The 917376-nt window shown below is 65.2% G+C and carries 890 protein-coding genes, 7 tRNA genes, 1 other RNA gene, 7 pseudogenes and 1 riboswitch (2 of these 906 cut by a window edge); of the genes and pseudogenes, 384 read left to right on the forward strand and 521 right to left on the reverse strand.

The window, feature by feature from the left end:
* Window positions 1-1372, forward strand: the 3' portion of a protein-coding gene (locus ADBZ9O_RS20680; RefSeq protein ID WP_526533340.1) for an LLM class flavin-dependent oxidoreductase. The gene continues 86 nt to the left of window position 1, outside the view; only the last 1372 of its 1458 coding nucleotides appear in the window; the start codon falls outside the window, past its left edge; the stop codon is at window positions 1370-1372.
* Here the strand turns inward: ADBZ9O_RS20680 and ADBZ9O_RS20685 are convergent.
* Window positions 1369-2115 (reverse strand): SDR family NAD(P)-dependent oxidoreductase, encoded by a 747-nt coding sequence (locus ADBZ9O_RS20685; RefSeq protein WP_526524798.1) that lies wholly within the window; start codon window positions 2113-2115, stop codon window positions 1369-1371. The two genes, ADBZ9O_RS20680 and ADBZ9O_RS20685, sit on opposite strands and share 4 nt — an antisense overlap.
* Before the next feature lie 28 nt (window positions 2116-2143).
* Window positions 2144-3157, reverse strand: a complete 1014-nt coding sequence (locus tag ADBZ9O_RS20690) for an acetamidase/formamidase family protein (RefSeq protein WP_526524799.1) — start codon at window positions 3155-3157, stop codon at window positions 2144-2146.
* Between the two features lie 53 nt (window positions 3158-3210).
* Between ADBZ9O_RS20690 and ADBZ9O_RS20695 the strand changes: the two are divergent.
* Window positions 3211-3369: pseudogene (locus ADBZ9O_RS20695) on the forward strand (NAD(P)-binding protein); the annotation flags it as partial.
* A gap of 84 nt (window positions 3370-3453) precedes the next feature.
* Here ADBZ9O_RS20695 and metK read toward each other — a convergent pair.
* The 5 genes from metK to mihF all read right to left on the reverse strand — a co-directional run bounded on the left by metK (window position 3454) and on the right by mihF (window position 7493).
* Window positions 3454-4656, reverse strand: a complete 1203-nt coding sequence (metK, locus tag ADBZ9O_RS20700) for a methionine adenosyltransferase (protein ID WP_526524800.1) — start codon at window positions 4654-4656, stop codon at window positions 3454-3456.
* A gap of 157 nt (window positions 4657-4813) precedes the next feature.
* On the reverse strand, window positions 4814-6055 hold the full coding sequence (gene coaBC, locus ADBZ9O_RS20705) for a bifunctional phosphopantothenoylcysteine decarboxylase/phosphopantothenate--cysteine ligase CoaBC (protein WP_526524801.1): 1242 nt from the start codon (window positions 6053-6055) through the stop codon (window positions 4814-4816).
* A gap of 81 nt (window positions 6056-6136) precedes the next feature.
* Window positions 6137-6454, reverse strand: coding sequence for a DNA-directed RNA polymerase subunit omega (gene rpoZ / locus ADBZ9O_RS20710; protein WP_526524802.1), 318 nt, complete (start codon window positions 6452-6454; stop codon window positions 6137-6139).
* Window positions 6455-6547: 93 nt separating this feature from the next.
* On the reverse strand, window positions 6548-7168 hold the full coding sequence (gene gmk / locus ADBZ9O_RS20715) for a guanylate kinase (RefSeq protein ID WP_526524803.1): 621 nt from the start codon (window positions 7166-7168) through the stop codon (window positions 6548-6550).
* A 7-nt stretch (window positions 7169-7175) separates the two neighbouring features.
* On the reverse strand, window positions 7176-7493 hold the full coding sequence (mihF, locus tag ADBZ9O_RS20720) for an integration host factor, actinobacterial type (protein ID WP_526524804.1): 318 nt from the start codon (window positions 7491-7493) through the stop codon (window positions 7176-7178).
* 622 nt (window positions 7494-8115) lie between these two features.
* Here mihF and ADBZ9O_RS20725 point away from each other — a divergent pair.
* Window positions 8116-8469: a hypothetical protein gene (locus tag ADBZ9O_RS20725; protein WP_526524805.1), complete on the forward strand. Its 354-nt coding sequence runs from the start codon at window positions 8116-8118 to the stop codon at window positions 8467-8469.
* 278 nt (window positions 8470-8747) lie between these two features.
* A complete protein-coding gene (locus ADBZ9O_RS20730) occupies window positions 8748-9089 on the forward strand; it encodes a hypothetical protein (protein WP_526524806.1) in 342 nt (113 codons plus the stop codon).
* 58 nt (window positions 9090-9147) lie between these two features.
* On the opposite strand, the gene pyrF is transcribed toward ADBZ9O_RS20730, so the two are convergent.
* The 7 genes from pyrF to pyrR all read right to left on the reverse strand — a co-directional run bounded on the left by pyrF (window position 9148) and on the right by pyrR (window position 17913).
* Entirely contained in the window at window positions 9148-9969 is an 822-nt protein-coding gene (pyrF, locus tag ADBZ9O_RS20735; RefSeq protein ID WP_526524807.1) for an orotidine-5'-phosphate decarboxylase, read from the reverse strand.
* 5 nt (window positions 9970-9974) lie between these two features.
* On the reverse strand, window positions 9975-13316 hold the full coding sequence (gene carB / locus ADBZ9O_RS20740) for a carbamoyl-phosphate synthase large subunit (protein ID WP_526524808.1): 3342 nt from the start codon (window positions 13314-13316) through the stop codon (window positions 9975-9977).
* Window positions 13317-13405: 89 nt separating this feature from the next.
* Window positions 13406-14545 carry a glutamine-hydrolyzing carbamoyl-phosphate synthase small subunit gene (carA, locus tag ADBZ9O_RS20745; protein WP_526524809.1) on the reverse strand — a complete coding sequence of 380 codons (1140 nt, stop codon included), beginning with the start codon at window positions 14543-14545 and terminating at the stop codon, window positions 13406-13408.
* A complete protein-coding gene (locus ADBZ9O_RS20750; protein ID WP_526533342.1) occupies window positions 14542-15075 on the reverse strand; it encodes a PH-like domain-containing protein in 534 nt (177 codons plus the stop codon). The genes carA and ADBZ9O_RS20750 overlap by 4 nt, the downstream gene beginning before the upstream one ends.
* Window positions 15072-16367 (reverse strand): dihydroorotase, encoded by a 1296-nt coding sequence (locus ADBZ9O_RS20755; protein ID WP_526524810.1) that lies wholly within the window; start codon window positions 16365-16367, stop codon window positions 15072-15074. The genes ADBZ9O_RS20750 and ADBZ9O_RS20755 overlap by 4 nt, the downstream gene beginning before the upstream one ends.
* Complete coding sequence (locus ADBZ9O_RS20760) at window positions 16364-17320, reverse strand: aspartate carbamoyltransferase catalytic subunit (RefSeq protein WP_526524811.1); 957 nt, start codon at window positions 17318-17320, stop codon at window positions 16364-16366. Before ADBZ9O_RS20760 ends, ADBZ9O_RS20755 begins: the two co-directional genes overlap by 4 nt.
* Window positions 17317-17913 carry a bifunctional pyr operon transcriptional regulator/uracil phosphoribosyltransferase PyrR gene (gene pyrR / locus ADBZ9O_RS20765; protein WP_526524812.1) on the reverse strand — a complete coding sequence of 199 codons (597 nt, stop codon included), beginning with the start codon at window positions 17911-17913 and terminating at the stop codon, window positions 17317-17319. Before pyrR ends, ADBZ9O_RS20760 begins: the two co-directional genes overlap by 4 nt.
* Window positions 17914-18008: 95 nt before the next feature.
* On the opposite strand from pyrR, the gene ADBZ9O_RS20770 reads away from it, so the two are divergent.
* Entirely contained in the window at window positions 18009-18668 is a 660-nt protein-coding gene (locus tag ADBZ9O_RS20770) for a class I SAM-dependent methyltransferase (RefSeq protein WP_526524813.1), read from the forward strand.
* A gap of 10 nt (window positions 18669-18678) precedes the next feature.
* Window positions 18679-19881 carry a serine hydrolase domain-containing protein gene (locus tag ADBZ9O_RS20775; RefSeq protein ID WP_526524814.1) on the forward strand — a complete coding sequence of 401 codons (1203 nt, stop codon included), beginning with the start codon at window positions 18679-18681 and terminating at the stop codon, window positions 19879-19881.
* A 2-nt stretch (window positions 19882-19883) separates the two neighbouring features.
* On the opposite strand, the gene ADBZ9O_RS20780 is transcribed toward ADBZ9O_RS20775, so the two are convergent.
* The 9 genes from ADBZ9O_RS20780 to ADBZ9O_RS20820 all read right to left on the reverse strand — a co-directional run bounded on the left by ADBZ9O_RS20780 (window position 19884) and on the right by ADBZ9O_RS20820 (window position 28601).
* Complete coding sequence (locus tag ADBZ9O_RS20780; protein ID WP_526524815.1) at window positions 19884-21047, reverse strand: acyl-CoA dehydrogenase family protein; 1164 nt, start codon at window positions 21045-21047, stop codon at window positions 19884-19886.
* Window positions 21048-21075: 28 nt separating this feature from the next.
* The gene (locus ADBZ9O_RS20785) at window positions 21076-21639 is read right to left on the reverse strand and encodes a TetR/AcrR family transcriptional regulator (RefSeq protein WP_526524816.1); all 564 of its coding nucleotides are present in this window, start codon (window positions 21637-21639) and stop codon (window positions 21076-21078) included.
* Window positions 21640-21703: 64 nt separating this feature from the next.
* Window positions 21704-22693: a hypothetical protein gene (locus ADBZ9O_RS20790; RefSeq protein WP_526524817.1), complete on the reverse strand. Its 990-nt coding sequence runs from the start codon at window positions 22691-22693 to the stop codon at window positions 21704-21706.
* 34 nt (window positions 22694-22727) lie between these two features.
* Complete coding sequence (locus tag ADBZ9O_RS20795; protein ID WP_526524818.1) at window positions 22728-23825, reverse strand: polyprenyl synthetase family protein; 1098 nt, start codon at window positions 23823-23825, stop codon at window positions 22728-22730.
* Complete coding sequence (locus ADBZ9O_RS20800) at window positions 23825-24700, reverse strand: polysaccharide deacetylase family protein (RefSeq protein WP_526524819.1); 876 nt, start codon at window positions 24698-24700, stop codon at window positions 23825-23827. Before ADBZ9O_RS20800 ends, ADBZ9O_RS20795 begins: the two co-directional genes overlap by 1 nt.
* A complete protein-coding gene (gene speB / locus ADBZ9O_RS20805; protein ID WP_526524820.1) occupies window positions 24700-25674 on the reverse strand; it encodes an agmatinase in 975 nt (324 codons plus the stop codon). Before speB ends, ADBZ9O_RS20800 begins: the two co-directional genes overlap by 1 nt.
* Window positions 25671-26432: an SDR family NAD(P)-dependent oxidoreductase gene (locus tag ADBZ9O_RS20810; protein WP_526524821.1), complete on the reverse strand. Its 762-nt coding sequence runs from the start codon at window positions 26430-26432 to the stop codon at window positions 25671-25673. Before ADBZ9O_RS20810 ends, speB begins: the two co-directional genes overlap by 4 nt.
* Window positions 26429-27157: an SDR family NAD(P)-dependent oxidoreductase gene (locus ADBZ9O_RS20815; RefSeq protein WP_526524822.1), complete on the reverse strand. Its 729-nt coding sequence runs from the start codon at window positions 27155-27157 to the stop codon at window positions 26429-26431. The genes ADBZ9O_RS20810 and ADBZ9O_RS20815 overlap by 4 nt, the downstream gene beginning before the upstream one ends.
* Window positions 27120-28601, reverse strand: a complete 1482-nt coding sequence (locus ADBZ9O_RS20820; protein ID WP_526533344.1) for an amino acid permease — start codon at window positions 28599-28601, stop codon at window positions 27120-27122. The genes ADBZ9O_RS20815 and ADBZ9O_RS20820 overlap by 38 nt, the downstream gene beginning before the upstream one ends.
* A 168-nt stretch (window positions 28602-28769) precedes the next feature.
* Between ADBZ9O_RS20820 and ADBZ9O_RS20825 the strand changes: the two genes are divergently transcribed.
* Window positions 28770-30134: a PucR family transcriptional regulator gene (locus ADBZ9O_RS20825; protein ID WP_526524823.1), complete on the forward strand. Its 1365-nt coding sequence runs from the start codon at window positions 28770-28772 to the stop codon at window positions 30132-30134.
* Between the two features lie 15 nt (window positions 30135-30149).
* Here the strand turns inward: ADBZ9O_RS20825 and nusB are convergent, their stop codons facing one another.
* From nusB to ADBZ9O_RS20840, 3 genes are read right to left on the reverse strand one after another with little or no spacing between them, the layout of a single operon-like run.
* Window positions 30150-30644: a transcription antitermination factor NusB gene (gene nusB, locus ADBZ9O_RS20830; protein WP_526524824.1), complete on the reverse strand. Its 495-nt coding sequence runs from the start codon at window positions 30642-30644 to the stop codon at window positions 30150-30152.
* Complete coding sequence (gene efp / locus ADBZ9O_RS20835; protein ID WP_526524825.1) at window positions 30637-31200, reverse strand: elongation factor P; 564 nt, start codon at window positions 31198-31200, stop codon at window positions 30637-30639. The genes nusB and efp overlap by 8 nt, the downstream gene beginning before the upstream one ends.
* A gap of 12 nt (window positions 31201-31212) precedes the next feature.
* Window positions 31213-32340 (reverse strand): M24 family metallopeptidase, encoded by a 1128-nt coding sequence (locus tag ADBZ9O_RS20840; protein WP_526524826.1) that lies wholly within the window; start codon window positions 32338-32340, stop codon window positions 31213-31215.
* Between the two features lie 33 nt (window positions 32341-32373).
* On the opposite strand from ADBZ9O_RS20840, the gene ADBZ9O_RS20845 reads away from it, so the two are divergent.
* Window positions 32374-33033, forward strand: coding sequence for a B-4DMT family transporter (locus ADBZ9O_RS20845; protein ID WP_526524827.1), 660 nt, complete (start codon window positions 32374-32376; stop codon window positions 33031-33033).
* A gap of 8 nt (window positions 33034-33041) precedes the next feature.
* On the opposite strand, the gene aroB is transcribed toward ADBZ9O_RS20845, so the two are convergent.
* The 10 genes from aroB to ADBZ9O_RS20895 all read right to left on the reverse strand — a co-directional run bounded on the left by aroB (window position 33042) and on the right by ADBZ9O_RS20895 (window position 42996).
* Window positions 33042-34130 (reverse strand): 3-dehydroquinate synthase, encoded by a 1089-nt coding sequence (aroB, locus tag ADBZ9O_RS20850; RefSeq protein ID WP_526524828.1) that lies wholly within the window; start codon window positions 34128-34130, stop codon window positions 33042-33044.
* Window positions 34127-34801 (reverse strand): shikimate kinase, encoded by a 675-nt coding sequence (locus ADBZ9O_RS20855; protein ID WP_526524829.1) that lies wholly within the window; start codon window positions 34799-34801, stop codon window positions 34127-34129. The genes aroB and ADBZ9O_RS20855 overlap by 4 nt, the downstream gene beginning before the upstream one ends.
* A 10-nt stretch (window positions 34802-34811) precedes the next feature.
* Complete coding sequence (aroC, locus tag ADBZ9O_RS20860) at window positions 34812-36038, reverse strand: chorismate synthase (protein ID WP_526524830.1); 1227 nt, start codon at window positions 36036-36038, stop codon at window positions 34812-34814.
* A gap of 45 nt (window positions 36039-36083) precedes the next feature.
* On the reverse strand, window positions 36084-36521 hold the full coding sequence (locus ADBZ9O_RS20865) for a prepilin peptidase (protein ID WP_526524831.1): 438 nt from the start codon (window positions 36519-36521) through the stop codon (window positions 36084-36086).
* A gap of 11 nt (window positions 36522-36532) precedes the next feature.
* Window positions 36533-37357, reverse strand: coding sequence for a shikimate dehydrogenase (locus ADBZ9O_RS20870; RefSeq protein WP_526533346.1), 825 nt, complete (start codon window positions 37355-37357; stop codon window positions 36533-36535).
* Window positions 37354-38613, reverse strand: coding sequence for an endolytic transglycosylase MltG (locus ADBZ9O_RS20875; RefSeq protein ID WP_526524832.1), 1260 nt, complete (start codon window positions 38611-38613; stop codon window positions 37354-37356). Before ADBZ9O_RS20875 ends, ADBZ9O_RS20870 begins: the two co-directional genes overlap by 4 nt.
* Window positions 38606-39112 (reverse strand): Holliday junction resolvase RuvX, encoded by a 507-nt coding sequence (ruvX, locus tag ADBZ9O_RS20880; protein ID WP_526524833.1) that lies wholly within the window; start codon window positions 39110-39112, stop codon window positions 38606-38608. Before ruvX ends, ADBZ9O_RS20875 begins: the two co-directional genes overlap by 8 nt.
* Window positions 39113-39116: 4 nt before the next feature.
* Complete coding sequence (gene alaS / locus ADBZ9O_RS20885) at window positions 39117-41819, reverse strand: alanine--tRNA ligase (RefSeq protein ID WP_526533348.1); 2703 nt, start codon at window positions 41817-41819, stop codon at window positions 39117-39119.
* A 130-nt stretch (window positions 41820-41949) separates the two neighbouring features.
* Entirely contained in the window at window positions 41950-42339 is a 390-nt protein-coding gene (locus ADBZ9O_RS20890; RefSeq protein ID WP_526533350.1) for a secondary thiamine-phosphate synthase enzyme YjbQ, read from the reverse strand.
* Between the two features lie 159 nt (window positions 42340-42498).
* A complete protein-coding gene (locus ADBZ9O_RS20895; RefSeq protein WP_526524834.1) occupies window positions 42499-42996 on the reverse strand; it encodes a hypothetical protein in 498 nt (165 codons plus the stop codon).
* 145 nt (window positions 42997-43141) lie between these two features.
* On the opposite strand from ADBZ9O_RS20895, the gene ADBZ9O_RS20900 reads away from it, so the two are divergent.
* Both ADBZ9O_RS20900 and ADBZ9O_RS20905 read left to right on the forward strand, forming a co-directional pair.
* On the forward strand, window positions 43142-43429 hold the full coding sequence (locus ADBZ9O_RS20900; protein ID WP_526524835.1) for a GlsB/YeaQ/YmgE family stress response membrane protein: 288 nt from the start codon (window positions 43142-43144) through the stop codon (window positions 43427-43429).
* 203 nt (window positions 43430-43632) lie between these two features.
* Window positions 43633-44943: an MFS transporter gene (locus ADBZ9O_RS20905; protein ID WP_526524836.1), complete on the forward strand. Its 1311-nt coding sequence runs from the start codon at window positions 43633-43635 to the stop codon at window positions 44941-44943.
* A gap of 19 nt (window positions 44944-44962) precedes the next feature.
* On the opposite strand, the gene ADBZ9O_RS20910 is transcribed toward ADBZ9O_RS20905, so the two are convergent.
* Window positions 44963-46306, reverse strand: a complete 1344-nt coding sequence (locus ADBZ9O_RS20910) for a replication-associated recombination protein A (RefSeq protein WP_526524837.1) — start codon at window positions 46304-46306, stop codon at window positions 44963-44965.
* Between the two features lie 265 nt (window positions 46307-46571).
* Between ADBZ9O_RS20910 and ADBZ9O_RS20915 the strand changes: the two genes are divergently transcribed.
* Window positions 46572-47150: a hypothetical protein gene (locus ADBZ9O_RS20915; protein ID WP_526524838.1), complete on the forward strand. Its 579-nt coding sequence runs from the start codon at window positions 46572-46574 to the stop codon at window positions 47148-47150.
* Here ADBZ9O_RS20915 and ADBZ9O_RS20920 read toward each other — a convergent pair.
* Window positions 47147-47992, reverse strand: a complete 846-nt coding sequence (locus ADBZ9O_RS20920) for a DUF3097 family protein (protein WP_526524839.1) — start codon at window positions 47990-47992, stop codon at window positions 47147-47149. The genes ADBZ9O_RS20915 and ADBZ9O_RS20920 overlap by 4 nt on opposite strands.
* A gap of 102 nt (window positions 47993-48094) precedes the next feature.
* On the opposite strand from ADBZ9O_RS20920, the gene ADBZ9O_RS20925 reads away from it, so the two are divergent.
* From ADBZ9O_RS20925 to ADBZ9O_RS20950, 6 genes are all read left to right on the forward strand, one after another.
* Entirely contained in the window at window positions 48095-48556 is a 462-nt protein-coding gene (locus tag ADBZ9O_RS20925; RefSeq protein ID WP_526524840.1) for a MerR family transcriptional regulator, read from the forward strand.
* Window positions 48553-49554: an SDR family oxidoreductase gene (locus tag ADBZ9O_RS20930; protein ID WP_526524841.1), complete on the forward strand. Its 1002-nt coding sequence runs from the start codon at window positions 48553-48555 to the stop codon at window positions 49552-49554. Before ADBZ9O_RS20925 ends, ADBZ9O_RS20930 begins: the two co-directional genes overlap by 4 nt.
* 176 nt (window positions 49555-49730) lie before the next feature.
* Window positions 49731-49964, forward strand: coding sequence for a hypothetical protein (locus ADBZ9O_RS20935; RefSeq protein ID WP_526524842.1), 234 nt, complete (start codon window positions 49731-49733; stop codon window positions 49962-49964).
* Between the two features lie 64 nt (window positions 49965-50028).
* Entirely contained in the window at window positions 50029-50301 is a 273-nt protein-coding gene (locus tag ADBZ9O_RS20940) for a hypothetical protein (RefSeq protein ID WP_526524843.1), read from the forward strand.
* A 196-nt stretch (window positions 50302-50497) separates the two neighbouring features.
* Entirely contained in the window at window positions 50498-52531 is a 2034-nt protein-coding gene (locus ADBZ9O_RS20945; RefSeq protein ID WP_526524844.1) for a toprim domain-containing protein, read from the forward strand.
* Between the two features lie 9 nt (window positions 52532-52540).
* Window positions 52541-54679, forward strand: coding sequence for a DNA gyrase subunit A (locus ADBZ9O_RS20950; RefSeq protein ID WP_526524845.1), 2139 nt, complete (start codon window positions 52541-52543; stop codon window positions 54677-54679).
* Between the two features lie 10 nt (window positions 54680-54689).
* On the opposite strand, the gene ADBZ9O_RS20955 is transcribed toward ADBZ9O_RS20950, so the two are convergent.
* The 5 genes from ADBZ9O_RS20955 to ADBZ9O_RS20975 all read right to left on the reverse strand — a co-directional run bounded on the left by ADBZ9O_RS20955 (window position 54690) and on the right by ADBZ9O_RS20975 (window position 64333).
* On the reverse strand, window positions 54690-56078 hold the full coding sequence (locus ADBZ9O_RS20955; RefSeq protein WP_526524846.1) for an alpha-amylase: 1389 nt from the start codon (window positions 56076-56078) through the stop codon (window positions 54690-54692).
* Between the two features lie 114 nt (window positions 56079-56192).
* Window positions 56193-57254, reverse strand: a complete 1062-nt coding sequence (locus ADBZ9O_RS20960; RefSeq protein ID WP_526524847.1) for a zinc-binding metallopeptidase family protein — start codon at window positions 57252-57254, stop codon at window positions 56193-56195.
* Window positions 57247-58179 carry a transglutaminase-like domain-containing protein gene (locus ADBZ9O_RS20965; protein WP_526533352.1) on the reverse strand — a complete coding sequence of 311 codons (933 nt, stop codon included), beginning with the start codon at window positions 58177-58179 and terminating at the stop codon, window positions 57247-57249. Before ADBZ9O_RS20965 ends, ADBZ9O_RS20960 begins: the two co-directional genes overlap by 8 nt.
* A gap of 20 nt (window positions 58180-58199) precedes the next feature.
* A complete protein-coding gene (locus ADBZ9O_RS20970; protein ID WP_526524848.1) occupies window positions 58200-60884 on the reverse strand; it encodes a circularly permuted type 2 ATP-grasp protein in 2685 nt (894 codons plus the stop codon).
* A 98-nt stretch (window positions 60885-60982) separates the two neighbouring features.
* Window positions 60983-64333: a transglutaminase family protein gene (locus tag ADBZ9O_RS20975; protein ID WP_526524849.1), complete on the reverse strand. Its 3351-nt coding sequence runs from the start codon at window positions 64331-64333 to the stop codon at window positions 60983-60985.
* Between the two features lie 149 nt (window positions 64334-64482).
* Here ADBZ9O_RS20975 and ADBZ9O_RS20980 point away from each other — a divergent pair, with 149 nt between their 5' ends.
* The gene (locus tag ADBZ9O_RS20980; protein ID WP_526524850.1) at window positions 64483-65214 is read left to right on the forward strand and encodes a GAP family protein; all 732 of its coding nucleotides are present in this window, start codon (window positions 64483-64485) and stop codon (window positions 65212-65214) included.
* Window positions 65215-65216: 2 nt separating this feature from the next.
* On the opposite strand, the gene ADBZ9O_RS20985 is transcribed toward ADBZ9O_RS20980, so the two are convergent.
* On the reverse strand, window positions 65217-66101 hold the full coding sequence (locus tag ADBZ9O_RS20985; RefSeq protein ID WP_526533354.1) for a DUF389 domain-containing protein: 885 nt from the start codon (window positions 66099-66101) through the stop codon (window positions 65217-65219).
* Window positions 66102-66175: 74 nt separating this feature from the next.
* Window positions 66176-66664 (reverse strand): winged helix-turn-helix transcriptional regulator, encoded by a 489-nt coding sequence (locus tag ADBZ9O_RS20990; RefSeq protein WP_526524851.1) that lies wholly within the window; start codon window positions 66662-66664, stop codon window positions 66176-66178.
* A gap of 97 nt (window positions 66665-66761) precedes the next feature.
* On the opposite strand from ADBZ9O_RS20990, the gene ADBZ9O_RS20995 reads away from it, so the two are divergent.
* Window positions 66762-67964 (forward strand): thiolase family protein, encoded by a 1203-nt coding sequence (locus ADBZ9O_RS20995; RefSeq protein ID WP_526524852.1) that lies wholly within the window; start codon window positions 66762-66764, stop codon window positions 67962-67964.
* A 1264-nt stretch (window positions 67965-69228) separates the two neighbouring features.
* Window positions 69229-69786 carry a hypothetical protein gene (locus ADBZ9O_RS21000; protein WP_526524853.1) on the forward strand — a complete coding sequence of 186 codons (558 nt, stop codon included), beginning with the start codon at window positions 69229-69231 and terminating at the stop codon, window positions 69784-69786.
* Window positions 69787-69950: 164 nt separating this feature from the next.
* On the opposite strand, the gene ADBZ9O_RS21005 is transcribed toward ADBZ9O_RS21000, so the two are convergent.
* Window positions 69951-70724 carry an IclR family transcriptional regulator gene (locus tag ADBZ9O_RS21005; RefSeq protein ID WP_526524854.1) on the reverse strand — a complete coding sequence of 258 codons (774 nt, stop codon included), beginning with the start codon at window positions 70722-70724 and terminating at the stop codon, window positions 69951-69953.
* Window positions 70725-70890: 166 nt separating this feature from the next.
* Here ADBZ9O_RS21005 and ADBZ9O_RS21010 point away from each other — a divergent pair, with 166 nt between their 5' ends.
* The 9 genes from ADBZ9O_RS21010 to ADBZ9O_RS21050 all read left to right on the forward strand — a co-directional run bounded on the left by ADBZ9O_RS21010 (window position 70891) and on the right by ADBZ9O_RS21050 (window position 81420).
* Window positions 70891-71853, forward strand: a complete 963-nt coding sequence (locus tag ADBZ9O_RS21010) for a hypothetical protein (RefSeq protein WP_526524855.1) — start codon at window positions 70891-70893, stop codon at window positions 71851-71853.
* Between the two features lie 93 nt (window positions 71854-71946).
* The gene (locus ADBZ9O_RS21015) at window positions 71947-72840 is read left to right on the forward strand and encodes an acetaldehyde dehydrogenase (acetylating) (RefSeq protein ID WP_526533356.1); all 894 of its coding nucleotides are present in this window, start codon (window positions 71947-71949) and stop codon (window positions 72838-72840) included.
* Complete coding sequence (gene dmpG, locus ADBZ9O_RS21020; RefSeq protein ID WP_526524856.1) at window positions 72837-73841, forward strand: 4-hydroxy-2-oxovalerate aldolase; 1005 nt, start codon at window positions 72837-72839, stop codon at window positions 73839-73841. Before ADBZ9O_RS21015 ends, dmpG begins: the two co-directional genes overlap by 4 nt.
* 88 nt (window positions 73842-73929) lie before the next feature.
* Window positions 73930-75474, forward strand: coding sequence for an amino acid permease (locus ADBZ9O_RS21025; protein WP_526524857.1), 1545 nt, complete (start codon window positions 73930-73932; stop codon window positions 75472-75474).
* 98 nt (window positions 75475-75572) lie between these two features.
* On the forward strand, window positions 75573-76175 hold the full coding sequence (locus tag ADBZ9O_RS21030) for a TetR/AcrR family transcriptional regulator (RefSeq protein WP_526524858.1): 603 nt from the start codon (window positions 75573-75575) through the stop codon (window positions 76173-76175).
* The gene (locus ADBZ9O_RS21035) at window positions 76172-77608 is read left to right on the forward strand and encodes an aminobutyraldehyde dehydrogenase (protein ID WP_526524859.1); all 1437 of its coding nucleotides are present in this window, start codon (window positions 76172-76174) and stop codon (window positions 77606-77608) included. Before ADBZ9O_RS21030 ends, ADBZ9O_RS21035 begins: the two co-directional genes overlap by 4 nt.
* The gene (locus ADBZ9O_RS21040) at window positions 77608-77934 is read left to right on the forward strand and encodes a RedY/HapK family protein (protein ID WP_526524860.1); all 327 of its coding nucleotides are present in this window, start codon (window positions 77608-77610) and stop codon (window positions 77932-77934) included. The genes ADBZ9O_RS21035 and ADBZ9O_RS21040 overlap by 1 nt, the downstream gene beginning before the upstream one ends.
* A 1-nt stretch (window position 77935) precedes the next feature.
* Entirely contained in the window at window positions 77936-79666 is a 1731-nt protein-coding gene (locus ADBZ9O_RS21045; RefSeq protein ID WP_526524861.1) for a phytoene desaturase family protein, read from the forward strand.
* Window positions 79667-79668: 2 nt separating this feature from the next.
* Window positions 79669-81420 carry a dihydroxy-acid dehydratase gene (locus ADBZ9O_RS21050; RefSeq protein WP_526524862.1) on the forward strand — a complete coding sequence of 584 codons (1752 nt, stop codon included), beginning with the start codon at window positions 79669-79671 and terminating at the stop codon, window positions 81418-81420.
* A 111-nt stretch (window positions 81421-81531) separates the two neighbouring features.
* Here ADBZ9O_RS21050 and ADBZ9O_RS21055 read toward each other — a convergent pair whose 3' ends face one another.
* On the reverse strand, window positions 81532-81789 hold the full coding sequence (locus ADBZ9O_RS21055; protein WP_526524863.1) for a hypothetical protein: 258 nt from the start codon (window positions 81787-81789) through the stop codon (window positions 81532-81534).
* Window positions 81790-81897: 108 nt separating this feature from the next.
* Window positions 81898-82347, reverse strand: a complete 450-nt coding sequence (locus tag ADBZ9O_RS21060; RefSeq protein ID WP_526524864.1) for a nitroreductase family deazaflavin-dependent oxidoreductase — start codon at window positions 82345-82347, stop codon at window positions 81898-81900.
* Window positions 82348-82449: 102 nt separating this feature from the next.
* On the opposite strand from ADBZ9O_RS21060, the gene ADBZ9O_RS21065 reads away from it, so the two are divergent.
* Entirely contained in the window at window positions 82450-82890 is a 441-nt protein-coding gene (locus ADBZ9O_RS21065) for a VOC family protein (RefSeq protein WP_526524865.1), read from the forward strand.
* Window positions 82891-82948: 58 nt separating this feature from the next.
* Here the strand turns inward: ADBZ9O_RS21065 and aspS are convergent, their stop codons facing one another.
* Window positions 82949-84757: an aspartate--tRNA ligase gene (gene aspS, locus ADBZ9O_RS21070; RefSeq protein WP_526524866.1), complete on the reverse strand. Its 1809-nt coding sequence runs from the start codon at window positions 84755-84757 to the stop codon at window positions 82949-82951.
* Window positions 84758-84843: 86 nt separating this feature from the next.
* Here aspS and ADBZ9O_RS21075 point away from each other — a divergent pair.
* Window positions 84844-84924 (forward strand): annotated as a pseudogene (locus ADBZ9O_RS21075) (hypothetical protein); the annotation flags it as partial.
* A 61-nt stretch (window positions 84925-84985) separates the two neighbouring features.
* Window positions 84986-85609, forward strand: coding sequence for a ketopantoate reductase family protein (locus ADBZ9O_RS21080; RefSeq protein WP_526524867.1), 624 nt, complete (start codon window positions 84986-84988; stop codon window positions 85607-85609).
* Here ADBZ9O_RS21080 and ADBZ9O_RS21085 read toward each other — a convergent pair.
* On the reverse strand, window positions 85606-86505 hold the full coding sequence (locus ADBZ9O_RS21085) for a LysR family transcriptional regulator (RefSeq protein WP_526524868.1): 900 nt from the start codon (window positions 86503-86505) through the stop codon (window positions 85606-85608). The two genes, ADBZ9O_RS21080 and ADBZ9O_RS21085, sit on opposite strands and share 4 nt — an antisense overlap.
* Window positions 86506-86636: 131 nt before the next feature.
* Between ADBZ9O_RS21085 and ADBZ9O_RS21090 the strand changes: the two genes are divergently transcribed.
* From ADBZ9O_RS21090 to ADBZ9O_RS21100, 3 genes are all read left to right on the forward strand, one after another.
* Window positions 86637-87377: an SDR family NAD(P)-dependent oxidoreductase gene (locus ADBZ9O_RS21090; protein ID WP_526524869.1), complete on the forward strand. Its 741-nt coding sequence runs from the start codon at window positions 86637-86639 to the stop codon at window positions 87375-87377.
* Window positions 87378-87405: 28 nt separating this feature from the next.
* Window positions 87406-88143, forward strand: a complete 738-nt coding sequence (locus tag ADBZ9O_RS21095; RefSeq protein ID WP_526524870.1) for an SDR family NAD(P)-dependent oxidoreductase — start codon at window positions 87406-87408, stop codon at window positions 88141-88143.
* A 74-nt stretch (window positions 88144-88217) separates the two neighbouring features.
* Window positions 88218-88679: an SRPBCC family protein gene (locus ADBZ9O_RS21100; protein WP_526533358.1), complete on the forward strand. Its 462-nt coding sequence runs from the start codon at window positions 88218-88220 to the stop codon at window positions 88677-88679.
* Here the strand turns inward: ADBZ9O_RS21100 and ADBZ9O_RS21105 are convergent, their stop codons facing one another.
* A complete protein-coding gene (locus ADBZ9O_RS21105; protein WP_526524871.1) occupies window positions 88680-90191 on the reverse strand; it encodes a carboxylesterase/lipase family protein in 1512 nt (503 codons plus the stop codon).
* 78 nt (window positions 90192-90269) lie between these two features.
* Here ADBZ9O_RS21105 and ypfJ point away from each other — a divergent pair, with 78 nt between their 5' ends.
* The 4 genes from ypfJ to ADBZ9O_RS21125 all read left to right on the forward strand — a co-directional run bounded on the left by ypfJ (window position 90270) and on the right by ADBZ9O_RS21125 (window position 94422).
* Window positions 90270-91160, forward strand: coding sequence for a KPN_02809 family neutral zinc metallopeptidase (ypfJ, locus tag ADBZ9O_RS21110; protein ID WP_526524872.1), 891 nt, complete (start codon window positions 90270-90272; stop codon window positions 91158-91160).
* A gap of 57 nt (window positions 91161-91217) precedes the next feature.
* Entirely contained in the window at window positions 91218-92906 is a 1689-nt protein-coding gene (locus ADBZ9O_RS21115; protein ID WP_526524873.1) for a DUF885 domain-containing protein, read from the forward strand.
* An 80-nt stretch (window positions 92907-92986) separates the two neighbouring features.
* Entirely contained in the window at window positions 92987-93421 is a 435-nt protein-coding gene (locus tag ADBZ9O_RS21120; RefSeq protein WP_526524874.1) for a hypothetical protein, read from the forward strand.
* Between the two features lie 35 nt (window positions 93422-93456).
* Complete coding sequence (locus ADBZ9O_RS21125; RefSeq protein ID WP_526524875.1) at window positions 93457-94422, forward strand: DDE-type integrase/transposase/recombinase; 966 nt, start codon at window positions 93457-93459, stop codon at window positions 94420-94422.
* Window positions 94423-94465: 43 nt separating this feature from the next.
* Here the strand turns inward: ADBZ9O_RS21125 and ADBZ9O_RS21130 are convergent, their stop codons facing one another.
* Window positions 94466-95347, reverse strand: coding sequence for an acyl-CoA thioesterase (locus ADBZ9O_RS21130; protein ID WP_526524876.1), 882 nt, complete (start codon window positions 95345-95347; stop codon window positions 94466-94468).
* Window positions 95348-95594: 247 nt separating this feature from the next.
* On the opposite strand from ADBZ9O_RS21130, the gene ADBZ9O_RS21135 reads away from it, so the two are divergent.
* From ADBZ9O_RS21135 to ADBZ9O_RS21155, 5 genes are all read left to right on the forward strand, one after another.
* The gene (locus ADBZ9O_RS21135) at window positions 95595-96242 is read left to right on the forward strand and encodes a TetR/AcrR family transcriptional regulator (RefSeq protein ID WP_526524877.1); all 648 of its coding nucleotides are present in this window, start codon (window positions 95595-95597) and stop codon (window positions 96240-96242) included.
* A gap of 140 nt (window positions 96243-96382) precedes the next feature.
* Entirely contained in the window at window positions 96383-97618 is a 1236-nt protein-coding gene (locus ADBZ9O_RS21140; protein WP_526524878.1) for an amidohydrolase family protein, read from the forward strand.
* Window positions 97619-97689: 71 nt separating this feature from the next.
* Window positions 97690-98820, forward strand: a complete 1131-nt coding sequence (locus ADBZ9O_RS21145; RefSeq protein ID WP_526524879.1) for an acyl-CoA dehydrogenase family protein — start codon at window positions 97690-97692, stop codon at window positions 98818-98820.
* Complete coding sequence (locus ADBZ9O_RS21150; RefSeq protein ID WP_526524880.1) at window positions 98817-100076, forward strand: acyl-CoA dehydrogenase family protein; 1260 nt, start codon at window positions 98817-98819, stop codon at window positions 100074-100076. The genes ADBZ9O_RS21145 and ADBZ9O_RS21150 overlap by 4 nt, the downstream gene beginning before the upstream one ends.
* Before the next feature lie 54 nt (window positions 100077-100130).
* Window positions 100131-100562, forward strand: coding sequence for a nuclear transport factor 2 family protein (locus ADBZ9O_RS21155; RefSeq protein WP_526524881.1), 432 nt, complete (start codon window positions 100131-100133; stop codon window positions 100560-100562).
* A 2-nt stretch (window positions 100563-100564) separates the two neighbouring features.
* On the opposite strand, the gene ADBZ9O_RS21160 is transcribed toward ADBZ9O_RS21155, so the two are convergent.
* A complete protein-coding gene (locus tag ADBZ9O_RS21160) occupies window positions 100565-101593 on the reverse strand; it encodes an Rv2578c family radical SAM protein (protein ID WP_526524882.1) in 1029 nt (342 codons plus the stop codon).
* A 152-nt stretch (window positions 101594-101745) separates the two neighbouring features.
* Between ADBZ9O_RS21160 and ADBZ9O_RS21165 the strand changes: the two genes are divergently transcribed.
* Window positions 101746-101949 (forward strand): cold-shock protein, encoded by a 204-nt coding sequence (locus ADBZ9O_RS21165; RefSeq protein ID WP_264067881.1) that lies wholly within the window; start codon window positions 101746-101748, stop codon window positions 101947-101949.
* Window positions 101950-102054: 105 nt separating this feature from the next.
* Here the strand turns inward: ADBZ9O_RS21165 and ADBZ9O_RS21170 are convergent, their stop codons facing one another.
* The gene (locus tag ADBZ9O_RS21170) at window positions 102055-102198 is read right to left on the reverse strand and encodes a hypothetical protein (RefSeq protein WP_526524883.1); all 144 of its coding nucleotides are present in this window, start codon (window positions 102196-102198) and stop codon (window positions 102055-102057) included.
* A 180-nt stretch (window positions 102199-102378) separates the two neighbouring features.
* Window positions 102379-102819: an Rv2576c family protein gene (locus tag ADBZ9O_RS21175; protein ID WP_526524884.1), complete on the reverse strand. Its 441-nt coding sequence runs from the start codon at window positions 102817-102819 to the stop codon at window positions 102379-102381.
* Window positions 102820-103090: 271 nt separating this feature from the next.
* Here ADBZ9O_RS21175 and urtA point away from each other — a divergent pair, with 271 nt between their 5' ends.
* The 6 genes from urtA to ADBZ9O_RS21205 all read left to right on the forward strand — a co-directional run bounded on the left by urtA (window position 103091) and on the right by ADBZ9O_RS21205 (window position 108444).
* Window positions 103091-104365 carry an urea ABC transporter substrate-binding protein gene (urtA, locus tag ADBZ9O_RS21180; protein ID WP_526524885.1) on the forward strand — a complete coding sequence of 425 codons (1275 nt, stop codon included), beginning with the start codon at window positions 103091-103093 and terminating at the stop codon, window positions 104363-104365.
* 10 nt (window positions 104366-104375) lie between these two features.
* Complete coding sequence (gene urtB, locus ADBZ9O_RS21185; protein ID WP_526524886.1) at window positions 104376-105260, forward strand: urea ABC transporter permease subunit UrtB; 885 nt, start codon at window positions 104376-104378, stop codon at window positions 105258-105260.
* Window positions 105257-106348, forward strand: coding sequence for an urea ABC transporter permease subunit UrtC (urtC, locus tag ADBZ9O_RS21190; RefSeq protein ID WP_526524887.1), 1092 nt, complete (start codon window positions 105257-105259; stop codon window positions 106346-106348). The genes urtB and urtC overlap by 4 nt, the downstream gene beginning before the upstream one ends.
* A complete protein-coding gene (gene urtD, locus ADBZ9O_RS21195; RefSeq protein WP_526524888.1) occupies window positions 106345-107163 on the forward strand; it encodes an urea ABC transporter ATP-binding protein UrtD in 819 nt (272 codons plus the stop codon). The genes urtC and urtD overlap by 4 nt, the downstream gene beginning before the upstream one ends.
* Window positions 107163-107855, forward strand: coding sequence for an urea ABC transporter ATP-binding subunit UrtE (urtE, locus tag ADBZ9O_RS21200; RefSeq protein ID WP_526524889.1), 693 nt, complete (start codon window positions 107163-107165; stop codon window positions 107853-107855). The genes urtD and urtE overlap by 1 nt, the downstream gene beginning before the upstream one ends.
* 61 nt (window positions 107856-107916) lie before the next feature.
* The gene (locus ADBZ9O_RS21205) at window positions 107917-108444 is read left to right on the forward strand and encodes a hypothetical protein (RefSeq protein ID WP_526524890.1); all 528 of its coding nucleotides are present in this window, start codon (window positions 107917-107919) and stop codon (window positions 108442-108444) included.
* Between the two features lie 6 nt (window positions 108445-108450).
* Here the strand turns inward: ADBZ9O_RS21205 and hisS are convergent, their stop codons facing one another.
* Window positions 108451-109710 carry a histidine--tRNA ligase gene (gene hisS, locus ADBZ9O_RS21210; RefSeq protein ID WP_526524891.1) on the reverse strand — a complete coding sequence of 420 codons (1260 nt, stop codon included), beginning with the start codon at window positions 109708-109710 and terminating at the stop codon, window positions 108451-108453.
* Window positions 109707-110336 carry an MBL fold metallo-hydrolase gene (locus ADBZ9O_RS21215; protein WP_526524892.1) on the reverse strand — a complete coding sequence of 210 codons (630 nt, stop codon included), beginning with the start codon at window positions 110334-110336 and terminating at the stop codon, window positions 109707-109709. Before ADBZ9O_RS21215 ends, hisS begins: the two co-directional genes overlap by 4 nt.
* Before the next feature lie 120 nt (window positions 110337-110456).
* On the opposite strand from ADBZ9O_RS21215, the gene ADBZ9O_RS21220 reads away from it, so the two are divergent.
* Together ADBZ9O_RS21220 and ADBZ9O_RS21225 are read left to right on the forward strand one after the other, a co-directional pair.
* The gene (locus tag ADBZ9O_RS21220) at window positions 110457-111356 is read left to right on the forward strand and encodes a peptidylprolyl isomerase (protein ID WP_526524893.1); all 900 of its coding nucleotides are present in this window, start codon (window positions 110457-110459) and stop codon (window positions 111354-111356) included.
* 6 nt (window positions 111357-111362) lie between these two features.
* Entirely contained in the window at window positions 111363-112472 is a 1110-nt protein-coding gene (locus tag ADBZ9O_RS21225) for a peptidylprolyl isomerase (protein WP_526524894.1), read from the forward strand.
* Window positions 112473-112555: 83 nt separating this feature from the next.
* On the opposite strand, the gene ADBZ9O_RS21230 is transcribed toward ADBZ9O_RS21225, so the two are convergent.
* The 7 genes from ADBZ9O_RS21230 to yajC all read right to left on the reverse strand — a co-directional run bounded on the left by ADBZ9O_RS21230 (window position 112556) and on the right by yajC (window position 122811).
* Window positions 112556-114874, reverse strand: a complete 2319-nt coding sequence (locus ADBZ9O_RS21230) for a RelA/SpoT family protein (protein WP_526533360.1) — start codon at window positions 114872-114874, stop codon at window positions 112556-112558.
* Window positions 114875-114998: 124 nt separating this feature from the next.
* The gene (locus tag ADBZ9O_RS21235) at window positions 114999-116738 is read right to left on the reverse strand and encodes a cadherin-like domain-containing protein (protein WP_526524895.1); all 1740 of its coding nucleotides are present in this window, start codon (window positions 116736-116738) and stop codon (window positions 114999-115001) included.
* A 156-nt stretch (window positions 116739-116894) separates the two neighbouring features.
* Window positions 116895-117443 (reverse strand): adenine phosphoribosyltransferase, encoded by a 549-nt coding sequence (locus ADBZ9O_RS21240; protein ID WP_526524896.1) that lies wholly within the window; start codon window positions 117441-117443, stop codon window positions 116895-116897.
* Window positions 117425-119092, reverse strand: coding sequence for an ABC transporter substrate-binding protein (locus ADBZ9O_RS21245; RefSeq protein WP_526524897.1), 1668 nt, complete (start codon window positions 119090-119092; stop codon window positions 117425-117427). Before ADBZ9O_RS21245 ends, ADBZ9O_RS21240 begins: the two co-directional genes overlap by 19 nt.
* 5 nt (window positions 119093-119097) lie before the next feature.
* Complete coding sequence (gene secF, locus ADBZ9O_RS21250; protein WP_526524898.1) at window positions 119098-120390, reverse strand: protein translocase subunit SecF; 1293 nt, start codon at window positions 120388-120390, stop codon at window positions 119098-119100.
* A 4-nt stretch (window positions 120391-120394) separates the two neighbouring features.
* Window positions 120395-122314 carry a protein translocase subunit SecD gene (gene secD, locus ADBZ9O_RS21255; protein ID WP_526524899.1) on the reverse strand — a complete coding sequence of 640 codons (1920 nt, stop codon included), beginning with the start codon at window positions 122312-122314 and terminating at the stop codon, window positions 120395-120397.
* A 128-nt stretch (window positions 122315-122442) separates the two neighbouring features.
* Complete coding sequence (yajC, locus tag ADBZ9O_RS21260) at window positions 122443-122811, reverse strand: preprotein translocase subunit YajC (RefSeq protein WP_526524900.1); 369 nt, start codon at window positions 122809-122811, stop codon at window positions 122443-122445.
* Window positions 122812-123195: 384 nt separating this feature from the next.
* On the opposite strand from yajC, the gene gabT reads away from it, so the two are divergent.
* The gene (gene gabT / locus ADBZ9O_RS21265; protein ID WP_526524901.1) at window positions 123196-124536 is read left to right on the forward strand and encodes a 4-aminobutyrate--2-oxoglutarate transaminase; all 1341 of its coding nucleotides are present in this window, start codon (window positions 123196-123198) and stop codon (window positions 124534-124536) included.
* An 11-nt stretch (window positions 124537-124547) separates the two neighbouring features.
* Window positions 124548-125981 (forward strand): aminobutyraldehyde dehydrogenase, encoded by a 1434-nt coding sequence (locus tag ADBZ9O_RS21270; RefSeq protein ID WP_526524902.1) that lies wholly within the window; start codon window positions 124548-124550, stop codon window positions 125979-125981.
* Here ADBZ9O_RS21270 and ADBZ9O_RS21275 read toward each other — a convergent pair.
* Window positions 125978-126661, reverse strand: coding sequence for a hypothetical protein (locus tag ADBZ9O_RS21275; protein ID WP_526524903.1), 684 nt, complete (start codon window positions 126659-126661; stop codon window positions 125978-125980). The two genes, ADBZ9O_RS21270 and ADBZ9O_RS21275, sit on opposite strands and share 4 nt — an antisense overlap.
* A 217-nt stretch (window positions 126662-126878) precedes the next feature.
* Here ADBZ9O_RS21275 and car point away from each other — a divergent pair, with 217 nt between their 5' ends.
* Together car and ADBZ9O_RS21285 are read left to right on the forward strand one after the other, a co-directional pair.
* Window positions 126879-130397: a carboxylic acid reductase gene (car, locus tag ADBZ9O_RS21280; RefSeq protein ID WP_526524904.1), complete on the forward strand. Its 3519-nt coding sequence runs from the start codon at window positions 126879-126881 to the stop codon at window positions 130395-130397.
* An 84-nt stretch (window positions 130398-130481) separates the two neighbouring features.
* The gene (locus tag ADBZ9O_RS21285) at window positions 130482-131570 is read left to right on the forward strand and encodes a GGDEF domain-containing protein (RefSeq protein WP_526524905.1); all 1089 of its coding nucleotides are present in this window, start codon (window positions 130482-130484) and stop codon (window positions 131568-131570) included.
* Here ADBZ9O_RS21285 and ADBZ9O_RS21290 read toward each other — a convergent pair.
* From ADBZ9O_RS21290 to ADBZ9O_RS21310, 5 genes are all read right to left on the reverse strand, one after another.
* Window positions 131567-131953, reverse strand: a complete 387-nt coding sequence (locus ADBZ9O_RS21290; protein ID WP_526524906.1) for a DUF1304 domain-containing protein — start codon at window positions 131951-131953, stop codon at window positions 131567-131569. The genes ADBZ9O_RS21285 and ADBZ9O_RS21290 overlap by 4 nt on opposite strands.
* A gap of 60 nt (window positions 131954-132013) precedes the next feature.
* Window positions 132014-133087 (reverse strand): Holliday junction branch migration DNA helicase RuvB, encoded by a 1074-nt coding sequence (gene ruvB, locus ADBZ9O_RS21295; RefSeq protein ID WP_526524907.1) that lies wholly within the window; start codon window positions 133085-133087, stop codon window positions 132014-132016.
* On the reverse strand, window positions 133084-133677 hold the full coding sequence (gene ruvA, locus ADBZ9O_RS21300) for a Holliday junction branch migration protein RuvA (RefSeq protein ID WP_526524908.1): 594 nt from the start codon (window positions 133675-133677) through the stop codon (window positions 133084-133086). The genes ruvB and ruvA overlap by 4 nt, the downstream gene beginning before the upstream one ends.
* Complete coding sequence (gene ruvC, locus ADBZ9O_RS21305) at window positions 133674-134240, reverse strand: crossover junction endodeoxyribonuclease RuvC (RefSeq protein WP_526524909.1); 567 nt, start codon at window positions 134238-134240, stop codon at window positions 133674-133676. Before ruvC ends, ruvA begins: the two co-directional genes overlap by 4 nt.
* A gap of 90 nt (window positions 134241-134330) precedes the next feature.
* Entirely contained in the window at window positions 134331-134672 is a 342-nt protein-coding gene (locus ADBZ9O_RS21310) for a hypothetical protein (RefSeq protein ID WP_526524910.1), read from the reverse strand.
* Between the two features lie 120 nt (window positions 134673-134792).
* Between ADBZ9O_RS21310 and ADBZ9O_RS21315 the strand changes: the two genes are divergently transcribed.
* Window positions 134793-135080 (forward strand): hypothetical protein, encoded by a 288-nt coding sequence (locus tag ADBZ9O_RS21315; protein WP_526524911.1) that lies wholly within the window; start codon window positions 134793-134795, stop codon window positions 135078-135080.
* A 3-nt stretch (window positions 135081-135083) separates the two neighbouring features.
* On the opposite strand, the gene ADBZ9O_RS21320 is transcribed toward ADBZ9O_RS21315, so the two are convergent.
* Window positions 135084-135839, reverse strand: a complete 756-nt coding sequence (locus ADBZ9O_RS21320; protein ID WP_526524912.1) for a YebC/PmpR family DNA-binding transcriptional regulator — start codon at window positions 135837-135839, stop codon at window positions 135084-135086.
* A gap of 150 nt (window positions 135840-135989) precedes the next feature.
* On the opposite strand from ADBZ9O_RS21320, the gene ADBZ9O_RS21325 reads away from it, so the two are divergent.
* From ADBZ9O_RS21325 to ADBZ9O_RS21340, 4 genes are all read left to right on the forward strand, one after another.
* The gene (locus tag ADBZ9O_RS21325; RefSeq protein ID WP_526524913.1) at window positions 135990-137702 is read left to right on the forward strand and encodes a CocE/NonD family hydrolase; all 1713 of its coding nucleotides are present in this window, start codon (window positions 135990-135992) and stop codon (window positions 137700-137702) included.
* Window positions 137703-137864: 162 nt separating this feature from the next.
* On the forward strand, window positions 137865-139880 hold the full coding sequence (locus ADBZ9O_RS21330; RefSeq protein WP_526524914.1) for a C39 family peptidase: 2016 nt from the start codon (window positions 137865-137867) through the stop codon (window positions 139878-139880).
* 52 nt (window positions 139881-139932) lie between these two features.
* Window positions 139933-140313 carry a hypothetical protein gene (locus ADBZ9O_RS21335; protein ID WP_526524915.1) on the forward strand — a complete coding sequence of 127 codons (381 nt, stop codon included), beginning with the start codon at window positions 139933-139935 and terminating at the stop codon, window positions 140311-140313.
* The gene (locus ADBZ9O_RS21340) at window positions 140310-141191 is read left to right on the forward strand and encodes a hypothetical protein (protein WP_526524916.1); all 882 of its coding nucleotides are present in this window, start codon (window positions 140310-140312) and stop codon (window positions 141189-141191) included. The genes ADBZ9O_RS21335 and ADBZ9O_RS21340 overlap by 4 nt, the downstream gene beginning before the upstream one ends.
* A gap of 7 nt (window positions 141192-141198) precedes the next feature.
* Here the strand turns inward: ADBZ9O_RS21340 and pdxT are convergent, their stop codons facing one another.
* The 12 genes from pdxT to ADBZ9O_RS21400 form a co-directional block, all read right to left on the reverse strand.
* On the reverse strand, window positions 141199-141780 hold the full coding sequence (gene pdxT / locus ADBZ9O_RS21345; protein ID WP_526524917.1) for a pyridoxal 5'-phosphate synthase glutaminase subunit PdxT: 582 nt from the start codon (window positions 141778-141780) through the stop codon (window positions 141199-141201).
* Window positions 141777-142622 carry an acyl-CoA thioesterase II gene (tesB, locus tag ADBZ9O_RS21350; RefSeq protein ID WP_526524918.1) on the reverse strand — a complete coding sequence of 282 codons (846 nt, stop codon included), beginning with the start codon at window positions 142620-142622 and terminating at the stop codon, window positions 141777-141779. The genes pdxT and tesB overlap by 4 nt, the downstream gene beginning before the upstream one ends.
* Before the next feature lie 9 nt (window positions 142623-142631).
* The gene (gene pdxS, locus ADBZ9O_RS21355; protein ID WP_526533362.1) at window positions 142632-143480 is read right to left on the reverse strand and encodes a pyridoxal 5'-phosphate synthase lyase subunit PdxS; all 849 of its coding nucleotides are present in this window, start codon (window positions 143478-143480) and stop codon (window positions 142632-142634) included.
* Between the two features lie 150 nt (window positions 143481-143630).
* Window positions 143631-144695, reverse strand: a complete 1065-nt coding sequence (locus ADBZ9O_RS21360; RefSeq protein WP_526524919.1) for an NUDIX hydrolase — start codon at window positions 144693-144695, stop codon at window positions 143631-143633.
* The gene (locus ADBZ9O_RS21365) at window positions 144695-145819 is read right to left on the reverse strand and encodes a glycosyltransferase family 4 protein (RefSeq protein WP_526524920.1); all 1125 of its coding nucleotides are present in this window, start codon (window positions 145817-145819) and stop codon (window positions 144695-144697) included. Before ADBZ9O_RS21365 ends, ADBZ9O_RS21360 begins: the two co-directional genes overlap by 1 nt.
* Window positions 145819-146745 carry a phosphatidylinositol mannoside acyltransferase gene (locus ADBZ9O_RS21370; RefSeq protein WP_526524921.1) on the reverse strand — a complete coding sequence of 309 codons (927 nt, stop codon included), beginning with the start codon at window positions 146743-146745 and terminating at the stop codon, window positions 145819-145821. The genes ADBZ9O_RS21365 and ADBZ9O_RS21370 overlap by 1 nt, the downstream gene beginning before the upstream one ends.
* A complete protein-coding gene (gene pgsA / locus ADBZ9O_RS21375; protein WP_526524922.1) occupies window positions 146745-147428 on the reverse strand; it encodes a phosphatidylinositol phosphate synthase in 684 nt (227 codons plus the stop codon). Before pgsA (ADBZ9O_RS21375) ends, ADBZ9O_RS21370 begins: the two co-directional genes overlap by 1 nt.
* On the reverse strand, window positions 147425-148009 hold the full coding sequence (locus ADBZ9O_RS21380; RefSeq protein ID WP_526524923.1) for an ATP adenylyltransferase: 585 nt from the start codon (window positions 148007-148009) through the stop codon (window positions 147425-147427). The genes pgsA (ADBZ9O_RS21375) and ADBZ9O_RS21380 overlap by 4 nt, the downstream gene beginning before the upstream one ends.
* Window positions 148006-150060: a threonine--tRNA ligase gene (gene thrS, locus ADBZ9O_RS21385; protein ID WP_526524924.1), complete on the reverse strand. Its 2055-nt coding sequence runs from the start codon at window positions 150058-150060 to the stop codon at window positions 148006-148008. The genes ADBZ9O_RS21380 and thrS overlap by 4 nt, the downstream gene beginning before the upstream one ends.
* A gap of 127 nt (window positions 150061-150187) precedes the next feature.
* Window positions 150188-150610 carry a TIGR02611 family protein gene (locus tag ADBZ9O_RS21390; RefSeq protein ID WP_526524925.1) on the reverse strand — a complete coding sequence of 141 codons (423 nt, stop codon included), beginning with the start codon at window positions 150608-150610 and terminating at the stop codon, window positions 150188-150190.
* Window positions 150607-151269 (reverse strand): PaaI family thioesterase, encoded by a 663-nt coding sequence (locus ADBZ9O_RS21395; RefSeq protein ID WP_526533364.1) that lies wholly within the window; start codon window positions 151267-151269, stop codon window positions 150607-150609. The genes ADBZ9O_RS21390 and ADBZ9O_RS21395 overlap by 4 nt, the downstream gene beginning before the upstream one ends.
* 18 nt (window positions 151270-151287) lie before the next feature.
* Window positions 151288-152154, reverse strand: a complete 867-nt coding sequence (locus ADBZ9O_RS21400) for an aldo/keto reductase (RefSeq protein WP_526524926.1) — start codon at window positions 152152-152154, stop codon at window positions 151288-151290.
* Window positions 152155-152191: 37 nt separating this feature from the next.
* On the opposite strand from ADBZ9O_RS21400, the gene ADBZ9O_RS21405 reads away from it, so the two are divergent.
* Complete coding sequence (locus tag ADBZ9O_RS21405; protein WP_526524927.1) at window positions 152192-152707, forward strand: DUF1990 domain-containing protein; 516 nt, start codon at window positions 152192-152194, stop codon at window positions 152705-152707.
* On the opposite strand, the gene ADBZ9O_RS21410 is transcribed toward ADBZ9O_RS21405, so the two are convergent.
* The 13 genes from ADBZ9O_RS21410 to ADBZ9O_RS21470 form a co-directional block, all read right to left on the reverse strand.
* Entirely contained in the window at window positions 152679-153758 is a 1080-nt protein-coding gene (locus ADBZ9O_RS21410; protein ID WP_526524928.1) for a hypothetical protein, read from the reverse strand. The genes ADBZ9O_RS21405 and ADBZ9O_RS21410 overlap by 29 nt on opposite strands.
* Before the next feature lie 28 nt (window positions 153759-153786).
* Window positions 153787-154653 (reverse strand): cyclopropane mycolic acid synthase family methyltransferase, encoded by an 867-nt coding sequence (locus ADBZ9O_RS21415; RefSeq protein WP_526524929.1) that lies wholly within the window; start codon window positions 154651-154653, stop codon window positions 153787-153789.
* A 174-nt stretch (window positions 154654-154827) separates the two neighbouring features.
* Entirely contained in the window at window positions 154828-156468 is a 1641-nt protein-coding gene (locus tag ADBZ9O_RS21420; RefSeq protein ID WP_526524930.1) for an AMP-binding protein, read from the reverse strand.
* 73 nt (window positions 156469-156541) lie between these two features.
* Entirely contained in the window at window positions 156542-157591 is a 1050-nt protein-coding gene (locus tag ADBZ9O_RS21425) for a substrate-binding domain-containing protein (protein WP_526524931.1), read from the reverse strand.
* A 49-nt stretch (window positions 157592-157640) separates the two neighbouring features.
* Complete coding sequence (locus ADBZ9O_RS21430; protein ID WP_526524932.1) at window positions 157641-158690, reverse strand: substrate-binding domain-containing protein; 1050 nt, start codon at window positions 158688-158690, stop codon at window positions 157641-157643.
* A gap of 52 nt (window positions 158691-158742) precedes the next feature.
* Window positions 158743-159780, reverse strand: coding sequence for an ABC transporter permease (locus ADBZ9O_RS21435; RefSeq protein WP_526524933.1), 1038 nt, complete (start codon window positions 159778-159780; stop codon window positions 158743-158745).
* On the reverse strand, window positions 159777-161351 hold the full coding sequence (locus ADBZ9O_RS21440) for a sugar ABC transporter ATP-binding protein (RefSeq protein WP_526524934.1): 1575 nt from the start codon (window positions 161349-161351) through the stop codon (window positions 159777-159779). Before ADBZ9O_RS21440 ends, ADBZ9O_RS21435 begins: the two co-directional genes overlap by 4 nt.
* Window positions 161348-162406: a zinc-dependent alcohol dehydrogenase gene (locus tag ADBZ9O_RS21445; RefSeq protein ID WP_526524935.1), complete on the reverse strand. Its 1059-nt coding sequence runs from the start codon at window positions 162404-162406 to the stop codon at window positions 161348-161350. The genes ADBZ9O_RS21440 and ADBZ9O_RS21445 overlap by 4 nt, the downstream gene beginning before the upstream one ends.
* Window positions 162400-163167 (reverse strand): SDR family NAD(P)-dependent oxidoreductase, encoded by a 768-nt coding sequence (locus ADBZ9O_RS21450; RefSeq protein WP_526524936.1) that lies wholly within the window; start codon window positions 163165-163167, stop codon window positions 162400-162402. Before ADBZ9O_RS21450 ends, ADBZ9O_RS21445 begins: the two co-directional genes overlap by 7 nt.
* The gene (locus ADBZ9O_RS21455) at window positions 163167-164216 is read right to left on the reverse strand and encodes an NAD(P)-dependent alcohol dehydrogenase (protein WP_526524937.1); all 1050 of its coding nucleotides are present in this window, start codon (window positions 164214-164216) and stop codon (window positions 163167-163169) included. The genes ADBZ9O_RS21450 and ADBZ9O_RS21455 overlap by 1 nt, the downstream gene beginning before the upstream one ends.
* On the reverse strand, window positions 164213-164887 hold the full coding sequence (locus ADBZ9O_RS21460) for a beta/alpha barrel domain-containing protein (RefSeq protein ID WP_526524938.1): 675 nt from the start codon (window positions 164885-164887) through the stop codon (window positions 164213-164215). Before ADBZ9O_RS21460 ends, ADBZ9O_RS21455 begins: the two co-directional genes overlap by 4 nt.
* On the reverse strand, window positions 164884-166371 hold the full coding sequence (gene xylB, locus ADBZ9O_RS21465; RefSeq protein ID WP_526524939.1) for a xylulokinase: 1488 nt from the start codon (window positions 166369-166371) through the stop codon (window positions 164884-164886). Before xylB ends, ADBZ9O_RS21460 begins: the two co-directional genes overlap by 4 nt.
* On the reverse strand, window positions 166368-167024 hold the full coding sequence (locus tag ADBZ9O_RS21470) for an SIS domain-containing protein (protein WP_526524940.1): 657 nt from the start codon (window positions 167022-167024) through the stop codon (window positions 166368-166370). The genes xylB and ADBZ9O_RS21470 overlap by 4 nt, the downstream gene beginning before the upstream one ends.
* Before the next feature lie 111 nt (window positions 167025-167135).
* Here ADBZ9O_RS21470 and ADBZ9O_RS21475 point away from each other — a divergent pair, with 111 nt between their 5' ends.
* The gene (locus ADBZ9O_RS21475) at window positions 167136-168056 is read left to right on the forward strand and encodes a sugar-binding transcriptional regulator (RefSeq protein ID WP_526524941.1); all 921 of its coding nucleotides are present in this window, start codon (window positions 167136-167138) and stop codon (window positions 168054-168056) included.
* On the opposite strand, the gene ADBZ9O_RS21480 is transcribed toward ADBZ9O_RS21475, so the two are convergent.
* Window positions 168057-168947: an SDR family NAD(P)-dependent oxidoreductase gene (locus ADBZ9O_RS21480; protein WP_526524942.1), complete on the reverse strand. Its 891-nt coding sequence runs from the start codon at window positions 168945-168947 to the stop codon at window positions 168057-168059.
* 41 nt (window positions 168948-168988) lie between these two features.
* On the opposite strand from ADBZ9O_RS21480, the gene ADBZ9O_RS21485 reads away from it, so the two are divergent.
* The 6 genes from ADBZ9O_RS21485 to ADBZ9O_RS21510 all read left to right on the forward strand — a co-directional run bounded on the left by ADBZ9O_RS21485 (window position 168989) and on the right by ADBZ9O_RS21510 (window position 174603).
* The gene (locus tag ADBZ9O_RS21485) at window positions 168989-169954 is read left to right on the forward strand and encodes an alpha/beta hydrolase (RefSeq protein WP_526524943.1); all 966 of its coding nucleotides are present in this window, start codon (window positions 168989-168991) and stop codon (window positions 169952-169954) included.
* A gap of 96 nt (window positions 169955-170050) precedes the next feature.
* The gene (locus ADBZ9O_RS21490) at window positions 170051-170494 is read left to right on the forward strand and encodes a nuclear transport factor 2 family protein (RefSeq protein ID WP_526524944.1); all 444 of its coding nucleotides are present in this window, start codon (window positions 170051-170053) and stop codon (window positions 170492-170494) included.
* 29 nt (window positions 170495-170523) lie between these two features.
* Entirely contained in the window at window positions 170524-171681 is a 1158-nt protein-coding gene (locus tag ADBZ9O_RS21495; RefSeq protein ID WP_526533366.1) for a sulfotransferase, read from the forward strand.
* Window positions 171674-172933: a DUF1214 domain-containing protein gene (locus tag ADBZ9O_RS21500; protein WP_526524945.1), complete on the forward strand. Its 1260-nt coding sequence runs from the start codon at window positions 171674-171676 to the stop codon at window positions 172931-172933. Before ADBZ9O_RS21495 ends, ADBZ9O_RS21500 begins: the two co-directional genes overlap by 8 nt.
* A 1-nt stretch (window position 172934) precedes the next feature.
* A complete protein-coding gene (locus ADBZ9O_RS21505; protein WP_526524946.1) occupies window positions 172935-173771 on the forward strand; it encodes an SDR family oxidoreductase in 837 nt (278 codons plus the stop codon).
* A 10-nt stretch (window positions 173772-173781) separates the two neighbouring features.
* A complete protein-coding gene (locus tag ADBZ9O_RS21510) occupies window positions 173782-174603 on the forward strand; it encodes a mycofactocin-coupled SDR family oxidoreductase (protein WP_526524947.1) in 822 nt (273 codons plus the stop codon).
* Here ADBZ9O_RS21510 and ADBZ9O_RS21515 read toward each other — a convergent pair.
* Window positions 174600-176831 carry a molybdopterin-dependent oxidoreductase gene (locus ADBZ9O_RS21515; RefSeq protein ID WP_526524948.1) on the reverse strand — a complete coding sequence of 744 codons (2232 nt, stop codon included), beginning with the start codon at window positions 176829-176831 and terminating at the stop codon, window positions 174600-174602. The two genes, ADBZ9O_RS21510 and ADBZ9O_RS21515, sit on opposite strands and share 4 nt — an antisense overlap.
* 599 nt (window positions 176832-177430) lie before the next feature.
* Between ADBZ9O_RS21515 and ADBZ9O_RS21520 the strand changes: the two genes are divergently transcribed.
* From ADBZ9O_RS21520 to ADBZ9O_RS21530, 3 genes are all read left to right on the forward strand, one after another.
* Window positions 177431-178261, forward strand: coding sequence for an SDR family oxidoreductase (locus tag ADBZ9O_RS21520; protein ID WP_526524949.1), 831 nt, complete (start codon window positions 177431-177433; stop codon window positions 178259-178261).
* A gap of 2 nt (window positions 178262-178263) precedes the next feature.
* On the forward strand, window positions 178264-179337 hold the full coding sequence (locus tag ADBZ9O_RS21525) for a phosphotransferase family protein (RefSeq protein WP_526524950.1): 1074 nt from the start codon (window positions 178264-178266) through the stop codon (window positions 179335-179337).
* A 61-nt stretch (window positions 179338-179398) separates the two neighbouring features.
* Window positions 179399-180064, forward strand: a complete 666-nt coding sequence (locus ADBZ9O_RS21530) for a TetR/AcrR family transcriptional regulator (protein ID WP_526524951.1) — start codon at window positions 179399-179401, stop codon at window positions 180062-180064.
* Between the two features lie 8 nt (window positions 180065-180072).
* On the opposite strand, the gene ADBZ9O_RS21535 is transcribed toward ADBZ9O_RS21530, so the two are convergent.
* Window positions 180073-181008 (reverse strand): LLM class flavin-dependent oxidoreductase, encoded by a 936-nt coding sequence (locus ADBZ9O_RS21535; protein ID WP_526524952.1) that lies wholly within the window; start codon window positions 181006-181008, stop codon window positions 180073-180075.
* A 91-nt stretch (window positions 181009-181099) separates the two neighbouring features.
* On the opposite strand from ADBZ9O_RS21535, the gene ADBZ9O_RS21540 reads away from it, so the two are divergent.
* The gene (locus tag ADBZ9O_RS21540) at window positions 181100-181486 is read left to right on the forward strand and encodes a DUF2237 family protein (RefSeq protein WP_526524953.1); all 387 of its coding nucleotides are present in this window, start codon (window positions 181100-181102) and stop codon (window positions 181484-181486) included.
* A 136-nt stretch (window positions 181487-181622) separates the two neighbouring features.
* Here ADBZ9O_RS21540 and ADBZ9O_RS21545 read toward each other — a convergent pair whose 3' ends face one another.
* The 5 genes from ADBZ9O_RS21545 to ADBZ9O_RS21565 all read right to left on the reverse strand — a co-directional run bounded on the left by ADBZ9O_RS21545 (window position 181623) and on the right by ADBZ9O_RS21565 (window position 185820).
* A complete protein-coding gene (locus ADBZ9O_RS21545) occupies window positions 181623-181886 on the reverse strand; it encodes a hypothetical protein (RefSeq protein WP_526524954.1) in 264 nt (87 codons plus the stop codon).
* Window positions 181887-181908: 22 nt separating this feature from the next.
* Complete coding sequence (locus ADBZ9O_RS21550; RefSeq protein ID WP_526524955.1) at window positions 181909-182529, reverse strand: superoxide dismutase; 621 nt, start codon at window positions 182527-182529, stop codon at window positions 181909-181911.
* 284 nt (window positions 182530-182813) lie between these two features.
* Window positions 182814-183566 (reverse strand): DUF2275 domain-containing protein, encoded by a 753-nt coding sequence (locus ADBZ9O_RS21555; RefSeq protein WP_526524956.1) that lies wholly within the window; start codon window positions 183564-183566, stop codon window positions 182814-182816.
* 27 nt (window positions 183567-183593) lie between these two features.
* Window positions 183594-185180 (reverse strand): PepSY domain-containing protein, encoded by a 1587-nt coding sequence (locus tag ADBZ9O_RS21560; RefSeq protein ID WP_526524957.1) that lies wholly within the window; start codon window positions 185178-185180, stop codon window positions 183594-183596.
* Window positions 185181-185289: 109 nt separating this feature from the next.
* Complete coding sequence (locus ADBZ9O_RS21565; RefSeq protein ID WP_526524958.1) at window positions 185290-185820, reverse strand: DUF5134 domain-containing protein; 531 nt, start codon at window positions 185818-185820, stop codon at window positions 185290-185292.
* Between the two features lie 287 nt (window positions 185821-186107).
* Between ADBZ9O_RS21565 and ADBZ9O_RS21570 the strand changes: the two genes are divergently transcribed.
* Window positions 186108-188078, forward strand: a complete 1971-nt coding sequence (locus ADBZ9O_RS21570; RefSeq protein ID WP_526524959.1) for a cytochrome c oxidase assembly protein — start codon at window positions 186108-186110, stop codon at window positions 188076-188078.
* Here the strand turns inward: ADBZ9O_RS21570 and ADBZ9O_RS21575 are convergent.
* Window positions 188075-190348: a heavy metal translocating P-type ATPase gene (locus ADBZ9O_RS21575; RefSeq protein ID WP_526524960.1), complete on the reverse strand. Its 2274-nt coding sequence runs from the start codon at window positions 190346-190348 to the stop codon at window positions 188075-188077. The two genes, ADBZ9O_RS21570 and ADBZ9O_RS21575, sit on opposite strands and share 4 nt — an antisense overlap.
* Window positions 190349-190433: 85 nt before the next feature.
* On the opposite strand from ADBZ9O_RS21575, the gene sigC reads away from it, so the two are divergent.
* Complete coding sequence (gene sigC, locus ADBZ9O_RS21580; RefSeq protein WP_526524961.1) at window positions 190434-190988, forward strand: RNA polymerase sigma factor SigC; 555 nt, start codon at window positions 190434-190436, stop codon at window positions 190986-190988.
* On the opposite strand, the gene ADBZ9O_RS21585 is transcribed toward sigC, so the two are convergent.
* The 3 genes from ADBZ9O_RS21585 to ADBZ9O_RS21595 form a co-directional block, all read right to left on the reverse strand.
* The gene (locus tag ADBZ9O_RS21585) at window positions 190978-191469 is read right to left on the reverse strand and encodes a hypothetical protein (protein WP_526524962.1); all 492 of its coding nucleotides are present in this window, start codon (window positions 191467-191469) and stop codon (window positions 190978-190980) included. The genes sigC and ADBZ9O_RS21585 overlap by 11 nt on opposite strands.
* 39 nt (window positions 191470-191508) lie before the next feature.
* Window positions 191509-192627 (reverse strand): Nickel transporter NicT, encoded by a 1119-nt coding sequence (nicT, locus tag ADBZ9O_RS21590; protein WP_526524963.1) that lies wholly within the window; start codon window positions 192625-192627, stop codon window positions 191509-191511.
* Between the two features lie 614 nt (window positions 192628-193241).
* The gene (locus ADBZ9O_RS21595) at window positions 193242-193526 is read right to left on the reverse strand and encodes a hypothetical protein (protein ID WP_526524964.1); all 285 of its coding nucleotides are present in this window, start codon (window positions 193524-193526) and stop codon (window positions 193242-193244) included.
* 58 nt (window positions 193527-193584) lie between these two features.
* Between ADBZ9O_RS21595 and ADBZ9O_RS21600 the strand changes: the two genes are divergently transcribed.
* Window positions 193585-193725, forward strand: a complete 141-nt coding sequence (locus ADBZ9O_RS21600) for a three-helix bundle dimerization domain-containing protein (RefSeq protein ID WP_526524965.1) — start codon at window positions 193585-193587, stop codon at window positions 193723-193725.
* Here the strand turns inward: ADBZ9O_RS21600 and ADBZ9O_RS21605 are convergent.
* From ADBZ9O_RS21605 to ADBZ9O_RS21615, 3 genes are all read right to left on the reverse strand, one after another.
* Window positions 193713-194045, reverse strand: coding sequence for a hypothetical protein (locus ADBZ9O_RS21605; protein ID WP_526524966.1), 333 nt, complete (start codon window positions 194043-194045; stop codon window positions 193713-193715). The genes ADBZ9O_RS21600 and ADBZ9O_RS21605 overlap by 13 nt on opposite strands.
* Before the next feature lie 94 nt (window positions 194046-194139).
* On the reverse strand, window positions 194140-194367 hold the full coding sequence (locus ADBZ9O_RS21610; protein WP_526524967.1) for a three-helix bundle dimerization domain-containing protein: 228 nt from the start codon (window positions 194365-194367) through the stop codon (window positions 194140-194142).
* A gap of 132 nt (window positions 194368-194499) precedes the next feature.
* The gene (locus ADBZ9O_RS21615; protein ID WP_526524968.1) at window positions 194500-194787 is read right to left on the reverse strand and encodes a hypothetical protein; all 288 of its coding nucleotides are present in this window, start codon (window positions 194785-194787) and stop codon (window positions 194500-194502) included.
* 568 nt (window positions 194788-195355) lie between these two features.
* On the opposite strand from ADBZ9O_RS21615, the gene ADBZ9O_RS21620 reads away from it, so the two are divergent.
* Together ADBZ9O_RS21620 and ADBZ9O_RS21625 are read left to right on the forward strand one after the other, a co-directional pair.
* Complete coding sequence (locus ADBZ9O_RS21620) at window positions 195356-195502, forward strand: hypothetical protein (protein WP_526524969.1); 147 nt, start codon at window positions 195356-195358, stop codon at window positions 195500-195502.
* Complete coding sequence (locus ADBZ9O_RS21625) at window positions 195499-196728, forward strand: MFS transporter (RefSeq protein WP_526524970.1); 1230 nt, start codon at window positions 195499-195501, stop codon at window positions 196726-196728. Before ADBZ9O_RS21620 ends, ADBZ9O_RS21625 begins: the two co-directional genes overlap by 4 nt.
* Window positions 196729-196767: 39 nt before the next feature.
* Here ADBZ9O_RS21625 and ADBZ9O_RS21630 read toward each other — a convergent pair.
* Together ADBZ9O_RS21630 and ADBZ9O_RS21635 are read right to left on the reverse strand one after the other, a co-directional pair.
* Window positions 196768-196966, reverse strand: a pseudogene (locus ADBZ9O_RS21630) (ATP-binding protein); the annotation flags it as partial.
* Window positions 196967-197156: 190 nt separating this feature from the next.
* Window positions 197157-197228 (reverse strand) — tRNA-Val (locus ADBZ9O_RS21635).
* Between the two features lie 433 nt (window positions 197229-197661).
* Between ADBZ9O_RS21635 and ADBZ9O_RS21640 the strand changes: the two genes are divergently transcribed.
* From ADBZ9O_RS21640 to ADBZ9O_RS21650, 3 genes are all read left to right on the forward strand, one after another.
* Window positions 197662-197734 (forward strand) — tRNA-Gly (locus ADBZ9O_RS21640).
* Window positions 197735-197762: 28 nt separating this feature from the next.
* Window positions 197763-197836, forward strand: a tRNA-Cys gene (locus tag ADBZ9O_RS21645).
* Between the two features lie 11 nt (window positions 197837-197847).
* Window positions 197848-197922: transfer RNA gene (locus tag ADBZ9O_RS21650), tRNA-Val, on the forward strand.
* 528 nt (window positions 197923-198450) lie between these two features.
* Here ADBZ9O_RS21650 and ADBZ9O_RS21655 read toward each other — a convergent pair.
* Window positions 198451-198573 (reverse strand): hypothetical protein, encoded by a 123-nt coding sequence (locus ADBZ9O_RS21655; protein WP_526524971.1) that lies wholly within the window; start codon window positions 198571-198573, stop codon window positions 198451-198453.
* A 292-nt stretch (window positions 198574-198865) separates the two neighbouring features.
* On the opposite strand from ADBZ9O_RS21655, the gene ADBZ9O_RS21660 reads away from it, so the two are divergent.
* Together ADBZ9O_RS21660 and ADBZ9O_RS21665 are read left to right on the forward strand one after the other, a co-directional pair.
* Complete coding sequence (locus ADBZ9O_RS21660) at window positions 198866-199021, forward strand: DUF6131 family protein (protein WP_526524972.1); 156 nt, start codon at window positions 198866-198868, stop codon at window positions 199019-199021.
* Between the two features lie 266 nt (window positions 199022-199287).
* On the forward strand, window positions 199288-199506 hold the full coding sequence (locus ADBZ9O_RS21665; RefSeq protein WP_526524973.1) for a hypothetical protein: 219 nt from the start codon (window positions 199288-199290) through the stop codon (window positions 199504-199506).
* On the opposite strand, the gene ADBZ9O_RS21670 is transcribed toward ADBZ9O_RS21665, so the two are convergent.
* On the reverse strand, window positions 199503-199745 hold the full coding sequence (locus tag ADBZ9O_RS21670) for a hypothetical protein (protein WP_526524974.1): 243 nt from the start codon (window positions 199743-199745) through the stop codon (window positions 199503-199505). The two genes, ADBZ9O_RS21665 and ADBZ9O_RS21670, sit on opposite strands and share 4 nt — an antisense overlap.
* A 71-nt stretch (window positions 199746-199816) precedes the next feature.
* Entirely contained in the window at window positions 199817-200059 is a 243-nt protein-coding gene (locus ADBZ9O_RS21675) for a hypothetical protein (RefSeq protein WP_526524975.1), read from the reverse strand.
* A gap of 109 nt (window positions 200060-200168) precedes the next feature.
* On the opposite strand from ADBZ9O_RS21675, the gene ADBZ9O_RS21680 reads away from it, so the two are divergent.
* The gene (locus ADBZ9O_RS21680) at window positions 200169-200654 is read left to right on the forward strand and encodes an SRPBCC family protein (protein ID WP_526524976.1); all 486 of its coding nucleotides are present in this window, start codon (window positions 200169-200171) and stop codon (window positions 200652-200654) included.
* On the opposite strand, the gene ADBZ9O_RS21685 is transcribed toward ADBZ9O_RS21680, so the two are convergent.
* Entirely contained in the window at window positions 200651-200983 is a 333-nt protein-coding gene (locus tag ADBZ9O_RS21685; protein ID WP_526524977.1) for a hypothetical protein, read from the reverse strand. The genes ADBZ9O_RS21680 and ADBZ9O_RS21685 overlap by 4 nt on opposite strands.
* A gap of 142 nt (window positions 200984-201125) precedes the next feature.
* On the opposite strand from ADBZ9O_RS21685, the gene ADBZ9O_RS21690 reads away from it, so the two are divergent.
* Genes ADBZ9O_RS21690 through ADBZ9O_RS21715 form a run of 6 tightly spaced genes read left to right on the forward strand, consistent with a single transcriptional unit; the run spans window position 201126 to window position 204578 of the window.
* Window positions 201126-201845, forward strand: a complete 720-nt coding sequence (locus ADBZ9O_RS21690) for a Clp protease N-terminal domain-containing protein (protein WP_526524978.1) — start codon at window positions 201126-201128, stop codon at window positions 201843-201845.
* 35 nt (window positions 201846-201880) lie between these two features.
* On the forward strand, window positions 201881-202360 hold the full coding sequence (locus ADBZ9O_RS21695; protein ID WP_526524979.1) for an RNA polymerase sigma factor: 480 nt from the start codon (window positions 201881-201883) through the stop codon (window positions 202358-202360).
* A complete protein-coding gene (locus tag ADBZ9O_RS21700) occupies window positions 202360-202953 on the forward strand; it encodes a methylated-DNA--[protein]-cysteine S-methyltransferase (protein WP_526524980.1) in 594 nt (197 codons plus the stop codon). Before ADBZ9O_RS21695 ends, ADBZ9O_RS21700 begins: the two co-directional genes overlap by 1 nt.
* 50 nt (window positions 202954-203003) lie before the next feature.
* Window positions 203004-203426 (forward strand): PPOX class F420-dependent oxidoreductase, encoded by a 423-nt coding sequence (locus tag ADBZ9O_RS21705; protein WP_526524981.1) that lies wholly within the window; start codon window positions 203004-203006, stop codon window positions 203424-203426.
* A gap of 56 nt (window positions 203427-203482) precedes the next feature.
* Window positions 203483-204013, forward strand: a complete 531-nt coding sequence (locus tag ADBZ9O_RS21710; RefSeq protein WP_526524982.1) for a hypothetical protein — start codon at window positions 203483-203485, stop codon at window positions 204011-204013.
* Between the two features lie 7 nt (window positions 204014-204020).
* The gene (locus ADBZ9O_RS21715) at window positions 204021-204578 is read left to right on the forward strand and encodes a GNAT family N-acetyltransferase (RefSeq protein WP_526524983.1); all 558 of its coding nucleotides are present in this window, start codon (window positions 204021-204023) and stop codon (window positions 204576-204578) included.
* 55 nt (window positions 204579-204633) lie between these two features.
* On the opposite strand, the gene zapE is transcribed toward ADBZ9O_RS21715, so the two are convergent.
* Complete coding sequence (gene zapE / locus ADBZ9O_RS21720; protein WP_526533368.1) at window positions 204634-205707, reverse strand: cell division protein ZapE; 1074 nt, start codon at window positions 205705-205707, stop codon at window positions 204634-204636.
* On the opposite strand from zapE, the gene ADBZ9O_RS21725 reads away from it, so the two are divergent.
* From ADBZ9O_RS21725 to msrB, 4 genes are read left to right on the forward strand one after another with little or no spacing between them, the layout of a single operon-like run.
* The gene (locus tag ADBZ9O_RS21725; protein ID WP_526524984.1) at window positions 205706-206479 is read left to right on the forward strand and encodes a pyrimidine reductase family protein; all 774 of its coding nucleotides are present in this window, start codon (window positions 205706-205708) and stop codon (window positions 206477-206479) included. The genes zapE and ADBZ9O_RS21725 overlap by 2 nt on opposite strands.
* A 25-nt stretch (window positions 206480-206504) precedes the next feature.
* Entirely contained in the window at window positions 206505-208064 is a 1560-nt protein-coding gene (locus ADBZ9O_RS21730) for an alpha/beta fold hydrolase (RefSeq protein ID WP_526524985.1), read from the forward strand.
* Window positions 208065-208084: 20 nt separating this feature from the next.
* Entirely contained in the window at window positions 208085-209404 is a 1320-nt protein-coding gene (gene aftC / locus ADBZ9O_RS21735; RefSeq protein WP_526524986.1) for an arabinofuranan 3-O-arabinosyltransferase, read from the forward strand.
* 20 nt (window positions 209405-209424) lie between these two features.
* The gene (gene msrB / locus ADBZ9O_RS21740; RefSeq protein WP_526533370.1) at window positions 209425-209832 is read left to right on the forward strand and encodes a peptide-methionine (R)-S-oxide reductase MsrB; all 408 of its coding nucleotides are present in this window, start codon (window positions 209425-209427) and stop codon (window positions 209830-209832) included.
* 8 nt (window positions 209833-209840) lie between these two features.
* On the opposite strand, the gene hemQ is transcribed toward msrB, so the two are convergent.
* The 3 genes from hemQ to hemE are packed head-to-tail and all read right to left on the reverse strand — an operon-like array spanning window position 209841 to window position 212976.
* Window positions 209841-210533 carry a hydrogen peroxide-dependent heme synthase gene (gene hemQ, locus ADBZ9O_RS21745; protein WP_526524987.1) on the reverse strand — a complete coding sequence of 231 codons (693 nt, stop codon included), beginning with the start codon at window positions 210531-210533 and terminating at the stop codon, window positions 209841-209843.
* Window positions 210534-210538: 5 nt separating this feature from the next.
* Window positions 210539-211918: a protoporphyrinogen oxidase gene (locus tag ADBZ9O_RS21750; protein ID WP_526524988.1), complete on the reverse strand. Its 1380-nt coding sequence runs from the start codon at window positions 211916-211918 to the stop codon at window positions 210539-210541.
* Window positions 211915-212976, reverse strand: coding sequence for a uroporphyrinogen decarboxylase (hemE, locus tag ADBZ9O_RS21755; RefSeq protein WP_526524989.1), 1062 nt, complete (start codon window positions 212974-212976; stop codon window positions 211915-211917). Before hemE ends, ADBZ9O_RS21750 begins: the two co-directional genes overlap by 4 nt.
* Window positions 212977-213099: 123 nt before the next feature.
* Here hemE and ADBZ9O_RS21760 point away from each other — a divergent pair, with 123 nt between their 5' ends.
* From ADBZ9O_RS21760 to ADBZ9O_RS21770, 3 genes are read left to right on the forward strand one after another with little or no spacing between them, the layout of a single operon-like run.
* Complete coding sequence (locus ADBZ9O_RS21760) at window positions 213100-213636, forward strand: DUF3000 family protein (protein WP_526533372.1); 537 nt, start codon at window positions 213100-213102, stop codon at window positions 213634-213636.
* Window position 213637: 1 nt separating this feature from the next.
* Window positions 213638-214945: an HRDC domain-containing protein gene (locus tag ADBZ9O_RS21765; RefSeq protein WP_526524990.1), complete on the forward strand. Its 1308-nt coding sequence runs from the start codon at window positions 213638-213640 to the stop codon at window positions 214943-214945.
* Between the two features lies 1 nt (window position 214946).
* Entirely contained in the window at window positions 214947-215453 is a 507-nt protein-coding gene (locus ADBZ9O_RS21770) for a phosphate-starvation-inducible PsiE family protein (RefSeq protein WP_526524991.1), read from the forward strand.
* Between the two features lie 8 nt (window positions 215454-215461).
* On the opposite strand, the gene dxs is transcribed toward ADBZ9O_RS21770, so the two are convergent.
* From dxs to ADBZ9O_RS21790, 4 genes are read right to left on the reverse strand one after another with little or no spacing between them, the layout of a single operon-like run.
* Window positions 215462-217375: a 1-deoxy-D-xylulose-5-phosphate synthase gene (gene dxs / locus ADBZ9O_RS21775; RefSeq protein ID WP_526524992.1), complete on the reverse strand. Its 1914-nt coding sequence runs from the start codon at window positions 217373-217375 to the stop codon at window positions 215462-215464.
* Window positions 217376-217379: 4 nt separating this feature from the next.
* The gene (gene nhaA / locus ADBZ9O_RS21780) at window positions 217380-218669 is read right to left on the reverse strand and encodes a Na+/H+ antiporter NhaA (protein ID WP_526524993.1); all 1290 of its coding nucleotides are present in this window, start codon (window positions 218667-218669) and stop codon (window positions 217380-217382) included.
* 19 nt (window positions 218670-218688) lie between these two features.
* A complete protein-coding gene (locus ADBZ9O_RS21785; RefSeq protein WP_526524994.1) occupies window positions 218689-219897 on the reverse strand; it encodes a class I SAM-dependent RNA methyltransferase in 1209 nt (402 codons plus the stop codon).
* Window positions 219894-221891: an amino acid permease gene (locus ADBZ9O_RS21790; protein ID WP_526524995.1), complete on the reverse strand. Its 1998-nt coding sequence runs from the start codon at window positions 221889-221891 to the stop codon at window positions 219894-219896. The genes ADBZ9O_RS21785 and ADBZ9O_RS21790 overlap by 4 nt, the downstream gene beginning before the upstream one ends.
* A 113-nt stretch (window positions 221892-222004) precedes the next feature.
* Between ADBZ9O_RS21790 and ADBZ9O_RS21795 the strand changes: the two genes are divergently transcribed.
* Both ADBZ9O_RS21795 and ADBZ9O_RS21800 read left to right on the forward strand, forming a co-directional pair.
* On the forward strand, window positions 222005-222691 hold the full coding sequence (locus ADBZ9O_RS21795) for a potassium channel family protein (protein ID WP_526524996.1): 687 nt from the start codon (window positions 222005-222007) through the stop codon (window positions 222689-222691).
* Entirely contained in the window at window positions 222688-223353 is a 666-nt protein-coding gene (locus ADBZ9O_RS21800; RefSeq protein ID WP_526524997.1) for a potassium channel family protein, read from the forward strand. Before ADBZ9O_RS21795 ends, ADBZ9O_RS21800 begins: the two co-directional genes overlap by 4 nt.
* On the opposite strand, the gene ADBZ9O_RS21805 is transcribed toward ADBZ9O_RS21800, so the two are convergent.
* Genes ADBZ9O_RS21805 through ADBZ9O_RS21815 form a run of 3 tightly spaced genes read right to left on the reverse strand, consistent with a single transcriptional unit; the run spans window position 223350 to window position 225894 of the window.
* Window positions 223350-224807 (reverse strand): MFS transporter, encoded by a 1458-nt coding sequence (locus ADBZ9O_RS21805; protein ID WP_526524998.1) that lies wholly within the window; start codon window positions 224805-224807, stop codon window positions 223350-223352. The genes ADBZ9O_RS21800 and ADBZ9O_RS21805 overlap by 4 nt on opposite strands.
* Window positions 224808-224812: 5 nt before the next feature.
* Window positions 224813-225481: a DUF3159 domain-containing protein gene (locus ADBZ9O_RS21810; protein ID WP_526533374.1), complete on the reverse strand. Its 669-nt coding sequence runs from the start codon at window positions 225479-225481 to the stop codon at window positions 224813-224815.
* Between the two features lie 41 nt (window positions 225482-225522).
* Window positions 225523-225894, reverse strand: a complete 372-nt coding sequence (locus ADBZ9O_RS21815; RefSeq protein WP_526524999.1) for an OB-fold nucleic acid binding domain-containing protein — start codon at window positions 225892-225894, stop codon at window positions 225523-225525.
* A 138-nt stretch (window positions 225895-226032) separates the two neighbouring features.
* On the opposite strand from ADBZ9O_RS21815, the gene ADBZ9O_RS21820 reads away from it, so the two are divergent.
* Window positions 226033-226731: an alpha/beta hydrolase gene (locus tag ADBZ9O_RS21820; RefSeq protein ID WP_526525000.1), complete on the forward strand. Its 699-nt coding sequence runs from the start codon at window positions 226033-226035 to the stop codon at window positions 226729-226731.
* Window positions 226732-226735: 4 nt separating this feature from the next.
* On the opposite strand, the gene ADBZ9O_RS21825 is transcribed toward ADBZ9O_RS21820, so the two are convergent.
* Complete coding sequence (locus ADBZ9O_RS21825) at window positions 226736-227536, reverse strand: DUF3710 domain-containing protein (protein WP_526525001.1); 801 nt, start codon at window positions 227534-227536, stop codon at window positions 226736-226738.
* On the reverse strand, window positions 227536-228000 hold the full coding sequence (gene dut, locus ADBZ9O_RS21830; protein WP_526525002.1) for a dUTP diphosphatase: 465 nt from the start codon (window positions 227998-228000) through the stop codon (window positions 227536-227538). The genes ADBZ9O_RS21825 and dut overlap by 1 nt, the downstream gene beginning before the upstream one ends.
* A 25-nt stretch (window positions 228001-228025) precedes the next feature.
* Between dut and ADBZ9O_RS21835 the strand changes: the two genes are divergently transcribed.
* Window positions 228026-228502, forward strand: a complete 477-nt coding sequence (locus ADBZ9O_RS21835) for a DUF3093 family protein (RefSeq protein ID WP_526525003.1) — start codon at window positions 228026-228028, stop codon at window positions 228500-228502.
* A 9-nt stretch (window positions 228503-228511) separates the two neighbouring features.
* Here ADBZ9O_RS21835 and ADBZ9O_RS21840 read toward each other — a convergent pair whose 3' ends face one another.
* Window positions 228512-228814, reverse strand: coding sequence for a DUF4193 family protein (locus ADBZ9O_RS21840; RefSeq protein WP_526525004.1), 303 nt, complete (start codon window positions 228812-228814; stop codon window positions 228512-228514).
* Window positions 228815-228988: 174 nt separating this feature from the next.
* On the opposite strand from ADBZ9O_RS21840, the gene cei reads away from it, so the two are divergent.
* Window positions 228989-229639, forward strand: a complete 651-nt coding sequence (gene cei, locus ADBZ9O_RS21845; RefSeq protein ID WP_526525005.1) for an envelope integrity protein Cei — start codon at window positions 228989-228991, stop codon at window positions 229637-229639.
* A 14-nt stretch (window positions 229640-229653) separates the two neighbouring features.
* On the opposite strand, the gene ADBZ9O_RS21850 is transcribed toward cei, so the two are convergent.
* Window positions 229654-230559, reverse strand: coding sequence for an inositol monophosphatase family protein (locus ADBZ9O_RS21850; RefSeq protein WP_526525006.1), 906 nt, complete (start codon window positions 230557-230559; stop codon window positions 229654-229656).
* A gap of 90 nt (window positions 230560-230649) precedes the next feature.
* On the opposite strand from ADBZ9O_RS21850, the gene ppgK reads away from it, so the two are divergent.
* Window positions 230650-231438, forward strand: a complete 789-nt coding sequence (ppgK, locus tag ADBZ9O_RS21855; protein ID WP_526525007.1) for a polyphosphate--glucose phosphotransferase — start codon at window positions 230650-230652, stop codon at window positions 231436-231438.
* Window positions 231439-231638: 200 nt separating this feature from the next.
* On the forward strand, window positions 231639-233081 hold the full coding sequence (locus ADBZ9O_RS21860; protein ID WP_526525008.1) for an RNA polymerase sigma factor: 1443 nt from the start codon (window positions 231639-231641) through the stop codon (window positions 233079-233081).
* A gap of 9 nt (window positions 233082-233090) precedes the next feature.
* On the opposite strand, the gene ADBZ9O_RS21865 is transcribed toward ADBZ9O_RS21860, so the two are convergent.
* Window positions 233091-233888, reverse strand: a complete 798-nt coding sequence (locus tag ADBZ9O_RS21865; protein WP_526525009.1) for a hypothetical protein — start codon at window positions 233886-233888, stop codon at window positions 233091-233093.
* A 114-nt stretch (window positions 233889-234002) separates the two neighbouring features.
* Here ADBZ9O_RS21865 and ADBZ9O_RS21870 point away from each other — a divergent pair, with 114 nt between their 5' ends.
* Both ADBZ9O_RS21870 and ADBZ9O_RS21875 read left to right on the forward strand, forming a co-directional pair.
* Complete coding sequence (locus tag ADBZ9O_RS21870) at window positions 234003-234656, forward strand: VTT domain-containing protein (protein ID WP_526525010.1); 654 nt, start codon at window positions 234003-234005, stop codon at window positions 234654-234656.
* Window positions 234656-235036, forward strand: a complete 381-nt coding sequence (locus ADBZ9O_RS21875) for a RidA family protein (RefSeq protein WP_526525011.1) — start codon at window positions 234656-234658, stop codon at window positions 235034-235036. Before ADBZ9O_RS21870 ends, ADBZ9O_RS21875 begins: the two co-directional genes overlap by 1 nt.
* On the opposite strand, the gene ADBZ9O_RS21880 is transcribed toward ADBZ9O_RS21875, so the two are convergent.
* A complete protein-coding gene (locus ADBZ9O_RS21880) occupies window positions 235009-235404 on the reverse strand; it encodes a DUF952 domain-containing protein (RefSeq protein ID WP_526525012.1) in 396 nt (131 codons plus the stop codon). The genes ADBZ9O_RS21875 and ADBZ9O_RS21880 overlap by 28 nt on opposite strands.
* A gap of 125 nt (window positions 235405-235529) precedes the next feature.
* Here ADBZ9O_RS21880 and ADBZ9O_RS21885 point away from each other — a divergent pair, with 125 nt between their 5' ends.
* Both ADBZ9O_RS21885 and ADBZ9O_RS21890 read left to right on the forward strand, forming a co-directional pair.
* Window positions 235530-235721: a DUF7455 domain-containing protein gene (locus ADBZ9O_RS21885; protein ID WP_264070074.1), complete on the forward strand. Its 192-nt coding sequence runs from the start codon at window positions 235530-235532 to the stop codon at window positions 235719-235721.
* A 69-nt stretch (window positions 235722-235790) separates the two neighbouring features.
* Entirely contained in the window at window positions 235791-236798 is a 1008-nt protein-coding gene (locus tag ADBZ9O_RS21890; RefSeq protein WP_526525013.1) for a YhjD/YihY/BrkB family envelope integrity protein, read from the forward strand.
* On the opposite strand, the gene ADBZ9O_RS21895 is transcribed toward ADBZ9O_RS21890, so the two are convergent.
* A complete protein-coding gene (locus ADBZ9O_RS21895) occupies window positions 236785-237024 on the reverse strand; it encodes a DUF3039 domain-containing protein (protein WP_526525014.1) in 240 nt (79 codons plus the stop codon). The genes ADBZ9O_RS21890 and ADBZ9O_RS21895 overlap by 14 nt on opposite strands.
* A 78-nt stretch (window positions 237025-237102) precedes the next feature.
* Here ADBZ9O_RS21895 and ADBZ9O_RS21900 point away from each other — a divergent pair, with 78 nt between their 5' ends.
* The 3 genes from ADBZ9O_RS21900 to ADBZ9O_RS21910 all read left to right on the forward strand — a co-directional run bounded on the left by ADBZ9O_RS21900 (window position 237103) and on the right by ADBZ9O_RS21910 (window position 239481).
* Window positions 237103-237498, forward strand: coding sequence for a DUF3099 domain-containing protein (locus ADBZ9O_RS21900; protein ID WP_526525015.1), 396 nt, complete (start codon window positions 237103-237105; stop codon window positions 237496-237498).
* A 146-nt stretch (window positions 237499-237644) separates the two neighbouring features.
* Window positions 237645-238601 (forward strand): sigma-70 family RNA polymerase sigma factor, encoded by a 957-nt coding sequence (locus ADBZ9O_RS21905; RefSeq protein ID WP_526525016.1) that lies wholly within the window; start codon window positions 237645-237647, stop codon window positions 238599-238601.
* 187 nt (window positions 238602-238788) lie between these two features.
* On the forward strand, window positions 238789-239481 hold the full coding sequence (locus tag ADBZ9O_RS21910) for an iron-dependent transcriptional repressor DtxR (protein WP_526525017.1): 693 nt from the start codon (window positions 238789-238791) through the stop codon (window positions 239479-239481).
* A gap of 4 nt (window positions 239482-239485) precedes the next feature.
* On the opposite strand, the gene ADBZ9O_RS21915 is transcribed toward ADBZ9O_RS21910, so the two are convergent.
* Complete coding sequence (locus ADBZ9O_RS21915; protein ID WP_526525018.1) at window positions 239486-240544, reverse strand: DUF4192 family protein; 1059 nt, start codon at window positions 240542-240544, stop codon at window positions 239486-239488.
* 155 nt (window positions 240545-240699) lie between these two features.
* Between ADBZ9O_RS21915 and sthA the strand changes: the two genes are divergently transcribed.
* Entirely contained in the window at window positions 240700-242115 is a 1416-nt protein-coding gene (gene sthA / locus ADBZ9O_RS21920) for a Si-specific NAD(P)(+) transhydrogenase (RefSeq protein ID WP_526525019.1), read from the forward strand.
* 3 nt (window positions 242116-242118) lie between these two features.
* Here the strand turns inward: sthA and ADBZ9O_RS21925 are convergent, their stop codons facing one another.
* Window positions 242119-242835: a trypsin-like serine peptidase gene (locus tag ADBZ9O_RS21925; RefSeq protein WP_526525020.1), complete on the reverse strand. Its 717-nt coding sequence runs from the start codon at window positions 242833-242835 to the stop codon at window positions 242119-242121.
* Between the two features lie 263 nt (window positions 242836-243098).
* On the opposite strand from ADBZ9O_RS21925, the gene ADBZ9O_RS21930 reads away from it, so the two are divergent.
* The 3 genes from ADBZ9O_RS21930 to ADBZ9O_RS21940 all read left to right on the forward strand — a co-directional run bounded on the left by ADBZ9O_RS21930 (window position 243099) and on the right by ADBZ9O_RS21940 (window position 245933).
* The gene (locus ADBZ9O_RS21930) at window positions 243099-244109 is read left to right on the forward strand and encodes a proteasome assembly chaperone family protein (protein WP_526525021.1); all 1011 of its coding nucleotides are present in this window, start codon (window positions 243099-243101) and stop codon (window positions 244107-244109) included.
* Between the two features lie 66 nt (window positions 244110-244175).
* Entirely contained in the window at window positions 244176-245198 is a 1023-nt protein-coding gene (locus ADBZ9O_RS21935; RefSeq protein ID WP_526533376.1) for an alpha/beta fold hydrolase, read from the forward strand.
* A gap of 48 nt (window positions 245199-245246) precedes the next feature.
* Window positions 245247-245933: a PhzF family protein gene (locus ADBZ9O_RS21940; RefSeq protein ID WP_526525022.1), complete on the forward strand. Its 687-nt coding sequence runs from the start codon at window positions 245247-245249 to the stop codon at window positions 245931-245933.
* Between the two features lie 11 nt (window positions 245934-245944).
* Here the strand turns inward: ADBZ9O_RS21940 and nrdR are convergent, their stop codons facing one another.
* On the reverse strand, window positions 245945-246409 hold the full coding sequence (gene nrdR / locus ADBZ9O_RS21945; RefSeq protein ID WP_526525023.1) for a transcriptional regulator NrdR: 465 nt from the start codon (window positions 246407-246409) through the stop codon (window positions 245945-245947).
* A gap of 89 nt (window positions 246410-246498) precedes the next feature.
* Entirely contained in the window at window positions 246499-246987 is a 489-nt protein-coding gene (locus tag ADBZ9O_RS21950; protein ID WP_526525024.1) for a LysM peptidoglycan-binding domain-containing protein, read from the reverse strand.
* 251 nt (window positions 246988-247238) lie between these two features.
* Between ADBZ9O_RS21950 and lexA the strand changes: the two genes are divergently transcribed.
* Complete coding sequence (lexA, locus tag ADBZ9O_RS21955) at window positions 247239-247937, forward strand: transcriptional repressor LexA (RefSeq protein WP_526525025.1); 699 nt, start codon at window positions 247239-247241, stop codon at window positions 247935-247937.
* A gap of 18 nt (window positions 247938-247955) precedes the next feature.
* Here the strand turns inward: lexA and ADBZ9O_RS21960 are convergent, their stop codons facing one another.
* Window positions 247956-250007 carry an LGFP repeat-containing protein gene (locus tag ADBZ9O_RS21960; protein ID WP_526533378.1) on the reverse strand — a complete coding sequence of 684 codons (2052 nt, stop codon included), beginning with the start codon at window positions 250005-250007 and terminating at the stop codon, window positions 247956-247958.
* Between the two features lie 280 nt (window positions 250008-250287).
* Window positions 250288-251445 (reverse strand): acyl-CoA dehydrogenase family protein, encoded by a 1158-nt coding sequence (locus tag ADBZ9O_RS21965; RefSeq protein WP_526525026.1) that lies wholly within the window; start codon window positions 251443-251445, stop codon window positions 250288-250290.
* Between the two features lie 139 nt (window positions 251446-251584).
* On the opposite strand from ADBZ9O_RS21965, the gene ADBZ9O_RS21970 reads away from it, so the two are divergent.
* Window positions 251585-253873 (forward strand): molybdopterin guanine dinucleotide-containing S/N-oxide reductase, encoded by a 2289-nt coding sequence (locus ADBZ9O_RS21970; RefSeq protein WP_526525027.1) that lies wholly within the window; start codon window positions 251585-251587, stop codon window positions 253871-253873.
* A 43-nt stretch (window positions 253874-253916) separates the two neighbouring features.
* On the opposite strand, the gene ADBZ9O_RS21975 is transcribed toward ADBZ9O_RS21970, so the two are convergent.
* Window positions 253917-254048, reverse strand: a complete 132-nt coding sequence (locus tag ADBZ9O_RS21975) for a hypothetical protein (RefSeq protein ID WP_526525028.1) — start codon at window positions 254046-254048, stop codon at window positions 253917-253919.
* Window positions 254049-254240: 192 nt separating this feature from the next.
* Between ADBZ9O_RS21975 and ADBZ9O_RS21980 the strand changes: the two genes are divergently transcribed.
* Both ADBZ9O_RS21980 and ADBZ9O_RS21985 read left to right on the forward strand, forming a co-directional pair.
* Window positions 254241-255425 carry a N(5)-(carboxyethyl)ornithine synthase gene (locus ADBZ9O_RS21980; protein WP_526525029.1) on the forward strand — a complete coding sequence of 395 codons (1185 nt, stop codon included), beginning with the start codon at window positions 254241-254243 and terminating at the stop codon, window positions 255423-255425.
* Window positions 255422-255580 (forward strand): DUF6307 family protein, encoded by a 159-nt coding sequence (locus tag ADBZ9O_RS21985; protein WP_526525030.1) that lies wholly within the window; start codon window positions 255422-255424, stop codon window positions 255578-255580. The genes ADBZ9O_RS21980 and ADBZ9O_RS21985 overlap by 4 nt, the downstream gene beginning before the upstream one ends.
* 1 nt (window position 255581) lies before the next feature.
* On the opposite strand, the gene ADBZ9O_RS21990 is transcribed toward ADBZ9O_RS21985, so the two are convergent.
* Window positions 255582-255992, reverse strand: a complete 411-nt coding sequence (locus tag ADBZ9O_RS21990) for a hypothetical protein (protein ID WP_526525031.1) — start codon at window positions 255990-255992, stop codon at window positions 255582-255584.
* A gap of 115 nt (window positions 255993-256107) precedes the next feature.
* On the opposite strand from ADBZ9O_RS21990, the gene ADBZ9O_RS21995 reads away from it, so the two are divergent.
* A complete protein-coding gene (locus ADBZ9O_RS21995) occupies window positions 256108-257181 on the forward strand; it encodes a class 1 fructose-bisphosphatase (RefSeq protein WP_526525032.1) in 1074 nt (357 codons plus the stop codon).
* A gap of 36 nt (window positions 257182-257217) precedes the next feature.
* Window positions 257218-258102, forward strand: coding sequence for a phosphoribulokinase (locus ADBZ9O_RS22000; protein ID WP_526525033.1), 885 nt, complete (start codon window positions 257218-257220; stop codon window positions 258100-258102).
* Between the two features lie 3 nt (window positions 258103-258105).
* Here the strand turns inward: ADBZ9O_RS22000 and nuoN (ADBZ9O_RS22005) are convergent, their stop codons facing one another.
* The 23 genes and pseudogenes from nuoN (ADBZ9O_RS22005) to ADBZ9O_RS22115 form a co-directional block, all read right to left on the reverse strand.
* Window positions 258106-259641: an NADH-quinone oxidoreductase subunit NuoN gene (gene nuoN, locus ADBZ9O_RS22005; RefSeq protein ID WP_526525034.1), complete on the reverse strand. Its 1536-nt coding sequence runs from the start codon at window positions 259639-259641 to the stop codon at window positions 258106-258108.
* On the reverse strand, window positions 259638-261143 hold the full coding sequence (locus tag ADBZ9O_RS22010) for an NADH-quinone oxidoreductase subunit M (RefSeq protein ID WP_526533380.1): 1506 nt from the start codon (window positions 261141-261143) through the stop codon (window positions 259638-259640). The genes nuoN (ADBZ9O_RS22005) and ADBZ9O_RS22010 overlap by 4 nt, the downstream gene beginning before the upstream one ends.
* 32 nt (window positions 261144-261175) lie before the next feature.
* Window positions 261176-263053, reverse strand: coding sequence for an NADH-quinone oxidoreductase subunit L (nuoL, locus tag ADBZ9O_RS22015; RefSeq protein WP_526525035.1), 1878 nt, complete (start codon window positions 263051-263053; stop codon window positions 261176-261178).
* 8 nt (window positions 263054-263061) lie between these two features.
* Window positions 263062-263361, reverse strand: coding sequence for an NADH-quinone oxidoreductase subunit NuoK (nuoK, locus tag ADBZ9O_RS22020; RefSeq protein WP_526525036.1), 300 nt, complete (start codon window positions 263359-263361; stop codon window positions 263062-263064).
* Entirely contained in the window at window positions 263358-264113 is a 756-nt protein-coding gene (locus ADBZ9O_RS22025) for an NADH-quinone oxidoreductase subunit J (protein ID WP_526525037.1), read from the reverse strand. Before ADBZ9O_RS22025 ends, nuoK (ADBZ9O_RS22020) begins: the two co-directional genes overlap by 4 nt.
* A gap of 35 nt (window positions 264114-264148) precedes the next feature.
* A pseudogene (gene nuoI / locus ADBZ9O_RS22030) lies at window positions 264149-264562 on the reverse strand (NADH-quinone oxidoreductase subunit NuoI); the annotation flags it as partial.
* Window positions 264555-265877: an NADH-quinone oxidoreductase subunit NuoH gene (gene nuoH / locus ADBZ9O_RS22035; protein WP_526525038.1), complete on the reverse strand. Its 1323-nt coding sequence runs from the start codon at window positions 265875-265877 to the stop codon at window positions 264555-264557. The gene nuoH (ADBZ9O_RS22035) and the pseudogene nuoI (ADBZ9O_RS22030), both read right to left, overlap by 8 nt.
* Window positions 265877-268228: an NADH-quinone oxidoreductase subunit G gene (locus ADBZ9O_RS22040; RefSeq protein WP_526525039.1), complete on the reverse strand. Its 2352-nt coding sequence runs from the start codon at window positions 268226-268228 to the stop codon at window positions 265877-265879. The genes nuoH (ADBZ9O_RS22035) and ADBZ9O_RS22040 overlap by 1 nt, the downstream gene beginning before the upstream one ends.
* Window positions 268229-268344: 116 nt before the next feature.
* Window positions 268345-269637 (reverse strand): annotated as a pseudogene (gene nuoF, locus ADBZ9O_RS22045) (NADH-quinone oxidoreductase subunit NuoF); the annotation flags it as partial.
* Window position 269638: 1 nt separating this feature from the next.
* A complete protein-coding gene (nuoE, locus tag ADBZ9O_RS22050) occupies window positions 269639-270289 on the reverse strand; it encodes an NADH-quinone oxidoreductase subunit NuoE (protein ID WP_526525040.1) in 651 nt (216 codons plus the stop codon).
* Window positions 270290-270349: 60 nt separating this feature from the next.
* Complete coding sequence (gene nuoD / locus ADBZ9O_RS22055; RefSeq protein WP_526525041.1) at window positions 270350-271657, reverse strand: NADH dehydrogenase (quinone) subunit D; 1308 nt, start codon at window positions 271655-271657, stop codon at window positions 270350-270352.
* Entirely contained in the window at window positions 271657-272310 is a 654-nt protein-coding gene (locus tag ADBZ9O_RS22060) for an NADH-quinone oxidoreductase subunit C (protein WP_526525042.1), read from the reverse strand. The genes nuoD (ADBZ9O_RS22055) and ADBZ9O_RS22060 overlap by 1 nt, the downstream gene beginning before the upstream one ends.
* Window positions 272307-272861 (reverse strand): NADH-quinone oxidoreductase subunit B, encoded by a 555-nt coding sequence (locus ADBZ9O_RS22065; protein ID WP_526525043.1) that lies wholly within the window; start codon window positions 272859-272861, stop codon window positions 272307-272309. The genes ADBZ9O_RS22060 and ADBZ9O_RS22065 overlap by 4 nt, the downstream gene beginning before the upstream one ends.
* Before the next feature lie 4 nt (window positions 272862-272865).
* Complete coding sequence (locus ADBZ9O_RS22070) at window positions 272866-273225, reverse strand: NADH-quinone oxidoreductase subunit A (protein WP_526525044.1); 360 nt, start codon at window positions 273223-273225, stop codon at window positions 272866-272868.
* A gap of 87 nt (window positions 273226-273312) precedes the next feature.
* Window positions 273313-274155, reverse strand: coding sequence for a hypothetical protein (locus ADBZ9O_RS22075; RefSeq protein WP_526525045.1), 843 nt, complete (start codon window positions 274153-274155; stop codon window positions 273313-273315).
* Between the two features lie 13 nt (window positions 274156-274168).
* Window positions 274169-275362, reverse strand: coding sequence for an NHL repeat-containing protein (locus tag ADBZ9O_RS22080; RefSeq protein ID WP_526525046.1), 1194 nt, complete (start codon window positions 275360-275362; stop codon window positions 274169-274171).
* Window positions 275359-276270, reverse strand: a complete 912-nt coding sequence (locus ADBZ9O_RS22085) for a NifU family protein (protein ID WP_526525047.1) — start codon at window positions 276268-276270, stop codon at window positions 275359-275361. The genes ADBZ9O_RS22080 and ADBZ9O_RS22085 overlap by 4 nt, the downstream gene beginning before the upstream one ends.
* A 14-nt stretch (window positions 276271-276284) precedes the next feature.
* Window positions 276285-277556: a hypothetical protein gene (locus tag ADBZ9O_RS22090; RefSeq protein WP_526525048.1), complete on the reverse strand. Its 1272-nt coding sequence runs from the start codon at window positions 277554-277556 to the stop codon at window positions 276285-276287.
* Window positions 277549-277809: a hypothetical protein gene (locus ADBZ9O_RS22095; RefSeq protein WP_526525049.1), complete on the reverse strand. Its 261-nt coding sequence runs from the start codon at window positions 277807-277809 to the stop codon at window positions 277549-277551. The genes ADBZ9O_RS22090 and ADBZ9O_RS22095 overlap by 8 nt, the downstream gene beginning before the upstream one ends.
* A 5-nt stretch (window positions 277810-277814) precedes the next feature.
* Window positions 277815-278672, reverse strand: a complete 858-nt coding sequence (locus ADBZ9O_RS22100; protein ID WP_526525050.1) for a hydrogenase maturation protease — start codon at window positions 278670-278672, stop codon at window positions 277815-277817.
* Entirely contained in the window at window positions 278669-280273 is a 1605-nt protein-coding gene (locus ADBZ9O_RS22105; RefSeq protein ID WP_526525051.1) for a nickel-dependent hydrogenase large subunit, read from the reverse strand. Before ADBZ9O_RS22105 ends, ADBZ9O_RS22100 begins: the two co-directional genes overlap by 4 nt.
* Window positions 280274-280334: 61 nt before the next feature.
* Entirely contained in the window at window positions 280335-281306 is a 972-nt protein-coding gene (locus ADBZ9O_RS22110; protein WP_526525052.1) for an NADH-quinone oxidoreductase subunit B family protein, read from the reverse strand.
* 85 nt (window positions 281307-281391) lie between these two features.
* Window positions 281392-281943: a DUF1641 domain-containing protein gene (locus ADBZ9O_RS22115; RefSeq protein WP_526525053.1), complete on the reverse strand. Its 552-nt coding sequence runs from the start codon at window positions 281941-281943 to the stop codon at window positions 281392-281394.
* A 216-nt stretch (window positions 281944-282159) separates the two neighbouring features.
* Here ADBZ9O_RS22115 and ADBZ9O_RS22120 point away from each other — a divergent pair, with 216 nt between their 5' ends.
* The gene (locus tag ADBZ9O_RS22120) at window positions 282160-283221 is read left to right on the forward strand and encodes a helix-turn-helix transcriptional regulator (RefSeq protein ID WP_526525054.1); all 1062 of its coding nucleotides are present in this window, start codon (window positions 282160-282162) and stop codon (window positions 283219-283221) included.
* On the opposite strand, the gene ADBZ9O_RS22125 is transcribed toward ADBZ9O_RS22120, so the two are convergent.
* From ADBZ9O_RS22125 to ADBZ9O_RS22140, 4 genes are all read right to left on the reverse strand, one after another.
* Window positions 283218-284138: a LysR family transcriptional regulator gene (locus tag ADBZ9O_RS22125; protein ID WP_526525055.1), complete on the reverse strand. Its 921-nt coding sequence runs from the start codon at window positions 284136-284138 to the stop codon at window positions 283218-283220. The genes ADBZ9O_RS22120 and ADBZ9O_RS22125 overlap by 4 nt on opposite strands.
* On the reverse strand, window positions 284135-285133 hold the full coding sequence (gene cbbX, locus ADBZ9O_RS22130; protein WP_526525056.1) for a CbbX protein: 999 nt from the start codon (window positions 285131-285133) through the stop codon (window positions 284135-284137). The genes ADBZ9O_RS22125 and cbbX overlap by 4 nt, the downstream gene beginning before the upstream one ends.
* A complete protein-coding gene (locus tag ADBZ9O_RS22135; protein ID WP_526525057.1) occupies window positions 285130-285555 on the reverse strand; it encodes a ribulose bisphosphate carboxylase small subunit in 426 nt (141 codons plus the stop codon). The genes cbbX and ADBZ9O_RS22135 overlap by 4 nt, the downstream gene beginning before the upstream one ends.
* 125 nt (window positions 285556-285680) lie before the next feature.
* Complete coding sequence (locus tag ADBZ9O_RS22140; RefSeq protein WP_526525058.1) at window positions 285681-287111, reverse strand: form I ribulose bisphosphate carboxylase large subunit; 1431 nt, start codon at window positions 287109-287111, stop codon at window positions 285681-285683.
* Window positions 287112-287258: 147 nt separating this feature from the next.
* On the opposite strand from ADBZ9O_RS22140, the gene ADBZ9O_RS22145 reads away from it, so the two are divergent.
* Window positions 287259-288257: a class I fructose-bisphosphate aldolase gene (locus ADBZ9O_RS22145; protein WP_526525059.1), complete on the forward strand. Its 999-nt coding sequence runs from the start codon at window positions 287259-287261 to the stop codon at window positions 288255-288257.
* Here ADBZ9O_RS22145 and ADBZ9O_RS22150 read toward each other — a convergent pair.
* Together ADBZ9O_RS22150 and ADBZ9O_RS22155 are read right to left on the reverse strand one after the other, a co-directional pair.
* On the reverse strand, window positions 288245-289465 hold the full coding sequence (locus tag ADBZ9O_RS22150) for a GAF domain-containing sensor histidine kinase (protein ID WP_526525060.1): 1221 nt from the start codon (window positions 289463-289465) through the stop codon (window positions 288245-288247). The two genes, ADBZ9O_RS22145 and ADBZ9O_RS22150, sit on opposite strands and share 13 nt — an antisense overlap.
* A complete protein-coding gene (locus ADBZ9O_RS22155) occupies window positions 289462-290133 on the reverse strand; it encodes a response regulator (protein WP_526525061.1) in 672 nt (223 codons plus the stop codon). The genes ADBZ9O_RS22150 and ADBZ9O_RS22155 overlap by 4 nt, the downstream gene beginning before the upstream one ends.
* Window positions 290134-290272: 139 nt before the next feature.
* Between ADBZ9O_RS22155 and rpe the strand changes: the two genes are divergently transcribed.
* From rpe to ADBZ9O_RS22170, 3 genes are read left to right on the forward strand one after another with little or no spacing between them, the layout of a single operon-like run.
* Entirely contained in the window at window positions 290273-290977 is a 705-nt protein-coding gene (gene rpe, locus ADBZ9O_RS22160; protein WP_526525062.1) for a ribulose-phosphate 3-epimerase, read from the forward strand.
* Window positions 290974-293013: a transketolase gene (gene tkt, locus ADBZ9O_RS22165; protein WP_526525063.1), complete on the forward strand. Its 2040-nt coding sequence runs from the start codon at window positions 290974-290976 to the stop codon at window positions 293011-293013. Before rpe ends, tkt begins: the two co-directional genes overlap by 4 nt.
* 3 nt (window positions 293014-293016) lie before the next feature.
* A complete protein-coding gene (locus ADBZ9O_RS22170) occupies window positions 293017-293682 on the forward strand; it encodes an HAD-IA family hydrolase (RefSeq protein ID WP_526525064.1) in 666 nt (221 codons plus the stop codon).
* On the opposite strand, the gene hypE is transcribed toward ADBZ9O_RS22170, so the two are convergent.
* The 4 genes from hypE to hypF are packed head-to-tail and all read right to left on the reverse strand — an operon-like array spanning window position 293679 to window position 298432.
* Complete coding sequence (gene hypE / locus ADBZ9O_RS22175; RefSeq protein WP_526525065.1) at window positions 293679-294740, reverse strand: hydrogenase expression/formation protein HypE; 1062 nt, start codon at window positions 294738-294740, stop codon at window positions 293679-293681. The two genes, ADBZ9O_RS22170 and hypE, sit on opposite strands and share 4 nt — an antisense overlap.
* Window positions 294733-295836: a hydrogenase formation protein HypD gene (hypD, locus tag ADBZ9O_RS22180; RefSeq protein ID WP_526525066.1), complete on the reverse strand. Its 1104-nt coding sequence runs from the start codon at window positions 295834-295836 to the stop codon at window positions 294733-294735. Before hypD ends, hypE begins: the two co-directional genes overlap by 8 nt.
* A complete protein-coding gene (locus ADBZ9O_RS22185) occupies window positions 295833-296087 on the reverse strand; it encodes a HypC/HybG/HupF family hydrogenase formation chaperone (RefSeq protein ID WP_526525067.1) in 255 nt (84 codons plus the stop codon). The genes hypD and ADBZ9O_RS22185 overlap by 4 nt, the downstream gene beginning before the upstream one ends.
* Window positions 296060-298432: a carbamoyltransferase HypF gene (hypF, locus tag ADBZ9O_RS22190; protein WP_526525068.1), complete on the reverse strand. Its 2373-nt coding sequence runs from the start codon at window positions 298430-298432 to the stop codon at window positions 296060-296062. The genes ADBZ9O_RS22185 and hypF overlap by 28 nt, the downstream gene beginning before the upstream one ends.
* A gap of 228 nt (window positions 298433-298660) precedes the next feature.
* Between hypF and ADBZ9O_RS22195 the strand changes: the two genes are divergently transcribed.
* Genes ADBZ9O_RS22195 through ADBZ9O_RS22205 form a run of 3 tightly spaced genes read left to right on the forward strand, consistent with a single transcriptional unit; the run spans window position 298661 to window position 300442 of the window.
* Entirely contained in the window at window positions 298661-299032 is a 372-nt protein-coding gene (locus ADBZ9O_RS22195) for a hydrogenase maturation nickel metallochaperone HypA/HybF (RefSeq protein WP_526525069.1), read from the forward strand.
* Window positions 299025-299804, forward strand: a complete 780-nt coding sequence (hypB, locus tag ADBZ9O_RS22200; protein ID WP_526525070.1) for a hydrogenase nickel incorporation protein HypB — start codon at window positions 299025-299027, stop codon at window positions 299802-299804. The genes ADBZ9O_RS22195 and hypB overlap by 8 nt, the downstream gene beginning before the upstream one ends.
* Window positions 299801-300442: a histidine phosphatase family protein gene (locus ADBZ9O_RS22205; RefSeq protein ID WP_526525071.1), complete on the forward strand. Its 642-nt coding sequence runs from the start codon at window positions 299801-299803 to the stop codon at window positions 300440-300442. The genes hypB and ADBZ9O_RS22205 overlap by 4 nt, the downstream gene beginning before the upstream one ends.
* Here the strand turns inward: ADBZ9O_RS22205 and hflX are convergent.
* From hflX to ADBZ9O_RS22230, 5 genes are read right to left on the reverse strand one after another with little or no spacing between them, the layout of a single operon-like run.
* Window positions 300439-301851: a GTPase HflX gene (gene hflX, locus ADBZ9O_RS22210; RefSeq protein WP_526525072.1), complete on the reverse strand. Its 1413-nt coding sequence runs from the start codon at window positions 301849-301851 to the stop codon at window positions 300439-300441. The two genes, ADBZ9O_RS22205 and hflX, sit on opposite strands and share 4 nt — an antisense overlap.
* Before the next feature lie 49 nt (window positions 301852-301900).
* Window positions 301901-302770 (reverse strand): diaminopimelate epimerase, encoded by an 870-nt coding sequence (gene dapF, locus ADBZ9O_RS22215; RefSeq protein ID WP_526525073.1) that lies wholly within the window; start codon window positions 302768-302770, stop codon window positions 301901-301903.
* 4 nt (window positions 302771-302774) lie between these two features.
* Complete coding sequence (gene miaA, locus ADBZ9O_RS22220) at window positions 302775-303704, reverse strand: tRNA (adenosine(37)-N6)-dimethylallyltransferase MiaA (protein ID WP_526525074.1); 930 nt, start codon at window positions 303702-303704, stop codon at window positions 302775-302777.
* Window positions 303701-304390 (reverse strand): class III extradiol ring-cleavage dioxygenase family protein, encoded by a 690-nt coding sequence (locus ADBZ9O_RS22225; protein ID WP_526525075.1) that lies wholly within the window; start codon window positions 304388-304390, stop codon window positions 303701-303703. The genes miaA and ADBZ9O_RS22225 overlap by 4 nt, the downstream gene beginning before the upstream one ends.
* 11 nt (window positions 304391-304401) lie before the next feature.
* Window positions 304402-305295, reverse strand: a complete 894-nt coding sequence (locus ADBZ9O_RS22230) for a DMT family transporter (protein ID WP_526525076.1) — start codon at window positions 305293-305295, stop codon at window positions 304402-304404.
* Between the two features lie 236 nt (window positions 305296-305531).
* Between ADBZ9O_RS22230 and ADBZ9O_RS22235 the strand changes: the two genes are divergently transcribed.
* Window positions 305532-306890, forward strand: coding sequence for a DUF349 domain-containing protein (locus ADBZ9O_RS22235; protein ID WP_526525077.1), 1359 nt, complete (start codon window positions 305532-305534; stop codon window positions 306888-306890).
* On the opposite strand, the gene ADBZ9O_RS22240 is transcribed toward ADBZ9O_RS22235, so the two are convergent.
* Together ADBZ9O_RS22240 and miaB are read right to left on the reverse strand one after the other, a co-directional pair.
* On the reverse strand, window positions 306887-307489 hold the full coding sequence (locus ADBZ9O_RS22240) for an Rv2732c family membrane protein (protein ID WP_526525078.1): 603 nt from the start codon (window positions 307487-307489) through the stop codon (window positions 306887-306889). The two genes, ADBZ9O_RS22235 and ADBZ9O_RS22240, sit on opposite strands and share 4 nt — an antisense overlap.
* On the reverse strand, window positions 307477-309030 hold the full coding sequence (gene miaB / locus ADBZ9O_RS22245; RefSeq protein ID WP_526525079.1) for a tRNA (N6-isopentenyl adenosine(37)-C2)-methylthiotransferase MiaB: 1554 nt from the start codon (window positions 309028-309030) through the stop codon (window positions 307477-307479). The genes ADBZ9O_RS22240 and miaB overlap by 13 nt, the downstream gene beginning before the upstream one ends.
* A gap of 121 nt (window positions 309031-309151) precedes the next feature.
* Between miaB and ADBZ9O_RS22250 the strand changes: the two genes are divergently transcribed.
* Genes ADBZ9O_RS22250 through ADBZ9O_RS22275 form a run of 6 tightly spaced genes read left to right on the forward strand, consistent with a single transcriptional unit; the run spans window position 309152 to window position 316036 of the window.
* Window positions 309152-309880, forward strand: coding sequence for an amino acid ABC transporter ATP-binding protein (locus ADBZ9O_RS22250; protein WP_526533382.1), 729 nt, complete (start codon window positions 309152-309154; stop codon window positions 309878-309880).
* A gap of 35 nt (window positions 309881-309915) precedes the next feature.
* Window positions 309916-310746 carry a glutamate ABC transporter substrate-binding protein gene (locus tag ADBZ9O_RS22255; RefSeq protein WP_526533384.1) on the forward strand — a complete coding sequence of 277 codons (831 nt, stop codon included), beginning with the start codon at window positions 309916-309918 and terminating at the stop codon, window positions 310744-310746.
* A 28-nt stretch (window positions 310747-310774) separates the two neighbouring features.
* The gene (locus ADBZ9O_RS22260; protein WP_526525080.1) at window positions 310775-311455 is read left to right on the forward strand and encodes an amino acid ABC transporter permease; all 681 of its coding nucleotides are present in this window, start codon (window positions 310775-310777) and stop codon (window positions 311453-311455) included.
* Window positions 311452-312342: an amino acid ABC transporter permease gene (locus ADBZ9O_RS22265; protein WP_526525081.1), complete on the forward strand. Its 891-nt coding sequence runs from the start codon at window positions 311452-311454 to the stop codon at window positions 312340-312342. Before ADBZ9O_RS22260 ends, ADBZ9O_RS22265 begins: the two co-directional genes overlap by 4 nt.
* 17 nt (window positions 312343-312359) lie before the next feature.
* Window positions 312360-313322 (forward strand): NAD(P)-dependent oxidoreductase, encoded by a 963-nt coding sequence (locus ADBZ9O_RS22270; RefSeq protein WP_526525082.1) that lies wholly within the window; start codon window positions 312360-312362, stop codon window positions 313320-313322.
* Window positions 313319-316036: an MGH1-like glycoside hydrolase domain-containing protein gene (locus ADBZ9O_RS22275; RefSeq protein WP_526525083.1), complete on the forward strand. Its 2718-nt coding sequence runs from the start codon at window positions 313319-313321 to the stop codon at window positions 316034-316036. Before ADBZ9O_RS22270 ends, ADBZ9O_RS22275 begins: the two co-directional genes overlap by 4 nt.
* On the opposite strand, the gene ADBZ9O_RS22280 is transcribed toward ADBZ9O_RS22275, so the two are convergent.
* The 5 genes from ADBZ9O_RS22280 to ADBZ9O_RS22300 form a co-directional block, all read right to left on the reverse strand.
* The gene (locus ADBZ9O_RS22280; protein ID WP_526525084.1) at window positions 316033-316857 is read right to left on the reverse strand and encodes a TIGR03560 family F420-dependent LLM class oxidoreductase; all 825 of its coding nucleotides are present in this window, start codon (window positions 316855-316857) and stop codon (window positions 316033-316035) included. The two genes, ADBZ9O_RS22275 and ADBZ9O_RS22280, sit on opposite strands and share 4 nt — an antisense overlap.
* Before the next feature lie 48 nt (window positions 316858-316905).
* The gene (recX, locus tag ADBZ9O_RS22285) at window positions 316906-317442 is read right to left on the reverse strand and encodes a recombination regulator RecX (RefSeq protein WP_526525085.1); all 537 of its coding nucleotides are present in this window, start codon (window positions 317440-317442) and stop codon (window positions 316906-316908) included.
* Window positions 317411-318472 carry a recombinase RecA gene (gene recA / locus ADBZ9O_RS22290; RefSeq protein ID WP_526525086.1) on the reverse strand — a complete coding sequence of 354 codons (1062 nt, stop codon included), beginning with the start codon at window positions 318470-318472 and terminating at the stop codon, window positions 317411-317413. The genes recX and recA overlap by 32 nt, the downstream gene beginning before the upstream one ends.
* A 190-nt stretch (window positions 318473-318662) precedes the next feature.
* On the reverse strand, window positions 318663-318857 hold the full coding sequence (locus tag ADBZ9O_RS22295; protein WP_526525087.1) for a DUF3046 domain-containing protein: 195 nt from the start codon (window positions 318855-318857) through the stop codon (window positions 318663-318665).
* Between the two features lie 10 nt (window positions 318858-318867).
* On the reverse strand, window positions 318868-320049 hold the full coding sequence (locus ADBZ9O_RS22300) for a glycosyltransferase (RefSeq protein ID WP_526525088.1): 1182 nt from the start codon (window positions 320047-320049) through the stop codon (window positions 318868-318870).
* Between the two features lie 42 nt (window positions 320050-320091).
* On the opposite strand from ADBZ9O_RS22300, the gene ADBZ9O_RS22305 reads away from it, so the two are divergent.
* Both ADBZ9O_RS22305 and ADBZ9O_RS22310 read left to right on the forward strand, forming a co-directional pair.
* A complete protein-coding gene (locus ADBZ9O_RS22305) occupies window positions 320092-320532 on the forward strand; it encodes a limonene-1,2-epoxide hydrolase family protein (RefSeq protein WP_526525089.1) in 441 nt (146 codons plus the stop codon).
* Window positions 320532-320948 carry a DUF5313 family protein gene (locus ADBZ9O_RS22310; protein ID WP_526525090.1) on the forward strand — a complete coding sequence of 139 codons (417 nt, stop codon included), beginning with the start codon at window positions 320532-320534 and terminating at the stop codon, window positions 320946-320948. Before ADBZ9O_RS22305 ends, ADBZ9O_RS22310 begins: the two co-directional genes overlap by 1 nt.
* A gap of 9 nt (window positions 320949-320957) precedes the next feature.
* Here ADBZ9O_RS22310 and pspM read toward each other — a convergent pair whose 3' ends face one another.
* The 5 genes from pspM to pgsA (ADBZ9O_RS22335) form a co-directional block, all read right to left on the reverse strand.
* The gene (gene pspM, locus ADBZ9O_RS22315) at window positions 320958-321773 is read right to left on the reverse strand and encodes a phage shock envelope stress response protein PspM (protein ID WP_526525091.1); all 816 of its coding nucleotides are present in this window, start codon (window positions 321771-321773) and stop codon (window positions 320958-320960) included.
* Window positions 321774-321793: 20 nt separating this feature from the next.
* Window positions 321794-322606: a phage shock protein PspA gene (gene pspA / locus ADBZ9O_RS22320; protein ID WP_526525092.1), complete on the reverse strand. Its 813-nt coding sequence runs from the start codon at window positions 322604-322606 to the stop codon at window positions 321794-321796.
* Window positions 322607-322727: 121 nt separating this feature from the next.
* The gene (gene clgR, locus ADBZ9O_RS22325; RefSeq protein WP_526525093.1) at window positions 322728-323054 is read right to left on the reverse strand and encodes a transcriptional regulator ClgR; all 327 of its coding nucleotides are present in this window, start codon (window positions 323052-323054) and stop codon (window positions 322728-322730) included.
* Window positions 323055-323143: 89 nt separating this feature from the next.
* On the reverse strand, window positions 323144-323644 hold the full coding sequence (locus tag ADBZ9O_RS22330) for a CinA family protein (RefSeq protein WP_526525094.1): 501 nt from the start codon (window positions 323642-323644) through the stop codon (window positions 323144-323146).
* Window positions 323622-324230: a CDP-diacylglycerol--glycerol-3-phosphate 3-phosphatidyltransferase gene (gene pgsA, locus ADBZ9O_RS22335; RefSeq protein WP_526525095.1), complete on the reverse strand. Its 609-nt coding sequence runs from the start codon at window positions 324228-324230 to the stop codon at window positions 323622-323624. The genes ADBZ9O_RS22330 and pgsA (ADBZ9O_RS22335) overlap by 23 nt, the downstream gene beginning before the upstream one ends.
* A 54-nt stretch (window positions 324231-324284) precedes the next feature.
* On the opposite strand from pgsA (ADBZ9O_RS22335), the gene ADBZ9O_RS22340 reads away from it, so the two are divergent.
* Together ADBZ9O_RS22340 and ADBZ9O_RS22345 are read left to right on the forward strand one after the other, a co-directional pair.
* The gene (locus tag ADBZ9O_RS22340; protein ID WP_526525096.1) at window positions 324285-324806 is read left to right on the forward strand and encodes an amino-acid N-acetyltransferase; all 522 of its coding nucleotides are present in this window, start codon (window positions 324285-324287) and stop codon (window positions 324804-324806) included.
* A gap of 81 nt (window positions 324807-324887) precedes the next feature.
* Window positions 324888-325778 (forward strand): type IV toxin-antitoxin system AbiEi family antitoxin, encoded by an 891-nt coding sequence (locus tag ADBZ9O_RS22345; protein WP_526525097.1) that lies wholly within the window; start codon window positions 324888-324890, stop codon window positions 325776-325778.
* On the opposite strand, the pseudogene ADBZ9O_RS22350 reads toward ADBZ9O_RS22345, so the two are convergent.
* Window positions 325775-328511, reverse strand: a pseudogene (locus tag ADBZ9O_RS22350) (DNA translocase FtsK 4TM domain-containing protein). The gene ADBZ9O_RS22345 and the pseudogene ADBZ9O_RS22350 sit on opposite strands and share 4 nt — an antisense overlap.
* Between ADBZ9O_RS22350 and ADBZ9O_RS22355 the strand changes: the two are divergent.
* Together ADBZ9O_RS22355 and ADBZ9O_RS22360 are read left to right on the forward strand one after the other, a co-directional pair.
* Window positions 328474-328800, forward strand: coding sequence for a putative quinol monooxygenase (locus tag ADBZ9O_RS22355; protein WP_526525098.1), 327 nt, complete (start codon window positions 328474-328476; stop codon window positions 328798-328800). The pseudogene ADBZ9O_RS22350 and the gene ADBZ9O_RS22355 sit on opposite strands and share 38 nt — an antisense overlap.
* Window position 328801: 1 nt before the next feature.
* Window positions 328802-329620: a mycofactocin-coupled SDR family oxidoreductase gene (locus ADBZ9O_RS22360; RefSeq protein ID WP_526525099.1), complete on the forward strand. Its 819-nt coding sequence runs from the start codon at window positions 328802-328804 to the stop codon at window positions 329618-329620.
* A 12-nt stretch (window positions 329621-329632) separates the two neighbouring features.
* Here the strand turns inward: ADBZ9O_RS22360 and ADBZ9O_RS22365 are convergent, their stop codons facing one another.
* Window positions 329633-330259, reverse strand: coding sequence for a TetR/AcrR family transcriptional regulator (locus tag ADBZ9O_RS22365; protein WP_526525100.1), 627 nt, complete (start codon window positions 330257-330259; stop codon window positions 329633-329635).
* Between the two features lie 107 nt (window positions 330260-330366).
* Between ADBZ9O_RS22365 and ADBZ9O_RS22370 the strand changes: the two genes are divergently transcribed.
* Entirely contained in the window at window positions 330367-331557 is a 1191-nt protein-coding gene (locus tag ADBZ9O_RS22370; protein ID WP_526525101.1) for a cytochrome P450, read from the forward strand.
* Between the two features lie 8 nt (window positions 331558-331565).
* Here the strand turns inward: ADBZ9O_RS22370 and ADBZ9O_RS22375 are convergent, their stop codons facing one another.
* The 4 genes from ADBZ9O_RS22375 to ADBZ9O_RS22390 all read right to left on the reverse strand — a co-directional run bounded on the left by ADBZ9O_RS22375 (window position 331566) and on the right by ADBZ9O_RS22390 (window position 335831).
* Entirely contained in the window at window positions 331566-333245 is a 1680-nt protein-coding gene (locus ADBZ9O_RS22375) for a ribonuclease J (protein WP_526525102.1), read from the reverse strand.
* The gene (dapA, locus tag ADBZ9O_RS22380; RefSeq protein ID WP_526525103.1) at window positions 333242-334144 is read right to left on the reverse strand and encodes a 4-hydroxy-tetrahydrodipicolinate synthase; all 903 of its coding nucleotides are present in this window, start codon (window positions 334142-334144) and stop codon (window positions 333242-333244) included. The genes ADBZ9O_RS22375 and dapA overlap by 4 nt, the downstream gene beginning before the upstream one ends.
* Window positions 334145-334265: 121 nt before the next feature.
* Window positions 334266-335018, reverse strand: coding sequence for an FAD-dependent thymidylate synthase (gene thyX / locus ADBZ9O_RS22385; RefSeq protein WP_526525104.1), 753 nt, complete (start codon window positions 335016-335018; stop codon window positions 334266-334268).
* Window positions 335019-335039: 21 nt separating this feature from the next.
* The gene (locus tag ADBZ9O_RS22390; protein WP_526525105.1) at window positions 335040-335831 is read right to left on the reverse strand and encodes a FadR/GntR family transcriptional regulator; all 792 of its coding nucleotides are present in this window, start codon (window positions 335829-335831) and stop codon (window positions 335040-335042) included.
* 86 nt (window positions 335832-335917) lie between these two features.
* Between ADBZ9O_RS22390 and ADBZ9O_RS22395 the strand changes: the two genes are divergently transcribed.
* Together ADBZ9O_RS22395 and ADBZ9O_RS22400 are read left to right on the forward strand one after the other, a co-directional pair.
* A complete protein-coding gene (locus tag ADBZ9O_RS22395) occupies window positions 335918-336832 on the forward strand; it encodes a proline iminopeptidase-family hydrolase (RefSeq protein ID WP_526525106.1) in 915 nt (304 codons plus the stop codon).
* Window positions 336829-338232 carry an amino acid permease gene (locus tag ADBZ9O_RS22400; RefSeq protein ID WP_526525107.1) on the forward strand — a complete coding sequence of 468 codons (1404 nt, stop codon included), beginning with the start codon at window positions 336829-336831 and terminating at the stop codon, window positions 338230-338232. The genes ADBZ9O_RS22395 and ADBZ9O_RS22400 overlap by 4 nt, the downstream gene beginning before the upstream one ends.
* A 9-nt stretch (window positions 338233-338241) precedes the next feature.
* Here the strand turns inward: ADBZ9O_RS22400 and ADBZ9O_RS22405 are convergent, their stop codons facing one another.
* The 3 genes from ADBZ9O_RS22405 to ADBZ9O_RS22415 are packed head-to-tail and all read right to left on the reverse strand — an operon-like array spanning window position 338242 to window position 340720.
* The gene (locus ADBZ9O_RS22405) at window positions 338242-339447 is read right to left on the reverse strand and encodes a winged helix-turn-helix domain-containing protein (RefSeq protein WP_526525108.1); all 1206 of its coding nucleotides are present in this window, start codon (window positions 339445-339447) and stop codon (window positions 338242-338244) included.
* Window positions 339444-339923, reverse strand: a complete 480-nt coding sequence (locus tag ADBZ9O_RS22410) for a dihydrofolate reductase (protein ID WP_526525109.1) — start codon at window positions 339921-339923, stop codon at window positions 339444-339446. Before ADBZ9O_RS22410 ends, ADBZ9O_RS22405 begins: the two co-directional genes overlap by 4 nt.
* The gene (locus tag ADBZ9O_RS22415) at window positions 339920-340720 is read right to left on the reverse strand and encodes a thymidylate synthase (protein WP_526533386.1); all 801 of its coding nucleotides are present in this window, start codon (window positions 340718-340720) and stop codon (window positions 339920-339922) included. Before ADBZ9O_RS22415 ends, ADBZ9O_RS22410 begins: the two co-directional genes overlap by 4 nt.
* Window positions 340721-340774: 54 nt before the next feature.
* Between ADBZ9O_RS22415 and ADBZ9O_RS22420 the strand changes: the two genes are divergently transcribed.
* The gene (locus tag ADBZ9O_RS22420) at window positions 340775-341512 is read left to right on the forward strand and encodes a dienelactone hydrolase family protein (protein ID WP_526525110.1); all 738 of its coding nucleotides are present in this window, start codon (window positions 340775-340777) and stop codon (window positions 341510-341512) included.
* A gap of 12 nt (window positions 341513-341524) precedes the next feature.
* Window positions 341525-342442 (forward strand): HpcH/HpaI aldolase/citrate lyase family protein, encoded by a 918-nt coding sequence (locus ADBZ9O_RS22425; RefSeq protein ID WP_526525111.1) that lies wholly within the window; start codon window positions 341525-341527, stop codon window positions 342440-342442.
* Here the strand turns inward: ADBZ9O_RS22425 and ADBZ9O_RS22430 are convergent.
* Window positions 342439-342903 carry a hypothetical protein gene (locus tag ADBZ9O_RS22430; protein WP_526525112.1) on the reverse strand — a complete coding sequence of 155 codons (465 nt, stop codon included), beginning with the start codon at window positions 342901-342903 and terminating at the stop codon, window positions 342439-342441. The genes ADBZ9O_RS22425 and ADBZ9O_RS22430 overlap by 4 nt on opposite strands.
* Window positions 342904-342953: 50 nt before the next feature.
* Between ADBZ9O_RS22430 and ADBZ9O_RS22435 the strand changes: the two genes are divergently transcribed.
* On the forward strand, window positions 342954-343412 hold the full coding sequence (locus tag ADBZ9O_RS22435) for a hypothetical protein (RefSeq protein WP_526525113.1): 459 nt from the start codon (window positions 342954-342956) through the stop codon (window positions 343410-343412).
* Here ADBZ9O_RS22435 and ADBZ9O_RS22440 read toward each other — a convergent pair.
* Genes ADBZ9O_RS22440 through ADBZ9O_RS22455 form a run of 4 tightly spaced genes read right to left on the reverse strand, consistent with a single transcriptional unit; the run spans window position 343409 to window position 345326 of the window.
* Window positions 343409-343864: a flavodoxin family protein gene (locus ADBZ9O_RS22440; RefSeq protein WP_526525114.1), complete on the reverse strand. Its 456-nt coding sequence runs from the start codon at window positions 343862-343864 to the stop codon at window positions 343409-343411. The genes ADBZ9O_RS22435 and ADBZ9O_RS22440 overlap by 4 nt on opposite strands.
* Window positions 343861-344313, reverse strand: a complete 453-nt coding sequence (locus ADBZ9O_RS22445; protein ID WP_526525115.1) for a hypothetical protein — start codon at window positions 344311-344313, stop codon at window positions 343861-343863. Before ADBZ9O_RS22445 ends, ADBZ9O_RS22440 begins: the two co-directional genes overlap by 4 nt.
* Window positions 344310-345047, reverse strand: coding sequence for a 4-hydroxy-tetrahydrodipicolinate reductase (gene dapB / locus ADBZ9O_RS22450; RefSeq protein WP_526525116.1), 738 nt, complete (start codon window positions 345045-345047; stop codon window positions 344310-344312). Before dapB ends, ADBZ9O_RS22445 begins: the two co-directional genes overlap by 4 nt.
* A gap of 30 nt (window positions 345048-345077) precedes the next feature.
* Window positions 345078-345326 carry a hypothetical protein gene (locus tag ADBZ9O_RS22455; RefSeq protein ID WP_526525117.1) on the reverse strand — a complete coding sequence of 83 codons (249 nt, stop codon included), beginning with the start codon at window positions 345324-345326 and terminating at the stop codon, window positions 345078-345080.
* 37 nt (window positions 345327-345363) lie between these two features.
* Here ADBZ9O_RS22455 and ADBZ9O_RS22460 point away from each other — a divergent pair, with 37 nt between their 5' ends.
* The 5 genes from ADBZ9O_RS22460 to ADBZ9O_RS22480 all read left to right on the forward strand — a co-directional run bounded on the left by ADBZ9O_RS22460 (window position 345364) and on the right by ADBZ9O_RS22480 (window position 348016).
* Complete coding sequence (locus tag ADBZ9O_RS22460; protein ID WP_526525118.1) at window positions 345364-345888, forward strand: UCP032817 domain-containing protein; 525 nt, start codon at window positions 345364-345366, stop codon at window positions 345886-345888.
* 4 nt (window positions 345889-345892) lie between these two features.
* On the forward strand, window positions 345893-346453 hold the full coding sequence (locus ADBZ9O_RS22465) for a hypothetical protein (RefSeq protein ID WP_526525119.1): 561 nt from the start codon (window positions 345893-345895) through the stop codon (window positions 346451-346453).
* Between the two features lie 70 nt (window positions 346454-346523).
* Window positions 346524-347003, forward strand: a complete 480-nt coding sequence (locus ADBZ9O_RS22470) for a hypothetical protein (protein WP_526525120.1) — start codon at window positions 346524-346526, stop codon at window positions 347001-347003.
* The gene (locus ADBZ9O_RS22475; RefSeq protein WP_526525121.1) at window positions 346996-347568 is read left to right on the forward strand and encodes a DUF6529 family protein; all 573 of its coding nucleotides are present in this window, start codon (window positions 346996-346998) and stop codon (window positions 347566-347568) included. Before ADBZ9O_RS22470 ends, ADBZ9O_RS22475 begins: the two co-directional genes overlap by 8 nt.
* Before the next feature lie 16 nt (window positions 347569-347584).
* Window positions 347585-348016 carry a QcrA and Rieske domain-containing protein gene (locus tag ADBZ9O_RS22480; protein WP_526525122.1) on the forward strand — a complete coding sequence of 144 codons (432 nt, stop codon included), beginning with the start codon at window positions 347585-347587 and terminating at the stop codon, window positions 348014-348016.
* 4 nt (window positions 348017-348020) lie between these two features.
* Here the strand turns inward: ADBZ9O_RS22480 and aldR are convergent, their stop codons facing one another.
* Window positions 348021-348536 carry an HTH-type transcriptional regulator AldR gene (aldR, locus tag ADBZ9O_RS22485; RefSeq protein WP_526525123.1) on the reverse strand — a complete coding sequence of 172 codons (516 nt, stop codon included), beginning with the start codon at window positions 348534-348536 and terminating at the stop codon, window positions 348021-348023.
* A 95-nt stretch (window positions 348537-348631) separates the two neighbouring features.
* Here aldR and ald point away from each other — a divergent pair, with 95 nt between their 5' ends.
* Window positions 348632-349744, forward strand: a complete 1113-nt coding sequence (ald, locus tag ADBZ9O_RS22490) for an alanine dehydrogenase (RefSeq protein WP_526525124.1) — start codon at window positions 348632-348634, stop codon at window positions 349742-349744.
* Between the two features lie 56 nt (window positions 349745-349800).
* Window positions 349801-350367: a DUF4334 domain-containing protein gene (locus tag ADBZ9O_RS22495; RefSeq protein ID WP_526525125.1), complete on the forward strand. Its 567-nt coding sequence runs from the start codon at window positions 349801-349803 to the stop codon at window positions 350365-350367.
* A 45-nt stretch (window positions 350368-350412) separates the two neighbouring features.
* On the opposite strand, the gene ADBZ9O_RS22500 is transcribed toward ADBZ9O_RS22495, so the two are convergent.
* From ADBZ9O_RS22500 to ADBZ9O_RS22525, 6 genes are all read right to left on the reverse strand, one after another.
* The gene (locus ADBZ9O_RS22500; RefSeq protein ID WP_526525126.1) at window positions 350413-351441 is read right to left on the reverse strand and encodes a nitronate monooxygenase; all 1029 of its coding nucleotides are present in this window, start codon (window positions 351439-351441) and stop codon (window positions 350413-350415) included.
* Between the two features lie 5 nt (window positions 351442-351446).
* Window positions 351447-352748, reverse strand: coding sequence for a M16 family metallopeptidase (locus tag ADBZ9O_RS22505; protein ID WP_526525127.1), 1302 nt, complete (start codon window positions 352746-352748; stop codon window positions 351447-351449).
* 22 nt (window positions 352749-352770) lie between these two features.
* Window positions 352771-355062 carry a polyribonucleotide nucleotidyltransferase gene (locus ADBZ9O_RS22510; RefSeq protein ID WP_526525128.1) on the reverse strand — a complete coding sequence of 764 codons (2292 nt, stop codon included), beginning with the start codon at window positions 355060-355062 and terminating at the stop codon, window positions 352771-352773.
* 298 nt (window positions 355063-355360) lie between these two features.
* Window positions 355361-355879: an LppU family putative lipoprotein gene (gene lppU / locus ADBZ9O_RS22515; RefSeq protein WP_526525129.1), complete on the reverse strand. Its 519-nt coding sequence runs from the start codon at window positions 355877-355879 to the stop codon at window positions 355361-355363.
* A 28-nt stretch (window positions 355880-355907) separates the two neighbouring features.
* Window positions 355908-356177 (reverse strand): 30S ribosomal protein S15, encoded by a 270-nt coding sequence (gene rpsO, locus ADBZ9O_RS22520; RefSeq protein WP_526525130.1) that lies wholly within the window; start codon window positions 356175-356177, stop codon window positions 355908-355910.
* A 144-nt stretch (window positions 356178-356321) separates the two neighbouring features.
* Window positions 356322-357296, reverse strand: coding sequence for a bifunctional riboflavin kinase/FAD synthetase (locus tag ADBZ9O_RS22525; protein WP_526525131.1), 975 nt, complete (start codon window positions 357294-357296; stop codon window positions 356322-356324).
* A gap of 80 nt (window positions 357297-357376) precedes the next feature.
* Here ADBZ9O_RS22525 and mntR point away from each other — a divergent pair, with 80 nt between their 5' ends.
* Window positions 357377-358093 (forward strand): manganese-binding transcriptional regulator MntR, encoded by a 717-nt coding sequence (mntR, locus tag ADBZ9O_RS22530; RefSeq protein WP_526525132.1) that lies wholly within the window; start codon window positions 357377-357379, stop codon window positions 358091-358093.
* Window positions 358094-358220: 127 nt separating this feature from the next.
* Here mntR and truB read toward each other — a convergent pair whose 3' ends face one another.
* From truB to pptH, 3 genes are read right to left on the reverse strand one after another with little or no spacing between them, the layout of a single operon-like run.
* A complete protein-coding gene (gene truB / locus ADBZ9O_RS22535) occupies window positions 358221-359063 on the reverse strand; it encodes a tRNA pseudouridine(55) synthase TruB (RefSeq protein ID WP_526533388.1) in 843 nt (280 codons plus the stop codon).
* A gap of 47 nt (window positions 359064-359110) precedes the next feature.
* A complete protein-coding gene (gene pptT / locus ADBZ9O_RS22540; RefSeq protein ID WP_526525133.1) occupies window positions 359111-359773 on the reverse strand; it encodes a 4'-phosphopantetheinyl transferase PptT in 663 nt (220 codons plus the stop codon).
* Window positions 359770-360732 carry an ACP phosphodiesterase PptH gene (pptH, locus tag ADBZ9O_RS22545; RefSeq protein WP_526525134.1) on the reverse strand — a complete coding sequence of 321 codons (963 nt, stop codon included), beginning with the start codon at window positions 360730-360732 and terminating at the stop codon, window positions 359770-359772. Before pptH ends, pptT begins: the two co-directional genes overlap by 4 nt.
* A gap of 105 nt (window positions 360733-360837) precedes the next feature.
* Between pptH and ADBZ9O_RS22550 the strand changes: the two genes are divergently transcribed.
* Together ADBZ9O_RS22550 and ADBZ9O_RS22555 are read left to right on the forward strand one after the other, a co-directional pair.
* Window positions 360838-361431, forward strand: coding sequence for a DUF3558 domain-containing protein (locus tag ADBZ9O_RS22550; RefSeq protein ID WP_526525135.1), 594 nt, complete (start codon window positions 360838-360840; stop codon window positions 361429-361431).
* Window positions 361432-361516: 85 nt separating this feature from the next.
* The gene (locus tag ADBZ9O_RS22555) at window positions 361517-363127 is read left to right on the forward strand and encodes a CocE/NonD family hydrolase (RefSeq protein WP_526533390.1); all 1611 of its coding nucleotides are present in this window, start codon (window positions 361517-361519) and stop codon (window positions 363125-363127) included.
* On the opposite strand, the gene ADBZ9O_RS22560 is transcribed toward ADBZ9O_RS22555, so the two are convergent.
* Both ADBZ9O_RS22560 and ADBZ9O_RS22565 read right to left on the reverse strand, forming a co-directional pair.
* On the reverse strand, window positions 363112-363657 hold the full coding sequence (locus ADBZ9O_RS22560; protein WP_526525136.1) for a DUF1802 family protein: 546 nt from the start codon (window positions 363655-363657) through the stop codon (window positions 363112-363114). The two genes, ADBZ9O_RS22555 and ADBZ9O_RS22560, sit on opposite strands and share 16 nt — an antisense overlap.
* On the reverse strand, window positions 363654-363920 hold the full coding sequence (locus ADBZ9O_RS22565; RefSeq protein WP_526525137.1) for a DUF2277 domain-containing protein: 267 nt from the start codon (window positions 363918-363920) through the stop codon (window positions 363654-363656). The genes ADBZ9O_RS22560 and ADBZ9O_RS22565 overlap by 4 nt, the downstream gene beginning before the upstream one ends.
* A gap of 22 nt (window positions 363921-363942) precedes the next feature.
* Here ADBZ9O_RS22565 and ADBZ9O_RS22570 point away from each other — a divergent pair, with 22 nt between their 5' ends.
* Window positions 363943-364698: an enoyl-CoA hydratase gene (locus tag ADBZ9O_RS22570; protein WP_526525138.1), complete on the forward strand. Its 756-nt coding sequence runs from the start codon at window positions 363943-363945 to the stop codon at window positions 364696-364698.
* A 5-nt stretch (window positions 364699-364703) separates the two neighbouring features.
* Here ADBZ9O_RS22570 and ADBZ9O_RS22575 read toward each other — a convergent pair whose 3' ends face one another.
* The 8 genes from ADBZ9O_RS22575 to rimP all read right to left on the reverse strand — a co-directional run bounded on the left by ADBZ9O_RS22575 (window position 364704) and on the right by rimP (window position 373105).
* Window positions 364704-365267 (reverse strand): class I SAM-dependent methyltransferase, encoded by a 564-nt coding sequence (locus ADBZ9O_RS22575; RefSeq protein ID WP_526525139.1) that lies wholly within the window; start codon window positions 365265-365267, stop codon window positions 364704-364706.
* 33 nt (window positions 365268-365300) lie between these two features.
* Complete coding sequence (locus tag ADBZ9O_RS22580) at window positions 365301-366620, reverse strand: MATE family efflux transporter (RefSeq protein ID WP_526533392.1); 1320 nt, start codon at window positions 366618-366620, stop codon at window positions 365301-365303.
* A gap of 16 nt (window positions 366621-366636) precedes the next feature.
* The gene (locus ADBZ9O_RS22585; RefSeq protein WP_526525140.1) at window positions 366637-367647 is read right to left on the reverse strand and encodes a DHH family phosphoesterase; all 1011 of its coding nucleotides are present in this window, start codon (window positions 367645-367647) and stop codon (window positions 366637-366639) included.
* Entirely contained in the window at window positions 367622-368137 is a 516-nt protein-coding gene (gene rbfA / locus ADBZ9O_RS22590; RefSeq protein WP_526525141.1) for a 30S ribosome-binding factor RbfA, read from the reverse strand. Before rbfA ends, ADBZ9O_RS22585 begins: the two co-directional genes overlap by 26 nt.
* Before the next feature lie 36 nt (window positions 368138-368173).
* The gene (gene infB, locus ADBZ9O_RS22595) at window positions 368174-371071 is read right to left on the reverse strand and encodes a translation initiation factor IF-2 (protein WP_526525142.1); all 2898 of its coding nucleotides are present in this window, start codon (window positions 371069-371071) and stop codon (window positions 368174-368176) included.
* Window positions 371072-371145: 74 nt separating this feature from the next.
* Window positions 371146-371466, reverse strand: a complete 321-nt coding sequence (locus tag ADBZ9O_RS22600) for a DUF448 domain-containing protein (RefSeq protein ID WP_526525143.1) — start codon at window positions 371464-371466, stop codon at window positions 371146-371148.
* A gap of 71 nt (window positions 371467-371537) precedes the next feature.
* The gene (gene nusA / locus ADBZ9O_RS22605; protein WP_526525144.1) at window positions 371538-372581 is read right to left on the reverse strand and encodes a transcription termination factor NusA; all 1044 of its coding nucleotides are present in this window, start codon (window positions 372579-372581) and stop codon (window positions 371538-371540) included.
* A complete protein-coding gene (gene rimP, locus ADBZ9O_RS22610) occupies window positions 372578-373105 on the reverse strand; it encodes a ribosome maturation factor RimP (RefSeq protein ID WP_526525145.1) in 528 nt (175 codons plus the stop codon). Before rimP ends, nusA begins: the two co-directional genes overlap by 4 nt.
* 159 nt (window positions 373106-373264) lie before the next feature.
* Here rimP and ADBZ9O_RS22615 point away from each other — a divergent pair, with 159 nt between their 5' ends.
* Together ADBZ9O_RS22615 and ADBZ9O_RS22620 are read left to right on the forward strand one after the other, a co-directional pair.
* Window positions 373265-373816 carry a hypothetical protein gene (locus ADBZ9O_RS22615; RefSeq protein ID WP_526525146.1) on the forward strand — a complete coding sequence of 184 codons (552 nt, stop codon included), beginning with the start codon at window positions 373265-373267 and terminating at the stop codon, window positions 373814-373816.
* Window positions 373813-374307: a ferritin-like domain-containing protein gene (locus tag ADBZ9O_RS22620; RefSeq protein WP_526525147.1), complete on the forward strand. Its 495-nt coding sequence runs from the start codon at window positions 373813-373815 to the stop codon at window positions 374305-374307. The genes ADBZ9O_RS22615 and ADBZ9O_RS22620 overlap by 4 nt, the downstream gene beginning before the upstream one ends.
* Here the strand turns inward: ADBZ9O_RS22620 and ADBZ9O_RS22625 are convergent.
* From ADBZ9O_RS22625 to mqo, 9 genes are all read right to left on the reverse strand, one after another.
* Window positions 374304-376079: a proline--tRNA ligase gene (locus tag ADBZ9O_RS22625; protein ID WP_526525148.1), complete on the reverse strand. Its 1776-nt coding sequence runs from the start codon at window positions 376077-376079 to the stop codon at window positions 374304-374306. The two genes, ADBZ9O_RS22620 and ADBZ9O_RS22625, sit on opposite strands and share 4 nt — an antisense overlap.
* Before the next feature lie 27 nt (window positions 376080-376106).
* Complete coding sequence (locus ADBZ9O_RS22630) at window positions 376107-376805, reverse strand: VOC family protein (protein ID WP_526525149.1); 699 nt, start codon at window positions 376803-376805, stop codon at window positions 376107-376109.
* The gene (locus ADBZ9O_RS22635) at window positions 376806-378290 is read right to left on the reverse strand and encodes an MFS transporter (RefSeq protein ID WP_526525150.1); all 1485 of its coding nucleotides are present in this window, start codon (window positions 378288-378290) and stop codon (window positions 376806-376808) included. It abuts the gene before it with no gap.
* 60 nt (window positions 378291-378350) lie between these two features.
* The gene (locus tag ADBZ9O_RS22640; protein WP_526525151.1) at window positions 378351-379889 is read right to left on the reverse strand and encodes an MFS transporter; all 1539 of its coding nucleotides are present in this window, start codon (window positions 379887-379889) and stop codon (window positions 378351-378353) included.
* A gap of 33 nt (window positions 379890-379922) precedes the next feature.
* Entirely contained in the window at window positions 379923-381140 is a 1218-nt protein-coding gene (gene cobA / locus ADBZ9O_RS22645; protein WP_526525152.1) for a uroporphyrinogen-III C-methyltransferase, read from the reverse strand.
* 61 nt (window positions 381141-381201) lie between these two features.
* Window positions 381202-381828 (reverse strand): cob(I)yrinic acid a,c-diamide adenosyltransferase, encoded by a 627-nt coding sequence (gene cobO, locus ADBZ9O_RS22650; protein WP_526525153.1) that lies wholly within the window; start codon window positions 381826-381828, stop codon window positions 381202-381204.
* Window positions 381829-381846: 18 nt separating this feature from the next.
* Window positions 381847-383736, reverse strand: coding sequence for a magnesium chelatase subunit D family protein (locus tag ADBZ9O_RS22655; RefSeq protein WP_526525154.1), 1890 nt, complete (start codon window positions 383734-383736; stop codon window positions 381847-381849).
* Window positions 383733-384191 carry a GNAT family N-acetyltransferase gene (locus tag ADBZ9O_RS22660; RefSeq protein ID WP_526525155.1) on the reverse strand — a complete coding sequence of 153 codons (459 nt, stop codon included), beginning with the start codon at window positions 384189-384191 and terminating at the stop codon, window positions 383733-383735. Before ADBZ9O_RS22660 ends, ADBZ9O_RS22655 begins: the two co-directional genes overlap by 4 nt.
* The gene (gene mqo / locus ADBZ9O_RS22665) at window positions 384188-385717 is read right to left on the reverse strand and encodes a malate dehydrogenase (quinone) (RefSeq protein ID WP_526533394.1); all 1530 of its coding nucleotides are present in this window, start codon (window positions 385715-385717) and stop codon (window positions 384188-384190) included. Before mqo ends, ADBZ9O_RS22660 begins: the two co-directional genes overlap by 4 nt.
* Before the next feature lie 184 nt (window positions 385718-385901).
* Here mqo and ADBZ9O_RS22670 point away from each other — a divergent pair, with 184 nt between their 5' ends.
* The 4 genes from ADBZ9O_RS22670 to ADBZ9O_RS22685 are packed head-to-tail and all read left to right on the forward strand — an operon-like array spanning window position 385902 to window position 390450.
* Window positions 385902-386924 (forward strand): alpha/beta hydrolase, encoded by a 1023-nt coding sequence (locus ADBZ9O_RS22670; protein ID WP_526525156.1) that lies wholly within the window; start codon window positions 385902-385904, stop codon window positions 386922-386924.
* A gap of 3 nt (window positions 386925-386927) precedes the next feature.
* The gene (gene mtr / locus ADBZ9O_RS22675; RefSeq protein ID WP_526525157.1) at window positions 386928-388340 is read left to right on the forward strand and encodes a mycothione reductase; all 1413 of its coding nucleotides are present in this window, start codon (window positions 386928-386930) and stop codon (window positions 388338-388340) included.
* Entirely contained in the window at window positions 388316-389296 is a 981-nt protein-coding gene (locus ADBZ9O_RS22680) for a squalene cyclase (RefSeq protein WP_526525158.1), read from the forward strand. The genes mtr and ADBZ9O_RS22680 overlap by 25 nt, the downstream gene beginning before the upstream one ends.
* A 32-nt stretch (window positions 389297-389328) precedes the next feature.
* On the forward strand, window positions 389329-390450 hold the full coding sequence (locus ADBZ9O_RS22685; protein WP_526525159.1) for a DUF222 domain-containing protein: 1122 nt from the start codon (window positions 389329-389331) through the stop codon (window positions 390448-390450).
* Window positions 390451-390639: 189 nt separating this feature from the next.
* Here ADBZ9O_RS22685 and ADBZ9O_RS22690 read toward each other — a convergent pair whose 3' ends face one another.
* From ADBZ9O_RS22690 to ADBZ9O_RS22720, 7 genes are read right to left on the reverse strand one after another with little or no spacing between them, the layout of a single operon-like run.
* Window positions 390640-390891: a hypothetical protein gene (locus ADBZ9O_RS22690; RefSeq protein WP_526525160.1), complete on the reverse strand. Its 252-nt coding sequence runs from the start codon at window positions 390889-390891 to the stop codon at window positions 390640-390642.
* A gap of 50 nt (window positions 390892-390941) precedes the next feature.
* Complete coding sequence (locus tag ADBZ9O_RS22695) at window positions 390942-391295, reverse strand: ArsR/SmtB family transcription factor (RefSeq protein WP_526525161.1); 354 nt, start codon at window positions 391293-391295, stop codon at window positions 390942-390944.
* A gap of 11 nt (window positions 391296-391306) precedes the next feature.
* Window positions 391307-392029: a FadR/GntR family transcriptional regulator gene (locus tag ADBZ9O_RS22700; protein WP_526525162.1), complete on the reverse strand. Its 723-nt coding sequence runs from the start codon at window positions 392027-392029 to the stop codon at window positions 391307-391309.
* A gap of 9 nt (window positions 392030-392038) precedes the next feature.
* Window positions 392039-392821 carry a 3-oxoacyl-ACP reductase gene (locus ADBZ9O_RS22705; protein ID WP_526525163.1) on the reverse strand — a complete coding sequence of 261 codons (783 nt, stop codon included), beginning with the start codon at window positions 392819-392821 and terminating at the stop codon, window positions 392039-392041.
* Window positions 392822-394189 carry an aldehyde dehydrogenase family protein gene (locus ADBZ9O_RS22710; protein WP_526525165.1) on the reverse strand — a complete coding sequence of 456 codons (1368 nt, stop codon included), beginning with the start codon at window positions 394187-394189 and terminating at the stop codon, window positions 392822-392824.
* Window positions 394186-394929 (reverse strand): gamma-glutamyl-gamma-aminobutyrate hydrolase family protein, encoded by a 744-nt coding sequence (locus tag ADBZ9O_RS22715; protein WP_526525166.1) that lies wholly within the window; start codon window positions 394927-394929, stop codon window positions 394186-394188. Before ADBZ9O_RS22715 ends, ADBZ9O_RS22710 begins: the two co-directional genes overlap by 4 nt.
* Entirely contained in the window at window positions 394916-396289 is a 1374-nt protein-coding gene (locus ADBZ9O_RS22720; protein ID WP_526525167.1) for a glutamine synthetase family protein, read from the reverse strand. The genes ADBZ9O_RS22715 and ADBZ9O_RS22720 overlap by 14 nt, the downstream gene beginning before the upstream one ends.
* A gap of 217 nt (window positions 396290-396506) precedes the next feature.
* On the opposite strand from ADBZ9O_RS22720, the gene ADBZ9O_RS22725 reads away from it, so the two are divergent.
* From ADBZ9O_RS22725 to ngg, 3 genes are all read left to right on the forward strand, one after another.
* Window positions 396507-398078, forward strand: a complete 1572-nt coding sequence (locus ADBZ9O_RS22725; RefSeq protein WP_526525168.1) for an amino acid permease — start codon at window positions 396507-396509, stop codon at window positions 398076-398078.
* Window positions 398079-398286: 208 nt separating this feature from the next.
* Window positions 398287-400086 carry an N-acetylglutaminylglutamine amidotransferase gene (locus tag ADBZ9O_RS22730; protein ID WP_526525170.1) on the forward strand — a complete coding sequence of 600 codons (1800 nt, stop codon included), beginning with the start codon at window positions 398287-398289 and terminating at the stop codon, window positions 400084-400086.
* Complete coding sequence (ngg, locus tag ADBZ9O_RS22735) at window positions 400083-401855, forward strand: N-acetylglutaminylglutamine synthetase (protein WP_526525171.1); 1773 nt, start codon at window positions 400083-400085, stop codon at window positions 401853-401855. The genes ADBZ9O_RS22730 and ngg overlap by 4 nt, the downstream gene beginning before the upstream one ends.
* A gap of 4 nt (window positions 401856-401859) precedes the next feature.
* Here the strand turns inward: ngg and ADBZ9O_RS22740 are convergent, their stop codons facing one another.
* Genes ADBZ9O_RS22740 through ADBZ9O_RS22760 form a run of 5 tightly spaced genes read right to left on the reverse strand, consistent with a single transcriptional unit; the run spans window position 401860 to window position 406079 of the window.
* Complete coding sequence (locus ADBZ9O_RS22740) at window positions 401860-402423, reverse strand: alpha/beta fold hydrolase (RefSeq protein WP_526525173.1); 564 nt, start codon at window positions 402421-402423, stop codon at window positions 401860-401862.
* 45 nt (window positions 402424-402468) lie between these two features.
* On the reverse strand, window positions 402469-403122 hold the full coding sequence (locus tag ADBZ9O_RS22745; RefSeq protein ID WP_526525174.1) for a hypothetical protein: 654 nt from the start codon (window positions 403120-403122) through the stop codon (window positions 402469-402471).
* Window positions 403119-404621, reverse strand: a complete 1503-nt coding sequence (locus ADBZ9O_RS22750; RefSeq protein ID WP_526525175.1) for a cobyric acid synthase — start codon at window positions 404619-404621, stop codon at window positions 403119-403121. Before ADBZ9O_RS22750 ends, ADBZ9O_RS22745 begins: the two co-directional genes overlap by 4 nt.
* Window positions 404618-405475 (reverse strand): type I methionyl aminopeptidase, encoded by an 858-nt coding sequence (gene map, locus ADBZ9O_RS22755; RefSeq protein WP_526525176.1) that lies wholly within the window; start codon window positions 405473-405475, stop codon window positions 404618-404620. The genes ADBZ9O_RS22750 and map overlap by 4 nt, the downstream gene beginning before the upstream one ends.
* 16 nt (window positions 405476-405491) lie before the next feature.
* On the reverse strand, window positions 405492-406079 hold the full coding sequence (locus ADBZ9O_RS22760) for a TetR family transcriptional regulator (protein ID WP_526525177.1): 588 nt from the start codon (window positions 406077-406079) through the stop codon (window positions 405492-405494).
* An 82-nt stretch (window positions 406080-406161) separates the two neighbouring features.
* On the opposite strand from ADBZ9O_RS22760, the gene ADBZ9O_RS22765 reads away from it, so the two are divergent.
* Complete coding sequence (locus tag ADBZ9O_RS22765; protein WP_526525178.1) at window positions 406162-407238, forward strand: DUF1214 domain-containing protein; 1077 nt, start codon at window positions 406162-406164, stop codon at window positions 407236-407238.
* Window positions 407235-408419: a sulfotransferase gene (locus tag ADBZ9O_RS22770; RefSeq protein ID WP_526525179.1), complete on the forward strand. Its 1185-nt coding sequence runs from the start codon at window positions 407235-407237 to the stop codon at window positions 408417-408419. The genes ADBZ9O_RS22765 and ADBZ9O_RS22770 overlap by 4 nt, the downstream gene beginning before the upstream one ends.
* Window positions 408420-408427: 8 nt before the next feature.
* Here ADBZ9O_RS22770 and ADBZ9O_RS22775 read toward each other — a convergent pair whose 3' ends face one another.
* The 6 genes from ADBZ9O_RS22775 to dxr form a co-directional block, all read right to left on the reverse strand.
* Window positions 408428-409006, reverse strand: coding sequence for a DUF1707 domain-containing protein (locus ADBZ9O_RS22775; RefSeq protein WP_526525180.1), 579 nt, complete (start codon window positions 409004-409006; stop codon window positions 408428-408430).
* A 43-nt stretch (window positions 409007-409049) separates the two neighbouring features.
* The gene (locus ADBZ9O_RS22780; RefSeq protein WP_526525181.1) at window positions 409050-410897 is read right to left on the reverse strand and encodes a penicillin-binding transpeptidase domain-containing protein; all 1848 of its coding nucleotides are present in this window, start codon (window positions 410895-410897) and stop codon (window positions 409050-409052) included.
* Between the two features lie 63 nt (window positions 410898-410960).
* A complete protein-coding gene (locus ADBZ9O_RS22785; protein ID WP_526525182.1) occupies window positions 410961-411815 on the reverse strand; it encodes a GNAT family N-acetyltransferase in 855 nt (284 codons plus the stop codon).
* 40 nt (window positions 411816-411855) lie between these two features.
* Window positions 411856-413028, reverse strand: coding sequence for a flavodoxin-dependent (E)-4-hydroxy-3-methylbut-2-enyl-diphosphate synthase (gene ispG / locus ADBZ9O_RS22790; protein ID WP_526525183.1), 1173 nt, complete (start codon window positions 413026-413028; stop codon window positions 411856-411858).
* A gap of 8 nt (window positions 413029-413036) precedes the next feature.
* Entirely contained in the window at window positions 413037-414269 is a 1233-nt protein-coding gene (locus ADBZ9O_RS22795) for a M50 family metallopeptidase (protein WP_526525184.1), read from the reverse strand.
* The gene (dxr, locus tag ADBZ9O_RS22800; RefSeq protein ID WP_526525186.1) at window positions 414266-415453 is read right to left on the reverse strand and encodes a 1-deoxy-D-xylulose-5-phosphate reductoisomerase; all 1188 of its coding nucleotides are present in this window, start codon (window positions 415451-415453) and stop codon (window positions 414266-414268) included. The genes ADBZ9O_RS22795 and dxr overlap by 4 nt, the downstream gene beginning before the upstream one ends.
* Before the next feature lie 160 nt (window positions 415454-415613).
* Between dxr and ADBZ9O_RS22805 the strand changes: the two genes are divergently transcribed.
* The 3 genes from ADBZ9O_RS22805 to ADBZ9O_RS22815 all read left to right on the forward strand — a co-directional run bounded on the left by ADBZ9O_RS22805 (window position 415614) and on the right by ADBZ9O_RS22815 (window position 418802).
* Complete coding sequence (locus ADBZ9O_RS22805; RefSeq protein ID WP_526525187.1) at window positions 415614-416285, forward strand: fasciclin domain-containing protein; 672 nt, start codon at window positions 415614-415616, stop codon at window positions 416283-416285.
* Between the two features lie 124 nt (window positions 416286-416409).
* The gene (locus tag ADBZ9O_RS22810; RefSeq protein ID WP_526525188.1) at window positions 416410-418077 is read left to right on the forward strand and encodes a cytochrome c biogenesis protein DipZ; all 1668 of its coding nucleotides are present in this window, start codon (window positions 416410-416412) and stop codon (window positions 418075-418077) included.
* Window positions 418078-418256: 179 nt separating this feature from the next.
* Window positions 418257-418802 carry a fasciclin domain-containing protein gene (locus ADBZ9O_RS22815; RefSeq protein ID WP_526533396.1) on the forward strand — a complete coding sequence of 182 codons (546 nt, stop codon included), beginning with the start codon at window positions 418257-418259 and terminating at the stop codon, window positions 418800-418802.
* Between the two features lie 98 nt (window positions 418803-418900).
* Here the strand turns inward: ADBZ9O_RS22815 and ADBZ9O_RS22820 are convergent, their stop codons facing one another.
* The 3 genes from ADBZ9O_RS22820 to puuE form a co-directional block, all read right to left on the reverse strand.
* Window positions 418901-419056 carry a hypothetical protein gene (locus ADBZ9O_RS22820; RefSeq protein WP_526525189.1) on the reverse strand — a complete coding sequence of 52 codons (156 nt, stop codon included), beginning with the start codon at window positions 419054-419056 and terminating at the stop codon, window positions 418901-418903.
* Complete coding sequence (locus ADBZ9O_RS22825; protein WP_526525191.1) at window positions 419053-419874, reverse strand: MerR family transcriptional regulator; 822 nt, start codon at window positions 419872-419874, stop codon at window positions 419053-419055. The genes ADBZ9O_RS22820 and ADBZ9O_RS22825 overlap by 4 nt, the downstream gene beginning before the upstream one ends.
* Window positions 419875-419966: 92 nt before the next feature.
* Window positions 419967-420887, reverse strand: a complete 921-nt coding sequence (puuE, locus tag ADBZ9O_RS22830; RefSeq protein ID WP_526533398.1) for an allantoinase PuuE — start codon at window positions 420885-420887, stop codon at window positions 419967-419969.
* Between the two features lie 48 nt (window positions 420888-420935).
* Here puuE and ADBZ9O_RS22835 point away from each other — a divergent pair, with 48 nt between their 5' ends.
* Both ADBZ9O_RS22835 and ADBZ9O_RS22840 read left to right on the forward strand, forming a co-directional pair.
* Window positions 420936-422252, forward strand: a complete 1317-nt coding sequence (locus ADBZ9O_RS22835; protein WP_526525193.1) for a cryptochrome/photolyase family protein — start codon at window positions 420936-420938, stop codon at window positions 422250-422252.
* Between the two features lie 55 nt (window positions 422253-422307).
* A complete protein-coding gene (locus ADBZ9O_RS22840; protein WP_526525195.1) occupies window positions 422308-422568 on the forward strand; it encodes a DUF2631 domain-containing protein in 261 nt (86 codons plus the stop codon).
* Window positions 422569-422644: 76 nt separating this feature from the next.
* On the opposite strand, the gene rlmN is transcribed toward ADBZ9O_RS22840, so the two are convergent.
* Window positions 422645-423745 carry a dual-specificity RNA methyltransferase RlmN gene (gene rlmN, locus ADBZ9O_RS22845; protein WP_526525196.1) on the reverse strand — a complete coding sequence of 367 codons (1101 nt, stop codon included), beginning with the start codon at window positions 423743-423745 and terminating at the stop codon, window positions 422645-422647.
* Window positions 423742-424614, reverse strand: a complete 873-nt coding sequence (locus tag ADBZ9O_RS22850) for a LysR family transcriptional regulator (RefSeq protein WP_526525197.1) — start codon at window positions 424612-424614, stop codon at window positions 423742-423744. Before ADBZ9O_RS22850 ends, rlmN begins: the two co-directional genes overlap by 4 nt.
* Before the next feature lie 145 nt (window positions 424615-424759).
* Between ADBZ9O_RS22850 and ADBZ9O_RS22855 the strand changes: the two genes are divergently transcribed.
* The gene (locus ADBZ9O_RS22855) at window positions 424760-425707 is read left to right on the forward strand and encodes an EamA family transporter (RefSeq protein WP_526525199.1); all 948 of its coding nucleotides are present in this window, start codon (window positions 424760-424762) and stop codon (window positions 425705-425707) included.
* On the opposite strand, the gene ADBZ9O_RS22860 is transcribed toward ADBZ9O_RS22855, so the two are convergent.
* The 9 genes from ADBZ9O_RS22860 to ADBZ9O_RS22900 all read right to left on the reverse strand — a co-directional run bounded on the left by ADBZ9O_RS22860 (window position 425618) and on the right by ADBZ9O_RS22900 (window position 435430).
* Window positions 425618-426478 (reverse strand): phosphatidate cytidylyltransferase, encoded by an 861-nt coding sequence (locus tag ADBZ9O_RS22860; protein ID WP_526525200.1) that lies wholly within the window; start codon window positions 426476-426478, stop codon window positions 425618-425620. The genes ADBZ9O_RS22855 and ADBZ9O_RS22860 overlap by 90 nt on opposite strands.
* A gap of 53 nt (window positions 426479-426531) precedes the next feature.
* Window positions 426532-427089: a ribosome recycling factor gene (frr, locus tag ADBZ9O_RS22865; RefSeq protein WP_526525201.1), complete on the reverse strand. Its 558-nt coding sequence runs from the start codon at window positions 427087-427089 to the stop codon at window positions 426532-426534.
* A 45-nt stretch (window positions 427090-427134) separates the two neighbouring features.
* Window positions 427135-427878 carry a UMP kinase gene (pyrH, locus tag ADBZ9O_RS22870; RefSeq protein ID WP_526525202.1) on the reverse strand — a complete coding sequence of 248 codons (744 nt, stop codon included), beginning with the start codon at window positions 427876-427878 and terminating at the stop codon, window positions 427135-427137.
* Window positions 427879-427955: 77 nt separating this feature from the next.
* Window positions 427956-429263 (reverse strand): DUF1254 domain-containing protein, encoded by a 1308-nt coding sequence (locus ADBZ9O_RS22875; RefSeq protein ID WP_526525203.1) that lies wholly within the window; start codon window positions 429261-429263, stop codon window positions 427956-427958.
* A gap of 82 nt (window positions 429264-429345) precedes the next feature.
* On the reverse strand, window positions 429346-431361 hold the full coding sequence (locus tag ADBZ9O_RS22880) for a primary-amine oxidase (RefSeq protein ID WP_526525204.1): 2016 nt from the start codon (window positions 431359-431361) through the stop codon (window positions 429346-429348).
* A gap of 5 nt (window positions 431362-431366) precedes the next feature.
* Window positions 431367-432875, reverse strand: coding sequence for an amino acid permease (locus ADBZ9O_RS22885; protein ID WP_526525205.1), 1509 nt, complete (start codon window positions 432873-432875; stop codon window positions 431367-431369).
* Between the two features lie 66 nt (window positions 432876-432941).
* A complete protein-coding gene (locus ADBZ9O_RS22890; RefSeq protein ID WP_526525208.1) occupies window positions 432942-433688 on the reverse strand; it encodes an ABC transporter ATP-binding protein in 747 nt (248 codons plus the stop codon).
* 6 nt (window positions 433689-433694) lie between these two features.
* Entirely contained in the window at window positions 433695-434261 is a 567-nt protein-coding gene (locus tag ADBZ9O_RS22895) for an FtsX-like permease family protein (RefSeq protein ID WP_526525209.1), read from the reverse strand.
* Window positions 434261-435430, reverse strand: coding sequence for an ABC transporter permease (locus ADBZ9O_RS22900; protein WP_526525210.1), 1170 nt, complete (start codon window positions 435428-435430; stop codon window positions 434261-434263). The genes ADBZ9O_RS22895 and ADBZ9O_RS22900 overlap by 1 nt, the downstream gene beginning before the upstream one ends.
* 460 nt (window positions 435431-435890) lie before the next feature.
* On the opposite strand from ADBZ9O_RS22900, the gene ADBZ9O_RS22905 reads away from it, so the two are divergent.
* Window positions 435891-443075, forward strand: coding sequence for a non-ribosomal peptide synthetase (locus tag ADBZ9O_RS22905; RefSeq protein WP_526525212.1), 7185 nt, complete (start codon window positions 435891-435893; stop codon window positions 443073-443075).
* Window positions 443076-443082: 7 nt separating this feature from the next.
* Window positions 443083-445599 carry an FAD-dependent monooxygenase gene (locus ADBZ9O_RS22910; protein WP_526525213.1) on the forward strand — a complete coding sequence of 839 codons (2517 nt, stop codon included), beginning with the start codon at window positions 443083-443085 and terminating at the stop codon, window positions 445597-445599.
* On the opposite strand, the gene ADBZ9O_RS22915 is transcribed toward ADBZ9O_RS22910, so the two are convergent.
* From ADBZ9O_RS22915 to rpsB, 3 genes are all read right to left on the reverse strand, one after another.
* Window positions 445540-446964, reverse strand: a complete 1425-nt coding sequence (locus tag ADBZ9O_RS22915; RefSeq protein WP_526525214.1) for an amidase — start codon at window positions 446962-446964, stop codon at window positions 445540-445542. The genes ADBZ9O_RS22910 and ADBZ9O_RS22915 overlap by 60 nt on opposite strands.
* A 155-nt stretch (window positions 446965-447119) precedes the next feature.
* Window positions 447120-447935: a translation elongation factor Ts gene (gene tsf / locus ADBZ9O_RS22920; RefSeq protein WP_526525216.1), complete on the reverse strand. Its 816-nt coding sequence runs from the start codon at window positions 447933-447935 to the stop codon at window positions 447120-447122.
* Window positions 447936-447958: 23 nt separating this feature from the next.
* Window positions 447959-448780: a 30S ribosomal protein S2 gene (gene rpsB, locus ADBZ9O_RS22925; protein WP_526525217.1), complete on the reverse strand. Its 822-nt coding sequence runs from the start codon at window positions 448778-448780 to the stop codon at window positions 447959-447961.
* Between the two features lie 333 nt (window positions 448781-449113).
* Here rpsB and ADBZ9O_RS22930 point away from each other — a divergent pair, with 333 nt between their 5' ends.
* Complete coding sequence (locus tag ADBZ9O_RS22930; protein WP_526533400.1) at window positions 449114-449575, forward strand: M23 family metallopeptidase; 462 nt, start codon at window positions 449114-449116, stop codon at window positions 449573-449575.
* A gap of 2 nt (window positions 449576-449577) precedes the next feature.
* Here the strand turns inward: ADBZ9O_RS22930 and ADBZ9O_RS22935 are convergent, their stop codons facing one another.
* The 6 genes from ADBZ9O_RS22935 to ADBZ9O_RS22960 form a co-directional block, all read right to left on the reverse strand.
* Window positions 449578-450492 (reverse strand): tyrosine-type recombinase/integrase, encoded by a 915-nt coding sequence (locus ADBZ9O_RS22935; protein WP_526525219.1) that lies wholly within the window; start codon window positions 450490-450492, stop codon window positions 449578-449580.
* A 52-nt stretch (window positions 450493-450544) separates the two neighbouring features.
* Window positions 450545-451390: a siderophore-interacting protein gene (locus ADBZ9O_RS22940; RefSeq protein WP_526525221.1), complete on the reverse strand. Its 846-nt coding sequence runs from the start codon at window positions 451388-451390 to the stop codon at window positions 450545-450547.
* Window positions 451391-451428: 38 nt separating this feature from the next.
* Complete coding sequence (gene dprA, locus ADBZ9O_RS22945; RefSeq protein ID WP_526525222.1) at window positions 451429-452562, reverse strand: DNA-processing protein DprA; 1134 nt, start codon at window positions 452560-452562, stop codon at window positions 451429-451431.
* Window positions 452559-454070 (reverse strand): YifB family Mg chelatase-like AAA ATPase, encoded by a 1512-nt coding sequence (locus tag ADBZ9O_RS22950; protein ID WP_526525224.1) that lies wholly within the window; start codon window positions 454068-454070, stop codon window positions 452559-452561. The genes dprA and ADBZ9O_RS22950 overlap by 4 nt, the downstream gene beginning before the upstream one ends.
* Complete coding sequence (locus tag ADBZ9O_RS22955) at window positions 454070-454447, reverse strand: YraN family protein (RefSeq protein ID WP_526525225.1); 378 nt, start codon at window positions 454445-454447, stop codon at window positions 454070-454072. Before ADBZ9O_RS22955 ends, ADBZ9O_RS22950 begins: the two co-directional genes overlap by 1 nt.
* A 106-nt stretch (window positions 454448-454553) precedes the next feature.
* Window positions 454554-455411, reverse strand: a complete 858-nt coding sequence (locus ADBZ9O_RS22960; RefSeq protein WP_526525226.1) for an alpha/beta fold hydrolase — start codon at window positions 455409-455411, stop codon at window positions 454554-454556.
* Between the two features lie 106 nt (window positions 455412-455517).
* Between ADBZ9O_RS22960 and ADBZ9O_RS22965 the strand changes: the two genes are divergently transcribed.
* Complete coding sequence (locus tag ADBZ9O_RS22965; protein WP_526525227.1) at window positions 455518-456129, forward strand: TetR/AcrR family transcriptional regulator; 612 nt, start codon at window positions 455518-455520, stop codon at window positions 456127-456129.
* Here the strand turns inward: ADBZ9O_RS22965 and ADBZ9O_RS22970 are convergent.
* From ADBZ9O_RS22970 to rplS, 6 genes and pseudogenes are all read right to left on the reverse strand, one after another.
* Entirely contained in the window at window positions 456107-456784 is a 678-nt protein-coding gene (locus tag ADBZ9O_RS22970; protein WP_526525229.1) for a hypothetical protein, read from the reverse strand. The two genes, ADBZ9O_RS22965 and ADBZ9O_RS22970, sit on opposite strands and share 23 nt — an antisense overlap.
* A gap of 30 nt (window positions 456785-456814) precedes the next feature.
* Window positions 456815-457840 (reverse strand): NADP-dependent oxidoreductase, encoded by a 1026-nt coding sequence (locus ADBZ9O_RS22975; RefSeq protein ID WP_526525230.1) that lies wholly within the window; start codon window positions 457838-457840, stop codon window positions 456815-456817.
* A gap of 40 nt (window positions 457841-457880) precedes the next feature.
* On the reverse strand, window positions 457881-458186 hold the full coding sequence (locus ADBZ9O_RS22980) for a DUF2469 domain-containing protein (RefSeq protein ID WP_003893809.1): 306 nt from the start codon (window positions 458184-458186) through the stop codon (window positions 457881-457883).
* Window positions 458183-458961: pseudogene (locus tag ADBZ9O_RS22985) on the reverse strand (ribonuclease HII). Before ADBZ9O_RS22985 ends, ADBZ9O_RS22980 begins: the two are co-directional and overlap by 4 nt.
* Window positions 458962-459804 (reverse strand): signal peptidase I, encoded by an 843-nt coding sequence (gene lepB, locus ADBZ9O_RS22990; RefSeq protein ID WP_526525231.1) that lies wholly within the window; start codon window positions 459802-459804, stop codon window positions 458962-458964.
* Window positions 459805-459832: 28 nt separating this feature from the next.
* Complete coding sequence (gene rplS / locus ADBZ9O_RS22995) at window positions 459833-460174, reverse strand: 50S ribosomal protein L19 (protein ID WP_526525232.1); 342 nt, start codon at window positions 460172-460174, stop codon at window positions 459833-459835.
* Window positions 460175-460533: 359 nt separating this feature from the next.
* Here rplS and ADBZ9O_RS23000 point away from each other — a divergent pair, with 359 nt between their 5' ends.
* Entirely contained in the window at window positions 460534-461484 is a 951-nt protein-coding gene (locus tag ADBZ9O_RS23000) for a serine hydrolase (RefSeq protein WP_526525233.1), read from the forward strand.
* Here ADBZ9O_RS23000 and trmD read toward each other — a convergent pair.
* The 5 genes from trmD to ADBZ9O_RS23025 all read right to left on the reverse strand — a co-directional run bounded on the left by trmD (window position 461481) and on the right by ADBZ9O_RS23025 (window position 464087).
* Window positions 461481-462179, reverse strand: coding sequence for a tRNA (guanosine(37)-N1)-methyltransferase TrmD (gene trmD, locus ADBZ9O_RS23005; RefSeq protein WP_526525234.1), 699 nt, complete (start codon window positions 462177-462179; stop codon window positions 461481-461483). The two genes, ADBZ9O_RS23000 and trmD, sit on opposite strands and share 4 nt — an antisense overlap.
* 28 nt (window positions 462180-462207) lie before the next feature.
* Window positions 462208-462741, reverse strand: coding sequence for a ribosome maturation factor RimM (rimM, locus tag ADBZ9O_RS23010; protein ID WP_526525235.1), 534 nt, complete (start codon window positions 462739-462741; stop codon window positions 462208-462210).
* Window positions 462742-462748: 7 nt separating this feature from the next.
* Window positions 462749-462991, reverse strand: coding sequence for an RNA-binding protein (locus ADBZ9O_RS23015; protein ID WP_067334285.1), 243 nt, complete (start codon window positions 462989-462991; stop codon window positions 462749-462751).
* Window positions 462988-463473, reverse strand: coding sequence for a 30S ribosomal protein S16 (gene rpsP, locus ADBZ9O_RS23020; RefSeq protein ID WP_526525237.1), 486 nt, complete (start codon window positions 463471-463473; stop codon window positions 462988-462990). Before rpsP ends, ADBZ9O_RS23015 begins: the two co-directional genes overlap by 4 nt.
* Before the next feature lie 182 nt (window positions 463474-463655).
* Entirely contained in the window at window positions 463656-464087 is a 432-nt protein-coding gene (locus ADBZ9O_RS23025; RefSeq protein WP_526525238.1) for a nuclear transport factor 2 family protein, read from the reverse strand.
* A 157-nt stretch (window positions 464088-464244) separates the two neighbouring features.
* On the opposite strand from ADBZ9O_RS23025, the gene ADBZ9O_RS23030 reads away from it, so the two are divergent.
* Together ADBZ9O_RS23030 and ADBZ9O_RS23035 are read left to right on the forward strand one after the other, a co-directional pair.
* A complete protein-coding gene (locus ADBZ9O_RS23030) occupies window positions 464245-465786 on the forward strand; it encodes a diflavin oxidoreductase (RefSeq protein ID WP_526533402.1) in 1542 nt (513 codons plus the stop codon).
* Window positions 465787-466195: 409 nt separating this feature from the next.
* Window positions 466196-467092, forward strand: a complete 897-nt coding sequence (locus ADBZ9O_RS23035) for a D-alanyl-D-alanine carboxypeptidase family protein (RefSeq protein ID WP_526525239.1) — start codon at window positions 466196-466198, stop codon at window positions 467090-467092.
* 257 nt (window positions 467093-467349) lie between these two features.
* Here the strand turns inward: ADBZ9O_RS23035 and ADBZ9O_RS23040 are convergent, their stop codons facing one another.
* Together ADBZ9O_RS23040 and ADBZ9O_RS23045 are read right to left on the reverse strand one after the other, a co-directional pair.
* Window positions 467350-468558: a YbfB/YjiJ family MFS transporter gene (locus ADBZ9O_RS23040; RefSeq protein ID WP_526525241.1), complete on the reverse strand. Its 1209-nt coding sequence runs from the start codon at window positions 468556-468558 to the stop codon at window positions 467350-467352.
* A 384-nt stretch (window positions 468559-468942) separates the two neighbouring features.
* Window positions 468943-469857: a cyclase family protein gene (locus ADBZ9O_RS23045; protein WP_526525242.1), complete on the reverse strand. Its 915-nt coding sequence runs from the start codon at window positions 469855-469857 to the stop codon at window positions 468943-468945.
* A 70-nt stretch (window positions 469858-469927) separates the two neighbouring features.
* Between ADBZ9O_RS23045 and ADBZ9O_RS23050 the strand changes: the two genes are divergently transcribed.
* The gene (locus ADBZ9O_RS23050) at window positions 469928-471172 is read left to right on the forward strand and encodes an HNH endonuclease signature motif containing protein (protein WP_526525244.1); all 1245 of its coding nucleotides are present in this window, start codon (window positions 469928-469930) and stop codon (window positions 471170-471172) included.
* 62 nt (window positions 471173-471234) lie between these two features.
* Here the strand turns inward: ADBZ9O_RS23050 and ADBZ9O_RS23055 are convergent, their stop codons facing one another.
* From ADBZ9O_RS23055 to ftsY, 12 genes are all read right to left on the reverse strand, one after another.
* Window positions 471235-472314: an amidohydrolase family protein gene (locus ADBZ9O_RS23055; RefSeq protein WP_526525245.1), complete on the reverse strand. Its 1080-nt coding sequence runs from the start codon at window positions 472312-472314 to the stop codon at window positions 471235-471237.
* Between the two features lie 8 nt (window positions 472315-472322).
* Window positions 472323-473879: a signal recognition particle protein gene (gene ffh / locus ADBZ9O_RS23060; RefSeq protein ID WP_526525247.1), complete on the reverse strand. Its 1557-nt coding sequence runs from the start codon at window positions 473877-473879 to the stop codon at window positions 472323-472325.
* 100 nt (window positions 473880-473979) lie between these two features.
* Window positions 473980-475020 carry an ABC transporter ATP-binding protein gene (locus ADBZ9O_RS23065; protein WP_526525248.1) on the reverse strand — a complete coding sequence of 347 codons (1041 nt, stop codon included), beginning with the start codon at window positions 475018-475020 and terminating at the stop codon, window positions 473980-473982.
* The gene (locus tag ADBZ9O_RS23070) at window positions 474987-475949 is read right to left on the reverse strand and encodes an ABC transporter ATP-binding protein (RefSeq protein ID WP_526525250.1); all 963 of its coding nucleotides are present in this window, start codon (window positions 475947-475949) and stop codon (window positions 474987-474989) included. Before ADBZ9O_RS23070 ends, ADBZ9O_RS23065 begins: the two co-directional genes overlap by 34 nt.
* Complete coding sequence (locus tag ADBZ9O_RS23075) at window positions 475946-476887, reverse strand: ABC transporter permease (RefSeq protein WP_526525252.1); 942 nt, start codon at window positions 476885-476887, stop codon at window positions 475946-475948. Before ADBZ9O_RS23075 ends, ADBZ9O_RS23070 begins: the two co-directional genes overlap by 4 nt.
* Window positions 476865-477845 (reverse strand): ABC transporter permease, encoded by a 981-nt coding sequence (locus ADBZ9O_RS23080; protein WP_526525253.1) that lies wholly within the window; start codon window positions 477843-477845, stop codon window positions 476865-476867. Before ADBZ9O_RS23080 ends, ADBZ9O_RS23075 begins: the two co-directional genes overlap by 23 nt.
* Window positions 477845-479497 carry an ABC transporter substrate-binding protein gene (locus ADBZ9O_RS23085; RefSeq protein WP_526525254.1) on the reverse strand — a complete coding sequence of 551 codons (1653 nt, stop codon included), beginning with the start codon at window positions 479495-479497 and terminating at the stop codon, window positions 477845-477847. The genes ADBZ9O_RS23080 and ADBZ9O_RS23085 overlap by 1 nt, the downstream gene beginning before the upstream one ends.
* Window positions 479498-479514: 17 nt before the next feature.
* A complete protein-coding gene (locus ADBZ9O_RS23090; protein ID WP_526525256.1) occupies window positions 479515-480480 on the reverse strand; it encodes a CehA/McbA family metallohydrolase in 966 nt (321 codons plus the stop codon).
* Between the two features lie 485 nt (window positions 480481-480965).
* Window positions 480966-483470, reverse strand: a complete 2505-nt coding sequence (locus tag ADBZ9O_RS23095) for a [protein-PII] uridylyltransferase (RefSeq protein WP_526525257.1) — start codon at window positions 483468-483470, stop codon at window positions 480966-480968.
* An 81-nt stretch (window positions 483471-483551) separates the two neighbouring features.
* Entirely contained in the window at window positions 483552-483890 is a 339-nt protein-coding gene (locus ADBZ9O_RS23100) for a P-II family nitrogen regulator (RefSeq protein WP_005148837.1), read from the reverse strand.
* 6 nt (window positions 483891-483896) lie between these two features.
* Window positions 483897-485282: an ammonium transporter gene (locus ADBZ9O_RS23105; RefSeq protein ID WP_526525259.1), complete on the reverse strand. Its 1386-nt coding sequence runs from the start codon at window positions 485280-485282 to the stop codon at window positions 483897-483899.
* A gap of 235 nt (window positions 485283-485517) precedes the next feature.
* Window positions 485518-486858, reverse strand: a complete 1341-nt coding sequence (gene ftsY, locus ADBZ9O_RS23110) for a signal recognition particle-docking protein FtsY (protein ID WP_526525261.1) — start codon at window positions 486856-486858, stop codon at window positions 485518-485520.
* A gap of 34 nt (window positions 486859-486892) precedes the next feature.
* Here ftsY and fni point away from each other — a divergent pair, with 34 nt between their 5' ends.
* Window positions 486893-487933 (forward strand): type 2 isopentenyl-diphosphate Delta-isomerase, encoded by a 1041-nt coding sequence (fni, locus tag ADBZ9O_RS23115; RefSeq protein WP_526533404.1) that lies wholly within the window; start codon window positions 486893-486895, stop codon window positions 487931-487933.
* Here the strand turns inward: fni and smc are convergent.
* The 13 genes from smc to ADBZ9O_RS23180 form a co-directional block, all read right to left on the reverse strand.
* The gene (smc, locus tag ADBZ9O_RS23120; protein ID WP_526525262.1) at window positions 487930-491523 is read right to left on the reverse strand and encodes a chromosome segregation protein SMC; all 3594 of its coding nucleotides are present in this window, start codon (window positions 491521-491523) and stop codon (window positions 487930-487932) included. The two genes, fni and smc, sit on opposite strands and share 4 nt — an antisense overlap.
* A 51-nt stretch (window positions 491524-491574) precedes the next feature.
* Window positions 491575-491874: an acylphosphatase gene (locus tag ADBZ9O_RS23125; protein WP_526525263.1), complete on the reverse strand. Its 300-nt coding sequence runs from the start codon at window positions 491872-491874 to the stop codon at window positions 491575-491577.
* Window positions 491874-492284 carry an OsmC family protein gene (locus ADBZ9O_RS23130; RefSeq protein ID WP_526525264.1) on the reverse strand — a complete coding sequence of 137 codons (411 nt, stop codon included), beginning with the start codon at window positions 492282-492284 and terminating at the stop codon, window positions 491874-491876. Before ADBZ9O_RS23130 ends, ADBZ9O_RS23125 begins: the two co-directional genes overlap by 1 nt.
* An 8-nt stretch (window positions 492285-492292) precedes the next feature.
* Window positions 492293-493156: a DNA-formamidopyrimidine glycosylase gene (mutM, locus tag ADBZ9O_RS23135; RefSeq protein WP_526525266.1), complete on the reverse strand. Its 864-nt coding sequence runs from the start codon at window positions 493154-493156 to the stop codon at window positions 492293-492295.
* A gap of 3 nt (window positions 493157-493159) precedes the next feature.
* Complete coding sequence (gene rnc / locus ADBZ9O_RS23140; protein WP_526525267.1) at window positions 493160-493852, reverse strand: ribonuclease III; 693 nt, start codon at window positions 493850-493852, stop codon at window positions 493160-493162.
* Window positions 493849-494460, reverse strand: a complete 612-nt coding sequence (locus tag ADBZ9O_RS23145) for a YceD family protein (RefSeq protein ID WP_526525269.1) — start codon at window positions 494458-494460, stop codon at window positions 493849-493851. Before ADBZ9O_RS23145 ends, rnc begins: the two co-directional genes overlap by 4 nt.
* A gap of 62 nt (window positions 494461-494522) precedes the next feature.
* A complete protein-coding gene (gene sepIVA / locus ADBZ9O_RS23150; protein WP_526525270.1) occupies window positions 494523-495260 on the reverse strand; it encodes a cell division protein SepIVA in 738 nt (245 codons plus the stop codon).
* 236 nt (window positions 495261-495496) lie between these two features.
* Window positions 495497-495979: a pantetheine-phosphate adenylyltransferase gene (coaD, locus tag ADBZ9O_RS23155; protein WP_526525271.1), complete on the reverse strand. Its 483-nt coding sequence runs from the start codon at window positions 495977-495979 to the stop codon at window positions 495497-495499.
* Between the two features lie 48 nt (window positions 495980-496027).
* Entirely contained in the window at window positions 496028-496585 is a 558-nt protein-coding gene (gene rsmD, locus ADBZ9O_RS23160) for a 16S rRNA (guanine(966)-N(2))-methyltransferase RsmD (protein WP_526533406.1), read from the reverse strand.
* A gap of 9 nt (window positions 496586-496594) precedes the next feature.
* Window positions 496595-500008, reverse strand: a complete 3414-nt coding sequence (locus ADBZ9O_RS23165) for a pyruvate carboxylase (protein ID WP_526525272.1) — start codon at window positions 500006-500008, stop codon at window positions 496595-496597.
* Window positions 500009-500629, reverse strand: coding sequence for a vitamin K epoxide reductase family protein (locus ADBZ9O_RS23170; RefSeq protein ID WP_526533408.1), 621 nt, complete (start codon window positions 500627-500629; stop codon window positions 500009-500011).
* A 20-nt stretch (window positions 500630-500649) separates the two neighbouring features.
* Window positions 500650-501438 (reverse strand): DsbA family protein, encoded by a 789-nt coding sequence (locus ADBZ9O_RS23175; protein WP_526525273.1) that lies wholly within the window; start codon window positions 501436-501438, stop codon window positions 500650-500652.
* A 144-nt stretch (window positions 501439-501582) separates the two neighbouring features.
* Window positions 501583-502686 carry an alpha/beta hydrolase gene (locus tag ADBZ9O_RS23180; RefSeq protein ID WP_526525275.1) on the reverse strand — a complete coding sequence of 368 codons (1104 nt, stop codon included), beginning with the start codon at window positions 502684-502686 and terminating at the stop codon, window positions 501583-501585.
* Between ADBZ9O_RS23180 and ADBZ9O_RS23185 the strand changes: the two genes are divergently transcribed.
* Window positions 502685-503527 carry an aldo/keto reductase gene (locus ADBZ9O_RS23185; protein WP_526525277.1) on the forward strand — a complete coding sequence of 281 codons (843 nt, stop codon included), beginning with the start codon at window positions 502685-502687 and terminating at the stop codon, window positions 503525-503527. The two genes, ADBZ9O_RS23180 and ADBZ9O_RS23185, sit on opposite strands and share 2 nt — an antisense overlap.
* A 1-nt stretch (window position 503528) precedes the next feature.
* Complete coding sequence (locus ADBZ9O_RS23190; RefSeq protein ID WP_526525279.1) at window positions 503529-504377, forward strand: aldo/keto reductase; 849 nt, start codon at window positions 503529-503531, stop codon at window positions 504375-504377.
* Here ADBZ9O_RS23190 and ADBZ9O_RS23195 read toward each other — a convergent pair.
* The 6 genes from ADBZ9O_RS23195 to ADBZ9O_RS23220 form a co-directional block, all read right to left on the reverse strand.
* Window positions 504374-504886, reverse strand: a complete 513-nt coding sequence (locus ADBZ9O_RS23195; RefSeq protein ID WP_526525280.1) for a DUF302 domain-containing protein — start codon at window positions 504884-504886, stop codon at window positions 504374-504376. The genes ADBZ9O_RS23190 and ADBZ9O_RS23195 overlap by 4 nt on opposite strands.
* A 28-nt stretch (window positions 504887-504914) precedes the next feature.
* Window positions 504915-506153 carry a thiolase family protein gene (locus tag ADBZ9O_RS23200; RefSeq protein WP_526525281.1) on the reverse strand — a complete coding sequence of 413 codons (1239 nt, stop codon included), beginning with the start codon at window positions 506151-506153 and terminating at the stop codon, window positions 504915-504917.
* A gap of 67 nt (window positions 506154-506220) precedes the next feature.
* On the reverse strand, window positions 506221-507384 hold the full coding sequence (locus tag ADBZ9O_RS23205; protein ID WP_526525283.1) for an ankyrin repeat domain-containing protein: 1164 nt from the start codon (window positions 507382-507384) through the stop codon (window positions 506221-506223).
* Between the two features lie 132 nt (window positions 507385-507516).
* Window positions 507517-508665, reverse strand: coding sequence for a cytochrome P450 (locus tag ADBZ9O_RS23210; protein ID WP_526525284.1), 1149 nt, complete (start codon window positions 508663-508665; stop codon window positions 507517-507519).
* Complete coding sequence (locus tag ADBZ9O_RS23215) at window positions 508652-510061, reverse strand: ABC1 kinase family protein (protein WP_526525286.1); 1410 nt, start codon at window positions 510059-510061, stop codon at window positions 508652-508654. Before ADBZ9O_RS23215 ends, ADBZ9O_RS23210 begins: the two co-directional genes overlap by 14 nt.
* Complete coding sequence (locus ADBZ9O_RS23220; RefSeq protein WP_526525287.1) at window positions 510048-511415, reverse strand: ABC1 kinase family protein; 1368 nt, start codon at window positions 511413-511415, stop codon at window positions 510048-510050. Before ADBZ9O_RS23220 ends, ADBZ9O_RS23215 begins: the two co-directional genes overlap by 14 nt.
* 138 nt (window positions 511416-511553) lie before the next feature.
* On the opposite strand from ADBZ9O_RS23220, the gene ADBZ9O_RS23225 reads away from it, so the two are divergent.
* Window positions 511554-512153, forward strand: coding sequence for a TetR/AcrR family transcriptional regulator (locus ADBZ9O_RS23225; protein ID WP_526525288.1), 600 nt, complete (start codon window positions 511554-511556; stop codon window positions 512151-512153).
* Here ADBZ9O_RS23225 and ADBZ9O_RS23230 read toward each other — a convergent pair.
* Entirely contained in the window at window positions 512096-512647 is a 552-nt protein-coding gene (locus tag ADBZ9O_RS23230; protein WP_526525289.1) for a hypothetical protein, read from the reverse strand. The two genes, ADBZ9O_RS23225 and ADBZ9O_RS23230, sit on opposite strands and share 58 nt — an antisense overlap.
* A gap of 62 nt (window positions 512648-512709) precedes the next feature.
* Here ADBZ9O_RS23230 and ADBZ9O_RS23235 point away from each other — a divergent pair, with 62 nt between their 5' ends.
* A complete protein-coding gene (locus ADBZ9O_RS23235; protein ID WP_526525290.1) occupies window positions 512710-513177 on the forward strand; it encodes an AAA family ATPase in 468 nt (155 codons plus the stop codon).
* A gap of 109 nt (window positions 513178-513286) precedes the next feature.
* Window positions 513287-514678 carry an HNH endonuclease signature motif containing protein gene (locus tag ADBZ9O_RS23240; protein ID WP_526525292.1) on the forward strand — a complete coding sequence of 464 codons (1392 nt, stop codon included), beginning with the start codon at window positions 513287-513289 and terminating at the stop codon, window positions 514676-514678.
* 18 nt (window positions 514679-514696) lie between these two features.
* Here the strand turns inward: ADBZ9O_RS23240 and ADBZ9O_RS23245 are convergent, their stop codons facing one another.
* The 3 genes from ADBZ9O_RS23245 to ADBZ9O_RS23255 form a co-directional block, all read right to left on the reverse strand.
* Complete coding sequence (locus ADBZ9O_RS23245) at window positions 514697-515275, reverse strand: copper resistance CopC family protein (RefSeq protein ID WP_526525293.1); 579 nt, start codon at window positions 515273-515275, stop codon at window positions 514697-514699.
* 70 nt (window positions 515276-515345) lie between these two features.
* The gene (locus ADBZ9O_RS23250) at window positions 515346-516143 is read right to left on the reverse strand and encodes a serine hydrolase (protein WP_526525294.1); all 798 of its coding nucleotides are present in this window, start codon (window positions 516141-516143) and stop codon (window positions 515346-515348) included.
* A 32-nt stretch (window positions 516144-516175) separates the two neighbouring features.
* Complete coding sequence (locus tag ADBZ9O_RS23255; RefSeq protein WP_526525295.1) at window positions 516176-516841, reverse strand: DsbA family protein; 666 nt, start codon at window positions 516839-516841, stop codon at window positions 516176-516178.
* A 103-nt stretch (window positions 516842-516944) separates the two neighbouring features.
* Here ADBZ9O_RS23255 and ADBZ9O_RS23260 point away from each other — a divergent pair, with 103 nt between their 5' ends.
* Window positions 516945-518180: an Ig-like domain-containing protein gene (locus ADBZ9O_RS23260; RefSeq protein WP_526533410.1), complete on the forward strand. Its 1236-nt coding sequence runs from the start codon at window positions 516945-516947 to the stop codon at window positions 518178-518180.
* Here ADBZ9O_RS23260 and ADBZ9O_RS23265 read toward each other — a convergent pair.
* Window positions 518174-519094 carry a M56 family metallopeptidase gene (locus ADBZ9O_RS23265; protein WP_526525297.1) on the reverse strand — a complete coding sequence of 307 codons (921 nt, stop codon included), beginning with the start codon at window positions 519092-519094 and terminating at the stop codon, window positions 518174-518176. The genes ADBZ9O_RS23260 and ADBZ9O_RS23265 overlap by 7 nt on opposite strands.
* Window positions 519091-519468 (reverse strand): BlaI/MecI/CopY family transcriptional regulator, encoded by a 378-nt coding sequence (locus tag ADBZ9O_RS23270; RefSeq protein WP_526525298.1) that lies wholly within the window; start codon window positions 519466-519468, stop codon window positions 519091-519093. The genes ADBZ9O_RS23265 and ADBZ9O_RS23270 overlap by 4 nt, the downstream gene beginning before the upstream one ends.
* A 290-nt stretch (window positions 519469-519758) precedes the next feature.
* Here ADBZ9O_RS23270 and ADBZ9O_RS23275 point away from each other — a divergent pair, with 290 nt between their 5' ends.
* Complete coding sequence (locus ADBZ9O_RS23275; protein ID WP_526525299.1) at window positions 519759-520634, forward strand: ion channel; 876 nt, start codon at window positions 519759-519761, stop codon at window positions 520632-520634.
* A 26-nt stretch (window positions 520635-520660) separates the two neighbouring features.
* Here the strand turns inward: ADBZ9O_RS23275 and ADBZ9O_RS23280 are convergent, their stop codons facing one another.
* Genes ADBZ9O_RS23280 through fakA form a run of 3 tightly spaced genes read right to left on the reverse strand, consistent with a single transcriptional unit; the run spans window position 520661 to window position 525268 of the window.
* Entirely contained in the window at window positions 520661-521371 is a 711-nt protein-coding gene (locus tag ADBZ9O_RS23280; protein ID WP_526525301.1) for a GmrSD restriction endonuclease domain-containing protein, read from the reverse strand.
* Complete coding sequence (recG, locus tag ADBZ9O_RS23285; protein WP_526525302.1) at window positions 521368-523590, reverse strand: ATP-dependent DNA helicase RecG; 2223 nt, start codon at window positions 523588-523590, stop codon at window positions 521368-521370. The genes ADBZ9O_RS23280 and recG overlap by 4 nt, the downstream gene beginning before the upstream one ends.
* Before the next feature lies 1 nt (window position 523591).
* Complete coding sequence (gene fakA / locus ADBZ9O_RS23290) at window positions 523592-525268, reverse strand: fatty acid kinase ATP-binding subunit FakA (RefSeq protein WP_526525303.1); 1677 nt, start codon at window positions 525266-525268, stop codon at window positions 523592-523594.
* 196 nt (window positions 525269-525464) lie between these two features.
* Here fakA and rpmB point away from each other — a divergent pair, with 196 nt between their 5' ends.
* Entirely contained in the window at window positions 525465-525659 is a 195-nt protein-coding gene (rpmB, locus tag ADBZ9O_RS23295) for a 50S ribosomal protein L28 (protein WP_526525305.1), read from the forward strand.
* A 96-nt stretch (window positions 525660-525755) separates the two neighbouring features.
* Here rpmB and ADBZ9O_RS23300 read toward each other — a convergent pair whose 3' ends face one another.
* The 3 genes from ADBZ9O_RS23300 to ADBZ9O_RS23310 all read right to left on the reverse strand — a co-directional run bounded on the left by ADBZ9O_RS23300 (window position 525756) and on the right by ADBZ9O_RS23310 (window position 527990).
* Window positions 525756-526217 carry an Hsp20/alpha crystallin family protein gene (locus ADBZ9O_RS23300; RefSeq protein WP_526525306.1) on the reverse strand — a complete coding sequence of 154 codons (462 nt, stop codon included), beginning with the start codon at window positions 526215-526217 and terminating at the stop codon, window positions 525756-525758.
* Between the two features lie 117 nt (window positions 526218-526334).
* Window positions 526335-527015 carry a uracil-DNA glycosylase gene (locus ADBZ9O_RS23305; protein ID WP_526525307.1) on the reverse strand — a complete coding sequence of 227 codons (681 nt, stop codon included), beginning with the start codon at window positions 527013-527015 and terminating at the stop codon, window positions 526335-526337.
* Between the two features lie 24 nt (window positions 527016-527039).
* Window positions 527040-527990: a thiamine-phosphate kinase gene (locus ADBZ9O_RS23310; protein WP_526525309.1), complete on the reverse strand. Its 951-nt coding sequence runs from the start codon at window positions 527988-527990 to the stop codon at window positions 527040-527042.
* A gap of 138 nt (window positions 527991-528128) precedes the next feature.
* Here ADBZ9O_RS23310 and ADBZ9O_RS23315 point away from each other — a divergent pair, with 138 nt between their 5' ends.
* Together ADBZ9O_RS23315 and ADBZ9O_RS23320 are read left to right on the forward strand one after the other, a co-directional pair.
* Entirely contained in the window at window positions 528129-528371 is a 243-nt protein-coding gene (locus tag ADBZ9O_RS23315) for an Lrp/AsnC ligand binding domain-containing protein (protein ID WP_526533412.1), read from the forward strand.
* Window positions 528368-528940 carry a DUF3515 family protein gene (locus tag ADBZ9O_RS23320; protein ID WP_526525310.1) on the forward strand — a complete coding sequence of 191 codons (573 nt, stop codon included), beginning with the start codon at window positions 528368-528370 and terminating at the stop codon, window positions 528938-528940. Before ADBZ9O_RS23315 ends, ADBZ9O_RS23320 begins: the two co-directional genes overlap by 4 nt.
* Before the next feature lie 9 nt (window positions 528941-528949).
* Here ADBZ9O_RS23320 and ADBZ9O_RS23325 read toward each other — a convergent pair whose 3' ends face one another.
* From ADBZ9O_RS23325 to ADBZ9O_RS23335, 3 genes are read right to left on the reverse strand one after another with little or no spacing between them, the layout of a single operon-like run.
* The gene (locus tag ADBZ9O_RS23325) at window positions 528950-530065 is read right to left on the reverse strand and encodes a D-alanine--D-alanine ligase family protein (protein WP_526525312.1); all 1116 of its coding nucleotides are present in this window, start codon (window positions 530063-530065) and stop codon (window positions 528950-528952) included.
* A gap of 28 nt (window positions 530066-530093) precedes the next feature.
* Complete coding sequence (locus ADBZ9O_RS23330; protein ID WP_526525313.1) at window positions 530094-531215, reverse strand: cystathionine gamma-lyase; 1122 nt, start codon at window positions 531213-531215, stop codon at window positions 530094-530096.
* Window positions 531216-531222: 7 nt separating this feature from the next.
* On the reverse strand, window positions 531223-532233 hold the full coding sequence (locus ADBZ9O_RS23335; protein WP_526525314.1) for an NAD(P)H-dependent glycerol-3-phosphate dehydrogenase: 1011 nt from the start codon (window positions 532231-532233) through the stop codon (window positions 531223-531225).
* A gap of 149 nt (window positions 532234-532382) precedes the next feature.
* Here ADBZ9O_RS23335 and cofC point away from each other — a divergent pair, with 149 nt between their 5' ends.
* The 3 genes from cofC to mutT1 all read left to right on the forward strand — a co-directional run bounded on the left by cofC (window position 532383) and on the right by mutT1 (window position 536296).
* Complete coding sequence (gene cofC / locus ADBZ9O_RS23340; protein ID WP_526525315.1) at window positions 532383-533069, forward strand: 2-phospho-L-lactate guanylyltransferase; 687 nt, start codon at window positions 532383-532385, stop codon at window positions 533067-533069.
* A 21-nt stretch (window positions 533070-533090) separates the two neighbouring features.
* On the forward strand, window positions 533091-535292 hold the full coding sequence (locus tag ADBZ9O_RS23345) for an RNA degradosome polyphosphate kinase (protein WP_526525316.1): 2202 nt from the start codon (window positions 533091-533093) through the stop codon (window positions 535290-535292).
* A gap of 86 nt (window positions 535293-535378) precedes the next feature.
* Window positions 535379-536296, forward strand: a complete 918-nt coding sequence (gene mutT1 / locus ADBZ9O_RS23350) for an 8-oxo-(d)GTP phosphatase MutT1 (protein WP_526525318.1) — start codon at window positions 535379-535381, stop codon at window positions 536294-536296.
* 77 nt (window positions 536297-536373) lie between these two features.
* Here mutT1 and ADBZ9O_RS23355 read toward each other — a convergent pair whose 3' ends face one another.
* The 3 genes from ADBZ9O_RS23355 to leuC form a co-directional block, all read right to left on the reverse strand.
* Window positions 536374-537081, reverse strand: coding sequence for an HU family DNA-binding protein (locus ADBZ9O_RS23355; RefSeq protein ID WP_526525319.1), 708 nt, complete (start codon window positions 537079-537081; stop codon window positions 536374-536376).
* A gap of 199 nt (window positions 537082-537280) precedes the next feature.
* Complete coding sequence (gene leuD / locus ADBZ9O_RS23360) at window positions 537281-537877, reverse strand: 3-isopropylmalate dehydratase small subunit (protein ID WP_526525321.1); 597 nt, start codon at window positions 537875-537877, stop codon at window positions 537281-537283.
* Complete coding sequence (gene leuC, locus ADBZ9O_RS23365; protein ID WP_526525322.1) at window positions 537877-539328, reverse strand: 3-isopropylmalate dehydratase large subunit; 1452 nt, start codon at window positions 539326-539328, stop codon at window positions 537877-537879. The genes leuD and leuC overlap by 1 nt, the downstream gene beginning before the upstream one ends.
* A 103-nt stretch (window positions 539329-539431) precedes the next feature.
* Between leuC and ADBZ9O_RS23370 the strand changes: the two genes are divergently transcribed.
* On the forward strand, window positions 539432-540133 hold the full coding sequence (locus ADBZ9O_RS23370; protein WP_526525324.1) for an IclR family transcriptional regulator: 702 nt from the start codon (window positions 539432-539434) through the stop codon (window positions 540131-540133).
* A gap of 200 nt (window positions 540134-540333) precedes the next feature.
* Window positions 540334-540831 (forward strand): PPOX class F420-dependent oxidoreductase, encoded by a 498-nt coding sequence (locus tag ADBZ9O_RS23375; protein WP_526525326.1) that lies wholly within the window; start codon window positions 540334-540336, stop codon window positions 540829-540831.
* A gap of 22 nt (window positions 540832-540853) precedes the next feature.
* Here the strand turns inward: ADBZ9O_RS23375 and ADBZ9O_RS23380 are convergent.
* The 4 genes from ADBZ9O_RS23380 to ADBZ9O_RS23395 all read right to left on the reverse strand — a co-directional run bounded on the left by ADBZ9O_RS23380 (window position 540854) and on the right by ADBZ9O_RS23395 (window position 543463).
* A tRNA-Glu gene (locus ADBZ9O_RS23380) sits at window positions 540854-540929 on the reverse strand.
* A 94-nt stretch (window positions 540930-541023) separates the two neighbouring features.
* Window positions 541024-541095: transfer RNA gene (locus ADBZ9O_RS23385), tRNA-Gln, on the reverse strand.
* Window positions 541096-541199: 104 nt separating this feature from the next.
* Window positions 541200-542675 (reverse strand): glutamate--tRNA ligase, encoded by a 1476-nt coding sequence (gltX, locus tag ADBZ9O_RS23390; protein ID WP_526525328.1) that lies wholly within the window; start codon window positions 542673-542675, stop codon window positions 541200-541202.
* Window positions 542675-543463, reverse strand: a complete 789-nt coding sequence (locus ADBZ9O_RS23395) for a fumarylacetoacetate hydrolase family protein (protein ID WP_526525329.1) — start codon at window positions 543461-543463, stop codon at window positions 542675-542677. The genes gltX and ADBZ9O_RS23395 overlap by 1 nt, the downstream gene beginning before the upstream one ends.
* Window positions 543464-543580: 117 nt before the next feature.
* Here ADBZ9O_RS23395 and ADBZ9O_RS23400 point away from each other — a divergent pair, with 117 nt between their 5' ends.
* Window positions 543581-544792 (forward strand): MFS transporter, encoded by a 1212-nt coding sequence (locus ADBZ9O_RS23400; RefSeq protein WP_526525330.1) that lies wholly within the window; start codon window positions 543581-543583, stop codon window positions 544790-544792.
* Here ADBZ9O_RS23400 and ADBZ9O_RS23405 read toward each other — a convergent pair.
* From ADBZ9O_RS23405 to serA, 4 genes are read right to left on the reverse strand one after another with little or no spacing between them, the layout of a single operon-like run.
* Window positions 544787-545938: a GNAT family N-acetyltransferase gene (locus ADBZ9O_RS23405; RefSeq protein WP_526525331.1), complete on the reverse strand. Its 1152-nt coding sequence runs from the start codon at window positions 545936-545938 to the stop codon at window positions 544787-544789. The two genes, ADBZ9O_RS23400 and ADBZ9O_RS23405, sit on opposite strands and share 6 nt — an antisense overlap.
* Window positions 545935-546525, reverse strand: coding sequence for a hypothetical protein (locus ADBZ9O_RS23410; protein ID WP_526525332.1), 591 nt, complete (start codon window positions 546523-546525; stop codon window positions 545935-545937). The genes ADBZ9O_RS23405 and ADBZ9O_RS23410 overlap by 4 nt, the downstream gene beginning before the upstream one ends.
* Before the next feature lie 14 nt (window positions 546526-546539).
* A complete protein-coding gene (locus ADBZ9O_RS23415; RefSeq protein WP_526525334.1) occupies window positions 546540-547550 on the reverse strand; it encodes a 3-isopropylmalate dehydrogenase in 1011 nt (336 codons plus the stop codon).
* On the reverse strand, window positions 547547-549133 hold the full coding sequence (gene serA, locus ADBZ9O_RS23420; RefSeq protein ID WP_526525335.1) for a phosphoglycerate dehydrogenase: 1587 nt from the start codon (window positions 549131-549133) through the stop codon (window positions 547547-547549). The genes ADBZ9O_RS23415 and serA overlap by 4 nt, the downstream gene beginning before the upstream one ends.
* Before the next feature lie 30 nt (window positions 549134-549163).
* Between serA and ADBZ9O_RS23425 the strand changes: the two genes are divergently transcribed.
* Window positions 549164-550594 carry a phytoene desaturase family protein gene (locus ADBZ9O_RS23425; protein WP_526525336.1) on the forward strand — a complete coding sequence of 477 codons (1431 nt, stop codon included), beginning with the start codon at window positions 549164-549166 and terminating at the stop codon, window positions 550592-550594.
* Window positions 550595-550642: 48 nt separating this feature from the next.
* Here the strand turns inward: ADBZ9O_RS23425 and ilvC are convergent, their stop codons facing one another.
* The 3 genes from ilvC to ADBZ9O_RS23440 are packed head-to-tail and all read right to left on the reverse strand — an operon-like array spanning window position 550643 to window position 554100.
* Window positions 550643-551656: a ketol-acid reductoisomerase gene (gene ilvC, locus ADBZ9O_RS23430; RefSeq protein ID WP_526525337.1), complete on the reverse strand. Its 1014-nt coding sequence runs from the start codon at window positions 551654-551656 to the stop codon at window positions 550643-550645.
* A 57-nt stretch (window positions 551657-551713) separates the two neighbouring features.
* Window positions 551714-552220 (reverse strand): acetolactate synthase small subunit, encoded by a 507-nt coding sequence (gene ilvN / locus ADBZ9O_RS23435; protein ID WP_526525338.1) that lies wholly within the window; start codon window positions 552218-552220, stop codon window positions 551714-551716.
* The gene (locus tag ADBZ9O_RS23440; protein WP_526525339.1) at window positions 552220-554100 is read right to left on the reverse strand and encodes an acetolactate synthase large subunit; all 1881 of its coding nucleotides are present in this window, start codon (window positions 554098-554100) and stop codon (window positions 552220-552222) included. The genes ilvN and ADBZ9O_RS23440 overlap by 1 nt, the downstream gene beginning before the upstream one ends.
* Before the next feature lie 253 nt (window positions 554101-554353).
* Here ADBZ9O_RS23440 and ADBZ9O_RS23445 point away from each other — a divergent pair, with 253 nt between their 5' ends.
* Complete coding sequence (locus ADBZ9O_RS23445) at window positions 554354-554746, forward strand: PH domain-containing protein (RefSeq protein ID WP_526533414.1); 393 nt, start codon at window positions 554354-554356, stop codon at window positions 554744-554746.
* Window positions 554747-554769: 23 nt separating this feature from the next.
* On the opposite strand, the gene ADBZ9O_RS23450 is transcribed toward ADBZ9O_RS23445, so the two are convergent.
* A complete protein-coding gene (locus tag ADBZ9O_RS23450; RefSeq protein ID WP_526525341.1) occupies window positions 554770-555615 on the reverse strand; it encodes a DoxX family protein in 846 nt (281 codons plus the stop codon).
* A 179-nt stretch (window positions 555616-555794) separates the two neighbouring features.
* Between ADBZ9O_RS23450 and ADBZ9O_RS23455 the strand changes: the two genes are divergently transcribed.
* Window positions 555795-556925: a PQQ-dependent sugar dehydrogenase gene (locus ADBZ9O_RS23455; RefSeq protein ID WP_526525342.1), complete on the forward strand. Its 1131-nt coding sequence runs from the start codon at window positions 555795-555797 to the stop codon at window positions 556923-556925.
* A gap of 163 nt (window positions 556926-557088) precedes the next feature.
* On the forward strand, window positions 557089-557862 hold the full coding sequence (locus ADBZ9O_RS23460) for a hypothetical protein (RefSeq protein ID WP_526525343.1): 774 nt from the start codon (window positions 557089-557091) through the stop codon (window positions 557860-557862).
* A gap of 1 nt (window position 557863) precedes the next feature.
* Here the strand turns inward: ADBZ9O_RS23460 and gatB are convergent, their stop codons facing one another.
* Entirely contained in the window at window positions 557864-559381 is a 1518-nt protein-coding gene (gatB, locus tag ADBZ9O_RS23465; RefSeq protein WP_526525345.1) for an Asp-tRNA(Asn)/Glu-tRNA(Gln) amidotransferase subunit GatB, read from the reverse strand.
* Between the two features lie 79 nt (window positions 559382-559460).
* On the opposite strand from gatB, the gene dhaK reads away from it, so the two are divergent.
* Genes dhaK through dhaM form a run of 3 tightly spaced genes read left to right on the forward strand, consistent with a single transcriptional unit; the run spans window position 559461 to window position 561812 of the window.
* Entirely contained in the window at window positions 559461-560465 is a 1005-nt protein-coding gene (gene dhaK, locus ADBZ9O_RS23470; protein WP_526525346.1) for a dihydroxyacetone kinase subunit DhaK, read from the forward strand.
* A gap of 4 nt (window positions 560466-560469) precedes the next feature.
* A complete protein-coding gene (gene dhaL / locus ADBZ9O_RS23475; protein ID WP_526525348.1) occupies window positions 560470-561087 on the forward strand; it encodes a dihydroxyacetone kinase subunit DhaL in 618 nt (205 codons plus the stop codon).
* Entirely contained in the window at window positions 561084-561812 is a 729-nt protein-coding gene (dhaM, locus tag ADBZ9O_RS23480) for a dihydroxyacetone kinase phosphoryl donor subunit DhaM (RefSeq protein ID WP_526525350.1), read from the forward strand. The genes dhaL and dhaM overlap by 4 nt, the downstream gene beginning before the upstream one ends.
* 16 nt (window positions 561813-561828) lie before the next feature.
* On the opposite strand, the gene ADBZ9O_RS23485 is transcribed toward dhaM, so the two are convergent.
* Genes ADBZ9O_RS23485 through gatC form a run of 4 tightly spaced genes read right to left on the reverse strand, consistent with a single transcriptional unit; the run spans window position 561829 to window position 565918 of the window.
* On the reverse strand, window positions 561829-563058 hold the full coding sequence (locus ADBZ9O_RS23485) for a sensor domain-containing diguanylate cyclase (protein ID WP_526525352.1): 1230 nt from the start codon (window positions 563056-563058) through the stop codon (window positions 561829-561831).
* Window positions 563059-563075: 17 nt separating this feature from the next.
* Complete coding sequence (locus ADBZ9O_RS23490; RefSeq protein WP_526525353.1) at window positions 563076-564107, reverse strand: 6-phosphofructokinase; 1032 nt, start codon at window positions 564105-564107, stop codon at window positions 563076-563078.
* An 18-nt stretch (window positions 564108-564125) separates the two neighbouring features.
* A complete protein-coding gene (gene gatA / locus ADBZ9O_RS23495) occupies window positions 564126-565622 on the reverse strand; it encodes an Asp-tRNA(Asn)/Glu-tRNA(Gln) amidotransferase subunit GatA (protein ID WP_526525354.1) in 1497 nt (498 codons plus the stop codon).
* Window positions 565619-565918, reverse strand: coding sequence for an Asp-tRNA(Asn)/Glu-tRNA(Gln) amidotransferase subunit GatC (gene gatC, locus ADBZ9O_RS23500; protein WP_526525355.1), 300 nt, complete (start codon window positions 565916-565918; stop codon window positions 565619-565621). The genes gatA and gatC overlap by 4 nt, the downstream gene beginning before the upstream one ends.
* A gap of 79 nt (window positions 565919-565997) precedes the next feature.
* Here gatC and ADBZ9O_RS23505 point away from each other — a divergent pair, with 79 nt between their 5' ends.
* Both ADBZ9O_RS23505 and ADBZ9O_RS23510 read left to right on the forward strand, forming a co-directional pair.
* Window positions 565998-566657, forward strand: coding sequence for an ACT domain-containing protein (locus tag ADBZ9O_RS23505; protein WP_526525356.1), 660 nt, complete (start codon window positions 565998-566000; stop codon window positions 566655-566657).
* A gap of 48 nt (window positions 566658-566705) precedes the next feature.
* On the forward strand, window positions 566706-568178 hold the full coding sequence (locus ADBZ9O_RS23510) for an alpha/beta fold hydrolase (protein ID WP_526525357.1): 1473 nt from the start codon (window positions 566706-566708) through the stop codon (window positions 568176-568178).
* Here ADBZ9O_RS23510 and ligA read toward each other — a convergent pair.
* Window positions 568154-570250, reverse strand: a complete 2097-nt coding sequence (gene ligA, locus ADBZ9O_RS23515; RefSeq protein WP_526525358.1) for an NAD-dependent DNA ligase LigA — start codon at window positions 570248-570250, stop codon at window positions 568154-568156. The two genes, ADBZ9O_RS23510 and ligA, sit on opposite strands and share 25 nt — an antisense overlap.
* A gap of 56 nt (window positions 570251-570306) precedes the next feature.
* Between ligA and ADBZ9O_RS23520 the strand changes: the two genes are divergently transcribed.
* Window positions 570307-570723: an MmcQ/YjbR family DNA-binding protein gene (locus tag ADBZ9O_RS23520; RefSeq protein WP_526525359.1), complete on the forward strand. Its 417-nt coding sequence runs from the start codon at window positions 570307-570309 to the stop codon at window positions 570721-570723.
* Window positions 570720-572330, forward strand: coding sequence for a 4-coumarate--CoA ligase family protein (locus ADBZ9O_RS23525; RefSeq protein WP_526525361.1), 1611 nt, complete (start codon window positions 570720-570722; stop codon window positions 572328-572330). The genes ADBZ9O_RS23520 and ADBZ9O_RS23525 overlap by 4 nt, the downstream gene beginning before the upstream one ends.
* 10 nt (window positions 572331-572340) lie before the next feature.
* Here the strand turns inward: ADBZ9O_RS23525 and ADBZ9O_RS23530 are convergent, their stop codons facing one another.
* On the reverse strand, window positions 572341-573354 hold the full coding sequence (locus ADBZ9O_RS23530; RefSeq protein ID WP_526525362.1) for a uroporphyrinogen decarboxylase/cobalamine-independent methonine synthase family protein: 1014 nt from the start codon (window positions 573352-573354) through the stop codon (window positions 572341-572343).
* 35 nt (window positions 573355-573389) lie between these two features.
* Here ADBZ9O_RS23530 and ADBZ9O_RS23535 point away from each other — a divergent pair, with 35 nt between their 5' ends.
* Both ADBZ9O_RS23535 and ADBZ9O_RS23540 read left to right on the forward strand, forming a co-directional pair.
* Window positions 573390-574037, forward strand: a complete 648-nt coding sequence (locus ADBZ9O_RS23535) for a sensor domain-containing protein (RefSeq protein ID WP_526525363.1) — start codon at window positions 573390-573392, stop codon at window positions 574035-574037.
* An 11-nt stretch (window positions 574038-574048) separates the two neighbouring features.
* Window positions 574049-574483 (forward strand): SRPBCC family protein, encoded by a 435-nt coding sequence (locus tag ADBZ9O_RS23540; RefSeq protein WP_526525364.1) that lies wholly within the window; start codon window positions 574049-574051, stop codon window positions 574481-574483.
* Here the strand turns inward: ADBZ9O_RS23540 and mnmA are convergent.
* From mnmA to ADBZ9O_RS23570, 6 genes are all read right to left on the reverse strand, one after another.
* A complete protein-coding gene (gene mnmA, locus ADBZ9O_RS23545; protein ID WP_526525365.1) occupies window positions 574480-575550 on the reverse strand; it encodes a tRNA 2-thiouridine(34) synthase MnmA in 1071 nt (356 codons plus the stop codon). The genes ADBZ9O_RS23540 and mnmA overlap by 4 nt on opposite strands.
* Complete coding sequence (locus ADBZ9O_RS23550; RefSeq protein WP_526525367.1) at window positions 575550-576746, reverse strand: cysteine desulfurase family protein; 1197 nt, start codon at window positions 576744-576746, stop codon at window positions 575550-575552. Before ADBZ9O_RS23550 ends, mnmA begins: the two co-directional genes overlap by 1 nt.
* 74 nt (window positions 576747-576820) lie before the next feature.
* On the reverse strand, window positions 576821-577669 hold the full coding sequence (locus tag ADBZ9O_RS23555) for a lysophospholipid acyltransferase family protein (protein ID WP_526525368.1): 849 nt from the start codon (window positions 577667-577669) through the stop codon (window positions 576821-576823).
* Window positions 577666-578532, reverse strand: coding sequence for a GNAT family N-acyltransferase (locus ADBZ9O_RS23560; protein WP_526525369.1), 867 nt, complete (start codon window positions 578530-578532; stop codon window positions 577666-577668). The genes ADBZ9O_RS23555 and ADBZ9O_RS23560 overlap by 4 nt, the downstream gene beginning before the upstream one ends.
* 164 nt (window positions 578533-578696) lie before the next feature.
* Window positions 578697-579653, reverse strand: coding sequence for an electron transfer flavoprotein subunit alpha/FixB family protein (locus ADBZ9O_RS23565; RefSeq protein WP_526525371.1), 957 nt, complete (start codon window positions 579651-579653; stop codon window positions 578697-578699).
* A gap of 28 nt (window positions 579654-579681) precedes the next feature.
* Window positions 579682-580482 (reverse strand): electron transfer flavoprotein subunit beta/FixA family protein, encoded by an 801-nt coding sequence (locus ADBZ9O_RS23570; RefSeq protein ID WP_526525372.1) that lies wholly within the window; start codon window positions 580480-580482, stop codon window positions 579682-579684.
* A gap of 228 nt (window positions 580483-580710) precedes the next feature.
* Between ADBZ9O_RS23570 and ADBZ9O_RS23575 the strand changes: the two genes are divergently transcribed.
* From ADBZ9O_RS23575 to ADBZ9O_RS23585, 3 genes are read left to right on the forward strand one after another with little or no spacing between them, the layout of a single operon-like run.
* Window positions 580711-581514: a class I SAM-dependent methyltransferase gene (locus ADBZ9O_RS23575; RefSeq protein WP_526525373.1), complete on the forward strand. Its 804-nt coding sequence runs from the start codon at window positions 580711-580713 to the stop codon at window positions 581512-581514.
* 32 nt (window positions 581515-581546) lie between these two features.
* The gene (locus tag ADBZ9O_RS23580; RefSeq protein WP_526533416.1) at window positions 581547-583106 is read left to right on the forward strand and encodes a 1,4-alpha-glucan branching protein domain-containing protein; all 1560 of its coding nucleotides are present in this window, start codon (window positions 581547-581549) and stop codon (window positions 583104-583106) included.
* The gene (locus ADBZ9O_RS23585; RefSeq protein WP_526525374.1) at window positions 583103-584353 is read left to right on the forward strand and encodes a glycosyltransferase family 4 protein; all 1251 of its coding nucleotides are present in this window, start codon (window positions 583103-583105) and stop codon (window positions 584351-584353) included. The genes ADBZ9O_RS23580 and ADBZ9O_RS23585 overlap by 4 nt, the downstream gene beginning before the upstream one ends.
* Here the strand turns inward: ADBZ9O_RS23585 and ADBZ9O_RS23590 are convergent.
* From ADBZ9O_RS23590 to ADBZ9O_RS23600, 3 genes are read right to left on the reverse strand one after another with little or no spacing between them, the layout of a single operon-like run.
* The gene (locus ADBZ9O_RS23590; RefSeq protein WP_526525375.1) at window positions 584350-584658 is read right to left on the reverse strand and encodes a DUF202 domain-containing protein; all 309 of its coding nucleotides are present in this window, start codon (window positions 584656-584658) and stop codon (window positions 584350-584352) included. The genes ADBZ9O_RS23585 and ADBZ9O_RS23590 overlap by 4 nt on opposite strands.
* Window positions 584655-585008: a DUF202 domain-containing protein gene (locus tag ADBZ9O_RS23595; RefSeq protein ID WP_526525376.1), complete on the reverse strand. Its 354-nt coding sequence runs from the start codon at window positions 585006-585008 to the stop codon at window positions 584655-584657. Before ADBZ9O_RS23595 ends, ADBZ9O_RS23590 begins: the two co-directional genes overlap by 4 nt.
* Before the next feature lie 4 nt (window positions 585009-585012).
* On the reverse strand, window positions 585013-585750 hold the full coding sequence (locus tag ADBZ9O_RS23600; protein ID WP_526525377.1) for an acyltransferase: 738 nt from the start codon (window positions 585748-585750) through the stop codon (window positions 585013-585015).
* A 95-nt stretch (window positions 585751-585845) separates the two neighbouring features.
* On the opposite strand from ADBZ9O_RS23600, the gene ADBZ9O_RS23605 reads away from it, so the two are divergent.
* Window positions 585846-587150, forward strand: coding sequence for a BamB-related PQQ repeat family beta-propellar protein (locus tag ADBZ9O_RS23605; protein ID WP_526525378.1), 1305 nt, complete (start codon window positions 585846-585848; stop codon window positions 587148-587150).
* Here ADBZ9O_RS23605 and ADBZ9O_RS23610 read toward each other — a convergent pair whose 3' ends face one another.
* From ADBZ9O_RS23610 to ADBZ9O_RS23645, 8 genes are all read right to left on the reverse strand, one after another.
* Window positions 587151-587843, reverse strand: coding sequence for an esterase (locus ADBZ9O_RS23610; RefSeq protein ID WP_526525379.1), 693 nt, complete (start codon window positions 587841-587843; stop codon window positions 587151-587153).
* 61 nt (window positions 587844-587904) lie between these two features.
* Complete coding sequence (locus ADBZ9O_RS23615) at window positions 587905-589104, reverse strand: THUMP-like domain-containing protein (protein WP_526533418.1); 1200 nt, start codon at window positions 589102-589104, stop codon at window positions 587905-587907.
* Entirely contained in the window at window positions 589062-590042 is a 981-nt protein-coding gene (locus ADBZ9O_RS23620; protein WP_526525380.1) for a class I SAM-dependent methyltransferase, read from the reverse strand. Before ADBZ9O_RS23620 ends, ADBZ9O_RS23615 begins: the two co-directional genes overlap by 43 nt.
* A gap of 10 nt (window positions 590043-590052) precedes the next feature.
* Window positions 590053-590811, reverse strand: coding sequence for an enoyl-CoA hydratase (locus ADBZ9O_RS23625; RefSeq protein ID WP_526525381.1), 759 nt, complete (start codon window positions 590809-590811; stop codon window positions 590053-590055).
* A complete protein-coding gene (locus ADBZ9O_RS23630; RefSeq protein WP_526533420.1) occupies window positions 590808-591584 on the reverse strand; it encodes an NUDIX hydrolase in 777 nt (258 codons plus the stop codon). Before ADBZ9O_RS23630 ends, ADBZ9O_RS23625 begins: the two co-directional genes overlap by 4 nt.
* Window positions 591585-591640: 56 nt before the next feature.
* Window positions 591641-592495, reverse strand: coding sequence for an ABC transporter ATP-binding protein (locus ADBZ9O_RS23635; protein WP_526525382.1), 855 nt, complete (start codon window positions 592493-592495; stop codon window positions 591641-591643).
* A complete protein-coding gene (gene yczE / locus ADBZ9O_RS23640) occupies window positions 592441-593085 on the reverse strand; it encodes a membrane protein YczE (RefSeq protein WP_526533422.1) in 645 nt (214 codons plus the stop codon). The genes ADBZ9O_RS23635 and yczE overlap by 55 nt, the downstream gene beginning before the upstream one ends.
* A gap of 59 nt (window positions 593086-593144) precedes the next feature.
* Window positions 593145-593321, reverse strand: a complete 177-nt coding sequence (locus ADBZ9O_RS23645) for a hypothetical protein (protein WP_526525384.1) — start codon at window positions 593319-593321, stop codon at window positions 593145-593147.
* Window positions 593322-593382: 61 nt separating this feature from the next.
* Here ADBZ9O_RS23645 and yczR point away from each other — a divergent pair, with 61 nt between their 5' ends.
* Window positions 593383-594864, forward strand: coding sequence for a MocR-like transcription factor YczR (gene yczR / locus ADBZ9O_RS23650; RefSeq protein WP_526525385.1), 1482 nt, complete (start codon window positions 593383-593385; stop codon window positions 594862-594864).
* Here the strand turns inward: yczR and serB are convergent.
* Together serB and ctaD (ADBZ9O_RS23660) are read right to left on the reverse strand one after the other, a co-directional pair.
* Window positions 594861-596093, reverse strand: a complete 1233-nt coding sequence (serB, locus tag ADBZ9O_RS23655; protein WP_526525386.1) for a phosphoserine phosphatase SerB — start codon at window positions 596091-596093, stop codon at window positions 594861-594863. The two genes, yczR and serB, sit on opposite strands and share 4 nt — an antisense overlap.
* 33 nt (window positions 596094-596126) lie before the next feature.
* Window positions 596127-597872: an aa3-type cytochrome oxidase subunit I gene (gene ctaD, locus ADBZ9O_RS23660; protein WP_526525387.1), complete on the reverse strand. Its 1746-nt coding sequence runs from the start codon at window positions 597870-597872 to the stop codon at window positions 596127-596129.
* A 173-nt stretch (window positions 597873-598045) separates the two neighbouring features.
* Between ctaD (ADBZ9O_RS23660) and ADBZ9O_RS23665 the strand changes: the two genes are divergently transcribed.
* From ADBZ9O_RS23665 to ADBZ9O_RS23680, 4 genes are all read left to right on the forward strand, one after another.
* Window positions 598046-599134 carry an ABC transporter substrate-binding protein gene (locus ADBZ9O_RS23665; protein WP_526525388.1) on the forward strand — a complete coding sequence of 363 codons (1089 nt, stop codon included), beginning with the start codon at window positions 598046-598048 and terminating at the stop codon, window positions 599132-599134.
* Between the two features lie 61 nt (window positions 599135-599195).
* On the forward strand, window positions 599196-600245 hold the full coding sequence (locus ADBZ9O_RS23670; protein WP_526525389.1) for an NAD(P)-dependent alcohol dehydrogenase: 1050 nt from the start codon (window positions 599196-599198) through the stop codon (window positions 600243-600245).
* Window positions 600246-600275: 30 nt separating this feature from the next.
* Window positions 600276-600551: a YciI family protein gene (locus ADBZ9O_RS23675; protein ID WP_526525390.1), complete on the forward strand. Its 276-nt coding sequence runs from the start codon at window positions 600276-600278 to the stop codon at window positions 600549-600551.
* Window positions 600552-600699: 148 nt separating this feature from the next.
* Window positions 600700-601749, forward strand: a complete 1050-nt coding sequence (locus ADBZ9O_RS23680) for an NAD(P)-dependent alcohol dehydrogenase (RefSeq protein ID WP_526525392.1) — start codon at window positions 600700-600702, stop codon at window positions 601747-601749.
* 63 nt (window positions 601750-601812) lie between these two features.
* Here ADBZ9O_RS23680 and ADBZ9O_RS23685 read toward each other — a convergent pair whose 3' ends face one another.
* Window positions 601813-602142: a DUF3349 domain-containing protein gene (locus ADBZ9O_RS23685; RefSeq protein WP_526525394.1), complete on the reverse strand. Its 330-nt coding sequence runs from the start codon at window positions 602140-602142 to the stop codon at window positions 601813-601815.
* A gap of 233 nt (window positions 602143-602375) precedes the next feature.
* On the opposite strand from ADBZ9O_RS23685, the gene ADBZ9O_RS23690 reads away from it, so the two are divergent.
* Together ADBZ9O_RS23690 and ADBZ9O_RS23695 are read left to right on the forward strand one after the other, a co-directional pair.
* A complete protein-coding gene (locus ADBZ9O_RS23690; protein ID WP_526525395.1) occupies window positions 602376-603965 on the forward strand; it encodes an amino acid permease in 1590 nt (529 codons plus the stop codon).
* A 96-nt stretch (window positions 603966-604061) separates the two neighbouring features.
* Window positions 604062-605429: an FAD-binding oxidoreductase gene (locus ADBZ9O_RS23695; protein WP_526533424.1), complete on the forward strand. Its 1368-nt coding sequence runs from the start codon at window positions 604062-604064 to the stop codon at window positions 605427-605429.
* 18 nt (window positions 605430-605447) lie between these two features.
* Here the strand turns inward: ADBZ9O_RS23695 and nrdF are convergent, their stop codons facing one another.
* From nrdF to ADBZ9O_RS23710, 3 genes are all read right to left on the reverse strand, one after another.
* The gene (nrdF, locus tag ADBZ9O_RS23700; protein WP_526533426.1) at window positions 605448-606410 is read right to left on the reverse strand and encodes a class 1b ribonucleoside-diphosphate reductase subunit beta; all 963 of its coding nucleotides are present in this window, start codon (window positions 606408-606410) and stop codon (window positions 605448-605450) included.
* A 123-nt stretch (window positions 606411-606533) separates the two neighbouring features.
* Entirely contained in the window at window positions 606534-608012 is a 1479-nt protein-coding gene (locus ADBZ9O_RS23705; RefSeq protein ID WP_526525396.1) for a flavin-containing monooxygenase, read from the reverse strand.
* A 119-nt stretch (window positions 608013-608131) separates the two neighbouring features.
* Window positions 608132-608857 (reverse strand): TetR/AcrR family transcriptional regulator, encoded by a 726-nt coding sequence (locus tag ADBZ9O_RS23710; protein WP_526525397.1) that lies wholly within the window; start codon window positions 608855-608857, stop codon window positions 608132-608134.
* Between the two features lie 219 nt (window positions 608858-609076).
* Between ADBZ9O_RS23710 and ADBZ9O_RS23715 the strand changes: the two genes are divergently transcribed.
* The gene (locus ADBZ9O_RS23715) at window positions 609077-610258 is read left to right on the forward strand and encodes an NAD(P)/FAD-dependent oxidoreductase (protein ID WP_526525398.1); all 1182 of its coding nucleotides are present in this window, start codon (window positions 609077-609079) and stop codon (window positions 610256-610258) included.
* A 103-nt stretch (window positions 610259-610361) separates the two neighbouring features.
* Here the strand turns inward: ADBZ9O_RS23715 and ADBZ9O_RS23720 are convergent, their stop codons facing one another.
* Window positions 610362-611084, reverse strand: a complete 723-nt coding sequence (locus tag ADBZ9O_RS23720) for a LysR family substrate-binding domain-containing protein (RefSeq protein ID WP_526525400.1) — start codon at window positions 611082-611084, stop codon at window positions 610362-610364.
* 41 nt (window positions 611085-611125) lie between these two features.
* Here ADBZ9O_RS23720 and ADBZ9O_RS23725 point away from each other — a divergent pair, with 41 nt between their 5' ends.
* Window positions 611126-611512 (forward strand): DUF5997 family protein, encoded by a 387-nt coding sequence (locus ADBZ9O_RS23725; protein ID WP_526525401.1) that lies wholly within the window; start codon window positions 611126-611128, stop codon window positions 611510-611512.
* Window positions 611513-611540: 28 nt separating this feature from the next.
* On the opposite strand, the gene nrdE is transcribed toward ADBZ9O_RS23725, so the two are convergent.
* The 4 genes from nrdE to ADBZ9O_RS23745 all read right to left on the reverse strand — a co-directional run bounded on the left by nrdE (window position 611541) and on the right by ADBZ9O_RS23745 (window position 615428).
* Entirely contained in the window at window positions 611541-613706 is a 2166-nt protein-coding gene (gene nrdE, locus ADBZ9O_RS23730) for a class 1b ribonucleoside-diphosphate reductase subunit alpha (protein WP_526525402.1), read from the reverse strand.
* Entirely contained in the window at window positions 613676-614119 is a 444-nt protein-coding gene (nrdI, locus tag ADBZ9O_RS23735; RefSeq protein WP_526525403.1) for a class Ib ribonucleoside-diphosphate reductase assembly flavoprotein NrdI, read from the reverse strand. The genes nrdE and nrdI overlap by 31 nt, the downstream gene beginning before the upstream one ends.
* Window positions 614120-614163: 44 nt before the next feature.
* Window positions 614164-614403 carry a redoxin NrdH gene (locus ADBZ9O_RS23740; protein ID WP_526525404.1) on the reverse strand — a complete coding sequence of 80 codons (240 nt, stop codon included), beginning with the start codon at window positions 614401-614403 and terminating at the stop codon, window positions 614164-614166.
* A 458-nt stretch (window positions 614404-614861) separates the two neighbouring features.
* Window positions 614862-615428 carry an NADPH-dependent FMN reductase gene (locus ADBZ9O_RS23745; RefSeq protein WP_526525405.1) on the reverse strand — a complete coding sequence of 189 codons (567 nt, stop codon included), beginning with the start codon at window positions 615426-615428 and terminating at the stop codon, window positions 614862-614864.
* A 93-nt stretch (window positions 615429-615521) separates the two neighbouring features.
* Between ADBZ9O_RS23745 and ADBZ9O_RS23750 the strand changes: the two genes are divergently transcribed.
* From ADBZ9O_RS23750 to ADBZ9O_RS23765, 4 genes are all read left to right on the forward strand, one after another.
* Window positions 615522-616130 (forward strand): TetR/AcrR family transcriptional regulator, encoded by a 609-nt coding sequence (locus ADBZ9O_RS23750; protein ID WP_526525406.1) that lies wholly within the window; start codon window positions 615522-615524, stop codon window positions 616128-616130.
* Window positions 616094-617173, forward strand: coding sequence for a DNA polymerase IV (locus ADBZ9O_RS23755; protein ID WP_526525407.1), 1080 nt, complete (start codon window positions 616094-616096; stop codon window positions 617171-617173). The genes ADBZ9O_RS23750 and ADBZ9O_RS23755 overlap by 37 nt, the downstream gene beginning before the upstream one ends.
* A 73-nt stretch (window positions 617174-617246) precedes the next feature.
* On the forward strand, window positions 617247-618773 hold the full coding sequence (phoA, locus tag ADBZ9O_RS23760; protein WP_526525409.1) for an alkaline phosphatase: 1527 nt from the start codon (window positions 617247-617249) through the stop codon (window positions 618771-618773).
* Between the two features lie 41 nt (window positions 618774-618814).
* On the forward strand, window positions 618815-619984 hold the full coding sequence (locus ADBZ9O_RS23765) for an AAA family ATPase (RefSeq protein WP_526525410.1): 1170 nt from the start codon (window positions 618815-618817) through the stop codon (window positions 619982-619984).
* Here ADBZ9O_RS23765 and ADBZ9O_RS23770 read toward each other — a convergent pair.
* Window positions 619950-620837: an SDR family oxidoreductase gene (locus tag ADBZ9O_RS23770; protein WP_526533428.1), complete on the reverse strand. Its 888-nt coding sequence runs from the start codon at window positions 620835-620837 to the stop codon at window positions 619950-619952. The two genes, ADBZ9O_RS23765 and ADBZ9O_RS23770, sit on opposite strands and share 35 nt — an antisense overlap.
* A gap of 35 nt (window positions 620838-620872) precedes the next feature.
* Complete coding sequence (locus tag ADBZ9O_RS23775) at window positions 620873-621517, reverse strand: TetR/AcrR family transcriptional regulator (RefSeq protein WP_526525411.1); 645 nt, start codon at window positions 621515-621517, stop codon at window positions 620873-620875.
* Between the two features lie 123 nt (window positions 621518-621640).
* On the opposite strand from ADBZ9O_RS23775, the gene ADBZ9O_RS23780 reads away from it, so the two are divergent.
* The 3 genes from ADBZ9O_RS23780 to ADBZ9O_RS23790 all read left to right on the forward strand — a co-directional run bounded on the left by ADBZ9O_RS23780 (window position 621641) and on the right by ADBZ9O_RS23790 (window position 625281).
* On the forward strand, window positions 621641-623125 hold the full coding sequence (locus ADBZ9O_RS23780; RefSeq protein ID WP_526525412.1) for a cytochrome P450: 1485 nt from the start codon (window positions 621641-621643) through the stop codon (window positions 623123-623125).
* A 66-nt stretch (window positions 623126-623191) separates the two neighbouring features.
* A complete protein-coding gene (locus ADBZ9O_RS23785; protein ID WP_526525413.1) occupies window positions 623192-624673 on the forward strand; it encodes a cytochrome P450 in 1482 nt (493 codons plus the stop codon).
* 146 nt (window positions 624674-624819) lie between these two features.
* The gene (locus ADBZ9O_RS23790) at window positions 624820-625281 is read left to right on the forward strand and encodes a cupin domain-containing protein (RefSeq protein ID WP_526533430.1); all 462 of its coding nucleotides are present in this window, start codon (window positions 624820-624822) and stop codon (window positions 625279-625281) included.
* On the opposite strand, the gene ADBZ9O_RS23795 is transcribed toward ADBZ9O_RS23790, so the two are convergent.
* Window positions 625282-625788 (reverse strand): homocitrate synthase, encoded by a 507-nt coding sequence (locus ADBZ9O_RS23795; RefSeq protein ID WP_526525415.1) that lies wholly within the window; start codon window positions 625786-625788, stop codon window positions 625282-625284. It lies immediately after the preceding gene.
* Window positions 625789-626016: 228 nt separating this feature from the next.
* On the opposite strand from ADBZ9O_RS23795, the gene ADBZ9O_RS23800 reads away from it, so the two are divergent.
* Together ADBZ9O_RS23800 and ADBZ9O_RS23805 are read left to right on the forward strand one after the other, a co-directional pair.
* Window positions 626017-626394 (forward strand): ArsR/SmtB family transcription factor, encoded by a 378-nt coding sequence (locus ADBZ9O_RS23800; protein ID WP_526525416.1) that lies wholly within the window; start codon window positions 626017-626019, stop codon window positions 626392-626394.
* Entirely contained in the window at window positions 626391-628037 is a 1647-nt protein-coding gene (locus ADBZ9O_RS23805; RefSeq protein WP_526525418.1) for a SulP family inorganic anion transporter, read from the forward strand. The genes ADBZ9O_RS23800 and ADBZ9O_RS23805 overlap by 4 nt, the downstream gene beginning before the upstream one ends.
* On the opposite strand, the gene ADBZ9O_RS23810 is transcribed toward ADBZ9O_RS23805, so the two are convergent.
* A complete protein-coding gene (locus tag ADBZ9O_RS23810; RefSeq protein WP_526525419.1) occupies window positions 628034-628849 on the reverse strand; it encodes a Fic family protein in 816 nt (271 codons plus the stop codon). The two genes, ADBZ9O_RS23805 and ADBZ9O_RS23810, sit on opposite strands and share 4 nt — an antisense overlap.
* A gap of 8 nt (window positions 628850-628857) precedes the next feature.
* The gene (locus tag ADBZ9O_RS23815) at window positions 628858-629877 is read right to left on the reverse strand and encodes a putative nucleotidyltransferase substrate binding domain-containing protein (protein WP_526533432.1); all 1020 of its coding nucleotides are present in this window, start codon (window positions 629875-629877) and stop codon (window positions 628858-628860) included.
* A 138-nt stretch (window positions 629878-630015) separates the two neighbouring features.
* On the opposite strand from ADBZ9O_RS23815, the gene ADBZ9O_RS23820 reads away from it, so the two are divergent.
* The 12 genes from ADBZ9O_RS23820 to ADBZ9O_RS23875 all read left to right on the forward strand — a co-directional run bounded on the left by ADBZ9O_RS23820 (window position 630016) and on the right by ADBZ9O_RS23875 (window position 640487).
* Window positions 630016-631545, forward strand: coding sequence for an amino acid permease (locus ADBZ9O_RS23820; protein WP_526525420.1), 1530 nt, complete (start codon window positions 630016-630018; stop codon window positions 631543-631545).
* A 154-nt stretch (window positions 631546-631699) separates the two neighbouring features.
* Window positions 631700-632041: a hydrogenase maturation nickel metallochaperone HypA/HybF gene (locus ADBZ9O_RS23825; RefSeq protein WP_526525422.1), complete on the forward strand. Its 342-nt coding sequence runs from the start codon at window positions 631700-631702 to the stop codon at window positions 632039-632041.
* 341 nt (window positions 632042-632382) lie between these two features.
* A complete protein-coding gene (locus ADBZ9O_RS23830) occupies window positions 632383-633438 on the forward strand; it encodes an NADH-quinone oxidoreductase subunit B family protein (protein WP_526525423.1) in 1056 nt (351 codons plus the stop codon).
* 49 nt (window positions 633439-633487) lie between these two features.
* Window positions 633488-635284 carry a nickel-dependent hydrogenase large subunit gene (locus tag ADBZ9O_RS23835; RefSeq protein ID WP_526525424.1) on the forward strand — a complete coding sequence of 599 codons (1797 nt, stop codon included), beginning with the start codon at window positions 633488-633490 and terminating at the stop codon, window positions 635282-635284.
* A 3-nt stretch (window positions 635285-635287) separates the two neighbouring features.
* Complete coding sequence (locus tag ADBZ9O_RS23840) at window positions 635288-636217, forward strand: NifU family protein (protein WP_526525426.1); 930 nt, start codon at window positions 635288-635290, stop codon at window positions 636215-636217.
* On the forward strand, window positions 636217-636864 hold the full coding sequence (locus ADBZ9O_RS23845; RefSeq protein WP_526525427.1) for a DUF5947 family protein: 648 nt from the start codon (window positions 636217-636219) through the stop codon (window positions 636862-636864). Before ADBZ9O_RS23840 ends, ADBZ9O_RS23845 begins: the two co-directional genes overlap by 1 nt.
* Complete coding sequence (locus ADBZ9O_RS23850; protein ID WP_526525428.1) at window positions 636861-637517, forward strand: DUF6084 family protein; 657 nt, start codon at window positions 636861-636863, stop codon at window positions 637515-637517. Before ADBZ9O_RS23845 ends, ADBZ9O_RS23850 begins: the two co-directional genes overlap by 4 nt.
* Window positions 637514-638911: a hypothetical protein gene (locus tag ADBZ9O_RS23855; RefSeq protein WP_526525429.1), complete on the forward strand. Its 1398-nt coding sequence runs from the start codon at window positions 637514-637516 to the stop codon at window positions 638909-638911. Before ADBZ9O_RS23850 ends, ADBZ9O_RS23855 begins: the two co-directional genes overlap by 4 nt.
* Window positions 638912-638916: 5 nt before the next feature.
* Window positions 638917-639018 (forward strand): DUF6893 family small protein, encoded by a 102-nt coding sequence (locus tag ADBZ9O_RS23860; protein WP_526525430.1) that lies wholly within the window; start codon window positions 638917-638919, stop codon window positions 639016-639018.
* Window positions 639019-639486, forward strand: a complete 468-nt coding sequence (locus tag ADBZ9O_RS23865; RefSeq protein ID WP_526533434.1) for a hydrogenase maturation protease — start codon at window positions 639019-639021, stop codon at window positions 639484-639486. It abuts the gene before it with no gap.
* 3 nt (window positions 639487-639489) lie between these two features.
* On the forward strand, window positions 639490-639753 hold the full coding sequence (locus ADBZ9O_RS23870; RefSeq protein WP_526525431.1) for a HypC/HybG/HupF family hydrogenase formation chaperone: 264 nt from the start codon (window positions 639490-639492) through the stop codon (window positions 639751-639753).
* A complete protein-coding gene (locus tag ADBZ9O_RS23875) occupies window positions 639750-640487 on the forward strand; it encodes a DUF6390 family protein (protein WP_526525433.1) in 738 nt (245 codons plus the stop codon). Before ADBZ9O_RS23870 ends, ADBZ9O_RS23875 begins: the two co-directional genes overlap by 4 nt.
* Here ADBZ9O_RS23875 and ADBZ9O_RS23880 read toward each other — a convergent pair.
* The gene (locus ADBZ9O_RS23880; protein WP_526525435.1) at window positions 640484-641281 is read right to left on the reverse strand and encodes a methyltransferase domain-containing protein; all 798 of its coding nucleotides are present in this window, start codon (window positions 641279-641281) and stop codon (window positions 640484-640486) included. The two genes, ADBZ9O_RS23875 and ADBZ9O_RS23880, sit on opposite strands and share 4 nt — an antisense overlap.
* 108 nt (window positions 641282-641389) lie before the next feature.
* Between ADBZ9O_RS23880 and ADBZ9O_RS23885 the strand changes: the two genes are divergently transcribed.
* Complete coding sequence (locus ADBZ9O_RS23885) at window positions 641390-642064, forward strand: winged helix-turn-helix transcriptional regulator (protein WP_526525437.1); 675 nt, start codon at window positions 641390-641392, stop codon at window positions 642062-642064.
* Window positions 642065-642074: 10 nt separating this feature from the next.
* Here ADBZ9O_RS23885 and ADBZ9O_RS23890 read toward each other — a convergent pair whose 3' ends face one another.
* The 4 genes from ADBZ9O_RS23890 to ADBZ9O_RS23905 all read right to left on the reverse strand — a co-directional run bounded on the left by ADBZ9O_RS23890 (window position 642075) and on the right by ADBZ9O_RS23905 (window position 647976).
* Entirely contained in the window at window positions 642075-643451 is a 1377-nt protein-coding gene (locus tag ADBZ9O_RS23890) for a neutral zinc metallopeptidase (protein ID WP_526525438.1), read from the reverse strand.
* A gap of 92 nt (window positions 643452-643543) precedes the next feature.
* Window positions 643544-644974: a FadR/GntR family transcriptional regulator gene (locus ADBZ9O_RS23895; protein WP_526533436.1), complete on the reverse strand. Its 1431-nt coding sequence runs from the start codon at window positions 644972-644974 to the stop codon at window positions 643544-643546.
* Window positions 644975-644990: 16 nt separating this feature from the next.
* Window positions 644991-647168 carry an acyl-CoA dehydrogenase family protein gene (locus ADBZ9O_RS23900; RefSeq protein WP_526525440.1) on the reverse strand — a complete coding sequence of 726 codons (2178 nt, stop codon included), beginning with the start codon at window positions 647166-647168 and terminating at the stop codon, window positions 644991-644993.
* A 49-nt stretch (window positions 647169-647217) separates the two neighbouring features.
* Window positions 647218-647976: an SDR family NAD(P)-dependent oxidoreductase gene (locus tag ADBZ9O_RS23905; protein WP_526525442.1), complete on the reverse strand. Its 759-nt coding sequence runs from the start codon at window positions 647974-647976 to the stop codon at window positions 647218-647220.
* Between the two features lie 168 nt (window positions 647977-648144).
* Here ADBZ9O_RS23905 and ADBZ9O_RS23910 point away from each other — a divergent pair, with 168 nt between their 5' ends.
* The 5 genes from ADBZ9O_RS23910 (at window position 648145) to ADBZ9O_RS23930 (ending at window position 655448) form a co-directional block, all read left to right on the forward strand.
* Entirely contained in the window at window positions 648145-649704 is a 1560-nt protein-coding gene (locus ADBZ9O_RS23910) for a molybdopterin-dependent oxidoreductase (protein WP_526525443.1), read from the forward strand.
* Complete coding sequence (locus ADBZ9O_RS23915) at window positions 649704-651227, forward strand: ATP-dependent DNA ligase (protein ID WP_526525445.1); 1524 nt, start codon at window positions 649704-649706, stop codon at window positions 651225-651227. The genes ADBZ9O_RS23910 and ADBZ9O_RS23915 overlap by 1 nt, the downstream gene beginning before the upstream one ends.
* A 160-nt stretch (window positions 651228-651387) precedes the next feature.
* The gene (locus ADBZ9O_RS23920) at window positions 651388-653670 is read left to right on the forward strand and encodes a carbon starvation CstA family protein (RefSeq protein ID WP_526525447.1); all 2283 of its coding nucleotides are present in this window, start codon (window positions 651388-651390) and stop codon (window positions 653668-653670) included.
* Window positions 653670-653807 (forward strand): CstA-like transporter-associated (seleno)protein, encoded by a 138-nt coding sequence (locus ADBZ9O_RS23925; protein WP_526525448.1) that lies wholly within the window; start codon window positions 653670-653672, stop codon window positions 653805-653807. Before ADBZ9O_RS23920 ends, ADBZ9O_RS23925 begins: the two co-directional genes overlap by 1 nt.
* A gap of 225 nt (window positions 653808-654032) precedes the next feature.
* The gene (locus ADBZ9O_RS23930; protein WP_526525450.1) at window positions 654033-655448 is read left to right on the forward strand and encodes a DEAD/DEAH box helicase; all 1416 of its coding nucleotides are present in this window, start codon (window positions 654033-654035) and stop codon (window positions 655446-655448) included.
* 77 nt (window positions 655449-655525) lie between these two features.
* On the opposite strand, the gene ADBZ9O_RS23935 is transcribed toward ADBZ9O_RS23930, so the two are convergent.
* Window positions 655526-656158: a hypothetical protein gene (locus tag ADBZ9O_RS23935; protein WP_526525452.1), complete on the reverse strand. Its 633-nt coding sequence runs from the start codon at window positions 656156-656158 to the stop codon at window positions 655526-655528.
* 167 nt (window positions 656159-656325) lie between these two features.
* Entirely contained in the window at window positions 656326-657558 is a 1233-nt protein-coding gene (locus tag ADBZ9O_RS23940; RefSeq protein ID WP_526525454.1) for an MFS transporter, read from the reverse strand.
* A gap of 220 nt (window positions 657559-657778) precedes the next feature.
* On the opposite strand from ADBZ9O_RS23940, the gene ADBZ9O_RS23945 reads away from it, so the two are divergent.
* Entirely contained in the window at window positions 657779-658975 is a 1197-nt protein-coding gene (locus tag ADBZ9O_RS23945; RefSeq protein WP_526525455.1) for an ROK family transcriptional regulator, read from the forward strand.
* 38 nt (window positions 658976-659013) lie between these two features.
* Here the strand turns inward: ADBZ9O_RS23945 and ADBZ9O_RS23950 are convergent, their stop codons facing one another.
* A complete protein-coding gene (locus ADBZ9O_RS23950) occupies window positions 659014-659997 on the reverse strand; it encodes a 2-hydroxyacid dehydrogenase (RefSeq protein ID WP_526525456.1) in 984 nt (327 codons plus the stop codon).
* A gap of 2 nt (window positions 659998-659999) precedes the next feature.
* Complete coding sequence (locus ADBZ9O_RS23955) at window positions 660000-661358, reverse strand: enolase C-terminal domain-like protein (RefSeq protein WP_526525457.1); 1359 nt, start codon at window positions 661356-661358, stop codon at window positions 660000-660002.
* Between the two features lie 135 nt (window positions 661359-661493).
* Here ADBZ9O_RS23955 and ADBZ9O_RS23960 point away from each other — a divergent pair, with 135 nt between their 5' ends.
* The gene (locus tag ADBZ9O_RS23960; RefSeq protein ID WP_526525459.1) at window positions 661494-662558 is read left to right on the forward strand and encodes a substrate-binding domain-containing protein; all 1065 of its coding nucleotides are present in this window, start codon (window positions 661494-661496) and stop codon (window positions 662556-662558) included.
* 3 nt (window positions 662559-662561) lie between these two features.
* Here ADBZ9O_RS23960 and ADBZ9O_RS23965 read toward each other — a convergent pair whose 3' ends face one another.
* From ADBZ9O_RS23965 to ADBZ9O_RS23995, 7 genes are all read right to left on the reverse strand, one after another.
* Window positions 662562-663410: an IclR family transcriptional regulator gene (locus tag ADBZ9O_RS23965; protein WP_526525460.1), complete on the reverse strand. Its 849-nt coding sequence runs from the start codon at window positions 663408-663410 to the stop codon at window positions 662562-662564.
* On the reverse strand, window positions 663407-664123 hold the full coding sequence (locus ADBZ9O_RS23970; protein WP_526525461.1) for a TSUP family transporter: 717 nt from the start codon (window positions 664121-664123) through the stop codon (window positions 663407-663409). The genes ADBZ9O_RS23965 and ADBZ9O_RS23970 overlap by 4 nt, the downstream gene beginning before the upstream one ends.
* A gap of 11 nt (window positions 664124-664134) precedes the next feature.
* Complete coding sequence (locus tag ADBZ9O_RS23975; RefSeq protein ID WP_526525462.1) at window positions 664135-665193, reverse strand: ABC transporter ATP-binding protein; 1059 nt, start codon at window positions 665191-665193, stop codon at window positions 664135-664137.
* On the reverse strand, window positions 665186-666220 hold the full coding sequence (locus ADBZ9O_RS23980) for an ABC transporter ATP-binding protein (protein WP_526525464.1): 1035 nt from the start codon (window positions 666218-666220) through the stop codon (window positions 665186-665188). Before ADBZ9O_RS23980 ends, ADBZ9O_RS23975 begins: the two co-directional genes overlap by 8 nt.
* Window positions 666217-667206 (reverse strand): ABC transporter permease, encoded by a 990-nt coding sequence (locus ADBZ9O_RS23985; RefSeq protein ID WP_526525465.1) that lies wholly within the window; start codon window positions 667204-667206, stop codon window positions 666217-666219. Before ADBZ9O_RS23985 ends, ADBZ9O_RS23980 begins: the two co-directional genes overlap by 4 nt.
* Window positions 667207-667219: 13 nt before the next feature.
* Window positions 667220-668146 (reverse strand): ABC transporter permease, encoded by a 927-nt coding sequence (locus ADBZ9O_RS23990; RefSeq protein WP_526525467.1) that lies wholly within the window; start codon window positions 668144-668146, stop codon window positions 667220-667222.
* Between the two features lie 71 nt (window positions 668147-668217).
* Window positions 668218-669798, reverse strand: a complete 1581-nt coding sequence (locus tag ADBZ9O_RS23995) for an ABC transporter substrate-binding protein (protein WP_526525468.1) — start codon at window positions 669796-669798, stop codon at window positions 668218-668220.
* Between the two features lie 353 nt (window positions 669799-670151).
* On the opposite strand from ADBZ9O_RS23995, the gene ADBZ9O_RS24000 reads away from it, so the two are divergent.
* Window positions 670152-671126, forward strand: a complete 975-nt coding sequence (locus tag ADBZ9O_RS24000; RefSeq protein WP_526525469.1) for a 2-hydroxyacid dehydrogenase — start codon at window positions 670152-670154, stop codon at window positions 671124-671126.
* Between the two features lie 96 nt (window positions 671127-671222).
* Here ADBZ9O_RS24000 and ADBZ9O_RS24005 read toward each other — a convergent pair whose 3' ends face one another.
* From ADBZ9O_RS24005 to ADBZ9O_RS24020, 4 genes are all read right to left on the reverse strand, one after another.
* The gene (locus ADBZ9O_RS24005; protein ID WP_526525471.1) at window positions 671223-672149 is read right to left on the reverse strand and encodes a LysR substrate-binding domain-containing protein; all 927 of its coding nucleotides are present in this window, start codon (window positions 672147-672149) and stop codon (window positions 671223-671225) included.
* Window positions 672150-672212: 63 nt separating this feature from the next.
* On the reverse strand, window positions 672213-673481 hold the full coding sequence (locus tag ADBZ9O_RS24010; RefSeq protein WP_526525473.1) for a glucarate dehydratase family protein: 1269 nt from the start codon (window positions 673479-673481) through the stop codon (window positions 672213-672215).
* The gene (locus ADBZ9O_RS24015) at window positions 673481-674410 is read right to left on the reverse strand and encodes a 5-dehydro-4-deoxyglucarate dehydratase (RefSeq protein ID WP_526525474.1); all 930 of its coding nucleotides are present in this window, start codon (window positions 674408-674410) and stop codon (window positions 673481-673483) included. The genes ADBZ9O_RS24010 and ADBZ9O_RS24015 overlap by 1 nt, the downstream gene beginning before the upstream one ends.
* A 54-nt stretch (window positions 674411-674464) precedes the next feature.
* Complete coding sequence (locus ADBZ9O_RS24020; RefSeq protein ID WP_526525476.1) at window positions 674465-676069, reverse strand: aldehyde dehydrogenase (NADP(+)); 1605 nt, start codon at window positions 676067-676069, stop codon at window positions 674465-674467.
* Between the two features lie 131 nt (window positions 676070-676200).
* Between ADBZ9O_RS24020 and ADBZ9O_RS24025 the strand changes: the two genes are divergently transcribed.
* Together ADBZ9O_RS24025 and ADBZ9O_RS24030 are read left to right on the forward strand one after the other, a co-directional pair.
* Window positions 676201-677433, forward strand: coding sequence for an acyl-CoA dehydrogenase family protein (locus ADBZ9O_RS24025; RefSeq protein ID WP_526525478.1), 1233 nt, complete (start codon window positions 676201-676203; stop codon window positions 677431-677433).
* Window positions 677434-678573, forward strand: a complete 1140-nt coding sequence (locus tag ADBZ9O_RS24030) for an acyl-CoA dehydrogenase family protein (RefSeq protein WP_526525479.1) — start codon at window positions 677434-677436, stop codon at window positions 678571-678573.
* A 153-nt stretch (window positions 678574-678726) separates the two neighbouring features.
* Here the strand turns inward: ADBZ9O_RS24030 and ADBZ9O_RS24035 are convergent, their stop codons facing one another.
* Together ADBZ9O_RS24035 and cynS are read right to left on the reverse strand one after the other, a co-directional pair.
* Window positions 678727-679359, reverse strand: a complete 633-nt coding sequence (locus tag ADBZ9O_RS24035; RefSeq protein WP_526525480.1) for a nucleoside/nucleotide kinase family protein — start codon at window positions 679357-679359, stop codon at window positions 678727-678729.
* Window positions 679356-679808 (reverse strand): cyanase, encoded by a 453-nt coding sequence (cynS, locus tag ADBZ9O_RS24040; protein WP_526525481.1) that lies wholly within the window; start codon window positions 679806-679808, stop codon window positions 679356-679358. The genes ADBZ9O_RS24035 and cynS overlap by 4 nt, the downstream gene beginning before the upstream one ends.
* A gap of 74 nt (window positions 679809-679882) precedes the next feature.
* Between cynS and ADBZ9O_RS24045 the strand changes: the two genes are divergently transcribed.
* Together ADBZ9O_RS24045 and ADBZ9O_RS24050 are read left to right on the forward strand one after the other, a co-directional pair.
* The gene (locus ADBZ9O_RS24045) at window positions 679883-680710 is read left to right on the forward strand and encodes a mycofactocin-coupled SDR family oxidoreductase (RefSeq protein ID WP_526525482.1); all 828 of its coding nucleotides are present in this window, start codon (window positions 679883-679885) and stop codon (window positions 680708-680710) included.
* A 55-nt stretch (window positions 680711-680765) separates the two neighbouring features.
* Window positions 680766-681296 carry an Rv1352/Rv1906c domain-containing protein gene (locus ADBZ9O_RS24050; RefSeq protein ID WP_526525483.1) on the forward strand — a complete coding sequence of 177 codons (531 nt, stop codon included), beginning with the start codon at window positions 680766-680768 and terminating at the stop codon, window positions 681294-681296.
* On the opposite strand, the gene ADBZ9O_RS24055 is transcribed toward ADBZ9O_RS24050, so the two are convergent.
* From ADBZ9O_RS24055 to ADBZ9O_RS24075, 5 genes are all read right to left on the reverse strand, one after another.
* Window positions 681293-681967: a DUF899 domain-containing protein gene (locus ADBZ9O_RS24055; RefSeq protein WP_526525484.1), complete on the reverse strand. Its 675-nt coding sequence runs from the start codon at window positions 681965-681967 to the stop codon at window positions 681293-681295. The two genes, ADBZ9O_RS24050 and ADBZ9O_RS24055, sit on opposite strands and share 4 nt — an antisense overlap.
* 61 nt (window positions 681968-682028) lie before the next feature.
* Complete coding sequence (locus tag ADBZ9O_RS24060) at window positions 682029-682754, reverse strand: hypothetical protein (RefSeq protein ID WP_526525485.1); 726 nt, start codon at window positions 682752-682754, stop codon at window positions 682029-682031.
* A gap of 60 nt (window positions 682755-682814) precedes the next feature.
* Complete coding sequence (locus ADBZ9O_RS24065) at window positions 682815-684017, reverse strand: acyl-CoA dehydrogenase family protein (protein WP_526525486.1); 1203 nt, start codon at window positions 684015-684017, stop codon at window positions 682815-682817.
* A complete protein-coding gene (locus tag ADBZ9O_RS24070) occupies window positions 684014-685360 on the reverse strand; it encodes a glutamine synthetase family protein (protein ID WP_526525488.1) in 1347 nt (448 codons plus the stop codon). Before ADBZ9O_RS24070 ends, ADBZ9O_RS24065 begins: the two co-directional genes overlap by 4 nt.
* Complete coding sequence (locus ADBZ9O_RS24075) at window positions 685357-686796, reverse strand: amino acid permease (RefSeq protein WP_526533438.1); 1440 nt, start codon at window positions 686794-686796, stop codon at window positions 685357-685359. The genes ADBZ9O_RS24070 and ADBZ9O_RS24075 overlap by 4 nt, the downstream gene beginning before the upstream one ends.
* A 194-nt stretch (window positions 686797-686990) precedes the next feature.
* Here ADBZ9O_RS24075 and ADBZ9O_RS24080 point away from each other — a divergent pair, with 194 nt between their 5' ends.
* The 3 genes from ADBZ9O_RS24080 (at window position 686991) to ADBZ9O_RS24090 (ending at window position 689206) form a co-directional block, all read left to right on the forward strand.
* A complete protein-coding gene (locus ADBZ9O_RS24080) occupies window positions 686991-687743 on the forward strand; it encodes a MetQ/NlpA family ABC transporter substrate-binding protein (protein WP_526525489.1) in 753 nt (250 codons plus the stop codon).
* Window positions 687744-687803: 60 nt separating this feature from the next.
* Complete coding sequence (locus ADBZ9O_RS24085) at window positions 687804-688367, forward strand: winged helix-turn-helix domain-containing protein (RefSeq protein ID WP_526525491.1); 564 nt, start codon at window positions 687804-687806, stop codon at window positions 688365-688367.
* A gap of 77 nt (window positions 688368-688444) precedes the next feature.
* Window positions 688445-689206 carry an SDR family oxidoreductase gene (locus ADBZ9O_RS24090; protein ID WP_526525492.1) on the forward strand — a complete coding sequence of 254 codons (762 nt, stop codon included), beginning with the start codon at window positions 688445-688447 and terminating at the stop codon, window positions 689204-689206.
* Between the two features lie 3 nt (window positions 689207-689209).
* On the opposite strand, the gene ADBZ9O_RS24095 is transcribed toward ADBZ9O_RS24090, so the two are convergent.
* Window positions 689210-690640, reverse strand: coding sequence for an SDR family NAD(P)-dependent oxidoreductase (locus ADBZ9O_RS24095; protein WP_526525494.1), 1431 nt, complete (start codon window positions 690638-690640; stop codon window positions 689210-689212).
* A gap of 63 nt (window positions 690641-690703) precedes the next feature.
* Here ADBZ9O_RS24095 and ADBZ9O_RS24100 point away from each other — a divergent pair, with 63 nt between their 5' ends.
* Both ADBZ9O_RS24100 and ADBZ9O_RS24105 read left to right on the forward strand, forming a co-directional pair.
* Window positions 690704-692260 carry a class I adenylate-forming enzyme family protein gene (locus tag ADBZ9O_RS24100; protein ID WP_526533440.1) on the forward strand — a complete coding sequence of 519 codons (1557 nt, stop codon included), beginning with the start codon at window positions 690704-690706 and terminating at the stop codon, window positions 692258-692260.
* A gap of 182 nt (window positions 692261-692442) precedes the next feature.
* The gene (locus tag ADBZ9O_RS24105; RefSeq protein WP_526525496.1) at window positions 692443-693642 is read left to right on the forward strand and encodes a cysteine desulfurase-like protein; all 1200 of its coding nucleotides are present in this window, start codon (window positions 692443-692445) and stop codon (window positions 693640-693642) included.
* A gap of 9 nt (window positions 693643-693651) precedes the next feature.
* On the opposite strand, the gene ADBZ9O_RS24110 is transcribed toward ADBZ9O_RS24105, so the two are convergent.
* Window positions 693652-693948: a hypothetical protein gene (locus tag ADBZ9O_RS24110; RefSeq protein ID WP_526525497.1), complete on the reverse strand. Its 297-nt coding sequence runs from the start codon at window positions 693946-693948 to the stop codon at window positions 693652-693654.
* A 407-nt stretch (window positions 693949-694355) separates the two neighbouring features.
* Here ADBZ9O_RS24110 and ADBZ9O_RS24115 point away from each other — a divergent pair, with 407 nt between their 5' ends.
* Both ADBZ9O_RS24115 and ADBZ9O_RS24120 read left to right on the forward strand, forming a co-directional pair.
* On the forward strand, window positions 694356-695534 hold the full coding sequence (locus tag ADBZ9O_RS24115; protein WP_526525498.1) for a hypothetical protein: 1179 nt from the start codon (window positions 694356-694358) through the stop codon (window positions 695532-695534).
* Window positions 695535-695616: 82 nt separating this feature from the next.
* Entirely contained in the window at window positions 695617-695949 is a 333-nt protein-coding gene (locus ADBZ9O_RS24120; RefSeq protein ID WP_526525499.1) for a hypothetical protein, read from the forward strand.
* A gap of 44 nt (window positions 695950-695993) precedes the next feature.
* On the opposite strand, the gene ADBZ9O_RS24125 is transcribed toward ADBZ9O_RS24120, so the two are convergent.
* From ADBZ9O_RS24125 to ADBZ9O_RS24135, 3 genes are all read right to left on the reverse strand, one after another.
* Window positions 695994-699164: a bifunctional cytochrome P450/NADPH--P450 reductase gene (locus ADBZ9O_RS24125; RefSeq protein WP_526525500.1), complete on the reverse strand. Its 3171-nt coding sequence runs from the start codon at window positions 699162-699164 to the stop codon at window positions 695994-695996.
* Window positions 699165-699350: 186 nt separating this feature from the next.
* Window positions 699351-700205 carry a bile acid:sodium symporter family protein gene (locus ADBZ9O_RS24130; RefSeq protein WP_526525501.1) on the reverse strand — a complete coding sequence of 285 codons (855 nt, stop codon included), beginning with the start codon at window positions 700203-700205 and terminating at the stop codon, window positions 699351-699353.
* Window positions 700206-700221: 16 nt separating this feature from the next.
* Window positions 700222-702546, reverse strand: coding sequence for an arylsulfatase (locus ADBZ9O_RS24135; RefSeq protein WP_526533442.1), 2325 nt, complete (start codon window positions 702544-702546; stop codon window positions 700222-700224).
* A 583-nt stretch (window positions 702547-703129) separates the two neighbouring features.
* Between ADBZ9O_RS24135 and ADBZ9O_RS24140 the strand changes: the two genes are divergently transcribed.
* Window positions 703130-704560, forward strand: a complete 1431-nt coding sequence (locus ADBZ9O_RS24140) for a carboxylesterase/lipase family protein (RefSeq protein WP_526525503.1) — start codon at window positions 703130-703132, stop codon at window positions 704558-704560.
* Between the two features lie 79 nt (window positions 704561-704639).
* Here the strand turns inward: ADBZ9O_RS24140 and ADBZ9O_RS24145 are convergent, their stop codons facing one another.
* The 9 genes from ADBZ9O_RS24145 to pgm form a co-directional block, all read right to left on the reverse strand.
* Window positions 704640-706079, reverse strand: a complete 1440-nt coding sequence (locus ADBZ9O_RS24145; RefSeq protein WP_526525504.1) for a carboxylesterase/lipase family protein — start codon at window positions 706077-706079, stop codon at window positions 704640-704642.
* Window positions 706076-706597: a VOC family protein gene (locus ADBZ9O_RS24150; RefSeq protein ID WP_526525505.1), complete on the reverse strand. Its 522-nt coding sequence runs from the start codon at window positions 706595-706597 to the stop codon at window positions 706076-706078. Before ADBZ9O_RS24150 ends, ADBZ9O_RS24145 begins: the two co-directional genes overlap by 4 nt.
* 1 nt (window position 706598) lies before the next feature.
* Window positions 706599-707843, reverse strand: a complete 1245-nt coding sequence (locus tag ADBZ9O_RS24155) for a DUF1214 domain-containing protein (RefSeq protein ID WP_526525506.1) — start codon at window positions 707841-707843, stop codon at window positions 706599-706601.
* Entirely contained in the window at window positions 707843-708994 is a 1152-nt protein-coding gene (locus ADBZ9O_RS24160; RefSeq protein ID WP_526525508.1) for a sulfotransferase, read from the reverse strand. Before ADBZ9O_RS24160 ends, ADBZ9O_RS24155 begins: the two co-directional genes overlap by 1 nt.
* Window positions 708991-710115 carry an LLM class flavin-dependent oxidoreductase gene (locus ADBZ9O_RS24165; RefSeq protein ID WP_526525509.1) on the reverse strand — a complete coding sequence of 375 codons (1125 nt, stop codon included), beginning with the start codon at window positions 710113-710115 and terminating at the stop codon, window positions 708991-708993. The genes ADBZ9O_RS24160 and ADBZ9O_RS24165 overlap by 4 nt, the downstream gene beginning before the upstream one ends.
* A 75-nt stretch (window positions 710116-710190) precedes the next feature.
* Window positions 710191-710448: a DUF3297 family protein gene (locus ADBZ9O_RS24170; RefSeq protein ID WP_526525511.1), complete on the reverse strand. Its 258-nt coding sequence runs from the start codon at window positions 710446-710448 to the stop codon at window positions 710191-710193.
* Window positions 710449-710506: 58 nt separating this feature from the next.
* Window positions 710507-710582 (reverse strand) — tRNA-Ala (locus tag ADBZ9O_RS24175).
* A gap of 55 nt (window positions 710583-710637) precedes the next feature.
* On the reverse strand, window positions 710638-711906 hold the full coding sequence (locus tag ADBZ9O_RS24180; protein WP_526525512.1) for an MFS transporter: 1269 nt from the start codon (window positions 711904-711906) through the stop codon (window positions 710638-710640).
* A gap of 130 nt (window positions 711907-712036) precedes the next feature.
* Complete coding sequence (gene pgm, locus ADBZ9O_RS24185) at window positions 712037-713671, reverse strand: phosphoglucomutase (alpha-D-glucose-1,6-bisphosphate-dependent) (RefSeq protein ID WP_526525513.1); 1635 nt, start codon at window positions 713669-713671, stop codon at window positions 712037-712039.
* A 170-nt stretch (window positions 713672-713841) separates the two neighbouring features.
* Between pgm and crcB (ADBZ9O_RS24190) the strand changes: the two genes are divergently transcribed.
* The 3 genes from crcB (ADBZ9O_RS24190) to ADBZ9O_RS24200 are packed head-to-tail and all read left to right on the forward strand — an operon-like array spanning window position 713842 to window position 715660.
* On the forward strand, window positions 713842-714240 hold the full coding sequence (gene crcB / locus ADBZ9O_RS24190; RefSeq protein WP_526525514.1) for a fluoride efflux transporter CrcB: 399 nt from the start codon (window positions 713842-713844) through the stop codon (window positions 714238-714240).
* Window positions 714241-714299: 59 nt separating this feature from the next.
* Window positions 714300-714602, forward strand: a complete 303-nt coding sequence (crcB, locus tag ADBZ9O_RS24195; protein WP_526533444.1) for a fluoride efflux transporter CrcB — start codon at window positions 714300-714302, stop codon at window positions 714600-714602.
* Entirely contained in the window at window positions 714599-715660 is a 1062-nt protein-coding gene (locus ADBZ9O_RS24200; protein ID WP_526525515.1) for a putative PII-like signaling protein, read from the forward strand. The genes crcB (ADBZ9O_RS24195) and ADBZ9O_RS24200 overlap by 4 nt, the downstream gene beginning before the upstream one ends.
* Before the next feature lies 1 nt (window position 715661).
* Here ADBZ9O_RS24200 and ADBZ9O_RS24205 read toward each other — a convergent pair whose 3' ends face one another.
* Genes ADBZ9O_RS24205 through ADBZ9O_RS24215 form a run of 3 tightly spaced genes read right to left on the reverse strand, consistent with a single transcriptional unit; the run spans window position 715662 to window position 717312 of the window.
* Window positions 715662-715994: a cupin domain-containing protein gene (locus ADBZ9O_RS24205; protein WP_526525516.1), complete on the reverse strand. Its 333-nt coding sequence runs from the start codon at window positions 715992-715994 to the stop codon at window positions 715662-715664.
* A 17-nt stretch (window positions 715995-716011) separates the two neighbouring features.
* On the reverse strand, window positions 716012-716437 hold the full coding sequence (locus tag ADBZ9O_RS24210) for a hypothetical protein (RefSeq protein WP_526525517.1): 426 nt from the start codon (window positions 716435-716437) through the stop codon (window positions 716012-716014).
* Window positions 716434-717312 (reverse strand): LLM class F420-dependent oxidoreductase, encoded by an 879-nt coding sequence (locus ADBZ9O_RS24215; protein WP_526525518.1) that lies wholly within the window; start codon window positions 717310-717312, stop codon window positions 716434-716436. Before ADBZ9O_RS24215 ends, ADBZ9O_RS24210 begins: the two co-directional genes overlap by 4 nt.
* 266 nt (window positions 717313-717578) lie before the next feature.
* On the opposite strand from ADBZ9O_RS24215, the gene ADBZ9O_RS24220 reads away from it, so the two are divergent.
* Entirely contained in the window at window positions 717579-718598 is a 1020-nt protein-coding gene (locus tag ADBZ9O_RS24220; RefSeq protein WP_526525519.1) for a GGDEF domain-containing protein, read from the forward strand.
* A gap of 48 nt (window positions 718599-718646) precedes the next feature.
* Complete coding sequence (locus ADBZ9O_RS24225; RefSeq protein ID WP_526525521.1) at window positions 718647-720407, forward strand: DUF1214 domain-containing protein; 1761 nt, start codon at window positions 718647-718649, stop codon at window positions 720405-720407.
* Here the strand turns inward: ADBZ9O_RS24225 and ADBZ9O_RS24230 are convergent.
* Window positions 720398-721483 (reverse strand): NAD(P)H-dependent amine dehydrogenase family protein, encoded by a 1086-nt coding sequence (locus ADBZ9O_RS24230; RefSeq protein ID WP_526525522.1) that lies wholly within the window; start codon window positions 721481-721483, stop codon window positions 720398-720400. The two genes, ADBZ9O_RS24225 and ADBZ9O_RS24230, sit on opposite strands and share 10 nt — an antisense overlap.
* Window positions 721484-721592: 109 nt before the next feature.
* On the opposite strand from ADBZ9O_RS24230, the gene ADBZ9O_RS24235 reads away from it, so the two are divergent.
* Together ADBZ9O_RS24235 and ADBZ9O_RS24240 are read left to right on the forward strand one after the other, a co-directional pair.
* Window positions 721593-722066, forward strand: a complete 474-nt coding sequence (locus ADBZ9O_RS24235; protein ID WP_526533446.1) for a VOC family protein — start codon at window positions 721593-721595, stop codon at window positions 722064-722066.
* Window positions 722063-722854, forward strand: coding sequence for an SDR family NAD(P)-dependent oxidoreductase (locus ADBZ9O_RS24240; RefSeq protein ID WP_526525523.1), 792 nt, complete (start codon window positions 722063-722065; stop codon window positions 722852-722854). The genes ADBZ9O_RS24235 and ADBZ9O_RS24240 overlap by 4 nt, the downstream gene beginning before the upstream one ends.
* A gap of 6 nt (window positions 722855-722860) precedes the next feature.
* On the opposite strand, the gene ADBZ9O_RS24245 is transcribed toward ADBZ9O_RS24240, so the two are convergent.
* From ADBZ9O_RS24245 to ADBZ9O_RS24260, 4 genes are all read right to left on the reverse strand, one after another.
* Complete coding sequence (locus ADBZ9O_RS24245; RefSeq protein WP_526525524.1) at window positions 722861-723406, reverse strand: YdcF family protein; 546 nt, start codon at window positions 723404-723406, stop codon at window positions 722861-722863.
* Between the two features lie 573 nt (window positions 723407-723979).
* Entirely contained in the window at window positions 723980-725122 is a 1143-nt protein-coding gene (nagA, locus tag ADBZ9O_RS24250) for an N-acetylglucosamine-6-phosphate deacetylase (RefSeq protein ID WP_526525525.1), read from the reverse strand.
* The gene (gene nagB, locus ADBZ9O_RS24255) at window positions 725123-725908 is read right to left on the reverse strand and encodes a glucosamine-6-phosphate deaminase (protein WP_526525527.1); all 786 of its coding nucleotides are present in this window, start codon (window positions 725906-725908) and stop codon (window positions 725123-725125) included. It lies immediately after the preceding gene.
* Window positions 725909-726379 (reverse strand): PTS sugar transporter subunit IIA, encoded by a 471-nt coding sequence (locus tag ADBZ9O_RS24260; RefSeq protein ID WP_526525529.1) that lies wholly within the window; start codon window positions 726377-726379, stop codon window positions 725909-725911.
* Window positions 726380-726501: 122 nt separating this feature from the next.
* Between ADBZ9O_RS24260 and ADBZ9O_RS24265 the strand changes: the two genes are divergently transcribed.
* Window positions 726502-728067, forward strand: coding sequence for a PTS transporter subunit EIIC (locus ADBZ9O_RS24265; protein ID WP_526525531.1), 1566 nt, complete (start codon window positions 726502-726504; stop codon window positions 728065-728067).
* Here ADBZ9O_RS24265 and ADBZ9O_RS24270 read toward each other — a convergent pair.
* Complete coding sequence (locus tag ADBZ9O_RS24270; protein WP_526525532.1) at window positions 728064-729305, reverse strand: M23 family metallopeptidase; 1242 nt, start codon at window positions 729303-729305, stop codon at window positions 728064-728066. The genes ADBZ9O_RS24265 and ADBZ9O_RS24270 overlap by 4 nt on opposite strands.
* Window positions 729306-729518: 213 nt before the next feature.
* Here ADBZ9O_RS24270 and ADBZ9O_RS24275 point away from each other — a divergent pair, with 213 nt between their 5' ends.
* Entirely contained in the window at window positions 729519-730280 is a 762-nt protein-coding gene (locus ADBZ9O_RS24275) for a glucose 1-dehydrogenase (protein WP_526525533.1), read from the forward strand.
* A gap of 30 nt (window positions 730281-730310) precedes the next feature.
* Here ADBZ9O_RS24275 and ADBZ9O_RS24280 read toward each other — a convergent pair whose 3' ends face one another.
* Window positions 730311-730922 carry a TetR family transcriptional regulator gene (locus ADBZ9O_RS24280; protein WP_526525534.1) on the reverse strand — a complete coding sequence of 204 codons (612 nt, stop codon included), beginning with the start codon at window positions 730920-730922 and terminating at the stop codon, window positions 730311-730313.
* Between the two features lie 181 nt (window positions 730923-731103).
* Between ADBZ9O_RS24280 and ADBZ9O_RS24285 the strand changes: the two genes are divergently transcribed.
* Complete coding sequence (locus tag ADBZ9O_RS24285; protein WP_526533448.1) at window positions 731104-731937, forward strand: amidohydrolase family protein; 834 nt, start codon at window positions 731104-731106, stop codon at window positions 731935-731937.
* A 6-nt stretch (window positions 731938-731943) separates the two neighbouring features.
* Window positions 731944-734172: an acyl-CoA dehydrogenase family protein gene (locus ADBZ9O_RS24290; protein ID WP_526525536.1), complete on the forward strand. Its 2229-nt coding sequence runs from the start codon at window positions 731944-731946 to the stop codon at window positions 734170-734172.
* Between the two features lie 11 nt (window positions 734173-734183).
* On the opposite strand, the gene ADBZ9O_RS24295 is transcribed toward ADBZ9O_RS24290, so the two are convergent.
* Together ADBZ9O_RS24295 and ADBZ9O_RS24300 are read right to left on the reverse strand one after the other, a co-directional pair.
* A complete protein-coding gene (locus ADBZ9O_RS24295; protein WP_526525537.1) occupies window positions 734184-734615 on the reverse strand; it encodes a DUF5313 family protein in 432 nt (143 codons plus the stop codon).
* A 25-nt stretch (window positions 734616-734640) separates the two neighbouring features.
* Window positions 734641-735138 (reverse strand): MarR family winged helix-turn-helix transcriptional regulator, encoded by a 498-nt coding sequence (locus ADBZ9O_RS24300; protein WP_526525539.1) that lies wholly within the window; start codon window positions 735136-735138, stop codon window positions 734641-734643.
* Window positions 735139-735278: 140 nt separating this feature from the next.
* Here ADBZ9O_RS24300 and ADBZ9O_RS24305 point away from each other — a divergent pair, with 140 nt between their 5' ends.
* Window positions 735279-736412, forward strand: coding sequence for a cytochrome P450 (locus ADBZ9O_RS24305; RefSeq protein WP_526533450.1), 1134 nt, complete (start codon window positions 735279-735281; stop codon window positions 736410-736412).
* On the opposite strand, the gene ADBZ9O_RS24310 is transcribed toward ADBZ9O_RS24305, so the two are convergent.
* The 8 genes from ADBZ9O_RS24310 to ADBZ9O_RS24345 all read right to left on the reverse strand — a co-directional run bounded on the left by ADBZ9O_RS24310 (window position 736413) and on the right by ADBZ9O_RS24345 (window position 744363).
* Window positions 736413-737219: a DUF1206 domain-containing protein gene (locus ADBZ9O_RS24310; protein ID WP_526525540.1), complete on the reverse strand. Its 807-nt coding sequence runs from the start codon at window positions 737217-737219 to the stop codon at window positions 736413-736415. It lies immediately after the preceding gene.
* Window positions 737220-737334: 115 nt separating this feature from the next.
* Window positions 737335-738189 (reverse strand): hypothetical protein, encoded by an 855-nt coding sequence (locus tag ADBZ9O_RS24315; RefSeq protein ID WP_526525542.1) that lies wholly within the window; start codon window positions 738187-738189, stop codon window positions 737335-737337.
* 6 nt (window positions 738190-738195) lie between these two features.
* Window positions 738196-738606 (reverse strand): cupin domain-containing protein, encoded by a 411-nt coding sequence (locus ADBZ9O_RS24320; protein WP_526525544.1) that lies wholly within the window; start codon window positions 738604-738606, stop codon window positions 738196-738198.
* Window positions 738607-738630: 24 nt separating this feature from the next.
* Complete coding sequence (locus tag ADBZ9O_RS24325) at window positions 738631-739353, reverse strand: SDR family NAD(P)-dependent oxidoreductase (RefSeq protein WP_526525546.1); 723 nt, start codon at window positions 739351-739353, stop codon at window positions 738631-738633.
* A gap of 15 nt (window positions 739354-739368) precedes the next feature.
* Window positions 739369-739944: a sigma-70 family RNA polymerase sigma factor gene (locus tag ADBZ9O_RS24330; protein WP_526525547.1), complete on the reverse strand. Its 576-nt coding sequence runs from the start codon at window positions 739942-739944 to the stop codon at window positions 739369-739371.
* A gap of 130 nt (window positions 739945-740074) precedes the next feature.
* Window positions 740075-742858 (reverse strand): helix-turn-helix transcriptional regulator, encoded by a 2784-nt coding sequence (locus tag ADBZ9O_RS24335; RefSeq protein ID WP_526525548.1) that lies wholly within the window; start codon window positions 742856-742858, stop codon window positions 740075-740077.
* Window positions 742859-742936: 78 nt separating this feature from the next.
* Window positions 742937-743599, reverse strand: a complete 663-nt coding sequence (locus ADBZ9O_RS24340) for a nitroreductase (protein ID WP_526525550.1) — start codon at window positions 743597-743599, stop codon at window positions 742937-742939.
* Window positions 743600-743604: 5 nt separating this feature from the next.
* Window positions 743605-744363, reverse strand: a complete 759-nt coding sequence (locus ADBZ9O_RS24345) for an SDR family oxidoreductase (RefSeq protein ID WP_526525552.1) — start codon at window positions 744361-744363, stop codon at window positions 743605-743607.
* A gap of 112 nt (window positions 744364-744475) precedes the next feature.
* On the opposite strand from ADBZ9O_RS24345, the gene ADBZ9O_RS24350 reads away from it, so the two are divergent.
* Window positions 744476-745306 carry an aminoglycoside phosphotransferase family protein gene (locus tag ADBZ9O_RS24350; RefSeq protein ID WP_526525554.1) on the forward strand — a complete coding sequence of 277 codons (831 nt, stop codon included), beginning with the start codon at window positions 744476-744478 and terminating at the stop codon, window positions 745304-745306.
* Between the two features lie 24 nt (window positions 745307-745330).
* Window positions 745331-745813 carry a hypothetical protein gene (locus tag ADBZ9O_RS24355; protein WP_526525555.1) on the forward strand — a complete coding sequence of 161 codons (483 nt, stop codon included), beginning with the start codon at window positions 745331-745333 and terminating at the stop codon, window positions 745811-745813.
* Window positions 745814-745820: 7 nt separating this feature from the next.
* Here the strand turns inward: ADBZ9O_RS24355 and ADBZ9O_RS24360 are convergent, their stop codons facing one another.
* On the reverse strand, window positions 745821-746603 hold the full coding sequence (locus ADBZ9O_RS24360) for an SDR family NAD(P)-dependent oxidoreductase (protein ID WP_526525557.1): 783 nt from the start codon (window positions 746601-746603) through the stop codon (window positions 745821-745823).
* A gap of 85 nt (window positions 746604-746688) precedes the next feature.
* On the opposite strand from ADBZ9O_RS24360, the gene ADBZ9O_RS24365 reads away from it, so the two are divergent.
* The 3 genes from ADBZ9O_RS24365 to ADBZ9O_RS24375 all read left to right on the forward strand — a co-directional run bounded on the left by ADBZ9O_RS24365 (window position 746689) and on the right by ADBZ9O_RS24375 (window position 749976).
* Window positions 746689-747552 carry a helix-turn-helix domain-containing protein gene (locus ADBZ9O_RS24365; protein ID WP_526525559.1) on the forward strand — a complete coding sequence of 288 codons (864 nt, stop codon included), beginning with the start codon at window positions 746689-746691 and terminating at the stop codon, window positions 747550-747552.
* A 134-nt stretch (window positions 747553-747686) separates the two neighbouring features.
* The gene (locus ADBZ9O_RS24370) at window positions 747687-748862 is read left to right on the forward strand and encodes an acyl-CoA dehydrogenase family protein (RefSeq protein ID WP_526525561.1); all 1176 of its coding nucleotides are present in this window, start codon (window positions 747687-747689) and stop codon (window positions 748860-748862) included.
* A gap of 7 nt (window positions 748863-748869) precedes the next feature.
* Window positions 748870-749976, forward strand: coding sequence for an acyl-CoA dehydrogenase family protein (locus ADBZ9O_RS24375; protein WP_526525562.1), 1107 nt, complete (start codon window positions 748870-748872; stop codon window positions 749974-749976).
* Here ADBZ9O_RS24375 and ADBZ9O_RS24380 read toward each other — a convergent pair.
* The gene (locus ADBZ9O_RS24380) at window positions 749968-751158 is read right to left on the reverse strand and encodes a CaiB/BaiF CoA transferase family protein (RefSeq protein ID WP_526525563.1); all 1191 of its coding nucleotides are present in this window, start codon (window positions 751156-751158) and stop codon (window positions 749968-749970) included. The genes ADBZ9O_RS24375 and ADBZ9O_RS24380 overlap by 9 nt on opposite strands.
* A gap of 56 nt (window positions 751159-751214) precedes the next feature.
* Between ADBZ9O_RS24380 and ADBZ9O_RS24385 the strand changes: the two genes are divergently transcribed.
* Complete coding sequence (locus ADBZ9O_RS24385) at window positions 751215-752261, forward strand: zinc-dependent alcohol dehydrogenase family protein (protein WP_526525564.1); 1047 nt, start codon at window positions 751215-751217, stop codon at window positions 752259-752261.
* A 17-nt stretch (window positions 752262-752278) separates the two neighbouring features.
* On the opposite strand, the gene ADBZ9O_RS24390 is transcribed toward ADBZ9O_RS24385, so the two are convergent.
* A complete protein-coding gene (locus tag ADBZ9O_RS24390) occupies window positions 752279-753631 on the reverse strand; it encodes a DUF4185 domain-containing protein (protein WP_526533452.1) in 1353 nt (450 codons plus the stop codon).
* A 298-nt stretch (window positions 753632-753929) separates the two neighbouring features.
* On the opposite strand from ADBZ9O_RS24390, the gene ADBZ9O_RS24395 reads away from it, so the two are divergent.
* The 4 genes from ADBZ9O_RS24395 to ADBZ9O_RS24410 all read left to right on the forward strand — a co-directional run bounded on the left by ADBZ9O_RS24395 (window position 753930) and on the right by ADBZ9O_RS24410 (window position 757066).
* Entirely contained in the window at window positions 753930-754166 is a 237-nt protein-coding gene (locus tag ADBZ9O_RS24395) for a hypothetical protein (RefSeq protein ID WP_526525566.1), read from the forward strand.
* A 117-nt stretch (window positions 754167-754283) separates the two neighbouring features.
* Window positions 754284-755591, forward strand: coding sequence for an NtaA/DmoA family FMN-dependent monooxygenase (locus ADBZ9O_RS24400; RefSeq protein ID WP_526525567.1), 1308 nt, complete (start codon window positions 754284-754286; stop codon window positions 755589-755591).
* A 46-nt stretch (window positions 755592-755637) separates the two neighbouring features.
* Window positions 755638-756300, forward strand: a complete 663-nt coding sequence (locus ADBZ9O_RS24405) for a S1 family peptidase (protein WP_526525569.1) — start codon at window positions 755638-755640, stop codon at window positions 756298-756300.
* Between the two features lie 112 nt (window positions 756301-756412).
* The gene (locus tag ADBZ9O_RS24410) at window positions 756413-757066 is read left to right on the forward strand and encodes a glycoside hydrolase domain-containing protein (protein ID WP_526533454.1); all 654 of its coding nucleotides are present in this window, start codon (window positions 756413-756415) and stop codon (window positions 757064-757066) included.
* Here ADBZ9O_RS24410 and ADBZ9O_RS24415 read toward each other — a convergent pair.
* Window positions 757063-758454 (reverse strand): HNH endonuclease signature motif containing protein, encoded by a 1392-nt coding sequence (locus tag ADBZ9O_RS24415; RefSeq protein ID WP_526525570.1) that lies wholly within the window; start codon window positions 758452-758454, stop codon window positions 757063-757065. The genes ADBZ9O_RS24410 and ADBZ9O_RS24415 overlap by 4 nt on opposite strands.
* A gap of 142 nt (window positions 758455-758596) precedes the next feature.
* On the opposite strand from ADBZ9O_RS24415, the gene ADBZ9O_RS24420 reads away from it, so the two are divergent.
* Window positions 758597-759325, forward strand: coding sequence for an alpha/beta fold hydrolase (locus ADBZ9O_RS24420; protein WP_526525571.1), 729 nt, complete (start codon window positions 758597-758599; stop codon window positions 759323-759325).
* Here the strand turns inward: ADBZ9O_RS24420 and ADBZ9O_RS24425 are convergent.
* A complete protein-coding gene (locus tag ADBZ9O_RS24425; protein ID WP_526525573.1) occupies window positions 759322-759762 on the reverse strand; it encodes a hypothetical protein in 441 nt (146 codons plus the stop codon). The two genes, ADBZ9O_RS24420 and ADBZ9O_RS24425, sit on opposite strands and share 4 nt — an antisense overlap.
* A 390-nt stretch (window positions 759763-760152) precedes the next feature.
* On the opposite strand from ADBZ9O_RS24425, the gene ADBZ9O_RS24430 reads away from it, so the two are divergent.
* Window positions 760153-761151, forward strand: coding sequence for a chemotaxis protein CheB (locus tag ADBZ9O_RS24430; protein ID WP_526525574.1), 999 nt, complete (start codon window positions 760153-760155; stop codon window positions 761149-761151).
* A gap of 99 nt (window positions 761152-761250) precedes the next feature.
* A complete protein-coding gene (locus ADBZ9O_RS24435) occupies window positions 761251-763146 on the forward strand; it encodes a CheR family methyltransferase (protein WP_526525575.1) in 1896 nt (631 codons plus the stop codon).
* Here the strand turns inward: ADBZ9O_RS24435 and ADBZ9O_RS24440 are convergent.
* From ADBZ9O_RS24440 to ADBZ9O_RS24460, 5 genes are all read right to left on the reverse strand, one after another.
* On the reverse strand, window positions 763075-764820 hold the full coding sequence (locus ADBZ9O_RS24440; RefSeq protein WP_526525576.1) for an alpha-glucosidase: 1746 nt from the start codon (window positions 764818-764820) through the stop codon (window positions 763075-763077). The two genes, ADBZ9O_RS24435 and ADBZ9O_RS24440, sit on opposite strands and share 72 nt — an antisense overlap.
* Window positions 764817-765755 carry a glycosyltransferase family 4 protein gene (locus ADBZ9O_RS24445; RefSeq protein ID WP_526525577.1) on the reverse strand — a complete coding sequence of 313 codons (939 nt, stop codon included), beginning with the start codon at window positions 765753-765755 and terminating at the stop codon, window positions 764817-764819. The genes ADBZ9O_RS24440 and ADBZ9O_RS24445 overlap by 4 nt, the downstream gene beginning before the upstream one ends.
* A 118-nt stretch (window positions 765756-765873) precedes the next feature.
* Entirely contained in the window at window positions 765874-767112 is a 1239-nt protein-coding gene (locus tag ADBZ9O_RS24450) for an MFS transporter (RefSeq protein ID WP_526525578.1), read from the reverse strand.
* A 28-nt stretch (window positions 767113-767140) separates the two neighbouring features.
* Window positions 767141-767929 (reverse strand): SDR family NAD(P)-dependent oxidoreductase, encoded by a 789-nt coding sequence (locus tag ADBZ9O_RS24455; protein ID WP_526525579.1) that lies wholly within the window; start codon window positions 767927-767929, stop codon window positions 767141-767143.
* 43 nt (window positions 767930-767972) lie between these two features.
* The gene (locus ADBZ9O_RS24460; RefSeq protein ID WP_526525580.1) at window positions 767973-768134 is read right to left on the reverse strand and encodes a hypothetical protein; all 162 of its coding nucleotides are present in this window, start codon (window positions 768132-768134) and stop codon (window positions 767973-767975) included.
* Window positions 768135-768412: 278 nt separating this feature from the next.
* Between ADBZ9O_RS24460 and ADBZ9O_RS24465 the strand changes: the two genes are divergently transcribed.
* Complete coding sequence (locus ADBZ9O_RS24465) at window positions 768413-770074, forward strand: serine hydrolase domain-containing protein (protein WP_526525582.1); 1662 nt, start codon at window positions 768413-768415, stop codon at window positions 770072-770074.
* Between the two features lie 47 nt (window positions 770075-770121).
* Here ADBZ9O_RS24465 and ADBZ9O_RS24470 read toward each other — a convergent pair whose 3' ends face one another.
* Complete coding sequence (locus ADBZ9O_RS24470) at window positions 770122-770733, reverse strand: TetR/AcrR family transcriptional regulator (protein ID WP_526525584.1); 612 nt, start codon at window positions 770731-770733, stop codon at window positions 770122-770124.
* Between the two features lie 92 nt (window positions 770734-770825).
* On the opposite strand from ADBZ9O_RS24470, the gene ADBZ9O_RS24475 reads away from it, so the two are divergent.
* Complete coding sequence (locus ADBZ9O_RS24475) at window positions 770826-771524, forward strand: hypothetical protein (RefSeq protein WP_526525585.1); 699 nt, start codon at window positions 770826-770828, stop codon at window positions 771522-771524.
* A 4-nt stretch (window positions 771525-771528) separates the two neighbouring features.
* Window positions 771529-773475, forward strand: coding sequence for a YhgE/Pip family protein (locus ADBZ9O_RS24480; protein WP_526525586.1), 1947 nt, complete (start codon window positions 771529-771531; stop codon window positions 773473-773475).
* Window positions 773476-773522: 47 nt separating this feature from the next.
* Here ADBZ9O_RS24480 and ssrA read toward each other — a convergent pair.
* The 9 genes from ssrA to prfB all read right to left on the reverse strand — a co-directional run bounded on the left by ssrA (window position 773523) and on the right by prfB (window position 780749).
* Window positions 773523-773891: a transfer-messenger RNA gene (ssrA, locus tag ADBZ9O_RS24485) on the reverse strand.
* A 70-nt stretch (window positions 773892-773961) separates the two neighbouring features.
* Window positions 773962-775080: an AI-2E family transporter gene (locus ADBZ9O_RS24490; RefSeq protein ID WP_526525587.1), complete on the reverse strand. Its 1119-nt coding sequence runs from the start codon at window positions 775078-775080 to the stop codon at window positions 773962-773964.
* A 66-nt stretch (window positions 775081-775146) separates the two neighbouring features.
* Window positions 775147-775992: an EamA family transporter gene (locus tag ADBZ9O_RS24495; RefSeq protein ID WP_526533456.1), complete on the reverse strand. Its 846-nt coding sequence runs from the start codon at window positions 775990-775992 to the stop codon at window positions 775147-775149.
* Window positions 775989-776498, reverse strand: a complete 510-nt coding sequence (gene smpB, locus ADBZ9O_RS24500; RefSeq protein ID WP_526525589.1) for an SsrA-binding protein SmpB — start codon at window positions 776496-776498, stop codon at window positions 775989-775991. Before smpB ends, ADBZ9O_RS24495 begins: the two co-directional genes overlap by 4 nt.
* A 3-nt stretch (window positions 776499-776501) precedes the next feature.
* Window positions 776502-777395: a permease-like cell division protein FtsX gene (gene ftsX / locus ADBZ9O_RS24505; protein WP_526525590.1), complete on the reverse strand. Its 894-nt coding sequence runs from the start codon at window positions 777393-777395 to the stop codon at window positions 776502-776504.
* Entirely contained in the window at window positions 777396-778085 is a 690-nt protein-coding gene (gene ftsE / locus ADBZ9O_RS24510) for a cell division ATP-binding protein FtsE (protein WP_526533458.1), read from the reverse strand. It lies immediately after the preceding gene.
* Window positions 778086-778130: 45 nt separating this feature from the next.
* A complete protein-coding gene (locus ADBZ9O_RS24515; RefSeq protein ID WP_526525591.1) occupies window positions 778131-778685 on the reverse strand; it encodes an Rv3103c family proline-rich protein in 555 nt (184 codons plus the stop codon).
* Window positions 778682-779656 (reverse strand): mechanosensitive ion channel family protein, encoded by a 975-nt coding sequence (locus tag ADBZ9O_RS24520; RefSeq protein ID WP_526525592.1) that lies wholly within the window; start codon window positions 779654-779656, stop codon window positions 778682-778684. The genes ADBZ9O_RS24515 and ADBZ9O_RS24520 overlap by 4 nt, the downstream gene beginning before the upstream one ends.
* Window positions 779646-780749, reverse strand: coding sequence for a peptide chain release factor 2 (prfB, locus tag ADBZ9O_RS24525; protein ID WP_526525593.1), 1104 nt, complete (start codon window positions 780747-780749; stop codon window positions 779646-779648). Before prfB ends, ADBZ9O_RS24520 begins: the two co-directional genes overlap by 11 nt.
* A 286-nt stretch (window positions 780750-781035) precedes the next feature.
* On the opposite strand from prfB, the gene ADBZ9O_RS24530 reads away from it, so the two are divergent.
* Complete coding sequence (locus tag ADBZ9O_RS24530; RefSeq protein ID WP_526525594.1) at window positions 781036-782409, forward strand: FAD-dependent oxidoreductase; 1374 nt, start codon at window positions 781036-781038, stop codon at window positions 782407-782409.
* A gap of 19 nt (window positions 782410-782428) precedes the next feature.
* Here the strand turns inward: ADBZ9O_RS24530 and ADBZ9O_RS24535 are convergent, their stop codons facing one another.
* The gene (locus ADBZ9O_RS24535) at window positions 782429-782833 is read right to left on the reverse strand and encodes a PPOX class F420-dependent oxidoreductase (RefSeq protein WP_526525596.1); all 405 of its coding nucleotides are present in this window, start codon (window positions 782831-782833) and stop codon (window positions 782429-782431) included.
* A 35-nt stretch (window positions 782834-782868) separates the two neighbouring features.
* Window positions 782869-783204 (reverse strand): hypothetical protein, encoded by a 336-nt coding sequence (locus ADBZ9O_RS24540; RefSeq protein ID WP_526525597.1) that lies wholly within the window; start codon window positions 783202-783204, stop codon window positions 782869-782871.
* A 24-nt stretch (window positions 783205-783228) separates the two neighbouring features.
* Here ADBZ9O_RS24540 and ADBZ9O_RS24545 point away from each other — a divergent pair, with 24 nt between their 5' ends.
* From ADBZ9O_RS24545 to ADBZ9O_RS24555, 3 genes are all read left to right on the forward strand, one after another.
* Window positions 783229-784038: an inositol monophosphatase family protein gene (locus ADBZ9O_RS24545; protein ID WP_526525599.1), complete on the forward strand. Its 810-nt coding sequence runs from the start codon at window positions 783229-783231 to the stop codon at window positions 784036-784038.
* 75 nt (window positions 784039-784113) lie between these two features.
* The gene (locus tag ADBZ9O_RS24550; protein WP_526525600.1) at window positions 784114-785466 is read left to right on the forward strand and encodes an acyl-CoA dehydrogenase family protein; all 1353 of its coding nucleotides are present in this window, start codon (window positions 784114-784116) and stop codon (window positions 785464-785466) included.
* 39 nt (window positions 785467-785505) lie between these two features.
* On the forward strand, window positions 785506-786726 hold the full coding sequence (locus ADBZ9O_RS24555; RefSeq protein ID WP_526525601.1) for an acyl-CoA dehydrogenase family protein: 1221 nt from the start codon (window positions 785506-785508) through the stop codon (window positions 786724-786726).
* Here the strand turns inward: ADBZ9O_RS24555 and ADBZ9O_RS24560 are convergent.
* Window positions 786719-787312: a TetR/AcrR family transcriptional regulator gene (locus ADBZ9O_RS24560; protein ID WP_526525602.1), complete on the reverse strand. Its 594-nt coding sequence runs from the start codon at window positions 787310-787312 to the stop codon at window positions 786719-786721. The two genes, ADBZ9O_RS24555 and ADBZ9O_RS24560, sit on opposite strands and share 8 nt — an antisense overlap.
* Before the next feature lie 35 nt (window positions 787313-787347).
* Here ADBZ9O_RS24560 and ADBZ9O_RS24565 point away from each other — a divergent pair, with 35 nt between their 5' ends.
* From ADBZ9O_RS24565 to ADBZ9O_RS24575, 3 genes are read left to right on the forward strand one after another with little or no spacing between them, the layout of a single operon-like run.
* Entirely contained in the window at window positions 787348-788553 is a 1206-nt protein-coding gene (locus ADBZ9O_RS24565; RefSeq protein ID WP_526525603.1) for a thiolase family protein, read from the forward strand.
* A gap of 8 nt (window positions 788554-788561) precedes the next feature.
* Window positions 788562-788981, forward strand: a complete 420-nt coding sequence (locus ADBZ9O_RS24570) for a Zn-ribbon domain-containing OB-fold protein (RefSeq protein WP_526525605.1) — start codon at window positions 788562-788564, stop codon at window positions 788979-788981.
* A 38-nt stretch (window positions 788982-789019) separates the two neighbouring features.
* Window positions 789020-791254 (forward strand): molybdopterin-dependent oxidoreductase, encoded by a 2235-nt coding sequence (locus tag ADBZ9O_RS24575; RefSeq protein ID WP_526525606.1) that lies wholly within the window; start codon window positions 789020-789022, stop codon window positions 791252-791254.
* Here the strand turns inward: ADBZ9O_RS24575 and ADBZ9O_RS24580 are convergent.
* The gene (locus ADBZ9O_RS24580; RefSeq protein WP_526525607.1) at window positions 791230-792087 is read right to left on the reverse strand and encodes an aldo/keto reductase; all 858 of its coding nucleotides are present in this window, start codon (window positions 792085-792087) and stop codon (window positions 791230-791232) included. The genes ADBZ9O_RS24575 and ADBZ9O_RS24580 overlap by 25 nt on opposite strands.
* A gap of 23 nt (window positions 792088-792110) precedes the next feature.
* Between ADBZ9O_RS24580 and ADBZ9O_RS24585 the strand changes: the two genes are divergently transcribed.
* The 4 genes from ADBZ9O_RS24585 to ADBZ9O_RS24600 all read left to right on the forward strand — a co-directional run bounded on the left by ADBZ9O_RS24585 (window position 792111) and on the right by ADBZ9O_RS24600 (window position 795837).
* The gene (locus ADBZ9O_RS24585; protein WP_526525609.1) at window positions 792111-793121 is read left to right on the forward strand and encodes an acrylyl-CoA reductase family protein; all 1011 of its coding nucleotides are present in this window, start codon (window positions 792111-792113) and stop codon (window positions 793119-793121) included.
* A 1-nt stretch (window position 793122) separates the two neighbouring features.
* Entirely contained in the window at window positions 793123-793509 is a 387-nt protein-coding gene (locus ADBZ9O_RS24590) for a nitroreductase/quinone reductase family protein (protein WP_526525611.1), read from the forward strand.
* Window positions 793510-793562: 53 nt separating this feature from the next.
* A complete protein-coding gene (locus ADBZ9O_RS24595) occupies window positions 793563-794738 on the forward strand; it encodes a zinc-dependent alcohol dehydrogenase (protein ID WP_526525613.1) in 1176 nt (391 codons plus the stop codon).
* 130 nt (window positions 794739-794868) lie between these two features.
* Entirely contained in the window at window positions 794869-795837 is a 969-nt protein-coding gene (locus ADBZ9O_RS24600; protein ID WP_526525615.1) for a helix-turn-helix transcriptional regulator, read from the forward strand.
* A gap of 3 nt (window positions 795838-795840) precedes the next feature.
* On the opposite strand, the gene ADBZ9O_RS24605 is transcribed toward ADBZ9O_RS24600, so the two are convergent.
* Window positions 795841-797082: a glycosyltransferase gene (locus ADBZ9O_RS24605; protein ID WP_526525616.1), complete on the reverse strand. Its 1242-nt coding sequence runs from the start codon at window positions 797080-797082 to the stop codon at window positions 795841-795843.
* A 220-nt stretch (window positions 797083-797302) separates the two neighbouring features.
* On the opposite strand from ADBZ9O_RS24605, the gene ADBZ9O_RS24610 reads away from it, so the two are divergent.
* The gene (locus ADBZ9O_RS24610) at window positions 797303-798322 is read left to right on the forward strand and encodes an iron-containing redox enzyme family protein (RefSeq protein WP_526533460.1); all 1020 of its coding nucleotides are present in this window, start codon (window positions 797303-797305) and stop codon (window positions 798320-798322) included.
* On the opposite strand, the gene ADBZ9O_RS24615 is transcribed toward ADBZ9O_RS24610, so the two are convergent.
* The 4 genes from ADBZ9O_RS24615 to ADBZ9O_RS24630 form a co-directional block, all read right to left on the reverse strand.
* Complete coding sequence (locus ADBZ9O_RS24615) at window positions 798299-798523, reverse strand: CDGSH iron-sulfur domain-containing protein (protein WP_526533462.1); 225 nt, start codon at window positions 798521-798523, stop codon at window positions 798299-798301. The genes ADBZ9O_RS24610 and ADBZ9O_RS24615 overlap by 24 nt on opposite strands.
* 26 nt (window positions 798524-798549) lie before the next feature.
* On the reverse strand, window positions 798550-799242 hold the full coding sequence (locus tag ADBZ9O_RS24620; protein ID WP_526525617.1) for a HemK2/MTQ2 family protein methyltransferase: 693 nt from the start codon (window positions 799240-799242) through the stop codon (window positions 798550-798552).
* A 90-nt stretch (window positions 799243-799332) separates the two neighbouring features.
* Window positions 799333-800304 (reverse strand): ferritin-like domain-containing protein, encoded by a 972-nt coding sequence (locus ADBZ9O_RS24625; protein WP_526525618.1) that lies wholly within the window; start codon window positions 800302-800304, stop codon window positions 799333-799335.
* A gap of 126 nt (window positions 800305-800430) precedes the next feature.
* Window positions 800431-800883: a MarR family winged helix-turn-helix transcriptional regulator gene (locus ADBZ9O_RS24630; protein ID WP_526525620.1), complete on the reverse strand. Its 453-nt coding sequence runs from the start codon at window positions 800881-800883 to the stop codon at window positions 800431-800433.
* Between the two features lie 57 nt (window positions 800884-800940).
* Between ADBZ9O_RS24630 and ADBZ9O_RS24635 the strand changes: the two genes are divergently transcribed.
* Window positions 800941-802173 carry a multidrug effflux MFS transporter gene (locus tag ADBZ9O_RS24635; RefSeq protein WP_526525621.1) on the forward strand — a complete coding sequence of 411 codons (1233 nt, stop codon included), beginning with the start codon at window positions 800941-800943 and terminating at the stop codon, window positions 802171-802173.
* A gap of 59 nt (window positions 802174-802232) precedes the next feature.
* On the opposite strand, the gene ADBZ9O_RS24640 is transcribed toward ADBZ9O_RS24635, so the two are convergent.
* A complete protein-coding gene (locus ADBZ9O_RS24640; protein ID WP_526525623.1) occupies window positions 802233-802388 on the reverse strand; it encodes a hypothetical protein in 156 nt (51 codons plus the stop codon).
* 146 nt (window positions 802389-802534) lie between these two features.
* On the opposite strand from ADBZ9O_RS24640, the gene phoU reads away from it, so the two are divergent.
* The 28 genes from phoU (at window position 802535) to ADBZ9O_RS24780 (ending at window position 829830) form a co-directional block, all read left to right on the forward strand.
* A complete protein-coding gene (gene phoU / locus ADBZ9O_RS24645; protein WP_526525625.1) occupies window positions 802535-803209 on the forward strand; it encodes a phosphate signaling complex protein PhoU in 675 nt (224 codons plus the stop codon).
* Window positions 803210-803336: 127 nt separating this feature from the next.
* Window positions 803337-803720, forward strand: coding sequence for an STAS domain-containing protein (locus ADBZ9O_RS24650; protein WP_526525627.1), 384 nt, complete (start codon window positions 803337-803339; stop codon window positions 803718-803720).
* Between the two features lie 467 nt (window positions 803721-804187).
* A complete protein-coding gene (locus ADBZ9O_RS24655; RefSeq protein ID WP_526525629.1) occupies window positions 804188-805315 on the forward strand; it encodes a homogentisate 1,2-dioxygenase in 1128 nt (375 codons plus the stop codon).
* Window positions 805316-805378: 63 nt separating this feature from the next.
* Entirely contained in the window at window positions 805379-806578 is a 1200-nt protein-coding gene (locus ADBZ9O_RS24660; RefSeq protein ID WP_526525630.1) for an alpha/beta hydrolase family protein, read from the forward strand.
* A complete protein-coding gene (locus ADBZ9O_RS24665; RefSeq protein WP_526525631.1) occupies window positions 806575-807777 on the forward strand; it encodes a CaiB/BaiF CoA transferase family protein in 1203 nt (400 codons plus the stop codon). Before ADBZ9O_RS24660 ends, ADBZ9O_RS24665 begins: the two co-directional genes overlap by 4 nt.
* Complete coding sequence (locus tag ADBZ9O_RS24670; protein WP_526525633.1) at window positions 807774-808685, forward strand: hydroxymethylglutaryl-CoA lyase; 912 nt, start codon at window positions 807774-807776, stop codon at window positions 808683-808685. The genes ADBZ9O_RS24665 and ADBZ9O_RS24670 overlap by 4 nt, the downstream gene beginning before the upstream one ends.
* Window positions 808686-808688: 3 nt before the next feature.
* Window positions 808689-809321, forward strand: coding sequence for a TetR/AcrR family transcriptional regulator (locus ADBZ9O_RS24675; RefSeq protein ID WP_526525634.1), 633 nt, complete (start codon window positions 808689-808691; stop codon window positions 809319-809321).
* 30 nt (window positions 809322-809351) lie between these two features.
* A complete protein-coding gene (locus tag ADBZ9O_RS24680; protein ID WP_526525635.1) occupies window positions 809352-810602 on the forward strand; it encodes an acyl-CoA dehydrogenase family protein in 1251 nt (416 codons plus the stop codon).
* The gene (locus tag ADBZ9O_RS24685; RefSeq protein ID WP_526525636.1) at window positions 810599-811582 is read left to right on the forward strand and encodes a phosphotransferase family protein; all 984 of its coding nucleotides are present in this window, start codon (window positions 810599-810601) and stop codon (window positions 811580-811582) included. Before ADBZ9O_RS24680 ends, ADBZ9O_RS24685 begins: the two co-directional genes overlap by 4 nt.
* Window positions 811579-811929, forward strand: coding sequence for a DUF6285 domain-containing protein (locus tag ADBZ9O_RS24690; RefSeq protein WP_526525637.1), 351 nt, complete (start codon window positions 811579-811581; stop codon window positions 811927-811929). Before ADBZ9O_RS24685 ends, ADBZ9O_RS24690 begins: the two co-directional genes overlap by 4 nt.
* 15 nt (window positions 811930-811944) lie before the next feature.
* Window positions 811945-812346, forward strand: coding sequence for a nuclear transport factor 2 family protein (locus ADBZ9O_RS24695; protein WP_526525639.1), 402 nt, complete (start codon window positions 811945-811947; stop codon window positions 812344-812346).
* A 10-nt stretch (window positions 812347-812356) separates the two neighbouring features.
* A complete protein-coding gene (locus ADBZ9O_RS24700; protein ID WP_526525640.1) occupies window positions 812357-812893 on the forward strand; it encodes a YceI family protein in 537 nt (178 codons plus the stop codon).
* A gap of 57 nt (window positions 812894-812950) precedes the next feature.
* A complete protein-coding gene (locus ADBZ9O_RS24705; RefSeq protein ID WP_526533464.1) occupies window positions 812951-813361 on the forward strand; it encodes an Rv3143 family two-component system response regulator in 411 nt (136 codons plus the stop codon).
* 197 nt (window positions 813362-813558) lie between these two features.
* Entirely contained in the window at window positions 813559-813918 is a 360-nt protein-coding gene (locus ADBZ9O_RS24710) for an NADH-quinone oxidoreductase subunit A (protein ID WP_526525642.1), read from the forward strand.
* Between the two features lie 10 nt (window positions 813919-813928).
* The gene (locus ADBZ9O_RS24715; protein ID WP_526525643.1) at window positions 813929-814483 is read left to right on the forward strand and encodes an NADH-quinone oxidoreductase subunit B; all 555 of its coding nucleotides are present in this window, start codon (window positions 813929-813931) and stop codon (window positions 814481-814483) included.
* Entirely contained in the window at window positions 814480-815148 is a 669-nt protein-coding gene (locus ADBZ9O_RS24720; RefSeq protein ID WP_526525645.1) for an NADH-quinone oxidoreductase subunit C, read from the forward strand. The genes ADBZ9O_RS24715 and ADBZ9O_RS24720 overlap by 4 nt, the downstream gene beginning before the upstream one ends.
* Window positions 815145-816449: an NADH dehydrogenase (quinone) subunit D gene (gene nuoD / locus ADBZ9O_RS24725; protein ID WP_526525646.1), complete on the forward strand. Its 1305-nt coding sequence runs from the start codon at window positions 815145-815147 to the stop codon at window positions 816447-816449. Before ADBZ9O_RS24720 ends, nuoD (ADBZ9O_RS24725) begins: the two co-directional genes overlap by 4 nt.
* Window positions 816446-817357, forward strand: coding sequence for an NADH-quinone oxidoreductase subunit NuoE (nuoE, locus tag ADBZ9O_RS24730; protein ID WP_526525648.1), 912 nt, complete (start codon window positions 816446-816448; stop codon window positions 817355-817357). The genes nuoD (ADBZ9O_RS24725) and nuoE (ADBZ9O_RS24730) overlap by 4 nt, the downstream gene beginning before the upstream one ends.
* Window positions 817358-818701, forward strand: a complete 1344-nt coding sequence (gene nuoF, locus ADBZ9O_RS24735) for an NADH-quinone oxidoreductase subunit NuoF (RefSeq protein WP_526525650.1) — start codon at window positions 817358-817360, stop codon at window positions 818699-818701. It begins immediately after the preceding gene.
* A gap of 124 nt (window positions 818702-818825) precedes the next feature.
* On the forward strand, window positions 818826-821192 hold the full coding sequence (locus ADBZ9O_RS24740; RefSeq protein ID WP_526533466.1) for an NADH-quinone oxidoreductase subunit G: 2367 nt from the start codon (window positions 818826-818828) through the stop codon (window positions 821190-821192).
* Between the two features lie 11 nt (window positions 821193-821203).
* On the forward strand, window positions 821204-822433 hold the full coding sequence (nuoH, locus tag ADBZ9O_RS24745) for an NADH-quinone oxidoreductase subunit NuoH (protein WP_526533468.1): 1230 nt from the start codon (window positions 821204-821206) through the stop codon (window positions 822431-822433).
* Window positions 822426-822980 carry an NADH-quinone oxidoreductase subunit NuoI gene (gene nuoI, locus ADBZ9O_RS24750; protein ID WP_526525651.1) on the forward strand — a complete coding sequence of 185 codons (555 nt, stop codon included), beginning with the start codon at window positions 822426-822428 and terminating at the stop codon, window positions 822978-822980. Before nuoH (ADBZ9O_RS24745) ends, nuoI (ADBZ9O_RS24750) begins: the two co-directional genes overlap by 8 nt.
* On the forward strand, window positions 822977-823705 hold the full coding sequence (locus ADBZ9O_RS24755; RefSeq protein WP_526525652.1) for an NADH-quinone oxidoreductase subunit J: 729 nt from the start codon (window positions 822977-822979) through the stop codon (window positions 823703-823705). The genes nuoI (ADBZ9O_RS24750) and ADBZ9O_RS24755 overlap by 4 nt, the downstream gene beginning before the upstream one ends.
* Window positions 823702-824001 carry an NADH-quinone oxidoreductase subunit NuoK gene (gene nuoK, locus ADBZ9O_RS24760; RefSeq protein ID WP_526525653.1) on the forward strand — a complete coding sequence of 100 codons (300 nt, stop codon included), beginning with the start codon at window positions 823702-823704 and terminating at the stop codon, window positions 823999-824001. Before ADBZ9O_RS24755 ends, nuoK (ADBZ9O_RS24760) begins: the two co-directional genes overlap by 4 nt.
* Before the next feature lie 8 nt (window positions 824002-824009).
* Window positions 824010-825890 carry an NADH-quinone oxidoreductase subunit L gene (gene nuoL / locus ADBZ9O_RS24765; protein WP_526525655.1) on the forward strand — a complete coding sequence of 627 codons (1881 nt, stop codon included), beginning with the start codon at window positions 824010-824012 and terminating at the stop codon, window positions 825888-825890.
* Complete coding sequence (locus ADBZ9O_RS24770; protein WP_526525656.1) at window positions 825887-827452, forward strand: NADH-quinone oxidoreductase subunit M; 1566 nt, start codon at window positions 825887-825889, stop codon at window positions 827450-827452. The genes nuoL (ADBZ9O_RS24765) and ADBZ9O_RS24770 overlap by 4 nt, the downstream gene beginning before the upstream one ends.
* Complete coding sequence (gene nuoN, locus ADBZ9O_RS24775) at window positions 827449-829053, forward strand: NADH-quinone oxidoreductase subunit NuoN (RefSeq protein ID WP_526525658.1); 1605 nt, start codon at window positions 827449-827451, stop codon at window positions 829051-829053. Before ADBZ9O_RS24770 ends, nuoN (ADBZ9O_RS24775) begins: the two co-directional genes overlap by 4 nt.
* A gap of 9 nt (window positions 829054-829062) precedes the next feature.
* On the forward strand, window positions 829063-829830 hold the full coding sequence (locus ADBZ9O_RS24780; RefSeq protein WP_526525659.1) for an enoyl-CoA hydratase: 768 nt from the start codon (window positions 829063-829065) through the stop codon (window positions 829828-829830).
* 5 nt (window positions 829831-829835) lie between these two features.
* Here ADBZ9O_RS24780 and ADBZ9O_RS24785 read toward each other — a convergent pair whose 3' ends face one another.
* Window positions 829836-831587 (reverse strand): sigma-54-dependent Fis family transcriptional regulator, encoded by a 1752-nt coding sequence (locus tag ADBZ9O_RS24785; RefSeq protein ID WP_526525661.1) that lies wholly within the window; start codon window positions 831585-831587, stop codon window positions 829836-829838.
* A gap of 237 nt (window positions 831588-831824) precedes the next feature.
* Here ADBZ9O_RS24785 and ADBZ9O_RS24790 point away from each other — a divergent pair, with 237 nt between their 5' ends.
* From ADBZ9O_RS24790 to ADBZ9O_RS24820, 7 genes are all read left to right on the forward strand, one after another.
* Entirely contained in the window at window positions 831825-833450 is a 1626-nt protein-coding gene (locus ADBZ9O_RS24790) for an aromatic/alkene/methane monooxygenase hydroxylase/oxygenase subunit alpha (RefSeq protein WP_526525663.1), read from the forward strand.
* A gap of 74 nt (window positions 833451-833524) precedes the next feature.
* Window positions 833525-834568 carry a 2Fe-2S iron-sulfur cluster-binding protein gene (locus ADBZ9O_RS24795; RefSeq protein WP_526525664.1) on the forward strand — a complete coding sequence of 348 codons (1044 nt, stop codon included), beginning with the start codon at window positions 833525-833527 and terminating at the stop codon, window positions 834566-834568.
* An 18-nt stretch (window positions 834569-834586) separates the two neighbouring features.
* Window positions 834587-835693, forward strand: coding sequence for a ferritin family protein (locus tag ADBZ9O_RS24800; protein ID WP_526525665.1), 1107 nt, complete (start codon window positions 834587-834589; stop codon window positions 835691-835693).
* Complete coding sequence (mimD, locus tag ADBZ9O_RS24805; RefSeq protein ID WP_526525666.1) at window positions 835690-836031, forward strand: propane 2-monooxygenase effector subunit MimD; 342 nt, start codon at window positions 835690-835692, stop codon at window positions 836029-836031. Before ADBZ9O_RS24800 ends, mimD begins: the two co-directional genes overlap by 4 nt.
* Window positions 836028-836246 carry a hypothetical protein gene (locus ADBZ9O_RS24810; protein WP_526525667.1) on the forward strand — a complete coding sequence of 73 codons (219 nt, stop codon included), beginning with the start codon at window positions 836028-836030 and terminating at the stop codon, window positions 836244-836246. Before mimD ends, ADBZ9O_RS24810 begins: the two co-directional genes overlap by 4 nt.
* A gap of 26 nt (window positions 836247-836272) precedes the next feature.
* Window positions 836273-837922, forward strand: coding sequence for a chaperonin GroEL (gene groL, locus ADBZ9O_RS24815; protein ID WP_526525668.1), 1650 nt, complete (start codon window positions 836273-836275; stop codon window positions 837920-837922).
* Window positions 837923-837993: 71 nt separating this feature from the next.
* A complete protein-coding gene (locus ADBZ9O_RS24820; protein ID WP_526525669.1) occupies window positions 837994-838815 on the forward strand; it encodes an acyl-CoA thioesterase domain-containing protein in 822 nt (273 codons plus the stop codon).
* Here ADBZ9O_RS24820 and ADBZ9O_RS24825 read toward each other — a convergent pair.
* Both ADBZ9O_RS24825 and ADBZ9O_RS24830 read right to left on the reverse strand, forming a co-directional pair.
* Window positions 838812-839690 carry an SDR family NAD(P)-dependent oxidoreductase gene (locus ADBZ9O_RS24825; RefSeq protein WP_526525671.1) on the reverse strand — a complete coding sequence of 293 codons (879 nt, stop codon included), beginning with the start codon at window positions 839688-839690 and terminating at the stop codon, window positions 838812-838814. The genes ADBZ9O_RS24820 and ADBZ9O_RS24825 overlap by 4 nt on opposite strands.
* Window positions 839687-840304 carry a TetR/AcrR family transcriptional regulator C-terminal ligand-binding domain-containing protein gene (locus tag ADBZ9O_RS24830; protein WP_526525672.1) on the reverse strand — a complete coding sequence of 206 codons (618 nt, stop codon included), beginning with the start codon at window positions 840302-840304 and terminating at the stop codon, window positions 839687-839689. Before ADBZ9O_RS24830 ends, ADBZ9O_RS24825 begins: the two co-directional genes overlap by 4 nt.
* Window positions 840305-840349: 45 nt before the next feature.
* On the opposite strand from ADBZ9O_RS24830, the gene ADBZ9O_RS24835 reads away from it, so the two are divergent.
* The 4 genes from ADBZ9O_RS24835 to ADBZ9O_RS24850 are packed head-to-tail and all read left to right on the forward strand — an operon-like array spanning window position 840350 to window position 844976.
* The gene (locus tag ADBZ9O_RS24835; protein WP_526525674.1) at window positions 840350-841480 is read left to right on the forward strand and encodes a phosphotransferase family protein; all 1131 of its coding nucleotides are present in this window, start codon (window positions 840350-840352) and stop codon (window positions 841478-841480) included.
* Complete coding sequence (locus tag ADBZ9O_RS24840) at window positions 841480-842595, forward strand: Rv3169 family protein (RefSeq protein ID WP_526525676.1); 1116 nt, start codon at window positions 841480-841482, stop codon at window positions 842593-842595. Before ADBZ9O_RS24835 ends, ADBZ9O_RS24840 begins: the two co-directional genes overlap by 1 nt.
* A gap of 10 nt (window positions 842596-842605) precedes the next feature.
* Window positions 842606-843604, forward strand: coding sequence for a TIGR03617 family F420-dependent LLM class oxidoreductase (locus ADBZ9O_RS24845; RefSeq protein WP_526525677.1), 999 nt, complete (start codon window positions 842606-842608; stop codon window positions 843602-843604).
* 10 nt (window positions 843605-843614) lie between these two features.
* Window positions 843615-844976 carry a flavin monoamine oxidase family protein gene (locus tag ADBZ9O_RS24850; protein ID WP_526525679.1) on the forward strand — a complete coding sequence of 454 codons (1362 nt, stop codon included), beginning with the start codon at window positions 843615-843617 and terminating at the stop codon, window positions 844974-844976.
* On the opposite strand, the gene ADBZ9O_RS24855 is transcribed toward ADBZ9O_RS24850, so the two are convergent.
* The 4 genes from ADBZ9O_RS24855 to ADBZ9O_RS24870 are packed head-to-tail and all read right to left on the reverse strand — an operon-like array spanning window position 844966 to window position 848751.
* Entirely contained in the window at window positions 844966-845907 is a 942-nt protein-coding gene (locus tag ADBZ9O_RS24855) for an alpha/beta fold hydrolase (protein WP_526525680.1), read from the reverse strand. The two genes, ADBZ9O_RS24850 and ADBZ9O_RS24855, sit on opposite strands and share 11 nt — an antisense overlap.
* Window positions 845908-845961: 54 nt before the next feature.
* Complete coding sequence (locus ADBZ9O_RS24860) at window positions 845962-846690, reverse strand: GAF and ANTAR domain-containing protein (RefSeq protein WP_526525681.1); 729 nt, start codon at window positions 846688-846690, stop codon at window positions 845962-845964.
* A 59-nt stretch (window positions 846691-846749) separates the two neighbouring features.
* Window positions 846750-847496 (reverse strand): GAF and ANTAR domain-containing protein, encoded by a 747-nt coding sequence (locus ADBZ9O_RS24865; protein WP_526525682.1) that lies wholly within the window; start codon window positions 847494-847496, stop codon window positions 846750-846752.
* Between the two features lie 55 nt (window positions 847497-847551).
* Window positions 847552-848751 carry a fatty acid desaturase family protein gene (locus tag ADBZ9O_RS24870; protein ID WP_526525684.1) on the reverse strand — a complete coding sequence of 400 codons (1200 nt, stop codon included), beginning with the start codon at window positions 848749-848751 and terminating at the stop codon, window positions 847552-847554.
* Window positions 848752-849043: 292 nt separating this feature from the next.
* Between ADBZ9O_RS24870 and ADBZ9O_RS24875 the strand changes: the two genes are divergently transcribed.
* Complete coding sequence (locus ADBZ9O_RS24875; RefSeq protein WP_526525685.1) at window positions 849044-849883, forward strand: cutinase family protein; 840 nt, start codon at window positions 849044-849046, stop codon at window positions 849881-849883.
* Between the two features lie 68 nt (window positions 849884-849951).
* Here the strand turns inward: ADBZ9O_RS24875 and ADBZ9O_RS24880 are convergent, their stop codons facing one another.
* The gene (locus tag ADBZ9O_RS24880) at window positions 849952-850215 is read right to left on the reverse strand and encodes a hypothetical protein (protein WP_526525686.1); all 264 of its coding nucleotides are present in this window, start codon (window positions 850213-850215) and stop codon (window positions 849952-849954) included.
* 248 nt (window positions 850216-850463) lie between these two features.
* On the opposite strand from ADBZ9O_RS24880, the gene ADBZ9O_RS24885 reads away from it, so the two are divergent.
* Entirely contained in the window at window positions 850464-852224 is a 1761-nt protein-coding gene (locus ADBZ9O_RS24885; protein ID WP_526525688.1) for a fatty-acid--AMP ligase, read from the forward strand.
* Here ADBZ9O_RS24885 and ADBZ9O_RS24890 read toward each other — a convergent pair.
* Window positions 852190-852687, reverse strand: a complete 498-nt coding sequence (locus ADBZ9O_RS24890; RefSeq protein WP_526525690.1) for a hypothetical protein — start codon at window positions 852685-852687, stop codon at window positions 852190-852192. The genes ADBZ9O_RS24885 and ADBZ9O_RS24890 overlap by 35 nt on opposite strands.
* On the reverse strand, window positions 852678-853265 hold the full coding sequence (locus ADBZ9O_RS24895) for an RNA polymerase sigma factor (protein ID WP_526525692.1): 588 nt from the start codon (window positions 853263-853265) through the stop codon (window positions 852678-852680). The genes ADBZ9O_RS24890 and ADBZ9O_RS24895 overlap by 10 nt, the downstream gene beginning before the upstream one ends.
* Window positions 853266-853399: 134 nt before the next feature.
* Here ADBZ9O_RS24895 and ADBZ9O_RS24900 point away from each other — a divergent pair, with 134 nt between their 5' ends.
* Genes ADBZ9O_RS24900 through malQ form a run of 7 tightly spaced genes read left to right on the forward strand, consistent with a single transcriptional unit; the run spans window position 853400 to window position 857993 of the window.
* Window positions 853400-853885 carry an Asp23/Gls24 family envelope stress response protein gene (locus ADBZ9O_RS24900; protein ID WP_526525693.1) on the forward strand — a complete coding sequence of 162 codons (486 nt, stop codon included), beginning with the start codon at window positions 853400-853402 and terminating at the stop codon, window positions 853883-853885.
* Window positions 853882-854181: an Asp23/Gls24 family envelope stress response protein gene (locus ADBZ9O_RS24905; RefSeq protein WP_526525694.1), complete on the forward strand. Its 300-nt coding sequence runs from the start codon at window positions 853882-853884 to the stop codon at window positions 854179-854181. Before ADBZ9O_RS24900 ends, ADBZ9O_RS24905 begins: the two co-directional genes overlap by 4 nt.
* A 32-nt stretch (window positions 854182-854213) precedes the next feature.
* On the forward strand, window positions 854214-854393 hold the full coding sequence (locus ADBZ9O_RS24910; RefSeq protein WP_526525695.1) for a hypothetical protein: 180 nt from the start codon (window positions 854214-854216) through the stop codon (window positions 854391-854393).
* Window positions 854386-854751, forward strand: a complete 366-nt coding sequence (locus ADBZ9O_RS24915; RefSeq protein ID WP_526525697.1) for an Asp23/Gls24 family envelope stress response protein — start codon at window positions 854386-854388, stop codon at window positions 854749-854751. Before ADBZ9O_RS24910 ends, ADBZ9O_RS24915 begins: the two co-directional genes overlap by 8 nt.
* On the forward strand, window positions 854748-855326 hold the full coding sequence (locus tag ADBZ9O_RS24920) for a DUF6286 domain-containing protein (protein WP_526525698.1): 579 nt from the start codon (window positions 854748-854750) through the stop codon (window positions 855324-855326). Before ADBZ9O_RS24915 ends, ADBZ9O_RS24920 begins: the two co-directional genes overlap by 4 nt.
* Entirely contained in the window at window positions 855323-855898 is a 576-nt protein-coding gene (locus tag ADBZ9O_RS24925) for a hypothetical protein (protein ID WP_526525700.1), read from the forward strand. The genes ADBZ9O_RS24920 and ADBZ9O_RS24925 overlap by 4 nt, the downstream gene beginning before the upstream one ends.
* Before the next feature lie 58 nt (window positions 855899-855956).
* Window positions 855957-857993: a 4-alpha-glucanotransferase gene (gene malQ / locus ADBZ9O_RS24930; RefSeq protein ID WP_526525702.1), complete on the forward strand. Its 2037-nt coding sequence runs from the start codon at window positions 855957-855959 to the stop codon at window positions 857991-857993.
* Here malQ and ADBZ9O_RS24935 read toward each other — a convergent pair.
* Together ADBZ9O_RS24935 and ADBZ9O_RS24940 are read right to left on the reverse strand one after the other, a co-directional pair.
* Window positions 857938-859197, reverse strand: a complete 1260-nt coding sequence (locus tag ADBZ9O_RS24935) for an MFS transporter (protein ID WP_526525704.1) — start codon at window positions 859195-859197, stop codon at window positions 857938-857940. The genes malQ and ADBZ9O_RS24935 overlap by 56 nt on opposite strands.
* Before the next feature lie 50 nt (window positions 859198-859247).
* Window positions 859248-859469 carry a hypothetical protein gene (locus ADBZ9O_RS24940; RefSeq protein ID WP_526525705.1) on the reverse strand — a complete coding sequence of 74 codons (222 nt, stop codon included), beginning with the start codon at window positions 859467-859469 and terminating at the stop codon, window positions 859248-859250.
* Between the two features lie 389 nt (window positions 859470-859858).
* Here ADBZ9O_RS24940 and ADBZ9O_RS24945 point away from each other — a divergent pair, with 389 nt between their 5' ends.
* Window positions 859859-860032 (forward strand): CsbD family protein, encoded by a 174-nt coding sequence (locus ADBZ9O_RS24945; RefSeq protein ID WP_526525707.1) that lies wholly within the window; start codon window positions 859859-859861, stop codon window positions 860030-860032.
* 87 nt (window positions 860033-860119) lie between these two features.
* On the opposite strand, the gene ADBZ9O_RS24950 is transcribed toward ADBZ9O_RS24945, so the two are convergent.
* The 3 genes from ADBZ9O_RS24950 to ADBZ9O_RS24960 all read right to left on the reverse strand — a co-directional run bounded on the left by ADBZ9O_RS24950 (window position 860120) and on the right by ADBZ9O_RS24960 (window position 864031).
* Complete coding sequence (locus tag ADBZ9O_RS24950) at window positions 860120-860752, reverse strand: ECF transporter S component (RefSeq protein ID WP_526525708.1); 633 nt, start codon at window positions 860750-860752, stop codon at window positions 860120-860122.
* Window positions 860744-860852: riboswitch (TPP riboswitch) on the reverse strand. Its footprint overlaps the gene before it by 9 nt.
* A gap of 48 nt (window positions 860853-860900) precedes the next feature.
* Window positions 860901-862598, reverse strand: coding sequence for an amidohydrolase (locus ADBZ9O_RS24955; protein ID WP_526525709.1), 1698 nt, complete (start codon window positions 862596-862598; stop codon window positions 860901-860903).
* Window positions 862595-864031: an amino acid permease gene (locus ADBZ9O_RS24960; protein ID WP_526525710.1), complete on the reverse strand. Its 1437-nt coding sequence runs from the start codon at window positions 864029-864031 to the stop codon at window positions 862595-862597. The genes ADBZ9O_RS24955 and ADBZ9O_RS24960 overlap by 4 nt, the downstream gene beginning before the upstream one ends.
* Window positions 864032-864135: 104 nt before the next feature.
* Between ADBZ9O_RS24960 and ADBZ9O_RS24965 the strand changes: the two genes are divergently transcribed.
* Both ADBZ9O_RS24965 and ADBZ9O_RS24970 read left to right on the forward strand, forming a co-directional pair.
* The gene (locus ADBZ9O_RS24965; RefSeq protein WP_526525711.1) at window positions 864136-864753 is read left to right on the forward strand and encodes a TetR/AcrR family transcriptional regulator; all 618 of its coding nucleotides are present in this window, start codon (window positions 864136-864138) and stop codon (window positions 864751-864753) included.
* A 123-nt stretch (window positions 864754-864876) separates the two neighbouring features.
* Window positions 864877-865299: a DUF4189 domain-containing protein gene (locus tag ADBZ9O_RS24970; RefSeq protein WP_526525712.1), complete on the forward strand. Its 423-nt coding sequence runs from the start codon at window positions 864877-864879 to the stop codon at window positions 865297-865299.
* A gap of 299 nt (window positions 865300-865598) precedes the next feature.
* Here the strand turns inward: ADBZ9O_RS24970 and ADBZ9O_RS24975 are convergent, their stop codons facing one another.
* The 3 genes from ADBZ9O_RS24975 to ADBZ9O_RS24985 form a co-directional block, all read right to left on the reverse strand.
* A complete protein-coding gene (locus tag ADBZ9O_RS24975; protein WP_526525714.1) occupies window positions 865599-866168 on the reverse strand; it encodes a cytochrome b in 570 nt (189 codons plus the stop codon).
* Entirely contained in the window at window positions 866165-867256 is a 1092-nt protein-coding gene (locus ADBZ9O_RS24980; RefSeq protein ID WP_526525715.1) for a catalase family peroxidase, read from the reverse strand. Before ADBZ9O_RS24980 ends, ADBZ9O_RS24975 begins: the two co-directional genes overlap by 4 nt.
* 135 nt (window positions 867257-867391) lie before the next feature.
* Window positions 867392-868960 (reverse strand): FAD-dependent oxidoreductase, encoded by a 1569-nt coding sequence (locus ADBZ9O_RS24985; protein WP_526525717.1) that lies wholly within the window; start codon window positions 868958-868960, stop codon window positions 867392-867394.
* 91 nt (window positions 868961-869051) lie between these two features.
* Here ADBZ9O_RS24985 and ADBZ9O_RS24990 point away from each other — a divergent pair, with 91 nt between their 5' ends.
* The 6 genes from ADBZ9O_RS24990 (at window position 869052) to ADBZ9O_RS25015 (ending at window position 874760) form a co-directional block, all read left to right on the forward strand.
* Window positions 869052-869858 carry a TetR/AcrR family transcriptional regulator gene (locus ADBZ9O_RS24990; RefSeq protein ID WP_526533470.1) on the forward strand — a complete coding sequence of 269 codons (807 nt, stop codon included), beginning with the start codon at window positions 869052-869054 and terminating at the stop codon, window positions 869856-869858.
* 10 nt (window positions 869859-869868) lie between these two features.
* On the forward strand, window positions 869869-870705 hold the full coding sequence (locus ADBZ9O_RS24995) for a class I SAM-dependent methyltransferase (protein ID WP_526525719.1): 837 nt from the start codon (window positions 869869-869871) through the stop codon (window positions 870703-870705).
* 29 nt (window positions 870706-870734) lie between these two features.
* Entirely contained in the window at window positions 870735-872261 is a 1527-nt protein-coding gene (locus tag ADBZ9O_RS25000; protein WP_526525720.1) for a PucR family transcriptional regulator, read from the forward strand.
* Between the two features lie 121 nt (window positions 872262-872382).
* Window positions 872383-873651, forward strand: coding sequence for an NAD(P)/FAD-dependent oxidoreductase (locus ADBZ9O_RS25005; protein WP_526525721.1), 1269 nt, complete (start codon window positions 872383-872385; stop codon window positions 873649-873651).
* Between the two features lie 118 nt (window positions 873652-873769).
* On the forward strand, window positions 873770-874237 hold the full coding sequence (locus ADBZ9O_RS25010; RefSeq protein WP_526525722.1) for a GreA/GreB family elongation factor: 468 nt from the start codon (window positions 873770-873772) through the stop codon (window positions 874235-874237).
* 28 nt (window positions 874238-874265) lie between these two features.
* The gene (locus ADBZ9O_RS25015) at window positions 874266-874760 is read left to right on the forward strand and encodes a GreA/GreB family elongation factor (protein ID WP_526525723.1); all 495 of its coding nucleotides are present in this window, start codon (window positions 874266-874268) and stop codon (window positions 874758-874760) included.
* Between the two features lie 11 nt (window positions 874761-874771).
* Here the strand turns inward: ADBZ9O_RS25015 and ADBZ9O_RS25020 are convergent, their stop codons facing one another.
* A complete protein-coding gene (locus tag ADBZ9O_RS25020) occupies window positions 874772-875548 on the reverse strand; it encodes an SDR family NAD(P)-dependent oxidoreductase (protein ID WP_526525724.1) in 777 nt (258 codons plus the stop codon).
* Between the two features lie 55 nt (window positions 875549-875603).
* Here ADBZ9O_RS25020 and ADBZ9O_RS25025 point away from each other — a divergent pair, with 55 nt between their 5' ends.
* Complete coding sequence (locus ADBZ9O_RS25025) at window positions 875604-876194, forward strand: TetR/AcrR family transcriptional regulator (RefSeq protein WP_526525726.1); 591 nt, start codon at window positions 875604-875606, stop codon at window positions 876192-876194.
* A 6-nt stretch (window positions 876195-876200) separates the two neighbouring features.
* Here the strand turns inward: ADBZ9O_RS25025 and ADBZ9O_RS25030 are convergent, their stop codons facing one another.
* The 8 genes from ADBZ9O_RS25030 to ADBZ9O_RS25065 form a co-directional block, all read right to left on the reverse strand.
* Complete coding sequence (locus ADBZ9O_RS25030; protein WP_526525727.1) at window positions 876201-877373, reverse strand: NADH:flavin oxidoreductase; 1173 nt, start codon at window positions 877371-877373, stop codon at window positions 876201-876203.
* A 68-nt stretch (window positions 877374-877441) separates the two neighbouring features.
* Entirely contained in the window at window positions 877442-878254 is an 813-nt protein-coding gene (locus ADBZ9O_RS25035; protein ID WP_526525729.1) for a carbon-nitrogen hydrolase family protein, read from the reverse strand.
* On the reverse strand, window positions 878251-879681 hold the full coding sequence (locus ADBZ9O_RS25040; RefSeq protein ID WP_526525730.1) for an aspartate ammonia-lyase: 1431 nt from the start codon (window positions 879679-879681) through the stop codon (window positions 878251-878253). The genes ADBZ9O_RS25035 and ADBZ9O_RS25040 overlap by 4 nt, the downstream gene beginning before the upstream one ends.
* Window positions 879678-880784 (reverse strand): M20 family metallopeptidase, encoded by a 1107-nt coding sequence (locus ADBZ9O_RS25045; protein ID WP_526533472.1) that lies wholly within the window; start codon window positions 880782-880784, stop codon window positions 879678-879680. Before ADBZ9O_RS25045 ends, ADBZ9O_RS25040 begins: the two co-directional genes overlap by 4 nt.
* A gap of 53 nt (window positions 880785-880837) precedes the next feature.
* Complete coding sequence (locus ADBZ9O_RS25050; protein WP_526525731.1) at window positions 880838-881506, reverse strand: DUF1028 domain-containing protein; 669 nt, start codon at window positions 881504-881506, stop codon at window positions 880838-880840.
* Complete coding sequence (locus ADBZ9O_RS25055; protein ID WP_526525732.1) at window positions 881503-881937, reverse strand: RidA family protein; 435 nt, start codon at window positions 881935-881937, stop codon at window positions 881503-881505. Before ADBZ9O_RS25055 ends, ADBZ9O_RS25050 begins: the two co-directional genes overlap by 4 nt.
* A gap of 20 nt (window positions 881938-881957) precedes the next feature.
* A complete protein-coding gene (locus ADBZ9O_RS25060; protein ID WP_526525733.1) occupies window positions 881958-883223 on the reverse strand; it encodes a flavin-containing monooxygenase in 1266 nt (421 codons plus the stop codon).
* 81 nt (window positions 883224-883304) lie between these two features.
* Window positions 883305-884216: a LysR family transcriptional regulator gene (locus tag ADBZ9O_RS25065; protein WP_526525735.1), complete on the reverse strand. Its 912-nt coding sequence runs from the start codon at window positions 884214-884216 to the stop codon at window positions 883305-883307.
* 99 nt (window positions 884217-884315) lie between these two features.
* Between ADBZ9O_RS25065 and ADBZ9O_RS25070 the strand changes: the two genes are divergently transcribed.
* Window positions 884316-885818, forward strand: coding sequence for an aldehyde dehydrogenase (locus ADBZ9O_RS25070; protein WP_526525736.1), 1503 nt, complete (start codon window positions 884316-884318; stop codon window positions 885816-885818).
* On the opposite strand, the gene ADBZ9O_RS25075 is transcribed toward ADBZ9O_RS25070, so the two are convergent.
* The 4 genes from ADBZ9O_RS25075 to ADBZ9O_RS25090 form a co-directional block, all read right to left on the reverse strand.
* A complete protein-coding gene (locus ADBZ9O_RS25075) occupies window positions 885819-887354 on the reverse strand; it encodes a GMC family oxidoreductase (protein ID WP_526525737.1) in 1536 nt (511 codons plus the stop codon). It lies immediately after the preceding gene.
* A complete protein-coding gene (locus tag ADBZ9O_RS25080; RefSeq protein WP_526525738.1) occupies window positions 887351-888760 on the reverse strand; it encodes a purine-cytosine permease family protein in 1410 nt (469 codons plus the stop codon). Before ADBZ9O_RS25080 ends, ADBZ9O_RS25075 begins: the two co-directional genes overlap by 4 nt.
* 134 nt (window positions 888761-888894) lie before the next feature.
* The gene (locus ADBZ9O_RS25085) at window positions 888895-890007 is read right to left on the reverse strand and encodes a histone deacetylase-like amidohydrolase (protein ID WP_526525739.1); all 1113 of its coding nucleotides are present in this window, start codon (window positions 890005-890007) and stop codon (window positions 888895-888897) included.
* Between the two features lie 2 nt (window positions 890008-890009).
* Window positions 890010-890858, reverse strand: a complete 849-nt coding sequence (locus ADBZ9O_RS25090) for an NAD(P)-dependent oxidoreductase (protein ID WP_526525740.1) — start codon at window positions 890856-890858, stop codon at window positions 890010-890012.
* 185 nt (window positions 890859-891043) lie between these two features.
* Here ADBZ9O_RS25090 and ADBZ9O_RS25095 point away from each other — a divergent pair, with 185 nt between their 5' ends.
* The 6 genes from ADBZ9O_RS25095 to ADBZ9O_RS25120 are packed head-to-tail and all read left to right on the forward strand — an operon-like array spanning window position 891044 to window position 896849.
* Window positions 891044-892054, forward strand: a complete 1011-nt coding sequence (locus ADBZ9O_RS25095; protein WP_526525741.1) for a LacI family DNA-binding transcriptional regulator — start codon at window positions 891044-891046, stop codon at window positions 892052-892054.
* 22 nt (window positions 892055-892076) lie between these two features.
* Window positions 892077-892895, forward strand: a complete 819-nt coding sequence (locus tag ADBZ9O_RS25100; protein ID WP_526525743.1) for an N-acyl homoserine lactonase family protein — start codon at window positions 892077-892079, stop codon at window positions 892893-892895.
* Between the two features lie 14 nt (window positions 892896-892909).
* Window positions 892910-893650: a glutamine amidotransferase gene (locus ADBZ9O_RS25105; RefSeq protein ID WP_526525744.1), complete on the forward strand. Its 741-nt coding sequence runs from the start codon at window positions 892910-892912 to the stop codon at window positions 893648-893650.
* 54 nt (window positions 893651-893704) lie between these two features.
* Complete coding sequence (locus tag ADBZ9O_RS25110; protein WP_526525745.1) at window positions 893705-895135, forward strand: purine-cytosine permease family protein; 1431 nt, start codon at window positions 893705-893707, stop codon at window positions 895133-895135.
* Window positions 895132-896007 carry an arginase family protein gene (locus tag ADBZ9O_RS25115; RefSeq protein WP_526525746.1) on the forward strand — a complete coding sequence of 292 codons (876 nt, stop codon included), beginning with the start codon at window positions 895132-895134 and terminating at the stop codon, window positions 896005-896007. The genes ADBZ9O_RS25110 and ADBZ9O_RS25115 overlap by 4 nt, the downstream gene beginning before the upstream one ends.
* Entirely contained in the window at window positions 896004-896849 is an 846-nt protein-coding gene (locus tag ADBZ9O_RS25120; protein WP_526525747.1) for a ribokinase, read from the forward strand. The genes ADBZ9O_RS25115 and ADBZ9O_RS25120 overlap by 4 nt, the downstream gene beginning before the upstream one ends.
* On the opposite strand, the gene ADBZ9O_RS25125 is transcribed toward ADBZ9O_RS25120, so the two are convergent.
* A complete protein-coding gene (locus ADBZ9O_RS25125) occupies window positions 896846-897838 on the reverse strand; it encodes an NAD(P)H-quinone oxidoreductase (RefSeq protein WP_526525748.1) in 993 nt (330 codons plus the stop codon). The two genes, ADBZ9O_RS25120 and ADBZ9O_RS25125, sit on opposite strands and share 4 nt — an antisense overlap.
* A 236-nt stretch (window positions 897839-898074) precedes the next feature.
* Between ADBZ9O_RS25125 and ADBZ9O_RS25130 the strand changes: the two genes are divergently transcribed.
* The 3 genes from ADBZ9O_RS25130 to ADBZ9O_RS25140 all read left to right on the forward strand — a co-directional run bounded on the left by ADBZ9O_RS25130 (window position 898075) and on the right by ADBZ9O_RS25140 (window position 900679).
* Window positions 898075-898629, forward strand: coding sequence for a hypothetical protein (locus tag ADBZ9O_RS25130; protein WP_526525749.1), 555 nt, complete (start codon window positions 898075-898077; stop codon window positions 898627-898629).
* A 54-nt stretch (window positions 898630-898683) separates the two neighbouring features.
* Window positions 898684-899595 carry a LysR family transcriptional regulator gene (locus ADBZ9O_RS25135; RefSeq protein WP_526525750.1) on the forward strand — a complete coding sequence of 304 codons (912 nt, stop codon included), beginning with the start codon at window positions 898684-898686 and terminating at the stop codon, window positions 899593-899595.
* 181 nt (window positions 899596-899776) lie between these two features.
* Window positions 899777-900679 (forward strand): lytic transglycosylase domain-containing protein, encoded by a 903-nt coding sequence (locus tag ADBZ9O_RS25140; protein ID WP_526533474.1) that lies wholly within the window; start codon window positions 899777-899779, stop codon window positions 900677-900679.
* Between the two features lie 11 nt (window positions 900680-900690).
* Here ADBZ9O_RS25140 and ADBZ9O_RS25145 read toward each other — a convergent pair whose 3' ends face one another.
* Entirely contained in the window at window positions 900691-901395 is a 705-nt protein-coding gene (locus tag ADBZ9O_RS25145) for a GAP family protein (protein ID WP_526525751.1), read from the reverse strand.
* A 796-nt stretch (window positions 901396-902191) separates the two neighbouring features.
* Here ADBZ9O_RS25145 and ADBZ9O_RS25150 point away from each other — a divergent pair.
* The gene (locus ADBZ9O_RS25150) at window positions 902192-903022 is read left to right on the forward strand and encodes a TetR/AcrR family transcriptional regulator (protein WP_526525753.1); all 831 of its coding nucleotides are present in this window, start codon (window positions 902192-902194) and stop codon (window positions 903020-903022) included.
* A 39-nt stretch (window positions 903023-903061) separates the two neighbouring features.
* Here ADBZ9O_RS25150 and ADBZ9O_RS25155 read toward each other — a convergent pair whose 3' ends face one another.
* Window positions 903062-904252 (reverse strand): MFS transporter, encoded by a 1191-nt coding sequence (locus ADBZ9O_RS25155; protein ID WP_526525755.1) that lies wholly within the window; start codon window positions 904250-904252, stop codon window positions 903062-903064.
* Between the two features lie 122 nt (window positions 904253-904374).
* Here ADBZ9O_RS25155 and ADBZ9O_RS25160 point away from each other — a divergent pair, with 122 nt between their 5' ends.
* The 3 genes from ADBZ9O_RS25160 to ADBZ9O_RS25170 all read left to right on the forward strand — a co-directional run bounded on the left by ADBZ9O_RS25160 (window position 904375) and on the right by ADBZ9O_RS25170 (window position 907838).
* Window positions 904375-904917 carry a TetR/AcrR family transcriptional regulator gene (locus tag ADBZ9O_RS25160; RefSeq protein ID WP_526525757.1) on the forward strand — a complete coding sequence of 181 codons (543 nt, stop codon included), beginning with the start codon at window positions 904375-904377 and terminating at the stop codon, window positions 904915-904917.
* Between the two features lie 232 nt (window positions 904918-905149).
* Window positions 905150-906802, forward strand: coding sequence for an aa3-type cytochrome oxidase subunit I (gene ctaD / locus ADBZ9O_RS25165; protein WP_526533476.1), 1653 nt, complete (start codon window positions 905150-905152; stop codon window positions 906800-906802).
* A gap of 232 nt (window positions 906803-907034) precedes the next feature.
* The gene (locus ADBZ9O_RS25170; protein ID WP_526525759.1) at window positions 907035-907838 is read left to right on the forward strand and encodes a DUF3298 domain-containing protein; all 804 of its coding nucleotides are present in this window, start codon (window positions 907035-907037) and stop codon (window positions 907836-907838) included.
* A 465-nt stretch (window positions 907839-908303) separates the two neighbouring features.
* On the opposite strand, the gene ADBZ9O_RS25175 is transcribed toward ADBZ9O_RS25170, so the two are convergent.
* The 5 genes from ADBZ9O_RS25175 to ADBZ9O_RS25195 all read right to left on the reverse strand — a co-directional run bounded on the left by ADBZ9O_RS25175 (window position 908304) and on the right by ADBZ9O_RS25195 (window position 916054).
* On the reverse strand, window positions 908304-909611 hold the full coding sequence (locus ADBZ9O_RS25175) for an alpha/beta hydrolase family protein (RefSeq protein WP_526525761.1): 1308 nt from the start codon (window positions 909609-909611) through the stop codon (window positions 908304-908306).
* Window positions 909601-910242: a DUF3159 domain-containing protein gene (locus tag ADBZ9O_RS25180; protein WP_526525762.1), complete on the reverse strand. Its 642-nt coding sequence runs from the start codon at window positions 910240-910242 to the stop codon at window positions 909601-909603. Before ADBZ9O_RS25180 ends, ADBZ9O_RS25175 begins: the two co-directional genes overlap by 11 nt.
* Window positions 910239-912146, reverse strand: a complete 1908-nt coding sequence (locus ADBZ9O_RS25185) for an alpha/beta fold hydrolase (protein WP_526525763.1) — start codon at window positions 912144-912146, stop codon at window positions 910239-910241. The genes ADBZ9O_RS25180 and ADBZ9O_RS25185 overlap by 4 nt, the downstream gene beginning before the upstream one ends.
* Window positions 912147-912301: 155 nt before the next feature.
* The gene (locus ADBZ9O_RS25190; RefSeq protein ID WP_526525765.1) at window positions 912302-913144 is read right to left on the reverse strand and encodes an alpha/beta fold hydrolase; all 843 of its coding nucleotides are present in this window, start codon (window positions 913142-913144) and stop codon (window positions 912302-912304) included.
* 126 nt (window positions 913145-913270) lie between these two features.
* The gene (locus ADBZ9O_RS25195) at window positions 913271-916054 is read right to left on the reverse strand and encodes a helix-turn-helix transcriptional regulator (protein ID WP_526525766.1); all 2784 of its coding nucleotides are present in this window, start codon (window positions 916052-916054) and stop codon (window positions 913271-913273) included.
* 207 nt (window positions 916055-916261) lie between these two features.
* On the opposite strand from ADBZ9O_RS25195, the gene ADBZ9O_RS25200 reads away from it, so the two are divergent.
* Window positions 916262-917376, forward strand: a protein-coding gene (locus ADBZ9O_RS25200) for an IS3 family transposase (protein ID WP_526523762.1) whose coding sequence is annotated in 2 segments (ribosomal slippage) — window positions 916262-916553 and window positions 916553-917376 — 1161 coding nt in all (it continues 45 nt past the right edge of the window). Because the reading frame shifts where the segments join, the coding sequence is not laid out codon by codon here.

Raw genomic sequence — 917376 nt, forward strand, 5'->3', positions numbered from 1 at the left:
GTCGGCCCGCTACAAGGACCTGACGTATTGGACCGAACTGGCGAAACTGTTGGAGCACGGCCGTTTTGACGGCCTGTTCATCGCCGACGTGCTCGGTACCTATGACGTCTACGGCGGCAGCGACGAGGCGGCCATCCGGCAGGCGGCACAGATTCCGGTGGGTGATCCCATGCTGTTGGTGTCCGCGATGGCACTGGTCACCGAGCACCTGGGGTTCGGCCTGACCACCGGCACCGGTTTCGAGCACCCGTATCCGTTCGCTCGTCGGATGTCCACGTTGGATCACCTGACGAATGGCCGCATCGGCTGGAACATCGTCACCGGCTATCTGCCCGCCGCAGCCCGCAACATGGGTCAGACGGACCAGCCGGCACACGACGCCCGCTACGACCATGCCGATGAGTACCTCGAGGTGCTCTACAAGTTGTGGGAGGGCTCGTGGGAGGACGACGCCGTCGTCCGTGACCGCGACCGCGACCGCGGCGTTTTCACCGACCCGGATAAAGTGCACCACATCGGCCATAGCGGAACACATTTCAATGTGCCTGGCGTGCACCTGGCCGAGCCGTCGAGCCAGCGCACCCCCGTCATCTACCAGGCCGGGTCGTCACCGCGGGGGGTGCGGTTCGCCGCCGAGAACGCCGAAGCCATCTTCACTGCCTCCCCCACCAAGGCCATCCTTCGCGAGACGGTCACCACCATCCGCCGCGAGCTGGAACTGGCCGGGCGTGATCCCTACTCGGCGAAGATCTTCAACCTGTCCACCGTGATCACCGCGGCAACCGACGAAGAGGCGATCGCCAAGCACGTCGAATATCTGTCCTACGGCGATCCAGAAGGCGCGCTGGTGTTCATGTCCGGCTGGATGGGCGTGGACCTGTCCAAGTACGGGCTGGACGAGCCGATCGGCAACGTCGACTCCAACGCCATCCTGTCCGCCGTCGCGGCGTTCCAATCCGCAGACCCCGACGGTCGCGAATGGGCTGTCCGCGACATCGCCGAGTGGAGCGAAATCGGCGGCATGGGACCACGTTTCGTCGGTTCCGGAGTCAGCGTGGCCGACACCCTGCAGGAGTGGGTGGAGGAGGCCAACGTCGACGGCTTCAATCTGGCGTACGCCATCACCCCCGGTTCGTTCGCCGACTTCATCACCCATGTGGTGCCGGTGTTGACCGAGCGGGGCGCCTACCAGTCGGCGTACGCACCGGGCACGTTGCGCAACAAGCTGCTCGGGCGCGGCGACCGGCTGCCCGACGAGCATCGTGGCGCGACCTACCGGGTCGGCGGTTCCGCCTCGACGATCATCGATCGACCGACCACCGTGCCGTCGTCCTCGGCGTCGGTGTCGGTGCAACCGGCGCGGGGCCGTTAGAACTGCACCCCGCGCGTCAGCGCCCCGTCGACCACCAGGTTGGTCCCGCTGACGAAGCTGGCGGCCGTGCTGCTCAGGAAGACCACCGCGTTGGCGACTTCCTGCGCGGTGGCCATGCGACCGGTGGGGTTGAGCGCCAGCGACGCGGCGAACAACTCGGGGTCGTCGCGCTCGATGGACGGCCACACTCCGCCGGGAAAGTAGGTGTTGCCAGGGCTGACGGTGTTGGCCCGCACCCCCTTGCCTGCCAACTGGTAGGCCAGACCCTGCGTGTAGTGGATGACGGCAGCCTTGATGCTGCCGTAAGGCCCTGCGAAGACGTCGACTTCGCGGCCGGACACACTGGAGATGGTGACAATCGATCCGGCCCCGGTGGCCAGCAGATGCGGCAGCGCGGCGTCGACCAAACTGACCGTGCCCATCAGATCCACGTCGATGCTGCTGCGCCAATCATCGGATAGGGCACTGACATTGGCGACCACGCCGTCGATGCTGCCGAGCGCTTCGGCGCTGCTGGCCACCCAATCGGCAACTGCGGGTTGATCGGCCACGTCCACCACTGTGCCGAAGGCGATGCTGCCGTCGTCGGACAGCTCCGCCTGCGCCTGCGCCACCGCTTCCGGTGAGCGCGCGCAGAATGCGACGTCGGCGCCCTCAGCCAACAGGCCTTCGACGACGGCCCGGCCGATACCGCGGGTGCCGCCGGTGACGAGGAATCGCTTTCCCGACAATCCGAGTTCCATGCTGTGTTCTCCTGTGCTGGTTATCTGACTAGTACGAGATTGTTCCGAGTGCCTTTGCCGCGCTGCGTAACTCGGTGTGGATGCCTCCGTAGGCGGGTGCCGGCGGCAGCAGCCTTTTGTCGATCTTGGTGACCGCGCTGTAGTTGGTATCGACGACGTTGGCAATCGGCACCTGCGAGATCTGTGTGAGCAGCTGATACGCATCCAGGCGATCCAGGCCGTACAGCTCCCCCAACCAGGCGATCATCTCCACCTGGCTGGCTCGCCACGCTTCCTCCAACGGCCGGCCCGAACCGACACACATCAGGTGGGTATCGCTCTCGATCCGCGGCCACGTCGGGCCGCCACCTTTGACCAGATCCACGATGACGGTGACGTTCATCGCCCCCTCGACCGCGGTGCCGCATGATTCACCCTCACCCTGACGGTAATGGCCGTCACCGAGGGAGAACAACGCACCTTCGACGTTCACGCGGAGATAACAGGTTGCGCCCGTGCGCATTTCGGGGGTGTCCATGTTTCCACCGAACGCGTCGGGCACCAGCGAGCTGCGCACCTCACGACGGCCGGGGGCAACCCCGACGGTGCCGAGCATTGGGTTTGCGGGCAGCGCCAAGTCGAAATTGCTGCCCTGCGCCGAGAAACCCACCGTGGCGTTGACGGCGTCGTACTCGTAAATGTAAGTACGCTCCGGCAGGGGTGCCTGCAGAGAGGGATTGGCCGGCACACTGGTGAGGCCACCGAAGAACGGGATCAGGGTCGACGCACCCCAGGTTCGTGCCGGCGTGAGGTCGACGATGTGGACCGCCAGAGTGTCACCGGGTTCGGCACCTTCGATCCAGAACGGTCCGGTCTGCGGATTGAGATCTTCGGTATCGAGCGCCACGCTGGCTTTGTCGTCACGGCTGGTGATGCGCCCGCCATAGGCATCTTCGGTCCATAGCGTCAGCACCGTCGCGGGTTGCACCCGCAGTACCGGGGCAGCGCCGCCGAAGGTGTAGTTGAGCTGATCGACGGTGGGGATGAACGTGACATGGTCCATATCGTCCTATCCTGCTCGACCGGCGGCCGAATTGTCGGTTCTACAGTGGTGAGATGCGCGATGCCGCCATACCCGATCATCGGATCTTGATCATCGGCGCCGGGTTCTCCGGTATCGGTGCCGCGATCAAGCTGGACAAAGCGGACCTCAGCGATTATTTGATCGTCGAAGCCGGCGCTGGGCCGGGCGGCACCTGGTACTGGAACACTTACCGGTTCACCTCTTAGCGCGAGCAGACACAAACAACCCCCGACACGCCAGGCGCCGGGGGTTGTTTACGTCTGCTCGGCCGAAGGCTAGAGGAACGCCTTGAGGTCGTCGACCTTGCTCAGCTGCTCCCACGGCAGGTCGATATCGGTACGGCCGAAGTGCCCGTAGGCGGCGGTCGGCGCGTAGATGGGCCGCAGCAGGTCCAGGTCGCGGATGATCGCGCCGGGCCGCAGGTCGAACACCTCGTTGACAGCCTTCTCGATGTGCGCGGGATCGACGGCCTCGGTGCCGAACGTCTCCACGAACAAGCCAACCGGAGCGGCCTTGCCGATCGCGTAGGCGACCTGAACCTCGACGCGCTCAGACAGACCAGCCGCCACGATGTTCTTGGCGACCCACCGCATCGCATACGCGGCCGAGCGGTCCACCTTTGACGGATCCTTGCCGGAGAAGGCACCACCGCCGTGGCGAGCCCAGCCGCCGTAGGTGTCGACGATGATCTTGCGACCGGTCAGCCCGGCGTCACCCATCGGGCCACCGAGGACGAACTTGCCGGTCGGATTGACCAGCAGCCGGTAATCGGAGGTGTCCAAGGTGTCGTGGCCGAGCTCGGCGAGGACAGCGTCGACGACGTTGGCCTTGATATCGGGAGTCAGGGTCCCGTCCAAGTCGATACCGTCGGCGTGCTGAGTGGAAAGCACCACGGTGTCGAGGCGGACCGGCCGGTTGCCCTCGTACTGGATCGTCACCTGGGTCTTGCCGTCGGGCCGCAGGTAATCCACCACGCCGGTCTTGCGTACCTCGGTCAGCTTGCGGGCCAACCGGTGGGCCAGCGCGATCGGCAGCGGCATCAGCTCGGGGGTGTCGGTGATCGCATAGCCGAACATCAGCCCCTGGTCACCAGCGCCCTGGGCATCCAGCGGGTCCCCGGCGCCCTCTACTCGCGCCTCGTGCGCGGTGTCGACGCCCTGGGCGATATCGGGCGACTGCGCGCCGATGGCGATGTTCACACCGCAGGAGGCACCGTCGAAACCTTTGGTGGACGAGTCATAGCCGATGTCGAGAATGCGCTCTCGGACGATCTTGGGGATATCGGCGTACGCGGATGTGGTCACTTCACCGGCGACGTGCACCTGGCCGGTGGTCACCATCGTCTCGACCGCAACCCGTGATCTCGGATCTTGTTCCAGCAACGCGTCGAGCACCGAGTCGCTGATCGCGTCACAGATCTTGTCGGGGTGACCCTCGGTCACTGACTCACTGGTAAACAGCCGACCCTTATTGCTCACGTTTATGTCCTCCCGGCCAGCAGCTGGCTAGTTTGTTCGTTGGCACGTTTATTAGATAGGCAAAGCATATCGATGTCCCCGTCGACCTCGGTACCTTGCCCGGCGCAAACCTATTGCGCAAGCGTTTCGTGCACACTGATCCCCGCCCGCCAGGCAGCTACGCCCCGCGGCCCGCCAAGAATTTTGCAATCGCGTCCACAATACGGCTGGCCATCAAAGTCTTCGACCCGTGTTCAAGTGTCGACTCTGTGCCGTCGGCAGCCAACAACCAGCCGTCGTTACTGTCCACTTCAAAAGCCCGCCCCTCCCCGACAGCATTGACCACCAGTAGATCGCAGCCCTTACGGGCCAATTTGGCGCGAGCATGGAACAGGACGTCACCGTTCGCGTCGCCCGTTTCCGCCGCAAAACCGACGATGGCCCGCATATTCGGCAGTTGCCCGTCGGTGCGGGAGCGCACGGCACCCGCCAACACGTCGTCGTTACGGACCAGATCAACCGAGCTGGGCTCCGACGCGCCCTTTTTGATTTTCGTGGTGGCGAAGTGCGCGGGGCGGAAGTCGGCGACAGCAGCAGCCATCACCAAGACGTTCGCATCGGATGCGTGTTTGGAGACCGCGTCGGCCAGTTGCGCGGCGGTGCTGATGTGCACCATCTCCACGCCTGCGGGATCAGCGAGCCCGGCGGTGTGCCCTGCGATCAACGTCACGTCCGCACCGCGCTGCGCGGCCACTCGCGCGACGGCGTAACCCTGTTTTCCGGAGCTTCGATTGCCAATGAAACGGACCGGGTCCAGGGGCTCTCGGGTACCGCCCGCACTGACCAGAACCCTGACCCCCGTCAGGTCACGGGGCAGCGCATCCGGTCGCGCCAGCAACAGTTCGGCGAAGGTGCTGATTTCTTCTGGCTCGGGTAACCGCCCGGGTCCGGTGTCTGCACCGGTGAGCCGACCGGACGCCGGCTCGAGCACGACAGTGCCGCGGCGCCGCAATGTAGCGACATTTTCAGCTGTTGCAGGATGTTGCCACATCTCGGTGTGCATCGCCGGCGCGAACAGCACCGGACATTGCGCGGTCAGCAGGGTGGCCGTCAGCAGATCGTCGGCACGTCCTATGGCGGCGCGGGCCAATACGTCAGCGGTGGCGGGGGCAACGACGACGAGGTCCGCCTCCTGTCCGAGCCGCACGTGCGGTACCTGAGGGACATCTTCGAAGACCCCGGTGTGCACCGGGTGCCCCGACAACGCTTCGAACGTGGCGGCGCCGACGAAATTGAGCGCCGACGCAGTGGGTACCACCCGGACTTGGTGACCGGCCTCAGTCAGCTGGCGGATCACTGAACAGGCTTTATAGGCGGCAATCCCGCCTGCAACGCCAACGATGACGTTCTTCTGGCTCATCCGAGCTGCTCGTCACACGAGAGGCTCATCACTGGTATGGCTGACACCGCTCGCACCGGTCGCACTTCCAGGCGCCTGTCGCTATTCGCCTTCGGTGTGCTCAAGCAGGTCGGCGTGGATCTCACGCATCGCGATCGACAGCGGCTTCTCCTGCAGACCCGGCTCGACCAGGGGGCCGACGTATTCGAGGATGCCGTCGCCGAGCTGGTTGTAGTAATCGTTGATCTGCCGGGCGCGCTTGGCGGCGAAGATCACCAGCGCATATTTGCTCGACGCGCGGTCCAGCAACTCGTCGATGGGCGGGTTCGTGATGCCCAACGGCGTGTCGTAGGCACCGATCCCACCGCCGGCAACATCGCTGTGCTCGGTGGTCTGGGTGTCGGTGTGCGGGTTAGTCACGTAGAAATCTCCTGGCAGGCTATTACTGGGGCCGTAGTTGGTGGGCCCCTATGGAACTTATGAACTGTCGGTTTGAGAACTCTGAGCGGGCCGTCACGGTGTGTCCGACGCGGTTCCCACCAGCAAGGATACCAATTCCGCGCACGCAGTCTCCAATTGCCTGTTCACGACGACGACATCGAAGTCATCCTGAGCGGCCAATTCGGCTCTGGCGGTGGCCAGTCTGCGTTGCATCACATCCGCAGTTTCGGTTCCGCGACCGGCGAGTCGGGCTTCCAGATCTGCCCAACTCGGCGGGGCCAGAAACACACTCACCGCGTCCGGCAGCGCCCCTTTGACAGCTTGCGCACCGGCCAGATCGACTTCGATGAGCACCGGCCGACCAGCCGCAGTCGCGGCGCGCACCGGATCCGCCGGTGTGCCTGACCGATGCAAACCACCGTGGATCTCTGCCCATTCGAGCAGAGCACCCCGGTCGATCAGCTGCTGAAACGCCTCGGCGGTCACGAAGTGATAGTCCACCCCGTCGACCTCACCGGGCCGGGGTGATCGCGTCGTCGCCGACACACTGAAAAACAGGTCGGGTACCTGCTGCCGAAGACACCGGACCACAGTGGACTTACCGACTGCGGAGGGACCGGACAGCACCACAACGCGGCCTTGTGTTGTCAGCCCGTCGTTGTGACCGCCGTCCGGTCCCCCGCCAGAAATCACTGCCCGCTTACGCGGGGTCGAACTTTTCCAGCAAGGCCTTGCGCTGACGATCGCCAAGTCCGCGCAGTCTGCGCGTCGGGGCGATCTCCAGCTCAGTCATGATCTCCTGAGCCTTGACCTTGCCGACCTTGGGCAGGGCTTCCAGCAGTGCGGAAACCTTCATCTTGCCCAACACCTCGTCGGTCTCAGCGTCCTTGAGGACCTGAGTGAGGTTGGTTCCGCCGCGCTTGAGCCGATCTTTGAGCTCGGCCCGCGCTCGACGGGCGGCAGCGGCCTTTTGCAACGCAGCCGCGCGCTGTTCGTCGGTCAACTGGGGAAGGGCCACGGTTCCTCCGTATCTCATGCCATCGTGATGTTCTTGCGACCGCCATCTTGATCGCATTCGCTTGTCATCATGTTGTTTTGTCTCGGCCGGGTTACTCCAGCCAGCGGGGACGACCGTACCCAGGCTCCCTGACGAAATCTAACCCCACCCCCCGCTTTGGCCGACAAAGGCCCAGCGTGTAGGGCTCCAACAGCCCATGCGCGGCACGGACGCGGCCTATCTTCGCGCCGCGGACCACGATCGCCGCGGGAGGCCGTCTGCGTCACCTAAAGTGCTGCCCACCAGCGAATTTGGTCAAAGATGACGTCATTTTGGGTGCCGGCGCAGCGTGCCGGTCCACCCTCCGCGACCGACGCCGGGCCGTGTTCCTGTGGATTCTCGCCATAAAACAGGACGTGCGGCGTGTCGCGCGTGTCGGTGGTGTTACCGAGGGCACCCACCGCAGTCATAGTTCGGGGACAGCTGACACATAGCTTCGCTACATAACCTGCGGGCGGTCGGGGTTGACCAGTAGGTCGTGAGGACCTCGAAGGGATGTTCGTGATGGATATCAAACGTCTGACCAGCGCTTCTGCGTTGGCGATCGCTGTGGGCGTGTGTGGTTTGAGTGTCGGCGCCGGCGTTGCAACGGCCCAGCCCGGCCCGCAGCCGTGCGGATTTCAAGATTGCCAGGGCCCTGGCGGTCCCGGTGGAGGTCTCGGTGGACCAGAACGGGGCCCCGGTGGACCAGAACGAGGGCCCGGTGGTCCCCAGCAGGGGCCTGGCGGGCTTGGTGGTGGCCCTGGGGGCCCCGGAGGCCCGCCCGATGGCCGCGGTGGCCCGGGTGGCCCTCCTGGCCGTCCTGGTGGACCTGGTTGGCCCGGTGGTGGCGATCGCGGCCAAGCCTGGGGACCGCCCCCACCAGACCTGGCGTGGCGAGGCATCGACCAGGGTCGATACGACCACCAGCCGTTCAACTACAACAACAACTGGGTGACGCCGTTCTACAACGCGGATTACAACAATTGGGGCTTCTGGTTCTTCGGGATCTGGATCCCCCTGTAAGCACTCGGTTGGGCCGAGACCGTCCTGCGACGGTCTCGGCCGAGTCGGTTTTTCCGGCGCGTGACATCAGCGTGAGCAAACAGAGGTCGACTCGTTATCCGATGCACAGCCCGCGCATAACGCCAGCACAGAGGCGAACCATCTGCGGCCCATAACCTCAGTTCAGTGCGGCGAACACGCGTCGCACCGACACATATTGGAGTTGACCGAATGAACGTCAAGCGCATGCTTTGCGCCTCGGTAATGGCCGCTGGTATCGGTACGGCCGGATTCCTCGGCCTTGGCACCGGAACTGCCGTCGCTGCCCCTGGACAGAATTGCGGCGCACCGAACGTTCCTGCGTGCCAAGGGGGTCCTCAGAACGGTGGCAACCCCCAAGGTGGTCCGCAGCAGAACGGGCCTGCTCCCCAGCCGAACAATCAGCGCGGCATCGACCAGGGCAGGCAGGATCATCAGCCGTTCCTCTACAACGGCCAGCAGGTGACACCGTTGCCTGCAGGTAACGGTGCCGGCTGGGGTTTCTGGCTCGGTGGCATCTGGATTCCGCTGTAACCAGCAGCGACAACAAGCGGGCCATCCCACGGGGTGGCCCGCTTTTGTTCAGCAAACTTTAGATCGATAGATGGGCGACGGCGTCGCGCATCCGCTCGGCGGCATCGCGCACGGCGCTGACATCCGGGCCTGCCCGTAGTACCTCGCGTGAGACAGCGGGTAGGAGTTGACCCCGTGCCGCGCCACCGAGCCCTGTCAGCGATTCGGGTCGACCACCCTGCGCCCCGACCCCGGGCACCAGGACCGGTCCCCCGAGCTCGCTCAGGTCGGGCACCTCGGTCAGGGTGGCGCCGATGACGACGCCGACCGAACCCGGGGCCGATGACGCGGCATTGACCTTGGCGGCCGCATCAACCATCGACTGGGCGATAGTGCGTCCATCAGGGGTGAGTGCCAGTTGTATCGACGCCCCCTCAGGGTTGGAGGTCGCAGCCAGGACGAAGACCCCGCGGTCGTTGGCCGCCGCGAGGTCCAGGAGCGGTTGCAACGAGCCGAAGCCCAGATAAGGCGAAGCCGTCACCGCATCGCTGGCCAACGGCGAATCACCCGCCCAAGCGGCGGCGTAGGCGGCCATCGTCGTACCGATATCACCGCGTTTGGCATCGGCGAGCACCAGAACACCCGCCTGGTTCAGATCGGCGATCGTGCGTTCGAGGACCGCATAACCGGCCGAGCCATACGCCTCGAAGAAAGCGATCTGGGGTTTGACGATGGCGAACCCGGCGTAAGCCTCAACGCAGATCGCACTGAAGGCGGTCAGCCCCGTCACATCCAGTGTCAGTCCCCACGCCTGCAGCAGCTCCGGGTGTGGGTCGATGCCCAGGCACAGCGGACCGCGCGCGGCCATCGCATCGGCGAGCCGGGCGCCAAACCCTGGCACCGCTCTCAGCGCCCATCCATCGCGGCGTGCAGTTCCTGCAGCGACCGCACGCCGATATCGCCGCGGATGCCCGCCTCGATGCCCTGCACCGCCGCCGACGCGCCCTGCACGGTGGTCACGCACGGGATGTTCATCTGTACGGCAGCCGACCGGATCTCGTATCCATCGATGCGGGGACCAGAGTTGCCGTACGGGGTATTGATCACCATGTTCACCTCGCCGGCGCGGATGGCGTCCACCGCCGACTGGGCAGGTCGGTCCGGAGTGGCTTCCTCGAAGATCTTGCGCACCACGTCGCACGGAATACCGTTGCGTCGCAGCATCTCTGCGGTGCCCTCGGTGGCCAGCACCCGGAAACCCAGATCAGCGAGACGTTTGACCGGGAACACCAGTGACCGTTTGTCGCGGTTGGCCACCGAGACAAACACGGTCCCATTGGCCGGCAGCGAACCGTAGGCCGCGGTCTGGCTCTTGGCGAAGGCACTGCCGAAATCCCGGTCGATACCCATCACCTCCCCGGTGGATTTCATCTCCGGACCGAGCAGCGAATCGACCTGCGTGCCATCGGCTTTACGGAACCGGTTGAACGGCAGCACCGCTTCTTTCACCGCGATCGGCGCATAGGGTGACGAGTTCGAACCGTCGCCTTCTTTGGCCAGGACACCCTCCTCGCGCAGCGAGGCGATGCTGGCGCCCAGCATGATCCGCGCACATGCCTTGGCCAGGGGCACCGCGGTGGCCTTGGAGACAAAGGGCACGGTCCGGCTGGCCCGCGGGTTGGCCTCCAGCACGTAGAGGATGTCGTCCTTGAGCGCGTACTGCACGTTGAGCAGTCCCACCACACCGACGCCGTGCGCGATGGCCTCGGTGGCATGGCGCACCGCCGCAATGTCCTGGCGACCCAGCGTCACCGGCGGCAGTGCACACGCGGAGTCACCGGAATGGATACCGGCCTCCTCGATGTGCTCCATGATTCCGCCGATGTAGACCTCCGTGCCGTCGCACAGGGCGTCGACATCGATCTCGATGGCATCTTCGAGGAAGCGGTCCACCAGCACCGGGTGCTCGGGCGACAGTTCGGTGGCCCTGGTGATGTATCCCTCGAGCGTCTGCTCGTCGTAGACGATCTCCATGCCACGGCCACCGAGCACATACGACGGCCGCACCAGCACCGGATAGCCGATCTCGGCGGCGATCTTGCGCGCCTGATCGAAGCTGGTCGCCATCCCGAACTTGGGCGCGGGTAGCCCCGCCGCGATCAGCACGTCACCGAATGCACCGCGGTCCTCGGCGAGGTCGATGGCCTTGGGACTGGTTCCGACGATCGGCACCCCGGCCTTTTCAAGCCGCTCGGCCAAACCGAGGGGCGTCTGCCCGCCCAGTTGGACGATCGCTCCGACCACACCGGGACCGCCTGCACCGGAGGCAGTTTCGGCATAGAACACTTCGAGGACATCTTCGAAGGTGAGCGGTTCGAAGTACAGCCGGTCCGCGGTGTCGTAATCGGTGGACACCGTTTCGGGGTTGCAGTTGATCATCACCGTCTCGAAACCGGCCTGCGTCAACGTCGTCGCGGCATGCACACAGCTGTAATCGAATTCGATGCCTTGGCCGATCCGGTTGGGGCCCGATCCCAAGATGAGGACCTTCGGCCGCTCGGTCTGCGGCGCCACCTCGGTTTCGGCGGCGGGATCCATCTCGTAGCTGCTGTAGTGATACGGCGTCTTGGCTTCGAACTCCGCAGCGCAGGTGTCCACAGTCTTGAACACCGGGTGGATACCGAGCCGCTGCCGCAATGCCCGCACACCCATTTCGCCGGCGAGTTCCGGTCGCAGCGCGGCGATCTGGCGATCCGAAAGCCCGTTGTGCTTGCCGCGCCGCAACAGTGCTTCGTCCAGGACGGGTGCCGCCAACAGGTCGGCTCGCAGCGCGACGAGGCCGTTGATCTGTTCGACAAACCACGGGTCGACGCCGGAGGCCTGCGCGACGTCCTCGACGCTGGCCCCGAACCGCAGCGCGGCCTCGATGTCGTAGAGCCGTCCGTCGGTCGGGGTGTGCAGCCGTTCCAGGATCTCCTCGACCGTGCCCTCGATTTCCGCGCCGGTCCAGAACCCGGCCCGCTTGGTCTCCAGGGACCGCATCACCTTGCCGAGGGCCTCGATGAAGTTGCGGCCCAACGACATTGCCTCGCCGACGGATTTCATGGTGGTGGTCAGGGTGGCATCGGCACCAGGGAACTTCTCAAAGGCGAACCGTGGCGCCTTGACCACCACGTAGTCAAGTGTGGGCTCGAAACACGCCGGTGTTTCTTTGGTGATGTCGTTGACGATCTCGTCGAGGGTGTAGCCGATGGCCAGCTTGGCGGCGATCTTCGCGATCGGGAAACCGGTGGCCTTCGAGGCCAGTGCACTCGAGCGTGACACCCGCGGGTTCATCTCGATCACGATGAGCCGGCCGTCTTTGGGGTCGATCGCGAACTGGATGTTGCAGCCACCGGTATCGACGCCGACCTCGCGCAGGATGTCGATGCCCAGGTCGCGCATCTTCTGGTACTCGCGGTCGGTCAGGGTCATGGCCGGTGCGACGGTGACCGAGTCACCGGTGTGCACGCCCATCGGGTCGAAGTTCTCGATCGAGCAGACGACGACCACGTTGTCGCGGTGATCGCGCATGAGCTCGAGCTCGAATTCCTTCCAGCCGTAAATGGATTCCTCGATCAGCACGTTGGCGGTGGGCGAGGCGGCCAAACCGTCGCCGGCCATCCGCTCCACGTCCTCGACCGAGTACGCCATGCCGGACCCAAGCCCACCCATCGTGAACGACGGCCGAACAACCACCGGAAGGCCGAGGTCGGCGACTGTCTCGCGGACCTCTTCCATCGTGTAGCAGACCGCGGACTTCGCGGACTCGCCACCGACCTTGGCGACGATATCCTTGAACTTCTGCCGATCCTCGCCGCGCTGGATGGCCTCGAAGTCGGCGCCGATCATCTCGACGCCGTACTTTTCGAGCACACCACCCTCATGCAGAGCGACGGCAGTGTTCAGCGCGGTCTGTCCGCCCAGGGTGGCCAGCACCGCGTCAATCTTGTTGCCGCGCTCGGCTTGCTGGGCGAAGATCTTCTCCACGAAGGCGGCGGTGATCGGTTCGACGTAGGTGTTATCGGCGTATTCGGGATCGGTCATGATGGTCGCCGGGTTGGAGTTCACCAGACTGACCTGTAGGCCTTCGGCGCGCAGCACCCGGCACGCCTGCGTGCCCGAGTAGTCGAATTCGCAGGCCTGTCCGATGACGATCGGCCCCGAGCCGATGACCAGGACGTGGTTGAGATCAGTGCGACGTGGCATTAGTTCTCCCTGCGAGCGCGCGTGTTTGTACAGATATTGGCGGCGTGTTGCGGACAAACACGCTCGCTCGCGGAACGGTGCAGGGGCATCTAGCGCTTCTCCCCTGCCATCAGCGTGATGAAATCGTCGAACAGGTAGTTGGCGTCGTGCGGGCCTGCGGCGGCTTCCGGGTGGTACTGGACCGAGAACGCCCGCCCGTTGGCCAGCCTGATCCCTTCGACGACACCGTCATTGGCGCAGGTGTGGCTGACGATGGCCGCACCGAACGGGGTGTCGAACTCTTCACCGGCTTCACCTTCCAGCGCGAAGCCGTGGTTCTGCGCGGTGATCGCGACCCGCCCGGTGATGTGGTCGATGACCGGCACGTTGATGCCGCGATGCCCGAACGTCATCTTGTAGGTGGACCTCCCCAGCGCCCGGCCGAGGATCTGGTTGCCGAAACAGATGCCGAACAACGGGATGCCAGCCTCGAGTACCTGCTGCGTCACCGCGACCACGTCGTCGGCGGTGGCCGGATCGCCGGGGCCGTTCGACAAGAACACGCCGTCGGGCTTGAGTTCCGCGATCTGGTCGAATGTCGCCGATGACGGCAGCACATGGCTGCGGATACCGCGCAGTGCGAAGTTCCGTGGCGTGTTGGTCTTGATACCGAGATCCAGTGCGGCGACCGTGAACCGTGGTGTCCCCTCGGGCTCCACGACATACACCGTGTCGGTGCTGACTTCGCCTGCCAGGTCGGCGCCCAGCATGGCCTCCTGGCCACGAACCCGCGCAACCAGTTCCTGCTGATCGGCCAGCACGCTCCCGGAGAACACCCCGGCTTTCATGGAGCCGCGGCTGCGCAGGTGCCGCACCACCGCGCGGGTGTCGATCCCGGCGATGCCGACGATGCCCTGCCGGACCAGTTCGTCGTCAAGTGTGCCGGTGGCCCGCCAGTTGGAGGCACGTGGCGACGGGTCCCGAACGGCGTAGCCCGCCACCCAGATCCGGTCGCCGCGACTTTCGGCGTCCTCGTGGTTCCACCCGGTGTTACCGATCTGGGGCGCCGTCGCGATCACGATCTGTCGGTGGTAGCTGGGGTCGGTCAGGGTTTCCTGGTAGCCGGACATCCCGGTGGAGAACACCGCCTCACCCAGCGTCTGCCCGATCGCGCCGAACGGCGTTCCAGTGAACACCCGACCATCCTCGAGGACCAACACGGCTTTGCCGTTGTTATCACTGTCGGTCATGCCTCATCCTTCATGCTGGCGTCCGTGCCCTCGCTACCCTGCGAAACCCATTTGCTGTACTCGCCGCGGTCGTCGCCGCGGAAGCCGGTATCGATCTCAGTACCCGACGGCAAGCGCCACCGGATCGCCAGAATGCCTTCGTGTGTCATGGCTTTGCCCGCGATCCCGCGCTCGGTGCGGATCGCGGTGATCGACTCGTCGGGAATCCAGATCGGCGTCGCGCCGGTGCGCTGCACCATGATTCCTTCGGGATACCTGGTCAACACGGCCTTGGTACGGAAACCCAGGTCACCGACCGCGATCCGGTCCTGCCAACTCGGCGCGAACGTGCTGCCGACGTAGAGGCCCCTGGTCGCGGAGATCAGCGCAGGTCCCACGGTGTCGGGCATCGGGGGCAGCTTGCCGACCAACGTGACCTGCCGCTCGGCCCGACGCCGCCAGCCGCGCAGGATCAGGTGGATGAAAAAGGCGATCAGCACCACCAGCACGGCGGCGAACACCAGTGAGCTCACCAGCGTCGGGGTGTTCACAATGGACACTTCCCGTTCTTGGCGGTGACGGTGCCCCGCAGCAGGGTGGCAGTCACGGTGGCGGGCAACACCATTGACTCGAACGGCGTGTTGGCCGAGCGGCTGGCCAGTGCGCCACCGGAAACCGTCCAGGTGGCATCCGGGTCGATGATCGTCAGGTTCGCCGGTTCACCAACCTCCAACGGACGACCCTGATCGGGCAGTCCCGCGATCGCCGCGGGATTCTCACTCATCACCCGGGCGACGTCGCGCCAGGTCATCAGGCCGGGAACGACCATCGTCGCGACGACGACCGACAGCGCGGTCTGCAAACCCAGCATGCCGGGCCTGGCCGCAGCGAATTCGACACACTTCTCGTGTTCGGCATGCGGCGCGTGGTCGGTGGCCACACAGTCGATCACGCCATCGGCCAGCGCCTGGCGCAGTGCCTGCGCGTCGGAGGCCTCCCGCAGCGGCGGGTTGACCCGGTTCACGCCGTCGTAGGTGGCCAGTCGGCTGTCATCGAGCAGTAGATGATGCGGGGTGACCTCGGCCGTGATCGAAACACCCTGCGCTTTGGCCCATTTCAAGATCTCGACGGTGCCCGCGGTGGAGGCGTGGCAAATGTGCACGCGAGCTCCGGCGTCGCGCGCCAGGATCGCGTCGCGGGCCACGATCGACTCTTCGGCCGCTCTGGGCCAACCGGCCAGGCCGAGCTTGGCGGCGTTGGCCCCCTCATGGGCCACGGCGCCGACGGTCAGCCGCGGTTCTTCGGCATGCTGGGCGATCAGTACGCCCAGGCCGGTGGCGTACTCCAGTGCACGACGCATGACCAGCGGATCATCCACGCAATGGCCGTCATCGGAGAACATCCGCACCTGGCCGACGCCACCAGCCATCATCGCCATCTCGGTGAGCTGCTTACCTTCCAGACCGACCGTGACGGCCCCCACGGGGTGGACGTCGACCAGGCCGACAGCCTGCCCGCGATTCCACACGTGATCGGTGACTACCACCGAGTCGGCTACCGGATTGGTGTTGGCCATCGCGAACACGGCGGTGAATCCGCCCAGGGCCGCTGCCGCCGAGCCGGTTTCGATGGTCTCGGTATCTTCGCGGCCCGGCTCACGCAGATGGGTGTGCAGGTCGACAAACCCCGGAAGTAGCACCTGTCCCGCCGCGTCGATCACGTCGACGAGGTCCAGATCGGCTACCAGCTCCTGACCGATAGCGGCAATCTGCCCGTCGTCGACGAGCACGTCGACCTCGGGCCCCTCACCGTAGAGCCGCACACCGCGGATCAGAACGCTCATGCTTGCTCCTCGACCTGTGCCGGCTCGGCCGTCCCGACGAGCAGATGGAACAGCACTGCCATCCGCACATGGACACCGTTGGAAACTTGTTGCAGCACTGCCGATTGCGATGAATCGGCGACCGAGGAGGCGATCTCCATGCCGCGGAGCATCGGGCCGGGGTGCAGTACCACGGCGTGCTCGGGCAGCAGCGTTTGGCGCTTCTCGGACAACCCGTAGAGCACCGAGTACTCCCGGGTAGACGGGAAGAACCCACCCGTCATCCGTTCGGCCTGCACCCGCAGCATCAGCACGGCGTCAGCGGCGGGCAGCTCAGCGTCCAGATCATGCGAAACGCTCACCGGCCAGTCCGATACCCCGACCGGCAGCAGGGTCGGTGGGGCGACCAGCACCACTTCGGCACCCAGGGTGGCCAGCAGCTCGACATTGGACCGGGCGACCCGGCTGTGCAGGATGTCTCCGACGATCACGACCCGTCTGCCCTCCACCGAGCCCAGGCGTTGGCGCAGTGTCAGCGCATCCAGCAGGGCTTGCGTCGGATGCTCGTGGGTGCCGTCACCGGCGTTGATCACCGACGGCCCGGTGGCACCGGTGTTGGTCCACTGCGCCAGCTGCTGCGCCGCCCCGGACGCCGGGTGGCGGATGATCAGGGCGTCGGCCCCGGCAGCGCGCAGCGTCAGCGCGGTATCGCGCAGCGATTCCCCTTTGGACACAGACGAACTCGACGCACTGACGTTGATCACGTCGGCGCTCATCCACTTGCCTGCCACCTCGAATGACACCCGGGTGCGGGTGGAGTTCTCATAGAACATGGTGATGATGGTGCGGCCCCGCAGGGTCGGCAGCTTCTTGACTTCGCGGCCCACCAGGGCGTTGGCGAAGCGGTCGGCGTCATCAAGGATCGCGGTGGCCTCGTCGCGGGTCAGGTCGGCGGCGGTCAGCAGGTGCTTCACCTTGCGGGTCCTCCGTAGGGCGCGATCGTCACGCCGTCGTGGCCGTCGTGCTCGGACAAGCGCACCTTGACGTTCTCGCTGCGCGAGGTGGGCACGTTCTTGCCGACGTAATCGGCGCGGATGGGAAGTTCGCGGTGGCCGCGGTCGACCAGTACCGCCAACTGCACCGCGCGCGGACGGCCGATATCGCGCAAAGCGTCCAGTGCCGAACGCACCGAGCGGCCGGAATAGAGGACGTCGTCGACGAGGATCACCAGGGCGCCGTCGATCCCGCCGTCGGGAATCGAGGTGTCCTCGAGTGGTCGCGGGGGTTTGGTGTTGAGGTCGTCGCGGTAGAGGGTGATGTCCAGGGCACCGTGAGCGACGTCGACACCTGAGTACTCGGCGATATTGCGCGCGAGGCGGGTGGCAAGCAGGACGCCACGGGTCGGAATTCCCAGGAGCACCACGCGAGGTGCACCCGCGCCATCGAGCGCGGTCTTTTCGATGATCTGGTGGGCGATGCGAGAGACGGTCCGGCTGACGTCCGATGCGGACATCAGCTCCCGGTCGTGCGCATCCGCGCCACCTGAGGAGGGTTCGGTAGAGCCCATGGTCAAACATGACCTCCTTCTCCGCCTCTCTGGACGGATCGTTAAAGGATGTCGAACTGCGGGGCAGCCTAACACCAACTACTAGTCTCGGGATAATGACGGGCAGCTCGCGGATCGACTTCGAGGCGCTCTATCGCGGCGAGTCCCCCGGGCCGGGTCTACCCGCGGTCGAGACCCCGCCCTGGGATACCAAAGCCCCTAAAGAGTCTGTCCTGACCTGGCAGGCCGAGGGGCTGATCCGTGGCGAGGTGCTCGACATCGGCTGCGGTCTTGGCGATAACGCGGTATTCCTGGCCGGGCGCGGCCACCGGGTCACCGCTGTCGAAATTTCGCCGACGGCGCTGATCACGGCGCGGCGCCGGGCGCACGAGGCCGGCGTGAGCGTCACCTTCGCCGTCGGCGACGCCACCGATCTGGCCGGTTACCGGGGCATCTTCGACACGATCGTCGACAGCGGGATGTACCACTGCCTCGACGCCGCCGAACGGTCGCGGTACGCCGCGGCCGCATACCGGGCGGCCCGGCCGGGGGCCAGCCTGCTGATCAGCTGTTTCGCCGACAGTGAATCCGCGGGCCCGCAGTGGCGACGACCCGGTGTATCGGAGGCCAGCCTGCGCGAGACGATCTGCGGCGCGGGCTGGACTGTGGTCTCGATACGACCGCTCTCGGTACCACGTGACGACGGCCCGCGCGATGATGGCGTGGTGATGGCGTTCCTACTGGTACACGCCGAACGCCACGAGGCGGCCAGCTAGCCTCGCAAGGGTGAACCTCGACCTCAATCAGGCCTCCATTCGTGAGGCCGTCGACGGCGGCCTGTTGGCCGGTGCCGTCACCCTGGTGTGGCAGGGCGGAAAAGTGCTGCAGGTCAACGAGATCGGCTACCGTGATGTCGACGCCGGCGTGCCGATGCAGCGCGACACCATTTTCCGGATCGCATCGATGAGCAAACCCGTCACCGTGGCCGCGGCCATGACGCTCATCGAAGACGGCAAGCTGGCGCTGCGTGACCCGATCACCCGTTGGCTGCCCGAGTTCGCGCAGATGCGGGTGCTGGTCGAAGCGGAGGGCCCGCTGGACCGGACCGTGCCTGCGCAGCGCCCCATCACCGTGGACGATCTGATGACGCATCGCAGCGGGATGGCCTACAGCTTTTCCATCCCCGGACCGCTCAGCCGGGCCTATGCCAAGCTGCCGTTCCGCCAGGACCAGGACCACTGGCTGGCGGCGCTGGCGCAGCTGCCCCTAGTTCATCAACCCGGACAGCAGCTGACCTACAGCCATTCCACCGATGTGCTCGGCATTCTGGTGTCGCGGATCGCGGGCAAGCCGCTGCATGAGGTGTTGAAAGACCGGATCTTCGACCCGCTGGGCATGTCCGACACCGGGTTCTTCGTCTCGCCGGAAGGGCGGCGCCGCGCCGCGACGATGTATCAACTCGACGAGAAGAGCACGCTGCAGCACGGCGCGATGGGGCCGCCCGCGATCGAGCCGCCGCCGTTCTGCCAGGGCGGTGGCGGATTGCTCTCGACCGCCGACGACTATCTGCAGTTCATCCGGATGTTGTTGGGCGACGGCACCGTTGACGGGGTGCGGGTGCTCGCACCCGAATCAGCCCGGTTGATGCGCACCGATGCGCTGACCCAGGAGCAGAAGCAGATCCCGTTCCTGGGAATGCCCTACTGGATTGGCCGCGGCTTCGGCCTGAACCTGTCGGTGGTCACCGACCCGGTGAAGTCGGCGCCGCTGTTCGGGCCCGGCGGCCTTGGCACCTTCACCTGGCCCGGCGCCTACGGAACGTGGTGGCAGGCCGACCCCTCGGCCGATCTGATCCTGATGTACTTGATTCAGAATCAGCCGAACCTGACACCGGATGCCTCGGCCATTGCGGGTAACACCTCGCAGGTCAAATTGCTTACCGCGCAACCGAAATTCGTCAAGCGGACCTATCAGGCGCTCGGGCTCTAGGTCTAGATCATCGCGAACGGCAATACCTTCGCACCGACCTCCAGCGCACCGGCGAGTTCGCGGCTGACGTCGTAGTCGAAGACGACGTGTCCAGAGACCATGTCGATATCGCGTCGGGCCCGCTGCAGCGGATTGGCCAGAAAGTGCGCGCTGGCACCCGATGCCTCCATCAGGTCGGCAACGACCGCACGGGACTCGTGCACGATATGCGCGGCGGCGGCCCTGGCGGATGCCCGGTCAGCCTTGGGCACCCGTTCCCCGCTACCGACGATCGACTCGATACCGTCGACGGTCAGCCCGAGCAGACCGTGCAGCGCACGTAGCCGTACCCGCGCGTCGCCGAGTCTGGCCTGTGCGGCTGGTTGATCTTTCTGTGCCGCACCGGAATACGCCAACACCCGCTCGGTGAGTCTGGTGGCGAACAGATCGACGACGTGCTCGGCGGTGCCCAATGCGGGCATCGCGGCGACGAGCGCCAGGGCGGGCACCAGCGGCCAGCGGTACGTCGGCGAGTCATGCAGGGCCGCGCCCGGTGCGGTGCCACCGTAGATGTCGACGACCTTGACCAACCGGTGCTCGGGGATGAACACATCGGTGACGATGACGTCGTTGGATCCGGTTCCCCGCATCCCCGCGGTGTGCCAGACATCGGCAATCTCGATATCGGCGGCCGGGAGCAACGCCAGTGCCGGATAGATGTCACTACCTTCCCCACAGAGCGCGCCCACCAACACCCAGTCCGCGGCCATGACTCCTGTTGCCCAGGACCATCTCCCGGTCAGTCGGATGCCCCCGTCGACCGGTGCCCCATGCCCGGTGGGTGCCAGCGGGGCCGGGCACAGCACCGGGCCAGACGCGAACACCTCGTCCTGGGCTTGTTCTTCAAACAATGCCAGCATCCAGTTGTGCAGCGTGTAAAAGCCCAGCGTCCAGGCACTCGACGTGCAGCCGTGGGCCATCCGACGGATTGGGTCGAGGACGGCGGGAAAGTCGGCCTGGGCCCCGCCATAGCGAGTCGGGACGAGCAGGTTGGGCAATGTGCTGGAGCGGAATTCATCGATGGTGGCATCCGGCAGTCGGCGCAGTTCCTCGGCTTCACCAGCCCGGCTCGCCAAGCGGACAACAAACTCTTCGGTGACCAGCGTCATGCGTTGCGACGCTACCATACCTTTTAGTATGGATGGCTCGTCGATGTCAGTGCGCCAGCATGATGTCCAGAAAGCGGTCGCGTTGGGCCGCCAGCTGCTGATTCGGCGTCGAGCCGGCCAGGTGCAGGAATCCGATACCGACCGCAAACGTTGCGTTGGCTCGAATGTCGGCATTCTCGGTGTCGAAGCCGTCATCCAGAAAGGCTTGTCGCACAGCCGAAACCACCCGCTGATCTGAGACGCGCACTGCTTCTTGGACCGTCGGCTCGGAGCGCGCCCACTCCCGCATGGCCCGTTCCAACATCCAATGCCGGGGTCCGACAAGCGCCGACATCATCTCCGACAACCGCTGCCGGGGCGGTAAAGCCGTCAGGTCGTCGAAATGACCCCGATCTTCGTCGCGCAACGCCGCCCACGCATCGATCAGCGCGTCGCGATAGGTCTTCATATCCGCGAAATGCCAGTAGAAGCTGCCCTTGGTGACGCCGAGCCGTCGGCACAGTCGGTCGATGGTCAGCGCCTTGAGCCCCTCTTCGGCGATCATGCCAAAACCCGCCTGCACCCAGTCACCGATCGACAGTCGCGACGTACTGGACTCTTTTTCGCCCATGGTCGAAAAGCGTACGTTTACGTCAACCGCGCCCTGCTCGACTATTCGCGGCCCAGCGTCACGATCAGTTGGAAGCGTCCGCCTTGGCGTGTCCCGCACTGCGGGCACCGGTGGACTTGCCACTCTTGCCCGGCGCCGGTGTCGCGTCCCCGCCGGCGGCGGCACTGGCCGGCTTACCGCTCTTCACCGGAGCGGCCTTCGCCGGACTGTCACTCTGAACACTCAGCGGGGCAACAGTTTCCGGCTCAGCTACGGTGACGTTGGTGGCGCGGGTGGTCTTCTTCGCCTTGGGGGTTGCCTCGGGGGCCACGTCGAGGGTGACCACCTTCGTCTCCGATGCGGCCGCCGGTAGGGACGTCACCCCGGCGGTCGAGCGGTCCTTGGTCAGAGGTGCCGCGGCGGGCGCGGCGAATGGCAAAGTGCCGAGCAAGGCCGCGACGATCTTCTGTATCGAGACGATCGGCGTGGTGAACCCCGTGACGACAGCATCGATCGTCGCATCGATGGCTTGTGCCAGCGTCAGGTCGCCGTCGAGGAATGCGGCGGGCGCCTGGAGCAGAGCGACCACCATGGTCGGAACGGCTTTCAGGATCTGCAGCGTGTTGAAGACCACCCCGTCGGCAGTGCCCAGGGGCAGCGGGAGTTCAGTGATGAACGGACCGGCCAACAACTGGATGGGGCCGGTGACCCCGAGCAGCGCGATCTCGACGGCCAGGGGAACCAGGCTGGCGAATTGACCGTTCACGATGGCTTGCACGACGAGGCCGGGTGCCACATCCACAAACAGCTTCGGATAGAAGACCACCGTGTCTATGACGGCGGTAATCAGCGCTTCGGTGAACCCGGCCAGCTCCACTGATGCGGTCTGCGTGATCGTCTCGGCGCACGCCACGATCTGGGCGGGCGATAAGTCGGGGGGCGCCACGGTGATTGGTGCGGCAACGATGACAGCCGCCCCGACGAGTGCGATACCAGTGGTCAGGTAGGGACGGACGGTCTGCAGCATGATCTCCCCTTCACGCCGGCCGCCGATCGGCCGCACTCGGGAGAGCATCGCACAAAGCTGAGAGCAACCTGTGAAATTTCGCCTACTTCTTTGACGCCGTCGTCAGAAAAGACAAGTCGGTGCATTCGGCGAGCAGGGCCTCAAAGGCCGCGACCACCTGCGGTGAAAGGCTCGCGTCACCGTCGAGCAGCGCCTCGCGGGCGTTGGCGGCGAGCGCACCGACCCGGCTTTCCACCGCACGTACCGCACCGGTGGCGAGAAATATCCGCTTGACCTCGTCGATCGCCGACTGGTCGGCATCGGGATCACCGACGACCCTGATCAACGTCTGGCGTTGGGCCTCGGTGGCTGACCGCAATGCTGTGCCGAGAAGCTCGGTGGGCTTACCGTCGCGGATGTCTCCGCCGGCGGTCTTGCCGCTGGTATCGGTCGGCCCGTAGAGATCAGCGAAATCGTCGCAGAGCTGAAAGGCTCGCCCGGTTGCCGCGGCGTAGCGGCCCAGCGACAGCGTGGCGCCCGGTGAGGCGTCTGCGACTGTCAGACCCAGCGCGACCGGCCGCTCCACGGTGTACTTCGAGGTCTTGTACATGACGATTTTGTCGGCCGCTTCATCGGTGAGCAGCCGGGCCGCCTGCGCGTCGAGTTCAAGGAGCTGACCGGCCATGACTTCCAGTCGCATCGCACGGAATGCCGTCACGGTCTGTCCCCGCCGCGGTTCGGGGATCTCCGCGGTGGCGTCGGCGATAGCGTCCTGAGCCGCCGCCCACAGTAAGTCGCCGACAAGCAGAGCCGCATGATCACCGAAATGCGTTGCTTCCCCAGCCCATTGACGACTCCGGTGCCGATCGGCCAAGGCCGCGCGGACCGAGGGCAGGCCACGGCGCAGCGGTGCGCTGTCGATGATGTCGTCGTGGACCAGAATTGCGGCGTGCAGTAACTCCAGGGCAGCACCCATGGTGACAATCTGCGACACGGTATCGGGGTCGGCATTGCCGGCACGCCAGCCCCAGTAGGCGAACCGCGGCCGTAGACGTTTGCCCCCCGAGGTCACCGCAGACGTGCACAGGGCCGCATACGGCTGCAGTTCGGCGTCGATCGATTGGAGGCCCTCGGCGATCCCTGCTGTCACGATCGCCTGTAACTCGCCCTCTACGGCTGCCACATAGGCGGTCTCGTCCATCAGCGGGGCACGTCGGGCGGGGTGATGGAGCGTGGCGATAGCGCAAAGCTGCGAACATGTTCGGCGATGGTGGCCAGATTGGTCGTCCACACGTCGTCATGGTCGAGGACGTAGCGCATCAGGTCGTCGAGTTCGGCAGCGCGAGATGGCCGCCCGGTGAGGAACGGATGATTGGTCAGCACCCAACAGCCGCCGACGCTCCGCAGCCCGTCGAATTCCAGCTGCCACAACTCACGTGCCTTACGCGGGCTCTCGATCAACCCACTACCGGAAATATCCGGCAAATAGCAGTACTGCTCCCAATCGTCGAGCGCCCATTGAATCGGGATTTCGACCAGGGATTGTTCGGCGCCGGGAGTGATCGCCAACTCGTAGGGGTGATCGGAGTCCATCAGCGAGGAGTCGTAAAGGAAGCCGCGCTCTGCCAACAGGCCTGGGGTGCGCCACGATAAGTCCCACATCGGGGCCCGATAACCGCAGGGCCGTACCCCGGCAACATCAGCAAGGGCAGCCAGCCCCCGGTCGAGCACATCGATCTCCTGCTCGAGTGTCAGCTTGGTGGGCTGCTCGTGCAGGTATCCGTGGTGGGCGATTTCGTGGCCGGCGGCCACGATGCTCCGGATCGCTTCGGGATAGCGATCGGCGGTGTGCCCGGGCACGAAGAACGTCGAGGCGATCTGGTGGCGCTCCAGCAGGTCCAGGATTCGGGGGATGCCGACCAGTGGACCGTAGGCCTGATGGCTCATCACGCTCATCCGGGCGCCGACCGCGGCCCAGTCTCCCGAGGTATCCCACAACACGGCCGACTCGGCGTCCACATCGAAGGTGAAGGCGGCCGCCGCGGTTTTACCGTCGGGCCAACGTATTTGACTCATCACCGAACCATAAGTGAGATCAGCTCGTAGGCCAGGTTGGCCCCGGCGACGGCGGTGATCTCGGCTTGGTCGTAGGCAGGCGCCACTTCGACCACATCGGCGCCGACGATGTTGAGCTCGCGCATCGCCCGCAGCACCGCCACCAGCTCGCGGCTGGTCATCCCGCCGATCTCGGGCGTGCCAGTTCCCGGCGCGAACGCCGGATCCAGCACGTCGACGTCGATGGACACATACACCGGATGCTCACCCACTCTGGCCAGCACACGTTCGATGACCCCGTCGATACCGATGCGGTCGATATCGCGGCAGTGCACCACGGTGAAACCGAGTTCGGCGTCCTGTAGAAGATCGGCGCGGTCATAGAGCGAGCCACGGATGCCCACATGAGCCGAGCGGTCTTTGACCAACAAACCCTGCTCGGATGCCCGCCGGAAGGGCGTGCCGTGGGTGCAGGGTGCACCAAAGTAGGTGTCCCAGGTGTCGAGGTGGGCGTCGAAGTGGACCAGCGCTACCGGTCCGTGCACTTCGTTGATGGCTTGCAGCGCCGGCAGGGCAATGGTGTGGTCGCCGCCGAGCAGCACCACCCGTTGCTCCGGTCGGGTGAGCAACCCGAGGACCCCGGCACGGATCTCGTCGATGGCGGCGTCGATATTGAAGGGGTTGGCCGCGATGTCACCGGCGTCGACGACCTGCGCCGCCGCGAACGGCGCCACATCCAGCGCCGGGTGATACGGCTTGAGCAGCCGGGAGGCCTGACGGATCGCGGCCGGGCCGAAGCGGGCGCCGGGTCGGTAGGTCACTCCACTGTCGAAAGGCACACCTACGACGGCGATGTCGTAGTCGTCGACCTCGTGGCGCTGCGGTAGACGCGCGAACGTCCCGATGCCGGCGTAGCGCGGTACCACCTGCGCATCGACCTGCCCCAGCACGCCCGTCTCCGACTGTACGTACTGCACATGTCCTCCTGTTGTCATGCTCTCGACCGTGTCGAGCCGCCGTTGCACGAGATCACCTGTCCAACAACCGCTTCCAGATCGAAGTCGGCCAACAACTCCACCGCCGCGGCGATTTCATCGGGAGACCCGATGCGCCCCAACGGGATCGACGCTGCGTAGCGCTCGTGAATCGCTTCGATGCCGACCCCGGCGGCCTCGGCATCGACCAGCAGCTGCGGGGTGTCGGTGACGCCGGGGGCGACGGCGTTGACGATGATGTGTTCGCGTGCCAGTTCGCGCCCGAGTGTCTTGACCAACGAGATCAGCCCGGACTTGGCGGCTGCGTATGCGGTGGCTTCCGGCCACCCGGTCACGCCCCACTCGCTGGTGATCACCACGATCCGCCCGGCGCCGGCGGCGCGCATATGCGGAAGGACAGCCTGCACAAGGAAGAACGTGCCACCCAGGTTGGTGTCGACCACCTTCCACCAGTCGGCGTCGTCGTGGTCGAGCAGCGGTGCCATGGTCATGTAGGCGTGGTTGGCCACCAGGATGTCCAGACCGCCGGTCACCCGCGCGACGTCGGCGGCGATGCGGACGCATTCGACCGGATCGGACACATCACCCGGGACTGTCACACCACCGATCTCGTCGGCGAGCGCAGTCAGCTCGGGGCTGCCATGGATATCGTTGACCGCCACCGTCGCTCCCGCGGCCGCCAGGCGTCGCGCGTGCGCGGTACCCATCCCCTGGGCGGCGCCGGTGACCAGGGCCACCCGCCCGTCGAGATTGGTCATATCACGGCTCCGGAGTTGACGTTGACGATGTCGCCGACGCTGAATGTCGCATCACAGAGCAGGTATTCGACGCATCGCGCCACCTCCTGCGGAGACGCCAGTCGCCGTAGCGGCAGCGTCGTCAGGTAATCGGCGGCCCGCCAGGGGGAATCGGCTGCCAGTAACGGGGTATCGGTCGGTCCGGGAGCCACACAGTTGACCCGCACACCGCGGCCGGCCACCTCCGCGGCGAGACTGCGGACGAACCCGAGGATCGCCCCCTTGGCCGCGGCGTAGTGCGCATCGCCGTCACCACCGCCGATCGCCAGTTCGCTGGCAACGGCGACCAGCGATCCGCGGTGCTCGATCAGGTCGGGCAAAGTCGCTCGTGCCACGTTCACCAGACCGCCCAGGTGGACCCGCAGCATCCGGGTCCATGATTCAGCGCTGATATCGGTGACCGCCGCCATCTCGTAATAACCGGCCACCGTCGCGACAGCACGGATGGGCCCGAGCGCGTCCCGGATCCTTCCAACGGCATCACGGACGGCCGAAGCATCCGAAACATCAACGCAGACAGTATGTTCAGCACCAATCGTCGACCCATTCAGGTCGAGGCAACCGACGGTGAACCCCCGCTGCGTCAGCGCCTCGACGACGGCCGCACCGATACCGCTTGCGCCACCGGTGACCAGCGCTACCGGATGTTCACTCACCCGTTGACGCCCGATCGTCGGCTCGTTCATCCTGGGCTTCGATATCGTCGATAACGGCGGTGCCCAGGATCCGGCTACGCACGCTGGCCAACACGACGGCGCCGATCAGCCCCAGCACCACGACGCCAATCCACACCGACCAGTCCAGGTAGCGCTGCTCGAAAGCCGCTCGCGGCCAGGCGATGTTGATGAACTGCAACACCGCCCACACCGCGGCCACCACCGCCACCGGCAGGGTCGCACGGCCCAATGAGAACGCAGCGGATGTCCAGGCACCGCGCAGCAGTACCACCAGGAAGCCGACCAGGGGGAACAGGAAGGCCAGGTAGAAACCGCCGGCGGTGAAGTTGACCATCAGCGAATAGACGTCCCCGGCAACGATACTGAGCAGGAACAGCGCAGCACCGATCACCGTCGTGACCAGGATCGCCATGACCGGAATCCGCGCCTGACCACGCAACCGGACCAGCGCTGCGGCCGCAGGCAGGGCACCGTCGCGGGCGTAGGCCCAGATGACGCGTGAGGCCGACGTTTGCAGAGCGAGGAAGCTGGCCAGGAAGCCGATGACGAACAGCAGCTCAACAGGTTTGGCGACGCCGGCACCTAAGGCCGTGGTCAGGGTGTCGTACACCGGGTCGGCCACGGTACCGTCGGCGACCGCACCCAGATCGGGGATCGCCAGGATGATCGCCAGGCTGGAGTAGGCCACCACCACCGCGATGAACACCAGCGAGAACAGCACCGCCTTGGGCAGGTCCCGACGCGGTTCGTGCACCTCTTCGGCGATCGAGCCGGCACTTTCGAAACCGACGAAGGACCAGCCGATGAAGGCAACGGCCATCAGGAACGGGCCACTGAGGTATGCCCAGCCGTCGACGTCGGGGCCGCCACCGGTGAACAGCACCGACAGCGAGTTGTGCCGATGGAAGAGCAGCAGCCAGGTACCCAGGCCAACCGAACCGATCACCTCGGCGATGATGCTGCCGACCATGAAGATCTTCAGCGCCCGCCGCCCGACCAGGTTGACTGCGGTGCCGGCCAACAGAATCACCAGCGCGATCAGCGCGAGTGTGCCGCCCGTGGGTTCCTCCACCCCGAAGATGTTGGCAATGAAACCGGCGGCCCCGATGGCCACGGTCGCCATCGCGATCACCAACGTCCACATGTAGACCCAGCCGGCGAACCAGCCGTAGGTGGTGCCGAGCAGGCGGCGTGACCATTGGTAGATCGACCCCTCCAGCGGCCAGCGCGAAACCAGGGTGGCGAAGATCAGCGCGACCAGGAACTGTCCGCCGAACACCAGCAGGAAACCCCACCAGAAGCTCGGCCCGGCCGCCGACAGCGCCAACCCGAAGATGCCGTAGAGCGCGACGATCGGCGAGATGAAGGCGAACGCGAACGCAAACGCCGACCACAACGAGAACTCTCTGCGCAGCAACGGGGGCTGCTCGGCGGGGATGATCGATGACGACATGTCCTGCTCCCACTTCTCGACACTGGTGCCAGGAACTATCACGCCCGGTCAGCATGGGCGCTAGCCGATTTGCCGAAGACGCAGCGAACGCACTTCGCGAGTCGCTGCCATTGGAGGATCGCACAACGCGACCAGCCGCAGATGTGACGACGGCGTTACGCTCGTCCAATGGTCCAACCCGGCGCCCCGAGCCTGCGCGACCTGCTCGAGGCCTCAGGGCTAGGCCTTGCGGTGCCCGACAGCGCTCCGCAGGACCTCGACCGGACGATCAGCTGGGCGCACACCACCGAGATGCGGGACCCGGCTCGTTATCTGCGGGGCAACGAGTTGGTCTGCACGGTGGGGATCAGCCTGCAGACACCGTCGGACTGCCGCACGTTCGCCGAATCGTTGGCGGGCGCGGGTGTGGCGGGCGTGTGCTTCGGCATCGGTGACGGCCACGACACGGTGCCGCCCGCTCTGCTGTCGGAGTGCCGCCGCCTTCGCTTGCCGGTGCTGATCGCATCGCCGAGTGTGCCGTTCAGTTCGGTGAGTCGATTCGTCGCCGAGTACGAGCTGGGCGCCGAGATCGCCATCGCACGAGCAACCAATGCCCTTGTTCCAGAACTACTTTCGTCCTTGCGTCGGCATGAGTCGGCTCGCGAACTGCTAGATACCGCCGGCCAGATCCTGGAATGCTACTTTTTGCTCGACCCCGGCGACACGGTGGACACTGCAGAAAGTGAGTCCCCGGTGGTGACGGTCGGCGTTCCCGGGCTGGGCACCCTGGGGTGGGTGGGGCGCGGCGAGCAACCGGAGCCGGCTCTTCTTGACCTGATTGCCCGGTTCGTCCGAGCCACCCAGGTCCAGCGCGACGTCGAGTCCGCGCTGGCCCGCGAGCGCGTCGGTCAGCTGCTGTCGCTGGTGGAGCGACGGATGTTGCTCCCCGATGCCCTGAGCCAGCTGCTGGATTGGCCCGGATTTGCAGCCGGTGAATTGACCTGCTCGGCATGGCCCGCCGGAGCTGGTGCGCTGCTCTCGATAGCGATCCCTACAGCCTTGGTCGGTGACGCACCGGATCTGTGTCTGATGGTGGCCGCCGAATCTCTGGACATGGCCGAGGAACTCTCGCTGCCGTCGGGATACTCCGCTCCGGTGCCGCTCATGGAGATCGGATCGGCGATCGGTCAGGCGCGTATCGCGCTGGATCTGGCACGACGTCGCGGCCACCGGGTGGGACCGGATCAGTTGAGCACCCTGGAGAGCCTGCTCGAGCAACTCCCCCTGGTCCAACTCGCGCCCTTCAGCCAGCAGCTGATCGATCCCCTCGCCGAGACCGATCGCCTGCGCGGCACCCAACATGTCCGCACCATCCGCGCGTTCCTGACGGCAGGCGGGTCTTTGAGCGAAACCGCGAGGGACCTCTACCTGCACACCAACACAGTGCGCCACCGGCTAGGCCGCATCCAGGAACTGACCGGTCGAGATCCGTTGAACCACAACGATTTAGTCGCGTTCGCGATTGGCCTGCGAGCGTTCGACCGCGACGGCTGAGGCCGCCGCAGAGGACTACTCCTCCACAGTGACGCGGGCCGCGTCCGCGACCGCCTGGGCAGCCGCCCGGATTTGCGGGGTCACCAACATCACCTGACCCAGCACGCCATTGACGAAACCGGGCGACTCATCGGTGGAAAGCTCCTTGGCCAACTCGACCGCCTCATCAACGGCGACCGGTTCGGGCACATCCTCGGCGTGCAGCAGCTCCCACACCGCGACTCGCAACACGGCCCGATCGACTGCAGGCAACCGCTGCAGCGTCCAGCCCTGCAGATGCGCACTGATCAGGTCGTCGATATGTGCGGCGTGCTCGGTCACACCGCGGGCGACGGTCACCGTGTAGGGATTCAGCGCGTCGATCTCGGGTTTGGTCTCGGCCAGCGTCGCGCGCGCGTCGGCCACCTCTGCGGCCGTCAGGCCACGAGCCTCCGCTTCGAAGAGCAGATCGACAGCCCGTTTCCGGGCGTGGTGGCGTCCCTTCGGTTTGCCTACCTTGCCGTCAGGCATTCACGCGACCCACATAGCTTCCGTCGCGGGAATCCACCTTCAGCTTGTCGCCGGTGTTGATGAACAGCGGCACCTGGATCTCCGCGCCGGTTTCCATGGTGGCCGGCTTGGTGCCCGCACTGGACCGGTCGCCCTGCAGACCAGGTTCGGTGCTGGCTACCAAGAGTTCGACGGTCACCGGCAGTTCCAGGTACAGCGGCGCGCCGTTGTGGAACGCGATCTGCACCGCCATGCTTTCCAGCAGGAAGTTCGCCGCGTCGCCGACCAGCGCCTCGCTCAGCGAGTTCTGCTCGTAGTCCTGGGAGTCCATGAACACGAAATCCGAGCCGTCGCGGTACAGGTATGTGGCGTCGCGGCGGTCCACGGTGGCGGTTTCCACCTTCACGCCCGCGTTGTAGGTCTTGTCGACAACCTTGCCGGTCAGCACGTTCTTGAGCTTCGTACGTACGAACGCCGGGCCCTTACCGGGTTTGACGTGCTGAAACTCCGTGATCTGCCACAGCACGCCATCTACGTTGAGGACGAGCCCATTCTTGAAATCGGCAGTCGATGCCACGGTCGGTACTCCTTAAATCAGGACCTGAAGTTCCTTGGGGAACCGGGTAAGCAGTTCGGGGGTGCCTGTCAGCTCGCCCGCAACGACGAGTGTGTCCTCGATGCGGACACCGCCGCGATCGGGCAAGTAGACACCAGGCTCCACGGTGACCGTGGAACCAGCAAGTAGTGTACCGGCGGCGGTGGCATTGATTCCCGGCGCTTCGTGGATCTGCAGACCGACGCCGTGTCCGAGCCCGTGGGAGAACAGCTCGCCGTACCCCGCATCAGCGATGACCTGGCGTGATGCGCCGTCGACGACGCTCAAAGCCACCCCGGGCGCCAGCGCCTCACGCCCCGCCCGCTGCGAGTGGGCGACGAGATCGTAGATCTCACGTTGCCAGTCCGCCGCGGCGCCGAGTACGAAGGTGCGCGTCATATCGGAGTGATAACCGGCGACCTGTGCACCGAAGTCGATCTTGACGAGGTCACCGTGGGCCAGCACCGCGGCTGTCGGCCGGTGATGTGGGATCGCCGAATTCGCCCCGCTGGCGACGATGGTCTCGAAGGAAATCCCGTCGGCACCGTGATCGAGCATCAGCGCCTCCAGCTCACGTCCGACCTCTTTCTCGGTGCGACCGGGCCGCAGGCCACCGCGGTCGACGAGATCGGTGAGTGCGGCGTCGGCCGCCTCACAGGCCAGTCGCAGCAATGCGATCTCCCCGTCGTCTTTGACTTCGCGCAGGGTTTCCACCAGCCCTGAGGCCCGTACCAGCACGGTCCCCTTGTTGCTGTCGAGGGACCGGGTGAGGGCCGCATACCCGTCGACGGTCACGACGTGCCCCTCGAAACCCAGTCGGCGCGCACCATCGGTCGCGGCCCGCCCCGTCAGGTACCGACCGCAGGCCCGCTCGATGACGACCTCTAGATCGGGCGCCTGCGCGGCTGCCTGAGTCCGGTAGCGCCCGTCGGTGGCCAACACGGGCGCGCGGTCATCGCCGAAGACCAGAAGTGCCGCGTTGGAACCGGTGAATCCGGACAGATATCGCACGTTGTTCAGGTCGGTGACCAGCATCGCGTCGAGTCCGTCGACCCCGGCGGAGTCGTCACGGAAGGACCGCAGTTTTGCGCTCAACCGGTCACGTCGCTGGGAATGTGTCACGACGGATGACGGTACTCGCTACGCTGTGCCCCCATGAGTAAGTGGTTGGTGCGCGGGTTGGTATTTGCGGCGTTGATGGTGGTCGTCCGGTTGGTTCAAGGGGCGCTGATCAACGTCTACGAAACCAAGGCGTTGCTCATCAGCGTCGTGCTGTTGACCCTGTTCGCCGCGATCGTCGCCATCTGGGGTTTTGTGGACGGTCGCGCCGACGCACGCGCCAATCTCGATCCCGACCGCCGCGACGACCTGGCCATGACCTGGCTGCTGGCCGGACTGTTCGCCGGCGTCGTCAGTGGCGCGGTGTCCTGGCTCATCTCGGTGTTCTACCAGGGGCTGTACACGGGCGGCCTGGTCAATGAAGTGACCACCTTCGCCGCCTTCACCGCGTTGCTCATCTTCCTGCCCGCCATCATCGCTGTCGCGATCGGCCGGTGGCTGGTTGACCGCAAGGCCCCACCGGTGGCCCGCAAGGGAACCAACTACGACGAAGAGCGAGCGGATACCGACGTGTTCGCGGCCGTGCGTGACGACGAGCCCTCGGCGGTGCCGGCGTCCTCAGAGCACGCAGTGCATGGCGAGGCCGAACCGCAGACCTCGTCGGTCGCCACCGCCGAGCGCGATGACCATACCCGCCCGGTGTCCTCGGATGAGACCACCCCGATCACTGATCAGGACAAGCCGAAGTCGGTGTAGTCACCGGTTTATTCGCCGGCCAGTACCGAATAGGCCGCGGCCAGCAGGGCCGGATCGGGCCCTTCCAGTCGACCCGGTTTGGCTAGCCCGTCCAGGACGACGAAACGCAGTATTCCGGCTCGGGACTTCTTGTCCCCGACCATGTACTCCAGCAGGTGCGGTAGCGCATCGGCGGCGTAAGTGACGGGAAGCCCTAGCGACGTCAGGATCGTGCGGTGCCGATCGGCGGTGGCGTCATCCAGACGCCCGGCCAGTCGACCCAGTTCCGCGGCGAACACCAGCCCCACCGATACGGCAGCGCCGTGGCGCCACCGGTAGCGCTCACGGCGTTCGATCGCATGCGCCAGGGTGTGCCCGTAGTTCAGGATTTCGCGCAGCGACGACTCTTTCTCGTCGGCCGCAACAACCTCGGCCTTGACCGCAATGGCCCGACGGATCAGCTCGGGCAGCACCTCGCCGGACGGGTCGACGGCCGCTTCAGGATCGGCTTCGATCAGGTCGAGGATCACCGGGTCCGCGATGAACCCGGCCTTGACGATCTCGGCCATCCCGGCCACCAGCTCATTGCGCGGCAGGGTTTGCAGGGTGGCCAGGTCCACGAAGACAGCGCGGGGCTGATGGAAAGCACCAACCAGGTTCTTACCCGCATCGGTGTTGATCCCGGTCTTACCGCCGACGGCGGCATCGACCATGCCCAGCAGGGTGGTCGGGACGTGCACGATCGAAACGCCGCGCAGCCACGTTGCCGCGGCGAAACCGGCGACGTCGGTGGCGGCGCCCCCACCCAGGCTGACGACCGCGTCGGTGCGTCCGATGCCGATTCGGCCGAGCACCTCCCAGAGGAACCCGACGACGGGCAGTTCCTTACCCGCCTCGGCATCGGGAATCTCGATGCGATGCGCATCAATGCCCTTGTCCGCCAAGTGTTCCCGAATAGCTTCTGCGGTCTGCGCCAACGTCGGCTGGTGCAAGATGGCGACCTTGTGGGTGCCTTCGAGCAGCTCCCCCACATCGCCGAGCAGGCCGGTTCCGATCACCACGGGGTACGGCGGATCGACAGCCACCTCGATGGTGACCGGTGGATTGTGTTCAGTCACTTGCGAGCCTCAGCACGACGGGCGGCCAGGGCCGCGGGGGTGGCGGGAGTGGGCGGGCCGCCGGCCGGCCCAGGGTCTGCGGTATCGGTACCGCATTTTTTCGTCGGCACCGGTGCCAACCGCCACGGCGGCCTGCGGCGTCGACGGACCTGGCGGCTCCCGGTCGGCGACTCCAATCGCCCGGCCAGGTAACGCACCACCGATCCGGGGTTGCGCCGGTTGGTATTCACTCGCAGGGTCGCCGCGCGCCGGTACAGCGGCACCCGCTCCGACATCAGCGAACGGTATTTCTCGGCGGGGTCAGGACCGGCGAGCAGCGGGCGGACGACGCCGCTGGTGGTACGCCGAATACCTTCTACCGCACTGATTTCCAGGAAGATGACGGTATGTCCGACCAACGCGTCGCGAACACCTTCGCTGGTGATGGCACCGCCTCCCAGCGAGACGATGCCCTCGTGTTCGGCCAACGCTTTGCGTACGACTTCTTCTTCGATGCGCCGGAATTCCTGCTCACCGTCTTCGGTGAAGATGTCGGCGATGCTGCGGCCGGTGGTTTCGATGATCGCAATATCGGTGTCTAGCAAGGGAACACCCATGGCCTTGGCCAGGCGTCGACCGATTGTCGACTTACCTGAACCCGGCATGCCGACGAGAACGGCTTTGGGCGCCATCGCGTCCCACCTAACCCGTCACCCGGGCCGGTTCGGCCGTCACGCCCGCCGCCGGTTCTTGCTCGGCCACCGCGCGGAGATACGAATCGATATTGCGCCGGGTCTCGGCCAGCGAATCGCCGCCGAACTTCTCCAACACCGCCCGCGCCAGGACCAGCGCGACCATCGTCTCCACCACCACGGCGGCCGCAGGGACGGCGCAGACATCTGACCGCTGGTGAATGGCGACCGCCTCGTCGCCGGTGGTCATATCGACGGTGGCCAGCGCCCGCGGCACTGTGGAGATGGGCTTCATCGCTGCCCGCACCCGTAGCGGCTGTCCGTTGGTCATCCCGCCCTCGAGGCCACCGGCGCGGTTGGTGGACCGCACGATTCCGTCGGCACCGGGGTACATCTCGTCGTGCGCGACGCTGCCGCGCCTGCGCGCGGTCTCAAAACCGTCGCCGATCTCCACACCCTTGATGGCCTGGATGCCCATCACCGCCGCGGCGAGTTGTCCGTCGAGCCGGTTGTCTCCGCTGGTGAAGGACCCGAGACCGATCGGCAACCCCTGGGCGACCACCTCGACCACCCCACCGAGGGTGTCGCCGTCCTTCTTGGCGGCCTCGATCTCGACGATCATCCGCTCCCCGGCCGCCTTGTCGAAGGCGCGGACCGGACTGTCGTCGATGGCCTCGAGGTCACCGGCCTGCGGCGGCGGTCCGACATACGGATCTGAGGCTCCGATGGAGATGACGTGCGACAGCACCTCGACACCGAGCGCCTGGCGCAGGAAATGCCGGGCCACCGTGCCGGCAGCCACCCGAGCCGCGGTTTCGCGGGCACTGGCGCGCTCCAGCACGGGGCGTGCGTCGTCGAAACCGTATTTGAGCATGCCTGCATAGTCGGCATGCCCGGGGCGCGGCCTGGTCAGCGGCGCATTGCGCGCGGTTTCCTGGGCGAGTGTGTCGCTGTCGACGGGATCAGAGGCCATCACCGTTTCCCATTTGGGCCATTCGGTGTTGCCGATCTCGATGGCGATCGGGCCGCCCAGTGTGCTGCCGTGACGCACACCGGTCAGCACGGTGACCTGATCCTTCTCAAATTTCATCCGGGCGCCGCGGCCGTAGCCGAGTCGGCGCCGGGCCAGCTGGTCGGCGATGTCCTCCGAAGTGACCTGCACTCCGGCGACCATGCCTTCGACCATGGCTACCAGCGCACGGCCATGAGATTCGCCGGCAGTCGTCCATCGCAACACGCGTCCCATCTTCCCACGTGCGGTATTCCAAGACGTAATCCGCCGTCAACCTGTGATTTCGGCCAGTGCGACGGCCGCGGAGGTGGCCAGGCACATCGACGGCCCGTGCGGCACCGTATGCCGCCGGGCGAGCACCGCCCATCCCACCGTCACCAGCGGTGCTCCCAGCGCGGCCAGCGCCCACACCTGCGTGCCGAGCGCGCCGGTCAGCGCACCGAGGCCGACCGCCAGCTTCACGTCGCCGGCCCCCATCGCGGTCGGTGCCACCAGGTGCACGAGGAGGTACGCGCCGCCCAGCGCAGCCGCACCGCCGAGGGCGGGCAGCCCCCGCCCGAACAGCGACATGCACATCAGGATGACCGCTGCGCCGGGCAGGGTCATGATGTTCGGCAGCCGATGCTCGCGGATATCGACCACGCTGAGCGACGTCATCCAGGCGATCAGCGCAATACCGGTGGCGATCCGACCGAAACCATCCCCCATGCCCGCGGACGCTAGCCGAGCGCGGCAGCCATCTGTGCTCGCGGAGCAGGTCTGCCTGTGAATAGTTCGACTTGGGCGAACGCCTGATGCAGCAGCATCTGCAGGCCGCTGATCACCGTGCCTCCGGCTGCCATCACCGCGGCGGCCAACGGGGTCGGCCACGGGTCATATATCGCGTCCAGCAGTACCGGTGCTGACGCGACGGCCGCGGCGTACCCGGCCGCGGCGTCGGCAGGCAGGGTGTTGATCACGACGGATGCCGCAGCCACATGCGATGCCAGACCTGGCCCGTCGAGCGGGCAGTAGTGCGCGCTAACGCCGGCGGCCTCTGCGACGCCCAGCAGTCGGTCGGCCTTGTCGGGATTGCGGGCCACCACAGTCACCTGCTGCACACCAAGGGCAGCCAGCCCGACCACGGCAGCCGGTGCGGTACCGCCGGCACCCAAGACGAGGCCGGTGGGGCCGGCCGACCCCAGCGCGCCCGTCACCCCGTCGATATCGGTGTTATCCGCCCGCCAGCCTGTCGCGGTATGCACCAAAGTGTTGGCCGACCCGACCAGGTCTGCACGCGCAGTGCGCTCGTCGGCAAACGCCAGGGCCGCGAACTTTCCCGGCATGGTGACCGACAGCCCGACCCATTCCGGGCCGAATCCGCCGACCAGCGTGGGCAATTGATCGGCGGTGCACTCGATGCGCTGGTAGGTCCAGTCCGCCAGGCCCAGCGCGCGGTACGCAGCCAGGTGCAGCTGGGGGGACCGCGAATGGGCGATCGGCGAACCCAGTACCGCGGCCCGACGGGGGCCTGTGCGGGGGGCGGGAGGCAATCGTTTACCTATCGGGCACTGTCGAGGACGCCGTTGCGCTTGGCCAGTTCGATATTGGCCAGGTGCTGTTCGTAATCCCTGGTGAACAACGTGGTGCCCTGCAGATCGATGGTGACGAAGTACAGCCAGTCCCCCGGTTCAGGGCGTTCTGCGGCGGCCAGCGCCTGATCACCGGGCGAACAGATCGGGGTGACCGGAAGCCCCTCGGACGCATAGGTGTTCCACGGCGTGGTTTCCGCTCGGTCACCGTCGGTGGTGGCCACCTCCTGCCGATCCAGCGGATAGTTCACCGTCGAATCGAATTCCAGCTTGCGGTGCTCACCGAGGCGGTTGTAGATGACGCGCGCCACCTTGGCGAAGTCATCGGGTTTGGCTTCGCGTTGCACCAGCGACGCGACCACCAGGATGTCGTAGGGCGACATGTTCATCGTCGCCGCGGTGTCCAGCAGCCCACCCTTGGTGTATTTGGTGGTGCTGGCTGTGATCAGGGCCGTGAGGATGTCGGCGGGCTTGCCTGCGGGGTCGACGTTCCAGGTGCCCGGCGCGATCAGCCCTTCGATCCTGCGATGATCAGAACCCATCGAGGTGACCGGCTTCATCGCCCACTGCGGTACCGAAAGCGATTCCGGTGGGCCCGCACCCGCTGCGGTCCGCAGATCGTCGGCAGAGACGCATTTGCGGTCGTCGTCGAGGCTGACGCAGGTGGCCTGGGAGATGAGCGAGAAGATGCCCGGCGTCACGTCATTGGTTTTGGCATCGGTGATGTCATCGAGCTGACGGCCCTCCGGGATCGTCAGCTTGCCCACCCGGTTCTGCGGGTCGACGAGACGCTCAACCGCCTTGGCCGCCGGAATCTCGGTGCGCACCTTGTAGAACCCGGGCTGGATGGCCTGCATCGCCGAGTTGCCCTGCGCGGCAGCGACGAAGCCCGGCACGGTGGCGATCACCTGATGGTCGAGCAAGGTCTGCGCTATCGCGGTGGTCGAGTCGCCGTCATGGACCTGAATCACCACATCGCTGCCACCGTCGCCGGTGTAGTCGGTGGGCGTCCCGAACATGCTGTGCCAGAGCTTTGAGCCCAGGAACACGGTGGCGACGACCACCAGTATCAACACCACCGTCGACAGCGTTCCGATGGTGCGGGTGCGGCGTCGACGCCGTTCGGCGCGCATCCGCGCCGCCCGGCTCTTGCGGTAGCGCGGCGGACCGACCGCGACCGGCTGCGCACGGCCCTCCCCGTCGCCTACGTCGTCCCATTCGTCAGTCATCGGTCGCCTCCTCAGACGGCGGCGCCAACGTGCGGCGCTGATCGAGCCAGCTCTGCAGAATCGCCACCGCGGCGGCCTGATCGACGACGGCGCGCTGCCCCTTGGCCCGCACACCGGCCTCCCGCAGCGACCGTTGCGCGGTGACGGTGGTCAGACGTTCATCGGCCAGCCGTACCGGGATCGGTGAGATGCGTTGGGCCAGAAGCTCGGCCAACTCGATCGCCGCCTGCGCCGCCGGGCCGGTCCGGTCGGCGAGGGTGCGCGGCAGTCCGACCACCACCTCGACGGCGTCATATTCGGCGACCAGCGCGCTCAACCGATGAAGATGTTTGGCAGTCCGGTCGCGGCGCACCGTCACCACGGGGGTGGCCAGGATTCCGTCGGGATCGCTGATGGCCACCCCGATCCGGACACTGCCCACATCGACACCGAGCCGCCTGCCGCGGCCTGGGTCGTCACCGCCGGGCCGGTCGGGCAGCCGGTGTTCGCATGAGGTCACTCAGCTAGCTCCGGGCGATATCCGCACGCAGGGCATCAAGGGCCGCATCGATATTAGTCGGATCCTTACCCGAGCCCTGTGCGAGATCGGCTTTGCCTCCGCCGCGTCCGTTGACCGCCGATGCAAGCGTGCCGATCAGATCGTTGGCGCGCAGACCCAGGTCCTGGGCGGCGGCATTGACAGCGATGACATAGGGCACGGCATCGTTTTCACCGTGGGCGATCAGCGCCACCACCGCGGGTTCGTTGCCCAGCTTGCCCCGGATATCGCCCACCAACGAACGAAGGTCTGCCGCCGTTGGCCCCGCCCCATTCTCGGAGGGCAACCGTGACAACACAACACGGACCTTACCGACTCGCTCTGCACCAGCGGCAGCATTTGCCGCAGCAGACTGCGCGGTGGCCCGGCGCATCCGTTCGATCTCCTTCTCGGCGACCTTCAACCGGTCGACGAGATTCGCGACCCGGGCGGGCACCTCGTCCGAAGGCACCTTCAGCGATGACGCCAGACCCGCGAGCAATGCGCGTTCCTTGGCCAGATGTTTGAACGAGTCCAGCCCGACGAAGGCCTCGACGCGACGCACACCGGATCCGACCGAGGCCTCTCCGAGCACGGTGATGGGTCCGATCTGCGCGGAATTTCGGACATGCGTGCCACCGCACAGCTCAAGGGAGAACGGACCACCGATCTCGACCAGACGGACATCCTCGGGATAGGCCTCGCCGAAGAGTGCCATCGCGCCCATCGCCTTGGCCTTCTCCAACTTGGTGTACATCGTGTTCACCGTGAAATCGGCTTCGACGGCCTCGTTGGCGACGATCTCGATCTCGTCGCGTTGCTCTTCGCTCAACGGGCCCTGCCAATTGAAATCGAAGCGCAGGTAACCGGGGCGGTTCAGCGAACCTGCCTGAACGGCTTCCGGGCCAAGGATCTGTCGGAGCGCCGCATGCACCATATGGGTACCGGAATGGCCCTGGGTGGCACCGTGGCGCCACTTCGGATCGACCTCGGCAGTCACCGTATCGCCCTCGACGAACTCACCGGATTCGACGTTGACGCGGTGCACGAACAGTGTCTTGGCGATCTTCTGGACATCGGTCACTTGCGCCTTGGCCGCACCGCCGGTGCCCGAAAGTGAACCGATATCGGCGATCTGCCCACCGGATTCGGCGTATAGCGGTGTGCGGTCCAGCACGATCTCGACGCGATCGGGAGCGTCGCCCTCACCGCCGTGCGCCACCACCGGCACCCGCTTGCCATCGACGAAAATTCCGAGAATGGTTGCCTGCGAAGATAACTCGTCGAACCCGGTGAACTCCGTCGGGCCGGCGTCGACCAGCTCGCGATACGCAGTCAGGTCGGCGTGTGCGTGTTTACGGGCCGCGGCATCGGCCTTGGCCCGCTGACGCTGTTCGTTCATCAGCTCACGGAATCCGCCCTCGTCGACGGAAAGACCCGCCTCCGAAGCCATTTCCAAAGTGAGGTCGATGGGGAAACCGTAGGTGTCGTGCAAGGTGAACGCATCCGTACCTGATAACACGCTGGCACCTGATGATTTCGTGGTCTCAGCCGCCTCGTCGAACAACCGGGAACCCGCGATCAGCGTGCGGTTGAACGCCGTCTCCTCGGCCACCGCGATGCGGTTGATCCGGTCGAAATCGGTGACCAGCTCGGGATACGACGGGCCCATTGCGTCGCGGACCGTAGCCATCAGCTGCGCGACGATCGGGGTGTCGATACCGAGCAGTTTGGCCGAGCGGATGACCCGGCGCAGCAGTCGTCGCAACACGTAGCCGCGTCCGTCGTTACCGGGGCTGACACCGTCGCCGATGATGATGGCCGCAGTCCGGCTGTGATCGGCGATGATCCGGTAGCGGACGTCGTCCTGGTGGTTACCGACGCCGTAACCGCGAGGGCCGATCGACGCGACGAGGTCGATCACTGGGCGGACCAGGTCGGTCTCGTAGACGTTGTCGACACCTTGGAGCAGGCAGGCCACCCGCTCGACACCCATGCCGGTGTCGATGTTCTGTCGCGGCAGCGGGCCGAGGATCTCGAAGTTCTCTTTGCTGGTGCCCGCTCCACGCTCGTTCTGCATGAAGACCAGATTCCAGATCTCGATATAGCGGTCCTCGTTGGCTTCAGGCCCGCCTTCGATGCCGTATTCGGGACCGCGGTCGTAGTAGATCTCCGAGGACGGCCCGCACGGCCCGGGGATTCCCATTGACCAGTAGTTATCGGCCATCCCGCGGCGCTGGATCCGCTCGACGGGCAGACCCGCGATCTCCCGCCACAGATCGGCAGCCTCGTCATCGTCGAGATAGACTGTCGCCCAGAGCTTTTCGGGATCGAACCCGTAACCGCCCTCATCGACGGAGTTGGTCAGCAGGTCCCACGCCAGCGCGATGGCGCCCCGCTTGAAGTAGTCACCAAAGCTGAAGTTTCCGGCCATCTGGAAAAAAGTGTTGTGGCGGGTGGTGATGCCCACCTCTTCGATATCCGGGGTGCGGATGCATTTCTGCACGCTGGTTGCGCGGTCCCAGGGTGCGCTGCGCTGACCCAGGAAGAACGGCACAAACTGCACCATGCCCGCGTTGACGAACAGCAGGTTGGGGTCATCGAGGATCACCGAGGCGCTCGGCACCTCGGTGTGGCCCGCGTTCACGAAATGATCGAGGAACCGTTTCCTGATCTCGTGTGTCTGCAACGTCGTCACTTCCCTGGGTTTATGTATCGGTGTCTTTCGACCGCCCTACAGTACCGGTCTGGTCACAGCCGGTGAAAAGGCAACGAACGAGGCGCGCACAGGGTGCCGATCAGCGCATCCTCACGCGTCGTCAGGCGTTGACAAAGCTCAGCCGGACCGAGCGACGGGGGTTGTCCCGATTCAGGTCGATCAGCACGACGCTTTGCCAGGTTCCCAGCAGCGGTCGCCCGTCCTGCACCGGCAGGGTCACCGACGGTGAGACGATGCCCGGCAGGACGTGGTCAGCTCCGTGACCGGGTGACCCGTGCGAATGCCGGTAGCGGTCATCGCGCGGCAGCAGCCGTTCCAGGGCCTCGAGGAAGTCATCATCGGAACCCGCGCCGGTTTCGATGATCGCCACGCCTGCGGTGGCATGGGGAATGAAGATGTTGCACAGGCCATCGGTGTGTTTGGCACAGAACCGCCGCACGTCATCGGTCAGGTCCACGGCCTTGCGGCGCGCGGTATCGATATCGAGCACGTCGGTGTCCATGCGGGCGGCCATGCGGCTGAAACTAGTCGAGTCGAGGATGCGTTGCGAGGAACGAGCAGCGAGGACGAGCGAGACAATTCCGGCCCTAATCGAGTCGAGGATGCGGTGCGAGGAACGAGCACCGAGGACGAGCGAGACGATTCGGCACTAGTCGAGTCCGACAGGACGCGGCACGGACGGGCACGCCACCAGCAGGACGTGGGTGGCGCCGACAAGGGACCTACCAGCCGTGAGCTCCTCGGGCGCCAGCGCGGGCAGGACGGCGTCAAATGGGTCGAGTTCGGGCAGCTGCTCGGCGGCGTCGAGTTGAGCCTGCGCCGACGAGGCCACGACGTCAGCGAAGGTGTCCGCGGCGGTCCGCAGTTCGGTCCGACTGATATCGCGCGCCTGCCGGTGTAGGACGTCGGCCGTCGCGGCCTCGGCGTGGGCCGTCGCAACCTGTTGTTGTGCATCGATTTCGGTCTGCACCGTCGGCGGGTTGGCGGCTTGAAAGTCGGAGTACGTCCGCATCATGTCACCCACCACGACGCAGTCACCGTGTGGACGGCTGACTAGCACAAACGCCCCGCCGCCGACGCAGGTGATCAGAACGACACCGAGCGTGAGCCTGCGCACCCAGACGCGTTGGTTTGTGCTGATCATCATGACATTGATCATTCTGCGCGCCATGGCAACTCACCGTCATCAGAACGCGATTCATAAAAATTGACGACTTCGTTTGACTACGTCACCCGTGGGGTATGTCAGCTGCATCACTACTTCCGCTTGATCCGCTCACCTGGAGGAATCCATGACCATCACCGGCATCATCACTGCAATCCTGATCGGCATCGTGGTCGGTGTTCTCGGCCGCCTATTGCTGCCCGGCAAGCAGCCCATCGGCATGCTCGTGACCATTCTCGTCGGCATCGTTGCCGCGTTCCTGGGCACCTTTTTGGCTCGCGCGATCGGAATCCCCACCGCCACCAACGGAATTGACTGGCTTGAGCTTCTCGTTCAGGTCATCGTCGCCGCCGTCGGCGTGGCCATCGTCGCTTCTCTCACCGGCAAGCGACGGACCGGGATGATGCGCCGATAACCACCTTTTCAACGTCGATCCCGGCTGACCAGCCTCCGCGTCAGCCGGGATCGCTGCTGTCTGGGCTCTGCAACGGCAGGTCCACAATATCGACCATGTCGGGTGCGCCCCGAATTCGAATGTCTGGACGTCGCCGTGGCGGCGGAATAACTGTCGACATATCCTGACCGCCGAAATGCGTTGATGCGGCGATAAGGGGGCTCGTGACACAGAATGGCGCACCGTCAGATAATCGGGTTGCGTTTCGCCGCGTAGTCCAAGGTGCCGTTATCGGCAATGCAGTCGAGTGGTACGACTTCGCCGTTTACGGATACCTCGCGACAATGCTGGCAGCTCACTTCTTCCCGACTGCCAACGAGACCGCAGCACTGCTGAACACCTTTGCTATCTTTGCCGCCGCATTCTTCGCCCGTCCGATCGGAGCGCTGGTGCTCGGCCCGATACGGGAGCGCATTGGTATGCGCCGACTGCTGTCTGCGGTCATCATGACCACCTCTGCGGCCGCGGTGGGCATAGGCCTGCTCCCGGGTTACGCCGACATCGGCGTCGCAGCACCGATCCTGCTGCTCGTTCTTCGCTGCGTACAGGGCTTCGCCGCCGGTGGCGAGTACGGCGGCGGTGCCGTGCTGTTGGCCGAGCACGCCGCCGATCGCCGACGTGGGGTCGCAGTGTCGATGATGGGCTGGTCGGCAACACTGGGTTTCCTGTTGGGCTCAGTCGTGGTGACGGTGCTCGAAACCGCTCTGCCCCCGACGCTGATGGAGACCGTCGGCTGGCGAATACCCTTCTTGCTCGCCGGCCCGCTCGGTCTGGTCGGTCTGTACTTAAGGATGCGACTCCGGCAGGACACTCCGCTATTCGCCCAGCTGCATGCAGAACCCACAACCGCACCGACGGCGCGGACGGTCATCAACACGTCGTGGCCGGCGATACTGCGGCTGACCGGCATGCTGATCGTCGCCCACATCGGTTTCTATATCGTATTCACCTTCTTGCCAACATATTTCATCAAGACCTTGAACTTCACCCGGGCCGAGGCCTTCATCTCGACGACGATTGCCGCGATCGTGACGTTGGCACTGGTGCTGCCTTTCGCCCTATTGTCCGACCGATTCGGCCGGCGCCCACTATTGATCACCGGCGCCCTCGGAATGACCGTGCTGGCGTATCCCTTGTTCATCGTCATGCACCGCGCCGGGTTCGCGGGCGCCGCTGCCGCCCAGAGCGGGCTGGCCATCTTGGAGTCGATCTTCTTGTCTTCGGCGATCGCCGCAGGCGTCGAGATGTTCGCTACCCGAGACCGGTACACGGGCTTTTCCATCGGCTACAACATCAGCGCGGCGTTGTTTGGCGGAACCGCGCCGTACATCGCCATCTGGCTGATAGACCGCACCGGTAACTCGCTGGCACCCGGTCTCTATATTGCTGCGGCCGCAGCAATATCACTGCTATGTGTGCTCGGCGTACGGGACATGGCCGGTAAGCCGCTTCCGGCTGGCGCCGAGCAACCCTGATAAGTCGGGCTGGTGCCAGTCAGGATCGCCTGCGCACGATCGCACGCAGTTTCTCCAGTCGACCGGTGATCTCCCGCTCAGCGCCGTAGCCGGTGGGATGGTAATAGTCCACACCGACCAGTTCGTTGGGCGGATACTGTTGTGACGCAACACCACCGGGGTGATCGTGGGCGTACTTGTAGCCCTGGGCGTTACCCAGGGCGGCGGCACCCGAATAGTGCCCGTCGCGCAGATGTGGCGGCACCAACCCGGCTTTACCGGCCTTGATATCGGCCATCGCCGCCGCGAGCGCCGTGGTGACCGCGTTCGACTTCGGTGCCGTCGCCAGATGGACCGTGGCATGGGCCAGCGTCAGCTGCGCTTCCGGCATCCCGATCAACGCGACTGTCTGCGCCGCCGCCACCGCCGTCGGCAGTGCGGTCGGGTCGGCCATCCCGATATCCTCGCTGGCCAGAATCATCAACCGGCGGGCCAGAAACCTCGGGTCCTCCCCCGCTGTCAGCATCCTGGCCAAATAGTGCAGTGCCGCATCGACATCGGATCCCCGCACCGATTTGATGAAGGCACTCACGACGTCATAGTGCTGGTCACCGTCGCGGTCATAGCGCACCGCAGCCTTGTCCAGCGACTGTTCGATGGTCTCGACGGAAATCGAGCCGGACACCGCGCCTTCTGATGCGACTTCCAACGCGGTCAGCGCTCGGCGGGCATCACCGGCGGCCAGCTGCACCAACAGCTCCACCGCGTCGTCATCGACGGTCACCGCCGCGTTCAACCCACGCGGGTCGGCGATGGCGCGCTCCACGACCGCACGCACCGCCCCGACGTTGAGCGGTTGTAGCTGCAAGATCAATGACCGCGACAGCAGCGGCGCCACCACCGAGAACGACGGGTTCTCCGTGGTCGCCGCGACCAGCAGCACGATGCGGTTCTCCACCGCGGCCAGCAGTGCATCCTGCTGGGTCTTGGAGAAGCGGTGCACCTCGTCGATGAACAGCACGGTCTGTTCCCCGTGTACGGCCGCCCGCCGGGCAACATCAATAACGGCCCGCACGTCCTTGACCCCGGCAGACAGCGCCGACAATGCCTCGAAACGCCGGCCGGTGGCCTGCGAAATCAGCGACGCCAGCGTGGTCTTACCGGTTCCCGGCGGACCGTAGAGGATGACCGAAGCCGCCCCGGAGCCGTCGACCAGACGCCGCAGTGGCGACCCGTCACGCAGCAAATGGTCCTGGCCGACGACCTCGTCGAGGGACATCGGGCGCATCCGCACTGCCAACGGCGCCGACGGTGGCGGAGCCGTGAAGGCTCGTTCGTCTGAGCGGCCGTCCGGCCCGGGGACATCGAACAAGCCGTCGGACACGGTTCAGGCTTACCATCCCGCGCTGGCCGGCGCCCGGGCACACGCCGCCGACGAGGCGGTGCGGGCACCGGATCTCGCCGGCGCGTCGGGTTGGACGTGCCGCGGTTCAAGCGGCGGGTGCGTCAGCTCAAGGGACTTGGTCTGACCATCAGCCTCGATATCGGCTACCGGCTGTCGGCACGGGGCCGGGCATTTCTCGGTGCATGACGTGCGGCATTCCGGCGGCCAGCTACCTCCGCCGACCCGTTAGTGATAGACCTGACGGATGACCGTCCTCCGCCGGCTCAGCGTGATCCCTGCTGCCGCTGCTGTCGCCATGGCCGTCGCGGCCCCGGCCGCCGCCATCGTTCCGCCAGCCGACGGTTACTACACATTCAACGAGGCGGGCGCACCCGCCGCCACCTGGCAGATCCAGAGCATCTGCATCCAGGCCAATGGCACCCGCGCACAGTCCGATTACACCGACGAGACCATCCAGTCACTGGGTTGCACCGCGATCGTCACCAGCAGCACGCCCAAGAAGCTCACCCGCGATGAACGCCTGCTCAATTTCAGCGGTAGAGCCGTGCTTACCAGCGACTTGTGGACCTTCCAGTTCACCTCCGCCGAAGGCATCCAATGCCCGGACAGCAGCGTCGCACCGAGTACTGAGACCTACGCCTTCGACGGCTCCACCAATGCGGGCACCCACACCGTGGTGCACGGCGCGGTGTGCGGCGGGCAGGCGGGCATGGAAAAGAGACCGTTCACGCTGGGGTTCACCGGCGGCTTGGCACCACCGGTGGTCGATCGGTTCCCGGACAATTGCAACTATCTCGCCGGCAGACCGAGTATCTGTTCCTAATCCGCTGGTGCGGTGACGAAGTCGATCAGCTCTTCGACGCGCCCGATCAGCGCCGGTTCCAAATCAGTCCAGTCGCGCACCCGCGACCGGATCTTCTGCCACGCCCTGGCGATATCCGCCTGGTCGGCATGCGGCCAGCCCAATGCCTCGCAGATCCCGTGCTTCCACTCCATCGAGCGCGGGATCACCGGCCACGCCGTCAGACCGAGCCGTTCCGGTTTCACTGCCTGCCAGATATCGATATACGGATGACCGACGACCAGCGTGTGCGCCCCTCCCGGACCGCGCCGGACGGTATCCGCGATCCGGGCTTCCTTGGAACCGCTGACCAGGTGGTCGACGAGCACACCAAGTCGACGGCGCGGATCGGGATCGAATTCGGCCACGATGGCCGGGAGGTCATCGACGCCGCCCAGGTATTCCACGACGACCCCTTCGATCCGCAGATCGTCGCCCCAGACCTGCTCGACGAGCTCGGCATCGTGTCGGCCTTCGACATAGATGCGGCTGGCCAGGGCCGTACGCGCACGTGCTCCGGTCACTGCGACCGAACCTGATGCCGTTCGGGCCGGCGCGGCGGGCGCAACGGCCTTACGTGCGGGCGCGGTGAGGATCACCGGCTTACCGTCGAGCAGGAAGCCGGGGCCCAGCGAGAAGCGGCGCCGACGATTGTGTCGATCTTCCAGCTCGACCCGGGTGCCGTCGATCACCACGACCTCGCCGACGTAACCGGTCTCCGCGTCCTCGACGACCATGCCCAATTCGACGGGATGCTCGGTGGAGCGGGGCCGGTTCGGTTGGCGCGGGCCGGCCAGTACATCACGTCCATAGCGGTCAGTCACGCAGGCGATCCTAGAAAGCTCTGCGCTCTTCGACGGTCTGCCACACCGAGGCCGTCGGCGCAGCTTGACTTAAAGCACTTCAAGTTCGGCATAGTGGCTGTCATGAGCACGAGCACGCCCATCGCCGCGACGGACCTGACTATCCAGCAGCTGGCCCGCCGCACCGGTCTGGCCGAATCGGCGCTGCGCTACTACGAGCGGATCGGACTGATCGACCCCGTCCCCCGCGACGACAGCAGCGGGCATCGCCGCTACCCGCCCGAGCTGGCACAGGCGGTGGAATCGCTGGCCTGCCTGCGCGAAACCGGGATGAGCGTGGCCGATATGCGCGTCTATGTGCAGAACATGCGACGCGGACCGGCCGCGGCAGCTGGTCAACGCCAACTGTTCGAACAGAACGCCGAACGCCTGCACACCGAAATCAGCCGGCTACAGCTGCGCGAGAAGTACGTCTGCGCGAAAGCGCAGATGTGGGCCGCCAGGGAACGCGGCGACGACGCCGGCGCGCAGCGGCTCATCCCCCAACTTCTGGAACTCTCCGAAAGGTTGCTGACACTGCCATGACCGACACCAGGGTTCTTGTCACCGGCGGCTCCGGTTTCATCGGGGGCCACACCGTCAAACGCCTGCTCGACGACGGCCATCAGGTGCGCACCACCGTCCGGTCGCTGCAGCGCGAAGCCCAAGTCCGGGCCACCCTTGATGCAACCGAGAATGCGCAATTGACCTTCGCTGCAGCCGATCTCACCTCCGATAGCGGCTGGGCGGCGGCTGTCGCCGACTGCGACTACGTGCTGCATGTGGCGTCCCCGTTCCCGCCGGCCAAACCCAAAGACGAGAACGAAATCATCGCGCCCGCCGTAGACGGCACCCTGCGCGTTCTGAACGCCGCCCGCCAGGCCGGGGTCCGACGAGTGGTGGTCACCTCGTCGTTCGCCGCAATCGGCTACTCCCCCAAGCCTTCCGGACTGCCTTATGACGAGACGGACTGGACGGACCCGGTCGGCCAGGCACCGTACATCAAGTCCAAGACCCTCTCAGAGCGAGCGGTATGGGATTTCGCGGCTCGGTATCCCGACGGCCCACAACTGTCGGTGATCAACCCGGTCGGCGTTTTCGGACCCGTTCTCGGTCAAGACTTCTCGACGTCGATCGGGATCATCAAGGCATTGCTCGACGGCGTTCCCCCGATCCTGCCGCGGGCGTCCTTCGCGGTGGTTGACGTCCGCGATGTGGCCGATCTTCACCTGCGCGCCATGACCCACCCGGCCGCGGCAGGCGAACGCTTCCTCGCGGCGGCCGGTCAACCGCTGACCATGCCCGAGATCGCCGCGATACTGCGGTCCCGGCTGGGTCCAGCCGCCCGCCGCGTGCCCACCCACGACATCCCCGACTGGTTGGTGCGGGCCGCGACGAAAGCCGTCCCGCCCCTGCGCGAACTCGCCGGACTGCTCGGCCCACCGAAGCTCATCTCGACGACCAAAGCCACCGAACTGCTTGGTTGGCAGCCGATTTCAGCCGCAGACGCGATCGCGGCCACCGGTGCGAGCCTGGTCGCTTAGACCGGGCTCACCGCAACATACGGCCTCGCCCGGGCCGGAGCGCTCCCGCTCCGGCGCCCTGAACTTGGTTGCCGCCCGTTGGGTCAGCGCCGAGTTCAATCATCCGCTCGATGACTTCTGGACCCAACTCTACCGACTGGGGTTTAGCAACGAGCGTTCTCGGGCAAGATCAATTCATGCGAAGTCTTCTACGCCGTTCGACCATTGCCGTCCTTGCCGCCGGTCCCATCGCCGCCGCGTCGCTGATCAGCGCAGGGATCGGTTCAGCAGAGCCGCTTAACTGCGTCAACGGACAATTCTGGGATCCGATCACCAACACCTGCCAGACGCCGCGTCCGGCGGACAACTGTGCGCCGGGCGAGTACTGGAACCCGTTGTCCAATGTCTGTCGACCGCTGGGTCTGCTCTAGCTTCGGCACCCGCGTCGCGTAGCGAACCATTCCTGAGGCCAAGCGGCGCCAAGTTCATCGATAAGTGACCACGCCTCGGCACGCGAACTCGGCGGCGTCGGCGGTGGGTGGACCCTCATTCGGCGACTACCCGGCCGGCCACGCGCAAGGTTTCGCCGATGCATTCAAAGCACTGCACCGCAACGTATATGGAGCCATCAGCGCTGGGGGCCCGCCTGCCTCACCTGACTACCCGAGCTTCGATGACGGCCTCGAACAGGCGCTGGTGGCCGACGCCATCGTAACCAGTGCCCGCACCGCCGGATGGGTCTCGGTCAGCCGGGCCGATTCTCGATAAGAGTCACCCGGACGTCAGCGGCGTCAACCCTGCAGTAGACATGCCCGACCGCTCGCCGCCGCCAAAGCCTACGCCAAGATGTCCGACCGGCCGTCTACCATTCCTTGCGGCACACCCCCGCTTGCCGAGTGGATCGCCGGCAGGGCCCCCGCATGTTTCGGTCGTCCCTCCCCGGCCTCGATGGAAAGGACGAGCAGTGAGTTACACCGCCGCCGACATCACCGAGCTCGACGATGTCCAGCACACACGCCTGCGGCCGGCGGTGAACCTCGGGCTGGACGTACTCAACACCGCGTTGCGCGAGCTGGTGGACAACGCGGTCGAAGAGGTTGCCGTTCCCGACCATGGCGGGTCTACGGTGACCATCACCCTGCACGCCGACGGCTCGGTCAGCGTCGCTGACGACGGCCGGGGCCTGCCTGTCGACTCCGACCCGGCGAATGGAAAGAACGGCATCGTCAAGACGCTGGGTACCGCACGGGCGGGTGGCAAGTTCTCCGCACACATCGATGCCGCCAGCACAGGTGCCGGGCTCAATGGGATCGGTGCCGCAGCGGCGGTCTTCATCTCCGCACGAACCGACGTCACCGTCCGCCGCGCCGGGAAGACCTACCTGCAAAGCTTCGGCAGCGGCTATCCCGGCGTGTTCGAGGGCACGGACTTCGACCCGAACGCCCCATTCACCCGGGTCGATAATCAGAAGCTGCGCGGCACCGCGAACCGTAAACCCGACGCCCACGGCACAGAAGTGCGCATTCTGTTCGACCCCGCTGTGGTGCCGGACTCCAGCGCCGATATCAACGAGGTATTGCTGCGAGCGCACGCCGCCGCCCGGATGTCCCCGGGCGTGCACCTGGTGGTCATCGACGAAGGCTGGCCGGGCGAGGTCATCCGGCCCGAGTTGATCGAGCCGTTCAGCGGGCCGTGGGGTACCGACACCCTGCTCAACCTCATGTGCACCGCAGCCGGTACGCCGGTACCCGGCGTGCGTGCCGTGGTGGACGGCCGCGGCGAGTACACCACCGGGCGCGGCCCGACCCCGTTTCGCTGGTCGTTGACCGCCGGCCCGGCCGAACCGGCCACCGTCGCGGCGTTTTGCAACACCGTGCGCACCCCCGGTGGCGGTTCCCATCTGACCGCCGCGGTCAAAGGGCTGTCCGAAGCCCTGGCCGACCGCGCATCCCGGATCCGCGACCTCGGTCTGGCCAAGGGCGAAGACGGCCCGGAGCCACAGGATTTCGCCGCGGTGACCGCGCTCGCCGTCGACACACGGGCGCCGGATGTGTCGTGGGACTCCCAAGCCAAGACCGCGGTGTCATCGCGCTCTCTGAACGTGGCGATGGCCCCGGACGTGGCGCGCAGCGTCACGATCTGGGCGGCCAACCCCGGCAATGGCGACGCGGTGACGCGATGGACCCAGCTGGCGCTGGAGGCGGCGCGGGCGCGGCGCAGCGCCGAGGGCGCCAAGGCCCGGTCGCGGGCGGCGTCGAAAGCCAAGGGTCTCGGCACGAATCTCTCGCTTCCGCCGAAGCTGCTGCCCAGCCGCGAGACCGGGCGGGGCTCAGGTGCCGAGCTGTTCCTGTGCGAGGGTGATTCCGCTCTCGGGACTATCAAGGCGGCGCGCGACGCCACCTTCCAGGCAGCCTTCCCGCTGAAAGGCAAGCCGCCCAACGTCTATGGGTTCACTGTGAGCAAGGCGCGGATCAAAGACGAATTCGATTCGATCGAGCGGATACTGGGCTGCGGGATCAGGGACAACTGCGATCCGGAATCCTGCCGGTACGACCGGATCTTGTTCGCCTCCGATGCAGACCCCGACGGCGGCAACATCAACTCCAGCCTGATCTCGATGTTCCTGGACTTCTACCGACCACTCGTCAAGGCCGGGATGGTCTACGTGACGTTGCCGCCGCTGTTCGTGGTCAAAGACGGCCAAGAACGGATCTACTGCCAAGACGAATCCGAGCGCGATGCCGCCGTGGCGCAGTTGAAGGCCACCTCCAAACGCAAGGTGGAGGTGCAACGCAATAAAGGTCTCGGCGAGATGGATGCCGATGATTTCTGGAACACCGTGCTTGATCCGCAGCGGCGCACGGTGATTCGGGTGCACCTCGACGACGGCGATCCGAAACTGCACCACACCCTGTTCGGCGGGCCACCAGAGGGCCGGCGCACGTGGATGGCCGATGTCGCCTCCCGCGTCGATACCGCAGCGCTCGACCTGACGTAGGAGATTACCGTGACCGCCACCCTCGATATTCCTGAGCAGAATCCGGATCTGGTCCTCGATCAGAGTGCCGATGACTACTGGAACCACTACCAGCTGACCTTCGCGCTTTACAGCGTCAGCGACCGCGCCATCCCATCGGCGTTCGATGGCCTCAAACCAGGCCAACGCCGCCTGCTGTATCAGATGTATGACTCACGGCTGCTACCTGGCAACAAACCGCAGAAGTCCTCGAAGGTCTGCTCGGCCGTCACCGGCAACCTGCACCCGCACGGCGGCGCATCGATGTACGGCGCCGCGGCGCTGATGGCCGCCGAGTTCCAGCGGGTGAAAGTCATTGACGGACAGGGCGCATTCCCCCGCATTCAGGGGGACATCCCCGCCGCCGACCGTTACACCGAGATGCGGCTGTCGGCCCCCGGTGCCGCGCTGACCGCCGAACTCGCCGACCACGCCGTGCCGATGGTCTCGACCTTCGACGGCGAGTGGATCGAGCCGACAGTGCTGCCGGCCCAGTGGCCCGTGCTGCTGTGCAACGGTGCCGTCGGCATCGCCGAAGGCTGGGCCACCAAGGTGCCTGCACATAATCCACGCGAGATCATGGCCGCCTGCCGGGCGCTGCTGAAGACCCCGAACATGACCGACGACAGGTTGGTCAAACTCATTCCCGGTCCCGATTGGGGTTGCGGAGCCACCGTGGTCGGCGAAACAGGGCTGCGGGAATACATCACCACCGGTCGCGGGCAGTTCACGGTGCGCGGCACGGTGTCCGTCGACGGCAAGAACGTCATCGTCACCGAACTACCCCCCGGTGTAGCGAGTAACACTGTGCAGGAGAGGATTCGGGCACTGGTCGAATCCGGGGAGCTGTCCGGCGTGGCGGATATGTCGGATCTGACCGACCGCCGCAACGGACTGCGGATCGTGGTCACCGCCAAGCGCGGACACAGTGCCGAGACCATCCGTGAGCAGCTACTTGCCCTGACACCGCTGGAATCGACGTTCGCCGCCAGCCTGGTCGCCCTCGATGAGGACCGGGTACCGCGCTGGTGGTCGGTGCGGGAACTGATCGGTGCGTTCCTGCACCTTCGGGACTCGGTGGTACTGCGGCGCAGCGAGTACCGGCTGGACAAGGTCACCGACCGGCGCCACCTGGTGTCCGGCCTGATGCAAATCCATCTCGACATTGATGCTGCCGTCGCAGTCATTCGAAGCTCCGACACAGTCGACGAAGCACGCACCGGGTTGCAGGAACGGTTCGCGATCGATGCCGTTCAGGCCGATTATGTTCTGGCGCTACAGCTTCGACGCCTGACGAAACTCGACGTCATCGAACTGCAGGCCGAAGCGGAGAAGCTGGATACCGAGTTCGCCGAGCTGACCGAGCTGGTGGGCAATCCCGATGCACGCCGGGTGGTCATCGACAAAGAACTGGTCGAGACGGCAAAGCTGTTCAAGGGGCCCGAGTTCGACCGCCGAACCGTGCTGGACTTCGACGCCACACCGATCGCATCCAGCGCCGACGAAGACGGCGCCCGCGAACGCAAAGTCAACACCTCCTGGCGCCTTGATGACCGGGGGGTGTTCTCCGACAGCCATGGCGAACTGCTCACCTCGGGTCTGGGCTGGGCGGTATGGACCGACGGGCGAGTGAAGTTCACCAATGGCAGCGGTCTGCCGTTCAAGATCCGCGATATCCCGGTGGCACCGGATATCACCGGGTTGGTCCGCTCAGGTGTGCTGGCTGATGGTTACCACCTGGCGTTGGTCACCCGACGTGGAAAGATACTGCGGATCGATCCCGCCGCGGTGAATCCACAGGGCGCGGCCGGCAACGGTGTGGCCGGAGTGAAGCTAGCCGGCGACGGCGATGAGGTGATAGCCGCCTTGCCGCTCACCTGCGAGAACGGCGAGGCCATCCTGTCGATCTCAGAAAAGGGTTGGAAGGTCACCGAAGTGGCCGATATCCCGGTGAAAGGCCGCGGCGGCGCCGGGGTCGGCTTCCATCCGTTCACCAACGGCGAGGTCGCTGTGCTGGCGGCAACGGTATCGGCCACCGGGTTCGTGCGCGGCACCAGAGCGGTACGAGCCGAGAAGCGCGCGAAGGCTTCGATCAAGGGCTCCGGCAGCGACGTCACACCTGCTCAGTGACCGGCGGCTGCTAGCTCGGTTCGACGTCGAAGAGATGCCACTGCCAAGGACCCAGTTCAACGTCCCAACCAGTGCGCAGCTGCTCCCCCGGACTCACGACGCTGTGACCGGTCAGCGGATCGGAGAGTCGGAAGGTCCCGCCCGCCATATCGGCCCAGGGCACGATGACGCGACCCGAGGCTGCTGCGGCACTGAGGTTCACGACGATGAGCCAACGACGGTCACCGTCCCAGCACCATGCAACCAGGTGGTCAGAGCAAGTCTCCGGCCCACCCGAGATGCCACAAAGGCTCCATTCGCCGGTGCGGAAAGTACTGTCCCGCAGCACGTCCAGCAAAGAGTGGTGGAACACTTGCAGCTCGGTATCGCCACCGCCACGCGGCGCGCGGCCGAGAAATACCGGCAGCTGCACCGTCCGGCCCGTCAACTGCCCATCGTGCACCAGGCGGGCACCGACCTGGGTCAGCATGGTCAGCGTCACAGCCATCTGCCTGGCGGGGTCGAACACCGCCGCTGCGCGGGGCTCGTCGTGATTCTCCACAAAGCTCAGCAGGTGCGCCAGGAAGCCGACATCGGCCGACAGGTGCGCGCGCACCGCGCGAGAATCGCCCGCTACGAGGTGGTCGTAGAACGTTTTGCCGTAGCAGAATTCGAACCCTTGCTGCTGCAATGCGTATTCCATGTCCCAATACGCCTCGGCGATGAAGCTGAAATTCGGGTGGCTCTGGTGCACGGCGCCGATCACCATCGGCCAGTATTCCTCGGCCGGCGCGTCACCGACGTAGTCGCCCCATGTCCCGGCGAAGACCTCGTTGATCACCAGCATCGCCATATCGCATCGCACACCATCGCATTGACCGGCAATGTCACGCAGCGTCGCCACCATCGCCTGGCGCAACGTCGGCGAGAACGCGTCGAGCTGCACGACGTCCGGCCACGCCGGAAAGTACGGGTCCTTTCCCCGTGCGAGCACTCTGCCCTCGACGTCGATGAACCCCCCAGGAGCAGAAAGCAGGTCCTGCGATGTGCCCTCGACGAAGTACTCCGGATGCGCTGTCGTCCACGGATGGTCGGGAGCAACGTGATTGGGAACAAAGTCGAGAATCAGGGCCACGCCGCGCTGCGCGAGGGCCGACCGCGCCACGGCCAGCCCAGCGCGGCCACCCAGATGCGTGGCGACACCGTAATTGCTTATGCAGTAAGGGGATCCGACGACATCCTGCGGCGCCCAATCTGGAAGCGCAACCCGAAACCCGTCGACCAGATCAGGCTCAGCCAACGCGATAGCAACGCCAGCCGGGCTGCGTTCCCATACCCCCATCAGCCAGACCGCGTCGAATCCCGCGTCGGCGATGGCATCCCACTGCGCGTCGGGCACTGTCGAAAGATCGACAGCCACGCCGGTAGTCTCGCTGAGCTCGGTCAGCCAAGGCCAGGTGTTGATCTCATAGATGTACGGATACCGAGCGTGTGCCCAGCGACCCGGTACCCGACCCATTTCCTGTGGCAGGCGTCAGGCCGGGCTTGCGGCAGCCGCCAACTTCTTCGGGTCGGAGGTGACCTCGTCGATCACGGTGTGAATGAACCGCATCTTCTCCAACACCTTGGCGGGCAGCACAAACGGGTACAGATCGTCGTGACCCATCGACCGGTTCACCATGTTCAGCGCCCAAGACAGCGGCAGCCACATCTCGATGAGGGAATCAAATCCACTGGGGCCCAGGCTGCGTCGCTCGAACGTTGCCGAAGCCGGGGCGAAGCTGAAAGCCGCCGCGGTATCCAAGGTGTCGCGGATATGCAGATAATGTGCGAAGGTCTCCGCCCAATCCTCGGCCGGATGCATCGTCGCGTAGGACGAGACGTAGCTCTTCGCCCACCCCGGCGGAGCACCCTGACTGTAATGCCGGTCCAGCGCGGCCTGATAGTCGGACTCGGCGTCACCGAACAGTTCGCGGGCCCGCTCCTGGTACTGCGATGCGGCGCCAACGAGCCGGTAGTAGTAGTAATGCCCGATCTCATGCCGGAAATGGCCCAGTAGCGTCCGGTAGGGCTCTTCCATCGCGATGCGCAGTTGTTCACGGTGCACGTCATCGCCCTCGGCGAGGTCGAGGGTGATGACCCCGTCTTCGTGACCGGTGAACACCTTCTCGAACTGACTCGATAGCAGATCGAACGCCAGACCGTAATTCGGATCGACATCTCGACCGACGATGGGCAGCTTGAGGTCGACGAGCTCGACGATCAACCGTCGCTTGGCCTGTTCCGCGACGGCGAACGCTGCCATTGCCGGTTTGTCGGCGTCATTGGGCCGGGTCCTGGTCAATGCGCACGAGATGCACAATTGCCGCACCGGCGCCACCTTGACCAGCCAGTTGCACTGGGCCGCATGCAGATTGGCGCACAACTGGTACTCGTTGGCATCTACCGCGCCGCCGTGCTCGCTTTCCTCACCCTTCGCGATCACCAGGAATGCCATCGCGTCGAGAGAGAAGCCCAGTTTGCTGCTGCAGGAAAGACAGACCGAATTCTCGAACGCCAGATGCTGACCGCAGTTGGGACAAATAAAATCACGCATGTTGTAGGACTCCTGCTGCTGGACCGTCATAAGGCGCGACATCGACGGAAACATCGATGACGCTGCGCTCAGAATCGGTGTAGATGATGCCGCGTAGCGGTGGCACGTCGGCGTAGTCGCGTCCCCAGCCGGCAATGACATAGCGCTCGTCGACCATCTGGTCATTGGTGGGATCCAGTCCCAGCCAGTGATTCTGCGGCGTCCACACCGCCGCCCACGCATGGGTGGCGTCGATACCCACCATCCGCTCCTTACCAGGGGGTGGGTCGGTGGCCAGATAACCCGAAATGTAGCTGGCCGCCAACCCGTTCGAGCGCAGACAGGCGATCGCCAGCCGCGCGAAATCCTGGCATACCCCTTCTCGCGCCGCTAAAACCTCATTCACCTTCGTGGACACCGTGGTTGAGCCCGACCGATAGGTGAAATCATCGAAGATGCGGGCATTGAGGTCGGTGAGCACCTCGATCAGCGGCCGACCCGGCAGGAAACTCGGTGCGGCGTACTCGCGGACGGCGTCGGTGATCTCAGGTTGCTGCAAATCGATAGTGAATTCGGTGGCAAGTGCCCCTTCGGGTCCGACCGGGCGCGAGATCTCCCACGGTGCGAGCGCTGCGCCCGCGCCGTACAGGTCAGGCGGTGGCGGGTCCACTTCCACCACCGAGCGGCTGGTCACGCTCAGCGCGTAGTGCCGCTGGGTCACGTGGAAGTAGGAACTGATGTTGCCGTAGACATCGCGGCTGGTCGAGCTGTCCGCAGGCTCGGGATCGATGTGTAGCTCATGGGTCAGGCAGCGTTGCCGCACCGAATCACGTGGAGTGAGGAATCCGCGACCGTAGGAGCTGGTGACCACATCGGAGTAGCGGTAGTCGGTGCGGTGGGTGATCCGGTAGCTTCGGCTTCCCCCCGGACCGGCCGGTGACGGTATCGGCCCGTCGGCGAACACGGTCACGGGAACACTCGTCGTTCGTCGGGACCCCACAACGGTTGCATCCCGCCGGGCAGGGACAGCTGCGTGGCGGTGATAACTTTCGACAGATCACGTAACGCCGTGTGGACCCCGCTGAGCAGATCGGCGAGCTCCGAGCGCACCCCGTTGGCGTCGAGTTCCTCCAGCTCCGCTGGATCGAGCCTGCGCAGGCGGGTGCTGATGTCATCGGCGAGCCGTTCTGGCCGCGACGAGCCCGATGAGCCGGGTAGCGATTTGAGGTTCACCCGCAGCCGCTCCAGCTGATACACCAGCGACCGCGGATTCTCCGCGTCGAAAAGGACCAGGTCAGCCACAGCCGCAACACTAACCTTGCCCAGCGTGCGCCGACGGTAGATCACCGACGACTCACAGGCGACCAGAGCAGATTCGGTAATTGTTTGCTCAGCGCCTGGGCTGCGCACCGTGGTGATGGTCGCACGCAGCAGCGCGGTCAATGCGAGGCCCCGCTCAATACGTTTGCCGATATCCATCATCGTCCAGCCGACATCGTGCACCATCGACTCGGCAGCCACCCCGGACAACGCCAGCATCCCCGCCAGCGCCTGGGTGTGTGCGGCGGCCAGCACGGTGTCGTCGAGATGATTTGACTGGCCCAGCATCGGCGGGCTGGCGGACTGCGAGGACAGTGCGCGTTCGACGGCGCCCAGCACCATCCAGGTGTCATTGGACATCTGATCGCGCACTGCCCTGGCCGCCAGTCCGAGGCGCTCGACGGACTGCGCCAAGGACCCCGCGCGGTGCCGGTCGACGGTCATCGACCACAACGTATTCGGTGCTTCGGCGACCGTTTCGGCATAGGTGCCGCCGGCCTTGGCATCGGTACCGGTGATGGTGCCTAGGGCCGAAAGCAACACCGGCACAACTTCGCTGCCCTCCATGTCCTGGCGGTAGCGGTACTCGTGGTAGCGCTCACGAGTGACGATCAGCAGCCGCGCCAGGTTCTCGGCGCGCTCGGCGTAGCGGCCCATCCAGAACAGATCCGACAGCACGCGCGGCGAACTGATCCCGTGCGTGCCACTGGGAGTCATCGCGGGCAACTGCACCGTCGGCACAGGTGTGCGCTCGGCCTTGGCCCGTGCCGGTGGCCGCACCCAGATATCTTTGGCGGCAACGGTATTCAGCTTATAGGCGGCGTTACCTTGGGCCAGCACATAGCCGAGTCCACCGATCATCGGCGCATAGCCACCGCGCTGCGCCACGGTGAACAACCGCATCCCGACGCTCGCGGCGGACAGTCCGTTTTGGTAGTAATCGGTTGGCGCCGAAGAGAACTGGGGCAATTCCTGGCCAACCCACTGCCAGGGGGCGGCCTGGATGCGGGCGGCGAGTTCATCGCGTGCACCCGAGGACAACGCCGGACCGATGATGGTGTCACCGCCGATCGTCGGCTTGATCAGTAGCGACGACAACCGTGCGAGAAGGTGCGACCGCTCGGTGTCGATACCGCCCCAGTACATCGGCGGCGTCTCCAGCAGGGGCGTCTCACCGAGCAGGTGGTTGGCCAGTTCCGGCAGGAACCGGAGCAGACCGGGGCTTTCCAGGATGCCGCTGCCCAGGGTGTTCACCACGGTCACCGCACCACGACGCTGGGCTTCCACCAGACCGACGACGCCGAGCCGGGAATCCTTGCGTAAATCGAGCGGATCGGAATAGTCGGCGTCCACCCGACGCAACACCACGTCGACCCGTTTGAGGGTGCCCAGTGAGCGCATCAGGAGTTTGCCGTCGCGGACCACGAGGTCGGCGTTCTCCACCAGGGGGAAGCCCAGCACGCTCGCCAGATAGGCCTGATCGAAGGCTGTCTCGGAGTAGATGCCAGGGCTGAGCACCACAACAACCGGATCATCAGCAGCTTCGGGCGCGGAATCGATCAGCGCCAGGCGCAACGCCTGGGCGAACGGAGAGGTCGGGCTTGGCCCGATCCGCTCGTACAGGTCAGGGATGGCGTGCGCGACGACACGGCGGTCGGCCAGCGCGTAGCCCGCGCCCGACGGCGCCTGCGTCCAGTCCGCGTTGACGCGGAAGGTGCCGTCGGTGGCTCGGCTGACGTCGCAACCGTGCAGGAAGAGCTGGTGGCGGCCAGGAACGTCGATACCGCGGGCGGCGCGGATATAGCCGGGATGAGCGAAGAGCAGTTGTGGCGGCAGCACCCCACTGGTGATCGATCGCCGTGGACCGTAGAGATCGGCCAGGACAGCATCGAGCAGCCGGGAGCGTTGCACCACGCCCGCTTCGAGGGTGTCCCAGTCGGCGGACGAGATCAGCAGCGGTAGCGCGTCGAGATGCCATGGCCCGGGTGAGGCCGCACCGTCGCCGTCGGTGACGGTATCGCCGTGGTGGTCCACCTCGATGTAGGTGATGCCGTCGTTGTCGACAAGTCCGCGCACCACCGTGCGCAGGCGGGCCAGCCCCGTGCGGCCCCGACCGCCGATGAGTTCGGCGAGCTCCGCCCAGGAGGGTCGGATATCGCCCGCGGCATCGACGAGTTCGTCGTACCCGTTACCTGCCGAGGCGCTGCGCAGGCCGCGGACGTCGAATAACGCCTCCTGAGCTCGCGCCGACCGGTACCCGGCCAACAGCTGGTCAGGATCGTGAGGGTCCGCGCTTAGCCCCTGTCCGGAAGTGGGCAGCGGAACAGACAACGCCTACCTCCTGACTTTCCTTGCGACCAACACCGGAACGATCCGCAGCCCTACTGATTTGTCGGCCGCACCGGCACCTGCTGCCGTGCGGCGACCCATCACTGGAGCACGGTACGCACTCGCCGCAGATCGAGGATGCCTGGCGCGCCCACATCGGTCGACAGTCTGGCCTGCTTCTCGCGGATATCGGCAAGATCGATCAGCCCCGGGGTGAACCCCGTCGCCTCGAACCGCCGACCGCGGCGCGATTCGGCCTCGACGGCGTTCACCGGCGGCCGCTCATAGGCCAAACCTCCGGGATGCGATATGTGATACGTGCAGCCACCGCGGGAGGTGCCGGTGGACAGATCGACCAATTCGAAGCGCAGCGGCCCGTCGACGGTGATGGTCGGGTGCAGCGCGCTCGGCGGCTGCCAGGCCCGGAACCGCACGCCACCAACCTGGATATCAGCCTTGTTCGTCGCCAGCAGCGGGATGGGCTGGCCGTTGCACAGCACCACGAAACGGTGCCGGTCGGCGCCGATGATCCGCACCTGGATGCGTTCCACCGACGAATCGACGTACCGTGCGGTGCCGCCTGCGGTCGATTCCTCACCGAGCACATTCCACGGTTCGATGGCCCCGCGCAGTTCGATCTCCACACCGTCGAAGACCGCGGTGCCGATCCGCGGGAAACGGAATTCGGTGAACGGGTCCAGCCAGCTGGTGTCGAAGTCGACGCCGTGCGCCCGCAGATCCGCGGCGACGTCGGCAATATCGTTGATCACGAAGTGCGGCAACAGGTATCGGCCGTGCAAATTTTCGCCGTGTCGGATCAGCGGCGCCCGCAGTGGTTCATCCCAGAACCAGGCGACCAGCGATCGCACCAGCAGCGACTGCACCATCGCCATCTGGTAGTGCGGCGGCATCTCGAAACCGCGGAGTTCGAGAATGCCCAGGCGGCCGCGGGGGCTGTCCGGGCTGTAGAGCTTGTCGATGCAGAACTCGGCGCGGTGGGTGTTGCCGGTGATATCGGTCAGCAGGTGGCGCAGCGCGCGGTCGGTGATCCACGGAGCGAAGCTTGCGGAACGACCCTGGTCCAGCTTGGCTTCCATCCCGGACAATCGTGCGATCTCGGCGAAGGCGATCTCCAGTTCGTAGAGCGCCTCCGGCCTGCCCTCGTCCACCCGGGGGGCCTGCGAGGTGGTGCCGATGAACCGCCCGGCGAACAGATACGACAGCGACGGATGCCGCTGCCAATAGGTCAGCAGCGACACCAACAGGTCGGGTCGGCGCAGCATCGGCGACTCGGCAGGCGTGATACCGCCGAGGGTGATGTGGTTGCCGCCGCCGGTGCCGCCATGGGTGCCGTCCACCTCGAACGATTCGGTGGACAGCCGCGACAGCCGCGCCTGCTCGTAGAGGGTTTCGAGCTGATCGCGCTGTTCGGCGAAACTCTTGGTGGGTGCGACGTTGACCTCGATGACGCCGGGATCGGGTGTCACCGACATCGACGTCAGCCGCGGGTCATTCGGCGGGCCGTACCCCTCGACCACCAACGGGGTGTCGATCTTGGCGGCCGCGGCTTCGATGCGGGTGACCAGGTCGACGAAGTGGTCCAGATCTTCGGTCGGCGGCATGAAGACGTAGAGCAGCCCGTCACGGATTTCGGCGACCATGGCCGTCACCGGCATGGTGTCGTCGTCTTCTGGTTCCTCGGGCAGATTTTTCACCGGTTCGGGCTCGGTGCGCAGCCGACTCCGCGACGCCAGCGGATCAGCGGTGAAGGTGGGTCGCGGTGCCTTCCAGCTGATCGAGTTCAACGGCAGCCGTAGCCCAGCGGGTGAATCGCCGTCCAGCAGGACGATCCGGCCTCGGCGCAGTTGCCAGTCTGCGCTGGCCCAGCCGTGGTCGTCGTCGCGGCGGTGCAAGGGCAGCACGTAGGCGGTCGCCTCCACCACGGGATCCTCGAGCCTGGCCAGCAGGGCTGCCCTGGCGTCGATGTCATCGTCGGCCAGATCGTCGCCAGCCTGTGGTGGGTCACCGGCAGGCAACCGGACCGAACCGGCGAGCCGACTCAGCGCATCTTCGTAGGCCGGACGTACCTGCGTGGATGGCAGGCCGAGTCCATCGGCCAGCGCCGCCAGCAGCTGCTGCGCGGCATCAGGTGCGATCGAGGTGGTATTGGGTTGTTCCGGCCATGGATCGGCCAGCAGTGTCGGATCGGTCCACAGCGGTTCACCGTCGGACCGCCACATCAGCCCAATCTGCCAGCGTGGCAAGGGTTCTCCCGGATACCACTTGCCTTGGCTGCGCTGCACCAGACCTTGGGGGGCCCAGATCTTCTTGAGCCGGTCGGCCAGTACCGAGGCCCGCACCCGCTTGAGGGGCCCGTCGGCATCGGTCGTCCATTCCGGGGCGACCTGATCGTCGATCGAGACGAACGTCGGCTCTCCACCCACGGTCAACCGGACGTCGCCCGCGGTGAGCCGATCATCGATGCGGGCGCCCAGGGTGTTGATCGCGGCCCACGCCTCCTCGGTATAGGGCAGCGTGACCCGGGGGTCTTCGTGTACGCGGGTGACGGTGTTGGAGAAATCGAGCACCGTCTCGGCCCTACCGGTCGCACCGCTGATGGGCGCCGATGACGAGGGATGCGGAGTGGCCGACAGCGGAATGTGGCCCTCACCCGCGAACAGCCCGGAGGTGGGGTCCATCCCGATCCAGCCGGCACCGGGGATGTAGACCTCGGTCCACGCGTGCAGATCGGTGAAGTCGGCGGCGGGGCCCGACGGACCGTCGAGTGCTTTGACGTCGCTGGCCAACTGCACCAGGTATCCCGAGACGAAACGCGCGGCCAGCCCCATCTCGCGCAGGATCGACACCAGCAGCCACGCCGAGTCGCGGCAGGAACCGACCGCGGTGCGCAGGGTGAAATCCGGTGTCTGGACACCGGGCTCCATCCGCAGGCTGTAACCGACGTCGGCGTTCACCCCGTGGTTCAAGGCGACCAGGAAATCGATGGTTCTCGTGCCGGGCCGCACCGTGAAATTGCTGACCCAATCGGTGACGAGTTCACCAGGGCCGGAGCCTTCGCCCTCCTCATCGACCCGACGCAGGTAGGGCTTGAGATCCTCCAGCAGAGCCTTCGGATACTCCCAACCGATGTTCTCGGCCCACTCCTCGATGAAGAAGTCGAACGGGTTGATCACCTTCAGATCGGCGATCAGCCCGACGGTGATCGTCAGGCTGCGGGTGCGCTCGGGAAACACCAACCGGGCCATGAAATTACCGAACGCATCCTGCTGCCAGTTGATGAAATGGTCAGCCGGCTCGACCTCCAGCGAATACGCCTCGATGGGTGTGCGTGAATGCGGAGCGGGCCGCAACCTGACCACGTGCGGGTACACCTCAACCAAGCGGTCGAACGTGTAGCTGGTGCGATGCTCCAGCGCCACTTTGATTCCCATAGCGAAGATCCCATCACAACCCGCACGTGATCGCATTGTGCGTGCTCAGCGGCGCGGTATCGCGCACCACCGCAAAGGGGCGCACGGTATGGTTTCCGACCGGGTCAAATCGCAGCGCGCCACAGCCGGCGGGAAGGAATGACTGTCCCGTGTGGAGCACCGTGCTGTTCATGGCGGTCATCGAGTCGATCGACCCGGTCAGATTCGGACTGACCGCCTACCTGTTGTCCCGCCCGCGACCGGTACGACTTCTGCTGGCGTTCTTCGTAGGCGGATTCTCGTCCAATGTCGTCGTCGGCTGCGTGGTGCTCTTTGCCACCCGCAACGTCGATACCGGCGACGGTCGCTATCTGTCTGCACCGATGGAGATCGCTCTCGGAGTGCTGTTTGTGCTGGTGGGCGCCCTGGTCTACTCAGGGTTACCGGCCCGCCTGCTGCACCGCCTGCGGGCGCGCCGCACCGATTCCGTCGATGAAGACCATTCGGCTGATGACGGACCGCCCGCGCTGGAGTCCGTGCCCGGTATCGCGCGGCTACCCGAACCGATCAGGCGGGTGCTACGCGCAGATACCCCGGTGGTGGCGCTGGGGCTCGGCTTGGCGTCGGGCTGGCCGACCCCGTATTACTTCGCGGCCATCGCGTCGATCCTGATCGCCGATCCGTCCCCGCAGATCCAAGTCAGTGCGATCGTGGCCTTCTGTCTGGTCGCCTTCACCGCGGCGCTGATCGCGGTCGCCTGCTTCTGGCTGGCGCCGGAGGCCACCCGCGATCGCGTCGACCGCGCCTACAACTGGACCAGGGCGCATCACCGGCTCGTTCTGTCGGTCATCCTCGCCGTCATCGGTCTGTACTTCATCGGCGAGGGCCTGCGGCATCTGTGAGGTCAGGTCTGCGCTGAGCGTGGAATGAGGGTGCCGCGGGGACGCAGCAACAGCACCAGGACGCCCGCGACCACGATGCCGACCAGGTTGACGAACAACTGGAGCGCCGACTTGGCGGCCACATCCCAGTCGCCGAGGATTCCTGCGACGACGGCGAACCCGGCAGCGGGCACCGTTGTCACCGAGATGAAGACGCCGACCAGCGCGGCCGATTTCGACGACACCAGGGACAACATTCCCGCCGCGCCCGCCAGCAGCGCTACAAGCAACGACACCGGGCCGACCTGAAAGATGAAGTCGACCTGACTGACGTGTTTGACATCGTCGAGGCTGAGCCAGCCTGCCGCCTCGCAAGCGATGGTGGCGATCGCGGTGATGCCCATCGCAATCGGGAACCCGACCATCAGCGCAACCGCCGCCCTGCGGGCCAGGTCCAGTCGGCGCTGCACCACAGCCACGGCAAGCGCGGCGAGCGGCCCGAATTCCGGGCCGAGCACCATGGCCCCGACGACGGTGACGGTCGAATCTGTGACAACGCCGATCGCGGCGATCAGGCAGGCCAACGTGAGGAACATGACGAAGGTGACCGTCAGCGTGGAGTCCTCGCGGCTCCGCGAGATCAGCTCGTCCCAGACCACCGCATCGGCGGGATCGCCTTCTGCGGCGTCTTCAGCAGTGTGCGCCTTGGTGGACAACACGGTGTCAAGCAGTTGCAGTGTGATCGCGCCGCGGTGCTGGACGTCGAGCGCTTTGAGTTCCTTGATGACGTTGTTGGCGCATTCCCGGGCGATATCGGCGGTGATCTCATCACCCGCAGGCTCCAGGGCCGCACCGGGGTACAGCAGCAGATTCGCCACCCCGACCTCGCCGCGCAACACATCGAGCACCGCTTCCCGCAGGTCTGTCGGGACGATCACCCGCAAATGCAGCACCAGGCGCACATTAGTGCGTCATCGCGTGATCACGGCGACTCTGGGCGAGTCCGTTTCACCAAGCGCACACCGAGTTCCTCAGGCGGTACGGAATGACCTTTCTCACACCGGATTTCGACGGACGCGTCGGCGCCGCAGTCGAGGTGGGTCAGCCGCAGCCTGGTGTGGTGCGGCAGGTGATGACGCCCCCACTCGAACATTGCCCACACGACGGGCATGAAGTCCTGGCCGGCGTCGGTGAGGACGTATTCGTCACGGGCCCGTTGGCCCGGCTCCTGATAGGGGCGTTTCTGCAGCATGCCGGCCGCGACGAGTTCGGTGAGCCGTGCCGAGGTCGCGGCCTTGGTGATGCCGACGCGGCGGGCGAAATCGTCGAACCGGGTGGTGCCGTAATAGGCCTCCCGCATGATCAGCATTGCCGATTTCGTGCCTGCCACCGCCATGGTCTTCTCGATCGGGCACTCCCCTACCGCCGACCACGCGTCACGGTCGGCGAGGGGACCCAGGAGCACCGCCATAGGAATCTTCCTCACTGCTGAGTTGTTCTAGCTATACCCAGGTGATAAGAAGTCTGGGTACAGCTCAGTTTACTCAGCGACGAGTTCAGGAGGAACAATGGCCGGATATTCGGACCGGGACGCAGTGATTGTGGGGGCGGTACGCACCCCGGTCGGCAAGGGCAAGGCCAATGGCGCGCTGCATGACGTCCTGCCCGTCGACCTCCTGGCGCACAGCCTGCGCGAGATCGCCGCGCGCACCGGCATCGACCCCGGACAGGTCGACGACGTCATCGCAGGTGCCGTCACCCAGGTCGGCGATCAGTCCGTCAACATCGCCCGTAACGCGCTGCTGGGCGCCGGATTCCCCGAATCGGTCCCGGGCACCACCGTCGATCGCCAGTGCGGAAGCAGCCAGCAGGCCATCAGCTTCGCCGCCCAGGGCGTGCTGGCCGGGGCCTACGACATTGTGATCGCCGCCGGCGTGGAGTCGATGAGCCGTGTCCCGATGGGCAGCTCGGTACTTCCCGGCAGCAACCCGTTCGGCGAGGGCATGGCGCAGCGCTACCCCGAAGGCCTAGTGGCCCAGGGCATCAGCGCAGAACTCATCGCCGCCAAGTGGGGGCTATCACGGACCGAACTCGACGAGTTCTCCGCCGGCAGCCACGAGAAGGCAGCCAGGGCCACCAAGGAAGGGTGGTTCGACAACGAGCTGGCCCCGATTGCCGGATTGGCCACCGACGAGATCATCCGCCCGGGCACGACGGTCGACACGCTGGCCGGCCTGCGGCCCGCGTTCTACAACGAAGGCTTCAAAGCCCGCTTCCCGCAGATCAATTGGGAGATCACCCCAGGCAACTCGTCGCCATTGTCCGATGGCAGCGCCGCAGTGATGATCACCAGTGGTGCCGTCGCCAAGCGCCTCGGACTCAAGCCGCTGGCGCGGATTCACACCACCACCGTGGTCGGGTCGGACCCGCTGTACATGCTCACCGGTGTCATCCCGGCGACCGAGAAGGTACTGGCCCGCGCCGGCCTCAAACTGTCCGATATCGATCTGTTCGAGGTCAACGAGGCCTTCGCCCCAGTCGTGTTGGCCTGGGCCAAAGACGTTGGCGGCGCGCAGGCTTCAGAGTTGTTAGCGAAGACGAACGTCAACGGCGGCGCCATCGCGATCGGTCACCCACTCGGAGCCAGTGGTGCTCGCATCATGACCACCCTGGTCAATGCCCTGGAGCAGCGTGGCGGTCGCTACGGCCTGCAGACCATGTGTGAGGGTGGCGGCATGGCCAACGCCACCATTATCGAACGGCTGGGGTAACCCACTCAACCAGCAGGCCAGGAAGCCTGGCCTGCTTCACCAACGTTGCATCAAAGGCGTGTCTTGCGCTAGAACACTGGTTAACTTCTGGAATTGTTCAACCCAGGAGGCAACGCAACCGATGGTGAATCTATCCAGGACCCTCAAGTTCCAGACGGAGGCAGCAGGGCACAATCTGCAGACTGTAATGCGGGCGTTAGAGCCTCAGCTCCGTTATTGCATCAACTCAGTGCCTTCAATTGAGCACATCCAGCACCGTGGATACTTTGTATCATCCGAAACTGATTCTTTACACAATGTTTCGGCTGACGAGCTAGGCGACACCCTCGCCCATCTGAGCGGCGTCAACACCATAATGGTCGGCTATTCCAATTACGTTTCCCCTAGGTACCGTTTTGAGTTATGGGTGCGCAACTACCTATCGGACGTCGTTGAATGTGACTGCGAGATTGGCGCACCAAACACTAGCGAAATCAGAGGGCTAATCGAGACGATCAAAAACCGTATGGACGTCGAGATCAAACGACAGAATGCCACCGAATGGACAACTGAGCCCCTCGAAGTGCCGGATCTAGGACCCATTGAGAAAGTGTCACAGCCATCAGCGTCGGAGCGCCTGGAGCTGACCAAACCAAAGCTGACTCCGTCTTCCGTTAACGGAACATCCACAGCTGTCAGCACCAAAGAACCAAAGTCAGGCTTTTGGCATACGCTCACGACCCATCCATTGCCAGTCTCGATTGTCAGCACCGGTGTCATCTTCATACTTGGACTAGCCGTAGTTAAATGGCAGCCGAGCCAATCCCCGTCTCCCACGACGACGGTGACTGTGACTCCGTCGCCAACCGCGCCCGCTTTAACGACGACCAGTGCAACGACTCAAGAAAACCCGCCACTAACAGACAGCATTTCGGCGCCGCCGATCCCAACGCAATAATCCGAAATCCAGATAGGCGGGACTAACCACCAGCACATATACGGCGGGGCCCGCACAGGGTGACCAGACCTATACGGGGGCAATTTGTACCCGAACACTCAGACACCCTGGACGCGGCACAGGATCAAGGAACGGACGCAGCATCTCAAGCTGCCATGAAAGCAGACGGAAAGGCTGCCCCGCACCCTTGCCCTTGGGAACGATCAGAAACGCTCCGCACCACGCCGCGAACCTCTCAACACTAACCAGCTCCGACACGGACGGCAACGGAGACTCGTCGGTTGCCCTCTTGGGTCCGACCTTCGTGTCACACTCCAAAATATGCACTTGGGGGACACCGCTTCTTGGGCGACGATCATCGGGGTACCGATCGCGCTCGTCGTCGGGTGGTTCACCATCCGTGGCGCAATTAGCACGCGACAACGCGAGCTTAGAGGCCGACTACGCGAAGTGCTCCGCGACGTGTCCAAAGCTTGCGACGACTACCCCACAGAGGACTTCCGCCGAACCGCCTGCCACACCTTCAGCGAGACGGCCAGCAAGCTCGCAGTGATCAGGGATGAAGGCATCTTGTCGCCCAAACCGCGCTACCTCTACTACCTTCAATTCACGCTGTACGACCTCAGCACGCGAGAAGAAGCCTTTCGCAGTGCCGAAACCTCATTCGCCATGGTGATGTCGGCCGGGGATCGCGCAGAACTCAGGCCCAACTTCAACCGCAAGACCGACGAGATGCTTACCTACGTCAGCCGGGTAGCCACTAAATTTCGAGAAATCACCCGCAGGATGGACAACGGCAACATCTTCACCTACTGGCACTACCGGCTGTTGCCGCCGTGCATATCGAAAAAGCCCGCGCCTCGCCAATGGCCGCCTGTCGACTAACGCCGCGAGAGCAATTCGGAGTGCGCTTTCGCAGGGGCTGTCCACCAACGCCTTTCATTGTGGTGACTACCCAGGTGCCCATAGGTGCAGGCCCAGATTTCTCTTCCTTCGACTTAACTGTCCCAAGCGAGGTTGCTCTAGTTCAAGGCCGGGGCTGTGGCGTGTCACGGTAGCTTGGCGGCGATCTCCCGTGCGCCCGCAATCACCTCGGCGCCAGCATGTTTCAGGCTCTCTGGCGTCAGCCGGTGGGTCAAGAAGCTGATGCTCAGCGCGTAGCGAGAGGACCCTCCGTTGGAGGTGGGCACCGCCGCGGCCACGCAGGTCAGTTCTTCGGCGGCCTCTTCGCGGTCGACCGCGTAACCGTGTTCGCGGATGTCCTTGATCTCGGCGGCCATCTTCTTCATCGTGGTGATGGTGTGCGTGGTCAGCTCCGGCAGTCCCGCCGAGGCGACGATGTCACGCCACACGCTGTCGGGCATGGTCGCCAGCATCGCCTTCCCCAACGCCGATGCATGCCAGGGATCTGTCTGACCGATGTCGCTGACCTTCTTCACCGCGCGCCGGCCCTCGACGACGTCGAGGATGACCACGCTGCGGTCTTTGTGTGCGGCGAAGTTCACCGTCTCGTTGAACTCGCCCACCAGGCGCTCCATGGTGGGTAACACCGCGTCGGAAGGAACCTGGTTGGCGAACGCCCGCTGCCCCAGCCGAAATATCTCCCAGCCCAACCGGTACTGGTTGGTGTTGAACCGTTCGATGTAACCGAGCGCTGAGAGGCTGTTCAGATACCGCAGCACCGTGGCTTCGTTCAGCTCTGTGCGCCTTGCTATTTCGGTGAGATTGCCGACTTCAGATTCGGCGACGGCAGTGAGAATCCTGGCTGTGCGTTCGACGCCGATCAGGTTGGCGGACTTCTCCGGCCCCGCTGCTGTTTTCACTCAGTGAAGGTTACCAGTACCCAGTGAGGATGTGGTCCCGTGTTGACCGGCGGTTCGTTTCCTGTTGACAGACCGGACACCAACCCCTAGATTTTCATTCAGCGCAGTCAAATATCACTCAGTGAAAATACGGATCCCGCGCTATCCGTTCTTCGAAGGAGACGCGATGTCCACCGCAGCCGACAGCCGTACGTCCAAGGTCGACGGAGCCGCCATCCTGGCTTCGCAAAACCTCCTGGCGGCCGACGACTACGCCCTCACCCCCTCGGTGAAGGCATTTGACGACGGCGGGAAGTACCGATTGGAAATCTCTGGGGTCGAACGTCTTTCGACTCTGGAGGCGTTACTCGACGAAGCCGATAAGCAAGGCGTCTTCATCCACCGCATCATCGCCTTCGGCGGTGGCACCACGTTGCTCACCACCGGTGAGCTGAGCGATGTCGCCGCCCTCTCGGCCGAGAACGACATCGAACTGATCGCCGTCCCCGGCCCCCGCACCGGCTGGGATCTCGGGCGCCAGGCACTCAGCACCGAGGGCCAGGCAGGCGGGAGACGCGTGCGCGGCCTCGACAACATCCGCTACCTGCTCGACGACTACCTCAGGATCTTCGCCACCGGTATCCGCGGCGTGTTGGTGTGGGACGAAGGTGTCCTCGACATTCTGAACAAAGCACGTGATGCCGGCCAGATCCCCGCCGACGCCAAGTTCAAGATCTCGGTCTACGCCGGCCACGCCAATCCCGCTTCCATCAAGATCCTGCAGGACCTCGGCGCGGACAGTGTCAACCCCGTCGGCGATTTGAGCCGCCCCATGCTCGCCGCCATCCGCCATTCCATCGACATCCCACTCGATGTCTGGGCCGAAACTTTCGAATCCTTTGGTGGCATGAACCGGCTCTGGGAGGCCGGCGATATCGCCCGCGTTGCGGGACCTGTGTACTTCAAGATCGAGCCCGGCGAATCCGAGGCCGTCATGTACAACGGCTGGGTCCGGCCCGAGTTCCACGAAGAACTCATCCGGCACAAGGTTCGCCACGCTGCCATCCTGAACGAACTTGTCCAGCGCAGCGCGCCCGATGTCACGGTGTCCCCCGGCCCCCGCAGAGCTGCCCACGCGCTGTCCAACTGACCCCACGGCGCTCGAACCGACGAACAGAAGGAAGAAGTGACACATCGTCCACGGGCCGCGATCATCGGCTCCGGCAATATCGGCACCGACCTGATGGTCAAACTGCGCCGATCGGAGATACTCGACGTTGCCGCGATGGCCGGAATAGACACGGCCAGTGACGGTCTCGCCCGAGCGGCAGCACTCGACGTGGCCGTCACGGCTGATGGTGTGGACGGGCTGTTGGCGCTGGGCGCCTTCGACGATATCGATGTGGTGTTCGACGCCACCAGCGCCGACGCCCACCACGTCAACGACGCAAAGCTCGCGCCGACGGGTCGGCGCGTCATCGACCTCACCCCCGCCGCCATCGGACCGTTCGTCGTCCCCGCGGTCAACATGTCCAGCCTGACCGGCCACCGCAACCTCAACATGGTCACGTGTGGCGGTCAGGCCACCATTCCGGTGATCGCAGCGCTGGCAGGTGTCACCGACGTGCACTACGCCGAAATCGTGGCGTCCATCTCCTCCCGGTCTGCGGGCCCGGGGACGCGGGCCAATATCGACGAATTCACCACCACGACCGCACGAGCCATCGAGACCGTGGGTGGAGCTGCCCGCAGCAAGGCGATCATCGTGCTGAACCCCGCCGAGCCGCCGATGCTCATGCGCGACACGGTCGCCGCACTGGTCTCCGCGACGGACGAGTCGGCGATCATGTCGGCGGTCACCACCATGGTCACCGACGTGTCGCGCTATGTGCCCGGATACCGACTCACCCAGGAAGTTCTGATATCACCTGTACCACAGCGTGATCCGCGACGAAGACTGGCCGGGGCCGCCTGCCAGGATGCTGACCTGGCCCAGGTGACGGTATTCCTGGAAGTGGCGGGTGCCGCCGACTACCTGCCCGCCTACGCGGGCAACCTGGACATCATGACTGCCGCCGCGGTCCAGGTCGCCGAACGTATGGTCGGTCTCGACGCACTGCCGGAGACGGTGCGATGACCACCGAGATATACGTCCAGGACGTCACGCTTCGCGATGGCATGCACGCCGTCGGCCACTCCTTCAGCCTCACCGACGTCAGGCGCATCGCCGGCGCTCTGGACAGCTCAGGGGTGGCTGCCATCGAAGTCGCGCACGGTGACGGACTGGCCGGTGGCAGCCTGACCTACGGAGCCGGCGCACATCGCGATGCAGACTGGATCGCGGCGGCCGCCGAGGTCATTCAAAACGCTCGGCTGACAACACTTCTCATCCCTGGAATCGGCACCGTGGACGATCTGCGAGCGGCCGTCGACCTCGGGGTGAGCTCGGTGCGGGTCGCCACTCACTGCACCGAAGCCGATATCGCCCGTCAACATATCGCGACCGCCCGCAATCTGGGCCTCGATGTCGCCGGGTTCCTGATGATGTCGCATCTCAGCCCGCCTGATCGGCTGGCCGCCCAGGCGAAAATCATGGAAGACGCCGGCGCAGAGTGCGTCTATGTCACCGACTCGGGAGGTCGGCTGACCATGACGGGCATCCGAGACCGGGTCCGGGCCTACCGCGACGTCTTGGCGCCGACGACCTCGATCGGTGTACATGCACACCACAATCTCGCTTTGGGAGTGGCCAATTCGCTCACTGCGGTGGAAGAAGGTGCGCATCGCGTCGACGCCTCACTCACCGGACTGGGCGCGGGGGCAGGAAATTGCCCGCTGGAGGTTTTCATCGCCGTCGCCGAACTCAACGGCTGGAATCACGGCTGTGATCTATACGCCCTGATGGACGCCGCCGACGATATCGTCCGACCCCTGCAACAGCGACCAGTGCGCGTGGACCGGGAGACACTGACGCTCGGGTACGCCGGGGTGTACTCCAGCTTTTTGCTGCACGCGGAACGCGTCGCAGGCGAGGTAGGCGTCTCGACCCGTGACCTGCTGGTCGAAGCCGGCCGCAGGTCGATGGTCGGCGGCCAAGAAGACCTGCTCATCGATCTGGCACTCGAGATGAGGAGGTGAGCTAACGCTTCACCCAATCTCCGGTTCGCAGAAGAGGTTGGTTACCCCGCGAAACATCAGCTGCCCATTTCACGAGAGATAAACGACCATGGAGAACGTCACTCAGTCATCACCGCCTCAGCGGCCCGCGACGACGTCGTCGCCACCACCCGGCACGTCACCACCTGCCGGGCGGCAGAACCACGGACTCAAGCAGAACAGCCTCGGCGTACCGAGCATCTTCTTCTACATCATCGCCGCCGCGTCACCCCTGACTGTGGTGGTGGCGCTCTATCCGATCATCATCGGGTCCGGCAACGGAATTGGTATGCCGGGCGCGTTCGTCATCGCCGCTGTGGTGTTGATGATCTTCGCAGTCGGCTACGTGGCAATGAGCAGGCATGTCACCAACGCGGGTGCGTTCTACGCCTATGTCACGCTCGGCCTGGGCCGCATCCCCGGACTGGGCTCGGCTTCACTGGCAATCTTCGCCTACAACGCCATTCAGGCCGGGCTCTACGGCGGCTTCGGTTACTACGCAAGCGAACTGATCAACCCGAGGCTGGGGGTGAACATCCCTTGGTGGGCCTATGCTTTCGTCGCTCTCCTGCTATGTCTGGGCCTTGGCGTTCAGGGCGTGCACTCGGGAGCGAAGGTCCTCGGCGTCTTCATGACGCTGGAAGTCACGATGATCACCATCCTGAGTGCGTTCAGTCTTTTCGGCGACGCCGTTCCGGTCTCGGACTTCTCGCTGGAACCGTTCGCACCGAGCGTGGTGTTCGGCGGGGCCCTTGGTGTCGCGCTGATGTTCGCCCACGCATCCTTCATCGGTTTCGAGGGTTCGGCGATCTACGGCGAAGAAGCCCGCGACCCCGCCCGCACCATCCCCCGCGCGACCTACCTGTCGATCGCCTTCATGGGCATTCTGTACGCGGTCTCGGGCTGGTTGATCATGAACGCGCTGGGACTGGACAAGGTGGTCGGTCTCGCCAACGAGACCGGTGGCAACTTCATCTTCGCAGCCAGCGACACCATCATCGGGCACAACATCTCGCTGCTCTTTCAGGTGCTGATCGTGACGGCGACGTTCGCGGCGATCGTGACGTTCCACAACAACGTCGCCAGGTACCTGTTCTCGCTCGGTCGGCAGGGCTTGGTGTGGAAGCCGCTCGGTTGGACGCTGCCACAGCGTCAGACGCCGTGGGTGGCTGCCATTGTGCAAAGCGTGACCGTCGGGATCGTCATCGCCCTGTTTGCGCTGTTCGACCAGGACCCCTTCGCCACGCTGTTCACCTGGGCGACGGGTATCGGCACCATCGGCGTGATTCTGTCGCAGCTGATCGCGGGAGTGGCCATCTTCGTGTTCTTCCGCAAATCCGATGTCGACAAGCGCACATGGAACACCGTCATCGCCCCGATCCTCGCCGTGATCGGACTCGCCGCGTTTTTCGTCCTGACCCTCAACAGCCTCGACATCCTGTTGGGCGTGCACGGTGTGATGGCGGCCCTGATGTTGTCGCTGGTCTTCCTGGCCCTGTTGGCCGGCGTCGCCTACGGCGTCTACCTGCGGGTCGCCGCGCCGGACCGTTATGCACTCGTGGGGAAGGCGCTCAACGAGCGCGAGTTGGACGACCCCGCACCCGAAGCCCTGTAGTACCCACCCAACAATTTCGTTCACCGTGCCCAACCACCCATCGTTAAGTACATTTGTGCGTATCGATGCGTACGAATGTTCTTAACGAAGGAGTGGGCATGGGATCCGCACCACGGCGGGCACGTCGACACGACCCGGACAGAAAGGAACGCATCGTGGTCTCGGCCCTGGAAGTGCTCGCTCGCGACGGCGTAGCCGGCATCACCCACCGCGCCATCGGCGACGCCGCGGACGTGCCGCTGGGATCGATCACCTACCACTTCGCCACCCTCGAAGACATCGTCTACAGCGCCTTCGAAACCCATGTCGACAAGCTGGCCGGCCGTTTCGAAGCGCGACTGGCGACCTGTCGCGACGGGGACGATCTCATCGAGTGCATCGTCTCGGCCATCACCGACGACCTCGTCGCGCATCCCAACGAGCTTGCCGTCACCTACGAGCTCTATGGGGACGCCGTCCGCCGGCCGAAAACCAGACGGCTGACCCAACAGTGGATGGAGCGCGCCGAGGACGCCTTGGCAGAGCACTTCGACCGCACCACCGCTCGGCTGGTCGACGTCGTGGTCGAGGGCCTGATGGTGCACATGTCCATTGCGCAACAACCGATTCCGAAGGACGAGGTGCGCAACCTGCTGACCATGGCGGCCAGCGGGGCGCGACCTCGCAGTGAAAGCACACCACCGACCAAGGAGCAGTCATGACCTTCCAGAGCAAAATGTTCATCGACGGCAGCTGGACCGATGCCGCCGGCGGCGCCGTCGATCAGGTACCCGCCCCCGCGACCGGCGAGGCCTTCGCCGAAATCGCCCACGGCGGCGCCGACGATGTCGATCGTGCCGTCGCCGCCGCCCACCGGGCCTTCCCGGCGTGGGCCAGGACACCGGTGGGCGAACGGGCCCGCGCTTTTCTCACCCTCGCCGATCGCGTCGAGGCCGATCAGCGCACCCTGGCCGAGATCGAATCCCGCAACGTCGGTAAGCCGATCGGCCTGGCGCTTGAAGAGATGGAGATGATCCCGGACCACTTGCGGTTCTTCGCAGGTGGCGCGCGAACCATGGAAGGGCGCGCGGCGGGTGAGTTCGTCCGTGGCAAGACCAGCATCATCCGGCGCGACCCGCTGGGCGTCGTCGGCTCGGTCGCACCGTGGAATTACCCACTGCTGATGGCAATTTGGAAGATCTCCCCCGCATTGCTCACCGGAAACACCCTGGTGCTCAAGCCCTCCGAGCACACCCCCTTCTCGGTGCTGCGCCTGGCCGAGCTTGCCGAGGACCTCTTCCCCGCCGGCGTGTTCAACGTCATCACCGGTGACGGTAAGGACGTCGGCGCCCGACTGGTCGCCCACCCGAAGGTGCGGATGTCGTCGCTGACCGGATCGGTAGAAACCGGGCGAGCCCTGATGCGCGCCTCCGCCGACTCCAATCTGAAGCGGCTGCACCTCGAACTCGGCGGCAAGGCACCGGTGGTGGTGTACTCCGATGCTGACGTCTCGCTGGCGGTCGGCAAGATCATGGAGGGTGCGTTCTGCAACTCCGGGCAGGACTGTATGGCCGCATCCCGGCTGTATGTGCACGCCGACGTGCACGACGAGCTGGTGGCCGGGCTCGAAAAGGCGGTCAAGGAACTCGATTTGGGTGACATCGCCGACGAGAACACCTCGATGGGACCGGTCATCACCGCCGCCCATCGTGACCGTGTCGAGGGCTTCGTCAACCGGGCCAAGGCCACCGGGCACACCGAACTGATCCAGGGTGACAACCCCGGCACCGGCTTCTACACCGCCCCCACCGTCGTCGTCGGCGCCCGCCAAGGCGACGAGATCGTCAGCACCGAGGTGTTCGGGCCGGTCACGTCGGTCACCAGGTTCGACGACGGTGACGACGTCATCGCCTGGGCCAACGACACCGAATATGGTCTTGCTGCTTCGGTATTCACCCAAGATATCTCCCGCGCGATGACCGCGTCGAGCGATCTTCAGTTCGGCACGGTGTGGATCAACGACCACCTGCCCGTCACACCGGAAATGCCACACGGTGGTTTCAAGCAGTCCGGCAACGGCAAGGACATGTCGGTCTACGCCCTCGAGGAATACACCGAGATCAAGCACGTGATGATCAACCGCGAGACCGCCTGATGGCGGTGAGCGCGGTCAACACGTTCCGTCTGCGTCCAGGGGTCAGCGCCGAGCGATTCGAGCAGTTTTCCGCCGAATTCGACCGGCCGACCTGCCTGGCTTTCGATGTGGTGCTCGACGTCGAGGTCTATCTCGTCGAACCCACCGATCACACCGGCGTCGATGTCGTCGAAATCATGACGGTCGCGTCGTGGCCGGAATGGGAACAGGTTCGCGACACCGCACCGGAACTGCGACCCGTGGTCGAGAAATTCGACGAACTGGTCGAACCCGGCAGTGTCTCGACACTGCTGACCCGCAAAATAGCTCTGCCACAGGAGATTTGATATGACCGAGACATCGGATTACGACGCCATCATCATCGGCGCGGGCCACAACGGCCTGGTGACCGCGAACTACCTGGCCCGCGCCGGCAAGCGGGTGCTGGTCCTTGAGGCGCGTGACGTGGTCGGCGGAGCCTGCGTCACCGAAGAACTGATCCCCGGCAGCAAGTGGTCGTCGTGTGCATTCATCGCGGGGCTGTTGCGACCGGAGATCATCGCCGAACTCGAACTGGCCAGGTTCGGCCTGGAGCTCTATCAAGGTGATGCGTTGTCGTTCAGTCTCTTCCGCGACGGAACCTCCTTCATGATGTGGAAGGAGACCGACCGAACGCTGCGCGAACTGGAGAAGATCAACAAGAACGACGCCCAGGCCTTCCTCGACTTCGGGGTCCGGCTGCAGCGTTTCGCCGGGTTGGTCACTCCGTATCTGCTCACCTCACCGCCACAGCGTTCAGAGGTGTTGGCCGCGTTCGAAGCAGCCGGTGAGCAGACCTTGTTCAACGAATTCACCCTGCTCTCGGTGCGCGATCTACTCGACCGGTACTTCGAGGATGAACGACTCAAAAGCATGCTGACCTTCTTTGGAATGGTGTCGATCTTCGGTGGCCCCTCCTCACCGGGAACGGCCTACACCTACGGGCACCACTCCTGGGGTGAATTCAACGGCAACTTCGGCCAGTTCGGCCTTGCCCGCGGCGGGATGGGTGCCATCAGTGAGGCCCTGGCCGCCGGCGCGCGCCACTACGGCGCGACCATCCGCACCTCCACACCGGTCGATACGGTGGTCGTCGAACGCGGCACCGCCACCGGGGTGCGCCTGGCCGACGGGTCCGTCATCACCGCCGGGCAGGTCTTCTCCAACGCCGACCCCAAACGGTCCCTGCTCAAACTGATCGAACCGGGAGTACTGCCGGCCCAACTGGTACGCGATGTCGAAGGTATCGACACCCGCGGATCGATGGCCAGGATCCACCTTCTGATCGACGAGCTGCCGCAGTATCTTCCGTTCCCCGACGCCACCGCCGGGCCACAGCACCACGGACATCAACTGCTCGGGCCCAGCCGGGAGGCGTTCGAGGAGGCTTACGAAGCACAGCGGCGCGGGACCTTCCCGAGCACCTTCGTCATCGAGGCCGTCACACAATCGGTCACCGACGATTCGCTGGCCCCGGCGGGCCTGCACACGATGACCCTCGGCATTCAACAGTTGCCGTCCGAACTGACCGGGACCACCTGGGCGGCGGAGAAGGAGAAGTGGGCCGACCTGGTGCTCGAAGACCTCTTCATCTACGCACCCAACCTGCGCGAACACATCCTCGACCGGGCGATCATCACACCCGACGACCTCAACGACGAGTACCTGATCACCGACGGGAACATTTTCCACGGCAGCATGATGCTCGACCAGCTGTTCGGGGCACGTCCGATTCCGGAGCTGTCGAATTACCGCACCCCCGTGCGCAATTACTACCTCTGCGGTTCCGGCACCCACCCCGGTGGCGGCGTGATGGGCGCCAACGGGCACAACGCGGCGAAGGTCGCGCTGGCCGACGCCGCGGGTACCCCCGTCGCACCACGGGTGACCACCGTCAGGAGCGGTGGTCGTAAGGCCCCGTGGCAGCAGCGCTTGGTCGGCACCTTGATGTCCACCAAGCCCGGGCGCTGGGTGGGCTACCGGGCGGCCCGCCAACCCGCGCTGCGCAAGGTCACCGCGTACGCCGCCCGCGTCCGCTGACCATGACGACGTCCTCAGAGACCTTGAGAAGCGCCAAGTGGTTCGCCGGAAAGGACGTACCCGGGTTCGTCCACCGCTCGGCGATGCGGGCGTCCGGGTTTTCCCGGATGGCGTTCGAGGGCCGACCGATCGTCGGGATCTGCAATTCGTGGTCCGAAGTTGTCAACTGCAACATGCACTTTCGCGGACTCGCCGATTCGGTGCGCCGCGGCGTGCTGGCGGCAGGCGGGTTTCCACTGGAGTTCCCCACCATCTCGCTGGGCGAACAGCTGATGAAGCCGACCACCATGTTGTTTCGCAACCTGATGGCGATGGACGTCGAGGAGTCCATCCGCGCTTACCCGTTCGATGCCGTGGTCCTCCTTGGCGGGTGCGATAAGACGGTCCCGGCGCAGCTGATGGGGGCGGCCAGTGCTGACGTCCCCGCCATCGCGCTGACCGGCGGGCCCGCGTCGCCTGCGGTCTTCCGGGGCAAGCAGCTCGGGGTCGGAACCGATCTCTGGGAATACATCGACGACGTCAGGGCCGGCCGGATGTCGATGGCCGAGTATGAGCAGCTTGAGGCCGCGGCCGGACCGTCGCGGGGGCACTGCCCGGAGATGGGTACCGCCTCCACGATGGCCACCCTGGTGGAGGGCCTCGGTATGACACTGCCGGGATCCGCGGCCGTCCCCGCCATGGATTCGCGTCGGCTTCAGGTCGCCGAGGAGTGCGGAGCGCGGGCGGTGGGGTTGGCGCTCGAACGGCTGCGACCGTCGCAGGTGTTGACGGCGGAGGCTTTCGACAATGCGATCACGTTGATGCTGGCCGTCGGTGGGTCGACGAACGCGATTGTGCATCTGCTGGCGATTGCGGGTCGGGTCGGAGTTCCGTTGACGTTGGACCGTTTTCACGAGGTGTCGGCCCGCACACCGCTGGTGGTCAACGTACGCCCGGCCGGTGAGCACCTCGTCGAGCAGGTCTTCCACGCCGGCGGAATACCGGCGGTGATGAAATCCATCGAGTCGCTGTTGCACACCGATGCCCTCACCGTCACCGGGAAGACCGTCGCCGACAACCTTCCCGTCACTGCCGCGGACAACGTCTCGGTGATCGCCCCGCTCAGCGCGCCGTTCCAGCCGACTCAGGGCCTTGCCGTGGTGCGCGGCAATCTCGCACCCAACGGGGCGGTGATCAAATGCAGTGCGGCCAGTGCGGCGCTTCTGATCCACCAGGGGCCGGCAGTGGTATTCGAGAATATGCAGGATCTGATGGCGCGCTTCGACGATCCCGATCTGGACGTCACGCCCGATTCCGTCCTGGTGCTGCGCTCCGCCGGGCCGCGCGGCGCCCCCGGCATGCCCGAGTGGGGCCAGTTACCCATCCCCAGCAAGCTGCTCAAGCAGGGTGTCACCGATATGGTCCGCATCTCCGATGCCCGGATGAGCGGAACTGCCTACGGCACCTGCGTTTTGCACGTCAGCCCGGAATCGGCGGTCGGCGGGCCACTGGCCCTGGTCCGCGACGGTGACCTGATCGCGCTCAACGCCCATGCCGGAAAGCTCGACATGCTCGTCTCGGACGCCGAATTAGCCACGCGCCGCGAGGAGTTGGTCCCGGTTGCCCCTCGGCACACGCGTGGCTACACCGCCATGTACGTCGAGCGGGTGCTGCAAGCCGATCAGGGGTGTGATTTCGATTTCTTGGTCGGACGCTCGCAACGCCCCGAAGACGAACCCGACGCGATATTCGAGGGTTGGGTTGGTGGTTGGTGAGAGTGGACTGGACCAAATGCCGATGCTGACGTGTTCGTGACATAGACAGCAATACCGTTTGGCGTCGGTCCTAACGGGCTACCAAGGCGCCGTGAAGAATTCATCCCACATCTACCGCACGGCGGTCTTGACCGTGTCCTCTGCCGCGGTCACCGTCGCCCTACTGTCCGGCTGCAGTAGCGACGACACGGGCGCCGACACCAGCAGCACGGTGACGACGGACGTCAGTACCGCGCCCGCCACCTCATCACCAACCGCCTCCCCCACTGAATTGGCGCCCGCCACCTCTGAGGCACCCAGCACTGGCAGCAGTGGCAGCCCGGGCCCCAGCATGACCGTGAGCGGTGGCAACTCCGCTTCTGCGACCACCGTCCGGACCCCGTCACCGCCAACCGCCGGCGACCTCCCTGGCGAGAACTCCGGCGGAACTGCACCCGGTGGCAACAACGGTCCCGGCGCCAACTAACCAGGAGCGAATTACGCCCGGGTCAACTCAAAGAGTGGGATGGCCCGGGTTGTCTTCGCTTGATAATCGGCGAACACCGGTGCGATCGCGGTGATCTTCAGATACATCTCTTCGCGCTCGTCGTCCGGCAGTTCCCGAACGGCGACGTCGTAAGCTTCCGTGCCGACCTCGATGTGCGCCTTGGGATCAGCCCTCAGATTGTGCACCCAAGCCGGGTTCTTCGGTGCGCCGGCATAGGACCCGACGATGAACATTCTGTCGTCGATGGGCAGGTAGGCCAGCGGTGACAGCCGGGGCTGCCCGGACTTGGCCCCGGAGGTGTGCAGTAACAGCAGCGTGCCGCCATCGAAGGGCCCGCCGACCTTGCCTGCGTTCGCCCGAAACTCCTCGACGATCCCACGGTTGAAGTCGTTGAGCGCACCGGCGTCGGAGGCGAGCTTGCTCTTGTCAATCTCGGTCATGTGCAGTTCCAAGACCCTTCATGTTGGCATCTATTCCGCATACTTGGGCTACGGACCAGCTTAGGTGGACGACTTCTCCCGTCCTTGGAACAATCTTGGAAGGTGCACTTGACTTCGGTGCTCGACTCCCCCATCCCACGGTTTCACCTCGCCGTTCCCGTCGATGATCTAGGCGCCGCACGGATCTTCTACGGTGAGCTGCTGGGCTGCGAGCAGGGCCGCAGCTCCGAGTCCTGGGTCGACTGGAATCTGTACGGCCACCAACTGGTCACCCACCTCGTCGCCGAGCGCCCAACCCGCGCCCACAACCCGGTCGACGGCCATGACGTACCGGTACCGCATTTCGGCCTGATCCTGGCGGTGCCAAAGTTCCACGACCTGGCCGCCCGACTGCGCGCCGCGGAGGTGCAGTTCGTCATCGAACCGTATGTGCGGTTCGAGGGGCAGACCGGTGAGCAGTGGACGATGTTCCTCTACGACCCGGCAGGAAATGCTGTGGAGTTCAAGGCGTTTGCCGACGACACCCAGGTTTTCGCGGCCTAAGCCGGCAGCCCCCTCAGAGGTGGTCGACATCGACACCGCGGCTGTCGTCGACCCCGAACTACGACCCCGGTGTCGAACTCGGCGCACCCGCCGGCTTCTCGGCGGACTTTGGCTTGCCGTCGATTCCCGATTCCTTGCGCTGCTGGGCGGTGATCGGGGCGGGTGCCTCGGTCAACGGATCGATACCGCCGCCGGACTTCGGGAAGGCGATCACCTCGCGGATCGAGTCGACGCCGGCCAGCAGCGCGGTGATGCGGTCCCAGCCGAACGCGATACCGCCGTGCGGTGGTGCGCCAAAGGTGAACGCGTCCAACAGGAATCCAAACTTATCCTGCGCCTCTGCATTGTCGATTCCCATCATCGCGAACACCCGCTCCTGGACGTCGCGCCGGTGAATACGAATGGACCCGCCGCCGATCTCGTTTCCGTTGCACACGATGTCGTAGGCGTTGGCCAGTGCGCTACCGGGATCGGTGTCGAAGGTGGCCTCGGATTCGGGCTTGGGTGAGGTGAAGGCGTGGTGCACCGCGGTCCAGGCACCCGAGCCGACGGCAACATCACCAGAGGCGGTGGCATCGTCGGCTGCCTCGAACAGCGGCCAGTCCACCACCCAGGTGAAGGCCCAGGCAGTCGGATCGATCAGGTCGAGGCGGTGGGCGATCTCGATACGCGCCGCCCCGAGCAGACCGCGCGCGGACTTGGCGGTGCCTGCGGCGAAGAAGATGCAGTCCCCCGGGCTCGCCCCGACATGACCGGCCAGGCCGTCGCGCTCGGCATCGGTGAGGTTCTTGGCCACCGGGCCGGCCAGGGAGCCGTCCTCGCCGACCAGCACATAGGCCAGGCCCTTGTGCCCGCGCTGCTTGGCGAATTCCTGCCAACCGTCGAGTGTCCGACGCGCCTGCGACGCGCCGCCGGGCATCACGACGGCACCGACATACGGCGCCTGGAACACCCGAAAGGTGGTGTCTTTAAAGAACTCTGCGCATTCGACCAGCTCGAGTCCGAAGCGTAGGTCGGGCTTGTCGGAGCCGAACCGGCGCATCGCATCGGCGTAGTTGATCCGCGGTAACGGCAGCGGTACCTCGTAGCCGATGAGAGCCCACAGCGCGGCGAGGACCTGCTCGGACACCGCAATGACGTCATCGGCGTCAACGAAGCTCATCTCCATGTCGAGCTGGGTGAACTCGGGTTGGCGATCGGCGCGGAAATCCTCATCGCGATAACAGCGTGCGATCTGGTAGTACCGCTCCATCCCTGCGACCATCAGCAGCTGCTTGAACAGCTGCGGGCTCTGCGGCAGGGCGTAGAACGACCCCGGCTGCAGCCGGGCAGGTACCAGGAAGTCGCGGGCGCCCTCCGGCGTCGACCGAGTCAGCGTCGGGGTCTCGATCTCGACGAAATCGTGTCCGGCCAGAACCCCACGTGCGGCGGCATTGACCTTGGAGCGCAATCTGATTGCCGCGCCGGGGCCGTTCTCGCGGCGCAGGTCCAGATACCGGTATTTCAGGCGGGCTTCCTCACCCGCGGTCTCGTCGAGCTGGAATGGCAGCGGGGCGCTCTCGCCGAGCACCGTCAGCGTCGTGGCGTTGATCTCGATTGCGCCCGTGGGGATTTCGGTGTTGGCGTTGCCCTCGGGCCGCACCTCGACGGTGCCCTCGACGGCCACGCAGAACTCGGCACGCAGCCGGTGCGCCTGCGCCAATACCTCAGCGTCGCGGAATACCACCTGCGACACCCCCGACGCATCGCGGAGATCGATGAAAATAACGCCGCCGTGGTCGCGGCGGCGGGCCACCCACCCGGCGAGCGTCACCGTCGCACCGGCATCGGTGGCTCGAAGCGATCCGGCGGTGTGACTGCGCAGCACAAAAACTCCTAAAAGAGGACATGGACACCTGACATTGGAGCCCGTCACAGTGTAGTAGCGGCGGTTTCGTCGGTACGTTGGCGTCAGTGACTTCCAGGCTCGACACCTCAATCGCCCTCGTCGGCCCAGGCGCTATCGGCTCAACGCTGGCCGCCTATCTGCATGCCGCCGGCCATCACGTTCTGCTGTGCGGACATACGCCGCGCCAATCTATCGAGGTCAGACCCGATGACGGCGACCCCATCGTGCTGCCCGGCCCGGTGCGCACCGACCCCGCAGAGATCGACGGACCCGTCGTGCCCGGGTGCGGTGGTCGTCCCCGCCGTGGTGTGGTTCTCCGCGCAGATCCAACCCGAGGGCTGGGTGCGATTGCGGACCGACGTGCGCCTGGTACTGCCCGATTCCGGGCCCAGCAAGACGCTCGCTGACCTGCTGCGGGCCGCCGGTGTGACGGTGGATCTGGACGACGATTTCCGCACCGAGGCCCGGCGCAAGCTGCTGACCAACGCGGTGGCCGGGCTGATGGTGCTGACCGGGAGGCGGTCCGGGATGTACCGCCGCGACGATATGACCGCCATCGCGCGGCAATACCTCGCGGAATGCCTGGCGGTGGCCAGGGTCGATGGCGCCCGCCTCGACGACACCGCGCTCGACGACATCCTCGCCATGTTCACCGGTGCACCCGAGGATCTGACAACCTCGATCCTGACCGACCGTGAGCAGGGCCGACCCCTGGAGTGGGATATCCGCAACGGCGTCATCCTGCGTAAAGCCCGTGCGCACGGCCTGCCCGCACCGATCAGCGAGATAGTGGCACCGCTGCTCGCGGCGGCCAGTGACGGACCTGGCTAGGCCATGACACCGGTAAGGCTGGCGCGGGCAGCCGCGACGAAGTCGGCGACCAACGGATTTGCGTCGCCGATTCGGGTGGCGACCATGACCTTGCTGGAGGGGACGCCCTCGACCGGCACCGTGACCAGGTCAGCGCGCAGCGAGCTCCGCCGATCGCCGACGGGTAGCACCGCGATCGCCTGACCGCTGGCGACGAGTTCGATTCTGTCCTCGTAACTTTCGACGAACGGACCCGCCGACATCGGTCCAGGATCAGTCTGCCGGTAGGCGTCCGTCGGATAGATCGCGCGGATGCCTCCGTGGGCGCACAGGATTGACCCATCACCCGCGAAGTCCGCCGGCGATACCGAGGTCCGACCGGCCAGGTGGTGCTCAGCCGGCACCACCAGCATTCTCGGTTCCTCGTAGAGCACCGTCATCCGGACGTTGTCGGCCATCAACGACAAGGGGTCACGGACCACCAGGACGTCAACTTGCCCCTGGGTGAAGGCCTCGGCGTCGTAGCACTCCAGGTGGCGGGTGCCGATCTCCGCCTTCGGGTGGCGGCGGCGTAATTCGCGAACCGCTGGGGTGACGACCAGGTCCTCGACGTACCCGACGATGACCTTGCCTGCGGGAGCGTAAGCGCGGGCGGTGAGCGCAGCCTGACGTGCGGCCCGCAGCAGGGCCTGGGCCTCCGGCAGGAATGCTTTGCCAGCCTCGGTGAGCAGGGTGCCCTGCGATGTGCGATCCAGCAGCCGGACGCCGAGGCGGCTCTCCAGTCGCTGAATCTGGCGGCTCAGCGACGGCTGCGCCACATGCAGCTCGGCGGCCGCCCGGCCGAAATTCTGGTACTCGGCAACGACCGAGAAATACCGCACCAGCCGCAGCTCGAGGTCAGTTCCAAGATCGTTCACCAGCCAGTCCTCATGACGTTGCCAACCTCAGTGACGGCAGACGGTATTCCAGTGCCGCCATTCCGTTTTGGCATGACGGGGTGCCAAACAGGTCTTGGACACCTGTACCGGAGCGCGCCGAGACTGGCGATATGAACAGGTACGACGGAAAGAATGTGGTGATCACCGGCGGCAGCAGCGGCCTTGGGCTTGCGGCCGCGCAGTTTCTGGTCGACAACGGTGCGCGTGTCCTCGTCACGGGGCGGAGCAGGGAAACACTGGCCGACGCGGGCCGCCGACTCGGCGGCAACGCGGTCACCGTCCAAAGCGACACGAGTTCACTGACGCAGATCGACGCGCTCGCTGAGCGGGTGAAATCCGAATTCGGCATGGTGGACGCGTTGGTGATCAACGCCGCCATCGGCAGCTTCGACCCGTTCGATGCCGTCACCGAACAAACCTTCGACCAGGTGTTCGCGATCAACACCAAGGGCCCGTTCTTCACCGTCCAGAAGCTGGCCCCGCTGCTGGCCGACGGCAGCGGTGTGGTTCTGACGACGTCGACCGCAAACCAGGCGGGCTGGGATGCCCTCAGCGTCTATTCGGCCAGCAAGGCGGCGCTGCGCTCGATGGCCCGCACCCTGAGCAGGGAGCTGCTGCCCAGAAACATTCGGGTCAACGCCATCAGCCCCGGCTCGATTGACACCGGAAAGCTGGAGAAGGAAGTGCCGGAGCGAGCGGCGCAGCTCAAAGCGGAGTTCACCGCCAGCAATCCAATGCAGCGCTTCGGCCACCCGGACGAGTTCGCCCCGGCGGTGGCTTTCCTGGCCTTCGACGCGACGTTCATCGCCGGTATCGAACTGGTGGTGGACGGTGGAGACTCTCAACTCTGAAATTCCCTCTGACAGAATGGAACTCGATATGGCACGCTATGACGGCAAGCGAGTCGTCATCACCGGAGGCACCAGTGGCATCGGACTTGCCACCGCCAAGGTGTTGACCGCTGGGGGCGCACGCGTTCTGGTCACCGGCCGAACACCCGCGTCCCTGGAAACCGCAAGGGCCACCCTCGGCCCTGGCGCCATCGTCGTATCCAGCGATGCCGCATCCGATGTCGATACCCTCGTCGAGCGCGCTGCCAGCGACCTCGGCGGCGTCGACCTGCTGGTGCTCAACGCGGGCGCGACGCTGGGCGCCACCCTGGAAGACACCACCGAGGCGCAGTACGACGAACTCTTCGACCTCAACACCAGGGCACCGTTCTTCACCTTGCAGAAGTTCCTGCCGCTGCTGCCTGCCGGCAGCTCGGTGGTGTTGACGACCTCGGTCAGCGACGTCAAGGGCATCGCGTTGACCAGCGTCTACTCCGCAACCAAGGCTGCGCTGCGGTCGATGACACGCACATTCGCCCGCGAACTGATCGACCGGGGCATCCGCGTCAACGCCGTATCCCCCGGCCCCATCGACACCGGAATCCTGGAACGATCCATGCCGGTCGACGCGGCCCGGCAGTTCCTTGCGCAGGTCAAAGCCGACAACCCCATGCAGCGCACGGGCGAGCCCGAGGAAGTGGCCAAGGCGATCATTTTTCTCGCGTTCGACGCCACCTACACCACCGGCGCTGAGCTGCCGGTCGACGGCGGCGCCTCCCAGCTGTGAGGTAGACACATCACCTAGAGTGTCTACTCGTGGCTGAGTCGACGACCAAGACCTATCCCTGCGAACACGTCGGCATGGACTTCATCGCCACCGCGCCATATCGCTTCGTCAGCAGCGTCGACCTCCCCATCACCCCCGAGCGGCTGTTCGCGGTGTTGTCCGACGCAGAATCGTGGCCTAGGTGGGCGACGGTGATCACCAAGGTGGTCTGGACCAGCCCTGAACCGCGCGGGATCGGCACCACCCGCACAGTCAGCATGCGCGGGAATATCGTCGGCAGGGAAGAGTTCCTTGCCTGGGAGCCGTTTTCCCACATGGCTTTTCGATTCAACGACAGCACTTCCAACGCCATCGCCGCGTTTGCTGAGGACTACCGTGTGGTGCCGACGGCCGACGGCTGCCATCTGACGTGGGTGATGGCGATGAAGCCCAGCGGGTTTGCCGGCAGGTTGGGCATGACGATCGGTCAACCCGTGATGGGCTGGCTGTTCCAGCGCTTCCTGCACAACCTGCGCCGCTACGTCAGCTCAAAGTAGTCAGCGCACCTGCGACCATGCCAAACGTCTGACGACATCCGGATCCTCGACAGTCACGTCCCGAGCGCTCTCGATGATGCGGATGGCCCGTCGCTCGGTGTCATATTGCTGCCAATCGTCTGACCACGTCGTACCGGCGGTCCACCCCTTGGTGGCGAAATCCAACCAGGTCCGCTGCATCCGCCTACCCACCGCCGGTTGCACCCGCCGGCCCAGTGGATGCAATTTGCGGCCCAGGTAGGAGCCGTAACTGTGCTGGATATGCACGATCTCGCTGCCGTGGGTGGCACCGAGACCCAATGCCCGCAACGTCCACGTCGCATGGTCGAAGCGATAGACGTAGGTCGGCGCGTGCGCGCTGTAGGCATCGGCGAACTCCCACATCGGGGCACTGAACATCACATCGGAACCGATCGCGATCAGCGCCCGGCGACGCGGATAGTCCGGGTAGGCGGCCAGGACGTGGTCTTTTACGTTGGAGCCACCAGCGTCGGGCGCCCGGCGCGCAAAATACGCGTCGACGCCGTCCACCGTGGTCGGCAGCATCGGCGGTTTGGTCCAGGCGAACATCGAGGCTTCGTGGCTGTTGGTGCCCACGATCAGTGGGATGCGCGCGATCTCGCCGCGGGCCGCCGCATCGAGCGGATGCCGCGGTAACAGCTCGACTCCGTAGGTCAGTCCGTATGCCAATGTCGGTGTGGCTGAAGCGCTTTGGCCCTGTAATACACCTGCCGCCCGACGCAATCGGCGCTGCGGCAGCTCTTTTAGTTCGGCCGCGCCTGCACCCACCTCATGGAGAAATCGCTGCGCCTGCTCTGCTCGGGTATCGACGTCGGCGATCAGCGGAAGTGCCGGGCTCTGCGCGATGGCCCTGGCGAACAGCCCCTCTGCGGCGGGGCTGGCCAGCAGGGCCAGCACCGACGTCGCGCCAGCGGACTCCCCGAACACCGTGACCCGCTCGGGGTCACCCCCGAACGCGGCGATGTTCTCGCGCACCCACTGCAACGCGGCGATCTGGTCCCGCAAGCACAGGTTGTCGTCGAAACCCGCACCCAGTGAACCGAGTTCGAAACCACCGAACACCCCGATCCGATAGGTGACGTTGACGACCACCACATCACCGGTGGCAGCGAGTCGTGAACCGTTGTAGAGCTGGAGCTGGCCCGCCCCATACACGAAGGCGCCGCCGGGAATCCACACCATCACCGGAAGTGCGCCCGAGGTGTCCGGCGACCACACCGTCACCGTCAGGCAGGCCTCGTCGCGGATCTTCGGATCATCGCGGCCACCGCCGACGAACGAGCGGCCCTGCGGTGGCAGCGGTCCGTGTTCCTTCGCATCCCGCACCCCGGTCCACGGCGCAAGCGGTCCCGGGGCCAGGAACCGGCGCTCCCCCACGGGTTGCTGCGCGTAGGACACCCCGCGCCACACTGCGACGCCGCCCTCGGTGGTTCCCGCAAGAGCGCCTGCCGACGTATAGGCAACGGTCGAAAGTTCGGCAACGTCGGCCACGTGAGAATCGTAGTGTGAAAAGCTGTACGCGGCCGGAACTGTCAGTGTGAATCCGGCGACGCGCGGACGGAGACTGCCATGACCTTCAACGAAGGTATGCGTATTGATACCAGCACCACCTCGTCCAGCGGGGGTGGTGGCCGCGGCCCCGGCCGCGGGATGGCCATCGGCGGTGGCGTCGGCGGGTTGGTGATCGTCGTGATCGCGCTGCTCCTTGGGGTGGATCCCGGCACCGTGCTCAATCAGCAGCCGATGGACACCCAGGGCGTGGAGGCACCGGGCTTCGATATCAGCCAGTGCAAGACCGGTGCCGATGCGAACACCAACCTCGACTGCAATGTCATCGCCACCGGCAACTCGGTGGACGCGGTGTGGGCCCAGCTGCTGCCCGGGTACAGCCGACCGAAGTTGCGACTATTCAAGGACCAGGTCAACACCGGCTGCGGCGCTGCCGACAGCGCCGTCGGGCCGTTCTACTGCCCGCCTGATCAGACCGTGTACATCGACACCGGTTTCTTTCAAGTGCTCCAGGACCAATTCGGTTCCAGCGGTGGGCCATTGGCCAGGGAATACGTGGTGGCCCATGAGTACGGGCATCACGTGCAGAATCTGCTCGGTGATATCGGCAAGGCTCAGCAGGGCGCGCAGGGCGCCGAAGGCAACGGGGTGCGCACCGAGTTGCAGGCCGACTGCTACGCCGGGGTCTGGGCGCACTATGCGGCGATCACCAAACAGGAAGGCACCGATGTGACGTTCCTGCAGCCGCTGACCGATAAAGATATCGCCGATGCACTATCGGCGGCCTCGTCAGTGGGTGATGACCGGATCCAACAGCAGTCGACCGGTCGGGTGAATCCCGAATCGTGGACGCACGGGTCGTCGGCGGAGCGACAGAAATGGTTCACCACCGGCTACCAGACCGGCGAACCCAAGAAGTGCGACACGTACAACGCCGCTTCCCTTGGCTAGCGCTGTGACCGATGCAGAGCGAGGCGCCCGAACGACGATGCGGCGAGGAACGAGCCGATGAGGAGTCGGGCACAGGCGCAGAGCGATGAGGAGGAGCAGCGCAATCTAACTAGGGCCAGGAGCGCGGTCGACGAGATCGCGGAACGCTACGTCGAGACCTACGCCGCGCTCGATCCCTGCGCCGCAACCGAACTCGGCATCGTCGGTGTCGACACCAACTACGACGAAGACCTGACCGACTATTCCCCCGCCGGGGTCGCGGCGCGCGCCGAGGCCGCCAAGGACGCGTTGCGGGCACTCGCGAAGGTAACGCCCGTCGACGATGTGGACCGGGTCACCGTCGCCGCCATGCAGGAACGACTTGGTATCGCGGTCGAATTGCACGATGCCGGACTCGACATCGGCGAACTCAACGTCATCGCCTCACCGCTGCAGACGCTGCGCGACGTCTTCGACCTGATGCCCACCGACACCGACGACGACTGGTCGGTGATCAGCCGCAGGTTGGCGCGGGTACCGGATCGGGTGGCCGGTTACCTCAGCGGGTTGCAGGCCGCGGTGGCCTCCGGGCACGCGCCGGCGCAGCGGCAGGTGCAGCGCGGGATCGCCCAGGCCGTCCGCACCCAGGCACTTTTCGTCGAGATGGTCGCCAACGCCCCGGTGACCAACGCCGCGCTGTCGGCCGACGTGCACCGCCACGCGCAGGCGGCGTCCGCCGCCTACGAAGGCCTGGCCCGCACGCTGGCTACCGATATCGCCCCGGCCGCCACCGACCGCGATGCCGTCGGGCGCGATGAGTATCGGCTGTTCTCCCGATCATTTCTCGGGGCAGCGGTAGATCTGGACGAAACCTACGCCTGGGGTTTACAGCAGCTGGAAAGCATTGTTGCCGAACAGGAGTCAATCGCCCAGCGGCTCTACCCCGGGACGTCCGTCGCTGAGACACTGCGTCGTCTCGATACCGAACCCCGCTACGTCATCGAGGGCACCGAGGCGCTGCAGCGGTGGATGCAGGATCTGTCCGACCGCGCCGTCGAGGCGTTGGCGGGCACCCATTTCGAGATCGCCGAGCCCCTACGTGCCCTGGAATGCTGTATTGCCCCGACGCAGAACGGCGGCATCTACTACACCGGACCGTCCGAGGATCTAAGCCGGCCGGGCCGGATGTGGTGGTCGGTGCCGCCGGGTGTTGAGGAGTTCCACACCTGGCAGGAGACGACCACCGTCTTCCACGAAGGCGTACCAGGGCACCACCTGCAGATCGGGCGCGCGGTCTCGCTGTCCGGCGAGCTCAACCGGTGGCGCAGACTCGCCTGCTGGGTGTCCGGCCACGGTGAGGGGTGGGCGCTGTACGCCGAACGGCTGATGGCCGAACTCGGCTGGCTCGACGACGCCGGCGCCCGGATGGGAATGCTTGACGCGCAACGTTTCCGCGCCGCACGGGTGGTGATCGACATCGGCGTGCATTGCGGAATGACTGCACCCGACGGCGGTGTCTGGGACGCCGCGCGCGCCTGGGAATTTCTCACGTCGCACAGCGCGATGGCCGAGGACAATCTTCGCTTCGAACTCGACCGCTACCTGGGCTGGCCCGGCCAGGCCCCGTCGTACGCGATCGGTCAGCGCATCTGGCAGCAGCTGCGCGATACCGTGACCGGACGTGGCGTCACGCTGAAGCAATTCCACAGCCGGGCACTGGATCTCGGCGGGCTACCCCTGGACGTGCTGACCGCCACCGTCCAGTGATTTGGGCGCGGCAACCCGCGGTCACCCTCTTTGCCAGGCTGGTTGTGAGTCAGTTGCAGCCAGTGTGAAGAGGTTGGGTTATGTCGATCAGTCCGGGGTTCACCCCCACCGAGATTCGTGAGCTTGTCGTGGACTACCAGCTGTTGGGTCGTGGGCAGAAGGGGCCGTTCCTTGCTGCTGCGGGGGTGTCGAACCGCCAGTTCCGGCGGTGGCAGTCGGCGTTGTTCGACGGTGACCTCGACCGGGGACTGATTCCGCGAGAAGGTGGAGCCATGACAGTTCCCCCAGCGAAACGCAGGGCGTTGGCCAAGGCGGAGGCGGACAAGCACGATCGCGACGAGATCGAACTGGTCCGGCTGCAGGCACGGGTGCGCGAGCTCGAGGTGACCAACGAGGCGTTGGGAAAAGCTATCGGGCTCTTGCACGAGATGAACGTGCACGAGCCCGACGTGACCCCGACGATCCACGATCTCGGTGCTTCCTCGACGCCGAGAACGGACTCGTCGCCGAGCTGACCGCGGCGATCGGATCGCAGCGCCGGGCGCTGGCGATGATCGATCTGTCACGTTCGACGTGGCATTACCGATCGCATCCGCGCACCCCGGTGCCCGACCCGTTGCCGCACCGGGACCGGGCCTACCCGTCGCGTATCGGTGAGGCCGACCGCACCGCGATCCGCGACGAGATCATCGCCGGCTGGCTCGCGGGCACCTCGGTGGACCAGGCGTTCGCCTCGACCTGGGATGCCGGCACGATGCTGGCCTCGCGGCGGTCGTGGTGGCGCATCGCCGCAGCCATCACCGATCAAAGTGTGCGGCCGATCGCACCGACCCGGGCGACGAACCAGACGCCGCGGGTCGCGCCGGTGCTCAAAGCAACGGGACCGCAACAGATCTGGAGTTGGGACATCACCGATCTACGCACCCCGTGGCGCGGGGTGGCGTTCAAGGCGTACTCGGTCATCGACATCTACTCCCGCAAGATCGTGGGCTGGCGGGTCGAGGAACGCGAGTGCGACGACCTCGCCGTGGACATGTTCGAGACCGCGTTCACCGACCACGGACTGCCCACGGTGGTGCACGCCGATTCCGGACCCGCGATGCGCTCGACACTCCTCAAGGACCTGCTGGCCGATCAGGGCGTCGGCCAGACGCACAACCGGCCGCGGGTCAGCAATGACAATCCGTTCTCCGAATCGGAATTCCGCACGATGAAATACCGGCCCAACTACCCGGGCGTCTTCGACGACCTCGAAACCGCCCGGCAGTGGGTGGACGCCTATGTGTCCTGGTACAACCAGCATCACCGCCACACTGGCATCGCACTGTTCACTCCCGACGAGGTCCACAACGGCACCTGGACGCGGCACTGGAATTGCCGCGACCACGCCCTACAGGCCTACTACGACGCCCACCCAGAACGATTCCGCAACCGCCCATCCACAACACAGCCCAGCCCCATCGTCGGCATCAACCTCCCCGCCGAAAACAATCCCGACCGACTCCACGCAGCTTGACAACGCCCGTGAGCGCGGCTCAGCGCGCCCAAATCACAAGAGGCTACAACCGCGACTGCGCCTTGATCGAGGTGTCGGTGGTGCGCAGCGGACGGATCAGGCCCTCCTGAGTGAAGGATGCGATCAGCTCCCCCGCTTCGGTGTGCACTGCGCCGCGTACATAGGACATCCCCGCTCCGACCTGAGTGCTCTCATGGGAGTAGAGCAACCAACCGTCCCAGCGCACCGGCTCGTGGAAGCTGACCGTGACGGTCATCGGCGCGGTCGATACCGTCAGGTGCGCCTGACTGGTGCCGATTCCCTGATGGGCCCGCATGGTGGTGGAGATGGCCAAATGCCCAGTGAAATAAGCGATCAGGGCCTTGGCCAGATCATCGCGGGTCGGGATCGGGTCGTAGTGCAACCACGCGAAGAGCTCAGGCGGGCCGACCTCGTCAGGGCTGTTGACGTCGACGACATCGACCAGGCGCAGTTCCCGGCCGGTCATCGGCATGGTCGCGAGGTGGGCATCGGCCGGTGCGGCCACCTCGGGCATGGGCAGATGGTGGGCGATGACGTCCTCGGACGGCACGTCGGTGAGCACGGTCATGGTGATGCACCGCTTACCGTTTTGCGACGCGGCCACGACGGCGGTGGCCACGGATCGACCTTCGTGCACGATATCGAGATCGAGCTCGACCGGCGCACCCACGAACACGGCCCGGCTAAACACCGCGTGCACGGACCGGATGGACTTGCCTGGAAGCCGTTTGGCGACAGCGACGATGGCCTGGGCGAGTACCTGCGTGCCCTCGACGACCTGGCGATCGTCCTCACCGGCGCGACCGGTATCGGCAGTGACGCCACCCTCGTTGTCGAGTTCCACATCGAACAGATCGATCAGTTCGCCCAGCGTCCACAGCACCTGGGCGGATTCGGTTGTCATGGTCTGCTGTCCCCTTAATCGTTTGCTACGGAAAGGCTTTGGCGGTCATCCCGATGCCGCCCCAACCGATATCTCGGCCATGAGTCCAGAACAGTAGCCCGTCATCGACATCCTGCGCTAGGCGGTCGCTCAGCGGTCTGGCCGTGCGGAGTGCGACGGCGTAAAGACCCGGCCATTGCGTCCAAGCCGGTAGCCTCGTGCTCCAAGACGCGGGCAGTCACCCGCCGTACGAACGTCAGGGGCACCCATGGCCGAGGTGAACGGAGCCGATTCACGGCAACCGGCGCCGCCGCCTGCGCTCGACCCCGTCCGCGCAAAGGCCGAGTCCCGCGGGAACAGCTTCATGAAATCAGCGCTGGCCATTCTCGGGGAGACCGGACGCACCGATTTCACCGTTCTGGAGGTCGTCGAGCGCTCGAAAACATCGTTGCGGTCGTTTTACCAGCACTTCGCCACCAAGGACGAGCTACTGCTGGCGCTGATCGACAGGATCATGTCGGAGTCCACCGAGCGCTGGCGAGCCGAGACCGCCGAACTTCCGGCGACCACGGCCCTGCGCAGGCTGATCGAACGCCTCAGTGCCCCGGCTTCTTCGAGCACGCAAGAGGGCATCAATCGCGGGCTGACCTTCTACAACGGCTATCTCGAGGAGAGCAGGCCCCGCGAATACGCTAGGGTTCTCGAGCCGCTGCACGACCTGATCCGCGACATCGTGCGCAGGGGTGTCGCCGAAGGCGAATTCCGTTCCGATATCGACGCCGGTACAGCAGCGGCCATCACCATGCAGACCGCGCTCGGGGCGATGCGGATGCGCAGCCTCAGCGAGGAATTGACCGGCGTCGCGATCGATGGCGATGCCATCTACGACTTCTGCGTTCGCGGCCTCACCAGCTGATTCAGCAGCAATCCCACACCGCAGGTACCGATCGCGTTTCCGCTGGTCCACGCGTGGTAACGTCATTACCGCTGCGGTGGTAACGTCATTACCACCAGCGCTCATGCCCGAGCCACGCTCTCGATTTCCAGGAGGCTGACATGCCGTCCCGCCATCTCGACTATCCGGTGTTCGACGCCGACAACCACTTCTACGAGCCCAAAGAGGCGCTGACCCAGTTCCTGCCGGACCATCGCAAGGGCGTCATCGATTACATCGAGGTCCGCGGCCGGACCAAGATCATGGTTCGCAACGTGGTCAGCGATTACATCCCCAACCCGACGTTCGAGGTGGTCGCCAAGCCCGGCGCGCAGGAGGATTACTTCCGGCACGGCAGCGGCGGCAAGACTTACCGCGAGGTGATGGGCAAGCCGATGAAGGCCATCCCCGCCTTCCGCAATCCCGCTGCCCGCCTTGAGGTTCTGGACAGCCTCGGCCTGGATTACACGCTGATGTTCCCGACGCTGGCGAGCCTCGTCGAGGAACGTCTCAAAGACGATCCCGACCTGATCCTCGATATCGTGCACGGACTCAACCAGTGGATGTATGAGACCTGGCAGTTCAACTACGAGGACCGCATCTTCTCCACTCCGGTCATCAACCTGAGCAACGTCGACCGCGCCATCGAAGAACTCGAGTGGTGTCTTGAGCGCGGCGCCAAGACCGTCCTGGTCCGCCCCGCACCGGTCCCCGGCTACCGCGGCAGCCGGTCCATGGGCCTGCCGGAGTTCGACCCGTTCTGGCAGGCCTGCACCCACGCCGGAATCCCGGTGTCGATGCATGCCAGCGACAGTGGCTATTCCAACTACCTCAACGACTGGGAGCCGGGCGACGAGTTCAAGCCGTTCTCGCCGACCTCATTTCGGATGGTCGCGATGGGCAAACGGCCCATCGAGGACACCATGGCCGCGCTGGTCTGCCACGGGGCGCTGACCCGCAATCCGGATCTGCGCATCCTGTCCGTCGAGAACGGCGCGTCCTGGGTGCCCACCCTGTTCTACCAGTTCAAAGACGTCTTCAAGAAGATGCCCGACGCGTTCCCGGAGGATCCGATCCAGGCGTTCAAGCGCGCCGTCTACGTCGCGCCGTTCTGGGAGGACAACTTCAAGCAGATGGCCGACCTGTGCGGGATCGATCGGGTGATCTTCGGCTCGGACTGGCCGCACCCGGAGGGCCTTGCCGATCCGATCAACCTGGTCTCAGACCTTGAGGCTCACGGCCTCGATGCGGAGGGTGTGCGAAAGGTGATGGGCGCCAACATGATCGACCTGTTCAAGGTCCCCAACAAGATCGTCCACAAGCCGGATGTGCCTGAACTGGTCTTGGCCGACCGGTAACAGTCTCCCGTGAACGTGCGCGTCGGATCCCCGGCGCGCACGTTCGCAGCTTCATGAAAGAGAGCGGCGCCGTGACCGTCCAGTCCCCGGAGCAGATACTTTTCGCGTCCACCACCCAGTCGTTTCTGGAAAAAGAAGCGTCCCTAAGCCGGGTCCGGCAGCTCTACGACCAGGGTGTCTCCTTCGACCCCGGTTGGTGGCAGCGTGCCGCCGAATTAGGTTGGGCCAGTTTGCTTGTACCCGAGGAGCTGGGCGGGGGCAGTGTCTCCGGTGACGGCGTGAAAGACCTGGCACTGGTGGCCGAGCTGATCGGCAAGACCGTTGCCCCCGGGCCGCTGCATCCGGTCAGTACCGTGCTGGCCGGTCTGGCCGATGCCAGTAACAGCGCACAACACGCCAAGCTGATAGAAGCCCTGATCTCCGGTGAATCGGTAGCGTCATGGGCGGTCTACGAACCGGGCAGGTCCTGGACACCGCTGACCCCTGGGCTGACCGCCACCCGCGCCGAGGGCGGATACCGTCTCGACGGGATCAAGGACCGGGTCGAGGCCGGCGCCGAAAGCGCGGTGCTGCTGGTGGTCGCCGATGTCGACGGACAACCATTGCAGTTCCTGGTGCCCACCGACCACCCCGGTGTCACCGTCGAGGCGCAGCGGTCGATTGACCTGGTGAAGCGTTACGCGCAAGTGCAATTCAACGGCGTGATGGTCGGCGAGGACGCTGTGGTCGGCAGCGTTGCCGAGACGCAGGCACTGATCGGCAGACAGAGCCAGATCGCTGCGATTCTGCAGTGCGCGGAGGTGGTCGGCATCCTGGATACGGTCTTCGCTATGACCGTGCAGTGGGGGCTCGACCGGCACAGCTTCGGCCGACCGCTGGCCTCGTATCAAGCCCTCAAACACAAGTACGCGGATATGAAGATCTGGCTGGAAACCGCACGAGCCACCACCGATGCCGCCGTCGAAGCCGTCGCCGGCCGGGCCGCGGATGCCGAACTGTTGGCCAGCGTCGCCAAGTCCTATATCGGGGAGCACGCCGCCCCGATGCTGCAGCTGTGTGTCCAGTTGCACGGCGGCATCGGCGTCACCTGGGAACACGATCTGCACCTGTATCTGCGCCGAGTTACGTTGTACCGCTCGCTGTTCGGCACACCCGAGGACCACAACCTTCGCGTCTACGCACTCACCGAGGAGGCGTCATGACCGAGACGCGCACCCCACCCGTGACTGATCGAACCGAGACGGTCGCCGAATTCGCCGAACGAGCCAGGACCTGGCTTGCCGATAACCTGCCGCTCGTCGATCCAGCCAACCCACCCGACGGCGATCGCGGCGCGGAACAGCCCTGGCAACGGGCCCGCGAACTCCAAAGACTGCTCTATTCAGGAGGATTCGCCGGTATCTGCTTCCCGCGGGAGTACGGCGGTCTCGGCCTGCCGTACGAGTATCAGAAAGCCTTTGACGCTGCATCGAAGGACTATGAACTGCCGATCATCCTCAATATCCCGACCTTCACCATCTGTGCGGCAACCCTTCTGGACACCGGCAGCGAGGACCAAAAGCAGCAACGCATCCGAGCCGCCATTCGCGGGGACGAAATCCTGGTCCAGTTGCTCTCCGAACCCAGCGGCGGTTCAGATCTTGCCGGTGTCATCACCAGGGCAGACCGGCGTGGTGACAGATGGGTGATCAACGGCGCAAAAACCTGGAGTACCAGTGCATTTGCCGCCGATTACGGGCTTCTGTTGGCCCGCACCAACTGGGACGTGCCCAAGCATGAGGGTCTGACGATGTTCCTGGTGCCGATCAACAGCCCCGGTATCACGATGCGCCGGATCAAACAGGTCGACGGCGGTAACGAGTTCTGCGAGGAGTTCTTCGACGATCTCGAGCTTGGTGACGACGCCGTCGTCGGCGAGGTCAACGATGGCTGGGCCGTCGCGTCGCGGCAGATGTACCACGAGCGGCGCGCGGTGGGCGGCGGCTCGGAATTCGCCAGCGGCATCGGCGCCGAGGGGGAAACCGACCAACCCGTCGATTACGTCGCATTGCTCGACGCGACCGGCCAGACCGGCAGCGAGCGCATCCGCGAGATGGCGGGGCGCGCGTTGGTCCGCCGGCACGTACAAGAACAACTGATCCAGCACGTCTACCACGGTGTGCGCGACGGATCGCTGCCGCCGGCGGCCGGATCTATCATTCGCATCGCCCACGCCGAGACCATCCAGTTCGAAATCGACACGGCGGTGGCGATTTCGGGCAGCGGCGGCGTCGTGGACGACGGCACCGGTCTGATCAAGTACGGCGACCGGTTCCTGTCGCGACAGACCGCCTCGCTCGGTGGCGGCACCAACGAGATTGCCCGCAATATCATCGGCGAGCGGATCCTCGGATTCCCCCGGGAACCCGCGGCCGACCGGGGCGTGCCGTTCAACCAGGTGAAACGGGGCCGTCAGTAGACACTCCTCGCTAGTCTGTTCACTGCACACGGCAGCCGAACTTCAGGAGTACCCATGAGCCAGCCCACCACCGACGTCTCCCCCGCCCTCGCGGCATCGCAGGGATCGTGGAAAGCCGTGCAGGCCCACGACCGGGAGGCCTGGCTGGGGTTGATGGCCGATGACGTGGTGATCGAGGACCCCATCGGCGAGGCGATCACCAACCCCGACGGCAACGGGGTACGCGGTAAAGAAGCGGTCAGGGCCTTCTACGACACCAACATTGCGACGAACAATCTCCGGATCACGTGCGAGGAGACGTTTCCGTCGAGCTCACCCAACGAGATCGCCCACATTCTGATCCTGCGCAGCGAGTTCGAGGGTGGGCTGTCCAGCGAGGTGCGGGGCGTGTTCACCTACCGGGTCAACGACGCCGGTCAGATCGCCAATATGCGCGGCTACTGGAATATGGACGCGATGACGTTCACCCAGGCACCCAAGGACTGACGTCAGAAGAGGGTGTCCTGCAGCGGTCCGGCCGCGGCGATCGCCGGGACGTACTGCTTATCCGGCGGCCGTTGGGACTGACGTTGACCCCCCGTCAGTTTGTACGCGGCCAGCAGTGGCTGCACCCTTGCTCGTAGCGCATCGCGGTAGTCCTGCGGTAGATAGGCGCCGCGGCGGTACAGCTCGCGGTAGCGGCCGACGAGTTCCGGATGCGCACCGGCCAGCCAGGACATGAACCAACCGCGGGTCGATCCGCGCAGGTGCAGTCCGAATACCGTCGCCCCGGTGGCACCTGCCGCCGCGATCTGCGCGAGCAGGGTGTCGAGTTGCTCCACCGAGTCGGTGAGATGCGGCAGTACCGGCGCCACCATCACCTGGCAGTCGAGCCCGGCATCGCGGATGGCCGTCACGAGCGAGAGCCGGGCCGCCGGACTCGGCGTGCCCGGCTCGACATCGCGGTGCAGGTCGACATCGCCCACCGCCAGTGACACCGCAACCGACAGCGGCACCCGGCGCGCCGCTTCGGCCAGCTGCGGAAGGTCCCGGCGCAGCAGCGTGCCCTTGGTCAGGATGGACATCGGTGTACCCGAATCGACAAGGGCACCAATGATTCCCGGCATCAACGCGTAGCGGCCTTCAGCTCGCTGATACGGATCGGTGTTGGTGCCCAGCGCGACGGTCTCCCGCTGCCATGACGACCTGCGCACTTCCCGGCGCAATACGTCGACGACATTGGTCTTGACCACAACTTGAGTGTCAAAGTCGTTGCCGGAGTTCAAATCCAGATACTCATGCGTCGGCCTGGCGAAACAGTACCGGCAGGCGTGTGAGCAGCCCCGGTAGCCGTTGACGGTATACCGAAAAGGAAGGACGGCGGAATTAGGCACCTTGTTCAGGGCCGACTTGCAGAGCACCTCATGGAAAGTGATGCCGTCGAACTGCGGAGTGCGAACACTTCGGACGAAGCCAATGCGCTTGAGACCCGGCAGCGCGCCGTCGTCGACGTCGACACCTTGGGCAGCCCATCGCATACCGGCAATGCGAACATACGTTCGATAACAGTGTCAAGGGTACGGCGCCGAAAATTTCTGGCCGCTTCCGTTTCCCGATCTATGGCCTGCGTGCTACGATTTTTCAAGGATGCTTTCTGCATTCTCATTCAAGTGAAAGTAAGTACAAGAATATGACACAGGGAACTGTGAAATGGTTTAACGGCGAAAAGGGCTTCGGCTTCATCGCACCCGACGACGGCAGTGCCGATGTCTTCGTCCACTATTCTGAGATCCAGGGCAGCGGCTTCCGTTCGCTCGAGGAGAACCAGCGGGTCGAGTTCCAGGTCGGCCAGGGCGCCAAGGGCCCCCAGGCAACCGGAGTCACCGCAGTCTAGGCAAAAACCCCTAAGGGCCGGCCGGGAATTCGTTCCCGGTCGGCCCTTAGGTTTTTTTATGGCTGTTTACCTGCAGATATCGATCTGAGGCAAGTGCACCGGTGCTCAGATCGGCTGCGGGCCCGCGTTCGGCGCGGTCGAGTTGGCCGAGTCGGAGAAGAGCGAAGTGTTCACCGGACGGTCTACCACGTCATCGGACGAGAGTGGTTCGTTGACGATGGGGTGCGAAAAAAGGTTGCTGTCATCCATGTGCAAATTTCCTTTGATGGAAAGGGTATCCCCAGCCATAGAGGTGGGTTGCGGGGCGCCCGGCCGGAAGTTCGACGAATTTCTCGAGTCGTGGCCGGCGACACCAACATGGACAGTCTACACCCGTCGCTGAAATGGCCGGCCAGGCCGACCGAGTGTCATGCGGGGGTTAGAGCTGGGTCACCACTGACCGAGCTGGCACTGCAAGTTGTACGGACCGTCCTGCTGCACGGCCACTTGACCGTCGATGGCGATGTCGCAGTGCGGATTCGGAGCTGCCTGCCCGCCGTGGGTGGTGCTGCTCACCGTCAAGATCGCCCATTGCGGGTCGGCGAGGGTGGTCTCGAAAACCCAGGGCACACCCGCCGCCAGATGCACTTCCTCGCGCTTGACGAATGAATACGCGTCGGCGTTATAGGCCGCCTTGCTCGGGGGTTGCGACGTGAGATAGAAGAGGTCGAAATCCGCGTCGCCCGCCGACACCAGCGTGTACCGGACCTGTTGTCCGGCTGGATCTGCCGCCGCTGTGGCCTGACTGGCCGCGAACCCCGTGGCGGCCACCAGTGCTGCCGTACCGACAATTGCTCCGAGTCTGCCTGTCGCATGTCCCATGCTCGTCATATCCCCCGACGGTACCGGAGTGTTACATCGCCGCTTCGACCCCCGTCCGGGGTGGCAGCTGACGCAGCTAAGCCGCTAGCCCAGCTCCCCAACGGCAGGCAAATAACTATCGACGTGCAGGTTAATTTGATCGTGACACACAGATATTTCCCAGAAACACGCGCGCTCTAACGTCCGTCTTCGGTACCCGCGGGGGGTGCCGTTCGACCCTCTCCGCCCGCTTGAGATAGCGCTGGCAATTGGGTCGCACCAACATACCGAAAGGCCATCGATGCCCGGTTCTGCGCGTCTGCACCGCTCTTCTCTGAAAAAATCGGCTCTAGCTGCGGGAAGTGTGGTCTTTGCCACCAGCCTGCTTCTCAGCGGCTGCGGCAGCAAGGCGAGCGATACCGAGGCAGCAAACACGGAGTCATGCGTCGACACCTCCGGTTCTACGGTGAAGGTCGGTTCGCTGAACTCACTGTCCGGCACGATGGCAATCTCCGAGGTCACTGTGCGTGACGCCATCAAGCTCGCCGTCGACGAGATCAACGGCGCGGGCGGCGTCATGGGTAAGCAAATCCAGATCGTCGGGGAAGACGGCGCTTCCGAGCCCACCATCTTCGCCGAGAAGGCCGAAAAACTGATCAGCAGCGACTGCGTCGCCGCGGTGTTCGGCGGGTGGACGTCGTCCAGCCGCAAGGCCATGCTGCCGGTGTTCGAGAGCAGCAACTCCCTGCTCTACTACCCGGTGCAGTACGAGGGCCTGGAATCGTCGAAGAACATCTTCTACACCGGTGCCACCACCAACCAGCAGATCGTGCCTGCCCTGGACTACCTCAAGGAGAAGGGCGTCAAGTCGCTCTACCTGGTGGGCAGCGACTATGTCTTCCCACAGACCGCCAACCGGATCATCAAGGCGTACGCCGCGGCCAACGGTATCGAGATCAAGGGTGAGGACTACACCCCGCTGGGTTCGACGGACTTCTCCACGATCGTCAACAAGGTCCGCACCGCTGACGCCGACGCGGTGTTCAACACCCTCAACGGCGATTCGAATGTGGCGTTCTTCCGTGAGTACAAGAACGTCGGCCTGACCCCGCAGGCGATGCCGGTGGTCTCGGTGTCCATCGCCGAGGAAGAGGTCGGCGGTATCGGTGTACAGAACATCACCGACCAGCTCACAGCGTGGAATTACTACCAGACGATCGATACCCCGGTGAACAAGAAGTTCGTCGACGCCTACAAGGCCAAGTATGGTGCCGACAAGCCCACCTCGGACCCGATGGAGGCGGCCTACGTCTCGGTGTACCTGTGGAAGAACACCGTCGAAAAAGGTAAGTCGTTCGCAGTCAAGGATATTCAGGACAACGCCGGCGGCGTCACGTTCGACGCCCCCGAAGGTCTGGTCACCATTGACGGCGAGAACCACCACATCACCAAGACCGCTCGCATCGGCGAGATCCATCCCGACGGCCTGATCTACACCATCTGGGAATCACCGGGACCGATCCAGCCGGACCCGTACCTCAAGTCCTACCCGTGGGCCGCCGGCCTGTCCAACTAGCGATAGCTGAATGGATGTCCTAATCGGACAGCTGACAACAGGATTGAGCCTCGGCTCAATCCTGTTGTTGGCTGCACTCGGCCTGTCCCTGACCTTCGGTCAGATGGGCGTCATCAATATGGCGCACGGTGAGTTCATCATGGCGGGCTGCTACACGGCCTTCATGGTGCAGAAGCTCATCTCGAATGCCGGTGCGTCACTGCTGGTGTCGTTGGTCGTCGGTTTCATCGTGGGCGGTCTCCTCGGCGTATTACTCGAGGTGACGCTGATTCAGCGCATGTACGACCGGCCGCTGGACACCCTGTTGGTGACCTTCGGTGTCGGCCTGGTTCTGCAGCAGGTGGCCCGCGACATCTTCGGGGCACCTGCGGTCAACGTGGTGGGTCCAGCGTGGTTGTCGGGCGGAATCGAGATACTCGGTGCCGTCGTACCCAAGACCCGGATCTTCATCATGGTGCTGGCCGTCGTCTGCGTGACCGTGCTCGCGATCGTGCTGAAGGTCAGCCCGATGGGACGACGGATACGTGCTGTCGTACAGAACCGGGATCTCGCCGAAACCAGCGGCATATCGTCGCGCAAGACCGATATCACCACGTTCTTCATCGGGTCGGGCTTGGCCAGCGTCGCCGGCGTCGCCCTGACACTGATCGGCTCGACCAGCCCAACCATCGGACAGAGCTACCTGATCGACGCGTTCCTGGTGGTCGTGGTCGGCGGGCTCGGCCAGATCAAAGGCACCGTCATCGCGGCCTTCGCGCTGGGCTTTTTGAACTCGTTCATCGAGTACAACACGACCGCGTCATTGGCCAAGGTAATCGTTTTCGTCATCATCGTGATCTTCCTTCAGGTCCGCCCGCAGGGCCTGTTCACCGTCCGGACCAGGAGTCTCGTATGACGCGCGTGCTTGGTCGCTGGCAGACCTGGGCCGGTTTCGCTGTCGCCGCAGTGGTGCTGTTCGGGCTGGCACCGGCTGTGCTGTCGGAATTCCGACTCAGCCTGCTCGGCAAGTTCCTCTGCTTTGCGATCGTCGCCGTCGGTATCGGTCTGGCGTGGGGCCGCGGCGGCATGCTGGTGCTGGGCCAAGGGGTGTTCTTCGGGCTCGGCGGCTACATGATGGCGATGCACCTCAAGATCGCCGACGCGCAACTGCGCGGGGACAAGGTGCCCGATTTCATGCAGATCGCCGGGATGCGCGTCCTGCCGGCGTACTGGGAACCGTTCGCCTCCCCCGCATTCACCGTGTTGGCGATCGTGATTGTGCCGACGGTGATTGCGGCCGCGCTCGGCTTGGGTGTGTTCAAACGCAGGGTCAAGGGCGCTTACTTCGCGATCCTGTCCCAAGCGCTGACCGCTGCCTTGGCGATCCTGCTGGTAGGCCAGACCAGCGTCGGCGGATCCAACGGGCTCAACAGGTTCCGCACGTTCTTCGGGTTCACGCTCAACGATCCGGCCAACCGGCGGATGCTCTACTTCATCGCCGCCGGGGTGCTGCTGGTGGTGGTCGCCGTGGTGCGCCAGCTGATGCAGAGCCGTTACGGCGAACTCCTGGTTGCGGTACGCGACGGTGAGGAACGCGTCCGGTTCCTGGGTTACGACCCGGCCAATATCAAGGTGGTCGCCTACACCGTGGCCGCGTTGTTCGCGTCGATCGCCGGGGCCTTGTTCGCCCCGATCGTCGGGTTCATCGCGCCGTCGCAGGTCGGCATTCTGCCGTCCATCGCATTTCTGATCGGGGTCGCGATCGGCGGGCGGACCACCCTGCTCGGACCGGTGCTCGGCGCCATCGGGGTGGCCTGGGCGCAGACGCTGCTCTCGGAGCGGTTCCCCTCGGGGTGGACCTACGCCCAGGGGTTGCTGTTCATCGTGGTGGTCGGCTTCTTCCCCGCCGGGCTCGCTGGCCTTGGCGTGCTGCTACGCCGACGCAAGCGCGCAACCACCCCAGCACCCGAGACCGAGACCGAGAAGGTGGGTGCGCCATCATGACTCACCCCGAACCCGCACCGGGCGGCAACGTCGGGATGGGCACGCAATACCTTGAAGTCCGTGGCCTGACAGTCGATTTCGACGGTTTCAAGGCGGTCTCCGAGGTCGATCTGACGCTGTTTCAGGGTGATCTGCGATTCCTGATCGGTCCCAACGGTGCCGGGAAGACCACTGTCATCGACGCGATCACCGGACTGGTCTCGGCCACCGGTTCGATCAACAAGTCCGGGGTGGAACTGCTGGGCAAGAAGGTGCATCAGATTGCCCGCCGCGGAGTGGGACGCACGTTCCAGACCGCCAGCGTGTTCGAGAAGCTGACCGTGCTGCAGAATCTTGATATCGCCGCTGGAGCGGACCGGTCGATGTGGACGCTGCTGCGGCGACGCTCGGGTGTGCTGCCCGCTATCGAGGAAGCCCTGGAGACCACCGGGTTGGCCGATCTGGCCGATCAACCAGCCGGTGTGCTGGCGCACGGTCAGAAGCAGTGGCTGGAGATCGGCATGCTGCTGGTGCAGAACGCCGACGTGCTCCTGCTCGACGAACCGGTCGCGGGGATGAGTCACGAGGAACGCGAGGAGACCGGAAACCTGTTGCGGCGCATCGGTGCTGAGCGCACCGTCGTCGTCGTCGAGCATGATATGGACTTCATGCGTGCGTTCGCCACGTCGGTGACAGTGCTGGCTCGCGGCCAGGTGATCGCCGAAGGCACCGTCGCCGAGGTGCAGGCCAACCCGAGGGTGCAGGAGGTGTACCTCGGTACCGCGGCGGCCGGTGTTGACGGCATACCCGACGAACTCATCGAGGAGACCTCGTAATGCTGCAATTGGTCGACGTACACAGCGGGTACGGCCGTTCCGAGGTGATTCACGGCGTCAGCATCGAGGTGCCCTCTGATGGGGTGGCCGCGGTGATGGGGCATAACGGCGCGGGCAAGACGACGCTCTTGCGCGCCGCGGTCGGACTGTTGAAATGCAGCGCGGGCAAGGTGCTGATCGACGGTGAGGATGTCACCAAACTGCGCCCCAGCGCGCGGGTGGCCAGGGGGCTGGCATACGTGCCGCAGGGGCAGCAGTCGTTCGGCCAGCTCACCACCGCGGAGAACCTGCAGGTGGTGGCCGATGGTCGCAAAAACGGTAGACAGCTCATCGACGAACAGCTCGATCTGTTCCCCGCCCTCAAAGAGCTGCTGACCCGCCGCGCCGGGTTGCTCTCCGGCGGGCAGCGCCAACAACTGGCGATTGCCCGGGCGTTGATCACCAGCCCCAAGACGTTGATCCTCGACGAGCCCACCGAAGGTATTCAGCCCTCGGTGGTGCACGAGATCGAGGCGGCAATCACCGCGCTGACCCGCCGTGGCGATCTCGGCGTGCTCCTGGTCGAACAGCACATCGGGTTCGCACTGGAATCGGCTCAGCAGTATTACATCCTGGAATCAGGACGCGTAACCTCCTCCGGCACAGGCGGTTCGGCATCAGAAGCCGACGTCCGAGCGGCAATGGCCATTTAGCCGTTCGCAACATCGGGCGAATGTCGTCCCCACCCGGCAGCCGAAATGGCAAGCTGCACCCATGAGTGCACCCGCCCCGACCCAGACCCTGATTGATACCGGCGGTCTGGTCATCACCGATGACGGGCGTCGCGTCAATGTCATCGACCGGGCAACCGGCGGTCGGACGATCGCCGTGTTCGTCTTGGGCGTGGTCGCGTTGGTCGTCGGCGGGTTCGGGGTGGTCGTCATGGCCATGGGTGTGCCGTCGCGTGGGCTCGGCGCGGTCTTCACCGGCGTCGGCCTGCTGTTCGCCGCCGGCGCGGTGGCGATCCTGCGCACGATCAAACGCCGTCGCGCCCAACCGCTGGGCAATTGTCGGTCGGTCGCCGTACTGGATCGCAAACTCGGACTGTTCACCGTCGCAGGCGGGGCCTTGTTACCACTGGGCCAGGTGCGGTTCGAACGCAGGATGCAGGTCGGCTCGAGCTCACCTAAACTCGTCGCCGTCACACCGAGCGGGACCTATGTGCTCAAACGGGGTAACCCGTTTGACGGCAGTATCGGCAACGCCGACGAAGTACTGAACGCGGCGGTCGCCCGATCCTGAACAGGGCTAGGACAGGCGCGAAAGGGTCTGCGCGACAACGGTATCGACGGCCACATCGACCTGCTCGCCCGTCGACAGGTCCTTGATACCCACCGTGCCCGCGTCGATATCGCGGTCACCGGCAACCAGGGCGAGGACGGCACCGGAGCGGTCGGCAGCCCGCATCGCACCCTTGACGCCGCGGTCCCCGTACGCCAGGTCAACCCGGATACCCGCCGCCCGCAACGCTGCGGCCACCGGCGCGAGCACCAGCTTGGCCCGCTCCCCCAGCGGCACACAGAACACCTCGACACGTGCGGCCGACCCGGCCGTCTTGCCTTCCGCCTTCAACGCCAACAGCGTGCGATCGACACCGAGCCCGAACCCGATTCCAGACAGGTCTTGGCCGCCAAGTTGACTCATCAGCCCGTCATAGCGGCCGCCGCCACCGATCCCGGACTGGGCACCGAGGCCGTCGTGCACAAACTCGAACGTCGTCTTGGTGTAGTAGTCCAAACCGCGCACCATCCGCGGATTGATCACATACGACACCCCGAGTGCATCCAGGTGGGTCAGCACCGAGTCGAAATGCTGTTTGGCGGCCTCGGAGAGATGGTCGAGCATCAACGGCGCGTCGGCGGTCATCGCCTTGACTTCGGGGCGCTTGTCATCGAGCACTCGCAGCGGGTTGATCTGGGCGCGCGCCTTGGTGGCCTCGTCGAGGTCGAGCCCGAGTAGGAACTCCTGCAACAAACTGCGATAGGCCGGGCGGCAGCTGTCATCACCGAGCGAGGTGATCTCCAACCGGAATCCATCCAGTCCCAGCGAGCGGAAACCGGCATCGGCGATGGCGATCACCTCGGCGTCCAGCGCCGGATCGTCGACGCCGATCGCCTCGACACCGACCTGCTGGAGCTGACGGTAGCGACCGGCCTGGGGCCGCTCGTATCGGAAGAAAGGACCCGAATAGCAGAGCTTCACCGGCAAGGCGCCGCGGTCCAGTCCGTGCTCGATGACCGCGCGCATCACCCCGGCGGTGCCCTCCGGTCGCAGCGTCACCGAGCGGTCACCGCGGTCGGCGAAGGTGTACATCTCCTTGGACACCACGTCGGTCGATTCACCGACGCCGCGGGCGAAGAGCGCCGTCTCCTCGAAGATCGGCAATTCGACATCGCCGTATCCGGCCAGCCGGGCAGCGGCCAGCAGACCGTCGCGCACCGCGACGAACTGCGCCGAATCCGGCGGCAGGTAGTCGGGTACGCCCTTGGGCGCCTTGAAGTCGCTCACGCAGTCAGATCCTTGAGATACGGGTTGGACCGGCGCTCGGCGCCGATACTGGTGGATGAGCCGTGACCAGGTAGTACCACGGTTTTATCGTCGAGCACCATCAATTTCTCGGTGATCGAGCCGACCAACTGTTCACGATCCTCGCCGGGAACGTCGCCGCGCCCGACGGTGCGGCACAACAGCGTGTCGCCGGTGAACGCCACCCCGACATCACCTTCGTCGGACTCGGCAGTCACCCGGAACACCACCGAACCATCGGTATGGCCGGGTGTGTGATCGACCGTGATGAGGATATCGGCGATCTGAAGGTGATCGCCGTCGGCAACCTCGATGACGTTCTCGGGTGCTCCGTCGACGGAGTCGCCGAGCATCGGGCGGTCGGCGGCGTGGATATACGCCGGGATATCCCACCCGCCGCACAGTTCGGTGACCGATGCGGTGTGGCCGGGGTGACCGTGTGTGAGCAGGACCGCCGCGGGTGTCAGGTCATTGACGTCGAAGTAGTAGTCGAGGGTGGCGACGACGTCTTCGCCGGGATCGATCACGATGGCCCCCGCACCCGGGCGCGGGGCGACCAGGTAACACGTCGCCTCTGTCGCACCGGTGGCGAAGCCCGTGATCAGCACGCCGATCAGTTTCCCATTTACTGTTCACGCGGGTCGGGCCGCCTCTGTTCAGGAACGACTGGCACACTCGGTGCCAGATATCCGGCCACAACCGGGCCCACCCCAGGGAGGACAGTCGCGGTGCCGACGAACGAACAACGGCGTGAGACAGCCAAGCGGAAGCTCGAACGGCAGCTGGAGCGCCGCGCCGAGCAGGAGCGCAAACGTAAGCGGATGACGATCATCGGTGGCATCGTCGCCGTCGTCGTGGTGATCGCAGCGGCAGCCGGCACCTACGTCGTCACGCACAAGGATTCCGGTAGCGCAACGGCGTCGGCCGATACCACGTCCCCGACCACAGATGCCGCGCCCGCGGATGGCGGGCCGACGGTGGCCCCGCCGGCCACCGGTAAGTTGCCGGACTTCAAGCCCTCAGCCGCAACGGGCGCCAACTGCCAGTACGGCAGTGCCTCGGCGGCCAGCAAGCCGAACAACCCGCCGCGCGCGGGCAAGGTGCCGACGGATCCGGCGGAGATCAGCGCCAGTGTGAGCACCAATCAAGGCAATATCGGGCTGCAGCTGGACAACGCCAAGGCGCCGTGCACGGTGAACAGCTTCGCCAGCCTGGCTGCGCAGAATTACTTCAACGACACCCCGTGCCACCGGCTGACGACCTCGCCCAGCCTGGCGGTGCTGCAGTGCGGCGACCCGACCGGCCAGGGCAGCGGCGGACCCGGCTATGAGTTCGCCAACGAGTACCCCACCGACCAGTACCCGGCCAACGATCCCGGCCTGCAGCAAGCGGTGCTCTACCCACGCGGCACGCTGGCCATGGCCAACGCCGGGCCCGGCACCAACGGCAGCCAGTTCTTCCTGGTCTACAAGGACTCGCAACTGCCGCCGCAGTACACCGCGTTCGGCACCATCGACGCCACCGGCCTGGCGACCCTCGACAAGATCGCCGCGGCGGGCGTTGCCGATGGCAGCGAGGACGGCAAGCCGAAGAATGACGTCACAATCAAGACGATCGCACTCGATTAACCGCATATGACGGTCCCGCCGCCCTACGGCGAGCCTGAAGCCACGCCCTATCCCGAGGGTTGGGCACAGCCGTACCCGCAGCCATACCCCTATCAGGGCGCGCCGCCCTATCCGGGTCCGCCGCCCTATCCGGGTCCGCCGCCGCCCTACCCGGGCCAGCCGCCGTACCCGGGTCCGCAACCGCCCCGCCCCACCAACGCGATGGCGATCGCGTCGATCGTCTGCGCTTTCGTGCTGGCGCCGCTGGGCGTCATCTTCGGCCACATCTCGCTGTCGCAGATCAAGCGGACCGGCGAGGAAGGCCGCGGGCTGGCCATCGCCGGGTTGATCGTGGGCTACCTCATCACGTTCCTCACCGTCATATCCCTGGTCTTCATGTTCGTCTTCCTGGTCTGGCTGGGCGACAACCTGGATCGGCTCAACACGGGCAGATACGGCTCTCCCGGTATCACCGCCTACCCGGCACCCGACCCGAATATCGCCAAGCTGCCCCCGTTCAAGGCGCCGGCCGCGCTGGGGGCCAACTGCACGTATCCGCCGACGAGCACCCCGGCCAGCAAGCCGGCGAAACCGCCCCGCAGCGGGAAGGTGCCGACGACGCCAGCCACCGTCAGCATGACGATGACCACCGACAGGGGCGCCGTCGGGCTTGAGCTCAACAACGGCGAGACCCCGTGCACGGTAAACAGTTTCGTCAGTCTGGCTTCGCAGGGGTATTTCGACGGCACCAGCTGCCACCGGCTGACGGCGAACAATTCGTTGTCGGTTCTGCAGTGCGGGGACCCGACGGGTACCGGCACGGGTGGGCCCGGCTACAGCTTCGCCGACGAATACCCGACGAATCAGTACCCGCCCAAGGACAAGGCGCTGACCGTTCCGGTGCTGTATCCGCGAGGCACCTTGGCCATGGCCAACGCCGGCCCCAACACCAACGGCAGTCAGTTCTTCATCATCTACGCCGACTCCAGGCTGCCGCCGACCTACACGGTCTTCGGCTCGGTCGACGAGACGGGGATGGGGCCGATCGACGAGATCGCCGCGGCGGGAGTCACCGGCGGCAACAAGGACGGTAAGCCCGCGGTGCCGGTGAAGATCACGTCGATAGAGCTCAACTAACCCCGCGAGCAGTCACAAAAGTCCCTGCAAACACGGCGTGTCGGGGGCAATCTACGTCTGCTCGCGCAAGAAAGTGCGGCAGGTCAGGCGGCAGAAGTCACCCGGTAGACGTCGTAGACACCTTCGACGTTGCGCACCACATTGAGCACATGGCCCAGATGCTTGGGATCACCCATCTCGAAGGTGAACCTGCTGATCGCCACCCGGTCATCGGAGGTGGTCACCGACGCGGACAGGATGTTGACCTTCTCGTCGGCGAGTACCCGGGTGACATCGGAAAGCAGGCGGTGTCGATCGAGCGCCTCAACCTGAATGGCCACCAGGAACACCGATGACGGCGACGGCGCCCACTTCACTTCGATGATGCGTTCGGACTGATCCTGCAGCGAGGACGCATTGGTGCAGTCGGTCCGGTGCACGCTGACGCCACCGCCGCGGGTGACGAAACCCATGATGACGTCACCAGGCACCGGGGTGCAGCACTTGGCGAGTTTGGTCAGCACCCCGGGGGCACCGGGCACCGCGACACCGACGTCGTCGTTGCTGCGCTGGCGGACCGGAGTGGTGGATGGTGTTGACCGCTCGGCGATTTCGTCTTCGGCGTCATCGGCGCCACCGAGGGTGGCCAACAACCGCTGCACCACATGGCGCGCGGAGATATGTCCCTCACCGACCGCGGTATAGAGCGCCGAGACGTCGAGGTAACGCAGCTCCCTGGCGAGTGCGCCCATCGAATCGCCATTCATCAAGCGCTGCAAAGGAAGTCCGCCACGACGCACCTCGCGGGCGATCGAATCCTTACCGGAGTCCAGCGCTTCCTCGCGGCGCTCCTTGGCGAACCACTGCCTGATCTTGGCCTTGGCTCGTGGCGAAACGACGAAACCCTGCCAGTCCCGCGACGGTCCGGCATTCATCGCCTTGGAGGTGAAAACTTCTACGACTTCGCCGTTTTCGAGTTTGCGCTCCAACGCGACCAGCCGGCCGTTGACCCGCGCCCCGATACAGCGGTGGCCGACCTCGGTGTGCACGGCATAGGCGAAGTCCACTGGCGTCGAACCGGCAGGCAGTGTGATGACATCGCCTTTGGGGGTGAACACGAAGATCTCTTGCACCGCAAGGTCGTAACGCAGCGACTCCAGGAACTCTCCGGGGTCGGCGGCTTCCCGCTGCCAGTCGAGTAGCTGACGCATCCACGCCATATCGTCGATTTCGGTGGCGGCATGCCCGGTGGGAACTCCGTTGCGGCCCTTGACTTCTTTGTAACGCCAGTGCGCGGCGATACCGTACTCCGCGGTCTTGTGCATATCGATGGTGCGGATCTGCACTTCCAGCGGCTTACCTTCTGGACCGACCACGGTGGTGTGCAGTGACTGGTAGACGCCGAACCGCGGTTGGGCGATGTAATCCTTGAACCGGCCGGCCATCGGCTGCCACAACGAATGCACCACGCCCACAGCGGCATAGCAGTCGCGGATCTCCTCGCACAGAATCCGGACGCCGACCAGGTCGTGGATATCGTCGAAGTCGCGCCCCTTGACGATCATTTTCTGGTAGATCGACCAATAGTGCTTGGGGCGGCCCTCGACAACGGCGTTGATCTTGGATGCGCTCAGGGTGGCGTTGATCTCGGTGCGCACCTTGGCCAGATAGGTATCTCGTGATGGGGCCCGGTCGGCCACCAGACGCACGATCTCTTCGTACTTCTTCGGATGCAGGATCGCGAACGACAGATCCTCGAGCTCCCACTTGACTGTCGCCATACCGAGCCGATGTGCCAGTGGCGCAATCACTTCCAGCGTCTCGCGGGCCTTGCGCGCCTGCTTCTCCGGCGGCAGGAACCGCATGGTCCGCATATTGTGCAGCCGGTCGGCAACCTTGATCACCAGCACCCGCGGGTCACGAGCCATCGCGATGATCATCTTGCGGATGGTCTCGCCCTCGGCGGCGGTGCCCAGCACCACGCGGTCCAGCTTGGTGACGCCGTCGACCAGATGTCCCACCTCGTCGCCGAAGTCGGTGGTCAGCGCCTCCAGCGTGTAACCGGTGTCCTCGACGGTGTCGTGCAGCAGCGCGGCCACCAGTGTGGTGGTGTCCATGCCCAGCTCGGCCAGGATGTTGGCGACGGCCAACGGGTGGGTGATGTAGGGGTCACCCGAGCGGCGCAGTTGGGTGGCATGCCGCTCTTCGGCCACCGCATAGGCCCGCTGCAGCAGTGCCAGATCAGCTTTCGGATAGATCTCGCGGTGCACCGCGATCAGCGGCTCCAGCACCGGGTTGACGGTGCTGCGCTGCGCGGTCATCCGGCGCGCCAACCGGGCCCTGACCCGTCGCGAGGCGCTGCTGGCAATCTTCGGGGTCTCCGCAGTCTGCGGTTCGGTCTGCGGGATATCGGCCACCGGCATCGGCGCCGTGGCCGGTCCCGCCCAGCTGTCGTCGGCCACCTCGATCACCTCCTGCCGTTGGGCTGTTCACCCTCCCTTCACGAGGGTATCGCCTACTGGCGACGACCGGCGTCAGCAGGCCTGTTCAGGCCTGGTCCGACGTGACAAGCTCACCGTCGCCGACCGATCCGATCGGCTTCTCTTTGACGTTGTAGCTGCCGGCAGCGTTCGGGTTGGGCGTGTCGAAGGTGGCACCGTTGAGCTGGTAGGTCGAGTTACCGATTTTGATGGTGAAGTCGCCGGTCACCCGCCACACGGGCGCCGAGCCTTCGATCCACGCGGTATACCCCGGTTTCACCGTGACATTCGTGGTCTGGGTGAAGGTGTGGCTGCTGGTCCACGAGTGCCCATAGCTCGCCGTGATCTCGATGTTGATGATCGACGCGAGCTTGGCCAGCGCCCCGCCGGAGAGCTTGACGCTGATACCGACGGTATCGGTTTGTGACACCTGATCGGCGATGCCGACGCTGAAAGTCACCTGGCTCGTCGTCTCGTTGGTCACCGGGGTACCGATCGTCCGCACCGCGGTGAAGCCGGGCACCTCGCTAATCGCGTTGTAGCTGCACGACGCCTGCGAGTTGTCGTAGCAAATGCCGGGAAGCACAGCCGCGATCTTGGCCGCGTCCGCGGCGTTGAGCGTGACAACCGGGTTCCCGCTGTCCAGCGCAACGGCCAGCCGATCATTGGGGACGCTGCATTGGCCCCCACTTCCAGCCCCGCAGGTGGTGTCCCTTGAATTGGTCTTGAACGAGACCCCGTAGGTGCTGCCGATACCGGGCGGGATGTAACCGGGGTTGGACGGGGTGGCGCCGAATCCTACGGTGGCGAACTGTGTGCTGATGGAGCCGGAACTGAACAGGTACCACGTGACGTGCCAGTTCGCCTCGCCGCCAGGCAGGATCACCGTGCCAACCGCCGGGCCGGAATCGAGGTCACCCGTGGTGCCGACGTAGCCAGTGAACTTCAGCGGCGCCAGGGTGTAGTTGCGGAACCAGAAGGACTCCGTCACTCCGAGGGTGGGGGCCACCGTGACGTTGACCGGGACCACCGTCAGGCCCTGGTGCCCGTCGTCGGCGACGATGACAAAGGTGTCGGTGCCGCCTGCCTCGGCGAAATCGTTGTTCGGCTTGTAGTAGTACGTGCCGTTCGCATTGACCGTCAGAGTGCCGTTGGTCGGCCCCTGGGCGACCTGGTAGGTCAGCGGATCGCCGTCAGCATCCGATGGCGACAGATCGCCAAGGATCTCGCCGGTGACGAACTCATAGAGCTGCGTCGGATTGAGGGCCGGAATGGTGTTGGTGGGGTCGGTGTCAGTTGCCCGGCGAATGGCGGCGAACGCGTCCTCGATCACGGTGCGCAGCGGGAGCAGCGGGTGAATCGGATTGTCAGCGCTGACCGGCCCGTACCCGAGGATGCCCGCAGCCTGGGCCACCACGCTGTCCACCACCACCCGCACGACGGTGATCGGGTCCAATGGCGGCTCGGCCGGCACGGCCGGGCCGGTGGGGTTGGCTGGGGTCGGGAGGGCGGCCGCGCGTGATGTGGCGCCCGTCCTGGTCCTCGTCACCGACTCGGTGGCGATCGGGTGATCGGCCTTAGCCGCGGCAGACCCGACGACGGTGGTTTTCTTCGGCTTTCCCGAAAGCGGTTTAGGCGTTGCCGATTTCGCCTTAGGAGACGTTGCCGATGCACCCGAGGCTGCCGACGCTCCTGCTGGGGTATCCGAATCTGCAGCTGCGACACCAGATCCCGCCAGGGCGGCCGCACCAAGCCCGAGCCCGAATGCCAGGGCCGTGATCCCAGAAGCCGACCGAAATGAACCCATGAAGCGTTCTCCCCCACCCTCAGCCGCGCGCTCAGCGCTACGCGTGCCGCTGCAGCCTGGCAGAGCAATTGACGCTGCCGGAAGACGGTTCGGCACTCGTTGGGCAAGTCAACAACCCGAGGACATCTGGCGTCTACTCGCCGTCCTCCTGGGCGGTCAGATCAGCTGAAGGCTGGCGACCTGCAGTGGCGCGACGGCCGCACGGCCGGGCAGGGCGCTCAGCTCCAGCACCACCGCAGCGGAGATCACGTTAGCCCCGCCTGCGAGCAGCAACCGATGCGCGGCGGCCAGCGTGCCACCGGTGGCCAACACGTCGTCGATGATGACGACCTTGCGGCCGGCGATATCGACACCGTCGGCAGGGATCTCGAGGGTGGCCGTACCGTATTCGAGGTCGTAGGTCTGCGAGTGCACGGGCGGAGGAAGCTTGCCGCCCTTACGGATGGCCAGCACCCCGACGCCGAGTTTGAGTGCGACGGTGGCGCCCAGCAGGAATCCGCGCGCGTCGATACCCGCGACCAGATCGGCACCGGAGACGATCTCGGCGAGCGCGTCGGTGACCGCGGCCAGCCCCCGCGCGTCGGCGAGTAGTGGCGTCAGATCCTTGAATTGAATACCGGGCTCTGGGAAGTCGGCCACCTCACGGGTCAGTGCGGTGATGAGATCGGCGATCGATTCACTCGACGTCATTGCTTCAGCACCCATCGGTCCATGTTCCAGCCCGCACCCCAGCGGGTCGGGTTACTGCTTACCGCGTACATATTCTTCGACGTAAGCAACGTGCGCTGCTGACGGTACAACGGAAGCGTCGGCATATCAGTCCACAACACCGGCGAACCCTCGGCAAGCAGCCGCGCCTGTTCCTTGGGATCGACCGTGACGGCCAACGCGCTGATGATGCCGTCGATCTGTCCATTGTTGTACCGGGACAGGTTGTCCCCGTCGCCGCTGAACAGCGCGTAGGAGTCAACCGTCGATGAGCCCGATGAGCCGCTGCCCACCGCGCCTCCGGTACTGGCCAGCAACACATCGATTAGACCGTCCCGAAGAGACTGCGGCCCAACGGCATCTGAGGCCGCATCCACCACGGTGATACCCGCAGGACCACACGCCTTGGCGATCGCGCCGACGGTCGCGGCCAGGCGGGCGTTCGGTGTCTGGTAGCCGATCCGCACCGTAAGGGGTTTCGCGCCGAGAGCGTCGCGCGCCGCATCGGGATTGGCGACGCTGAACCGCCCACCCTCGGCCGCCGACTCCGCCTGCGACAGTGAATCTTCGGTGACCGGGTTGAGCCGGGCGTTGGCGATTGGCACTTCGGCGTTGCGGGCGATCACGTCGCGGGGTGTGCACAGTGCCAATGCCTGCCGAGCTGGCGTCGCCGCCATCGGGCCCTGCCCAGACATGATCAGCTGTTCGATACCCGCCGAGGGCGTCTCGACGCGGTTGTAATCGTCGGGGATGGTCAGCGTCCCCGACGAACCGGTCGCGGCGTCGACGATATCGAAGGTGCCATCGTTGATCCGGTCCTGGACATCAATCCCACGGGGCCACACCGTAATCCGCTTGGTGAGCGGTTTGGTCCCCCACCATTTGTCGTTGGCGGTCAGGACAATCGCACCGTCGTCCTGAACCGCGTCGATCTTGTAGGGCCCCGAGGACGGGAACCGCTTGGCGTCAATACCCGGTTTGAGGTCCCAGGTGGTGTTCCATACCTGCGCGATCTGTTCGATCACCGGCAGGTTGCCGGCCTGCACCGCGTTGACCACCCCGCCGTCGCCGAGCCCGAGCTCGTCGGCAATGACATGCGAGGGCATCATCGATGTTGCGGTGAACAGCTGCCCATAGTCGGCGAAGTTGCGATCATTCGCGAACGACACCCTGGCCTTCTTCTGCCCTGGCTGACAATCGACGCCGGCGATATCGATATAGCCGGCCCGGTTGGCGGAATCGAACGCCGGGAAGCGACCCGACTGGGCCGCCCAGGTCAGCACCATATCGTCACAGGTGATGGGTTTACCGTCGGAATAGACTGCGTTATCGGCGATCTGGTAGTCGAGCACCAATGGTTCACGACCGACGACCGAGACCGACCCGAAGTCGTGATCGGCGACCACCTGGCCATCGGGGCCGTGATAGCCGAACCCGGTCAGCACCCGCGCCAGCGCCTGTGGTCCGCTGGACGCGGCACCGTTGACGGTGTTGGTGTTGTAGGTGACCAGGCTGCCGTCGACCGCGTAGTCGATCTGGTCCGCCGCGCCCTGCGAACAGGACGTCAGGCCAATCGAACCCACCAACGCCGCGACGGCGGCGACCGCGACCGCAACGCCGGGGAAGCGCCGAACCTTGGCAGCCATCGCGGCTATCCCCTGGTGTTTCTTTTACCCGTCGGGCGTCCGGTACGGCTGGTCGTCGGGCGCGACGGCCGGACCCCTGGTGCTGGTTTGCTCGGCGCGGGGGTTCCCGTCGCCGCCACGGTGGCCGTCCGGGCCCCGCTGGTGGCCGATACCGGTTCGGCACTATCGGTGCCGCCCGCCGTGGCGGGGGTACCGGTGACCTTCTTGCGGCGGTTCATCACCCGGCGCGTATGGCTCTTGACCAGGTCGGTGCGTTCCCGCAGCGACACCAGCAGCGGCGTCGCGAAGAAGATCGACGAATAGGTGCCGACGATGATGCCGACCAGCTGCACGATCGCCAGGTCCTTCAGCGTGCCGACACCCAACAACCAGACCGCGACGATGATCAGGGCGAGCACCGGCAGCACCGAGATCAAACTGGTGTTGATCGACCGCATGAAGGTCTGGTTGATGGCCAGGTTCGCCTGTTCGGCGAACGTGCGTCTGGTGGTGTGCTCGAAACCGTGGGTGTTCTCCTCGACTTTGTCGAACACGATGACGGTGTCATAGAGGGAGAAACCCAGGATGGTCAACAGGCCGATCACCGTGGCCGGGCTGACCTCGAAACCGACCAGCGAGTACACGCCCGCGGTGATGAGCAAGTCGAATACCAGGGCCGCGAGCGAGGACAACGCCATGTACCGCTCGTAGCGGACGGTGATGTAGAGGCCGACGATCACCAGGAACACCGCCAGCGCGATCAGTGCCTTCTTGGTGATCTGACCGCCCCAGGTTTCCGAGACCGCCGAATCGCTGATGGCCTGCTTATCGGGCTGCCCGTTGTCACCGCGCGGCTGAAACTTGTCGAACAGCGCGTCCCGCAGTTTCGCGGTCTCTTCGTTGGACAGGGTCTCGGAACGGATCTGCACTGTCGCCGCTTCTCCGTTGCCGACGATGACCACAGATTCCGGATCATTGCCCAGAGCCTCCCGGAACACCTGCTCGACCTGCTCGGTCTGTGCGGTGCCACGGGGGAACGAGACCTTGGTGCCGCCCTCGAAGTCGATACCGAACGTGAAGCCGCGCAGCAGAATGCTCGCGATGGCCACAGCGACCATCGCCCCACTGATCGCGAACCACAGCTTGCGTCGACCGACAACCTCGAACGCGCCGGTGCCGGTGTAGAGGCGGGTGAAGAACCCGTGGTGCGGCAGCTGTGTCGAATCCGAGATTTCGGTAGCAGAGCTTTCGGTCAGTTCGGCATCGGAGGCTTCGATGTCGACATCGGAGACCCTTTTGGTGTCGTCTGCGTCGGCCATGCGCCTACCCCCGTTCCGTCGTAGTTGCGGCTGCGCGGCGTTCCCTGGCGATCTGCTGGACCGCGCCTAGGCCGTTGAAGGCCGGCTTGGCCAGCAACGGCGACTTCGAGGCCAGGTACACCAGCGGCCAGGTGACCAGGAATACGACCACGACGTCGAGGATCGTGGTCAGACCGAGGGTGAAGGCAAAACCCTTCACCTGCCCGACGGCCAGGACGTAGAGGACCGCGGCGGCGATGAAGCTGACCGCGTTACCCGACAGAATCGTCTTTCGGGCGCGGGCCCAACCACGAGGCACCGCCGACCTGAACGATCTGCCTTCACGGATCTCGTCCTTGATGCGTTCGAAGAACACCACAAACGAGTCGGCTGTGGTGCCGATGCCGATGATCAGACCTGCGATACCCGCCAGGTCCAAGGTGTAGCCGATGTATCTGCCCAGCAGCACCAGGATCGCGTACACCATCACACCGGAGGCGGCCAGCGACAGCGCGACCAACAGGCCAAGCACCCGGTAGTACACCAGCGAGTACAACAGCACCAGCGCCAGTCCGATCGCGCCTGCGATCAGACCCGCCCGCAGGGAGGTCAATCCCAAAGTGGCGGAAACAGTTTCGGCTTCGGATGACTCGAAAGACAACGGCAGTGAGCCGTATTTGAGGACGTTGGCGAGCTCGCGCGCGGAATCGGCGGTGAACTGCCCGGTGACCTGGGTATTGCCACCGGGGATGGCTTCCTGGATCTGCGGAGCCGACACCACCTGCGAGTCCAGTGTGAACGCGGTCTGCGTCCCGATGTTGGCGGCGGTGAAGTTCGCCCAGATGTCGGCGGCATCGCTCTTGAATTTCACGTCCACGACGTAGCGGGCACCCTGCTGATCGAAGGTCGACGAGGCGCTTTCGATCTGCTCACCGCTGATGATCGACTTGTCCAACAGATACACCGTCTGGTGATCGGTGGAGCAGGTGATCAGCGGCAGGTTCGGATCGTCGTTACCGGCCAGCACGTCATCGTCATTGCAGCGACCGGCCTGGTACTGGATGGCCAGAATCTGCACGTTCTGATTGGTGCTCTGACGGAGCTGCTTTTCGAAGGCGATCCGCTGAGCGAGGTCTTTGCGTGGATCCGGTGGCGTCGGCGGGGCACCCGGTGCGGCTGGTGCGCCGGGCGCGGGTGCGGTTGCGGGCGGAGCAGCAGGTGCTCCCGGTGCAGGCGCCTCGGAACCGGGCGCGGGTGCCTCGGTTCCCGGCGTGGGCGACGGTGTGGGGTCTCCTGGCGCCAGCGGGTACGGCCGCGGCTGGGCAGGGGGCTGTTCACCGGGGAGGGATTCCGCAGGCGGGGCCGCCGGTGCGCCGGCGTCCGCGCCTGGCACGGCACCGGGGGCCAGAGGAGCACCGGGCGCGAGAGGGATCGCACCGGGCGGCAGTGCGCCGGGCGGCAAGCCACCGGGAACACCGGGGATCGCGCCGGGCGGCAGACCGGGGGGTGCCTGTCCGGGCGGTGCCTGACCGGGCGCGCCGGCGGGCAGGTTCGCGAGCTGCGACACCGGAACGGCGTGGACCACCGGGCGGATGTAGAGCTTGGCGGTCTGACCGAGGTTGCGCGCTTCGCTGCTGTCGTTACCGGGCACGGTGATCACGAGGTTGTCCCCGTCGATGACCACTTCAGAGCCCGAGACACCAAGCCCGTCGACGCGGGAGGTGATGATCTGCTGAGCCTGCGACAGCGCCTCGCGGGTGGGCGCCGACCCGTCAGGCGTACGCGCAGTGAGCGTGACCCTGGTACCGCCCTGTAGGTCGATGCCGAGTTTCGGCTTGGCCTGCTTATCCCCGGTCAGATACACCAGCGCGAACGCGCCGATGAGCAAGACCAGGAACAGCGTCAGGTAGCGGTACGGGTGCACCGGCGCCGTAGACGATGCCACGTTGTTGTGTCTCCTCCGAGTTCAAGGCAGGCATGACCTGCTTGCGCATGCGCGCCAATGTGGGCCCGCATCGCTACGAGGGCGCGCGCGCACCCGCAAAGGGTACGTGCTCGACCTGACGATCAGTCCTAGGGCCGTTCGGGGTCGGAAGAAGCCGGCGCGACGCCGGTGCTGTCGGTGATCTCGGTGGCCCTCGAGGCCTCCGGAGCTGCGTCGATCTCGTCGTCGTCATCGTCGGTATCGGGTTCGATACGGTCGCGGATCGCCAGCTTCATCCAGGTGGTGATGACGCCGGGGGCGATCTCCAGGTCGACGTAGTCATCGTTGATGCCGGTGATACTGGCTTTCAGACCAGAGGTGGTGTGCACCTGATCGCCGATGGTCAACGAGTCGTGCAGGTTGATCGTCTTCTGCATCGCCTTCTTCTGGCGGCGCGAATTGAAGAAGATCAAGGCGCCGAAGGCAATCAGCAGGGGAAGCATGATGGCCAAATCCATGGGAACTCTGTCTCTCTAGCCGTGTCGTGGCTTATCGGGATACGTGCTGCATGTGTGATGTGTTTCCTGGGACGCGGCGCCGGTGACCGGCAGGTCACAGCGCCTGCTAGGAGACCAGTGTGCCATTGCGCGGCCCAATCACCGACCGGTACCGCCTGCCGGGGCCAGTCGTGTAGGCACCTTGGCGGGGTGTTCGAGCACGCCCGGCCCGCCCCGAGCAACGACGACCCGTTCGGCGCAATACCGATGAATCCGGCGGCGAACCGGAGGAACAGATCCGGAATCAGCCGTGAGTTGCGGCGACGGCGGGGCTTTCCGGTCGCGGGCGGCGCCCGCCCGACTAGGCTCAACCCGCGACCCAAAGCCCTGCCTAGGAGTAACGACGTGAGCACCCTCGAACAGAGCCGCCTGCTGGCAACCGAGATCCCCGGACCCCTCTCACTGGAGCTGGCCAAGCGCAAATCTGCCGCCGTCTCCCGCGGTGTCGGCACCACGATGCCGGTGTTCGCCCAACGCGCGGGCGGCGGCATCGTCGAGGACGTCGACGGGAACCGCCTGATCGACCTCGGCGCGGGGATTGCCGTGACCACCGTCGGCAACTCCGCGCCCAGAGTTGTCGCCGCGGTGCAGGAACAGGTCGCCCTGTTCACTCACACCTGCTTCATGGTCACCCCGTACGACGGCTACGTCTCGGTGTGCGAACAGCTCAACCGGTTGACCCCAGGATCGGGGGAAAAACGTTCCGCACTGTTCAACACCGGCTCCGAAGCAGTGGAGAACGCGGTCAAAATCGCACGCTCGTACACCGGCAAGTCTGCGGTCGTCGCGTTCGACCACGCCTATCACGGTCGCACCAACCTGACGATGGCGCTGACCGCGAAGTCCATGCCCTACAAGAGTGGTTTCGGCCCGTTCGCCCCGGAGATCTACCGGGCGCCGCTGTCCTACCCGTACCGCGACGGCCTGATCGACAAAGAACTGGCCACCGACGGCGAACTCGCGGCGAAGCGAGCCATCGACGTGATCGACAAGCAGATTGGCGCCGCCAACCTGGCCGCGGTGATCATCGAACCCATTCAGGGCGAGGGCGGTTTCATCGTGCCCGCCGACGGATTCCTGGCCGCGCTGCTGAGGTGGTGCCGCGATAACGACGTGGTGTTCATCGCCGACGAAGTGCAGACCGGTTTCGCCCGCACCGGCGCGATGTTCGCCTGCGAGCACGAAGGCATCGAACCCGATCTGATCGTCACCGCCAAGGGCATCGCCGGCGGCCTGCCCCTCTCGGCCGTCACCGGCCGAGCCGAAATCATGGACGCTCCGCATGTCGGCGGGCTCGGCGGCACCTACGGCGGTAATCCGGTCGCCTGCGCCGCGGCGTTGGCGGCCGTCGAGACGATCGAAGCCGACGGGCTCATCGCGCGCGCCAAGGAGATTGAAACGCTGATGAAGTCGCGACTCGGCCGATTGCAGGCCGAGGACGATCGCATCGGCGATGTCCGCGGGCGCGGCGCCATGATCGCCGTCGAATTGGTGAAATCCGGTACCGCCGAACCGAATCCGGAACTCACCAAGCAGCTCAGCACCGCCGCGCACGCTGCCGGGGTCATTGTGCTGACCTGCGGCACCTACGGCAACATCCTGCGATTCCTGCCACCGCTGACGATCAGTGACGAGTTGCTCGAAGAAGGACTCGACGTCCTCGCGCTGATCCTCGCCGATCTTTAGCTGAGTCTTCCGTGACCACGGTCAAGAACTTCATCGACGGTGCCCTCGTCGACTCTGTCAGCGGTGCCACCATGCCGCTGGTGGACCCGTCCACCGGCGAAAAGTACGGCACCGCACCGGTGTCCAACAGCCAGGACATCGACACCGCGTACGCCGCAGCGGCTCGGGCCTTCACGGACTGGAAGCGCACCACCCCTGCGGATCGCCAGAAGGCGCTGCTCGGATTTGCCGACGATATCGAGAACGCCGCCGACGAACTGGTGGCCGCCGAGGGGCGCAACACCGGTAAACCGAACCATGTCACCAGGGCCGAAGAGATTCCGCCGATGGTGGATCAGATCCGCTTCTTCGCCGGCGCTGCCCGCATTCTGGAAGGTAAATCCGCCGGCGAGTACATGGCAGGGCACACCTCGTGGATCCGCCGCGAACCAGTCGGCGTCATCGGACAGGTGGCGCCGTGGAACTACCCGATGATGATGGCGATCTGGAAGTTCTGTCCCGCCGTCGCGGCGGGGAACACCGTGGTGATCAAACCCAGCGACACCACCCCGGTGACCACGGTGATGCTGGCCGAGCTTGCGGCCAAACACTTTCCACCCGGCGTGCTCAATGTCGTCACCGGCGATCGGGTGACCGGAGCCGCGCTCGTCGCACATCCCACCCCGCAGATGGTGTCGATCACCGGGTCGGTGGCAGCCGGTCGCGCCGTGGCTGTCAGCGCGGGCGGCCACCTCAAGCGCACTCATCTGGAGCTCGGCGGTAAGGCACCGGTCATTGTTTTCGCTGACGCCGATATCGCCAGCGCGGCCGAAGGTATTGCCGCCGCAGGCTATTTCAACGCCGGCCAGGACTGCACGGCGGCCACCAGAGTGCTCGCGCACGCTTCGGTGGTCGACGAGTTGACTGCCGCACTGGCCGACCAGGCCAAGGCCGCCGAGACCACCTACGGCAGAGCCGCCGATGACCAGGACGCCTGGGTTCCGCCGGTCAACAACGTCCACCAGATGGAGCGGGTGCTCAGCTTCTTCGACGATGTGCCCGATCACGCGAACGTCGCCATCGGCGGAAAACGCCAGGGAGACAGCGGGTTCTACGTGGCACCGACAGTCGTCGGCGGATTGAAACAGGATGACCGGATGATCCAGACCGAGATCTTCGGGCCGGTGATCACCGTGCAGAGTTTCACCGACGAGGCAGAAGCACTCGCCATGGCCAACGGTGTCGAGTTCGCGCTGGCGTCGTCGGTGTGGAGCAAGGACATTTCGACGGCGATCCGGATGTCCAATGCGCTGGACTTCGGCTGCGTATGGATCAACACCCATATCCCGTTGGTCGCCGAGATGCCGCACGGCGGCTTCAAATCATCCGGCCACGGTAAGGACCTGTCGATGTACGGGTTCGAGGACTACACCCGGATCAAGCATGTGATGGTCTACACCGGTTAGTGCGAAACCGGTGTCCGACGGCGGCGGAAGATTCCGCTCAGACGCCGACCGCGTGAGCGGCCCTGCTGCTCCGGAAGTGGCCCAGTCTCGCTGTCGCTGTGGATGACCGGCGCCGGCTCGGCCATCACCGGTTGCGCGCCGGTATCGGCAACGCGCTGTGCGTAGTCGACGTCGCGCAGGCTGCGGATCGAGAGCCGACCGAGGGCGGCTGCGGCCAGAAAGACCATCAACGCTCCGATACCGGAAAAGAACGCGAGTTCGAGCGCAGTGGTCTTCGCCGCGGTCACTGCGTACGGCGCTCCGATGTCACCGATGGCCAGCACCTGCGCGAACGCCCGGCCGACGATGAACCAGGCACCGGCGAGGACACCGAGCCAGCCACCGAGCATCGCCGTCGCCCGGTTGCGGGATCGCAGCAGCAACAGCCCACCGATGACCGCGACCACGCCCGGCAGCACTTCCAGCCATCCCCTGGCGTCCGTCCACACCCAGGGTTGTTCGGGGGTGAAGGCGAAATCGAAATACGGCCCGATGAAGGGGACCAAGGCGCCCCACAAACCCAGGGCGATGAGCAGAAATCCGCTGGCGGCGCCCCGACTGCGGGGTATCTGCATACGACCGCCCCTGCGCGTCGGACGGTCCATGGTGTTCATGTCCGTGTTATTCACGAGGTTGTTCATGAGGCCTCCTCAGGTTGGCAGGCGGGTACCCGCCGACGGCGGACCCAAATCAACCCCCACCTCGGGCCGTTTGCTGTGACCGACGCCACACGTCGAGGTTTCACAGCACATTGACAGCTCGGCGACGGCAAGGAATAAAGTTAGATTTGCTAACGTAGTTCCTGTCGAGCGCGGAATTGCGCTTGAAAACTCTTAGTCATTCTGCAGGGGATTTGTTATGTCGATTGATACTCGTGAGGAGCGGCTTGCGGGCCGCATTGCCCAGTTGTACGCCACTGACCAGCAGTTCGCTGATTCACGGCCGAGCGACGCAGTCAGCGCCGCCGCCGACGAACCCGGGCTGCGATTGGCACAGATCGTGCAAACCGTCGTGCAGGGGTACGCCGAGCGGCCCGCGCTGGGCCAGCGCGCGATCAGCTTCGTTGACGACCCGCAGACCGGTCGCACCACCGCGACGTTGCTACCGCACTTCGAAACGGTCACCTACGGCGAGCTGTGGGACCGCGTCGAGCGCTTTGCCGACGGCCTGCGTGGCGCTCCGGTGAAGGTCGGTGACCGGGTCGCCATCCTCGGTTTCACCAGTGTCGACTACACCACCATCGATACCGGGCTGACCCAACTGGGCGCTGTGTCGGTCCCGCTGCAGACCAGCGCCGCCGTCGCACAGCTGCAGCCCATCATCGCCGAGACCGAACCCACCCTGATCGCGTCCAGCATCGACTATCTCGCCGACGCCGTCGCACTGATCCGCACCGCCCCTACCGCCACATCGCTGGTGGTGTTCGATTTTCATCCCGAGATCGACGACCAGCGGGAGGCGTTCGACGATGCGAGGGCGGAGTTGGCGCGCGAGGACAGCCCGGTCGTCGTAGAGACCCTGGCCGACGTTCTCCACCGCGGTGCCGCCAACCCGACTCAGCCGAGCGCGGTTGCCGACAGCTCGGACGGGGATGCCGATCCACTGGCACTGCTCATCTACACCTCGGGGAGCACCGGCGCCCCGAAAGGGGCCATCTACCCGGAGTCCAAGGTCGGGAACATGTGGCGCGCCGCGGCCAATTCACACTGGGACGAGAACCAGGGCGTGCTGCCGTCGATCACGCTGAGCTTCCTGCCGATGAGCCACGTGATGGGCCGCGGCATCCTCTACGGCTCGCTGGCCGCCGGCGGCACGGTGTACTTCGCGGCCCGCAGCGATCTGTCGACCTTCCTCGACGATCTCGCACTCGCCCGCCCGACGCAGCTCAATTTCGTCCCACGGATCTGGGACATGCTGTTCCAGGAATCGCAGAGTCAAGCCGATCGTCGCGGTGTGGCCAACGACGACCCGCAACTGCTGGCCGAACTGCGCCAGAGCCTGCTGGGCGGCCGGTTCGTCACCGCGGTCACCGGATCCGCGCCCATCTCCCCCGAGCTCAAAGCCTGGGTGGAGACCTTCCTGGACATGCATCTGCTCGAGGGCTACGGGTCCACCGAGGCCGGTGCGGTCTTCGTCGACGGTCAGGTCCGCCGTCCACCGGTGATCGACTACAAGCTCGTCGACGTTCCCGAGCTGGGCTACTTCCACACCGATCAGCCGTATCCGCGCGGTGAGCTGCTGGTGAAATCCGAGCAGCTGTTCCCCGGCTACTACAAGCGGCCCGAAATCACCGCCGAAATGTTCACCGAGGACGGCTTTTACCGCACCGGCGACATCGTGGCCGAGCCCGCACCCGACCATCTGGTGTACGTGGATCGCCGCAACAATGTGCTCAAGCTGTCCCAAGGCGAGTTCGTCACCGTGTCGAAGCTGGAGGCGGCCTTCAACGACAGTCCACTGGTGCGCCAGATCTACATCTACGGCAACAGCGCGCGGCCGTACCTGCTGGCAGTCGTCGTACCCACCCAGGAGGCGATCGACAGTTACGCCGAGGATGCGCTGAAATCTCAGCTCAACGATTCACTGAAGGAGGCCGCCCGCTCTGCTGGACTGCAGTCGTATGAAGTGCCTCGGGACTTCCTGGTGGAGACAACACCTTTCACGTTGGAGAACGGTCTGCTGACCGGTATCCGCAAGCTGGCGTGGCCCAAGCTGAAGGAACGCTACAGCGCCGAACTCGAACAGCTTTACGTCGATCTCGCCGACGGTCAGGCCAACGAACTGCGTGCCCTGCGTCAGAGCGGTGCAGCAGGCTCGGCGCTCGAAACGGTCAGCCGTGCCGCCGGCGCGCTGCTCGGGGCATCCGCAGGCGATCTGCAGCCCCATGCTCAGTTCACTGACCTCGGCGGAGATTCCTTGTCCGCCTTGACATTCGGCAACCTTCTGCGTGAGATCTTCGACGTGGACGTGCCGGTCGGCGTGATCGTCAGCCCGGCATCTGACCTACAGTCCATCGCCGACTACATCGACACCGAGCGCAGCGGCGGGTCCAAGCGGCCCACCTACAGCGCGGTGCACGGTAGGGACGCCACCGAGGTGCATGCCGGCGATCTGACGCTGGAGAAGTTCCTCGACGCCGACATCCTCGCGGCCGCACCATCGCTGCCGCGCGCCTCGTCGGAGGTGCGCACCGTCCTGCTGACCGGCGCCACCGGCTTCCTCGGTCGTTACCTGGCCCTGGAATGGCTGGAGCGGATGGACATGGTCGACGGCAAGGTGATCTGCCTGGTCCGCGCCAAGTCCGACGAAGCCGCGCGGGCCCGCCTCGACGCGACGTTCGACAGCGGTGACCCGAAACTGCTTGCGCACTACCACGCCATGGCTGCCGAGCACCTCGAAGTGTTCGCCGGCGACAAGGGCGAAGCGACCCTCGGCCTCGACGATGCGACGTGGCAGCGACTGGCCGATACCGTCGACCTGATCGTCGACCCGGCCGCGCTGGTCAACCATGTGCTGCCCTACAGCGAGCTGTTCGGTCCGAACGTTCTTGGCACCGCCGAGCTGATCCGCATCGCGCTGACCACCAAGATCAAGCCGTTCATCTACGTGTCGACGATGGCCGTCGGGGCCGGGATCGATCCCGCCGACAATGTCGAGGACGCCGACGTCCGCGTGATCAGCGCCACCCGCGCCGTCGACGACAGCTACGCCAACGGTTACGGCAACAGCAAGTGGGGCGGCGAAGTGCTGCTGCGCGAAGCCAACGAGCACTTCGGGCTACCGGCTTCGGTGTTCCGCTGCGACATGATCCTGGCCGACACCACCTACGCCGGCCAGCTCAACCTGCCCGACATGTTCACCCGGATGATGTTCAGCCTGGTGTCCACCGGCGTCGCACCGGGGTCGTTCTATCAGCTCGACACCGACGGCAGTCCGCAGCGGGCGCATTACGACGGTCTGCCGGTGGAGTTCATCGCCGAGTCGATCTCGACCCTGGGCGCGAATGTGGTCGAGGGGTTCGAGACCTATCACGTGATGAACCCCTATGACGACGGGATCAGCATGGATACCTTCGTCGACTGGCTCGTCGAGGCCGGCTACCCGATTGTGCGGATGCCGGACTACCCGTCGTGGCTGTCACGGTTCGAGACGACGTTGCGGTCGCTCCCGGATAAGCAGCGCCAGGCGTCGTTGTTGCCGCTGCTGCACAACTACCAGCACCCGGAGCCACCGCTGCGCGGGTCGATAGCACCGACCGACAGATTCCGCGCCGCGGTCCAGGACGCGAAAATTGGCCCGGATAAAGATATTCCGCATATCACCGCGCCGGTGATCGTCCAGTACATCACCAACTTGGAGTTACTGGGTCTTCTCTGACCTGGCACGTTGGTAACGTGGCGATACCCGGTGACGGGCACCGGGTATCGCGCCGGAGGGCGCTGACCAACGCACGAGGGCGCCGTGAAATGGGTAAGGCTGTGGTGGCAGCAACCCGACCAGTACGGTTGGCTGTCCGGTTATCTCGGTTCGCGCGGGGCGTTGACCGTCACCCGCTATACCGTCGGCGTGATCGTCGCACTCTTTGGTGCCGTGCCCATCATGATGTTGTGGAGTCCGGCCGGCCCGCAGGGCCGGCTCGGTACCGGGATCGCGATCCTGATCTCGACGCTGTGCGCCGCCGGCGCCTGGCTGTGGTTCGCGCACTGGCCCACCCATCGCGAATCCACCCTGTTCGCCATCGGCGCCAACGCCTGCGTGACCGCGGCATGCGCGGTGGCGGGCGATCCCTTGACCGGATTGTTGGCGTGCACCTCGTTCGCGCCGGTCGCCGGCTACGTGGCCCTGTTCCACTCCAGCCGCCTGCTCGTCTTCACGTTGACCAACGCGACGCTGGCCACCATCGGGTGCGCTGTGCGGGTGGCACTCTCGGGTGATCCCGCGCTGGCAATGGGCCATCTGTTGGCGATCGCCATCGCAGTGCTCGCCGTACCGTTCGCCGGCCAGGTACTCCTGCATCTGCTCACCCTCGATGCGCTGATGTCGCATGTCGATCCGTTGACCGGGTTGCGCAACCGGCGGGGTTTCCAGCGCTCGACGCTGGAGATGCTGGCGGCGACACCGGCCCCGTCGTTCACCGTCATGATGGTCGACCTCGACGGTTTCAAAAGAGTCAACGACCGCGAGGGCCATGCCATCGGAGATCGAATTCTGGTCGCCGTCGCCGATAACCTGCACCGGGCCAGCAAGGCCAACTCGGTGGTCGCACGCGTAGGCGGCGAAGAGTTCCTGATCGCCGAGACCACCGACGGCGACGACGCACGCTCCTCGGCCGAGAAGATGCTCGATGCGGTCAGAACCACACCATGGCGGGTGACGGCCAGCATCGGCGTCGCGTCTGTCACCACGCTCTCGTCCGGCGGCGATGACGCCACACTGCGCGTCATCGATCATCTGATCGAGGCGGCCGATGCCGCCATGTATGAGGCAAAACGCTGTGGCGGCAACCAGATTCGCTATAGCGGAGCGATGCTCCCCCGGCCTCCGCGCTAGGTGCTGACGGTGATCGCCAGCAGGATCACCGCGATGACGGGGAACGTGCCCTGGATCAACGCCGAGCGCGCCTTGTCCGGCGACGACGCGACCAGCACCACCGCTGCCGCGGCCATCGACCCGACACCGGCGAAGACCAGTGCCGCCCCGACGCCGGAGTGGCCCTGGGCGAGAGCCACGATGCCGATCGCCGTGACGATCGCCAGGAACAGGTTGTAGAAGCCCTGGTTGAAGGCCAACAGTTTGGTGGTTTCGGCCTCTTCGGCCGTGGTGCCGAACACCGCCCTGGTCCGCGGGGAGGTCCAGGTGAACGCCTCCATCACGAAGATGTAGACATGCAGGACCGCGGCCAGACTCGCGACAATCAGGGCTGCGTAGATCATCAGACTCCTACGTTCTCTGGGGCCCCGTTTTCGGGGGTAAGCCAGCGAAGCATAGGACAGCTACTCGAATAAACCGTGTTGCCCCAGCCCGGCGGCGCGCGGTGGCGGTGTCATGCCCAGATGGGTCCAGGCCAACGCTGTCGCCACCCGCCCGCGGGGGGTCCTGGCGACCATCCCGGCGCGCACCAGGAACGGCTCGCAGACCTCCTCGACCGTGGTGGGCTCCTCCCCGACGGCAACGGCAAGTGTCGATACACCGACCGGTCCTCCACCGAAGCTCCGCGTCAGGGCTGAAAGCACTGCGCGGTCGAGCCGGTCCAGGCCCAGTTCGTCGACGTCGTACACCGCCAGTGCCGCTTTCGCGACATCGCGGGTGATGACACCGTCGGCGCGCACTTCGGCGTAGTCACGGACCCGACGTAACAACCGGTTCGCGATGCGGGGAGTGCCACGGGACCGTCGGGCGATCTCGGCGCCCGCGTCGGTGGCGAATTCGATACCGAGAATGCCCGCAGACCGAGTCAGCACGCGTTCCAGATCGGCGGGTTCGTAGAAGTCCATCTGTGCGGTGAACCCGAAGCGGTCCCGCAGCGGGCCGGTCAGCGCTCCGGAGCGGGTGGTGGCGCCAACGAGGGTGAACGGCGCGACCTCAAGCGGAATCGAGGTCGCCCCTGGGCCTTTCCCCACGACGACATCGACCCTGAAGTCCTCCATCGCCAGATACAGCATTTCTTCGGCGGGCCGGGCGATGCGGTGGATCTCGTCGATGAACAGCACATCGTGTTCGACGAGATTGGACAACATGGCGGCCAGATCGCCCGCACGCAACAGCGCCGGACCCGATGTCACGCGCAGCGAGGTACCCATCTCCGCGGCGATGATCATCGCCAGCGATGTCTTGCCCAGCCCCGGCGGACCCGCCAGCAGGATGTGATCCGGTGTACCGCCGCGGTTCTTGGCGGCCTCCAAGACCAGCGACAGTTGCTCACGCACCCTGGCCTGACCGATGAACTCCTTGAGCGACTTGGGCCGAAGGCTGGCATCGACGTCACCCTCACCGACGGTCAACGCAGGCGACAGGTCCCGATCGTCGCCGGGGTCCTCCTCGTCGAGGTCGGGTTCGAATCTGCTCATTTCGTCTTCCCCAGCAGCGACAGCGCTGAGCGCAGCGCACTGGAGGTGGTGGCCGCGTCATCAAGCGCAAGCACCGAGTCGGTGGCCTCTTCGGCTTGTTTCGCCGGGAACCCAAGGCCGACAAGGGCTTCCACCACCAGGCCGCGCATCCCGTGCCCGGAGACCACCGTCGCGCTGGCGGCCACGCCCGAGGCGGCGACCTTATCGCGCAGTTCCAGCACAATGCGCTCGGCGCCGCGTTTCCCGATGCCCGGTACCCGGGTCAGCGCCGTGACATCACCGTCGACCAGCGCCTGGCGCAGCGTGGGTCCGTCGTAGACGGCCAGTGTCGCCAACGCGATCTTGGGCCCGACCCCGGACACCCCGAGCAGGGTGAGGAACAGGTCGCGTGCGTCGGCATCCTCGAAGCCGTACAGCGTCTGCGAGTCCTCGCGGACAATCATCGCCGTGATCAGGCGGGCCTCGTCACCGCGGCGCAGCGTCGCCAGGGTGGCCGGCGTGGCCATCACCTTGTAGCCGACACCGGCGGCTTCGATGACCGCGTGATCCAGCGCGATGACGATGACCTCACCGCGGACTGAGGCAATCATCGGGCCGCCTTCGCTTTGGCTCGCAGTGTCGCCTGATACTTCTTGCGCTGCTCATCGGCCATCGCCTCGGCCTTCGCCATCCGCTGGATCATCGGCGCTCGCCAGCAGTGACAGATCGCCAACGCCAACGCATCTGCAGCGTCGGCGGGTGTCGGCTTCTGTTGTAACGCAAGGATTCTGGTGACCATCTCCGTCACCTGGGCCTTATCGGCACGACCGTTACCGGTGACGGCGGCCTTGACCTCGCTGGGCGTGTGGAAGTGTACGTCGATATCGCGTTTGGCGGCCGCCAAGGCGATGACGCCGCCGGCCTGCGCGGTACCCATTGCCGTGTTCGCGTTCTGGTTGGCGAAAACGCGCTCGATGGCGACGACGTCGGGCTGGTGGGTGTCCATCCAGTGATCGACGGTATCGCTGATCACCAGCAATCGCCGGTGCAACGGCTCAGTGGCAAGCGTGCGGACCACATCGACATCCAGTGCGATCACCGCGCGGCCCTGACCACTTTCGATCATCGACAACCCGCAGCGCGTCAACCCTGGGTCGACACCCATCACCCGCACGCACAGCTCCCTCTACGGACCGAACAGCTGTTCGATACCTTAGCGGCTGCCGGCGACAGCGCGGCGTAGCGACATACCCGGCCGAACAGGTCAGTAGATGATCGCGCGGGACTCCGGTTCACCCGTGTCCGGCATGGCCTGCGCCCGCAGTTCGTCAGCGATCTCGCTCATCCGCCGCCCGGATGCGCCCCACCCTTTGACCTTCTCGGAGCGCACGACCTTGCCCTTGCGCCTGACCTTGATCGTCCACGACGCCCCCAGGAACCGGGCCAGCAGCCAGAACGGCCACGCGACCAGCAGGGGCACGGTGGTGATTGCGCCGATCCAGAAGAAGATTCCCGAATCATTCGTGTCCCAGATGAGCTCGCCGAACGGCCACCACACGCGGCGCACCGACCACCGCACACCCTGCGCGTCGCGAAACCGTTGCATGCACAGGATGTTAGTCAGCCGGGGACAAATTGTGCGGCACCCTCGCGGGTGACCAATTCCACCCGAGGTGACGGGAAGGATTATCGGGCGTGTGGCGCTGCACCCTTTTTAGGAGACAGCATGAACATCAAAATTCGCATCCTTGCGCCATTGCTCGCGGCCGGCGCCGCGGCAGCCATCGTCGCCGCACCGATCGCCGGTGCCGAGACCCACCTGCAGTGCACCAACCCCAGCGGTAACAGCACCCAGTGCGAAACCCCCGGCAACGTGCAGCTCAACTCGACGCCGAAGGCAGCCACAACCTACCCGCAGTACGGATATCCGTTCCTGTATGGCGGGAGGGCCATCGACCTGGGCGGCCTCTTCGGCGGCGGCGGATCACATGGCGGAGGCGGCGGACACCGCTAGCCCTCAGTCTTCGTCGAGGGCGGCGGCGACGTCGTCGGGAATCTCGACGTTGGTGAAGACGTCCTGGACGTCATCGCTCTCTTCGAGCGCGTCCACCAGCTTGAGCACCTTGCGCGCGCCCTCGAGATCGACGGGAACACTCACCGACGGCTGGAAGCTCGCCTCGGCGGAGTCGTAGTCGATCCCGGCGTCCTGCAATGCGGTGCGAACGGCGACCAGATCGGTGGGTTCGGAGATCACCTCGAACATCTCGCCCAGGTCGTTGACATCTTCGGCGCCGGCCTCGAGTACCGCGGCCAAGACGTCATCCTCGGTCAGGCCGTTCTTCTCCAGCGTCACCACACCCTTGCGGCTGAACAGGTAGGACACCGAGCCAGGATCGGCCATATTGCCGCCGTTGCGGGTCATCGCCACCCGGACTTCACCGGCCGCCCGGTTTTTGTTGTCGGTCAGGCATTCGACCAGTACCGCAACACCATTGGGGCCGTAGCCCTCGTAGGTGATGGTCTGCCAGTCGGCGCCGCCGGCTTCCTCACCGGCACCGCGCTTGCGGGCCCGCTCGATATTGTCATTGGGGACCGAGGTCTTCTTGGCCTTCTGGATCGCGTCATACAGCGTGGGGTTGCCCGAAGGATCCCCACCACCGGTGCGGGCAGCCACCTCGATGTTCTTGATGAGCCGGGCGAACTCCTTACCGCGGCGCGCGTCCTTGACTGCCTTCTGATGCTTTGTGGTGGCCCACTTGGAATGGCCGCTCATGGCTGTACTACTCGCTTTCGGTCAACTGCGAAGTCTGATCGTCGAGTCTACGTGGACGGCGACGCCCCCCGAGGTCACCCTGGCAAGTCACCGCATATCTGGACGAATTTCATCTTGCGTTGAGACTAGTTTCATCGTAGCGTGAAACCTATGAGTGACACGCCACTGAACGGGCCTCAGACCACCGGCCGTGAGTACACAAATCTCAGTGCGCCGCGCCACCACACCCGCCGCGAGGACAATGTGGCGGTCACCATGCGCGACGGCATCACGCTGCTGGCTGACGTCCACCGTCCCGACGCCGATGGCCGCTTCCCGGCACTGATCTCCGCGTCGCCCTACCCACGCCAAATTCAGGACCTGGGTGCGCCGATGGGTTTCATCGAGGCCGGCGCCACACCGTTTTGGGTATCTCGCGGTTATGGCCACGTCATCGCCAACGTGCGGGGCACGGGCGGTTCGGGCGGAACTTTCGGTTTCTTCGACGCCCAGGAACGCCGCGATATGTACGACCTCGTCGAATGGGCCGCCACCCAGCCGTGGTGTGACGGCAATATCGGCATGATCGGCATCAGTTACTTCGCCATGACCCAACTGGAGGCCGCCGTCGAACGGCCGCCGCATCTCAAGGCCATCTTCCCTGTCGCCGTCACCGCCGATCTGTATGACGCAGCCACCCACCACGGCCTGGTGAGCTCATCGTTTGTCACCCCGTTCCTGGCGATGGCGGGCCTGACCTCAGAGCGCAGCGACGAGTTCTGGCGCAGCCCGCCCCTTGACCTGGCCCGCAAGGTACTCAACACCAAGCCACTGCACCGGAAATTCGCCACGATGAACGGCGAGGCCTCGCTGACCATCCTGCGCCAGATGCTGAAACTCCCCCACGAACCGCATCCGTGGGACGACCTGTGGCTCGATATCGCCGTCAAACACCCGACCCGCGACCAGTGGTGGGACGAGCGGGATCTCACCCCGCTGTTGGACCGCATCGACATTCCCGTCTACCTGGGCTGCGACTGGGAGAATGCCCCATTGCACCTGCCCTCGACGTTCGTGACGTGGAAAAGGTTGGCAGACAACCCGAATGTCCGGGTCGCCATGCTGGGGCAGTACGGCCTGACGTGGCCGTGGGAGAGTCTGCACACCGAGGCGCTGGCCTGGTTCGACCACTGGCTCAAGGGCCACGACACCGGCATCATGGACGGCCCACCGATGCGGTATGTGCTGCCGGGGACCGATGAATGGCACACCGCCGATCAATGGCCGCCTGCGGGAACGTCTTTGACCGAGTGGGCATTGTGCGCCGACGGCACCCTCGGTACCGAAGATGGCACACCAGGTTTGCGGGAGTACATGACCCTCGGTGCGGGTCTGGCGCGGGCCAAGCCGAGCGTCATCGATCCACCGGCGATGCTGTCATGGACCAGCACGCCGTTGACCGAACCGATCGACGTCGTCGGTGACATCGAACTGCGGCTGGTTGCGGCGGCGACCGCCGTCGATACGGCCTGGATCGCGATCATCGAACATCTGGCGGCCGACGGCACCGCATCCGAGGTGACTGCAGGGTGGCTGCGGGCCAGCCTGCGCGAGGTCGACGAGGCCGCGAGCCGGCCCGGCGCCCCGGTGCTACCGTGCCGCTTCGCCAGCGCCGTCCCGATCGGTGCGGACGTCGAGTACCGGATCCCGCTGGTGGCCAACGCACGTCACTTCGAGGCCGGATCACGGATCCGGCTGACCCTGACCAGCGACGACCAGAATCTCGACGTTCCGGCCATCATGAATTTCCGGCACGCCAGTGTCGGGACCAGCAGCCTCAATACGGTGTGCTCGTCGTCGCGGTTACTGCTACCCGTGCTGTAGTACCTGGGCCGGCTACCACTATCGAGTAGCCGACTACTCACGACGCCGGGGTGTAGGTGGAATCACCCTTGGGACAAGGCAGTTCACGTCTGGATCGCGGGACGCGAGCAGATGCGGGAGCTGCCGTCACATCGGCATCCAGCGTGGGAAAGCAGGGGGAACATGAGCGGTATTGTGCGGCGGCCCGGTGTCGTGACCGGGCCGACAGGTGACCGGATGGCCAAGTTTTTGGAGCACTATCCCAAGGCCGACCAGATCTACCTGACCAGCGGTATGGATGGCGACCACGGCGCCGTGTCACACCACTATGGCCTGCAGTATCAAGGGTCGGCGACCGCGGCACTGGATATCGGCGCGGGCAACCCGCCCGATGCCGAACAGATGCGCGACCTGGCGAAATGGTTGTACGACAACTACTCCGAGTACACCGTCGAGTTGATCCACTCGACGCATTTCGCCGACGACGACGGTTTTTACGTCAAGAACCAGAAGAAATACCCGGGCGGGGGCATCTACGGAGGACCGGGCGTGATCGGCCACTTCGACCACATCCACTGGGCGACGTCTGCGGATTTGTTGACCCGCCTCGAACAGAGTGTGGGCGGCGCGCCGGTCACCAACGGACACCGCGCGGCCCACCTGATCTCCCCCGCGGCAGGCGAGCCCGCCGCCTTGGTAGGCATCGCCAATACCGCGCCGGTATGGGGTTGGGATGCCTCCGACTTCGATTGGGGTCGGGGCCAGATGAGTCTCGTCGACGCCCAGCGCGACGGCATCTCCTTTTTCACGCATAAAGCGACCGAGGGCACGACGTGGAAGGCTGACCACTACAAAGAGGCCCTCGAGCGCGCCCGTGACGCCGGCATACCGGTCCTGGGTTCCTATCACTTCCTGTGGCCGGAGAATATCGAGGCGCAGGTGACCGAGTGGATGAACTTCGTCGATGCGCAGACGCCGTGGTGGCGAGATGTCCCCTGGATCTGGCAGATCGATGCCGAAAAGCCCAACGATCACACTCGATTGCCGAATCCTGCCGAGATCGGCCAAGCCGTCGATGCGGTGAAGCGCCGGATGGCATTGCAGGGCACCAGGGGTTATGTCGTGGTTTACGCCCCGCGATGGGCCTACGGCAACACCCTCGGCAGCGGCTATGACATCTGGAACAGCAATTACAACGGATCGGGTTCTCCTCGTCCGTTCAAGGAGCAGTACCAGGGGGTCGGCGACTTTCAGTCGGGCTGGGATCTGATGTCCGGACGCAAACCCCGGATCCTGCAGTTCGCCTCCGACTCCCAGATCGGCACTCAAAAGACCTGCGATGTCAATAAATTCGACGGTGACCTGTACTCCCTGATCCAGTTGTGTGGCCGCGACGCGGGCCGGGTTGGCGCACCTGTGGCCGTCCAGACCACGGAGCGGCTGCTGCCGTATGACCACTCGATCAAGTTCGTCAGGCAGGAGACGGGCTACTTCTGCGGGCCGGCGGCCACCCAGATCGTGCTGAACTCGCGGGGTATCAACATCTCCGAGTGGGATCTCGCCCGCGAGATCGGGACCGACGAGGACGGCACCGACTTTGTCGGTCTGATCGAACGGGTACTCGACCGGCTGGTGCCGGATGCCCAGTACACCTCTGTCGACATGCATGACGATCCGCCGACCGAGGCCCAGCGGAACTCGCTATGGGACAACATCGTTGGGTCGATCGATGCCGGCCACGGCGTGGTGATGAATTGGGTTGCCCCGCCGAACAACTACCCGCGCGGCGTGAAGGGTTCGGTCAATCCGTCCTATCGAGGGGGCACCGTCTTTCACTACGTGGCGTGCATGGGGTACGACAGCAATCCCACATTGCGTGCTCTGTGGATCGCCGACAGTGGCTTCAGTCCGTTCGGCTACTGGGTCAGCTTCGATCAGGTGGCGACGTTGATACCGCCCAAGGCCTACAGCTATGCCACACCGGCGGTGGTGCCCGCCGTGCCGGCGCCACTGGCCGCACCAGCCCCGGCTCCGGTCGCGGTCACGTTGCCAACCGTGATCAGCGTCGCCGATTCACTCGGGGCTGACGGCGCCAGGCCGCGGCGTCTGGAACCGGTGTTCGCCGGCCCCGATGGCGGCCTGTTTGTGCGGATCGCGGCGAACGGCGTCAACGGCGGCGCCGACCCCAACCATCAGTGAACCGAAAACCCATATCCGACAGACGTTTCAACTATCGCTAAGGAAGTGAATCATGCCTGCTGATCAGGATGTTCTCGATAGCATCAACGGTGTGGTGGACGGCAGTCCACGCCCATGGGCGTGGGTCCGGGTCAGGGCCCGCACCGTATTCGGCAATGTCACGAAGAACAAACCGTTCACCCGCGCTGTCGACGGCCGTCTCATCGCCGCGACGACCTCGCAGCTCGACCACGATATCGGCACCAGCGAGCAGGTCAGCTGGCGATATGTCGCGAGCAACGGAATGGTGTTCGACCTCAAAGATTTCATGCTCGTGGCGATCGAGAACCTGATTGCGACAACGGATCCGGCCACCCTGGCCGGCTACGTCGACAAAGCAAGTGAACTGCGGCCCTATCCGGCCGGGTTCGCCGGGGATGTGCCGGGAACATGACCTCCGGATTGTGGCCAGAAATTCTGGCGACCAAAGAAGGCGTGTTCTGGACCCCGGTCGGCACGCTGTTCACCGTCAACGGCACCGCGGAACCCGACCCATTTGGGGCCGGCTTCCCCGGTGACGTGGCCCGCATGCTGATCGACGTCGCCGACGGTATGTGGATCTGGCAACCCATCGGCTATCCGGCGGCCGTATTCCCGATGGGTCCGTCGGTCCAAGCCGGCCGCAGCGAGCTGTGCGCTCAAATCGACCGTCACCCGGGCAATATCGTGATGAGCGGATACAGCCAGGGGGCGATCGTCGTCAATATCGTGTGGCGCGACGATATTCTCAGCCCGGCTGGGTCACTGCACCACCGCAAGGACGACGTCGTCGCGATCCTCAATTTCGGCGATCCGATGCGCTGCCCAGGCATCGCCAACGGCAACAAGGTCACCGGCAGAGCACTACCCGAACCGCTCGACGAGTTCACCACCGGCGGTATCGCGGGGCCGGGGAATCTCACCGAGGACCAGACACCGGACTTCCTGTTGTCCTTCGCCAACGACGGGGATCTCTACGCTGCCGCGCCGACCGGCGACGACCCGTGGCGCCACGAGACGGAAGTCGGCCACAACGAGCGAATTATTTTCGATATGATCCAGAATGCCGATGTGTCAACCATTTTGGCGATCGCCGCCGAGGTCGCCGAAGTGCTCAACAAACCGCTGACCCAGGTCCTGCCGTTGGTCCAGGCCATCATCAACGGGGTGTTGTTCGCCGGCCAGGGATCCAATGCCTCGCATTGGAAATACGGCGGCGATATCGGCCCGGCGGTGCAATACCTGATCACCAAGGGCCATGAGTTGAGGTTGGCCGCACAACTGCAGCTGTAAGAACCCGTCAGAGCATGTCGACAAACAGCTTGTGCACCCGACGGTCGCCGGTCATCTCGGGGTGAAACGACGTCGCCAGCACCGAACCCTGGCGCACCGCCACCGGATGTCCGGCCGCCGTCGCGAGCACCTGCACCGACGGCCCCACCCGCTCCACCCAGGGTGCCCGGATGAACACCGCATGCACCGTCGTATCGAGCCCTTCGAAGGCGATATCGCCTTCGAAGGAGTCGACCTGGCGTCCGAAAGCATTGCGGCGCACCGTGATATCGATACCGCCCAGCGGCAGGGCCTCGCGGCCGGGCACACCGGCATCGACAATCTCCGAGGCCAGCAGGATCATCCCCGCGCATGAGCCGTAGGCAGGCATGCCGTCCGCCAGCCGTGCCCGCAAGGGTTCCAGCAGCTCGAACTCGCGCAACAGATGGCTCATGGCGGTGGATTCACCGCCGGGAATAACCAACGCGTCGACGGAGTCGAGTTCGCCGCGGCGGCGCACCGTCACCGCGTCGGCGCCGGCTTCGCGCAGCGCGGCCAGATGTTCGCGGGTGTCACCCTGCAGAGCAAGTACCCCGACGCGCGCGCTCACTGAGGTTGCGGCGTGTAGCCGCGCTGATACCGGGTCAGACCTTCCTGCATCACCGCTGCGACCATCTCGCCGTCCTGGGTGTAGATCTTGCCCTGGGTCAGCGCGCGGCCCGCGCACGCCGAGGGGGACGTCTGGTCGTAGAGCAGCCATTCGTCGGCCCGGAACGGCCGCATGAACCACAGCGCGTGATCCAATGAGGCGATCATCAGGTGATCCCGTTCGACCGGGTGGTTGACCTGCGCCGACCCCAGCAGCGTGAGGTCACTCATATAGGCCAGGGCGCAGATGTGCAGGACCGGATCGTCGGGCAGCGGATCACGATGGCGGAACCAGACCCGCTGCTGCGACGCCTTGCCCGGGGTCTTCTCCAACTGCTCACGGGGCACCATCCGCAGGTCCCACTCTTCGAATTGGCGAAAGCCCTCGTCTTTGAACAGTCGCAGCGCCCGGATCTCTTCGAGGTCATCAGGGCCCGGACCGATCGGCATCGCGTCCTGGTGGTTGATGCCCTCCTGATCGGTCTGGAACGACGCCGACATCGAGAAGATGGTCTCGCCATGCTGGACGGCACTGACCCGCCGGGTGCAGAACGAGCCTCCGTCGCGCAGCCGCTCGACCAGAAACACCGTGGGGATCTTGGGATCTCCAGGCCGCAGGAAGTACCCGTGCAGCGAGTGCACGATGAACGCCTCATCGACGGTGCGCACCGCCGACACCAGCGACTGGCCGGCCACCAGACCGCCGAAGGTCCGGTTGTTCAGGCCAGGCGCGGCCTCATGCACCTGGCCACGAAAAATGTTGACCTCGAGTTGTTCAAGATCGAGGATCTGTTCGATCGCCATCGGGGCCGGTTACCAGCCGCGCTGAGCGAGTCGGTGCGGCTCCGCGATCTCCTCCACGTTGATACCGACCATGGCCTCGCCCAGCCCGCGTGACACCTTGGCCAACACGTCGGGGTCGTCGTAGAACGTGGTGGCCTTGACGATGGCCGCCGCCCGCTGTGCCGGGTCGCCGGATTTGAAGATCCCTGATCCGACGAACACTCCCTCGGCCCCGAGCTGCATCATCATCGCGGCATCGGCCGGGGTGGCGATGCCGCCCGCGGTGAACAAGGTGACCGGCAATTTGCCTGCCCGGGCCACCTCGACGACCAGGTCATAGGGCGCCTGGAGTTCCTTGGCGGCCACATACAGCTCGTCCTCGCTCAGCGAACTGAGCCGACGCAACTCACCGCCGATGGCACGCATGTGTGTGGTGGCGTTCGACACGTCACCGGTGCCGGCCTCACCTTTGGAGCGGATCATCGCCGCGCCCTCGGTGATCCGGCGCAGCGCCTCACCCAGGTTGGTGGCACCGCACACGAACGGCGCGGTGAATTTCCACTTATCGATGTGGTGGGCATAGTCGGCGGGGGTGAGCACTTCGGACTCGTCGATGTAATCGACGCCGAGGCTCTGCAGGATCTGGGCCTCCACGAAATGCCCGATCCGGGCCTTGGCCATCACCGGAATGGTGACCGCGGCGATGATGCTCTCGATCATGTCGGGGTCGCTCATCCGCGATACCCCGCCCTGAGCGCGGATATCAGCCGGGACGCGCTCCAGCGCCATGACGGCGACGGCACCGGCCGCCTCGGCAATGCGGGCCTGCTCTGCAGTGACGACGTCCATGATGACGCCGCCCTTGAGCATTTCCGCCATACCGCGTTTGACGCGGGAAGTTCCGGTCTGACCGCTGCCGGCCGATCCGTTCGAATGCGCGGCGGTGTTCACTGCTATCTCTCCTTGTATTGGTATCAAGCAGTCTAGTGGTGAACACCAAGCCAGCTTTACCGCTGGTCAGTCAACGGCCTAGTGGATACTCAACAGCTGCTGTTGCGTCCCGATAACCGTGGCGGCCTCCCGGTGACCGGCCACCTCGTCGGCCTTCTGTTGGGCAGCGGCCAGCAACTCCCCGAGTTGCAGCGGGTACACCGTTTCACCGGCCGCGGCCAACGCGGCGATGGTGTCGGCGTCACACCAGCGATGCCCGTGGATGTACCGCTGTTCGAGATCGGTGTAGCCGTCGGCCGACGGTTCGAAATGGGTGGTCCGGAATACGAAGAAGAACTCCTGGCTGCGCACGACGGAACCGTTGAAGTCGAGCACCGCGTCGCGGCGCCAGATCGGCCCGATCAGGTCGGCGGGATCAGCGCATAAGCCGGTCTCTTCTGCGAGTTCGCGCACGGCGGCCTGACCGAGACGTTCCCCGTCGAGTGCCTGACCGCCCACGGTGAACCACCATCTGCGGGCGGCGCCGTCGGCGATCGCCGGGTCCGAGCCGCAGAGCAGCAGCACCCGGCCTGCTTCGTCGAGCAGCACCACCCGCGCCGAGGTTCGCAGGTCGGTGGAATACGGATCGTGAGTGGCCAGATCGGTCTGGAAGGGCCGTTCGGCGATCTCGAAATAGGTCGGCAGCGGGGCCCGGCCACCGAGCCGCAGCAACCGGACAGCGGGCCTCTCCCGCAGCGCGAGCGTGTCGCGGACAGCATCGTTGTGAAACCGGCGGCCCAGCAGCACCCTGGCTTCGGCGTCGGCCAATTCGGCGACCAACCCGGCAGGCAGCCGTGCCACATCGACCGCGGCCAGTGCTGCCGACAGCTCGTTCTCCGCGGTCTCCCGCGATGTGCGCGGCGCGCGTTCGGCGGCGGCGGCCAACGCGGTCAGCGTCCGGCCCTGCGGTACCCCGCTGTAAGCGTCGACAGCGACCGCGCGGGCCACGACCGCCCGGCGGGCCAGTGCCCCGTCGAGCGCTTGCCAGGACAGGTCATAGCGGACGTGCAGGCGGTCGAGGCGGTTCGCCGTCTGATAGGCCCACGCACCGACGATGGCCACGAACAAGACGATGACGACCGCAAGCGCGATCAGCCACCCCATCAGCTCGCCACCTGCACTTTGGCTCCAGAGCCTGCCACCGTCTCGTAGACCCGCATGATCTGCCGCGCGACCACCGGCCAGTCGTAGCGTTGAACCGCTTCGGTGGCGGTGTCGACGTAGCGTTTTCTGGCGGCCTCATCTCCCAGAACACTGATCAACGCCGCACCGAGTGCTGCGGAATCATCCACCGGCACCAGGCATCCGGCGGCACCATCGAGAAGCACCCGTCGAAACGCATCCAGATCGCTGGCCACCACCGGGGTGCCTGCGGCCATCGCCTCGACGAGCACGATACCGAAACTCTCCCCCCCGGTGTTTGGTGCACAGTACACATCGGCACTGCGCATCGCCGATGCCTTCTGCGCGTCGTCGACCTGCCCGAGGAAACGCAGGTGATGCGCCAATTCACCTGCCTCTTCACATAATTCGTCCTGATCGCCGCGGCCCACCACCAGGAGCTCGATATCGGGGAAGTGCGCGACCAGTTGGGGTAGCGCCCCCAGTAACACCGCCATGCCCTTGCGCGGTTCGTCGAAGCGGCCAAGGAACAACACCGATTTACCGTCGCGCGGATACCCATCGAGCAGGGGCGCGCCGGCGATCGCCGGAACGTCCACCCCGTTGGGAATCTCGACGGCGTCGGAGCCCAGCGCCTCCATCTGCCAGCGCCTGGCCAGATCAGAAACGGCGATCCGGCCGACAATCTTCTCGTGCCAGGGTCGCAATATTCCCTGAAACACGCTCAGCGTCAACGATTTTGTGGTCGAGGTGTGAAAGGTCGCCACGATCGGGCCCTCAGCGATCATCAAGGCCAACATGGACAGGCTCGGTGCATTCGGTTCGTGCAGGTGCAGTACGTCGAACTCCCCCTCGGCGAGCCACCGCTTGACCTTGCGGTGCGTTGCCGGCCCGAAGCGCAGCCGCGCGACCGACCCGTTGTACGGGATGGGTACCGCTTTACCGCCGGAGACGACGTAGTCGGGGAGATCGACATGGGGTGAGCTCGGCGCCAGCACACTGACGTGATGGCCTCGGCTTCGCATCACCTCGGCGAGTTGCAACACGTGCGACTGGACGCCGCCGGGTACGTCGAAGGAATACGGACACACCATGCCGATGCGCATTACGGGTCGACTTCCCGCAGCCGGGCGCGCTTTTCCTCGGACAGATCGGCCAGCCATTGCGGCTGCAGCATGTGCCAATCCGCTGGGTGCGCGGCGATCCCGGCGGCGAAGCTGTCCGCCAGCGCCTGGGTGATGACCCGGACGTCGCCGGAGCCGGTATCGCGCGGCCCTGACACGTCGAAAACCCAACTGTCTTCGGTGTTGTAGCAGTGCACCGGCAGCAGCGCGGCGCCGGTTTCGATGGCCAGTTTCGCCGCGCCCGCGGGCATCAAGGTGGATTCGCCGAAGAAGTCCACCTCGACGCCCTTGCGGGTCAGATCGCGTTCTGCCATCAAACAGATGATCTTGTTATTGCGCAGTCGTTCGGCCAACACCTCGAAGGGCGGGCGCGCTCCCCCGGTCAGCGGCAGCATCTCGAAGCCGAGGGTTTCGCGGTAGTCGATGAACCGCTGATACAGGGACTCAGGCTTGAGCCGTTCGGCGACGGTGGTGAACGGACCGTAATGCTGCACCACCCAGACGCCGGCCATATCCCAGTTCCCGCTGTGCGGCAGCGCCAGGATGGCGCCGTGTCCGGCGGCCAGTGCATCGTCGATGTACGTGCGATTAAGCAGGCACGGCTCGATCCGTGGGGCCAGCTTCGCCATATCCATCGATGGCAGGCGAAATGCCTCCCGCCAGTACCGGGCGTAGGAGGCCAGCGAGTCGCGGATCAGCGCAGCGGGCACGTCCGCCGGCGGCACGCCGAGGACCCGAGCGAGGTTCTTGCGCAGCTGCTGGGGCCCACCGTTACGTGAGGCGAACAGCGCGCCTGCATCGAAGGCGTTGCGGGCAGCGAACTCTGGCATGGCACGCACCATCTGCCAGCCCGCCGCATAACCCCAGTCGCTGAACCGCTCGGTCAGCGGCACCGACGGGACCGCCATCAGGCCTCGCCCTCGGGGTTGTCCGCCCGCTGATCGGCAGGTGCGCTCGCCGACGGCAGCCGATCCATCGCACCCGGGGATACCCGCACGCTGTGCAGCCGCTGGGCCAGCGTGACCAGGCTGGCGATCGCCAACAGCCACATCGCCCCTTCAAGCAGCCACGGCACATGCAGGAACCAGACCCCGGACAGGCCGGCGCCGGTCAACGCGATGACCAGGCGTTCTGGGCGTTCGATCAAGCCGCCGTCGCCGCGCAGCCCGCTGGCCTCAGCCCTGGCCTTGATATACGAGATCACCTGCGAAGTGACCAGACAGATCATGATCGCGACCACCAGCGAGGTGCTGCGGACGCCGAACGCCGCCCACCACAGCAGGCCGCAGAAGATCGCCCCGTCACCGATCCGGTCACAGGTGGCATCGAGTACAGCTCCGAACGCCGTACCGCCGCCGCGCTGGCGGGCCATCGCTCCGTCGAGCATGTCGGCCAGTACGAAGATGCACACAGCGAAGGCGCCCCACCACAGTTGCCCGATCGGGAACAACGTCAGCGCTGCGACGACGGTGCCCGCGGTACCGATGATGGTGATGCTGTCGGGGGTGAACCCGGCCCGCAGCGCGGCCTTGGCCAGCGGGCCGCTCAGCTTGGCGTAGGCGGCCCTGGTGAAGACGTAGAAATCACTCACGGCTGCGCTGCCCATTCGGTCGCCAGCAGTGTGCGGGTGTCCCGCAGCAGCTGCGGAATGATCTTCGCGTCGCCGATGATGGTGATGAAGTTGGCGTCACCGCCCCAGCGCGGCACCACATGCATGTGCAGGTGTTCGGCGAGTGATCCGCCCGCCGACTTACCGAGATTGAGGCCGACGTTGAAGCCGTGTGGTCGCGATACCACCTTCATCACCCGAATCGCCTTCTGTGCGAACGCCATCAGCTCTGCGCTCTCCGCCTCGGTGAGGTCCTCCAGCTCAGAGACCCGCCGGTACGGCACGACCATCAGATGCCCGGGGTTGTACGGATAGAGGTTCAGCACGGCGTACACCAGCTCACCGCGAGCCACCACCAGGCCATCCTCATCGGGCATCAACGGGATATCGGTGAACGGCTCGCCGGGTGCCCCGGCGTCGCCTGCGTCACGCTTCATCGGAGACTCGGCGATATAGCTCATCCGGTGCGGCGTCCACAGCCGCTGCAGGTGGTCGGGATCACCGGCGCCCCGATCAACGAGGGCGTCGGGCGTGTCATTCTCCCGGGCCTGCTCTTCGCTCACGTCGCGTTGCCCACTGTGATCAATTCGGCTGTCGGCGCGGCATTCTGGCGATCGGCAAGCCATTTCACGATGATCGCGACCGCCTCATCGCGTGGCACCCCGTTAATCTGGGTGCGGTCACCGAAGCGGAAGCTCACCGCACCGGCCTCGACGTCACGCTCACCCGCGAGCAGCATGAATGGCACCTTCTGGTTGGTCTGGTTGACGATCTTCTTCGCCATCCGGTCATCGCTGGCATCGACCTCGACCCGCACACCGTGCGACTTCAGCTGTGCGGCAACATCGTCCAGATACGGAACGAAGGCATCCGCAACGGGGATACCGACCACCTGTACGGGCGCCAGCCAGGCCGGGAAGGCACCGGCGTAATGCTCGGTGAGTACCCCGAAGAACCGTTCGATGGAACCGAACAGCGCCCGGTGGATCAGCACCGGGCGTTGCCGGGTGCCATCGGCGGCGGTGTACTCCAACTCGAAGCGTTCGGGCATGTTGAAGTCCAGCTGGATGGTCGACATCTGCCAGGTCCGCCCGAGGGCATCCTTGACCTGTACCGAGATCTTCGGGCCGTAGAAGGCCGCCCCGCCCGGATCGGGCACCAGGTCAAGACCGGAGGCCTCGGCGACTTCACGCAACGTGTCGGTGGCCTCGTCCCACATGTCGTCGGAGCCGACGGACTTCTCCAGATCCCTGGTGGACAGCTCCAGGTAGTAGTCGTCGAGCCCGTAGTCGGCCAGCAGGTCCAGGACGAACCGCAGCAGCGAGGAGAGCTCGTCGCGCATCTGCTCGCGCGTGGTGTAGATATGCGCGTCGTCCTGGGTCATCCCGCGAACCCGGGTCAGGCCGTGGATCACCCCGGACTTCTCGTAGCGGTACACCGAGCCGAACTCGAAGAGCCGCAACGGAAGTTCGCGATAGGACCGGCCCCGCGCCCGGTAGATCAGGTGGTGCATGGGGCAGTTCATCGGCTTGAGGTAGTAGTTCTGCCCTGGTTTGCGCAGGGTGCCGTCATCGTCGTATTCGGCGTCGATGTGCATCGGCGGGAACATGCCGTCGGCGTACCACTCCAGATGCCCGGAGGTGACGTAGAGATGTTCCTTGGTGATGTGCGGAGTGTTGACGAACTGGTAGCCCGCCTGCTCGTGTTTGCGCCGCGAATAGTCCTCCAGCTCGCGCCGGATGATGCCGCCCTTGGGATGGAACACCGGCAGTCCGGAGCCCAATTCGTCAGGGAAGCTGAACAAGTCGAGTTCGACGCCGAGCTTGCGGTGGTCGCGGCGCTGCGCCTCTTCGATCAGCAGCAGGTGGCGGTCGAGCGCTTCCTGAGATTCCCAGGCGGTGCCGTAGATGCGTTGCAGACTGGCGTTGTTCTGATCGCCCCGCCAGTACGCGGCCGAGCTTCGGGTCAGCTTGAACGCCGGGATATAGCGGGTGGTCGGGATATGCGGGCCCCGACACAAATCACCCCAAATGCGTTCGCGGGTGCGGGGATTGAGGTTGTCGTAGGCAGTGAGTTCATCACCGCCGACCTCCATCACGTCCGGGTCGCCGGATTTGTCATCGACGAGCTCAAGTTTGAACGGCTCATCGGCGAGTTCCTCGCGGGCTTGGTCTTTGCTCTCGTACACCCGCCGGGAGAACAGCTGACCGTCCTTGACGATCTTGGCCATCCGCTTCTCCAGCGCAGCCAGGTCCTCGGGGGTGAACGGCTTGGCCACCGCGAAGTCGTAGTAGAAACCGTCGGTGATGGGTGGGCCGATTCCGAGCTTGGTGCCGGGGAAGAGTTCCTGCACGGCCTGGGCCAGCACATGCGCCGCCGAATGCCGGATGACGCTGCGCCCGGCGTCGGTATTGGCGCCGACCGGGGTGACCTCGGCGTCACTGTCGGGGACCCAGGACAAGTCACGCAGGGTGCCGTCCTCGGTGGCGACCACGACGACGGCGTCGGGCTCACCCCTGCTGGGCAGGCCTGCTTCGCGAACCGCTGCGCCCGCCGTCGTCCCGGCAGGAACCCGGAGAAGGGCTGCTGGGGCGGGGTGTGCTGGGGCGCTCATCGAGTGGTCTCCATACGGTGTCGGTGGCTATGCGGTGGATGCGGTCTGATTACACCGCGAACGCGACCATGCTATCGGTGCCCCCACCCCTGACCCCAGGCGAGGCGATGGGCACCAATCCGAGGAACTAGCCCGACGCCAGGGGACTCTTGAGCCACGGCCAGTCAACACCGAACAGCGCGGCGATCCAACCGAGGGCACCGAAGACCCACAACGTGGCCACCACGACCGCTGCGGTCACCGCCACACCGAGTACCTGCACCCAGCGGCCCTGTCGGCCGAACCACGCCATCACCTTGTCGTAGCGTTCGCGAACGTGAGCCAGCAGGCGGCGAGCCCAGTCGAACTCGGTGGCCAGGATGCCGAGCCCGATGAACACGATCGCCCAGCCGGGACCCGGGTACGGGATGGCCACGATGCCGACGGCGAGCACGGCGAGCCCGACGACACCGACCACGATCCGGTAGGTGAGGTCGACGACTCGACGGTCGCGCAGGGTGTCGCGCCACCGCGCCCACCGTCGCGGTACCGCCTTAACCCGTTCTTTCATGGCTGCCCGGGCTTCAACATGACGAACAGCGCCTCACCCTCGGTGAGCACGGTGCCCTCGTCAGATAACACCACCTCGACGAAAATCTTGCGGCCCTCCACTCTGGCGACCCCGGCGTCGAGCTGCAGGGTCTTCTCAATCGGAACGATCTTGCGGTAGTTCAGATGTAGGAATGCGGTGCGCTGATACCGGCTGTCGGTCAGCAGCACGGACGTCAACCCGAGGATGGAATCGAACAGCAATGCGATAGCCCCGCCGTGTGCGGCGCCATTGCGGCCGAGGTGGTAGCGGCTGAACCGGGCCGAGCCGCGGATCCGTCCAGCCGATCCAGCTTCTGGGGTCAGGGCCACATTCATTGGCACATTGAGAATGCCGCCGCGATTGGGCAGGTCGTAGCGCCGGCCTGACGGCGATGACCACTCGTCGGCGTCGTAGGGGGCGAGCAGCGCCGACAGCTTCTCCAGAAGCTCCGCGGCTTCGGTGATCACCTCGTCGGGAGCGTCGACAGCGCGGGCGTGGTCCTGCAGCGTGCGCACACCGGCGATGAAGCGGCCGTAGTCAGGTCCGCCCTTGTCCGTCGCGGTCGGGGCGTTGAAACCGCCACCGGTATGTACCTCGACGTCATCAGTGCCCACCCCAACACCGTATGGGCACAGCAGCCGGGTTGCCCAACCGACTCAGGCCCCGGCGGCCGACAGCGTCTCGAACTCCTGGTCCGACAGCGTGATTTCGGCGGCGGCCACATTCTCGTCGAGATGCGCGACCTTGGACGTACCGGGAATCGGCAGCATCACCGGAGAGCGCTTCAGCAGCCACGCCAACGCCAGCTGTGACGGACTGGCGTGATGATCTGCGGCGATCTTCTGCAGCGGCCCGTCCGCGGCCGCCAACGGGCCTGCCGCCAGCGGGAACCACGGGATGAAGGCGATGCCCTCTGCCGCGACCGCGTCCAGCAGCGGTTCGGACTGCCGCACCGTCAGGTTGTACATGTTCTGCACTGACGCGATGGGCGTCACCTGCTGCGCCGCCTTGAGCTCGTCGACGCCGATTTCGGAGAGCCCGATATGGCGGATCTTGCCCTCCTGCTGCAGCGCGGCGAGCTCACCGACCTGATCGGCCAGCGGGTAATCCGGGTCGATGCGGTGCAGCTGGAACAGGTCGATGGTGTCCAGGCCGAGCCTGCGCAGGGCTGTCTCGACTTCCTGCCGCAGGTACGCGGGCTTACCGAGGGAGACCCACACATCGGGCCCGGTCCGCAACAACCCGGCCTTGGTCGCGATGACCAGATCATCGGGGTACGGGTGCAGCGCTTCACGGATGAGCTCTTCGGAGTAATACGGCCCATAGGAGTCCGCGGTGTCGATGAAGTTGACCCCGAGTTCGACGGCCCGCCGCAGGACGCGGATACATTCGTCGTGATCGGCGGGCGGGCCCCAGATACCGGGGCCCGTCAACCGCATCGCCCCGAATCCGAGGCGGTTGACGGTGAGGTCACCGCCGAGGGTGACGGTGCCGGATGCTTGTGCGACCGAAGATGTGCTCACGGGTAAAACCGTACGCCCGAGACCTGGAGGCTGACTGGTGAAACTGTGCGACCTTGACGGGTTACCGCTGACCTATGCCGAGGTGGGCGCGACCGATGCGTTACCCGATGACGATATCGGCCGGTTGCAGGAGTATCACCACGCCCACGAGGCGGCCCGAATCGGTAGTGGCCGAGCATGTTTCGAACAAGCCGGCACCGCTGTGATGCGGTACGGCATGCTGCGCGGCGCGGGTGTTCGGGTGACGGCAAGCACCGAGGTCGCACAGGTCGGGACCTTGGTACTAGGCCGACTCGGACCCATCTGGGCGCCGTGCCGGGTGGTCTATGTCGTCGACGAGCCGAACCGGCGCGGTTTCGCCTACGGCACCCTGCCCGGCCACGCCGAGGCCGGTGAGGAGTATTTCGGTGTCCGCTACGACCCGGCCAGCGAATCGGTCTACGCCGAGGTGACAGCGTTTTCCCGGCCGAACACGTGGTGGAGCAAAGCCGGCGCGCCGGTCGCCGCCCTGGTGCAGCGGGTCGTCACGAAGCGATACCTGCGGGCGCTGTAGGAGTCAACGCACGCCTGGCCGCGACTTCGATCTGATACGACAACACGGCCAGCATGAACAGACCGATGGACATGTTCAGCAGTGCACCGAAACCCTCGGTGGCAAAGTCGACCAGCGCGTTGAGGAACGTGAAGATCAGGGCCGCGATGCGCAGCCAACGCAGCGGCCAGATCTTGTCGGTGCGGCGGCGGGCGATCATCGCCGGTAGCGCCAGCGCAGCCGTCAGCACCGCGCTGATCAGCAGGATCAACGAGGCCGGGCTCATGCCGTCGAGTTGCACCGTCACCGAGTGGTCGTCATAGAGGTAGCCGCCGAGCACAATTCCCAGTGCCCCGGAGATCACCCCGGCCAGCGCGCCAAGCACCATCAGCCAACCGACGATCGTCACCCAACGCGGGCTGCGAAAGAACCCGGGAATCAGCCGGGGCACCCATTGACGCAGCCGATACAACTTGTCCCCAGCTGGGTCTGCCGATTTCAGCAGCGCCTCGACGTCGTCGACGTCGGACTGGTCCGCCCCACCGGCGCGGGCCTGCTCGATCAGCAGCAGCCCGATCTGGCGCCGGTGTTCAGCGAGCCCGCGGGCCACCCCGTCGGCGGCGATGGCCGCGGCCGAGGCCAGGCATTCCCTGGCCGAGAGTGGCCGGAAGTCCCGCACCACCCGCGCGCCCACCAGGATGATCACCACCAGGATGTACATGATCTCCGCGGACGGACCGTAGAAATAGTCGTTGTCCTTGGTGACGAACTTGCCGACCTCGTCGAGGAACAGCCCGAACCCGATACCGCCCATCACGATGGCCACGATCCGGGTGCCGAAACCGAGCGTCAACCAGCCGATGATCAGCGCCAGCATCATCAGTGCGCCGCCGTATAGCGCGTGCGCGATATGCAGGTCACCGCCACCGATCTGCGGATATCCCGTCAGCTCCAGGTACAGCCGGGTGACAAGGATGGTGGCGATCGCGATCAGGACGAACGCCTCCGCGGCGCTGGGGCCGGTGGCATCGCGGGTGATCGCACCGCGGTGTTCGCGGGTGGGGCTGTCCATCCGCGAACTGTATTCGGTGCTCGGTGGACTACTTCTGCAGAGTGAACTGGCAGACGTCGGTGTTGCCTTCGCGGAACAAGTCAGCGCACCCCGTCAGGTATCGCATGTAGCGGTCGTAGACCTCTTGGGATTGCATGGCGATGGCCTCATCACGGCGCGCCGCCAGCGCTTCGGCCCAGATGTCGAGCGTCTTGGCGTAGTGCGGCCTCAGTGACTGCACCCGGCTGATCCGGAAACCGGCCTTCTGCGCACGCTCCTCGACGACGGCCACCGAGGGCAAGCGCCCGCCGGGAAAAATCTCGTCCATGATGAATTTGATGAATTTCAACAAGGACATCGTGACCTTGATGCTCTTGAATTCCTCGATCGAGCAGGTCGTGATGGTGTGCAGCATCATGATGCCGTCATCAGGTAGCGCCTGGTGAGCGAACGAAAAGAAGTCGTCCCAGCGCTCCCTGCCGAAGTGTTCGAAGGCGCCGATGGACACGATCCTGTCGACGGGTTCGTCGAACTGCTCCCAGCCCTGCAGCAGGACCCGCTTGGACCGGGCGCCGGGTGAACTGTCGAACAGTCGCTCCACATGAGCGGCCTGATTCTTCGACAACGTGAGCCCGACGACGTTGACGTCGAACTGCTCGGCGGCTCGTTGCAAGGTGGCACCCCAGCCGCAGCCGACATCGAGCAGCGTCATGCCCGGACGCAGGTCGAGCTTGCTCAACGCGAGATCGATCTTGGCTATCTGCGCCTCGTGCAACGTCATCTCGTCGCGGACGAAATACGCGCAACTGTAGGTCTGGGTGGGGTCGAGGAACAACCGGAAGAAATCGTCGGACAGGTCATAGTGGGACTGCACATCGTCGAAATGTGGCTTGAGGTCAAGACTGGAGTTCGGCAAAGTTTCCCTGCTTACTGTAACTAGCTGGTACGCATACGTGCATAAGACGTCGCCGACGTCATCGTTGGCGGGTACCCCGTTGTTACGCAATGTAATTGACGTACGCGTCAGACTTCTTGCTGAATCCGAAACACGTGGGCTGCTCGGTACCTGTCACACAGACGACAACCGCAGCTATTGTATCGCCCGCGCCTTCGCCCACCGGTAATCCGGCTTGCCCGACGGTGAGCGCTGTATGCGATCGCAATACAGCACCTCCTTCGGCAGCTTGTAGCGGGCAATGTGGCGGGCGGCCTCGGCGACGATACCGGCGGAATCTGGGGACGTGCCGTCAGCCAGCTGGACGAGGGCGACCACTTCGCTGCCCCATCGGACACTGGGCCGTCCCACCACTACCACGTCGTAGACGGCCGGATGGTTCGCGATAGCCGCCTCCACTTCTTCGGCGAAGATCTTCTCGCCGCCGGAGTTGATGGTGACCGAATCACGGCCGAGCAGGTCGATACTGCCGTCGGCGTCCCAGCGCGCCCGATCCCCCGGGATCGAAAACCGAACCCCGTCGATCAGGGGGAAGGTGCGCGCGGATTTCTCGGCATCACCGAGATAGCCCAGAGGCACCAGACCCCGTTGTGCCAGCCAGCCGATCTCGGGGTCACCCGGCTGGAGAAGGTGCGTCATCTCCGCATCGACGACCACTGTGCCGGGGTTCGGCGTGAACCGGCCGGTGCCTGCGCTCTCCCTGCTGGAGGCCTGACCCATCTGGGAACCGGTTTCCGATGAGCCGCCGGCATCGAGGATGGTCAGGTGCGGCAAGAGGTCGAGGAGGCGCTGCTTGACACCGCTGCTGAGCAGGGCTCCACCACTGACCAGAGCATTGAATGACGAAAGGTCATCGGCAAGCTCGGGGCCGCCCGCAGCCAGGGCGTCGGCCAGTGGTCGGGCGAACGCGTCACCGACGATCGACATCGACCCGACCCTTTCGCGACTCGCTGTCATCCAGGCCTGGACTGCGTCGAAATGTACTGCGGGCGGCGGCATTACGAATGTCCGCCCGCCCAGCAGGGTGCTGAAGGCCGACCATTGGGCCGCGCCGTGCATCAGTGGTGCGACGGTCATCGATGGTGGTCCGCCGGCCAGAGATCGCTCGATCACCGCCGCCATATCGGGGATGGTCTGCCCAGTTCCGAAGACCCGCCCACCCATCGCGTTGAAAAAAATATCGCTCTGGCGCCACAGCACACCCTTCGGCATGCCCGTGGTGCCACCGGTGTAGAGCAGGTACAGATCATCGGGCGATAGTGCGAGATCCAGCGGCTCGGCGCTGTGAGCAGCCAACAGTTCTTCGTAGCGCACTGCCCCCGGCAGCGGCTCGTTGCCGGACTCGTCGTCGACGTGGATGAGCCGCACCGGCGGAAGATCGGGCAGGGCCTCGGCCAGGGTCGGTGCGAACTGTGCGTGATACATCACCGCGGCGGCCCCGGCATCGGCCAGCAGGTACACCAATTCGTCGGCGACATAACGATAGTTGACGTTGAACGGTGCGACCCTGGCTCGGTATGCCCCGATCATTCCTTCGAGGAATTCGTTGCAGTTCGTCATGTACAGGGCGAGGTGACTCTGCCCTGACTCGCTGCCCGCCAGCTGCGCACGCTCCCGGTGTGCGCCCAGCCCCCACCCGTGAAGTGCCTGGGCCAGCCGCCGGGTGCGCTCGTCGATCTGGGCGTAGGTGAAGTGCCGGTCGCCGAAGACGATGCAGTCGCGCTCGGGGTTGGCCGTCGCCACGGTGTCGAACACCTCGGCCAGGTTGAATTCCACCGCAGCACCATAACCGCGTTGTGTGAGAGTCCCAGCCGCGGTGAGCGCGGCCGGGACTGTCACACATCGCTTGCTAGGACTCTTTCTGTCCCGGAATGCCCTCATAGGCGATATCGCCGGTCTTGAGGTTCTTCGCGGTCAACTCACCGAGACCGTCCAGGAACTTCTGGCGCTCGGTGACGACGTGCTGGATCGCGACGTCGACATTCTCCTGGGTGATGGCCGGCATCACGTAGACCGGCTCCTTGTTGACGTCTTCCTTCTTTACCAGCGCATTGGCCACGGCCAGACCCGCCGAGAGCTCGACGGTGCCGTTCTGCAGTGAGGTGCCGATGAACTCGCCACTCTTGACAGCATTCAGCCCGTCCTCGATGCCGTCGATCCCGACGATCGGAACATCGGTGCGGCCGGCCTCTTTGAGCGCCTGCAGGGCACCGAGACCCATATCGTCGTTCTGCGAGACGACACCGTTGATCTGCGGCCCGAAACTGGACAGCCAGTTCTTCACCTTGTTGACGGCCTCATCGCGCTTCCAGTTGGCCGTGTCCTTGGCCAGCACCTTGATATCGGGGTACTTGGCCAGCACCTGATCAATTCCCTTGCCACGGTTGATCTCACCGGATCCACCGAGCGGGCCCTGCAGGATGACGATATTGCCCTTACCGCCGAGCTTATCGGCCATCATCTGCATTTCCTGGGCGCCGGCCGCGACATCGTCGGGCTGGACGTTACCGGCCAGATCGGGGCTGTCGAGTGCCGCGTTGACCGCCAGCAGCGGGATGTCCTTGGCCTTGGCCGCCGCAATCTGCGGGCCGAGCGAATCCGCCTGCACAGGAACCACGATGATCGCCTGGACACCCTGGTTGATCAGGGAATCGACCTGGCTGGCCTGGGTGGACACGTCGTTATTGGCCGAGTTCCAGATCAACTCGATGTTGTTGTCCTTGGCGTAGGTGTCCATCCCCTCCTTGCCTGCGGTGATGAACGAGCTCATGTCGTAGACGGTGACGCCGATCCGCGTCTTACCGCTGTTGGCTTCGGTATCGCCCGCACCGCAGGCGGTCAGGCCGAGCCCGAGCAACCCCGCCGTGGCGATGGCACCGAACTTCGTTGTCAGTCTCATCTATTCGCTTTCTCTATGTGTTCGTTGAATACGCTTGTCGGATAGGTGATTACGGTTGCTTCTGGCCTGGAATGCCCTCGTAGGCGATATCGCCGGTCTCGAGGTTCTTCTTGGTCAGCTCGGAGAGACCGGCAAGAAACTCCGCCCGCTTGGTGACGACGTGCTCGATGGCGACGTCGACGTTCTCCTGGGTGATGGCGGGCATGATGTACACCGGTGCGGTGTTCACCTTCTCCTTCTTGGCCAGCGCGTTGGCGACGGCCAGGCCTGCGGATAGCTCCACGGTGCCGTTCTGCAGTGAGGTGCCGATGAATTCGCCACTCTTGACGGCATTGAGGCCGTCCTCGATACCGTCGATGCCGACGATCGGCACGTCGGAGCGGCCGGCTTCCTTCAAAGCCTGCAGGGCACCGAGGCCCATATCGTCGTTCTCGGCGACCACGCCGGTGATCTGCGGCCCGAAGCCCGAGATCCAGTTCTTCACCTTGTTGACCGCCTCGTCGCGCTTCCAGTTGGCGGTGTCCATGGCCAGCACCTTGATATCGGGGTACTTGGCCAGCACATTCTTGATGCCCTTGGTGCGGTCGAGCTCGCCGGACTGACCGAGTGGGCCCTGCAGCACGACGATGTTGCCCTTGCCGCCGAGCTTGTCGGCCATCATCTGCATTTCCTGCTCACCGGCCTTGACGTCGTCGGGCTGCACATTGCCCGCGATGTCCTTGCTGTTCAATGCGGCGTTGACCGGAACCAGCGGAATGCCCTTGGCCTTGGCCGATTCCACCTGCGGACCGAGCGAGTCCGCCTGCACCGGGACGACGATGATGGCGTCGACACCTTGGTTGATCATCGAGTCCACCTGATTGGCCTGGGTCGACACATCCAGATTGGCTGAGTTCCAGACCAATTCGATGTTGTTGTCCTTGGCGTAGGCGTCCATGCCCTCCTTGCCCGCGGTGATGAACGAGCTCATGTCGTACACCGAGACGCCGATCCGGGTTTTTCCGTCCTTGGCTTCGGTATCGCCTGCGCCGCAGGCGGTCAGGCCCAGTCCGAGCAGCCCCGCCGAAGCGACGGCGACGAACTTCGTTGTCAGTCTCATCTGGTCACTCACTTTCGTTGTGTCGATCAATGGACATGCATCAGAACCGAACTCAGGTTCTTCGTCGCGTAGACCAGACGTCGACGGCGACCGCGGCGACGATCAGCACACCCTTGATCACGTCCTGCCAGTAGGCGGGCACCACGAGGATGTCCAAACCGTTGTTCAGGGTCTGGATGATGAACAGGCCCAACACAGTTCCCCAGATCGTGCCGCGCCCGCCCATCAGGCTGGCGCCGCCGATCACCACTGCGGCGATGGCATCGAGTTCGTATCCCTGGCCCAGGTTTGGCGGTCCGGAGATGACCCGGGACGCGAGCATCACACCGGAGATACCGGCCAGCAGACCGGACAGGGCGTAGACGCTGAACAGCACGTTCTTGGCGTTGATCCCGGCGATCTCGGCGGCGTTGCGGTTACCGCCGACGGCGTAGACGCGCATACCGTAGGTGGTCCGCTTCATCACGATCGCCAGCACGATGATGCCGAGGATCATCACGAGCACTGGGATGGTCAGACCGAGAATCTTGGTGTTGGCGATGGACCCGAACTCAGCCGGCAGACCGTTGATGGGTGCACCGCCGCCGATCACGTAGGCGAGACCCGAGCCCGCCGTCAACGTGCCCAATGTCGCGATGAACGGAGGCACGTTGATGCGTGACACCAGGATTCCGTTGATCGAGCCGACCACCAGGCCGACGACCATCGCCACACCCACGGTCATCCACACCTGCCCGGGGTTGGCCTTCGCCGTCGCCGCACCCGCCATGGCCGATACCGCGATCACGCTGCCGACCGACAGGTCGATGCCGCCGGTGAGCACCACCAGCGTCTGTCCCAGTGCGATCAGCGCAAACGGTGCGGCCGCCACCAGGATGGTGACCAGGTTGTCGACGGTGCCGAATCGTGCACTGCGGTAACTGAAGTAGGCGATCACCAACAGCATGATGATGACCATCGAGTAGCGCAGCGCGATACCGCTGATCCACTCCTTGGAGAGCAGCTTGACGGGCTCGCCGGTGATCGGCGATGTCACAACCGTGGCCCCGGATGCCTCCGGAGTTTCTTCGGTGTCGACTGGGGTGGTCACGATGATGCCTCCGGTGACTCTGGCCGCGGTTGGGCCGTCGGGGTTGATGGGTGTGGGTCTATGTGTCGGGGCCCGTCCAAGGCGGTCGCCATCCGGAAGACGGATTCCTGCACTGCCGGGTGGTCGAGCGCGTCGCGGTCGAGTTCGCCGACGAACGCCCCGTCGCGCATCACGAACGCGCGGTGCGACAGGCCGATGATCTCGGGCATATCCGAGGAGGCCATCACCACTGCCATCCCGGCTTCGGCGAATTCGGTGATGATGCGGTAGATCTCGCTGCGGGCACCGACGTCGACACCGCGGGTCGGCTCGTCAAGAAGCAGCACATTGACCTCACCGGTGAGCCAGCGGGCCAGGACGACCTTCTGCTGATTTCCGCCGGACAAGGTGCCGACGAGTTGGCCCATTCCGCTGCTGCGCAACCGAACCGACTTCATCACATCGGATACCGCCTTGGTGCGGGACTTCCCGCGCAGCCAGCCCGCGACGCTGAACGATGACAGCCGCGGCAGTGAGCCGTTGTCCAGCACGCTCATCGACAACACCACACCGGAGATCTTGCGATCCTCGGGGACCATCGCCATGCCTTCGGTGATCGCGGCCGCGGGCGCATTGCGTTTGACCCGGCGACCGCGGACGATGATCTCCCCGGACGTGCTGTGCCTGGCCCCGAAGATGGCTTCCAGCAGTTCAGTTCGGCCGGCGCCGACCAGCCCGGCGAGCCCGACGATCTCACCGGAGCTCACCGAGAACGAGACCGGTTCGGATGCGCCGGCGACCTGCAGCTCGCGGATTTCGAGGACCGGGTCGGGCTTGGGTTCGACCAGTTCGGGGAACAGCGCATTGAGCTCGCGCCCGATCATCGCGGTGACGATATCGTCGTCGCTGACGTCGGTCAGTGGCTTGTCCAGAATCAGCCCGCCGTCACGAAGCACCACGACCCGGTCTGCGATGGCGCGGATCTCGGCCATCTTGTGCGTGGTGTACACCATCGCGACGCCCTGATCGCGCAGCCGGCGGACGATCCCGTACAGGCCTTCCACCTCGCGTTCGGAGATGGCCGAGGTCGGCTCGTCGAGCATCACGACCTGTGCACCGGTGCGGGCGGCCTTGACGATCTCCACGATCTGGCGCAAACCGACGGGCAGGCTACCCATCCGCGCCGTCGGTGAGATCGCCACGCCGAATGCCGACAGCGCATCCCGGGCCTCATCGATCATGGCTCGTCGGTTCAGGAATGGGCCGACCTTGATTTCGCGTCCCACGAAGAGGTTTTCGTAGACGGTCATATCTTCGATGGACGCCAGTTCCTGCGGCACGATGGCGACACCGTGCCGGACGGCGTCGCGCGGACTGCCAGGGGCGAGGTGGTTGCCCTGCACCGTGACATCTCCGGAGTCGGCGCTGTACTGGCCGCTGACAATCTTCATCAGCGTCGACTTGCCCGCGCCGTTCTCACCGGCCAGCGCGGTCACGGTGCCGGGTTCGAGGTCGAGCGTGATGCCCTTGAGTACCGGCACCCCGCCGAAACTCTTGGTGATGGCCGCACATTCGAGAATTGCTGAGCTCATGGTCTGCTCCCAGTGGTGACAACCACTTTCACGTTCTCGCCGTCCGCGGAGGCGGTGAACGCTTCGGCGGAGTGCTCGAAATCAAATCGGGCACTGATGATTTCGTCGATCGGGACCGCGCCGGACGAGAGCAGGTCGATCGCGGCGGTGAAGTCTTCCCTGACGTACATCAGGTTGCCGATCAACGCCAGCTCACGGTCCTGGATCAGGTCGAGCCGAACCGGCACCGCGCCAGCGGCGACACCGACGATCATGATGGCGCCACCCTTGTCGACCAGTTCGATGGCCTGCGCGACCGAACTCTCCCTGGCCACACAGTCGATGACCACCGCGGCAGGCCCGCTGAGCTGTGCCAGCGCGGTGTCGACGGCGTCCGCGGCGGTGGGGTCGAAAGTTCCGACTGCGCCGAGGCGTTCGGCGCGGTCGCGCTTGGACGCCAGCAGGTCGGCCACCACCACCCTGGCACCGGCCTGGCGTGCAGCCAGCAGGACGAACAACCCGATGGGACCGGCGCCGATCACCACGACCGCGCGGTCCCGCAGATCCCCCACCGCTGCGGCGGCGCGGCGGACCGCGTGGATCGGGGTGGCCAACGGCTCGATCAGGATGGCATGGTCGTCATCGAGTTCGGGGTTGAGGGCGATGACGCGATCCACTGCCACCGAGAACGTGTCTGCCAGCCCACCGGGGGTTTGACAGCCCAGCACCAACAGTTCGCGACAGATGTTGTAGCGACCCTCGCGGCACTGGGCGCAGTGCCCACACGCCAGGTTGGGCTCAACCACGACGCGCGTGCCCAGCCAGGAGTCATCGACCTCGGAGCCGACCGCGTCGATGACACCCACCACCTCGTGGCCGGGCCGGTACGGCAGATCGATGAACGGGTGCTTACCGCAAGCGGCGTGCAGATCCGAGCCGCAGATCCCGACGATGGTGCTGCGCACCCGGACCTCACCGGCTGCGGGCGAGGTTTCCGGCACGGTCTCGAAGACGACGTCGTCGATGGCGTTGACGACGACCCGCCGGTTGGTGCCTGCGAGAGCTGGGCTCACCATGCGGTGTATCCCCCGTCGGCGACAAGTACCGATCCGGTGATGAACGAGGCGGCGTCGCTGGCCAGGAACACCACGCTGGGCGCGATCTCCTCGGGCATGGCGTACCGCTGCTGGGGTGCGTCGTCGATCCAGTACCGCTTCAGATCGGGCCGGTCGACGGGTGCCATCTCGGTTTTGCAGTATCCGGGGGCCACCGCGTTCACCCGAATGCCCAGCGGCCCCCATTCGGCCGCCAGGGATTTGGTGAGGTGATGGACCGCAGCCTTGGACGCGTTATAGGCGGGCTGCATCTGCGGGCGATTGACGATGATCCCCGACATCGATCCGATGTTGACCACCGAACCCGAACCGCGCTCACGCATGTGCGCACCGACCGCCAGCGAGCATGCCCACAGCGCCTTGACGTTCAGGTTGAAGACATCGTCCCACTGCTCCTCGGTGACATCCCAGGAATCGGCGTGGTAACAGGTGCCCGCATTGTTGACCAGGATGTCGATGTGACCAAGTGCGGCAACCGCTTCCGCGGTCATCCTGGCGACGTCGGCCGATGCGGTGATATCGGCGGTGATCGGATGGAACGTGTGTCCCTCGCCGGCCGCCTCACTGACCACCTTGTCGTTACGCTCAGCGCTGCGGCCCGCGATGGCGACGGTGGCGCCGGCCTCGGCAAGCCCGAACGCGAAAGCACGGCCCAGCCCCTGATTACCACCGGTGACCAGCGCGGTGCGGCCGGAGAGATCGAACGGGGAACGTTTAGTCATCAGGGATTCACAATCGACTTGAGGCTGGCGGGGTCGGTATCGCTGTCAAGGGCATCGGCCACGTGTTCTAGGTCGTAGCGGCCGGTAACCATTCCGTCGAGGTCAACCGCCCCGGACTGCACGAGATGAATTGCCGCAGGCCAGGTATCGGTATAACGGAAGACCCCGGTGAGGGTGATCTCCAGGTTCGCGATGTGGCTGACCGGCAGCGGATATTCGTCGCCCCCCATGCCCACCAGGACCACCTTGCCTGCCGGGCCGACCGCCTTGATGCCACTCATGACGGCCGCGGGCACACCGGTGGCATCGACGAACGCGTCGACCGGTTCGATGCCGGTGACATCGACGACCGTGGGATCCAGGACCTCGGTGGCGCCAAAGGTCAGCGCCTTCTCGCGGCGGGACTCGACCAGATCGGTGACGACGATGCGGGAGGCGCCGAAGGCGCGGGCGGCCTGCGCGCAGATGACGCCGATCGGCCCGGCGCCGGCGATCAGGATCGACGACCCGGGGACGATGCCGGCCTTACGCATGGTGGCGATGGCCACCGACAACGGCTCCAGCAGTGCGGCGGCGTCGTCGGACATCGAATCCGGTATGGCATGGGCGAAGTCGTCATCGCTGATGACGTACTTGCAGAACGCACCGTCGATCGGCGGCGTCGCATAGAACTTCATCTCCGGACACAGGTTGTAGCGACCGGCCTTGCACTGCTTGCAGCGCCGACACGGGTGCTGAGGCTCCACCGCGACCCGCTGACCGACCCGCGAGGGCTCGACGCCGTCGCCCACTGCGACGATCCGGCCGGACAGTTCGTGGCCGAGGATCATCGGCTCGTTCACGACGAAATCACCGATGCGCCCGTGCCGGTAGTAGTGCACATCGGAACCACAGACGCCGACGGCGGCAACCTGGATCAGCACCTCGTTCGGACCGGGCGTCGGGACTGGGCGTTCTTCGATCACCAGGCTGCGGACACCGGTCATCACGCTGGCCCGCATCGTGTCGTCGATGGGTGCGGCGTCGGTACCGGGAATGGTGCTGGTCATGATGTCCTTCTCGTCGTCTCGTATTCGGTTTGCGTTGACTCATGTTGCGGTGGGCTATGTTCGAGGAGCAGCGACCGCCCGACCACAAGGGACTTCGCTCCGGCGGACAGACACAGCGGCGCCACCGCCTGCGTGACACCGCCGTCGACCGCCACCGGGAATTCGGCGGCGCAGGCTTCGACGACATTGAGCCGGCTCAGCGAGGCGCTGTTGCGGGTGCCGGGCGCAATGAGCATCACCAGCACGCCGTCGGGGGTGGCAGACCAGACGGGACGGCCGTGGCCGTCCCATTCCTGCCAGACCGCGATCCAGGCCGCACTTCCGGTCGCGCGGACTGTGGCGGCACGCCCTTCGGTGAACGCCGACCACGGCAGGAAGACCACCCCGGGGTGCAGTGCCAGGATTTTCGGTAGCACGGCATCGACGAAGTCGGGCGAGCCGATCAGGTGCACGCCGATCCTGGCCCGATCGACGACGGCCGAAATCATCTGCAGTTCAGCCAGACTCACCCCGGTGGGGAATCCTTCGGAGGCGGCCATCACGTCGATGTGGACATCGATTCCGGCGTCGTCGAGGGTCTGCGCGGCGACCAGCCGGGAACCGGCGGCGGCGTACACCGAACCGGCCAGCGAGCCGGGAAAGTCGGTGTGCCACGGCGCGAGTGCGGTCATCGGGCACCTGCGCTGTCAAGCAGTGCAGAGGCCGCGACGGTGGCCCATCTGGCGCGCAGGGCGCTCAGGTCCCTGCCGTGCGGGCGGGGAACGACCCGCTCTCTGGCGTCGGGCAGCCACCGTTTGGCCAGGTCGACCAGGCCCGCCCGGTCGGTACGGGCAGCGACCGCCGCGGCCTGGATACAGGCGCCGCGGGCGGTGGCCTCGTCGACATCGGGCACGGTGACCTCGTCGCCGAGCAGGTCGGCCAGCAGTTGCAGGGTGGCACGCGATCGGGCACCGCCACCGACAACCGTTGCCGCACCGCCGAGTTCGACACCGCACGCCCGCAGGCTGTCGCGGCCCGACAGCAGGGACAGCAGCGGGCCTTCCACGAAAGCGCGTGCAAGTTCTTCCCGGGTGGTCTGTGAGGTGATATCGACCAGGCCTCCCCTGGCTTCGGGGCGGTCGGGGGTGCGCTCGCCGTCGAAGAAGGGCACCAACACCGGTCCCTGCGTCGGACCCGCGGCCAGCGCCAGTTCCGCGAGGCCGGCCAGATCGGTACCGAGCAGTGCGGCCGCGCGGTCGGAGACCCTGGCGGCGTTCAGCGTGCTCATCAGCGGTAGGTAACCGCCGGTCATATCGGCGACGCCGTCGACGGCACCGGTGGTGTCGAAGACCGGACCCCGTGACGAGGTCGCGACCACACCTGAGGTGCCGATGCTCAAGTACTGGTCACCGTCGGTGAGGCCGAGACCCAGATAGGCGGCATGCTGATCACCGCCGCCGGCTGCCACCAACACATTGGCGCCGATGCCCAGTTCGGCTGCCGGTGCGGCGCGTACGGTGCCCGCGGCATCGGCAGGACCGAGTACGGTGGGCAGCTTGCCCGACCAGTTCCGGTCACCGGCGGCGAGCTCAAGATAGGACGTAATCCACTGTCCGTCAGTCGCATCGAAGTAACCGGTACCTGAGGCATCGGATCGGTCGGTCACCCGTTCGCCGGTGAGCCAGTAGGTCAGATAGTCGTGTGGCAGCAGCACGGTGGCGACCTGATCGAGGAGCCCCGGTTCGTGCTCGGCAATCCAGGCGAGTTTGGCGATGGTGAACGCGGCGGTCGGCAGGGAACCGATACGCATCACCCAACGCCGGGCGCCGATACGCTCGACGAGCCGCGCCAGATTTGGTGCGCCGGTGGTGTCGTTCCAGAGTTTGGCGGCGCGCAAAACCTCACCGGCTCCGTCGAGCAGGACAAGACCATGACACTGTGCGGCGACCGAAATCGCCCGCACCTCAAGCGGTTGCTCGCACGCGGCCATGGCGCCGCGGGCGGCGGCGACGAAGGCGCTCACCCAGTCGCGTGGATGCTGCTCGCTGGACGGCGGAAAGGCAGGCGGATGAGGCGCTGCGCCACTGCCCAGCAACCGGCCGGTGGCCAGTTCGCGGACTTCGACCTTGCACGACTGGGTGGAGGAGTCGACGCCGAGGACGGCGCCCACACTCATGACGTGGCTCCCGGCGCAGGGTGTACCACCCGCAGATGTTCGTCACCGGGTTGCAGACCGCGCGCCCCGACTCCCCCGGCGGGATGGCTGTCGACGACATCGTGCAAGGTGTGCCCGCGCATCGCCATCGCGACGACGGCCAGAGCGTCACCCCACGCCCCGACGGCCAGCGTGCTGGCCATCGCGATCATGTCGCCCGGGTCGGCATCGGCCGGGGTCGCCGGCAGCGAGACGACGGTGGTGGCGGCTGCGGCGAACGGCGAGCCGGCATTCTCGGTGACGGCCACGACCTCGACACCACGACGGACGAGCCGGTCGGTCAGCGTGGTCAGTTCACCTGAGCGGCCGGTTTTGGAGATGGCGAGCACCACGTCATTGGCGGTGATCGCACCGATGCCGCCGTGCAGGGCATCCATCGACGGCAGATACACCGCCGGGGTGCCACAGACCGACAACAGATGAGCCAGCCGCTCGGCCATGATCCCGGAGGTACCCGATCCGGTGGTCACCACCTTGCCGCTGATCGCCAGGATCTGGCGGGCGACAGCAACGATCTGCGTTTCGACAGCGCCGGCCAATGCGGCGACAGCTCGGGATTCGCGGGCGAGGACGGAGCCGGCCAGGCCGGTCAAATCGTCTTCGCCCGCGCTCATATGTGAATCCTGTCGCTCAAAATGCTGTGAGCTAGATCATGCAATGGCGTACGCTCAACTGTCAAGGCGTGTGCTCAAATGAGCAGACGCGCCGCGAGGAGGGCAAACGGGATGGGGCCGGACGAGCTGTTTCAGCGCGCACTGGTGGCGCGCCGGTACTACCTGGAAGGGCGTACCCGGGTGCAGATCGCCGACGAATTCGGCATCTCGCGTTTCAAGGTCACCCGGATGCTCGATGAGGCGGTGGCCTCCGGCATGGTCGAGATCACCATTCATAACCCGGGATCGATCGACGTCGAACTCTCCACCGCATTACAGCGCCACTATCAACTCGAACACGCCTACGCGGTCGTCGCCGATACCGACAGCCCCGCCGACCGGGTGGACGCGGTCGCCAAAGCGATGGCCGAGTTACTGGTGTCGATCCTGCGCGATGACGATGTCGTCGGTGTGGACTGCGGGCGAACGCTGGCCCGGGTGGCCGGGTACCTCACGACACTGCCGCGCTGCGATGTCGTCCAACTGACCGGTATGGCGGGCACGATCAACACCAACGGTGCCGACCTGGTGCGCCGGATCAGCGAGATCAGCGGCGGCAAATCATGGCCGCTGTACGCACCCCTGGTGGTCTCCGATGCCAGGACCGCCGAAAGCCTGTCGAGCACTATCCAGATCCAGGAGACCGTCGCCCGGCAGGGCAAAGTGACCTGCGCGATCGTCTCGGTCGGCGCCTGGTCGCCGGGCGCATCCCAGGTGTACGAATTGTTGACACCACAGGAGGCGGCGGCACTCGAAGCCTCCGGCGTCGCAGCCGAAACCTGCGCGCTGCTGCTCGACAGCGCCGGAAACCGGATACCGGGTCTGGACGAACGTCGGATGGGTGTCGAGGAACAGACGCTGCGAGCCATCCCGACCCGCATCGCCGTGGCGACCGGTCACGACAAGATCAACGCCACCCGGGCGATCCTGCGTTCGGGTCTGGTGTCCTCGATCGTCACCGATACTGAGATCGCCGCGGCTGTTCTTGCCTGATTAAACGGGAACGGTTGTGCCGGTTTCCTTTTCGGCGAACCGCACCATTTCCGCGGCCAGGTCGTAGTCACACGCGGCAGCGGAGCGACCACTGAGCACCGGGCCGCCCTTGAGTCCGCGGACACCGTCGATACCGACATAGCTGCCCGGCGGGATGGGTTCGGTGATGCAGTACAGCGTCGGGGCCGCCCCGGCGTCGAGATCGTTGGCGAGCACGCTGGCCGCCGTCTGCACCACCTTGTGAAACGCCGACATGACCGGTGTATCAGACACATTCGACAAATTCGAGGCCACCCAGCCTGGATGGGTCAGATAGGTCGACACCGGTGACTTCGCCGCACGCAGCCGACGGTCCAGTTCAAGGCCCCACAGCATGACCGCCATCTTGGAGCGGGCATACGCCGGGAACGACGACCATTTGGTCACCCGGGAATGCGGGTCCTCCAGCCGGACGGTGGCTGACTTATGTGCATCCGATCCCACGTTGATGATCTGGCTGCGCACCCGCGGCAACAACAGGTTGGTCAACGCGAACGGCCCCAGGAAGTTGGTGCCCATCATCATCTCAAAGCCGTCGACGGTGTCGCTGCGCTTCTGCACGACCGCGCCGGCGTTGTTGATCAGGATGTCGATCTCCCCGTCGAGCAGGTCGGGGAACGCTTTGACCGAGGACTGATCGGCCAGGTCAAGTTTCAGCACCGAGGTAGAGCCGCCGATCTCCGCCGCCCGCTGGGCGCCGAGGTCGGTATTACGCACGGCCAGGATGACGTGCGCGCCCGCGCCTGCCAAGGCGCGTGCAGTCGCCAACCCCACTCCGTTGGTCGAACCCGTTACGACAATGCGCTTACCGGTCATGTTGCCGAGTCGGGTCGGCGACCATTGTGACGTCACGGCCTGATGCTAACCGCGCCGATTAGTCGGGGGTGTGCGGCATGATCCTTCCCGTGAGCTACGCCTTCGATCCAGACCTCGTGCCCGTCATCGAGATGCTGCCGCAGCGCAGCGCCGAAGTGGTACCTGTCGCCGAATCACGGCGCCTCATCGACGAGTTGTTCAGTTCCCTCATCGGCGATATCGACCGCTCCGGTGTGGCACTGACCGAGGTCCAGGCGACCGGCCCGGCGGGCGCAGGCCCGGTGCCGTTGCGGATCTTCACCCCCGACGTGCGCAAAACGCGGGGTGCGGTCTACGACATTCACGGCGGCGGGTTCACCGTCGGATCCGCAGCGATGAACGACGCGGCCAATTACCACCTGGCCCGCGAACTCGGCGCTGTAGTGATCTCCGTCGAATACCGACTGGCACCGGAGAACCCGTTCCCGGCGGGACTCGACGACTGCTATGCCGGCCTGGTCTGGGTGGCGGCAAACGCCGACGCCCTGTCCATCGACACGGACATCATCGCGATCCACGGCATCAGCGCCGGCGGCGGGTTATGCGCGGCGCTGGCACTGCTGGCCCGCGACCGCGGCGGCCCGGCGATCGCATTCCAGTATCTGGGCGTGCCCGAACTCGACGACCGCCTGACCACCACGAGCATGCAGAGCTTCACCGACACGCCGTTGTGGAATCTGCCGTCGGCGCAGAACAGCTGGGACTGCTACCTCGGCGACGGCGTGCGCGGTACCGCCGACGTGTCGCCGTATGCGGCCCCGGCCAGGGCCACGAACCTCGCGGGCCTGCCGCCGGCGTACATCTCGGCGATGCATTTCGATCCGCTGCGCGACGAGGACATCGTCTACGCCCAGGCACTGCTCGCGGCCGGGGTGACCGTCGAATTGCATCTGTTCCCCGGCACATTCCACGGTTCAATGCTGGCCGCGGGCGCCGCCGTCAGCAAGCGGGAAGCGGCCGAGGTGCTGGCTGTATTGAGTCGGGTCCTGAAGGTGCAGGGCTGAACAGCACCTGTCGGTTGGCGGAAAATAGACACAAATCGGGTCATGTCTACCAAGATGGCGGGGATAAAGAATTCTCACCGCCGTTGACGGGGCCAGATGACTGATAGTGCACGTGAGATTGAGAACCTGATTTACCGCTACGCCGAGCTGATCGATACCGGCGATCTGGACGGCGTCGCCGCCCTGTTCGCCCACGGCCGGATCTGCGGTGTCGAGAACGGGCCGCCGGAAACGGTATTCGAGGGCAGTGCCCGGGTCAGGGCGATGTACGACATGGCCACTCGCCTCTACGAGGACGGCACACCCAAGACCAAGCATCTGACCACCAATGTGCAGATCCGCGTCGATGACACCTCGGGAACGGCGGAGGGCGGCGCGTACTACTGCGTCACCCAGGCCACCCCGGATCTGCCTCTGCAGGTGATCGTCACCGGTCACTACCGCGACACCTTCCACCGCGTCGACGGTCAGTGGTGGTTCGACAGTCGCACCATGTTCATCGACCAGGTCGGCGATACCAGCCACCACCTCAAGTGGTGACCGCAAGCCAACAGCAGGCGGCCTTCGAGATGGCGTCGGTGCTGGCCGGCGCGCAGGCCAAGGAGGGGCTCGACGACTGGGGTCCGGTGCCGTTCCAGGAACCACTGTCGGTGCTATTGGACAGTTATGCCGCCGCGGATCTGAACGATATCGGGGTGTACATCCTGCGCTCGGGCATCGTGCACAGCCTGCGGATGCGGCTGCGCGCTCAGGAGTGGATCCGGCGTCATCCCGAGATCACCGAGGAACGCATCGTCGCGCCCATTGTGGTGGTCGGGATGATGCGCAGCGGAACCACGCTGCTGCAACGCCTGCTCGCGGCCGACCCAGGTTTTCACTGTGCGTACGGCTGGGAGGTGGTGGAGACCGCCCCCCAACTGGACCATGATTGGTCGGCGCTAGACCCACGCATCGCGATCAGTGAAGCGCGCGAAGCGAAATCGCGTGAGCTGGCCCCTGACCTGTTCACCATCCACCCGATGTACGCCCGTGAACCGGAAGAGGAGATCGTCTTCCTCTCCGACGCGTTCTTGTCCCACGTACCCGAAGCGGGCGCGCACCTGCCCAGATACCGATCGTGGATCGACGGCGAAGACTTCGGCCCCGCCTATGCCTACCTGTATCGGATGGTGCAGTTCCTGCAGTGGCAGAAGCGTCAGCGGACAGGCGGGATCGCTGCCCGCTGGGTCTTGAAATCACCTGCCCACCTGGGTTATCTGGATGCGCTGCGAGTCCAGTTCCCTGATCTGCACGTCGTGCACATGCACCGCGACCCCCGCGACACCATCGCCTCCGGGGCCAGCCTCAATGCCACCCTGCACGCCATGCATTCCGATACCGTCGACCTGCATCGGGTGGGGGCGGAATGGATCGAGCGGATGGGCTGGACCAATGACCGCGCGATGCGCAGCAGGGACAACTGGTTCGACGAGGCGTCGCGGGTCACCGATATCGAATTCGCCGATGCCGTAGCCGATCCGATCGGCCAGGTGTCGCGGGTCTATGACGCCATTGGGCTGCCGCTGACCGCCGAGGCGCAGTCCGCGATGCGCGCATGGCTGGTCGACCGCCCCCGGGAACCGGGGCGACCCTCCTACCGGCCGGAAACCTACGGGCTGAGCAATGCCCAGATCGACGAGCGATTCACTGCCTACAACGCGCGATTTCGAGGGGAAGTCCATGCCTGATAATCCGGTCGCCACCAATCCGGTAGCGAGTAAAGCCCAGCACGAGCATGAGCTGGCGGCACTGGAGCTCACCGCGCACCCCACCGTGCGGGCGGCTTACCGCAGTGTCGCCGAGACCTGGCGCAGCCGTGCGAAAGCGTCCGACGCGATGCGCGAACGTTTCGACGCCGCCTTCGCCGAGGTGATGTTCTCGGCCGCGGTCTGGTCGTCCAATCAGGACAAGTTGCGCCCCAAGGTCATCTGCATCACCCGCCTCGGCCATCAGGTGGCGGGTCAGCACATCCCCGGATCCCGGTGGGGTATCGACAATCCGGACAGCGTGTACCGGGTGATCCCGATCTCCGGCGAGGAACGCTACGAGATCCACGGCCGGGTCGGCGAGCACCGGATGACGGAGAACTATTTCACGCTATGGGATGCGAACATGGGTACCGTCGCCGTGCTCAACGGCCGCACCATGGAGGTGGATTCCGACGGCTCGTTCACCATCACCGTCGATTCCGATCCCGCGGGTGGGCGACCCAATCACGTTCAGTCCACCCCGGCGGCCCACGAGTTCTACATCCGCGACGTCCTTTTGGACTGGGGCCGCGACGACCCGAACCATCTCTCTGTCGAGCGCCTTGGCTCCGCCCCGGCCACACCGGTACGCACTCTCGACGAACAAGCCGATGCCACCGCGGCGATGATGGCCCATTTCGCCAACTTCACCGGCAAGCTCAGCCACGGTATCTACAAGATGCCGGCCAACAACTTCAACCTGGCGTGGTCGGCCGATAAAGTCGGCGCGATGCGCAACCAGGTGTACGTCATGGGGCGGTTCGACCTCGCCCCCGACGAAGCCTTCGTCGTCGACGTCGGGGACGGCGGTGCGGAGTACTTCACCGTCCCGTTGAGCAATATCTGGGGCACCACACTGGAACTCGTCGACCGCACCGGCAGCCTGAACAAGGCCCAGTCGGTGCCGAACGACGACGGCAGCTACACCTACGTCATCTCCCCCACTGACCCCGGCACCGCTAACTGGATCGACTCCGACGGACTGCGCGAGGGCATCCTCACGCTGCGGATGGCCGAGTTCGGCGAACATGGCCCCAAAGAGGATCTCGGCGCGCGCGGCCGGGTGGTCGCCCTCGACCAGCTCGACACCGAGGTACCGACCCTTCCCCGGGTGACCGCCGCCCAGCGCGCCGACGAACTCGCGCAGCGCCGGACCGCGTATCTGCGCCGCCTGCCGGAAGGGACGATCTGAGATGGGCTGCTGGTTGGTCACCGGATGCTCCACCGGAATCGGGCGCGAAATAGCCCGCGCCGCACTGGAAGCTGGTCACAACGTGGTGGTCACGGCCCGCCGCATCGAGACCGTGCAGGATCTGGTCGACGAATTCGGCGACCGGGCCCTTGGCGTTGCGTTGGACGTGACGGACAAAGAGCTGATCGCTGACGCGGTGGCAGCGGCCGACGCCACCTACGGCGGGATCGACGTGCTGGTCAACAACGCGGGCAACGGGTACCTGTCGGCAGTCGAAGAGGGTGAGGATGAGCAGGTCCGAAAGCTGTTCGACACCAACTACTTCAGCGTCGTCGATCTGATCAAGGCCGTGCTGCCATCGATGCGCGAGCGTAAGTCCGGGCATATCATCAACATCTCATCGATGACCGGGTTGGTCGCCAACCCGCCCAACGCCTACTACTCCTCGACGAAGTTCGCACTGGAAGCGCTCACTGAAGCCTTGGCCCAGGAGGTCAAGCCGCTCGGCATCAAGGTGACGGCCATCGAGCCGGGCGCCTTCCGCACCGACTGGGCCAAACGGTCGATGTGGGAATCATCCACTCCGATCGGCGATTACGACGACAGCGTTGGCGCCCGAAAATCCCTGATCAAGGATTTCGCCGACCACCTGCCCGGCGATCCACGCAAAGTCGCCGAGGCGGTAGTCATGGTCAGCACCCTCGACGAACCTCCGCTGCGCCTGCTGCTGGGCCGCGATGTGCTCAAGGCCGTCCGGGACAAGATCGCGGCGATGACCGCGTCAATCGACGAGTGGGAAACCGTCACCAAAAACGTCAACTTCCCGCGCGAGAAATAGAGGCGACCCAGTGGGCAATCTTGATGGTTCCGTTGCATTCGTCACCGGCGCTGCTCGTGGCATGGGCCGAGCGCACGCGGTCAAACTCGCCAGCCAGGGCGCCGATATCGTCGCCCTCGATATCTGCGCCGAAATCGAGTCCACCGACTATCGGGGATCGACGCCCGACGACCTGGCTACCACGGTGAAACTTGTTGAGGACCAAGGTCGTCGGATAGTCGCCCGCCAGGCCGACGTCCGCGACCCGGAAGCGGTGGCCGCGGTGGTCGCCGACGGGGTCGCGGAGTTTGGCCGCCTCGATATCGTGATCGCCAATGCGGGCGTGATCCGCCTGACCTCCGCCGACGACCGCGCCCAGGTATTCCGGGACGTCGTCGATATCAACCTGATCGGCGTCTGGAACACCGTGGACGCCGCCATCCCGGCGTTGATCGACGGTGGCCGCGGCGGATCCATCGTGCTGGCCAGTTCGACCGCTGGGATCAAGGCCTCCAACACCGACCGGCCCGGGCTACAGGCCTACGCCGCGTCCAAGCGGGCACTGGTCGCACTGATGCAGGGGTGGGCGGCTCAGCTTGCGCCACATTCGATTCGGGTCAACACCATTCATCCCAGCGGTGTCGCCACGGACATGATCATCAATGACACCACCATCGCACTGTCCGCGGCCGGTGACGAATGGCTGGGCACCCAGCAGAACGCGCTGCCGATTTCGCTACTGGCTCCCGAGGACATCGCCACCGCGGTGGCCTGGCTGATATCGCACGACGCGAGATTCATCACCGGTACCAGCTGGCCGCTGGACGCCGGTTTCGGTATCCGCAGCCACTAGACCGCAACGGCCTCGATGCGGGCCGGCACGTGCTTATGCCACGGGGTACCGGCGTAGGCGTCACGCCACTGTGTCGAAGTCAGGGCGTTGGGTGCGACGCCGGGGGTGTGGGCGTTGCCGTCGGCGTCGGTGTAGTCAAGGCCGTAACCGTTTGGTAGCGAGGCATGTCCGGCCATCATCACCTCGCTGATCTCGACGCTGGCTTCGGCGGTGCCTGCCGCGGTGGTGATCCGGGCCCGGCCGCCGTCGACCAATCCGAGCGCCTCGGCATCCTCGACGCTGACCCGCAGTGCACCGTCGACATCACGCTTACGCCAGGACGGATCGCGGATGATGTCGTTGGCGGTGAACGCTCGCCGCTCCCCTGCCGACAACACGATGGGAAACTCCCCGCTGGTCATCCCGCGTGGTGCGCCAGGGAGTGCGCGGATCTCGTCGAGCATCTCCGGCATCGCCAAGGCGATCTTGTGGTCGGCGTGACCGATCAGCGCGAAATCGTCGGCGTACTCGTGCACGGTGAAGGTCACGCCCGAGCGATTCTGCAGAATCGCGTCGAACAGCGCATTACCGTCGGCGTGACCGGCGCGCCGGACCGCCTCGGGATAGGTGAACGACGCCTTCTGCGCCAACCCCCACAGCGCTGCGGCACCGGCCAGGCCGTCAGGCAAGGTGGGGCCCAGGGTGTCGTACAGCACGAACGGCACCGTCTTGGCCAACATCGGACTGCTGCTGACTGCGGCCAGGAAGGCCTGGGCGTAGGCATCCCGGCCCTCGACGGCCGCCCGGCGCAACGGTGCCAGGTCCGCCTCGTCAACGACGCCGAGTGCCCGCACCAGCCTGGCCCAGATCTCGGGTTCGGGCAGGGTGCCGGGCAGCGGCTCGAACAGCGGATGACGCAATTGAAACGTGTTGTGCGGGAACTCCAGATTGAAAAAGGTCGCTTCTGGTTTCTCGAATTGGGTGGCCGCGGGCAGGACATAGTGCGCCAGCCGGGCGGTCTCGGTCATCGCGACATCGATGACCACCAGCAGCTCGAGTGCCTCGAATGCCTCTCGGCAGGCCGTCGAATCGGCAATCGAATGGGCCGGGTTGCTACTCTCGACGATCATCGCCCGGAACCGGTCCGGGTGATCGGTCAGGATCTCCTGCGGCACAACGTTGCTGGGGACCAGGCCGGCGATGATCGGGGCGCCGGTGACCGGGGTGCGTCCGACACCGCCGGAGCTGAACAGCGGAGCGAACGACGAATGCAGGTGCTGTGCACCACGTTTGGCGAAGTTTCCGGTCAGGATCCAGAGCAACTTGTTCAAGTAGGAACACAGCGTGCTGTTGGGCGCCTGCTGGATGCCCAGGTCTTCGAACACCGCCACGCTGGCGGCGGCGGCGATCCGTCTGGCCGCCGCGCGCAGCAGTTGTTCGTCGACGCCGCAGCTGTCCGCATAGTCGGCGATGGGAACCTCGCGCAGCACCTCGCGCACGGCATCGACCCCGGTGACGTGCTGGTTCAAAAATGACTCGTCACAGAGGTTTTCCTGCACCAGGATGGCGGCCAGTGCGGCCAGGCACCATGCATCGGTGCCAGGGCGGACCCGCAGATGGAAATCGGCCATCTTGGCGGTATCGGTGACCACCGGGTCGATGACGATCATCGACCGTGCTGGGTCCTTGGCGATATCGTTGAGCACCACGCGCGCCCGGGGGAAACTCTGCGACATCCACGGGTTCTTACCGACGAACACCGACACCTCGGCGTGCTCGAACTCACCGCGGGTGTGTCCGCCGTAGAGGTGGGCGTCGACCCAGTGCTCACCGGTTTTCTCCTGTGCCAGCGCATTCGACCGGTACCGGGCACCGAGCGCCTTGAGGAAGGCGCCGCTGTAGGCGCCACCGAGATGGTTCCCCTGACCGCCGCCGCCGTAGTAGAAGATCTTGTCCCCGCCGTGGGTATCGCGAATCTGGGCGAAACCATCGGCTATTTCGGCGATCGCGGTATCCCAGTCGATTTCCTCGTAGCTGCCGTCGGGCGTGCGGCGCATCGGCGATGTCAATCGGTTGGCGTTGTTCTGGTAATGGTCGAGGCGCAGCGCCTTATTGCAGGTGTAGCCCCCGGTCCCCGGGTGGTCCTTATCGCCGCGGATCCGGGCCAGGGTGCGCCCCTCGGTCTGCACGACGATGCCGCAGTTGCATTCACACAAAATGCAGGCGGTGGGCTGCCAGTCAACAGTCATCGGGAACTCCCAGCTGTAGTTGACGATGCAGCATAGACCGTTTGGTCCACAGTGGGAAGGTCAGCCCGGCCCTCCCTCCCCGGGCTCGTCCCTCGACCGGGCCCACCTCTCCAGCCCGGCCCTCCCTCCCCGGGCTCGTCCCTCACCCGCCTCGTCGACCGGGCCCACCTCTCCAGCCCGGCCCTCCCTCCCCGGGCTCGTCCCTCACCCGCCTCGTCGACCGGGCCCACCTCTCCAGCCCGGCCCTCCCTCCCCGGGCTCGTCCCTCACCCGCCTCGTCGACCGGGCCCACCTCTCCAGCCCGGCCCTCCCTCCCCGGGCTCGTCCCTCACCCGCCTCGTCGACCGGGCCCACCTCTCCAGCCCGGCCCTCCCTCCCCGGGCTCGTCCCTCACCCGCCTCGTCGACCGGGCCCACCTCTCCAGCCCGGCCCTCCCTCCCCGGGCTCGTCCCTCACCCGCCTCGTCGACCGGGCCCACCTCTCCAGCCCGGCCCTCCCTCCCCGGGCTCGTCCCTCACCCGCCTCGTCGACCGGGCCCACCTCTCCAGCCCGGCCCTCCCTCCCCGGGCTCGTCCCTCACCCGCCTCGTCGACCGGGCTATGTTCGATGTCGTCCCGACCGGACTTTCCACAAAAAGGAGCGCCAGCGTGTTTCCCGAACTGTTCTCCGTGACCGGCAAAACCGCCCTGATCACCGGCGGCACCAGCGGTATCGGCCTGATGATCGCCGAGGGTTATCTGCGAGCCGGGGTGCGCGTCTACATCTCGTCGCGTAAACCGGACGCCTGCCGCGCCGCACAGGAGGGGTTGTCGCAATTCGGTGAGGTGCATGCCATTCCAGCCGATGTCAGCACCGAAGACGGGTGCCGCGCACTGATCGACGAGGTCGCCGCCCGCGAAGATGCGCTGCACATTCTGGTCAACAACGCCGGTGCCACCTGGGGTGCGCCGTTCGATACCTTCCCCGGTGCCGCGTTCGACAAGGTGCTGACTCTAAATGTCAAGGCCCCATTCATGCTGACTCAACTGGCCCGCCCGCTGCTGTCCGCGGCCACCGCCGAGGACGACCCAGCCCGGGTGATCAATATCGGGTCGATCGACGGCATCGTCGTACCGCGTCTCGGCACCTACTCCTACTCGGCGTCCAAGGCCGCACTGCACCAGCTGACCCGGCATATGGCGTTGGAGTTGGCACCGGACATCCTGGTCAATGCCATTGCACCAGGACCATTTCCGTCGAAGATGATGGCCGCCACCCTGGAGGCCGTCGGGGACCGGCTGGCGGCCGCAACTCCGGTGAAGCGGATCGGACGCACCGAGGACGCCGCCGGCGCGGCGGTGTACTTGGCGTCGCGGGCTGCGAATTTCATCACCGGTGCGGTCCTCCCGCTCGACGGCGGGCTGAGCACCACCGCGGGCCTGCAGGCGTAGCGATGACCGAACCCTCGACCGCCGGGGTACCCGAGCTGATCCCGGTGCTCCCGGCGCATCGCCTCGACGAAGACGCCCTGGCTGGCTATCTGACCTCGACACTGGACGGTTTCTCCGGGCCGCTGCAGGTTCGGCAGTTTCAAGGCGGACAGAGCAATCCGACGTATCACCTGCACGCCGGAAGCGGTGAGTACGTCTTGCGTAAAAAGCCGCCCGGCGCGCTGCTTCCGCGCGCCCATGCGGTCGAACGTGAATACCGCATCATCGCCGCACTGGCCGACACCGATGTCCCGGTTCCACGGGTGCATCTGCTGTGCGAGGACGAGTCGGTTCTCGGCACCCCGTTCTTCGTGATGGACCACGTTGCCGGCCGGGTGTTTCCCAATCGGGCCATGCGCAGCGGCACGCCGGCCGAGCGGGCCGCGATCTACGAGGACCTGGCGCGCGTGCTGGCCGCCCTGCACCGCGTCGACTGGCGCGCCGCCGGATTGGCGGACTTCGGTCGTCCCGAGAACTACATGGCCCGGCAGGTGGCGCTGTGGACGCGGCAGTGGGAGGCCGCCAAGGTCGAGGAGATGCCGGAGATGGATTGGCTGGCGACGTGGCTTCCGCGCCACCTGCCGCCCGATGAGGAAGCGACCATCGCTCACGGCGACTACCGGCTCGGCAATGTGCTGATCCATCCCACCGAACCGAGGATCGTGGCGGTACTGGACTGGGAGCTGTCCACCATCGGGCAGCCGCTGGCCGATCTGGGCTATGCCTGTATGACCTACCACCTCACCGAAGGGCCAGAAAGCACCGCAGGTCTGGCCGGTGAGGACCTATCCGGCACCGGCATCCCCGACGAACGGGCCTTCGTCGAAAGTTATTGCCGGCACCTGGGCCGCGAGATTCCCGAGTCACTGGACATCTTCGTGGTGTTCTCCCTGTTCCGGCTCGCGTCGATCACCGCCGGGGTCTATCGGCGCGGCCTGGACGGCAACGCCGCCGACGCCCGGGCGGGCAGCAGCGACTTCCGCGATCGCTACCGCGCACTGGCTGAACTGGGCTTTTCTCTGGCCCAAAACACCTGATGCCGGCACCCGGTTTCGGGGTCGACCCATCTGCGGATGCTGCGGCACCGAATCACCAACCGTGGATGTCAACAACGTGTGGCCGTCGCAGGCCAGCCCCCCCGGAACTCGACAACTGACCCATGTCCGCAGCCAGGTGACACGCGAGCACATTCTGCGGGCTGGACGCGACGCGTTCTGCACCCTGGGTTACGAGTCGACGACGTTCAAGGAGATCGCAGAACGCGCGAACGTTTCCCGCCCGACGGTGAACTACCACTTCGCCAGTAAGGACGCGCTGTATCGCGCCGTCGAACAGGACGCACTGACCACGGTGCTGGCCGACACCGTCGCGCAGCCTGCCACCGAGTGCACATTCTTCGGGCAACTTCACGCCTTTGCGACCAGCCTGGTGTCCGGCGAATCCGAGAATCGGTCCAGGGCTGACTTCCTGATCACCTCGATACTGGAGTCCGCACGCAACCCCGGCCTTCGGGCCGCCGGTACTGCCACCACCACCGCGCTGCGCGAACACTTGGCCGACATGGCGAATGCCGCGATGGATCGTGGCGAGCTGCCCACCGATACCGATGTGGCCGCGATGGTCGAATTCGCCTTGGTGACACTGTTGGGCATCGGGCTGTGCGCCCCGGCCCGCCGATTGACCGCGGGCCGCTCATCGAGCATTCGCCGCCAGCGCAGGCCCACCGCCGGACTGGCTGACCAGCCGCGCCGGCGCACCGCTTGAAGGGATCGCTAAGCGACCGCGGGAATCACGTCCGCGGCGAGCAACTCCAGCGTCTCATCACTGGCCCGATCATGGGTGAAAACCACTACTCTCGCAAAGCCCAACTCCTGCAACGCCTTTAGCTTCTCGACCATCATTGCCGGAGTGCCGATCAAGTCGCTGTCGTGCAGGCCGAATCCAGGCCCACCGAAGCGCCGCTCGGCGACTGCGCGCACTTTCGGCAGGGCCGCCTCGTGCGGCGCCAGCGCCATCACCGCTTCCACCGACAGCACGATCGATGCCGGGTCGCGGCCGATTTCGGTGCACAGTCGCCGTAGCACCGCCACCTTGTGTTCGAGTTCGCCCAGTGCGTAGGTCGGCACGTTCCAGACGTCGGCGTAGCGCGCGACCAGCGGGAGCGTGTACTTCTCCCCTACTCCACCGACGGTGATCGGCGGTCGCGGCAACGGCACCGGCCCGGGAACGATGGGCAGCTCGCGCACGGTGTAACGCGTTCCCGCGAAGTCGATCACGTTATCGGTGAAGGCTTGCGTGAGGATCTCCAGGGTTTCGCCCAACCGCCCGGACCGTTCCGCGAAGCTGCCCCACGGCAGGCCTGCCCGGGTGTGTTCGTCTTCGATGGAGCCGCTGCCCAGGCCGAGTTCAAGTCGTCCGCCGCAGACTTGGTTCAGCGTGTTGGCCATCGTGGCCAGCACTGCGGGGTGGCGAAACTGGTTGCACAACACCAGGTGTCCGACTCGCAGTCGCTCGGTGGCACTGAGCAGCGCCGTCGCCACCGTCCATGCCTCCAGAGACGGCACGTCGGGCATCCCCGGACCGTAGAGATGGTCATAGAGCCACACCGAGCCGATACCCAGTTCCTCGCAGCGCCGAGCGCGATGGAGAACTTCGGCGTAGGTGAACCCCAGTTGCGGGACGAAGACACCGAGGTCGAGTCCAGTCATGCCTCGACACTATCCGTTACATCCGCCCCGAACGTTGTCACCCTCGGAGTGTTCCCGGGCGGTCCGAACCGCCCGGCGGGATACTGGTGGCATGGCTGACCACAACGTATTGGGGGGACCGTTGGAACCCTGCAGTACCGACCCCGTGACAGGCTTCTACCGCGACGGCTGCTGTTCGACGGGGCCTGAAGATGTCGGGCTGCACACCATCTGCGCCTTTGTGACCAGCGATTTCCTGGAGCACCAGCGGTCCATCGGCAATGATTTGTCGACACCGATGCCGGAGTACCGGTTCCCCGGGCTGGTCCCCGGCGACCGCTGGTGCGTGACAGCGGTGAACTGGCTACGCGCCGAGCACGACGGATGTGCAGCTCCGGTGGTCCTGGCGGCCACCCATGAAAGTACATTGCGGGTGGTGCCGCTGGAGGTGCTGCGAGAGCATGCCGTCGATGTACCCGATGGCCTAGGCGGCCTCTGAGGACAGCTGACCGGCCACGAAAGCTGTTGCCTGGTAAGCTAATTTGGCCTCGGAGCCACGGCAGCGGTGCCTTGCTGTGGGAGAAGATGCAGACGTGCTCGTAGTCACCCCTGGGCGAGTTGGACAGCCACCCAGCCTATTGCGGGCCGGGTGACTGTCCGTGTCGTGACAATGTGGCCGCGATCGCTTGGAGGATCTCGGGTGTGCCCTTGCCGGTGGTGGCCTCCATGCCCATCAGCAGCAGGCCGGACAGGTTGACCAGCCCGGTGATCAGATCGGGACTGCCGTGCGGCTCCGCCAGGTAGGCGTCGATGCGTTCGTGAACAAAATCAGCGCAGTCGTCATGACTCCACGCGGTCATCACATCGATTGCCCACCGGGTCTTGTCGTCGTCCGACATCGTCAGGCCGTTGCCACGCGGCCTAGAAAATCAGACCCTGCGCTTTGGTGGTCGCAGCAGCGAAGCGATCCTGCACGTCTGCCCAATTCACGACATTCCAAAAGGCTTTGACGTAATCGGCTTTGACGTTCTTGTACTGCAGGTAGTAGGCGTGCTCCCACATGTCGACCTGCAGCAGCGGGATGATCCCCAACGGCACGTTGGCTTGCTGGTCGTAGAGCTGGAACGTCAGCAGGTTGCCGCCCAGTGTGTCATAGCCCAGCACCGCCCACCCGGAGCCCTGAAGCCCGTTGGCGGCGGCGGTGAACTGCGCGCGGAACTTGTCGAATGAGCCGAACTGGTCATTGATCGCCGCTGCAAGTTCACCCTCGGGTTTGTCGCCGCCGTTCGGAGAGAGGTTCTTCCACCAGATCGTGTGGTTGACGTGCCCACCGAGGTGAAAGGCCAGGTTCTTCTCGTTGAGGAAGATCGCCGCGTGATCATCGCCGGCCCGCGCCTCTTCCAACTTCGCGATCGCATCATTGAGGCCTTTGACGTAGGTCGCATGATGCTTGCTGTGATGAATCTCGTTGATCTGGCCCGAAATATGCGGTTCCAATGCCCCGTACTCGTAAGCCAATTCGGGCAAGGTGTACTCAGTCATGAATTCCCTTTCTGCATCCTCGCGTGCGCAGGACGGCACCGCTCACTGAATCTCAGGTGCTAGGCCACCCTCGGACGGGGTGACCCACCCGGATTCCTCATCAGTCTAGCTGTTCAGATGTTCAGGTGATAGATTGACGTGGCAGGTCGGCCGTGCGCGTCTTTTCGTCGATGCAGCACATCGCGCAACGCCCGGACGTCGGGTGGTGGCGCCACGGCCGACCGCATCATTGTGGGTGAAACATGGTGCAGTGCAGCACATTTTGCTGGTGCACAAGACTGAGGCTAGGCCGCCGAATCGCCGCTCGACCGCAGATGGCCACGCCGGCGGCCTCGACTTGCGTTGCCGGGCAGCACAATATCGTCGTCGAAGTCGTCAGCGGCACTTGCTGGTGGCGGCCGGCTGGCGACGCGGGACTGGCGGTACACCAGGGCGGCGAGGACTGCACCGGCGATCACCGGCAGGTGACTGAGCACTCGGATCAGGGTTACTTGATCCGTCATCGAATCACTGACCACATACCACAGCAGTACTGCCGCGAAAATGGCCACCACGCACGCGACACCGGCGGCGGCGGTCGGCCGAAGGCCCGCGACGACCATCCCCAGACCCAATGCCAGGGCCCAGGCCGTGGTCTCGTTCATCAGATGCTCACCGCCCATCGAGCCCGCGCCGTGCATCGTCGCGGCCATCATGCCGAAGCTGACGCCCGCCATCTGCGCCACCGCGACCGCTACCTGCAACACGCCGACAACGACCAGCGCAGCCCTGATCCCGTACCGGCCGGTCCAGCGGCCCCATCGTCGATAGCGACCGACGGCCTCGACCCCGGCCGCGGCGAGGATCTGCCGCGAGAGATCCCGCTGCGGTTCGGCCGCACGCAGTCGCAGACGCTTGGCCTGTTCATCAGCGCGGATGTACCACGCACAACACGCCGGGCACGTCTCGAGATGTTCGTCGACCCGAGCCGCAGGTACCGGTTCGCGCTCGCCGTCAATCCGCGCAGACAACGCTTCGCGGGCTACATCGCACTGCATGGGGTCCATCGTGACGGATGTGTCATTTCACTGCAGCACCCCCACCGGAACATCGTTGTCGTCCTCACCGGCGACCGCCTCGTCACCGGCCCCGGCTTCCGGCGCAACGGCACCACCATGGGCCAGGCGTCGCGCGGTCAGCGCGGCCTCGACCGCGGCCACCACCAGCAGCGACACCCCGAACGAGGGGAAGAGCACTCCCAGCACCACCGCGGTCACCGCTATCGCGATGAGGGCTCCCCGTGGGGCGGCAGCCCGGGTGCGTTCACTGGTGGGTGCCGGCAGCCCGGTACGTCCCGATGGACGGCGCTTCCACCACATCAGGAAGCCGGTGACGATACTGAGCAGCACGCCAAGGCAGGCGACCGTCGCGGAAATCCGGGTGAGCCAGCCCAATTGGTTACCCATGTGCATGGCGATGCCGAAACTGGTGAGCCGTGACAGCGCCCCGTCCTGGGCGGCCGTGGCGTTGGTGATGGTCGCCCCGGTGAACTGGTTCAAATAGAGCGTGCGCTGTTCGGAGACTCTCTGCGGCCAATGGTTGACGACGGTGTAGCTGCCGTACACCGTGTGTCCGTCGGTCGTGGTGTCCGAGGGCGGGATAATCGAGTACCCCGGGACCATGCGTTCTTCTTTGGCGATCTGGTCAATCTCGGCGAACCCGAGAGAGGACGGCCCCGGTTTGGCACCGGGATCAGATGCGTACACCGGATCGTCGGTGGCGGCCCAGGCAATCCGTCGGCCGATCCGGTCGTAGTCGCCCATTTTTGCCGGCGTCGAGGGTGCGTCGATCTCGGCAGACGGGGTGGCGGTTGACGCTACGGCGCGCCAGTTCTCGCCCCAGTAACGCGACCATGTCAGCCCCGACAGCACGTAGCAGATCAGGATGATCGCGATCACCACGCCGGTGAGCGCATGCAGGTCACGCCAGCGGATCCGACCGCCCCTACCCCACCGGATCTTCAACAGCGGCTTGGCTGATTCCACGGCTCGTGGCCACCACAGGAACAGACCGCTGGCCAGTAGCACCAGGATCCATACCGCCGTGAGTTCCATCCAGAGGTTGCCGATGCCGGCGGGGATGGTGGCGTCCGGGTACGCCGCTGGCGCAATCAGATGCCCCAACGACGGGAGCTGTATCTTCGGTCCGTCGTTGCCGAACATCCGGTGAATCTGGTTGGCCCAACCCACTAATCCGGATAGTTGGCTGCGCTGGCCGAGGTACTGACCGGTGTAGGGGTCGACGAAAACCTGGGTGAGATTGGCTTCACCTTCGGGATAGGCCGGCGCGTCCGCGCGGAGGAAATCGATCTGGGTGGACCGGCCAGCGCTTTGCGGTGGCGTGACGGCGTCGAGTGCGTAGTCGGCGCCGACGTGCTGGCGGGCGACGGTGACTTGTTCATCCAAGGGAACCGTTTCGGGTCCCTGCGTGACAACGAGAAGGTCACGGTTGAGCCAGGTGTCCAGGGGTTGACTGTAGAGAATGACCAAACCGGTGCACGCCAGGACCACCAGAACCGGCGCGGCGAACAACCCGACCCAGAAGTGCAGGCGCCACATCCGTCGCACCAGGGCGGCTTGCCCACGCGATTTCGACACACCAGCGGTACCCATACGCCCTCCACGGATTGGGCGGGCCGGCCCTCTCACCGGTCCCACTCACTGCAGTAGTCGGGTGGGTTTGCGGTTTGGTTCCCGCACCGGCCCCAATTGAGCTGCGTTTTCACAGCATCACGCCGAACATGACGGCCATACCTGCGGCCATGAAGGATTGGGCCAGCGTTCCCGCATGCGCCAGTGTTGCTGTGCGCGGACCAGGATCCGCCGCCCGCTTGGCGCGGTATCGGTAGAGCCAATACACCGCTGCCACAGCGAAACCAATGGTGAGAGCCCAGTTGATCGTGGAGATCCATTGGGGTTCGGTGGGCTGTGCCGATGACGCACCAGCGGACATGTCCATACCGGGCATCGACGCCGGCGACGCTGTAGCGCCGTCCGAAGCACCACCGGACAGCAGCGCACTATCCATCGCGGCATACATCCACGCCATCGCGCCCATCATCACCGCGTGATATTGATTGCCAAGCCGCGCAGCGGGATCCTTCGAGACCGCCGCGATTGCGATGAACCACACGGTGGCGACGGCGAAAAACAGCATCGGCGAGCGCGTGGGTAAGCCCATGCCAATCGGCCATGCCATCACCAGCATCGCGATCGACATCACCACGTGCAGCACGTGACCAACCCCACTCACCCAACCACGGTGACCGCGAAGGGAATACAGACACTCGGCAGCGCTGAGTCCGAACAGGACCGTAACGACCCATCGCAGGGCCACGTCGGCGATCATGTGGGCTCAGTTCCTTTCGACGCTGCTGGATGTGACGCCATCCAGGCCCACAGTGGTCGGACCGGGCAGGGGAAAAGTTCCCGAGACCATCCACTGAATTCGGGCACGGGATCGTCGCGGTAGGACGTCGTACACTCGCGCACGAACACCGTGGTGAAGGTCGTCCACGGTCACAGGAGGTCGGTGCGGGCATGACAGATACGGCTGCGGTGAGTTCTGTTGCTACTGCACCGCGAACCGCCAACGTCCTTACCCTGGTGGCCGGCGGTGCCCTGATGCTGACCGCGCTCATCGGGTATGCGCTCCGCAGCGGCGACACCAAGTACATCGAGACCGGCGACGCAGACCCCGGGTTCGCCACCACCGCCGCCATGGTCGGCGGCACATTCCTCGGGGTCCTTTTCGGTGGTCTGTGCGTCGGCGCCGTCGTCTATGTCGTGATCGGCGCTCGCCCCGATCCCAACGGTCTGATCGACGCCGGGGTGTTCCGCGCCCACCTAATCGCCGAGCGCGCCGCGCAGGCGTGGCTGGTCTGTGCGATCGCGATGGTGCCGGTTTCAGCGGCCGATGATTCCGGCACCGCAATTACCCGGCTGCTCACCAGTAGCGCTATGTTCGACGCTGTCGGAGCTGATCAACGATCCGTCGGCTGGATCGTGACGGCGAGCTGTGTGCTCATTGTTGTGCTCTGTCTGCGGTTTTCGCTGCGCTGGATCAGCCACGCCGTAACGCTGATTCCTGCCGCTGTTGCGGTGGTGGCGGTTCCGGTGACAGGTAACGCGGCCGCCGGTCCCAACCATGACTACGCCACCAGCGCCGTCATCGTCTTCAGTTTGGCGGTCGCGGTGTTGCTCGGCGTGAAGCTGGTGGCAGCTGCGCTTTCGGCGAACGACCGACGACTGCGCGTCGCGATGGTGGTCACCGACGCTGTCGCGCTGGGGTACGGGGCACTGCTGCTGGTGTTGCTGGTCCCCGCTCGGTTCGCGCTGACCACTGCGTACGGCCGTTGGGCATTGGCCGCTGCCGTGCTTCTGGTATTCGTCTTCCTCTCAGACGTTTTCGCGCTCCGCAGACAACGCGGTGCCGACCAATCACATCGACCATGGGATACGGCAGGGGCACTGGCGATGATCGCCGCGGCCGGTGCGGTCGCAGCGATGTCGGTGCGTACCGCACCGGTATTGCTGGCGCACCAGTTCACGTCGTGGGACGTGTATCTGGGCTACCAGTTACCCGGCCCACCCGACGTGCTGAATCTCATGACCGTGTGGCGCTTCGACCCATTGATCGGCGTCGCCGCCATCCTTTCCGCCGTGGGCTACCTTCTCGCCGTCATGCGGCTACGCCGGCGCGGGGACGCCTGGCCACCGGGACGGACCGTGGCCTGGCTGATCGGCAGCGCCGCATTGCTTTTCACGAGCAGTTCCGGGGTGAAGGCATACGGGTCGGCGATGTTCAGCGTGCATATGGGTGAACACATGGCATTGAATATGTTCATCCCGGTACTCCTAGTGCTCGGCGCGCCCGCGACATTGGCTCTGCGGGCACTTCCTGCCGCGCCCGGCGGCTCCCGGCCGGGACCACGGGAATGGCTACTGACCGTCCTGCAGTCGAAAATCACCGGCTTCGTCTCGCATCCGATCGTCGCGTTCGTGATGTTCGTGGCGTCGCTGTACCTGGTGTACTTCACTCCCCTGTTCGGCACGCTCGCCCGCTACCACTGGGGTCACGAACTGATGAGCGTCCACTTCCTGATCACCGGTTACCTGTTCTACTGGGCCATCATCGGAATCGATCCCGGCCCACGACGGCTGCCCTTCCTGGCCCGCCTCGGCCTCCTGTTTGCGGTGATGCCGTTCCATGCTTTCTTCGGCATCGCCACGATGAGCATGGAGTCCATCATCGGTGGCACCTTCTATGGTCATCTGCAGCTACCGTGGCTGCAAAGCCTCAACCGCGATCAATGGCTTGGGGGTGCAATCGCTTGGGGTGCAAGCGAAGTGCCCATTCTTATCGTGGTGATCGCGCTGATTACCCAATGGGCACGCCAAGATCGCCGAGACAGCGACCGGGCCGACCGCCACTCCGACACCTACCACAACGACGACGAGTTGGACGCCTACAACGCAATGCTGCAGGAACTGGCTCGGTCGCGCCGTTAGCGGGCCGGCGCACCCTTCGTCGGCACGTCCCCGTCGGCACCAAAGCTGCGCAGTCGCAGACTGTTTGACACCACGAAAAACGATGAGAACGCCATCGCCGCGCCCGCGATGAGCGGGTTCAGTAGTCCGGCAGCCGCGATAGGGATGGCGGCGACGTTGTAGCCGAACGCCCACACCATGTTGACCCGGATCGTGTGTCGCGTCGCGCGCGCCAAGTCCAGTGCCTGCGGGACAGTTGCCAAACTCTGACGCACCAGGATGATGTCAGCGGCACCGATGGCCACGTCGGTGCCGCGGCCGATCGCCAGACCCAGATCTGCGCTGGCCAACGCGGGGCCGTCGTTGATGCCATCACCGACCATGGCCACAACCCGGCCCTGCGCCTGCAGCTGGTCGATGATCGCCACCTTGCCGTCAGGGAGTACCTCGGCGATGACCTCGTCGATACCGACCTGGTCGGCGATTCCCTGTGCCGCCACCGGATTGTCCCCGGTCACCAGCAGCGTCCGCAGACCGTAGTCGTGTAACTGCTTGACCGCTGATGCTGCCGTGTCCTTGACGACATCGGCGACACCGATCGATCCGCAGACAACGCCATCTATCGAAACGAATACCACTGTCTGGCCGGCTCTTTCACCGGCTTGACGAGCTTCGACCAGTTGCGGGGGAACCTCGCTCCGGCGGGCGACCCAGGCCGGTTTGCCCACCTCGACGTGGCGGCCGTCGACCATTCCACTGGCGCCGCGGCCAATTGCCGAACGGAATTCGGTGACCTCAGACACCGCGAGCGCACGGGCTTCGCGCACGATCGCGATGGCCACCGCATGCTCCGATGCTGCCTCGACGGCGGCCGCCGCAGCCAACACCTCGTCGTGGCGCCACCCCGCAGCTGAGGTCACTGCCGTCGCCGTCAACTGGCCGGTGGTGATGGTCCCGGTCTTGTCGAACACGACCGTGTCGATGTTGCGGACCGCGTCCAACGCCTGATGCCCCTTGAGGAAAATCCCCAGTTGAGCGCCCCGTCCGGAGGCGACCATCAGAGCGGTCGGGGTGGCCAGCCCCAACGCGCACGGGCAGGCGATCACCAACACGGCCAGGCCCGCCGAGATCGCGCGATCAGCATCTCCGGTCAGCACCAGCCATGCCACGACAGTCACGGCGGCGATGGCAAACACGATCGGCACAAAGACACCGGCGATACGGTCGGCGAGCCGCTGCGCGTTTGCCTTGCCCGACTGAGCCTCTTCGACCAGTCGCATCATGGCGGCGAACTGCGTATCGGGCCCGACCGCGGCAGCCTCCACCACCAAGCGACCGTCCAGCGCCACCGTCCCGCCCACCACCGCGGATCCGGGACCGGTCTCGACTGGTCGGGCTTCGCCGGTCATGGCGCTCATATCCACAGCCGCTTGCCCGCTGATGACCAGACCATCGGCGGCGATGGTCTCGCCGGGCCGGACCACCAACTGCTGCTGTTCCTTGAGTTCGCTTACCGGGATTCGCAATTCGGTGCCGTCGGCGAGCAGCACCGACACATCTTTGGCCCCGAGCGCCGCCAATGCGCGTAACGCGCCACCAGCCTTCGACTTGGCACGAGCTTCGAAGTACCGGCCGGCCAGGACAAAAACCGTCACGCCTGCGGCGACCTCGAGGTAGATCGAGTCGGCCTCGGTGATCGCGTGCCAGACGCCAGGCTCGGTAACCGGACTCGGACGGAAGAAGATCGTGTACAGCGACCAGATGGTCGCCGCCGTCACACCTGTGGAGATCAGCGTTTCCATGCTGGTGGCGCCGTGCCGGGCATTGTTGATCGCGACCCGATGAAACGGCCACGCCGCCCACGTGACGACGGGCACCGCCAGCGCGATCAGTAGCCATTGCCAGCCTGGGAACCGGGCGCTCGGCACCGCGGCAAACAGCGCCGACAGGTCAGCAAGCGGAACAAACAACACCACCGCGACCACCAAGCGGCGAAACAGGCTCCTGGCCCGATCCGATTCCGGATCCACCGTGCGGTCGGGCATTGATGTCCGCGGATTCGCTTGGTAGCCGAGTTGCGCAATCGCGTCACAGAGGTCGGGCGACCCGATGGTCGTTGCGGCGTCGATGGTGGCAATGCCGGTGGCAACGTTCACCGAGGCGCGAACGCCGACGATTTTGTTGAGGCTGCTCTCGACCCGGCTGGCGCAGGATGCGCATGACATCCCTGACACTGCGAGCTCCAACCGCCGCACTTGGTCGGTGTTATCGCTGTCGGCGACTACGGTCACGAATGTCCTCCTCGGTCACCGTAGTAGGTCGGCCAGGTGCGGCTCAGAGTTCCCCGCGGCCCCTGAGCAGATATGGTCATCCCTTGTGACCTCCCGCGGCGACGACGACCAAGTTACCGCGCTGGCGATTTCTGCAGGTCGTGGCGATGCTCACGCGCTGGAGGATTTCATCAAGGCCACCCAGCGCGATGTGTGGCGTTTCACCGCACATCTCGCCGACGTCGCCAGTGCCGATGACCTGACGCAGGAGACCTTTTTGCGGGCCATCAAAGCCCTGCCGCGTTTCGGCGGTCGCTCCAGCGCCCGCACGTGGTTGCTGTCGATCGCCCGCCGGACCGTGGTCGACCAGGTCCGCTACAACCAAGCCCGACCGCGCATCACCGACGGCGTCGATCTCGAACACGCCACCGCCCGGCACCTGCCCTCGCGCGGCTTCGAAGACGTCGTCGAACTCAACGTGCTGCTGTCGGGCCTGGACGTCGACCGTCGCGAGGCTCTACTGCTGACTCAACTACTGGGCCTGTCGTATACCGAGGCCGCGGCGGTCTGCCAATGCCCGGTGGGCACCATCCGCTCGCGGGTCGCCCGCGCCCGCGAGGAACTCCTGGCCGCCGGCCAGCGTGACGGTCTTACCGGCTGACCGAGCCGCCCGCCGACGCCGCCCGCATATCCGGCTGAGAGCGGTGCAACGGCGTCACCACGACGGCGAGCCATCCGATGGCCAGAACCGTGGCGGCAACGACACCTGACGGCGCCCACCAGCTCAATGCCCCCGCCGGTCCGGTCTGCTGGGACCACACCGCGGCCACACCCGTCACCTCGGCCAGTGCGGCGACATAGAGCGCGACGCAACACCAACGGAACCGCTGACGTCTCAGCGCATACAGACTGCTAGCGGCGGCGAAGGCAAAAAATGACGTCGCGACCACCGACAACCAGTCAGCGTGCGGCCCGCCGCGGGCGGTCTGCACGCTGAACTGTCCGCCGAGAATCGCAGACACGGCCACAAGTATCGCCGCCGCTACAGCTGCGCGCCGAACTGTCGCGCCGATGCGCACATCTTCGAGGACCTGGCGTTCGATGGAGCGCAATGTCCGCTCGACTTCGGCTGCGTCCTGCATGGCGAGTTGGTCGGTCGAAAGCAGCGGAGAGTTCCCGCCCTACGACGTGCCGCCGGACGGACTGCGCTGCCAACGGTTTTCCACCCGGGCAACCTTCCAATAGGTGACGGCACACAACCAGGTAATCGCGAACAGCCCGACGATGGCGAAGCCGGCATTGTTCAGATTGATCGAGCTGACCCACGTGGTCACCGGGTCCACCAGGCCAAGGTCATCATGTAGTACCGATACCAGTTCGATGGTTCCGATCAACAGTGCGACCGCGATCGACAGACCGGTGATGGTGAAGTTGTAGTAGATCTTGCGAATCGGATTCGCAAATGCCCAGTCGTAGGCAACGGTCATGAACAGTCCGTCAGCGGTATCCATCAGGCTCATCCCGGCGGCGAACAGCACCGGCAACACCAGTACGGCATACCAAGGCAGACCCGCGGCAGCCCCCGACCCCGCCAGGGCGAGCAACGCGACTTCGGTTGCAGTGTCGAAACCCAACCCGAACAGAACGCCGACCGGGAACATCCCGATCGGACGTTTGATGCGCTTCATGATGGGGCGCAACACGCGGGCCAGGAACCCACGATTGTCCAGGGCATCTTCGAGTTCGTGCTCGTCGTATTTCCCATGACGCAGGGCGACGAACACCCGCCAAATGCCGATGAGCGCTACGACGTTGATCGCTGCGATCAGGTACAGGAACCCACCCGAGGCCAGCGTCCCGGCCAGGCCGAGGCCGTGGCGCACCGGGGAATCCTCATCGAGCAGCGTGCTGACGGCTTTGGTTCCCGCGATGACCAGAATCGCCATCATCAGCACCATCGCCGAATGCCCCATGGCGAACCAGAACCCGACCGACTTGGGCTTGCTGCCGTCAGCCATCAGTTTGCGGGTGGTGTTGTCGATGGCGGCAATGTGATCGGCGTCGAAGGCGTGGCGCATACCGAAGGTGTAGGCAGTAACGCCGAGCCCAACTCCGAAAACCTCCGTCCCCACCTGATAATGGTTGGGGGCGACGAACAAGATCAGGGCACCGAACCCGACGATGTGCAGGGCTGCGATGACACCGGCAAGCGCGCTGACCTCGAGCCAGTCTTTTCTGCTCCACGATGTGACAAGGCGCCGGATGGCGTTCGGGCTGGTGTCAGGAAGTGCTTGAGGCATGAGCCGTCCTTAAGGGGAAACTGCGCCCCGTTTGTGGCTAGCAGCGAGGGGCCGGGTCTGGCTCCCGTCGGCACCGAATCCCTCGGCACCGTCGGACACAGTGGCGCGACCGCACCGGAATAGCACCGGTTTCCGCAACCGCTCGCAATGAACGCGAGAAACATAACCGATGGACGCGCGAAAGTTCTAGCGCACAGTAGATTCCCAGGGAACTAACCGGCCCGTTGATCCGACCTCTTCGTCATGGATCCACCGGAAGCACCGAACTGACACGACTGTGTGTTTGATTTTGAGGAGACGACAGCAACCAATAGCACAGAGCGGGAGCACTTTTCGCAAACCGGGTCCCAGCCGAGGGCCCCTGGGCCACAACAACTATCGCGAACCACCTGTAGGTGCCAAGGGAGCGGCTCGGTTGGTGAACGAGAGCCGGTGTAGGCCCACGTTGCATTGGGTGATCCCGACTGGGATCGAACAGGTGACCTTCGCTGTGTGAAAAAGCCTGGAGCACAGAGCATTTGCAGTTCGACAGGTCAGAGCGTTGCGCTTAGGCCAGATCGGGCCGTCTGGAGTGCCTGGCCTGAAGGTTCGGCTCTAGATCAGTGCCGTAGCGGTCAACCGATGCGACTGGTGGCCATCACACGCCGTGCGTTGCCCACTGCCTGCCGGCGGGGGCGGGTATCGGGGAAACGTTTGTGCAGGCTCTCGATGAGTCGGTGGGCCTCGTAGAGGTCCCGCCGTAACTCGGAGTGTTCACGGCGGTCATGCAGCGCGCCGCGGATCGATGTCCGCAGACCGCGCATCTCGGCGGTCTCCAGCTTCTGCGAGATGTCGGCGACCTGTTCGAACAACGCTTCGAGCAGTATCCGGGCTTGCGCTGTCCCCGCGTCCTCGACCATCTACGGATAGTCTCACCATTTCCTAATTCTCGCGCGGCAATCCGTGTGTGACCGGAAAGTGAACGCCAAGTTGACGATTGACACCAGTGAGGCGCACGCACGGTCAGAGCAGAGTAGACTACGGGATTTCGTGCAACTGCTGGTTGAGCGTCGCGCCCACAGCGAGTTCGGCCTGCGTGCATTGACTCACCCGATCTGAGCCCCGACTGATATCCCGCCGGAGTCATCGTTGTTCGGGCACACCACATCGATGTAGACGGTGGTGAACGTCGCCGGTGGTCCTGGCGTGCTATCGGGATTGTGGATTGCCGATACCGCGCATTCAGACAGCGACGCAGTGGTGTTGCCGTTGATCCAGTTGATCCCGACGTCGTAGCCCTGGGCTTCGAGATCACGAACAACGTCGTGGGCTGATTCCCCGCTTGCCGGCGGGACAGCAGCGGCTAGCGGTGCGCCATTGATTGAAACGCCGACAGCGCCAACCCAGAACACGGCGAAGAGCCGCGGCTTGATCGCCACACCCGGACCCCTCACAATCGCCTTCACCTGCCTGTACCACCAGTGTGCACCCGCAGACCCCTAATTCGTCCGCGTAGTCAGCGAGTAGGCCGAGTCAAGCCGATATCTGTTGCTGTGGCGCCAAACTCAAGAGCTTGTCGAGTCGAGCACTGGCGTTGCGCTCAACAAGGAGAGGAACAAAGTCCCGTATCGGGCTCTGCTCGAATCGAGCGCGCGCGCTGGCGATGATGCTGCACACTTCGGACTGAGGAAACTGCGGGAATTTGCTGCTCAAGCGCCGCTCGACCTCGGCGATTTTTACGTCTTCGCTGATGTCGGCCATGCCCCAGCTTGCGTCCAGCGACTGGAAACGTCAACCGGTAGGTGAGGCACAGTTCCAGTTGTGCAGGGACCACGGTGAGTTCGCGCACCAGTCGCGGGTGGACGACTCCGGAAACTGTCGGTCGCCGTCAGCTCACCACGCGGCTTGTTCAGCCACGAGCAGGTCGTCCAAGGCAAACGCAGGGACGCCCAGCGCTTCGGACAACTGGGCGGAGTAGAGACGAGCGATACGGCGGCCTTCGGTCTTCTCGTCGAAGCTGCCGGTCAAGTCGACAACGGTTCGGCACCCTAAATCGTCGGTCGACGCCGACGTGATGGCAATGCTGTCTATTCCAGGTGGCATCGCCAACCCCTCGATGGCGGCGCCCACGCGTTCTGCGGTAGCGGTCCCGTCGACATACACCGAGACAAACGGATCCATCACACAATGGTGCCGTCCGCGAGCGTCGGCTACCACCAGCAATCCGTGAGGTCGACGAGTGTTCACCCGTCGGTCACCTACCGACCCACTCCGTTGTGCGAGTTGGTGACCGGCGGTTACCAGGCGTGCCCGGAAATTCTGCCGTCCTGCGATGGCTGACAGCTCGCACGCATACAACAGTGTCTGGCAGTTACGCGGGGAAGCCTGGTGCCGTCTGAAGGAAGCTGCTGATCGGCTCGCCCCGCTGGAGCCGTACTGGGCGCGTATCCCGATTCCCCTCAGTTCACCTGCGTGCAATGGCTTTTCACCGCGGGAAGATACGACGCAGCGGCGAGGTCGACCACACCGGATCGTCTCAGCAACTTTCGTGATGCCACACCTGCCAGGGCTCCCGCCCTGGTCGCGTCTATACCGGAACGGCCATCGAATCGGCCTCCCGACCCCGGATTTCGACCACGAACGGCCACCGGACTACCCCACTCCAGCTCGACAGCATCCCGGGTGTGACCACAGCGCATTCCACCTTCACAGCGCGGCCAACGCGGCACTCAAACCCTAGAGTTCTCAGATGGCGTCATTGAGTCGGCGGGTGGCTGGCACTGAAATGACCTGTGAAACGTTGTCGAGCGCGGCCGCCCTGGCTCTCGTGGCGTTGGCACTGATGGCTTTGACCGACACGGCAGCAAGCAGCCAGCCGATGGGAATGTTCCGGTGAGCAGTCCGGCTCGCGCGTCTGGTGCGTTCAGCGCGTGGCGGTTCATCGTGTCCTTTGGCACGATCAGCCTGCTCGCCGACATCGTCTACGAAGGCGCCCGCTCGATCACCGGCCCCTTGCTGGCCTCCCTCGGAGCGACGGCACTGGTCGTCGGCGTGGTCACCGGCATCGGGGAAGCCTCCGCGCTGCTGCTGCGACTGGTGTCAGGACCGTTGACCGACCGCACCCGCCGGTTCTGGGCGTGGACGATCGCCGGGTACGCCCTGACCGTGATCACCGTCCCCGTCCTCGGGGTCACCGGGATCCTCTGGGTCGCCTGCGCTTTGGTCATCGCCGAACGCGTCGGCAAAGCAATCCGCAGCCCCGCCAAAGACACCCTGCTGTCCTTCGCGTCCGCGGCCGTCGGGCGCGGCCGCGGATTCGCTGTGCACGAAGCCCTCGATTCCATCGGGGGCATCATTGGACCACTGGTCGTGGCCAGCATGCTCGCGGTCACCGGCGGGCACTACGGCGCCACACTCGGGGTGCTGGCGATCCCCGGGGTCGCAGTCCTGGCCCTGCTGGTCCGTCTGCGCATCCGGGTCCCCAACCCTGCCACTTACGAACCCACTACCCCGCTACCGGAGCCCCATGCTGGCGGTCCGGAACGACGCGCGATCCGGTGGTGGGCGGCGATGCCGCGACAGTTCTGGATCTACTCAGTGTTCACCGCCGCCACCATGCTCGGCTTCGCCACCTTCGGAGTGCTGTCCTTCCACATGGTGGCCCGCGGCATCCTTCCCGCCGCCGCAGTCCCGTTGATCTACGCCGGCGCGATGGTGGTCGACGCTCTCGCCGCTCTAGTCACCGGGTGGGCTTACGACCGTACCGGCCCGCGCGTCCTGATTGTGCTACCAATCCTGGCGATCGCCATCCCCGTTGCAGCGTTCACCACCAATACGTGGTGGGTGATCGTCGGGGCATTGTTGTGGGGAGCTGCGGTCGGTATCCAGGAATCGACGCTGCGGGCCGTGGTCGCCGATCTCGTCGCACCCGAACGCAGGGCCAGCGCCTACGGCCTCTACGCCGCCGTCCTGGGCGTGGCCACCGCCGGCGGCGGGGCGATGACCGGATATCTCTACGAACACTCCGTCGCCACCATGATCATCGTCGTCGCCACCGTGCAGATCCTGGCTCTCGTATTTCTGGCCGTCACCACCCTGCGCCGCCGCGAGGTCACCGCCTAACTCCCGCGCACGCGGTCTCGGATACCTCACCCTATGAGCTTTGCTTTGGGCGTGCGCCAGCCGATAGGAGTCGGTGCCGGTCAATGATGTTGCCGCCGAACGTGAGCCAGCCGATGACTGCCGCACACAACCGCGGGTCGATGAATGTCTTCGTCGACCAACCGAAGCTCTCTTTCGAAGCGATGACCACGCTGTTGCTTCCTTCACGTTCGGCCCATACCTGGAACCACGATTCGGCTGCGCAACCGAGCGTCGACTCCTGCTGCCCCGACTAGCGTTCAGGGAGGCGGGCCATGGGTTGGGGCTGTGAGGTAGTGAGGTCACGCAGCGTGAAAGCAATTCGCGCTGCGCGTCATCACGAAGAACGGTCCGGCGCAGAATTCAGGACGGTCTCGCGCCGATTGGTAGTCGGCCGACTTCTTACTGAGTGGTCCCGGCTGGGATCGAACCAGCGACCTTCCGCGTGTGAAGCGGACGCTCTCCCACTGAGCCACGGGACCAGTCGAACGAGGAGGAAGATTAGCACGCACGAGTCTTCTACCCTGAATCCGCAGGTCATTGTTCCGGGAGCGATCGTGTCACCACCGCCGAGACCGGCAGCGTGCATTCATGTCACCGATTTCGGTCAGGAAATGGCGGCGGCTCCCGGCGACACGCCGTCCGTCGTATGCGTCGGCATCACGATGCGGGCCAGGCATATCGCCAGTCGACGAGGACGAGTCCGCCGCACTGCGGCAGCCCGGCATTAGGGATGACCTGCCGTGACGTCGACGAGGGCCGCAACTTTCTCCCGTCTCGCGATGGACGCCAACTGTTCTGACGTCGCCCGCGGTCTGCCTGCTCGCTGTCACGCGGTCACCAGGGATTTGTGTAGCCGCGCTCGGGTGGACTATCGTCGTTTTTCGCAACGGGCGACGATCTCGCCCGTAGCACGCGGATGTAGCGCAGTTGGTAGCGCACAACCTTGCCAAGGTTGGGGTCGCGGGTTCGAATCCCGTCATCCGCTCGAAGGTGCAGTCGCATCAAACCCAAATGGTGGAGTGGCCGAGTGGTGAGGCAACGGCCTGCAAAGCCGTGCACACGGGTTCGATTCCCGTCTCCACCTCCAAGATGTACCCGGCGCGATTAGCTCAGCGGGAGAGCGCTTCCCTGACACGGAAGAGGTCACTGGTTCAATCCCAGTATCGCGCACCAGCACCACTGCACTTTCAGATCCAATTTTCTCCGGCGGATTCGCACCGCATAGACTCCGGTGACTGGTCGGTCAGGTATCTGCAACGCCCAACCCCGCCAGCAGCCAAACAGGTGCCGCGGGATGGCAACCGACTGAGCAACGAAACAACTGGCTGCGCAGCGTTTTAGCGCACAGTTCCGCCCAGGATGCGTAGTAATGTGCAGTCGCGTGCGAGGGACAGAAGAACACTGGCTTTTACGGCATGTATCCGTCCGCGGGTTGGCGATGACGGCCGCAATCGCCGTAACGGCGGTCATTGTGGTGCTGACTCTTCTGCATTCGCCAGGGAGCGCCCCGGCGTACGTACCGATCTCCACGGAGCCAACTGACACCACCGGCGCCACTCCTTCAACGAGGGCTACTCCCACGATTGAAGCTCCGCCGACAGTCGAGGCTCCGCCGACAGTCGCTACTCCCCCCACAGTCGCGGCTCCGCCGATAGTCGAAGCGCCGCCGACCACCGCCGCCCCCACGGCCACCGTCGCCCCTCAGACGACCGCTGCCCCAACAACCACCGCCGCCCCCTCGACGAGTGTCGCCACTTCGACGAGCGCTGCTCCTCCGACCAGCGCTGCCCCCTCGACGAGGTCCGCTCCCCGAACCAACGTCACGCGCTCCAACCCGCCCGTCTACATGAACCCGCCCAAACCCGCGGGGTAATCGCGCTGGGTGAAGTTCGTGCGGCGGTTTTTTGACCGGTTCTAGCAAGGCCGGTCAGGCCGCGAGCGAGGCCGCAGTAATCAGTTGTCGCTACCTCTGCGGCCTCACTCCCGAACCGCCTACCCTGCGGCAATGCAAACCAATCCGGGTCAGGTCGCATATCGAGTTTGGCGATGCCGGTTTGATTGTGCGACACCGGGGTACAAGAGATCTCGTCGCTATCGTCAATAACAAGGAGCACTGATGATTGTTCTCGGAATCATCCTCATCGTTGTCGGCTACCTCGTGCCGCTGCCCATCCTCTACACGATCGGCGGCATTCTTCTCGTCGTCGGACTCATCCTGCTGGTGCTTGGCCAGACCGGTCGCGCCGTCGGTGGACGAAAAGTCTGGTTTTAGCTACTGATTCCAACCAGATCCTGATCTGTTCCCGAGTCGGCCCGTCACCCACGTGGTGACGGGCCGACTCGCGGTTTGGCAGCGGCCTTAGGTCTGCCGCGGGGAAACCGACAGCGCAAGAACACGATTCACGTCATCGGCGCCGTGACGAAGACGCAGGGCCGCAGTCTTTCCACGGGTCGGGGGATTCGCTTCAAGTGTGCGGCCCTGCACACGCATATACGACAAAGCTCAACGTCCGGTTCAATCCGTCTTATTCTCGATCGATGGCAGTGACAGAAATTTCCATCGCGGATGCACGGGTGGATCAACGAATTTCGGTGGGTCCGGACGGACCGCTGGAACCTGGCGTGTTCCTGGTCAGGGAGATCACCCCACTCGATGCGGAAACGTTCGCGGTGGTGCTGCAGTCCACCGCCGGTGGCCCTGATGTGGAAGCGACGGTCCCCGCCGATCTCACGGTCGGGCTGGTCGGAGAGCCCTAACCGTAGATCTGGACCCCGGTGCGAGGCTCGCGCATGGTCTTCTGCAGCGCGACCACGGCGCCCACCTCGACGACTCCCAGCAGGAGCAATGGCCACAGCGCTCCGGCGAGCACGGCCACCGCTAGCGGATGCGTTGTTGGAGTCCGCTCGTCGCGCAGAAACCAGCGCCCCTCGGCGTAGGCACCAATTGTGGTCACCACAAGGCCGATCAGGTAGATCGTCGTGAATACGGTGAGCAAGATCGTCTTCTCTCATCGGAGTTTCGATTCGAGAAACGCCTTCCCGTGATTTGCCCGCCCTAAACCCCGGCCTAGGCGTGGCTGAACGGGGAAACGATCACGTCGCGCACCTCACGCCTGTGCAGCGCGACGGAGACGAAAAACTGGCCCGCACCCGCGATCAACAATGGCCACAGCAACACGGTGACAAGTACCGCCGACGGTGCTGACGCGCCGTCGGGCCCGACGTTGGGCAGCCAGCGCGGACTGGCGTACGCGGAGGCGATTGCCGACACCATGACACCGAGCAGATACAACATGACGACCAAGAACATCGGTGCCCCCTCCCGAACCAGAAGTCGTGCGACATGTTGTACCCCGATGACTGTGATCCAAACCACACTTTCGGGAAATCCCTGGAATCACATCAGACAGAATCGAGTCATGACCGATCGCATCGAACTTCAGCGCACCATTCCCGCCCCCGCAGCCGACATCTTTGCCCTCTTGTGTGACCCACAGGGGCACGTCGCCATCGACTCGTCGGGCATGCTGCAGAACGCTGACGGGGATCCGGTGACCGCGGTGGGCGACTCGTTCGTCGTGCATATGGATCGTGAAGCGTTGAACGACTTCCCGGCGTTGGGCCGCTACGACGTGACGGTGCAGATCACCGAATTCGAACCTGACGCGTTGATCGCCTGGACCATTCTCGGGCAGATCCGCCCACAAATCGGACACGTCTACGGGTACCGGCTGGAACCCGCCGCCGATGGCGAGGGGACTGTGGTCACGTCGTTCTACGACTGGTCCACTATCGACCAGAAGTGGCGCGACGCCGGCATCTTCCCGGTCATCTCCGAGCTGGCCATCCGGGCCACCCTGGGCATCCTCGATCGCAGTGTGCGCCGCGGCTACCCCAAGGGCTAGATACAGGCGTTGATACCGACGAACGGGATCGGCGTCGGGACACCGGCGCATACCGAGAAGAACGGCGTGATGTCGCCATTCCAGGCCGGGGCAGGCGGAGGCGGAGGCGGTGCCGGTGCGGCTGCGGGCTGCACGCAGGAACCAGATTGGGTATCGAGCAACGCGCCCGGCGGACAGTAGGCCGCGCACCCACCTCCCTGTGGGACCTGACCAACGGGGCAGGCCCAACTCACTGCGGGCGTCGCAATGGTGGCCACCGCCATTGGGGCGGCCAACACCCCCGTCAGGACGCCGAGAGTGACTGCGCTGCGGCGGATTCGATTCTTCATGATGGCTCCTCGGCGTACCCCGACCGATGGCTCAGGGACTGATTTTAGGCATGCCGGAGCCGCGGCGGCGAGTGAACCTCCGACCCGTCACCATCGTCAACCCACAGTTGACGAACGTCCATCGTCAACCTACCGTTGACGCATGAGCGATGCCGCCCCGATCACCTACCCCGTCAGCCTCGACACCCTGATTCACGCCATCAAATCCGTGCACAGCGATGCACTCGAACAGCTCACCGACGCGATGCTGACCGCCGAGCACCTCGGCGAGGTCGCGGATCACCTGATCGGGCATTTCGTCGATCAAGCCCGCCGCTCGGGCGCCTCGTGGACCGATATCGGCACCTGTATGGGCGTCACCAAACAGGCCGCCCAGAAGCGTTTCGTGCCCAAGGCCGACACCGTCCCGATGGACCCCAATGAGGGGTTCGCCCGCTTCACCCCCCGTGCGCGCAGTGCGGTCGTCATTGCGCAGACCGCCGCCCATGACGCCCGCAACCACGAGATCGCACCTGACCACCTGCTCCTGGGCCTGCTGGACGACACCGGCGCCTTGTCGGTGGCCCTGCTGGCCGCCCAAGGCGTCACGCCCGAGCACGTGCGTGCCACCGTCACACTGCCGCCACCTGATGGCGAGCCGTTGGCGCTGGTGCCGTTCAACGGCCCGGCGAAGAAGGTGCTGGAACTGACGTTTCGGGAGGCCCTTCGCCTCGGCCACAACTACATCGGCACCGAGCACTTGCTGTTGGCGCTGCTGGAATGCGAAGACGGTGACGGACCCCTGCACCGTTTGGGAATCGACAAGGTCACCACGGAATCCGACCTGGCCGGGATGCTCAGGTCGGTCAGCGAAAACAGCTGACCTCACAATCACCGGTGCCCGGGCGTCTTCATGATGTGAGGGTGCGTCCGTTCGAGGAAGTGGTGGCGCAGCACGGAGTGACCGTGCTGCGAGTCTGTCGTGCGGTCGTCGGGCCTGACGACGCCGAGGACGCCTGGTCGGAAACTTTCCTCTCGGCGTTGCGCGCCTACCCCGAACTGCCAGCCGATGCCAATGTCGAGGCCTGGCTGGTGACGATCGCGCACCGGCGCGCGCTGGACGCCGGCCGGGCCCGCTCCCGGCGCGCGGTACCGACCGACGTCGTACCCGAGCGGGCCGCTACCCACGCCGACCCCGCCGGCCGCGACCTTGACCTGTGGCCAGCACTGGCCCGGCTCCCCGACAAACAGCGCCTGGCGGTGGCGTATCACCACATCGCGGGGTTGCCGTTCGCCGATATCGCTGCCCTGCTTGGCAACTCCCCCGACGCCGCGCGCCGTGCCGCCGCGGACGGTATCAAAACGCTCCGTGCGTTTTACGCAAAGGATCAAACCTGATGACTACCAACATGTTTAGCCAATCCGATGAAGCGGTCGCGCTGAACCGGCTGCATGCTCGGCTGGTGACCGATGCTGTCGACGGTGAGCTGCTCGATATCGCCTACCGCACCGTCGACACTCCTATCGGCGTCCTGCTGCTGGCCAGGACCGAGCTCGGTCTGGTGCGGGTGGCTTTCGACATCGAGGGCCACGATGCGGTCCTGGCCAGCTTGGCCGAGCTCATCAGCCCCCGCATCCTGCGCGCGCCTGCCCGCTTGGACGACACCGCCCGACAGCTCGACGAGTACTTCTCCCATCGGCGTACCGGATTCGATGTGGCGATGGATCTGCGTCTGACACAAGGCTTTCGGCGCACCGTGATCGAGCATCTGCGCGATATCGGCTACGGACAACGCGAAACCTATGCCGATGTCGCCGCCGCGGTGGGCAGCCCGAAGGCAGTCCGGGCGGTCGGCAGCGCCTGCGCACACAATCCGTTGCCGGTGGTCATCCCGTGTCACCGGGTGGTGCGCTCCGACGGCTCCCCCGGTCAGTACTTGGGCGGCGCGGAGACCAAGCTGACGTTGCTCGATTTGGAGCACGCAGCCTGATCAGACGACGGTCTGGGAGTACTTTCAGGGATAAAGGAGTTGGTATCGACATGAAACTCAATGACGCCGCTCGTGACTTCATCGGATCGGGTGTTGACGGCACCCTGGTGACACTCAACCCCGACGGCGGCCCGCAGGTCAGTCTGGTCTGGTTCGCGCTGCAGTCCACCCCGGACGGTGACGAGCTTGTCACCGCTCACCTTGCCGCCTACAAGAAGGTCCGCAACGTCCGCAACAACCCGCGGGTGGCGGTGACCATGGTCGCGCCAGCGAAGCCGGGTGTGCAGACGCCGTATCTGTCGGTGACCGGCACGGCACGCATCGTCGAGGGCGGTGCGCCCGAATTGCTGGACGCACTGGCTGAGGTCATGCTCGGCCCCAATTCGGGTTTCCCACCTGAAGGGTCACCGGCGGGATTCCTGACCCGGATCAGCATCGACAAGGTCGGCGGCCTCGGACCCTGGGCCTCCTGAGCCCGTTCGGGACCAACCCGCCCGCCGGTTGCCGGCCATGTGCCATCATGCCTTTCATGCGCCGCTGGTTTGCGACCCTGCTCGGAGCCCTCACCATCGCCGTCGTCGGTGTCGGTCCCGCCCCTGTCGCCGCGGCGGCTGACACACCGATCGGCCGACTCGGAGACACCCTGCGCGTCAACTACGGAGGCATCGTCGCCGACGTCACCGTCCACGACGTCCTGCCCACCGACCCGCCGCCGGGCTATGCCCCGACCGGGTCCCCCCGGTGGCGTAACGAGGGTGGACCCTGGCGCGCGGCGGTGACCGTGCACGCCGTGGAAGTACCCACACCGTCGGCGATGGCGTTGGCGTTCAGCTTCGACGGCGTCACTCCCTACGCCGACGCTTATGCACCCAAGAACACCGACGCACCCGATGCGCTGCAGACCGCGCTGCTCAACGTGCCCAACGGCGCCACCGTCGACGGAGCGGTGTACTGGCAGGTGTACCGGGCCGGTGTCACCAATGTGGTTCTCCTGGAACCCCGTTCGGGCAAGCATCTGGCGCAGTGGAACATCTGGGAGCCGGGCACACCACTGCCCTGACCATCGCATGACCGTTGACGTATCCACCGCAAAAGTGGGTGACCTCGTTGAGCTCGCCGACGTCGCGGCCACCACATTCCCGCTGGCCTGCCCACCGGCCGCGCACCCCGACGATATCGCCGCGTTCATCGCCACCACCCTGTCCGTCGGCCGGTTCACCGAATACATCGTCGACCCCACCCGCGCCGTGCTGATCGCCCGCGATCACACCTCGGGCCCGCGAATCCTGGGGTACGCCATGACGATTGACGGGGTGCCCGACGATCCCGACGTCCAGCAGGCAGTCGCGGCGCGCCCCTCGGTGGAACTGTCGAAGATGTACGTCCTGCCCGACAGCCATGGCGGTGCGGTCTCGGCAGCCCTGATGCAGGCTGCGCTGGAGCACGCCGCCGCGGCGGGCGCGGCCAGCGTGTGGCTCGGGGTGAATCAGCAGAACCTGCGCGCGCAGCGGTTCTACGGCAAGCACGGGTTCACCGTGGCCGGCACCAAGACATTCCGGTTGGGGTCGGGTATCGAAGCCGATTACGTGTTGGTGCGGCCCCTGCCCTCCGCCGAGCAGACATAAAGGGGTATCTCAGACCGGCGTGTTGCTGGACCTTTGCGTCTGTTCGCGGGAAAAACTAGAGCGTCTTGATCCCGGCCGCGGTCAGCGCCAGCAGCCGCGAGGTGGCCCGCAGATATTTCTTGCGGTAACCGCCGGCGACCATCTCGTCGCTGAAGACGGTATCGAGCTTCGCCCCTGAGGCGACCACCGGAATACCCGCGTCATAAAGCCGGTCGGTCAGCGACACCAGTCGCAGCGCCACACTCTGATCGTCGATCTGATGCACACCGGTAATGAAAACCTCGGCAACACCGTCGATCAACGCCTGATACCGCGACGGATGCATGGTCGCCAAGTGTTTGCACAACGCGTCGAACCCGTCGAGGGTGGCACCGGGTACCTGCGCTGCCCGCTCGGCGACCTGCTCATTGGTGAGCGGTTCGGGCGCCGGCGGCAACCCACGATGGCGGTAATCCGGGCCTTCGATCCGCACCGTCGTGAAAATCTTTGCCAGCGTGTTGATTTCGCGCAGGAAGTCCTGGGCGGCGAACCGGCCTTCGCCGAGCTGCTCGGGCAGCGTGTTGGACGTCGCCGCAATCGACACTCCCCGCTCCACCAGTTGCGAGAGCATCCGGGAGACCAGCGTGGTGTTGCCTGGGTCGTCGAGCTCGAACTCGTCGATGCAGACCACGACATATTCAGATAGCAGATCGATGCACTCCACGAAGCCGAAGACACCGGCCAGCTGGGTCAGCTCCCCGAACGTCGCGAACGCCGCGGGCGCTGCGTCAGCTCCGGTGAGCGTGTAGTAGATCGAAGCCAACAGGTGGGTCTTGCCGACACCGAAACCGCCGTCGAGGTACAGGCCCACCCCCGGCAGCACCTCACGCTTGCCGAACAACTTCTTCTTGCCGACCCGGCGTTGCGCGGCCTGCGCGCAGAAGTTCTGGCAGGACTCGACCGCGGCGGTCTGGGACGGCTGGTCCGGGTCGGGGCGGTACGTCGCGAAGCTGACGTCACTAAACGTCGGAGGCGGATTGAGCCCGGCGATCAGCCGCTCCGGCGACACCGTGGGATGACGGTCAACCAGATGGCCAACCCCGGGGGAATTCATGCACGCACTGTAGCGACGTGCTGCAATCGTCCTTATGGCCGAACCCACTGCTGGGACACAGCTCACACTGCTCGGCGCGACCGAAGCAGTCGACGAATCCCGCCTGCCCGAGCTCTACGCGTACCCCGCCGATCTGACGGCGTGCTGGGTGCGGGCCAACTTCATCAGCAGTCTCGACGGCGGCGCCACCCTCGACGGCAAATCGGGCGGCCTTGGTGGGCCCGGTGATCGGGCGTTGTTCCGGCTGATGCGCGAACTGACAGACGTCATCGTCGTCGGAGCCGGCACCGTGCGGGCAGAGAATTACGCCGGCGCCCAACTGAACGTCGCCGAGCGCCAAGACCGCCAGGCCCGCGGGCAGGCCGAAATCCCACCGATCGCGATCGTCACCCGCTCCGGACAACTCGACCGCGACGCCAAGGTGTTCACCCAGACCGAGGTGCCGCCGCTGATCCTGACCAGCACCGCATCCGCGGCCGACACCAGGGATCGACTACACGGTATTGCCGAGGTCATCGACTGTTCGGGCGCCGACCCGTCGGGCGTGGACGCCGCGACCATGCTGGCAGCGCTGGCCGCCCGCGGCCTGACCCGCGTGCTCACCGAGGGCGGGCCCAGCCTGCTGGGCACCTTCATCGGGGACAACCTGCTCGACGAGTTGTGTCTGACGCTGGCCCCGACCGTCGTCGGCGGCGACGGCAGCCGGATCGCGAAGGCCGCAGGCGCCATCGATACCCGACTGCGGCGCGCGCACCTGCTGGCCGACGACCTCGGATACTTGTACTGCCGTTACGTGCGGGGTGCATGAAGCACCTATCGCTACTGTGGGCTGCATGAGTCGCCGGGCCCAGATCGCCACCGTCCTGCTCTCGGTCAGCGCACTGCTGGCCGGTTGCGCGCCCGGGCTGGCCGCCAACCCGAAATTCGCCACCGACTCCGGTCATAGTGGCGGTGGACCCACGACCACCGCTGCCCCGCAAGACGGTCCCCCGCCGATTGCCGCGCCCAAGAACGACCTGAGCTGGCGGGAGTGCACGTCGCGCGTGTTCGGTGACGCCGCATTGCCCGCGCCGCCCGGGGTCACCCTGGACTGCGCGACCTACGACGCCGATCTCGACCCGATCAACGGCGCCACCGGGACGCTGACCATCGGTGTGGTGCGGGCCCGCTCGGTGCAGACGCCACCGGATGCCGGCCCACTGGTGTTCACCACCGGATCAGACCTGCCGACGTCGCTTCAGCTGCCGGTGTGGCTGACCCGCTCCGGCGCCGACATCCTCAAATCGCATCCCATCGTCGCCGTCGACCGCCGCGGAATGGGCATGTCCGGCCCGGTGGACTGCCGCGACCTCTACGACCGCCAGGAGATGCGAGACCAGGCGCAGTTCGAGGCCGGCGACGACCCGGTCGCCAGGCTCGGCGCGGTCACCATGACGGCAACGACCAGCTGCACCGACACCATTGCCCCCGGCGACTCGGCCTACGACAACGCCCATGCGGGCGAGGACATCGAGAAGCTGCGCAGCATCTGGGACGTGCCCTCGCTGGCGCTGATCGGAATCGGCAACGGCAGCCAGGTCGCCCTGTCCTATGCGAGCTCACACCCCGACAAGGTGGCCCGATTGGTGCTGGACTCTCCGGTCGCCCTGGGTATCAGCGCAGAAGCCGCCGCCGAGCAGCAGGTCAAAGGCCAGCAGGCCGCATTGGACGCCTTCGCCGCCCAATGCGCCGCCACCAACTGTCCCCTTGGCGCCGATCCCAAAGCCGCGGTGGACTCTTTGCTGTCTGCCGCCCGCAACGGCAACGGTCCCGGCGGGCAAGCGGTATCGGCTCTGGTCAACGGCATCGTCACCGCGCTCGGATTTCCCGATGGCGACCGGGCCACCAACACCGCGCGACTGGCCGGCGCCCTGGCATCGGCCCGCAACGGCGACGATAACCAGCTGAACAACCTCATCGACCAGGCCGACGCCGTGCAGGAAACCGACGGTCAATTCATCAACCGCTGCAGCGACTCATTGAACCGGCCCACCCCCGACCGGGTCCGCGAACTCGTCGTCGCCTGGGGCAAGCTGTACCCGCAATTCGGCTCCGTCGCCGCACTGAACCTCGTCAAATGCCTGAACTGGCCCAGCGGTACCGCACCCGATGCACCGAAGGACCTCAAGGTCGGCGTCCTGATCCTGGGAGTGCAGAACGACCCGATCGTCGGCGCCGAAGGCGTGCCCGCCACCGCGGCCACCATCATCAACGCCGGATCCAACAGCAGGCGGGTGATGTGGCAGGGCATCGGCCACGGCGCCAGCATCTACAGCGGGTGCGCAATGCCGCCCCTGCTCGGCTACCTGGACAGCGGTAAGACACCCGAGACAGACACGTACTGCCCAGCCTGAGACAACCGTCAAGGGCGTCGGTGTACGGTGCTGCCGTGGCGGCTGTTGGTTCCGATAATCCTGGTAAATCCGACTGGCGCGGATCCGTCCTGCGTCTGTTCGCGCCCCGTACCACCGCACCGAGCGTCGCGACGGTGCTGCGTTCGGCGTTGTGGCCCCTGGCGCTCATGTCGGTGTTCCACCGCAGCTACGTGCTGGCGACCAACGGGTTCATCACCGACGACTTCGGCCCGGTCTACCGCGCGGTCATCAACTTCAAGCTCGGCTGGGATATCTACAACGAGCATTTCGACTACGTCGACCCGCATTACCTCTACCCGCCGGGCGGCACCCTGCTGCTGGCCCCCTTCGGCTACCTGCCCGTCGACGCATCGCGGTACTGGTTCATCACCTTCAACACCATCGCGATCCTGCTGGCCGCCTACTTCCTGATCCGGCTGTTCAATTACACGTTCACCTCGGTGGCGCTCCCGGCGCTGATCCTGGCGATGTTCTGCACCGAGTCGGTGACCAACACGTTGGTGTTCACCAATATCAACGGCGTCATGCTGCTGCTGGAGGTGCTGTTCCTGCGCTGGTTGCTCGACGGCAAGCCCAAACATCAATGGTTGGCCGGTATCGCCATCGGATTGTCGCTGGTGGTCAAACCCTCGCTCGCACCACTGCTGCTGCTGCCACTGCTCAACCGACAGTGGCGCGCGGTGGTCGCGGGTATCGCGGTGCCGGTGGTGTTCAACGCGGCAGCCTGGCCGCTGGTGGCCGATCCGATGAACTTCGTGCACCGCACGCTGCCCTACATCTTGAGCAGCCGCGACTACTTCAACAGCTCGATCGTCGGCAACGGCACCTACTACGGTCTGCCGCCCTGGCTGATCTTGCTGCTGCGCATCGTCTTTGCGGCGTTGACCATCGCCAGCCTGTGGCTGCTCAACAAGTACTACCGTGAGCGCGATCCGCGGTTCTGGCTGCTGACATCGTCCGGGGTCCTGCTGACGGCCTCGTTCCTGGTGCTCTCGCTGGGCCAGGGTTACTACTCGATGATGCTGTTCCCGTTCCTGATGACGGTGGTGCTGCCGAACTCGGTGATCAGGAACTGGCCGGCTTGGTTGGCCATCTACGGATTCATGGCCATCGACAAGTACCTGCTTTGGCACTGGCCGACCACCGGCCGGTTCTTGGAGTACATGCGCGTGACCTACGGGTGGTCACTGCTGCTGATCGTGGTGTTCGTGGTGCTGTATTTCCGCTACCTCGACGCCAAGGCGGACGGTCGCCTCGACGGCGGTATCGATCCGCCGTGGATGACTCGTGGGGAGCCGCGCGCTAGCGTAGACGCATGAGTCAGGAAACGACGTCAGGGATACCCGGCCCCAAGTTGGAGCTGACCGACGACCAGTGGCGCGAGAAGCTCACCCCCGCGGAATTCGCGGTGCTGCGACAAGCGGGCACCGAGCCGGCGAATATCGGCGAGTACACCGACACCAAAACCGCAGGCGTCTATGAATGCCGGGCGTGTGGCACCGAATTGTTCCGCAGCTCAGAGAAATTCGAATCGCATTGCGGATGGCCGTCGTTTTTCGACCCGTCGCATTCGGATGCGGTGATCCTGCGCCCCGACACCACCCACGGCATGCGCCGTGTCGAGGTGCTGTGCGCGAACTGCCACAGCCACCTCGGCCACGTGTTCACCGGCGAGGGATACCCGACGCCGACCGATCAGCGGTACTGCATCAACTCGATCTCGCTGAAGCTGGTACCGACCGAATAGCGCTGGCGTTACGGAAGCGAAGCGACCAGCTGCTCGACGCCGACGCGCGGGCCGGTGAAGAACGGGATCTCCTCGCGCACGTGACGCCGTGCGTCGGTGTACCGCAGCTTCCACATGAGTTCGACGATGCGACCGAGGTCGGGTCCTTCGAACGCCAGAATCCACTCGTAGTCGCCGAGCGCAAAGGCGGGCACGGTGTTGGCGCGGACGTCGGGATATTCACGGCCCGACATGCCGTGCTCGACCAACATCTTGCGGCGTTCGTCGTCGGGCAGCAGGTACCACTCCAGCGACCGGACGAAGGGGTAGACGCAGATGTAGTCGCCTGGCTCTTCGCCGGCAATGAACGCCGGGACGTGACTCTTGTTGAACTCGGCAGGCCGGTGCAGGGCCACCACACTCCAGACCGGCTCGCTGACCCGTCCCAGCGATGTGCGACGGAAGTCCTTGTAGGTCGCCTGCAGGTCCTCGACCCGCTCGGCGTGCGTCCAGATCATGAAGTCGGCGTCGGCCCGGAACCCGGCGACGTCGTAGAGGCCACGTACGACGACGCCGCCCTCTTCCTGCTGCTTGAGGAAGGTCGCCGTCTCGTCGACGATCGCCGAGCGATCCTCGCCCAGCGCTTCAGGTTGGACAGCGAAGACCGAGATCATCATGTATCTGGTCATGGAGTTGAGCGCGTCATAGTCGAGCTTGGCCATGACTCCTATCGTGCCACCCCGCCCGGTGTCAGCGCCCGGGCCACCTCTGTTGCCGCGCGCCCTGCGGCGCCGACGCAGGCGGGTACGCCGATCCCATCGAGATAACTGCCCGCGACGGCCAGCGTCGGGGGCAGCCCGGACCGCAGTTCGGCGATCAGTTCGGCATGTCCGGGCCCGTACTGCGGCATCGCATCCAGCCAGCGGTGCACACACACATCGACCGGCTCGACGTCGACATCGAAGACCGTCGCCAGGTCGCGCACCGACCACGCCAGCAGCTGCTCGTCGGAGGTGTCACGGGCCAGGGTGTCCCCGAAGCGGCCGAACGACAGCCGCAGCAGCTCGGCGTTCCCGCCGCGGCCCCATTTGCGGGTGGACAGCGTGATGGCCTTGGCGTTGAGCTGCTCCCCGCTGGCGACCAGCACCCCGGAGCGTGACGGCAGTGGGGTTCCGCCTGGGACGGCGAGCGCCACCACCGCCGACGACGCCACGGTGATCCTGGCGGCGGCTGCGGCGGTCCGTGGCGCGACCGCGGCGACCAGCCGGGCCAGTCGGGGCGCTGGCAGGGCCAGGATGACGGCGTCGGCGCGCCAGTGCGTGCCCGCGTCATCGCAGAGCGTCCAGCCGGTGCCGTCGCGGCTGATGTCGTCGATGCCTGCGCCGATCCAGCGCACCCCACTCTGGGCGACCAGTTCCCGGACCAACACCTCGTATCCGCCGTCGATCGCCCCGAATACCGGGGCGCCGGAATTCGGCGGCAGCGCGGCACGCACTGCGTCGGTCAGGCTGGTCGCGCCCCGGTCCAGGGCGGCCGCCACCGTCGGGACCGCTGATCGCAGCCCGATCGTCGCCGCGGACCCCGCGTACACCCCGGCCAGCATCGGGTCGACCGACCGCGCCACCACCTGGTCGCCGAACCGGTCGTCGACCAGCTGGGCGACCGTGGGGTCGGCTCCGCTTCGCCACTGCAGGGGCCGGGTCGGCTCGACCGCCATCCGGCTCAGCGTCTGGTCGTCGACCAGACCGGCCATCGATCCCGCCGAACTGGGGATTCCGTTGACGGTGTCCGAGGGCAACGCGTGCAGCCTGGCCTGGCTGTAGATCAGGGGCCGCACCCCGGTGGTGCCCAGCTGGCGGCCGGCCAGGCCGAGCTCGGCCAACAGCGCGGGCACTTCGGGTCTGCGCACGACGAACGCTTCCGCACCGACGTCCATCGGCTGGCCGGCGACCCGTTCGGTGCGCAGGATCCCGCCGAGCCGGTCAGCCGGATCGAACAGCGTGATCGTCGCGTCGTCACCGACGATGCGGCGCAACCGGAACGCGGCGACCAGCCCGGAAATCCCGCCACCGATGATGGAGTAGGTGGGGTTGCCGTCGGATTTCACAACGAATGCACCAATGCCACCAGATCGGTGAGCAAACCGGGATCGGTGGCGGGCAGCACGCCGTGGCCGAAGTTGAAGATGTGCCCGGCCGCACCCGCCTCGATGGCGCGTCTGCCGTCTTCCACGACGGCGCGGGCGCTGCGCTCGGCCACCGCCCATTCCGTCAGCAGCACCACCGGGTCGAGGTTGCCCTGCAGTGCCCGATCCTTGGGCACCCGACCGGCCGCATCGGTCAGCGACGTGCGCCAATCCACGCCCACCACCGCGGGCCCGCCGACGCCGAGCGCCTCCGACATTGCCCCGAGCAGCTCAGCGGTGCCGACCCCAAAGTGGGTCATCGGCACACCGGCATCGGCCAGCGTCGCGAACACCCTGGTGGAGTGCGGCAATACGTATTGACGGTAATCGGCCAGCGACAGCGTGCCCGCCCACGAATCGAACAGCTGAATGGCGTCCACGCCGGCGGCCACCTGTACCTGCAGAAAACCGATGGTGATGTCGGTCAGCGCCGTCATCAGCGCATGCCAGGTCGCCGGCTCGCCGAGCATCATCGCCTTGGTGCGCTCGTGGTGCTTGCTGGGCCCACCTTCGACCAGATAGGACGCCAGCGTGAACGGGGCGCCGGTGAAGCCGATCAGTGGTACCTCGCCGAGCTCGTTCACCAGCAGCTTGACCGCGTCCGAGACCGGCGCAACCTGTTGGGCTTCAAGGGGTTTGATCGACGCGACATCGGCGGCGGATCGGATCGGGTGGGCGATGACCGGCCCGACGTCGGGCACGATGTCCAAATCGATACCGGCCCCGCGCAGCGGCACGACGATATCGGAGAACAGGATCGCAGCGTCGACCTTGTGCCTGCGGACCGGTTGCAGGGTGATCTCGCAGATCAGCTCGGCATCGAAACAGGCCTGCATCATGGTGTTCTTGGCCCGCAACGCCCGGTATTCCGGCAGCGACCGCCCGGCCTGGCGCATGAACCAGACCGGGATATGGGACGGTTTGCGGCCGGCTGCGGCGGCTAGGTAGGCAGAATTGGGCAGCTCGCGACGGGTATTCATCGCTTCTTATGCTGCCATGCCGATAAAAGCGGCGCGCCTGCACTCTTAGCTGCACTGATAGGTCTACCGTCGAAAATTGTGACGTCTGCCGAACCGGCTGAATTCCGCGCCGCGGTAGCTGCGATGAATGCCGCTACCGTGCGGGCCGAAATAGAGGTGGGCCCGATCCGCCCACCCCAGCGGCTCGCGCCTTTCAGCTATGCCGTCGGCGCAGAAGTGAAGCAACCGGACGCTGCCGTCGTACCCGAACAATCCGACGGTGACGCGTTCGGGCGGCTGATCCTGTTGCACGACCCCGACGGCTCCGACGCCTGGGACGGCACCATGCGTCTGGTCGCCTACATCCAGGCCGACCTGGACTCCACCGAGGCGATCGACCCGTTGCTACCCGAGGTGGCGTGGAGCTGGCTGATCGAGGCTCTGGAATCGCGCTCGGAACACGTCACCGCACTCGGCGGCACCGTCACCGCCACCACCTCGGTGCGCTACGGCGATATCTCCGGGCCGCCCCGAGCCCATCAGCTCGAACTGCGGGCCTCGTGGACCGCGACGACACCCGATCTCGGTACCCACGTCCAGGCGTTCTGCGAAGTGCTCGAACACGCCGCCGGTCTGCCACCGGTTGGGGTCACCAACCTCGGATCGCGGTCGCGCGCCTGAGATGTCGCACCCCGATCCAGACACCGAACTCCCGGTCGAACCCCCAGCCGAAGACACCGCCGAACACTCGGACGAACCAGCACCCACTCCCCTGACGGCGCCCGCCGACGGAGTACCCGAAACCTCGGTCACCGCATACGAAATCGCCGAAGCCGCAGAGTTTTTGGGCACAGGACACGGTGCGTTTGCCGTCGACGCCGAGCGCGCCTCGGGGTTCCGGTACTCCAACCGGGCCTACCTCATTCAGATCCGGCGGGCCGGTGCGGGCACGGTGCTGATCGACCCTGTCGGCGACGGCGGTGACCCGATGACCGTGCTGCGGCCCATCGCCAAGGTCCTCGATGACGGGGAATGGATTCTGCATGCCGCCGACCAGGACCTACCGTGTCTGGCCGAAGTCGGCATGCGACCACCGGCGCTTTATGACACCGAATTGGCCGGCAGATTGGCGGGATTCGACCGGGTCAACCTGGCCGCGATGGTGCAGCGGCTACTCGGGCTGGGGCTGGTCAAGGGCCACGGTGCCGCCGACTGGTCCAAACGCCCGCTGCCCGACGCGTGGCTGAACTACGCCGCACTCGATGTCGAAGTGCTCGTCGAATTGCGCGATGCGGTCGCCGCTGAGCTGGCACACCAAGGTAAGACCGACTGGGCGGCAGAGGAATTCGAGCACCTGCGCACCTACGAAGCCCAGCCGACCCGTCGCGACCGGTGGCGGCGCACCTCAGGAATTCACAAGGTGCGCAATCGTAAAACCCTGGCCGCGGTCCGCGAACTGTGGACGGTGCGCGATAACATCGCCCGCCGCCGCGATATCGCCCCCGGCCGTATCCTGCCCGATTCGGCGATCATCGCCGCCGCCCAGGCCGACCCCGGCACGGTCGACGACCTGACCAAGCTGCCGATTTTCGGCGGTAGCAAGCAACGTCGCAGTGCTCAGGTCTGGCTCGACGCCCTGGCTGCAGCCAGGGTCAACCCGGACCCACCCGAGGTTTCGGAGCCGCAGACCGGCCCACCGCCGGCGGTGCGGTGGAGTAAGCGCAAACCCGAAGCGGCGGCCCGCCTTGAGGCAGCGCGCGCGGCGCTGACTGTGCTGTCGACGTCGGTGACCGTGCCCAGCGAGAACCTGCTCTCCCCCGAGCTGGTCCGCCGGCTGTGCTGGGACTGGACGCCGGTGCCTGGCGCCGCAGCGGATACCGTCGCGGCGATCGACGCGTTTCTGCGCGACGCCGGAGCTCGTCAGTGGCAGCGGGATCTCACCGCACCGGTCCTGGCTGAGGCACTGAGCGCAACTGCGGAGCCGAGCTGACGTGTCACCGAAAGACGAAACACCTGACGAAGAGGACCGGCAGCTGTTCGCCGATCGGGTCCTCAGTGTTGCCGAGGACGCCGTCTACTGGGCCATCGCCGTTCTGCTGATCGCCGGATCAGTCGGCCTGCTAATCGCCCAGGTCAACACCTTGATCGGGTTGCGGCATACCCCGGCGAGCACCGTCATGCTCGAGCTACTCGACGGCCTGCTACTGATCTTCATTTTCGTTGAACTGCTGTATGCCGTGCGGACCAGTCTGCGATCCCATGAGATCGTCGCCGAACCGTTCCTGATCGTCGGAATCCTGGCCTGTATCAAGGAGATCGTCGTGCAGTCGGTCGATGCAGCCAAGCTGTTACACGACGGGCCGCAGTTCGCCAGGGCCATTGTGCAGACCGGCGTCTTGGGCGCACTGGTCCTCGTGCTTGCCGTCGCCGCGTTCATCCTGCGGGAACGGCGACGTGATGTCAGTGACGCCGGCGAGCACGCGGGCGACGAAAGCTGACGCCGAACCTAGTCGAGATGTTGGCTGACTTCGGGCTCAGCGACCGAACTTCCCAGGGCCGCAATCCAGCCCGTGATCTGCCTCGAGACATTGGCATCGGTGAGACCGATATCGGCCAGCACCTGGCTGCGCGAGGCATGGTCGAGGAATTCCTGCGGCACCCCGATATCGCGGCAGGGCACGTCGATCTCGTTGCGTCGCAGCATCGCCGACACCGATGACCCGACACCACCGTTGACGCCGTTGTCCTCCAACGTCACCACCAGCTTGTGGGCTTTGGCCAGCTCCGCGATGACAGCGGGAATCGGTACCACCCAACGTGGGTCGACGACCGTCACACCGATGCCCTGATCGCGCAACCGACCCGCCACGGCCAATGCCATCGACGCGAACGACCCGACCGCGATCAGCAGCACATCATCGGAGAGCTCGTCGGCGGGCACGGCCAGAATATCGACCCCGGCGCGCCGCTTGAGGGCCGGAATATTCGGTCCGACATCGCCTTTGGGGAAGCGCAACGCGGTGGGTCCGTCATTGATCGCGACGGCTTCACGCAGTTCCTCGCCCAGGGTGGCCGCATCGCGCGGCGCGGCCACCCGCATACCGGGCACGATGCTGAGCATCGACAGGTCCCACATGCCGTTGTGGCTGGCGCCGTCGGGGCCGGTGACACCGGCGCGATCCAGCACCAGCGTGACCGGCAACTTGTGCAACGCGACGTCCATCATCAGCTGGTCGAACGCGCGGTTGAGGAAGGTCGAGTAGATGGCGACCACCGGATGCAGCCCGCCCATCGCGAGCCCGGCGGCTGAGGTCATCGCGTGTTGCTCGGCGATACCGACATCGAACAGGCGGTCGGGGAACCGCTTCCCGAATGCGCTCAAACCGGTCGGGCCCGGCATCGCCGCGGTGATGGCGACGATATCGCGGCGCTTGGCCGCGATCTTGATCAAGGCGTCGGAGAACGTGGCAGTCCAACCGGGCGCGGAGACCGAGGTGGCCAGGCCGGTGAGCGGATCGATCACACCGGTGGAGTGCATCTGCTCGGCTTCGTCGGCCTGGGCGGGCGCGTAGCCCATGCCCTTGTGGGTGACGACGTGCACGATGACCGGCGCGTTGAACCCGCGCGCGCTGCGTAGCGCCGCTTCGACGGCGTGCTCGTCGTGACCGTCGATGGGTCCGACATATTTCAGCCCGAGATCGGTGAACATCACCTGCGGAGACAGCGCGTCCTTGAGGCCGGCCTTGACGCTGTGCATGCACTGGTAGCAGAGCTCACCGATGAGCGGCATACCGCGGACGGCGCCCCGGCCCTTTTCCAGCAGGCGCTCATAGCCCGGCTGCAGGCGCAGGGTGGCCAGGTGATCGGCGAAACCGCCGATGGTCGGTGCGTAGCTGCGGCCGTTGTCGTTGACCACGATCACCACGGGCCGCCGCGCCGCGGCGATATTGTTCAGCGCCTCCCAGCACATACCACCGGTGAGAGCACCGTCGCCGACGACAGCGACCACGTGGCGATTGCGGTGACCGGTCAGCTCGAACGCTTTGGCCAGCCCGTCGGCATAGGAGAGAGCCGCCGACGCGTGACTGGATTCGACCCAGTCATGTTCGCTTTCGGAGCGGGACGGATAACCGGAAAGCCCGCCCTGTTTGCGCAGGGTGTCGAAGTCTTGGCTGCGACCCGTGAGCATCTTGTGCACGTAGGCCTGGTGGCCGGTGTCGAAGATGATCGGGTCATGCGGCGAGTCGAACACGCGATGCAGCGCCAAGGTCAGCTCGACAACACCCAGGTTAGGGCCAAGATGCCCGCCGGTAGCGGCCACCTTGTGGATCAGAAACTGACGAATTTCGTGAGCTAGATCACTTAGCTGGGACTGCGACAGGTGCTGCAGATCTGCGGGGCCGCGGATCTCTTCAAGCATCTGGTCAGTCTACGCACCGATCCCCCTTGGAGTCCCGCTGAGACTGGTACATGTCGGGCACTCCGTCGTTGTCGGAGTCGACCGTTTCCGCCTGATGAATCCGGCGATAGGCCGCGTTGCGGCTCATCAGCACGACAGCAGCCAGCAGAGCTGCGATAACGGAGCCGAGTAGCACCCCGATCTTGACATCCGCGGCGTCGGGGGTGCCGTACCCGAAGGCCAATTCGCCGATCAATAACGAAACTGTGAACCCGATACCCGCCAATAACGACACGCCGAGAACGTCGCGCCACGCCAAATCCTCGTCGAGGCTGGCGTGGGTGAACCTGGCCAGTAGGAATGTCGTCAGCCAGATTCCCAGAGGTTTGCCGACCACCAGACCGGCGATCACACCCAACGTCACCGGGTGGGTAAGAGCGCGGCCGAGACCGCCGAAGCCGCCGACCGTTACCCCTGCAGCAAAGAACGCGAAGACCGGCACCGCAAAGCCCGCCGACACCGGACGCAGCAGATGTTCGAAACGCTCCGCGGCCGCGTGTCGGCCCAGCACCGGAATGGTGAAGCCAAGCACCACACCGGCGACCGTGGCGTGGACTCCGCTGGCGTGCACCAGCGCCCAGGTGGCGACGGCCAGTGGCAGCAGGATCCACCATTGCCGCAGGCCGCGCTGCACGGCGAAGGCGAAGAGGCCACCGGGGACGAGCGCCAGGGCCAGGATTCCCGGCACCAGATGGTCGGTGTAGAACACCGCAATGACGGTGATGGCGAGCAGATCGTCGACGACGGCCAACGTCAGCAAGAAGGTGCGTAGCGCGCTGGGTAGATGCGTCGAAAGAACGGCCAGGACGGCCAACGCGAAGGCGATATCGGTGGCGGTGGGTACCGCCCACCCGGCCAGCGTGCTCGAGGATCCCAAGCCCAGGTTGACTCCGACATAGACCGCCGCGGGCACCACCATTCCGCCGACAGCCGCCAAGATCGGCAATGCGGCGCGGGCGGGATCCCTCAGATCACCGGCGACAAACTCGCGTTTGAGTTCGACGCCGACCACGAAAAAGAAGATCGCCAACAATCCGTCGGCCGCCCACGCCGCCAACGATAGGTTCAGGTGCAGCGTGGCCGGTCCGAATGTCAGCTCCGAAATATCTTGGTAGACAGCCGACCACGGCGAATTGGCCCAGATCAGCGCGGCCGCTGCGGCAATGAGCAGCAGCACCCCGCCGACCGTCTCCTTGCGCAGGATCTCGGTGAATCGGGCGGTCTCCGACCAGGACCCACGACTTAGCAGCGGCATCAGCGCGACCTCCAGGCCATCACGGACGAGTCAGGAGCGCGAAACACTCGACATGGTGGGTCAACGGGAACGCATCGAATACCCGAAGCTGTTCGACCGAGTAGCCGTGCCCGCGGTACAGACCGATGTCACGGGCGAAAGCTGCTGCCTCACAACCGATGTGGATGACCCGCGGTACGCCTGCCGCAGCGATTCGGTCGATCACCTCACGGCCGGCACCCGCGCGCGGGGGATCCAGCACCGCCACGTCGGCGCGCGCACCCAGCACCCCGTCGTGTGCGGCCGGCGCCGCGAGCGCGCGTCGCACCGATTCGGTGACCAGCCGGACCTGGGGCAGGTCCGCCAGCGCGGCCCGCCCCGCTCGGGTGGCGTCGCGTGAGGTGTCCACGCTGATCACGTGGCCGTCCTCCCCCACCGCCGCGCCGAGCGTCGCGGCAAATACTCCGGCACCGCCGTAGAGATCCCAGGCCGTCATCGCGGGCTCAAGTCCCGACCATTGCGCGACGAGCTCGCTGTAGACGTTGGCAGCCTCGCGGTGCGCCTGCCAGAACGCGGTGACCGGCAGCGACCATGCCCGGCCGCCCACCCGCTGCACACCCTCGTACTGTCCTTCGACCACCCGGGTGCGGCGATGTTGGCCACCGCACACCACATGCCGCACTCCGTCGTCATCGCGGACGACGTGCACCTGGTCACCGGTGCGCAACCGATCGACGGGCAGCCCGTCGAGCATGCCCTCGGGCAGCTGCCCGCAGTGCAGATCGGTGACCAGCTCGGCGCTGTGATAGCGGTGGAAACCCGCCCGACCGCCTGCGCCGACCTCCAGCCGGACTCGGTTACGCCAGCCGGTCGCGGTATCGGATCCCACCGACTCGGCCGGCCCCTCCCAGCCGAAGCCGCCGAGGCGTTCGAGCTGGTTGGCGACCACCTGTCCCTTGATGACGCGCAGCGCGGCGGGTTCGACGAAGGCCTGATCGCAGCAGCCGGCACCGTGCACGCCGGCGATCGGGCACAGCGAATCGATCCGGTCCTCCGATGCCGCTATCACCTCGATAACGTCGGCGTGCCAATAGGATCCGCGCTGGTCGGTGACCCGCACCCGCACGGTCTCACCGGGCAGGGCATAGCGAACGAAGACGACTCGGCCCTCATGCCGCGCGATGCAGCTGCCGCCATTGGCGGCGGGCCCGGTCTCCAGGGTCAGTTCGGTTGAAACGTCGGTACTCAATCCTCAAATCCTCGTCTGGCATCGCCGGGGGCCGATTGCGGCTCAAGGGTTTTGAGTCGTTCGGATGAATTAAGCTGCCACGGAACAGAAGTCACCATCACCCCGGGCATGAACAGCAGTCTGCCCTTGAGTCGCAGCGCGCTCTGATTGTGCAGAATCTGCTCCCACCAGTGCCCTACCACGTATTCGGGGATGAACACCGTCACCACGGTACGCGGCGACTCCTTACTGATCCGCTTGACGTATTCGAGGACCGGCCGGGTGATTTCGCGGTACGGCGAGGCAATCACTTTCAGCGGCACCGTGATATCGCTGTCCTGCCATTTGTGGACCAGCTCGCGAGTCTCGGCATCGTCCACGCTGACGGTGATCGCCTCCAACACATCGGGGCGGGTGGCCCTGGCGTAGGCCAGCGCCCGCAACGTCGGCAGGTGCAGTTTCGACACCAGGACGAAGGCGTGGTTGCGGCTGGGCAGCACCACCTGCCCTTCTTCCTCGGCCTCCTGCTGGGCCAGTTCGCGAGCCACTGTGTCGTAATGCTTGTGGATGAGTTTCATGATGACGAACAGTGCGGACATCGCCACGATCGCGATCCATGCGCCGGCCAGGAACTTGGTGACCAGTACAACGATCAGAACCGCACCGGTGCAGAAGAAGCCCACGGTGTTGACCACCCGCGAGCGCATCATCTTGCGCCGCATCGCCGGATCCTTCTCGGTGCGCAACAGACGGGTCCAGTGCTTGACCATGCCGATCTGGCTCAGGGTGAACGAGACGAACACCCCGACGATGTAGAGCTGGATCAACGCGGTCACCTCGGCGTTGAAGGCCACGATGAAAGCGATGGCCGCCAGGGCCAGGAACAAAATCCCGTTGGAAAAGGCCAGCCGGTCCCCGCGGGTGTGCAGCTGCCGTGGCAGGTAGCGGTCCTGCGCCAGGATCGAGCCCAGCACCGGGAAACCGTTGAACGCGGTGTTGGCCGCCAGGATGAGGATCAGGGCGGTAACGATGGTGATCGCCAGGAAGCCGATGTGGAAGCTGCCGAATACCGCCTGCGCGAGTTGTGCGACCAGCGTCTTCTGCTGATACCCCGCTGGCGCACCCTCCAACTGGGTAGCCGGATCGTCGACAACCTGGACGCCGATTTTTCCCGACAACACGATCATGCCCATAAACAGCACCACCGCGATACCGCCCAGCAACATCAACGTCGTTGCGGCGTTGCGTGACTTCGGTTTACGGAATGCCGGCACCCCATTGCTGATCGCCTCAACACCGGTAAGTGCGGCGCACCCTGAAGAGAACGATCTGGCAATCAAGAACACCAGCGCAAAGCCCAGCACCTGACCGTGTTCGGCCTTCATTTCGAATCCGGCCGACTCGGCCTTGATCGGGTCGCCCAGGATGAACACCCGGAACAGCCCCCACCCCAACATGATGAGCATGCCGAAGATGAACGCATAGGTGGGAATCGCGAAGGCCGTCCCCGACTCCCGGATACCGCGCAGATTCACCGACATCAGGATGACGATCGCGGTGACGGCGAACAGCACTTTGTGCTCGGCGACGAACGGCACCGCAGAACCGATATTCGACATCGCCGACGCCATCGACACCGCCACCGTCAGGACGTAATCCACCAACAGCGCGCTGGCCACGGTCAGGCCTGCCGTCGGCCCCAGGTTGGTGGTGGCCACCTCATAGTCACCTCCACCAGACGGATAGGCATGCACGTTCTGCCGGTAGCTGGCCACCACGATGAGCATCACCGCAGCCACTGCCAGGCCGATCAACGGCGCCATCGAATAGGCGGCCAACCCGGCCACCGAGAGCACCAGGAAGATTTCCTCAGGGGCATATGCGACCGACGACATGGCGTCGGAGGCGAACACCGGCAACGCGATCCGCTTGGGCAGCAAGGTGTGCCCCATGCTGTCGCTGCGGAACGGGCGACCCAAAACAAGCCGGCGCGCGGCGGTCGAAAGCTTGGACACGAGGTCCAAGGGTATGCCTAAGCGCCGGTGGCTGTAGCGTTCCACGTACGGTCTGATTCTCGGCCGGGGATAACGGCCGTCTGACGCGCAAATGCAGCCGAGAGGGACTCCAGGTGCGGGTAGTGGTTATGGGGTGCGGCCGGGTAGGGGCCTCGCTGGCTGACGGACTGGCCAGGATCGGCCACGATGTGGCCGTCATCGACCGTGATGTCGCAGCGTTTCAACGCCTGTCACCCGAATTCACCGGTGAACGGGTGCTCGGGATGGGGTTCGACCGTGAGGTCCTGCTCCGTGCCGGTATCGAGGAAGCAGGTGCCTTCGCGGCGGTCTCCTCGGGCGATAACTCCAACATCATCTCCGCGCGTGTCGCCCGGGAAACCTTCGGTGTGCAACGGGTGGTGGCCCGCATCTATGACGCCAAACGCGCCGCCGTGTACGAGCGTCTTGGCATCCCCACGGTCGCGACCGTGCCGTGGACTACCGACCGTCTGCTCAACGCGCTGACCCGCGACGCCGAGACCGCCAAGTGGCGCGACCCGACGGGCACCGTCGCAGTGGCCGAGGTGGAACTGCACGAGGAATGGGTCGGGCGCCGGGTGACCTCGCTGGAGGCCGCGACGGGATCGCGGGTGGCGTTCCTGATCCGGTTCGGTACTGGCGTGCTACCGGAACCCAAGACGGTGATCCAGGCCAGTGACCAGGTGTACATCGCCGCGGTCTCCGGGCACGCCGCTGAGGCGATGGCGATCGCCGCCCTGCCGCCTGGTGACGATGATGAGCCGACGGATAAGCGGTCATGAAGGTAGCGATCGCTGGGGCTGGTGCGGTCGGCCGGTCCATCGCCCGTGAGCTCGTCGAAAACGGCCATGACGTCACGCTGATCGAGCGCAACGCCGAGCACATCGACGTCGACGCCATCCCCGCGGCACACTGGCGCCTCGGCGATGCCTGCGAGATCAGCCTGCTCGAATCCTTGCAGCTGGAGGATCTGGACGTGGTGATCGCCGCGACCGGTGACGATAAGGCCAACGTCGTGCTGTCCCTGCTGGCCAAGACCGAGTTCGCGGTGGCCCGCGTCGTCGCCAGGGTCAACGATCCCCGCAATGAATGGCTGTTCGACGAAGCGTGGGGTGTCGATGTCGCGGTGTCCACACCCCGGATGCTGGCCTCACTGGTCGAAGAAGCCGTCGCGGTCGGAGACCTGGTACGGCTCATGGCTTTCCGCACGGGTCAGGCGAACCTCGTCGAGATGACGCTGCCGAGCGACACCTCGTGGGGCGGTAAGCCGGTGCGCAAGCTGGAACTGCCACGCGATGCGGCACTGGTGACGATCCTGCGCGGGAACCGGGTGATCGTGCCCGCGCCCGACGAACCGCTGGAAGGCGGCGACGAGCTTCTGCTGGTGGCGTCCCCTGAGGTCGAGGGCGAGCTGCGCGCCCTGCTGCTGCCGCCAGGAACCTAAGACTCTCCCGGTCGCGCCGGCGGCGGCCCGGGCCGGTCGTGGCAACCAGCACTGGCGATGGTCGAAACGGTGCCGAGGGCCGGTCGGATATTGCGGATGCCGAACGCCGACACCACCCCAGCCGCCGCGAACAGCACCGCTGCCACCAACACCCCGCGACGGAATCCGGCGATATCTATTGTGCCGCCGACGATCACCGAGATGAAGGCGACCGCGATCAGGCCGGCGATCCGGGCTGTCGCATTGTTGATCGCCGATCCGATTCCACTCTGCGCCGGATCGACTGCGGCCAGAATCGTCGCTGTCAACGGCGAGACCGTCACGGCTAGGCCCACCGCGAAGAGCACCAGACCGGGTAGCAACTGGGTCCAGAAATTGAAACCGTCTCGGCCGCTGGGCAACGCGAGCGCCATCAGGGCGTAACCCGCCGCAGCAACCAGTGGTCCGCACGCCATGTAGAGCCTGGGGCCGTGTCGTCCCGCGAGCTCACCGAAGCGAGCGGCCAGGAAGAAGGACAACACCGGGATCGGCAGCGTGGCCAGACCCGCCGCAGTGGCTGACAGTCCGATGGTCTCCTGCAGGAACAGCGTGACGATCAACATGCCAAGGGACACCCCGGCATACAGAAACACTGTCGCCACATTGCCCACCGAAAAATTACGGCTGGCGAAGATCGATAGCGGCATCATCGGATGCGGTGACCGGCGCTCCCACCAGGGAAACGCAGCCAGGCAGGCAACGCCGACGGTCAGGCTGCCCAGCACCAGCGGATCAGTGAAACCGAGCCGCTGCTGTTCGATGAGAGCGAAGACAGTGCCGGTCAACCCGAGCGCAGTCAGTACCGCACCGACGACGTCGACGCGGGCACGCCCTTTGGCGTCAGTAGCTCCGGGCTCGGGTACCAGCCGGGTGGTCAGATACAGCGTCACCGCCAGCGGTAGCAGGTTGATGGCGAAAATCCACCGCCAGGTCAACGTATCGACCAGGGCTCCGCCCAGCAGCGGGCCGACGACAAACGCGGTACCGGTCCATGCGGTCCAGATACCGATCGCGCGAGCCTGTTCCGTACCGGTGAAGCGGGCGTTGACCATCGCCAGCGAGCTCGGAACCAAAAACGCCGCACCCACCCCCTGCAGGCACCGCGCACCCACCAGCACGACGCCGGTGGGCGCGACCGCGCACAGCAGTGATGCCACGGCGAACACCGCCAAGCCGGTGCGCAGGACCGCCAGCCTGCCGAAGGCGTCCGAGATCGCCCCGGCCACCAGGATGAGCGCGCCCAGCGTCAGCAGATAGCCGTCCAGCACCCACTGCTGCAGGAGCAGGCCGCCATCGAGATCTCTGCTGATCGCCGGCAAGGCCACATTGACCACGGAACCGTCGAGGAAAGCGACGAATGAGGAGAGCACCGCAACGACGATGAGGGTTCGTCCGTCGTCGCGCTGCTGAGCCACCTGTGTCAGTCGGTGCGGTGCGCGGTGTCAGTCCCGGACACGTCGCTGTCGACGGTGACCTCATTGTCTGGAGGCACGTGATTTTCATCACTTGCGGCGTGGACCGCCTTCTGGGCGGACTTTATCGCCAGGTAGGTGGCCAGCGCCGCGACAGCCGTCAGCGGCCAACCCATCGCGATCCTGGCGACGCCGAGCCAACCGGTTTGATTGGCGTCGTAAAGCCCATGCTGGACAACGAAGCGGGCGGCGAACACCAGCACCCAGATGAGCGTGGCGATATCGAAGGCCCGGACCGCGCGGCGCACCGACCGCCATTCGCGGCCGTGGCCGTTGACCGAACTCCAGATGTATCCGACCACCGGACGCCGGATCAGCACCGAGATGCCGAATACCGCAGCCCAGAACAGGGACATCCATATGCCGAGCAGGAAATAGCCTTTGGCCTCGCCCAGCACGTAGGCGATCAACGCGCAGAAGCCAACCCCGATGAACCCGGAAATGGCCGGCTGGATCGTGTCGCGCCGGATCAGGCGCCACACCAGAATCAGGGCTGCGACGCCCAGTGCGGATAGGACGGCGGCCTTGAGCCCGAATGCGGTGGACACGGGTACGAATGCGACGACGGGCAGTGAGGAGTAGATCAGCCCACTCACGCCGCCCATCTGGTCCAGCATGGCCTGGGCGCCGGTGCGGTTTTCAGACACGGGTGACTACATCACCGCTGAATCTCGTAGTGCGGGTTGTAGATCGCCTTGGTGCCGTTCTCCAGCTTGCCGAGACGACCATGCACCCGCAGAGTGCGGCCGGAGTCGATACCGGGAATTCGACGCTGCCCCAGCCACACCAACGTCACGGTGTCGGTGCCGTCGAACAGTTCGGCCTTCACACCGCCGGCGCAACCCTTGGCGTTGGCCTCGACGCTGCGTAGCGTCCCGACCATCGTGACCTCTTGGCCCCGCCGACAGTCGATGGCGCGCTGCGCGCCGGTGCTGGCAGCGTTACCAGTCAATTCATCGACGTCGCGCTGGTCAGGGTCTTCCGTCAACCGGCGGGTGAGCCGGCGCAGATAACCTTCGGCCGTAGCCATCGCACTCCTGACATATCGATGGGATACGCACTGCACGTATCACAATGTCATCGCCACCGTAGACCTGTTGCATCGTGAATGCCACGCCGCGCGCGGGGCTAAACCTCCGTTTCCTGGCACACCAGGCACGATCAGTCCATGGCTGTTGATCTACGCGGGGTGACGACAGTTCTGCTGCCGGGCACCGGATCCGACGACGACTACGTCTACCGAGCGTTCTCGCCAGCATTACACGAGGTAGGAGCGCTGCCGGTGCCTCATCAACCGCAGCCGGCCCGATTGATCGACGGCTATCTCGAGGCGCTGAGCCAGGCGGCGTCCGACGGTCCGATCGCCGTCGGCGGAATTTCGCTGGGCGCGGCCGTCGCCACAGCGTGGGCAATCGCACACCCGGGTCACGTGGTCGCGGTGTTGGCGGCCCTCCCGCCGTGGACGGGCGCACCGGATACCGCGCCCGCGGCCGTGGCGGCACGACACTCCGCCGACGAGTTGCGCCGCGACGGTCTGGTGGCCGCAACAGCTCGGATGCGTGCCTCCAGTCCCCCATGGCTGGCCGACGAATTGACGCGGTCCTGGGTCGGTCAGTGGCCCGATCTACCGGACGCCATGGAGGCTGCGTCGCACTACGTTGCCCCGACCGGCATCGAGCTGCAGACCTTGACCGCTCCGATGGGCGTCACGTCGGCATCCGATGATCCGATCCACCCCGTCGAGGTCGGGGTGGAATGGGTGGCGGCAGCGCCTTATGCCTCACTGCGCACGATCACCCTTATCGAGCTGGGCATCGACCCGTCGGTCCTCGGCGCCGCCTGCCTGGCGGCGCTGAGCGACCTCTAGCCGGTCATCCGCCGGTGATGGTGCGTAACTGCTGCATCGCCGAGCCCTGCACGCTGCGGCGCGCGGTGGGCTCCGGCACGGCCGGCGGTGGCGGCTCTTGTTGCGGCGGTACAGCCCCGGCCTGCTCCGCGGCGGCGCGCAGTTGGGCGGCCATCGGTTCCGGCAGTTCCACAGGCAACGGCGTGCGCACCGGCAGCGGTGTGTCACCACGACGAACCACGGTGTCCGCCAACGCATTCCGAGCCTGAACCGCAAGCGCATCGATGGTCTCGACGGAGCCGTTGACAACACAGCGGATCATCCACCGGTAACCGTCGACGCCGATAAACCGGACCGCGCCGGAGGCGGTGCCGACAACTTCCCGACCCCACGGCCCGGTCTCGACCGACACCTGTGCCGAGTCCTTGCGCAGCGAGTCGGCCAATTCGGCGGCCACCTCACGCCACAGACCTGCGCTCTTGGGCGCCGCATACGCGGCAATGGAGAAACGACCGTTGGGCGTCACCACCCATACCGCGCTCGGAACGCCGGTCGGGCTGAGTTCGACCTGGACCTGGCCGCCTTCTGGCATCGGGATGAGTACCGACCCCAGATCGAGGCGCCCCAGGGCCGCTACCTCGTGGTCGTCGAAATCCTCGATCTCGAAGGGACCTTCGAGATCGCCATCGAGCCCTGGGGCCGGGTCTGCCACCGGTTTGCGCTCTGCAGGTGGGGTGATCCCGGCTTTCTCGTCGACAGTTGTTCCGTCGACCTTCGCGTTGTCGTCACTATTGTCATCGCGCTGTTTGCGCTTACCGAATGCCATCACAGACTCGCATGCCCTCCAGAGGAACCGTGGCCGCCTTCGCCACGGACGGTGTTCCCCAACCCAGCCTCGTCGAATGACGAGACTTCGACAAGCTCCGGCAACTCAACGCGCTGTACCAGCAGTTGGGCGATGCGGTCGCCGCGATGAATCACAATCGGATCGGTCGGATCGAGGTTGATCAGTGACACCTTGATCTCGCCGCGGTAACCCGCGTCGACGGTGCCAGGGCTGTTGACGATGGAAAGTCCAACGCGGGCAGCCAATCCCGAACGTGGGTGCACCAGACCGACCATGCCCTCAGGAATCGCGACGGCGATACCTGTTGGGACGAGGGCACGCTGGGCCGGCGCCAAGACGACGTCTTGGGCGCTGTACAGATCGACGCCTGCGTCGCCGGCATGGGCGCGACTGGGCAGCGGGAGTTCAGGGTCCAGACGAACGACCGCAAGACGGGTGGACACGAGGCCACAGACTACCCTTGGCCGCGTGTCTGGTTCGCGTGTGACCTCGCAGGCGGTGCGGTACCGCGAGCGACTATGGGTGCCCTGGTGGTGGTGGCCGCTGGGATTCATCCTGGCCGGACTGATTGCGCTGGAGGTCAACCAGGCAGTTTCCGGGGTCCCCAATTGGATTCCCTTCGCCGCGCTGTTCGGCGTGGCAGCCGGGGCCATCGTGTGGTTGGGGCGCGCCGAGGTAAGCGTCGTCTTGGTGGACGGCACGGTAGAGCTGTGGGCCGGCGAGGCACATCTGCCGGTTTCGGTCATCGCGCGGTCAGCCGAAATCCCCCGGTCAGCCAAATCGGCCGCGCTCGGACGCCAACTCGATCCCGCCGCATACGTCATGCATCGGGCGTGGGTGAGCCAGATGGTGCTGGTGGTCCTCGACGATCCCGACGATCCGACCCCGTACTGGTTGGTGAGCTGTCGACACCCGGACCGGGTGCTGTCAGCGCTGCGCAGCTGACACAGAGCGTCAGGCAGCGCAGTCGTTGCAGATCATCACGCCGCTCTTCTCGCTCGCCAGCCGGCTTCGGTGCTGAACCAGAAAGCAGCTTGAGCACGTGAATTCGTCGGCCTGTTTGGGCACCACCCGAACAACCAGCTCTTCGCCGGACAGGTCAGCACCAGGCAGTTCGAAGTTTTCCGCGCTATCGGTCTCGTCGACGTCGACGACGGCCGATTGCGCTTCGTTCCGGCGGGCCTTGAGCTCCTCCAACGAATCTTCAGAAACGTCGTCGGTCTCGGATCGCCGTGGGGCGTCATAATCGGTAGCCATCGTCCTTGTCCCCTCAAAATCGTTGCAGCAAGGCTTTGTACCAGTGCCGAACGCCTGTGCCAAATGATTCGTGCCCCGAAAGGGGCCGGATGGGTTGTGATTTACATCACAGTATGCGGTTTACCGGGGACTCTGGGCGGAGATCGGTTCCTCCGCCACGCCTAGAGTGCAGGCGTGGTTGCGAACATCACCGAAGGTACGGCCTTCGACAAACGCGGATTGCCATTTCGGCGCCGCAACATCTGGCCCGGCGTCATCGCGGCCGGCGTACTTCTCGTGGCGACCGCGTTGGTGTGGGGTTTCGCACTGACCCGGCCACCGGATGTCCGGGAGGCCGCGGCCTGCAATGCGCCGCCGCAGCCGACTGACCCGGCCGCCCCCAAGCTGGGCGACCCGGTCACGCGAAGCGAGATGAGTGATGTCGCGCCGGCCAAACTGGCCGATACGAAGATCTCGGTATTCAACGCCAGCGGCCAGGGCGGCCAGGCCGCCGAAGTATCCGGCGCTCTTCGCGATCTCGGATTCGCTCAGCCGATAGCCGCCAACGATCCGATCTACGCGACAACGCGGCTCACGTGCCAAGGCCAGATCCGGTTCGGCCAGAAAGGCCAGGCGGCAGCCGCCGCGCTGTGGCTGGTCGCGCCATGCACGGAGCTCTACCGCGACGGCCGCGACAACGACTCGGTCGATCTGGCCATCGGCACTGAGTTCACGACGCTGACCCACAGCGACGATATCGACGCCGTGCTGTCCGGCCTGCGGCCCGACGCCACCGAGCCCGCAGATCCTGCCCTGCTGACAAAGATCCACTCCGGCACCTGCTGAGAGCCCGCGTGCCGTTACTGCCGTAACGGCGCGAGCGCCTCGAACCGGTCCAGCGTCGCGCGCAGTTCAGCGGCGACACCGGGGGCCGCAGCGATCAGAATGTCGGCCGGCTGCGTCGGCAGGCGCACCCAGGCGCCGGCCTCCGCGGCGATCAGCGCGCCCGCGGCCCAGTCCCACACGTTGAGGCCGTGTTCGTATTGCGCATCGAGTCGACCTGTGGCGATCATGCACAGGTCCAGGGCCGCCGATCCGATCCGCCGGACATCCCTGACCAGCGGAAGTAACCGGGCGAGCAACGCCGCCTGCGCCGCACGCCTGTCAGGTGTGTAGGCAAATCCGGTGCCGAGCAGTGCCATCGAGAGGTCGTCGACGGGATTGCACCGCAATGCTCTTCGACCTGCCGGCCCGCGCACGTGCGCGCCGAGTCCGACCCCCGCCGAATAGACCTCACCTGCGACGACGTCGGCGACCGCGCCGGCGACCGACACGCCGTCGATCTGGGCGGCGACCGACACCGCGTACGCCGGGATGCCGTAGACGAAGTTGACGGTCCCGTCGATCGGATCGAGCACCCAGGTGACGGCGCCCACCCGTGCGGCGTCGCTGTCGCTCGGACCGCCACCCTCCTCGCCCAGAACCAGATCACCGGGCCGCAGCTCCTCGATCCGCCGCCGCAACAGTTGTTCGGTCTCGGTGTCGACCACGGTGACCGGGTCGGTGGGGGTGCTCTTGGACTTCACCGCCTGCGCGGCACCGTCGGCAGATGCTTGACCGGATTCCGGTGCGCCGAACACCTCATCGCGGCGGCCGCGGACAAAGGCGGCGGCTTCGGCGGCCAATGTCTCGGCGACCGAACGCAGGTCTGCGGCACTACTGTCGGGGCTGCTCGCTGAGCTCGTCACCGGTCTATCGCAACACATATCGATCACCGCGTGACACCGCCACCAAGAGGCCGCAGACGCACTAGTGTGTGGAGGCGCGCCGCCAGCCAGCCTCGCTGAGGAGACTTCATGACCGCGACAGATTCACCTGCCACCGACTCGGGCGCCCAGCGCCGCGGATTCGGAATCGACGTCGGCGGAAGCGGCGTCAAGGGCGGCATCGTCGACCTCGATACCGGCCTGCTCATCGGAGAACGGTTCAAACTCCCCACCCCGCAACCAGCCACACCGGAGGCGGTCGCCAAGACCATCGCCGCCGTCGTGCACGAATTCGGCTGGACCGGACGCCTCGGGGTTACCTACCCCGGAGTGGTGACCGAGGGTGTCGTGCGGACCGCGGCCAACGTCGACAAGGCCTGGATCGGCCTGAATGCCGCTGAGGTCTTCAGCGGCGCACTCGACGGCCAGCCGGTCACCGTGCTCAACGACGCGGACGCCGCGGGCCTGGCCGAAGAACGGTTCGGCGCAGGCAAGGACAACAACGGTTTGATCGTGTTGCTCACCTTCGGCACCGGCATCGGGTCCGCGGTGATCTACAACGGGGTCCTGCTGCCCAACACCGAATTCGGGCACCTCGAGGTCGGCGGGATGGAAGCCGAACACCGGGCCGCGTCATCGGTCAAGGAAAAGAACGACTGGAGCTACAAGCGCTGGGCCCCAGAGGTGACCAAAGTGCTGGAGGCCGTCGAGAACGCGATCTGGCCGGACCTGTTCATCGCGGGCGGCGGGATCAGCCGGAAGGCCGACAAATGGATTCCGCTGCTGACAAACCGGACCCCCGTCGTGGCGGCCGCATTGCTCAATACCGCGGGCATCGTGGGTGCTGCGATGGCTGCGGCAGACGACCCGGCGGAGTAGAAGCCGCACGCAAAGACGACAAAATCGGCGCGCTCGGCACGGTAGACCCCATTACTGTCGTTACAATGGTCGAGGCGGCCGCCTAAACGGATAGCGGCGAAGCTCCAAGCCAGAGACTCACGCCGATATTCCCCATAGCCGACACTTTCGGTGGTGCATGCACCTGCCCGCCGAAAGTCAGCAAGACCGAAAGGGTGTACGTGGCAGCGACGAAGGCAAGCCCGGTAACTGATGAGACGGTGAACCACACCGTCACCAGTCCGGCCCCGGCCCAGGCCCCCGCCAAGCGGGCGCCCGCGAAGCGAGCTACCAAAGCCACCGCACGAGCCGTCACGGCGGACGGCGATACCGCCAAGGCGCCGGCGAAGCGCGTCGCCAAGGCGGCCAAGGCAGCTGGTCCCCGCGCCAAGAAGGCCACCGGCGATGACTCCGATCTGGTGGTTGGTGATGACGCCGATACCGATCTCGATGACGATCTCGAGGCCGAGCCCGACGTTATCGACGAGGATGACGTCGAGGTCGAGGATGTCGTCATCGACGATGACGAGACGGGTTCCGCGGTCAAAGATGTGAAGACCCCTGCGGTCGTCGATCCCACTCCCGCCACCGACGAAGAAGATGCCCCCGAGCCGTCCGAGAAGGACAAGGCATCCGGCGATTTCGTCTGGGACGAAGAGGAATCGGAAGCGTTGCGGCAGGCCCGCAAGGACGCCGAACTCACCGCGTCCGCGGACTCTGTGCGCGCCTACCTCAAGCAGATCGGCAAGGTCGCACTCCTCAATGCCGAAGAAGAGGTCGAGCTCGCCAAGCGGATCGAAGCTGGCCTGTACTGCACCCAGCTGATGTCGGAGTTCGCCGAGAAAGGCGAGAAGCTTCCCGCCGCCCAGCGCCGCGACTACCAGTGGATCTGCCGAGACGGTGACCGCGCCAAGAACCACCTGCTCGAAGCCAACCTGCGCCTGGTGGTCTCCCTGGCCAAGCGGTACACCGGTCGCGGCATGGCGTTCCTGGACCTCATCCAGGAGGGCAACCTGGGTTTGATCCGCGCTGTCGAGAAGTTCGACTACACCAAGGGCTACAAGTTCTCCACGTACGCCACCTGGTGGATCCGGCAGGCCATCACCCGCGCGATGGCCGACCAGGCCCGCACCATCCGTATCCCGGTGCACATGGTCGAGGTCATCAACAAGCTCGGCCGCATCCAGCGTGAGCTGCTCCAGGACCTGGGTCGCGAACCCACACCCGAAGAGCTCGCCAAGGAAATGGACATCACGCCGGAGAAGGTGCTGGAAATCCAGCAGTACGCCCGTGAGCCGATTTCGCTGGACCAGACCATCGGCGACGAGGGCGATTCCCAGCTCGGCGACTTCATCGAAGACTCCGAGGCTGTCGTCGCTGTCGATGCCGTGTCCTTCACCCTGTTGCAGGATCAGCTGCAGTCGGTACTGGAAACGCTCTCCGAGCGCGAAGCCGGTGTGGTGCGGTTGCGCTTCGGCCTGACCGACGGTCAGCCACGCACCCTGGACGAGATCGGTCAGGTCTACGGGGTCACCCGCGAGCGGATCCGTCAGATCGAGTCGAAGACGATGTCAAAGTTGCGGCACCCCAGTCGCTCTCAGGTGCTACGCGACTACCTCGACTAGTTCGCGCGCCTACTTGCGCGGGCGCACCTTGTAGCTGGCCGGCCACGACTCACGGGAGTCGTCGCCGGTCAGCGGTACGCCGGTGGCACCGAGTTTGACGTCATAGGCCTCCATGTCGGGGCCGGCCTCACGATCGGCCCGCTCTCGCGCCAGGTAGTACAGCTGGTCGATCTCAAGTTCCTTGAACGCGACAAAAGTGGTCCGCCGCACCGCATGTGGACTGCTCAGCTCGGCGAACATCCGGTCGGTCAGCACGCGGGTGACCAGTGCCGCAGCGCCAAGGAATATGAACGGCAGCACCCAATAGCAGAGGTAGGACAGCGGGGTCTTGGTGTCGAGGATCGTCGCTGGTGTGTTGTTGACGCCCTGAGCTATCGGGGGGATGGCCGACGACACCGTCATCGCGGCGAAGGCGCCGACCCAGATCCATGTCACCAATGTCGTAATACGGGCGAACAATTCGCTTGTGACAACGGCAGCGGGCTGGCCGGATTCGGCGAACTCACCCGCAAACGGTTTGCCAATCAACAGACTGGCCACGGCCACCAACAGAATTCCTGCGTTACTCAGCGGCAGGATCCAGCGTTCCATGAACAACTGATCCATGGTGAGGGTCAGCACCGTCAGCACCAAAAATGTTGCAAGGGCGCCGATTTCGATTGTTACTCCCGGCTTGCGGCGGGCCCGGCCGATAAGGAACGACGCCACCGCGATCGCGAGCGCCACCAGTATGGCGGTCGTGAACGCAACGTTGCCGACCAAGACCCAGTAGACGATCCACGGCGCGAAGCCAGCCACGATTCCCACGGTCGCCCAGTATAGGGGCCTGCTTTACACTCAAGCCCCCTGATGTCACTTTCCCGAACGCCGCTTGCCGTTAATTGCCAGGAATGAGGCCGGCAATAGGGCATTCTGAGCGACGTGAATGTGGATGCACTACTGGAGACGATTCCGCCCATGGCGGTGTACCTGATCGTCGGGTTCATCATCGGCCTGGAAAGTCTTGGCATTCCGCTGCCAGGTGAGATCGCCCTGGTCAGCGCCGCACTGCTGGCGTCGCGCCATACTCTCGACATCAACCCGGTCGCCGTTGGCGCCGCCGCCACCATCGGCGCGGTCATCGGCGACACCATCGGATATTCGATAGGCCGTCGATACGGCATGTCGCTGTTCGAGCGGCTCGGCAAACGGTTCCCGAAACATTTCGGGCCCGGCCACGTCGCGCTGGCCAAGCAGCTTTTCGCCCGGTGGGGTGTGTGGGCGGTGTTCTTCGGCCGTTTCATCGCGCTGCTGCGTATCTTCGCGGGCCCGCTCGCCGGTGCACTGAAGATGCGCTACCCCCACTTCCTGGCCGCCAATGCCACAGGCGCGTTGTGCTGGGCCGGCGGCACCACCGCGGTGGTCTACTTCCTCGGTTTGGCGGCCGAGCGTTGGCTCTCGCGGTTCTCCTGGGTCGCCCTTGCGGTGGCCGTGCTTGTCGGTATCGGCGCAACGCTGCTGCTGCGCGAGCGCACCGGTCGGCTGATCGCCGATCTCGAAGACGAGCACGACTGGGATACGTTGCGGCGAGACTGATGACACAGCGCCTGAACATTTCGTCCGGGGTGGAGTTCGAGTCCGCGGTCGGCTATTCCAGGGCGGTGCGCGTCGGGCCCGTCGTCGCAGTGGCAGGCACCACTGGGGCGGGTGAAACCATCGCCGCGCAGACCCGAGACGCGCTGCGGCGCATCGAGACTGCCTTACACGCTGCCGGAGCTGAGTTGGCCCACGTCATCCGCACCCGGATATATGTCACCGATATCGCACACTGGCGAGACGTCGGCGCGGTGCACGCCGAGGTGTTCGGCGACATTCGCCCGGTGGCCACGATGGTCGAAGTTTCAGCGCTCATCTCCCCCGAACTGCTGGTCGAAATCGAAGTCGACGCCTACCTATCCGACGGACTTTCCGACTGAGTTGCAGGCTCCGCCGAACCCAGGGCCGGGAACGCCCCGTCGGGACCGGGCCGATACGGCGTGATCCTTGTCACAGCACTGATCGGCAAAGCACCGTACAAATGCGGGAACAGCATGGCCGTGGGATCCGTTGGGACACCAGGCTCCCAGCGAACTGGGGCACCGAGGAGGTCCGGATTGAGGTACAGCAGTACCACGTCGTCGCGGCCGGCAAAGAGCCGGTTTGCAGGCAGGTGAACCTGTTGAGGTGTCGAAAGATGAACGAAACCCACGTCGGCAAGCGACGGCGGTCGGAGCTCGCGTCCCGTGGAGGCGGCCGCCCACTCCTCGGACGCACACAGATGGACAAGTTCAGCGCACACAGCCATACGACCAGCCTGCCTCAGCCGCAACGCGGCGGGGCGTGAGACACGACACACCGGTAAACAGGCCGGGAACAAGGCCGGAACCGAAAACGTCTGACAAGGTAGAAACCACGCGAGAAGGAGGAGCCATGAATGCAACTCTGACCACCCCCGAGCTCACCAAGGCCGACCGTTGTGACCGCTGCGGCGCGGCCGCTCGCGTTCGGGCGAAACTGCCCTCTGGAGCTGAGCTGTTGTTCTGCCAGCACCATGCCAACGAGCACGAAGCCCGGCTCATCGAGCTGGCCGCCGTGCTGGAGGCAAGCGCGACCGATCTGTAACCACACCTGGCCGCCTCCGGGCGGCCAGGTTGGGCAGGACGGCCTCTCGTCAGGGATGCTGTTCTGGTCATGACAGACCAGACCGGTGCCCCAATCCGTCCGTCCCGCCACCATATTTGGCAAATCTCCAAGCGCACGCTTTCGAAAAGCTGGGATGACTCGATCTTCTCTGAGTCGGCGCAAGCTGGTTTCTGGTCAGTACTCTCGCTGCCCCCTCTTCTGCTGGGGATGCTAGGCAGCCTGGCCTATATTGCGCCGTTCTTCGGCCCAGCGACGCTGCAGACCATCGAAGACCGATTGATCAGCACCTCGGGCAGCTTTTTCTCCAAGAACGTCGTCACCGAGATCATCGAGCCGACGATCACCGATATCGTCCAAGGTGCCAGGGGCGAAGTCGTATCTCTGGGTTTCGTGATCTCGTTGTGGGCCGGCTCGTCGGCGATCTCGGCATTCGTCGACTCCGTCGTCGAGGCTCACGACCAGACACCGCTGCGACATCCGGTGCGCCAGCGGTTCTTCGCGCTGTTCCTCTACGTCGTCGTTCTGATCTTCGCGATCGTGGCGGCACCCTTTGTCGCGCTCGGCCCGCAGAAAATCGCCGAGTACATCCCCGACAGCTGGGACAGCGTGCTCCAGTTTGGTTATTACCCGGTGATGGCGGCCAGTCTGATCTTCGCTTTCACGTTCCTCTACCGGGTGGCGTTGCCCAAACCACTACCAACACATCGACTTGTCATCGGGGCCGTGCTGGGGACGGTGGTCTTCCTGGTCGCCACCTTCGGTTTGCGCGTGTACCTGAGCTACATCACCCAAACCGGCTACACCTACGGCGCCTTGGCGACCCCGATTGCCCTACTTCTGTTCGCGTTCTTCCTGGGCTTCTCCATCATGATGGGAGCCGAACTCAACGCCGCGATTCAGGAAGAGTGGCCGGCGGCGCCGACGCACGCCGACCGACTACGAGATCGCTTGAAAGCAAAGACTCAGGACAAGGCCCTCGACAAGGGGACGGCCCGCACCGGCGAGCCGCCGGCAACGGACCACGCCGCGGGCCCGCCCGCCGTCAGCTCTTCTTGAAGTTCTGGTAGATCCGCTTGCAGTCCGGGCAGACCGGTGATCCCGGCTTGGCGGATTTGGTGACGGGGAACACCTCGCCGCACAACGCCACCACATGCGTGCCCATGACGGCGCTTTCAGCGATCTTGTCCTTCTTCACATAGTGGAAGAACTTCGGGGTGTCGCTGTCGGTCCCGTCGTCGACGCGTTCGTCAGCGTCGGTCCGCTCGATTGTCTGGGTATCCATAGCTGACATTCTGCCCAAAGAATGACGGTCCGTGAACCGACGCGGCATACCCGGTGTGGCTGTGAAACAGTGGGGAGTATGAAACACAGCCCAGAGCTGGGTTTCGACGACGAAGGTCGGCCAGTGCTGATAACCGCCGCCGCTCCCGCCTACGAAGTCCAGCACCGGCAACGCGTGCGCAAGTACCTCACCATCATGTCGTTTCGCGTGCCCGCGCTGCTGCTGGCCGCACTCGCCTACAGCGTCTGGCATAACGGCCTCATTTCGTTGGCGATCATCGCCGTATCGATACCGCTGCCCTGGATGGCCGTGCTCATCGCCAACGACCGCCCGCCTCGCAAAGCAGAGGAAGCACGGCGGTTCGAAGACAACCGGCGACGCACTCCCCTGTTCCCGACCGCGGAGCGACCGGCTCTCGAACGTGGCGCACCGCAACCAGACTCGGATGATCAGTGGCCCGGCGACTCTCGATGAGAACTCTCTAGCCCTATTCTCAGTACATTCTCAGGTCGTCATCGCATCAGTGCAGTTCAGAGGGTGTGAAACCGCGACGGTGTGGGAACTCTTTCCTCCAGTCAGGCGTTGAACCACATGACAGTTCGAGCCAGTAGGAGGCCGCTATGGCAAATGCCGCCGCAAGGATTGACGGAGACCTGGATAGCCAGAGTCCAGCTGCAGATCTCGTCCGGGTGTATCTCAACGGCATCGGCAAGACAGCGCTGCTCAACGCCGTAGAGGAGGTGGAACTCGCCAAGCGAATTGAGGCCGGGTTGTATGCCCAGCATCTGCTCGCGACGCGGAAACGCCTGGGCGATAACCGAAAGAGTGAACTGGCCCAAGTCGTTCGCGACGGCCAGGCGGCGCGTAGCCATCTGCTGGAAGCCAACCTGCGTCTGGTGGTTTCGTTGGCCAAGCGCTACACCGGTCGCGGCATGCCGCTACTGGATCTGATTCAGGAAGGAAACCTGGGTCTGATCCGTGCGATGGAAAAGTTCGACTACGCCAAGGGCTTCAAGTTCTCGACGTATGCGACGTGGTGGATCCGCCAGGCGATCACCCGCGGCATGGCCGATCAGAGCCGCACGATCCGGCTGCCAGTGCATCTGGTGGAGCAGGTCAACAAGCTGGCCCGGATCAAACGCGAGATGCACCAGAACCTCGGGCGCGACGCCACCGACGAAGAGTTGGCAGAAGAGTCCGGAATCCCGGCCGAGAAGATCGCCGATCTGCTGTCACACAGCCGCGACCCGGTAAGCCTCGATATGCCGGTCGGCAGCGACGAAGAAGCGCCCCTGGGCGACTTCATCGAAGATGCGGAAGCGCTGTCGGCGGAGAACGCGGTGATCGCCGAACTACTGCACACCGATATCCGCAGCGTGCTGTCCACCCTCGACGAGCGTGAGCATCAGGTGATTCGCCTGCGCTTCGGACTCGACGACGGACAGCCGCGGACGCTCGACCAGATCGGCAAGCTGTTCGGTCTGTCACGTGAGCGGGTCCGCCAGATCGAACGCGAAGTGATGGCAAAGCTCCGTCACGGCGATCGCGCCGAGCGGTTGCGCTCCTACGCCAGCTGACCAACCCGAAGTCAGTATGCCCGCCGTGCCCCCCGGCGGGCATACTGCTGTCCGGCCCAGGTCCGGCCGCGCCGGATAGCGCTGGCCCCTTCTCGGCTACGTTCCTTGGGGCCTCGGTCCCCCGCGTCGTGTTAGGGAACCATTCACCCAGCTAGCCCAGTAGACTCACGGGCAACGGAGGTGCCAAATGAATGACCTGGTCGATACCACAGAGATGTACCTGCGGACGATCTACGACCTCGAAGAAGAGGGCGTGATTCCGCTGCGTGCACGTATCGCCGAGCGGCTGGAGCAGAGCGGGCCCACTGTCAGCCAGACGGTATCCCGGATGGAACGCGACGGGCTGTTGCACGTGGCCGGTGACAGGCACCTCGAACTGACCGATAAAGGCCGGATGTTGGCGATTGCCGTGATGCGTAAGCACCGGTTGGCCGAACGGCTGCTCGTTGATGTCATCGGCTTGCCGTGGGAAGAGGTACACGCCGAAGCCTGCAAGTGGGAGCACGTCATGAGCGAAGACGTCGAGCGTCGCCTCGTCGCCGTGCTCGACAACCCGACCGTATCGCCGTTCGGCAACCCGATCCCCGGTCTGTCTGAGCTCGGTTTCGGCGCCACCCACCGTTTCGAAGAGACCGGTCTCGTTCGGCTGACCGAACTCCCGGCCGGCTCGCCCGTCGCGGTCGTGGTACGTCAGCTGACCGAACACGTGCAGGGCGATATCGCACTGATCGGTCGACTCAAGGATGCCGGTGTGGTGCCGAACGCCAGGGTAACCGTCGAGATGAATCCGCTCGGTGGCGTCATCATCCTGGTGCCCGGCCATGAGAACGTCGAGCTGCCCCACGAGATGGCGCACGCGGTCAAGGTCGAGAAGGTCTGAGGGCTCACCCGGCACGCCTGGTGAACGGCTGCCGCGACGGCAGCCGGATCCCAAGTTCGCCGGCCACGCGGTAACCGGTCAGCGCCAGCTCGCGGATCTTTTCCGGACGCATACCCGACGCAAGGGCCGTGTCGAGCATTCCCGCCATCCGGTGGGTGGGGACACAACGCAGCGCGGCTTCCAACGACACCCCGGCCAACGGCCCGTCGCCGCGGACGTAGGCGCTGAAGGCGAGCAACACCAGTGGCTCGACCCGCCACGGTTCAGGTAGCCGGCGCGCCAGTGCTGCCCACAGGGATTCCGCGGGCCCCGCGCTCTCCCCGACCGCCAGCGCGAACATGGTGTCGCGTACCTGCACATCGATGAGGGCGCAGCCCAGAGCGGCGATCTCCGCATCGGCCAGTGGCGTGCCGTCCGCTACCCGGGCGGCTGCACTCAACGCGGCCTGGACATCGCGACGCGCGCAGCCGTCGGGGTCATCGGATCGCTGTTGTTGATCATCGGCCAGTCGGGCCGTGATGGCGTCGACGAGCGCGACAGCCCCAGCGTCGTCATCGCTGGCGATGACTGCCTGCAACTCGGCGCGGTTGGTGTAGAGCCGGCGCCCGTCGAGGACCGCGGCAACAGCCACCGGCGAGGACTTGGGGTCCTCGACGCGACCCTGGGATCCGCAGCCATCCACACAGTGCCACCGGCCGCCAGCCCCGACCCGGTCGACCACGTGGGCAGCCCACAACTCGATACCGTGCGCGCACAACGCTGTGGTCAGGCTGTCGCACAACTGCCGGTGCTCCTCGTTGCACATCGGGCAGGACGCCCCCGCGGCGTCGACGATCACCGCGATCACCGCGTCAGGGCGGGCCGCGGCGGTCACCTCGACCAATTCGTCCAGGCCGTCGGCCAGCTCCGGAGACAGGTCCACCCGGAGAACGGCGCCCATCTCCCCGCTTTCCACCGACACCACGACCAGGGAATTCTCCGGAGTGAAGCCGAGCACAGCGGGTAGGGCGGCGATCAGCGCGCCGGGGCGGTTGAGGGTGAAGTCGCGATCGTGTCGTGTCATGTCCGAACGGTCGCAATCGACACCGTCAGCGGACTCCGCCGGACAGGTGCGCGGACCGCAGTTGTGGATGAAGGGGCAACTGTGCACAGGTGTTGTTCACGCGGTATTGACCGTCTCGGCATGCGAGATTCCCACAACCGGCGTAGACACCTCTCATGGGTTCGCAAGAGGAGTATGACCTCGTCGTCATCGGTTCAGGGCCGGGCGGCCAGAAGGCCGCCATCGCGGCCGCCAAGCTCGGCAAATCTGTGGCGGTCATCGAACGGGGCCGCATGCTCGGCGGTGTCTGTGTGAACACGGGCACCATCCCGTCGAAGACCCTGCGTGAGGCTGTCGTCTATCTGACCGGGATGAGCCAGCGCGAGCTCTACGGCGCGAGCTACCGGGTCAAGGAGAAGATCACCCCCGCTGATCTGCTGGCCCGCACCCAGCACGTGATCGGCAAGGAAGTCGACGTTGTGCGTTCTCAGTTGATGCGCAACCGGGTCGAGCTCTACGTCGGGCACGCGCGCTTCATCGACGAACACACCATCCTGGTCGAAGATCCCGGCCGTGCCGAAAGCATCACTGTCCGCGGCAAATTCATCGTCATCGCGACGGGGACCAAACCCGCAAGGCCGCCCGGTATCGAGTTCGACGAAAATCGGGTGCTGGACTCCGACGGGATCCTGGATCTGAAGAACATTCCCGGGTCGATGGTCGTCGTGGGGGCTGGCGTCATCGGCATCGAATACGCCTCGATGTTCGCCGCGCTCGGCACCAAGGTGACCGTTGTCGAGAAGCGCGACTCGATGCTGGACTTCTGCGACCCGGAGATCGTCGAAGCACTGCGCTTCCACCTGCGGGATCTGGCGGTAACCTTCCGGTTCGGCGAAGAGGTGACCGCGGTGGACATCGGTTCCGCCGGAACGGTCACCACCCTGGCCAGTGGCAAGCAGATCCCTGCCGAGACCGTCATGTACTCCGCGGGGCGCCAAGGCCAGACCGATCACCTCGACCTGGCGAATGCCGGCCTCGAAGCCGATAACCGTGGCCGCATCTTCGTCGACGACGACTACCAGACCAAGGTCGACCACATCTATGCCGTCGGCGATGTCATCGGGTTCCCGGCGCTAGCCGCTACCTCGATGGATCAGGGCCGCCTCGCCGCGTACCACGCGTTCGGCGAGCCGTGTAAGGGCATGACCGAACTGCAGCCGATCGGCATCTACTCGATCCCCGAGGTGTCCTACGTCGGCGCCACCGAGGTTGAGCTGACCAAGGATTCGGTTCCCTACGAGGTCGGGGTGTCGCGCTACCGCGAACTCGCCCGCGGGCAAATCGCAGGCGATTCCTACGGGATGCTCAAGCTGCTGGTGTCCACCGATGATCTGAAGATCCTCGGCGTCCACATCTTCGGTACCGCCGCAACAGAGTTGGTGCATATCGGCCAAGCCGTGATGGGCTGTGGCGGCACCATCGAATACCTTGTCGACGCGGTCATCAACTACCCCACGTTCTCGGAGGCCTACAAGGTGGCGGCGCTCGATGTGATGAACAAGCTGCGGGCGTTGAGTCAGTTCAAGGCGTAAAGCTCAGCACTGCGAGTCGAAGGTGTTCGGCGCGACGTCACCGGGGGCACCTGCCTCGGCACGCGTCAGCAACTGCCCGGTAGCGGCATCGAAAGGTGCTGAGTAGGAGATGTTTTCGTCGCACCCGCCGCCGTCGAGGCCGCCGATCACCCCGGTCACTGTCGATCCGCTGATCCACGGGGCCCCACTGGTGCCATCCACCAGACCGCCGCACTTGAGCGTCGGGTAGCCATCCGGGGTCGTCGCCGTGTCCGCCTGACAGCTCAGCGGCCCGCCGCCGTCCCCGAGCGGGTAGCCGGTGACGGTGACCGAGGTGCCTGCCTTGGGCGCGGTGCCCAACGTCAGGCCCGAACCGGACTGGGCTTCGATCGATCCGCCGCCGTCGCGGCTGACCCGCATGATCGCGTAATCGGCCAGCGGATCCTGGCTGGCCACCCAGCGTGGGTCGAGGTAGACCGCGTCGACGTTCCAAATGTCGCCCGGAGCCGCCTCGTCGGAAAACGCCGGCACGAACGTGGCCGGCAACCCGTCGGCCAGGCAGTGCGCTGCGGTCAGGACCAAATCACCGGTCGATGAGTGCAGTACCGACCCCGAGCAGGTGTGCAACGTGCCGCCGCCGAGGAACACCGCACCGACTCGTGGATCGGGACCGACCTGCGCGGCGCTGACCGCGACCAGGTCGGTGGCTGCCGCCCTGGCTGCGGGAGTGGTGGTCGGCACCGAGGCACTATGGCCGCTACACCCGGCCGCCAGGAGTGCCACCGCAGGGGCTGCCCGCCAGATCCGCATGAACGTCGATCATGCCTGATGACACTGCCGGGCGCTGTGGTGGAATGTCAGCTCCCCGGCAGCGCGTTGCCAGGAAGACGAGCGGTCGTGGCGGGTCAGCCACGGCACGATTCGCGATCTGAGGGACACTAGAGGTCACGGCAGACGAACTGTCACACGGAACGTCACCTGCCGTGGCGAGGAGGCAGAGATCCATGACTAGCGAGACAGGCCCAGAACCCAGCTCGGCGCCGGACCCACATCCGCGGTACCAGCCTGAGCAGACCGGGATGTACGAACTGGAGTTTCCGGCACCGCAGCTTTCCACCGAGGACGGCCGCGGACCGGTGATGCTGCATGCCCTTGAGGGTTTCTCCGACGCCGGTCACGCCATCAAATTGGCCGCCAACCACCTCAAGGACGCTCTCGACACAGAACTGGTCGCATCGTTTGCCATCGACGAGCTGCTCGACTACCGGTCCAGGCGACCTTTGATGACGTTCAAAACCGATCATTTCACCCATTACGAGGACCCTGAGCTGTCGCTGTTCGCGCTGCACGACAGCGTCGGGACACCGTTCCTCCTGCTGGCCGGGATGGAGCCGGATCTCAAATGGGAGCGGTTCATCACCGCGGTGCGCCTGCTGGCCGAACGACTCGGCGTCCGCCAGACCATCGGGCTGGGTTCTATTCCGATGGCGGTGCCGCACACCAGGCCGGTGACATTGACCGCGCACGCCAACAACCGTGAGCTCATCGACGACCACACGCCGTGGGTCGGTGAGGTGCAGGTTCCTGGCAGTGTGTCGAATCTGTTGGAGTACCGGATGGCCCAGCACGGGCACGAGGTCGTCGGGTACACCGTGCATGTGCCGCATTATCTGGCGCAGACCGATTACCCGGCCGCCGCGCATGCGCTGCTGGAGCAGGTCGCCAAAATCGGTTCGCTGGAATTGCCGATGACGGCACTGACCGAGGCCTCAGCAGACGTACACACCAAAATCGACGAACAGGTCGCAGCCAGCCCAGAGGTCGCTCAGGTGGTGACAGCGCTGGAGCGACAGTACGATGCATTCGTTGCCGCGCAAGAGAACAGATCGTTGCTGGCTCATGACGAGGAGCTGCCAAGCGGCGACGAGCTCGGAGCGGAGTTCGAACGTTTCCTGGCCCAACAGGCGGGTGAGAATTTCAAGGACCCGTTCCGCGACGAGAACGGCACCACCTGACCCAGACAGCGCCACCTGGCCCGACGACGAGGTTGGACGATATGACACCGGTTATGCAGGTACGCGCTGATGCCTCGTAAGCCCAATCTCCAATCGGTACGCGAGCTGACACCGTCGCTGGAGTTCCGCACCATCCACGGCTACCGGCGGGCCTTCCGGATCGCCGGTTCCGGGCCCGCCCTGCTGCTCATCCACGGTATCGGCGATAACTCGACGACGTGGAGCACCGTGCACGCGAAACTTGCGCAGCGGTTCACGGTGATCGCGCCCGATCTGCTGGGCCATGGCCAGTCCGATAAACCGCGCGCCGATTATTCGGTGGCGGCGTACGCCAATGGGATGCGGGATCTGATGGGCGTGCTCGATATCGAACGCGCCACTGTCGTGGGTCACTCGCTGGGTGGTGGGGTGGCAATGCAGTTCGCCTACCAGTTCCCGCAGCTGGTGGAACGCCTCATCCTGGTCGGGGCCGGTGGGGTGACCAAGGACGTCAACATCGCGCTGCGGATCGCGTCGCTACCGATGGGCGGAGAAGCGCTCGCCCTGCTGCGCCTGCCGTTGGTCCTGCCGACCCTCGGCGTCGCGGGCCGCGTCGCGGGCACACTGCTCGGAAGGACCGCGGTGGGCCGCGATCTACCCGACGTGCTGCGGATTCTGCGCGACCTGCCCGAGCCGACCGCATCCTCGGCATTTACCCGCACGCTGCGCGCCGTAGTGGACTGGCGCGGGCAGGTGGTGACCATGCTCGATCGATGTTATTTGACCGAATCTGTTCCCGTGCAACTTATCTGGGGACGCCAAGATGTGGTGATCCCCGTCGAGCATGCCCATATGGCCCATGCCGCCATGCCCGGTTCGCAGTTGGAGATCTTCGAGCGCTCCGGCCACTTCCCCTTCCACGACGATCCGGACAGGTTCGTCGAATTGGTCCAGCTGTTCATCGACTCCACAGCGCCCGCCCCCTACGACCAGAACGCTCTCCGCCAGCTGCTGCGTAATGGCATCAGCGAGGGCGGCCTCTCCGGTTCCATCGACACCAAGGTGGCGGTACTCGACGCGATGGGCTCTGACGAACGCAGCGCGACCTGAGCTGACCGTCTGACTGATCCGCGCAATCCAGCCCAGTAGAGTCGGTTCATGGGTATCGAGGTGACAGTCCTACGCGTTTTCACCGATTCAGACGGCAATTTCGGGAACCCCCTTGGTGTTGTCGTCGGCAGTTCCGTACCGCATCAGGACCGCCAGCAGCTGGCCGCTGAATTGGGTTACAGCGAAACGATTTTCGTCGACCTCCCGGTGGAGGGTTCCACCTCGGCGCATGCCCGCATCTTCACTCCGGCGACCGAAATGCCCTTCGCCGGGCATCCGACCGTCGGGGCCTCGTGGTGGCTGCGGTCAGTGGGCGCACCGATCAAGACGCTGCAGGTGCCCGCGGGCATCGTGCAGATCGACTACGACGGTGAGCTGACCGCGGTCAATGCCCGCGCCGAGTGGACACCGGAATTCGCGATTCATGACCTGGATTCGTCAGACGAGTTGGCCGCCGCCGATCCAGAAGATTTCGACGACGACAGCAAGCACTACCTCTGGACCTGGACAGACCGGTCTGCCGGTGCCATTCGATCGCGGATGTTCGCCCCCAGCCTGGGCATTCCCGAGGATGAGGCCACCGGCGCCGCGGCGGTACGGATAACCGATTACCTGAGCCGCGACCTGGCCATCACCCAGGGAAAGGGTTCGCAGATCGAGACTCGATGGAGCCCTGAGGGCTGGGTGCGCGTAGCCGGCCGCGTCGTCAATGACGGAGTGCGACACGTCAATTGAGGGTGACCGCGTCAGCTGGGGGCGATCACCTTGCGATGCTCGCGTAAATCCTTGATCTCGCGTTCGAAATCCTCGGCTGATGAAAACGACCGGTACACCGAGGCGAACCGAAGGTAGGCGACCTCATCGAGCTCACGCAGGGGGCCGAGAATAGCCAGACCGACCTCGTTACTCGGGATCTCAGGGGAGCCGCCCGCGCGGACAGTGTCCTCCACTTGCTGGGCCAGCAGGTTCAATGCATCGTCGTCGACCTGTCGGCCCTGACAGGCGCGACGCACCCCGCTGATCACCTTCTCGCGACTGAACGGCTCGGTGACGCCACTGCGTTTGACCACCGCCAGCACCGCTGTCTCCACTGTGGTGAATCGTCGGCCGCATTCCGGGCATGACCGGCGACGTCGAATCGCCTGACCTTCATCGGCTTCCCGCGAGTCGACAACCCTGGAATCGGGATGCCGGCAGAAAGGACAGTGCACTACCGCTCCTTGCCCGGGCCGACGGTGGAAATCCCCCGCCTCAGAGCGTACCTGCGGGAGCCACCGCGCAGCCACCGCCGTGCGCAGCCTCAGCCGACCGGGGCGATCAGGGTCTGCCCGGCGTCGATGGCCACCGAGTCGAGCTTGTTGAGTTCACGGATGCGTTCGATCACCGGACCGGTCGGCGCGTCAGGCGCCACCCGGGCGGCAACCTGCTGCAACGTCTCCCCCGTCTGAACCTGAACGACGGCCAACTTGCTCGGCACCGGAGCCGTGACACCCTGCACGGCTGCCCCGAACTGGGCGACCACTCCGAGCCAGATGGTGATCAGCGCGGCCAGGAGCGCAAGCGCGACCGTCGTAAATGGGGTGATGGGCCGCCTGCGGTGCGACGCCCGCGACATCAACACCCCTGTTCCCCGGTAGCGCACCGGGGCGCCCGCGGCCCGCCCGGGGCCTGGACGGCGCCGCGCGTCTGCCGCACGGGGCCTGCGACGGACCGGCCGTTGCGGGGCACGGGTGACCGGCCGCTCGTCTGTCCAGATGTCGATCATCGAATCCGCCGTAACCGTCCGCATTGCTGTTCCTTTCGACTTTTTCCCGGTAGCCATCTTCGCCCCTATGTTCGAAACGTACTCGCTCATGTGTTCGATCGAAAGCCCTATCCGAACATGTGATCGATTCGTAGCCGAACCATAAAACGTGCCACCGACAAAAACGCATCCGTCACATCTGTCACACCGGCACCACCGACCCCGGGCCTGGCCACCCGCGACACGCGTCGAACACATGTTTGATTATCGGAGTGTGGACGACTAGATTCGCCTGCATGGGCGACAGCAAGGACACCTCGACGAGTTCAGACGATGCCGTAAGCGGGCCGCGAGACACCACGCTGACGGAGCGGCAGCGCACCATCTTGGACGTCATCCGCTCTTCGGTGAGCACCCGCGGTTATCCGCCGAGCATCCGCGAGATCGGCGACGCCGTCGGCTTGACGTCGACCTCGTCGGTGGCACACCAGCTGCGCACCTTGGAGCGCAAGGGCTTCCTACGGAGGGACCCCAACCGGCCGCGCGCCGTCGATGTCCGCACGGCCGACGATATGCAGCCGGCCGTGGTGACCGAGGTTGCGGGTTCCGATGCGCTCCCAGAGCCGACGTATGTGCCGGTGCTCGGCCGGATTGCCGCCGGTGGGCCCATCCTGGCAGAAGAGGCCGTCGAAGATGTCTTCCCACTGCCCCGCGAGCTCGTCGGCGAGGGTTCCCTGTTCCTGCTCAAGGTCGTCGGTGAATCGATGATCGACGCCGCCATCTGCGACGGCGACTGGGTGGTCATACGTCAGCAGAATGTGGCCGAAAACGGCGATATCGTCGCGGCGATGATCGACGGCGAAGCCACGGTGAAAACGTTCAAACGTGCGGGCGGTCAGGTGTGGCTGATGCCCCACAACCCGCTCTTCGACCCCATCCCGGGCAACGAAGCCGCAATTCTCGGCAAGGTCGTCACCGTCATCCGCAAGGTGTGACCGGCCTGGCGGTAGGTCTCAGTCAGCTTTGGTGAAACCGTTCGCCTGAGCGAGTTGCTCCGTGGCGAACCAGATTTCAGCCACCGTCTGGTCGTACCCCGGACTGTCGGGAGTGTGATACCTGCCGGAGCGCATGCTGCCCTTGATCGGATAGCCCTCGGGGGCCTCGTTCGGATCGTCAAGCGGTAGGTGGATAGACGGTGGGGCGGTGACCTCTTCGTCGATATCGGGTTCCATCACCTGCGCGGTGCTGGCCGAATCGTCCCATTCTGGTTCTTCCCAGTCCGGCGGTGGTGGTGGTACCGCGCCGTAGACGGGAGCGAACAGTGACTGTGGCTCAGGCAGATACGAATCATCGTCGGGTGCCGTCCAGACTGACCGTCCGGTATCTGGATCGCTCAACGCGGCGTGGCGTCCCGACTGCTCACGGTCATCGTCACCCTGTACCTGCGTCGGTGCGGTATCCACATTGTCGGGATCTTCTTCGGCGTCCAGCACGTCGTCGTCGTCTGCCTCGTGCGAGCCGTGATGGGTGAACAGACCGACGCCAGATGGCGACTCCCCCTCGCTGTTCGGCGGCCCGCCCCAGGTGCGCTCCGGCGCCTCAGGGACCTCGTGATCCGGCCAGCCGACGCCAGAAGAGACATAGGCATTCTCAGCGTCAGGATCGACGAAACGAGAGCGCCCGTCAGCCGTTTCAGGTTCTCGAGATGCCCAGTTCTCTTGTTCGTCCGGCAGATCGGTGTCGTCTTCGCCATCGTGATCGTCAACGTGGTGATGGGACCGTCGGCGCAGCAGCATCACACCGAACGCGACCAACGAGGCCAGCAACAGGACCGCCAGCGGAACAATCCACCACAGCCACCACGTGTGGAATTGGAACTTGTTGTCACTCTTGGCCTCCGGCGTCGGTGCTGCCGGTGGAGCAGGTGCAGCGCTCTGGGCCGGTACCTGAAGGCCCACCAACTGATCGGCGAGTTCCTTGGGGTCGCTACTGAAGGTGTTTTTCTTGGTGTCAAAGGAGATTTGGCCGCCACTGAACTTTTGCGTGACGACGTCACCGTCGGTGTTCTGGCCGGAAACTGGCACACCCAACGCGCCCGCAGCCCCGCCGAGCTTGTCCCACGCGGCTTTCATCGCGCCACGGACGGGAACTGCGCCATGCTCGGCGGTCCAGAAGATGACCGGACCATCCGCGCCACCGAAGGCGCTGACCCGGCTGCCCGGCACTCCTCCGTCGGCCTCACCGGCGCTGGGGAAGCCCAGTTCACCGGTCGGGCCGCCCAACGATTCGTACTCGGCGAGGATGGCGCCACTGATTACGTGCGCGCCGGTGTCCGGGGCGAAGAAGATCTTGCCGCCGGCGAAGTCCTGTTCGGCGCCGTTATCGCCGATGACCTTCTGGTCACCTTGACGTAGGCCGAGCGGGCCTGAGGCCCCGCCCGCCGCACGCCAGGCCGTGTTGATCGACGATGTCGCATCGGTCGGGACGCTCAGATTTGCCAGCTGACCGGCCAGGTCCGGCGGCTCTGTGGTGAATTGCTTGCTGTCGGTGTCATAGGACACCTGACCACCGGTGAACGTCTGCGAGATGACCGCGCCGTTGTACGTTTCGTCGGCCGTGGGGACCCCAAGCACACCCGCGGAGCCGCCGAGCGTGTCCCAGGCCGCGTTGATCGGCCCACGCACCACCCAGGCGCCGGCGTCCGGCGTCCAGAAGATGACCGGTTTGTCGCCTGCGCTGAAGGTGGTGTTGCGGCTGTCGGGACTGACGCGACCCGGGCCTTCGTCGATATTCGGAAAGCCGAGATCGCTGTCGGCGGGGCCACCCAGTGCCCGGTACTTGTCCAGGATTGCCCCGTACATCGCCCGCGCACCGGTGTCCGGGGTGAAATAGACAGCGCCGCCCGCGAAGTTCTGCCCGAATCCGGCGCCGACGGGGTACACGCCACCGTCTTTGGGGCCCAGCTGCGAGGTATCGCCGCCTGCAGCGGTCCAAACAGAGTTGATCGCGTCATCGGCGTCGGTCTGCGGATCCGCAGAAGCGACGGGCGCCATCAGGGTCACCATGGCAGCCGCGGCCACCAACCCCAATGTCGTCCTGACCGTTTTAGTCCAGAAACGAGCCCATCGGAATGGATTTCGCTGCGTCGTCATGCACACACTCCCCGCGGTTTTCGGCGCTGTGCGCCCATGACGCCGCCCCCATCAACTCTGCGACAGAAATCAGCGCTTACAGGCCATTTCGCCGTCATTTCGGAGACAATACCGACCAGATACCGAAATAACGTGCAGCCGCGACGACACGCGCGCCAGTTTGATGACTGCAAAGCCGCCCTGAAGTGCGCGCTCAGACTCCCAGCGAGCGCCCGATGATCTCCTTCATGATCTCGGTGGTGCCACCGTAAATCGTCTGCACCCGCGCATCCAGATAGGCGCGGGCAACCGGGTATTCGCGCATGTATCCATAGCCGCCGTGCAATTGCAGGCAGCGGTCCACCAGGCGGACCTGTGCCTCGGTGGTGTACCACTTGGCCATCGCGGCCTGCTCGGCGGTGAGCTTCTCGTCGAGGTGCAATCGGATGAACTCGTCGACCATGATCCGCACCGCGGTGGCTTCGGTGGCCAGCTCTGCCAGCAGGAATCGGCTGTTCTGCTGGCTGCCGATCGGCTTGCCGAAAGCCTTGCGCTCCTTGGCGTACTGCAGTGTCTGCTCGAGTACGGTCTCCATTGCCGTCGCCGCCATCACCGCAATGTTGAGGCGTTCCTGCGGAAGGTTCTGCATCAGGTAGATGAAGCCCAAACCCTCCTCGCCAAGCAGGTTTTCGACCGGAACCTTGACGTCGGTGAACGACAGCTCCGCGGTGTCCTGGGCGTCGAGACCGATCTTGTCCAGTTGCCTGCCGCGTTCGAAGCCCTCCATACCGCGTTCGACCACTAGCAGCGAAAAGCCCTGAGCGCCCTTCTCGGGGTCAGTCTGGGCGACGACGATCACCAGGTCGGACAGGATGCCGTTGGTGATGAAGGTCTTGGAGCCATTGAGGATGTAGTGGTCGCCTTCTTTGACCGCACGGGTTTTGATGCCCTGCAGATCGCTGCCGGTACCCGGCTCGGTCATGGCGATGGCAGTGATCATTTCGCCGGAGCAGAACTTCGGCAGCCACCGCTGCTTCTGCTCTTCGGTGGTCAGTTTCAGCAGGTACGGCGCGATGATGTCGTTGTGCAGACCGAAGCCAAGACCGCTGTACCGCCCGGCCGTGGTTTCTTCGGTCAGGATGACGTTGTACCGGTAATCGGGGTTGCCGCCGCCGCCGTACTCTTCGGGCACCTGCGTACCGAGGAAGCCCTGCTTACCAGCCTCCAGCCAGACGTTGCGGTCGGTGAGGTGGTCCTTTTCCCACTGGTCATGGAACGGCGCGACTTGACGTTCCAGGAATGCGCGATACGACTCCCGGAATAGCTCGTGCTCGGGCTCGAACAAGGTGCGCTCAAACTTGACGACTCCCACGGGGAACCTCCATCGGTCGGTATCGGAAATATGGATAGCCATCGGTTGCGAAAGCGCCGATAGCTTTGCCTCGAAGATATACCAACCGGCTGGTTGGTTGGGCGTGGGGTGCGACGTTATCGTCCGTAGACTCCACTGCATGGTTCACGGGCCGACAAGCCTCACCCACTGGGGCGCTTTCAGTGCGCGGGTCGAATCCGGGGATATCGCAGAGGTCACGCCACTGGCCGGCGACGCCGATCCGTCCCCGCTGCTCGGTAATCTGCCCGGTGCAGTGCGGCACCGGTCCAGAATTGCCGGACCGGCGGTACGCCGCGGCTGGCTCGAGGATGGCCCAGGCCCCACAGACCGACGCGGCTCCGACGAGTTCGTCGCGGTGTCCTGGGATGAGCTGACCGAACTGCTCGCCGCCGAGCTGCGGCGGATCGTCGACACGCACGGGAACGAAGCGATTTACGGCGGTTCCTACGGTTGGGCCAGCGCGGGCAGATTCCATCACGCGCAGAGCCAGGTACACCGATTCCTCAAACTACTTGGCGGTTACACATTTTCGCGGCATTCCTACAGCCTGGGTGCGACCGGCGTGATCATGCCGCGGGTGGTGGGCACCCACGACGATCTGTTCAAACGATCCACCAGTTGGGATGTCATCGCCACCCATACCGATCTGCTGGTGTGCTTCGGTGGCGTTGGACTGAAGAACACCAGCGTCAATCATGGTGGGACGACTGCACATCCGGCGCGCGAGGCGTTGGCCCGATTCCGCGAGCGTGGCGGACAGATCGTGTCCGTGAGCCCACTGCGCGACGATGTCGACGGCAACTGCGAATGGCTGGCGCCGGTGCCGGGCACCGACGTCGCGATCATGCTGGCACTGGCGTATGTCTTGGCGACCGAGGCGCTCGGCGACCGCGACTTCCTCGACACTTACTGCACTGGCTATGACAGGTTCGAGCGGTATCTTCTCGGCACCGATGACGGAGTCGCGAAATCGCCGGAGTGGGCCGCCGATATCTGTCGGCTACCGGCACAGACCTTGCGAGACTTGGCCCGCCGGATGGCAGCCGGCCGCACCATTGTCACCGTCAGCTGGTCGCTGCAACGGGTGCGCTACGGAGAGCAAGCGCCGTGGATGGGACTGACCCTGGCCGCCATGCTGGGCCAGATCGGGCTTCCCGGTGGCGGTTTCGGCCATGGCTACGGTTCGATGAACGAGCCGGGCCTACCACCGATCCGCTGCCGCTTGCCAGTTTTCCCTCAGGGCTCCAACCCGGTGACGACGTTCATCCCGGTCGCCGCAGTCAGCGATATGCTGCTACACCCCGGCGAATCCTACGATTACAACGGCCAGACACTGCGGTTCCCCGACATCCGCTGCGTGTACTGGGCCGGCGGAAACCCGTTTCACCACCATCAGAATCTGCCGCGCTTGCGACGGGCCCTCGGGCGGGTCGACACGGTCGTGGTGCACGATCCGTACTGGACAGCGATGGCCAGGCACGCCGATATCGTCGTACCGTCGACCACGGCCTTTGAGCGAGACGACTTCTCGGGTTCGCGCAACGACCCACTGCTGATGGCGATGCCCGCATTGACCGAGCCGTTTGCCCAGTCCCGCAACGACTATCAGACGTTCGCCGCCCTCGCCGAGCGCCTCGGCTTCGGTGCCGCATTCACAGAGGGCCGCACCGATCGGGACTGGCTCACGGCCATGTACGACAAATGGGCTGCGGACCTGGATTTCGCTGTGCCGTCATTCGACGAGTTCTGGCGCGCCGGGCAGCTGCGGCTGCCGGTGGAAGACGGCCTGACGCTGCTTGCCGACTACCGCTCCGACCCACAGGCGCACCGACTGGCCACCCCGAGTGGACGCATCGAAATCTTCTCCGCCGCTATCGACAGCTTCGGCTACGCGGACTGCGCGGGTCATCCGCACTGGTACGAACCCACCGAATGGCTCGGCGGCGAGCGGGCGCAGCGTTTTCCACTGCACCTGATAGCCAACCAGCCCAGGACGCGTCTACACAGCCAGCTCGACGGCGGCGCCACCAGTCAGCAATCGAAAGTGCAAGGGCGTGAACCGATCCGGATGCATCCCGATGATGCGTCGGCACGCGGACTGGCCGACGGCGATATCGTTCGGGTTTTCAACGACCGCGGCTCGTGCCTGGCCGGCCTGATCCTCGACGAGGGGCTGCGAACCGAAGTCGTACAACTGGCCACCGGCGCCTGGTATGACCCGCAGGATGCGGGAGACCTCGACGCGATGTGCGTGCACGGCAACCCTAATGTCCTGACAGACGATATCGGCACCTCATCGCTGGCCCGCGGCTGCACCGGAGCCCACGTGCTGGTTCAGGTGGAAAAGTTCACCGACGCGGTGCCGCCGGTCCGGGCGCACGAACCACCGCCGTTGGCCAGCAGGTGAGGTGTCCGTCAGGCCCGCCCGGCCTGGCGAAAGACAGTGCGGCTTAACGCTTCTTGTTCATCGCAATCTCTGTTGCCGAGCTCTGGTCAGACTTCGCGTGCTTATCGGCACGCTTTTCCTTCAACGTCTTGCCGGATTTCTTCGTCATACCCTGGCGCGGAGACTTGTCAGCCATGTCGGACCCCTTAGTTGGGGGCCTGAATGGTCCCGATCGGCCCACCCTACCCCTGCAGGTTGCGATTCGGCCGAACGATGAATTGGTCTGAATCCCGGCGAAATAGGTCTACCGTGGCAGGTGCGGGCCGCGCGCAGCGCCGCCGCACGATGAAACAGGATGCTTTGCAGATGAATATATTCGGTGTGCCCCATGCGTCCGCTTAAACTCGGCGTCATCTCGCGCACCCGCAAAGAGAACGAGCACCGCCTGCCGCTGCATCCCCTGCACCTAGAGCGTATCGACGCTGACCTGCGAGATGCCATTTTCATCGAAGACGGCTACGGCGAGCATTTCGGAGTCAAGGACGCAGATTTGGCGGCGTCAGTCGCCGGAATCCTGCCGCGCGAGCAGTTGATTGCGCAGTGTGATGTCATCCTGCTCGCCAAACCGGAGACCGAAGACCTTGCCGAGCTGCGCGACGGTCAGGTGTTGTGGGGCTGGCCGCACTGCGTGCAGAACCAGCAACTGGCGCAGGAGGCGATCGACCGCCGCCAGACCCTGATCGCTTTCGAGGCGATGAACCACTGGCGCGCCGACGGCTCCTTCAAACTCCATGTGTTCCACAAGAACAATGAGATGGCCGGCTACTGCTCGGTGCTGCACGCCTTGGAGATCATCGGATCGACCGGGACGTACGGCCGGCGGATGCGGGCCGCGGTGATTGGCTTCGGCTCCACCGCACGCGGGGCGGTCACTGCACTGAATGCCATCGGCGTCCACGACATCGACATCCTGACCAACCGGGACGTCTCGGCGGTGGCCTCGCCGATTCACTCCGCGAACATCATGCATTTCGACACAGACCTACCGGTGAGCCACGTGGTCACCGACGACGGCGACGTGCCATTGGCAGAGTTCCTCGCCGAGCACGACATCGTGGTCAACTGCGCACTGCAGGACACCGATGCACCGCTGATGTTCCTGTTCGACGACGACCTCGCCGCGTTCCGACCGGGCTCCCTCATCATCGACGTATCCTGCGACGAGGGAATGGGTTTCAGTTGGGCGAAGCCGACCTCATTCGAATCCCCGGCCTTCATCGTCGGTGACAACATCACCTACTACGCCGTCGACCACAGCCCGTCATATCTGTGGAACGCCGCCACCTGGGAGATCAGCGAGGCGCTGCTGCCCTTGCTGCGTCCGGTGCTCACCGGCCCGGAATCCTGGCAGCGCGATCAGACCATCCGACGTGCCATCGAAATCCGCGACGGGGTGGTGCTCAACCCGAACATCCTGTCCTTCCAAGGGCGATCAGCGGACTACCCGCACCCCATCGAACTTGACGGATCACCACTTCACAACAGCACCAACCGACTAGGAGTCACCTCATGACCGCATCCATCGTCCGCCTCTCGCCCTACGAGAGCCGCCTCAAGCTCGTCGAAGAGGCTCTGACGACGAACTCCAAGCTCGACGCCGACAGCGCGAATGGACTTGCCGTGCACGTACTTGCCGCACTGGCCTCCATCCCGGAAAAGGTGCGCTGACTCAGCCTGCGCCGCGCAGCAACAGCGGCATCGTCACCTCAGCGAGGGTGACAGGGTCGATCGGGTAGGACACCGTCCCCTCGGCCTGTGACCACCGTGCCAGCCACTGGTCAGCACGGCGACGAACCAACACCACAATCGGTGGGCAGATGACGGTTTCGTCCTTGAGTTGTCTCGCCAGCCCCAATCCCCCAACCGGGGTTGCCTCGGCGTCCAGGATGGCGAGGTCGACAACGCCCGCGGCAACCCGCTGCTCAAGGGCGGCGGCGGTGGCCACCTCGATGCAACGGATGCGCAACTGAGAGTGCCGCCCAGTCCCGATGGCGGCCAGCACGTCGGCGCGAGTTCGCCTGTTGTCGCTGTAGACCACGACATCGAAGATGTCGTCGCCGTCATCGTGGGGCGCGCTCATAGCTGCCGATGGTAAGAGCAGAGCTACCCGCCCTGCCATAGGTTTGTCGCCCAAACCCCCAGCGGGCCACCCAGTCGGGGGATGGCTCTGCGCCGTTTCCACCGCAGCATGAGTCATGCTCACCAACCACACGACGCTCGTCCGGTTTCTTATCGAGGAACGGCGTCGGTATCCCGATGCCAGCGGCGACCTGAACTCGTTGGTCCTCGATGTCGCACTGGCCTGTAAGGCCATCGCCCAGCGACTGGCCCAAGGTGAGCTCGGCGGCATCCTCGGGTCCGCCGGCGCGGTGAATGTCCAGGGTGAGGTCCAGCAGAAGCTCGACGTGTTGGCCAACGAGTACTTCCTGCGCGCCAACGAATGGGGCGGCCAGGTCGCCGGGATGGCGTCAGAAGAACTCGTGGATCCCTACCTCCTACCGAGCCAATTCCCGCGTGGAAAATACCTGCTGATCTTCGATCCCCTCGATGGATCGTCGAATATCGACGTCAATGTCTCTGTCGGGAGCATCTTTTCGATTCTCCGGGCACCACGGGTCGGGGCGGATCCCGACCTGCAAGATTTCCTGCAGCCAGGTACCGAGCAGGTTTGCGCCGGGTACGCCATCTACGGCCCGTCGACCATGCTGGTGCTTACCGTCGGCACCGGCGTCCACGCCTTCACGTTGGACCCGACTCTCGGTGAGTTCATTCTGACCCGGCCAAACATCCGAATACCCGGCGCTACCGGCGAATTCGCCATCAACGCATCCAATCGCCGGTTCTGGGAGCCTGCCGTGCGGCAGTACATCGACGAATGCCTCGCAGGCAAAGCCGGTTCGCGCGGTAAGGATTTCAACATGCGGTGGGTGGCGTCCCTGGTCGCCGAGACACATCGAATCCTCACCCGCGGTGGAGTGTTCCTGTATCCCCGGGACTCCAAGGACCCGACAAAGCCGGGTCGGCTCCGGTTGCTGTACGAGGCATCGCCGGTAGCACTGCTGATCGAGCAGGCCGGTGGTCGAGCCAGCACTGGACGTACCAGGGTGTTGGACATCGTTCCCACCGATCTACATCAGCGGGTGCCGTTGATCTTCGGTGCCGCTGACGAAGTCGACCGCATCGAGGCCTATCACCGCGACAGCAACGACGCCGGCGGCCACGAACCTCTCTACGGCACCAGGGGCCTGTTCCGCACATTCGTGAGCTGACCGCCGCATCCGACGCAGGCCAAGAAGGAGATCGTCATGTCCCGCTTGCATCCCATCATTTCCGTCACCGGTTCCTCGGGTGCTGGAACGACCTCTGTCATGCGAACATTCGCGCAGATATTTCGCCGCGAAGAGATGAACGTCGCCTTCGTCGAAGGTGACAGCTTTCATCGCTACGACCGCGCCGAGATGAAAGCGGCGATCGCCGAAGCCCATGATCGCGGCGACCACACCTTCAGTCATTTCGGCCCGGAAGCCAACCTCTTCGAGGAACTTCGCGACCTGTTCCAGTGCTACGGCGAGACCGGCACCGGCAAAATCCGACGCTACCTGCACAACGACGAGGAAGCCGAACCCTTCGGCCAGGAGCCCGGTACCTTCACCCCGTGGGAGGTGCTGCCCGACGATACCGATGTGCTGTTCTACGAGGGTCTACACGGTGCGGTCGTCACCGACGAGGTCAACATCGCCCAGCATGCCGATCTTCGGATCGGGGTGGTGCCCGTGATCAACCTCGAGTGGATCCAGAAGCTGCACCGCGACAAGTTCGCCCGCGGGTACACCTCGGAAGCGGTGACCGATACGATCCTGCGCAGGATGCCCGATTACGTCAATTACATGTGCACCCAGTTCTCCCACACTGATGTGAACTTTCAGCGAGTCCCGGTCGTCGATACCTCGAATCCGTTTGTCGCCCGGTCCATCCCGACCGCAGACGAGTCGATGCTGATCATCAGATTCCGCGATCCACACGGTATCGATTTTCCGTACATGCTCTCGATGCTGCACGACTCCTTCATGTCACGGGCAAACACCATCGTCTGCCCCGGCGGCAAGATGGACTTGGCCATGCAGCTGATCTTCACGCCGATGGTGCTGCGACTGCTTGAGCGGCGCAGAGCTGAGCTGTCCGCACGCTGATCGCTACCGCAGGACAGATCCTGCGGTCTGCGCCAGTTCCATCAGCGGTGCAGGCAGGATTCCAAGGACAATTGTGGTGACCGCCGCCAATGCTATTGCCACAGAGACTAATCGGGTCGGTGCCACCATAGGTGGCGGATCGACGGGTGCATCGGTGAAGAACATGACCACCAGGATCCGCGCGTACACGAAGACCGTGACCGCGCTGGCGAGCACCCCGACGATGACGAGCACCCCGGCGCCGCTTTCCCCTGCCGCCTTGAAGACACCGAACTTGCCGACAAATCCTCCGGTCAGCGGGATACCCGCGAACGAGAGCAGGAACACCGAAAAGGCGATCGCCACCACGGGGTCGCGACGACCAAGGTTGGCCCACTGCGCGATACCGGTCACCTCTTCGCCCGCGGCGTCGCGGACCAGGCCGATGACCGCGAAGGCGCCGACCGTACTGACCGCGTAGACGAACAGATACACCAACGTCGCCGTGATCCCGGCGTGGCTGTCGGCCGAGAGTCCGACCAGGAGGAAACCCGCCTGTGCGACAGCGGAATACGCGAGGAGACGTTTCACATCGGTCTGCGTCACCGCCAGTGCCGCGCCGACGACCATCGTCAACATCGCCGCGCCCCAGATTACGGGCTGCCAGTCGGCCCGCAGCTGCGGAAGGGCTACGGAGAAGATGCGCAGCATCGCGCCGAAGGCGGCCACCTTGGTGGCCGCGGCCATGACGGCGGTGATCGGGGTGGGCGCGCCCTGGTAGACGTCGGGAACCCAGGAGTGAAATGGCACCGCACCGACTTTGAACAGCAGCCCCACCAACAGCAGACCGACACCGGTCAGCGCCAGCGACCAGTCCCCCGGTGCCGCAGAGAGAGCGGGGCCGATCTCGGTGAGTCGCAGCGTGCCGGTCGCCCCGTAGAGCAGGGCCGCCCCGAAAAGGAACAGTCCTGACGAGAATGCCCCGAGCAGAAAGTATTTCAGCGCGGCTTCCTCAGAGAGCAGTCGCTTATGCCGGGCCAGCCCGGACAGTAGGTATAACGGCAGGGACAGCACTTCTAGTGCAATGAACAGGGTGAGCAGATCGTTGGCGGCGGGGAAGATCATCATGCCGGCGACGGCGAACAATGCCAACGGGAACACCTCGGTCTGCATGACACCGAATTTCGTGGCCGCCGACTCCAGTATGCTGCCCGGTACGGACGACGCCTGCGGGGTGAAGGATGCCAAGCCGTGGTGAGCATGACTCCGCTCGGCGATGAGCGGGAGCGTGAGTAATGCCACGAGGACGACGGTGGCCTGGACGAATAATGTCAGTCCGTCGATGGTCAGGGCACCCATCATGGCGGTCTGTCGGCTGCCGGCCAGGGTCACCACCGCCAGCAGCGCCGCCGATAGTGCGACGCCGGTGATGATCACCTGCAGGCGATAGCGGTGGCTGCGGGGGGCGAACGCCTCGACCGCTACGCCGACGACGGCGGCGCCGAGCACGATCAACATCGGTGCGATGAGGCGGTATTCGATAGTCAGGGCGGCGGTCATCGGGCGGGTCCCTCCGCTGTTCTCGGGGTTGGATCCCGCTGGTCGATGGTGGTCAGCGTGTGCTCGACGGCGGGGTTGATGATGTCCAGTGCGGGTTTGGGGTAGACGCCGAGGATGAGTAGTAGGGCGATCAGGGGTGCGACGACGGCGATTTCTCGTGGGCGCAGGTCACGTACTGTTTCGGTTCCGTCGGTGACGGGGCCGGCCATCATGCGTTGGTAGAGCCAGAGGAGGTAGATCGCCGATAGGACAAGAGCGCCGGAGGCGATGACGGCGAAGGCCGGGTAGCGGGTGAATGTGCTGATCAGGACTAGGAATTCGCTGATGAACGGGGCCAGCCCGGGGAGCGCAATCGTCGCCATCCCGGCAGTCAAGAAGGTTCCTGCCAGGATGGGGGCGACTTTTTGGACTCCGCCGTAGGCGGCGATGAGGCGGGTGCCGCGTTGGGAGACCAGGAAGCCGGCGATCAGGAACAGCGCGGCAGTGGAGATGCCGTGGTTGACCATGTAGAGGGTGGAGCCGGATTGGCCCTGGCTGGTCATGACGAAGATGCCCAGGATGATGAAGCCGAAGTGGCTGATCGAGGTGTAGGCGATCAGCCGCATCACGTCGGTCTGCCCGATCGCCAGGATGGCCCCGTAGATGATGCCGATGACGGCGAGGGTGATGATGAAGGGGCGGAACAGGGTTGAGGCGTCGGGGAACAGTTGCAGGCAGTAGCGCAGCATGCCGAAGGTGCCGACCTTGTCGACGACGGCCATCATCAGCACCGCGGTCGCGGGCGTCGATTCGACAACGGCGCCGGGCAACCAGGTATGGAACGGCCATAGCGGTGCCTTGACCGCGAAGGCGAACATGAAGCCCAGGAAAAGCGCATTCATGATCGCCGGATTTGCGTTCAAGCGGCCGCCGCTGACGGCATCGACGATCGCCCGGAAATCGAACGTCCCCGCCACGAAAGCACCACTGTTGGCGGTCACCACGTACAAACCGATCACCGCGGCCAACATGATCAGACCGCTGAACAGCCCGTACAACAGAAACTTCAGCGCGGCCCGACCACCATCGGCGCTCGCAAACGCACCGATCAGGAAGTACATCGGGATCAGCATGGCCTCGAAGAACACGAAGAACAGAAGGACATCCAACGCAATGAGCGACACGATGACCGTCGACTCCACCACCAGAATCAACGCCACATACGTCCTGACGTTCTTGGTGTCGTTCCAGCCGGCCAACAATAGGATTGGCACCAGGACGACCGTCAGTAAGACCAGGACCAATGCGATACCGTCCAGGCCGAGCAGGTATCCGGTGCCGAAAGCCGTTATCCAACTGTGCTTCTCGACGAACTGATACCGCTCACCCGCGGGGTCGAATCGGACCGCGATCAGCACGGCCATCACCAGCGTGACCGACGCAAACACCAGCGCCGCCGATTTGGCGATCCCGGACCGGCGCGCGGGTACGGCCGCGACAACGCCTGCGCCGACCAGCGGCATGACCCACAGCGCGCTCAACACTGGGAGCGCGGTCACGCGATTCTCACCATAGCCAGGCCCGCTATCACCGCGGTGGCGCCGAGGAAGATCGCCAGCGCATACGAGCGGGCAAACCCGGTCTGCATCCGGCGCACCCGCAGGGACACACCGCCGATCAGGCGCGGCACCCCCTCGACGAGGGCGTCGATACCCCGGGCGTCGGTGACAACCACGGCGTGACAGAGGTGTTGCCCCGGCACCATCAGTACCCGCTCGTTGAAGACGTCGCCGTAGAGATCATTGCGGGCAGCCACGGCGGGTAGCGAGACCCATTCAGAGGCAGTACTTTTCACGTTCGTGGCGTACATGCGGTAGGCGATGGCGGCGCCGGTGGCGACAACAGCCAGGGTGATGGTGGTGATTACCCAGATCGGGGTGGTGTGTTCGGCTTCGGGCACGGCGCCGACGACCGGCTCGAGCCAGTGTTCCAGGGTGCCGCCGATGGCCAGGAGCGCGCCGGCGCCGACGGAGCCGATCGCGAGGACGATCATGGGGGCGGTCATCGAGACTGGTGATTCATGGGGATGAGTATCTGGTTTCCAGCGTTTCTGGCCGAAGAAGGTCAAGAGCATGACCCGGGTCATGTAGAACGCGGTGATCCCGGCACCGAGCAGTGCCGCGCCACCGAGGAGCCAGCCCTTGATACCGCCTGCCGCGAAGGCGGTCTCGATGATGGCGTCTTTGGAGAAGAACCCGGCGAACGGTGGTACCCCGATGATGGCCAGATAGCCCAGCCCGAACGTGACGAACGTGATCGGCATCAGTGTGCGCAGGCCGCCGTAGCGGCGCATATCGGTCTCCTCGTTCATGGCGTGCATGACCGATCCGGCACCCAGGAACAGCCCGGCTTTGAAGAAACCGTGGGTCAGCAGGTGCATGATCGCCACCGCGTACCCGGCCGGACCCAAGCCGGCGGCCAGGACCATGTAACCGATCTGGGACATGGTGGAGGCGGCCAACGCTTTTTTGATGTCATCTTTCGCGCAGCCGATCACAGCCCCGAACAACAGGGTGACCGCGCCGACAGTCACCACCGCTAGTTGGGCGTGCGGGGCCAGATCAAAGACCGGCCCGGAGCGGACGATCAGGTACACCCCGGCGGTGACCATGGTCGCGGCATGGATCAACGCACTGACGGGGGTGGGTCCTTCCATGGCATCACCAAGCCAGCACTGCAACGGCACCTGGGCGGACTTCCCACACGCCGCTAACAGCAGCAGTAGTCCGATGGCGTTGAGGGTGGCCGGGGTTTGGGTGGGGGCGGCGTCGAATACCGCGGCGTAGGAGATGGAGCCGATCTGGGCGAACATGACCATCAGGGCAATGGCCAGGCCGATATCGCCGACCCGGTTGACGACGAACGCTTTTTTCGCCGCGGCAGCCGCGGAGGGTTTGGCCGACCAGAACCCGATCAGCAGATACGACGCCAACCCGACCCCTTCCCATCCGACGTAGAGCCCGAGATAGTTGTCGGCCAGGACCAGCAGCAGCATGGCGGCGACGAAGAGGTTGAGGTAGGCGAAAAACCTTCTGCGGTCGGGGTCCTCTTTCATGTAGCCGATGGAGTACAGGTGGATCAGGGATCCGACCCCGGTGATCAGCAACACGAAACACACGCTCAGCGCGTCGAGTTGGAGCCCGAAATCGACGTGCAGGGCAGCGACCGGCACCCAGGAGAACAGTGTCTGGCCGATGACCCGGTCGTCGGGGACCCGGTGCAGCAGATCCACGAATTGCACCACCGCCCAGCCGAACGCGGCGATGACGGTCGCACAGCCCAGCAGGTGGCCCCAAGCGTCTGTTTTGCGCCCACCCAACAACAGCACCGCCGCACCGATCAAGGGCAGCAGGATCAGCCAGAGCACAGTCATGATCGCCCCTAGCCTTTGAGGAGGTGGGCGTCGTCGACGTCGGCGGTGCGCCGGCTGCGGTAGATGCTCATGATGATCGCTAACCCGACCACTACTTCGCAGGCGGCGACGACCATGGTGAAAAATGCCACCACCTGCCCGTCGAGGTGGCCATGCATGCGCGAGAACGTCACGAACGCCAAATTGCAGGCATTGAGCATCAACTCCACACACATGAACATCACAATCGCGTTATGCCGCAACAACACCCCCGCCGCACCAACCGTGAACAACAACGCCGACAAATACAGATAGTTATCCGGATTCATTGCGCGACATCCCGACTTGCGGGCGCCGTCGCTGCGGTGCCACCGGCAACCAGCAGTGTCAGTTCCACTCCCCTGCGGTGCAACGTCCGGCTCACCGACAGCTCACACAGTGAGCCGTCCGGAAGTCGACCGGGGATATCCACCGCGTTATGACGGGCGTAGACGCCGGGTGCGGGCATGGGGGTGCCATGACCTCCGGCACGGAACCGATCTTCGGAGAGTTCGCGTTGGTCTTTGCGGCGTTCCAGCCGCTCTCGATGGGTCAGCACCATCGCCCCCAGGGCCGCGGTGATCAGCAACGCACTGGTCAACTCGAACGCCCACAAATACTTCGTGAAGATCAGCACCGCCAACCCCCGGACATTGTCACCTCTTTCGGCCGCGCCAGTGGTGCTGGTCACCGAACCGCCGGCAATGGTGGCGATCAGCAACAGTCCGAAGCCCAGGCCACTACAGGTTGACGCAACCCGTTGTCCGCGAAGCACTTCTGTCAACGATGCTCTCGAATCCACGCCGATGAACATCAGCACGAACAGGAACAACATCATCACCGCACCCGTGTAGACCACCACCTGCACCACCCCGAGAAACACCGCCCCCTGCACGATGTAAAGAACCGCCAGCACCAGCATCGTGGCGGCCAGAAACATCGCCGAATACACGGCCTTGCGGGCGGCGACCACACCAATAGCGCCGACCATGGCGATCACCGCCAGCACCCAGAACGTCACCGACTCCCACAGGGCCGTCATCGAACGATCTCCGCAGCAACAGAATCGGGTGACACCAGCAGTCTGTCCTTGCCGTAGATCAGATCAGAGCGGTTGTCACCGGCCATCTCGAACTCGTTGGTCATGGTCAGCGCGCGGGTGGGGCAGGCCTCGATGCACAAGCCGCAACCGATACAGCGCAGATAGTTGATCTGATACACCCGGCCGTAACGCTCACCGGGTGAAAAGCGTTCACCCTCGGCATTATCGGCACCCTCGACGTAGATCGCATCAGCCGGACAGGCCCACGCGCACAACTCACAGCCGATGCACTTCTCCAACCCGTCGGCATACCGGTTGAGCTGATGACGACCGTGATAACGGGGCGCCGTCGGTGAAGCCTGCTCGGGATACTCCTCGGTGATCGGCTTGGCGAACATCGTCCGCAGCGTCACCCCGAAACCTGCCGACGTGCCACGCAGCTCAGACATCCTGACTCCCAAAACTCAGTAGTGCGCCATTGCGGATCGACGCCCCGTTGTGGACCGGTACGGCAGCATCGGGAACCACCAATCGCGTCGTTGACTGTTGGCCGGGCAGCGGTGGAACGGGGAAACCCCCGGCACCAGGGTCGAACGGTTCGTCAGGTATCCGCAGTACGCGAGAACCTCTGGTCTGCCGCATCTTCCGCACGGTCAGCGCGGCCGCCACCCCGAGCGCGGTGGTCACGGCCGAGATACCTACCGCCACGCCGACGTTCGCGGCGGGCCAGAGTGTCAGCGAGAGGGCGACCACCATGATCCAGACCAGCGAGACCGGTATCAGCACCTTCCAGCCCAAGGCCATGAACTGGTCGTAGCGCAATCGCGGCAGCGTTGCGCGCAGCCAGATGAAACCGAAGAGGAACACCCAGACCTTGGCGGTGAACCACAGCAGCGGCCACCACCCGGTGTTGGCGCCGCCCCACAGGCTGATCGGCCACGGCGCCTGCCAGCCGCCCAGGAACAATGTCGTCGCCAGTGCCGAGACCGTGGTCATGTTGACGTATTCGGCCAGCATGAACATGGCGAACTTCAGCGACGAGTATTCGGTGTGGAAGCCGCCGACCAGTTCACCCTCGGCTTCGGGCAGATCGAAAGGCGCCCGGTTGGTTTCACCGACCATCGAGGTGACGTACACCAAAAACGACGGCAACAGCAGGAACACATACCAGGTGTGGGTCTGGGCGGCAACGATTCCCGAGGTCGACATGGTGCCCGCATACAAAAACACCGCGGCGAACGACAGTGCCATCGCGATCTCGTAGGACACCACCTGCGCACTGGAACGCAATCCACCCAGCAGCGGATACGTCGAGCCCGATGCCCAACCGGCCAACACGATCCCGTACACCCCGACCGAGGTGACCGCCAGCACATAGAGCACCGCGACAGGCAGGTCCGTCAGTTGCAGTGCGGTCCGGTGACCGAAAACCGAAACCAGCCCACCCATGGGGATGACCGCAAACGCCATGAACGCCGGGATCACCGCGATGACGGGGGCCATCAAATAGATGGGTTTGTCCACCCCGGCGGGAGTGATGTCCTCTTTGAGCGCCAGTTTCACGCCGTCTGCCAGACTCTGCAGCACTCCGCCCGGGCCAACCCGGTTGGGGCCGACACGCATCTGCATCCGCGCCAGCACCTTGCGCTCCGCGACGATCGCCACCAGCACCGTCAGGAGTAGGAAGACAAACACCGCAACGGCTTTCGCGACGACAAGCCAGAACGGGTCTTGGCCGAATGCGGACAGATTCGGATAGTCCATCACGTGGCCCCGCCGATCCGGACGACAGCCCCGTTGGTGACGCCGAGCTCGCGGTGCACGGCGCTGCGTGGCGAGTTCATCGGCAGCCACACCACCCGGTCGGGCATCTCCGTGACAACCAGCGGCAGAGTGATCACCCCCCGCTCGGTGGACACGGTGATCGGGTCACCAGCTGTGGCCGCGATTTCCGCGGCGGTGGCCGGTGACAGCCGCGCGACCGGTTCTCGTGCGGTGCCGGCCAGATTGTGGTCTCCGTCCTGAAGTCGACCGGCGTCCAGCAACATTCGCCACGTCGCCAGAACGGCTTCGCCAACGCCGGGACACGGCAGCGACGTAGCCGGCAGGGCATCCAGTGGCAGAACACTCCCGTTCCACGGGCCCAACCGTGCCAACTCCGCACGCGCCTGATGACCGTCGCTAAGCCCCAATGGGTGGCCCATCTCGTCGGCGAGAGCGCTGAGCACCCGCAGATCGGCAGCGGCACCGGTGGTCAACGCCTGGTCGAAATAGCGTTGCCGCCCTTCCCAGTTCACGAATGTGCCGGCCTTTTCGACGACGGGTGCGACGGGAAAGACGACGTCGGCACGCTCGGTGACCGCGCTGGTGCGCAATTCCAGGCTGACCACGAACGGCACAGCATCGATCGCGGCAACGGCACTCTGCGGGTTGGGCAGATCCTCAAGCTCGACACCGCCGATCAGCAGCGCCGCGAGCTGCCCACGTCGGGCCGCATCCAGGATGTGCGTGGTCCCCCGGCCAGGTGTGCTAGGTAGGGTCGCAACATCCCAGACAACGCTGACCTGTTCCCTCGCCCTCGGGTGGCTGACCGGTCGCCCGCCGGGCAACACCCCCGGCAGACATCCGGCGGTCACTGCACCACGGTCACCGGCCCGACGCGGTATCCACACCAGCCGGGCACCGCTGCGCTGCGCCAATAACTGCGCGGCAGTGAACGCACCCGGTGCGGTGGCCAGCCGTTCACCGACCAGAAGCACCGCGCCCGGCTCGCGCAACCGCGGGTCGTCCTGCAGATCAGCGAGCGCTGCGGCCTCATGGCCGGGTGCGGTGGCGATCAGCGTTCCGTTCAATTTCGCCAGCCCCTGAGTGGCGAACGGTGCGATGGAGTAGATCTTCACACCGCGCGTACGGGCCGCCTTCCGCAGGCGCAGGAACACCACCGGCGATTCCTCCTCGGGCTCCAGACCGACCAACAGCACCACCGGGGCCTTCTCCAGGTCGCCGTAGGTGACCTCCATCGCGGTACCGCCAATACCGGCCAGAAATATCTCTTCCTCGACCGAGTGGGGCCGGCTCCTGAAGTCGATATCGTTGGTGGTCAAGGCAATCCGCGCGAACTTGCTGTAGGCGTAGGCATCTTCCAACGTCGAACGACCGCCGACGAGTACCCCGGCGCGCCCGGCGGCGGCGGTCAGGCCACGCGCCGCAACGGTCAGTGCCTCCGACCAGGAAGCCGCTCGTTGGGTGCCGTCGGGGTCACGGACCAGCGGGGTGGTGAGCCGGTCGGCCTGGGTCGGGTAGCGAAAAGCCCACCGGCCCTTGTCACAATTCCATTCCTCGTTGACCGCGGGATCGTCGCCGGCCAGCCGACGTAACACGGTGCCGCGCCGGTGATCGGTGCGCTGCGCGCAGCCCGATGCGCAGTGCTCACACACACTCGGTGTCGAGCTGAGGTCGAACGGGCGGGCCCGGAACCGGTACGCGGTGCCGGTCAACGCTCCGACGGGGCAGATTTGCACGGTGTTGCCGGAGAAGTACGAGTCGAACGGCTGGCCCGTGGCGATCCCGACCTGTTGCAGCGCACCACGTTCCAGCAGCTCGATGAACGGATCGCCGGCCACCTGCTCGGAGAACCGGGTGCAGCGCGCACACAATACGCAGCGCTCACGATCGAGTAGTACCTGTGTCGACAGGTTGATCGGTTTGGGGTAAGTACGTTTCACCTTGTCGAACCGAGTTTCCGCCTGACCGCCGGACATCGCCTGGTTCTGCAGTGGGCACTCCCCGCCCTTGTCACACACCGGGCAGTCCAGTGGATGGTTGATCAGCAGCAGTTCCATCACACCCTGTTGCGCCTTCTGGGCACTCGCCGAGGTGTGTTGGGTGCGGACGATCATGTCCTGTGCCACCGGGGTGGTGCATGAGGCCATCGGTTTACGCTGACCTTCCACCTCGACTAGACATTGCCGGCACGCGCCTACCGGTTCCAGCAGCGGGTGATCGCAGAACCGCGGGATCTGCACGCCGATCAGTTCCGCGGCCCGAATCACCAACGTGCCCAACGGCACACTGACTCGCTGATCGTCGATGGTGAGCGTGACGTGCGCGGTCATGCCTGCCCACTTCCTTCGCCGAGCAGACGCAAAGCTCCCTCGACACGCCGACGAACGGGGGACGTATGCGTCTGCTCGCGGGAGGAAGGTGACATCGCACCCGACACCTGCTGCGGCGCCGCGAGCATCGCGGCCCGTGGATCGAATGGGCAGCCCCCGTGCAGGTGCGCCAGGTATTCGTCGCGGAAATGCGTGACCGAGGAGATGATCGGGCTTGCGGCACCGTCGCCCAACGCGCAGAAGGACTTTCCGGACAGGGTGTCGGCGATATCGAGCAGCTTCTGCACATCCTGCGGTCCCGCGGTGCCGGTCTCCAGCCCTTCATAAAGCTGCGTCAGCCAGTACGTGCCCTCCCGGCACGGGGTGCACTTCCCACAGGACTCATGGGCGTAGAACCGGGTCCACCGGCGCACGGCCCGCACGACGCATGTCGTCTCGTCGAAGATCTGCAGGGCCTTGGTACCGAGCATTGACCCGACCGACGCGACGCCCTCGTAGTCCAGCGGAATATCGAGGTGCTCGGCGGTCAGCATGGGGGTCGACGAACCACCCGGTGTCCAGAACTTCAAGGTGTGACCGGTGCGGATTCCACCGGCATGTGCCAGCAGCTCACGCAACGTTGTGCCCAGTGGGGCCTCGTACTGACCGGGCCGCGTCACATGCCCGGACAGTGAGTACATCGTGAAGCCGGGCGACCGCTCCGTGCCCATGGAGGTGAACCACGCCGCACCGTTGGTCAGGATCGGCGGCACGCTGGCGATGGATTCCACGTTGTTCACCACAGTCGGGCAGGAGTAGAGGCCGGCCTCGGCGGGAAATGGCGGGCGCAGTCGGGGCTGACCGCGCCGGCCCTCCAGCGAATCGAGCAGCGCGGTCTCCTCACCGCAGATGTAGGCGCCGGCACCGGCGTGTACCACCAGGTCGAGATCGAAACCGCTGCCACCGATATCGGCGCCCAGGTATCCCGCCGCATAGGCTTCGGCGACAGCCGCGCGCAACCGGCGCAGCACCGACACCACCTCCCCACGCAGATAGATGAACGCGTGCCTGGCCCCGATCGCGTAGGCGGCGATGATGACGCCTTCGATGACGAAGTGCGGTGCCGCCAGCATCAGCGGAATGTCCTTGCACGTGCCAGGTTCGGACTCGTCGGCGTTGATCACCAGGTAGTGCGGTTTGGCGTCAGCATCCGACGATCCCGCCGGGATGAACGACCACTTGGTGCCCGTCGGGAAACCGGCGCCCCCGCGGCCCCGCAGCCCCGACTCCTTCACCAGCGCAATCACTTCGGCCGGTGACATACTCAAGGAGCGGCGCAGCCCCACATACCCGTCGTGACGGAGATAGGTCGGTAGTGTCCACGACTGCGGCTCATCCCAGAACCGGGTCAGGACCGGTGTCAACGCCATCTCACTCCCCATCGTCGGTCAGATGGCCAGCCCCGGCCAGGGTCCGCGCCGTATCCCGGAAGGTGCACAGCGGCCCGCCGCGGGTCGGGTTGGGCACCTGGCCTGCGCGCAACTGATCAACGAGATCCATTGCGGTGGATCCGGTTTGCCTATCGAAGAACTCCCAGTTCACCATGACGACCGGGGCGTAATCGCACGCCGCATTGCACTCGATATGTTCAAGTGTGATCATGCCGTCATCGGTGGTCTGTCCGGCATCGATACCTAGGTGATCACGCAGCTGAGCCAGGATCGCGTCGCCACCCATGACCGCGCACAGCGTGTTGGTACACACCCCGACCAGGTACTGCCCGGTGGGAGTGCGCCGGTACATGGAGTAAAAGGTCGCGACGGCGGTCACCTCCGCAGCGGACAGTCCGAGATAGGTTGCGCAGAAGCCGATTCCGGCCGGCGTGAGGTACCCGTCCTGGGCTTGGACGAGGTGCAGCAGGGGCAGCAGCGCCGAGCGGGCATGTGGGTACTGAGCGGTGATCTCGACCGCATCAGCGGTCAATGCGGCCGTCACGTCATCGCTGTACTCCCGCGGCCCTGCAGAGATGGGCGGGGTGGGCTCATCGGGGCGCCGCCCCAGGTCCAGATCGATGGCGCTCATCGGTACCGTCTCCTCTTCGCGCAAGCGCTCATCGGTACCGTCTCCTCTTCGCGCAAGCGCTCATCGGTCCACCCCACCCATCACCGGATCAATGCTCGCGACAGCGGCGATCACGTCGGCGATCATCCCGCCCTCACACATCGCGGCCACCGCCTGCAGATTGGTGAACGACGGGTCGCGGAAGTGCACCCGGTACGGGCGGGTGCCGCCATCGGACACCATGTGCACGCCCAGTTCTCCGCGCGGTGATTCCACGGCGACGTAGACCTGACCCGCAGGAACCCTAATACCGTCGGTGACGAGTTTGAAATGGTGGATCAGGCCCTCCATGGACGAGTGCATGATCTTCTCGACATGCTCGTTGGAAGTACCGAGCCCGTCGGGCCCGAGCGTCAGATCTGCTGGCCAGGCCAGCTTCTTATCGGCGATCATCACTGGGCCGCGCAACCGATCCAATCGATCCAGGCACTGCTCGACGATCCGGCACGATTGCGTCATTTCGTTGACCCGGATCAGGTAGCGGCCGTAGGAATCGCAGTTCGGGTCGGTGACGATATCGAAGTCGTAGGTCTCGTAACCGCAGTAGGGCTGCGACTTTCGCAGATCGTGCGGTAGCCCCGTGGACCGCAGGATCGGACCCGTGATACCCAGAGCCATACAGCCGGTGAGGTTGAGGTAGCCGATCCCTTGGGTGCGGGCCTTCCAGATGTAGTTCTCGTTGAGCAGATCGGCCAGCTCGCGCAGCCGGCCGGGCAGGATATCCAGCAAGGCCCGGATCAGCGGGATGGCCTCATCGGGTAGGTCGGTCGCGAGCCCGCCGGGACGAATGTAGGCGTGGTTCATCCGCAGCCCGGTGATCGTCTCGAAGACGCCGAGGATGAGTTCGCGTTCCCGAAATGCGAACAGCATCGCGGTGATCGCACCGAGTTCCATTCCGCCGGTGCCCAATGCGACGAGATGACTGGAGATGCGGTTGAGTTCCATCAGCAACACCCGGATCACTGACACCCGCTCGGGGATATCCCCGGTGATCCCGAGCAGCTTCTCCACACCCAGGCAGTACACGGTCTCGTTGAAGAACGGTGACAGATAGTCCATCCGCGTGACGAACGTGACACCTTGGGTCCAGGTGCGGTATTCCAGATTCTTCTCGATCCCGGTATGCAAATAGCCGATACCGCAACGCGCTTCGGTGACGGTCTCGCCCTCGATCTCCAGGATCAGCCGCAGCACACCGTGTGTCGATGGATGCTGGGGGCCCATGTTCACCACGATGCGTTCCCCGGCGGAGCTGTCGGCAGCCGCTGCCACGATCTGGTCCCAGTCGGAACCGCCGACGGTGATCATGCTTTCGGTCGGTCCCCTCATCAGTGGTAGGTCCGCCGTTGATCCGGGGGTGCGATTGCCGCGCCGTGGAACTCCACCGGGATCCCGCCCAATGGGTAGTCCTTACGCTGTGGGTGCCCCACCCAGTCGTCGGGCATCTCGATGCGCATCAGGCCCGGGTGACCGTCGAACAGGATTCCGAAAAAGTCGTAACTCTCCCGCTCGTGCCAATCGGTGGTCGGATACACCGAAAATAGCGACGGCACATGGCGATCAGCGTCGGAGACAGTGACTTCCAGCCGGATCCGGCGGTTGTGGGTGATGGACATCAGCGGATACACGGTGTGCAGTTCCCGCCCCAGATCGTCGGGGTAATGCACCCCGGACACGCCGAGGCACAGTTCGAACCGCAACCGTGGATCGTCACGTAACACCCGTGCGACAGCCAGTAACCGGTCCCGGCAGACCTGCAGCGTCAACTCGCCGGCGAACACCTCCACCCGCTGTATCGCACTCCCGAATCTGATGCCGAGTGACCGTAGCGCGGCGTCGAGGTCGTCGACCAGCGCGTCGAAGTAGCCGCCATAGGGCCGGGATGCACTCGCCGCCAGCTCCGCCGGACACGCCAGCCGGCCGTATCCTGAGGTGTCGCCACTGCCTTCGACACCGAACATGCCGACACGATTGCCGGTCATCGAAGCAACCCGGTCAGTTCGATGGTGGGCCGGGACGCCAGTGCAGCGGCCTCGGCTGCCTCGATTGCCTCGGTGCGATTCACGCCGAGGGGCATAGCTTGAATCTTGTCGTGCAGCTTGAGGATTGCGTGTAACAACATCTCCGGTCGCGGCGGGCAGCCGGGTAGATAGATATCGACCGGCACCACATGATCGACACCCTGGACAATCGCGTAGTTGTTGAACATGCCTCCTGAGGATGCACACACCCCCATCGCCAGCACCCATTTCGGCTCGGCCATCTGGTCATAGACCTGCCGCAGCACTGGAGCCATCTTCTGCGAGACCCGCCCGGCCACGATCATCAAATCGGCCTGCCGAGGGGAAGCCCGGAACACCTCCATCCCGAACCTGGCGATATCGAAGCGCGGTCCGGTGGTGGCCATCATCTCGATCGCGCAGCACGCCAAGCCGAATGTTGCTGGGAACAAAGAACTCTTGCGGAAGTAGCCGGCCAAACTCTCCACGGTGGTGAGCAGGAATCCGCTCGGCAGTTTCTCCTCGAGACCCATCGACTCAGTCCCAACTCAATCCGCCGCGCCGCCACACATACGTGTACGCCGCGAACACCGCCACCATGAACAGCGCCATCTCCACGAGCGCGAACGTCCCCAGCGTGTCGAACGCGACGGCCCACGGGTACAGGAAGACGATCTCGATATCGAAGATGATGAACAGCATCGCCGTGACGTAGAACTTCACCGGGAACCGCTGTCCCCCCACCGGCGCCGCCGCCGGCTCGATACCGCATTCGTATGCCTGCAGCTTCGCCCGGTTGTACCGCCTCGGGCCGATCACCGTGGCCATCGCCACGGAGACCACCGCGAAAGCGCCTGCGATCACGCCCAACACCAGGATCGGCACATACACGCTCATAGAGCATGTCTACTGATCAAAACGTCGGCCGAATCCCCCGATATGGGTGGGACGCCGGGGGATCCCGCGGGTGAGACCGGGCTGCGGCTAGTGCCGCAGCGGGGCCAGACCGAGCAGACCGGGATCAAATGTGGCCCTGGCCGCGGCCGATGCGGCCGCCGCTGCGACGATCAGCCCGGCATCGGAGTCGTGGCCCTTGGCGAAGATGATTTCGGCGCTATCCGGGCCATCGCGGTGTGCCATCAGCCAGTCGTACAGCAGCCAGTCCACCGCGCAGGTGACGGCCATCGGATCTGCCTCAGGCAGCGCTGCCGCGTCGATCACAGATTGCAGTGCCTCGCGATGCTCCTGGCGGGAGGCGTCCTTGTTCACCCCGGAACTGTCGAAGAGCAGCATCGACAGGGTCAATGGAAAGCGTTGGCCCGCATCGGTTCGCACCACCCAGCGGCCACCCTTCCATGGTGCGGCCGAATCGACGAACTGCATCTCCCCGTATCCGCCGACCACACCGAGCGCCGGGTCGTCGAGCTCGCCGTCCAACGGGGCCGGCCCGAGCAGACCGAGGGGTTCGCGGGCACAGATGGAGAACAGCGCCGCCGTGCCGATGATCTTGCCCGCCGTGAGGTCAGCGGTGACACCGGCTACCGGTAACGCCGCGTGATATTCGAAGCAGAGCCGATCCAGCACGCGGTGCAGCTCGAGTAGATCATCGCGCTCCCCCGGTGTGGGTCGTCGACCGCCACCGAGGATATCGCCGAAGCGCTGCGCCACCGCGATGAGTGAATCATCGAGCGCCGCAAGGTGGGTTGCCACCAGCCGATCCGGTTCGTCATCGCCGGCAGCAAGTGTCTGCAGGGCGATGGGGGTGCCTGACGGCGTGGCCCAGTAGAAGCCGAGTTGGTCATCGGTCTGCACGATCCGTGGCCTCATCGGAAACGTCCCATCAGGACCTCCGCCAGATCACGACCCGGTTGTTACCGGAATCGGCAACGGCCAGCCGATCACCGCGCAGGGAGATCCCGTAGGGCCAGCACAAGGTGTCATGCCGGACCGATGTCCACCGGTTCTCCCCGTTAGAACCGAAGTCGGGCTGCGCCAGCACATGATCAGCAGCCCGCCCATCGGTGGGGAGGTTGTCCCATAACAGGATTCGATTGTTCGCGGTGTCCGCGATGGCGAGCCGCTCCGGACCCTCATCGCTGTTGTCGAGGCCGATCGCGTACGGGAAGCGGAACCTGTCGCCGGTATGGGGTCCGTAGGGCCACTCGTCGGATGCGGTGAAATCGGACTGGCCGATCAGGATATCGGCGGGCCGGTCCGTGCCCGGTTGCGGTGACCAACCCAGCACGCGGTGATCCCCAGCGTCGGCAACCAGCAGCAGATCATCGCGTCCGGCAATGTCATGAGGCCAACGAAAACTGGCCGGGCCTGCCACACCGCCGCGATTCTCTTCGCGATGGTGCCCATCCGGTTGTCCGAGCACGATATCGGCGGGTTGCTGCGGGTCCGGAATCCCATTGTCCCAGCCCAGCACCCGTCGATTGCCGGTGTCGGCGACCCAGAATCGTGACCCGATGACGGCAATCCCGAACGGCCAGTAGAACGTGTCGGGCGCGCAGTCCCGTCCGCGATTCGGGCTGACCGAGGCTGGATCTGATTGGCCGAGAATCAGATCGGGCGGGGTGTCGTCGAGCAGCGGTACCTCGTTCCACACCAGGATGCGGTGATGCCAAGCATCGGCAACCAGCAACCGGCCGTCGTGGATCAGCACACCGGTCGGCAGGTTCATCCCCCGCTCTGGGCCACGGCCGCCGGCGGCGCGACCCTCCGTCGTCCCGTCGGGCTGGCCGAGTACCACATCGGCGGGCTGTTCATCAGAGGTGGGCATCCCGTGCCACACCAGCACCCGGTGGTTACCGGAATCGGCCACCACCACGTGGTTTTCGTCGAGGAACACCCCGCGCGGGGAGTACATCCAGGCCATCGTCGGGCTGGCCGGCGGCAACGCCAAGCCACCGGGAGCCGGCGCGCCGAGCCAGACGTCGGGGTGCCACCCGCCGTCCATCTCGGCGACGGGCGCCACATCCACCCTGGCCGGTCGGCCACCGATATTGTGGCGGACGGTGTAGCGGCTCATGTCCCGACTCGGACCCAGATATCACCTTTGTCAATACGTAGCGGCAGTTGTTCGAGCTGGGCACCTGGGGCGCTGAGGCACTCACCGGAGGTGGCATCGAAACAGAAGCCGTGCCACGGACACGTCAGGGTGCCGTTCGCGACGTCGAGCACAGCGTTGTCCAGCGGCAGCGCTTCATGCGCACACTCGTTGCGGTACGCCGAAAGCTGCTGTGACACATTGACCAGGATCACCTCGGCGTGCTCACCGGAGCGCGATGTCAGGCTCGCAGGAGTGATGTCACCCGCAGGAGCCTCCGCGGCGGGCCCGACCCTGACCCAGCCTTCACCGGCGGGGTCCAGCCCGGCCCGCAGCGATTCCACCGAGATCAGCGTCGGCGACGGCTCGGCTGCCAGCACCTCCACGCCGGTCACCGACGGCACGCCCTCCACGAGGGCACTTTCCACCAGGTTCCGCAAGGTCACCGATGACATCGAACAACCGTTACAGGCCCCTTCGAGCCGGACGAATGCCGTCCCGTCGTCGATCCGCACCAGGGCGACATCGCCGCCGTGGCTGTGCAATTGGGGCCGGACTTCGGCAAGCACCCGGTTGGCCAGGGTGATCGGATCGGGCCGCACGATCTGATGCAGGGACAACAACAGGTGCACAACCGGATCGTCGACCAAATCGAACAGCACGGCGCGGGCGGCGTCGTGGGCGCGCATCTGCCGCACCATGGTGACCAGACCCGCGCGGTGGATCGCCTCGACGGCCGCCTTCATCTCCTCGGCAACCTGCCGGGCCGCCGGATCCAGCGCGGCCACCGCGGCGGTGGCATCATCGACCCGTCGGGCCAGATCCTCGAAACTGGGTTCGGCCCCGGCGGCAGGCCGCCCTGCCGGTGATGCCACGGTGGCGATACTCATCGTTGGCTCGGCGCTCACTGGGTGGCTTCGGACCGGTTCAGCGTCAGCTGACGGGCGATCTCGTCGAGCACGCCCCTGACCATCCGTACCGAATCTTGGTCGTCGAGTTCCTCGAACAGAAACCGGGCCTCATACAGTTTCGCCTTGGCGTGATCGAAGGATCCGAGATGCGCCAGCACGTTGCCCTGATTGGCCAGCACCCTGGCCCGGCCGATCGGATCGGAATCCCGGTCTCGCGCCTGCAGGATCGCCTCGTAGAGTTCGACGGCCTCGACGAGGTTATCGGCCTGATGCTTCGACGGTGTGTACACCAGCGAATTGGCAAGGTTCAGTTGGACACTCGCCCACTGCTCCGGATGGTCTTCCCGGGTGTAAACGGTCAACGCCGACCGCAGTGAGTTGGCCGCGACGCCGAGTCGGAGTTGCCCTGACGCCTCCACCATCGGCATGGTCAGATATGCCGTCGCCAGGTTCGCGTGTGCCGACGCCCACAGCAGCGGTGCTTCCTCGCGCAGCACCAGCTGCAATGCCGAGTGATAGTGCGGGATTGCCGTCACCATCAGCTCCGGGTGTGCCTGCGCCTGTTCGTGCAGCAGTCCGGCCAGGGTCAGGTGTAATTCGGCCCGGCTGACACGCAACCCGTCGGCACCCTCGAGGAGACGCAGCGCCCGCTCCAGGCGGTGCGCGCCGCTGTCGTCACCACTGTCGGCACTGATGGCCGCTGCCGCGCCGAGAAGCTGTCCGGCCAGCGGTTTCGACGCCGGTTCGGCGGCATCGACGGCCACGTCGAGCAAGGCGGTCGCAGTGGCCGGGTCACCGGCAGCCAGGGCATTACTCGCGTGGGCGGACAGGATGACCGCAGCGAGTTCGGCATCGGCGGTACCCATCTCCGGCACCACATCGCTGCGACCGAGCGCAAACTGCACCACATCCACCAGGACCGCGAATTCGCCGAGTCCGGCGCGCACCTCGTCGGCGTCTTCAGCATCCGGGTCGAGCACGAACCGGTTGTACCGGGTGACGGCGTCGAAACCTGTCAAGGCCGCCAGCGCCCCGTCCCGATCTCCGGCCAGCGCCCGCTCATGCGCCAGTAACGCCGACGGCCAGACCTCGGGCACATTGCCGGTCAGCAGGGTTGCGCGGGCCGCCTCGGTATCAGCGCCGGCAGGAATCAGCAAGTAGCCCAACGGTAACGGGAACGCACCCAACGGCTGTGGTCGGCGAGCCAGGACTACCGGCTCAGCCAGATCGGGGTCGGCGGTCAAGGTGGTCACGGCATCATCCATTCACAGGTCCTCGAATTTCGCGTTCAGCGGCCCGCTTGATCAATCTGGCGGACAACTCTGCGCGGGCCTTGGTCGCATGGGTATCGATCCGGGTCCGCACGACGCCGTCGGCGAACAGCACGATGATCTCCACCGCCCATCGCCCGCGTTCCTCGACGACCACCGTCTGGACCTCGAGCGCATCGTCGGCGGAACTCCCCGCGCGCGCCTCGGTCTTGGGGCGGGTTTCTTCACACCGGGGTTCTTCACACACCGCGATCACCGGTCGGGATCCAACGGAACGCGTAGTGCTCCCTGTGCATCGTCCCAGAATGCCTGATGAATGCCGACGGGTATCCGGTCCATCAGAACCTCCCGGACCAGGGTGGCGCGGTCCCCCGCGACGTTGCGTTGTTTGAGCAGCAGGCCCCCGCTGCGGGGTCCCCGCAAAGGGATCAACCAAAAATCGACATCCCTGATCAACGCTGTCACGGCATCGGAGGGAAATCGGCTGGCGGCCAAGCGGTTATCGAGACGGAGGTAACCATCTGCGGTGAATTCCACGTGCAGCTCATCGGCTGACTGCGGCCGCAGCCCTGACAGATAGTCACGCTCGATGATGTCGATCACCTCGGTCATGGCTGCCTCGACCGGCCCGGAGAGCTCGGCACCGAGTTCGACTTCGGACGCCTCGATCAGAAACACCGTGATATCGGTCGGGCAAGCGTCCCCGAGTGCCCAGCGGGCAAAGGCGATCGCGTTGTCCCAGCGGAACGAATGGGTGTGCAGGCCCTGCAGTGGCGGCAGCTCCTCGAGCTCAGCACCGGGAACCCGGAAGATGGTGCCTGGCGGATGGCCGGAAGGCCCCGTGGTCAGGCAGGCGTCGATGATGACGACGCGCTCGGCACCACGCATCTGAAAGGCGACGTCCATCCCCGCCGTACCGCCGTCGACCAACCGGGCGCCATCGGGCACACCCCGTTCCCAAAGATGGCGGACCAGAACAGGTCCGACACCGTCGTCGCCACGGAGCAGGTTCCCACAACCGACCACGAGTACCGAGCACCCAGGTGGCTCGATATCCGGAGGCTCCCCCCGGCCGGCTGCGCCTACATCTGCGATGGACGTCGGGATCACACCATTCCGTTGATGACGAACTTCGAAAGCTCGCGTCCCTTGGGATCGTACGCGTGCACGGTGCAGACCAGGCACGAGTCGAAACTGCGTGCGACATGTCCGAGTTCGACCGGGTCCTCGGGGTCGACAATCGGGGAGCCGACCAGCGCCTGTTCGATCGGGCCGAGGACCTCCGAACCGTCGCGGGGGCCGATATTCCACGCTGTCGGGGTGACCACCTGGTAGTTCTTGATCTTCCCGTCCTCGATGACGATCCAGTCCGAGAGTGAACCACGGGCTGCCTCGGTGGAGCCGAAACCTTTACCTTCGGCGTGCTCGATCGGCTTGGTGTAGAAGCTCTCCTTGAGGTTCAGCTGATCCAGCCAGGACCGGACCCACTGGTAGTACTTGGGCGCCTCGTGCATCCTGGCCAGCTGCCGGGTGAGCACGCTGGGCCCCATCTTGTTGATGATATCGACGAACAGCGGGTCGTTATCCTGATGTCCCAACGCATTCGGGCCGCCGGCCGCCATCCGCCGGGCCAGAGGACCCGCTTCCAATGGAATATTGCCGAGATCGCCGACGCTGTACCGCGGCGACTTCGCCCAGCTGTATTTTCCTTGCTTGCGACCGACCTCGGGATCGATCGGCCTTGTCTCACCCTCGAACGGATGCAGCGGACGGTCGTCTTCGTAGAACGAATGAGTGGTGTCTTCACGAACATTCGCCTGGTCGAACTCGTGCCACTGGCCGGCGGCATAGATCCCGCTGCGGCCGATCAGCGCGGCGTTTCGGCCATCGATCGTCGGGTTCTCATACAACGACGGCTCGAAGTAGGTGCCGGTGGCCAGAAAGTTGCCGACGCCTTGGCCGTACTTGTCCAACCCGATATCGAGGCAGTAGCGGATGAAGAAACCACAATCACTGTTGTACTGGGATTCGTTCTCGTCCACCCACTCCAGGACGTCTTCCCAGGTCTTGATCTCCAGCCAACGTTCGACCGAACAGCCCAGCCACTGCTTTTCGAGCCAGTTGTCCTTCCAGTGCTCGAAGATCGCGATCGCGCGGGTGACATCGGTCAGCGTCGGTGCGCTCATCACACCGCCAGGCACCATGAAACTGGAGTGCGGCCACTGACCACCGAAAATCGCATACACCTCAACGGGTTTGGCCGACAGTATGACGCCCGGCTGGTAGCTGGTGCCCACATACGGCGCGAACCGGCGCACCGCCTCGGCGTAGAGCTTGGACTTCGCGTAGTTCTTGTTGGTGAAGTCGATCGCGAACAGCGCGTAGAAGTACCGCGGGATGGACTGCAGGGTCTCCGCCGCCTGACAGATATTACGGATCAGCGTGGCGTTCGGCGGCACATGGGTTTTCCATGCGGTGTCGAGGGCGTATGCGGATTTGTACAGGTGGCTGCCACCGCAGATGCCGCAGATCCGCGGGCACACCACGAGGCCGGCCTGCGGATCCTTACCGCGCAGGATGATCTCGAAGCCGCGGAACATCGCGGCCTCGGTCCAAGCGGAGGTGACGATGCCATCGTCGATGGTGACGCGAACGTCGAGGTCTCCCTCGACACGCCCCAGGGGGCTGACAAACAGGTCAAGCGAAGTCATTGGGGGTCCTTTCGAAAACCAGGGCTGATGGTTCGGGTGTTCGGAGCAGGCGGATCGCCGACTAGACCACGAACATGTCTTCTTTGGACCATTGCGGCGCAGCGATTTTCGCTGCGGCGGCGTGCGCCATATAGGTCAGGTGATCGGAGCCCTCTGGGACTTCCTTGGGGATCATGCCGCTGACCTTCTGCGTCTTGAAGACCGTGCCGGGCATCAGATCGAAATGCGGGAACTCCGGCTCGGTGCAGCCAAGGCACGGCATACCGGCGCGGGTCTTCGACGACTGCCGGTTCCACAGGATCCGGTTGCACGGAGAGTGGGTCATCGGGCCACGGCAGCCGAATTCGTAGAATAGGCAACCGGTTCGGGTGCCTTCGCCGAACGACATGGTGGACTGTTTGTATTCGAAGAACTGGACCCGGGTGCAGCCGGTCTGGGTGAACGTCTTGAAGAACGTTTCCGGGCGGTGCAGTTCGTCGAGGGTGATATCCCCGGCACGACCCGTGGCGAGTGCCACCAGGATCTGGGTGATCCAGTCGGGGTGGGCGGGGCAACCAGGGATGTTGATGACCGGCAGACCCATCTTGGAGCGGAAGTCCGGTCCCAGGAAACCACCCTTGTTGCGCTTGTGGAACTGCAGGCCCGTCGAGCCCGACGGGTTGGGTTCCATCGCGGGGATACCGCCGAAGCAGGCGCAGTCCCCGATGGCCACCACAATCTGAGCCGCCTCGGCCAAGTCGACAACCCAGTCCTTCATCGGGCGGTCGGCGAAAATATCCATTCGCCCGGTGCCATTCGGCGCCTCGATGACACTGCCCTCGAATACGAATATGTCCAATGGGCGATCACCCTTAGCGCAATCCCAGAATACTTTCTGCGCATTCTTTCCGAGCTCGAGTCCCAATGACGGGTGCCAGAGTAGATCGAGACCGAAATCGACGATCAAATCGACGACGTTGGGTTCTTCGGCATTGAGGAATGACATTGTGTTGCCACTACAGGCACCTCCCTGAAGCCATAGAACAGAAGCCATCAAAACTCCTCTCGAAAACGACCTAGGGCGAGGCCGCAAATTGGGTGGAACAGAGCTGAAAAGGGATTCGGGCGTGCGGGTGTTGCTAGCGGGGAAGTTGGCGTCCGAAGGCGCGGGCTACCTGAATGATGAATCCCATGCCGCGCGTCACGTCCGGATCCTTGGTGACGCGCCAGAGTCCGAAGACTCCCTTGGGTCCGCCGGGATCGGCATCGTTAGCGGCTTTACCTTCGACCAGCGCCTGACCGAGCTCGGCCAGTACGTCGGCGGCCGCCGGATCCACCAACGGTGAATGCAGTAGCCGATCGAGGGTTGGCGTCGCTTCCACCAGTGCCTTTGTCAGCGATGCCACGGTGTGGGCCAGCGCGGTGAGATCGATGGATTTGAGTTCGGCGGTTCCGGGTAGCGAGGCGCCGAACGCCGCGGCCGGCCCCTTGATCTCACCGACGGCGGCGGAAAGCGAATCTGTGATGGTGTCCCCACGGCGGATCAGGCCGTCAAGCCCGGTCAGCAGTACCGCGAGCAGGTCGGCATGGTCGAGCAGGGTGTTCAACGATTCCGCCACCCGGGGATCGTCGAGCCGCTCACGCAACTCGTCGGCGGCCGAGGGGGCAAGGACCTGCCCGTTTGCCGTCATGGGACCTCCTGTTTCCGAGGGCCCCGACTCTGTGGCCCCAGTCACAAGCTAGACCTCGCGTTACCGCCGTGCCTATCGCTTTCGCGCAGGAGCTGTCAGGATTGCGAACACTTGAGCGCGCTGGTGCGCGCCCGAATCTCAGGAGTCTTGCATGATCGCCGCGAATACTTTAGGTAACCCTCACGTATCCCGTGTGGACTGTCCCGGGCTGCTTTGATGTCCCGGTTGACCCGATTGCGGTACATCGATGTCCGGCGGACCAGCAACCCCGTTCGCCGCAAAGTCCGCTCACGCGGCGTCCCTCCCGCACTGGCGAACAACGAGATCTTCTACAGCGAAAATATTGCCGATGCCGGACGGTTGATCGGCCGGGCGCTCTCACCGTTGACCCTGACGGTGAAGCCCGAGAATGCCGCCGGTTTTGCGGCGACGATGCACGGCATCCGGTTGCGAAATGTCAGCATGCTCTACCTGAACCTGCATGTTGCGGCGACCATCGACATCCCCGTACTCGGGCAGTACTACGCCGTCCACATGCCGATGAACGGCCGAGCGATATCCGAGCACCGCGACCGGACGTTCGAGTCGAACACCATCCGCTCGCTGGTGACCAGCCCGGGTTTACCCCTGCGGATCAGTTTTGACGACGATTCCCCGCAACTTCTGATCCGGATCGAGGAGCGGGCCATGGCTGCGCACCTCACTCGAATCCTGGGTCGAAGCCTGTCCCGCCCGCTGGTTTTCGATCCAGAATTCGACCTGACCACCGACGCCGCGATGCGTTGGCATGCCGCCGTTCAGCTAATTCACACCGAGGTGTTCCACGCCGGCTCGCTGATCCAGCGCGGGCAGGGCATCGGGGCGGTGGAAGAACTGGTGATGAGCAGCCTGCTGCACCTGCAGCCGTCGAATTACCATGCCGAGTTCACCGCTCCCCCGCAACCGGACAAGCGCCGCGCCGTCGTGCAGGCCGCCATGGACTACATCGACGACCACCTGGCCGAACGCATCACGATGGAAGCGGTGGCCAAAGCCGTCCATATGAGTGTCCGGTCGATCCAGCAGGGCTTCCGGGAGGAACTGGGGATGAGCCCGATGACCCATCTGCGCGAACGGCGCCTCGAGCGGGTGCACGAAGAACTGATCGATGCCATCCCCTCCGATGGCGTCACCGTCACCGCCGTTGCGGAACGCTGGGGGTTTCACCACCTCGGCAGCTTCGGTGTCGAGTACCGCAAACGGTGGGGTGAGTCACCGTCAGAGACGTTGCGGCGCTAGCCTTTTGAATCCGAATCCGATTTATTCCTGGCAGCGCTCGGTCGACGCCAGCTCAGTTCGCGGTGGGACAGCAGATGCTCGATGAGCAATTCGGTGGATTTGGTCGGCCGGGTCTGGCTGACCACATGCCAGGGCCGTTGCATCGGTGTTCCCGGCATCGGGAGCTCGACGAGTGCCCCGGATTCAATCTCGCGCCGAACCGCCTGACGCGATACCAGCGTCACCCCGAGCCCGGCCACCGCGGCCGCCACCACCGCGCCATGCGATCCGAGTACCAGCTGGGTCGGCGCCACGCCTGCCTCGTCCAGCAACGCCGTCAGCGTCGAACGCATCCCTGACCCTGACTCCCGCAGTAGCCACGTCGCGGTGGCCGGCTCGAAGGTACCGGCGACGTCGGGGGGCCCGACAACGAGCAGCGTATTGGGGCTGACAGCGCGGACCCTGACCTTCTTCCGCAAATCCACCGGTGGCCGGCCCGCGACCACCAGATCGACCTCATGACAGGACAACATCGGCCAGACGGCGTTACGCGCGGCGACTTCAAGATGCAGCACGACGCCGGGGTGCTTCTCGCGGAACGACGCCAGTGCGGCCGGGATCAGCAACTCCCCTGCGGTGGTGACCGCCGCGAGGCGAATCGAACCGTTCTCGGGATCGGCCTCGCCGCGCGCGGCGAGGATCGCCTCATCGTGCAGCCCGAGGATCCGCTGGGCGTACTCGACATAGCGTTCACCGGCGGCAGTGAGCCGCACGCCCCGACCGTGCCGGTCCACCAACGCGACCCCGACATCGGCCGATAGCGCGCGCAGTGCGGCGGAGACCGACGATTCGGTGACCACGAGACGCTCGGCGGCGCCGCGCATCGATCCCGCCGCCGCCAGTTCAACGAGGGCGCGCAGGCGTGCGTTGGTTGTCATGTCACCTCCGGCCCCGATAATGCCTGGTCGTCGGGTTCGACGGCGCTGAACACGCGGCTGGCCAGCAGATCCGGTGCGTCGATGGTGGTCAGCGCGGCCAGGTCGACCCAGGCTTCCCCCGATGACGAGCCAGCCAGCAGTCGGCGCGCGTGCCGCAGCCTGGCGCGTTCCATCGCATTACGCACACTGCGGGCGTTGGCGAACCACGGCTGGTCGATGCGCCGGTGCAGATAGCGCCGCAGCACGTCGCGTGCCTCCTCGGAGAACGTATAGCCCAGCTCGTCGGTCATCAGTACCGCGATCTCCTCCAGCTCACCGACCGTGTAATCGGGGAAGGTGATGTGGTGCGCGATCCGGCTCTGCATACCCGGGTTGGCCGAGAAGAACTGGTCCATCTTGTCGGCGTAACCGGCCAAGATGACGACCAGGTCGTCGCGGTGATTCTCCATCACCTGCAGCAGGATCTCGATCGACTCCGACCCGTAATCCCGGTCGTTCTCGATCTTGTACAGGTAGTAGGCCTCGTCGATGAACAGCACGCCGCCCATCGCACGTTTGATGACATCCTTGGTCTTCGGCGCGGTATGTCCGACGTATTCGCCGACCAGATCATCGCGAGTGACGCTGACCAGATGCCCCCGCCGCAGATAACCGAGTCGGTGCAGCAGCTCGGCCATCCGCAGCGCCACCGTCGTCTTCCCGGTCCCCGGATTACCGGTGAAACACATATGCAGCGTGGGTTGCGGTGCGCTGATCCCGAACCGTGCCCGCACCGTGTCTACCAGCAATAATGCCGCGATCTCGGCGATCCGGGTTTTGACCGGCTCGAGACCGACGAGTTCGGCGTCGAGCGCGACCAGCACGTCATCGACACCGGACTCGCGGCGCACCTCGGCGAGGTCGATCACGGCGTCGGCCGGCAACAGCACCGGCGCCGACTCAGGATTCGGGTCCTGGTCGGCGCCGGGCCGGTACCCGAAGGCCGTGCCCGTCATTGCGGGCCGTACCGGTCACCCTCTGGACGCGCCGTGGCGTACGAGTGGGTCGTATAGCCGATCTGCCGGTTCGCCTTCTCGGCGCGCTCGAGCCGGAAGCCGGGTTCGTCGGCCGGCCTGTTCACGATGAACGAGAACGCCGTGGTCTGCCTGCCGAGGCTGGCGTCGTAGGCGTTGAGCCGGATATAGGTGTTCGGGTTCGCCGCCCGGCAGGCGTTGACCTCCAACATCACCCCGGCCGCGTCGTTCAGGTCGAACATCGGCAGACCCCACATCTCCCAGTAGGTGTTGCGTGGGTGCGGGTCGTCGGTGAACTCGACCGACAGCGGCCACTGGTTGCCCAGTGCATAGTCGATCTGCGCGGTGATTTCGGCGTCGGTGAATTCGGGCAGGTAGGCGAAGGTGCCCTGGGTGATACGCATATCGGTCCTCACTTAATGGTCGCGTTCCTCTTCGGCCGGCTCCGCCGACCGCATCCATCGCGTCTGTTTGGTTGTCGTGCTCCCCGCGCGGGCGACTCCGCCGCCCGCATCGTCGCGCTCCTCGCTTAGGTGGCGGTCGGCGTCGCGACGACGTCGGGGGTGTCGGTGGATTCGTAGTTGAAGCTGATGTCACCCCAGGTGGCCAGCGCGACGTCCAGCGCCCGATTCTGCGACGCAGCCTTTTTGAGGATGTCCGGGCCTTCCTTGTAGAAGTCCCGGCCCTCGTTGCGCGCCTTGATCATCGCCTCCAGCGCAACCCGATTGGCTTCGGCGCCTGCCGCGATACCCATCGGGTGCCCGATGGTGCCGCCACCGAATTGCAGGACGACATCCTCACCGAGGTGGTGGATGAGCTGATGCATCTGACCGGCATGGATACCGCCAGAGGCCACCGGCATCACCCCGGGCATCGACGCCCACTCCTGGTCGAAGTACAACCCCTTGACCGGGTCGGCTTTGACGCTGTCGAGGCGAAGCGTGTCGTAGAAACCGGCCGTGGTGTTGGGATCGCCCTCGAGCTTGCCGACGACGGTGCCCGCGTGGATATGGTCGACACCGGCCAGGCGCATCCACTTGGAGATGACGCGGAAGCTGACGCCATGCGCCTTCTGGCGGGTGTAGGTGCCGTGCCCGGCTCGGTGCAGATGCAGGATGACGCTGTTATCGCGGGCCCATTTGGCCATCGACTGGATGGCGGTGTAGCCGATCGTCAGGTCGATCATCACGATTGCCGAGCCGAGCTCGCTGGCGAATTCCGCCCGCTCGTACATCTGCTCCATCGTGCCGGCGGTGATGTTGAGGTAGTGCCCCTTGATCTCGCCGGTGCTGGCCTGGGCCCGGTTGACCGCTTCCATGCAGAACAGGAACCGGTCGCGCCAGCGCATGAAGGGTTGGGAGTTGATGTTCTCGTCATCCTTGGTGAAGTCGAGTCCGCCGCGCAGCGCTTCGTAGACGACGCGGCCGTAGTTGCGCGCCGAGAGCCCGAGTTTGGGTTTGGTGGTGGCACCCAACAGCGGTCGGCCGAACTTGTTGAGATGCTCGCGCTCGGTGACGATCCCGTGGGCGGGGCCCTGGAAGGTCTTCACGTAATGGACAGGTATCCGCATGTCTTCCAGACGCAAGGCCTTGAGCGGTTTGAAGCCGAACACATTGCCGATGATCGAACTGGTCAGGTTCGCGATCGACCCCTCCTCGAACAGGTCGAGGTCGTAGGCGATCAACGCGATCCACTGCCCGGGGGCGTTCGGCACCGCTTCGACGCTGTAACACTTTGCCTGATAGTGCTCGAAGGTGGTGAGGCGGTCAGTCCACACCACGGTCCAGGTGGCGGTGCTGGACTCGCCCGCAACCGCGGCGCCGGCTTCCTCCGGAGGCACGCCCTCCTGGGGGGTGATCCGGAAGGCGCACAACACGTCGGTGTCCTTCGGCACGTAATCCGGCTGCCAGTAACCCATTTCAGCGTAGGGAATGACTCCCGCGTTCCATCTGTCTGCCATGGCTCGAATGCTGCCAGTGCGACACTGAACCTGTCTATCAAGTGTTTGGGCGCAATACATGAGCATTCACTTCAGTGATGGAAGCCCCCCGCACGTTCCACCTTCTGGGTGAGGACGGCCTTCCCACCCACTCCTAGCGTCGTCGCCATGAGCACATGCAGACAGATCGCCGCCGAACTGACCGCGCCAGGTAAAGGCATCCTCGCCGCCGACGAGAGCATCGCGACCATGTCGTCGCGACTGGAGGACGCGGGCGTCACAGCGACCGCCGACAGCCGACGCACCTATCGCGAACTGCTCGTCACCACCCCCGGGCTGGCCGACGGCGTATCCGGTGTCATCTTCTGCGACGAGACGCTCGGCCAGGTCTTCAGCGACGGCCGACCTTTCCCGACGGCCATGCGTGAGCTGGGCATCCATTCGGGTATCAAGGTCGACACCGGCGCCAAAGCCTGCCCAGGCCTGCCGGGTGAGACCATCACCGAGGGGCTCGACGGTCTGGCCGGACGACTCGCCCGCTACGCCGAGATGGGGGCGACGTTCGCCAAATGGCGCGCCGTCTTCAGCATCTCCGAACGGACCCCCAGCTGGGGCGCCACCGTCAGCAACGCCAACGCGCTGGCCCGGTACGCCGCGGCCTGCCAGGAGGCGGGGTTGGTCCCGATCGTCGAGCCCGAGGTGCTGATGACCGGTTCACACAGCATTGCCGAATGCAGCGCGACCACGGCCACCGTGCACGCCGCGGTCCGCCAGCAACTGTCGGCACTCAACGTCGACCTCACCGGCATTGTGCTCAAGCCGAATATGGTCATCGAAGGTGACGGCTGCGCCGACTACTCCGATCCCGAACAGGTCGCCGAGGCCACCGTCGCGGTGCTGCGCGCCTGGCCGGCCCATCTGGCCGGAATTGCCTTCCTGTCCGGCGGTCAGCCGCCGGAACGCGCGACGGCCAACCTCGAAGCCCTCCAGCGTCACCAGACGCCGTGGCCGCTCACGTTCTCCTTCGGCCGCGCCCTGGTCTCCCCGGCATTGGCCGCCTGGCGCGGTGACGAATCCCGTTATCGTGACGGGCAATTCGCGCTCGCCGAGCACGTCACCGCCAACTCCTCGGCACTGCGCCGGCGCACGGACCTTCAATCGGCCTGACCGCGGATGGGATGTAGCGGAATCGTCACTGTGATGGTTGTCCCCGCCCCCGGCCGCGACCGGACCGTGAGGCGACCATCGACCAATTCGGCGCGCTCGGCCATCGACAGCATCCCGTAGCCACCGGATCGGGAGTCTCTGGGCCGGTCTTCACCGGTGCTGAAACCGACACCGTTATCGGTAACTTCCAGCCGAGCGTCATCGCCGACGACCGTGAACGCGACCGTCGCGGCGGTGGCGCCGGCGTGTTTGACGATGTTCTGCAGACATTCCTGGGCGATCCGGTACAGCGCCACCTCGATATGTTCGGGCAGGCGGTCATCGGCCAGGTCTAGGTCCAGATTCAGCGGTGGCATCGACGACGCCAGACTGGCCAGCCCGCCGGCGAGGCCGAGATCGTCGAGCACCGGTGGCCGCAGCCCGCTGATGGCGGAGCGGGCCTCCTCCAACGTCAAGGCAACCAGGTCGCGAGCCTTCGCGATCTGGACACCGGCGTCGACCGGATCGTCGTCGACTGCGCGAGCGGCAGCATCGAGGCGGTAGGCCAACGTCACCAGCCGCTGAGAAATACCGTCGTGAATATCGCCGGCCAGCCGGCGGCGCTCCACCTCTTGGGCCGCAATCACCTGCTCGGCGAAATTCTCGTGCGCCCGTTCCCTGATGGTGAGTTGCCGGTGCAGCCTGGCCTGGTGCAATGCCCCGCCGATCAGTCGACCGATGACCAGCAGCAATTCGATATCGCGCTCGGTGAACTCGCGCCGTTGCAGGGTGTGGACATTGAGGACGCCGACGAGGCCACCGGGCCCGGTCTCCATCGGTACCGAAGCCATGGAGGTGTAGTTCGCACCACGCAGGGCCTCGATCGGAACGTAGCGCGGGTCGTCCTCCTTATTGTCGACGATGACCACAGGCGTGCGGTGCGTGGCCACCCACCCCGAGATCCCCGAACTCAGCGGCAGCCGGACCTTGCCGACCTGCTCGTCGAACGGCGGTGTCGCGCCGGCCAGCGTCAGAGCGCGGTCACTGTCGTCCAAGACATGGACGAAACAGACATCCGAGGCCGAGGCGGTGGTGATCAGCTGCGCAACTGCGGCGGCCAGCGGTTCGACGCCGGGCCCGTGGGCCGTCACCTCGACGATGTCGAGCAGCAGCGCCGCCTCGCGATCGGCGTCCACCAGGCCGTGCACGGTAGGCCCCGGTGGCGTCACCGGAAAATGCCCTCCCGCAGCGCGGTCGCCACGGCGGCGGTGCGATCGCTGACATTGAGCTTGCGGTAGATCGAGCGCAGGTGGCTTTTCACCGTCTCGTCGCCGATCACCAGTTTGGTCGCAATCCCCCGATTGGACAGGCCGGCGACGACAAAGGACAGGATCTCGCTCTCCCGTTGCGTGAGGCCGTGGCGGGCGCCCGGCCAGAACTCATCGCGTTGCAGGCGTGCGGCGGTGTCGACCGCGCGGGCGGCCAGCCCGGCGTCGATGGCTGTCGAACCGTCCTGCACAGACTCCAGCTGTCGCACCAGCTCGTCGCTGTTGATCCCCTTGAGCAGGTAACCCGACGCCCCGACCCGCATCGCCTGGAAGAGGTATTGCTCATCGTCGTAGACCGAGAGCAGCACGACCTTGCGATGCGGATCCTGTTCGCGCACGGTCCGGCACAGATCCAGGCCGCTCGCCCCTCGCATCCGCACATCGCATAACACGATGTCGGGCCGGAGGCTGTTGATCACTTCCAGTGCGTTTTCCGCGCCGACGGCATGCCCGACAACACGAACACGGGCCCGAAATGACGACAGCATCGCCTTGAGCCCCTCAATAACCATCTCGTGGTCATCGACCAATACCACTCGAATTGGGCTGGCCACCAATGCAGCTGTCATCAGGCAACGATAGAGGGTAATTGTGGGGCCGTCATTAATAATTCCGCGCCCCGGTATTTACCCGGTTGATCCCCCGTTTCGGGGATCCGCTATTGCCGGCGGTTGTTTACCGTCACCACCAACAATAAGGAGGGTGAGCGTGTCAGCGTCAGTGACAGTGTCAGCGCAAAAAGCCAAGCTTGTCGCATCCGTGCTACCGGCGGACTTCGCCAACCTCGGCCGCGATGTAGAGGCGATCGAGGGCGCGGGTATCGACCGGATCCAGTGGGATGTGATGGACGGCAGTTTCGTCCCGAACATCACCTTCGGTCCCGATGTGATCGCCGCCAACCGCGGTCGGGTCAGCATCGGGTTCGAGGCGCATCTGATGGTCACCAACCCGGATCCGATGCTGCCGCGGTGGGTCGACGCCGGCTGCGAGATCATCATCGTGCACGCCGAGGCCTGCCTGCATCTACACCGAACCCTCTCGCACATCAGGGATCTCGGTGCGCGCGCCGGTGTCGCGCTCAACCCCGCGACACCACTGACGGCCGTCCTCGATGTCCTCGACATCACCGATCTACTGCTGGTGATGACCGTCAACCCCGGCTTCGGCGGGCAACGCTACCTGTCGAGCATGGAGCCCAAGATCGCCGCGGCCAGGGCCGAGATCGACCGGCTGGGCGCCGATATCGAGCTTGAAGTGGACGGCGGTATCGGACCGTCCACCATTGTCGGCGCCGCTGCGGCTGGAGCGAACGTGTTCTGTTCCGGCTCAGCACTATTCGACGGACCAGACACCATGTCCGACCGTACCGCCGCCCTGCGCAACGCCGCTTCCGAAAGGTTGGTCCTGCAGTGACCATCGCAACCCCCGCCGCCGACCACGCGGTGATCGGCACTGACCAACTCGACCAACTGGCCATCGACACCCTGAAATTCCTGACGGTGGACGCGATCGAGGCCGCCAACAGCGGGCACCCCGGGCTACCGCTCGGGGCGGGTCCGATCGCCTGGACCCTGTGGTCACGACACCTGCGCCACAATCCCGCCGACCCGCAGTGGCCGGACCGGGACAGATTCGTCCTGTCCGCCGGACACGGCTCGATGCTGCTGTACGGGCTTCTGCATGTGTTCGGCTACGACCTGTCGACCCATGAGTTGCGCCGGTTCCGCCAACTCGACTCCCGCACCCCCGGTCATCCCGAATACGGCCACACCGCAGGGGTGGAAACCACCACGGGCCCGCTGGGACAGGGACTGGCCAATGCCGTCGGGATGGCGCTCGCCGAGCGCATGCTGGCCGCCCGCTGCAACACCGATGAGCACACCGTCGTCGATCACCGAACCTGGGTGCTGGCCGGTGACGGCGACCTGATGGAAGGGATCAGTCACGAAGCAGCCTCTCTGGCAGGAAGACTCGGCCTGAGCAGGCTCACGGTCATCTACGACGACAACGACATCACCATCGACGGTCCGGCATCGCAGAGCTGCACCGATGATGCCGAAGCGCGTTTCGCGGCCTACGGCTGGCAGGTGCTTTCGGTGTCCGACGGCACCGATGTGGGTGCCCTGGATCGCGCGCTGCGGGCGGCGACCGAGTGCGCCGATCGACCCACCTTTATCCGGGTGCGGACCATCATCGGAGCCGGCGCACCCGATGTCGAGGGCACCCCGAAGGCGCACGGCAGCCCCTTGGGTACGGCCCGGCTCGCCGCCATGCGCGAGCGCCTCGAATGGCCCGACGCGCATTTCCACGTCCCCGTTGCGGTCGGCGCGACCGCCGCCGCGCTGGCCGCGCAAGGTGCTGCCACCCAAGCGGAGTGGGAGACCACCCACGCCGCATGGCAGGCCGAAAACCCGACGCTGGCTGGAGATTTCCCGCTGGACGGGCCGCCGGCCCCGGATGGCGTGGCCGTTCTCGGGGAACTCGCCGAGACACTCAGCGACGCGACAATGGCGACCCGGAAGGCCTCGGGCGCGGCGCTGTGCGCGCTGTCCGCGGTATACCCGGCCCTGGTGGGCGGTTCGGCGGACCTCGCGGCGTCGACGAACACCGCGATCCCCGGTGGGGATGTCAGTGCCGCCGACTATACCGGTCGCACCATCCATTTCGGCATCCGCGAACATGCGATGGCCGCGGTCCTCAACGGCATCTCGCTGCACGGTGGATTGCGGCCTTTCGGCAGCACCTTCCTGGTTTTCGCCGACTATCTACGGCCGGCCCTGCGACTGTCGGCACTGATGAAACAACCCGTCATCTACGTGTTCACGCATGACTCGGTGCACGTCGGCGAGGACGGCCCCACCCATCAACCCATCGAGCAGCTCGAATCGCTGCGGCTGATCCCCGGGGTGAGGGTGCTGCGACCCGCCGATGCCGCGGAGACCGCCGCAGCCTGGGAGATAGCCGCTCTCAACATGTCTGGCCCCACGGTGCTGGTGTTGAGCCGTCAGGACCTGCCCGCGCTCGGGACAGAAGGCCTCGATGAGATCCGCTGCCACGGCGCCAGGCGGATCGGCACATCGGCCGATCCCGCGGAGGTGGTGCTGGCCGCCAGCGGATCAGAAGTCGCCCTGGCACTCCAGGCCGCAGCGGTGTTGGCCGATCGGGGTGTGCACGCCGCGGTCGTATCGGTCACGTGGCGCGAGCGCCTCGACGAGGCGATCCGGGCCGGTGATACCCCGTTACCCGATGGGCCGGTGGTGTGGATCGAAGCCGGCGTGACGACCGGTTGGCGCGCGCTGGCGGGACCCCGCGACACGGTGGTCGGGATCGATCGATTCGGTGAAAGCGGCCCAGGGGCCGATGTCGCGGCCCGCCTGGGGTTGACACCCGACGCCGTCGCCGATGCTGCGCTGCGGTGTCTGGGGCGGGCCGACGACAGCGCGGTATGACAGGTGACCAGGGCGGTCATCTTCGATGTGGACGGCACCATCGCCGACACCGAGGAACACGGCCACCTCCCCGCCTTCAATGCCGCCTTCGCCCAACACGGTCTCGATATCGTCTGGCAGCCAGACGAATACGGGGTGCTACTGACCATTACCGGCGGCCGACGCCGCATCGCCAGTGATCTGCGGGCCCGCGGGTTCTCCGACGCCGCCGATCAACTGGCGCTCGATATCCACCGGACCAAGACCGCGCTGTTTCGCGACCGGATCTTCGCCGGTGACATCTGCGCCAGACCGGGTCTGGTCGAGCTCGTCGCCGATCTGCACAACGCCGGTATCCGGACCGCGGTAGCCACCACTGGCGCCACGGCGTGGGTCGAACCGCTGCTGGCGCACCTGCTGGGGTCCGACGCGATGGAGGTCGTGGTGACCGGTGATGATGTCGCGGAGCTCAAACCCCACCCCGAGGTTTACCTGCGGGTCCTGCACGAGCTGAAGTTGCCCGCGGAAAGTGCACTGGCGGTCGAAGATTCCGCGGTGGGACTGCGCGCCGCCACCGCAGCGGGACTGGCGACCATCGTCATCACCAACGGCTACACCGCCGACCAGGACTTTACCGGGGCAGCCGTCGTACTCGACAGCTTCACCGGCGTCACCGATCACGTCCTCTAGCAGATGCGTGGGAGTTGTTCGCCGAGTTCACGTTCGATCACACGGGTGGTACCGAACGGGGTGGTGCCCACGGCCATCCCCGGGTGCTCGGCGACGACACGGCCGATGACGACGGCGTTCGCCCCCTCTGGCGTGTTCCGCATCGCGGCCAGCACGGCTTCGGTATCGGCCGGGTCGACGAACGCCACCAGCTTCCCTTCGTTGGCCACATGCAGCGGATCCAGCCCGAGAAAGGAGCAGGCCGAGGCAACGGCCTCGGGTACCGGGATCGCGGCTTCATTTAGGGCGATGCCGACCGAGGCCGCCCGCGCCAGCTCGACCAACGATGCGACCAGACCGCCACGGGTGGGGTCGCGCAGGGTGTGCACATCACCCGCGGCGAGCATGGCGGCAACCAGTCGGTGCAGCGGCACACTGTCGGTGGTGACGACGGTGCCGAAATCGATGCCTTCCCGCACACTCATGATGGCCACCCCGTGCTCGCCCAGATTGCCCGAGACGATGATGTGGTCGCCCGGTCGCGCGCGCTGCGGCCCGACCTGCACACCGTCCGGGATGACACCCACCCCGGCGGTGTTGACGAAAAGCTGATCGGCGCTGCCTCTTTCGACGACCTTGGTGTCACCGGTCACGATGGCGACACCGGCGTTGTCGGCAGCCTTACCCATCGATTGGGCGATCCGGCCGAGCACGTCGACCTCAAGGCCTTCCTCCAGAATGAAACCCGCCGTCAGACCCAGCGGCTGCGCACCACTCATCGCCAGATCGTTGATGGTGCCGTTGACGGCGAGATCGCCGATATTGCCCCCGGGGAAGAACAACGGTTGCACCACATATGAGTCGGTCGACAGCGCAATACGCCCGGCCTCAACTGACAGCACAGCTGAATCCCTGGCGGGGCCACCGGAAGTACCGAAAGCCGGGAGGAACAGATTCTCGATCAGCTCCTCTGACAGCACCCCACCGCCGCCGTGGCCCAGCACAATCCGTTTGGTCTCCCTCAGCGGCAGCGGGCACACCCAGTCCGCCGGGTCGATCGCGGTGATGCGGTCAGGCATGGGCGGGGGTAGCCAGGCGGCGGAACTGGTAGTAGGCCGCACACGCGCCTTCGGTGGACACCATGGTCGCGCCCAGCGGATTCCGTGGTGTGCACGACGTACCGAACGCCGGACATTCATTCGGTTTCAGCAAGCCCTGGAGTACCTCCCCGGCGTGACATTCCGGCGATTCCGCCACCTGCAGCTGCCCGACCCCGAACCGGCGTTCGGCGTCGAACTGCGCGTACCGCGGCGATAGCGTCCAGCCCGATTGCGGGATCATGCCGATGCCACGCCACTGCCGGTCGGTGACCACGAACACCTCGCGCAAGGTGTCCTGGGCGACGGTGTTACCGACCGCGTTCACCGCCCGCGGATAGGCATTGCGGAGCTCGGCTTTACCGTCCTCGAGTAGATCGACCAGCTGGCGGACACCTTCGAGCAGATCCAACGGTTCGAAACCCGACACCACGATCGGCACCCCGAATTTCTCCACCAGCGGCACGTACTCGGACATGCCCATCACCGTGCACACATGCCCCGCCCCAAGGAAACCCTGGACCCGGTTGGTCGGTGAGGACAGGATCGCGGTCATCGCCGGCGGCACCAGCACGTGCGATACCAACAGCGAGAAATTCGTCAGACCCAACCGCTGCGCGTGCACCACCGACATCGCGTTGGCCGGGGCCGTCGTCTCGAACCCCACCCCGAAGAACACGACCTCTTTGTCGGGATTCTCGGCCGCGACCCGGGTCGCATCCAGCGGCGAGTACACGATCCGCACATCACCGCCCGCCGCCCGGACACTGAACAGATCCTGTTTACTGCCCGGCACCCGCAACATGTCACCGAACGAACAGAAGATCACGTTTTCGCGCCCGGCGATCTCCAGCGCGCGGTCGATCATCTCCAACGGGGTCACGCACACCGGGCAGCCCGGCCCGTGAATGAACTCGACAGCATCACCGAGCAGCTGATCGATGCCGTTGCGGATGATCGAATGTGTCTGCCCACCGCAGACTTCCATGATCGTCCAGCTGCGGGTGGCGCGATGTTTGATCTGATCCACCAAGGCGCGGGCGGCCACCGGATCTCGGAATTCATCGAGGTATTTCATGCCTGCTCCCCTGCCAGTTCCTCGTCGAGGAAACCCAATTCGGCGAACATCGCCAAGGTGGTGTTTGCCGACTCTTCGTCGAGTCGGTTCAGCGCAAAACCGGCATGCACGATGGTGTACTCACCGATCTGCAGGTCAGGTAGGTATGCCAGGCAGACCTTCTTCGTCGTTCCACCGAAGTCGACGGTCGACATCCTGGTACCCGACTCCTCCCAGATATCGATCACCTTGCCGGGGATTCCGAGGCACATACGCCACTTCTTTCTCTCTGTGCTGCTGGGGAGCCAGCAGCTATGACGGCCTGGCCTAACGCCAGACCACCGTCGTTACACGGAAGGACCTGATGGGTCAGCACGTCGAACCCGCACTCGCGCAGGCCGGTTCGAATCCCATGGAGCAACAGCTGATTGACGAAGACACCGCCGGTCAGGCCGACCGTCTCGATCGCCGCAGCCTTGGCGCAGTCGGCTGCGGCCTGCACGGTCGCGCACACCACGGCGGCGTGGAAAGAGGCCGCGAGATCTTCTGCTGCGACTCCAGCCCGCAGCCCCGCGACCAGTTCCGCGATGACCGGAACGGGATTCAATACCGCAGCGCGGCAGTCGAATTCCAGGACGTGGCGGTCAGGGTCACCGGTGCGCGCCAGATGCTCGAGCTCGACAGCGGCCTGCCCCTCGTAGGCGACCGCCTGACAGACCCCGAGCAGGCTGGCAACCGCATCGAACAACCGGCCCATGCTGGTGGTCGGTACGCACCCGAGCCCGCGCGGAATCTGTTGCGCCAGAACGGACCGACCGCGTTCGCCGACCGCGCTGACAGGCGCCAGATCGGCATCCCACTCGAGTCCCGCCCGGTACAGCAGGTCCAGTGCGATTCGGGCCGGTTCGCGTGCGGCGCCGTCCCCACCGGGCAGGGCGAACGGCGCGAGGTGACCGACCCGGGTGAACCGCGTCGGATCGCTGATGGCGAGCAGCTCACCGCCCCAGATGGTGCCGTCGGTGCCGTAACCGGTGCCGTCATAGACGACGGCGATGATCGGACTGCCGATCCGCCCGTGCTCGGCGAGCAGGGAAACCGCGTGGGCATGGTGATGCTGGACCCGCACCATCGGCAGGCCCTGGCGCTGCGCCCACCGTGTGGTGGCATACGACGGATGCAGGTCGCAGGCGATCTGGGTGGGTGGGCGGTCCGTCATGAACGCCAGATGTCGCAGTGCGTCCTCGAAACAGGACTGGGTGCGCGGGTCGGCCATATCGCCCAGGTGCGATGACATATGCGCATGCCCATCAGACCCCAGCAGGCAGAACGTGGTCTTGAGATCGCCACCGGTGGCGAGGATGACCGCGCCGCCGGCCTGGTGTTTCGCTCGTTTCTCGGTGGCCACCGGCAACGGCGCGTAGCCACGCGATCGCCGGACCGGGATCACCTCCCCATTGCGGTCCACGGCGACAACGGAATCCTCGCAGGGCACCCCGATCGGGCGATCATGGGACAGCACCCCGTCGGTCACCCCGTCGAGCCAGTTCAGATCGCTGTCGCGGAACACGATCGGCGACCCACCTTGATTCGCCGATGTCATCACCAGCGGGATGGGACCGAGCCGGTCGAAGAGCAGATGGTGCAGGGGTGAATACGCCAGCAGGACACCGAGGTCGCTCAGCCCCGGTGCCACCGCGTCGGCGACGGCCGAACCCGTGGGCTTCTTCGGTGCCAGGACGATCGGCGCCGGGGCCGACCGCAGGGCGACCGCGGCGGCGGCGCTGAGCTCGACGATCTGGAGCGCTGCGCGGACATCGGCGGCCATCACGGCGAACGGTTTGGCTGGGCGGTTCTTGCGCTGTCGCAGTAGCGCGACGGCCAGCGGGTCATCGGCCCGGGCGGCTAAGTGATACCCGCCGATACCCTTGATCGCGACGATCAGGCCGGCCGCCAACGCGTGCGCTGCGGCGTCGATCGGGTCGGCCGCACCGCCGGGCCCGGTCCAGTGCAGTGTTGGTCCGCAGTCCCGGCAGGCGATGGTCTGCGCATGGAAGCGTCGGTCGGTGGGGTCGCGGTACTCCGCCTCGCACGCCGTGCACATCCCGAAGGCGGCCATCGTGGTGGCGGGCCGGTCGTACGGCAGGTCGGTGATGACGGTGTAGCGGGGGCCGCAATTGGTGCAGGTGATGAACGGATGCCCGAACCGGCGGTCCGCCGGGTCGCGCATCTCACGCAGGCAGTCATCGCAGATCGCAATATCGGGCGGGATAAGCGTGCGGGCGCCCGACGCCGCAGCAGCGTCCATGCTGGGCACGATCTCGAACGGGGGTAGCTCGAACCCGTTGCGGCCCAGCGGTTCTAGCTGTGTCACCCGAATATCGTCGATGCGGGCCATCGGCGGCGGCGCGGACCGGACCGCCGCCGCGGCGGCATCGACATCGGCGGCGTTGCCTTCGAGTTCACAACGCACCGAACCGGCGTCGTTGTAGACGAACCCCGTCACTCCGTGCGCAGCGGCGATCCGGGCGACCGCAGGACGAAACCCGACACCCTGCACGACGCCAGTGATGTCCAACCGCATCCGCACCAGGGCGGACGCACTGCGACTGCCCCTCATGAACCTCCTGAGCAGCAAAAGAATCTCCCGCGCCATCTGGGCTGTTGACGCGGATCAAACCTCCACGGTAGCGGTGTGCCCCGGCACGGGACAATCAAGATTTCGCACAGATTTCCTGCGTTTTTTCATCACGAACGCCACAGACGGGCCCGCGACACCGCTATAGGGTTGGCGTTGGCGGCCGACGTTCCGCTACCGATGACCGATGTGACGGTGAGGTGATCAGCTGTGCACGAGTTGTCTCTGTGCCACGCGATTGCCGGCGTCGTTGCGCCCCATGCGGCAGGGCGCCGTGTCGAGGTGGTGCGGGTCCGCGTCGGGTCGTTGCGTCAAGTGGTACCTGACACGCTGATCTTCTGCTGGACCATCGTGCGCGATCACCACGATATGGCCGATGCCGAACTGGAACTCGAACTGATTGCCGCCGCGGTGCGCTGCAATTCCTGCGGGCAGACCGCGGATATCGCCTCACGCTGGTCGGTGAGTTGCCCCAGCTGTGCCAGCACGGACGTGGCGGTGCTGCGTGGCGAAGAATTTCTGGTCACCTCGGTGGACGTTTCCGACAGCCTCCAACCAGCGAAAGTTGTTGCAGATGGGTAGGTTTCACCGCCATGACGATGGCGTTGCGCACAGCCACGAAGACGCCGAAGGTACCCATGAGCACAGTCACGACCACGGTGACCACAGCGGCTACTCGACTGGGTCCCAGCGCGTCGACGTCCTGGAGTCCATCTTCGCCGAGAATGATGTCCGGGCCGGCTACAACCGAATCGCTTTCGAAAGCAACGGTATTCGCGCGCTGAACCTGATGAGTTCACCCGGCTCCGGTAAGACCACCGTGCTCGGCGCCACCCTCGACGCACTCGCCGACCAGATCGCCGTCGGGATCATCGAGGGTGATATCGCCACCGATCTAGACGCGGCGAAATTGGCCGGCCGCGGCGCCCAGATCTCACTGTTGAACACCGATAACGGTTTCGGTGGCGAATGCCACCTCGACGCCCCGATGGTCAACCGCGCCATCGGTGGCCTCGACCTGCCAAAGCTGGACCTTGTCATCATCGAAAACGTCGGTAATCTCGTGTGCCCAGCCGAATTCGACGTCGGCGAACATGCCAAGGCGATGGTGTATTCCGTCACCGAGGGCGAGGACAAACCGCTGAAGTATCCGGTGATGTTCCGATCCGTCGACGTGGTGCTGCTCAACAAGATCGACCTGGTACCCCATCTCGATGCCGATGTCGACACCTATATCGCCCATGTGCGTCAGGTCAACCCGGCCGCGACCATCCTGCCGATCAGCGCCCGCACCGGCGAAGGTATGCCGGCCTGGTTCTCCTGGCTGCGCCAATTCGCCACCAGCCCTTCATGAGTGCGGTCCGACTCGTCATCGTCAGGCACGGCCAGACACCAGCGAATATCGCCGAACAGCTCGATACCGTGGCGCCCGGCTCCAGCCTGACCGAACTCGGGCATCTCCAAGCCGCCGCCTTGCCGTCGGCGTTCATCGGTGCACCCGTCGAGGCGATTTTCGTCTCCCCCCTGCTGCGCGCTCAGCAGACCGCCACGCCGCTGGCCCGGGCCAGGGCGCTGACACCCCACGTGCTCGACGGTCTACGCGAGGTGAGCGCGGGCGAACGAAACGGAGACCGCGGTACCGAGTTGGTGCGGCGCTACCACCAGACGATCCTGTCGTGGACCAGCGGCGGCAACGATCGATTGTTCGGCGGTGAGAACGGCGCAGAGTTCCTCGACCGCTATGATGCTGCGCTGGAAGCGATCTGCGCCTACGGGGTATCCGATGCGGTCGTGGTGAGTCACGGTTCGGCCATCCGGTGCTGGGCGGCCGCCCGGGCTGAGAACATCACGACCGACTACGCAGAAGAGCATGTGCTGGCCAATACCGGCACCATCACCGTCGAGCGGACACCGAATCGGACCTGGCACGTCACCGACTGGAATTGCGAAGTGGCCGGCCTGCGTCATCTCAGCAGCGCGGCGACCCGCTAGGCGTGAGTGACGAAATCGCGCAGGCTGGCCGCGAGGCCGGCAGGCACATGGCCCTTGATCCGAGTGCCACCGTCGGTGTGTTCGGTGATATCGACGCGGCCATCGGAGTGCACCTTGGCCACCAGATCGCCTCGGTCATACGGGATGGTGACATCAACCCGGATATCGGTGGGCTCGACAAGCTCACTCATCTTGTGCCGCAACTGATCCAGACCCTCACCGGTATGGGCGGAGACGAACACCGCATCCGGTAATGCCCGGCGCAGTTTCGCCAGCGACAGCTCGTCGGCCGCGTCGATCTTGTTGACCACCAACAGTTCCACCGGCGGTGCGACATCGTGATCGGCGATCACGTCGTTGACCACCTGACGCACCGCGCTGATCTGTGCAAGCGGGTTGGCGTCAGCGCCGTCGACGACATGCACCAGCAGATCGGCGCCACTGACCTCTTCGAGGGTGGATTGGAACGCTTCCACCAGTTGGGTGGGCAGATGCCTGACGAAGCCGACCGTGTCGGTCAGGACGAACTGCCTGCCGTCCTCGAATTCACCACGGCGCGTTGTCGGTTCGAGGGTGGCGAACAATGCGTCCTGAACCAGCACGCCCGCGCCGGTCAGCGCGTTGAGCAGGCTCGATTTACCGGCATTGGTATAGCCGACGATTGCCACCGACGGAATGGCGTTGCGGACCCGGCCGCTGCGCTGGGTGTCGCGGATCTTCTTCATTTCCTTGATCTCGCGACGCAGCTTGGACATCCGTTCACGGATACGACGCCGGTCGGTCTCGATCTTGGTTTCACCGGGGCCGCGGGTACCGACACCGCCGCCGCTGCCACCCGCTCCACCGCCCTGCCGCGACATCGACTCACCCCAGCCGCGTAGCCGGGGCAGCATGTACTCCATCTGAGCAAAAGCGACCTGCGCCTTGCCTTCTCGGCTGGTCGCATGCTGGGCGAAGATATCGAGGATCAGCGCGGTCCGGTCGATGACCTTGACCTTGACCGCCTTTTCCAGGGCATTGAGTTGTGCCGGTGACAGTTCACCGTCGCAGATCACGGTGTCAGCTCCGGTGGCCACGACGATATCGCGGAGCTCGCGGGCCTTGCCGGAGCCGATGTAGGTCGACGGGTCCGGCTTGTCGCGGCGCTGCGTCAGTGCTTCGAGGACCTCAGAACCCGCCGTCTCGGCAAGCGCTGCGAGTTCGGCCATGCTGTTATCGGCGTCGGCGGCGCTACCGTCGGTCCAGACGCCGACCAGCACAACGCGTTCCAGGCGCAGCTGGCGGTATTCGACCTCGGAGACATCGGCGAGTTCGGTGGAGAGCCCGGCGACGCGGCGCAACGAAGCGCGGTCATCGAGAGCGAGCTCACCGGCCGTCGGCAAGTGGGAGGGGGGTTCGGGATATGTCATGGGCGATCTCCGATGGTGTCACGCGCGCAGGCCCGCCCGCATCCGATTATCAAGCCTGCCGACTCCACCAGTCGTCAGACAGTTCTCCTGTGGCCACCAGTTCTGAGGGTCCACGCAGGTAGCTCGTCGCCTCGGTCACCGTGACGGTGACCTGGCCGCCGGGGATGCGCACCGCCAGTGCGCCGGTATCAGTGCCGAGATGGGCCAAGGCAGCGACAGCGGCGGCAACGGTGCCGGTACCGCACGATCTGGTCTCCCCCACGCCACGCTCGTGCACGCGCATGGTGACAGCGCCATCTGCCGGGGCGGTCAGCACCTCGATGTTGACGCCGTGCGGGAACTGCGCCGCGTCGAAACCGACCGGGGCCGCAACGTCGAGCGCGGCCAGCTCTTCGAGGGTCAGCGTGGAGTCCACACACGCCAGGTGCGGGTTACCGACATCGATGCCAAGGCCGGTGAAAATCCGGCCGCCGACGGTCGCCTGACCCTGGCCCAGCTGATTGGCCTTGCCCATGTCAACGGTGACCTCAGCAACGCCGTCGTCGACGTGATGCAGGGTGACCGGGCGGGGCCCGGCCAACGATCCGACCACGAACTCGTCTCGACCTTCCAGCCCGCTGGCCCGCAGGTAGTGGGCGAACACCCGCACGCCGTTACCGCACATCTGCGCAATCGACCCGTCGGCGTTGCGGTAATCCATGTACCAGTCGGCCGCTGCGACGCCTTCAGGCAGGTGCTCGAAAACGCCCGTCGCCAGCGCGGCACCCGCAGTGGTCACCCGCAGCACGCCGTCGGCACCGAGCCCGCGGCGCCGGTCGCACAGCGCGGCCACCGCAGCAGGCGCCAGCGTCAGCCGGGCGTCGAGGTCGGGCAGCAACACGAAGTCGTTCTGCGTACCGTGCCCCTTGGCGAAATCCACCAGTTCAGGATACGTGTCGCCAGATGCTCAGCGCCGCGTCGGCAAGATCGGTTGCGCTGTGGGCGGCGGCGTCGAGCCAGCCGATCCGGTGATCCCGGCGGAACCACGACCGTTGCCTGCGGACATACCGACGGGTGCCGGTGAACGTCAGCGTCTGCGCTTGCGCCAGCTGCGCCTCGTCACCGCCGGCGTCGAGTGCGGCGATCACTTGGGCGTAGCCCAGTGCGCGGGCAGCGGTCACCCCGTCGCGCAACCCCACCTTCAATAGCGTCCGCACCTCCTCGACCAGGCCCGCGTCGAACATGGCTGCGGTTCTCAAGGTCAGACGTTCATCGAGAAGCGCGGTGTCCCAATCCAATCCGACAATGGCGGTATCCCAGCGTGGGGCGCCGATGGTCGGCGCCGACGCCGCGAAGGGCTGCCCGGTCAGCTGCACCACCTCGAGTGCGCGCACGATGCGCCGCCCGTCGGTCGGCAGGATCGTCGCGGCGGCGGCCGGGTCGCGTCCTGCAAGTTCGGTGTGCAGCGCGGCGGTACCCACCTCGGCCAGCCGGGCCTCCCAGGTAGCCCGGACCTGCGGATCGGTCGCCGGGAACGTCCAGTCGTCCAACAGCGACTGCAGGTAGAGCATGGATCCGCCGACGATCACGGGTACCGCCCCCCGCGCGGCGATCGCCTCGATATCGGCCGCAGCCGCTTGCTGATAGTCCGCCACCGTCGCGGTCGCAGCGATGTCGAGGACATCGAGCTGGTGATGTGGGATACCCCGTCGCTCCGCCAGGGTGAGTTTGGCGGTGCCGATATCCATCCCGCGGTAGAGCTGCATGGCATCGGCGTTCACGATTTCGCCGCCCACCCGCTCGGCGATATCGAGGGCGAGCGCGGATTTACCGGTGCCGGTCGGGCCGACGACCGCGATCGGTCGCGTTCTCACAGCTGCCAGACGCCGGCGAAGTACCCGACGCCGTACGGTGCTCCCCGATACAGCGCCCTGGCGCCGCTCGGCGCCGGTGCGGGAGGTCCGGCCAGCCCAGCGAGCACCCCGAAGGCCGCCCGACCGACGACCGAGGCAGGCAGCGCTGCCAAGCCCGCCGGATCACCGCCGGCGAGTGCATCGTCGAGCGCTTCCTGCACCGCGATATTGGCCGGCTCGTAACCGCCTGGCGCGGACGGGGTCAGGGTGTGGCAGCCGTCGGCGACGATCAGCACGCCGATCGGGTGGGGATCGGCGTCGAGTTCGGCGCGCAGCTCACGGCCGATCGCCATCGCAGTGTCGACGTCGCTATCGGGGTAGCAGCGCACCTGCGCCACAGCGGTCGGCCTGACCTGCCCCCGCACCCAGCCGGTGATCAGCGCGCACAGCGGGAGCTGGGTGACCGGGTGGGTCCCCGGCGACAGCGCTACGGGCACGTCGACCCCGAATCCGGCGAAGGTGCCCGCCACCGCAGGCCCGATCTGCGCGGCTGTGGCGTCGACGCCGATGGCGACCCACCGGTCCGGAAGCGCCGCCACTACCGCGCGTACCGCGTCGCGCAGATCACCTATTTCGGTGGCGGCAGCACCCGCGAGTTCAGGAACCAGCACGGGCGCCGATGGAATGATCGCGGCGGCCGTCAACACGGGAGATAACGCTAGTGCCCGGCTGGGTCCGTGGGAAAAGCAGCCAGCGAAGAAGTGGCGACGGCCTCACCGCGAGCCAGCGCGACGGTGGACACCACCATCACCACGATGGCTGCGACCAGGGTGAACCAGCCCGCCTCACCGGGCCGCAAGGTCTCGCCGAGGACGAACACGCCGAGCACCGACCCGACGATCGGCTCGGTCACCGTCATCGTCGGCAACGACGCCGTCAACGATCCCGCACGGAACGACGACTGTTGCCACGCGGTACCTGCGACCCCCACCGCCGCCCAGGCATACAGCTCGGGTGCCTCCAGCAGCCGCCACAACCCGTGGTCGAGCAGGTCGACGACACCCTTGGTGAGGACCGCGAACAGCCCCCACAGAGCGCCGGAGACGATCGCCAGCAGCACCGCACTGATCGGACCCGAGAGGAAACCCGCCGCCACCACGCACAGCACCAGCAGCGGCCCGAGCACGGCGATGACCACCGTCCAGATCTCCAGCGACGCCCTGGAGTGCCCTTCGGTCGGGTTGCCGACGGTGACGATGACAGCGACCGACGCCGCCAGCAGCGCCGCCCAGGTCCATTCCCAGCGGGTCACTTTCCGGTGCGTCAGCCGGGCGTTGATCGGTAGCGCGAACAACAGCGAGGTGACCAGCAGCGCCTGCACCAACAACACCGACCCGAAACCCAGTGCCGCCGCCTGCAGGATGAACCCGATGGCCGCGACCGCGCTGCCCAGCCACCATCCGGTGTCCTTGAGCAGTCGCAGGAACAGTTCGAGATGCCCGACTTTTTCCTCGGTGACCTCATGCGCAGACCGCTGATGCATGACGTCGCCGATGGCAATGAACAGGGCCGCCCCCAGCGCCAGCAGCGCGGCGATATCGGCTTTAGACATTGCCCGCCATGTGCAACTCCTGTCGTGTTTAGAGCCAGTAGACGCAACTGACAGCGATTCTGCAATGCAAACCTGGCCGCGCGACGCTGACCGACCTGCTTCAATACCCACACACGAATACAAAAAACGTCCCGTGAACAGCTATCAGAACCGCTCCGATAGCGTGGACGGCCGACAGGCGCCGCGTTGCGCGGCAGTGCGCGGACCACCGCGCGGAGGGTTAGGTACCGGGACTCATGACCACAGACGATCCGACACAGGAACCGACGCAGGAAACCACGCCGGAACCCACCCCAAGGCCCACACCGGGTCCAAGGCCGGGCCCCAGGCCGGGACCGAGACCGGTCGCGGCGGTCCCGACGGCCCCGGTGACCGCGGTGCCCAGCAGCGACCCGCACCGTTTCGGGCGCGTCGACGATGACGGCACCGTCTGGCTGATCAGCTCTGCCGGTGAGCGGACCATCGGTTCGTGGCAGGCCGGCGACAACGAAGCGGCTTTCGCCCACTTCGGTCGCCGGTATGACGATCTGTCCACCGAGGTCGCGCTCATGGAGCACCGGCTGGAATCCGGCACCGGCGATGCCCGCAAGATCAAAGCCGCGGCCGCCACGCTGGCCGAATCACTGCCGACGGCGACCGTGCTCGGCGACGTCGATGCACTGGCCGCGCGCCTAGCTGCCATCGCCGAGCACGCTGATGCCGCCGCCTCGGCCGAACGCGCCAGACGCGACGAGCAGCGCGCCACCCAGACCGCCCGCAAAGAAGCACTGGCCGTCGAAGCGGAGGATCTGGCCGCCAATGCCACCCAGTGGAAGGCAGCGGGTGACCGGCTGCGCGAGATCCTGGACGAGTGGAAGACCATCACCGGCCTGGATCGCAAAACCGACGACGCGCTGTGGAAGCGATATTCGGCGGCCCGGGAGACGTTTAACCGGCGCCGCGGCTCGCATTTCGCGGAGATGGACCGTGAGCGGGCCGGTGCTAGGTCGGCCAAGGAACGCCTGTGCGAGCGCGCCGAGGCGTTGTCCGGTTCGACCGACTGGGGCCCAACCAGCGGAATTTTCCGCGATCTGTTGACCGAATGGAAGGCCGCAGGCCGGACCGCCAAGGACGTCGACGACGCACTGTGGCAGCGGTTCAAGGCCGCGCAGGACACCTTCTTCGCCGCCCGCAACGCGATCACCGCCGAACGGGACGCCGAGTTCAAGGACAACGCCACCGCCAAGGAAAAGCTGCTTGCCGAGGCGGAGAAGATCAACGCCAGCGATCCCGACGCCGCCCGCAACGCGCTGCGGTCGATCACCGACAAGTGGGACGCGATCGGCAAGGTGCCCAAGGAACGCACCGCTGACCTGGAGCGACGGCTACGCGCGGTCGAAAAGAAGGTGCGCGACGCGGTCGACGCCGAGCGGGTCGATCCCGAAGCCGCGGCGCGCGCCGAGCAGTTCCGCTCACGTGCGGAGCAGTACGAGAAGCAGGCCGCCAAAGCCGCCGCTGCCGGTAAGACCAAGGATGCCGAAGCGGCCAAGGCCAATGCTGATCAGTGGCGGCAGTGGGCAGACGCGGCGGCCAGCGCACTCACGAAGCGGCGCTAACCGGCCTTCGGGTCGGTCGGCGGATCGCCTGCTGCGCCGAACCCGTCGAGCAGGCTTTTGGACTCGTTGGCGGCAGCGGCACGGCGGCGCTGCTCCTCGGCGGCCAACTGCACCGCGGTCCGGGTCCACACCACCCGGGCCCAGTGAAACGACAGCATGATGACCGTCAGCCACGCCAGGATCAGGCCGTAGCTCGGGCCGGGATGCCCGCTGGCAGCGGTCTGTCGTGACCAGACCGCCAGTAGCCCGGTGAAGCTGGCCACCGTCGATCCGGCCAGTGCCACCCAGGCCAGCGCCCAGCGCCGCGTCAGCAATGCCAGCATCGAGAACCCGACGCCAAAGACCAGCGCAAGCCAACAGAACACCCGTGAGGGCAACGCAATGCCGACATCGATCGCGGCGGCGTCCCCCATCACCACATCGACGCCTCTGGCACCACCGGTGTGCGGCAGGATGAACGACACCAGCAGCACGAAGACCAAGATGGCGACCACCAAAGCCCTTGGGCCGGGGTCAATTTCACCCGCCACCCGTCGTTCGGCCGCCTCGAGGTCGGATTTGAAGTTCTCGAAGCCTTCCGGTGCGCTCACAGCGAGCACCCGGCACCGGCAGGCGCCTGCTGCGAGACAGCGCCAACACCGAGCGCGGGCATCCCAAGACCGATGGTGCGCGGCCGAACTCCGGCCTCATGGGCATCGCCTGCGCGAGTGCGGCGATGGGTCAGCACCTGGCCGTCGGCGATCAGGTGATGCGGTGCAGCACCGGTGATGACCGTGGTCACCACATCGCCGGGCCGAATCTGCTGCGCGCCCGGCACGAAATGCACGAGTCTGCCGTCGCGCGCCCGACCGCTCATCCGTGCGGTCGCGGTGTCCTTGCGACCCTCTCCTGCGGCCACCAACAGTTCCACCGGTTTTCCGACCTGCGCCAGATTCTCCGCCCAGGAGATCTCCTCCTGCAGTGCTATCAATCGCATATAACGCTCCTGCACAACGGCTTTCGGTAATTGCTCGGCGTATTCGGCAGCCGGGGTGCCGGGCCGCTTCGAGTACTGGAAGGTGTAGGCGCTGGCGAATCGGGCCCGGCGCACCACATCGAGAGTCGCCGCGAAATCATCTTCGGTCTCACCCGGAAAGCCGACGATGATGTCGGTGGTGATCGCCGCATCCGGCATCGCGGCCCGAACCCGGTCGATGATGCCCAGGTAGCGCTCGGCTCGGTAGGACCGCCGCATCGCCTTGAGGATGCGGTCCGAACCGGACTGCAATGGCATGTGCAACGCGGGACAGATATTCGGCGTTTCTGCCATCGCCTCGATCACGTCATCGGTGAACTCGGCGGGATGCGGCGAGGTGAACCGGACCCGCTCAAGGCCGTCGATCGTCCCGCAGGCGCGTAGCAGCGCCGCGAAAGCGCCTCGGTCGCGCGGTGTTTCAGGATCAGCGAAGGACACCCCGTAGGCGTTGACGTTCTGGCCGAGCAACGTCACTTCGAGCACACCTTGATCGACCAGCGAGCCGACTTCGGCCAGGATGTCCCCCGGCCTGCGGTCGACCTCTTTACCGCGCAAGGCGGGCACGATGCAGAACGTGCAGGTGTTGTTGCACCCTACCGAGATCGAAACCCAAGCGGCGTAAGCGGAATCCCGCGCCGCGGGCAACGAGGACGGGAACTCGACCAGGGATTCGGCGATCTCGACCTGGGCCACCCGATTGTGCCGAGCCCGCTCCAGCAACGTCGGCAACGAACCGATGTTGTGGGTGCCGAACACGACATCGACCCACGGCGCGCGACGCAGCACCGACTCCCGGTCTTTCTGCGCCAGGCAACCGCCGACCGCGATCTGCATATCGGGATTGGCCTCTTTGCGCGGGACCAGATGGCTGATGTTGCCGTACAGCTTGTTATCAGCGTTCTCGCGGACCGCACACGTGTTGAAGACGACCACATCGGCGTCGGAACCGTCGGCGGCTTTCCGATAGCCCGCCGCCTCCAGCAGTCCCGCCAACCGCTCAGAATCGTGCACGTTCATCTGACAGCCATAGGTGCGCACCTCGTAGGTGCGCGCCTGCAGCGTCAGATCAGCCGGGTTGGCCGCCTCGAGCTGGTCTTGGCTCACCGTAGAAGTCACGCGCACCATCGTACGGACGCCGTCGTCACCACCCAAAACACCGCAGAACCCGATTGATCGTCGACTTCCAGGCACGCTGTGGGTTTCCTGGGTAAGGTCAGGGGCCATGAACCCCGGTGCAGATACGCCGATGATCGCAATCCGGGACGTTAACAAGCATTTCGGCAGCCTTCACGTCCTCAAAGACATCAACCTCGAAGTGGCCCGCGGGCAGGTGGTCGTCGTCCTGGGTCCCTCGGGCTCTGGCAAATCGACTTTGTGCCGCACCATCAACCGCCTCGAGACCATCGATTCCGGCACCATCGCTATCGACGGAGACGAATTACCAGCCGAGGGCCGCAAACTGGCGCAGCTGCGCTCGGATGTGGGCATGGTGTTCCAGTCGTTCAATCTGTTCGCGCACAAGACAATTCTGGAGAACGTCACCCTTGCCCCGATGAAGGTGCGCGGGATGTCCAAAGACAAGGCCCACGAGCGGGCGATGGCGTTGCTGGAACGTGTCGGGATCGCCAACCAGGCCGAGAAGTACCCGGCCCAGCTCTCCGGCGGTCAGCAGCAGCGCGTAGCCATCGCCCGATCATTGGCCATGGAACCGAAGGTCATGCTCTTCGATGAGCCCACCAGCGCGCTGGATCCCGAGATGATCAACGAGGTGCTCGCGGTCATGACCGGGCTGGCCGAAGAAGGGATGACGATGCTGGTGGTCACCCACGAAATGGGGTTCGCCCGCCGCGCCGCCAACCGGGTGGTGTTCATGGCCGACGGGGCGATCGTCGAAGACACCACGCCCGCGGACTTCTTCGAAAACCCCAAGAGCGACCGGGCCAAAGACTTTCTCGGCAAGATCCTCAACCACTAACGCCTCCGGCGGGAAGGAATACGACTGTGTCGTTTCTGAAGAGAAGAAAATCCCCGAAAATCCGTGTGGCCGCGGCGATCGCACTGGCTGTCGCGCTGCCCCTGTCCGCGACCGCCTGCGGTGGTGGCGGCAGCAGCTCCGACGGCGACACGATCGTCATCGGCACCAAGTTCGATCAGCCCGGCCTGGGTCTGAAGAACCCCGACGGCACGATGAGCGGTTTCGACGTCGACGTCGCGACCTATGTCGCCAAGGAACTGGGGTACGCCCCGGACAAGATCGAGTGGAAAGAATCGCCGTCGGCGCAGCGCGAGACCCTGATCCAAAACGACCAGGTGAAGTTCATCGCCGCCACCTACTCGATCACCGACGCCCGCAAGGAGAAGGTCGATTTCGCCGGGCCCTACCTGATCACCGGTCAGAGCCTGCTGGTCAAGGCCGATAACACCGATATCACCGGCAAGGATTCGCTGGCCAACAACAAGAAGCTGTGCTCGGTATCGGGTTCGACGCCGGCGCAGAAGATCAAGGACGAGTTCCCGAGTGTGCAGCTGCAGCAGTACGACACGTACTCGGCCTGCATCGAGGCCCTGAAGAACGGCGCGGTCGACGCGGTGACCACCGACGAGACCATTCTTGCCGGCTACGCCGCGCAGAGCCCCGGCACCTTCAAGATCGTCGGGCAGCCGTTCTCCACCGAGAAGTACGGCATCGGCCTGAAGAAGGATGACACCGAACTGCGCACCAAGATCAACGCTGCACTGGAGAAGATGGAGTCCGACGGGGCCTGGAAGGCCGCGTTCGACAAGAACCTCGGCCCGGCGGGCATCACCGCCCCCGCCCCGCCCCCCATCGACAAGTACTGAGTCGGCTCCGGGACCCGGGTAAGCGTCTGTGGAGATCTTCACCAAGTATCAGGACGAGATTTTCGCGGCGTTCTGGATCACCATCAAACTGACGGTCTACTCGGGTGTCGGCGCGCTCATCATCGGCACGGTGCTGGCCGGTATGCGGCTGGCACCGGTGCCGATGCTCAACTGGCTCGGCACCAGCTATGTCAACATCCTGCGCAACACCCCGCTGACGCTGATCATCCTGTTCTGCTCGTTCGGACTGTCCCAAACCCTCGGTATCACCCTGGTCGATGCGAACTCACTGACCTCGATCGACGACAGCAACTTCCGCCTGGCGGTGCTCGGCCTGACGCTCTACACCGCGTCATTCGTCTGCGAAACGATTCGCTCGGGGGTGAACACCGTGCCGCTCGGGCAGGCCGAGGCGGCCCGGTCGCTGGGCTTCTCCTTTGGGCAGAACCTGCGAATTGTGCTGTTACCACAAGCCTTTCGGGCGGTCGTCATCCCACTGGGCTCGGTGTTGATCGCGTTGACCAAGAACACCACCATCGCCTCGGCGATCGGTGTCGCCGAGGCGGCACTGCTGATGAAGAAGATGATCGAAAATGAGGCCGCGCTCCTGCTCATCGGCACCATCTTCGCGGCCGGGTTCGTCATCCTGACCCTGCCGCTGGGCCTGCTGTTCGGCTGGCTCGGTAAGCGCTTGGCGGTCGCCAGATGAGCACCGCATCCGTCCTGTTCGACGCACCGGGGCCCAGGGCGCGGACCCGCAACCGGGTGGTCTCCGCGATCACCCTGATCGTGCTGGTCCTGGTGGCCTGGGTGGTGTATTCGAAACTATCCGCCAAGGGTCAGCTGACCTCGGCGAAGTGGGAACCGTTCCTCACCGCCAACCTGTGGAAGACCTACGTGCTGCCGGGCATTCAGGGCACACTGACCGCGGCCGCGATCTCGATCGTGTTGGCCTTGATCCTGGGATTCCTCCTCGGCGTCGGGCGGCTGTCCCACAACGCGCCGATCCGGTGGTTCTGCTCGGTGTTCGTCGAGTTCTTCCGCGCGGTGCCGGTGCTGATCATGATGATCTTCGCCTTCGCCCTGTACGCGCTCTACGACGTCTTCCCGTCCAAGCAACTCGCGCTGGCCGGTGTGGTGACCGGTCTGGCCCTGTACAACGGCGCGGTGATCGCCGAGATCGTCCGCGCGGGTGTCACCTCACTGCCCAAGGGCCAGGCCGAGGCCGCCTCGGCCCTGGGGCTGCGGTGGGGCCAGACGATGCGCGCCATCCTGCTGCCACAGGCAATCACCTCGATGCTGCCGGTGCTGATCTCACAGCTGGTCGTCGTCCTCAAGGACACCGCGATCGGTTACCAGATCACCTTCGTGGAAATGGTCCGCCAGGGCACCCAGGTCGGTGCGTCCTACGGCAACTACGTGCCGGCCCTGATCGTCATCGCGATCCTGATGATCAGCGTGAACTTCGCACTGTCGGCCGCTGCGGTCAGGCTGGAAAAGCGCCTGCGCCGGTCCAGCCGGGCCCCGCGACCGCTGGACCCTCAGGCCATCGAACAAGAGGGTGCGCCCGGCGCTCGCGTGCAGCAGGCCGATTAGGCCCTAACGTTGACGGGGTGATCGACTCGCCTGCCTCGCGCCTGAAAGTCCTTGTCCCCGACGATCTCGGTCTTGAGGTGCTGGGCTCGGCCTCGACCACTGCGGCCGCGGCCATCGAAGCGATTCGCTACGTGCCGGGCGAACCCTGGCCCGCGGGGCACCTGGATGCGACGGTCGTTGTGGTCGGTTATGACCATGCCCCCGAAACCGGAGCCAGATTCGCCGACCTGCCCGGTCTGCGGCTGCTGCAGACCCTCAATGCCGGGTTCGAGCAGTGGCCGGCCCAACTGCCCGCCGGGGTGCTGCTGTCCAACGGCCGTGGTGCGCACGGCGGATCGTCGGCCGAATGGGTGGTGGCGGCCCTGCTCGCGATCTACCGCGACCTTGCTGTCTTCGCCCAGCAGCAGGCCGACGGTATCTGGGGTCACCGCGATACCGACACGTTGATCGGTAAGCGGATCGTGGTGCTGGGCGCAGGCGATCTGGCGGTCAACCTCGCGGCCCGGCTCGCGCCGTTTCAGACCGACGTCACATTGGTCGGGCGGACCGCCCGGCCGGGAGTGCACGCACTGTCCGAGGTCGATGAGCTGCTGCCGACCGCTGACGCCGTCGTCGCTCTGCTGCCCGAAAGCGCTGCCACGCACCATATTGTCGATGCCGGCTTCCTGGCCCGACTGCGCGACGGCGCGATTGTCGTCAATGCCGGACGCGGCCGGCTGGTCGATACCGATGCCTTGCTGGCCGAGCTGAATTCCGGGCGGCTTCGCGCCGCACTCGACGTCACCGATCCAGAACCCCTGCCCGCGGGGCATCCGCTCTGGTCAGCGCCCAATCTGCTGCTGACGCCGCATGTGGCCGGGGACACCGTCGGCGCCTGGCGACGCGCCTATGCGGTGGCGCTACACCAGATCGAGGTGTTCGCCGCCGGCGGCACTCCGCCGAACCTGGTCGCAGGTCCCGGCGCTGCGACTGCCCGATGAGCGCCGAGCGCGGCCGGGTCGACAGTTTCGGCCGCCTGGACCAGGGGCTGCGCCAGGCCAGTGATTGGTATCTGTGGGGCCCGTACCTCAGCGAGCGGCAGTGGGGCACGGTGCGCGAGGACTACAGCGCTGACGGCGACGCCTGGAGCTATCTGCCCCATGACCACGCCCGGTCGGTCGCCTACCGCTGGGGCGAGGACGGTCTGGCCGGGTTCAGCGATATCGAACAACGACTGTGCTTGGCGCTAGCGCTGTGGAACGGGCGCGACGCGATCCTCAAGGAACGCGTATTCGGACTCAACAGCTATGAGGGGAACCACGGCGAGGACGCCAAGGAGTACTGGTGGTATCTCGACGCGCTGCCAAGCCACGCCTCCAACACGTGGCGTTACCACTATCCGCAGCAGGAGTATCCCTATGAGGATCTGTTGCAAGAGAACCAGACTCGCAGTAAAGACCAACCCGAATACGAGCTGTTGGACACCGGGATCTTCGACGATGACCGCTATTGGATCGTCGATGTCGAATACACCAAGGCCGATCCCACCGACGTGTTGATGTCGATCACCATCACCAACGCTGGCCCATCTGACGCGCTGCTACACGTGCTGCCCACGCTCTGGTACCGCAACACCTGGTCCTGGGACGACACCGCGACTGCACCAACAATGTCGGGCACCGAACCCGGCACCGTCACCACAACCCATCCCTTCCTCGGCGATCTGCAACTCCTCTGCGGTCCGAACCCCGGTGGCGCCCCGCCCACGCTGTTGTTCTGCGACAACGTCACCAACATGGCGCGCATCTATGATCAGGCCGAGCTGTCCCCGTACCCCACCGACGGCATCAACGATCATGTGGTCACCGGCGCGGCGACCGTCAACCCGGCGCTGCATGGTTCCAAATGTGCTGCCTGGTATCAGGTTTCGGTTGGGGCCGGGCAGTCAGTCGAACTGCGGCTGCGACTGCGCCCACCGTCGGAATGGCAGGGCGCGCCCGCGGATCCGCTTGGCGAGGAGTTCGCCGAGGTGCGCGCCCGCCGCCGAGGCGAGGCCGACGAGTTCTACGCCGAACTCACCCCCGCCGCAGCATCATCCGACGAAGCCGCGGTGATGCGGCAAGCGTTCGCCGGCATGCTGTGGAGTAAACAGCTCTACTACTACGACGTCGCGCAATGGCTGGACGGCGACCCGGGCCAACCCGCCCCGCCCCCACAACGGCTGCAGATCCGCAATGCGCAGTGGCGGAACTTTCAGGCCTTCGACATCATGTCGATGCCGGACACCTGGGAGTACCCCTGGTTCGCGGCGTGGGATCTGGCGTTCCAATGCGTGGCCCTGGCTCACGTCGACCCGGCTTTCGCCAAATATCAACTGTCCCTTCTCTGTCGGGAATGGTTCCAGCATCCCAACGGTGCGCTGCCGTCGTATGAATGGAACTTCAGCGACCTGAACCCGCCGGTGCAGGCGTGGGCCGCCCTGGAGGTCTTCGCCATCGACGAGGGCCGCGATATGGATTTCCTGAGCCGCATCTTCGACAAGTTGCTCGTCAACTTCACCTGGTGGGTCAACCGTGAGGACGCCGACGGCTCCAACCTGTTCGAAGGCGGCTTCCTGGGGCTGGACAATATCGGTCCGCTGAACCGGTCGGAACTGCCCTTCGAAGGCATCCTCGAACAATCCGACGCCACCGGTTGGATGGCCACCTACGCCCTGTCGATGGCCCAGATCGCCGCGGTCCTGCACGGCACCCGATACCGGCCGGCGCTGGACCTGGTGCAGAAGTTCGCCGAGCACTTCGCCCTGATCGCCGATGCTCTCGACACCGTCGGGGTGTGGGACGAAACCGACGGCTTGTTCTATGACCGGATCGTGCTGCCCGACGGCACCATCATTCCGATACGAGTCCATTCGATGGTGGCGATGATTCCGTTGCTGGCCTCCGCGGTCATCGACCAGGACGTCCTGGACCAGTCACTGGTGGTCGGCAAACGTTTCGCCGACTACCTGCACCGGCGGGGTCTGGCCAAAGCTGACGAGGCAGATACCGAGTTGCTGCGGGTACAGGACGGCCAACGACGGCTACTGCTCGGTGTGCTCAGTACAGATCGGTTGCGTCGCATGCTGAGCACCCTGTTCGATCCCGCGGAGTTCTTGTCACCGCACGGGCTGCGCTCGCTCTCGGCGTACCACCGGGAGCACCCCTACATCCTTGAGGTCAACGGTTGGCAGGCGGGGATCGACTACGAGCCTGCCGAGTCCACCACCGGGATGTTCGGCGGAAATTCGAATTGGCGTGGACCGGTGTGGTTTCCGCTGAACTACCTGGTCGCCTCAGCGCTGGAGCGCTACCACCACTTCTGCGGCCAGGAGCTGCTGGTGGAATATCCGACCGGTTCAGGTATCGAGGTCAACCTCGGCGATGTGGCCGATGACCTCTGGGACCGGCTGGTGTCCCTTTTCCTGGTCGACGCCAACGGCACCCGCCCGTGTTTCGGCACGGTGCAGCGGCTGCAGACCGACCCGCGGTGGCGCGACAATCTGCTGTTCCACGAGTACTTCCACGGGGATACCGGCGCCGGTCTGGGCGCGAGCCATCAAACCGGCTGGACCGGGCTGGTGGCCGACGTGATCCGGCGTCGACATGGGGCCGTTCCGCCGATGGCCGAAGTCCTTTCGCGCCTGATGGCCGGCGACCGGGCACAGGACAGTTAGATCAGCTCCGCCACCCGCCGCAGCTGATCGACCGTCGGCGGTTGGTAAAACGAGAGCACCGCGTGTGCGCAACCGACTGCCTCGAATTCGGGCAGGAGCGCCAACTGCTCCTCGAGCTGACCGTCCTGCGCGGGGTACAGGAACAGTTGCACGGAGCGCCTGATCTGGGCGGGGTCGCGGCCGACTTCCCGGCACGCCGCGTCGAGGTTGGCGCTGATCTGCGCCCAGGCCTGCGGATCACCGAGACTGACCACGTTCCATTCGTCGGCATGGCGGGCAATCACCCGCAGCATGCGCGGCCGCTCGCCACCGATCACAATCGGCGGGTGTGGGCGCTGCACCGATTTGGGTTCACAGAGCGCGTCGGTGAGCGTGTAGAAGCGGCCGGCGAATGTCACCGAGTCTTCGGTCCACAGCCGACGGATGACGGTGAGCGCCTCGTCGAGCATGTCGACACGTGTTCCCGCACTGGGAAACTCGATACCGTAACCGCGGTGTTCACCCTCGTGCCAGCCGGCACCGATACCGAAATCGAGCCGGCCACCGCTGATGTGGTCCACGGTGACCGCCATCTTCGCCAGCACTGCGGGGTTGCGGTAGGTGACGCCGCTGACCAGGCAGCTGATCCGCGCGCGCCGCACCACCGCACCCATCGCCGCCAACGATGTCCAGCCCTCGAATGTCGGCGTGGCGGGGTCGGCCAGCCCGTAGAAGTGGTCGTAGTTGGCGACCGAATGGAATCCGAGCGTGTCAGCGGTGCGCCAGAATTCCTCGAGGATCGGATAGTCGAACGTGGGCGCCAGCTTGGCTGAGAGCAGCATGCCGCCCATTCTCCGACAGCCGACCCGATCGGCGCCTGCCAGAACTTGTCAGACCTTGCGCCGATCCCGTTCTGCAGCCAGTTCGGTGCGCACCACATCGAACGCCATGCCTTGGCTGTATCCGCGCCTGGCCAACATGGCGACCAATCGACGCATCACCTTGTCGTCATCGTCACCATTCAGCGCCTCACGACGGAGCTTGCTCTGCACCAGCTCTTCGGCCCGTTCCCGCTCCGCGGCGGCGTCGATGGTCTCCAGCGTCGCAGTGATCACATCACCGTCGACACCTTTGGTCCGAAGCTCAGCGGCCAACGCGCGCTTGCCTTTTCCCGCATTGATCCGTCGGGACCGCACCCACTGCTGCGCGAAATCCACGTCGTCGATCAGACCGACGTCGGCCAACCGGTCGAGTACCCGGGTGCTGACGTCATCGGGATATCCCCGCTTCTCCAGCTGCCCGGTCAACTCGGCTCTGGTGCGAGCTCGGACGGTGAGCAGGCGCAGACATAGCGTCCGCGCCTGCTCGTCGCGAGATGGCTCGTCGCGGGATGGCTCAGAAGTCGACTGGGACGGGGAGGACGCCATTGGCCGGGCCATCGGTCGAATCAGCGGTCAGCACTGCACCAATACCGAGCTTTTCCTTGATCTTCTTCTCGATCTCGGTGGCCGTATCGGGATTCTCGATCAGGAAGTTGCGGGCGTTCTCCTTGCCCTGGCCCAGCTGCTCACCCTCATAGGTGAACCAGGAACCGGACTTACGGACGAAGCCGTGCTCGACGCCCATATCGATGAGCGAGCCCTCCTTGGAGATGCCCTTGCCGTAGAGGATGTCGAACTCGGCCTGCTTGAAGGGCGGTGCCATCTTGTTCTTGACGATCTTGCACCGCGTCCGGTTGCCGACCGCGTCGGTGCCGTCCTTCAGCGTCTCGATGCGTCGCACATCGAGGCGGATGGAGGCATAGAACTTCAATGCCTTTCCACCGGTGGTGGTCTCGGGCGAACCGAACATGACGCCGATTTTCTCGCGGAGCTGGTTGATGAAGATCGCGGTGGTATTCGAGTTGCTCAGGGCGCCGGTGATCTTGCGCAGCGCCTGGCTCATCAGCCGGGCCTGCAGGCCGACGTGGCTGTCGCCCATCTCGCCCTCGATCTCAGCGCGCGGGACCAGCGCGGCCACCGAGTCGATGACCAGGATGTCCAGCGCGCCGGACCGGATCAGCATGTCGGCGATCTCCAGCGCCTGCTCACCGGTGTCGGGCTGGGACACCAGCAGTGAGTCGGTGTCCACGCCCAGCTTCTTGGCGTAGTCGGGATCCAACGCGTGCTCAGCGTCAATGAAGGCCGCGATACCGCCGGCCGCCTGCGCGTTGGCGACGGCGTGCAGAGCAACGGTGGTCTTACCCGAGGACTCCGGACCGTAGATCTCGACGATGCGACCACGTGGCAGGCCGCCGATGCCCAGCGCCACGTCCAGCGCGATGGATCCGGTCGGAATGACTGAGATCGGTTGGCGTACCTCGTCGCCGAGGCGCATCACCGAGCCTTTGCCGTGACTCTTCTCGATCTGCGCGAGGGCCAGTCCGAGGGCTTTCTCGCGATCAGGGGCTTGCGCCATGGTGGTGCCTCTCCGGTAGTCGTGTTCGGTGACCGGTGTTCCGATCGGTTGGCCCAGACGTTAGAACAGACCCCCGACAAGAAAGTGACAAAAAATCACTGCGGTCGAACGCTCACCAGAATAGCGAACAGGTGTTCGAAGGCAAGGCGACGCGCCGGATGTGTTCAGACGCTGCTGAGCGGGACGCGGATCACCACTGATCGCGCGGCACGTCGAAATCGGCGCAGAGCGCCCGCCACACCTCGCGCGGCTCCACCCCGTCCTCGATGGCCTGCGCTGCAGTACGTCCGCCGAGGGGGGTCAGCACATGGTCGACCAACAACGATGCCCCCCGCACCGCGCCGAACTGCCCGTCGACGAGCTCACGGAATTCAGTCAGCCGCACGCCACCCAATTTACCCAGCTCCCCTCACCGCGTCATGGCACACCCGTACCGGATCGGCGACGCCGTCGGCATGTAACAGCGACGCCCCGGCCCGTCGGGCGGCCGCCCGGTAAGCCGGGGTGGCCAGCACCTCCTGCACCGCCGCCGTCAACGCACCCGCGCTCAGCGGCCGGATGAGCTGCGCACTGCCTTGGCGCACAACACGATTGGCAATCTCCCATTGATCGCCGCCGCCGGGGACCACCACCAGAGGTACCCCGGCGAGTAACGCCTTGGCGACCAGCCCGTGCCCGCCGCCGCACACCATCACATCGGCATGCGACAGCAGTTCGTCCTGGCGACCCAACCCCACCACGGCCCACGGCGGTGGGTGCAGATCCGCCCCTCCGAGCCGGGATACCGCCACGCGTGCGCCCGCAGGGAGGACCTCCCCCGGTATCAGGCACTGCACTGCCAGCTCGGCCAGTCCGGTGGTGCCCGTCGTCGCGGTGGACGGTGCGACCGCAACCAGCGGCCCGTCCCCCGGCGGCACCGTGAGCACCACATCGGTCGGTTCGAAATGCAGCGGCCCCACCACGACGGCCTCGCGCGGCCAGTCCGGGCGCGACACCTCAAGGGCGGGCAAGGTGGCGATCAGTCGGCGCACCGGTCCCGGATCAGCGGGTGGCAGGCCGATTTCCACTCTGGCGGCCGACCGTTGCCGCAGCCCAAGGCGCCACGACCGCCCGGACAGCGACCGCATCACGGTGTCCCGCAACCGACCACGGATGCCAGTTCCCGGTGCCAGCCCGCTGCCGATCGGCGGCAGGCCCCGAGACGGCAGGTACAGCGGATGCGGGCACAGCTCCACCCACGGGATGCCAAGAAGTTCGGCGGCCATCCCACCGCACGCCGTGATGACATCCGACACCACCAGATCCGGCGCCAGTTTCCGCAGGCCAGGGACGTTGAGCACGGCCATCCGGGCCGCCCGCCGGTGCAGCTTCGCACCGGAGTCCTCGTCATCGTCAAACGCCGTGGGATCCAGACCGAGCAGCTCGACCGCAGCGATACCGGCCGCCCGGGCGGTATCGAGCCATTCGGTACCGGTGAACAACGTCGGGGCATCGCCTTCGGCCAGAAACTTCAAGCACAGCGCGATCGCGGGGAACGCATGGCCCGGGTCGGGTCCGGCCACCACGGCGACGCGCATCGCCCCACCCTGTCACAGGGAAGGCGAACTAGGCTGATGGCCATGACGGAGCAGACCACTGATGTGACCACGGATGTCAACACCGCCACCGTGGAGAAGTTCCTCGCCGCATTACGCGATAAGGATCTCGATACCGCGGGCGCACTGCTGGCCGAGGATCTGGTCTACGAGAATGTCGGATTCCCGACGATCCACGGTTCGCGGCGCGCGATGAAGCTGTTCGCGCGCATGAAGCGACCCAGCCTCGGGTTTGACGTCAAGATCCACCGGGCGGCCGCTGACGGCGACTCCGTGCTGACCGAACGTACCGATGCGCTGATCATCGGACCATTGCGGCTCAACTTCTGGGTATGCGGCGTTTTCGAGGTCCATGATGGCCGAATCACCTTGTGGCGGGACTACTTCGACAACCTTGATTTCGTCAAGGCGATCGTGCGTGGGGTTGCCGCCATGGCGGTTCCGTCGCTGCAGCGGAAGTTCTGATGGCAGCCACCGGTCGCACGAAACCGAACCTGTGGCAGTTGATCGGGTACTGCTATGCCAGCCGCCGACTGCCCGACTCGATGCTCGACTGGGTGCGCCAGGACCTGTCCGGACCGGGTGCCACCCGGCGCGTGATGGTCCGAGTGTTCATCCCGGCGTTGCTGATCTTGGCGCCGTTCTGGTTGATCCCGACGACGCTGTACGTGCATCTGTCGATGACGGTGCCGATCCTGATCCCGTTCATCTACTTCTCGCACGCGCTGAACAAGATCTGGCGCAGACACATGCTGCGGTTGCACGGTCTGGACCCCAGCCTGGTCGACGCGATCTCACGGCAGAAGAACGCTCCTATGCATCAGGCGTACATCGACAAATACGGACCACGCAATGGTCCGCCCTCCGGTACCGGTATCTAGGAGGCCCCCTCAGGCTCGGCGCAGCTCGCCCAGTTCGTCGAAGGCCTGCGCCCAGCCGAGCAGACGATCGGTGGCATGGGTCAGCTCGTCGCGGTAACGCTGCTGGGACATCGGGGACACCGGCATCGAGCCGCCCGTCGCCGATGACACCAGATGCGCTGCGGCGGTGACCATTTCGTTGTACTGCCGGACTCCGTTACCCAGCTGCGTGGTGAAGGCGTTGATGCTGGGCACCAGATATGCCTGCGAATGTGGGGTGGCACTGACCGCACGCTCGATAGACACCACTTCAGCGGCGGTGGCCGCCATGGTGGCCGAGCTGCGGTTGGCGGCCGTGGTCAGTTCCCGAATCTCGTCCTGCGGGAGCAGCGCAGACCGTTCGAGCACACCCAGCAGCGAGAAGAATCCCCGTTCGGATGCGCCCAGCGCCGACATCGCCGGACGCGCAGCCGAACCTGGCGGCGGCAGCCGCCGGGCCAGGGCGGGCCGCTGCGCCGGCAACGGAGTGGCGCGGAGCCAGCGGTAACGCAGTAACAGCAAGGTGGCCGGGAAGGCGGCGCCCGCCGCGATCAGACCGGTGATCAACAGCCCCCACACCGGCACACTCCACGTCGCCAGCAGACCGGTCACCAGCACCCAGAACAGTGACGAAAACCCGAAGAACAGCCCCAGCCGCAGCGCCCATTTGCGTTTCCGCAGGTGCCGCGACCTGGGGTCGGCGGCTGCGTTGAGCTTGTGCGCCACCACGTCGGCTGCCTCGCTGGCGGAGTCCAACCCGCGCTGCACCAGCGATTGCCACTGCCGGGTTGTCCTCTTTGCCGCCACGGTGGAACCTACTTTCACATTTACTGGCCGAGCGGGTTTTCGGGCCTGGCCTCGGCGGCTGCGGCCGGGGTGGCCGGCGTCGCCGTCGGGGTATCGCCCGCAGGTAGCGCGTCACCGCGCATCGATGCGCGGATCTGCTCGAGGCGGGAGTGGCCCGCCATCTGGACGCTGGCTTGCTGGACCTCCAGCATGCGGCCCTGTACGGAGTTCTGCGCCAGCTCCGCCTCACCCATGGCGTTGGCGTAGCGGCGTTCGATCTTGTCGCGCACCTCATCGAGGGTGGGTGTGTTACCCGGGGCAGCGAGGTCGCTCATCGACCGCAGCGAAGCGCTGACCTGTTCCTGCATCTTGGCCTGCTCGAGCTGGCTGAGCAGCTTGGTGCGCTCGGCGATCTTCGTCTGCAGCATCATCGCGTTCTGCTCGACGGCCTTCTTGGCCTGCGCGGCGGCCTGGAGCGACTGGTCGTGCAGACCCTTGAGGTCCTCGACGCTCTGCTCGGCGGTGACCAGCTGCGCGGCGAACGCCTCCGCGGCGTTGTTGTACTCAGTGGCCTTGGCGGCATCCCCGGTGGACACCGCCTGATCGGCCAGCGTCAATGCCTGGCGCACATTGGCCTGCAGCTTCTCGATATCGGCCAGCTGGCGGTTGAGCCGCATCTCCAGCTGACGCTGGTTGCCGATCACCTGCGCGGCCTGCTGTGTCAGCGCCTGATGGGTCCGCTGCGCTTCTTCGATCGCCTGTTGGATCTGAATCTTGGGATCTGCGTGCTCGTCGATCTTGGAGTTGAACAGCGCCGTCAAGTAGCGCCACGCCTTCACGAACGGATTGGCCATGGATTCATTCCGCCTTATGTTGTCGAACTCTGCCTGGCATGTTGGTAGCCCAATTTATCGGGTTGGCGCAGATCGACACACCCCCGGCCGAAATTGGCACTCGACGTACCACTTGAAAAAACTACGCCACCGCCATGGTGACGACCGACGGGATGACCACCTTGGTCGCAGCATCGATATTGGTGGTCCCCGAACCCGCGAGGGCGATCTTCTCCTGGCGTGCCATCCGCTCACCGGCGTCGATCAGCACCCGCGACAGCGGAACCTCCAACGCCGTGCAGATGGCGCTGAGCAGCTCGCTGGAAGCTTCTTTGCGACCGCGCTCGACCTCGGAGAGATAGCCGAGGCTCACCCGGGCCGAGTCGGAAACTTCCCGCAGAGTGCGGGCCTGGGACGTCCGGGCGCGGCGCAGCACGTCGCCGATGACCTCGCGCAGCAATGTCGCCATCGTGCTCTCCTTTGTCCTGAGGTGTTGCGCAGTAGTTCTTAGGTAAACGTCGACGGCAGCCGGGATGGTTCCCACGCCGCGAACTTCGGTCAGCCTGCGGCCACCAGAGCACGTAACCGGACGATGGCCTCATGGACGGCCGCGAGGCGAATATCCCAGCGCGAACCACTCAAATGCAGCTCGTGGACTCCAGTGCTGTCGGAGCTTCCCGGAGGTCCGGCCAGACCGAGAAATACGGTCCCGACGGGATGGCCGCCGTGGGGTTCCGGACCGGCGACCCCGGTGAGCCCGACGCCCCAGGTGGCTGAGCAGCGCTGTTGAGCGCCGACGGCCAGTGCCCGGGCTGTCGGCGCGGCAACGGGCCCGACGTCTGACAGCAACTCGGGTGCGACGCCGGCGAGCGCGATTTTGGTGCCTTCGGTGTAGGTGACCAGGCCGCCACGCAGTACCGCGCTGGCGCCGGGGACACCGGCCAGTGTCGCCGCCAAAAGCCCGGCGGTCAGCGATTCCGCGGTGGCCACACTCTGCCGCCGCGCGATCAGGTCGGCGATGAGGCCACGCGCCTCGTCACTGACCAGCGGGTCGTCCACGGGAATCCTTCACTGCCGATACGACGTATTCGACGCCGGTGAGCACGGTCAACACGATCGCCAGGGCCATGATCACCCACGCGACCGTCAGCCAGACACCGGCCAGCGGCAGGATGAACAGGCCGATCGCGACGGCCTGGACCAGGGTTTTCAGCTTCCCGCCGCGGCTGGCCGCGATGACCCCGTGGCGCAGCACCGCAAAGCGAAGCACCGTGACACCGAGTTCACGGACCAGGATCAGCACGGTCACCCACCACGGCAGGTCGCCCAGCATGGACAAACCGATCAGCGCGGCGCCGATCAGTGTCTTATCGGCGATGGGGTCGGCGAGCTTGCCGAATTCGGTCACCATCCCGTAGTTACGGGCCAGCTGACCGTCGAAGCGATCAGTGATGACCGCAACCGTGAAGATGATGAAAGCGGTTACCCGACTGGCAGTTTCGTGCCCGTCACCGGAGAACAATGCGAGCAGGAAAACCGGCACCAGCACCAGTCGAACTGCGGTAAGAGCATTGGCCAGGTTGTATACCGAAACGCGCGGAACCGCCGGCGGAGTTGCCGGCGGGATTTCTGAGGAGCCTGGCACGTGATCAGAATATCTGTTGGCAGTACGCGCGCCGACAGCCGATACTGTGCAGCCGTGAGCACGGGTGCAGGTGAACAGGTCCAACAGCCGGTGGTGCGTCGCGCACGCACGTCCGATGTGCCGGCCATCAAGCGCCTGGTCGACACCTATGCCGGCAAGATTCTGCTGGAAAAGAACCTGGTCACGCTGTATGAGGCGGTTCAGGAGTTCTGGGTGGCCGAGCAGGACGGTGACATCGTCGGCTGCGGCGCGCTGCATGTGCTGTGGTCCGATTTGGGCGAGGTACGCACCGTTGCGGTCAATCCGAAGGTCAAAGGTCAAGGTGTCGGCCACGCGATCGTGGTCCGACTACTCGACGTCGCACGCGATCTGCAGTTGGAGCGGCTGTTCGTGTTGACCTTCGAGACCGATTTCTTCGGCAGGCACGGGTTCACCGAGATCGATGGCACCCCGGTGACAGCTGAGGTCTACGAAGAGATGTGCCGCTCCTATGACCTCGGTGTCGCCGAGTTCCTCGACCTGTCCTACGTCAAGCCCAACATCCTGGGCAACTCCCGGATGCTGCGCATTCTCTGAGCCGCTGAGCGTTGAGTGAGCACTCACGTTCGAGATTTGCCCAGAGTGTGCGACGTCAGCGCTCACTCAATGTGACTGTGCATGGCCGAGTACCCGCAATGCGTCCAGCTGGCAGTCTTCCCCGGCATGACCCGGGTTTTTGCCGGTAGCGAGGCACTCGCAACGGGCCAGGTGAACCGCTATCAGCTCAATCAGAAATTTCAGCGGGTGTTCCCTGATGTGTACGCACCACCTGGGCCGCTGAGCTTGCAGGACCGCACCGTGGCCGCCTGGCTGTGGTCAGGTCGTCAAGCGATCGTCACCGGCCGGGCCGCTGCGGCGCTGCACGGCTCGCGATGGGTCGATCCCAATGTTCCGGTCGAATTGAACTTCGCCAACAACCGCAGTCCCCGCGGGATCGTCACTCGCCGCGACAATCTGCTCGCCGACGAAATCGCGCACCGCAGTGGATTGCCGGTGACCACAGTGCCCAGAACCGCATTCGACCTGGCGCGCCGCGGCCCGCGTCGCCGCGCGATCGCCGACGTGGATGCGTTGGCCAACGCGACCCACCTGACCGGCGATGAGGTCCTCGCGATCGCCGAACGCCATCCGCACCTTCGAGGATCACGGCGCTTGGCGTCCGTATTGGACAGTGTGGACGATGGAGCGCAATCGCCGCAGGAAACGTACCTTCGGCTCTCGCTGATCGACGCCGGCTTCCCGGCACCGCAGACGCAGATTCCCGTCGCACGGCCAGATGGCCGTTGGTACTACCTCGATATGGGTTGGCCCGACATCATGGTCGCCGTCGAGTACGACGGTGAGCACCATCGCACCGACCGACCACGCTATGCCGGCGATGTCGTTCGGCTGGAATACCTGGCCTCAGTGGGCTGGATCGTCATACGAGTGCTCGCCGATCATCGACGCGCCGAAATCATCGATCGGGTGCATCGCGCGTGGGAGGCCAGGTTAGGCCGTGCCGGTTAGAAGTCCGGCTCCACGTCCCCGCCGTTGGCATCGCCACCGCCGCGGATCAACATCAGCGTTCCGGCGAGTTCATCGGGTTTGACCAGCACCTCGCGCGCTTTGGAACCCTCGGACGGCCCGACGATCTGGCGGGTCTCCATCAGGTCCATCAACCGGCCGGCCTTGGCGAAACCGACCCGCAGCTTGCGCTGCAGCATCGACGTCGAGCCGAACTGACTCGACACCACCAGCTCGACGGCCTGCAGGAAGACGTCCATATCGTCGCCGATATCGGGATCGACGTCGGTGCGCTCGCCCGTCGACTTGGCAGTGGTGACGCCCTCGAAGTACTGCGGTTCGGCTTGGGTCTTGGTCGCCTCGACCACGGCCTGAATCTCTTCATCGGAGATGTAGGCGCCCTGCAGGCGGATCGGCTTGTTGGCACCCATCGGCAGGAACAGGCCGTCACCCATGCCGATCAGCTTCTCGGCGCCCGGCTGATCCAGGATGACCCGGCTGTCCGTCAGCGATGACGTGGCGAAGGACAGTCGCGACGGCACGTTGGTCTTGATCAGACCGGTGACCACATCGACCGACGGCCGCTGGGTGGCCAGCACCAAGTGGATGCCCGCGGCACGGGCCTTCTGGGTGATCCGCACGATCGCGTCCTCAACATCACGCGGGGCCGTCATCATCAAGTCGGCGAGCTCGTCGACGATCGCGAGGATATAGGGATACGGCTTGTATACGCGTTCGCTGCCCAGGGGTGCGGTGATAGCACCGGATCTCACGTTCTTGTTGAAATCGTCGATATGCCGGACCTTGTTGGCCTGCATGTCCTGGTAACGCTGTTCCATCTCCTCGACCAACCAGGCCAGCGCGGCGGCTGCCTTCTTGGGCTGCGTGACGATCGGGGTGATCAGATGCGGAATGCCTTCATACGGCGTGAGTTCCACCATCTTCGGGTCGATCAGGATCATCCTGACCTCGTCGGGGGTGGCCCGTGACAGCAGGGACACCAGCATCGAGTTCACGAAGCTCGACTTACCCGAACCGGTCGAACCGGCCACCAGAAGGTGCGGCATCTTGGCGAGGTTGGCCGAGATGAAGTTGCCCTCAATGTCTTTGCCGAGTCCGATCACCAGCGGATGATGATCGCGACGGGTCGACGGCGCGGTGAGGACGTCCGCCAAGCGCACCATTTCCCGGTCGGTGTTGGGCACCTCGATACCGACAGCGGACTTGCCGGGGATCGGCGAGAGCATCCGGACGCTCTCCGTGGCGACCGCGTAGGCGATGTTCTTCTGCAGCGCCGTGATCTTCTCGACCTTGACACCGGGGCCGAGTTCGACCTCGTAGCGGGTGACCGTCGGACCCCGAGTGCAGCCGGTGACGTTCGCGTCGACCTTGAACTGCTGCAGAACCGACTGGATGACCTCGACCATCTTGTCGTTGGCCGCGCTGCGCAGCTTCGGCGGATCGCCCGCGACCAACAGGTCAAGCGACGGCAGCACATACGGGCCCTCGACGACGCGATCCAGCGAGAGCACGTCCTCTTTCGGGGCAGCCTGGACCTCTACGGGGACATCGGCTTTGACGCTGCGACGCTTGGCTTTTCGAGCGACCGCCGGCTCGGGGATCGTGGGCGCGTCGTCGATCTGCACTGCCTCGTCGAGCGGGTAATTCTGCTGCGGCGTGCCACCGGGCCATGCGGCCAGCTCGTCGTCACCGTAGGAGGACGGGTCGTCGTAATAGCCGTCGGAGAAGTCGTCCTCCCCCGCTTCTTCTGCGGTCTCGTCGTAGTCGTCGTACTCGTCGTAATCCGCGTCATCGGCGCGGCGCAGCATCCCGGTGCTGAACATGTCGCGGAGTGTCTCCGGGACCTCCCGGATGGTGGTGCCGGTCAACAGCAGCACGCCGAACAACACGGCGATGAACAACAGTGGCGCAGCGATCCACACGCTCAGTCCGTCGGCCAGTGGGCCGCCGAGCGCGAACCCGACGAACCCGGCGCCGTGCTGGCGGCCGTCCGGCGATTCCGGCGACCCGGCCCACATATGCCACAACCCCAACCCGGGTAGCGCGATCATCGCCGTCCCCAGGATCAGCCGGGGCCGGCTCTCGGGGTTGGGTTCGGTGCGCATCAAGGTCACCGCGATCACGGTGATCAGGATGGGCAACAGCACGACACCGGTGCCGACAAATGTGCGCAGCGCCCCATCGATCCAGGCGCCGACCGGTCGGGCCGCGTCGAACCAGGAACTCGCGGCGATCACCACCGCCACGCCCAGTAGCGCGAGGGCAATACCGTCGCGGCGGTGGCCGGGGTCGATATCGTGCGCGCGGCCGACGGAACGTGCTGTCTTGCCCGCGCCCCTGGCCAGCATCAGCCAGGAAGCGCGGGAGGCGCGGCCGACTGCCACCCCGGCCGAGGCGATGGGTGACCCTTTCGGGGGCCCACTGCGCCGACGGGCGGGTTTTGCGGCTTTTTTCCGGGGGGCCGCAGGCCGCGCAGAGGACCGCGAACTGGCCTTTGACCTGGTCGTTCGGTTACCTGACTGCGCAGCGGTCTTGCTTGCCATGGGGAGAGCCTAATCGCAACTGTCCCATCTGCACCATAGGCCACACTGGTCACGCGCTAACCGGCCGGACATCCCTGATCAGCCGCGCAGTAGGGTGGCACACGTCACGCCGGTGCTCACGAGGAGAATCTCCTATGCCTACAGCAACGCCTGTAGTTGTCGTCGCAACCATGACCGCCAAACCGGAGTCGGTAGACACCGTGCGCGATGCCTGTAAGAAGGCGATCGAAGCGGTGCACGGCGAGCCGGGTTGCGACTTGTACGCACTACACGAGGCCGACGGCACGTTCGTCTTCGTCGAGCAGTGGGCCGACGCGGACGCCCTACAGACCCACAGCACCGCACCGGCGGTCAGCGCGATGTTCGCCGAGATCGGTGGGCTGCTCGACGGAGCGCCGGATATCAAGGTGTTGCAGGCCGTGCCCGCGGGTGATCCCGCCAAGGGTCAGCTCATCCGCTGAGATGGGAGCCCAGGGCGGTCAAACGTTGACCGGAAAAGTCGCCTTCATCACCGGTGCGGCCCGAGGTCAGGGGCGCGCGCATGCGGTCAAGTTGGCCTCCGAAGGCGCCGACATCATCGCGGTGGACCTCTGCGACCAGATCAGCTCGGTGCCGTATCCGATGGCTACCCCCGACGACCTCGCCGAGACCGTCAAGCTGGTGGAGGATCTCGGCACCAGGATCTTCGCCGCACCCGCCGATGTCCGCGATCGGGCGGCACTGAAAACCGCGTTGAAGCAGGGCGTCGAGGAGTTCGGCCGCCTCGACATCATCATCGCCAACGCCGGAATCGCACCGATGGCCGGTGACGATGCCTGGCAGGACGTCATCGATGTCAATCTCACCGGGGTTTACCACACCATCGACGTCGGCATGCGACCGATGATCAAAGCGGGCAACGGCGGGTCCATCGTGTTGACCAGTTCGGTCGCCGGGCTGGTCGGTCTGGCCGCACCGCAGGCCGGTTCCATCGGGTATGCGGCGGCCAAACACGGCATGGTCGGGCTCATGCGGGTGTACGCCAATCTGCTGAGTTCGCTGAATATCCGGGTCAATTCGATCCACCCGGCCGGGGTGCGAACCCCCATGGTCGAGAACGAGTTCACCCGCAAGTGGCTCGACGACATGGTCAACAACGAGGGTGGCAACAGCTCGGTCCAGATGGAAACCGTTGAGGCCGAGGACATCGCAGACACGGTGGCCTGGCTGGTCTCGGATGCGGCCCGTCATATCAGCGGCGTGACACTGCCGATCGACGACGGGTACGTGAACAAGCGCTGATCGGCGCTCGACTCATAGGGGCCAACTGTCCGTGGCGGGGGCAAACCGAAGGGGTACACCTGGCGGGAGTGGGCGCCGCTCGGCAGTGGAGATGGCATCGATCATCAACGCGACATAGCGCTGCCATCCGTCGGCGTCCGGGTCCATCGTCCACAACACGCTGTTGAGCATCATGATGATCCGGGTCAGATCATCGGTGACCAGGTCGGCCCGCACCAAGCCGGCCCGCTGCGCGCGGGCAGTCAAGTCGGTGAGCGCTTCCTCAAGACCCGCCGTGACATTCGCCAGGGCGTCGACCCGGCGCGCCACCACCAAGATGTTGTGCTCACGAGCACCGAATGCCGTGGCCGCGCTGATTAATTCAGAAAGGCCCTGGAGCGGGTCTTCATTGCCTACGGCCTGTTCGATTGCCGGCGCAAAGCTCTCGGCGATGCTCTGATCCAGCGCGGCCCGCACCAGATCCGCCTTACTGGGGAACCGGCGGTAGAGCGTGCGCACCCCTACCCCGGCCCGGCGGGCGATCACGTCGACGGGGGCATCGGATCCGCTGTCGGCATACACCTCACGCGCGGCACGCAAGATGCGGTCAGCATTGCGGGCAGCGTCGGTCCGCAGTTGCCTACCCTCCGCGACCGCCACCCGCCCAGGATAACTGACAGTTGACTGTCAGTTACTCGGAATCTACGCTCGGACTAAGTGGCAGTCGACTGCCGATTAGCCCGATTTCCCCCTCATGAGGAGCGCCGATGACCCCACCCCTACCGGTCATACCTGCCGCGCGCGCCACGCAGTGCCCTCTCGCGCCGCCGGCCGAGTTCACGCAGTGGCGGGACGCCGGCGGGCTGCAGAAGGCGACCTGGCAGGGCAAGGAAGTATGGATGATCAGCCGGTACGCGGATATCCGAGCGGCACTGGTCGATCCGCGCCTGTCCGCCGACACGATGGCCTACAGCGTCGAGATCACGGCCGACCAGAATGTGCCGTCGATCTTCCCGCGCCTCGACGACCCCGAACACAACCGGCTCCGGCGCATGATGACCAGGGACTTCACCTTCCGCCGCGGTGAGACGATGCGCCCGCAGATTCAGGGGTTGGTAGATAGCTTCCTGGACCAGATGATCGCCGCCGGCCCGCCCGCGGATTTGGTCCGCGCGTTCGCCCTGCCGGTGCCGTCGCTGGTGATCTGCCTGCTGCTCGGCGTGCCCTACGCCGACCACGACTTCTTTCAACGCGCCAGCACCACCGGTCTCGACGCCAACGCCACTGACCAGGAGAAAGCCGAGTCGAGCTTGGCACTGTTCACCTATATGACCGAACTGGTGGCGCGGAAGGAACGCAAACCCGGTGACGACCTGATGACCCGGCTCATCACCGACTACGTCGCCACCGGTGAACTCAGTCGCGAGACCGCCGCGATGAACGGCGTGATCATGCTGGCCGCCGGGCACGAGACGACCGCGAACATGATCTCGCTGGGAACGCTGGCGCTGCTGCAGAATCCGGATAGTTTCACCCGGTTGCGCGATGCGAATGACCCGGCGACGATCGCGAACCTCATCGAGGAACTGATGCGTTACCTGACGATCGTGCACAGCCTGATCGATCGGGTCGCCCTTGAAGACCTCACGATCGCCGGTCAGCTGATCCGGGCCGGCGAAACCGTACTGATGAACCTGCCTGCCGGCAATCACGACCCGGCGTTCGTCGAGCGCCCGGGTGACCTTGACCCCGACCGCAGCCCAAAGGGTCACCTGGGCTTCGGTTTCGGTGTGCATCAGTGTCTGGGACTGAACCTGGCTCGCGTCGAGATGCAGGTGGCTCTGTCCACACTGGCCCGACGGCTGCCGGATCTAGAATTGGCCATCCCTGCCGAACAGCTGGTCTTCCAGAACAACAAGGAGATTTACGGTGTGACGGCATTGCCGGTCACCTGGTGAGTCGATCGCTAGTCGATTTCTAAGACGGTCGGCACGATCATCGGCTGACGCCGGTAGGCCTCGCCCACCCATTTGCCGACAGCCCGTCGTGCCGCCTGCGCGATCCGGGTGACATCGGTAACCCCTTCGGCCGCAAGCTTTTCCAGATCGGCTTGCACCTTCGCCGTTGCCGGTTCCAGCGCCTTGGGATCCTCGGAGAAGCCGCGCGAATGCAATTGCGGCGGAGCGGCCAACTTGCCGGTACCGCGCCGCACCACCACCGTGATCGCGATGAATCCCGCCGACAGCACCAAGCGCTCACCGAGCGTGGCGTCACCGACATCGCCCGTGACCAGTCCGTCGACGAACATCTTTCCGACCGGCACCGCCCCGGCGATACTCGCCTTACCGCCGACCAAGTCGACGCTCACACCGTTTTCAGCCAGCACGATATTCTCAGCAGGCACACCGGAACTGACCGCCAGCGCCGCGTTCGCGCGCAGGTGCCGCCACGTTCCGTGCACGGGCATCACATTGCGTGGCCGCACGCCGTTGTAGAGGAACAGCAACTCACCGGCGTAGGCATGGCCCGACACGTGGATCCGGACCTGCTGATTGGTGACCACGCGCACTCCGATCTTGGCGAGTGAGTCGATAACGCCGAAGATCGCTTCCTCGTTGCCGGGAATCTGCGATGACGACAGGATGATCAGGTCGCCGTCTGTCAGGGTGATGCTGCGATGCTCCCCGCGCGACATCCGCGACAGCGCTGCCATCGGCTCACCCTGGGTGCCGGTGGTGATCAGCACAATCCGGTCGGCGGGCATCATCTCGGCAGCATTGATATCGATGACATTGTCATCATCGACATTGAGGAAACCCAGTTCGCGCGCGATACCCATATTCCGCACCATCGACCGGCCCACGAAGGACACCTTGCGGCCCAGCGCCACAGACGCATCGATGATCTGTTGCACACGAGCGACATTCGATGCGAAGCAGGCCACGATGACGCGGCCTTCGGCCGATCTGATCAGCCGGTGGAGGTTGGGCCCGATCTCGCTTTCGGACGGTCCCACCCCGGGAATCTCGGCGTTGGTGGAATCGCACATGAACAGGTCGACACCGGCGTCGCCGAGGCGGGACATGCCGGGCAGATCGGTGGGGCGGCCGTCGAGCGGCAGCTGATCGAGCTTGATGTCACCGGTGTGCAGAATGGTGGCGCCGCCTGCGTAGACGGCGATCGCCACAGCATCCGGTATCGAGTGATTGACCGCGAAATACTCACAGTCGAAGACGCCGTGGTTACTGCTCTGGCCTTCGGCAATCTCGGTAAAGACCGGTTTGATGCGGTGTTCGCGACACTTGGCGGCGACAAGAGCCAGGGTGAACTTGGTGCCCACCACCGGGATGTCCGGGCGCAGCTTGAGTAGATGCGGGATCGCCCCGATGTGATCCTCGTGAGCGTGGGTCAGGACCAGCGCCTCGATATCGTCGAGCCGACCCTCGATATGACGCAGATCCGGCAGGATGAGGTCGACACCGGGTTCGTCGTGCCCAGGGAACAACACTCCGCAGTCAACGATCAGCAACCGACCCAGATGCTCGAAAGTGGTCATGTTGCGACCGATTTCGCCGATACCGCCCAGCGCGGTGATGCGAATGCCGCCGGCGGCCAGTGGCCCGGGAGGTGCGAGTTCGACGCTCATCGCAGCACCGCGGCAGCCCGCAGGTCGGCGGCCAGCTCGTGGGCCTGCGCTTCGGTCGCCGGCACCTGGGGCAACCGGGGATCGCCGACCTCGATGCCCAACAACCGCAGGCCGGCCTTGGCCAACGTCACCCCGCCGAGTCGGTTCTGGGCGTCGTTCAGCGGGCCGAGTCCGGCGTTGATCTTTCGCGCGGTCGCCACGTCACCGGAGTTGAACGCCGACAACATGTCTCGCAGCGATCCGGCGGCCAGATGCCCCCACACACTGATGAATCCGACTGCGCCCATCGCCAGCCACGGCAGGTTCAGGGCATCGTCGCCTGAGTAATAGACCATTCCGGTCTCGGCGATGATCTGGCCGCCACCGTGCAGGTCGCCCTTGGCGTCTTTGATGCCGACGATATTGGAATGTTCGGCCAGCTTGCGGATCGTGTCGAACTCGATGGGCACCACCGAGCGGGGCGGAATGTCGTAGAGCACCACCGGTAGGTCGGTCGCATCGGCGACAGCCGTGAAGTGGGCGTGCAAACCGACCTGGGATGGCCGCGAGTAATACGGGGTGACCACCAGCAGACCGTGTGCGCCTTCGGCGGCAGCGGTCTTGGCCAGGTGGATGCTGTGGGCGGTGTCGTAGGTGCCCGCACCGGCGATGATGCGGGCCCGATCGCCAACGGCCTCGAGGACCACGCGTAGCAGTTCGCGCTTCTCGTCATCAGTGGTGGTCGGGGACTCGCCGGTGGTCCCGGACACCACCAGCCCGTCGCAACCAGCGTCGATGAGATGGGTGGCCACCTTCTTGGCGGTGGCCGTATCCAGCGAGCCGTCCGGGTGAAACGGCGTCACCATGGCCGTCAACACGGTGCCCAGACGTGCTGGGGCATCGAATCCGCTGGTACTCACGGCCCCCAGATTACCGTGTAAGTCCAACCGGTTAAGCCTCGGTCGCTCTGGCACATGCCCTCGGCTCAGGCTTGTGTCTCTGTGCAGTCAGCGCCCGCAAGCCTTCGCCTCCTTCGTCGGCTCAGGCTTCGGTCGCCAAAGGACTGGTCGCCACCTCGCTACCGTCCGCCATCACGCTGATCTCGAAATCGGCGAAAACGGTGGGCGCCACTTCGGTGAGCTTCCGCAGGCAGGCGATGGCGAGCCGGCGGATCTCGACATCGGCGTGCTCACTGGCCCGCATCGCGATGAAGTGCCGCCAGGCCCGATAATTACCGGTGACGACGATGCGGGTCTCGGTGGCGTTCGGCAACACCGCGCGGGCAGCCTGCCGCGCCTGCTTGCGGCGCAGGGTCGCATTGGGAATGTCCGCGAGTTTGGCTTCCAGGCGAGTCAGCAGCTCGACATATGCGGCGCGGCTGGCGTCTGCGGCGGCCAGGAACAGTTCCTGTAACTCGGGGTCGTCCTCCAAACCGGGCGGCAGCACCACCTCGGCGTCGTCAGCAGGCACATAGCGTTGCGACAGCTGCGAGTAGGAGAAGTGTCGATGCCGAATCAGCTCGTGGGTGCAGGAGCGGGAGATCCCGGTGATATAGAACGACACCGACGCGTGTTCCAGGACAGAGAAATGCCCCACGTCAATGATGTGCTGGATGTACCCGGCGTTGGTGGCTGTCCGTGGATTGGGTTTGGACCAGCTCTGATAACACGCCCGCCCGGCGAACTCGACCAGCGCCGCCCCGCCCTCGGCGTCGGTGCTCCACGGAACATCGGGTGGTGCCAGGAACTCGGTCTTGGCAATCAGTTGCACGCGCAGCGGCGCCGTCTCGGCCACGGCTCACCCTAACCGCAACGCTCAATCGGTCAGTAGGCCAGCGCGCCGCATCGCGGTGGTGATCAGCTCGAAGTCGATGGCACCGTGAGTGCGCGCCAACGCGTCGGCGTCGTCGCCCCGGCCGTCGGCGATGGCCGCGACGAGGTGTTCATGGTCATGCAGGGCGCGTAACTCCATGGTGCGCATGGTTGACGGCTCGCCCCACGGGTGCGCGGGCGAACCAATGGAGACCGACGCTTTGAGGTCGAGCAATACCTGTTTGAGCACGTCGTTGTGGGCGGTATCCATGATGGCGAGGTGCAGCCGGCTGTCCGCCTGCTGAGCAGCAAGTCCGCTCTCAGCCGTCCGGTAGTCCTCAAGCCTCTGCCCGAGCATCGCGATGTCGGCTTCCGTCCGCGACTCGGCTGCCGCGCGGGACACCACGCCCTGCAACCGGCAGATCGCGTCGCAGCGGTCGTGGAGCTCGCCAAGGCGGGTCCGCAATGTGCGCCCGACGGCCTCGGTGGACGAGGCCGGCCATTGGTCGACGACGTACGAACCACCGCCGCGACCCCGTCGGGTTTCGAGCAGACCGCGGTCTACCAGGCGGGCCAACGCGGCCCGCACCGTCATCCGGCCGACCCGCAGGGACGTCGCGAGATCGCGTTCCACCGGCAGCCGCGCACCGGGCAGGTATTCGCCAATCGCGATCGCAGTGATCAGGCGGTCGGTGATCTCGTCCACCCGGGTCGACGAATCGAGTTGCTGCCCAAGTAGACCCGGTGCCCGGTGAGCGCCGGCCAGTGAGCCGGCCACCGAACCTGTGTGCGCCATAGGGCGGAATCCCTCCGTCGTCACCGTCATGTTAATTCGTCTGAAATGGTCTTGCCAAGAGACCTTTAGCGATCCATGCTGTTGCGATGCCACAAGACACCCGCCTCGTGCCGTTCCGCGGGCACCACACCTGGGTCCAGCTCACCACCCCGGCTTCTCCGCAGGTGGGAGCGCTGCCGCTGATGGTGCTGCACGGCGGCCCCGGCATGGCACACAACTACGTGCGCAATATCGCCGCCCTGGCCGACGAAACAGGACGAACGGTCGTGCACTACGACCAGATCGGCTGCGGGAACAGCACCCATCTTCCCGACGCCCCCATCGACTTCTGGACGCCGGAACTGTTCGTCGACGAGTTCCACACCGTCCGCGCCGCCCTCGGTATCGACGACTATCACCTGCTTGGCCAGTCCTGGGGCGGCATGCTCGGCGCCGAGATTGCCGTTCGCCAGCCCACCGGTTTGGCGTCGCTGTCGATCTGCAACTCCCCGGCCTCGATGACGCTGTGGATGGCCGCCGCGGCCGAACTGCGGGCGCAGCTCCCGACCGGGACCCAGGCAGCCCTCGACCGCCATGAGGCCGACGGCACCGTCACCGACCCCGAATACCTGGCGGCCACCAGCGAGTTCTACCGCAGGCACGTGTGCCGGATCGAGCCGGTGCCACAGGACTTCATCGACAGCGAGGCACAAATGGAGGCCGAGCCGACCGTCTACCACACGATGAACGGCCCCAACGAGTTCCACGTGCTGGGCACACTGAAGAGCTGGAGCATCGTCGATCGACTGCCGCAGATCACCGCACCGACGCTGGTCGTCGCCGGCGAGTTCGACGAAGCCACGCCGGCGACCTGGGCGCCCTACGCCGAACACATCCCCGACGTTCGCAGTCACGTCTTCCCCGGCGCCAGCCACTGCAGCCACCTCGAGCAGCCAACGGAATTCCGTTCGGTGATAGCGCAATTCCTCGGTACCCACGATTTCGACAGGACACCGTCATGACCTCTTCGACGCCGACACCCACCACCGGCAAAGGCCAGCCGACCCTCGAATCCTTCGGCTATGCGCAGGAACTCAACCGGTCCATCTCGACATTCGACCTGCTGGTCTACGGGCTGGTGTTCATGGTGCCGATCGCCCCGTGGGCGATTTTCGGCACGGTCTACAACAGCGCGTCGGGCATGGTGCCGCTGGTATACGTCATCGGCCTGATAGCCATGGTTTTCACCGCCCTGGCGTATTCACAGATGGCCAAGTCGTTTCCGCTGGCCGGTTCGGTCTTCTCCTACGTAGGTCGCGGAATCCATCCTGCCGCAGGATTTTTCGCGGGCTGGGCCATTCTGCTGGATTACCTGTTGGTGCCGACTCTGCTCTACGTGTTCGCTGCCGAATCCATGATCGGTCTCTTCCCTGGCACACCCCGGTGGTTGTGGGCGGTCGTCTTCGTCATCGTCAACACCATCATCAACCTGCTCGGCGTCGGAACGTTGAAGATCGCGAACCGCGTCTTCTTGGCGATCGAACTGGTCTTCGTGGTGATCTTCGTGGTCATCGCAGTCCGGGCCATCAGTGGTGCCAGCCTGCCGAACGTCGGCTGGAGCACGACGCCGATCTGGAATCCCGAACTCGTCAGCGCCCCGCTGATCGCTTCGGCCCTGTCGATCGCCGTTCTGAGTTTCCTGGGATTCGACGGGATCTCTACCCTCGCCGAGGAATCCACCGGTAAGCGTAATCCGGCCGGCCGGGCGATGATCATCGCACTGTTCGTGGTGGCATTCCTGTTCGTCACGCAGACCTGGTTGGCCAGCCTGCTCGCCGGAGGCCGCGAATCGTTCAGCGATGACGAGGTGGGTAACGCGTTCTTCACCCTCGTGCAGGCGGCGTCCAACACCGGATGGATGAACGCGTTCTTCGCCGTCAACGTGATGGCAGTGGGCTTCGCCAACGCGATGGCCGCCCAGGCTGCCACCAGCCGGTTGCTCTTCTCTATGAGCCGCGACCGTCAGCTACCCGCCTTCCTGTCGAAGGTCAGCGCCAGGAAGGTCCCGCAAGCGGCACTGCTGACCGTAAGCGCGTTGAGCATCGTGCTGGTGCTGTTCTTCGTCGGCCAGATCGGACTGATCTCATCGCTGGTCAACTTCGGTGCACTGTTCGGCTTCTGCCTGCTGCACGTCTCGGTGATCTGGTACTACCTGGGGCGTAAGAAGTCCAAGAACTACCTGCTGCATGGAGTCGTCCCGACGTTGGGCTTCCTGATCATCGGTTACGTGCTGTTCAACGCCGATCCGGCGGCGAAGATCGGCGGACTGGTGTGGCTGGTTCTCGGGGCGATCGTCTTCGGCGTCAACATCATTCGCGGCCGCGGTGTCCCGGCACTGAGCGAGGAACCCACCGACGCGTGAGCGGTGGGGTCACAGCGCTCGGCGTAGCTCCCTGACCAAATCGCCGCGCTCCCCCACGATCACCTCGGATAAGCCCAGCCACGACGCCATACTCCGCAGCTCGACCGCCATGGCCTGTGCCACTCGCGACGTGGCCTGCCCTGGTTCAGCGAACGCGCCTACTGCGTGCAGCGCGTCCTGGCTGCGTTCTGCCTTGAGGTCGACGCGTCCCACCAGCTCGCCATCGAGCAGGAACGGCCACACGTAATAGCCGTACTGCCGTTTGGGCGCTGGGACGTAGATCTCGATGCGGTAGTGAAAATTCCACAGCCGCTCAACCCGAGGCCGGAAAAAGACCAGCGGGTCAAACGGGCACAGCAGCGCGGTGCCGCGGCCGGTGCGCGGTACGGTCTGTCCGGCGCGCAGATAGCCTGGTGCAGTCCAGTTTTCGACGTCGACGGGCTCAAGCTCGCCGTCGGCGACCAGTTTGGCGATGGCGGGTTTGGCCTGCCCGGCCGCCAGCCGGAAATAGTCCCTGATATCCGCCTCGGTGGCCACGCCCAGCGCAGTCGCCGCCCGCAGCGTGAGCTCGCGGACCGCCTCGTCGTCATCGACCTCACGTGAGAGCACCTCAGGCGGCAGTACCCGCTCGGTCAGGTCATAGTGCCGCGCGAAGCCGACGCGGGTGGAGGTGGTCAGCACCCCGGCCGCGAACAACGCCTCGGCCACCCATTTGGTATCGCTGCGATCCCACCAGGGACCCTTGCGGCCCCGCTGTTCAGTGGCCAGATGCGCCTCGATCTGGCCGGCGGTGCTGGGCCCCAACTCGGTCACCGCGGCCACTACATCATCGAGCAGCCGGGGATTCTTCTTGACGATCTCGGTGCCCCACCGGCCGCCCTGGTATTCGCGCATCCGCCACCGCAGCAGCGGCCAGTCCTCGACGGCCATCAGCGCGGCCTCATGGGCCCAGTACTCGACGAGCAGGCGCGGCGCTTTCGCGCTGTGACTCCACGCCGCGCGCTCCAGGACGTCACGGTCATAGGGCCCCAGCCGGCTGAACACCGGCGCGTAATGCGCCCGCACCGCCACCGATACCGAGTCCAGCTGCAACACCTGAATACGCGAGATCAGCCGGCGCAGATGCGAGCGGTTCACCACACCCTGCGGTTTGGCCTCGGCGAATCCTTGGGCGGCGACCGCGACGCGGCGGGCCTGGTCGGCAGTGAGCTTCACGACCGTGTGTAGGTGTAGAACCGGTAGCGCAGCCCTGAGGTGCTGTCCTGCCAGTCACCTTCCGCGCCCGCCCACGCCTCGTCGAGAACCGGCGCCAGCGCGTCGTCGTCCTCCCTACGCAGGTCGATATCGACCTCGGTGACCTCACATCGGGTGGCAAGCGGCAGCGCCAGCCCGTAAATCTGTGAGCCGCCGATCACCCATGCGTCATCCAGCGGAGCATCCTCCAGCGAGGAAACCACTTCTGCACCGTCAGCCATGTAGTCAGCTTGCCGGGTGACTACGACATTTCTGCGGCCCGGCAGCGGACGGAATTTCGCCGGTAGAGATTCCCAGGTCAGGCGGCCCATGATCACCGTGTGTCCCATGGTGATGTCCTTGAATCGCGCCATGTCCTCAGGCAGGCGCCAGGGAATTCCGTTATCGCGGCCGATGATCCCCGAGGTGGACTGGGCCCAGATCAGGCCTAGCGTCATATCGCAACCGGGGCTTTGATGCCGGGGTGCGGATCGTAATTCTTGATCTCGATATCGTCGAAAGTGTAATCGAAGATCGAACCACGTTGGGCCAGAGCAAGTTCCGGATAGGGCCTGGGTTCACGGCTGAGCTGAAGGCGAACCTGGTCGACGTGGTTGTCGTAGATGTGACAGTCCCCGCCGGTCCAGACGAACTCCCCGACCGCCAACCCGGCCTGGGCGGCCATCATGTGCGTCAGCAGTGCGTAGCTGGCGATGTTGAACGGCACCCCGAGGAACAGATCCGCGCTGCGCTGATACAGCTGGCAGCTCAACCGGCCGTCGGCCACATAGAACTGGAAGAACGCATGACACGGCGGCAAGGCCATCTGCGGAATCTCACCGACGTTCCAGGCCGAGACGATGTTGCGGCGGGAGTCCGGGTCGGAGGTCAGCAGCTCGAGGGCAGCACTGATCTGATCGATGTGTTCGCCCGACGGTGTCGGCCAGGACCGCCACTGCACGCCATATACCGGTCCCAGATCGCCTGTCGCGCTGGCCCATTCGTCCCAGATGGTGACACCGTGCTCTTGGAGCCAGCGGACGTTGGAGTCGCCGCGCAGAAACCACAGCAACTCATAGACCACCGATTTGAGGTGCACTTTCTTGGTGGTGATCAACGGGAATCCGGCTGCCAGGTCATAGCGCAGCTGATGGCCGAACAGGCTGCGGGTCCCAGTACCGGTCCGATCGGATTTGGGCGTACCAGTGTCGAGCACCAGTCGCAGCAGATCCTCATACGGCGTCGGAATTGGCACAGCGATCGGCACGCGGCCAGCTTACGTGCACAGCCGAGGAGTAGAACGGATGCCATGCCGACTATTGCCGACACCGTGACCACGCCCGACGGCACCTGCCCTGTCACCGTAAGCACGCCCGATGGCGACGGGCCGTGGCCCGGTGTGGTGATGTACCCCGACGCCGGCGGTGTGCGGGACACCTTCGCCGCAATGGCAGCCGAGCTGGCCGGTTACGGCTATGCCGTGCTGGTGCCTGACGTCTATTACCGCAGCGGCGAATGGACCCCGTTCGACATGGAGACGGTCTTCACCGACGAGGGTGAACGCAAGCGCCTGTTCTCGATGATCGCCGGTGTCACGACGGACGCCATGGCCAGCGACGGGAAGGCGTTCTTCGACTATCTACAGTCCCGGCCCGAGGTGAGCGGCACCGCGTTCGGCACCACCGGCTACTGCATGGGCGGGCGCACCTCGATGGTGCTGGCCGGCCGCGTTCCCGAGCGGGTCGCAGCGGCCATGTCGTTCCATGGCGGTGGCCTGGTCACTGATGACGACAGCAGCCCGCATCTGCGCGCCGACGCGATCCAGGCTGCGGTGTACGTCGGCGGCGCCGAGAACGATCAATCCTTCACCCCAGAACATGCCGACGTCTTCGATAAAGCACTCACCGCGGCCGGCGTCGAGCACACCATCGAAATTTATCCGGCCGCCCATGGTTTCGCGGTTCCCGATAACGGCCCGTATGACGAAGCAGCGGCCCGGCGGCACTGGGATGCGATGAGGGATTTCTTCGGAACGCACCTCACCTGAGAACATAGGCGCATGTATGACCAGGCCAGCGCCGCCGAACCCGACCACTCTGAGAGTGGATCACGCATCGATCCGGTCCTCGCCCGCAGCTGGCTGCTGGTCAACGGAGCCCAGGCGGATCGTTTCGCGCCTGCGGTGCACTCCCGCGCCGATATCGTCGTCCTCGATATCGAAGATGCGGTTGCCCCGAAGGACAAGGTCGCTGCCCGCAACAACGTGACACAGTGGCTCGCCGCCGGAAACAGCGAGTGGGTGCGTATCAACGGTTTCGGCACCCAGTGGTGGGCTGATGACCTCGACGCGTTGGCCGGCACCTCTGTCGACGGGGTGATGCTGGCGATGGCCGAATCGGTCGACCACGTGACTGAGACGGCCAAACGGTTGCCGGGAGTGCCGATCGTGGCATTGGTCGAGACCGCACGCGGCCTGGAGCGCATCACCGAGATCGCTGCGGCCAAGGGCACCTTCCGGCTGGCCTTCGGGATCGGTGACTTCCGCCGCGACACCGGTTTCGGGGATAACCCGGCCACCCTGGCCTACGCCCGGTCACGGTTCACCATCGCCGCCAAGGCAGCGCATCTGCCGAGCGCGATCGACGGACCCACCATCGGTTCCAGCGCACTCAAGCTCATCGAGGCCAGCGCGGTCTCCGTCGAATTCGGGATGACCGGCAAGATCTGCCTGACGCCGGATCAGTGCCCCGCCGTCAATGAGGGGCTTTCCCCATCCCAGGACGAAATCACCTGGGCCAGAGAATTTTTCGTCGAGTTTGAACGTGACGGCGGTGAGATTCGCAACGGATCAGATCTGCCCCGCATCGCACGAGCCAACAAGATTCTCGATCTGGCGCGGGCCTACGGTATCGAAACGTCGACGTTCGAGGTCGACCCGGTACATGTGCCGGCCCCGTCGGACACCTACCACTACTAACTTTTTTCTTCGGACTCTTCGCCCTTGATCAACGTTCGGATCGCCCGGAAGACACCGCGCCCCGCGTAGATGCCCGCGACGATCGACAGCAGGATCATCGCGATGAACATCAGTTCCCAGTTGGACCTGCTGTGGCTGACGTTCCACCAGACGATGGTGAACAGGATGGCGCAGATGAAGACGACGATGTCGCGCCAGTTGCCGCGGTAGGACTGCGCGACCTCGAGCATCGTCCGGTTCTTGTCGACGGCGGCGACGATATCGTCGATCCGGATATCGATCACCCGCTGCAGTTCGGCGCGACGCTCGGTATCTTCCACCGGAATGCGCTCGAGCAGGTCCATATCCTGCTTGATCAGGCCGCGGACGTCGGGACCGCGCAGATTTCCCGCGACCAGCCCCAGCAGTGCCCCACCAGCCAGTGGCGCCGCGCCAAGCGCGATCTCGGCGATACCGGGCATGATCCCTCCCCTACTTGTTGCCGTCGACCCTAGACCGTAGCGTGTCGACGATGGCGCTCCTGAACAACTGCGCCCGGGCGGCGTTGGCTGTCGCCGGGTTCTTGTCGGCGAGCGGCGTAGGCGCGGCCGGGGTTGCACACGCCTCGCCACCGCCGCCGAACCCCAACCTCACCGGGCAGGTCGTGTACCTGGTCAACAACTCTTCTGCCGAGTTGATGTTCGGCGGGGTGGAGCGCTCCGCCAATATCGCCAGCCAGAGCGACTCGGTACTGCCAGGCGAAACGGGTTACGTGAAAAGTACTTCCGCGGATGCGGAACCCAGCGTGATGTACGTGATCGGCGACCTGCTCACTCCTGCGCAGAGTGTCTACATCACCAGCAATCTCGACGACGACGGCACCTGGCTGACCATCTGCCACCCCAGCGGGGGCCTGGCCTGTACGGTCTCTGCGCCTGTGCAACAAGGGAATTGGCCGGTGGCGGTGGCGGTGGAAGATCGGGTCGGCTAGCCCGTCATCAGTTGTGCGGCGACCGTGGCGCCCAGTTCCCAGCACGATTCGAGGTCACTTTTACTGGGCTTTCCCGACACCACCACGTAGGCAGCGGCTTTGGCCCAACCCAATCCGGTGGTGATCGTCGTGACACCGCGCTGCGCGCCTTCGGTGCCCTCGTTGCCGTGCAGATAGAGACCGAACGGCCTGCCACGCGTCGCGTCCAGGCACGGGTAATAGCAGACATCGAACGCATGCTTGAGGGCGCCGCTCATGTACCCGAGATTCGCGGGGGTGCCGAGCAGGTAGCCGTCCGCTTCGAGCATCTCCGCGGGAGAGACCGTGAGCGCGGGGCGCCGCACCACCTCAACGCCTTCGATATCGGGGGCGGTGGCGCCGGCGAGCACCGCCTCGAACATCTCCTGCGTGGCAGGCGACGGGGTGTGATGCACGATCAGCAGCCGGCTCATCGACCCTCCTGCAGCGCAACCGCCTTGCGCATGGTCTCGCGCGCCCGACTGCGGTCGCCGGCATAGTCGTAGGCCCGCGCCAGGCGGTACCAGCGCACCCAGTTATCGGGATCGTTGTCGAGTTCGGTGCGCACCGTGTCGAACAGCGCATCGGCGGCATCCCGCTGGATCCGGCCCGACGCGCGCCGCGGCAGGGCGCTGACATCGAGTTCCATCCCCTCGTCGGCGGCCAGGCGGGCCAGCCGTTGATGGGCGAAACCCGCCCGCAACGTCGCCACCATCGCCCACAGCCCGATGAACGGCAGGATCAGCACCGCCACGCCCAGTCCGATCGCGGCGCCCTCCCCCGAGGTGATCATGATCATCGCCGCCCGGCCCAACAGGATGAAATAGCCGATCATCGCCGCACACATCAGGCCGATCAGCAGTTGAACCCGGATTGCCTTCATTGCAAATCGAGAAGCGGCTCGATGCCTACCGTCAGTCCAGGCCGTTCGGCCACCCGACGCACCCCGAGCAAGACCCCAGGCACAAATGACGTCCGGTCCAGGCTGTCGTGTCGGATGGTCAACGTCTCCCCCTCGGTGCCGAACAGCACCTCCTGGTGGGCAACGAGCCCGGCCAGGCGCACCGAGTGCACCGGAATCCCGTCGACGTCGGCGCCGCGCGCCCCCTCGATACCGGTACTGGTGGCATCGGGGTTGGGCGGCAGATCTTTTCGCGCCTCGGCGATGAGTCGCGCCGTTCGTGCCGCAGTACCCGACGGGGCATCGGCCTTCTGCGGATGGTGCAGTTCGATGATTTCCACCGATTCGAAAAACCTGGCGGCCTGTTTGGCGAACTGCATGGACAACACCGCACCGATGGCGAAATTCGGGGCGATCAGCACGGCAACATCCGGCTTGTCGGCCAGCCACGCCCGCACCTGGGCCAGCCGCTCGTCGGTGAAGCCCGTGGTGCCGACCACAGCGTGAATACCGTTGTCGATCAAGAACTTCAGGTTGTCCATCACCACCGACGGGTGGGTGAAATCGATGACGACCTCGGTCTTGGATTCGGTGAGCTGACCCAGGTCGTCGCCCGCGTCGACCTGCGCGGACAGGGTGAGATCGTCGGCGGCCTGCACCGCCGCGACCATGGTCTGACCGACCTTGCCTTTGGCACCAAGTACTGCAACTCGCATTGGTGCAGCTTAGTCGGGTGGTTCGCGGCCTCAGCCGCCCCCGCACCCACCGCCACAGCCTCCGCCACCGCAGCTGGACCCACTGCAGCCGCCACCGCCGTCACTGCCGCCGAGTCCGACTGCGCCCGCCGTCCCGGCCGCCCACAACTTGCGGCGCTCCTCGGCGCGCTTCTCAGCACGCCTGTCGGTTCGATTGGCCCACCACGCAGCCACCACGATGGCCACCAAAATGATCGCGATCACGATGCCGACTACGGCAAAACCAGAGCCCCCACTCATGGCGCAAGGATACGCCGCTTTGTGATCGCGGCATAGAGTGAACACCGTGTGGCGCCGGGGCCGGGACGGGTTTGATGAGGTGTCTGCCGCGGTGGCGGACCTCGAACTTCCTGCGGCCGTGTTCAAGACGTGTCCGTGGCAACCGCGCGCGCTTATCGAGACGGGGTTGCGACAGTGGCTTCGATGCTGCGCGCCTGCGCTACGTGACCGCCAAGTGATCGGGATGCCATCGCGCGCAGTCGACGAAGCATGGCACGGCTTAATCCTCTGTACTGCAAGGTATTCCGAGTTCTGCCAGGCGGCCTATGGGCAGTTTCTGCACCATCACCCGGACGGAGGCGAGCCTGCCGACCATGCCGGTGACTCTGCCGACGCGCAGTTGGGCCGCACCGTCGTCGCCTGGTCGTTGGTCGCGCAGCCCGGCGAACGTTGTGCCCTCTGGGATCTCGACTCCCAGGTGGGCGTAGAACATCCGTGGGGTGTCGATGCTGAGCGGGTCGCGGCAATCGAAGCCGCCGTCCGGGCCGGCAGTCAAGGCCAACCTCGCATTCGGGTTCGGTGAGCCTATGGTCACGGTGCCTGCGTTCGTATGGCGATTCGGCTTCCTCGACCGGGCGGTGACCATGGGCCTCGGCTTCGCCCTTCCCCTGGCTGCATTGGCCTGGATAGATTCCGGGGTATGGTTCGCGGCGATCATCGTCGTGGTCATCCTGGTGCCCTGCTACGGATTCTGGATGGCTCGCCGGATGTCCAGGTTCTGGCCGGAAGCCGTGCGGTTGAGCAGCGAGGACCGCGTCGCGGTCGCCCAGACCGCCAGGCGCGGTGAAGCCCTCGATGAGTCGCGGCTGGCACAACCAGTCATCGAGTACAGCCGCGGACTGCACGCCAGCGCTGAGAAGGCCGTCCCGTTCCGTTGGCTGGTGTGGTTGGTACTGACCGTCGGTGTGGGTGTGGCCTTGTGGGACAACGTGTTCGGCACGGCTGGCAACGGAATTGCGTCAAGCCTCTACGTGCTCCTGCTCCTGCTTGAGCTGTTCTGGTGGCCCAGGCAACAGCGACAGTTGTTGGCCAACGCCGATCGCGCCGCGGTCCTCGCTCACGACGCGCTGCTGACAAGCGGCCCCTAGCCGCCCAATCTCCCCACAATCTCCACGCAGTCTCCAAGCAGCAGGATGCCTGAAATCCGAAGCTGGAGACATGAAGAAATCGGCAATCAAAGGCCCGGTGCTCACCCTTGGTGCAGCCGCCGCGCTGGGAATCACACTGTTCTCGATCAACGTCGCCAAGGAGCAGGATCCGGCGACGCCACCGGCCCCTGCCGCGGTGGTGGCTGTTTCCACACCCAAGCCCCCGCCCACCACCGCGGTCGCGCCACGCCTGACGCCATTTCCGGCAAAAGCCAAGTATCACAGCGATATTCCCACCAAGAAGGGCACTCTCACCGTCGATATCACGATCGACGGCGCCAAGGCCACGGCCTACGTCTGCGATAACCACGGCATCGAGGAATGGCTGGCGGGCAGTGCGGTCGACGGCTCGGTGTCGGCGATGAGCGCAGACGGCAAGAGCCGCCTCACCGGCAGGAATCAGAGCGGTACCGTGGTCGGGAACGTCTCTGTCGGCGACACCCAGTGGGCTTTCACGGCTCCCGTGGTGACGGGATACGACGATGTCTGAGCCCACGGTTTTGTTTCGTAGCCAATCGAATTCATCGGCGGGGGCGGCGGTGTTGCTCACCGTGGTGATCGGCGCACTGGTAGCCGTGGCGCTCGGGGTGTTCGGCAAGATGCACGACCCGCAGTTCTTTGCCATCAATATCGCCGGATTCTCCTCCGGGACCGCGGTCAAGACGTGGTTGGCCACCGTCTCCGTGGCCTTGGCGGTGTTCCAACTCGTCTCCGCCTTCGCCATGTATCGGCTGATTCCTGGCGGCCGGGCGCCGGCGTGGATCGGCCCCGCGCATGTCTGGTCAGGGCGGCTCGCGGTGCTCGTGAGCATCCCGGTCGCGGTGCACTGCCTCTACGCGCTCGGCTTCGGATCCTCCGACAGTCGCGTGTTGTTCCATTCTCTGTTCGGTTGCCTGTTCTACGGGGTGTTTGTCACCAAGATGCTGCTGCTGACCCGAAAAGGGCTACCCAGCTGGGCAATCCCGGTTGCGGGTGGCTTGCTGTTCTTCGGCCTGGTCTACGTCTGGCTGACCTCCGCGCTGTGGTTCTTCCAGACCAGCGGAATCACGTTCTAGGGAAAGAGTTCACCTCATGAGCAACGAAGAACTTCTGATCTCGCGCAAGACCATCATCGCCCACGCCGGAGTCGGGCTCACTGCCGTCGCCCTGAGCGCGTGCACGACCTACGGGAAAAAGCCCGCTGGGGCGTCCGCGCCGGCATCTGCTCCGACAACGGACGGACCGGCCCCCGCCGTCGCCAGAACGGCCGAGGTGCCCGTCGGTTCGGGGGTGATCGTCGGCGACGTCGTCGTGACCCAACCATCGGCAGGCGTCTTCATGGGGTTCTCCGCGGTATGCACCCACGCAGGCTGCACCGTCGCCAAAATCGCCGACGGCACCATCGACTGCCCGTGCCACGGCAGCAAGTTCAACCTGGACGGCACCGTCGCGAAGGGTCCGGCGTCGCGCCCGCTTGAGTCCAAAAGTATTTCAGTACAGGGCGATTCGATAGTACTGGGGTGACCGCTCACAACGGTGACGCGCCCCGCAGATGCTCGAAGATCAACGATGTCTGCGTGCCGGCGATATCGGCGTCGGCATTCAAGTTCTCCACGACGAAGGCCCGCAGATCTTCGGTGTCACGCGCGGCCACATGCAGGATGAAATCGTCGCCACCTGCCAGGAAGTAGACATCCATCACCTGTGGCTTGCGCCGGATCTGGGCAATGAAACTGCGGATCTTGCCACGGGCGTTGGACTGCAGCCTCACCGAGATCATCGCCTGCATTGACAGCCCGATCGCCGCGGGGTCGATATCGGCGTAAAAACCTCGGATCACCCCGAGGTCCTGCAGGCGGCGCAGCCTGCCGTGGCAGGTCGATGCCGCGATCCCAACCATATCGGCCAGGGCGCTATTGGAGATACGGGCGTCACTGTGCAGGATCGTCAGAATCCGGCGATCGGCGTCATCGAGCTCCGCCGCCCGAACATCCTTCGACGCAGCCGGGATACTCGCCATCAATCCCGTTGATTCTTCGCTCATATCGCAATCTTAGCGAATTATCGTCAAACATATTGCGGCTGCACCGAAACTTCTTCACACTTTATGCAACTTACACCCAATATCTAGGAGCGATCATGCGTGTCGGCGTCCCGACCGAGATCAAGAACAACGAGTTTCGGGTGGCCATCACCCCGGCCGGCGTCGCGGAACTGACCCGTCGCGGTCACGATGTGGTCATCCAGGCCGGTGCAGGAGATGGCTCCGCCATCTCCGATCGTGACTACAAAGCCGCCGGTGCCGAGATCGTCAACACCGCCGACGAAGTCTGGTCCACCGCAGACCTGTTACTGAAGGTCAAAGAGCCTATCGCCGAAGAGTATTCGCGCATGCGCACTGGCCAGACTCTGTTCACCTATTTGCACCTGGCTGCGTCGCAGCCCTGCACGGACGCCTTGCTTGCCTCGGGCACCACATCGATCGCGTATGAAACCGTCCAGACCGCGGACGGCGCGCTTCCTCTGCTCGCCCCAATGAGTGAGGTCGCAGGCCGGCTTGCATCTCAGGTCGGCGCGTACCACCTGATGCGCACCCACGGCGGACGCGGCGTCCTCATGGGTGGCGTCCCCGGTGTTGCACCCGCGAAGGTCGTCGTCATCGGCGGCGGGATGGCCGGCGACAACGCCGCCGCCGTCGCCAAGGGCATGGGCGCGCACGTCACGGTCTTCGACCTGAACGTCAACACCCTGCGCAAGATCGACGCCGAGTACGGCGGCAGCATCGAGACCCGCTACTCGTCGACACTGGAGCTGGAGGATGCCGTCAAACAGGCCGACCTGGTGATCGGCGCTGTGCTCGTACCCGGCGCCAAGGCCCCCAAGCTGGTCACCAACGCGACTGTGGCGCAAATGAAGTCGGGCGCGGTGCTGGTCGACATCGCCATCGATCAGGGCGGCTGCTTCGAGGATTCCCGTCCCACCACCCACGACGATCCGACCTTCGCCGTGCATGACACCGTGTTCTACTGCGTGGCGAATATGCCTGGCGCGGTGCCACGCACGTCGACCTTCGCGCTCACCAATGCCACCATGCCCTACGTCCTCAGGCTGGCCGATAAGGGCTGGCGCGCGGCATGCCAGGCCGACCCGGCACTGGCCAAGGGCCTGTCCACCCACGAGGGCGCGCTGCTGTCGGAGCAGGTGGCCGCCGACCTCGCGATGCCGTTCACCGATCCGGCATCGATCCTCTGACCTGCCCTGATACGCCAGCGCCCGGTACGTCTCACCATACTTGACACGTGTCAAGTATGGTGAGACGTGTGAAACTGAGTGACGTTCTTCCGGACGCGCCCACCACGACCGCCGGCGCACTGGCCGTATTCGACGCCGCTCCCGCCGTCGAAGCGGAGTCCATGATCGGCGTGTGGCACGGTGCTGAACTGCCGACCGCGCATCGGTTGGACGGTCTCCTGGCGGCCAGCGGCTGGTGGGGTAAGCAGTTCATCGACGCAGAGACCGTGCACCCGCTGCTGTTTCCCACCAGCGACACCACCGCACTGTGGGCGCTCAATCCCGCGCTGGCCTTCGGCGGTCTCGGTGTGGCGGCCAAAATCCCCGTGATCAAGGACTGGTCCTTCGAGCGTCCGATCGCCGCACTTCGGCCTCTGCTGGGGACCCGGCGTCCCAAGGCGCGGCTGCGCACCACCCGCTACCGCGGAGTGGACACCGCAACCATGATCTACGACCAGCTACCGGTCAACGATGTCTTCCGCCGACTGGACGACGACACCGTGATCGGTGCGATGGATCTACGCGGCTCGTCAAGGCCCTACTTCTTCGTCCTGACCCGCGATGACTCGGTGCGGGTGGTCTAGTCCCGACCGGTCAGCCACGGCAGCGCCGGTGCTGCCGTGGTGATGTCAGCGCCCCGCGAGCTCGCTGACGATCACCGCGGCCGGCCGAGCCGTTGCCAGGTTGAAAGCCGTTCCCGCCCAGAGGTTTGTGCCATGCGGATCGCCAGCGGCCACCGCGGCCTTGCGCATCGGGGATGTCATCTGGTTCACCTCGGGGTACCCGAACGGGGCGATGCCATCGAAGCGTCTGGTGAAATCGTTTTCCAACCCGCGGGCATAGCGACCCGAGAATGCCCGGGTGATCACGGTGTCGGTGAATTCAGAACTGTTCAGAGCGGCCCGGTGCGCGGCATTGGTACCCGCCTCATCGGCCAGCAGCAGGGCCGTGCCGATCTGTGCCGCGACGGCCCCCTGGGTCAGGACGGCACTGACATCGTCGGCACTACCCAGACCGCCTGCGGCGATGACAGGCAACCCACGGCCAGCAGCAACCTGCAGCGTCGCGGCCAGCAGATCCTGCAATGACTCACGGGCAGGGTCGACACCGGGATCGAAGGTACCGCGATGCCCACCGGCCTTCGGGCCCTGCGCGATCAGCCCGTCCGCCCCGGCGCCGACGGCAATCTGCGCTTCGGTCAGCGTGGTGACGGTGACCAGGGTCAGGATGCCCAGCTCGCGGAATCGTTGCAGGACTGTGGGTTCGGGGCAAGCAAAGGTGAAGGACACCACCTCGGGCCCGATATCGGCCACTACGTCCAGCTTCGCGCCCCAGCCGTCATCATCGGAGTGCGGATGGCCCAACTCGGCGCCGTAATGCTCGGCCAGCGGCTGCAGCTGCGCCCCGTAGCGCGCCAACTCCTCGGCGACGGCCAGGCTCGGCCCCGGAGCAAACAGATTGACGCCCAATGGCCCGGAAGTGGCGGTACGGGCCCCGCCGATATCGGCGGCGAAGCGTTCGGCGCTCAGATAGCCTGCGGCCAGAAAACCCAGCCCGCCCGCATTGCTGACCGCGGCCGCCAAATTCGGCGTACTCGGCCCCCCGGCCATCGGCGCACCGACGATGGGAAGTGCCAGATCGCGGAGGTCGAATGCCATGAGGCCTACTTCGTAATGGTCTGAAGGGGTTGGGGCAGTTTACGTTTCGATGAATACGGGCCCAGCACCGCGGCGCCGTAGGACCGTGTCAGCAACTTGCGTGCGACAGCGTTGACCTCGTCGAGGGTGACCGCGTCGATCTGCGCAAGTGTGCGCTCCAGGCTGCGGTGTTCGCCGTAGTTGAGCTCACTGCGCCCGATGCGGTTCATCCGCGAGCCGGAGTCTTCAAGCCCGAGCACCAGACCACCCCGCAACGAACCCTTGCCGATCCGGCATTCGTCCTCGGTGATCCCGTCGCGCGCCACCGCCTCCAGCACATCGGTGGTCACCGCGACGACCTCACTGAAACGCTCGGGCAGACACGCGGCGTACACCGAGAAGGCACCGCTGTCGGAGAAGGTGTCCATCGTCGAGTACACCGAGTAGGCCAGCCCACGGGCTTCCCGAATCTGTTGGAAGAGACGGGAACTGAGTCCACCACCGAGCGCGGAGTTGAGCACCGACAACGCCCAACGGTGCTGCCAGTGGCGGCCGGGGGCCCGCACACCGAGCAGCATGTGGGTCTGCTCGCCGTCGCGATTGACCAGTTCCAGCACCGGATCGCCGCCGACGCGGCCGGTCCCTTTACGGGGCCGCTGGGGCTTCAGACCGCGCACCAGCCGCTTGCCGAAGTGCTCCCGCACCAGCGCGACGACCTCGTCGTGGTCAATGTTGCCTGCGACCGCAACCACCATGCGCTCCGGCGTGTACCGGCGCTGATGGAACGAGTGCAGTTGGGTGCGCGTCATCGCCTCGATGGATTCGACGCTGCCGATCACGGGGCGACCGACTGGGTGTTCGCCGAACATCGCCGAGAGGAACACATCGCCAAGGGTGTCCTCGGGATCGTCATCGCGCATCGCGATCTCTTCGAGGACTACATCACGTTCGACTTCGACATCCTCGACGGCGCAGCGCCCGTTGAGCACCACATCGGCGACCAGATCGACGGCCAGCGCCAGATCGTTGTCGAGCACGTATGCGTAATAGCAGGTGTGCTCTTTGGCGGTGAACGCGTTGAGCTCACCACCGACGGCATCGACAGACCGCGCGATATCAACCGCACTGCGCGTCGGCGTCGACTTGAACAGTAGGTGTTCGAGGAAATGCGCGGCGCCGGCCACCGTCGGGCCTTCGTCGCGCGATCCCACACCAACCCAGACGCCCACCGACGCCGAGCGCACCGATGGAACGAACTCGGTGACGATGCGTAAACCCCCCGGCAGGGTGGTGCGGCGGACGCCGGATTGCTCCTGCGTCGCCGACACCGCCCTGCCGCGGGTGTAGTTGTTACGCGTCAGCGGTCGCGGCCTCGGCTGGGGCTGCCTCGGGCGACGTGCCCTCGGCGGCCTCGGGCGAAGGTGCGGCTGCGTCGGCTGCCTCATCCTCGGCTACGAGGATCAGCGAGATCTTGCCGCGGTTGTCGATATCGGCGATCTCGACGCGCAGCTTGTCGCCGACCTTGGCGACGTCCTCGACCTTGGCGATCCGCTTGCCGCGGCCGAGCTTGCTGATGTGCACCAGCCCGTCACGACCGGGCAGCAAGGAAACGAAGGCTCCAAAGTCAGTGGTTTTCACCACCGTGCCGAGGAACCGCTCGCCGACCTTGGGCAGCTGCGGGTTGGCGATCGCGTTGATCATGTCGATCGCGGCCTGAGCCGACAGTCCGTCGGTCGCGCCGACGAACACCGTGCCGTCGTCCTCGATGGAGATCGAGGCGCCGGTCTGCTCGGTGATCGAGTTGATCATCTTGCCCTTGGGCCCGATGACCTCGCCGATCTTGTCGACGGGCACCTTGATGGCCGTGACGCGTGGAGCGTAGGGGCTCATCTCGTCGGGGGCGTCGATGGCCTCGGCCATCACCTCGAGGATGGTGATCCGGGCGTCCTTGGCCTGCGCCAGTGCGCCTGCCAGCACCTTCGACGGGATGCCGTCGAGCTTGGTGTCGAGCTGCAGTGCGGTGACGAAGTCCTTCGTGCCTGCGCACTTGAAGTCCATGTCGCCGAAGGCATCTTCGGCACCGAGGATGTCGGTCAGGGTGACGTAACGGGTTTCCCCATCTACCTCATCGGAGACCAGGCCCATCGCGATGCCCGCGACCGGCGCCTTCAGCGGCACACCGGCGTTGAGCAGCGACAGCGTCGACGCGCACACCGAGCCCATCGACGTCGAGCCGTTGGAGCTCAGCGCCTCGGAAACCTGGCGGATGGCGTACGGGAACTCCTCGACGCTCGGCAGCACCGGCATCAGGGCGCGCTCAGCAAGCGCGCCGTGGCCGATTTCGCGCCGCTTGGGCGACCCGACCCGACCGGTCTCACCGGTCGAATACGGCGGGAAGTTGTAGTGGTGCATGTAGCGCTTGGACTTTTCCGGTCCCAGCGAGTCGATCTGCTGAGCCATCTTGACCATGTCGAGAGTGGTGACACCCATGATCTGGGTCTCGCCGCGCTCGAACAGCGCGCTGCCGTGCGCCCGCGGGATGATGGCCACCTCAGCGGACAGCGCGCGGATATCGGTGATACCGCGGCCGTCGATGCGGAAGTGGTCGGTCAGGATGCGCTGGCGCACCAGCTTCTTGGTCAGCGACCGGTAAGCGGCGCCGATCTCCTTCTCGCGACCTGCGTACGTCTCGCCGAGACGCTCGAGCACCTCGCCCTTGATCTCGTTGGTGCGGTCGTCGCGCTCGGCCTTACCGGAAATCTGCAGGGCCTTGGACAGCTCCTCGGTCGCCACTGAGGCCACCGAGTAGTAGACGTCGTCCTGATAATCCGGGAACAGCGGGTAGTCGGCGACGGGCTTGGCAGCCTTGTCGGCCAGCGCCTGCTGCGCATCGCACAATGCGGCGATGAACGGCTTGGCGGCTTCGAGGCCTTCGGCGACGACACTCTCGGTCGGCGCACCGGCGCCGGCCTCGATCAGCGCGATGACGTTATCGGTGGCCTCGGCCTCGACCATCATGATCGCGACGTCATCGCCCGCCTTGCGGCCGGCGACGACCATGTCGAAGACAGCACCTTCGAGCTGCTCGACGGTGGGGAACGCAACCCACTGGCCTGCTTTGTTTTCAGGAGTGGAGATGAGCGCGACGCGGACGCCGCCGATGGGACCGGAGAACGGCAGACCCGATATCTGGGTGGACGCCGATGCGGCGTTGATCGCCACTACGTCGTACAGATCCTTGGGGTCCAGGCTCAGGACGGTGACGACGACCTGGATCTCGTTACGCAGGCCGGAGACGAACGTCGGGCGCAGCGGCCGGTCGATCAGGCGGCAGGTCAGGATCGCGTCCGTGGAGGGGCGGCCTTCACGGCGGAAGAACGATCCCGGGATGCGCCCTGCGGCGTACATCCGCTCCTCGACGTCGATCGTCAAGGGGAAGAAGTCGAAATGATCTTTGGGGGTCTTGCTGGCGGTGGTCGCGCTCAGCAGCATGGTCTCGTCGTCGAGGTAGGCGACGACGGCTCCAGCGGCCTGCTGGGCCAACCGGCCGGTCTCGAAACGGATGGTGCGGGTGCCGAAGCTCCCGTTGTCAATGACGGCGGTCGATTCGAACACGCCTTCGTCGATTTCAGCTACAGACATAGATGTCCGCGATGCCTCTCTAGATTCACTCTTCAGCTGTTTCGCGTCGTCACGCGCAAACCAAAGGGATCCATCAAAGCGGCTACGGCCGTCGATCGAAGCGGCCGACCCACCCTGGTGGGGCCCGGCAGCCACTACCGAAGACCGCCCACGATGAGGCCATCTCCCCGGAAATGCGGGTGACGCGCTGGAACGGCCGCGCAGGTATGCTCGAACCGCACCAATACGTTCGAGCCGATCCGGCTCAGAACAGCCCTACTGTACACCGAGGGTTCGGCAATCCCGTCATTAGGGGAGGTCACGCCACGTTTTCGACGCACACCGTGAACTGGCGTTCGTCGTAGGCATAGCCGAGACCGCTGGCGCATTGATCAACGCTGGCCACCCCCTTCAACACCTGGGTGGCGCGTTGCCGATTGGGCTTGCTGGAGTCGCTGCAGTCCACCCGGAACGGGTCGGCGTCGTTCTCGGGATCAACGCTCATACAGCTGCCAACCACCCAGTCGACGTCCATACAGACCACCGATGTGGTGTCGCTGAATGAGCTGCGCTGCGAATAGTACGAATCCACGTCAGTGGGACACTGCTCGCTGTCGGTGACGGCGGCCGCCACCTTGAAATTGGACTCCGAGCTACCGCAGGCCACCTTGCTCGCCTCCGGCCGGTCGACGGTGCCGCCGACTTTCAGACAGTCACCCACTTGAAGATCTGCTGCGCCGGCGCTGCCGAGAACCCCGGCACACCCGGTGACACCGCCGAGGACCAAGACAACGACCGCGGCGATACCGGCGAAAGACCACGCCGCGGGCGGGGGCATCGCGGTGCTCAGGTCAGCGGTGGTCGGGTCAGCGACGCAGGCCCAGGCGCTCGATCAACGAGCGGTAGCGCGCCACGTCGACCTGTGCGACGTACTTCAGCAAGCGACGACGACGACCAACGAGCAGCAGCAGTCCGCGCCGCGAGTGGTGATCGTGCTTGTGCAGCTTGAGGTGCTCCGTCAGATCCGAGATGCGCTTGGTCAGCATTGCGACCTGGGCCTCTGGCGAACCGGTATCGGTGTCATGCAGACCGTACGAGGTCAGGATCTCTTTTTTCTGCTCGGTGGTAAGCGCCACGAATTCACTCCATCAATCGGTCCGCGAACAAAAGGCTCTCCACAAAGAAAACCGACGCGGCCACCGCGAACTGCAGCACGCGTCTTTCGAGACCAAATGGTATCAGTGCAGGCCGCCGAGCTGAAATCACAGCCCGACCCGGGCCTACTGCGCGCTCAGAATCCCGCGAGCCTTCTCGGTATCGCGTTCCATGGCTGTCACCAGGTCCTCGATCTTCGCGAACTTCTCCTGCCCCCGGATCCGCGCAACGAAATCGACCGCGACGTGCTGGCCGTACAGGTCCGCGGCGGTGTCGAGGACAAAGGCCTCCACTGTCCGGGTGCGCCCCGAGAAGGTCGGATTGGTGCCGACGGAGACCGCCGCCTGATAGCGCTCACCGGGGATGACTGTGCCCATCACCGGCCCGTGCCCGAGCACCGTGAACCAGGCGGCGTAGACCCCGTCCGCCGGGATCGCCGAATACATCGGTGGCGCCACGTTGGCCGTCGGAAAACCCAGCACCTTGCCCCTGCCATCGCCGCGCACCACGACCCCCTCGACGCGGTGCGGTCGGCCCAACGCCTCGGCGGCGGCCACCACGTCACCGGCGTCGACACAGGAGCGGATATAGGTCGAGGAGAACGTGACTGTTTCGGAGTGGTGATGTTCGGCGACCAGCGACATCGCCTCGACGGCGAAGCCGAATCTCTCGCCGGCCTTGCGCAGCATCGCCACGTTACCGGCCGCTTTCTTGCCGAAGGTGAAGTTCTCCCCGACCACCACCTCGACGACGTGCAGGTTCTCCACCAGCAGCTCGTGGATGTAGCGCTCCGGGGTCAGCTTCATGAAGTCGGTGGTGAACGGCATCACCAGGAACACGTCGACGCCGAGTTCCTCGGCCAGCTCTGCGCGCCTGGTCAGCGTGGTCAGTTGTGCGGGGTGGCTACCGGGAAAGACCACTTCCATCGGATGCGGGTCGAAGGTCATCAGAACCGTCGGGATACCGCGTGATCGGCCCGCCTTCACGGCGCCCGCGATCAATTCGGCATGTCCGCGGTGCACACCGTCGAACACGCCGATGGTGAGTACGCATCTGCCCCAGTCCGTGGGGATCTCGTCCTGCCCCCGCCACCGCTGCACGGGGCCCAGCGTACGGTGCCGCCGCACCGCGAGCGGCGTGAGATCCCCGGATCAGGTGACGATTGCCTAAACTTTGGTTCGTGAGTCCTGATGACGGCCCCGACGTCGGAGTACACGATCTGTCGACGGTGGCACAGGACTACCTGAAAACCATCTGGACTGCCCAGGAATGGTCCCTGGAAAAGGTCAGCACGAAGATGCTTGCCGAGCGCATCGGCGTCTCGGCCAGCACCGCGTCGGAGTCGATCCGCAAACTGGCGGATCAAGGCCTGGTCGACCACGCGAAATACGGTGCGGTCACACTCACCGAACGCGGCCGGCGTGCCGCCATTTCCGTCGTCCGCAGGCACCGATTGCTGGAGACCTACCTGGTTCGCGAGCTCGGCTACAGCTGGGACGAGGTGCATGACGAGGCCGAGGTGCTCGAGCATGCCGTCTCCGATCTGATGATGGAGCGAATCGACGCCAAGCTGGGTTACCCGCAGCGTGATCCGCACGGCGACCCGATCCCCGACCTCGACGGACAGGTGCCGACTCCCCCGGCTCAACAGCTGTCGGTGTGCAGTGACGGCGACCACGGTGCGGTGGCCAGGATCAGCGATTCCGATCCGGAGATGTTGCGGTACTTCGACGATGTGGGCATTGCGCTGGATTCGCATCTGACGGTGCTGGCCCGACGGGATTTCGCGGGCACCGTATCGGTTTCCCTCGGCGACGGTCACGCCGGCGATGAACCCAGGACGGTCGAGCTGGGTAGCCCTGCGGCGCAGGCGATCTGGATCGTCCCCTGCGGTTAGCCGCCTAGAGCGTCGCCGGACGCACGTGCCCGATGGTGCGCCGCTCTCCTCCTCAGCTCGTCCCTCACTGCATCGTCGCCGGACGCACGTGCCCGATGGTGCGCCGCTCTCCTCCTCAGCTCGTCCCTCACTGCATCGTCGCCGGACGCACGACCACCACTGACTTCGTCCGCGACTTTTCGTCCTCCAGCAGTGCCATCACCCGGCCTTCCGGGTCGACCGCCGCATAGATACCGTCGATACCGCCCGGAGCCAATGCCCTGCCGTGGCTTGCGGACAGCGCGTCCTCGGCGCTGATCTCCCGGCGGGGAAAGGCCAGCAGGCACGCCTCATCAAGGGAGTAGCTGAGCGCCGGGGCATCGGTGAGAACATCGAGCGTGCGGGCCTGATCGAGACCGAACTGCCCAACTCGGCTGCGCCGCAATGCCGTCAGATGCCCGCCCACCGCCAAGGCGATACCGATATCGCGGGCCAGCGCGCGGATGTAGGTGCCCGACGAACAATCGACCACGACGTCGATATCGACGAGGCCGTTCGCACGGCGGATCGCACCGACGTCGAACCGGTCGATGCGCACCGCGCGGGCCTTCAGCTCGACGGTTTCGCCGTCGCGGGCCAGCTGATATGCGCGTTTGCCGCCGATTTTGATGGCACTGACCGTCGACGGCGTCTGCTGGATATCGCCACGCAGGTCTGCGACCGCGGCTTCGATTGCCTCATCGGTGACATCATCGGCTGAAACCTGTTCGAGCAGTTCACCTTCGGCATCATCAGTGGAAGTGGACTGGCCAAGCCGGATGGTGGCCGCATAGGTTTTCGAGGTGCCCGCGATCAGACCCAGGATCTTGGTCGCGCGCTCGATACCGATCACCAACACCCCGGTCGCCATCGGGTCGAGCGTGCCGGCGTGGCCCACTTTGCGGGTACCGAAGATGCGCCGGCAGCGACCTACGACGTCATGGCTGGTCATGCCGTCGGGCTTGTCGACCACCACGATGCCCGCGTCGGGGGGCACACTCACAGCACGATCGCCGTCAGCACCAGGCCGTCGGCCGTTGACCACCGACCCGCCAGCGTCGCCAATGGGGCGCCGTGCTCGGCCGCCGGATCGATCAGAATCTTCGACTGGAAACTGCCGGTCGTGCCGGATCCGTCCACCTCAAACGTGATGTGGGCATCCTCGAATCCGAGCCAACGGTGCGTCAGCGGGAACCATGCCTTATACGTTGCCTCTTTGGCGCAGAACAGGATTCGATCCCAGTGCAGTGCCGCGGGCAACCTGCTGATCACCTCACGTTCGGCGGGCAGGCTGATCGCGTCGAGCACGCCCTTGGGCAGCACACCGTGCGGTTCTGCGTCGATACCCACCGACCGCACCTGGGTGCGCCTGCCCACGACGGCACCGCGGTAACCCTCGCAGTGCGTCAGGCTGCCGACGACTCCGTCCGGCCAGCACGGTTCACCCTTATCGCCCTTGAGGATCGGAACGGGTGGCACGCCGAGGTCAGCCAGCGCCAACCGCGCACAGTAGCGCACGGTGATGAATTCGTTGCGGCGCTTGGCAACCGACTTCGCGATCAACGGTTCTTCCTCGGGCAGCGGCGCCAGATCCGGCGGATCGTGGTAGATCTCTGCTGCCGAGACCGACTCGGGCAACACTGCGGTGAGCAATCTGTTCATGACCGCCTACTGCGCAGCCGGGCCTGGAACTTTTCCGACTCGGCCCGCATCTCCGGGGTGACGACGAAATGGCCGCCAAAATCGTTGAGGTAGCCCGGCGCGTACTGCGGATCGGGCAGCACCTGACGCAGCCAGCGATAAGGCTTGCGGCGCTTCCATTCCCGTGGATAGCCCACCGAAACCTCCTCGAACCGCACCCCGTCGTACCAGGTGGTGCGCGGAATGTGGAGGTGCCCGTAGACCGAACATATGGCGTTGTAGCGGGTGTGCCAGTCGGCGGTCTCCACTGTGCCGCACCACAGCGCGAACTCGGGGTAGAACAGCACATCGCAAGGGTCACGCACCAGCGGGAAGTGATTCACCAACACCGTTGGCGTCATCCAGTCCAGGCTCTCCAGCCGTTTTCGGGTCGAAGCCAATCGATCCCGGCACCAGGCCTCTTTGGTGGCGTACGGCTCACTGGAGAGCAGGAATTCGTCGGTGGCGACGACATTGCGCTCCCTGGCGATGGCCAAGCCTTCGTTCTTGGTGGTCGCCCCCTCGGGCAGGAACGTGTAGTCATACAGCAGAAACAGCGGCACGATGGTCGCCGGCCCACCCTCGTCGGTCCACACCGGAAACGGATGCTCGGGGGTGATGACGCCCATCTCGTCGCACATGTTGACCAGGTAGTCGTAGCGCGAGCGGCCGAAGATTTGCGCAGGGTCTTTCGCGGTGGTCCACAGTTCGTGGTTGCCGGGCACCCAGATCACCTTGGCGAAACGCTTCCGCAGCAGATCCAAGGACCATCTGATGTCATCGGTGCGTTCGGCGACATCCCCCGCGACGATCAGCCAGTCATCGGGTGACGACGGATAGAGCGACTCGGTGATCGGCTTGTTCCCGGTGTGTCCGGTGTGCAGATCGCTGACCGCCCACAGGGTGGGCCGCGAACCGCGCTGAGTTTCATGGGTGGCCACGACGGTTAAGCGTACTGAAGTAACAATCGGTCACGACGAGACGAAACTAGAACAGGTTCTTGTTTACTGAGTAAGGGGCTTCCGCTGACTTGTACACTCCCCCGCATGACGGTCACCAGGGCGCGGCTCATCGCAGCAACCATGGCGGTGATCGCGGCGGTCGCCGTGGTTACGCTCAATGAGGGTGACCAGCGACCGCAGGCAATCAGTGTTCCCGACGTGCAACTGCGCTCCACCGGCGCGCCGATGACCGATGCGTCGACACCGACAAGCCCCGTGATCAACCTGACCGATCCGTCGCCATTCGACGCCTGCCGCGATATCCCGATGGATGTCACCGACGGCTTGGGACTGGGGTTCACCCCACCCGAGCCGGAAGACAGCGGACGCTGCCACTACGACGCCGGCAACTACCAGATGGCCGTCGAGCCGATCATCTGGCGCACCTACGAGACGAGTTTGCCCTCCGATGCCGTCGAACTCGACGTCAACGGTCATCGCGCCGCTCAATTCTGGGTGATGAAGCCGACCGACTGGAACAACCGCTGGTGGGTTTCCTGCATGATCGTCTACAAGACGAGCTACGGCGTGATCCAGCAGTCGCTGTTCTATTCACCGGTGTACTCCGGCAACAATGTTGACTGTCTGCAGGAGAATTTGATGCGGGGTCAACAGCTTTCGCCGTTCTACAAATTCTGAGTCACTTGTGGCGCGCCGGTAGCCTGGCCGGGTGACCGTCGGAACCGTGCTGCACAAGACCACCCGCCGCGCCATCAGTCGGGTGATGCGGATGCCGGCTCCGACGACAGAGTTCAGCGTGCACCGCGACCTACGGGTGCCGATGCGCGACGGTGTCGAACTGCTCGCCGACCATTACGCACCACAGACGACGAATCCGGCGGGCACCCTGCTGGTCCGTACGCCCTATCCCCGCGCATGGCCGTTCACGTCGCTGTACGGCGGGATCTACGCGGCCCGCGGCTACCACGTGATTCAGCAGAGCGTGCGTGGAACACTGGGCTCTGGCGGCGAATTCGAACCGATCGTCAACGAAGCCGCCGACGGTCATGACACCGCGGCGTGGTTGCGGGACCAGCCGTGGTTCACCGGCACCTTCGCGACGATCGGGCTGTCCTATCTCGGTTTCACGCAGTGGGCGCTGTTGGCCGATCCGCCGCCGGAGCTGGCAGCAGCCGTCATCACCGTCGGCCCGCATGATTTCCACCAGGTCACCTGGGGCCGGGGCGCCTTCGCCCTCAACGATTTTCTGGGCTGGAGCGACTCCATGGCCCATCAGGATGACCCGAACGGATTCCGCAAAGTGCTGAGGGGTTTCCAGGCCGGCAAGATCGTCGCGGGCGTCGCCGATCAGCTGCCGATGGGCGGGGCAGCGCGAAAACTGCTCGGCGACAAGGCCACCTGGTACGAATCGTGGCTGGCCCATTCCAGTCCCGACGCCCCCTACTGGGAGCCGCGGCAGATGTCGGCGGCACTGGACCGGGCCGACATTCCGATCCTGCTGCTCAGCGGCTGGCAGGACACATTCCTCGACCAGACCCTGACGCAGTACCGGAGGCTACGTGACCGGGGTGCGACCGTCGCCATGACCGTCGGGCCGTGGACCCACAGTCAGATGACCGCGCGTGCGGCTGGCCTGGTCGGCCGGGAATCGCTGGCCTGGCTCGACACCCATCTGGCGCAGCGGCCGGCACCGGCACGCAGCCGCGTCCGGGTCGAGATCGGCCACCACGGCTGGGTCGAGCTACCTGACTGGCCGCCCGCCGCCACCTCCGACCATGTGCTGTACCTGGGATCAGCGGGTGGCCTGGTCGAGACGCTGCCCGCAGCCTCTGACACGGCCGCCACCTTCACCTTCGATCCCGCCGATCCCACTCCGACCGTCGGCGGCAGGCTGCTATCCCCCACCGGTGGGTACCGCGATGACACCGCGCTGGCCGAGCGGGCCGACGTCCTCGTGTTCACCGGCGCCGCGCTGGGTGCGGATCTGACGGTCCTGGGCACCCCCGTGATCGAGCTGGCGCACACCTGCGATAACCCGCACCACGACGTGTTCGTCCGGCTCAGCGAGGTCGATGCGAACGGACGCTCGCGCAATGTCAGCGACGGTTTCCAGAGGTTTTTCGCCGGATCAGGCGGGTCCGGCGAACAGGTATCGATCGAATTGGATGACATCGCCTACCGGTTCCGGGCGGGTTCGCGGATCAGGGTGATCATCGCAGGAGGTTCACACCCACGGTTCGCCCGAAATCTGGGCACCGATGAACCTGCCATCACCGGGGAGACGATGGCGACTGCCACCCACAACGTGGCCCTCGGTGCAGGCTCGGTGACCTCACGACTGGTGCTGCCGGTCGACAATCAGCCGAGAAGTTGACGGACCCCAACGGCGATCTCCTGCAGGGCGGCGCAGTCGTGTATCGGTGGGCCGACCGCAGGCATGGCCGGTAGCGCCAACCAGCTCTTACAACCTGCGAATTCCGGAGTCCGGGCCAGGATCAGCGGTTCCACCAGTGGGCTGGCCTGCACCACAAGAACCGTCAGGCGATGCTTCGGTCGGAAATCGACGCGGTCGGCGCGCACCGAATCAGCCGTCCAGATATGCAGATCTGCGATCGCGTCGAGCTGGTCAGGGTGTTGAACCTCAACTGCAGCAACGATTTTGGCGCAGGCCCGGACGACGATCTGGGTCTCGGTGCTGTCCGCGACGGCCGGTTCCAGAAGATCGCGGTGTTCGGGGCGGACCCGTTGCGCATGGCTGTGCGCGACGGTCGGGAACAACAGGAATTCCTGGGCCGCCACGTCGAAGCGCTTCTCGTGAATCCCACCCTTGCGCAGCAATACCGTTTGGCGCCCGGCAAGGAGCGCATGCACCGCGGCGCTCCACTCCTTGAGGGCAGCGGTCATCTTGCTGCGATCCGCGCGCGTACCTCTGGCCTGCGCAGCGGCGGAATCGTCTTGGGCGGCTGCCTGCGCTGCGGAAGGCCGGCCAGCAGTCGGGTGGTGGTGGCCGCGACCTCGGCGACCGCGGTCTCGAAGGCATCCACGTTGGCGTCCGAAGGCCTGGCGATACCGCTGACCTTGCGGATGTACTGCCTGGCTGCGGCCTCGATCTCCTCAGCCGTGGCGGCAGGTTCGAGCCCGCGCAACTCGGTGATGTTTCGGCACATGCGTCCACGATAGGTTGACTCCATGACCAACGACATCCTGACGATCGAAACCTCGGACCGGATCCGCACGCTGACGCTGAACCGACCGCAGTCGCGGAATGCCCTTTCCCTGGCGCTGCGTAAGGCGTTGTTCGCCGCACTGGCCGACGCCGAAGCCGATGACGCCGTCGACGTGGTCATCCTTACCGGTGCTGACCCGGTGTTCTGCGCAGGCCTTGACCTCAAAGAACTCGGTGACACCACCGAACTACCCGATATTTCGCCCAAATGGCCAGCCATGCAAAAGCCGGTGATCGGCGCCATCAACGGTGCCGCCGTCACAGGCGGTCTGGAGATCGCGCTGTACTGCGACATCCTGGTGGCCTCCGAACATGCCCGCTTCGCCGACACTCATGCCCGGGTGGGACTGCTGCCGACGTGGGGGCTGTCGGTGCGACTGCCGCAGAAGGTCGGCGTCGGACTGTCCCGACGGATGAGCCTGACCGGTGATTACCTCTCCGCCGAAGATGCCCTGCGGGCCGGTCTGGTCACCGAGGTCGTGCCCCACGAGCAGCTGTTGTCCGCCGCGCGGGCCGTCGCCACCTCGATCGTCGGCAACAACCAGAAAGCGGTACGGGCCCTGCTGGATTCGTATCACCGTATCGACGGCGCGCAGATTGATGCGTCGCTGTGGATGGAGGCCGAATCGGCGCGCCAGTGGATGCGCAGCACCAGCGGTGACGATATCGCCGCCAACCGCGACGCCGTCTTGGACCGCGGCCGGGCGCAGGTGCGTTAGCGCGCTCAGCCCTTGCGGGCCACCACCGCCCAGCCGAATTCGTTGATCTTCACCTCGACGCCGGTGAACCCTGCTGCGGCCAGCCGTGCAGGCAGCGAACCGGGGTCGACGGGGTGGTAGGTGTCCCCTTCGTGCATTCCGGCCAGCGCCTCGCTGCCGAGGCTGTCGCTGGCCACCAGTGCCGCACCCGGCTGCAATACCCGGGCCACCTCCGCGAATAATTGGTCCTGCAACGCAGACGTCGGGACATGGTGCAGCATAGTGAAACATGCTGCACCAGTGAACTTTTCGTCTGGGTAGTGCAGGTTGGTGGCATCGCCGTCGACGATCTGCACCGACCGCGTGTCGCCGAAACGCTCCCGCAGCATGCCCGCGAGGTCTGCGTCGATCTCCACCGCGGTCAGCTGCGGGGTCAGCGTGCTCAGCACGTCGGTGGTGGCGCCGTAGCCCGGGCCGACCTCAAGCACGTCATCGCCGAGGCTGACCTCGCCGAGCGCCCACGGAAGAATGACGTCGCGGATCATCTGCCGCCACTCGTCGCTGCCGCACATTTCATGAGCCTCGTTCATGCCCAGCAGCTTACGAGCGGGCGCACACCGCGCCTAGGCGGTGCCAGCCACCAGCCAGCGGCCGGAAAGTGCCCGCCAGCCAACGCATACCAGACGCAACACCATGAAGGTGGTCAGGCCCGACCAGATCCCGAACAGCCCCCAGCCGTACACCAGCGACAACCAGATCAGCGGCAGGAATCCCACCAGCGCGCTGAGCAGCGTCGCGTTGCGCATGAACTTTGCGTCCCCGGCACCGAGCAGCACGCCGTCGAGCGCGAAGACGATTCCGGCGATCGGCAGTTGCGCCACCAGGAACCACCATGGCACGCCGATCTCGTCGAGCACCGAACGGTCATCGGTGAACAGCGACGGCAGCACCGAGGCGCCGATGGCGAATATCGACGCCAGTAGCGCCGCGGCGATCGTGGAGAAGATCGTCACCCGCCATGCGACGGCGCGGGCATGGGCGATGTGCCCGGCCCCCAGAGCTGCACCGACCAGTGACTGCGCGGCGATGGCCAACGAATCGAGCACCAGGGCAAGGAAACTCCACAGTTGCAGCACCACTTGATGGGCGGCGACCGCAGCCGCACCGAAGCGGGCGGCCACCGCCGCAGCCGAGACGAAGCAGGCCTGAAACGCCAGCGTGCGCACCAGCAGATCACGCCCCATCACCACCTGGGCGCGCAACAGTGCGGGCTGCGGTCGCAGCGGCACCCGCTCGGCAAGCAACGCGGAAAGGAATAGCAGCCCGGCCAACGACTGACCCGCCAGGTTCGCCACCGCGGATCCGGACAGTCCGAGCCGTGGCAGACCGAGCCAGCCGTACACCAGCGCCGGACACAACACCGCGGACAAGGCGAATCCTGCGATCACGAAGCGCAGCGGCCGCGCGGTGTCCTGCACCCCCCTCATCCACCCGTTACCCGCCAGCGAGATCAGGATGGCCGGGGCACCGAGTACGGCGATGCGAAGCCACGGCAACGCTTCCTGCGCTATCGCCCCATCCCCGGAGATGAGCGAAACCAGCGGCGGCGCAACCATTTCGATCACCAGCGCGATCACCGTGCCCAGCCCGATCGCCAGCCAGGTCGCCTGTACCCCCTCACCGACGGCGGCGGGCCGGTCGCCGGCGCCGAAGTAGCGGGCCGAGCGGGCCGTGGTCCCGTAGGACAGGAAGGTCAGCTGGGAGGCGACCATCCCGAGTACCAGACCGCCGATCGCCAGTCCGGCCAGGGGCAGCGCGCCGAGGCGACCCACAACGGCGAGGTCGAACAGCAGATAGAGGGGTTCGGCGGCCAGTACACCCAACGCGGGCAGCGCCAGCCCGGCGATCCGCCGCCCGCCTGGTACCGCGGGCCCGTCTGCCAAGGTGCCGCTGACGTCGTCAGCCAAGGGCAGAACTCAGGGCCTCGACCACGTCCTCGGCTGATCCGGTCGCCGAGTATCCGGCGGCGAGCCGATGCCCGCCACCACCGAATGCCATCGCCACGGCGGCCAGATCAATTGTCTTGGCCCGCATGGACACCGACCAGTGCTCTGGTTCGATCTCCTTGAACACCGCGGCGACTTCGGCCTGCTGGGTGGTCCGGACGATATCAACGATGCTCTCTACTTCTTCTGGCCTGGCATCCGCCCACTCCTGGTACCCGACGAAGGCATACACCAGTCCGCGACCACCGGCCGCGTCAGGGAGCAACTTCGCCGACGACAACACGCGCGACAGCATTGGCAGCCAGGCGAACGGATGGGTGTCCAGCAGGGTGCGACTGATCGCCGCGTTATCGACGCCCAGTTCGACCAGGCGCGCTGCCAGTCGGTGGGCGCGGGGACTGGCCCACCGGAACGATCCGGTGTCCGTCGTCAACCCGGCGTACAGACAGTGGCCGATCGCGGCATCGATCGGCTTATCCCACGCGTCGAGCAGTTCGGCGATCAGCAGGGTAGTCGAATCCGCGGACGGATCGACGTAGTTGGCGGTACCGAACAGTTGATTGGAGGCGTGGTGGTCGATGACAAGGACTTCAATGTCACTGTCATCGCGCGGACGCACCAGTTGGCCCAGCGCCCCGAGTCGATTGACGCTGGGAATGTCGACTGTCACCACCAGATCGGTATCGGTGCTGACCTCGTCGGGCGCCACCAGCAGGTGACCGCCCGGCAGGCTCCGCAGCGACTCCGGCAAGGTGGCGGGTGCGGCGAAACTGACCGCTACCGCTTTACCCGAGCGTTCCAAGACCTGAGCCAGGGCCAGCCCGGCACCGATCGTATCCGCGTCGGGGAAGACATGACAGACCACAGCAACGCTTTGCGCAGCAATCAGCACTTCGACTGCCTGCTCGGCGCCTACCCGGCGTCCAGTCGTGACAGTGTCAGTCTTCTTTTCGATCGCGGTCACCGGTTTCCTCAGCGTCCCACTCGTCAGTGTCGTCGTCAGCCCCCCCGGCTGTCTCTTCCACCCCACTCACACGGTACGGGTCTGGGTCACCGGCCGGCTTGGCGCCCTCCCGAACCCGGGCGAGTTCGGCATCCGCCGCCGCCGCGCGGGCCAGCAGCTCCTCCATATGGGCCGAAGTTTCCGGCACCTTGTCCAGCGAGAACGACAGCGTCGGGGTGAACCGCACACCCGTGCCTGCTCCGACCCGGGTGCGCAGTGTGCCTTTGGCCCGTTCCAGGGCGGCGGCTGCACCGGCGTAGTCCGGCTCGTCGTCGAGGGTCACGCCGCGCACCGTGTAGAACACGGTGGCGTCGTGAAGGTCGCCCGTCACCTTCGTGTCCGTGATGGTCACGAAGGCCAACGGGGGATCTTTGATCTCGAACTCGATCGCCGACGCGACGATGGTGCCGATGCGCTTGGAGAGCCTCCGCGCGCGTCCAACATCAACCATTACGATGCTCCTCGCGCAAGCGCTCGTCGCCCACCATTACGTACGTGCTTTTTCAACGAGCTCGTACGCCTCGATGACGTCGCCCTCCTTGATGTCGTTGTACGTCAAGGTAAGACCACACTCGTAGCCGTCGCGAACCTCGGTGGCGTCGTCCTTCTCCCGTTTGAGCGAGGAGATGGTGACGGTCTCGGCCACCACGACGTTATCGCGCAGCAGACGCGCCTTGGCGTTGCGTCGGATAAGGCCCGAGGTGACGAGGCAGCCGGCGATGTTGCCGACCTTGGACGACCGGAAGATCGCCCGGATCTCGGCGCGGCCGAGTTCCTTCTCCTCGTAGACCGGCTTGAGCATGCCCTTGAGCGCAGCCTGGATCTCGTCGATGGCCTGATAGATCACCGAGTAGTAGCGGATGTCGACACCCTCGCGGTTGGCCAGCTCGGTGGCTTTGCCCTCCGCGCGAACGTTGAAGCCGATGATGATGGCATTCGAGGCCGACGCCAGGTTGACGTTGGTCTCGGTGACCCCACCGACGCCACGGTCGATGACGCGCAGTTCGACCTCGTCGCCGATGTCGATGCCCAGCAGGGCTTCCTCCAGCGCCTCGACGGTGCCGGAGTTGTCGCCCTTGAGGATCAGGTTGAGCTGCGACGTTTCCTTCAGCGCGGCATCCAGATCGTCCAGGCTGATGCGCTTACGGGTACGGGCAGCCAACGCGTTGCGCTTGCGTGCACTACGACGATCGGCGATCTGACGGGCGATGCGGTCTTCGTCGACCACCAGCAGGTTGTCACCAGCGCCCGGTACCGACGTGAAGCCGATGACCTGGACCGGCCGCGACGGCAACGCCTCGTGGACGTCCTCGCCGTGCTCGTCGACCATCCGCCGGACACGCCCGTAAGCGTCGCCGGCCACGATCGAGTCGCCGACCCGCAGCGTGCCGCGTGCGATGAGCACGGTGGCCACCGGGCCGCGACCGCGGTCCAGGTGCGCCTCGATCGCCACACCCTGGGCTTCCATATCGGGGTTGGCCCGCAGATCCAGGGAGGCATCGGCGGTCAGCAGCACCGCTTCGAGCAGGGCGTCGATATTCGTGCCGTTCTTGGCGGAGATGTCGACGAACATGGTGTCGCCACCGAACTCCTCGGCCACCAGGCCGTATTCGGTGAGCTGCGACCGGATCCGCTGAGGATCCGCACCTTCCTTGTCGATCTTGTTGACCGCCACGACGATCGGCACGTCGGCCGCCTGAGCGTGGTTGATGGCCTCCACCGTCTGCGGCATGACGCCGTCGTCGGCGGCGACCACCAGGATCGCGATATCGGTGGCCTTGGCACCACGGGCACGCATGGCGGTGAACGCCTCGTGACCGGGAGTGTCGATGAAGGTGACCAGTCGCTCGTTACCTTCCAGCTCGGTGAGGACCTGGTAGGCACCGATGTGCTGGGTGATACCGCCGGCCTCGCCCTCACGAACGGTGGCATTACGGATGGTGTCCAACAGGCGGGTCTTGCCGTGGTCGACGTGGCCCATGACGGTGACGACCGGCGGACGGAATTCCAGATCGTCCTCGCCGCCCTCGTCCTCGCCGTAGGTGAGGTCGAAGGAAGACAGCAGCTCGCGATCCTCGTCCTCCGGGGAGACGACCTGCACGATGTAGTTCATCTCGCTGCCGAGCAGTTCCAGGGTCTCGTCACCCACGGACTGGGTGGCGGTCACCATCTCGCCGAGGTTGAACAGCGCCTGGACCAGCGATGCCGGGTTGGCGTCGATCTTGTCGGCGAAGTCCACCAGGGACGCACCGCGGGCCAACCGGATGGTCTCGCCGTTGCCCTGCGGCAACCGCACGCCACCGACGACCGGCGCCTGCATGCTTTCGTATTCGGCGCGTTTCGCCCGCTTGGACTTGCGTCCACGACGAACCGCACCACCGGGGCGACCGAACGCACCTGCCGCACCACCGCGCTGGCCGGGACGACCGCCGCCACCGCCGCCACCTGGGCGACCGCGGAAACCACCAGCAGCCGCGCCACCTGGGGCACCGCCACCGCCGGGGCCACCGGCGCCGCCGCCGCGGTAGTTACCGCCGCCGCCACCACCGGCACCACCGGGACGCGCACCGCCACCGGCACCACCGGGACGGGGGCCGCCACCGGGACGAGGTCCGCCGCCTGGGCGGGGTCCGCCACCGGGACGTGCACTGGTGGAACCCATAGGACGAGGGGGCATGTTGCCCGGCGACGCTCCGCCGGGTCGAGGACCGCCACCGGGGCGGGGTCCTGGCGCACCGCCGGGACGCGGAGGCGCACCTGCGGGCGGGCGAGGAGCCGGACGTTCGACCGGCTGGGCCGACGAGAACGGGTTGTTGCCGACCTTCGGCGTGCGCGGGCCGGGCCGGGGGCCACCTGGGGTGGGCCCGGGGGGCCGGGTACCGCCTGGGGCGGGCGCGGCAGGTGCGGCAGGAGCCGCAGGTGCCGGTGCCGCAGCGGCTGCTGCTGCAGGCGCAGCCGGGGCTGCCGGTCGCGGTGCTGCCGGCGCGGGGGCCGGAGCCGGAGCCGGGGTGGGCGCGGGCGGTGCCGGCGCGGGAGCGGGCGCTGCCGCTTTCACCGGGACACCCGGCTTGGGGCCGGTCGAGGCGGGGGCAGCGGGTGCTGCGGGACTGGCGGTGGCCGCAGGTGCCGGGGCCGCAGGCTTAGCGGCGGGGGCAGCAGGCGCAGCAGCGCCGTTTCCTGTGGATCCATTGCCCTTCGGGGCGCCAGCTGCGGCTGCGGGCTTACCGCCGCCGAGGGCTTCACGCAACCGGCGAGCGACGGGCGCTTCGACGGTTGACGATGCTGATTTGACGAATTCGCCTTGTTCGCTCAGCCGGGCGAGTACTTCCTTGCTGGTGACACCGAGTTCTTTAGCCAACTCGTGCACGCGGGCCTTGCCTGCCACTACAACTCCTGTCTAGGAGGCGACAGCAGTAGGCCGCGCCTCGGGTTTAGCTATGACGCATGGTCATTCGAACTTCACGGTGTGCTCATGTTCTTCGCTACCTCTTCTGTTGCCGGATGGTCGAACGCTTTCCAGTGCTCGGCCACCGCGGAGGTGTCCGGTGAAGCGGTGATTCGCAGCGCCCGGGTGAGGGCGCGCCGCCGGTTCGCGGTGTGCAGGCACTGCGGCTCGGGATGCAACCACGCACCCCGCCCCGGAAGATTACCGGCTGTGTCAACGATCACGGCATATCCGCCGTTCCCGTCCGACACCGCCACCACACGAAGCAATTCGACGGCCAGTTCTCGTTTCCGGCATCCCACACATGTGCGTACCGGACCCTCGCGCTGGATCACGGCTCAGTCTACCGTCACCGAACGGTCGTGCAGAACCACCCGCCGGGAGGCTCGAACCATGCCGCCGTCAGCTACCCCTCGCGGGCCGCACCCTGAGGTGCGCCGGGGGCGGGCTCTTTGTCGGGCTCCGGGGCGGCGTCGCTGCGGATATCGATGCGCCAGCCCGTCAGCCGGGCCGCCAACCGGGCATTCTGGCCTTCTTTACCGATGGCCAGCGATAGCTGGAAGTCCGGCACCACCACTCTGGCTGCCCGCGCGGCCTGATCGATGACCGATACCGACACCACCTTCGCCGGTGACAGCGCATTGGCGACAAACTGGGCGGGGTCGTCATCCCAATCGATGATGTCGATCTTCTCGCCGGACAGCTCACTCATCACATTGCGGACCCGCTGGCCCATCGGGCCGATGCAGGCGCCTTTGGCGTTGAGACCCGAGACCTTGGATGCGACGGCGATCTTGGAACGGTGGCCCGCCTCTCTGGCCACCGCGACGATCTCGACCGAGCCGTCGGCAATCTCCGGCACCTCCAGCGAAAACAGCTTGCGGACCAGATTCGGGTGGGTCCGCGACAGCCGGATCTGGGGTTCGCGGGCACCGCGGGTGACGCCGAGCACAAAGCACTTCAGCCGGTCGCCATGTTCGTACTTCTCCCCAGGCACTTGCTCGGCGGTGGGGATCATCCCCTCGGAGGACTTGGTCTCCGTGCCGATCTGCAGCACCACGTCACCGCGGGCGTTGGCCCGGACGTCACGCTGGATGACGCCGGTGACAATATCGCCTTCCCTGGCCGCGAACTCGCCGTAGACCTTCTCGTTCTCCGCGTCCCGAAAGCGCTGCAGCATCACCTGTCTGGCGGTCGTCGCGGCGACACGGCCGAATCCTTCTGGCGTGTCATCCCATTCACTGATCACCTGGCCGTCGGCATCGAGTTCTCGCGCCATCACCTTGACCGCGCCGCTCTTGCGGTCGATGTCAATGTGAGCGTCGGCCTGATGGCCTTCGGTGTGCCGGTAGGCCGTCAGCAGTGCCGACTTGATGGTGTCGAGCAACTCCCCCTCGGCGATACCGCGATCCGTTTCGATAGCGTGCAGCGCTGCCATATCGATATTCATGTTCCAGCCTCCGTAACAAGGTCTAACTCACGCTGACTGGGTGGCGAAAATTCCACCTGGACAACCGCTTTCGTGATATCAGCGAACGCCAACTCACGTACTGTCAATAGGTGCGGCTTGAGGCCGCGAACCACAAGACTCAGCACCCCGTCGTTCATCGCGGCAACCCGGCCGGTCACCGTGGACCCGTCGCGCAGCTCTACATCGACCTTGCGACCACGGTTACGCAGAAAATGCTTCTCGGTGGTCAAGGGACGTTCAACACCGGGCGAGCTCACCTCGAGGACGTACTCGCCGTCCCCTCCTGGCACGGTATCGAGGTGTTCTGAAGCGATCCTGGACAACTCGGCGACAGCGTCCAGATCCAGCGGCGTATCACCGTCGACGATGATGGTGATACGCGGTGGGCGCAGGGTCTCGGCGATGGTCACATCTTCGATTTCGTAGCCCGCGCGCGCGAACTCCCCGGCAAGTAGCTCGATCACCTGCGACGGTGAGGGCAGCCCTCTGGACCGCTCGGTCACGGCGAGCTCCTCATCTTGAGTTGTCGGGTCTCAATGGGCCGCGGAGGACCGCGGGCCAGCCATTAACGATACGCCAGGAAAAACGACCGTAAATGCAAATCATCTGCGCCATCGGGGCCGCCGAGGCACCGCTGCTTCGCTGGCTGGCAGGATGTCGCTGTGCACAATGCCCCTTCCGTAACCCGCCGGGCATTCCGCAGGCGCGACGTCCTGGCCGGCGCCGCGGGCATCGTGGGGCTGGCGTTGATCGCGGAAACAGCGTCAGCATGCGGTTCGTCGGACACTCCCGTACCGGTGGACCCACTGCAGGCCCAGGCCGACCTTGCCGATGCCGATAGTGCGATGGCTCGCGCCGCGGCCACTGCCGCGGCCCCGGCAATTGCACCGGCACTGACCCAGGTGGCCTCGGAACGCGCCCAGCACTCTCGCGCACTTATCGAGGAGATCGCCAGGGCGGCGGGCCGGCCTGCCCCGACGTCGACTGAGACATCCACCTCTTCCGGCGCGAGCAGCACGCCAACCACCTCGGCGGTCGCGGCGCCGCCGCCCTCGGTCGCGCAGGTCATCGGCGCGTTGAAACAGTCCGCTTCCAGTGCTGCCGCGTTGGCGGCGACGCTGACCGGCTACCGAGCCGGCCTGCTCGGCTCGATCGCCGCGTCGTGCACGACGTCGTTCACTGTCGGGCTCGATACCCCCAAGCCGGCGCCATGACCTCTCCCGAACCAACAACAGGGTCCGAACCTGAGCCCACGCGTCCACCGGCAGCAGATGCCGGCGCGCTCTACGACGCCCTGGCCGCCGTTCATGCGGCCATCTACGGGTACGGCATCGTCTCGGCGCATTCGACCCCCGATGTCAATGACCTTGTGGCGCAGGCACTTACGCAACATCGCGAACAGCGCGAGACGTTGATCACGATGCTGACCGCGCGGTCGGTGGTTCCGCCGTTGGCCGCAGCGGGCTACCAACTGCCGATCCGGGTCGATGATCCGACGTCGGCGGCGAACCTCGCCGTGCAGATGGAGAACGACACCGCCGTGGCCTGGCGGGCCGTCCTCGAGCAGGCCAACCCCGATTCCGGCGCCGACGGTGACCGCACCATCGCGGTATCGGCGCTGACGCAGTGCGCCGTCCTGGCCGCCCGCTGGAAGCAGGTTCTCAAAGCCTGGCCGGTAACCCAGGCCTTCCCCGGCGGTACCTAGCCGACCAACTCGGCGATGGCCGCCGCGACAGTGCCCTCCGCCGGTGCGACGGGTAGCTCACGGGTCTCACCGGTGAACCGGTTGCGCAGTTCCAGCACCCCGTCGGCCCAGCCGCGGCCCAGCACCACAATCCACGGCACCCCGATCAGCTCGGCATCCTTGAATTTGATCCCCGGCGATGCCTTCCGGTCATCGAGTAGTACGTCGACGCCGAGCCGGTCCAGATCCGCAGCCAGCGCTTCCGCGCCGGTGCGCGCCTCGGGATCCTTGTTGGCGATCACCAGATGGACGTCGAACGGCGCCACCGCGGCCGGCCAGCGCAGTCCGAGCTCATCGTGCTGCTGCTCTGCGATCACGGCGACCAACCGCGATACCCCGACACCGTAGGAACCCATCGTCAGTCGGACCGGTTTGCCGTCCTCGCCGAGCACATCGGCGGTGAAGGCGTCGGTGTACTTCTTGCCCAACTGGAAGATATGCCCGATCTCGATTCCCCGCGCCGACACCAGCGGACCCGCACCATCGGGTGACGGGTCACCGTCGCGTACCTCGGCGGCCTCGATGGTGCCGTCCGGGGTGAAATCGCGGCCGGCCACCAGTCCGACGACATGCTTACCCGGTTCGTCGGCGCCGGTGATCCACGATGTCCCGTCGACCACCCGTGGATCGACCAAATAGCGAACCCCGTTGGCCAGCAGTGCTTTCGGTCCGATATACCCCTTCACCAAGAACGGGTACTTCGGGAAGTCCTCATCGGAGAGCATGGCGTACTCAGCCGGATCGAGGGCGGCGCCGAGACGTTTGTCGTCGACATCGCGATCGCCGGGCACTGCGACTGCCAGTAGCTCCCACTCGCCGCCGGGCAGGCGAACCTTGAGCAACAAGTTCTTCAGGGTGTCCGCGCCGGTGACCTCACGACCGTCGAACTGGGCGAGTCCGGCGCCGTTGGCCCAGTCCACCAGGGTGGCGATCGTCGGGGTATCCCCGGTGTCGTGCACCGTCGGCTCGGGCAGACCCGCTATCTGTTCCGCGGAGAGCGCTTCGGGTTGCGCGGTGATCACGGCCTCGACGTTGGCGGCGTAACCCGATTCCAGGCAGCGCACAAAGGTGTCCTCGCCGACTGGGCTCTCCGCGAGGAACTCTTCAGACGCGCTGCCGCCCATCGCCCCGGAGACCGCCGAGACGATGACGTACCGCACGTCGAGGCGGCTGAAGATCTTTTGATAGGCCTCGCGGTGCGAGTGATAGGCGGTCTTGAGCCCGTCCTCCGCGGTGTCGAACGAGTACGAGTCCTTCATGATGAACTCGCGACCGCGCAGGATGCCGGCCCGTGGCCGCGCCTCGTCCCGGTATTTGGTCTGGATCTGGAACAGGATCAGCGGGAAGTCCTTGTACGAGCTGTACTCCCCCTTGACCGTCAGCGTGAATAGCTCTTCGTGCGTCGGGCCCAGCAGGTAGTCGTTACCGCGGCGGTCCTTGAGGCGGAACAGGCCGTCGCCGTATTCGGTCCACCGGTTCGTCGTCTCGTACGGCGCACGCGGCAGCAAGGCGGGGAACAAGATCTCCTGGCCGCCGATGGCCGCCATCTCGTCGCGCACGATGGCCTCGATCTTGCGCAGCACCCGCAGACCCAGTGGCAGCCAGCTGTACAGGCCGGGGCCGATCGGCCGGACGTAGCCGGCCCTGATCAGCAGTTTGTGGCTGGGAACCTCGGCATCGGCGGGGTCATCGCGGAGCGTTCGCAGGAACAGTTCCGACATGCGGGTGATCACAGCGGGCCAGCCTACCCAGGAATGGGCTCAGTCCCTGCCCTGCCAGGTGCAGATGCACGCCTCGTTGCCTTCGGGATCGGCCAGCACCCAGTACGCGGGCGCCGCGGAATCCTTGATCATGACGCCGCCTGCGGCCAACGCGGCTGCGATCCTGGCCTCAGCGGCGTCATGCGGGACATCGATATCGACATGAATGCGGTTGCGCTGCGGTCGGGGTGCATCCATCTGCTGGAACCAGATCGTCGGCGAGCGGTGCAGTGGGTCCACCAGTGCCGAGGCCCCGTCTACCTGGTCCAACGGGCCGCGCTCCTCCACATACCCGGTGACTGCCTTCCAAAAGGGTCGGACCGCCGAAATGTCGAGTGCGTCGATGGCAATCTCCAGTTCCTGCACTGCGACGCCGTCGATACCGGGTGTGGTCGTGAAACCTTGCGCAGCAAGCGCTTCGGTGATCTGCCGGGTCAGTCGCAGATCACGTCCGGTGACCGCCCCCGCCGCGACGTCCATCAGCCGCAGCACCACTCGCGTGGACCTCAGGTCGATATCGAGGTCCCCGTCACCCTCGTTCCCGACGGCGTATGCGGCAACTGCTGCCACTGCCGCCGCCGACGTCAGGGACAACACCTGGACATGGGTCTGGACTGCACCGAGGATCAGCCGCCAGCCCAGATCGTCCACGACATCAGAAATCTGCTGGCGCGTCGGCCTCGCATCATCGTCGATCACCTACAGCTCACCCGCCTCGACAGCTTCCCTGGTGTGCTGCGCGCGGGCGATATCGCGCGCGGAGAAGCCAATCCAAAACGCGGCGACACCGACCAGGATCGCAATCGCCGCTACCCACAGCAGCGAATACGTGTAGCCATGTCCGAGTGCGTCGAGTTGCGCCTCCGTCATGTCCTTCACCGGACCGGTGGTTCCGCCGAGATACAGCGTGCGTGAGGTCTGGACGGCCTGGATGACAACCAGCACCACGGGGCCGCCGAGGTTCTGCACCATCAGCGTGATCGCCGATACCGGCCCGATCTCACGCGGCCCGACCCCGGCGACCGCGCACAGCGGCAGGATCACCGAAATCATGCCGATCCCGAAACCACCGAGCACGATCGGCACGAGTAGGTCCGGGAAGTACGGAATGCTGCGGTCCAGCGTCGAGCCGTACAGCATCGCGGCGAGCACGAACAGGCCACCGCCGATGATCAGCCAGCGTGGGGCCACCTTGGGCGCCAGCCGTGCTGCCAGCACCGTGCCCAACCCGACGCCGATGGCGAACGGGATGAAACAGATCCCCGCCTTCAACGCCGAGTAACCCAGCACGTCCTGCACCAGCAGACCGATCATCACCGTCACCGTCAGCAGCACGCCGCCGCCCAGAAACAGCGAGATGAACGTCATCACCCGGTTGCGGTTGTCGAACACTTCGAACGGCACCAACGGGTTCTCGGCGCTGCGCTCGACGATCAGGAATGAGATGAAGAAGGCCGCGGCCGCGATTCCTGCGCCGATCACCCACGGGTCCACCCAGCCGCGCGGCGGGCCCTGCGTGAACACCAGCACCGCCGCGGTACAGCCCAGAGTGGCCAGCAGAGCGCCGGTGATATCGAGCTTGAGTCGTTCATGGCGGGTCTCGGACAGCCGCAGCACCGCAATGGTGATGATGACGATTCCGATGGGCACGTTGATCAGAAACGCCAGCCGCCAGGAGACAACCGTCAGCGCGCCACCCAAAACGAGGCCAAGTACCGAACCGATGGCCTGCATACCGGCCGACACGGCCATGGCCTGGTTACGGGCATGACCGACGGCGTAGGTGGTGGCGATCAGTGCCAACCCCGTCGGCGCCGCGACAGCCGCGCCGACGCCCTGGACCGCACGCGCGACGATCAGCGTGTACTCGTCGTTGGCCAGCCCGCAGACCAACGACGCGATGGTGAAAACCCCGACACCGGAGATGAAGGCCCGCTTGTGGCCGATGGCGTCGCCGACCCGGCCACCGAGTAACAGCAACCCGCCGAAGGCCAGCACATAGGCCGTGATGACCCAGCTCTTGCCTGCATCGGAGAGGTTCAGCTCGGCCTGCATCCGCGGAAGCGCGACGATGACGATGGTGCCGTCGAGCGTCGACATCAACTGCATGCCGGTGATCGCCAGGATCGCGATCCCAGCCACGCTGCTGGAGAGACGCGTGACCGCACCCTCTCCGGCAGACATAGAAGATGACCCTACCGAGCGGTCAGAAGGTGGTCGAACCCGCAGGCGTCGACGATGCGGTTACAGCTCGCCCGCGTCGATCGCGTCTTTGACTTCCTGAGCGTGCCCGACCTGCTCGGCGGTGTATCCAATGAACAGTGCAACCACGCCGACCACGACAGCCACCGCGGCGACCCACAGCAGGCCATAGGTGTAGCCGGAGTCCAGCGCATGCATCTGCGCTTCGTTCATGTTCTTCACCGGGCCGGTGGTACCGCCCAGGTAGAGCGTGCGCGAGGTGATGACGGCCTGGATGATGGCCAGCACGACGGGACCGCCGAGGCTCTGCAGCATCAGCGCGATGGCCGAGACCGGGCCGATCTGGTCGAACCCGACACCGGCGATGGCCGACACCATCAGCGGGACCACGATCATGCCGATACCGAGGCCACCGACCGTGATCGGGATGACCAGGTTCGGGAAGTACGGGATTCCGCCGTACAGCGTCGAGCCGTACAGCATCGCAGCCAGCACCAGAACGCCGCCGCCGATCACCAGGACGCGCGGTGGGAAGCGGGATACCAGCGCCGAGGAGACGCCGAGTCCGATACCGAGGGCAATGACGAACGGAATGAAGCCGACACCGGCCTTCAGTGCGCTGTAACCCATGATGTCCTGCACGTACAGGCCGATCGTGACGGTCAGCGTGAACATCACGCCACCGGCCAGGAACACTGCGGCGAAGGTGGCGAACCGGTTGCGGTCGCGGAAAAGCTCGAAGGGAACGACGGGGTTCTCGGCGGTGCGCTCGACAATCACGAATGCCAGGAACGCCACGGCGGCGATTGCACCCGAGCCGAGGGTGATCGGGGTGAGCCAGCCGTTCTCGGGTCCCTGCGAGAAGCCGAACACCGCAGCCGTGCAGGCCACAGTGGCCAGCAGTGCGCCTGCCGCGTCGAGCTTCATCCGCTCTTTATGGGTTTCCCGCAGCGTCTTATGAGCCAGGTACAGCATCACCAGGCCGATCGGGATATTGACCAGGAAGGCCAGGCGCCACGACACCTCGGTCAACGCGCCACCGACCACCAGACCCATCACCGAGCCGACGCCGGTCATCGCGGCGAACACCGCGGTGGCCGCGTTACGAGCGGGCCCCTTGGGGAAGGTCGTTGCCACCAGTGCCAGGCCGGTCGGCGAGGCGATGGCCGCACCGACACCCTGCAATAGTCGCGCGATGACCAGGGTCGTCTCGTCCCAGGCCACGCCGCAGAGGACGGAAGCGATGGTGAACAAGGCCACACCGCCGATGAAGGTCCGCTTGCGCCCAATGGTGTCGCCGAGACGACCACCGAGAAGCATCAAGCCGCCGAAAGTCAGCACATAGGCGGTGATCACCCAGCTGCGACCCGCGTCAGACAGGCCGAGCTCGTCCTGGATCTTGGGAAGCGCGACGATGGCGACAGTGCTGTCCATGGTCGCTAGCAGCTGCATACCGCCGATGGCGATCACCGCGGCAATGAAACGCCGAGACGGTAACCAGGTGGGAGAGGTCTTGCCGGTCTGCCCGGCTGACCCCTCGAGGCGAGCAGGTAGCGCTCGCCGGTCGTTGAGAGCCGTCATAGCTAGCTACCCTACAGTAATCTTAAGAACTGTTTAAGTGCCGAACGCGGCCACAGGCCCGATGACGATGATTGCCGGGGGCCTAATACCTTCGGCGCGAATCGTCTCCGGTGCGTCCGCCAGCGTGGCCCGGACCACTCTTTCACCGGCCGTTGTCCCCTGCTGAACCACCACCACCGGCGTATCTGCTGGTCGGCCGCCTGCCCGCAGTACCTCGGCGAAAAGCTCGATTCGCTCGACCGCCATCAGAAGCACGATGGTGCCCGACATCGCGGCCAGCGCATTCCAATTCACTAACGATTCGGGATGATTCGGCGCCAAGTGGCCGCTGACCACCACGAACTCGTGGTTCACCGCGCGATGCGTGACGGGAACCCCGGCCATCTCCGGTACGGCTATGGCACTGGTCACACCCGGCACGACCGTGACGGGGATCCCAGCTTCTGCGCACGCGAGAACTTCCTCATATCCGCGGGCGAAGACAAAGGGATCACCGCCTTTGAGCCGCACGACGAAGGCGCCGGCCTTGGCCCGATTTATAAGGACCTCATTAATGGCTTCCTGTGCCATTGCCCTGCCATAGGGGATCTTGGCGGCGTCGATCACCTCGACGTGCGGAGGCAGTTCGGCGAGTAATTCGGGCGGCGCCAGCCGATCGGCAACGACGACATCCGCCCGCGCCAGCATGCGACGGCCGCGGACGGTGATCAGCTCAGGGTCGCCGGGACCGCCACCCACCAGCGCGACGGTGCCCTTTCTGGTGTCAGGGCTGTCATCGGACTCGGTGGCGATCAGTCCCTTCTGCATGGCCTCGTGGATCGCGTTGCGGAACGCGGCGGACCGCCGGTGCTCTCCACCTGCCAGGACACCGACCGACAGCCCCGCGTAGTCGAAGGATGCCGGTGTCACGGCGGTGCCTTCGCGGGCGATATCGGCGCGGACACAGAAGATGCGTCTGCGCTCCGCCTCGTCGATGATGGCGGCGTTCACCGCTGCGTCGTCGGTGGCCGCGATCGCGTACCAGGCTCCGTCAAGATCACCGTCGCGGTAGTCGCGCACAGTGAGGGTGACGTTGGCACTGCCATCCCCCATGGCTTCCACAGCGGGCGTCGCGGCCCTGGTGATGACATGAATATCGGCGCCGTTGGCGATGAGCAGGCCGAGTCGTCGTTGGGCGACGGTTCCGCCGCCGATCACGACGACCTTCTTGCCGGCCAGTCGCACTCCGACGAGGTAGGCGTTCTCGGTCACCCGGCGAGCTTAGAGGTAGCCACGCGTCGCACGAAGCGGTGCACTGCGGCCGCCGCGGCGCCTACCATTCGATACCCTTCTGCCCTTTTCGGCCCGCATCCATCGGGTGTTTGACCTTCGTCATCTCGGTGACCAGATCGGCGACCTCGATCAACCGGGCCGGCGCATCACGCCCGGTGATCACCACATGCTGACCGCCGGGACGCGCCAATAGTGTGTCGACCACGTCATCGATATCGACCCAGCCCCATTTCAACGGGTACGTGAACTCGTCCAGGACATAGAAGTCGTGGCGCTGCTGCGCCAACCGGCGGGCGATTTCGGCCCAGCCGTCGGCGGCGGCCGCGGCGTGAGCCGTGTCGTCTCCCGGTTCGAGACCGGGCTTGCGTGTCCAGGACCAGCCCGCACCCATCTTGTGCCATTCGACAGGCCCGCCGACACCGTGTTCGTCGTGCAGCTCCCCCAACCGACGAAAAGCGTTCTCTTCGCCGACCTTCCATTTGGCGCTCTTGACGAATTGGAACACCGCGACGTCGAGCCCGGAGTTCCACGCGCGCAACGCCATCCCGAACGCTGCCGTCGACTTCCCCTTACCAGCCCCGGTGTGTACGGCCAGGACGGGCGCGTTGCGCCGCGCCCTGGTGGTCAGCCCGTCATCGGGGATCGTCTGCGGACGACCTTGCGGCATAAGCGGTTACCTCCCCGCTCAGGCGACGCTGCGTACAGCAGAGGTGAGACTATCCGCGCGCAGCTCATCGAGCCGCATCACCGGCGCACCCAGCTGTGTGGCCAGGGTGGCGGCCAGACCGAGTTTGACGTAGGACGTTTCGCAGTCGACGACCACCGCGGCTGCACCCTCGGCGACCAGCAACGCCGCCGCGGTGCGACTGCGCCCCAAGGGATCAGCACCGCCGGTGGCCCGGCCATCGGTGAGCACCACGACCAGGCTGCGCCTGCCGCGATCACGAACCTTCTCCCTGGCCACCATGTCACGGGCCGCCATCAATCCCTGCGCCAGTGGGGTTTTGCCGCCCGTCTCGAACTGGGCCAGCCGCCGACCAGCGATATAGGCCGATGACGTCGGCGGCAGCAGCAGCTGAGCTTGCTGACCGCGGAACGTGATCACCGCGACCTTGTCGCGGCGCTGGTAGGCATCGCGTAGCAACGACATTGCCGCACCGCTGACCGCGGACATCCGGTCCCGCGCCGCCATCGAGCCCGATGCGTCGACGACGAAGATCACCAGATTGCCTTCGCGGCCTTCGCGAATCGCGCGCTTCAGATCATCCGGCGTCGGCCGCACCGGTCCTGCGCCCGTCGAGCGGTTCGCGGCAGCAAGCAGCGTGGCGAACAGATGCATACCGTCGCCTGAATCATCGGGGCTGACCCCGACGACGGCGCCGGAACGGTTGCGAGCCCGAGATCGCTTGCCCGGTGCGCCTTCTCCGACGCCCGGCACACTCAACGCCCGGGTCCGAAACACCGGCGCGGGTGCGCCGCTCTGTTTCGGAGGAGCGGGGGCCACCGCACTGGCCGACGAATCATCTTTGCTGTCAACCGATTCCGATGAAGATTCCGTGTCAGGCGGCACGCCGCCATCCGGATCCGGATCGGGATCCGGATCGGGCTCGGGCTCGGGCTCGGGCTCGGGTTCGGGGTCGGCAGACTCACCGGCGTTGGCCATGGCCTCGTCGAGCGCATTCTGGTCCAGGCCCGGGTCGTCGAAGGGATCGCGACGGCGACGATGTGGCAACGCCAATTCGGCGGCCACCCTGATGTCCTCTTCGGTCACGGTGTCCGCACCGCGCCAGGCCGCATGCGCAACGGCCGTGCGGGCGACCACCAGATCCGCCCGCATTCCGTCGACATCGAAAGCCGCACAGAGCGCCGCAATGCGGCGTAGCTCGCTATCGGGTAACACGACGGCGGGGACCCTGTCCCTGGCGTCGGCAATCCGGCGCGCGGTATCGGCATCGTCGGCGGCGTACCCGGCGGCGAACCCGTCCGGATCCGCTTCGTAGGCCAACCGGGACCGGATGACCTGGGTTCGGATGTCGACGTCGCGGGACGCGCGGACGTCGACGGTCAGGCCGAAGCGGTCCAGCAACTGCGGCCGCAGCTCGCCTTCCTCTGGGTTCATCGTGCCGATCAACACGAACCGCGCTTCATGCGAATGCGAGACGCCGTCGCGCTCGATGTGCACCCGACCCATCGCGGCGGCGTCAAGCAGGATGTCGACCAAGTGATCGTGCAGCAGGTTGACCTCGTCGACGTAGAGCACGCCGCGGTGTGCCCGCGATAGCAGGCCGGGTGAGAATGCGTGCTCGCCGTCGCGCAGCACTTTCTGCAGATCCAGGGACCCGATCACCCGGTCTTCGGTGGCGCCGATAGGTAGCTCGACCAGCCGGCCCCCCTCGCCGTCCTTGTCGACTGCAGCCAGGATGTTCGCCAGGCCGCGTACCGCCGTCGATTTCGCGGTGCCCTTCTCGCCGCGGATCAGCACCCCGCCGATCTCGGGTCGTACGGCGCAGAGCACCAGAGCCAAGCGCAATTGGTCGTGCCCGACGATGGCGCTGAACGGGTATTGGGCGCTCATCCGGGAGCCCCGGGCCGCAGCATCGGTACGTGTGGGATGCCATCTTCGACGAATTCGTCACCGTCGCGGACGAAACCGTGCTGGCTGTACATCTCCTCCAGATAGGTCTGGGAGTCGATCCGACACGGGAAGTCGCCCACCTCGGCGAGCGCCGCCTGCAACAGCCGGGAGGTATGGCCCTGCCCGCGTGCGGTCCGCTTGGTGCACACCCGCCCGATCCGGAACACCTTCGACCCGCCGGTGTGCTCTTCCATCAGCCGCAGCGTGCAGATCACGTCGCCATCGGGTGCCTCTAGCCAGAAGTGCCGGGTCTCGGCGAGCAGGTCACGGCCGTCGAGTTCGGGGTAGGGACAAGCCTGTTCGACGACGAAGACCTCGACCCGCAGCTTCAACAGCTCATAGAGCATCGGCGCGTCGAGATCTTGGGCCCAGCTACGACGCAGCGCTACCGTCACACGACGCCCGCGGGCTCAGGATCATCGGATTCTGCGGCCGCCGCAGCACCAGCAGAGTCGGAACCCGCTTCCAACGCTGCCGCACCCGCATCCACGCTGGACTCCAACCCGAGGACCTTCGTACCCCACGACCACACCTCGTCGAACAGGGCTGGCTCGTTGGACAATTCGGTGCCGAGCGAGGGAATCATCTCCTTGAGGCTGGGCTGCCAGCCGGCCCACTTATCGCCGAAGCAACGCTCAAGCACATCGAGCATGGCCGGTACCGCCGTGGACGCCCCCGGCGACGCACCGAGGAGACCGGCGATGCTGCCGTCAGCCGCGGCGATCACCGTCGTACCGAACTCCAGCGTGCCGCCCTTACCCTTGGCGGGTTTGATCACCTGTACCCGCTGGCCGGCGACCGTCAGATCCCAGTCGGCATCGACTGCACTGGGGGCGAAGACCCGCAATGCGTCGACACGATCGGCTTCGGACAGCCGCAGCTCGCTGAGCAGGTATTTCACCAAGCTCATCTGGGTCAGGCCGACACCAAGCATCGAGGCCAGGTTGTTCGGCTTGACCGATAGCGGCAGATCCGTGATGTGGCCCTGCTTGAGGAACTTCGGTGACCAGCCGGCGAACGGCCCGAACAGCAGCCACGGCTTGCCGTTGATGATCCTGGTGTCTAGGTGCGGGGCCGACATCGGCGGCGCACCGAGTGCCGGGAACCCGTAAACCTTGGCCTTGTGACCCGCTGTCACCAGAGGGTTTGAGGTCCGCAGGAATTGCCCGCCAACCGGGAATCCGCCGTACCCCTTGGCTTCTGAGATACCAGCCTTCTGCAGCAGCGGCAATGCGTCGCCACCGGCACCGACGAAGACGAACTTGGCATCGATCGTCCGGGTGTCACCCGTGCGACGGTTGCGGACCTTGACCGCCCAGGAGCCGTCGGACTTCTGCGACAGGTTGCGCACTTCGTGGCCGAAGAAGGCGGTGGTGCCGCTGCGAACCCCAAAGCCGATGAGTTGTTTGGACAACGAACCGAAATCGATATCGGTACCGTCCTGCGTCCAGTTCAGCGTGACGGGAGTGGAGAAGGTCCGCTTGGCGGCCATGAAGGGCAGGCGCCTGGCGAACTCGTCGTCGTCATCGATGAACTCGGTGGTGGCAAACAGAGGGTTGGAGGCCAGTGCGTCGCGCCTTCTGCGTAGGTAGTCGACGCGGTCGGCACCCTCGACGTAGCTGACGTGAGGGACGGGGTTGAGGAAGCTACGGGCGTCGCTCAGCACACCGTTTTCGATGGCATGCGCCCAGAACTGGCGGGACACCTGGAACTGCTCGTTGACGTGGATGGCCTTGGTGATGTCGATCGTGCCGTCGGAGCGCTCGGGGGTGTAATTGAGTTCACACAATGCGGAGTGCCCGGTGCCCGCGTTATTCCACGGATCGCTGCTCTCGGCGGCCGCGCCGTCGAGGCGCTCGATCAACGTGATCGACCAGTTCGGCTCGACCAACCGCAGCAATGCGCCGAGGGTGGCACTCATGATTCCCGCGCCGATCAGCACGACGTCGGTCTTTATGTCGCTGGAGTTCGAGTTAGACACCGGTTACTAGTCCTTCGGCTCGCCGTTGTACCGACTTTCAGGTTATCCCGAGTGGGATCGGTCCAAGCGCGCGAGTCAAGAGGCATTCGTCACCTTCGGGTAATCACGCGGTTATGGTGAACCCGTGACGGCATGGGAGACCGACGTCCTGCCCGGCTACCTGCAGACAACCATCGAGCTGGGCGCTGACCCCGACGGTGAGGGCGACCTCGTCGCCACCCTGGTTCGCCGGGCCGACTCGGGCCACGCCCCACAAGCGGTGCTGGCGGTCCACGGCTATACCGACTACTTCTTCAATACCGAGCTCGCCGACCGATTCACCGATCGCGGGTTCGCCTTCTACGCATTGGACCTGCACAAGTGCGGGCGCTCATGGCGCGAGGGCCAAACGCCCCATTTCACCACCGACCTCAACCGTTATGGTGCGGAGCTGGAACGGGCACTGACGATCATCGCCGCCGAGACGGGCCGGGCACAGGTGTATGTGTACGGGCATTCCGCCGGTGGGTTGATCGTCACGCTGTGGCTTGACGGGCTGCGCCGCCGCGGACTGACCGCCGCGCTCAACATCGGCGGGCTGGTACTCAACAGTCCGTTCTTCGATCTGCAGGGGCCAGCCATTCTGCGCACGGCCCCGACCTCCGCGGCGTTGCGGGCCCTGGCCCGCGTGCGCAAGTTGAAGGTGATCCGCAAGCCGACGCCTGGCGGTTACGGCACCACACTGCACCGCGACTATGCGGGCGAATTCGACTACGACCTGACATGGAAGCCGCTCGGCGGGTTCCCGGTGACGTTCGGCTGGATCAACGCGGTGCGGCGCGGACATGCGCGGCTACATCGCGGACTCGACGTCGGTGTGCCCAACCTGATTCTGCGGTCCGACCACAGTATTGCCGAGCCGCGCGGCTCATCGGACCCCAACGCCATCGCACACGGTGACGCGGTTCTCGACGTGCACCAGATCGCCCGGTGGGCGGGGTGCGTGGGCAACCACACCACCACAGCTCCGATCACCGACGCCAAACATGATGTGTTCCTGTCTGTTTCGGGGCCACGGGCGGCTGCGTACCGTGAACTGGAGCATTGGCTGGACCGCTGGCTGGAGACGCAAACAATCAGAACAACTACACAATTGGGACAAGGCTGATACGTGGAGCATTTCGACCTGACCATCATCGGTACCGGATCGGGCAACAGCATCATCGATGAGCGCTACGCCGACAAGAAGGTGGCGATCTGCGAGCAGGGCACCTTCGGGGGCACCTGCCTCAACGTCGGCTGTATCCCGACGAAGATGTTTGTCTACGCCGCCGAAGTTGCTCAAACCATCAGGGAGGCAAGCCGTTTCGGCGTGGATGCTCATATCGACGGGGTGCGCTGGAGCGATATCGTTTCCCGTGTTTTTGGGCGTATCGACCCGATTGCCATGGGCGGCGAGCAGTACCGCAAGTCGACACCCAATGTCACGGTGTTCGACAGCCACACCCGCTTCGGTGAGACCCGCCCCGATGGGAGGTATCTGCTGAAAACCGAGTCCGGCGAGGAGTTCACGTCCGACAAGGTGGTGATCGCGGCAGGTTCCCGCGCGATGGTGCCGGACGCGATTGCCACCTGCGGCGTCGACGTGCACACCAGTGACACCATCATGCGGATCCCTGAGTTGCCCGAGCATCTGGTGATCGTCGGCGGTGGTTTCGTGGCCGCTGAATTCGCCCATGTGTTCTCGGCGCTGGGCACCCGCGTGACGATCATCATCCGCAGCGGTACCTTGCTGACCCACTGCGATGACACGATCTGCGAACGCTTCACCGATGTTGCCTCGAAGAAATGGGAGATCCGCAGCCACCGGACGATCGTCGGAGCGCACCTCGACGGCACTCAGACGGTGCTCGAGCTCGACGACGGATCGACGGTGTCGTGCGACACCGTCCTGGTCGCCACCGGTCGCGTGCCCAACGGTGACCAGCTGGACGCCGAACTGGCCGGCATCGAGGTACAGGATGGGCAGGTGGTCGTCGACGAATACCAACGCACCACGGCCAGAGGTATTTTCGCGCTGGGCGATGTGTCATCGGCTTACCAGCTCAAACATGTTGCCAACCATGAGGCCCGGGTGGTGCGGCACAACGTGTTGCAGGACTGGGATGACATGTCTGCCCTGGTGGCCTCCGATCATCGTTTCGTACCGTCGGCGGTGTTCACCGACCCACAGATCGCCTGCGTCGGCCTCACTGAAAACGAGGCCAGGGCAAAGGGTTACAAGATCAAGTCCAAGGTGCAGGATTTCGGCGACGTCGCCTACGGCTGGGCGATGGAGGACACCACCGGCATCTGCAAGATCATCATCGACGATGACAGCGGGCAGATTCTCGGCGCCCACATCATGGGGCACCAGGCGTCGTCGCTGCTGCAACCGCTGATCCAGGCGATGACATTCGGACTCGGCGGCCAGGACATGGCCCGCGGTCAATACTGGATCCATCCGGCGCTGCCCGAGGTCATCGAAAACGCTCTGCTGGCACTGTGTGGTGAGCCACCGTGGCCTCCGTCGCGCCGGCACTAGGGGCGTGGCTGCTGGAGTCTGATCCAGCACTGCGCTGGCAGGTCGAGCGGGATATCGCGGGTGAACCTCCCGAAGTCTGGGAGTCGACCCGCGCCAAGGTGGCCACCGAGGGTTTCGGTGCGCGATTGTTGGCACTGCAGGATCCAGACGGCCAGTGGGCCGGCGGCGCGTTCTTCCCCGGCAATTTCGACTTCCTCAGCGAGGAGGCGGCCGAGGGGCAGCCATGGACGGCGACGACGTGGACGCTGAATTCCCTACGGGAATGGGGGCTGGCTGCCGAGGTTCTTCGCGACCGCCGCACCGTCGAGCTGCTCACCGAGAATTCGCGCTGGGAGTACGAGGATCTGCCGTACTGGGGCGGTGAAGTGGATTGCTGCATCAACGCGTGGACGCTGGCCAATGGCGCCTGGCTCGGTGCCGACATCGCCGGGATTGCCTCCTGGTTCGTGGACCATCAACTGTCCGACGGTGGCTGGAATTGCGAGTGGGTTGAGGGCTCAACCCGGTCGTCATTTCACTCGACGCTCAATTCGCTGAAGGGCTTACTCGCCTTCGAAGTGGCCACCGGAGGATCCGAGGCGACGCGTAGAGCCCGCCGCACGGGCGAGGAATACCTGTTGCAACGCAACCTTTTTCGTCGTCTGACGACGGGCGAGCCGGTAGCGCCGTGGGTGGACCAGTTCGAATATCCGTCCCGCTGGAGATACAGCGTGCTCAATGCGGCCGATTATTTCCGTGCCGCTTCGGTGGCTTTCGGAACGGCACCGGACGCCCGGATGGCCGAAGCCATGGAGCTCATTCGCGCCGCGCGACAGGCCGATGGCAGCTGGTTGCAGGGCGTGCGACAACCCGGTCCAGTGTGGTTCGAGGTCGACGTGCCGGTCGGCGAATCATCGAAATGGCTGACCTTGTTCGGCACCCGAGTGCTCGCATGGTGGGACGCCGCCGCCCGCTGATTTTGTCATACCCCGCTGGCACAATCGAACACATGTTCGATCCGTTGTTGTTGGAGCCTGCGGAGTTGTCTGCGGTTGATGATGGGGCGTTGATCGATGCTGTCGCGGGTTATGCGCGTGCGTCGGCGGTGTGTGATGCGCGGCGGTTGGCGGCGGTGGCTGAGTTGGTGCGGCGGCGTTGTAGCGATGAGCAGGAGCGGGCCGGGTGGGTGTGTGACACGTGGGATTCCGCGGCCGCCGAGGTCGCTGCGGCGATGAATATTGGGCATGGTCGGGCGCTGGGTCAGCTGTATTTGGCTGAGGCGCTCGATGTGCGGTTACCGCGGATCAATGCCCTGTTTTTAGCGGGGTCGATCTCGTTGAGGCTGGTCGTGGCGCTGAAGTTTCGGACCGCGCTGGTCAACGACGACGTGATCGCTGCGGTGGACGCGGCATTGGCGGCGGATGCGGTCAGTTGGGGGCCGCTCTCGGATGAGAAGTTGGAGAAGAAGATCGACGTTCTGATCGAATGCCACGATCCCAACGCGGTGCACCGGTTGCGGGAGGCGGCGCGTCGACGCACTGTCGGTGTCGGGAAACCCGACGACACCACCGGGACCGCGTCGATCTGGGGTCTGCTGCTGGCCACCGACGCCGAGGTGTTGGACAAACGCCTCGATGCGATGGCCCGCAGTGTGTGTAACGACGATCCCCGCACCCGGGGGCAGCGCCGCGCGGATGCCCTGGGCGCGCTGGCCGCCGGCACCGATCACCTGGCATGCCTGTGCGGTGGTGCGGAGTGCCCGGCGGCCAGCGTTGAGGGCCGGGCCAGCAATGTGGTGATCCATATCGTCGGTGATCCGAGCGCGTTGACTGCGGTATCCGATCCGGGGTTGCATGGCGAGGGGTTCACCCCCAGCACACCGGCACCCGAGCCCACTCCCACTGCTGCTGCTGCGGCTGCCAAGCCGGTGCTGCGGCGGGCCGAGTCCGGGGGTGATCCTGGGCGGGGCGATCGTGCCTGCGCCACTGTTGGCGGAGCTGATCGACAACGGCGCCACCATCCGGTTCGTCACCACACCCGGCCCGGACCCCGAAGCGGGGTACGCCCCATCGGCGAAACTGGCCGAGTTTGTCCGGATGCGGGATATGACCTGCCGCGCCCCGGGCTGTGACCGGCCCGCGGACCTGACCGATATCGACCACACCATGCCCTGGCCCTCCGGTGCCACCCACCCCAGTGACCTCAAATGCTATTGCCGAAAACACCACTTGTTGAAAACGTTCTGGGTCGGCAACGGTGGCTGGACTGATCGGCAGTTGGCTGATGGCACGATCATCGTGACCAGCCCTACCGGTAAGACCTACTCCACCACACCCGGGTGCGCGCTGCTGTTTCCGGGCTGGAACATCACCACCACCGCATCCCCGCCGACCGGAACCCCACCGATCCGGGCCCCCGGATCCGAGGCCAAGATGACCAAACGACAACGCACCCGCCGCCAAGACCACGCGTACTCAACGCCGCCCACATCGCCGCAACCCAAGCCCGATCCGCAGACACCAAAGCCCCACTCGCCCAACGCAGAGCCGCTACCGCCCACAACCAACCCCACAGCTGGGACAACGACACCCCCACCACAAAAGGCGACGACCCACCACCGTTCTAGAGCCTGGGATGTCCATGCGAGGTGTCGTGCGCCGCACCTATCCAGTGCAGAACGTCGTGCACGGTGTGGTCCTCCAGCCGATAACTGACCAATCGGCCGACCCGGGTGGAGCTGACCCAGCCCTGCTGACGCAACACCCGAAGCGCCTGCGATACAGCATTTTCCGATCGGCCAAGGGCAGCGGCGAGGTCACCGACACAGATACCAGGCGCCCGGTGCAGGCCCAGCAGGATTTCTAAGCGGTTCGGGTCCGACAGCAGATCGAAGCGTTGAGTCCACCCGCCGATATCCACATCAGAGAGCGCAGACGAGGCCCGCTCGACCTTCGCCTCGTCCCCAGGACCGTCCATAACGGAGCAATCTAGTCCAGGAACCCATGCAGCAGGGCCGCCGAACCCTCGACATGCGCACGCATCGCCGCGGCGGCGGCCTCGCCGTCACCGGCCAGGATGGCCATCACGATGGCCTCATGCTGTTCGTCGGAGTGGGCGATATTGCGCGATAGCAACGGGATCTGATCCAGCAGACCGTTGAGCCGCATCCGGTTCTCGGCGACCAACGGCACCAGCGACGGCGAGCCGGCCGCCTCGGCGATGGCCAAATGCAGCCGGGAGTCGAGCCTGCGGTATTCGTCGAGTTTGGCATCGCGCACTTCCACCAGACGGGACCACAATCCTTCCCGTTCGGTCGCGGTCAGCGTGCGCGTCGCTGCCATCCGGGCTGCGCCGACTTCGAGGATCTCTCGCAACCGAAGCGCGTCGTCGATGGTCTCCCTGGTGAGCCCGGCGTCGCCGTCGGTGTGCTCAGGGAGCTCATCGGAGAGGAAGGTTCCGCCGTAACGACCGCGGCGGGCCACCAGGTAACCGGCTTCAGCCAGCGACCGGATGGCGTCCCGCACGGTGTCCCGGCTCACACCGAGGCGGGTGGCCAGCTCCCGCTCCGGCGGCAGTGACTCCCCCGGCCGCAGGACACCGAGCCGAATCGTCTGTAGCAGCCGCTCAACGGTGTCCTCGAAGGCATTGCCGGGCCGAACCGGACGCAACAAAGCCTCACTGGCCAACTGCGGATCCGGATCGGCCGACATCGATAGCCCTTACAGCGGTGTCACGTAGGCCGAGCTGATACCGCCGTCGACCAGGAACGTCGAGCCGGTAATGAACGACGAATCGTCGCTGGCCAGGAAGGCGACGCTCGCCGCCAATTCTTCGGGGCGTGCGAACCTTCCCAACGGGATGTGCACCAACCGGCGGGCGGCCCGCTCGGGATCCTTCGCGAAGAGTTCCTGCAGCAGAGGCGTGTTCACCGGTCCAGGGCACAGCGCGTTCACCCGGATGCCCTGGCGCGCGAATTGCACCCCCAGCTCGCGCGACATCGCCAACACGCCGCCTTTGGAGGCGGTGTAAGAAATCTGCGAGGTCGCCGAGCCCATCACCGCCACGAAGGAGGCGGTATTGATAATCGAACCCTTCTGCGCCGGCACCATATGCCGCAGCGCCGCGCGGCAGCACAGGTAGACCGACTTGAGGTTGATGTCCTGCACCCGCTGCCAGGCCGGCAGTTCGGTGTTCTCGATCAGATCGTCATCCGGCGGCGAAATCCCAGCGTTATTGAAGGCGATGTCGATCTTGCCGTAACTCGTTGCTGCAGTGTCGAATAGGTTGTCGACGGCATCCTGGTCGGACACATCGACGGGGACGAACAACCCCTCGAGCTCCTCGGCGACCGTCTTGCCGGTGGCGGGATCGATATCGCCGACGACAATGGTCGCCCCCTCCGCCCGCATCCGTTTGGCCGTCGCGAGCCCGATCCCGCTGGCGCCGCCGGTGATCACCGCGACCTTGCCTGCGAGCCGCTGGGTCAGATCTACCTTGTCCACCTAGTTTCCTTCCGAAATTGCAAAGAAGACGTTCTTCGTCTCTGTGAAATGCAGGGGTGCGTCGGGGCCGAGCTCACGCCCGAGTCCCGACTGTTTGAATCCGCCGAACGGAGTGCTGTAGCGCACCGAGGAATGCGAATTCACGCTGAGATTGCCCGATTCCACGGCGCGCGAGACCCGCAGCGCGCGCGAAAGGTTATCGGTCCAAATCGAACCGGACAAGCCGTATTCGCTGTCGTTGGCCAACGCGATCGCATCCGCTTCGTCCTCGAAGGGCAGCACCGTAACCACCGGTCCGAAGATCTCCTCGGTGACCGTGCGATCGGTGCGCGACGGAGTCAACACCGTGGGCGGGAACCAGTAACCGGGGCCCGACGGTGCGGAACCCTGAAACGCAATGGGGGCGCCGTCGGGGACGTAGGAGGCGACGGTGTCGAAATGTCCCTTGGAGACCAAGGGCCCCATTTCACTGTCGCGCGAGGCTGGGTCACCGACCACAACACCTTTGACAGCAGGCTCAAAAAGCTCCATGAATTTGTCATAGACGTTGCGCTGAACCAGAATTCGACTTCGCGCACAACAGTCCTGACCGGCGTTGTCGAAGACACCGTAGGGTGCGGTCGCGGCCGCCTTCGCCAGATCGCAATCGTCGAAGATGATATTTGCGCTCTTGCCGCCGAGCTCCAGGGTGACGCGCTTGATATTCGCCGCCGCGCCGGCCATCACCTTGATCCCGACCTCGGTCGAACCGGTGAAGACGATCTTGCGGATATCGGGATGGGTGATGAAACGCTCCCCGACCACTGACCCCTTACCCGGCAATACCTGAAACAGTCCCTCTGGCAGGCCGGCGGCCAGCCCCAGTTCGGCGAGCCGCATCGTGGTCAGCGGGGTGATCTCGGCAGGTTTGACCAGCACCGCGTTACCAGCGGCCAGCGCAGGCACGAAACCCCATGAGGCGATCGTCATCGGGAAATTCCACGGAGCGATGACGGCGACCACACCGAGCGGCTCGTTGAACGTCACGTCGAGCCCACCGGCCACCGGAATCTGCTTGCCGGACAGGCGTTCCGGGCTGGCGGAGTAGTACTGCAGCACATCGCGGACGTGCCCGGCCTCCCATTCGGCATTGCCGATGACATGTCCCGAGTTCGCGACCTCCAGGGCGGCGAGTTCATCGATATGGGCGTCGACCTCGGCCGCGAAGGCACGCAATCCAGCGGCTCGCTCGGCCGGAGCCAATGCGGCCCAGACCTTCTGGGCACGCCGGGCATGATCGACGGCGTCGTCGACTGCGGGTACGTCGAGCAATTCGACGGTCCGCAGCGCCTCCTCGGTGGCGGGATTGATCAGGGTCGAACTTGTCACGCGTTTACCTTTCTGGCGGCAAAGTCAGCCGCGGCTTGCACTACGGCCGCGAATAGCCGCAGATCATCGAGACGTTCTTCGGGATGCCACTGCACCGCGAGGACGAAATGGTCACCGGGTATCTCCACGGCTTCGATCACGCCGTCGGGATCCCAGGCGCTGGCGATCAGCCCCTGTCCCAGTTCGGCGATGGCCTGGTGGTGATAGCACTGGGCATCGGTCGATTCACCGAGCACCGCAGCCAGTCGGGTGCCCGGCACCGTCTGGATCGCGGAGGTATTGAACACCGCATTGCCTGCTTGGTGCCAGCCGTGCCCGACGATATCGGGTAGATGCTGGTGCAGGGTACCGCCGAGGGCAACGTTGAGTACCTGTGCGCCGCGGCAGATCCCGAGCACGGGCATACCCCGGCGCAGGGCCTCGCCGAGCAAAGCGAACTCCCACGCATCGCGGTCCGTCGCGGGCGCGTCTGTGTTCGGATGCGGCTGCTGCCCATAGGTGGTCGGATCGACATCGCGGCCGCCGGTGATCACCAGCGCGTCGATTCCATCGATCACTCGCGCCGCAATCTCGTCATCGACAGGTTGCGGTGGGAGCAGCAGCGGAATTCCGCCGGCCAGCGTCACACCCTCGATGTAGATGGCGGGCAGGAAACTCGCCCGCACGTTCCACACTCCGGTCTGCGCCTGCTGGAGATAGGTGGTCAGACCGACCACCGGGCGCACGTTAGAGCCGCTCAAAACCGCGCATCCTCTCCCAGTCGGTCACCGTCGAGTTATAGGCGGCGAGCTCCACCTTGGCATTGTTGAGGTAGTGCGCGACGACCTCGTCGCCGAAGGCTTCTCGCGCCACGGCCGACGCCTCGAACAGCTCTGCCGCCTCACCAAGTGTGGTCGGAAGCCGTTCTGCACCACTGGTATACGCGTTACCGCTGCACGGCTCGGGCAGTTCGAGCTGCTGGTCGATACCGTGTAGCCCGCCGGCGATCAGCGCGGCGACGGCCAGGTACTGGTTGACGTCGCCGCCCGGTGCGCGGCACTCCATTCGCATCCCATGACCGTGCCCGACCACCCGCAGCGAGCAGGTCCGATTGTCCATTCCCCAGGCCACCGCGGTCGGAGCGAAGCTACCGTCGACAAAACGCTTGTAGGAGTTGATATTCGGTGCATAGAACAGAGCGAGTTCGCGCAGCGTGGCCAACTGACCGGCCACGAAATGCTGGAACATCTTCGACATGCCGAAAGGCTGGTCCTCGTCGGCAAAGACCGCCGAACCATCCGTCCCACGGAATGAGAGATGGATGTGACAGCTGTTGCCCTCGCGCTCATCGTATTTCGCCATGAACGTCAGACTCTTGCCGTGCTTGTCGGCGATCTCTTTGGCGCCATTCTTGTAGATCGAGTGGTTATCGCAGGTGGCCAGCGCGTCGGCGTAGCGGAAGCCGATCTCCTGCTGCCCCAGGTTGCATTCGCCCTTGACTCCCTCGCAGTACATGCCTGCGCCCTCCATGCCGACGCGGATATCGCGTAGCAGTGGCTCCATCCGCGTCGACGCCAACATCGCGTAATCGATGTTGTAGTCGGTGGCCGGGGTCAGGCCGTGGTACCGCTTACCCCAGGCCTCCCGGTAGCCGGTGTCGAAAACCATGAATTCGAGTTCGGTGGCGGCGACGGCACCCATATCGCGCTCGGCCAGCCGGTCGAGCTGGGTGCGCAAAATGCTGCGCGGCGCCGGGACCACCGGGCTGCCGTCATGCCAACCGAGATCGGCCATCACCAGCGCCGTGCCGGGCAGCCAGGGCAGCAGCCGCAGGGTGGAAATATCCGGCGTCATCACCATGTCGCCGTAGCCGGCTTCCCAGCTGGACATGGCGTAACCGTCGACGGTGTTCATATCGACGTCGACGGCGAGCAGATAGTTGCAGCATTCCGCTCCGTGCGCCGCAGTGTCCTCGACGAACAACCGCGCCGAGATGCGTTTGCCGGTGAGCCGGCCCTGCATATCGGTAAACGCGACGATCACCGTGTCGATATCGCCGGCGCCTACCAAGGCCTCCAGCTCCGATAGCGACAGAAATCCTGGGTTCTTACTCGCAGCCATACGCGCACTCCCTCGTGGACCGATATGACGAGAAGTCAACCATTGGATCTCGCACCGCGGCATCTCGCCAGGACAGATTTACACAACCTTCACTCCAAAGGTAGGACACCAGACCAATAGCGATCTATTGTCCCTATGCAGTGAGCGGCCTGCCGGTGGGGGCACCGGTTGAGGTTTTTAACTGACTTGGACGAACCCAGAAACGAAGGGAACCACCGTGCCCGAGGGTCACGAATTACTGGACGACGACGAAAAGCACCTCGCGTCGCTGGGCTACACGCAGGAGCTGCACCGGTCCTGGTCCGGCTTCTCCAACTTCGCCATCTCATTCTCGATCATCTCGATCCTGGCGGGCTGCTTCACTTCCTTCGGCCTGGGCTGGAACAACGGCGGACCCGCCGCGATCGCCTGGGGCTGGCCGATTATCGCGGCCTTCATCCTGGTCATCGGGCTGTGCATGTCCGAGCTGGTGTCCGCCTACCCGACCTCGGGCGGCATCTACTGGTGGGCGGCCAAACTCGGCGGCCCCAAGGCCGGCTTCTACACCGGCTGGCTCAACCTGGTCGGCCTGATCGCCATCCTGGCGTCGGTCGCTTACGGCAGCGCGACCTTCCTGGACCTCACCCTGGGCACCTTCAGCGAAAGCTGGCTGGCCGGCTACAGCTTGACCAGGACATTCATCATGTTCCTGGTCATCCTGGTGATCGTCGCGACCATCAACATCTTCTCGTCGCATCTGCTGGCCGTCATCAACAACATCTCGGTGTGGTGGCATGTCATCGGTGCCGCATCCGTCGTCGTCATCTTGTGGCTGATCCCCGAGCAGCACGCAAGTTTCTCGACGGTGTTCGCCACCACCGTCAATAACACCGGCTTCTTCGGCGGCTCCACCTCCGGCATCACGTTCCTGCTGTTCGTGCTGCCGATGTCGGCGATCCTGACGCAGTACACGATCACCGGCTACGACGCCTCGGCGCACCTTTCGGAAGAAACCAAGAGCGCGGCCGACGGCGCCGCCAAGGGCATTTGGCGGTCGATCTTCTACTCCGCCATCGGCGGCTGGATCCTGCTGCTGACCTTCCTGTTCGCGGTCCAGGACGTCGACGGCGTCACGGCGGGCGGCGGTGCGGTGGCCACCATCTTCACCCAGGCGATGGACTCCAAGTGGGTCGCCATCGTGCTGCTGATCTCCACTGCCGGCCAGCTGTTCTGCACCACCGCGTGCCAGACCAGCGCATCGCGCATGCTGTTTGCGTTCAGCCGCGACCGGGCCGTGCCCGGCCATCAGCTGTGGTCGAAGCTCACCGCCAAGAAGGTGCCGGCCAACGCGGTGATGATCACCGCGGCCATCGCGGCGATCATCACGCTGCCCGCCCTGGTCGAGGTGGACATCAATGGCGCACCGGTGCCGATCGCGTTCTTCGCGGTCGTCTCGATCGGCGTCGTCGGCCTGTACCTGTGCTTCGCGGTGCCGATCTACTACCGCTGGAAGGCCGGCGATTCGTTTCCGGTCGGCAAGTGGAACCTGCGCGGTCACCACACGTGGATGGCCCCGGTCGCGCTCGTCGAAATCATCGTCACATCGATCATCGCCATGTTCCCGACGTCGATCGGTGGCGCGCCGTGGGACCCCAGCTTCGAGTGGAAGTATGTGAACTACACCCCACTGCTGGTGGGCGGAGTACTGATCCTGCTGTGGATCTACTGGCACGTCTCGGTGAAGAAGTGGTTCACCGGACCGATCAAGCAGGTCGATGCATCGGGCGAAGAGTTGAAGGGCGTCTCCTGAGCACCCTTTGACTACAGGTATAGGCCCGCCGCAAGGCTGGGTCCCGCGCCCCTCGTGCCCCAAGGCCGAGGGGCGCGGTCTTTTGTCGCCAGGGCCGCCAGATCTGTGACAGGCGTCTCTAGACGCGAGGATTTGGGTTTGGGCTGAAAGCCCTGGTGGTACCTGAAAGCCGAAAAGTCCGAAAAACGACGAGGGTAGGGTCGAAAACGTGTGTGGAGCTACCGGCGAGGTCCGCCTCGACGGCAGAATGCCCGATGTCAGCGCTGTTGCCGCCATGGCCGATGTCATGGTGCCGCGCGGTCCGGACGGTGCAGGCGTGTGGTCGCAGGGCCGGGTGGCCCTGGGCCATCGACGACTCAAGATCATCGACCTGTCCGAGGCGGGCTCCCAACCGATGATCGACGCCGAGCTCGGCCTGGCGGTCTGCTGGAACGGCTGTATCTACAACTACGAAGAACTCCGCTCCGAGCTCACCACCCACGGCTACCGGTTCTTCTCGCACAGCGATACCGAGGTGCTGCTCAAGGCCTACCACCAATGGGGTGACCGGTTCGTCGACCGCCTCAAGGGCATGTTCGCCTTCGCCATCGTGGAGCGGGACAGCGGACGGGTGCTACTCGGTCGCGACCGGCTCGGCATCAAGCCGCTATATCTGACCGAAGATGCCCACCGGGTCCGCTTCGCCTCTTCGCTGCCCGCACTGCTGGCCGGCGGTGGCGTCGACACCCGCATCGATCCCATCGCCCTGAATCACTACCTCAGTTTCCACTCGGTGGTCCCGCCGCCGCTGACCATCCTGCGCGGTGTCACCAAGGTGCGTCCAGGATCCCTGGTCGCATTGGAGCCGGATGGCCGCCGCGTCGAAACCATCTACTGGGAGCCCGATTTCAGCAGAAATGACGGCCGGTCCGACTGGACCGAAACCGACTGGGAGGAAGCGGTTCTCGACTCACTGCGGCGGGCAGTCGAACGTCGCCTGGTCGCCGATGTGCCGGTCGGCTGCCTGCTCTCGGGCGGCGTCGACTCGAGCCTGATCGTCGGGCTACTCGCCGAAGCCGGTCAGACCGGGCTGAAAACCTTCTCGATCGGCTTCGAATCGGTCGGCGGCGTTGCCGGTGACGAGTTCACCTGGTCAGACATCATCGCCAAGGAGTTCGGCACCGATCACCACCAGATCCGTATCGACACCACCCGCATGCTGCCCGCCCTCGACGGTGCCATCGGCGCCATGAGCGAACCGATGGTGAGCCACGATTGCGTCGCCTTCTATCTGCTCAGCGAGGAAGTCGCCAAGCACGTCAAGGTGGTGCAGTCCGGCCAGGGTGCCGACGAGGTGTTCGCCGGCTACCACTGGTATCCCCCGATGGGCGACCCGGCCGCAGCCAGCCTCGACGGTTCGGTCGCGGCCTACCGGTCGGCTTTTTTCGACCGCGATCCGGCCGGTGTCGCGGCGCTCACGGGCGCCGGTGCAGCCGGCGATCCGAGCGGGCAGTTTGTCACCGATCATTTCGCCCGCGCCGGCGCCGACACCGGAGTCGACCGCGCTCTGCGCCTCGACACCACGGTGATGTTGGTGGACGACCCAGTCAAGCGGGTGGATAACATGACGATGGCCTGGGGGCTCGAAGGCCGGGTGCCATTCCTCGATCACGAGTTGGTGGAACTGGCTGCCACCTGTCCGCCCGGGCTCAAGACCGCCCACGACGGCAAGGGCGTCCTCAAACAGGCTGCCCGCAAAGTGATTCCATCCGCGGTCATCGACCGCCCCAAGGGGTACTTCCCGGTGCCGGCCCTGACCCACCTGGAAGGCCCCTACCTCGACCTGGTCCGCGACGCACTGTCCGCCCCCGCCGCCAAGGAGCGCGGTCTGTTCCGCCCCGAGGCCGTCGAGCGACTGCTGGCTGATCCGAACAGCCGACTGACCCCCCTGCGCGGTAACGAACTCTGGCAGATCGCCCTCCTGGAGTTGTGGCTGCAGAAGCACGACATCACCGGGCCGGCCGCATGAACCCCACCCAGAGCGCATCAGAGGCCACCGAAGCCATCACCCTCGGGCTGCACGATGCCACGCCCGCCCATCTGGTCGATGCCATGGCAACCAACGTCGAGCTCGAACTCGGTTGGGGCCGACTGATTTTCGGCCAGACCTTTGCCGAGCCCGCCGAACTGGCCGAGGCCTTGCGCCGGGAGGGCCCCGGTAGACGCGATATCTGCATCTACGCCCGCGAGTCCCATGTGCTGGTCGCCATGGCACCCCACGAGTTGTTCATCGACCCCAGCCACACCTACCGGCTGCGGTTCACCGACGAGCACAGTGAGGCAGCACAACCGCCGGTCGGCGTGACGATCCGCGCCCTGCACAATGCCTCCGACGCCGACGCGATGAACCGCGTGTACGTGCGCTGCGGCATGGTGCCTGCCCCCAGCGAGGTCATCTGGGACAACCACACCACAGCCGATGCCGTCGACTACCTCGTGGCCACCCGCGTCGATGACGGGACCGTGATCGGAACCGTCACCGGCGTCGACCACCAACTGCTGTTCGGCGATCCCGAGCAGGGTTCGAGCCTGTGGACACTGGCCGTCGACCCGGCCGCGAACGTGCCTGGCGTCGGCGAGTCGCTGACCCGGGCGCTCGGCGATATCTACCGCAACCGCGGCCGGGCCTATATGGACCTGTCGGTCTCCCACGACAACGCCGCAGCCATCGCGCTGTATGAAAAGCTGGGCTTCGCCCGCGTTCCGGTGCTCGCCGTCAAACGCAAAAACGCCATCAACGAATCGTTGTTCACTCCGGTCCCCGAAACCGTGGACGATCTCAACCCGTATTCGCGGATCATCGCCGATGAGGCGCTGCGCCGCGGCATCCGGGTCGAGGTGATCGACGCAGAAACCGGCGAACTCCGGTTGTCCAACGGCGGCCGGAGTGTCATCACCCGCGAATCGCTGTCCGAATACACCTCGGCGGTGGCGATGAGCCGTTGCGACGATAAACGGCTCACCCGCCGCATCGTCGGCGAAGCCGGTGTCATCGTGCCCCGCGGTCGCCTGGCCACATTCGACCAGGGCGATCACGAATTCCTGGCCGAGGTAGGCGACGTCGTGGTCAAACCCACCCGCGGCGAGCAGGGCAAGGGCATCACAGTCGGGGTTTCCGGGCCGGAAGAACTTGAGGCGGCGCTGTCCCGGGCGCGCGAGGAGCATCCCCAGGTCCTGATCGAGCAGCGCGCGGCCGGTGAGGATCTGCGGCTGGTGGTCATCGACGGCAAGGTGGTGGCCGCCGCGCTACGGCTCCCCGCCGAGGTGATCGGCACCGGGAAGCACACCGTCGGAGAGCTCATCGAAGCTCAGAGCCGACGCCGCTCGGCCGCGACCGGTGGCGAGTCGGTGATCCCGCTCGACGCGGTCACCGAGGGCACCGTTGCCGATGCCGGCTGGTCCTACGACGAGGTCCTCCCAGAGGGTGTCCGGCTGCGAGTGCGCCGGACCGCCAACCTGCACCAGGGCGGCACCATTCACGATGTCACCGGCGATGTCCATCCGGAGCTGTGCCGGGTCGCGGTCACCGCGGCCCAGGCGATCGGCATTCCCGTCACGGGCATCGACCTGCTGGTGCCCGATGTCAGCGGCGACGAGTACGTGTTCATCGAGGCCAACGAGCGGCCCGGGCTGGCGAACCACGAACCGCAGCCGACCGCAGCCGCGTTCATCGATTTCCTGTTTCCCGGACAGCCGGGGCTGCCGCAGGCCTGGACACCCGATACCGCTGCGCAGTAAACCGCTACCAGGTGCTGGTGCGCAGGACGATCTCACCGGCGAGCTGGGCGGTCGACTCTTGCACGTTGCGCCGTCCGAGCAATTCGACCATCCGGAAATCGCCGTAGACGTAGCGCTGACTGGCGCCGGCGACGGTACGGGCGGCCGGGGTGCTCACCAACGCAGTGGTGTTCATCTCCACCGGTGGACAATGTTCGTCCCTGACGACGCCGTTCTGATCGGCCACCCTGGGATGCCCGCGATCCACCACCACCAGTCCGGTGAAGCGGTCCAACCGGGTGGCGGCCAGCTCCCACGCCAATTCCGCACCGCCGCGGTCACCGACGAGCACCGCCCAGCGCACACCGACGGCATCCAGCACGCCGATCACCGACTTCGCGGTCAGCCTGCGGTCGGGGGCGATGACGACGGTGCGCAACGACGCGGTGTGCAGGCGTTCGCAGACGGCCTCATATGACGTGACCGTTTGTTGGGCCGCACCGAGCAGGACGACGGCGGGCCCCGCCTCCGGACCGGTGACATCAATCTGGAGCGGAAACCCGTCGACAGTCATCAACGTCGAAGGCATTTAGCCACGCTACAGGGAATTCGACATCTCCCGCGGCGTGTTCGCTCAGGACGATCGGATCCGGTCGCTCTGTTTGTTCACAGCGTCTAAAAAGGTTTGCGGCAGTGACCCTTTGACGGGGATCGTCGGATTCTCGGTGGGAAGCGCGATACCGAAGACGCCCATCGAATCGACGTTGGCGAACGACATGTAGATGCTGTTCTGCTGCTTACCGATGGTCATCGTCTGCTGGTACACCAACTCCCCTGGCCCCGAGGGAAGTTTGGAGGTGACGATCGGGATGCCCGGCGACATCGGATCGAAGAAGGTCTCGAAGCTGCCACACCGCGCTGCCGTCGCCGCCAACTCGTCGAGATCCAGCTGCCAAGACAGCACCGTGATGACCATCCTGGCGCCATTGAAGCCCACGCTGTATTTGGCCGCGCTGCCGGGCCCACGCTCCGCGGTCTTGGTGATCACATCGGTCAATCCGTTGGAGCAGCCTTCGGGTTTGCTCAGCATCGCCGGCGGTCCGCCCGCGCCGTCCGGAATGCCAGGATCCTCGGTGATCCGGTCGTACTGCACGCCGGCCGGGAAATCCGCCTCGGTCAGCAGCACCTTCTCCAATGTGGCGCCCGGCCACGTCGCGGTGCCGGTGACCACCGTCGAACAGCCGCATAGGGTCACCGCGGCGATGGCAGCGATGGCGGTGCTCTTCATTGCACCAGGCTACCGAGGAGCCCGGTGGTCACCGTCGGTCGCGGCGGTGCACCGTTGTCGATCAGCCCCGTCACCGCGGTCATGTCCAGATGCGCCGCCAGTAGATCGGCCATCACGTCGAGTTGGGTGTCCCGCTGTTGCGGCACGTCGACATCGGGGGCGACGACGAAGCCGGGCCTGCCCGCGGCCACGGCCGCGACGGTCAGCCAGTCGCGCCGGAATACGTTGTTGTCCAGCAGCCCATGCCAATGCGTGCCAAAGCAGCTAGCGCGGCTCAGGCCCACGCCTGCCCAGTCCGCCTCCGTGCTGCGCCGAACCTGCCCGTGGTGGATCTCGTAGCCGGATAGCGGTGTCTGCCAATGGCACAGCGTTTTTGCCGGGACGAACTCGATATCGGCGTCCAACAGGGCCAGCCCGTCGACCCGCCCCTCCCCGGACTCCACATCGTCGTCGATGTGGCGGCACATCATCTGAAATCCGCCACAGATCCCCAGCACCGGCTTTCCGGCGTGAGCGTGCGCGGTAATCGCCGAGGCCAGACCGCGTTCGCGCAGCCAGGCCAGGTCCGACACCGTCGCCTTGGTGCCGGGGATCACGACAACGTCCACATCCAGCAGGTCGGCGGCATCGTCGACCCAACGCACCAGCACCCCGGGTTCACAGGCGAGCGCCTCGACATCGGTCGAGTTGGAGATCCTGGGCAATCGGATGGCGGCGACCCGCAGCCACTGCTCGCCGATCGGCGGGCGCGGCACTCCGACCACCCGGTTCGCCAGCACCGACACCGAATCCTCTGTGTCGAGCCATAATTCATCCGCATAGGGCACCACACCATAGGTGGGCCGGCCCGTCAGCGCCGCCAACTGATCCAGTCCTGGCGCCAGCAGCGCGGGGTCACCACGGAATTTGTTCACCACGAAACCCGCGATCAGCGCCTGATCCTCAGGCTCGAGTACGGCGACCGTGCCGAACAAGTGAGCCAGCAGACCGCCGCGATCGATGTCACCGACGATGATCACCGGCAGGTCCGCCGCGCGCGCCAATCCCATATTCGCCAGATCAGTTGCCCGCAGATTGATCTCGGCCGGCGAACCGGCACCTTCACAGATCACCACATCGAATTCGGCTCGTAGTCCGGCTAATTCGTCGGCCACCACGGTGGCCAGACTACTGCGGTGCGCCATGTAATCGGCGGCCCGCACCGTTGCGGTCACCACACCGCGTACCACCAGCTGCGAGCTGCGGTCACTGCCCGGTTTGAGCAGGATCGGATTGAACCGGACGCTGGGCGCCAGACCGGCGGCGCGGGCCTGCATCGCCTGGGCCCGCCCGATTTCACCACCGTCAGCCGTCACCATCGAATTGTTCGACATGTTCTGCGCCTTGAACGGAGCCACCCGGATTCCCTTGCGCGCCAACAGGCGACACAATCCGGCGACCATCATCGACTTGCCTGCGTCGGAGGTGGTCCCCGCGACCAACAGCGCTCCGCCGCTCACGCCAGCGTCAGAATTTCCGCGCCGCTGTCGGTCACCACCAGGGTGTGCTCGAACTGGGCGGTCCATTTTCGGTCCCCGGTGGCCACGGTCCAGCCGTCGTCCCAGATTTCGTAGTCCAGCGACCCCAGGTTGATCATCGGTTCGATGGTGAAGGTCATACCGGGCTCGATGATGGTCTCGACGGACGGCTGGTCGTAGTGCAGCACCACCAGCCCGTTGTGAAATGTGGTACCGATGCCGTGTCCGGTGAAATCGCGAACCACGTTGTAGCCGAACCGGTTTGCGTATGCCTCGATGACACGGCCGACGACGGACAGCGCCCGCCCGGGTTTGACCGCCTTGATCGCCCGCATCGTCGCCTCATGGGTGCGTTCGACCAGTAGGCGGTGCTCCTCTGAGACATCGCCGGCCAGGAAGGTCGCGTTGGTATCGCCGTGCACACCGTCGATATAGGCCGTCACGTCGATGTTGACGATGTCACCGTCCTGGATCACGGTGGAGTCAGGGATGCCGTGGCAGATGATCTCGTTCAACGACGTGCAGCAGGACTTCGGGAAGCCCTTGTAGCCCAATGTCGACGGGTAGGCCCCGTGATCGACCATGTAGTCGTGGGCGACACGGTCCAGGTGATCGGTGCTCACCCCGGGTGCGACGGCCTTACCCGCCTCGGCCAGAGCGCCCGCGGCGATCCGCCCGGCAACGCGCATTTTCTCGATCACCTCGGCGGTCTGCACCCATGGCTCGCTGCCTTCGGCGACTGTCGGCTTCCACGCGTACTCCGGGCGGGGAATGGACTTGGGAACCGGCAGCGTCGCAGACAGCTCACCGGCGCGCAGGGCGGTGCGAACAGACATGCGACCAGCGTAACTGTTACTGCACCGCTATCGACGTCAGCGCGGACTGCACTCGATCAGGTAGCGATCCGCCGTGCTCCAACCAGTCGTCGAGGGCGATCCGCAACGACGCCATCGCCAGTGCGCCGATCAGTCGCGGTCGGGGGTCACCGGGGATGGCGCCGTTGTCCAACCGAGGTGCGACGAGTTCGGCGACTGCGGTTTCGTAACCCAGGTAGATCTGCAGCGTCCAGGCACTGAGTGCGGGCGACGATCTGGTCAGGATCGCCAGTTCGCGAACCTGATCGCTGATCCGGCCGAACCCGTCACCGAGCTCGGCGAACGCGGCGACGACGGCCTGGTGTGCGGGCAGCGCGGGATCTTGTCGGGCCAGCGCCGCGGTGATATGGCTCAGCCATTTCGTGGAGATCCCGTCGGCGACAGCGTCTTCCTTGGAGCTGAAGTACCGAAAGAAGGTCGCCCGGCCGATATCGGCGCGCTCGGCGATCCGCTCGACCGTGGTCGCCGCAAGACCGTTAGCGGCGACCAGCTCGGCGGCGGCAGCGGCGATGCGATCCCGGGTGGCGGTGCGCTTGCGCACGCTCAACGGGATCGGCTCGGGCACGCCCCCACTATAAGTCGAAACCGCCGTGCACCGATCGAGAAAGTGAGACTATGTCTCATTACTGAAGAGAAAGCGGATCACCATGGGAACAAGTGCAGCCACCGAAGCCTGGCAGTTCGTCCAGGAGATGATCGCCGACATCACCCAGATCGTCATCGACGATGCCGAGAACGAACGCGAGATGGCCGAAGGGCTGCGCGTCCTCAGCCGGGTCACCGCCCTGTGTTCGGAAATCTCAGTAGAGGCCGATCCCGACCTGCCCTGGTTCTTCAATATGTGCAGCCCCACCCGCCTGGTCGGTGGTCCCAACCCCGACGGGGGCTACTACCTGGCGATGATCCGGGGCGACCGCGGTTACCGCGTCACCGGCACCCGCGGTACCTCGGCCTATCTGGGTTTCCAGGTCCTGGCGGGCACGGGAATGACCCCGCGCCGGATGGCCGCCTACGTCAGCGATACCGACCTCACCCTGGACTCCGGCACGTTCGCATTGGTCTTTGCCGCCGACGAGCCCTCAGAGGCGGATCTGGCTGGGGCACAATGGGTTCAGATACCGTCGGACGCGGTGTCGATCGTGGTCCGCGAGTACATTGCCGACCCGAGCACCGAAGTGCTCGCAACGCTGGCGATCGCACCGATCGGCACGGTCGAGCCCACCGCACTCACCGATAGCGAACTGGCCGACCAGTTCACCGCGATGGCGTGGACCATCATGAAACTCACCACGCTGCACCGCACCATCAAGCCCGAGCTGTTGACGACACCCAACACGCTGCTGACCGCACAGGCCGCGGATCTCGGCGCTGCCGACACCACCCCCGACAACCTGTACATGATGGGAACCTTCGCGCTCGAACCCGATCAAACGCTGCTGCTGGAGATCGACCCGCCCGACACCAGGTACTGGAACATCACGCTGGAGAGCATCTGGCATGAATGTTTGGAACCTCGTCGCCGCCACAGCTCGGTCACCAACAAGGGAGTCACGCCGGACGGCGATGGCAAGGTCCGAATTGCGATCGGCGCCAAGGACTTCGGCCACGGACACTGGCTCGACACCGGCGGTCGGCACCGCGGTTTCATCGTGCTGCGTTGGCTGGACAACCCCGATGCCCCGGCCGTACAGACGACGGTGCGTTCCGGAGCGGACGTCCGATGAGCGCGGACAGGTTCGACGCCGACCTGCTGATCGCCCAGGCCTGCGACCAGGCCGGCTCCGACGATTTTGGCGGAGAGCAGACCTGGCGCGACGGCCTGGACCGCCTGCTCGACGGGCTCGTGCGAGAAGCCAGGCTAAACGACCTCGGTGTCGAGATCGCCGCGCAGGATGTGTTGCGGGCCATGACGAACCGGCTGGCGATCACGGCCTGGCGCACATCCCACCCGGCCGTGGCCACCCAGCGGATCGAGCAGCCCATCATCATCGTCGGTCAACCACGGACCGGCACCACCATCCTGTTCGACCTGTTGGCCCAGGATCCGGATCTCCGTCCCCCGCTGACCTGGGAGGTGGATTCCCCACTCCCCCTGCCTGCGCCGGAAACCTACGACACGGATCCGCGCATTGCCGAGACGCAGGCCACCCTGGAGATGTCCGAGCTGATCGTGCCCGGCCTGATGGCCTTTCATCCGATGGGTGCGCGGGTCGGGCAGGAATGCGTCCGGATCTTCTCCGGCGAATTCACCAGCATGATCTTTTCGGTGCAGTACCGGTTGCCCAGCTACTACACCTGGCTGCTGTATGCGGCAGATCATCGACCGGCCTACCGCTACCACCGAAAGTACTTGCAGCACCTACAGTCCGGCGTCCCCGGGCGTGGTTCCTGCAACTGGTTACTGAAATCACCGGCCCACCTGTGGCAGCTCGACACGCTACTGGCCGAGTATCCCGATGCGCTGATCGTGCAGACCCACCGCGACCCGCTGAACGTCATCTCGTCGGTGAGTGCGCTCACCAGCCACCTGCGCCGCATGGCGTCGGACGAGACCAGCATCGCCGACTGTGCGGTGCAGTCCCACGAAGAGATCGTCGTCGGGTTGGAGCGCGGGATGAAACTACGCGACTCCGGGGCGGTGCCGGCCGGTCAGATCGTCGATGTCCAGTTCGCCGATTTCATCCGCGACCCGTTTGCCACCATCAGGGCTCTCTACACCCGGCTGGGCCGGGAACTGTCCCCCATCGCCGAGGCCCGGATGCGCGACCACTTGGCCGCCCATCCGGGCGACGGCGGCGGAGGGCGCTACACCTGGGCCGATACCGGACTCGATGCGGCAGCCGTCCGCGACGAGGTCAGTGCCTACCAAGAACGCTACGGAGTGCCTTCGGAAAAACTGAAATAAAAAGCCTGCTAACCCCGCCTGAGCCAGGACTTTCGCTGCCCGCGGATATGCACCGAACCGCCCACCACCCGGCCGGTCAGAATGACGTGCGGAGTGCCTTCGGCGGGCGCATCCTTGCGGTGGTCATGGGCGCTGCCGACGACGACCTCGACATCGTCGATGGACGCGCTGGCCCCTTCGGGCAGCCGCAGTTCCACCGAACCCAGCCTCATATCGAGTTCGATGACGACGATCGATCCGGCGAACCGTGCGCGGGTGAGGTCCAGCTCGACCGATCCCATCCGGCGCACCAGCGCCAGCCGGGTCGGCACGATCCACTCACCATGGCGTTTGAGCGAACCGAGCACGCCGCGAAGCTCGACGCGGTCGGTCGCCGAGGTGACGATGGCCCCCGGCCCGGGCAGGTCGCCGACGAGCACATCCAAATCGGGACGCAACCGGGCCACCGACACCTGCGTCGAGCGCTCCTCGAATTCGTCGATATCGATCAGTCCGAGCGCGACGGCGTTGTGCAGCCGTCGCAGCGTTCCGTTGCGGTCGGCGTCCGAGACCCGCATCGCGGCTGGCTGTTCATCGATTCCGGTCATGGCGGTTACCAATTTACCGCCAGGCGCGAGGTATTTACCGCCGTCAGGCGAGGTAGTCGTTGGGCATGCTGTCCATCATCTGCTTGGTCATCCGGACCGCATACTCAGAGCTGCCGCCGCCGACGATCAGCGCGGCGAACGCCATGTCACCGCGGTAGCCGGCGAACCAGGCATGCGATCCACCCTCGAACTCCGCCTCCCCGGTTTTTCCATGGACGTCGCCCTCGTCCGCGATGTCCTTTGCCGTGCCGTTGGTGACCACCAGGCGCATCATCGACCGCAGGCCGTCGAGCATCTCTGGGCTGATCTGCGGGCGGTCGCCGGTGACCCCGGTCGGCTTGCCGATGATGAGCTCAGGCGTCGGGGTCTTCCCGGCCGCCACCGTCGCCGCAGCCAGTGCCATCCCGAACGGGCTGACCAGCACCTTGCCCTGACCGAAACCGTCCTCAGTGCGCTCGGCGAGATTCACCGTCGGAGGCACCGAACCGGAGATCGTCGAGATCCCGTCGATCTGGTAGTCGGGCCCGATGCCGTACTGGGAGGCCGCGACCGTCAGCGCAGTCGGTGGCATCCGGCTGGCCAACTCGGCGAACGTGGTGTTGCACGAGTTGGCGAACGCCTTGGACATCGGGACGGTGCCGAGGTCGAAGTTGTCGTAGTTCGGGATGGTCCGCTGACCGATATCGATGGTGCCGGGGCAGCCGAGCAGGGTGTTGGGCGAGGCCATGGCGCGATCGATCGCTGCGCCCGCGGTAATGATCTTGAACGTCGACCCTGGCGGGTACAGGCCGTTGGTGGCTACCAGGCCGTCCGCATCGGCGGCCGCATTCTGTGCGACGGCCAGGATCTCGCCGGAAGAGGGCCTGATCACCACCAGCATCGCCTTACGACCCTGACCGTTGACGGCCATCTGGGCGGCGTTCTGGACCGTGCGGTCCAGCGTGATGGAGACCGACGGCGCCGCTGCCGGCGCGACCTCGTTGAGAATGTCGGCCTCGGCGCCGTTTTGGTTGACGCTGAGTACGCGCCAGCCGGCCTCGCCGTCGAGGTCGTTGATGACCGCCTTCTTGACTTCACTGATGATGGCCGGGGCGAAATTGTCGTCGGTAGGCAGCAGATCAGCTTGCGGGCTGATCACGACGCCGGGCAATTGGCCGATGGCGGGCTCGACGCGATCGTTATCGTCCTTGCGCAGCGTGATCAGGTTCAGTGGCCCGTTCGCCGAACTGGCTTCCTCGGCCAGGCGCTGCGGGTCGAGCGTGTCATCGAAGGGCCGAAGTGCGTCGACCACGGCCCGCGCGGTCGGCATCAGGTTCTGACCGGCCCTGGCCGCGTCGAGCTCGTACTGATACAGGTTGCCCGGCACCAACACGTCACTGCCGCCCAGTTCGTTCACCGAGGCGCGCCGCGGCGGGTCGGCCCGCAACTCCAAGGTCTGATGTTCGCCCAGCCGCGGATGCAAACCTGTTGCGGCCCAACGGACTTCCCAGTGCCCTTCCTCGCGGATCATGTTCAGCTGACCGTCGTAGGTCCAGGTCCGGTTCTTGGGCAGGTGCCAGGTGTAGCGGTAGGCGATTGTGCCGGTGTCCTCGGCGTAGCGCGAGGAGAGAATCGCCGCGTCCAAATGGGTGGCCTGTAGCCCGGCCCAGGAGGCGTTGAGCGCGTTGCGGGCGTCCTCAGGACGGTCGGTCAGCAACGACGCCGACGAGGTGTCACCGACCGTGAGTGCGGCGAAGAACTTCTCCGCCGCGGGACCGGGCCCGTCGGGGCGGGGGGTGCACGCCGAGAGGCCTGCGACGACGAGGCCGGTAACGGCGAAGAACGCGGTGAGCCGGGTGGCCCTGAGTCGGGCAACTGTGGCCCGTGTGACTAGTGATGCTTTTGTGACCATTGGGGCTGATGTTAGAACCGCGGCAGTTGATAACGGTTGAGACACACCGCGCGTTCGGCGCGCTCAATCAAGCAAAACGGTGGCGAACGTCCCGACCTGCGTGAACCCGACAGCCGCGTAGGCCGCCCGGGCAACGGTGTTGAAATTATTGACGTACAGGCTGGCGATCCGGCCACTGGCGACCACCGCTGCCGACAGCGTCGCGGTGCCCGCCTCGCCCAGGCCCTGGCCACGTCGTTCGGGATGCACCCAGACACCCTGAATCTGGCCCACCGACGGTGATTGCGAACCGACCTCCGCTTTGAACACCACTTCGCCGTGCTCGAAGCGGGCCCAGGCCCGGCCGGCGGCGATCAGACCGGCCACCCGGCGCCGATAGCCGCGGCCACCATCGCCCATCCTGGGGTCGATACCGACTTCGCCGATAAACATATCGATCGCGGCGACCAGGTAGGCATCCAGTTCATCGGCCCGGACCCGTCGAACAGTGGGGTCGACCGGACAGAGCGGAGGGCCACTGAGGGCCAGCAGCGGCTGGTCGTCCCGCACGTCGCGCGCAGGGCCCCAACCGGTTTCGAGTCGCTGCCACAACGGGAGCACCAGATCAGCCCGACCGACCAGCGATGAACAGCGACGGGCCGTGCTCATCGCCTTATCGGCGAAGGCATGAAGATCGGAGGTGGTGCCGCGTAACGGGATCAGATTTGCGCCGGCGTAGCACAGCGACTCCTCGGCGTGCCGCCGCGTCCAGAGCTCACCGCCGATGGCGTTCGGATCGATTCCATGGTCGGCGACTCGAGCGGCCACCATGCAGGATCCCACCGGGTCGGCATCCAAAACCCGGCTGACCGCAGCGCCGTCGCGCACCACAGATATCCGCCGCTCGTCGACAAGACGAAAAAGGGGTGGAGCCGACATGGGCATACTTTCTAACGGCGGAAGCCGGTGTTACCGCATATCAGCTTACGGTCACGATGGGCGAACCGCTTGCAGATAATCCCGACCCGTCATCGATGCCTTGCTCGGCGGCGATTTTCATTGCCTCTTCGATCAGTGTCTCGACGATCATCGCCTCCGGCACGGTCTTGATGACCTCGCCCTTGACGAAGATCTGGCCCTTGCCGTTGCCCGAGGCCACCCCGAGATCTGCCTCACGAGCCTCACCCGGGCCGTTGACCACACAACCCATGACGGCGACCCGCAGCGGGAAATCCAGCCCGTCCAGGCCGGCGCTGACGGCGTTGGCCAACGTGTAGACGTCGACCTGAGCCCGTCCACAGGACGGGCACGACACGATCTCCAGGCCGCGCGGGCGCAGGTTGAGGGACTCCAGAATCTGGTTGCCGACCTTGATCTCCTCGGCGGGCGGGGCAGACAGCGATACCCGGATGGTGTCGCCGATCCCCCGAGACAGCAGCGCGCCGAAGGCCACCGCGGATTTGATGGTGCCCTGAAACGCCGGGCCCGCCTCCGTCACGCCGAGATGCAGCGGGTAATCGCACTGGGCGGCCAACTGTTCGTAGGCTTCGACCATCACGACAGGATCGTTGTGCTTGACGCTGATCTTGATATCGCCGAACCCGTGCTCCTCGAACAGCGAGGCCTCCCACAGCGCCGATTCGACAAGCGCCTCCGGGGTGGCCTTGCCGTACTTCTTCAGCATCCGGGCGTCGAGCGAGCCCGCGTTGACACCGATGCGGATGGGAATGCCGGCAGCGCCGGCGGCCTTGGCGACTTCTTTGACCCGGCCGTCGAATTCCTTGATGTTGCCGGGGTTTACCCGCACCGCGGCGCAGCCGGCGTCAATGGCCGCAAAGATGTACTTCGGCTGAAAGTGGATATCGGCGATGACCGGGATATTCGCTTTCTTGGCGATGATCGGCAGTGCGTCGGCATCCTCTTGCCGGGGGCAGGCCACGCGCACGATGTCGCAGCCCGAGGCCGTCAACTCCGCGATCTGTTGCAGCGTCGCATTGATGTCGTGGGTCTTGGTGGTGCACATCGACTGCACCGAGATCGGCGACTCACTGCCGACCCCCACGCCGCCCACTTTGAGCTGACGCGTTTTTCGCCGCGGTGCGAGGGTGGGCGGCGGCGGTGCCGGCATGCCCAGCCCGATGGCTGTCGTCATGGGATCTCCTACTGGAAAAGTCGGATCGGGTTGACCAGGTCGGCAGTCACCGTCAACAACATGTATCCGCCCACGACGATCAGGATCACGTACGTGGCGGGCATCAGTTTCAGGTAGTTGACGGGTGCTGCGGCGACCTTGCCGCGCGCCGCCCGGAACATATTGCGGATCTTCTCGAATATCGCGATCGCGATATGGCCACCATCGAAGGGCAGCAGCGGCACCAGGTTGATCGCCCCCAGCACGAAATTCAGTTGCGCCAGGAAGAACCAGAACGCCACCCATAGACCGTGATCGACGGTATCTCCACCGATGATGCTCGCGCCGACCACGCTGATCGGGGTGTTCGGATCGCGTTCGCCGCCACCGATCGAGTGCAGCAGCGCGGGGATCTTGGTGGGGATCGTGGCGAGTGACTTTCCGAGCTGGACAGCCAGATCACCGGTGAAGGCGAAGGTCGCTGGCACCGCGGACAGCGGGTTGTACTCCGTGGGGCCGAAGTAGGCGGCAGCGACGCCGATGGCGCCGACAGTGCTGGGCTCAGCGGCGTCCTTGCCGGTAAAACGCTGCGTTTGGGTGACGTCGACGACGGTGGCGAACGTGGTGGCCTTACCGTCCTCGGTGCGCTCCACGACGAACTGGGTGGGACCCGACGCCTTGCGCACGGCGGCGACCATCTGCTCGAAGTTCGACACCGACGTATCGCCGACCTTGGTGACCACGTCACCGGATTTGAGACCGGCCAACGCGGCCGGACCAGGTCCGGTGCAGTCGGGGCCCAGCTTGTCCTTGGCGATTTGTGCTTGGACACAACTGGTTTCGCCGACCATCGCATTCGTGGGCTGGTTCAGGTTGGGCAGACCCCAGATCACGGCGATCCCGTAGATCAGCACCAGGCCGATGATGAAGTTCATTCCCGGCCCGGCGAAGAGCACCGCGACCCGCTTCCAGACCTTCTGCCGGTACATCGCATAGGGGCGGTCTTCTGGCGCGATCTCGTCGACCGACGTCATCCCGGCGATATCGCAGAACCCGCCGAGCGGGATCGCTTTCACTCCGTACTCGGTGGTGCCGAGCCGATTGGGACGTCGCGTCGACCAGACGGTCGGACCGAACCCGACGAAATACCGCCGCACCTTCATTCCGGTCGCGCGGGCCACCCACATGTGACCGCATTCGTGCAGCGCCACCGAAACCAGAATGGCCAGCGCGAACAGCGCAATACCCACTACGAACATCATCGGGCTGGCTGAACCTCCTGTGCGGCGTGCTCCTTGCTCCGGCGCTCTATCGATCTTAGGGCCGTCTCGCGGGCCCACCGCTGCGCGTCAAGTACGTCGTCCACGGTAGCCGGTTGCGCGGCCCATTGGTCGCCACCGTGCAGCACCTCGGCTACGGTGCGCACGATCGCGGGGAATGAGATGCGCCCGTCGAGAAATGCAGCTGCCGCTTCTTCGTTGGCCGCGTTGTACACCGCGGTCATACAGCCACCGGTCGAACCGGCCTGCCTGGCCAGGTCCACCGCTGGGAAGACCGTGTTGTCCAGCGGCTCGAATTCCCAGGTCGAGGCGGTGCTGAAATCGCATGCGCTGGCCGCAGCCGGTACCCGGGCCGGCCAGCCGAGAGCCAGCGCGATCGGCAATTTCATATCGGGTGGGCTGGCCTGGGCAATCGTCGAGCCGTCGACGAAGGTGACCATCGAATGAACAATGGACTGCGGGTGCACCACCACGTCGATCCGGTCATACGGGATGCCGAACAGGAGATGGGTCTCGATGAGTTCAAGGCCCTTGTTGACCATCGACGCCGAATTCAGCGTGTTCATCGGCCCCATCGACCACGTGGGATGGGCGCCTGCCTGCTCGGGAGTGACGGTCTCCAGCGCGTCGGCATTCCACCCGCGGAACGGTCCGCCCGACGCGGTCAGGACAAGTCTGGCGACCTCGTCGGCGGTCCCGCTGCGTAGGCACTGCGCCAGCGCGGAGTGCTCGGAGTCGACGGGCACGATCTGACCTGGCGCCGCGGCCTTGAGAACCAGCGGCCCGCCGGCGATCAACGATTCCTTGTTGGCCAATGCCAGGCGCGCGCCAGAAGCCAGGGCCGCCAGCGTCGGCTTCAGCCCAAGGGCCCCTACCAGCGCATTGAGGACGACGTCGGCCTCGGTGTCCTCGACGATCCGGGTGGCGGCCTCTGGCCCGCGGTAGCGGGCCTCGGTCGCATTCGGGTTGGCGACGGCGACGTTGGTGACACCGGTTTCGGCCTGCTGCCGTGCCAGTAGCTCGGGGTTGCCGCCCCCGGCGGCCAGGCCGACCACCTCGAACCGGTCGGGGTTGGCAGCGATCACCTCGAGCGCCTGAGTGCCGATCGATCCGGTACTGCCCAGGATCAGAACCTTCAAGCGCTTCTCGGTGCGCGGAACTGCCACTTGTCCATTGTGCCGCGCCCGCAGTGCCGGCAATGCCAGCTACCGCAACTCGGAGCCAAAAATGACGCAAATGTGACGTGGGACGTCCGGGGCCAGTCCGGGACGGATACCGACCCGAATGTCTAACGCAATGACCGGAAGACAAAGGAGTCACCTCATCATGAAGCCTCTCCACACCAGAGTCGTCACGGCCAGCTTCGCCGCCGTGGCCGTCCTAGGAATGGCGGCCTGTTCGAAAGAGGAAGCCGCCTCGACAGCGTCCTCTGCCACCTCAGCGGTCTCCTCCGCAGTCGAGAGCGCCACCGCGACGACCACCACTCCCGCCGCGGCACCGGCTGCAGATCTCATCGGCACCGGGTGTGCGGCATATGCCGAGCAGGTACCGTCCGGGCCGGGGTCGGTCGCCGGAATGGCGCAGGATCCAGTCACCGTTGCAGCGTCTAACAACCCGATGCTCAAGACGCTGACCCAGGCACTGTCCGGCCAGTTGAACCCGGAGGTCAACCTGGTGGACACGCTCAACGGCGGACAGTTCACCGTTTTCGCGCCCACCGATGACGCCTTCGCCAAGCTCGACCCGGCGACCATCGAGAAGCTGAAAACCGATGCGCCGCTGCTCAAGAGCATCCTGACGTATCACGTCGTGCCGAACCAGGCCAGTCCCGCGCAGGTGGCCGGCGACCACAAGACCGTCGAAGGTGGCACGGTTACGGTGACCGGAGCCGGTAACGACCTCAAGGTCAACGACGCCGGGCTGGTCTGCGGTGGCGTCAAGACCGCCAACGCAACCGTCTACATGATCGACACGGTATTGATGCCACCCGCAGCCTAATCCGCCGCGCTAGGACCGACAGGGCAGCCCAGAAACCCCCGACCTGGGCTGCCCTGTCTTTTTTTGTCGTCAATAGCGTTGCAGCACAACCCATCCGAGTCCGCCGCGGCTACGAATAACAGTCATGACAACGTTGGCCCTGATCGGCTTTCTGGGCGGACTGATCACCGGCATCTCACCGTGCATCTTGCCGGTGCTGCCGGTGATCTTTTTTTCCGGCGCGCAGAACCGGCCGTATGCAGTAATCGCCGGGCTGGTCCTGAGTTTCAGCGTGGTCACACTGGCCGGATCGGCGCTGCTGTCCCTGCTGCACCTGCCCCAGGACGCCCTGCGATGGGCCGGCATCATCGCCCTGACGCTGATCGGCCTCGGCCTGATCGTCCCACGGTTCGAACAGCTGCTGGAGAAGCCGTTCAGCCGGATTCCTGCGTTCAACGCCAGCGAAGGGCGTAGCGGGTTCGGCCTCGGCCTGGCACTCGGCGTGTTGTTCGTCCCATGTGCGGGACCGGTGCTGGCGGCGATCGTGCTGGCCGGCGCCACCGGTTCCATTGGCCCCGAAACACTAGTTTTGACAATAGCTTTCGCCCTCGGCACCGCGATCCCCCTGTTCATCTTCGCCATGGCCGGACAGCGGGTCACCGAACGGGTCGGCGCCTTCCGGCGCCGCCAGCGGCAGATCCGCGTCGCCGGCGGTGTCGTGATGCTCGCCTTCGCGGTAGCGATCACCCTGAATCTGCCGGCAACACTGCAGCGAGTCATTCCCGACTACACCAGCCCGTTGCAGGACAAGGTCGGTGGCTCGCAGGACCTCGCGGAGAAACTGAACCTCGGCGGGTTGATCAATGACCAAAACCGCGAATTGTCCAACTGCTCCAACGGAGCGGCCACCTTGGAGAGCTGCGGAACCGCGCCCGATATCAAGGGCATCACCGGCTGGTTCAACACGCCGGCCAATTCGGCAGTTGACCTGAAGTCGTTGCGCGGCAAAGTTGTGCTCGTCGACTTCTGGGCGTACTCGTGTATCAACTGCCAACGGGCCATTCCGCACGTCACCGATTGGTATTCGAAATATCGGGATTCCGGCCTTGAGGTCATCGGGGTGCACAGCCCGGAATACGCGTTCGAAAAGGATCGCGACAACGTCATCAGCGGAGCTGCCGCTCTGGGAATCACCTACCCGGTCGCCCTGGATAACAACCTGTCGACGTGGACCAACTACCGAAATCGGTACTGGCCCGCGGAATATCTCATCGACAACACCGGCACCATCCGACACATCAAATTCGGCGAAGGTGATTATCAGGTCACCGAAAGCCTGATCAGGCAGCTGCTCACCGCCGCCAGGCCCGGTGTGATCCTGCCTCCCGCCAGCGAAAACGCCGATACCACTCCGGAATCCGGGCTGACACCAGAAAGCTATTTCGGAGTCGGAAAAATGGTCAACTATGGCGGACCGGATGTCTACGATCAGGGTCAGGCAATATTCTCTTATCCACCAACACTTTCCGATGACACCTTTGCGCTGCGCGGCCCCTGGAAACTGGACTATCAAGGTGCCACTGCAGACTCCGATGATTCCCATATCGAGTTGAACTATCGCGCCAAGAGTGTTTACCTGGTAGTCGGTGGCACCGGAACAGTCACAGTGCACCGCGACGGCAGGACCACCCTCATACCGGTCAGTGGTCCGCCGACATTGCGACAGATTGTCGCAACCGACAATATCGCTCGCGGACACGTTGAGCTGCAGTTGAGCCAAGGACTGCAAGCGTTTTCATTTACTTACGGCTGATGGTTGTTTCCACTTCTTCGAAATGGATACCCATCCGTGACGCGAACAGATCCGAATAGTTACCGAACGAGCGAGACGACCACCGCGTCCCGCTTCATCCGACAGAATTGAGACTGACCATGAAAGCACTTTCCAAGACCTTCACCCTGACCAGCCTGACCGGGTTGGCGGCGGGCGCAATGCTGGCGGGTTCGATCAGCGTCGCCAACGCCGCTCCGATGGCGCCGGAAAGCCTTGTCGGACCAGCATGCGCCACCTACGCAGAGCAGGTACCGACCGGTCCCGGTTCGGTCGAGGGCATGGCCATGGATCCGGTTGCGGTTGCCGCATCGAACAATCCGATGCTGACCACCCTGACCTCAGCGGTATCCGGCCAGCTCAATCCGGACGTCAACCTCGTCGACACCCTCAACGGCGGTGACTTCACGGTGTTCGCCCCGACCGATGCCGCTTTCGCCAAGCTGGATCCGGCCACCATCGACAAGCTCAAAACCGATGCGCCGCTGCTGACCAGCATCCTGACCTATCACGTGGTCCCCGGCCAGCTGAGCCCGTCGCAGGTCGTCGGCACCCACAAGACCGTCGAAGGCCAGGACGTCACCGTCACCGGGATGGCCAATGAACTCAAGGTTGACGACTCATCCGTAGTGTGCGGCGGCGTCAAGACCGCCAACGCAACGGTGTACATGATCGACACCGTCCTGATGCCGCCGGCCGGTATGTAAGTAGACGCAGTAGATCGTAGACGGGGCGGTCCCTACAGGGTGGGGACCGTCCCGCCGTCTACCACCAGGTCGATCCCGACCACCGATGCGGCCGCGTCCTATACCAAAAAATGCGACCACAGTGGCGATTTCGTTGAGCTGGGCGGGCCACCGAGTGGAATGCCGCCCAGGGAAGCCATCACGGCATCCAGCGCGGCCGTCCGGTCGATGCCGCCGGTGACCACTGCTTTTTTACCGCGTAGATCGACGGTCATACCTGCTCCCTGCCGTCGGTGGTGTCGGCGCGAAAGATTGGCCAGCACAGGTCGGTCACCCACTCGGCGGCGTCGTCGGTGTCCCACGAAAAGCGTTGGTAGTACTCGCGCAATGGGCCGTCGACACTGATCTCACGACTGGTGGCGTACGAACCGAGCGCACTGTAGGCAAGATCGACATCATCGTGCGGTCCGCGGTGCCGGATGACGGCGAGTTCGGCGGCCGGGAGCAGAACCGGGCCCTGCTCGACGGGGAGGAACACCATCACCTCACCGCGGTCCGCGTCGAATATGTCGAACCCGTAGAGAGCACCCAGCGCACCGGTCGGTGTTAAGCGCTCCGCGGTCACCGTAGCGCGCAGGTCCCCCACAGCTTCTTGCCAGAATTCGATTACATCCTCGCGATCGACGACGGCGTGTTTGGCGATCGCGGGTGTAGCCGGCACGCTGCGGAATCCGATCGCCGTATCCGTCGGTTGATCGAGGATGGCGCGCAGCGACTCCACCGCCTTGCGGGTCGCGGCGAGTTCAGCTTCCAATGCGGCCAGGTGACTACCGATCAGCGCATTCCGATCGCCCGGCGCCGCCGCCAGCACGGCACGGACATCGGCGACGGGCATATCCAACTCCCGCAGTCTGCGCACCACCTGCGCGGTGGGCACCTGTGCGGGCGAGTAGTACCGGTAGCCGCTGGACGCATCGATACGCGCGGGTATCACCAACCCGACCTCGTGGTAGTGCCGCAGCGTCTTCACGGTGAGTTGGGTCATTCGCGAGAAATCGCCGATCGACAGCGTTTGGTCGCGTCGTGGGTTCATGGTCCCAGTCTGGGGTCTCCCGTCAGGGGAAGGTCAAGCCGGACGTGCCAGCCAGAAGGGGAGTTGAGCGCGGCGCTGCTTTTGCCTGCCCGTCAGCCCGGCGGGAAATGCTCCACCCAGTGCCTGGCGATATCGACCCGCCGGGTGATCCACACCAAGTCGTGCGACTGCACATGGTCGAGGAAGCGTTCCAGCGCGGCGGTCCGCGCCGGGCGCCCGACGAGCCGGCAATGCAGACCGACGGACAACATCTTCGGCGACCCCGCCGCGCCTTCGGCATAGAGCACGTCAAAGGCATCGCGTAGATAAGTGAAAAACTCTGCACCACTGGGAAATCCGCTAGTCGAGACGAACTTCATATCATTGGTGTCCAGGGTGTAAGGCACCACCAGGTGGTTGTTGCCCTCAACCTTCGTCCAGTACGGCAGATCGTCGGCATAGGAATCCGAGTCGTAGAGGAAGCCGCCATGCTCGACGACCAGACGCCGCGTCTGCGGCGAATCCCGACCGGTGTACCAGCCCAGCGGGGCGGCTCCGGTCAATTCGGTGAGCATCGCCACCGCCTCGGCCATATGCTCCCGCTCGACCTCGGGGTCGACGAGCTGGTAGCTCAACCAGCGCAAACCGTGGCAGGCGATCTCATCGCCACGCTCACGGAAGGCGGCAACGGCCTCGGGATTGCGGGCCAGCGCCAACGCGACGGCGAAGATGGTCAGCGGCAGGTTTCGACGCTCGAATACGCGTAGCACCCGCCACAGACCAGCCCGGGAGCCGTACTCGTAGAGCGATTCCATGCTGAGGTGGCGATTCGGAAATGGCTGCGCACCAACTATTTCCGACAGGAACGTCTCTGATGTCGGATCGCCGTGCAAAACACTGTTTTCCCCGCCCTCTTCGTAATTGAGGACGAACTGCACGGCGATATTGGCGTTTCCCGGCCAGTTCGGTTGCGGCGGATTCGGCCCGTACCCGATCATGTCCCGCGGGTAGTCGCCTGTGCAGTGGCCGAGCATCATGGCTGCATTGTTTCAGCCGAAAGGAAACAGGGCAGCATGACAGTCATGAGTACGGTGCTGTGGTTTCGCCGCGATCTGCGCACCGCAGATCTGCCCGCCCTGATCGACGCCGCAGCCGATGACGGCGAGGTGCTCGCCTGTTATGTGCTCGATCCCCGCCTGAGGGCATCCTCGGGGCCGCGGCGACTGCAGTTTCTCTACGACTCCCTGCGCGAATTGCACGACGCCCTCGACGGCAGACTGTTCGTGACCGAGGGCAGGCCAGAGGAACGCATTCCCGCCCTGGCCAACGCCGTCGATGCGACAGCGGTGCACATCTCTGCCGACTTCTCCCCCTTCGGACGCCGCCGCGACGACGTGGTGCGTGCGGCCCTGGCCGAGCACAACGACATCGAGTTGGTGGCGACGGGCTCGGCGTATCTGGTGTCACCCGGGCGGGTCACCAAGGACGACGGCACCCCGTACAAGGTGTTCACCCCCTACTTCCGACGCTGGCAAGAGCACGGTTGGCGTTCGCCGGCGAAATCCGACGCCGGATCGGCGCGCTGGATCAACCCCGCTGACGCCGCCGCCGCAGGCGCCGGACCCACCCTCGATATCCCACCACCAGGCACCGAGCTCAGCATTGCGGCGGGTGAGACGGCAGCGCGGCAACGCTGGTCGGATTTCCTCGACAGCGGCGTCGCCGGATACGCCGAGGACCGCAACCGGCCGGACCTCGACAGCACCAGCCGGATGTCGCCGTACCTACATTTCGGCAATATCCACCCACGGACGATGGCTGCCGATCTCGGGAGCGGCACCGGCCCCCAGGCGTACCTGCGCGAGCTGGCGTTTCGGGATTTCTATGCGTCCGTACTCGCCGAGTGGCCACGCAGCGCGTGGTGGAACTGGAACAGCAGCTTTGACGGTATCCGGGTCGATGAGGGGGCCGACGCCGAGCGGCTGTTCACCGCATGGAAGGACGGCAGAACTGGTTTTCCGATCGTCGACGCGGGCATGCGCCAGCTTCGCGAAACCGGTTTCATGCACAACCGGGTCCGGATGATCACGGCGTCCTTCCTGGTCAAGGACCTGCACCTGCCATGGCAATGGGGTGCCAGGTGGTTCCTGGAGCAGCTGCTCGACGGGGATATGGCCAGCAATCAACACGGCTGGCAGTGGGCCGCCGGGTGCGGCACCGACGCGGCCCCGTACTTCCGGGTGTTCAATCCCGACACTCAGGCCAAGAAGTTCGACCCGGCCGGCGCCTACGTCGGTCGCTGGGTTCCTGAGCTGGGCACTGAAGATTATCCCGGCCCCATCGTGGACCACGGCAGCGAGCGTGCGGAGGCATTGCGCCGCTACAGCGAGATCGGCTGAGACCGGTATGTCAGAATTGCGTCGCACACATTCAGCCCTACCGTCAGGAGTCGCCGTGGTCAGCACCGAGGTGGAGCGCTACGACGACGGTGTCGACACCGCCGAAGTCCCGTCGGCCAAGTGGGGCTGGAGCAAGATCAACTACCGGACCTGGCACGGCGTCGGCATCTTCGGCGTCATTTTCCTGCTGTGCATGCTGCGCGGTAACCACGTCGGGCATGTCGAGGACATCTTCCTGATCGCCTTCGCCATCCTGGTGCTGTTTGTGGTGGTCCGCGATATGGTCGGCCGCAAGCGCGGCTGGATCCGGCAGTAGCCGGCTAGCCCTCAGCCCACTAGCCCTCGTCGGCAGCCAACTGTCCACACGCTGTGCCTATTCGCGTGAGCTCCAGTCAGCTGCCTCCTTCGTCGGCAGCCAACTGTCCACACGCGGCGGCTATTTCCCGTCCGCGCGTATCGCGCACCGTGCACGACACCCCCTTGGCCTTCACCCGCCGGACGAACTCCCGCTCGACAGGTTTGGGACTGGCGTCCCACTCGCTGCCGGGTGTCGGGTTCAGGGGAATGAGATTGACGTGGACCAGCGAGCCAAAGGCGCCGTGCAGCTTCTTGCCCAATAGGTCCGCCCGCCACGGTTGGTCGTTGACATCGCGGATCAAGGCGTACTCCACCGATACCCGCCGTCCGGTGGTGTCGGCGTAGTAGCGGGCGGCATCAAGGACCTCGGCGATATCCCAGCGGGTGTTGACCGGTACCAACGTGTTTCGCAGCTCATCATCGGGAGCGTGCAGCGACAATGCCAATGTCACGCCGAGCCGCTCGTCGGCCAGCTTGCGGATCGCCGGGGCCAGCCCCACCGTGGACACCGTCACCGACCGTGCCGAGATCCCGAAACCGTGTGGCGGCGGCTCGATGATCTGCCGGACGGCAGAGAGCACCCGGTTGTAGTTTGCCAGCGGCTCGCCCATTCCCATGAACACCACATTGGACAACCGGTCGTCGAAATCGTCGCGCAATGCCGCCGCGGTGCTGCGGACCTGTTCGACGATCTCCCCTGTCGACAGGTTTCTGGTCAAGCCACCTTGGCCCGTCGCACAGAACGGGCAGGCCATCCCGCAGCCCGCCTGCGATGAAATGCAGACCGTGTTGCGCTGCGGGTAGCGCATCATCACCGACTCGAAGGTGGTGCCGTCGACCGCGCGCCACAACGTCTTTCGCGTCTCCCCCGCATCACACTGAATTTCGCGGGCCGTCGTCAGCAGCGGCGGGAACAGGGCGGTCGCCACCTGCTCGCGCACTGCGGCGGGCAGGTCGGTCATCAGTGCCGGATCGGCGATCAGCCGGCCGTAGTACTGGTTGGCCAGCTGTTTGGCACGGAACGCGGGTAGCCCCAACCCGGTCACCGCAGCTGCTCGCGCCGCTTCGTCGAGGTCGGCGAAATGCTGGGGCGGCAGCGCGCGCTTGGGGGCGGTGAAGACCAGTTCCTGTTTCATGCGGACACCTTCTCTGACGCCGTATCGGCACTGAGCACCTCACGCACCGCCGCATCGACAGTGGCCAGCACCTGTTCGTCGACTCCCGAACGGCCCCGCACGAAAACCGATGCGCGGTTGGCTACGGGCAGGCCGTCGGCAAGGCAGAGACCATCCGGTAGCCGGCCGATCATGGGGAGCAGGGCAACGCCAAGACCGGACCGGACCGCTGAGGTCAGGCCCGACAGATCCGAACATTCGGCGACGATCCGATAGTCCGTGCCGAGCTTGTCCAGCGCGGCGAAGGCCGGCTCCCGCAAGGTGCACGGCTCGGAGTAGATCACCACCGGTAACGGTTCGGACGCCGGAAGAACCAAGCCGCGGGCCGAAATCCATTTCAGTGCAATCATTCCCGATGCGTGGGTGCGATCCCAGCCTGAACCGTCCAGCATCACTGCCACGTCGACGGCACCGTGCTCGATGGCATCGGCCAGCGCGACGTTGCGATCGAGCCGGAATCTGATCCGCCAGTCCGCCAACCGCTGACCCAACGCATCGGTCAGGCCCGGCAGCATCACGTCCGCACCGTGTTCGGTAGCACCGATCAGCAACACTTTTTCCTCGGCAGCACCGAGATCGGCCAGGGCGCCGTCGTGGACGGCAAGGATTTTGCGGGCGTGCACCACGACGCGGTGACCGAGTTCGGTGAACACCATCCCGCGCCCGGAACGCTCGACGATCGGGGCGCCGACCACACCTTCGATGCGCCGCACGTGCTGACTGACGGCGGATTGCGTCAGATGCAGTACCGCCGCAGCTCGGTGAAATCCGCCACAGTCGGCCACCGCCACGACACTGCGCAGCGGGACGATGTCCAGGGCCTGACTCACGGCGCCAACATACTCTGATCAGCAGATCAGATCAATTTCTCTGGTCGGGCACCTGCGATGCACGAGCACTGATCGTGATTCGTGATCGGTCGTCGGTGATATTAATCGTTGGACACCCGCTGGCGCGCTCGCCACGATGAGGTTCATGCAGCAGTCCCGGATGCCTGTGCAGACCGCCGCCGCGGTGACGTTCTTCTACGCGCTCGGCTACCCGATCGGCAACCTCGCGGTCGGTGCCATGACGCCGATGGCGGTACTGGTGTTCCGGTTTTCGTTGGCAGGGATTCTGCTCGGTGTGTGGGCCGCCATCAGCCGGGTGGGCTGGCCGCGGGGCCGCAAACTCGGTCACGTCGCCGTCACCGGGCTGCTGATGCAGGCTGTCCAGTTCTGCTGTCTGTACCTCGCCGTCGAGCGCGGTGCACCGGCTGTGCTGTGCGCAGTCGTCATCGCGATGAACCCCGTCGCCACCGCCGTGCTTGGCGCGCTGTTCCTGCGGGATCGCCTGGGCGTCACCAAGATCGTCGCCCTGATTCTCGGTGTGCTGGCTGTGCTCGCGGCGTGCGCAAGCCGGCTGGCCAACGAACACGGCGTCGACCCCGTGCTGGTACTGCTGGTGGTCGCGTTGCTCGGCTTGGCGGCCGGTGGGGTGTATCAACAGCGCTTCTGCGCCGACGTCGACTTCCGCGCCTCAGCGGCGGTGCAGAACGCGGTGGCGCTGGTGCCTGCCGCGGTGCTGGCCGCGCTGACCCCGTTCGCGGTCCACGATCACGCCAAGGCAATCGGCGCCGTGGCGGCGGTGGTGCTGCTCAACGCGGGAGTGGGGCTGTCGCTCTACGTGCGGGCCATCAACAAGCACGGCGCCGCGGCGGTGGCCATGTTGTTCTGCCTGATTCCCGCTGTCGCCGGTGTGCTGTCCTGGGTGATTCTGGGCGAACGTCCCGATATCGGTATTGCCGCGGGCCTGGTGCTCGGCGCGGTGGCATGCTGGCTGAACGCTCGCGCGTCACGCAAGAAGCGTCAGGACGATCCAGGTGGCCACAGCCGAGGGCAGGACGGAATCGAGTCGGTCCATCAGGCCGCCGTGCCCCGGTAGCAAATTGCCCATGTCCTTGATCCCGAGATCACGCTTGACCTGAGATTCGATCAAGTCGCCCAGGGTGCCGGTGATCACCAGCATGATGCCGAGCGGCACCCCGACCCATGGTGGCTTGTCCAGCAGAAATGTCACCGCGAGCACGGCCGCGGTGGTACCGGCCACCAACGACCCGGCGAAACCTTCCCAGGACTTCTTGGGGCTGATCGCCGGCACCATCGGGTGCTTTCCGAACAACACTCCGGCGGTGTAGCCGCCGATGTCGGAGAACACCACGCCCAGCATCAGGCACAGCACCCGCCAACCACCGTCGTCGGGATAGACCAGCAGCACTCCGAACGCGCCGAACAGTGGGATCCAGGCGGCCAGGAAGACCGTCGTCGTGACATCGCGAAGATAGTTCACCGGGGCGTCTTTGAGACCACCGGAGAGCAGCCGCCAGATCATGCAGACCACGACCGTGCCGCCATAACCGCCGAGGGCGCCGGCCACCCCGAACGGCCAGGTCAGCCAGATCATCGCCTGGCCACCCACAAGTAACGGCACTACCGGAATCGAGAATCCCGCGGTGCGCAGTCGACGTACCACCTCGTGGGTCGCCACCGCGATCGCCAGCGCCACGACAGGAATCCACACGTACGGCGCAAAAACCAGGATGGCGATAACGCCGAAGCCGAGAAACGCACCGACTGCGATGGCAGCGGGGAGGTCACGGCCGGCGCGGGACGCCTTCTTCACCGGCTCGCTTTTCACCGGGTCGGTGTCTGCCACGTGGATAGGTTGCCTAGGGGTCAAGGACAGCGAAGTGGATTCGCCGAAATTCCTCAGACCTCGAGCAACTCGCCTTCCTTGTGTTTGACCAGGTCGTCGATCTGGGTCACGTATTGCGACGTCGTCTTGTCGAGATCCTTCTCCGCCCGGCCGACCTCATCCTCGCCGGCCTCGCCGTCCTTCTTGATCCGCGACAGCTCTTCCATCGCCTTGCGGCGGATGTTGCGCACGGTGATCTTGGCGTCCTCGCCCTTGCTCCTGGCCTGTTTGGCCAGTTCGCGGCGGCGCTCCTCGGTCAGCTGCGGGACGGAGATGCGGATGATGTTGCCGTCGTTGCTCGGGTTCACCCCGAGATCGGAGTTACGGATCGCGTTCTCGATCGGCCCGAGCTGAGACTGTTCGTAGGGCTTGATGACAACCATCCTCGCCTCGGGCACGTTGATGCTCGAGAGCTGGGTGATAGGCGTCGCAGAGCCGTAGTAGTCGATGACGATCCGGTTGAACATCCCCGGATTGGCTCTACCGGTGCGGATACCCGACAGATCGTCACGTGCCACCGACACGGCCTTTTCCATCTTCTCCTCGGCCTCGAAGAGAGCCTCGTCGATCACGGTGTTCCTCTTCCCATCACTAGCACTCGTCCTGGTGGCCCACCGTCAGGTGGTGACCAGCGTTCCGATCTTCTCACCTGCGACGGCCCGGGCGATATTCCCATCGGTAAGAAGGTTGAAGACCAGGATCGGCATGCCGTTGTCCATACACAAACTGAAGGCGGTCGCATCGGCGACCTGAAGGCCCCGTTCAAGCACCTCGCGGTGGGTGATCGCGGTCAGCAGCTCGGCCTCGGGGTGGGTCCTCGGGTCGGCGGTGAAGACCCCGTCGACCGCCTTCGCCATCAACACGACTTCGGCGCCGATCTCCAATGCGCGTTGCGCGGCGGTGGTGTCCGTCGAGAAGTAGGGCAGCCCCATACCGGCACCGAAGATCACCACCCGGCCCTTCTCAAGGTGCCGTCGCGCCCGCAGCGGAATATAGGGCTCGGCGACCTGCCCCATGGTGATGGCGGTCTGCACCCGGGTCTGAATACCTTCTTTTTCCAGAAAGTCTTGGAGCGCAAGGCTGTTCATCACGGTGCCGAGCATGCCCATGTAGTCGCTGCGGGTACGTTCCATCCCGCGCTGTTGTAGCTGAGCGCCGCGGAAGAAGTTGCCTCCGCCGATGACGACGGCAATCTGCGCACCGGTGCGCACCACCTCGGCGATCTGCCGGGCGACCAGCGCCACCACATCAGGGTCAAGCCCCACGTGGCCGCCGCCGAACATCTCGCCGCCGAGCTTGAGCACGACGCGGTTGTACCCGTGGGAACTCTGAATGGTCGGGATGTTGCTCGACTCCCCCATCACCCTCCTCCGACGACAATGTTTGACAGCGATCCTGCCTCATCACCGCCGTCCGGGTGTGTGCGGGGTGAGGCGCTTTAGACCTTCTGTACCCGCGGCGGCGCCCACTGACCGTCGAGCACCGATTGGTGCGGCGCATAGAGCCGCAGCGTCACTCCGAGCGGTCCCTGCGGTGCCGGTAACCAGTTCGACACTCGGTGCGCCCCCGGGTTGCTGTGCTGCAGGTAGAGGTCCAGCGACCCGTCGGCGTTGTAGATGAGCGCGTCCCGGTCGCCGATCGCGAAGCGGTTGATCTCGTTGGCCACCTGGAAGCCTTCGGCGTCATACATCGTCACCGACCAGAACGCGTAGACCGGCGGGAGATTATCGGCGGCGAAATGGATGACGTAGTGGTTGTCGCCGGTCATCGGATCGCCGTCGGCATCGGCGGCCAGCAGCGGGTAAACGGCATCCTCGGGCGGGTTGGCGCCAAGGCCGATCAGGGTGACCACGGCGCGCTGGAAATAGGCGTTGCCGTACACGCCGATGTTGCTGGTCATGATGGTCCAGCCGTTGACGCTGTCGCCGAGGGTGGCCAGGGATGACAGCATCGCCGCGAGTGCATCGTTCTTACCCGCCTCCAGCTCGGCCTGCTCGTCGGCGCTGAATCGGCCGGCGTCGAACGGCTTCCCCGGTTCGATGCCGAGAAGGGCGATGCGGGCCAATTGGGAGAAATCGGTCGGATGCGGTGGGTTCACCATCAACAGATCGGCCGCGTAGCGCAAGAAGTCGACCGCGGTCATCCCGTTGACCGTCTTGAGGGGTTCGGTTGTGACGTCGTAGCTCGCGTCGATGACGTGCTCGGCTTCGGGTCGAAGCGGGGTGATGGTGTAACCGTTCTGCACCTCGTGCACCGCCGGGTAGTCGTCGATACCGTTGGTCTGGGTCCGGCCGATGACCCAGACGTGCGGGGTCGGGGCGGCGATGACGGGCAGGCCTGCCGGCAGGTCACCGGTGTAGCCGGGTCCGACGACTACCCAGTCGCCCGCCGCGGTGCCGGTGGTGCGTTTACCCGGATTGGCGAAGACATCGGTCCACATGTCGACACACGGCAGCATGTAGTACCGATCGTCGGTATCGGCCGCGGTCAACCGGACCGGCCCTGCGGTGAGATCGAGCCAGGCACTGCTGTAGAGCGTGTCGAAGTTCGGCCGCACCACGGCACGGAAATCAGCGGTCGGGAACTCCCGCAAATGCGAAAACCGGTTCGGCGGCCCAGCTCCCGGCCTGCTACCCGCGGGTGAGTTGACTGCCTGCAGACGGGTGACATCCATCATCACCAACGGATAGAAGTAGATGAAGGCCTCGCGACTGAGCGTGCGCAGGTCATCCGACAGAGTGCCCACAAGCAACCTCTTCCGCTCTTAGCCCTGTCTGCTCAAGGCTGGTTGCGGAAGAGGTTACCTGTGGAACTTCGTGCTCAGCCGGTTACGACTCCAGTGCCCGTTCTGCGACCGGCAGACCGGCGTGATGCGCACTGTGGCAAGCCTTCGGCGGTGTCGGCGGGATATCGAGTGCGGGGTTTCCGTCGAAGAAACCAATCGGCTTCAGATGGAATCCCGCGTATGCGCACGGCATCACCGGCCAGTCCTCCGGCCGGACGATGTGGTGGGCACCCAGGGTGTACCAGAGGACCACATCGGTGTCCTCCAGCGGAGCGTCATCGGCGATGAACTCCGGCAGGCCCTGCGCATCCGCCGACTGGGCCATGTAATCACCCGCGGCATACATCTCACTCTTGTCGAACTTCGTCACCCACAGGTTGTGCTGGACGAACTGGGCCCGGTCATAGATGTAGGAGCCTTCCTGCACCATCACCGGCACGATCTCCCGCGGCACCAGCTTGTAGGCCACCGGGCTGCCGAGTTCGTTCACCTTGGACGGGTTGGTCACCTTCCAGTACCGGCCGGTGTTCCAGTCCCAGTCCCTGGCACCCTCGGCCTCAGATGCGACCAGCGTGTCCCTGGTGATCCAGGCGTTGCGATGAGGATTGAGTTCCGGATCGGGTTCCGGAATCGAATCCACCTCGTACACACTGTTTTTCGCGCCATCGACGCTCATGTCCAGGCGGAAGTTGAAGAAGTGCTGGTGATTGGGACCATAGATTCCCGGCGCCACCAGCTTGCCCCAGCGGGGCAGCTCCCCTTCTTCGATCGCACCCGTGGTGAGCACGCCGGAGAGCTTGACCTCCACCTCGATCGAGGCATCGTTGTAGAAGTACCAGAAGAAGCCGTACTCGTAGTTGCCGACGGTGCAGATCATCGAGACGACCAGCCGCCGCGAGCGCCGGACCTCGACTTCACCGGTACGGAAATCGGTGTGCTTCCAGGAGATCCCGTAATCCTCCTCGTGCATACAGATCGCGTTCGGGATGGTCACCGCATTGCCGCTGGAATCGTTGACCGTGCCATCGAAGTAGAAGATCTCGCCGAGACAGTCACAACCCAGGGTCAGCGGGTTGGCCGAGAAGCCCATCCCCACTTCACCCATGTCGAAGACGTTCTTGTTCCAGTGCGTCGGTGAGGTGTCACCGTAGGGCACCACCATTTCCGACAGCGATCCCCGGTACAGGATGGGCCGGGTCTCACCGCGGTCGGTGTAGGTCACCTCGTGGATGGTGACGCCCTCGCGCGGGTTGAAGCCGATCCGCAGAGACCATTTCTGCCATTGCACATTCCAGCCGTCGACGCTGAAGCTCGGCCCGTCGGGCTGAGTGATCTCGATCGGCTTGACACCATCACGGAACTCGGTGAACGCCGGCCGATTGTCCTCATCGAACATGAACTTCGGGTCGTAGTTGCCTGCCTTGGGCGGTATCGGCACCACGCCGAAATCCTCGATATCGATGATCTCCATCGCGTCAAGGTTGAACGTGACGATCAGGCCCTCGACCGGCCGGGCGTACCCGTGCTCGGACGGTGCCGCCCGCATGAACGTCAGCGGACGACACAGCCATGGTGAATCGTCGTGGTGGTCTTGCGCACCGTAGTAACCGGCCGGCCACGGGTCGATCATCGCCAGGTCGAAGTCGGTGACACCGCGTTTGCGCATCGCCTCCTGCCACCTGGGGTCGTTCCGGACGATCTCCTCGACTCCGGTCATGTGCTCGACCAGATACGACGGGAACCGCCCGGGGATCGGCTTCCAGGAGTCGACGACGCCGGCCGGGATGTCAACGATGGCCTCGTAGATCATCTTGGCCGCGCCGTCGTAGCAGGTGGCGAACGCCCGACGCGGGACATCCACCCCTACGAACGACAACTCCGGGGTTTTTTCCGGTTCCGCCAACTGAATCATCACGAATTTCAGTGTCGGAGTGCCATATTCGGACTCGGTGACAATCCGCGCCGCCGCTTCGATCTCGGCTCCGGAGAGCGGATCGAGCGGATATCCCACACCGTCACCGGTGGTGGATGTCCGTTCAAGCGTGCTGTCCATGGTCATGGAAACTAAACCTCTTCGCTCTTCTTAGTGAGATCGAGCACGGCCAGGTGGGCCAGTGCGTCTTCGCTGCTTGTCTTGTGCGCGGCACGCCGTCCGAAGACGTACACGATGACGCCGAGGGCAATCATGCCCAGCGAGATACCGCCGGTCCACTTCATCCACTCACTGTCTGGCACATCGGCAATCCAGGATTTGGCGAAGGAGTAGTAAACGCCGCCGATGGTGCCGATCGTTCCGACGATCACGGTGATCCAGACCCCGACACTGCCGCCGGGAATACGCCAGAACTGCTCGTTGGCATAGCGATCGGCGTACTTCTTGCGGGCGATGATGACCGGGAACAGGAAGAACACACCCGAGACCAGCCAGACGGTGGACAGGCCACCCTGGATGAAGATGGTGACGTTGGCCATGCTGCTCTGCGAGTACAACCCCACCAGGATCAGCGAGGAGAGCACACCCTGAATCAACACCGCGGTCACCGGGTTACGGGTACGCGGGTTGAGGTGGGTGAAGATTCGCGGCAGGTGCCGCTCCAGACCGGAAACGAAGATCAGCCGTGAGTACGCGATCTGGTAGGCGACCAGGGCGACGAAGATGATCCCGGCCAACACCACGGCCGCGACTTCCATCACACCCTTGGGGGCGGCAACGCCGAGCATGCCGATGACACCGGTGACCGGGTCGATCTGGTCACTGGGCAACGCGAACATCGTGCCCACCGTGGTCATCAGGTAGATGACCACCAGAGCCACCGAGCCCCAGATGACCATCTTCGGCCCTGACTTGCGCACCGAAAGGAACTCTGCGCCCATGTTGTAGGGGGTCTCCACACCGAGCAGATACAGCAGCACAGTGCCGTACAGGAAGCCCGCTCCGGCGAAGTCAGGCACCATCACGTCGTGCATCGAGAACGGGGTCGCCGAACCGTTCCTGATCGCGTAGACGACGCCCGAGACGAAGATGACCGCGGTCAGAACGCCGTAGATGATAAATACCGTGTTCATCACGCGCTGGTTGGCAGCAAGTTTCGCCAACGCCAAACCGATGACAGCCCAGAGGATCACGAGCTGCAGGATGATGCTGACGGTCAGACCGAGCTCTGCATGGAAGGCCAGCAGCAAGAACTGGACCACCACCGCGGGCGATGAAGCGGCGTTGAGGATCACCGGGATCCACGACAGATAGCCACCGATGAAGCCCCAGGTCTCACCCATGGTGCGGGTCGCCCAGATGTACACGCCGCCTTGACCTGGCCACAGATTGCCAAGTTCGGCGACGGCCATACCGGCCGGCACGAGGAAGGTGAGGATACCGAGGATCCACATCGGGATGGCGGTCCAGCCACCCGTTGCGATCACCGACGAGCCGGTGATCCAACAGATGATGAACACGTAAGTGGCCACCAGCCCGAAGGTGGTCATGACCTTGGGCAGGATTTGTTCAGGGACAAGCTCAGTTGTTAGAAGCTTGTCGCGATGAGCCGAGGCCGAAGCCTCGAGATCTTGGGTCATACGTTGTTACTCCCAATCCCGATAAGGCAGGTGAATCCCGTTGGATCAGTTAGATTTCCGGCTTGATCAATTGATGATCTGTCCATCTTTCATCCGGACAACACGGCTCGCTTCGTCGGCCACCGTGGGATCATGGGTGCTGGCGACCACTGTGACGCCGAGCGTCGTACCCAGGTCGCGCAACATTCGGACCACCGTTTCCCCAGTCCGGTGATCGAGATTGGCTGTCGGCTCGTCGGCGAGGACGAGCGTCGGATTGCTGATCAGCGAGCGCGCGATCGCCGTGCGCTGCTGCTCGCCGCCCGACATCTTGGTCGGCTGGTGATCCACTCGGTGGCTGAGCCCGACGAGGTCGAGGAGTTCCAACGCGCGCTTCCGCAGGGATTTCCGGTCGTAGGGTTCGAACATCAGTGGTAATTCGACGTTTTCGACCGCAGACAGGAACGGGATCAGGTTGTAGCTCTGGAAGATGAAGCCGACCGTCTCATGCCGCAGGGCCGCGAACTGGCTCTCGGTCAGCTTGCCGGTGTCGCGACCGGCGACGATGATCGAACCCTTCGTGGGCCGGTCGAGGCCGCCGATCATGTTGAGCAGAGTCGACTTACCGCTACCGCTGGGGCCCATCAGGCAGACGAACTCCCCGGGCAGCACCGTCAAATCCACCGAGATGAGGGCCTTGACCACTTCATCGCCGAGTTTGTGTAGCTTCCAGACGTCACTGATCTCGATGACGGGCGTCTTCGACAGTTCCAACGGTGCTGCCGCAGCCGGGGCTACTGACGTGGTCTCCGTGGTGTCGTTTATCGCGGTCATGTGTTTCTAGCCTCCGCTGGATAGGGATCGGATGGGTGGACGCGACGCCGCGTTCCAGGTGGGCACGATGCTGGTGGCGACCGCGGCAACGACGCTGACGCCGATCGCGATGACGGAACCGAATGCCAGGCCGCCATACGATACCCCGGTCGGCGCGAATCCTGCTGCGCCTAAAGCCATTCCGCTGATAACTGCCAACACCGCACCCGCCACCGCGCCGAGGACTGCGGCGACGACGGGTTCTACGAGCAGGGCGGTGACCACCGGTTTGCGGGGCACGCCGTTGGCGCCGAGCACACCGAGCTCACGCGTTCGGTGGGCAACGGTCCGCGTGGTTGCGACCGCGACCTCGACGACACCGACCAGCAGTACGGTCACCGAGATGAGAATCACCGCGCGGTTGATCTCCTCGGCGTGACCAAGTGTGGCCGATTGCGCCTGGATACCCGCGGACATCCCGAAGACGAGAACGACCAGGAAGGCACCGGTCGCCGTGGTCACGATGGGCAGGATCATCTCCTTGATCCGCCTGCGCGCAGACATATAGCCATAGGACAGTCCGTAACGGATCATCAGCGGTCTCCCAGCAGATCTACGGGGCGCTGCTGCAGCAGCCGGTGAACAGGAACCAGGGCACCGACAATGGCCATCGCCGGCACGAAAGCCAGGACCATGCCGCAGGCCTGCAACCAGGCCGTCGGCGTCGCAATACCCGGAATCACCAGGGCCACAGCGATTCCCGCGCCCAGCACGCCGATCACATACGCGGCAATGAACACGATGAACGATTCGACGAGGAAGAAGTACAGGACTTCGTCGGCGAGCCCGATGCTCGACATGATGCCGAACTCCCGTTTCCGTTCCTGCACCGCGGCCAGGAACGATGACACCGCGATGATGAACCCGAGTACGAGGCCGATCGTCGAGATCAACCCGAGCGTCGAACTGGTCACCTTGCCGGAGAACAGCGCCGAGAACTTCTGGTCGAAGGTCAACGGCCCTGAGCCGCCAACGGTGTCGTAGATCAGTCCCGGCCCATCGGCCGCCGGTAGAACCGAGGGATCCGCCGTCGACGGCAGGCCGACGGCCGTACCGAAGACCGAGGCGATATCGCGGCGCTTCTCCTCACCGGCAGGCGCATAGATGGTCCACCACCCCTTGTCGCCGACCACCGACTGCGCCAGCGCAGAGGACACGGTGGCGGACTGCCCGCTGCCATCGACAGCGACGGTCACCCGCTGTCCGCCGATCGTGATGGCGTCACCGGCGTTGACATTGAGTCGCTGCGCCAGACCGGATCCGAGAACCACTTGGCCCGAGGCTATTTCGTCATTTCCTCGCAACGACACCGCGTTGCCGTTGACCTGGGTCACCCCGGAGACCGTGCGAACACCGCGCCAGCCGTCGGGAATCGTGATGTCAGGTGCAGCGCCGTCGGCGATAAGCGCTTGGGAACCCTGGTCGAAGTGCACGCCGGCAGCCGGGACCGCCCACAGCTGTGCCTCACCCAGTACGTCGGTCACCGAATCGGCCCCGGTGATAGCGAAACTCGCCGAGATGGTGCGGACCACGGTGACACAGGCCAGGGCCAACGCGATGCCGAGGACGGACAGCACGAATCGTTCAGGGCGCCGCCGGATATTGGCGAATGCGAACCGCACCAGACACATGAAGGTGTTCCCGGTACTGAGTTCGATCGCCGACGGCCGCGGTGATGTCGCTGTAGTCGCTGAGGTCTCCATATCAAGAGCGATGTTCGGATCGAGTTGTTTCGCCGGTTAGAGCCTGCAATGTCCGTCACGTTAACTCGGACCCGTTGCGGTTACGTCGGTGTATCGCGGACACAACGGATTTCGTCGTCGGATCAGCCCTGGTCGACCCACGTCAGCAGCGGTGACAGGGGTCCAGCTTTCGCTTCGACATCGGGTTTGAGCAGCGTGTCCTCCTTTGGCATTGCGATGGCGAACTTATTTCCTGTCGATAGATAGGCTGCGGATTCCGTGCACAACCGTCAAAAAACGGGATTCCGCGCCGCCGGTGCTGGACCGCCGATGGTGGCCGCAGCCGCTGTGATGCCCGATACCTGCGCGGATGCCGGATAGGTAGCCCACTATTTCCGTGCGCGTCGATTTAGCATCCCCGGGGGCTGCACCGACTCCGTTCGGTGCGGTCCGGATCCGACGAAGGGGTGCAGGACCGACCGTGAATACCGCCGACAATTGTTCCGATAACGCGGGGGCCGCGCCGTGGCGACGTCCGCTGACGCCGTATCAGCGTGACCTGTGGATGGTTACCGAGCTCTTCCCCGGTGTGACGTGTTACGTATCGGGTCTGCAGGCCCACCTCGTCGGCGATATCGATATCGAGACCCTCACGCAGTGCTACGAGCGTGCCTGGCAAAGCCATGACGCGATGCGCGTGTGCTTCGGCGTCGATGACGGGGTGCCGTATCAAGAGTGGGCGCAGCACATGCCACCGATCGATCATCGCGACCTGTCAGCGCAGCCGGATCCGGGCGCCGCGGCACAGGCCGTCATCCGTGCCGAGATGGGCACCCCCATCGACCTTCGCCAGGGCGAGGTCCCGCTGCAGCTGATCCTGCTGCGCGAAAGCCCACAGGCGTATTCGGTGCTGCTGCGTTCCCATCACGTCGCGACCGACGCGACCGGGTTGTTCACCCTCGCCGCCTATGTCCTTGCCGACTACAGCACCGTCATGGCCACCGGCGCACCGGCGGCACTGCCCCCGTCGTCCTTCCGCGATGCGGTCGACAGTGCTCATGCCTACCGCCAATCCGCGCAGTGGCGCGATGACAGGGACTTTCTGGTGGACCAGGCCCGCGACGCCGTGCCCGCGCTGTTCGACCGGCCGGGGATGGCGCTGGCACCCGTACAGCGCTACGTCTGTGAACTGCCGCGGGAGTTCGCCAACCGGGTGCGTGCCCTCGGCCTGCCCTTCTTCCCGTACTTCTGCAGCATCGTCGGCACCTACCTCAGCGGTGTCCTGCGCAGCGACGATGTCACGGTCGGCATTCCCCTGAACAACCGCAACACTCCCGCGGAGTTGGGCACTGTCGGCGGGCATTTCGCGAACACCCTGCCCTTGCGGATCGACCTGCGCTCGCAGTCTCCCCTGGCGGACCTGGTCGCCGATGTGCAGAAGCGCGTGCAGAACACCAAGTCCCGGCAGCGATTCGCCCTCGGTGATCTGATGGGCGAGCTGCGGCGCGACGGCCGCAACCCGGGGCCGCTCTTCGATGTCACCGTCAACTACCTCCGGTTGCCCCAGGCCGGCGGGCTCTCCGACATCGTGGAAAGCGTCGAAGGGCTGCCGCAGGGCTCTGATGTCCTGACGCTCGCGGTACACATCCACGAGCTCGACACCGACGGCCCGATGGAGTTGATCTTCGACTACGCCACCGATGTCTTCGACGCCGACTATCCGATCGAATCGGTTGAGCGTCATCTGAAGTCACTGTTGTATGCCGGCCTCGACGCGCTCGACGCCGACCCCCGAACGCTGTCCATGCTGTCAGCGCAGGAGCACGCCACGCTGACCGACCGCGAGCGCAGCACCGAGACGCGCTATGACACCACCGCCACCGTGATCGATCGGATCATGACGCAGGCTGCCGCGACACCGGACGCGATCGCCGTGGGCGGAACCGAGGACGGGGCGAGCCTGACCTACGCCGAACTGTCCGCGCGGGCCACCGAACTCGCCGCCACACTGCGCGATCACGGCGTAGCCACCGGTGACCGCGTCGCAGTGATCCTCGACCGCGGGCCTGATGTGGTGGTCGCCGTGCTCGCGGCGCTGCATGCCGGCGCCGCCTATGTCCCCATCGACCCGCGACATCCTGCCGAGCGGATGGGCTACGTGCTGCACGACAGCGGCGCCACGGTCGTGCTCACCGACCGTGCCGACGTACGCGCCCCGGCCGGTATCCCCGTGGTCTCCCCCGGCACTGCTGCGAGCAGCGCCCCGCGGTCCTGGCCCTTGCCGACCGGGCGCGACCTTGCCTACGTCATCTACACCTCCGGTTCCACCGGAGCGCCCAAAGGGGTCTGCGTCGAGCATCATTCGGTGCTCAATCGGTTGGACTGGATGCAGCGGCGCTACCCGATCGGCCCAGGGGACGTCATCCTGCAGAAGACGTCGATCTCTTTCGACGTGTCGGTATGGGAACTGTTCTGGTGGGCGATGCAGGGTGCCTCGGCCGCGATGTTGGCTCCTGGTGCCGAGAAAGATCCACGGGAGATCCTGCGCGCCGTCGCCGCCGCGGGAGTCACCGTCATGCATTTTGTGCCGTCGATGCTGACCCCGTTCCTCGATCTGCTGGAGAGCTCGCCGGATGCTGTCCGACAGGTGCGGACCCTGCGACTCGTCTTCTGCAGCGGTGAGGCCCTCCGCCCCAGTCAGGTGCAGCGCTGGAACCGGGTGTTCTTCGGTTCAGACGTAGCCGGCCCCCAACTGGTGAATCTCTACGGGCCCACAGAGGCGACCGTCGACGTCTCGTGGTTCGACTGCCCGACTGACCCGCAGTCGCCACCGCAGCGCATCCCGATCGGGCGCCCGATCGACAACACCCGGCTCTATGTGCTCGGATCGGCGGCGCAACCACAACCCGTCGGCGTCGGCGGTGAGCTGTGCATCGCCGGAGCCGGACTGGCCCGCGGTTACCTGAACCGGCCCGACCTGGACACCAAGCACTTCGTCCCTGACCCGTTCCATCCGGGTGAGCGGATGTACCGGACCGGCGACCTGGCCCGGCGTCTGGCCGACGGTCAGCTCGAGTACTTGGGCCGGATCGACCGCCAGGTCAAGATCCGGGGTAACCGCGTCGAACCGGGTGAAATCGAAGATGCCATCGCCGGAGTTCCCGGCGTTGCCGACGCGATGGTGATGGCCGATGAAACACCAGGGCGGGGCACGTACCTGGTGGCGTTCTATGTGGTTTCAAAAGATGTGGGGTCGAAAGACGTGCACCCGAACGTCCTTCGGGCCCGGTTGGCCGAGCGACTGCCGGATTTCATGATTCCAGCACAGTTCTGGCCGGTGACGTCGATTCCCCTGACCTCCAGTGGCAAGGCTGACCGTTCGGCGTTGATGGCACTGCGGCAGGCGGCGCCCGAGACCACTCAGACCGCAGCACGCACCGACGTGGAGGCAGCGCTGGCCGCAGTATGGCGGGAAGTCCTCGACGTCGGGTCGGTGTCGATGCACGACAACTTCTTCGACCTCGGCGGTGACTCGATTCTGACGTTGCGTGTCCGGGCGCTGGCCGAGGAGCGCGGACTGCTGTTGGACACCCGCGATATCTCGCTCTATCCCACAGTGGCCGAACTCGCCGCACACACCACGATGGGCTCGGACCCCGCACCACCGGTCGAACCGTTCGAACTCGTCACCGGTATCGACCGGGCCAGATTGACGCAGATGGCCGACGCCTATCCGCTGACCCGGCTGCAACTGGGCATGCTCTTTCACGGCAACGAACACACGGATTCGACGGCGTATCACGATGTGTTCCGCTACAGCCTGCGGATGCCGTGGCATGAGGGGCATTGGCGCACCGCGCTGGCGTCGCTGATCGCCCGCCACCCGGCATTGCGGACATCGTTTCACCTGACCGGTTTCACCGAGCCGCTGCAGGTGGTACATCGCCAGATCGAGGCACCCATATCAGTAGTCGATCTGCGTCGCACCGACCACGCGGATGCGGAAGCGACTGTGCGCGGCCATGTTCAGCGTTGGACGCGGTATCGTTACCGACTGACGCAGCCGGGACTGCACCATTTTGGTGTCTTCCTCTTTCCGGACCACGTCGATGTGGTGTTCGCCTTCCACCACGCGATTCTGGACGGCTGGAGCGTCTCGGCCATTCTCGCCGAACTGCTGCAGGATTATCGGCACCTGGCGGGGGCAGCCGTGGATGCGGTGGCACCGACAGCCCTGCCGTCCTTCGCCGAATACGTTCGTGCCGAGCACGTTTCCCTCAGTACACCGACCGATCGCGCCTACTGGACCGGACTCCTCGACGGCGCCGCGGCGATCCGCATCCCGGGGTGGCGGCACTGCGTTGAGCGCTCAGATCCTCCGCCGAACACGCGCCTGCGATGCAGTGTGACGATGCCGGAACAACTCGGCGCCGACACCACGCGGATCGCCGCCGCCGAGCATGTTCCCGTCAAATCCGTCTACCTGGCGGCGCACCTGTTGACCCTGGGCTTGTCCACCGGACAGTCCGATGTCACCTCCGGTGTCATCGTGCACGGCAGGCCGCAACGGGCCCATGCCGAGCGCACCGCGGGCCTTTTCCTCAACACCGTCCCGGTCCGGGTGGATACCGCGGAGCTGACGTGGCGTTCGGTGGTGCACGCCGCGTTCGGACAGGAACGGGCCGGTGCAGCGCACGCCCACTACCCGGTCGCCGATATCCAGTGCGATAGCGATCTGGCCCTCGATGTGGCATTCAACTACGTCAACTTCCAGCAGGCGAGCACACTGGTGCAGGCTCTGGGAATCGACCTGCTCGATGTCGAGATCAATGAAGAAACCAATTTCGCTTTGCTGGTGACTATTTCGCGCGATCCGCGCAACGGCGCCGTGCACCTGCGACTCGACGGTGATCCGGCGATCTATACCGACGATCAACTCCGCCACATCGCAGGCACCTACCTACGGGTGCTGGAGCTCCTCTGCTCCGATCCCGACGGGGCGGTCGATTTCAGTGTGCTCACGCCACCGTTGGTCGCAGCGGATGCGACGGACGCTGTCGGCGTCGTTGCATTGTTCCTCGATCAGGTCCGTCGCAACGCAGAATCGGTCGCCCTCGAATTCGGCACGCGCACGGTGACTTACCGTCAACTGGAGGAAATGTCCGCCAGTATCGCCGCTGGCCTGCTCGAACGCGGTGTGCACCCGGGCGACCGGGTGGCGCTGGAAGCCGATCGCGGCCCGGAACTGATCGCCGCTGTGCTCGGCATCGCCCGCTGCGGTGCGGCATGTGTGCCGATCGATCCCACCTACCCGGCCGCCCGCCGCGCGGCCATGCACGCCAACGCCGCAGCGGCCGTGGCGATCAGCGATGACACGCTGCCGGAGTTGCTCGCTACACCGCCCCGGGTGGCTCTGCCCGTCGTGACGCAGGAGCATCCGGCCTATGTGTTGTTCACCTCCGGTTCCACGGGGCAACCCAAGGCGGTGGTGATGCGCCACCGCGCATTGGCCAACCTGATCGGCTGGCAGTTGGCCACGCCCAGCGGATGGTGCTCCGAGGCCGGTCGGGCGCCGTCGACGCTGCAGTTCGCCCCGCTGGCCTTCGACGTCTCATTCCAGGAGATCTACTCGACCTTGTGCGGTGGCGGCCGACTGGTACTGGTGTCCGAGCCGGATCGCCGTGACCTGCCGACACTGTTGCGCATCCTCGATGACACCCGGACCGAGCGAGTGTTCCTGCCGTACGTGGCGCTGGAACCGCTGGCCGAACTGGCGGTGGCCCGTGGGGTCGCCCCCGCCGGGTTACGGATCATCGTTTCCTCTGGTGAGCAGTTACGGGTCACCGACAAGATCCGCGGCCTCTGCTCTGACATCGACGGGGTCATCCTCGAAAACCAATACGGCCCCACCGAAACCCATGTGGTCACCCATTTCTCGATGTCCGGTGATCCGGCTCGGTTCCCGGCACTGCCGCCGGTGGGGGTACCGATCGACAACGTCACCGTCGTCGTCTTGGACGCGCACGGACGTCGCCTCCCCGAAGGCGCCCCTGGCGAGGTCTGGGTGGCGGGGGCCGCGCTGGCCGACGGTTATTCCGGCGAGGATGCCATGACCGCCGAGGTATTCCGCCACGTCCCAGGCCTCGGAAACGAACTCTATTACCGCACACGCGATTTCGGTCGCCTCCTACCTGACGGTGCTCTGGTCATCGATGGCCGCAGCGGGACCCAGGTCAAGGTGCGGGGCCATCGTGTCGAACCGATGGAGGTCGAGGTCGCGCTGAACCGCGTGGCGGCACCATACGACGCCGTCACCGAGGTTGCGGTCATCGCCAGGACAGGTAGCGACACCTCCAGTGCGGCAACTCAGCTGGTGGCGTACCTGGTGGGTACCGCCGACGATACGGTCGCCGTCCAGCTTGACACCGCGATGCGTGAAACGCTGCCCGACTACCTGGTGCCTGCCCGATTCGAGTGGATCGATGCACTACCGCGGACCTCCAGCGGTAAGCGCGCCGACGGAATGCTCGCCAGTTTGGCGCTCCCCATCCGCGACGTCACATATCTGGCACCGCGCGATGGGCACGAAGAAGTGATTGCCGCACTGATGTCCGACGCACTCGGGGTGGCCCGGGTTGGTGTGCTCGACGAATTCTATGCACTCGGCGGCACCTCACTGTCCGCGGTTCGTCTGATCGTCGGGATCGAGCAGCGGTACGGAATCACCGTTCCGATATCGGCTTTCAGCGCCAACCCGACGGTGGCCGACCTCGCTTCGCGGGTGCGTCACCGTACCGGCGCGGCCTTCGACCCGTTGGTCGCACTGACACCGAGCGGCGCCACACCGGCCCTGTTTCTGGTCCACCCGATCGGCGGCAACGTGCTGTGTTACGCCGCGCTGGCCAGGGCGCTGCCTGCCGGCCAGCCGCTGTATGCGCTTGCGGCCGCGGGTGTCGAAGCCGGCACCACTGCAACTGATTCCCTGCCGCAGATGGCCCGGGACTACGTCGAGGCCATCCGGCGCGTCCAACCCGATGGCCCCTACCATCTCGGCGGCTGGTCACTTGGCGGACTCGTCGCGTTCGAGATGGCCCGTCAGCTCACCGAGAGCGGCGCCGAGGTCGGGTCGCTGACCTTGCTCGACACCATGACGGTGCGCGCCGGCGCCCGCGCCGAACTTCCACCGACCCAGCTGCACTCGTACTTCCTCTGGGAGTTGTTGTACGGCATGCTCGGCGCCGACACCCCGGTCGACCCGGTGCCTGCCGATATCGGTGACGACGACGCCGCTCTCGACTACATCCTGGCCACGGCCGTCGAGCACGGGGTGCTCCCCCGCACCGGGTCGCGGGAACTCGTCCGACGGTTACTGGAGGTGTTCCGGACGTCGTGGCGGGCCGCCGCGCTCTACCAACCCCAACGATGCGATCTCGACGTCACGCTACTGAAGGCCATCGATCCGCTGCCAGAAGTGCTGCGCTCCGCCCACGATATCGTCGGATCCGATTACGGCGGACCCACCAACGGGTGGGGCGCGTTGGTCGGCGGCCGGCTCGACGTGATCGACGTTCCCGGCGACCACCTGACGATGATGTCCCACCCACATGTCGAGGCTCTGGTTCCCCACCTCGTCAATAACTGTGCGCGCCAACGCGTCAATCTGTAGGAGACTCATGAGCGACCGATCTACCCGCTCAGCGATCGTCGTCGGCGCAGGTATCGGCGGCCTGACCGCCGCGACCGCGCTGCGGCGGGCCGGGTTCGACGTGACCCTGTGCGAGAAGGCCCCGCAGCACCGGGCAGCAGGTTTCGGGTTGGCCGTGCAGAGCAATGCGATGAATGCCCTGCGAACACTGGACCTCGGGCTCGACGAGGCCCTGTTGCGGGCCGGCGGTCGCGTCACCACGTTCAGTTTCCGGACCGCAGATGGTTCCGAGCTGCGTCGCATCGATGTCACCCCCATCGACGATATGTTGGGTGCCCCGTCGGTGGTGCTGGCCCGCAAGGATATCCACGAGATTCTGCTGGAGTCGGCCGGTCCGGATCTGCGGGTCGAGACCGGTGCCGAGGCAGTAGGATTCGCCCAGACGGCCGACGACGTCACCCTGGAACTGGCCGATGGTCGCCGCCTGCAGGCCGATGTGCTGATCGGCGCAGACGGCATCAACTCGGTGATCCGCGCGCAACTGCACGGTGCCGCCGATCCGCGTCCCGGCGGCTTCGTCTGTTGGCTGGCGTTGGCACCGTTCTGGCCACCGAACCTCACTGAAGGCGAATCGGTGCACTTCTGGGGCCGGGGTCTGCGTTTTGGCCTGCATGACTGCGGGCAGGGCACCATCTACTGGTGGGCCGCTCAGTCGTGTGACGCCGAACTGGCGGCACATTGGCCGTACGGCAAAGATGATCTGTTGCTGCGATTTTCGGGCTGGAGCCCTGATATTACTGAGATCATCTCCGCGACAGAGGAAGCGGCCATCATCGCGGTGCCCGCACTGGACCGACCGGCGTTGACCACGTGGGGTGACGGCCGGGTGACGCTGCTCGGTGACGCCGCGCATCCCATGCTGCCGAGTCTTGGCCAGGGGGCGAACTCCGCGATCGAAGATGCCGTGGTGCTGGCCCATACGTTGAGCGGGCACAGTGACCTGACGGCCGGCTTACGCGCCTACGAGCAGCAGCGCCTCCCCCGCACCACCGAATTGGTCGACGGCTCATGGTCACTGGGGAGGATCGAGCAGGGCACCAGCCGCACGGTCGCGGCCACCCGCGCCCGGTTGGTCCGTCATGCCCCGAACCGGACGGTGATGAACTTCATCTCCAAACCGATGACCTGGCCCGGTTTCAGTGATGTGGGCGGTGCACTGCCCCGCCGGTTGTCACCGCTAGAAAGCTGGCACTGGGCTGCCGACCGGGTGTCGCCGCTGCACGTATGTGCGCGAATCCGCCTCGTCGGTCCGATCACGGCCGACGGTATGCTCACAGCGCTGGCCACCCTGGCACGTCGACATCCCCTGCTGCGAGCCGGAATTCGGCGCGAGGGGGCGGGTTACCAGTTCGTCCCCGGCGCAGGCCGGCCCATCGATCTTCGGGTGGCCGAGCAAGGCAGCTGGCGCGATGAGATCGACCGGGAACTGGCTGAACCTTTCGACGCTGACGGCCCGTTGCTGCGAGCCACCCTGATCACGGTGGGCGCGGGTGCGCACGATCTGATCCTGACATCGACATACGCGATCGCCGACGGCATCACCATGGTCGAGCTGTGCCGACAGCTGCTGACGTTGGCCACCGATGACAGAGCGCCCGGCTGGGCCACGGAAATCCCGGCCCCGCCCGCACCGGAAGACCTGATGCCCCGGAGTTTTCGCGGTCTTCGCGGAAAGGCGCGGGCCCTGGGTCGCCTCGTTGCGGATGCTGCCGACGAGCGCGGCGGCGCCCCGCTGCGACGCTTGGCCGCCCAGACGGCCGTACCGCCGGGTGAGCGGCGTACCCGTCTCGCGCACCATACGATCGTGGGCCCCGCGGTGAGCGAGCTGCTGGCACAGTGCCGGACGCGCGGTATCCGGCCCGAGTCGGCCGTCGCTACCGCGTTGGCCTGCGCTGCGGCCATCGACACCGATTGCGGCCGAGCCCGATTCGCGGTCAGTGTGTCGGTACCGTTCCGCACTCACCTGGCGCAAGCACCCGCCGCCGACGCGACCGGCAGCTACCAGGCCATGGTGGCGATCCCGGTGGCGTGCGAACCGAGTCTGTCGCTGTGGGCGGCTGCCACGGCATTCGACCGCCGGCTCAGCCGCGGTATCGAGCGGCGGCATCATCTGGCCAACCTGGGCATGCTCGGGGTGATGGCTGCGGCCACCCGGCCGTTCACCGACCAGGTGGTGACGATGTTCGACGACCGCGGCCCGGGCAATCTGTGTGTGAGCCTGGTCGACGCCAGCGATTTCCCGACCTCGTTCGGTGCGGTGAGCGCCTCCGGTGTCCAGGTGATCTCCGGGATGTCCATCAGCGGTTACGTCATGCTGTACTGCACCGTCGGTCGCGACGAACTGTCGCTGAATCTGGGCTACGTCGACGGCATCATCTCACCGACCCGGGCGGAGACGCTGATCGAGAACACCGTCGAGGCGCTGTCAGCTGCCCTGAATCTTCCGGAACGGTTGCGCCGCTTCGAGTTCGAAGGCCAGCTCTAACAGCCGGGCATCGTGGCCCAACGCCGAGCCGAACATCATGCCGACGGGCAGCCCCGTCGCGGACTGCGCCAGCGGCAACGAGATCGCCGGCTCCCCCGTGACGTTCTGCAGCGGCGTGAAGGCGACCCAGTCGATCAGCCGGTCCATGATCTGGTCGTAGGGCGCCGTCGGGTCCAGGTGACCGATCGGGTGCACCCCGTCGGCCAGCGTGGGCATCAGCACCACATCGTGGGTGCGGTAGATCCGGGACGTGACCCTGCGCAGCGTGGCCAACCGCGCGATGGCCAGCGGCACCCGGTGCAGGTTGCGGCTGGCGTGCTTCTCCAGCCCGAGCGTCAGATTGTCCAGCCGGTCGCGATCAAAGGACGGTCCGAATGCCTTGCGGCCCATGCGGACCTGCGCGAATGCCAGAAAAGCCCAGTACAGCACGAAGTCGCCGACGAAATACCCAGGGATGGGCGGTTTTTCGAGATGCTCGACGTGGTGCCCTAGTGACTCCAGCAGGGCCGCGGTCTGCAGCGTCAGCTCTTTCATCTCCGGGCTGCAGTCACGCAAAACCGACCGGGTCAACACCGCGATGCGCAGCCGTTGCCCGCCCTCGCCGGTGATATCACCCAGTGCGGGCAGCCCGGGGTTGCGCCAGGTTTTCTCGACTTCACGGTAGAGCGCCGCGGTATCGCGGACCGACCGGGTGAGCACGCCGTTGGCCACGATCCGGACCGGCATCTGCCGGTGATCAGCGTCCAGCGGGATCCTGCCGCGCGACGGTTTGAGCCCGACCAGTCCATTACAGGACGCGGGGATTCGGATGGAGCCACCGCCGTCGTTGCCGTGGGCGATGGGCACCACGCCCGCCGCGACGAACGCTCCCGCCCCCGAGGATGACGCGCCTGCGGTGTATTCGGTGTTCCACGGGTTGCGCACGGGACCCAGCCGCGGATGTTCTGCGGACGCGCTGAAACCGAACTCAGACATCTGCGTCCGGCCCAGTGGTATCAACCCGGTGGCGAGATACGCCTTGGCAAAATCGCCGTCGGCGGTTTCGGCCCGCGGCGCCCAGGCGTCAGTGCCCAGCATCGACGGCGCACCCGCCACCGACACGTTGTCTTTGAAGAAGCTCGGCACCCCGTCGAAGAAACCGCCGTAGGGCGTCGGAGCCGCGGCCCGGGACCGCGCAGCATCGAACCCCTCGTAGGCCAGCCCGTTGAGTTCGGGGTTGACCTTCTCGGTGCGGGCGATGGCGGCCTCGACAGCCTCTACGCGGGAGATCTCCCCCGCCCGCAGCGCGTCGGCGACACCGACTGCGTCGAGGTCACCAAGGGCGTCATCGTGGAACGAGGAGATGCGGGCGGAAGTTTGGGGCACACCTGAACAATAAAGAGACCCCACGCCACCGGGATCACCGGTAGTGGCGCGGGGCCTCGTGTGAGCGGTTGGTGCGCCGCTCAGGTCTTTATGCCTAGGCCTGATCTAACAGGCCTAGCTTCTCTCCCCGGGCTCGTTCCTCGCCCGAGTCGGAACTAGGCCTGGCCGACCTCGAACCGGACGAACCGCGTGACGGTCACCCCGGCCTCGTCGAGCAGTGCCTTGACGGTCTTCTTGTTATCGGACACCGACGGCTGATCCAGCAGCACGACGTCCTTGTAGAAACCGGTGACGCGGCCTTCGACGATCTTCGACAGCGCGGCTTCGGGCTTACCCTCGGCCTTGGCTGTCTCTTCGGCGATATGGCGCTCGTTGGCGACGACGTCTGCGGGGACATCGTCGCGGGTCAGGTACTTGGCCTTGAGCGCGGCAATCTGCAGAGCCACGGCGTGCGCCGCATCTTTGTCGGTGCCGGTGTACTCGACCAGAACACCCACGGCGGGCGGCAGGTCAGCCGACCGCTTGTGCAGGTAGGTCTCGACGGTGCCGTCGAAGTAGGCGGCGCGACGCAGCTCTAGCTTCTCGCCGAGCTTCGCCGACTGCTCGGCGATGGCCTGCTCGACCGTGGTGTCCCCAACTTTGGCCGCTTTGAGAGCGTCGACGTCGGTCGCCTTGGCGGCGACAGCGGCGGCGACGACCTCGTCGGCCAGCTTCTGGAATTCGGCGTTCTTCGCGACGAAGTCCGTCTCGCTGTTGAGCTCGATCAGGGCGCCGTCCTTGGCGGCAACCAGGCCCTCGGCGGTGGCACGCTCAGCGCGCTTGCCGACGTCCTTGGCACCCTTGATCCGCAGTTCCTCGACGGCCTTGTCGAAATCGCCGTCTGCCTCGGCCAGCGCGTTCTTGCATGCGAGCATGCCAGCGCCGGTCAGCTCCCGAAGTCGTTTGACGTCGGCAGCGGTGTAGTTAGCCATGTGAACCTTCCAGGAAAAAAGACTTAAGAAGCGTCGGTGGACGTTTCAGCAGCGGCAGCAACCGGTGCGGCGGTGGCCGTCGCGGACGCGAGCAGCTCCTGCTCCCACTCGGCCAGCGGCTCGTTGGCCTCGGCCTTGCCGTCGGCACTTCCGCCGCCCGAGCGGGCCTTGAGACCTTCGGCGACGGCCGAGGCGATCACCTTGGTCAGCAGCGCTGCCGACCGGATGGCGTCGTCGTTACCCGGGATCGGGTAGTTGACGACGTCGGGGTCGCAGTTGGTGTCGAGGATCGCGATCACCGGGATGTTCAGCTTGATGGCCTCGCTGACCGCGAGGTGCTCCTTGTTGGTGTCGACAACCCAGATCGCCGACGGCACCTTGGCCATATCGCGGATACCACCGAGGCTGCGCTCGAGCTTGTTCTTCTCACGGGTCAGCATCAAGATTTCCTTCTTGGTGCGACCCTCGAAGCCACCGGTCTGCTCCATGCTTTCCAGTTCCTTCATCCGCTGAAGGCGCTTGTGCACGGTTTGGAAGTTGGTGAGCATGCCGCCGAGCCAGCGCTGGTTCACGTACGGCATGCCGACGCGGGTTGCTTCCTCAGCGATGGACTCCTGCGCCTGCTTCTTGGTGCCGACGAACATCACGCTGCCACCGTGGGCGACGGTCTCTTTGACGAACTCGTAGGCCGAGTCGATGTAGGTCAGTGTCTGCTGCAGGTCGATGATGTAGATGCCGTTGCGGTCGGTGAAGATGAACCGCTTCATCTTGGGGTTCCAGCGACGGGTCTGATGCCCGAAGTGGGTGCCGCTGTCCAGCAGCTGCTTCATTGTTACGACAGCCATGTTGGCTTTGTCCTCTATTTGTCGGTTGTTGTCCGGCGTCGGGTGATGCCGAACCCTGGCGTCTGCTGCGATACCGGACCCGGCCTCTGATCGAGGTTCGGGACCACCCGGCAAGCGGATGCGGCCCTAAAAGAACGGGGCTGCGATGCAGGCGCGCGAAGTCAACCCGTTTGCACGAGTTGCGGAGATGAGTTTACACCCCGGAAACGGGTGCTTTGTCCACACAGCCGCGCCCATCCACAATCCCGTCCACCGAGGCTGGCGAGATCATGTCAATTGGGCTGAGCTGCGTAGATGCGGTTTCTCCCGACTCTAGTGGCGGCCGGTGTGTTGATGGCCGCGGCACTTGCTCCCCAGGCGCGGGCCGACTCGGTGCGGCTGCAATGGCCGCTGCGTCCCCGACCCGCCGTGGTGGGTGCCTACAACCCGCCGGCACCGGACTGGAATCGCGGTCACCGCGGAGTGGATCTGGCCGGTTCGGTTGGTCAGCCGGTGTACGCGGCGGGCCCAGCGAGGGTGATCTTCGCCGGCGTCCTGGCCGGACGACCGGTGGTGTCGCTGGCGCATCCCGGCGGGTTGCACACCAGCTACGAGCCGGTGGTGGCGGCGGTCCGGGCGGGTCAGGCAGTGGCTGCGGGCAGCGCGATCGGCACCCTGGCCGCCGGTCATCGAGGCTGCGCGTCGGCGTGTCTGCACTGGGGTGCGATGTGGGGCCCGGCGGCGCGCGCCGACTACGTCAATCCGCTGCTGCTGCTGGAATCGACGCCGATCCGGCTCAAACCGCTGCACCCCTGATGTCAGGCGCGGGGATGGGCCTGGTCGTGCACGGCACGTAACCGGGCGACCGTGACATGGGTGTAGAGCTGCGTGGTCGCCAGCGAGGAATGCCCGAGCAGTTCTTGGACGATCCGCAGATCCGCCCCGCCTTCCAGGAGGTGGGTGGCCGCGCTGTGCCGTAACCCGTGCGGACCCATATCGGGTGCCCCGGGAACGGCCGACACCGTCTGATGCACCACGGTGCGGGCCTGCCGCGCGTCCAGGCGTCCACCGCGGGCGCCCAGCAGCAGCGCCGGCCCCGACGTCGCGGTCGCCAGCGCCGGCCGTCCGTCGGCGAGCCACCGTGCCACGGCGTCCCCGGCCGGTTCACCGAACGGCGCGCTTCGCTGCTTATTGCCCTTGCCGAGCACCCGCAGCACCCGGCGGCCGGTATCGACGTCGTCGATATCGAGTCCGCAGAGCTCGCTGACCCTGATACCGGTGGCATACAGCAGCTCGACGATCAGCCGGTCCCGCAGCGCCAGCGGATCACCTTCCTGCGCACCAGAACTGGCGGCATCCATGGCGGCGAGCGCCTGATCCTGGCGCAGCACGGCCGGGAGTGTCCGGCGCGCTTTCGGGACCTGGAGTCGGATGGCGGGGTCGAGGCTGAGCAGCCCTCGCCTGGTCGCCCATGCGGTGAAGGTTTTCACCGCCGAGGTGCGGCGGGCCAGGGTGGTCCGGGCGGCGCCGGCGCCCGCCTGGGCGGCCAGCCAGGACCGCAACAGGGGTAGTGATAACGCCGACAGGTCGGCACCGGGGACGCGCTGCTCGACGAAGTCGCTCAGCGACCGGAGATCGCCGAGATAGGCCCGCTGGGTGTGCGCAGAGCGGCCACGTTCGAGCTCGAGGAACGCAGCGAACTCGTCGAGAACGTGCGGTAGGGACGGTGCCACGTCCCCACCGTCGCAGACCAGGCCGCCGGATCCGGTCAGGTGGTCCGCGTGTCTACGAACCCGCTTCGGCCTCGGCCAGTTCGCGTTTCCACTGCCGGAATGTCTCCTCGGTACGGCCCCGCCGCCAGTACCCGGAGATCGACGCCCATTTCGCGTCGACGCCGCGTTCCTTGCGGATATAGGGCCGCAGGTTGTGCATGACGGCCTGCGCTTCGCCGTGGATGAAGACCTGGACCTGTCCGGGCAGCCAATTGGCTTCCTTGACCGCAGCGATCAGCGGGGCGAAATCACCCGCCTGATCCTCGGCCACCAGATCGGCGCGGCCACCGCGGTACACCCACACCACGTCCACGCCGTCGGGTGCACTGATGTCGATCTCGTCGTCGGGTCCGGCGACTTCGATGAAGACCTTGCCGATCGCATTGGCGGGCAACGCTTCCACTGCCGCGCTGATCGCGGGGATCCCGGCCTCATCACCGGCCAGCAGATGCCAGTCGGCGGCGGGATCGGGTGCATAGGCGCCGCTGGGGCCCATCAGGTAGGCCGGATCACCCGGCCGCACTGCCGCTGCCCACGGACCCGCGACACCGTGTTCGCCGTGGACGACGAAATCGATGCTGATCTCTCGCGCGTCGGGATCGGCACTGCGGACGGTGTAGGTGCGTACCACGGGCTGGTGTGTGCTTTCGAGGCCGGCGAAGCTATCCAGCGTCAGCGGGCGCGGTAGCGCGGCCACGTCCACCCCGTGCGGAACGATCGCGATCTTCACGTACGAGTCGGTGAACTCACTCGGCGTAAACGTGTCGAAGCCTGTGCCACCGAGCACCACCCGGACCATATGCGGTGCGATCTGCTCGGTACGTACAACTTCAAAAGTGTGGATCGGTCTGCCTGCCATTGTCCCGACTATACGAGCCGAAACACCCGGGGCGGGCCCTACGTGACCCGCCTGACGATCCCCCAGCAACCGTCCTCGCGGCGCACCAGTCCCCCGATCTCCAACATCGCCAGCGGCGCGAGCACCCGTTCCGGCGCCAGACCTGAAGCGACGGCAATCTCGTCGGCGGTGCGCACCCCGCGTCCGGGCAGCGCCTCGTAAACCTGGATCTCGGCATCGCTGAGACCGTCCAGCGGTGTCACCGGATGGACCGGCTCGTCGGCCAGCTCACCGCAGCGGCCCACGATCTCCACCACCTCGTCGGCACGGGTGACCAATGTTGCTCCCTTTCGAAGCAATTCGTGTGACCCTGCCGACGCCGCGGAGGTGACCGGTCCGGGGACCGCACAGACGACACGGCCCAACATCTCCGCCCACGACGCGGTGTTCGCCGCGCCGCTGCGCAATCCGGCCTCGACCACCACGGTCGCCCCCGAGAACGCGGCCACGAGGCGGTTGCGGGTCAGAAAGCGGTAGCGCGCGGGCCGGACCCCTGGCGGATACTCGGTGACCAACAAGCCGGTGGTGGCGATGCGGTGTAGCAGCGCCGAATGGCCACTGGGATAAGGGATATCGATCCCACCGGCCAGCACTGCCACCGTGACCCCGTCACCGGCCAGAGTGGCGCGGTGCGCGACACCGTCGATTCCATAGGCACCACCGGAGACCACCGCCACATCACGTTCGACCAGACCAGCCGCCAGATCGGCAGCGACATGTTCCCCGTAGGCCGTGCAGGCGCGGGTACCGACGACGGCCGCCGCTCGCATCGTGATGTCGTCGAGGCGGGCGGGGCCGCGTGCCCATAAGACCAACGGCGGGCGGGCCTCGGGCTTCTTCTTCAGGTTGTCCGGGCTGACGGTGCTGAAACCTACGAACGCCAGGTAGGGCCACTCGTCGTCATCGGGGGTGATCAACCGCCCTCCCCTGCTGTGTAGCAGTTCCAAATCTTGGGCTGAGGTGTCGATTGCCCGCCGCGCCTCGGCGGCCGCCACGTCGCCGTCTTTGACTCTGGCCGCAGCCTCGACTGGGCCGTGCTCAGCCACCAGCGCGGCCAGCTCTGCACAGACCGGCTCGGCGACCCGCGACAGATACGCCCAGGCCAGCAGCTCCTCATCGGCCTCGGCGCTCACGGTCGCGACCCCGGCTGCCGGAAGCCCAACGCGGTGCTGACATCATCGACGTTGGGCGAATTGCGGCCTGCCAGATCGGATAACGACCACGCCACCCGCAGCGAGCGATCCACGCCGCGGATGCTGAGCACACCCCGATCCAATGCCGTGCGCAGCGGAGCCATGGCTTCGCGGCTGAGCCGAAACGCTCGGCGCAGCACCGGCCCTGGTACCTCGGCATTGGTCCGCACCCCGACCGCTGACCAGCGCTCCACTGCCGCCTCCCGTGCCACCGCCACCCGCGCCCGCACCACTGACGTCGCCTCGGCCGTCTCCTCGGTGAACGCTCCCGCCCGCACCGAGTGCATGTCGACTCGCAGATCGACCCGATCCATCAGCGGCCCGGACAGCTTCCCGAGATAGCGGCGCTTGACCGGGGCCGCGCAGATGCAGTCGCGAGGATCCGGCGGAGCGCACGGACACGGGTTGGCCGCCATCACCAACTGGAACCGTGCCGGATACCGGGCTACCCCGTCGCGCCGCGCGAGCCGAATTTCGCCGTCTTCCAACGGTGTTCGTAGCGCCTCCAGGGCGCTGACCCCGATCTCGGCGCATTCGTCGAGGAACAGCACACCGCGGTGGGCCCGGCTGACCGCGCCGGGGCGGGCCATCCCGGTGCCGCCGCCGACCAATGCGGCCACACTCGATGTGTGGTGCGGTGCCACAAACGGCGGACGGGTGATCAGCGGCGTGGCATCAGAGACCATGCCCGCCACCGAGTGAATCGCTGTGACCTCCAGTGCTTCACTTTCCGACAGCGGCGGCAACAGACCGGGAAGGCGTTGCGCGAGCATTGTTTTCCCGATGCCGGGCGGTCCGGTGAACATCAGATGATGCGCCCCGGCGGCGGCAACCTCCACGGCGAACCGGGCCGTGGATTGACCGACCACATCCGCCAGGTCGGCATCGGTCTCCTCAGTAGGGGCATCGGGGGTGGTGCGATGCGCAAGATCGCCTTTGCCTTCGAGCCACGCATGCAGACGCTGCAAGGTCGGGGCGCCGAGCACTTCGATCCCGTCGACCAGACTGGCCTCGTTGAGATTGTCGACCGGCACCACCACCGTCGGCCACCCGTCCCGGCGGGCGGCCAACACCGCAGGCAACACCCCCCGCACTGGGCGCACCCGACCGTCGAGGGCCAATTCGCCCAGCAGCACAGCCTTTTCCAGCCGTTCCCACGGCTTCTTGCGACTGGCCGACAAGACCGCGGCCGCCAGCGCCAGATCGTAGACACTGCCCACCTTGGGCAACGTTGCCGGAGACAGCGCGAGCGTCAGCCGCGACATCGGCCACTGATGCCCACTGTTGGTGATCGCCGAACGGACCCGGTCACGCGATTCCTGCAACGCGGCATCGGCCAGCCCGACCAGATGCACCCCGGGCAGACCCGAGGTGATATCAGCCTCGATCTCCACCGCCTCCCCCTGCAGACCGCGCACTGCCACCGAATACGCCCGCCCCAGCGCCATCAGCCGACACCTTGGACATGGGTGAGTTCCGGTGTCCGGCAACGCCCGATGCGAACGCCGATCACGTCGAGGCGGATATTGCTCCAGCGAGTGTCCTGACCAGCCAGCCACAGCGACGTCAGCCTGCGCAACCGACGCACCTTCTGCGGCGGCACCGCATACGCCAGCCCGCCGAACCCGTCGCCGGTCCGGGTCTTCACCTCGACGAACACTGCCGTGCGCGAGGCGCTGTCGGCGGCGATCACATCCAGTTCGCCGTAGCGGCAACGCCAGTTGCGATCCAGGATCACCAAGCCGAGCCCCAGGAGATGATCAACGGCCAGCTGCTCCCCGAGCGCCCCCAACTCGGCCCGGCTCAAGACCCGTTCAGATGTCATGGCGCCAGCATGGATTCGACGTGGGACACCGCACGGACACCCGTCGCGCCGAAACGCCGGAAACCGGCTAGTTATCCCCAGTCAGGCATTCATCAACAACCCACCGCTACGCGGGCGACCGCACTGCCGCCGCCACCGCCTCCGGTGCCTCAGACTGCGGAAAATGACCAACCCCAGAAAGCTCAGTCACCACCGCGCGCGGCAGGCGGGCGGTCGCCTTTTCCAGCACATGCCGGCCCGACACCGGGTCGTCGAGCCCCCACACCAGCTGCACCGGCCCGGCCCAGTTGAACAGAGCGGCCTCCCAGCGGACGTGGTGGACGTCGCGTTCGGCGTTGTACTTGATCAGCAGATGTGCCAGCCGGTGCCCGTTGGCCCGGGCGATACCCAGCCACAGGTTGTCGAATTCGACATCGGAAAGCGGTTGTCCGCGAACCGAATCGAGCCCCGATCGCAGTCGCCCCGCGGTGATTCGGCCGGCGATCAGTGCCCCGACGACCGGCAACGCCAGCAGCTTCTGCAGCCGAGTGGGCCGGTAGGCGTCGTAGACGATGCCGGAGTTCAAGACGATGAGGCGCTCGATGGTGAAGGCCGCGAAGCCAACCGCGGCCCGGTCAAGCAGTTCCTGCCCGACGATTCCGCCATAGTCATGGATTACCAGGCATAGCGAATTCAGCCCGAGGTGCGTCGCCAGATCCTCGATCACATCGGCGGACTCGGCCACCGAGTACTCATACGGGTTGGGCTTGGCCGAGGCGCCGTACCCGAGGAAGTCGAGGGTGATCACCTCGTGGTCGCGCGCCAGATCCTGCGCCACCTCGGCGTAGTCGTAGGACCAGGTCGGGAATCCGTGCAGCAGAAGCACTGTGGGACCGTGCCCGGTCCGGCGATACGCGATGCGATGTCCGCGGCGGGAGATCAGCGTTTCGCATTGGTCGATCCACTGCTGCGCCGTCACGCTCATAGCCTTGTCACCTTTTCGATGCAATGTCGTTTTCAGATACAGTTGTGCATCACAATGCACTTGTGTCAGGGTGGTGTCAACACGACGAAAGGCCAAGGAGACGCCGGTGCCTCGCCTCACTCGCGCGCAGCAGCGAGAGCTCACCCGTGCCCGCCTCGTGGAGGCCGCAGGCCGAGTGTTTTGCCGCATGGGCTTCGAAGCCGCACCTATCGATGTCATCTCCGAGGAAGCCGGGTTTTCCCGCGGTGCCTTCTATTCCAACTTCGAGTCCAAAGACGAGCTGTTCCTCGAACTCATCGGTCATCACCTCGAGGCGGAGATCGATACGCTGAGCCGCGCCCTCGATCGCATCACGTCGGCAGACGAGCTGGCCCCGGCCATCGAGCGTCGCTACCGGGTACTCGGACAAGACGACAGCTGGTGCCTGTTGACCACCGAGTTCCAGCTTTACAGCATGCGCGGTGGAACCAAGGCCGCCGAGTTCGACCGAATCTACGAGGCCTACCGCCACCGGCTCGGCGAGCTGATCGCTACCCACTTCGACCGGTTGGGCATCGAATCCAGCCTCACCCCATACGAATTCGGCGTCGCCCAGATCGCACTATCCCACGGTTTGGCGCTACAGCGCGCCGCCAACAGAACCCTGAAAGACACCTTGCCGGCGCGCGCGCTGGCCACCTTCGTCCGCGGGGCCATCACGGCGACGGGATCGCCGTAACCGTCACGGTCTCCGGCGAACTGGATTTCATCTCATCCAGCTTGTCCGCCTCCGCACTGGTCAACAACGCGGCGACGATGGTGGTTGCCGCGCCCAGCACCACGAAGATCGTGTACGAGTACGGCATCAACTTCCGGACCGCAGCGACCACAGAACTCACGGCTTCTGGCTTCTTGTCGATCACATCGGTGTCGATCAGATGCGCATTCACCCGCGGCTGCGGCTCCCCGTCGGTGATCGCGCTGACGATGAACGTCTTGCCTTTGGGCAGCAAGCTGGGCCGCACGTCGATACTGGTGGCGCGGTAGGTCTCGGAGATGTCCAACCCATCGGAACGCAGCAGGGCGATCATCGGAACATCGAAAGCGATGGTGACCGGCTTACCCTGGTCGAAATCGGCCGACGTGATGTCCGTGGGCCCAACGCATTCCATCATCACTGTGATCAGGTGGGGGTCTTCGACCACCTGGTCGGCGTAGCGCAGGCTCACTGCGCTGCCCGCCTTGGTGTTGCGTTCGACGATCATCGGCTGGCTTTTGACGCTCACCACCAGATGATTGCGCCGCCGACCGCCCTGCTTGGCGTAGAACACGCCCGCCAGCAAGCCGACCGCGGTCAGGACGAGACCAGCGATGGCGATGATGAGCAGTCCCACGAATCCCCCAGCCCGGTGTCGGCGGCTGTCTCAGTTCGAGGTCGGTTCGCCGATCTTGACCAGCATCTTGCCGATGTTCGCCCCGGTAAACAATCCGTTGAGCGCGTCGACGCATGAATCGATGCCCTCCCAGATGGTTTCGCGGTGCACCAGCAGTCCTTCGGACTCCCACTTACCCAGTGCGGCGAAGGCCTCTTCGAACCGGCCCCAGTCGTTGAGGGCGTTGAAGCCCTGCATTGTTGCGGTCTTGGCCAGAATGTTGACGTAGTTGGCCGGACCGGGATGTTCACCGGTGAGGTAACTGGAGATCACGCCACACAGCACGACGCGGGCGTTATGCGCCAACCGACCAAGCACGGCATCGAGGATCGGGCCGCCGACATTGTCGAAGTAGACATCGACACCCTGCGGACAGTGCTGTTTGAGCGCCGCTGCGATGTTGCCTTCGCGATAGTCGATGCACGCGTCGAATCCGAAGTCCTCGACCACCGCTCGGCATTTTTTCGCTCCACCTGCGATCCCGACCACGCGCGAACCGGCGATCTTGGCGATCTGCCCGGCCACTGACCCGGTGGCGCCCGCGGCCGCCGAGACCACGACCGTCTGGCCCGGCTGTGGCCTGCCGACGTCGTTCATCCCGAAATACGCCGTCGCACCCGTGGGGCCGTACACCGACATGATCGCGGGCTGGTCGATATGTTCGAAACCGGTGACCGGCGTGCAGAAGATGTCGTCACGGACGATCGAATACTCCTGGAAGCCGGTCAATGTGGTGACCACGTCGCCGACCGCATACGCGTCGCAGCGCGATGCCACCACCTCACCGATGCCGGCGGCCCGGATGACCTCACCCAACTGCACCGGCGGCAGATAACCCGGCTGGTCGTCGAGCCAGGTGCGCGCGGCGGCGTCGATCCCGACATAAGTGGTGCGGACCAACGCCTCACCATCGGCGGGCTCCGGTGCGGGCGAGCTGACAAGCTCGGTGTCGCCTGCCGCTACCATCCCGGTCGGGCGGCGACGCAACAGAATTTGACGATTGTCTAGTGCGGTCACGGTGGGAGAAATTACCTGACGCACTGGCCTTTTCGTGCCACTATTCGGGCAGTCGCAGCTCGGGCTTCTCGACCTCTTCGATATTGACGTCCTTGAACGTGATCACCCTGACCTGTTTGACGAAGCGGGCGGGGCGGTACATGTCCCACACCCAGGCATCAGCGAGGCGAAGCTCGAAGTACACCTCGCCGTCGGCGTTGCGCGGGATCAGCTCGACGCTGTTGGCCAGATAGAACCGACGCTCGGTCTCGACCACGTAGCTGAACTGCCCGACGATGTCCTTGTATTCGCGGTACAGCGAGAGCTCCATCTCGGTTTCATACTTCTCGAGATCTTCAGCGCTCATCTGCCCGGCAGTCCTTCTGTTGGTTCGTGTGCATCTTTCCCTACCCGTGTTCGCTGCGCTGCTCCGGGACGCACTCTTGGGCGTCGGTGTCGCGCACGTGCGCGACAATCCTGCTGCCGTCCGGTGTCGCCACCCGGCGGACGTTGATGAACGAATACCGGTGTTGGCTGCACGGTCCACGCTCGGCCAGGGCGGCGCTGTGCGCCGCTGTGCTGTAGCCCTTGTGATCGGCAAACCCGTAGCCAGGGTGTTCGTCGGCCATCTTGACCATCAGCCGGTCGCGGCTGACCTTGGCGAGCACACTGGCGGCTGCGATACACGCCGCAGCGGCATCACCGCCGATCACCGGCAGCGATGGAATCGCCAACCCCGGCACCCGGAATCCATCGCTCAGTACATAGCCAGGCCGCATCGGCAGGCCGGCGACCGCGCGCCGCATCCCCTCGATATTGGCCACATGCACCCCGCGGCGGTCCACTTCGGTCGACGATATGAACACCACGTGATAGGCCAACGCATACCGCCGGATCAGGGGGAACAGGCGCTCGCGCTCTTTTTCGGTCAGCTTTTTGGAATCATCGAGCCGCGCCAGACTGGTCAGCCGATTCGGACCGAGCACACATGCGGCCACCACCAGCGGACCCGCACACGCACCCCTGCCGACCTCATCAACCCCGGCAACCGGCCCAAGTCCACTGCGGTACAGCGCGGACTCCAACGTTCGAAGACCGGCGGACTTGCGGATCACTGTGCGCGGTGGCCAGGTGGCGGGCACCTAACCGCCTTGCTGAGGATTCACCGAACTCACACCGCCCCATCGTGACGGGGGCCACGCAATGAACCTCGCCTTACCGATGACGTTGTCGACCGGCACAGTTCCGGCCATCGGATCGCCAGTGCACTGAATACCCTTCTCGCTGTCAGCGGGGGTGCTGGTGCAGTGGAAGCGCGAATCGGCGGAATGGGTGCGGTTATCGCCCATCACCCACAGCCGGTCCTTGGGCACTGTGACAGGCCCGAATTCGAAACCGAGGCACGGATAGACGGCCGGGTCGGCCATCATCGTGTTCGGGTCGAGGTAGGGCTCGTTCAGCGGTTTGTCATCGACCGTCAGCCCGGTGTCGGCACGGCACTGGATGGTCTGGCCACCGACTGCGATCACCCGCTTGACGAGGTCATTCTCGTCGGGCGGCACGAAGCCGACAACGGACAGCGCATTCTGCACGGCCCGGATAGCCGGGTTATCGGAGCGGATCGACTTGTAACTGGCGTTCCAGTTCGGCGGACCCTTGAAGACGATGACGTCCCCCGGCTCCGGTGAGCTGAACAGGTACGTCATCTTGTCCACGATGATGCGGTCGCCGACACACCCGGTGCAGCCGTGCAGGGTGGGCTCCATCGATTCCGACGGAATCAGGTAGGGCCGGGCGATAAACGTCAACATCACGTAATAGAGCACCAACGCGATGGCGACGAGGATCGCGCCCTCACGCAATGCGGAACGCTTCTTCTTACCGCCGGACTCGTCAGAGTCCGTGGTGTCGGCGTCCGAATCCACTTCAGTCAGCGCACTATCCGACGACGGCTCAGAATCGGCCGAGTCCGTGGTGTTTGTCACGGGGTGAGCGTAGCCAGCAGTACCGGCGTCAGCGCTTTTCCTTGATCTTGGCCTTCTTGCCCCGCAGCTCGCGCAGGTAGTACAGCTTGGCCCGACGGACGTCACCGCGGGTGACGACCTCGATGTGATCGATATTGGGCGAATGCACCGGGAAGGTGCGCTCGACGCCGACGCCGTAGCTTTCCTTGCGGACCGTGAAGGTCTCGCGGATTCCGCCGCCCTGGCGACGCAGCACGACACCCTTGAAGACCTGGATACGCTCTTTGGCGCCCTCGATGACCTTCACGTGCACATTCACGGTGTCACCGGCACCGAAGGCCGGGATATCGTCGCGCAGCGACGCTTGGTCAATGAAGTCCAGCGTGTTCATCGGTGACTCTTCCTTGCGGTCGCGGCTCCGTGCAGCGCCAGTCACTCGGATGAGCGAGGCGGATGCCGAAGCCGATGGATCGTGCTTCTTGCTTCTTGCTACTTACGTCGATGTATTCCACAGCAGGCGGCACAACCGGCCCCGCGCGGACAACTGTTCAATTGTGCCAGACGCCGAGCATGCAGCGAAATCGCGCCTTACGCTCGGTTCTTCGCGGTGTTCGTCGCGGTGTTCTTCGCGGTTCAGGACAACCCCACTGGGTACACGGCCGCAGCAGCAAGCGGTTAGGCTCACCAGACTGGTTTCTGGCAGGGCGGCCGATCCAGATTGCCTGATAATTCTGCGTCCAAGGAGACCACATGCGCTGGCGGTCGTCGTACCTGGCGAAGGCTACGGTGACGATCACCTGTGCTGGGCTCCTCGCCAGTGCGGCAGGTTGTGAAGCCCGCGTCTACGGCGCGCCCGGCCAGTCGGACCCGCCCAAATTGACCCTGGTAGCGCCCAAAGCGCCCGCCGATGCCACCCCACCTGCGGCTCCCCCGAATCAGGCGGCGACCGCGTTCGACGGTCTGGCTCTGCGCGCGACGCAGGCGACCGCGCAGGCCGCCGACTCCGGCGCGGACATCACCGTCGCAGTGCTCGACCGCGACACCGGTCAGCTGGTCACCAACGGGCGCGGCGGCACGGTTGCCATCGCTTCGGTGGTCAAGCTTTTCATCGCCGACGATCTGCTGATGCAGGTGTCCAAGGGCCAGGCGCAACTCACCCCGGCTGATCAGCAGCTGTTCGACCGAATGCTGCGATCCTCTGATGACAGTGCCGCTGAGACGTTCTGGAATCGCAGTGGCGGCAGCGCGATCATCACTCGGGTGGTGAACCGCTACGGGCTGGGTTCGACGAGCGCGCCGGGTAACGGGCGGTGGTTCAACACGACCAGCACCGCGGTGGATTTGGTGCATTACTACGACATGCTGCTCAGCGGCGCCGGCGGGCTTCCGCCCGAGCGGGCCAACACCATCCTCAACGATCTGGCCCAGTCGACACCGACAGCACCCGACGGGATGGTGCCGGGCGGCGTTTATCCCCAACGTTTCGGCATCCCCGAGGGACTCCCTGGCGAGCCGGTGGCCGTCAAACAGGGATGGATGTGTTGCGTCGGCTCCGACTGGATGCACTTGTCGACCGGTGTGATCGGCTCGGATCGCCGCTACGTGATGGCGATCAGTTCCATGCAGCCCGCCAGCGCTGACGAGGCCCGCGCGACCATCACCGCGGCCGTCAAGACGATGTTCCCGACCGGGCGAATTTAGTCGCCGCGCTGATCGATGAGGTCGGGTCGGCGCTCACGGGTGCGCTGCAGACTCTGTTCACGGCGCCACGCTGCCTGGCGGGCATGGTTACCCGAGAGCAGAACGTCAGGCACATCGAGTTCGCGCCAGCTCGGCGGCCTGGTGTAACTGGGCCCCTCGAGCAGTCCCCCGACCTGTTCGGAGTGCGAATCATTCTGGTGCGACGCAGGATTGCCCAGGACGTCGGGTAGCAGGCGCACCACGGCTTCGATCATCACCAACGCTGCGGACTCACCACCGGGCAGCACGTAGTCCCCGATGGAGACCTCTTCGACGCGCATGCGTCTGGCCGCGTCATCGACCACCCGCTGGTCGATGCCCTCATAGCGGCCGCAGGCGAACACCAGATGCGATTCGGCGCTCCAGCGCTGCGCCGTCGCCTGGGTGAACAACCGTCCTGCCGGCGTCGGCACCACGAGAAGTGTTTGCTCCGAACAGAGTTCGTCGAGAGCGTCACCCCATACCGGGGCCCTCATCACCATGCCTGGGCCGCCCCCATAGGGCGAGTCGTCGACCGAGCGGTGAACGTCATGGGTCCAGCTGCGCAGATCGTGCACGCCCAACTCGACGATCCCGGATTCAATCGCCTTGCCCGGCAACGACTGCCGCAGCGGTGCCAGGTAGTCGGGGAAGATGGTAACGACGTCAATACGCATGGTGGTCAATACGCATAGTGCGCATCCCTCAATCCAGGTCCGCCAAGTTCAGCAGACCATCCGGCGGGTCGATCTCGATGAGGTCGTCATCCAGCGATACCGATGTGACGATGGCGCTGACGAACGGGACCAACACCTCGGGCCCCTCGCCGTCGACGGGCCGGACCGCGAGGAGTTCGCCGGCACTGGTGTGCAGCACCTCGCGCACCCTACCGACGTCCAGGCCGGTCACCGTGCGCACCCGCAATCCCTCGAGCTGATGATCGTAGAACTCATCAGGTTCGTCGATGGGTGGAAGATCCGCGCTGTCGACCAGAAACAGGCTGCCCCGCAACGCATCTGCGGCGTCGCGACCACCGACACCCTGCAGGCGAACCAGTAGCCGACCACCGTGCTCACGCACCGACTCGATGACATAGGTGCGCTCTGTTTTATCGCGCGCCCGGGTGCGCAGTTGCGCACCCGCGACGAAACGTCGATCCGGATCGTCGGTGCGCACGTCGACGGCGATTTCGCCGCCGACGCCATGGGCCTTGGCGACCCGCCCAACCACCAGCTCCATGACAGAGCTACTGGTCGGTGTCCACCACGTCGACGCGGATGCCGCGGCCACCGATACCGGCCACCAGCGTTCGCAACGCGGTTGCGGTACGTCCGCCGCGCCCGATGACCTTGCCCAGGTCCTCGGGATGGACATGCACCTCGACGGTGCGGCCGCGCCTCGACGTCACCATGTCGACGCGGACGTCGTCAGGATTGTCGACGATGCCGCGAACCAGGTGCTCGACGGCGTCGACCACGACAGTGCTCATTCGGTGGGCTCGGCGGCGGGCTCAGCGGCCGCCTCGGTCTCGGTGACTGCCTCTGTCTCAGAAGCCGTTTCGGTCGCCTCGGCCTTTTTGGCGGGCGCCTTCTTCTTCTTGGCGGTGGTGGCCTCGCCGGTCGGCGCGCCATCGGCAGCAGCCAGAGCGGCATTGAAGAGGTCCAGCTTGGACGGCTTGGGCTCGGCGACGCGCAGCGTGCCCTCGGCACCCGGCAGGCCCTTGAACTTCTGCCAGTCACCGGTGATCTTCAGCAGCGCCAGAACCGGATCGGTCGGCTGCGCACCGACGCTCAGCCAGTACTGCGCGCGCTCGGAGTCGATCTGGATGACGCTGGGGTCTTCCTTCGGGTGGTACCGGCCGATGACCTCGATGGCACGGCCATCGCGGCGGTTGCGCGCGTCGGCGACGGCGATGCGGTACTGGGGATTGCGGATCTTGCCGAAGCGGGCGAGCTTGATCTTGACAGCCATGTGACGCGTTTTCTCCTGTAGTTGCCACGCGTGCAATTCAAGCGACGCGGGCGGGCTGCCCGGTCCGGTTTTGCCTTGCGTGTGTGACCGCAGCGCAAGCATCCCGTTTTCCGAGATGGGTCACGCGGCAGACAGCCGCTCATTGTGCCAGAGGCGCAGGCCGAACCCCAAAACGCGACGGATCAGATGATCTTGTCGAACGTCTTGGTCTCGACCCGACGGGTCAGACGCCAACCGTCTGGGGTGCGGATGAACTCGTCGTCGTACCAAAGCCCGCAGAACATGATCTGCGGGCTGGACCCGTCCTTTCCAGAGTCGAGCACCATCGGGTTGAAGCAGATGACCCGCGAGGTGGCGGTGTCTCCGTCGAATTTGATCGACAGGTTGCCCAGCATGTGGGAGTAGGCCGGGAAGTTCGGCAACACCTCCGCCAACCAGGCCTTGACCTCGGGGAATTTACCGTCGATACCGCCCATCGCGCGGTAGTCGATATAGGCGTCCGGGGTGAAAACGGCGTCCAGATCATCGAAACGACGCTGATCGATCGCTGTCGAGTAGTCGACCAACAGCTGCTGGATCTCCAGCCGGTCCGAGATGTCCTGCAGGCTCAACATGAATTGATTCAACACTGTGCTCCAGACCACAGACATTCGGGTCCAGGGAGCACCCATCCCAGGCCCGCGAGCAACTAAGGTCACCCTAAGTCCAGTGAGTGGAGGAAGCGTGTCTGACCAGTCGAACCTGTCGTTGATCGTCGGCTACGCCAGCGATATGGGCACCGCGGAGTACATCGCGTTCCAGCTGGTGGAAGCGCTCAAGGCGGTCGGGATCGACGCGACCGAGGTTGAACTCAACGACGTCGAACTCGCCGACCTACAGACCGCCACTCATCTCGTCGTGGTGGCCTCGACCTTCGGCGACGGCGAGATGCCCGATAACGGCGCCTTGTTCTGGGAAATGCTCAACGGCACCACGGCCGAGGAACTACCGCAGCTCGCGTACTCGGTGCTGGCCCTCGGGGACAGCAGCTACGAGATGTTCTGCAACGCCGGGGTGATGGTCGACGACCGCCTGGCCGAGCTAGGTGCGACCCGGCTGACCGGCAGGGTGGAGCTCGACTGCTATCGGGAAGGCGACGCAAGCGTCTGGATGGCCGATGTGGTCAAGCAATTGGAGGCCGCCCGCGGCAGCGCACCGATGGTCGCTGGAGTGGCCGCGCCGGAGCCTGCCTCGATTCCAAAAACGCGCCAGCACTCGATCTGGGATACCGCCAACCCCTTCGCCGCTCGGTTGGTGGCGAACCGGCGGCTCACGGCAGCGGAATCGGATAAGGATGTCCGGCACGTCGAAATCGACCTCGGCGACTCCGGGATTACCTACCAGGCCGGGGACTCGATCGCCGTCCATCCGGTCAACGACCCCGAACTCGTCGAGGCGATCCTCGCTCAATTAGGCGTCGGGCCGGACCATATGGTTGCCGACCACGAAGAGACGCTCGGCGAGCTGTTGACCGAACACCTGGAGATCCGGACGCCGCCGCGGGCGCTGCACGCCATCGTCGCGGCCCGCTCCGATGCACAGGTTCCTGACTTTCCTGGTTCCTACGATGTGCTCGATCTCCTCGAGCTGGCCGACCTCAGCGTCGAAGAAGTGTTGGATACGTTGCGCCCCTTGCAGTTTCGCGACTATTCGATTGCGTCGAGCCCGCTGGAGCATCCGAATCATGTGCACCTGACGGTGGCGACGGTGCAGTACACCGCCGGTGATCGCCGTCGCGGCGGCGTCGCATCGACATTCCTGGCCGAGCGCGCCGAGACGGTGTTGGTCCATCCTCGTCCGAACCACGCGTTCCGACTGCCCGCATCCGAGGTGCCGATCATCATGGTCGGCCCCGGCACCGGGATCGCACCGTTTCGTGGGTTTCTGCGGGAACGCCGGGCCAGCGGGGCGGCGGGCAAGTCGTGGCTGTTCTTCGGCGATCGCCGGCGGGCCACCGATTTCCTCTACGGCGACGAACTGCAGGGTCATCTGGCATCAGGTGTGCTGACCCGGCTGGATCTGGCGTTCTCCCGCGACCAAGAAGACAAAGATTATGTCCAGCACCACATGCTGGCCAACGCAGCGGAACTGTTTGCGTGGCTCGCCGACGGTGCCTACTTCTACGTCTGCGGCGATGCCGAGTACATGGCCAAGGATGTCGATCGCGCGCTGCACGAGGTGATCGCGACCGCGGGTGCAATGAGCGAGGCCGCCGCGCATATCTACGTCAACGAGCTGATCAGAGCGCATCGGTACGTCCGAGACGTGTACTGAGTCTGCAGGCGCCACCCTGGTGGGCTCGCTCCCAGCCCGGCCCTCCCTCCCCGGGCTCGTTCCTCACCCGCCTCGTCGACCGGGCTCACCTCTCCAGCCCGGCCCTCCCTCCCCGGGCTCGTTCCTCACCCGCCTCGTCGACCGGGCTCACCTCTCCAGCCCGGCCCTCCCTCCCCGGGCTCGTTCCTCACCCGCCTCGTCGACCGGGCTCACCTCTCCAGCCCGGCCCTCCCTCCCCGGGCTCGTTCCTCACCCGCCTCGTCGACCGGGCTCACCTCTCCAGCCCGGCCCTCCCTCCCCGGGCTCGTTCCTCACCCGCCTCGTCGACCGGGCTCACCTCTCCAGCCCGGCCCTCCCTCCCCGGGCTCGTTCCTCACCCGCCTCGTCGACCGGGCTAGTCTCAAGACCCATGCACAGACTTTTCGGCTGCCTGTCATTGGTCCTCGCACTGATTCTCGCGGTGATCGCGATCCCGACGGCCGCGTCCGCTGACAGCGGGGACGCCACCGTGGTCCAGCCGATCGGAGCTGTGCCGACCCCGGACGGCCCGGCGCCAAACTGGATCGTCGCCGATATGGACACCGGAGAGATCCTGGCCGCGCAGAACGCCGATGTGCGGACCCCACCGGCCAGCACCATCAAGGTGCTGCTGGCACTGGTGGTCCTCGACGAGGTTCCGCTGGACGCGACGGTGGTGGCCGATGACGGTGCCGACTCCCACGTCGAATGTAATTGTGTCGGAATCGAAGCCGGTCGCACCTACACCGCCCGCCAACTGCTCGACGGGTTACTTCTGGTCTCCGGGAACGACGCCGCCAACACGCTGGCGCATCTGCTGGGCGGTACCGACACCGCGGTGGCGAAGATGAACGCCAAGGCAGCGGCCATCGGCGCGGTCGACACCCACGCGGGTAGTCCGTCAGGGCTCAACGGCCCGGGGATCGACGGCTACACCACGCCCAGGGACCTCGCGATCATCTTCCGCGCCGCGATGGGCAATCCGGTGTTCGCCCAGATCACCGCCCAGCCCGCCGCAATGTTCCCGAGCAAGACCGGCGATAGGCCCATCGTGAACCAGGACGAACTACTGATGCGCTATCCCGGCGCCACCGGCGGCAAGACGGGTTTCACCGATCCGGCCCGTAAGACGTTCGTCGGTGCCGCGCAGCGCGACGGCCGGCATCTGGTGTTCGCAATGATGTACGGCTTGATCAAAGAAGGCGGCCCGACGTACTGGGATCAGGCTGCTGGACTGCTGAATTGGGGTTTCGCCCAGGGCCCGCAGGCTGGTCTCGGCACGCTGTAGGAGAGTGCAGCGACGGGCGCCGCCTGCGTCGTCCGCCGGCGGCGCAGAAGAACTCAGTCCCTGGAGCGGATTGTCGAGTCGTCAGGCTCCCCGACTATTGAAAGCAGCTAACCGCACTGCGCGCCGCCCCGGTTCGGTCATCTAACGTCCGATCAGGGCAAGAATGACAGCAGGACTGACGCCAAACACTGGTTAACACAACCAGTTGCGGTCGCAATTGTGTCGCGGGTCGTTATGGCATTTCTGGTCATGCACGGTCATCGAACCGGGGGCGTGGCTGCCTGTAGACGACCCGCACCGCTGAGATCCCGGCAGCCGACGCACAGCCACGCGGCGGTCGCCGCCGCGGCCACCACCAGCACCGCAGAAGTCAGCAGCGCCGGACGAAAGTCATGGTGCACAAGGGGCGTCACTACCAACGGACCGACGATCTGGCCGACCGAATAGCCGGCGGTCAGTACCGCGACGGCGCCGGGGAAGGCCAGCTGCCGGCCAGCCGCCAACGCGATGGTGCTCACCCCGATGAACGTGCCGCCGAATGACACTGCGCCGATCAGCGCTGGTGCCGCGCCGCCGATGAGCGCGGGCAGGGCAATCCCCCCGGCTTGCACGAGCAGCGCCACCAGCAGCAGCGCCGGGGCTGACCACCGTGCGCCTGCCATTGCCCAGACCGCCGCGGAAGGTACGGCGGCGAGGCCGACCAGCATCCAGGCTGCGTTGCCGAGCCCGCCCGGTGACCTCTGTCCGATGGCTGCGACCAGGAATGTGCCCGCGATGATGTATCCTACTCCCTCGAGGGAGTAGCAGGCCAGCAGGACCAGGAACCAACGCCGTGGACCCGGAGGTTTGGCGGTCGTTGCCCCGATGGGCGGTCCATCGGCACCGCGCATCCGCCAGGCAATCGCCCCGACGGCGGCGGCGAGCGCTGCCGACGCCCACCAGGCGGTTCGCCATCCAGTAGTCGGCAGGACCAGCACCAGCACGCCCGACAGAGCGATACCGACGCCTACGCCGCCGAATCCCCAACCCGGCAGCTGCGCCGAACGGCCCCGGGCGTGGTCCAGCATCCACTCGACCGCAATCACGAACAGCACGGCGCTTGCGAATCCGGCAACCGTGCGGATCACCAACCAGACCACCACGTCATGCGTCGTCGGCATTAGCGCCAGACTGACGACGACGGCGACGAGCGCCACCCGCCACATGGCGGTCGTCTGGATCAGCCTGGGCACCGCCACACCTGCGAGGGCTCCAACGAGGTACCCGACGTAGTTGGCGGTGGCTAGAGCACCCGCGGCCGACGGACTTAGCCCCGCCTGGGACGTCATCAGCGGCAGAATCGGCGTGTAGACGAACCGGCCGATGCCCATGGCGGCGGCCAAAGCCGCAGCGCCACGGGCGATGTGGACGTGTGAATGATTCCAGACCATCGTCTCATCGTGGATGACGCGTAGCGGCGCGGCCACGACACGTTTGCTCCCAGCTATAAGGCGTTGACTCTCAGCAGGGTTGGACTGCTACGCAGTACGGGTCCGTCGATGGTGTCCGTCACACGTTCCACAATGACCTCGGTCGGCTTCGTCGACATGCAGACGCACGTACTGGTAGACCGGCTAGAAGTGCATACATGGCCGCGGCCCTGCTTCGGGGAACAGCGTGCATGCCGCGACAAGTGCGCGTCTACATCCGCATCGCGGGAGACGTTGTCGCTGAGTAGGCAAGGCGCGTAGTCGAGGTGTACATCCCGCCATCTGAGTCCTGTTCCAGACAACCCGTTTGGTCTCTCAGGCGGCCGATCGCCAGCCCCGGCAGTGCACCCGCCCGGCACCCGGCTGTCTCCGCATATTCCTCTAGAGCACCAGCTCGGCGAATGCCCGCACCGGGAACGTCCCGAAGCCCTCGATCGCCGGCGGGGCCGCGGTGAACCGGGCGCCGTGGGCGGGCAACGCTCCCAGGTTCGTCAGATGTTCGACGACGTGCACGCCGGCACCGAGCAGCAGGGTGTGGGCTGGGCGCTCACCACCGGCTTCGGTGTCATCGATATTGACCGAGTCGATCCCGACGAGCACCGCACCGGCATCGATGAGGTACTGCGTCCCTTCCGCAGTAAGAAACGGTGCACCCGACCCGTAGGCCTCGGTGCCGAAGTGCTGATCCCACCCGGTGTGCAGCAGGACCGCGGCACCGCGCACGTCACGATCGGCCAGCGTCTCGGCCCGGATACCGCGCCGGTCGGCGTCCCACGCATCCGCCAGGTGGAACACCTCGGTGCGCAAGCCGACCAGCGTCGAGAGGTCGAGCCCGGCGAGGTCGGGTCCCTCGGCGTAGCGGTGGAACGGTGAATCGAGATAAGTGCCGGTGTTACCGATCATGGTGATGATGTCCATCGCGAATTCGGTTCCAGGAGCGTACTTTTCGCGGGAATCGACCCGGGTCAGGTGCGGGGTGATGGCGGGTGCAGGCAGTCCGGGATAAGTGATCAGACCGGCGCGGATCGGATGGCTGAGGTCGACGATCCGCCCGGTGGCGCCCGAGGGCGCTACCGGCACACCACGGCTGCCCCGGTGTTGTTCGGCCACGATGCGCAGCCCCCGCAGCTCCACGGTGTCCACCAGGGCCAGCCCGAGATGTTCGATAAGGAGCCGTCCTACCACCGCCTCATCGACCTGCGCCGACGGCAGGTCGAGCCGGAAGTCGGTGCCGATCAGGTCTCCGCCGTTGGCGAAGCGGATCTCGAAATCGAAGTGGGCGCGGTGATCTGACATGACGCAGAGGCTACTTCGAGCAAGCAGTTCGTGACAAAATTCTGTCGGACCTCTCTGCTTTGATGGTGCTATGTCCTTAACCGCAACATCTTTGGTGTCTGAGCTCAGTCCCAAGGAGCGCCTTGCGGTGTTGTTCGAACAGTTGGCGGAGCTGACCGGGCAACGCAACGCGATCGACGGCCGCATCGTGGACATCGTCGCAGAGATCGACCACGACGACCTGGCCGGCATGACTGGCGCGCGTTCCATCCCCGCCCTCATCGCCTGGAAGACCGGCACCTCACCACGCAACGCCGAAACCATCGCCACCATCGCGCACCGGCTCACCGAATTTCCCCAATGCGCAGACGGCCTACGAGCGGGCCGGTACTCACTGGATCAAGTCGGCGTCATCGCCGAACAGGCCTCCGCCGGATCCGACGAGCACTACGCCCAACTCGCCGCCAGCGCCACCGTCAACCAGTTGCGAACTGCGGTCAAGCTCGAACCGAAACCCGAACCCGAACCCGAACCGCCGTCGTCGTCGGTCACCAAAACCGTCGACCGACACGACTACACCACCTGGCGGATCCGGCTCTCGAAACTGGAGGCAGCGAAGTTCGATGCCGCCTTGGCCTCACATCAAGACGCCGTGGTCGCCGACTGGAAACACGACCACGACAACAGCACAGCAGAGCAGGCACCGCCGTTCCCGAACGCCGTCGACGGGTTCATCCACCTAGTCGATGCGGGCTGGGACGCCGAGGCGACCCGACGGCCACAGGGCCAACGCACAACCGTCGTGGTTCACCTCGACCTCGATCGGCGTGTCGCCGGCCTGCATCTGGGCCCGCTACTCACCGACGACGAACGCCAATACCTGACCTGCGATGCCACCTGCGAAGCCTGGTTCGAACGCCGCGGACGTCTCATCGGCGCCGGACGGTCCACCCGCACCGTCAACCGCCGACTGCGCCGCGCACTCGAACACCGCGACCACTGCTGCGTGGTGCCCGGCTGCGGGGCCACCCGCGGTTTGCACGCCCACCACATCCGGCACTGGGAAAACGGCGGCCCCACCGACCTGGGCAATCTGGTGCTGGTCTGCCCCTTCCACCACCGGATGCATCACCGCGGAGACATCACCATCACCGGCCCCGCCCACCGCCTACTGGTCACCGACAACGAAGGCGAACCCCTCACCCCAGGATCCCTGGCCCACCCACCGACCACACCCCCACCACAAGTCCCACCCTATTCCGGGCCGACCGGCGAACGCGCCCAATGGTGGTGGTACACCCCCTTTCAACCACAACCACCCCCGACCAGCAACTAACGCCGCTGCGCGGAGCACAGCACCTCACCGTTGAATACGTTCCGCGCCAACGGGCAAACGGGTTAGAACACCCGGCCGCGCAGGATCACCAGATCGGGTGCGCCGAGTACGTGTTGGCCGTGCCGCGGGTCGTCGGCGAAGCACAACAGATCCGCGGGCGCGCCATGCTCCAAACCGGGCCGCCTCAACCAACTGCGGGCCGACCACGACGCCGCACCCAGCGCCTCGGTCGGGTCCATCCCGATGCCCTTGAGTGCCTCGACCTCGTCGGCGATGCGGCCGTGGGCGATCATCCCGCCGGCATCGGTACCGGCATAGATCGGCACCCCGGCCTCCCGCGCCGCACCCACCCGCGCACGGCACGACCCGTAGAGATCCCGCATGTGCTTGGCGTACGTCGGGTACTTGGCTGCCGCGTCGGCGATTCCGGGAAAATTCTCGATGTTGATCAGGGTGGGCACCAGTGCGGTGCCGTTGGCGAGCATCAGGTCGATGACGTCCTCGGTGATGCCGGTGCCGTGTTCGATGCAGTCGATCCCGGCGTTGATCAGGCCCGGCAGCGCGTCCTCGCCGAAAACATGCGCGGTGACGCGGGCACCGTTGGCGTGAGCAGCTGCAATCGCAGCGGTCAGTACGTCATCGGACCACAACGGGGCCAGATCGCCGACGCCACGGTCGATCCAGTCCCCCACCAGCTTCACCCAGCCGTCGCCGCGTCGGGCCTGTTCGGCGATGAACTCGGGCAGCTGTGCTTCGTCGTCGACGTCGATCGGCACATTCGGCAGATAGCGCTTGGGTCGGGCCAGATGGCGGCCGGCGCGGATGATGCGGGGCAGGTCGTCGCGCTCGTCGAAGCTGCGGGTGTCCACCGGCGAGCCCGCGTCACGCAGCAGCAATGCGCCTGCGCCGCGCTCGGTTTCGGCCTGGGTGACCGCCTCGTCGAGCGGCACCGCCCCACCGGGGCCGAGGCCGACATGGCAGTGCGCGTCGACCAGCCCGGGCACGATCCAGCCGCCGTCCCAGATGGTGTCAGCGTCAGCGACCGGCTCAGAACTCAATACACCGGCGCCTTCATTCCCGACCACCCACCACTGCGCGGGTTCGCCGTCAGGCAGGCCACGGCCGCGCACATGAAGGCGCACCGGGCGACCTACTTCTGGCCCGGGAACTTCAACTTGGAAAGATCGAAATTGGCCAGACCGGGCGGTAATTCGTCGAGACCGGGCGGCATCTGGGACAAATCGGGAAAGCCGCCGGGAGCGCCCGCACCCAGTAACGGATTGCGTGCCTTCGGCGGCGTCGGGCCGCGGCTGTTGCCCTTCTTGCCCTTCTTACCCTTGGCGTTCTTGCGCTGATTGGCCTTGCGGTTGGCACCTGGCATACCGAATTTGCCTGCCATCGAGGCCATCATCTTGCGAGCCTCGAAGAAGCGATCCACGAGCGAGTTAACTTCAGACACCGACACCCCGGATCCATTCGCGATGCGCAGGCGACGCGACGCGTTGATGATCTTCGGGTCGGCCCGCTCGGCGGGGGTCATACCGCGGATGATCGCCTGCAACCGGTCAAGCTGGCTGTCGTCGACCGCGGCCAGTGCGTCCTTCATCTGGCCAGCGCCGGGCAGCATGCCGAGCAGGTTGCCGATCGGGCCCATCTTGCGGATGGCCAGCATCTGTTCGAGGAAGTCTTCCAGCGTGAGCTCGCCGGAACCGATCTTGGCGGCGGCCTCCTCGGCCTTCTGCGCGTCGAAGACCTGTTCGGCCTGCTCGATGAGCGACAGGACGTCGCCCATGCCGAGGATGCGGCCCGCCATCCGGTCGGGGTGGAAGACGTCGAAGTCCTCCAGTTTTTCACCGGTGGAGGCGAACAGAATGGGTACGCCGGTCACTTCGCGGACCGACAGCGCCGCGCCGCCGCGGGCGTCACCGTCCAGCTTGGTCAGGACCACGCCGGTGAACCCGACACCCTCGCGGAACGCTTCGGCGGTGGCGACGGCGTCCTGCCCGATCATCGCGTCCAGGACGAAAAGGACCTCGTCGGGGTCGACGGCGTCGCGGATACCCGCGGCCTGGCGCATCAGTTCCTCGTCGATACCGAGGCGGCCCGCGGTGTCGACGATGACAACGTCGAAGTGTTTGGCCTTGGCCTCGGCGATACCCGCCGCCGCGACGGCGACCGGATCACCGGGGGGCGCGTCGTGGGAACCTTCCGCGGTTCCGGGATGCGGGGCGAACACGGCGACACCCGCACGCTCACCGACGATCTTCAGCTGGCTGACCGCACCGGGGCGCTGCAGGTCGCAGGCCACCAGGATCGGGGTGTTCCCTTGTCCGCGAAGCCATTTCGCGAGTTTGCCGGCCAGAGTGGTCTTACCGGCACCTTGCAGGCCGGCGAGCATGATCACCGTGGGCGGCGTCTTGGCGAAGGCCAGGGTTCTGGTCTGACCGCCGAGGATGCCGACGAGCTCCTCGTTGACGATCTTGACGACCTGCTGAGCGGGGTTGAGCGCACCGGAGACCTCGGCACCCTTGGCCCGCTCCTTGATCCTGGTGACGAAGGCCCGCACGACGGGCAACGACACGTCCGCCTCGAGGAGCGCCAGTCTGATCTCGCGGGCAGTGGCGTCGATATCGGCGTCAGTCAGCCGGCCCTTACCACGCAGGCCAGTCAGCGCACCGGTCAACCGGTCGGACAGGGATTCAAACACCTGGCAAGCCTATCTGCCCGGCCCGCCGCACTCACTACCCGCAGATGCTCGACACCCGAATCCGGTGTAACCGGAGTTGTCGTGATACCCCAGGTGCTGGTCAGGGCCGTGGGCCAACACCGTCGAAAGCCGCTGAGCGGGCCGCAACGAGACAGGCCGCCCGGTGTGCGGCCCCGACGCTCGTCAGCAGTGGCAGTTCGGTTCGGCACGAGGGCTCTGCCACCGGGCACCGCGCGGCGAAGGCACACCCTGGTGGTGGGTGCACAGCATCGGGAAGCTCGCCTGGAACCACCTCGGGGCGGGTTCGCACTGCGGGATCCGGCGACGGCATCGCCGACAGCAGCGCACGGCTGTACGGGTGAGCCGGGGTACGCAGGACCTGCGCGACGGGTCCCTCCTCGACGATCCGTCCGAGGTACATCACCGCAAGCCGGTCCGCCAGCACCGCGGCGCTGGCAAGGTCGTGGGTGATCAGCAGGACCGCCAAGCCGTCGCGGCGCAGGTCGTCGATGAGTGTGAGCACACTGGCACGCACCGAGACGTCGAGCATGGAGACCGGCTCGTCGGCCACCAGCAGGCGGGGCGTCAGTGCTACGGCGGCGGCGATGGCCACCCGCTGACGCTGCCCGCCGGACAGCTGGTGCGGGAAGCGGTCGAGCACCCACTCCGCGGGTGAGAGCCCCACCCGTTCCAGCGCGCGGCGCACGGTGTCGTTACGTTCGCCGCGCGGTACCTGGTGAATGCGCAGCCCCTCCTCGACGATCGCGCGCACGGTCATTCGCGGATCGAGCGAGTCGTAGGGATCCTGATGGACCAGCTGGATCGCCCTGCGATAGGGCTGCAGCGCCCTACCGCGCAGCCCGGCCAAGTCGACACCATCGAAAAAGACATGTCCGCCGGTGGCCCGCTGCAGCCCGGTGATGGCGCGCGCGACACTGCTTTTCCCGCAACCGGATTCGCCCACCAATGCCACGATCTCGCCCGCACCCAGCCGCAGCGACACCTGCTCGACGGCATGCACCACGGACCGCGTCCGGCCGAAGAGCCCGGCCGGGCCGACAGGGTAGCGCACGGTGAGGTCGGACAACTCCAGCAGCGGCGCGCCCATCACGGCACCCTGGTCGGCGCAGGCAGGTGACACGCGACGAGGCTGTCACCGTCGAACCTGTTGGGCGGCTCACTGATTCGGCAGATCTCCGTCACCGACGGGCAACGCGGCGCGAACGCACATCCAGTGACAGGGGCGTCGAGTCTCGGCGGTTCGCCGGGGATGGAGCGCACTGCGGCGTCTGCCATCGGGTTGGGGATGGCGGCCAGCAGCGCGGTCGTATATGGGTGTTCGGGAGCAGTGAGCAGCCGAGCCACCGGGGCCGCCTCGACGACGAGCCCGGCGTACATCACCGCCACCTGCTCGGCCACCTGCGCGACGGCAGGCAGGTCATGGCTGATGAACACCAAGGCCACGCCGAGATCATCGGTGACGTGTCGCAGCAGCTCGAGGATTTCAGCCGCCACGATGACATCCAGTGCGGTGGTCGGCTCGTCGGCCAACAGCACCTTAGGCCCGCACGCCAGCGCCATGGCCAGCGCAGCACGCTGGCGCATCCCGCCAGAGAACTCGTGCGGGTAGCGCGCCGCCCGCTGCGCCGGGATGCCAACGAGTTCAAGCAATTCCGCGACACGCCTGTCAGCCTGTCTGCGGGATGCGCCGCGGTGCAGCCGGATCGGCTCGGCGATCTGATCAGCCACGGTGCGCACCGGGTTGAAAGCGTTCATCGCCCCCTGGAACACCATCGCGATATCGCACCAGCGGTACGGACGCATACCGGAGTCGCCCCCTGCCAGGATGTCGACGCCGTCGAGCAACACCTGTCCGCAGACCTCGGCGTTGGGCGGCAGCAAACCCATCATCGCCAGCACCGCGGTGGACTTGCCGCATCCCGATTCGCCGACGATCCCGAGGCGGCTGCGCGCCTCGAGGGTGAAAGACACGCCGCGGACCGCACAGACCCGCGACTTACCCAAGTCGAAGTCGACATGTAGGTCCCGCACCTGCAGCAGCGGCGTCATGCGCGCCCCGACTCTGCGTAGTGCGGCCGCACCCGAAACCGCCGGACGGCCAGATGACCGACCCGCAGCCGGGGGTTGAGCGAATCCTCCATCCCCTGACCGGCAATGGTGGCGGCCAGCACCACCAGCGTCACCGCCAGACCGGGTGGCAGCACCACCCACCACGCATCTGCGACCACCGCACCCTGATCGAGTGCGTCCTGGATCATCCGGCCCCACGACACCACCGACGGGTCCCCGAGCCCGAGGAAGCTGATGTAGGTCTCGGCGAAGATCGCATTGGCCACCATCAGCACGGTGTTGGCGACCAGCAGGGGTGTCACATGCGGTACCACGTGGCGAGCCAGCACCGACAACGGCGAGGCGCCCATCGCTTCCACCCGCCGCACAAAGGTGCGTTGCCGCACCGACATCACCTGCGCCCGAATAAGTCGTGCGGTCGAGGCCCAGTAGACCAGCCCGATGACGATCACGATGTTGCCCAAGCTCTGGCCGAACACCGCGGCGGCGACGATCATCAGCGGAATGTCGGGGATGACCAGGAAGTAGTCGGTGATCCGCATCAGGACACCATCGGTTCGCCCGCCGAAATACCCTGCGACAACCCCGATCACACCGCCGATCAGCATGCCGACCAGCGCAGCGACCGAACCCACCAGCAGCGACGTCTGGGCGCCGTGCACGAGCCGGCTGAGTACGTCGAAACCACCGCCGTCCAGCCCGAGTGGATGACCTGCGGTGGGGGCGGCAAACCCGTTGGAGAATTGAGTGTTGATGCCGGCCGGGGAGATCACCGAGGCCAACAGCGCAACCGCGGCGAAGACCGCCAGCGCGCACAACCCCACCGCCGTCTGGCGGTTGCCACTGACGAGCCGGCGCAGGGCACCCGGCGCCCGTGCGGCGCCGCTGACCCGCTCAGCCGAGCGCGACGCGACCATGGGAGATCCTCGGATCGATGCGGACATAGATGAGATCGGCCACCAAGTTCGCCATGATCACCGCGACAGTCAGCAGCAGAAAGATACCCTGTAGCACTGGGTAGTCACGCTTATCGATCGCATCGACGACAGCGAATCCGATTCCGGGGTAACTGAATACGTCCTCCACCACAATCGCGCCCGCGACGATCGAACCAGCCGACAGCGCCACGATGGTGACCAGCGGCAGCATCGCATTGCCCAAGGCGTGGCGACGGACGATTGTCGCGTCCCGCAGCCCCTTGGCCCGTGCGGTGAGGATGTAATCCTCACCGAGGGTGTCGAGCATCGCCGACCGAGTGACGATGGCGTACTGCCCGTAGGAGCCGATGCCGAGGGTCAGCGCCGGCAGGATCAGATGCTCGGTGCGGTCCGCCAGTAGATCCCACGTCGACGGTTCCCCCAGGACGCCGAGAGTGGCGCTCTGGATACCTACCGCCGGAAGGCCAACGGCCGCAGCGAGATAGAACACCACGAGGAGACCGATCCACTGTGTCGGCATCGCGTAGCAGGCCAGGCTGGTCCACTGCGAGGCGGAATCGAGCACCGTCCCGCGCCGCCACGCCGATACCACCCCACTGGCGACACCGAGCACCAACGCGATGATGGTGCCCGCGACAAGCATCGGCAGCGTGTTGAGCAGCGGGCCGACGACGGCCTCCCACACCGGTTTTCCGCTGGCCGTGCTGATGCCCAGGTCGCCGCGCGCCAACTGGCCCAGATAGCGCAGGTACTGCGCGGGCAGCGGGGCGTCGAGTCCGTAACGCTCCAGCAGCGCCTGCCGCAGCTGTGGGGTACAGCTGCGGCAGCGCAAAGCCGACACCGCGTTGCCCGGCATCACCCGAAAAAGAAAGAAGTTGATCGTCGCGGCGACAACTGCGGTGACCAGTGCGAACCAGATCCTGCTCAGCGCAGGCATCAAGCGCGCCTCGGACTCGTGTAGTAGGCCTTCCCCAGTGTGAACAACGTCGGCTCGAAGCCGGTCCAGCCTGTCGAGCTTGCGGTGACCAGATTGGTCTCTACCACCTGGATATAGGGCCGCGCCCTGGCGATCTCGGCCTCGGCCTGCCAGACGAGGTCACGGCGCGCGGCGGGATCTACAGTGGTGCGCTGACTTTCGTAGAGCGCATCGTATGCGGGGTCGCTCCATCCGGTGTCACTGTTGTTGTCGAGCTCACTGGTGGTGACCACGCCCAGGTTGAAGTCCGGGTCGATATAGGGGTGCCAGTACCAGGTGAACATGTCGGCGTCTTCGTACTTGCCGTCCGGCGCGGTGATCAACGCGTACGCCTGAGTGCCGTCACCACCCGCCTGCTCCGTCAGCTGCACGCCTGCCTTCTCGAACGCGCTCTGCAACAGGGTGAACTGCAGGTGGCCGTCGTAGTCGGTGTCATTGGGCACGATCACCGTGTAGCGCATGGGATGTGCGGGCTGGGCATGCTCACCGCTGGTGGCGGGCACCACCCGCACACCGTCGGGTCCCCGCCGATAGCCCAGCGAGTCGAGGATCTGATTGGTCTTGTCGACATCGTTGGGTAGCGGCTGCACCTGCGGGTTGACCCAGTCACCCGACCAACCCGACAGGATGTTCGCCCATGGCTTGGCCTCACCGCCGAACACTGTCTGGGCAATCTGCTCACGGGGCAGGGCGTACTCGAACGCCTCGCGCAGTCGCGGATCGAGCAGTTCGCGGTTCTGCTTCTTGGCGTCGCTGGAGTTGAACCCGAAGTTGGTCACCTCGTTACCGGGCTGGCTATCGAGGCGGATTCCCGGCGTCGATCGCAACTCGGCGGCGTCTTTGAACGGGATCGCGTCGACGAAGCCAAGCCGATCCGCCTTGAGGTCGGCGATCATCGCGGTGGGGTTGGTGTAGTAGGTCAGTGCGACGGCCGACGCGTGCGGTTTGGGTCCGTAGAAGTTCGGGTTGGGCGTGAAAACCGTGGTGCCCTTTTCCTCGTACTTGCTGACGGTGAATGGCCCACCGGCCACCACCGGCAGCTGCTGTTCTGGCTTGAACTCGGTCAGACCGGAACCGTCCGCGGCGGTCGCGTGCGGCGCCCAGACATGTTTGGGCAGGATGTACATCTGCTCCAGGTTGGCCATCGCCGGACCCATCGGCTGCTCGTAATGGATCACCAGCGTGTGCGGATCTGGAGCCTCGGCCGAGGAAACCCCGGCGAGCACCTTGGCCATCGAGGCGGTGGCACCGTCGGCGTACTTGCGGATGGTGTCGATGGTCCATACCGCGTCGTCGGCGGTCAGGTCCTGGCCGTCGGACCACTTGCCGTCGTGGAGCTTAAAGGTGATGGTGCGACCGTCGGGTGTTTCGGTCCATTCCTGAGCCCAGTCGCCCTCCAGCTTCAGACCTGGGCCATATTGCACCAGCTGTGGGTAAAGCATCGAATACGCTGTGCTGTCTTGTGTTTCGATGCCGACAAACGGGTTGAGCGATTCGATGTAGTAGGTGGTGCCGATGGTGAGTACGTTGTCCGTGTCGGTGCTGGCACTCTTCGAGCACCCTGCGGCCAGCAACGCCGTCACCGCGACTATCGCCGTCGTTCGTCGTCTCATGACGTTCATGCGTGCGTTCACAGGACGTTCGTCCATGCCTGGTGACCAGCAGCGTCAACCACCCGCACCCGCGCGTAATCCACCCCATGTGGGTCGATGTCGACGCGTGCGTGGGTGATAAGACCGGTGCTGTCTGTGTCGAGGATCCGCCCGCAGCGGCGTCCGGCTCTTCCGGCGGTCACGCTGGCCCCATTCTCTCGGTTGGTCGTTACATGGATGGAACGCACTGGCGAGCAGCGGACCTCGATACCGTTGTCATCGGTACGCACGTCGTAGATAAGTGGTCCGGTCGAGCCGTAGGCGTGGCCGGCCCGCAGTGCCTCGACGACGGCGGCGGAGCTCCGTTCGGCCACCTTCACCCAGGTCCAGGCCAGCCCGATATCGAAGAGCGGCATATGCGAGTCGTCAGTGGCGATCGCGTGCAGCCGCAGGCCGCGCTGCAATGCCTCGTCCCACAGCAGCGACGAGTCACCACGACCGCCCTCATATTCGCCGCTACCGTTATAGATCTCGATACCGGCCAGGTGCGGAGCATCGAAGGCAGACGAACCCGCGCCGGTCCAGTACGGGTGAGCGAGATAGGCGACCCCGCCCTGCTCATGCGCCCAGGCCGCGCCGGCTTCCACCGAGGCAAACGTGCGCTGTTCCCAGTGCTCTTCGGTGTTGACCAGCCAATTGCGCCGGTCCCCACCCGGATCCGCTGGGATGTCCTGGATTCCGTAGACGAGCAGGTCGACGGTCCAACCCACCGGTCCAAGATCTGCGGTCAGCTCGGCCCCGGGAACCATCAAGATTTCCGGGACATCGTCGACCGTGGCCAGCCGCCAGTGGTCGGTGAGCGCCAGCACGTCGAAGCCGGCCGTCGCATAGTGGCGGGCGACCGCACTGGGCGGCAGGTCACCGTCGCTGACGGTGGAATGTGTGTGCAGTGCGCAGCGCAGCCATTCTCCGGCACGCTCAAACACACTGGGTTCTGTGAGCATTGAGATCCACTTCTCGTCGTTCGCGCCCTCGGTCAGCCGGAGGTTACACGCGGATCGACTGAACGTTCAATCGATCGACGGAAGCTGCGAAATGCGTACCCGATCAACATATTAACGCCGGTCCACGGCAGGCTCCCGGTACTGAAAGACGGTTCCCGGCGTTACCGATCCAGCCGGGATACCGTCTTCGCCACGGTGCGCACCGCGCCGAACTAAGTTCATAATGCCAAGGGCAACAACATGATTCGAATCCGCCCCGGGTAATGTCACCGGACGACCGAGGACTGGTCGCCACTTTGCTGTCACGAACCGGTTCATAGTGCTCGCCGGCACCACCAGATGGCCGTGGGATGAACCGTGCGAATCCAGACATCGAACGATCGAATGTCGTTACCTTGTCGGGCATCTGACGTTCATCAAGATGAACCTGTGGTGAACTTGTGCGCCGCTACGTGCTTGGCTGCCGGGCCCGCATCGTCACGTGCCTAGCTGGCTTCCTCAACGGGCTTCACCGGTGTCGGCGCCGGCAACACCGCGTAAAGCTCACGCTCAAGGCTCTCGCGCACCGCGGCGTACTCGGGCGCGGTGGCGTGAGAGACACCGGTAGTGAGTGCGGGTACGACGATGCAGAACGCGTCGACGACCGACGAGCCGAGCGTGGTGACCTTCGCCCAGGCGATATCCACCCCGGCGCGCTCGAAGACACCGGTCAACACGGCCAGCAGCCCGGTGCGGTCGGCCGCCCTGACCTGTACCACCAGCTGGCCGGGACCCGCACCGTCATGCCAGAGGATGCGTGGCGGTGCCGCGGGGTTCACCGGGACCGCGGCCCGTACCTCACCGGCCCGAGTACCCGACTGGGCGGTATCGCGATCACGGCGCTCCAATGAGGCGAAGACGTCGAGTTCGCCCTGCAGCGCCAGGATGAACTGCTGGCGTAGTAGCTCAGCGGCGGGCGGCGAGCCGAAATGCGGCGATACCGCAAAGGTGTTGATCGCCGAACCTTCGTGACTGTTCACCGACGCCGAATGCACGCGCAGCGAGTTCAGGGCCAGGACCCCGGCCGCTTTCGACAACAGCCCGCGGCGATCCGGCGCAATCATCGTGACGTTGAAGGTGTGCGCACTCTCGCCTGGTTTCATCTCCACGTGGACGCCGCCGGCTTCGGCGGCCAGGGCCAGATAGTGCGGGTCGACGGGGTCGGCGTGCGGCAGCTCTTCACCGGCCATCATCACTCGGCAGCGCCGGACCAGATCACCGATCAGCGACGCCTTCCAGTCCCCCCACACCCCGGGACCGGTCGCCAGCGAATCGGCCTCAGCCAGTGCATGCAGAAGTTCGAGCAGCACCGGGTCACCGCCGAGCGCGTTGACCACGCCGGCGATGGTGTCGGGATCCTGTAGATCCTTTCGGGTCGCGGTATCCGGTAGCAGCAGGTGATAGCGCACCATCGCCGACAGGGTCTCGACATCGGAGGGCCACATCCCCAGGCGGGTGCCGATCTGGGTGGCCAGCTCTGCACCGATCACGCTGTGATCGCCGCCGCGACCCTTGCCGATATCGTGCACCAGCGCACCGAGCACCAACAGATCCGGTCTCGACACCCTGGTGGTGAAAGCACTTGCCCGCGAGACTGTTTCAACCAAATGCCGATCCACGGTCCAGATGTGCACGACATCGCGGGGCGGCAGATCGCGCACCGCGCCCCACTCGGGGAACAGCCGGCCCCACAGACCTGTGCGGTCCAGGGCCTCCACCGTCGCCACCGTGGTGGGCCCGGCGGCCAGCATGACCAGCAGATCCTTGAGCGCCTGGCGGGGCCAGGGGGTGCGGAGCTCGGGAGCCGAATCGGCCAACCGGCTCAGGGTGGACGACGACATCGGCAGCCCGGTGCTCGCCGAGGCGGCCGCCACCCGCAGGATCAGCCCCGGATCACGTTCGGGTCTGGCGTCGCGGGCCAGGATGACCTCGCCGTTGAACTCGATGACTCCTTCGTCCAGCGGACGCCGCACTGGGCGGCGCAGCGCGGCGAAACCGCGGCGCGGCAACGCATTTCCGGCGGTGCGCAAACCAGCGTCCACGTAGTAACTGATCGTGCGGGCCGCGTCAGAGAGCATCCGGGCCAGGTCGAACCGGTCACCGATACGCAAAGCCGCGCCGATCTCGTCGGCGCTCTGGGCAAGGAGTTGATCACGGCCGCGGCCCGATACCCGATGCAGTTCGGTGCGTACGTTCAGCAGCGCCAGGTGGGCACCGCCGAGTGAACCGGTGGGCGATACCAGCGATTGGCTCGGGTACACATCGGCCAGCTGCGCGATTGCCAGTGCGTTGAGCAGCTGGACATCCCGCAGTCCCCCGCGGCCGCATTTCAGATCAGGTTCGGCCCGGTGGGCGATCTGACCGCTGCGCTGCCAACGGGATTGGGTGTGCTCGACGAGTTCCTCGAAACGCGAGGCAATTCCGGTACGCCACTGCCTGCGCGCACCAGCGATCAGCAGGTTCGACAGGTCGGAGTCCCCGGCGATATGTCTGGCTTCGAGCATCGCCAGCCCCGCGGAGGTGTCCTCCGCGGCCACCGTCAACGCCTCTGGGACCGTACGGACGCTGTGATCCAGCCGAATATTGGCGTCCCACAACGGATACCACAACTGTTCGGCAACCTGGCTGACAATCTCGGCGGGCATGTTGTCGTGCAACAACATCAGGTCGAGGTCCGAATACGGCACCAGCTCGCCACGCCCGAGCCCGCCGGTGGCGACGATCGCGAACCCGCTGGTCGCGGTGATACCGATTTCGGTGGCCTTGGTGGTGAGCCAGAATTCATGCAGATCGAGCAGCGCATCCCGCAGCGCGACCGAATCCAGTTGGTTCTTACCGCCTACGAGTAACTGCTTGACCGCAGCCTTGAGATCATTGGCCGGCTTTGACGAGCCCGCCGCCGGGCCCTCCCATGAGGAGGGGCCGGCGGCGGGATCTGGTGTCTTCTTCATGTCAATCCTCCCGGGCTCTTCACCGAATAACGCTCAACTCGGTGCGCTGCCCGAACGAGGATGTTCAGAAGTCGTTGTGTCTCAAAGCGCGTCGGAGCCACGCTCACCGGTGCGGACCCGGACCACGGTTTCCACCGGGCTGACCCACACCTTGCCGTCACCGATCTTGCCGGTGCGGGCAGCTTGAACGATGACATCCACCACTTTGTCGACGGCGGAATCATCTACGACCACCTCCACGCGCACCTTGGGCACGAAGTCGACCGAATACTCGGCGCCGCGGTACACCTCGGTGTGGCCCTTCTGGCGTCCGTAGCCCTGAACCTCGCTGACGGTCATGCCAAGGATACCCGTCTGCTCCAGGCCGGTCTTGACGTCTTCAAGCGTGAACGGCTTGACGATCGCTGTGATCAGCTTCATATTTTCTTATCCCTCCAAGCCTGGGTGATGACTACCGAGAACCGAGGTGCTGCCGACAGTGGTGAAGTCGTAGGCGGTTTCAGCGTGTTCAGCCTCGTCGATACCGTTGACCTCTTCTTCTTCATCAAGACGCAGACCAATGGTGAATTTCACGATCAAGGCCAAGATAGCCGTGCCGATGGCCGAATAGAGCAGAACAGCGCCCGCGCCGACGGCCTGTCGCCACAATTGATCGAAACCGCCGCCGTAGAACAGACCGGTCACACCGGCACCTGCCTCCGGTGCAGCCACCAGGCCGACCAGCAACGTGCCTGCGATACCACCGACGAGGTGGACGCCGACGACGTCGAGTGAATCGTCGAAGCCCAGCTTGAACTTCAGGCCCACCGCAAGTGCGCACAGCACGCCTGCGACGAGACCGATCACCAGTGCGCCAACAACATTCACCGATGAGCAGGACGGGGTGATCGCGACCAGGCCGGCCACGATGCCCGATGCCGCACCAAGGGAGGTGGCGTGTCCATCGCGGATCTTCTCCGTGAGCAACCAGGCCAACATCGCGGCCGCGGTGGCGACGGTGGTGGTCACGAAGGTCGCACCGGCCAGTCCGCCGGAACCGACAGCCGAACCGGCGTTGAACCCGTACCAGCCGAACCACAGCAGACCGGCGCCGAGCATCACGAACGTCAGGTTGTGCGGCCGCATCGGCGTGCCGGGCCAACCCCTGCGCTTACCGAGGATGATCGCCAGCACCAGACCTGCGGTACCGGCGTTGATATGGACCGCGGTACCACCGGCGAAGTCGACCGCTTTGAGTTGGTTGGCGATCCAGCCACCCTTCTCGGCGGTGAAGCCGTCGAACGCGAACACCCAGTGCGCCACCGGGAAGTAGACGAACGTCGCCCACAGGCCGGAGAACAGCAGCCAGCCGCCGAATTTCAGTCGGTCAGCAACCGCACCGGAGATCAGGGCGACGGTGATGATCGCGAACATCAGCTGGAACGCCACGAAAACCGTCTGCGGAATGGTGCCCGCGAGCGGAATGTCAACCGCTGCCGAGGCATCGATGCCGGCGGTGGGGTCAGCGGCAATTGCCGCAGCCGCGTTACCGCCGATGAGACCCTTGAGGCCCCAGTACTGCGTCGGGTTGCCGAACAGGTTGTACATGTCCTGTCCGAAGGCCAACGAGTAGCCGTAAAGCACCCATAGGACGGTGACGACGCCCATCGAGCTGATGCTCATCATGATCATGTTGAGCACGCCCTTGGCGCGCACCATACCGCCGTAGAAGAACGCCAGTCCCGGCGTCATCAGTAGGACTAGCGCAGCGCTAGCCAACATCCATGCGGTGTCACCGGTATCCGGTTGACCCAGTAACGGGAATCCGTCCACTCGCGATTTCCTCCTTTGCCCATGCCACGGCTAGGCACCGTTGACCTAGGCCAGAAGAATGCTGAGTCGTTGTTTCATCGAGGAACCTGTGAGGTTTCGCCCGTGTGAACGGGTGGGCGACCTTAGTTTCGCGGAGGTTACATGTCGCGTTTTTGACGACTCTGTGAATTGGCTGGGCGAAATTTAACTGTCCGCGACGCGAGTTACCCCGACTGCGCCCTAGCCCAAAAGTGCGTCATCCGAGAAGTGCATCGACGAAGGCCGCCGGTTCGAACGGCGCCAGATCATCGGGGCCTTCACCAAGACCGACCAGCTTCACCGGCACTCCCAGCTCCTGCTGGACGCGGAAGACGATCCCGCCCTTGGCGGTGCCGTCGAGCTTGGTCAGCACCAGCCCGGTGATCTCGACGACTTCAGCGAAGACCCGCGCCTGCGCCAGACCGTTCTGCCCGATCGTCGCGTCCAGCACCAGCAGCACCTCGTCGACGGCCGCGCGGCGGGTGACCACCCGTTTGATTTTGCCGAGCTCATCCATCAAACCGGTTTTGGTGTGTAGCCGGCCTGCGGTGTCGATGACCACCACGTCGGCTCCGGCGGCGATCCCGCTGTCGACGGCATCAAACGCGACCGACGCCGGATCGGCACCCTCGGCACCCCTGATCACCTCGGCACCGACCCGCGATCCCCACGCCTGCAGCTGGTCGGCGGCGGCCGCCCGGAACGTATCGGCGGCACCGAGCACCACGCGGCGACCGTCGGCGACCAGCACCCTGGCCAGCTTGCCGACGGTGGTGGTCTTGCCGGTGCCGTTGACCCCGACCACCAGGAGCACTGACGGTTTGTCATCGTGCGGCAGCGCTTTGATCGAACGGTCCAGATCAGGTTGCAGTTCGGCGATCAGCGCGGCCCGCAGCACCGCGCGGGCATCAGCGGCGGTACGCGCCCCGCTGACCGCCAGCTTGCTGCGCAGCTGAGCCATCACCGAGGCGGTCACCACGGGACCGAGGTCGGCGATCAGAAGGGTGTCCTCGACCTCCTCCCAGGACTCCTCATCCAGATCGCCCGTGCCGAGCAGGCCCAGCACGCTGCGGCCGAGGGCGTTCTGCGATTTCGCCAACCGGCCCCGCAACCGGTCGATGCGGCCTTCGGTGGGGGCGATGGTGTCGAGCTGTACTGGCGGATGTGCCGCTGCCTCCGGTGTATCAGGAGCAGACGGCGCAGGCGGTTCGGTGGTGTCCGGCTCGGGAAGCTGCACGTCGGCGATCGACCGCTTCGGCGCATCTCGCGGGATGGTGGCGTCGTCACCGACCGTAGGTAGCCCGCTGGTGTCCAAACGTTCCGGCGGTGCGACAGGCGGCGCAGGTGGTTGTTTCGGTGGCGCTTCCGTCGGCGCTGACGCACTGAACGTGATACCCGATGAGGCCGTATATCCACCGGATCGGTCCACCGGTGTGGCACTGTCGGGTGCGGATGTGATGCTGATTTGCCGCCGTCGGTAGCGCACCAGCCCCACCACCACAGCGATGAGGACGAGAACGGCGATGACTGCGATTGCTACCCATAGGCCTTGTGACACCAGGCCATCCTGTCAAAGTGGGTAAGCCGTGACGATGCAGCCCAACGAGCAGCCCGAGTTCACTGCGCTCGGGAGCACTGTCCGCAAGCTGCGTCACATCGACGCGTGCCTGACCGAGGCCGTCCAGTACACCGACGTCACCACGGGTTTTGAACGCTATCGGCTGCGTTACAACGCGCTGACCCAGACCAACCTGGCCACGGTGGATCTGAGCACAGAATTCCTCGGCGCCACCTTGGCAGCGCCGATCCTCGTCGGCGCGATGACCGGCGGGGCCGAACTCTCCGGGCGGATCAATCACAATCTGGCCGCCGCCGCCCAGCAGCTCGGAATCGCGATGATGCTGGGTTCTCAGCGGATCATGATTGATGACGAAGCGGCCACCGCCAGCTTCGAGGTGCGCGATATCGCACCGGATATCTTGTTGATCGGCAATATCGGTCTCGCTCAGCTGTCCCAGTCGATTGCGCCGTATCTGGCCAAGGCGCTGGGCCGGGTCGGCGCGGATGCCGTCGCCGTCCACACCAATCCGTTGCAGGAAGCCATGCAGGCCGATGGCGATACCGACTTTTCCGGCTCGCTACCAAGACTGCGGGAGTTCGCCGAAACCTTCGACTACCCGGTCCTGGTGAAGGAGGTCGGCCACGGTATCGGCGCCGTTGCCGCAGCGCAGTTGCGGGACTGCCGGATCGCGGCGATCGACGTGGCGGGCGCGGGCGGCACCTCATGGGCCAGGGTCGAGCAAATGGTCCGCTACGGCGAGGTCCGCTATCCCGCCCTGGCCGAATGGGGTGTGCCGACCGCGCAGGCGCTGATCGAATGCAGGGCCACCCTGCCCGCGATGCCACTGATTGCCTCCGGCGGAATCCGGACCGGGATGGATGCCGCCAAAGCGCTCGCACTGGGCGCCGACGCCGTGTCGATCTCCCGTCCACTGCTGCCGGCAGCGATCCAGTCCGTGGCCGCAGTGACCGACTGGCTGGGTCGCTTCATCGAAGAGCTGACGATCTGCCTGCACGGTTGCGGCGCAGTCGATCTGGCCGCGCTGCGGCGGACGGGCCTGGATCCGGTCTAAGCAGGTGTGCCGGACAGGATTTCCTGCCCGCGCAGACGCTGCGATATCACCGCGGTGATGCCGTCGCCCTGCATGGTGACGCCGTAGAGCGCATCGGCGATTTCCATCGTCGGCTTCTGGTGGGTGATCACGATCAGCTGAGACTTCTCCCGCAGCTTCTCAAACAGTCCGATCAGCCTGCGCAGGTTGACATCGTCGAGCGCCGCCTCGACCTCGTCCATCACATAGAACGGCGACGGCCGGGCCCGGAAGATCGCGACCAGCATCGCAACAGCGGTCAACGATTTCTCGCCGCCCGACAGCAACGACAGCCGCTTGATCTTCTTCCCCGGCGGCCGCGCCTCGACCTCCACACCGGTGGTCAGCATGTCCGACGGGTCGGTGAGCACCAGCCTGCCCTCGCCACCGGGGAAAAGCGACGAAAACACCTCGCGGAACTCACGTTCGACGTCCACGTAGGCCTCGGCGAACACCTGCAGGATGCGGGCATCCACATCCTCGACGACGTCGAGGAGGTCTTTTCTGGCGGCTTTGACGTCCTCGAGTTGGGTGGACAGGAAGGTGTATCGCTCCTCAAGGGCGGCGAACTCCTCCAACGCCAGCGGATTCACCCGGCCCAGCTCGCTCAGTTCACGCTCGGCGCGTTTGGCCCGCCGTTCCTGGGTGGCCCGATCAAACAGCATCGGCGCGGGGGCCGTCACCTGTTCCCCGCGTTCACGGGCTTGCTCGTACTCCGACATTTCCAATTCGGTTGGCGGCAGCGCGATCTGGGGCCCATACTCGGCAACAAGATCCGCCGCGGCCATGCCGAACTGATCCAGCACCGCCTGTTCGAGCTGCTCGATTCGCATGGCCGCCTGCGCCTTGGCGACCTCATCGCGATGCAGCGAATCCGTCAGGGTGGCTATCCGATTCTTCAGCGAGTCGACTTCCTGGCGCGCTGCGGTCATCGCGACGGCGCGGTGCTGACGTTCAGCGGTCAGCTGGTCGCGGGTGTGCGAGGCCACCGCGACCACGCCCGCGAGACGCCCGGCGACATCGCGGCCGGAGGCGGCGACGACCGCGGCAACGGCGGCGGCATGCTCGCGCGCAGCACGTGCCCGCTGTGCCCGCACGCGTGCCTCCCGCTCGGCAGCGGCTGCCCGACGCAGTGAATCAGCGCGCCCACGAACGGCATTGGCACGTTCTTCGGATGTGCGCACCGATAGCCGGGCCTCGAACTCTCCTGAGCGGGCGGCTTCGGCGGCGGCGATCATCAGTTCGCGGTCGACGGGCTCATCCTCGGACTCGGTGAGGTTTTCCTCGGCGTTGCGCAACCGGGTTTCCAGCTCGCCGAGTTCGGCCACGGTCTGCGCGCGGCTGGTCTCCAGCTCGTCGCGTTGGGCGAGTTGCCTTCGGTAGTCGTCCTCCGCGGCACGCGCCTCCTGGCCCAGCCGGCCGAGGTGTTCGTATATTTGAGACAGGGCGGCGTCGGATTCGTTGAGGGCGGCGAGCGCCTGTTCGGCGACGTCCTGGCGCGCCGCCTGTTCGGCCACCGCACCCGAGAGCGCGGCGGTCAGCTCACTGGCCTGCGTTTCAGCGGCAGCCAGCTCACTTCGAGCCTTGTCGATCTCCGAGGTGATCTCCAGCGTGCTGGGTTTACGGTCCGATCCCCCGCTGACCCAGCCCGCTCCGACCAGATCCCCATCGAGGGTGACGGCCCGCAGCTTCGGTTGGGCAGCAACGAGATCCAGTGCAGAGCCCAGGTCGCCGACCACCGCGACACCGGCCAGCATGGCCGACATCGCACCGGTCAGCCGTGCGGGCACATCCACCAGATCGAGCGCCCACCTGGCACCCTCGGGCAGTTGGCCACCGACACGGTCGTGCACCTCCGGCCAGTCCCCCAGCACGATCGCGGCGCGCCCACCGTCGGCATCCTTGAGCGCAGCCACAGCGGAGCGGGCCGCACCGAAACTGTCGGCGGCCACCGCGTCAGCGGCGGCGCCCAGCACCGCGGCCAGCGCTGCCTCGTAGCCGGAATGCACCTTGACAAGTTTTGCTACTGTGCCGAAAAGTCCTGAATCACTGCGGTTTTGGGTCAACCACGCCGCACCGTCCTTGCGGTCGAGCCCCACGGCAAGTGCGTCGATGCGCGCCAATAGAGAGGCGACCCGGCGTTCCGCATTGCGCTCGGCAGCTTGCAACTCGGCCAATCGCTCGTCGGCCAGACGTAGAGCAGCCACCGAGCGGTCATGCTGTTCGTCGAGGCCGACCTCGCTCTGGTCGAGTGCACTGACCCGGCTCTGCACCGTTTCGAATTCGGCCTGGGCAAGCTGGGCGCGGTTCGCGGCCTCTTCGATACTCTCCGTCAGGCGGGCGACCCGCTCGTCGGTCGATTCGACCCTGGCCCGCATTGTCTCCACCTGGCCGGTCAGGCGCGCCAGCCCCTCCCGACGGTCGGCCTCGGCGCGCACCGCGACCACGTGGGCGCGTTCCGCCTCCGCCGAAATCCGTTCGGCCTCAACCAGTTCAGCGCGGGCGGCCTCCTGACGCAGGCGGGCCTCTTCGAGCTCGAACAGCAGTTCGGATTCGAGTGCCGCCACTTCGTCGGCCTCGGCTTCGAGCGCGTCGGGATCGGCCCCGCCGGTCGACAGGGGCTCGGCCTCCAACAACTGAGTGCGCTCGGTGGCGATCCGTACCGTCGCGCTGACCCGTTCGGCGAGCGCTGAGAGGCGGAACCACATCTGCTGGGCCCGCTCGGCGCGATCGGACAGCGTGGCCACGGCCGTCTCGTGGGCGGTCAGCTCGTCGGTGGCCCCGGCCAACCGCGCCACCGCATCGTCATGGTCCTTACGCAGCGCAGCTTCCGTGCCGCCGACCCCGTCCAACTCGGCCTGCCGTTTGACCAGATCATCGGCAGCCAGGCGCAGCTTCGCATCGCGCAGATCCGCTTGGATGGTCTGTGCGCGGCGGGCCATCTCGGCTTGGCGGCCCAACGGTTTGAGCTGACGGCGCAGCTCGGTGGTCAGGTCGGTCAGCCGGGCCAGGTTGGCGGCCATGGACTCGAGCTTGCGGACCGCTTTTTCCTTGCGCTTGCGGTGCTTGAGCACGCCCGCGGCCTCTTCGATGAAGGCGCGGCGGTCTTCGGGGCGGGACTCCAGGATCTGCGACAGCCGGCCCTGACCGACGATGACGTGCATCTCCCGCCCGATACCGGAGTCGCTCAGGAGCTCTTGGACGTCCATCAGGCGGCAGCTGTTGCCGTTGATCTCGTATTCGCCTGCACCGTCGCGGAACATCCGCCTGGTGATCGACACCTCGGAGTATTCGATGGGCAGGGCGTTATCGGAATTGTCGATGGTGACGGTGACCTCGGCACGACCGAGTGGGGCACGCGTCGAGGTGCCGGCGAAAATAACGTCTTCCATCTTGCCGCCGCGCAGCGCTTTGGCACCCTGCTCGCCCATCACCCAGGTCAGGGCGTCAACGACATTGGATTTACCCGATCCGTTGGGTCCGACGACGCAGGTGATCCCCGGCTCGAAACGCAGAGTCGTCGGAGCTGCGAAGGACTTGAAGCCCTTCAGCGTCAGACTCTTGAGGTGCATGGCGTGCCAGCGTACCGGCGGTGCCGCACAGGTTCTCGCAACCTCGTGGGGTTAGCGCTCGTGAAATCCGGTGGACGGCTCGACGTTCTCCGACCAATCGGCCACGACCGCGTCGACTCGGCCCGGCGCGGCACCAGATCGCAACAGTTCCAGCAACGCCTCGCCGGCCGGTCGCGGACCCTGCGCGACGACCAACACCCGCCCGTCGTCCTGATTCTTGGCGTATCCGGTCAGCCCCAGCTCCAGCGCCCGCGACCTGGTCCACCAGCGAAAACCCACCCCTTGCACGTGTCCGTGCACCCAGGCGGTCAACCGCACCTGTGGCCCCTGCGGATCAATCGGGTCGGTCATTAACGCTTATCGGCAATCGTAAAGGTGACCTCGTTGCCGGTCTTGAGCGTTCGCCCCACCGTGCACACCTGGTCGATGGCGCGGTTGACCACGATGCGCAGCCGCTCCGCTTCCGCTTCGGACAGGCCAGACAGGTCGACCTGCAGCGTCTCCTCAAGATGTGGGTAGCGCTCCTGCTCGCGGTCGGCCGGGCCGGATACGGTCACGGTGGCCTGGTAGTCATCGCCGAGCCGACGGGCCAGCGGTTGGTCGCTGCTCATCCCGCTACATGCGGCCAGCGCGATCTTCATCAGCTCGCCGGGAGTGAAGACGCCCTCGACGGTCTCGGATCCGATGAGCACCTCCGCGCCGCGCGAGCTATGCCCGGTGTAACGCCGGGTGCCGGTGCGGTCAACCCACAGTTCTGTCATGGTGCTATTCAACCGCGCGGGGGCGGCTGGCATTTCGGACAGTAGGTCGAGGAGCGGTTCATGAACTTCTCGCGCCGCATCACCGCGCCACAACGGCCGCATGGTTCGCCCTCGCGGCCATAGGCGTCCAGCGAGCGGTCGAAGTACCCGGACTGGCCGTTGACATTGACATAGAGCGAGTCGAAGGACGTGCCGCCCTGGCTCAGCGCCTCACGCATCACCTCGGCGGCCTTGTCCAGCACCAGCGCCAGCTTGGCCCGCGACAGTCCTGACGCCAGCCGCGCCCCGTTGATCTTGGCCCGCCACAACGCCTCGTCGGCGTAGATATTGCCGATACCCGAGACGACGGTCTGGTCGAGTAGTTGGCGCTTGATCTCGGAATGCTTGCGCCGCAACACATTAACGACAGCATCACGATCGAAACGCGGATCCAGCGGATCGCGGGCAACATGCGCCACGGGTACGGGCACGTCGCTGCCGTCAACGGTGACCATATCGGCGAGCATCCAACCACCGAAGGTCCGTTGGTCGACGAAACTCAGCGCGGTGCCATCGTCGAGCAGCGCGGCGATCCGCACGTGGTCGTCGCGCGGGACCGGGCCGAGGAGCATCTGCCCGCTCATCCCGAGATGTACCACCAACGCTTCCTCGGCTGTACCGGAGCCATGGTCGAGCAGGAGCCAGAGGTACTTGCCGCGGCGGTCGGTGCCGACGATCGTCGCGTCCAGCAGGCGAGCCGTCAGGTCGGCGGGTCCGGCGTCATGGCGGCGGACGGCCCGCAGGTGGTGCACCCGCACGGCGGTGATGGTCCGGCCGGCCACATGCTCCTGCAGGCCGCGCCGCACCACCTCGACTTCTGGTAGTTCAGGCACGGATCACGACGGATCGAGTGCTTTCCACGCCATCGCCGCGGCCTTTTGTTCGGCCTCTTTCTTCGACCTGCCGATACCCGTGCCGTAGTCGATATCGGCCACGATCACGGTTGCGGTGAACTGCTTATCGTGATCGGGCCCGGTGGCGGTGACGAGGTACGAGGGCGCGCCGAGACCAAGCGAGGCGCACAGCTCTTGGAGGCTGGTCTTCCAATCCACCCCGGGCCCCAACGTCGGCGCGGTATCCATCAAGGGTCCGAAGAGCCGCAAGATCATCTCCCGCGCGGTATCCATCCCGAAATGCAGATACACCGCGCCGATCAGCGATTCCATGCCGTCGGCCAGGATGCTCGATTTGTCCGCCCCGCCGGTGTTGACCTCACCACGGCCCAGTAGCAGATAGGAACCGAGGCCGTCGTCGGTCAGGTCGCGCGCGACATCGGCCAACGCCAGCGTGTTGACCACGCTGGCCCGCAGTTTGGCGAGGTCACCTTCGGCGCGATCGGTGTGGCGATGGAACAGCTCGTCGGTGACGGTCAACCCGAGCACGGCATCGCCGAGGAATTCCAGCCGCTCGTTGGTCGGCAGCCCGCCGTGCTCATAGGCGTAACTGCGATGTGTCAGGGCCAGCGTGAGCAGGTCTTCGGGAAGGTCCACACCGAGCGCATCGAGCAGCGGTTGGCGTGGCGAGGTCACTGGGTGTCCCGCGGCTCGTCGGAGACGGGTTCGTCAGGAGCGGGCTCTCCAGAAGCGAAAGTCGCCAGCTTCGCCCAGCGCGGATCGATCAGGTCGTGGTGGTGATCGGGTTCGGCGGTGGCCAATGCCACGCCACATTCCGGGCACAGCCCCGGGCAGTCCTCGGTGCATGACGGGGCCAGCGGCAACTCGAGGCCGACCGCGTCGACGATGACCTGTTCGAGGTCGATGTAGTCATCGACGATCCGCCCGACCTCGTCCTCTTCGGTGGTGGATTCGGTGACGGTGTCGGGATAGGCGAACAGCTCAGTCAGGTCAATCTGCACATCACCGGTGACCGGCGAGAGGCAACGGGCACACTGTCCGGCCGTCGGCGCGAACACCGTGCCCGTCACCAGGACACCCTCCGACACGGACTGAAAGCTCAGATCCAAATCCATCGGAGCGCCCTTGTCGATCGCGATCAGATCGAGCCCGATCCGCGAAGGGCTTGCAACGGTTTCCTGCAGGGTGATCATCGACCCTGGGCGGCGGCCCAATCGCGAGATATCGATGCGCAATGACGACGGGGGAAGCCGACGCCCTGCCACCGTAGTGGGCCTGGCCATAGCGGGGATTGTACGGCGCGGGCCACCAGGGCCCGCGCCGGTGCCAGCGCCCAGCTGAAGACTCAGCGCTGGGCGTAGTCGTGCGTGCCGGCGGCCGTGCGCAACTGATGGCGGCCGCGACCGACCGACCGCAGTGTTCCGTTGAGGTAATCCTCGAATTCGGCCAGTTTGCTGTCGACGTAGATATCGCATTCGCCGCGCAGTCGGTCGGCCTCGGCGTGAGCCGTATCGATGAGTCGGCTCGACTCAGAGTGCGCGGACTGCACCACCTCGGTTTGCGAGACCAGGCGCTGCTGTTCTTTGATGCCCTCCTGGACCGCTTTCTCATAGGACAGGTTGCCGCTCTCGACCAACCGGTCCGCCTCAGCCTTGGCCCGGCCGACGCTGGTCTCGTAATCCCGTTTGGCTGTCACTGCCAGTCGGTTTGCTTCCTCACGGGCCTCGCCGACCATCCGCTCGCAATGCTGACGCGCCTCGGCGACCATGCGGTCCGCCTGCGCTTTGGCATCAGCAAGCAACCGATCCGCCTCTGCCCGGGAATGCCCCAGTGTCGATTCGGCTTCTGCGGTCGCCGAGGACACCATGCCGTCGGCATGCTGTTTGGCATCGCGCAGCAGTGTGTCGCGCGCGTCGAGCACATCCTGGGCGTCGTCGAGTTCGCCAGGAATGGCGTCCTTGATGTCGTCGATGAGTTCGAGGACGTCGCCGCGTGGCACCACGCACCCCGCCGTCATCGGCACACCGCGGGCTTCTTCGACGATGGCACCCAATTCATCGAGCGCTTCAAATACTCGGTACACGGTGCAAACCTCCAGGTCTCATCCAAGCAAAGCGTTGTGACTAGTGTGCCTGGTGTTACCCCTGTGACTGTGCTACGCCGACCGGTGTGTCGCTACTTCCTCCCGGTCGGCGCCGCACGCGCCAGCACACCTCTCCCCGATTATCGCGCCGTCAGGCGAATACCAGCGGCAGTTCCGGCAGCACGAAGGTCGAGGCCGGAAATGGCACCTCGGGCACAACGGCGGAGATAGTCCGATCAGCTGGATTCGCGCAGCTTGATCGCCAGGCGGTCGTTCACCGTGGGCGGCAGCAACTCGGAGACGTCACCGCCGAATCGGGCCACCTCCTTGGCCAGTGAGGACGAGACGAAGGAATACCTCGGGGCGGTGGGCACGAAGAAGGTGTCGACATCGGCGATGTGCTTGTTCATCTGCGCCATCTGCAGTTCGTACTCGAAGTCGGTGCCGGTACGAAGTCCCTTGACCATGGCCTTGAGCCCCTGGGCTTTGACGAAATCGACGACCAGCCCGCTGCTGGCCTCTGCCCGCAGATTAGGTAGGTGCGAGGTGCATTCAGCGATCATCTCGAGGCGCTCCTCGAGGCTGAACATGCTGTTCTTGCTGGGGTTGACCAGTACGGCCACCACCACCTCGTCGAACTGGGCTGCGGCCCGCTCGAACACGTCGAGATGGCCCAGCGTCACTGGGTCGAAGGATCCTGGGCACACCGCGCCGCTCATGGTCGAAGACGCTAGCAGGGGCGCCTCTGCCGGCAACCAGTCCCGCGCTCAGGCCGTGTATTCGGCCATCTCCAGCCTGGTGTCGCCGTATCGACGTTCGCGCCACGGCGTCCAGCCTGGGGGCCAGGTCAGTGTCGGGCCTGAGGTGGGCCGCTCGATCACCACCACCGTTCCCGTTGCGGCCCAACCGTTATCGGTCAGCGAAGCCAGCACCGCCTGCACTTCGGCTACCGAAACCTCGTAGGGCGGATCTGCCAGCACCAGGTCGACAGGCGCCGCGGCACCTGTCCCGAGCGCCGCGCTGACGGTCGACCGACGCACCGTCGCACCCGCCAACCCGAGGGTGGTGATGTTCTTGGCGATGACGGCGGCCGCCCGCTGACCCGATTCCACGAACAGCGCGCTCGACGCGCCCCGCGACAAGGCCTCCAGCCCGAGCGCCCCCGAACCCGCGTACAGGTCCAGCACCGACAGGCCGGCGAAATCCACCCTGGCCGCCAGGACGTTGAAGAGCGACTCGCGAACCCGGTCGGTGGTCGGCCTGGTCCCCCGCGGCGGGACCTCGAGGCGTCTACCGCCAGCGCTGCCGCCGACGATGCGGGTCAGCTGAGGCGCCTAACTGTCTCGCCCCTCGACGACCACCAGCAAGTCACCGCCCTCGACCTGCACGGTGTCCGATACCGCGACCCTGGCGATCGTGCCTGCCTTGGGTGCGGTGATAGCGGCTTCCATCTTCATCGCCTCGATGGTCGCGATGGTCTGGCCGGCGTCGACCTTGTCCCCGGTCGCGACGTTGACGGAGACGACCCCGGCGAACGGCGCCGCGACATGATCGGGGTTGGCACGGTCGGCCTTCTCCGCGCTCGGTACGTCCGCGGCGATACTGCGGTCACGGACCAGCACCGGCCGCAGCTGACCGTTGAGAATGCACATCACGGTGCGCATCCCGCGGTCGTCGGCTTCGGAAATGGCCTCGAGGCCGATCAGCAACTCGACGCCCTTTTCCAGGGTGACCCGGTGTTCATCGCCGTGGCGCAGTCCGTAGAAGAACTGGTTCGCACTGAGCCGGGAAGTATCGCCGAACTCATCGAAGTGCGCGTCGTACTCCTTGGTCGGACCGGGGAACAGCAACCGGTTCAACGCGGCTTGGCGCTCCGGTCCCGACGACGCCAGCACCGCTTCATCATCTGCCGAGAGCTCCTGTTCCGGCTTTGCGCTGCCTCGGCCTTCTAAAGCCTTGGTGCGCAACGGTTCCGGCCAGCCGCCGGCTGGATCGCCAAGTTCACCCCGGAAGAACCCGATCACCGAATCCGGGATGTCGTACCGCGCCGGGTCGGTGGCGAACTCCTCCGCTGAGACCCCCGCACCCAGGAGCGCCAGCGCCAGATCTCCGACCACCTTGGACGACGGGGTCACCTTGACCAGTCGACCCAGGAGCCGATCCGCGGCGGCATAGTTGGCTTCGATCTCCTCGAACCGGTCACCGAACCCGAGCGCGATCGCCTGCTGGCGCAGGTTCGACAACTGACCACCCGGGATCTCATGGGTGTACACCCGCCCCGTCGGGGAAGGCGGACCGGATGCCGCAACATCGAAGGGCGCGTACACCTTTCGCAGCGCCTCCCAGTACGGCTCCAGATCGCATACTGCCGACAGGGATAGACCGGTATCGAACTCGGTGTGGGCGGTCGCCGCCACGATCGAGGACAGTGCGGGTTGGCTGGTGGTGCCTGCCAGGGGCGCGGCCGCCCCGTCGACCGCATCGGCGCCCGCCTGCCACGCCGCCAGATAGCTCGCGAGCTGACCACCGGGGGTGTCGTGGGTGTGCACGTGCACCGGCAGATCGAAACGGGACTTCAGTGCACTGACCAGGGTGGCCGCTGCCGGCGCCCGCAACAATCCGGCCATGTCTTTGATCGCCAGGACATGCGCACCGGCGTCGACGATCTGCTCGGCCAGTGTGAGGTAATAGTCCAGCGTGTAGAGGTTCTCGCCCGGATTCGACAGATCCCCGGTGTAGGACATCGCGACTTCGGCAACCGCGGTGCCCGTGTTGCGGACGGCTTCGATCGCCGGCCGCATCGAATCCACATTGTTCAGCGCGTCGAAGATCCGGAAGATATCGATCCCGGTAGCCGTCGCCTCTTCGACGAACGCCGTCGTCACCGTCTCCGGGTACGGCGTGTAACCGACGGTGTTGCGGCCCCGCAGCAGCATCTGCAGGCAGATATTCGGCAGCGCTTCGCGCAGCGACGCCAACCGGTACCAGGGGTCTTCCTTCAAAAAGCGAAGCGCCACATCGTAAGTGGCACCACCCCAGCACTCCACCGACAGCAGCTGCGGTGTCAACCGGGCAATGTAGGGCGCCACCTCCAGCAGGCCGGTGGACCGGACCCGGGTGGCCAACAGCGACTGATGTGCATCGCGGAACGTCGTATCGGTCACCCCGACCGCCTTCGAGTCGCGCAGCCAGCGCGCGAACCCTTCGGGCCCCAACTCGGTGAGCCGTTGTTTGGATCCGGCAGGCGCGGGCGTCGATAAATCCAACTCGGGCAGCTTGTCTCGCGGATACACCGCCGAGGGCCGCGGGCCGTGGGGCTGGTTGACCGTCACATCCGCGAGGTAGTTCAGGATCTTCGTGCCCCGATCGGCGCTGCTACGCGCCGTCAACAGCTGGGGGCGCTCATCGATGAACGATGTGGTGACCCGGCCCGCGACGAAATCGGGGTCATCGAGCACGGCGGCCAGGAAGGGGATATTCGTCGACACACCGCGGATCCGGAACTCGGCGATCGCCCGTCGGGCACGCCGCACCGCGGTCGGGAAATCCCGGCCCCGGCACGTCAGCTTCACCAGCATCGAATCGAAATGCGCGCTGACCTCTGCACCGAGGTTGGTGCCACCGTCCAGGCGGATCCCGGCGCCACCGGGCGACCGGTACGCCGTGATCCGGCCGGTATCAGGCCGGAACCCGTTCGCCGGGTCCTCGGTGGTGATCCGGCACTGCAGGGCCGCGCCGTGCGGGACGATCGCTTCCTGACTCAGACCGAGATCGGCCAACGATTCTCCGGAGGCGATGCGCAGCTGAGATGACACCAGGTCGACGTCGGTGATCTCCTCGGTGACGGTGTGCTCCACCTGAATCCGTGGATTCATCTCGATGAAGACGTGTTGCCCCCGCTCATCGAGCAGGAACTCCACTGTGCCGGCCGCCGTGTAGCCGATCTCGCGTGCGAAGGCCACCGCGTCCGCGCAGATCTGGTCCCGCAGTGCGGGATCCAGATTCGGCGCCGGCGCCAGTTCGATCACCTTCTGGTGGCGGCGCTGCACGCTGCAGTCGCGCTCGAACAGATGGATCACGTTGCCGTGGCTATCGGCGAGGATCTGCACCTCGATATGGCGCGGGTTGATCACGGCCTGCTCAAGGAACACCGTCGGGTCGCCAAACGCCGACTCGGCCTCGCGGCTGGCGGCCTCGATCGCCTCCGGCAGCGATGCGGCATCGGTGACCCGGCGCATCCCGCGCCCGCCGCCGCCGGCCACTGCCTTGACGAACAACGGGAACGTCATCCCGCGCGCAGCGTCGACCAGCTCGTCGACCGACGACGACGGCGCCGAGGACGCCAGTACCGGCAGCCCAGCCGCCCGCGCCGCCGCGATGGCCCGCGATTTGTTGCCCGTGAGCTCGAGGACATGTGCCGATGGGCCGACGAACGTGATTCCGGCCGCGTCACAGGCCGCGGCCAACTCAGGGTTCTCCGAAAGGAAGCCGTAACCCGGATAGATCGCGTCGGCCCCGCAAGCCAGCGCGGTCGCCACGATCTCGTCTACCGAGAGATACGCCCGCACCGGATGACCCGGCTCACCGATCTGATAGGACTCATCAGCTTTGAGGCGGTGCACGGAATTTCGGTCCTCATACGGATACACCGCGACCGTTCCGACACCCAGCTCATAGGCGGCACGAAACGCCCGAATCGCGATCTCTCCCCGGTTCGCGACTAAAACTTTGGAGACCTGTGAACTCATCTAGATCAGGGTGGACCAGTAGTTCCAGAAGCGCATGAGGATCAACAGAATGACCCCGGTGAACCACAGCGCGACGATCGACCAGCGCCACTGATACAACGCGCGCAGCACCGCGTTTCCGGCGAGCGGGCGAAGCGCGACCGAGGCCGCCACGACGAATAGCGGGATGGTGACCGCCCACACCACCATGCAATACGGGCACAACGCACCGATGCGGTAGAGGCTCTGGAAGATCAACCAATGCACGAACGCGACACCGAGCGCGCTGCCCACCGCTAATCCTGCCCAATACCATTGCGGCAGCCGCACTTTGGCGACGGTCAGGACACCGGTGGTGACCACGACGGCGAATGCCGCGATGCCGATCAACGGGTTCGGGAAACCGAACGCCGATGCCTGCGGAGTGATCATCACCGACCCGCAGGACAGCACCGGGTTGATGCTGCAGGACGGCACATATGCCGGGTTGATCAGAATCTCGATCTTTTCGATCGTCAGGGTGGCCGCCGCAGCCAGCCCGACGATGCCGGCGATCAACACCCATAACGCGCTGAGTCGACCGACTACGACACCGACAGCGCCGCCTCGGGCGTCACCCTCGTGCGGTTGTGAGGGCTCCAGATCCGCAGGCGATGCGACGGTCACGACGCCGGGGGTGCCGCAGGTGCCGGGGCCGGGGTCACTACCGCCGGTGCGAGACCGGGAACCTCACCGACGATCTCCTTGACCTTGGCCACGAGCTCGTCGGGGGTCTGGACGCTGATCTCTTCGCCGTTGAGTCGGATGGTCGGCGTCGCGGTGATCTTTGCCGCGGCTGCCAGGCCACCGACCATGTCGGTGTACTTGCCACCGTTGATGCAGTCGGTGACCTTGTCCGTCGGGATGCCGGCCAGGCGGGCTGTCGAGATCAGGCCCGCGTTATCCGGTGCGGGTGCACCTTCTGGCGGCTGCTGCGCGAAGAGCGCGGCGTGGAAGCGGCTGAAGCTCTCCTTGGTCGGGCTGGTGTCGGCATCGGCGACGCAGTAGGCGGCGTTGGCGGCCCGCGTCGAATAGTTCTGGTTCGCCGCCGAGTCCAGGATGGCGACCATGTAGTAATCGGTGGCCACGGCGCCGGTGGTGACCAGCTGCGTGATCGTCGGGCCGAAGGCCTTCTCGAAATCACGGCAGTGCGGGCACTGGAAGTCCTCGTAGAGCGACAGCACAGCCTTGGGCTCGGAGCTGCCATCCTTGGTGATCACGTTGCCCGTGGCCACCCGAACTGCCTGCATATCGCCGGAGTGCTTCTTGTCGCTGCCCATCACGATGTAGAGGACCAGCGCCACCGCGAAGATGACGACGGCAGCGGTCAGGCCGATCTGAATCGCGAGGTTGCGCTTGCGCTCGCCCGCCTTCAGGTCATATTTGGCGGGGCGTTTCGGTTTGGTGGCCACAGTGTTGGTAATCCTCGATGCTCGCCGGGCGCGCTGTGTCAGCCGCTACTAGTTGAAGAAGTTGGTCACAGAAGTTCTTCGGAGAAGTTCTTCTGAGGAGCTTTCAGCGTACCGGCGGAGCCGCGCGGATCCCGCAGGCTGGGTTCAACTGCCGCCAAGATGGGCCTTTAGTCCCACGATGACGTCGGCAATGGCGCGGCGGCAACCGCCGCCGAGACCGCCCAGATTGATGAACGCATGGATCATCGACCCCTGCTGGCGCAGCTCGACCGGAACGCCCGCCGCGGCGAGTGCGGCGGCGTAGTGGTTGCCCTCGTCGCGCAACGGATCGAATCCGGCGGTGACCACCAGCGCAGGCGCCAGACCCGTCAGGTCGCAGGCCAGCGGGGAAATCAGCGGATCGGTGAGCTCAAGGCCTGATCCGTCGAGGTACTGGTGCTGGAAAAAGTCCATATCGCTGCGCGTGAGCAGGAAGTCTGACCCGAACAGCGTGCGCGAGCGGGTCTGCGCGGTGAAGTCGATGACCGGGTAGTTCAGCAGCTGCAGGCATGGCTGTGGACCGCCGGCGTCGCGGGCCAGTCGGGAGACGACGGCGGCGAGCATGCCGCCTGCGCTGTCACCGCCGACCGCGACCCGCGCCGGGTCAGCCCCCAGGTCCGCGGCGTGTTCGACGGCCCAGCTGAACGCGGCATATGCGTCGTGCACGGCGGCCGGGGCCTTGTGCTCGGGGGCCAGCCGGTAGTCGACGGACAGAACGTGCACACCGGCACCGGTACAGACCTGCCTGCAGTACGCGTCGAAGCTGTCGAGGTCACCGAAGACGAAGCCACCGCCGTGGAAGTAGACCAGCAGCGCAGCGGTGCCCGGTGTATTCGGCCCGTAGTGGCGCGCGCCGATGGCTCCTGCGGGCCCGGGGATCGACAGTTCTTTCACCGCAACCGACGGCGACGCGCCCCCGAGCGCCAGGCATGACTCCCGGGTCATCGCCCGCGTCTTGGCGACATCGTCGTCGACCACCAGGCCGGTCAGCCCGATGGCGCGCTCACCGGCCAGGAAGAACTGCAAGGTGGGATCGAGGGTGTTGCCGTCGACGACCACCGCGCGGCGACCGGCGTAGAGCCTGTTGATCGCTGGCGTCAGCGTCGGCGCAACCTTCGGCGTCAGTCGGGTCGCCAGCCGCACGACAGGCGCGGGCGGTCTGCGCCGCCGAGCCGGGCCGGCAGGCTCGCCTGGCACACTTCGGGGCATGTCCGATTCCGATCTCACGTCAGTCACATTGAACGACGGTAATTCGATTCCTACGGTTGGCTTCGGAGTTTTCCAGATCCCGCCCGATCAGACCGAGGCGGCGGTGCGCACCGCACTGGATGCGGGTTACCGGCATATCGATACTGCTGCGGCGTATCGCAACGAACGCGAGACCGGCCGCGCCGTCCTCGACTCCGGACTGCCCCGTGAGGACATCTTCGTGGTGACGAAGCTGTGGAACTCCGAACAGGGTTACGACGCCACGATGGTTGCCTTCGACGCGAGCATGAAGCGACTCGGCCTTGAGTACCTCGACCTCTACCTGATCCACTGGCCGTGCCCCGAGTTGAACACCTACGTCGATACGTTCAAGGCGTTCGCCTCGCTGCACGACCAAGGCCGCATCCGGTCGATCGGGGTCAGTAATTTCGCCCCCGAGCATCTCAACGTCCTCATCGACGCCACCGGCATCGTGCCCGCCGTCAACCAGGTCGAGCTCCACCCGACACTGGCGCAGTCCGAGCTCCGCCAGACCCACGCGCAGCTGGGGATCGCCACCGAAGCATGGAGTCCGCTGGGCCAGGGCGCGCCGCTGTCCGACCCGACGATCATCGCGATCGCTGAACAACTCGGCAGGACGCCTGCGCAAGTCCTGATTAGGTGGCATATCCAACTCGGTAATATCGTGATCCCGAAGTCGGTGACCCCTGACCGTATTGTGAGTAACTTCGACGTGTTCAGCTTCGCACTCAGTGAGCGCGATATGGCGTCGATAGCGACGCTCGACAACGGGACGCGGCTAGGGCCCGATCCACGAACTTTCAATTTCACAGGTAGGTGAGATGACGTCGACAGGCCAGTCGGGTGCGACTGTTCCGGCCATCGGGCTCAACGACGACAAGACGATGCCGGTTCTCGGCCTCGGCGTCGGTGAACTTTCAGACGCCGAATGCGAGCACGCGGTATCGACCGCCCTGGAGATCGGCTACCGCCTGATCGACACGGCCACTGCGTACGGCAACGAAGCCGCGGTGGGCAGGGCGATCGCGGCCTCGGGGATACCTCGCGCCGAGCTGTTCGTGACCACCAAACTTGCCACCGCCAACCATGGTTTGAAACAAGCGCGGGATGCGATCGAGGCCAGCCTGGAGAGCCTCGGCTTGGATTATCTCGACCTCTACCTGATCCACTGGCCGGCTCCCGCCAAAGGGTTGTACATCGACAGCTTCGGCGGGATGATGCGGGCTCGCGAAGACGGCTTGGCCCGCTCGATCGGTGTCTGTAACTTCACGCCCGAACTGCTCACGAACCTGATCGAGCTGACGTATTCGTTGCCGGCGGTCAACCAGATCGAGCTGCACCCACTGCTGAACCAGGCCGAGCTGCGCGCGTTCAACGCCGAGCAGAACGTCGTCACCGAGGCCTACAGCCCACTGGGTGTGGGAGCGCTGCTGAATAACGCAACGGTGCAGTCCATCTCGTCCTCATACGACAAGTCCCCGGCACAGGTGCTGATCCGCTGGAGCCTGCAACTGGGCAATGTGGTGATCCCACGGTCGTCGTCGGCGGAGCGGATCGCGGAGAATTTCGATGTCTTCGATTTCGAGCTGAGCACCGGTGACATGGATGCCCTCAACGCGCTCGACGACGGGACGCGGTTCCGGGAAGATCCCGAGACCTTCACCGGTTAGAAGTCGGCGTCGACGCCGATGACCGCGAGCAGGTTGCGCACTTTGACGTCGAGATCGCGGCCGACTTTGACGATCTCCGGGTGGTCGAGGCTGGCGAAGACCGCGCTCGGTTGATCCAGAGAGAAGACCGCACGATCAGCATCGTCGCTGTAGACGAGGATTCGCAGTGGTGCATAGAGCAGCGCCGCCGGGTGGTGCCGGAACATAGTTTCGGCGATGACGTGATTGCCCAGTAGGTATTCCACCGCCTTGGTGTGATGGCCGGCGACGGTCATCAACGGTGTGGCATCGATCGTCGCGTAGATCATCAGGTCGTTCGGTGCGTAGGCGGCCACTGCGGCCGTGACCTCTTCCCACGATCCGCCGCGGGCGACGATGGCATCCATCCCCTCACGATCAAACGGGGGTGCCGCTTCTTCGAACGCCTTCAGGAAGGTGTCGAATGGCTGATCGGTATGGATATCGAGGCGCGTCACATCGTGAGGCGCGCGGGACACCTTGGCAGTCATCAGGTTCTACTCCTCAGCGGCTAGACGGCTAAACGGCGCGGGGATTTTCCAGGACGAGGGCGACACCTTGGCCTGATCCGATACAGACTCCGATGACGCCGTAGCGGGCGTTGCGTTCGCGCAATTCGGTGGCGAGCGTCAGCACGTAGCGAGTTCCGGTCGCACCGAAGGGGTGGCCGATGGCGACCGCTCCCCCGTTGGGGGTCAGCTTCTCGTCGGGAATGACGAATCCGCCCAGCTGATGTGGGAGCTCACGCAGTACGCCGAGCGCCTGCGCACTGAATGCTTCGTGCACTTCCCAGACATCGATCTGCTCGGGCGTCAGGCCTGCGCGTGTGATCGCGAGCGGAATCGCCCAGGCCGGAGCCAGCCCCATCACCAGCGGGTCGATCCCGTACACCGCGGAGGAGACGACCCTGGCCAGCGGTTCGACGCCAAGTTCTGCGGCCTTTTCCCCCGAGGCGATGACGATCGCGCTGGCGCCGTCGGTCAACGGTGTCGAATTGGCGGCAGTCATCTGGGTGGTGCCGGGCTGAGGTGGCAGCTTGGCCAGCGATTCGGCGGTGGTGTCATCGCGGATGAACTCGTCATGCTCGAAGATCCGCTCGGGGTTCTTTCTGGTCGCCGCGATGGTGACGGGCATGATCTCTTTGGCGAACCGACCGGAGTCGCGCGCAGCTTTTGCGTGTTGCTGGGAGCGCAGCGCGAATGCGTCGATTTCCTCCCGGGACAGGCCATAGCGATCGGCGACATTCTGCGCCGTCTCGATCATCGCGATATAGGCATTGCGGGCCAGCAGCACCGGATTCGGTGGGCCACCCGCGCCCGCCCACATGGTGTCGAGCATGAAGACGGGTCCGCGCGGGCTGAAGGCAGCGTCACCCTTCATCAGCGCCCAACCGGATCGGGACATCGATTCGACGCCGCAGGCGATCCCGACGCCGAGGTCGCCTGCCTTGATCGCGTGGCTGATGTTGACCGTCGCACTCAGCGACGATCCGCAGAATCGGTTGATCGTTGCGCCGGCGACGCTATCGGGGAAACCGGCCGCCAGTGCTGCCCACCGACCGATATCCCCCAGCCCTTCGTGGGCGGGGTTCACGCAGCCGGCGACGATATCCTCGACCTCGCCCAGGGGTACCCCGACGCGTTCGCAGGCCCCCTTCATGGTCATGCCCAGCAGGTCGTCGGTGCGGATGTGCGACAGCGTGCCGCCGTAGCGGGCGAACGGTGTCCGCACGCCGCCGAGAACATATGCGTCAGTCATTTCCGCCACCCAGGACTCGTTTCCGGCGAAGCATTCCAAAACCCACAGTACAGATTCTGTCTGCGCATCAGCTGGCAGTTGGCGGCCTCAACAGGTCGGCCGCCTCGGCCTGGAAAGCGTGCTGTGCCCAGCCCATAGGCGTGGCATCGAACCGGGTATCGGTGATCGTCGGGTCCGCACCGAGGGTGAGCAGCTGGTGGATCAGCTCGAGGTCTCCGGCCCAGGCGGCGTGGTGCAGTGGGGTGGCACCCTGCCCGTCCCGGCAGTTGGGATCATCGGGCAGGGACGTGACGACGAGTTCGGCTCCGCTGACATCGATTCCGTGTCGGGCGAGCAGATCGAGCCGAGCGGCGAACCCGTGTTGGGCCGCCCAATCCACCTGCCGTTGCCACATCTGCGAGCGCGTCTCCATCGCCTCGCCCAACAACAGTTCCCACGGACTCGGTCCGGCATCGGCCAGGCCGTGCGCGAACAGCAGTTCCAGATGCGAATCGCTCGCCAGGAACATCCGGTTGTAAAGCGTTTGTTGGTCGACCGGATGCGCGCCACGTTTCAACAGCAGCGTCGCCAACGCTGGGGCGAAAGGGTGCCGGGGCTGCCGGCGCGCCCCCTGCTCCCCCTCGCCGAAGACCCCGGTGAGCGCGGTGAACGGGGTCGACATTCCGCACCACAGGTAGCCGGAGTTGGGGTCGGCGCCTGCGTCGAGAAGCAGCGTCGCCGCGCTCAGCACGTCGTCCTGATTGCGCTCAAGTGGGGCACGCGAGTAACACAGGTACATCATCGGAACCCAACCGAACGGACCACCTTTGGTCTTCGCCAGCTCGGGGCGGGCGCCGAGGTGCCGGGCCAGCGCTACCGGATCGGTGGCACTGGCGGCGGCCCAGACGTGCCGATCGGGTATCCCAGGATCGGCGCGCAGCAGATCGGCCGCCGCTTGCCACCGCGGCGGGGCGTCAGTGTCGTTGTAGCGCAACGACGCCCACGCACAGAACCGGTCGGCTGGGCCGAGCGCGCCTTCGTCGAGGCGGCCGGGGTCCACGCTGAGTTCGGCGGCGGTCTTCAGATAGTGCACGAGAGCGGGCCAGCCAGTGAAGCCGTAGCTGCGGGCCACCGCTCGTTGTGCGTCATGGAGGGCGAAGTTCGGATCAGTGGCGACGGTTGCCCGCTGGAGTGTGCGTGCGTCGGCGCGCAGTCGCTCCAGCGAGGGGTTATTGGGCAGGGAACTGGCCATAACGGCCTCCTCTCGTAAGCCCGCGTCCGCGAAGTCGGGCCGAGAAGAGGTCGGCGGCGATCAGATTCACCAGCAGGGAGGCTGCGCCTCTTCGAGCGGACGTCGGGCGGTCCTGCGCGCCCGGTGCCCACGTTACCTACTGGGCGGGAGTTTGAACATGGTCGGCAGATGTAAGGGTCCGCGGATCGCCGGGGTATCCCGCCACACCGGTGCCCCACAGCGTTGCGGCTGCCTGGCCAGGACGTGCCGGAGCGCGATGCCGATCTCCAGGCGGGCCAACGCGGCGCCGAGGCAGTAGTGCGGACCGTAGCCGAACGCCAACGGTGCCGGCCCGGTGCGATCGGGCCGCAGTTCGTCGGGCCGGTCGAAGACGGCGGGATCGCGATTGGCCGCCGCGATCACCACCAGCACCGGTTCACCCGCACCGATGCTGACACCGTCGATGACGTGATCGCGCGTGGCCGTTCGTCCGACAGCCTGTACGGGACCGTCAACCCGAAGCAGTTCGGTGATCAGCTGTTCGTCGACATCGTCGGCCGCCCCCGTTGCCGGCAGCCGAATCATGGCTGATCCCAACAGGTTTGCAGTGGTCTCGTGGCCCGCGACCGCGATCAGCACCGCCGTGGTGACGACATCTTCGAGTTCCAGGTTGGCGTCGGCGGCGATGAAGCTCAGCAGATCGTCACCCGGATATCGGCGGCGGTCAGCAGCCAATGGCAGCAGATCGGTCAGCAGCGCCGCCAACGCGGCGGTACCGCCCTCGACGGCGGCCGGGTCGGCGATATCGCTGAGCATCCTGGCGATCGCCGGGGATTCCTCCCTCAGCAGTCTGGCGGAATCGGGGTCGAGGTTCAGCCATGCCGACGCGACGGCAATGGGCAGCGGCAGGGCGATCTCGGCCATAAAGTCGAATTCGATGCCGACAGGGATTGGGTCGATCGTCTGGGTGGCGATCGACTCGATCCCCGCTTCGAGTCCGGCCACGAAAGAGCGGGTGAAGACATCGCTCACCGCCCCGCGGAGCCGTTGGTGGTTGACGCCGTCGGCCGTCAACATGCTGTGCTGGAACAAGTCTGGGGCCATGGCAAGGTTAGCCGGCGGAACACTGGTCCAGCCCTCCCCCGCCAACACCGACTTCGCGATGTCGTACCCGAGGACCAGCCACGCTCCGGCAGCCTCGTCCCAGACAAGATTGCCGTTGCGGCGGTGGCGTTCGTAGTAGGGGTAGGGATCGGCGGCATCCCACGGCAGCCTCGGCGCGGCGGTCTCACGGATGGTCATGGTGATCCAGTGCTCCTGGCAGGCCACGCTCGCGGACCCAGGCGTGATGCAATTTGCCGAGTTCGGTAGTCGGTTCGGCGACGCCGTCCATATCGTCGAGGATCGCCCGTACCGGCACCGTCGCTCGCAGTCCGGCCGCAACGTTGGCGAAAGCCAGCATGATGCGGGAGGTGAACACGTGCTCGGCGGGGACGGTCACCTTGGCGACCGGATGTTCCGAGTCGCGAACGTCGAAGAATCCACGGACGATGCGCGCTGCCGCCTCGGGTGTGAATGTCACCGGCTGCGGCATCGTGCTGTCGGTGGCCATCTCCGAAACCCATTGCTGAAGCTCGGCTTCGGAGATGGAAGACTTGGCGGCGAGGAAACCCATCTGAGCCAGCAGGTCGCGGTAGTCATCTGTGCGGCCCTCCATTGCCGCGCGCAGAAACGCCACCCACAGCCATCGCTGCCTCTCGCTCATTACAGTGACGCACCCGAAGTCCAGGAAACCAACGGTGCCGTCGGGATTGAAGCGGTAATTTCCCGGATGTGGGTCTGCGTATGACAGATTGGCATGCCGGTAGTTGCCGTTCATGAACCGCGACAGCACTTCAGCCCAGGTGTCTTTCAGGCCCTGATCGGCGTGTTGGGCTGCGGCCCAGTCCAACCCGTCGAGATAGGTCATCGTGATCAGTTGATCACCGGATGCTTCGTCAACCACCTCCGGGACACGGATGAAGGGATGATCGCGGTATAGCTCGCTGAATGTGGTGATCATCGCGGCTTCGTGGCGGTAATCGACCTCTTCACTGATTCGGGCCTCCGCTTCGCGCGCAAGGGCCTGCACATCGACGGCCATTCCCGATGCCGCAATCACGAACTTCAGGAAAGTGGCGACCAGTTCGCCATTGGCCAGGTCATCGCGGATGGCCTCGGCGACACCGGGGTACTGAATTTTGACCACGACCTGGCGGCCATCGTGCAGGACGGCGCGGTGCACCTGCCCAACCGATGCCGCCGCCATCGGTTGCTCGTTGATCTCAGCGAATTGTGCAACGCCCGAGCCTAATTCCCTGTCCAGTATCTCGCGGACCAGCGCGGGGTGCATGGGTGGGGCGTCGGCCTGTAACCGGGCCAAGGCCCTTTGGTAGGGCTCGAAGCCGCCGGTGCCGAGTGCGCTCGCATCGACCATCGACAGGATCTGCCCGACCTTCATCATGACGCCCTTGGAGTGGCCGAGCAGTTCGGTGTACCGCTCCGCGGTGCGTTCGTGAAAACGCTCCACCGCACCCTCGTCGCCGCTCTTCTCGCGCAACCCGGCGACGAGGCGACCGCCCGCCGCGCGGGCAGTGAAACCCGCCAGTGGCATGGTCCGGCGGATCCGCCCGTGCGGAACGGGATCACTGGTCGCCATGGTGATCCAATGCTCCTGGCAGACCGCGTTCGCGGACCCAGGCGTGATGCAATTTGCCGAGTTCCGTGATGGGTTCGGCAACGCCGTTCATATCGTTCATGATCGCCCGGGCGGGCAAGGTCGCCTGCAGGCCTGCCGCCACGTGAAAGATGGCCAGCTGAACTCGCGAACCGAACGCGTGCTCCTTGGGCACAGACATGCGGGCCAGTAGATGATCGGCGTCTCGGATATCGAGGAGTCCGCTGACGGTGCGCGCAACGGTGTCATAGGTATAGGTCACCGGTTGGGGTGTCGTGATCAGCTCATGAGTCATCGGCGCTAGCCAGTCATACAACTCGTCGGCGGTGATATCGGAGTCCTTGGTGAGAAAGCCCAACTGCACCATGTGCTCGCGCAGATCGTCCTTCCTCTCGTCCATCACGGCCCGGCTCATCGCCACAAACTGCCAACGCATCAGTTCGGGAATTGTTGTGACGCAGCCGAAGTCGAGAAATCCGACACTCCCGTCGGGATTAAAGCGGTAGTTACCCGGATGCGGGTCGGCGTGCAGCAGGTTTGCATGCCGCTGGTTGCCGTTACTGAACCGCATGATGGCCTCGGCCCAGGTGTTCTTCAGGTCCTGCTCGGCCAGTTGCGCGTCGGTCCAAGCCAACCCGTCGAGATAGGTCATCGTCAAGACGCGGTCGGTGGAGACCTCCGGGATCACCTCCGGAATCCGGATGAACGGGTGGCCCCGATACAGCTCGCCGAAGGCAGTGATGTTGGCCGCCTCGAGCCGGTAGTCGAGCTCTTCGGAGATCCTCTCCGTCCACTCCCGCGCCGTGCCCCGGACGTCGACTGTCATACCGGACGCCGCCATTACGAAACGCAGGAACGTCGCCGCCAATTCGGTATTGGCCATATCGTCGCGGATCGCCTCGGCCACCCCGGGGTATTGAATCTTGACGACCACCTCGCGTCCGTCGCGCAGCACCGCGCGATGCACCTGCCCGATCGACGCCGCGGCCATCGCTTCCTCATTGAAATCCGCGAAGTGGTCCCTAGCGGAACCGAGTTCGGCCTCCAACACCGCGCGGGCCAGCGTCGGACTCATGGGCGGAATGTCAGCCTGCAGCCGGCTCATCGCCTTCTGATAGGGCCAGAATCCCCCGTTGCCCATAGCTCGGGTGTCGGCCATCGACAGGGCCTGACCCAGCTTCATCAGGAACCCGCGGGAATGACCCAGCAGCTCCGCATACCGCTCGGCGGTGCGTTCGTGAAAACGCTCCACCGCGCCGTCGTCGCCGACTTTCTCCCGCAGCCCCGCGACCACACGACCGCCCGCCGCTCTGGCAGTGAAACCCGCCAGTGGCATGGTCCGGCGGATCCGCCCTCGTGGGACCTGCCGAGAAGTCGAGTCATCATGGTGCGGCATAGCGTTCCTCCCACCCCTGAACCCGAACGTAGTAAAGTGATCGCTTGTTCAAGGTAAGTGATCACTTGGGAGAGGTCAATGGCAACACCGACACCAACACGGGAACGCCTGGTGACAGAGGCGATGCGGTTGTTCAGCGCCAAAGGCTTTGAGGCCACCAGCGTTTCCCAGATCGAATCTGCGGCGGGACTGGCAGCCGGATCAGGCGCGCTGTATCACCACTTCAAATCCAAGGAAGCACTGCTCAACGCCGGCATCGACCGCCAGCTGGACCGACGTAGCGCCATGCGGGATATCCGCGCCATGTTCGCCGGCCTGGGTGACCTGCGGGCCGAACTGACCCTCTTGGGCCGCTACCTGCTCAACGTCGTCGACGAGGAAATCGAGTTGTTGCAGATCGCCGCCCGCACGCCGACCGGGCGGTCTACGCGACTTGACACCGCCTACGCGGCTTTTATCGATGGCCTCAACGCCGAGTTAGCCGACTGGATGGCCGCCTGGGCCCCGACGATGGGCCAACAGCAGCGCACTGCGTTGGCCGCGCTGGGCGTCAACGGGATCCTCGGGATGCGCTTTGCCACAACGCTTTTCCACCAGACTGAGGCAATCGTGCCCGACGATCAGTATCTTGCCGAATGGACGGGCCTGCTCGCTACCCGCTTCGAGGCGGTCACCTGACCGCGCTTGATCGTCAGCCGATCCGGCCAAGGCAATACGAGATCACAGCCCACCGGTAATTCGGCCCAACGTGTCAAGACCTCGGTGAGCCGTTGGTTGATCGCTGCACGCAAGATCGGCGGCACCACGCCGGCATCCACATCGGAGCGAATCGACCCATCGCGAGCCAGCCCGGCCAACTGTTCCGACCGGCCGACGTCTGCCCGGCCCGCACCGCTCAATCGGCGTGAGCGCCGCGCCCGTTCGGCGTTACCGCGTTTACCGACCGATGCCCGGAAGAACCCACCGACCTCACCACCCGCCGCGCACTGCCCGAAAATCCCCAGCACCAGCTCCGCTTGTTCCTCGACGATAAAGTGGACGAGATCGTGTGGCACGCAAGCATCGCCGGGCGCCACCCGCACCGCGACATCGCCGCCAACATCGCGCCTGCCGCTACGGATCAACCCGATTCCGTATTGCCGTTCGTTGAGCCGCCTGAATACAACGTCCATCTCCACTATGCCAACACACCAGACGATCATGAGACAACTGAATTTCGGCTAGCGTTCCGTCAATGGGCATGTGCGTCTTGATCACCGGCATGTCGGGAGTGGGCAAGTCGTCGCTGCTGCAAGAGCTCGCCGCCCGCGGACACCACACTGTCGATACCGATTACGGCGACTACCACCACAGCGTCGACGGCGAGAGTTTATGGCGGGAAGATCGCATCGACGCACTGCTGTCGGAGCACCGCGACGGTCTGCTGTTTCTCGCTGGTACCACCCGCAACCAGACGGTGTTCTATCCGAGGTTCGCGCATATCGTGCTGCTCAGCGCTCCCGCCGAGGTACTTATCCAACGGTTGACGTCGCGTAGCAACAATCCTTACGGCCAAAGCCCGACCGAACGTGCCGACACGCTTGGATATCTGGAGACGGTCGAACCGCTCCTGAGGTCAGCGGCCACTGTGGAAGTGGTCACGACGGTGCCAGTGACACAGGTGGCCGATGCCGTTCTTGCACATGTGGTGGCTCGGCGGTAACTCGCCCTCCTTGCGCCTTTTCGTCGGTCTCGGTGAATCGTCAAAACCCATGCGCCACATGCGTTTCAGGTGAGCCAGTTTTGTCGGTGGGGGTTTGTAGGGTTTGGGTATGAGTTCGGCGTTGGTTTCCGATCGCGATACCGTCCTTGCGGCGTTGTCGGGGTTGGAAGCCGCAGTCGACGCCATGGCCGGGGTGTCCTTTGACGGGCTGACCAACCCCGAAGTGGTCAACGTCCTAGCCCGGCTGGAAACCCTGACCCGGCGCCAACCGGTGATTGAGCATCGGTTGTTGGGCAAGCTGGTGCGCGAGGGATCCGCGAAAGAGTTGGGGGCGAAGAGCTTCGCTGATGTGTTGACCACCGCCCTGCGGATCGGAGGCAAGGACGCCAAACGGCGCCTGACCGACGCCCAAGAGCTCGGCGAGCGCACATCGTTGACCGGTGAACCCCTGCCACCGGTGATGCCGCACGTCGCGGCCGGGCAGGCCGCCGGTGTCATCGGTGCCGAACACATCACGATCATTCGGGGCTTCTTCACCCACCTGCCGGTCTGGGTGGACCTACCGACCCGCGAGAAAGCCGAAGCCGAGCTGGCCGGGGTGGCCGCCGAGTTCGGGCCCGAGCAGCTCCGATCGGCAGCAGCGCTGATCGCGGCGTTAGTCAACCCCGACGGGGACTTCTCCGATGCCGATCGGGCCCACAAACGCGGCATCACGATCGGCCGGCAAGGCCCCGACGGCATGAGTTCGATTAGCGGGCAACTCACCCCCGAAGCCCGGGCCACCCTGGAAGCAATATTCACTAAATGGGCTGCTCCCGGGATGTGCAACCCTGAGGATGACAAGCCGTGCACCAAAGGCACCCCGAGTGAAGCCCATATCAAAGGTGATCACCGGACCCCGGCGCAACGCCACCACGACGCGACCGTCGCCATCGGCCGCTCCCTGCTGACCTCGGGAAAGCTCGGCCGCCACCACGGCTTACCCGTCACAATCATCGTGTCCACCACCCTGGCGGAGTTGGAAGCCAAAACCGGGGTGGCCCGCACCGCCGGCGGCTCACTGCTGACGATGTCTGATGTGATCCGGATGGCCAGCCACGCCCACCACTACCTGGTCATCTTCGACCACAATGGCCGGACCCTGCACTTAGGCCGCTCGAAACGGATCGCCTCAGCTGATCAACGCATCGTGCTGCACGCCCGGGACCGCGGCTGCACCTTCCCGGGTTGTGATGTGCCCGGCTATCTCACCGAAGCTCATCACGCCGAATGTGACTGGGCCGACGGTGGACTCACCGATGTCGATGACCTCGCCGCGGCCTGCGGATCGCATAACAAATTCGTCAGACCCGGTGGGTGGCGCACCCGCAAACGCCGCGACGGCCGCACCGAGTGGATACCCCCACCACACCTCGACACCGGCCAAGGCCGCGTCAACCTCAACCACCACCCCGAAGAACTCCTCCACCCACCCCAGGATCAGGGCGACAAGCCGGAATAACTTTGACCGGCAAGGTGATTAGCTCGACGGCGAATCATCCTCGGACATATCCGAACGCCGGTGTCGCCGTGATTGCCAGAAAGCGATCACCGCACCAAGCAGCAGTCCCACGCCGCCCGCGGTGATGATGGATGTCTTCGTATCTGATCCGAGTGGCCCTTCTTCGGTGGGCGGTGCAGCAGAGGTCGCTTCGGATGTCGTCGGGGACGCAGCAGTGGTCGATGGCGGTGATGTCTGAACGGCATTCGGCGCTGAGGCGATGGTGAACGTGAACGATCCGGACACCGGGTGACCGTCTGCGGACACCACGCGATAGGCCACGGTGTAGTCAGCACCGGCGGGAGCGTCGGGTTGCATCGCCACCCGCACCTGAAAACCCGCAACCTGCGCGGCCTCGGTGACCCAATTGCGCCCGTCGCTGCCATTGATCACCACGGTCGCAAAGGCAGGGTTGATGTCTTCGCTGAACGACAAGGTGACGGTGGCCGGCACCGTTGTTACGGTCGCGCCTTCGGCAGGATCAGAGCTCACCAGCGCGGTGTGCGCCGCGGCGTTCCCGACGCCCACCAGCCAGCACCCGACCGCAAGTAGAGCCATCACAACGATCCGTGTAATCGCGCGCACTGTTCCTCGTCTCGCTGTGTCGAAACATTTTCCGACCACCACGCTACGGCTGAGCAAGCAGGATGCGGCTGAGTTGGGTCGTTGTGGTAACGCCGTCGTCATAACCGCCCTCGTCACCAAGCGCATTCATCATCGCCAAGGTGTACCTCTGCTGCGGTCCAGCGAAGCCGACCGAGTTCACCACCCATCCCCCTTCTTCCTGCGACCACCCGTTCTTGTTGCCTGGCGCCATCGCGTTGCCCGCACCCCAGACACCCCACTGCTGTTGGCCGTCGACACGTTGCATCTCTGCCATCACTGCGGTTGCATCGGCCGCGGGCAGGCCGGTGAGGACATAATTCATCAGCCCGTCCAAGTCATCCGCGGTGGCTTTCTGAAAGCCCCAGTAGGGATACACGTCGCCGAACCCTTTTTGGGGCTGAATATTTGGCATTCCGTAACGCGGAAAGTTCGCGTTGAACCTGCCGTCAGGGCCGCCGAACCGTGACCACAGACTGTCTGCTGCGGCGTTGTCAGAATTTCTTAGCATCGCAACCATCAAGCGTCGATCGGCATCATTCAGCCGGAGCGACCCCGCCCGCTCGCGGGTGAGCAGGTCGGCGACCATCGCAAGTTTGATCGTCGATGCGGTCCACATGAGAACACCGGCATGGACATTGCGGTACTTCGCACCAGTAGCGCGGTCGCGCAGGACAAACCCAACGGTGCCGGGCCGCGTCGCAACGTACTGTTCGGCCTCAGCGATGCGCTCACGCAGATCACATGCAACGTCGGAGGGCGCGCACGCCGCAGTAGCAACAGGTCGCACTGCACTGCCCGCGTACATGACCGATACGGCCATGAACACAGCCAGTACTCGCACAAGCGATCGCCTCACCGCAGCGCGTTCTCGATTGCGCCCTGGAGGTCGTCAAAGCTACGGAGCTCGACCTGTTCACCGTTGACAAAGAACGTCGGGGTGCCTCGAACACCGAGGGCCCTACCGTCGTTGAGGTCGAGCTGGATGCGCTGCAGGGTTGCCGGGTCGTTGTAGGCCTTGTCGAAAGCCGGCATATCCAAACCTAATTCGTCCGCAAAACCCCGAAACACATCATCGGCGGGGGCGCTCTTCTCTCCCCATTCTGACTGAGTCTCATACATTCTGTGATACATCGCTTCGAGTTTCCCTTGTCCTGCGGCGGCTTCCACAGCGCGCGCGGCGCGCTCACCATTGACGTGACCCGACAGCGGGAAGTAGCGCAGAACGAATTCCACGCGGTCGCCGTAGTCAGCGCGCAACTGCTCGACCACCGGGTAGGCGGCCCGGCATGCCTCACACTCGAAGTCCAGGAATTCCACAAAGGTGACCGCGGCAGCAGGGGCGTCGTTCAGCCGGTGGCTGCTGTCACGGACCACCTGCGCCGGACCGGCCTCTGCCACCGGCTCGGCGCTGGGGGTGTCGGTATCCCCACGACTGACGAGAACAACGACCGCTACCGCCACCACGACGACGATCGCAGCCGCAGTCAGGAGAGCCCGGCCGATACGCGTTCGCAGCAAAAGTTCTCCCGTGGTCGCATCAACTGCGCTGGACCTGCATCTACGTAGTAACTACGTAGGATGTTACTGCAAAAGACATTCGGCGATGGGCGGAAGAACACTGATGAGGCGGGCCTACTCCACACCGACCAGGCGGCGACGCGGCTTATGGTGGTCGGCGGCGATGCTGACCATCGTCGCGATGGCCCTTGGGGTGAATGCATGCGCAGGGTCAGCGCCGATGCCGCCACAAGCGCAGTCGGTCATCGACAAGGGGACGCCGTACGGGGATCTGCTGGTGCCGACCTTGCGCAGCACGGTCACCGATGGCGCCGTCGGGGTCCCCGTTGAATCACCGGTCACCGTCAGCGCAGGCACGGGAGTGCTGGGCGCGGTGCAACTGGTCAACAGCCAGGGTCGTGCGGTCCGCGGGGAGCTGAGTGCCGACGGCATCACCTGGCGCTCGGCAGAGCCCCTCGGCTACAACAAGCGCTACACCCTGAGCGCCGAGGCCTTGGGTTTGGCCGGCGTGACCCGCAGCAGTGCCACCTTCGAGACGCATTCGCCAGAGAACCTCACGATGCCGTACGTCTTTCCCAACGACGGTGAGGTCGTGGGGGTCGGACAGCCGATCGCCATCCGGTTCGACGAGAACATCCCCGACCGATTGGCAGCGCAGCAGGCCATAACGGTCAAGACCACTCCCCCCGTCGCGGGTGCGTTCTACTGGCTCAGTAATCGCGAAGTCCGTTGGCGTCCAGCGCAATACTGGAAGCCAGGCACTTCGGTCGAGGTTCAGGTCAAGGCCTACGGCGTGAATCTCGGTGGGGGGTTATTCGGCCAGGACGACGTGACCAGTCGCTTTACGATCGGCGATGAGGTCATCGCGACCGCAGATGACGCCACCAAGACGATGACGGTTCGCGTCAATGGTGAGGTGGTGAAATCGATGCCGATCTCCATGGGTAAGAACAAGACTCCCACCGACAACGGCACCTATGTCATCGGTGACCGGTACTCGTTTCTCGTAATGGACTCGTCGACCTACGGCGTGCCGGTGAACTCGCCCGACGGGTACCGAACCGAGGTCAACTGGGCCACTCAAATGTCCTACAGCGGAATCTATGTCCACTCGGCGCCGTGGTCCGTCGGCAGCCAGGGCCGCTCGAACGTCAGCCACGGCTGCCTCAACGTCAATCCAGAGAACGCCCGCTGGTTCTTCGACACCACGAAGCGGGGCGACATCGTCGAGGTCATCAATACCGTGGGCCCCACCCTGTCCGGCACCGACGGGCTCGGCGACTGGAACATCCCCTGGTCGCAGTGGAGTGCGGGCAACGCGACGGTGCAACGTCAGTGATGGCAGATCATGTTGACGACGACGGGGGCGGTGACGGTCAGTGCGATGGTCGCTGACATCAGCAACTGATGGCGCCACCGTGTCCAGCGGAGGCCAGGCTCGAGAAGCCGGTTGGCACGGACGAACACCGCGGTGGCGGCGACCGCCAACCCCGCCACACCGCGCGGCGCCGGACCGGCCAGCATCATCATCCCTTCGATGAGGGGTCTGCTGCCGTAACGCCGGGCGGCCGCGTCATCGGCACACATCTCCAACAATTCCCCGACCGCCACCGCACCGCGGGTGAACAGTGTCAGACGCGGAAGACTTTCCGCGAGAGCGCGCAACACCATCAAGACGTAATGGTGGCGCCCCGAGATATGGGCGTCTTCATGCGCCAGTACAGCGGCCAGTTGCGAATCGTCGAGCCTGTCCACTGCCGCTGTCGTGACGACGATGGCGTTCGGCCGACCCACCACGCAATACGCCGCCGGTTGCTCGGCCGGCACCACGAACACATCGGGCCGATCGGTGGGCGCCCCCGTGATCCTGGCGGCATGCGCGTGCTCGCGACAGGTCGTCGCCGACGCGAGAACCGAGCGGCCCACCTTGACGGTCACCACCGTCGAGATCACCAGCCCGATGCCAATGACGACCGCCACACTCGACCGTGCCGGCGTCACCGCCCGCTCACCGACCCCGAGAAGTTCAAGGCACAGCACCAACGCCGGGGAATCGGGTAGCCCCCGAAGGCTCGCCACCACGATCAGCGTGATCGCCACCGCCCACGCAAGCACCACGCCGACGACGGCCGTCACCCACGCAGCGACCCCCAGACGCGGGCTCACACCACGCTGGGTCAACCGCGTGAGCACAGGCGGGAACAGCCAGCTCAGCATCGCCCCGTAGATCAGGAGGTAGACAGCAGTGGTCATCGATGCCGCTTCGGGTTTCCGGACTGACGCAACGCCGCTTTGAGCTGGGTCGATTCCTCGGCGCTCATCTGCTCGACGAACAACGCGAGCACAGCCTCTCGGTCGCCGCCTGCACTGAAGGCCGCACGCATGAGGTTGGCTGACCGCTCTTCCCTGGTCATGGTGGGCCAGTACCGATAGGCCTTGCCTTCGCGTTCCCTTCGCACCCAGCCCTTGCGGTACAAGTGATCCATCGTGGAAAGCACGGTTGTGTAGGCGATCTGACGTTCGTCGGCCAGTTCCTCGAAGACTTGGCGAACAGTCACGCCGTCGTCGCGGTCCCAGACATGTTCCATGACGACGGCTTCGAGGTTGCCGAGCCCTCGCTGCTGCACTGTCGTCTCCCGCCCGTCTCACGTCGCGATGCGAGTGTCACCCACAATCTACTTGCTCACCCGGTCGGTACGAGGCTGTCGCATGGCGTGCTGGCACCCCCCGCGCAAAGTGCCCACGAGTTGAGGACCAATGACTCCTGATTCGACCCATTCGACCGCGTTAACATCAGCACCATGGGTCCGCGGCAAGGACCAGCGACGATTGGTCGCCCAGTGGCACACTCCGGACGAGGCGGTGACCGCGTGACCCGACGAGGGCGACGCCACAGGTCGGTCAACAGAGGAAGCGCGTGATCGACTGGGCAGTCGCGATAGTCGGGTCGCTGCTGGTGACAGTGGTGGTGCGCGACGTGTTTCACACGCTGTTTCATCCCGTCGGGCACGGCAGTATCGCGCCGCACGTGATGCAGTTCGTCTGGTGGCTGTTGCGGGTGTTCCATCCCGATCGCCGGATCGCTTCGCTGACAGGCCCTTTGGGTATCGCACTCGTCGTGTTGACCTGGGGTCTGCTGGCCGTCATTGGCTGGGCGATGCTGTACTTCGCACTGATGCCAGAGGGTTTCGCCTACAGCTCAGAACTGAATCCCGCTGAACGTAACACGGTGTTCGACTCGCTGTATGTCTCGCTCGTGACCATTGGCACGCTCGGATTCGGCGACATCGTGCCAACCTCGCCATGGCTTCGCCTCATCGTCCCACTTGAGGCCTTGTTCGGCTTCATGCTTCTCACTGCGGCAGTGTCCTGGGTTCTACAGATCTACCCTGCCCTGCATCGCAGACGTGTACTGGCCTTGCAGCTCTCAACTCTGCGCCAGGCGCGTCACGCGAACCCCGACCTTGGCATAGACAGTGTTCCCACAAACGTTCTCACCGGAATTGCCGCGGCCCTGGTCGAAGCCCGTAACGACTTCACCCAATACGGTGCGACGTACTACTTCCGCGACCTCGAAACAGATGCTTCGTTGGCATTCTGGCTGAAATACGCCACCCAGCTCGCCGATGAGGCCAGTGCCAGCACACACGCGCAGATGCGGCTCGTGGGCGCGCTCATCTGCGGCGCCGTGGACAGCCTCGCCGGGCTGCTCGACGAAGAGTTCCTCCGACTAGGTGGAGGCACCGCGGCCGTCATCAAGGCCTACGCCGCTGACCACCGGCATTCTCCCTGAGCAAGTTCAGTCACAGCCGTCTTGGGTCATCCGGTCGGACATGTCGCGGCAGACTGTTGCAGTACGGGCACCGACGGTGCATCCACCGGTAACCCGTAACCCCGCAGCACCGCGGAAAACTGGACCGAATACTGGCACCAGAAGGCGTGATTCGGCGGCATCCAGACCGCGGGCTCACCATCGCTCTTGTCCTGATTGGCCTGCCCTGCAACGGCAATCAGATTGGCCGGATCGTTGGCGAACCGCAGCCGCATCTCGTCGGTCCAGTCGCGAGCACCCAGATCCCAGGCCAGCGCCAGCGGCACGATGTGATCGATCTGCACTGAAGCACCGATCTGATTGCCGCGGACAAACGCGACGGTGGCATTGGTGTACGGGTCATGCAAAGTGCCGCTGGCTACCGCATCCGGGCAACGTTTGATCGCCACGAACACTTTGTCGACCAGGTCGCGGTTGAGGATGTCGTTGCGGGTATCGCAACCGTTGTGGCCGCCCGGCGCATCGTTATCGTCGTCCCAGGCGTCGCCGAACGCGTCGCGGCGATAGTCGTAGCTGCGAATCCTGGCCGGTATCACCGTAATCCCGCTGAGTACATCGACACCAGGTGCGACCGTGGGTGCATCGGCCTGCGCGATGTACCAGTCCGCCCGCTCCCCGGCCGCGTCCACCACCTGGTAGGCGACGATCACAGACAGCACCGCGGCGAGCGCCAGCCACATCAACGTGGAGCGCTTCACGACTTGTCCAAGTACTCGATCTCCTCGGTATCGGTGAAGTGGCTGGCCAGCAGCGCCAGACCACGATCAGCCGGGTCGCGCTGGTAGCTCTCTTCACAGAATTCCCGCGCGTCTTCGATGATCTCGCGATGCTCATTCAGCGATAACAGCTTCAGGGTAATCGCGCGCCCGGACTGCTTACGGCCCAGCACATCTCCTTCGCTGCGCTCCAGGAGATCGAGATCGGCGAGTTCGAATCCGTCGAGCGTCGAGGCCACCGCTCGCAGCCGCGTGCCCGCCTTGGAGCCTTCAGGGAGATCGGTTACCAGCAGGCAGAGGCTGGGGTGACTGCCACGGCCGATACGTCCGCGCAGTTGGTGCAGCTGGCTGATCCCGAACCAGTCGGCGTCGATGACCACCATCACCGTGGCGTTGGGTACGTCGACACCGACCTCGATGACGGTGGTGCACACCAGGACATCGATCTCTCCGGCCCGGAACCCGGCCATCACCGCGTCCTTCTCGTCCGCGCTCAGCCGCCCGTGCATCAGTCCAACCCGCACGCTCGCCAGCGGGCCGGCCTGCAGTTTCGCATACAGATCGACCACCGCCGTCGCCGAACGCGGTGGCGAACCGTCGGGATTGTTGCGGTTGACTGCCGGCTTATCGGTGTCGTCGATCCGCGGCGCAACCACATAGGCCTGACGACCGGCTCTGACCTCTTCTACGATGCGCGCCCAGGCGCGGTCCAGCCACGACGGCTGCTGTTTGGCGAAGATGACGTTGGTCGCGATCGGCTGCCGCCCGCGGGGCAGCTCGCGCAATGTCGACGTCTCCAGATCGCCGTACACAGTGAGCGCCACCGTACGCGGAATCGGCGTCGCCGTCATCACCAGCAGATGTGGGGTGATACCTCCGGTAGCTTTGGCGCGCAACCGGTCTCGCTGTTCGACACCGAATCTGTGTTGCTCGTCGACCACCACCATGCCGAGCTGATGAAATTCGACAGCGTCCTGCAACAGCGCGTGGGTACCGATCACGATGCCGGCCTCGCCCGAGGCAATCTCCGCGCGCACATCCCGTTTCTGCGCCGCCGACATCGAACCCGTCAGCAGCGCAATACGTGTCGCAACATCGGGGCCGCCGAGTTCACCGGCCATCGCCAGCGGGCCGAGCACATCGCGCATCGACCTGGCGTGCTGATCGGCGAGCACTTCGGTGGGAGCGAGCAACGCGCACTGATAGCCCTCATCGACCATCTGCAGCATCGCCACCAACGAGACGATGGTCTTGCCTGACCCCACCTCACCTTGGAGCATGCGGTTCATCGGGCGTGTCGATCCCAGCTCGTCGGTGATCACCGACAACACCTCACGTTGACCGGTAGTCAGCTCAAACGGTAACTGCCGCAACAGTGCTGCACTGAGTCCGTCGTCGCGGCGCGGCGCCGGTGGGCCCGTCTCCGAGAACTCACCGTAGCGGCGGGTGACCAGCTCCCACTGCAGCCCGACCGCCTCGTCGAACCGCAACCGGTCCAGGGCCACATCGCGTTCCTCAGGGCTCTCGGACAGATGCACGGCGCGCAGCGCCCAGTCCTCGGCAACCAGATTGCGTTCGCGCAGAGCGTCTTCGGGCACCGGGTCCGGCACGGGATCGAGTACCGCCAGGACCTGCCGGATGCAGGCGTAGATATCCCAGCTCTGCAGTTTCGCACTGGCCGAGTAGATCGGGATGAAATCACGTTCGAACACCGACATGTCCAGCTCGCCCTCGACAGAGGTGTCGACCATTGCCTTGAGCGACTTGCTACCGCGGACACCTGAATCCCCCAGGATCAGGAACCCCGGATGTGTCAGCTGCATCGTGCCTTTGAAGAAACCGACCTCACCGGACAGCATCACCCGGGTGCCCTCGACAAGGGTGCGCTTGATGAATTTGGCGTTGAAGAACGTCGCGGTCACCTTGGGCCGCCGGTCACCCAGCGTGATCACGAGGTATTCACGTTTGCGGTCGCCCTTGACGTACCGCAGGTCCGCATCGGTGATGGTATCGACGAAGGTGATGTGCTCACCTTCCTCCGGCGGCTCGTCACCTTCACCGAAAACCGAAGCGCCCTTGCTGTATTTGCGGGGATAGTGCCGCAGCAGGTCGTCAACGGTGCGAATACCGAACACCTCGTCGAGTTGTTTGGCCGCCTTCTTGCCGACGATGAAATCGAGCCGGTCCGATAATTCCGCCACGTCACTCCACCCCGATGATCAAGGCATCACCGCGATGACGCGTCGTGTAGCTGACGAGTTCCGTGCCGAGGTGATGTCTTCGCACATGCTCGCCAAGCATCGTGGCGACATGTTCACCCTCCTCATCCCCCAGCTCCTCACCAACGAGCACGGTGACCAGTTCGCCACCGACGCCGAGCATCAGGTCGATCAGCCCGCGCCCGGCGGCCGTCACATCGTGGCGCACGACCAGTACTTCGTCCCCGGCGATACCGAGGCCGTCACCACGCCGGCAGGGACCCACCCAGGTCAAGGCGTCCTCGGTCGCCAGCCGTACCGAGCCGTAGCGGGTGGCCCCGGCCGCCGCCGCCATTGTGTAGCCGTCATCGACGGCGAGGCGGTCAGCTTCATGCACGGCCAGCGCGGCCAGACCTTGGACCATCGACCCGGTGGGCAGCGGGACCACGTCGATACCCCAACCGATCGCCGTAGTACACCCGGCGACCAGCTCCTCGGCCGCCACATATCCGTTGGGCAGCACCATGACCTGCGCGGCACCGGTGTCGACCAAGGCGCGCACCAGCTGCTGCGCACTGATGGCGACATCCTGATCGGTATCGGGCCGCAGCACCGCGGCACCTTCCCCCGCGAACAGGGCCTCCGCCCCGTCACCGTCAACCACCGCCAAAACGGCCCGCTCCCTGATCCAGCTTCCCGGTGCCACCCCCGCCGCACCGGCGTTGAGGGCGGAGATCTGGATGCGGCTCAAGGTGCCGAACCTCAGACCCGCTTCCACCGCCGCACCCGCGTCATCGGTATGGACGTGCACCGAGTGGCCGCCCTCCAAGGCATAGCCAGCGGCCGCTGCGATCGCGACGGAGTCCCCCAGCTCGTCGAGCCGGTCACGCAGGGCGTCGACACGATCAGCGCCACAGCCGGCCAGCAGATACATCACCTCGAATTGCAGAGGGGGGCGACCATCAGCGGGGCCCTCAACCGGTGGCATCGCGCGCGGCTCGTACACCGGGCGCACCGGGGCGTCCCCGGAGATGGTGGAACGCAGTGCATCCAGCAGGACAACCAGTCCCCGACCGCCCGCGTCCACCACGCCGGCGTCGGCGAGGACCGCGAGTTGTTCAGGTGTGCGGTCCAGCGCGACGACCGCCGCATCGGCAGCAGTGGCGACAGCGGTGGCCAGACTGGCACCGTCCGCGGCGCGGTCCTCGGCTGCGGCTGCGGCCGCCTGCAGCACCGAGACGATGGTGCCCGGCACGGCGTCGCCGCCCATCGACGACACCACCAGCCCGACCGCGTGCCGCAGGGCGGCGCCGAACGTCGTGGCGTCGATATCGCCGATATCGCCTTGGGAATCCGACACGACCGACGCGGTGACATCGGCGATACCGCGCAGGATCTGCGACAGGATCACACCGGAATTTCCCCTGGCACCGTGGAGCGAACCCTGCGAGAGTGCGGTGGCAACGGCCACGACGTCGGCCGAGCCCGATGCCGACGACAGCGCCGAATCGGCTTCGGCCAGGGCGGAGCGCATGGTGAACAGCATGTTGGTGCCGGTATCGGCATCCGCAACCGGAAACACGTTGAGGCGATTGATCTCGTCGGTACAGGCAATGAGATCGCCAACCGCGGTATGCGCCCAGTCCCGCAAGGCGGCCCCGTCGAGCCGACGATCCGACATCCCTGACCCCTTCTGTGTGCGGGCGTCAGCCTAGTCAGTACGGCTGACAGGCATACTCAGACATCGGGCCTGTGCACACCATTTTGGCGATCTCCGGTGTGGCCGGTATCCTGGTCAGGTTGTCGGGTCACCCGTATCCGGTTGTTGGCCCTTCAGTATTGACGCAAAGCTTTTTTACGATGAGGAGTGGTGACACATGGCTGCCGTATGCGATATCTGCGGAAAAGGCCCCGGTTTCGGGAAGTCTGTCTCGCATTCCCACCGTCGGACCAGCCGTCGCTGGGATCCGAACATCCAGGTTGTGCACGCAGTGAGCCGTCCCGGCGGTAACAAGAAGCGCGTCAACGCCTGCACCTCCTGCATCAAGGCCGGTAAGGTACTTCGCGGCTAGTCGCGTTCGGCCGCCTACCCGGTGGCCGGTGCGACTTCTGAATACGGAAAAACCCGCCCCGCAGACGCGGGGCGAGTCTCCGTTTGTGTCTGTTTACTACGCGTCGATGGTCCTCGATTCGATCGATGTGGCTTCGTTCGATTGATTGTCGGCGGCACGCACCACGTCGATGCGTCGCGGTTTGGCGGCCTCGGCAACCGGTATTGTCACGGTGAGCACGCCGTTCTCGTAGGTTGCCGAGATCCGGCTCGCATCGATTCCGTCACCGAGAGACAACTGGCGACGATAGGTGCCGAAGAATCGCTCGCTGGTCAACCACTGCACGGAGTCCTCGCTGCGGGCAGATCGGTGCGCAGTCAACGTCAATGTCCCGTTGTCGGTGGTGACGTCGATCGAGCCGGGGTCCACGCCAGGCAGATCCGCCGTCAAGACGTAGTGGTCGGCGATTTTGCAGAGGTCCATCGGCATGAACCGAGGACTGCGATGTGATCCCGTCTGGCTGGCCAGCAAGCCACGGGTCAGAGTGTCGATATCACTGAACGGATCAAAACGAAGCACAGCAACTCACCTCCATTTGTCGCTCTGGGCCCGCCACCCTGGCGGGCGACCAATCACTGTGCACCGCCGAATTTAGCACTCTCGACCGGAGAGTGCCAGACTAAATTTCGGGCTTTTTTACGACAATCGCCAGTCGATCGGATCGGCTCCGCGCGCCGCCAGCAACTCGTTGGCCCGGCTGAACGGTCTCGATCCGAAGAACCCCCGCGACGCCGATAGCGGTGAGGGATGGGCTGATTCGATGGCCGCACAGTCGGCGCCCAACATCGGTTTGAGGGTGGACGCGTCGCGTCCCCACAGAATCGCCACCAGTGGCTGGTCCCTGGCAACCAGCGCGCGGATGGCACATTCGGTGACCGCTTCCCAGCCCTTGCCCCGATGCGACGCCGGAGTGCCCGGGGCCACCGTGAGCACCCTGTTGAGCAGCATCACCCCCTGCTGCGACCACGGCGACAGATCGCCGTTGGACGGCTTGGGGAGGCCCAGATCACTCATGTACTCCTTGTAGATGTTCTCCAGGCTGCGCGGCAGCGGTCGGACGTCAGGAGCCACCGAAAAGCTCAGCCCCACAGCATGTCCCGGTGTTGGGTAGGGATCCTGGCCGACGATCAGCACCCGGACCGCATCGAACGGAAAACTGAAGGCGCGCAGCACATTAGCCCCGGCCGGCAGATATCCGCGGCCTTGCGCGATCTCGCCTCGCAGGAATTCGCCCATCTGGGCGATAGTGGCCTCGACCGGTGCCAGGGCCTGCGCCCAGCCGTCGTCGATGAGTTCTTTCAAGGGGCGCGCGCTCACGGCCACCAACCTAACGTGCCCGATTCAGTCGAAGGATTCCCAACCCGCCGACCCGGTCCAGGGTTGTCCGTCAACCAGCACCTGAGCGGGACCGTCGAGCACCCGTCCGATCACCCGCCAACCCGGCGGGGGCGGACCGGCAAAACAAGCCACCAACGCGTGATCTTCACCACCTCCGAGCACCCACTCCCATGGGTCAACCCCGAGCGCGGCGCCGGCATCGACCAGCGCAGCATGGTCCGCGATCAGGCCATCGGTAGACAGATCGATGGCGACACCGGACGCAACGGCAAGGTGGCCGAGGTCGGCGATGAGCCCGTCGGAGACATCGGTCATGGCGGTCGCGCCGGCCTCGGCGGCGACTCGCCCCTGGCCGTAGGGCGGTTCGGGCACGAGATGTCGACGCCGCAGCTCGTCGAATCCGCCGATAGTGTTGCGCCACAAGCTGTATCCGGCACCCGATCGACCCAGTTGACCCGCTACCGCCACCACCGACCCGGCGCGTGCCCCACCGCGGGACACCGGTTGGCGACCTGCCAACTCCCCCAACACCGTTACCGACACCACCCACTGCGGGCTGCTGACCAGATCGCCACCGACGATGCTTGCGCCGGTCTTGGCGGCCTCTTCCCACATCCCGGCAGATAGCTCATCGGCATATCTGGCCGGTGTGTCAGGTGGCGCACCGAAACCGATCACATAGGCACTCGGGCGACCACCCATCGCTTCGATATCGGCGGCGTTCTGCGCAATAGCCTTGCGGCCGATGTCATGCGGAGTCGACCAGTCGAGCCGGAAATGCCTGCCTTCGACCAACATGTCAGTCGATACCGCCACCCGGCCATCAGGTATCGAGAGCACTGCCGCGTCATCGCCGGGGCCCACCACGACGGTCTCGGGCTGTCGTCTATCGGCCACCAGACGATCGATGACGGTGAACTCACCCAGCTCGCGCATCGTCGGTTCGTCGCCCATGTCACTCTCTTGTGTGCGGTCGGCCGCCTGCCCTGAACACCGGCACGACCTGCGGTACGTTTGGTCCCTGTCGACGCAGCCAGCGGCAGGACACGCCAGTCTATGTGGGGCATCAAAATCGGGGCAGGAGTACACGGGGTGGTCGAGGCCTTCATGCTGATCCAGACAGAGGTGGGCCGCGCGGAGGTCGTCGCCAAGCAGGTGGCCGCCCTACCCGGCGTGCTGACCTCGGAATATGTCACCGGGCCTTATGACGTCGTAGTCCGTGTCGGCGCCGAGAACGACGCGACCCTCCAGACCGATATCGTCTCCAGTGTGCAAGCCGTCGAAGGCATCACCCGTACCCTGACCTGCCCGATCGCGGGCCCCGAAACCGCTTGAATCCGGACACTTCGCCACCGGGCACGGAGCCACCGGAAACGGACCGCGATGGGCCGCCGCGGGCGATCCTGATCGCTGCCCTGGTGGTCGCGGTCGCTGCGATCGGGGTGATCCTGGCGATCGCCTCCACGCGCAAACCCGCCGATACCCCTGTCGCCATTTCGTCCGTGCCCGCGCCGCAGGCCGGGGATCCCGGTTGCCAGGCCCTGCTGCGCGCGGTGCCAGACCAACTCGGCGACTTCCGGCGGGCGCAGGCCGCCGAACCCGCACCAGAAGGCACCGCCTCGTGGCGGACCGCGCCGGGCACCGACCCGGTCATCCTGCGGTGCGGCCTGGACCGGCCAATCGATTTCGTGGTGGGCACACCGATTCAACAGGTCGACGACGTGCAGTGGTTCCGGGTCAGTGATCCGGCCACGGGTCTGATCACCTGGTTCGCCGTCGATCGTGGGCTGTACGTGGCGCTGACTCTGCCCCAGGATTCAGGACCGACGCCGATTCAGGATATTTCCGGGGTGATCTCCGACACGCTGCCAGCCCGCCCGCTCGACCCGGGGCCAGCCCAATAGTCAGCGGCCTCAGCGCAGCCCGGTGCCCCGCGCCACGGCCGTATCAACCATCGCCGCGAGCAGCGTCGGATAGTCCACCCCACTGGCGGCCCACATCCGCGGATACATCGAGATGGTGGTGAACCCGGGCATCGTATTGATCTCGTTGATCACCGGGCCGGCGTCAGTCAGGAAGAAATCGACCCGGGCCAGGCCCTGGCCGTCGATGGCATGAAACGCCCGGATCGCCAGCTGCCGGATCTCGTCGGCCACCTGATCATCGATCTTGGCCGGCACATCGAGTTCGGCGGCGTCCTCGAGATACTTGGTGGCGAAATCGTAGAAGCCGTCCTCACGCCCACGGACACCGGCGACGCGGATCTCACCGACGGTGCTGGCCTCGACCGCCCCGTCAGGCAACTCCAGCACGCCGCACTCCAACTCCCGGCCGGGAATGGCGGCTTCGACGATGACCTTGGGGTCGTGTTTGCGCGCATTGGCGATCGCCGCGGGCAGCTGCGCCCATTCGGTCACCCGGCTGACACCGATCGACGATCCACCGCGCGCGGGCTTGACGAACACCGGCAGCCCGAGACGCTGTTGCTCCTCCAGTTCGAGCGTCGCCCGCCCTGATCGCAACACGATCTGGTCGCCGATCGGAAGACCTTCGGCGGCCAACAGCTTTTTGGTGAATTCCTTGTCCATCCCGGCCGCACTGGCCAGCACGCCGGCCCCGACATACGGCACCCCGGCCAGTTCCAGCAGACCCTGAATGGTGCCGTCTTCGCCGTAGGGACCATGCAGAACGGGGAACACCACGTCGACCGACGCCAAAATCTCGCCGGCACCGCGTCCCAGCGATAACAACTGCCCTCGCCTGCGCGGATCGGCGGTCAACGCCAACGCCGTGCCCGAGGTCCCGGTGACTTTGGGCAGCTGCCCGTCGGCGATGGCCAGGCTGGCCGGCGTGGCATCGCTGAGCAGCCACGATCCGTCAGGGGTGATACCGACCGGGACGACTTCAAAACGCTGCGGGTCGAGATTGCGCAGGATGCTGCCCGCGGACACACAGGAAATAGCGTGCTCGCTGCTGCGCCCACCGAAGACGACGGCGACACGGATACGGGGGTTCGACCGAGCAGTCACAACCTAGAGAGGCTACCGGCCCGCGATGTCATGCACGATTTCCCGTATCCAGAGCCTGCCCGATATCGGCCAGCAGATCGTCGGTGTCCTCGATGCCAAGAGAGATCCGGGTGAACCCGGGACTGACCGGATCGCCCCAGCGCGCCCGGCGGTCCACCGAGGTGTGAATACCGCCAAAACTGGTCGACGCGACCAGCAGATCGCTGTTCTCGACCAGGGCGTAGACCGCGGCGGCGTCGGCAAGTTCGAAAGACACCAGCCCACCGAAGCGGCGCATCTGGGCGCACGCCACCTCGTGCGCCGGATCGCCCGCCAGGCCCGGATAGCGAACGGACTGCACCGCGGGATGGCTGCGCAACATGGTGGCGAGCGCCTGCGCGTTGTGGCACTGCCGGTCGATGCGCAGACCTGCACTACCCAGGCTGCGCAGCAGCAGCCACGCCTCGAAAGCGCCCAGGATCGGCCCGGTGAGCAGTCGTTCGCGGGCGATGGCGGCCATCAGCTCCGGCCTGCTGCCCGCGACATAACCGGCCAGCAGATCGCTGTGGCCGGACAGTGCCTTGGTGGCGCTGGCCACCACAAGATCAGCGCCAAGCGATAACGGCTGCAGGCCCAACGGAGTGGCAGTGGTGTTATCGACGAGCAGTCGAGCGTCGCGGGCGCGGCACACGGCCGCCAGCGCATGCAGGTCGACGACGTCCAAGGTGGGATTGACCGGGGTTTCCGCAATCACCACATCGGCATCGTGAGCGGCATCGACCATCTCTGAGCTCATCGCTTCGCGGACGGTAACACCAAGCGGGACAAGGTATTCCGATGCGTACCGACGCACCTGGTAGTAACCGTCGGCCGGCACCACCAGTACCGAACCCGGAGTTACCAGGACCCGCAGCGCGGCGGTGATGGCAGCCATCCCCGATCCGAAAACCAATGCCGCCGAGGCTCCTTCGAGCTGGGCCAGGGCGGCCTCGACCTGTCGCCAGGTCGGATTGGAGGCGCGACCATAGAAATCCTGATCGTCGGACTCCTCGGCAGAAAGGTGAAAAGTGGAGGCGGGCACGGGCATCGGACTCACCGGCTGCCCCGCTATGGCAGCGGAGCTGACTGCTTTGACGCTGCGGGTCGAATCTCCGTAGGTGGCTGCGCTCATGATTTCATCACTCCGGTTTTGTGCTGCGGCCGAGCAGGAGCGCGACCGCCTCGACGACGGACATCCCCCGGTGACAGACACCGTGCACGGCCTCGGTCAGCGGCATCTCCACGTCATAGCTCGATGCGAGCGCCAGCACCGACTCGCACGAGGTGACGCCCTCGGCGACATGGCCGCCTGCTGCGCGCTGCGCGGCATCGAGCGACTCCCCCTTGCCGAGGCGCTCCCCGAAGGCGCGGTTGCGGGACTGCGGTGAACTGCAGGTGGCCACCAGGTCACCGACCCCGGCCAGCCCGGCCAGCGTCGCACCCTTGGCGCCGAGGGCGATGCCCAGCCGCATGATCTCGGCCAGTCCGCGGGTGATGATGGCTGCTGCGGTGTTCTCCCCCAGTCCGACACCAGCCGCCATGCCACACGCCAAGGCGATGACGTTCTTGCACGCCCCGCCGACCTCGGTCCCGATCACATCGGCATTGGTATAGGGCCGGAAGTAGCGGGTGTTCAACGATCGCTGCAGGGTGACCGCCCGCCCGGAGTCGGTGCAGGCGATGACGGTGGCCGCGGGTTGCCCCTGGGCGATCTCACTGGCCAGGTTGGGGCCCGACAGCACCGCGACCTGACTGGGATCGGCGCCGGTGACCTGGGTGATGACCTGACTCATCCGCATCAGCGTGCCCAATTCGATACCTTTGGCCAGGCTGACCAGCGTGGCGCCGGGCACGATCAGCGGCGCCCAGTGCTCGAGGTTGCCGCGCAGCTTCTGCGAGGGAACGGCCAGCAGCACCGTCGTCACCCCGTCGAGCGCCTCGGCAGCATCGGTGGTGGCTGCAATCGCCGGTGACAACGCGACATCGGGGAGATAGCCCTGATTGCGGTGGGTGCTGTTCACCTCGTCGGCGACGTCCGCGCGCCTGGCCCAGAGCCTGACGTCGTTACCTGCATCAGCGAGCACCTTGGCCAGGGCGGTGCCCCAGGCACCCGCCCCCATCACCGCCGCGGTGCCTACCGTGCTGGCCATCGCCGGAGTTCCTCGTCGTGTTGTAGGGATCGGGTGTTGTAGGTATCGATTGTCGTCGGGTATCGAAGTAACGGAATAGTGCCACCGCATCGGGTGCTTCCACCCTAGTGCGTGACAATCGCAGAGAGCTGCGCTGGCAGGATGGCCCCATGAGCGGCATGTACGGGGGCGGTCCCTTGAACAGCGACAGCCGCCCCGTCAGTGACGTTGCGCTGGTCATCGCCGTCAAGCGACTGGCCGCGGCGAAGACTCGATTAGCTCCGGTGTTCTCGGCGCAGACCCGAGAACAGGTGGTGCTGGCGATGCTGGTCGACACCATCACCGCCGCGTCGAAGGTATCGGCTGTGCGGTCGATCACCGTCGTCACCCCCGATGAGGACGCCGCGGCGGCCGCGATCGAGCTCGGCGCCCAGGTGCTGGCAGACCCGACCCCCGAGGGCCACGGCAATCCGCTGAACAACGCGATCGGAGCCGCCGAGGCTGCGCTGCGGCCCGGAGTCGCGAATATCGTTGTTCTGCAAGGGGATCTGCCTGCGCTGCAGACACAGGAACTCGCCGAGGCGATCACTGCCGCCAGGAGCTATGCGCGCAGTTTCGTCTCCGATCGCCACGGCACCGGCACCTCGGCCCTGTTCGGCTTCGGCGCGCCTCTCGATCCCCTGTTCGGTGCGAATTCAGCTGCGCGACATACCCAATCGGGAGCAATCGAGCTCACCGGAGCCTGGCCGGGCCTACGCTGCGATATCGACACCCCCGATGACCTTCTTCTCGCCCGGCACCTGGGTGTCGGGTCGGCAACCCGGCGTGCGACCGATCACGCAACCGATCGACGCTAGCGACTGCTTGTGCGATGAGGGATGATCGCAGCTGTGACCGAAACCGATACGACCGAGACCGAAGCAGCTTCCGGCGAGGACGGTTGGCAAACCGGTGACACGCCGGATGCGCCACCTGCGGCGACCAGCCCGGCAGAACTCGACGCGTTGCCCGAGGACCGGTACCTCAACCGCGAGCTGAGCTGGCTCGACTTCAACGCACGCGTGCTGGCACTGGCGGCGGACACCTCACTGCCCTTGCTGGAACGCGCCAAGTTCCTCGCGATCTTCTCGTCGAATCTCGACGAGTTCTACATGGTGCGAGTGGCTGGTCTGAAACGTCGCGACGAGATGGGCCTCTCGGTCCGCAGTGCCGACGGCCTTTCCCCACGCGAACAGTTGCGCCGGATCGGTGAGCGCACCCAGCAGATCGCCAACAGGCACGCCCAGGTCTTCCTCGATTCGGTCCGCCCTGCGCTCGCCGACGAGGGCATCCTGGTGGTTAACTGGGCCGATCTGAACGACGGTGAGCGCGGCCGGTTGTCGACGTACTTCCACGAACAGGTCTTCCCCGTGCTGACCCCGTTGGCCGTCGACCCCGCGCATCCGTTCCCGTTCGTCAGTGGACTGAGCCTGAACCTGGCCATCACGGTCCGGGTACCCGAGGACGGCACACAACATTTCGCCCGTATCAAGGTGCCCGATAACGTCGATCGGTTCGTCCAGCTCGACGGGCGCCCCGAGGGTGAGGCCGGCAGCGCGACAGGGGGACACAACGCCGTCCGGTTCCTGCCGATGGAGGAACTGATCGCGGCATTCCTGTCGGTGTTGTTCCCGGGTCTGGAAATCGTCGAGCACCACGCCTTCCGGATCACCCGCAACGCCGATTTCGACGTGGAAGAAGACCGCGACGAGGATCTGCTGAAGGCGCTGGAACGGGAATTGGCCCGCCGGCGGTTCGGCTCGCCGGTACGTCTTGAGGTCGCCGACGATATGACCGAGAACATGCTCGAGCTGTTGCTGCGGGAGCTCGACGTCAATCCCGGTGATGTGATCGAGGTTCCGGGGCTACTCGACCTGTCATCGCTGTGGCAGATCTACGGCGTCGACCGGCCCAAGCTCAAGGACCCTGTCTTCGTACCCCTGACGCCGCCGGCATTCGGTGAGCGCGAGACGCCCAAGAGCATTTTTTCGACGCTCCGTGACGGTGACGTGCTGGTGCATCATCCCTACGACTCGTTCTCGACCACGGTGCAGCGGTTCATCGAACAGGCCGCGGCCGACCCGAATGTGCTGGCAATCAAGCAGACCCTGTATCGCACCTCGGGCGACTCCCCCATCGTCAATGCGCTCATCGACGCCGCCGAGGCCGGTAAGCAGGTCGTTGCACTGGTCGAGATCAAGGCACGATTCGACGAACAGGCCAACATCAAATGGGCCAGAGCACTCGAACAGGCCGGCGTACACGTCGTCTACGGCCTGATCGGACTCAAGACGCACTGCAAGACCTGTCTGGTGGTGCGGCGTGAGGGTTCGACGATCCGGCGCTACTGCCATATCGGCACGGGCAACTACAACCCGAAGACCGCCCGGTTGTACGAGGACGTCGGCTTGTTGACCGCCGCCCCCGATATCGGCGCAGACCTGACCGATCTGTTCAACTCGCTGACCGGTTACTCGCGCAAGGTGACCTACCGAAACCTGCTGGTCGCCCCGCATAGTGTCCGTAAGGGCATCATCGAGCGGATCGAACGAGAGGTGGCCGCAGGGCAGGACGGCGCCGATGCGCGGATCCGGTTGAAAGCCAACGCACTCGTTGACGAACAGGTCATCGACGCGCTCTACCGAGCGTCTCAGGCCGGGGTCAAGGTCGAGGTGGTGGTGCGGGGTATCTGCGCGCTGCGCCCAGGCGCCGAGGGCTTCTCCGAGAACATCACCGTGCGCTCAATTCTCGGCCGCTTCCTCGAGCACTCGCGAATTATTCACTTCCGCGCCATCGATGAGTTCTGGATAGGCAGTGCCGACATGATGCATCGTAATCTGGATCGGCGAGTCGAGGTGATGGCTCAAGTCAAGGATCCAAGACTGACCGCTGCGTTGGACGAGAACTTCGAGTCGACGATGGATCCGACCACCCGCTGCTGGGAGTTGGGACCCGACGGCCATTGGACCGCCTCTCCGCAGGAGGGTCAGACAGTGCGCGATCATCAGGTATTCCTGATGAAGAAGCATCGGAATCACTGACCTGGGCTGCCGTTTCGATTGTCCGGCCACCTCTGCCGCGCACAGGCGTGTCGGAAGCCGAACCGAATAGACCTGCAGGAGTGAAGGTGCCAGAACTAAACAAACCGGTGCTCGCGGCCGGAGCGGTGTTATGGCGACCCGGCGCAACCGGCCCGGAGGTAGCCGTCATCCACCGCCCGCGCTACGACGACTGGTCACTGCCCAAGGGCAAGGTCGATCCAGGTGAAACCGAACCGGTGACCGCGGTGCGCGAAATCCAGGAGGAGACCGGTTTTTCGTCGGTGCTCGGCCGACGACTGATGTCGGTCAGCTACCCGATCGAAGGGGGCAAGAAGAAAGTCTGGTACTGGTCCGCCCGCGCGGACAGTTCGACGACGTCTTTCGACGCCGAATTCACCCCCAATGACGAGGTGGACAAACTGGTCTGGTTACCCGTCTCCGAGGCCATCACCCAGGTCGGTTATCCGGCCGACCGGAAGGTGTTGCGCCGGTTCACCAAACAACCGGCGGATACCCAGACCGTGTTGATCGTGCGGCACGGGACGGCCGGCCGGAAGAGCCGCTACAAGGGTGACGACCGCAAGCGACCACTCGATAAACACGGCAGGGCGCAGGCGGAATCACTGGTCGGGCTGCTACTTGCCTTCGGCGCGACCGACTTACACGCCGCCGATCGGACGCGGTGTCACCAGACGATCGAGCCGTTGGCCGAAGAGCTGGGGGTCACCATCCGCGACGAACCGCTGCTGACCGAAGAGGTGTACGCCAAAGACCACAAGCGCACCCGTCAACGTGTGCTGGAGATCGCGGCCAAATCAGGCACCAGGGTCATCTGCACGCAGGGCAAGGTCATCCCCGACCTCATCGCGTGGTGGTGTGAGCGCGATGGCGTGCGACCCGACAAGTCGCGTAATCGCAAAGGCAGCGTGTGGGTAATGTCACTGTCGGGACGGCGACTGATCGCCGCCGACCACGTCAGTAGCCCGCTCGCCAGCGAGCTGTAACTTTCAGACCGACACACAAATACGCCGCGGGACCTAGTGTCTCGCGGCGTATTCGTGGTCAGTGCTACTGATCTGTACTACTTACGGCCCTTCTTGGCCGGCGCCTTCTTGGCCGGAGCCTTGACGGCAGCCTTCTTCACCGGAGCCTTGGTGGCCGGAGCCTTCTTGGCAACGGGCGCCTTCTTGGCGACGGGTGCCTTCTTGGCCGGAGCCTTGACGGCAGCCTTCTTGACCGGAGCCTTGACGGCGGCCTTCTTGACCGGAGCCTTGGTGGCCGGAGCCTTCTTGGCAACGGGCGCCTTCTTGGCAACCGGAGCCTTCTTGGCAACCGGAGCCTTCTTCGCGACCGGAGCCTTCTTCGCGACCGGAGCCTTCTTCACCGGAGCAGCCTTGACCGCTGCCTTCTTGGCGGGCGCCTTCTTGGCGACCGTCTTCTTGGCGGCAGCCTTCTTGGCCGGACCCGCAACCACACCGCGCTTGACGGCCGGGCCGTCAGCCGGAAGGCGCTGCGAGCCAGCCACAACCGCCTTGAATTGCGCACCCGGGCGGAACGCAGGCACGGAAGTCGGCTTTACCTTGACGGTTTCGCCGGTCCGCGGATTGCGCGCGACACGAGCAGCACGCTTGCGCTGCTCGAAAACACCGAAACCGGTGATGGTGACGCTGTCGCCCTTATGGACTGCACGCACGATGGTGTCGACAACGTTCTCGACGGCAGCGGTAGCCTGCCGACGATCCGAGCCCAACTTCTCCGTGAGTACGTCGATGAGCTCTGCTTTGTTCATGCAAAACCTCCGAAGCCAGTGGTCCTACTTGGACCGACTAGAGGACACGGTAAACCCTATTACCGCTGATTTCCAAGAGCCACGCGCAATTTCAGGCATAGCTGTTGAGCTTTTCAGCAATCTGGTTGCCGCCCTTGGGCGGTCGGGACGGGCCCTGAGAACGCCTTGAGGGACCGCTAATTGGGGACTTTGCGACCCGTCAGAGAGCCGGAAGAGTGTGTGGCTTCCAGGTCGGCCTGGCCGCCTCGTACGCCTGGATCGAATCGAGTTTCCGCAGCGTAAGGCCTATATCGTCTAGTCCCTCGAGCAGTCGCCATGCGGTGTAGTCGTCAATCGTGAACGGCACCACCACTGTTCCCGCGGTGATATTCCGATCTTGAAGGTTCACAGTGATTTCCAAGCCCGGACTCTGCTCGATCAACTTCCAAAGAAGTTCCACATCATCTTGGGCCACCTCGGCGGCCAACAGGCCGGCCTTTCCGGCATTGCCGCGGAAAATATCTGCGAACCGAGACGAGATAACTACCCGAAAGCCGTAGTCCATGAGCGCCCAGACGGCGTGTTCGCGCGAGCTGCCGGTCCCGAAATCGGGGCCGGCGACCAATACCGAACCCTTATCGAACGGACTCAGATTCAGAATAAAGCTCGGATCATTGCGCCAAGCGGCGAACAGTCCGTCCTCGAAACCCGTTCGGGTGACCCGCTTCAGGTAGACCGCAGGAATGATCTGGTCGGTATCGACATTGGTCCGTCGCAGCGGAACGCCGATACCGGTGTGGGTGTGAAAAGCCTTCATTATTTGGTCCTTCCTGCCGAGCTCAAGTCGGCCGGGGATGACAGGGTTCCGCGAATAGCGGTGGCCGCGGCCACCTCGGGTGACACCAGATGGGTGCGCCCGCCCTTGCCTTGGCGGCCCTCGAAATTCCGATTCGACGTCGACGCGCACCGCTCACCCGGAGCGAGCTGGTCGGGATTCATGCCCAGGCACATCGAGCAGCCGGCCTGTCGCCACTCGGCCCCCGCGGCGGTGAAGATCTCACTGAGCCCCTCAGATTCGGCCTGGGCCTTGACCCGCATCGACCCCGGAACGATGAGCATCCGGAGGCCCTGGGCCACCGTCCGCCCGCGCAGCACCTCCGCTACCGCCCGCAGATCCTCGATCCGGCCATTGGTACAGGAACCGACGAAGACGGTGTCCACGGCAATATCACGCATCGCCTGCCCTGGCGATAAGTCCATGTAGGTCAACGCCTTCTCCGCTGACTCCCGGTCACCGTCGTTGGTCATCAGCGCCGGGTCGGGCACGGCCGCCGACAGCGGGACGCCCTGCCCCGGGTTGGTACCCCAGGTCACGAACGGGCTCAAGGTGGCGGCGTCGATGTAGACCTCGGTGTCGAATTCGGCGCCGTCGTCGGTACGCAGCTGATCCCACGCCGCGACCGCGTCATCCCAGTCAGCACCCGTCGGCGCGTGTGGGCGGCCTTTGAGGTAGGCGTAGGTGGTCTCGTCGGGCGCCACCAGACCTGCCCTGGCACCGGCTTCGATGCTCATGTTGCACACCGTCATCCGGCCCTCCATCGAGAGCGCCTCGATGGCACTGCCCCGATATTCGAGGACATGACCCTGCCCACCGCCGGTGCCGATCTTGGCGATCACCGCCAAGATGATGTCCTTGGCGGAGACTCCGGGCGGCAGTTGGCCGTCGACATTGATCGCCATCGTCTTGAACGGCCGCAGCGGCAGGGTCTGGGTGGCAAGCACGTGTTCGACCTCTGAGGTGCCGATTCCCATTGCCAACGAGCCGAATGCGCCGTGAGTCGAAGTGTGGCTGTCACCGCACACCACCGTCATACCTGGCTGGGTCAGGCCGAGCTGCGGCCCGATGATGTGCACGATGCCCTGCTCGGCATCACCCATCGGATGCAACCGGATGCCGAATTCTTCGCAGTTGCGGCGCAAGGTCTCGACCTGGGTGCGCGACACGGGATCAGCGATCGGCTTGTCGATGTCGACCGTCGGCACATTGTGGTCCTCGGTCGCGATCGTCAGATCCGGCCGGTGCACAGGCCGTCCGGCGAGCCGGAGACCGTCGAACGCCTGCGGGCTGGTGACCTCGTGGACGAGGTGAAGGTCGATATAGATCAGGTCGGGTTCGCCTTCTGTCGAGGCGACGACGTGGTCCGCCCAAACCTTTTCGGCCATGGTCCGTGGCTTGGGATTTTCCGGCGTCCGGTTTTCAGCAGTCATTGTTGGCCATCACTTCTCGATTCGAGTTGTTCTCGATTTCCCGAAGGGCTCGCTGAGTCGTCGGGGCTGGCGATCTCAGCATTCGGGAAGCTAGTATCTCTCTGTGAGACAGGATAGCGGTATCGGCGTCCTCGACAAAGCGGTGTCCGTATTGCATGTGATCGCCGAGTCTCCCTGCGGGCTGGCCGAACTGTGTCAGCGCACCGGACTGCCCAGGGCCACCGCGCACCGACTTGCCGCGGGTCTGGAAGTCCATCGACTGCTGGCCCGCGATACCGAGGGCCGTTGGCGGCTGGGGCCTGCGATCAGCGAGCTGGCGGGTCAGGTGAACGATCCGCTGATCGCCGCCGGTGCGGCAGTGCTGCCGAGATTGCGTGAGATCACCGGCGAGAGCGTTCAGATCTATCGCCGCGAGGGCACGTCGCGCATCTGCATCGCCGCCCTTGAACCCCCTGCGGGACTTCGCGATACCGTCCTGGTCGGTGCCAGGCTGCCGATGACGGCCGGCTCGGGCGCCAAAGTTCTGCTGGCTTACAGCGACCATGCCACCCAGCAGGCGGTCCTACCGACTGCCACCTTCACCGACCGGGCGCTGGTCGAAGTGCGCAGGCGGGGCTGGGCGCAGAGCGCGGCCGAACGCGAACCCGGCGTGGCGAGCGTGTCCGCTCCCGTCCGCGATGCCAAAGGCGTAGTGATCGCCGCAGTATCGGTATCTGGGCCCATCGACCGGATGGGCCGTCGCCCGGGCGCCCGCTGGGCGGCCGATCTGCTGGCCGCGTCGGACGCGCTGACGAAGCGGTTGTGAGCGACGACGATGCGGCGAGGAACGAGCCGGGGAGGAGTCCGCGACAAAGGCGCGGTTGTGAGCGACGACGATGCGGCGAGGAACGAGCCGGGGAGGAGTCCGCGACAAAGGCGCGGTTGTGAGCGACGACGATGCGGCGAGGAACGAGCCGGGGAGGAGTCCGCGACAAAGGCGATTGAGTGGTTTGCGACACTTCCCCGATGGGAACCAACCAGCGCTCGAACATCGTCATGTCATCGGATGAGATCACCGATTTCGTCACCCGTAGCCGCACGGGCACCCTCGCGACCATCGGCACGACGGGCCAACCCCACCTGGTCGCCATGTGGTACGGCGTGCTGGACGGTGAAATCTGGCTGGAGACGAAAGCGAAATCACAGAAGGCCGTCAACCTGTTCCGCGATCCGCGTTTTACGTTCCTGATCGAGGACGGTGACACCTATGACACGTTGCGTGGGGTCTCGTTCGAAGGCACGGCTGAGATCGTCGACGATCCCGACACGATCTTCCGCGTCGGCGTGAGCGTGTGGGAGCGCTACACCGGGCCGTACACCGAGGAGATGAAGCCGGGTGTCGACATGATGATGAACAAGCGGGTCGCAGTGCGACTGGGAAGCACGCGCACGCGGTCATGGGATCACCGCAAGCTCGGGATGCCGTCAATCCCGTTGGGCGGAAGCACAGCCTCTAAGAGCTAGAGGTGTTGCGAGAAATTTAGATTGGTAGCCCCGATGGGATTCGAACCCACGCTACCGCCGTGAGAGGGCGGCGTCCTAGGCCGCTAGACGACGGGGCCAGAACCAATCTGTCCGGCTCCCCCAAAAACAACTGGGCGAACCGGGTTGTCAGCATAGCTCAGGCCAAAGTGGCGACCTAATCGCTTTGCCAAGCTGGGGTACCAGGACTCGAACCTAGAATGAGGGAATCAGAATCCCTAGTGTTGCCAATTACACCATACCCCAATACGGCCTATATCGGCTGGTCAGAGCCATATTCCGCCGATAACGAGCGGAAGCGTGACATCCGGGCCAGCTGATTACGGCCGACGAGCAGACTACCAAAGATTTCAGGCGTCTTTAACCGCGGCCGCGTCCCGCAGCCGAGCGAGGCTGCGATCGCGCCCCAGGAGCTGCAGCGACTCGAACAGCGGTGGGCTGACCGATGACCCGGTGGCAGCCACCCTGATCGGGCCGAACGCCTTGCGGGGTTTGATCTCGAGCTCCTCGATCAGCGCCGTCTTCAACGCGGCCTCGATCTTCTCCGTCGTCCACTCCGGTAGCGCGTCCAACGCTGCGATCGCCGCGGCCAGTACCGGGGCGGAATCCGGTCCCAGCTCCTTGGCGGCAGCCTTGGGATCCAGCGTGTACTCGGCGTCATTGAGGAAGCTCAGCAGCCCCCAGGCGTCACTGAGCACGACGATGCGGGTCTGCACCAGATCGGCGGCCTCCGCGAATTGTGCGTCGTCGAGACCGGTGTCGTGACCGTGCGTGGCGAAGTAGTCGCCCAACCGGCCCGCGAAATCATCAGGTGCCAACAACCGGAGGTGTTCAGCGTTGATGGCGTCGGCTTTTTTCTGGTCAAAGCGGGCGGGGTTGGAGTTCACGTTGGCCACGTCGAACGCGGCCACCATCTCGTCGAGGCTGAACACGTCGTGATCGTCGGCGATCCCCCAGCCCAGGAGCGCCAAGTAGTTGAGCAGCCCCTCGGGGATGAAGCCGCGGTCCCGGTGCAGGAAGAGGTTCGACTGCGGATCACGTTTCGACAGCTTCTTGTTGCCGTCGCCGAGAACGCTTGGCAGATGGGCGAATTGAGGAACCGCATCGGCAACACCGATGCGGATCAACGCCTGGTAGAGGGCCAGCTGCCGAGGCGTTGACGGCAAGATGTCCTCACCGCGCAGCACATGGGTGATCTTCATCAGCGCGTCATCGACGGGGTTGACCAACGTGTAGAGCGGATCGCCGCTGCCACGGGTGATCGCGAAATCGGGCACCGTGCCCGCCGCGAACGTCGTCGGACCACGCACCAGGTCGTTCCACGTCAGGTCCTCGTCGGGCATCCGCAGCCGAAGCACCGGTTTGCGACCGTCGGCTTCAAACTGCGCCTTCTGCTCGGCAGTCAGGTGCCGGTCGTAATTGTCGTAGCCCAGCTTGGGATTTCGGCCCGCCGCCACGTGGCGCGCTTCGACCTCTTCTGCGGTGGAATAGGCCTCGTAGACCTCTCCGGCCGCCAGTAGACGGGCGACGACATCGCGATAGATCTCACCGCGCTGCGACTGCCGGTAGGGCGCATGCGGGCCACCGATGTCGGGGCCTTCATCCCAATCGAGGCCAAGCCAACGCAATGCGTCGAGGATCGCGGCGTAACTCTCGGCACTATCGCGCGCGGCGTCGGTGTCTTCGATCCGGAAGACGAAGGTGCCGCCGGTGTGCCGGGCGTAGGCCCAGTTGAACAACGCGGTGCGAACCAATCCGACATGAGGAGTACCCGTCGGCGAAGGACAGAACCTGACCCGTACCGGTCCAGAAGCTGGGGTTGTCATCACTTTCCTTTTCGCACAACAGGATTGGTCAAAGTGCCGATCCCCTCGACGGTGATGCTGACGGTGTCGCCATGCTCGACCGGCCCGACCCCTTCCGGCGTCCCGGTCAGGATGAGGTCACCAGGGAGCAGCGTCATCACCGCCGACACCCACTCGATGATCGCGCCGATATCGTGGATCATCAACGACGTCCGGCTGTGTTGGCGCAGCTCGGCTACCCCATCGTGCACGACCTCGGTGCGCAGATCCAGATCGGAGGGATCGAGGTCGGTGACGATCCACGGGCCGACCGGGCAGAACGTGTCATGGCCTTTGGCCCGCATCCACTGGCCGTCTTTTTTCTGCTGATCACGTGCCGAGACATCATTGGCGATCGTGTAGCCCAGGATGTTCTCGTACGCCTTCGCAGCGGGAACGTCCTTACATGGCCTGCCGATCACGACGGCCAGCTCACCCTCGTGATGCACGGGAAACGCGTCGGCGGGCAGTTGGATCGGCACATTGGGCCCGATGATCGCGGTATTGGGTTTGAGGAAGATGACCGGATCCTCTGGTGCGACCCCGCCCATCTCCAGGGCGTGGGCGGCGTAGTTCTTGCCCATGCAGATCACCTTGCTGGCCAGTATCGGCGCCAGCAGTCGGACGTCGGCCAGCGGCCACGCCCGCCCGGTGAATGTCGGCGTACCGAACGGATGTTCGGCGATCTCACGGGCTGACTCCTGACCGGAATCTCCCTCGATGCTCACAAAGGCGACCCCATCGGGGCTGGCGACTCGTCCCAAACGCATTCGTCCAGCCTAGTGAGGGCCACTGGCCGACTTCGGTAGGGCCGGGTAAGGAACGTCATCTCTCACCATATGAGATCGATAATCACATAGTGGGACAGTCATGCGAGCATGGACGCCATGGCCGACTCCTCCATCAACCAGATCGGCACCTTCCGGCGATGGTCGATGCTGTTCATCGCGCTGACGGCCACGTTGTTCGCGAACGTGTTCATCAACGGTGTGGCCTTCCTCATCCCGGCCCTGCATACCGAACGTGGACTTGATCTCGCGCAGGCCGGACTGGTGTCGGCGATGCCCAGCTTCGGCATGGTCGTCACCCTCATCGGGTGGGGTTACGCGGTGGACCGGTTCGGCGAGCGGATCGTGCTGAGCATCGGTTCGGCGTTGACCGCGGCCGCCGCCTTCGCCGCGGCATCGGTGCACTCCCTTCTTGCCGTGGGGGCGCTGCTGTTCATCGGCGGGATGGCTGCGGCCAGTAGTAATTCCGCCAGCGGCCGGCTGGTCGTCGGATGGTTCCCGCCACAGCAGCGTGGCCTGGTGATGGGCATCCGGCAGACCGCGACGCCGTTGGGAGTCGGCCTGGGCGCTTTGGTCATTCCGCAGTTGGCTCAAGCGCACGGGGTGGCGGGCGCATTACTGTTCCCCGCCGTGCTGTGTGCGCTGGCCGCGCTCTTCAGCGCCGCCGGTGTCAAGAATCCACCACGACCTCCGCGCGCGGAAGCACCGGCTGAGCACCTGGCCAACCCGTACCGGAACTCGTCTGTGCTGTGGCGCATCCACGCCGTGTCCGTGCTGCTCGTCGCGCCGCAGATTCTGGTGTGGACGTTCACCCTGGTGTGGCTGATGACCGACCGCGGCTGGTCGGCGGCCTCAGCTGGTGCCTTGGTGACCTTCGCCCAGATCCTTGGCGCCGCAGGTCGAATCGCAGCCGGCCGCTGGTCAGATATGACCGGGTCACGGCTGAAGCCGATCCGCACCATCGCGATCGGCGCCGCGATCGCCATGGGCCTGCTGGCACTGACCGATCAGCTGCACTCACCGCTGAGCGTTGCGGTGATGGTCGTCGCATCGGTGATCACGGTGTCCGACAACGGTTTGGCTTTCACCGCGATCGCCGAGATCGCCGGACCCTTCTGGAGCGGGCGCGCCCTGGGCACTCAGAACACATCCCAGCTGCTCACCGGGGGGATCGTGCCTCCGGTGTTCGGTGGGCTGATCGCCATCGCCGGCTTCCCATTGGCGTTCGCGGTGTGTGCGGTGTTCCCGCTGATAGCGCTGCCGCTGGTGCCGGTGGACGCCGACCCGATGCGCGCTGCGCGAACCTCATGAACCCGAACTGAGCACCCGGTGTTGGCGCGCATCGCTGCGGTTGTCCAAGGCCAGGCTGGCGTGGGCGAAGGCAGCGTAAAGCAAGCGGGACTTGCGATCTGACCGCACGATCGCAAAGTCGTGGAAGGTGGTCACCGTCGACGTCCAGCGCAACTTGGCGATATCGGGGCCCGTCGACAGATTGAATGAGCGGCGACCACGGCCGATGGCCTCGGACAAAGCCTGGAAAATCAGCATTGTATTGAGACTGAGTTCCCAGAAGTCCGGGTTGAGGCCGGTGACGGACAGATAGTCGGTGCCCGCGTCGGATAGCACCAGAAGCGCGGCCACGGGCTCACCGAAGTGCTCGGCGAGATGGACTCGGGCCAACCCATCTCGCGCAAGGGCGCTGGCGGCGCGCACCAGAAAGTCACCTTCGAGCTCGCTGCTGAATTTGTCGGAGTGTTCGACCTTTCCTCCCATTCGGGCCCGCATCCGGTGCAGCTCGATGAGCCTTCGAACACTTGTCGCGACGTCGTCAACCTCAGAGGCACAACGAAATGTCATACCGCCGTGCTTCGCCGACCGATTCTTACTCCGCCGCACCGACTCTCGAACGTTGCGTTTCAGTCCGCTCCTGAGGCTGTCCACGTCAGAAGGCAGATCGCTGATGATCACGCACGGCCTGGTGTTGCGTTGTTTGATCATTCCGTTGGCCGGGTCATCGAGCCACTGCGGCAGCAGCCATCCCTGGTCGGGCCCCAGCGAGAGCTGCGCCCAGCTCCATCCCTGCAGGCTCTCGAGGTGATAGACGAGCGCACGGAGCACCTCACTGGTCCGGTCCGGCAGTGCCAGCACTTGAACGACCTCGGTCAGCTCTTCGCGCCCACCAGTGCCCAGCGGCCGGATGCATCGGGCGCGTACCCCGGCAAAGGAGTGACGGCCCCGATACATCGGGGCGAATCCGATCAGGGCCCCGCCAAGGTCCGAGTCGCGGACAGCCACGCACTCCAGGTCGCCATCCGGGACAAAGTACTCGGCCCAGACCTGCGCCCAGCCCGGGTGCTCAAACGGTGTGCCCGCGTGGGACTTCGAGTGCAGCTCGGCCCACTCATCTCGGAGCTCTCCCAATCCCGCGGCATCACGGATGGCAGTCGTCTCGATCACGGACGTTCCTTCTCCCATCGCGGCAGGATTAACAGCGCCGCCGCCAGAAAACACAGTGCACCGATGAAGGTGCCCAGATTCGCCATCTTCGCGTCCTCGGTGATGCCGGTCTTACTGACAAAAGCCGCCACCGCGGAAACGCCGAAGGCGATACAACCGATCAGGTTGATCCACTCTGCCTGCCAGTCACGGGATTTCAGCGCCAGTGTGCCGATCGCCGCCGAGACCGCGAGGACACCGAGTAGCCCGCTCACCAGGAAGGCGATCGAACCGGTGGCATCCGGCGCCCAGACGAGGCGCCGCTCCGCCCTGATTGCATGCGCCCACACCGCCGAACCCGTGCTGATGTTGAACAGCAGCGTTCCGACGAATTGTGCTGCCGCCGAATACCAGTTGGCGTCGCGGTGCTGACCGGACAACTTCAGCTGCATCCACGCGGCGCTGGTGAAGAACCAGGACCCGATGAAACACAACACATTCGCGACCCCGGCATTGGTGAGCGCCGGAAAACCCGGGATCGTCGCGAGCGCGAAGAACGACGAGCCGATCGCGAACAGCCAGCATTGCCGGGTCAGCGTCGCGGCCAAAATGGGCCGCCCGTTTATAGCTTTTCCAGGATCCGGTCGCCAACGGCCGTCGTCGACAGCTGCTCGTCGCCGACTGTGGCCAGATGCTCCTCGACCGCCTTGTCGACCCGGGCAGCGGCATCGGTCTCACCGACGTGGGCCAACAACAGCGCTACGGACATGACGGCGGCTGTCGGGTCGGCGATGCCCTGCCCCGCGATATCGGGTGCACTGCCGTGCACCGGCTCGAACATCGACGGGTTGGTGCGGGTGGCATCGATATTGCCGCTGGCGGCCAGCCCGATCCCGCCGGCGACTGCCGCGGCAAGATCGGTGATGATATCGCCGAAGAGGTTGTCGGTGACGATGACATCGAAGCGGCCCGGATCGGTGACCAGGTGGATCGTCGCCGCGTCGATGTGCTGGTAGGCCACCTCGATGTCGGGGAACTCCGCGCCCACCTCGGCCACGATGCGCGACCACAGGTTGCCGGCGAAGCTCAGCACGTTGGTCTTGTGCACCAGGGTCAGATGCTTGCGCCGGGTGGCGGCCTTGGCGAACGCGTACCGCACCACCCGCTCGACGCCGAAAGCGGTGTTCAGGCTGACCTCGGTGGCCACCTCGTGCGGGGTGCCGACGCGGATCACGCCGCCGGTGCCGGTGTAGGGGCCCTCGGTACCTTCCCGGACCACCACGAAATCGATCGCGGGATTGCCGGCCAACGGACTCTGCACACCCGGATAGAGCTTCGACGGCCGCAGGTTCACGTGGTGATCCAACGCAAACCTCAGCGTCAGCAGCAGGCCACGTTCGAGCACGCCGCTGGGCACCGACGGATCACCGATGGCGCCGAGCAGGATCGCGTCATAACCCTTGAGTTCGTCGACCATCCCATCCGGCAGGGTCTCCCCCGTCGCGTGATAGCGCCGCGCACCGAGGTCGTATTCGGTCGTCTCGACACCGGGTAGCACGGCGTCGAGCACCCGCAGGCCCTGTGTGACGACCTCGGGGCCGATCCCGTCGCCTGCGATGACTGCGAGTTTCACGACAGATCCACCATTTCCATCGTCACGGCCTCGACCGCGGTGGCCAGGCTGCCCAGCACGTCGGCAGGTACCTCGCGATCCACTCGCAGCATCACGGTGGCACCTTCACCGCTGGCGTCCTGGCTCATCTGGGCGGCGAAGATATCGATACCCGCCCCGCCGAGCAGAGTGCCGATCTTGCCCAGCGCACCGGGCTGATCGGCGTAGTTGATGATCAGGTTGTAGCCCTCGGCGCGCAGATCGAAGTTGCGGCCGTTGATCTGGACGATCTTCTGCACCTGCTGGGGGCCCGACAGCGTGCCCGCCACATTCGTCGACGATCCGTCGGTGTAGACCGCGCGGACGTCGACGACGCTGCGGTGGTTGGGGCTCTCGGTGGCCGTGGTGATCTCGGCGTTGACGCCGCGTTCTGCAGCCAGCGCGGGTGCGTTGACGAAGGTCACCTGATCTTCGATGACCGCAGAGAACAACCCGCGTAGCGCCGACAGTTTGAGTACTTCGACAGATTCCGCTGCCAGTTCACCGCGTACCTGCACCGTCAGCGAGACCGGCAGTTCGGTTTTCAGAGCTCCGATGAGGACGCCGACCTTGCGCACGATTTCCAGCCACGGCGCGACCTCTTCCCCGACGCTCCCGCCGCCGACGTTGACCGCATCCGGTACGAATTCACCGGCCAGGGCCAGCTTTACGCTGGCGGCGACGTCGGTGCCCGCCCGGTCTTGCGCTTCGGCGGTCGAGGCACCGAGGTGCGGGGTGACGATGACCTGCGGGAGTTCGAACAGCGGGCTGTCGGTGCACGGCTCGGTGCTGAACACGTCGAGACCGGCTCCGCGGACGTGCCCGCTGGTGATCGCATCGGCCAGGGCCTGCTCGTCGATCAGGCCACCCCTGGCAGCGTTGACGATGATCACACCGGGCTTGGTCTTGGCCAGCGCCTCTTTGCCGATCAGGCCGGCGGTCTCGGGCGTCTTGGGCAGATGCACCGAGATGAAATCGGCCCGGCCCAGCAGATCGTCCAGGGACAGCAGTTCGATGCCGAGCTGAGCAGCCCTGGCGGCGGAGACGTAGGGGTCATAGGCCACGACGTGGGTGCCGAAGGCGGCCAGCCGGGCCGCGACCAGTTGACCGATGCGGCCCAGGCCGACCACGCCGACCGTCTTGCCGTAGATCTCGGTGCCGGAGAACGACGACCGCTTCCACTTGTGCTCACGAAGTGAGGCGTCGGCGGGGGCGATCTGGCGGGCGGCGGCCAGCATCAGGGCCAGGGCGTGCTCGGCGGCGCTGTGAATATTCGACGTCGGGGCGTTGACCACCAGCACGCCACGGGCGGTGGCGGCGTCGACGTCGACGTTGTCCAGGCCCACCCCGGCGCGGGCGACGATCTTCAGTTTCGTGCCCGCAGCCAGCACTTCAGCGTCGACGGTGGTGGCCGAACGCACCAGCAGGGCGTCGGCGTCGGGTACTGCGGCGAGCAGTTTTTCCCGGTCTGGGCCGTCGACCCAGCGCACCTCCACCTGGTCGCCAAGGGCGGCGACGGTCGATTCGGCGAGTTTGTCGGCGATCAAAACAACGGGCAGGCTCACGCGGACAGCGTAATGGGCTTCAATCGACACATGGACGTCACCATCGTTGGAAGTGGTCCCAACGGTCTGAGCGCTGCTGTCATCTGTGCCAGAGCCGGGCTATCAGTACGGGTCATCGAGGCCCAGCCGACTCCCGGTGGTGGTGCCCGCACCATGGCCGACCCCGAGTTCCCCGGCGTGCTCCACGACATCTGCTCAGCGGTGCACCCCCTGGGGATGGCGTCGCCGTTCTTCGCCGAATTCGATCTCGCGGCGCGCGGGGTCGATCTCGTGGTGCCGCAGGTGTCCTACGCCAACCCGTTGGCGGGCCGGTCCGCGGCGGTGGCGTATCACTCGCTGCAGCGGACCTGCGACGAACTCGACCACGGTGCGTCGTGGCGCGGGCTCTTCGGTCCACTGACCGAACACGTCGACGGCGTACTCGGGTTCTTCCTCGGCGATAAGCGGTCGTTGCCACCGGATCTGCTGACCACGGTGCGGACCGGTCTGCGGGTACTGGCGATGGGTAGTCCGGCCTGGGGTCTGCTTCGCGGTGATGACGCCCAGGCTCTCTTCACCGGGGTTGGGACACATGCCATCTCGACCATGCCGTCACCGGTGAACAGCGGGGCCGGTCTGATGCTCGGCACCGTCGCGCATACCGCCGGATGGCCGGTGCCCGTCGGCGGAACCCAGGTGATCTCCGACGCGCTGATCGCCGACCTGTTGGCGCACGGCGGCGAGCTGGTGCTCGGTGAACCCGTGACTGCGCCGCCGGCCGGGGTGGTCATCTACGACACCGCACCGACCGCACTGTTGGATATCTACGGCGACGCAGTACCAGAGCGATACGCAAAAGCGTTGCGCCGCTACCGATTCGGACAGGGCGTCAGCAAGGTCGACTTCGTCCTGTCCGGCGATATCCCGTGGCGCGACGAGCGCGTCGGGCAGGCTCCGACCATCCACATGGGCGGAACCCGAGCGCAGATGGCCCTGGCGGAGCGGGAGATTGCGGCCGGCCGTCATGCCGAATGGCCGATGACGCTCGCGTCGCTGCCCCACCTGTCCGACCCGTCGCGGATCGACAATCAGGGCCGTCGCCCGCTGTGGACCTATGCGCATGTCCCGTCGGGGTCGACCGCCGATATCAGCGAGACGGTGATCGGCCTGTTCGAACGCGAGGCACCCGGATTCCGTGACCTAATTCTCGCCACACGGTGCGTCCCGGCAGCCCAGATGTCAGACCACAACGCCAATTACGTCGGCGGGGACATCATTGTCGGCGGCGCCACGTTGTTCGCCGCGATGGTGGGCCCGACGCTTCGGCTCGATCCGTGGACCACACCCATCCCGAAGGCGTACCTCTGCTCCTCGGCGACGCCGCCAGGCACGGGCGTACACGGGATGGCGGGCTACTACGCGGCACGCACGATGCTGCGTCGGGAATTCGGCGTCAAACAGCTGCCCGCACTGGCCCCTTAGACAGCGATTCGGGCGCGCAAACCCGCGTTTGCGCGCCCGAATCGGCTGCTAGGCAGTCTCGGTGATCGGCCGGTCGACCCAGCTCATCAGGTCGCGCAGCTTCTTACCGGTGACCTCGATGGGGTGCTCGGCGTTCTCCTTGCGCAGCTTCTCCAGGCGCTTGTTGCCACCCTCGACGTTGGCGACGAGCTCCTTGACGAACGTGCCGTCCTGGATGTCCTTGAGGATGGCGCGCATCCGGTCCTTGGTGTCGGCGTCGATGACACGCGGGCCGGACAGGTAGCCGCCGAACTCCGCGGTGTCAGACACCGAGTAGTTCATCCGGGCGATGCCACCCTCGTACATCAGGTCGACGATGAGCTTGAGCTCGTGCAGCACCTCGAAGTAGGCCATCTCGGGGGCGTAGCCCGCCTCGACCATGATCTCGAAGCCGGCCTTGACCAATTCCTCTGTGCCACCACACAACACAGCCTGCTCACCGAACAGGTCGGTCTCGGTCTCTTCCTTGAAGTCGGTCTTGATGACGCCAGCGCGGGCGCCGCCGATGGCCGCGGCGTAGGACAGCGCGAGCGCCTGTCCCTCACCCTTGGGGTCCTGGTCGACGGCGATCAGGCACGGCACACCCTTGCCATCGACGAACTGTCGGCGCACCAGGTGGCCGGGGCCCTTGGGCGCGACCATGGCGACGGTGATGTTGGCCGGCGGCTCAATCAGCTTGAAGTGGATGTTCAGGCCGTGGCCGAAGAACAGTGCGTTGCCCTCTTCGAGGTTCGGTTCGATATCGTTTTTGAAGATCTCAGCCTGCGCGGTATCGGGCGCCAGCAGCATGATCACGTCGGCCCACTTGGCGACCTCGGCGGGGGTGTCCACCTCGAGGCCCTGCTCGGTGACCTTCTCGCGGGACTTGGAGCCCTCTTTGAGGCCCACCTTCACCTCGACGCCGGAGTCGCGCAGGCTCAGCGAGTGCGCGTGCCCCTGGCTGCCGTAGCCGATGACGGCGACCTTGCGCCCCTGAATGATCGACAGGTCCGCGTCGTCGTCGTAGAACATCTCAACTGCCACTTGAATTTTCCTTTTCTCTGGTTGATCTCAAAGTTGGGTGATTTCTCAAAGTGCGGGTTATTTGCCGGTGCCAATACCGCGCGGCCCGCGGGCCAGTGTCACCATGCCGGACTGTGCGATCTCCCGGATACCGTAGGGCTCCAAGAGGTTCAACAGCGCCGTCAGCTTGCCGGGGGTGCCGGTGGCTTCCACCACCAACGACTCCGCCGACACGTCAACGACTTTGGCGCGGAACAGGTTCACGGTCTCGATGATCTGACCGCGCGTCGTCGCATCGGCGCGCACCTTGATCAGAGCGAGTTCACGCGAGACCGAGTTGTCCTCGTCCTGCTCCACGATTTTGATCACGTTGATCAGCTTGTTGAGCTGCTTGGTGACCTGCTCCAGCGGGAAGTCCTCGACCGAGACGACGATTGTCATCCGCGACAAGTTCTTCTGCTCGGTGGCACCAACGGCCAGCGACTGGATGTTGAAGCCGCGCCGGGAGAACAGCGAGGCCACACGCGCCAGCACGCCGGGTTTGTCCTCGACGAGGACCGACAGGGTATGCGTCTGAATGCCCATCACGCATGCCCCTCGTTGCCCTGGTCGTCGAACAGCGGCCGAATTCCCCTGGCGGCCTCGATCTCGGAGTTGCTTGTGCCCGCAGCGACCATCGGCCACACCTGGGCGTCGGCACCGACGATGAAGTCGATCACCACCGGACGGTCGTTGATCGCCCGCGCCTGGTTGATCACGTCTTCGACGTCTTCGGCACGCTCACAACGCAATCCGACACAGCCGAGCGCCTCGGCAAGTTTGACGAAATCCGGGATGCGATGGCTGTGGGTGGATAGTCCGGTCTGGCTGTAGCGGCCCTCGTAGAACAGGGTCTGCCACTGCCGGACCATACCGAGATTGCCGTTGTTGATCAGCGCAACCTTGATGGGCGCGCCCTCGACGGCACAGGTGGCCAACTCCTGGTTGGTCATCTGGAAGCAGCCGTCACCGTCGATGGCCCACACCTCGGCCTCGGGCCTGGCGAACTTGGCGCCCATGGCCGCAGGAATGGCATAGCCCATGGTGCCGAGGCCGCCGGAGTTCAGCCACGTGCGCGGGTTTTCGTATTTGATGAACTGCGCGGCCCACATCTGGTGCTGCCCAACGCCCGCCACGTACACCGCCTCGGGACCGGCGATGCGTCCCAGGGTTTCGATGACGTATTCCGGGGACAGGCTGCCGTCGCTTTGGGGCCCGTAGCTCAACGGGTAGGTCGAGCGCACGGTGGACAGGTATTCCCACCAGCTGTCCATGTTGATCGCCCCGATGGTGCCGTCGTGGCGCAGCGCCTCGATCAGATCGGTGATGACCGCCTTGACGTCGCCGACGATCGGCACATCGGCGTGCCGGTTCTTACCGATCTCGGCGGGGTCGATATCGGCGTGGATCACCTTGGCCTCGGGGGCGAAGGAGTCCAGCTTTCCGGTCACCCGGTCATCGAAACGGGTGCCCAGTGCGATCAGCAGATCAGACTTCTGCAGCGCACCCACCGCGGCCACCGTGCCGTGCATCCCTGGCATGCCCAGGTTCTGCGGGTGACTGTCCGGGAACGCACCGCGCGCCATCAGCGTCGTCACCACCGGGATACCGGTCAGCTCGGCGAGATCGAGCAGTTGATCGGTTGCCTCACCGCGAATGACACCGCCGCCGACATAGAGCACCGGCTTACTGGCCGCGGCGATCAGCTTGGCGGCCTCACGGACCTGCCTGCTGTGCGGTTTGGTGTTGGGCTTGTATCCGGGCAGATCCAGCTTCGGCGGCCAGCTGAAGGTGCACTGCCCCTGCAGGACGTCCTTGGGGATGTCCACCAGCACTGCGCCCGGCCGTCCGCTGGCGGCGATGTGGAACGCCTCGGCCATCACCTGAGGGATCTCGTCGCCGCTGCGAACCAGGAAGTTGTGCTTGGTGATCGGCATCGTGATGCCTGAGATATCGGCTTCCTGGAAGGCGTCGGTGCCGATCAGTGCGCGCCCGACCTGGCCGGTGATCGCCACCACAGGGATGGAATCCATCTGGGCGTCGGCCAGCGGAGTGACCAGGTTGGTGGCGCCGGGACCGGAGGTGGCCATCATGACGCCGACCTTTCCGGTGGCGTGGGCGTATCCGCTGGCGGCGTGGCCCGCACCTTGCTCATGGCGGACCAGCACGTGCCGCAGCTTCACCGAATCGAAAAGCGGGTCATAGACCGGCAACACGGCCCCACCGGGGATCCCGAAGATCACCTCGACGTCGAGCTCCTCTAATGACCGAATTACCGACTGGGCGCCCGTAACCTGATGCGGTGCAACTCTTTTCGCTGCATTACCGGTTGACTTCGGGGCGGGCCGCCCATCGGGGACGGGGGTGCCGTTCCCTGGAGCCGGCGACTGGGCCGGTTCCGGCGGTCGCGTGGTAGGTGCGCTCACGGTGTCCTCTTCATGTCGTGGTCACTCTTCGGTCTTGAATTTCTTCTAGCGGGCAAGAAAAAACCCCCGTCAGCAGGGCTGCTGGCCGAGGGTTGCGCGTTGGTGTTGGTAGGGGTTAGCCCGACGCGGGCTAGACGGCACCAACGCGCCGACAAATTACTACGAGCGTCGAGCTGCTCCAACGGGCTTGCATAACGTTCGACGGTAGCCGCCGCACTGGTCAAAGGTCAAATTGCTGGCAGGGGATGGAATGATGGCCGGTGTGCCCCGCCCTTCCGTCGATCCCGTCGTCATCAACATTTCGCCGATGGCCCTGTTCGCGGTCGGATTCGTGACACTAGGACTGCTGATACCGGTGCTGACTTGGCCGTGGACGACGCCCCTGCTGATCATTCCGATCGTGCTCGCCGCGATGATCGTCCGGCTACGTACCGTGGCAGACCGCGACGCCGTCACCGTCAGGAACCTTCTCGGCAGCAGGACGGTCGGTTGGGACGAGATCGACGGACTCACTTTCGTCAAATCCAAATGGGCCCGGGCCCGCCTCAAGGACGGCAGCGAGCTGCGCTTGCCCGCGGTGACGTTCGCGACGCTTCCGCTGCTCACCGAAATCAGTGCCGGCCGGGTACCGAATCCCTATGCGTAGGAATTACTGAGCCCGGGCGGCCCCTATGCGAGCGGATTCACGCCGTTCAGCAGCACCCACACCGCGATGCCGCCGCCGACGCCCACCAGCAGCGCGACGAACGAACCGATGAAAGGCCTTCGCGCCCAGCCACGCCCAGCGTCGAATCCCCATCGACCGGGACCGCACAGGATGATCGCCGCGGCCACGACAATCAGCGTGATTTCGTACTCATGGCCCTCGGGCAGGAAGAAGGAGAACCGGGCGGGGTTCTCCTGGGTGACGATCCCGGCCAGCAGCGCGTTGACCAGATACGCCAGCGCGGCCGCTGCGGCCAGCGGGGTGAACAACCCGAGCACCAGCAGGACACCCGCGGCGATCTCGGTGCCCGCGGCGGCATAGACCAGCAGATTGGCGTGCTGGAAACCCAGCACCTCGAGTGAGTCACGGAAGCTACCGAGCCCCTGACCGCCCCACCAACCGAAGATCTTCTGCAGGCCGTGCGCAATCAGAATCGCGCCGAAGCCTGCCCGCAGCAGGAAAAGCCCGAGGTCCTGGGTGCCGCGGCGGCCGGCATTGCGAACCCGGTCGTAATCCTCGGCCTCGATCTCGGTGGGCCCGATCATCGGTCGCATGGCCTGCGGCTGCACATAGGGCAGCGGCTCAGGATCGTGCAACAACGCGTAGGGGTTGCTCGGCGACGCAGTGGCGGCGCCGTAGCCTGTGCCATAGTTCGTGATCGTGGTGGTCTCGAAGTCGCCGCCGTAGGTCTCCGACGGCATATCGTCTTCAGGGTCGACCAGGCTTGCCGAGGACGGCCGGGAGCCGCCGGCTCCAGACGACGCATCGCCTGGACGCTGCCAGAGTGGGTCATTCGAAGGACTCGTCACGAAAGTCAGGGTAAGTGCAAGTTCTCCCGAATCGGGGATTTGAGCGGCGCTTTTGCCTGCAAATTTGGCCAAATTCAGCGATCGTGACCCACCCGTGATCTGCCTGGCGACCTCATCGCCGGCTCCGGCGGCCGACGGTCCGTGGCGAGCACTCCCGCGGGATCCGTAACCTGGTGGGCATGTTGACGCGCTGGCCTGTCCAGGGTGTGCGGGCCGCACTGTGTGTGGGACTCGTTATCGCCCTGCCTCTTGCGGGTTGTGCGCGCTTTGATGACGCCCAATCGCAACCCTTCACCACCGAGCCCGAGCGCTCAGGGCCGCCGCCTTCGACGCCACCGCCACCGCCACCGCTGCCGGCCAAACCGTTTCCGAAAGAATGCCCGGCCCCCGGCGTCATGCAGGGCTGCCTAGACAGCACCAGCGGCCTGATCATGGGCGATGACAGCAAGACCGCTCTGGTCGCCGAGCGCACTACCGGTGCGGTCAAGGAGATCTCGGTCAGCGCCGAGCCGAAGGTGAAGACGGTCATCCCGGTCGACGGCTCGGGCGACGGCGGCTTGTTGGACATCAAGCTCTCGCCCACCTACCCGCAAGACCGACTGATGTACGCCTACATCAGCACCCCCACCGACAACCGGGTCATCCGGATCGCCGACGACGACATTCCCAAAGACATCCTCACCGGCATCCCCAAGGGTGCGACCGGCAACACGGGGTCATTGATCTTCACCAGTCCCACCACGCTGGTGGTGCAGACCGGCGATGCCGGCAATCCGGCGCTGGCCGCCGACCCCGGTTCGCTCGCGGGCAAGATCCTGCGCATCGAACAACCGACCACCGTCGGCCAGGCCCCGACGACCACGGCGCTGTCAGGGATGGGCAGCGCGGGCGGTATGTGCGTCGACCCGTCGGACAAGTCCCTCTACATCACCGACCGCACGCCGACCGCGGATCGCTTGCAGCGCATTTCACCTGACTCGAAAACCTCGACGGTGTGGACGTGGCCCGATAAGCCTGGTGTGGCAGGATGCGCGGCGCTGGATGGCACCGTGCTGGTCAACTTGGTCAATACCAAACAGACCGTGGCCGTGCGGCTTGCGCCTGCGACCGGTGCTGTCACCGGTGACCCCGAAGTTCTGCGTCAGGACGTGCATGGCCACGCGTGGGCATTGCAGCTCTCCCCCGACGGAAACGTCTGGGGCGCAACGGTGAACAAGACTGCCGGCGACGCCGAAAAACTCGACGACGTGGTCTTCCCGCTGTTCCCGCAGGGTGGCGGCTTCCCCCGTAGTAACGCCGACAACACCTGACGTCACCGAAACGGCTCTGCGGGGCAACGGTTCGATAACTCTCGTAATTGTCACTTGAGCAACATCGGTAACACGATACGTTTCACTACGCCATCAAGATCAGTGAAACGGGGGCGTAGTGCCGAGGTCGGTAAAGCGGCGTGCGCTGGTGACCATAGCGACCATGTCACTGCTCTGGTCTGCAGTCCTCTTCAGTCCGGCGGCCACTGCCGATCCAGAGATCAGCCCGGGGGTGCCGTGCGGAGACATCATCGAGCAGCTTGCGGCGTCACCCGAGGCCATACCGGAGGCGCTGCAGACTGCCGCCTCGGCCCTGGCTGCTCTGCCTGATTCCGCTGCACTGATCCCGGCAGCCACCGAAGCCGCTGCGCCACTGACCGAAAGCGCCGCCGTGGTCGCCGACGCTGCGACTGGACTGCCGCCGGTACCGGTGGTTCCTGCCGCCCTGCCTGCGGTCGCCCTGCCACCTGTTCCGGTGGTGGCTGCACCTCCAGCCGAGGCAGTCCCCTTCGCTGCACCGGTGGAGGCGGCTCCGGTCACCGAACTCGCGGCGACGGTGCCCCCACCGCCGGTTGAAGCGCTGCCCCCCGTCGAAGCTGCACCACCACCGCCACCGGCGGCGGTTGAGGCAGCACCGGTCGCCGAGGCTGCCCCACCCGTGCCGGTCGAGGCCGCACCTGTCGAGCAGGCCGCCGCTGTGGTCGCACCGCCGGTGCCCGCTGTCGTCCCGCCGGTTCCTGTTGGACTACCACCGGTTCCGGTCCCCGTGGTTGCCGGTCCAGTGGTCCCGGCCGCGCCGGTCGTCTCGATACCCGAGTCCATTGCCATGCCGCCGATCGCCAGCATTCCTGGCGCGTCGGAAATACCGGGTGTGCCGGTGCTACCGACCACCCTGTCGATGCCGCACGATTTGGTATGCGAGGGCACCGGTTGGTAGATCAGCTACAGGCGGCGAGCACCAATTCGCGGACCCTGGCCGCATCGGCCTGACCCTTCGTCGCCTTCATCACGGCGCCGACGATCGCACCGGCCGCAGCCACCTTGCCGCCCCTGATCTTCTCCGCCACATCAGGATTGGCGGCCAACGCCTCATCGACCGCGGCTTGGATCAGCGAGTCGTCCCGCACGACGGCCAGCCCGCGAGCGGTCATCACCTGCTCGGGTTCGCCCTCACCTGCCAGCACTCCCTCGATGACCTGACGGCCCAGCTTGTTCGACAACTTGCCCTCGTCGACCAGCACAATGACGGCGGCGACCTGTGCTGGGGTGATGGCTAGTTCGTCCAGTGCGACGCCGGCCTCGTTGGCCTTTTGCACCAGGAAGTTTCCCCACAACGCCCGAGCGGCCTCGACAGAAGCACCCTGTGCGACGGTGGCCGCCACCAGATCCAGTGCGCCGTTGTTGACCAGATCACGGAAAATCTCGTCGGACAGGCCCCAGTCCTGCTGAATTCTGTTGCGCACCAACCACGGAAGCTCCGGAATGGTCAGCCGCAGCTTCTCGACCAGCTCCCGGCTGGGGGCAACCGGCTCAAGGTCGGGCTCTGGGAAATAGCGGTAATCCGCCGCGGTTTCCTTGGCCCGACCGCCGCTGGTGTACCCGGCCTCGTTGAAATGCCGGGTCTCCTGGGTGATGCTGCCACCGGCTTCGAGGATCGCGGCCTGGCGGCGCATCTCATAGGTGACCGCCACCTCGACACTGCGCAACGAGTTGACGTTCTTCGTCTCGGTGCGGGTACCGAGTTCGCTGACACCCTTGAGTTTCAAGGAGACGTTCGAATCGCAGCGCATCGAGCCCTGGTCCATCCGCACGTCGGAAACATCCAACGAGCGCAACAGATCCCGCAACGCCGTGACGTAGGCCCTGGCGATCTCCGGCGCCCGCTCCCCGGCTCCCTCGATGGTCCTGGTGACGATCTCGATCAGAGGCACACCTGCGCGGTTGTAGTCCAGCAGCGATTCGGTGGCACCTTCGATGCGGCCGGTCTCTCCGCCGACGTGCAGCGACTTGCCGGTGTCCTCTTCCATGTGAGCGCGCTCGATCTCCACCCGCCACGTGGTGCCATCGTCGAGCGGCACGTCGAGGTACCCGTTGATCGCGATCGGCTCGTCGTACTGAGAGATCTGGTAGTTCTTCGGCATATCGGGATAGAAGTAGTTCTTGCGGGCGAATCGGCACCACGGCACGATCTCGCAGTTCAGTGCCAACCCGATCCGGATCGCCGATTCGACGGCCTTCTCATTGAGCGTGGGCAACGCGCCGGGCAAGGCCAGGCACACCGGGCAGACCTGGGTGTTGGGTTCGGCGCCGAACTCGGTGCTGCAGGGGCAGAACATCTTGGTGGCCGTCGACAGTTCGACGTGCACCTCAAGGCCGAGGACAGGGTCGTAACGAGCGATGACCTCGTCATAGTCGAGCAGTTCGGCCTCACCGGAACGAGTACTTGCAGCGGTCATCCCCCGATTTTAGTGTGGCCACCTTTTACCTAGTCGAATGGCGGTTGTTCCGGTCCGGCCGCCGTGCTCAGATGACACCGTGAAGAAGCTCATCAATGATCCCGCCGATGTCGTCAAAGACGCGCTTGCAGGAATCGAGGCGGCGCACAGCGACCGCCTACGGGTCGATCACGAGAACCGGGTCATCTACCGCAAGGACGCACCGGTGCGCGGCAAGGTGGGCCTGGTTTCGGGCGGCGGATCGGGCCACGAACCGCTGCACGGTGGTTTCGTCGGGGTCGGCATGCTCGACGCCGCTTGTGCCGGTGAGGTTTTCACCTCGCCCGTGCCGGATCAGATGATGGCGGCCACCGCTGCGGTCGACGGCGGGGCCGGTGTCCTGCACATCGTGAAGAACTACACCGGCGACGTGATGAATTTCGAGATGGCCGCCGAACTGGCCGCCGCCGACAGCGGAACCGAGGTCGTGGCCGTCATTACCGACGATGACGTCGCAGTCCAGGACAGCACCTGGACCGCCGGACGGCGCGGCGTCGGCGTGACGGTACTGCTGGAGAAAATCGTGGGTGCCGCGGCAGAGGAAGGCCGCCCGCTGGCCGAGGTTGCCGATCTGGCCCGCAAGGTCAACGGCCAGGGCCGCAGCATGGGACTTGCGCTGACGTCCTGCACGGTTCCGGCCGCGGGCAGACCGACCTTCGAGCTCGGCGACGACGAATTCGAACTCGGTGTCGGCATCCACGGCGAGCCCGGACGTCAGCGACTCCCCCTGGCTCCCGCCAGGGAACTCGCGGCGATGCTCGTCGACCCCATCATCGGTGATCTGCCCTACGCCAAGGGTGATTCGGTGCTGGCCTTCGTCAACGGCATGGGCGGCACCCCGCTCCTCGAGCTGTATGTGATGTACAACGAGGTCGCAGCGCTGCTCGGTAAGGCGGGTATCACCGTCGCTCGCTGCCTGGTCGGCAACTACATCACGTCCCTGGAGATGGCGGGGTGCTCGGTGACCCTGCTCAAGGTCGACGACGAACTGGTCCGGCTCTGGGATGCGCCCGTGAACACCCCTGGCCTGCGGTGGGGCGTCTGAGGTGGTGACGGTCGAGAACCTCAGTGCCTGGTTGCGGACCTACGCCGACTCAATCCACGACAACGCGGCCCTGCTGACCGAACTCGACTCGGCCATCGGGGACGCCGATCACGGCTCCAATATGGATCGCGGCATGACCGCGGTGGTCGCGGCGCTCGACGCGAACTCGTTCGACACCGCCGACGCCCTGTGCAAAAAGGTCGGCATGACGCTGGTCAGCACGGTCGGCGGCGCAAGCGGGCCGTTGTACGGCACCTTCTTTCTGCGCCTGGGCGCGGCCCTTGCAGGCGTCGACCCCATCGACGCGCCCGCATTCGGGGCGGCGTTGCGCGCCGGCGTCGAGGGTGTCTTGGCCCGCGGTAAGGCAGAACGCGATGACAAGACGATGTACGACGCACTGGCCCCCGCCCTGGACACCTACGACGCCGCCAGCGGTGAGGGTTTGGGCGCCGCGCTGACGGCGGCTGCCGCGGCTGCCGCGGCTGGCCGGGACCACGTCACGCCGTTGGTGGCGCGCAAGGGCCGCGCCAGTTATCTCGGCGAGCGCAGTGCCAACCATCAGGACCCAGGAGCCACCAGCGCCACCCTGCTCCTTGACGCTGCGGCGGCCACCCTCTCGTGATTGGGATCGTCGTCGTCTCGCACAGCCGAGCGCTGGCCGACGCCGCCGTCGGGCTGGCCTCGGAGATGGTTCAAGGCACCGGCCCGACGGTCACCATCGCCGCCGGGCTGGATGCCCAGACCTTTGGCACCGACGCCACCGCGGTCGCCGCGGCCATCGAAGCTGCCGACAGCGAAGACGGTGTGCTGGTTCTGATGGACCTCGGCAGCGCGGTGATGTCGGCCGAACTCGCACTCGAGCTGGTGGATCCCGATATCGCGGATCGCGTCATGCTGTGCTCGGCGCCGCTGGTCGAGGGTCTGGTGGCGGCCGTCGTCACCGCCGGTACGGGGGCCACCATTGAGGCGGTCACCGCCGAAGCGCTACGCGGGCTGGCCGCCAAACAGGAACACCTGCAGGATGTTTCACCGCCGGCCCTGGTATCGGTGAGCACCCCCGGGGCGCTGTCGGACGAGATCTCCGATGAGGTCCACGTCGTCAACGAACACGGTATTCACGCGCGGCCGGGGGCCAGGCTGGTCGATATGGTCAGCAAGTTCGATGCTCTGGTGGAGATCGAAAATCTCAGCCGCGGGATGGGTCCCGTCATCGCCGACAGCATGATCATGCTGGCCACCCTCGACACCCACCCTGGTGATCGCTTGAAGGTGAGCGCCAGCGGTCCCGCCGCGGCCGAAGCGTTGCGGGCGGTGGTGGCGTTCATCGCCGCCGGTCTCGGCGACTGAGACGCTCGCTGCCACGTCATACAGTGACGGAGTCCACGACAATCCGATTGCGGCCCTGTCGTTTGGCCTGATACAGACAGGCGTCGGCTGCGGAAACAACATCATGCAGCCGATGCTGGTCCATCGCTGTCAACACACCGACGCTGACGGTGACGATCGGGGCTATCGGCGACGCGGCATGCGGGATCGCAAGACTGGCGACACCTTCGCAGACACTGGCGGCTATGGCGGCCGCGCCCGTGCGGTCTGTCGCCGGCAGCAGACAGGCAAATTCTTCACCGCCATAGCGCGCTGCCAGACCGTGTGTCGCTTCCACCACGGACGCCAACAGGCTGCCGATGCGCCGAAGGCATTCGTCGCCGACCGTGTGCCCGTAAAAGTCGTTGAACGCTTTGAAGAAATCCACGTCCAACATCAGAAGCGACAACGGCTCACCTGATTCGCTGTGACAGGTGATCTCCTCACTGAGAACGTCGTCGAAGTGCCGCCGGTTCGCGACACCGGTCAGTGAGTCGGTGATGCTGATTTGGGTGATTTTCTCGTTCAGTGCAAGCAGTTCTGATTGAAACCGAATCCTCTCGGAAATATCGCGCACGATGGAGCAATTGAATTTGGCACCACCGTATTCCACCAAATTCGTCGTCACCTCGATCGGTACCTCGATTCCCGCCTTTGTCAGATTGGTCGTCTGAATAGTGAACGACTGCCTGTCGACCACTTCCTGCCAGTGTTCCCTCCAGCGAGCTTCGTCGAAGTTCGGATCAACGTCACACACCCTTAGGTGCGACAGTTCATCGGCCGAGTACCCGAGCAGCGTGGTCGCCGCGTCGTTGACGAACACATACCTTCCGTCCTCGTCGAGCCAGATGATCATGTCCGTCACTTTTTCGATGGTGGCCTGGGTCAACGCCACACGACGTTGATGTTCTTTCGCGACGTCGGCGTTCTCGAGAGAAACAACGAACGATGGGGTGATGTCGTCGTCACAGCGGACGGTGAAACGCACCAATGGAGCTGATTGACCCACCACACCGCCGCGCACTTCGAATACCGCGGAATAGGAGAATTCCCCTCCGGCGATGAACGCACGGATCGGCGCCACGGCCTCAGCACTCAGGTGATGTTCCAGCCGGTCACCGACAACGTCGCCGGCAATCGCACCCGATTCCGCCCACCACGCGACATCTGCTGCCACGATCAGGCCTTGCGCGTCGACAACCAAGCTACCCAGCGAGAAATCGCGCATGCCAAACTATGGCATTACTAGCCGAAGAAGGCCGCCGCGTCGTCATATCGGCTCTGCGGCACCAACTTCAGCTGTTTGACTGCATCGACCAACGGCACCCGGCCGATGTCCTGGCCGCGCAGCGAGACCATCATCCCGTATTCGCCCGCATGCGCGGCGTCGGCCGCGTTCACCCCGAAGCGGGTGGCCAGCACCCGGTCATACGGGGTGGGAGTGCCGCCGCGCTGGACGTGCCCGAGCACCGTGGTGCGCACTTCCTTTTTCATCCGCTTCTCGATCTCGATGGCCAGCTGCGCCGCCACCCCGGTGAAGCGCTGATGGCCGAACTCGTCAATACCGCCGTCGCGCAACTGCATTGAGCCCGCCGCAGGCTTCGCGCCTTCGGCGACCACGCAGATGAAATGCGAGTCACCGCGTTGGAAGCGTGCCTTGACCAACCGGCAGACCTCTTCGACGTCGAAGGGCTGCTCGGGGATCAGCGTCATATGCGCACCCGAGGCCATCCCTGCGCTCAGCGCGATCCAGCCGGCGTGGCGGCCCATCACCTCGACCAGCATCACCCGCTGATGCGATTCGGCCGTGCTGTGCAAACGGTCGATCGCCTCGGTCGCGACGGTGAGCGCGGTATCGAATCCGAAGGTGACATCGGTGCAGTCGATATCGTTGTCGATCGTCTTGGGCACCCCGACAACGGGCACATCTTCCTCGGACAACCAGTGCGCGGCCGTCAGCGTGCCTTCGCCGCCGATCGGTATCAGTACGTCGATGCCGTTGTCTTCGAGCGTCTGCTTGATCTGGTCGAGCCCGGCCCGCAGTTTGTCCGGGTTGACCCGCGCGGTGCCCAGCATGGTGCCGCCCTTGGCGAGCAGCCGGTCATTGCGGTCATCGTTCTTGAGCTGCACCCGCCGGTCTTCGAGCAGACCCCGCCAGCCGTCGAGGAAACCGACCACCGATGAGCCGTACCGCGCGTCACAGGTACGCACCACCGCCCGGATGACCGCATTCAGGCCTGGACAGTCACCGCCACCGGTGAGAACTCCGATCCGCATGGGACCTATCTTCCCCTGTCAGCGCGCCGTCGGCAGCGCACTCGGAAGTGTCCCCCGGGCGGCCTCGTAAGCGGCGCCGACGCGGTACAGCCGATCATCGGCCAGCGCGGGAGCCATGATCTGGAGGCCAACCGGCAGATTGTCATCAGGAGACAACCCGGACGGGACGGACATCCCGCAGTGTCCGGCCAGGTTCAGCGGGAGTGTGCACAGGTCGAACAGATACATCGCCAGCGGATCGTCGACCTTCTCGCCCAAGCGGAAGGCCGTGGTCGGAGTGGCCGGTGAGACCAGCACGTCGACGGACTTGTAGGCCTCGTCGAGATCGCGGCCGATCAGCGTGCGGACCTTCTGCGCCTGGTTGTAGTAGGCGTCGTAGTACCCGGCCGACAATGCGTAGGTGCCGATCATGATGCGACGTTTGACCTCGGGACCGAACCCGGCAGCGCGGGTCAACGCCATCACCTGTTCGGCGCTGTGGGTGCCGTCATCGCCGACCCGCAGGCCGTAACGCATCGCATCGAAACGGGCCAGGTTGCTGGATACCTCGGACGGCAGGATCAGGTAGTAGGCGGCCATCGAGTAGTCGAAATGCGGGCAGTCGACCTCGCTGACCTCGGCGCCGAGTGCACGCAGTTGCTCGACGGCGGCGTTGAACGATTCCAGTACGCCTGGCTGATATCCGTCGCCACTGTGCAGTTGCTTGACCACCCCGACCCGCAGACCCTTCAGATCCCCGGCCGCACCGGCGCGCGCCGCGGCGACCACATCGGGTACCGGCGCATCGACCGACGTCGAATCCCGCGGATCATGGCCCGCGATCACCTGATGCAGCAGTGCGGTGTCGAGAACGGTTCGCGCGCACGGTCCGCCCTGATCGAGTGACGACGCGCAGGCCACCAGCCCGAACCGGGACACGGTGCCGTAGGTCGGTTTGACGCCGACGGTTGCGGTCAGTGCCGCGGGCTGGCGGATCGAACCGCCGGTATCGGAGCCGATCGCCAGCGGCGCCTGGAACGCCGCCAACGCTGCGGCGCTGCCGCCGCCGGAGCCACCCGGCACGCGGTCGGTGTCCCACGGGTTGCGGGTGGGGCCGAACGCCGAATTCTCGGTCGAGCTGCCCATCGCGAACTCGTCCATATTGGTCTTGCCCAGAATCGGGATACCTGCGGCCCGCAATTTCACCGTGACCGTCGCGTCGTACGGCGACGTCCACCCTTCGAGGATCTTCGAGCCGCACGTGGTGGGCATATCCGTCGTGGTGAACACGTCCTTGAGCGCCAGCGGCACCCCGGCCAGCGCCGACGGCAGCGCATCGCCGGCGGCCACCATGGCATCGACCTTGGCGGCGGCGTCCAGGGCCTGCTCGGCACCGACGTGCAAAAAGGCGTGGTACTCGCCGTCGGTGGCGTCGATCTGGTCCAGGTGTGCCTGGGTCACCTCGGTCGACGACACCTCTTTGGTGGCGATCTTGGCGGCCAGCTCGGCCGCGGACAGCCGGACTAGATCACTCACTGGCTTTCTCCCAGGATCTGCGGCACGGCGAAGCGGCCATCGACGGCGCGGGGCGCCTCGGCGAGCGCCTCTTCCTGGCTCAAGCAGGTCACGACGACGTCAGGCCGGGTCACGTTGACCTCGGACAGCGGGTTACCGGTCGGGGCGACACCGGCGACGTCGACGGCCTGGACCTGGCTGACGTACTGCAGGATCGCGTCGAGCTGGCCGGAGAAGCTATCCAGCTCGTCATCGGTCAGCGCCAGTCGGGCCAGTCGGGCCAGATGGGCCACATCGTCTCGGGAGATCTGCGACACGAGCGCCAACTCTAGTCACGAGAGCCGAGGCCGATTAGCCCGGAGTGCTCTGGGCCTGGTGCTGTGCAACAGTGTGCGCGTGCCTTCGTATCTGCTGCGGGTCCAGCTGGACGACCGACCAGGCAGCCTCGGGTCTCTCGCCGTGGCGCTCGGGTCGGTGGGCGCCGACATCCTTTCTCTGGACGTGGTCGAGCGCGTCGCGGGCTACGCCATCGATGATCTGGTGGTCGATCTGCCGCACGGTTCCATGCCCGACATGCTGATCACCGCGGCCGAAGCCTTGACCGGGGTGCGGGTGGACAGCATTCGGCCGCATACCGGGTTGTTGGAGGCCCACCGCGAGCTGGAGCTCATCGATCACATCGCCGCGGCCGATACCAGGCTCGCCAAATTGCAGGTCCTCGCCGACGAGGCGCCACGGGTGCTGCGCGTCGGCTGGTGCACCGTGGTGAACTTGGCGGACACCAGGTTGGAACGCATCGTCGGCAGTCGGGGGGCGCCGGAGACTCAGCCCGACGCGGCGCCCTGGCTGCCGCTAGAACACGCCGCCGCACTCGACGCGACCGCCGAGTGGCTGCCGGAATTGTGGCGCGATATGGACACCACGCTGGCGGCCGCGCCGCTGGGCGATCCGCTGACCGCCGTCATGCTCGGCCGACCGGGCGGACCGGATTTCCGGCCGTCGGAGGTGGCCCGGCTGGGTTACTTAGCCGGCATCCTCGCCACCATCCTGCGCTGAGCGCGCCAAAACGACGCCCACCAGCAGGGTTGCCTGCTATGACTAGCCATGAGTTCGGCACTGGCCGGTAGGCGTATCGCGCGGTTACTTCTTGCCGCTGCCATAGTTGGGGGCTGCGCACCGACAGGCACCGCGCCAACACCAGCGGCGCCTCAGTTGACACGTTGGGTGCCGTGCCAGGACAACACGGCTTTCGAATGCGCGACGATCATCGTCCCCTCGGACTACACGCGAGCCGACGGTCACAGTTTCTCGATTGCGGTGACCCGACTGCCGTCGACCGCGGCTCACCCGCGACTGTTGGTGACCAACCCCGGCGGACCGGGCATCAGCGGGGTGGCCGACCTTCACTCCAGTTTGGAGTACTTCCGAGCGTTGACCGATATCTACACCGTGGTGTCATTCGACCCACGGGGTGTGACAGGCTCCGAGCCTGCCATCACGTGTCTTGACGAGCGCCAACGGCGGGCGATCTTCGATCAACCCAGTGTTCCGAGCACTGAGACGCAAACCGCGCAGGCGCGCCTGCTGGCAATGGGCATCGGGCAGTCATGCCAGCAGCAATACGGTCAGGCACTCGCCCACGTCGGCACTGACAACGTCGTCCGGGATATGGATGCGATCCGGGCCAGCATGGGATTCGAGACGTTGAATTACCTCGGCTTCTCCTACGGCACCTTCGTCGGCTCGACCTACCTCAGAACCTTCCCCGACCGAACGGATCGGATGGCATTGGATTCGGTGATGGATCCGGCGGTGGACTACCAGCAGATCAGACATGGCCAGGCAGTAGGCATGCAGAACAGCGTCACCGCATTCGTCGACAACTGCCTCGCCGCGTCGGACTGTCCGCTCAGCGGTCCGAAAGATGTTGCACTGCAAAGGATTTACGAGATCGTAGACACGCTGGACGGAGCGCCGTACGTGGCTGCGGATGGTCGGCGGCTCTCCGGTGCCCGCATGCTGGCCCTCATCGAATCGTCGATGTACTTTCCTGAGTCCGGCTGGCCGAACCTGCGGCGCATCCTGCGGCACGCCGTCGACGGCGACCTCGCGGCGGTCACCGACTCCGCCTACTCCCCTGATCTGATGGTCAACCCCGCAGACTCCGAGTACCTGGCGGTTGTGTGCACGGATTTCCAGACCGAGCGTGACCCCATGGCACCGGCCCGCCTGGCCCCGGGGTGGGCCGCCGAGAGTCCACTCAGTGGCGCCAACCGCGCGTGGTCACTGCAACCGTGTGAGACCTGGCCAGCCCCGCCGAATCGGCAACCGGCGCCAGTGAGCGCCAGCGGCGCAGGCAACGTACTGCTCCTCAACACCACCGACGATCCCGCGACGCCACTGGCCTGGGCGCAGGCCCTGCATTCTCAGTTGGTCGGTTCATCCCTGGTGATCGCGCCCGCTCAGGGCCATATCGCGATGTCCCAGAACGCATGTGCCGATCGATGGCTGACCAGATTCCTGCGCACCGGCCAGACTCCGCAGGAGCCCACCTACACCTGCGTACCCAACGGTTGAGGCCCGTCGGCCAGCAACGCCCGGAAACCGTCTTCGTCGAGAATCGGGACGCCGAGTTCGACCGCCTTGTCGTATTTCGAACCCGGTGCATCACCGGCCACCACGTAGGCCGTCTTCTTCGACACCGAACCGGCGGCCTTGCCCCCACGGACCAAAATGGCCTCCTTGGCCTCATCCCTGGAGAACCCTGGCAGTGACCCCGTCACCACGATCGACAACCCTTCCAGGGTCCGAGGAATGCTGGCGTCACGCTCATCGGCCATCCGCACCCCGGCGGCCTGCCACTTGGCGACGATCGCCCGGTGCCAGTCGACGGTGAACCAGTCGACCACTGCCGCAGCGATTGTCGGCCCGACCCCTTCGACGGCAGCGAGTTCCTCCTCAGATGCCGCGGTGATGGCCTCCAGGCTGCCGAACTCCCCCGCCAACGCCCTGGCCGCGGTCGGACCGACGTGGCGGATCGACAGCGCCACCAACACCCGCCACAGTGCCTGCGCCTTGGCCTTGCCCAGGTTGGCCAGCAGCCGTTTACCGTTCGCGGACAGACTGCCGGCCTTGGTGGTGAACAGGTCCGTGCGCAGCAGGTCGTCCTCGGTCAAGCCGAACAGGTCCCCCTCATCGGTGATGACACCGGCCTGCAGCAGTGCGATCCCGGCCTCGTAGCCGAGGCCCTCGATATCGAAGGCCCCGCGCCCTGCCACGTGGAAGACTCGCTCGCGCAGTTGCGCCGGACAGGTTTGCGAGTTGGGGCAGCGGATATCGGCGTCCCCCTCCTTGGCCGGTGCCAGCGTGGTTCCGCATTCGGGACACGTTGTGGGCATGACGAATTCGCGTTCTGAGCCGTCGCGCAGCTCGACCACCGGACCGAGTACCTCGGGGATGACGTCACCGGCTTTGCGGATGACGACGGTGTCGCCGATCCGGACGTCTTTGCGTTTGACCTCCGAGGCGTTGTGCAACGTGGCCAGCCCGACCGTCGACCCGGCGATCTTGCTGGGCTCCATATAGGCGAACGGCGTCACCCGCCCGGTACGGCCGACGTTGACCCGGATATCGAGGAGTTTGGTGGTGGCTTCCTCGGGCGGATATTTGTACGCGATGGCCCAGCGCGGTGCCCGCGACGTGGCGCCGAGCCTGCGCTGCAGCGACACCTCGTCGACCTTGACCACCACGCCGTCGATATCGTGCTCGACGTCATGGCGGTGTTCGCCCCAGTAGACGACCCGCTCCTGGACCGCCGCGATGCCCTGCACACGGGTGGTGTGGTCAGAAACCGGCAACCCCCACGCTTTGAGCGCCAGGTAGGCGTCATGCAGGGTGGGCGGGGTGAAACCCTCGGCGTAACCGAGGCCATGGCAGATCATCCGCAGCTTGCGTCGCGAGGTGACGGCCGGATTCTTCTGCCGCAGCGAGCCTGCGGCACTGTTGCGCGGGTTGGCGAACGGGGGTTTCCCCTCCTCGACGAGGCTGGCATTGAGGGCCTCGAAATCGACGAGCCGGAAGAACACCTCGCCACGCACCTCAAGGACAGCGGGTATCGGATACTCGTCGCTGGGCGTAAGACGTTCGGGGACATCGTCAATGGTGCGGGCGTTGAGGGTGACGTCCTCGCCGGTGCGGCCGTCACCGCGGGTGGCGCCCCGCTCCAGGCGTCCGTTGCGGTAGACCAACGCCAATGCGACCCCGTCGATCTTGAGTTCGCACAGGTAATGGACGTCTGCGGATTTTTCGGCACCGAGGTCGCGCTGCACCCGGGCCGCCCAGGCATCCAGCTCGTCGGCGTTGAAGACGTTGTCCAGCGACAGCATCCGCTCGAGGTGATCGGCAGAGGTGAAATCGGTGGCGAAACCGGCGCCGCCGACCAGCTGCGTCGGCGAATCCGGGGTGCGCAACTCGGGGTGCTCGTCCTCCAGGGCGGTCAGCTTGCCCAACAAGGCGTCGAACTCGCCGTCGGAAACCACCGGCGCATCGCGGACGTAGTAGCGGAACTGATGCCCCCGCACCTCGTCGGCCAGTTCCTGCCATTGCCGGCGCACGTCCGGATCGAGCGGATCTACTTCGACTGGGCTCACTGCGCAAGGTTATCGAAGGGCTCCGACAGTGCAGCAGCCATCGTTAGGGTGGTCTTGTGCCCCACCCGATCATGTTCGACGATGACGACTTCGGGCTGGCGGAGCTGCGTGGGATCGCGCTGGGCTTCCCGGGCGCCTTCGAGAAAATCTCCCACGGCAGGCCCACGTTCTGCGTGCCCAAGATGTTCGCGATGTACGGCGGCAGCTCCAAAATGTCGGTACCCGGTGAGATGACCCGGTTTTCGCACGCGCTGCTGGTCAAGGTGGACGAAGCCGACCGCGCCGCGCTGGCACAGGATGTGCGGTTCTTCTTCCCTGCCTACCTGGGGCCCTCGGGCTGGCTGGGGCTGGATTTCACCGCGGCGAAGGTGGACTGGGCCGAGGTAGCTGAGCTCGTCGACGCCTCCTACCGCCTCGTGGCACCGAAGAAACTTCTGAAGCAATTGGATGACCCGACCCAGGGAGAGATATGAGTTTCGCCAGTCCGTTCCCCGACGTCGTCGTGCCCGACGGGATGGTCCACGAATACCTGTTCGGCGAGTTGACCGAGGCCGACGGCGATCTCGTCGCCCTGATCGACGCCCCGACCGGCGCCGAAACCACCTATCGCGATCTGGCGATCCGGGTGGATGCCTTCGCCGGAGCGTTGGCCGATCGGGGTATCGGCGTCGGTGACGTGGTGGCGCTGCTGGCTCCGAACAGCTCGATATTCGCGGTCGCGTTCCACGGCATCCTGCGGGCCGGCGCCACCGCCACCACCGTCAACGCGCTGTTCACCGCCAAGGACATCGCCAAACAGCTGACGGACTCGCACGCCAAGATGCTGATCACCGTCAGTCCGTTGCGCGCCCAGGCCACCGAAGGTGCCGCCCATGCCGGGCTGTCCCCGGCGGAGGTCGTCATCCTCGACGGTGCAGGCGAGGCCGTCGACGGACATCCCAACGCCGATGACCTGCTGGCATCCGGAGCCGACGCCCCAACCGTCACCGTCGATCCCGTCACGCACCTGGCTGCGCTGCCCTACAGCTCGGGCACCACCGGTAACCCCAAAGGTGTGATGCTCACCCACCGCAACCTGGCGGCCAATATCGCCCAGATCAGGCCGATCCAAGGCATCACCTCGACTGACGCGATCGTCGCGGTGCTGCCGTTCTTCCATATCTACGGGATGACGGTATTGCTCAACGCCGCACTGCACGCGCGGGCCCGGTTGGTGATCATGCCGTCGTTCGACCTCACCAAGTTTCTGCAGACCATCCAAAATCAGCGCTGCACAGTCGGTTACATCGCGCCGCCGGTCGCGGTTGCGCTGGCCAAACACCCCGTTATCGACGATTACGACCTGTCATCGCTGCGCATCGTCATGTCCGGTGCGGCACCACTGGACGAAGAACTCGGTCACGCTGTGGCCAAGCGGCTCGGCTGCCGCGTCGTGCAGGGGTACGGAATGAGTGAGCTCAGCCCGGTCAGCCACTGCATGCCCTTCGACGGCGGAGGCCAGTCGCTGGGTGTCAACGCACCGCTGAACTCGTGCGGCTGGACCGTTCCCAACGCCGTCAGCAAGATCGTCGACCCCGAGACCGGTGCTGAGATCGGCATCCCCGAATCAGGTCGCAGTGCCACCGGCGAGCTGTGGTTCTCCGGGCCCAACGTGATGGCCGGGTATCTCGGCAACGATGAGGCGACCGCGGAAACCATTGATGCCGAAGGCTTTCTGCACACCGGCGATCTGGCCTGCGTGGACTCCGATGGCTGTGTCTACATCGTGGACCGCCTCAAGGAGCTGATCAAGTACAAGGGATATCAGGTGCCGCCCGCGGAGCTCGAGGCGCTACTGCTGACCCACCCCGGCGTTGCCGACGTGGCGGTGATCGGCGTAATCGATACCGAATCCGGCGAGGAGATCCCAAAAGCTTTCGTGGTCAAGCAATCCGGCGAGGAGCTCAGCGCCGACGACGTGATGGCCTTCGTCGCCGAGAACGTCGCCCCGTATAAGAAGGTGCGCCAGGTCGAGTTCATCGACGCCATACCCAAATCGGCGTCCGGCAAAATTCTGCGCAAGGATCTGCGGACGGTATAGCGTTGCGGAACTAGACCGCTTCGGGATCCTCGGCGAATGCATCGGCGACCTTGTGCACCAGGCCCAGCGCGGTGCGCGCCCAGTCCGCGGTGGCACCGGCCAGTCCGCAGGCCGGCGTGACGCCGATCCGCTCGGCCAACACCGAGCGGGGAAAGCCAAGCCGATCGGTGACCTGGGCGGCGGCCTTCGCCACCTGCTCCACATCGGGCCGGATCGCCGGAGCCGTCGTCGGCACCACGCCGAGCAGCACGACGCGGCCCGCCTCGACGAACTCGCCGATCCCGTCCAGGTCAGCCGGTTTGAGCGTCGCGACGTCCACCGACACCGCACTGATCGTGCTGCGCTGCAATATCTTCCACGGCAGTTCCGGGGCGCAGCTATGCAGCACCACCTCGGTGCCCACCGCGGCGACACAGATATCGAACAGTTCGGTGGCCACCGACTCGTCGACGGGGTGCACGGGCGAGAAGCTGGTGACCCCGGTCAGTCTGCCTGCCAGCGCTACCTGCAGCAGCGGCTCATCGAACTGCACGACGACGGTGGTGGACAGCCGTCGCGCCAGCTCGGCGCGATGCCGGGCCACCCCTTCGGCCAGTGAGGCTGTCAGATCGCGTACCGCTCCGGGGTCGGTGATGGCCCGGTGTCCGTTGGGCAGCTCAAGCTCGGCCGCGAGCGTGATCGGTCCTGGCGCTTGCACTTTGATCGGTCGTTGACTGCCACCCAGGCCCGCGATCTCCCAGGCTTCTTCGAGCGCGTCGATATCCTCGTCGAGCAGGCTGGCGGCCCGGCGCATCACATTTCCCGGTCGCGCGACGATGCGGTATCCGCGCGGGACGGTGTCGATGGAAATGTCGACCAGCAGGGCGCCGGCCCGACCGATGATGTCCGCGCCCACTCCCCTGGCGGGCAACTCGACCAGGTGCGCCAGCGTTCCACCGAGTTCGCCGACGACGATCTCCGCCGCCTGGCGCGGCGAGGTTCCCGGCCAGGAACCGATACCGGTGGCCGTATGGAAGGCACTCACAAGTCACCGCTCATCGCGCAACCGTACTGTGAACCATGGCCGCAATGCTTTTGCGGGTGCTGACCTGCTCGGCGACCCTGGTGCTGCTCACCGGCTGTACCCGTGTGGTCGCAGGTTCCGCTGCGCTGCCATACACCGAGACACCGGGGCCGCAAGTGATTCTGGCGGCGGACGCCGATGCCCTGATGCTCGATCTTGCGGGCATGCGTGCGGTCACCGGGGCCGGTGACGCCCTGACCGCCATCCCGTCGATGGACGGCAAATACCCGGTCGATATCGACGTGCTCGCCAACGGCGTTTCGCCACCATGCCAGTTCATCTTCGCCGAGACGCAGACCTTCAGCAGCGATGTCGCCGACTTCCACAAGACGACCTATCAGCGACCCCCCGGGGCCGGCCTCATCTCGCAGGCCGCCGCCGTCTACCGCGACCCGCAGACCGCCAGGGCGGCGTTCGACAGCCTGACCGAACGAGCCAACGCGTGCGCGAAGAGTTCGGCGGGCCCGATATTCGTCGGCTACGTCGCGTCCGGAGAAGACTCGCTGCAGATGCGACCCGCCCGCACCTGCGGCAGGGATTACCAGCTGAAATCGGCGGTGATGGTCGAGGTGACATTCTGCGAGTTCCCGGAATCTGTCCCGGGGATCGTGATGACCAACATCCTCAGTCGGGTGCCGGGTTAGCATTTCCCACTGTGGTCAACCTTCATATCGAGCGGGTGATCGCCGCGTCACCGCAGCGGGTCTTCGAGTGGCTTGCCGGGCCCGCCAGCCTGACCTCGGCCCCGCTGGTCCTCAAGGCAGATTGGGCGAAGGGCTCGCCCGCACCCGGTGTCGGTGCCGTGCGGGAAGTGGTGGGCACCGGCATGTGGTTCCGCGAAGAGATCACCGCCTACGACCCGCCGAAAAGCTACTCATATCTCATTATTCGCTCGTTCCCGGCCTTCGACCACGACGGCGGCACTCTGACGTTCACCCCGCACGGGGCGGGTACGCACGTCGACTGGGTGAGCAGCTACACCCACCCGGCCCGGGCAGGCGGCAAAGCGATGGAGGCGATCAGCTCACGTCTGCTGCTGTGGAACTTCGGCGCGATCCTCGCGAGCTGCGCCAACGACCTCGAAAGCTAGCGTGCGATCGTCGCGCTGGCGAGCACTTCATCGCCGTCGGCGCCGTCGGGTCGGTACAGCACCATCGTCTGCCCACCGGCAACACCGCGCAGGGCGGTCCGCAGCTGGACCCGCAGTTGTCCGTCGACGAATTCGGCTAGCGCCGGAGCGATTCCACCGTGGGCGCGGACCTGCACCTCACAGTCGAGAGGTCCCGACAGCGGGTTACCCGAAGTGAACACCGGCCGCTCGCCGGTCAGGGACCACACTTCCAGATCGACCGCCGAACCAACGCGGACCGTGCCGGTCTCGGCGTCGATTCCGGTGACGTAGCGGGGCTGCCCGTCCGGGCCCGGACCGGCGATACCGAGGCCCTTGCGCTGGCCGATTGTGAAGCCGTGCACGCCGTCGTGTTCAGCCAGGACGGCACCGCCTGCGTCGACGACCGAACCGCGCCGCACGCCGATCCGGGCCCCGAGGAAGGCCCGGGTATCACCGGAAGGAATGAAGCAGATGTCATGGCTGTCCGGCTTTTCGGCCACCGCGAGGCCCCGCCGGGCGGCTTCTTCGCGAATGAGTCCCTTGGGGGTGTCCCCGATCGGGAACGCCGAATGCCGAAGCTGCTCAGCAGTCAGCACTGCAAGTACATAGGACTGGTCTTTATCGCCGTCCACCGCGCGACGCAGTCGCCCATCGCTCAACCTGGCGTAGTGCCCGGTGGCGACGGCATCAAAGCCCAGTGCCAGTGCCCGCGCCGACAGCGCGGAGAACTTGATCCGCTCGTTGCACCGCACACAGGGATTCGGTGTCTCACCGCGCGCATAGGACTCGACAAAATCGTCGATCACATCTTCTTTGAACCGATCAGCGAAATCCCAGACATAGAACGGGATTCCGAGTACATCGGCGACGCGGCGCGCATCGCCGGCGTCTTCTTTCGAGCAGCAACCCCGCGATCCGGTCCGCAGTGTGCCCGGTGCCGACGACAACGCGAGATGCACTCCGACGACGTCGTGTCCGGCGTCGACCATCCTGGCGGCGGCCACCGACGAATCGACGCCACCACTCATCGCGGCCAAAACCCGCATCAGCGCACCTGCCCAGCACTGGCCAACGCCGCAGCCCTGGCCCGGTGTACCGCAGCGGGCAGCACCCGTAGTGCGGCGTCGACATCGGCGTCGACACTGGTATGCCCCAGGGACAGTCGGATCGATCCGCGGGCGGTCGCGGGGTCGGCGCCCATCGCTACCAGCACATGGGACGTCTGCGCGACACCGGCCGTGCAGGCCGATCCGGTGGAGCATTCAATTCCGTTGGCGTCCAACAGCATCAGCAGCGAGTCGCCCTCGCAACCGCGGAAGGTGAAATGCGCATTTCCGGGTAGCCGCGCTTCCCGAGACCCGTTGACGATGACATCGTCGATCTCGGCCAGGACGGAATCGATCAGCCGGTCGCGCAAGCCGCGTAGCCGCGTCGAGTTCGCCTCAAGGGACTCGACGGCGATCTGCGCGGCAGCTGCCATTGCGACAGCGCCCGCGACATTCGCTGTGCCGGAACGAACATCGCGCTCCTGGCCACCACCGTGGGTCAACGGCACGCATGCGGCGTTGCGGCGCAACAGCAATGCGCCCACCCCGGTCGGGCCGCCAAATTTATGGGCTGCGACGCTCAACGCCGACAGCTCGCTGGCCCCGAACACCAGGGGCACCTGACCGACGGCTTGTATCGCGTCGCTGTGCATCGGCACGCCGAACTCGGCGGCAACCGCCGCCAGCTCGTTGATCGGCATCACAGTGCCGACCTCGTTGTTGGCCCACATCACCGAGACCAGCGCGACGTCGTCGCCGTCTTCCTCCAACGCCTGCCGCAACGCCGCGGGAGTAACCGAGCCATCAGCCTCGGTGGGCAGCCAGGTGATCGCGGCACCCTCGTGCTCGGCCAACCAGGCCACCGAGTCGAGCACCGCGTGGTGTTCGACCGCGGTGGTGATGATCCGACGACGACGTGGCTCGGCATCGCTGCGTGCCCAGTAGATGCCCTTGAGTGCGAGGTTGTCACTCTCGGTGCCACCGGAGGTGAAGATGACCTCAGACGGCCGCGCGCCCAGCTGGGCCGCGATGGTCTCCCTGGCCTCTTCCATCCGGCGACGCGCCAGCCGCCCCGCGGTGTGCAGCGAGGAGGCATTGCCGACCGTGCCGAGCACGGCGGTCATCGCCTCGATGGCGGCAGCATGCATCGGAGTGGTGGCGGCGTGGTCGAGGTACACCGGACTGGTCTGGCTCATGACCTGTCCAGAATAGCCGCAGCGCGGCCATCCCCCGTATTTGCCGACCAGCGTCGTCGCCGACCAGCGGGTGCTCAGGCCGCCAATACGTGCCCGTGGACAGCCGCAGGCGCCTGTGTCGTCCCAGCCGATGACCCACGCACCGCGGTCTCGCAGCGGGCGGCCAGTGCGCGGCGGTCATCACCGGGGAGCTCGAGGGATTCGACGTGCACGTGAACGATCGTGCGGCGCGCCACGATGAGCCGCCGGATCGATTCGAACAGCGTGTCGTCACCGATGTAGGCCGGCACCGTCGAGGTGCTGCCGTCGCGGTGGTGATAGTTCAGTCGCAGCGGCTGCACCGGCCGGCCCGCATCGATGGCCGCCTGGAACATGGCCGGCCGAAACGGTCCGTGCCCGAGCCCGCACCAGGTGGTGCCCTCGGGGAAGGCGACCACGGTGTGGCCGGCGCGCAGCCGTGCGGCGACGGCCTCCACCACTGCAGGCAGCCTGCGCAGGCTTTCCCGCTCGATCGGGATCACCTTCATCAGCCGCGCCAGCACGCCGAGCGCGGGCCAACTGATCATTTCGGCTTTGGCCACGAACGAACCGGGCATCACCGCGCCGATGGTGAAGATATCCACCCACGACACGTGGCGGCTGACCACCAGCACACCGGGCAGGTTGCGGATCGGGCCGCCCGACACCGTGATTCGCACCCCCAGGCAACGCAGCACCAACCGGCAGTAGCCGCGTTGCAGATGCGAGCGCCCCGGTAGCGGAACGGCCAGCAGCGGCAGCGCCGGGATCAAGATCAGCGCCAGAATGGTCCGCAGTGTGGTGCGCAGTGCCACCGCCGCGGGTGCGCCTGCCTGTCCGGAACCGGCGCGGATGCAGTCGGCATCACATGACGCGCGCGGCAGCCATGGGTTCGAAACGATCATGGTGCGGTCCTCTCCTGTTGACCGGCAATGGCCGTTCCGTCACCGATCTGACTGGCCGCCGATACCGAGCGCAGGCGCGTCAGGTACCGGGTATCTGCCTTGCGTTTGTCCAGCAGGGCGGGAAAGTCGCCGACGCCGAACTCCGGGTCGTGGGCGGGTTCACCGCATACCTGCGCCCCAAGGCGCAGATAGCCGCGCATCAGCGGCGGCACCGTCGACCGCGCGGGTGGGGTGATCTCGTCGAGCGTCTTCCCGCCGAGCACCACCGGGCGGTACGGGTGCACGGTGAACTCCGCGGGGGCGGCATGGCGTTGGGCGACGAAATCGCGTACTCCGCGGATCTGGCGGCCCGGCTCGGCGTCCGGATCCGCCGGATCGTGGGTGGGTACCGACACGCAACCGGTCACATATTCGTAATCGCAGCGGTCGAGGTAGGCCAAGATGCCTGCCCACATCAACAACACCACCGCCCCGTTACGGTGATCATCTCGCACCACCGCACGACCCATCTCGACCAGCGAGGGCCGCAGCGAGTCCAGCGCTCGGACATCGAACTCGGTTGCGGTATAAAGGCTTCCGGCGGCAATGGCGCCCGGAGGCGGGAGCATCCGGTAGCAACCGACCAGATCGCCGGAGCGATCTTCGCGGACCAGCAGGTGATCGCAGTACTCGTCGAACCTGTCGGCATCTCTACCGTCGGTGGCGGGCAGCGTGAATCCGGGCTCGGAGGTGAACACGTCGTAACGCAGTCGTTGCGCGGCGTCGATGAGCTCGGGATCGGTGGAAAGCAGCAGGGTGTACTGCGGAACGTCGGCAGCTTCGGTCGGATGATCAGCGGCGATGAGTACAGACGCGGTGCTCATAACCAGCACGGTCGCGCAGCCATCGGGCTTGTCGGCAATCGCCGCGTGTCGTGTTCGTGAGCGTCAGGTGACGAGTTGAAGCCCGCTTACCCCGCGAGCAGACGTAAACAACCCCCATTTCACCGGGAAATGGGGGTTGTTTGCGTCTGCTCGCGCAGAAAAAGCTAGCCCTTGCGGGCTTTGACCGCCTCGGTCAGCTGCGGGGTGACGTTAAACAGGTCGCCCACGATGCCGTAGTCGGCGATCTCGAAGATCGGCGCTTCTTCGTCCTTGTTGACGGCGATGATCGTCTTCGACGTCTGCATACCGGCCCGGTGCTGGATGGCTCCGGAGATGCCCAGGGCGATGTAGAGCTGCGGCGAGACGGTCTTACCGGTCTGGCCCACCTGGAACTGGCCCGGGTAGTAGCCGGAGTCCACCGCGGCACGCGAAGCACCGACAGCGGCATTGAGCGAATCGGCCAGCTCCTCGACGACGGAGAACTTGTCCGCGCTGCCGACACCGCGGCCACCGGAGACAACCACAGAGGCCTCCGTCAGCTCGGGCCGGTCACCGGCGACGGCCGGTTCGCGGGACGTGATCTTCGTCGCATTTTCCGCTGCGGCAGGCACCTCGACGGTGATCTGCTCGCCGGCACCCGCAACGGGCTCGGCCTCGACCGAGCCGGGCCGCAAGGTGATGATCGGGGTGTCGCCGGTGGCCTGGGCGTCAACGGTGTAGGCGCCACCGAAGATGCTGTGCACGCCGATAGCACCGTCTTTGACCTCGACGACGTCGGTGAGCAGCCCGGAGCCCAGCCGCGCAGCAAGCCGGCCTGCGACCTCTTTACCGTCGGCGTTGGCGGCGATCAGGACACCGGCCGGGGCGACCTGCTCGACCAGAGCGGCCAGCGTGTCCAGGGTGGGGGTGACGAGGAACTTCTCGACGTCTTCAGATTCGGCAACGTAGATCTTCGCGGCGCCCGCCGCTTTCAGATCGTCGATCAGCGGAGCCGCGCTACCGGGAGGGCCCACCACGACGGCAGACGGCTCACCCAGTGCACGGGCAGCGGTGATCAGTTCGGCGCTGACCTTTTTCAGCGCGCCTTCGGAGTGCTCAGCGAGCACAAGTACTTCAGCCATGCGTTCTCTTCGCCTTCGTGTGTAGGTCTTAGATCAATTTTTGGGCAACGAGGTACTGGGCGATCTTCGTGCCGCCCTCGCCTTCGTCAGCGATCTTCTCGCCCGCGGTCTTGGGCGGCTTCGGGGTCGAGGACAGCACCTTCGAGCCCGCGTTCGCAACGCCGACCTCATCGGCTTCGACACCGATCTCGGCAAGCGTGAGAGTGGTCACTTCTTTCTTCTTCGCGGCCATGATGCCCTTGAAGGACGGGAAGCGCGGTTCGTTGATCTTCTCGTTCACGCTGACGATCGCGGGCAGGCTGGCCTCGAGGGTGAAGACACCCTCGTCGGTCTCGCGCTCACCGGTGATCTTGCCGTCGGCGACTGCCAGTTTGCGCAGGTGAGTGAGCTGCGGCAGGCCGAGGTACTCGGCGATGACAGCCGGGACTGCGCCACCGACACCGTCGGTGGCCTCGTTACCGGCGATGACCAATTCGACGCCTTCGACGGTGCCCAGCGCGCGGGCCAGGGCCCAGCCGGTCTGGATCATGTCGGAGCCGTGCAGGCCGTCGTCCTTGAGGTGGACGGCCTTATCGGCGCCCATGGACAGGGCCTTGCGGATCGCCTCGGTGGCACGCTCGGGGCCGGCGGTCAGCACGGTGACCGAGCCCTCGATGCCGTTGGCGGCTTCCTTTTCCTTGATCAGGAGCGCTTCCTCGACGGCGCGCTCGTTGATCTCGTCCAATACGGCGTCTGCCGCTTCCCTGTCCAGCGTGTAATCACCGTCGGACAGCTTGCGCTCCGACCACGTGTCAGGAACCTGTTTGATCAGGACCACGATGTTCGTCATGACTCTGGTTCGTCCTCCTTGAGGGGTCCTGGCAGCCGGGATAGCGCCGCAAAAAACCCTGTTTCTTTTGACCACGGTTCGTCCCACCCGCAATGTTACTAGCCGGTAACTTATGGTGGTCCGTTCGTCCACCATAGCGGGTCGTCCAGCGGGTTCTGACCCCCCTCACCCCGGCGAAGGGTCGGATGCGCTTCTCGGTAGGTCAGCTTCGGGTTAGCCTGCCTTCCAATGAGCGCTTCAACCTCCGATACCTCCGGACCTTCTGCACCCTCTGCACCTTCTGGTCCGTCGTTGCCACTGACGGGCGAGCGCACCATCCCGGGCCTTGACATCGAGAACTACTGGTTCCGCCGCCACGAGGTGGTCTATCAACGGCTGGCCCAGCGGTGCGCCGACCGCGACGTCCTGGAGGCGGGTTTTGGCGAGGGTTACGGCGCCGACCTGCTGGCCGACGTCGCTCGCAGCGTGGTCGGGGTCGATTACGACGAATCGGCCGTGGCCCACGTGCGCACCCGCTACCCGCGGGTCGAGGTCGTGCAGGGAAATCTTGCGCAGTTGCCGCTACCCGACGCCTCGGTCGACGTGGTGGTGAACTTCCAGGTCATCGAACATCTCTGGGACCAGCCGCAGTTCGTCGCCGAATGCGCCCGGGTGCTCCGCCCCGCTGGACTGCTGCTGATGTCCACGCCGAACCGGATCACCTTCACCCCCGGCAGCGATACGCCGATCAACCCGTTCCACACCCGCGAGCTCAACGCCGCCGAGTTGACCGAGCTGCTGGTCGAGGGTGGTTTCACCGTCGAATCGATGAGCGGGGTCTTTCACGGCCAACGGCTAAGGACGCTCGATGCGAAGTACGGCGGCTCGATCATCGAGGCGCAGATCGCACGGGCGCTCGCCGACGCGCCATGGCCGCCCGACCTCCTGGCCGATATCGCCGCCATCACCACCGACGATTTCGACCTGATCGGCGCCGGGGAACAAGCGATCGACGACAGCCTGGACCTGGTGGCGATCGCGGTACGACGGTGAGCGTCGACAACAAGAGCGATCCCGTTCCCGGCATGTTCAGCCTGGTGCTGCATACACACCTGCCCTGGCTGGCTCATCACGGCCGCTGGCCGGTGGGCGAGGAATGGCTCTACCAGTCGTGGTCGGCGGCGTACCTGCCGCTGATGCGGGTATTGCGCACGCTGGCCGCCGAGGGCAGGCAGAACCTGGTCACGTTGGGGATGACGCCGGTGGTGACGGCTCAGCTCGATGATCCGTACAGCCTCGACGGGATGGCGCACTGGCTGGCGAACTGGCAGCTGCGGGCGGTCGAGGCTCGCACCCAGGTGGCCGGTCCGGCCCGCAGGGGCACCGCGGCTCCCGATACCGCGTGTACTCCAGAAGCTTTGCGCGCCTTCGGTATTCATGAATACGCCGAGGCCGAGCGGGCACAGGACGATTTTTCCACCCTGTGGCGCCACGGCGGCAGTCCGCTGCTGCGCGAGCTGATCGACGCGGGCACGGTCGAGCTGCTCGGCGGGCCGTTGGCACATCCGTTCCAGCCGTTGTTGGCGCCGCGGTTGCGGGAATTCGCCCTGCGCGAGGGCCTGGCGGACGCACAGCACCGTTTCGGGCGCGCACCTGCCGGGATCTGGGCCCCCGAATGTGCTTATGCCCCAGGCATGGAACGCGACTACGCCGCTGCCGGAGTCGGCCATTTCATGGTCGACGGACCGTCCCTACACGGCGACACCGCGCTCGGCCGTCCAGTCAGCGGCAGTGACGTCATAGCCTTCGGTCGCGACTTGGCGGTCAGTTACCGGGTGTGGTCGCCGAAATCCGGTTATCCCGGGCACGCCGCCTACCGCGATTTCCACACCTACGATCACGTCACCGGCCTCAAACCGGCCCGGGTGACCGGACGTAACGTTGCCTCGGAGGCCAAAGCGCCCTACGAGCCGGACCGCGCCGAGCACGCGGTCGACGGCCACGTCGCCGACTTCGTCGATATCGTCCGGCGGCGCCTCATCTCCGAAAGTGAGCGCATCGGCCGACCGGCGCATGTGGTGGCCGCGTTCGACACCGAATTGTTCGGGCACTGGTGGCACGAGGGCCCGATGTGGCTGGAGCGGGTCCTGCGGGCGTTACCCGAGGCCGGGGTCCGGATCGGCACCCTCGCCGATGCCGTTACTGATGGCTACGTCGGCAACAGCGTCGAATTGCCGCCCAGCTCTTGGGGTTCCGGCAAGGACTGGCAGGTCTGGGCGGGTGATCAGGTTGCCGACCTGGTGGCGCTCAACAACGAGGTCGTCGATACCGCTCTGGCGACGGTCGACAAGGCACTGGAACAGAACAGCACCCCCGGCGCCCCGGTGGCCCGCGATTTTGTCGCCGACCAGATCCTGCGTGAGACGTTGCTCACCGTGTCCTCGGACTGGCCGTTCATGGTCAGCAAGGACTCCGCCGCCGACTACGCACGCTATCGCGCACACCTGCATGCGCACGCCGCCAGGGAGATCGCCGCGGCACTGGCGTCGGGCCGGCGCGAGTCCGCCGAGCGGCTCGCCGCCGGGTGGAACCGCGCCGACGGACTGTTCGGGGCGCTCGACGCGCGGCGGTTACCCAGACCGTGAAAATCCTGATGGTGTCGTGGGAGTACCCGCCGGTGGTGATCGGCGGCCTTGGCCGGCATGTCTATCAACTCGCCACCGCGCTGGCAGCAGACGGCCACGAGGTCGTCGTGCTGAGCAGGCAGCCGACGAACACCGACCCCAGATCGCATCCGTCGACCGATGACGTCAGCGAAGGGGTCAGGGTGGTTGCGGCCGCCCAGGATCCACACGAGTTCACCTTCGGCACCGACATGATGGCCTGGACGTTGGCGATGGGTCATTCGATGGTGCGGGCGGGGTTGACGTTGCGTGATCGTGGCGGCCGGGCCCGAACCTGGCGCCCCGATATCGTGCACGCCCACGACTGGCTGGTGGCGCATCCCGCCATCGCGTTGGCCGAATTCTATGACGTGCCATTGGTTTCCACGATCCATGCCACCGAGGCCGGCCGGCATTCCGGCTGGGTGGCCGGTTCTATCAGCCGCCAGGTGCACGCGGTGGAATCCTGGCTGGTGCGCGACTCCGATGCCCTGATCACCTGCTCGGCGTCGATGAGCGAAGAGATCACCGAACTGTTCGGCCCCGGCTTGAGCGACTCCACAGTGATTCCCAACGGTATCGACACCGAGGGCTGGCCATTTGCGCGCAGACGGCCCCGCACCGGTCCCCCGGAACTGCTGTTCGTGGGTCGGCTCGAATACGAGAAGGGCGTGCACGACGCCATCGCCGCGCTGCCCCGTATCCGCCGCACGCACCCCGGCACCACGCTGACGATCGCCGGCGACGGCACCCAACGTGCCTGGCTGATCGAGGAGGCCCGCCGGCACAAAGTTCTCAAGGCCACCAACTTTGTTGGGCTCGTTGATCATTCGGAGCTCCTGGCGCTGCTGCACCGAGCGGACGCCGCCGTGCTGCCCAGCCATTACGAGCCGTTCGGAATCGTCGCACTCGAAGCCGCGGCGGCAGGGGCACCGTTGGTCACCTCCAACGTCGGCGGGCTGGGCGAAGCGGTGATTGACGGCGTGACGGGCACGTCCTATCCCCCACGGGACCTCGCCGCGCTGGCCGCCTGCATGCGCACAGTGCTCGACAACCCCGCGGCCGCACAGCGCCTGGCAGTTGCTGCCAGGGAAAGGTTGACCGCCGACTTCTCCTGGCCGACGGTGGCTGCCCACACCGCCCAGGTGTATCTGGCCGCCAAGCGCCGCGAACGCGAGCCGCAGGCCCGCCGGCCGATCGTCGAGCAGGCCCTGCCCGGACGCAGTTAGACGACCAGCGACAGCACCGATACCGCGATCAGGCCGAGCACCAGGACGGTCAGCAGGTAGACCTCCCGGCGCGGGTTGATCGATTGTGGCAGTGGATGTCTGGCGAGGGTGCGCTGCCGTCGCAGTCCGATCACGTAGGTGATCCCGGCCAGGGCGGCCGCGGCGACGGCAGCCGCAAGGCCGAGTCCCGCGCTGTGATCCTTGATATCGCGCACCATCAGGATTGCGCCGTTACCCAGGAGCGCGAACGAGGTGCGCGTCCAGGCCAGCGACGTCCGCTCCGCCTGCAGGCCAGGATCGGTCAACCGGTAACCGCTCTGAAAATCGCGAACGCGGCTACCAGCAGGCCGATCACGGTCAGGCCCACCGCGAGGTAGGCCGGGGTCGGATGGCGCGGCAGCTCAACGCCGCTGCGCATGGCCCGGTCGACCTGCACCCAGCGGATCAGGCCGATCAAGGCGGTTGCGGTGGCCAACACGGCCAGCAGAACCCCGAGCACATGCCGTGCGCCCGGCACGCCCAGCTCGGGAACGAACTGGATCACCGCGACCGAGGCGGCCAACAGCCCCAGCGCGGTGCGCTGCCAGGCCAGGAACGTCCGCTCGTTGGCCAGCGTGAACCGGTAGTCGATCTCGGGGCCGTCGGATTCGCTCACGGTGTCAGCGGTTCGCTTTTTTTCGCTCGATATCGGCCAGCGCCGCCGCAAGCTGGGCGCGCTGCGCCGCCGAGGTCTCCCAGGCCAGCTGACGGTTCTTGACCACCTTGGCCGGCGCACCGACGGCGATCGAAAAGTCCGGGATGACGCCCTTGACCACCGCGTGCGCGCCGAGCACACAACCGCGGCCGACGGTCGTCCCGCGCAGCACTGTGACCTTGGCCGCGATCCAGGTGTCCGGGCCGATCCGGACCGGGCTCTTGGCGATCCCCTGGTCCTTGATCGGCATCTCGATGTTGTCCATCTTGTGGTCGAAATCGCAGATGTAGCACCAATCGGCCATCAACACCGACTCCCCGAACTCGATGTCGATATAGGTGTTGACGACGTTGTCCTTGCCGAAGACCACCTTGTCGCCGAGCCGTAGCGACCCTTCGTGAGCGCGCAGGGTGTTTCCGTCGCCGATATGCACCCAGCGGCCGATCTCCATCTGCGCCAGCTCGGGTGTGGCGTGAATCTCGACGCGCTTGCCGAGGAACACCATGCCCCGGGTGATGATGTGCGGATTGGTCAGCTTGAACTTCAGCAGCCGCCAGTACCGAACCAGATACCACGGTGTGTAGGCGCGGTTGGACAGCACCCACTTCAGCGAAGCAAGTGTCAGAAACTGGGCCTGACGTGGGTCGCGCAGCCGCGAACCCCGCCAACGTTTGTGGATCGGCGCGCCCCACATGCTCGTCATGGCCGGAAAGCCTACGCGAGCCCGCCTCGGCTACGGGTTACCCTCGGTGGACTTCTCGGCGGTAGGCGATCAGAGGACAGAAAGGAGCGTCACTGGTGCTTCGGCCACTTCGGCGAATTTCAGCACCGGTGTCAGCGGCCCTGATCGCACTGGGTGCGGTCGGCTGCGGCTCGACCGACTCGTGGGTCGATTCCGCACCCTCGCTGGGCTGGCCGGCCCAGTACGGTGACGCGGCCAACAGCAGCTACACCTCTTCCGCCGGCGCGGACGCACTCACCCTCGCGTGGACCCGGTCGGTCAAGGGTGAGCTGGGGGCATCGGTCGCCATCGGCTCCGGTGGTTATCTGGTGGCCAACGGCCAGACCTCGTCCGGTTGCTCGCTGATGGTCTGGGAGAACACCAACGACGGCCGTCAGCGGTGGTGCACCCGCATGGTGCAGGGCGGTGGCTTCGCCGGTCCGATGATCGACGGCTTCGACAACGTCTACGTCGGTCAGCCGGGCGCCATCGTCAGCTACCCCAGCACCCAGTGGGTCCGCTGGCGTCAGCAGGTGATCGGAATGCCCCTCACCCCAAGAATTCTGGGAGGTGGCCAACTGCTGGTGGTGACCCACCTGGGGCAGGTGCTGATCTTCGATGCGCACCGCGGAACCGTCGTCGGCACCGCCATCGATCTGGTCTCCGATCTCGACCCCACCGACTCACAGCGCGGACTCGCCGACTGCGGGCCTGCCCGCCGCGGTTGCCCGGTCGCGGCCGCACCGGCCTACTCGGCGGCATCGCAGCTGATCGTCATCCCGGTCTGGCAACCGGGCGCGCCGGCCGCCACCTTGGTCGGCCTGCGCTACCACCCCGGGCAAAATCCCTTGATGACACGGGAGTGGACGAGCGACGCCGTCACCGACGGCGTGCTGGCCAGCCCGACGCTGTCCTCAGACGGCAACACCGTCTACGTCAATGGCCGCGATAAGACGCTGTGGGCACTCAACGCCGCCGACGGCACGATGAAATGGTCTGTCCCACTGGGGTTTCAGCCGCAGACGCCCCCGACGGTGGCCCCGGACGGACTGATCCAGACCGGTGGTGGCCCTGATACCGCGTTGGCCGCGGTGAAAGACAACGGCGATGGCGGTGAGTTGGTTTGGCGCCGAGGCGATGTCGAACCGCTGACCACCGCAAGCCAGGCCGGCCCCGGGGTCGCTTACACCGTTGTCCGCGACGGCGCACCCGGCGCCGAGGGGATGGCGCTGCTGGCGTTCGATCCGGCCGACGGGCACACCCTCAACAGCTATCCGCTACCGCAGGCCTCGGGATTCCCGGTCGGTGTCTCGATCGGCCGGGACCGCAGGGTCGTCGCCTCGACCAGCGACGGTCAGGTGTACAGCTTCGCGCCGGCCTAGTCAGGCGGCGAGTACCGAAACCAGCGCCGTGCGAGGAATGGTCACCTTGGTGGCACCCGCGGCCTCGGCCATCAACCCGCCCTGGCTGAAGAAGAACGTGACGGAGTCGTTGGTGAGCGCGAAGTTCTGGTAGTTCTCCGGGTTCATCCCGTCGCCGACAAGCACAGGGTCGCTGATCCCGGACTGCTTCTCCAGATCCTGCTGGACGAGCGGGAAGATGACATTCAGCGGCTGGGAGTCGGGGCGGAACAAGGTGTCGAACGTGATGGGGGCCTTCTTGGCCAGGTCGTAGTTGAAGGCCTGATACCAGGTGGATGGGTGTGCCCCTCCGACGTTCTGATACACCTCAAGGACAACCGAACTGGTACCGGTGGGCGGGGTACCGGCGCTGTAGCGGGTGGAGGTGACGTCCAGCGCATAGGGCAGGCCGGTCGATCCCGGCATCTCGGCGACGTTGACGAATCCGTCCCGGGTCTGGGTCAGGTAACTGTCCAGCGGGCCCTGGTCGGGGTAGTCCACCGGGAATTTCATGTCCAGCATGTAGGTGTCATTCGAGACGTGCACATCGCACATCTGATCCGGCCCTTGAGTGCCCCCGAAATCGACACAGGGCGACTGGGCGGCTGCCACCACCGGAGGCGAGCCGAGGAGAACCGCACCGGCCAGCGTCACGGCCGCAATCACAATGCGCATATGTGTTGTCCTTGCTGGCCTTTGAGACGGCACCGGCGCCGTCGTTGCCAGCCTACCTGGGTCAGCGTGACGCGCGACATACGAATGCGATTGCCCGCGCAGCCGAACCCGCACCGATCCTGGTGATCACCACTGAACGCGCTTGACTGCCGGTCAGCCGCAACCGTCGGCGTAGCGCGTCGGGGTCGACATCGACACCGCGCACCAGGATTTCCACCGCGCCGACGTCGAAGCCCAAAAGTGCCTGGCGCAACCGCTTTTCATTGAAGGCCAGCTGGTCGAGAACTTCGAAGCCACGCACTCCCGGCGGCAACTGCTCCCCCGTCAGGTAGGCGATCTCGGGGTCGAGCTGCCACAGCCCGTATCGGTTCCCGTAGTGCCGGACCAGACCGGCCCGCACCACGGCACCGTCGGGGTCGACGATCCAGCGACCGACCGGGCCGACGCCGCAGTCGTCGGGTTCGGCATCGGTGAGCACCTCGGCGCGGTCCAACAGACTCGCCCGCCGACGGACGCCGGGTTCGGCGAGTCCGGCCGACCACAAGCACGCCTCCCGCACCGAACCCCCCAGCGAGGTCAATTCGATCTCCCCGTCGAAACCCAGTGCGACCAGCGCACCGAAGTCGATTCCCGGCGCGCATTTCACCACCAGATCGCGGGCGCGGTAGACGTCGAAGACGGCGTCGAGCGCGGGGGTGTAATCGCGCGGGTCGAAGCGCCGCCGCCCGCCGCTGCGCCGCGCAGGGTCGGCGACGACGACCGCGTCGCGCGTGATCGGGCATAACGCATCGGCCCTGACGAGAGCCGCCGCCCCACCGAGGTTGTGTCGAGCCATCGCCAGCCGGACCGGATCGAGGTCGCTACCCACCACGGTCTGCGTGACCGGATGCAGCGCGGCAAGTTCGGTGCCGATCGAACAGGTCACGTCGTGCACGACCCGGTCCCTGAGCCGGCGCGCGCGATGCCCGGCCACCGCGGATGCAGTGGCCTGCTGGAGCGCCTCATCGGTGAACAGCCAGCCGTCGGCGTCGGCGAGTTTGGCCGCCGCCTTTCGGCGCAGCAGCGTGGTTTCGACCAGCGCAGGCGCGCGACCGCCATAGCGGGCGCGTGCCGCGCTGATATCTGCCACCCGGTCGGTCAGCGGCAGCGCCGCGATATCGGCCAGAGCGGCGCTGCCCTGCTCCGAGGTCAGATAGTCAACATCGTCGAGGGTGAAGCTTAAGACGGCTTGACCCCGGTGATCATCACGTTGTAGAACCAGCCCTTGGGTACCACCCGCCGCCAGATATTGGCATCGACCCAGCTCAGCGTGGTCCAGCCGCCGAAAGCGAATTTCGCCCAGCCCCAGCCGAGCTTGCCCGGCGGCACCGTCGACTCGAAGGTGCGTACCGGCCAGCCCAGCATGGCGGCGGTGAACTCTTCGCTGGCGGTCTGTACCTGCACCGCGCCCGCATTGGTGGCCATCGTCTCCAGGTCAGCGGGGTCGAAGGTGTGCAGGTCGACAATCCACTCCAGGGCAGCAGCGCGCGAGTTCTCGTCGAGCTCCTCCTGAGACCGGCGCCAGCTGGCCAGACCGGGCAGCTTCATCGCCGCGACAGTGGTTTTCCAGGTCAGATCCGCCAACCTGCGGGCGTACGCATTACCGACGGTGGTCGGCTCACCGGCGAAGACGAACCGCCCGCCCGGCTTGAGCACCCGGACCACCTCGCGCAATGACAGCTCGACATCGGGGATGTGATGAAGGACGGCATGCCCGACCACCAGGTCGAAGGTGTTGTCCTCGTACGGGATGCCCTCGGCGTCGGCGACTCTGCCGTCGATGTCCAGGCCGAGTGACATTCCGTTGCGGGTGGCGACCTTGACCATGCCGGGGGACAAATCGGTGACCGATCCGCGCCGGGCCACTCCGGCCTGAATCAGGTTGAGCAGGAAGAACCCGGTGCCGCAGCCCAGTTCGAGAGCTCGGTCGTACGGCAGTTCGCGCTGCACCTCATCAGGCACGATGGCATCGAAGCGGCCGCGCGCGTAGTCGATACAACGCTGGTCATAGGAGATCGACCATTTGTCGTCGTAGGACTCGGCTTCCCAGTCGTGATACAGCACCTGCGCAAGTTTGGTGTCGTGGCGGGCAGCCTCGACCTGTTCGGCCGTCGCGTGTGGATTGGGGGCCGGCATATCTCCCGCATGCGTGCTCGTCATGGAGGGCAGCCTAACTGGTTTCCAACTGTGCCTGGCTGGCGGCGAACACCTCGACGTAGCGACGCCGCTCGTCGGCGATGCTCTTGGCACTGGCACCCTTGCCCTTGGCGAATGTGCCGTCGATGACGGCCTTCGCGGCAGCGAGCGCCTCGAGCGGGGCCCCGACAAAACGTTCCGCCCAGGTCACCGCGGAGTCGTAGACATGATCGGGGGCCACCAGTTCGTCGAGCAGGCCGAGGTCGTGTGCCTCCCTGGCGTCGACGAACCGTCCACTGAACACGAGGTCCTTGGCCCGGCTGACGCCGACGGTGCGGGCCAGCCGCGCCATCCCGCCGCCGCCAGGGATCAGTCCGGCCAGGATCTCGGTCGCACCGACCTTGACGTTATCGCCGCCGATCCGCCAGTCCGCGGCCAACGCAAGCGTCAGCCCAGAGCCCAGTGCGTAGCCGGTCACCGCGGCCACCGTCGGTTTGGGGATCGCGGCCACTGCCTCGATGGCGCCGTGGCGGACGTCGGCCCCGCGTTCGGCTTCCCGATCGTTGAGCGTGCGCAGTTCCGGCACGTCATCGCCGGCCGAGAAGATCTCGTGGCCGCCGAACAGGATCACCGCCGCGATATCGTCCCGGTCGGCGATCTCAGCAGCGGCGTCGGCGAGTTCTCGGTACGCCTGCCGGGTCAGCGCGTTGGTCGGCGGACGAGAAAGCAGCACAGTCCCAACACCGGGATGATCGGCGCTGGTGTGCAGGCTGACGAATTCCCTGCCTGTCATGGCGCGCGGCCGGCGCGAGCAGCGTTGTAGCGGCCGCTGTCGAAGAACTCGATCTCCCAATTACCGTCGGCCACCACAAGATGTGGTTGGACCGCGGCGATATTCCGATCCACTGCCAACACCTCGGCGACGGTCCGGCCGGCCAGGGAGTCAAGTTGCGTCCAGGTGGGCGGTAGCAGGAAGGTGCGCTTGGCCTCGAAATCGGCCAGTGCTTCCTGCGGGGTGGCCCAGCCGGCCTTATCCGATTCGGTGTTGTCGCCGTCGGCGCGTTGCCCCTCGGGCAGGGCCCCGACGAAGAAGTAGGTGTCATAGCGGCGGGTGCGCTCTTCCTCTGGGGTGACCCAATTCGCCCACGGCCGCAACAGATCTGCGCGCAGCACCAGCTTCGCCTGTCGCAGGAAGTCGCCGAACGACAGGGTGTTGGCAGCCAGCGCGAGGCGCGCTTCCCGGTAGACGCTGGCATCGCCGACTACGGAGTTTTCGCCGTCCGACGATCCCGACGGCCCTGCGAAGAGCACCCCCGATTCCTCGAAAGTCTCACGGGCAGCGGCACATACCAGTGCCAGCGCCAGGTCTTCGTCGACCCCGAGGCGCTGTGCCCACCACGACGGCGGCGGTCCGTACCAGTCGATATCGGCGTTGCGGTCGCGGTCGTCGACACCGCCGCCGGGGAAGACGATTACCCCACCGACGAATTCCATCGCACGGTGGCGCCGCATCAGAAAGACCTCGATATCCCGGGTGATACCTGCCGCGGTGTCGCGGATCAGCATCACCGTCGCCGCAGGCCTGGGAGGCAGTGGTACCTGCTTGTCGGTGGGAGTTTCGGTCACGCTCGCCTCCTGTGGGCTGCGCGGCTGCGGACCCGCCGCGCAAAATAGCGGCCGTCGAGCACATCGAGCGTGATCGACTGACCGAAAGCCTTGGACAGATTCTCTGAGGTCAACACATCGGTCAGCAGACCGGCCGCCACGACCTTGCCTTCCGAGAGCATCAGGCAGTGACTGAAGCCGGGCGGGATCTCCTCGACGTGGTGGGTGACCAGCACCGTCGCGGGCGCATCGGGATCTGCGGCCAGATCCGCCAGGCGCGAGACGAGCTCTTCGCGTCCGCCGAGGTCGAGTCCGGCGGCGGGTTCGTCGAGCAGCAGCAGTTCCGGGTCGGTCATCAGCGACCGGGCGATCAGTACCCGCTTGCGCTCACCTTCGGACAACGTGCCGTAGCTCCGCTCGGCGAGGTGTTCGGCGCCGAGGCTTTCCAGCATGTCTACGGCTTGGGCATAGTCGATGTCCTCGTACTGCTCGCGCCACCGGCCCAGCACCGCGTAACCCGCGGAGACCACCAGATCGCGGACCACTTCGTCGTCAGGAATCCGTTGCGACAGTGCCGAGCTGCTCAGACCGACGCGCGAGCGAAGTTCGGACATATCGACGCGGCCCAGCCGCTCGCCGAGAACGTAGGCCCGACCCGACGACGGGTACTCCATCGCCGCGGCGATCCGCAGCAGTGAGGTTTTGCCTGCCCCGTTGGGTCCGATGACCACCCATCGTTCGTCGAGTTCGACCTGCCAGGTGATGGGCCCGACCAGCACCTGACCGCCGCGGCGCAGCGAGACCTTCCTGAAATCGATCAGCAGGTCTGGGTCGCTTGGCGCGTCTGTGGGGTCGGGTCCGGATTCGGGCACTCGCTCATGTTAGTCAGGGTGTTCTCCGCAAACGCCCAGCCGCTACGGGCGAGTACGGGTTCAGGCGTGAGACGCAGCATCAACTGCACCAGCGGGCCGATACCCAGGGCGTAGATCACGGTGCCGACCCCGACGGTGCCGCCCAGGAGCCAGCCCGTCACCAGCACGGTGGCCTCGATGGACGTCCGGACCAACCGCACCGACAGCCCGGTCCGCGCCACCAGCCCGGTCATCAGGCCGTCGCGTGGTCCTGGCCCGAGACCCGCACCGATGTAGAGCACGGTGCTGATCGCATTGAGCAGGACCGCCCCGAGCATCAGCGCCACCCGCAGCGGAAGTGCGGTCGGTGTCGGCAGCACCGCCAGGCTGGCATCGACGGTGACCGCGATGACGATGACGTTGGCGATCGTCCCGATGCCGGGCCGGTTGCGCAACGGAATCCAGGCCAGCAGCACCGCGACGCCGACCACTGCCGAGGCCACCCCGATCGTCATCCCGGTATGCCGCGCCAGGCCCTGGTGGAAAACGTCCCACGGGTCAAGGCCGAGGCCCGCGCGGACCATCAGCGCCATCGAGAAGCCGTAGCCCATCAGGCCGATCAACAGTGCGGAGCCACGACCCACCGCGTTGGTGACGGCAGCGCGCCTCGTCACGAGTGGTCCTGATACCGCGACCGGATGGCGTTGAGTTCACTGCGCAACCGGCGGCCGTCGAGATCGGAGTCGACGTAGAAATCGTTGGACCGCAGGGCGGCCAACGATGAGCGCATGCTCCGGGTGGCGCGCAGTGAATATCCGGCAAGTCGAGATATCCAGTTTCTGTTCATACGTCGATAATCTGATCAACTGGCTTGCCCTTCAATAGCCAGTTCGTGAATACTGGCTCCAATGGTGGCTCCCACACGTCCCCGCAGGCTCGATCCCGACCGGCTGGCCCGCGAATTGGGCAACTGGCGGACAGCCAGTGGGTCAGGCCCGGTCTATCGCGGCCTGGCCGACGGAATCCGACTGCTGATCATCGACGGGCGGTTGCCAATCGGGGCGCAGCTGCCCAGCGAGCGCGTCCTGTCCGACGCCCTGCGGGTGTCGAGGACCACGGTGACGTCGGCATACACACAACTCGGCGAGGACGGTTATCTGCTCTCCCGCCCCGGCGCACGCAGCGTTACAGCGCTGCCCACCATCCCGACACCGGCCGCCCCGACCACAGATATGGCGGCCCAGGGAATCACCGTCAACCTCGCCGCCGCTGCGATGTCCGCGCCGGTCTCCGCTGTCGTCGCCGCGGTCGCCGCTGCCGCCGAAGAGGTGATGCCCTATCTGCACACACCGGGTCTCGAACTGGCCGGGGTGGCGCCACTGCGTGCCGCCATCGCCGATCGGTACACCGCCCGCGGCCTGCCGACCTCACCTGAGGAAATCATGGTCACCAGCGGCGCTCTGCAGGCCATTGGGCTGATCCTGGCCACCTTCATCCAGCCCGGCGACCGGGTGCTGGTCGAGCAACCGACCTTCCACGGTGCGCTGGCCGCGATCGCCGCCGCCGGTGCGCGGCCGGTTCCGGTCGCACTCAATCCCGAAGCCACCGACGACGTGTGGGACCTCGACGCGCTGCAGTTCGCCGTCCGCCAACTGGCCCCCAACCTGGCCTACCTGATGCCCGACAACCACAATCCGGTCGGTCTGACGATGCCGGCGCCGTCCCGAAACCGGTTGGCGCACATCATCGCCGAGACCCGCACTCGCACCATCATCGACGAAACGATGGTCGATATGTGGCTCGACGAGCCGGTACCACCACCGATGGCCGCGGCGATGACCAGCCGCCATGACCTGGTGCTCACCGTCGGATCGATGTCCAAATCGTTCTGGGGTGGGTTGCGCGTCGGCTGGATTCGCGCCGAGCGCTCGACGCTGGCAACCGTGGCCGCGGTCCGGCCCTCGATCGATCTGGGCACCCCGATCCTCGAACAGCTCACTGCGGCAAAGCTTCTCGCGGTCGAAGATACCGTGCTACCAGCACGCAGGGAGCTGGTCAAAAACGGCAGAACCTTGATGACAGCACTATTGGCGCAACATCTGCCCGACTGGCGGCCGGTCAGCAGCGGGCAGTGGCCCGCCGGTGGACTGGCGCTGTGGGTGCGACTACCCGCTCCGATGAGTTCGGCGTTATCGGCCGCCGCGTCGCGCCTCGGTGTCGACCTGCCACCGGGGCCGCGGTTCGGCGTTGACGGCACGCTGGAACGCTATATCCGGGTGCCCTACACGCTGCCGGCGGATGAGCTGCGCGGTGCGGTCGAATTGCTTGCGCGCGCTTGGCATTCGGTCACTGGTGGCGTCACGGCGCAACCACGCAACGTGGTCATCTAGTCCGGCGGGATATCCACCCGACGCACCAGACCGTCGACGGCGTCGGCGGCTTCGATCTCGCCACGGGTGACGCCGAGGATGAACAACACGGTATCGAGATACGGGTGGCTCAGCGAAGCGTCGGCAACCTCACGCAGCGCGGGCTTGGCATTGAAGGCCACACCCAGGCCCGCCGCAGCCAACATGTCGATATCGTTGGCGCCGTCGCCGACGGCCACGGTCTGTGCCATCGGCACACCCACCTGATTGGCGAAGTCCCTCAGCGCCTTGGCTTTTCCCGGCCGGTCGATGATCTCCCCGATGACCCGGCCGGTCAGCTTGCCGTCCACGATCTCCAGCTCGTTGGCCGCCACGAAGTCCAGCTTCAGCTCGTGCGCCAGCGGGTCGATCACCTGACGGAATCCGCCGGAGACCACGCCGCAGTAGAAACCCAAACGCCGCAACGTCCGTAACGTGGTGCGGGCACCCGCGGTCAGTTCGATCTGATCGGCGACATCATCGAGCACTTCGGCGGGCAGCCCGGCCAGCGTCGCAACCCGTTCCCGTAGCGAGTCGGCGAAATCGAGTTCACCGTTCATCGCCGCCTCGGTGATCTGGGCGACCTTGGCCTCGGCGCCTGCCCTGGCGGCCAGCATCTCGATGACTTCACCCTGGATCAGCGTGGAGTCCACGTCGAACACGATGAGCCGCTTGGCGCGCCGGGACAGGCTGTAATCCTCCAGCGCCAGATCCACGCCCTCGTCCGCGGCGACCTTGGCCAGCGCGGCTTGCAACTGCCCGCCGACGCCGGGCGGTACCGAAACCCGCAGCTCCAAACCGGTGACGGGATAGTCGGAGACTCCGCGGATGGTGTCGAAGTTGACGCCGAGGGCGGCCGCCTCCTTCGCCAGTACGCCGAAGGTCTGCGCGGTGATCGGGCGACCGAGCACCACGATGGTGTGTGTCGAGGGCTCGGTCAGGATCGCCGAGTCGTAGCTTCGTTCGATGGCGACGTCCAGGCCGACCCTGGCGATGGCGGCCCGGACCTGCTCGTGGAAGTCCAGGCTGTCGCCCACTTCCCTGGCGCACGAGACCAGTACGCCGAGCGTCAGCCGGCCACGGATGACCACCTGTTCAACATTGAGCAGCTCTACTTTGTGCTGCGAAAGCACCTCGAAGAGCGCCGACGTGACACCTGGCTGATCGACACCGGTGACAGTGATCAGCACCGACACCTTCGAACTATTCACTCCGAAATCGACCGCCCGTGGCCCTTACGACCGTCAGGTGCGGACGTTTGCATCGTCAAGCGCGGTGACGTCACCGTGCGGCGGGTGCTTACCGCCACCGATGTGCGCCTCGGCGCGCATCCGCTCGACCATGTGCGGGTAGTGCAGCTCGAACGCCGGCCGCTCGGACCGGATCCGGGGCAGCTCGGTGAAGTTGTGCCGCGGCGGCGGGCAACTGGTCGCCCACTCCAGGGAGTTGCCGTAACCCCAGGGATCGTCGACCGTGACGACCTCGCCGTAGCGCCAGCTCTTGAACACGTTCCAGACAAAGGGCACGGTCGAGATTCCGAGGATGAACGCGCCGACGGTCGAGACGATGTTCAGCGTGGTGAACCCGTCGGTGGGCAGGTAATCCGCGTAGCGCCGCGGCATGCCCTCATTGCCGAGCCAGTGCTGCACCAGGAACGTGACGTGGAAACCGATGAACGTCAACCAGAAATGCAGCTTGCCCAGGCGTTCGTCGAGCAGGCGGCCGGTCATCTTCGGGAACCAGAAGTAGATGCCGGCGTACGTGGCGAACACGATGGTGCCGAACAGCACGTAATGGAAGTGCGCGATGACGAAATAGGAGTCGGTGACATGGAAGTCGATCGGCGGGCTGGCCAGCAGCACACCGGACAGACCACCGAGCAGGAAGGTCACCAGGAAGCCGACCGAGAACAGCATCGGCGTCTCGAACGTGAGCTGTCCCTTCCACATCGTGCCGATCCAGTTGAAGAACTTGATCCCGGTGGGCACGGCGATCAGGAATGTCATGAACGAGAAGAACGGCAGCAGCACCGCACCCGTGGCGTACATGTGGTGGGCCCACACCGCGACCGACAGCGCGGCGATCGACAGCGTCGCGTAGATCAGCGTGGTGTACCCGAAGATCGGCTTGCGGCTGAACACCGGGAATATCTCACTGACGATGCCGAAGAACGGCAGCGCGATGATGTACACCTCGGGGTGGCCGAAGAACCAGAACAGGTGCTGCCACAACAGGACACCACCGTTGGCGGGGTCATAGACGTGCGCACCGAGGTGGCGGTCAGCGGCCAGGCCGAACAGCGCGGCGGTCAGCAGCGGGAAGGCCAGCAGCACCAGGATCGAGGTCACCAGGATGTTCCAGGTGAAGATCGGCATCCGGAACATCGTCATACCGGGCGCGCGCATGCAGACCACGGTGGTGATCATGTTGACCCCACCGAGGATGGTGCCAAGACCACCGACGGCCAGGCCCATGATCCACAGGTCGGCGCCGGCTCCCGGGGAGTGGATGGCGTCGGTCAGCGGCGTATAGGCGGTCCAGCCGAAGTCGGCGGCACCACCGGGGGTGATGAAACCGGCGATCGCGATCAGCGCACCGAACAGGAACAGCCAGAACGAGAACGCATTCAGCCGCGGGAAGGCAACGTCAGGAGCGCCGATCTGCAGCGGCAGCACCAGGTTCGCGAACCCGAAGACGATGGGCGTCGCATAGAACAGCAGCATCACCGTGCCATGCATGGTGAACAGCTGGTTGTACTGCTCGTTGGACAGGAACTGCAGACCCGGCACCGCAAGCTCGGTGCGCATCAGCAGGGCCATCAGGCCGCCGATGAAGAAGAAGATGAAGCAGGCGACGCAGTACATGATGCCGATCAACTTGTGATCGGTCGTCGTGATCAGCTTGTAGATCAGGTTGCCCTTGGGGCCCATGCGTTCCTTGTAGGGACGCGTGGCCTCGAGTTCTCCAAGCGGGGGGGCTTCGGCGGTCAAGAGCTTCTCCAAACATCTAAATCCGGAACGAGGCAGCGGGGCCCGGCCGAGAGAGTCCGGTAACTACTCCCCGAATCCTATCCCCCGCGTGGCCCCGTGTCGGCCCGGGTCCGACAATCTGTCGTAGATGTCGGCGGACCGGTATCGCCGGGGCTGGATGTTACCGTCGGGCCGTGCTGTTGAGTCGGATTCGACCAGGCGTTCTCGCCGCCACGACCGCCGCTCTGGTTGCCATCGTCGCCACGGTCTGCACCAGTTGCTCGACGCCCGCAGGCGAGGTTCCGGTCGCCTCCGAGTCCAGTGTGATCACCAGCACGACGAAGGTCGCCGGGGCGGGCGTTCTGGGCAATGACCGCAGGCCCGACGAATCCTGTGCCGCTGATGCTGCGGCGCTCGATCCCGGCGGACCGACCCGACCGGTCAGCAGCGGGACCTCCCGCGGCGATATCGACGTCCCGGCCGATCCGCAGCGCATCGTGGTCCTGGCCGGCGATCAGCTCGACGCTCTGTGCGCGCTCGGTCTGCAGTCGCGGATTGTCGCGGCCGCGCTGCCCGACGGCTCCGAATCGCAGCCGTCCTATCTGGGCACCGTCATCCACAACGTGCCTCCCGCCGGAAGCCGCAGCGCACCGGATATGGCTGCGATCGCAGCGGCCAAACCGGAGCTGATTCTCGGTTCCGCGGCGCTGACGCCCGACGATTACGGACAGTTCCTGGCGATCGCGCCGACGGTGTTCACCGCTGCGCCCGGCGCCGGCTGGCAGGACACCCTGCGTGCAGTCGGGGCCGCGACAGGTCGGGCCGGCGCCGCTGATGAATTGATCGCCGATTTCACCTCTTCTGCCAAACAGTCCGGTGTCGCCGCTGACGCAGAGCACTACCAGGCGTCGGTGGTGCAGCTCACCGAAGACACCGTGCGGGTCTACGGGACCGATAACTTCCCGGGCAGCGTGCTGACCGCCGTCGGAGCCGATCGTCCTGCATCCCAACGGTTTACCGACAAACCGTTCGTCGAACTGTCCGACTCGGCGACGGATCTGTCAGCCGCCGACGGCGACATCATCTACGTATCGTTCGACTCCCCCGCCGCCAAAGGGCGCGCCGCCACCGTGATGGACAGCGACGCCTGGCGGGCGCTGTCCGCGGTCCGGGACAACCGGGTGTTCGTCGTCAACAACGAGATATGGCAGCGTGGGCAAGGACTGGTGGCCGCGCGCGCTGTCGTTGCCGACCTGCGCTGGCTGAACGCGCCGATCAACTAAGTCCGGTAAACACGCCCTGGCGTAATTCGCCGGTCACAGGACTGCGGAAAAATCGCACCGCATGACCACCACCGTTTCCGCCTACGCCGCCACGTCGGCCACTGCGCCGTTGACCAAGACCACCATCGAGCGCCGCGACGTCGGCCCGCACGATGTGGCCTTCGACATCAAGTTCGCCGGCATCTGCCACTCCGATATCCACACCGTGAAGGGTGAATGGGGCCCGGCCAACTACCCCGTCGTCGCAGGCCACGAACTGGCCGGTGTGGTCACCGAGGTCGGCTCCGCGGTCACCAAGTTCACGGTCGGCGACCATGTCGGCGTCGGCTGCTTCGTCGACTCCTGCCGCGAATGCGCTCAGTGCACGGCCGGCCTGCAGCAGTACTGCACCGGCGAGGGCGGCATGGTCGACACCTATAACGCCATCGGCAAGGACGGCACCCCGACCTACGGCGGCTACAGCGCCGCGACCGTGGTGGACGAGAACTACGTGCTGAACATCCCCGACAGCATTCCGCTGGACAAGGCCGCTCCCCTGCTCTGCGCCGGCATCACGCTCTATTCGCCCCTGCGCCACTGGGGTGCAGGCCCGGGAAAGAAAGTAGCCGTCGTCGGCCTGGGCGGACTCGGCCACATGGGCGTGAAGATCGCACACGCGATGGGCGCCGAGGTGACCGTGCTCAGCCAGTCGCTGAAGAAGATGGAAGACGGTCTACGCCTGGGCGCCGACGAGTACTACGCCACCAGCGACCCGGACACCTTCACCACGCTGGCCGGGACGTTCGACTTGATCATCAACACGGTGTCGGCCAACCTCGATATGGGCCCCTACCTCAGTCTGCTCACCGTTGACGGAACCCTGGTCCAGGTCGGAGCGCCCGAACATCCGATGGCGGTGCCGTTCTTCCCGCTCGGCGGCGGCCGTCGCAGCTTGGCCGGGTCGAGCATCGGGGGTATTCCGGAGACTCAGGAGATGTTGGACTTCTGCGCCGAACATGACGTCACACCCGAGATCGAGGTCATCGAGGCCTCCTACGTCAACGAGGCCTACGAACGCGTGCTGGCCAGCGACGTGCGGTACCGGTTTGTCATCGACAATTCGACTCTCTGACGCCACGTGGATCACTGCTAATCTCACGCCGTGTTCCACGTTTTGACTCTGACCTATACCCAGCCCGCCGACGCCGTCGCCGAGGTGAGACCCGCTCACCTGGTCTGGTTGCAGGCTGAGATCGAGGCCGGGCGGCTGATTCTGACGGGCCGCCTCGAGTCGGGGCAGGGTGGGATTCTCGTCACGGGCGATATCAGTACTGAGGCCGCGGAGGAACTGATGGCCGCCGACCCATATACGCAGGCAGGGCTGGTGCGCTACGACCGGGTCAGCTTCACCGGCGGGGGCCGCGCTCCCGGTTTGTAACAAACACTTCATCCACGTCCGGAACTAAACCGGTGATGATGTCGGTTGGGATAGCTCGGGGCGCACCGTCGCGCCGTACACAGTTAACGTCGCTAGGATTTTTAGCGGACGAATCGCTTACATCGAATCAAAGAGGGCACGCAACCACATGACCACCACCGTTTCCGCGTACGCCGCCACGTCGGCCACCGAACCGTTGACCAAGACCACCATCGAGCGCCGCGACGTCGGCCCGCACGATGTCGCCTTCGACATCAAGTTCGCCGGCATCTGCCACTCCGATATCCACACTGTGAAGGGCGAATGGGGCCCGGCGAATTACCCCGTGGTTGCCGGTCACGAACTGGCCGGCGTGGTCACCGAGGTCGGCTCCGAGGTCACCAAGTTCAAGGTCGGCGACCATGTCGGCGTCGGCTGCTTCGTCGACTCCTGCCGCGAATGCGATAACTGCAAGGCCGGTCTGCAGCAGTACTGCACCGGCGAGGGCGGCATGGTCGGCACCTACAACGCCATCGGCAAGGACGGCACCCCGACCTACGGCGGTTACAGCCAGGCGACCGTTGTCGACGAGAACTACGTCCTCAACATCCCCGACAGCATTCCGCTGGACAAGGCGGCTCCCCTGCTGTGCGCAGGCGTAACCCTGTTCTCCCCGCTCAAGCACTGGAATGCCGGTCCCGGCAAGAAGGTCGCCATCATCGGCCTGGGCGGCCTCGGTCACATGGGCGTCAAACTCGCGCACGCAATGGGCGCCGAGGTCACCGTGCTCAGCCAGTCGCTGAAGAAGATGGAAGACGGTCTGCGCCTGGGCGCCGACGAGTACTACGCCACCAGTGACCCGGACACGTTCACCACGCTGGCCGGAAAGTTCGACCTCATCCTCAACACCGTGTCGGCCAATCTCGAGATGGGTGCCTACCTGGGCCTGCTGGCCACCGACGGCACCCTTGTCGAGCTGGGCGCGCCGGAGAAGCCGCTGGTCGTCCCGTTCTTCCCGCTGGGTGCGTACCGCCGGAACCTGTCCGGTTCGATGATCGGCGGCATCCCGGAAACCCAGGAGATGCTCGACTTCTGCGCCGAGCACGACGTCACCCCCGAGATCGAGGTCATCGAGGCGTCGTATGTCAACGAGGCCTACGAGCGCGTGCTCGCCAGCGACGTGCGCTACCGCTTCGTCATCGATACCGCCACCATCTGAGTCCCTAGACACACAATCGGCGGCCGTCCCCACCGGGGGCGGCCGCCGATTGTCTTGGGAGGTTCAGGCAGAAGAATCGCCGACGCCGGCCAGCGGCCAACCAGCTGCAGCGAGTTTGGCTGCGACACGGTGGACGTTCTCGGGTCCGGCATCGTGATGGGTGACCTCGGCGATGAACGCCTCGATCTCGTCCTTGTCGATCTGACCATCAACCAGCGCTGGCGAATCAGCGGCGGTGAGGTGACGGACTACCTCTTTGATCTGCTCGTCAGTCAGCGGAGTCGCGCGTAGCAGTGCCAGCAACGGGACCCGGTCGTCGCCGGGAACCCCTTCGGGGTAGCCGGCCCGCAGCCAGTTGAGGACGCGGCCCAATAGTGAAGAAGTGGTAGTCACGGGCCAAGTCTGGCCACATCGCAGCACATGCGCCACTGTCGGGCTGGACAGTTCGCCCGTCATTCACCGGTCGTTCATCGCCGACGCAAGCCCGTCTCCACCGCGCCCAACCTGTCAGTTGCCAGGAAATATCGCTCCCCGAGTTGTCGAGTCGGCGCCGGGATGCGACGCTCACACCAGAACCGCAGCGTTGCGGCACTTTCAGCTGTCCGTTCCGACTGAGGAGGCCCGCGGTGTCGACTGAATCCGCAGCCACGACCGACACTCCTAATGGGCCGTCAGGCCTGAAAAAGGGGTCCATCGGAATCATCGCCGTCATTTTCATGGCCGTGGCCAATGCTGCACCGATCACCGCTATGACTGGCAATGTGCCGATCGCAGTTGGGTTCGGTAACGGCCTCGGCGCCCCCGCCGGCTTCCTGTTCGCGACGATCATCCTGACGTTGTTCGCGCTCGGCTATGTGGCCATGGCCAGGCATATCACCACCACCGGCGCCTTCTACGGCTTCATCTCGCACGGGCTGGGCCAAGTGTGGGGAATGGCCAGTGGTGTGCTGGCGACCTTCGCTTATGTGGTGTTCGAAGGCTCCCTGATCGGCGGCTGCGCGTACTTCGCCAACGACGCCATCAACACCATCTTCGGCGTGAACATCCCCTGGCTGGTGATCGCCATCGTCGCGATCGTCGCCATCGCATTGCTGTGCTACTTCGATATCAGCCTCACCGCAGCCATCCTCGGCGTCACCCTGACCGCGGAAGTGCTCATCCTGTTCGCGCTCGCCTTCTCGGTGATCTTCAAGGGCGGCGGACCCGACGGGTTCATGCTCAACCAGACCGTGCTGCTCAACAACGCGTTCGAGGGCCTGCCCGCCGGAGCCTTCGGCACCGCTGCCGCCGCCGGATCGATGGCCATCGGCCTGTTCTTCGCCTTCTGGTCGTGGGTCGGCTTCGAGACCACCGCGGTCTACGGCGAGGAGTCGCGCAATCCCAAGAAGATCATCCCAAGGGCGACCATTATCGCGGTGGTGGGCCTCGGCCTGTTCTACACGTTCATCTCGGCGATGGTCATCGCAGGCAACGGCGCCAAGACGTCCGTCGAGACGTCCATCAGCGCGTCGCCGCTCGACCTGTTCTTCGGCCTGGTCAGCGGCAACCTCGGCGGCATCGTGCTGGACATCTACAAGGCCTTGCTGGTGATCGGCTCCTTCGCCTGCGCACTGGCGTTCCACAACGCGGCCTCGCGCTACTTGTTCGCCCTGGCGCGGGAGATTCCGTCGGAGAAGGTCAAGCGGACCATCGGCAACACCCATCCCCAGCATGGCTCGCCGTGGATCGCCTCCACGATCCAGAGCGTGATCACGCTGGTGATCGTGCTGGCGTTCGCGTTCTTCACCGCGGTGCAGGTGCCCGACGCCGACGGTGTTCCCGTCGATACCCCGGCGCTGGTGCCCTACGTCAACATCTACGGCCTGCTGGCCCTGATCGGTACCGCCGCCATCCTGCTGGTGCAGGCCATCTGCTCGGCGGCGGTGATCTGGTACTTCTGGGTGAAGAAGACCCATAAGGGCAACATCATCACCACCCTGATCTGCCCGTTGATCGGTGGCCTGGCGATGCTGTACGTGGTCTGGCTGCTCTGGGACAACCGCGAGTTCGCGGCCGGTCTGGCTGCGAAGTCCGACGTGTTCAAGGTGGCCCCGTACATGATCCTCGGGGCGTTCCTGATCGGGCTCGTCTACGCCCTGTGGCTGCGCTCGGCCAAGCCGGCGATCTACGCCGAAATCGGTCGCACCGTCATGGAAGACACCCACGAACGGACCTGATCTGTCCGCAGCAACGACCGAACGGGCGCGAAACCTCTTGGTATTCGCGCCCGTTCGTTCGTTCCGGCGTACGGTCGTGGAGTGTCAGGCCACCCGATGCTGATCGATGCGTTGCGGCGGAGCATCCCCGCCGAGCGACTCCTGCTCGACCGCGACATCATGGCCGCCTACGAGCACGACGAGGCCGAGTGGGCACCGCACTCATCGCCGCTGGCCGTCGTGCGGGCCACCTGCGTCGAGGAGGTGGCCGCAGTCGTGCTGGCGTGCATCGACCAGCGGACCGCCGTGGTGACCCGTGGCGCGGGCACCGGATTGTCGGGGGGCGCCAACGCCACCGCTGGCAGCGTCGTGGTCACGCTCGAGGCGATGACCGCGATCAAGGACATCGACGTTCTCGAACGGTATGCGGTCGTCGAAGCCGGCGTGGTGAACGACGATCTCCGCGCCGCGTGTGCCGAACATGGCCTGTGGTACCCACCGGATCCGGCGAGTTCACCCTGGTCCACCATCGGCGGCAACGTGGCCACCAATGCCGGCGGGCTGTGTTGCGTCAAGTACGGAGTGACCCGCGATTACGTCATGGGCATGCAGGTCGTGACCGGCACAGGTGACATCGTGCGACTGGGCCGCACCACCGCAAAAGGCGTTGCCGGTTACGATCTCGCGGGTCTGATGGTCGGTTCTGAGGGAACCCTCGGGATCATCACCGAGATCGTGGTCAAGCTTCGCCCGCTGCAGGAACCACAGCGGACCATCGCGGGTTACTTCGACTCCGTTGTCGATGCAGGTCGGGCCGTCGCGGCTGTCGCCGCAGCGGGGCTGACGCCATCGGCACTAGAACTGGTTGACCGGCAGTGCCTTGTCGCAGTGGATGCCTGGAAGAACATGGGGTTGTCCGTCGACGCCAACGTCGTGCTGCTGGGGCGTGTGGACACGCCGGACCCGACGGGGCTGCAGGAAGCGCAGAAAATGCTCGCGTGCTTCGACGAAGCGGGGGCGTCCTGGTCGGCGCTGTCGACCGATCAGCAGGAGGCCGACGCATTGTTTGCCGCCCGACGTCTGGCTTACCCCGCGATGGAGCGGCTCGGCCCAGTGCTCACCGAAGATGTCTGCGTCCCCAAACGCCATGTCGCCGAGATGCTCTCGCGAATCGAGCGCATCGGTGAACGATCTGGCGTCACGATCGCCAATATCGCTCACGCCGGTGATGGAAACCTGCATCCCCTGCTGATCACGCCACACGATGACGACGACGCCCGCGTGCGCGCGCAAGCAGCGTTCGCCGAGATCATCGACGCCGCACTGGAACTCGGCGGGACTGTCACCGGCGAGCACGGCGTGGGTCTGCTCAAGATGGCAGGTCTGGCCAAAGAGCTCGATCCTGTCGTCATCGCCATGCACCGTTCGGTCAAGAACGCTCTCGACCCGCATGGGATTCTCAATCCCGGCAAGATCTTCGAGTAACCGCGAAGGCAGCGTGTTCTAGAAGTTCCAGTCCTCGTCTTCGGTGTTGATGGCTTTGCCGATCACATAGCTCGACCCCGAGCCGGAGAAGAAGTCGTGATTCTCGTCGGCGTTGGGTGACAGCGCTGACAGGATTGCCGGGTTGACGTCGGTCTCGTCCTTGGGGAACAACGCTTCGTAGCCGAGGTTCATCAGGGCCTTGTTGGCGTTGTAGCGCAGGAACTTCTTGACGTCCTCGGTCAGGCCGACCTCGTCGTAGAGGTCCTGGGTGTACTCGACCTCGTTGTCGTAGAGCTCGAACAGCAGCTCATAGGTGTAGTCCTTCAGCTCGGCCTTGCGCGCTTCATCGGCCAGCGCCAACCCCTTCTGGAACTTGTAGCCGATGTAATAGCCGTGCACGGCCTCGTCGCGGATGATCAGCCGGATCATATCGGCGGTGTTGGTCAGCTTGGCCCGGCTGCTCCAGTACATCGGCAGGTAGAAGCCCGAGTAGAACAGGAAGCTCTCCAGCAGCGTGGAGGCCACCTTGCGCTTCAGCGGATCGTCGCCCTTGTAGAAGTTCATCACGATCTCGGCCTTGCGCTGCAGGTTGGGGTTTTCCTCCGACCAGCGGAACGCCTCGTCGATCTCGACCGTCGAGCACAGCGTGGAGAAGATATTGCTGTAGCTCTTGGCGTGCACCGACTCCATGAACGCGATGTTGGTGTAGACGGCTTCCTCATGCTGAGTCAGCGCATCGGGGATCAGGCTGACCGCGCCCACTGTGCCCTGAATGGTGTCCAGCAGGGTCAGACCGGTGAACACCCGCATGGTGAGCTGCTTTTCGTGAGCGGTGAGCGTGCCCCATGAGGGGATGTCGTTGGACACCGGGACCTTCTCGGGCAACCAGAAATTACCAGTCAGCCGGTCCCACACCTCGGCGTCCTTATCGTCCTGAACGCGGTTCCAGTTGATGGCCGATACGCGGTCGATCAGCTTCATTCCATCGGACACCGGGGACCCCTTTAGGCAGTGATGATTGTGTATGTCGGGCTAGTGACCGCAACACTACAACTGGGGTCCGACGACACGCCGCAACACAACACGTTGTGTCGGACGAGTTTTTCAGCGCGTGCCCAGAAGCTGGTATTCGGTGACGTCGAGTGACCTGGTGGCCAGCCAGTACTGCCACGTCATACCGCTCCACAAGGTGCGGTTGACGCCATGGGAATCGAGGTACCAGCTCTGACATCCCCCGGTGCTCCAGACCGTACCGGCGAGTTGTTCCTGCAGCTCGGCGTTGTAGCGGTCCTGTGCGGCCCGCGTCGGCGTCAGTGCAGTCGCCCCGGCCCGGTCCACCGCGGCGATCGCCTGGGCCACGTAGCGGATCTGCGATTCGATCATGAACACCACCGAGTTGTGCCCAAGGGCGGTGTTGGGTCCGAGCAGGAAGAACAGGTTCGGCATCCCCGCGACGGCGATACCGCGCAGGGCCGCGATCCCCTCGCGGTTCCAGCGGTCGACCAGGTCCTCACCGTCCGGGCCCTTGATATCGACGTATGTGTAGGAGTCGGTGACGTGGAATCCGGTGGCGAACACCACCACGTCGACGGCGCGCTCCGTACCGTCTGAGGTGACCATCCCCGTTGGCGTGAACCGTTCGATCCGGTCGGTGATCACCTCGGTCTTCGGGTTGGCGATACCGCGGTAGTACTTGTCGGAGTTCAGGATTCGCTTACAACCGGCCCGATAATCGGGGGTGAGCTTGCGGCGCAGTTCCGGGTCTTTGATGCTGCGCCGGATATTCCACTTACCCAGCCACTCGCCGATGGTCAGCAGCCGGGGCTGGCGCGTCATCGCGAAACCGACGGCCTCATGCACCCAGTAGATACCTGCGCGCATCAACGCGCGGGTGCCCGGAACGCGGGTGAAGATCTGCCGCAGCCGCTCGGGGATGGGATTGTTCGGCCGCGGCATCACCCAGGCCGGGGTGCGCTGGTAGAGCTGTAACTGTGCGACGTCGGCGACGATCTCGGGCACGATCTGAATCGCACTGGCACCGGTTCCGATCACCGCGACGCGCTTACCCATGATGTCGACCGACGCGTCCCACTGCGCGGAATGGAATGCGGCGCCGCCAAATTCGTCCAGGCCTGGGATGTCCGGGATCAGCGGGATGTGCAGTCCCCCGGCGCCGGAGACCAGGAACTGCGCCACGAATTCGCTTCCATCCTTGGTGAAGACGTGCCAGCGCATCTCGCCCTCATCCCAGTGGGCGCGATCGACGTGCATGCCGAACCGGATGGACGGCCGCAGCCGATATTTCTCGGTGACGCCTTTGAGGTAGTCGAAAATCTCCGGCTGGAACGACCACATGTGCCGCCAGTCCGGCTTGGGCTCAAAGGAGAACGAGTACATGTGCGATGGGATGTCGCAGGCGCAGCCCGGATAGGTGTTGTCCCGCCAGGTGCCGCCGATCTCGTCTGCCTTCTCCAGGATGACGAAGTCCACCCCCTGCTTCTGCAGCGCGATCGCCATCCCCAGACCCGAGAATCCCGTGCCGATGATCAGCGCGCGGGTGTGCACCGGCTGCGTATCCGTCATGACGTCAACGGTACCTGGGAACGCGGGTACTGGATACTTTTCGCTGGTCAGGTCGACAGATTGGCGATCGATCGACGCAATTGCTGCTCCGTCCGGGCCAGACCGAAAGCTAGGCGCGCCTAGCTGACCGCCTGCTCGCGCGGCACCGCCTTGTGAATCGGGAGATCGGGATCGATTTTGATCCCGAGCAAGGCGGTGGTTCCGTTGATCACGCCGAGCATGATCGTGGACAGATGCGCAATGAAATCTTCGCGAGGCATGCGGCGGGGGGTGTCCGGTTTGGATCCCAGCCACCAGTCGGTCGCCGACGCCGCCGTCCCGAAGGTGGCGAAGGCCGCCAGTTCGATTGCGGCGCGGTCTAATTCCATCTCCCGCAGTTCGTTGTTGAACATCTCGGCCATCGCCAAGGTGATCTCACGGCCCTCGTTGACAGCACGCATCGTTGACTCGGACTGCTCGGGAAACCTGCCCTGGATGACGAACCGCAGCACATTTGGATGTTCATCGACGAGATAGACGTACTGCTCGACACTTCGCTGAATTACGACACTGGCCGGGTCGGTGGCCAGGTTGATCACCGGGAAGATGGCCGCCCACAGCATGTCGCGCAGCCGTTCGCCGATAGCGCCGAACAAATCGGATTTATCGGTGAAGTGCCGGTAGATCTTCGGCTTGGCGGTGCCGGCCTCCTCGGCGATTTCACGCAGGCTCAGCTCGGGGCCAAGGCGGTCGATGGCACGGAATGAGGCATCGACGATCTCGCCGCGGACCTTTTTCCGATGTTCGCGCCAGCGTTCACTACGCGCGTCGACTTTGACGCCAGCTTCTCCGCTGGGTCCCGTCACCCGTGGCCCTCTCCGCACGGTCAGCACTGTACCCGCCCAGGCACCCCTGACCTGCGAAGACCGCGTTTACCCAGAAAGGTCGACGGAGTGTCGCACTGGTCACATTTCTGTCACTTCGTACCAATACCGTTGACCAGTAAGTCAATTGGCGAATTCATTAGAACTATTGACATCTGCGTAACAAGACTCGCGGCGGCCCGATCGGTACCATAAACAGTTGTGACTCAGCGATTCGACCTCGCCATTGTGGGCGGAGGGCCGGCCGGCTCAGCGGCAGCGTGGCAAGCGGCCCAGACGGGTGCACGAGTAGTCCTGCTCGACAAAGCCGAGTTCCCGCGAGACAAACCGTGCGGTGACGGCCTGACGGCCCGAGCAGTTAGCTATCTGCAGAAGATGGGTCTGGGCGAAGAGCTCCACAAATTCCACCGCGTCGACGGCGTCAAGGTGTTCAGCCCCAGCGAGTGGGACCTCAGCTTCCCCAACCGCCCCGGTATGCCCAACCACGGCTATGTCGCGAGGCGTCCAGAACTCGACACCATCCTGCTTCGCCACGCCGGCTCGACGGGTGCGGAGATCCGCGAAGGCGCCGAAGTCATCGGCCCCGTGCAGGACGCCAGCGGTCGAGTCACCGGCGTCACCCTCAAAGGGGGCGAGACAGTGTTCGCCGACGCGGTGATCGCCGCCGATGGCGCCTACTCGCCGATCAAGCGGGCGATGAAGTTGGACTCTGAATACAACGGCTACTCGGCGATCGCGATCCGTGCGGAGATGCCGGCCAACCGACCCGACTCCAACATGCTCGAGATCTACCTCAAACTCGCCTTCGAAGGCGATCAGCTGCCGGGCTACGGCTGGGTCTTCCCGTTCGGCGGCGGACAGATCAATATCGGCCTTGGCTACGTGAACAGCTACAAAAAGTGGCAGCAGATCAACGCCACCCAGTTCATGGGCCAGTTCATGGAGACGCTGCCGCGCGAGTGGGAGTTGCCCTCGATCGACGAGCTGAAAAAGTCCAAGGGTGTGCGGGCGTGGCGGTTGCCGATGGGCTTTACCGCCTGGCCGCCGTGGCGTCCCGGCGTGTTGTTCACCGGCGACTCCCTGGGCGCGGGCAAACCGGCCAGCGGCGCGGGTATCTCGAAGGCCTTGGAGTCCGGTCTCGCGGCAGGCGAATGCGCCATGGCCGCACTGCAGAACGGCGGACCCGACGATTTCTCGAACTACGGCCAGCGGATGGAAGCGGCCTGGGGCCAGGAGTACAAACGCGGCCGCTACTTCCATAAGCTGCTGGGTCAGCCGAAGCTCGCCAACGCAGGCATCAAGCTCATCGACAACGCCCGTTTCCGCGACGTGATACTCAAGTCGATGTACAAAAAGGCCCAGGGCCCGCTGCACAACTTCTGAGCCTGACGCGATACGCGCCGTCGCGATGGCGAGTGTGAAGCTGACGACGTCTGATTCGAAGTTGGCGTCGCTAGTTTCACGCTCGGGGGCGATTCACACACCGTCAGCGTCGGCCGCGCTCTGGCCGACCCGGCTTGCTGGCAGCCTTGCCCGCAGCGACGCGGGCAGCTTGCTTGGCGAGGGTCTTTTCCCGTGCGGTGCGTTTCGGTACCGCCTGGCCCTGTCCCCGCGACGAACCGGGTGTGCGGCCGCGCACAATGCCGATGAATTCCTCGACCAGTACCGGCTGCGGCCCAACCGCGAAGGCCAGCGCCACGGGGCAGGTCGGCGCGTCCGTGATCACCCGGTACATGAGGTCCTTGCGGTGATACAGCCGGGCCAGCGACAGCGGAACGATGAGCGCGCCGAGCCCCGCGGCGACGAGTTCTATTGCATCCGATGTGGTTTCGGGTCGGTGCTCGACCGGTGTGCCTGGCGCGTCCACCCATCCGACGACGTCGTCGAGTGGTAGCAGAATCGGCTCGCCGTTGAGGTCCGCGGCGGTGATCTCGTCGGCTGCACTGAAGATGTGGTCGGTTGGCACCACCGCCACCGTGGTCTCCTCGTAGAGGGGAATGAGGGCCAGCCCCGACGTGTCGGCCGGCGGTCGGAGCACTGCCACGTCAACGGTGCCGGCCCGCACTTCGGCGGCCGCATCTGCCGCCGCGACTGCGTACAACCGCAATGGAACCTCGGGGTGACGCTCCGCCCAGTTCCGGACCCACTTCGCGGGCGTCCCGCCGGGGACGTAACCGAGGGTGAGCTCAGACGACGGGGATGAAGCCACCGCATCAGGCTACCGATGGGCCCACCGATAGGCTCTGGTTCATGAGCAGGCCGAATGCACAGTCCATGAAACCCGCAACGGCGGCGAAGAAGCTGGACGTGTATCTGCCCGCGACGCCTGCGGAGTTCCAGGAGAACCCGATCACCCGCACCGAGCTCACGACCCTGCAGGCCGACCCGCCGGAGTGGCTCAAAGAGCTTCGCAAAAACGGGCCGCACCCGAAGAACCTCGTGGCAGCCAAGCTGGGCATCTCGATCGCCGGCCTCGCCCGCGGCGGCGTCAGCGATGCGCTCACCACCGAGCAGATCGAGCAGCTACTCGAGGAGAAACCGGAGTGGCTGGTTGCCGAACGCGAGAACTACGAGGCGGTGCTCAGCGAGCAGCGACGAGTGAAGGCGCAGCGCGCTGAACGGGGTCAGCGGCGCTGATCTCCTGATCGCCGAGTGGGCTCCTACGTCATAACATGCAGCTGACGCAATTTTCCACCTCAGTGCCTTGAAGCGCCATCTGCCGCAACCGGATGTAGTACAGCGTCTTGATGCCCTTACGCCAGGCGTAGATCTGCGCCTTGTTCACCTCACGGGTGTTGGCGGTGTCCTTGAAGAACAGCGTCAGGCTCAGGCCCTGATCGACGTGCTGGGTCGCGGCGGCATAGGTGTCGATGATCTTCTCGTAGCCGATCTCGTACGCATCCTGGTAGTACTCCAGGTTGTCGTTCGTCAGATACGGCGCCGGGTAGTAGACCCGCCCGATCTTGCCCTCTTTACGGATTTCGATCTTCGCGGCCACCGGGTGGATCGAACTGGTCGAGTGATTGATGTAGGAGATCGAGCCCGTCGGCGGCACGGCCTGCAGGTTCTGGTTGTAGATACCGTGGAGCTGCACCGACTCCTTGAGCCGCGACCAGTCATCCTGATTCGGAATGCGAATACCCGCATTGGAGAACAGCTCACGCACGCGCTCGGTCGCCGGCTCCCACACCTGATCGGTGTATTTGTCGAAGAACTCCCCCGACTTGTACTTGGACTGCTCGAAGCCGCCGAAGGCGGTACCACGTTCTATCGCAATGCGATTGGACGCCCGCAGCGCGTGATACAGCACCGTGTAGAAGTAGATGTTGGTGAAGTCGACGCCCTCTTCGGAACCGTAGAGGATGCGCTCGCGGGCCAGATACCCGTGCAGGTTCATCTGCCCGAGTCCGATGGCGTGAGAGTCGTTGTTGCCCTGCTCAATCGAGGGCACCGACCAAATATGGGTCTGGTCAGATACCGCCGTCAGCGCGCGAATGGAGACTTCGATGGTCTGCGCGAAATCGGGCGAATCCATGGCCTTGGCGATGTTGAGCGAGCCGAGGTTGCACGAAATGTCTTTGCCGACTTTGGCATACGACAGATCCTCGTTGAACAGCGAGGGCGTCGACACCTGCAGGATCTCCGAGCACAGGTTGCTGTGGGTGATCTTGCCAGCGATCGGGTTCGACCGGTTCACCGTGTCCTCGTACATGATGTACGGGTAGCCGGACTCGAACTGCAACTCTGCCAGCGTCTGGAAGAACTCGCGCGCCTTGATCTTGGTCTTGCGGATCCGGGCGTCGTCGACCATCTCGTAGTACTTCTCGGTCACCGAGATATCGGCGAACGCCTTGCCGTAGACCTTCTCGACGTCATACGGCGAGAACAGGTACATGTCCTCGTTGTTCTTGGCGAGCTCGAAGGTGATGTCCGGGATCACCACACCCAGCGAGAGCGTCTTGATCCGGATCTTCTCATCGGCGTTCTCGCGCTTGGTGTCGAGGAAGCGGTAGATATCAGGGTGATGGGCGTGCAGGTAGACCGCACCGGCACCCTGACGCGCACCGAGCTGGTTGGCGTAGGAGAACGAATCCTCCAGCAGCTTCATGATCGGAATGACACCGGAGGACTGGTTCTCGATGTTCTTGATCGGCGCGCCGTGCTCACGAATGTTGGTCAGCAGCAAGGCAACTCCGCCACCGCGCTTGGACAGCTGCAGTGCCGAGTTGATGGAGCGCCCGATGGACTCCATATTGTCCTCGATACGCAGCAGGAAGCAGCTGACCGGCTCGCCACGCTGCTTCTTACCCGAGTTGAGGAACGTCGGGGTGGCCGGCTGGAACCGGCCGTCGATGATTTCGTCGAGCACCTTCTCCGCCAGCGCGGTGTCACCGGCGGCCAAGGTGAGCGCCACCATGGTGACCCGGTCTTCGAACCGCTCCAGGTAACGCTTCCCGTCGAACGTCTTGAGCGTGTACGAGGTGTAGTACTTGAATGCCCCGAGAAATGTCGGGAACCGGAATTTCTTGGCGTACGCCCGGTCGAGCAGAGACTTCACGAAGTTACGTGAATACTGGTCGAGGACCTCACGCTCGTAGTAGTCCTCCTTGACCAGGTAGTCGAGTTTCTCGTCCTGATTGTGGAAGAACACCGTGTTCTGGTTGACGTGCTGCAGGAAGTACTGGTTAGCGGCTTCCCGGTCCTTATCGAACTGGATCTTGCCGTCCGCGTCATACAGATTGAGCATCGCGTTGAGGGCGTGGTAATCCGTTTCCCCTGGCAACGCGTGGACTCCGGTGGTTACAGGCTCTGCAGTGACGGTTGGGGACACGTCTGGTCCTTCCAGAAGTCGGTGAGGCCCGTACGGACGGCGATGACGTCGTCCGTGGTGCCCATCAATTCGAATCGATAAAGGTAGGGAACGCCGCACTTACGGGAGACGACGTCACCCGCATAGCCGAATTCGGCGCCGAAATTGCTGTTGCCCGCGGCGATGACGCCGCGCAGCAGCGAGCGGTTGTGTTCATTGTTGAGAAAGGCGATCACCTGTTTGGGGACGTATCCCCCAGCATCAAGATCGGGTCCGTTCGCGTGCCCCCCGCCGTAGGTGGGCAACACCAGGACGTAGGGCGCATCTACCTCGATGCGCTCGCGCAGCGGAATGCGGATAGCGGGGATCTCCAACTTTGCGACGAAGCGGTGGGTGTTCTCCGAAACGCTGGAGAAGTAGACGAGATTGCTCATCGTGATCTACCCGAAGCCTTCCGCCCCGCCCGGCGCTGTGGTGACTAGGCGGTCAGCGCGGCGCCGGCAAGGCTCTTGATGCGGTCCGGCCGGAAGCCCGACCAGTGGTCATTACCCGCCACCACGACGGGCGCCTGCAGATAACCGAGAGCCATCACGTAATCGCGGGCCTCAGGATCCATGGTGATATCGACGATGTCGTACTCGATGCCCTGCTTGTCCAACGCCTTGTACGTGGCGTTGCACTGGACACATGCGGGCTTGGTGTAGACGGTGATGCTCATTCGGTACTGTTCCCCTCAACAATGTTCAGCAACTGACACGGACGCGAAAAACGGCTTGCACTCACTGCTATTCAGCAGACCGCGGCCCCCCGAAATTCCTGCGTCCGGAGCCTCGTCGACCGACCTGACTTCGAGATATCGGGTCGGATTTCGCGGTCCGGCTGACCTGTGAAGCTTGGGGTCTGTCGGTGCACCAGACACTACACCTAGTGGCCGACAATCAGAAGACATACAACATGTTCTGAACGACATTGATGGAATTCCCAGGTCGTAAGCCCTGGGACGGGCGTTTCGCGCGGCGTGTCGCATCTCACAACGCGCCGATCAGGATGCTCACGAGCTCAAGTCTGCCCCCAGGCACCGACAACACAGCGGACCCGCTCGCAGTACCCCCTCGACAGCAAAGCCGCCGACAGGTCCGGTCGGACCCATCGGCGGCCAGCTAAGACAGTGCAGGCTCAGGCCACCGGCTCGGCCACTGCGTTGTCGACGACGGCCGCCAGTTCAGCGACCACCTCACGCAGGCTGGCGACCACCTCGGCGTTCTCCCGGGGGTGCTTACCGTCCAGCGCCTGACCCGGAAGGGACAGTTTGATCGACTCCACCACCTGCGATCCCGCCACACCGAAGGATTTGCGCGTCTCGTCGTGGGCCCACACCCCGCCGTACTGACCGACCGAGGACCCGACGACCGCCAGCGGCTTCCCGATGAGTGCGCCAGCGCCGTACGGGCGGGACAACCAATCGATGGCATTTTTCAGCACGCCAGGGATGCTCGCGTTGTATTCGGGCGTGAACACCAGGAGCGCGTCAGCACCGGCGGCTGCGTCCCGCACCGCCACAACCGCGGCCGGTGCGTCGGCGGTGTCCAGATCTTCGTTATAGAAGGGCAGATCGCCCAACCCGTCATACACGGTCACCGTCACCCCGTCGGGCGCGTTATCGGCCGCGAGCTCGGCCAGCTGGCGATTCACTGAACCTGCCCGCAGGCTTCCTACTAGCGCCAACACTTTGATCTCTGACATCGGGACCCTTCCTCCCATTACGTGTGCACGTGCACTTCACTCTATCTAACCGGACTGTAGTCCGATTAATTCCGGCTGCGTTAAAGTGCACAGATGAGCGTCGTCGGCCAGCCCGGGCAACTCCCGGTGTTTCCTGCGGTTCCGCAGGAGCGCGGTGACGCCGCCCGCAACCGCGTGCTGCTGCTGGACGCCGCCCGTCGCCTCATCGCCGAACGCGGCGCCGAAGCGGTGACGATGGACGAGATCGCCAGTGCCGCCGGAGTCGGCAAGGGCACGGTCTTCCGCCGCTTCGGAAATCGGGCCGGGCTGATGCTGGTCCTGCTCGACGAGGACGAACGAGCCAATCAGCAGGCGTTCCTGTTCGGGCCACCGCCGCTGGGCCCGGCCGCGGAGCCCCTGGAACGGCTCATTGCGTTCGGCCGCCAGCGCCAGTGCTTCTCGCATACGCACCGCGAACTGCTCTCCGAAGCCAATCGCGATCCACAGAGCCGCTACGGCGCACCCGCGATGGTGCTGCGCCGCCACGTCTATGTGCTCTTGGAAGACGCGGGCACCACCGGCAACCTCGATGCGCAGACCGACGCCCTGCTGGCTCTGCTCGACCCCGACTACATCGAACATCAGCTCACCGACCGTGGCATGACCCTCGACCAACTCGGAGAAGCATGGGAGAGCCTCGCGCGCAAACTGTGCGGCCGGTAGACCATGACGGCGCCGCGGACTGGATTCTGCATATCGATCTGGACCAGTTCTTGGCATCGGTCGAATTACGTCGTCGCCCCGAGCTGGTCGGGCTGCCGGTCATCGTCGGCGGGAACGGGGACCCACACGAACCGCGCAAGGTGGTGACCTGCGCGTCCTACGAGGCCCGCGCGGTGGGTGTGCACGCAGGCATGCCGTTGCGTGCCGCGGCCCGGCGCTGCCCCGAGGCGACCTTCCTGCCCTCAGACTCCGACGCCTACGACGCCGCCTCGGCAGAGGTGATGGGGTTACTGCGCGATCTCGGCTACCCGCTGGAGGTATGGGGCTGGGACGAGGCCTATCTCGGCGTTCGCACCGAGGATCCGGTCGCGGTGGCCGAACGGATCCGGACCGTGATCTCAGCGGAGACGGGGCTGTCCTGTTCGGTCGGCATCAGCGATAACAAACAACGCGCCAAGGTCGCGACCGGCTTCGCCAAACCGGCAGGCATCTTCAGGCTCACCGATGCCAACTGGATGGACACCATGGGTGCGCGCAGCGTCGATGCGCTCTGGGGAATTGGCCCCAAGACCATGAAAAAGCTTGCCACGATGGACATCACGACGGTACGCGAACTCGCCTTCACCGATGCCGAGACGCTCACCGCCGCCTTCGGCCCGCGTACCGGACTGTGGCTCCTACTGCTCGCCAAGGGTGGCGGCGAATCCTCCGTCAGCGCCGAGCCGTGGGTGCCGCGGTCCCGCAGCCACGTGATCACCTTCCCGACCGACCTCATGGATCGTTCCGAAATGGATACCGCGGTAAGCGAATTGGCGATCCAGGCACTGCGCGACGTGGTCGAGCAGGACCGCATCGTCACCCGCGTCGCGGTCACGGTGCGGACCAGCACCTTCTACACCAGGACCAAGATTCGCAAACTCGCGCAACCCGGCACCGACCCCGAGGTGATCACCGCTGCGGCCCTGGCCGTGCTCGATCTGTTCGACCTGGACCGCCCCGTGCGCCTTCTGGGCGTGCGGCTGGAACTGGCCATGCCCCAGTAGCCGAAGCGTCAACCTCTGTTCACCGTGATCACGTTCAATCGCCCAGGCGATACACAGCGAAAGAGGAGCTCAGGTGGCAGTCAGCAGATACGTCAAGGCGGCAGCACTCATCGGGGCGGTCGCAGTCCTGCCGCTCGCGGCCTGCGGAAGCGATGAGAAGAAGAGTTCTATCGGCGATACCGTAACCCGCGCGGCCACCGGGGATATCGCGGCCAACGGCGGCGCCAGGCGACTCACCGGCGACCAGTCAGAGGCGTTGCGCACCAACATCTCCGACGGCAAGGCGCGCAATATCATTCTGCTGATCGGTGACGGGATGGGCGATTCGGAGATCACCATCGCACGCAACTACGAAAAAGGTGCCGGCGGCTTCTTTGACGGCCTGGACGCGCTCCCCCTCACCGGGCAGTACACCACCTACGCGCTGAAAAAAGACGGTAAGCCCAACTACGTCACCGACTCCGCCGCCAGCGCCACCGGTTGGACCACCGGCACCAAGACCTACAACGGCGCACTCGGTATCGATATCACCAACGCCAAGCACGCGACCATCCTTGAACTCGCCAAGGCGCAGGGCTTCGCCACCGGCGATGTCACCACCGCCGACATCCAGGACGCCACCCCGGCAGCGCTCTATGCGCATATCACCGAGCGGGACTGCTACGGCCCCGAGGAGATGGCCAAGGACTGCCAGGACGAGACGCTCGAAAAGGGCGGCCCGGGATCGGTCACCGAGCAGCTGCTCGCCGCCCGACCGGATATCACCCTGGGCGGCGGATTTGAGACCTTCAACCAGACCGCGACCGGCGGTGACTACAAGGGTAAGACCCTTGAGGTGCAAGCCAAGGAACGCGGCTTCCAGATCGTCCGCACCGCAAGCGAATTGGCGAATGTCTCCAAGGCCGATAAGGATGCCCCGGTGCTCGGGCTGTTCGCCGACGGCAACATGCCGGTGAGCCGGACGGGCGAAGCGGCCGTGCGGCAGGGCTACCTGCAGCCGGCGGCCAAGTGCAATGCCAATCCCAAGCACACCGCCGATGTGCCCCTGCTGGCCGATATGACGCAGAAGGCCATCGACGTGTTGTCCACCAACCCAGCCGGTAAGGACAAGGGCTTCTTCCTGCAGGTCGAGGGAGCATCGATCGATAAGCGGGACCACGCGGCGGATCCCTGCGGTCAGATCGGCGAGACCGTCGACCTCGACGGCGCCGTCCAAAAAGCACTGGACTTCGCCCGCAAAGACGGCAACACGCTGGTCATCGTGACCGCTGACCACGGCCACACCAGCCAGATCGTCGAGGAGTACTCCGAAGAGGATCTGGCCGGCCTCGCCGAGGATTCCAAGCAACCCATCGACAAGGTCCGCGACATCATGTACCCCGGCCTGACTCGGGTGCTGACCACGGCCGATGACGCCCCGATGGTGGTCAGCTACGGCACCTCAGCCGATGTCGGCGTCGAGGACGAGACCCATACCGGAACCCAGGTGCGCCTCGCCGCCTACGGTCCACGGGCGGGTAATGTCGCCGGGCTGACCGACCAGACCGACCTGTTCTTCACCATGACGGATGCGCTCGGGATCGACCGCAACGCCAAGTAGTTCGACGAAAAGTTGTCACAGCGAGCCGCTACCGTCGGGGCATGCTCTCGACGGTAGCGGTGCACGGGTACCGATCTCTGCGCGATATCGTGCTTCCGCTGCGTCAACTCACGGTGATCACCGGCGCCAACGGCACCGGTAAGTCGTCGTTGTATCGGGCGCTGCGCCTCCTCGCCGACTGCGGTCGCGGCGAGGCCATCGGTTCTCTGGCCCGTGAGGGTGGCTTGCAGTCAGCACTATGGGCCGGCCCGGAAAGCCTCAAAGGTGCCCGCCGCACCGGCAAGACCGAAGGCACCACCCGTCGCGGCCCGGTGTCACTTCAAATGGGTTACGCCGCTGATGATTTCGGCTACCTGGTAGATCTCGGCCTGCCTCAGATGGCCGGTATCCGCTCGGAGTTCGCCCGTGACCCTGAGATCAAACGGGAGGCGGTCTTCGCAGGCCCGCTGCTGCGCCCGAGTTCGACGCTGGTGCAGCGGGCAGGTCCTCATGCCCAGACTCGCGCCGAATCGGGGCACGGTTTCGTCGAACTGACCAGGGGGTTGCCGACCTACCGCAGCGTGCTCGTTGAATTTTCCCACCCCGGCGAGCTGCCCGAGCTGGCCGCGGTCCGAGACCGGTTGCGCGAGTGGCGTTTCTACGATGGCTTCCGGGTCGACGCGGCCGCCGCATCCCGGCGCCCGCAGGTGGGTACCCGCACCGCGGTGCTCGCCGACGACGGTAGTGATCTGGCGGCCGCGATCCAGACGATCATCGAGGCCGGTTTTGACGATCTGCACCGCGCTGTCGCCGATGCCTTCGACGGGGCGCAGGTTTCGGTGGCGATCAACGACGGGCTATTCGATGTCCAACTGCAGCAGGCCGGTATGTTGCGGCCGCTGCGCGCAGCCGAATTATCCGACGGCACACTGCGTTTCCTGTTGTGGGCGGCGGCGTTGCTGAGCCCCCGGCCGCCTTCCCTGATGGTGCTCAACGAGCCGGAGACATCACTGCACCCCGACCTCGTCGGCCCGTTGGCCCGGCTGATCCAGGCCACCGCAGGCGTGACGCAACTGGTCGTGGTCACCCATTCCCGGGTGCTGCTGGACGCGTTGGACCTCACCGACGAAGACGAAACCGGGCGCCTGGAGATCTACAAGGACTGTGGTGAGACCAAGATCGTCGGGCAGGGTCTGCTCACGACTCCGGCGTGGGACTGGGGTGCGCGCTGACAGGGCCGGTCGCCGGTCGCATCACCCGGGCGAACAACACGTTCACCCGGCGCATCGCCACGCTGTACGGCCACCAGGCGGCGCGTTTGAACAGGTACAGCGCGCGGATATCCGGCGACGTGTAGATCAGGTAGCGGTTCTTCTGCACCCCCACCAGCATCCTGTTCGCCACGTGTTCGGCCGACACGGCGTGCCCGCTGAACCGGTCGATCCACGGCGCAACCTTCGGGTGATCGCGATCCACTCCGGCGATCTCGACCGTCTTCACCAAGGGGGTTTGCACCGCGCCGGGCACCACCACCGATACCCCGATCCGGTGTTTGGCCAGATCGAAGCGCAGCACCTCGGATAACCCTCGCAGGCCGTATTTGCTTGCGCTGTAGGCGGCGTGCCAGGGCAGGGCCACCAGTCCGGCCGCCGAGGACACATTCACCAGGTGTCCACCGCGCCGGGCGGCAATCATCGGGGGCAGGAACGTCTCGATGACGTGGATCGGGCCCATCAAGTTGATGTCGATCATCGATCGCCAGTGCCCGTGGGTGAGCCGGTCCACGGTCCCCCACGCCGAGACACCAGCAATATTCATCACCACATCCATCGCCGGATGTTCGGCATGGACATCGGTGGCGAACGCCAGGACGGCGTCGTAATCGGAGATATCGAGCGCCCGGTACGCGGGCACCTGGGCCCCTAATGCCCTGACGTCGGCGACGGTCGCTTCAAGCCCGGCGGCGTCGCGGTCGGTCAAATAAAGCTCGGCGCCCTCCTGGGCCAGCCGCAGGGCCGTCGCGCGACCGATACCGCTGGCCGCGCCGGTCAGGAAACACCGTTTGCCCGCGAAGGTCTCCGCCATGGCGTTGACGATACCGGCGGTACCGGCGTAACCGGTCAGCTGCTCGGTCCGCCCCACAACCCGTTGAGCCACAGCGCCTCCAGCACGCGCACCGCACGGCCGATATCGCCATCGGGACCCAGGAAGGTGGAGTCACCGGAGAGCACCAGCGCCGTCGTCACAACCAGGGTGCGGACCAGCGCGGGGATGTCATCACTGATCGGGAGCGCGGTGCCTGCGGCCCGCTCGGCTTCGACAATGGTGATGATCTGATCGATGACCATCGTCATCTGATGATCGAGCAGCGCGCGAATCTCGACATCGGTATTGCGGGCGTCGTTGCACGCCGACATCACCGGGTCGTTGTGGGCATAGACCAGCGCTGCGCTGCCGACCATCCGCTTGGCGAATTCCGGCGGCGACTCGCCGTCGCCCCGTGGCGCGAAGTAGTGCGTCAGCTCTTCGAGTTCCTGGTGCACCTCGCCGAGGATGTGGGCCAGCACGGAATATTTCGAGTCGAAGTAAAAATAGAAGCCCGAGCGTGCGACACCGGCGCGATCACTGATGGTGCTGACGGAAAGCTCGGCGAACGGCGTCTCCTGGAGCAACTCGCGAACCGCAGTCAGAATGGCGTGCCGCTGCTTGTCGCCACGGCGCCGGGGCGCCGGTTCGGCATCATCGGACTGCGCATTAACGCTCACCTGACCACTTTGCACCACGCCGACACAGGAACGAAACTTGACAGGCGTCAACTTTGGACGTGAGGATATTGCTCAGTGGCGTACGCCACAGCCCACCATGTGTTCAGTCCGCTAGGAGCGTCGATGGCCACCATCAGCACCCCCGACTACCTCCTCGACCAAGCCAAACGGCGGTTGACCCCGTCGATCAACAATTTTCCCGGCTTGGCTGCCCTGGAAAAGAAGCTGCTGGTAACCGACTTCCCACAGACGGCGTTGGCGCAGCCCCCGGCAGGAAGCGACCTGAAACCCGTGCTGGGCGATGCAGGGCTGCCGATCATCGGCCACATGATCGAGTTCTTCCGCGGCGGGCCCGACTACCTGCTGCACCTCTACAACAAGAACGGCCCGGTGTCGTTTGCGGATTCGCCTGCCCTGCCTGCAGTGACCGCGCTCGGCCCTGACGCCATCCAGGCCATCTACAGCAACCGCAACAAGGACTACTCGCAGCAAGGCTGGGTGCCCGCCATCGGGCCATTCTTCACCCGTGGCCTGATGCTGCTCGACTTCGAAGAGCACATGTTCCACCGCCGGATCATGCAGGAGGCATTCGTGCGCACCCGTCTGGTCGGCTACGCCCAGACGGTCGACGATGTCGTGTCGAAGGTCATCGCATCGGACTGGGTCACCAACGACGCGCGCTTCCTGCTGTATCCGGCGATGAAGGAACTGACTCTCGATATCGCCTCGGTGGTGTTCATGGGTCACGAGCCGGGCACCGACCACGAGCTGGTGACCAAGGTGAACAAGGCGTTCACCACGACCACCCGCGCGGGAAACGCCGTCATCCGCACCGGCATTCCGCCGTTCACCTGGTGGCGCGGGCTCAAGGCCCGCACGCTGCTGGAGAACTATTTCCAGGCCCGCGTTGCCGAGCAACGACGCAAGCCCGGTGGCTCCGATCTGTTGTCGGTGCTGTGCGAAACCGAGGACGACGACGGCAACAAATTCACCGACACCGACATCGTCAACCACATGATCTTCCTGATGATGGCCGCACATGACACCTCGACCTCCACTGCGACGACGATGATCTATCACCTCGCAGCGAATCCGGAGTGGCAGGACCGCTGCCGCGACGAGTCCGACCGACTCGGTGACGGCCCGTTGAGCATCGAAGCGCTGGAGAAGCTGGAATCGCTGGATCTGGTGATGAACGAGTCGATCCGGATGACTACGCCCGTCCAGTGGGCGATGCGGCGGGCGGTGCGCGATACCGATCTGCTGGGTTTCTATATCCCCAAGGGCACCAATGTGATTGCCTACCCGGGACTCAACCATCGGCTCCCGGAGATCTGGACCGACCCGGAGAAGTTCGACCCGGACCGATTCGCCGAGCCGCGCAATGAGCACAAGAGGCACCGGTATGCGTTCACCCCGTTCGGCGGTGGTGCGCACAAGTGCATCGGCATGGTCTTCGGCCAGTTGGAAGTCAAGACGATCCTGCACCGACTACTCCGCCGTTACCGGCTCGAGTTACCCAGCCCCGGATACAAGGCAACCTGGGACTACGGCGGTATGCCGGTTCCGATGGACGGTATGCCAATCGTCCTGCGGCCCCTTTACTGACCAAATCGCTGTGACGTGCCCGTCTGATCGGCCCGAATAAACCCCATTCTCTTAGAGGAGTAGTTGATGGCGACTATCAGCACACCGCGGTATCTGCTCGACCAAGCCAGGCGCCGGCTCACCCCCACCCCGGTCACCATCCCGGGAATGGGCGCGATCGAGCAGCGGCTGCTGCGCAAAGAGTGGGATCAGTTCCCTTTGGAAGCGGCCCCCGCGGGCAGCGATCTCAAGACCATCACCGGCGATGCCGGCTTGCCCGTGCTCGGCCACATGATCGAAATGTTCCGGGGCGGGCCAGATTTCATCCTGCACACCTACCGCAAATACGGACCGCTGCATTACGTGCACTCCCCCGTCCTGCCCGCGGTGCTCGCGTTGGGCCCCGACGCCACGCAGGCGGTCTTCTCCAACCGCAACAAGGACTTCTCGCAGCGCGCCTGGGATCCGGTGATCGGACCGTTCTTCGAGGGCGGCCTGATGCTTCGGGATTTCGAGGACCACATGTTCCATCGCCGGATCATGCAGGAGGCCTTCACCCGCACCCGGTTGTCCGGCTACGTCGCTCATATCGACGCTGTCGCCAGCAAGGTCCTGGCCAATGACTGGGTGGCCAACGACAAGCGCTTCCTGTTCTATCCCGCGGTCAAGGAGCTGACCCTCGATATCGCCTCGGTGGTGTTCATGGGCCATGAGGCCGGCACCGACCGCGAGCTCGTCACCACCGTCAACCGCGCCTTCACCACCACCACCAGGGCCGGCAATGCCATTGTGCGCAAACCCGTTCCGCCGTTGAGCTGGTGGCGCGGGATCAAAGCCCGCGAGACGCTGGAGAATTACTTCAACTCGCGAATCGCTGAAAAACGCGCGTCACATGACACCGATATGTTCAGCGTGCTGTGTCACGCCCAGGATGAGGATGGCCAGCGGTTCACCGATGAGGACATCGTGAGCCACATGATCTTCCTGATGATGGCGGCACACGACACCTCGACGTCGACGCTGACCACAATGGCCTATCACCTGGCGGCCAACCCGGAATGGCAGGACCGCTGCCGCGACGAATCAGCCCGGATCGGTGACGGCCCACTGGATATCGAGGCGCTCGACAAGCTCGAAACCTACGATCTGGTGATCAACGAGTCGCTGCGAATGGTGACACCGTTGCCGTTCAATTTCCGACAGGCCATCCGCGACACCGAACTGTTGGGCTACCACATTCCGGCCGGCACGAACGTGCTGACCTGGCCGTCGATCAATCACCGCCTCTCGGAGCTGTGGACCGACCCGGACAAGTTCGACCCATCCCGCTTCGCCGAACCCCGCAGCGAGCACAAGCAGCATCGCTACGCCTTCGCTCCGTTCGGCGGCGGCGCACACAAGTGCATCGGCATGGTGTTCGGCCAGCTGGAAATCAAGACCGTCATGCACCGGTTGCTGCGTAAGTACCGCCTCGAGCTGACCCATCCGGGCTATCAGCCGCATTACGACTACGGCGGGATGCCGGTGCCGGTCGACGGGATGCCGATCGTGTTGCGCCCGCTGTACTGAACGGTCCCCTGCTGACCAGTCTGCGCCGTTGATCGATCGTCGCGCCGTAGCGCCCTTCGCCTCGGGCCAGAGTCGCACGCGGTTCGCCGTGCCCAGGTAGGCTAAGCGGACGAATCATTCCGGTCAGAGGAGAGTCGCTCGTGAGCATGGCCTACCTGGCACAACCCGATCAGCAGCAGAAGCTTGAATGGCTCGACGGTGGCACCCTGGCGATGCTGCTCGACGGGGCGGCCACCGACGGTCAGTTGATGGTCGGTCGCTTCGATGTCAGCAGGGGTGAGGCGCCGCCGTATCACATGCACACGCGTGAAGACGAGGTCTTCATGTTGATCAAGGGCACGGCCCTGGTGTGGTACGGCGATCAGGAAATGGAACTGGCCGAAGGCGGAATTGTCTTTCTGCCCAAGAACATTCCGCATGCCTATCGCATCACCTCGGCCACCGCCGATCTGCTGATGATCAATACACCAGCCGGGATCGAAGGCATGTTCCGCTACTCCGGCCGCGACCGCGCCACCCCTCGGCCCGATGGCTTCGAGATTTCGCCGCAGCGGATGGCCGAGGGCGCCGAGAAATACGGTCAGGTCATCGTCGGCCCGCCGCGGTGATCAGGCGGCAGAGCTGGGTGCGGTCAGGCGGTTCGCGCAGGCGATGACCGCGCGTAGGGCGGACTGCGTGGAATCCCGCGACCACCCCATCGCCCATTCGGCGTGCACTCCGTCGCTGCCGCAGATGAACGTCGCGGTGTGCTCACCAGAACGCAATTGGTGGAACCGCAGCATTTCGACGGCGATACCGCGGTCATAGAGCATTTCCGTCAGCGCGGCGACGGGGCCGGCAGCCGCCGCGGTCGACGTGGTGATCCTCTCGCCGATGGCGATGGTGGCTTGATAATGACGCGCCTGCAGACCCAGTCTGCTGGCCGAGCGCTCGGGATCGGTGCACTCCCAGCGGCCAAGGCGCAGTGGCCCGGCGGTGTGTGCGTACGTGGTGATGACAGATTCCCAGCTCATCTGGCTCGCCTCCTCTCGGATGCCCCGCGGCAGCGGGCCATCGAAACGGTCGCAGAAAGACGACTCGGAGATTGCAGGGGCGGTGTCGAGGTGAAGTGTCATGTGCCGGTCTTCTCAGATCTTTAGAGGAAGTGACCGACAGGTAATAGCGTCCGACCCACAACGGGGGGTCGGTCTGGATCAGACCCCGTTGTGGGTGCTGGCTACTACGAGTTCATGAAGCACGTCGGCGACTGTAGTCCTCAACACGCGATGGAGGCAACTACCTTCTGGCGCCCGCTAGAATGGATTGAGGTTTTATTCAATCCATAATCCGTAAAGGTGATCCGCGTGCCGCACGGCGTTCCCAACGAGGCTGATCAACCGCTCTACGAAATCAAGGCGAACCTGTTCAAGGCGCTGGCGCATCCAGCGCGGATCAGGACCCTGGAGATCCTGTCGGCCAGTGGAAAACCCACCCCGGTCAGTGACATCCTGGCCGGCACCGATATCGAGCCAACGTTGCTGTCCCAGCACCTTGCAGTCCTCAAACGGCATCGGGTGGTCAGCAGTCGCCGGGTGGGTAACGCCGTGTATTACGCGCTGGCCCATCCAAAGATCTCGGAGCTCCTGCTGATAGCTCGCACGTTCCTCGCCGACACCTTGACCGCCAGCCGGGATCAACTCGAGGCGTTGGATTCTCTACCGCCGCTGGGCATCTCGAAATGATCAAGGACGCAGGCCGCCGACTCCACGGGCTGTGGCCACGCCGGGCCGACTACGCCGAACTCCCGCGGTCGTGGCGTCGCGACATTCTGGCCGGAATCACCGTTGGTGTGGTCGCTCTCCCGCTGGCCCTGGCATTCGGCATCAGCTCCGGAGTCGGTGCGGCTGCCGGCCTGATCACCGCCGTGGTCGCGGGTCTGGTAGCGGCGGTATTCGGCGGATCGAACGTTCAGGTGTCTGGGCCGACAGGGGCGATGGCAGTGGTTCTCGCGCCGATCGTCATGCAGTACGGGCTCGGGAGCATCGCCATGGTGACCCTGCTCGCTGGTCTCATCGTGCTGGCAGCAGGTGTTACCGGCCTGGGTCGCGCGGTGACGTTCATCCCATGGCCGGTGATCGAGGGCTTCACGCTGGGCATCGCCACCATCATTTTTCTCCAGCAGGTGCCCTCCGCCCTGGGCAGTAGCTCACCCGCCGGGGAACGCCCATTGGTGGCCGCCTGGGACGTCATCCGGCACGCCAACCTGACGAATGCGCGCGACGCCGTGGCTGTGGTCGCGTTCGCGACGGCCCTGATGATCGGCCTCCCCCGCCTGCACCGCGCGATCCCGGCGTCCTTGACCGCCGTGCTCGCCGCGACGGTCCTGGTGGCCGCGGTCGGACTACCCGTCGCGCGGATCGGTGTGCTTCCTTCACACCTTCCGATGCCCGTGCTACCGCACGCCGATCTTTCAGCCCTGCAGGCGTTGCTGGGTGCCGCACTCGCGATTGCCGCCCTCGCTGCGATCGAGTCGTTGCTATCGGCACGCGTGGCCGCGACCATGTCACCGACCGGACCCTACGATCCCGATCGCGAGTTGGTCGGCCAAGGACTGGCCTCGGTGGCATCCGGGCTCTTCGGCGGGATGCCTGCGACGGGCGCCATCGCGCGCACCGCAGTCAATGTCCGATCCGGAGCGCGCACGCGGGTGTCGGCGATCGTCCATTCGGTACTGCTTCTGCTGGTGGTGTACTTCGCGACCGGCCCAGTGTCGGCGATCCCACTGGCCGCCCTGGCTGCCGTCCTGATGGTGACATCACTACGAATGATCTCGGTCAGAACCGTGGTCAGACTCCTGCGCTCCACCCGCTCAGACGCATTGATTTTCGTCGTCACCGCCTTCGTCACCGTGTGTTTCGACCTGATCGAGGCCGTCGAGATCGGGATCGTCGTTGCGGCATTCTTCGCATTGCGCACAGTCGCGCGCCGCAGCAGCGTCACTCGTGAGGAATTGCCCGGGCCCAGGCAGCCCGGGGACGAACGGATTGCCCTCCTGCGACTGGACGGCGCGATGTTCTTCGGGGCGGCAGAACGGATATCAAGCGCCATCACCGATCCCGACCATCCCCACGTATCGGTGGTCATCATCCGGATGTCTTCGCTGGGCATGCTCGACGCCACCGGTGCGCACACGCTGGGTACGATCGCCGAAGAACTTGAGGCGCGGGGCATCACGGTGATCATCAAAGGTGTTCAGCCGCAACATCTCACGTTGCTGACCAACGTCGGCGCCATCGAGTCGCTACGGCACGAGAATCACCTGATCGACTCCATCGATGATGCGATCGCACACGCCCGCAGCCACGTGCGCAACGTCGCGGCCTAACCAATCGCGCGGATCAGCAGCGGCAGGAACGGTCGGTGGTTGGCCTGTCCGTCGCGGCGAAACGGTGTGCTGTCTCGTGATGCCGCATACCAGTCGTGGCGGCTGAAACCCGACAGGTCGAGTCGGTGGCCACATAACACCGCCACCGTGTGCAGCAGTAGCGTCCCGGTGCGGCCGTTGCCCTCGCGGAACGGGTGGATCTGGTTGTAGTCGGCATACAGCCGCGACAGTTCGTAGGCCAGGCCAGCCTCGTCGAACTGGGTGCCGGCCAGCTCGCGGGCCGTCTCCTCAACGCGCTGGGCCGCCTCGGTAACCCCGGACTGTGAGGCGAAAACCGAGTCCCCGCGCCGCAATTCGGTCACTCGGTACTGCCCGGCCCACGAGTAGACATCGGCGAACACGTGCTGGTGAATCCGGCGCAGATCCAGCGCCTCGACCCCGATGGTCCCCTCGGCCAGGAGTCGGTGCCAGGCCAGTATCCGCCCCGCGGTGGCGACAAACTCCAGATCGGCCAGCATCTCCGGGCTCGCCGCACCGAAGTTGTTGCGCAGCAGAGTCGTTCCAGGGATCAGGTAGGGCTTCGCGCGCCGGAAGATGCGGCCGAAATCAACCGGCGGCTGCACCGCCGGTGGGTGTCTGGCGCGGTAGGAGGCCAGGTAATCGGCAAACGAGCGCTCTCCCGCCGCCAGGCGCGCCAGATCCGCGATGTGCTCCTCGGTGGGCCGCCACCCTTCGAGCCGCTCGGCGGCGATGGTCTGATCGATCGCGTGGCGCTGACCTGACGGCAGGCCGTCGCGGGGATCGGGGGTCATCGCAGGGCTCAGCGGAAGCTCGAGGTGGAGGCCAGGTACGTCAGCTTGCGGCTGATGCCTGCGACTTCACGCGCGACGCTGCGCAGGACCGCTCGCTCCTGCGGCGCCGTCTGGGCCAGTGACACCACATCGCTGACCCGCTCACCGCGCAGCCACGCCCCGGCCCTGCTCCGCCACCGGAACCGGATCAGCCAACCGAAACAGTCCCGCAGACTTGACACGTCATCCAGGTCGAGGATTTTCGCGCTCGCCGCGGCGTCAAGACGGTCCAACGTAGGCAGCGCGGTGGAGCCCGCCGACAGTGCCGCCCACCGGGCGATCTTCACCACCGGATCGATGGCCGCGAGTTTGAGATCCACGCTGTCGGTATGGCCGGCGAACATCCGCAGCCGCGACGGAATGTTGGCGCGCACCGCAGTGGCATCCTGCAGCATGGCCTGGCGGGCGGGATAACTGGCGCGGGCGGCGGAAACCGCCTGTGCCCGAAGCACATCTGCGTCAGGCCGGACGAACAGGCCGGTGGAATCGGTCAGCAGACCGGTCATCACCACACCGCGGTCGTTGCGCGGGTCGGCCGACCAGCGCTCGATACCGTCGGACCAGCTGGCCTGCCGCCGGCAAAACCTGGGCCGACTGGCCAGCACACCATTGGCGTCGCCGCGAATACCACACCGCTCCAGCAGCGCGTGCACCTCGGCGGCGCGGGCCATCAACTCCGCCTTCTCCCTCTCATCGACGCTGTCGTCGAGGGCGATCAGCGTTTCCACATCGGAGCCGGGCGCGGCTTCACCGCGAGCGACACTGCCCGAGACGAACCAGGTCCAGCGGGTCGAGTCCACTCCGGCCAGTCGGACCCCCGCCCCGACGCCGCGCAATAGCACCTCCGACCAGGCGGCGGCCAGAGCCAGGGCCGGTGTGTGCGCCGCCAACTCCGACCTGATGGCGTCGCGGGCCCGGTCAACACCGTCCCGCAGCTGTGCTTCATCGCCGGCGGCATCAATATCGGTGATGGTCGCGGCGATCGACATGCCGATGATTGTCACCCATCGACGGTCCTGCCTGGTCCGGTCACACAGTTGTGATCTTGCGGAAACCTCCGCAACAAAAACCCTCTCTAATTTCTATCAAGTGATAGTTATTCATTACCCTGACCTCGGGAGCACCCCATGAGCAGCTTCGATCCGACGATCTCATCAGTAGAAGACGCGTCCACCCTGTCCGAACTCGGCTACACCCAGGAGTTGCACCGCGGTATCGGTGGCTACGCCGCCTTTGCGTCCGGGTTTTCCTTCGTCTCGATCCTGACCACGGTTTTCGCGTTCTTCCCACTCGGCTTCTCCCTGGGTGGCCCGGCCTTCTTCTGGACATGGCCGATCGTTTTCGTCTGCCAGTTCTGCGTCTGCCTGGTGTTCGCCGAGCTCTCGGGCAAGTTTCCCGTCGCCGGCGCCATCTACCAGTGGTCGCGGCGCCTCGCAGGTGACGCCGTCGGCTGGTTCGCCGGTTGGTTCATGCTGATCGGCTACATCGTGTCGATCGCCGCGCTGGCCATCGCGATGCAGACCGTGTTACCCCCGATCTGGAGCGGTTTCCAGCTCGTCGGTGACGATATGGATCCGCTGTCGATCAGCGGCGCAGAAAACGGCATCATCCTCGGCTCCGTCACCATCGTGCTGTGCACCATCATCAGCGCGGCAGGTGTGAAGTTCATGGGCCGGATCACCGTCACCGGAGTGACCATCGAGATCATCGGCGTATTCCTGATCATCGGTGCGATGTTCGTCAACGCGCAGCGCAATCCGGTAGCGGCGGTGGCCAATTCCGGTGAACACGGCGCCGGTATCGGATATCTGCCCGCCTTCCTGGCGTCGATGTTGATGGCCGCCTATGTGATGTACGGCTTCGACAGTGCCGCAGAACTTTCCGAGGAGACCCGCGATCCGCGGAGAACCGCCCCCAAGGCGATCGTCAACGCTCTGCTGGTGTCGTTCGTCGGCGGCGGGCTGATGATCCTCGCAGCGTTGATGTCGGCTCCGACCCTGGGCGATGAGCTCTCGACCGGCGGGATGGCCTGGATCATCGAAAGTCAGCTCGACACCTGGCTCGGCAAGACACTGCTGGCGCTGGTGGCCGTCGCGATGTTCTCGGCGACACTGGCCATTCAGGCCTCGGCATCGCGGGTGATGTTCTCGATGGCCCGCGATAACCGGTTGCCGTTCGGCAAATTGCTGTCCACAGTGAACAAACGCACCGGCACTCCGGTGATCACCGGTATCGCGGTGAGCACCCTGGCAATCCTGGTGCTACTGGTCAATATCGGCCAGTCCAGTGTGTTCCTGGCGATCGCCAGCGTCTCGGTGGTGATCGTGTACATCGCCTACCTGATGGTTACCGTCCCCGCCTTGATCCATCGGCTACGCGGAACCAGCCTGTCCTACGGCCCGCCCGTGATGGATCTCGGCAAATGGGGCATCCCGGTCAACCTGATCGCCGTCGTCATGGGCACTTTGCTGGTGATCAACATCGGTTGGCCGCGCGCCGAGGTGTACGACCCGGCAGGCGGCTCGTGGTTCCTGCAGTACTTCGCGCTGATCTTCGTGGCAGGCACACTGATCGTCGGCTACCTCGCCTACCGGGTAGTGCGGGATCGCGATGGTGCACCCCATCCCGCCGACGCCCTGGCCGGCAGAAAGAAATAACCACCGCACCGCTAACGGATCCGCGGAAGTTGTTCGCCGAGTTCGCGTTCGACGACACAGGTGGTATCGAAAGGGGGCTGTCGACGCGAACCGGTGACTGCAGGCCAGCCCCAAACTATGGCGGGTTTGCCACGTTTGGGCGCACCATGAGGCGGTGCACGAACTATCACTCTGCGAGGCGATCGCCGGTGTGGTGCGCCCGCATGCCGAAGGAAGGCACGTCGATATCGTGCGGGTGCGGATCGGCGCCCTGCGCCAGGTGGTCCCCGAATCGCTGGAATTTTGCTGGTCACTGATCCGGGAACACGAATCGCTCCCCGGCGCCAACCTCGAGCTGGAACTCGTCTCCGCAGAGGTGATGTGCCGGTCGTGTGGGCAGCGAGGAGAGATCGCGTCGCGCTGGTCGCTGCTGTGCCCGACGTGCGAAAGCGCAGACGTCGAGGTCACCCGTGGCAACGAGTTCTTGGTGACATCCCTGGAGGTCTCCGACGGATAGGGGCCACCGCCGTCACGATGACACCGCACCCGATCCCAGCCGGCAAGTGTGCGTGACGGACGGTTGCCCGGGTGCTGAACCTGATGAGGTCACCTGTTTCGAGTGCTGAAAGTGCTTGCGCGCCAGACATTCCCGCAGTGTGAGAGTTTTCGTATCCGTAAATTACAGAGGCTCATCGGCGCTCACTCCTGTGAGGACCATGAGACCTTCTGACATCTCACCCAGAAGCCATTGACAAGCAAGTGTGACCTGGACCACTCTAGGTCTTAGCGACGCGCAAGTGGGCCGAAGGGCGACTCCTGCGCCGTAGGGACCCCAGCCCGGTCCCGGAAGGCTTCAGCATGCTCACCGAAGCAGCAGTAAAAGCGGAACAAACATTGATTCACGTGCTCTGGATCAATGCGGGGCTCAGCTGTGATGGCGATTCGGTCTCACTGACCGCCGCCACCCAGCCCAGTATCGAGGAGATCGCGCTCGGCGCACTCCCCGGCCTCCCGCAGATCGCCGTGCACTGGCCCCTGATCGATTTCGAATGCGGACCCACCGGCGGCGCCGATGACTTCCTCGAATGGTTCTTCAAGGCCGACCGCGGCGAACTAGAGCCCTTCGTCCTGGTCGTCGAAGGATCGATACCCAACGAACAACTGCACGACGAAGGGTATTGGTGCGGGTTCGGCAATGACCCCGCGACGGGACAGCCGATGACCACCAGCGAGTGGCTGGATCGGTTGGCGCCCAAGGCCACCGCGATCGTCGCGGTCGGCACCTGCGCCACCTACGGCGGCATCCACGCCATGGCAGGCAATCCGACCGGCGCGATGGGTGTGCCGGACTATCTCGGCTGGGATTGGAAAAGCAAGGCGGGCATACCCATCGTGTGTGTGCCGGGCTGCCCGGCCCATCCGGACAATATGGCAGAGACGCTGACATATCTGCTCTACATGGCGACCGGTCAGGCGCCGATGATCCCGCTGGACGAGGCTCTGCGCCCGACCTGGCTGTTCGGGAACACGGTTCACGAGGGGTGTGACCGGGCCGGCTACTACGAGCAGGGCGATTTCGCCACCGAGTACGGCTCGCCGAAGTGCATCGTCAAGCTCGGTTGTTGGGGCCCCGTCGTCAAATGCAATGTGCCCAAACGGGGTTGGATCAACGGTATCGGCGGCTGTCCCAATGTCGGCGGCATCTGCATCGGCTGCACGATGCCCGGATTCCCAGATAAGTTCATGCCCTTCATGGATGAGCCGCCCGGCGGCAAGATCTCCACGACGGCATCTGGACTGTACGGGTCGGTGATCCGCAATCTGCGGCACGTGACCGGGCGGACCGTGGACAAAGAACCCAAATGGCGACACAAAGGCCGGGAACTCACCACCGGTGCCCGCCGAACTTGGTAAGTGGCTTGGGCAGAACGTATTTCAGTAGTCCATTAGAGAGCGAAATCTGATGACAACGATCATTCCCGAACCGTCCCTGGTGAAGAAAGACCCAGGATCCCTGGTCGAAATGGCGTGGGATCCGATCACCCGGATTGTCGGCAGCCTCGGCATCTACACCAAAATCGACTTCGAGAACCGCGAGGTCGTCGAATGCCACAGCACCTCATCGATATTCCGCGGCTATTCGATCTTCATGAAGGGCAAGGACCCGCGCGACGCCCACTTCATCACCAGCCGCATCTGCGGGATCTGCGGCGACAACCACGCCACCTGCTCGTGTTACGCACAGAACATGGCCTATGGCGTCAAACCGCCGAACCTGGGCGAGTGGATCGTCAACCTCGGCGAGGCAGCCGAGTACATGTTCGACCACAACATCTTTCAGGAGAACTTGGTCGGAGTCGACTACTGCGAAAAGATGGTGGCCGAGACCAATCCCGGTGTGCTGGCCAAAGCCGAGAACACGCTCGCGCCGAATTCCGAGGCCCATGGCTATCGGACGATCGCCGACATCATGCGCTCGCTCAACCCATTCACCGGCGAGTTCTATCGCGAAGCCCTGCAGGTGAGCCGCTGGACACGAGAGATGTTCTGTCTCATGGAAGGTCGGCACGTCCACCCGTCGACGCTCTACCCCGGGGGCGTCGGCACCGTCGCCACCATCCAGCTGATGACCGACTACATGACCCGGCTGATGCGCTATGTCGAGTTCATGAAGAAGGTCGTACCGATGCACGACGACCTCTTCGACTTCTTCTACGAAGCGCTCCCCGGGTACGAGAAGGTGGGCTTGCGTAGGACCCTGCTCGGGTGCTGGGGCTCCTTCCAAGATCCCGACGTCTGCAACTTCGCCTACAAGGATATGGAGCGCTGGGGTAACGCCATGTTCGTCACCCCTGGGGTGGTGGTCGACGGCAAACTGGTCACGCATTCCCTGGTCGATATCAACTTGGGCATCCGGATCCTGCTCGGCAGTTCCTATTACGACGACTGGACCGATCAGGAAATGTTCGTCAAGACCGATCCGCTGGGTAATCCCGTCGACCGCAGGCATCCCTGGAACCAACACACCAACCCCAGGCCGCAGAAGCGCGATATGGACGATAAGTACAGCTGGGTGATGTCACCGCGCTGGTTCGACGGTAAAGACCATCTGGCACTTGATACCGGCGGTGGCCCGCTGGCCCGGCTCTGGTCGACCGCGCTGGCTGGCCTGGTCGATATCGGCTACGTGCAGGCCACCGGCCACAGCGTAAAGATCAACCTGCCCAAGACCATCCTGAAGGGACCGGCCGAATTGGAGTGGAAGATCCCCGAACACGGCAGCAACACCATCGAACGCAACCGCGCCCGCACCTACTTCCAGGCCTACGCCGCCGCAGCAGCCCTGCACTTCGCCGAGAAGGCACTGGTCGAAATACGGGCCGGCCGCACCAAGACGTGGGAGAAATTCGATGTACCCGACGAGGCCATCGGCTGCGGATTTACCGAGGCGGTCCGCGGCGTCCTGAGCCACCACATGGTGATCAGGGACGGCAAGATCGCGAACTACCACCCCTATCCGCCGACTCCGTGGAATGCCAACCCGCGCGACACCTACGGCACGCCAGGACCGTACGAGGATGCGGTGCAGGGCCAACCAATCTTCGAGGAAAACGATCGCGAGAACTTCAAGGGCATCGACATCATGCGCACCGTGCGCAGTTTTGATCCCTGCCTGCCCTGTGGTGTGCACATGTATCTCGGGGACGGGAAGTCGATCGACAAGCTGCACTCACCGACGCAGTCCGTGACCGGGGAGTGATGGATGGCAGCACCCGGATCGGACCACTGGCGCACCGCAGGCGATCGGATCCAGATGCTGCTGGATGCCAGCTCGACGGGCGGTGCGATAGCGCGTGAGCGCGCCGAACAGTTGGTCCGTGAGGTCGTCGACCTCTACGGTGCCGGACTCGAACGCGCCATACAGATCGCGGCCGAGCGCGATCCGGTTCTCGTAGAACAGTTCAGCACCGACGATCTCGTTGCCAGCCTGATGCTGGTGCACGGCCTGCACCCACATGACGTGCACCGGCGGGTGTCCGATGCGCTCGACAGTGTCCGGCCCTACCTGGGCTCCCACGGCGGTGATGTCGAGCTGCTCGAGGTCATCGGTGACACCGTTCGGCTGAAGTTCGCAGGCAGCTGTAAGAGTTGCCCGTCGTCGGCGGTGACGCTCGAGCTGACGGTCGAAGATGCTGTCCGCACCGCCGCACCCGAAATCACGTCGATCGAAGTCCTTGCGGCCGAGGCAAGCCCAGTGTCCACGCTCATTCCGGCCGAGGCGCTGCTAAGTCGCGTCCACGCGGACAACCACGCCGGCGTGCAGTGGCACTCGGTACCTGATCTCGCCGATTTGGAAAATGGCGAGGTCGGCGGGTTCATGGTGGCCGGCACGACGGTGTTGGCGTGCCGCATCGGTGATGAGCTGTTCGCCTATCAGGACCGGTGCGGTAGCTGCGACGCCTCGTTGGCCGGCGCAGCGCTGCACCGGCCAATGGGCGCGGGTCATCTGTCCCCCACAGCTGGGCCGGTACTTCGGTGTCCTCGCTGCCACGCTCATTTCGACGTCAAGCACGCAGGCGCGGGTATCGACGATGATGCCGGTCCCGACCTGCATCTGGAGCCGATCCCCCTGCTGGTTCGCGACGGCGTGCTGTCGATGGCGGTGCTGTCGACGGCGACGGCGGTGCTCTGATGGAGAGCGCCTACGACGTGTTGGCTCGCATTCGGGCCAGTAAGGCGCCTCAGCCGGTAGGCGAACGTTGCGAGATGTGCTCAGAAGATATCGCCGACGAACACCAACATGTCGTGAATATCGAAGGCAGAGCCCTGATGTGCGTCTGTCGCGGCTGCTACCTGCTCTTCACCGATACCAATGCCCACCTGCGATACCGGTCGGTGCCGGCCCGATACCTGTCCTTCCCCGATCTTGCCCTCGGTCGCCTGGAGTGGGAAACCCTGCAGATTCCTGTCGGGTTGGCCTTTTTCTTCCGGAATTCGGCCCTGGATAAAACCGTCGGGTTCTATCCCGGTCCCGCGGGAGCCACCGAGTCCGAACTCGATCTCCAGGCCTGGACCCGGGTCACCGAGGCCGATCAGCGGATATCGATGATCACCGATGATGTCGAAGCGCTACTGGTGCGAGTGCCTGACGACGCCGACGACACTGTTGCCCCCGAGTGCTATCTGGTGCCAATCGATGCCTGCTACGAGTTCGTCGGGCGACTGCGGATGCTCTGGCACGGGTTCGACGGTGGTCAGCAGGTGCGCGCCTATCTCGATGACTTCTTCGACCAGATTGCCGCGCGCGCAACGGAGGTCAGCAGGGAATGGGCGTCATGACCGACGTGAGGTTCGCTGTCATGGACATCACGCCGGAGCCGTATTCCGTGAGCCCGGTGCTGACCGCCCGGGTGGCGGTGGTGGCCGGCGGGACTGCACCCGTGCATGCGATTGCCTTGCGCTGTCAAATCCGGATCGAACCACTACGGCGACCCTATAGCGATGACGAGGCAGCCGGCCTGGCCGATATGTTCGGTCCGCGTTCTCGGTGGGCCACCACCCAGCGCACGTTCCTGTGGCAGCACACTGCGGCCATGGTCCAGGGCTTCACCGGCGCGACCGAAGTAGCCCTACCGCTGGAATGCACCTATGACTTCGAGGTCACCGGGTCGAAGTATCTCCACGCACTGCGGGACGGCACCATTCCCCTGCAATTCCTGTTCAGTGGAACCATTTTCGGCCCGCCCCTGACCGGCGGTGACCGCGGCTTCGCCGTGGCGCAGGTGCCATGGGACCAAGAAGCTCAGTTCGACATGCCGGTGAGCGTCTGGCACGACCTGGTCGAGCAGCACTACCCCAACAGCGGCTGGGTGCGCCTCGGCCACGAAACCGTGACGGCGTTGGCGCAGTACAAATCTGAACGAGGCCTGCTCGATATCGACGAGGCGGTCACGTCGTTGCTGACGGACGTCTCGGCAGGTGAACTCCGATGATCGCCGGTTGGGACCGCGCCCGCTTGATCGCCGACGCCGTGCTCTATGAGGGTTATCTCCTCTACCCCTATCGGGCGTCCTCGGCTAAGAACCAGTCCCGCTGGCAGTTCGGGGTGCTGGGCCCGCCGGGTGCTGCCGAGACCGCCTTCGGTGAGGACGACTCGCTGTCTGCGCAATTCGTGGTCGACGGGGACCACCGCGGGCCGGCCTCGATCACGCTGGTGGTCCGGTTCCTGCACCTGCAGCACCGCGGCGTCGAAAAACGCACCGCCGAAGGGTCTTTCGTCCCCGTTGAGCAATTGACCTGCGGCGGACAATCCTGGTTGACCTGGGACGAGGCGGTGGAAACGGAGTTGACCTTCGACCCCGTCGACCTCGGCCCGCTCGACATCAGCGGCATCAGCGAGGGCGAGCAGTCGTATACCTTCCGGGTCGCGGCACCCGCGGCCACCACGGTCGAAGAGGTCGATGGCGGCCGGCTGATCCGCACCCGCCGCGATGTGCATGGTCGACTCACGGTCACCATCGCACGCGATACCGGCCTGTGGCGGATCACCACGGTGATGCGCAATACCACCCCGGTTCCGCACGAGCTCGCCGGAGACAAAGAGGCGGTCATCGCCGCGTCGATGATCGGCACCCACCTCATCGTCAGCGCCGCCAACTGCGAACTGGTGTCACTGCTCGACCCACCCGATTCGGCCGCCGCCGCGGTGGCCCGGTGTCGCCAGCACCGCTGTTTCCCGGTATTGGCGGGACCGCCGGGTGACCATGCGCTGCTGTTGGTCTCGCCGATCATCCTCTATGACCATCCCGAGATCGCCGAGCAGAGCGAGGGTGCGCTCTATGACTCGACCGAGATCGACGAGATCCTCACCCTGCGGGTGATGACGATGACCGAGGAGGAGAAGGCGCAGGCCCGTGCCACCGATCCGTTGGCCGCCCAGCTCATCGATCGCTGTGATGCGATGACACCGGAGGCGATGCAGCGGCTGCACGGGGTCCTCCGCGATCCCCACGCCGGTTTGATCCCCGACATTCCAGAAGGAGTCGACTGGTGGGATCCGCTGGCCGATAACGCCGTCGCGCCCGATATCGACGGCGTCCTGGTCCGCGGCGTACGGGTGGCGCGTGGCAGCAAGGTTCGACTGCGCCCGTCCCGGCGGGCTGATGCCCAAGACATCTTTTTCGCGGACAAGATCGCAACCGTCACATCGGTGCATGAGACCGTCGACGGCGAAAAGCAGGTCGGCGTCACCGTCGATGACGATCCGGCGGCTGATTTGCACGATTGGTATGGCCGGTACCTGTACTTCGCGCCAGACGAGCTCGAGCCCCTGGACGTGAGCCTGGAGAAATCAAGCAGTGAAGGGAAGTCAAGATGGCAACAATAGGTTGGATGGCCACGGTTGCGGTCGGCGTCATCATTATCGGCGGCGCGGTGGTGGCGGTGAGCTCGGTCCCGGATATCCGCCGCTATCTCAAGATGCGGAGTATGTAGCTGTCCCGCATTCTCGTCGCCGGTATCGGCAACATTTTCCTCGGAGATGACGGTTTTGGTCCCGAGGTATTAAGGCATGTGCCGTGCCGCCCCGACGACGCAGGCGTTCGTATCACCGACTACGGCATCCGCGGGATGCACCTGGCCTATGACCTGCTTGACGGCTGGGACGCGCTGATACTGGTCGACGCCATCCCCAACCGCGGCACTCCCGGCACGGTGCGAGTGTTCGAGCCCGACCATGAAACACCGCCAGCCACAGCCGGTTTCGATGCACACAGCATGGATCCCGGTGCGGTATTCGCCAGCCTGAGGGCCCTCGGCGGCGTCGCACCGCGCACTGTGGTGATCGGTTGTGAAGTCGAAACCGTCGAGGACGGGATGGGTTTGAGCGACGCGGTGAGCGCCGCCGTCCCAGAAGCCGTCGCCGCAGTTGGATCCGTGGTGTCGATGCTGCAGGAGAGCTGACCGATGTGTCTGGGAATCCCTGGTCAGGTGATCGGCATGCTGGCGGGCTACGGCGATCAGCTCGCCCTCGTCGATGTGGCCGGCGAGAACCGCAAGGTCAATATCGGCATGTTGCCCGAGGAGACGTTCTCCCCCGGCGACTGGGTGATCATCCATATGGGGTTTGTCGTGGAGAAAACCGATCAGGCCGGTGCCGCTGAGGCGATGGCCGGGCTGCAACTGATGGGTTCCGGATTTGACGAGACCACCGGGCCGGAGCAGCCGTGAGCTCTGCTACCGAAAAGCCACCTCCCGGACGGGAGGTGTTCGCCAGGTATGCATTTCCGCCCAACGAGCTCGGCTACTGCGGACCGCCCGACTCCTCGGTGCTGCTCAACGGCGCCGGCCCGGCAGCGATCGATCGGCACGCCAAGGGTTTTGACGGTGCTTGGCCCTACCTGGAGGAGATCGCCACGGCGACCAGCCGCGACGATCCACTCGATCCTGACGTGGTTCGCTCCTACTGGGTGGGCGGGGAGATGCTGGGACAGGTGGACGGTCACCGCCTGGTGGATCGGTTACGCACCGCACTGCCCGGCCAGCCCACCGGACTGCTTGACGCTGTCGACGACCCTGCGGATGTGTTGGCCCACCACAGCTTCCACGTGTTCGTGGTGTACCCGTGGGTGCGCTTCCTCGACACCGACGCTGGTCACCCCTTGCGGATCCTGCAGTCCTGCCGGATCCGATGGGGTGTGGTCGATTCCGTCGGTGACGAGCGCGTCGTTATGTCCTCGCAGCCATTGTGCTTCGACGGTGGTGTGCTCGGCCTGAGTGAACCGACACAGGAAAGCGTCCGTTGGTGCCGCGACGGGATATCCCTGGCGCCGCGCCCGTACCCCGGTCAGACCGTGGCCGCGCACTGGGACTGGGTCTGCGGCCCGCTGGACGAGCCGGGGTACGACGGGTTGGCCGCCGCCACAGAATCGACGCTGAACCTGGTCAACCGGCTGCGCCGCTAACGACGGCGCGCGGTGACCAGCAGGTACTCCCACCCCATCACCGTGGTGCCCGCCAGATACCGGTCACCGAGGTCGGCCAATGCCGTATCGAGGGCGCTCACCCGCGCGGGTTCGGCGGCGATCCCGCGGTAGGCCGCGATCGTCGGCCCGTAATTGGCCTTGAAGTAGTCGCGGAACGCTGCGCCGTCGCCGAACGTGTCGACGGGCAATGTGCGGCGCTCGGTGCGCAGTTCAGTGACCCGATCGCCCAGCAGGGCGGTGATATGATCGGCGCTGCCCCACAGCGGTGGCGGCGACACCCCCGGTGGCGGTGCCGGCAGATACGGCTTCATGGTCGCGAACATCTGACCGACGAAACCCTCTGGCGTCCAACTGATCACACCGATCATGCCGCCGGGTCGGCAGACCCGGACCAGCTCATCGGCCGCTTGCTGATGATGTGGTGCGAACATCACCCCGATACAGGACAGCACCACGTCGAACTCGGCGTCGGTGAACGGGAGCGCTTCGGCATTCGCTTCCCGCCAGGCCAAGTCGATCCCGCGCGCGGTGGCCAGGGCTCTGCCCTGTTCCAGTAGTCCCGGCACCAGATCGCTGGCGATGACGTCAGCCCCGATAGCCGCGGCGGGGATGGCCGCGTTGCCCGTCCCGGCGGCCACGTCAAGCACTTTGGCACCTGGCCCAATCCCGATCGCTGAGACCAGTTCCGGCCCCAGCGGGGCCACCACGTTGCTGGCGATGGCGCCGTAATCGCCAAGGCCCCAAACCGATGTGGTCATATCAGTTGTAGTCATGTGACGATCGTCGCGCCGTGACTGAACCATTTCCAGTGTCGGATCTGAAGCGGTCCCGGTACAGAATCTGTACTAGTCAACACGCCGTCGACGGCGTCTACTGGATGCATGTCGACATACGGCCAGTTCTGCCCGTTGGCCAAAGCCATGGAAGTACTCGACGAGCGGTGGACGCTGCTGATCGTGCGCGAATTGCTGTTGGGTAGTTGTCGTTTCAATGATTTGCGCCGCGGGGTGCCGAAGATGTCACCGGCGCTGCTGTCCAAGCGGTTGAAATCGTTGGGCCGCGCGGGTGTCGTGACCCGCACTGAGATCGATGGCCGCACAACGTATTCGCTGACCGAGTGCGGTCAGGAACTCGCAGGTGTGGTGCAGGCGCTCAATACCTGGGGCGTGCGCTGGATCGGCGAACTCGGTGACGACGACCTCGATCCGCACCTGCTGATGTGGGATATGCGACGCACCGTGCCCATCGGCGAGTGGCCGCGTGTGCGAACCGTCGTCGAGTTCCGCCTTTCCGGTGTGGCAGCGAAAGCGTCACGTTGGTGGATGGTGGTCGCCGAAGGCGAGGCCGACGTGTGCGATTTCGACCCCGGCTTCGAGGTCACCGCCACCGTCGACACCACCCTGCGCGCCCTGACCGAAGTGTGGCGCGGGGACACCTCGTGGTCCAGAGCCCTGTTGGAGGGCCAGATGTCCCTGTCCGGACCGACCGACGTGCGTCGGCTCATCCCGGCCTGGTTCGGTCAGGGCAAGACCGCCGGTATCGCCCGGCCGGCCTGACGCAACCAGCTCAGGCCTGGAAGCTCAGGCAGGGTTCGGCACCGTTGATGACACCCTCGCGGAAGGCGCGCACCCGGTTGTAGCCCGCACCCTGTCGCTCCACATCTCCGTCACCGCGGAAGATCAGCAACGCCGTAATGCCTTCATCGAGATCTCCAGGAGAGATGTGAAAGGTGCTGGTGGCTTCCCGGTTGTAGAGGATGACGCTCGCGGTGTATGCGCCGGCCAGGCAGTCGCCGCGCAGCGTGGACGTCTTCTCGTCCGACTGGTCGTCGAGCCGGGTCAATGCGGCCAGGCCGTACTGGGTTGCCAGCAGTGTGGCCACGGCGTAATCGCCGCCCTGGGCGTAGACCTCTGGCATCTCATTGACGTTGTCCCAGGCGATGTAATCCTCGGGAACGCAATAGAACAGCGAATAGCCCTCGGTCGGCGTGCCACCACAGCTCGGCGGGCTACTCGGGTCGAACGGCTCGAGGCCCTTCAACGGCGGCCAGGCCGCACCCTTGGCGATTTCCGGGTAGACCTGCGTCCAGTAGTCCTCGAGGTCATAGGGCACACCGTTGACGATGGAATCATATGGTGCGTCACCACCGCTGGCCTCGTCCTCGTTGTCGTTGAAGGGCAGCTCGAGCACCATGGGTTCGCCGTCTTTGTAGCCCTTGCACTTTTCGGCGCCGCCGTCGAAACCGTCCTGGAACGCGCTGACCCGGTCGAACCCGCTGCCGTGGGCATTCGGGTCCTCCACACTGGTGCCCGGGGTATCGCGCAGATCGAGGATGCCGGCGAGCGCGGTGTCAAGCTCGGCGGCATTGACCTTGAAGGCGCCGGATTCCTTGGCGTGCGCCGACCAGGCACCTGCGAAGCAGTCTGCCTGCAGCTCACCGGACACCGTCAGCTTGTTCTCGTCGAAGAAACCCGACCGGTGCTGCACGGCATGGCCCCACTCATGGGCCAGCACCACCGGTACAACGAAGTCGCCGAACTTCTTCTGCAGCCCGGGAAGCAGGTCGGCGGCATCCCAGGCCACCGAATCGTCGCCGAAGCAGTAGAAGGCGTTGCCCTCGACATCGGAATAGGCCGCGCCGCATTGCGAGGCGCCTTCGACGTCGGGGGTCATCCCGTAGAACCCGCCGGCGACGGGCTTCCAGTCCTGCCCGTAGAGCTTGGGGAACTCGTCGGTCCAATATTGCTGCAGATCGGCGATCGCCTCCATGGCCAGCTTGTTTGCCGACAGGTCCGCATCACCGGTGATCTTGATATTGCTGGTGTCGGGCGCCTTGTCGCTCACCGCGCCACTCGTCGGGGTCGGAATCACCGGTTTGGGGCCACCACAGGCCGATACCGCCAATATGACAGCAACCGCCATCGCCCCCACTTTGATAAGCATGGGCAAACATTAACGCCGCGGATTGGAATTGGATTGGAAACCGCACTCGGTTCTGGGCCTATCGGCCCGCTACAGCCACCAGGATGAGCCCGCTACAGCCACCAGGATGAGAGCGCCTCGAGGTGACGCCGCGAGCGGTGGGCAGCCATGCTCTCATCCCCGTCGATGATGGCGGCGACGATCCGGGTATGCGCGCGGTGCACCTCCCCGACGTCGTGTGGTTGCGGCATCGGTTGCATCGTCGAGGTCCAGTGCCTGCGGAACAGTTCGACCAGAATCCGCAGAAACAGGTTCAGCACCCTGTTACCTGCGAGTGCGGCGAGGTCGGTGTGGAAGTAGAACTCCGCGAGCCCGGCCACTGTGGGATCGCCCCCATCGGCCCCCTCGGCGATGCGCCCCTGCGCCCGAAGGAACTCCACCACGTCGGCGTCGTCGCGGCGGTGCACCACCTTGGCAACGTTGTCGACCTCGATGGCGTCACGGACCAGACGCAGATCCTCCCGGCTGGGTCTGCGGTACTCCAGGTACAGGGCGATGGTGTCGATACTGGCCTGCGGCTGCGGTTCGGTGACGATCAGCCCGCCGCCAGGGCCACGGCGCATCCGGGCCACCGTATGGTGTTCGAGCAGCCGAACCGCCTCGCGCAGAACAGGTCTGCTCACGTCATAGCGGTCGAGTAACTCTGATTCGGTACCGAATACCGAGCCTGTTTTCCACCCACCGGCCACGATGTCCTGGTAGACGATGGCGGCCAACACTTCGCCCCGCTTGCCGTCGGGCCCACCCTCCGGCGGCGGCCTCCTGCGGGCCCGGCCGTCTGCAAGCGGTCGGTAATGCCGGTCCAGCATCGCCGTCACGGTCCGGACATGCTGTGCGGTAAGGGTTTTAGCGAGCGCTGAGTCGCCTGCGGTGACCGCCTCGACGATCGCGGTGTGATCGACGATCAACCGTTCGATCGCCTGGTCGACCTCGCGCTGCGGCGGCGTCTGCGCGTCGGCGGCGTACCTGGCGGTCAGCCGGGCCAGAACGTCAATGAATAACGCCAGCACCGGGTTTGCGGTCAACTCGCCCAGTGCGACGTGAAAGTCATCCGCTCCCGGTTGCGGTCGCTGGGTGCTCAGCAGGTCCCGCAGGCGGTCGATCCCCGGTTCGTCGATACGGTCGGCGGCCAGTCCCGACGCCAACGGCTCAAGCAGTAGCCGGGCCGCCAGCAGCTCTTCGATCGTGGTGCCCAGATACTCCAGATAGATGACGACCGCCCTGGTGGCGGGCGCGGCATCGGGAACCGTGACGATCAGCCCGCCGCCAGGCCCCCTGCGCATCCGCGCCACCTGATGGTGCTCGACGAGTCGGATCGCTTCCCGTAGCACCGACCGACTGACGTCGTACTGCTGCTGCAGCGCCTGTTCGGAACCGAGCGATTCACCGATCGGCCAGTCCCGGCGGATGATCTCCGCCTCGATCTGACGGGCGATTTGCGCGGCCCGCTTCTCGGCGCCCGACGGGTGGACCTCGTCGCGAATTGCCAACGGAGTCCGGCTATTTGATCAGCGGATCGCGCGGCATGCCGAGAATGCGTTCCGCGATCTGGTTTCTGGTCACCTCGGAGGTGCCACCGGCGATCGCCATCCCCCTGGCCCCCAACGTCATCAGCACGGCCGTCGCCGCGGACCCGTCGAGCAATGCGGCGTCCTGGCCGAGTAGCGCTGTCGAGATCGCGGCGTGCTCGCCCATGTGCTCGGCGAGTTTGAGCTTGGTGATGTTGCCTTCCGGGCCGGGGCCGGCGCCCTCGATGCTGCGGACCGCTCGACGCAGGTTGAGCAGCCGCAGCGCGTGCTCGTCGGCCAGGAAGTTGCCGACCCGAATTCGCGCACCAGCCAACCGATCTCCGTGTTGTTCGACCAGCGGTAGCAGTCCGGCGGCGGGCACGCCACCGGCTCCGGAGCCGCCACCGATGCTCACCCGCTCATTGCCGAGGGTGGCGCGGGCGACGGTCCAACCGGTGTTGGGTTCACCGACGACGTCCTCGTCCGGGATGAATACGTCATTGAAGAACACCTCGTTGAATTCCGAGCCGCCGGTGATCATCCGCAACGGCCGCACTTCGACACCGGGTGCCTTCATATCGACGATCACAGTGGTGATCCCGGCATGTTTGGGCACGTCGAAGTCGGTGCGGACGGTGGCCAAGCCGCGCCGACAGTAGTGCGCCCCGCTGGTCCAGACCTTCTGGCCGGTGATCTTCCAGCCGCCATCGACCTTGACCGCTCTGGTCTTGATGCTCGCCGCGTCGGAGCCGGCTTCAGGCTCGGAGAACAGCTGGCACCAGACCTCTTCCCTGCGCAACGCCTTGTCGACGAATCGTTCGATCTGCGAGGGTGTTCCGTGCTGGACGAGGGTGAGGATCACCCAACCGGTGATCGAGTAATCAGGGCGCTTGATACCCGCGGCGGTGAATTCTTCGTCGATCACCAGCTGTTCGACGGCGTCCGCGGCACGTCCCCATGGCTTGGGCCAGTGCGGCATGACGTAGCCGGTACTGATCAGGGTATCGAGCTGCGCCTGCCCCTCGGTCGCGGCGATCTCCGCGATATCGGCCCTGACCTGGACGCGCAGTGTCTCGGCCTCGGCGGGCAGGTCGAGACTGTTGGCCCGGGTAACCCCTGCCGCCGTCGCGGTGAACACGTCCGCGGCGGGTCCGTCACCGCCGAGCAGCGCCCGCAACGTCAACGCCCGCCGCAGATGCAGGTGGGCGTCATGCTCCCAGGTGAACCCGATCCCGCCGTGCACCTGGATGTTGAGTTCCGCGTTGCGCACGTAGGCGGGGAACGCCTGCGCGGCGGCGGCCGCCGCGATCAACCGGAACTGGTACTCGTCTTCGGCGTCGGCGCGGGCGGCATCCCAGACCAGCGCGATCGCCGACTCGGCCGCCACCACCATGTTGGCGCAGTGATGCTTGATGGCCTGAAAGGTCGCGATGGTGCGGCCGAACTGTTGTCGCACCTTCGCGTATTCGACGGCCGATTCCACGCAATCAGCGGCTCCGCCGACCGCCTCGGCCGCCAACAGAGTGCGCGCAAGGGCCAGCGCCGCCGCCGCCGCGCCCGCGATCACGTCTGCGTCGGTGATCGCCACGCCGTCGAGCACCACGCGCCCGGAACGGCGGGTGGGGTCGACGTTGTCGGGCACCTCAACCGACACCCCGGCGCGCGTCCGCTCGATCAGCAGCACATCGTCACCAGCGGTGATGACCAGCAGATCCGCCAGCGCCGCGCCCAGCACTACACCAGCCTGACCAGCGACGATACCGTCGCGCACGGTCACGTCGCTGTCCCCTTCGGAAGCGAATCCAACTCCGGCGGTGACCGAGCCGTCGACCAGCCCCGGCAGCAGTCGGGCCTTCTGCTGCGCACTGCCGAACTTGCCGATCACCGCCGACGCAACCACTGTCGGTACGAACGGACCGGGTGCCACCGAGCGGCCCAGCTCCTCGACAACGACGACAAGTTCGGGAAGCCCGTACCCGGAACCGCCGAACTCCTCGTCGATATGCAGACCCAGCCAGCCGAGATCGGCCAGCCCGGCCCAGAACACCGGGCGCGCCTCATCGGGTGAATCCAGCAGTTCCCTGGCCGCCGCCCGCACCTTCTGTGCGGTGAGGAACCCTCGCGCGACCTCACTGAGCTCGCGGTGATCGTCGGTCAGTGCAATGCCCATGAGATCAAGCTCCTACTTCGGCGGCAACGCCAAAGAGTGTACTGATTGTCTACTTAGGCGCGAAGCGCTGACCGGCGTCCAACCGCAGGCACTGTCCGTTGAGCATGGGGTTGTCCACGATCGCGGCGACCAACTTCGCGTACTCCTCGGGCCGGCCCAGCCGCTTGGGGAAGGCGGCATCCTTGGTCAGCGCGTTGGCGAACTCGTCGGGAATGCCCTTGGTCAGCCCGGTCGCAAAGAGGCTCGGTGCGATCGCCAACGCCCGGATGCCCAGCGAGCCGAGATCGCGGGCCATGGTCAGGCACATGCCGGCGATACCGGCCTTGGCGGCGGTGTAGGCGACTTGTCCGATCTGGCCCTCGAACGCCGCGATCGAGGCCGTGTTGATGATGACGCCGCGCTCTTCGTCTTCGGGCTCGTTCTTGGCCATATGCGATGCAGCCAGACGGCTAATGTTAAACGACGCAATGAGATTCAGGTCGATCGTCTTGCGGAACGAGTCCAGATCGTGCGGGCCCTTCTTGCCGAGGGTGCGCTCCCCGATACCGCCGCCTGCGGTGGTGACCACCACGTGCAGACCGCCCAGTGCTTCCACCGCGTTCGCCAGCACTGTTTCGGTGCCTTCGAAGTCGGTGACGTCGACGGTGTAGAAGCTCCCGCCGATACCGTCGGCGACCTCTTGTCCATCGGATCCCTCGCGATCCAGGATCGCGACGCTGGCGCCCTTGGCTGCCAGTAGCTCCGCCGATGCCCGGCCCATCCCCGACGCACCGCCGATGACGACGACCTTCTTACCGTTGATCTCCACGCAAACCTCCTCGATCGGCTCTGTGCGAGCCTGCCCGTTCAGGAGAATAACTGGCCGCTGGAATTGAGTGAACCCTATCCCCCTCAACGGTGCTCAGTGACAGATCGTCACCGGTCTGTAAGGCCTTGTCGGCAGGTCCAGCCCAGGCTGTGCAGGTACGTTGGCTGCATGGCTCGATCCGCAAGAGACATGCGGATGCTGAGTGGCATCGCAGCAGCGGCTGTCGCACTGGGCGTCACCCAGTTGGCAGCCGTTCCGTTCGGACCGGCCGCCGACTCACGAACATCTGTCGGCTCAGCGGTCATCGACCTGACTCCCGGTCCGGTCAAGGAACTGGCGATCCAGCTCTTCAGCACCGCGGACAAGCTCTTCCTGGCAGTGGCGGTGCTGGTGGTCATCGCCACCATCGCCGCGCTCACCGCGACCTACGAAACGCGACGACGGCCGATTGGCAGTATCGCCATCGCCCTGGCCGGTGTCGCGGGCGCCGCCGCGGTGCTGAGCCGAGCGGAAGCCTCGCCCATCGATGTGATCCCTACGGTGATCGGGACGATCTGTGGGATCGCTGTGCTGCGGCTGCTCACCTCGGGCCGGATCTCCGACCCCAGCCCCACCGACAGCGCGGAGGCCGAGAGTACCGACGCCGACCCCGGCCGGCGGCTATCGCTGGCCGTGCTTGGCCTGCTCGGCCTCGGGGTGTTCTCCGGCGTCGGCGGCGCATTGTGGAGCCGGCGCCTGCACTCCGTGGCCGATGACCGGCAGACGTTCGTCCTGCCCCGGCCCAATACCCCTGCCCCGCCGATAAATCCGGCAGTGCAGCCCGCCGGTCTTTCGACGCCCACGTTCATCACCAGCAACTCAGACTTCTACCGCATCGACACCGCGCTGAGTGTCCCCCAGCTCAGCCAGCAGGAGTGGCGGCTGAAGATTCACGGCATGGTGGACCACGAAATCACCTACAGCTTCGACGATCTCCGCGATATGGAGGTGATCGAGAAGGTCGCCACGCTCACCTGCGTCTCCAATCCGGTTGGCGGGGACTTGATCTCGAACGCCACCTGGACCGGCTACCGGGTCCGCGATCTGCTGGCCAAGGCTGGGATCCAGGCGCAGGCGGATATGGTCCTGTCGACCTCGATCGACGGCTTCACCGCGGGCACGCCAGTGGAAGCGCTGACCGATCAACGCGACGCACTTCTGGCGATCAGCATGAACGGCCAGCCGTTGCCGATCGAACACGGCTATCCAGCGAGGCTGGTGGTACCGGGCCTGTACGGCTACGTATCGGCCACCAAGTGGGTGGTCGATCTCGAACTGACCCGGTTCGACAAGGCCGAGGCGTACTGGACGAAACTCGGCTGGTCCGAACGCGGCCCGGTGAAAACCGAATCACGGATCGATGTTCCGCGCAGCGGTCAGGATGTCGCGGTCGGGCCGGTCACCTTCGGCGGGGTGGCGTGGGCACAGATCCGTGGCATCAGAGCCGTGGAGGTGCGCATCGACACCCCAGCGGGACAGGGCATCTGGCAGCCGGCTGCGCTTGGCGCGAGTTACTCCAACGACACCTGGCGGTTGTGGAGCTTTCCGTGGGAGGCGACCACCCCCGGCACACACTCGATCACGGTCAGGGCCACCGATAACACCGGCGCCGTGCAGACCGCGGATATCGCCGACCCGGTCCCCGACGGCGCAACCGGATGGCACCAGGTCGACTTCGCGGTGAAGTAGTGCTGGTCGTCGAAATCGCGACGGCGTCCGCCGATGTGGGAGCCTCGTCCTCGCGGCTGGCCAAGGTGTCCCGGATCGCGGGCCTGCTTCACCGTGCCGACCTGGACACCGCCCAGGTCGCCATCGTGGTGTCCTGGCTCTCCGGTGAACTGCCCCAACGCCAGATCGGTGTCGGCTGGGCCGCCCTGCGTTCCCTGCCCCCGGCTGCGACGGAGCCGACGCTGACGGTATCGGCCGTCGACGCTGCGTTCACTGAAATTGGCGGGGTGGCCGGTAAGGGGTCGCACGCTCGGCGCGCACAGTTGCTCGCCGATGTTTTCGCCGCCGCCACCGGTATCGAGCAGACCTTCCTGCGGCGCCTGCTCGGTGGCGAACTGCGCCAGGGCGCGTTGGTGGGGCTGATGTCCGATGCCGTCGCCAAGGCGGCGGGTATCCCCGCCGCGACGGTCCGGCGAGCGGCGATGCTCGGCGGCGATCTGCCCGCAGTGGCCGCCGCGGGTCTGCGCGGGGGCGTGGCGGCACTGGACGAATTCACCTTGCTCGTCGGGCGCCCCGTCGGCCCGATGCTCGCCCAGACCGCGACCGGTGTGGTCCAAGCACTCGAAAAGCTCTCCGGCACCGCCATTTTCGAGGCCAAGCTGGATGGCGCGCGGGTGCAGATCCACCGCTGTGGCGACCAGGTCACCATCTACACCCGCAGCCTCGACGATGTCACCGCCCGCCTGCCCGAGGTGGTGGCCGCCACGTTGGCCCTGCCGGTGCGGGAGCTGATCGCCGACGGCGAGGCCATCGCGTTACGCGAGGACGGTAGACCGCACCGATTCCAGGTGACCGCGTCGCGCTTCGGGTCTCGCGCGCGCAGTGAGCAACCGCTGTCGGTGTTCTTCTTCGATCTGCTGCACCTCGACGGCACCGATCTGCTGGACGCGCCGACCGCCGACCGGTTGGCGGCCCTGGACTCGATCGTGCCCGCCGAGCTCCGAGTAGACCGCATCCAGACCTCCGATACCGCTGTGGCACAACAGTTCCTGGATGACACGCTGGCGGCCGGACACGAGGGGGTGATGGCAAAATCACCGACATCACCCTATGAGGCAGGCCGCCGCGGTGCGGGCTGGTTGAAGGTCAAACCCGTACACACCCTGGACCTGGTGGTGCTGGCCGTGGAGTGGGGTTCGGGCCGGCGCACCGGGAAGTTGTCGAATATCCATCTCGGTGCGCGCGACCCGGCCAGCGGCGGTTACGTCATGCTCGGCAAGACTTTCAAGGGCATGACCGACGCGATGCTCGACTGGCAGACAACGCGATTCACCGCACTGGCCACCGCAGGAACCGATAATTATGTCGTGCACGTCCGGCCCGAGCAGGTCGTCGAAATCGCCTTCGACGGCGTCCAGGGCTCGACACGGTACCCGGGCGGGGTGGCGTTACGTTTCGCCCGGGTACTGCGCTATCGCGACGACAAGGGGCCGGCCGAGGCCGACACTATTGATACGGTGCGTGCGTTGTACGACGCCGTTTGACCGCAGCCACCACAGCGTCGTTCACCAGGAACGCGACCAGGCTGATCCCGAACAGCGGCAGGAACCAACCGAGCACCAGGGCCGAAACTCCCAAATCGTGGGCAGCGGCGTGAAAAGATCGGAATCGGCATAACCCTGCCGGCATCAACGAGGAGGCATTGTGGCTTCACCGACCGCCGAGTCAGTCGATCGCGATGGCGATATCACTTTCGTGCGCACCGACGAAGACCTGCCGCCCGTCGCGGTGATCGACCGTTCCCCGATCTCGGTGAAGCACAAGGTCATTTTCGCGGTGATCGCCGTTCTCGGTGCGGTCGCCTGGGCGATCATCGCGTTCTTCCGCGGTGAGACGGTCAACGCGGTGTGGTTCGTCATCGCCGCGGTCTGCACCTATGTCATCGGATATCGCTTCTATGCGCGGCTGATCGAGATGAAGATCGTCAGGCCGCGTGACGATCAGGCCACCCCGGCCGAAATATTCGAGAACGGCACCGACTATCTACCGACCGATCGGCGCGTGCTGTTCGGGCATCATTTCGCCGCGATCGCCGGCGCCGGGCCTCTGGTGGGACCCGTATTGGCCACGCAGATGGGATATCTGCCCGGAACGATCTGGATCATCATCGGCGCACTGGTCGCCGGCTGCGTCCAGGACTATCTGGTGCTGTCGATTTCGGTGCGCCGCCGCGGCCGGTCGCTGGGCCAGATGGCGCGTGACGAATTGGGCGTCCTTGGCGGGGTGGCCGCCATCGTCGGCGTGCTCGTCATCATGACGATCCTGCTGGCGGTGCTGGCATTGGTCATCGTCAACGCCCTGGCCGAAAGCCCGTGGGGCGTGTTCTCCATCGCGATGACCATCCCCATCGCCATCTTCATGGGTCTCTACCTGCGCTTCCTGCGCCCCGGACGGATCTCCGAGGTATCGCTGATCGGCGTCGTCCTGCTGCTGCTCGCCGTGGTCAGCGGCGGCTGGGTGGCCCAAACATCTTGGGGCGCAGACTGGTTCACCTTGTCCAAGGTGGCGCTGTCGTGGTGCATCATCGGTTACGGGCTGGCCGCGTCGGTGCTGCCGGTCTGGCTGCTGCTCGCACCGCGTGACTATCTGTCGACGTTCATGAAGGTCGGCACCATCGTGCTGCTGGCGATCGGCATCATGGTCGCGCGGCCGGTGATGGAGGCACCTGCTGTCTCACAGTTCGCCACCAGCGGCACCGGCCCGGTCTTCGCCGGCTCGCTGTTTCCGTTCCTGTTCATCACCATTGCCTGCGGAGCGCTGTCCGGTTTCCACGCCCTCATCTCGTCTGGCACCACACCCAAGCTGCTGGAGAAGGAAAGCCAGATGCGGCTGATCGGCTACGGCGGCATGCTGACCGAGTCGTTCGTGGCCATCATGGCGCTGATCACCGCATCCATCCTGAATCAGCACCTGTACTTCGCCATCAACGCACCCACGGCCCAGACCGGCACCACCGCGGCGACCGCAGCCGATTACGTCAACAAACTCGGCCTGTCCGGCACCCCGATCAGCGCCGCTGAGATCACCGCCGCCGCCGAAGGCGTCGGCGAGAAATCCATCGTGTCGCGCACCGGCGGCGCCCCTACTCTGGCGTTCGGGATGTCCGAAGTGCTGCACCGGGTGTTCGGCGGCGCAAGCCTCAAAGCGTTCTGGTACCACTTCGCGATCATGTTCGAGGCGCTGTTCATCCTGACCACCGTCGACGCGGGCACCAGGGTCGCGCGGTTCATGCTCTCCGACGGACTGGCCAACCTCGGTGGCCCGTTCCGCCGGCTGCGGAACCCGAGCTGGCGCATCGGAGCCTGGGCATGCAGCATCATCGTCGTCGCCGGCTGGGGCAGCATCCTGCTGATGGGTGTCACCGATCCCCTCGGCGGGATCAACACGCTGTTCCCCCTGTTCGGTATCGCCAACCAGTTGCTCGCCGCCATCGCGTTGACATTGGTGACGGTCGTGGTGATCAAGAAGGGCCTGCTGAAATGGGCCTGGATCCCCGGTGTCCCGCTGATGTGGGATCTGGTGGTCACGCTGACCGCCTCGTGGCAGAAGATCTTCTCCGGTGACCCGAAACTCGGCTACTGGACCCAGCACTTCCAGTACGTCGCAGCCAAAGAGGCCGGTAAGACCACATTCGGCTCGGCAAAGAATGCCGACCAGATCAATGCTGTGATTCGCAACACGTTCATTCAGGGCAGCTTGTCGATCATCTTCGCCGTGCTGGTTCTGATCGTCTTCGCGGCCGGAGTCATCGTGGCACTCAACGCTATTCGCGGCAACGGTCGGCCACTATCCGAAGACGAACCGGTACCGTCACAGCTATTCGCACCGTCGGGGATGATTCCGACCGCAGCGGAACGAGAGGTGCAGAAGCAATGGGACGCATTACCGAAATCGCACGCCAAATCAGTTGGTACTGGGGCACATTGATGGGTGACAACCACTACGCCCGCTATGTCGAGCACCGTAGGCGTAGCCATCCCGACGAGCCGGTGTGCACCGAGCGGGAGTACTGGCGGATGCGGCACGCGGCCACTGAGACGAGCCCGAACGCGCGCTGCTGTTAGAAGTCTCGATGCCGGTGCGGTATCGTGGTGTCAACGCTTGCGTCTGGATAACGGATACAGGCACGTCGTGGAACGCTTCTTCCTCCCTCTGGGGTCATCCCATACAGGGCACAGGCTCTTCTCGCGGCGATCGATATTGCCCACCGGCAATCTCGCCACTTTGTGCCTGTCTCGACGGTTACGTCGCTGCCATGGCGCACCCGATGCCTGAAAGGCACCGAACTCGTGACCACCGAAACAAAATCCTTTGCCGAACTCGGCGTGCTTGAGCCGCTCGTCAAGGCCCTCGCCGACCGCGGTATCACCGCACCCTTCCCCATCCAGATCGAAACCCTGCCCGACACCTTGGCCGGCCGTGACGTCCTCGGCCGCGGTAAGACCGGCAGCGGTAAGACGCTGGCCTTCTCCCTTCCGCTGGTGAGCCGGCTGGCCGGTACCCGCCGTCAGGCGAACAAGCCAGCCGGACTGGTGCTGGCTCCCACACGTGAGCTCGCCACCCAGATCACCGCAGCACTGGAACCGCTTGCGGCCGCCTACAACCTGAAGATCACCACGATCTTCGGTGGCGTTTCGCAGTCCCGTCAGGTCTCCGCGCTGCGGGCCGGTGTCGATATCGTGGTGGCCTGCCCCGGTCGCCTCGAGGACCTCATGCGCCAGCGGGTAGTTTCCCTGGACGCAGTGGAGATCACCGTCATCGACGAGGCCGACCACATGGCCGACCTGGGCTTCCTGCCCGGTGTCACCCGCATCCTGGCGGCCACTCCCGCAGGCGGACAGCGGATGTTGTTCTCCGCCACGCTGGACAACGGCGTCGACAAACTGGTCAATCGCTTTCTGCAGAACCCGATTTCGCATTCCGTCGATGAGGCGAACTCACCGGTCGCCGCGATGACACACCATGTCTTCCACGTCTCCGGCGTCGAAGCCAAACGTAAGTTGGTGCAGCACCTCGCTTCCGGAACCGGCCGCCGAATCCTGTTCATGCGCACCAAGCATCAGGCCCGCAAGCTCGCCAAGCAGCTCACCGATTCCGGTGTGCCGTCGGTCGATCTGCACGGCAACCTGTCTCAGCCCGCACGCGACCGCAACCTGGCCGCGTTCACCAGCGGTGAGGCCCGCGTCCTGGTGGCCACCGATATCGCCGCACGCGGTGTGCACGTCGACGATGTCGAACTGGTCGTCCACGTGGACCCGCCGATGGAGCACAAGGCGTACCTGCACCGGTCCGGTCGGACCGCCCGCGCTGGCAGTGCCGGCGATGTGGTGACCGTGGTACTTCCCGAGCAGCGCAGGGATACCAATGCCCTCCTGCGTCGCGCCGGAATCAACGTCACGCCACAAGAAGTCGGCGCCGACTCACCGCATGTGCACGCTCTGGTCGGCGAGATTGCGGCCTACCAGGCGCCGGTCATCAAGGCCGCACCGCCGCAGCAGCCGCAGCACAACCGTCGCCCGGCACCGGCCGGGGGCCGCGGACGCAGTGGCGCGGCGCGTACCGGGACCGGCGCTGCACGCGGCGGTACCCCCGCGCGTGGTAGCGGCGCTTCGGCGCGCACTGGCACCACCTACGGCGCCGCCGCGACGCATACCCCGCGTCCGGCCCGTCGGCGCGCGGACCGTCCGCAGCAGAACTCCCGCTAACGCTTCCACCTCAACGCCGAATCCGCGCCCAGTATCGAACTGGGCGCGGATTTGTGGTTGCGGGACGTGCTTGCCGGCTAGGACGCCAGCGACAGCACCTCGGCGTCCACCCGTACGGCGTGTTGATTACTGACGGCACCGAAGCGGTGCGCCAACTCGGCGATCGACATCTCCCTGAGTTGTAGATCGCTGGGGGCTCGCGGAATATCCTGTCGGCCTTCGGCTTCGGGGCCGTAGATGACGGTCCAGCCCACCGTTGTCTCCGGATCGGAAAAGGCGACGACGACGGTATCGCGTGGGGTCATCTGATCCAGGACAGTCCCGACGGCATCTGATGACTCGACGATCACCACCACCGGAGCCAATCCGCGGCCCGCGGCCAGCTCCAGCTGGGCCCGCAGATCGTCCTGGGCGCGACCGGGAGCCAACAGCGCCTGCAGGAACATCCGGTCACCGGTGTGGTCGCGATGGACCGCGCCCACCCTGCTGCGCACCCAGATGCCGTCGACGACGGCCTCCAAATGCTCGGTGAGAGGTGGTAATTCGTATCGATCGCGATGGAGCATTTCCGTCAGCGCGCGACGATAGGCCGCCCGCACCTCGCCGAGATCGGCGCCGCTGCCAACGCAACCGCTGGGTATGCCGTGATAGTAGATGGCGGGATCGGACTGGGGTTGATAGCGATAGACGACGTTTTCGTTGGTGATCATGAGGATGGACTCCTTCTGAACTTCTGCGAGATGTCAGCGCCGATTGTTCAGGCGGGTGACTTCCTTTGTCAGGCCGAGCCACGTGCCACGCCTGATCAGCGTGAAGTGTCGGCCGCCGGGCAGATAGAACTCCAATCGTGTTGTTTCTCTTGGTGGATCAGCGTTGATCATGCGGGGGTTTCGGCCGATCGTGCGGAAAAGCGCTCCAGCAGCACCGAAATGGTCAAGACGATGAGCCCGACACCGGCCAGCACGGCGCCTGCCGCGGCGGGCGCGGTGTAGCCGAATCCGGCGGCAATCACCAGACCTCCCACCCAGGCGCCCGATGCATTGGCGATATTGAGTGCGGAATGGTTCAGTGCGGCAGCCAGGGTCTGGGCGTCGGCCGCGACGTCCATCAGTCGGGTCTGTAGCGCGGGGGCGATCGCGGCGCCGGCGGCACCGATACCGAACAACAGCACCAGGGCGCTCACCGGATGGTGCGACGCCACCACGAACACGGCCAGCATCACGCCGAGGGCGGCGATCGTGGCGTACAGGCTACGGATCACCGAACGGTCGGCCATCCGGCCGCCGACGATGTTGCCGACCACCATGCCGGCGCCGAACATCATCAGCGCCAGCGGCACCAGCGCCCGGGATAGTCCGGAGACATCGGTCAATGTGGTGGCGATGTAGGTATAGACGGCGAACATGCCGCCGAAGCCCACCATGCCGACCGCCAGCGCCAGCCACACCTGTGGGCGCTTGAGCGCACCCAGTTCGGTCAGCGGGCTGCTGGAGTGGGTGGCACCGATATTGGGCAGCCACAACGCGATAGCGGTCAACGTGAGGAGTCCGATGACCACGACGAGGCCGAAACCGCTGCGCCAGCCGAGCGCTTGGCCCAGCCACGACGCGATCGGGACGCCAATCACGGTGGCCACGGTCAAACCGGTCATCACCTGCGCGACGGCCTTGGCCCGGTTACCCGGCCCCATCATCCGAGCGGCGACCAGGGCGGCGATTCCGAAGAACGCGCCGTGCGGCAGGCCGGCGACGAAGCGGGCCACGATCAGCGACTCATAGCTGGGTGCCACGATGGTGGCCACATTGCCCAGGGTGAACACGGCGATGAGGCTGACCAGCAGCGCCTTACGCGCAACGCGGGCCGTGAGTGCGGCAATCAGGGGTGCCCCGATTACGACACCGAGGGCGTACGCCGAGATGACGTGACCAGCGGCCGGCTCGGAGATGTTGTAGGTGGTTGCGATCTCGGGCAGCAGGCCCATCGCGACGAACTCGTTGGTCCCGATCCCGAATCCGCCCAGGGCGAGCGCGAGAATCGCGAGCTTCAGCACGGCTGGCTGCGGGGCCACGAGGGCCGTCGGCCCAGATGGACGTGCAGCGGTGATGGTCACAGGAAGTCAACTTTCCGTCTGCGGAATGTGGGACGGTGACCGGTCAGTTTCCTCGTTGAGGTGGCTCCTGATCGGCACCTGCCGCATTGCAGAGCGCCCGTCCCCTACGAGAGTACGGAGACTTCTAGCGCAATTCCAACCGACTTAAGTCTTTTTATGGACAAAGTGATAAGGCTTACAGACCTTGCTGTTCATACGAAAGGATTGTTTCAATGGAAAGATGCCGGTCATCAGGGGGTCTGCCACCAGTAAGGCGCCTGCGACGGCTGGTGAAGTCTTCACGCTGATCCGCGACGGCGTCGCGACGACACGTTCCGAGCTGCGGCGCATCACCGGGCTGTCACGTACGGCGGTCGGGGCGCGGGTATCGGCGCTCGCCGACCGCGGTCTCGTCGTCGAACGCGAGGAAGGCCTGTCCACCGGCGGCCGTCCCCCAGCGCTGCTGACGTTCAACGCCGACGCCGGTGTGGTGCTCTCCGCCGCGATCGGCCGCAGCCGGACCCGCCTTGGTGTCTGCAATCTGGCCGGGGATATTGCGGCCATCAGCGATCTCGACCAGGAAATCGGCATCGGCCCCGGCGACCTGATGCCCGATGTGGTCAAACGCCTCGAGGCGCTGCTCGACCAGGTGGGTATCGATTCGGACAAGGTGCACGGCGTTGGCCTGAGCCTGCCGGGCACCGTCGACCAGGCGCGCGGTTGCAGCCTCGACTCTCCCGTGATGAGCGGCTGGGACGGTGTCGCACTCGACACCTACTTCCGCGACCTGACCACCGCCCCGATCCTGGTCGATAACGACGCGAACGCCATTGCCTTGGCCGAGCGCCACGGCGAACGACGCGGTGTCGACGATCTGCTGCTGCTGAAACTCTCGACCGGCCTTGGCGCAGGCATCATCTCGGGCGGTGTCCTGCAGCGCGGCGCCGTTGGCGCGGCAGGCGAATTCGGGCATAACAAGACACCGGCGGCAGCCGGGGTGCCCTGCCGGTGTGGCGACACCGGGTGCCTGGAGGCCATCGCAGGCGGTTGGGCGTTGGTGAGGGCACTGCAGCAACAGGGACACGCCGTCGGCCATGTCCGTGATGTCGTCGAACTGGCCAATCACGGTGAACCAGAGGCGCGCCGGCTCATCCGCGAGAGCGGACGCCATGTCGGCGAGGTCATCTCCGCGGCAGTCAACCTGCTCAATCCGGCCGCCGTGGTCATCGACGGTGACATGGCCGGCGCTTATGACATTCTGGTCGCCGGACTGCGGGAGACCCTGTACGGCAACGCAACTGCCCTGGCGACCCGAGTGCTGCAGGTGGTGCCGACCACCTATGGTGATCGCTCCGGTGTGATCGGCGGCGCCACCATGATCCTCAACCAGATTCTCAGCGCCGACGCCATCGACGCGTCCCTGTTGATCAAGCGCTGAGTTGCGCTGCCGCGACAGCTATTCCGGCCAGCCCGAGTTCACCACGTTCTGCTCACCACGTTCTTTAACGGCTCGCCACGATCCAGCCTACCGATATTGGCGGCGATATCATCGACACGGCCCCGAAAGGTGTCGCCGGTGACTCCGGAGGAATGCGGGGTGATGAGCACATTGGACAGCTCGGAAAACGGAAACTCGCTGGGTCCACCCCGCCCGTCAGGACCCGGGTAGCGATACCAGACATCAAGGGCCGCAGCGTGAATCTCGTCACCGAGCAAGGCATCGTAGAGTGCCCGCTCGGCCACCAGCGGGCCGCGACCGACGTTGATCAACACCCCGGTCGGACCCAGTGCGCGTAGCTGGTCGGCGCCGATCATGCCCTCGGTCGCCTCGGTGAGCGGCGCTGACACCACGACGATGTCGGATTCGCGCAATAACCGCTCCAACCGCGAACTCTCCCCCGCCCAGACGAGATCATGCGCTGCGGTGTCGACCCGGCCCGAACCGGTGACCGCACATCCTCGTGATCCATAGGCCCGGAACAGTTCCCAGGCGCACTGGCCGATATGGCCGAACCCGACGAAACCCACGGTCGCGCCCTGCAGCGAACTGGCCTGCGGGATGCCGGCGTCGTAAACCGATGAGGCCCAGATATCGCGGCGCAGGGCCCGGTCTTGCGCGAGAAAATTGCGCCGCAACATCACCGCGGCGGAGACCACGTATTCGGCGATCGAGCGCTCATGGTGAAACGTGTTCGCCACCAAAGTTTCCGGTCTGAGCGCGGCGAAATCCACCCGGTCCGTTCCAGCACCGGCGACGTGGATCAGCCGCAGTTTCTCGGCGACGCGGGCCAACTCCGCCGAGAACCGTCCTCCGACGTACACGTCCGCATCGCGCAGGTCCGCGCTCAGCGCGTCGATACCGTCACCGATGCGCCAGCAGATATCCGCGTCAGGGGGCAGTGCGGCGTGTAGCCGATCGCGATGCGGGACCAGGTTCGCGTCGGTGACCAGGATTTTCACAATCAGTCCCGCTGCAGCGCGGGCCGCTTGCTATCGAAGGACCAGCCAGGGATGAGGTACTGCATGGCGATCGCGTCGTCGCGGGCGCCGAGACCTTCGCGCAGATAGAGCTCATGGGCGGCGGCGATCGCGTCATGATCCAGGTCAACACCCAGGCCCGGTTTTTCCGGGACGGTCAGGTAGCCGTCGACAATGGTGTACGGGTCCTTGGTGATGCGCTGGCCGTCCTGCCAGATCCAGTGCGTGTCGATGGCGGTGATCTGGCCGGGCGCGGCGGCGGCGACATGGGTGAACATCGCGAGCGAAACGTCAAAGTGGTTGTTGGAGTGCGATCCCCAGGTCAACCCCCACGCGTCACAGAGCTGCGCGACGCGCACCGAACCGTTCATCGTCCAGAAGTGCGGATCGGCCAGCGGGATGTCCACTGCGCCGGAGCGGATCGCGTGCCCCATCTCGCGCCAATCGGTGGCGATCATGTTGGTCGCCGTGGGCAGGCCAGTGGCGCGCTTGAACTCGGCCATCACCTCGCGGCCGGAGAAGCCGCCTTCCGGGCCGACCGGGTCCTCGGCGTAGGCCAGCACTCCGGAGAGCTCCCGGCACGTGGTGATGGCATCTTGCAGTAGCCAGCCCCCGTTGGGATCCAACGTGATGCGGGCATCCGGGAAACGATCGGCAAGTGCAATGACAGCCTTGGCCTCATCCGGCGCGGGCAGCACCCCACCCTTGAGTTTGAAATCGCGAAATCCATATCGTTCCCGCGCGGCCTCGGCGAGCCTGACGATGGCATCGGGCGTCAGCGCCGGCTCATGACGGACGCGCAGCCACTCGTCGGCCGCATCGGTGGAGGCGGACTCATCGGCCGCCGACCGGTAGGCCAGGTCTGTCCTGGTGCGGTCGCCGACGAAGAACAGATAGCCCAGCGCCTGGACCCGGTCACGTTGCTGGCCGTCCCCGAGCAACGCGGCGACGCTGACGTCGAGGTGCTGCCCCAGTAGGTCCAGCAACGCCGACTCCACCGCCGTCACCGCATGCACCGCGACCCTGAGATCGAATGTCTGGGCGCCGCGACCGCCGGTATCGCGATCGGCGAAGGTGCGGCGCATCTCGGCCAGTACAGCGTTGAACGCGCCGATTCCCGCACCCACCACGATCGGCCGGGCATCCTCAAGCGTGCGCCGGATCGCCTCCCCGCCGGGCACCTCGCCAACACCGGTGTTGCCATCGGAATCGTTGAGCACGACGAGGTTTCGGGTGAAGAAGGGGCCATGCGCACCGCTGAGGTTGAGCAGCATGCTGTCATGACCCGCGATCGGAATGACGGTCATGGCGGTGACGACTGGGGTGCGCTGCCGGGTGTTCATCGGCTCTAAGATTACGAGCCGTTCTCATGCACGTCCAACACTTTCCTGGCATTGATTGATGCGGCTCCTGAATGAATCCAGGTTTCGGCCGTGAATACGATGATTGCTCGAATCTTTCGCTTAGCCTTGGCACCCATGGCAAAGGGACCGTTCCGCACGGTGGCCGCGATCGGCCTGGTGTTTGCATTCATTGCCGCATGTAGCAGCGCGACACCGAAGAACGACGGGCCGATCAGTGTCGCGCTGATCATCAAAACGGATACGAACCCGTTCTTTGTCACGATTCAAAAGGGTGCCGAAAAAGAGGCTGCCGCACGGGGAGTTTCGCTGACGTCCAGTGCCGGAAAAGAGGACGGTGACGTCGACAGCCAGGTGACGGCCATCGACGCGGCCATCGCCAGGGGCGATAAGGGCATCCTGATCACCCCGAATGGCCCCGGGGTCAACGATGCCATCAGACGCGCGCGCGCTGCCGGCATCTTCGTCGTCGCGCTCGACACCACACCCGACCCCGGTGACGTCGTCGATATCACATTCGCGACCGACAACTTCGAGGCAGGCCGGTTGATCGGCCAATGGTCGGCGAAGAAGCTGAACGGCCAACCCGCGGTGATCGCGCTGCTCAACTTATTCGAAAATCGGAACGTATCTTCGGATTTGGGCCGCAATCAGGGTTTCCTCACCGGGATGGGTATCCCCGTCTCCGACCCGATGAGGATGGGTGACGAAGCCAGGACCGGCAATTACAGTGCCGGCCCGTACACCATCGCGTGCAGCGGCCAAACGCTCGGCGCCGTCGACGGGGGCCGCGCCGTCATGGCGGACTGCCTGCAGCGCAACCCGGAGATCAACCTCGTCTACACGATCAACGAGCCGGCGGCCAGCGGGGCGGCCGAGGTACTCGCGGCGGCGAATAACAAGGCGGTGATGGTATCCGTCGACGGCGGCTGCGACCCGGGCATGAGGTTGGTGCAGGCCGGGGTCATTGGGGCGACAGCCCAGCAGTACCCATCCGCGATGGCCGCCCAGGGCATCGATGCCATCGTCGACTATGTCAAGAACGGCACCATGCCGATCCCCAACTACGGTATCGACCTCGTCACCACCGGTGTCGCCCTGGTGACCAACGATCCGCAGCCCGATGTGCCGAGCATCGACGTCGCCGAAGGCATGACCAAGTGCTGGGGCAACCCCGCCTGATCGTCAGGAGGCGAACCACTTGTCGCCATTGGCCAGCGGGCGGACCACCCTGGACACCTTGTCGCACACCGTGCGTAGCGCCTCGACGATCTCATGCTCACGCTGCGGGGTCAGTCGAGCGATCGGTACCGACGCGCTGATCGCATCCTGCGCGGGCCTGGTGTAGCGCAACGACACCGCGAAACACCGTAGTCCCGTGCTGTTTTCCTGATCATCGCGGGCGTAGCCGCGGACGCGGGCCTCTTCGAGGGCCTCCTCCAGTGCGCCTCGGTCGGTAATCGTGTAGGCGGTCAGCGGTTCCAGCAGTTGGGGAATGTGGTCATCTCGGTCTGGCCCGAAACGCTCAGCCAGCAGTGCCTTGCCCAGTGCGGTGGTATAGGCGGGCAACCGTCGGCCCACCCGATTCGAGGTCCGCAGATACTGTTTGGACTCCCGGGTGGCCAGGTAGACGATATCGGTACCGTCGAGTCGACCCAGATGAAAGGTCTCGTCGAGTTCGGAGCGCAGATCGTCCAGGAACGGGGTGATCAACGGCAGGTAGGGATCGCTGTCGAGATAACTCGTGCCGACCAGCAGCGCCCGAATGCCGATGCCGTACAGCGTGCCCGCGGCGTCGGAACGTACCCAGCCCGCGGCGACCAACGTGCGCAACAACGCGTGGGCGCTGCTTCGCGGCATGTCCAGTGCAGCGCAGATCTCCCGGAGCCGCGCGGGCTGATCCAGGCGTGCGGCCAGGTACTCGAGAAGTTCCACGGTCCGCACCGCCGACTTCACCTTGCGCACTGCCACATCCGGCGGGTCATTCGATTCTTCTTCCGCGCCAGGTGGCATAGCCGCTCCAATCTGACTCATATGAGTTCCCGGACGATCAATACCGTTGCGCCGATGACGGAAACCCCGATCGCCAGCCAACGCAGGCGGGCCGGATCAAGAACGCGGTTGACGTATCGGGACAGTACATAACCGCCGACCGATGCCGGGAGCAGCAACGCGAACGTGGTCATGGTGTGCCTGTCCACCGCGCCGGTGATGGCCAACGCAATCAACGACATCAGGGAGCCGATCAGGAAAAACCCCGCCATCGTCCCGCGCAGGCGGGCACCGCTGTTGCGCTGCCAGATCAACGCCATCGGCGGCCCGCCGATCGAGGTGGCGGTGCCGAGCAGACCCGATGTGGCGCCGGCGATTACCACGTTGCGTCGGCGCGCAACCGGCGCCCAACCCACGCTGGTCAACACGACACCGAACAGCACGACGCCGGCCAGGAGGATGGACAGCGCCCGTTCGGGCAGGGCCGCGAGAAGTAGTGCCCCGGCGATGGTTCCGGGTACCCGCCCGACCAGCGCCCAGCCCGTGCCGGTGACGTCGATGTCCCCACGTTCACGCACGGAGACCATCAGAGTCACCAGTGTCGCGAGCATGATCAGCGTCCCCGGAATCAGCCCGGGGTCGACGATGGCAACTATGGGGGCAGCCAGCATTCCGATACCGAATCCGATGGACGCCTGCAGACATGAAGCCAGCAGAATCGCACTCGCTACCACCGCATAGCCTGCGAGAGTCACGCCGACATCTTTTAAGCCGACACAGAGAGCAACGTGTTCGTGTCATGTGGCAACGGGTGGTGGCACTCGGCGGTGTGACCGGCCACCTGCGGATCGTGCGCCGCCGGTGGCGCCGTCGTCGCGCAGATATCGGTTGCGTGGGCGCATCGGGTCCTAAACCGGCACCCCGACGGCGGATTGAGGGGCGACGGCACCTCACCTTTGAGCAGGATCTTTTCTTTGCGCAGGCCGGGGTCCAGGGTCGGCGCGGCAGACATCAGCGCGGCGGTGTACGGATGGGTCGGCCGGTCGAAAACTGCTTCGGTGGAGCCGGATTCGATGATCCGGCCCAGGTACATCACCGAGACCCGGTCGGCGACGTGCCGGACCACCGATAGGTCGTGGGAGATGAAGATATAGGAGATCTGCAACTGCTGCTGCAGGTCATTGAGCAGGTTGAGCACCTGGGCCTGCACCGAGAGGTCAAGTGCCGACACCGGTTCGTCACAGATGATGACATCGGGATTCAGTGCCAACGCGCGGGCGATGCCGATCCGTTGCCGTTGACCGCCGGAGAACTCCTGTGGATAGCGGTCGGCGTCGGCGGCCCGTAGCCCGACCAGGTCCAGCAGGCCACGCACCCGCATATCGCGGTCCGCTCGACTCTTGTACAACGTTTTGTGGGTACGCCACGGCTCGGCGATGATGTCAGCCGCGCTCATCCGCGAGTTCAAGGACGCGTACGGGTCCTGGAATACCATCTGCACGCGCCTGCGAAAGTTGAGTAGTTCCTTGCCGCGCAGGCTGAATGGGTCGATGCCATCAAAGTGGACAGAACCGGACTCTGGCCGTTCCAGCATCAGCAATGTCCTTGCCAGCGTGGACTTCCCGCAGCCTGACTCACCGACCAGGCCAAGGGTCTCGCCGCGGGCCAGCTCCAGGTTGATCCCGTCGAGCGCGCACAGCTTGGCTGCTTTGGATCCCCGACCCGGCCCCGCCCCCGGCACCCGGAACGATTTGGTGAGATCCCGGACTTCGAGCAGTTGATCATCCGCCGCTTTTTTCTCATCCGCCGCTTTTTTCTCAGACATGAAGTACCTCCTCGGGAAAGTGGCATGCAGCTTGGCGTCCTGGTGTGAGCACCTCGAGGGTGGGTCGGGTGGTGCTGCAGATCTCCTGCGCCAGCGGGCAGCGCGCCTGGTAGGAGCAACCGCTGGGAATCGAATGCAGATCTGGTGGGGCGCCGCCGATGGACTTGAGCTCCTCACCGCGGGCGACCTGTTTCGGCACCGAGTCCAACAGGCCCCTGGTGTACGGGTGCCGCGGATCGGCGAAAACCTCTGCGACCGGCCCGGTCTCGACGATACTGCCGGCATACATCACTGCCACGCGGTCGGCTTCCTCGGCGACCAGCGCCAGGTCATGGGTGATCAGGACGACGGCCATGTGGAACTCGGCGCGCAGATCCCGCAGGAGCGCCATGATTTGAGCCTGCACCGTGACGTCGAGCGCCGTGGTGGGCTCGTCGGCGATCAGCACACTCGGATTCAGGGCGACGGCCATCGCGATCAACAGCCGCTGGCGCATACCGCCGGAGAACTGGTGGGGGTAGGAATCCACCCTGGTTTCGGGCTGCGGGATACCGACCCTGGTCATCAGGTCGATGGCCTTGCCCCTGGCCTCTTTTGCTTTCATCCCCTGATGGATCCGGAACGGCTCGGCCAGCTGGGTGCCAACGGTGTAGAGCGGATTGAGCGCCGTCAGCGCGTCCTGGAAGACGATCGCCAATTCGGTACCGGCCAGCTTGCGCCGCACATTGCCCGAGGCCGACAACAGGTCGACGCATCCGTCGCCGCTGATCAGTCGCGCGGTGCCGCCGGCGATATCGGCCACCGGCTCCAGCAGACCGACCAGTGCGGTGGCGGTCATCGACTTGCCGCAGCCGGATTCACCGAGCAGGGCCAGGGTTTCACCGCGGTGCGCATCGAAGGAGACACCGTTGACGGCCCGGACCGTGCCCCTGATGGTGCGGATGTCCACGGTCAGGCCGTCGACCTCCAGGGCCGGCTGGGCGTCCACCTCGTGGGCAGCGGGCGGGTGATCGGCAAGCGCGGTCATTTAAGGGCCTTTCCGGTCTTGGTGAAGCGGGACAACCGCTTCTGAGGAACGGTGAGCCGCCAGCGCTGTCCGGGATCGGTCGCGATCCTGGCCCAGGCGGCGAGGATGGTGGCCGATACCGTGGTGATGACGATCGCCAGGCCGGGGAAGAATGACAGCCACCATGCGCTGTGCAGGTAGGTGCGGCCCTGCGACACCATCAGGCCCCAGCTGACGTCCGGCGGTTGAATACCGATACCGAGAAAGCTCAGGGAGCTCTCTGCCAGCATCACATAGCAGAAGTCGAGCGTCGCGACGGTCAGTAGCGTGGGTAAGACGATCGGCAGGACATGGCGGCCGATGATCGACGTCGGACTCGCGCCGAAGGTGCGCGCCGCGTCGACAAATAGCCGGCTCTGCAGCTCCGATGACTCCGCCCTTGCCGTCCGAAGGTAGACCGGGATGCGCGTGATCGCCAGCACCAGAACGATATTGGCTGCACTCGGGGAGAACACATACAGCACGACCACGGCCAGCAGCAATGACGGGAAGCTCATGATGACGTCAGCCACCCGCATCGCGATGGTTTCGCGCCAACCCCGGTAGAAGCCGGCCCACATTCCGATGAGCGAACCGACCACCGCGCTGATCACCACCGCAGGCACGGCCACCGAGAGCGTGGTCCGGCTGGCGATGATCAGCCGGGCCAGCATGCTGCGGCCAAGGGGGTCGGTACCGAGCACGTTGGCCCACCCGTGGGCCAAGGTGAACGGTGCCTGATTCGAGTTGTCCAGGTCGATATGCGTGGCGAGGTTGCCGACCAGCATCGGTCCGAAGACGGCGATCAGGATGACAGCGGCCAGGACCACTGCCGCCGCGGCGGCGACCCGGTCGTTGATCAGCAGGCGGAACCAGACCGAGCTGCCTTTTCGCCGCGCGGTGGCGGTATCGGCTTCTCCGACGATTGCCGTGGTGGGTTTGGCTGGTACCAAATCGATGTGCGTCATGGCGGTGTTCCCCTCAGACCCTGGCCGGTTCGCGGACCCGAGCGTCCAGCAGTGCGTAGCCGGCGTCGATGACGATATTGAGAATGAAGATGCTGACCGCGGTCAGGAGCACCGCAGCCTGCAGCACCGCGAAATCGCGTTGCAGAATCGCGTCGATCATCAGCTTGCCGATGCCGGGCCAGCCGAAGATGGCTTCCACCACCACTGCCCCGTTGATCAGGCCGACCGCCAGGTCGCCGGCCACCGTCAAAGCGGGTGCGGCGGCATTGCGCAGCGCGTGATGGGTTACCACCCGCAGATCGCTGGCGCCCTTGCTGCGGGCCAGCCGGACATAGGGCGCTGACAGTGCAGAGACCATCGCGCCACGGACCACCTGCGTCAGCACGCCCAGTGGCCGGATCAGCAGGGTGGCGATGGGCAGGATCCACGACAGTGGGCTGTCAACACCGGAGGTCGGGAGAACCCCGAGCAGGACCGCGAACAGCCAGACACCGGTGATGGCGAACCAGAAGTCCGGGATGCTGGCTGCGGTCATCGATAGCAGGCTGGAGAAGCGGTCGGCCAGCGAGTTGGGCCGGTAGGCCGCCCAGCAGCCGATGACGACGGCACCGACGATCGCGAGAAGCATTGTGGTGAAAGCCAATTGGAGCGTAGCAGGAAAGGCTCGCAGCGCCATCGTCGAAGCCGGCTCGCCGGTACGCAGCGAGGTACCGAAGTCCAGGTGGATGACACCCTTGAAGTAGTCGATCAGCTGGGTGATCAGCGGTTGGTTGAAGCCATTCTTGGCGGCGAAGGCTTCCCGCTGGGCAGCGGTGGCCGATTCCGGCAGGTAGAGGCTGGTGGGGTCACCGGTGAGGCGGGCGAGCAGGAACACGCCGAGCAGCACGATGAGCAACGGCAGTGCGCTGGTGTACATCCGACGCCGAAGGAAAGCGAACATGGGCTAGCTCCTTCCGGTTCGGCGGTGCGGGGGGATTCTCATCGGGTTCCTCCGGGTACGGGTGGGCTGGGCTAGGTCTGGTTGGTGCGGTCGGCGGCCGGCGTCATCTCGGCAAGGCGCATCTCGTCCCCGGTCGCGGAGTTCGGCGTGTAGTCGACGCGCGCCGATTTGCCGAGGATGCCCTTCATGTGGGCGATATAGGCCATCTGCATGATCTCCTTGGGCTCCTCGGCGAACAGTTTCGCGAAGGCATCCTGTCGGGCATCGCCGGTGAGCGCTTCGGCGGCGCGGATCTTGGTGTCGAATTCCGTTGTGCCGTAGGCAGCTTGGGGACCATCGCTGAGCATGTACTGGTCCATCGTGAACGCGGCGTCGCCGGCCTGGTTGCCGTGCTGGATCATCAACAGGTACGGCCCGGCGTTCTCCGGGAACGGGCGCAACTGGTAGAGCAGCTGGTTGGCCGTGTCCATCATCTCGATCTTGACGTTCAGGCCGATATCGGCGAACTCGCTCTGCAGAACTTCGATGGTTTCGGCGATATTGGGGAATTGGGCGGTGCGGCCGATCAACCGGATCTGGGTGTCGACGGGGACGCCGTCGGCCTTGGCTTCGGCGATCAGTTGTTTGGCCTTGTCGGGGTCGTGCGGCCAGATCTGCAGCTGCTCGTTGTACCCGACGACGCCAGAGGGGATCAGCTGCGAGGCGGGGTCACCCAGGCCGCGGAACAGGGCCTTGACGATGCCGGTGCGGTTGACCGCGTAATTGATCGCCTGGCGGACCCGCATGTCGTTGAGTGGGGCCTGGGTGGCCTGCATCCGCAGCGCGGTCGTCTCGTTGTTCTGGAAAGGCACACCGAGATCGCCTGCACCGTCCTCGGGTCCGAGTGAGGTGGCGATATCGGTCTCGTCGTTGGTGAGCATCGCGGCGCGGACGCTGCCTTCACTGCGCCACTGATACTCGGCACGGGCGAACGCCGGCTTCTTGCCCCAGTAGGTGTCGTTGCGCTTGAGCAGGAGCTTCTGGCCGTACTCCCAGTCCTCGATGGCGTAGGGGCCGGTACCGATGGGTTCGCGCACCTTCTCGGTGATACTGGTGGAGGTGGGCACGATCTCCACGAACGAAATCCGCAGCGGCAGAATCGGATCCGGCTTCGCGGTCTCGACGGTCAGGGTGGCGGCATCGGGGGTCTCAAGTTTGAGCTTCTCGTCGCCGAAGACATAGCCGTCGACATTGCACTGCAGATCGGAGTTGACCGCCCGATCGATGGAGAATGCCGCGTCCTTCGCGGTGAACGGCGCCCCGTTGGAGAACGTCACCCCGTCGCGAACCTTGAATGTCCATTGGGTGGGCGAGGTTTGGCGCCATTCGGTCGCCAGCAACGGCTGGAGATCGCCGGAATTCGGGTCCCGCTCGATCAGCGGCTCGGTGATGTTGGAGCGAACGACGATGCCGGTGGACGTCAGCGAGCTCTCGCACGGCTCCAGAGTGGGCGGCTCCTGTGACAGCGCGATGCGCAAGGTGTTCGCGTCATAACCGCCGTGCCCGGAGTTGGCGACAGTGCAGCCGCTGGCCGCGACGCACACGCCGGTCAGGGCGACAGCGAGCGCCCGGGCCGGGCGGCGCCCGGGTTGGGCTGCGTCGAAGTGGCTCATGAAATCCTCCGAGGGGCTGGGAGTTGGACAGACAAGGCGCTGTGATGTCCACGTATGTAGATGAATTCTGTGACCGCAGACACACGGTAAGAGCGGCCGGAACGGGCCGTCAACCCCGCCAAATTGGGCAAAAAGTGCGAAAAACCCGCACGCTCGGGCTCAACCCCAGGGTGAAAAAGCTGCCAAAAAGCAGGGTTGAACTGGGACGTTGTCCTCCGCTGCCGATTTCCGATACCCGTCAGGCGGCCAAATTCCGGCAATTATCCAGCTTCGGCATAAACCGATGCTAATTCCGTGTTGGACAGGTATTCCCAGGCCCGCCTACGGTTTCTCTATAACGTCGAAGGAGAACCGTGAGCAGCTCTAATAACACCGCCACCCATCAGGTCCTGCAGGTCGGGCCGTTGAAGCCCTCGCTGGCCGCGACGTTGGAGACCACGTACGACGCCGTGGCGCTGCCTGAATCCGATCGCGACGTATTCCTGACCGAGCACGGCACGGACGTCACCGTCGTCGTGACGTCAGGTCGGACCGGCGTCGATGCCACGCTGATGTCGGCGCTGCCGAACCTGGGCGCCGTGGTCAACTTCGGCGTCGGCTACGACACCACCGATATCGACGCCGCCGCCGCGCGCGGTATCGCGGTGAGCAATACCCCAGATGTCCTGACCGACTGCGTGGCCGATACCGCCGTGGGCTTGATGATCGATACGTTGCGACAGTTCTCTGCAGCCGATCGATATGTGCGCGAGGGTAATTGGCCATCGCAAGGGAATTACCCGTTGACTCGGCAGGTGAGTAATAGCAAGGTCGGCATCATCGGACTCGGCCGGATCGGCGGCGCCATCGCCTCGCGGCTCACCGCTTTCGGCTGCACCATCTCCTATCACAACCGCCGCCCCGTAACTGACTCGTCGTACACCTACGTCGATTCCCCCGTCGCGTTGGCGCGCGACGTCGATGTGCTGATCATCGCCGCGGCCGGCGGGCGCGGTACCCGCAGCCTGGTCGACGCCGCTGTGCTCGAAGCACTCGGACCTGACGGGTATCTGATCAATATCGCCCGCGGCAGTGTGGTGGACGAGCAAGCCCTTGTCGATGCCCTCGTTACGGGCCGCTTGGCGGGTGCGGGCCTCGATGTCTTTGCAGCCGAACCCCAAGTGCCGCAGGCATTGTTGTCCCTGCCCAATGTGGTGCTGCTCCCCCACGTCGGCAGCGGTACCGTGCAGACCAGGGCCGCCATGGAGGCGCTGACGCTGCGCAATCTGGACAGCTTCCTGGCCACCGGCACACTTCTCACCCCGGTGCCGATGCCGACGAGCGTCTAACCCCCGTACTCCCTGCCCCCGCGAGCGAGCGTGTTTGTACGCGACACGCCGCCGAAAACTGGACAAACACGCGCGCTCGCGGCTGGTTGTGCCGACCTACCCGGCGAATTCCTCCACCAGGTCGTCGGTGGTCCACTCCCGCGGCGGCAGGACGTCGCGCAGGACCCGCAGCAGCGCGGGGTTGGTGCTGTCGCCTCGCCAGGCCGCGTCCAATTCGACGGGCCGTTCCCGGAAAGCGCCGATGGACCGGAACACCACCGCCTCGGGATGGAGCGTGGCCGCCGATGCGGGCACCAATGCGATTCCGATCCCCGAGCGGACCAGGACCAGCATGGTGTGCACCTGGGTGACGTATTGGACGTACCTCGGCGTGGCCCCGGCGATGGTAAAGGTGCTGATCAGCAGCTCGTGGAAGTACCGCGCCTGCACCGGCGAGTACATGATCATGTCCTGGCCGTCGAGATCGTTGAGCGTCAACTGACGGGGCAGATCGGCAAGAGGGTGACCGGCAGGCAGGGCGGCGACGAGTTGTTCGTGCAGCAGCGGACGGGACACGATGCCGGGCCGTTTCAGCGGGGGCCGCGCCATCCCCAGGTCGACCTCACCGGTCATCAGGCCCTCGATCTGCACAGCGCTGACCATCTCCCGCAGTTCGAGCTTCACATCGGGCAGGACCTGGCGGGCCTTGTCCAGCAGTCTCGGCAGGATGGCATGCGCGGATGCCGCGGTGAACCCGATCACCACTGTCCCCAAATCGCCTGCGGGAATACGCTTTACCGTTTGCGCCGCACCCTCGGCCAACTGCAGGATCCGCCGGGCGTCGGGCAGGAATGCAGCGCCTGCGGGGGTCAGGGTGACCGAGCGGGTGGTGCGGTCGATGAGCTGAACACCGAGTTCGGTTTCGAGCTGCTGAATCTGGCGGCTCAGCGGCGGCTGAGTCATATGCAGTCGCTCGGCAGCCCGGCCGAAGTGGAGTTCCTCGGCGACGGCAATGAAACAGGACAGACGAGCCAGCGAGAACACTCATTCACTCCTTGCATCACTAACCGCGATCGATGCGACGATCGCGCATTAGTTTAGCGGGAGTTACCAGCGCGCCCCGGCCGATTCGAAGCTCGGGTCGATGCTTTTCATGTATCCGGTGTCATCGCGCTCGCGGATCCCGCACCGCAGGTACTGCTCGTGCAGTGCGGCCAATGCATCGTCATCGATCTCAATGCCAAGGCCGGGACCGGTGGGGACGGCGACGGATCCACCGGAGATGGCCAGCACGCCGGGCTTTACGACATCCTCGGTTTTCCACGGCCAGTGCGTATCGCAGGCGTAGGTCAGATTCGGAGTGGCGCCGGCCAGGTGCACCATCGCGGCCAGGCTGATCCCGAGATGGGAGTTGGAATGCATGGACAGGCCGAGCCCGAAGGTGTCGCAGATTCCCGCCAGCAGCCGGGAGCGTTGTAGGCCACCCCAGTAGTGATGATCCGAAAGCACCACTGCTACCGACTTTTTCGCAACGGCCGGAGCCAGTTGATCAAAAGCCACGACGCACATATTGGTGGCCAATGGCATCGGGGACTGCGCGGCCACCTCGGCCATTCCGTCCAGGTCCGGGGTCGGGTCCTCCAGGTATTCCAGGATGCCCGCCAGACCGGAGGCCACCTTGCCCGATGTCTGGGGGGTCCAGGCGGCGTTCGGGTCGAGCCGCAACGGATGTTCGGGGAACGCGGCGCGCAGCGCCTCGATGGCCGCCATCTCCTCCTCGGGAGGAAAGACCCCGCCCTTGAGTTTGATTGCGGTGAAACCGTATTCGTCGATCATGCGTTTCGCCTGCGCGACGATGCCCTCGGGGTCGAGGGCGGCACCCCACGAGTCGCCCTGGCCGCCCGGGTGCGCTGCCCACTTGTAGAACAGGTACGCGGAGAAGGGCACGGTCGGGCGGACGAGGCCACCGAGGAGATCAGAGACCGGCCGGCCCGTTGCCTGCCCCTGGATGTCGAGGCATGCCACCTCGAAGGGCGAAAAGACCCGGTCGACGACGCTGGCCGAGGTGATCATCCCGGCCAGACCCGACCCGTCGCCGGTACTGTCACCGCCGAGCCGGTCGAAAACAGCGGCGCGAATGCGGTTGAGCGCAAACACATCCAGCCCGGTGATGGCCTGCGCAGCAGCGCGCAGCCGCTCCAGGTGCACATCGTCGGCATAGGTCTCCCCCAGTCCGACCAGACCGGCGTCGGTGTCGAGCTGGATGATGGCGCGCAGCGCATACGGCTGGTGGACCCCGACGGTGTTCAGTAGCGGTGGATCCACGAACGCGACCGGCGTGATCCTGGCACCGGTGATGCGGATCAGGCCGGACATCAGCGCGCGACTGCCAACTCGTTGGCCAGCACCGCACGACCGGCTTTGACCATCTGGGTCAGTTCGGCAAGGGCTTCTGGTGACGGCATGATCAGCGGTGGGCGAACCCCGCCGGCCTCGATGCCCTCCATCGTCACACCCGCCTTGATCAGCGAGACCGCATAGCCCGGCACGGTATCGCGCAGTCGCACCAGCGGGTGGAAGAACTCCCGCAGCAGCGCTGCGACAAGCGCCTCATCGTCGCGCTCCAACGCCTCGTAGAACGCCAGCGCCAATTCTGAAGCGAAGGCGAACGTGGCCGACGAGTACAGCGTCACTCCGATAGCACGGTAGGCCTGCTGGGAAACTTCCGCGGTGGGCAGGCCGTTGAAGAACTGAAATGGCTTGCCCGACGGTGCAAGTGCATCGGTGACCGCACGCACGATCCGGGCCACCTGGTCCACATCGCCGGTGCCGTCCTTGAAGCCGACGACGGTCGGCAGCTGGGCAACCGCGATGGCGGACGCCTCGGTATAGCGGGCGTTATTGCGGTTGTAGACGATCAGGGGCAGCTCTGTCGCCTCCGCGACCGCGCGGGTGTAGGCGATCAGACCTTCCTGCGGCATCTCGACGAGATACGGGGGTAGCAGCAGTATCCCGTCGGCGCCGGCTTCTGCGGCCACCGTCGCGAAGATCTTGGCCTGGGCCACCGATCCGCCCGCACCGGCATATACCGGTACCCGGCCTGCGACCACCTCGACGGCGGTGCGCACGATTGCGCCGAACTCGGTCGCTTCCAGGGCATGGAATTCGCCTGTACCGCAGGCAATGAAGACGCCGCCAGGGCCGGCATCGACGCCCTTACCGACATGTTCGGCCAGTCTGAGCAGGTCGACCTCGCCGGATTCGGTGAAGGGGGTGACAGGGAAGAAGAGAACGCCGTTCAGCATGCGGTGACTCCTGGCTGGGTCGGTGGGCGGGTAAGCGGTGGGGATTGGATCGGATCAGTCACGGGTGAGTTGGCCGTCGACGCGGCGCCACAGCCCATCGGGGTTCCCATCGGCAATTGCGCTGGGGAGCAAGCCTTTCGGGACCGACTGGTAGGCAACGGGGCGCAGGAACCGCTCGATCGCCCGGCCACCGACGGAGGTGGTACGCGAATCGGAGGTCGCGGGGAACGGCCCGCCGTGCACCATCGCATGACCGACCTCGACACCGGTGGGCCAGCCGTCGAACAGGATCCGACCCGCTTTGAGTTCCAGGATGGGCAGCAACGCCCGAGCCTGCTCGTAGTCGGCTTCGTCGACGTGCAGGGTCGCCGTCAGCTGACCTTCGAGATTGCTTGCCACCGTGGCTACTTCGGCGGCGTCAGCGCATCGGATGATCAGACTGGACGCACCGAACACCTCGGCTTGGAGCACGTCGGAACCCAGGAAGCTCGTCGCGTCCGTCCCGAACAGGGCGGCCTGGCAGGTGGTGGGGTTATCGCTGCCGGTTCCGCGCACCAGCAGCTCCGCAACGCCATCGAGTGCCTCGACACCCCTGGCGTAGCTGTCGGCGATGTTCGGGGTCAGCATCGGGGTGGGCGCGGCTTGGGCCAACGCATCTTTCGCGGCGCCGACGAAGGCGTCCAGGCCCGGCCCGTCGACGGCGATGACCAGACCGGGATTGGTGCAGAACTGTCCCGACCCCATTGTCAGTGAACCGACGAAGGCGCGGCCGAGTTCGGCTCCACGCGTGCTCAACGCGCCGTCGAACAAGAAGACCGGGTTGATCGAACTCATCTCCGCATACACCGGAATCGGCTCCGGGCGGGCGGCCGCGGCGGCAACCAGCGCGGTGCCGCCGGAGCGGGAACCGGTAAAGCCCACGGCCTTGATCCTGGGGTCGGTGACCAACGCGGTGCCTAGACCACGGCCCGAGCCGTACAGGACCGAGAAGGTGCCCGCGGGTAGGCCGGCGCCGGCCACCGCATCGCTGACGGCACGCGCGACGAGTTCGGTCGTGCCGGGGTGGGCGTCGTGCGCCTTCACCACAACCGGGCAACCGGCGGCCAGCGCCGATGCAGTATCGCCGCCCGCCACCGAGAAGGCCAGCGGGAAGTTACTGGCGCCGAACACCGCGACCGGTCCCAGCGGAACGGCGCGTTGACGGATATCGGGGCGCGGCGCCGGGGCGCGGTCCGGCTGGGCCGGGTCGATGCAGGCGCCGTTCCAGCTGCCTTCGCGCAGAACGGCGGCGAACAGCCGCAGCTGGCCGGTGGTCCGGCCCACCTCACCGGTGAGACGCCCTGCGGGTAAACCAGATTCGGCTGTAGCGCGGGCCACCAGTGCGTCGGTGATGGATTCGATATTGGCGGCGATGGCCTCGAGAAACAGGGCGCGTTGTTCTGATGTCGTCGCCCGGTAGTCGCCGAACGCCGCGGCCGCGGCGGCGCAGGCGGCGTCGACATGCGAGTGGTCGCCGTAGGCGTACGCCGGTTCCAGCACGGCCTGCTCGACGGGGTCGAACGCCCGGATCTCGGTACCGTTTCCTGGCACGAATTCGCCAGCGATCAGCATGTGCCCGGTCAGAGCGTATTCGGTCGCATCGGGGAGCAAGACTGTCATGCAGCCCACGTTAGGGTCCCCATCGATTCATGTCCAAGACCGATTTTGGCTACAGAAATTCAATAGTTGGATCAATAGAGCATTTGATCAAATGTTGATGCAGCCCACCAACCAGTTGTACGGTCAGCACCATGGATTTGGACTGGTCACCGCAGGACCTCGCTTTCCGTGACGAGGTGCGGCAGTTCCTCGACGAGCGGCTGACCCCGGAATTGCGGCAAGCGGGACAGCTGATGACCAGCGTGTACGCCGACCACGAAGCCAGCATGGCGTGGCAGGCGATCCTGCACGAGCGGGGGTGGGCGGCCCCGGCCTGGCCGGTCGAGCACGGCGGCTGCGACTGGAGTCTCAACCAGCACTACATCTTCAGCCGGGAGTCCACACTGGCCGGCGCGCCCGCGCTCTCGCCGATGGGGATCAAGATGGTGGCCCACGCGATCATCCGGTTCGGCACCGACGAGCAGAAAGCGTTCTTCCTGCCGCGCATCCTCACCGGTGAGGTGTTCTTCTGCCAGGGTTACTCCGAGCCGGAATCCGGCTCCGATCTGGCGTCATTGCAGATGGCCGCCACCGACGATGGCGATAGCCTGGTCTGCACCGGCAGCAAGATCTGGACCACCCACGCGACCGAGGCCAATTGGATATTCGCGCTGGTGCGTACCTCGCGACTGGAGCGCAAACAGCAGGGCATCACCTTCATCCTGATCGACATGGAGACCCCGGGTATCGAGGTCCATCCACTGGTGATGACCTCCGGTGAAGAGGTGCAGAACCAGGTCTTCTTCGATGCCGTGCGGGTGCCGAAAACCAATGTGCTCGGCCAGATCGACGACGGCTGGACCGTGGCGAAATATCTGCTGGAGTTCGAACGCGGCGGCGGTGCCACCGCACCGTTCCTGCAGGTGATGGCCGACGAGATCGCGACCGCGGCCAGCGCGCAGCCCGGTCCGGGCGGGGGCCGGTTGATCGACGATCCCGCGTTCGCACACAAGCTGGCCGACGCGCGGATCCGTACCGAGGTGCTGGAGATCCTGGAGTTTCGCACTCTGGCCACTTTGGCAGGTGGGAAGAATCCGGGGCCGGCGTCGTCGATGCTGAAGGTGCTGTCCACCGAGCTGAGCCAGCGACTGACCGAGCTTGCGATGGAAGCGGCGGGCCCTCGTGGTCGGGTCTACCAGCCGCATGCCACCCGCCCCGGCGGTCCGGTGACCGAATACGACCCACCCCCGGACGGATATGTCAGCGGCGAGCCGTGGCAGGCGGTGGCCCCATTGAAATACTTCAACGACAGGGCCGGCTCGATCTACGCCGGTAGCAACGAGATTCAGCGCAACATACTCGCCAAAGCCGCATTGGGGCTCTAAATGGACTTCACACTGAGCAAGGAACAACAACTGCTGCGCGACGGTCTCGCGAAGTTCACGGCCACCCGCTATGAACTGGAGAAAAGCCGCACCGCCGCCAAGACCGGCGCGGGTTGGCAGCCCGATATCTGGCGGGCGTTCGCCGATGAGCTGGGCATCCTGGGCGCCACCTTGCCCGAGGAGACCGGCGGCCTTGGCGGTGGACCGGTCGAGGTGATGGTGATCGCCGAAGCACTCGGCTATGCGCTGGTCGTCGAGCCCTATGTCGATACCGTCGTCGTCGCAGGCGGCCTCTTGCAGCGAGCCGGGGCAGCCGCAGTGCTGGAGAAGATCGTCGAGGGTCAGGCCGTGATCGCCCTTGCCGCCACCGAGCCCACCTCGGGGGATCATCTGGTCGATGTATCCACCACCGCGACCCGTGACGGTGACAGCTGGGTGCTGCGCGGTACCAAGATCCTGGCCATCTCCGCACCGTTCGCGACACATCTGCTGATCACCGCGAGAACCTCTGGCGCTCAAGATGATAGCGATGGAATTTCGCTGTTCCTCACCGAATTCGATGCGTCATCACCGCCGGCCGGCGTCGAGGTACACGGCTACCGGACCGTCGACGACCGCCGCGCGGCAGACCTGGTGTTCTCTGATCTACGCCTGCCTGCCACTGCGCTGCTCGGCGAGGAGGGCACGGCCTGGCCCTCGCTGGCACAGGCACGCGACGAAGGTGCAGCCGCAGTGGCCGCCGAAGCTGTCGGCTGCATGCGAAAGGTGTTGTCCGACACCGTCGAATACAGTAAGCAGCGCCACCAGTTCGGGCAACCGATCGGGAGCTTCCAGGCGTTGCAACACCGGATGGTCGATATGTACATGGAGGTCGAGCAGGCGGTCGCCGCCACCTACCTCGCGGTGCTGAACCTCGACAGTGAGCCCGCGGTGCGAGCCAGGGCCGTCTCCGCGGCCAAGGCCACCGTCGGGCGGGCGGCACGCTTCGTCGGCCAAAACGCGGTGCAGTTACACGGTGGAATGGGCATGACCGAGGAGCTCGCGATCGGGCACTACTTCAAACGCCTGACCGCAGTGCAATACGAGTTCGGTGGGACCGATTACCACGTCCGCCGCTATGCGGAGTTGACCCAGCGCTAGCAGTGTCCAGCTCGCAGTGTCTTTGTGGCGCTATGGCCGAGTTCACCACCACAGTCGTTGATGGTCGTGCAATCTCGCCAAAACGCAGCCATGTGCAACCCAGGTGATGAACTCGGCCATAGCGTCGGAAACAGCCACCGCAGCCCCAGGCGCCTAGAGCTCGAACTCCCGGTCACACCGATCCCGAGTGGCGGCAATGAGCTGCGCATTGGGTTCGTCGACGGTATCCGCCCAGGCCGCCGCATCCCGCTTGCTGCGCCCACCGGCCATGTGCCGCTGGATAAGTCGCTCACGCCGCACATCCGCGGGGCAGTCGATGTAATAGAGCCGAGCCAGCGTGGCACGCACCGGCGCCCAGCCGTCGACGTCGAACCCGAGGTAGTTACCTTCGGTGACCACGACCCGCGCCCCGGCGACGACGACGCCGCCCGCGGCGACCGGATCATCAAGGCGCCGATCGAAATCCGGGACGTAGACATCCGTCACGTCGTACGCCCGCGCCACCCGAGCCAACGTCGCCACGTAGCCATCGACATCGAAGGTGTCGACGGCGCCCTTACGGTCTCGGCGCCCCAACCGGCGCAGTTGGGCATTGGACAGGTGAAAGCCGTCCATCGGCACGTAGGCAGCGAACCCATCACCCATGGCGGCCAGCAACTCGGCCGCAAAATACGATTTGCCTGCCCCCGGTGCACCGGTCACGCCGATGAGCACCCTCGCCGTCCCTGCGTCGAGCACGGTGCGGATATCGGCGGTGACGGTATCGAGCGCTGTTGCGAGGTTCACTCGGGGGCGGCGTTCCATTCGTAGGACAGGAACTTGCCGTCCAGGGTGATGACGACGCGGTCACCACCTGGATGCGGCTTCTTTTCGATATCGACGCTGAAATTGATGGCGCTCATGATGCCATCGCCGAACTGCTCGTGTATCACTTCCTTGATCGCGGGGCCGTACACCTGCACGGCCTCATAGAGCCGATAGATCGTCGGGTCGGTGGGCACCGCGATCACCTGGCCGCGCATCGGCACCGCCGCCAGCACCGGCACCGCCGCCGCATCAAGACCCAGCAGGTCGGTGAGCACCGCACCCGCCTCGGGCGGGATGGGATGCTGGCCAAGCAGTGCCGCGGTGGTCCACACGACGGGCCGCCCGATCGCGTCGGCCAGCTGCTGCCAGGTCAGCCCATTGGCGAGCCGGGCGGCAATGATGTCTTGCGTGATCTCGTCTCTGGTCATGACGACCAGCATGCATCGCACGCATTTCGGCGATGTGACCCCGAGTCACCACGTCGCCAGGTAAGACACATGCCATGAATACCTCTGACGCCCCACTGTCCGGCAAGGTCGCCTATGTCACCGGCGCCGCGCGTGGGCAGGGCCGGTCGCACTGTGTCCGACTGGCGCGGGCCGGCGCCGATATCGTCGCGATCGACGCGTGCGGTCCCGTCGCAACCCACAACGGTTATCCGTCGTCCACACCGGAAGATCTCGCCGAAACAGTGCGCCTCGTCGAAGGCGAGGGCCGCAAAATCCTGGCCAAGGAGATCGACGTCCGGGATTTGGAAGGCCAGCAGCGCCTCGTTGCCGACGCCATCGAGCAATTCGGCAGGCTCGATATCACCGTCGCCAACGCCGGCGTGCTGAACTGGGGCCGGCTGTGGGAGATCTCCGCCGAGCAGTGGCAACAGATCATGGACGTCAACCTGACCGGGGTGTGGAACACCATGAAAGCCGTTGTCCCGGCGATGATCGAGGCCGGTAACGGCGGTTCGATCATCAATATCAGCTCCGCAGCGGGGATCAAGGCCGTACCCGGTTGCGGCCATTACTGTGCGAGCAAATTCGGCGTGGTGGGCCTGACCAATTCGTTGGCAATTGAGCTCGGCGAGTACGGGATTCGGGTCAACTCGGTGCATCCGTACGGCACCGACACCCCGATGGGCAATGACCTGTCGATGTATTCGGTCTTCCAGGACCATCCGACCTATGTCTACAGCTTCTCCCCCGGCGCGCTACCCACGGACTCCCTGGCCGACCCCGGTTTGATCAGCGATATCGTCCTGTGGCTGGCCGGTGACGGATCGTCGTTGGTGACCGCGGCGCAGATCCCGGCCGATAAGGGTTATCTGAAAATCTGACGAGCGCTGGTCAACGAATAGCAATACAAACTAACTACCGGTTACCCTGGTGCCCATGGGCTTGAAAATGGCCGCCCGCAAAGCAACTGTTGTGGGCGCAACACTGCTGGTGGTGGGCTGGACCGCTACCTCGGGCGTGGCCGGTGCCGACCCGACACCCTCCACGCCGACTCCGGCGCCCACCGGGCCTGCACCTGGGCCTGCTGACTCTGCCACCGCAGCGCCGGCGGCCGCCGCCGGACCGCAGACGTCGATCACCACCGACGGCACGTTCGTCGTCGGGACCGATATCGCGCCGGGCACCTATGCGTCAGCGGGTCCGGTCGGTGAAGGCACCTGTTACTGGAAGCGGATGAGCAGTGCCGACACCAACAACATCATCGATAACGCGCTGACCAAGAAACCGCAGGTCGTGCAGATCGAGGCGACCGACGCCAAGTTCAAGACCAACGGCTGCCAGCCCTGGACGCTGACCGACCAGGCACCCCCGGCCAGCGGTCCGATCGGCTTGCTGGGTCAGTTGCAATTGGGCGGGATGATGGCCGACCTCAACAACAGGGCCGCGCAAGCGCCCCCGGCTCCCTAGCCGTAGAGCCGAGCGATGTCCGGGCTGTCCAGCCACCCCGAGTAGGTGGGCCGCGACGGCCAACCGTCCGGCGAATCGAGCCACTCCTCCTGGCGACCCCAGGGCAGCACATCGATCAGGGCGAAGCTGTGGCTGAGTTGTTCGGTGCCGCGGCCGTTGGTGTGCCAGGTCCGATACACCGTGTCACCGTCACGCAGAAAGACGTTGACCGCGAAGCCCTGACCGGGTGCGGCGTCCACATCGGCGGCGAACGCACTCTCCGATGACGAGTACCAGTCCATTGTGTTGCCGACCTTGTCGCGGTAGGCCAACGCCTGCTCGATCGGCCCTGAGGTCACGATGACGAAGCGGGCGTCATAGCTGGCCAGGAAGTCCAGCCGGGTGAACTGAGAGGTGAAACCGGTACACCCGCCGCACTGCCATTCGGCGTCGGGCGCCCACATGTGGTTGTAGACGATGAGTTGCGACCGGCCGCCGAATACCTCAGCCAACCGGACCGGGCCGTCCGCACCGATCAGGGTGTACTCGGGCATTTCCACCATGGGCAGGCGGCGACGCTGTGCGGCGATCGCATCCAGTTCCTTGGTGGCGGCTTTCTCCCGGCGTCGCAGGTCGGCCAGTTCGGCTTGCCAGGTCTGGCCGTCAACCACCGGCGGCAGTGCGTTGTTCATCAGAAAGGTCCTCCCAGCTGGCCGTGATTCCTGCAATGTTGACCCGGCCCGTGAGCGAAAGTCATCGCGGATGCGCGGCAATCCAGCGTTGACCTGCTTTGGCCGTGCGCACCAGGGCCCCGAACTCCCCGACGTAATCGACGACGGCACCCACGGCAGGCAGCATGCCCAGATACCGGAAGATGCCACGGGGCTGCGGGCGCCTGGCCAGTTCGTCGCTGACCGCACGTAACAGGCCGATCAGGCGCAGCAGCGCGTGCGGTAGGTCCTTTGGCGGCTGTTCTCCGTCCTGGTCACCGTCTTGATCGCCGTCGAGATCCCGTCGGCACAGCACCGCCGCGAGCAGGCGGACCTTCCTATTTCGGTCGGTGATGCCGTACTCACGGGCGACCGCACACAACACGATCGCCTGGCTGGTGAACCCGAACAGATCCTGGATCGGTAACCGGTCCCCCACGACGCCCAGTGCGCCGGGGAATGCGACCGCGATGGTGTCGACCGCGCCGACGCGCCACACCCACCAGTTGACGCGGGCACCCAGATCCATCGCCTCCCAGGCGGCGGTACCGGGTACATCCCCGACGTTGAGCGCCCATGCCACCGCATCGATCGCCTTGTCGACGGCCCCGTCGGCAGCACCGAGGCGGTGGGTGCGTTCCTTCAAGCCCAACGGGTCGGTATCCCACAGCACATCCAGCACGGGGTCGATGATCTGCACGACGCGTCCCAGCGCGGTCGCGATATCGGCGTCGGTGAGCACCGAGGTGGGCAGCGGAATGAGATTCACCCCCAAATGATGACCGCTGGGCTCAGTTGCCAAACACGAGGTGCCGTCCCCGCGGCGGCATCAGAAGTATCCGTTGGCGGGTGGGTAGACCCCGTTGACGGCGTAATTCCCTGCGGCATAGGCCTTGTAGTCCAGCGGACTGTGGCCGGCGATGGTACGGATATTGCGCCAGTGCCGATCTAGGTTGAGGCTGCGGGCCGTCGCCGAGGCTCCGCCGGTGTCGAATAGCCGCTCCGCGGAGGCCAACGTCAGGCGTTCGGCAACCAGCTGTGCCTTGGCCACCTCGATGGCGGCCTCGGCCACCGCGTCCGGGTCGTCGTGCCTACCGGTGTCCACCACCGAATCCAGCGCGTCGGCGGCGGTGAGCACCAGCGCCTCCGCGGCCGATGCGGTGGCCGCGATGTCGCCCACCGCCCGAAGCACGAAGGGATCCTCTGCGGCGCTCTGCGTCAGCGAATGCGCCGCGGGCCGGGCCCGACGCTGGACGAATTCCACCGCGTCATCGAGGACAGCCTTGGCGATACCGGCGGCGACGGCCGCCAGATAGAGCTGCATGAACGTTGTCGAGTGCCCGATGTGCGCGCCATCGGAGACCGTCGTGACCTCGACCGGGGCCACCTCGACATCGGTGAAACGCGTTCCCCCACTTGCGGTCATCCGCTGCCCGAAGCCATCCCAGTCGTCATAGAGTTCGACGCCAGACCGGTCGACGGGGATGATCGCCTGCAGGTCTCGCCCCTCGGCATCGACGGCCGAGACCGCGATCAGATCGGCGTACAGGGTGCCGGTCGAGTAAAACTTGTACCCGTTCAGCCGCAACACACCTTGATCCTCGATCACGGTGGTATCGGAGCTGCCGGGTGCCTTGCCGCGCGCATCGGTGATGGCATTGCCCACCAGTACGCCGGTGTTGATCTTCGGGAACCACTCACGCCGCTCGGCCTCAGACGCCCGGTTGCTCAGCAGCCGCTCGGCGAATCCAAAATGCGCCCGAAGTGCCTGCGCCACATTGGAACTGCCGCGCGCGATCTGGATGACGGCAAAGAGCACCTGGCGCGTGCTGCCGCCGGGGCCACCGTAACGCGTGGGCACGCGCAGACTCAGCACCCCGGTCCGTCGCAGATCGTGCACCGCGTCGTATTGCAACACCCGGTCCCGCTCGGCCGCTGCATCGTCTCGACGCAATCGCTCGACGATGTCAGGCAACCGCTGCAGTCGATCCTCGACACTGCCGCCCTGCGGTTCGGCGCGTACCGCGGTCATGAGCTGGCCAGGTAGCGCTGGCGTTCCCAGTCGCTGACATGACCTTGGTACTGCACCCATTCGCTACGGGCGATCGACGCGAAGTCGAGAACGGAATCCACGCCGAGGATCTCCAAGATGGTGTCGTCCTGCGTGGCCAGCGCCAGTGCGGTGCCCAGCGATTCCGGTAGCGGAGACCCCTTGCCGTACAGGTTGCCGGTAGCGGGCGCGTCCGGGAGCCGACCGGCCTCCAACCCGGCGATGACCGCGGCCAGCGCCGAGGCCACCAACCAGTACGGGTTCGAATCCGATGCACCGGTGCGCAATTCGATGCGAGTGGCATCCGGTGACGCCTCGACCAGCGACCGGACCGCCGCGCTGCGGTTATCGCGGCTCCAGTTGACGGTGTCGGGGGCAAAGGAGTCAGGGACGAAGCGCCGGTAGGCATTCACCGAGTGAGCACCGAACAGGGTGATCGACGGCAGGTGATCGAGCAGACCGGCGATCGCATGCAGCGCAACGGGGCTCTCCGCGCCACCTACCGGCGCAAAAGCGGCCACGTCGTCCTGCCACAACGAAATATGCAGGTGCGCCGAACTTCCCGACTGATCAGAGAACGGTTTGGGCATGAAGCTGGCGATCTTGCCGTGCTGGCGAGCCACCTCCTTCGTGGCGTATTTCAGCCGGGCGCTGTCATCGGCGGCGTCCAGAGCGTCGTCGTAGATGAGGTTCGCCTCGACCTGGCCGGGTCCGTATTCGGTTTGGATCCCTTCCAATCTGACGAAGGCACCGAGGGTTTCGTACAGATCACCGATCAGCGGATCCAGCGCATTGGCGTTCTCCAGTGAGTAGGCGTGGATATCGCTCTGAATCGGTGACCCGTCGCGCTCGAGCAGATAGAACTCGAATTCCACCCCGACTTTCGCGGTGTAGCCCAACCCGGCCAACCGGTCCAGGACGCGACGCAGTACCGCCCGCGGATCCAGCTGTGACGGGCTGCGGTCGTGGGTGACGATATCGGAGATGACATGTCCGACTCCGGATCGCCAGGGCAGCGGCCGGAAGGTCGAGAAGTCGGGCACCGCGTAGATATCGGGGTAGCCACCGTCCCAATTCGTCAGTCGCAGACCGTCGATCACCGTGGCATCGGCGTTCCAGCCGAGCGCCGCCTCGCAGAAGGCAAAGCCTGAGCCCTGTGCCCGATTCAAGAACTGTCCAGCCGGGATGCGCTTACCGGCGGCGTGGCCGAAGGGATCACTCCAGGCAACTTCGATCTCGGTCAACGAACCGTCGGCGATACGCGCGAGCAGCTCCTTGGCGGCGGCCGACGAGTGATCGTGCACCGCCGATGTGGTCTGAGTCATTGTGCGCTGACGGTGTTATCGGACACCCGGGTGCCGATGACCGCGCCCAGCGCAAACGCGCCGACCAACAGCCCGATGATCACCCAGGCCAGGATGCTCGACCCGCCCACCAGGTCCTTGAGGTTGATCAAAATCAGGACGAGCGACCCGACCAGGCCAATAAGGCCCAGCGCCGGCGCAATACGCACCCGCCACTGTGAGTAACCGCGTCGATCAGTACGGAAGTAGGCGAGCACCGCCACGCTGGTCGCGATCAACAGCACCACGATGCCGACGGTCGTCGCACCGGCGAACCAGGTGTAGAACTGCGCGGCCGGATCGAGTTTGAACACCACGGCCAGGATGACGCTGACGGCGACGACGCCGGAGATCCACAGCGACGCCAGATGGGGTGAACCGTGCTTATCGTGCGGGCGGCTCAGCGACGCAGGCAGCACATCGCGTTGCGACAGCGCAAACAGGTAGCGCGACACCACATTGTGGAACGACAGGATGCACGCGAAGAGGCTGGTGAAGTACAGCACCGTGATGATGTCTGCGCCGACTGTTCCGATATAGCGCTGCGCAGTGTCCCCAAGGAAGGTCGAACCGGAGTCGGTCGCCGCGGTGACCGCCTCTTCATCGCCCCAGCCTGAGATGAGCGCCCAACTGGTGACGGCGTAGAAGACGCCGATCAGGATCAGGGACACGTAGGTGGCCCGTGGAATCGTCGTCTCCGGGGTGCGGGCCTCGTCACGGAAGATCGCCGTCGCTTCGAACCCGACATAGCTGATGATCGCGAAAAGCAGTCCAATGCCGACTGATCCGGACAGAATGGCGTGCGGGTTGACAATGCCGGTGGACAATCCGTGGTCACCGCCGCGGACGACGATCACCAGATCGAGGACCGCCACGATGGCGATCTCGGCAGTCAGTAGCACCGCAAGTACCTTGCTGGAGAGATTGATATTGCGGTAGCCCAGGTAGGTCGTCACCGCGAACGCCACCAAGGCGAACAACCACCAGGGCAGGCTCGGGCCACCGAACAGCTCCACGATGCTGGCGCCGGCCGGACCCAGCAGCCCGTAGACGCCGGCTTCGATGGCCAGGTAGCTGACCACCGCGACGAAGGCGATACCGATACCGGTTGGAAAGCCAAGGGATTTGCGGACATAGGAGAAGAACGCGCCCGCTTCCTCCACATACGGTGTCATCGCCGTGAAGCCGACCGCGAACAGCAACAGCACCAGCGTGGCCACGATGAACGTGGCCGGGAATCCGACTCCGTTACCGCCGGCGATTCCCAGCGGGACAACGCCGCCGATGACGCCGAGCGGAGCGGCGGCCGCCACGACCATGAACACGATCGACGCGACACCGAGGTTGCCGCGCAGCTTGCGCTCGGCTCCTGCCGGTGGTTCGCCCAGATACTCTGTGGGCGTGGTTGTTTCGGACATCATTGACCGTCTTTCGTCGCTAGGAAGGCGATAGGTATGAGGCACCATAGAGGCACATACCATCCGCAGGCCACATCTGAAGTCACCGTGAGTGATAGGACGACACAATTGGACACATTCGGAACGCCTGCAGCCGTTGCGGTCCCACAGCGGGTCGGTAGTGTGGCCGGGATGGGATACCGGGAGCGAAGCCGTTGAGCAGCACGCTTCGCGCCGTTGGCGGTAAGGGCAAGGCGCCGCTGCGGGTGGGCGCCACTCCGGTGCCGCATGCCGAAATCCTCGACCACGTCCGTCCGATGGTGTCGGCCAAGGGTTTCGATCTCCAGATGGAGATCTTCGAGGATTTCGACCAGCCCAACGAGCTGCTCGCCGCAGGCCGCCTGGATGCCAATTTCTTCCAGTACCTACCGTTTCTCGACGATTTCAACGAGCGCGCCCGGCAGAACCTGGTGCCGATCGTGCCCGTGCACATCGAACCATTCGGGTTGTACTCCAACAGGATCGGCGGCTTGGCGGGCATCCCGGACTACGCGGAAATTGCCCTGCCCGCGGATCCGGTCAACGTGGCCCGGTCCTTGACCATCCTCGAAGATCTCGGGCTCATCGAATGCCCGGTCGCCCACCACACGATCGCACGCATCGCCGATATCACGTCGAATCCGTACGGCCTGGTGCTCAAGGAGGTCAGCAGTGCCCGGCTGGCGCAGGTTCGCGACGATTTCGACATCGTGTTCCTGTTCGGCAATCAGGCGATGGGCCTCGGCGTCGACACCGGTACGGCACTGTACTGCGATCGCGGCAACCCCGCGTACGCCGAATATCTCGTCGCGCGCCCGGAATTCCGCGACACCCCCGCCATCAACGCGCTGGCGGCGGCGCTGCACTCGGAATCCACCCGCGAGTTCGTTGCTACGACCTACCGCGGACAATTGGTCACCGCGTTCTGATTGCACTCATCGCGAGGTAAAAGCTGTACCGAACGGCGATCGAGCCGGACAGTGATGGTCGTGTACCAAGCTGTGCCCACGCCAGCCGATCCGCCCAGCATCGGTATGCAGATCGTGCTCGTCATCGATGTGCCCCACGGCCTGGAAGCCTCCGCCGCCGAGGCACGTCGACTGGCTGACGAATTCGGCACGACGATCTCCCATTGGCTACCGGGGGTGCGCGCGAAGAAGGCGGTGACATCGGTACTCGCCAATGCGCATTCCAGCACCACCGAGCGGGCTCCCCAGACAGGACTGGTCATCGACCTGGCCGACCGCCAGGTGAGTATCGACGGGCAACCCTTGCGACTGGCCTACCGGGAATTCGCGCTGTTCGCCTACCTCGCGGGGTTACCGCACCGCACCATCTCCCGCGCCACGCTCCTGGACAACGTGTGGAGCGATCGGAACGCAGGCCACGAACCGATTTCCGACCGCACTGTCGATACCCATATCCGTCGACTGCGGGCCAAGCTTGGTGAACACGCACATGTGCTCACCACGGTCCGCGGCCTCGGCTACCGCTTTGATCCCGGCGCCGAGGTGCGATTCAGGGCGGGTGTCGTCAGGCCTCTTGCGAACTAGTCCCCCCAGGCACCAGGTAGTGTCCGCACGACAAAGGGTGACCTAATTACCCACGTGCGATCGAAAGCGGGTGTCCCATGAGCAGTGGCGGCGGCGATATCGCCGGTTTACGCCTCCTCGTCGTCGGTGCGTCATCGGGTATCGGCCATGCGGTCGCCGCGAGCGCCGCAGCGCGCGGTGCCAAAGTGGCCGTGGCCGCGCGGCGGATGGATCTGCTGACCGAGCTGGCGCAGGCGACCGGCGGCACCGCCTACGAACTCGACGTGCAGGACTCGGCGGCGATCAACAGGGTCGTGACCGCCGCGGCCGAGTCACTCGGCGGTATCGACGCCGTGGTGTTCACCAGCACCGTCATCCCGTTTGCCCATATCGAGGACACCGACGTGGCCACCTGGATACATGCGTTCAGCGTCAATGCGGTCGGTGCCAACAACGTGTTGCGGGCCGCACTACCGCACCTCTCCGATAACGGGGTCGTGCTGGTCGCATCGAGTTTCGATGTCGGCCGTCCGCGGGCGGGCGTGGCCGCCTACAGCGCCAGTAAGGCAGCGCTGGACGAGATCCTGCACGCCTGGCGCAGCGAGCATCCGCACCTGTCCATCATCCGGGTCGGCATGGGTCCGACCGAGGACACCGAGATTCTTCGCGGCGCCGATCGGGACTTACTCAAAGCGCTTCTGCAGTCGTGGAAACAACACGGACAGCTCCCCCTGCGGATGTCGGCGCTGCACGATGTTGCCGAGACGCTGGTATCGCTGGTGTCGATGGCACATGCGAATCCAAGCGTCGTCCCCGAGATCGTCCAGCTGGCCCCACGGATTGAGCGACCCAGTAACTGAGCGTCACCAGTTACTGGGTGAGTAGTCCTTCAGGAAGCAACCGTGGACGTCTTCGCCGGCCTCCCCGCGCACAATCGGGTCATAGACCCGGGCCGCGCCGTCGACCAAATCCAGCGGGGCGTGGAAACCCTCTTCGGCCAACCGCATCTTGGTGGGGTGCGGACGTTCATCGGTGATCCAGCCGGTATCCACCGCGGTCATCAAAATGGCGTCCTGCTCCAGCATTTCGCCCGCGCTGGTGCGGGTCAGCATGTTCAGCGCGGCCTTGGCCATATTGGTATGGGGGTGGCCGGGCCCCTTATAGCGACGGCTGAACTGGCCCTCCATCGCCGAAACGTTCACCACATACTTGCGGCGAGCCGATGATGCGGCCATCGCCGGCCGCAGCCGGCTCACCAAGATGAACGGCGCGGTCTGGTTGCACAGCTGCACCTCGAGCAGTTCCATCGCGTCGACCTCATGCACGCGTTGGGTCCAGCTGTTCACCGAAGCGGTATCTGGCAGCAGGCCACCGGCGTCGATCGCGATCCCGGCGGCGATGCGCTCGGGTGATGCGCTGCGGGCGGTCAGCGCCAGCTCGGTGACGGCATGCGGGGTCTGATGTTCGGCGAGGCTGCCCGCGAGCGCGGCCGGATGGGCGTCACTGACGTGGTCGAAGGTGATCACCTCTGTGACCCCCGAGACCAGTTCCGGCGGCGGTGTGCGCTCGGCCTCGACCAGGGCGCTGTATGACCCTGGCGGGCGCCGGACCGTCTGCGCCGCGTTGTTGATCAGGATGTCCAGTGGGCCCTGCGCGGCCACCGTATCGGCTAGCGCGACGACCTGTGCCGGGTCACGGAGGTCGATGCCCACCACGCGCAGCCGGTGCAGCCAGTCGGCGCTGTCGGGCATCGCCGCGAAGCGCCGGACGGCGTCGTTGGGGAACCGGGTGGTGATCGTGGTGTGCGCACCATCGCGCAGCAGCCGTAGCGCGATGTACATGCCGATCTTGGCGCGACCGCCGGTGAGCAGAGCAGTCCGGCCGGTCAGGTCGGTACGGGCATCGCGTTTGGCCCGGTTCAAGGCGGCGCAATCCGGGCAGAGCTGGTGGTAGAACGCGTCGACGACGGTGTAGTGGTTCTTGCAGACGTAGCAGGCCCGGGAGCGGATCAGGGTGCCTGCGGTGGCGCCGATGGCATTGGAGACCAGCGGCAGGCCCTGCGTCTCGTCATCGATACGGCCGGGTGCGCCAGTGGCAGTCGCCGCGACGACGGCCTGGTCGGCAGCGGATACCGCGTCCCGCTTGGCATGGCGGCGGGCACGTTTCACCGATTTGAAAATTCCCGCCGTGGCCAGCCGCACCGCCACCGCATCGGGGTGCTCCGGCGGCAACGAACCGACCTCGGCGAGCACCTGCAGACAGGTACTGAGCTTGTCCGGGTCGATAGCGTTCACGCAGGAAGAATACGGGTCAGAGGGCCCATCCTCCGATTCGTGCGGGTGCTCAGCAATGATGCGATGGTGACCGAACCACCGCTGACCGTCGTCGCCCTGCTCGAACGCCGGGTGCACGACCACGGCCAGAACGCCTACCTCGTCACCCCGACCGAGCGCCTCACCTATCTCGAAGCGGACCGGCGTTCGGCGCAGATCGCCCGCTTTCTCCTGCACGCCGGTGTCGGCAAGGGCGCCCGCGTCGGCTTGTTCTTCCCCAACGGAGTGGACTGGATCATCTGGTGGCTGGCGCTGTCGCGAATCGGCGCACTGGTCGTGCCGCTGAGCACGCTGTACACCCCGGCCGAGATCGCCAAGGTGGCGCGGTTGGCTGATATCGGACTGCTGGTCGCGCCGACCGAGGTGCTCGGCATCGACGTGGTCACGCGGTTCGAGGCCGCCTGGGCGGAGTTGGCCGAGCAGCGCGGTGAGCAGCTCGCGCTGCGCGCCGCACCGTATCTGCGCCGGATCCTGCTGACCGGGCCGACCGACCGGAGCTGGGCGAGCCACTGGGACGACGACGCCGCCGTACCGGCCGAAGTGCTGGCCGCGGCCCAGGATGAGGTGTTCCCCGCGGATCTGGCGATCATGGTGCACACCTCGGGATCCACCGCCGATCCCAAAGGCGTCGTGCACACCCACGGCACGCTGGTCCGGCAGACCTCGCAGTGGCCGGCCGCCATCGCGGCGGTCACCGGTTCGGACGACCCGCCCCGCATCCTGTGCGCGATGCCGTTCTTCTGGATCGGCGGCCTGCTCGCCGCGATGGGCGCGCTGCACGCGCCGATCACGCTGCTCGTCATGCCGAACCTCGATGCCGCGACCGCACTCGATCTGGTCGAGACCGAACGCGCGACCGGGATCGTGGGATGGCCCGCATTCACCCAACGCCTTCGCGAGCACCCAAGCTTCGCCGGGCGCGACCTGTCCAGTGCCCCGATGCTGCGCGACGGCCCGCTGGACATCGCGATGACGAATGTGCCAGACGGATTCCCCGTGCACCGCACCATGTCTGAAACCGCGGGCGGCTTCGCCTATACCGATCTGCGCATCGTCGACGACGATGGCAGGCCGGTCCCCGACGGAGCCATCGGCGAGCTCCTGATCCGCGGCATCGGCACAATGGCCGGTTACAACAAGCGCGAGCGCTGGGAAACGTTCGACGAAAACGGTTGGTACCACACGGCCGACCAGGTGTACCGCCGCGAGGATGACCCGCGACTGTTCTACGTCGGACGGACCAGTGAACTGATCAAGGCGGCCGGCGCCAACGTGTCACCGCTGGAAGTCGAGGCGGTCATCGAGCAGTTCCCCGACGTGGCGCAGTGCGTTGTGGTCGGTATCGACGATCCCCAGCGGGGCGAGGAGGTATGCGCGGTCCTTGTGCCTGCCGCCGGGGCGCTCGACCTGGACTCGATCGCCGCCCGCACACGCGAGCAACTGTCGACCTACAAGGTGCCCACCAGGTGGGCCATCGTGACCACCGACCACATTCCCACCCTGGCCAGCGGCAAACTGAACCGAAAAGGGCTGCGGGCGTCAGTGATCGACGGTGGGATCGAGGCACGCCGCCTCAGCTGATTGGCCCAGCTAGACGTAGTGAAAGTGGACCATGTTTATAGACCATGACGTGGGTAACGTCGCCTCGCCGCGCGAATGTAACCTCACGGCGACCAGACGGCCGAACTCTCGCCATCCCGTTACGCTCGCGATCGTGCCACACCCAGGCTGCGCGGACCCGAGCCACAGAAGATAATCGCGGCATGTTTGACGTCGACGCGATCCGCACCCATTTCCCCGCACTCAAAGACGGTGCCGCACATTTCGACGGCCCTGGCGGGTCCCAAACCCCCGACGCCGTCGCCGACGCCATCCGTCACGCGCTGCTGAGCCCACTGGCCAACCGCGGAGTCACCACGGCCGCCGAGCGCAACGCCGAAGACATTGTCCGCCAATGCCGTAACGCGCTGGGTGAGCTGCTCAATGCCGACCCCGGCGGGGTGATCTTCGGGCGGAGCATGACCGCGTTGACATTTGATCTGTCCCGAACGCTGGCCGCGGAATGGGGGCCCGGGGACGAGATCGTGCTGTCCCGACTCGACCATGACGCCAACGTCCGACCATGGGTGATCGCCGCGGAACGGGCTGGCGTCGTCGTCCGTTGGGCAGAGTTCGACGTCGCCACCGCGGAGCTGCCCGTCGCTGCGATCGAGGCACTGCTGTCGCCGCGCACACGCCTCGTCGCGGTGACAGCCGCATCCAACCTGATCGGCACGATGCCCGACGTGGCGGCCATCGCGGCGGTGACCCACGCCGCGGGGGCGCTGTTCTACGTCGACGGCGTGCACTACACGGCGCACCAATCGGTTGACGTCGACGCCCTCGGTGCCGATTTCTTCGCCTGTTCGCCCTACAAATTCCTCGGCCCGCATTGCGGTGTGGTCGCCGCACGGCCGGAGCTGCTGGCGCGGCTGCACCCGGACAAGCTGATGCCATCCACCGATCAGGTGCCCGAACGCTTCGAACTCGGCACGCTGCCTTATGAACTGATGGCTGGTACGACAGCAGCCATCGACTTCCTCGCCGACCTGTCCGGTGGCGGCGGTGATCGGCGTCAACGCTTGCTGACGAGCCTGGCCGCGGTAGGGCGCCACGAAGACGAACTCCGGGATGCGATCGAAGCAGGCCTACGCCAACTCCCAGGGGCGACCATCTACTCGCGCGCGCAGCAGCGGACCCCCACGTTGCTGGTGACGTTCGCCGAGCACAACCCGGCGCACATCAGCGCCTTTCTTGCCGAGCGCGGCGTCAACGCACCCGCCGGGTCGTTCTATGCCTACGAACCGGCGCGCCACCTTGGTCTCGGTGCCGCCGGCGGGGTCCGAATCGGCCTCGCGCCCTACAACAATGCCGATGACGTGCACCGACTCCTCGATGCACTGTCCGCGTATTTCAGCGGCTGACTACCGACTTCAGGGCAGGCAGGGATCCGAACCCGGGGTGTAATACGGCACCCCTTCGGCGGTGTAACACGGCGGCTGACCGGACGCGGCCTGTGCCGCCGCATCCTCAGGCGCCGCCATCGCCGCACCGGCCACTGCCGCCCCTGCAACCGCATCACCGGCGATATCGGTGCACCCTCCCACGTCGACGTGTCGACCGCCGACATCGCCGCAGACGTCGGCCTGAGCGACGGGCGCCAGCGCGACCGCAATCGGTGCTGCCGCCATCGCCATTGCGGTCATTACCGCAGCTGCCAGCTTCTTCATGGTCATAACTCCTGTTGCCAACCCCGGCCCAAATGGTCGGCTCACCGTATACACAACGTCGATCTCAAGGAGAGGTTTACCTAGTCCGATCTCGCTGATCGCGAATTGCTCCCGCAGATCCTGAACCGCGCAGTCGCTTCGGTGGCTGACTGAGACCGAATTGCCCAGCAGCGCAGCAGATCTGATTGCCGCGTAGTGCCCGGAACCGAGCGGGGTCAGTTGAGTGTGCCACCCCCACCCCCGTTCGTCGCCACCGGCTGGGACAGTGCGTTGCTATCCCCGAATCAGACGGTCAACAGATTTACTCAAGAACGAGCTCCTTGCGTTTCATCAGCTGATAGATTCACCGGCGGATAGTTTGCTGCATGGTTTCCGGGCGAGCTGAGCACCACGCCACAGGAGAAGCTATGGGTCGGTACACGGCGGATGCGGCAAGGTTCCACGGCCGCGCCGGCGCGTTGGCGTTGGCGATGGGAATTGGGGCGGCGGTGGCCGGCGGCGCAGGGCTCGCCCACGCGGACGGCAGCACCGACCCCGACGCCGGTGGTGCGCGCCACGCGCAGTCGGCGTCGCGTCCGGCGGCAGTCAACGTCGGACCACGCGCGTCATCGACCGCCAGGTCTTCTGGCCAACGGTCGAGGGGGCCCGCATCGGTCACTGCGCCGGCGCTGCTGGGCGACAGTCGCGGCGCGACGAACCGCCTGCAGGCGACCGCGCGGCCGGCCACCGCCGATCGCCTCACCCCGGTCCTCCGCCACACCTCGTCTTCGTCGTCCACCGCGACAGCGCCCACCCGAGACACGCAGTCCCCAGGGGCCGGTAATGCCGACTCTCCCGTTGCGCCGATGCCAATCATGGTCGCCGTCCTGCACATGATCGGTCGCGAGATTGAACGCATCTGCGGCAACCACGTGCCGTCGACAGAGTCGTTCACCACGGCAGAGGCGTACGCCAACGCCAACCCGGCCGGCACTGCAGAGCTGCCCGGCCGCGCCGACGAGGTTCATACCGCCTACGGCGACATCGGCAAGTGGATGTTGCGGGCCGATCAGCAGATCGCCAACTACGGCGGACAGCAGTACGGGGGTAGGAGTCTGCTGGAGCCGGTGAACGTCATCATCGTGGATTCGGGGGCCACCACCGCAACACAGGCCACGCGGAAACTCAACGCGGCGATGTTCTGGGCAGGATTCCCGGCTCAGCTGATACACAGCACCGGTTTTCAGAGCGAGATCGATGACGTCATGTACGGGCAACAACCGTCAGGGCCACTGGCCGGCTACTCCGACAACTTCTTTGTTCTGCCCAACAATCACGGCCGGATTTTCGGACCCGATCCGGTAGAAACCAGCTCAGGGTACGTCTGGAGTGGCGCGTTCAGCACCGAAACGTTTGGCCTGTACAACTTCCTGCCCGCGCACACCTACGTGTCGTCCGATATGGCCCGCACCGCATTGGCCATACGGCTCATTCGCAGCGGCCAAGCGACATTCGTCGGCATGGTCCCGTTGGACAACTCCTACAACACCGGGAGCACAACCACCGGCGACCATGACGGCTACGCCGTCGTTCTGCAGCTGAAGTAAGCGCTACGCACCGGCCTGATCTGGACCTGTTCGACCGGCCCAACGCCTCTTCGCAAGACTGGGCGAAGGCTACGGAATACCTGTGACAGTGCTGGACGGCCGGGCCGCGATGTCGCCGAATCTATTAACGTCTGCTCCTGTGCGGGGGATGTGGTGGAGAAAGCTCAAGCGACGTGTGTCCATCCGCGGGATCGTGATGGTCGTGGTGGCTGTGATTGTCGGTGGTGTCGTGATCGCGACGATGCGGTATCGGCCCGCCATTCCCACTGAGCCCCCGTTGATGTCGGCACCGTCGGCCACGAGTGCCGCACCGCCGCCACCTCCGTCACCCGCCCCTGCTCCCTTAGTGGCCACGCCCACCTCGAAGACGAAAGCCGCGGTGCCCGCCCCGACACCGAAGGTGAAGGCGTCGTAGCGCCGCTGAGGGAGCCACGAATCGTCGTCACATCGCGCGGCAGGTTAGCCCGCCCACACATCCTCGACGTAGCGGTCGGCCTCCACCAAGCCGATGAGCCAGTCGCGAGCCTGGCTCTCGTCGTCGCCGGTGCGCGCGCGGTAGATGTCGAGGAAGGCCGCTCGCACAGCCGGGGCCATCTTGGCGCCGTCCCCGCACACGTAGACATGGGTGTCTTTGGCGGGGTCCCCGAGTAGCTCCCAGACTTCGTCGGCGTCCGCAGCGATCCGGTCCTGGACATAGCGCACCCCGCCCTGCGGAGCACGGGAGAAGGCGGGGCGCATCCGGACGATCCCCTCCTCCTCGGCGGCCTCGAACTGCTCGCGAAAGATGTAGTCCACGTCGGGGTCTCGAACGCCGAAGAAACACAGCGCCGGCGAGTAGGGCTCCCCATCCCGTTTGGCCGCCAAGCGATCGCCGAGGAAACCGCGGAACGGGGCGACACCGGTACCTGCGCTGACCAGGATCACGTTCTTTGCTGGGTCGGCGCCCGCCCGGAAGGCCGCACGGGCCGCATCTACCCGCGCCCGGATTTGCGCGCCAGAGGCGATGGCCGCCAGATGGTTTGACGCCACACCCTGGAAAAGGCCTTGGGAAAGCGCTGAACCGGACCTGGCGGGCGCATCGAGCACGCTGACCACGAGTGCGGCCAGCCCCGGTGCCAGCCGGGAGGATGACGCGATGGAGTAGTGCCGCGGTGTCATGGGCTCGAGCAGCTCGAGCAGCTCCGCCCCCGTCAGCGCGCAGGCTTGGAACTCCATCAGACATTCGAGTGGACTGAGCGCACACGGATCCGGCGCCTCGGCGAGTTCGGCGAGGCGGTCACGTTCCGGCTGGCACGGATTGGATGCCGCGAGGCGGCGTAACTGGCTGCGCGTAGCCGGCTTTCGCAATTCGACGAAATGGGTGAGCAATTCACGCACGCTGACCTCGCGGTCGAGCGCGATCAGTCGCCGCGAGGTGCGCCGCGGATTGACGGACAGCCGCAGTTCGCCATCGATACCCAAAAGCCCGAGCACCGTCGTGACGAGATCTGGCGGGTTGTCGGCGAGCACAGTCAGGTGATCGCCGGTCTGGTACTCGACCCCTTCGGGAAGATTAACGCGGACAAAGCGTTTGGCCTGCCCGAGGGCGGTGTCGTCGCCCACCAGCGCGGTGTTGTCCAGCACGGTCATCGGTATTACGCCGAACCGGGCGTCGATCGCCGCAGTCACCGGACCCACGATGGGATGCAAATCGTAGAGGGGTTCATCGGTATCGGTTACCGGCGTTGCATCCGGATCACCGAAACGCTCGGAAAGCGCCGCCCATAGCGCCGTGGAGAACTCCTCGACCGTCCCGTTGAGGTCCCCGGAGGTGTCTGCCGACGCCCGCGGGGTCAACGGCCGGGCGCCGAGTTCGGTCAGTCGTTCGTCGATGCGTTTGGGCACCGCCTGGTAGGTGTCGGCCCAGTTACGGTCCCCGACACCAAGTACCGCGAAGTACGGGGCGCCTTCGAGTACGGCGTCCTCGCTGACTAACCAGGCGAAGAACCCGCGCGCATCGTCGGTGGGCTGCCCGTTGTAGGACGACGCGACAATGACGATCGCGTCGGCCTCCGAGAGCGTGCCGGCGAAGTCGTCGAGCGGCCCGACGGTAGCAGTGCAGCCGAGGTCGGTGGCCTCTTCGGCCAACTGCTTGGCCAGCGCGCGGCAGGTTCCGAGATTGGAACCGTGCAATACGGCCAGCGTGGCCCCGACCTTGAGACGGGTGATCGCGCGCGACGGGATCTGAACCGACGTCGCGGCGGCCTGGGGTGCGACGCCACGACGGTCCTCCGGGGTGCGCCTGAGTACGTCGAGGTGGAAGCCCACTGGACGGCGGCTCCGCTCGCTATCGAATTGCAGCACATAGTGATGCGAGTCGATCAGGCGATACCGGTGGACCAGCCGGGCGATCGCCATGGTGGCCTCGTGCAGAGCGAACTGACGCCCGATGCAGGACCGCGCCCCGGTACCGAACGGTTTGAACAACCCACCGGGCCTGGCGGCGGCACGGTCGGTGTCGAACCGGTCCGGATCGAAGAGTTCGACGTTGTCGCCCCATTCGGGTTGCCGATGAAGCGCGCCGGTCAGCACGGTGACGGCCTCACCCTGCTTGATCGGATACTCACCGCCGATGACGGTGTCCACTAATGCCATTCGGTCGAAGCCGAGCACCGGTGGACAGAGTCGCAGCGTTTCGTTGATCACTTGGCGCAGATACGCCAGCTTGCCGATGTCGTCGTAGGTCGGCAGGTAATCGTCGTCCACGCCGAAGACCGCGTCGACCTCGGCATGGACGCGCGACAGCACCGCCGGGTGATGCATCAGGTTGTACAGCGCATTGGGCATCAGTTCGGAGGTCGTGAGCTGGCCGGCGATCAGAAAGGTCATGATCTGGTTGCGGACGTTCTCCGGGCTCAGTATCGGTTCCCCGCCGGAGTCGCGCGCCAGCATGACGTAGAGCAGGTCGTCGAGCTCATGGGTGCCGCCCGTGCGGTGCTGCTCGACGAGCTCATCGAAGGCACCGTGCAGGTAGGCCAGCTCATGGTCGAATTCGGTTGTCGCCTGCCCTTTTCCGAGTTCACCGAAGGCCCTGGTGAAGCTGCTCGGGATAGGGGCGAGGCCGTCGTAGCTAAACGAGTCGAATCGCGCCCCGAAACCGGCGAGGGCGACGGTATCCATCGCGAGTTTCTGTAGATCGGTGGACGCATCCACCGACCGCTGTCCCACGCACGCATCCCACCGGTCGACCAGCTGGCAGCTGATGTCGAGCATGGCGCCGTGGTAGTTGCGCAGACCGGCATAGCTGAAACCGGGCATCAGGACGTCGTGGGCCTTCTGCCAATTCGGCTCGCCGTGATAGGCGGTGAACAGGCCGTCGCCGGCCAGCGGGCGGACTTGGGCCAGCGACTGCGTCAGGTTCTTGGCGAACCGGCTTTCGTCGCACAACTCCTCGACCAATTCCAGCGAGCACGCGTAGAGCTTGCGGAAGCCGCTGTAATCGGCATAGAACAGCGGCCCGTGCAGCTCGCCGAGGATGTCGACGGGTAGCGCATAGGGCCGACCGACAAGATTCGATAGCGGTGGCAACGGCCCCTCTGCGGAGGCAACATTGTCCAGGCTCGGGGCCAATGAGGGTACGAAATCGCCCATGCCCATCAAACTCACCCCTGCCCTAGGCGTGGCGAACGCCATCTCGTCATCAATCCCGCCCCACGTACTGGCTGGATCACCAAATCAGCGAAATTGTCGCACGCGTAGGCGCCCAGACCGACGAATACGAGGCGGTTGCCGTCAAAGTCGCCGCCGCCGGTGATCAACGCGCTGGGCGTTCAGTAGCTACCCGGCGACAGCCCGGTGTCGTCGGAGCCAGAGGGCGTAGGCCGCACCCACCGCAGCGGTCATCAGTCCATAGAGCGCGACCGCCGCATGCTCGTCGGTGTTGGGAAAGTTGGCCGATGCCAACGTCAAAGCTGTCGCCGGATGCCGGCAGCTGGCGGCGTAGGCCAGCACAGCCGCATCGCGGCGATCAGATCCCCCCAGGAGGTGGCCAATGGCGAAACTGCCCACCACGAAGATGCCGACGGCAGCCAACGTGTGATTGCCGATGAGCGAGAGCATTTGGGGCGCAGCTGAAATCAACAACGCAATCATGGCGATCGGTAGCAGCCACCGCTGCACCTTTTCGATGGGACCAGAAAGCCGCACGGCCGTCGACGGCGACACCCGGGCGACCGCCATCCCCGCCAGCAGAGGCATCAGAATCGACACGATCAGCAGCCGGCCGATCGCCCACGGGGTGACGACGTAGTCGCGTCCGAACAGCCCTTCCATGATCACGGCGGCGATCGCAATGACCGGTACAGCCAACACGGCCAAGATGAGCACCAGACTCAAACCGTATTCTGCTCGCCCTCCGGCCTTTTCACCCCGGCCGGGCAGCAACGGCGGCAGCGGTGAGATGGACAGCGCCGCAAGCGCAATTGCCACTTCGTGGTTCAGGTCAAATGCCCACACGAGGACGACAGCGAGCACCGGCACCAGCACCAGCACTGCAACCAGAGAGCGAACAAGTAACCCCGGCCGGCGCAGCAAGTCGGTGACCGCGGCGAACCGGGCGCCCAACCCGGAGCCGAACACCAACACCGCGAGGCTGACCCCGAAGGCGACTTTGGCGGCCGCGGCCCAGTTCACGAGACGTAGCCTAGCTTTACTGCGTTTTCAGAGCGCCCTGCAGTTGTCCCGCGGCGATGTCGGGAGCGTTGTCAGGGTGCTGGGGTTCGAGTTGGACGTCGATCCGGTGGATCTCACCGGTGAAGCGGAAGTGGTTGGGGTAGGCACCCACGGGCGATCCGGTGTCGACGCCCACGTCGAGGGTTTCACCGCTCATCGAGAACAGGAACGGAACGGTCTTCTCGATCCTGCCCGACGCGGCTTGTGTGCCGTTGACTGTCAGAGTGACAGATCCGCCCTTGCCGATCCCCCCGCCGTCGTAGGCGAACGACAGCAAAATCTCGCAATCACCTTCCGGCAGAGGGCTTTTTGAGGAGATGGTGGTGATGTCGTGGCCCAGGTAGTTGTAGACATAGCTCAACGCCCCGTTCTGGATGTACAGCGACCAGCCGGCCAGCGACCCGCCCTGGCAGATGATCACCCCTTCCGCGCCGCCAGTCGGGATGTTCACGTGCGCCCGCAGCTCGAAGGAGGTGTTCTTGACGTTGATCGTCGCCAGTTCCGGAATGCGAACGTTCTCGCGGTAGAACGTGGCTGATGTCTTGCCCTCGAGCAGGCTGGGGCGGTTCTGCGGAAGGGCCCGCCCCGTCGTTTCGTCGTTGAGCGGGTACACGTTGTACTTGTGCGCTTCGACGTCGAAGACGGCCTGCAGTTCGGCGAGCTTGTCGGGGTACTGGGCCGCCAGGTCGACGCCCTGACTGAAATCGTCACCGATCCGGTACAGCTCCCAGCGTTCGGTGTCGCCGAACTCGTGACTTTGGGTTCGGACCCAGGGCAGCCGCCCGTGGAAACACGAGGCAATCCAGCCGTCGTGATATACGGCACGGTTGCCAAGAATCTCGAAATACTGTGTGGTCCTGGTACTTTCCGCGGCGGCGTCGTGAAACGAGTACCGCATGCTGACGCCTTCGATGGGTTTCTGCTCGATCCCGTTGACCATCGCAGGTTCGGTGATGCCGACAGCGTCGAGAATCGTTGGGACCAGATCGATGACGTGGTGGAACTGGCTGCGCTGCTCACCGGCCGAATCGATACCCGCGGGCCAGGAGACGGCGAGGCCGTTGCGCGTCCCGCCGAAGTGGGAGGCGACTTGCTTCATCCACTGGAAGGGCGCGTCCAACGCCCACGCCCACCCGACGTTGTAATGGTTCTCGCAGCGCACCGTGCCGAAGTCATCCATGTGGGCCAGCAGCCATTCGGGGTCCTCGGGGAACCCGTTCTGGAACGACGGCGCACTCCAGCAGCCGTTGACGGTGCCCTCCGCCGAGGCGCCGTTGTCGCCGCACACGTAGATGAACAACGTGTTGTCCCACTGGCCCAGCTCGTCGATCGCGTCGATGAGCCGGCCGACTTGGGCGTCGACGTGAGCGAGGAAGCCTGCGTACACCTCCATCAGGCGCCGGGCGACCGGCTTGTATCGATCGTCGTAGTCATCCCAGCTGCCGATCGCCGCGGGCCTGGGCGTCAGCAGCGTTCCCGGCGGGATGATGCCCAGCTCGATCTGGCGGGCGTGGATACGCTCCCGAAGGGCATCCCACCCATCGTCGAACTGCCCCTGGAAACGATCGGACCATTCCGGCCACACATGGTGCGGACTGTGCGTCGCCCCGGGCGCGAAATACATGAAGAACGGCTTGTCCGGACCGGAGGTCTTCTGCAGCCGAATCCATTCGATCGCCCGGTCGGCCAGATCCTCGCTGAGGTGATAGTCCTCGCGGCCGGCGTACGGCTCGATGGGCGTGGTTTGGTCATACAGGGCCGGTTCGTACTGCGAGGTTTCCCCGCCAAGGAATCCGTAGAACCGATCGAAGCCCAGACCCGTGGGCCAGCGGTCGAACGGGCCCGCCGGACTGGTCTCCCACATCGGCGTGAGATGTGCCTTACCGAACATCCCCGTGCTGTAACCGTTCATCCGCAGTATCTGGGCAATCGTCGCGGTGCTTTGCGGAATGACGCCGTCGTACCCCGGGAAGCCGTAGGCGATTTCGGTGATCGCGCCCATGTGTGCGCTGTGGTGGTTTCTACCGGTCAGGAGCGCCGCGCGGGTCGGTGAACATAGCGCGGTGGTATGGAACTGGTTGTATCGCAGGCCACTGTTGGCAACCCGGTCGAGGGCCGGCGTCGGGATCGGTCCGCCGAATGTGGACGAGGCGCCGAAACCGACATCGTCGAGCAGGACCACCACCACGTTGGGTGCGCCGGGGGGTGGGTAGGCGATCAACGGTCGAGACGGCGTCGAGTCCGCGACCGATGCGGCCATCACCCCATCGAACGGCGGGTCGGGCGGGGGCAGCTTCACCATGATGTTGGCCTTTCGGTGAGTGTCTGTGCGTGCCAACAGCGCCACATTTCCCAGATCACACGATTGCTATCAACGACGAGCGGCGCGCATCCGAACAGTACGTCGAAGGTTGATGAAAAATCGCCGAAGGGAGCTTCTTGGGCCCCAGCAGAAACTCCCCCATCCCACAAAGTCCGCCCGCCGACGTCTTGAACACGGCGATGACGGGAGTGGCAGCTCTATTGGCTCGACAAAATCGCCGTCATCGATATGCCCAACGCATACACGCGGTAGCTCCAGCGACGATCCACCTATGACCCATAGCGGCGGAACGCGTTGGATGCGGTCTGATATCTGAGTATCTTTTTGCGCCAGCGTGTTTCGTTGCAGATCAGCCTCTCCTACGCCATTCGCGTGGCTTCGAGGTCAGGGGTGGAACCCAACGCCCGGGGATCTGAGCGGAGCCGCGGGCTCGGTCGGTTGGCCGCGCCGCGATCCCTGAGATTTACTTGTGGCCGGAGGCTGGCGCGCAGGGCGTTCCTGCGCCGAGGTGACCGGGCGAGCCAGAATTTGCGACGTAACAGTCCCTGAGATTGGAGGATCCTTGAGTACCAGCAATCCTGTCGTAGGGTCGGCGGCCGGAACGTTCCTCGGCCTGCAGGATGGTCCCATAGCAAAGTTCTTGGGCATCCCGTATGCAGAACCCCCAGTGGGTGAGCTGCGGTTCGCGTTGCCCAAGCCGGTAGCGCCGCTCGACGGGGAATTCGACGCGACGAAGTTCGGTCCAACACCGCCCGCGTCGATGGAGCTTCCGGCGCCCTTCACGTACCCGGTCATCGAGGGTGACTCTTGGTTGAGCCTCAATGTATGGGCGCCGGCGCCGATAGCAGAGGGCGCAAAGCTTCCGGTATACGTCTGGTTTTACGGCGGATCGTTTGCGATGGGCAGTACGGCGCAGGACATCTTCGATGGCTCGACGTTCGCGCGCGACGGCGTCGTGTATGTGTCCGTGAATTACCGGGTGGGCATCGAGGGTTTCACGCACTTTCCGGACGCGCCGGACAACCGCGGACTCCACGATCAAATCCTGGCGTTGCAATGGGTTCAGGACAATATTGCCCAGTTCGGCGGAGACCCCGATCGAGTGACGATCGGTGGTGAGTCGGCGGGTTCGATGAGTGTATCGACCTTGGCGACTACACGATTCGCCGGGACGTTGTTTCAGCAGGTGATCTGCGAATCGGGAATTGGCATCGCCTTCACGCGGGAAGAAGCTTCGGCGGCAACGGGTTTCGTCGCTACGGCCCTGCGCACGTTACCGACGGCGAAGTCAGTCAGTGCGGTTGAGGCACGAGCCGCAGGCAGAAAGGTCGCGGAGAAGCTCCGGAAGCTGAGTCCCCACAACATCTTGACGGTGTTCGCGCCGGTGATCGACGGGGATCTCCTGCAAGAAAGTCCGGTGAAGTCGCTGTCCCAGCGACCAGCACCCGTGAAGATGATCATCGGCCATAACAAGAATGAAGCCGACTTCTGGCGGGTGTTCGGAGAGTTTGCGCCGAGCGACGGAGCGCTGGACGCGCTCGTGCTGGCCCTGACGCCGTTTCGGGCCAAGCGAGAACTGATCCAAACCTATGTGGATGCGTACGGCGATACCTTGTCCAAGCAGGACATCTTCGTCGAATTCGTCTCCGACGCAGCGTTTTGCGCACCTAGCCTGGCAGCACAGCGCGGGCAGGGAACCAACTGCTATGCGTACCTGTTCACGTGGCCATCCAGTATCCACAGCAAGACCGCACTTCACACGCTCGATCTCGGGTTCGCCTTCGATAATGTCAACGCCCCGGGGTTCATCGCGTACGCGGGCCACGACGCGCCACAATCCCTCGCCGACGAGATCCACGGCTACTGGGTGCGGTTCATCACAACCGGTGTGCCAGAAGATGATTGGAAACCTTATTCCTCGGAGGCGGACATCCGGATTCTCGGGCCGGCAGGTCACCGCAATATCGACGTGTTGTCTGCCTGGACGTACTGAGAGACTCATTGCGCATACCAGCAGGAAATCGCGCACCTTCACGCCGCGCCGAACGTTTCGCGGACGTTCGCCAATTCGCCTACCCGTACGCGGGATAGCGGGTTTCCCAGATGGCGAGTTGCTCGACGCGATGGTCACGTGCGATTGCGGTCTCGCGGCCGAGCAGCATCGTGGCCCCGCCGACACCGTCGTAGCGTTCCCAGGGATCTTCCCCACGAACGAACGTCAGCCACAGCTCCTGAACTGCGCCGGACATCTGATGCGCCGCCTCATCGTCACCGGCCAGTGCAGGCGCGGCGTCCAAGGTGCCGAAGAGCAAAGGCAGGCACGAATCATGACATGCCCCCAGTCCTGCACGCGGCGATGGCCACTGCAGTTCGTAGCGAAACACCGGGTTGCCGCGCTCGGCGTGTGCCCGGACGAACTGCTCGGTCGGCGCAGTGAAGTGGTAGTCGGTGACCATCGCACTGGCGACATCGCGAAGCGTGCGATGGTCGGCGCGGTACGTCGCCATCACCGCGTCGGCGTCGTGAGCAGCCCCGGCAAGTGCCCGTGCCCTCTCCCGTACGTACTGCTCGGCGAAGACGCCGTCGTCCAGGGCCGCATCGAAGATCCGCCATTCGTCGCGAGTCGTCCCGGCGAGGATGGGGATCGCCGGCATGTCACGCGTTCGTGCGACCACCAAGGGATGCTCAACGATGACGTCGCCGTCGACGCAGGGATGGAACGGGCCCTGCGGCGGAACGTATCCGGGGTCGATGCCGCGCTGGGCGGTGAGGATGTCCTCGATACCCGGTTCCTCGGCGCGCCCGAAGGCACCGGTCGAGAGGACCCGTTCGGCCACGGCCGAGGCAGCGGCGGTCGAGCGGACACGCTCCAAGCCGCCGCTCTGCAGGATCGCGCGGTCGAAGAGGTCGCACCCTGCGGCGAGCAACGCCGATATCGCTATCGCACCGGAGGACTGCCCCGCCACCGTGATGGCGCCGGGGTCGCCGCCGAACGCGCCGATCTCCTGTCGCACCCACCGCAGTGCGTGCCTTTGGTCGCGCAGTGTCAGGTTGGTGGAGTCGGCCCCGTGCCAGTCGGGCGCGTAGAGCGCACCCAGCACACCAAGCCGGAAGTTCATCGTCACCACCACGATGTCGCCGTGCCGAGCGAGTCGCGCACCGTCGAGGAGCGGAGCGGAGCCGTGCCCCTGAGCCTGCCCGCCGCCGTGCAGGAAGACCAGTACGGGTCGGCGGTTGCCGTCGACGGCCGGCGTCCAGATGTTGAGCGTGAGACAGTCCTCGCTCATGGTGAGGCCGCGCTTGGCCAGCCGCGCCGGCGAGATGTCTTGCGGGGCGATCGGCCCGAACGCAATGGCCTCGCGCAGGCCTGCCCAGCTCGTCGCGGGTTCCGTTGGGCGCCAGCGACGCTCATCGGTCGGCGGGGCGGCGTACGGCACGCCGCGAAAGGCGACGACGTCGCCGGTGGCGTCACCGCGCAGTGCCCCGTACGACGTGCGTGCGACTGCGGTCACTGGTGCTCTGTCAGGGAGGTTTCGGTCAGAGGGTAAAGCTTCGCCATCTCTCCATCGAGCACCCGGGTCAGGAAGTCGCGCCCCTTGAAGCTCACCACCTCGACGCGAAGCCCACTGTGCGGGTCGCGCAGGAACGCGACGCCGGAACCCGTGCGCTCCAATTCCCAACCGTCGTCCTGTAATCGCGCGACGTCGTCACGCCAGCGCTGCGCGTAGTAGCCGACGTGGTGCATGCCGCCGAGCTTCGGCTCGGCGAAGATCGAGTCAGCGGCAGCGACCACCTCGATGAGCTCCAGATACGGCGGGCCGGACGTGGAGAACGCAATGCGTACGGTCTGGTCGTCAGCGGAGCCGTCCGGACGGACGAAGCCGCTACGCATCTCGAACGGTGGCGCCCAGGTGATCTGCATGGTGCCGGCCAGCGTCTGCATGGCCAGCGACAGATCGGGGACGAGGTGGCCCACGTGGTAGACGTTGTCGAAGGCGGACGCGGCGAGCGTCTCGAGTGTCGGGTCCATGTCAGATCCTGTACCTGTGGCGGATGGCGTCGAAGCGGGCGTGCAGTTGTGCGGCCCGCTCCTCGGGTGTGACGCGTCGGGTGTCGGCCGGCAGGGCGGTGTCCAACTCGGCCCGGGTAACGACCGTGGTGGAGACCTCAGGCAGCTGCCGGCTTCCGATGACGCGCATCGTGAGGTAGCCCTCTTTGAAACGTTGGGTGTCGATCCAGTTGTGCACGCCGGGGTCGTTGTGCGCCATCACCATTCGCACCCGGTCGTCGGAGTCGATCGCCGATCTGCTCGGCGTGTAGCTCACCGGCCGATACAGGTAATCCATGCTGTTCCAGAACGCGCCCATGTTGGTCAGCATCCAGAACTCTCCGGCGTCGGCGAAGTCGAAGATCAACGCTTCGTCCGGCCCAAGACGCCACGGCATGGTGACGATGAGCCGGCCGCGGCGCGCATCGCGCTGCTCCGCCGTGCCCTCGAAGCGGGCGTCGGGGAACACGTTGGGCTCGGGCTCGCCGAACAGTGAACCGATCTGCAGTTCGCGGTCCGGCCAGTCCGCCATTGCCCCGGTGAGGAAGTCGCCGGCCCACTGCATCGACGCGATGAGATCCTGCGGTGTCGGCACGGGGCGTGGCTCATCCATGTCGATGCGCTCGATGCTGAATTGTGCCGAGCGTTCCGCCCAGCTGTCGAAGCCTTGGCGCATGAAGAGCTTGCGTGAACCCGGTGTGGTCGGCAGCCAATTCTCTTCTCGCCGTGCACCACCGACGTAGAGGACGAAGCTGCCATCGGGCTCGGAAACCAGGTCGTCGCCGGTGATGTTCGCCTCGGGGGTGTCGCCGAAGGGCTCATGCAGGTTCGGGTGATCGGCGCCGTAGTAGACGTCCTTCTCGGGTCGCGGCCCTTGGACGGTGAAGTTGATGAAACGCGCCGTGCCTCGGTTGCCGGCGATCCGGTATGTCGACGCGCCGTCGATCCACGCCTGCAGATAGACGAAGTCGGCGTTGTCGCCGCCGAGCTTGCGGCTTGGCCCGCAGAACGGGTGGATCATCGGATAGCGGGTGTTTTTGGTCTCCAGCGCAAGGTCGTAGGCCTGCCCGAGGTTCTGCGTCAGGTAGCGGAAGGCGTCGGCGCGCTGAAGAGCATCCGCTGGCGAGGTGTCCTTGAACGCGAGATCTCCCGCCGCCTTGAGCCGGTCACAGAATTCGTGCCACCCCGCGTGCAGTGCCTCATCGTCCTCGGAGTCACCGTAGGCCATCAGTGCCTCGTCTCGATCTCGATGCCGAATCGCTCGCGATAGGGCGCGAATTCGTCGTGCAGCTGCCGGACGGGAACCGGCAGGACGTCGGTGGAGTAGGTGAACTTGCCGTACCGATCGCTGCGGTTGGTGACCAGGTAGTCGCGCATCGCTTTCTCGGCGTCGGCCGTCATGGGCAACCCGGCGAAGTCGTAGAAGCCGCCGATCGTGGCGACCGGGTCGGTGACGAAGTCGCGGTAGCGGACGTGGTGGATGCGCGGGTCGTCCACCAGCGGATCGGTCAGGTAGGCGTGGAAGTTGGCCCGGGAACCCTCGATCGTGTCTTCGGCGTACTGGGTCCAGTCCAACGTCCCGGCAAGGCTCTCGTTGATCTGCCCGAAGGCCACAATCTGTGAGGCCAGCACCTGCACCGGGTCGCGGTGTACCCAGACGATCCGGGCGTCGGGGTAGGTGTCGAAGAGCGCTCGCAGGCGTCGGCCGTGAAATCCCTTGAGCACCCAGCGCTTCGGCGGGCGGGTGTATTGAACGTGCTGCAGCATCATGCGGTGCAGGGCGTACTGCGCGTGATGGTCTTGCGGGAAGTTCTGGATCGTCAGCGGCACCCGCCACCACGCGCTCGGGTTCGTCGCGCGGAAGTCGAAGGCCCACGTGCGCTCACACTCGGGCAGCCCGGCACCGAGCAGATCGTTGTAGGGGTGACTGACAATCCACGGCGGGATGCGGTCGAGGATCTCCCGCCAGTCATCATCGGCCTGTGCCCGGCGCGGATCGTCGAGGACGGTCGGTCCGGGTGGCGGCGAGGGGTACATGACCTCCCAGAACCGCAGTGCGCGTGAATCCTCGTCCTCGGCGAGCAGGGCATGCAGCAACGTCGTGCCCGACCGCGGCTCGCCGGTGGCGAAGAGCGGGGCCATGATTCGTTCCGAGGAGAGCGGTAGGCGTGCATGATCGGCGACGAAGTGCAACCGGCTCGTCAACAGTCCGCCGATCGTGCGGGCCGCCGCCCGCAAACCCGCGGCGTCGAGTTCGGCGCTGTTGAGCCTGTCGACCACCAGCGCCACACGCGTCGGCAGGGTGTCATCACCGAAGTCGGTGAACCCAGTCGATTCCTGCGCGTCGGCAATGAGGATGTCCCCGTCAAGGATCGTCATGGCGTGCTTCCTGTGAGCTGCAACAGAACGTCCTCGACCTCGCGAACCTTTCGTGCCGACGCGGCGGCATAGGCCTGCCCGGCCATTCCGCTGTAGTCGAGCACCGACACGACCCGGGCACCCGCCTCGCCGAACTCGGCGATCTGCTCGGCGACCTGCTTCGGCGTGCCATGCGGAACGACAGACAGGATCGCGGCCGGGTCAACCTGTTCGAAGAGCTGGAGCAGTCGGCCGCGGGTCAGCACGCGTGGGTCGATGTCCTGGATGCCGCGCCAGGCCTTCCCCATTGGATGGCGGTGACCGGTGGCTGCCAGTGCGTCAGCCGTCAGTTGCAGCACCAGGGATTTGACCAGCGGACGTTGCACAATCTCGCGCAGTTCGTCGGGCTCGCCGATGAGGCAGACCACCATCTTCGCCGGCATGATCGACTCCGGATCGCGTCCGGCCTGTTCGGCCGCCTCCCGGATGCAGGCCAGCTGCGTGGCGTATGTCTCCGGCCGTGCGCTGCCCGTCGGCCACCAGCCGTCGCCGAGCTCGCCCACCAGTCGCAGCATGCGGGGGCCGTTGGCCCCGATCCAGATCGGTGGCGGGCCGGAGTGGTGAAGCTCGGCGTCCAGCCGGGCGTGCTCCATCGTGAAATACTCACCGGCAAAATCGATCGGTCCGTCGGTGCTCCAGAGCAGCCGGATCAGCCGGAGCGCCTCGGCGAACCGGCTCACCCTGCAACGGTCGTCGAAGCCGTACGGTGCCAAGTTTTCGCGCTCGCCGGCACCAAGTCCCAGGATGAATCGGCCGTTCGAGAGATGACTCAGGGTCACTGCCGACTGGGCCAGCATCACCGGGTGGCGGCGGACGGTGTCGAGAACGCTCGTGGCGAGCCGAGTGCGTGTCGTGCGAGCCGCGACGGCACCGGCGAGGGTGAGGGCGTCCAGGTAGCGGTGCGGCGACGGCGAGGTTTGCGCGAGGTCGGTGAACTCGGACGTCCAGATCGAGTCCGGCCAGAAGCTCACCAGGTGATCGGGCAGCCAAAGTGAGTGGTAGCGGCCATCATCGAGAGCGTCCAGCCCGCTGAGATCCAGCGGCAAAGTCGTCCGAAAGAACGAGGCCAGCTCCAAGGGCATGCAGCGGAAGCTACCGGAGGATGGCGGCTACGTCAGCAGAATGCTGTGCATCTGCTCAGCAATACCTGTTGCGCGCTATTTCATGTCGCGAAAATAAGGTTCAACCGTGCCGTTTGACTTGATGACCATCGGATTTCCGCGACGATCCTTCGCGGTGGGCACTTCGACACGCACCCAACCCTCGGCCACGTCATATTCGACAACGTTGTTCTTCTCGGCGCCATTGAAACGAATACCCACGCCCCGGATGAGCACCTCTTCGCTGTAAAAAGGGCTGCGTGGATCGATGGAGAGGTGATTTGGTGGAACGTCGGTGATCTGGTCCTCGGACATGATGACTTTCGTTAAATGCTGCGTCGGTCTTAGGTTGAATCCCTAAGAACCCATTTCGTGGTGGAGCTAAGGGGATTCGAACCCCTGACCCCCACACTGCCAGTGTGGTGCGCTACCAACTGCGCCATAGCCCCTTACATCGTGCCCGCCAAAGTTACACCACAGCGCTGGGCGCCCCAAAATCGCTGGTTATGGCAGCTCTCCTCCGAGCTCTGGACCCAACGCTCTGAGCGGTGTGTGCTCCTCGGCAGGACTGAGCCTGGTTTCGGGCGCAAACACCCAGCCGACCGCCGCCACCAGCAGGATCACCCCGCTGACGACGAACGCCGTCCCAAAACTGAAGTGCTGCGCGATCTCGCCCACCGCCAGCGAGCCAAGGATGATCCCGACGTCGGACATCATCTGGAACGTCGCGACCGCGGTACCGCCACGCGATTTGTTGCCGATGATGTCGGCGACAGCGGCTTGCTGCGGGGAGGTGTAGATGCCCGCAGCGGCACCTGCGATGTACGCACCCACCAGGAACACCGTCAACGAGTCAGAGAAGCCCACCGCGACGGTAGCGACGCCGGACACCGCCAGACCGCTGATGATCAGCACGCGTCTGCCGATCCGATCGGAGAGGTGTCCGCTGGGAATCACCGCCGAGACGTTGCCGACCGCGAAGACAGCCAGCGCCACTCCGGCCATGCCGGCCCCGCGGTGCAACACCTCGGTGACGAACAGCGGGACCAGGGCGACGCGCAACCCGTACACCGCCCAGCCCGTCGCGAAATTCGAGACCAGCGCCGATCGGTAGGCACGATTACTCAGCGCCATCCGCAATGTCACCGCGGGTTCGGTGTGCTCAGCCGGGGCGGCCAGAGACGAATGCCGCAGGCTGACAAACACCACCGCCGCCGCGATCAGCAACGCGACGCCGTAGATGACGAACGGCGCGGACAACCCCAGCCCAACCGTCACACTGCCCAGTACCGGCCCGCCGACCGAGCCGACCAGGAACGCCGAGGCGAACATGCCCGCGACCCGGCCGCGGGCATCCGGCGGCGAGATGCGGATCATCAGGCCCAGCGAGGCCACACTGAACATCGCCGACCCGAGCCCGCCGAGCGAGCGGAACAGCAGCAGCTGCCAGTAGGTCTGCGCAAAGGCGCACGCTCCGGTCGAGACGGCGACGATCAGCAGCCCGGCGAGATAGATCCGCCGCTCGCCCAACCGCTGGATCAACACCCCACTGGCCGGCGCCGCGCACAGCCGCATGATGGCGAACGCGGTGATGACGAAGGTGGCGGCGCTGATGCTGACGTTGAAGTTCCGCGCGTACTGCGGCAGCACTGGCGCCACCACGCCGTAACCGAGGGCGATGAACGCGTTGGCCGTGATCAGCACCCATATTTCGGATGGCAGCTTGGCCTTCGCGGTGGAGGTCGGACAGTCACCCTCCGTCACAGAACTCACCGGACGAACTCTAGCCGCGACTCACCTCAGCCGTGATATTGCCGCCAGTGTGACGGTGGCGACGGATTCCCCGCTTGAAGTGTCGCCACGTTCCCACTCGGCGGGCACCTGGCGGGTGCCAGCAGAGCCTCTATTGGATGACGGCATTCACCACAGCGCGCGCAGCCGCCTGTACCTCCGCCAGGTGATCAGGCCCCTTGAATGACTCGGCGTAGATCTTGTAGACATCCTCGGTTCCCGACGGGCGCGCGGCAAACCAGGCGTTCTCCGTCGTCACCTTGAGCCCGCCGAGCGGCGCACCATTACCGGGGGCGGTGGTCAGCTTGGCGGTGATCGGCTCCCCTGCCAACTCGGTGGCGCTGACCTGCTCGGGTGACAACTTGGCCAGGCGCGCCTTCTGTTCGCGATCGGCAGGCGCATCGACCCGGGCGTAGGTGGGGGCACCGTATTGCTCGGCCAGCTCGGCATATCGCTGCGACGGCGTCTTACCCGTGACCGCGAGGATCTCCGACGCCAGCAGCGCCATGATGATGCCGTCCTTGTCGGTGGTCCACACGCTGCCATCACGACGGAGGAACGACGCGCCCGCGGACTCTTCACCACCGAAGCCGATTGTGCCGCCGATCAATCCGTCGACAAACCATTTGAACCCGACGGGCACCTCGATGAGCTTTCGGCCGATCCCGGCCACCACCCGGTCGATGATCGAGCTGCTGACCGCGGTCTTCCCGACGGCGACATCACCTGGCCAGTCGGGCCGATGGGTGTAGAGGTAGTCGATGGCCACGGCCAGGTAATGGTTCGGGTTCATCAGGCCGCCGTCGGGGGTGACGATGCCGTGCCGATCGGAATCCGCGTCATTACCGGTGGCGATCTGGTAGTCGCCAATTTTGCCAATCAACGACGCCATCGCATTCGGTGAACTGCAGTCCATCCGGATTTTGCCGTCGGTGTCCAGTGTCATGAACCGCCACGTCGCGTCCACCAATGGGTTGACCACGGTCAGTTGGAGGTTGTGCGCCTCGGCGATCGCACCCCAGTAGTCCACGCTGGCACCGCCGAGCGGGTCGGCGCCGATCCGGATCCCTTCGGCGCGAATCGCGTGGATATCGACGACGTTCGGCAGGTCACTGACATAAGCGTCCATGTAGTCGTGGCGCTGCGCGGTGTTCAGTGCCCGGGCCAGCGGCACACGTTTCACCTCTTTGAGACCGTTACGCAGAATCTCGTTGGCCCGCTTGGCAATCGCGCCAGTGGCATCGGTATCGGCAGGTCCACCGTTGGGTGGGTTGTACTTGAAACCGCCGTCGCGGGGCGGATTGTGCGACGGGGTGACGACGATCCCGTCGGACAGATCGGCGTCGCGGCCCCGGTTGAACGTCAGGATGGCATGGCTGACGGCCGGTGTCGGCGTGTAGCGGTCGGCCGAATCGATCATCGCCACAACCTCATTGGCGGCCAACACCTCCAGGGCCGATACCCAGGCCGGTTCCGACAACCCGTGGGTATCCCGGCCGATGAACAGCGGACCGGTGGTCCCCTGCTCAGCGCGGTACTCAACGATCGCCTGCGTCGTCGCAAGAATATGCGCCTCGTTGAACGCCGCGTCCAGGCTGGACCCGCGGTGCCCCGAGGTCCCGAACGCCACCTGTTGGTTGATGTCGTCCGGATCGGGCTGCACGCTGTAGTACGCCGTGACGAGATGGGAAACGTCGATGAGGTCTTCTGGTTGCGCCGGCTGTCCGGCACGCGGATTGGCAGCCATGGGGTCAATACTGCCCGCCCCGGGCGGTTCATGTCTGGCTGTCGGGCGGCTTGTTCACATTCAGTGCAGAATCTCGACATCCCCACCGCGATCAGCACCCGGGCGCTAGGGGTCAGGATCTTGCGCCATACTTCTGCGTCAAGGAACAGCACCGCCTAGGAGGACAGCGCTTGTTCGGCCACGACAATCGGGAACTGGCCGCCGTTTTCGCCGGTGGAGCGATCGGTACCCTCGCCCGAGCCGGGCTGGGCACCTGGCTGGCACCCAACCCTGACCAGTGGCCGTGGCCGACGTTCATCGTCAACATCGTCGGCGCATTTCTACTCGGCTACTTCACCACCCGCCTGCTGGAACGGCTCCCGCTGTCCAGCTATCGACGGCCCCTGCTGGGTACCGGTGTGTGCGGTGGTCTGACGACTTTTTCGACCATGCAGGTCGAGACATTACGAATGCTCGAACACCACCACTACGGCCTGGCGATCAGCTACGTCCTGGTCAGCGTCGTGACGGGATACGGCGCCGTCTACATCGCCACCGCCCTGGTGCGACGGGCGCGGGTGCACCGGTGAGCGTCGTGGTCTGGGCCGGGGTGGCGGTCCTCGGCGGCTTGGGCGCGGTCTCGCGTTTCATGCTCGACCGCGCCGTCACCCGCCGGGCGGCACGCCGGTTTCCGGTGGGCACGCTGGCGGTCAACATCTCCGGGGCGGCGCTGTTGGGGTTCATCGGCGGGCTGACGCTCAGCCACCAGGCGGCGCTGCTGGCGGGTACCGCCTTCGTCGGCGCCTACACCACCTTCTCCACCTGGATGCTCGAGACGCACCGCCTCGCCGAGGAACGCCAAGTGAGATCCGCGGTCGCCAATATCGTCGTCAGCGTGGTACTCGGGGTGGCCGCCGCGCTGCTGGGTCAATGGATCGCGGGGCTCCTGTGAACGAAATCGTCAAACTCACAGCATATTTCGCCGAACGTGAGCGCACGGGCAGCCGATTCCTGGCCGACGGAATTCTCGACCTGTTCGGCAGCCGGGAGATCGCCACCAGTGTGATGAGCCGCGGGATCGCCAGTTTCGGACCACGCGGGGTGGTCCGCTCGGACGAAACACTCTCGATGTCAGAGGATCTGCCCGTCGCGATCACCGCGGTCGATCGGCCCGAGCACATTGATGCCGTGGTCGACGACGTCGTGGCGATGACCAGCCGCGGCCTGATCACCATGGAACGGGGCCACCTCGCGACCGGGCAGTTCGACGGCAACGCCGACGACGCGACGCAACTCACGCTGTTGCTGGGCCGTCAGCAGCGCATCGCGGGCTCCCCCGCGTATTTCACCGTCTGCGGGGTCCTCTACAAATATGGATTCGCCGGCGCCGCAGCATTTCTGGGGGTCGACGGCACGGTAGACGGGCAACGGCGTCGCGCGAAGTTCTTCAGCCGCAACGCGGGCGTGCCCCTCCTCGTGGTCGGCGTCGGCACCGCGCAGCAGGTGGCGGCGGCCAGCGCGGAGTTACGGACGCTGCTGCCGGACGCGCTGCTGATGGTCGAGCGCATTCAGGTGTGTAAGCGCAACGGTGAGTCGATACAGCCCCCGCACCGGTTCCCCGCCGAAGACGCCGACGGGCATCCGCTGTTCCAGAAGTTGTCGGTACACACCCCCGAGGACGCCCTGCACAAAGGTGTGCCGATTCACCGCGCCCTGCTACGCGGACTTCGGGAGTCCGACCAGTTCAGTGGCGCCACCGTGTTGCGGGCGCTATGGGGATTTCACGACGGTCGCGCACCCCATGGCGACCGGCTGCTGCAGCTGAGCCGACACGTGCCGGTCACCACGGTCATCGTCGACACCCCGGCGGCCATCGCCGCCGCCTTCGAGATCGTCGACGCGGTCACCGAGGAACGCGGACTGGTGACCAGCGAATTGGTCCCTGCGGCGGTGCTGATCGACCGCGGCCACCAGCGCGGCGGCATGCAGCTCGGGTGGCATCGGTACTGAGCTATCGGTCGGCGAGCACCGTCAGCAGGACTGCCGAATCCTCGATGGCAAGCAGTGCGTGCCGCAGTGGCGGAATGACCAGGTAATCACCGGTTGAGCCGTCATAGCTGTCCTCCCCTACGACCAGTCGAACCTGTCCGCGCAGCACTTGCAGCGTCGCCTCACCGGGACTGTCATGCTCACCAAGCTCGTGCCCGGCAGCCAGCGCGATGACGGTCTGGCGCAGAACGTGGTCGTGACCGCCGTGGATGGTGTGCGCTGCTCGTCCGCTGTGGGCGGCGCGCGCGGCGGCCAACTGCTCGTCGACGAGTCCGGTGAGCGATATCGACTCCATGAGTTTCTCCTCGCGATTCAGACGTTCAGTAACAGCATGCCCGTGACCAGCAGTGACATCGCCTTGATTACCTCAAATCCGATGTACACGTAATGCCCGCGTGATCGCGGCCCGTCCGCCCCGGCTAGTACCGCGTCCGATCTGCGGGTCAGCGCAGGACGGACCATCAGCACCTGGACGAACAGCGACCCGATCGCCACCGCCGCAGCGATCTCCACCCGCAGAGGTGGAGCGTCAAACGCAAAGGTCCCCACGATGAGACCCGCGAGGAGCACTTCGCAGAAGTTGAGCGCCCGAAAGACCAGCCGCCCGATCCCCAAGCCCACTTGGAGCGTGACTCCGGGTGCGCGGAACTTCAGCGGCGCCTCAAGGAACGAGATCGCCAGCACCATGCCGAGCCAGAGGAAAACCGCCGCGATCGCTGTCGAAGCTGCGCCGCTCACGTCGCCCGCAGCACTGACACCCATTGCTCGGCCAGATCCAGGACCCATGCCCGCGCAGCGTCAGGTTCTTCTGGCGGGCTGGCGACCAGCACCAGCTCGTCGATGCCGATATCGGCGAGTTTGGCGACGTCCCCGAGCTGCGGGTCGACCAACGCGACGGCAAGCCGCAGATCGCCGGGATCGCGTACCGCCTCCCTACACAGTCGCCGCACCGTCGACGCACACTGGGCGGCCTCCTCGACGTCAGCGAGGTTAAATCCGTACCAGCCGTCTCCCCAGGTGGCGACCCGGCGCAAGGCCGAATCGCTGTTTCCGCCGACGATCACCGGGATCTGCCGGTGGCGCAGCGGTTTCGGATTCACCCGGATGTTGTCGAAATCGACGAAGTCGCCGTGAAAGGACGCCACATCATCGCGCCACAGGGTGCGCATCGCTTCGACGTATTCGGCCGTGCGCGCACCTCGACGGGCGAACGGCACTCCGAGCGCCTCGAATTCCTCTCGGGACCAACCGATTCCGACACCAAGGGTCAACCTGCCACCGCTCAACTTGTCCAGCGACGCAGCCTGCTTGGCGATCAGCACCGGATTGTGTTCGGGCAGAAGAAGCACGCCGGTCGCCAAATCGATGCTGCTGGTCGCCGCCGCGGCGAAGCTCAGGGCAATCAACGGGTCAAGCCAGTCCGCGGTTGCCGGCACCGCGATGTTGCCGTCCTCGGAGTACGGGTAGGTGGATTCCGATTGGTCGACCATCACCACATGCTCGCCGACCCACAGGGTGGCGAACCCGGCATCTTCGGCGGCGAGCGCCACAGCATCGATCACTGCCCGCTCAGAACCCGTGCCGATGCCCAGCGCATGAAAACCGAGATCCACTCGCTGATCATGGCACGACGCACCCGTTGTACCGCCTCAGATGCGGCCCCTGCTGATTTTTTGCTAGTGTCTGTAGTTTGCTACTGGTTTGCATGGCAAACAAGTCGTAAGACCGGGTGGTTGTGCGCTGTTGCTTACTGGGTTCCGTCTCGTGCAACACCAATAGTAAGTCAGGGCGTCAATTTATGACCGGTTTGATCCGACGATGGTGGCGACAGCCAGATCATTTCTATTGGCTGGCAACATATTTAACCGGCAATGGGGCGTTGCCCGCCATCCGCACCGTCATGATCGCCACGGTTCTGGGCCTCGGCGCCATCCCCGTCGCGATGTTGTGGAGTCCGGCCGGTGCGTCAGGACCCGCGCAACGGGTGATCGCCGTCATAATCGCCGGCTGCTGCGTCGTGATGGCCACGCTGTGGATGGGGCGCGCCTGGCCGACCAAGACAAAGTCAGCGGTGTTCGTGGTGTCAGCGACCCTCTCGATCGCGATGTCTGTTCTGATTCTTTCTGCGCCGGTGCCCGCGCTGATGGCGTGCGTCGCCTTCGCGCCCATCGGCGGTTACATCGCCTTCTTCCACACGGCTCGCTTCACCGTATTCAACGTGACGGTGGCGTTGGCGGCGGCGGCCTTCGAAACGGTCCGGTCCGCGGCGCAGGACCCCGTGCTGGCGATCTGTCTCTTCATTCTCGTGCTCGTTGCCAACGTATCGGTGCAGTTCACCACACAAGCCTTGATCCAAGGCCTCGGCCTTGCGGTATTGAACTCCGATTCGGACCCCCTGACCGGGCTGCTCAACCGGCGCGCCTTCTACCGCCGTGCCACCGAACTGGTCGCGACCGGCTCGCGACGTACGGAGCTCCATCTCGCCATCGCGATGGTCGACCTCGACAAGTTCAAGCGGCTCAATGACACACAGGGACACGCTTCGGGTGATCGCGCGTTGCGGGCCATCGGGCGCGCGCTCCGAGACAACGTCCGCCGCTCCGCCGTGGTCGCGCGGATCGGTGGTGAGGAGTTCCTGATCGCAGACATCGTTGACGATGACGAAGTGGGTGTTCTGGCAGAACGGCTGCGGTACGCGATCGTCTCGACGCCGCCCAGATTGACGGCGAGCATCGGCGTGGTGACGATACCGATGCTGGCGCTGGTGACTGTGCCACCACAGGAACTGTTCGACGATCTGGTCGCCCACGCGGACGACGCGATGTACGAAGCCAAGCGCGCGGGTGGCAACCAGTTCCGGCACTGCGCCTGGGGGGCCGACACCAGGGCGACCGCCTAGATTGTCGATGTCGTCAAAAAGAACAGCTGACGTGGCTACGGTGACGAGATGGCCCCATTGTCGTGGTCTTCGAATTTCGGCGGACGCTACGTTGGGCGGGTCGGTGCGCTCGCCGTCGCGTTAGGGATCGGGTCGGCAATCGCCACCATCGGTGTGGGTGTCGCGATGGCCGATGATGCCCGATCGACCAGCTCGTCAGCCTCGTCCTCGCCAGCGTCGTCGGCACGGTCGGAGTCATCAGCCGGCCCCCGCAAGAAAGCGCCGAAACCGTTGGTCCGTACCACGGCGACAACTGCGTCTGCGACAACTATGTCGACGGCCGATATCGCGCAGCGACGGGTTTCGACGACCAGGCCGCATGCCAAGACAGTCGTGGCCGCAACGACCCAGACCACGACCACGACCACTAGCCCACTGGGAACCACCGAACAGCTCGCGGCCGAAAAACTGGCCACTGAAACGGTGAACACCCTGCCGGTGCAGATGATGAAGGTCATCCTGCAGCTGGCGTGGCTCGGCACCGCGCAGCGGGAGTTCGCCGAGGTGGGCGGGCCGGACCGGGAGAACATTGCGCAGTTGCAGGACGCCGTCGACGAATATGCCCTGGGTGCGGCGTTTCAACAGCAGATCCTCAACTCCAACGCACCCACGGTGGTGGCGCAGGTGATGGCACCGCACACCTGGTACGGCCAGGACGTCGGCGGTTCGCGGATCCTGTACGACAACCCGGACACCATCTACCGATTCATGGGTGTCAATGCCGCGTCGACGTATCTGATCACCGGTCACGTCGATATCCCTGACGGAACCCCAGCCGATACGAACTTCAGTGTGCTGACTGGTTTGTCGGGAATCACCGCATCGAATCTCAGTGGTCGAAAGCTCATCGTCGATGCCGAGGGCAACTTCACCATCACCGTCAGCAGCGCACCCGCAACCTCCGATGACACCAACCACTTGCAGCTGACCTCCGATTCCACGCTGATCGCCGTGCGGAACACGTTGTCCGACTGGAACTCCGAGCAACCCATGAGTCTGTCCATCGAGCGGATCAGCGGCCCACCGAACAGCCTGTTCAGCCAACTGGGCGGGTTCGCCATCCCCGGGATCGGACCGCTGGTGGTCAACAGCCCGCTGCTGACGTCGCTGGTGTCGTTGATCCCGCCGCTGGCCGATCCACCACCGTTGCTGCGCGGCATGTTGACGGCCGTCGTGATGCTCCTCGGGATCCCCCAGGAATCCAAGTACATCGCGGTGGCCACCACTGATCCCGCGACGGGGGAACGCACGCAACCGAATGTGCTGCGCAACCCCACGCGCAATGCCGAGTTCCTGGCGACCCAGCTGCAGAGCGCCGGCTACTTCCAGCTGACCGACCGCCAAGCCTTGGTGATCACGATAAACCCCGGTGATGCAGGGTACTTCGTCGTTCCGGTGACCAACGACTGGACGGTAAGCGATAACTACTGGGATCAGCAGACCAGCCTTAACAGTGCGCAAGCCACTGCCAACCCGGATGGGACGTACACCTTGGTCATCTCACCGACGGATCCCGGTGTGGCGAATTGGGTTTCGACAGGCGGACTGAACCAGGGCACCATCTCCATCCGCTTCCAGAACCTCGGCGGCGGAGGCGATCCCGCGACAGCGACACTGCCGACAGTGACCTCACAGGTCGTCTCGCTCGATGAGCTGGGGACCGTGTTGCCCGCGGACGCCTTCGACTTCACCTATCAGGATCGCGCACACCAGATCGCGCTGCGGCAAGCGGGTTTCAACAATCGGTTCGCGCCCTACCCTCAGGCTTGAGCCGTCCTGAACGGGCGAAGCGGTGCGGTGATGGGCAGATCGAGCGCGGTCAGGATGCCCGGCTGAGCCTGCACCACATACGGGATGGCGTTGATCACCCGCATCGCGGTGGCGATCATCCCGTCATCGCTGGGCGACTCACTATCGCCAATGGTCAGCTCGCAGGTCAAAGATGGTGTGCCTTCGATGATGACGCGGTAGGTCCCGTCCCGTGCGGCGACCGGCCACTGTGGTGCGATATCCGCCGCCATCCTGTTCACGTGCTCGATGACGATGGCAGGCTGCCCATCAACGACCCCGATGGTTTCCATCCGTATCGCGCCACAGGTGCCTGCCGCGATGGTGCCGGCCGCAACCTCCAACTGCCTTGGCGCCTCGACACGTTCGTAGGTTTCGACGATATCGTCGAGCTCGACTCCAAGTGCATGCGCGACGAACTGCACCGGCGGTCCCCACGCGAAGCGTTGCGAGCCACCCAGACTCATCAGCGGAGTGAAGTCCATCGGCCGGCCGAAGCCGAATACATCGAACATCATGAACGTGTTCGGGTAGTCGCTGTAGTCGAAGATTTCCTGGGTCCTGATCGAGGTGATGGTGCTCGACAGGGTGCTCAGGAGGACGGCGAGATGGTCGCCGGCGAAGCCCGGTTCCAGCCCGGAGGCATAGAGCGATGCGCCGCCCTCGATGGCTGCCGCTTGGACCTTGGCTGCGAAATCGGGGATCCAGGCCTGCGGGAAAACCAGGCCCGGGGAACTCGTGGTGACTACGTTGATCCCGGCGCACAGCAGTCGCACGTAATCGGGCACCGCGCCGGCATCAAGTTCGGGCCCGCTCGCCGCGTACACCACACAGTCCGGCGCGGCGTCGATGATGTCGCCGAGATCGCCCGTCGCCGTGACTCCGAGGGATTCAGAGCGGGCCAGCTCACCCGCGTCGACGCCGACCTTGTCCGGTGAATGGACCCAGACCCCTGTCAGGACCAGGTCGTCGCGCCTGGCGATCGCGCGAATAGCCTCGGTGCCAACCCCTCCCGTGGAGATCACCGCGATGCGCAGCGCAGCGCCGTCGGATCCCATGCGTGGTCCTTTCGTCGTGTCGACCCTTGCCACGGCAGAACGAAGAATTCGCCCACCGCTGGACAGGTGTCCAGTTATGCTAACCGGCGGCCACGAAAGGAACCCCATGATTGCTCTGGAGGACACCCGCTTTTCTCACCTGGTCATCGGCGTCACCGATATGGACCGCGCACTGTCGTTCTACCGGGATTTCCTGGGGATGGACGTGGTTTTCGACCAGGCGATGTCTGGTGAGCCCTTCGATGCAGCACTGGGCAGCACGACCAGCCAGGACGGTCGCGTCGTTGGCGGTTGCCTCGGCGGTGTGATGATCGAGCTGCTATCCCTCGGTTCCGCCGCACCCGTATCGGGCGGGAGGCGGCCGTTCCTGGGCAACCAGAACATCTCACTGTCGGTGCCGGATCTCGATACGACCTACCTTGCCGTCAAGGACGCGGGGTACCAACCAGAGCAGGAACCGTTCGCCATCGCCGGAGTGCGAATGTTCTTCGTCAAAGATCCCGATGGCATGCCGGTGGAGTTCATCGAATTCCCGGGCGCAGCAAGAACTTCCCTCGAACTACACCGCGGAGCGCAGCAATGACAACATCCAGTCAGGGCCAGTACTGGCACCCGAAATCCCTTGACGGTCACTCCGTCATAGTCACCGGTGCCGCCAAGGGCATCGGCCGCGGCGTCTCGGAGGCGCTGCTCGAACGTGGGGCGGCGGTCCTCCTCGTCGACCGCGAAGAATCGGTGGTCGATCTCGTCGCTGACTTCCGTGGGCGCGGCTTCAAAGCCGAGCACTGCGTGGCCGATCTGCGCGATACCGATATGGCCGACAACATTGTGGGCACGGCTACGGAAAAGCTCGGTGCGGTAACCGCTTTGGTGAACAACGCGATCGCCTGCAATGAGCCCAAGGCGTTCACCGATATCACCCAGGAAGACTTCAACCTGGTCTACGACGTCGGGCCTCGCGCGACGTTTTTCCTCATGCAGGCGGTGCATCCGATTCTGCAAGCCGCCGGTGGCGGATCGATCATCAATTTCGGTTCTGGCAGCGGCACCGTCGGCGAACCGATGTTCGGTGCGTATGCCGGCGCCAAGGAAGCGATCCGCGGGATGTCGTGGGTAGCGGCGCTGGAGTGGGGCCGCGACAACATCCGCATCAACGTTGTCTGCCCGTTCGCGAACTCCGACGGGGTCCAGTTCTGGGCTGAGCACTTCACCAAGGATTACGAGCGCGCCGTGCGCCACATCCCGTTGCGACGAGTCGGTGACACCCACGACGATATCGGCGCCGTCATCGCGTTCCTGCTCAGCCCGGACGCTTCGTACCTCACTGCCCAGACCCTGCACATCGACGGTGGTTCGGGGAGTTTCCGGTAACCCGCCCTAGTTCACATTGATGAACGGGCTGATCGCGTCGCGGGCGAACTGGACGACGTTGACGGTTGGGTCCCCATCCGGGTAGCTCACCGTCGCAAGGATATTGCCTCCGGCGTCGGCGAAATTCCCGTCCGCGCGGTCCTGATGCGTCGTCGATGTCACCAGGATGATGCCCGAGGTGCCCGCATCTTTGGCCAGCGGTACCGAGAACCGCGCGTTCTGGACGGTGCTGTTGGCCTTGTCCTCAACGATGATTCGGTTGGCCGGAAAACCGAGAAGCATCAACATGTTCCGCATCTGCCCGGCTTCGGTTCGACCGTTCTGCGGGTTCCCGCCGGTCACGATGATCGGCGACTGCGGAAAGAACTGTGCGACGGTCAGGCCAGTCAGGACACGTCGGCGCAGGATTGTCCGCATGGTGCCGTCGGAGTTGAGGCCGTACCCAAGGATGACGATCGCCGGCTTGGAGAAATCCTTCGTCGCGGCGGGCGGGTCAGCATGAGACACCGCCGGTGCGAATCCGCCGAGCCCGACGAAGGCGGCGAGAGCCATGGCACCTAAGGCGGCTTTCCAACGGCTTGGCATACGTCCTCCGCTACTCCCGTGACAGATGGGGTTCATGTTACTGCCGGTGTATCGGTGCCAGGTTCCCGTTCGTTTCAGCGGTGTCCCCGGCAACGGGCATCCGCCCGCCTCCGGGGCGTCATCAATTGATGACGCGCCAGGGAGTTAATGTGCTCGGACATTCGCCGCGGGAGCCGCCGCCTGAATCGCTGCTGAACAGCAAGAAGGGCACCCGCAATGCGGGTGCCCTTCTTACAAGAGCCGGGTTAGGGACTCTGGTGAACGCTGGTGTTGACCTGGGGTACAGACACGCTGCTCTGGTTCTGCTGGTTCGCCCAGACGTTATGACCCAAATCAGCTTGAGCAGGAGCAGCGAAACCTAAAACAGCTGCAACCAGCCCACCGCCGACGATCCCGGCCAATCCAAACTTCTTCATTGTGATGCCTTCGTTCTATTGCTATGTATCTCTGTGGGCCGGGCCTCGGTTCTTCGTTCCGACCTGATGAATGGAACAGGCCTCTAGCAGAGTTCATTCCATGGCGATGCCGGTGTGTCAGTTGTCACTTCGGGGCGATGACCCACGATCCCTGGCGAAGCACTCCTGCCACCACCAAGTCGCGGTTCAGCACCACCAGGTCGGCGGGGGCCCCTGGCGTCAGCCCCGCGGCGGGCAGGCCCAGCGCCCTGGCTGGATTCAGTGATGCCTGCCGCACCGCCAGCAGCAGGCTCTCGTCATAGGGCAGCCCGCTGTGCGCGACGGCGAACCTGAAAACCCGGTCCATGGTGGCGGTACTGCCGGCAATGGTGTCGGTCCCTGACACCCGCGCCACTCCCCCGACTACATCGACAGCCAGCGGTCCCAGGTGGTAGACGCCGTCGGACATTCCGGTCGCCGCCATCGCATCGGTCACCAACGACACCCGATCCGGCCCCGCACTGCGCGTCACATGCCGGTAAATCGCCGCATCGAGATGCACACCGTCGGCGATCACTTCAACGATCACCCGGTCATCGTCGAGCAGGGCGATGATCGGACCTGGCTCACGACGGTCGATCGGGCGCATCGCATTGAACAGGTGCGTCCCCACCGTCGCACCCGCGTCGATTGCCCGGCGCACCTGTTCGTACGTGGCTTCGGTGTGCCCGACGGCGGCAACGGCTCCCCCGTCGACGATCTGCCGAATCGCCGCCAGGGCACCGTCCCGCTCCGGCGCCAGGGTGACTATCCGAATGGTGCCACCACCCGCACGCAGAATGCGCTCGATCTCGGCGGGCTCCGGGTCGCGCATCAACGACGATTGATGCGCGCCGCACCGCAACGTGGAAAGCCATGGGCCTTCGAGATGGATCCCGTCGATCAAACCGGCGCGCGCATCATCAGCCAATTGCGTTACCTGGCGCAATAATTCGTCGGCACCCGCGGTAACCAGTGAGGCGACCAAGGTAGTGGTGCCGTGCGCGCGGTGCAGCGCAACGGCAGTCGAAGTCTCTTCGCGTACTGCAGCGGAGAAGTTCCCTCCCGCTCCGCCGTGTACGTGGGTGTCGACGAAGCCAGGCACCACCGTCACCGCGCCGAGCTCGAAATCTGCGGGGCGGGCCGGGGCACCGGCACCAACCGCGTGCACTGTCCGGCCGGACATCTCAATCCATCCGGGCCGCAACAGTTCTCGGCCGGTCAGCAGGGTGTCAGCGGCCAGCAGCACTCAGTAGCCCTGCCATCCCGGCTTGGACCGCTGCGTCTCGCGGTAATAGTCGACGAGCTGCAACCGCCGGGCCGCGGCGTCGTCGAGCAGCACCGTCACATGTGGGTGGTGCTGCAGAATGGTCGCCGGCCACAACGCGCTGACTCCGCCCTCCACCAGATGATGCACGGCCTCGGCCTTACTGCGGCCGGTCGCCACCAAAACCAGGTGCCGGGCCGCCATGATGGTCGCCAGTCCCTGAGTCAGGCAGTGCGTGGGCACCGATTCGAGATCACCGTCGAAGAAGCGCGCGTTGTCGAGGCGTGTCTGCTTGGTGAGCGTTTTGATCCGGGTGCGCGACGCCAGTGAACTCCCCGGCTCGTTGAACGCAATATGGCCGTCGGTGCCGATCCCGAGGATCTGCAGGTCGACGCCACCCGCGGCGCAGATCGCGTCCTCGTACGCCGCACACGCGGCCGGGATATCGACGGCAAGACCGTCCGGGCTCTGCACCGCACCGGGCCCGAAATCGACCCGCGACACGAACACCGAGTCGATGACGTTGCGGTACCGCTCTGGATGATCCGCAGGAAGTCCGACGTACTCGTCGAGGGTGAAGCCACGGACATTCGCGAACGAGATCAGGCCGGCATCACAGCGCGCGGCCAGTTCGTCGTAGATCGCCAGTGGCGACGATCCGGTGGCCAGGCCCAGGACCGCGTCGGGCTTGCGGAGCAGCAGGGCGGCGATCGCATCGGCGGCCACCCCGCCGATCTCACGGGCATCCTGGCAGATGACGACTTCCATTTACGTGGTGGCCGTGAAAAGGCCAGCGCCCGAGGCGATATCCGCACCGGTCTGCACCGCCACCGACGCAGCGATGTTTCCGGCTTCGCGTTCGTCCATCAGCACAACGGGGACAATGGGATTGAGCCCTTTGGCTTCGATCAGCGGAACGTCGTAGGTGATGATCAGCTGACCAGCGGACACGACGTCACCCTGGCTGACATGGGCCGTGAACCCTTCACCTTTGAGCGCGACGGTATCGAGGCCGAGATGCACCAGCACCCCGACGTTATCGGGGGTCAAGACGATGAAGGCATGCGGGAGCAGCTTCAACAGCGTTCCGCTGACCGGAGCGACCGCGTCGATCACCTCGCGCGGGGGGTCGATGGCGGCGCCGTAACCGACCATGCCTTGGGCGAACACCGGGTCGGGGACATCGGGTAGCGGAACCGCGCGCCCGGACACCGGGGCGAGAATCTGTGTCGTGCTCATCGGCCAACAATACGAGCGTGCCGCAACACGGTCTCGAGATCACCCGTTCTCATCTAAGCTTCCGCACAGCTTCGGGTCGGGCGATGCGCGCGGCATCCAGCGAATTCGAGAGGTCACCAGATATGAGCAATACCACCAAACCTGATGGTGCAGAAGGAAAATCGCGAGTTCGCATTCCGGGCTTCGCCCAACTCCAGCGGCTGGGCAAGAGCCTCATGCTGCCGATCGCGGTGCTGCCCGCGGCCGGCATCCTGCTTCGGCTGGGCCAGGACGACCTACTGGGCCGGATCAAGGCCCCCGTCATCGGGCCGTTCTTCCATGCGATGAGCGCGGCCGGCGATGCGCTGTTCACCAACCTGCCGCTGCTCTTCGCGGTGGGTGTGGCGATCGGATTCGCGAAGAAGGCCGACGGTTCGACCGCGTTGGCCGCCGTGGTGGGTTATCTGGTGGTCCAGGCGGTGTTCAAGACCATGTCGCCGATCGTTCTGGCCGGGGAAGTCGATAAGGCGGGCGACCAAGCACAGATCAACTACAGCGTCTTCGCGGGCATTGTGGTGGGTCTGCTCACCGCGTGGCTGTACGACCGCTACCACACCATCGAATTGCCTTCCTACCTCGGCTTCTTCGGCGGCAGGCGATTCGTGCCCATCGCCGTCTCCCTGGCATGCCTGTTCCTGGCATTCGCCATGAGCTATTTCTATCCGGTCTTCGACGCGGGATTGACCGGCCTCGGCAAGTTCATCGGCGGGTCCGGCGCCATCGGCGCTTTCGTCTACGGATTCGCCAACCGGATGCTGATTCCGCTGGGTCTCCACCACATCGTGAACTCCTATGTGTGGTTCATCTACGGCGATTACCAGGCACCCGACGGCCATGTCGCCACCGGTGAGCTCACCCGGTTCGCCGCCGGCGACCCCACCGCAGGCACCCTCACCTCAGGTTTCTACCCGATCCTGATGTTCGGGTTACCCGCCGCCGCGCTGGCCATGATCCACGTGGCGAACAAGAAGCAGAAAAAGGTCGCGGTCGGCATCCTGTCGGCGGCAGCGCTCACCGCGTTCCTGACCGGCGTCACCGAACCACTCGAATTCGCGTTCATGTTCGTGGCCTTCCCGCTGTACATCGTGCACGCACTGCTGACCGGGTTATCGCTGGCGGTCGCCTACCTGCTGGATATCCACCTCGGGTTTTCGTTCTCCGCCGGACTCATCGACCTACTGCTCTATGGCACTGCGCCGGCGGCAAAGAACATTCCGCTGCTGATCGGGATGGGCGTGGTGTTCTTCGCGATCTACTACTTCCTGTTCCGGTTCGCGATCACGAAATGGAATATGCGCACCCCGGGGCGTGAGCCTGACGCCGAGTTCGAGGCGCAGGAGCAGGCAAACCTCACCGACGCCACGGCCGACAGCTCCGCCGCCGCGACGGCCACAAGCACGACCACGACCACGACCACTGACAGCACCGCCGAGCAGCTGATCGCGGCGTTCGGCGGGCGGGCGAACCTGGTCAACGTCGACGCCTGCATCACCCGGCTACGCATGGAGGTCGCCGACATCTCGAAGGTGGATCAAGCCCGACTGAAAAGCCTTGGCGCCGCGGGGGTCATCGAGGTCGGCAACAATGTCCAAGCTGTCTTCGGCACCCAGGCGGAAGCCCTGAAGAACGATATCGTCGACATTCTCTAGGGAGCGAACGTCACCAGGTTCTGGTCGAGGATCAGCTGATCGGTATGTTCGGTCGGTCTGATACCGGGCCGGGTGACCAACGGGATCCCGGTGCCTTCTGACGCGTCGAAATCCGCGGTGCTGGCGACCTGACCGGTCACCGTGAAACGGTCATACAGGTAAGGCAAACCCTGGGCCGCCAACGGCGAGGGGCCATCCATGACATGCAGATGCAGATGCGGTGCAACGGAATTGCCGGTATTGCCGACCAACCCGATCACGTCACCACGGTGGACTTTGTCCCCAGGTTTGGGTCGCACGCTACCCGGTTGCATATGTGCGTAGTTGACGAAGAAACCGTTGCCGATATCGAGGACGACGAAGTTGCCATCGGCTTCGTCGATGGGGATATTCGACGGGTACACACCCGGAGTCTGCTCCCGCAGATCGTTACGGGTGCCGACGACCGTGCCATCCGCGACCGCCAGCACGTCATTGCCAAAGATGGTGTAGCTGTCGGGATTCCGTGGGTCGCCTGTGAATATCCTGTTCTGCGCGTCAGCCTGCTCGTAATCGATGGCATAGCGCTGCGCGAGAAACGGCTGGCCGTTAACCGGCAGCAGCGCCCGCGTATGGCGGACCGCGTCACAGCAGCCGTCGGCCGCGATATAGCGTTCGCCGCGCAGCGGTGCCGATAGCACCGGCAATGTCCGCTTATCGACCTCGGTGACGGCCAGCTGCTCGGTGACGGTGTTACTGCCCGGCGGCATCGCCGCACTGGTTACCGACACCTCGTGAAGCAAGGTCTGTGGAACCTTGCCGTTGTCGGTGATCAAGTGAATAAAGATCGTCCCGGCCTGGCCTGGCTCCAGATGATCAGAACCCTCGCGGCTACCAGCTGGCTGCAGGCGACCCTTGAGTGCTTGCGCATCGAGATTGCCGATGACACTGTCGGATTGGTCATCTTTGACCGTCACATCGTCGATCACCAGTTTGGCGTTGGTGAAGTTGGTGACGGCCAGCTCGTACACCAGGTGGGTCTTACCGTCGGAACCGGCGAACGGGACGGGAGCGAACGGCACCGACCCGATCAGCGGCGTCATCGCATCAGCCGGTGGGGCGACGGTCGGCGAACGGACCGGGCTCGATGACGCAGGTGTCGCGGTTTCACCTGTGCCACCACAACCCGCGCCGATCCCGACGGTGACGACCCCCAGGACGGCAAGCACCATCGCACGAATCGGTCGCCGCTGCCTCATGGCAAACCATCATCACACGCCAGCGCAACGCCGTCCGTGTTGACGGTGCCGCCGTTGCGGCGACCAGAACGCGCAGCACGCCGAAGCACTAGACATAATTGACAACCTGTCTACTCGGCCATACGGTCCTCAGATGGGCCAGGCCCGCGACTCGACCACCTCGAATATCCCGGGCGCCAACGGCTTAGGACTGCAACCAGCATGGGAGAAACGATGACAGCACGGTTGGCGGGCAAAGTCGCTCTGGTCAGCGGCGGCGCACGCGGGATGGGGGCTTCGCATGCGCGTGCGCTGGCCGCACAGGGTGCGCGGGTCGTGCTCGGCGACATCCTCGACACCGAGGGTGAGCTGGTGGCCAAGGGAATTGGGGATGCGGCCCGATACGTCCACCTTGATGTCACTGAATCAGACGACTGGGCGGCAGCGGTGGCCGTCGCCACCTCCGAATTCGGTGGCCTCGACATCCTGGTCAACAACGCCGGGATCATGAACTTTGGTCTTATCGAGGACTACGAGATCTCCGAGTGGCACAAAATTCTGGACATCAACCTGACCGGGGTGTTCCTCGGCATCCGCGCCGTCGTGGCACCCATGAAGGCTGCCGGCCGCGGTTCCATCATCAACATCTCGTCGATCGAGGGGATGGCGGGCACCATCGCCACCCATGGTTACACCGCCACCAAGTTCGCCGTCCGCGGCCTGACGAAATCGGTCGCTTTGGAGTTGGGCCCCAGCGGAATTCGGGTCAACTCGATCCATCCCGGCCTGATCAAGACACCGATGACCGACTGGGTTCCCGAAGACATCTTCCAGACCGCGCTGGGCCGGGCCGCCGAGCCGGAGGAAGTCTCGAATCTGGTGGTCTATCTGGCCAGCGACGAGTCGAGCTACTCGACCGGCTCGGAATTCGTGGTCGACGGCGGATGCACCGCAGGTCTGGGCCACAAGGATTTCTCGGGGATCGAGGCAGACTAGCGTGCCGGTGTCTGACCGGTTCTTCGTGAGTCAGTGTCGCGCGTTGCGGTCCGCGCTCACCTGATCCATCGCCTGATCCATGGAGTAGCCAAGGGCGGCGCGCGCCGTCCACTCCACCCTGGCCTGACATTCATCCAGGGACATACTTCGTGTCAGCAGTTCAGTGATGGCACTGGTCACGATCGCGTTGAGGACAAAGCTCAGGTTCGGGATGTCCTCGACCGGAAAGTCCTGCAGCAGGGATTCGAACATCTCGGTATTCGTCAGGTTCATCCGATGGATCGCGGCGCTGACATCAGGGTCGGTGGATGTCATCATCTGCAGCATCAACGCCGTCATCTCTGGATTGCGACTGAAGGCGCGCAACGCCCGCTGCAGGTATTCCAGGACCCCGGCCAACGGATCCGGCTGCGGCGACCTGGCCGCGGCCAGCGTGCGACGGGTCAGCCGTTGTTGCCAGTCCTCCAGTGCCGCGGCAAGCAAGTGCTCCTTGGACCGGAAATACCGGTACGCGGTCGCGAGCGCCACCCCGGAACGCTGGGCGACATCGCGCATTTGCACCGCCTCATGGCCGACGTCCCCGATGAGGTCGATAACCGACTCGACGAGGGTGGCACGTCGGATCAACTGGCTGCTGGTCATGTGTTCGATATCGACGGCACAACCTCCCCTTGGCTAGAACATGGTTCTTATCCGGTGCCGATCCTACAGCGTCAAAAGGTGACTATGTGACCCATCCGGCCAGGTGGAAACCCTGCCGCGTGTTGACATCGAGCAGAACAACGTTTCATTATTGGGCGTGCGCCAACGGGTGATCGACACCATGATCGGGTTCCCCAAGGAGGGCTTCGATCAGTACGACTTCATCCGTCGTCAAACCAAGGACCGCGAGTCGAAGGAAGATTTCGAATTCCCGGTCGAGTACATGTTCAAAGAGGTGCCCAAGAACCTGCCGTCGCCGAATGATCCGATCGCGTTGACCCTGCACGAGATGGATCGGTACGGGATCGAGAAGGGACTCGTCGGAGTTGGCGACTCGACGGCGCAGCTCGCGCTGAAGCGGCACCCGGACCGGTTCATCGGAGCAGGCACGGTCTCCGACCCGAATGACGTCGTCGGCTCGGTGCGCGCCATTCGCCGTGCGTACGAGGAGTACGGCATCAGGGCCGCCTCGGTCTTTCCCGCCGGCGCCTTCCCGCAGGTGCCCATCGACGACCCCAAGATGTACCCCGTCTACGCGACGTGCGTAGAGCTGGGGATTCCGATCTTCGTCTGCGCCGGCATCCCCGGCCCGCGAGTTCCGTTCGCCGCACAGGACGTCGCACGAATCGACATCGTCATGTTCGACTTTCCCGAACTCGTCTTCGTCACCCGCCACGGTTGTGAACCCTGGGTGGATCTGGCCGTGAAGCTGATGCTCAAATGGCCCAACCTGTATTACTCCACCTCAGCTTTCGCACCCAAGCACTATCCGAAGGCCATCATCGATTACGCCAACACCCGCGGCGCGGACAAGGTGCTCTACGCCGGCTACTTCCCGATGGGACTGTCATTGGAGCGCATCTTCGCAGATATGGCCGATGTCCCCCTCAAAGCCGAGGTGTGGCCAAAGTTCCTCTATCACAACGCAGCCCGAATACTGGATCTGGAGAACTGACGCGTCATGCCATTGGCAACCACTGAAGAACAGCAACATCTGGCCGACGCGGTAAGTCGATTCGCCGCCAGGTACGCCCCCATCGAGGCGACCCGTGCGCAGTTCGAGGCCATCGCGGCCGGCGAGCTGCCCTCCTGGTGGCCCGAATTCGTCGAGCACGGCTTTCATGCGGTGCATGTACCGGAAGACCTCGGCGGGCAGGGCGGCACCCTGATGGATATGGCCTGCGTTGTCGAAGCCGCGGCCACCGCATTGCTCCCGGGGCCATGGTTGGCCACCATGACCGCAAGTGCCATCGCGTTATCCGCCGACAGCGATGGGGAAGCCAAGGACACCTTCCTGAAAGACCTCACTGCCGGCGCGACCGCCGTCGTGGTGCTGCCCGAGCACACCGATATCAGCGCCACCGGTGACGACGACGGTTGGCGGCTCACCGGGTCGACAGGGCTGACCCTCGGGATCTGTTCTGCGCAAAGGGTTCTCCTGCCCGCGACGACCGGCGACGGTACGCAACTGTGGTTCCTGCTCGATACCGAGGCGATGGGCCTGAAAGCGGACCCGCACAACGGAACCGACCTCTGCACCGACATCGGGGTGCTGGAGCTGACCGATATCTCCCTGGCTCCGACCGCAGTGCTGTCCGGGATCGACACCGAACGTGCCCGCTGCCTGGTGGTGTCGCTGGCGGCCTGCGCGGCGGCAGGCACGGTGCGCTGGTGCCTGAGCGCCGCAACGGATTACCTCCGCACTCGCGAGCAGTTCGGCAAGCCGATCGGGACGTTCCAGGCATTACAGCACAAGGCGGCAACGCTTCTGGTCAACACCGAATTGGCCGAGGCCGCGGCGTGGGATGCGGTGCGGGCCGCGGACGAGTCCAACGATCAGCACCGGATCGCGGCCAGCGCCGCGGCCTTGGTGGCGGTGGCCCCCAGCCCCGACCTGGCACTGGACGCGCTGTTGATGTTCGGTGCCATCGGCTACACCTGGGAACACGACCTGCAGCTGTACTGGCGGCGGGCCACCAGCTTGGCGGCCGCGCTGGCTCCGGTGACGCGGTGGAGTCGTGAAGCCGGCGAATTCGCCCTGACCACACAGCGTTCACAGGTGCTGAATCTCGGTGATGTGGAATCGGATTTCCGGGCCGAGATTGTCCGCATTCTGGACCGTGCGCTGGCCCTCGAGAACGCCGGTCCGTCGCGCCAGGATCAGCGTGCTGATTTCGATATCGGACCGCGCCGCGATCTGCTGGCCGAAGCGGGTCTGGTTGCCCCCCAGTTGCCGCCGCCATGGGGCCTGGGCGCCAACGCATTACATCAGGTGATCATCGTCGAAGAATTCGAGAAACGGCCCGCGCTACTTCGGCCGAATCTCGGTATCGCGGAATGGATGGCGCCGACCATCATCGACGCCGGCACCGATGCGCAGCGCGACCAATTCGTCTGGCCCACCCTGCGGGGTGTGTTGCAGTGGTGCCAGCTCTACAGCGAACCGGGCGCAGGCTCCGATCTCGCGTCGTTGACCACCAGGGCCACCAAAGTCGATGGCGGCTGGGTGGTCAACGGCCGCAAGATCTGGACCTCGATGGCCGACGGTGCGCACTTCGGCGCCCTGTTGGCCCGCACCGACCCGGACGCCCCCAAACACCGGGGCCTGAGCTACTTCCTGGTCGATATGGAATCTGAGGGTGTCGACATCTCACCCATCAGGCAGGCCAACGGTGCCAGTAAATTCTGCGAGGTCGCCCTCACCGACGTGTTCGTCCCCGACACCATGTTGGTCGGCCAACCGGGCGACGGCTGGGGCCTGGCGGTGGGAGCGATGGCGGTCGAGCGCACTGCCATCGGCAATTACGTCTCGATCGACCGTACCGCGGCGTTGCGCCATGTCGCGGCGGACGACGGGCCGGATCGGGACGCGGTCATCCGCTCACTCGGCGAAATCCAGTCCTACACAAGCGCACTCAAGGCTTTGGTTACCCGCGAGACACTGCGACTGGTGGAGGGAGGGAAACCGGGAGCAGCCTCGAGTATCGCCAAGGTAGCCATGTCAATGCTGCTTCGTCGGGCCTCCACAGCGATGCTGGCCCATGCCGGGCGGTACGCACTGACCGAGGATTCCGACCCTGAGGTCCTCGTCCCGTACTTCCATCAGCCCTCGGAGCTGATCGGCGGCGGGACTGCCGAAATTCAACTCACCGTCATTGCCCAGATGATTCTGGGCCTGCCTCGAAAGTAGCGCTTAGACGCTCAGAAAGGACTGCTGTTCGCCTGCGCATCGGCCGATGCCGGACGTGGACCGTAATGCTCGATATAGGCCTGATGCAGCGCCGCATCCTTGTGACGCCTGATCACATCGACCAGGTTGGGGTCGAGATCGTGCTGCGCCAACCGGTGCCGACGCCAGACCTTGTTCAGCGCCAGCGTGATCAGCAGGGCCCAGATGTAGATCGGGGCTGTCATCTCCAGATGCACATAGAGCGAGGCCGGTAACAACCACAACGGCCCGAGCACCAGCAGCGGCGGAATCGCCATCCGGACCATCTGCCGGCGCACCGCACCTTCACCGGCCAGATCATGGGCAACCCAGTCACGCATCGAATCGGGCAGCCTGCGCCCGTACGAGTAGGCGACGTACTGCAACGGGGTGGGCTTTGAATGGGCCGGGCGGGAAGTGACCATGGTGGACTCCTAAACAGGGATGGTTCTAGGTATCGAGGGCGCCGGCGGCCAGTGCGGCCACGTTGATCCGGGTGAGCACGTGATGGAGTTGTTCGAGTTCGGCCATCTCCACGCCGAGACGCGCGACCACGGCCGGCGGGATCTCCAGAGCACGGGCCCGCAGAGCTACTCCGGCGGCAGTCAGCCCGACATCGGTGGCCCGCTCATCGACGGCGCTGCGGGTGCGGGTGATCAGCCCGAGTGCCTCAAGCCGTTTGAGCATGGGCGATAAGGTCGCCGAATCCAGTTGCAGCGCTGCGGCTATCTGCTTGACCGACAGGGCAGGGGCGCCCGGCTCCGACTTCTGGTGATCCCAGAGCGCCAACATCACCAGATACTGCGGATGAGTCAGCCCGAGCGGTTCCAGGAGCGGCCGATAGACCGCCAGAACTGCCCGGTTGGTGACGGCCAGCGCGAAACACACCTGCCGCTCCAAGGCGAGCGGGTCGATCTGCGTGGCCATCCGAGCGGCCGTAGTAGACATCTTTACATCGTACGCTAATAGTTAGGGCACTATCAATATCGTGGACAGTTCGACGAAAGTGTTCATCTGCTGGCCGTGCTGGGCCTAGCCTGACGTCTGTGACCGCGTCAGTTCAGCTGCCGTTTCGCCAGGATCATCCGCTGGCGCCCCCGCCGGAACTGTGCGCCCTGCAGTCACAAGGGGCGATCCACCGGATTCTGACCCAGGTCGGTGACGAAGCCTGGCTGGTCACCGGCTACCCCGAGGTGCGCCGGTTGATGGATGCCGAACTACTCGGCCGCTCGCACCGCGATCCAGCCAACGCGCCGCGCAGCAGGACGTCGGCACTGTTTGGCGGCCCGATCGGAGATTTCGAGACCGAGCAGGCCGACCACAGCCGGATGCGGAAGCTGCTTCAACCACACTTCTCCCCCAAACACATGCGCACCCTGCAACCCAAGGTCGAGCAGCAGTGCGCGGCGTTGCTCGACGATATGCAACAGTTGGGTCCGCCGGCCGATCTGCTCACTGCCTTGGCCCAACCCCTGCCGGTGCTGGTGATCTGCGATCTACTCGGGGTGCCCTACGCCGATCGGGACAATTTCCGGGCGTGGGTCGACGATGCCGCGTTCTCCCCCGACGACGCGGCCTCGGAGGCGGGCCTGGTCGCGTTGCTCGGATACGGGATGGAACTTGTTGCCCTGAAACGGAATCACCCCGACGACGACGTCATCTCCCGGCTGTGCGACGAACCCGACCTCGCCGACCTGGAGATCGCGACGCTGGCGATGCAGCTGCTGTTCGCCGGACACGAAACGACGATGATGCAGATCTGGATCGACTCCATCCTGCTCCTGACCAACACCGAACAGTGGGACCTGCTTCGCGACGATCCCGAGCTCATTCCCAAAGCGGTGGAGGAGTTGATCCGGACGGGGATGCCCGGCGGTATTGGTGTCCCGCGCTATGCACGCGAAGACATCGATGTTGACGGGATCACCATCCGCGCCGGCGATCTGGTCCTTCTTGACCCGGGATCGGCCAACCACGACCCTGCGGTGTTCCCCGACCCCTACCGCCTCGATATCAATCGCACCGGCGCCTCGCATATCGGGTTCGGTTACGGCCTGCACTACTGCGTCGGGGCTGCCTTGGCCCGGATGGAACTGAAGATTGTTTTCTCCCAGCTCATTCCGCGGTTTCCGACGATGCGGTTGGACGTCGACCCGTCGACCCTGACCGCCGGTTTTCATTCGCTGTCGCACGGATTGGTCGCGCTGCCGGTCTCCTGGTAGTCACATCTTCGTATATCGCGCCATCACGAAGCTATACAGACCGTAGGTGATGATGCCCGCCCCGGCGGCAACAAGAAGCGCGACACCGTAAGGCTGGGCGCCGAGGGCCTTGAGGGCGCCGTCCAACCCCGTGGCCTTGGCCGGCTCGGAACGACTGGCCGCGACAATGACCAGTAGCCCGGCCACCGCGATCGTCAGGCCTTTGGCGACGTAGCCAACCAGGCCCAGCCGGGTGGCGAGATCGCTGGACTTGCCTTTGAGATCATCGAGGAAGTTGCGACTGACGCCCTTGTAGACGTGGTAGCCACCCACCAAGACGATGACCACCCCGACGATGATGAGCACCGCGGTGCCTGCCGTGGATTGCATCAGCCGCGCGCTCATCGTGGAGTTCTGCCGCGCCGACGATTCCCCCGCCCCGCGGGCGAACCCGTAGGAGGAGTAGGCAAAGGCCACATAGACGACCGCGAGCGCGAAGGCTTTGAACCGATCCAACGTTTCCGCCAGTGCGCCTTGCTTCTTAGGGTCAGTCGAACGGCCAAGAGCGGCCTCGACCAGCCGCCACAGTGCCATCGCCAGGAATGCCGCGGCAGCAGCCCACAGGCCGATTCGTCCGCCCGGCTGGCCCGCGACTGCCGCCAATGCGCCCGACGGGTCGGCGTCGCCGCGACCGCTGCCGAACGCGATCCGAATGGCCAGGTAGCCGATGATCAGATGCAGGATGCCGCTCATCACGTAGCCGGCACGGGCGAATCGTTCGAAGATGCGGTTCTGTACCAGCTCAGTGACATCTGCAGAGTCGGCCATCCACGCCATCATAGAGAGTTGAGCGCAACAATTTTCTGGGCGGCAAAGACCAAGCGCCCATCGGTGAGAACGTCGATGGTGCGACGCACGGTCCGTCCGTCATTCCCACCGGCAACTAACGCTGAGAGGCTGGTTGCAACCAGACCGCAATGTTGCGGATGTAGTCCTTGAATGCCGCCAGGCGCGTCGGGTCGGCCTTGATCTGGGTCCCTGGCGCCTCGGTCACGAATGACGGTGCACCACAGTCGAGATCCCAGTTGTAGTCGGCAAAGTGATGGAAGGTCGATTCCGCCAGCACCCTGCCCATCACTGCGCCGTCCGCCGCGAGCTCGCCGTCCAACACCACGGCGAGATTGAACAGCCGTCCCGTTGTGGCGCTTTGCCCCCGGGCGAGGACTCTGGCGAACGGGGTCTCGGCCGACACCAGACCCTCATGGGGGTGGGCCGGGAACCATTCGATCCGACCGCTGCTGCTTCGCGTCGTGCGGAGCAACTCGTGGGCCGGCCCGTCGATCAGCACCCGCTGGTAGTCACCGTTGGCCCCGGAGTGGTAGTTGGGCCAGGAGATGCCCGGGGTGTCCTGGTCGTCGCGCATTGTGGCCGGATCGACGCTCACGTCGTGGAACTGGTTGATTGACCCCACCGACCCGAGCAGACACAGACACCGGCCGAGGTCTTGATGATCACGCGCGGTCAGCATCCCGCCACCGCTGGAGCGGAACCGCAGGATGGCATCCGCTTCGTCGTCGGTCAGGCCGTCGCCGACGTCGACCGCCATCAGCCACAGCTGGTCGTAGCCCAGGGTATCGAGATGGCTGAGGACCGGATCGTCAACGCCTCCGGACACGCGGTTGCGTGCGACCACCTCGTGGCCGGCTGCCCGCAGCTCTGCAGCCAGCAGCGAAAAGCGGCTGATATCCCAGTCATCCGGGCTCTCGGTGATCGTCGTCTGCAACAGGACCCGCGACATCAGATCTCACTGCCCCAGCACACGCAGGTGTGCGCGTGCGGTCAGCTCGTCGTCATCGACGAGGGTGAGCATCGGCTGCCCGGGAACACAGAGCATGGTGACGACGAACCTGCTGCGGATATCGGTGCGATTATTAGCGTCGGAATAGTGGATGACATCACCACCGGGCTCCCAGAAGGCTTCGCCGGCGCTGATGACCCGCGGCGGTTCACCTTCCAACTCGAACAGCATCTCGCCCTCAAGCATGAAGCCGAAGGCCGGTCCGCTCGGATGCCGGTGCGGTGGGGCGCCGGCACTTCCTGGCGGGTAGGTGATGGTGACCGTCATGGCGTGGGCATCAGCCGGGATGAACGGTGGCTGGACTTCCTGTACCACCGTCAGTGCGGCCTCCCACCCGGCATCATATGTCGTTTTCATGTTCGTTCCTTTCTGGACTGATGATCAGATTGCGGTTCCGCCGCCATCGGCGTGCAGGGTTGAACCGGTGATGAAGCTCGACCGTGGCGAGGCGAGAAAGAGCACCGCGTGGGCGATCTCCTCGGGAGCGGCGGTCCGGCCCAATGGCAGTGCGCGACCGAGCTCTTCGTTGGTCTGACCCCACTCCGCCTCGACGCCTTCGGTTTTGGTCGGTCCTGGTGCGACGCTGTTGACCCGAACCCCTCGTGGCCCGAACTCGGCGGCCCAGGTACGGGTCAGGGATTCCACGGCGGCCTTGGAGGCGCTGTAGGTCGACGCACCTGGGACGCCCTTGGACGCGACCATGCTGGTGATGTTGATAATGCTGCCGCTCCCCCGCGTCACCATCCCCGGCGCCAGGGCGGCGACCAGGAAGTAGGTGCCGCGGACGTTCGTGTCGAACGTCGTCTCGAACGATCCGATGTCCTGCTCGACGCTCAACGCACCGGGGAAAGAGGCGGCATTGTTCACCAGGATGTCGATGTCCCCCGCCTGCTGCACAAGGGATTTCACTGCCGCCAGGTCAGAGACATCGGCCGCGATGAAGCGGGCACCGACGCCGATCGCCGCAGCAGCCGCAGCTCCACGCTCGCTGTCTCTGCCGGTGATGATGACAGCCGCACCTTCGCCGGCCAGCAGACGGGCGCAAGCCAATCCGATACCCGCCGTTCCGCCGGTGATCAACGCTGTCCGGTTCGCCAATTCCATGACGTACTCCTTCACTCAGGCGGCGTGGTCGAGGTGCGTCAGGGCGATGCGCAACCGCTGCCGGCCACGCGACACCCGCGACATCACGGTGCCCAGCGGAACGCCCAACATGGCAGCGGTTTCCGCATAGGTGTAGCCCTGAACGTCGGCGAAAAACACTGCGGCCCGAAATCCGTCCGGCAGGGCGGCCAACGCGGCTTTGACATCGCTGTCCGGCAACGCATCCAGCACCTCGGCCTCGGCCGAGCGCATCCCCGCGGGCAACCGCGCTGCACTGTCCGCCAGGTCGCGCTCGGTGACGTTGTCGACCGAAACCTCAGCTGGCCGGCGCTGTTTGGTCCGGTGGGTGCTGACCCACCGGTTGTAGAGAATGCGGAAAAGCCAAGCCTTGAGATTGGTTCCGGCCTTGAAGGTGTGGAAGCCCGCGTACGCGTGTAGCAAGGTGTCCTGCATCAGGTCTTCTGCGTCGGCGTCATTGCGGGCCAGTCGGCGCGCACCCCTGGTGAGGACCTCGATAAGGGGTTCCACGTCGGCCGCGAATCGTGCGGCCTGGCCGGGGTCTACTTCGGCGGGTACCGACGTAATCGTCATGATGTTTCTCCAGTTGCTGGTTGCCTGCGTGCTGCAATCAGACTGGCGGCCCGGACGGTGAACTGGACCCTTGAGAACCCGTAGTCGGGCCCGTAGTTCAGGCCCGTAGTTCAGGCCCGTAGTAGTGGGCCTAGCTGGCCCATGAAATGGTCCTCAGCTGCCGACGCGAGGTGATATCGAGCTTGACGAAGACCTTGCGCAAGTGCCATTCGACGGTGTGCGAGCTGATGAACAGCTGCGCACCGATCTCCTGGTTCGTCAGACCCTCGGCGGCCAACCGGGCGATCTGTGCCTCCTGGGCGGTCAGTTCGTCACCGGAGCCGAGTTGCTGTTTGCGCACCTTTTCACCGGTCGCCACCAGCTCACGCCTGGCCCGCTCAGCGAAACCCTGCGCACCCATCGCGGTGAACTTCTCGTATGCGGCGGTGAGCTGCCGGCGCGCATCGGATCGGCGGTTGACCCGCCGCAGTCGCTCACCGTAGGACAAGCGCGCCCGCGCTCCGTGCAGCGTGGCGTTGGCTCGGTCGAGATGCTCGATGGCATCGTTGAACAAGCCATCGGCCAGGTCGTTGGCGGCGAGTAACGCCCGCGAGGTCGCCACCACACCTGCCCCCCAATCTGTCCCGCTGGTACCCGCCCGCTCCTCGAAAAGCGCTAGCGCCCAGCGGGCGGTGTCCTGGTCACCCAGATGTGCAGCCGCTTCGATCAGTTCGTAGAGGCACCAACTGAAAAAGCCCAGATCCTCGTATTCGCAACATTCCCGCGCAGCGGCCAGGGCGTCTTCGTAGCGACCGAGCCCGTTGAATAGAACCGCGGAGGTAAACCTGGTGACCCCGACCAGTCGTCCCTCGCCCCTGGCGATTCCCTCCGCTTGGGCGGCCGCGATCACTTCCACGGCGTCGGGGTCACCCCGCCAACTCGCAAGGTTCAAGGAGTGGTATTTCACCGGCGAGTAGCCCATGGACGCGGTAATCGCCTTGGCTTCTTCGATCAGCGTTGCCGCAGTGGCGAGTTCGCCGGTGTACACGTGAACTCCGGCCCGATAGACCAAGGCCGCGGGAAGCGCGGCGAGGGCACCGGTCTCCCGTGCCCGCCGGACCGTCTCGGTCGCGATGCGCTGCAGGATCGCATCATCCCAGAGTTCATGCGCGGCGGATTCCTGCGCTATCGGGAACGGCCAGTGCAGGGGCCGGCCGTCGCCGTTGAGCCGGTCGGGGTTCCACAGTTCGAGGGCAACCCGCAGATGCTCAGAGCCGGCCCCAGGACCGTCGATGAGCCGACTTGTCATGCCGCTCAACAGAAAATCGATGGGTCGCACCAATTCTGGAAGTCGCTGCACCGCCGCGCGACCCGCGACGGCCACCTCCTCCAACCGGCCTGGTGCGCCGAGCCGACCCGCGTACATGGCAGCGGTGAGCGCCTCGAAATACGTCTCGCGCGCCAGATCGTCGTCCAGGTTGTCGAGCTGGCGGGCGGCACCGAGCAGCTGCGCTGCAGCGTCGCCGGGCTGCGGCGCACCGGGCTCGCCTGCGCGGCTGCGGACAAACTCCATCTGGGCACGCATCCGCACGATCTGGCCGTGTTGCAGCGTCGAGAGCGGACCCAGTTCAGCGAGCGCAAGAAGTTCGTAGGCCGCAGCCGGTGCGGCCGCTTGGCGTTTGGCCTGGGCGGCGGCGATGGCCCGCGAGCCTCGTAGGGCCGGATCCGAGGTCAGCACCGTCGCGCGTTCCAGGAAGACCGCCGCGGCGGCCACTCCACCCCGGCTCTGTGCCCGCCCCGCCGAGGTTTCCAACTCGGCGGCAATGGCATCATCGGGGCCGGTCGCGGCGGTGGCGGCGTGCCACGCCCGCCGGTCGGGGGCCGACTCTGGGTCCGTGGCATCGGCGAGTGCCCGGTGTATGGCCCTGCGGTCGGTGAGATCGGCCGCGCGATACGCGGCAGAGCGCATCAAGGGGTGGTGAAAGCGCATCCGCGGACCGAACTCGATGACGCCGGCCGCCTCCGCAGGTGCCAACGCGTCCACCGGGATGCCCAATTGTGCTGCGGCACGCAGAAACAGCGCGGAATCACCGACCGGTTCGGCCGCCGCGACGAGCAACAACTGTTGTGTTGCTGCCGGCAGTGCCTGGATCCGCCGAACGAAGCCGTCCTCTAGGTGTTTCGTCGTCGAGCGTTCACCACTGTTCGGCAGCCCGTCGGCGAGTTCGACCGTCGAGGTGTTATGCGGAACCTCAAGCAGGGCAAGCGGAATACCTCGAGTCTCGGCGATGATGCGATCACGCACCCGCTCGTCGATGCGCCCTGGCACAACGGAATCGAGTAGTTCGCGGGCGGCGCCGTCGGTCAGGCCACCGATGGCCATCTCCGGCAGCCCGTTGAGCACCTCACCGTTACCGTCATCGCGCACCGCGAAGACCAAGGCGAGTGGTTCGGCCAAGAGTCGCCGTGCGACGAACCCCAGAGTCTGCAGCGACACCTGGTCGAGCCACTGGGCGTCGTCGATGACACACAGCAGCGGTTGCGTATCGGCGGCGGCGGACATCAAACTCAGTACCGCGAGCCCAACGAGAAAACGGTCGGGCGTGGCCCCAACTCCCAGTCCGAAAGCGACGTTCAGTGCCTGGCGCTGCGGTTCCGGCAGTTCCCCGACATGTTCCATCAACGGCGCACACAGCTGCTGCAGGCCGGCGAAGGCGAGCTCGGTGTCAGATTCCACACCGGCCACCGTTGTGCACCGGATACCGGTGGCGTGGGTGGTCAGGTAACCGAGCAATGCCGATTTACCCACCCCGGCCTCACCGCGAAGTACCAGAACCTGGCCGCCGCCGGCTTTCAGATGGGAAACGAGACCGCGAAGCGTCGCGCATTCGCCGTCACGCCCGCGCAGACGCCGCTCGCGGCCACCCTTAGACATCGCCTCACCATCTCAGTCCCAGGGCCGAGGTTAGCAGTCTGCCCGGGTATGAGATCCGGCGGCGACCGCCTGATCAGGTCACTCGACGAACGTCACCGTCTCGTCGAGCGGCGCACGGCCTGTCCTGGCGACATCGGCCGCCGCGTCCTCATATCCGATCGACATGCCGCAGAACAGCATCAGTTCGTCGGGCGGGGACACGACCTCGGCGACCGAGGTGTGAAACTTCGCCCACGCCATCTGCGGGCAGCTGTGCAGGCCCTCACCGCGCAGCAGCAACATCACCGTCTGCAGATACATGCCGACATCGGCCCACTGCGGCAGGCCCATGCCCCGGTCGACGTAGCAGAACAGGGCAACCGGCGCACCGAAACACTGCCAGTTCGCGACGGCGGCGCGTTGCCGCGCCTCCAGGTCTCCCCGCGCAATCCCGAGTGCGCCATATCGCTGCTCGGCGAACGCATGCCGCCGTTCACGGTAGGGGGACGTCAGCTCGGCCGGGTACATCTGGTACTCGCCGGGGTCGAATGGGTCCCCGGCCGCCAGCCGCTCGGCCACCATCTTCTTCAGCTGTGCCAGCGGTGCGCCGGTGACCACGTAGGTACGCCAGGGTTGGATATTGGATCCGGACGGGGCCCAGGCCGCTGCGGCCAACACGCGGCCCAACACGTCGTCCGGCACCGGCCGGTCGGTGAATCCGCGCACTGCGCGTCGGGTGGTGACTGCCTCGTAGACGTCCATTCCGATTACGCCTTGGCGGCCGTCTCGAGAATCCAGTCCGCGAACCGGATCTCGGACAGGTTGCCGCCGTCGCCGGGTACCAGGGTGTCCTCCTCGATATCGACGCCCCAGTAGCCGGCGGCCGGGTCGGCCACCACCGGTCGGGCATCACCACGCGCGATCAGGGCCGTGCGGATGAGGTCGGGCAGCCGGAACTTCTCCGGGCCACCGATCTCGATGATCCCGTTCACCGGTGCGCCCACCGCCACGCCCGCCACCGCACGCGCGACATCGGCAGTTGCCATCGGCTGGATGTACGCCGGTGTCAGCCGCACGGTGCCCTCGACGGTCGCCGTGTCGGCGATGGCCTTGAGGAACTCGAAGAACTGCGTCGCGTGCACGATGGAATATGGGACCGGACCTGCGCCGATGAGCTTCTCTTGCGCCAACTTCGCCCGGAAATATCCGCTCTGCCCCGCCATCTGCGCCGTACCCACCACCGATAGCGCAACGTGGTGTCCGACGCCCGCGCGCGCTTCGGCCGCGAGCAGGTTGCCGGTCGAAGTGGTGAAGAACTCCATGGCCGGGTCGTCATCAAAGGATGGCGAGTTCGACACGTCAACTACCACCGCGGCGCCGCGTAGCACCTCGGACAGGCCTGCGCCGGTGACTGCATTCACACCCGTCGAAGGGGCTGCGGCGACGGCGTCGTGACCCTGTTCGGTCAAGGCGTGCACCACTTTTGCCCCCACCAGACCCGTGCCTCCGATTACAACGATCTTCATGATTGGCCTTCCATCGTGACGTGACAACTTCTCGACCGCCAGAACGGATGGCCGATCGCAAATTCATCCCTGGCCGAAAAATCGGTGCACCCACACGTGGCACGATGCGACGGTGACCGAGCTTCCCGATGCGATCCGCGCGATGGTGCAACGCTGGGAGCTCCGCCAGGACGGGGCGGTGATCCGCGGGTCTGCGGCGGATGTCCTGCCTGTACGCACCGTCGATGGGGTGCTTGCGGTCCTCAAGCTCGGTGTGCCCCGCCCGGAGGGGGAACACGAGCACCTGGTGCTGCGCCAATGGGGTGGTGCGGGAGCGGTGCGGCTGTTACGTGCCGACCCGTACCGGCGCGCCCTACTTCTTGAGCGGGCGTATCCACAATCCCTCGGCAGCCGCTCTGATATTGATGCCTGCGAGGTGGTGGCGGGGTTATACCAGCGCCTGCACGTCCCCGCGATGCCTCAATTACCTTCGGTCACTGCACAACTGGTTGTATGGACGCAGGATTTCGAGGCCCTGTCGCGCAATGCGCCGATCCCACACCGGCTGGTGGAGCAGGCGATCACGCTCAGCCGCGACCTGATGACCGACGTAGCAGGCAGCGACGTCGTACTCCACGGCAACCTGCACTACGGCAATGTACTGGCCGCCGAGCGCGAGCCCTGGTTGGCCATTTCTCCCACGCCGCACAATGGTGATCCACACTACGAATTGGCTCCAATGCTCCTGCATCGCTGGGACGAACTCAGCAGCGGTATCCGCGACGGAGTCCGGGCCCGCTTCTACACACTGGTGGACGCCGCCGGACTTGACGAGGATCGAGCCCGTGCCTGGGCTGTGGTCCGGGTGGTGCACGAGGCCACCCGCGAGCTGACCCGAGGCCGGGACGCCGACACCGCCACACTCACTAAGTACGTGGCACTGGCCAAAGCCGTCCAGGACTGACGCACGAGGTTCTACGGTGAATGGATGACAGAGCACACACCGGCGGTCACCGTGTCGCATCCTCCCGCCGCGCTGTTGCGTACCGTCAACCCGGTCTTGCGTCTGCTGTTACGCACACCAGTGCTGGGTACCGGGCGAAAGACCATGATGGTGTTGAGTTTCGCGGGACGCAAAAGCGGTAAGCGATACTCAATTCCGGTGAGCGCACACCAGATTGACAACGATCTCTTTGCCATCGCCAGCGCAGCCTGGCGATTGAACTTCCGCAGCGGCGCGCCCGCCGAGGTCCTCCATGACGGTAAGACGACCCACATGCAGGGCGTGCTCATCGAAGATCCAGCCACGGTGGCCAACCTGTCCCGGCGGATAGCAGAGTCCTACGGGGTCAAGGGTGCCCAGCGCTTGATGGGGTTGAAGTTTCGTGATGACCGTGTACCGACCGCAGAAGAGTTCGCCGAGGCCGTCAGAACACATCACCTGGGCGCCATCAGGTTCCGCGCCGCTTAGGCGGCTGTCACACCCACGTACCGCCATCGACGCGCAGGATCGCGCCGGTGACGTATGACGCACGGTCGCTCAGTAACCACGCGGCGGCCTCGGCGATCTCCTCGGGCTCGGCCGCCCGCCCCAGCGGCGTCTGCGCGGTGATCCTGTCGATGACGCCAGGTGTGGCCGCTTCCCACTCGCGGATCATCTCTGTCAACGTGCTCCCCGGGGTGATCGCATTGACGCGAATCCCTTCCGGGCCATAGGTAACGGCCGCCGACTCGGTCAGGCTGTTGACCGCCCGCTTCATTGCGCCGTACGCCGGCAGTTCAGGGTTGCCCTTCAAACTGCCCACACTCGACGTGTTGACGATGGCACCCGTCTGCGCGGTGGCGCGGATGGCGGCGATCTCGGCGACCATCGCCAGGTATACCCCTTTGAGATTGACCTGGTAGACGGTGTCGAAATCCGCTTCGGAGACCTGGTCCAGTGGTCCTGGCGGCACAATCGTCGCCCCATTGTTGAACGCAATATCCAGCCGCCCCCAACGCTTTACGGCATGGTCGACGGCAGAGCGCACACTGTCCCCGTCGGCGAGGTCACAGATCGCATAGTCGGCGTCGCCACCGGCCGCTCTGATCTGTTCGGTGACCGCCGCGAGTTGCTGCTCGGTCCTGGCTGCGAGGAGCACGTGCGCCCCTTCCTTGGCGAACAGACGCGCGGCGGCGGCCCCGATCCCGCGACCCGCGCCGGAGACGAATGCGACTTTGTCGGCGAGGAGGCCGACGGTGCTGGTGGGTGTGGTGTCCATGACGTCAACCCTGCGTGCGAACCCCGACGCTATCCAGGTACCGGCGATACCTGGTTAACCAGGTGGCGGCGGGCACTATGGATGGATGGACAAGCGAGAACTCGGCGCTTTCCTACGCAGCCGGCGTGAGCGGATCTCCCCGGCGGACGTGGGATTGCCAGTGGGGATGCGCCGCCGCACACCGGGGCTGCGCCGGGACGAGGTGGCCCATTTGGCGTTCATCTCGACGGAGTACTACACGCGATTGGAGCAGGCCAGGGCCCCGCACCCGTCCCGGGAGGTGCTGGTCGGTCTGGTCCGCGCGCTGCGTCTCACCGATGCCGAGGGTGCCCATCTTCATCGCCTGGCCGGTGTCGAACCGTCGCGACCGCCAGGTCCACCCCGGCAGGTCCGTGCGAGCATCCTCGACCTGATCCGACGATTGCCGCAGGCCGCAGCGATCGTCGTCTCTGCCACCTACGAAGTGATCGCCTGGAACGATCTGGCCTGCGCGTTGATGGAGGATTTCAGCGCGCTGTCGCCACGGCACCGCAATCTGGCCCGACGCGCCTTCCTCGGCCCCCATCCCGTGGGCAGACGCCTTTACGGCGTCACCGACGTCGACGAGTTCGCCCGAACGTGTGCGTTGCATCTCCGCGCCGCTGCGGCCAAATACCCCCATGATCCCGACACCCGTGAGTTGGTCAACGAATTACGCTCAGGCAGTGCGGAATTCGCGGCGCTTTGGAACGGCCACGACGTGACCGCCCAGACCGTGTTGTGCAAGACCTTCCACCATCCGGCGGTCGGGCCGATATCGGTGAATTGTGACGTGCTGGACATCACCGACCGTGATCAGCGGGTAGTGATCTACACCGCTGAACCTGGGTCACCGTCGGAGAACGCGCTGCAATTGCTGTCGGTTGTCGGCACCCAACGCATGTTCGAAGCCGATGTCGATTCCCCGTAGCGGCCCGACATGAATTCGTCACTCAACCAACCGGCCATTTGCCCCATGTCAGCCCACGACGGGCAGTAGTTTCACCGATATTGGGTACTCGCGGTACCGGCCTTGCGCCGTACCGGATAACGGGAGGTTCGACAGTGAAGTTGGCGCTCAGCGACGCCGAAGCCGCGTTCCGCGATGACCTGCGGGAGTTCTTCACCACGCAGATTCCGGCGGATATCCGTGAGCGGGTCCGCCATGGTGAGGCCAGATTCCCCGAGGACGCGGTCATCGCCCAGCAGATCCTGAACAAGCGCGGGATCGCCGTGCCCAACTGGCCGGTGGAATGGGGCGGGCAGGACTGGACCCCACTTCAACGCCAGATCTGGGCTGATGAACTGCGGTTGGCGTGTGTACCCGAACCACTGGCGTTCAACGCCAGCATGGTCGGTCCGGTGATCGCCCGGTTCGGTTCTCAGGAACTCAAGGAGCGATTCCTGCCGCCGACAGCCAACCTCGATATCTGGTGGTGCCAAGGGTTCTCCGAGCCGGAAGCGGGTTCGGATCTGGCATCGCTGCGCACCACCGCGGTCCGCGACGGTGATTCGTACGTCATCAACGGCCAGAAAACGTGGACCACCCTCGGCCAGTACGCCGACTGGATCTTCGTCCTGGCCCGCACTGACCCGAACGCACCGAAGCGACAGGCCGGTATCTCGTTCCTACTCGCCGAGATGTCGACGCCGGGAATCACGTTGCGCCCCATCAAGTTGATCGACGGCAGCTACGAAGTCAACGAGGTCTTCTTCGAAGACGTCCGGGTCCCCGCCGATCAACTGGTCGGCGAGGAGAACAGCGGTTGGACCTACGCCAAGTTCCTATTGAGCAATGAGCGCACCGGCATCGCGAGGATCGGCACGACCAAAGTGTGGCTGGCACAGGTCAAGGAACATGCGGCAAATACGCCCACCGCAGGCGGAACTCTGTTGGAGGACCCGCTGTTCGCCGCCCGCGTCGCCGAGATCGAGAACGAGATCCTGGCTCTGGAGCTGACCCAGTTGAGGGTCAGCGGATCCGAGGCTGACGGCAAACCCAACCCGGCGTCGTCGATCCTCAAATTGAAAGGCAGCCAGCTGCAACAGGCTGTCACCGAACTACTTGTCGACGTCGCGGGCCCAGACGCGTTACCCACCGACGCCGGGGACGACATCGCATCCCCGGAGTGGGCGCAGCTCGCCGCCCCGCGTTACCTCAACTATCGCAAGACCTCGATCTACGGCGGCACAAACGAAGTGCAACGCACCATCATCGCCTCGACGATTCTCGGACTGTGAGGACACCATGGACTTCGATCTGACCGACGAGCAGGGCCTGTTGCGCGACGTCACCCGCGAGGCCCTGACCCGGACATACGACATCGAAACCCGCATCAAGGTCGCGGACACCGAACTCGGGTGGAGCAGGGAGGTCTGGTCACAGCTGGCAGACATCGGCATCCTCGGACTCGGCTTCGACCCGGATGAGGCCGGGCAGATCGAGCTGATGGTCGTGCTCACCGAGATCGGGCGTCGGCTGGCCCCCGAACCGGTGGTGGCGGCCGCGCTGATTCCCGGCGGTGTGATCGCCGAGCTCGGCGACGACAGCCAACGTGCGGTGCTCGACGAGGTCGCCGGGGGCAAAACGCTGCTGGCGCTGGCACATCAAGAGCCCGGTATGCGTGGCCTGACGCCGGACGTCACCACCCGCGCTGAGCGCCAAGGTGATTCGTGGGTGCTCTCCGGGCACAAGAACCCGGTGCTGGCCGGTGATTGCGCCGACGTATTCGTCGTCAGTGCCGCCCTGCCCGACGGCGGGGTCGGCTTGTTCGTGGTCACGGCCGAATCGGTGAGCCGCCGCTCCTACCGAACGTTCGACGGTCAGCGCGCCGCCCACCTGGATCTGAATTCAGTTGCGGGACAACCACTTGGCGCCGGTGGCGATGCGAGCGCCGCTTTGCAGAAGGCCCTGATCCGGCACCAGTCGGCGCTGTGCGCTGAGGCGGTCGGCGCGATGGAAGAGGCGTTGCGGCTCACCACGGACTACCTGACCAGCCGTAAGCAATTCGGCGTGCCGTTGAGCAACTTTCAGACGCTGACTCAGCGGGCCGCCGACATGTACGTCTCCCTGGAGCTGGCGCGCAGCATGAATTTCTACGCCGCCATGTCGGTGGCCGACGGAAACTTCGACCCCGTCATCGCCGCCCGCGCCAAGCTGCAGATCAGCCGGTCGGGGCGCCATATCGCGCAGGAAGCAATTCAGCTGCACGGCGGTATCGGCGTGACCGCCGAATACCCGGTGGGTCACTACGCTGCCCGGCTCACCGCCATCGGCCATACGTTGGGCTCGGCCGATGATCAACTGCACACGTTGATCCCGGGCCTCGGTTCTTACGGGACCGTCTCACTGTGAGCTCGCCGCTGTCCGCGCGTTGAGCTCGGCCAGGATTTCGGCGGTATGTTCGCCGAGCCCGGGCGCCGTCGACCTAGGGGCCCATGGGGTGCCGTGGAAGTCTGCAGGCGTGGCGATCATCGGGACAATCGAATCGCCTTCTGGCACATCGACGATGCCGCCGCCGGCATGAAACTGCTCGTCGGCGATGACGTCCTCGATCGAGTTGATCGGTGACCAGAAGAAATCCGGCTCGCCGGCGAATTTTTCGGCCCACTGCTCCAGTGACTTGCCGGCAAAGATGTCGTCAAGCTCGCCGATCAGCTCGGCAGCGTTGGTGAATCGAGCGCGCGGGGTGTCGAAGCGCGGGTCGGTCAGCCAGTCGGTTCGTCCGATGGCGGCGCACAGAGCAGGCCAGTGCCGCTCCCCCTGCAGACCGACGATCCAGAACGGTCGACCGTCACCGGCGGTGTAGTTGTTCATACACGGATTGCCCATCGTCTCCCGCTGCCCGATCGCGATGGGGTGGCCGGTGAGCAGGAAGGTGTTGAGATCGAAGCTGACGGTGTAGGCGCCCTGTCGGTAGAGCGAGGTCGTCACCAGTTGGCCCTTCCCGGTGCTGGCTCTGCACACCAGCGCCGCACACACCGCCGCGGCCAAGGTCATCCCTGCGGTGTGGTCCCCCATCCCGCCGCGCTGAAACGGTGGCGTCTCACCGGGCCGGGTGAGTAGGTGCGCCAGACCGGCGCGGGCCCAGAATGCGGCGACGTCATAGGCGGCCCGGTCGGCGTCGGGGCCTGATATGCCGTAACCAGTGATCAGCCCGTACACCAGCCGAGGGTTCCTGGCGGCCAGGGTCTCGAAGTCCAGCCCGATACGTTTCAGCGCGCCGGGGCGCAGATTGGTGACGAAAACATCGGCGTCGGCGAGTAATTCGCCTGCCGATGAGCGGTCATCCGCCGACGTGAGATCGAGAACAATGCTGCGCTTGGACCGGTTGTCCATTTCGAATGGCGGATTGGCCGATACCTCGCCGTCCTGCGGTAGACCCAACATCCGGCCGAACGTCCGGGCGGGGTCTCCCGTCGGCGGCTCGATTTTGATGACGTCGGCACCCCAGTCGGCGAGGATCCCGCCCGCTGCCGGTGCCGCCACCCACACGCCGAGTTCAACAATCTTGATACCTGCAAGCGGTCCGGCCACTGTGTCACTTCTTTCGGTCGCCACTCATTCCGGTCTACACGCGGGACGATAGCTTCATGCGTGCAGTCGTCTTCGAGCAGTTCGGTGGTTTAGTGGATGTCCGGTCGGTCCCCGACCCGGCACCGTCACCAGGTGGGGTGGTCGTCGAGGTGCACGCCACCGGATTGTGCCGCAGCGACTGGCATGCCTGGGCCGGTCATGACGACGACGTGGTGCTGCCCCACGTGCCGGGGCACGAGCTGGTGGGAGTGGTGGCCGCAGTCGGCGCCGATGTCCGGCGGTGGACGGTGGGTGACCGCGTCACCACACCGTTCATCTGCGGGTGCGGACACTGTCGGTGGTGTCGCAGCGGTCAGGCACAGGTATGCCCCGAGCAGACTCAGCCGGGCTTTACCCACTGGGGCTCTTTCGCCCAGTACGTCGCGCTACATTCTGCCGACACCAATCTGGTCGCTGTGCCTGAGGAGATCGGGGACGCCGCCGCGGCAGGACTGGGCTGCCGGTTCGCCACCGCCTACCGCGCGTTGCACGCCAGGGCCGCGGTCCAACCGGGCGAATGGGTAACGGTGGTCGGAGCTGGTGGGGTCGGACTGAGCGCCGTACAGATCGCCGTCGCCGCCGGGGCGAAAGTGATTGCGGTGGACCGAACCCCAGCAGCGTTGGCGTTGGCACGCAGTCTCGGCGCCGAGCACACCGTGCTCGCCGACGGCAGCGGAGACGTCACCGCCGTCGTGCACGACCTAACCCAGGGAGGCAGTCACGTCGCGGTCGATGCGGTCGGCTCCGCGGATACCTGCGCAAGCGCCATCCACAGCCTGCGACGTCGTGGCCGCCACGTTCAGGTGGGGCTGCTGCCTGCCGTTGACGGACATCCTGCGGTGCCCATGGATCGGGTGATCGCCTGGGAGCTGGACGTTCTCGGTAGTCACGGTATGGCCGCGGTGGACTACCCCGACATGTTGGGGCTGGTCGAAGCCGGCACCCTACGACCACAGGATCTGATCGAGCGCATTGTCGGACTGGCCGAGGGGGCACATCTGCTGCCGTCGCTCGACACTGCCTCCCCCGCTGGCGTCACCTTGATCGATCCGCGACTGATCTGACGGGATTGGGGCAGCCACTAGGGCAAAACGGTATGCATCAACATCACGTTGTAGGCCGACCACAGCGACAGGTTGTAGTACAGCTCTTTGCCTGTCGACCAGGGATGCAGGAACGGTGCGTAGATGCCACCAGGAATCTCCGCGGACGTCACGAGTAATTGTTCAGGTCCCCAGGGGCCTTGGGGCGCAGGCGATGTCCGCATCACGACGTCGTTGTTGCCGTTGCAGTAGAGCACCAGATACTGCTTGAGGTAGGTGTTGTACTGGACCGACATCTCGCCGACCGGGCCGGGAATCACCGTCGTCGCGGCTGCCGGATTGCCGGGGACCCACGATCCGTTGTCGGAGTTCCAGTATTCGTATTTCGTCAGATCAGGGATGACGTTCGGGGACACCCGCGCCACGTAGACCGAGCCGCTGCGTCCAGCCGGAGTCCCGAACGAGTACAGGTACGGATCGCCGGGGCCGGGCTTGAGGAACGCGCCCTGCTGGAAGTTCTCGTTCCCCGCGCCGGGAGTGCGGACGGTGCCCGGGTAGACACCCCAGGTTTCGCCGTTATCGGCCGAGACCGCGACAGCGGAGAAGTTCGTTGTCCACGCACCGTTACTGTCCCAGTTCTTGATGGACATGAAATTGAGGTACTGGTTCTTCCCCACGGCGACACCAGAGGTCGGAATGATGCCCTTCTCTGTCGGTGCCGAATTGATGCTGTTGACAATCTGTTTCGAGATTCCGGGTTGCCAGACGGGCGAACCGGAGTATTTGTTCGCCACCGCCCCGTTGGGCACGCTGACTGTGTTGGACAGCGCACCGTCCTGGCTGCGGAACAACGCGTTGTATCGCCACTGGCTGCCGGGAATGCCGCAGTAACCGTAGGTATCGCCGAATGCCATCAACACCTGATTGTTGGCGGGATCGCCGTTGTCCCACATGATGCCGAGGTCGGTTCCGGTGATGGCAAATCGTTGGATCGTCTCGTTGGGGCTGTCCGGCCCGGTCACCCAGCCGACGATGGATGTTCCTGGTGGGGCCGCAGGCGGGGCCGGTTGAGCTGCCACCGGTGCCGGTGCCGTTTCGGTCACTGTTGGTGTGGCCGGGGCGACCGCGGCTTGTTGTTGCACCTGCGCTTGCGAAGACTTCGGCACGAATGCTTTGAGGATCGCCAACGGTAACTGGCCCAACTTCGGTAGCGGCGCTTGCTCATTCGCGCCGGTGGGCTTGTGACCAAGGGGGCGGTCGAACGGTGCCAACGCCGACGGGCTCGGAATCCGGACGGCCTGACCGGCGACGGGCTGCGCTGAAGCGGCCGCGCCAGTGCAGGGCTCAGCGGCGGCCTGCGGCGCCAGGCCTATCCCGATGCCGATCGGCAGGCAAAGACCGATGATGGCCGCCTGCGAAACCGAACGAACACCGCGCCCAGCTACCGATATCGGAGCTATCCGGGGACTTCGAGGGCACGACGACACTGATGTGACGATAGTGATTGGTGTGACTGATGTGCTCTGCGAGTGACGAACAGATGCTCATCTGAGACCGTGTCGTGACCGTGATTGACCGCCGACGGCGTTCAACGGACTCACGACACCACCTAACGTTTGCAATGCGCTTCGGTCACGAACCCCGATCGACGGTGTTCTGGCCGCAGTGGCGGTGGTTGGATCGGGCGTTATGAGCGGGCTCGGCGTCACACCGGTGATCTGGCTGCTCATTGCTGTCTCCCTGACGGCATCGCTGTGTGGATACGCCGGCTCGGCAGTCGCTCGCCGGAAGCAGCGACCGCGTCGGCCGTTCATGCTGGGCTTCTTCTGCGGCACGGTCGCGGGCGCCTTCCTGCGCCGCAAGTACCGCCCGGCCGCCCGGACCCGGTTGCTTCGTGCGGCGGCAAAGGCGCTGTCACCTAACTGACCTGGCCTGTTCGCGGCCGGCCCTGGCGCAATACCGAATTTCGCACCCGGCCACAGTCCGGAAACCGTCCGACAGTGCACTGACGATTCATCGATTCGTCTACGTCTGGGAGTCGTCGTGTCCAAGAAGATGCACCTCGGTTGGTTCATGAACTACGCACCGCCGCAGTGGATGGACCCCTTCGATCGGGTCAACACGTCGTGGACCAACGCCGACTTCCACATCGAGATGGCCCTGATGCTCGAAGGTGCCGGTTTCGACTACCTGATGATCGAGGACACCCTGATGGTGTCGAACGCGTACGGGGGCTCCACCGAGGAGACGCTCAAACATGCGCTTCAGGTACCGAAATTGGACGCCACCGTGCTGGCCGGGGCGGTCCTCAAGGCGACCACCAAGCTCGGGGTGATCGCAACAGCGTCCATCCTGTCCTATCCCCCGTTCACGCTGGCCCGTCTGATCGCCAGCCTCGACCATCTATCCGACGGACGATTCGGGTGGAATATCGTCACCTCGGGTGAAGAGCAGGCCGCGCATAACGTCGGCCTCGACACCCTGCCGCCTCGGGCACAACGCTATGACATGGCCGACGAATACGTCGACGTGGTGACCCGCTTGCTGTCATCCTGGGACGACGATGCCGTCGTAATGGACCGCGAGACAGGAACATTCGTCGACCACACGAAGGTTCACGAGATCAATTACGTCGGCAAATTCTACAAATCCCGCGGCCCCCTCAACGTTCCACGCACGCCCCAGGGTCGACCGGTCTACCTGCAAGCGGGCGGTTCGCCGCGGGGGCGCCAGTTCGCCGCCGAGACCGCCGACTCGATCGTTGCCGTGGCTGAAGGTATCAACGGGATGATCGACTACCGCAACGATATTCGCGCGCGCGCCGAAGCTGCCGGCCGCAATCCCGATGACATCAAGGTCCTGTTCCTCCTGACCCCCGTGCTGGGTGACAGCCCCGACGATGCCGAGCAAAAGCGGCAGAAAATGGTCAACACCGACGCGTTCATCACCAGCCAACTCGGGATGATCTCAACCGTTACCGATATCGACTTCTCCAAGTTCCCGCTTGACGAGGTGCTGCCGCCCCTGACCACCAACGGTGAACAGGGGTCACTCAACAAGTTCGCCCAAGCGGGCAGTGGCAAGACTCTGCGCGAATTAGCCACTGCAGCAACGGGTTTTGCCAGCTGCCTGCCGCTGGTCGGCACTCCGGCCTATGTGGCCGCTCAGATGGCCGAGGCCATGGACGCCGTTGGCGGCGACGGGTTCCTGCTCACCACGCCGGTGCAGCATCTCAGTCGCAGATACGTCACCGATATCACCGAAGGACTCGTGCCCGCACTTCGCGATCTCGGGCGAGTGCGGGAATCCTATGAATACCCCACGCTGCGGGAAAACCTGCGCGCGTTCTGACTCTGGCTTGCTAGCATCACCGCTCAACTCAGCAAAGGGGTTTGCGGTGAAGGCACGCTGGATCGTGAGAGCGGCAACAGTGGTCGCGAGCGCAGTGGCCGCCGCAACGTTGACCGTCCCGGCACCTGCGTTCGCCGATGACGACGACCCGACGCCCACCCCCGGCATGGAGGTCGACGACGACAGCGGCCGGTGCACTGCAGGATTCCCCGCAGGCGACGGGCAGGGCAATTATTACCTGCTGACCAGCGGACATTGCGACGCTCATGACGGTTCGCTGTGGACCTATGGTGACGAGATTCCGTTGGGGTACATCACCGCAAGCGAGCGGGAGGGTGACGTCAAGGACGCCGCGATCATCAAGCTCAACCCCGAGGTGGGCGTGCCGGATGGTGATCCCAACGGCGTGTACCCGGTGCGCGACGTGCTGAGTTTGGAGCAACTCAAGGTCGGGATGCCGTTCTGCAAGGCCGGGGCGGTGACCGGTGAGACGTGCGGTGCGATCACGAGCATCGACGGCAACGTGGTCGAAGCCAGCGTGTACAGCCTCGAGGGCGATAGCGGCAGCCCCGGGTTTGTGAAGAACCCCGACGGCACGGTCAGCGCGGTCGGACTGTTGATGTCCTCTCCCGAAGGCGATGACAACACCAGCTACTTCGCCCTGGTGGCGCCGCTGTTGAACCAGTGGGGCCTGACGATCATTGAGTAGCGCCCGTAATCACCGTCGGGTCTCCCGGCGCACCGCACTCACCTACGCCCTATCCGCGCCGGTGGTGCTGAGCCTCACGGCCCCGTCGGCATCGGCTGCCGACAACGGCAAGATGATCGATTTTTCGGAACGCTTGGTACCGGCCGACCAGATCAAGTCGGGAGGGTATGCCGGAGCGCTGGTCTATGTCTCCGAGCTCCGACAGGGCGCCACCTTCGATTTCAAACCCGTCACCCGCGAGTTTGCAGATTCGCTGCGGGTGGCCGGCCTTCACGTGGTCAGCTGCTATCAGTACGGGAAACCCGGTTGGCCCGACCCGTCCGACTACACCCGCGGATATGACGGTGGCGTGGCAGACGCACAGACAGCGCTGCGGCTACACGGGGCTGCAGGCGGACCGGATTCGGCGCCGATCTTCTTCAGCGTGGACGAAGACATCGACCTCGACACCTGGAATAGCGTTGCTGCACAATGGTTTCAGGGCATCAACTCCATACTGGGCGCCAACCGCACCGGAATCTACGGGCATGCGCGCGCCTGCAGTTGGGCGATCCAGGACGGCGTTATCGGATCGTCGAACACAGCTGGTCATTGGTGGGCGTGGCAGACCAGGGCCTGGTCGCGTGGTGAGCGAGAGGCCAGGGCAGTGCTCTATCAGGCTGTGGTGGACACCACCTCGAGCCCGGGCGCGCCCCTCGGCGACACCCACGTCGACGTAAACGATGTTCTGGCTGACGATTTCGGACAGTGGGATGTAGACCGCTAATCCGGTGCTTCGTCCTGGTCCTTGGGTGGGTGGAGGAGTTCTTCGGGGTGGTGGTTGAGGTTGACGCGGCCTTGGCCGGTGTCGAGGTGTGGGGGTGGGATCCATTCGGTGCGGCCGTCGCGGCGTTTGCGGGTGCGCCACCCGCCGGGTCTGACGAATTTGTTGTGCGATCCGCAGGCCGCGGCGAGGTCATCGACATCGGTCAATCCACCGTCAGCCCAGTCACATTCGGCGTGATGAGCTTCGGTGAGATAGCCGGGCACATCACAACCCGGGAACGTGCACCCTCGATCCCGGGCGTGCAGCACGATACGTTGATCAGCTGAAGCGATCCGTTTCGAGCGACCCAAGTGCAGAGCTCGGCCATTGTGGTCGAAGATGACCAGGTAATGGTAGGCGTGCGAGGCCATCCGGATCACATCAGACATCGTCAGCAGCGAGCCGCCGGCGGTGCGGGCCACCCCGATCTTGGCTTCCAACTCCGCCAGGGTGGTGGAGACGATGATCGTGACCGGTAGCCCGTGGTGGCGGCCCAGCTTTCCCGAGGACAGCAGGGAGCGGCCCATCGCGACGGTCGCGTCGTGGCGGCGTTGCGCCGGGGTGCGGTGATCACCCTTGATATGGGCTTCACTCGGGGTGCCTTTGGTGCACGGCTTGTCATCATCAGGGTTGCACATCCCGGGGCCAGCCCACTTACTGAATATTGCTTCCAGGGTGGCCCGGGCTTCCGGGGTGAGCTGCCCGCTGATGCTACTCATCCCGTCGGGGCCTTGCCGGCCGATCGTGATGCCGCGTTTGCGGGCCCGATCGGCATCGGAGAAGTCCCCGTCGGGGTTGACTAACGCCGCGATCAGCGCTGCCGCCGACCGGAGCTGCTCGGGCCCGAACTCACTGGCCACCCCGGCGAGCTCGGCTTCGGCTTTGTCCCGGGTCGGTAGGTCCACCCAGACCGGCAACTGGGTGAAAAATCCCCGAATGATCGTGATGTGTTCGGCACCGATGACACCGGCGGCCTGCCCGGCCGCGACGTGTGGCATCACCGGCGGCAGGGGTTCACCGGTCAACGATGTGCGCTCACCGAGCTCCTCAGCATCAGCGAGGCGCCGTTTGGCGTCCTTGGCTCCGATCCGCAGGGCGGTGGTCAACACATCAGCGAAGTTCTTCGCCCCCAACTCTTTCGCGGATCCCTCGCGCACTAGCTTGGCCAGCAACCGATGTTGAATTGTCGGTTGGCGCCGGGTCAGGGTTTCCAGCCGGGCTAGGACTTTGACCACTTCGGGGTTGGTCAGCCCGTCAAAGGACACCCCGGCCATGGCGTCGATTGCGGCTTCCAACCCCGACAACGCCGCAAGGACGGTATCGCGATCAGAAACCAACGCCGAACTCATACCCAAACACTACAAACCCCCACCGACACAAAACCCGCATCTGAAACGCATGTGACAGAAGAGAATTCGCCACTCGCACTTTCCGACCCAAAGGTACGATTCGGCGAAATCGGGTGCGGGGTGCTATCCGTTATGAGTGCCCATGTTCAGTTCGTGCCACATCTCCAACGGTGGCGTTCGCCTGCACTATCTGGATTCGGGCGGCGATGATCAGGGTGCCCCGATCGTGTTCATTCCCGGGATGACGGATGTCGCCGAGGACTACACACACGCCATGCCACTCTTCGGTCGCCGCGTGGTGGTGATGGAGTTCCGCGGTCACGGCCAGAGCAGCGCACCCCAGCGCGGGTACGACTTCGCCGCGCTGTGTGGGGACGTCGGCGCCATCGTCGACGCTGTGACCACCGGGGCCGTTCATCTTGTGACGTTCTCCAGGGGGACGACGTACGCGGTCGGCTGGGCGGTCGAGCATCCCGACCGAGTCCGGTCGATCTCGATCGGCGACTACGTGCCGGAGGAGCGCGTCGTGACCGATACCGAGGCCCGTAATCTGCTCGACGGCCGCTGGCGCGGATCACCGGTCCGTGAGCGCTTGGACAGCGACGCCGCGATACAGACCTTCCACCTCGCCCGAGAGCGCTCGATGTGGGACGCGCTATCGCAACTTCACATCCCGCTGCTAGCCGTCCGCAGCGGTACTGACTTGATCATCAGCGACGCTGACTGGACCAGCTACCGGCAGTTCTTTCCCGGCGCGCAGCTGGTCGAGTTCAGCGATTCGCCCCACGACATCTTCCGGCCGGATCGCGGCCGCTACCCCCGGCTCGTCCGCGACCACGTCGACCGAGCAGACGCGATCCAGGGCAGCTAGGCGTACGCCGGCCCCGATGGTGCGCCATCGCGCGTATGGATCCGTTTGTGCAACAACGCGATCCATGCATTGAGGCCATCGATAGGCCCGCGGGAAGCCGGTCCGCTGTTGGCCTCCGCACGTCGCTCCAACAGCTCGACGATCCGTTGACACCTGGCCGCCTCGGCCATTAGCTCGCCGGCAGGCGCGGTGGCATGTCGGTCCTCGGGCCAACGGCTGTAGAACGCTGCGGACTGGTTCAGCAGCACGGTGAGCTCGGGCGCAGGTCTGCGCGTCAGCCGCCTCGCCAACCCGACGGCAACGCCTCCGACGGTGAACATCACCAACAGCGAGGTAAGGGTGATGACCCAATCGTCGGCATCGCCGGGCGCGGTATGACCCAGGCGCCCCGCGAGAGCGCTGAGGACCTCACTGATGAGCATCACCGGCGGTTGCATGCCGGAAGTCTAGGCCGGTGGAACAAGGTCGCACCGGCGTTTCGTAGCGATCAAAATCCAGCGTTTGTCCGGGTACCGGTTGTCGCGATGCCCGCCGGGGTATTCGACAGCATCAAGAGCATCGGCGAGTACAAGTAATCATTGTGGAGCACAAGAGATTTGACGAAGTGGGTGCCCCGACCGGCTGCTGTAGGGCGAACCTCCCGGTGCGCCGACGGGTCGGGGGTCTGTCGGCGCACCGGTAGGCGGTCTGGTGACAAACAGTCGTTCGCTGTTGCCGACGCTGGGGTAACCAAAAATCAGCCACTCAAAACCCTTGGTTGACTCGGCGATATTGGTGCTGATTACTCCCTACACTCGGGTGAACGCCAATGGGAGCGGGTGGGCGTGATGGCCGATCTCGACGACCTGCGAAGAATCGTGACCGTCGGCGCCTCTGCGGGCGGTGTCGAAGCGCTGACGCGGATGGCGGCGGAACTACCCGCCGACCTGCCTTTCGCAGTGCTGGTAGTGCTGCACATGCCTGCCGCTGCGCCGAGCGTACTGGCCCGTATCTTGGACCGAGCCGGGCCACTGCCCGCGGAAACAGCCGTCGGCGGCACGGCCCTAGAGGCGCAACGGATTTACGTCTGCGCGCCGGACCGGCATCTGATGGTTGAAGACCATCGGGCAGTGCTCTCTCAAGGCCCGACCGAGAACGGCCACCGACCGGCGATCAACGCGCTGTTCCGTTCGGCGGCGCTGGCGTACGGCCCACGCGCTGTTGGCGTGTTGTTATCCGGTGTCCTCGATGACGGCGTGCTCGGACTGCAGGCCATTCAGTCCCGCGGCGGCACCACCATTGTCCAAACGCCGGACGATGCGATCTTCCCTGCCATGCCCGCTAACGCGTTGGCCGTCGGAGCCGCGGACTACCAGGTGAAGGCGACCGAAATCGGTTCATTGCTAACGCAACTCGCCGCACAGGAGCACGAGGAGCGGGTCGCGGCGTCAGATCGGAACCTGGAACTGGAGAACCAGATCGCAATGGCCCGGCCGTTCTCTACCAACGTCGACATTGTGGCCCTCGGGCCTCCGTCGGGGTTCACCTGCCCGGACTGCAACGGTTCGCTGGCGACCGTCGGCGAGACCAACTATCGCTGCCACGTCGGGCACGCCTGGTCGGCCGAGGCGTTATTGCGGGCCAGGGACGACGAGGTCGAAGGCGCCCTCTGGGTAGCCGTTCGAAGCCTGCAGGAGAAGGTGCGACTGGCCGAGCGGATGGCCGCCACGGCGGGCTCAGAAGTGTTGTTCGATCGCTACCGCGAACAGGTCACGACGGCCGAACGCGCATTGACCATCCTCAGCTCGCGCAAGACCGCGGCCAGCCCCTCGACGACTGGGCAATAGTGGCAGCACTGGCCAGGGCTTGGGTCCTGAGAACCCACTCTAGCCACGAGTAATGTTCCGGAGACGCTCGCTCGACGCGGTGGAAGGGTGAATACGGACATGGACGCCAGCACCGACGACGATGCCTTCGAGGTGCTGCTGCGCTATCTGCGTGACGCCCGCGGATTCGATTTCACCGGATACAAGCGCACGTCGCTGATGCGACGGGTCCGGCACCGAATGGGTCAGTCCGGTATCTCGACGTTCGACGAGTACCTCGATGTGCTGCAGACCAGCGCCGACGAGTTCGTCGCCTTGTTCAACACCATTCTGATCAACGTGACGGCCTTCTTCCGCGATGCGGCGGCCTGGGAGACCATCCAACGCGACGTCATTCCGGCGTTGCTCGCCGAGCGCGGCCCCCATGAACCGATTCGGATCTGGAGCGCCGGATGCGCTTCCGGGCAGGAGGCCTACACGTTGGCCATCCTTCTGGCCGAGGCACTGGGCTTCGACGGGTTCCGGCAACGCGTCAAGATCTACGCCACCGACATCGACGATCAGGCGCTGAGCGAAGCGCGGGCGGCCTCCTATGACGCCCGAGCGGTCGAGTCGATGCCCGTTGAACTACTCAGCAAGTACTTCGACGAGATCGACGGGCGCTACGTATTCCACAAAGATCTGCGCCGGGCCGTCATCTTTGGACGTAACGATCTGGTCCGCGACGCCCCGATCTCGCGGGTCGACCTGCTGGTCTGCCGGAATTCGCTGATTTACCTGAATGCTGAGACCCAACGAAATGTGTTGAACCGACTGCACTTTGCGCTGGCACCACAGGGCACCTTGTTCCTCGGCCACGCCGAAACACTGCTGAGCCATTCCGACCGGTTCACCGCTTTGGATGTGAAGCACCGCATATTTAGCAAGGCTGCAATTTCGCGCACCGGACTGGACCGCTATGACCCCGCGGTCGTCCTCTACGAGCAACGCCAGGCCGACCTCAAGGGCCTGACGAACGTACGCGATCTGGCCTTCCGAGCCAGTCCGGTCGCTCAGATTGTCGTCACCGGTGATGACACCGTTGCCATGGTCAACCAGCAGGCCGAGACCAGTTTCGGGCTGTCGGCGCGCGATATCGGCCGCCTGTTACGAGACCTCGAAATCTCTTACCGGCCAGTGGAACTGAGAGCCTATCTGGAGCAGGCGAAAGTCGAGCGACGGTCGGCACGGATCCAGGATGTGCAGTGGCAACGGCCCGGTTCCGAAGCGGTCTGGTTTGAGATCCATGTCAATCCACTGATAGACACCGACAACGGCCTGCTGGGTGTGTCTATCGTGTTCTTCGACGTGACCGCCACGCGTGCCCTATTGGACAAGGTCGTTCAGACCAATCGTCAACTGGAAACGGCGTACGAGGAATTGCAGTCCACCAACGAAGAACTCGAAACCACAAACGAAGAACTGCAATCGACGGTGGAGGAGTTGGAGACCACCAATGAAGAATTGCAGTCCACCAACGAAGAACTCGAGACCATGAACGAGGAGCTGCAGTCCACCAACGACGAGTTGCACACCATCAACGGCACGTTGGGTGAGCGCAGCATGGAACTCGATGACGCCAGGACCGCGATGGATGCACTGGTCAACTCCATCCGCCGTGGCGTCATCGTGGTCGACCAGGACATGCGCGTGGTGGTGTGGAACCGTGGCTCAGAAGAACTGTGGGGTCTGCGCGCCAACGAGACCACAGGCGTCGTCCTAACTAGCCTCGATATCGGGCTGCCAATGGACGGGATCCGGCCACTGATCGGCACCGCCCTGGTCGATCCAGACAGCTCCAGTGAGTTGTTGGTGGACGCGGTGAACCGGCGGGGTCGCCCGATCCGGGTGCGGGTGACGTGCTCGGCATTCCGATCCGGCAATGACAGGCTGAACGGCGCACTGCTACTGATAGAGGCCATCAGCGACGACGCTGGGACCCCTGGCGGAGTAGATCCGTGCGTCCCAGGGGCCTAAGTCGACCGACGCCGTTGTCAAGACGGCTGGGGTGCCCGCCAGGTTGCCGAGTAACAACTCTGCCGAGATCCAGTCGGGGTCGACGTCGACCACCTGTGGGTCGCGCCCACAGTTGACGATCACCAGGAGCTTTCCGTCCGCAGACGTTCTGGTGTAAGCCCAGATCCGGGGATCTGACGGCAGCAATGGCGTGAGGTCGCCGTCTCGAATGATGCTCAGTTCGTGCCGAAGACGGATGAGGGTGCGATAGTGCGCGAAAACCGAATCAGTTAACCCGATTTGGGCTGCCGCGTTGAGCCAGGTGAAGTTGGGGTTGACCGGCAGCCACGGTGACCCGGTGGTGAACCCAGCATGCGGTCCGGAGTCCCATTGCATTGGCGTGCGGGCGTTATCGCGACTGAACTTGGCCAGGCCGGCCAGCGCCGCCTTCTCGTCACCACCACTGTCCAGCACGCTCTGGTAGTAGTTCACGGCCTCGACATCCTTGTGGTCCTGCAGAACTCGGAACGGGTAGTTCGTCATGCCCAGTTCCTCGCCCTGATAGACGAACGGGGTACCCCGCATACCGTGCAGGATGGTCGCCAGCGCCTTTGCCGAGGCTGCCCAATAAGCCGGATCGTCGTCGCCGAACCGGGACACGACACGTGGCTGGTCGTGGTTATCCCAATACAGGCTGTTCCAACCGGTTTCGGCCAGCGCCACCTGCCAACGGTGCAGCGACTCCTTCAGGACGACGAGATCAACAGCGACGTCCTCATGAACCGCGGCATCGAACTTGCCTGCCGGGCCATGATCAACCGACATGTGCTCGAACTGAAAGACCATGTCCAGCTCGTTGCGGGCCGGATCGGTATAGAGCCGCGCCTGTTCGGTTGACACACCTGGCATTTCGCCGACGGTGAGGAACTCGTCGTCTCGGCCGCCGAAAACCTCGCGGGTCATCTCGGCGAGGTACTCGTGTACGTGCGGTCCGTCGGCGAACATCTCGAAGGCGTTGACGAACCGCTGCCGCGGGGTGGCCGGGGCGTCGGGTAGTCCCTCGGTCTTGGAGATGAAATTGATGACATCCATGCGGAACCCGTCCACCCCGCGGTCGAGCCACCACCGCATCATCTGGTGGACGGCCTGGCGCACCTCTGGGTGCTCCCAGTTCAGGTCCGGTTGCTTGCGGTCGAACAGATGCAGGTAGTACTGCTCGGTGGGTGGGTCCCATTGCCACGCCGAGCCCCCGAAGAGGCTGCCCCAATTGTTGGGCTCCGCACCGTCGCGGGCGTCGCGCCACAGGTACCAATCCCGCTTTGGACTGGCGGGCGACGAACGCGATTCGACAAACCATGGGTGCTCATCGGAGGTGTGGTTGACCACGAGATCCATCACGAGCTTCATCTCGAGGCCGTGCACCCTCGCCAGCAGCGCGTCGAACTCGGCCAGGGTGCCGAACAGCGGGTCGATATCTTGGTAATCACTGATGTCGTAGCCGTTATCGGCCTGCGGTGACCGGTAAACCGGCGACAACCAGATCACGTCGATGCCCAGCTCATGCAAATAGTCGAGCCGCCCCATGATCCCGCCCAAGTCGCCGAACCCGTCACCGTTGGAGTCGGCAAAGCTGCGCGGGTAGACCTGGTAGACGACAGCATGTTTCCACCAAGACGCATCGTGCTGTGGGCTCATGACCGGTTGCCGATCACGTCGCGATACACAGTCACATACTTGTCGACCATCGCGCTGACCGTAAAACGTTGCGCCGCAAGCTCAGCGATCTTCGGGCGGTCGAGGCCGGCGACCGCGGCCACTGCGCCCACCGCTGCGTCGATATCGTCGACCAGAAAGCCAGACACCCCGTGCTCGATCAGCTCGCCCATCGAACCTCTGGCGTTCGCGATGACCGGCGTGCCGCAGGCCATCGCCTCGACAACGCTGTAGCCAAAGGGCTCATCGAAATCGATCAGGTGCAGCAGGGCATGCGCGCCCCCCAGTACCTCTGCCCGCATGGAAGCATCGACAGCGCCCAGGTAGCGCACGGTCTCGCCGTCGATATGCGGCTCGACCTCGTCACGAAAGTACTTCTCATCCTGGATGATCCCGGCAATATCGAGCCGCCGGCCGCATCTGCGGGCCACCTCGATCGCGTGGGCGGTGCCCTTGTCGGGATGAATCCGACCGAAGAACAGCAGATGCTCACCGGGACGTGGATGGACCGCGAACGTCTCGATGTCGATGCCATGGTGAATGGTCGCCGCGTAACGCAGTCTCGGATGTCGGTCCGCGTCGCTGATCGACACATAGGCGCCTGCGTCGTCGTACCGCTCGTAGACCGGGACGATCCGGTCTGACGAGAACCCGTGAATCGTGGTGACCACCGGTGTGGCGACGAGGCGGCTGTAGGTCAGCGGCAGGAAATCAAAGCCGTTGTGGATGACGTCGAACTCAGCGGCGCGCTCGAAAACCGAGGCGATATGCACACACTCTGCAACTTTGGCGTCGATCGACGCGTCCTCAGACCAGCCGCCCGGTGCGGTGGCATGCAATCGGGCTGTGGTGATGGAGTCCGCGGTGGCGAACAACGTGACGCGGTGCCCCGCCGCCACGAGCCCTTCGGTGAGCAACGACGCAAACTGCTCCCATGGACCGTAATGACGAGGGGGCGTGCGCCACGCGATGGGCGCCAGCACGGCGATTCGGATGGGGCCGTCGGCCGCGCCTTGAATGGGGATGTGCTCAACGCTACCCCGGCGTGCTGGCCTCGTCTGCGGCCACATCGGCTTCCGGCGCGACGACGGGCTGATGCCCCAAGAGGAGGAACAACGCACCGCCGACGAACGCGGAGATCCCGGCCAACGTCAGGAACCCGTCGAAACCGCCGGATGTGCGCAGCAGGTGACTCAGCACGAGCGCACCAAGGGCGGAGGAGACGCCGATCACGGCCATCAGGATGCTGAGCACAGTGCTGAATATCTGTAGGCTGAAACGTCGCGCAACGAGGTAGGCGACGACGTCGCCCTCCGCACCCCATGCCGCTCCCAGACAGCAGACAGCCACCACCAACACGCCGAAACCATCCAGCGGCGACGCGATCAAAAGACACCCGATGCCCGGCAGCCCCATCACGATGGCCGCAACACCCTGTGCCGGAAGGCGATCCAACGCCACGCCGCAAATGAAGCGACCGACGATCACCGCGGTGGCGAAGATCGACACGAGGACAGCGATCCGCTCGCCGGATCCCATTGCGTCTTCGAGCATCACGCCAAGCTGGGATGTGGTGACCGTGTGATAGAGGTTGCACAGCAGGACGCCGGCCAGCAGAATCCAAAACGCCCGACTCCGACTGATCGCCCCGTAGTCGTTGCGCGCTTTACGTTGTGCGCGTGCGCGTTTGGTCGCCGATTCCTCACCGGGTAGGAGGATCAGGGCGACGATGCCGATGGCGCCGATGACCGCGGCGATGGCGAGGCAGCCCGCACGCCAGCCATGCGCACGCATCACCGCATCGAGGGCGGGGCTGCCGATGGCGCCCAGCAGCGGCGGACCCGAGATGGCGATGGCCAACGCCACCCCGCGCGCCTTCTCGAAACGGGCGGCAACGATGCGGCTGTAGATGGCCGGTGTGGTTGTCACGCCGAGCGCGATCATGGCGAAGGTGATCACGAAGTACTGCCAGATCGGACCGGTCATCACAGTGAAGGCCGCCCAGCAGGCCGGTAGGCCCACCACCCCGATGGTCGCGACACGGCGCACCCCGAGGAGATCGGCGATGCGGCCGTATACGGGGAGAAACACGAAGGTGAGCAGCGTAATGACACCGGTGAGCGCGAAGTCCGACCGGCTCCACCCGAACGCCGCCAGGAACTGCGGCCCCATCGCGGCGTTGGTGTAGGCACTCAGGCTCAGGCCGGCGCTCAGGCCCGTCGTCGCTGCCGTCAGCGGCCGCCAATTCCCCCGCAGTTCACCCAGATAGGTCATCGCGCTGGCTTCGTCATGAGGTTCGACGTTATTGCGCTAGGTATCCCCCGTCGACAGGCAGTACGACGCCGGTGATGAAGGAGGCATCATCGGAGGCGAGGAAGACGATCGCGTTGGCGACTTCGGCCGGTTCGCCGAGACGGCCCATCGGGTGCATCCGCTCGACCTCGGCCAGGTATTCCGCGCCACCCGGCTCCTCGGGAATCTGCTTGACCCGCTCGGTCCGGATCGTTCCTGGGGCAACGGCGTTGACGCGGATGCCGCGGTCGGCCCATTCGACCGCCAGATGCTTGGTCAGGCCGGTGGCGATGAACTTGGCGGGCCCGTAGGCCGCCTGCCGCTTCTGCCCAGCCAGTCCGGAGATCGAAGAGAGACAGATGATGTTGCCGCCACCGGTCGGCAGCATCGCTTCGATCGCGAACTTGCACGTGAGGAACATGCCGCGCCCGTCGATGGCCATCACCTCGTCCCAGTCGGCCGCGGTCGCCTCCGTCGCATCGCCGAACGGGATGATGCCGGCGTTGGCCACCAGCACATCGAGCCGTCCGAACCGGTCGGTCGCTGCCCCGATCATCCGCCGCGCGTCGTCCTCCACCGAAACGTCGCCGATGACCGTCTCAACCTCCGCACCCGCACGCCGCAGTTCATCGGCCAGCGCCAGCAGCGACTCGCCCTGGATGTCGGTCACGGTCAGCCGCGCCCCCTCGCGCGCAAAGAGTTCGGCGCTCGCCCGTCCGATACCGAACGCCGCCCCGGTGATCACAGCGGACTTCCCGAGGAGCCGTCCTTGGTGATCACCGCGAAATCCTTGGATCACGGCGTCCGCTTTGTGGTCACTGCACTACCGTTCGCGCCTGCGTTCACCGCGACATCGTGTCACCACCGAACTCATCACGCGCCGTATTGACGGTAAAAGAAACCAGGCCAGGAATGATGGGCCCGGCCTGCAATTCTTCGGTGAAGCTGCCGTAGTCGAACCCGGCCTCCCGTCGCAATTCGTTACGTGCCAACGCCCTACGCATCAATGGTGGTTGATGCGCGAGAGCATGAACTACAGGCCCGCAGCGGCGCTGATCTCGTAGTGCGCCGACATCACGACCGGGCGGCGAAGGCGACGACGTTGTCGGCACTGGCCCGATAGCTGGCGTCGAACTCGCCGCCGCAGGTGATCAACGCCAGTTGCGCGCTTTGGGCGTTGTCGGACAACACCCGCCGCAGCGCTTCGGGGTCATCCTTCGGGACGGCGGTGCCGGCAATCAGCGCTTAGTATACTGAGTATGTTGTATTGCGGACAGCGGCGATGAGCGAATCGGCACGGGCACTAGCAGCCACGATCGCCGAACACTGGGCAGTCCCCGGCGGCGTCGTGGTGGCCGTCGACAGACATCGCGAGCTGTTCACTCACCGATTCGGTCATGCCGACGTGAGCGCAGACATTCCCGTTGCGGCGCAACATCTTTTCGAGATCGGCTCGATCAGCAAGGTGTTCAACGCGATCGCCATTCTGCAACTGGCGCGCCGCGGCCTCATCCGGCTCGACGAGCCCCTCGGCGCCGTGCTCAATTGGCTGCCCGAACCCCTGCGCGCCGAGGGGATCACCATCGAGCGGCTGCTCACCCACACGGCCGGCCTGGTGGCCAGCACCGAGGCGCTGCCCGACGAGCTCGGCCAGGTTGCCACATTCACCGGCAGTGTGTCGCCGGCCGCACCCGGAACGTTCTTCCACTACTCAAATCTGGGCTTTCTGCTGCTCGGCGAGGTAGCCCGCGAAGTCTCCGGGGCTCGGATTGTCGACCTCGTTCGCGAGCACATCCTGGCACCCCTGCAGATGACGTCCACCATCACCTGTGTGACGCACGCCGACTACGCATCGCTGGCGCGCGGCTATCAGGCTTTGTACGACGACCAGCCATGGGTCCCTGGTGATCCGTTGGTACAGGCACCGTGGCTGGAGGTGGCCGGCGCCGACGGCAATATCGCGGCCACCGCTTCGGACCTGGCGATATTCGCGCGCATGTTGCTGGGCCGAGGCACCGTCGATCACACGACGATCCTCGATCCCGCCGACTTCGAGATCATGGTGGGTTCAACAGCCCCCGACGGCGAGGACGTCCTGTCGCTGGCCGGTGTCGCTGCCACCGAGACCAGCCGCTACGGCCTGGGCATCAACGTCGAACAGGTGGCCGGGCGCACCGTCGTGTCACACGGCGGCGGCATGGTCGGCTACGCCTCCTTCCTGCTGGCCGATCTCGACGACGGAATCGCGGTCTGCGTGCTCACCAACGCCAACGGCGACAGCCCGATCGCCGAGGCGATCGCCCGCAGTGTTGCCGCTGAGCTGAAGTCTCCCGGCTCCGTCGATACCGCGGGGCTCCTGCCACAGTGGTGGCCGGCGAGCGTCGAAAGCGATGGCTATGTCGGCGAATTCGTCGACAATGCCTCGGAATCGGACGAACCGCCGACGATTCGGATCACCGTCGAGGAACGCAGCCGCGGCCGTGTGCGATTGGCCCTCGAGTTCGACGGTAAGCGGGAGCCCTTGCTGCGCACCTGGACCCGCGGCGCGGTGGTCCGCAACCTGTCACTCGCGCGATTCTCGCTGACCTTTCGGGACGACACCTGGCATTGGGGCCCGCGGACGTTCGCCCGTGCCGGCACACCGACCCCGGCGCACGTGCCGTCCGCCGAGCTGGAATCGTTCTGCGGACACTACCGCTCGTATTCGCCGTGGTTCACCAACTTCAGAGTGGTGTTGCGCCAGGGGCGATTGGTCCTAATCGCGCCCGGCGGCGTCGAAGCTCCCACCGACGATTGCGAACTTGTTCCGCTGGGAGGGCGGACCTTTCGAATCGGTGCCGACCCGAGACTGCCCGAGCGCATCACCTTCGGGCCGCCGGTCAACGGGACGACACCGTGGGTGGAGCGCGACGGCTGCCAGTACTCTCGCGCATTCACCGATTGACGGAAAAGCAAACAGGCCTTGTTCTTTCGGCCGGGGTCTTATCACCGTCAAGCGGACAGTCCTTCGACAACGGCCAGTGCGATGAGGTAGCGGACTTCCTCGGTGGCGGCGCGATCGCTGAGGAACTGGCCGGAGGCGCCAGCCTGGGCGGCCATCAGCGCGCGGGTGAAGATCTCCGGCGTGACGGTCATGGTCCGGCCGGTCTTGGCGATCAGTTCGACGAAGATCCCTTGCAGCCCTTCGCGGAGGCGTTCGACTAGGGCGTCCAGTGCGCGGGCGATGTCGGGCTGATGGGCGGCGCGTGCCACCAGGGCGGCATGCAGGGCAATGCGCGGTTGATCGGCGACGCCAGCCTTCAGCAATTGGCGCACCACGCGGTCTGTCCTGAGAACTCCCTTGGTTCGCAGCAGTGGTTCGGCGGTGCTGCGCAACCGCTCGACGAGGGCCTCGTTCTGATGCTCGTAAACCTCGAAGAGCAGGCCCTCCATGTCGTCATAACTGGAGTAGAAGGCCCCACGGGTGTAGCCGGCCGCCCGGCACACCTCCTCCACGCCGAACCAGGTCCGGCCACTGTCCCGGATGAGTTCGTCGGTGGCCTCGATCAAACGGGCCCGGGTGTTGCTTCGCCGGCGGGTTTCCCGCGTCTCTGTGACCTTCACGACAAACTGCCTCTCAAACTCGATGCATTCCGTATTCGATGCATATCGTATTGAATCATCGACCCGTTGAGACAGCAACCCAGGAGGCGACCATGAGCCGACACGCTCCGGTCCACACAGCGCAGGCGCATCCCGGCGCCGACGGCGAGGCGATCATCGTGTCGCGGGGTTTGACGTTCGACGGTGAGCACGGCCCACTGTTCAGCGACGTCGACTTGGACCTTGATCGCGGCCTGCACGCGGTGCACATGCCCGGCGGCCACAGCCAGAAGGCACTGCTGCTCACCCTGGCCGGACGGCTCAAGCCGAGCCACGGCAGCGTCGCCGTGTTCGGTGAGACCGCGCCGCGGGCGATCCGCCGGCACTGCGCGATCGCGGCTTTCGGCGACATCGACGATCTGGACGACGCGGTCACCGTGGGAACAGTCGTGACCGAACAGCGCCGGTGGCTATCCCCCCTGTTCCGCCGGTCGCGTAACGATGCCCCCCGAAACGTACTGGCTGAAGTGTTCGGGGAGATCGAACGCCCGGCATCGACCGACTACATCGGGGACCTGGGCGACCTAGAGATGTTCCTGCTGCAAATCGCCCTGGCGCTGTACTCGGAGCGACCGGTCCTGGTGGTCGGTGATCTCGAACAGGTCCGTGACAACGGACGGCGGTCGCAGGCCGCGCAGCGCCTCGGCGCCATCGCCGCCGACCACCTGGTCGTTGTGGGCGTGACGAATTCGCTCGGCGACCAGGCACCCGAGCACGAAGTACATATCCCGAACACCTCGGGGAAGGATTAAGAAGATGGTGGGCGGACTTGCCCTCGGGTCGGAGATCAAACGCTTCGCCCGTAATCGGATGACGCGCATCGCCGTCGTCGTCCTCATGCTGATGCCACTGACCTACGGCGCGCTGTATCTGTGGGCGTACTGGGATCCGTTCGGTCACGTGAACAAACTTCCGGTGGCACTGGTCAATTCGGACCGGGGTACCGAGGTCTCCGGTGAGCCGATGAATGTCGGCAACGAGATCGCCGGCCGGCTCACCGATGACGCCAGCCTGGACTGGCACCTCGTCGATGACGCCGAGGCGCGCGATGGGGTCGCACACGGCAAGTACTACTTCATGCTGGAACTACCGCCGGACTTCAGCGAGGCCATCGCGTCACCCACCACCGGTAACCCGCGCAAGGCACAACTGATCGCCGAGTACAACGACGCCAACAACTACATCTCGTCGAGCATCGGCCGCACCGCGGTGGAACAGGTGCTCAACGCCGTGTCGACCAGGATCTCGGGGCAGGCGGTCAACCAGGTGCTCTCGGTGATCACCACCTCGGGCGCGGGCATCAAACAGGCGGCCGACGGCGCGAACAAGCTCTCCGATGGCGCAACCCAACTCGACGCTGGCGCAGGCCAGTTGGTGGCCGGCCTTAATACTGCCCGCAGCGGATCCGCAGAGCTGGCGGTCGGTTCCCGCAAGCTCTCAGACGGAATCAACACCGCGACCGATCCTCTGCTGAAGATCACCAACCTGTTGGCACAGATCGGTACTCAGAGCGATCAGGTCAACGGCCAGGTGCAGGACAGCTCGTCGGCGCTGGCCGAGGCGTCCGACGACCTCGACACCATCGCCGGGGCGCAAGACGCCGCGGCCCAGTCGATGAACTCGATCATCGACAACCTGTCGGCCAACCAGGATCCGGTGTCGGTGATGGCCACCACGAAACTGCGCGATACCCGCGACCAATTGCTGGCCCACCAGCTAACCCCGAACATTCAGGCGAAGCTCGACAAGGCACGTGCCACCGCCAGCGCGGGCGGTCCTGTCGGTTCCGCGCTGACCGATATCTCCACCAAGGGCAAGGAACTCACCGACAAGCTCACGCAGCTTAGGGATGGCGCCAAGCAGGTGGCGTCGGGCAATGCACAACTCAACGCCGGCATCGCCACACTCGACGACGGCGCCCGGCAGCTGAAATCCGCCACGGCGCAGTTGAATTCCGGATCCCAGGAGCTGGCGACCAAGCTCACCGATGGCGCGCAGAAGGTCCCCGACTGGACACCCCAGCAGAAGGACGCCATCGCCGAGACGATTGGTGGTCCGGTTCAGCTGACGAGCTCACATGAGAATTCGGCGCCGAACTTCGGCACCGGCATGGCACCGTTCTTCCTCACGCTCGCACTGTTCTTCGGCGCCATGCTGTTGTGGATGGCGTTCCGTCCGCTGCAAGCCCGGGCCATCGCCGCCGAGATCAGCCCGATCCGGGTAACGCTGGCCAGTTACCTGCCCGCCGTCCTCATCGGGATTCCCCAGGCGGTAATCCTTTACTGCGTCGTACGCTTCGCCCTGCACGTACACGCGGAACACCCGGTGGCGATGCTGGGCTTCATGATGCTGGCTTCCTGCGCCTTCATCGCAGTGGCACAAGCGATCAGCGCCCTGCTCGGCCCGGTCTTGGGCAAGGTCCTCCTGATGACGCTGCTGATGTTGCAGCTGGTCAGCGCCGGCGGGCTCTACCCCGTCGAGACCACGACCAAGCCGTTTCAGGCTCTGCACCGGCTCGACCCGATGACCTACGGCGTCAACGGGCTGCGGCAGTTGATCCTCGGCGGCATCGACGATCGGCTGTGGCAGGCGCTGATCTTCATGGTCGCCTTGTCCTTGGGGTCGATCCTGCTGACCTCGCTGGCGGCCCGACGCAACCAGTTGTGGAACCTCACCCGGTTGGTGCCAAGCGTCAAGATGTAGCGGATACACAAAAGAGGCCAGGCCTTTCGGCCTGGCCTCTTTCTCGATGGTGGAGCTGCCGGGAATCGAACCCGGGTCCTACGGCATTCCCTCAAGACTTCTCCGTGCGCAGTTCGCTATGTCTCTACTTGGATCTCTCGTTCACGCGAACAAGACGAGATGACGATCCCAGTCGCTGTTTGATGTCCCACTAGATCCCGCGACCGAACTTAGTGGTTTGTCCCTCTAGCTGATGCCAGGGTCCGGGCCGAGGGCGCTCCCGGTCTGACAGACACACCGTCGCTTAGGCAGCGAGGGCGTAGTCGCGCTGATTGGAATCGGCGCTTAATTGGTTGCAACGACGCTTACGGTGGTCATTTGCCTGCACCGGCACGCTTCCCTTGATTCGATGCGCGAAGTCGAAACCGTTCAGCCCCTCGCATCCCTGCCGAATTTCGGCAGGACAATCGATCATACCTGGGAGTTCAACACGGTCCAACGATTAATTCATCCCGGCGTGGTCACGTCATCGCGCAGTGCCAGCCGGTGGGTTTGGCTGACTTGCTCCCCGTAGTAGCGGATGACAACCGCCGCTGCTGCTGTAACCGGCACCGCGAGAAAGGCACCGATCACACCGAACGTCGAGGCGCCGAACGTGACGGCCAGCAGGACGATCACCGCGTGCAGCTTCATCGATTTTGCTTGCAGCCACGGCTGCAGCACGTTGCCTTCGAGTTGCTGCACCGCCAGGATGATCCCGAGCACGATGAGCGCGTTCACCGGGCCGTTGGCGACCAAAGCGATCAGTACCGCGAGCCCACCGGCCACGAAGGCTCCGACAATTGGCACGAAACCGCCGATGAACGTGATGATCGCGAGCGCATAGGCCAAGGGCACCCCGAGAACCACCAGGCCGATCCCGATGAGCACAGCGTCGACAAAGCTCACCAACGCCTGCGTTCGAATGAATCCCCCGAGCGTCGACCAGACGCGCTCGAGAACCTCCGCGAGGTGCGGCGCCGCCGGCTTACCGACCGCGCGACGCAGCCATGGGACGAAGCGCGGCCCATCCTTGAGCAGGAAGAAGGTCACGACGATCGCGGTGAACAGGGTGATCAGCGCCGACGTCGCGGCACCCACCCCGGTAAAGACCCCAGAAGCGATCTGTGCGCTGCTCGAGTTCAGTCGATCGTTGATCGCCGTGACGGCCGAATTCAGTTGCTCTTCACTGATATTCAACGGCGGGCCGCCAAGCCAGTCCCGCACCTGCACCACCCCTGACGAGGCCTGCTGGGCAAGTTCGGCGGACTGCTCAGCGATCGCAGGCGCCACCGCGGCGACGACACCGGCCGCAACGCCTGCGGCGACGACCAGTACTGCCATCACCGCCGCGGCCGGGGGCAGACCCTTGTTCCGCAACCAGCGCACCGGCGGCCACAACACCGTGCAGACGATGAGCGCCAGCACCACCGGCAGCACGATCACCCACGACTTGCCGATTACCCACGCCAGGATCCAGAGTGCGGCAGCCACGGCGACAAACTCGATCGCCACCACGGCGCCCGACCGAAGGTGCGTCTGATAAATCGATCCGCGGCTGGGTGAATCTGTCGTTTTTACCTGCACGCCCCTTCTAATACCCGCTATCGGGCGATTACCCGATATCAGGTGCAAAGGTCACATCCGTTCGGGTCAACCGGTGGCGATCATCGCCACTGCAGCCAGGGCCAGCACCATGCCGACTGCCTGCCACCGGGTCACCCGCTCCTTGAGTACCACCATCGCCAGTGCCACCGTGGCCGCGGGGTACAGCGAGATCAACACACTGGCCAGCGACAAGAGCGACGCGTGTAGGGCCAACAGCATCGCCACATTGGAAATCGTGTCGATGACACCGGCGGCCAGGGCCAACTTCAGCGGCTGACCGGTCGGGAGGTGCAGATTGCGACTGGCCGCCGCGATCACCAGGATCAGCACGGTCGCCGAGATCCGCGCGAACAGCAATGGCCACAGATTCGATTCGGGTGGGGCCTGATGGATGAGGACGAAGTTGAGGCCGAAGGCCAGCCCGGACCCGACCGTCAGCCAGGCCACCGTTTTGGTGAACCGGTGTGGTGACTCGTCCTCGTCAGTGGCGTCGCGGCTGACCAGATACACCGCCGCCAAGGCGATCACGATGCCGATACTGGCCACCAAACTGGGCCGCTCCCCCATCGCGACCCCGACGCCCACCGGGACACCGGCAACCAGGATGGCGGTCAGCGGGGACACCACGGAGATCGGGCCTGCGGCCAGCGCCGCGTAGAACCACCACACACCGAACGCCTGGCTGATCCCGCACACCGAGCCCCAGAAGATCGCCGGCCCGGATATCTCGCCGCCGACAATCACCGCCAATATGCCGAGCAGCACCATGGCCACCGGGTAGGACACCAGCACCACCCGCAATGCCGGAACTCGCCGGGACGCGATGCCCCCGACGAAATCGCTCACCCCATAGCCGAATCCGGATAACAGGGCGAGCGCGGCAGCGATCAGGACATGCCTTTGTTGCGCCTGCCTAGTTCGCGGGTGACCTCACGCTCGGCGTCACGCTTGGCCATGTCTTGGCGTTTGTCGTGGGCCTGTTTACCGCGGGCCAGCGCCAGTTCGACTTTGACCTTGCCCTCGATGAAGTACAGCGACAGCGGCACCAACGTGAGGTTGCCGTCCTTGATCTTGCCGACGAGGTTGTCAATCTCCTTGCGGTGCAGCAGCAATTTACGGTTGCGGCGCACGGCGTGGTTGGTCCAGGTGCCGTGGTGATACTCCGGGATATGCAGGTTGCGCAGCCAGATCTCGCCGTCGTCGATGGTGGCGAACGCATCGGCCATCGACGCCTGGCCTTCGCGCAGGCTCTTCACTTCGGTACCGACCAGCGCCACCCCGGCCTCGTATACGTCGAGGATGGCGTAGTTGTGCCGAGCCTTGCGGTTGCTCGCCACGATCTGCTTCTTGAGGGGGTCCTGTTTCTTGGCCCCGGGTTTGGCCCCTTGTTTGGGCATGACTTACCTTCGCACGTAGAGCCGCAGCGTGACATAGGACGTCACACCCGCCATCGCCACACCCACACCGAACAGGATGGGTGAGATATAGAGAATGTCGGCGTAGTCGATCCGCGCGACGAGATTGGCTTGATAGAACTGGTTGAGCGCTTTCTCCAGGAACAGCGCGCGCACCACAATCAATCCCGCGATCGCGATGATCACACCCGCGGTCGCCGCAACCACCGCCTCCAACAGGAACGGTAACTGGGTGTACCAGCGGCTCGCGCCGACCAGTCGCATGATGCCGATCTCGGTGCGTCTGGTGTACGCCGCGACCTGGACCATGTTCGCAATCAGCAGGACAGCACCGACGGCCTGAACCAGCGCGACCGCGAAGGCGGCGGCAGACAATCCATCCAGCACGGCGAACAATCGGTCGATCAGATCCTTCTGGTTCAACACGTTGAGTACGCCGGGCTGACCGGCTATCGCCTGGTCGAAATCTTTGTGCTGTTCGGGGTTGTCCAGCTTGACGATGAACGACGCCGGGAACGAATCCTTACCCGCCACATCTTTGTACTGCGGGAACTTCCGGATCGCGTCGTTGTAGGCGTCGTCACGATTGAGGAAACGCACCGACTTCACGTCATCACGGCCCTCGATCTGGGCGCGCAGCGATTTACACGGGTCCGAATCGCAGGTCATATCGTTCGCGGACACGTCGTTGGTCAGGAAAACCTGGGTCTCGACGCGGTCCAGGTAGATGTTGCGGGAGTGATCGGCGAGCCGAACCACCAGCAGACCGCCACCGAACAAACCGATCGAGATCGCGGTCGTCAAAACCATCGCGATCGTCATGGTGACGTTGCGACGCAGGCCGGTTACGACCTCGTTGAGCAGGAAGCCAAAACGCACTTATCGATCCATTCCGTAGACGCCACGCTGCTCGTCGCGGACCAGGCGGCCCAGTGACAGTTCGACAACGCGTTGGCGCATCGAGTCGACGATGTGATGGTCGTGGGTGGCCATCAGGACCGTGGTTCCGGTCCGGTTGATCCGCTCCAGCAGATCCATGATGTCTTTGCTGGTATCGGGATCGAGGTTGCCTGTGGGTTCGTCGGCCAGCAGCACCAGCGGCCGGTTAACGAACGCACGGGCGATGGCGACACGCTGTTGCTCGCCACCGGACAGTTCGCCAGGGAGCCGGTTGGCCTTACCTGACAGGCCGACCATCTCCAGCACATCGGGAACCACCCGATTGATGGTGTCGGCCCGCTTACCGATCACCTCTAGGGCGAAGGCGACATTTTCGAAGACATTCTTCTGCTGCAGCAGCCGGAAGTCCTGGAATACGCAGCCCAGCACCTGGCGCAGGCTAGGGACATGACGTCCCGACAGCTTGTTGACGTGGAACTTGGAAACGCGGACATCGCCGGTGGTCGGGGTCTCCTCGGCCAGCAGCAGGCGCATGAATGTGGATTTGCCAGAGCCCGACGGGCCGATGAGAAAGACGAACTCACCCTTGTCGATCTTGAGACTCACATTGTCGAGCGCAGGACGCGCCGACTGTTTGTACTGCTTGGTCACGTTGTCGAGGGTGATCATCACGGCACGCCAGTGTAGCGGTGGACCAGAGGTGTCCTGGGCACGCTAGGGGAACAGGGGCGCCGGTGTTGGTGTCTGAGTCGGTCCTGGGACGCCGGGAGCGGTGGATGCTGTCGTCGGGGTGCCGGACCTGTTCGGCACGCTCGACGGCCCGTTGGTCGGTGCCTGCGGGTCGCCGGTGACCGTCGTCGGCGGAAGTGGGCCGGCACCGTCAGGATCGACGACGGTGGTCGGGGTGTCCCCGGGCGACGTCGGGGTGGAGGTGGTCTCACCGGGGCTGGTGGTCTCCGTCGGCGTCTCGGTGGGGCTCGGCTCAGTGGTCCGCGTAGGGGTGGCCGTGCGGTAGACCGTCCGCGGGGCCTGTTCGACCTGGGTCCGCGGTACCCAGGTGTAATCCGGGTCTGGCACAAAGCCCGGCGGCACCACCTGGGTTTCCTGTGCGGGATCGGCGGGCGGGGGTTGATAGGTGTTGTGCACCCACGAGATCGCAATGAACGCCAGGATCAGGGCGGCGGTCGATGTGCGGATCCGGCCGTTGATGATGTACCCGGGCCACCCGCGATCGGTGCGCTTGCGCGTCACCCAGTTCCAGAACGTCATTCGGAGTCCTGCGTTTCCTTGGGCGCCACGGGAGGTTTGACTGCGGCACCACTCGGGATCGTGTTGACGACCGGGGAGTTATCCGCGGAGGTGACGATCCCCGCCCGGAGGAGCCCGGAAACGACCAGCACGCGGATCTTTCGGCCGACCTCAAACTGCTTGCCCGGCAGTGTCCGCGCCACCATCCGCAGATTCACGGTGTCGAGTTCGATGCTCTCGACACCCATCAGCTGCGGCGCGTCCAGCAGCAGTTCCCGCAGCTCGGGGTCCTTCATGGCCGTGTCACTGACACCCTGCAGCACGTCGTTGACCATGGTGAGGTCCGCACTGGTCGGAACCGGGATGTCGATCACCGCACGGGCCCAGTCCTTGGACAGGTTCATCGTCTTGGCGATCTGGCCGTTGGGGATGGTGAACACTTCCCCTTCGCTGGACCGCAGCTTCGTGACCCGCAGAGTGACATCTTCGACCGTGCCCTCCGCCGGTGCGGCGATGCCGGTGACGGTCAGTGCCACCAGATCACCGAAGCCGTACTGCTTCTCGGTGATGATGAAAAAGCCCGCGAGTAGGTCTTGAACAATGCGCTGTGCGCCGAAACCTAGCGCAGCGCCCAGCACCGCGGCCGGCGCCACCAGTGAGCCGACGGGGATGGCCAATACGTCGGTGATATCCACCGCGACCACGACGAACAGCACCGCGATCGACACCCAGGAGATGACCGAGGCGACCGCCTGTCGATGCTTGGCGCTCTCCGTGCGGACCAGCTGGTCACTGTCCTGGAAGTCGGCGTCGATGCGTCGGGTGATCTTCTGGGCGAGCCAACTGATGAAACGGGCGGCGATGATCGCGAAGATGACGAGCAGCGTGATCTTCAGACCCCGCGTGATGATCCATTCGCCGATGCCGCCGCGCCAGAAGTCGTGCCAGCGTTGCCCCATCGATATCGCCAGATACGTGGTGTTATTCGTCATCTCGCCTGTTACGCCAGCGGATTCCCGCCTCCAGGAATCCGTCGATGTCCCCATCCAGTACTGCCGATGGGTTTCCGACCTCGTACTCGGTGCGCAAATCCTTGACCATTTGGTAGGGGTGCAGAACATACGATCGCATCTGGTTGCCCCAGGAGCTGCCGCCGTCCCCCTTGAGCGCGTCCATTTCGGCTCGCTCTTCTAACCGCTTACGCTCCAACAACTTTGCCTGCAGAACACGCATCGCCGATACCTTGTTCTGCAACTGCGATTTCTCGTTCTGACAGGTGACGACGATATTGGTCGGGATGTGGGTGAGCCGAACCGCGGAGTCGGTGGTGTTGACCGACTGGCCGCCAGGACCGCTGGAGCGGTAGACGTCGACGCGCACGTCACCCTCGGGAATATCGATGTGGTCGACCGCGTCGACCACCGGCAACACCTCGACGTCGGCGAACGACGTCTGGCGGCGGCTCTGGTTGTCGAACGGACTGATCCGCACCAGCCTGTGCGTGCCCTGTTCCACCGATAAGGTGCCGTAGGCATACGGCGCGTGTACCGCAAACGTCGCGCTCTTGATGCCCGCTTCTTCGGCGTAGGACGTATCGAAAACCTCGACCTTGTAGTCGTGTTTCTCCGCCCATCGGATGTACATCCGCATCAACATCTCGGCCCAGTCCGCCGCATCCACCCCGCCGGCACCTGACCGGATGGTGACGACGGCCTCGCGCGCGTCGTATTCGCCCGAGAGCAGCGTCCGCACTTCCAGCGTCTCGATCTCATCGCGCAGCAAGAGCCGCTCGGCATCGGCTTCGGCGACTTCCTGATCGCCCTCTTCGGCGGCCAGTTCGTAGAGCACCGGGAGGTCCTCGAGCCGCTGGCGCAGCCCTTCCACGCGGCGCAACTCGCTCTGGGCGTGTGACAACTCGCTGGTGACCTTCTGTGCATTCGCCTGGTCATCCCACAGCGAAGGATCGGACGCTTCATGTTCGAGCTTCTCGATCCGGCCGCGCAGACCGTCAATATCGAGCACCCGCTCCACTGTGGTCAAAGTGGTGTCGAGTGCGTCGAGATCAGCCTGAAGGTCGGGGTCCACGGCTGTCCACGTTACCGTCGGCCGCAGTCTCGGTGTCCATCGGCAAGGACAACGGCGGCTTCTACGCAGGGCATTTACCAGCATCTGATGGGAAGCGGACCTAACATCACATGTGTATCCGATTTGTGTAGCGCGCCAACCAGCCAGCCTCGCCGGTCCAGCCCAATGACCGGTCACCGAGGCGTTGATGCTCTGCACGGCCAGCCACGCCCCCGTTCCCTATGCCCGACCGCTACCGCGACAGCCCATTGCGCGAGTGCGGCTATCCACAGAAAGCACTTCATTTATGTCCCAGGTACGCCCTTACCATGTGGCGATCGTCGGTTCAGGACCCTCCGGATTTTTCGCTGCGGCATCGCTGCTGAAGGCCGCAGACGCCGAGGACGACCTCGACGTGCGGGTCGATATGTTGGAAATGCTCCCGACGCCGTGGGGTCTGGTCCGATCCGGGGTGGCCCCAGATCACCCGAAGATCAAATCGATCAGTAGCCAGTTCGAGAAGACGTCACTCGATCCCCGGTTCCGGTTCTTCGGCAACATCACCGTCGGCGATCACGTGCAGACCGCCGAACTTGCGCAGCGCTACGACGCGGTGGTGTATGCCGTTGGAGCGCAATCGGATCGCCCCTTGGACATCCCCGGCGAGGATCTGGCCGGCAGCGTCGCCGCCGTCGATTTCGTCGGCTGGTACAACGCGCATCCACATTTCGAGGGGATCGCCCCCGACCTCACGGGTGGGCGAGCCGTCGTGGTCGGCAACGGCAATGTCGCCCTGGACGTCGCCCGAATTCTTGTGACCGACCCGAAAGCCTTGGCCGCCACAGATATCTCCGACCACGCACTGGAGTCGCTGCACGCCCGCAGCGTGGATGAAGTCGTGGTGATCGGCCGCCGCGGCCCTCTGCAAGCCACGTTCACCACGTTGGAGCTACGCGAACTGGGCGACCTGGAGGGTCTGGCCAATGTCGATGTGATCGTCGACCCCGCCGATCTCGCCGATATCAGCGAAGCCGATCTCGACGCCGCCAGCAAGGGTGTCCGGCAGAACATCAAGGCACTGCGAAAGTTCGCCGACCAGGTGCCCACTGAAGGCAACCGCCGCATCGTGTTCCGATTCCGCACCTCACCCATCGAGATCAAGGGTGACGGCCGGGTCGAGTCGATTGTGTTGGGTAGCAACGAACTTGTCAGTGATAACGGACGGGTGGTGGCGAAGGACACCGGTACTCGCGAGGAGCTACCCGCGCAGTTGGTGGTTCGCGCCGTCGGCTATCGCGGGGTTCCGACGCCGGGCCTGCCGTTCGACGAGCGCTCCGGCACGATTCCGCACATCAACGGCCGGATCGCCGAGCGTAACGACGAGTACGTGGTGGGCTGGATAAAGCGGGGACCGTCGGGGGTCGTGGGCAGCAATAAGAAGGACTCGCAGGAGACCGTGGACACCCTGCTGGCCGATCTGGCCGGTACCGCTTTGCAGGACCGTGGAGACGACTACGCCCAGGAGTTGGTCGAGTGGCTGCTGGCGCGGCAACCGCATCTGATCACCGACGACCATTGGGCGCTGATCGACGCCCACGAGCGCACCACCGGTCAACCGCATGGCCGACCGCGGGTGAAACTGACCAGCGTCGCCGACCTGTTGCGGATCGCGCACAGCTGACGGTTGGCTACCTGGAGCCTTAGTCCCGCGCCGGCGGCGTCACCGAATCGGCTTCGATCGTGACGATGACGCGGGTCTCCGGCTGGCCGGTGAAATTCGGGTACGGGATCCCGAGGTATTTCTGCGAAATCTCGTTGATGCTGTCCAGACCGCCTTCGGTTTTCATCGAGACCACCCGACCGCGCACTGCATAGAAGCGGAAGACGTTCTCCGGGTCGACGACGTTGACCGCCACCCGAGGGTCACGAGTCAGATTCCTGGCCTTCTGATGGCCTTCGACGATGTTGATCACGACGTGCTGGCCATCGGTGGTGACCCACGTCTGCGTCAGTTGAGGCGAACCATTGGGCATCACCGTCGCCACGAAACACGGGCTGGGCTTGCCCAGCAGGGCGATCAGGTCATCGGGCAGTGGCACAGGCACGATGGAGCTCCTCTTTAGTTGGGCGTCTCGATTACCTAGAACGTTTGCGCGTCCGGCGGCGCGAAATCCCATTTGTCGGGGTTCTTCGGTGAGTAGATGACGGGGATCAGCGCGCCGATCGTCGGCCACTGGTTCACATCGACGGCCCGACGCTGGTAGACGACGTGTTCGGAGACGGTAGGACCGGTGATGACGCCGGAGATGGTGACGAACTGCTCGCCGTCGGCCTCGGGTCGTGGACTGACCCCGGTGATCAGCAGGGTGCCCGGTGCTGCCGCGGGCCCAGGCCGGGGACCACGCCGCATCAAGCGCGGTCCGATCACAAGCGCCAGCGCACCGACCAACAGCAGCAACATCGCGAATTCCCACACAAGGCCCATGGTAGGACTGCTGCCATGAACAATGTTGCGCAAGACGTCGCGCAAGAAGCCATCAAGAACGATTTGTCACTGGCACTGGACTTGGCAGCCCGCGCTGATGGCTTGACCATGGACCGGTACGGGGCGCTGGATCTGCGGATCGACACCAAACCGGACCTATCGCCGGTGACCGACGCCGACCACTCGGCAGAAATCGAATTGCGCGATGTGCTCGGCACGATGCGGCCCGATGATCAGATCTTCGGCGAAGAGTTCGGCGGCACACCATCTTTCACCGGCCGGCAGTGGGTCCTCGACCCGATCGACGGCACCAAGAATTTCGTCCGCGGTGTTCCCGTGTGGTGCACGTTGATTGCGCTGCTGGAGGACGGCATCCCTGTGGTCGGTGTGGTCAGCGCGCCCGCCCTGGGTCGGCGGTGGTGGGCCGCCCGCGGCGAGGGCGCGTACGGGTCATTCGGTGCCGGGCCGGCGCGACGGCTGTCGGTGTCCGGGGTCGGCGATATCGCGTCGGCGAGTATGTCGTTTTCCGATCTGACCGGCTGGGAAGAGCGACGTGAGCCCTTCATCGCCCTGACCGGTGAAGTCTGGCGCGTTCGGGCCTACGGCGACTTCTGGTCGTACTGCCTGCTGGCCGAAGGAGCCGTCGATATCGTCGTCGAGCCCGAGGTGAAGCTGTGGGATCTGGCGCCGCTGGACATTCTCGTTCGCGAGGCGGGCGGTTCGTTCACCAGCGTCGACGGCCGTCCCGGCCCACACGGCGGGAGTGCGCTGGCGACAAACGGACTGCTGCACGACCAGGTATTGACGCGACTCACCCCTATGTGAGCCATGTAACAGCCTCTTCGTACCTTACTCTGGAGTAAGGTACGAATACTGCTCCCCAACATTGAGGCTGCCGCCATGACCAATACCCGCGAGAGCGCCGTCGGACTTCAGAAGCACAAGCGAAATTCTGTCGATATCGGTATCGCGCTACTCACGCCGTTCGTCGGCCAGAAGTTCCTGGACCGCTACAACCTTCGCGATCCGTTCAACCGGAGCCTGCGCTACGGCGTCACGGCGGGCTTTTCCGCCATGGGAGCATCGAGCCGGCAGTTCAAGCGTGTCGGCGCACTGGGTAAGTCACCGACCCGGTTAAAGGCCAGCGGCGCAGACTATTTCGACCTGACTCCCGACGACGACCAGAAGATGATCCTGGAGACCGTCAACGAGTTCGCCGAGGAGATCCTGCGACCTGCCGCCTATGACGCGGATGACGCGGCGACCTTCCCTGCCGAGTTGATCGCCAAGGCCGCCGAACTCGGTGTCACGGCGATCAATGTCCCCGAGGATTTCGACGGGATCGCCGAGCACCGCAGCACGGTCACGAACGCGCTGGTCGCCGAGGCACTGGCGTATGGCGATATGGGCCTGGCCCTGCCGATCCTCGCCCCCGGCGGCGTCGCGTCCGCGCTGACCCATTGGGGTAGCGCCAGCCAGCAGGCCACCTATCTCAAGGAATTCGCCGGCGACTCAGTGCCGCAGGCGTGCCTGGCCATCGCCGAACCCCATGCCCTCTTCGACCCCACCATGTTGAAGACCACCGCGGTGCGCACGCCGAGCGGCTATCGGCTCGACGGCGTCAAATCACTGGTACCGGCGGCAGCCGATGCCGAGCTGTTCATCATCGGCGCACAGCTCAACGGTAAGCCGGCCATGTTCATCGTCGAAGCCGAAACGGCCGGTCTAACAGTCAAATCCGACCCCAGTATGGGTATCCGGGCCGCCGCGCTGGGCCGGGTCGAACTGAACAAGGTCATCGTGCCCCTGACCTCTCTACTCGGCGAAGACGACGCGAGCGATGACGACTATTCGGAAGCCATCGCGTTATCGCGCCTTGGCTGGGCGGCGCTGGCGGTGGGCACCTCCCACGCGGTACTCGACTACGTCATCCCCTACGTCAAGGAACGGGAAGCGTTCGGCGAGCCGATCGCGCGGCGGCAGTCAGTAGCGTTCATGTGCGCGAATATCGCCATCGAGCTCGACGGACTTCGCCTGGTCACCTGGCGCGGCGCCGCCCGCGCCGAGCAGGGCCTGTCCTTCGCCAGGGAGGCTGCGCTGGCCAAACGGCTCGCCACCGACAAGGGCATGCAGATCGGCCTGGACGGCGTTCAGCTGCTCGGCGGTCACGGCTTCACCAAGGAGCATCCCGCCGAACGCTGGTACCGCGATCTGCGCGCGATCGGCGTCGCCGAGGGCGTCGTAGTCATCTAAGTCGTCCTCTAAGTAGACTCAGGAACGGAAAACCTCGTCATGGCAATCAATTTGGAAATGCCGAAGAAGCTGCAAGCCGTCATCGAAAAGGGCCACCAGGGTGCCGCCGAGATGCTGCGACCCATCTCGCGTAAATACGATCTCCAAGAACACGCCTACCCGGTGGAACTGGATACACTGGCGAGCCTCTTCGAGGGCATCTCGGCCGCCAAGACCATCTCACTCGCCGGCGCGGAGGCGTTCCGCGATGTTGCCGACTCCGGTGACGGCACGAAGTCAAATATCAACGGCGGCAACATGTCCGCGGTACTCAACGTCACCGAGGTCAGCTGGGGCGATGTTGCGCTGGTGCTGTCCATCCCCTACCAGGGGCTCGGCAATGCAGCCCTTTCCGGAGTGGCGACCGACGAGCAGCTGGAACGCCTCGGCAAGGTATGGGCCGCGATGGCCATCACCGAGCCGAGCTTCGGTTCCGATTCCGCGGCAGTGTCCACCACGGCCAAGCTCGACGGCGACGAGTACGTGATCAACGGCGAGAAGATCTATGTCACCGCAGGGTCGCGCGCCACCCACATCGTCGTCTGGGCGACGCTGGACAAATCCCTTGGCCGGGCGGCCATCAAATCGTTCATCGTGCCGCGCGAGCATCCCGGTGTCACCGTGGAGCGCCTCGAGCACAAACTTGGTATCAAGGCTTCCGACACCGCTGCCATCCGGTTCGATAACGCGCGCATTCCCAAGGAAAATCTGCTCGGCAACCCGGACATCAACGTCGACAAGGGATTTGCCGGGGTGATGGAGACCTTCGACAACACCAGGCCGATCGTCGCGGCAATGGCCGTCGGTATCGCCCGCGCTGCGCTGGAGGAATTGCGCACCATCCTCACCGATGCAGGTATCGAGATCTCCTATGACAAGCCGTCCCATGCCCAAAGTGCGGCGGCGGCGGAGTTCATCCGCATGGAGGCCGATTGGGAGTCAGGCTACCTGTTGACCGTGCGGTCGGCGTGGCAGGCCGATAACAACATCCCGAACTCCAAAGAAGCGTCGATGGGTAAGGCCAAAGCGGCCCGCGTTGCCAGCGATATCACGCTCAAAGCTGTCGAAATGGCCGGAACCACTGGCTATTCCGAGAACATGCTGCTGGAGAAGTGGGGTCGCGACTCGAAGATCCTCGACATCTTCGAAGGCACCCAGCAGATTCAACAGTTGGTGGTCGCCCGCCGGCTTCTGGGCCTGTCGTCTGCAGAACTCAAGTAACCCAAGCAACCGAATCGACCGCGGCACCCAGCACCAGCCACCTCACGGTGTTCTCGAAAATCTCGGCGAAGACTTCGGGTGGGTGGCCGGCAGCGGCGATCTCAGCGCCGGTCAAACTGATCGTGGTGTGGACCAACATGCGGCAGAAGTTGCGCGCCAACGGCGGCGCCACACCGTCGGCGATCAGGACCCTCAGCAATGTGTCCACGTAGGCCGCGATCGGTTCCCGGTCGTCGTAGGTCATCAGCCCTGACAAATGCGGGTGTGCCAGCAGGGCCGTCCGCACGGCGCGACACCACCGCATCGCGCTCTCCTGCCAGGTGTCGGCCTCGACGAACTCCAATCGGAGCTCCCCGAAATGCCGCGCCACCAGCGCCCGAATCAGCTGGTCCTGGTTTCCGACCTGCTGATACAACGTCTTGGTCGAACAGCGCAGCTCCGCGGCGAGTCGCCGGGCACTGATACCCGCCACCCCCTCTTCGTCGAGAAGGGTCAAGGCGCGTGCGTAGATGGCATCGGCCATGCCTGCCACGATTGCCTCCCCCTCCGGCGGTTGGTAGCGTGTGGAAAACACGGTTTTCCGCACGAACTTCACCTGTATCTAATCTGGAGGCTATCGCGATGGGACTTCGAGGCGAAGCGGCGATCGTCGGATTCACCGAATTGCCGCCGTCCCGCACCCCCATCGAGCCGCTGACCTTCACCCTTGAACAATGGGCCACATTGAGCGCTGCGGCGCTGGCCGATGCGGGTATCGCCGCCACGGAGGTCGACGGAATCGTCTGCAGCCCGTTGATGGAGTCGGAAATCTTCGTTCCGTCGACCATCGCCGAATACCTCGGCATCCCGGCGAATTTCGCCGAGTTCGTCGATCTGGGCGGTGCTACGGCAGCAGCCATGGTGTGGCGGGCGGCAGCGGCGGTCGAACTCGGCATCTGCAATGCAGTGCTGTGCACCATTCCGGCGCAGTACATGACGCCGTCGACGCCGAAGAAGCCCAAGGACTATGGCGACGCGCTGTACTTCGGCGCCTCAAGTAACCAGTACGGCTCGCCGCAAGCCGAGTTCGAGATCCCTTACGGAAATCTCGGTCAGAACGGCCCCTACGGGCAGGTGGCCCGACGGTACGGCGCCATTTACGGCTACGACGAGCGCGCCATGGCGAAAATTGCGGTTGATCAGCGGGTCAATGCCAACCACACCGAAGGTGCGATCTGGCACGACAAGTCGATCACCATCGAGGATGTCCTCGCCAGCCCGATGATCGCGGACCCATTGCACCGCCTCGAGATCGTGATGCCCTGTTTTGGCGGTGCGTCGGTGGTCGTGGCGAATGCCGACCTGGCCCGCAGGTCACGCAACCGCCCGGTGTGGATCAAGGGGTTCGGCGAGCACGTGCCCTACAAGACGCCCACCTATGCCGAGGATCTGCTGGCCACGCCGATCACCAAGGCCGCCGATACGGCGTTCGCGATGGCCGGGGTCGCGCGCTCCGATATCGATATCGCGTCGATCTATGACTGCTACACCATCACCGTGCTGCTGAGCCTGGAAGACGCCGGGTTCTGCGAAAAGGGCAAGGGGATGGAGTTCGTCAATTCCCACGACCTCACCTTCCGCGGTGATTTCCCGGTGAACACCGCAGGCGGGCAGCTGGGATTCGGCCAGTGTGGCAACGCCGGCGGTATGCACCACGTCTGCGATGCCACCCGCCAATTGATGGGCCGCGCCGGCGCCGCTCAGGTCAGCGATGCGCACACCGCATTCGTCTCCGGCAACGGCGGAATACTCAGCGAGCAAACCACTTTGATCCTGCAGGGCGACTGAGGACGACCATGACCACCTTTGAAAAGCCCATGCCGATCAAAACTCCGGTCAGCGCTCCCTTCTGGGATGCACTGGCGGAGCACACCATTCGCATCCAGTACTCGCCGTCGCTGGGTCAGTATGTGTTCTATCCCCGAATTCTGTCGCCCCGCACGCTGGCCGATGACCTGGAATGGCGCGAAATCTCCGGCGCCGGGACGCTGTACACCTTCACGATCGCGATGAAACCGGTATCCCCGCATTTCGCTGCTGACGTGCCGCAACTGCTGGCCGTCGTGCAGTGGGACGAGGGCCCACGGTTCAGCACCGAGATGGTCAACACCGACCCGGCGGATCTGGAGATCGGGATGCGGGTGCGGCCGGTGTTCTTCGATTACCCGGAACACGAGGTCACCTTGCTGCGCTACGAGCCCGACCCCGCCGGCTGATGCCGGAACACCGGGTCACCTGCCCACTGTGTGAGGCCATGTGCGGACTTCGGATCACCACCGAAGCTGACCTGGTGACCAGTATCCGCGGCAACTCCGATGACGTGTGGTCCCAAGGGCATCTGTGCCCGAAAGGAACGTCGCTGGGCCACCTCCACGATGATCCGAACCGGCTGCGGGTCCCGTTGGTGCGCAATGCTTCCGGCGATCACGTCCCCGTCAGCTGGGATGACGCATTCGCTGAGACGGAGCGGGTGCTCCGCCCCGTCATCGACCAGTACGGTGCTGCGGCATTGACGGTCTATGTCGGGAATCCGGTAGCCCACAACCTCGCGCTGGAAAGCTATATCGGTGCGCTGGTGGGCTTCGCCGGGGCGGCAGGCATGCCGGCCTACTACTCACCGGGCACCGTCGACCAATGGCCGCTGAACGTGGTCGGGACATTGCTGTTCGGCGGCATGTGGAACGCACCGATTCCTGATCTGGACCGGACCGATCATCTGATCATCCTGGGCGCCAACCCTTCTGCATCCCAAGGCTCGATGCTCTCGGCACCCGATGTAATGGGCAAGCTGGCCGCGATCCGGCGCCGCGGCGGCAAGGTCGTCGTTGTCGACCCGCGACGTACGCAGACCGCACAACGGGCCAGTGAATGGGTGCCCATCCAACCCGGCACCGACGCGTTGGTGCTGTTCGCCATCCTGGCGACACTGGCCGAGACCGGCGGGATCCGTCGCCCTGACCACCTGGCCGGCCGGATCCTCGGCCTCGACGAGGTGATCGCCATGGCCGCACCTTTCACGCCGGAACGGGTCGCCGGGCCCAGCGGAATCCCAGCGGCGGATATCCGCCGCCTGGCTGCCGAGCTGGCCGGCGCGGAAAATCCCGTGCTCTACAGCCGGATCGGCACCTGCACGCAGGAATTCGGCACGTTGGCGACCTGGCTGGTGTTCGTTATCAATGCCGCACTCGGCGCCATCGACCGCCTCGGCGGAGCCGTATTCGCGAAAGCTGCCGTCTGGTCACCGATGTTCATGAAACCGCCCGATCAGACAGGGGCGGGATGGGAATACGGCCGCTACCGCAGTCGGGTCCGAGGCGCCCCCGAGGTGCTGGGCCAGTTCCCGGTCAGCTGCCTGGCCGAGGAGATCGACACGCCTGGCAAGGGTCAGGTCCGTGCGCTCGTCACCGTCGCGGGCAACCCGGTGATCTCCGCGCCAGGGGCGGCCCGTCTCGACGCGGCCCTGGCGGGGCTGGACGCGATGATCTCGGTGGACAACTGGCTCAACGAGACGACCAGACATGCCGATGTCATCCTGCCTGGTCTGTCCCCGCTGGAGCGTGCGCACTGTGACGACCTGTACTGGATGTATTCGGTTGCCTCCTGCGTGAAATGGTCCGACCCGGTTTTTCCGCCCGCGGCCGACCGCCCCTCGGAATGGGAGATTCTGCTCCGCCTCGCGGGAGGTGCGGTCGGAGTTCCCGTGCCCGACGTGGACATCGCCGGGCTCGATGATCTCTATACCCAGGGCCTGATCGCCAGTATCTGTAGCACCAAAGGCACCCCGCTGACCGGGCGGGATCCAGAACAGGTGTTCGCCGCCCTGGCCGGCCGCGGCCCAGAGCGCCTGGCCGACCTGGGAATTCGAGTCGGGCCGTGGGGTGATGATCTGGGCCTGCACCCCGGTGGCCTCACCCTCGATATGGTTCGGCGGCACCCGGATGGCCTCCGACTGGCGGAGCTCGCCGGCGGCAGGCTCGACGAAACGGTCACGACACCGTCGGGCAAGGTCGAGCTGGTGCACCCGATGTTGACCGCCGATATTCCACGTCTGTTGGCCCGCATCGACCGCGCCGCAGAGGGACTCGTCTTGACGAGCCGCCGACACCTACGGTCCAACAACTCGTGGCTACACAATGTGCCGACGCTGATGCGAGGTAAAGACCGGTGCACACTGCTGGTACATCCCGACGACGCCGCCCAGCTGGGTCTTGGCGACGGAGATCTTGCCGACGTGAGCACCTGCGCGGGTTCGGTATCGGTGGTCACCGAGGTCTCCGATGAGATGAAGCCGGGGGTGGTGTCACTCCCCCATGGATGGGGGCACGGCCGGGACGGAACCAGCCTCGATATCGCCAACTCCCATCCCGGGGTGAACTCGAACCTGCTCAATCCTGCTGAGCTGATTGATGTTCCGAGTAACACCCAGGTGGTCAATGGGGTTCCGTGCGAGGTGCGTCGGGCGGCTCAGGCGGTAACGGCCAGCAGTTGAGCACGGGTGGCCGCGTCGAGTTCGATATCGGCGACCGCGAGATTCTCCTCCAGATGCGGTACTGAGGACGTACCCGGAATCAGCAGCACATTCGGCGCGACGCTCAGTGTCCAAGCCAGCGCGACCTGTGCCGGCGTGCGGTCGAGTTCGGTCGCAGCGCGTCGGACAATATCGTTGCCGAGTACCCGATTGTCTTGGGTGAAGGCCGATCCCAGCGGGAAGAACGGTACGAAGGCGATGCCGTGCGCGTTGCATTCGTCGAGCACCGCCTGCGACGACCGGTCGACCAAGTTGTAGGGGTTTTGCACGCAGACGATTTCGGTCCGCCCCAGCGCGTGCAGCAGATGCGGCAGATCGATGCTGCTCAATCCGATTCCGCCGATCAGGCCCTCTTCCCGCGCCTTGATCATCACGTCCAGTTGCCGGTCGAACAGCTCATCGGGCTCCGCGCTGTCCATCAGCCGCAGGTTGACCGCCGCCAACTGCTCGATACCCAAGGTGGTCAGGTTTGCTTCCAGGTCCTTGCGCAGATCGGCAGGATCTTCGACCGCCAGCCACGCGCCGACGTCGTCGCGACGGCCACCCACCTTGCTGACCAAGGCCAGGTTGTCCGGATACGGATACAGCGCCGCCCGGATCAGTTCGTTGGCCACGTCCGGCCCGTAGTACTGCGCGGTATCGATGTGGTCGACACCGAGTTCGACGGCACGGCGCAGTACCGCAATGGCTTGGCCACGGTCTTTGGGTGGGCCGAACACGCCGGGCCCTGGCAGCTGCATGGCTCCGAACCCGACGCGATTGACCGAAAACCGACCGAGGGGGAAGTGCTCCATGCCTCGAGGCTAGCGTCAGTGTTATGGAGCACCTCAAAGACAAATTTGCGGCGTTGGTGGCACGACAGGACGGCGACACGATCACGACAGCGGTCGAAAGCCGCCAACCTGCGGATCTGCCGCCCGGCGACGTGACGCTCCGGGTCCTTTACTCCAGCGTCAACTACAAGGACGCCCTGGCAGTCACTCCACGCGGCGGTGTGGTGCGCGATTACCCGCTGGTGCCCGGTATCGACATCACCGGTGAAGTAGTCGAGTCGCAGTCCGACGAATTCGCGGTCGGGGACCTGGTGTTGGCACACGGCTACGACATCGGCACCGGTCGCGACGGAGGCTACGCCGAATACACCCGGCTCCCTGCCGATTACGTGGTCAAGCTCGGGTCGATCAGTCCCCGCGACGGCGCAGCGATCGGCACGGCCGGTTTCACCGCGGCGATGAGCGTGCAGGCATTGATCGAGCGCGGCATCAAGCCAGAAGACGGCCCGATCCTCGTCACCGGCGCCACTGGCGGGGTGGGCTCGGTCAGCATCGACCTGCTGGCCGCGGCCGGCTACCAGGTGGTGGCGTCGACGGGCAAAGCCGAGGCGGCTGAGCACTTGAAGGCACTCGGGGCGGCTGAGGTGATCGGCCGACTACCCGCCGACCCCGACGCCAAGCCGCGCCCCCTGGGCAAGACCCGGTGGGCCGGTGCGGTCGACTGTGTCGGTGGTGCGACGCTCGCCGATGTTCTCAGCACCATCGAGTACGGCGGCGCTGTGGCGGCCAGTGGATTGACCGGCGGACCCACGCTGAACACCACGGTGATGCCGTTCATCCTGCGCGGGGTGGCCCTGCTGGGGATGGACTCGGTGCTGATGCCGATCGGCCCGCGCCGCGAACTCTGGGGGCTACTCGGCTCGTCACTGGCGCCCAAACACCTGGCGGATATCGCCCACGACGTCGATATCAAGGACGTGGTGGCGGTCATCGACGCCGTGCGCGCCGGGTCCTACTCGGGTCGCGCGGTGGTCAAGGTGTCTGGCGGCTTCTGAGATGCCCAACCCACCGACCTCGTTGACTCACTTCTTCCAGAAACGGATCGCCAACCCGGTGATGCGACGACTGCCCATCCAGACGCTGCTGGAAACCACCGGGCGAAAATCCGGCACACCCCGTCGAACCCCAATCGGTGGAACGCTGCGCGGTGATCAATTCTGGTTCGTCTCCGAGTTCGGCGATCAGTCCCAGTACATCCGAAACATCCAGGTCGAACCGCGCGTTCGCGTGCGGTTACGCGGACGGTGGCGAGGCGGGACCGCGCATCTGCTTCCCGACGACGACCCCCAGGTGCGCCTTCGGGAGCAGTCGTCGTTCAACAGCTTCGGTGTCCGCACGTTCGGCACCAACCTGCTGACGGTGCGGGTCGATTTCGACCAGTAGACCTTTGTTTCGCCGCGCTGTTTCTCAGCGTCAAAGCCGGGTAGACAGCCGCCATGCGAGCAGTCACCTGGCACGGCAAACGCGATGTCCGAGTCGATACAGTCCCCGACCCGAAAATCGAACAACCCACAGACGCCATCATCGAGATCACGTCCACCAACATCTGCGGATCCGATCTGCATCTGTACGAGGTCCTTGGCGCTTTCATGAAGCCCGGTGACATCCTCGGCCACGAGCCGATGGGCATTGTCCGTGAGGTCGGAGCTGACGTGACGAATCTATCGGTGGGCGATCGAGTGGTCATCCCATTCCAAATATCCTGCGGCAGTTGCTATATGTGCGATCACCAGCTCTACACCCAATGCGAGACGACCCAGGTCCGCGAGCAAGGGATGGGTGCGGCGCTGTTCGGCTTCTCTGAGCTCTACGGCGAGGTACCGGGCGGACAGGCCGAACTCCTGCGGGTACCGCAGGCGCAGTTCACTCACATCAAAGTCCCCGACGGCCCGCCGGACTCACGGTTCGTCTACCTCTCCGATGTGCTCCCGACTGCCTGGCAGTCCGTCGCGTACGCAGATATTCCCGACGGTGGATCGGTGACAGTGCTGGGCCTTGGGCCCATCGGCGATATGGCCGCCCGGATCGCACAGCATCGTGGCTACCGGGTGATCGCGGTGGACCGGGTACCTGAACGCATCGCCAGAGCAGAGGCCCGCGGTATCGAGGTCGTCGATCTCGATACCGACAACCCGGGCGATGTGATCCGTGACCTGACCGGCGGACGCGGCACCGACTCGGTCATCGACGCCGTCGGAATGGAAGCCCATGGCTCACCGGCGACAAACTTCGCTCAGCAGGTCACCGGCCTGCTCCCGAAGGCTCTGGCCAAACCGTTGATGCAGAAGGCCGGCGTCGATCGACTCGGAGCGTTGTACTCGGCGATCGATATCGTGCGCCGCGGTGGCACCATCTCGCTGATCGGTGTGTACGGCGGGATGGCCGACCCCTTGCCCATGCTGACCATGTTCGACAAGCAGATCCAGCTGCGGATGGGTCAGGCCAACGTCAAGAAATGGGTCGACGACATCATGCCGCTGCTCACCGATGACGACCCCCTTGGGGTCGATACCTTTGCCACACATACTCTTTCGCTGGAACAGGCCCCCCATGCCTACGAGATCTTCCAGAAGAAGCAAGACGGCGCGGTCAAGATCATCCTGAAGCCCTGACTCGGGCGGACCTCCGTGGCCGCACCGCACGCCGCGAAATGGGCGTAGGCTGAGCTTCCAATCTGGGGTTGAGTGCGCAGGCCCGGGCCCTCCCAGCGCTGCGGAGTTCCTCGTGAAGCCCGGTTTGTCGATGCATACCCCTATCCGTTCTCAACTCGAGACCGACGACGTCGATCTCATGAGCGAGCACCTGACCGCCTGCTATGGCGGTGGTGTCCGGTTATCTGTGCCGGCCCCAGTTGGCGGTGCAGGCACCTTGTCGCACTCACGCATCGATGTGGGTGGCTTTAGCGTCGATGAAGTCGTGCTGACCGGTGATGTCGAGGTGGCGATCGCCCCGATGCCTGGTATCGCCGTGCTGTGGGTGCTCGACGGCAGCATGGAACTCGAGTGCGCCGGAATCAGAGCCATAGCCAAACGTGAGCAGCTCCTGCTGAGTTCACTCGATGGCGCCGCCACCCGCGCCAGGACGCATGACGTCCATCTTCGAATAGTGTCACTGAGCCCTTGGCTGTTGGCTCAGGCTGCCACCGCGTCAGGACGACCGGTCCGCTTTCGAGGCCTGCAACCAGTGGACACCGCAACGGCGGCCGCGTGGCGGGAAGCCGTCACCTTCGTCATGTGCACGGTGCTGTCCGACGATGACCTCGCCACCCCGACGATGCTCGAATCGGCGGGGCGACTGCTCGCAGGTGTCGCAGTGACGGTCTTACCCTCCCAATCCGTCGATAACGCCGAATTCACCCCCAACGCCGACGGGCTCCCGGTCGTGGGACCGGCACAGCTGCGAGGGGCCGTCGAGTTCATCGAGTCCAATGCGGCGCGCGATATCAGCGTCAGTGATATCGCCGGGGCGGTGTATCTGACCCCGCGTGCGATTCAGTACATGTTCCGACGCCACCTGAACACCACTCCGATGGCATACCTGCGTTGTATCCGGTTGCGGCACGCCCATCATGATCTGACGGTCGCCGACCTGTCGTCCGTTTCGGTCACCAAGGTCGCTATGACGTGGGGTTTCGCGCACGCTGGTCGGTTCACATCGCTGTACCGGCAGGCCTACGGTCAGAGTCCAGCAACCACGCTTCGCTACAGCTGAGGCCTACCGGGCAGACGCCTCCGTACCGACATTCTCGCCGTCAACATTCAGGTCGTCGAATGCGGGCACGACGCGCTCATAGATCCGCACCGTATCCGCTGCGACACGGTCCCACGAGTACCTGGAGCACGCACGGTCCCGACCGGCCGCACCGAGGCTGCGGCCGAAAAAGTTGTCCCGCAGAACCACATTGGCGGCCTCGGCGAACTTGACTGCACTCTTTGGCGGGATCAGAAATCCGGTGACCTCGTCGACGACGGTATCCAACATTCCACCGACTGCCGAGGCGATCACGGGCACGCCACACGCCATTGCCTCAAGAGCAACGGGGCCGAATGACTCATACCAGGGCGTGCACGCCACCACGTCGGCCGATCTCAACAGTTCCGGGAGCTGATGACGGGGCACGGTGCTGTGGAACCTCACCCGTTCGGCCACACCGGATTTGGCAGCCAACTTCCTCAGCCGACGAACCTCGCGCTCGTCGGCGAGTTCAGCAGGGTCCTGCCCGCCGATGATGACCAACTCCGTATCTGGAATCCACGGCAGCGCGGCTATGACGGTGTCGAACCCCATGCGAGGCAACAGTTCTCCAGCCGCGATGATCCTTCTGCGCAGCCGACGGGGGGCAACGGGGCCGACCGGAGTGAAGGTGTCGGAATCAACGCCGCAGGGCACGACAGATATCCGGGACCTGGACCTACCCATCCGGATGAGCTCGAAAACCTCGTCATTGGACGATGCGGTGACCCAGGTCGCCCCCTTTGCCACCAGCGTTTCCAAGCGCGCACGACTCTGCGGGCGCTTGTCTGACGTCGAAGGGTCATGCCTGCGTTGGACCGCCCCGAGAGTGTGAAAGGTCTGGACGGTGGGAATATCGTGCACCTTGGCAGCCAATTGCGTTGCAATACCGGACGTCCAGAAGTGCGCGTGCGCCACATCGGGACGCTCCGAACGCCATTGCTGATCCAAATAGTGGCCGAAATCGCCCAAACACGACAGCAATTCACTGTGGGGCAATGCCTTCGGCGGCCCGGCGGCCACATGAACGACGCGATAACCCGCAGCGGTGTCCACCACCTCAGGCAGCTCGGGGTCATCACGGCGGGTGTATACGGTCACCTGGTGCCCACTGCGGTGCAGGGCAGCTGACAATTCAGCGATATGCACATTCCGCTCGCCGGCAGGGCCCCCGCCGAGTACGGCCAGCGGACTGGCGTGATCCGAGACCATCGCGATCTTCATTACGTGCACTTCCGAACGCATACGTTCCGGATCTGGCTGACGAACATGACGACTAGATACCCATTCGAAACATGCTGCGAAACGCCAAGACCGAGACCTTCGCGAACTGTCCCGAAGGGCTTCGCGATGTGGATAGAACGACCGTCTTTTACCCGGGTGACTCAGATACCTGATGTACCCCAGGAGGGTTGTCCCACGCGGGAATGGGTACCTGAGGATGGTGACCAATTCGCTCACGGCCGTTGAGCCGCGTCTCCCCCACCCGCGAGGACCCCTGTCGGCGACGGTCATTGACGTTCTGACTCGGCGTCCCACCCACAGCCACTTGGGTCGTATCGACGTACCGCTGGGCGAGGCCGACCCGCTGGGCATCGACCTGCAACTCGCTCTGTACGTGTGCTACGAGCTGCACTACCGCGGATTCATCGGCGTCGATGCTCGGTGGGAGTGGGACGCCAGCCTGTTGCACCTGCGCGGACGGATGGAAGCCGCGTTCCTCGACGAGATACGCCGCCTGGTCGGCGATATCGGTGCCGACGACTCAGCCGAAGCGGAGATGGACCAGCTGACGGTCGAACCGGCAAACGGTACCGGGCCGTCGTACTTCCTGCGCGACGACGCCACCTGGCAGCAGATGTGCGAGTACTTTGTGCACCGCTCGATTTACCACCTCAAAGAGGGGGATCCGCACGCATTTGCCATACCGCGGCTGATCGGCCAGGCCAAGGCCTCTTTCGTCGCAATCGAATTCGACGAGTACGGGGCGGGTCGCGGAGCGCGGCTCCATCAGCAGCTATTCGCAGATCTCCTTGATGCCGCCAATCTGAGCTCGGAATATCTTGCCTACCTGCACCATGTTCCGGCCGAGTCGCTGGCGGTGGTCAACCTGATGTCGCTGTTCGGGCTTCACCGGGAGTGGCGTGGGGCAGCTGTCGGACACTTCGCCGCCACAGAGATCACGTCCCCGCCCGGTTCGCGCCGCCTGTCTCAGGGGTTGCGACGGCTCAACGCACCCGAACCCTGCGTCGTGTTTTACGACGAACATGTGGAGGCCGACGCCGTGCACGAACAGGTGGTGCGCACCGGCGTGGTCGGCGATCTGGTCGCCCGCGAACCCCAGCTCGACGCCGACGTCATTTTCGGTATCAGGGCGTTCTTGGCGGTCGAGGAGCTACTGGCAAAACGCCTGATGGACAGCTGGCAGTCCGGCTCGACCTCACTCATCCAGCCCTTGGCCTGAAGCCTCCCCGGCACGCGCCTTGCGGCGATGGCTGGTGTCGCACAACGGATATGACTTGCTGCGCCGACACGCGCAGACAGCCACCATGAAGCGGTCCGACTCAACCTCGGAACCGTCGGGCATCTGAATCCGCACCGGCCCCTCCACCAGCACCGGCCCCCCGGGGACGATGCGGACGAGCCGGTGCGTGCCGTCGGTCATCTTTGGGTCGGTCATCTTTGGATCGGTCATCGTCTCTGCGCCCTGATCACGCCGAGACGCTCGGTCCGCCGCCCCGATTCCAGCAGGCCGATGTGTTCGAGCCAGCTCGCCCGAGCTGATAGGACCGGTCCGAACTCGATGCGTTTTTCGGCGACGATCTCGGCGGTCAACCCGCTGGCACGCAGCTCAGCGACGGTGCGCTCGAGTCCGGCAAATTCCGAATGCACCAACAACAGGGTGCCGCCTTCGGCAAGCAACGCCGGAGCGGCCCGACACATCGGGTCGAGTACCAGCCGCCCGTCGGGCCCGGCATCCCATGCGGTCGGCACACCAGCGCTCGCGGGAATGCCTTCCTGGCCCGCACTGTCAGGATCGTGCGGTACGTAGGGCGGATTGCTGACGACCAGGTCGAACGGGCCATATTCGTGGGCTCGGGCCCACGATCCGCGATGTACGTCCACTGCCACACCCGCTGCCAGCGCATTGGCCCTGGCGCACCGCACCGCCGACTGCGACAGGTCGAAGGCAGTCACAGATGCAGCGCCTTGGCTCGCTGCGCCGAGCGCGACAACACCGCTCCCGGTACAGAGATCGGCGACCCGACGGTCCCGGGCCACGTCCAGATCTGCCATGGTCGAAATCAGCAGGAGGGAATCGTCCTGCGGAGCGTAAACACCCTGTGTCACAACGACATCGGGAGTTGAATATGCGGAGGTCACGCGATATCTATGCCCGTTGGACGGCTGGCCAAACCAAATCGGCCCCGGCGAACTGATCGCCAGGGCCGATAGTGCTCAGATTGTGACACGTCAGCTGATGCCAACTACTTCCTGTGCGATCGCAGCAAGCCGGGTCTGCGCGGCCGAAACCACGCGCTGGCGCGCCTTATTGGCCTCTTCATAGGCAACGATGGCACGGATGTCCGCAGGATCGGTCAGTTCCTTCACGGCGCCGATGGCGTCGGCCACGGTGAGCTCGTCGTAATCGGCGATCGGCAGCTCAGAGCCGTCGAGCACCCCGGCAGCAGTGCGAAGTGAGTGCAACGCATCGGCGGTACCGTCGGCGCCCTCATCACGGGTGATCTTCTCGGCCGCCGACAGTGCGGCGTCCCTGGCTCCGGCGACCGCTTTGACTGCGACGTCGCCGGCCTGCACGCCACGGTCAGCCAGACCGGTGAAGGTCGGCCGGACATTCTTGACCAGTTCGACAGCTCGGTCCAGGCCGCGGCTGGCGACCAGCGCCGGCAAGTTGGCCAGTCGCACTGCGGCGCCCGTCAATGCCTGAACGGGGGTGCGGCGCAACGCAGCCGGACCGCCGAGCGCATCTTCGGCCAGAACTGTGGTCAACCAGTTCACCGTCGCGGAATGAGCGACGATCAGGCGGGTCGCGAGCTGCTCGATCTCGGGTTCCTTCGCACTGACCGCCAACGCCTTCAGGTAACGGGCGCGGTCAAGCAACTTGTCTTCGAGCGTCAGGTCGCCGAGCAACGCTTCCTGGAATGGCTCAGCCTGCTCGGTGATGGCTTTGACAGCCGCCGCCGCGCGGCCCAGGATCGGGCCGACCACGTCGGGGAATCCACCCAGGTTGCGGATGGCGGCTTCGATGGCTTCCGCGCGCTCGCGGCCGTTCTCGGCGTTTTGGAGAAGCTCGGTCCGGACCGCTTCAGTGCGGGCCTGTGCCACGCGGGTCTCGGCGATTTGTACCTCGGTATTGGTCAGCTCGAGCAGAGTGCGCAGCTGCGTGAGGATAGTGGTTGTGTCGTATGAGATTGTTGTGGTCATAATCCGGTAGCCCCTTCGGCGTCGATGAGATTTCCTCGGCGCGTGATCTGCACCAGCTCTTTGGCTACCCGATCTGTGCTCGGCGATAACTTGCCAACGAAAATGTGACGTGGTCGACAGCGTGGCTCAGGTCATCGTTGCCAGGCGGCGAAACAGCGGCGCGGCCTTGATCAGCAGTTCGGCGTCGTCATCGCTCATCTGAGCCAGCTGATCGCGAACCCCGTCCTCCCACACTGCGTCGATCATTTCCTTATGCTTGGCGGCTTTTGCCGTGAGACGCAGGCGGATAGACCGTCCGTCATTCGGGTCCGAGGAGCGGTTGATCAAACCCCGCTGGCCGAGTCTTCGCACGGTGGTGCTGACGTTACTGGGTTGCAACGCAAGCAATCTGGCCACCTCCGTGACAGTGATCCCCGGATGATCCGAGACAGTGCGAATGACCTCAAACTCGGAGTGCGGCAACGGTTCTAACCCGACCTGACGTTCACCGAACCGGCGCAACGACCACGCGACGGTGCGCACCGCGGACGCGGTGTCGTGAACGTCACGTCTATTCAGGGCTTTCCGCACATTGGCCACATCGGCTATATTACCTCTAAAGATAGATATAAGTATATAAGTAATTGGAGGATGTTGATGGGTACAGTGCAGGCCGAAACCACCGGACCAGAGCGCTCCGCGGTGCCGTTCTCTTTGGGCTGGCTCGGGGTGCTTGCCCTGCTGACCGCCGTCGCACCGCTGTCGATTGACATGTACCTGCCGGCGTTCCCGGCCATGGCCGTGGAGTTCGGTACCACCGCTTCGGCAATACAGCTCACGCTGACGACATTTCTCATCGGACTGGCGTTGGGGCAGCTCGCGATCGGACCGCTATCGGACCGGTTCGGCAGGCGACCGCTCATGCTGGCAGGCACTGCCGTCTGCATCCTGGCCAGTGCCGCATGCGCTCTGGCGCCCAATATCGAGCTGCTTACCGTGTTCCGCTTTCTGCAGGGCTTCAGTGGTGCTGCCGGCGTGGTGCTGAGCCGGGCCGTGGTCGCGGACCGGGCACGTGGTGCCGCCGCGGCACGCGTCTTCAGCCTGATGATGATCATCAACGGGGCCGCGCCGGTGATCGCGCCCCTCATCGGTGGTTCACTGATCGGGGTCATCGGCTGGCGCGGAGTGTTTTGGATTCTTACCGGCCTGGCCGTCGCGATGTTCGTCGGGGTTAGCGCAGTACTGGCCGAGACCCATCCACCAGAGCGCCGTAGCACCGGCGGCCTGTCCGCTATGTTGCGAGACGCGGGGGCGGTGCTCAGGAATCGCCGCTACGTCGGATACACACTGGTTTTCGCCTTCAGCTTCTCGGTGATGTTCGCCTACATCGCGGCCTCGCCATTCGTCCTGCAGAACATCCTCGGGCTGTCCCAGATGAGCTACTCATTTGCCTTCGCCGCCAACGCCGTCGGACTGGTTGCTGTGAACGCGCTCAACGCGAAGATCGTGGGTCGCTTCGGTCAGCGGCGACTGCTCAGTCTCGGGGTGAGCCTGCTTGTGCTGTTCTCCGCCTTGCTGGTGGTCGATGCGATCGTCGGGCCTGTGCTCTGGGCGACCTTGGCGCTGCTGTGGTTCGCCGTCGCCAGCATCGGCCTGGTGGTCGCCAATGCGACCTCCCTCGCCCTGGACGAAGCGCACCAGTCGGCGGGTACCGGATCGGCGGTGCTGGGTGCGCTGCAATTCGGTCTCGCCGCCGTAGTGGCACCACTCGTCGGAATCGGCGGCGACCACACCGCTGTCCCGATGGCGATCGCCATGGTGGTCAGTGCGCTCATTGCGGCGACCGCCCTGCTGGTTCTGGTCAGGCCGCCAGTAACGGCGGCGCGGTAGCCAGGTCTAGTCGGAAACTGCTGCGGTGGAACGTCTTCGAGCCAGCCCCGTCGATGCCGTCAGTCTCGTCGCGGTTTGACGCCGTCAAGTGCGGTGGTCGGCATCAACGCCAGCAACGGCACATAACCGTGATCGGGCGCGCCATGGGGATAGCCGCCACGTAGGAAGCCGACCAGGCCCGTGACTGCCTTCGGAAGGCCGTATCGCTGTGTCATGTGGGGCTCCTTCCGCAATACCTGCTTATCAGTGTCGGGGATCCATTTCAATTTCCCACAATGGGGCTGTTCAAACCATCGCAACGAGTGTTTGGACGCCTCGACCAGGGGTATTTCGGTGACACCCACACCGCAGGAGCGTGAAAATGCGCGTTGTATTCCAGGCCCAGCTGGACCAGCTGACCGCCGAATTGGGCGAAATGTGCGCAACAGCGGCCGGCGTGATGAAGCGCGCGACCACCGCCCTGACCCGCGGTGATATCGACGCAGCCGAACAGGTGAGCGCCGATCTGGCACGTCTGGACCGCCTGCACGACCACGTCTGTGACCGGGCGTTGTCGCTTCTGGCGCTGCAGGCGCCCGTCGCCCGCGACCTGCGTCGAGTGGTGGCCGCCATTCAGATCGCCGCCAATGCCCACCGGATGGGCGGGTTGGCCGCGAAGATCGCCGCAGCCGCCCCCGGAGGTGCTCGATCAGGGTCCGTACCGGCGCCCACTCTGGCCCACTTCGCCACCATGGGCCGTGTCGCAGTGAATCTCGCCGAACGCGTGCAATCCGCGATCGACACCGGCGACGTGACGGATATCGAACGCATCCAAGTCGACGACGACGTGATGGACGATCTCCACAGGCAGCTGTTCACGGTGGTCACCGACCCCGGATGGGTCAACGGTGCCGCGCGCGCCGCCGAGGTGGTGCTGCTCGGCCGGTTCTATGAGCGCTACGCCGATCACGCTGTCGAGATTGCGCAGCGCTTGATATTCGAGAACACCGGGGTACATCACGGCCGCCGTGGACCCAGCCTGTCCGCCGCGGTGTGAGACCTCCGGCACCGTGACAGCGGGCCCAACGCCAGCTATGCTGGGTTTCAGCGCCAATCTTGCCAGGTTCAGCCCATAAGCCCCGTGAGTCGCTTCCGCGCTTCCGGCTGAACTCCTGCGAGGACCCATGCTAAATCTTTCGCTATCTCACGATCTTCCCGCTTCCTGCGATTGCGTCGTCACCGAATCCCAGACCGGCTCCGCTGTGGTCCTGTCTGTCACCGGAGTACTCGATATGCTGACGGCGAGCCGGTTGCAGGACGCCGTCGATGCTGCGCTCGGCCAGCACCCAGAATGCCTGGTCGTTGACCTCTCAGACGTGACTTTCCTTGCGTCCCATGGGATGAACGTGTTGGTGGCCGCTCATTTCCGGGCCGGCAGCGAAACCAGCATGATCGTCGTCGCTGACGGACCGGTGACCGCGCGACCCCTTACGCTCGTCGGGATCACAGACATCATCACCATGTACCCCACTCTTGACGAGGCCTTGTCTGGAGTCATCGCCGCCTAGCTCAATGTTGCTCTGACGCTTGGCGTTACATCAAATTCTCGATGGCCATGAAACGACCCGGGGCGAATACGCCCCGGGTCGTTTCGACGGTTCCAGCACGGATCAATCCGGTCGTTGTCCTGTATCGCAGGACCATCGACAACCATTGCCGCACAGGGATTTTACGTCGGAATCCGACATCGATGGCCATGAAGCCGACTCTGCCGACGCGAAAGCGGCAACGGCGGGCCCCACGCTGTGTGCTCAACGCAAGCGGTTGCCCGACCGTTGCCTTGGAACAGACCTGATGCAACCAATCACTGTCCATCCGTCCCCGTCGGATACCGCTGGCGGCCAGTGCTAAACATCGGCCGAAAGTGGCGGGGCGATCGCCCTAGTCGGCCAAAGCCTTGATGGTGTAGAAAAATAAAAGTAATGTCACCTTCAGTTTTTGTGTCATCTCCGTCCTTCACCTCAGGGAGCCAACGATGGAATCCTTCGTCCACCTGCGCAAAGGCAAAACGCCGAGGCGGCTCCACGCCGACCTGGACGGACTCAAAGACGATGAGCTCGGCCGCGGCGGATTCACCGGCCGCACGGCGAACATGTATCGGCGGCACGACCCCACCGCATATCGTTCAGTCGGCCCGCTGCGGCCGTTGGATGTGCTGTCCTCGGAGCTGAAGCCGGGTGATGCGACCGACGCCGCGGGCAGCCCGATGCTGTTGTTCTCCAACGAGGATTGTCGCATCTACCTCTCACGACGCGCCGAAGAGATGCCGTTTCTCGTCCGCCATATCGACGGCGACCTGCTGTGCTTCGTGCACGCCGGCTCCGGAGAGCTACAGACCGAGTTCGGGCCGCTGCGTTACACCGCAGGCGATTGGGTCTATCTACCGAAAGCCTGCACCTGGCGGCAAGTTCCCGATCCAGGTCCGGGGCCGGCTACCACACTGCTGATGATCGAGGCCACCGACGAGTTCCGCGTTCCGCCGCCGGGTCAGCTCGGCCGACACTTCCCGTTCGACCCTTCACAGGCCACAATTCCCGAACCGGTGCCGATGGAAACAGGCGATGGTCCGCAGATAAACGGCGAGTATGAGGTGCGCCTGATCCATACCCCTGTCGATGGTGTTGGCACGACAACTCTTTATTACCAACATAATCCGCTCGATGTCGAGGGATGGCGCGGGGACAATTTCGCCTTCACCTTCAATATCGCCGATTACAACGTGATCACCTCCGACACCGTGCACCTGCCGCCGACAGTGCATCTGTTCATGCAGGCCACCGGCGTGTACGTGATGAACTTCCTGCCCAAACCCGCCGAAGGGGCGGCGGGCACGGAGCGCACCCCCTGGTATCACCGCAATGTCGACTTCGATGAGATCGCGTTCTTCCATGGCGGCTCGCTCTACGGCATCGCAATGCCCCCGGGGCTGATCTCGCACGCACCGCAGGGCGTACACCACGGCGCCCCCGAGAAGGCGCGCGAACGGGCCAGGCGCAAATTCGACGAATTCACCAAGGTCGACTGGCAGGTGATTGCAGTGGACACCCGCAAGCGGCTGACCCCGTCGCCTGAGGTGCTGGCCAACGACCTGGGACAGCACTGATGAGCGCTTGCGCGAAGAAGAGACAGCACTGATGAGCGCTTGCGCGAAGAAGAGAGGGTACTGATGAGCGCTCCCGAAGCGCCCGTGCGGCACGCCTACGATCGCATCCCGTATCTGGTTGCCTACCAGAACACTTCGTCTGTTCGCGATGTCTACGGCGGCGTCGCCGAGCTCGTGGTGCTGGAGAGTTACCTACTCAAGCCGAAGGACCAACCATCCGATACCGTGCTGGTGTTCATGCACCCGATCGGCGGTGGCGCGTACCTGCCGATGATCAACGCACTCGCCCGTGCCGGTCACCACGTCATCTACTGCAACAGTCGGTTCCGGGGCACTGACTCGGCGCTGCTGATGGAAAAGGTCGTCGAGGACCTCGGTGAATGCATCAAGGATGCCAAGACCCGCCTGGGCTACTCCCGTGTGGTGCTGGCCGGGTGGAGTGGCGGCGGGTCGCTGTCGGTGTTCTATCAGCAGCAGGCTCAGCACCCCACCGTCACCGCCAGCCCCTCCGGAGATGGGCCGGACCTGACCACACTCGGGCTCATCCCGGCCGACGGCATCATGTTGCTGGCCGCGCATATCAGCCGCCACGGCACCATGACCGAATGGCTGGACGCCTCGATCCTCGATGAAACCGACCCCACCAAGCGGGATCCGGAACTGGACCTCTACAACCCGACCAACCCGAACCAGCCGCCGTACAGCGACCAGTTCCTCACCACCTACCGAGACGCGCAGATCGCCCGCAACCGGCGGATCACCGGATGGGTCTGGGAGAAATTGGCGGAGCTGAAAGCAAGCGGACGGCCTGAGGACGAGTTCGGGTTCGTCGTGCACGGCACGATGGCCGACCCGCGCTGGCTGGACCCGACGGTCGATCCGAACGACCGTGCCCCAGGCACCTGCTATCTGGGTGACCCACAGGTGGTGAACAACTCCCCCGTCGGTCTGGCCCGGTTCTGCACGCTGCGCAGCTGGCTGTCGCAGTGGAGTTACGACGATGCCCGCGGCGACGCCGTGGAATGCGGACCCGATATCGCGGTGCCCACCCTGGTGATCGGTAATCTGGCCGATGACGCCTGTACGCCGAGCCATACCCGTCGGCTGTTCCAGGCCATCGGACATCCGGACAAGGAGATGCACGAAATTCCCGGCGCCAACCATTACTACTCGGGTCCCGACCAGCGCGACACCCTGCGCCAGGCGGTTGGGGTGTGCACGGATTGGCTGCAGCGGCACGGGTTCTCGGGGATGTCCGCATGACCACCGGTGCCCTCGACGGCATCCGGGTCATTGAGGTCGGCACGCTGATCTCGGGACCGTTCGCTGGTCGACTGCTCGGTGATATGGGCGCCGAGGTGATCAAGATCGAGCCGCCGAAGGTCCCGGACCCACTGCGGACCTGGGGGCAGGCCGAGCTCGACGGACACCATTTCTTCTGGACCGTGCACGCCAGGAACAAGAAAGCTGTCACTCTCGATCTGCGCACCGACCGCGGCCGTGAGCTATTCCTGGATCTGGTGCAGCGCTCCGACATCATCGTGGAGAACTTCCGACCGGGCACCTTGGAAAAGTGGAATCTCGGTTATGACGTTCTGCGCGAACGTAATCGGGGCATCATCCTGGTGCGGGTATCGGGTTACGGACAAACCGGTCCCGACGCGCACAAGGCCGGGTATGCGTCGGTGGCCGAAGCTGCCAGCGGGCTTCGCCATATGAACGGTTTCCCCGGCGGCCCTCCCCCGCGGCTGGCTCTATCGCTCGGCGACAGTCTCGCAGGCATGTTCGCCGCACAGGGCGCGCTCGCCGCGCTGTACCGACGCACCGTCACCGGCGAGGGCCAGATCGTCGATGCCGCTCTGACCGAAGCCTGTCTGGCGGTGCAAGAGTCCACGATCCCCGACTACGACATCGGCGGTGTGGTGCGCGGCCCGTCCGGCACCCGACTGGACGGCATCGCACCATCGAATATCTATCCGACCGCCGACGGGAGCTGGGTGGTGATCGCGGCCAATCAGGACACCGTGTTCCGTCGTCTCTGCGCCGCGATGGGTCAGCCCGAACTCGCAACCGACGAGAGATTCGTCAATCATGTTGCCCGCGGGCGCAATCAGGACGAGATCGACAAGATCATCGCCGACTGGGCGGCGCAACGCTCACCCGATGACATCATTGCCACCCTGTCAGCGGCCGGAGTGATCAGCGGCCCCATCAACACCGTCGCCGAAGTGGTGACCGACCCACAGATGTTGGCGCGCGGCATGATCGCCGACCACTGGGATGAGCGGGTAGGGCGCAACGTCAAAGGCCCCGGCGTCGTGCCGGTGCTCTCGGAGTCGCCGGGCACCATCCGCTACGCCGGATCGGCGCGCCCCGGTCAGCACAATGACGATATCTACTCACGCCTGCTCGGTATTGCGTCTGAGGAACTCGACGCGCTGCGCGATGAAGGGGTGATATGACCAGCGACCTACCCACCCACGTCACGATCCGCGAAGTTGCGCTGCGCGACGGATTGCAGATCGAGGCGCCGATCCCGTTGGCCGACAAGCTCGCATTGCTCGAAGCGATTGTCGCCACCGGAGTTCGTGAGGTCGAGGCCACTGCGTTCGTATCGCCGTCGAAGGTGCCCGCCCTGGCCGATGCCGCCGAGTTCGCCGCTGAACTCCAACGGTTCGACACGGTCGAGTTCTCCGCGCTGGTCGCCAGCCCCAACGGAGCAAGGCGGGCCATCGCGGCGGGTCTTGGCGCCATCGAGTACGTCGTGTCGGCCGCCGACGCGCACAGCCACGCCAACGTCGGCCGCGGCACCGCCGACGCCACCGCCCAGATCGCCGAGATCGTCGCCATCGCCCACGACAGCGACGTGAGCGTCGAGGTCATCGTCGCCACCGCCTGGGACTGCCCCTTCGACGGGCCGACACCTGCGCAGCGGGTGCTCGACGTGATCACCGCAGCGCAGGACGCGGGTGCGGACCGGCTGGCGATCGCCGATACCATCGGCACGGCAACGCCGCGACGGGTGAGTTCGCTGATTGCGCAGGTGATCCCGCTGATCGGCGACACCCCGCTGGGCGCGCATTTCCACAACACCAGGGGGGCCGGACTGGCCTGTGCGTACGCGGCGGTCAGCGCGGGTGTGAGCCGACTGGACGCATCGATCGGCGGGTTGGGCGGTTGCCCGTTCGCGCCGGGGGCCAGCGGCAATATCGCCACCGAGGATCTGGTGTATCTACTCCGCGACAGCGATATCGCCGTCGATGTCGACCTGGACGCCGCGATCGCCGCGGCGGCGCTGGCCCAGCGGCTGATCGGCCACGATCTGCCCAGCGCCTTGTTACGCGCCGGCGACCGTATCCAGGGCCGCTGAGCCATGGCCCGCCAAGAAGTACCGGAGCGGGTGCGGGACCGGACCGCCAAGGGCAGGCAAACCAGGGAGGCCATTGAACTGGCCGCCCACACGTTGTTCGCCGAACGCGGTTTCCACGGCACCACCCTGGCGGATATCACCTCGGCAGCCGGCAAGTCACCCGCGGTGTTCTACCGGTACTTCGATGACAAAGAGGATCTGCTGGCCGACCTGGCGGAATCCTTTCTGCACAATTTTCTATCCAGCATCGTCGTGCAGCCAACCGAATCACCCGATAACACAGAGTATTTCACCTCCGTCGTGACCGGTTACTGGAACATTTTCAAGCAGCACGTCGGGATCATGGTGGCCGTGGCACAACTGGGCGCCACTCAACCTCGCTTCGCCGCGGTGCAGAACGACTTCCGCCGATTCGGCATGGACATCGTGCGGGCATCGGTGCTCCGAGCCAGGGATCAGGGCTACGGGGCAGACCTCGATCCCGACCACGTCGCCCTGGCCATTGCGCTGCTGTTCGAGCAGTTCACTACGGTGTACCTGCGGCCGGATGCCGCTGCCCTCGGCGTGCACACCACCGACGAGGACGCCGTCCGCACACTGGCAACGATTTGGAAGAAAACGCTCTACGGCCGTTAGTCCGCTCGTCTGACAAAGGGAAACATCATCGTGGATTTCACCCTGCCGGAACACCTCCCGGGACTGCTCGCCGAGATGGATGCGTTCATCGAGGCCGAGATCAAACCGCTGGAACGCGAGAACATGCAGTATTTCGACCGGCGCCGCGAGTTCGCCAGGACCGATCTGGAGAACGGCGGGATCCCACAGCGGGCCTGGGAGGATCTCCTCGACGAAATGCGCAGGCGGGCCGATAAAGCCGGGTGGTTGCGCTACGGCCTGCCCTCGAGGTTCGGCGGCCGCGACGGTAGCAACCTGGATATGGCCGTCATCCGCGAACACCTCGCGCACCGAGGTCTCGGCCTGCACAACGATCTGCAGGACGAATCGTCGATCGTCGGCAATTTCCCGCAAGTGATCATGATGGACCGGTTCGGCACCGAAGCGCAGAAGAAGGAGTGGGGTGAAGCCCTGCTGACCGGTGAGCGCTCGATGGCCTTCGGCCTGACCGAGCCGGGTCACGGCTCCGACGCCACCTGGATGGAGACCACAGCGGTCACCGACGGAGACGGGTGGGTGATCAACGGCGCCAAACGGTGGAACACCGGGGTGCATCGCGCCACCCACGACCTGGTGTTCGCCAGAACCTCGGGCCAGGCCGGCTCCGCTACCGGGATCACCGCATTCCTGGTGCCCACCGATACCCCCGGTTTCGAGGTGCCCTATTACTGGTGGACGTTCAACATGCCCAGCGATCACGCCGAGGTGGAACTGCACGACGTACGGGTACCGTCGGACGCGGTGCTCGGTGAGGTCGACCACGGTCTCGAAGTAGGGCAGACCTTTCTGCACGAGAACAGAATTCGGCAGGCAGCCAGCAGTCTGGGCGCCGCGCAGTACTGTATCGACCGCGCCGCGCAGTACGCCGGCGAGCGGGTGGTATTCGGTAAGCCCCTGTCGACCAATCAGGCCATCCAGTGGCCGCTGGTCGAATTGCAGACCGAAGCCCAGATGGTCCGGCTGCTGGTGTACTTCGCGGCCTGGCATCTCGATCGCGATCATCACATGGAGGTGTCAGACAAGGTGTCGATGGCCAACTACCGCGCGAACCGGCTGGTGTGCGAGGCCGCCGACCGGGCCATGCAGGTGCACGGTGGGATCGGCTACAGCCGCCACGAACCGTTCGAACACATCTACCGCCACCACCGCCGGTATCGGATAACCGAAGGCGCCGAGGAGATTCAGATCCGCCGGGTGGCGCAGCGGATGTTCAAGTTCGGCTCGCGGACCGCACAGAAGTGAGTACAGATACCGCCGCACTCGCCGCCGCACTCGGCGATGTTTTGAAACCAGCGCTGGGGAACACGGTCATCGAGAACCTGCGCGCGTTGACCGGCGGGGCCAGCCGCACCACCTGGGCCTTCACCGCGACAACCGATAGCGGCCCGCGGCCCCTGATTCTGCGGACCGGTGCCGGAGATGAGGTGCATGCCAGCATGGAACTGGAAGCGCACGCCCAGCGACTGGCCGCGGCCCAGGGCGCCCCGGTGCCCGATATCCTGGTTGCCTCCGATTCACCTGCAGCACTGGGTAATCCGTATCTGATCTGTAACGAGATCGGCGGTGAGACAATCGTGCGAAAGATTCAGCGCAACCTCGACGACGCAGGCCGCGCCAGCTTGTTGGCGCAGTGCGCGAGTGCACTGGCCGCCATCCACCGCGCCGAGCCCACCGGCGCGGATATCGACACCGGTGACCAGCTCGCCGTATGGCGGGCCCAACTTGACGAAATGGGCGATACCACAGCGACATTCGAGTGGGCCTTTCGCTGGTTGGAAAAGAACAAGGCGGTGTCTGTTTCACCAGGGCGCCGGTCTCTGGTACACGGTGATTTCCGGATGGGCAATGTCATCGTCGACGGCTCGCGCTTGGCGGCTGTCCTGGACTGGGAATTGGTACACGGCGGCGAGGCTTGCGAGGACCTGGCGTGGTTCTGCATCAGGGCCTGGCGCTTCGGCGCACCCAAGGAACGCGACGCCGGCGGCCTCGGCAGCATCGAGGACCTTCTGACGGCATACGAACAGGCCGGTGGCGCCACCATCGACCGATCGGCCTTTCGCTGGTGGTTGATCCTGGCCACTCTGCGCTGGGGGGTGATCTGCCGCTACCAGGCGCAGCGCCATCTTTCCGGTCAGACGCCCTCAGTGGAACTGGCCACCATCGGGCGGCGGGTCTGCGAAACCGAATGGGATCTCCTCAACCTTCTGCAGGACGCCTCATGACCGACCTGCATGGCCGGCCCACGGCCGCCGAGTTGATCGCCGCGGTAGCCGACTTCCTCGACAAAGATGTGCGTGACGCCGTGACCGGTCAGGTCAACTTCCACGCCCGCGTCGCCGCCAATGCCCTGCGGATGGTCCAGCGCGAACTGCTGGCACCGCCTGCTACCGAGGTAACCGCCGCCCTGGCGGCTCTGGGCGTGGCCGATGAAACCGAACTCGCCGATGCGATCCGCCGCGGCGCCATGGACAACCTGACAACCGACCAGCGCGACGAGTTGATGTCGTGCCTTCGTGCGCTGGTCGGTCATCGGCTGGCCGCCGCTCATCCCGGGTACGAGCAGGAATAGGCAGGAGCACTGAAGATGACGAACACCAGCACCGAGACAATCATGGGCGTCGGCGATGCCCTGTTCAGTGCGATCACCGACGGCGATACCGCGTCGATCGAGGCACTGTTCGCCGACGATATCGCGGTGTGGCATTCCGGTGACCGCCGCGACAACGATCGCGCCCGCGCCCTGCGCGTGTTGCACTGGTTCATCACCACCACCACCGCACGCCACTACGACGTCCTCGACCGGCAGCTGTTCATCAACGATGACTCGGCCGGTTTCGTCCAGCAGCACGTCCTGCACGCCACCGGTACCAATGGTGGGGTCATTTCGCTGCGCGTCTGCATAGTCATCAAAATTGACGAGAATGGCCTGATCAACCGCATTGACGAGTATTTCGACCCGATCGATATGACGCCATTGACCAACTGAGGAGATTGCGATGACCGGCATGAACACCCTGCTCAGCGATCCCGACACGGCGGGGGTATGGAACCTCGACCCGGCGCGGTCCCAGATCGCATTCACCAGCCGATCGTTCTGGGGCCTGCTGCCGGTGAAGGGAAAGTTCACCGAGTTCAGCGGTGACGGCCAGATCACGCGGCAGGCGGCGGTGTTCGGCAGGCTCGATATCCGCGCCGCATCGTTGAACACCGGTATCGGCAAACGCGATGACCACCTGCGCTCGCCGGATTTCTTCGACGTCGAACGCTTCCCCGATATCAGTGTCGTCGTCACCGCTCTGCAACCGAGCGCAGGCGATTCCGCCGACCTGCGCGCAACGCTGACCGTCAAGGCGACCACCAAACCGCTTCCGCTGCCTGCCACCATCGCCGTCATCGACGCCACGACGGTGCGCATCTCGACCAAGACCACGCTCGACAGATCGCAGTGGGATGTCACCGGAAATCTGCTCGGGATGGTGACCCGCACCGTCACGCTGCGGTCCGATCTCGTCTTCGTCAAAACCGCTTCGTGAAATGCCTGAGGCCGGAACGGAAGTCACCCTAGTATCTCCGGTGTGAGCATCTCCGGAGTGCCCGCCACCCCGTCATCGTCGCAGGATCCCGTTCGTGTCCTGGTCTACAGCGATAACGCGGCCACCCGGGAACAGGTGATGTTGGCGCTGGGAAAGCGAATCCACCCTGAACTGCCCGAGCTGAGCTACCTGGAGGTGGCCACCGCTCCGGTGGTCATCGCGCACATGGATGCCGGCGGTATCGACCTCGCCATCCTCGACGGTGAAGCCACCCCGGCCGGCGGGATGGGAATCGCCAAACAGCTCAAGGACGAAATCACCGACTGCCCGCCCATCCTGGTGCTCACCGGCCGGCCCGACGATGCCTGGCTGGCCAACTGGTCACGCGCCGAGGCCGCGGTTCCCCATCCGATTGATCCCATCCGGCTCGGCGAGGCTGTCGTGGGCCTGTTGCGCGCACCGGCATAACTTCACAGCAACGAAAAGCGCCTGAGTTCTCCAAAAGCGCAGGGACCCTTACAACTTCGGGCAACACGCGGGCTCAGCAGGATCTTTTTCCGATCCTAACGAAAATGGCCGGGCCGGCGCACAAGATCGCTAGGCTGTGTCGTAGCTCACATCGACAGCCCAAGCGAGGGAGCGCCCAGCATGAACGAACAGCAGGCATGAATCTCTACTTACCCATCCTGGTTCTCGGTGCGATCGCCGCTGCGTTCGCCATCGGATCGGTGGGCATCGCGCTGGTGATCGGTCCCCGTCGCTACAACCGCGCGAAATTGGAAGCCTACGAATGCGGTATCGAGCCCGCCGTGCAGCCGGTCGGGATGGGCCGGTTCCCGATCAAGTTCTACCTGACGGCGATGTTGTTCATCGTCTTCGATATCGAGATCGTCTTCCTCTACCCCTGGGCGGTGACGTTCGACCAACTGGGGACATTCGCTCTGGTCGAGATGGGCTTGTTCATGGCGACGGTGTTCGTGGCCTACGCGTATGTGTGGCGCCGCGGCGGACTGGACTGGGATTGAGAGATTCACGATGGGACTAGAAGAGCAGCTGCCGGGCGGCATCCTGCTGTCGACAGTGGAGAAAGTGGCCGGATTCGTCCGTAAAGGTTCGTTGTGGCCTGCGACATTCGGGCTGGCGTGCTGTGCCATCGAGATGATGGCCACCGCGGGACCACGATTTGATATCGCCCGATTCGGGATGGAACGGTTCTCCGCCACCCCGCGGCAGGCCGATCTGATGATCGTCGCCGGCCGGGTCTCCCAGAAGATGGCACCGGTGCTCCGGCAGGTTTACGACCAGATGGCGGAGCCGAAATGGGTGCTGGCGATGGGAGTCTGCGCATCGTCGGGCGGCATGTTCAACAATTACGCGATCGTTCAAGGCGTCGACCACATCGTTCCGGTCGACATCTATCTGCCTGGCTGCCCGCCGCGGCCGGAGATGTTGCTGAACGCGATCCTCAAGCTGCACGAGAAGATCGCCGAAATGCCGCTGGGCGTGCATCGCACCGAGGTTGTCGCGGCCGCCGAACAGGCCGCACTCGGCGCCAGGCCCACCATCGAGCTGAAGGGCCTGCTGCGGTGAGCACCGACGAGCAGGAAGTGATCGGCGTGCGCCACGGCATGTTCGGCATCCAGGGCAGCGGTGACACCTCGGGCTATGGCCGTTTGGTGCGGGAAATCAGTCTTCAGGAAAGTTCACCGCGGCCCTACGGTGGCTATTTCGACGAGGTGGTGGACCAACTCGGCGCCGTGCTCGGTGCCGAAACGTTCACCGCCGCCGTCGAGCGGGTCGTCGTGCACCGTGATCAGCTGACCATCGAGGTCCGACGCGCTCACCTTCCCGTCGTCGCGCAGGCGCTGCGCGACGACGACGGCTTGCGGTTCGAATTGTGTTGCGGGGTATCGGGAGTGCACTACCCCGACGACACCGGCCGCGAGCTACACGCGGTGTATCCGCTGATGTCGATCACCCACAATCGACGCATCCAAGTGGAAACGACTTGCCCGGATTCCGATTCACATGTGCCGTCACTGTTTTCGGTGTACCCCACCACTGATTGGCATGAGCGCGAGACCTTCGACTTCTTCGGCATCATCTTCGACGGGCATCCAGGGCTGACCCGGATCGAGATGCCCGATGACTGGGTGGGCCACCCACAACGCAAGGACTATCCGCTGGGTGGCGTGCCGGTGGAATACCACGGCGCAAAGATTCCGCCACCGGACGAGCGCAGGGCGTACCGATGACCGATACCGACGAAAAAGTGATCACCCTCGGCGGGTCCGACTGGCACGAGATCGTCGAGGCCGCACAGGCGGGGGCGGCGTCGGGCGAACGCATCGTGGTGAACATGGGCCCCCAGCATCCGTCGACACACGGTGTGCTGCGGCTGATCCTGGAGATCGAGGGCGAGACCGTCACCGAAGCGCGTTGCGGTATCGGCTATCTACACACCGGCATCGAGAAGAACCTCGAATACCGCAACTGGACGCAGGGCGTCACGTTCGTCACGCGGATGGACTATCTGTCACCGTTCTTCAACGAGACCGCGTATTGCCTTGCGGTGGAGAAGCTTCTCGGAATCACCGACCAGATCCCCGAACGGGCCTCGGTGATCCGGGTGATGTTGATGGAGCTCAACCGCATCTCCAGTCACCTGGTGGCGCTGGCCACCGGCGGGATGGAACTGGGCGCCATGTCGGCGATGTTCTACGGGTTCCGGGAACGCGAACTGATCCTGACGGTGTTCGAGGCGATTACCGGATTGCGGATGAACCACGCCTACATCCGCCCAGGCGGAGTGGCCGCCGACCTGCCCGACGACGGCGCCGCCCGGGTCCGCGAATTGCTGAAGGTGTTGCCGGGCAACCTGGCTCAGCTCGAAGACCTGCTGAGGAACAATTCGATCTGGAAGGCCCGCACCGTCGATATCGGTTATCTCGATCTGACCGGCTGTGTGGCGCTCGGCATGACCGGACCGGTGCTGCGCTCCACCGGATTGCCGCATGACCTGCGTAAGTCCCAGCCGTACTGCGGATACGAAACCTACGACTTCGATGTGATGACCGCGACCGGCTGTGACTGCTACGGCCGCTACGTCATTCGGGTCAACGAGATGATGGAATCGCTCAAGATCGTCGCTCAATGTGTGGATCGGTTGGAACCGGGTCCGGTGATGATCGATGACAAGAAGCTGGCCTGGCCCGGCGATCTCAAACTCGGCCCCGACGGGTTGGGTAACTCGCAGGAACACATCGCCAAGATCATGGGCACGTCCATGGAAGGGCTGATCCACCACTTCAAACTGGTCACCGAGGGTTTCCGGGTTCCTGCCGGTCAGGTGTACGTCGCCGTCGAATCACCGCGCGGTGAACTCGGCGTGCACATGGTCTCCGACGGCGGCACCCGGCCCTACCGGGTGCACTACCGGGACCCGTCGTTCACCAATCTGCAGGCGGTGGCTGCGATGTGCGAAGGCGGGATGGTCGCCGACGTCATCTCCGCGGTCGCCAGCATCGACCCGGTGATGGGAGGGGTGGACCGATGAGCTTGATCGATCTGACGCTGGGACCGCGGCCCGACGAACCAGGGCCCCCCATCGCCGGGCCATCGGCCTACCCCAGCGATATCGAGACTCGCCTGAGTTCCGATGCCGCGCAGATCATCAACCGCTATCCCCAGCCACGGTCGGCCCTGCTGCCACTACTACACCTCGTCCAAGCCGAAGACGGCTACCTGACCGCGGCCGGTATCGCCTTCTGCGCAACACAACTCGCCCTGTCCCCCGCCGAAGTCACGGCCGTTGCCACGTTCTACTCCATGTACCGGCGCACCCCCACCGGCACGTATCTGGTGGGCGTCTGCACCAACACGCTGTGCGCGGTGATGGGTGGCGACGCCATCCTGGAATCGCTGGAGGACCACCTCGGTATCCACGCCGGGCAGACAACCCAGGACGGCTCGGTCACCCTGGAACATGTCGAATGCAACGCCGCCTGCGACTACGCGCCGGTGGTGATGGTCAACTGGGAATTCTTCGATAACCAAACACCAGCCACCGCACGCGATCTCGTCGACGCGCTGCAGACCGACGCCTCCGTCACCCCGACCCGCGGCGAACCGCTGTGCAGCTTCGCCGAGACGGCCCGAATCCTGGCCGGGTTGGGCGGTGCTGCCCCAGGGCCGGAAAATTCACAGGACGCCGGTACCGCGACACTGGCCGGGCTGCGCGTGGCACACGAACGTCAGATGTCGGCACCGCCTGTCCCCGCGGTGGCCACTTCATCGGGATCCGCCGACGACGGTGTCGAACAGGAGGCGGTCGAGTCGGTCAAGGACCAGCCGGCACCGGGGCCGTCGGCAACGGTGCCTGCGCACACCAGCACCGCGGAAACCGACCCGGCCGAAACGAACACCGCTGAGACGAACACCGCGAAACCGGATTCGGGGAGCTGAATGCCTCAGGAGACACAGACACCGCTGACACCCGTACTGAGCCGGTTCTGGGATGCCGACGAACCCTGGTCGCTGGACACCTACCTTCGCCATGACGGGTACCAGGCCCTGACTAAGGCCCTGGGCATGACCCCCGACGATGTCATTGCGCTGGTGAAGGATTCGGGACTGCGGGGCCGCGGTGGTGCGGGTTTCCCCACCGGTACTAAATGGTCGTTCATCCCGCAGGAAACAGCCGGTTCGCCGTCGGCCGCTGCAGCCAAACCGCACTATCTGGTGATCAATGCCGACGAGTCGGAACCGGGCACCTGTAAAGACATGCCGCTGATGATGACCACGCCGCACTTCCTGGTCGAGGGCGCGATCATCGCCGCGTATGCCATCCGGGCGCGGCACGCGTTCATCTACGTGCGCGGCGAGGTGGTTCCGGTGCTGCGGCGTCTACAGGCCGCGGTCGCGGAAGCCTATGCCGCCGGCTACCTCGGCACCGATATCCAGGGTTCGGGATTCGACCTGGAGCTGATCGTGCACGCCGGGGCGGGTGCGTATATCTGTGGCGAGGAGACCGCGCTGCTGGACTCGTTGGAGGGTCGCCGCGGTCAACCCCGGCTGCGGCCGCCATTCCCGGCCGTGGCGGGTCTCTACGCCTGTCCGACCGTGGTCAACAATGTGGAGTCCATCGCCTCGGTGCCCCCGATCCTGGTGAACGGGGTGGACTGGTTCAAGTCGATGGGCTCGGAGAAATCACCGGGTTTCACGCTGTACTCGCTGTCGGGTCATGTCACCACCCCCGGCCAATACGAGGCCCCGCTGGGGATCACGCTGCGCGAGCTGCTGGACTACGCCGGCGGGGTGCGGGCCGGTCATGAGTTGAAGTTCTGGACACCGGGTGGATCGTCGACACCGCTGTTGACCGCTGAACACCTCGATGTGCCACTGGATTACGAAGGTATGGCATCGGTGGGCTCGATGCTGGGTACCAAGGCATTGCAGATCTTCGACGAGACGACCTGCGTGGTGCGGGCCGTGCGACGCTGGACCCAGTTCTACGCCCACGAATCGTGCGGTAAGTGCACACCCTGCCGCGAAGGCACCTACTGGCTGGCTCAGATCTATGAGCGGCTGGAAACGGGTCGTGGAACCGAGGCCGATATCGGCAAACTCCTCGATATCGCCGACACCATCTTCGGGAAATCGTTCTGCGCGTTGGGCGATGGCGCCGCCTCCCCCATCATCTCGTCGATCAAGTTCTTCCGCGACGAATATGTCGCTCATCTTGATGGCGGCTGCCCGTTCGATCCGCACGCCTCGATGCTCACAGCACCCGAGGAGGTGCGGGTCTGATGTCACCTTTTTCCCGCGAGCAGACGCATACGTCCCCTGTCCGTCGGCGTGTCGAGGGCGTTTTGCGTCTGCTCGGCGAAGAAAGTGGGGTGGCGTGACCACCGCGGAAGACAAGACCACGAGCATGGCCGGCGTCGAGATGGTCAACCTCACCATCGACGATCATCAGCTCAGTGTTCCCAAGGGCACGTTAGTGATTCGGGCCGCCGAACTGATCGGCGTGCAGATTCCGCGGTTCTGCGATCATCCGCTGCTCGAACCGGTGGGCGCCTGTCGACAGTGCCTGGTCGAGGTGGAGGGCCAGCGCAAGCCGATGGCGTCCTGCACCATCACGTGCACCCCGGATATGGTCGTGCACACCCAGCACACCTCGGCATCCGCCGATAAGGCGCAGCACGGGGTGATGGAGCTGCTGCTGATCAACCACCCGCTGGATTGCCCGGTCTGCGATAAGGGCGGTGAGTGCCCACTGCAGAACCAGGCGATGTCCAACGGTCGGGTCGAGACGCGATTCGAAGATATCAAGCGCACCTTCCCCAAACCGATCAACCTGTCGGCACAGGTGCTGCTGGACCGCGAGCGTTGTGTGCTGTGCGCGCGCTGCACCCGGTTCTCCAACCAGATCGCCGGCGACCCTTTCATCGAACTGCTGGAACGTGGTGCGCTGCAACAGGTCGGGATCGCCGCCGGGCAGCCGTTCGACTCGTACTTCTCCGGCAACACCGTGCAGATCTGCCCCGTCGGGGCGTTGACGGGCACGGCGTACCGGTTCCGGGCACGCCCCTTCGACCTGGTCTCCAGCCCCAGCGTCTGCGAGCACTGCGCATCCGGATGTGCCCAGCGCACCGATCATCGCCGCGGAACGGTGCTGCGCCGCCTCGCCGGGGACGACCCAGCGGTCAACGAGGAGTGGAACTGCGATAAGGGTCGCTGGGCCTTCACCTACACAAGGATCGGCGATCGGATCACCACTCCGCTGGTGCGTGACGATGACGGGACGTTGCGCTCGGCGTCATGGTCAGAAGCCATCGGGGTGGCGGCTGCCGGACTGGCCGCTGCCGCAGGTAGCGCCGGTGTCCTGGTCGGCGGCCGGGTCACGCTCGAAGACGCCTACGCCTACAGCAAGTTCGCCCGAATAGTGTTGGGCACCAACGATATCGATATGCGGGCCCGAGGTCACTCCGCAGAGGAAGCCGAATTTCTGGCCGCACACATCGCCGGCCGACCGATGACGGTGACATACGCCGATCTCGAAACCGCACCGGTGGTCGTGCTGGCCGGATTCGAACCCGAAGAGGAGTCACCCATCGTATTCCTGCGGCTGCGCAAGGCCGCCAGGCGCACCGGTATGCAGGTCCTTTCGGTCGCCCCGTTCGCCACCCGCGCACTGACGAAGATGAATGGGCGCCTGGTGATGACCGCACCCGGTGGGGAGGCCGCAGCGCTGGACGGCCTGGCCGACGATGCACTGCTGGGTCAACCGGGCGCCATCATCCTGGTCGGCGAGCGCCTGGCCAGCAATGCTGGAGCACTGACGGCGGCGGCTCGGCTGGCGGCGACCACAGGTGCCCGGCTGGCCTGGATACCCCGGCGTGCCGGCGAGCCCGGCGCGGTGGTGGCCGGTTGTCTGCCCAATCTACTGCCCGGCGGGCGCCCCGTCAGCGACGACCAGGCACGCAAACAGGTTGCGGCAGCATGGAATACCACCGCACTGCCCGCCCAACCCGGTCGCGACACCACCGCCATCTTGGCCGCCGCGGCCGGTGGTGAGTTGCGCGCACTGGTCATCGGTGGCGTCGACCCCAACGATCTCCCCGATCCCGCCGCCGCGCTGGCGGCCATCGAGGCCGCGCCCTTCGTCGTCAGCCTCGAACTACGGGAAAGCGCGGTGACCGAACGTGCCGACGTCGTCTTCCCCATCGCGCCCGTCGCCGAGAAGGCCGGTTCGTTCCTGAACTGGGAAGGCCGGTTGCGACCCTTCGCCCCCGCCCTGGCCAGCAATGCCACCCCCGATGTGCGGGTACTACAGACCCTGGCCGACGAAGTCGGTGTGGACCTCGCCTTGAGTTCACCGGCGGCGGCAGCCGAAGAGCTGGCCCGGCTCGGCTGGTGGGGCGGCGCCGCGGCGCCCTCCCCGGTGACCACCCCCGCCGCCGCGCCCGCACCGGGGCCGGGTGAGGCGGTGCTGGCCACGTGGCGAATGCTGTTGGATGCGGGCCGACTCCAAGATGGCGAACCACACCTTGCGGGGACCGCGCGCCCACCGGTGGCCCGGTGCTCGGCTGGTACTGCAGGCGAAATTGGTTTGGCAGCTGGTGATCTCGTCACCAGCAGTACTGAGCGCGGTTCGGTCACCCTTCCGGTGGAGATCACGGAGATGCCCGATCGCGTCGTCTGGTTGCCGATGAATTCACCGGGCAGTGCGGTGTACGCACAGCTCGCGGTGACGGCGGGTGCGGTCGTTCGGATCGAGCGGGGAGGCATCTCATGACGCATCCGGATCTGTCACTATTCGGCCACGACCCGTGGTGGCTGATCCTGGCCAAGGCACTGGGCATCTTCGTCTTCCTGCTGTTGACCGTCCTGGTGGCGATTCTGGTGGAACGCAAAGTGTTGGGCCGCATGCAGATGCGTTTCGGGCCCAACCGAGTCGGGCCGAACGGCCTCCTCCAATCACTGGCCGATGGCGTGAAACTGGCCCTCAAAGAGGGATTGGTCCCCGCCGGGGTGGACAAACCCATCTATTTGATGGCCCCCATCATCGCGGTGATCCCAGCGTTCATGGCGTTTGCGGTCATCCCGATGGGGCCCGCCGTATCGGTGTTCAGCCACCGCACCCCGCTGCAACTGACGGACCTGGCCGTCGCGGTGCTCTACGTGCTGGCGGTCACCTCGGTCGGGGTGTACGGGATCGTGTTGGCCGGTTGGGCATCGGGCTCGACGTATCCGCTGCTGGGTGGATTGCGCTCCAGTGCACAGGTGGTGTCCTACGAGATCGCGATGGCACTGTCGTTCGCCGCGGTCTTCTTGTATGCGGGCACCATGTCGACCTCGGGAATCGTTGCCGCCCAGACCCACACCTGGTATGTGTTCCTGCTGCTGCCATCCTTTTTGGTGTACGTCACCTCAATGGTCGGTGAAACCAACCGGGCGCCTTTCGATCTGCCCGAAGCCGAGGGCGAACTGGTCGGCGGCTTCCACACCGAATACTCGTCACTGAAGTTCGCCATGTTTATGCTGGCCGAATACGTCAACATGACCACGGTTTCGGCGCTGGCGACGACACTATTCCTGGGCGGCTGGCAGGCGCCGTGGCCGATCAGCCTGTGGGATGGAGCGAACACCGGGTGGTGGCCGCTGCTGTGGTTCACCGCCAAGGTCTGGGGCTTCCTGTTCCTGTTCATCTGGCTGCGCGGCACCCTGCCCCGGCTGCGCTACGACCAGTTCATGGCGATCGGCTGGAAGATCCTCATCCCCCTGTCACTGGCCTGGATCATGATCGTCGCCATCACCCACACACTGCGTTCCTACGGGTCGGCTGCGTGGGTGACCGCCGTCATCAACATCGCATTCCTGGTGGCCGTGATCGGCCTGGGGCTGCTGTGGAACAGGCGCAGGCGCAACCGGGTTCGCGACGCCATCCCGCCGCCACCTCCACCGGACGCGAACGCCTTCCCGATCCCCCCGCTGCCCGGGCAGCCGATGATGCGCAAGGAGAAGACAGGTGTCTAGACCGAAATTCTTGGACGGCCTGGCGGGCTTCGGCGTGACGTTCTCCACGATGTTCAAAAAGCCGATGACCGAACAGTATCCGGATCACAAAGAGCCGACGGCGCCCCGTTATCACGGTCGTCATCAGCTCAACCGGTATGCCGACGGGTTGGAGAAGTGCATCGGCTGTGAGTTGTGCGCGTGGGCCTGTCCGGCCGATGCGATCTACGTCGAGGGTGCCGATAATGCCGAGGGTGAACGCTTTTCACCCGGTGAGCGTTACGGCCGGGTGTATCAGATCAACTATCTGCGCTGTATCGGCTGCGGCCTGTGCATCGAGGCCTGCCCCACCCGCGCGCTGACCATGACCAACGATTACGAGATGGCCGATGACAACCGCTCCGATCTGATCTACGGCAAGGACAAACTGCTCGCCCCACTGCCGCCCGGTGCACAACCCCCGCCGCACGCGATGGCCGCAGGCAGCACCGACGAGGACTATTACCGCGGCAACATCATCGGGCCCGGCGGTCTGCTGGAACAGCAGGCCAAGGAGGCCTTGCAGTGACCTCCACCACCGAAGCCGTCGCCTTCTGGGTGCTGGCAGTGATCGCACTGGCAGGCGCCATCGGGGTGGTCGCCGCCCCCAAGGCGGTGTACTCGGCGATGTTCCTGGCCACCACGATGATCAGCCTGGCCGCCCTATACGTCGCGCAGGATGCGCTGTTCCTCGGGGTGGTGCAGGTGGTGGTCTACACCGGCGCGGTGATGATGTTGTTCCTGTTCGTGCTCATGTTGATCGGTGTCGACTCCTCAGAATCACTGGTGGAAACGATTCGTGGACAACGCATTGCGGCCCTGGTCGTCGGGGTCGGCTTCGGCATCTTGCTGATCGCTGGTATCGGAACCGCTGCGACGGGAGACTTCACCGGTCTCGCGGACGCCAATGCCGGCGGCAACGTTCAGGGGTTGGCGGTGCTGATCTTCACGAAGTATTTGTGGGCGTTCGAGTTGACCAGTGCGCTGCTGATCACCGCGGCCCTGGGGGCGATGGTGCTGGCACACCGCGAACGTATCGAGCGGCGCAAGACCCAACGCGAACAGGCCGAGGAACGCTTCCGACCCGGCGGCGGCCACCCCACCACCTGGGCGAGTTCCGGTGTCTACGCCCGGCACAACGCCGTCGACATCCCGGCGCGACTCCCCGACGGCTCAGATGCGGACATCTCCGTCAGCAGCATCCTGGTCCAGCGTGAGGTCGAGCGGACCCCAGAAAGAAATGGGCACCCGTGAATCCGGATAACTATCTGTATTTGTCGGCGTTGTTGTTCACGGTTGGTGCGGCGGGGGTGTTGTTGCGGCATAACGCGATTGTGATGTTCATGTGTGTGGAGTTGATGCTCAATGCCTGCAATTTGGCGTTCGTGACGTTCTCGCGCATGCATGGCCACCTTGATGGGCAGGTGGTGGCATTTTTCACCATGGTCGTCGCCGCCTGTGAAGTGGTGGTCGGGTTGGCGATCATCATGACCATCTACCGCAGCCGGCGCACCGCCGACGTCGACGACGCCCACCTCCTCAAAGGCTAGGGGCGATCATGACTGTGCTCTGGCTGATCCTGCTGCCCTTGATCGGTGCTGCGGTGTTGTTGTTGGGTGGGCGCAGAACCGACACCTGGGGCCACCTGCTGGCCTGCGCGACCGTCATCGCCGCGTTCGCCTGGGCCGTCGTGCAATTCATCGACCTGCTGCACCGGGTCCCCGACGACCGGGTCATCGGCGAGACACTGTTTTCCTGGGTACCGGTCGCTGCCCTGCACGTCGATTTCGGGCTCCAACTCGACGCGCTGAGCGTGTGTTTCGTGTTGCTGATCACCGGGGTCGGATCCCTGATCCACCTGTACTCCATCGGCTACATGAAAGAGGACCCCGACCGCAGAAGGTTTTTCGCCTACCTGAACCTCTTCGTCGCCGCCATGCTGCTGCTGGTCCTGGCCGACAACTATCTCGGGCTCTACGTCGGGTGGGAAGGGGTCGGGTTGGCGTCCTATCTGCTGATCGGGTTCTGGTCGGCCAAACCCTCCGCGGCTGCCGCGGCGAAAAAAGCGTTCATCGTCAACCGGGTCGGCGATATCGGCCTGGCCATTGCCCTGATGGTCATGTTCGCCCAGATCGGCTCCATCTCCTACGCCGCGGTATTCGGGGCTGCCCCCGCACAAAGCTCGGCCACCCTCAACGCCATCGGTCTGCTGCTGCTGTTGGCGGCGTGTGGGAAGTCCGCCCAGGTGCCGTTGCAGTCCTGGCTTGGTGATGCCATGGAAGGCCCCACCCCCGTCAGTGCGTTGATCCATGCCGCGACCATGGTCACCGCCGGGGTGTACCTGATCGTCCGGTCCGGGCCGGTCTTTGATCTGGCCCCGCACGCCCAACTAGCGGTGGTGACTGTCGGCGCGGTCACCCTGTTGTTCGGGGCTGTGATCGGCTGCGCGAAAGATGACATCAAAAAAGCGTTGGCCGCCTCCACCATGTCCCAGATCGGTTACATGGTCCTGGCCGCCGGCTTGGGTCCGGCCGGGTACGCGGTGGCGATCATGCACCTGCTGACCCACGGTTTCTTCAAAGCCGGGCTGTTCCTGGGTGCCGGATCGGTCATGCACGCCATGAACGAGGAGACCGATATGCGCCGCTACGGCGGCCTGCGCACACTGATGCCGATCACGTTCGTCACGTTCGGGCTGGGCTATCTGGCCATCATCGGGGTACCACCGTTCGCCGGGTTCTTCTCCAAAGACGCCATCATCGAGACCGCCTTCGCGGCAGGCGGTATCAAGGGCTGGCTGCTCGGTGGCGCGGCACTGCTCGGTGCCGGGATCACCGCGTTCTACATGACCCGGGTCATGCTCTTGACGTTCTTCGGCCAGAAACGCTGGAAACCAGATACTCATCCCCATGAATCACCAGTCTCGATGACCGCCCCCATGGTCGTCCTCGCGATTGGCTCCGTCGGCGCCGGCGCGCTCCTGGCCATCGGCGGCACCCTGGAACACTGGCTGGCACCGGTCGTCGGCGCCGTGCCCGAGGCCGAACACACCACCCCGATCTGGGTAATCACCACCGTCACCCTGGCTGTTGTCGCCACCGGCGTCGCCATCGCCTACCGCATGTACGCCACCCGACCGGTCCTGGAGATAGCGCCGGAGGATGTCTCCGCGCTGACCGTCGCGGCCCGGCGAGATCTCTACGGCGACGCCTTCAACGAGGCCGCGTTCATGCGGTCCGGGCAGGTGGTTACCAAAGATCTTGTGCTGGTGGACGATAAGGGTGTGGACGGGGTGGCCACCGGACTCGCCACGCTGGTGAGCCGGTCCTCGGATGGCTTGCGTCATCTCCAGACCGGCTTCGCCCGGTCCTATGCCCTGTCCATGCTCGGTGGCGCCGCCCTGGTGGTCGCCGGAATTCTGGTGGTGAGGGTGTGGTGACCGGCTTCCCCTGGTTGACCGTTTTATGGGCCGTCCCCATGCTCGGTGCCGTCGTCATCATCCTGCTGCCCTCGGGGGCAAAGCAATTCGCCAAGTACGCGGGGATCGCCTTATCGTTGGTGGTCTTGGTGATCGCGATCATGTTGGCGGTGCAGTTCCGCCCCGGTGGCGACCAGTACCAGTTCGTCGAGGATCACCCGTGGATTCCGTCCTTCGGCACCGGCTACATCCTCGGGGTGGACGGTATCGCGCTGGCCTTGGTGGTCCTGACTGCCGTGCTGGTACCGGTCCTGCTGTTGGCCGGCTGGCATGACGCCCGCGACCAGACCGGGTTGGCCGGCCGCTCCGAACACAGCTACGTCGCGCTCACTCTTGCCGTCGAAGGCATGGTGCTGATCTCGCTGGTCGCGCTCGACGTGCTGTTGTTCTACGTATTCTTCGAGGCCATGCTGATCCCGATGTACTTCCTGATCGGCGGATTTGGTGGGCCGGGTCGATCTAAAGCCGCGGTGAAGTTCCTGTTGTACAACTTGATCGGCGGCCTGATCATGCTGGCGGCGGTCGTCGGCTTGTACGTGGTGACCGCCAACAGCGACGTATTCGACGCCGGAACATTCGATTTCCGGGCGATCGTCGGGGCAGTGTCCAGCGGCGAACTGGGGGTCAACCCGGCCATCATGAACGCCCTGTTCCTCGGGTTCATGTTCGCCTTCGCGGTCAAGGCACCGCTATGGCCGTTCCACCGATGGCTACCGGACGCCGCCGTCGAAGCTACGCCCGCGACCGCGGTGCTGATGATGGCCGTCGTCGACAAGGTCGGCACCTTCGGCATGCTGCGCTACTGCCTGCAACTGTTCCCCGACGCCTCAACCCTGTTCCGCCCCTTCATCATCACCCTCGCCGTCATCGGCATCATCTACGGGGCCATCCTGGCGATCGGGCAGACCGACGTGATGCGGCTGATCGCCTACACCTCCATCAGCCACTTCGGCTTCATCATCCTGGGCATCTTCGTCATGACCAGCCAGGGCCAATCCGGCTCCACCCTCTACATGGTCAACCACGGCATCTCCACTGCCGCGCTGTTCCTGATCGCCGGCTTCCTGGTCTCCCAACGCGGCACCCGCCTCATCGCCGCCTACGGCGGAGTCCAAAAAGTCGCCCCCATCCTGGCAGGGACCTTCCTGGTGTCCGGACTTGCCACCTTGTCGCTCCCCGGGCTGGCCCCGTTCATCAGCGAATTCCTAGTCCTGATCGGCACATTCACCCGCTACCCGGCCTTCGCCGTCATCGCCTCCGGCGCTCTTGTCCTGTCCGCGATCTACATCCTCTGGCTCTACCAACGCATGATGGCCGGCCCCGTCACCGACGGCACCGAAACAGTACGTGACCTGCGCCCACGAGAAATCGCCGTCGTCGCACCCCTGATCGCCCTACTACTCATCCTCGGCGTCTACCCCAAACCCGCACTGGACATCATCAACCCCGCCGTCGAGCACACGCTGACCACCATCAATCAACAGGACCCGGCTCCCCGGATGGCGGAAGGACCGGTGAAATGAGTCTCCCCGCACCGAGTGTCGAATACGTGCAGCTCTCCCCGATGCTGATCGTGTTCGGAGTGGCCGTCGCTGGCGTGCTCGTCGAGGCATTTCTGCCCCGTACGGCCCGCTACCGTGCGCAGCTCGTCCTGAGCATTGGCGGTCTGGCGGCCGCCTTCGCCGCGGTCGTGGTGCTGGCGCTGGGACTGCACGGTTCGCTGGGCCAGGTCGCGGTGCTGGGTGCCATCGCCGTCGACCCGCCCGCACTGTTCCTGCAGGGCACCATCCTGCTGATCGGTGTGCTCGGGATCCTGCTGATCGCCGAACGCCGAATCCAAGCGGCCGGTGACCCTGATACAGCTGAATCTGCCAGTGAATCAACCGGATTGGACGCCTTCACCCCGCAGGCTGCGGCCGTCGCGGGCAGTGTCGCCGAGAAGCTGGCCACCAGAGCTGGGGTGGTACAGACCGAGGTGTTCCCGCTGACGATGTTCGCCATCGCCGGCATGATGATCTTCCCGGCCGCCAATGACTTGCTGACCATGTTCATCGCGCTGGAAGTGCTGTCGCTGCCGCTGTACATATTGTGCGGACTCGCCCGCCGCCGCCGACTGCTCTCCCAGGAAGCCGCGCTGAAATACTTTCTCCTCGGCGCATTCTCGTCCGCCTTCTTCCTGTACGGCGTCGCGCTGCTGTATGGCTACAGCGGCACGTTCTCGCTGACGGGGATCAGCGAAGCGATCCGCACCGGCACTGCTGAGGGATCCGATAGCAGCGCACTGGTGTTGATCGGCGCCGGCCTGCTGACCGTCGGCGTGTTGTTCAAAGTCGGTGCTGTGCCGTTCCACTCGTGGATTCCCGACGTGTATCAGGGCGCGCCGACCCCGATCACCGCGTTCATGGCCGCTGCCACCAAGGTCGCCGCCTTCGGCGCGATGCTGCGCATCTTCTACGTCGCGCTACCCGATCTGCGCGCCGACTGGCGTCCGGTGATGTGGATCATCGCGATTCTGACCATGATCGTCGGGACCGTCACCGCGATCACCCAAACCGATGTCAAACGCATGCTGGCCTATTCCGCCGTCGCCCACGCCGGGTTCATCCTCACCGGTGTCATTGCCCTGAACGACAGTGGACTGTCGGGCACTCTGTTCTATCTGTTCGCCTATGGTTTCAGCACTTTGGGCGCGTTCGCCGTGGTCAGCCTGGTCCGCAACAAGGACGGTGAGGAAGATACCGAGATGGCGCACTGGGCGGGCCTCGGCCGGCGCTCGCCGCTGGTGGGCGTGGTGTTCGCGCTATTCCTGCTTGCCTTCGCCGGTATACCCCTCACCAGTGGGTTCGTCAGCAAATTCGCCGTCTTCAAGGCGGCGGGCGAAGGTGGTGCGATCCCGTTGGTGATCGTCGGTGTGGTCGCCAGTTCCATCGCCGCGTACTTCTATGTCAGGGTGATCGTGCTGATGTTCTTCACCGAATCCCCCGCCGACGCGCCCGAAGTGGTCGTCCCGAGCGCGTTGAGCGTCGCGACGGTGACGATCACGGCGGCGATCACGTTGGCGCTGGGCGCCCTCCCGCAGCCCTTGCTCGATCTGGCTGACCACGCCGCACACTTCCTGCGCTAACGTCAGACAATGACTTCCGTCGTCACCGCCGACCATGGCGCGGTGCGTGTGCTCACGATGAATCGACCACACGCACGAAATGCGTTGAATCAGGACCTTATCGAAGCCCTTTACGCCGCCCTGGTCGAGGCCGACACCGATCACACGGTTCGGGCGGTCATTCTCACCGGCGCCGACCCCGCCTTCTGTGCCGGGGTCGACCTCAAGGAGGCGCAGCGCCTCGGCATGGACTACTTCGAGAAGTTCCAGTCGCACAACTGCATCACTAAACCGGCGGAGATGGCCACGCCGATTATCGGCGCGATCAACGGCGCCACCTTCACTGGTGGCCTGGAGATGGCGTTGGCCTGCGACTTCCTGATCGCATCCCAACGGGCGGTGTTCGCCGATACGCACGCCAGGGTGGGCATTCTGCCCGGCGGCGGGATGACCGCCCGACTGCCGGGCCGGGTGGGCGCAGCGATGGCACGCCGCCTGTCGATGACAGGGGAAGTCGTCGACGCCGACCATGCCGAACGCATCGGGCTGGTCACCGAGGTGGTCACCCATGAGCATTTGCTGTCCCGGGCCATCGAGATCGCCACCCATATCGCCGAGGTGCCCGCGTCAATCATGGCTGGGCTCAAGGAGATGTACGTCCGGGGGTCAGCCGAGGTGACCAACGCGGCGCTGGCCGCCGAGGAGGCCATCGCAAAAACCATCCGGCCCGACACCGACGGTCTGGACGCCCGTCGGGCCGCGGTGACCGCCCGCAACAAGAGCCAGATCGGCAGCTAGCCGGGTCAGGTGATCCCGAAGTCCTTGATCTTGCGGTAGATCGTGGCGCGCGACATGCCCAGCGCCTCGGCCGCATCGGCCTTGCTGCCGTCGTTCTCCGACAGGCCACGCACGATGGCGTCGCGTTCCATTGCCTCCAGGCGCGTCAGTTTGCGCCGGGTGACCGAACGGCACTCGGCGGGCAGCTTGTCCACACCGATCACCCCTGATCGTTGCCGAGTCACGGTTTCTGCCAGCACATTCCGCAATTGCGCGATGTTGCCAGGCCATGGCAGCTTGTTCAGCTGCCGCATGGCCTCACTGTCCATCCGAACCTCACCGCGCGTCAACTCGTGCAGCAGCATCGGGACCAGCTCTTCGAGGTCTTCGATCCGGTGCCGCAGCGCCGGGACCGTCACGGTGTGCGTGAAGAAGGGCAGGACGAGCATGTCCACCAGCGGTGAGGTTCGCTCGGTGCTCGTCGTCGCCGCGATCCAGCCGCGGCCTGCGCGTGTCTGCAGCACAGACGCCAACGGCTCGAGCGCGTCGTCGGCGAGCTGGTCGACATTGGCGATGATGACGGCGAAATCGCTCCAGTCCGTTTCGGTTTCGAACTCGGCCACGAAATCGTCGGTGGAGAAGAAAGCTTCGGCCCGCAGAACACGCACGGTGCGCTCAGGGGTGACGAACTGTGCCACCGACTGGCCAAGGCGCGTCCGCCCCGAACCATGCTCACCTTCGATCACCACCCACTCGCGATCGCGGTAGCACCGTTCGACCTGTTGGCAGCTCCGGCGAAAGGAGCTGGAACGGCCGGCCAACCGCGGGATCGGCTGGCCACCATGCACCGGCGTGCTCTCGGTGATGTGCAGCGACACATGAAACACCACGCTGTCACTGCGCACGCGCACCGCGATGCGTTCGGCGGTCGAGATCTTCACCGAGGTTCCGCTGGGCAAGGTGGCCACCGCCGTCGTGGTGAAGGACGTGCGCGTCATCTCCGCGGCATGGTCCAGCAGCGCGGTCTGGTCGGCGGCGTCCAGAGCTTGGCGCAGGTAAGGGTTCATCAGCACGACATCGCCGCCGATGGCCAACACACCGGCCGGGTAACGGCGACTCTGCATGAGGTACGCGTCGAGCAGCGCGGTCTCGGTCTCGTTGTTCATCGCACGGATACGATCCTCGATCTGGCTGCCAGCGCTTTTGGCGAGGACGAACAGCAGCGGATCGGCGTGTTTGGCCCAGCAGGTCAAATCGATCACACCGAGAATCCGCCGGGTGACGGGCTCGCGGATCGGCGACCCGGCACACGCGAGCCGCCCCAGTGTCCCTACATAGTGCTCACTGCCCTGGATGAACGCCGGCTGGCCCGTTTCCAGGGCGGTGCCGATGCCGTTGGTGCCTGCGAACTCCTCCGCATAGCTGTACCCCCTGGCCAAGTGAACGTCGTCGAGCATCCGCTCGATCTTCGAATCGGGCGCGATCCGGTCCAGCACCAGGCCATCAGCTGAGGTCAGGACGACGCTGACCGCCTGTGCCGACAGATCCTCGGCGATCCGCCGGAGCACCGGTGCGGCCGCATGCATCAGCGGGGTGTCGGTATCGGGCTCACGCAGGAACGGCAGCTCCACCCGGTCAGCGTGTACCTGCAGGTCACGGGACCGGCGCCACGAATTGAGCACCCCGGGCGCGACGACGCCGGCGTTGAGTGCGCCTGCGTGCAGGAACTGCTCTCGTGCGCGTCGGGTGTCGACTACCGTGTCGGCTTCTTTGACCATGGCGGCTGTACCTCGGTCCTAAAGGGCTACCCGCAGACTAGGCACCCGCGGAGATCGCGGCGTCTCAATTTGAGAATCCCCAGCGACGATATCTCGTGCCCGAGCCGAATGTGATGCTCGTCTCAGACTGAGACGCCTGTGGCTCACACCACACGGTTGTATCGGTGGCGCACCGTCCCTCAAAGCTCGTCCCCCAGCCCGGCGGATGAGCGGCCCAACGATTTCAGGAGGCTCACGTTGAGCAGACAAAGCCTGACCAAGGCGCACGCAAAGATCAGTGAACTGACGTGGGAGCCGACATTCGCCACGCCGGCCACCCGGTTCGGTACCGACTACACGTTCGAGAAGGCACCGAAGAAGGATCCGCTCAAACAGATCATGCGGTCCTACTTCCCGATGGAGGAGGAGAAGGACAACCGCGTCTACGGCGCCATGGACGGCGCCATCCGCGGCAATATGTTCCGGCAGGTCCAACAGCGTTGGCTGGAGTGGCAGAAGCTGTTCCTGTCGATCATCCCGTTCCCCGAGATCTCGGCGGCCAGGGCAATGCCGATGGCCATCGACGCCGTACCCAACCCGGAAATTCACAACGGCCTCGCGGTGCAGATGATCGACGAAGTGCGGCACTCGACGATTCAGATGAATCTGAAGAAGCTGTACATGAACAACTACATCGACCCCGCCGGCTTCGATATGACCGAGAAGGCGTTCGCGAACAACTACGCGGGCACCATCGGTAGGCAGTTCGGTGAAGGCTTCATCACCGGTGACGCCATCACCGCCGCGAATATCTACCTCACCGTGGTCGCTGAAACTGCCTTCACCAATACGCTTTTCGTGGCGATGCCGGATGAGGCGGCGGCCAACGGTGATTATCTGCTGCCGACGGTGTTCCACTCGGTGCAGTCCGATGAGTCGCGCCACATCTCCAATGGCTACTCGATTCTGCTGATGGCGTTGGCCGACGAACGCAACCGGCCGTTGCTGGAGCGGGATCTGCGCTACGCCTGGTGGAACAACCACTGTGTGGTCGACGCCGCCATCGGCACATTCATCGAATACGGCACCAAGGACCGCCGCAAGGACCGCGAGAGTTACGCCGAGATGTGGCGGCGGTGGATCTATGACGACTACTACCGCAGTTACCTTCTGCCGCTGGAGAAGTACGGCCTGACCATCCCGCACGACCTGGTGGAGGAGGCGTGGAAGCGCATCACCGAGAAGGGCTACGTGCACGAGGTAGCCCGGTTCTTCGCCACCGGCTGGCCGGTCAACTACTGGCGCATCGATACCATGACCGACACCGACTTCGAGTGGTTCGAACACAAGTACCCGGGGTGGTACTCGAAGTACGGCAAGTGGTGGGAAGCCTACAACCGGCTGGCCTACCCGGGCCGCAACAAGCCCATCGCCTTCGAAGAGGTCGGCTACGAGTACCCGCACCGCTGCTGGACGTGCATGGTGCCCGCGCTGATCCGCGAGGACATGGTCGTGGAGAAGGTCGACGGCCAGTGGAAAACGTACTGTTCGGAGACCTGCTATTGGACCGACGCGGTCGCCTTCCGGGACGAATACGAGGGCAGGCCCACGCCGAACATGGGCAAGCTCACCGGATTTCGCGAATGGGAAACACTGCATCACGGTAAGGATCTGGCCGACATCGTCAGCGATCTCGGATACGTCCGCGATGACGGTAAGACGCTGGTGGGCCAACCGCATCTGAATCTGGATCCGTCGAAGATGTGGACCTTGGACGACGTCCGGGGCAACACTTTCAACAGTCCGAACGTGCTGTTGAACCAGATGACCGACGACGAGCGCAATGCGCACGTCGCGGCGTACCGGGCCGGCGCGACGGTTTAACCCACGCGCTTTGTGGAGTGTGAGCCACGCCCGTCGCGGTTCACACTCCACAAAGCGCCCCTGAAGGAGCATTCATGGCGGATTCCCACAAGATCAACTTCGACCCGGTCAACCTCGAGATGGAGGTTCGCGAGGACGAGAACATCCTCGATGCCGCCTTCCGGCAGGGCATTCACCTGATGCACGGGTGCCGCGAGGGTCGCTGCTCGGCGTGCAAGTCGTATGTGTTGGACGGCGAGATCCAGATGGAGAACTATTCGACGTTCGCGTGCAATGACTCCGAGGTAGAGGACGGCTACGTACTGCTGTGCCGGTCACATGCGTTCAGCGACTGCACCATCGAGCTGCTGAACTTCGACGAGGACGAGCTGCTCGGCGGAATCCCGATCCAAAACGTCCGAACCCGAATCGTCGCAGTCGAACCCATGACCCGCGATATCGTCTCGCTGCGGTTGGCCCCCGTCGAGCCGGCCACCTTCGAGTTCAAGCCGGGCCAGTACGCCGACCTGCACATCCCGGGCACCGATGAGCACCGGTCCTTCTCGATGGCGACCACTCAGTCCGCAGGCGACGAGGTCGAGTTCCTGATCAAGAAGTATCCCGGCGGCAAGTTCTCGGCTCTATTGGACGGTCAACTCAGCGCCGGTGACGAGCTGTCGCTGACCGGCCCCTACGGGTCCTTCACCCTCAAGGAGGGCCACGTCCTGCCGGTGGTCTGCATCGGCGGCGGCGCGGGGATGGCCCCGATCCTGTCGCTGCTGCGCCATATGAATCAGAGCGAGAACACCAGGCCGGTGCGGTTCTATTACGGTGCCCGCACACCTGCCGATCTGTTCTATCTCGACGAAATCCTGTTACTGGGAAAGGGTTTGCGGGACTTTGAGTTCATCGCGTGTCTATCCGAATCCGCCGACGGGTCGGTGCCTGACTCGGTCACCGTCGAGGTGGGCATGGTCACCGATGTGGTGGCCAGGCGCGTTGCGAACATCGCCAAGACCGAGGTGTACCTGTGCGGGCCGCCGCCGATGGTGGATGCCGCACTGGTGTTCCTCGACAACAGTTCCGTGCCCAAGGATCAGGTTTTCTACGACAGCTTCACCAGCCCCCTTTTCACCTAACCGTAAGGAGCCAGCCACATGTCCGCCCCCGAGAAGCCCAAGGAACGCAGTTTCCCGAAGATCGAATTCACCGACTCCGAGGCCGGTGCCCTCGACTTCCCGAGTTCCAAGAGCCGCAGCTATTCCTACTTCAAACCGGCCAAACTCCGCGCCACGATGTACGAAGATGTCACGGTCGACGTCCAGCCCGACCCGCAGCGGCATCTGTCGCAGGGCTGGCTCTATGGCTTCGGCGACGGACCCGGGGGCTATCCGCAGGAGTGGACAGAAGCGAAATCGTCGAACTGGCATGCCTTCCTGGACCCGAACGAAGAGTGGAACCAGACGATCTTCCGCAACAATTCCGCGGTGGTCCGCCAGGTCGAGCTGTGCCTGAAGAACGCCAAACGGGCTCGGGCGTACGACAGTTGGAACTCGTCGTGGTTGACGTTCCTCGAACGCAATGTGGGCGCCTGGATGCATGCCGAAAACGGATTGGCACTGCATGTGTTCACCTCGATTCAACGGTCAGGTCCGACCAACATGATCAACACCGCGGTGGCGGTCAATGCCGCACACAAGATGCGCTTCGCCCAGGACCTCGCGCTGTTCAACCTGGACCTATCGGAGGCCAACGAAGCTTTTGACGGTAGCGCACACCGGGCGGTCTGGCAGGAGGCCCCAGAATGGCAACCCACCCGCGAAGTGGTCGAACAGCTTACCGCCGTTGGGGATTGGTGCCAGTTGCTGTTCGCCACCAATATCGTCTTCGAACAACTCGTCGGTTCGTTGTTCCGCAGTGAGCTCGTCGTGCAGATCGCCGCGCGCAACGGCGACTACATCACCCCGACCATTGTCGGCACCGGAGAGTACGACTACGACCGCGACCTGAACTACACCCGCAACCTGTTCCGGCTGCTGACCCGCGACCCCGAGCACGGCGAAGCCAACAAGGCCATCTTCGGCGAGTGGCTGGGCATCTGGGTGCCCCGCTGCCTGGCCGCTGCCCATGCACTGCAACCGATCTGGTCGACGCCGGCCGACAAGCCGGTCACGTTCGCGTCGAGCCTCGACGCCGCCAAGGCGAAGTTCCGTTCCCTACTCGAATCCCTCGAACTCGACATCCCCCAGGAGTTGGACAAATGACCATGCAATTCGGCTCAGCCACCGAGTTCTCCAATAAGTGCGGCGTCACCTTGATGAACACCCCCATCGGCCGGGTCGTGGCCGAGGTCATGGGCGCCAAGGACGGAGTGGAACTCACCGAGTATCCGTCGATGATCCGCGTCGACGGGGTGAAGCTGCTGGACTTCGACTACGACGAACTGTCCGACGCCCTCGGCCAGGACTTCGACGGGTCGATCTTCGAGGAGATCAGCTCGACGCACTACGGGCGGATGGTCCACCTCGACGACAAGACGATCCTGTTCGCCAGCCCCGAGGACGCCGCCGAATACATCGGCTTCGACCTCACCGTCCAGTGACCCCCGCCGAAGCGCACGCCGCGGCGGTCGACGAGGCGATCGAAGCGCTGCTGCGTGAGTCGCCGATGGACGGCGACCGGATCAGGCGCCTGATGCTGCGCGATCTGCCCGAGGGTACGGCGAAGGTGGCCCTGCTGCGGCGGCGGTTCGCCATCGGCCTGAGCAACTGCCCGAACAGCCGCGTGCTGGTCAACACTTTCCAGCCCTCCCACTAACCGCCCCAACGAAGGGAATCTAGGCCATGGCCAAGGAATTACGGTTCAACTCCGATGCTCGCGCCCGACTCGAACAGGGTGTCAACGCGCTCGCCGACGCGGTCAAGGTGACACTTGGCCCGAAGGGACGCAACGCCATCCTGGAGAAGCTGACCGGCCCACCCACCATCACCAACGACGGGGTGACGATCGCCAGAGAGATCCAGCTGCGAGATCCCTTCGCCAACATGGGCGCTCAGCTGGTCAAGGAAGTCGCGATGAAAACCAACGGCGTTGTCGGCGACGGCACCACCACCGCCACGGTGCTGGCCCAGGCGATGGTGCGGGAAGGGTTACGGGCCGTCGACGCGGGCGCCAATCCGATGCGGGTGCGTCGCGGTATCGAGCGCGCGGTCCCCGTCGTCGTGGAAGCGTTGCGCGAGAACAGTGTCCAGGTCAACGAAAGTGGCGATCTGTACCGGATCGCCGCACTGGCAGCCAGTGACGACGACGCCATCGGCGACGCCATCTCCCGTGCCGTCGAGCATGTCGGCCTGACCGGTGTGGTCACCACCGAAGAAAGCGATGCGCTGGGTCTGTCGGTCGCGGTGGTCGACGGTATCGAGTTCGACCACGGCTACACATCGGGCTACATGGTCACCGATCACGACCGCATGGAGGCCGTGCTCGACAATCCGCTGATTCTGTTGACCAACAAGAAGATCAGCCAGGTCCAGGAGATCATGCCAACCATCGAGGTGGCCAAGCGGGCCGACCGTCCGCTGGTGGTGATCGCCGAGGACGTCGATGGGCCTGCGCTTCAGCTGCTGGTCGGGGGAAATATGCACAAGACCATGCAGTCGGTGGTGGTGCGCGCACCCGGTTTCGGACATCGACGGGTGGCCGAACTGGAGGACCTCGCGGTGGCCCTCGGCGGGCATGTGATCGCCAAGGACACCGGTATCGAACTCGGTGAGATCACCCGCGAACACCTCGGATCGTGTGACCGCCTCACCGCCACCGAGAACTTCACCACCATCGTCGGCCCGCACGGGCAGCAGGACCGGGTCGATGCCCGGGTCAGCCAGCTCGAGGCCCAGCGGGAGCGCGCCAAGCTCGATGCCGATCAGGACATGCTCGACGTCCGGATCGCCCGCCTCACCGGCCGCGTCGCGGTCATCCGCGTCGGTGGCGCGACCAGCGTCGAACTCAAGGAACGCATGCTCCGGGTCGAGGATGCGCTCGCCGCAACCCGTGCGGCACTGGAAGCAGGCATCGTCGCAGGCGGCGGCACCGCCCTGGCGCAGGCCCACCGCGCGCTGAGCATGCTTGAGCTCGTCGGCGACGAGGCGGTCGGTCGTGACGTGGTGCGCCGCGCCCTTGCCGAACCGCTGCGGTGGATCGCCATCAACGCCGGATTCGAGGGTGACGATGTGGTGGACATCGTGGTGGACCTTCCTCTCGGGCACGGGTTCAACGCGTTGACCGGTGAGTACGGCGATATGTTCGACGAGGGCATCATCGACCCGTTCAAGGTGACCCGTGCTGCCCTGGAGAGCGCGGCATCGATTGCCGCGCTGCTGATCACCACCGAGACCGCCATCGTGGAGGAGATCATCGGCCAGCCCGGTGCCATCATGGCCCCAGGGTTCGGCGATCTCGCAGAAGGCATGATCAGGCCGTCCAACATCTACTGACCCATCCGGTTGCCCCTTTCGTCCCGGCGGTTACTGTAAGCAGTTCAGTAGCGGTGACGGAAGGTGTGCAGATGGGACAGTCCCTGGTGACGGCGTATTTCGAGCGCGGCGACGGCGATTCCCTCGTGCCGAACGAGATCGCCCAGGGCGGCTGGGGGCCCACCCTGGGCGGTCAGGTGGTCGGTGGTCTGTTGGCGCGCGAAATCGGCCTGGCGACTCCCGATGTCGATCTGCAACCCGCCCGGTTGACGGTCGACATCCTGCGCCGGGTGTCGATGGAGCCGGTCACGGTGACCGCGGCGGTGGTGCGCTCGGGCCGCCGAATGCAGGCCGTCGACGCGTCGCTGCACCAGGGCGGCGAGGAGGTGGCCAGAGCCTCCGCGCTGTATCTGCGCCGCGGCCCACAACCCGATGACCAGGTATGGAGCACCCCGGTCACGATGCCGCCCATCCCCGATGAGCCGGCGGAATGGCCCGAGTCCATCCCGATGTTCGTCAAACCCTACGGGCGCGAACCTGATTCGGATGGCAAAGGTTTTGCCTGGCAGCACGACGGTACGCGCTACGCGTGGGTGTATGACTTCCGCGAACTGGTTCGCGGGGAGAAGCTCACGCCCTTCGTGCGCGCAGCGATGGCCGTCGACGTCACCGCCAGCCTGAGCAACTTCGGGTTGGCGGGACTGGACTTCATCAACGCCGACTACACGATGCTGCTGAGCCGGCTGCCCGAGGGCGAATTCATCGGGATGGCGTCACTGACCCACTACAGCGACGGCGGCATTGCCACCGCGACAGCGAGCTTGTTCGACCGGCGCGGACCCATCGGCAATGGAGTGTCCACCGCGATTGCCAATCCGAACTTCAAACCGACCGGATCGCAGGCGATTCCCTAAATGTCTGCGGCCGATGAGTCGAAACCGGCGAAGGTGCCGTCCAGCACCTCCCGGTGCCCGACGGTGCGGCCGGTGACCACCGTCGGATCGACCAGCGCCAGGCGCACGACAGCCTCGGCGAAGTCGTCGTTGACGCCGACGCCAGAGCCGAATTCCTTGATGTAGTAGGACAACCCGGGCGTGATCATCGGCTGTGACGGCGACAGGGCGTTGACCGAGATGTTGTGCGGCGCCAGGTCGTATGCGGCGCAAGAGGTCAGGTGTTCCAGCGCGGCCTTCGAGCCGCCGTAGCCGGGTAGCACGCCGCCCGAGGTATCACCGAACGGCCCGCTGCCCGGCAACCGGGACGCTACCGAGGAGATGTTGACGATCGAACCGTGGCCGGCTTCGATCATGTCCGGCGCGACCAGTTGCATCAGTTCATAGCCGGCGAACACGCTGATCTCGAAGTGCCTGCGGTAGGCCGAGACGGGAGTGGCGACGAAGCCGGGCCAGTCCGGTTTGGCGCCGGTGGGTTTCGGCACCTTGGGACGGGCCGGTGCGTCGGGCCGCGGCGGCCGCCCCGGTGCGGTGAACGCCGCATTGTTGACCAGCAGGGTGATCGGGCCCAACGCCGCTCTGGCCTCGTCGACGAGGCGCGGAATGTCTTCTCGATCAAGCAGATCCGCCCGGATCGGTACCGCGGTGCCGCCGATGGCCTCGATGGCGGCCACTGTTTCACCGATGGTCCCGGGCAACCGCTCGTCCCAGACCTGCTCGGTGCGGGCCACCACCGCGACCGCGGCGCCCTCAGCCGCGAGCGCGACCGCAATGGACGCGCCCAGTCCCCTGCTGGCTCCCGTCACGATCGCGGTTCTGCCGTCAAGTCGTTTCATGCGCCCTCCTTCGGCGTCTTGACCCCATGTACGACGATCGCGGCCGTGCCGTCCACCCATTCGTCGTCGAGGTCGGTCTCGGGATCGAGCAGCAGGCGCAGCAGGGTCGCACCGCCCATCAGTTCGACGAGGCGGCCAGGGTCGACATCGGCATGGACCTCACCGCGCTCCACCCCCTCGGCGATGCGGATCCGCACCGCGTCGAACAGTCCCACGAAGCGACCCATCACGCGGGCGTTGAGCTCGGCGTCGGCGGTCATGTCGGCGACCAGGCCCGGCAGTGCGGCCCGCACCACGGGGCTGGTGAACACGTCCCGTGCAGCGGCGATCATCGCCCGGACATCGGAGCCGATATCGCCCGTCGGAATCGCCAGCACACTCGGGCCGGTAGGGAACGCCGCCTCATGCGCGAGTTCCGCCTTGCTGGACCAGCGCCGGTAAAGCGCGGTTTTCGTGGTGCCCGCACGCTCGGCGATGGCCGCCATCGTCACATTCGAATAGCCGATTTCGACAAGCAGTTCCGCAGTGGACGCGAGTATGGCAGCGTCGATGCGAGGGTCGCGGGGCCGTCCCGCGCCCGATGCCTTGTCAACGATGGATGGGTCTGCTTTCATAACGCTACCCACCGTATCGTAATTACGTCGTGAAGGAAGAAATCTGTGGCTACTGAACCGGCTGTCGAAGATGTCGGCCGACTACAACGCTCAAGCCGCGACGTCACCACACTGCCGTCGGTGCTCTCGCAGTGGCTGTCGACGGTCATGCCCGGCGGCGTCACACCGGATATCACCGTCGAGAGCGGCGTCGATTCCAACGGGATGTCCTCGGAGACGATCATCCTCACCGGGCGGTGGGAGGAGAACGGCGCGCCACAGGAGCAGAAGTGGGTGGCGCGCGTCGCCCCCACTGAAGCAGATGTCCCCGTGTTCCCGACGTACCGACTGGACCACCAGTTCGAGGTGATGCGGCTCGCAGGCGAACTGACCGACGTACCGGTCCCCCGCGTGCGCTGGCTGGACAACAGCGGCGAGGTGCTCGGCACGCCGTTCTTCCTGATGGATCATGTCGATGGCATCGTTCCGCCCGATGTGATGCCCTACACCTTCGGCGGGAACTGGTTCTTCGACGCGCCCGCCGAGAAGCAGCGCGAACTGCAGGATGCCACCATCGAGGTGCTGGCGAAGTTGCACTCGATTCCCAACGCGGAGAGCACTTTCAGCTTCCTCGCCGACGGCACCGACGACCCGGCACTGCGCCAACACTTCAACTGGCTGAAATCCTGGTACGAGTTCGCCGTCCCGGGAATCGGCCGCTCGCCACTGCTGGAACGCAGCTTCGCCTGGTTGGAAGCCAACTGGCCCGAGACCGCCGATACCGAGACGGTGCTGCTGTGGGGTGACGCCAGGGTCGGCAATGTGCTGTACCAGGATTTCCGGCCGGTCGCGGTGCTGGACTGGGAGATGACCACACTGGGGCCGCGGGAACTCGACGTCGCGTGGACGATCTTCGCGCACATGGTGTTCCAGGAACTCTGCGGGTTGGCCGGAATGCCGGGCCTGCCCGACGTGCTACGCGAAGAGGACGTGCGCGCCACCTACGCCACGCTCACCGGGGTGGAACTCGGCGATCTGTCGTGGTTCTACGTGTATTCCGCGGTGATCTGGGCGTGCGTGTTCATGCGCACCGGCGCCCGGCGCGTGCACTTCGGCGAGATGGAGATGCCCGACGATGTCGAATCGCTCTTCTATCACGGAACACTTCTGAAAAGGCTTATCGGAGAGGCGAACTGATGCTCGGACCGATGGACGAATACCCCGTACACCAGGTACCGCAGCCCATCGCGTGGCCAGGCTCGTCGGACCGCAACTTCTACGACCGGTCCTACTTCAACGCCCACGACCGCACCGGCGACATCTTCGCGATCACCGGCATCGGCTACTACCCGAACCTGGGTGTCAAGGACGCGTACTTCCTGGTGCGCCGGGGCGATACCCAGACCGCGGTGCACTTCTCCGACGCCATCGACCAGGACCGGCTCAACCAGCACGTCGGCGCGTACCACCTCGAGGTGTCCGAGCCGCTGCACAAGATCCGGATCGCGTTCGACGAAACCGAGGGTATCGCAGCCGATCTGACCTGGGAGGGACTGTTCGACGTCGTGCAGGAGCAGCCGCACATCATGCGGACCGGGAATCGGGTGACCCTCGATGCCCAGCGCTTCGCCCAGCTCGGCGCATGGAGTGGTGCGCTGGTCATCGACGGCGAGGAGATCGCCGTCGACCCGGCGACCTGGATCGGCAGCCGCGACCGGTCCTGGGGAATCCGGCCCATCGGTGAGGCCGAACCTGCCGGCCGCCCCGCCGATCCCCCGTTCGAGGGCATGTGGTGGCTCTACATTCCGATGGCGTTCGACGATTTCGCCATCGTGATGATCATCCAGGAGGCTCCCGACGGCTTCCGGTCGCTCAACGACTGCACCCGGATCTTCAAGGATGGCCGGGTCGAACAGCTCGGTTGGCCGCGGGTGAAGATCCACTACCGCTCCGGTACTCGGATCCCGACCGGCGCAACGGTCGAGGCCACCGCCGGTGACGGCTCCGCGCTCCGTTTCGACGTCGAATCCAAACTGCCGGTGCCGATCCACGTCGGCGGCGGTTACGGCGGCGACTCGGACTGGATCCATGGCGTGTGGAAGGGCGAGAAGTTCACCGAGCGACTGACCTACGACATGACTGACCCCGCGATCATCGCGCGCTCAGGCTTCGGGGTGATCGATCACGTCGGGCGCGCAGTCTGCACCGACAGCACCGGTATCGCCAAAGAAGGCTGGGGTCTGTTCGAGCACGGCGCGCTCGGTCGCCACGATCCGTCCGGTTTCGCCGACTGGCTGACGGTTTCACCGTGAGACAAGCACCTTGAAAGTTCTGACCTCTCTTGGCGGACCAGTCAATGCCGCCGAACATGCTCGCGAGCTTCGTGATGCCGGCGCCACCGGTGTCTTCACGTTCGAGGGCCCCAACGATGTCTTCGCACCGCTGACCCTGGCATCGGGGGTATCGGACCTGGACTTTTTGACCAACGTCGCAATTGCGTTCCCGCGCAACCCGATTCATCTGGCCCATCAGGCCCATGACCACCAGCTGTTGACCGGGGGCCGGTTCACGCTGGGCCTGGGGACGCAGATCAGACCGCAGATCGAGAAGCGGTTCGGGAGCGACTTCGACAAACCCGTCGCGCGGATGGTCGAACTGATTGCCGCGCTGCGGGCCATCTTTGCGGCCTGGGACTCCGGCGAGCGGTTGAACTTTCGTGGCGATTTCTATCGGCACACACTGATGACACCGATGTTCAGCCCCGGTCCCAACCCTTTCGGTCCGCCGCCGATCTATGTCGGAGCGCTCGGTCCACGGCTGACCCGGGCGACCGCCGAAGCCGCGGACGGGCTGCTGGTCATGCCGTTCAGCTCCAAACGCTTCCTGCACCAGCACACGATGCCCGCAGTCCGGGCGGGCCTTGATGCCAGCGGCCGGGACGCCAAGGATTTCGACGTCGTGCCCGAGATCATCGTGTGCACCGGCACCAACGACGAGGAATTGGAGAAGGCCAGAGCCGGGACGCGCATGCTGCTCTCGTTCTACGGGTCGACTCCCGCCTACAAGCCGGTGCTCGACGCACACGGCTGGGGTGACCTGCAGCCCGAGCTCAACGCGTTGTCCAAGCAGGGCCAGTGGGCAACGATGGCGGAGCTGATCGACGACGAGGTGATGACCACCATCGCCGCGTGCGGCACACCGTCGGAGGTGGCCAGCCATATCGCCGATCGGGTGGACGGCGTCGCCGACACGGTCTGCTTCTATCAGGCGGCACCGATATCCCTGGAAGCACTATCGGCAGTGGTGTCCGAACTTCTGTGACACTGGAGCGGTGACAGAACGAACTGATGTCGTTGTCGTGGGTGCCGGTTTCGCCGGATTGACCGCAGCGCGCGAACTCACCGGGTTGGGGTACGACGTCCTCGTCCTTGAGGGCCGCGACCGGGTGGGCGGGCGATCACATACCGGCGCTGTCGCCGGCCTCCCGGTCGACTTCGGCGGTACGTTCGTCGGGCCCACCCAGGACGCGGTGATCGAACTGGCGGCCGAACTCGGCTGCCAGAGCGTGCCGACCTACCACGAGGGCAAGAACCTGATCAACTGGCGCGGCCGGGTCCGCTCGTATTCGGGCACCGTGCCGAACCTCTCGATCGGCGGTCTGCTCAACGTGGCGCGGGTGCGCTGGCAGTTCGCCAGGGTCGCGCGGCGAGTACCGGTGGACGCGCCGTGGACGGCCCCGCGCGCCGCCGAGCTGGACGCCCAGACCCTGGGCCAGTGGTTGCACTCGGTGCGGGCGTCGTCGACCACGCGGGACCTGTTGGCGATCATGGCCAGAGTCACGTGGGGCTGCGAACCCGATGATGTGTCGATGCTGCACGCCGCGCGCTACGTCCGGGCGGCCGGCGGCCTTGACCGCATGCTCGATGTCGCTGACGGTGCCCAACAGGACAGGTTCCCCGCCGGGACACAACAGATCGCGCTGAAGATGGCCGAGGCGCTCGGAGACCGAGTGCGGCTCAACGCCAACGTTATTCGCATTGACGCCGTCACCGACGGCGTCACTGTCGGTTACGACGGCGGCTCCGTGGCGGCGGCCAGAGTCATCGTCGCGATCCCGCCGCAACACCGCGCGGCGATAACCTTCACCCCTGAGCTGCCGCCGGAGCAGCAAAAGCTCGTCGAGTGCTGGCCGCAGGGAAGCCTCAGCAAGGCCTACGCCGTCTACGACACGCCGTTCTGGCGGGCCAACGGCCAATCCGGTGAAGCGCTCTCCGATACCGGGCCGGTGTTCATCACCTTCGATGTCAGCCCGCCGAGCACGGGGGACGAGCCGGGCCCAGGTGTGCTACTGGGTTTCGTCGATGCCAGGGAATTCGACACCTGGCCCGCGCAGCAGCGTCGCGAACGCGCCCTGGCGGGCTTCGCCACACTGTTCGGTGAGGCAGCATTGCATCCGATCGATTATCTCGACCACAGTTGGGGCACCGAGGCTTTCGCCCCCGGTGGACCGACAGCCGCGGTCCCGCCGGGATCCTGGACAACTGTCGGCCCCTGGCTGCGCCGCCCCGCCGGGCCAATCTACTGGGCAGGTACCGAAACCGCCGATGAGTGGACAGGTTTCCTCGACGGTGCCGTCCGGTCCGGCCGACGCGCAGCCGGTGAGGTGGCTGCGTCGCTCCCGGCTACGAGCTGAGCCGCGTTGCGCTGGAGGCTGTTTCGGCCAGCGATCGAAGCGCCCGGTTGACTTCGGTGGGGCGCTCCAGAATCGAGCAGTGCCCGCCGGACAGTTCCAGCAGTTCGACCAGGTTGGGTGCCCGCTCGGCGATCCGGCGCGACGAATCCAGTGGCAGCAACCGGTCCCGTTCGCTGCCGATGACCAGTGTGGGAACGGTGAGGCCGTCGAGCGGAATGTGCCGCTTCTCCAACGAATCGATCAGCATCTTCGCGCACCCGCCGCGGCCGGCGGCTGGGGTATCCGCGTACAGGTCGTAGACGAAGGACGCGATCTCGCGGTCGGCATCCCTGCCGACAGCCAACGCGGAGACGAACCGGCGACTGGGCGCCTCAGCGGCCCGCAGCACCGGGATACCCCCGAATCTCCTGATCAGCTGACGACCGATCACGTCGCGACCGACCGCCAGTCGGGGGGCGACAGCCAGCAATCTGACCTGGCGGACGATCTCGCCGGTGGTGGTATTGATCAGGGCGACAGCGTCGGCCCGCCGAGGTACCCGGTGGCGGTAGCGGTCGGCCCATGCACTGATGGCGATACCGCCCATCGAATGCCCAGCAATGACCGCGCGCTCCCCTGGCGCCAAGGTGGCTTCGAGCACCGCATCGAGATCCGACGCCAAATGATTGAGGCTGTAGTGGCCCCGGCCGGGAACGCCGCTGCGGCCGTGGCCGCGATGGTCGAACGCGATGACACGGAAGTCGGAAGCCAGGTCGGCGATCTGTTCACGCCACACTCGAATGGCACACGTGATGCCGTGCGCCAGGACGATCGGGTAGCCATCCTGCGGACCGAAGACCTCGGTATGCAGGCGGGTGCCATCCGCGCCACGCACAATGACCGGACGACTGGGCGGCATGGCACTTGGCCGACGCTGAGTTGACTGGCGCATGGGCTGCTCCCCTCACGTGCCACAGCACCGTTGCCGCGACGGTGATGAGCTTAGCTAATGGGACCGGCTGTCGAGGATGGCATCGGTCTCGGTACCGTCCACCACACCGTGCGCCACATCGGCCAGTCGCTGCTGGGTTCTGCGGGCATAGTTGCGCATCAAGGTGAAAGCACCATCCATATCGACGGCACCGCGCTCGGCAAGTACGCCTTTGGCCTGCTCGATGACGACCCGGGTGTTCAAAGCGGTCTGCAGTTGCTGGTTGACCAGTTCAGACCGGGTGACGATGCGCTGGTGCAGGATGCCGATGGCGGCGACATCCGCGAGCGCCTGTCCGACAGCGATATCGGTGGGCGAGAGACTTCCGGTTTCAGCGCGGAACAGGTTGAGCGCGCCGACTCGCTCGTCGCGCAGTCGCAGCGGCAGCGCAGTCATCGACCGGAATTTGTATCCGGTCGCCCGCTCGGCAAATGCCGGCCACCGATCGGGGCCAACCGTGAGGTCCTCGACGAAAACCGCTTTTCCGGTGCGGTAGGCCTGTAGGCAGGGCCCCATATCCGCCTCCACCTGCAGCAGTTCGAGCAAGCGTGTCTGTTCGCTGCTGGATGCGAACACGTGCAGTTCGCCCTTCGCATCGCCGATCATGATTCCGCCGGCAGCGACCGGTAACAATGCCATCGAGGTGTCGACCAGCTGCTGAGCCAACTCGACCACGTCGTAGTCGGCGACGAGAGTGTCCGCCAAGCCGACGAACGCATGCGCTAAGCGCTCGTAACGGTCCATCTCACTTCCTTCCAATCGAATCGTTTCACGAATCTCGCGGGGGGTGCATGCTTCAGCCGTCAGCTCTTCGACACGAACGGCTCCGGATCCGGATCCGGATCGCGATCGAACCGCAGGCGTCGCTGCACCACCTCGTGGGCGACATCGCGGGTCTGACGCTGCATCGCATAGGCGTAGGCCTGTAACCGGACATAGGCGTCTTTGGCGTCGATCCCCAGTTGGGCCATGATCATTCCGGTCGCCTGATGCACCTCTCGGGTGCTCAACGGCTGATCCCACCACGATCCCAATGGCTCGGTGATCCGTCCCGTCCGGCCGACCGTCAGCAGGATCGCTGTCACCAGATCGGCGACCGCGACGGCGTCGGCAAAATCCTCCGGATCGAACTGTTTGACGTCATCGCGGTACAGGCTGAGAACCCCCACCTTGATTGCGCCCACCTGCAACGGCACGGCCCACATCGACCCAATACCCGCTGCCGAGGCTTCGGCGGAAAAGACCGGCCAGCGTTCATCGACTACCGCGAGGTCCGCGACGATGACCGGTCCGCCCGAGGCGACAGCCGCCCATGCCGGCCCCTCACCGAGACCGACCTGCGCCCATTCCACCCGCTCCGCGAGACTATCGCTGGCACAGAGCACTTCGAGTCCGACACCGTCGAGATGGACCGCGATCCCGGCCCGATGCACCGGCAACGACAACACACATGCCTCGCACAGTCGCCCCGGCCGGTCCCCGTATTCGACCGCTTTGTCGACCGCGGCGAGGAACCGTGCACGCGCACCCAGTGGATCCGAAGTGTTCACCTCGGACAGTCATCGAAGCCCGAAAGGGCCTTTTCGAGGAGATGTTTCATTGACGTCAAGGACGCCTGGGATGGCGTTCTCGCAACGCCGTGAGCAGCCCGGTTGCGTTGTCCGCGCCGGTTGTCGCGGTGCGGTCGAATTTGAGCTCCGACGCCGTCTCGGGGGCATCATCCCTGGTGGCAGTCAGGAATCGGTCGGGAAACGCGAGTTTGACGATGGTTCGCAGCGTCAGCAGATATTGGCGAGGCAGCGATCCGGTGGTGTAGGGCAGGTCGTACTTGTCGCACAACCCCCGCACCCGCTGGCTGATCTGCGGGTAGCGGTTGCTGGGCAGGTCGGGGAAAAGATGGTGCTCGATTTGGTAGCAGAGGTTTCCACTCGAAAAGGCAAGCGCCCGGCCCGCATTGAAATTCGCCGCGCCGAGCATCTGTCGCAGATACCACTCACTGGTCGTTTCGTTCTCCAGGGTGTCCATGGTGAATTTTTCGGCACCGTCGGGAAAGTGGCCGCAGAAAATCACGACATAGGTCCACAAGTTGCGCAGCGCGTTGGCGGTCACGTTGGCGCGCAGCGTGCGCCGCCACCGACGCCCACTCAACGCTGGTACCAGCACATAATCTTTGATGCCCTGGCGCGCAATCTTTTTCAACAGCGACCTGGTCTCGGCCGCCTTACCCTCGGCGGTCTCGGCTCGATCGCGCTCCGAATAAACACCGTGCAGAGCAATGCCCCACTCGAAGGCGATGGCCAACAAGAAATTTCGGAGCGGCTGCACCAGATGAGCCGGTTGCCACTCCTGATCGCGGGTCACCCGGATGACACCGAAACCGAGATCGTCGTCGATACCGACGACATTGCTGAACACGTGATGGCGGTAGTTGTGCGAATACCGCCACTGCGCGGACGGGCCGACCATATCCCATTCCCACGTCGTGGAATGGATCTCCGGGTCGTTCATCCAGTCCCACTGGCCGTGGCTGATGTTGTGACCGAGTTCCATGTTCTCGACACTCTTTGCATAGGCCAATGCCAGCGTGCCTGCCAGCCACCCCGCCCTGCCACGGCTACCTGCGATCAGCAGCCGAGCCGCGGCATCGAGGGAACGTTGGAACAGGATGCTGCGCCGAATGTAGGCGGCATCCTTGGCCCCGAGCGATTCCTCGACATCGCGGCGGATCGCGTCGAGTTCGACCCCGAGGGATTCCATATCGTCGGGGCTCAGGTGGGCGTACGCCGCGATATCGCTGATTGCCATGATTTGTCCTCGGCCCGCTAAGTGATGTGCAGCGGCAAAGTCCAGGCCACCTTTAGGGTCTTGCTTACCCCCAGCTTAGTCGTGCCAACCTGCTCGGCGCTTCCCGCGCCGTAGGTGCGCCGCACTCGCAATGAAGACTGAACGTCTCTACATCGGGAGGTCACGACCGACTTCCGCAGGTCGGCACGTGCATCCGACATCAGGGCAGGCGACGGACCCCCGAGACCGCCCCCTGTAACACCACACCGTCGGCATCAGATACCACATCTGTCGCAGCAGTTGTGGAGGGCATATGCGAAGCAGTCGGAAAATCGGGGCGAGTCTTGTCGGCGTTGCAGCCGCGGCGATGGCGTCGGTGGCGGTGGTCCAGATCCCCTCTGCGCAAGCTGTGGGGTGCACCGATGCCGAAGTGGTGTTTGCTCGCGGCACCACCGAGGCACCCGGTCCCGGGCCCACAGGCGATGCTTTCGTCAACGCCGTGCGTTCGCGGATTGGCGCAAAATCTCTCGGGGTCTACGCGGTCGACTATCCAGCGACGACCGAGTTCTCCACAGCCGTTGTGGGCATCACCGACGCGCGGGCCCATATTCTGGCCACCGCGGCAAACTGCCCTGATACCAAGATGGTGCTCGGCGGATTCTCCCAGGGCGCGGCGGTGGTGGGCTTCGTCACGGCCAGCGTCGTCCCCGACGGCGTGTCGGCACTGGATGTGCCCGCGCCGATGCCGCCCGACGTGGCCAACCACATCGCCGCGGTCGCGCTCTTCGGCAAACCGTCGACCCGTTTCATGCGTGCGATCAACGACCCGCAGATCACCATCGGCCCGGAATACCTGGCCAAAACCATCGACCTCTGCGTCGACAACGACCTGGTGTGCGATCCCCATGGCAGGAGCTTTTCCGTGCATAGCCAGTACGCGGAAACTGGCATGGTCGACCAGGGGGCGGACTTCGTGGTAAGTCGGCTGCAAGCCAGCTGGGCCGCGGATGAGGCTGCGCCGCTGCCGCTTTCGCCGACCACCGCTGCACCGGCGCCCTCGACGGCTGATGCGGACCCGTCGCAACATCTACCTCCCGCTGCGGTGCCACTGCCGGGTCCGACTGCTACGCCTGTGCTGGGCCCGCTGACCTGACCGCACTGAACCTGTTGAACGCCAAACGGCCCCCGGATTTTCATCCGAGGGCCGTTCGACGGTGAGGATCAGTACGTCGGGATGAACACACCGTTCATCCAGACACCCCAGTGCTGCCAACCTTCATCCCATACCTGCGGGTTGCCCATCGCCCACGCCGGCGGCGCTGGTTGCGGGGGTGCCCACGCGGGCGCAGAACCAGTGTTCGGTCCGGCCGGCGGCAGGGGTACGACCATCTCATCGGCGCTAGCGACTGCGGTGCCCAACCCCAGGGCGCCTGCGGCCAGGCCACCGACGACAGCGGCACTTGCGACAACGTTGATGAATTTCATGGCTAGTTCCTCCATGTGTGTTTGGTACGACCCTTTTCGTCGCAACACTTTTTCCGTCTACCCCGTCGCGCGATGTTGATAAACACCCGATTCGAGCGACCCGGGTCACACGTCGTGATGATCGTGATTGGGGCCGTTGGCCGACAGTGAACTTTCTGTCGGAACTGCTCGTAAGGTGTTCAAGGACGGCACCAGCCGCCCTTCTAGGTTGCGCCTCCGGCGCGTGATCGACCAGAGAGGCCGAGTGTGTGACCAGCCCTTCGATAACCGGCATTCTGCGTGAACGGGCCAGCCTGCAGCCCGATGACGTCGCCTTCACCTACGTCGACTACGACCAGGATTGGGACGGTGTCGCTCACACCCTGACGTGGTCGCAACTGAATCGTCGGGTGACGAATATGGCAGACGAGCTGCGGTCGAGCGGTGCGAAAACCGGTGACCGCTGCGTGGTGCTGGCGCCACAGGGGCTCGACTACGTCGTGGCTTTTCTGGGGACGATGCACGCAGGTGTGATCGCGGTTCCCCTGTCGGTGCCGATGGCCGGCATCCACGACCAACGCGTCAGCGCCGTTCTGCGCGACGCCTCGCCCTCGGTCATCCTCACCACCACAGCAGTGGAAGCCGAAGTGTCCACCTACGCGGTGTCGCAGGGTGAGGGTCCGACGCCGGTGATTATCGCGGTGGACTCCCTCGATCTCGATACGCGGCGGCGCACCGCCGCCAACCGTGACACCCCACCTGCCACCGCGTATCTGCAATACACCTCGGGATCGACACGAACCCCCGCCGGGGTGATGGTGTCGAACCACAACATGACGAGCAACTTCGAACAGATCACTGCCGGCATATTTCCTGACTACGGCTCGGTCGCCCCACCCGGCACCACCGCCGTGTCATGGCTGCCGCTCTATCACGACATGGGTCTCATCTTGGGCGTGTGCGGGCCTATTCTCGGTGGCTGGCATTCGGTGTTCACCAGTCCGCTGTCATTCCTGGCCCGACCGGCCCGGTGGCTGCAACTGCTGGCCAGCCACCCTCGAACAATCACTGCAGCACCGAATTTCGCGTTCGAGTTGGCTGCGGCACGTACGTCCGATGACGATATGGCCGGCCTCGACCTGGGTGAGGTCTTGAACGTGCTCAGCGGTAGCGAACGAGTCCACGTCGCGACCCTGAGACGTTTCGCCCAGCGGTTCGGCCCCTTCAACCTGCGCGAGAAAGCGATGCGGCCTGTCTACGGGCTGGCCGAAGCGACCCTGTTCGTGGCAGGCCGCGAACCCGGCGACGGGCCGCACCTGGTCAGCTTTGACCCGTCTGATCTGTCGACTGGTACGGCGACCCGGTGTGAGAACGGAAGCGGCACTGAGCTGGTCAGCTACGGCAACCTGGAATCACCGATGCTTCGGATCGTGGATCCCGAGACGACGGCACAGAGCCCGGCGGGAACAGTCGGCGAAATCTGGCTTCACGGCGACAATGTCTGCCTGGGGTACTGGCATAAGCCCGAACAGACCGACTACACGTTCAAGGCGACCATCGCGAACCCCTCTGCGGGCACTCCCGAAGGCCCCTGGTTGCGGACCGGGGATCTCGGATTCATCTCTGAGGGCGAGCTTTTCATCGCCGGACGGATCAAGGACCTGTTGATTGTCCGCGGACGCAACCACTATCCCGACGATATCGAAGCGACCATCCAGGAAATCACCGGAGGCCGGGTCGCCGCGATCGCCGTCGAGCATGACCGCGCCGAGCAGCTCGTGGCGATCGTCGAAGTCAGGGTCCGCGCCGAGGAATCCGAAGAGGTGACGATGGACAAGCTCCACACCGTCAAGAGCCAGATTGTCTCTGCCGTCTCCGAACTACACGAGCTCAGCACCGCCGACGTCGTCCTGGTGGGACGGGGCGCAATCCCGATCACCACCAGCGGAAAAATTCGACGGGCATCGTGCGCTGACATGTACCGGGATCACCAGTTCACCCGATTGGATGCGGTCCCTCAGGCTCGTTGATGTCGTGCACGCGGACGTCGATATCGTCACGGGTCAGCGGCCGGTGGGGTGAGCCGAGGACCCGCTGCAAGACGTTGAGAGTGATGATCGCCAGTTCATCCCCCACGGCCTGCAAATCCTCGCCGTAGACCCCGATGACGTCGATGTGCGCGCCCGTGCAGATGTGGTCGTCCAGATAGAGGTCGATAGCCGTCGGTTCGGCGTTGTGCACGCCCGCCAACGCGCGACGGATCGCGGTGCGCACCACATGATCGCTGATGCGCAGGGTATCGGCCTGACGTTCGACATCAGTTGTCGGCGTTTCGAATTCGGCATCGATGGGCCAGGTGCGCCGGGTGGTGGCGCGAACTCGCGAGACGATGGAGCTGCTGATGTCGATCCACCGGGCCTCGGCCGGTGCATCCTGCAGGCTACGCGCGGCGCGAGCGAGTACAGGGTCGAAGTCATCCGGTGTCACCGCCATGCCGCCATCCTTTCGCTCAGTGCTGCCCTGGCCCTGGTCAAGTGACCGCGTACCGCGCTCGGAGTGATGGTCAGGATGCGCCCGATTTCGGCGTGTGTCATCCCGTCCACCTCGTGCAGCAGCCACGCAGCCCGTTGCCGGTCGGTCAGTTCGCCCAATGCCATCGCGAGCTCAGCCAGGAAGCTCGCATTGCTGACATGCGTTTCAGGTTCATCCGACTCGGCGGCTTGGGCGGTGTCAAATACCCAGTCCTGCACCGGGGAGGCCCGCCGGCGCCGGCGATAGTCGATGGCTTTGTGCGAGACCAGGGTGAACAACCATGTCCGCAGCGAGGCCTCGCCACGGAAACCGTCCAACCCCTTCCAGGCGGCCACAAAGGCGTCCTGGGTCACTTCCTCGGCCGCGCCGGAATCGGCGAGCATGTTCTGCGCGTAGCGCAGCATTTCCGGCCCGTATCGCAACACGATCGCCTCGAACGCATCCCGTTCTCCGAGGGCGGCGGCGTTGACCAAAGCACGGTCAGGGGCGGCGAGAAACTCGTGGTCTCCTCGTGCCTCCTGCCCGGCTGTCGTCACCATTGGTGTTCGCTGCCAACCGCTCGGCGGATGGGACGGCAAACCGTTACCGAAGTCACACCCTGCCGGGGTGCTCATCTACTCGCGTGGTCCGACTAACCCTTCGTAAGTCAGCCGACGAGAAGAAAGAAACGACTATGACCAGCGCCCAGACCGCAACTCCGCCAGCCACTTCACAGGAAAGCGGTATCGGTAAGCAGGTGGCCACCCGTACCAGCACCTCGGACCTACTGAGCTCCGATGGCCGGACCACCATCGCAGATGTCGTGGTGGCCAAGATTGCTGGCATCGCGACGCGCGAGGTCAACGGCGTGCATGACGTGGGCGGCGGCGCCAGCCGCGCAATCGGCGCGCTGCGCGAGCGCATTCCCGGCGCCAGCGTCAACCAGTCTCAGGGCGTATCCGTCGAGGTGGGCGAGCGTCAGGCCGCGGTGGACATCGATCTGGTTGCCGACTACGGGGTGTCGATCGCCGATCTGGCCGCCGGCGTGCGTCGCAACGTGATCACCTCTGTCGAGCGCATGACCGGTCTGGAGGTGACCGAGGTCAACATCACCGTGCACGACGTCTACCTCGCTGACGACGACGAGCAGGACGTCGCCAGCGTCGCGCGGGTGCAGTGACCATCGACGTACCCGGCGAACCGGCTCCGGAGCTGGCTGAGGCGATCGCCGCGGCGGCAACGGCCATCGACGGTGTTGCCGAATTGCACGGCGGCATATTCGGTGAGGCGGCGACCTACCTTCCCGGTCGCCGCGTCGCCGGCGTTCGACTCGACGACGACGCCACCGAAGTCCACGTCAGCATCCTGTTCGGCTTCCCCGTGCGGCGCGTTGCCGAAGCGGTCCGCGACGCCGTCGCACCTTTGGTAACGGGGCCGGTGCACGTCGTCGTCGAAGACGTGATCCGCGCACGCTGACCCCAATCCCCCTGACCTTGTTTGGAGAATTCATGACCACGCCCACTATCGGACTGTTCGCCGGGCTACTGCTTGCCATCGCGGCTGCCGCCGGCGGATTCACCGGGTTCTTGCTGGCCGTCGTCCTCGGCCTAGCGGGCTGGGCGATCGGCGCCTATCGAAGCGGTCAACTCGATCTCAGCTCACTGAGCAGCGGACGCTGGCGTGACTGACAGCCCGCCGTTGCCGCCGCCGCAGGACCGGGGTGCGCTGGTGATACGCGACAAGGTCGTGGAGACCATCGTCCGCCAGGCGGCGGCATCTGAGTCAGTCGTGCAGCGCGCCAACGGACTGAGCCGCTTGGTCACCGACGATCTGCCGCGGGCGAAGGCGACGGTGCACGCCGGCACTGTCGCGGCCGCAGTGACCGTCGCCGCACCGTGGCCTACCCCGGCCACCGGCCTGGCCGAACGAATCCGCGCGACCGTCGCCAAACATCTTTGCGACCAAACCGGTCTGACGGTGTCGCGGGTCGACGTCGCCGTCGTCTACGTATCGCAGCCCGATCAGAAGGTCAGGAGAGTGCAGTGACTACCAGCACGCCAGAGACCGACCTAGCTCCCCCGGCCAAGGCTCCACTGGCCGCCCCCGCCGCCTCGGCGATGTCCGTTGTGCTGGCGATTGCACTGATCGCGGCGGGCATCGTCGCCGGTCGGGATGCGTTCATCGGGATCGGCGTCGTCACTGGTTCGCCGTGGATCGGCGGCGGACTGAAGCTCCTCGATGGACTGACCGCGCAGGCCTGGATGCTGCCCGCCGGGATCGCCGTGGCGTTACTCGGACTGCTGCTGGTCGTGGCGGCGATCAAACCGCGCCGCCGCACGCACCGCCCGACGACGGTGCCCAACGCGTGGATCACCCCGCGCGACATTCGGCGCATCGCGGCTGGCGCGGCGTTATCGGTCACCGGTGTCGCCGATGCGACCGCAACCGGGTCTGCCCGTTCACTGTCCATCACCATCACTGCGGTGAGTGGCTACGACACCGGCCAGCTCGTCGATGCGGTCCGCTCCGCAGTGACAACCGCACTCACACCTCTGGCCAGTCCGCCGCGGCTGAAAACGCGGGTGGCGAAACGGGATTCTGCACGAAAGGAAGAAGCGTGAAAACAAGCACCGTCGCCACCGACCGGCTTGCCGTCACCGTCGTCGGGCTCGGCGTGCTCGCCCTCGGCGCCACCGGCGCCGCCTGGCAGCTCGGCCGCCTACCCGTGCCGCCCGACACGACGCTGCACATCCGGAATGTGGACGCCATCGTGGCCGCGCCGTGGTGGCCCTATGCGCTCGGCGTCGCCGCCGTGCTTCTGGCCGCCCTGGGGCTACGTTGGCTCTACGCGCACCGGCCAGGCCAGAGTGTCGGTACCGCGATACTGCCGAATTCCTCATCGACCGGCCAGCTGACCCTCGACGTGAATACGGCCGCCTCCGCTGCCGCGTCGGCACTGGCACATCACCCGCACGTCGCATCGGCCTCGGGCACCTCGCGCATCGACCGCGGCGAACGCATCGTCGAACTCGACGTGAAACTGGGCACTGACCCGGGCGCGCTGGCCGCCGTCACCGCCGCGGTCGAAGAAATCAACAGGGACCTGGGTCACGCGCTGTCGGGGGTTCCGTTTCGCAGCCGCATCCTGCTGCACGCACCGCGCAACGCCGGCGGTAGCTCCCGCGTCGCCTAGAGCCGTGTGAAAAATCGCGTCCTGGGTATGCCCACGCCGTGCATTTACCTCTATCCCGTTGCAAGACACGGTGAACCCGAACCAGAGCCCTGAAGATCTGCGGCAGTTGGCCGCGGCGCACGGGGTCGCAACCTCGTACCGCAACGAGCGCCGTGAGCCCGTTCACGTCGACGCCGACGTGGTGATCCGCGTGCTCGGACTGCTCGACGTCGACGCGGCCACCGAGGCCGACCGTCGCCGTGAACTGGCGAAAGTGGCCGAGCTGGACCGGGCGGGCGTACTGGCGCCTACCGTGGCCGTCCGGTTGAACGGTCGCGCCCAGCCGCTGCCGGGAGCCGCGCTCGTCATCAACGAGGACGGCACGCAGACAGAGGTGCGCGACGAGCTGCCCAGCGATCTGACGCCCGGCTGGTATCGGCTGCAGACCTCCGACGGCCAGGAGGCCACGTTGGTGGCGGCCCCGGCTCAGGTGCCCGCCACCCCGGACACCTGGGGGTGGATGCTGCAGCTGTACGGGCTGCGCTCGACCCAGTCCTGGGGCATCGGCGATCTGGGCGATCTGCGGGAGTTCGTGGAGTGGACCGCGCGCGAGCACGGCGCCGGTGCGGTGCTGCTGAACCCATTGCACGCACCCGGCCCGACGCATCCGGTGCAGCCCTCGCCCTACACGCCGTCGAGTCGACGGTTCGCCAACCCGCTGGCGCTACGTATCGAGGACCTCGACGCCTACCGTCGCGCCGATCCGCAGACCCGGGCCGAGGTCGACGCCCTTCGCGTCTCGGCGACAACCGAGCGGATCGATCACGATCTCGTCTGGTCCGCGAAGCGGGCGGCACTGGAACTGTTGTGGCGCAACGAGGGTCGACCCTCGCCGGTGGATGCCGAACCGTCAGTGGGATTGGCTGACTGGGCGACCTACTGCGCACTGGCCGAGCGACACGGTGGCCGGTGGAGCCAGTGGCCCGAGGCGTTGCGCGACGTTGCCGGATCAGCGGTGGCCGCGGCCCGCAGGGAACTGGCGCCAAGGGTGGCGTTTCATGCGTGGGTGCAGCAGCGGTGCGCCGAGCAGTTGGTCGGCGTGCGGGACGCGGCGCGAGACGCCGGGATGGCCCTGGGTGTGTTGCACGACCTGGCCGTGGGAGTCGACCCTGAGGGTGCCGACGCGTGGGCGCTCGCCGATGTGCTAGCCACCGGGGTGAGTGTGGGAGCGCCGCCGGATAACTTCACGCCGCGCGGACAGAACTGGGGATTGCCGCCATGGCGCCCAGATCGATTGGCCGCCAAGGGATATGCCCCTCTCAAAGACATGCTGCGGGCCGTCCTCGCTCATGCCGACGGCCTGCGCATCGACCACGTCGCCGGCTTGTGGCGGCTGTGGTGGGTTCCGCCTGGCGACACCCCGGATCGCGGCACCTACGTGCACTACGACGCCGACGTGATGCTGGCAGTTTTGTCACTCGAAGCGCACCGGGCCGGTGCCGCGGTGATCGGTGAAGACCTGGGCACCGTCGAACCGGAAGTCACCGAGGCGCTGGCCGAACGGGGAATCCTCGGGTGTGCGGTGTCGTGGTTCACCCGCGATGAATCCGCGCCGGGGCAACCGCTGCTCCCGTCGGCACAATGGCCGGCAAGGGCGGCGGCCAGCCTCTCGACGCACGACCTGCCCACCGCAGCGGGATTCCTGCGCGGCGAGCATGTCCGGGCCCGCGCCGATCTCGGTCTGCTCAATGACGTGCCAGCCGAGCAGGCCGCTGCCGACAAAGAGCGCGCCGAGTGGCTGACCCTGCTGCGCGCAGAGGAAATGCTGCCCACCTCGCCGACGGAACCCGATGAGGCGCAGATCATTTCGGCGATGCACCGATTCCTGGCGGCGACCCCCAGCCGACTGAAGTTGATCTCGCCCTACGACGTGATCGCTGAGCCGCGCCAACCGAACCTGCCCGGCACGGTCGATGAGTATCCGAACTGGCGGCTGCCCCTGGCCGAGACACTGGAGCAGCTACGCGTCGAACCCCGGGTCGCCGAGATCACCGCCGCATTCAATGGCGACGAGACGACAGGCGCTGCTCATCCGGGGAACGGGTCTCCGGCATGAAGACGGCATAGAGGCCCAGCCCGATCGCGGCGATAGCCGCCAGCGACCAGAACGCCGCCTGATACCCAGCGGCCACGATGATGGCACCCGCCATCCCAGCACTGAGCGCTCCGCCGAGTCCCTGGGCGGTAGCCACGGCGCCCTGCGCGACGTTGAAACGCCCAGTCCCCCTGGTCAAATCAGCGATGACCACCGGGAACAGCGCCCCGAAGATGCCCGCGCCAACACCATCGAGGGCCTGCACCGCCACCAGCCACACACCGTTATCCGACACCGTGTACAAAACGCCACGCACGGCCAGGACGGCGAACCCGACGAGGAAGATCGGCTTGCGGCCCCAGATATCTGCCTTACGGCCCACCACGATCGCGACCGGGATCATCATGAGTTGAGCGGCCAACACACAGAGCGCGACCAGCGACGTGGCGCTGTCTTTGCCGACGACGCGGGTGAGCAGTTGACTCACCGAGGTGAGCATCGCCGCATTCGACAGGTGAAAGGTGAACGCGATCACTGCGAAAATCAGCAGGGGCCGGTTCTTCAACAGTGTCGAGAATCCGCTCGCCCGTTGATCTTCGGCCGAGGAGTCGGGCAAACCGCGGGCCAATCGGTCGTCGATCTCGGCTGGCTTGATCCGCGAGGTCGCGACAATGCTGCAGATCGCGAGGACACCCATCAGCCAGAACACCACGACCGGGCCCAACCACCAGGCCAGCAGTGCAGCCAGTCCCGCTGATGCCGCATTGCCTGCATGGTTGAAGGCCTCGTTGCGGCCGATCCGAGGAGCGAGCAGGCGCGGGCCGACGAGGCCGAGGGTGATAGCCGAGATGGCTGGTGCGAATACCGCGCCGGCGATCGATGCGACGGATTGCGTCGCCGTGACCAGTGCGTACCCGTGCACAAAGGGCAGGACGACGCTGCTGACGGTGACCGCGGCTGCCGCACACACCACGATGAGCCTGCGGTACCGGATCCTGTCGATCAGGCCACCCATGGGGGTCTGCACGATCAAGCCGACGATGCCTGCGGTAGTGATCACCGCCCCCACCGTGGCTTCGTTCCAGCCCTGCGACGGCCCCCGCACGGCAATCAGATAGATCGCCAGGTACGGGCCGAGACCGTCGCGTACGTCGGCGAGAAAGAAGTTGAGCGCGTCCAACCCGCGAAGCGACTGCCGCGACGGGCCAGGCAGCGTGATGGTCATTCCGGTTTCTTGCGCAGCATCTCGGAGGCGTTCCGCACCCGCGCCCGGGCCTAGCGCGCCGGCTGCGGCAGGGTGTCGGCGGCTTGACGGTCGCCGGAGAGCCGGCGGGTGCGACGGGAGATCGCCAGCACGATGCGCGAGGTTCTGGTCGGCGTGCCGCCGTTACGTCGCTGCAGGTAGAGGCCCAGCTTGGACAAGACGAAAGCGATGGCGGGTAAGAGAAGCGCGGCCAGCAGCCAACGCCGAACAGGTGAACTCAGGAGTGCCAGCATGGTGACCTTTCGAGGATAGGCAGTGGGGCCCGTTGTTTAGTCGGCGGCGGCGGCACTTTCAGCACGTCGCCTGGGAGTGATCTGCGCCACTGTGGCTCCTGTCGGTCATGTGGAGATCGCTCCGTTCAGCTCGACGCCTACCACCGCGGGCGCCACGTCAAACATTCCGTGCGCTGCAGACAAACCGACTGCCAAGGCGCGGTGATGCCCGGGCCGTCGATTGCGTTGCATCCCAAGGTAATCGGTGTGACCGTCCTCACGCCTGCGGCAGGTGCTCGTATCGAGGCGCGCCCCGACTAATCATCAGAACCTCACGCGAGTTCGCCCGCACGAGATCCTCTGATCTGGAACTAATTCCGGCTCAGCAACCACCATGGAGAGGAATGAAAATGGGAATTGTCGACAAGGCCAAGAATGCCGCCGAGGACGCGATCGGCAAGGCCAAGGAGGTCGTCGGTGACGTCACCGGTAACGACGATCTGAAGGCTGAAGGCCAAAAGGATCAAGGTGTTTCGGGTGTGAAGAAGGTCGGCGAGAACATCAAGGACACGTTCACCAGCTGACAACGGACCCTGCCGGATCCGGGCGGGCCGCGCCTACACCTGCCGTATTGAGCGGTGTACGGCGCGGCCCGGCCGTGCCTTAGTCGATCAGTGCGACGCGGCCCGGCGCGCGCCGACCCTCCCCGAACCGAAACGCGACAGGGCGCCGGTCCTGGCCAACCCGCGGACCACGTACCAGGACAGACCGCCTGCGATGACAGCACCGGAGATGACCGCCGAGACGATGTAGACGACTGAAAACGACGCCGCCGAACCGGGATACCAAAGAATCAGGTCGTTGATCGCCAAGCCCAGGCCGGCGACGGCACCCGATAACAACGCCACGGGCAGATTCCACACCCGATACAAGAACACCGCGAACACGAGTTCCGCGGCCAGGCCTTGGACCAGTCCAGATTCCAAGGTCAGCACACCCCACTGGTTGCCGACCAGGGCCGACACGGTCGCAGCGACCAGTTCACCGTAGAGCGCGGCACCCGGTTTGCGGATGACCAGAGCAGTGAGAACGCCGGCGAAAAGCCAACCTCCGCCGAGCAACGCCTGGAAACCCGGCAGGAGTGCACCCAGTGGTGCGCCGATCGGATTGGACGCGATGTTCCACAAGACGAACACCAACCCGGCCGCGACGGCGAGCACGCTGGCCACCACGATGTCTACTACGCGCCATCGATAGGCCTGGCCAGCGCCTGCTGTGGGTCCAACAACAGAATTACTACTCATCACTTCACTCCCTACGCCGGCATTACCCGGTCAGGTTCGTACGGTCGACGGCCCAGCCGTCCTCTCAGCGCACCTGGTGTGCACTCCCGTGTGGTTGCGACTCATAACCTAGCGCAGCGAGCACCGTGGATGTTTTGGCCTGCGCATTTCAGTGACAGTGCACGTCCGGTGCCGCTGTCCCCGCGCTCACCGGGTCCTCGGGTAGCGCAGCGCCGACACGGTCGGTGATCGCGCCTGCCGAATGGGCTATCCGTCCCCCGACCAGCGTGACCTCCGCATGCTGCTTCAACAGCTCTTGAGGTGCGTGCTGGTGGGAGTAGAGGTCGTCGGACCACACCACCAGGTCAGCCAGCATGCCCTCCGCTATCCGCCCGCGGTCGCGCTCCGCGTGCCAGGCCCGCGCTCCGTGCACCGTGTAAGCCGCCAGCGCCCGGTCCAGGTCGACGCGTTCGTCAGGAGTCCAGGGCGCAGACCCGTCGAGACGTGCACGCGTCGCCGCGGAGTAGACACCGACCAGGGGATCCATCTCGCCGACCTGCCAGTCGCTGGAAAACGCCACGGTCGCGCCAGAATCGAGCAGGCTGCGAAACCGCCAGGCGCGGTCCCAGCGTTGTTCGCCGACGTTATCCATCCAGGTGCCGGCCACCAGATCGGGCGAGCAGTGCCGCGGCTGCATGGCAGCGGTCACGCCAAGGGCATGAAAACGCGGTAGATCCTCGGGGTGCAGGCACTCGACGTGGACGATGCCGTGTCGACGGTCCACCGTGCGGTTGGTCCGGGCAGCGTCCTCGATGGCATCCAGTGTGAGCCGGATGCCCGCATCACCGGTGGCGTGGGTGTGCGTCTGGAAACCCATCCGGTCGAGTTCGCCCATCACGCTGATGAGTTCGCGCCCTGGATAACTGGGACGCCCCCGCACGCCGGGCCGATTGGCGTAATCGTCGAGCATCAGCGCGGTATGCGGCTCGATGACATCGTCTGCGTAGAGCTTGACCGGGCCGAGCCGCAGCATCGGATCGGCCACCGCACCGTCGACGGCGTCGCGCAGACGCTGCCGAAACGCACCGTCGGCTCCGACGGGGTGGAACAGCGCCGCAATCACCCGCGACGTGAGAACCCCTTCTGCGAGGGCGCGCTGGAACAACGAGAGTTCCGCCAGCGGCACCTGGGGTTCGACGACCGTGGTGATACCGAGCGCCGTGGCCATCCGCATGCTCGACTGCAGCTTGCGGTATCGCCGCTCCGGTGAGTACATCGGAATGTCGCGCTGCAGCGCGGCCAGGCCCGCTTCTGTCATTGCGCTGGTGTAGAAGTCGGTCACCCAGCCGGTCGGTTCACCGGTGTCCTCATCGCGTTCGGGCCTGCCCCACGCGATGTCGGTGCCACTGGCAATGCCGAGCAACGCCAGTGCCGAACGGTTCAGCCACACCGAATGCTGGTCGTAGGTGGTGACGAAGATCGGCTTGTCGGTCAGGCCGTCGAGGTCGGCGAAATTGGGCCTGCGGCCCTCGACGATCGAGTACACCGCATTCTCGGCGCAAATCCAGTCGAGATCGGTTCTGCGCGTGGCGAATTCGGCGATGCGCATGCGCACCTCGGCCAGGGTGTGAGCCCCTTCGAGTGAGACCGCGTCGTCGTCGAAGCCGAGCAGCAGGTGGTTGTGACTGTCGATGATGCCGGGCGTGACCAACCGGCCCGTTGCGTCGATACGGCGACTGGCGGACGGCGCGTCGGCCGTGGTTCCGACGTAGCTGATCAGTCCGTCGGTGATGCCGACCGCTTCGGCCCACGGTGTGGTGTCGTCGAAGGTGCGTACGCGCGCCCCGGTGATGAGCAGATCGGTCATTGTCCGTCCTCGTCTGAAACCTCGAGCAGCAATAGATGGGTGCCTGCACGCGTGCGCAGGTAGCAGAAGTAGTAGAGAAACCCTGTCGCGATGATGCCGACCGCGATGCCCAGGCTCAGCCACTGGTTCGGATCGAGCAGTCCGAGCACGAAGATCGTGACGATGGCAATCAGCGCAACGATCGGGGGCAGCGGCCACAGCGGCATCAGGTAACCGGTCCTGCCGGACTTGCGTCGCATGACAATCGCCGACAGCGCGATGAAGCCGTAGCTGAAGGCCAGGGTCGAGCCGGTGGCGTTGAGCAGCACGTTCATCGGAATCAGGCAGCCGGCGACCGCGAGCACGCCCATCACGATGGTGGCCACCCACGGCATCTTCGCTGTGGCCGACACCCGGGTCAGCGGCGCGGCGATCGCTGCGGGCATGGCTTGGTCGCGCGCGGCGGCGAACAGCAGTCGTCCGGACTGCAATGCGATGGCGATGATGGCGTTGACGATCGCCAGCGCGATGGACACCAGGACGAAGACGGCGACGGCATGCCCGGCGCGCTCGTCGAGGAACGCCTCGACGGGAAGGTCCGCACTGAACAGGTCGCCGAGCGAGTTGGTGCCGAGCAGGATGGCGGCCAGCGGAATGATCTCCGCGAGGATGGTGATGACCGCACTCCACAGCACGGCCCTGGCGATGGTGCGGCGCGCATTCTTGGTTTCTTCGGCGAAGTACACGGCGCCGCCATATCCGTTGAACGAGAAGATGCCCTGGGTCACCGCGATCACCAGCCCCGCGATACCCAACGGCGCCAATCCCCCGGTCGCCGCGTCGATGGCCTGCGGGCTCAGCAGCGCGGTGAGCGGGCGCTCGATATGCACCAGACCCAGCACGGTGAGCAACCCCAACGCCGCCATCTCGACGAACAGAAACGCTCCTGTCACCCACGCGTTGGCGCGAATGTTCAGGCATGCCGTCGCCGTGGCGAGAATCGTCACCACGACCGCTGTCCATACCGGGTCGAGGCCGCCGATCGCGACGCCGAGATAGTCCGCGACGCCGAGGGCGAACACCGCCACGATCAGCGGCAAGGTGACCAGACCGACGAAGAAGATCGCGACGCCCGCCGCAGGTCCGAGGGTACGGCTGACCAGTGAGTAGTCCCCGCCGGCGACCGGGTGGCGCGATGCCAACTCGGCGTAGCAGTAGGCGATGAGCAGGCTGATCACACCCGCGATGGCGAATCCCCAGAACACGCCGGTGCCGTAGGTCGCCAACGCCGCCCCGCCGAGCACGAAGACACTCGACGCCGGCGAGATGCCTGACAACGTGATCAGGACGTTTCCACCGACGCCGAGCGATCGCGACAGCGTCCCTTCGTAGGTGGCCGACGCGGCGGCGGCTTCGGGTTCAGCTGCCGGCGGCAGCGTGCTCGGATGCGACATCGAGGTCTCGATTTCATCGGGAGGCCTGGCCTCAATAATTCTTTGACGTTACTGTCAAGGAATGATGTGCAGGCTCGCACGTGACGTGGATTACTGTCAACCCCATGGCCCGACCCCGTAACCAGGGAGCTCGGCGGCAGGCCCTCATCGAGGCGACGTACACCGCCGGCCAGAAGCGCGGATTGCGGTCGCTGTCCCTTACCGACGTCGCCGAGCAGGCCGGCCTGAGCCGGGGCACGGTGTTGTACTACTACGGCGACCTCGACGGGTTACTCGTCGAGGCACACTCGGCGGGCGTTGAGCGGTTCTGTGATGATCGCGACCGCCTGATCGCCGAGACCACCGATCCCCGCGGCCAACTGGAGACGGCGATCCGGGCCGGCTTGCCCAGCGGCCCCGATGATGCGCTCATGCGCCTGCTGTACGAATTCGACTTCCTGGCAGGCAATTCCGCGCTCCATGACGAGCTGGTGCAGAAAATGTATCTGCGGCAGCTGGACACCTACCGCGGCATCTTCACCGCGGGACGACGGTCGGGGGCATTCACCCCCGCGCTCGACGACGACCAACTCGCGATGACATTCGTGGCCCTTGAGGATGCCTACGGGTTGCACATCGTCGGCGGCAACGCCCTGATGACGGTAGAAACGGCGGTGGACGCCATGCACGCTGTGGCGCGAGAACTGGGTTGTCCCCCAACGCACGTTACGGCCGAACGCTGAGCCATCCCGGCACGGCGCAATTCCCCGGCGCGAAGCGCGATACTCGATAGCCCAGTGCCGCTACAGTGGCGGTTCACCACGCTGACCAGCTTGAAAGACAGGACCCGAATGGCCCACATCCGCATGGCTTCCACCGTATTCGCCCTGGGCGTCGTCGTGTCAACGTTGTCTGCCGGTTCGGCCTGGGCCGGCGGGCCCGACGGCGTGGTCGAAGGCGGTGATGATCTCTCTCGGGCCGTCGGATCCGGCGTGCTCGACGGAGCGCTTGCCGGCTTTTCCGCGGCAGGCCCCACCAACGAGGCCGCCTCAGCGGCCGTGATCGCCGCGTGCCAGCAGGCGGGCGCCGACCAGTGCAGCCGCGACGAGGTCACCAACGACAATCTGTGTGTAGTGTCCGTCGGCGCCAGCGACGACAGCGGAATCGTCTCCGGCGGCGCAGGACCGACGATCGAGGCTGCCCGTGCTGATGCGTTCGCTCATTCCCAGGACGCCGATGCGCCCCTCGACCCGGGCGCTCGGATTCTGGTCTCGGTCTGCCCGTCATGACGCGGGTTCGGGTCGCACAACACATTCGTAGCAACGAGAAGATCGGTATGAGCATGCGCGGAAAAAGTTCACTGCTGACGGTGGCTGTGGTTGCGGCAGCAATGATTTCGGCCCCCGTGGCCACCGGTGCCGGACAGACCTGTGTCGATGCGGGCAGCCATGTCAGGTGCGAGACCAGTGGCAGCGTGTCAATCAAGGCCGTCCCCCAGTCGCGCGCTCCTCACGTTGGGGAGATCACGCCCAGGCGCGGGGACAATCGCCGCGGCCTGATCTGGAGCTGGTAAACGCAACTCCCGACGTCACCGAGCGGTGAACGTGATCCGCGAGAGCATGCGATCACGCAGCGTCAGGGTGTGCAGCAGAATCGCACTGACGTGCGCTGCGATCGCTGCGACCAGCAGATAAGCCAGTACCGAATGTGTCTGGCGCAGAATAAAAAAGGTGTCAGCGTCGAACGGTGCGATACCGGGTAGTCGGACCAGCCCGAAGACGACGACGGGTCGGCCGGCGGCCGATTCCATCGCCCAGCCGATCAGTGGCTGCACCAGCAGCAGCCCGTACATGGCCAGTTCCGACCCGACGACCAGCTTGTGTTCCAGCGGCCCGACGGTTTCCGGTAGCCGTGGAGTTCGGTGAGTGAACCGGTTGGCGGCGCGGGCGAGAGTGATAGCCAGGATCGTGATGCCGAGCGTCACGTGCACGCTGATCAGTGCAGCATAGGAGCTCAGCGAGTTGACCATGACGAAACCCACCAGCAGCGTGGTGAATACCAGTGTGGCGGTGACCCAGTGAAAGATGCGGGTGCGCAATGGGTATCGCTGGATGTTGGTCTTGGTCTTAGTCTTAGTCTTAGTCTTAGTCGCGGTCATGGTGTCACCGCATCGACCTGTACCGCTGACGGTGCAGCGGACTCGCCGGTGCGCAACCTATAGGACGCCGCGTACACCGATGACCGTGCGCTCAGCAGCGGGTCATCGGAGGGTTCGATGCCGGCCGGCAGGACCAGTGGGTCGAAATTGACGTCGCGGGCGTTACCCGGCTCTTCGGTTTCGGCGGCGTCCAGGGTCAAGGTTCCGGCCTCGATCACGCGTCGGTCGGCGGGCCACGGCAGGGTGGCATCATTCACCGGATCCGACGGTTCGCCGACGATCAGGTGCAGCTTCCACTGCACCGGGCCGGTGCGTAACTGCCGCACCAGCGCGTCGAACAGCGCGTTGTGGCCCCCGGGTGCTGCCGGCAGGGCGGTTTGGCTGGGCACGAAGACCCATCGCACTGGCGTGTGCGTCCCGGAGGCGCCGATAAAGAAGAATGTGTTGAGACCAGCGAAGGTGCTATCAGCGAAACCTGTTGTCGGGGGGTGCTTTTTGATGATGGCCGTGGCGGCAACCGTCTCTGGGTGGGCGGCGTTGAAGCGGGCCATCGCGTCAGGGTCGGGCTTGCCGGTAGCGGCGTCAACCTTCGAGGCGAGCAACCGGTCGTAGAAACCTTGCGGGGAGTTATCCAGGAAGACCGGTGTATTCAGGGTGGCGGTGCGCCACTGGTCGCGACCGGGAAATCCGAACGCCAAACCGAGGCCACGCGCCACCGACGGCGTGTCGGCGACCGATGGGTTTCCTCCAGCGAGGGAGAACCGCCCGGTCACCGGCGTCCGACCCGGCGCAAAGACCACGGCCGTGGACAGTTCGGCACCGTTGCCGTTGCTGTCGAAGAAGCCCGTCACCGCAACGCCTTTGGCGTGGTTCCTGCGGAATCCAGGGTGGGTACCGAAGACGGTACGGAATCCGTCAATGAACGTCTGGCGGGTCAAGGTCGCACGAGAGCCGATCCAATTATTGGCATAGGCGACGGCGCCAAGGTCCACGGCCACGAAGGCGCCCACCGCCCCCAACCCGGCCAGAATGGCGCGTCGACTCAACGGGGTGCCGCGCCAGTTCAGGCCCGGTGGGTGCTCCGGCATCAGGTGGCGACCTTTCGGCATCCGAGGGCGGTGTCTGGGCGCGGGAGACGTACCCGCTGCCAGAATCGTCGTCGCGCCCGCCCGCAGCGGCATCACTGCTAGCAGCCAACGACCTATACCGGCTAGCAGGTATGGCTAGCCCGTCACCAGCAGGTGGGCGGTCACCGCCGCGCGTAGCTGGGCAGAATCGACCTGGTTGCCCTGCAGTGGTATCGAGGCGGCGACGAACTCGTCGGGCCGAATCAGGTAGATCCGGTCGGGACGCAGCCGTGCCTGCGGGTCGGGGCCGAAGTCGGTCGGCCCGATTATCCAATCCGGGACGGTGGGCGGCGCCACCTCCCCAGCCCCGTAGGTGTGCAGCTGCCAATTCATGGCCCGCAGCGCCTCCTGGTTGCCATCCACGGGTGGCACGCCCACCGGTGGCACGCGACGGCCCACGACGGGATCCTGCGCCCACACCGGCACATCGTTATCGTCGGTGAAGTGGTAGTGAATGCGGTACTGCCCTAGCAGTCCGCCGACGTGCGAACCGGCTTTCGTATTGCTGATCAGCGGAACGACTTTGCCCCACGGGCCACCGACGAGTTTGCGGAACAACGCTGCCCCCGGGGTGCGACGACCGACGAACCCGAAAGCACGATCGGTGACGTTGATGAGTTTCAGCGCGACGGGCCGGCGTTCACGTTCGTAGCGATCCAGCGCCTGCGACTGGACTCGGCCTTGCGCCACGTCAGCCAACAACATGGCCAGGTTGTGCGCGTCCTGCAAGCCGGTGTTCATGCCTTGCCCCCCGACCGGGGAATGTACATGGGCGGCGTCGCCGGCAAGGAACACCGAACCCACCCGAAACTTGGTGGCGACGCGATGATGGACCCGGTAGGTGGAGAACCAATCGACCGCGCCGTGCGTCAGACCGAACTCAGCATCTGCCGCGGCTAGCGCCTCGTCCTGGGTGATCTGATCCTTGGGGGCCAAGGCGACGAATCGCGTATGTCCGCCGGGCCCGAGAGGGAAGAGTATGGCGAACGTGGTGTTGCCGAATCGTATGTTCATCGATCCGTTGGGCACGCCGCGCACGTCGTGGACATCGGCGACCCAGAACGTCGCTTCGTCGGTCGTGCCGTCGAAGGGCACATTCAATGCCCGCCGCACCGCCGAGGATGCTCCGTCAGCGCCGATGCACCACCTGGCCCGAATCCTGATCAGCGCTCGGTCGCCCTCGGACTCGACGAGTGCTTCCACCCGGCCATCCGGTTCGCGCGTGTTGTCCGCCAGATCGATCAGCCGGTGCCGCCACCGAATGTCGCCGCCCTCGGCGCTCAGCGTCTCACTCAGAAGTTGCTCATTGCGGCTCTGTTCGAAGATCTGCAGACCGCCAAATCGAGTGGCAGAAGCCATCATTCGCGCGATGTCGGGTCCAGCCGCGGTGACAGATGAGCCGATGCGCATTGTCGTCGCCGGAAAGGCGCCGGCCAGCACCGTCTCCGCGAGCCCCAGCTGGTCATAGATTTCCATGGTGCGCGCCTGCACAGCCAATGCCTTGGATTCCCGCGTCGGACCGGCCTTGCGATCGATGACCACCGTGGCCACGCCCCGGCGGGACAGCACCAAACCGGCCATCAAACCGGTCGGACCCGCTCCGACCACCAACACCTCGGTGTCCACCACCGGAATATCGTCGACACGTATCTCTGCAGCGGTCATGTCGTCCACTCCCCAACGATTGCGTGAAACTGCTATACAGACTACGTTAGGTCATGTGTCAGATCCTGTAAAGCGCGGCGATGACAGCATCGTGGGGGCCGACCTGGTCGCCGCCGCCCTGCGAGCCGCCGAAGCCGTCGGCAGAGACGTCGCGGACGTTCCGGTCTCCGCCATCGCCAGCGAGGCGGGAATCTCGCGAAGCACGTTGTTACGCCGGCTGGGCGGATCCCGCGCCGCGTTGGATGCCGCAGTGCGCACCGCAGGCGTGGACCCGGGAGGCCAGCCTCCGGTGCGGATCCGTGCGGTGGATGCTGCAGCCGCGTTGATCAGCGAATCTGGCCTTGCTACAGCTACTTTGGAAGCTATTGCCATCAGGGCCGAGTGCTCGGTATATAGCCTGCACGCTGCATTCGGTGGCCGCGACGGGCTGATGGGCGCCGTATTCGAACAGCACAGCCCCATCCACGACTTCGAGAAGTTCTTCGGTGAGCCGCACGGAGATCTGCGCTCCACTGTCCAGGCGTTCTACCGGGTGATGGCCCAGGCACTCAGCCGCGAACCCCGCGTGATGCCGGCCCTGTTCTCCGAGACGTTCGCACGGCCCGATAGCCCGGCCACGGAATCCCTGGTTGGACATGCCGGACCCCGGATGCTCGGCGTGCTGGGCCAGTGGCTGGCAGCGCAGATTCATGCCGGACACATCCGCGATCTGCCCGCACCCCTACTAGCGCAACAACTTATCGCGCCCATGGCCTTCCACCTGTTCACCCGACCCGCCGCCCAGAAGACACTGCCGTTACCCGATATCGACACCGTCTGCGACGTGTTCGCTGATACCTTCGTGCGCGCCGTCGGGGTCCACCCGCTCGCCGAACGGTCCACGTCACCACACGGGTAGGTTTGTACCGGTGGACCACGCACACGATGACAGGGCCGACGCCAGCACGCTGACCGGAGTCTCGGAAACCGCGTTGTTGACGCTCAACGGCAGGGCACATCAAGCCCGCCACCCGAAGGCCATCATCACCGACCCGATGGCGATCCGACTCGTCGATGCCATCGACTTCGACTTCGACAAGTTCGGCCGCAAAGGTCAGGAAATGGCTTTGCGATCACTGGCCTTCGACCGCGCCGCAGCCCAGTACCTGTCCACGCATCCGTCCGCCACCGTCGTCGCGCTCGCCGAGGGCCTGCAAACCAGCTTCTGGCGCCTCAACAGCAGGCTACCCGATGCCGAATTCCGTTGGCTCACTGTCGATTTCCAGCCGATCATCGACCTGCGTGAACGCCTGCTGCCCACCTCTGCCCGGATCACCAACCTGGCTCAGTCGGCCCTGGACTTCGCGTGGATGGACAAGGTGGACGCCAGCAAAGGAGTCTTCATCACCGCTGAGGGTCTGCTGATGTATCTGCAACCCGAAGAATCGATGAGCCTGATCAGGGAGTGTGCCCGCCGTTTTCCTGGTGGTCAGATGATCTTCGATCTGCCGCCGGTCCTGGTGAAAAGACTCGCTCCGAACGGAATGCGGGCCAGCCGGCGGTACCGGGTTCCCCCGATGCCGTTCAGTCTGTCAGCGGCCCAACTGGCGGATTTGGCCAACACTGTGCCGGGGATCCGCGCCGTGCACGACTTGCCGATGCCGCGCGGCCGGGGCCTGGCGTTCGAGAAGATCTTTCCGGCGTTCTGGCAGTTCCCGCTGACGAAGCAATTTCGCGGCGCCTACACCTTGCTCGAATTCGGCTGAGCCTCGCACGACAGCAAGAGGAGTGACCCGTGGTCACGTTAGACCGCCTGGTCAATGTGCTGGGCAGTTATGGCGTCCGCTTGCGACACTGCCCTATCCCGCGGTCCACTGAGCTGGGCAGCGTCATCCTGCACGAGGTGACCGACGAGCGCACCGTCCTCGGTGACGTGCTGTTGGGCATCGGCGCACGGACCGTCGAGGAAGCCGTGCAGTGGGCAACCTCGGCGCGTGCGGTCGTCGTGTTGATGCGCGGTGACGACGATGACACCGGGTTCACCGGTCTCGACGACGGCGTCGCGGTCATGCTGGTTGACCCGGCCGTGTCGTGGAGCGAGTTGGCGGCGATTACCTATGGGCTGGTCTTGGAGGGACGGGAGACCGAATCCGGCCGTGGCCCAACGGATCTCTTCGCACTTGCCGACAGCTTGGCGGAGGCGACCGGTGGCGCGGTGACAATTGAGGACGGCCGTTGCCGGGTGATGGCCTACTCGAAGTTGCAGCAACACGCCGACCCGGCCCGGGTGGCCACCATCGTCAACCGTCAAGCACCGGAAAATTTGCGAATGTTCTTCGCAGACCATGGGGTCTTCGCACACCTGGAGGCGTCCGAGGATCCGCTGTTCGTCCCCGAGAACACCGGGCTGGGCCTGACTGGGCGCATGGTGGTCGCGGTGCGCTCGGGGCGAGAGCTGATGGGATCTGTGTGGGTCGCGTGCTCGGCGCCGCTGAACGGTGCGGCGCGCGCTGCGTTGACCGACGGCGCCCGCACCGTTGCGCTGCACCTGCTGCGGTCGCGCGCCAGCGCCGACCTGGAGCGCCAGGTTGAGTCCGAACTTGTGATGCGGCTGCTTGAGGGCACCGCCGACGCTGACACCGCGGCCAGCCGACTTGGTCTGCAGCACAACCAGTTACGGGTGATCGCACTGCAGGCATTTCTCGGTGCCGAACGTGATGCCGCACTGCTGTTGGCGTTTGAACGCGCCACCACCGGCTTCGGTTGGTCACGACCCGGACGCAGCGCGCTGGCAGGCAACACCGTGTACACGCTGCTCCCTGGCGCGACCGCAGACACCGCCCGGCGCTGGGTCAGCGGTCTACGTGCGGCACTACCCGAGGGACTGACCGTCGCGGCCGGCATCAGTGGCGCCGCACTCGCGACGGAGCTCCCTACCGCGCGCGACGAGGCCGACGAGTGCCTGGCGTTGCGGCTGAGTTCCGGCTCCATCGCCTGGCCCCCGGCCTATGACGAGTCGTGGGACGACATCCTGTTGCAGCGGCTACGCACGGCCGCGCGTTCGGGTCGGTCCCCCGACCGGGGCCCGGTGGCCGAGCTGCGGCGCCACGACCGGGCCAACGCCACCGAGTACGTGGCGACCCTGCAGGCGTGGTTGGAGGCTCAAGGCGATCCCACCGAGGCCGGTGTGCGGCTGGGTGTGCACGAAAACACCGTGCGATACCGGCTGCGCAAGATGTCCGAGATCACCCACTTGCAACTCGACGACGCCAAAAAGCGACTCGCCATGATGATCGAGCTGGCGGCCGCCGACAGCGACTGAACCGCGTTGTCCGATCGCCACAACAAACCGGGTCGCGGTTGTCCTGGCGGTCCAAACCATCCCGTGACCAGCCACACCACCATGGGGACGACAGTCCGAGTGCGAAGTGTGGAGGCATGTGATGAACGGCGTCGAGCGGATGGACGGCGGGCCGCGATCGGCCATCGTGGTCGGTGCGGGCATCGTCGGGTTGTCGACCGCGTGGTTCCTGCAGGAACGCGGCCTCGAGGTCACGGTGGTGGACCGCACCGGGGTCGCCGCCGGCGCCTCCTGGGGTAACGCCGGGTGGATCGCGCCGACGCTCACCCTTCCGCTGAACTCCCCCGGCGTGCTGCGTTACGGGCTGCGGTCCCTGCTCGACCCCGCCGCACCGTTGCACATCCCGCTGACAGCGGACGCCGGGCTGGCACGTTTCCTGCTCCAGTTCGCAGCCAACTGTCGGCGCTCCTCGTGGAACCGGGCGGTGCGGGCCAACATGCCGCTCAACGAGGAATGCATCGAAGCGTTCGACGTGCTCGTCGCCAACGGAGTCAACGCGCCGGTGACCGACGCCCCGATCACCGCGGTCTTCCGCACCCCCGATGCCGCAGAGCGCATGCTGGCCGACCTTCGTCAGCTGGAACTCGCCGGGCAGGAGGTCTCCGTCACCGAATTATCGGGTGCTGCGCTGCGCGAACACGTACCGCTGGCGTCTTCGGCCATCACCGCTGCACTGAACATCAACGGCCAGCGTTTCATCGATCCGGGCCGCTTCGTCGTTGCGCTCGGCGACGCCGTTGCCGCCCGGGGCGCCACGATGCGCACACTGCAGGTCACCGACGTGTTGCCCTTTGGACGTGGTGTCACGATTCACTCACGCGGCGACGATATGCCGTTGACCGCGGACACCGCGGTCATCGCGACCGGCGCGTGGTTGTCACGGCTGGCGCGCCGACGCGCACGGGTGCCGGTGCGGGCCGGCCGCGGATACTCGTTCACGGTGCCCGTCGACCGCCCCCTTCCCGGCCCGATCTACCTGCCGGAGGCCAGGGTCGCGTGTACGCCTTACCAGGGCGTCCTGCGAGTCGCGGGCACGATGGAGTTCCGCGGACCCGACGAGCCGGCAGTTGCGGAACGGGTCGGTGCCATCGTGGCTGCCGCGAGTCCACTTCTGGACGGGGTGCGGTGGGCTGAGCGCACCGACACGTGGGTCGGCCCGCGCCCCATCACACCGGACGGCCGCCCGCTGATCGGCGAGTTGTCCCGCGGTCTGTATGTGGCTGGCGGACATGGCATGTGGGGGCTGGCGCACGGCCCGGTGACCGGACGCCTGTTGGCTGAATACATCACCACCGGTAAGCAACCGGAAGCGCTGCGCGATTTCGACCCACAACGCCGACCCGGCCGCTGACCCACCTGCCACCTGCCGGACCCGCGCACGCACTACTTTCCCCCAGTCGTCAGGGGCGGCGCTCTGCATTGACCCGCCCCTGACGGCAATCCCCTACACGCGAAGGCTTGTGCTGAAAATGACTGAAAGTAAGGGTATTTGGATGACACCGCAGGCACGCACTCGCCTGCAGGCTGAACTGGTCGTCCTGCGTTCGCATTCCGGCACGGACGTCGGCGACGACCCAGCCGTGGACAACGCCGCCAGGAAGGCACGGATCGGTGACATTGCGCACCTGCTGACCAACGCCCTCGTCGGGGAGGACCCACCCGACGATGGCGTCGCAGAGCCCGGCATGGTTCTGACCGTCCGTTACGACGACACCGGCGAGGTCGAAACATTCTTGCTCGGCGTCCGCGGCGCCGAAGATGCTGGAATGGAGGTGTATTCGATGCAGTCACCGCTGGGCAGTGCGATCGCCGGAGCACGCCCGGGCGAACAACGCACCTGTTCCATCCCCAGTGGGGCTGATCTGCCCGTCACGCTGCTCACGGCCGCGCCGTACGGCAGCCACGACTCGATATCCCGTGTCCGATCCACCGCTTAGTGCGGGCCAAATCATGGAAGGAACTGGCATGCGTACGCCAACACGAGTCTGGATTTCGGTACAAGCCCACCAACGACTGCATCGAGAACTCGATACCCTGCATTTTCTGTTCTCCAACGGAGTCGCCGATGACGACGCCGACGAAAACGCCAATGCGGTCCGGCGCGCGTGGGCGCACCGCATTCAGCAGATCCACGATCTACTGATCAACGCTGTGGTCGGCGAGGATCCGCCCGACGATGGGATCGCCGAACCTGGCATGGTCGTCTCTGTCCGCTACGACGCCACCGGCGATACCGACACCTTTTTACTGGGGGTGCATGACGCCGACTACGCCGATATGGCGGTGTACCCCATCACATCCGGGTTAGGCGCGGCCATTGCAGGCGCATGCCCCGGTGAGGGTCGCACCTACCGCCTGTCCGACGGCGCCACCCTGGCTGTCACGGTGCTCAAGGTACTGCCCTATGGCCTCCAGCACGCCGAGTTGGGTCAGCGCAGCGCGGCTTGCGTGCCCTCATAGCGCAAGCCGAGCTAAATGATGGGAAGTTCGCCGCCGTCGACGACCAGGCTGGTGCCGGTGACCCATTGCGCTCGGTCCGAGGCGAGGTAGGCGACGGCCTCGGCGATGTCGCGCGGGTCTCCGGGACGCCCCAGCGGGATACCCGCTGTGGTGTCGGCGAGCGAGACGCCCATCGAATCGGCGAAGTCCTGGCGGATGGCGTCGGCGCCCGGGGTGAGCACGTTGCCGGGCACGATCGTGGTGACGCGGATACCGGCCGGCGCGAGTTCGGCAGCGAGCGCCTTGCTGTAGGCGTTGAGCGCGGCCTTGGCGGCACCATAGTGGGCCAACGGCGGTGCGGGTGTGAGCGCCGCTCCCGATGAGATGTTCACGATCACGCTGCCTGCTCCGGCTTCGCGCAGCGCCGGCAAGAGCGCGTTGTTGACCCTGACGGCGGAGAGATAGTTGAGGTGCAGCGCGTCGAGCCATTCCTCATCGGGGATCGTTGAGATGCCACCGACGTGGGCGCGTGCGGCCGCAGCGTTGTTGACCGCGATGTCAACGCCGCCCAGTTCGTTGAGCGCAGCCGCGGCGAACGCCTGCACGCCCGCGAGCGTACTGATGTCGCCGTGGATGAAGGTGGCCGCCTTCGGCGTCTCGTCGGTGGCGTTGCGTGCCGTGGTGACAACGGTCGCGCCGCCGTCGAGTAGCCGCTGGACGATGGCCGCGCCGATTCCGCGCGAACCTCCCGTGACGACCGCGCGCTTGCCGGAGAACTCAGAGGGGTCAGACGCTGGGGTTGTGAACATACGGTCCACTATACGGATTTTGGACCGAACGTCCAGAATTGCGTACGCTTGCGGAATGGCACGACCGCGCAAGTTCGACGAGCACGAGGTGATGGTCGCTGCGCGTCAGCTGTTCAATGAAACCGGGTATCACGGCACCTCGGTGGAGGATCTCTCCCGAGTGACGGGGCTCAGTAAGGGCAGTCTCTACGGCGCGTTCGGCGACAAGGAGGCGTTGTTTCAGCGGATTTTCGAGGATTATTGCGCGGGCGCCGAGGAGGGTGTCGCCGCACTGCTGGAAGGCCCGGACGATCAGGCGCTGGACCGCATTCGCAACTGGCTGACGTCACCGGAGGGCTGCACCGACCGGCGAGGTTGCCTGTTGGCAAAGGCGACCGCCGAACTGGCGTGGGAGAACGACGCCATCGCGGCACGGTCGCTCGCGGCGTACGAGACGCTGCTGGAGAGCTGTCGCCACCTTGTCGAGCAGGCTCAGCGTGCGGGGCATCTTGATCCGGCCGCCGACGCCGCGGTGCTCGGCGGGCTGATCCTGACGACGCATCGTGGGCTCGAGGCGCTCGCCAAGGCGGGGGTCGACGCTCAGACGAGGAACGGCATCGCCAACGCCATGATCGACACCATCGCGCTCACTCCAAGGCGCGCGTAAGCGGCGTCAGCGCAGCACGCAGTGGGTGCCCTGATAGATCGTCGCCATGCACTTCGTGCAGTGCACGCACAACCCTTCGCGGGTGGTCTCCGCGTGAAACTTGTTGACCAGATCCGGATCACGCAGCAACGCCCGTGCCATGGCAACGAATTCGAAGCCCTCGGTCATCGCGGTGTCGACGGTGTCCATGGTGTTGACCCCGCCCAACAGGATCAGCGGCATGGATATGGCCTCCCGGAACTGCCGGGCCTGCGGCAAAAAGAACGCCTCTTCAAAGGGGTAGGTGCGGAACATCCGAGACCCGATGACGCGCAGACCCAGCCCGACGATGGCGGGCTGGGAGGCGATGAACTCGGCCATCGGGACGTCGCCGCGGAAGTAGTACATGGGGTTCAACAGTGAACTGCCGCCGGTGAGTTCGAGTGCGTCCAGATGCCCGTCGGTTTCCAGCAGCCGGGCCGTCGGCAGGCTGTCGGTAAGCCAGAACCCGCCCCGGACGCCGTCGTCCATGTTGAACTTGGCGGTGATGGCGACGCTGTCACCGGCGTCGCGACGCACCCGCTCGACAACCCGGCGAGCCAGTTCGGCCCGCCGCACCATATCGCCACCGTAGCGGTCGGTGCGCTTGTTCAGATTCGGGCTGAAGAACGAACTCACCAGATAGCCGTGGCCCAGATGCACCTCGATGGCATCGAAACCCGCATCGACGGCATTGCGTGCAGCAGCACCGAAGTCGCTGATCACCTCGTCGAGTTGGCCGGTGGTGGCGCCGCGCACCAGGCCCATGGCCGGGGCACTGAGCCGGGTCGACGGCGCCAGTGTCTTCGCGCGGTTGGACCGGGTGTTGGCGACCAGACCCGCGTGTCCGATCTGGGCGCAGACCAGCGCGCCCTCGGCGTGCACCGCATCGGTCAGCCGGCGCAAAGCCATGGCGCGCCTGCCGTCCAGCACCATGGTGTCGCGATGCACCCGGCCACCGTCGGAGATTGCGCAGTAGGCCACGGTGGTCATCGCCGCACCGCCGCGTGCGACCTCGACGTGGAAGTCGACCAGGTCGTCGGTGACCTCGCCGCGCGGCATCCGGCCCTCGAACGTGGCGGCCTTGATGAACCGGTTCTTCAGCGTCAGCGGCCCCAGCGCCATCGGAGTGAACGCCGCCGAATCTAGTTTCGATGCCATTGGTATCGTAAGGTAGCACGCGTGCGTCCCTGACAAGAAGCAATCCACCGAAACGTCCGGGTACGGCGCTAGCGGGTGCCTGCTTCGTGGTCAGCCCACAGCGCACCAGCCACCCGTTCGGCTTCGCGAATTCCGGCTTCGAGGTCAACCGTGGCGACGAGAAGCTCTGGGGTGTGGCGTTTTCCGACCCGGTCCGCCTGCGCCGCCACAGTCCCGTCCGGCGCAATGATTCTGCTCTTGCCGAGTAGTTGCTCGCCACACTGGTTGGCCATGATCCACCACTGACCGTTGACCAGGGCGTTGGCCGGATAGAGCACGTCCCACCATGACTCGGCAGCGACTTCGTACGCGCACGGCGCGACGACGACACGGGCGCCGAGTTGGTTCAACTGCCGGGCATATGCGGGATGGTCACCGTCGAAGCACGTGCTTATGCCCACCGTTCCGATCCCGTCGACGTGCACGACGGTCGGTTGATCACCAGCGGCGAAGACCTTCTCTTCACCCAGCGGTGTGTACAGGTGAACCTTGCGATGTACCGCTGCCCGCCGGCCGGCGGGGTCGTAGACGACGGCGGTGTTGTAGAGGACGTCACCGTCACACTCGGGCACCGAGCCGGCGAAGAGCCATACGTTGTGCTCGCGGGCAGCCGCGGACAGTGCGTCACCCCGCGGACCGTCAATCGGCTCGGCGGCGTTGTGCGCGTCGCGCTCAAGGTGGGCGGGGTCGTACCCGCACGGCCACAGCTCAGGCAGCACAACCCAATCGCACCCACGGTCAGCGAGCGCACCGATGAAACACAGTGCGTCACGCAGATTCTCGTCAGGTTCGTTACAGCGCGGCAGCCACTGCGCCAACCCGATGGTGACGGTGCTCGTCATTGCTGCTCGATTCCGTTGGTCAATCCGCGCCACGGCCGCGTCAAGTGATCCGGTTGCAGGATCTTCGCCAGGTCCGACGGAGTCAGTAACCCGCGGTCCAGGACCAGCGAGGCGATATCAGTATCTGAGCGCAGGGCGTCGGCCGCGAGTCGAGTCGCCGCCTCGTAACCGATGTAGGGGTTGAGTGCGGTGACCAGACCGATCGAGCGATCGACCGTCGACCGCATGTGCTCCACGTTGGCGGTGATACCGACCACGCATCGACTCCGCAGGGTGTCGCAGGCAGCGGTCAGATGTGCCAGCGATTCGAAGAGGCTGTGGGCGATGATCGGCTCGAAGGCGTTGAGTTGGAGTTGCCCGCCCTCGGCGGCCATGGAGATCGCGATATCGTTGCCGACCACTTCGAACGCGACCTGATTGACCACCTCGGGGATCACCGGATTGACCTTGCCCGGCATGATGCTCGAACCCGCTTGCACCGGTGGGAGATTGATCTCACCGAAGCCGGCGCGAGGCCCCGAGGACAGCAGACGCAGGTCATTGCAGATCTTCGAGAGCTTGACTGCTGTCCGCTTCAGCACGCCGGACAACTGGACGAACGCACCGACATCCTGGGTGGCTTCGACGAGATTCGACGCGGTCACCAGTGGCAGTTCGGTGATGGCACACAGCTCTTCGCAGACCAGTTTCGCGTAATCCAGGTGGGCGTTGAGACCGGTGCCGATCGCGGTGCCCCCGAGGTTGATCTCGGCGATCAGAACGTTGGCTTCCCCCAGCCGGTCGGCGTCTTCGCCCACCATGACCGCGTAACTGCCGAATTCCTGGCCCAACGTCATCGGCACAGCGTCCTGGAGTTGCGTGCGACCCATCTTGAGGTGGCCGCCGAACTCGACGGCTTTCTCGGCGAACGCCGCCACCAGTTCGGTCATGGCCAGTTGCAGTCGGTGCACGGCGAATTGGAGTCCGACCTTGACCGCGGTGGGATACACGTCGTTGGTGCTCTGTCCGAGGTTGACGTGTTCGAGCGGGTGCAGTTGTGCGTAATCACCACGCCGGTAGCCGAGTAGTTCCAGACCGCGGTTGGCGATGACCTCGTTGGCATTCATATTCGTCGACGTGCCCGCGCCGCCCTGGATGACGTCGACGACGAACTGGTCGTGCAGCTTTCCGTCTTTGATCTCCTGGCACGCGGCGACGATCGCATCGGCGCGCTCGGCGCTGAGTAGACCGAGCCGGTGGTTGGTGCGCGCGGCGGCGAGCTTGACACAGGCCAGCGCGACGATCAGTTCCGGATAGCGCGCGATCGGGGTGCCGGTGATCGGGAAGTTCTGCAGCGCACGTGCGGTGTGCACCCCGTAATAGACATCGTCGGGCACCTCGAAATCGCCCAGAAGATCATGTTCCACCCGCAGTTCTGTCGAGGTCACGTGGCGCCGCCGATCAGGTGTTGACGGGTATCGGGGTCTGACGCCGCATCGAGCAGGGTCAGCGCCAGCGCCCTGGCACCGTCGACCGCAGCGCGATCGGCCGCCGAAGACACTGCAGCAGCAGCGAATTCGGGCTGGTGGTTGACCGCGGGCAGCGAGTCGATGCCGATGTAGGGGTGAATGGCCGCTACCTGCTGCGAGATGTTGCCCATATCGGTGGAGGCTCGGTTCATCAGCGAATCCGACCCCAAGTCGAAGCGTCTGCCTTGCTGCTCGGCTCGGTGCACGTAGTGGTCGAGCAGGCGGTCATCGGTGCGGAACTCCGCGTAGGGCTTGCTCTCCGGGGTGATCGTCAATTCGCAGCCTGTCGCCAGGGCACCGGCTTCGAAGCAGCGGTTGACTTTCGGTTCGATGTTGGCGAGGTCGGCGAGCGTGCGCGCGCGGACGTACCAGCGTCCCTCGGTGCGCTGAGGAATGGCATTCGGCGCCTCGCCCCCGTTGGTCATGATCCCGTGCACGCGGGTGTCGTGCGGAAAGTGTTGGCGCAACAGGCCGATCGCGACCTGGGCAATGGTGAACGCATCGGCGGCGTTGATCCCGCGGTCGGGATAAGCCGCGGCGTGCGCGGATTTCCCGTCGTAGCGAATATGGCTGTGCGACACCGCATACGGCTCGGCACGGGCCACGTCGACGGGTCCGGGATGCACCATGGCGGCGGCGTGAACTCCGGCGAACCCGCCGCGGTCGAGCATTTCGATCTTGCCTCCCCCGCCCTCCTCTGCGGGTGTACCGAACACCGACAGGGTGATGCCGAGGTCGTCGACATAGGGCGCGAGCGCGATCGCGGCCCCGGTCGAGATGGCGGCGATGACGTTGTGCCCGCAGGCATGTCCCATGCCGGGCAGCGCGTCGTATTCGGCACACACTGCCAGGTGCAGTGGGCCGGTGCCGAGGCGCGCCAGGAACGCCGTCGGCAGGTCGGTGTAGTTCTGCTGCACGATGAATCCGGCGTCGGCAAGGTCAGCGGCAACGCGGGCGCAGGAACGCACTTCCTCCCAAGCGATTTCGGGATGCGCGTGCAGATCATGCGACAGCGCCAGCATGCCGTCGACGGCTCTGTCACCGGTGGTCCGGATGGCGTCTTCGACTGTGGTGCTCACAGGTCCCCCGGTACCCCGTAGGACGGTGCGGCAGTGGGGTCGAGTCCGCGGGTGCGGTAATCCAACTTCTGCGGTTCCCACACCGCCCACAATCGGTGCAGTTCTCCGATCGGGTCGTCGTGCCAGTCGACGCGCAGATCGGTGACCGGCCACGGCACGTCTTCGGTCACCTGCAGCCCGGCGGAGTGCACCGGACCGGCTTCCCCGCCCGCGGCCAGGGCCGCGTCAAGACCGTCGAGCAGTCGCCCTTCCAGCGTCGATGCTTTCGAGGCCGAGTACCCGTCGGCCAGCGCGTGGATCACGCCTTCGTCGCGCAGCATATTGCCGGCTGCCGCAACGCCTTTGGCCTGAACTTCGTGCCGGATACCCAGTGCTTTGGGGCCGGTGTGGATGGCCGTGTTTCCGCTGCGGTCAACCACGATCAACTGGCGGTACTCGGGATGGCGTTCGGCGACGACCGCAGAGTCGAGTGCCGCCCTGGCGTCGGCACCGGCGGCCAGCGCCTCCAACACGACGAAGCCCAAATGTGGGTTGGTCACGTTCTGGCTGGCGACCGCTCCGACCCCGGCGCGCAGGTGCACGCACCGCGACGCGACGGCTGGACTCGACGAGCACACCACCATCCCGAATGCCGCGCCGTCGCAGACGACGAGTGAGAACGTCACTGGCTGACCACCGCGGTGGCATCGATCTCGACCAGCCATTCCGGCCGGGCGAGGGCGTCGACCACCAATCCGGTGGATACCGGGTAGACGCCTTTGAGCCAGCGGCCCATGACGCGGTACACCGCCTCGCGGTAGCGGATATCGACAAGGTAGACAGTGACTTTGACAATGTCCTTGAGGCTGCTGCCTGCTTCGTCGAGCAGCATCGCGATGTTGGCCATGGCCTTATCGGCTTGGGCTTCGACATCGCCGATGCCGACCGATTCCCTGGTGTCGAGGTCTTGGCCGATCTGGCCGCGCAGGTACACCACGCCGCCGGCGACGACGGCCTGGCAGAGGTCGTTGTCGAGGTTCTGTTCGGGGTAGGTGGCCTTGGTGTTGAAGGGCCGGATCCGCCGGTGGGTCGCCCCTGGGGGTGTCGCGTCGTTCATAATCGGATGCTCCTTTCTTCTCAGCGCTCGGCGAGTGCCGGCGCGTCGTAGGCGAGGTAGCTGCGTTGAATCGCGATCTGGTCGGCGAGATATTTGGCGTCGTGCCAGACACCCCAGATGAAGCTGGATCCGCGTCGGGACTGCCAGGGCAGTCCGAGGAAGTAGATTCCGGGTTCGGTCGAGACACCCCGCTGGTGCACCGGCTTGCCGCGTTCATCGAACGCATCGACCTGCAGCCAGCTGTAGTCGAAGGCGAAACCGGTCGCCCAGATGATCGAGGTGACGCCGGCGGCGCCGAGGTCGAGTTCGCGCAGCGGATCGGTGAGGCAGTCCGGATCCGGCAGGAATTCGCGGGCCTGCGGTTCTTCGGGTAAGTCAAGCCCGTTGCGCAGGACGTAGGCGTCGGCCTCGTCGAGCATGGACAGATAGTTCGCGTCACCTGCTGCGATGTTGGCGCCCAGGTCGTCGGCGAAGTGCATGACGCCGTCGACGAACGGTCCGGCCAGGCCCGTCAGTGTCACGCCGGTGCCTGCGAGTTCGCGGAAGTCGACGGTGTGTCCACCGTGGGCTCCGCTGACAGCGATGGTGACGTGCTCGGCGCCCAGCGGCGGCGCAGCCAGGTCCCACTTGCCCAAAACGCCCAGCCACCAACAGAAGTCACGGCCACGGTAGCTACGCGGTGGCCGATCGTGTGCGCCGACGGCCAGGTAGACCCGTCGGCCCGCTTCCCGAAGTTCGTCGGCGATCTGGACACCGGAAGAGCCCGCACCCACCACCAGCACCGCACCGTCGGGCAGCTGCTGCGGGTTGTGGTACCCACTGGAGTGGATCTGGTGCAGACCCGACGCTTCGGGGACGACCGGCGGGATGATCGGCTTCTGGAACGCGCCCGTCGCGGCCACCACGTAGCGGGCATCGATCGTGCCATCCGAGGTTTCGACGCGGAAACCTGCGCGGCCATTGATCTTTCGCACCGAGGTCACGTCGATGCCGGTGCGGATCGGAGCGTCAATCCGGTCGGCGTACGCGACGAGATAGTCCGCCACTTCGTCTTTGGCGGGGAAGCCGTCAGGGTCGGTGTCGAACTCCAGGCCGGGGAAGCGGTCATGCCAGGCGGGCCCGTTGGCCACCAGCGAATCCCACCTCCACGAGCGCCAGCGCTCGGCGACCCGGTCACGCTCCACCACAAGATGCGGGATGTCCTTGGCGCCAAGATGCTCGCTCATCGCGATCCCGGCTTGGCCGGCGCCGACGATGAGGACCTCGACATTCTGGTGGTCCGTCATGCCTCCATCGTTCAACGGACCATTGCATCTGTACAGCGCATAGATCCGATGTACGGCATTGGAAAAAACGATTCACCCATGTCAGCTGTTCGGTGGGCTCGCGAACAGGCTGCGGCACAGCTCGGCCACCACACTGGCACGCCGGGTCGGCCGCGCGGCGATCGCATCGAGTAGGACAACGGTCAGGCTCGGCACGTCGCCACTGATCGGGACGACGGATACCGCGTGCCCGTCCAGGGCCGTGGACACGGCGGCGCGCAGGTTGAGCACGCAGTAGGCCAGCTCACGGCCGACCAGGGCGCGGCAGGTTTCGACGGTGGTGGACCGGTAGCGGATGTTCGGCGTGACACCGGCGGCAGTGAAGACACTCTGGAAGTAGTCGCGGCTGTGCGGCAGATCGAGCAGGACCATCGGTTCGTCGGCCAGTTCGGCCAGGTCGATGTGATCGCGATTGGCGAAGGGGTGCGATCCGGCCACCAGGACATACGGCGGCAGGCTGAACAGCGGCCAGCGCCGCAAGCGCGCGTCGTCGACCAGGTCGTATCCGATGCCGAGCTCGAAGGTGCCGTTGGCCACGCCTTCGGCGAGTTCAGCCAGATCAGCTTCGGTGGTGTGCAGGTACAGCTTCGGTAGTTTCTCGGCGGCGGCGGCCAACAGTTCCGGCAGCAAATACGGCGCGACCACCTGAAAGCAGCCGATCGACAGCGTGCCGCTCAACGAGGTCCCCAGCCCCTGCGCGGCGGCCCGCAGATCCGCCGCCGAGGCCAGCAGCCGACGACTCTCGACGAGCAGTTCTCGCCCTGCCGGTGTCAGGCTGATGCCCCTGGCGTGGTGGCGGACCAGCAACTGCACCGACAGCGCGTTCTCCAGATCGGCCAATGCGGCCGACATCGCCGACTGCGACAGGTGCACCGCCGCGGCGGCCTTGGTGACGCTGCCCGCTTCGGCCACCGCGACGAAGTATTCGAGTTGCCTGAGCGTGTAGTCGGGCATGCCACCCCCTCACCTGAACCACATTGCATTGAGAAAACTGATCTTAAGGTTCGGAAACACCGGCTGTACAGGTTCGCGCTGGAACGGCAGGGTAAGGCCGTGACATCTACCGAACCGACCCCGGCCACGCTGCAGGACTGGACCCGACACGCGGCGGCGCTGACCCCGCGCGACGGCGTCTTCGTCGACGGCTCCTTCCGGCCGGCCCAATCCGGCGCGACGTTCGACTCCGTGGATCCGGCGACCGGCCGCGTGCTGGCGTCGGTCGCCTCGGGGCAGACCGAAGACGTTGACGTCGCGGTCACCTCAGCACGGCGGGCCTTCGACGGCGGCGACTGGTCGCACGCCTCGGTCAGCGAACGCAAAAGGGTGCTGCTCAGGCTCGCGGAGTTGATCAACGACAACAGTGTCGAGCTGGCGCTGTTGGATTCTCTTGACATGGGCAAGCTCGTCACCGAGGCACACACCGTCGACGTGCCTTCGGGCGCCGGTCTTTTCGCGTACTACGGCGAAGCCCTGGACAAGATCAACGGCGAGATCGCCCCCACCGAGCCCGGCAACCTGGCACTGGTCACGCGCGAGCCGCTGGGCGTCGTCGGAGCCGTCACACCGTGGAACTTCCCGCTGGACCTGGCCATCTGGAAGGTCGCACCCGCACTTGCCGCCGGCAACTCGGTGGTCCTCAAACCCTCTGAGCGGGCGCCGCTTTCGTCACTGCGACTCGCCGAGCTGGCGACCGAGGCCGGCTTGCCCGATGGCGTCTTCAACGTCGTCCCCGGCTTCGGCGACACCGCGGGTGCCGCCCTGGGACTGCACGCGGACGTCGACGTCCTGGCCTTCACCGGCTCCACCGCCACCGGGCGACGGTTCCTGCGGTATGCGTCGGAATCGAATCTCAAGCAGGTGTGGCTGGAATGCGGCGGCAAGAGCCCCAATCTGGTGTTCGCCGACGCCGACCTGGATGAAGCGATCGAGATGGCCGCCTTCGGCGCGTTCTACAACCAGGGTGCGGTGTGTTCATCGAATTCCCGCCTGCTGGTGCACAAGTCGATCGCCGAGCAGTTCATCACCGGGCTGGTCGAGCGGGCCGCCGCGATGCTGCCGGGCAATCCGCTGGACCCGAACGCCACCCAGGGCGCCATCGTCGACGAAGCCCACACCGCCCACGTGCTGGGGTTCATCGACCGGGCCAGGAGCGACGGTGAGATCCGCGTCGGCGGTCAGCGCAGCACCATCGGCGGGAACGGCTGTTTCATCGAGCCGACCATCGTCACCGGCCTCGGCTCGTCAGCTGAACTGATCACCGACGAGGTGTTCGGTCCCGTGCTCGCGGTCCAGACCTTCGACGACGAGGACGAGGCCATCCGGATGGCCAATGACAGCGTCTACGGTCTGGCCGCCTCGGTGTGGACCAACGACCTGCGGCGCGCACACCGGGTCTCCGCGGCCCTGCGCGCCGGAACGGTCTCGGTGAACACCGTCGATGCGCTGAGCGCGCAGACACCGTTCGGTGGGTTCAAGCAGTCCGGCTTCGGCCGCGACCTTTCGCTGCACGCGCTGGACAAGTACACCGGCCTGAAAACCACCTGGATCAAGCTGTAATCAGGTGCGCTCGCCGCGGATGAGGTCGGCAGCGCGTTCGGCGACGGTCATGATCGTGCCCACCGGGTTCACCGAGGGGATGGTCGGGAAGATCGAGGCATCCACGATCCGAAGACCGTCAACACCGCGCACCCGCAGCTCCGGGTCGCACACCGCCATGGGGTCGTCAACCGCACCCATCCGGCAGGTGCCCGACACGTGATAGACGGTCTGATGCGTCGCCCGCAATGCCACCGACAGCTCCTCGTCGGATGTCAGCTCCGACCCAGGGAACACCTCCGGTCCGATCCACTGCGACATCGGGGATGCGGCGGCGATGCGACGGGCCAGGCGGATCCCCGCGATCAGCGTCGCCTCGTCGGCCCCGTCGGGATCGGTGAAGTAGCCGTAGTCGATGCTGGGCGCCTCGGCCGCATCGCCTGAGGTAATCCACACGCGGCCGCGGCTTTTCGGCTTGGCCACGTTGGGCGCGATCGAGACGATACGGTCGGGAAGCGTGACGCCGTAGGTGACCGCATGATCGGCGACCGCCTCGACCGGGAAGTGCATCAGCACATCCGGCCGGGCCGGACCGTCGTCGTGCAGGCGCACCGCGGCACCGGCATCCCATCCCGTCGCACAGGTCTCGGGGACGTCGCGCACCGCCTGCCAGACAATCAAGCCTTCGGCGTGGTCCATCAGGTTCTCCCCCACGCCGGGGCTGTCGACGATGACATCGACGCCAGCGTCTGAAAGTACCTCGCGCGGACCGATACCGGAGAGCTGCAACAGTTTTGGGGTGTCGATGGCACCGCAGCAGACGATCACTTCGCGGGTGGCGTCGAACCGGTGCTCGGTTCCGTCGCTGTCGGTGGCCAGCACGCCGACCGCGGACCCGTTGTCGATGAGCACCCGGTTGGCGTGCATACCGTGGCAGACGGTGAGGTTGTCGCGGGTGCGGATCGCCTCGTGCAGGTAATGCACCGATGTCGAGGATCGAAGATGAGTTTCCGGGGTGTAGCCGATCTCGAAGAAGCCTGCGCCCCTGCCCGTTTGGGCGAAGTCAGCGTCACTGTTCCAGTTCGTCCTGGCGGGCAGGTCCAGTGCTTGGCGCGCTGACTCGACGACGTCGGCGACGTAGGGGTTTCGGTCCTTCTCCACCACCGGGGTGATGGGGGTGGCCAGCCGGTCGTAGTACGGGTGGACGGTCGCAGCGTCCCAGCCCTTCGCACCGAGGCCGACCCACTCGTCGAGGTCGGCGGGTAGCGGTCGCCAAGTGATCATGGTGTTGGCCGTGGAGCAGCCCCCCAGGATCCGCATCCGGGCCTGCCGGATGTTCGAGTTGCCTCGAGCCTGGGTGACGCTGCGGTAGTCGAGGTCGTACTCCCCTTCGAGCATTTCCGCCCAGCGACGGATATCCAGCGCTCGTGGTTCGTCGGCGTCGGAGGGACCGGGTTCCAGCACCGTCACCGTGACGTCGGGATCCTCTGAGAGTCGTGCGGCGACAATACATCCCGCAGTGCCGCCGCCGACGATGATGTAGTCGGCCGTGGTCATACCGCGCTTCCGGCGCGGTCGGTCTCCTTGACGAACTGGGCGCGCAGCTTGGGCTTCATCAGCACGTAGTACAGCGGGCAGATCACTGCCAGGCCGACGATCCAGGAGATGTCGACCTTGCCCATGCTCTCGGCGATGAAGCCGGTGAACAAGGTGGTGGACAGGAACGGGATCTGCACCAGGATGCCGGCGAAGTAGCAGCCGATCGCGATCCAGTTGAACTTGCCGTAGCGTCCGCCGTCACGTTCGAACAGGGCGTCGATGTCATAGTCGCCGTGCCGCAGCAGGTAGAAGTCGACCAGGTTGACGGCCGTCCACGGGATCAGCACGCACAGCAGCAGAGCCAGGAAGTTGGCGTAGTTGGCCAGGAAGTCCTCGGCACTGAGCAATGCGGGCACCAGTGTGATGGCGAACAGGATGATCGACACCACGGCGCGGCCGCTGGCGCCGGCTTTCCACTTCGGGAAGAAAGTCTGCCCGACGGTGATCGTCGACAGCGTCCCGCAGTACAGGTTCATCGCGTTGGTGGCGGTGATGCCGATCGCGAAGATCGCGAAGATGCCGGTGCTGACACCGTGGGTGAGCGTGGACAGCCCGGCCAGGGTGTCGTCGTCGGGCAGGGCGGCACCGACCAGCACGCCGAGCAGCATCGGCAGGACCGACCCGAGCACGCAGCCGGAGTACGTGCCCCAGAAGGCGGCCCGCTGACCGGTATCGCGCGGCATGTAGCGCGTGTAGTCCGAAACATATGGGGCGTAGGCGATTTGCCATAGCGCGGCCACAGACAGGGTGGCCATGAAGCCCGCCCAGGTGAACCCACCGGAATGCCACGTCTCGGCGGGAACTCCGTTGACGCCGATCATCCAGACGAACGCGACGATCAGCGCCCCACCGGCGACCACTGACAGCACGGCGGTCACCTTGTGGATCAGCCGGTACCCGACGATCGTGGCGATGACGCTGATCACGCCGATGATCACGATGGCGATGTTGGTCGGCAGTCCGGTGACCTGAGCCAGGGCCTGACCACCCAGGACCGCGTTGGAGGCGAAGAAGCCCAGGTACATGAACACCACCAGGACGACCACCAGCAGGCTGCCGTAGGACCCGAACTGGGCGCGGGTTTGCAGCATCTGCGGCACACCCATCTGCGGGCCTTGCGCTGCGTGCAGTGCCATCACGACCGCGCCGATGACGTTGCCGAGAACCACCGATAACGCACCAGCCCACAACGGCAGACCGAACACCGTGGTGGACAACGCGCCAGTGATGATCGTCAGCAGCATGATGTTGGAGCCGAACCACACCGTGAACAGGTCACGGGCTCGGCCGTGCCGCTCGTCGAGCGGGATGTGTTCGATGGTTCGGCGTTCGATGGACTCTGGGGCGGAAACGGGTTCGGTCATGGGCACCGGCTTTCCAGATGGTTCAACTGCGGCGGGTGACCGCGATCACCTCAGTATTCGACCTTCAGTAGCACAGGTAAATCACAAAGAACTGGCACTTTGAATCGGTTTTGGTGATGTAGCAGTGGAGGTGCCTACGCGGTGAGCTCCCGGGCGATGTCATCGACGATCGCGATCTGGTAGTCGACGACCCGTCGTGTCGGTTGTTGGGCGATGAACGTCTCCTCGAACGGGTCGACCACCTCGGTGCGGATTCCGGAGAGTGTTTCGATAATCGCCAGTCCACAAAACGGCACGGCGGACTCCGCGTAGCCGCCTTCGTGCACGACGACAAGCCTGCCGCCACACAGGGCGTCGGCGGTGTCCTTGACCAGGCGGGTCATGTCACGGAAAGAGCCGGCGTGCAGCAGTTGTCGCGCCAGTGGATCCACGGCGTTGGCGTCGAGCCCGCTGGCCACCACGATGAGATCGGGGCCAAACGTCTCCAGGGCGGGGATGACGATGGTGCGCATGGCGTGCAGGTAGGTGTCATGGCCCGAACCGGGTGGCAGGGGCACGTTGACGTTGAACCCCAGGCCCGGTCCGTCGCCCCGTTCCGCTGCGGCACCAGTGTCGGTGGGAAAGCAGTTCTCCTGGTGTAGCGAGATCGTCAGAACATCGTCACGCTGGTAGTAGATGTGTTGAGTTCCGTTGCCGTGGTGGACGTCCCAGTCGATGACGGCGACCTTGCCGAGCCCACGGGTGGCCTTGGCGGCTTCAATCGCAATGGGAATGTTGGCCAGCAGGCAGAATCCCATTCCGCTGTCGGGTAGGCAGTGATGCCCTGGCGGGCGGGACAGTGAGTAGGCGTTGGGCCGGGTGCCATCCAGCACGTCGGCGACGGCCTGCTTGGCCAATCCCGCAGACAGCGCGGCGATCTCGAAGCCGCCATGCGAAAACAGCGCCTCGGGACCGATCTCGCCGCCCCGGCCTGCGCTCAGCTCCTGGAATCGGTCGATGTATTCGGCGGTGTGCACGCGTAACAGGTCCTCGCGGCTGGCCGGCTGGGCACTGCTGACGGCTAGTTGGCTGGTCAGGCCCGATACGTCGAGCAGCGATGTGAGCCGGCGCTTCGACTCGGGTGACTCCGGGTGGCCGCCGCCGGCCAGTGGTTGCAGCCACCCGCCGACGGGCAGGAACAGCACGGCCTCGCCTGTGCTGTGCCACAGGCAGCGCTCGTCGTGGAAGAAACCCGTCCGATCAGCCATCGTCAGTATCCGAAGTAGACGGCGGCCATATCGTCGCCGCCGTGGCCGGCCTCGCTGGCGGCGTCGAAGGCGGCGCGGACACCGTCGATCAGGACCGTCGACAGCCCCGACGCGGCGATCGCATCCCGGATCAGCCCCGTGTCCTTGCGGACCCCGTCGACGGTGAACTGTGGGGCGTAGGACTCCTCGATGATCGTCTTGCCCTTCAACTGCAGATACGGCGAGCCCGCGGCCGCTCCGTCGAGCGCGTCGAGCATCAATTGCTGGTCCAACCCGAGACCCTTTGCCAGCGCGAGCGACTGACCGACGGCCGCGGTCAGGGCGCTAATCCAGGCATTGCACACGAGTTTGAGTTTCGACCCGAGACCCGGCTCATCGCCCACCCAGACCGTCTTGGCGGCCATCGCGTCGAACGCCGGCTGCACCCGTTCGCGCAGCCCGGGGTCGCCCGAGGCCAACATCACCAGCTTGCCTTGCTCGGCAGGCCCTTTGGTGCCGAGCACCGGGCAGTCCAGGAACGCGACGCCGTGTTCGGCCGCGACCGCCGCAGTCCGGGAAGCACCGTCGACGCCGACGGTCGCGCACTGCACGAACACTGCCCCGTCCTTCATGGTGGGCAGCACCGCCGCCATCACGTCGAGTGTTGACGCTGTGTCGAACAGCATCGCCACCACGACGTCGGCGTCGGCGACCGCTGCGGCCGGATCGAACGCCACCGTCGCACCATCGTCGATCAACGGCTCCGCGCGTTCGGCCGTCCGGTTCCACACCGTCACGTCGAACCCTTCGCGCAGCAGTGACTGCGCCATGCCCGCGCCCATGGCGCCCATACCCAGGACTGTGACTTGCATGATCGCCATTGTGCGCTGCGATGGACCGGGGCCGTCGCCGGTGTCCAGTAAGACCTGGCGGCGTCATCATTTGATGACGCGCGCGAGTCGAGCACCCTCCCGCAGCGCTTGACACACCCGGTGACCCCTCCTAAAGTCACGCAAACCGGTTTGCCAAACCGGTTTGCAAGGAGAGATCACCGCCAATGGCCGTTTCTATCGCCGATGTCGCGCAGTGCGCTGGCGTCAGTCGCACGACGGTGTCGCACGTCCTGAGTGGCAACCGCCCGGTCAGCGACGAGGTGGCCAACCGCGTGCGCGCCGCCATGACCGAGCTCGGCTACGTCCCGAGTCGGACGGCGCGCAACCTGGCGCGGGGTTCGACCCAGACCATCGGCCTCCTGCTACCCGACATCAGCAACAGCTTCTTCGCCGACCTCGCCAAAGGAGTCGAAGCCGCCTGTATCGAGAGCGGTTTCAACGTCCTGCTGTGCAATACCGGCTGGAACCGGGAACGCGAGGTCTTCTACCTGGAGACGCTGCGCTCACGCGCGGTGGACGGCGTCCTCTACGCCTCTGGCGCCACCCCGGCCGCGTCGACACTGGCCGAGCTGCTGGCCGGGATGCCCGTGGTCGCCGTCGACGAGGCGCTGCCTGGTATCACGGTGACCTCGGTGTCCTCCGATAACCGCCAAGGTGGCCGCACCGCTGCCGAACACTTACTGTCCCTTGGGCATCGACATGCCGCCGTCATCGGTGTCAACCGCGAGTTGGCCAGCAGCGCAGAGCGATTGGACGGATTCCAGCAGCAGTGGAAGAAAGCCACCGGCGAGCACGCACTGGTGATCGAGGGTTCCTTCAACGAAGACAGCGGAGCGCGCGCGGCAGCCGAACTCATCCCGGCCATCCGCGCTGGCCAGGTCACGGCGATCTTCGCCACCAACGACCTCAACGCACTGGGCGCGATGACAGTCCTGCGCGACGCGGGAATCGGCGTCCCCAACGATTGCTCGGTCATCGGCTTCGACGACTTCATCGCCGCCCGCCACGCCTTCCCCCCTCTGACCACCATCCGCCAAGACGCGACGCAGATGGGCACCCAGGCGGCACACGCCCTGCTGACCCAACTGTCCGGCGAAGAACCCCAACGGCACACCGTGCTACCGGTCGAACTCATCGTACGCAGCAGCACCGCCACATCACCTGCAGCTCAATAGGTCCCGACATCAGGAGGACACCATGCGGATACACAACATCGTGACCGGCGAACTCGAAAGCTCACTGGCAGTGAGCCTGCTCAACGCCGGCGCGCACCCCGACCTGGACCCAGAAGCGGTCAAACCCTTCGGATTCCGTGATGACATCACCCGGCTCAACGGCGATATCACGTCCGGGGTGATGGTGCCCGTCCCGGTGTGGCTGATCGAGGGTGCCGACAAGACGATCCTCATCGACACCGGGCTCGGCGATATCGACGAGGTCAGCACCATGCAAAGCCGCTACGGAGTCGACTTCGTGGCCACCCGAACATCCGAGCAGGACCTGGTGGCCGGACTGGCCCGGCACGGGGTCACCCCCGCCGATATCGACATTGTGGTGTTGACGCACTTGCACTTTGACCATATCGGCAACAATCACCTGTTCCCGCGCGCCAAGTTCTACGTGCAGCGCGACGAGCTGCCGCAAGGTATCGCGCCGCCGTCGTTCTGCATGTTCTACTACCCGGAGTACTCCTACAAGATCACCGAGGTTCGCGATCGACTGGTGGTCATCGACGGTGACGTCGACATCGCCGATGGCGTCCGCCTGGTCAAGATCGGCGGGCACACCCCCGGCTGCATGGTGGTGATGGTCGAGACCGGGCTGGGCACGGTGTGTCTGACCAGTGACGTCATGTACAACTACCGCAACCTCGAGCTCAACTGGCCGATGGGTTCCTTCTGGAACCTGCCCGAGTTGATGCGCGGTTACGACCGGATCCGGCGAGAAGCCGATCTCATTGTCCCCGAACATGACTGGCAGTTCCACCAGCTGTTCACCACCGGCACCATCGAATGAAAGAAGACCCACACATGCGCATCCTGCTGCTCGGCGAGTCCTGGCATGTCCACCTCATCCACCAGAAGGGCTTCGACAGCTTCACCAACAGCGAATACACCGAGGGCGGCGCCGAATTCAAAGAGGCCCTGCGCAGCCGCGGGTGGCAGGTGGACCACATCCCCGCACATCGCATCGCCGATGACATGCCGCAGACCGTCGAGGGATTGGCCGAGTACGACTGTGTCGTCATCAGCGATGTCGGAGCCAACACCTTCCTGCTCACGCCCTCGGTATTCAGGCACTCCGTTCCCGGCATCAACCGATTGCAGCTGCTCGCCGCCTACGTACGCCAGGGCGGCGCCCTGCTCATGGTCGGCGGCTATCTGTCGTTCTCCGGAATCGAAGGCAAGGCGAACTACGCCCGCACCCCCATCGGCGAGATCCTGCCGGTCGAGTTGTTGATCGGTGACGACCGGGTGGAGGCTCCGCAGGGCGTCAAACCCGCTGTGCTCAAAGAACACCCGGCGCTACCAGCGAGTCGCGACTGGCCGGAAGTGCTTGGCTACAACGCCACCGTCGCCAAGCCCGACGCCGAGGTGCTGGTGACCGTCGACGACGCCCCCCTGGTCGCACTCGGCACCGCCGGAGCGGGTCGCGTCGCCGTATTCACCACAGATCTGGCCCCGCACTGGGCACCACCGGCATTCATGGCCTGGGACGGCTTCGGCGAAATGTGGCACCAGCTCTTCACGTGGCTCAGCGACAAAACATAACGCGGCACTAGCCGGCTAGACCCCACAGACCCCACCTCAAACACAGGACACCCCATGGCCAACCAGTTCCTCGAAGACCGCTCGTTTGACTATGTGCCGCCCAATGAACGCACCGGCAACCTCTGGTCCCAGACCCAGTTGTGGTTCATGATCAACGCCTCGTTCCTGACGGCATCGACCGGGGCGCTGGGTGTTCTCGCCGGGCTGGGCCTGGGCTGGTCCACGTTCGCCATCATCTCCGGCAGCGTCTTCGGGACACTGTTCCAGGCCTTCCATGGCGCGCAAGGCCCACGGATGGGCCTGCCGCAGATGATCCAGTCGCGGGCCCAGTTCGGTACGCGCGGCGCCGTACTCCCCCTGGTCGCCGCGACCCTGGTGCAGTTCGGCTTCGCGATCTTCTACGTGCAGACCGGTGCGCTGTCGATCCACGTGGTGACCACGTCCATCCCGCTGTGGTTGTTGGGGCTGCTCGTCGGCGTTGCCGCCCTGACCGTCGCCACCATCGGCTACCAACTGGTGATGCGGGCGGAGAAAATTGTCTCCTACCTGATGGTGACAGCCCTTGTGGTGCTGAGCTTTTGCGCCTTCTTCTATCTGCCGATCGGTGACTACTTCGCCGATTCGCACTTCGCCCTGCCCGCATTCCTGCTTCAGTTCGCCGCGTCGGCGACCTTCCAGATCGCCGTCGCACCAGTAGTTTCCGACTACACGCGTTACCTACCGGAACGCATCTCCGGCGCCAAGGTGTCCGCGACCGTCTTCGGTGGCACCCTGGTATCGGCGATCTGGATCGAATTCCTCGGCGCCGTCCTCGCGATCGCCTACCCCGAGGCCAGCACGGTGGCAGCCTTCGACCAACTGGCCCGCACCGCGTCGAGCGGACTGGCCGTCGCGATCATGATCGTCTCACTGCTGACCTGCCTCAATGCCGTCGCTGTCGCGTTCTACAGCGGATCGGTGGCATTCCTGACCGCGGTGGAAGGTTTCCGCCGGTTCACCTCGACCTTCCGCGTACGCGCGTTGTGCATCGTGTCGCTGGGCTCGGTGGCGATCATCGCCAGCCTGTTCCTCCCCGACAACGCGTTGAACACCTTCGGTGTGTTCCTTGCCGTCCTGACCTACTTCCTGATCCCCTGGACCGCGGTGAACCTGACCGACTACTACCTGGTGCGCCGCGGAATCCTGTCCATCTCAGACATTCTCAAGACCGACGGCGGCATCTACGGTGTCTGGGGCCGCAACGGCATGATCAGCTACGCCGCCGGGTTCGTCTGCATGATTCCCTTTTTCAGCACCTCGGTGTGGGTGGGCCCGGCCGCCGCGGCGATGGGCGGGGCCGACTTCTCCTTCGCGGTAGGACTGCTGGTCTCTGCCGGCCTCTACCTGATCCTGTCGCGAAACTTCGACCGCCAGGCCGAATTCGATCTCGTTGCCCTGACACCGCTGAACACCATCGACGATGCCCCTGTTGGTGTGCACCCGTGACCACCCTGCGCCTGGAATGGCCGCAGTGGCAGGGCGGGGAACCGCAGGGCGTCGAGCATTACACGGCGGGACTTGACCGCGACGAAAGTCGGATGGCCTACGGGATCGGCGGGCAACTCACGGCGTTCCTCGCCCCACCCCACGCCGGCCCGACCGCGCGCGTGCAGGTCCCCGACTACACCGATGATCTGCCATTGATTGATGGCATCGTCGGTAAGTCCGAGGTCCTGCGTCAGCACGACGAAGCCCTCGACCTGATCCGCCAAGCAGATGCCGACCGCATCGTCACCGTCGGCGGGACCTGCGCGGTCAGCCTGACCCCGTTCACGTACCTGGCGGCGCGCTATCCCGATGACCTGGCGGTGATCTGGCTGGACAGCCACGCCGACAGCAACCTGCCCGGCGGCCCCAATTGTGGGTTCAACACCATGGTGGTCACTCACCTGAGCGGACACGGCGATCCCGATGTGCTCGCGCACCTGCCTGCCACACTGCCGGCAGACCGGATCCTGCTGGCCGGTGTGCACGGCTGGGACGACCAGGACAGTCATACCCACGAATCCTGGGGCCTGTCGCTGGTACCACCGGCCGGCGCTCAGGTCTTCCACGATGCCGTCCGGAACTGGTTGCGCGACAGCGGTGCCCGTCATGTCGCCATCCATTTCGACCTCGACGTCATCAACAGTGATGAGCATGCGTTCGGGATGGCCTGGGAGAAGGACGGCATCTCCAAGGCCACCGCACTGGGCCTGATCACGATGGTCGCCGACGAATTCGACCTCGTCGGACTCACCGTGGCCGAGTTCGTCCCCCGAGAGGCGGTTGCGCTGCGGTCCATGCTGCGCACCTTGCCACTCCTCGGCCGCGAATGAGCCCACTGGTGGCGGTGCTCGGCAGCATCAACCTCGATTACACCGTCCACGTCGAGCAGCTACCGAGACCCGGTCAGACGGTGCTCGGCAGCGCGGCGACGCGCTGGCTCGGCGGTAAAGGTGCCAACCAGGCCGCAGCAGTCGCCCAACTCCTGGGCACCAGCCGCATGATTGGCGCTGTCGGCAACGACCTCGAAGGTGGTTGGCTGCTGCAACGTCTCGCCGACTTCGGGGTGGACGTCAGCACCGTGGCGCGCGACGATGCTCACCCGTCCGGGGTGGCGTTGATCGGGGTGAACGCCGACGGCGAGAACAGCATCATGGTCGCGCCAGGAGCCAACGGCCACGTGGTCGCGCCGCCGCGGGCCACGGCCGGCGCCGACGCGTTGTTGCTCCAGTTCGAGATCCCGCTGGCGACAGCGGTCCGAGCCGCCACAGATTTTGACGGCTATGTCGCGGTCAACCCGTCCCCCACCCAACCCATCCCCTCGGCGCTGCTCGACCGGGCCGACCTCTTCGTCGTCAACGAGGGCGAGTACCGCGACCTACCCGAGCTGCACGACGCCCCGTTCGTCGCCGTCACCCGCGGAGCCGAGGGTGCGGATCTGCTGCACCACGGGCAGGTGACCCACCACGCCGACGCCGTCCCAGTTACACAGGTGGCCAACACCGTTGGCGCCGGCGACGCCTTCTTCGCCGCACTGTCGAGCGCCATCATCGTGGGCCTTGCGGCCGAGCACGCACTGCAGATAGCATGCATGGTCGCCGCGGACGCCGTCTTGGCTCCGACGTCTCAGCCCCGGTTGCCGCGTTTGGATAGCTACCTTGCGCAGGCGAATTAGAGGTTAGGGTGACGGTTGTCGAGCACGATGTTGCCGATTGTCTTCCCGTCATGCATCAGGGTATGGGCAGCGGCCGCATCGGCAATCGGGATAACGGTGTCGACCACCGGCCGGATGGCGCCGGAGGCGATCAACGGCAGCACATCGCGCCGCACCCCAGCGACAACATCAGCCTTCTGATCGAGTGGCCGCGGCCGCAGCATCGTCGCGGTTACGCTGGCCCGCTTGCTGATTAGAGCGCCCAGGTCAAGAACGGTGGGGCTCAACGTGCCGCCGATGATGACGAGGTGACCGTCGTTGGCCAGGCATTGCAGGTTGCGGTCGAGGTAGTCCGCGCCGACCACGTCGAGGATAGCGTCCACTCCCCTGCCGTCGGTGGCGGCCAGCGTCGCGGAGACGAAATCCTCGGTGCGGTAGTTGATCACGGTCTGAGCGCCGAGGCGCCGGCCCGCGTCCAGCTTCGCCGAAGAACCGGCGGTGGTGATAACCGTCGCGCCGATGGCGACCGCCCACTGGATTGCGAAGGTGCCGATGCCACCTCCCGCGCCGTGGACCAGAACGGTGTCACCGGATCGGACTCCGGCGATCATGGCCAGGTTCGAGTACACCGTGCATGCGGTCTCGGGTAACGCGGCCGCCTCGATCACCGTGAGCGTGTCCGGTATCGGAATCAGTTGAGAGGCCGCCACCACAACCTCGTCGGCGTAGCCGCCACCGTCGAGCAGTGCGCAAACCCGGTCCCCGACAGACCACCCGGTGACGTCGCTGCCGAGCGCGGTGATGCGGCCCGCGCACTCCAACCCGAGGATTCGCGGGGCATCCGGTGGTACCGGATAGGCGCCTTGACGCTGGAGCAGATCGGCGTTGTTCACCCCAGCGGCCTCGATACCGATCACGACCTCGTGTGAGGCAGGACGAAGAGACGCCACCTCACGCCAGCGCAGGACGTCAGGAGAGCCTGGCTCGTCGAAAATTATTGCCTGCGGCATGGTTTGGCTCCTCACCCTTTCACAACACGGTCGTCGCGCTGCTGTCCAGTGTTCAGTCAGATGTCGTCGACGTCCAATATCAAGTCCCTCTGGCGGTCATAGGCAAAGCTGATCGCCCATAGCTTTGCCCTATCGGTACGACAGGAATTAACAGTTGGACCGATGTCTGCCTCGTCTGAAGACTTGGTCCTACCGGTCCTGAGCATGCGGGACCAACGATCCGAAGGGTGTGTGTCATGACCACGAAAGTTCGCGACGATCTCGTCCTGTCCAGCTTGGCCGTCACCGCCGACGTCGAAGCACCGTTCGCGCACATCGACATCGCACAGTGGCTGAAGACACTCCCCACCTTCGAATACAAACGGTGCGCCCCCGGCGACCACAAGGCTGCCGGTTACACCGTCGATGACGACGGGACGCCGATGTCGATCAACGTTGAGATGATCGGCACCGGCCTGGTCATCCAGCAATATCGCATCGAGGTCGCCGAAGCGCACCATTGTCACTTGGTTTCGCTGTCTGACGTCCTCACCCCGAATGGGTGGACCAGCACGCAGGTGATTTGGGATCTGCTGATGGAGCAGATCGACGGGGACCGGTTGCGCTACACCAACACCGTGACTTCGCACCCCACCGAACAGTTCCTGGAGTTCGTCACGCAGAGCGGTCAGACCTTTCAGGAAGCGGCCGAGGCGCGTCAGGAAGCCTCGGGGAGGCACAACCGCCTGGAAACACCATTGTTCGCCGAGAGCATCGCCCGCGCCGCGCGCGCCGCCGCGGGCCAAGGCTGACACCGCCACCCACCGAACTGGTGGCAGCGGCGCTAATCGGCCAAGCTGAGTGATATGGAACTTCGTGCCCTCGGATACTTCGTTGCCGTCGCCGATGAGGAGTCCTTCACCCGGGCCGCCGAACGGTGCCACGTCGCGCAACCATCCATCAGCTCCCAGATCCAAGCGCTGGAACGTGAACTGGGCGAAGCACTCTTCGAGCGGTTGCCGCGGGGAATCACGCTCTCCGCCGCAGGACAGGTCCTGTTGCCCTATGCGCGCCAATGCCTTGCGCTGGCCGAGGCCGCCAAGTCGGAGTTCGCCGAACGCGCTGGACTGCTCAGCGGTGAGTTCGGATTGGGCACCGTCAGCGGTATCGAGCGCACTCTGATCCCGCCACTGCTGCGGGTGTTCCATGAGCGCTACCCCGGCGTCGACGTCGGGGTCACCGAGGGCACCAGTGCACCACTGCTATCGCTGGTTGCGCAGGGTCGGCTGGACGCCGCGATCATCGCGCGGCCCGCCCAACCCCTACCCGCCACCATTTCTGCTTCCACGATCCTGTCCGACGAGCTGCTGGTCGCCTTCGACCCAGAGAAGTTCACTTTTACCGATCCCGCGGTATCACTGACCGAGCTGCAACACCATCCGATCATCAGCTACGCACCGAGCAGCGGACTGCACCCACTGCTCGAAGATGCCTTCACGCAAGCGGACGTGCCGTTGCGAATCAACTACGCCGCCAACGATGTTCGCTTACAGGTCGCCTTCGCACGGCAGGGGGTCGGGGTGGCGATCAGCGCCGGCTCGGACCCGGCTCTCGTCGATGCGCCGGACCTGGCGACGCGGAGGCTGGACCCGCCGATCAGCTACGAGAAAACCTTGATCTGGCGAAACGACGCCCAGCCCCGTGCCCCGCTGCGCGCATTCCTGAAACTGTGGACCGAACTGCGAACCGCCGACGACGAGCCTCGGCAGGAGCGCTAAATATGCTGGTCGCGGCCAAGGTCGGAACCTGGCGTTCTCGTCCATCGAATTCTTCGGCGACTCAGCACGTTCGGCAGATAAGCTTCCTCCGAGCCCATCGGACGGAGGTGAACCAGTCCGCTGTTACCGTCTCGACGCCGCATTCGAGCAGCGCTACTTGGCGCTAGTGCTGGCCGCGGCCATGCTGGCTGCTTGTGGTTGCTCGCAGTCGACACCGCACGCCGCGCCATCGGCCGCGAGTTCGGCAGCCGTGACCGACTCGACCGCGACGGACAAACCCACCGAGGTCCCCGACGCGGTCGCCCCTGCGGGGGCGCAACCGCGGCTCGCGACAGACCCCGCACAATTGGCGGACGATTTGGTCGCCGATGAGCAGGCGTTACGTGAGCCGTCGACATCGGAGGCAGCGTTGGCGGCGGCAGCACGTCGGCAGCAGGTTGCGTACCGCGCGATCGGGCGCCACCCAGAGTGGGACGCGGTGATCCGACCGCGGATCCCGGTATCACTGCTCGATGCCTACGACCTCAATGTGGACGCGCGACGAAATCTCACCGCGATGGCCCATCCGAGGGACACTTTGCCGGCCTGGCGTGTCAGCGCTCCCGCCCCTGCCGAGGAGTTGATGCGGTACTACCGGGAATCCGAGTCCGCATCGGGCGTCGGCTGGAATTATCTGGCCGCAATCAATTTGATCGAGACCCGATTTGGCAGCATCAGCGGTGTCAGCACCGCCGGAGCGCAGGGCCCGATGCAGTTCATGCCCTCGACATTCGCCGCCTACGGATTGGGCGGCGATATCACCTCACCCCGCGACAGCATCATGGCGGCAGGAAATTACCTGGCCGCCAACGGCTTTGACCATGACCGTGATCACGCCATCTACCGCTACAACAACGCCGACGAATACGTCCGAGCGGTCAATGACTATGCCGCGGTGCTGGCGGCCGACCCCGCCGCGTTCGCCGGCTACTACCGGTGGGACGTCTACTATTATTCGACCGCCGGCGATGTCCTATTGCCCATCGGTTACGAAGCGCCAGAACCCATTCCCGTTGGCGACTACGTGGCTACGCATCCGCAGTAGGACCTGAGCCGCTAACCGTGTCCTAGCAGCTGTCGCAACCCCGCGACGATGAAGTACAGACCGACAATGCCGAGAATGCCGGCCAGGACCAGCCGGTGGTGTGCTCTGATCCAGTTATATGCCCGGTCGACACGGTTGCGGGTGGCCTCCGGCGCCAGCTGGAAGCACCCGATCGCAACCAGCGCCGCCGCGAAGGCGATCAGACAGAACACGACGATCGCGGCGATTCGCGTCACCGCTGGCGGGTCGGAGAAGAGAATTGCCGCCATCGCGGCGAAGTAATAGGGCGTCGGCCACCCGCATATCAGTCCCAGACACAGCGCGATCGTCGGTGTGTCCGCGCGCAACAGGCGCTTGATGGGGTCGGGCAGTCGCGCAATGCCGGCAACGGATTCCAGCGCGGGCGGCCCGTCGTCGGTGCCGACCGCCTGTCTGGTCCGCAGCCGGCGCAACAGACGCTCCGGTAGACCCGAATAGGCAATGACGCCAGCCAGTAGCACTATGACTCCGATGGCGATTTCGAGCCAGCCGGAAAGATATGGGCCACCGTCGGTGTCGATATTCCTCGTCGCGAACAGCACGACGGCACCAACAGCGAAGTTGGAAGAGAACCCGCCGACGAAGAACGCGATGAGCATGCGCACCGGTCGCGGACGGCTTAACAGGTAGGCGGTCATGCCGAATCGAACCGGATCTATCGACTCGGTGACCGCCATGAACAGCACGGTGCTCCACACGACGCAGCTGGCCGTCAGTCCGAGCGAGGGGGAATCGTTGTGCTGCCGGGAACTCGAAACGCACCTACTGCGCTCAACTCGAAGGGCACAAAACGCGCAGATCTCGCAGCTACGCGATAGCGCCGGAGCCGGCGACCTATCCTGACAATGACGCCGCCCACCGGATCTCCGATTATGGTCGGCACTCTGGGCGACTCCGGTTCAAGGAAGTCAACCTCAGTGAGCACCGGAGGTGGACGAGACCGAAAGCGTTGCAGCCCTTCGCTAATGAACATGCGGCGAGGTTCTCTCCGCCTGAGCGTCGGCTCCAGTGAGCGAGGTCGGACCCCTTGATGCTACGCACCGCTCCATTGAATGCGAGCTGACCTCAGTATCACCGGTCACGCTTTCCCTCTCTGACCACGTTCCGAGTACGCCGCCAAGATAGCATGTTACACATGCGGTCACAGGCTAACATTGCGAGGCAGCGACTCGCTCTCACGCTCGCGACCACCGGGATCACCGGGTCGCTGTCACTACCTGATGATTGCGCGAAATTACAAGGACGTGAGATGAATTCAGTTCAACGCATATACCCGCTGAAAATAGAGACGAGCTCGCGGGCATGCCGTCGGCGCCGACCGTGATGCCCGCAGAAGGCGAAGCAACCGGCGAAACGGCCGCCACACTAGAGCTCCTAAGCGACCCGGTGCGGTTTGTCCTGATGTCGGCACTTCGCCAATCTTCCAGTGGGGGAATGACTTGCCACGACTTGGAGCACCTCACAGGAGTAACAGTGGAAATCATTGGCGAGGAGCTGGAAGTCCTTTGTGCAGCTGGGTTGGTCGAGTCTCAAACGAGGCAGGCGACGGACTTCTACCAAACCTGTCCCGGTAAATTGCGCGCTCTAGCCTCTACTGCCACCGATGCGCCAATGCAAGTGCCCGTATCGCACGAGGGAGAGCCTGCCGGCCCGCACGACTCACGCGGCCGCGGACGACCGCGCGGCATGAATCATACGAAAGCTCGGATAGTCCTCGCCGCGAAACATCTCGTTCTCAAGGTGGGTTTCGACGCCCTCAGCTTGGCCGCGGTAGCTGAGAACGCTGGGATCACCCGACCCACAATCAGTTATCACTTCCAGTCCAAGACCAGGCTGTACAAATCCGTTCTAGCGCAGGTGCACAACGATATCGACCGGGCAGCAGCTGCCACCTGTTTGTCGGTCCACCGGCAGCGACCCAGCACCCAATTGTCCGAATTTTTGACCAGAATCTTGAATCCCGACGGTGTTTGGTCTACCGCTGCGGTGCTGCCGAGCATGGTAGTGGACTGTCGCAGGCATCCTGAAGTCGTTGATGGTGGAGCAGCAATTCTGGAACGGGTCCGCGCGTTCCTCGCCTCGTCGATGACTGCCGAGAACTCTGGCGGCAGCCACGATAGCGACACCGAGCTGGCGACGGTCGTGGAAGCGAAGGTGGCCCTTGTCTTGGGGTTGAGCGTCTATGCAGGTTTCGTGGGCACCAACGTTCAAGCACAGCAAGTGTTCGACTACTTGCTAACAGTGATGGACCGAATGACTGCGGTAGAGCGGTCAGAAGGCGAAGGGTCGCAAACGTCCAACTGATGTGCACGTGCTGATCACTGCTCGTCCGTTCCAATCAGCCTACGGTGTAAGACAATTCAGGCTACTTTCTTCGGCGAGGCCGCGCAGCGGTCCCGTCGCCCTGGCAACAACCGGACTCAGTGCAGCGACGACGGCCAGCAGGGTCGCAACCATGACCGCCCCGTGGGCACCGTAGGCGTCGACGGCAATGCCGCCGGTCGCGGTGCCAATCGCGCCGCCTACCAATGCTGCGCTGCTAAGCCAACCGAATGCCTCGGTGGCCACGTGCTCTTCGATCTCTCGCGACACCATGAGGTACAGCGACGACATCGCCGGGGCGAAGCCACATCCGGACACAAACAACGCAGCGAACTGCAGCACGAGTCCGTCGGCGACCCCGAACAGCACCGTGCCGATCGCCACGACCGCCAGCGCCGCGACGACACCGCCGAGGCCCAAACGTCGATGCCCGAAGGTGAGGCCGCCGAGGAGCGACCCGACACTGGCGACAGCGATCGCGGCGCCCGCGGTGACGCCATCGCGGCCCATATCGGCCACAATGCCTACTTCCAGCGCCATGAACGATGCCACCAGCGCAAGGCTGGCCACCATGGCCAACAGCACCGCACGACTGGCCAGCACACCCCCGAAGGCTGCCTTCTGCTGCGAGATCGTCGGGCGGAAGCGACGGGCGCCCAGCAGGAACCAGGTAGTGCCCAGCACGGTGACCGCCGCGGAAAGGATCAGCGGAAGAGCGGTCGACACCGCCGAGGCAAGAAAGGTCGCCAGGACCGGGCCGACCACCCAGATCAGCTCCTGTGCGGTGGTGTCCAGGGCGAACAGCGCCCGGACCCCGTCACGGGGCACCATCTGCGGGTACAGCGCGCGAACCACCGGCATCAGCGGCGGCACCGACGCCCCGATCAGCAGGCCCAGCGCCATGAGCAGCAGCGCAGACGAACCGGCCGCCGCGAGCATCAGCAGGCTCAGCCCATTGACCGCAGCGGAGGCCACCAGCGTCGGCACCATCCCGGCGCGACCGGCCAACCGCGCCGTCACCGGCATGGCCACCGCCTCGCCGATGCTGACACAGGCCACCACCGCGCCGGCCAGCGCATAGGACGACGTCAACCCCTGCACATGCAGCAGGATGGCCAACGACAACATGCCCTGCGGTAGGCGGGCAAACAATTGCGACGCAGTGACATTCAGAACACCCGGCACTCGAAGCAGGTCACGGTAAGCCCGCACCGACGCCTCCTTCAGTCAACCCAGGCCACGCCCTCGCCGCGCAACTGTACCGTCCAGACGGTACAGTCTTGGCGGGCCGTCGTAAAGCAGCCGTCGCAAAGCAGCCGTCGTAAAGTAGCCCGATGACCTCTGCGCGGGACCGCATCCTCGATGCGTACGTGGAGGTACTCGGCGTCGAGGGAGAGCGCTACGCCACCGTCGAGGCCGTCGCCGCCAAGGCAGGTGTTTCCAAGGGCGGGTTGCTTTACCACTTCCCCTCCAAAGACCATCTCGCCGGCGCGCTCTGCGACCGCCTGGAGGAATTGGCCGCCGAAGACGCCCAGAGAATGCGCACCGCGGCAGAAGGTCCAGCGCGCTACTACGTGCGTTCGTCCCACTACGCCGGCACTCCCCTGGACCGCGCGATCATGGCGGTATCCCGGTTGCAGCAGACCGGCGATATCCGAGCTCGGGCGGTCATCACGGCGGCATCGAACGAGTGGTTGGCCATCTTGTGCGACACCCTTGGCAGTCTCGACCTGGCTCGGGCAGTGAAACTGATCGGTGATGGCTTGTACTACAACGCTTTACACAGTGCACTCGGCGGCCAGCCACTCGCCACCGATATCGACGAAGGTCTGCTTGAAGTGGTGGACCGAATCGTCGCGATCCACGGCGTCGGCTAGACGCCAGCAGGTCGCCCGTCAGGCTCGCAGGATCACCGAAGTCCCCGCGCCGAGTGACCAATGGCCCTATTCCGCCTGTCGCAGATACGAAATCGTGTCATAGCTGCGATATTGCGGCGTCGCCGCCGAGTCTAGAACGCCCCGGGCTCCGCTCTGGTTAAGGAGACGTGGTTTGAGCATCGACACCCCGCCGGTAGCGGAACTTGAGGCGACGCGGCCGTACCCGGCCCGAATGGGCCCCAAGGGCAACCTGATCTACAAGCTGATCACCACCACTGATCACAAGCTGATCGGCATCATGTACTGCGTCGCCTGCTTCGGGTTCTTCCTCATCGCCGGCTTGATGGCGCTGCTGATGCGGGTGGAACTCGCCGCGCCCGGTCTGCAGTTCCTGTCCAACGAGCAGTACAACCAGCTGTTCACCATGCACGGCACCGCGATGTTGCTGTTCTACTCGACGCCGATCGTCTTCGGTTTCGCCAACCTGGTGCTGCCGCTGCAGATCGGGGCGCCGGACGTCGCGTTTCCCCGTCTCAACGCACTGTCCTTCTGGCTGTTTCTGTTTGGCGCTCTCATTGCCTTGGCCGGATTCATCACTCCCGGTGGCGCCGCGGACTTTGGCTGGACCGCCTATACGCCGCTGACCAACGCGATCCACTCGCCGGGGGCCGGCGCGGACCTGTGGATTCTCGGGCTGGCGGTCGGTGGTCTGGGGACGATCCTGGGCGGGGTCAACATGGTCACCACCGTGGTCTGCATGCGGGCCCCGGGGATGACGATGTTCCGGATGCCGATTTTCACCTGGAACATCCTGGTGACCTCGATCCTGGTGCTGATGGTTTTCCCGCTACTGACTGCCGCCCTGTTCGGCCTGGCCGCTGACCGGCGCCTGGGTGCCCATGTCTACGACCCCGCCAACGGCGGCGTCATGCTGTTCCAACATCTGTTCTGGTTCTTCGGCCACCCCGAGGTCTATATCCTGGCGCTGCCCTTCTTCGGTGTGGTGTCCGAGATCTTGCCCGTCTTCAGCCGCAAACCCCTATTCGGCTACACCACTTTGGTTTACGCGACGCTGTCGATCGCTGCGCTGTCGGTGGCGGTCTGGGCCCACCACATGTACGCCACGGGTGCCGTTCTGCTGCCGTTCTTCTCGTTCATGACGTTCCTGATCGCCGTGCCCACCGGGATCAAGTTCTTCAACTGGATCGGCACGATGTGGAAGGGACAGCTGACCTTTGAATCGCCGATGCTGTTCTCGGTCGGCTTCCTGGTCACCTTCCTGCTCGGTGGCCTCTCGGGCGTGCTGCTGGCCAGCCCGCCGATCGACTTCCATGTCACCGATTCGTATTTCGTTGTGGCGCACTTCCATTACGTGCTGTTTGGCACCATCGTGTTCGCCACGTACGCCGGCATCTACTTCTGGTTTCCGAAGATGACCGGCCGGTTGCTCGATGAGCGTCTGGCCAAACTGCATTTCTGGTTGACGTTCATCGGGTTTCACGTCACGTTCCTGGTGCAGCACTGGCTCGGCAATGCGGGTATGCCCCGTCGTTATGCCGACTATCTTCCTACTGACGGCTTCACCTCGCTGAACATCGTCTCGACCGTCGGCGCGTTCATCCTCGGAATCTCGACACTGCCGTTCCTGTGGAACGTGTTCAAGAGCTGGCGCTACGGCCAGGTCGTCACCGTCGATGACCCGTGGGGCCACGGCAACTCCCTGGAGTGGGCCACATCGTGCCCACCGCCGCGGCACAACTTCACCGAGCTGCCCCGGATTCGCTCCGAGCGTCCCGCGTTCGAGCTGCACTACCCGCATATGGTCGGACGGATGCGCGCCGAGTCGCACGTGGGCCGCGAGCACCAAGCCGTCGGCAGCAAGTAGCGCAGGGGCGGGCAGCTGCCTTAGCTGGCCGGTTGGCCTCAATGTCATCTCAACCCCGTGGCCGGCAACTCCGGCACGGCCTAAAAGCCGAGGTGAAGCGCCACGTCACCCGGGCCCCCACCTCGGGCTGCGGTGTGCGCCGGTAAACTCTGCCCGGCCCGCCCAACCGGCGCGCAGCACGTTTATCTTTCGTCCTCGGCGCAGTGCCGAGTTTGCTTGGAGGTATTTACCCATGCGCTCTTTCAGCGTGGCCGTGGCACTCATGGTTGCCGTCATCTTCGGTTCGTCTGGCGTGGCGGTGGCGGCGCCGAAGGATTACTGCGCCGACCTCAAGGGCGGCAATACCGGCAGCACCTGCCAGATCCAGCTCTCCGACCCCGCGTACAGCGTCGACATCAGCATTCCGCTGGACTACCCCGACCAGAAGTCGGTCGCCGACTACATCTCCCAGACGCGCGACGGGTTTCTCAATACGGCCAAGTCTGGCGCGCCCCGCACCGCACCGTATGAACTGACGATCACGCCGACGGAATACACCTCGGCGATTCCCCCGCGCGGGACGCAGGCCGTGGTGTTCAAGGTGTACCAAGACCTCGGCGGCGCGCAGCCGCAGACGACGTTCAAGGCGTTCAACTGGGACCAGAGCTATCGCAAGGCGATCACCTACACGGCCGCACCGGACGATAAGCAAAACACGCCGCTGTGGCGGGTGGACGATCCGCTGAAGACCGTCGCACCGATCGTCCAGGCGCAACTGCAGCAACAGCTGGCACCGCCGGCCCCGGTCGCACCTCCCGCGCCGCCTGCACAATCCGGGCAGCCGGTGGCGACTACGTCGACGACCGCACCACCACCACCCCCAGCGCCGTTGGCATTCGTGCCGGGCGCGCTGACCAACCCTGCCAACTACCAGAATTTTGCGGTGGTCAACGACGGGGTGATCTTCTTCTTCGACCAGGGCGTGGTGTTGCCGGCCTCTGCCGGGGCGTTGCAGGTGCTGGTGCCCCGATCGGCCATCGACCCGATGCTCGCCTGACGCGGCGCAAGGGATGCGTTCCCAAGCGTTTTCATGAAGCGACTGACACAATTTCGTCACGTATCAACGGCGCCGACGCGCGTAACGTCGAATGAGGTCGGGGATTAACGTTCGGAGTTAACGATGGTCGCTCTAAGCCCTAGAACCCGGCGTGTAGTGGCGGTTGGATGTGCCACTGCGTTTACCGTCGCACTTGCTCCCGCAGTTGCCGACGCCCTCATGCCACCGCCCGCAGTGGTCGCGGCGGGATCGGGGTCGGAATGTGTCAGTGGGGTCGTTCCGCTCAATCCGTACGTCGTCAACTGCAATCTGCCTCCGCGAGGGAATCAGGTCGTCGGCGCGGCACCGGACGCAGGGGCGATCATCGCGTGCCGAAATCAGCCAGCCTGTCTTGCGCTCTACGTGAACTACCCCGGGGCCCTGGTCGTCCCCGGATACCGCCGATGAACTGAGCCGCCGCAGTCCTCAGCGCATGGCTGATTGAAGCGGCGTCGGCCGCGGCCGACACAGCCACTGGGCGATGTCGATCACGACGGCTTCATCGACGTGTTGTGCCGGTTCATATTCGGCGGGCGTGGACGGTCCCGTGCCGGGGAAGAACAAGTGGTTATCCGCATCATAGATTTCGATGGTGACGTCGCGGAGATGACCGAGGCCGGTCTGCCAGCCGACGAGGTCATCGGCGACAGTCACCTGGTAGTCGCGGCCGCCCTGCACGATGAGCATCGGCTTGTCCAGCTGCGCGGCCACTTCCACGGGGTCATAGCTGAGTAGATCGACCCAGTACGGGGCGGGTATGCCCAGCGGCAACAGGTCAGATGGCGTAGCCGCGGAGAACTCCGGGCTGTCGATCAGCGCGGACTGCCGGGTGATCATCTGGACGCTCGGATCGGCGTCGGCGTCCGCCCCCGGCTCGCGAAGCGCTGCGAGGTAACGAAACTGGCGCACCACCGCGTGGTGCAACGGCTGGGTGGCACCGGCCAGCACGACCAACCCGGCCACGGACGGTTCCGCGGCCGCGATACGTGGGGCCACGGTGCCGCCCTGGCTGTGACCGAGCACGAAAACCCGCGCGGCGTCGACCGATGGGTGTTCGTGAAGGAGTCGAACCGCGGCAACCGCGGGCCGCACGTATTCGTCGATCACAGTGAAATCGGTGACCTCCAGCGTGTCGCGATGGGTATAGGTGACCTTGTCGAAGCGCAGCACCGCGATTCCCCGGCTCGCCAGACCCCACGCGAGATCCTTCAACACCTTGTTGCGACCCATCGACGCATCCCGGTCAGCCGGCCCGGAGCCGGCGAGCAGGACGACCGCCGGCACGGGTCGCGGCGACAGGGGCAGGCACAGTGTGCCCGGAGTCGTCAGTTCCTCGCAGTCAACGGTGATTTCGTGTTCGGTGAAGGTGGCCGGGTCAACGTAGGGCGGCGGTTGCCAGGGTTGCACCGGCTCGGCCGCCTCCGGCGGCGCGAACTGCAGGCCCTCCAGCCTGCCGGCCCGGTCGATCGCCATGACCAAGGCGAATGCGCCGCGTTCACACGTCACCGGAATCTTCACGATGGTGTCTTCGGTGCCCGCCGACTCACTCAACGGTGCACCGACCAAAGTGACCGCTCCCTGCGCCGCGATCAACCCCTCCCAAGAGCCCCGCAAAGCGTCTGCCGAGACCAACTCGCGCAGCGCCGGGACCACCAGCTCGTAGACATCGGCGAACCGACTCGCCTGCAGCAGCCGCATCACCATCGTGCCCGTCGCGACAGCATCACGTTGCATTGCACATCCCGTCCAGTCGTCGACGCGCGCGGCGGACCGCCCAGAAGGTCACCATAAGGGCCAGCGCCAGCAGTGGATACCCCATCGCGATTCGCGCCACTGCCAACCACCCGTCAGATCCGTTGTCGTAGAGCCAATCTTGGATGACGAACCTCGCGGCAAAGACCGCCACGAAAGTAAGCGTCGCAACATCGAACGCGTGGAGAGCGATCCTATCGGTGCGCCACGCCTGCCTCGCTGTATCGGCGCTGGTGAGCAGGTTCCAGATGACGCCCACCAGGGGCCGGCGCACCAGAATGGAGACGGTCAGTACGACGGCCATCACCAGACTCGCCCAAATGCCCGGCAGGAAATAGCCTTCCGCTGAACCGGTGTAGAACGCGATCAACGCAGCGACGACGACTCCGAGCAGTCCGGAGACCGCCGGCTGGATCGATTCTTTGCGGAGCACTCTGAGCATGATGAGGCCCGCGCTGGCACCGACGGCCACGACGACCGCGGCGTCCAGCCCTGCGATCGCGTTCACGATCACGTAGGCGACGGTCGGCACGGCGCCGACCACCAGACCGGACACTCCACCCATCCGGTGCAGCAGTGTTGGGGTCTGCTTGTCGGTGAGTGTCTCGGTCATGCGACGAGCCCCTTCTGCTGACTGCCGAGATGCTCGGCAAGAAACCGATCCACTATGCGGTACATCTCGATTATGTTCTCGGAATTGATGAAACCGTGGCCCTCGTTCTCCTTGACCAGGTACTCGACCTCGACTCCGCGAGCGCGCAGCGCCTCGACGAGATTGTCTGATTCGGCCTGCACGACGCGAGTGTCGTTGGCCCCCTGGATAACCAGCAACGGAGTACGGATTCGATCCACGTGCGAGATCGGCGAGCGGGCGAGCATATCCGCCCGTTGCTCCGGATCGTCGGGATCGCCGACGAAGAGATGCCAATTGTTGGCCAGATGTGGCCGCGCCACCTCAGGAAGGGTTCGCATGAAATTCTCCAGACTGGAGATCCCCACATAGTCAATGGCCGCGGCGAATACGTCCGGGGTGAAGGTGACGCCGACCAGAGCGGCGTAACCACCGTAGGAGCCACCGAAGATCGCGACCCGATCGCGATCCGCGTATCCCTGTCCCACTGCCCAGTCGACGGCGTCGATGAGATCGTCGTGCATTTTTCCGGCGAACTCGCCGATCGCCGCTTTGACGAACGCCCGCCCGTAGCCTGTGGAGCCGCGAAAGTTGACCTGCAGCACCGCATATCCGCGGTTGGCCAGCAGTTGCACGCCGGGCTGGAAACCCCAGGCGTCGCGTGCCCACGGCCCGCCATGCACCAGCACGACCAACGGCAGGCCAGAGGGTTTGTGGGCCGGCGGTAGCGTCAGATACGAGTGCAAATCCAGCCCGTCCCTGGAGCGGATGGTGACCGCCGCTGTTGCCGCCAACTTCTCGGTAGCCAAATATGGGTACGGCCGAAACAGTTCCCGGCTCTCCCCGGTGTTGTGATCGTAGAAATAGGTCAGACCGGGTTCCCGGTCATGGGTGAAGCTGACCACCCAGCGCCGGCCGGCGTCGTCGGAGGAAATCGTGGCCAGATCACCGTCGGACAGCTTCTCCAGGTTCTCCAGGACTACCGCGAACTGGGGATCAAGCGCCTGAATCACCTGTCGCTCACCGAGATAGCGCACTGCGAGCAGATCTCCGGTGCGCTGGCTGAGGATCAGTGGTGACGGCAGAGTGGCAGAAACGCCGCCTCTCGGATCGATGCTGAGGGTTGGGTGACTGTCGACGGCAGTTTCCTCACCGGTGGCGACATCCAATCGCACCAGCAACGTTCGGTCCGGCTGTCGGTTCGATCCGAGCCACAGACCCTTACCATCGGGGGTGACCGCCATCGGAAAGATGCCCAACGTGTAGTCGGCGCCGTCGAACACGGCGATGGACCGCAGCGTGCGATCCTGCGTTTCCCACGTCGACACCTCGACATCCCCATCGGCAGTGAGCGAGCACGCGAACAACTCACCGTTGCGGCCGGGAAAGAACCCGGAGACCGTTCCCGGGTTCTCGGCGAGAAGAGTCAATTCACCGGTGGCGATATCGAGTTCATAGGCGTCGGCAAGTTCTGCTGTCCGTTTGTTCATCCCGACCATCGCCTTGCCGGGCCGGTCGGCCATCAGCTCGAAATAGGTTCTGACACCGGCGAACGGGGTGAGGTCGAGCGCGGCCGCCGACGGGTCGTCCAGATCGACCCGGTAGATGTGAAAGAGCTCGTCGCCGCCGTTGTCCTGGCTGTAGAGCAGCCACCGCGGATCGTCGGTCCACTGATAACTGAGCACACTGCGGCTCTCGTCGGCGGTGACGCAGCGAGCATCGCTGTCAGCGATACCCTGGATGTCAACTCCTGCCACCCAGACGTTCAGCCGGTTGCGCCACGGTGCGAGGTAGGCGATTCTCGTGCCGTCTGGCGAGATGGAGGCCTCAGTTCGCGTCGGCGGCCTGAAGAAATCTTCGACGGGGATGTGTTCGTGTAATGCCATGTCTCCTAGGACACACCCTGACGTTGCGGCACAGTCAAGTGGTTGACTGCACCCCAGCGGCACAGTTTCTCCCACCCGTCGCCATCGCCTACCTCAGCTCATGTTGTTGTAGCTTTGCCAGGGACGGCGCCGTACCCGAGCACAGTTGTCCAGGCTCAGCGGGCGAGGAACGCCAATAGTTCGTCGTTGACCTCCTCGGCGTGGGTCCACAGCAGACCGTGTGGCGCTCCAAGGATCTCGACGTATTCCGCGCGAGGCAGCAGTGCGTGCAATGGACGTGCGGTGGCGTCGATCGGCAGAATCCGGTCGTGGGTCCCATGGACGATCAGGACGTCGATGTCGTATCCGGCGATCGTGGCGACGTCGGTTCGAAAGTCGGTGGTCCATGTGATCACCGCGGCTACCGACGCATAGGCTGACCCCGAACACGCCATCTTCCAACACCTTTCGATGGCGTCGCCGGTGATGCGGACGCCGAGTGTCTCGTCGGTGTTGTACACGTCGGCACACAGCTGACGAAGGAACGCGTAGCGGTCCTTGACCACGGCGGCCAGGGCCGAGGCGAAGACCGCACCGTCCACACCGGCCCGGTTGGTATCGGTTCGCAGCAGGAACGGTTCCAGCGCGGCGATGAAGACCGCCTTGTCGATCCTGGCCGGCCCATAGGTACCCAAGTATCGGCCGACTTCCCCAGTGCCCATGGAGAATCCCGCCAGGACGACATCGTTGACGTCGAGGACCTCCAGCAAGGTGTTGAGATCCGCGGCGAAGGTGTCGTAGTCGTAGCCGATGGTCGTGCGCCCGGAGCGGCCGAATCCGCGCCGGTCGTAGGTGATCACGCGATATCCAGCTGCCAGCAATGCGGGAATCTGCTTCTCCCACGCGTGCCCGTCGAGCGGGAAGCCGTCGATCAAGACGACGGGCTGACCGTTGCCGCGGTCCTCGTAATAGACGTCGATGTCTTCTGTGTTCTCCTCGTCGACGGAGATGAAGGGCATGGCAATCGCCTTTCAGCACGATGAGGGTTGCCGGGGCGCCGTTGGTGCGCAGAGCGCGTGGTTCGGCCAGCACAGCACAGCGCCATCACCGGCGAATCCTGGGAAACCCCCAGTCGGCCACTCGGATCACGGTGACGAGATGCCGCCGGGATGCCTCTGCCGGCCCTCAGAGAGGACGGACGCGAGTTGACGGCGCGACGTCACGCCCAGCTTTCGGAAGACCTTGCTGAGGTGGTATTCCACGGTGGACGTCGTGACGAACAGTCGGCTGGCGATTTCGGCGTTGGTCGCGCCGGCACCGGCTAGGCGTGCCACTTGGGCCTCCTGCGGTGTCAGGCTGAACGGATTGTCTGTGCGCGGCGCAGCAATTGACGTCTGGCCGGCGGCACGCCGCTCGGCACCCGTGCGGCTGGCGAACGCGGCCGCACCCATCGCGGTGAACATGTCGTAGGCCGTCCGCAGCTGCCCCTCGGCGTCGCGGCGACGCTTCCTACGGCGCAGCCACTCACCGTAGAGCAGATGCGCACGGGCGAGTTCGGTGCGCACCGCGGTCCCAGCCAACTGCTCAATGGCCTCCACGTAGTACGGCTCGGCGTCGGCGTCGGCGGCCATCAACGCCCGTGATCTCGCCAACAGACCCAGCGCCCACGGGGTGGCCGCGGCTGTGGCGCGTTCGGTCAGCCGCGTCAGCGCCATCTCTGCGGCAGCTCGGTCTCCCCCACGCACGCCGGCCTCGACGACCTCGGGCAGCACCCTGTTCCCAAAACCCGGCGGGTCGTCACGCAGGATCTGCAATGCCCATCCCAGCGCCTCCGGGTACCGGCCCAATCCGAGTTCCAAGACGGTCAGACCCATCAACGCGAAGATCTCCAGAATCGAGGCGCCTTTCTGGCGACCCCAGTCCGCGGTGAGGGATGCCACTGCGCGGCTTTCGCTTTCGCGGCCCTGCCAGGCGCGCACTTCCAACAGCACCCCGGTCGTCGCGGGGGGCGGCACCCCGATCAGCGTCGAGATCTCGGCGGCCTCGCCGTAGCTGTTCTCGGCATCATTCATTTGTCCTGCCCAGGCCTGGCTCGTCGCGAGCCCGGCCAGGGTGATCCGCATTGCCCCCAGGGCGCCCTGGCGGCGCTCGATGGCTTGGGCGCGTTCGAACATCGCCCGACGACCTTGCTCGTCCCACACGTCGTCGGCGGCGAACCAGCCCAGAATCGTCGACGGGATGTCGACGTGGGCGGCGGTCTCGTCGGTGAACATCATTGCCACCGCGGCCCGCAGCAGCGGGACCGCATCGGCGTAACCGGTGGCGATTCGGGTGGCGAACCCATCCAGCAGAAGGTCGTTGCCGGTAGGCGGGCGACGCTCGTCGCGTGCGGCGCCCAGCACCGCGTACGCCACCTCATCGAGAGTGGTGCCCGCGGTGTATTGGCGGGCGACGATCGCGGCCTGCATGGCATCGAAGAGAATATGGCGGACCAGAGAGACGTCGGCCCGCTCGACCCTCGTCGCCGCCTCCAACAGGATGGCGGGGGCATCCTTATGCCGGGAGAAGAACACCGAGATCGCGGCGCGCAGGCGTTGTACCGCGACGTGCATGCCGGCGTCGTCGAGTCCCGGGGTCGCCAAGTCCAGCAATGCCTCGGCCAGTGGGCCGTCACCGGCCGCCAGGTATGCCTGTGCGGCAGCCAGATACCGCAGTGCACGGTCCCGGGTGTCGGGCGACAGCTCGGCGGCGCGCGTCAAGAACGCGGCCTGCATGGTGTAGCCAGCCCGGCGCTGGGCGCGTTCCGCCGAGGCCTGCAGGTCAGCGGCGATCGTCTCCTCCGGCGTCGTCACGGCGGCCGCCCGGTGCCAGGCAGCCTGGTCATCGTCACCGTCACGATGCGCCACCGTGGCCAGCGCGTCGTGCACGCGCCGGCGCTCCTCTGGTGTCGCACCGTCGTACACCGCCGAACGGATGAGGTGATGGCGGAACGTGATTCGCGGCTCCAGGGACACGATCCCCTGCTGCACAGCGTGATCGGCCGCCGCTGCTGCGACGCCCAGCAGCGCCCCAGCTCGCCACACTGTCGATGGCTCCTCATCGACGCAGGCCGCGGCGACCAGCAGAATGGTGCGTGCCTCCGGCGACAGCGTGGCGACCTGCGCCAGGAAGTGGACGTCCACCCGGCGCCCGACGGGCAGGCGGCGTGGCAAGGGGAAACGCCCGGCCAACTGTTCGGCGCTGAGTTCGGAGAGCAACTCCAGCATCGCCAACGGGTTGCCGCCGGTCTCCTCGACAACCCGCGCTGACACGCGCGGATCCAGTGGTCCGGGCACGGCCTCGTCGAGCAGGGTGTGGGCCGACGCCGGATCCAGTGCACCGATCCGCCGGGTCACCAATCCGTCCAGCGGCGTCAGGTCGCCGACATGCTCTCGGGCGCTGAACACCATGCCGATGGGATCGGCGTAGAGGCGCCGCGCGATGAACCCCAGCACCGCAAGCGATTCCTGGTCGAGCCACTGGGCGTCGTCGATCAGGCAGACCACCGGACGTTCCGCGGCGACGTCGGACAGCAGCGCCAACGCGGCCAGGCTCACCAGGAAACGGTTCGGTGGCGGCCCCTCGGAGAGGCCGAACGTAATCTCCAGCGCGGTGCGGTGCGGACCGGACAGCCTGTCTCGACGATTGAGGTAAGGCAGGACAAGCCGGTGCAGCGCAGCGAAACCCAACCGCAGCTCCGATTGCGCGCCGACAATGCGCAGGATGGTCACATCGGTGGCCGAGTCCGCCACGTACTGCAACAAACGAGTCTTGCCGACGCCGGGTTCACCGATGTACACCAGCGAGCCGCTGGTGCCCTCCCTGACATCGGCCGCGAGCTTGTCGAGCATCGCGCACTCGGCCGACCGCCCGAAGAGGCTCCGGGTCACGCCAGCGGTGTCGGTCCGATCATCGGTCAACGTGTGTCCCCACGCTTATCGCTCGGTGCAGACGATGAGACAGCCCAGCCCTACGGTGCTTTCCACTGAGAACAGACACTAGATCTGACCAGCGCATTGTGACAGCGTTAGGGACTGCCCCCAGTTTGGTTGACTCCTGACCTGTGAGGATTCGTCCTTGCTGGAAGGATCAATTCCGTGCCGAAAGCATTTCCCGCCGAGTTCCGCGCTGACGTGATCGCTGTAGCCCGCAAGGGTGAGGCGCCGCTACGTCAGATCGCGAAGGACTTCGGCATCTCCGAGGCCTGCCTGCATCGCTGGCTCAAGATCGCCGACCGCGAAGACGGTATCGACCGAAAAGGAGCAACCGCGGCCGCGGGTGACGTCTCTGCCGAGCTGCGTGAAGCGCGCAAACGGATCAAGCTCCTCGAGCAAGAAGCCGAGATCATGCGCCGTGCCGTCGGCTACTTGTCGCGGGACGTCAACCCAAAATGATGTACCCGCTGGTCCTTGATCTTGCCGCAGACGGTGTCCCCGTCACGGTGACCTGCCGGGTTCTTGGCTTCTCTACCCAAGCGTTCTACAAGTGGCGCAAAGCCCCTGTGACACAACGCGACTTGGACGATGCACATCTCATCAACGCCGCCCTCGACATCCACGCCGACGACCCCACCTTCGGCTACCGCTTCATCGCCGATGAACTCCCCGCACTCGGGATCATCGCCGGCGAGAACAGAGTGGCTCGACTGTGCTCGCAAGAACGCATCTGGTCGGTCTTCGCCAAGAAGCGCGGACTGAACAGGAAGGCCGGGCCACCCGTGCACGACGACCTCGTTGGCCGCCAATTCTCTGCCCAGACCGCCAACGAGATCTGGTTAACCGACATCACCGAGCACCGCACCGATGAAGGCAAGCTCTACCTCTGCGCCATCAAGGACGTGTACTCCAACAGAATCGTCGGCTACTCGATCGACTCGCGGATGAAGGCGTCGCTGGCCGTGGCCGCCCTGCGTCACGCCGTCGGCGTCCGCTCGCCCGTCGCTACGATCGTGCATTCCGACCGCGGCAGCCAATTCCGGTCACGGAAATTCGTGTACATGCTGTCGCACAACGGGTTACGAGGCTCCATGGGCCGCGTCGGGGCATGTGGAGATAACGCCGCCATGGAGTCTTTCTTCGCACTATTGCAACGTAACGTCCTCGACCGGCAACGGTGGTCCACCCGAGCCGAACTGCGACTGGCGATCGTCACCTGGATCGAGCGCACCTACCACCGACGCCGCCGCCAACGCGCCCTTGGCAAGCTCACCCCG

Origin of the sequence: Mycobacterium sp. (genome assembly GCF_965229105.1) — a bacterium.
Taxonomy (GTDB): Bacteria; Actinomycetota; Actinomycetes; order Mycobacteriales; family Mycobacteriaceae; genus Mycobacterium.

Coding starts and splice junctions, on each gene's coding strand:
- mnmA (WP_526525365.1), bottom strand. CDS start 575,550: ATGCGGGTTTTGGCCGCGATGAGTGGTGGCGTCGATTCGTCGGTGGCC.
- ADBZ9O_RS24285 (WP_526533448.1), top strand. CDS start 731,104: ATGATCGGGTTCCCCAAGGAGGGCTTCGATCAGTACGACTTCATCCGT.
- ADBZ9O_RS22395 (WP_526525106.1), top strand. CDS start 335,918: ATGCCACAAGACACCCGCCTCGTGCCGTTCCGCGGGCACCACACCTGG.
- ADBZ9O_RS21015 (WP_526533356.1), top strand. CDS start 71,947: ATGGTCAAACTGCGCCGATCGGAGATACTCGACGTTGCCGCGATGGCC.
- ADBZ9O_RS25035 (WP_526525729.1), bottom strand. CDS start 878,254: ATGACGAGCACCGTCACCATCGGGTTGGCGCAGTGGCTGCCGCGCTGT.
- ADBZ9O_RS23035 (WP_526525239.1), top strand. CDS start 466,196: ATGCACAGACTTTTCGGCTGCCTGTCATTGGTCCTCGCACTGATTCTC.
- ADBZ9O_RS21675 (WP_526524975.1), bottom strand. CDS start 200,059: ATGTTCTTGGTCGTCATGTTGTATCTGCTCGGTGTCATGGTGTCGGCA.
- nuoL (WP_526525035.1), bottom strand. CDS start 263,053: ATGACTGTGCTCTGGCTGATCCTGCTGCCCTTGATCGGTGCGGCGGTG.
- ADBZ9O_RS24320 (WP_526525544.1), bottom strand. CDS start 738,606: ATGAAAACGACATATGATGCCGGGTGGGAGGCCGCACTGACGGTGGTA.
- ADBZ9O_RS24265 (WP_526525531.1), top strand. CDS start 726,502: ATGAGCAATACCACCAAACCTGATGGTGCAGAAGGAAAATCGCGAGTT.
- nusA (WP_526525144.1), bottom strand. CDS start 372,581: ATGAATATCGATATGGCAGCGCTGCACGCTATCGAAACGGATCGCGGT.
- ADBZ9O_RS22280 (WP_526525084.1), bottom strand. CDS start 316,857: ATGCTGCTCTCAGCCAAGCTGGCGCCCACGTTCGACTATCCGATCCTC.
- hflX (WP_526525072.1), bottom strand. CDS start 301,851: ATGACATATCCCGAACCCCCCTCCCACTTGCCGACGGCCGGTGAGCTC.
- secF (WP_526524898.1), bottom strand. CDS start 120,390: ATGGCCGACGCAGACGACACCAAAAGGGTCTCCGATGTCGACATCGAA.
- ADBZ9O_RS20915 (WP_526524838.1), top strand. CDS start 46,572: ATGACCGTCCTCCGCCGGCTCAGCGTGATCCCTGCTGCCGCTGCTGTC.
- ADBZ9O_RS23925 (WP_526525448.1), top strand. CDS start 653,670: ATGGGTGACAACCACTACGCCCGCTATGTCGAGCACCGTAGGCGTAGC.
- hemQ (WP_526524987.1), bottom strand. CDS start 210,533: ATGGCCAAGCTCGACTATGACGCGCTCAACTCCATGACCAGATACATG.
- ADBZ9O_RS20820 (WP_526533344.1), bottom strand. CDS start 28,601: ATGTCGTCATCGATCATCCCCGCCGAGCAGCCCCCGTTGCTGCGCAGA.
- ADBZ9O_RS22890 (WP_526525208.1), bottom strand. CDS start 433,688: ATGACCGCGATAAACGACACCACGGAGACCACGTCAGTAGCCCCGGCT.
- ADBZ9O_RS21990 (WP_526525031.1), bottom strand. CDS start 255,992: ATGAGCGCGCCCCACGATGACGGCGACGACATCTTCGATGTCGTGGTC.
- ADBZ9O_RS24975 (WP_526525714.1), bottom strand. CDS start 866,168: ATGACCGCGACTAAGACTAAGACTAAGACTAAGACCAAGACCAACATC.
- ADBZ9O_RS21410 (WP_526524928.1), bottom strand. CDS start 153,758: ATGGACAGCCCCACCCGCGAACACCGCGGTGCGATCACCCGCGATGCC.
- ADBZ9O_RS21665 (WP_526524973.1), top strand. CDS start 199,288: ATGGCAGTGACAGAAATTTCCATCGCGGATGCACGGGTGGATCAACGA.
- ADBZ9O_RS24460 (WP_526525580.1), bottom strand. CDS start 768,134: ATGCGTAGGGCGTTGGCACGTAACGAATTGCGACGGGAGGCCGGGTTC.
- ADBZ9O_RS25120 (WP_526525747.1), top strand. CDS start 896,004: ATGAGCCCACTGGTGGCGGTGCTCGGCAGCATCAACCTCGATTACACC.
- ADBZ9O_RS21425 (WP_526524931.1), bottom strand. CDS start 157,591: ATGAGACTGACAACGAAGTTCGGTGCCATCGCCACGGCGGGGTTGCTC.
- puuE (WP_526533398.1), bottom strand. CDS start 420,887: ATGCTCGGCCACTGCACAGGCGACTACCCGCGGGACATGATCGGGTAC.
- ADBZ9O_RS22775 (WP_526525180.1), bottom strand. CDS start 409,006: ATGACCGGAATCGATGAACAGCCAGCCGCGATGCGGGTCTCGGACGCC.
- ADBZ9O_RS24820 (WP_526525669.1), top strand. CDS start 837,994: ATGGGACAGTCCCTGGTGACGGCGTATTTCGAGCGCGGCGACGGCGAT.
- ADBZ9O_RS22770 (WP_526525179.1), top strand. CDS start 407,235: ATGAGCGCGGACAGGTTCGACGCCGACCTGCTGATCGCCCAGGCCTGC.
- map (WP_526525176.1), bottom strand. CDS start 405,475: ATGTCTGTTCGCACCGCCCTGCGCGCCGGTGAGCTGTCTGCGACGCTG.
- urtE (WP_526524889.1), top strand. CDS start 107,163: ATGCTGCAATTGGTCGACGTACACAGCGGGTACGGCCGTTCCGAGGTG.
- ADBZ9O_RS23740 (WP_526525404.1), bottom strand. CDS start 614,403: ATGAGCATCACCGTCTACACCAAGCCCGCATGTGTCCAGTGCAACGCC.
- ADBZ9O_RS21895 (WP_526525014.1), bottom strand. CDS start 237,024: ATGGATACCCAGACAATCGAGCGGACCGACGCTGACGAACGCGTCGAC.
- ADBZ9O_RS24150 (WP_526525505.1), bottom strand. CDS start 706,597: ATGGACCCGACACTCGAGACGCTCGCCGCGTCCGCCTTCGACAACGTC.
- ADBZ9O_RS23680 (WP_526525392.1), top strand. CDS start 600,700: ATGACCACCACCGTTTCCGCGTACGCCGCCACGTCGGCCACCGAACCG.
- ADBZ9O_RS22640 (WP_526525151.1), bottom strand. CDS start 379,889: ATGACGGCTCTCAACGACCGGCGAGCGCTACCTGCTCGCCTCGAGGGG.
- ADBZ9O_RS22375 (WP_526525102.1), bottom strand. CDS start 333,245: ATGAGCGTCGAACTCGCACCTCCCGGGCCACTGGCCGCCGGCGGCATT.
- ADBZ9O_RS23130 (WP_526525264.1), bottom strand. CDS start 492,284: ATGACAGAACTGTGGGTTGACCGCACCGGCACCCGGCGTTACACCGGG.
- leuC (WP_526525322.1), bottom strand. CDS start 539,328: ATGACTGCTGAAAACCGGACGCCGGAAAATCCCAAGCCACGGACCATG.
- ADBZ9O_RS24410 (WP_526533454.1), top strand. CDS start 756,413: ATGATCGATTTTTCGGAACGCTTGGTACCGGCCGACCAGATCAAGTCG.
- ADBZ9O_RS23625 (WP_526525381.1), bottom strand. CDS start 590,811: ATGACAGGCAGGGAATTCGTCAGCCTGCACACCAGCGCCGATCATCCC.
- ADBZ9O_RS25185 (WP_526525763.1), bottom strand. CDS start 912,146: ATGGCATTACACGAACACATCCCCGTCGAAGATTTCTTCAGGCCGCCG.
- ADBZ9O_RS24090 (WP_526525492.1), top strand. CDS start 688,445: ATGAGCAGTGGCGGCGGCGATATCGCCGGTTTACGCCTCCTCGTCGTC.
- ADBZ9O_RS23210 (WP_526525284.1), bottom strand. CDS start 508,665: ATGACCATCCGTGAGACCGCCGCGCCGAGGCTGCCGTGGGATGCCGCC.
- urtB (WP_526524886.1), top strand. CDS start 104,376: ATGGATGTCCTAATCGGACAGCTGACAACAGGATTGAGCCTCGGCTCA.
- ADBZ9O_RS20875 (WP_526524832.1), bottom strand. CDS start 38,613: ATGACTGACGAATGGGACGACGTAGGCGACGGGGAGGGCCGTGCGCAG.
- ADBZ9O_RS22765 (WP_526525178.1), top strand. CDS start 406,162: ATGGGAACAAGTGCAGCCACCGAAGCCTGGCAGTTCGTCCAGGAGATG.
- ADBZ9O_RS22155 (WP_526525061.1), bottom strand. CDS start 290,133: ATGACAGCTGCATTGGTGGCCAGCCCAATTCGAGTGGTATTGGTCGAT.
- nuoK (WP_526525036.1), bottom strand. CDS start 263,361: ATGAATCCGGATAACTATCTGTATTTGTCGGCGTTGTTGTTCACGGTT.
- ADBZ9O_RS23075 (WP_526525252.1), bottom strand. CDS start 476,887: ATGGTCGCGTCGCGCTCGGCTGAGCGGGTCAGCGGCGCCGCACGGGCG.
- ADBZ9O_RS23335 (WP_526525314.1), bottom strand. CDS start 532,233: ATGGCCAGCACGGTAGGCACCGCGGCGGTGATGGGGGCGGGTGCCTGG.
- ADBZ9O_RS22115 (WP_526525053.1), bottom strand. CDS start 281,943: ATGACGGCAAACGGGCAGGTCCTTGCCCCCTCGGCCGCCGACGAGTTG.
- ADBZ9O_RS24965 (WP_526525711.1), top strand. CDS start 864,136: ATGGCCCGACCCCGTAACCAGGGAGCTCGGCGGCAGGCCCTCATCGAG.
- ADBZ9O_RS23830 (WP_526525423.1), top strand. CDS start 632,383: ATGCTCACCGAAGCAGCAGTAAAAGCGGAACAAACATTGATTCACGTG.
- ADBZ9O_RS24950 (WP_526525708.1), bottom strand. CDS start 860,752: ATGAGTAGTAATTCTGTTGTTGGACCCACAGCAGGCGCTGGCCAGGCC.
- ADBZ9O_RS22145 (WP_526525059.1), top strand. CDS start 287,259: ATGAGCACATGCAGACAGATCGCCGCCGAACTGACCGCGCCAGGTAAA.
- ADBZ9O_RS24840 (WP_526525676.1), top strand. CDS start 841,480: ATGCTCGGACCGATGGACGAATACCCCGTACACCAGGTACCGCAGCCC.
- ADBZ9O_RS23015 (WP_067334285.1), bottom strand. CDS start 462,991: ATGAGCACTGTCGTGGTCGACGCCGTCGAGCACCTGGTTCGCGGCATC.
- ADBZ9O_RS22550 (WP_526525135.1), top strand. CDS start 360,838: ATGACGGTCACCAGGGCGCGGCTCATCGCAGCAACCATGGCGGTGATC.
- nrdF (WP_526533426.1), bottom strand. CDS start 606,410: ATGAAGCTGATCGACCGCGTATCGGCCATCAACTGGAACCGCGTTCAG.
- ADBZ9O_RS21520 (WP_526524949.1), top strand. CDS start 177,431: ATGTTCGATGTCGTCCCGACCGGACTTTCCACAAAAAGGAGCGCCAGC.
- ADBZ9O_RS22085 (WP_526525047.1), bottom strand. CDS start 276,270: ATGAGTATCGCCACCGTGGCATCACCGGCAGGGCGGCCTGCCGCCGGG.
- ADBZ9O_RS24480 (WP_526525586.1), top strand. CDS start 771,529: ATGGTGGGCGGACTTGCCCTCGGGTCGGAGATCAAACGCTTCGCCCGT.
- ADBZ9O_RS25025 (WP_526525726.1), top strand. CDS start 875,604: ATGGCACGACCGCGCAAGTTCGACGAGCACGAGGTGATGGTCGCTGCG.
- ADBZ9O_RS24020 (WP_526525476.1), bottom strand. CDS start 676,069: ATGACAGTCTTGCTCCCCGATGCGACCGAATACGCTCTGACCGGGCAC.
- ADBZ9O_RS21620 (WP_526524969.1), top strand. CDS start 195,356: ATGGCGTCATTGAGTCGGCGGGTGGCTGGCACTGAAATGACCTGTGAA.
- ADBZ9O_RS21390 (WP_526524925.1), bottom strand. CDS start 150,610: ATGAAAGAACGGGTTAAGGCGGTACCGCGACGGTGGGCGCGGTGGCGC.
- smc (WP_526525262.1), bottom strand. CDS start 491,523: ATGCACCTCAAGAGTCTGACGCTGAAGGGCTTCAAGTCCTTCGCAGCT.
- ADBZ9O_RS25160 (WP_526525757.1), top strand. CDS start 904,375: ATGACCTCTGCGCGGGACCGCATCCTCGATGCGTACGTGGAGGTACTC.
- ADBZ9O_RS21450 (WP_526524936.1), bottom strand. CDS start 163,167: ATGACTAAACGTTCCCCGTTCGATCTCTCCGGCCGCACCGCGCTGGTC.
- ADBZ9O_RS21535 (WP_526524952.1), bottom strand. CDS start 181,008: ATGACTGGACTCGACCTCGGTGTCTTCGTCCCGCAACTGGGGTTCACC.
- ADBZ9O_RS23230 (WP_526525289.1), bottom strand. CDS start 512,647: ATGGACGTTGTATTCAGGCGGCTCAACGAACGGCAATACGGAATCGGG.
- urtC (WP_526524887.1), top strand. CDS start 105,257: ATGACGCGCGTGCTTGGTCGCTGGCAGACCTGGGCCGGTTTCGCTGTC.
- ADBZ9O_RS24205 (WP_526525516.1), bottom strand. CDS start 715,994: ATGGAGTCGATATCGCTCACCGGACTCGTCGACGAGCAGTTGGCCGCC.
- rlmN (WP_526525196.1), bottom strand. CDS start 423,745: ATGAAACAGGAACTGGTCTTCACCGCCCCCAAGCGCGCGCTGCCGCCC.
- ADBZ9O_RS21115 (WP_526524873.1), top strand. CDS start 91,218: ATGAGGAGTCGGGCACAGGCGCAGAGCGATGAGGAGGAGCAGCGCAAT.
- ADBZ9O_RS22980 (WP_003893809.1), bottom strand. CDS start 458,186: ATGAGCGCTGAAGATCTCGAGAAGTATGAAACCGAGATGGAGCTCTCG.
- ADBZ9O_RS21585 (WP_526524962.1), bottom strand. CDS start 191,469: ATGCAGGACGCAGCCGAAGTCGAGCGGACATTGCGCTCCATCGAACGC.
- ADBZ9O_RS23250 (WP_526525294.1), bottom strand. CDS start 516,143: ATGGCCGTATCGGTCATGTACGCGGGCAGTGCAGTGCGACCTGTTGCT.
- ADBZ9O_RS21905 (WP_526525016.1), top strand. CDS start 237,645: ATGGCAAATGCCGCCGCAAGGATTGACGGAGACCTGGATAGCCAGAGT.
- carB (WP_526524808.1), bottom strand. CDS start 13,316: ATGCCACGTCGCACTGATCTCAACCACGTCCTGGTCATCGGCTCGGGG.
- ADBZ9O_RS23355 (WP_526525319.1), bottom strand. CDS start 537,081: ATGAACAAAGCAGAGCTCATCGACGTACTCACGGAGAAGTTGGGCTCG.
- ADBZ9O_RS21985 (WP_526525030.1), top strand. CDS start 255,422: ATGACCGCATCCATCGTCCGCCTCTCGCCCTACGAGAGCCGCCTCAAG.
- ADBZ9O_RS22820 (WP_526525189.1), bottom strand. CDS start 419,056: ATGACCGTCGATCTACGCGGTAAAAAAGCAGTGGTCACCGGCGGCATC.
- ADBZ9O_RS22265 (WP_526525081.1), top strand. CDS start 311,452: ATGAGCACCGCATCCGTCCTGTTCGACGCACCGGGGCCCAGGGCGCGG.
- nuoD (WP_526525646.1), top strand. CDS start 815,145: ATGACCGATACCGACGAAAAAGTGATCACCCTCGGCGGGTCCGACTGG.
- ADBZ9O_RS23490 (WP_526525353.1), bottom strand. CDS start 564,107: ATGCGGATCGGAGTTCTCACCGGTGGCGGTGACTGTCCAGGCCTGAAT.
- ADBZ9O_RS24955 (WP_526525709.1), bottom strand. CDS start 862,598: ATGACCGATCTGCTCATCACCGGGGCGCGCGTACGCACCTTCGACGAC.
- ADBZ9O_RS20895 (WP_526524834.1), bottom strand. CDS start 42,996: ATGATGATCAGCACAAACCAACGCGTCTGGGTGCGCAGGCTCACGCTC.
- ADBZ9O_RS22110 (WP_526525052.1), bottom strand. CDS start 281,306: ATGGCTTCTGTTCTATGGCTTCAGGGAGGTGCCTGTAGTGGCAACACA.
- ADBZ9O_RS21540 (WP_526524953.1), top strand. CDS start 181,100: ATGGCTGACCACAACGTATTGGGGGGACCGTTGGAACCCTGCAGTACC.
- ADBZ9O_RS22080 (WP_526525046.1), bottom strand. CDS start 275,362: ATGAGCCGCTACACCGTCCGCCACAATATCGGTGGCCGACCGGCCAGG.
- tsf (WP_526525216.1), bottom strand. CDS start 447,935: ATGGCTAACTACACCGCTGCCGACGTCAAACGACTTCGGGAGCTGACC.
- ADBZ9O_RS23125 (WP_526525263.1), bottom strand. CDS start 491,874: ATGACCGACCCGATTGATCCGCAGGGGCCACAGGTGCGGTTGACCGCC.
- gatB (WP_526525345.1), bottom strand. CDS start 559,381: ATGACCGCTGCAAGTACTCGTTCCGGTGAGGCCGAACTGCTCGACTAT.
- dxs (WP_526524992.1), bottom strand. CDS start 217,375: ATGCTTGAAGAGATCCGCGGCCCCGCAGATCTGCAGCACCTGTCGCAG.
- ADBZ9O_RS24230 (WP_526525522.1), bottom strand. CDS start 721,483: ATGGGATCCGACGGCGCTGCGCTGCGCATCGCGGTGATCTCCACGGGA.
- nrdI (WP_526525403.1), bottom strand. CDS start 614,119: ATGAGCAATCTCGTCTACTTCTCCAGCGTTTCGGAGAACACCCACCGC.
- ADBZ9O_RS24330 (WP_526525547.1), bottom strand. CDS start 739,944: ATGACGATTACGTCGGTACCCGCCGAAGTAGACCCCGGCCAGGCCGCA.
- ADBZ9O_RS23045 (WP_526525242.1), bottom strand. CDS start 469,857: ATGTCAGATCACCGCGCCCACTTCGATTTCGAGATCCGCTTCGCCAAC.
- nuoD (WP_526525041.1), bottom strand. CDS start 271,657: ATGAGGGGACCGACCGAAAGCATGATCACCGTCGGCGGTTCCGACTGG.
- ADBZ9O_RS23770 (WP_526533428.1), bottom strand. CDS start 620,837: ATGGCGGAGACCTTCGCGGGCAAACGGTGTTTCCTGACCGGCGCGGCC.
- ADBZ9O_RS24870 (WP_526525684.1), bottom strand. CDS start 848,751: ATGGCAATCAGCGATATCGCGGCGTACGCCCACCTGAGCCCCGACGAT.
- ADBZ9O_RS22465 (WP_526525119.1), top strand. CDS start 345,893: ATGGTCACGGTGCCTGCGTTCGTATGGCGATTCGGCTTCCTCGACCGG.
- ADBZ9O_RS24900 (WP_526525693.1), top strand. CDS start 853,400: ATGACCAGCGCCCAGACCGCAACTCCGCCAGCCACTTCACAGGAAAGC.
- ADBZ9O_RS24110 (WP_526525497.1), bottom strand. CDS start 693,948: ATGAAGAAGCTGGCAGCTGCGGTAATGACCGCAATGGCGATGGCGGCA.
- ADBZ9O_RS21840 (WP_526525004.1), bottom strand. CDS start 228,814: ATGGCTACCGATTATGACGCCCCACGGCGATCCGAGACCGACGACGTT.
- ADBZ9O_RS24595 (WP_526525613.1), top strand. CDS start 793,563: ATGCGAGCAGTCACCTGGCACGGCAAACGCGATGTCCGAGTCGATACA.
- leuD (WP_526525321.1), bottom strand. CDS start 537,877: ATGAAGGCTTTTCACACCCACACCGGTATCGGCGTTCCGCTGCGACGG.
- ADBZ9O_RS23565 (WP_526525371.1), bottom strand. CDS start 579,653: ATGGCTGAAGTACTTGTGCTCGCTGAGCACTCCGAAGGCGCGCTGAAA.
- ADBZ9O_RS24655 (WP_526525629.1), top strand. CDS start 804,188: ATGGAATCCTTCGTCCACCTGCGCAAAGGCAAAACGCCGAGGCGGCTC.
- ADBZ9O_RS23550 (WP_526525367.1), bottom strand. CDS start 576,746: ATGAGCCAGACCAGTCCGGTGTACCTCGACCACGCCGCCACCACTCCG.
- ADBZ9O_RS22955 (WP_526525225.1), bottom strand. CDS start 454,447: ATGACATCTGAACGGGTCTTGAGCCGGGCCGAGTTGGGGGCGCTCGGG.
- ADBZ9O_RS21705 (WP_526524981.1), top strand. CDS start 203,004: ATGAAACTCAATGACGCCGCTCGTGACTTCATCGGATCGGGTGTTGAC.
- ADBZ9O_RS23310 (WP_526525309.1), bottom strand. CDS start 527,990: ATGGGCGACGAACCGACGATGCGCGAGCTGGGTGAGTTCACCGTCATC.
- cynS (WP_526525481.1), bottom strand. CDS start 679,808: ATGACCAGAGACGAGATCACGCAAGACATCATTGCCGCCCGGCTCGCC.
- ADBZ9O_RS21615 (WP_526524968.1), bottom strand. CDS start 194,787: ATGGATCCGTTTGTCTCGGTGTATGTCGACGGGACCGCTACCGCAGAA.
- ADBZ9O_RS21715 (WP_526524983.1), top strand. CDS start 204,021: ATGACCGTTGACGTATCCACCGCAAAAGTGGGTGACCTCGTTGAGCTC.
- ADBZ9O_RS23485 (WP_526525352.1), bottom strand. CDS start 563,058: ATGCGCGATTTCTCGCTGGGTAGCTTGGTTGTCGACGCGCAAGGCCTG.
- ADBZ9O_RS25100 (WP_526525743.1), top strand. CDS start 892,077: ATGCGGATACACAACATCGTGACCGGCGAACTCGAAAGCTCACTGGCA.
- ADBZ9O_RS24435 (WP_526525575.1), top strand. CDS start 761,251: ATGGACGCCAGCACCGACGACGATGCCTTCGAGGTGCTGCTGCGCTAT.
- ADBZ9O_RS24690 (WP_526525637.1), top strand. CDS start 811,579: ATGACCGACCTGCATGGCCGGCCCACGGCCGCCGAGTTGATCGCCGCG.
- ADBZ9O_RS21335 (WP_526524915.1), top strand. CDS start 139,933: ATGCCTGCTGATCAGGATGTTCTCGATAGCATCAACGGTGTGGTGGAC.
- ADBZ9O_RS21815 (WP_526524999.1), bottom strand. CDS start 225,894: ATGGCTACGGCCGAAGGTTATCTGCGCCGGCTCACCCGCCGGTTGACG.
- ADBZ9O_RS24565 (WP_526525603.1), top strand. CDS start 787,348: ATGGGACTTCGAGGCGAAGCGGCGATCGTCGGATTCACCGAATTGCCG.
- ADBZ9O_RS23820 (WP_526525420.1), top strand. CDS start 630,016: ATGAGCAGCTTCGATCCGACGATCTCATCAGTAGAAGACGCGTCCACC.
- ADBZ9O_RS23995 (WP_526525468.1), bottom strand. CDS start 669,798: ATGAGCCACTTCGACGCAGCCCAACCCGGGCGCCGCCCGGCCCGGGCG.
- ADBZ9O_RS22425 (WP_526525111.1), top strand. CDS start 341,525: ATGTATGACCAGGCCAGCGCCGCCGAACCCGACCACTCTGAGAGTGGA.
- ADBZ9O_RS24315 (WP_526525542.1), bottom strand. CDS start 738,189: ATGTCGCGGGTCCTGTTGCAGACGACGATCACCGAGAGCCCGGATGAC.
- ADBZ9O_RS21060 (WP_526524864.1), bottom strand. CDS start 82,347: ATGACCGAGATTGACAAGAGCAAGCTCGCCTCCGACGCCGGTGCGCTC.
- ADBZ9O_RS24045 (WP_526525482.1), top strand. CDS start 679,883: ATGAATACCTCTGACGCCCCACTGTCCGGCAAGGTCGCCTATGTCACC.
- ADBZ9O_RS21610 (WP_526524967.1), bottom strand. CDS start 194,367: ATGGCCGACATCAGCGAAGACGTAAAAATCGCCGAGGTCGAGCGGCGC.
- ADBZ9O_RS22695 (WP_526525161.1), bottom strand. CDS start 391,295: ATGGACGGTCCTGGGGACGAGGCGAAGGTCGAGCGGGCCTCGTCTGCG.
- ADBZ9O_RS25130 (WP_526525749.1), top strand. CDS start 898,075: ATGACCACGAAAGTTCGCGACGATCTCGTCCTGTCCAGCTTGGCCGTC.
- ADBZ9O_RS20755 (WP_526524810.1), bottom strand. CDS start 16,367: ATGAGCGTTCTGATCCGCGGTGTGCGGCTCTACGGTGAGGGGCCCGAG.
- thrS (WP_526524924.1), bottom strand. CDS start 150,060: ATGAGCGCCCCAGCACACCCCGCCCCAGCAGCCCTTCTCCGGGTTCCT.
- ADBZ9O_RS24695 (WP_526525639.1), top strand. CDS start 811,945: ATGACGAACACCAGCACCGAGACAATCATGGGCGTCGGCGATGCCCTG.
- car (WP_526524904.1), top strand. CDS start 126,879: ATGTCGATTGATACTCGTGAGGAGCGGCTTGCGGGCCGCATTGCCCAG.
- ADBZ9O_RS23025 (WP_526525238.1), bottom strand. CDS start 464,087: ATGTTGAGCCTGCAGGACATCTCGGACCGGCTGGAGATCCAGCAGCTG.
- ADBZ9O_RS24875 (WP_526525685.1), top strand. CDS start 849,044: ATGCGAAGCAGTCGGAAAATCGGGGCGAGTCTTGTCGGCGTTGCAGCC.
- ADBZ9O_RS22940 (WP_526525221.1), bottom strand. CDS start 451,390: ATGGCAGGCAGACCGATCCACACTTTTGAAGTTGTACGTACCGAGCAG.
- ADBZ9O_RS25085 (WP_526525739.1), bottom strand. CDS start 890,007: ATGGCTGATCGGACGGGTTTCTTCCACGACGAGCGCTGCCTGTGGCAC.
- ADBZ9O_RS21490 (WP_526524944.1), top strand. CDS start 170,051: ATGACTGATAGTGCACGTGAGATTGAGAACCTGATTTACCGCTACGCC.
- ADBZ9O_RS20990 (WP_526524851.1), bottom strand. CDS start 66,664: ATGGCGGTGCTCCTGGGTCCCCTCGCCGACCGTGACGCGTGGTCGGCG.
- ADBZ9O_RS25030 (WP_526525727.1), bottom strand. CDS start 877,373: ATGGCATCGAAACTAGATTCGGCGGCGTTCACTCCGATGGCGCTGGGG.
- ADBZ9O_RS21690 (WP_526524978.1), top strand. CDS start 201,126: ATGAGCGATGCCGCCCCGATCACCTACCCCGTCAGCCTCGACACCCTG.
- ADBZ9O_RS24270 (WP_526525532.1), bottom strand. CDS start 729,305: ATGAGGCAGCGGCGACCGATTCGTGCGATGGTGCTTGCCGTCCTGGGG.
- ADBZ9O_RS24465 (WP_526525582.1), top strand. CDS start 768,413: ATGAGCGAATCGGCACGGGCACTAGCAGCCACGATCGCCGAACACTGG.
- fakA (WP_526525303.1), bottom strand. CDS start 525,268: ATGTCGGATCGTCGGCTCGACGGGGCCGCCTTGCGGGACTGGGCGCAT.
- ADBZ9O_RS21825 (WP_526525001.1), bottom strand. CDS start 227,536: ATGGCATTCGGTAAGCGCAAACAGCGCGATGACAATAGTGACGACAAC.
- ADBZ9O_RS23090 (WP_526525256.1), bottom strand. CDS start 480,480: ATGCTCACAGAACCCAGTGTGTTTGAGCGTGCCGGAGAATGGCTGCGC.
- aldR (WP_526525123.1), bottom strand. CDS start 348,536: ATGAGCGAAGAATCAACGGGATTGATGGCGAGTATCCCGGCTGCGTCG.
- trmD (WP_526525234.1), bottom strand. CDS start 462,179: ATGCGTATTGACGTCGTTACCATCTTCCCCGACTACCTGGCACCGCTG.
- ADBZ9O_RS23240 (WP_526525292.1), top strand. CDS start 513,287: ATGAGTTCGGCGTTGGTTTCCGATCGCGATACCGTCCTTGCGGCGTTG.
- ADBZ9O_RS21915 (WP_526525018.1), bottom strand. CDS start 240,544: ATGACACGACACGATCGCGACTTCACCCTCAACCGCCCCGGCGCGCTG.
- ADBZ9O_RS25125 (WP_526525748.1), bottom strand. CDS start 897,838: ATGCCGCAGGCAATAATTTTCGACGAGCCAGGCTCTCCTGACGTCCTG.
- rpsB (WP_526525217.1), bottom strand. CDS start 448,780: ATGGCTGTCGTAACAATGAAGCAGCTGCTGGACAGCGGCACCCACTTC.
- ADBZ9O_RS25020 (WP_526525724.1), bottom strand. CDS start 875,548: ATGTTCACAACCCCAGCGTCTGACCCCTCTGAGTTCTCCGGCAAGCGC.
- ADBZ9O_RS23890 (WP_526525438.1), bottom strand. CDS start 643,451: ATGCTTATCAAAGTGGGGGCGATGGCGGTTGCTGTCATATTGGCGGTA.
- ADBZ9O_RS21370 (WP_526524921.1), bottom strand. CDS start 146,745: ATGGCGGTCCCGTCGGTGCCGCTGACCGAGCGGTTCAGCGACTGGGGT.
- ADBZ9O_RS24475 (WP_526525585.1), top strand. CDS start 770,826: ATGAGCCGACACGCTCCGGTCCACACAGCGCAGGCGCATCCCGGCGCC.
- ADBZ9O_RS22310 (WP_526525090.1), top strand. CDS start 320,532: ATGGCAGCCACCGGTCGCACGAAACCGAACCTGTGGCAGTTGATCGGG.
- ADBZ9O_RS24070 (WP_526525488.1), bottom strand. CDS start 685,360: ATGACTCAGACCACATCGGCGGTGCACGATCACTCGTCGGCCGCCGCC.
- ADBZ9O_RS24585 (WP_526525609.1), top strand. CDS start 792,111: ATGGAGCACCTCAAAGACAAATTTGCGGCGTTGGTGGCACGACAGGAC.
- ADBZ9O_RS23455 (WP_526525342.1), top strand. CDS start 555,795: ATGTTGACGCGCTGGCCTGTCCAGGGTGTGCGGGCCGCACTGTGTGTG.
- ADBZ9O_RS21940 (WP_526525022.1), top strand. CDS start 245,247: ATGGGTATCGAGGTGACAGTCCTACGCGTTTTCACCGATTCAGACGGC.
- ADBZ9O_RS21240 (WP_526524896.1), bottom strand. CDS start 117,443: ATGGGTGCTGAAGCAATGACGTCGAGTGAATCGATCGCCGATCTCATC.
- yajC (WP_526524900.1), bottom strand. CDS start 122,811: ATGGATTTGGCCATCATGCTTCCCCTGCTGATTGCCTTCGGCGCCTTG.
- ADBZ9O_RS24310 (WP_526525540.1), bottom strand. CDS start 737,219: ATGGCCGACTCTGCAGATGTCACTGAGCTGGTACAGAACCGCATCTTC.
- cbbX (WP_526525056.1), bottom strand. CDS start 285,133: ATGACGGGCACGGCCTTCGGGTACCGGCCCGGCGCCGACCAGGACCCG.
- rbfA (WP_526525141.1), bottom strand. CDS start 368,137: ATGGTTGATGTTGGACGCGCGCGGAGGCTCTCCAAGCGCATCGGCACC.
- ADBZ9O_RS21660 (WP_526524972.1), top strand. CDS start 198,866: ATGATTGTTCTCGGAATCATCCTCATCGTTGTCGGCTACCTCGTGCCG.
- ADBZ9O_RS22510 (WP_526525128.1), bottom strand. CDS start 355,062: ATGTCTGTAGCTGAAATCGACGAAGGCGTGTTCGAATCGACCGCCGTC.
- ADBZ9O_RS23235 (WP_526525290.1), top strand. CDS start 512,710: ATGGGCATGTGCGTCTTGATCACCGGCATGTCGGGAGTGGGCAAGTCG.
- ADBZ9O_RS24105 (WP_526525496.1), top strand. CDS start 692,443: ATGTTTGACGTCGACGCGATCCGCACCCATTTCCCCGCACTCAAAGAC.
- ADBZ9O_RS23980 (WP_526525464.1), bottom strand. CDS start 666,220: ATGACCGCGCTTGCCGATCACCCGCCCGCTGCCCACGAGGTGGACGCC.
- rplS (WP_526525232.1), bottom strand. CDS start 460,174: ATGAACACGCTGGACTTCATTGACCAAGCGTCGCTGCGCGACGATATC.
- ADBZ9O_RS23560 (WP_526525369.1), bottom strand. CDS start 578,532: ATGAGCACCGCGTCTGTACTCATCGCCGCTGATCATCCGACCGAAGCT.
- ADBZ9O_RS24530 (WP_526525594.1), top strand. CDS start 781,036: ATGTCCCAGGTACGCCCTTACCATGTGGCGATCGTCGGTTCAGGACCC.
- ADBZ9O_RS24395 (WP_526525566.1), top strand. CDS start 753,930: ATGAGCGGGCTCGGCGTCACACCGGTGATCTGGCTGCTCATTGCTGTC.
- ADBZ9O_RS22370 (WP_526525101.1), top strand. CDS start 330,367: ATGACCCCACCCCTACCGGTCATACCTGCCGCGCGCGCCACGCAGTGC.
- pdxS (WP_526533362.1), bottom strand. CDS start 143,480: ATGGCGGAAATGCTCAAGGGCGGCGTCATCATGGACGTCGTCACTGCA.
- ADBZ9O_RS23795 (WP_526525415.1), bottom strand. CDS start 625,788: ATGACACTTCACCTCGACACCGCCCCTGCAATCTCCGAGTCGTCTTTC.
- ADBZ9O_RS23000 (WP_526525233.1), top strand. CDS start 460,534: ATGCGCTGGCGGTCGTCGTACCTGGCGAAGGCTACGGTGACGATCACC.
- ADBZ9O_RS25145 (WP_526525751.1), bottom strand. CDS start 901,395: ATGGCGGTCACCGAGTCGATAGATCCGGTTCGATTCGGCATGACCGCC.
- ADBZ9O_RS21310 (WP_526524910.1), bottom strand. CDS start 134,672: ATGCAACGGTTTCGCGACGCGCAGGGTGTGCGGTGGTCGGTGCGCCGC.
- ADBZ9O_RS20795 (WP_526524818.1), bottom strand. CDS start 23,825: ATGGACGAGACCGCCTATGTGGCAGCCGTAGAGGGCGAGTTACAGGCG.
- ADBZ9O_RS22090 (WP_526525048.1), bottom strand. CDS start 277,556: ATGGATGATGCCGTGACCACCTTGACCGCCGACCCCGATCTGGCTGAG.
- ADBZ9O_RS22475 (WP_526525121.1), top strand. CDS start 346,996: ATGTCTGAGCCCACGGTTTTGTTTCGTAGCCAATCGAATTCATCGGCG.
- ADBZ9O_RS21725 (WP_526524984.1), top strand. CDS start 205,706: ATGGCCGAACCCACTGCTGGGACACAGCTCACACTGCTCGGCGCGACC.
- ADBZ9O_RS22135 (WP_526525057.1), bottom strand. CDS start 285,555: ATGCGTATCACCCAGGGCACCTTCGCCTACCTGCCCGAATTCACCGAC.
- lppU (WP_526525129.1), bottom strand. CDS start 355,879: ATGCCCCCGCCCGCGGCGTGGTCTTTCGCCGGTATCGCCGCGGTCGTT.
- ADBZ9O_RS21325 (WP_526524913.1), top strand. CDS start 135,990: ATGAGTGACACGCCACTGAACGGGCCTCAGACCACCGGCCGTGAGTAC.
- ADBZ9O_RS24520 (WP_526525592.1), bottom strand. CDS start 779,656: ATGACGAATAACACCACGTATCTGGCGATATCGATGGGGCAACGCTGG.
- ADBZ9O_RS24415 (WP_526525570.1), bottom strand. CDS start 758,454: ATGAGTTCGGCGTTGGTTTCTGATCGCGATACCGTCCTTGCGGCGTTG.
- ADBZ9O_RS23095 (WP_526525257.1), bottom strand. CDS start 483,470: ATGAAGAAGACACCAGATCCCGCCGCCGGCCCCTCCTCATGGGAGGGC.
- ADBZ9O_RS23375 (WP_526525326.1), top strand. CDS start 540,334: ATGGGAACCAACCAGCGCTCGAACATCGTCATGTCATCGGATGAGATC.
- ADBZ9O_RS23885 (WP_526525437.1), top strand. CDS start 641,390: ATGTCGACATACGGCCAGTTCTGCCCGTTGGCCAAAGCCATGGAAGTA.
- ngg (WP_526525171.1), top strand. CDS start 400,083: ATGAACCCCACCCAGAGCGCATCAGAGGCCACCGAAGCCATCACCCTC.
- ADBZ9O_RS22815 (WP_526533396.1), top strand. CDS start 418,257: ATGCTGGCGGGTTCGATCAGCGTCGCCAACGCCGCTCCGATGGCGCCG.
- ADBZ9O_RS24115 (WP_526525498.1), top strand. CDS start 694,356: ATGGGTCGGTACACGGCGGATGCGGCAAGGTTCCACGGCCGCGCCGGC.
- ADBZ9O_RS24740 (WP_526533466.1), top strand. CDS start 818,826: ATGGCCGGCGTCGAGATGGTCAACCTCACCATCGACGATCATCAGCTC.
- ADBZ9O_RS24260 (WP_526525529.1), bottom strand. CDS start 726,379: ATGAGCACGACACAGATTCTCGCCCCGGTGTCCGGGCGCGCGGTTCCG.
- ADBZ9O_RS21765 (WP_526524990.1), top strand. CDS start 213,638: ATGTCGCACCCCGATCCAGACACCGAACTCCCGGTCGAACCCCCAGCC.
- ADBZ9O_RS21205 (WP_526524890.1), top strand. CDS start 107,917: ATGAGTGCACCCGCCCCGACCCAGACCCTGATTGATACCGGCGGTCTG.
- ADBZ9O_RS22805 (WP_526525187.1), top strand. CDS start 415,614: ATGAAGCCTCTCCACACCAGAGTCGTCACGGCCAGCTTCGCCGCCGTG.
- nuoL (WP_526525655.1), top strand. CDS start 824,010: ATGACTGTGCTCTGGCTGATCCTGCTGCCCTTGATCGGTGCTGCGGTG.
- ADBZ9O_RS24225 (WP_526525521.1), top strand. CDS start 718,647: ATGGCCCCATTGTCGTGGTCTTCGAATTTCGGCGGACGCTACGTTGGG.
- ADBZ9O_RS23525 (WP_526525361.1), top strand. CDS start 570,720: ATGAGTTTCGCCAGTCCGTTCCCCGACGTCGTCGTGCCCGACGGGATG.
- ADBZ9O_RS23165 (WP_526525272.1), bottom strand. CDS start 500,008: ATGAGTTCACAGGTCTCCAAAGTTTTAGTCGCGAACCGGGGAGAGATC.
- ADBZ9O_RS21850 (WP_526525006.1), bottom strand. CDS start 230,559: ATGTGTTGCGATAGACCGGTGACGAGCTCAGCGAGCAGCCCCGACAGT.
- ADBZ9O_RS21730 (WP_526524985.1), top strand. CDS start 206,505: ATGAGTCGCCGGGCCCAGATCGCCACCGTCCTGCTCTCGGTCAGCGCA.
- nuoE (WP_526525648.1), top strand. CDS start 816,446: ATGAGCTTGATCGATCTGACGCTGGGACCGCGGCCCGACGAACCAGGG.
- recX (WP_526525085.1), bottom strand. CDS start 317,442: ATGGCGTCCTCCCCGTCCCAGTCGACTTCTGAGCCATCCCGCGACGAG.
- ADBZ9O_RS23645 (WP_526525384.1), bottom strand. CDS start 593,321: ATGAACAGAAACTGGATATCTCGACTTGCCGGATATTCACTGCGCGCC.
- truB (WP_526533388.1), bottom strand. CDS start 359,063: ATGACCAGCCATGACGTCGTAGGTCGCTGCCGGCGCATCTTCGGTACC.
- ADBZ9O_RS23630 (WP_526533420.1), bottom strand. CDS start 591,584: ATGCTGATCCGCGACACCGCGGCAGGTATCACCCGGGATATCGAGGTC.
- ADBZ9O_RS22785 (WP_526525182.1), bottom strand. CDS start 411,815: ATGTCGGCTCCACCCCTTTTTCGTCTTGTCGACGAGCGGCGGATATCT.
- ADBZ9O_RS25180 (WP_526525762.1), bottom strand. CDS start 910,242: ATGACCGAGACACTCACCGACAAGCAGACCCCAACACTGCTGCACCGG.
- ADBZ9O_RS21035 (WP_526524859.1), top strand. CDS start 76,172: ATGACCTTCCAGAGCAAAATGTTCATCGACGGCAGCTGGACCGATGCC.
- ADBZ9O_RS21340 (WP_526524916.1), top strand. CDS start 140,310: ATGACCTCCGGATTGTGGCCAGAAATTCTGGCGACCAAAGAAGGCGTG.
- ADBZ9O_RS24135 (WP_526533442.1), bottom strand. CDS start 702,546: ATGGTGAAGCTGCCCCCGCCCGACCCGCCGTTCGATGGGGTGATGGCC.
- ADBZ9O_RS24430 (WP_526525574.1), top strand. CDS start 760,153: ATGGCCGATCTCGACGACCTGCGAAGAATCGTGACCGTCGGCGCCTCT.
- rpmB (WP_526525305.1), top strand. CDS start 525,465: ATGGCTGCCGTATGCGATATCTGCGGAAAAGGCCCCGGTTTCGGGAAG.
- ADBZ9O_RS23245 (WP_526525293.1), bottom strand. CDS start 515,275: ATGGCTCTACTTGCGGTCGGGTGCTGGCTGGTGGGCGTCGGGAACGCC.
- ADBZ9O_RS24295 (WP_526525537.1), bottom strand. CDS start 734,615: ATGGTCACTTCCCGCCCGGCCCATTCAAAGCCCACCCCGTTGCAGTAC.
- pspA (WP_526525092.1), bottom strand. CDS start 322,606: ATGGCCAATCCGTTCGTGAAGGCGTGGCGCTACTTGACGGCGCTGTTC.
- ADBZ9O_RS23085 (WP_526525254.1), bottom strand. CDS start 479,497: ATGAGACGACGAACGACGGCGATAGTCGCGGTGACGGCGTTGCTGGCC.
- groL (WP_526525668.1), top strand. CDS start 836,273: ATGGCCAAGGAATTACGGTTCAACTCCGATGCTCGCGCCCGACTCGAA.
- nuoE (WP_526525040.1), bottom strand. CDS start 270,289: ATGAGCGCCATCGATCTGGACCTGGGGCGGCGCCCCGATGAGCCCACC.
- ADBZ9O_RS21030 (WP_526524858.1), top strand. CDS start 75,573: ATGGGATCCGCACCACGGCGGGCACGTCGACACGACCCGGACAGAAAG.
- ADBZ9O_RS20935 (WP_526524842.1), top strand. CDS start 49,731: ATGCGAAGTCTTCTACGCCGTTCGACCATTGCCGTCCTTGCCGCCGGT.
- ADBZ9O_RS20815 (WP_526524822.1), bottom strand. CDS start 27,157: ATGAACGAGCCGACGATCGGGCGTCAACGGGTGAGTGAACATCCGGTA.
- ADBZ9O_RS21360 (WP_526524919.1), bottom strand. CDS start 144,695: ATGGGGTGGCTGATCGCGCTTGCGGTCGTCATCGTCTTGTTCGTGGCC.
- ADBZ9O_RS21290 (WP_526524906.1), bottom strand. CDS start 131,953: ATGATCTACGCAGCCCTGATTGTCGCGAGTCTGGCCGCGGTCCTGCAT.
- ADBZ9O_RS22950 (WP_526525224.1), bottom strand. CDS start 454,070: ATGGCGCTGGGGCGGGCGTATTCGGTGGCAGTGCGCGGTCTGCAGGGG.
- ADBZ9O_RS24660 (WP_526525630.1), top strand. CDS start 805,379: ATGAGCGCTCCCGAAGCGCCCGTGCGGCACGCCTACGATCGCATCCCG.
- nuoF (WP_526525650.1), top strand. CDS start 817,358: ATGCCTCAGGAGACACAGACACCGCTGACACCCGTACTGAGCCGGTTC.
- hypB (WP_526525070.1), top strand. CDS start 299,025: ATGGGTAGGTTTCACCGCCATGACGATGGCGTTGCGCACAGCCACGAA.
- hemE (WP_526524989.1), bottom strand. CDS start 212,976: ATGAATACCCGTCGCGAGCTGCCCAATTCTGCCTACCTAGCCGCCGCA.
- ADBZ9O_RS24825 (WP_526525671.1), bottom strand. CDS start 839,690: ATGAAACGACTTGACGGCAGAACCGCGATCGTGACGGGAGCCAGCAGG.
- ADBZ9O_RS25045 (WP_526533472.1), bottom strand. CDS start 880,784: ATGCTGGCGCTGTCGCATGATCTGCACGCGCATCCCGAAATCGCTTGG.
- ADBZ9O_RS22780 (WP_526525181.1), bottom strand. CDS start 410,897: ATGGTCACAAAAGCATCACTAGTCACACGGGCCACAGTTGCCCGACTC.
- ADBZ9O_RS22885 (WP_526525205.1), bottom strand. CDS start 432,875: ATGACCCAAGATCTCGAGGCTTCGGCCTCGGCTCATCGCGACAAGCTT.
- ADBZ9O_RS24665 (WP_526525631.1), top strand. CDS start 806,575: ATGACCACCGGTGCCCTCGACGGCATCCGGGTCATTGAGGTCGGCACG.
- ADBZ9O_RS22010 (WP_526533380.1), bottom strand. CDS start 261,143: ATGCCGCTGGTCGGCGCAGGCGTTGTCGCGGCCGTACCCGCGCGCCGG.
- ADBZ9O_RS22105 (WP_526525051.1), bottom strand. CDS start 280,273: ATGACTTCGCTTGACCTGTTTGTCAGCCCCCTGGGGCGTGTCGAGGGA.
- cofC (WP_526525315.1), top strand. CDS start 532,383: ATGAGCGGCATGTACGGGGGCGGTCCCTTGAACAGCGACAGCCGCCCC.
- ADBZ9O_RS23935 (WP_526525452.1), bottom strand. CDS start 656,158: ATGATCACCAACGAAAACGTCGTCTATCGCTATCAACCCCAGTCCGAT.
- ADBZ9O_RS23990 (WP_526525467.1), bottom strand. CDS start 668,146: ATGTTCGCTTTCCTTCGGCGTCGGATGTACACCAGCGCACTGCCGTTG.
- ADBZ9O_RS21560 (WP_526524957.1), bottom strand. CDS start 185,180: ATGGGTACCGCTGGTGTGTCGAAATCGCGTGGGCAAGCCGCCCTGGTG.
- carA (WP_526524809.1), bottom strand. CDS start 14,545: ATGACCGACAGTGATAACAACGGCAAAGCCGTGTTGGTCCTCGAGGAT.
- ADBZ9O_RS23790 (WP_526533430.1), top strand. CDS start 624,820: ATGGCCTACCTGGCACAACCCGATCAGCAGCAGAAGCTTGAATGGCTC.
- ADBZ9O_RS23835 (WP_526525424.1), top strand. CDS start 633,488: ATGACAACGATCATTCCCGAACCGTCCCTGGTGAAGAAAGACCCAGGA.
- ADBZ9O_RS21160 (WP_526524882.1), bottom strand. CDS start 101,593: ATGCGATGGGCTGCCCAAGGTGTCGACGTCGACGACGGCGCGCTGCCG.
- ADBZ9O_RS22635 (WP_526525150.1), bottom strand. CDS start 378,290: ATGTCTGCCGGAGAGGGTGCGGTCACGCGTCTCTCCAGCAGCGTGGCT.
- ADBZ9O_RS22720 (WP_526525167.1), bottom strand. CDS start 396,289: ATGGCTGCGAGTAAGAACCCAGGATTTCTGTCGCTATCGGAGCTGGAG.
- ADBZ9O_RS24010 (WP_526525473.1), bottom strand. CDS start 673,481: ATGTCCGGCCTGATCCGCATCACCGGTGCCAGGATCACGCCGGTCGCG.
- pyrR (WP_526524812.1), bottom strand. CDS start 17,913: ATGGGCTCTACCGAACCCTCCTCAGGTGGCGCGGATGCGCACGACCGG.
- ADBZ9O_RS24650 (WP_526525627.1), top strand. CDS start 803,337: ATGCTAAATCTTTCGCTATCTCACGATCTTCCCGCTTCCTGCGATTGC.
- ADBZ9O_RS21135 (WP_526524877.1), top strand. CDS start 95,595: ATGGCCGAGGTGAACGGAGCCGATTCACGGCAACCGGCGCCGCCGCCT.
- ADBZ9O_RS21315 (WP_526524911.1), top strand. CDS start 134,793: ATGAACATCAAAATTCGCATCCTTGCGCCATTGCTCGCGGCCGGCGCC.
- ADBZ9O_RS24580 (WP_526525607.1), bottom strand. CDS start 792,087: ATGGAGCACTTCCCCCTCGGTCGGTTTTCGGTCAATCGCGTCGGGTTC.
- ADBZ9O_RS23195 (WP_526525280.1), bottom strand. CDS start 504,886: ATGACTGCCAAGGTGTCCCGCGCGCCTCACGATGTGACGCGCCTCGAT.
- ADBZ9O_RS21595 (WP_526524964.1), bottom strand. CDS start 193,526: ATGGTCGAGGACGCGGGGACAGCGCAAGCCCGGATACTGCTCGAAGCG.
- ADBZ9O_RS24125 (WP_526525500.1), bottom strand. CDS start 699,164: ATGGGCGATTTCGTACCCTCATTGGCCCCGAGCCTGGACAATGTTGCC.
- lexA (WP_526525025.1), top strand. CDS start 247,239: ATGGGCGACAGCAAGGACACCTCGACGAGTTCAGACGATGCCGTAAGC.
- ADBZ9O_RS22075 (WP_526525045.1), bottom strand. CDS start 274,155: ATGAGGCCACGGATCGTGCAGACCGATGACCAACTCGGCTTCTACTGG.
- ADBZ9O_RS22620 (WP_526525147.1), top strand. CDS start 373,813: ATGACCTCTCCCGAACCAACAACAGGGTCCGAACCTGAGCCCACGCGT.
- pptT (WP_526525133.1), bottom strand. CDS start 359,773: ATGAACAGATTGCTCACCGCAGTGTTGCCCGAGTCGGTCTCGGCAGCA.
- ADBZ9O_RS23610 (WP_526525379.1), bottom strand. CDS start 587,843: ATGCGCATTGTGATTGCGGCCGTGACGCTGGCCGGTGCGGTTCTCCTC.
- ADBZ9O_RS20865 (WP_526524831.1), bottom strand. CDS start 36,521: ATGGGGGATGGTTTCGGTCGGATCGCCACCGGTATTGCGCTGATCGCC.
- ADBZ9O_RS21505 (WP_526524946.1), top strand. CDS start 172,935: ATGGGCTGCTGGTTGGTCACCGGATGCTCCACCGGAATCGGGCGCGAA.
- ADBZ9O_RS23260 (WP_526533410.1), top strand. CDS start 516,945: ATGAGGCGGGCCTACTCCACACCGACCAGGCGGCGACGCGGCTTATGG.
- ADBZ9O_RS23145 (WP_526525269.1), bottom strand. CDS start 494,460: ATGGCCAGGCCCACTACGGTGGCAGGGCGTCGGCTTCCCCCGTCGTCA.
- ADBZ9O_RS23070 (WP_526525250.1), bottom strand. CDS start 475,949: ATGACGCCGCTGCTGCAGGTGCGGGACCTACATGTCGACTTCGACTTG.
- ADBZ9O_RS21820 (WP_526525000.1), top strand. CDS start 226,033: ATGGCTGTTGATCTACGCGGGGTGACGACAGTTCTGCTGCCGGGCACC.
- ADBZ9O_RS21525 (WP_526524950.1), top strand. CDS start 178,264: ATGACCGAACCCTCGACCGCCGGGGTACCCGAGCTGATCCCGGTGCTC.
- ADBZ9O_RS21275 (WP_526524903.1), bottom strand. CDS start 126,661: ATGAACAACCTCGTGAATAACACGGACATGAACACCATGGACCGTCCG.
- ADBZ9O_RS21320 (WP_526524912.1), bottom strand. CDS start 135,839: ATGAGCGGCCATTCCAAGTGGGCCACCACAAAGCATCAGAAGGCAGTC.
- ppgK (WP_526525007.1), top strand. CDS start 230,650: ATGACCGCGACAGATTCACCTGCCACCGACTCGGGCGCCCAGCGCCGC.
- phoU (WP_526525625.1), top strand. CDS start 802,535: ATGCGCGTTGTATTCCAGGCCCAGCTGGACCAGCTGACCGCCGAATTG.
- ADBZ9O_RS21040 (WP_526524860.1), top strand. CDS start 77,608: ATGGCGGTGAGCGCGGTCAACACGTTCCGTCTGCGTCCAGGGGTCAGC.
- ADBZ9O_RS22390 (WP_526525105.1), bottom strand. CDS start 335,831: ATGGCGCACACAGGTTCGGTGGCCGGCTCACTGGCCGGCGCTCACCGG.
- ADBZ9O_RS23860 (WP_526525430.1), top strand. CDS start 638,917: ATGGCCACGGTTGCGGTCGGCGTCATCATTATCGGCGGCGCGGTGGTG.
- ADBZ9O_RS24245 (WP_526525524.1), bottom strand. CDS start 723,406: ATGGCTCTCGCCGCCTTCGTCGGGCTCGGCGGATTCGCACCGGCGGTG.
- ADBZ9O_RS24945 (WP_526525707.1), top strand. CDS start 859,859: ATGGGAATTGTCGACAAGGCCAAGAATGCCGCCGAGGACGCGATCGGC.
- ADBZ9O_RS21685 (WP_526524977.1), bottom strand. CDS start 200,983: ATGAAGAATCGAATCCGCCGCAGCGCAGTCACTCTCGGCGTCCTGACG.
- ADBZ9O_RS21125 (WP_526524875.1), top strand. CDS start 93,457: ATGATCGATCTGTCACGTTCGACGTGGCATTACCGATCGCATCCGCGC.
- ADBZ9O_RS21995 (WP_526525032.1), top strand. CDS start 256,108: ATGCTCACCAACCACACGACGCTCGTCCGGTTTCTTATCGAGGAACGG.
- nusB (WP_526524824.1), bottom strand. CDS start 30,644: ATGCCTGACGGCAAGGTAGGCAAACCGAAGGGACGCCACCACGCCCGG.
- ADBZ9O_RS23705 (WP_526525396.1), bottom strand. CDS start 608,012: ATGACGGATACGCAGCCGGTGCACACCCGCGCGCTGATCATCGGCACG.
- ADBZ9O_RS22825 (WP_526525191.1), bottom strand. CDS start 419,874: ATGAACCCACGACGCGACCAAACGCTGTCGATCGGCGATTTCTCGCGA.
- ADBZ9O_RS20845 (WP_526524827.1), top strand. CDS start 32,374: ATGAGTAAGTGGTTGGTGCGCGGGTTGGTATTTGCGGCGTTGATGGTG.
- ADBZ9O_RS23575 (WP_526525373.1), top strand. CDS start 580,711: ATGAGCGCTTCAACCTCCGATACCTCCGGACCTTCTGCACCCTCTGCA.
- ADBZ9O_RS24385 (WP_526525564.1), top strand. CDS start 751,215: ATGCGTGCAGTCGTCTTCGAGCAGTTCGGTGGTTTAGTGGATGTCCGG.
- ADBZ9O_RS23220 (WP_526525287.1), bottom strand. CDS start 511,415: ATGCCACTGGCGGGTTTCACTGCCAGAGCGGCGGGCGGTCGTGTGGTC.
- ADBZ9O_RS23030 (WP_526533402.1), top strand. CDS start 464,245: ATGGGCACCGCGGAGTACATCGCGTTCCAGCTGGTGGAAGCGCTCAAG.
- ADBZ9O_RS21970 (WP_526525027.1), top strand. CDS start 251,585: ATGGTTCACGGGCCGACAAGCCTCACCCACTGGGGCGCTTTCAGTGCG.
- ruvB (WP_526524907.1), bottom strand. CDS start 133,087: ATGAGCAGATTCGAACCCGACCTCGACGAGGAGGACCCCGGCGACGAT.
- ADBZ9O_RS22355 (WP_526525098.1), top strand. CDS start 328,474: ATGCCTACAGCAACGCCTGTAGTTGTCGTCGCAACCATGACCGCCAAA.
- ADBZ9O_RS21095 (WP_526524870.1), top strand. CDS start 87,406: ATGGCACGCTATGACGGCAAGCGAGTCGTCATCACCGGAGGCACCAGT.
- ADBZ9O_RS23265 (WP_526525297.1), bottom strand. CDS start 519,094: ATGACCACTGCTGTCTACCTCCTGATCTACGGGGCGATGCTGAGCTGG.
- ADBZ9O_RS23955 (WP_526525457.1), bottom strand. CDS start 661,358: ATGAACACCCGGCAGCGCACCCCAGTCGTCACCGCCATGACCGTCATT.
- ADBZ9O_RS22570 (WP_526525138.1), top strand. CDS start 363,943: ATGACCAACGACATCCTGACGATCGAAACCTCGGACCGGATCCGCACG.
- ADBZ9O_RS21890 (WP_526525013.1), top strand. CDS start 235,791: ATGACAGACCAGACCGGTGCCCCAATCCGTCCGTCCCGCCACCATATT.
- ADBZ9O_RS23910 (WP_526525443.1), top strand. CDS start 648,145: ATGGCTCGATCCGCAAGAGACATGCGGATGCTGAGTGGCATCGCAGCA.
- ADBZ9O_RS21550 (WP_526524955.1), bottom strand. CDS start 182,529: ATGACTGAGTACACCTTGCCCGAATTGGCTTACGAGTACGGGGCATTG.
- ADBZ9O_RS21710 (WP_526524982.1), top strand. CDS start 203,483: ATGCGCCGCTGGTTTGCGACCCTGCTCGGAGCCCTCACCATCGCCGTC.
- ADBZ9O_RS21495 (WP_526533366.1), top strand. CDS start 170,524: ATGGCGTCGGTGCTGGCCGGCGCGCAGGCCAAGGAGGGGCTCGACGAC.
- ADBZ9O_RS24555 (WP_526525601.1), top strand. CDS start 785,506: ATGGCAATCAATTTGGAAATGCCGAAGAAGCTGCAAGCCGTCATCGAA.
- ADBZ9O_RS25170 (WP_526525759.1), top strand. CDS start 907,035: ATGCGCTCTTTCAGCGTGGCCGTGGCACTCATGGTTGCCGTCATCTTC.
- ADBZ9O_RS21175 (WP_526524884.1), bottom strand. CDS start 102,819: ATGACGAGCATGGGACATGCGACAGGCAGACTCGGAGCAATTGTCGGT.
- ADBZ9O_RS24890 (WP_526525690.1), bottom strand. CDS start 852,687: ATGGCGGTGACACCGGATGACTTCGACCCTGTACTCGCTCGCGCCGCG.
- ADBZ9O_RS24940 (WP_526525705.1), bottom strand. CDS start 859,469: ATGCTGGCACTCCTGAGTTCACCTGTTCGGCGTTGGCTGCTGGCCGCG.
- ADBZ9O_RS21950 (WP_526525024.1), bottom strand. CDS start 246,987: ATGCGGACGGTTACGGCGGATTCGATGATCGACATCTGGACAGACGAG.
- ADBZ9O_RS22575 (WP_526525139.1), bottom strand. CDS start 365,267: ATGAACGAGGCTCATGAAATGTGCGGCAGCGACGAGTGGCGGCAGATG.
- ADBZ9O_RS24800 (WP_526525665.1), top strand. CDS start 834,587: ATGTCCGCCCCCGAGAAGCCCAAGGAACGCAGTTTCCCGAAGATCGAA.
- ADBZ9O_RS20825 (WP_526524823.1), top strand. CDS start 28,770: ATGGTCCAACCCGGCGCCCCGAGCCTGCGCGACCTGCTCGAGGCCTCA.
- ADBZ9O_RS22400 (WP_526525107.1), top strand. CDS start 336,829: ATGACCTCTTCGACGCCGACACCCACCACCGGCAAAGGCCAGCCGACC.
- ADBZ9O_RS21155 (WP_526524881.1), top strand. CDS start 100,131: ATGAGCCAGCCCACCACCGACGTCTCCCCCGCCCTCGCGGCATCGCAG.
- ADBZ9O_RS24985 (WP_526525717.1), bottom strand. CDS start 868,960: ATGACCGCTGCAGAGATACGTGTCGACGATATTCCGGTGGTGGACACC.
- ADBZ9O_RS23400 (WP_526525330.1), top strand. CDS start 543,581: ATGGCCGACTCCTCCATCAACCAGATCGGCACCTTCCGGCGATGGTCG.
- ispG (WP_526525183.1), bottom strand. CDS start 413,028: ATGACGACAGCCATCGGGCTGGGCATGCCGGCACCGCCGCCGCCCACC.
- ADBZ9O_RS22070 (WP_526525044.1), bottom strand. CDS start 273,225: ATGAGCGTGTATGTGCCGATCCTGGTGTTGGGCGTGATCGCAGGCGCT.
- nagB (WP_526525527.1), bottom strand. CDS start 725,908: ATGGAAGTCGTCATCTGCCAGGATGCCCGTGAGATCGGCGGGGTGGCC.
- ADBZ9O_RS23725 (WP_526525401.1), top strand. CDS start 611,126: ATGAGCAGGCCGAATGCACAGTCCATGAAACCCGCAACGGCGGCGAAG.
- ADBZ9O_RS22480 (WP_526525122.1), top strand. CDS start 347,585: ATGAGCAACGAAGAACTTCTGATCTCGCGCAAGACCATCATCGCCCAC.
- ADBZ9O_RS23815 (WP_526533432.1), bottom strand. CDS start 629,877: ATGTCGATCGCCGCGACCATCACCGATATTGATGCCGCCGGCGATGAA.
- ADBZ9O_RS23620 (WP_526525380.1), bottom strand. CDS start 590,042: ATGACGAGCACGCATGCGGGAGATATGCCGGCCCCCAATCCACACGCG.
- speB (WP_526524820.1), bottom strand. CDS start 25,674: ATGACAACAGGAGGACATGTGCAGTACGTACAGTCGGAGACGGGCGTG.
- ADBZ9O_RS22140 (WP_526525058.1), bottom strand. CDS start 287,111: ATGGCAGACAGATGGAACGCGGGAGTCATTCCCTACGCTGAAATGGGT.
- ADBZ9O_RS22300 (WP_526525088.1), bottom strand. CDS start 320,049: ATGCGCGTCGCCGTGGTGGCCGGACCCGACCCGGGCCATGCGTTCCCC.
- ADBZ9O_RS25005 (WP_526525721.1), top strand. CDS start 872,383: ATGAACGGCGTCGAGCGGATGGACGGCGGGCCGCGATCGGCCATCGTG.
- ADBZ9O_RS24345 (WP_526525552.1), bottom strand. CDS start 744,363: ATGAAGATCGTTGTAATCGGAGGCACGGGTCTGGTGGGGGCAAAAGTG.
- mqo (WP_526533394.1), bottom strand. CDS start 385,717: ATGAGTGCCACCCTCGGCGCATTGCTGCGGTTGGTCGAGCCGAACTGG.
- ADBZ9O_RS24700 (WP_526525640.1), top strand. CDS start 812,357: ATGACCGGCATGAACACCCTGCTCAGCGATCCCGACACGGCGGGGGTA.
- ADBZ9O_RS24570 (WP_526525605.1), top strand. CDS start 788,562: ATGACCACCTTTGAAAAGCCCATGCCGATCAAAACTCCGGTCAGCGCT.
- yczR (WP_526525385.1), top strand. CDS start 593,383: ATGGTGGCTCCCACACGTCCCCGCAGGCTCGATCCCGACCGGCTGGCC.
- ADBZ9O_RS24015 (WP_526525474.1), bottom strand. CDS start 674,410: ATGCTGAACGGCGTTCTCTTCTTCCCTGTCACCCCCTTCACCGAATCC.
- ADBZ9O_RS21545 (WP_526524954.1), bottom strand. CDS start 181,886: ATGTCGGACGACGACAAGACCCGGTGGGCAATCGATGTGATGACCGCG.
- ADBZ9O_RS22700 (WP_526525162.1), bottom strand. CDS start 392,029: ATGTCGGCCGATCCGGATCCGCAGTTGGCCAGTGAGGCTTTGTTGCGT.
- ADBZ9O_RS24055 (WP_526525484.1), bottom strand. CDS start 681,967: ATGAACAACGCACTGCCGCCGGTGGTTGACGGCCAGACCTGGCAAGCC.
- ADBZ9O_RS21430 (WP_526524932.1), bottom strand. CDS start 158,690: ATGAGACTGACAACGAAGTTCGTCGCCGTCGCTTCGGCGGGGCTGCTC.
- ADBZ9O_RS22125 (WP_526525055.1), bottom strand. CDS start 284,138: ATGACAACCAACGCACGCCTGCGCGCCCTCGTTGAACTGGCGGCGGCG.
- ADBZ9O_RS23050 (WP_526525244.1), top strand. CDS start 469,928: ATGTCCTTAACCGCAACATCTTTGGTGTCTGAGCTCAGTCCCAAGGAG.
- ADBZ9O_RS22470 (WP_526525120.1), top strand. CDS start 346,524: ATGAAGAAATCGGCAATCAAAGGCCCGGTGCTCACCCTTGGTGCAGCC.
- ADBZ9O_RS24785 (WP_526525661.1), bottom strand. CDS start 831,587: ATGGTCAAAGAAGCCGACACGGTAGTCGACACCCGACGCGCACGAGAG.
- ADBZ9O_RS24355 (WP_526525555.1), top strand. CDS start 745,331: ATGACAGAGCACACACCGGCGGTCACCGTGTCGCATCCTCCCGCCGCG.
- ADBZ9O_RS22930 (WP_526533400.1), top strand. CDS start 449,114: ATGGCCGCGGCACTTGCTCCCCAGGCGCGGGCCGACTCGGTGCGGCTG.
- ADBZ9O_RS25140 (WP_526533474.1), top strand. CDS start 899,777: ATGCTGGCTGCTTGTGGTTGCTCGCAGTCGACACCGCACGCCGCGCCA.
- ADBZ9O_RS21875 (WP_526525011.1), top strand. CDS start 234,656: ATGACACAGCGCCTGAACATTTCGTCCGGGGTGGAGTTCGAGTCCGCG.
- ADBZ9O_RS25090 (WP_526525740.1), bottom strand. CDS start 890,858: ATGCAAGTCACAGTCCTGGGTATGGGCGCCATGGGCGCGGGCATGGCG.
- ADBZ9O_RS23425 (WP_526525336.1), top strand. CDS start 549,164: ATGGACGTCACCATCGTTGGAAGTGGTCCCAACGGTCTGAGCGCTGCT.
- mimD (WP_526525666.1), top strand. CDS start 835,690: ATGACCATGCAATTCGGCTCAGCCACCGAGTTCTCCAATAAGTGCGGC.
- ADBZ9O_RS21880 (WP_526525012.1), bottom strand. CDS start 235,404: ATGGCTGTGTGCGCTGAACTTGTCCATCTGTGTGCGTCCGAGGAGTGG.
- ADBZ9O_RS24025 (WP_526525478.1), top strand. CDS start 676,201: ATGGATTTGGACTGGTCACCGCAGGACCTCGCTTTCCGTGACGAGGTG.
- ADBZ9O_RS24065 (WP_526525486.1), bottom strand. CDS start 684,017: ATGACCGCGGTACGCGCCGAACCGCAGGGCGGCAGTGTCGAGGATCGA.
- ADBZ9O_RS21700 (WP_526524980.1), top strand. CDS start 202,360: ATGACTACCAACATGTTTAGCCAATCCGATGAAGCGGTCGCGCTGAAC.
- ADBZ9O_RS23555 (WP_526525368.1), bottom strand. CDS start 577,669: ATGATCGTTTCGAACCCATGGCTGCCGCGCGCGTCATGTGATGCCGAC.
- pyrH (WP_526525202.1), bottom strand. CDS start 427,878: ATGGGGGAGTCGAGCAACATCCCGACCATTCAGAGTTCCCACGGGTAC.
- rimM (WP_526525235.1), bottom strand. CDS start 462,741: ATGGAGCTGGTGGTTGGGCGGGTCGCCAAGGCCCATGGCGTCGGCGGC.
- ADBZ9O_RS21680 (WP_526524976.1), top strand. CDS start 200,169: ATGACCGATCGCATCGAACTTCAGCGCACCATTCCCGCCCCCGCAGCC.
- ypfJ (WP_526524872.1), top strand. CDS start 90,270: ATGACCTTCAACGAAGGTATGCGTATTGATACCAGCACCACCTCGTCC.
- ADBZ9O_RS24640 (WP_526525623.1), bottom strand. CDS start 802,388: ATGACACAGCGATACGGCCTTCCGAAGGCAGTCACGGGCCTGGTCGGC.
- ADBZ9O_RS24980 (WP_526525715.1), bottom strand. CDS start 867,256: ATGCCGGAGCACCCACCGGGCCTGAACTGGCGCGGCACCCCGTTGAGT.
- ADBZ9O_RS22445 (WP_526525115.1), bottom strand. CDS start 344,313: ATGAAGGCAATCCGGGTTCAACTGCTGATCGGCCTGATGTGTGCGGCG.
- ADBZ9O_RS23570 (WP_526525372.1), bottom strand. CDS start 580,482: ATGACGAACATCGTGGTCCTGATCAAACAGGTTCCTGACACGTGGTCG.
- ADBZ9O_RS21555 (WP_526524956.1), bottom strand. CDS start 183,566: ATGCAGTGCGATGTAGCCCGCGAAGCGTTGTCTGCGCGGATTGACGGC.
- ADBZ9O_RS21170 (WP_526524883.1), bottom strand. CDS start 102,198: ATGGATGACAGCAACCTTTTTTCGCACCCCATCGTCAACGAACCACTC.
- dapB (WP_526525116.1), bottom strand. CDS start 345,047: ATGCGAGTTGCAGTACTTGGTGCCAAAGGCAAGGTCGGTCAGACCATG.
- ADBZ9O_RS22795 (WP_526525184.1), bottom strand. CDS start 414,269: ATGATGTTCGTAGTGGGTATTGCGCTGTTCGCGCTGGCCATTCTGGTT.
- ADBZ9O_RS22420 (WP_526525110.1), top strand. CDS start 340,775: ATGCCGACTATTGCCGACACCGTGACCACGCCCGACGGCACCTGCCCT.
- ADBZ9O_RS21960 (WP_526533378.1), bottom strand. CDS start 250,007: ATGGTGACCCTGATGGCGCCCGTCGCTTCTGCGGATCCGCAGACCGAC.
- ruvA (WP_526524908.1), bottom strand. CDS start 133,677: ATGATTGCCTCAGTCCGCGGTGAGGTCATCGTCATCGCGCTGGATCAC.
- ADBZ9O_RS22655 (WP_526525154.1), bottom strand. CDS start 383,736: ATGAGCGCCCAATACCCGTTCAGCGCCATCGTCGGGCACGACCAATTG.
- ADBZ9O_RS22810 (WP_526525188.1), top strand. CDS start 416,410: ATGACAACGTTGGCCCTGATCGGCTTTCTGGGCGGACTGATCACCGGC.
- ADBZ9O_RS24780 (WP_526525659.1), top strand. CDS start 829,063: ATGACTTCCGTCGTCACCGCCGACCATGGCGCGGTGCGTGTGCTCACG.
- ADBZ9O_RS23080 (WP_526525253.1), bottom strand. CDS start 477,845: ATGCCTGCGCTGAGCAGGATCTGGTTCGCACTGGTCACCGCAGTTGTC.
- ADBZ9O_RS21975 (WP_526525028.1), bottom strand. CDS start 254,048: ATGGCTGACAAGTCTCCGCGCCAGGGTATGACGAAGAAATCCGGCAAG.
- ADBZ9O_RS20930 (WP_526524841.1), top strand. CDS start 48,553: ATGACCGACACCAGGGTTCTTGTCACCGGCGGCTCCGGTTTCATCGGG.
- ADBZ9O_RS23100 (WP_005148837.1), bottom strand. CDS start 483,890: ATGAAGCTGATCACAGCGATCGTCAAGCCGTTCACGCTTGAAGACGTC.
- coaBC (WP_526524801.1), bottom strand. CDS start 6,055: ATGAGCCAGAAGAACGTCATCGTTGGCGTTGCAGGCGGGATTGCCGCC.
- ADBZ9O_RS23180 (WP_526525275.1), bottom strand. CDS start 502,686: ATGCCCCGAAGTGTGCCAGGCGAGCCTGCCGGCCCGGCTCGGCGGCGC.
- ADBZ9O_RS23600 (WP_526525377.1), bottom strand. CDS start 585,750: ATGACGAGCATGTGGGGCGCGCCGATCCACAAACGTTGGCGGGGTTCG.
- xylB (WP_526524939.1), bottom strand. CDS start 166,371: ATGAGTGTGGGCGCCGTCCTCGGCGTCGACTCCTCCACCCAGTCGTGC.
- smpB (WP_526525589.1), bottom strand. CDS start 776,498: ATGCCCAAACAAGGGGCCAAACCCGGGGCCAAGAAACAGGACCCCCTC.
- ADBZ9O_RS25110 (WP_526525745.1), top strand. CDS start 893,705: ATGGCCAACCAGTTCCTCGAAGACCGCTCGTTTGACTATGTGCCGCCC.
- ADBZ9O_RS21130 (WP_526524876.1), bottom strand. CDS start 95,347: ATGACAACCGAATCCGCCCAGGTGCTGTGGACGCTGGGCGAACTGATC.
- ADBZ9O_RS21225 (WP_526524894.1), top strand. CDS start 111,363: ATGACGGTCCCGCCGCCCTACGGCGAGCCTGAAGCCACGCCCTATCCC.
- ADBZ9O_RS24935 (WP_526525704.1), bottom strand. CDS start 859,197: ATGACCATCACGCTGCCTGGCCCGTCGCGGCAGTCGCTTCGCGGGTTG.
- ADBZ9O_RS23755 (WP_526525407.1), top strand. CDS start 616,094: ATGGGAGAGCCTCGCGCGCAAACTGTGCGGCCGGTAGACCATGACGGC.
- ADBZ9O_RS24710 (WP_526525642.1), top strand. CDS start 813,559: ATGAATCTCTACTTACCCATCCTGGTTCTCGGTGCGATCGCCGCTGCG.
- ADBZ9O_RS21810 (WP_526533374.1), bottom strand. CDS start 225,481: ATGCTGGACCAGATGGGCGGCGTGAGTGGGCTGATCTACTCCTCACTG.
- ADBZ9O_RS20960 (WP_526524847.1), bottom strand. CDS start 57,254: ATGCGTGATTTTATTTGTCCCAACTGCGGTCAGCATCTGGCGTTCGAG.
- ADBZ9O_RS23510 (WP_526525357.1), top strand. CDS start 566,706: ATGAGTTCGGCACTGGCCGGTAGGCGTATCGCGCGGTTACTTCTTGCC.
- ADBZ9O_RS24675 (WP_526525634.1), top strand. CDS start 808,689: ATGGCCCGCCAAGAAGTACCGGAGCGGGTGCGGGACCGGACCGCCAAG.
- hypF (WP_526525068.1), bottom strand. CDS start 298,432: ATGAGGGGCAGTCGCAGTGCGTCCGCCCTGGTGCGGATGCGGTTGGAC.
- ADBZ9O_RS20780 (WP_526524815.1), bottom strand. CDS start 21,047: ATGGTAGCGTCGCAACGCATGACGCTGGTCACCGAAGAGTTTGTTGTC.
- ADBZ9O_RS24325 (WP_526525546.1), bottom strand. CDS start 739,353: ATGGAATTGGCGAACCGGACAGCGTTGATCACCGGCGGAACGGCGGGT.
- ADBZ9O_RS22565 (WP_526525137.1), bottom strand. CDS start 363,920: ATGTGCCGAAACATCACCGAGTTGCGCGGGCTCGAACCTGCCGCCACG.
- ADBZ9O_RS22435 (WP_526525113.1), top strand. CDS start 342,954: ATGGCGCTCCTGAACAACTGCGCCCGGGCGGCGTTGGCTGTCGCCGGG.
- ADBZ9O_RS23975 (WP_526525462.1), bottom strand. CDS start 665,193: ATGTCTGAGAAAAAAGCGGCGGATGAGAAAAAAGCGGCGGATGATCAA.
- rpsP (WP_526525237.1), bottom strand. CDS start 463,473: ATGGCTGTCAAGATCAAGCTCGCCCGCTTCGGCAAGATCCGCAATCCC.
- nuoN (WP_526525034.1), bottom strand. CDS start 259,641: ATGACCGCCGCCCTGACTATCGAATACCGCCTCATCGCACCGATGTTG.
- ADBZ9O_RS22455 (WP_526525117.1), bottom strand. CDS start 345,326: ATGAGTGGGGGCTCTGGTTTTGCCGTAGTCGGCATCGTGATCGCGATC.
- ftsE (WP_526533458.1), bottom strand. CDS start 778,085: ATGATCACCCTCGACAACGTGACCAAGCAGTACAAACAGTCGGCGCGT.
- nuoN (WP_526525658.1), top strand. CDS start 827,449: ATGAGTCTCCCCGCACCGAGTGTCGAATACGTGCAGCTCTCCCCGATG.
- ADBZ9O_RS25175 (WP_526525761.1), bottom strand. CDS start 909,611: ATGCAACGTGATGCTGTCGCGACGGGCACGATGGTGATGCGGCTGCTG.
- ADBZ9O_RS24030 (WP_526525479.1), top strand. CDS start 677,434: ATGGACTTCACACTGAGCAAGGAACAACAACTGCTGCGCGACGGTCTC.
- ADBZ9O_RS21760 (WP_526533372.1), top strand. CDS start 213,100: ATGAATGCCGCTACCGTGCGGGCCGAAATAGAGGTGGGCCCGATCCGC.
- hypE (WP_526525065.1), bottom strand. CDS start 294,740: ATGCCTGACCGCATCACCGCGATCGACCCGGCGGACTGGGTGTGCCCG.
- ADBZ9O_RS24550 (WP_526525600.1), top strand. CDS start 784,114: ATGACCAATACCCGCGAGAGCGCCGTCGGACTTCAGAAGCACAAGCGA.
- ADBZ9O_RS21150 (WP_526524880.1), top strand. CDS start 98,817: ATGACCGAGACGCGCACCCCACCCGTGACTGATCGAACCGAGACGGTC.
- ADBZ9O_RS22410 (WP_526525109.1), bottom strand. CDS start 339,923: ATGACGCTAGGCCTGATCTGGGCCCAGTCCACCTCGGGGATCATCGGC.
- ADBZ9O_RS20975 (WP_526524849.1), bottom strand. CDS start 64,333: ATGGGAATCAAAGTGGCGCTGGAGCATCGCACCAGCTACACGTTCGAC.
- tesB (WP_526524918.1), bottom strand. CDS start 142,622: ATGGCGATCGAACAGATCCTCGATCTTGAACAACTCGAGGTCAACATT.
- ADBZ9O_RS21045 (WP_526524861.1), top strand. CDS start 77,936: ATGACCGAGACATCGGATTACGACGCCATCATCATCGGCGCGGGCCAC.
- ADBZ9O_RS23225 (WP_526525288.1), top strand. CDS start 511,554: ATGGCAACACCGACACCAACACGGGAACGCCTGGTGACAGAGGCGATG.
- ADBZ9O_RS25105 (WP_526525744.1), top strand. CDS start 892,910: ATGCGCATCCTGCTGCTCGGCGAGTCCTGGCATGTCCACCTCATCCAC.
- ADBZ9O_RS21460 (WP_526524938.1), bottom strand. CDS start 164,887: ATGACCGCACTCGCGCCGTGGCACACCGACTTTCCCGGCTCGCTGGCC.
- ADBZ9O_RS24960 (WP_526525710.1), bottom strand. CDS start 864,031: ATGTCGCATCCGAGCACGCTGCCGCCGGCAGCTGAACCCGAAGCCGCC.
- ADBZ9O_RS21245 (WP_526524897.1), bottom strand. CDS start 119,092: ATGGCTGCCAAGGTTCGGCGCTTCCCCGGCGTTGCGGTCGCGGTCGCC.
- ADBZ9O_RS24165 (WP_526525509.1), bottom strand. CDS start 710,115: ATGCCCTTGGAGCTGGCCTCGTTCTTTCGGACGACTTTGCCGCTGGAT.
- ADBZ9O_RS21080 (WP_526524867.1), top strand. CDS start 84,986: ATGACGGCGACCCCATCGTGCTGCCCGGCCCGGTGCGCACCGACCCCG.
- ADBZ9O_RS24590 (WP_526525611.1), top strand. CDS start 793,123: ATGCCCAACCCACCGACCTCGTTGACTCACTTCTTCCAGAAACGGATC.
- ADBZ9O_RS23845 (WP_526525427.1), top strand. CDS start 636,217: ATGGAGAGCGCCTACGACGTGTTGGCTCGCATTCGGGCCAGTAAGGCG.
- ADBZ9O_RS22430 (WP_526525112.1), bottom strand. CDS start 342,903: ATGCCCGGTATCGCCGAGATCGCGCTTGGCGCGGCGCCACTGGCTGGT.
- ADBZ9O_RS21235 (WP_526524895.1), bottom strand. CDS start 116,738: ATGGGTTCATTTCGGTCGGCTTCTGGGATCACGGCCCTGGCATTCGGG.
- ADBZ9O_RS22235 (WP_526525077.1), top strand. CDS start 305,532: ATGACCACAGACGATCCGACACAGGAACCGACGCAGGAAACCACGCCG.
- dmpG (WP_526524856.1), top strand. CDS start 72,837: ATGACCACCGAGATATACGTCCAGGACGTCACGCTTCGCGATGGCATG.
- ADBZ9O_RS21500 (WP_526524945.1), top strand. CDS start 171,674: ATGCCTGATAATCCGGTCGCCACCAATCCGGTAGCGAGTAAAGCCCAG.
- ADBZ9O_RS20855 (WP_526524829.1), bottom strand. CDS start 34,801: ATGGCGCCCAAAGCCGTTCTCGTCGGCATGCCGGGTTCAGGTAAGTCG.
- ADBZ9O_RS22025 (WP_526525037.1), bottom strand. CDS start 264,113: ATGACGGCCCTGTGGGAGTCGGTGACGTTCTGGGTGCTGGCGGTGATC.
- ADBZ9O_RS24830 (WP_526525672.1), bottom strand. CDS start 840,304: ATGAAAGCAGACCCATCCATCGTTGACAAGGCATCGGGCGCGGGACGG.
- ADBZ9O_RS23215 (WP_526525286.1), bottom strand. CDS start 510,061: ATGGCGACCAGTGATCCCGTTCCGCACGGGCGGATCCGCCGGACCATG.
- ADBZ9O_RS24170 (WP_526525511.1), bottom strand. CDS start 710,448: ATGTCCGAGGACCAGATCACCGACGTTCCACCAAATCACCTCTCCATC.
- ADBZ9O_RS22910 (WP_526525213.1), top strand. CDS start 443,083: ATGAGCGACCGATCTACCCGCTCAGCGATCGTCGTCGGCGCAGGTATC.
- ADBZ9O_RS20800 (WP_526524819.1), bottom strand. CDS start 24,700: ATGAGTCAAATACGTTGGCCCGACGGTAAAACCGCGGCGGCCGCCTTC.
- ADBZ9O_RS22000 (WP_526525033.1), top strand. CDS start 257,218: ATGTCCCGCTTGCATCCCATCATTTCCGTCACCGGTTCCTCGGGTGCT.
- ADBZ9O_RS24670 (WP_526525633.1), top strand. CDS start 807,774: ATGACCAGCGACCTACCCACCCACGTCACGATCCGCGAAGTTGCGCTG.
- ADBZ9O_RS25010 (WP_526525722.1), top strand. CDS start 873,770: ATGACTGAAAGTAAGGGTATTTGGATGACACCGCAGGCACGCACTCGC.
- ADBZ9O_RS24600 (WP_526525615.1), top strand. CDS start 794,869: ATGCATACCCCTATCCGTTCTCAACTCGAGACCGACGACGTCGATCTC.
- ADBZ9O_RS24155 (WP_526525506.1), bottom strand. CDS start 707,843: ATGGCCTACGGTGACTCCGAGGACGATGAGGCACTGCACGCGGGGTGG.
- ADBZ9O_RS20690 (WP_526524799.1), bottom strand. CDS start 3,157: ATGGACCATGTCACGTTCATCCCCACCGTCGATCAGCTCAACTACACC.
- ADBZ9O_RS22900 (WP_526525210.1), bottom strand. CDS start 435,430: ATGGAGACCTCAGCGACTACAGCGACATCACCGCGGCCGTCGGCGATC.
- ADBZ9O_RS25065 (WP_526525735.1), bottom strand. CDS start 884,216: ATGCCCGACTACACGCTCAGGCAACTCGAATACTTCGTCGCGGTGGCC.
- ADBZ9O_RS25135 (WP_526525750.1), top strand. CDS start 898,684: ATGGAACTTCGTGCCCTCGGATACTTCGTTGCCGTCGCCGATGAGGAG.
- ADBZ9O_RS22555 (WP_526533390.1), top strand. CDS start 361,517: ATGCGGATGCCGGCTCCGACGACAGAGTTCAGCGTGCACCGCGACCTA.
- ADBZ9O_RS21230 (WP_526533360.1), bottom strand. CDS start 114,874: ATGCCGGTGGCCGATATCCCGCAGACCGAACCGCAGACTGCGGAGACC.
- ADBZ9O_RS24880 (WP_526525686.1), bottom strand. CDS start 850,215: ATGAAATTCATCAACGTTGTCGCAAGTGCCGCTGTCGTCGGTGGCCTG.
- ADBZ9O_RS21475 (WP_526524941.1), top strand. CDS start 167,136: ATGGGGCCGGACGAGCTGTTTCAGCGCGCACTGGTGGCGCGCCGGTAC.
- hypD (WP_526525066.1), bottom strand. CDS start 295,836: ATGAAATACCTCGATGAATTCCGAGATCCGGTGGCCGCCCGCGCCTTG.
- ADBZ9O_RS25080 (WP_526525738.1), bottom strand. CDS start 888,760: ATGACCGAACCCGTTTCCGCCCCAGAGTCCATCGAACGCCGAACCATC.
- ADBZ9O_RS20810 (WP_526524821.1), bottom strand. CDS start 26,432: ATGACCAATCTCGACGGGCGGGTGGCCCTGGTCACCGGCGCCGCCCAG.
- urtA (WP_526524885.1), top strand. CDS start 103,091: ATGCCCGGTTCTGCGCGTCTGCACCGCTCTTCTCTGAAAAAATCGGCT.
- nicT (WP_526524963.1), bottom strand. CDS start 192,627: ATGCCTCAAGCACTTCCTGACACCAGCCCGAACGCCATCCGGCGCCTT.
- ADBZ9O_RS23345 (WP_526525316.1), top strand. CDS start 533,091: ATGATCGCAGCTGTGACCGAAACCGATACGACCGAGACCGAAGCAGCT.
- ADBZ9O_RS21120 (WP_526524874.1), top strand. CDS start 92,987: ATGTCGATCAGTCCGGGGTTCACCCCCACCGAGATTCGTGAGCTTGTC.
- ADBZ9O_RS22040 (WP_526525039.1), bottom strand. CDS start 268,228: ATGACCGCGCACGTCACGCTCACCATCGACGATCAGCGAGTCAGTGTG.
- ADBZ9O_RS24910 (WP_526525695.1), top strand. CDS start 854,214: ATGACCACGCCCACTATCGGACTGTTCGCCGGGCTACTGCTTGCCATC.
- ADBZ9O_RS20790 (WP_526524817.1), bottom strand. CDS start 22,693: ATGCTCTCCCGAGTGCGGCCGATCGGCGGCCGGCGTGAAGGGGAGATC.
- ADBZ9O_RS23750 (WP_526525406.1), top strand. CDS start 615,522: ATGAGCGTCGTCGGCCAGCCCGGGCAACTCCCGGTGTTTCCTGCGGTT.
- ADBZ9O_RS24290 (WP_526525536.1), top strand. CDS start 731,944: ATGCCATTGGCAACCACTGAAGAACAGCAACATCTGGCCGACGCGGTA.
- ADBZ9O_RS21900 (WP_526525015.1), top strand. CDS start 237,103: ATGAAACACAGCCCAGAGCTGGGTTTCGACGACGAAGGTCGGCCAGTG.
- ADBZ9O_RS21050 (WP_526524862.1), top strand. CDS start 79,669: ATGACGACGTCCTCAGAGACCTTGAGAAGCGCCAAGTGGTTCGCCGGA.
- cobO (WP_526525153.1), bottom strand. CDS start 381,828: ATGCCGCAAGGTCGTCCGCAGACGATCCCCGATGACGGGCTGACCACC.
- ald (WP_526525124.1), top strand. CDS start 348,632: ATGCGTGTCGGCGTCCCGACCGAGATCAAGAACAACGAGTTTCGGGTG.
- ADBZ9O_RS22500 (WP_526525126.1), bottom strand. CDS start 351,441: ATGGCATTCGACCTCCGCGATCTGGCACTTCCCATCGTCGGTGCGCCG.
- ADBZ9O_RS23870 (WP_526525431.1), top strand. CDS start 639,490: ATGTGTCTGGGAATCCCTGGTCAGGTGATCGGCATGCTGGCGGGCTAC.
- ADBZ9O_RS23765 (WP_526525410.1), top strand. CDS start 618,815: ATGCTCTCGACGGTAGCGGTGCACGGGTACCGATCTCTGCGCGATATC.
- ADBZ9O_RS23785 (WP_526525413.1), top strand. CDS start 623,192: ATGGCGACTATCAGCACACCGCGGTATCTGCTCGACCAAGCCAGGCGC.
- ADBZ9O_RS24615 (WP_526533462.1), bottom strand. CDS start 798,523: ATGACCGACGGCACGCACCGGCTCGTCCGCATCGTCCCCGGGGGGCCG.
- ADBZ9O_RS24240 (WP_526525523.1), top strand. CDS start 722,063: ATGACAACATCCAGTCAGGGCCAGTACTGGCACCCGAAATCCCTTGAC.
- ADBZ9O_RS25095 (WP_526525741.1), top strand. CDS start 891,044: ATGGCCGTTTCTATCGCCGATGTCGCGCAGTGCGCTGGCGTCAGTCGC.
- ADBZ9O_RS25190 (WP_526525765.1), bottom strand. CDS start 913,144: ATGCCCTTCATCTCCGTCGACGAGGAGAACACAGAAGACATCGACGTC.
- ADBZ9O_RS23945 (WP_526525455.1), top strand. CDS start 657,779: ATGCCGGTCATCAGGGGGTCTGCCACCAGTAAGGCGCCTGCGACGGCT.
- ADBZ9O_RS24335 (WP_526525548.1), bottom strand. CDS start 742,858: ATGTCTAAGGGTGGCCGCGAGCGGCGTCTGCGCGGGCGTGACGGCGAA.
- ADBZ9O_RS23855 (WP_526525429.1), top strand. CDS start 637,514: ATGATCGCCGGTTGGGACCGCGCCCGCTTGATCGCCGACGCCGTGCTC.
- ADBZ9O_RS22685 (WP_526525159.1), top strand. CDS start 389,329: ATGTTCGATCCGTTGTTGTTGGAGCCTGCGGAGTTGTCTGCGGTTGAT.
- ADBZ9O_RS21330 (WP_526524914.1), top strand. CDS start 137,865: ATGAGCGGTATTGTGCGGCGGCCCGGTGTCGTGACCGGGCCGACAGGT.
- ADBZ9O_RS24545 (WP_526525599.1), top strand. CDS start 783,229: ATGAACAATGTTGCGCAAGACGTCGCGCAAGAAGCCATCAAGAACGAT.
- ADBZ9O_RS25075 (WP_526525737.1), bottom strand. CDS start 887,354: ATGACCACGGCCGACTACATCATCGTCGGCGGCGGCACTGCGGGATGT.
- ADBZ9O_RS21010 (WP_526524855.1), top strand. CDS start 70,891: ATGTCCACCGCAGCCGACAGCCGTACGTCCAAGGTCGACGGAGCCGCC.
- ADBZ9O_RS21930 (WP_526525021.1), top strand. CDS start 243,099: ATGACTAGCGAGACAGGCCCAGAACCCAGCTCGGCGCCGGACCCACAT.
- ADBZ9O_RS22345 (WP_526525097.1), top strand. CDS start 324,888: ATGGCCGAGTACCCGCAATGCGTCCAGCTGGCAGTCTTCCCCGGCATG.
- ADBZ9O_RS21980 (WP_526525029.1), top strand. CDS start 254,241: ATGCGTCCGCTTAAACTCGGCGTCATCTCGCGCACCCGCAAAGAGAAC.
- ADBZ9O_RS24795 (WP_526525664.1), top strand. CDS start 833,525: ATGGCGGATTCCCACAAGATCAACTTCGACCCGGTCAACCTCGAGATG.
- ADBZ9O_RS23965 (WP_526525460.1), bottom strand. CDS start 663,410: ATGAGTCAGATTGGAGCGGCTATGCCACCTGGCGCGGAAGAAGAATCG.
- ADBZ9O_RS25015 (WP_526525723.1), top strand. CDS start 874,266: ATGCGTACGCCAACACGAGTCTGGATTTCGGTACAAGCCCACCAACGA.
- ADBZ9O_RS22275 (WP_526525083.1), top strand. CDS start 313,319: ATGAGCGCCGAGCGCGGCCGGGTCGACAGTTTCGGCCGCCTGGACCAG.
- ADBZ9O_RS22205 (WP_526525071.1), top strand. CDS start 299,801: ATGAGTGCGGTCCGACTCGTCATCGTCAGGCACGGCCAGACACCAGCG.
- ADBZ9O_RS23810 (WP_526525419.1), bottom strand. CDS start 628,849: ATGACCCCCGATCCCCGCGACGGCCTGCCGTCAGGTCAGCGCCACGCG.
- ADBZ9O_RS24895 (WP_526525692.1), bottom strand. CDS start 853,265: ATGGTGACGACAGCCGGGCAGGAGGCACGAGGAGACCACGAGTTTCTC.
- ADBZ9O_RS21470 (WP_526524940.1), bottom strand. CDS start 167,024: ATGAGCGCGGGCGAAGACGATTTGACCGGCCTGGCCGGCTCCGTCCTC.
- ADBZ9O_RS21885 (WP_264070074.1), top strand. CDS start 235,530: ATGAATGCAACTCTGACCACCCCCGAGCTCACCAAGGCCGACCGTTGT.
- ADBZ9O_RS22560 (WP_526525136.1), bottom strand. CDS start 363,657: ATGACCGCTGCCCTCAAGGAGTGGAGCGCCGCGGTGCATGCGCTCCTT.
- ADBZ9O_RS23695 (WP_526533424.1), top strand. CDS start 604,062: ATGCTGATCGATGCGTTGCGGCGGAGCATCCCCGCCGAGCGACTCCTG.
- ADBZ9O_RS24280 (WP_526525534.1), bottom strand. CDS start 730,922: ATGACCAGCAGCCAGTTGATCCGACGTGCCACCCTCGTCGAGTCGGTT.
- ADBZ9O_RS23745 (WP_526525405.1), bottom strand. CDS start 615,428: ATGTCAGAGATCAAAGTGTTGGCGCTAGTAGGAAGCCTGCGGGCAGGT.
- ADBZ9O_RS24575 (WP_526525606.1), top strand. CDS start 789,020: ATGTGCGGACTTCGGATCACCACCGAAGCTGACCTGGTGACCAGTATC.
- ADBZ9O_RS23580 (WP_526533416.1), top strand. CDS start 581,547: ATGTTCAGCCTGGTGCTGCATACACACCTGCCCTGGCTGGCTCATCAC.
- ADBZ9O_RS21800 (WP_526524997.1), top strand. CDS start 222,688: ATGAAGGTAGCGATCGCTGGGGCTGGTGCGGTCGGCCGGTCCATCGCC.
- ADBZ9O_RS23205 (WP_526525283.1), bottom strand. CDS start 507,384: ATGGCCAGTTCCCTGCCCAATAACCCCTCGCTGGAGCGACTGCGCGCC.
- ADBZ9O_RS24450 (WP_526525578.1), bottom strand. CDS start 767,112: ATGACCTATCTGGGTGAACTGCGGGGGAATTGGCGGCCGCTGACGGCA.
- ADBZ9O_RS23840 (WP_526525426.1), top strand. CDS start 635,288: ATGGCAGCACCCGGATCGGACCACTGGCGCACCGCAGGCGATCGGATC.
- nuoH (WP_526525038.1), bottom strand. CDS start 265,877: ATGGACTATCCGAATCTGTCCGCATTCGGCCAAGACCCGTTCTGGCTT.
- ADBZ9O_RS23805 (WP_526525418.1), top strand. CDS start 626,391: ATGATCAAGGACGCAGGCCGCCGACTCCACGGGCTGTGGCCACGCCGG.
- ADBZ9O_RS20785 (WP_526524816.1), bottom strand. CDS start 21,639: ATGGGCGAAAAAGAGTCCAGTACGTCGCGACTGTCGATCGGTGACTGG.
- ADBZ9O_RS22495 (WP_526525125.1), top strand. CDS start 349,801: ATGGTGAGACGTGTGAAACTGAGTGACGTTCTTCCGGACGCGCCCACC.
- sthA (WP_526525019.1), top strand. CDS start 240,700: ATGGGTTCGCAAGAGGAGTATGACCTCGTCGTCATCGGTTCAGGGCCG.
- ADBZ9O_RS22120 (WP_526525054.1), top strand. CDS start 282,160: ATGTCCCGGTTGACCCGATTGCGGTACATCGATGTCCGGCGGACCAGC.
- ADBZ9O_RS24100 (WP_526533440.1), top strand. CDS start 690,704: ATGGTGACCGAACCACCGCTGACCGTCGTCGCCCTGCTCGAACGCCGG.
- ADBZ9O_RS23460 (WP_526525343.1), top strand. CDS start 557,089: ATGTCACTGCTCTGGTCTGCAGTCCTCTTCAGTCCGGCGGCCACTGCC.
- ADBZ9O_RS23535 (WP_526525363.1), top strand. CDS start 573,390: ATGGCCGCAATGCTTTTGCGGGTGCTGACCTGCTCGGCGACCCTGGTG.
- ADBZ9O_RS24160 (WP_526525508.1), bottom strand. CDS start 708,994: ATGACGATCCTTGACGGGGACATCCTCATTGCCGACGCGCAGGAATCG.
- ADBZ9O_RS23190 (WP_526525279.1), top strand. CDS start 503,529: ATGACGTCGACAGGCCAGTCGGGTGCGACTGTTCCGGCCATCGGGCTC.
- ADBZ9O_RS23445 (WP_526533414.1), top strand. CDS start 554,354: ATGGCCGGTGTGCCCCGCCCTTCCGTCGATCCCGTCGTCATCAACATT.
- ADBZ9O_RS23900 (WP_526525440.1), bottom strand. CDS start 647,168: ATGGGCATTGCACTGACCGACGATCACCGCGAGCTCAGTGAGGTCGCG.
- ADBZ9O_RS22745 (WP_526525174.1), bottom strand. CDS start 403,122: ATGAAGAGCACCGCCATCGCTGCCATCGCCGCGGTGACCCTATGCGGC.
- ADBZ9O_RS22060 (WP_526525042.1), bottom strand. CDS start 272,310: ATGACCGGCAATCGTGTCGGCATGTTCGGTGTCGAAGGCAGTGGCGAC.
- ADBZ9O_RS21910 (WP_526525017.1), top strand. CDS start 238,789: ATGAATGACCTGGTCGATACCACAGAGATGTACCTGCGGACGATCTAC.
- gltX (WP_526525328.1), bottom strand. CDS start 542,675: ATGACAACCCCAGCTTCTGGACCGGTACGGGTCAGGTTCTGTCCTTCG.
- ADBZ9O_RS21485 (WP_526524943.1), top strand. CDS start 168,989: ATGATCCTTCCCGTGAGCTACGCCTTCGATCCAGACCTCGTGCCCGTC.
- ADBZ9O_RS21090 (WP_526524869.1), top strand. CDS start 86,637: ATGAACAGGTACGACGGAAAGAATGTGGTGATCACCGGCGGCAGCAGC.
- ADBZ9O_RS22360 (WP_526525099.1), top strand. CDS start 328,802: ATGGGAGCCCAGGGCGGTCAAACGTTGACCGGAAAAGTCGCCTTCATC.
- clgR (WP_526525093.1), bottom strand. CDS start 323,054: ATGGCGACATTGCTGCGCGAGGTCATCGGCGACGTGCTGCGCCGCGCC.
- ADBZ9O_RS20730 (WP_526524806.1), top strand. CDS start 8,748: ATGAACGTCAAGCGCATGCTTTGCGCCTCGGTAATGGCCGCTGGTATC.
- ADBZ9O_RS22880 (WP_526525204.1), bottom strand. CDS start 431,361: ATGACCATGGACAGCACGCTTGAACGGACATCCACCACCGGTGACGGT.
- ADBZ9O_RS25055 (WP_526525732.1), bottom strand. CDS start 881,937: ATGAACGACGCGACACCCCCAGGGGCGACCCACCGGCGGATCCGGCCC.
- ADBZ9O_RS24075 (WP_526533438.1), bottom strand. CDS start 686,796: ATGTCCGAAACAACCACGCCCACAGAGTATCTGGGCGAACCACCGGCA.
- ADBZ9O_RS22960 (WP_526525226.1), bottom strand. CDS start 455,411: ATGAGCGTGACGGCGCAGCAGTGGATCGACCAATGCGAAACGCTGATC.
- ADBZ9O_RS21570 (WP_526524959.1), top strand. CDS start 186,108: ATGACAGATACGGCTGCGGTGAGTTCTGTTGCTACTGCACCGCGAACC.
- ADBZ9O_RS24375 (WP_526525562.1), top strand. CDS start 748,870: ATGGACTTCGATCTGACCGACGAGCAGGGCCTGTTGCGCGACGTCACC.
- ADBZ9O_RS23185 (WP_526525277.1), top strand. CDS start 502,685: ATGTCCGATTCCGATCTCACGTCAGTCACATTGAACGACGGTAATTCG.
- miaB (WP_526525079.1), bottom strand. CDS start 309,030: ATGGTGCGCGTGACTTCTACGGTGAGCCAAGACCAGCTCGAGGCGGCC.
- pgm (WP_526525513.1), bottom strand. CDS start 713,671: ATGGCTGCCAATCCGCGTGCCGGACAGCCGGCGCAACCAGAAGACCTC.
- ADBZ9O_RS21440 (WP_526524934.1), bottom strand. CDS start 161,351: ATGAGCTCAGCAATTCTCGAATGTGCGGCCATCACCAAGAGTTTCGGC.
- ADBZ9O_RS24440 (WP_526525576.1), bottom strand. CDS start 764,820: ATGAGCCCACAGCACGATGCGTCTTGGTGGAAACATGCTGTCGTCTAC.
- ADBZ9O_RS24360 (WP_526525557.1), bottom strand. CDS start 746,603: ATGGACACCACACCCACCAGCACCGTCGGCCTCCTCGCCGACAAAGTC.
- ADBZ9O_RS24420 (WP_526525571.1), top strand. CDS start 758,597: ATGTTCAGTTCGTGCCACATCTCCAACGGTGGCGTTCGCCTGCACTAT.
- ADBZ9O_RS24715 (WP_526525643.1), top strand. CDS start 813,929: ATGGGACTAGAAGAGCAGCTGCCGGGCGGCATCCTGCTGTCGACAGTG.
- ADBZ9O_RS21140 (WP_526524878.1), top strand. CDS start 96,383: ATGCCGTCCCGCCATCTCGACTATCCGGTGTTCGACGCCGACAACCAC.
- ADBZ9O_RS20685 (WP_526524798.1), bottom strand. CDS start 2,115: ATGGAACTCGGATTGTCGGGAAAGCGATTCCTCGTCACCGGCGGCACC.
- ADBZ9O_RS24275 (WP_526525533.1), top strand. CDS start 729,519: ATGACAGCACGGTTGGCGGGCAAAGTCGCTCTGGTCAGCGGCGGCGCA.
- ADBZ9O_RS23985 (WP_526525465.1), bottom strand. CDS start 667,206: ATGACGCACATCGATTTGGTACCAGCCAAACCCACCACGGCAATCGTC.
- ADBZ9O_RS24300 (WP_526525539.1), bottom strand. CDS start 735,138: ATGTCTACTACGGCCGCTCGGATGGCCACGCAGATCGACCCGCTCGCC.
- ctaD (WP_526533476.1), top strand. CDS start 905,150: ATGGGCCCCAAGGGCAACCTGATCTACAAGCTGATCACCACCACTGAT.
- ADBZ9O_RS23670 (WP_526525389.1), top strand. CDS start 599,196: ATGACCACCACCGTTTCCGCCTACGCCGCCACGTCGGCCACTGCGCCG.
- ilvN (WP_526525338.1), bottom strand. CDS start 552,220: ATGGGCATTCAGACGCATACCCTGTCGGTCCTCGTCGAGGACAAACCC.
- recA (WP_526525086.1), bottom strand. CDS start 318,472: ATGGCGCAAGCCCCTGATCGCGAGAAAGCCCTCGGACTGGCCCTCGCG.
- ADBZ9O_RS22250 (WP_526533382.1), top strand. CDS start 309,152: ATGATCGCAATCCGGGACGTTAACAAGCATTTCGGCAGCCTTCACGTC.
- ADBZ9O_RS22855 (WP_526525199.1), top strand. CDS start 424,760: ATGCAGCAGTCCCGGATGCCTGTGCAGACCGCCGCCGCGGTGACGTTC.
- ADBZ9O_RS23395 (WP_526525329.1), bottom strand. CDS start 543,463: ATGCGTTTGGGACGAGTCGCCAGCCCCGATGGGGTCGCCTTTGTGAGC.
- ADBZ9O_RS23880 (WP_526525435.1), bottom strand. CDS start 641,281: ATGACTACAACTGATATGACCACATCGGTTTGGGGCCTTGGCGATTAC.
- ADBZ9O_RS23330 (WP_526525313.1), bottom strand. CDS start 531,215: ATGAGCGCAGCCACCTACGGAGATTCGACCCGCAGCGTCAAAGCAGTC.
- ADBZ9O_RS23850 (WP_526525428.1), top strand. CDS start 636,861: ATGACCGACGTGAGGTTCGCTGTCATGGACATCACGCCGGAGCCGTAT.
- ADBZ9O_RS20900 (WP_526524835.1), top strand. CDS start 43,142: ATGACCATCACCGGCATCATCACTGCAATCCTGATCGGCATCGTGGTC.
- ADBZ9O_RS22740 (WP_526525173.1), bottom strand. CDS start 402,423: ATGCCTTCGACGTTGATGACTGTCGACGGGTTTCCGCTCCAGATTGAT.
- ADBZ9O_RS24605 (WP_526525616.1), bottom strand. CDS start 797,082: ATGAAGATCGCGATGGTCTCGGATCACGCCAGTCCGCTGGCCGTACTC.
- ADBZ9O_RS24860 (WP_526525681.1), bottom strand. CDS start 846,690: ATGGACCGTTACGAGCGCTTAGCGCATGCGTTCGTCGGCTTGGCGGAC.
- ADBZ9O_RS24340 (WP_526525550.1), bottom strand. CDS start 743,599: ATGGACGTCTACGAGGCAGTCACCACCCGACGCGCAGTGCGCGGATTC.
- ADBZ9O_RS21165 (WP_264067881.1), top strand. CDS start 101,746: ATGACACAGGGAACTGTGAAATGGTTTAACGGCGAAAAGGGCTTCGGC.
- ADBZ9O_RS24635 (WP_526525621.1), top strand. CDS start 800,941: ATGGGTACAGTGCAGGCCGAAACCACCGGACCAGAGCGCTCCGCGGTG.
- ADBZ9O_RS22185 (WP_526525067.1), bottom strand. CDS start 296,087: ATGTGCCTCGGAATCCCCGGCAAGGTGATCGATATCTGGGAGGAGTCG.
- ADBZ9O_RS24970 (WP_526525712.1), top strand. CDS start 864,877: ATGGCTTCCACCGTATTCGCCCTGGGCGTCGTCGTGTCAACGTTGTCT.
- ADBZ9O_RS22305 (WP_526525089.1), top strand. CDS start 320,092: ATGACGGAGCAGACCACTGATGTGACCACGGATGTCAACACCGCCACC.
- urtD (WP_526524888.1), top strand. CDS start 106,345: ATGACTCACCCCGAACCCGCACCGGGCGGCAACGTCGGGATGGGCACG.
- ADBZ9O_RS24515 (WP_526525591.1), bottom strand. CDS start 778,685: ATGACGTTCTGGAACTGGGTGACGCGCAAGCGCACCGATCGCGGGTGG.
- crcB (WP_526533444.1), top strand. CDS start 714,300: ATGCTCGACCGCGCCGTCACCCGCCGGGCGGCACGCCGGTTTCCGGTG.
- ADBZ9O_RS23200 (WP_526525281.1), bottom strand. CDS start 506,153: ATGACTGACGCATATGTTCTCGGCGGCGTGCGGACACCGTTCGCCCGC.
- ADBZ9O_RS25060 (WP_526525733.1), bottom strand. CDS start 883,223: ATGACGGACCACCAGAATGTCGAGGTCCTCATCGTCGGCGCCGGCCAA.
- ADBZ9O_RS21025 (WP_526524857.1), top strand. CDS start 73,930: ATGGAGAACGTCACTCAGTCATCACCGCCTCAGCGGCCCGCGACGACG.
- ADBZ9O_RS20995 (WP_526524852.1), top strand. CDS start 66,762: ATGGCCGGATATTCGGACCGGGACGCAGTGATTGTGGGGGCGGTACGC.
- nhaA (WP_526524993.1), bottom strand. CDS start 218,669: ATGCCGCTGCTAAGTCGTGGGTCCTGGTCGGAGACCGCCCGATTCACC.
- ADBZ9O_RS21100 (WP_526533358.1), top strand. CDS start 88,218: ATGGACTTCATCGCCACCGCGCCATATCGCTTCGTCAGCAGCGTCGAC.
- ADBZ9O_RS22230 (WP_526525076.1), bottom strand. CDS start 305,295: ATGTCTAAAGCCGATATCGCCGCGCTGCTGGCGCTGGGGGCGGCCCTG.
- coaD (WP_526525271.1), bottom strand. CDS start 495,979: ATGAGCGGCGCGGTGTGCCCAGGATCCTTCGACCCAGTGACGCTGGGC.
- ADBZ9O_RS20770 (WP_526524813.1), top strand. CDS start 18,009: ATGACGGGCAGCTCGCGGATCGACTTCGAGGCGCTCTATCGCGGCGAG.
- ADBZ9O_RS24365 (WP_526525559.1), top strand. CDS start 746,689: ATGGACAAGCGAGAACTCGGCGCTTTCCTACGCAGCCGGCGTGAGCGG.
- ADBZ9O_RS21445 (WP_526524935.1), bottom strand. CDS start 162,406: ATGGTGAGCCCAGCTCTCGCAGGCACCAACCGGCGGGTCGTCGTCAAC.
- ADBZ9O_RS24625 (WP_526525618.1), bottom strand. CDS start 800,304: ATGACCACAACAATCTCATACGACACAACCACTATCCTCACGCAGCTG.
- ADBZ9O_RS22440 (WP_526525114.1), bottom strand. CDS start 343,864: ATGAGCCGGCTGCTGATCGTGCATCACACCCCGTCGCCTGCCACGCAG.
- ADBZ9O_RS24855 (WP_526525680.1), bottom strand. CDS start 845,907: ATGCGCCAGTCAACTCAGCGTCGGCCAAGTGCCATGCCGCCCAGTCGT.
- ADBZ9O_RS23780 (WP_526525412.1), top strand. CDS start 621,641: ATGGCCACCATCAGCACCCCCGACTACCTCCTCGACCAAGCCAAACGG.
- ADBZ9O_RS21515 (WP_526524948.1), bottom strand. CDS start 176,831: ATGACTGTTGACTGGCAGCCCACCGCCTGCATTTTGTGTGAATGCAAC.
- ADBZ9O_RS22065 (WP_526525043.1), bottom strand. CDS start 272,861: ATGGGTCTCGAGGAGAAACTGCCGAGCGGATTCCTGCTCACCACCGTG.
- ADBZ9O_RS21455 (WP_526524937.1), bottom strand. CDS start 164,216: ATGACCAGCACCATTCCCGGTACCGACGCCGCACCCATCGACGACACG.
- ADBZ9O_RS24425 (WP_526525573.1), bottom strand. CDS start 759,762: ATGCAACCGCCGGTGATGCTCATCAGTGAGGTCCTCAGCGCTCTCGCG.
- ADBZ9O_RS22835 (WP_526525193.1), top strand. CDS start 420,936: ATGAGTACGGTGCTGTGGTTTCGCCGCGATCTGCGCACCGCAGATCTG.
- ADBZ9O_RS22895 (WP_526525209.1), bottom strand. CDS start 434,261: ATGATCCGTTACGGACTGTCCTATGGCTATATGTCTGCGCGCAGGCGG.
- ADBZ9O_RS23960 (WP_526525459.1), top strand. CDS start 661,494: ATGGCAAAGGGACCGTTCCGCACGGTGGCCGCGATCGGCCTGGTGTTT.
- ADBZ9O_RS20925 (WP_526524840.1), top strand. CDS start 48,095: ATGAGCACGAGCACGCCCATCGCCGCGACGGACCTGACTATCCAGCAG.
- yczE (WP_526533422.1), bottom strand. CDS start 593,085: ATGGGCTACGGCTTCTCGATGGCGCTGATGGTCCGCGCGGGCCTCGGC.
- fni (WP_526533404.1), top strand. CDS start 486,893: ATGCAGCCCAACGAGCAGCCCGAGTTCACTGCGCTCGGGAGCACTGTC.
- ADBZ9O_RS24050 (WP_526525483.1), top strand. CDS start 680,766: ATGGGCTTGAAAATGGCCGCCCGCAAAGCAACTGTTGTGGGCGCAACA.
- ADBZ9O_RS21365 (WP_526524920.1), bottom strand. CDS start 145,819: ATGCGCATCGGCATGGTGTGTCCGTATTCCTTCGACGTACCCGGCGGC.